Here is a 914,384-nt window from a genome sequence, read left to right on the forward strand (position 1 = left end):
AGCCGCGTGCTCGTCGAGCTGAACGCGCCGGACGGCTCGGCCGTGCTGGAAGCCGCGGCCAGCGAACTCGCCGACTTCCTCGACCGTACCTACGACGAGGTCCCGGTCGGCTTCGAGGACCGCTGCTTCGACTTCGACGAGGAACTGGCGAAGCTCGCCCTTCGCGATTGACGGTCCACAGTGGACCGGCGCGCCGGGCGGCCTCTGAGCAGGCAGCCTGACCTTCCGCAAGAGTGACGGGCGGCAAGGTCGGTGTGTGAATCGACGCCGCAGTAAGGGAGCGACCCTGCGAGTCTCACGTCGGAGAGGCACCGCTCGGCTCGCTTGCGGCGAGAGCGACCGCTTGATGGATGCTAGGTCGCTGCGCGCGAATGGCTCGGTCCGTATCGGAGGGCCAAGCCGCGGGCCCGACTTGTCCGCCGTGAGACTGGATGGCCGCTTGTACGCCCGCAGCCCGACTCGATAATCCAGGCCCGACTCTGCCCGGTCGATTCAGCATCTGCCCAGCGCGGCCATTTTGCTTGCTACGTCAAGTGAACCGCCGCAAATGCGCTCACTGCGCGAACCAACGGCCACTCCCCGAACACCGGTCAATTCGCCTGGCCGCGAGAACGAACCCCGCAGCGCGAAACGGCGAGCCGATCAGACTGCCCGGGGCGGCCGAAGCACCAACGGAAACATCCCCCAACCAGGGGTCCGGCAGTAAACGGCCGATGAACGAATCCCCGCCCCGCCGCAGAAATCGGCAGCCCGCCAACAAACCGGCCGGGCAAACTCATCCGCAGCGCAGCTCGGCAACAGTGCCGCCGAAGCACGCCCCCCGAACAGGCGGACTCAGCCGCCGCGTGAGTGAACCTCGTGGTCACCCGGGTTGACCGCACTCGCAGAGCGCGTACGGTTTTCAGTGTTGGCTGTTGTCGAGAACCATACTGCGGTCAGCGCCCCCAGCAGTTCTCTGCGAAAGGAGCGCAAACCCATGACTCTCCACCTTCCCGGCGTCACGGCGCCGGTGGAACTGACCGTCCGCGCGGCGAGGCAGGCGGACGCGGTCCACCTCGCTCTGGTGGGCGACCTCGACGCGGCTACCGCGCACGTTTTCGAAGCGGTCGTCGCGCCGTTGACCGATTCGGTCGTCGTCGACCTGTCCGGGGTCGCGTTCCTGAGCTGCGCGGGCGTGCGTGCCCTGCTCGACGCGCACGAGCGGATTCCGTCGTTCGCGATCGTGCCTGGGAGGGCGCACGCGGTCCGGCGGTGTCTTTCGGTGACGGGCGCGGACGAGATCCTTCACGTCCGCGAGGCGGTCGCTGCCTGATCGAGCGAGTTTCACTGTCCTCGTGCAGGGGTAGGCCGCCGACATGACGATCGAGACGAACCGCGTTCCGCAGCTCGAACTCAACAACGGCGTCCGGATTCCGCAGTTCGGCCTGGGCGTCTTCCAGATCCCGCCGGAGGAAACGGCGGCGGCGGTGCGCGAAGCGCTGGAAGCCGGGTACCGGCACATCGACACCGCGCAGATGTACCGCAACGAAGAGGGCGTCGGCGAGGGCATCCGCGATTCGGGCGTACCGCGCGAAGAAATCTTCGTCACCACAAAGCTGGCGAACGACGCGCAGGGCCACGACAACGCGATCAACGCGATGGAGGGCAGCCTGCAGCGGCTCGGCCTGGACTACGTCGACCTCTACCTGATCCACTGGCCGCTGCCGGGCCAGGACAAGTACGTCGGCACCTGGCACGGTTTCGAGGAGCTGCTGCGTGCCGGGAAGGCCCGCGCGATCGGGGTGTCCAACTTCCAGGTCGCGCACCTGGAACGGCTGGCCGCCGAGTCGGCGACGGTGCCCGCGGTGAACCAGATCGAACTCCATCCCGCGCTGCAGCAACCGGAACTGCGCGCCTACCACGAAGCGCACGGCATCGTGACCGAGGCGTGGAGCCCGCTGGCCCAAGGCGAGGTGCTCGAGGACCCGCTGCTGGCCGAACTGGCCGAGAAACACGGCAAGACGCCCGCCCAGATCGTGCTGCGCTGGCACGTGCAGATCGGCAACGTCGTGTTCCCGAAGTCGTCGTCGCCGAAGCGGATGCGGGAGAACATCGACATCTTCGACTTCTCCCTCAGCGACGGCGACCTGGATGCCCTCAGCGGTCTCGACGAGGGCCGCCGCACCGGCTTCGACCCGGACACCTTCGAAGGCTGAACCAGATCGCCCAGTCGCCCGTTGTCTCCTGTGTGGAGGGAGGCAGCGTGCGACTGTCCTGTTTCGTGGTCCCCGGCGACGTCGACGACCGCAGCGTGCCCAGCGGCGGCAACACCTACGACCGTCGCATGGCCGAGCACCTGCCGGTACGGCTGCGGCCGGTTGACGGCACCTGGCCGGACCCTGACGAGGCCGCGCAGCGTCGGCTGGACCAGGCCCTCGCCGAGGTCCCCGACGGCGGGAAAGTGCTGCTCGACGGCCTGGTCGCCTGCGGAGTGCCCGACGTCCTCGCCCCGTACGCGGACCGGCTCGCCCTGGCCGTCCTCGTGCACCTCCCCCTGGCCGACGAAACCGGCCTGGACCCGCAGCGCGCGGCAGACCTCGACGGCCGCGAACGCAAGACGCTCCACCTGGCGCACCAGGTCATCGTCACCAGCCCAGCCGCAGCCCGCGCTGTCGAGAAGCGCCACGGCCTCGCGACCGTCCACATCGCACCGCCCGGGACCGATCCGGCACCGCCGGCGACCGGGACCGACGGAGTGTCCCAGCTGATCTGTGTCGCCGCGATTACCCCGCGCAAGGGCCAGGACATCCTCCTCAATGCACTGTCCGAAGTAGACGGACTTGAGGTTGACTTCGTCGGCTCACGGACCCGAAACCCGGCCTACGCCAACAGTTTGAGCCATCCGCGCGCCCACTTCACCGGCCCTCTCGACGGAGCAGCGCTAGAAGCCGCCTACCACCGGGCTGACCTGTTGGTCCTGCCGTCGCACGCCGAGACCTACGGCATGGTCGTCACGGAAGCGCTCGCCCGCGGAATTCCGGTGCTCGCGTCGGACGTCGGCGGCGTGCCCGACGCCCTCGGTCGCGCACCGGACGGCGAGCAGCCCGGTCTCCTCGTCCCGCCCGGCGACGCAGCAGCCCTCGCGGCAGCGCTCCGAACCTGGCGCGATGACCCTGACCTGCGGAAACGACTCCGTGCTGCGGCTGCCGCACGAGCACGCACACTAGAGGGGTGGGCCGCCGCCGCGGCCCGGTTGAACGGAATTTTGGCGGTGCGTTGATGCGGTGGCTGCGACTGCTGGCCGGAGCCGCGCTCCTCGCCGCCCTGTGGTGGAGGCTCGGCACCGGAGCGTTCGCCGGTGGCCTGCGCGCGCTGGGGCCGGGTCCGATCGCGATAGCCCTGGTCATCGGCGTCGTGACCACGCTGGCGAGTGCCGCGCGCTGGCGGCTGGTCGCGGCGCGGCTGGGGCTGCACCTGCCGTTCCGGGAAGCCGTCGGCGACTACTACGGCGCGCAATTCCTCAACGGCGTCCTCCCGGCAGGCGTGCTCGGCGACGTCCACCGCGCGGTGCAGCACGGACGACGGTCGGGAGACGTCGGCCGCGGCATCCGGGCAGTCGTGCTCGAACGCGCCGCCGGACAAACGTTCGTGGTGGTCGCCGGGCTGGCCGTCGTGGTTTTCCGGCCGGAGCTTCTGCCGCGGCAGGTGCTGATCTGCCTGGGGATCGTGATCGTGGCGCTGGTCGTGGTCGCGGTGGTGATGCGGCAACGGCTGCGCCGCGTCTGGGCGGCCGACATCCGGACCGGCGTGCTCGAAGCGTGGCCCGGTGTCACCGGCTGGTCCCTGCTGGCGGTGGCCGGGCATCTGACGCTGTTCGTGGTCGCCGCCCGCGCGGCAGGCGCGACCGCGCCGTTGAGCGTCCTGCTGCCGCTGCTGGTGCTCGCGTTGCTGGCGATGGGGATGCCGCTGAACGTCGGCGGGTTCGGCCCGCGCGAGGGCGCGGCGGCGGTTTCGTTCGCCGCCGCCGGGCTGGGCGCGGAGCAGGGCGTGACGGTCGCGGTCGGCTACGGCGTGCTCGGTCTGGTCTCGACGCTGCCCGGTGGGGCGGTTCTCGTGCTCCGCCGGGTGATCCGGCGGCCGGACCGGGACGCCCGGCCGGTATCGTCCGGCCGGTGGCGGCGGCTTTTCGGGGGATTCGGCGACGGTGGTTCGCGGCGCTGGCCGTCGTCCCCGCTCTGGTCGCCTCGGCCTGCGCGGCTTCGGACGCGGCGATCACCCGGGCAGGTGACGTCGTGCACACCGCAGCCGGCTCCGTCCGCGGCAGCGTCGCTCCCGGTCACCGGGTCTTCCAAGGCATCCCGTACGCGGCCGCACCTGTCGGGCAGCGGCGCTGGCAGCCGCCCGCCCCGGTCGAGCCCTGGACGGGGGAGCGGGACGCCACGAAACCAGGGCCCCGCTGTCCGCAGGCCGCCGACGGAGCCCTGACCAGCGAGGACTGCCTCTCCCTGAACGTCTGGACCCCGCCGGCCGGCGAGACCGGGCGGCCGGTCCTGGTGTGGCTGCACGGCGGCGCGTTCCTCACCGGCGGCGGCGACCGCTACGGCGCTGGACGGCTCGTGGACCGCGGCGACGCGGTCGTGGTCACGCTCAACTACCGGCTCGGCGCGCTCGGCTTCCTCGCCGACCCGTCGCTGGGCCCGGAGCCGGGGAATTACGGCTTCCTCGACCAGCAGCAGGCGCTGCGGTGGGTGCGCGACAACATCGAATCCTTCGGCGGCGACCCGAACCAGGTGACGATCGCGGGGGAGTCCGCCGGCGGGATGTCGGTGTGCGACCACCTCGTCGCCCCCGGCTCGCGCGGGCTGTTCCGCGCCGCGATCATCCAAAGTGGACCGTGCCAGGCGCAGGCGACGCTGCCCGCCGCCGAGCGCAAGAGCGTCGAGTACGCCGCCGCGCGCGGCTGCACCGACCGCCGGACCGCCGCGGAATGCCTGCGGGCCTTGCCCGTCAAGCAGCTCCTGGCCGCTCCGGCGTACGGCTCGATCGCCGGCATCGAGATGCCCGGACCGGTCACCGGCGGTTCGGTGCTGCCCGGCAAGGTCCCCGCGACGCCGGTGCCGGTCATGCTGGGCACGACGCACGACGAGTTCACGTATTTCCTCGCCGAGCAGGTCGCGTCCGGTCGCGAAGTCACGCTGCACGGCTACCCGCAAGCGCTTGCCACCGTCTTCCCCAACGCGGCCGCGGTCGCTCGCGAGTACCCGGTGGATGCGTTCAGCGGCAACGCTTCCCTCGCGTACGCGGCGGCGGTCACGGACTGGGCGTTCGCCTGCCCGGCCGCGCGGCTCGCCAGTTCGCTGCCGAGCGTGTCGACCTACGAGTTCGACGACCCGACCTCACCGGCCGCGGCGGCGTTGCGAGCGCCGTTCCCGCTCGGCGCCACGCACACCGCGGAACTGCCGTACCTGTTCGATTTTGCCGACCAGCCAACAACATTCACCCCGGCGCAGCAGCGGCTCGCGGACCGGATGGCGGACGACTGGATGTCGTTCGTCCGCGGCGGTCCGACCGGGCAGGCGGTCGCGTACCGGCCAGACGGCGCGCAGCCGTTGACCGGATTCGCGAAAGATCACCACTGCGGCTTCTGGGCTTCTCTACGCTGACCCGATGACCGTGCGCGCCGAAGACCTCGACGAAGCCCTGACCTGCGTGTCCACCGCTCTCGAGCCCGTCACCGGCGGCGACTGGACGCGTCCGGCAGGCGACCTCGACTGGGATTGCCGTTACACCGCAGAGCACCTCGGCGACGCGCTCCTGTCCTACGCCGCTCAAGTCGTGAGCCGCCCGGCCGACCGTTACGTGCGCTTCCTCGCCAAAACCGACGCCGACGCGTCCCCGGCCGAGCTGCTCGAGTTCGTCCTCACCGGCGGGCGTCTGCTTGCCGCGGCGGTCCGGAACAGCCGCCCGGACGAACGCGCCTACCACCCGACCGGCCGCTCCGATCCGGCCGGTTTCGCCGCGATGGGCTGCGTGGAACTGCTGCTGCACGGCGAAGACATCGCCCGGGGCCTGGACACGGCCATCGACGCTCCGCGCGACACTTGCGCCCGCGTCGTCGCGCGGCTTTTCCCTGAGCAGGAGCCGATTCCCGACGCCTGGGACGCGCTGCGCTGGTGCGCGGGCCGGATCGAGCTGCCCGGACGGCCCCGGCGGACCGGCTGGAAGTGGCGGGGCAGCCCGCTCGAGGACGGCTCGATTCCCGAGGAGTGAACACACCTGCCCGCGGGGTGGTCACATCCGGTAGTCTTGACGACCAGGTCGAGAGGCGCTGCAACGGACCGGTGGTCCGCCACGCTCGGCCGGCACCACCATCCCAAGGGCGCCTCCGTGAACTCATGCGGAGGTGGCGATGACCCAGAACCTGCGGAACCTGCTCGACCAGCGCGTCGTCGTGCTCGACGGGGCCTGGGGCACGATGCTGCAGGGCGCCGGTCTCGCTCCCGAGGACTACCGGGCGGACTGGCTCGAAGGGCACGAGAAGGACGTCACCGGCGACCCGGACCTGCTGAACCTCACGCGGCCCGACGTCGTGCTCGACGTGCACCGCCAGTACCTCGCCGCGGGCGCGGACATCACCACCACCAACACGTTCACCGCGACCAGCATCGGCCAGGCGGACTACGGCCTGCAGGACCGCGTGCGCGAGATGAACCTGCGCGCCGCCGAACTCGCGCGCCAGGCCGCGGACGAGTTCGGCGACCGGTTCGTGGCCGGGTCGATCGGGCCGCTCAACGTCACGCTGTCGCTGTCGCCGCGCGTCGAGGACCCGGCGTACCGCGCGGTCACCTACGAGGACGTCAAAGCCTCGTACGCCGAACAGATCAAGGCGCTCGCCGACGGCGGCGTCGACCTGCTGATGATCGAGACGATCTTCGACACCCTCAACTGCAAGGCCGCGATCACCGCGGCCCGCGAGGTCGCGCCGCATCTGCCGCTCTGGATCTCGGTGACCATCGTCGACCTGTCCGGGCGCACCCTGTCCGGCCAGACCGTCGAGGCGTTCTGGACGTCGATCGCGCACGCGCGCCCGATGGTCGTCGGCGTCAACTGTTCGCTCGGGGCCGCCGAAATGCGTCCCCACGTGGCGGAACTGGCGAAACTCGCCGACACCTACACCGCGTGCCACCCGAACGCGGGGCTGCCCAACGCGTTCGGCGGCTACGACCAAACGCCCGAGGAGACCGGCGGCATGCTCGGCGAGTTCGCCGGCGCCGGAATGGTCAACATCGTCGGCGGCTGCTGCGGCACCACGCCCGCGCACATCGCCAAGATCGCCGAAGCCGTCAAGGGCCTTCCGCCGCGGACGGTGCCCGCGCACGAGCCGAGCACGCGGTTCTCCGGGCTCGAACCGTTCAAGATCGGCGCGGACACCGGGTTCGTGATGATCGGCGAGCGCACCAACGTCACCGGCTCGGCGAAGTTCCGCAAGCTGATCGAGGCGGGCGACCACCAGGCCGCGGTGGACGTCGCGCTGGAGCAGGTCCGCGGCGGCGCGAACCTGCTCGACGTCAACTTCGACGCCGACCTGCTCGAATCCGAGCGGGAGATGACGACGTTCCTCAACCTGATCGCCACCGAGCCCGAGGTCGCGCGCATCCCGGTGATGATCGACAGCTCGCGCTGGAGCGTGCTGGAGGCCGGGCTCCGCTGCGTGCAGGGCAAGGGCGTGGTCAACTCGATCAGCCTCAAGGAGGGCGAGGGACCGTTCCTGGAGCAGGCCCGGCGCATCCACGACTACGGTGCCGGCGTCGTCGTGATGGCCTTCGACGAGAAGGGCCAGGCCGACACGGTCGAGCGCAAGGTCGAAATCTGTGCCCGCGCTTACGATCTGCTCACCCGCGAGGCCGGATTCGCCGGCGAGGACATCATTTTCGACCCGAACGTGCTCGCCGTCGCCACCGGCATCAGCGAGCACAACGGGTATGCGAAGGCGTTCATCGAGGCGCTGCCGCTGATCAAGGAACGCTGTCCGGGCGCGCACACCTCCGGCGGCATCTCGAACCTGTCGTTCTCCTTCCGCGGCAACAACGTCGTGCGCGAGGCGATGCACTCGGCGTTCCTGTTCCACGCCGTGCGCGCCGGGCTCGACATGGGCATCGTCAACGCCGGCCAGCTCGCGGTGTACGAGGACATCCCGAAGGACCTGCTGGAACTGGTCGAGGACGTCCTGTTCGACCGGCGCCCGGACGCCACCGACCGGCTCGTCGAGTTCGCCGAGACGGTCAAGGGCAGCGGCACCAAACGCGTCGTCGACCTGTCGTGGCGCGACAACCCGGTGGCGGAACGGCTTTCGCACGCGCTGGTGCACGGCATCGTGGACTTCATCGAGGAGGACACCGAGGAGGCCCGGCAGGAGTTCGCCCGGCCGCTCGAGGTGATCGAGGGCCCGCTGATGGACGGCATGAAGATCGTCGGCGACCTCTTCGGCGCCGGGAAGATGTTCCTGCCGCAGGTCGTGAAGAGCGCGCGGGTGATGAAGCGGTCGGTGGCCTACCTCGAGCCTTATATGGAGGCGGAGAAGGAGAAGATGCAGGCCGAGGGCCGCATCGACACCTCGCGCGGCAACGGCAAGGTCGTGCTCGCCACGGTGAAGGGCGACGTGCACGACATCGGCAAGAACATCGTCGGCGTGGTGCTGGGCTGCAACAACTACGAGGTGATCGACCTCGGCGTGATGGTGCCCGCGGCGAAGATCCTCGACACCGCGGTGGCCGAGAACGCGGACGTCGTCGGGCTGTCCGGGCTGATCACGCCGTCGCTGGACGAGATGGTGTCGGTCGTGCAGGAAATGCAGCGGCGCGGGCTCAAGCTGCCGCTGCTGATCGGCGGCGCGACCACGTCGAAGCAGCACACCGCGGTCAAGATCGCCCCGGCGTACGACCACACCACGGTGCACGTGCTCGACGCGTCGCGGGTGGTCGGCGTGGTGTCCGACCTGCTCGACACCGACCGCGCCGACGCGCTGGACACCGCCAACCGCGCGGAGCAGCAGCGGTTGCGCACCCAGCACGAAAACCGGCACGCGACGCCGATGCTGACTCTGGAGCAGGCGCGGGCGAACGCCGAGAAGGTGTCGTTCGACGAGATCCCGACGCCGGAGTTCACCGGCGTGCGCGTGGTCGAGCCGTCGATTCCGCAGCTGCGCGAGATGATCGACTGGCAGTTCCTGTTCCTGGCCTGGGAGCTCAAGGGCAAGTACCCGGCGATCCTCGACCAGCCGGTCGCGCGCGAGCTGTTCGACGACGCGAACCAGCTGCTGGACGAGATCATCGAGAACGGCTCGTTCACCGCACGCGGCGCGTACGCGTTCTGGCCCGCGCATTCCGAGGGCGACGACATCCTGCTCGACGGCGAGTACTCGGACTGGAAGTTCCCGATGCTGCGCCAGCAGACGCAGAAGCCGGAGGGCCGCGCGAACCGGTGCCTCGCCGACTACATCGCCCCCGCCGGCACGGGCGACCACCTGGGCGGGTTCGCCGTCGCCATCCACGGCGCGGAGGACCTGGCCGCGAAGTACGAGGCCGAGCACGACGACTACCGGGCGATCATGGTGAAGGCGCTGGCCGACCGGCTGGCCGAGGCGTTCGCCGAGTACCTGCACCTGGAGGCCCGCCGCCGCTGGTTCGAACCGGACGCGCAGCCGGACCTGGCGGACCTGCACGCGGAACGCTTCCGCGGCATCCGCCCGGCGCTCGGCTACCCGGCGAGCCCGGACCACAGCGAGAAGAAGGACCTGTTCGAGCTGCTGGGCGCCCAGGAGCTGGGGATCGGCCTGACCGAGTCGTACGCGATGACCCCGGCCGCCGCGGTGAGCGGGCTGATCTTCGCGCACCCGGACTCGCGGTACTTCACGGTCGGACGCCTGGGCCGCGACCAGACGGAGGACTACGCCCGCCGTCGCGGCGAGGAACTGTCCGAAGTGGAGCGGTGGTTGCGGCCCAATCTGGCTTACTGAGCTTCTGGGGAACGACCGGTGCGGTCGTTCCCCGTTGGCTGGCCGACCTGCGCGTCCCGGCTGCGGGGTTTAGTTTCGACCTCGTGGCAAGACTCAGTGTGGTCCGGTTTGGGCTGGTCGCGGGGCTGGTCGTGGTCGCGGCCGGGGCAGTGGTGCTCTGTGTCGCGGTGTCGGCGTGGTGGTGGTTCCTCGCGGTGCCGCTGCTGGCGCTCGCGGCGACCGGGGCGTACGACCTGGCCCAGCGGCGGCATTCGGTACTGCGGAACTATCCGGTGCTCGGGCATCTGCGGTTCTTGCTCGAAAGCCTCCGGCCGGAATTGCAGCAGTACTTTGTGGAACGCAACTTCGACGGCCGCCCGTACGACCGCGACGTCCGGTCCATTGTCTACCAACGCGCCAAAGGCACTGCCGCGGAAGAACCGTTCGGCACCGAGCGCGACGTGTACGCCGAGGGATACGAATTCCTTGTTCCGTCACTCGCGCCGGTGCCGGTTCCGGATCACGCGCCGCGGGTCCGGGTCGGCGGGCCGGACTGCGCTCGGCCGTACGAGATGGCGTTGCTGAACGTGTCCGCGATGAGCTTCGGTTCCTTGTCCAGCAACGCGATCCTCGCGCTGAACCAAGGCGCTGCCCGTGGCGGCTTCGCGCACGACACCGGCGAGGGCGGGCTCTCGGAGTACCACCTGCGGGGCGGCGGCGACCTGATCTGGGAAATCGGCACCGGCTACTTCGGCTGCCGGACCTCGGATGGCGATTTCGATCCCTCGACCTTCGCCGAAAAAGCCGCGCACGACGCGGTGAAATGCGTTTCGCTCAAGCTTTCGCAAGGTGCGAAGCCGGGGATGGGCGGGGTTCTTCCGGGTACGAAGGTGAATGCGGAAATCGCCCGGGTGCGCGAGGTGCCGATGGGAGAAACGGTGGTTTCCCCGCCGTATCACCGGGTGTTCTCGACGCCGCGCGAACTGGTGCGGTTCCTCGCCCGGATGCGCGAGCTGGCAGGCGGGAAGCCGACCGGGTTCAAGCTGTGCGTCGGTTCGCGGGTACAGGTGCTGGCGGTGTGCAAGGCGATGCGGGCTGAAGGGGTCACGCCGGACTTCATTGTGGTCGATGGTGCTGAAGGCGGTACCGGCGCCGCCCCGCTGGAGTTCGCGGATCACCTTGGCACGCCGCTCACCGAGGGCCTGCACACTGTCCACAATGCACTGGTCGGCACCGGGTTGCGGGACCGGATCCGGCTCGGGGCGAGCGGAAAGGTCGCCACCGGAGCGGACGTGGTGAAGCGGCTGATCCAGGGCGCCGACTACACGAACGCCGCGCGGGCGATGATGTTCGCGGTGGGGTGCATCCAGTCGCAACGGTGCCATACGAACAAATGCCCGGTCGGGGTGGCGACGCAGGATCCGCGCCGGGGGCGGGCGCTGGACGTGGGGGACAAGACCGAGCGGGTGCGGCGCTATCAGGAGGCGACGGTCGCTTCGGCGATGCGCATCATGGCGGCGATGGGGGTTTCCGATCCGGCGGAGTTGTCGCCGCAGATGCTCCGGAGGCGGGTGGACGCACGGACGGTGCTGTCGTACGCGGAGTGGTACGACTGGCTGGAGCCTGGGCAATTGCTGGCGGAGCCGCCTCGCGAATGGGCGGAGGCGTGGGCCGCGGCGGACCCAGACCGGTTCGCTTGACCGCGGGCTCGCCGGGGTGCTGATGGGCTGGCGGCGGATTCGGACCACATTCCTGACTGCGGGCGGCCCGGTTTCGCTGACGTCCGTCGGCCGATGCGCGAGCAGCCTGACTTGCCGGTCGCCTTGATCTCCTTTCCGGTCCGGCGGCTACTGAGAAACCTCAATGTGGCATTGGGCGCGTCAGATGCATCCAATGCCGCATGGAGGACGCGCCGGGCGGGGCTCGCCGAGGCGGGGCGAGGTGGCACACGACCAGCTCCTGCGGCGGTGGTTCCCCTTGGGGTCGGCGCGAAGCTCCGTGTCCCAGGTCGACGTGTCGTTCTCCGCGACTGGCCCCTTCGGACCCGCTGATGGCGGCGCCTGCGCGCGGCCGGGCGGAGGGCTCGCGGCGCCGCCGGGCGGGGGCCCACTGGCGATCCGTCCGCCGATCCGGCACGATCAGCAATCGTGGCTTCGGGAGACGGGCAGGAAGCGGGCGACCTCGAGGTTTCCGTCCGGTGGCGGGGACCGGCCGCGGTCGTGACCGTGGGCGGAGAGATCGACCTGGTCACCGCGCCGGAACTCGGCGAGTTCGTGGGCGGGGTGCTCGAACGCGAGCCCGGCGTGCTGGTAGTCGACCTGCGTGCGGTCGACTTCCTCAGCTCGTCCGGACTGCAGGTGCTGGCCGGCGCGCACCGCAAGCTCGACGCGGGCGCGTTGCGGGTCGTGAGCACGTCTTCGATCACCTCGCGGCCGTTCACGACCACCGGGCTCGACGAGTGGATCGCGCTGTTCCCGTCGGTCGACCAGGCGCTGGCCGGGGTCGCCGGAGCGGGCGGCTGAGGATGGACGTGCAGGAGGGCACGCGCGCGCTGAGCTGCCACGGGATCGTGGCGGAGCCGGGGGCGCTGCGCGTGTTGCGGCACCGGCTGCTGGACTGGGCGCTGGAGTCCGGCATTCCGGACGATCGCGCGCACGACATCGTGCTGGCCGGGTACGAGGCGCTGGCGAACGTCGCGGACCACGCGTATCCGGAGGAGCCCGGGCTGGTGGATCTCGACGCGGTGTGCCGGCCGGACAGCGTCGAGGTGGTGATCGCGGACCACGGGGAGTGGCGTCCGCCGGACGAGACCGAGGACGATCCGGTTTCGCTGCGCGGCCGCGGCTTGCTGCTGGTGCAGGCGACCGCGGACCGGGCGGAGGTGCGCACCGGCGCGGACGGCACGGTGGTCACGTTGGGCTGGCAGCTCTGACCGGCTCGGCTCTCTGCGGATGCGGCAGGTGTCGGTCCGGCTTTGGTGTCCGTGCGGTGGCTGGTGCGGGTGCCACAGCGGCCGCGTTGGGACGGAATGCGGTTTTGCTGGCTCGGTTGCGGGTTGGTGCGAGGGGCGACGGCTGGTCGGGCGCGGCACGGTTGTCGCGTTGGGCTGGCAGCGCTGGTGAGTTCAGTTCGCCAGCCACGCCGCGAAGGCCGCCTCAGCTCACCGGTTCGGCGGCGCGGCGGCGCAGCAGGTACCGCTGCACCTTCCCGCTCGGGTTGCGCGGCAGGGCCGGGATGAACTCCACCCGCCGCGGGTACTTGTACGGCGCGGCAAGGGATTTCGCGAAGTCCTGCAGCTCCTTCACCTTCGCGTCGTCGCCCGGAACGCCCTCGTTGAGGACGACGTAAGCGGCGACGATCGAGCCGCGCGCGTCGTCCGGGGCGGCGACCACCGCGCATTCCAGCACGTCCGGGTGGCGCAGCAGCACCTCTTCCACCTCGGGACCGGCGATGTTGTAGCCGGACGAAACGATCATGTCGTCGCTGCGGGCGCGGTAGTGGAAGTAGCCGTCGGAGTCGCGGACGTAGGTGTCGCCGGTGAGGTTCCAGCCGTCTTCGACGAAGACCGTTTGCCGGTCGTCGGCGAGGTAGCGGCAGCCGGTCGGGCCTTGGACGGCCAGACGGCCCGGGGTGCCGTCGGGGACGGGGCGGCCGTTGTCGTCGACGATCTGCGCGCGGTAACCGGGCACGACGCGGCCGGTCGCGCCCGGGCGGGCGTCCTCGTCGGCGGCGGAGATGAAGACGTGCAGCATTTCGGTGCTGCCAATGCCGTCGATGAGCCAGTGTCCGGTGGCCTCGTGGAAATCGGTCGCGACGGACGCGGGCAGCGCCTCGCCCGCGGACACCGCGCGGCGCAAGCCGGACAGCAGCGGGCGGCGGTCGGAGGCCAGGATCGCCCGGTACGCGGTGGGCGCGGTGAACAAGACCGTCACGTGATGCTCGGCGACGAGGTCGGCCAGCTCGGTCGGGGTGGCGCGCTCGACGAGCAGCGTCGCGGCGCCGGCGTGCAGCGGGAAGACCAGCAGGCCGCCGAGCCCGAAGGTGAACGCCAGCGGGGGAGTGCCGCAGAACAGGTCGGTTTCCCGGGGTTTGACCAGGTGCCGGGAGAACGTGTCGGCGATGGCGAGCAGGTCGCGGTGGAAATGCATGGTCGCCTTGGGGCGGCCGGTGGTGCCGGAGGTGAAGGCGAGGAGGGCGACGTCGTCCGAGGCGGTGTCGACGTCCTCGAAGGCCTCCGGGCGGGTGGCGCAGCGGGCGGCGAGGTCGTCGGGACTGTCGCCGCCGTACGGCACTACCGGTAGGTCGAAGGATTGCAGTTCCTCGAGGTACCGGTGGTCGCAGAGGGCGATCGCGGGCGTGCTCGCTTCGATGATCTTCGACAGCTCGTGCGCGCGAAGCATCGGCATAGTGGCGACGGCGACCGCGCCCGCCTTCAGCACTCCGAGCCAGCACGCGGCGAGCCACGGGGTGTTCGGCCCGCGCAGCAGCACGCGGTTCCCGGGTACGACGCCTTGCGCGGTGAGTTCGTGGGCGATCTGGTTGGCGCGCGTCAGCAACTCGCCGTAGGACCAGGATTCGGTGGGGGAGAGCAGCGCGGGACGGTCGGCGCCCCAGCGCGCGATCGTGTCGTCGAGCAGGCGCGTGGCCGCGTTGAGCCGGTCAGGGTACTGCAGTTCGGGCAGGTCGAACCACAACTCCGGCCACTGCTCGAACGGCGGGAGGTGGTCCCGGCAGAACGTGTCGACATGCGCACTCGGCTGGAGCTGCACTGCGTGCCCCCAATTCGGACGACGGCCATTCACGCGTCCAGCTACTGTAATACGTTTTACGACCGTCAGGAAGACGCAACATCGGACGGCGCTCGCGGGGGCACGGAGCGCAGTCGGGCCGGGAGGCTCAACGGGGCGGGGCTGCTTGGGGAAGTTGGTGTCGCGTGGGCGGGGTTCTTTGGTGGGTGCGAGGTCGTGACCGGGCTGGGGTGGCGTGTGGCGGGGTGGGCTCGGCTGGATGGTGGCGGAAGGCGACGTGGTGCGGCGTGGGCGTTCGCGGGGAGCGCAGTCGGGTGGACGCTCAAGCGAGCGGTGCTGCTCGTGGGAGCTGGTGCCGTGTGGGGCGGGGTCTTTGGTGGGTGCGAGGTCGCGAGTGTGGCTTCGTGCGGGTGCGCGCCGGTGTGGACCCAGCCGGTCAGGTGTCGAGTTGCTCGCGGAACGCGGCGATGCGGCTGCGGAGGAAGTCGTCGAAGTCTTCCGCGGCCGGGTCGATCGACGCGAGGACGCGTTCGAGCCGTTCGAGGCGGTCCGGGTGGGTGTGCCAGTGGGCGAGCGGAACACGCAGGGTCGAGACGAGGAGATCGCCGGGAAAGAGGTCGCCCTCGCAGAGCGGGTCTTCTTCCAGCATCGCCAGCGCGCGGGGCACGAGGAAAGGCACGCCGACGTGCTGGCCGAGCAGCAGGCGCACGTCTTCGGCGGTGAGCAGGCCGATGGGCTTGCGCCGCAAGCGGTGCACGGTCGAGATCAGCCGGGTCGCGTCGGCGGGCGGGTCGCCCCAGTCGGAGTCTTCGATCTGCTGCAGCGATTGGGCGGACCGGTCGGCTCGGCGGGACATGGGCGGTCACCTCGTTTCCGGCGCGGGTTTCGGCGAGCGCCGATGTCGGCGGGAAGTTCGTGAGGGGAACCCCGCAGGAGGGCTCCCCTCGCAGCCAGACGTCCGCGGCGGTTCAGGCGTGGGCGTCCAGATAGGCCGGGTCCGGGGGCGGGATCGGGACGTCCGGCTGTCCGTCCAGCAGCTGGTTCATCGCGGCGAAGTACGGCGGCGCGGCGACCGTGCCGCCGAAGGCGCCGTGGCCGCAGTCGCCCAGGTGGACTGGGTTGCCGGGGCAGATTTCCTGGGGGTGCGGGCCGTCGGCGAACACCATGGACGACACGGCGTAGTGGTCGACTCCGCCGACGAACGCGACGGATTCGCTTTCCTGCGTGGTTCCGGTCTTGCCGATGTCCGGGTGGGTCCAGCCGGCCGACCGGGCGGCGGCGGCGGACGTTCCGCTCGTGGTGTCCTGGCTCAGGCCCGCCTCCAGCGTGTTCGCGACGCCGGGCGGGATCACCTGTTCGCAGGCCTGCTGTTGCAGCGAAACGGGCTGGCCGTGGCGGTCGGTGACGGACAGGATCGGGTCCGGCGGGCACCACTTGCCGCCGCTCATCAGGGTGGCTGAGACGTTCGCCATTTCCAGCGGGCTGACCGGGCTGTTGCCGAGCGTGAAGGACAGCAGGTTCTGGAAATACTGCGATTGCGGTTCGTTGTACTGCGGGTTTTTCGACCGGGGATCGGACGGATCGGTGATCGGCTTGGTGCCCGCGTCGTTGGTCGCCATGGTGGTGCGCAGGCCCAGTTTCCGTGCCATGTCGAGCACCGCGGGCATGCCCACTTGCGCTTCCAGGCCGACGAACGCGACGTTTGGCGAGGTGGCCAATCCGTCGGCCAGCGAGATCGGGTTCGGATAGTTCGTGCCGTCGTTGCTCACCGGATAGCAGTGCGTGTACCGGTTCATGTTGGGCGGGTTGAAACAGTCGCTGTAAGGGTTCGGCAGCGGCGTGTTCAGGCCCGCCTTCCCGGTGACCATCGCCGCGGCCGAGGTGAAGATCTTGAACGACGAACCCGCGCCGAACTTGTTGCTCGCGTCGGCGACGATGTTCGTGGACGTCTCGCCCTGGTCGGGATCGGTGCCGTAGTTGCGGTTCGCGACCATCGCGAGCACCTGGTGCCCGTCGCTGCCGGGCTGCACGACGGCGAATGTGTTGGCGACGCCGTCCTGCGTGGTCGGCACGTTCGCGTCCACCGCGTCCTTCGTCACCTGGCTCACGTGCGGATCCATGGTCGTCTTCACGGTGTACCCGCCGGTGTCGATCTGGTCGGCGGTGAGCCCGGACTGCGCCAGGTAGTGCACCGCGTACGCGCAGAAGAACCCGGCGTCCGGGGCCGCGCCGAGGCACGTGCTCGACGGCGCCTGCGGCCGGGAACCGCTGAGGCCCAGCGGGGTCGCCTTCTCGGTCTCCCCGTAGGACGCCGGGATCGAGCGCGCGGACACCATCGAATCGATCACCAGATTGCGCCGTTGGAGCGCCTTGTCCGGATGCGTGTACGGGTTGTAGACGTTGGGGTTGTTCACCATTCCGGCGAGCAGAGCGGCCTGCGGCACGGTCAGTTTGTCCGCCGTCGTCCCGAAATACGCCTGCGCGGCGGCACCGACGCCGTACACCGTGCCGGTGTACTCGACCACGTTCAGGTAGTCGGCCAGGATGTCGTCCTTGGACACCGTCTGGCTCAGCTGCACGGCCATCTTCGCCTCGCGCAGCTTGCGCGCCAGCGAATCCTCCTGATCCCGTTGCTGCGCCGCCTTGTCGTTGCGGTCCACGACGTTCACGAGGTAGTTCTTCACGTATTGCTGCGTGAGCGTGGACGCACCCTGCAGGTTCCCGCCGGAACTGTTGTGCACGGCGGCGCGCAGCATGCCCTGCGGGTCGACGCCTCCCTCGCTGTAGAACCGGCGGTCCTCGATGTCGACGATCGCGGCCTTCATCGCCGGGGAGATCTGCGCCGCGGTGACCGGAATGCGGTACTGCGAGTACAGCGTCGCGATCGTCCCGCCGTTCCGGTCGGTGACCGTGGTGACGAGCGGCGGCTCCGCGTGCACCAGATCGGCGGAGATGGCGTCGACCGAATCGCTGACCTGGTTGGACAGCACGCCGGCCCCGATTGCGACCGGGGCTAGCGTGCCCGCGACGAGAATCCCGGCCAGCACGCACAATCCGAGAAACGGGGCTATCCCCCTGCGACGAGACACGGTTCCCACGTTATGCCTGTCCTCGTGAGAAATCCGTGTGCGGACGAGGGTGTTTCATCGAGCCAGCCTTCCCAGCAGAGCCGAAGCGACCGCGATCGCCAGCGCGGTCGCACCCACTAAGACGCCGAAGTCGGCCCAGAGGTTCGCGGGGGTGCCGATCAAGAGTCCCCGCAAGGCATCGACTTGGTAACTGAGCGGGTTCGCGTGGCTCAGCACCTTGAGCCAGGACGGCATCAGGTTCACCGGATAGAGCGCGTTGGACCCGAAAAACAGCGGCATCGTGATCGCTTGGCCGATGCCCATCAGCCGTTCGCGCGAAAGCACCAAACCGGCGATAACGATCGAAAGACAGCAGAAGAAGGCCGAACCGAGCACGACGGCCACCGCGGTGCCCAGCAGCCGCAGCGGGTTGGCGGTCAGCCCGACGCCGAGCAAAGCGGCGAGAATCACCACGATGAACGCCTGCACGAGGGCGCGCACCCCGGCGGCGAAAGCCTTGCCCGCCACCAGCGCCGCGCGCGGCGTCGGCGTGACGAGCAGCTTCGCGAGGACGCCCGCGTCGCGCTCCCAGATGATCTGGATGCCGTAGAAGATGGAGATGAACAGCGCGGACTGGGCCAGGATGCCGGGCGCGAGATAGTCGAGGTAGGGCACCGATCCGGTCGGGATCGCGCGCAGCCGGGTGAACGTTTCGCCGAAGATGAGCAGCCACAGCGCGGGCTGGATCGCCCGGGTGAGCAGCTCGGTCTGGTCGCGGCGGAGTTTCTGCAGTTCCACCAGGCACATCGCGCCGATCCGGGAGAACAGCACGCGCAGCTGGCCCAGCGGACCGGGGTCAGCCGAGACGGCGGGCGGTGCGGCGAGCGGCACGGACATCGCGGATCCCTCCTGCGTCGAGCGCGTTTCCGGTGACGGTCCGGAACACGTCGTCCAATGTGGACTCCGGGCCGAGCCCGGCTTCGAGGTCGGCCGGCGTGCCGAGCGCGCGGATCTTGCCGGCGTGCATCAGCGCGACGCGGTCGCAGTACTGCTCGGCCTCGTCCATGTAGTGGGTCGTGACGAGCACGGTCATCCCGGTTTTGGCACGGATCTCGGAGATCCGCTCCCAGACCGCCGAGCGCGCCACCGGGTCGAGCCCGATGGTCGGTTCGTCGAGGATCAGCAGCCGGGGCGAGCTGACCAGCGCCTGCGCCAGTTCGAGCCGGCGGATCATGCCGCCGGAGTAGCGCCCGGCCGGGCGGTCCGCGTCGTTCTCCAGCCCGACCAGTTCCAGCGCCTCGCCCACCTGCGCGGCGCGTTGGGCCCGCGGCACGTCGAAGAGCCGGGCGAACAGCGATACGTTCTCGCGACCGGTGAGCGCGCCGTCGGCCGAAAGCTGTTGCGGGACATAGCCGATCAGCCGGCGCACAGCCATCCGGCGGCGGGCGACGTCGAGCCCGAAGACGGAGATGCGTTCCGCGGCGACGGGCAAGAGCGTCGTGATCATCCGGATCGTGGTGGTTTTCCCGGCACCGTTCGGGCCGAGAAGACCGAAGACCTCGCCGGGTTCGATGGAGAGATCCACGCCGTCGACCGCGACGGTCGTGCCGAAGGAGTGCCGCAATCCGGTGCAGCGGACTGCCGGTTCGCTCATGCCGTCGCCTCCGTGCGGAGTTGCCCGATTCGCGTGCGAGCTGCGCTCATGCGTCCTCCTTGAGTGCTTCGGTGAGCCGTTCGAGGGCGGGCAGCGCGGCGACGATCGCCGAAGTGTCCTCTTCGGACAGTTCGGCGAGCGCGGCGGAAACCAGCCCGATGCGGGTGCGCCGCCAGACCGCCATCCGGTCCTTGGCCGCATCGGTGAGCTGCAGCCGCGCGGCCCGGCGGTCGGCCGGATCGACTTCGCGCCGCAGCAGGCCGGCCTCGGTGAGCACGTTCACGAGCGTGCTCACCGAATTCCCGGCCAGATTCAGCTCCCGCGCCGCCGCGGCGACGCCGATGCCCGGGTTCCGGTGCACCACGCGCAGCAGTTCCACCTGCGAGCCCGGCAGATGCGGTCCGGGCAGCGCGGTCCGCGCCCGGCGGCGCACGACGCGGCGTACGCCCAGCACAGCGGTGAGAACGCGTTCGGCGAGGTCGATCCGGGGTGCGGGCATGTCGCCAAGTTAGCTCTGACCCAGAGTTATTAGCAACGCTAAATGTCCTGTTCGCCGGAAGCCTGCCGATTCATCCCCGTTGGACAAGCAGCGTGATACCCAGCGCGAACATGGTCGCCGCGATCACGCCGTCCAGGATCCGCCAGGCCGCGGGACGCGCGAACACGTCGGACAGCCTTCGCGCGCCGAGCCCGAGCGCGCTGAACCAGACCGCGCTCGCGGCCACCGCGCCGATGCCGAACAGCCAGCGGCTGTCGCCGTGTCCGGCCGCGACCGAACCGACGAGGAGAACGGTGTCGAGGTAGACGTGCGGGTTGAGCCAGGTGAGCGCGAGGCAGGTGAGGAGCGTGCGTTTCGGCGAGGTCAGGTCTGCGGGGGAGACGGTCAGCGTGCCCGGCCGGAAGGCGCGGCGCGCCGCGAGGATCGCGTATCCGACCAGGAAGAGCCCGCCGACGATCGCGATCGCCTTGATCGCCGACGGCCACCGCTGCAGCACCGCCCCGATCCCGCTGACCCCGGCGGCGATGAGGATCGCGTCGGACAGCGTGCAGACGAGGATCACCGGCACGACGAGGCCGCCGCGCAGTCCTTGGCGGAGCACGAAGGTGTTCTGTGCGCCGATGGCGACGATGAGGGACATGCCGGTGCCGAATCCGGCGCTGAGCGCAGCGATCACCCCGCCGACGTTAGAAGGGCTCGCGAGCATTATTCTAGGTAAAGATTCTGAACTAAGATAAGCGATCGTGATGTCCGATCTCCCGCTCGACCAGGTCCGCACGTTGCTCGCGGTGGTGGACGAGCAGTCGTTCGACCGTGCCGCGGCGGTCCTGCACGTGACGCCGCCCGCGGTGAGTCAGCGGGTGAAAGCGCTGGAACAGCGGATCGGCCGGGTGCTGGTGCTGCGGTCGAAACCCGTGCGGCTCACCGAATCCGGCGAGGTGCTGGTGCGGTTCGCGCGGCAGCTGACGCGGCTCGAAGCGGACACGCGCGCGGAGCTGGGCCTCGGCGGTTCCGGCCAGCCGACGACGCTGCCCATCGCGGTCAACGCGGACTCGCTGGCCACCTGGTTCCTGTCCGCGCTCGAAGAGGTCCCCGCCGAGCCGCCGATCTCGTTCGACCTGCGCAGCGACGACCAAGACCACACCGCGGCCCTGCTGCGCGAGGGGTTGGTGATGGCTGCGATCACGGCGACTCCGCAGCCGGTGCAGGGCTGCACGGTCAGTCGCCTCGGCACGATGCGGTACCGGGCGGTGGCGTCGGAGGAGTTCGTGCGGCGCTGGCTCGACGGAGGCTCGCTGGCGGAGCGGCTGCCTGCCGCGCCCGCCGTGCTGTTCGACCGGAAAGACGATCTGCAGGACCGGTTCCTGCGCCGGCTGACCCGCCGCAGGCTGCCGAGCCGGGTCCGGCACTACATCCCGGCGTCAGTGTCCTTTGTGGACGCGGTGGCGGCCGGGCTGGGCTGGGGAATGGTGCCGGAACTGCAGTTGTCCGGTCGGGAACTGGCGGATCTCGCGCCGGACCGGGCGGTGGACGTCGCGTTGTACTGGCAGCAGTGGAAGCTCGACTCGCCCTCGCTGGCCGCGGTGGCGGAGGCGGTGGGGAGGGCGGCTGGGCGCGCGCTGGGTCCGTGACCGAGTCAGCCCTGCGTGATCGGCCAGAGGTCGTCGTTCAGGAGCCGCTTCACGATCTTTCCGGTGGCATTCCGCGGAAGCTCCGGCACGAAGTAGACATCGCGCGGCACCGCGAATCGGGCGAGGCGCTGGTGGATGTAATGCCGGACATCCTCGGCGTGCATGCGCGCGCCGCGGCGGAGCACGACATACGCGGCGAGGCGCTGGCCGTATTCGTCGTCCGGGACGCCGACCACAGCCGCGTCCGAGACACCCGGCAGCGCGGCCAGGGCTTCCTCGACCGGGCGCGGGAAGACGTTCTCGCCGCCGGACACGATCATCTCGTCGGCGCGGCCGGTGACGAACAGCCGTCCGGACGCGTCCTGGTAGCCGACGTCGCCGGTCGCCATCAGGTCGTGGGCTCGGGGGACGCTGGAACCGTTGGTGTAGCCGTCGAACAGCATGTCGTTGCCGACGAAGATCTGGCCCTCGTCGCCGGGCGGGACCGGGCGGCGGTCGTCGTCCAGGATCGCGACCCGGGTGCCCGGCGGGCAGCGGCCGGCGGACGTCGGCGCGGCGCGCAGGTCCGCCGGGTCGGCGATGCTCGCCCAGGACACCTCGGTGGAGCCGTAGAAGTTGTAGAGGACGTCGCCGAAGGTGTCCATGAACGACGTCACGAACGCGCCCGGCATCGCCGACCCGCTGCTCGCGACGATCCGCAGCGACGACAGGTCGTACCGGTTGCGCACGCGTTCGGGCAGATCGAGGATCCGCTGCAGCATGATCGGGACGGCGAACAGCGCGTCGCAGCGGTGTTCGGCGATCGTGCGCAGCGTCTGCTCCGCGTCGAACCGGCGGATCAGCGACAGCTCCGCCCGCAAGGCCATGCCGAGCTGCATCGCGGCCAGCCCCCAGCTGTGGAACAGCGGGGCCGCCACGGCGATCTTGTCCCTGGCCCGCAACGGGATTCGCGACAAAACGGTCGCCGACGTGCTCACGCCCTTCGGCGTCGGACGGCGCGCACCCTTCGGCGCACCCGTGGTGCCCGACGTCAGCACGACGATCCGGCCCTCGCGTTCGCTCGGCTTCGGCCGGGTCACCGGCGCGTCCTGGAGCAGCTCGTCGAGCGTGCGGTAGCCCTGGTCGGCGTCGTCCCACGTGCTCACGCGCGGGAATTCGCCGGGCACCGACGCGATGATCGGCGCGAACTCGTCGTCGGCGAGGACCGCGGCGGGCGGGTGTTGCGTGAGGACTTCCTCGACGGCGGCGGGGGAGAGGCCGGTGTTGAGCAGGACGACGTCGGCGCCGAGCTTGCTGCATCCGACGAACGCCTCGACCATCGCCGCGTGGTTGCGGCACATCAACGCGACCTGTGAACCGGCTTCCACGCCGAGCGCGGCCAGAGCGTTGGCCAGCTGGTTGCTGCGCTCGTCGATCTCGCCGAACGTGCGCGTGTTGCGCTCGTCGTGCACCGCGATGTCGTCGGCCCCGCGCGCGGTCGCGGCGAGATAACCGCCGGCCAGCGTCGCGCCCCAGCGGGCGAACGAACTGAGCTGCTTGACCATTTTGTCCGGCCGTCCGGCGGCCAGCACGCCCGCGCGGACCAGCGTGTTCGCCGTGCGCAGGGCAGTGGCCGGCTCGTGCTCCGGCGGGTCGCCCGGCAGCCCGGACAGCTGTTGCCCGATCCGCTTCGCCAGCTGTCTGAGCAGGCCTTTCGCCGTGCCGCGGGCGAGCAGGCCCGCGTGGTCCGGCGGCAGCGACGGGAGCATCATCCGCAGCACGATCTCGGTGCCGCCGCGCGCGACCGGGCGCAGTTCGACCGACACCCAGGTCCGCTCGTCCGGCAGCCCGCACCAGACGACGTGCTCGCCCGGCCGGTACACCGCCGCGTGAATGGTGCCCTCGACCAGGGTTTCCCGGTCCGGGGCCAGCCGGATCAGGCAGTGCGGCCCGCGGCCCCGTTCGGCCGGCACCGTGACCTCGCACCAGCTGATCGCCGGGACGAACCTCGGGTACAGCTCCGGGCTGCCGACGATTTGCCACACCTGTTCGGGCGGGTGCCCGACCACCGCACTCGCCTCGACCACATCGTCTCGCATCGCGATCCGCCTCGCCGCCGCACGCGTGTGGGCTCCCCGGTCCTTCCCGGACGCGTGTTCAGGTTGCGGGGACGCTACCAGCCGAAGCGCGCCTGGGGTACTCCGAACGGACGCAAATCCATCTGGGTGGGAATTTTCTTCCCGGGTTTCGTCCGAGGTGACGGACGCGACCCGGCGGGTTCCGGCGTCCCGGACATAATGGGCCGGGTGGAGCAACTGGTCGAGGAATACGGGCCCAGCTGGGATCCCGGCCCGTACGAACGGGGCACCGACGGACCGCGCGTGATCCTGGTCGGCGCGGACACGTCGCCGACCGGGCTGCGGGCGACGGCCTACGGCGGCGGCCTCGCCCGGCGGCAGCGCGCGCGGCTGGTCGTGGTGTACGTGGCCGCGCCGACGGTGTGGACCGGGCTCGCCGCGTCCGCGGTCGTCGACGTGCAGCAGCAGACTTTCGAAGAAGAGATCGAGCAGCTGCGCGCGGAGCTGCGCGACCGGGCGGCCGACCTGCAGGTCCCGGTCACGTTCGTGGTCCGCCGCGGCGAAACCTTCCCCGAACTGCGCCAGGCCGCGCAGGAGGCGAACGCCGACATGGTCGTGGTCGGCGCGTCCGAGCAGGGCGGGCACCGGCTCGTCGGCTCGGTCGGCAACCGGCTGGTGCGCGCCGCGACCTGGCCGGTCGTCGTGGTTCCGTGAGCGACGGAGGTTTCGAGGAGGTCGTCGCGCGCCTGCGCGCCGCCGGATGCGTTTTCGCCGAGGACGAGGCCCGGCTCCTGCTGGGCCAATCGGGCGATGTGGCCGCGATGGTCGCGCGGAGGGTCGCCGGGGAACCGCTGGAGTACATCCTCGGCTGGGCGGAGTTCGCCGGCCGCCGGTTCGTCGTCGCGCCGGGCGTCTTCGTGCCCCGGCACCGCACCGAACTGCTCGTCCGGCTGGCTGTGGGGTTCGCGCACGAGCAGGCAGTGGTGCTCGATCTGTGCTGCGGCTCCGGTGCGCTGGGTGCGACGGTCGCGGCCGAGGTGCCCGGGATCGAGCTGCACGCGGCGGACGTCGAGCCCGCCGCGGTCGACTGTGCCCGGCAGAACGTGCCTGGTGACGTTTACCAAGGCGATCTCTACGCCCCGCTTCCGCAGCGGCTGCGCGGCCGGGTGGACGTGCTGATCGCGAACGTCCCGTACGTCCCGACCGACGAGGTCGCGCTCATGCCGCCCGAGGCGCGCGACCACGAACCCCGCGTCGCGCTCGACGGGGGAGCCGATGGTCTCGACGTGCTCCGTCGCGTCGTCGCGGAGGCTCCGGCGTGGCTCGCGCCCGGCGGGCACGTGCTTTTCGAGGCGAGCGAACGCCAAGCCGCGGCCGCGACGGCCGAACTGCGCAAGGCGGGACTGGTCGCGTCGGCGGAAGAAGATGACGAACTCGGTGCGACAGTCGTGGTAGGACAGCGCGAACACTGAGCGGCGAACCGGATTCGCCCGCTTTCCGTACTGCGTGCGTCCGGTGGGGGCGTCTAGGGTCGACGCATGAAGGTCGGCCTGCTCACCCGGGAGTACCCGCCGGACGTGTACGGGGGAGCGGGGGTGCACGTCGAGTTCCTCGCGCGGGAACTGCGGTCGCTGGTCGACCTGGACGTGCACTGCTGGGGCCCCGATCGTCCGGACGGCGCACACGGGCACCGCGACGCGCACGGGTACGCCCAGCCCGCGTTCGCCACCATGGACATCGCGGTCTCGATGGCCGACGCGCTCGCCGGTCACGACCTCGCGCACAGTCACACCTGGTACGCGAACCTCGGCGGCCATCTGGCGAAGCTCGCACACGGCATCCCGCACGTCATCACCGCGCACTCGCTCGAACCGCTGCGACCGTGGAAGGCCGAGCAACTCGGCGGCGGCTACCGCGTGTCGTCGTGGATCGAGCGCGACGCCTACGAGGCAGCGGACGCGATCATCGCGGTCAGCTCCGGCATGCGGCGCGACGTGCTCGCCGCGTACCCGAACGTCGACCCGGCGCGGGTGCACGTGGTGCGCAACGGCATCGACACTGAGCTGTACCAACCTGATCCCGGCACCGACGTGCTCGAGAAGCACGGCATCGATCCGAAGCGGCCGTACGCGTTGTTCGTCGGACGGATCACGCGGCAGAAAGGCGTGCCGCATCTCGTGCGTGCCGGGGCCGCGTTGGACGAGGACGTGCAGCTGATCCTGTGCGCGGGCGGAGCGGATACGCCGGAACTCGACGCGGAGTTCCGCGGGCTTGTCGCGGACTTGCAGGAAAAGCGGTCCGGCGTGCACTGGATCCCGGAGATGCTGCCGCGTCCCGAAGTCGTCCAGCTGCTGACGCACGCGCTGGTGTTCGTGTGCCCGTCGGTGTACGAGCCGCTCGGCATCGTGAACCTGGAAGCGATGGCGTGCGGCACCGCGGTGGTGGCCAGCGACGTCGGCGGCATCCCGGAGGTGGTCGCCGACGGCGAGACCGGGGTCCTGGTGCATTACGACGAGACCGAGCCCGGCGCTTTCGAGGCCGGGCTCGCGCGCGGGATCAACGACCTGGCCGCCGATCGCGCCCGCGCCACCCGGCTGGGCCTCGCCGGACGGGACCGTGCGGTGGGAGAGTTCGGCTGGCCAGCGATCGCCGCCGCGACGGTCGAGGTTTACGAGGCGTGCGGGAGGGTTTCGTGATCGACGGATCCGATGTGCTGGGGATCGTCCTCGCCGGCGGCGAGGGCAAACGGCTGATGCCGCTGACCACCGACCGCGCGAAACCCGCGGTCCCGTTCGGGGGCGTGCACCGGCTGATCGACTTCGTGCTCTCCAACCTGGTGCACGGCGGGATCCGCCGGATCTGCGTGCTGACGCAGTACAAATCGCACTCGCTGGACCGCCATATTTCGACGACGTGGCGGCTGTCGTCCCTGACCGGCGAGTACGTCACGCCGGTGCCCGCGCAGCAGCGGCTGGGCCCGCGCTGGTTCCAGGGCAGCGCGGACGCGATCCACCAGAGCTTGAACCTGGTGCACGACGAATCGCCCGCGTACATCGCGGTGTTCGGCGCGGACAACATCTACCGGATGGACCCGCGCCAGATGATCGACGCGCACATCGCCTCCGGCGCGGGCGTGACGGTCGCCGGAATCCGCGTGCCGCGCGCGGAGGCCCGGTCGTTCGGCGTGATCAGCACCGAGGACGGCACCAAGATCGACGCGTTCCTGGAGAAACCCGAGGACCCGCCCGGCCTACCGGATTCGCCGGACGAATCGTACGTGTCGATGGGCAATTACGTGTTCACCACGCAGGTGATGCTCGACGCGCTGCACGCGGACGCCAAGAACCCGGCGTCCAAACACGACATGGGCCGCGACATCATCCCGGCGCTGGTGGAAAAATCCGAGGCGGCGGTCTACGACTTCAACGGCAATGTCGTACCCGGCGAAACCGACCGGGACCACGGCTACTGGCGCGACGTCGGAACGATCGACAGCTATTACGACGCACACACGGATCTGATTTCGACGCAGCCGATTTTCAACCTGTACAACCGGAAATGGCCGATCCTGGCCCACCCCGCCCAACGCGCGGCGGCGAAGTTCGTGGAAGGCGGCACGGCGACCCAGTCGATCGTCAGCAACGGCTGCATCATTTCCGGCGCACAGGTGGTGGATTCCGTGCTGTCGCCGGACGTCTTGGTGGAGAACGGCGCGGTAGTACAAGGCTCCGTGCTGCTGGACGGCGCCCGAGTCGGCCGCGGTGCCGTAGTACGCCGCGCGATCCTGGACAAAAACGTCGTCGTCCCGCCCGGCGCCCACATCGGGGTGGATCTGTCGAGGGACCGCGGCCACTACCACGTAAGCGACTTCGGGATTGTCGTGCTGGGCAAAGGCGAAACCGCCATCTAGGCCACTCGCTCACAGCCGCACCAGCGCACCCAACAATCGAGGCACCCAGCCCCCGCCCTGCACCCCCAGACCGTCAGCACACTCGGGCTTCGGGGTGCCCCCACGCAACATCCCTAAACGGAACCCACCACCTCAGCGGAGGACCGCGACGGCACGCGCCACAACCTCAGCAGGACTAGGCTGCCCCCGCATCTCCCGCAGAACCTCCTCCGCCGCCCGCCGAAACGACTCCTCCTCGAGCAACCGCGAAACCAGCTTCCGCACCGTGGCAACATCCACGGTGGACGGATCATGGCTCAGCCCCACGCCCCGTTCGACCACCCGTTCCGCCGACATCGGATTGTCCGCGAAACTGGGCAGCACCAACTGCGGCACCCCGTAGAACAACGGCGCGGCAGTAGTCCCCGACCCGCCGTGATGAACAATCGCCGAACACCCCGGCAGGAACACCGACAGCGGCAAATACCCCACCGACCGGACGTTCTCCGGAAACTCGCCCAGTTCGCTCAGATCAGCGGTGCCGGCCGCCAGCACGACCTCGACGTCCATCCCGCCGAGCGCGTCCAGCACCACCTTCAGGCTGCTGACCCCGGTCATCGCCGGCACGACGGTGCCCAGCGTGACAGCGACCCGAGGCCGGTCAGGCTTCCGCAAGACCCACTCCGGCAGCACTGACCCGCCGTTGTAGGGCACGAACTGCATCGGCCACCAAGGTGCGCCGTCGCGTTCGTCGACGTGTTCCTCGTCCGCGCGCAGCCCGCCCATGCTCGGCGCGCGCGGGTCGATCCGGGCGATGACGTTCGGCGGCGCGTCGCCGATGCCGAGCTTTTCGCGCATCAGCGCGACGAGCTCGCCGCCCAGGAAGTCGTTGTGTTCGGTGCGCCAGGACGTGTCCCGGGCCGACCACGAGATCCGGTTGCCGACCTCGAGCGCGGGCGCCCCGAGCGCTGCCGCGGCGAGCGGGCCGGCCCCGTGGTCGGACGGGTAGACGACCAGGTCCGCGCCGAACGCCCGGCCCGCCTCGATCGTGCCCGCGGTCATCGCGGCGGTGAAAAGCCCGAACGGGCCCTGGTGCCGCCGCGCGAGCCGGTACTCCTCGGGTTCGTCCGGGTCCGGGGCGGCCCCGTCCTTGACGGTCGCCAGCAGGTCGGTCCAGATGTCGCGGCCGGGGAAGACGTCGGCGACCGGCAGCCCGGCGCGCGCGGACACCTCGGCGATCTCGGCGGTGGTGGCCAGCAGCACCTCGTGCCCGGCGGCGCGAGCGGCCCAGACGACCGGGATCAGGGGAAGCGTGAGCCCGTATCCGGGGGCGGACGCGAACAAGATCTTCACCCTGCCGAGCCTGCCAGAACCGTGACCTTGCCCGCATCCCGATTTCGGTTTGCGCACACTGGTAACGCGCGGGGGCGCGGCGGCGACACATCCGCAGATCATCTCTCCCGGGAAAGGTCCGGTCCTCATGCGAAGATCCCGTATCGCGGCATTGCTGACCCTGGTCGGCTTCGGCATCGCGATGTCCCCCGCGGTCGCCGCCGACGCTGGTCAGACGAGCACCTGGTGCACCAAAAAGGACCAGGTGGCGATCCTCGGGACGTCGGCCGACACCGGTTACGGCACCACGGGCTACCAGTCCGCTTCGGACACTTACGCGCCGACCACTTACGGCTGGACCACGAAAATCGCCAACGACCTCCACGCGCAGTGGAACACCACGACGAAGAACTACGCGCACAACGGCGCGATGGCCACCGACTACCTCCCCGGCGGCCGCTGGCCCGACACGACCGGCGCGCTGGCCGACCTCACCCAGCGCCAGCCCGACCTCGTGCTCGTCGACCTCGGCGGCAACGAACTGATCTCGCAGACCGACCCGGCGGTGTTCAAGGCGAATCTCGGCAAGGTCATCGACAACATCCGCGCGGCGCGGCCCGGCGTGGACATCCTGCTGTCGATCTACGCCGAGCTGAAGTGGACGCCCAACCCGTGGGGCGGGCAGACGCAGAAGTACTTCTGGTCGCAGTACGCCTCGGCGATCTACGACACGGCGGTCGCCAAGGGGACGGCGCTCGTCGATCTGCGGCAGTACATCCCGCCCGCGGGGGCGGCGAACCTGCCGAACCCGAGCCCGTGGCTGGCGGACAACGTGCACCTGAACGACGCCGGGAACCTTGCCGAGTACGGGATGTGGTGGGGCTGGACGTCGAGTCTGGGAAGCATTTGCTGACCAGCCGCCGCGCGGGCTGAGGGCCACGATCCAGGCACCGCTGCCGGGCTTCTTCGCGCTCGGCAGCGGTGCCGGTCTGCTCCCGCGCGCCGCCTTCTTCGACCGCGGTGCCGGTGAACCCGGAATCCAGCAGGACACCGACGAGGGCGGCGTTCCCTCCCCTTCGTGGTGGCGGAACGGGCACCGAGGCTGCTCATCGTCGCTGCTCATGGCGTTTCCGCAGGTCAACTGGGGTGGCGTAACCTCGGCGTAATCACCATCCCGGTAGCGTCGCCGACGTGGTGACTACGCAGCGGAGGGCGGAACGGGCCCGGCAGGTGGCCGACGGCCTGCGGCAGCGGATCGTCGCGGGCGAGGTCGGCGAACTGCTTCCGGGCGAACGCGAGCTGGGCGAGTGGTTCGGCGCGTCGCGGAACGTCGTGCGGGAAGCGCTCGGCCTCCTGCGGGACGAAGGGCTCGTCGAACGTCGTCAGGGCGTCGGGACGCTTGTCGTGCGCCCGAAATACGGGCACGGGCTCGACCAGTTGACCGGTCTGGCGGAGGCGCTCGAGGGACACGGCGAGGTCGTGAACGAGGTGCGCACGGCCGAGACGGTCGCCGCGCCGCCCTCGGTGGCGGAACGCCTCGGCCTGGCAGCGGGGGAGAAGGTCGTCCATCTGGAGCGCGTCCGGCGGCTGGGCGGGGCGCCGTTGTCCCTGGACTCGACCTATCTGGCGGCGGATCTGGGGATTCCGTTGCTGGGGAAGGATTTGGCGCACCGGGACCTGTTCGCGCTGCTGGAAGAGACGAACGGCATCCGGCTCGGGCGGGCGGAAGTGGAAGTGCACGCGGTGTCCGCCGGACCGGATACCGCCGCGCTGCTGGACATCGCGCCGGGAACCGCGGTCTTCGCCCTGGACCGGTTGACCCGGCTGCCGGACGGACGCCCGGTCGACGCGGAATGGCTGCACATCCGCGCGGACCGGCTCACGTTGCGGGCGACTCTGCACCGTGGAGCAGGTGATCCGGTGGGCAGACGGCAGCCGCGTGCTGAAGGGTCATGAGAGTCCACGCCGGTGCTCACCGGTGCAAACGCGCGCGAGGGCTCGCACGGAGAAGCGGTCGGGTGCTGGTGCGGTGCTCGCGGGTGGTTTGGCAGGGGTCGCAGTTTCCGCACGGGCGGGTGCCGCTGTTCGAGAGGGGAGGTCCCCGCATGGGAGTGATTCGATTGGCAGGCCGCGGTTTCTGGCGGCGGGCTGTGCGCGGGCCGGTTCGTCGGGAGGGCGGCTTCCGGAGGTGGCCGAGGTGATCGCCGCGCTCGTCGTCACCGGGCTGCTGGCCGGGATCGGCATCACCGCGGTCGGACCCGGCGGGGTGCTCGCGACAGTCGGACTGTTCGTCTTCACTTCCCTCACCCCGGCACAGGTAGCCGGGACGGCGATCGTCACGCATGTGGCCACCGGAATCCTCGGCAGCGCCGCGTTCGTCCACTCCGGACAGTTGCGGGAGCCCGAAATCCGGCGGGTAGCGGGAATTCTCGCGGCAGCCGCGATAGTCGGGACTCCGCTGGGGGTGCTGCTGAACTCCGGGGTGTCCGCCCAGGCGTTCGGCATCGTGCTCGGCGGGTTCGCGCTCGTGGTGGCGGTGTTCGTCGGGCTGAAGGGACGGGAGCGGCCGGTCGGGACGCCGGTCGCGGGGGCGATCGGGGCCGGGGTCGCGGTGGTGGCCGGTCTGGTCGGCGTGGGCGGGCCGATGCTGGCGGTGCCGTTGCTGGTCGTCGCCGGGATGCCGGTGCTCGGGGCGCTCGCCGCGGCGCAGGTGCAGTCGGTGGTGATCGCCAGTGTCGGCACGCTCGGCTACGTCCTGCACGGAGCGGTCGACTGGCGGCTGGCGGCGATCGTCGGGATCCCGGAGCTGGCGGGCGTGGTGATCGGCTGGCGGATCGCGCACGCGTTGCCGACCAAGACCCTCAAAGCGGCACTCGTCGCGGTGCTGGTCGGGATCGCGCCGTATCTCGCGTTGCACGGCTGAAGCCGGGTGGCTCCGGAGGGAACCACCCCGCTTCACCGGAATTACCGGTCGAAGTGAAGCTCCATCACCGCTCCCGGGACTGGTTTCCCGGCACGGACGGCGGTCAGTTCCGCTGCGGAGAGGGCGCGGCGGTAGATACGCGCATCGTCCAGCGAACCGGACAGGTGCTGCGCGCCGTCCAGGCGTTCGCCCAGCCACAGCTGGAATGAGACGGTCTGGGTGACCGAGCCGGGGGAGTCCGGCCCGGACGCGGCCACCGCGCCGTCGACCAGGATGCGGAGCTGGCCTCCGGATCGCTGGAGCGCCACGTGGTGCCACGTCTGATCGTCGTACGCCGACTGTGTAGTGACCGACTTGCTTCCGGCCGCGGTGGTCATCATCGCGATCAGCCGGTGCGACGACGGTTCGGCGCGCAACCACATTTGCGGTGCGGTCGAACCCATGCCGCCTAGCCACAGGAGGGCTTGCGGGTCCTTCGAGGCACCGTATTTCACCCAGGTGGAGAACGTGAAGTCACCGGAACCGACCAGTTGCGCCGGCGAGTACGGGACGCGCACGAAGGCGTTCGTCAGCTGCAGCGCCTGGCCGAATTTGCCGGGGACGGAACTGGCGTCGCCGAGCACCCGGGCAGGCTGTCCGCTCGCGACGTCCGGAGTGGACACTCCCGGCGAGCGCTTCCAGCCGAGGTAGTTCTCGTCGAAGCGGGCGAAACGGATCTCGTCGCGGGCGTCCACTGCGCCGCCCTCGTACATCAGGCCGATCTTCGCGCTCTTGTCTTGCGGGCCGCTGAGCTGGACCAGGTCGGAGTACCCCGACCAGTCCGTCGTGATCCGGGTGCCCTGGTCGGCGTTCTCCCAGGTGCGGCCGTCGTCATAGGACGAACGGATGGTCATCCAGCGCCGCCGGTCGGTGTCGGCGGGGGAGGCGAACAGGATCCGCTTGCCGCCGGCACGGTCCAGGCGCAGCAGCGAGCCTTGCACCATCGGCGTCACGAGGTCGGGGATGGCGGTGAAGCGCTGGGAGAACGTCTCGCCGCCGTCCCGGCTCAACGCGTAGTCGCGGTTGCCGATGTCGGTGCCGCTTTGTTCGCGGCCTCCGGCGTAGATGGTGCCGTCCGGCAGTTCCACCACACTGACTTCCGACGGCTTTTGCGTGAAGGTGCCGCCTACGGGGATGCAGGTAGTTGTCGACGGCGCCGACGTGCCAGGAGGAACCGCCGTCGTCGCTGTAGATGAGACCGGCGTAGTTTTCGACGGAATTGGTGCCGTCACTGCGCTCGGCGTTCACTCCGAAGACGAGCCGGCCCGCGTGCCGGCCGTGCTGGAGCTGGATTCCGTGCACTGGACCTGAGGCGTACCAGGAATCCCACGCGGGAAGCTTCGCCTGCGCGCTGATGTCGACCGGCGTGGACCACGTCCGGCCGTCGTCGGTGCTGTACTGCGAGTGCGGGGTGCGCGGGCACGGGACGTCGCAGCCTTTGTCGTCGGTGCGGCCCTTGTTGTACGTGGTGATCAAGACGATACGGCCGGTCTTAGTGTCCACAATGGGCACCGGGTTGCCGTGGGTGTCCCCGCCGCCGCGGTTCACCACTTGCAGCGGCGACCAGGTGGTGCCGCCGTCGGTCGACCGCTTCAGCACCAGGTCGATGTCCCCGGTGTCGCCGCAGTTGTTCTTGCGGCCTTCGGCGAAGGCCAGCAGGGTCCCGTGCGTGCTGCGGACGATCGCCGGGATGCGGAAGCACGCGTAGCCGGTTTCCTGATGCGGATTGAACAGCGCTTGCTGGTCGAACTGCGGGGCGGCTTGGGCCGGCGACGGGGCGAGGAAAGCCAGCAGCACGAACGCCAGCACCACGCGAAGAGCGGTTCTCATCTGGTCTCCGTTCCGAACTGTCCGGAAAGGACGGCCACGCCGTGCGCGGCCAATTCCACTTCGGACGATGGCTGAGCGGGATCGGCGAGCAAATCCGTGCCGGGCGAAGGCAGGGAAAAGGTCACGGCTTCGGCGTTGTGGTTGAGCAGGAAGAGATAGTCGTCGGAACCGTGCCGCACGACCGCCTGGACACCGTCCGGCAGTCCGGGCAGCACCGGCGAAACTCCGGCGTCGGCGGTGATCCGGTCGAAGAGAGTGCGCATAACGTCCGCGTCCGGCCGGGTGCCGAGGTACCACGCGACGCCGGAGCCGAACTCGTGCCGCGTGACCGCGGGGCGACCGGCCAGCGGGCCTTCGGCGAAGGTGGCCACGACCTCCGCGCCCTCGGCCTCGATCCACTCGGACCAGATCGTCGCGCCAACGGAGACCCCGTCGAGGTCGAGAGTCGTGGAACCGCCTTCGGGGAGCGGCCAGAATTCGTCGACGCGCAAGCCGAGAATGTCGCGCAGCGGAGCGGGGTAACCGCCGGTGTAGACGCGGTCGTTCTCGTCCGCGATGCCGGAGAAGAAGGACACCGCCAGATGTCCGCCACCCTCCACATAGGAGCGGAGGTTGGCCGCGACCGCACTGTCCATCAGGTACAGATTGGGCACCACGACGAGCCGGTAGGAGGACAGGTCCTGCGACGGATGCACGACGTCGCAGGTGACGTTCGCGTCGAACAGCGGCGCGTAGTGCGCCAGGTGCGCGTCGAGCTGGCTGAGGTCGTCCGACGGGTGCGAGTTCAGCTCCAGCGCCCACCAGCTGTTCCAGTCGTGCAGGATCGCGACGTCGGCCTTCACCCGGCTGTCCGCCAGCTGGGGCAGCGACGCCAGCTCCTGCCCCAGGTCACGCACCTCGCGGAACGTGCGGGTGTCCGGACCGCCGTGCGGCACCATGGCGGAGTGGAACTTCTCGGCCCCGCCGGGAGTTTGCCGCCACTGGAAGAACAGCACCGCGTCCGCGCCGCGCGCGACGGCCTGCCAGCTGCCGAGCCGCATCGTCCCCGGCGGCTTCGGGCTGTTGCGGGTCCGCCAGTTCACCGCGCTCGGCGCCTGCTCCAGCAGGAGCCACGGCTGACCGTCCTTAATGGACCGGACGAGGTCGTAGGCGAAGGCCGCTTCCAGGTGCCCGCGCGGATCGTACGGATCGGGGTAGGAGTCGAGGCTCACGACGTCCTCGTGCGGAACCCACTTGTTCCAGTCGAGCGACTTCTGCACCAGGCCGACGAAGTTCGTGGTCACCGGGACGTCGGGCGTGATCCGGGCGAGCACTTCGCGCTCGTTGAGATAACAGCCGAGCGACGCGTCGGAGGAGAACCGGTGGTAATCCAGCTGATGTGCCGGGTTCGGGAAGGTCGGCGCGACGCGCGGCGGCTGCACCTCGGCGAAGTCGGAATACCGCTGGGACCAGAACGTCGTGCTCCAGGCTTCGTTCAACGCCTCGACGCTGCCGTAGCGTTCGGTGAGCCAGCGCCGGAAGTCCGCCGCGGACTCGTCGCAGTAGCAGGCACGGATGTGACAGCCGAATTCGTTGCCGATATGCCACATTTCCAGCGCCGGATGCCCGGCGTACCTCGTAGCGACCTGCTCCACCAGCCGAGCGGCGTGCTCGCGGAATACCGGACTGGACGGGCAGAACTGCTGTCGCGCACCGGCGGACAGCCGCGTTCCGTCCGCGCGCACCGGCAGGATTTCCGGATACTGATGGGAAAGCCAGGGCGGCGGCGAGGCCGTCATGGTGGCGAGACAGGCCCGGACGCCGCCTGCGGCGAGGTTGTCCATCACCGTGTCGAACCAGCCGAACTCGAATTCCCCGGGTCGCGGTTCGACCTGCGCCCAGGAGAAAATCCCGACAGTCACCATCGAAACCGAGGCCTCGGCCATCAGTTTCAGGTCTTCCGCCCAGACGTCGGGCGACCAATGCTCGGGGTTGTAGTCCCCGCCGTAGTACAGCCGGTCCATCAGAGGAGCCCCGCTTCCGCCAGCTTTCCCTTGATCTGCAGCAGTTCGTCGTCGTTGAGGGGGAGTTGCGGCGGTGCCATCACCGCGTTGTCGATAAATCCGCGCATCTTCATCGACGCCTTGAACGCGCCGAGCGCGGCCGAACCGCGGCCCATCCGGTTCGGCGGCGCCACGTCAGTGATGCTGAACAGCGTCAGCAGCCGTTCCTGCTCGCGCCGCGCGGCCTGCAGGTTGCCGCCGCGGAAGTGGTCGTAGATCAGCACATAGCCGACCGGGTCGACGTTTCCGAGTCCCGGCACCGCACCGTCCGCGCCCTGCGCGAGCGCGGCGTCGACGAGCAGTTCGGAGCCGGTGAAGACGGCGAACTGCTCGAGCCCGCGTTCGCGCCGCTGCTGCAGTACCATCCGGAACCCGGCCTCGTCGCCGCTGGAATCCTTGAGCCCGGCCAGGACGCCGTCCGCGGCGAGGGTCAGCACCATGTCGCGGTCGAGCTTCGTGTGCACGGCGACCGGGATGTCGTAGGCGAAAATCGGCAGCGATGTCCGCTCGTGCAGCAGCCGGAAGTGCCGGTCGATCTCCGCGACGTGCGTTCGCGTGTAGTACGGCGCGGTCACCACGATGGCGTCCGCGCCGGCCGCTTCGGCGGTCTTGACGTGCTCCGCGACGCGCAGGGTCGTCATGTCGATGCAGCCGGCGAGCACCGGGACTCGTCCGGCGACCTGGTCGACCGCGGTTTCGACGGTGATCCGGCGCTGGTCGTCGGGCAGGAAAGCGACCTCGCTGGACGATCCGAGCACGAAAATCCCGTGCACGCCGGCGTCGAGCTGGAATTCGATGTGCCGCCGCAGCGACGCCGTGTCCACGGTGAAGTCGTCGTGGAACGGCGTGCACAGCGGCGGGATGATGCCGGCGAACTTGGGCGCAGTCATGAGGCGGTCACTCCGGTCGTGATCTCGGGATGGATGCAGCGGTAGGTGTGCTCGTCCGGCCCGGACTGCGGTGGCAAGGCCAGGGAGCATTCTTCGGTGGCTTTCGGGCAGCGGGTGTGGAACGGGCAACCGGGCGGCGGCGCGGTCGCCGAGGGCACGGGTCCACTGAGGACGATCGGTTCGACCGGGTGCAGCAGGCTCGGCGTCGCCGAGAACAGCGCCCGCGTGTACGGGTGATGCGCGTGGTGCGGCAGTTCGGCGGCCGGTGCTTGTTCGACGATCCGGCCGAGGTACATCGTCACGATGCGGTCGCTCATCCGGCGCACGGTCTGGATGTCGTGCGACACGAACACCATCGCCAGCTCGAGCTGTTCGCGCAGTTCCAGCAACAGGTTGAGGATCTGAGCACGCACCGAAACGTCCAAAGCGGACGTCGGCTCGTCGGCCACCAGCAACGCCGGCCGCAGGGCGAGCGCGCGGGCGATCGCCACCCGCTGCCGCTGTCCGCCGGACAGTTGCGACGGCAGCGCGTCGGCCACACTGGACGGCAGCCCGACGAGGTTCATCAGCTCCCGGACCCGTTCGCCGCGCTCCTCGGCGGTGCCGATCTGGTGCACGTCGAGCGGGTCGCGCAGGATCTTCGAAACGGGCAGCCGCCGGTTCAGCGCGGTCGACGGATCCTGGAAGATCATGCCGACGGTCCGGCCGAGTTCGGCCGGGCGAAGCGCGGACAGCGGCTGGCCCGCGTAGCGCACCGTGCCGGAAGTGGGCTTTTGAAGCCCGACCAGCACCTTGGCCAAAGTGGACTTTCCGCAGCCGGATTCCCCGACCACACCGACGGTTTCGCCCTTCGCGATGGTGAGGGTGGCGTCAGTGAGCGCATACACGCGGTCGTGCCCGAACAGGCTGGAACCGCGGATCTTGTGCACCACGTGGACGCCGTCGACCTCGACGAGACTCATGTCGACACCTCCGCAAGGAGTTTCACGCTGGTCGATGGGGAGGGGGCGGCATAAATAGCAATGATTCGCTTGCAAGCTGCGCTCATGCCTGCGCTCCTTCTGCCATCGCCACGACGGGGGTCTCAGCGGGGTAGTGGCAAGCCACGAGATGCCCGTCGCCAGCTGGTTCAGGTGCGACTTCGAAGCAATGCCCGCGAGCCGCAGGGCACCGGCTCGCGAACCGGCAGCCGGGCGGGAAGTCCGCCGGGGCGGGCACTACACCCTTGATCTGCGTGAGCGTCGCTTCGTTCTCCTCCAGCGACAGCACCGCGCTGAGCAGTCCGCGGGTGTAGTGGTGCTGCGGCGCGCCGACGACCGCCGCGGTCGGACCTGTTTCCGCGACCTGGCCGCCGTACATCACCACCACCCGGTCGGCGATGTCGGATACCAGCGCGAGGTCGTGAGACACCAGCACCAGGGCGAAACCCAGCTCCTCCTGCAACCGCAGCAAAAGCGCCATGATCTGCGCCTGCACGGTCACGTCGAGGGCCGTCGTCGGCTCGTCGGCGACGATCAGCTTCGGGCTGCGGGACAGCGCCATCGCGATCAGCACGCGCTGCCGTTGTCCGCCGGACAGCTCGTGCGGGTACGCACGCAGTGTCCGGCCGGGGTCGAGGTTGACCAGTTCCAGCAGCTCCTCCGGCGTGCGGGTGCCGCCGCGCTTGGTGAACTGCTTGAGCTGCGCGCGGATCGTCATCGCCGGGTTCAGCGAGCTGAGCGCGTCCTGGTACACCATCGCGAGGTCGTGCCCGAGGTGCCGGCGGCGGACGCTCGGCTTCATGGTGAGCAGGTCGTCGCCCGCGAACCGGATCTCGCCGCTGAGCCGAGCGGCGTCCGGCTGCAGGCCCATGATCGACAGCGCGGTGAGCGACTTGCCGCATCCCGATTCGCCGATCAACCCGAGCACCTCGCCGGAACGGACCGAAAAGGACACTCCGTCGACCACGTTCACGCCGTTGTGCCGGTCCGGGAACGAAATCGCGAGATTCTCCACCGCCAGCACGGTTTCCCGGCCGGACAGGTCCCTCGCCTTCGCCGCCAGCCGTTGCCCGGCCTCGCGCAGGCCGCGCAGCGGCAGCACCGCGGCGGTGTTCTCCGGAGCCAGTTCGATCTGCTGTGCCGCTTCGGCCGCCTTCGCGGTGCGAGCCGACGGCGCGGCCCAGGCGTCGGAGATCCCCTCGGAGAGAATGTTCAACGCCAGCACGGTGGCCAGGATCAGCAGGCCGGGGAACAGCGTCGCCCACCAGCCGCCCGTCAGCACGAGGTCCTTGCCGTCCGACAGCACCGAACCCCACGACGGATCGGGCGGCTGGATCCCCGCGCCGATGAACGACAGCGACGCCTCGAACACGATCGCGTCGGCGACGGTCACCGTGCAGTACACGAGGATCGGCGCGGCGCAGTTGACCGCGACGTGCCGGGCGAGGATGAACAGCCGTTTCGCGCCGATCACCCGTTCGGCCGCGACGTAGTCCTCGCCGTACTGCGCGAGCACGTTCGCCCGCACCACCCGCGCGACCGGAGCCATGTTGAGGAAGCCGATGGCGAGGATCAGCACGAGGATGCCTCGGCCGAACACCGCCACCAGCACCGCGGCGAGCGCGATGCCGGGGAAGGCCATCAGGACGTCGAGGACCCGCATGACCAGGCCGTCGACCCGGCGGCCGGACGTCGCCGCGAACGCACCGACCAGGACGCCCGCGACCAGCGCGAGCAGCGTCGCGCCGAGGCCGATCGCGAGCGACCAGCGGGTGCCCGCGACGAGCCGGGAGAAGATGTCGCGGCCGGACTGGTCGGTGCCGAACCAGTGCGCCGCGCTGGGCCCGCCGGTGTCGGTGCTGAGCACGTCTGGGTTGTGCGTGGCCACGGCGGTGCCGAGGATCGCGACGAGCCCGAGCACGATCAGCACGGCCAGCGCGATCCACGAGGACAGGGGAAGCCGCCGGAACCGGACGCCGGGCCGCGAGAGCCGGGCGGTCAGGTTCGGGCGGAGGACCGGGCGCATCACGAGCGGCTCCGCAGACGGGGGTTGGCGACGAGGTAGAGCACGTCGACGATGAGGTTCACGAGCACGAACCCGGCCGCGATGGTGATCACGAAGCCCTGCACCTTGGCGGTGTCGCCGTCCTGCACGGCCTGGATCATGTTCTGGCCCATGCCGGGCAGCGCGAACATCGTCTCGATCACCACCGCGCCGCCGAGCAGGTAGCCGACCCGGAGGCCGAGCACGGTCAGCGGGTTGACCAGCGCGTTGCGCAGCACGTTCCGCCCGACCACCACGACCGGCGGCAGCCCGCCGCCGCGCGCGGTGCGCACGTAGTCCTTGTCGAGCTCCTCGACCATCGACGTGCGGATCACCCGGGTCAGCTGCGCGGCCACCGGCGCGGCCAGCGCGATGGCGGGCAGCGTCAGCGAGTTCAGCCAGCCGGAGAACGAATCCGCCGGGCTGACGTAGCCGCTGGTGGGGAAGAGGCCCTTGCCCACGGCCAGCCACTGCACCAGCAGCAGCGCGATCCAGAACGCCGGCGCGGCGACGCCGGCGAGCGTCACGAACCGGATCAGGTGGTCGGGCCAGCGGCCGCGGAACAACGCCGAGGTCACGCCGAGCACGACCGAGATGACCAGCGCGAGCGCCAGGCCGAGCAGGGTCAGCTGCACGGTGAGCGGGAGCGCGGTGGCGATGGTCTGGCCGACCGGCTCCTTGGTGATCACGCTCGTCCCGAAGTCGCCCTGCAGCAGATGCCACACGAAGTGCACGTACTGCAGCGGCAACGGGTCGAGCAGGCCGTTCTGCTCGCGGAACTGCTGGAGCTGGTCGGCGGTGGCGTTGGCTCCGTTGAACGCGGCCATCGCCGGGTCGACCGGCGAGAACCGCATCACGATGAACACGAACAGGATCACGCCGAGCAGCAGCGGGATGAGGGCGAGGATGCGGCCGGCCAGCATCCGCACGACGACTGTCATTTCCCGGACCTCCCGTCAGACCGGTTTGGCCTGGTTGAGATAGATGCCCGGGTAGCCCTGGGCACGGACTCCGCTGATCGCCTTCGGGTCCCACGCGGTGCCCATCTGCGTGAAGACGATCGGATAGATCACCGCCTGCTCGGAAATCTGGTCGAGCAGTTGCTTGTACAGCCCGTTGCGCTTGGTCTCGTCGGTTTCCGCGGCGGCCTTGTCCTGCAGCGCCAGCAACGCGTTGGTGTCGTCGCCGCTCCAGCGCGCGTACCGCGTCATGAGCACCGATTGCGCGTCGTAGTAATAGCGGATGAGCAGGTCGGGGTCATTGCCGAACTGCAGCGGGTTGTTCGTGGTGGCCACGACCTGGAAGTCGTCGCCGTTGTCCAGTTTGGAGAACAGCGCCTTGGTGTCCTGGGAGTCCAAAGTGGTCTGCACGCCGATCGCGTCCCAGCCCTCCTTGATCACCTTGACGCAGTCGAGAACCAGCGAAGTGTTCGTAGTGGACAGCGAAATCTTCAAGCCGCTGACGCCCGCTTCGGCGAGGAGCTGCTTCGCCTTTTCCGGGTTGTAGGCGAAGTCCTGCGACGCGGGCTGCGAACCGGGCAGCTTCGGGTTGATGAACGACGTGCCCGCCGTGCCGGTGCCGCGCAGGCCGATCTCGATCATCTTCTTCTTGTCGATCGCGTAGTGCAGTGCCTGACGCACCCGTTTGTCGGCGAACGGCGAGTGCTTGGTGTTGAAGAGCAGGAACAGGTTGTTGCCGCCGTCGGCGAATTCGACCGTGCGGCCCGCCTTGCGCAGCTGCTCGGCGTTGGCGGGCGGGATGTTCTCCGCGATCTGCGCGTCCGGCTTGGCCCCGGAGATCGCCGCGACCCGAGGCGCGGAATCCACAATGGACTTCCAGAGCATCTTGTCGTACGCGGCTGGGCGCGGGCCGTTGTAGTCGGCGAACTTCTCGAACGAGGTGTGCGACAGCGGGGCCTGCTCGGTGATCTTGTACGGCCCGGAGCCGACCACCTTGCCCGCCGCGGCGGCCTTCCAGTTGTTCTCGAACACGTGCTTGGGCACGATCTTGCAGATCTGGATCCGCTGCAGCGCGTACGGGAACGCGAACTTCAGGCTGAATTCCACCGTCTTCGCGTCGACCTTGGTGACCGACTCCAGCCACTGCGAGAAGAAGCTGTGGATGAGAACGTTTTCTTTCGGGTCGAGCACGCGGGCGTAGGTGAACACGACGTCGTCGGCGGTCACCGGCTGCCCGTCGTGCCACTTCGCTCCGTCGCGCAGTTCGAAGCGCAGCTTGGTGCTCTTGAGGTCCGCCGGCAGCGCCTTGGCCAGGCCGGGGAACGGTTCCCGGGTGATCGGATCGCCCTCGACGAGCGATTCGTAGCTGTGCAGGATGGCCGCCATCGCGAACGCCGACGCGGTCTGCAGCGGATCCCAGGTCTGGTTGTTGCCGTACCCGATCACCGCGGTGACGGAACCGGACGAATTCCCGGTCTTGTTGGTCGACGCGGGACCGCCGCACGCGGCGAGCGTCGACGACACCGCTGCGGCAGCCCCGGCGAGGCCGGCGTAGCGCAGCAGTGCGCGCCGGTTGAACGAAGTCCCCATGGCGGTTCGGGACATGGCGTCTCCTGACTTGATGCGGTGTTCCACCCAGAAAGCGTCGAGAAGTAGGACGTGGGACGTCCTATGACTTGCCGGAACCCTAAGTCCCGTTCCGCCCTCGGTCAAGGGGTGTGTTCCCACCCGCGCGGGTGCAGCGGGGAAAGCCGGTCATGACGTAGGATGTCCTCCGATGGCGACGTGCCAGTGCAAGAAAGACATCCGGGAGAAACGTGTGGCGCGCCCGCAACGCAGTGAAGAGATCACCAAGCAGATCATCGACCTGATCGTCGACCGGCAGCTGCCGACCGGCGCGCCGATGCCGACCGAGCTGAGCCTCGCCGAGGACCTCGGCGTCAGCCGGAATTCGATCCGGGAGGCGGTCAAGGCGCTGCAGGCGCTCGGCATCGTCGAGGTCCGGCACGGCTACGGCACGTTCGTCGGCTCGGCGGGCTCGGAGGCTCTGCAGACGTGGCTGCTCTTCCGCACGCGCAGCCGCGGCAGCACCGACGCCGGACGGCTGCGCGACCTGCTCGAGGTGCGCGAGATGATCGAAACGGAGCTGACCAGCCGCGTCGCGCGGGACCACCGGCCGGAGCTGATCGGGCAACTGCAGGCGTGCGTCGCCCGGATGCGCCGCAAGGGGCCGGACGCGGCGGTGGCCGACCGCGAGTTCCACGACCTCATCTGCGCCGAGGCGGGTTTCGATCTGGCCCGCGAGCTGACCGGGTTGTTCTGGGACGTCTACCGGGCCGCGGAAGGCGAAATGGGCGGGCCGGTGTCGTCGGCCACGACCACCGCGAAACGGCACCAGGCGATCGTGGACGCGCTCGTGAGCGGCGACGCGGAGGCGGCCGCCCACGCGGTGCACCGGCATTTCGACGAGGTGCGCAAACGGGCGAAGGCGGGTCGCTACGGCGGCTTCGGCGAGGCGCGGCCCGCGGTTTCCGGTTCGGCCGCCAGCTGACTGTGGTTAGTCTGGGCAGGTGACGACTCCGGAGATCGCTTTCCTGCCGCCGTCCGCCGCCGAGGACACCGCGCTGGTGGCCACGCTGACTGATCTGGTGAACACCGTCTACGCCAAGGCCGAGGCGGGTTTGTGGGCCGGTTCGGCCGATCGGACCAACGCCGGGGAGATGGCCGGACTGGTCCGTGCGGGCGAAATCGCGGTCGCCCGGCTCGACGGGGCGGTGGCGGGTTCGGTCCGGATCCAGCGGCTGGCCGAGGATCTCGGGGAGTTCGGTCTGCTCGCTGCCTCGCCGGAGGCGCGCGGCGCGGGGATCGGGCGGGAGCTGGTCCGGTTCGCGGAGAGTCACTGCCGGGCCCAAGGCTGTACGCGGATGCAGCTCGAACTGCTGGTCCCGCGCGAGTGGACGCATCCGTCGAAGGACTTCCTCGCGCAGTGGTACACCCGGCTCGGCTACCGGGTGGTGGAGACCTCGACCATCGACGGGCCGCATCCGGAGCTGGCTCCGCTGCTGGCCACTCCGTGCGATTTTCTGATCTGGCACAAGGATCTCGGCTGAGTCGTGCCGCGGATTTCCGTCCGGTTCTGTCCTGGTGTCAATTCTGACCAGGTGGTAGAAATTGGCGAAAGCCCTCTACCGCTGGGAGCTGGCATGGGTGGACCTTCGGTGCAGCTGTACTCGGTGCGCGACGCGTTCGCGGCTGACCCGGACGAGACGCTGCGGAGGCTGGCCGCGATCGGGTTCCGCCAGGTGGAGCCGTACGGCGTGGTGGAGAACGCCGAGGCGCTCGGGGCGGGGCTGGCGGCGCACGGGCTGAGTGCGCCTACCGCGCATGCCGCGTTGGCGGGGAAGGACCAGGACGCGGTGTTCGCCGCGGCTCGGGAGCTGGGGATCGGCGTGGTGGTCGAACCGTTGGTTCCGGCTCCGCGATGGCAGAGCTTGGCGGACATCTCCGAGACCGCCTCGGCGCTGAACGCGGCGGCGGAGGTCGCGGCGGGCTATGGGGTCCGGGTGGGGTACCACAATCATTGGTGGGAGCTGGAATCGCGGATTGCCGGGCGCAGTGCGCTGGAGGTTTTCGCTGATCGGCTCTCTCCGGAGATCGTGCTCGAGGTGGATGCTTACTGGGCTACCGCCGGTGGCGAGGACGCGCCCGCGTTGCTGCGGCGGCTGGGCGAGCGGGTGTGCGCGATCCATGTGAAGGACGGGTCGTTGGCTACCGACGCAACCGGGCAGGTGCCCGCGGGGCAGGGGCGGATGCCGATGCCGTCGGTGCTCGCCGCGGCTCCGGATGCGTTGCGGGTAGTGGAGTTTGATCAGCACGAGGATGTTTTCGGGAGTATTGCGGAGAGTTTCGCGTATCTCGCCGGGGCGCGGCAGTGACTGTCGCGGTCGGGGTCGTCGGGGCGGGGTTTATCAGCGATACGTATTTGGAGAATTTGACGGCGTTTCCCGATATCCGGGTTGTCGGGGTCGCTGATCTCGATGTCGATCGGGCGCGGGGGCAGGCGGCGAAATACGGTGTGCCGTGGGGCGGGTCCTTCGCGGATCTGCTCGCGTTGCCGGAGGTTGAGATCGTCGTGAACCTGACGGTGCCCGCGGTGCATGTCGAGGTCAGTCTCGCGGCGGTCGAGGCGGGGAAGCACGTCTGGACGGAGAAGCCGATCGGGCTGGATCGGCAGACCGTGCGGAAGCTTCTTGACCGGGCGCGGGAAAAGGGCGTGCGGGTGGCCGGTGCGCCGGATACCGTGCTGGGTGCTGGACAGCAGACTGCCCTTCGTGTGCTTGCGGACGGGCGGATTGGAGAACCTGGTACGGCGTTGGCGTTGTTTCAGACGCCCGGGCCGGAGGGGTGGCATCCCGCGCCGGAGTTTTTGTTCCAAGAGGGTGGCGGGCCGCTGCTGGATATCGGGCCGTATTACCTGACGCAGCTGGTGCAGGTGTTCGGTGCCGTCCGGAAGGTGACGGGGATTGGCGGGCGGGGGCGGGAGACTCGGGTGATCGGGTCTGGGCCTCGGGCGGGGACGGAGTTTCCGGTCACCGTGCCAACTACGGTGAGTGCGTTGGTCGAGTTCGTGCGCGGCGGTAGTGCGCAGGTTTTGCTGACCTTTGATTCCGTGTTGCGGCGTACGGGGTTTGTCGAGGTTTCCGGGGTTTTGGGGACTGCGGTCTTGCCGGATCCCAATCGGTTCGACGGTTCCACGGTGCTGCATCTGGCTGGGGGCGAGGGGCCGGAGGAGGTGGCCGCGGTGGGGCATGCGGCGTCGCGCGGGGTGGGGGTGCTGGAGTTGGCCCGGGCCATTCGGGCGGGGGTGCCGGAGCGGGCTTCGGGGGAGTTGGCTTATCACGTGGTGGACGTGATGGTGGCGGTTGAGGAGTCGATGGCGCGGGGGGTGGGGGTTGAGGTGGCCAGCCGGGTGGGGGCGGGGGAGCCGTTGCCGGTGGGGTGGGATCCGTTTTCGCGGACGTTGTGAGTGCTGAGGGTTTCGGCTCGTCGCCTGGCGGCGACATTGCAGGTGGGTGTGTGCGTGGGGCACCCCGAAGCCTGAGTGTGCTGACGGTTCGGGGGTGCTTGTCAAGGCGGGAAAGATGCCTTGACAAGCACCCCCGAACCGCAGGGAGGCTTCGTATCGGGGTGCGGGGGTGGCGTGGGTGCCTCGATTGTTGGGTGCGTTGGTGGCGGTTGGAGTCGGGTGAGGAAGCCGCCATTTGGGCGTAATGGGCGCGTTTTTGCCTATTCCGGGAACAGGGGGACGGTGAGGAGGGTTTCCAGAGAGAGGCGGAGGGAACCGATTACGTCTACTTGCGTGGGGGTGGTGAGCCACTGGACCTGGAGGCCGTCCATCAGTGCGATGAAGGTGAGTGCCGCCAAGTCCGGGTCTACGCCGGGGCGCAGCTCGCCTGTTTCGGCGAGCGCGCGGAACGACTGGGCGATGCTGTCGCGGGCCTCGCGGTAGTGGCGGGCGAAGTAGGCGTGCGCGGGATGGTCTTCCGAGATCGCTTCCGCGGCGAGGCGCGAGTACAGGTCGACGATGCCCCGGTGGCGGACGTTGTGTTCGGCCAGCGCGAGGAAATGGCGCAGGACGTCCAGACCGGGCGGGATGTTCAACTGCTCGCGGACGGCGTCCTCGGCGTCTCGGCGTTCCAGGACCGCGGCGAGCAGCGCTTCTTTCGTCGGGAAGTGGTACAGCAGCCCGGCGTGGGTGATGCCGGCTCGTTTGGCGATTTCCCGCAGCGACGACGCGTGATAGCCGGCTTCGCCGTACACCGCGGCGGCCGCCGAAACGATGTCGTCCCGGCGGATTCTGCCTTTCAGATAGCCCTCGCTCACGGGGCGGCGATCGGTTCGGCTTCCACCCGCCCATCATGCCCCAGCCCGATTCCGCCTGCCCGCACCCGTGTTCCTGCCTGGACCCGACCCCCGAAGAGGAGCCGAGCCCGATGACCGAGCTTTCCCCGCCTCCGGTGCTGCCCCGCGCGGCGCGCGTCGCCACCTGGCTCGTGTTCGCCCTGTGCGGGTTCGCGGTCGGCATGTGGGTGGTGCACATCCCGGTGATCGAGCGCGCGACCGGCGTCTCGCACACCGAGCTCGGGGCGCTGCTGCTCGTGCTCGGCGGTTCGGCGCTGATCGGGATGCAGGTCACCGGGCCGCTCGCGGACCGGTTCGGGCATTCGCGGGTCGTGTCCGTCTCGGGGGTGCTCGTGGGGGTCGCGGTGGTGCTGCCGGGACTCGCGGCGAACTGGTGGACGCTCGGGCTCGCGCTCGCGGCGTTCGGATTCTTCAACGGCTCCCTCGACGTCGCGATGAACGCGCACGCGGTGGTCGTCGAACGCGCCTATCCGCGGCCGATCATGGCGGCCTTCCACGCGATGTGGTCGATCGGCGGTGCGATCGCGGCGGTCGTCGGCGCGGCGGTGCTGGGCGCGGGCGTGCCGACGCTCGTGTCGCTCGGCGGCACGGGAATCCTGTGCATCGTGGTTTCGCTTGTGGTGCGCCGGTATCTGCTCGACTCGTCCGAGCAGGCCGCCGAAGAAACCGCCGAGGAAGCCAAACCGGCCCGTATCCCGGCGCGCGTGGTGTGGTTGCTGGGCCTGCTGGCCTTCGCGCTGATGCTGTCCGAGGGCGTCGCGAACGACTGGGCCGCGCTGTACCTCCGAGACGGGCTGGGGACGTCCGAAAGCACCGCCGCCCTGGCCTACGGCTCGTTCGCGGTGGCGATGACAGTCGGCCGATTCGCGACCGACCGAGTCGCCGCGCTGGCCGGTCCGGTCGCCGTGGTGCGGTACGGGAGCGGGCTGGCCGCGCTGGGACTGGCCATCGCGTCGCTCGCGCCGTGGGTTCCGTTGTCGTTGTGCGGCTGGGCGTTGTTCGGGCTCGGGCTTTCCGGTGGCGTCCCGCAGTTGTTCACCGCGGCGGGCAACCTGGACAAACGCGCGTCGGGGGCGTTGATGGCGCGGGTGGTCGGCGTGGGGTACGTCGGGCTGCTGGCCGGTCCGGCGATCATCGGCGGGCTGGCGCACTGGGTGCCGCTGAACGTCGCGTTCCTGCTGCCGCTGGCGTTGTGCGTGGTGGCCGTGGTGTTCGCGCCCGCGATGAAACCGCGCGGCTGAGTCAGCCGCCGCAAGCCCGGGGCGGCAGCTTCTGGCCCCCGCCGGACAGCGTGATCGTCCCGGACGGCCCGCCGCCGCCCGCCCCGATCACCGTGCAGACGAGCTGCGCGACCGCGTTCGGCGACAGTTCCCGGACATCGACCCCGATCGCCGCGTCGCTGACCCCGATGGCGATCGGCTCGAACGACGGCGGAAGCTCCGTCGTGTACCCGGCTGCGCGTTCGTCCTCGTCCGGGCCTTGCTCCAACGCCCGGACCCGATCCGCGGCCACGTCGCCGACCCCGGTGCGCACTACGGGCACGACCCTCCCGTTCAGCACGAAATACACCGTCGCCGTGTTCCCGACGTTCCCCTTCGGCGGCCCGCTGGGCGCGTTCTCGCCGGGGATCACGCCGCTGGGCCGCACCCCGCAGCCGCTCGCCAGCACCACCACCGCGAGCAGCACCAGCAACCGCTTCATCGCCGCACCTCCCGAGGCAGCCACAACGTGAACACCGCACCGCCCTCCGGCCGGTTCCCCGCGACCAGTTCGCCGCGGTGCAAGCGCGCGTTCTCCCAGGCGATCGCGAGCCCGAGCCCGCTGCCCTCGGACCGGCTGCGCGCGGTGTCCGCCTTGTAGAACCGGGAAAACACGTGCGGAAGCACCTCCTCGTCCAGCCCGGGGCCGGAGTCTTCGACGGCGAGCGTGATCCCCGCCTGGTCGCCCCGCAAGCGGACCGTCACCGGTTCCGCGCCGTGCCGCAGCGCGTTCCCCACGAGATTGGCCATGATCACGTCGAGCCGGCGCGGATCGACCCGCGCCCGGATTCCGTCCGGCAGATCGGTTTCCACCGCGAATCCCCGCGCCCGCAGCGTCGCGCGGACCGCCTCGGCGACGTCGACGTCGTCCACCTCGAGCGACGCGGTGCCGGAGTCGAACCGCGTGACCTCGATCAGGTCGTTCACCAGCCGCGTCAGGTTGTGCGTTTCCTGGCTGACCAGCCGCACCGCCTCGCCCGCCGCGTCCGGCAGCCGCTTCGCTTCGGCGTCGAGCATGTCGGTCACCGCGGTCATCGCGGCCAGCGGCGTGCGCAGTTCGTGCGACACGTCAGCGACGAACCTCCGCGCGTCGGCTTCCATCCGGCGCAGTTCGCCGACGTGCCGTTGCAGCGACTCGGCGGTCGCGTTGAACGTCTCGGCGACGCTGGCCAGTTCGTCGCTTCCGCGGACGGTGATCCGGGCGTCGAGGTCGCCCGCGCCGAGGCGACGGGCCGCGCGCTGCAGTTCGCCGACCGGCCGCAGCACGCTGCCGGCGGCCAGCACGGCGAGGACCAACGCCACCACCAGCGCGGCCCCGCCGGCGAGCCACGCGTCCCGGGCGAGCCGGTTCACCGCGTCGATTTCCGCGTCGAGACTGCGCAGCTCGTAGACCTCGATGCCGGACGGGATCGTCGGGTTCCGCCGGTCGCCGGTCGAGATCAGCAACTGCGCACCCAGCACCAGCTGCGTCACGCCGCCGACGTCCACGCGCTGCCACGCGACCCGCCCGGACCGCACCACCTGCCGCAGCTCCGGCGTGATCGCCGAGGCGGGCATGTCGCCCGCGCTGTGGCCGCCGCTCGTCACCAGCGCGGAGCTCTTCCGGCCGTCGAGCCGCTCGGCGGCGGCCTGCAGCGTGCTCGTGTCCACCGGCTGCCGGGGGAGCGGGTACAGCTGCTTGAGCTGGGTGGTCATCTCGACCGCGGCGTTGTCCTGGGTGCGCTGCAGGATCCCGTCGCGGGCCCGCACGTAGCCGATCCCGGCGACGGCCAGCGCGGTGAACACGCTCAGCAGCGCGAACGCCACCAGCAGCCGGGTGCGCAGGCCGCGCAGCCGCCAGCCGGTCACAGCGGCCCGAAGCGATAGCCGAAACCGCGCAGGGTCTGGACGTACACCGGTTTCGCGGGGTCGTCCTCGATCTTGGCGCGCAGCCGCTGCACGCACGCGTCGACGAGCCGCGAATCGCCGAGATAGCCCTGGTCCCACACGGATTCGAGCAGTTGCTGGCGGCTGAGCACGCGGCCGGGGGACGACGACAACTCCAGCAGCAGCCGCAGTTCGGTCGGCGCGAGCCCGATCACGGTGCCGTGCTTGCTGACCACGAGACCCTCGCGGTCGATTGTGAGGTCGCCGTGCCGTTCCGGGTCTGGTTTCGCGCCTGGACCGCGCGGTTCGCCGCTGGTGCTGGTGCGGCGCAGCACCGCGCGGATGCGTGCCTCCAGCACCCGGGCCTGCGCGGGTTTCACGACGTAGTCGTCGGCTCCGGCTTCGAGCCCGGCCACCACGTCGATGTCGTCGTTGCGCGCGGTGAGCATGATGATCGGCAGGTCGCCGGCCGCGCGGATGCGGCGGCACACCTCGAACCCGTCCATCCCGGGCAGCATGAGGTCGAGGACCACGACGTCGGCCGGGTCTCCGGCGAGCCGGGCGAGGCCTTCCTCGCCGGTCTCCACCGCGTCGACCGTGTGCCCCTGATACGTCAGGGCCAGCCGCAGGCCGTCCCGCACGGCCTGGTCGTCTTCGATCAGCAGCACCCTCGGCATGTCTCCCACTATCGCAGCCCGCCCGTCCGGCCGCCCGGACAGTCCACAGCGGACAACCGGGCTCCAGCCTGCCTCGCCCGGATCCGCGCTCGGTGCGAGCTGTGTCATCGTTCGGTAACAGCGCCGTCGGGGGAACTGTTACCGAGCTGTCAAACTCCGTGCGCAGTGCGCGCACACCGGGGCTCGAAAGTGAACCTCATGATCGAGTCGCTTCGCCGGCCCCGGGTCCTCGCGGCCGTCACCCGCCTCCTGGCGGTGGCCCTGCTCCCGGCGGCGTTCCTGCGTTCGCCCGGCCGCGGCCGGTATCTGGCCTGCCAGTGGGCGCTCGCGATCCGGTACCCGGCCGAGGACCTCGCGGGTCTCAGCGAACCTGCCCGCGCGGCCTTCACCGCGGCGCGCACCGAGGCGTTCTGGCGGCACCGTCAGCTCATCGGGCTCACCTCCGGCCACCGCGACGCCGCCCACCAGCACCGGTTGTTCGCCGAAGAGGTGCACCGCACCGGTTCCGTCACCGCGGCTCGCCGTCGCGTGCTGCCGCCGCACGAATCGGCGCACGTCCGCGGCACGGCGCTCGACGTACGGCCGAGCGAGGGCGCGGCGTGGCTGGAGCGGCATGGGCCGGAGTACCGGCTGTATCGCCGTTACGACAACGAATGGTGGCATTTCGAGTACCACGCGGACACCGTGCCGATGCGGTTGCCGAACCCGGACGCGTTGCGTCCACCTTCGATGGCGCGGATGGCCGGCTAAGGCTTTTCCCGCTGGGCGGCACGGGATTCCAGGTACTTCCGCTCGGGAATGCTCAGCGTTTTCCGTGCCGCTGAACGGTAATAGACCCGGGCTTGCTCCGGCTCGCCCGCCAGATCGAGCAGGTGCGCGCGCACGACGTCGACGCGGTGATGCTCGTTGAGCCCGGCGATCTCGTCCAGCTGCCGCAATCCTTCGCGGGCGCCGTGGACCATCGCGACCGGGACGATCCGGTTCAGCGCCGCGACGGGAGTCGGCGCGAGGGCGAGCAGCAGGTCGTAGAGGGCGAGGATCTGCGGCCAGTCGGTGTCCTCGGCGCGGGCCGCCTCGTCGTGCACCGCGGCGATCGCGGCCTCGAGCTGATACGGCCCGAGCTGGGCGGTGGCCAGGGTCTTCCCGATCAGGTCGAGTCCTTCGGCGATCGCCGCGGCGTCCCAGCGGGTGCGGTCCTGTTCGGCCAGCGGTACGGCGGTGCCGTCCGGACGGGTCCGAGCGGGCCGGCGCGCGTCGCTGAGCAGCATGAGCGCCAGCAACCCGGCGACCTCGCCGTCGTGGGGGACCTGCGCGTGCAGCTGCCGGGTCAGCCGGATGGCCTCGGCGGTCAGCTCGACCCGGTTGACGGCGGTCCCGGAGCTGGCCGTGTGCCCCTCGGTGAAGATCAGGTACAGCACCTGCAGCACCGCGGCCATCCGCTCGGCCCGTTCGTCCGGCGGCGGCATCCGGAACCGCGCCCCGCTGAGCCGTTTCTTCGCCCGGTTGATCCGCTGGCTCACGGTTTTCTCCGGAACCAGCAGCGCCCGGCCGATTTCCGCGGTCGTGAGGCCGCCGACTGCGCGCAACGTCAGCGCGAGCTGCGACGACCGGCTGAGTTTGGGGTGACAGCACAGCATCAGCAGGGTGAGCGTGTCGTCGTCGGCCGGTGCCAGCTCGGGCTGCGGCACCGCCAGCGCGGCGGCCGTGTTCTCGCGCTGCCTGCGGGCGGATTCGCTGCGTTCGATGTCGATGCGCCTGCGCGCGGCCGCGGTGATCAGCCAGCTCTTGGGATTGTCCGGCAGACCTTGCTCGGGCCACTTCACCGCGGCCGACAGCAGTGCTTCCTGCACCGCGTCCTCGCAAAGCGTGAAGTCGCCGAACCGGCGGCAGACAGCGCTGAGCACCTGCGGCGTGAGGTCGCGCAGGAGCTGTTCGAAGCCCGCCGGGGGAGTCAGAGACCCAGCTCTTTCACGGTGCGGACCGGCCGGACCTCGACCTTGCCGTACAAGGCGTCCGGCACCCGCGCGGCGTGCTCCAGCGCCCGTTCCATGCTCTCGCATTCGACCAGGTAGAACCCGACCAGATGCTCCTTGACCTCGGCGAAGGGCCCGTCGCTCGCCACCGCCTTGCCGTCCCGCACGGTGACGCACTTGGCCTCGGCGGGATCGGCCAGCCCGTCGCTGAGCACCAGCTCGCCGGACTCTTCGAGGGCCTTGCTGAGCGCGAGATGGCTCCGGCCGAACTCCGCCTTCTTCTCGTCCGGAAGCTCCTCCCACAGCGCCCGGAACCGCGGATTGCTGTGGATCATGATCAGGTACCGCACGACGGCTCCCTTCGAAAATTCTTCGCCGCCGGTGTCGCCTTCGGCATTCCGGCTCCGACGTCCCCCGTGCATCTGTCAGCTGAAGAAGGAGCATAGCCGTGTTCGACACCAGCAGGGCCTTTAGCGGTTTCTCCGTGGACGACATCCCGGCCGCCCGCGAGTTCTACGCCGAGACGCTCGGCATCGAGGTCACCGAGAACTGGGGGATGCTGCGGTTGCGTCTTGCCGAAGGACGCGAAGTGCTCGTCTACCCGAAGGGCGACAAGCACGTTCCGGCCGAGTACACCATTCTCAACTTCCCGGTGGACGACATCGACCAGGCGGTCGCGGACCTCGCCGCGGCAGGCGTTTCCTTAGAACCGTTCGAAGGAGTCGACGAAAAGGGCATCTTCCGGCTCGGCGGTCCGCTGATCGCGTGGTTCAAGGATCCGGCGGGGAACATTCTTTCCGTCCTGCAGGAAAACTGAGGCCAGGAACGCAGAACTGGAGCCATCTGACCGTCCACAGTGGTCAGAACCGCCGGGCGAACGGCCGCGGCCGCCGCATCCGCACCAGCAGCAGCAACGGAATCAGCACGTAGGGGAGGTTGAACGCGAGGAACTTGCCCGGGTTGCCGGTGCGGGTCGCCGGGTCGCCGAAGAACTCGACGCCGAACACGACGATCCCGGTGAGGGTGATGATCATCGTCGCGTAGACCACCGCGAACAGCTGGATCCCGTTGCGGCCCGTGACCAGGCACCAGACGAGCACGACGTAGAACGGGAGGTAGACGAACGCGGAGAGCCCGGTGACGATCCGCATCCAGTCCGGCGGGTGCATGAACAGCGGGTCGGCGTCGTGGGCGTACCAGTAGTTGGAGTCGACGAAGAAGGTGCCGGTCGGACGCGAGAAGTCGACGCCGATCGTCGGCAGCAGGTCGCTGATCAGCGACGTCACCGTGAAGACGGAGAAGATCGCCGCGAAGAAGATGTCGATCTTGCGCTCGCGCAGGGGCAGGTTCGCCGTCATCGGGGGATTGTAGGTCCTCGCACCGGCGATTCCGGCAGTACAGTCGCGGGCATGAACGCGTTCCAGGCGTGCCTCTGGGTTTTCGCGGGCGGGTGCGCCGGCTGCTGGCTGCTGTCGGTGCTCACCAGGGAGTACTCCTGGGTGGACCGGATCTGGTCGGTCGTCCCGGTCGCCTACACCGGGATCTTCGCCGGGCACGCGGGGTTCGCGGACGCCAGGCTGAACCTGCTGTTCGCGCTCGTGTTCCTGTGGGGCGCACGGCTGACGTTCAACTACGCGCGCAAGGGCGGCTACGCGCCCGGCGGCGAGGACTACCGCTGGGCGGTGCTGCGCGGCCGGATGGCCCCGTGGCAGTTCCAGCTGTTCAACCTCTTCTTCATCACGCTCTACCAGAACGCGATCCTGCTGCTCATCGCGCTTCCCGCGTGGACCGCGCTGGACCACCAGACCCCGCTGGGCGCCGCCGATGTCGTGCTGGCCGTCGCGTTCGTGGCCTGCCTCGCCGGCGAAACGATCGCGGACCAGCAGCAGTGGAACTTCCACCAGTGGAAGAAGCGCGAGACGGCGGCCGGGCGGACTCCCGACCCCCGGTTCGCGCGGACCGGCCTCTTCCGGTTTTCCCGGCACCCCAACTTCTTCTTCGAACAAGCGCAGTGGTGGCTGGTGTTCCTGTTCGGCGTCTCCGCGGCGGGCGCGGTCACCTGGACGATCGCCGGTGCGGTCCTGCTGACGGCGCTGTTCGTCGGCTCGACGATCTTCACCGAGAGCATCACCCTCAGCCGCTATCCGGAGTACGCGGACTACCAGCGGCGCGTTTCGCCGATCGTGCCGTGGTTCCCGCGCCGGGCCGGCCGTCGCGGGAGCGCCGTCGGGTCCACTTCGGACTGAGCGTCGGGACAGCGCTGTCCGGTATGTGAGCACCGTCACGTTAATGCCGTGAACCTCCTCGTCGTCCGATGAGTCGGAAGGGATACCGTTCGCCCGATAGGGTCACGGTTCACACGACTGGGGGTAGTTTCATGATCGGTTTCGAGACCGACCTCGACGACCTGCGCAAGGCGAGCGGGTTCGTCGCGGCCGCCGGGGACGCCGCGGACACCGCGCGCGGCGGCGTGCGCAAACTGGACCTGCCCGACGCGGTCAGCCCGGCTGCCATCATCGGCGCGATCACCCCGTTCGGCGGCGGCCCGACCACGGCGTTCGGCGGATCGCTCGGCATGCCCAAGGTCGCGGCGGCGTACGAGAACCACCGCGCGAAGGTCGAGGACGCACTCGCGAAACTTGCCTACACGACGCATCAGGCGAGCGAAGCGCTCAAGCGCGTGGCCGAGCTGTACGAGGCGTCGGACGCCGACGCGCAGTCCGCGGTGCGGCGCGCGGGCGGGGAGGTGCTCTGACGTGAGCGAGCAGGAGGACTACTTCGGGCTCAGCGGCGGCGGGCAAGGCCGTCCGCGCGCCGAACTGCTCGAAGGCATCAGCGACGATCTGCAAAAGGGCGCGAACGACGCGCTCGACGGGCTGGAATTCCTGCGCTACGCGGAGTTCTTCAGCTTCGCCATGACGGACGAGCTGTTCGCCGCCTACCAGGACAAGGTCGCCGAGGTCTTCCGGGAGTTCTCCGAGGCCGACCTCAAGGACACCGGCGGCGGCCTGCAGGCGATGATCAACTCGTACGAGCCGGTGTGGAAGAACCTCAGCCGCGGGTCGATCACCGAACTGCGGCGGGCGAAGGAACTGCTGGGCTCGTGGCGCGGAAACGCGGCCGAGGACGTCAAGACCTACCTCGACCGGCTTTCGGAGGCTTACGAAGCCCTGGCCGCGGAGATCACGGTCGTGGAGAGCGACCTCGTCGCCAGCCGCGACGGAGTGTGGGCCGCGCGCGACGACCTCAGCTCGCTCGCGCTGACGTTCCGGGAGACCGCGGAGAAATACCAGAAGGCGAAGGCCAAAGAGGGCGAAATCTCCTGGTCGAAGGTGGCGGCGGTGGCGTTCACCGGCGCGCTGGTCGGGATGCTCGCCGTGGTCGCCACCCCGGCGGGAGCCGCGGCCGCGGCGGGCGGGCTGTCGATGAGCGCGGTCGGAGCGCAGGCCGCGGTGGCGGGTGCGGGAGCCGGGCTCACCGAGGTGACCGCGCAGGCCTCGGCGAAGGTCGAGGGCGACAACGCGAACGACATCTTCGAGAGCTTCCTCAGCGGCGTGGACAAGATCCGTTCGCACATGCAGGAATCGGCGGGACGGCTCGCGGACAAGATCCACGAGAAGTCGGTCAACCTGCCGCCGGTGCCGAACCCGCCCGACGTGAGCCCCGGCGATTCGTTCGACCCGGCCAACTTCGAGACCTCGAACACCCCGAAGGGCACCGAGAAGCGAGTCCGGGACCGCAACGTCGACATCGCACCGGACGGCTCGGTGTCGCAGCCGCTGTCTCCGTCCACACTGGACTGACGTGCCCGGTCCGGAAGAACTGGTCCAGGCACTGACCGCGTTGTCGGTCGAGGCGTCCTCGCCCGGCAACGCGGTCAGTGCCACGGTCAACACCGACGGTGTCCTCACTGGACTGAAGCTGTCCGGCACAGTGCGGAATCTGCCGCCGGACGAGCTGGCCGCGCTGGTGCTGCGCACGTACGCCGAAGCGCAGCGGGAATCGGCGAACCGCACGGCGGCGCTGCTGGCTCCGCTCGGCACCCGTGGCTATGTGATGGACCGGCTGAAGTGGCGGGCCGGGTTCACGCCGGACGTCGCCCCGGCGGCTGCTCCTCGACGACCCGCTCCGGCCGTTGAAGCAAGGCCGTCCGCCTCGTCGGACGATTCTGCTGCGGCAGGGAAGTCCGGGCCTCGGCAAACGGCGAGTGCTCCCGGGGCTGCCGCCGTGCAGGGCGAGGGCGACTACCTCCGCAACCGCACGGCCGACCCCCAGCTTCCGGCGGAACCGGAACGCCCGGTCAGCGACGAGGACTGGTACGAGGCAGGCGTGCGGTTCGACGAGGCCTGGTAGCCGCTCAGCCGAGCGTGCCCTCGTCGCCGAGCAGCTTGCGCAAGCCGGGCAGGACCGCGGAAAGGTCTTTGCCCGTGCGGAAAGCGACGACCGTCGTCTCCGTCTCGCCGGTGTTGCCGAACAGCGCGACCGTGTCCGCCATCGCGGCGTCGAAGGCCGCCTCCGGGTCCGCCGCCTGCCCGCGCAGCCATCGGCGGAGGACGTGGTTGTGCGCCGTCACCACTGCCGCCGCCATGAGTTCGGCGCGCAGTGCGGTGTCTTCGCCGCCGCCCATCCAGCGGTGGACGAATTCCTGGAACAGCCGCTGATACTGCCGGGTGCCCGCGATTTCCCGGGCGCGCAACGCGGGCACGCTGCGGGTGAGCCGGTACCGCGCCAGCGCCAGGTCGCCCTCCGCGACGTAATGCCGCAGCACCAGCCGCGCGGCTTCGGTGACCGCGACGGTCGCGGTGCGCGGGTCGGATCCGGCGAGCCGGGCCTCGATCGCGCTCAGCAGCACCTCGTGGTCCGGGAAGATCACGTCCTCTTTGGACCGGAAGGCGCGGAAGAACGTGCTGCGCCCGACTCCCGCGCGGTCGGTGATGTCGTCCACCGTCGTCTGGTCGTAACCGCGCTCCTCGAACAGCGCGAACGCGGCCTCGGTCAGCCGTTGCTTGGCCGGTTTCTCGGGCATCGGGCCACCTTTCGCACGCACGCTGCGGCCAGCCTAATCGGCCCCGGCGCCCCGGGAGCAGGGTGAGGTGGGCCACCTCGCTCTCGCCTACTCGTCGGTACTGAGTACCGTAATCATGAAACCAAGTACCGGAGGGATGGGTGAGGCACGTGGAGCTCGTCGGCGTGGTCGGCTGCGGCCAGATGGGGGCGGGGATCGCCGAGGTGTGCGCCCGCGCCGGGCTGGACGTCGTGGCGGTCGAATCGAGCCGGGCGGCCGCCGACGCGGGCCGGGCGCGGCTGGAGGCGTCGCTGGGCCGGGCCGAGCGCAAGGGGAAGATCGCGTCCGCGGCCGAGGTGCTGGAGCGGATCCGGATCACCGAGAGCCTCGACGACCTGGCCGACCGCACGCTCGTCGTCGAGGCGATCGTCGAGAACGAGGCGGTCAAGGCGGAGCTGTTCGGGAAGCTGGACAAGATCGTCGCCGCGCCGGACGCGGTGCTGGCGTCCAACACCTCGTCGATCCCGATCATGAAGCTCGGCACCGCGACCGAGCGCCCGGCGCAGGTGCTCGGCATCCACTTCTTCAACCCGGTTCCGGTGCTGCCGCTGGTCGAGCTGGTGCCGAGCCTGCTGACCGGGGACGAGACCACCGACCGCGCGCGCAAGTTCGCCGAGGAAACCCTGGGCAAGCACGCGATCCTGTGCCAGGACCGGGCCGGGTTCGTCGTGAACGCGCTGCTGATCCCGTTCATCCTCGCCGCCGTCCGCATGCTGGAGTCGGGCTTCGCGACGAAGGAAGCGATCGACGAGGGTCTCGTGCGCGGCGCCGCTCACCCGCAGGGCCCGCTCGCGCTGGCCGACCTGATCGGGCTCGACACCACGAAGGCCGTCGCGGAATCGCTGTACGAGGAGTTCAAGGAGCCGCTGTACGCGCCGCCGCCGCTGCTGGCCCGCATGGTCGACGCCGGCCTGCTGGGCCGCAAAACCGGCCGCGGCTTCTACACCTACTGAGTTCCGGCGAGGAGATCCCGATGAGCTTCGACCTGTTCAAAATCAACGAAGACCACGAAGCGATCCGCGAGGCCGTGCGCGCCGTCGCCGAAGAGCAGATCGCCCCGCACGCCGCGGAAGCCGACGAGCGCGAGGAATTCCCCAAGGCGTCCTACGACGCGCTGGTCGCGTCGGACTTCCACGCCCCGCACGTGCCGGAACAGTACGGCGGTGCCGGTGCGGACGCGCTGGCCACCTGCATCGTGATCGAGGAAGTGGCGCGGGTGTGCGCGTCGTCCTCGCTCATCCCCGCGGTGAACAAGCTCGGCAGCATGCCGCTGATCTTGGCCGCCAACGAGGAGGTCAAGGCGAAGTACCTGCCCCCGCTGGCTTCGGGCGAGGCAGGATTCTCGTATGGACTGTCCGAACGCGACGCGGGCTCGGACACCGCCTCGATGCGCTGCCGCGCCACCCCTTCCGGCGACGACTGGATCCTGAATGGACAGAAGTCGTGGATCACCAACGCGGGCTTCTCCGAGTACTACACGGTTCTGGCGGTGACCGACCCGGAAGGCCGCCGCGGCGCCAACGTGAGCGCTTTCGTGGTGGAAAAGTCGGATCCCGGCTTTTCCTTCGGTGCCAAGGAAAAGAAGCTGGGCATCAAGGGTTCGCCGACGCGTGAACTGCTGTTCGACCAGGTGCGCATCCCGGGCGACCGCATGGTCGGCGAGCCGGGGCAGGGCCTGAAGATCGCCCTGCGCACGCTCGACCACACCCGCGTGACGATCGCCGCGCAGGCCGTGGGTATTGCGCAGGGCGCGCTGGACCACGCGTTGGGATATGTCAAGGAGCGCAAGCAGTTCGGCAAGCACATCGCGGATTTCCAGGGAATCCAGTTCATGCTGGCGGACATGGCGATGGCCGTCGAGACGGCGCGCCAGATGGTGTACACCGCGGCCGCGAAGTCCGAACGAGGCGACGACGACCTGTCGTTCTTCGGCGCGGCGGCCAAGTGCCACGCGTCGGATGTGGCGATGAGCGTGACGACGGACGCGGTCCAGCTGCTGGGCGGCTACGGCTACACGCGGGACTTCCCGCTGGAGCGCATGATGCGGGACGCGAAGATCACGCAGATCTACGAGGGCACGAACCAGATCCAGCGCGTGGTGATGGCTCGGCAGTTGCTGAAGGACTGAGGGGCCGCAGCTCGGGGCCGTTTTCTTTGTCTCGCACGTCTACTCCTTCGGTTTGTTGTAGTTGATCGTTGCGGCGTCTGTTCCGTCTCTGTTCCGTCAGCCGACGGCGCGGGGACGGAACAGGCGACGGTCGATGGCCTGCCGCGCGCGGTCGTGCGAGTCCGGGAGCAGGTGGCTGTAGACCCGCAGCGTGAACGCTGGGTTGGCGTGCCCGAGGTACTCGGCTAGCTCCCGGATCGACACGCCGTCGGCGAGCATCACGCTTGCGTAGTAGTGCCGCAGCTGATGCGTGCCTTGCCTTCCGGTCGTTACATACTTGCGCCGGCCGCGGTTATCCTTCGCGGGGTTCGGGATCACCTTCGCGGCGACCAGGGCTGGCTTCCAAGCGGTCTCGGAGTAGGCGCGGGCTTTCAGGTGGCCGCCGTCGCGCCACCGGAACAGCACACGGTGGGTGCGGAGTTCGCCGCCTGGCTTCTCCCATGGCAACGTGAGCGGTTCTGGCGGGAACCTGTCGATGTGCGCTCGAAGGCCGGCGGCGATCGAGGGCGGCATCGGCACCTCGCGCGTCCGGTCGTTCTTCGGCAGCGCGAACACGTAGTCCTTGCCGAGCTTCTTGATCTGGCGCCGGACGTAGAGCACGCCGCGTTCCTCGTCGATGTCGTCCTCCGCGACCGCGAACGCTTCGGCTTCACGGTGGCCGCAGCCGGCCGCCATGGTTGGCAACATCCGCAGGTACTCGGGGTGCGCGTCGATCAGGGCGAACACAGTCTCGTCCGCCCACGCCACGACCGGCTCGCCTGAGCCGCCGTCTCCGGACTGGACCTTCTTCACGATCGGAGCCTTCGCGGGGTTCTTCTTGATCAGCTCATCGCCGTCCGGACCAGCCAGATCAAGCACGCCGACGATGATGCGCCGCGCCGCCGCCACGGTGGACGGGCCGTGCGTCTCGCCGAGCTTCGTCTGAAACGCCTGAATTTCCGAGGGCTTGATCGCCTTCACCGGGCGCTTGGCCAAGACCGGCTCAACGTGACGCCGGTAGACCCCCTGGTCGTGCATCATGGTCGACGGGTCGACCTTGCGGACGCTGAACCAGCGCTTCGCGATGCTGTCGAACAGTTCCCGGCCGGCCTTCGGGTCGACGTACTCGCCGCGATCGCGGTCCGCCTCCATCTTCTGCCAGTACTTCGTGGCCGGCGTCTTGTTCGTGAACGCCTTCGTCTTCGGCTGCTCGTCGGGATCGAGCCAGCAGGCAAGCCAGCGCTTCCCCGTGCCCCACCGCTTGTTCGGGACCCGCGTCACCTTGCCGTCGGGCTGCGTCTCCGGGCGCGTCCATAGATCCTTCGTGTAGCCCATTATGTGTAGCCTTTTAGCTTTGCTTCGGTCGACGCAATCATTGAAATCGTTGCTTCGCGTTCAAATGCGGCGTGTTGAGCGCGCGCTCGGGCCATTGCAACACTTTCTTGCAGTGCTGCTAATTTCTCGGAAGGCGTGTCAGCAAGTGATTCTTCCTCTTTTAGTCTGTGGGCGGCGACTTCGTAATCGAGCCGTGCTGAGGCTGCGTCCATTTCAGCTGCTTCCAAAGCCAGCATGAGCTGCCTTAGTTCCGTTCGCAGCTTTGCCTGCTCCTCCAGTTGGTTTAGGTGATGCTGCACATCGGCCCGCCTCGCGGTCAGCGTGGCTAGCTCTCTCGAAATAAACTCCAGATGCTTTCGCGCCTCTTTTATCTGTTCCGTTAATTCTGGTTGCGGTCGCATCATGTCTTCGAGGCTAGATCCTAATGCGTCTGAGATCGCTGCAGCTTCGCCCAGTCGAATTGCGCGTGACCCGCTTTCCCTTGATGCGGCCTTTTCGATTCGCGTGATAGCGGTTCCGTCAATATTGATGCCGTAGTCGCGGAGGCTGCGGGCCAGCGCGGTCTGCGATATCCCGCGCTCCTCGCGTACCTCGCGCACCCGGGCGGCGAAGGCCGCTTCGGTCTCTCGCGCTTGACGAGGGCGTCGCTTCGGTGCGGCGCGATCGTGATGGTCCTCGTTCGGGGTCACCGGTCACTCTCCGTTGGCTCGCGTTGGTCCTGCAGTTTTCGCAGCGTACCGCTTGACACGCAGGAGTCAACGCCCGATAGTGAGTGCCAACGCTGTAATTACTGCAGATGGCTGAGAGGATCGCAGCGAATGAGCCAGAGACCATCACCCAGGGGCGGAACCGAGGCGCACCCCAGGGACCGTCCGGAGTACCTGGTGACCGAGGAGCTGGCGGCCCGCTTCCGGACCGCAGACTCCACGATCAGGTACTGGCGGATGATCGGATACGGCCCCCGGGGTGTGAAGGTCGGACGCCGCGTCCTTTACTCGCTCGCCGAGGTCGAGAAGTTCGAGGCTGAGCTCGCCGCTTCGAGCGAGACAGCGTGATCGCGATGACCACCAACCAGATGGAGGACCGCCCGGTTCAGCTTGCCGGCACGACCGGGCGGCCCGTGACGACGAACACCCTGGAGATCAGCATGTACGTCGATTGCCAGTTTGACACATTGACACACGAACGGCCGAACGCCGCCACGTTCCTGGTGGCCCCTGAGCTCGGCTTGGCCGCGAGGCTGCGCCGCGTGCGGAACCGCGCCGAGATGCTGCTCTTGCCGCCGTCGCCGAAGTTCATGCGGTCGTTCGACCGTCTGATGGCGACGTTCCCGGTTGCGGAGCTGGCCGCCGCTGCTCGGCGGCCGCGCCGGTGGTGCCGTGGCAGGTGGCAGCGCGCTCTGGATGCCGCCGTCGTGGACCATCTCGCGTCGCGGCTGTTGGAGGAGTCCGGCGTCCTGCCGGATTGGGCGGAGCGGGACCGTCGACTGCGGCGTGCTGCGGAGCGCCTGCGTGGTCGAGCACGCCGTCAGCTGGAGTTCCTGGCTGCGCTGCCGGACGGCGACGAGGACGGTGGCCGGTGAACGAGCCCATCCCGGTCTACACGACCTCGCGCTTGCGCGTAGTCGTCACAGCTTATCTCGCGCAGGTGCGCGCCGGCCGGATCACGTTGGACGAGGCGGAGGCGCGCGTGGTCGCCGCGTTCGACTCGCTGGAGCGGCAGCGGGCCGCTGCCGCGCTGCTGCGCGACCAGGAGGTCACCGGCAACCGCGAGGGCAAGGTGGCGGCTGACCCGGCCATCACCTCCGCCCGCGCGGCCCGGTCCGTCCAGCCCCGCACCGGCACGCAGCGCGCGGCGATCCTGCAGTACGTCGTCGAGGCGCCCAACGGCGTCACCGACTTCGAGATCAGCCGCGACATGCGGATCTTGCCGAACTCGGTGCGGCCGCGAAGGAACGAACTCGCTGACGGCGGCTACGTCGTCGACTCCGGTCAGACCCGGCAGCACCGCGGCTCGTCGTGGGCGGTCTGGGTCGCGACCGACGAAGCCCGGGCCTGGTACGGCCGTTAGACAGGAGCAGCCGCATGACCACCTTCAACGACGCCGACGGTGTTACCGCGGCGGACGTGATCACCATCGGCGACATTCTCTTCGGTCTCGGCCGTGTCGCCGGGAAGCTCGACGCTGCCAGCCGGGGACTCGACCGGGACCGGCCGCGCACCAGCGTGGTGCCGGTCGGTGCGCCCGACCGGGGCGAACTGTGGGCACGGCTCCGGCTCGCGGAATCCCTGCTGCGGCAACGGCCCTGGACGCCGGACCTTGCGCCGATCCTCCTCGCCGTCATCGACGGCGAGACCAACCCGAAGGACACCACCGTTAGGAACATCGGCGTGCGCGGCATCATTCAGAGCGAACTCGACTCGATCCCGTTCGCCGCTCGCACCCAGCTGCAGGTGATCAACCAATACCACCGGATGTTCCCGTTGCTGCGCGCCTACGACGAGGTGGTTGCGGAGGCCGGGGCCGAGGGCATCGACCAGCGCGACGCTGCGAAGGCGGCGCTTGATGCGATCGGGCTGCCGCCGACCCACCAGGTGCAGGTCGACGCGGCCGTCGCCTACGTCGAGAAGCTCCGCGATGAGATGGACACGCAGTGGCCGTCGCCGGACATCTCCGGCGGCATGGGTGACTGAATCGTCCATTGTGGACAACGCGGCAGCGCTGGCGATCTCGGTCGCCGGCGCGGCCGCGGACGCGGAGCGCGAAGCCAAGATCTGCGCCGCGACTGACCCGATCTACGCCGAGATGATGGCGACGTATGCCGAGCTGGGTGAGCTGCTGGAGGCCAACCGGCACGTCACCCCGGCCACGGTTGCGTCGCTGCCGCCGGCCAACGTGCAGCAGTACGAAGACGAGTGCCGTGCCCTGGTGGATCGGCTGATCGAGCTGGAAAAGCCGATGCAGCTGGATCAGGCGCAGCGGTGGGCGCGCTGGTGCGCGCAGAACATGACAGGAGGTGCCCGTGCGAATCCGCAGCATTAGGCCGGAGTTCTGGCGTTCGGACGACATCAACCAGCTCTCGCGCGAGGTCCGGTTGCTGTTCATCGGCTTGTGGTCCTATGTGGACGACAACGGTGTCGGTGTGGACGACCACCGCCAGATCGCCGCGGACCTCTTCCCGCTTGACGACGACCCTCGCGAGGTGCGCGAGTTTGTTCGCGAGGGACTCGCGACACTTTCGCGAGTGTTGTTGCTGACCCGTTTTGAGCACGACTCCAGGTCGTACATCTTCATCCCAACTTGGGACAAGCACCAGAAGATCGACCGCCCGGGCAAACCTCGCTACCCGCGACCCGGCGAGCCCGCTGCCAGCGGAAACGTCGAGGCCCGGTCCGAAAAGGACTCCAATTCGCGACAGGATCGCGAGACCATCGCGACTGGAGAAGGGGAGAAGGGGAGAAGGGGAAAAGAAAAGACTTCGTCCAACCGGCGGTCGGACGGTGCGTCGGCCGACTCCAAGTTCGACGAGTTCTGGTCCGCCTACCCGCGTCGTGAAGCCAAGCGGGGCGCGCACACCAAGTTCGCCAAGGCCGTCAAGGACGGCACCCCGGCGGAGGAGATCATCGCCGGGGCCAAGCGCTACGCCGCCTACCTGGCCAGGGTCGGCCGCGAACGCGAGAAGATCAAGATCCCGACCACGTGGCTCAACAACGGCTGCTGGGACGACGAACTCGGCGGCGAGCAGGCTGCACCAGTCGCCGGAACCGACCCAGTTGCGTGGCTGCGCGGCCTCTGGCAGGCCGCCGACGTGGCACCGATCGAGCGCGCCACGCACCTGCGCTACGAACGTCCCGACCTCCCTGTCGGGATCGACGGCAAGCAGGCGGTCGCCGACTTCTTCCGCGACCACCGCCGGGCCTGGATCGACCAGCACCGCCCCGAAATCCTCGCCCAGCTCACCAAGGACGCCGCATGACGACCACCGACGACCGGTCCGTGCCTGCCGCGAACCTCGCGCAGGAAGCCCTCGACCAGCTCAACCCCGCAGCCGAAGAGAACTACCTCGTGTCCCTGCTCCTCACCCTCACCACGCGGAACCTGCGCGATGACGCGCTCGAGCAGATCGCCCCGGACGACTTCGCGAACCCGCACCTTGGCGGTCTCTGGGAGAGCGCCCGCACGCTGCAGGCCGCCGGGAAGAAGATCGACCGGCGCAGCCTCGCCGCCGCCAGCCGCTCCGACCTCGCGGAGCGTCTCCTCGCGCGGTTCACCAGCGTCGTCCCCGACCCGAAGGACTTCCCGCACGCGCTCGCCGAGGTGCAGCGCTGCGCCGGGATCCGCCGCCTCGTGCTCGCCACGATCCGCGTGCAGCAGCGCGCCATGACCGCCGACTCCGGGTCCGAAGCGCTCGCCTTCGCGCACGAGGAACTGGCCAAAGTGGACGCCGGGACCGCGGTGAGCAAGCACACCTACACCTTCCGCCACTTGCTGACCCGGCTCGACGCCGAGCTGCGCACCCCGGAGTCCTACCGGATCATCACGACCCCCTGGGCCGAGGTGAACGAGAGGATCTCGGGCGGCTTCCATGCCGGCCGCCTGTACGTGATCGGGGCCCGCCCCGGCGAAGGCAAGTCCATCGCCGCCCACCAGGCCGCCGAACATGCCGCTGGGCACGGCCACCCCGCGATGATCTTCTCTGTCGAGATGGGCGGCGTCGAAGTCACCGGCCGCATCGTCGCCAACGGCGCCGAAATCGAGATGGGCGAGATCTCGCGCCGTGACCTGTCCAATCGCAGCTGGCAACTGTTCGAGGAGTACCGGGCCCGCGCACAGGACTACCCGCTCACGATCGACGACCGCCCCGACCTGACGCTGTCCTACATCGCCGCGAAGTGCCGTGAGCACAAGCGGCGGCACGGGCTCGATGTGGTCGTCGTCGACTACCTGCAGCTGCTCAGGGGCGAGCGGCACATCTCCCGCGAACAGCAGGTCGCCGGGATCTCCCGCGGCCTCAAACAGCTGTCCCGGGAACTCGACTGCGCGATGGTCGTGCCCGCCCAGCTCAACCGCAACCCGGCCGCGCGCGGCAAAGCGATGCTGTCGGACCTGCGCGAGTCCGGTGGTATCGAAGCCGACGCCGACGTGGTGATGCTGCTCGCTCGCCAGGTCGACGACAACGGCAACCCCAACGGCTACCTCGGGATCAACCTCGCCAAGAACCGGCACGGTCGCGTCGGCGACCTCGAACTCCCGTGGCGTCCGCACTACTCCCGCATCGGATGAAGGGAACGATCATGCAGGAATCCATGCCCGGCCGCGTCACCAACGGCCGCGAGCACTACGACCAGCCCACCACTCGCAAGGAACTCGAACAGCGCCTAGTCAACGCCCGGCAAGACGAGGCCGCTGCACGGGAACAGGCTGAACGCAGCATCGACCCTGCTGCCAGCGAAGCCCACGCCAAGTACGTCGCCAAGCTGATCGACGAACTCGAACTGGTCCAAGCCCAGCGGAAGGCCGACCCGCCCAAATCCCGTGCATGGCACGACGCGAACCGGCTACTCGGCGGATGACGCGGCGCGCCGGTTGCCGCAACCTCCTTGCCGGTCCACTCGAGCCGCTACTATTGGGACGATCGTTCAGGTTGTTCTGGTAGGGGGTGACCATGTCCGAGATCGTCGAGCTTCTGGACTACGTCGTGCAGCGCGGATCGGTGACCGCGAAACCCGGCGCGGTCGGCACCAAGTCCGGGTTCGGATCCCGGCCGCCGATCGACCTGGACGCACTCGACTTGCGGGACCGGTTGACGGCCGCGGAGACGTGGGCGCGATGGGATCTCGACGACGCGACGGAGGCCGCCATGGCGCGGATCGAACGGCCGGCGCACGTGCCGCTCGGCCTGTGCCCGGAGTGCGACACGCCGGTGTGGTGCGAGTTCGATCGGGTCGCGGCGCAGTGCCCGCTGTGCGGCGGCTGGCTCAACCGCGCCGACTCCGTGGCCGCGGCCCGCGAATACGTCGAGCAGACGTGGCTGACGGCCGCCGAGATCGAGGAGGAGACCCGCACCTGGGGCAGCCCGGTGAAGGCCGCGAGGGTGCGGCAGTGGCGGCGTCGCGGCCGGATCGAGGCCGACGAGGACAGTCGCTATCGGCTGGCCGACGTGCTCGCGGTCCTCGACGAGATTGACAGGCACCTGTCAGCCGCTTAGTGTGACAACCCGAGGCGGAGCTGTCTCCGCCGAAACCCACCGGTCGACACGGTCCCGGTGGGTTTCTTCATGTCTCCGGTCGAGCACGGCGCGCGCCACCTACCTCGCGCGTCGCGCTCCCCGGACCAGCAACACCGGCAGGGGGTGGCTGTCGTGGCGAATCCCGGCCAGTCTCGCGGCAACCGCGCCGAGCTGGCGGAGAAGCGCGCCGAGGCGTACCGGCTGAAGCTCCGCGGTCTGTCCGACCGCGCGGTGGGCGCGCAGCTCGGCGTGAGCCACACGTCTGTGCAGAACTGGATCAAGCAGGAAGCCGACGAACGGGTGCTGCCGCTCGCCGACGAATACCGGAAGGTCCAGCTCGAACGGCTCGGCGAGATGCGGCAGGCCGCGCTGCTGGTGCTGGAGCGTTTCCACTACACGGTCTCGCAGGGCCGGGTGATGAACGATCTCGACGGCCTGCCGATCGAGGACGACGCGCCGCAGCTCGCGGCGATCGACCGGCTGCTGCGCATCGAGGAACGCATCGCGAGGCTGCTGGGCCTGGACGCCCCGACCCGCGCCGAGGTCGAGGCGCGCGTGGACTCCCGGCCGGCGGAGCTGCTCGCGAAGGTCGAGGCCGCGCGCGCCGCGGTCGCCGCACAGGAAACCGCGCTGCGAGACGGCGATGAGTGAGGCGGCCAGCAAGGCCAGTCCGCACGGCGCGACGCCGGACCACCTGAAGGACTACTGGGTGCACGGCGAGGGCGCGGCGAAGATCGGCTGGGGTGCGCCGGACGACTACTACCGCTGCGTCCTCGAACTCGGCAAGTACGTCAGCCCCGGCGAGGTGCACGGCCAATGCGAGAACCTGCACGAACTCGCGACCGGCATGAGCACCGCGGAGCACGCGGAAGCGTTGGGCGGCAAGGACAAACACCCGTCAACCCCGGGTGAGCACGTGGCAGCCAAGTTGAAGTGAGGAAGACCTGATGGCGCACAAGTTCCGGCCCGGTGACCGGGTGATCGTGCCGAGCGGCGAGCTCGGCACCGTCCTGCAGGAAGACACCACGTCCGGCTACTCCGTCTACCGCGTCAGCGTGCACGACGGTCAGTTGGCGCTCGTGCCCGAGGACGAACTGGCCGCCTACAGCGGCGAACCCGAGGCTCCCGCGCCGGCCCCCGAGCCGGTTCCCGAACCGGAACCGCTGGGCACGACGGCGTTCCCGCCCGCGCCGGACTGGCCCGCACCCACCGCCTGACCTGATCCCTGAGGAGGTGCGCGTTGCGTCTCTTCGGCTGGCAGGGCGACACCCAGGGCTGCGGCTACTACCGCATCGCCCTGCCCTTCGACGCGCTCGCCGCGCGCGGCCACGACGCCGCCTACAGCACGCGGATGCCGGACGCGGTGCGGGACGGCGGGGTGGACGTGGTCGTCGGGCAGAGGGTGTGCGAGCCCGGCCCGTCCGGGATCTGGCAGCGCCTCGCGGCCGCCGGCCACACGAAGCTGGTGTTCGAGCTCGACGACGACCTGTGGAACATCGACCCGTCGAACCGTTCGTCCCACGCGTTCTACGACGCGGACCGACAGCGACGCCTGATCGAGAACATCCGGGTGGCGGACGCGGTCACGGTGACGACCGAGCCGCTGGCTGAGGTCGTTTCCGCGTGGAACCCGGTCGTGCACGTGGTGCCGAACCAGATCCCCGGGTGGCTGCTCGACCACGAACGCCCGGTCACCGAGTCGGTGACGATCGGGTGGCGCGGCGGACCGTCGCACTCCCGCGACTTCGGCGAACTGGCCAAGCCGCTGCGCCGGTTCCTGCAGCACCCGTGCAACCGCGACCGCGTCGAGTTCCACGCGATGGGCGCGGACTACACACCGCGCGTCGCCAGCAACCGCGGCCGTACACGGCACACCGGGTGGACACCCGAACCGGAACGGTTCCTGCGCGGCGTCGACTTCGACCTGGGCGTGATCCCGTTGCGCCCCAGCGTGTTCAACGACTCGAAGTCCGAGCTGGCGTTGCTGGAGCTTGCCGCACTCGGCATCCCCGCGATCGTGTCGGACACCGGCCCGTACCGGCGCGCAGTCGACTCGGGCGCGCCGGCCCGGCGGGCGAGCCTGCCGAGTTGCTGGACGGCGGCGCTGACCGACCTCGTCGGCGACGCCGAGGCCCGGGTGCAGCTCGGCAAGGAAGCCCGCGAATGGGCCGCCGGCCGCACGGTCGAGGCCAACGTGTCGCGGTGGGAGGAGGCATACCGGTGAAAACCATGTGGCATCACCACCCGCACGTCCGGTCGGGCGACGAGCTGACGCTGGGGGAGCGCGCCGCCGACGCCGTCCGCAACGGCATGGGCAGCTGGGCGTTCATCTGGCTGCAGACCGCGTTCATCGTCGCCTGGGTCACGCTGAACGTCATCGGCATCGTTGCGCGGTGGGATCCGTTCCCGTTCATCCTGCTGAACCTCGCGTTCTCGGTGCAGGCCGCGTACGCGTCGCCGATCATCCTGCTGTCGCAGCGACGGGGCGACCAGAAGTCCAGCGAACTCGCACTGTCCACACACGACAACGGCGTGAAGCTGCTCGATCTGAACCAGCGGCAGCTGGAGATCCTCGAGCAGCTGCGCGAGATGCGCGAAACGCTGAAGGAACTCGCACCCGACCCCACGCCTGCTGCGGAGACGCCGAACGCCGGAACAGGGGGCTACTGCTGATGGCCACTGCCGTGATCGTGCCGTGGGGCACCGACAACGGCCCCCGCGAACGCGTGTGGACCGCCGTGCGGAAGCTGTGGGAGCAGACCGACTGCGACCTGATCGTCGCCGCTGACCCGCTGTTCGCCCAGCGAGGCAAGTTCTCCGTGAGCCGTGCGGTCAATCAGGCCGTCCGCCTGGCCCCGCCGGAGTACGACCGGTTCGTGATCTTCGGCGCGGACCAACTGCCGTGCGTGCGCACCGTCGAATGGGCAGCCGCCGAACTGGACAGCCAGCCCTGGACCCTGCTGTTCGACCGCGGCTTCGGCCTGTCCGAAGCGGACACGAACCGATGGCTGGAGGACGGCTACCGGATCGAACCGCCGTTCACCGAGCTGTTCTCCTCGCCGTGCGTCGGCCCGGTCGCGTTCACCCGCGCCACCTTCGAGAAGGTCGGCGGGTTCGACGAGCGCTACGAGGGCTGGGGCTACGAGGACGTGGACCTCTGGTACCGGCTGCAGCGCGACGTGCCACGCACCGCGGCGCAGAACTACCCGGGCACGCCGCTCGTGCAGTTCTGGCACCCGGTGACCCATCACGACCTGTCGCAGGCGAACCCGAACGTCCGACTGTTCGCCAAGACCTGGGGCTGATCGGCTGCCCGACGGAGCCGGGTAGAGCCCTCGGCGCAGGCTCGCGCACGGGCGGCGCGTGGAGGGCACCATGTTCGACCTGACCGCCTACCTGGCCGGGTTCGACCCGGACCTGCTCGCCGACGGCGAGGGCCGGCGGATCCTGACCCGGCTCGACCCGCTGCTGTTCGCGTTGACGTACCTGCCGCATCACTTGCGCGACGCGTCGACCCGCGGTCAGATCACCCTGTCGGAGTTCCACACGACGATCGTCGAGCACGCCACGACGTGGGCGCGGCCGTCCACACGGCCGCTGCAGGACCGCGACGCCTACGTCGCGCCGCGCGGCTGCGGCAAGTCGACATGGCTGTTTCTGATCCTTCCGCTGTGGGCCGCGGCGCACGGGCACCGGAAGTTCGCGGCCGCGTTCGCCGACAGCGGCGACCAGGCGCAGCGGCACCTGCAGTCGTTCAAGGGGGAGCTGCAGAACAACGAGCTGCTGCGCGCCGACTTCCCCGGCCTGTGCACGCCGGCGCGCAAACCCTCGGGCGGCGCGATCGCGGACAACCAGACGATGTACGTGTCGGAGTCCGGGTTCGTGTTCGGCGCGAAGGGCATCGACTCGTCCAGCCTCGGCATGAAGGTCGGCTCCGACCGACCGGACCTGATCATCCTGGACGACATCGAGCCGGACGAGTCGAACTATTCGCTGGCGCAGAAGACGAAACGGCTGACCACGTTGCTGGACGCGGTGCTGCCGCTGAACATCTACGCGCGCGTGGTGCTGGTCGGCACGGTGACGATGCCGGAGTCGATCGTGCACCAGCTGGTGCGGTCGGTCATTCAGCCCGACACCACCGAGCAGTGGGTGCGCGACACCCAGTTCCGTGCCCACTATTTCCCGGCGATCATGACGGACGACGAGACCGGGCAGGAACGCTCGCTGTGGCCGGCGAAGTGGCCGCTGGAGTTCCTGCAGTCCATCCGCCACACCCGCGACTACAAGAAGAACTACGCGAACGACCCGCTCGGGCTCGACGGCGAGTTCTTCACTGCGGACGACTTCGTGTACGGCGAGCTTCCGGCGATGTCGGCGTGTCTGCTGTCGATCGACCCGGCGGTGACGAGCAAGGAGAAGTCCGACTTCACCGCGGTCGCCGTGATCGGCGCGCAGCCGGCCCGGCACGAGGTGGTCGACGGGCGCATGGTCGAGGTCGAGCCGAAGAAGTGCGTGGTCCGCTACGCGCAGGCGCGCCGTGTCCAGGTCGGCGAGCCGTTGCGGCAGTGGGTGTTGGCGCTGCTGGCGGAGTTCCCGGAGATCTCCGGGATCCTGATCGAGGTCAACCAGGGCGGCCAGACCTGGACTTCGGTGCTGCACGACATGCCGGTGCGGATCGACACCCTGCACAACACGCTGCCGAAGGAAGTCCGCGCCGCCCGGCTTGCGACCCGATACCAGATGCGGCGCGTCCTGCACGCGAAGCCGCTCGATCAGGCCGAGGCGCAGCTGGTGTCGTTCCCGAAGGCCCCCAACGACGACCTGGTCGACGCGATCGGCAACGGCGTCGCTCGCTTCCTCGGCGACCCGAAACCGGTCGCTGACGCACGCCAGTACGCCTACTGAGAAAGGGGGGACCGGTGGCACTCGACCAGACCCCCACCACGGACCTGGGCAAGGGCTTGGAGGCGCTGCAGAAGGCGTGCCCGGGCTACGAGAAGGCGAACAACTACTACTGCGGTGCGCTGCCGGAGATCTTCGCGGACCTGCGGCTGCGCGCCGCGATCCAGCGCACCGGCCTGTCGCTGTCGCTGAACTTCAGCCACAACGTGGTCGACGCCGTCTCCGACCGGCTCGAACTCGTCTCCTACACGGCCTCGGACGATGTGCCGAACACGGTGCTTACCGAGATCTGGGACGACAACCAGCTCGGGCTGCAGGCACCGAACGCGATGCGCAAGGCCGGCATCTTCGGCGACGCCTATGTGCTCGTGTGGATCGCCGACGGCGCCGAGGACGAGCGGCGGGTGAAGATCCGCTACCAGGATCCGCGGACGGTGCGGGTCGTGTACGCCGACGATGACCCGCTGACCCCGGCGTATGCGATCAAGCGGTGGGACGAGGACTACGCGCATCCGCTGATGCACGCCACCCAGACCCGCCACTACGTCGACCTGTACTACGCCGACCGGATCGAGCACTACGAGTCTAAGCCGGGCGCGAAGGGCGACCGGGAAGAGGACTACATCCCTTCGACGGTCGCGGATTCCGACGGCGACAACGACGCGCCGCCGCACGGCCCGGTCGAGGACAACCCGTTCGGCGAGATCCCGATCAAGCATCTGCGCACCGGCGCGGACTGCTACGGCGAGCCCGAGCACGCGCAGGTGTACTCCGCGCAGGACGCGATCCACGAGGCCGTGCTGGACCTGGTGACCACGCTCGTCTACTCGGGACACCCGCAGCGGTGGCGACTGCTCGACGCCGGCGCGGACACCTCGCAGTCGACGGCGGGCGACGAGGCGTTCTACACCTATGCCCTGCAGTCGAGCGGGGACACCCGCCCGATCATGGGCGAGCCGAAGAGCCAGCTGAAGTCGTCGCCGGGATCGTTGTGGGAGCTAACGAACACGAAGGCGGTCGGCCAGTTCGACGCAGCGGACTCGCGGACGTTCCTCGACACCATCAACGCGGTGCTGCGGTACATGGCGTTGATCTCGAACACCCCGTTCTCGCGGCTCGACCCGTCGGGCGTGGTCCCGTCGGGTGAGGCGCTGCGGACGCTGGAGGCTCCGTTCGTGCGGAAGGTCCGCAACCGGCAGCTGGCCTACGGCGCGGTGTGGCAGGAGATCTTCGAGTTCGCGCTGAAACTCGCCGGCCACGACGGCGCGACCGTCGATGTCCGCTGGGCTCCCGCGGCGTCCACGGACGACGCGGACACGTGGAACCTGGTGCAGGCCAAGCAAGCCTCGGGCGTGCCCGCTGCGATCACGTTGATGGAAGCCGGGTACGACGCCGAGATGGTCGGCGCATGGATGAAGGATTCCGGGTTCGTGCTGAACCAGAAGATGGCGGCGCTGGTGCAGCTCGGCGAGTTCCTGGCCTCGGCCGCGACCGCGACCGCGGCGGGCGTGATCGGCGCGGAGACGGTGCAGCAGGTGATCGAGAATGTCGTCGGCGACCTCGCCACCGCCCCGTCCGCCGAGTGACTCGGTCGTCCCGCCGCTGATCTTCCGGCACGACGCGGAGGCGTTGGCGCTCGAGGACGAAGCAGCGCGGATGGCCGCCGGGCCGTTGCGCAACCAGCTCGACGACATGGTGCAGGAGTTCCGGCTGCGCTGGGTCCGCGAGTTCGGGACGCTGCGCACCAAGGGCGACGGGTCGATCCTGCTGCGGCTGCTGCACGACCTGGCACAGGCACTGTCCGGCGTGTCGTTCGACCCGCATACGGCGCTGCTGGACTACGCGACCCGCGCGCAGCAGCTCGGCGTCACCCAAGGGTTCACCGAAGCCGGGCTCGAAGCCGCGGACCTGCCGACGCCGCTGCCGCTGGCCACGCACACCTACGTCGCCGGCGTCGTCGCGGCCGCGCGGGACAAGGTCGCGACCGCGGCCCGGATCGCGCCGACCCTGACCGGCACCTTCAACCAGACCGTCGTCACGGCGGCGACTCCGGCGCAGCACGCGGCGAACATCGTCGACCGGGCCGCGAGGACCCTCACGAACGAGCACCTGAACCAGGGCATCACCACAGTCGCCGACCAGGTCGACGGGACGCCCCTGTGGATCGCCGAACGCGACGCCTGCGTGCACTGCCTCGCCCTGAGCGGCCACACCCCGGGCCCGGACGGCCTGTTCGACGCCTCGGCGACGTTCGGGAAGCACCCGCTCGGCTGGCTGCCCGAGGGCGGCCTGACCGGCCCTCCGCGGCATCCGCGCTGCCGCTGCCGGATCACGATCTGGTTCGGGCACGACACCGCGGGCGCGGAGTCCATCACCCACGACTGGGCGGGCGCGATCGCCGAGGCCCGCGCGAACGGGGACGTGGTAGCCGAGCAGGCCGCGCACACGGCAGCCGCGGCCGCGCGCCGGTCCGCGGCCTACGACCTGCCTGCCGCGTTGCGGCGAGAGGCGGAACGCAGCGTCCTGAAGGGCTGGGCGCTGCCGTCCGAACCGGACTCGGTCCGGACCGACGCAGCCGACCGGCTGCTGACCCGCATCACCAACCGGGCCGGCTATTCGCCGTCCGGGTGGAAGGTTCCCGCCTCCGTCAAGAAGCAGACGCAGCGGCGGATCGACAAGGGGACGCACGGCGCGACGCCGTTCCCGCCCCGCTGAACACCAGGAGACACCCCGCGCTCGCGGGACAGGTACGGCCGCAGTCTGCGGCATCGGTTAGTGCATCGAGGAGAAACCCATGTCCGACAACGAGAACCAGAACCCCGGCGACGGCACCGGCACCGAGCCACCGGCCGGCGGCGACAGCTGGACGCCGCCCACCCGCGAGGAGTGGGACAAGCACCAGGCGGACCTGCGCAAGGCCAACGCCGAAGCGGCCAACCGGAAGCGGCAGCTGGCCGAGCAGGCCAAGCAGAACGAGACCGACGCCGAGAAAACCAGCCGGGAGGCCGCCGAGGCCGCCCGGTCGGGGTTCCTGCCGTTCCTGGTGAAGGCCGAGGCGAAGGCCGCGTTCCTCGCCGAGGGAGCCGACGCCGGGAAGGTCGCGAAGCTGACCCGCCTGCTGGACATGGCGAAGATCGAAATGGACGGCGACGAGCTGACCGGCCTCGACGAGCAGGTCGCGGAGCTGAAGGCCGACTTCCCCGAACTGTTCAAGACCAAGCCCGACGGCGACACGCCCCCGGCGCCGCCGCGCGTGCCGCGCGTCAACACCGCCCCGGCGCGCCCCGGCAACGGCCCGGCGCTCTCGCCGGGCGAGAACATCGCCCGCGCTCTCGGCATCGGGCGGTAACCCGTTCCAGCCGTTCGAGGCTGGCCGTTAATCCTGAAAGGACAGCCGACAATGGCGAACATCAACCTGCTGCAGTGGGTGCCCTACGAGTACGACCCGAACGTCATCCAGCGCGTCAAGCAGACCTCCGCCGTCATCAACTTCGGCCAGAACGTCACCATGGGCAGCGAGGCCAAGAGCATCCCGCGGTCTGGCGGCGCGCGCGCCCAGGCGATGTCGGCGGGCAGCAACTACTCGACCGACAACACCGCCAACGACGCGGTCTGGCTGTACGCGCAGAAGTACGGCGGCGCGCTGCCGGTCAACGAGGAAGACCTCAACGACTCGCTGGCCGACGTGGTGAACACGAAGCTGAACGACTTCACCACCTCGACGATGATCCAGTTTGACAACCACTCGCTGGGCGTCACCGGCGCGAAGGGGTCGGTCACGCTGGCCGACGGCACCCACCCGCAGTTCGACAGCCTGTACTACATCCTGACCCAGACCGACCCGGTCACCGGATACCAGGCGAACGCGAACATCACGCAGGGTCCGTCGGGCGGCATCACCTACGACTCGCTGCGCGCCCCGCTGAAGGCCGTGGAGACCGGGAACTACTTCCAGCCCAACAACATCGCGATCATCGCGCACCCGGCGTTCGCCGATACCCTGCGCGGGATCAAGGACAGCAACCAGCGCCCGATCTTCGTCGAGTCGTCCAACGGCACCGCCGGCGGCGGCCAGGGCGGCCCGAGCATGACGCTGTTCGGGCACCCGCTGCAGTGGTCGCTGGGCTGCCGTCTCTCCGGGGCTCCGACCGACCAGCCGACCGGGCACCCGTTCCTGGTGGTCTGCTCGCGGGACTACCTGATCTACGGGACCCGGCAGCCGCTGGCGCACCAGGAGATCGACGGCCTGACCGGCGTCGGCGCGCTCTCGGACAGCTTCTACCTGAAGACCCAGATGCGCCGCGCGTTCGTGCCGGGCCACCAGAACGCGTTCGGCCTGCTGGTCGACACCTCCCAGTGATCACCGGCCGCAGGCCCTGCACCGGCAGGGCCTGCGGCGCTCGTCGAGTCCGGAAGGGAGGGTCGCTGTGCTCATCACCGCGTACCAGGGGCAGTCCGTCGCGCTCACCGGCGAGTTCTTCACCGGCGGGGCGGTGGTCGACCCGGCGACTGTGACAGTGGCGATCGCCGACCCGACCGGCGCCGTCGAGCTGGCCGCCACCTCGGCCGGCGTCAGCCGGGAAAGCACCGGCGTCTACGACTACACCTGGACCGTCCCGGCCGCGGCCCCGCTGGGCAATCACGTCGTGACCTGGCAAGGCACGAGCCCGGCGTTGACGGTGCAGCAGCTGCTGGCCGTCACCGCGCCGTCCTCGGCGACATGGTGCCAGCTGACGGACGTTCCGGCCATCACCGGCGTCACGGTGGACCTGCCGACGCTGCTGCAGGCAGGGATCACCATCGACGTGGCGTGCGGCCGCCCGTACGCGGTGGACGTGGCTGCCGCGGCGAACGCGCGTATCGGTTCGCGGGACCTGTACTGGCTCAAGACCGCGACCGCGTATCAGGCGGCGTGGCTGGCGACCCAGGTCGACGCGATGACCCGGGTCGACGCGCTCGCGGTGCAGACCGGCCGTCGGATGCTGATGCTGCGCGACACCGCGCTGTTCCTCGCACCGCTCGCCCGGCGCGCGATCCAGCACGTGTCGTGGCTGCGCGACCGCAGCGTCCACGTCCAGTCGGGCCTCACCGACCCGGCCGGCGCGCTCGGCGCGAACCCGCTGTCGGCGGGGGTGGACGCGCTGTTCCCGTGGTCGACGGACGAGGGAGGCATGTGACGTGTACGGCCTCGCCACGTCCCGGATCACGGTCACCCGCGGCACCACGCCGGACCAGTTCGGCGACGCTGTCCCGTCGGGAACCGTGGTGTACCAGGGAATCGCGGACATCCAGGAGATCAGCAATCGCTACTTCGACCGGGCCACCCAGACGCCGCGCACCGTGCGGGACCTGGACATGGCCGTCTCCAGCGCCGCGGACATCCGCTCCGGGGATCTGGTGCACGACTCCACGTTCGGCCTCGACTACGTCGTGCTCGACGTGGTGCGCGAATTCGGCCCGTTGACCCGCGGCGACACCACCTGCGGACTGAAGCGGGTGGGCTGATGGCCGATTACGTCGAAGAACCGGGCTGGCGCGAGCAGATCGCCGCCGACGTACGCGACATGTTCGGCAAGCTCGTCGGCGATATCCTCGAGGACGCCAAACGGCTCGCCCCGGTCGACACCGGACGGTTGCGCGAGTCGCTGGATAGTGAGATCAACGGCGACACCGCGCGGATCGGCACCGAGCTCAACTACGCGCTCTACGTCGAGGAAGGCCACCGGGTCGCGTACCGCGGCGCGGACGGCCAAGTCCACTACACCGGTGCTGTGGTGTCGCCGCAGCCCTATCTGCGCCCGGCGCTGTACCGGAAACGCAGCATCGGCGGTGACGCATGACGTTCCGCTACGCCACCCCCGACGTGGTCGCTCTGGCGTGGGCCGCGCAGGCGCCCGGGATCGTCCCGTCGATGGTGGGCGACCAACTGCCCGTCGACAACTCGACCTGGGCGGCGTCGGGGTTCATCACCCCGACCGTGTCCGGCGGCGGCGCGAACGCCTACTACCGGCTCGACCAGCCGGTGGTGACCCTGCAGTGCTGGGCGTGCCGACCCGGTACCGACCTCGCGCCGTGGGGGAAGGCCGGGAACCTCGCCGAGACGCTGCGCGCCGCGACCTACCTGAACCGGCCGGTGTTCGTGTCGCTGTCCACATGCGACGAGAACGCGCGGGTCCTGTCCTCCTCGGTGGTCGGGTCGCCGCGGAAGGTGTACGGAGACATCGGCGACTACGCCGCCTTCACCGTCGACGTGCAACTGCACTGGGTGCCGATTCCCCAGTAGCAGCAAGGAGTATTTCGCTTCCGCATTCCCGCGGGGGACCAACACGGGACTGGTTCGTGCCGTCCCTCATGCAAGGAGATGCTGTCATGACCCAGAATTCGGCGAACCTGCTGATGGGTGCGGCCCAGGTGTACCTCGGCGCATTCGGCGCTGCCGAGCCGCTCGACTCGGCAGTGAACGCCGCGCCGGCCGCATCGGCGTGGACCGAGGTCGGGCTGACCGACGGCGGCGTGATGATGACCATCACCCCGAAGTTCACCGACTTCGCCGCCGACCAGATCGTGGACATCCCGGGGACCCGGCTCACCAGCCGCACCATCACCGTGACCACCACGATGTCCGAGATCACGCTGGCGAACCTCGCCAATGCGCTCAACTCGACGGTCGGTGCGACCGGTGCGAACTATGCGACGTTCGAGCCGAACTACGGCCAGTTCGCCAGCCAGCTGCCCTACGCCGCGATCATCTTGGACGGCTGGGCGGTGTCTCCGGCGAACGTCAACTTCCGGCGGCGCATCATCCTGCGCAAGACGATGCAGACCAGCAAGGTCGAGCTGAACTACACCAAGGACAAGCAGGTCGGCCTGTCCTGCACGTGGCAGGCGTACTACGTGTCGAACGTGATCGCGCCGTACCACATCGCCGACCAGACCGCCTGATTTCCCTTGCCCCGCAGCAGGTTCCCCCGGGTTCCTGCTGCGGGGTCCCAGCCCAGTGTGCGAGGAGTAGACGCATCATGCCCACCCCCCGAAAGAAGACCGCTTCCCCGCGCCGCGCCACGGCGCGCAAGACCGCCGCGTCGTCGGTGCTGCAGCTGGACCGTCAGGAGAACATCGACGCTATCCAGGCGATCATCGACGACCGAGAGCCCCTGTTCTCCGTGGGAGGCGTCGAGTACACGATCCCGAAGAAAGCGCCGGCCGCGTGGACGATCCAGGCGACCAAGCTGGCGCTCGAGGTGAGCGATTCTCACGCCATCGAGTACGCGCTGAAGAAGATGCTCGGCGACGACGGCTACCAGGCGCTCGCCGCCTGCGAAACCCTGACCGCCGCGGACTTCGACGTGATCCGGGACGCGATCGTGAAGCGCGTGGTCCCGCCGGGCCCAAAAGCGTCCTGACCCCGGACTGGTGGTTCGACGCGATGTCCGAGATCGCGTGGTTCGTCGACAACCTCGACGACGCGCGCTCCGACTTCTCCGTCTACCACAGGATCGACGAGGTCGAGCACCTGCCCGCCGAGCGGTTCGCGGCCTATGTGCGCCGCCTGCCTGTCTACGGCGGCGCGGTCGCGCACCGCATCCGGCAGGACGCCGAGCCCGCGCAGGAACCCGCACCCGCTCCGGAAGAGATGCCCTGGCGCGACATCCGGGACCTGATGCGCACCGACCCGCTGTTCATGGGCCAGGGGACGGCGGTCGACATCCCCGCCGCGTGACGGGTCAAGCCGTGAGGAGGAACCATGCCTGACGGCGAAGAGTTCAAGATCGCGAGCGCGTTCGTCGAGGTCCACCTGCGGGACGAGACCGACGGCGAGGCCGTCAAGATCCGCACCAAGATCGAGGACGACAAGCCCATCGATCTGAAGACCTGGCTGCGGGACCCGGAGAACGTCGAGCTGATCCGGGCGAAGATCGAGGAAGGCCGCCCGGTCAAGCTGCCGGTCGACGCAGACACGAAGCAGGCGCAGAAGGCGCTGAAGGACCTCACCGACAGCGTCGACAAGTCCACCGCTTCGAGCAACAGCAACATGAAGGGCATGTTCGCCTCCGCTGCTGCGGGGTGGACCGCGCTGGGTTCGCTCGTCGCCGGGCCGCTCGTTGCCGGCGGCCTCGCCGTCGTGGCGGGCGGGTTCGCGGCCATCGCCGTCGCGGCGGAGAAGTCGTCTCCGCAGGTGCAGCAGGCGTTCGCCACGATGAAGACCGAAGGCGTCGACCTGTTGAAGAACGGGTTCTCGTCCCTCACCCCGGTGATCGTCTCCTCGATGGGCACGGTCACGAACGGCATCCGGCAGATGGGGCCGTCGATCCAGGCCATCTCGACCGCGCTGGGGCCGTTCCTGACGACGCTGACCGGGTCGCTGGTCAAGGCCGCACAGACGACGCTCCCGCTGTTCACGCAGGCGCTGGGCAGCGCGCAGCCGGTCGCCAAGGCGCTGGGCGCAGGGATCGTGGACCTCTCGACCGGGCTCGGGCAGTTCCTCGCGCACCTGGACTTCTCGCAGGCGTCGACCGGGCTGCAGGCGCTGCTGTCCGATGTGGGCCGTCTGCTGCCGGTCGTGGCCGGGCTCGTGAACGCGGTGATGCCGTTCGCGAACGCGCTGCTCACCTCGGTCATACCCGCCGTGACCCACCTTGCCGGAGACCTCACCGGCGACCTGGCCCCGGCGCTGCACCTCATCGGTGCGACCGTGTCGGCGCTCGCGCCGCTGCTGGACTTCATGGCCGGACCGACCGCGTCCGTGCTCGTAGGTGTCGCCGCGTTCAAGACACTGCAGGGCGCGACCAACACGCTGCTGCCGATCTTCAACACGCTCTCCACCGGCGCGTCGAACTTCGCCAGCAAGGCCCTGGGGATGGTTGGCGCTTCAAACAGTTCCGTGGGCAGCTTTACGCTCCTCACGAACGCGGCGAAGCAGCAGGCTGTCGCGGCGGCCGAATCCGCGCTGACCACGGCGAGGCAGACGGCCATGCAGCAGCAGGCGAACCTTGCCACTGTCGAAGCTGCGGTAAACAACGGCACGCTGACGCTGACCGAGGAGGAACTGGCCGCGGCCCGCGCGGTCGCGACCGAGGCGACCGCGGCGGAGGCCGAGGCAAGCACCGCCCTTGCGGCCGCCACCCGCGCGTCCTCGTTCGCGTTCGGCCCAGTCGGCATCGCGCTCGGTGCGCTGGCCGGCGTCGTGGCGCTGTTCGCCGGCAACACGGACAAGGCGACGCCGTCCACCGAGAACTTCACGCAGCAGCTGAACCAGTTGGCGGTTGCGACTCCCGCTGCGCAGCAGGGCATCATCGCGTCCGACCCGAAGCTGGCCGACTACATCAACAAGATGACGGCCGCCGGTGTCTCGGTGAACACGCTGACGCAGGCGCTGAACGGGAACGGCTCCGCGCAGCAGCAGGTTCTGTCGAAGATCCAGGGGACCATCGACGCGTTCGGGAAGCAGTCGGTCACGGTCGAGGGCACCACGTCGAACGTGACGAAGGCCATCAAGGATTGGGCGTCGGCGGACCCGAAGTTCGACAGCACGCTGGATCCGCAGGTCCAGAAGGCCGTGAAGCAGTTCCGCGACCTTCAGTCCACGTTGGACGGTGTCAAGGGATCGTTCGCGGAGTCCGCCGCGGCGCAGCAGGCGGCGGCCTCGGCGTCCGCGCAGGCGGTCGGCATCACGGCCGCGCAGCAGAACGCCGCAGTCGACATCGCCCACAAGTACGGGCTGTCGGTCGATGCCGTGGTGACTGCCTTCGAGCACATGCCGAAGGCCGGCGAGGACGGCGCGCAGGGCGTCATGGAGATCTCGGCCGCGTTCGCCGACGGCGAGGTGAAGCTGCTCAACGCCGAGCAGTCGGTGACGGACTACTTCAAGAACCTCCGGAAGAGCGCCGACCAGGCGAACCAGGGCCTGGCGAGTGCGCAGCACTCCTACGAGCAGTCGGTGACGGCGGTGTCGGATGCCGAGCGCTCGGCCGCCCAATCGGCGAAGGCGGTCACGACGGCCCGGGAGGGTGTCGCGACCGCGACCCGCGCGGTGGCGGACGCGGTCCATTCCTACGGCAACGCGCAGCACTCGGTGGAGCAGGCCCAGCAGGGCGTGATCGACGCCGAGAACGGCGTCATCACCGCGGAGAACAACCTGGCGAAAGCGCAGGACGCGGAGCGGCAGGCGCAGGTGAATCTGACCGCGGCGCGCAAGGCCGCAGGGGACCAGCTGCGGTCGCTGCACCTGCAGCTGAACGACCAGCTCGCGGCCGAGCAGCGGGCACAGATGAAGCTGTTCGACCAGACCCGTACGTCGGCGGCTGCCGGGGTCACGAAGGACAACGCGGCTGCGATCCTCGCCCAGCCGCTGACAGCGCAGAACGAGGCGCTGCAACAGTCCGCGCTGGACCTGATCGACGCCGAGAACTCGTTGGCCGACACCATGAACACCGGCAAGAACCTGCGCGAGCAGGTCGCGGCGGCGGACAAGGCCGGCGTCGAGGGCAGCCAGCAGGTGATCTCGGCACAGCAGGCGCTGAAGTCCGCGCAGGAACAGGTCGTCTCATCGCAGCAGGCCCTGGTGAAGTCGCACCAGGCGGTCGAACAGGCCGTGTACTCGCTGGAGCAGGCGAACTATGCCCTGGGCAAGGCGCAGCAGGCCATCGTGGACTCTCAGGCCGGGGTGGTGAAGGCCAACGACGCGGTGAAGGACGCGGTCTACAACGAGAAGAAGGCTCGCGACGCGGTCAAGGACGCGATCTTCAACGAGCAGCAAGCGCTGTTCGCGTTGAAGCAGGCCCAGGACACGGCGCGCCAGGCCAACGACCTGAACACCCAGAGCCTGGACCAGAGCACGCAGGCGGGGCGGAACAACTACGCCCAGCTGCAGACCCTGTTCAACGCCTACCCGGCGTGGATCCAGGGAACCGACCGCTACAACCAGATGGTCAACGACACCGCGAACAAGTTCAACATGTCGCGGCAGGCTGCGTTCGACTTCCTGCAGCAGCAGGGCCAGATCCCGAAAGACTTCCAGTTCACCACCACCGGCGTCGCCCAACTGGACACGTCCAGCCTGGATCCGTTCGTCGGCGGCTACTTCAACGGCGGGTTCCGTGCCAAGAACGGCCGTATCGGCTACGACAGCGGCGGTTTGATCGACGGGCCCGGCGGTCCGCGCGACGACATCATCCCGATCATGGCGTCGGCCAAGGAGTTCATGCAGCCTGCCGACGCGGTCGACCATTACGGCGTCGGGTTCATGGAAGCGGTCCGGCAGAAGAAGCTTCCCAAGTACGCCAACGGCGGACTCGTCGTGCAGTCCAATGTGGTCGGCGACATCCTCGGCGGCTCCTACATCTCGACAGTCGCGATGGCGACGGAGCTGGGGTTGCCGCACCCGCCGCAGATGCCGCAGTACACGCCGCCCGCGGCCGGCGGTGCCGGCGGGGCGGGCGCGTTCATCCCCGGCGGGCAGCATCTCGCGCTGATCGACGCGGCCCTTGCGGCGGACGGCGTCCCGCAGTCGCAGTGGCCGCGGTGGGAAGCCGGGATGAACGTGCTGATCCAGCGCGAGTCGTCGTGGAACGCGAACGCGGTGAACAACTGGGACAGCAACGCCAGGGCGGGACATCCCTCGGGCGGGCTGACGCAGACGATCGGGCCGACGTTCGAGAGTTACCGCAACCGCGGCCTGCCCGACGACATGTTCGACCCGGTCGCGAACATCGCGGCGTCGATCAACTACATCATCTCGGACTACGACGACATTTCCCGTGTGCAGCAGGCGAACCCGAACCTGCCGCCCAAGGGATACGCGCTCGGCGACATCGTCGGCACGGACGGCGCGTCGCTTCTCGGCACGATGGCGCGCACGCCGTCGATCGTTCCGGCTGACAGTCCGCGCCTGCTCGGAGACAACCCGAAGGTTCCCGAGTCCTACATCCCGCACCTGCCGAAGGATCCGCGCGCACAGCAGATCCTCAGCGAGACCAACGCGGCGATGGGCCGGGGCAACGGTTCGGTGACCAACCACATCAACATCCGGACGGTCGAGACCGACCCGGACGTGCTCGCCGCGAAGGTGTCGAGCCGTCTGGCGTGGGCGATGAGGGGGGCGAGCTGATGCCGACGCCGGTACTGCTGCCGACGTACACGATCGGCCCGTGGTCGGCGAATGTGGTGGACGACTCCGGGTGCCGCTGGCTGGTGTCCACGCAGACGCTGACCCACGGCCCCGGCGTCAAGACCCACACGTCGGAACGCCCCTTCGGCACGGGCGCCTACCGGGCGCGCGGCTTTCGCACGGGCCGGTCGGACACTCTGACCGGCACGTGCGAGGGCTTGAGCTGGGCAACCCGTGAGCAGGCCCGCAATACTCTGCTGGGCCTTTTCGGCACGGGCGACCAGATGCCGCTGTCCATCTACAACGGACTGTCCACGCGCACGATCAATGTCGAGCTGAACGACATCACGCACGTCGATGTCTGGGCGGACGGGCTGGGCTTCGACTGGCAGCTGTCGCTGTTCGCTGCGGACCCCCGGTTCCTGGACTCCGCGGTGCAGACCGCAGGCGCCACGGTGGTCTCCACGTCCACTGACGGCCTCGACTGGGCGACAGGCGGCGGCCTGGACTGGTCCACCGGCGGCGGTCTCAACTGGGGCACGTCGGGATCCACGGGCCTGCTGTCGATGACGAACAGCGGCACCGCGCCGACGTGGCCCGTGTTCCGGATCTCCGGCCCGATGACCAACCCGACGCTGACCGACCCGACAACCGGGAACGTCATCGCCTACACGGGCTTCGTGGACGTGGGCCAGACATTGGTCATCGACTGCTCTCCGTTCACCCGCACGGTGAACCTGAACGGGATCGACCGGTCCGGGGCGCTCAGCTCGGCCGCGTGGATCCAGATTCCTGCCGGGGGCACGACGGTGCTCCAGTTCTCCGGCTCCGGCGCCGGTTCCCTCACTGCCTCGTGGCAGTCCGCCTACTTCTGACAGGGAGGGCTCGATGACCACCAACGCTCTCGCGACGGGCTTCTGGAGTGCCCAGAGCGCCAACAACGCGCGCCAGGGCCGTGCTCTCGCCCAGAGCCTGTTCGTGGCTGCCTCGACCAATTCGCCGCTGTCCACGGTCCGCTCCGGCGTGATCCCGACGGTGTCGGACGGAACCTACGCCTACGACCTGCGCGTGACGGTCGCGTCCGGTCTCTCGATGACCGTGCAGCCGGGCTCGGCGGTGATCGGCCGGTCCGGGCAGGGCGGCTACATCACCTGGAATCTGCCGGCTGCCGACACGGTGACGTGCGACCCGGCCCCGACCACCAATCCTCGCAACGACATCGTGATCCTGCGGGTCTACGACGTGGCCCAGGGCGACACGGTTCCGGCGAGCGGGTCCATCGCGCAGGTCGAGATCATCACTGGCAGCCCGGCCGCGATCCCGACGGACCCGGTCGGCCCGGACTCCACCGGCCTGATCTCCAACTGGTCCGGGCTGCCTGTCCCGGCTCAGGGCAACGGCGGGGGCGTGGCGATCCCGCTGGCGCGGGCGCAGGTGTCCACCGGCGGCGTCATCACGCTCACCGACATCCGCCGCGGCACGTCGCCCATCGGCGGCGTGCGCGTGCTGCTGCCCGGCGACAAGCTCACCGATCCGTCGTACATGCCCGGCGACATCAGCTGGTACAACGGACATCGGTACTGGGACGGCACCGCCTGGCACGGGATCAAGACGAACCGGTACCCGCGCATCGCGGCGACCGGCTCCGGTGCTTCGGCGTCGTTCACGGGCACCATCAACACCTCCTACACGCTGGCGTCCGTATCCATCCCCGATCCGGGCTTTCCCTACCAGGTGAAGGTTTCCGGGTCGATCTTCCTGTCGGGCATGTCCAACAGCAGCGGCGGCGTGTCGCACCAGTTCGGCGCGATGGTCGACACGGCAACGCTGGTCGGGCCTTCTGCCGCCCCGACCGCGAACACCGTCGGTTCCATGTTCGTTGGCCAGACCAACTCGACGTTCGCCAACCCGGCGTTCGTCCGGACCAACCCGACCGTCTACACGGGCGCGCACACCGTGTACCTGATCCTGCAGCTCGGTTCGCAGGGGCCGGCGACGTGGGGCCCGCTGAACCAGCGCTCGGACTACGAGTTCGCGGTGGAAGCGATCCCGGCATGACCGAGCGCGCCTACACGGCGCTGGCGTACGACACGGTCACCGGGCGGTTCCTTGCCGACATCGACCTGCAAACGGACCCGACGTGGTCAGCCCGGATCAACGACACGGGCGGCTGGCAGATCGTGGCCGAGCTGCAGGACCGGGCGCACCGCGATGTCGTGCGCGGCTGGTGTGTTCCCTGGCGCACGTCGGTCGCGATCCTGTACGGGGCCACCGTGTGCCAGGCGGGGCCGATCGTCGGCTATGCGCCGTCGGATTCCCAGCCGCAGGTGCAGATCTCCGGCAAGGGCATCTGGGAGATGTTCAACCACCGGCTGCTCTTCAACGCTGCCTGGGACCCCACCGCGAAGCCGATCACCGACCCGTCCGCCGACTTCACCGTGAACGGTCCCTTGTACAAGATCGCCCGCGAACTGGTGAACAACGCGATGAACTGGCAGCACCGCGCCGGAGGCGGCCTGCCGATCGACCTGCCCGCCCAGGTGCCGGACGACTACAGCAACACTCGCACCTGGCACGGCTGGGAGATGGCTACTCCGGGTCAGCGGCTGCAGGAGTTGACGCAGGTGCAGAACGGGCCGGACGTGCTGTTCCAGCCCTACCTCACGGTTGTGAACGGGTTCCGCACGATCCGGCACCAGCTGCTCATCGGCAGCCCGTACCTGCAGCAGCGTGGTGTGCCGCTGAACTTCAACTTCGGCAACACGCTGGTGTCGATGACCGTGCAGGGCGACGGCACGAGCCAGGCCAACAGCGCGTTCGTGAAGGGCACCGGCAACGAGGCGGGCACGCTGTACGGATACGCCACCAACAACGTCCGCGTGCAGATCGGGTGGCCCGCGCTGGACATGGTGGACAGCAACCACACGTCGGTGCTGGACCCCGTCGCGCTCAACGCCTACGCAGCCGGCGATCTGACCCTCTACGGGTCGGTGCCGGAACAGTGGGAAGCCGTCGTGCTGGCCGACGCGGATCCCCAGTGGGGGCAGTACCTTCCCGGCCACTTCGCGAACTACTCGTTCCAGGACCACCCGTGGATCCCGGACGGGACCTACAGCCAGCGCATCCTCGGCGTCTCCGACGGCGGCGGCCAGTCCGGGCAGCGCGCGACGGTCAAGCACCAGCTGCAGAACTACCTGCTGCCGCTCACCTAGGAGGTCTCCGTGGTCGCCAACCAGCCCATCGAGCGCCCCGGCTCAGTGGACTTCCTGGTGAATCAGCTGAACGCGGTGGCCCAGCAGTCCGACGAGCAGACGCGCCAGTCCAAGTTCCCGCTCGTGGTCAGCCACCAGGACCCGGCCAGCCAGGCGCGCGTCGTCGACTTCCAGGTCGTGCCAGGAGTCAACGGTTCCGGCGCGGTCCTGTCGGTCTACGACGGCGCGCAGCACCTGGTGCTGGGCACTGACCCGGACACCGGCTACGGCCTGTCCCAGCCGCAGACCCAGGTTCCGATGTACCCGACGAACCCCGGCCTGATTTTCAACAGCAGCACGACGTGGGCGTCGTACTACACGGGCCAGGTGCAGCAGAACAACAGTTGTTTCCTGGCCCAGTGGCGCATGAACAACTCGTGGGGTGGGACCGGTGCGGCGTCGGTCGTCGCCAGCTACGTGAAGATCTACGACTCGGTGACCGGATGGAACTGGACTTCCCCGACCGTCACGTCCGGTTCCTCGACGACCACCTCGCCCGGGGTGCTGACGACCTGCGGCCCGTACTCGGTGCAGGTGCCGCAATCGAGCATCGGCAACCTGTTCGGCATCGACATCTACTCGCAGCTCGTGTCCGGCGGCGCTTCCTCGTCGATCGCGGTAACGCCGCTGTCGATGATCGGCTGCGCTCTCGCCTTCGCCCTCCCGTGGCTCGGCGGCACGCCATCGTCCTGAAAGGAGACAAGCGCACATGGCATCGATCGTCATCGACGGCGTGACCCAGCCCGGCAACACCGGGGAAGGCGTCTACCCGAAGTTCATCCTCGACAGTCGGACCGGGTTCTTCACGATCCAGCTGGCTGCGCCGACCGGCACCCCCGGCACCTATTCCGGAGGGATGACAGCTCAGTCTTTCGTGGAAGGGGACGACGCGCACCTCTACCAGTACCGCCTCCTGGTGAACCAGTACACGCCACCGGCCACGTTGCCGCCCGCGTGACCCAAAGCGATCCACAGTGGACAGATAGGGGGTGGCTGTGGCCACCGACGACGTGAACGACTCGCGATGGTGGTTCGGCCGCCTCGAATCGAAGCTCGACGGAATGGACGAGAAACTCGACCATACCGCCGAAACCCTTGGACGGCACGAGGAACGGATCCTCGCCGTCGAACGAGATGTCCGGGACTGGAAAACCGAGCGGGCCGCCGACCGGGCGGCCGCCGAGGCGCACGCAAGCAGCGCCCGCGTCGGCATCAAGATCGCCGTCGTCACCGCGGCGCTGTCCGCCCTCGGCAGCATCGTCGTCGGATTGCTGATGCTGCTCGTCCACCACTGACCGGGAGAACACCATGCAGAGCATCGCCAGGTGGGCGGATTTCTCCGCCGGATGGCCCGGCGCGGCCGCGCTCAAGGCCGCCGGCTACACCGGGGCCATCTGCTATGTCGGACTCGGCTCCGGCACGAAACGGCTCACCGCCGCGCACTACCAGGACTGTGTCGCCAACGGCCTGCAGGTGCTGTTGGTAGCCGAGTACGACACCCACGACGCCGAGCACGGCTACGCCACCGGCCACGCGAACGCGCAGCTCGCCCTCGACGACGCGCGCGCGCTCGGCATCCCCGACACCGTCGGCATCGCCTGCGTCGCCGACGAACACCTCACCCCCGACCAGATCCCGACCGCCGTCGAGTACGCGCGCGGCTTCCACGACGTGCTCGGCCTCGCCCGGACCGGCGCCTACGGGTTCGGCGAGTTCGTGGACGCCGTGCACGCCGCCGGGCTCGCTTCCTGGTGGTGGCGGTGCGGCAGCACCCCGGACGAGCCGTGGATGACGTTCTGGCAGCGCAACGACGGCACCACCGTGGTGGGCGGCGTCCAGGTCGACATCGACGAGCAGTACCAACCGATCCAGGAGGACACCGTGAGCTTCACCGACATCATCGGCACCCGCAAGGACGGGACCCCGATCACCGCGGGCGACGCGCTCGCGAACCTCTACCTCGGTGCCTACTACGGCGGCGGCGACGCCGGGGCCGGGGCGGTCTACCCCGTCGTGAACGCGCTCAACGCGAAGCTCGACGCGCTCACTGCTGCGGTCGCGAAGCTGGCCACAAGTCCCGACGTGACGCCGGACCAGCTGAAGCAGTGGCTGGACGACGCAGTCGCGCAGCACGTCCAGATCACGGGCACCGTGCAGGTCGGGCCCGCACCCAGCGCGCCGGCGGTGGCGTGATGCGCTGGCTTCCGGTCCGCAAAATTGCTGCCACCATCGTCGCCGCGGTCGTCACCGCGGGCCCGATCGCGATCCTCGACGCGGTCGGCGTGCACGTCGACACCGCGCTCGGCGTCCTCATCGTCGGGATCCTCACTCCGCTCGCCGGCTACCTGACGCCGGAGGCCGCCGCACCGGCACTGCCCGCGGGCACCCCGCCGACCAATCCGCCCACCCCCTAACAGCCGCCCACTACTCCGGGCGGCACCACAAGGCCCCCGCGCTCCCCGATCCAGACGGGTCGAGCGCGGGGGCCTTCCTTGCGTTGCGGGCGGGCCTGACGCCCCGAGGGGGAGGAGTGGGCGCCAGGCCCCGCGCCGTGCACGGTACAGCTCTGTCTGCCCTACACCACGCCACCAACACCGGAGTCAATGCGAGCAGGCACTTTCGTGGTGTCACGAAAGTGCCGGAGATTTCAGCCCTCGTCCTGGATCACCTCTCCGGTGTCCGGGTCGGTGTCGATCTCGGTGCCGTCGTCGCGGATCCACCAGCCCATCACGGCCTCCGGCGCTGTGGCTGCGGGTGCAGACCAGGGTGGCCCTCGGGGATTGTCCAGCCGAGCGAGCGTCGGTACGCCACGTCGCAGTACGGGCATTGGGTGGGCGCGCCGTTCACCCGCCGCTTGTCGAGCGTTTCGAACTCCGCGGCCGCTGTTGCACCGCACAGCATCGTGATGCCCTGGCCCGGGGCCGGGATCCCGGACAGGCGAGTCCGGTGCCACACGTTGTCGATCACGGGATGGATCGCAGCTGGGTCGATAAAGATCAGTGCGCTCATCGCAAAACCCCCGTCTGATTACGACCTGCACCTGGACACCCCAGGAGCATGTCGAGCACGGGATGAGCAATGCAAGCAATTCTAGCAATTTTCGATCAGAATGGGCACGGACGGAGTAGTCGGTTACATAGGGTCACGAGGCTGGCCATGGGGTTTCGCCGAATGGACGTTGATCGTGTGCTTCGATTGCGCCGATGATGTGGGAGATGCAGACCACTAGGAGGGCGTCATGCTGAAGTTCCTCGGCACCACATCCGACACCGGCAACTGTCCGACCGCCTACGAGACGGAGACGGAATACCTGATCCAGGGCAGCATCGTCACCGACCCGGAGATCCTCGAGCAGATCCGGCAACGCGGGAACGGGATCCCGGACTACGAGACCGTCGTCGCTGTCCCGAAAGCCCTCGCGAAATTCCTTCCCCGGGACGACGGATGACCGATCCGAACCAGCAGCTGGACCTGCTTTTCGGCAGCTTCGCCCGCAGCTCGTGGCGGTGGGAATGCCAAGGCGACTACGCGATCGACGCCGCCGCGCTGCAACGCTGGCGAGACGGCCGCCCGGCCGACATGACCCGGAAAGCGCCGTGGCTGCAGTACATCCGCGAGATCACCGCGGCCGGGAAAACGTTCGACCGGGTCCGGATGCTCACCGAGCCCCCGACCGAGTACCTGCGCTGGCTCGTCGAGCAGACCGACTCGAACATCGACGCCGGCGAGGACATCCGGTGGATCACGCAGTCCGCCGCGGCCGAGCTCGGGATGCCCAGCTACGACTTCTACCTGTTCGACGACAGCCGTGTCGCCATCATGCGGTTCGGTCCGGACAAGCTACTGTCCGACCTCGAGATCCGCGACGAGCCCGACGTGGTCGCCCGGCACCGGGCGTACCGGGACGCAGTCTGGCCCCGCGCGATGCCCCACTCCGACTACTACGCACCGAGGAGTACGTGACCAGCCCCACTGAACGCCGGCTTGCCCTCGGCGACCAGCTGCGCCTTCTCCGCGACACCGCCGGGATCAGCGGGAAACACCTCGCGGAACAACTCGGCTGGCCGGCATCGAAGATCTCCCGGATCGAGCGCGCCCGCCAAGCGGTCACCGACACCGACCTCGTCGCGATGTCCGCCGCGCTCGGGCTCGGCGCGGACGAGGCCGAGCAGCTGCGCAACGAGCTGCGCGCCATCCGGATCGAGGAAGCCCGCTGGAGCCAACATCTCCGCGTCGGACACCGCGCCCTGCAGGAGCAGGTGGGCCAGGAGCAGCGCGACGCCCAGCACATCGCGGTGTTCGCGCTGACCATGGTGCCCGGGCTGGTCCAGACGGCCGAGTACGCGCGGCACGTGTTCCTGTCCCTCGCCGAGGTCCACGACACGCCCCGCGACACCGAAGCCGCGGTCGGCGCCCGGATGGAACGCCAGCAGCTCCTCTACGCCGAGGGCAAGACGATCGAACTGCTGCTCACCACCTTCGCGTTCACCAACCCGATCGCGCCGGCATCGGTGATGCGCGCCCAGATCGACCGCCTGATCGCCCTGCAAGGCCTGCCGACGCTCCGGCTCGGCATCATCCCGCCCGGCGTCGCGCTGCCGGCCGCGGTAGCGCACACCTTCCGGATCGCGGACGACACCGTCTCCGTCGAACTCGTCAACACCGAGGTCAGCACACGGGATCCTGGAGACCTCGCGCTCTACACGAACTACCTGGCCAAGCTGTGGGACCTCGCGGCCGAAGGCGACGAAGCTCGGGCCTTGCTGATGCGACTGGCGCGCGACCTCACCTGACCGGGCCCAGGCAACACGAAGCCCCGGAGATCCGAGAACGCCTGGCATTCGTCGCGTCCGGTTCAGGACGCGGCGGGGTTTGCGTCCGGGGCAGCAGGCGGCTGTGTGGTGATGATCCCGACCGCGGTGGCCGTCACCTTCGCCCCAAACATCTCTAGCAGGCTCCGTATCCGCTCGACGCGCGCCGATTCCACGGCACCTTCTAGGACGGCAGGTGTGTGGGTCACGAGCCGGTGCAGTTCATCCTTGCTCAAGTCGGGCATGAGCTGCGCCAACAGCGCAGCCGTCGTCTTCGGCTCCGGACCGGCGTCCGCCAGGGTCACCGTGAACGCCTGGACCTTCTCGCCGACCGGAGCCGGACCCTTCGACAAGGTGTTGACCATCGACGCGAACGATCGTGCGAGGCTGCCCGCAGTCGGGTCTTTCTTCATCGGCACCATGCGCACGATCGAGACTCCGATGCCTTCGATGGTCAGGTAGACCTCGCGGTTGTCCACCTTCTTGGGCGCGGCCAGGGCGAACGGACCCATCGTCGCCAGCCTGGTCGCGGTGAGACGCTGGTTGATCGTGCCGGAGTCCTCGACGCGGGCCACGAGCCCGCTTACAGGCTTCTTGAGGCCCGTGCGCGGATCGCCCTGAATCACGTGCGTCTTGGTCAGGTGCAAGTCCGCGAAACTGGCCATCACGCCGGCATCTTTCTTCGCTTGCTTGTTGATGTTGTTGATGTACGTCGCGATCGCGAAGACCACGACGAAGATGATGATGGCGACACCTACGTTCATGACTGCTCCCCATCGTGTCCAGCTCTGCTGGAAGTGGTCGTGCCAGCAGGCTTGCTCGTTACGCGTTCGCGGAATCCGCGGTGCCAGGTGAGTGGACCGGTGATGCCGTCGAGCGCGGCCATGAACGCCCGCGTACACGCCGGGCAGAGATCTGCCGGCACGATCCAGCCCTCGGCCAGGTACTCGATGCAGTTGGACCATGCGGAGCGCTTCGGGGCCTCGCAGGCCAGGGCGGTCACAGTCTCGCCGCCGAACGCCCGATGATCTTGTGCTGTTCCGTCTCTGTTCCGTGAGACAGCCAATTGCGGTCGTCTCCAGTCAACGACGGCAAACGCATTGTGTGCAGGTCAGAGGCAAGATCGGTCATATCCGCGCTGGTCGGAAGAGTGCCCATCCGAAACCACCCAGATCTACGAGGGCACGAACCAGATCCAGCGGCTGGTGATGGCTCGGCAGTTGCTGAAGGGCTGAGGTTCTTCAACTTTTGGAAGCGGCACCGTCGACATGGCAGTGCCGCTTTTTCTTGTGCTCAGGACGCAGGCTTGTGCTGTCGATCATGCCTTTTCTGCGCCTTGACCACATCAATGGCCCTCGCTCTGACCCACTCCAGCAGGCCCTCCAGCGGCGTCGCCAACTCCTGGCCAAGTTCCGTGAGCGAGTACGTCACCTTAGGCGGCGTAGCGGGCTCCACCTCGCGGTGGATCAACCCGTCGCGCGTCAGCGTGCGCAGGTTCTGCGACAGCATCTTCTCGCTGATCCCGCCGATCGTGTCGCGCAGTTCGTAGAAGCGCGCCGGTCGTTCGCGCAAGGAGAGCAGGATCAGCGTGCCCCAGCGGCTGCACACGTGGTCGAGCACCGTCCGGCCGGGGCAGTCGCTGTTGAATGCGTCACCCGGGTCCGGAGAGGTGCGACGGCCTGCCTCGGTGCCTACTCCCATGTCAGGAGCTTACCTCAGGGTGCGTACTTACGAAAAGATAGCCCAAAACCTAGGGTGAGTATCACTGCGAAGCAAGGAGGTACTCCCCGTGACCACTGCTCCGACGCTGGTGATCGGCGCTACCGGCAACGTCGGCCGTCAGGTGGCTGTTCAGCTGACCGAACGAGAACTTCCGGTGCGCGCGTTGGCTCGACGGCCCGAGAAGGCCAATCTTCCCGCCAGTGTTGAAGTCGTGCCCGGTGACCTGTCTGATGTGGACAGCCTGCGCGCCGCCTTGCGCGGCGTGGACTCGGTGTTCTTGATGTGGCCGTTGATGTCTCGCGATCCGGCCGAGGCGATCGCGGACACGATCGCCGGCAGCGCCCGTCGGCTGGTTCTGCTCTCTTCGGCCGCGGTGCGCGGTGACTCGGACGACGCGATCAGCCGGGTCCATCGCGCGGTGGAGGAGGCGATCGAGCACACCAGTCTGGAGTGGACGTTCCTTCGACCGCACGGGTTCGCGACCAACACGCTCGGCTGGGCGTCGCAGATTCGCGAGAGCGGTGTCGTACGCGGGGCTTACGGTTCGGTGTACTCGACGCTCATCCACGAGGCCGATCTGGCGGCGGTCGCGGTGACTGCGCTGACCTCCGACGGTCACGTCGGCGCCAAATACGACCTCACCGGTGCCGCCGCGCTGACGCAGGTCGAGCAGGTCCGGGTGATCGGGGAGGTGATCGGCCGGGAGACCCGCTGGGAGGAGGTGCCGCGGGAGGTCGCGCGCGAACTCCTTCTCCAGCGGATTCCGGCGGAGTACGCGGACGCCATGCTCGACGCGTTCGCCCACTTGGCCAGCAGCGAACCCGACCGGCCGACGTCGACGGTGGAAGAGGTCACCGGGGTTCCGGCGCGGACCTTCGCCCAGTGGGTGGCCGATCACGCGGCCGAGTTCGATCCTGCGGCGCGCTGACCCGCGGCTTCAGCAATTGCTAATATGTGCGACTACCGAACCCGCCCGGCTCAGGGGTGGGACCTGGGCCGATGGCGGCAGCCGTGAGCAGGCTGCTGTACCAGCTGAAAGCCGAGTTCTTCAAGACGCTCGGCCATCCGGCCCGGACCCGGGTGCTGGAGCTGCTGACGCAGCGCGAGCACGCGGTCGCGGAGCTGCTGGCGGTCGCGCGCGAGGTCCTGACCGGCGTGCTGGCGCGCCAAGCCGACCTGCGCGCCGAGCACGCGGCCTGAAGCACGGTGAACAATCCGACCGGAGGCGATGTGACGAGCGAATTCGTGCGGGAACTGAAGCGGGGGATCGCGGCGGCGCAGCAGGCGCTGGACGACGCGGGCGAGGAAGAGGCGGAAGGCCACCGCGAGCGATTGGCCGAACTGCGGGAGATCGCGCACCAGAACGACGTCGACCTCCGCGAGCCGGACCGGTGAGCTGGGCCCGTCCCGAGCTGGCGAGAGCCGGGGACAACACGTAGAACGGACCGTCACGAGACGCGGCGGAGCGGTCGGCTGCTTCGCGCTCGGTGCCGGACGAGTTCGGGGCGGAACTGGCGAAAGCGGTGCTGCGCAACGAGAACTCAAGGGGCCAGGCAGGAAGAAGCCGCCGCGATCGTGCTGACCGCGGCGGCCCTGAGACATTCGCCGAGACGGGTGCGGCCGCCTCGGAAGCGCTAGATCAGCGGTCGTAATACGTAGTCGGCCCCTCCGGCCACTGCCGCGTGGGCGGGGGAGGCGGCGGCTGCTCCGCCCGGCTGCTCCGCTTCCGCCGATGCAGCGTCCGGGCACTGGCCGCCATGCTGCTCACGAGCGAGGCGATCACCAGCCCGATCACCAGGTTGATCGCCGCCGTCGCGATCTTCGCTTCCAGGCCTACCGTCAGGGTGAGCGGCACGACCACCGCGATGGCCGTCACCAGCACCATGATCCAGCCGAAGAACTGGCCCGGCGCGGGGGTCGCCACGCTCAGCAGGTGCATCAGCCCGGTCGCCAGCAGGGCGACGGCCGCGGCGGAGACGGCGTAGGTCGGCGTGCTCGCTTTGCCCCACAGCCCGTCGCCTTTCGGGGCGAGGACGGGCACGTCGAAGATGCCTCGCGCGATCAGCAGGCCCACGACCGCCACGAGCGCCGCGACGATCGCGGTGGCAACTCCGCCTGCCCACAACCTGGCGGCGTCGATGCCTGGCCGGGTGTCCTCCCCGTAACTGCCGGGGTACTGCTGCACCATCGGGCGGTCCTTCCATCGCGAAACCGGTCGCTGCTGATTGTCGCGCTAATTCGGCTGCTCCGCCGGTTCGGCGGACTTCGCGAGCGAACGCAGCCGGAACGACAGGACTACCAGGGTTACCCCGTAAATCACCGCGTAAATCCCGATCAGCAGCGCGACGCCGAACGCGCCCGCGATCGGGTGGAACAACACGAGCACCCCGGCGACCACCGAAAGCGCGCCCGCCACGACGAGAAACGCCTCGCCGGTGATCTGCTTGCGCAGCCGGATCGCGGCGACGATCTCCATGATCCCGGTGACCACCGCCCACGCCCCGACGAGCGTCGCCAGCACCAGCACGGTCACGCCAGGCCACACCAGCGTCAGCACCCCGGCGATCAGGCCCAGCACGCCGAGCAGCGCGTACGCGATCCGGTGCGCGCCGTCGCCCGGCCGGAACGCGTGCATGATCGCGCCGACCGCGTCGATCAGCACGTAGATCCCGAACAGGAAAGCCAGCGCCAGCACGGTGATCCCCGGCCACACCAGCGCCAGCACGCCGAACAGCACGCCCAGGATCCCGCGCGTGAGCACGAGCGGCCACGCGCGCCGCGGATCGACCACCGCGAAGCCGAGGACGGGCGGAATGGGCGTGGACATCGAGCGCCTCCCGGGGTGTCGTGCTGACCTGGCGAAACGGTAGCCGGACCTGGACAGCACCGCCGGGACCTCACCCGATCGAGGGCGTCACCACGCGACCGTCAGCCCGGCGAGGCGCCACGTCCCGGGGTCGGGTACCCGCTTCGCCTCAAGGACACGCAAGCCGGGGAACCGGTCGAGCAACGCGGTCAGCGCCACCTCCGCCTGCACCCTCGCGAACGACGCGCCGAGGCAGAAATGCGGACCGTGCGCGAAACCGAGGTGCGCGCCGGCCGAGCGGCGGACGTCGAACCGGTCCGGATCGGCGAAGACGCGCGGATCCCGGTTCGCCGCCGCGATCGACGCGGTGACCGGCTCGCCCCGGCGGATCCGCACGCCGTGCAGGTCCACGTCCTCGGTCGCCCGCCGGGGAATCGTCAGCAGCTGCGAACCGCACCAGCGCATCAATTCCTCGACCGCGCCCGGCCACCGGTCCGGTTCCGCGCGCAGCAGGTCGAGCTGATCCGGATGGGACAGCAGCGTTTCCACGGAATTGGCGATGAAGTTCGCCGGAGTCTGCCCGGCCAGCACGAGCTGCCAGACGAGCGCGACGGATTCCGTTTCCGTCAGGCCCGCGTTCGCCAGATGCGCCAGCATCGCGCTGTCCGGATGCGCGACCAGCGTCCGCGAGCTGTCGATGATCCCGGGCACGGCGGCGGCGAACCCGTCGCCGGACACCTGGACGACCGCCGCGCCGTACTCGTGCCAGCGCGGCCGTTGCGCCTCGGGGACGCCGACGAGCGCGCAGACGACTTCCATCGGCAACGGCTGGGCGAACTCGGCCAGCAGGTCGACCGGCCCTTCCGCGGGCAGCGCGTCCAGGTACCGGGCGACGACTTTCTCGATCTCCGGGCGGAAATCCAGCGCGCGACGCGCGGCGAACGCGGGCGTGGCGAGACGGCGCAACCGGGCGTGTTCGGCCCCTTCCATTTCCTGCATCGTCCGCAGGTAAGGACGGCAGTGCTCGGGCACCTCCGGACGCTGATAGCTGGCCTCGCTCAAGGCGAACCGCTGGTCGGTGAGCATCGCGCGCGCCTCGGCGTGCCGCGTCAGCACCCACATCGGCGGGAAGCCGGGACCGGTCAGCTTGGCCAGCGGGCCCTGCTCGCGGGCGGCTCCGTAGGCGGCGAACGGGTCGCTCGTGACGGCCGGATCGGTCAGGTCGAGCTCGGGAACGGGGGACACCGCGACCTCCAGATGGTCATTTCAGATGATCTCATCATATGGATGACGACGGTATCTTGACAAGGAAGCGGATCGGGAGGACTCACGATGGCGCGGCTGACCAGGGCGCAGACGCAGGAGCGCAACCGGGCGAAGGTGCTGGCCGCCGCCCGCGAGGAGTTCACCGAGCGCGGGTTCCGCGACGCCAAGATCGACGTGATCGCCGAGCGCGCCGAGCTGACCCGCGGCGCGGTCTACTCCAATTTCCCCGGCAAACGCGCGCTCTACTTCGCCGTGCTCGCGGCGGAGGCGGAGCAGTTCGCTGCCCAGCCGCCCGAGCCGGACCCGGGCCTGACGCCCGCCGAAGCGCTCGGCGCGTTCGCCCGCGCCTGGGTCGCCCGCCTGCCGCTGGCCACCGATCCGGACGCGCGCCTCGGCGTCGATCTGCTGCCGGAAATCCTCGCCGACGAAGTCACCCACCGGCCGTACGCGCAGTTGCTGCGGTTCGACGCGATCGTGCTCGGTCTGGTGCTGGAGCGGCTTTCGCCCTCATCCGGACGCTTGGTGCGAGTGGCGGAAGCGGCGTTGACGATGCTGCACGGGGCGAGTCAGCTCGCGGCCGCGGCACCCGGTTTCGGCGAGCCGTTCAACGTCGTGCGCGCGTGCGAAGCGTTGCCGGCGCTGGAGATGAGCGACACCTGGCCGGATCCGCCGATCGTGGCCCCAGCGCGAGCTGCCGGGGAAACCTGGTCTCCGCCGGAGGTTTTCGACGCCCTGCGAGGGCGTCCGGTGCGCATCGACGGCGACGGAGTGGTCGCGGTGATCGGGCTGCATCGGCTGTCCGCGGTGGAGGAAGCGCTGCGGGCAGCCAAGGACGTCACGCTCGTCGTCGTGACCGGTCAGCCGGGGGAGCTGGTTCCGCTGACCAGCTTGGTGCTGGCGGATCTGCGGGGATTGCTGAAGAAGTCCTGCCCGGAGCAGGCGTGGCCGGACGTGCGCGTGATCGTGGACGAGACCGGTGCGGTGGCTGCCGCGGCAGGCGTTTCGGCGGTGAGCGACGCGACCGAAACCGCGCTCCGAGTCCACAATGGACACATCCTGCTGCGTGCCGAGGGCTTCGGAGCCTGCCACGCCGCCGCGACGAGCCCGGTGCCCGCCGAAAGCCGTGAGGGGAACCCTGAAGTCGCTCAGGATTCCCCTCACGGAATGCCAGATCAGCCGATGCGGTAGCTGTACGGCAGAGTCGCCAGCACCTCACCGGTTCCGACCTGCGGCAGACCGGTCACCCCGGTCGGCAGCGACGGCACGGTCACGATGTTCAAGTGCCCGGCCACCTTGTCCCCGCGGTTGCCGGACGGCGTGATCGTGACCATGATCGTCGCGGTCTCGCCCGGCTTCACCAGCTGCGGCGTGCCGCCGGTGCCGTTCGGGTCCACCGACTGGCCGTACGGGTCGCCGGTCGACGACGTCACCGAACCGTCGAAGCCCGCGGTCTGGATCGACGCCGTGTAGCTCGAATGCCCGGCGGGCGCGCCGTCCGGACCGAACGGGCCGATCTCCTGCACGTCGGCGAACCAGACGCCCTTGGTGACGTACCCGGTCTTCTCGCCGATCGTCGCGACCGACACCGTGCTGCCGTTCTGCGCGGACTTCAGGTCGCCGAGCACGTCGATGCCCGCCGCCGAGCCCTGGATTTCCGCCTGTGCGGGCACGGTCGAGGACGTCGCGACAGTGAACTTGCTCGTCTCCGGCGGAATCGAATACACCGGAGCGTTCGTGTTCAGCTCCGGCAGGTCGACCTCGGTCGAACCCTGGATCGGCTGCGGCTGCAGCGTTTGCCGGGTGTTCGTGCGCGCGTCGACGCCGATGGCGATTGGCTCGATTCCGGTGTTGCGCACCGTCACCGGCACGGTCACCGGCTTGCCCGCCGCGAGCGACGCGGACTGCGGCAGCGCGGGTGCGCTGGCCGAGGCCTGGTCGAAGCCGACGGTTCCGGTGAACGGCTGGTCGATCTGCTTGCCCGTCACCGGGTTCTGCACGACGAGCACCAGGTGCCAGCGGCCCGGCAGCGGGTTGGCGTCGACGAGCTGCAACGCGGTGCCCTGGCCCAGCGTCGTGGCCGAGGTGAGGAAGGCGTTGCTGTTCACGTCGGCGAGTTCGCCGTTCGGGTCGACCAGCACGCCGTCGAGCAGCGTGCCCGGATCCTGCAGCTTCACCGCGACGTCGAGGTCCCGCTTGCCGCGCGGCACGTCGAATTCGTAGGAGAAGGTCTGCGCGGGCGACACCGCGCGGGCGTTGCCGCCGGTGATCGTGCCGCCGAAGGTTCCCGGGCCGTGGTTCGTCGGGATCAGCGCGCGCAGCACGGCCGACACGCTGGTCTGGTGGCCGTCGGAGCTGCCGAAGGTGATCGAGTAGTCCGCGTCGCCGCCGCTGGCCGGGGTCTGCAGCGCGACGTGCACCGGCTTCGTCTGACCGGGGTTGAGCTGCAGGATCTGCGGCGACACCTGGCCGTACGGGACGGCCCGCTGCGCGGTGGTCGCCAGCTGGATGTCACCGGTGTATCCGGCCTGTCCGGACGCCGAGTACAGCACCGCGGTCCACGTGCCCGCGGCCGGCCGCGTGACGTCCACGTTGGCGTAGTTCGCCGTCGCGGCCCCGCCCTGCGGACGGCTGTTGGCGACGAAAGTGCCGTCCGGCGCGAGCAGCGTCAGCCGCACCACCGGGGTGACGGACTGGCCGTTGACCGCCTTCGGACTGCCCTGCCAGGCCATCCGAGCCAGCAGCCGCTGCGCGCCGTTCGGCACGGAGAACGTGACCTTCTTGTACGCCCAGTTGGTGCCGTTGAAGTACGGGAACGTCGGCAGCTTCGTCGAGTCGAACCCGGTGGTCTGCGTCTGCGTGCCCATCGGGGCGAAGGTCCGCGTGCCGGTGCTGACCGTCAGCGGCTTGGTGCCCGAGTTGGTGACGTTCACCGACGCCTGCTGCGTGCTGCCGGGCGCGCCTTCCAGCGTCAGCTGGTCAGCCGACAGCGAGATGTTCGACGCGACTCCCGCCGGTGCCCCGGTCGAGCCCGTGGCGGTGAGCGCCGCTTCGACCGCCGCGCGGGCGTCGAGAAGGCCAGCGCCCTGCTCGTCGGCCGGGAGGTTGAGGTCGCGTGCGGTGCTGGTGATGATCTGCTTCACCTGTGCGGGCGTCGGCGACGCACCGTGGTGGGAATTGCGGTAACTCTGGATGACCAGTGCGGCAACGCCCGCGGTCAGCGGGGCGGATTCACTGGTGCCGCCGAACGATTCGAGGTCGGTCGGCTGCGGCACGGTGTTGAAGTTGTGGCATTCCGCGTACGCCGGCGCGCAATCGGCCCAGTTGCCCTCGCCGGGTGCGACGAGGTCGATGGTGCGGCCGTCCTGCGTGATGCCGGACGACGACAGCGCGGAGATGTTGTCGCTCACCCACTTCCCGTTGGAGAACGGGAAGGCCGCGTAGCCGGTCTGCGCGTACAGCCGGTTGTCGGTCGTCGCGCCGGTCGAGATCACCAGCGGGTCGGTGGCCGGGCTGCCGATCGTGGACGTGACGCCCGCGTCGCCGCTCGAGGCGGTCACCGTGACGCCCGCGGCCACGGCCTGGTCGTTGAAGACCTGGAAGAGGTTGCGGGAGCTGGAATCGGGGTACTGGTTGAGGCCGAGCGACTCGTTGATCACGTCGACGTGGTCGACGGTCACCGCGTAGTCGATCGCCTGCAGCACCGCGGAGTTCGTGGCGGTCCGGCCGAAAACGTTGAGGCCGACCAGGCTCGCGCCCGGGGCGACGCCCTTGACGACGATGTTGCAGCCCGCCGGGAGCGGGTGCTTCTCGTTCACGAACTTCGACAGGTCGTGGACCACGACGCCCTGCGCGGCGATCGAGGAGGCGTCGCCGAAGGCCTCGGCCCCGGCGTCGGTCGTGTTCGGGCCGTCGCCGGAGAAGTCCTGGTAGTCCGAGAACACATGGCTGCCGTCGGGACGGATGAAGTCGGCGTAGTTCGGGTCCATGTTGTCGGCGAGGAACGCGACCTTCACCCCGGTGCCATTGGCCAGGTCGGAAGCGCTCTTGCCGCCGTTGGTGCTGTACGCGCGGATCGACGTCAGCGCTTCGGGCTCCAGCAACGGTTTCGCCGGATCGGCCGGGCAGATCGCGTTCGGGGTGGCCGGCGAGGCCGGTCCGCCTGCCTTCGGCGCGGCGGCCGGAGCGCTCGGTTTGGCGTCCGGCAGCGTCACCTTGCTGTCCGGCAGCACCTGCGCGACCGCCGGGTCGTGCGCGAGCTGCGCGGCCTGCGCGGGCGTGACGGTGGCGGAGAAAGCGTTGCCCAGTGCGAAATGCTTGACCTTCGCGGGTGCCGCGCCCGCGAGCTTGGCGAGCACCGAGTCCTGTTCTTGGGTGGCCTTGGCGCGGCGAGTGTCCGAGGCCGCCTTGGTGGGCGGCGCGCTGGGCAGCTGGTCCGCGAGGACGACGATCACCGATTGCGGCGTGGTGTCGGCCGACGCGGCTGGCGAGGCAGCCTGCGCCGGCTGGGTGACCCCGGCCAGCACCAGGCTGCCGGTCGCAGCCATGACCAGGGCGCGAACGGATCGCGAGGAACGCCCCATGTGCAGTTCCCACTTCCTGCTAGAAGGGTTCGTGAGTTACCGGCCCCGACGAAATCGGGCGCATTCGTGCCGCGTCCGATTTCCCAGTAGGGGAACTCTTTCCGACTCCTTCGCGATCCACAAGCGACAATAGTGGGAAACAAATCCGGCAAACAGGACCGAATTTCCGCGCGTTGGCGCCTTCGGTCCCGTTTGCCGGAATCGGGGTCAGTTCTGCGGCAGGTGCCGGCGCGAGTGCCGGGTCACCACAAGGGTTCCCGCGATGGCGACCGCCGCGACGCAGGCGAGCAGCACCGGGTAGCCCGCTACTCCGTTCAGGGCCGCCAAAAGCGACGGCAAGAGGAATCCGACATACGCCAGCGCGTAGTACACGCCGGTGAGTTCCGCGATTTCGCCCGGCCGGGCGAGACGTTGCAATTCCAGCAGCCCGGACACCACCACGATGCCGTAAGCGGCGCCCAGCACGACCGCCGCGCCGAGAGCGATCCACGGCGATTCCCGTGCCGCGGCGAAGACGCTCAAGACGAGGCCGACGCAGAGCACCGTCATCCCGGTGAGCACGGCCCGGGCGCTGGTGGCGCGGTCGACCCGCTTGGCGATCGGCTGGATCCCGACTCCCGCGCCGATCGCGCAGACGGTGAGCAAAGTGGAATAGGCCAGCGCCCACGACCCGGTTTGGTGCTCGACCAGCTGCGGAAGGATCGCGTACGCGACGCCGCACGAGCCGAAGATCCACGGTGCCGCGGGCAGGATGACGCGGCGGAATCGCGGATGCCTCGCGGTGGCGGGCAGCGCGGCGCGGACCGACGCGGTCCGGACAGCGAGCGTTTCCGGACTGCGCGTGACCGCGGCCAGCGAGACCAGCGCGAGTCCGATGTGGACCAGATAGGGGAGCACCATCGGCCACGGCCCCCATTGCGCGAGCACTCCGGCGACGCCCGGGCCGATGCCGAGCCCGAGCGTGAGGCACAGCGCGGCGCGCCGGGTGCCCGTGTCGGCCGCGCTGTACGGGTCGGCGTCGGCGAGTTCCTTGATCCAGGTAGAGCCCACGGCCATCGCGACCGCGACCGCGATGCCGGCGAGGAACCGGCCGGCGGCGATCCACGCGACGCCGAGCGGGCCGAGCGCCAGCAGCATGCTCGCCAGCAGCGACAGCACGGTGCCGGCGAACATCACCGGGCGGCGACCGTACCGATTGGACAGTCCGCCGGACAGCAGCAGTCCCGGCACGAGGCCGACGACGTACGCGCCGAGCAGGGCGTCGACGGTGAACGCGGAGTAGCCCGCGGCGTGGTACATCACGAGCAGCGGGGTGAACTGGTTGCCGCCCCAGCCGCACGCGAACACCGCGGCGGCGGCCGGGAACCAGGCCGGGAGCGTGGTCGTTTCGGGCAGGGGAGCGCGGTCGGCGGTAGCGGTCATCGACGGTGCACCGAATCCAAGTGGGCTCGCAGGGCCGGGGCGAAGGTGTCGGCCTTCGTCTCGGCCTCCGCGATGATGGTGAGCAGTTGTTCGTGCTCGCCGACGACCCGCGGCAGGCGGGCCGGGATCGGCGCGAGCGCGTGGACGTTCATCCGGCGCTGCCGGTCGGCGAGGGTGGTGTAAAAGCTGAGCAGCAGCGCGTTGCCGCCAGCGGCGACGATCGTGCGGTGGAACAGCTCGTCGGCTTCGGCGAACGCGGGCACGTCGCCCGCTTCGGCGTGTCGGCGTTGGGTGTCCAGCACCGCGCGCAGCTGCTCGAGCGCGTCCGGGATCAGCTCCGGGCGGCGGCCGAGCCGCTGTACCGCGGCGCTTTCGACGGCCTCACGGGCTTCGAGGACGTCCTCCGCTTCTCCCGGGGTGACCGGCACGACGATCGCGCCGCGCTTCGGGATCAAGTTGAGCAGTCCCTCGACCTGCAGCCGCAGGAACGCCTCGCGCACCGGAGTGCGGCTCACCCCGAGGCGCTCGGCGATCTCGCCCTCGCTGAACAGGTGTCCGCCGGGCAGCTCGCCGGTGAGCACGAGTTCCTTGGTGAGCTCGTAGGCGCGGTCGGCGGCGGGTTTCAGAGCGTTCACAGGAGCGACGCTAACATGCATCCCAGCTTGTATCTAAGGTGTTGTGACCTGCGGCTCAGCAGTTCTGTCGGGGCCCTGTGCGATCCTCGCTGGCGTGCGATTGCTCCTTGATGCCCGGCCGACCGTGCAGCAAGCCGTCGACGCCGTCCGCGCGGCCCTCGCCGACGGCCTCGACCCGGACGAGGACCCGCCGCGGTCCGTCGTGCCCGTGCCCCCCGGGCAGTTCCTGCTGATGCCCGCGTTCTGGGACCGCTTCGCCGGGGTCAAGGTCGCGTCCGTCGCGCCGGACAACCCGGCTCGGGGACTGCCGCGGATCCAGGGGCACTACCTCCTGATGGACGGCCAGACGCTCACGCCGATAGCGCTGCTGGACGGCGTCGCGCTCACTTCGGTGCGCACGGCGGCCGTCTCCGCGGTCGCGGCGGATCTGCTCGCGGTGCCGGACGCGGAACGGCTCGTGGTGTTCGGGACGGGGCCGCAGGCGCGGAGTCACATCGAGGCTTTCCGGGCGGTGCGATCTCTGCGGGACGTGGTGGTGGTCGGCCGGAATTCGGAGCGGACGCGAGCCTTTGCCGCGCAGTACCCGTTCGCCCGGGTCGGCACGCCGGACGACGTGGCCTCAGCTGATCTCGTTGCCTGCTGCACCTCTTCGCGGACCCCGGTGTTCGACGGTGCCAAGGTGCCCGAGCACGCCGTCGTCGTGGCCGTTGGCTCGCATGAACCTGAGGCGCGGGAAGTCGACGATGTCCTCATTGGACGGTCCACTGTGGTCGTTGAGGGAATCGGCGCGGCTGCTAGCGAGGCTGGGGAGGTAGTGCTGGCAAGGGAATCCGGTGTGCTCGCCGTGGATGATCTTGTCTCGCTCGCGGCACTGGCTTCGGGGCATGCCGTGGGAGCGGGGCCTCGGGTGTTCAAGAGCGTCGGGATGGCTTGGGAGGACCTGGTCGTCGCCGCGGCCGTCTACGAAGCTGCCGAGTGACCGGAATTGTCGGTGGGGGCGGATAGCCTGGGCTTCTTCGACGGCGAGGGGAGACTGGGATGTCCGAGGAGCTGACCACCGCGGCGGAACTGTTCGACGCGATCGGCGCTGGCTATGAGGAGGCGTTCGGCCGCCGGCCGGTGGTGGACGCGGCGGTACGGGAGTTGATCGAGGTCCTGCCGCCGTCGGCGCGCGTGCTCGACATCGGCAGCGGGACCGGCCGTCCCGCGGCGGCGGAGCTGGTTGCCGCGGGACATCGGGTGACCGGGATCGACGTGTCGGCGGAGATGGTGCGGATCGCCCGCGAACAGGTGCCCGGGGCTGAGTTCGTGCAGGCTGACGTGCGGGAATGGGAGACATCACCGGGCTCGTGGGACGCGGTGTGCGCGTTCTTCTCGTTCGTGCAGCTGTCGAGGGCCGAGACAGAGCGGGTCCTCGGCCGCATCGCCGGCTGGCTGGCGCCGGGCGGAAGGTTCGCGCTGGTGACCGTGCCCGCTGATATCGAGAACGTGCCGATCGAGTTCCTCGGCCACTCGATCCGGGTGACGAGCTTCCCGGTGGACGCGCTGGTCGAGCGGGTGCGTGCGGCCGGACTGGAGGTGACCGGGACCCGGGAGGAGACGTTCGAGCCGGAGACGCCGGGGACGGAGCCGGAGGAACACGTCCTGATCTCGGCCCGCAAACCCGGCTGAGCGGGGCTGGAAATCGCGCTGGGGCGGCGGGATCGTGAAATAGATTCGGCGAGGCGGCGCGTCGGACGGAAAAACGGAGCGGCATTTTCGTGCTCTCCGGGTAAACACGCCGGAAACTGCGCGGAAAATGCCGCCCCGTCTCGCTCGATGCGTCCTTCGCTTAGCTCGCCGGATGAGGTCTGACTACGGCCTGACGATTACCGGTCTGACGCGGCTCGCTGGTCGCGATGTGACGCGTGGTTCGCACCAGACGCCGATGCGCGCCGTTCGCGACGAACGTTGACGCTGGACGTTGACGCGCGGTCCGCCACGGACGCTCTTGCGCGTGGTTCGCCGTGGCCGTTGACGCACGCGGTGTGCCCGTGGAGGTTGACCCGCCACGGACGCTCCGTGGGCGTGGTTCGCCGTAGACACTGAATGCGCGTTGCTCGCCTGGACGTTGCGGTGGTTCGCCGCGGACGCTGATGCGCGCGGTTCGCCCCGGACGTTGACGAGCGATTCCTTGCGGACATTGACGCGCTCGTCGCGGACGTTGAGGTGCATGGTTCGCCCGTGGACGCTGTTGCTGGTGGTTCGCCCCGTCGACGTTAGACGCGCGTGGCTCGCCGGTGGGCGTTGACGCGCGTGGCTCGTCTTGGACGTGCTCGGCACCGTAACTCAGGCCGGAAAAGCCGTTGTTACTGCTGGTTGCCCCACTGCTGCTCGCCCTGGTCGTAGCCGCCCTGCTGACCGCCCTGCTCGAAACCCTGCTGGCCGCCCTGCTCGTAGCCGCCCTGGCCGCCCTGCTGGAAACCGCCCTGGCCGCCTTGTTCGTAGCCGCCCCGTTCGCCCTGGCCAAAGCCGCCTTGCTGGCCGCGGCCTTCGCCGTAGCCGCCCTGCTCGCCCTGGCCGAAACCGCCTTGCTGGCCGCGGCCTTCGCCGTAGCCGCCCTGCTCGCCCTGGCCGAAACCGCCCTGGCCGCCCTGCTCGTAGCCGCCCTGGCCGAATCCGCCTTGCTGGCCGCCGCCCTGCTGGCCGCGACCCTCGCCGAAGCCGCCCTGCTGGCCGCCCTGCTCGAACCCGCCCTGCTGCTGGCCGCCCTGGCCGCCCTGGTCGAAGCCGCCCTGCTGCTGGCCGCCGCCCTGTTCCTGGCCGCCCTGCTGGCCGCCGCCGAAGTTTTCCTTCAGCTTGTCCGCGCCCTGGCGGATCTGGTCGCCGTGCTGGCCGCCCGTTTTCTGGTCGGCGAATTCGGCGGCCTTGTCGATGCCCTGGCCGACTTTGTCCGGGTTGTTGCCCGCGAATTCCTGGATCTTGTCCTTGGCCTGGTCGAAAAAGCTCATCTAAATTCCTCCTTGATCCATTCGTGACCCATGGATACCAGCCGGGTACCCGACGGGCGCGGCAGCGAGACGCCAGTCCCCGGTTCGGGTGAGGCGCGGCGCCGGTTCTGCCCGGGTCGGGCCACGGGTGGGTTACCCCACACGCCCGGGTCCGGGCCGGGGCGGCCGGTAGGGTCGCCGCCGCAGGGCGCCGGAGCCGAGGAGGACATGTGGCGGGACCGTTGAGCGGGCTGAAAGTCGTCGAACTGGCCGGAATCGGGCCGGGGCCGCACGCGTGCATGGTGCTCGCCGACCTGGGCGCGGACGTCGTCCGCGTGGAACGGCCTTCCGGATCGCTCGACCTCAGCGGCGGCAAACCGGACCCGCTGCTGCGCGGCCGCCGCTCGGTCGCCGCGGACCTCAAGACCTCCGAAGGCCGCGAACTCGTCCTGCGGCTCGCGGCGAAGGCGGACGTGCTGATCGAGGGCCTGCGCCCGGGCGTCACCGAACGGCTCGGCGTCGGGCCGGACGACTGCTTCGCGTGCAACCCCCGCTTGGTCTACGGCCGGATGACCGGCTGGGGCCAGGACGGCCCGCTCGCCCAGCGCGCCGGGCACGACATCAACTACCTGGGCCTCACCGGCGTGCTGCACGCGATCGGCCGCGCGGGCGAACGTCCGGTGCCGCCGCTCAACCTGGTCGGCGACTTCGGCGGCGGGTCGATGTTCCTGATCGCGGGCGTGCTCGCGGCGTTGTGGGAATGCGGCCGGACCGGACGCGGCCAGGTCGTCGACGCGGCGATGGTCGACGGCGCGAACGTGCTCTCCCAGATGATGTGGGCCTTGCGCGGCTTGGGTTCCTGGTCCGACGAACGCGGCACGAACCTCCTGGACGGCGGTGCGCCGTTCTACGACACGTATGTCTGCGCGGACGGCCGTTACGTCGCCGTCGGTTCCCTGGAACCGCAGTTCTACGCGGCTCTCCTGAACGGCCTCGGCCTCGCCGCGGAAGACCTCCCGCCGCAACTCGACCGCGACGGCTGGCCCACTCTCCGCGCCACCTTCACCCGCGTGTTCCTGACTCGGACGCGCGACGAATGGGCCGAGGTCTTCGACGGCACCGACGCGTGCGTCACGCCAGTCCTCGCGCCCGACGAGGCTCCCCAGCACCCGCACATCGCCGCGCGGTCCGGCCTGATCACGCTGGACGGGATCGTCCAGCCCACCCCGGCACCGCGGTTTTCGCGCAGCACACCGGATGTGCCGTCCTCGCCGCCGGTCCCGGGCGCGGACACGGAAAAAGTCCTCGCCGACTGGGAGGCCTAGGAGCCGCACCTGCCGCACGACGGCGTCCCGGCTTCGGCTGGCCCGCGAACCGCGTCAGCGCGAGGTCGGGGAATGGCTCGCGCCGGTGCGGTGACGCGGTTGGTCGTTCGCGGCGAGGCAACGTGCTGGACTACGGCATCGTTCGCCAGCCCGCCAGTACGCCTAGCCCCGCAATCGCACCGGCAAAGTCACATGCCCGTTGGTGATGAACGACGGCACCGGCTCCAGCTTCTCCTCGTCCACGGCCAGCGCCAGACCCGGGAACCTCTCGAACAACGCGGGCAGCGCGAGCTCCGCTTCCATCCGGGCGAGCTGCGCACCGAGGCAATAGTGCACGCCATGGCCGAACGCGAGCGCGGTTTTGTCCTTGCGGGACAGGTCGAACTCGTTCGCGTCCGGGCCGTGGTGGCTCTCGTCGCGTCCGGCGGGGCCGAAGGACGCGAGGATCGGGTCGCCCGCGCGGATGGTCGTGCCCTCGACCTCGATGTCCTCCCGCGCGAACCGCAGCGGCAGGTGCGAAATCGGTGCCTGCCAGCGCAAAGTCTCGTCCACCACGTCCGGCCAGGCGCGCGTTCCGTCGAGGACCTGCCGCAGCTGTGCGGGATGAGTGAGCAGCGCGGTCACGGCCTGGTCGAGCAGGTTGACCGTCGTCTCGTGGCCAGCGGTGATCACCAGGATCAGCGTGTCCACGAGTTCGGCTTCGCTGAGCCGGGAGCCGTGCGAATCGCGTGCGGTGATCAGGGCGCTCGCGAGGTCGTCACCCGGTTCGGCGCGCCGCTGTTCGACGAGGTCGGCGAGAATTCCATACAGGAGCTCGACGTTCGCGGTTGCTTCTTCCGCGGTCGCCGACGTCGCGAAGATCCCGGCCACCGCGGTGCGCAGGCCTGGCCGCGCTTGTTCGGGGACGCCGGTCAGCCGGCAGATCACCTCGATCGGCAGCCGATAGCAGTAGTGCTCGCGCAGGTCGGTCTCCGCCGGTCCGGCGTCGAGGTTCGCAAGCAGGCCGTCGACGATTTCGGCGACCACCGGGCGCAGCGCGGCGATCCGGCCGGGGGCGAAAGCCTTGGACACCAACGATCGCAGCCGACGGTGCTCGTCGCCGCAGGCGGTGAACATGTTCCGCACCGAAACCCAGATGTGCAGCGACCAGTCGGACGAGATCGCCCCGTCCCGGTAGGCAGGCCAGTGCTGCCGGGCGTCCTTCGACACGCGCGGGTCGGCGAGCAGGGCGCGCAGCAGCGGCAGGCTGGTGACCGACCAGGCGAGCACGCCGCCCGGCAGTTCGACCACGGTCAGCGGTCCGCGGGCGCGAAGCCGGGCGCCCTCGCCGTGCACGTCCGGCGCCGCCGGGTCCAGCACGAAGGGGGTGACGGCGTGGTCCATGGGCGCTCCTCGCGGCCCGATGGTCCACAATGGACTGACGATGAGGGAGGTGTCCGTTGCGGCCACCGGGTCCGCGGCAAGCGTAACGCGGCCGAAGAGTGTCCTGTCCGGCTTGAGGGGTGGGTCCGGACCAGGCCGGAGAAGGGGTTGACGTCAGCCGTCGGCGCGCTTGCGGTGCAGCGAGAACCGCTCGAACACCGACAGCTCGCCGGTCGGCTTGTTCACGTTGTAGTAGGTCACGTGCATGGTCGTCGTTCCTCCCGGACGGTGCCCGGGGTCCACAGTGAACGCGGCGAAGCCGTAAGGGTGGTCGAGGTCGCGCACCGCGCTCCACACCGCTTTTTCGCGCACGTAGGTCGGTTTCCGCTTGCCCGTGGCCGGATCCCGCTTGTCCGCGACGGCGGTCAGCACCTTTCCGGTGCCGTCCTTGAAGAAGCTGCCGTTGGTGGTTCCGGAGACGCCGCCTCCGCCGAGAATCATGTGCACGGTGCCGTGCGTGGCGTCGATGTTGTCGGTCGCGTCGGACACCGGATTCGGCGTCAGCGTCTCGCTTCCCGAGACGACGCCGTGCACGGCGAGGGAGCGTTCGTAGTCGTGCTCGTGCCCGCAGAGCACCAGGTCGACGCCGTAGCGGTCGAACAGCGGGCCGTACTTCTCGCGCAGGCCCAGGTCAGCGCCGTTCGCGTCGGACGTGCTGATCATGACCTGGTGCATCGCGACGACGATCCAGTCCACGTCGCGCGACGCCCGCGCCGCGGCGAGTTCTTTCTCCAGCCAGGCCAGCTGCCGTCCGCCGGAGTACCCGTTGACGTAGACGTCGCCGCCGTCCTGCAGGCAGTTGTCGTCGTTCTGCAGCACGATCACCCGGACCGAGCCGACGGTGAAGCCGTACCAGAGGCCGGCGAGTTCCGGATCGGTCTCGGTCGAGGGCAGCTGGAAGTACGCCTGGTAGGCGTCCATTCCGATCGCGCCGTTCTTCTTCTCGATCTCGTGGTTGCCCGCGGCGGGCATCCACGGCCGGTACCGCGCCGAACGAGTGTTGTTGGTGAAGAAGTTGTTCCAGGTGCGCACGCGGTCGACGTCGAGGTTGGCATAGCAGAGGTCGCCGTTGAGCAGGTGGAACAGCGGCGCGACGGTTTCGATGCCGGTGACGATGTCCTTCGTGGCCGGCGTCGAGAAGAAGTCGAGCGCGGGCGCGCCCTTGAGGTCCCAGGTGACCTGCGGCGCCGACTGGTCGCCGAAGCTGGTGAAGGTGAACGCGGACCGGCCGCCGGGCGCGGTGCGGAACGTGCCCGCGTCGGGCGTCGCGCCGTCGTGCTGGGCGACGTAGAGGTACTCGGTGTTCGGGCTGAGCCGGTTGATCTCGGCGTGGTGCACCCAGACCGTGCGGTTGGAATCGCCGTCGAGGTAGGTCCGGGTGACTGCGGGCGCGTACGAGCCGAAGCCGTCGTCGAGCGTGCCGTAGAGGACGCGGGGACGGCGGACCGGTCCGTCGGTGAGCCACGAAACCACCATCTGCCGCGCGGGATCGCGGCCGAACGTGAGATGCAAACCCTGCACCGGCGTCGCGCCGCCTCCGCCCGGGGCCGGGGAAAGCGGCGCGGCCGCTGCCGTACCAGTGCCGAGCAGTGGTACGGCAGCGCTTGCTCCCATGAGGCCCAATGCTCCTCGACGGCTGACGGCGTTGGACATGGCGACGGCCTCCTCCGGCTCCCAGGCGGAAGCGAAGCTATGCTCGCCGCGCGGCCCGGCGATGAACGCGAGCTGTCCGGGGCGTGAAGTTGTCCGCCGGACGATTTCCGGTTCGTTCCCTTTGCCGGGAAACGGCTTCCGGACTGTCCTCAGTGGAATGTCCCGGCTGAGCGGGATCGATTCAGTAGGTTTCTGCTAGCCTCCGGTCTGACGTGCGGCTCGCCGTGGTGCCGCGTTGCCGCCGGAGCGCTTCACGGAGCGTGCGCTGAGTGCTTCGGCTCGAACCTCCGAGGAGCGTTATGACAGCCATCGTCCGGGTCCGGGGCCGTGAGGTGCTCGACAGCCGGGGCAACCCGACGGTCGAGGTCGACGTGGTGCTGGCGGACGGGTCGGCGGGCAGGGCGGCGGTGCCGTCCGGGGCCTCCACCGGCACGCGCGAGGCCGTTGAGCTGCGGGACGGCGACGCGAAGCGGTTCCACGGCAAGGGCGTGCGCAAGGCGATCGACGCGGTGAACGGCGAGATCGCCGACGCCGTGGTCGGCATGGAGGCCGAGGCGCAGGCCGATGTCGACCGCGCGCTGATCGCCCTCGACGGCACCGAGAACAAGGCCCGCCTCGGCGCGAACGCGACGCTCGGGGTCTCGCTGGCGGTGGCGAAGGCGGCCGCCGCGGCGAACACGCTGCCGCTGTACCGCTACGTCGGCGGGGTCTACGCGCACCTGCTGCCGATGCCGATGATGAACATCGTCAACGGCGGTGCGCACGCGGACAACCCGATCGACTTCCAGGAGTTCATGATCGGCCCGGTCGGCGCGTCGTCGTTCGCCGAGGCCGTGCGGATGGGCTCGGAGGTGTTCCACACGCTGCGGAAATCGCTGCACGAAGCGGGACACAACACGAATGTCGGAGACGAGGGCGGGTTCGCACCGCAGCTGGGGTCGGCGGACGAGGCGCTCGAGTTCGTGGTCCGCGCGATCGAGAAGACCGGGTACGAGCCGGGCAAGGACATCGCGCTGCTGCTGGACCCGGCGGCGTCGGAGTTCTACCGCGACGGCGTCTACGACTACACCGGCGAGGGCCGCAAGCGCAGCGTCGAGGAGCACGTCGCGTACCTGACCGAGCTGACCGAGCGCTTCCCGATCGTGTCGATCGAGGACGGCCTGGCGCAGGACGACTACGCCGGCTGGAAGCAGCTGACCGACGGCATCGGCGACCGCGTGCAGCTCGTCGGCGACGACCTGTTCTGCACGAACGTCGAGATCCTGCGCGACGGCATCGAGCGCGGCATCGCCAACTCGATCCTCATCAAGGTCAACCAGATCGGCACCCTGACCGAGACGCTGGCCGCGGTCGACACCGCGCACAAGGCGGGCTACTCGGCGGTCATGTCGCACCGTTCGGGCGAGACCGAGGACACCACCATCGCCGACCTCGCGGTGGCCACCGGATGCGGCCAGATCAAGACCGGTTCGCTGTCGAGGTCCGACCGCACGGCGAAATACAACCAGCTGATCCGCATCGAGGAAGAGCTGGGCACCGAGGCTCGCTACGCGGGCTGGGACACCCTGCGCTGAGCCAGGCGGCCCGGGCTTTTCACTGGCCCGGGCCGCCTTTCTCTATTTCTTGACCCGCAGGAGCATCGCCGCGGCGGTGAAGGCCGCGCTGACCCAGAACGCCGCCCGCGCCTGCGTGGCATCGAGGACGAAGGCCCCCGCCACCGCGGGCCCGACCACGGCGCCGAGGTTGAACGCCGTGGTCGCGATCGCCCCGGCCACCCGGGGTGCCGCATTGCCGGCGGTAGTGACGATCGCAGCGATCAGCGCGGATCCGACGCCGAACGCCGTCGCCCCGGTGAGCAACGCGGCTATGAGGAGCCCCGGAAGGCTCTGCGCCGCGAAGAACGCCGCCACCCACACGGCGGTCAGCACCGCCGTGCCCGCCTTGAGCATCTTCGGACCTGCCTTGCCCGCGATCGTGACGCCGACGAACGATCCCACTCCGAAAGCCGCCAGTACAACCGGAACCCACCCTGTCGGGGCGGTCATCGTGCCGAGATAGGTGAAGGCGGCGAACGTCCCGCCGTTGACGAGAATTCCCTTGCCCACGATGGCCGCGACGCAAGGCTGGGCGAGGACGCGCCACTCGCGAACCACCGGGCTAGCCGATGGCGGGTCGTCGAACGAGGTGGTGGTCAACGCGGCGGCGGCCACCGCGGTGATCGCCGCGATGGCCCAGAACGCGGCCTGCCACCCGGCGTACTGGCCGAGCACCGTCCCGGCCGGAACGCCGACGATGCACGCGAGCGTGACACCGGACAGCAACACGGAAGTCGCCCGCCCAACGGCGTCCGCCGGGACGAGCGACGGCAGCGACGCGAGTGCTACGGCGAGAAACCCAGCGTTGGCGAACGCCGCGAGCGCCCGGGTGGCGAGCAGGAGCGGGAAATCGGTGGTGAGGGCGCCGATGACGTGTACTCCGCTGAAAAGGCCGAGGAAGGCGAGGAGCGCGAGCTTGCGCGGCAGTTTGCTGCCAAGCATCGCCAGTACTGGTGCGCCGACGACCATTCCGGCCGCGAAAAGGGACGTAAGCAGCCCGGCGGTGCCGAGAGAGACGCCGGTGCCAGCGGCGATCTGGGGGAGCAGCCCGGAAAGGACGAACTCGGACGTGCCTTGCGCGAAGACCGCGGCGGCGAGGAGGAAAAGGACGGGAGGCAAGAGGAATCGACTCCGGATGACTGGAGCGTCGGTGGGACGCGGGGGGATGCGGACAGTTCGGGTGCGGAGTGGGGTGCCTTGGGCTTGTGTGCCGCGGCCGCGGGTTGGGTTGAGCCAGCTCGCGTTGGCTGTGCGTCGCCTTGAGCCAGCCGTGCGTTCGCTGGGCGATGGCTCGGGGACGCCTGGCCGTGGCTCGGGCGCGCAGGCTTCGTCAGCGGCTGCAGTTGCGACAGGCGAGCCTTGCTACGACGTGGTTGTCGTGGCCTCGTCTCGGCCCAGCCGCGCACAACGGTCCCCGTGCTGGTTCTGCTGCAGTGAGCAGGCCATGGCTTTGATGGGCAGGCCTTGCCGTGCAGAGAAAGCCGTGGTGCTGTTGCGGTGCGCAGGCTTTGCCGCTGACGGCCGGTCGCTGTGCGTGGCCTTTGCCATTCGCGGCTGGGCAGCGTGAACCCAGCCGTGCCACGATGCGAGCCTGCTTTGCCGCTGGCGCTGCTGTGCTCAGGCTCCGCGCAGACGAGTCCGCCAACGACAGACTTTGCCTGTGACACCGGACTTCACCACGACCTGGCCGCCTGACGCAGGCTTTGCGAACCTTGCCGATGGCGCGGTCGCTGCGCCCGTCGCAGTCGTGAGTGTTTATGCCGGTGAGGACCGGCGCACGCACGGGAACCTGACCGAGGCAACAGCTTACGGCTCAACAGTGCGGTGTCTGTGGTCAAGCTTCCGCTGGTCAGCCCAGCCCGGGAGCAAACCCGGTACCCGTCACTCCGCCGCCCAGCTTGCGGCTGGGCGGCTACCGTCTGCTGGCCTCCGGAGACGTCATGTCTCGAACCTTACCGTGCCGTGCTTGGAGTGTCGTGCGCGATATGCGCGGCTGGTTGTTCCGCGATGCGGGCTCGGCTCAGCCGAGGGTGATGGGGCAAGCCGTCGATTGCCCGGAGTATTCGAATCCGGGGGCGGGGCGGGCTTTGCCCATCAGGGAGCATCTCTTCGTGCAGTGCAAAGGGATTGCGAAGACGGGCCCGAGAGATGAGTTGCGGCGAAAGGAAAGAGGGCCGCGAAGGGTCGATCACTTGGCGATGGAGCCAGTGATGAAGAACGGCTGAGGGAATTCGGAGACGCAGTCCGCGCCAAGAAGATCCTGCGGAGCGAGGACCAGGCAGTGAATCCTCACGAGGCCACGTTGACGAGAAACTGCTCAGCAAGAGGGGTGCACGAGCTGTAGCCGAGGGAAGCGCATCGGTCGGAGTCGCCGGTGCGGAGCCAGCCCTCAGGCTCCGCACGGGTGCCCAGGCGACTGAGCAGTGTGGCGCGACCGGCTGGTGCGCACCGGCCGCACCGGCCGCATCGGGCGGAGCGACCGGTGCGGAACCAGCCCCAGGTTCCGCACCGGCGCCCCCCAGTCACATCAGAAGTGCGGCACGACCGGTCGGTCCGCACCGGTTGGGCAGGTCGGAGTCGCCGGTGCGGAGCCAGCCCCATGGCTCCGCACCGGCACCCCCAGTCACCTCAGCAGAGCGGTGCCACCGGCTGGTCCGAGCCGGTCTTCACGTAGGTGTCCGAGATGTAGTGTCCGGGCCCGATCCGGTCCCAGATCTTGCTCGTGCCGAACTTCCCGGTCACGGAGTCCCCGTTGACGTAGCATTCGATGTTCACCCTGGCGTAGTTCGCCGCCAGGCCTTTCACCGACGAGGACGTGTGCGCGCCCGACCGGACGTTCACCGGGTCTCCTGCCGTTTGGACCAGGCCAGTCGCCGCGGCGGAACCTGTCCAGAGGTAGGTGACCTTCACGTTTCCGTTGTCGCCGAGGCCGACGCCGGAGCTGAAGGTGCCGTCGGCCAGGTCGATGCCCGCCGGGTTGCCGACCTTGTACCCGAGATCGTCCCGGCCGCCGTTGTAGCCGTTGTGGTAGGCGGCGTACGCCTCGGGCTGGCCTTGCGGCAGGTCCTTGTACTCCGCGCGCACCGAGGACGGGTTCCAGTAGTCGTTCTTGGTGTTCCACGGGCCGACGTCCCACACCGGCGCGTATTCGCAGCGGCTGTTGTCCGTCTTGCACACGCGCACGCTGTAGTTGCCGGTTCCCTTGGGCGACAAGGCTTTTCCGGACGGAAGCGCGACGAAGTGGTCGTTGCTCGCGATTGTGTGGCCGTTCGCGGTGGTGTGGCCGGCGAGGCCTTCGCGGGTGGCGTAGACGGTGTAGGTGAGCGGAGTGGCCGCGACGAGGGCGTTCGCCTGTGGGGTCAGGGATCCGGTCAATTCGACGTCGCGCACGGTGGGGCGGGCGGCGGTGGTGCTGGACAGGGTGATCCTGGTCTGCACGACGCTCACCGCCCGGGGGAGTGCGGTGCCGGCGGGGACCCACTCCGTCCAGTCGTCGGCGCCGGAGCGGCCGCGGACGTCGACGTCGACAGAGGTGCCTTGGGGCGCGTCGGCGGAGATCTCGGCGGCTACCCGGTTCACCGGCGCGGGCAGGCGCCGTTCGGCGGAGAGCAGGTAGCCCTCGCTTCCCGCGGCCTGGTCGGCGGGTCTCCATGTGGAGTCCCGCAGCGTCAGCGTGCCGCTGGAGGCGGTGACATTGACGTCGTCGCTGTCCACTGAGGACAGATCGGCTCGCCAGGCGCCAGAAGCCTCGGCAGCGCTCACGGGCGTCGCGACTGCGGTGACCGCCCCCGCGGCGAGCAGTGCGGCGACCGTGCGCCGGACCGTCAGATTCCCGACCACGACGGATCTCCCTTCACTCGTCCGAATCGAACTGCCGGAGTGTCGGAGGGATCCGTACACGATCCATACAACGATCTCGCCCGGTCGTGTACCAGGGGCCCAGGTTGACAGCGGTGAGTCACCGAGTTAGCTTTGCAAGTAAAGTTAATTTAAGAGCAAAGGAAGTGTGCGGATGACCATCCTGGTGACGGGGGCGCGCGGGAATGTCGGGAGCGAGGTCGTCCGGGTGCTCCGCGAGGGCGGGCACGAGGTGAGAGGGTCGGCGCGCGACGCGGCCGTGCTGGATTTGCCGGACGCGGTGTCGCTGGATCTCACGGCGGAGAGCGGGTTCGAGGATGCGCTGCGCGGCGTGGACGCGATCTTCCTGTACCCGACACGGCCGAACGGTGCGGTGCACTTCCTTGCTGCGGCGCGAAAAACAGGAGTGTCGTACGTCGTGCTGCTGTCCTCACCGGACGTCTACGAGGGAGCTGCCGACAATCCGATCCGGCTGGGGCATCTGCCCGCGGAGACGGCGGTGGCGGAGTCCGGACTGCCGTTCACGGTGCTGTATCCGGGCTGGCTGGCGGGCAATGCCCGGCGCGACTGGGGTGCGGCGATCCGGGCGGGGGAACCGGTGCGGCTCTTCTCTCCGGAGTCGCAGTTCACGCCGACGGCGGAGGCGGACGTAGCCGCGGTTGCCGCGAAGCTGCTCACTGAGCGTAGCTATCCAGGGCGGATGCTGGCGGTGACGGGACCGGAGTCGATGACGCAGCGTGCGGTAGTGGAAACCCTTGCGGAGGAGTTGGGTCGCTCGATCGAAGTGGTCACCGAAACGCGGAGCGAGGCCCTGGCCCGGCGTCCGGAGTGGATGCCCGCGGCGGTCCTGGAGCATCTGATGGACGTGGAGGAGGCGGCGGTGGGCCGGGTGGCGCCGGTGAACAACACCGTGGAACGGTTCGCGGGCCGAGCGACGTCATTCCGCGAGTGGGCGCGGGCGCACAAGGACGACTTCGCGCCGAGGTAACGAACAGTCCGATGTGGACACGAGCTAGGCGGGCTTCCAGGAAACGCAGGCGGGTCGCGTCCGGGATTCGCACAGTTCCCGGACCGCGCGCAGCACTTCCTCGGCGGAGACCTCGCTCCCGGAGGGCTGCGGGAAGTGCGCGCCCTGAAGACTGAAGTAGTCGACCGGCTCCTCGCCCACGCCGTCCGCGGGCAGGAAGGTCTCGCCGTTTTCGTGCCACGCCAGGCTTCCTCGCGCGCCGCGCAACCCGGCGACCAGGTACGGCGTCCGCGGCTTGCGGCCCGCGTACAGCCACCACACGATCCCGGTGCCCGGCGTCGGCGGTTCGGCGGAGCGGAGGGCGGACAGCACGTCGTCGACAGTCGCCTCGGTGACGTCGTACCCGGTCCGGCGACGGGCGTCTTCGATGCTCGCCATGGTGCGCTCCGCTCGTGAAGTGTCCTGATACTACTCGGTGCCGATCGGCGAGCGGCTTGTGGAATGGCCAGTGCGGAGCCGGGCCGCGCGCAGCGTCAGATAGCGCTGCTCGGCGGTGTTTCCGGTGCGCGCGGCGGCCGCGGTGTAGTGGCGGACGGCTTCCTCTCGTTCGCCGGCCAGTTCCAGCAGATGCGCGCGGGCGGCGGCGAGGCGGTGGTGGTCGGGGAGCCGGTCGTCGAGTCCGGCGAGCATCGCGAGCCCGGCGTCCGGCCCGTGCACCATTGCCGTCGCGATCGCGCGATTGAGCGCGACGACCGGGTTGCCGGTGAGCGCCTCGAGCCGCGTGTACAGCGTGAGCACACGCGGCCAATCCGTGTCTTCGGCCCGCAGTGCGATGTCATGCGTCGCGGCGATCGCGGCTTGCAGGCGGTATTCGCCGAGGCCATCGCGGGTCAGCGCGTCGGTGATCAGCGCGACTCCTTCCCGGATCAGCGAACGGTCCCATCGCGCCCGGTCCTGATCGGCGAGCGGGATGAGCTCGCCGTCCGGGCCGGTGCGGGCCGGGCGGCGGGCGTCGGTGAGCAGCATCAGCGCGAGCAAGCCGGTCGCCTCCCCGTCGTCCGGGAGCGCGGCGTGCAGCAGCCGGGCCAGGCGGATCGCCTCGGCGGACAGTTCGGTCCGGTGCAGGCTGGGGCCCCCGCTGCTCGTGTATCCCTCGTTGAACACCAAGTACAGCACGTGCAGCACGGACCGCAGCCGCGCCTGCCGCTCGTCCGCGGCGGGCATCCGGAACGGCAGGCCGGACTTCTTGATTTTCGCCTTCGCCCGGCTGATCCGTTGCGCCATCGTGGTTTCCGGCACGAGGAACGCGCTGGCGATCTCCGCGGTCGTCAGCCCGCCGACCGCCCGCAACGTCAGCGCGATCGCCGACGCCGAGGTCAGCGACGGGTGCGCGCACAGGAACAACAGCGTCAGCGTGTCGTCCCGGTCCGGCACCTCGGCGCCGTGCGGCTCGGCGGCGACGGCGTCCTCGCGCCGCCGCCGAGCCTGGTCGCTGCGGAAGCTGTCGATGATCCGGCGGCTGGCGGTCTGCAGCAGCCAGCCGCGCGGGTTCTCCGGGATCCCCTCGGCAGGCCAGTGCCGCACGGCCGCGAGAAGGGCTTCCTGCGTCGCGTCCTCGGCCGCGCCGAAATCGCCGGACCGGCGCACGAGCACGGCCAGGACCTGGGGCGCGAGCGTGCGCACCAGGTCCTCAACCTCCGTCATCACACCTCCGGCGCGCTCATGACCTGGCGCACTTCGATCGGCACCCGCAGCGGCGCGCCCTCCGGACCGGGCGCGGCCGAGACCCGGGTCGCGATCTCCAGCGCCCGCGCCTCCGATTCGACGTCCACTACGCGGTATCCGGCCAGCAGTTCCTTGCCCTCCGGGAAGGGTCCGTCGGTGACGACCGCCCCGCCCTTGCCGTCCGCGACCACGGTCTTCGCCGCTTCCGGTCCGGCGAGCCCTTCCGCCTCGACGAGTTCCCCGGCTTCGGTGAGCTCGGCGTTGAGCACGTGCTGGAACTGGATGTGCGCGCGGATGTCCTCCGGGGCCCACTCCGGCAACGGGACGTCGCAGCCTTCGCCCTGGGCGTAGGTCTGCAGGAGCATGTACTTCGGCATAGCGTTTCCTCCAGTGTCCGGCCCGCCGCTTCCGGGTGGGCTCGCCAAGGGAACGGAACCCGCGCGCCGTCCTCGACACGCACCGCGGACATCTTGCCGGGGAATTTCGCGGAACGGGTGGCGTGGGTCTCACTGCCCAGGACGACCGGATGGTCTAGCAGGTAGGTTGCGGAAAGCAACCCACCTGGAGGGACCGTGAGCACGACGACCTTCGCCGCGGTGTCGGCGGTCAAGCAGCGTTCGGACACCGAGTTCAGCGTCGACCTCAGCCCGGCGTGGACCATCGGCGGCCGCCCGAACGGCGGTTATCTGCTGGCCACCGTCGCCCGCGCGGCGACCGTCGTTTCCGGGCATCCGGACGTGCTCGCCGCCAGCGCGCACTACCTCCGCTCGCCCGAGCCGGGTCCGGCGGAGATCGAGGTCGAGGTGCTGCGCACCGGCCGGTCCGCGACGCAGCTGCGCGGACGGCTGCTCAAGGACGGCGTGCCGCAGGTCGAAGCCCTCTTGACGCTGGGCGTCCTCGGCGAGGCCGAGCCGTTCTGGCAGGACGGCGTGCCGCGGCCGGAATTCGGGCCGTTCGCGGACGAGCCGTGGGGCCCGGCCGTGCTGACGTCGGGCATCCCGATCGCGATCCGCGACGAAATCGACGTGCGGTTCGACCGTCCGCTCGCCGACGGACCCAGCGGCCGCGGCGAACTGCGCGCCCTGCTGGCGCTGCCCGGCGATGAGCCGTTCGACCCGGTCAGCCTGCTGTTCGCGGTCGACGCCCTTCCTCCGGCGACCCTCGACGTCGCGCCGTCCGGCTGGGTTCCGACGCTGGAATTGACCGCCTACGTCCGGGCCCACCCGGCTCCCGGACCGGTGCGGGTGCTGCACCGCGCCCACCTGATCGGCGACGGGCGGGTCGACGAGTCCTGCCACGTATGGGACAGCGCCGGGACGCTGGTCGCGCAGGGCACGCAGCTGGCGGGGATCCGGATCGGCTGACTCGACCGGCCCTGCTCGATCCTCCCGGACTCCCGCGCCCGGTCACCAGGGCTGGCCCGCTCAGCCAGTCCGGACCCGCGACCGTCCTTCGACCTCGGCGGCCGCGCCTCGGCACCGACACTCCCCGGCATCGGAAATCTGCGTTCGTGAAGGGGCACCTCACGGCCTCCGCAGCCAGTGCGGGGAACCCAGAGTGATCCTCATGGCTGGTTGAGGCCGGTCTCGGCGCGTCCGGGTCAGCGGGTTCCGGCCAGTGCCCCCGTCGTGACCAAGCGGTACCCGGTGCGCCCGGAGAACTCCGCCGTCAGCGCGAACCGGTCGCCGCGGACCAGCGTGTGCCGCCATTCGATGCGTTTGCCCGCGCTGGTGCCGAGGCGTCCGATGGAGAACGCGCCCACAGTCTCGCCGCAGCCCAGCAGGGTGCGTTCGGCTCGCGTCGGCACGACGGCGCGGATCTGCTCCTCGCCGTGGTCGAGCCGGACGCCGGTGCGGCGGTGGAGTTCGCCGTACAGGCTGGTGTGCTGGAAATCCGCGTCCAGCAGCGGCCGGGCGAGGTCGGCGGGCAGCCACACCCGGTCGACGGCCAGCGGGTCGTTTCCGGCCAGCCGCAAGCGTTCCAAGTACAGCAGGGGAGTGGAGCCCTCCAGCGATAGGCGTTCGGCGACCACCGCGTCCGCGCGGATGTCGAGCCTGCGCACGACGCTGTGCTGGTCGAGCCCGGCTTCCTCGACCGCGGCGAAGAGGCTGTAGAGCGCGCCGAGCGGCTGCTGGATCTCGGCCGCCGCGGCGACGCGGGGCTGGCGTCCGCGTTCGGCGATGAGGGTGCCGTCCGCGCGCAGTTCCCGCAGCGCCTGCCGGACGGTCTGCCTGCTGACGCTGTATTCGTCGGCGAGGGCGAGCTCCCCGGGGAACGCGCTGTCGAATTCCCCGGCGCGGATGCGCACCAGGAGCCGCTGCTGCAACTGCCGCCACAGGGGCTGTCCGCCGGTGCGCACCAGCTCTGCCTCGCCCATGCCGGGAACAGTACCTCTTGCCAAATGTACGGACAGCTCTTAGATTAAATGTACGTACATTACCGAGGAGGCCAGAGTGCGCACAGGAGTGAACCGGTGACCGGCGCGGCGCTGGGAGCGACGCGCGCGACGGCGGAATGGCGGGCCAAGCTCGCCCGTCCGGTGCCGGGTCTCGCGGTCGCGCTGCTGGTCGCGGCGGTCGCGACGGCGGGCGGCAAGCTCGTTCCGGTGGTCGGCGGACCGGTGCTCGCGATCCTGCTCGGCGCGGTCGCCGGCGCGGTCGTGCCGGGGCTGCGCGGCTGGCGGTTCAGCCCGGGCTACGCCATCGCGTCTCGGCCGGTGCTCCAGCTGTCGATCGTCGTGCTGGGCACCGGGCTGTCGATCCAGCAGGTGGTGCACGTCGGCGGGCAGTCGCTTCCGGTGATGCTCGGCACGCTCGCGGTCGCGCTCGGCGGCGCGTGGGTGCTCGGCCGGCTGCTCGGCGTCCGCGGGGAAACCCAGACGCTGATCGGCGTCGGCACCGGCATTTGCGGTGCGTCCGCGATCGCGGCGACCAGCGCGGTGCTGAAGCCGAAGGAAGCCAATATCGCTTACGCGCTCGGCACGATCTTCACCTTCAACATCGCCGCGGTGCTGCTTTTCCCGCCGCTCGGGCACGCGCTCGGGATGTCGCCGCACGCCTTCGGCCTGTGGGCCGGAACCGCGGTGAACGACACGTCTTCCGTCGTCGCGGCTTCTTACGCGTATGGCGGCGACGCCGGCGCGTACGGCCTCGTCGTGAAGCTCACCCGTACGCTCACGCTGATTCCGATCGTGCTGTTCCTGGCCGTGCTCGCCGCGCGCAAGCAGGCTGGCGGCCGGGTTTCGTTGCGCGCCATGCCTTGGCACCGGCTGGTGCCGCCGTTCCTGATCGGCTTCCTGGCCGCCGCCACGGTGGAAAGCGCGGGCTGGATCCCGGCGGCGTGGCACGCGCCGCTGTCGACGCTCGGCACCTTCCTGATCACCATGGCGCTCGCCGGGATCGGCCTGGCGCTCAAGCCGTCCGACCTGCGCAAGGCGGGACATCGGCCGCTGCTGATGGGGGCCATTCTGTGGATCGCGGTCGCCGCGTCGAGCCTCGGGCTGCAGGCGCTGACCGGCGGGATGTGACGCGCTAGCGCACGCGCGGATTCCGCTTCCGCCGCCTGCGCGCGGCCAGGGCCGCGAGGAGCCGGGGCACTCCTCGGCTCCGGCGCACGAACACCAAGGATTCGCCGCGTGGGGCCGGTTCGGTCCCCGCGGCGATTTCGTTTCGCGGGCCGCGCCGGAACTCGCGGAGCCCGGCGGCGAACTGGTCCGGGTCGCCGCCGACGTCCGGATGGTGGGTGCGCACGAACCGGCGGTAGGCCGCCTTGTCGGCTTCGGACCACGCCCTCCGCTCGTCCACCGCCGTCCTTCCCCGGTTGAGGGTTTCGCTCGAGGTTCCTGCTGGAAGCCGCGTTGAACTGCCAACCGGCGGTTCAACGATACAGTTCAAGCACATGACCGAGAAGATCGAACTCGGCCGGTCGGAGCTCCGCGCCGTCACGGCCTACGCGGTGGCCTGTGCGGAGCCCGCGCTGCCGATCTTCGAACGAGCCCGTCCGGACGATCGCCGTCCGCACGACGCGATCGAGGCGGCTCGCGCGTTTGCCGAAGGGGCTCAGCGCAGCAAGGCGATCCGCGACCGTGCGTGGGCGGCGCAGCGGGCGTATCAGGAAACCCGCGACGCCGCTCAGGCCGCGGCGAGCGAGGCCGCGCGGGCCGCTGTGGCTGCTGCCGGTGCGGCGTTTCTGCATCCGTTGGCGAAGGCGACGCAGGTCTGGCACATCCTCGGTTCGGCCGGGCACGCGGCGTACGCGTTCGAGCTGGCGGGGTTGGCGGCTCCACGCCCCGTTGCCGATCCGGTGGTGGTCCGGGTGTTGTCGCGGTATCCGATGGCACCGGACGGTCGCGGCCGGGTAGGGGAGTTGGTGCGTGAGCTCGATGCCTTGCTGCGCAAGGGTTAGCGCACTCGCTCCACCCGGCGCTCGTCCCAGACCGGCTCCGGGGTCTCGCGCACCACGCCGTCCGAGCCGAAGACCAGGTAGCGGTCGAACGAGCGCGCGAACCAGCGGTCGTGCGTGACCGCGAGCACCGTGCCTTCGTACGACTCCAGCGCGTCCTGCAGCGCCTCGGCCGATTCCAGGTCGAGGTTGTCGGTCGGTTCGTCCAGCAGCAGCGCGGTGGTTCCGGCCAGTTCCAGCAACAGGATCTGGAACCGCGCCTGCTGCCCGCCGGACAACCGGTCGAACGCCTGCTCTCCCTGGCGGTGCAGCTCGTACCGGCGCAACGCGGCCATCGCCGCGCCGCGATCGGCCGCGTGTTCCGTCCACAGCACGTCGACCAGCGTGCGGCCGGCGAGTTCCGGGCGGGCATGTGTTTGCGCGAAATGGCCGGGCACCACTCGCGCGCCGGTCTTCCACTCGCCGGTGTGCGCGACATCGCCGCCCGCGAGCAGCCGCAGGAAATGCGACTTCCCGGAGCCGTTCGAGCCGAGCACCGCGACGCGCTCGCCGAAGAAGATCTCCAGCGAGAACGGCTTCATCAGCCCGGTCAGCTCCAGATTCGCGCAGGTCACCGCGCGCACGCCGGTGCGGCCGCCGCGCAGCCGCATCCGGATGTCCTGCGGGCGCGGCGGTTCCGGCGGGGGACCGGCCTCCTCGAACTTCCGCAGCCGGGTCTGCGCCGCCTTGTACCGCGACGCCATCTCGTCGCTGCGCGCGGCGTACTGCTGCATGTCCCGGACCAGCCGCTTGAGCTGGGCGTGCTTCTCGTCCCAGCGGCGGCGCAACTCGTCGTAGCGGGCGAACCGTTCCTGGCGCGCTTCGTGATACGTGCTGAAACCGCCGCCGTGCACCCAGGCGTCCGCGCCGTCGCCGCCCGGCTCGACGCTCACGATCTTGTCCGCCGCTCGCGCGAGCAGTTCGCGGTCGTGCGACACGAACAGGACGGTTTTGCGGGTTTCCTTCAGCCGGGCTTCGAGCCAGCGTTTGCCGGGGACGTCGAGATAGTTGTCCGGCTCGTCCAGGAGCAGCACCTCGTCCGGCCCGCGCAGCAACGCTTCCAGCACCAGGCGTTTCTGCTCGCCGCCGCTGAGCGTGCGCACGAGCCGCCAGCGCGCGCGGTCGAACGGCACGCCGAGCGCCTCGGTCGTGCACATGTCCCAGGTGGTCTCGAACTCGTACCCGCGTGCTTCGGCCCAGTCGCTGAGCGCCTGCGCGTACCGCATCTGCGCGGCCTCGTCGTCGACCTCCAGCATCCGCTCCTCGGCCGCGTCGACCGCCCTGGCGGCCTCGCGAACCCGTTGCGGGGCAACGGAAACCAGCAGGTCTAGCACCGTGCGTTCGTCGCGCACCGATCCGACGAACTGCGCCATCACGCCCAGCCCGCCGGACACCGTGACCGCGCCCTCGTCCGGCTTCAGCTCTCCCGACAACAGCCGCAGCAACGTGGTTTTGCCCGCGCCGTTAGGGCCGACCAGCGCCACGACCGCGCCCTCGCCGACCCGGAACGAGACGTCGCCGAGCAGCGGACGCCCGTCGGGCAGCACGTAGCGCAGATGCGCGGCTTCCACATGGCCCATGCCCGCGCACTCTACCCAGCCCGCCGCGAATCACCGCACGGTTTTTCCGGTCGTCCACACAGGACAGTGGCGGTGCCGGACCGGCACCGCCACTCGCGCAAGCCGTGCTTTACGCCTTCCGCTGCATGCTCTCCCGCGCCGGGTTGGCCTGCTCGGCCGCCTTCGGGTCCTTCTCGTTCTGCTTCGCACGCACGCCGGACTCGACGCGGTCGCCGAGGTCCTTGTCCACGTTGTGCCAGTACTCGAAGGCTCGCTTCAGCACCGGTTCGGTCACCCCGTTCAGCAGGTGCCCGACGATGTTGTCCACCAGCCGTTCGCGCGCGGCGTCGTCCAGCACGTCGCGCACGAGCGTGCCGGCCTGGCCCCAGTCGTCGTCCTCGGCGTGGTCGACGTAGGCCGAGCGGACCATCTCGCCGTCGGCGTGCCAGCCCGCGGGCGTGCCGTAGCGCTCCGTGTCGGCGCGCGGGCCGCCCTTGGAGTTCGGCGCGTACACCGGGTCGGAGACCTTGGCGTAGCGCATCGAGCCGTCCTTGCTGTAGCTGTGCACCGGCGCGACCGGCGTGTTCACCGGCAGTTGCTTGTAGTTCGCGCCGATCCGGTACCGGTGCGCGTCGGCGTAGGCGAACAGCCTGCCCAGCAGCATCCGGTCCGGGCTGGGGCCGATGCCGGGCACCAGGTTGTTCGGCTCGAACGCGGCCTGCTCGATCTCGGTGTGGTGGTCGGTCGGGTTGCGGTCGAGCGTCATCCGGCCGACCTCGATCAGCGGGTAGTCGCCGTGCGGCCACACCTTCGTCAGGTCGAAGGGGTTGAACCGGTAGGTCTTCGCGTCCTCGAACGGCATCACCTGGACATGCAGGGTCCAGCTCGGGTAGTCGCCGCGCGCGATGGCCTCGAACAGGTCGCGCGTGTGGTAGTCGGTGTCCGCCGACGCCATCTGGTCGGCCTCGTGCTGGGTGAAGAACTCGATGCCCTGGTCGGTCTTGAAGTGGTACTTGACCCAGAACTTCTCGCCCGCGGCGTTGACCCACAGGTAGGTGTGGGAGCTGTAGCCGTTCATGTGCCGCCACGTGCGCGGGATCCCGCGGTCGCCCATCAGCCAGGTGACCTGGTGCGCCGATTCGGGGGACAGCGTCCAGAAGTCCCACTGCATGTCGTGGTCGCGCAGATTGCTGTCCGCGCGGCGTTTCTGCGACCGGATGAAGTGCTGGAACTTCAGCGGGTCCTTGATGAAGAACACCGGCGTGTTGTTGCCGACGAGGTCGTAGTTGCCCTCGGGGGTGTAGAACTTCAGCGCGAATCCGCGCGGGTCGCGCCAGGTGTCCGGGCTGCCGCGTTCGCCCGCGACCGTGGAGAACCGGGCGGCCATCGGGGTTTTCGCGCCCGGCTGGAACACCGCCGCCTTGGTGAAGCGGCTGACGTCGCTGGTCACCTCGAAGTGCCCGAACGCGCCGCTGCCCTTCGCGTGCGGCTGCCGCTCCGGCACCCGTTCCCGGTTGAACTGCGCCATCTGCTCGATCAGGTAATGGTCCTGCAGCAGGATCGGGCCGCCCGGGCCGAGCGTGAGCGAATGCTCGTCGCTCTCGGCCGGGATCCCGGAGTCCGTGGTGGTCGCCGGGGGTTTCGGTTCTTCGGTCATGTCGCGAGCTCCTCGTGGTGGTCGGAAACGCCGGAGCAGTCCGGGCACAGACCCCAGAAGACGATCTCGGCCTCGTCCACGGCGTACCCGTGCCGGTCGTCCGGCGTCAGGCAAGGGGCCTCGCCGCGGACGCAGTCGACGTCCTCGGCCCGCCCGCAGCGGCGGCACACCACGTGGTGGTGGTTGTCGCCGGTCCGTCGTTCGAAGCGCGCCGGATGGCCGGACAGCTCGATCCGGCGGACGAGCCCGGCGTCGCCGCACGCGGCGAGCACGTCGTAGACCGCTTGGATCGACACGCTTCCCAGGCTTTCGCGCACCCCGTGCACTATCGCCTCGACCGTCGCGTGCGGATGCTCGCCGAGCCAGCGGAGCACGGCTTGCCGCGGCTTGGTGACGCGCAGGCCCGCAGCCCGCAGCGTCGCCGCCGAGTCCGGCATCGAAGTCCTCCCCGGGATCTGGAACCGCTCCAGTTGCCCCGGCTACCCCGTCTCCGCGGCGCTCACACCTGGGTGTCACCCGCAGGTCGGATGAGTTCGGCGAGGTGCGCGCGAAGAATGGCGACGCATTCCTCCGGCGAGGTGAGGTCCGGCTGCAGCACGGCCCGGAACGCGATCCCGTCCAGGAGCGCGGCCAGCCGGGGCGCTTCGACCTCGGGGTCCTTCGGCTCGAACCGGCCGCTGCCGGCTTGGGCGTCGAGGATGCGGCGCGCGAGCGTCACGGTGCCCTGGACCGCTTCCCGGGCCAGGTCGTCCAGACCCGGGTCGGCGCGCGCGGCCATCAGGAATTCGACCAGCACGGTCACCTCGGTGCGCCGCCGTTCGTCCAGCGGAAGCAGCTCCGACAGGAACTCGGTGAGCTGGTCGACAGCCTCGTCCGGCGGCAATTCCGACAGCGAGCCCGTCTTCTCGCGGCGTTCGACGAGCCGCGCGGTCGTCCGGTCGATGGTGGTGCGCATCGCGAACCGCATCAGCTCGTGCTGACTGTCGAAGTAATGCCGCACGGAGCCGATGTTCAAGCCCGATTCCGCGGCCACCGCGCGCAGCGAGACCGCGTGCAGCCCGCCTTTCGCGGCCAGCCGCAGCACCGCGTCGGCGATGTGCGCGCGCCGCTGTTCCCCGTCCACCACTCTAGGCACTGGTCCTTTCTATCACAGTCGTGATACTGTTCGTTTAGTATCACAAGTGTGATGGAAAGGGGGTGCACCGTGGAGACGGTGCTGAACATCCTGTTGATCCGGTTCGGCATCATCGCCGGGATCGTCGTGGTCGCCGGGCTGGCCGGGTTCGCGCTGATCGTTTCGCTGCGGCGGCGCGGCAAGGCGGAGCGCGTGCGGGAAGGCGCGGCGGCGCTGGCGAAATCGGCGGCCAGGGCGATGGACCGGCGCGGGGCGCGGGGAGTGCGCGGCGAGGTCGTGCGTCACGCCGCCCGGTGGCTGGACGAGGATCCGGACCGGAAGCGGTCCGGCCGGTGAACCCGGTTCTGCTCGCGGACGGGCACGAGGTGCTGCGGCACCTCGTGCACGATCTGTTCGTCAAGGGGCTGATCGTGCTGGGCGCGGTGCTCGTGGCGGTCATCGGCGCGGTGGTGATCTGGAAGAAGGCGGGGCGCTGAGGGCGGGCAGGTCCGGGAGGCGGCGTGGGGCGTCTTTCCGGGCACTGGTTTCGCCACTCGGCGGGGTGTCCCGGCTCGGTACGCGACACGTGGCGGTGCCTCCCGAGGCCGGGATTTCGGCACGATGGGGTCTTCCCCTGGAAAACGGAGGCCGCCGATGAGTTATCCGTTCGATCCCGAAATCGCCGCCGCGATCCCGATGCTGCCCGACGTCGACATCCTCGACGTAGCCGCTGCGCGGGCGGGCATGGCCGAGCTGATCGCCTCGATGCAAGGCGACGTCGACGAAACCGGGGTGACCACGCGCGACGTGGCGGTGCCCGGGCCGGAGGGCGCACCGGACGTCCCGGTCCGCGTCTACACCCCCGATCGCGTCGCGACGAAGGCGCTGGTGTTCGACATCCACGGCGGCGGTTTCGCGGTCGGCGACCTGCAGGTCGACCACGCGGGCAATGTCGAACTGGCTCGGGACCTCGGCGTGGTGATCGTCTCGGTCGAGTACCGGCTCGCGCCGGAGAATCCGTACCCGGCCGGGCTGGAGGACTGCTACGCGGCGCTCGAATGGTCGGTCAAGCACGCGGACGAACTGGGCATCGACCCGGAGAAAGTGGTGCTGTACGGCGTGAGCGCGGGCGGCGGTCTGGCCGCGGCGCTGGCCCTGCTGGCCCGCGACCGGGGCGGCCCGGCGGTCGCGTTCCAGTTCCTCGCGGTGCCCGAACTGGACGACCGCCTGGAAACCGGAAGCATGCGCCAGTTCGCGGACACGCCGATGTGGCACCTGCGGGCCGCCGAGGCGAGCTGGGACTACTACCTGGGCGGCCCAGGGAAGCGCGGCGGCCCGGACGTCGAGGTTTATGCGGCACCGGCGCGGGCGGCTGATCTCTCGGGATTGCCGCCGGCCTACGTGTCGGTGATGGAATTCGATCCGCTGCGGGACGAGGGAATCGCTTACGCGCAGGGCCTTTTGGCCGCGGGAGTGCCGACGGAACTGCATTTGTTCCCGGGGACTTTCCACGGCTCCGGGGTGATCCGGCACGCGACGGTGAGCCGTCGGGAGGCTGCGGAGCGGCGGGCGGTGCTGGCCCGGGTGCTCGGGGTCGAGGAGAGCTGAGGCTGGGCGGCTGGCTCCGACGACTCGACGGGCGCGGCGGGAATCGGCTTGAGCCAAGCGATTCCCGCCGCGTCCTCTGACGCCGAGCAGGGCTTCCCCAGTGTGGGCTTTGCATCCTGCGCGTGGAGCCGGTCGAGCCTGGATGTTTGGGCCGCGATCAGCGAGACGAGTTCCAGCACCCACCGAGGCGGAATCCCGTTGCCGCAGACCAGATCCTCCAGTCGCTGGTCGTGGCACAGCACCAGCGCCCGTCTACCCGGTGCCGCTTTGCCACACCGGGTAGACGGCCCTCCTGCGGTTGCTTGCGGACCCGCCTGCCTTCACGACCGTCCGCGTCGGCACGGGAAGTGCGCTCCGGCCCTCGGTCGTTTGCCTCCGTGATCCCCGCCGGGCCGCGCCGTACGCGGGGCCTCCGCCCCTCAACCGGATTCCGCCAACCTCCGCGCCGCCAACGCCAGCCGTGCCCGGAATCGTCCGGCCGTATCGTCCAGCGACCATCCCAGCGCGTCCTCCACGTGAGCCAGCCGCGCCGCCACCGAACTGTGGTGCCGGTGCAGCGCCACCGCTGCCTGGCGCAGGGAACCCGTGCGGCAGAAGGCTTCCAGCGTCTCCAGGTCACCGCTCTCGGCGAGCGCGTTCAACGCCAGCACGTCCGGCTGCGCGCGCAGCCGCTCCGCGGGGATCTCCGCCAGCAGCGTCACCGCGCCGAGGTCCTCGTGCACGATCAACGGCCGCGACGGCGCCGCGAATCGTTGGGCCAGGCGGGCTTGCAACCAGGAGTGCCGGGCTTCAAGACCGTTGACCGCGTCGCCGACACCTACCCGGACGGTGTCGGGAAGTGTGCGGTCCTTGGCCCGCAACGCCAATGTCTCGCGCAGCGTTGATACGACCGAATCCGGACCCTCGCGCGGCTGCAGCACCACCGCGGCCACCCCGCCGACCACCGCCACCCGCGCGCCGAGCGGTTTGCCGCGGGCGACGAGCGCGACCGCGTCCGCACCGGCGTCACGCTCGGCCCCCGAAGCGACCGCCACCACGCGCAGCGGACGCGTGGTGTCCAGGCCGAGCAGCGTCAGCGCTCGGGCGCGGTCCTCGTCGGCCGCCTGCTCGCCCAGCACCAGTTCGACCAACGCCGGGTCCGCCAAGTGCGGCGCGGCGGGCGGCGGCTCGACCGGGTTGAGCACCTTCGCCGAGATCGCGAGCCGTTCGAGCACCAGGACGTCGAGCGGGCCTGCCTCGCCTCCGCGCTCCAGCCAGACTCGCCCGGCTCCGTCGAGGTCCACGACGACGGCGTCGGGCGGCACCGGACCGTCGCCGCCGGGTTCGCCGGTCGGCCGGTACCGAAGCACCGCTCCGTCGACCCGGCGAATCCCGGCGACGCATTCCGCGAGGAACGCCGTGGCGCGCAGCAAATCCGGCAGCGTCGCTCGGCGGGCGATCAGCTCGTCGAAATACGCGATGACGCGCACCGCCGTTTCCGCGCCGGAATCGACCGCCGAAAGCCGCAGCAGCAAGCCCTTCACGGGGTCCAGCCTACCGCGAGTCTCATGTGGACAGTCCGGTCAGCGGATGCAGCTCCTCCCACCGCGGGACGCGCGGCGGGAATCGCAGCGTCAGCCCGGCTTCCGCGGGCGTGCGGTCGGCCTTGCGCGCGTTGCAGCTGCGCGCGGACCCGCCGCAGGCCGCGACGGTGTTGAGCCAGCTTGTTCGCGCGCCGCCGCGCGAAACCGGCGTGATGTGGTCGACCGTGGTGGCCCGGCGCCCGCAGTAGGCGCACGTGTGCCGGTCGCGCCGCAGCACGCCGGAACGGGACCAGCGCGGCGGCCCGGAATATCGCCATTTCATCACGACGTAGCGCAGCAACCGCACCACCTTCGGCCGCGGGAAGACGCCGAGGTCCGGCCCGTCGCTTTCGTGGACGACCGCGACCTCGCGGACCAGCATCCGGATGGCATGGGGGAGCGAGACGGTGTGCAGGGGCTCGTAGCCGGCGTTGAGAACCAGGACTCCCATGGCGACGGGCACCTCCTTCCGGGCGAAACGGGCCGCGAACGCAAAAGCCGCCCGACCGGTTCTCCGGCGGGCGGCTCCTCGCTCACGGCGTGGCGGGCCACGTCATGGCGCGGAGCCGGGAATGCCCGATAGGCGCATGCATTCGGTGCGGTGCGGCATTCCGTGGATCCTTTCGTGGCTGGACGGCTTCATCATTGTCGTCCCGCGCCGCCGCGTCAACGGAAAATGATCGATCCCGTTTACCCGGGATTACCGGTGGCGCGCCGAAGCGGTTTCCCGTTTCGCGCGGTACAGCTCGCCCAGCAAGGCCACGGCGGCGTGCGTGGCCGGATGCGGATCGTGCGCGCGCCAGGCGAGCCGGACCGGCACCGGCGGGGCGTCGCGGACCCGGCGGTACACGATGCCGTCACGGCGGTACTGCGTCACCGTCGAATGCGGAGTGACGCCGACGCAGCGCCCGGTGGTGATGGCGGCGAGCCAGTCGTCGACGTCGTGCGTCGGCTCGATCCGCGGGCGCGACTCCGGCGGCCACAGCTCGGCGGAAGTGGTGCCAGTGCGCGGATCGACCACCAGCAGCCGGGACGCGAGATCGGCGAGCGCGACGGTGCGGCGGCGGGCGAGCGGGTCGTCGACGGCCATGGCGCAGTAGCGGTCCTCGTGGCCGACCGTCGCGTGCGCGAACTTGCCCGCCGGCACCTGGTGCCGCACCACCGCGAGATCGACCAGCCCTTCCGCCAATCCGGCGGTCGCGGTGTTGGCGCGCACGAGCAGCAGTTCGACGTCCGGATGCCGAGCGGCCCAACGGCGCTGGAACTCCGCGGTGTGCCGGCCCATCGCCGACCACGCGTGGCCGATGCGCAGCCGCGTGTGCCCGGTGGTCGCTTCGCGGACGAGATCGTCGGCCTCGGCGAGCAGGTGCCGGGCGCGGGCGAGGACCTGGACGCCGGCGGTCGTCGGCTCGAGGCTCCGGCTGGTGCGGTGCAGCAGCCGCACGCCGAGAACCCGTTCCAGCGACGCCAGATTCCGGGACACGGCCGCCTGCGAGACGCCGAGTTCGAGCGCGGCGTCGGTGAACGTGCCGGCGTCCACGATCGTCACGAGGCAGCGCAGCTGACGCAGCTCCAGATCCATGCGTCCAGCGTATCGGTGTTGCGGTCAATGCATTTTGCGCATGGATCTGCCGGACGCATGCTCGACCGCATGGCGACTACGGAACTGGCTCCGCGAACGCGCGGCGACGCCCGGGCGGCCGGTGCCGCGATGCTGCTCGGAAGTGCGTTGTCGAACCAGGTCGGCGCGGCGACCGCGGCGCTCGCGTTCCCGGTGCTCGGCCCGCCGGGCGTGGTGGCGGTCCGCCAGTGGGTGGCGGCGGTGGTGCTGCTGGCCGTCGGACGGCCGCGGCTGCGGACGTTCACCGCACGGCAATGGCGGCCGGTGCTCGGCCTGGCCGCCGTGTTCGCGACGATGAACCTGTCGCTCTACACCGCGATCGACCGGATCGGCCTCGGACTGGCTGTGACGCTCGAATTCCTCGGCCCGCTGGCGATCGCGCTGGCCGGCTCCCGGCGCCGGACGGACCTGGCGTGCGCGGTGGCCGCCGCGGTCGCGGTCGGCGCGCTGATGCGGCCGCGGCCGAGCACCGACTACCTCGGGATCGGGCTCGCGCTGGTCGCCGCGTTGTGCTGGGCCTGCTACATCCTGCTGAACCGGACCGTCGGCCGTCGTCTGCCCGGGGCGGCGGGTTCGGCCGCCGCGGCCGGGGTGTCCGGTCTGCTGTACGTGCCGATCGGGGTGTTCGCGATGCTGCGGCACCCGCCGACGCCCGGCGCGCTCGCGGCCGCTCTTGCCGCGGGGCTGCTGTCGTCGGCACTGCCGTTTCTCGTCGATCTGGTGGCGTTGCGGCGGGTTCCGGCGCAGTTCTTCGGGGCGTTCATGAGCGTCAACCCGGTGATGGCCGCGCTCGTCGGGCTCGTGGTGCTGGACCAGCGGCTGGACGCGGTCGCATGGGCGGCGATCGGGGTGATCGTGGCGGCGAACACGGCGGCGGTGCTGCGGCGGGCCGCGTAATTGTCGGTGCGGCGGGATAACGTAGGCGGCGCTGGCAAGGAGGTGTGGCAGGGGTGCGGATCGCGGATCAGGAGTGGCCGGCGACAGTCGTGCCCGCCGACGCGCGCGAACGCGCCCAGGCGACGGGCGTGCTCGTCCGCCGCATGGGCTGGGTGTCCGAGCGGCTGACCCGGGAGGAACGCGACGACGTCGAGCGGCAGCTGGAGTTCTGGTACTCCCACGGGTACTGCCCGGACGCGCTGCTGATCGCGATGAGCGCGCTGCCGGACGGGACGCGCCAGCGGCCGCGGCGGTCCGGCGAGAAGCCGGGCGACTTCCTGCGCTCGCGGATGAAGGCCTGGTTCGCCGACGAGTCCGCGGCCGACCTGAGCGAGGTGCGCGAGCCGCCGCGGCGCGGGCAGACCTTCGAGGCCTGGCTCGCGAACCGGCGCAAGCAGGTCGCTGACGAGGGCACGTACCAGCGGCGTTCGCGGCTGACCGACGCGGGCGAGCGGGCTCGGGCCGAGGCTCGCTCGATCGCGGCGTCCCGGAGGAAGGATCCGCTCGCGCGCGTGCGCGAGAGTGAACGTCGGCGTGCCGCGGCGTTGGAGAGTCTGCGCGTGGTCGGCGAAGCGGTCGAGGTGCCACCGCCGCCGGCTGAGACGCGTGCGACGCCGCGGATGGTGGCGTCGTTCGCCGGACGGCAGGCGTTGGCCGCGCAGTCGCCGCAGGTGCTTCGGATCGTCGAGCGGCTTCGGGCGGAGAAGCGGGGGCCGTCGGCGGCGGAGCTGGCGGTGCTGCGGAATGCGGTTCGCGACGCGCATCACCACGCCGGGCTGGGCACGCTGGAGGCGGCGAGCGCGGAGGTCAACGACGTGGATTCGCTGACGCCGGACGGGCAGCGGATCAAGGATTTCCTCGCGCGTGCCGCGGATGATCGGCTGCCGCTGGACGCGACTGTGCGGTTGCTTCACTCGATGCGGTGAGCTGTGCGTGTCGGGTCACCCGCGGCGGGGAGGGTGTCTCCAGACTCGCCCGGTGACGAACACGTCGATGGACGATGCCGGACGCTGTCTGCTTTCGGTGGCGTGGAATATCCGGACGGGCGGTCCGCGGGCGGATCCTCGAGCGGACGCGGTGCGGGAGCGATTGCGGACGGTGTGCCGGGGGCTGGGACACGCGGCGTGCCGGTTCGCGGCGGGCAACGGCGGCGGGGACCCGGTGCCGTTGTTGCGGTTGGCGGATCGGGCGTATGAGATCGACACTTTGCTGTTGCTGGTGGGGACGTCGCTGATCCCGGATCCGGGGCGGGATTGGCGGTGGTGGGGGGAGATTGAGCGGTTGGTGGCCGAGGTGGACGGGATGGTGGGGGAGGCTTCGGCTGTGTTGGGCGGGGTTTGCGTTCCTGTCTGAGGGGCTGCTCGTCGCCCTGGCGGGCGACATTGCAGGTGGGTGTGTGCGTGGGGCACCCCGAAGTTTGATTGTGCTGACGGTTCGGGGGTGCTTGTCAAGGCGGGAAAGATGCCTTGACAAGCACCCCCGAACCGCAGAGAAGGCTTCGTATCGGGGTGCGGGGGAGGGGCTGGGTGCCTCGATGCGTTGGGTGCATCGGGCTGCGGTTTGGTGCGGGGTGGATTGGGTGCTGCGAAACGGAAATCATTACGCGATGCGCTACTGAGAACGGCTGGATGTGGCGTTGACCGAACGCCGCGAGCACCACGCGACGACCCATCCAGCCGGTGCGCTCGCCACCCTGCGGTGCGCCCGCTACCTGACCGCGCACCCATCGCCCAACGGCGCGCCCGCCACCCAACGGCGACCCCGCCACCCAACCGCGCGCCCGCCACCCAACGGCGGCCCCCCACCCAACGGCGGCCCCCCACCGAACGGCGGCCCCCCACCCAACCGCGCGCGCCTGCTCATCCCCGCCACAACCCGCCGGGGGCGATGCGGAGCACTGGCTGAGGCGAGACGGGCGGATGGCTCCGCTCCCGCAGAAGTCGGTGAGGGGAATCTCGGGGACTCCTCCCCCGCACCTTGGCATCGCGCGCCCGGCCTGTCGGAGAGGACGGCCCCGCGCACTACTGAGAAAACCTCGATGTGGCACGGGTGCATGCGACGCACCGAACGCCGCATCGGGTGCGTGGCGGCGACGGGGCCGGTCCGTGAAGGGCTCCTTGAGGGAATCTAAGTCCGTGAAGGGGCCCCTCACGAACGGCGGCGGGCCGTGGGGGACTCCTCAGAGCACGTGAAGAGACCCCTCGCGGAATCCGAAATGCGGCGAAGTGGAATCGGTGTCCGTGCAGGGAAATGGCCGCAAGGCGGGAGAGTCTCGGGCCTCGCGGCAACCGAGGCCCATGCGAGAGCGGGAGTCAGGGGCGCTGGCGCACTCCGGCCAGGACGGCGCTCACGCTCGGCAACCAGCGGTGCCTCGGGTCCGGCGCGGTCAGCCATTCCGGACCCAGTCCGGGGGCTTGCTGACCGGTCGGCAGGGGGAGGAGCGCGCCGCTGTCCAGGACGGTTACGTCTGCGGGCAGGGAGCCGCGCAGGAGGAGTTCGCCGTCGGTCTCGGCGAGGATTGCCAGGCGGGGGCCGTGCTGGGTCGGGAGGATCAGGGAAGGGCCTTCGCAGCCGAGGGCGGACAGGTGGTGGCGCACCGGGCCCGAGGTGAGTTTCGGCAGCGTCACCGCGCACAGACCGTTTTCCAGGGCCAGGAACAGGCGCGCGCCTTGCCGTCGGACGGACCAGCCGAACACCCCGCCGTAATACGCGTCCGCCGGGTCTGGGCCGGTGTGCTGGTCGGGCCGCACTTGCTGGTCGAGAGTCATCGTCGACGCCTTCCGCTCGCATGGGGTGCCCTCCATGCTAACGGCACTCAGTGCCACTAGCAAGCCAGGCTGCTACCGTTCCGGGAATGACGGAGACGCCGCGCACCCGGGTCGGGGCCACGCCTGCCGGGCGGCGGCAGTTGCGTCGTGCGCTCGCGACGGCGGCCGTGGATCTCTTCGCCGCCAACGGGTACGAGGCGACGACCATCGACGACATCGCCGCGGCGGCGGGTGTCGGGCGGCGGACGTTTTTCCGGTACTTCGACAGCAAGGACGACGTCCTCTTCGCCAACCACGACGAGATCGTCGCCGAGATGGAGCAGGTGTTCGAGACCGCCGACCCGGCGCGCGACCCGATCGAGGTGGCGACCGCGGCGGTGTCGCTCGTGCTGGAGTCCTACGCCGCGGAGCTGGACGTCTCGCTCAAGCGGTTCACCCTCACCCGGACAGTGCCGTCGTTGCGCGACAAGGAAGTCGCGACGGTCGACCGCTACCAGCGCGTCCTCGCCCGCTACCTCCAGGACCGCTTCGCCGCCGCCGGGGACGAGGCCGCGACTCTCCGCGCCGCGGTAGCCGCTGCAGCCATCGCGGCGGCCAACAACCACGTCCTGCGACGCTGGCTGCGCAGCGGCGGCAGGGAAGACATCGAGGCCGCGGCGACGGAGGCGTTCACCCTCGTCGCGGACGCGTTCCGGACGACCGGCGGAAAGCCCTCAGCGGAGGCGGAGCCGGGCACGGTGGTGGCGGTGCTCAGCACGGCGACGCCGTTGCACGAGGTGGTGACCCGGATCGGCGCCGCGCTGCGCGAGGCCGAGTCTCGGTGAGGCGCTTGCCGTTCGGCAAGTGAAGTGCACTGAGTGCCACTGGTGGGCGGATGAAGGCCGGGCGCGCTGGCCTCCTCGGCGGGGCGGTGCCGGAGGCGGCGATCCCGGTCGGGGAGTGGGGCCGCGTGCGGATCGGTGGGTGCGCTGGGCTGCTCGGCAAGGCGGTGCCGAATACGCCGACCTGGTCAGGGAATGGGTCGCGCGCGGATCGGTGGGTGCGCTGGGCTGCTCGGCGAGGGGGTGCCGGAGGCGGCGATCCCGGTGGGGAGTGGGGCCGCGTGCGGATCGGTGGGTGCGGGCGAAGCGCTGCGCGGTGGCCTGGTTGCAGGCGTGGTGTCGCAGGCGGGCTTGACGGCGGTCTGCTGCTCGCGGGCTCTTGTCGTCGCCGTCCCGCGTCGGTTGGTTGATCTCGGATGCCGCAGCTGTGGGCTTGCGGCCTGATCGCGGCAGTGGTGACCGAATTCTGGGATTGGGTTCCTCGTGCGTGGGCAACGACGGGAGTGCACCGAGGTGGGTAGTGCCCCGGTCTGGGAGTAGGTGCTTCGAGCGTGCTGCGGTGGGGGGCGGGTTGCCCGGCGAGACGGCGGCCCGTTCGGAGAATGGGCGCGTCCGTCCGCCGGGCACGGGTGTGGCCGAGGGGGTGCGTCGCCGGGTGGGGAGCGCCGAAGCGTGCTCCCGCCCGGATCAGGCCTTGTCCACCGCGGGCTTGAGGACTTCCGCGCACCATTGCCGGAAAGTCGTCGGAGTTTCCACGGCATGTTGCGGAGTGCGCACAACACCGTCGTCCAAATGGTTCAGCTTCGCCGTCGCCATGTCCATCATGGACTGTGCCATCGCCTCGGAAAGGCCGTTCGCGCGAACCTGCGCCCCCAGTGCGGAGACCGGGATTTGCTGGTACTTCACCGAAATCCCCAGCACTTCGCTCACGATCTCGGCTTCCTGGTTCGGCGACAGGTCTTCCGGGCCGAGCACGGGGACCTCTTCCCGGCCGGTCCACGAAGGATCGAGCAGCAGCCGGGAAGCGACCGCGGCGATGTCTCGCGTGCAGACGGTCGGGGCGGCGTAATCCGGGGGCAGGACGTCGTAGAACATGCCTTGTTCTTTGATCACCGACGTTTGACGCAGCAGATTGTCCATAAAGGTCGGATTCGCCAGCGCGCGGAACGCGACGCCGGTGTCGGAGATGAGGTCGTCCATGGCCAGGGTGGCGGTGACATGTCCGGCCTGTTCGGCGACAGCGGTGCCGCGGCCCAATGCGCTGACCGACACCACTCGGCGGACGCCATGGGTGCGGATTGCCTCGACGGCGGGGCGGGCGAAGCCGGAGTAGGCCTCGTCGGCGCTCGCGGCTTGCCGGTCGGGCGGGACTAGCCAGAAGACGGTGTCCGCGCCGTCGAAGGCTCGGGCGAGCACCTCGGGATCACTGTGCGAACCAGTGTGGACTTCGACACGTTCGCGCAGGTCAGCGGGCAGTTTCGCGGGATTGCGGACGATCGCGCGGACGGGGCGCGAGCCGTCGGCGATCTCGGCGAGAACGCGGCTGCCGATGTTCCCGGTGGGGGCGGTGACGACGATCATGCGGGCACTCCAGGAGACTGTCGAAGAGGTGGAGCAGGAAGTAAACTCCACCGTACCGTTTACTTTTGGCGGAGGCAAGGATGGCGCGTGAAGGCGGTTCGCAGCTGCGGGGTGCGGAGTTGCGCCAGCACATCCTGCTGGCGGCGAAGAACGTGTTCCTCGAAACCGGGTTCGAGCGCGCGTCGATGGACGCGGTCGCGGCCAGCGCGGGGACGTCCAAGCGGTCGCTGTACGCGCACTTCGAGAGCAAGGACAAGCTGTTCCTCGCGGTGCTCGACCTGGTCCGCGAGCTGTACCTCGGCAAGCTGATGACCCCGGACGCCTACGCGGACGACCCGGTCGAGGCGGTCGCGCTGTTCTGCGGTCGGTTCCAGCAGTTGCTGACCTGGGAGTCTCAGGCGCAGACGTGCCGGCTCTGCATCTCGGCCGCCGAGCGGTTGCCGGACAGCGCGAAGGCGTACTACGACGCGATGTTCGCGGTGATGTACTCGCGGCTCGCCGGGTACCTGGCTGCGCAGTACCAAATGGACGGTCCGGAGGCGGCAGCGCTCGCGGAGGATTTGGCCGGGCGGACGGTCTTGCCGCGGGTGTTTCGGGTGCTGCTGAAGGTCGAGCCAGCGATCGAGGACATGCCCGGGACTGAGGCGGCGGTGGAAAACGTCGACCTGGAACCGATTCGGAAGGTTGTTGCGGCGACATTGGGACAGCGGGCATGAAGATCGCCGACGTGTAGCTCGCGAATCCGCCGTTGACGAATCCGTTTACCAGCTGGTCCGAGACCAAGACCGGCGAAACTCGCACGGTGGTGCGGCTGCGCACGGACACCGGGGCCGAGGGCTGGGGCGAGACGCGCTCGAAGCTTTTCACCGGCGACAGCACCTGGCCCCGTTTTTCCATGGCTATCTGGGGTAGGCGCGCCGACGCAACCGGTGCGGAAGGGAAGGAACTCGCGCAGGGTTTGCTGAACACGCGACGAGGGTGGTCGCGGAGGGCGGCTTCGCGGCGGTGAAATTGAAAGGCACGCGGGACGTTCGCGGCGATGTCCGCATTCTTCGGAGCTGCGGAGCGCACTGCCGGACGTCGAATTGCGGGCTGATCCCAACGCCGCGTGACGGTGCCGCGGTCCGAAAAGGACCGCGGCACCGTGTTGCGGGTCAGCGCAAGGCGTTGACCGTGATGGTGAGCGTGTCCGGGTCGCCCGCTTGGACGGCGCCGCTGAAATCGGGGCCGGGGGAGACGTCGTCGTACGGGAAGGCGTAACCGCGATTGTCCGGCAGTTTGCTGTGCACGATCCGGGCGTAGTGGTTGGTCTCCGGGTTCTGGTAGAACTTCGCCGGATCCTCGCCGGTCGGCTGCTTCGGGTTGTCGCGCAGAGTGGTGCGGTTCAGTGCCGCCGCCAGCCGGGGGATGATTGCTTTGCGTGCGTCGCTGTCGCCTTGTTTGATGGTGAACGGCCCGCTGTCGCAACTCCACACGTCCGGCGTCGCGGGCTTGTCGAAGCGTTCGCCGTTGTCGAAGGCGAGCACGCCGTCCGCGCCGACCTTGCCGGTGAACGCGCCCAGGCCGGGCACCTGAGTGTCGACGGTGAGCGTTTCACTGGTGTATTTCTGCCACACCTCGTCGATGTAGCCGTCGAGGTATCCGCCGAATTGGTCGGCGCGGTAATGCGCGGACAACGCGCGAAGCGGCTTTCCGTCGCCGCCGGTTTCGATCAGCGTGCCCCATTTGCCGCCCTGGGCGTTGAGCGCGTCGCAGATCAGGTCGAGCGAGCGGGCGGGCAGGCCGGGGACGGTCTGGTCGCCGGAGCCGGTCGTGGTGAGGTGCAGGCCGAGCGGGATCGCGACGAAGTCGACGTAGCTGATGTTCGCGAACAGCACGTCGTTGTTGAAGGTGAATTCGCAGAACGACCAGTTCCGGTTGTAGTTCGGGTCGTCGGCGGCGAGGAAGCTCGGGTGCACGAGGGCCGGGCCCTGGTTGACGAAAAAGTCCAGTTTGCTGTCGAGTGCGACATAGATCCGGGCCGCGTACATTTTCGGGACGGTGACCTGGGAAAGCGACTTCAGCGGGATCGCGCAGTCCTCGGCGAGCGGGGTGTGGTCGCTGCCCGGGGACGGCGGATAGTAAGGCGTGCCATCGGCTTTCAGGATGACGAGCCGGTTGTCCAGTGTCGTGCCGGTGATGTACGCGTACGTCTGGCCCGCGCCGGACTGGTCGTCGAAAGCGACCTTCGCGGTGTCGGGGGTGGTCGCGGAGGCTAACGCGGAGTTCCAGAGTGGAAATGTCGCGGCTGCCGCGGATGCGCCGAGGAATGCCCGCCGGGAAATCAAGGAAAACCGCCTCCTGGAGTCGTGCCCTTTTCCGGTGACCGGCACGCTAGCCACGGACGGGAAACCGGGTCAACGCGTGCGGGGGAAATTGGCTGGTTTTGTCATTCCCGGCGTTTTGTCTCCGGACGCGCGCGGAGGCACGGGCCGCCGCCACGGCCCGTGCCTCACTGTCTGATGTGGACGGTTCGGTCAGCTCACCTGCAGGTCGATGCAGGCGTAGAACGCATTCGCGGTGTCCGCGATGTTCCAGACGGCGAGCACCGTCTGCCTTCCGGTGTGCCCCTTGAGATCCACGTTGTGGGTGACCGTCTCCGGGGGCTGCTGGCCGCCGCCGTCCACGGTGGCGATCTTGTCGTTGCCGATCCAGTATTCGTAATTGGAGGTGCGGTGCCGGGCGGTGAACTTCCACGTGAAGGCCACGGAGGAACCGACCGGCGTCGCCTTCCAGCCCTTGTTGTTGTCGTTCAGTTCGGCGAACTGCGCGTTGCCGCCGTCGCAGCTGTGCAGCCCCTTCGGCCCTTCGACGCTCTGCGGTTCGTACTTGATCTGTCCGCAGGAAACCGTTCCCTGCGCGCATTGGGCCTGCCTGCTCGCCGGCGCGTTGACGTATCCGTGCGCGCTGGCGATGCCCGCCGGGCTGAGCAGCACGAGCACCGGCGCGATCGCCGTGCCGACCGCGGCGGCGACGAGTTTCCGGTTCGCTTTCATGGGCAGCTCCTTCGGGGAATGCTCGTTTCCCGGTGCGGGTACGACAAAGCGACGCACCGGCTTTCCGGGAGCCGGCCCGCACGAGGGGTGGAGCGAAGGGGTGGGCTTCTTGGTCTAGACCATACGCCCGAGGCTCAGGAAAGGTCAACAGCTGGCAAAGAAAGGCGGGGCGCGGTTATCCGTCAACGTTGTCAGGCAAGGACACTGTCGCTTGTGGTTCTTGCCGGGCGGGATTCCTCGGATTGCGCCGGACGGGTGGCGAAACGCGGATTGCGGGCACTGAGCGTGATTTCGTCCGCCCTGGACTGTCTACAGTGGATTGTGCGAAACTGCGAGGACGCACGGAAAGCGGTCGAGCAGGGTAATCCGGTGCAGCGATTCTGCCCGGTCTTCGCAATTCCCGACTTCCGGAGGGTTGAACGGATCCGGCCAGTAATGCTGCACTAGGCGGTTCGGTTTTAGTGCGTTCGACGAGGAAAGCCGCGGCCATTCGGCGGGAGCGGCAGCCCGCCGGCACGGTCAGCTCCGGGCCGTCGGAGCCTGCTGAGCCAGCTCCCGCGCCACCTCGACAGCCACCTCGATGGTCCGCGCCGCGAGCGGGGACTCGTCGCCGCGGCCGGGCGGCCAGTGCAGGTAGATCGCGCGCGCCGGGGTGGGATCGAGGTCGTGCACCCGTAGATCCGGCCAGCCCTCGGGTCCGTGGATCGCGCCGCAATCGCGGCAGACGACCTGGTGGATCGCCAGCCAGGGCAGGACGGCGAGACCCATTCCGGCGCGCACCATCGACAAGATCGTTTCGCTGCCCGCGGACCGGAACACGATGCGCGGGCGCGCGCCGGCGTCCGCCAGCGACCGCTCCAGCCTGGGCTGGTCGCAGCTCGACGGCCAGGCCACCATGGGTTTGCCGTCGAGTTTTCGGGCGGACACCGGCCCCTCGGGCAGGTCGCCGGGAGGCGCGACTAGCAGGTAGGGGTCCTCCATCAGCAGGACGCGTTCCGTTTCGTCGCTGATCAGGCCGTCGTAGAACAGCAGGTCGAGTTCGCCCAGCCGAGGCTCGTCGGGTTCCGAAAGGCGGATGTCGCAGCGCGGGTGCTCCTCGCGGAGGAGGCGCAGCACGGTCGGCAGAATCGCGTGGGAGACGCTTTGCAGGGTGCCGACGTCGACGCGGCCTTCACCGGCTTTGAAGCGGTCGACCGCCTGGCCCAGCGCCTCGGCTTGCGCCAGCACCGCACGGCCGTGTTCGAGCACCACCGCGCCCACGGGGGGTGATCCGCACGGGACGCGGACCGCCCGGCCGGTCGAACACCGCGCCGCCGAGGGTGCGTTCCAGCGCCGCGATGTGCTGGCTCACGCTCGACTGCGTGTAGCCGAGCCGGTTCGCCGCCCGGGAGAACGTTCCCTCCTCGGCGATCGCGAGCATCGTCGTCAGGTGCCGCAGGTCGAAGTCGGCCATGAGGCGAGTATATTACGAACAACGATGGATTCGATCATAAACAATCGCTTTTCTTAATCTCTGCGCGCTCCTAGCGTCGTTGCCATGAAAGTCGCAACGATCACCGCGGAGAGAACTCCCGTTCGCGGGCTGCCGTCGCTCGCGTGGGCGCTCGGTGCGTGCCACCTCGTCGCCCGGGGCGGCTCGTTCGTGCAGCCGATGTTGGTGCTGTACCTGACGCAGGAACAGCGGATGACCCCGACGGCGGCCGGTGCCGTGGTGGCAGCGGTGGGCATCGGCGACTTCGCGTCGCAACTGCTCGGTGGCTGGCTCGGGGACCGGATCGGGCGGCGGAGGACGATGCTCCTCGGGTTTCTCGGGACAGCAATCGCGTTGGCCGCCTTGGGTTCCGCCGAAACGATTGCGGGAATCTGGGTGACGGCAGTGGGCTACGGCCTCGCTGCCGGGCTCTTCCGTCCGGCGGGCTCGGCGGCGGTGGCGGACCTTCCTCCGGACCAGCGAGTGCGGGCGTACAGCCTTCTTTATTGGGCGGCGAATCTCGGATATGCCGTCGCCGCGACGGTTGCCGGGGTGTTGGCGAGCCGCGGTTACGGGCTGCTGTTCTGGCTGAACGCAGTCGCGATGCTGGCAGCGGCGTTGATCGTGGTGGCTGCGGTGCCCGAGACCCGTTCAGCCGCGAACCACGATCGACGCGCGCTGCTGCCCGTGTTGCGAACGGACCGTCTGATGATCACTATGACGCTGATTCACGTCGGCTGCTTTACGGTGCTGATGCTGGCTTTCGCGACATTGCCGTTGTTGATGACCGCGCAGCAGTTCAGTTCCGCCGCCTATGGCAGCGTGCTCGCGCTCAATGGGTTCGCCATTGTTGTCCTGCAACCCTTGGCTGTCGCGGTCTTGGCGAATCGCGACCGTGGGACTGTGCTCGCTGCTTCGATGTTGCTGGTCGGTCTTGGCGGCGGTCTTGCCGCCGTGACGTCGAGCATTGCTGGTTATGCCGTCGCGGTCCTCGTTATCAGCCTTGGACAGATCGGGTTCGCGGTCCAGTTCGGTGCGACGTTCGCTGCCCTCGCACCGCCCGATCTCCGCAGCGGATACCTGGGCGTCGCGTCGAGCGCGTGGAGCCTTGGCGCGGTGCTCGGTCCGGTGGCCGGCACGGCGTTGTTGCAGCAGGCGGGCCGAACTTGGCTGGGCATAGCGGCTTTCGCTGCCGGAATTCTGCTTTTCCTCGCCCAGAAAGCCGTCGCTGGACGACTTCGTGAGCGACAGGCTGGTCAGTTAACCGAGAAGGGAACACACCGATGACGACCATGACCGACAGCGAATGGCACGCCTTCCTCACTGAGGGAACCAGGCTTGCTCATCTAGCTATCACCCGGGCCGACGGACGTCCCCACGTCACCCCGATCTGTTTCGTCCTCGACGGAGACGAACTCGCCTTCGCTCTGTCACCGGGAAGCGTCAAAGGCAAAAGCCTTGCGCGAGATGGGCGCGTCGCCGTCTGCATCAGCGACGGGCACCAGCCGTACGCCTTCGTGACCGTGGAAGGACAGGCACGAATTTCTGCCGAACCGGACCAGATCAGACGCGTCGCGGCGGGGATCGCCGAGCGTTATTACGCCGGTCAGTCCGCAGTGGACCTTGCTGAATCGTTCGTCCACGGTGGATTCACCGCGGTGCGGATCAGCATCGCGAAGGTCATCGCCCAATCTGGACTCGGCTGAGACTGTCTCACTGCAGCCGTGCCCCGGTACTCGCCGAGTTAGGCCACCGCTGCACCAGGGCATGGGCCCGCGCCGCAGTGTCGGCGACCAGTGACCACGGCACGGCGAGCACCGACAGCAAACGGCCGTGAGGGGAACCCTGAGCAAAGGTTCCCCTCACGGCCGGCGGAGGTCAGTGTCCGACGGCGGCCCGGACGGATTCCTTGAGCGAGCCGAGCGTCGCGATCACCGCGGTGGGTTCGTAGCCGCAGTGGGCCATGCAGTTCGAGCAGCGCGGGTCCTTGCCGCGGCCGAAGTTCTCCCATTCGGTGGTTTCGATGAGTTCCTGGTAGGTCTTCGCGTAGCCGTCGTCCAGCAGGTAACACGGGCGCTGCCAGCCGAGCAGCGAATAGGACGGGATGCCCCACGGGGTGCATTCCAGGTCGCGTTTGCCCTCGAGGAAATCGAGGAACACCGGCGAATGGTTGAGCCGCCAGCGTTTCCGGTTGCCGCCGCCGAAGGCCTTGGAGAACAGTTCGCGGGTCTGCTGCACGCCGAGCCAGTGGTCCTGGTCCGGCGCCTTCTCGTACGCGTACCCCGGCGAGATCTGCATGTTGTCGACGCCGAGGTCGTTGAGGTAGTCGAGCACGTCGATGACGTCCTGCGGGGTGTCCCCGGTGAAGAACGTCGTGTTCGTCATGACGCGGAAGCCTTTTTCCTTGGCGAGCTTGATCGCGTCGACCGCCGCCTGGAAACCGCCCTCCTTGCGCACTGACGCGTCGTGCCGTTCTTCGAGGCCGTCGATGTGCACCATCCACGCGAAATTGCGGTGCGGCTTGAACTTGTGGATGTGCTTGGGCAGCAGCAGCGCGTTGGTGCAGAGGAAAATGATCTTGTTGCGGGCGAGCAGCTGCCGGGTGATCTCGTCGATCTGCGGGTGCATCAACGGTTCGCCGCCCGCGATGGACACCATCGGCGCGCCGCTCTCCTCGATCGCCCCGACCGCCTGCTCCACCGGCATCCGCTGTTTCAGCAGGGTGTGCGGCTGCGCGATCTTGCCGCAGCCGCCGCATTTGAGATTGCACGCGAACAGCGGTTCCAGCTCGACCAGGAGCGGGAATTTCTCCTTGCGCAACAGCTTCTGCTTCATGAGATAACCGCCCAGTCGAAGAGACTGGCGCAACGGCATGGCCATCGCTCAGAGCACCTCCCGAGGTAGGGTGAACGTCATTTCTTCCTCCGTCAGCGTGTTTTCCGCGACGCTGACCGGCCCCAATCCGCGCAGGGCCTCGACTGTTTCGGTCACCAGATGCGGCGGCGCCGACGCGCCCGCGGTGAGCCCGATCCGCCCGGCTCCGGCGAGCAGGCGCAGGTCGACGTCGGCGCAGCCGTCCACCAGCGCCGCCGGGGTTCCCTCGCGTTCGGAGACTTCCACCAGCCGGCGCGAGTTGGACGAATTCCCGGAACCGACCACCAGCACCAGATCCACTTCGCGGGCGATCGCGCGCAAAGCCTGCTGCCGGTTGGTGGTGGCGTAACAGATGTCGTCCTTGCGCGGCGCGGAAAGCCCGGGGAACCGTTCGCGGAGCACGGACGCGATTTCCTCGGCTTCGTCAAGCGCCAGCGTGGTTTGCATGGTGTAGGCGGTGCGCGCCGGGTCGCGCACGGTGACCGTCCGGGCGGCCGCGACATCGCCGACGACCACCACGTCGTCGGGCGCTTCCCCGACGGTGCCTTCGACTTCCTCGTGCTCGGCGTGTCCAATGAGGAACACTGTCTCGCCGCGACCGGTGTAACGGCGGACTTCGTTGTGCACCTTGGTGACCAGCGGACAGGTCGCGTCCACTACGGACAGCCCGCGATCCGCCGCGGCACGCCGAACCGCCGGGGAGACGCCGTGGGCGGCGAACACGAGCGTCGCGCCTTCCGGAACTTCCTCCACCTCGTCCACGAACACCGCACCGCGCTCCTGCAACCGGTGCACGACATGAGTGTTGTGCACGATCTGCCGACGCACGTACACCGGTGCGCCGTGCTTCTCCAGCGCTCGCTCGACAATCTCGATCGCTCGCTCCACCCCGGCGCAGAACGAACGCGGACTGGCCAGCAGAACCATGCGCGGCCGCACGGCTTCGGCCCACGCGGTGAGCGCGGGAGCGGCCCGGCGCAGACTCCGCAGCCCAGCGAGTCCATTGGAGACAGTCGAGGGATGCAGCAGCGGCTCGCCGACAGTGTCCACAATGGCCCGAACCACGGCGAACGGCTCACCGCTCGCGGCAAGCCACGCGGACTCCATGTCGACCGCCAGCGCACCGCTCGAAGCCAGCGAAGCCCGTTCCCGCTCGCGTACCACGTGCGAACTGCCGACGACCGGTCCGAGATGGACAGTGAGCCCGAGACCCCGCAACGCACCTGCCAGCAACGGCGCGGACGGCACCGGCACTACGCCGGAAGGACCGCGCACCTCGGTGGCGACCACCAGGTCCCCCGGCCGTACCTCCGGGGTGAGCCCTCCGCCGACCCCCGCGACGATCCGAGGTCCGGACGGGAGCCGGGCCGCAGCGGCGGCGGCCCGGCGAGGCCCGAGTCCGGTGTGGACCGTCCGCGGACCGGGGCCGCGCACCGCGGCCTGTTCGATCCGCAACGGGGTGCAGACGATCGGGGTCATGACCCGCCCCGGAGATACCGGCCGAGCGCGGACAGCGGGAACACCACGCGATACAGGTGATACGACAGGTAGAAGTCGCCAGGGAACCCGGTTCCGGTGTGCTTGTCCTCGTCCCAGCCGCCGTCCGGACGCTGGCGTTCGCACAGCCACTCGACGCCTCGGGCGACCGCTTCGGACTCCCGTTCTCCGGCGGCGAGCAGCGCCAGCAACGCCCACGCGGTCTGCGACGGCGTCGAATCACCGCGTCCGGCCCACGCCCGGTCGTCGTAGGAGCGCAGGTCCTCGCCCCATCCGCCGTCCTCGTTCTGGTGCTCGGCCAGCCACTTCACCGCGTGCCGGATCCGCCGGTCCGCCGCCGGAATCCCGGCCGCGACCAGCGCGGGCACCACCGCGCCCGTGCCGTACACGTAGTTCGCGCCCCATCGGCCGAACCACGAGCCGTCTTCCTCCTGGTTGTCCAGCAGCCACCGCACTCCCCGACGGCATTCGCGAGAGCCGGATTTCCCCTCCGCGGCCAGCATTTCGACCACGTGCGCGGTCACGTCCGCCGACGGCGGGTCGATCACCGCGCCGAAATCGCAGAACGGCAGGCGGGTGGTCAGCACCTGCGTGTTGTCCGCGTCGAAGGCACCCCATCCACCGTCGCTGGACTGCATCCCCTCCAGCCACGCGACGCTCCGGTCGACCGCCTCCCGGATCCGCAGGTGGTCCGGTTTGCCCATCCGCCGCAGCGCGAGCACCACCTCGGCGGTGTCGTCGGTGTCCGGGTAGCCGTCGTTGGCGAATTCGAACGCGAAGCCGCCCGGCTGCAGCGAGGGCCGCCGCACCGCCCAGTCGCCCGGCACCCGGATTTCCTCGCCCAGCATCCACTCCGCGGCGCGGACCAGGGTTTCGTCGCCGGGGGAGACGCCCGCGTCGAGCAGCGCGGTCATTGCCAGCGCGGTGTCCCACACCGGCGACTGGCACGCTTCGAGCCGCCGCACCCAGCCCTGGTCGGTCTTCTCGCGGATGGTGAACCCGTCGAGCCCGGCGATCCCGGCCTTGAGCGCGGGATGGTCGAGCGGATAGCCGAGCAGGTGCAGCGCGAGGATCGAGTACACCCACGGCGGCTGGATCCCGCCCCACGAACCGTCGGCCTCCTGCCGCGCCAGAATCCACTCCGCGGCCTGCTTCATCGCGAGCTTGCGCACCGGGTTGAGCGGCAGTTTCGCGTAGGCGTGCAGCGCGGTGTCGAGATTCTGGAACACACCGTCCCAGGTCCACGGCGCACGCGTCTTCGGCGGTCGCTTGCCGGTGCGCAGTTCGGAGACGTCGAAGGGCAGCTTCCGCACCGGGCGGAACGTGCCGACGATGGTCAGCGGCACGATGGTCTGCCGCGCCCAGCAGGCGAAGTCGTAGACGTTGAGCGGGAACCACGACGGCAGGAAGATCAGCTCCGGCGGCAGGCTCGGCAGCTCGTCCCACGACCACTGGCCGACCAGCGCGAGCCAGATCCGGGTGAACACCCGGGTCGCCTCGATCCCGCCGTGCCCGCGGATCCACTCCGCGGCCGAGGACAGCCACGGCGCGTCCGCCGGATCGCCGGCCAGCCGGAGCGCGACCCACGCCTCGACCGTGGTGGACAGGTCGGCCGGGCCGTCCGGGAAGTTCGCCCAGGTGCCGTCGCCGCGCTGCTGCGAGCGGATCCAGCGCGCGGACTCTTCGGCGATCTGCGGGGTGAGGATTCCGAGGAAATGCCGCAGCAGCAGGTCTTCGGCGTCCATCGTGACGTTGGTGGCGAGTTCGCCCTTCCACCATCCGGCGCGGTCCTGCTCACGGCGCAGGAACTCGACGGCCGCGGCGACGGTGTCGGCGGCGGTGCGAGCGGCGGGCGCGGAGGTGCGGGGGACGGTCTGGGTCATCACGCTTCCCTTCCGGCGATGAAACGGGCGATCGAAACGAGGTCGGCGCGCGGGCCCGGCGGGATGACGGCCAGCGCTTGCTCGGCGGTGGCGACGTGCCGCGCCGCTTCCGCGGTCGCCCACTCGCGGCCGCCCGCGTCGTCCACCAGCGCGGCGATCCGCGCGAGGTCGGTGTCGTCGTCCCCGGCGAGCCATTCCGCCAAACGCCGGCCCGCCGCGCCGCCATGCGTGGTCGCGTAGGTGATCGGCAGCGACTTCTTGCGCGCCCGGAGGTCGGAGTACACCGATTTCCCGGTGACCGCCGGGTCGCCCCAGATGCCGAGCACGTCGTCGACGAGCTGGAACGCCAGGCCGATCTCCTCGCCGAAGACCGCCAGCGCGTCGACCACCTCGGCGGGCGCACCGGCCAGCACTGCCCCGATCGCGGCGCTCGCGGACAGCAGCGCACCGGTTTTCCCGGCGGCCATCGTCACGCATTCGGTGAGCCTGACGTCGTCGCGCTGCTCGAACGCGACATCCAGGAACTGGCCGTGGATGAGCCGTCGCGTGGTCTCGGTGAGCAGCCGGCCGGCGGAGACCGCGTGCGGGGAACCGCTGTCCAGCACCACTTCCTGCGCGAGCGCGAGCATCGCGTCCCCGGTCAGGATGGCGCTCGCGGACCCATACAGCGCCCACACCGTCGGCCGATGCCGGCGCTCTGTGTCGCCGTCCATCAGATCGTCGTGGACGAGCGAGAAATTGTGCACCAGTTCCACCGCGACGGCACCGGGCACGCCGACTTCCACCGGCGCGCCCGCGGCCTGCGCGGAGACGACGGCGAGCGCCGAACGCACGGCCTTGCCGCCGTTGCCTTGCACCGGCACGCCGTTCGGGTCGGTCCAGCCGAGGTGGTAGGCGCTGATCGCGCGGCTGGTGTCGTCCAGGCGGTCGACGGCGGCGCGCAACGCTGGTTGCACGACGTCGCGGGCGCTGCCGAGCACCGGCGGCACCGCGGAACGCACGGTTGTCGTCTTCGCGGCGGAAAATACATCGGCGGTCATGCTCCGACTCCCTCCCTCTTACCGTTGTGCTGAAGAAGGGCAGCCGCCGCAGTTGCGCCACTGCGCGCGGCACCTTCCATCGTCGCGGGCCATCCGGTCGCGGTCCACGCGCCCGCCAGGTACAGCCCGGGCAGGGCGGTGCGCGCGGGCGGGCGCAGCGAGGCGGTCCCGGGACCGGGCCGGAACGTCGCGTGCCGCTCGCGCGTGACGAAAAAGTCGAGCACCCGGGCGCCGCGCGCCTCGGGCAGCAGAGTCAGCAGTTCGGGCAGCAGCTGCTCGCGCAGTTTCGCGGTGGGGAGGTCGATCTGCGCGTCCGCAGCGGACAGCGACATCGCGAGGTACTGCCCGGAGTCCAAACCGGACTGTCGCGTTCGGTCGAACACCCACTGCACCGGGGTGCGCACGCCCGCGACGAACGGTTCGTCGAGAACCTTCCGGTCGAGCACCACGTGCACGTTCACGATCGGCGAGCTGCCGAGCCCGCCGGACCAGCCCGGCGGCAGCCCGATCGCCCCGGTGGGCGCGAGCTGCTCGGTGACCGGCGGGGGAGTGGCGAGGACGACCTGGCCGAACTCCTCCTCGCCGCGGTCGGTGGTGACCCGCCAGCCTTCGCTGATCGCGCGCACCTTCGTGCCGACCCGGACCTCCGCGCCGGCCTCGATCAGCCGCTCCCGCGCGGGGTCGCCGTGCAGTTCCCGCAACGGCACCAGCGACCATCCGATGTCGGCCGCGGCCGGATCGGTGAGCAGCCCTTCCTGGAACACTGTCGCGGCGAGACTGAGCGACGCGTCGTCGGCCGTCGCGTTCAGCGTTGCCACGCCGACCAAATCCCACAACGCTTCGATCGCCGCCGCGCTCTGCCCGTGCCGGCGCAGCCATTCCCCGAAGGACTGGCGATCCGTGCGGTCGGACTTCGGGTCGACCCGGCGCAACGCGAGCGCGGCCATCGCGAACCGGGCGCGGTCGAGCGGGCGCAGCGGGTCGTAGCGCAGCAGCGAGCCGGCCAGGTGCAGCGGCGCGGGCAGGTCGTCGCGCCGCAGCCAGGTCGGCCCGGCCGCGCCCGGCAGCCGGATCGGAATCTCCAGCCGGGGCTGCAGAGTCACCCGGTCCGCGACGCCGAGCCGGTCGAGCAGCGCGCGATAAGCGGTGCAGCAGCGGAGGAACACGTGCTGTCCATTGTCGACCCGCAGCTCGCCGCGAGCGAACGAATGCGTCAGCCCGCCCAGATGCGGCCGCGCCTCGAACAGCGTCACCGGCCGCCCGGCGTCGGCGCAGGCGAGCGCGGCGGCGATGCCCGCGAGCCCGCCGCCGACCACCGCGACCGGGGCGGTCATCGGCCGATCCCGGTGAGCGCCCGGAACGCCACCACCGCCTTTTCCCGGCCGGACAAGGAAAGCCGCCGGTCGAACACGCGCGCGGGCTGTTCGTCGATCCGGTCCAGCAGGGTGCGGTAGATGCCCGACATCGCGGTGCAGCAGGCGGCGCTGCGACCGTCCAAAGAGGGCACGAGGCGAAGGCCGCGGGAGTACCAGTCGCGAGCGCGCGCGGCGCTGTCGTGGATCAGGGCGGTGAGCCCGCCTTCAGGGTCGGCCAGCTTCCCGTCCGGCCCGACGGACAGTTCGACGCCGAACCGGTCGAGGTCCTCTTTGGGCAGATACACCCGGCCGCTCAGCAGGTCCTCGCGGATGTCGCGCAGGATGTTCGTCTGCTGCAAGGCGATTCCCAGCTCGTCGGCGTACACCGGCGCGTTCGGCTCCGGACGGCTGCCGAACACGCCGAGGCACAGCCGCCCGACCGAACCCGCCACGCACCGGCAGTACTCGACCAGTTCGTCGAACCGCACGTACTCGCGGCCGGTCACGTCCATCTCGACGCCGTCGAGCAGTTCCTCGAACGCGCCCAGCGGAATCGGGTACCGGCGCGCCGCGTCGGCGACCGCGACGTACACCGGATCGGTGGCCGCGGACAGGTCGCCCAGCGCTTTCCGCACCCCGGCGAGCCCTTGCAGCTTGGTCTCGGCGGACGCCGCGGTGTCGTCGCCGATGTCGTCGATGATCCGGGCCAGCGCGTACACCGCGCACAACGCCGCACGTTTGTCCGGCGGCAGCAACCGGATTCCGTAGTAGAAGTTGCGCGCTTGTTCCTTGGTGACCGCCGCGCAGTGCGCGTAGGCCTCGTCCACTGTGCTCACTGTCGTCATCCGGACCGCCTCCTCGTGCCGACTTGCAGCCACCCCAGCCAACTCAGCAGTCCGGCCCGGCTCGGCCGGACCGGCGCGGACAGCACGTCGCCGCCGCTCGCGCGCAACGCGTCGACCGTCGCGAGCCCGCCGGCGAGGAAGCCGCTCACCGCGAACCGGCCCCAGCCGGACAGGTGCCCGAGCAAGTCCGCGCCGTCGCCCAGCAGGGCGGCGGCGCGGCCGGTTTCCCACCGCATCAGCGCTTTCATCCGGGGCGACGCGTGCGCGGCGCCCAATTCCTCCTCGGCGACGCCGAACTCGGCGAGATCCTCCTGCGGCAGGTACACGCGCCCGTTGCGGTAGTCCTCGCCGACGTCCTGCCAGTGCTCCACCAGCTGGAGCCCGGTGCAGATCCGGTCGGACAGCTCGGCCGCGGCCGGGTCGCGCACCCCGAGCAGGTCGAGCACGATGCGGCCGACCGGGTCGGCGGAAAGCCGGCAGTACGCCAGCAAGTCCGCGAAGAGCGGATAGCGGTGCACCCGCTGGTCTTGGATGTTGGCTTCGACCAGCCGCTGGAACGGTTCCTCGGTCAGCCGTCCGGCCCGGATCGCGGGAAGAAGTCCACGGACAGCGGGATCTGTCGGTTCCCCGTTGCCGAACGCCGCGGACACTTCGGCCGAGAAGGCCTTGAGCTGCGCGGTCCGGTCGCCCTCGGCCTCGTCGCCCAGATCGTCCACAGTGCGCGCGACGGCATAGACCGCGACCAGGTCGGCGCGCAGCCTTTCCGGCAGCACCCGCAGGGCCACCGGGAAGTTTTCCGCGCGCCGTTTCTCTCGCAGGCCGGACGTATCCGGAGCGTGACGGACACCCGAGGCTGATCTCATCCCCGCCAGTGTCGCGCCCCCGGACGGGCGGCTTCTGCCGCCGGAAAGCGAATTTCGCTGGCTTCGACTTGGCACGAGGGGCCAAAGTGGGGACAGGATGTTCCGAGGCGACCCGAGACCGCGGCCTGCGACGGAAGGACTCCCGGACACATGGGACCAGATCAGGTGACCCGGCTTGACGAACTGGAGAGGGTGCTGACCCGCCGGCTGCCCGCGATGCTCAACGAGGTCCGCGACCAGCTCGCGGACGAGCATCCGGACTACGCGGAATTCCTGACCGAAGAGCTGGCCGACCTCGTCACCGCCAGCGCGGGGTTCGTCCGGCGGCTGATCGACATGGCCGCCGAACCCGAAGAACGGCTGCTGGAACTGGGGTCCGGGGTCGAGCAGGCGGTGTTCGAGGAAATCGGGCGGGCGCAATACCAGCAAGGCCGCCGCGTCACGAGCCTGCTGTCGGCTTACCGGGTGGGCGCGCGCGTGGCGTGGCGGCACGTTTCGGAAGCCGCCCTCGATCTCGACGTGCCCGCCGAGCTGTTCGCCTCGCTCGCCACCACCGTGTTCGCTCTGGTGGACCAGCTTTCCGAATCGTCACTGCGTGGTTACCTGCAGGAGCAGTCGGACGCGGTACGCGCGCGGGAGCGGCTGCGCGACGAACTGACCGCGCTGCTGCTGTCCGACCGCGCGGACAAGGCCGCGGTGCGCGCCGCCGCGGCGCGCGCGGACTGGCGGCTGCCGAAGCACGCCGCGGTCGTGCTGGTGGAGGACGACAACGAACTGGGCCGGGAGTTGGTGTTCCGCCTCGAAGACAGCTGCCTGCGGCTGCACCGGCCCGGCGTGGTCGTGGCGATCGTGCCGGACCCGGGCGGTCCGGGCAGGCGCGCGTGGCTGGCTCGCGCGCTGCGCGGCGGCGGCGCGGTGGTCGGCGCGACGGTGCCGCTGGACCGGCTCCCGGCCAGCCTGCGCATCGCCGAGGTGACCGCGCGCCTGCGCCGCGACCATCTGCTCAGCGACGATCCGGTGTTCGCCGACGAGCACCTCGACGCGATCATCGTGCACCGCGACGACCGGCTGCTCGACGTGCTGAGAAGACAAGCCCTTGCGCCGCTTGAGGAGCTGAACGAATCCTCGCGCGAACGCCTGTCCACCACGCTCACGTCGTGGCTGCTGCATCTGGGGGACCGCAAGGCGGTCGCGGAGGATCTGCACATCCATCCGCAGACGGTGTCGTACCGGCTCGGCCGTCTGCACGACCTGTTCGGCCCGTCGCTGGACGATCCGGCCGTGCGCGCGACGCTGGTGCTGGCGCTGGCCTGGGGCCCGCCCGGCGAAGTGGACGAAACCGCCTGATCGGGGAATTTCCCTGATGCGGCAGCGGGGTGGCCGCTCTAGGTTGAGTGCGGCAGCGGGGCATGAGTAGGGGGCTCCCGAACGGGTATGCCGGTTCTCGCCGGTACGGCCGCTCGCTGGGAACCAGGGGAGGAGAGTGCGTGGACCCGTCAGCTTTCGGCGCCGAAGCGCGCCGCGAGCGCCCGGTACAGGCCGGGTGCCGTGCCGCGCAGCGCGACGGGGATCCGCAGCCAGCGCGGCACGTAGTAGTCGCCCGGATGCGCGGCGGCGCGAAGCACGGCGGCGGCCACGCGTTCGGCACTGACCGGCCGGGGCGTGCCTCGGGTGTACGGACGGCCGCGGCGCTCGAAGAATTCTGTGCGCACCACGCCGGGAACTACGATTCCGACGGTGACTCCGGTGCCGTGCACCTCGAACCGGAGACTGTCGGCGAAGGCGTCCACACCGGACTTCGTCGCGGCGTACACCGCTTCTCCGGCGACACCGGTGCGTCCGGCGATCGACGATACGAAAACGATCTGCCCGCGGTCGCGCTTCAGCATCGCGGGCAGCAGCGCGCGGGTCAGGTCGAGCGGCGCGGTCAGGTTCACCGCGACCAGGTGCCGCAGCTGGTCCTCGGACAGCTCGGGCAGGGGGCCGGCCCAGCCGAGCCCGGCGTTGTTGACGAGCAGATCCACCGATCCGGTGATCGCCAGCGCGCGTTCGGCGAGATCCGCCGCGGCTTCCGGGCGGGCGAGGTCGGCGGCGAGCGCGGTGCCGCCGGTTTCCGCGGCGAGGGCGGCCAGCCGGTCCTCGTTCCGTCCGTGCAGCAGCACCCGGACGCCGGAACGGGCGAGCTTGCGCGCGGTGGCGGCGCCGATCCCCGACGACGCGCCGGTGACGAGGGCGGTACGGGCCATCAGGCAGCGGGCAGCGCGGCCGGGCGGTGGCCCATGCGCAGCGTGATTCCCGCCGAGCGCAGCGAACGCCGGAACCACCACAGCGAACCGGCGATGGCCAGCCCGATCACCGAATACGAGCCCGCGGTGCTCACCATGAGGAAGCTGCCGACCGTTTCCCGCGCGAGCATCAGCAGCGTCACGCTGCCGTTCACCGCGAAGACGAGTCCCCACAGCACGGACACGCGCTGGAAGAACCGGCGCATTCCGGGATGCCCGGACAGCGTTTCCGGGAATGCGCAGAAATCGCCGGCCAGCCGCGCGAGCAGCGGTTTGTTGAACGGCGCGGAGACCAGGAACAGGCTCGCGACGAGGAAATTCTGTAGAGTCGGCTGCAGGAAGTACAGGAACGCGCTGCCGGTGGCCAGGCCCAGCACAGTGCGCGCGACCAGCAGAGCCGAGGTCAGCAGCAGCACCGCGGGGATCTTCTTGCGCAGCACCAGCCGGGTGCCGATCACCGCGACCGACCAGCAGAGCGCGGCGATGACCCCGCTGTCGAAGCTCACGAGGGTCAGCAGGAGGTAGAAGAGCCCGGCCGGGACCAGCGTCGATTCGAGCAGGTGCCGGCCTCCGCCCACCACGAGGTTGCGGAACGAGGGGAGGTCGATCGTATGGGGGTGTCGCATGCGGGTTCTGCTGCCTCCGGTGCCAACCGGGCGACTCGGCCTCGGACAAGGTTCGAGCATAAGCACGGCGGATGGGGACGGTGTGAGGTGAAGAGTCCGTGACAGTTACGGGGATGTCGCTGGTCGTCGCGGTCCCCGCCGCCGTGGCCGGCGCGGCGTGCATGGGACTCGCGAGCGCAGCGCAGGCCAGGGCGACCAAAGAGGTGGAAACCGGCAAACCGCTCGACCTGACGCTCTTCAAGCGGCTCGTCGGACGACCATTGTGGCTCATCGGCATCGCCGCCACCATCCTGGGGCTCCTCCTGCAGCTCGTGGCGCTCGCGTTCGGGCCGTTGCTGCTGGTCCAGCCGCTGCTCGTGACGTCGCTCATGTTCGCCGGGCTGGCGTCCGCGCGGCTGGAGCGCCGCCGCCCGGACCGCACGATGAGTGTCGGCGGGTTGCTGTGCGTGGCCGGGCTCGCCGCGTTCCTCGTGATCGCGCGGCCGAGCGGCAACAGCGAAACGCTCGTCAGCGGCGGCGCCCTGCTGCCGCTCGGCATCGCGCTCGCCGTGCTGACCCTGGCCTCGCTTGTCGTTGCCGCGTCAACGAATTCCGGATCTTGGCGGGTGCTCGGGCTCGCCGTCGCCACCGGCGTGCTGTACGGGCTCACCGCCGGTCTGATGAAGGTGGTCGCGGGCCAGTTCCGGCTGGGGATCGACGAGCCGTTCCGGCACTGGACGCTGTACCTCGTGTGCGTCGTCGGGCCGCTCGGCTTCCTGCTCAGCCAGAACACGTTCCAGCAGGGGCGGTTCCTGACGCCCGCGCTCGCGGTCATCACCGCGCTGGATCCGCTGGTCGGCGTCGCGATCGGGCTGTCGTGGATGGGCGAGTCGGCCGACGGGAGGCCGCTCGCGCTGTTCGGCGAGGCGCTGTCCGGGCTGGTGATCGTGGTCGGGATCGCGCTGCTGTCCACGCGCGCGTCGCATTTGTCGGCGGAATCGGAAATGCCGCCCGCCGAAGAGGAAACCGCATCGGAAGAATCGGGCGAACGGCCTGATTCGGGCCCGGACGACGGATACGGTCTCGCCGGGACCGCCTGCTAGCGAAAAGGGGGCAGCGTTGGAGCGCGTGCTGATCGTGTCCGCGAACATGGGGCAGGGGCACAACGCCACGGGGCGCGCGCTCGAGGACGCGATACGCCGGCGCTGGCCGGACGCGACCGTGCGGTGGATCAACGCGCTGGAGCGGCTCGGCCCCGGTTTCGAGGGTCTTTTCCAGCGGATTTACGTCGCCAACGTGGAAAGCGTCCCGTGGCTTTACGAGTTCTTTTACGCCGCGATCTGGCGGATTCCGTGGTTCGCCGCCGCGTCCCGCTGGTTCACCGCCTCGTGGTGCGGGCGGCGGCTCGCCAAGCCGGTCGCCGAATTCGCGCCGGACCTGGTCGTCTCGACGTATCCGATGGGCACGGCGGGGCTGGCCTGGCTGCGCCGCAAGGGAAAACTGTCCGTGCCGATCGGTGCGTGGGTTTCGGACTTCGCGCCGCATCCGTTCTGGGTTTACGGCGCGGCGGATCTCACGATGGTGATGCACGACGTCGCGGTCGCGCCCGCGCTGCGCTCGTCGCCGTCGGCGCACGTCGGGGTGTCCGCGCCGCCGGTGCGCGCGGTGTTCCGGCCCGGGGACCAGACCGCCGCGCGCCAAGAGCTGGAGCTGCCGCCGGACGCGTTCGTGCCCCTGGTTTCGTGCGGGTCGCTGGGTTTCGGCGAAATCGAGACCACGGTGCGGGAATTGCTGGCGGCGGACCCGTCGGTCGTGCCGGTCGCGATCTGCGGGCGCAACGACGCGGTGGCCGCCCGGCTGCGGGCGCTGGACGAACCGCGGTTGCGCGTGGTCGGGTGGACGGACCGGCCGGAGCTGTACACGCTCGCGGCGGACGTCGTGGTGACGAACGCGGGCGGGGCGACCTCGCTGGAGGCGCTGGCGTGCGGGCGGCCGGTGCTGATGCATCAGCCGATCGCCGCGCACGGCAAGGCCAACGCCCGGCTGATGGCCGCCGCCGGGCTGGCTCTGGTGTCCACAAAGGACGGTGAGCTTGCGGAGACGGTGCGCGGGCTGCTGGCCGAACCGGAACGGCTCAAGGAGATGGCGGAGGCGGTCGCCCGGCACTGCGAGACGGCCACCCCGCTGGAGGAGGCGCTGGAATCGCTTGTGTCCGCGCCGTTGAACCCGCCGACGCAACGGCTCCGCCCGGAGGACGCGCTGTTCGTGCACGTGGCCACCCCGGAGGTGCCGCAGCAGGTCGGCGCGGTCTTGGTGTTCGATCCCAAGGCCGACGGCACGCCGGTCACCCGCGCGGACGCCGAGCATTTGCTCGCGGCGACGCCGGGCTTGCGGACGCGGTTGCTGCCCGGCAGCGGATTGTGGCGGGCGCGGTGGCAGGAGGATCCCGGGCGCACGTCGGCGGAGGTGCTGACGTCGGTGCGGGTCGGCCCGGACGCGCCGCTGGACGAGGCGTTGACGCGGGAGATGGACGCGTTCTTCTCGGACCCGGTGTCGCCGGAGCATCCGGTGCGAGCGCGGCTGGTGACCGGGATCGAGGGGGAACAGGGCGCGTTGCTGATCGCGCTCCACCACGCGGCCAGCGACGGGATCGCGGTGATCAGCGCGCTGGTGGGGCAGACGCGGGGGAAGGAACCGCTGGTGCCCGCGGCGGCACCTCGGCGGCGGGGGTGGGGAGAGCGGGTCGCTGGGCCGTTGCGCGCGGTGCTCGGGCGATTTGCGCGACCGGGGTGGCACCGGCTTGAACGGCCGCCGGGATCGGCCGATGGTTCCGGCGCCGCCGAGTTCGCTCGTTCGAAGTCCGGATCCGGTGCTGGAGCTCGCGGCGGTGCGGCGGAGCCGGTTCGGGGCGCGGGGCCTCGCGGCGGTGCCGCCGAGCTGGCTCGCGGGGTCTGGGCCCTCGCGCGGGCCGGGGCCGCGCCCCGGGTTCGCTGGGACAAGCGGATCGACAGCCCCCGGAGGCATTTCGCGCGGGCGCATCTGTCCGCGCCCGAAGTCCGGAAGGCAGCGCGGCGAGCGGGGGTGCCGACGACCAACCTCGTGCTCGCGCTCGTCGCCGAGGCCTTGCACCGCGAACTGGGCGCGACCGCGCCGGAGCAGCTCCGGGTGCTGATCCCGATGTCGGTCCGCGACACCGGGACCTTCCGCCAGCTCGGCAACCACACCGGCGCGGCGTCCGTGGACCTGCCGACCGGGGCGATGTCGCTGACGGAGCGGGTGCGGAAGACCGACCGGATGCTGTCCGGCCAAGTCGACCGCGGCGCGCCCCGCGCGGGCAACGCGGTCGTGCGCGTGCTCGGGATCCTTCCGCCGGCGCTGCACCGCCGGGCGGCCAAGCTCGTCTACCGCGGCACGTGGTTCAGCGTCATCGCGTCGGTGCTGCCCGGCGCGCGGTCGCCGGTGGTGCTCAATGGCGCGCTCGTCCGCACGGTGTACCCGGTCTTGTCGCTGGCTCCCGGTGTTCCGGTCGCGGTCGGCATCATGACGTGGGCGGACCGGTTCACCATCTGCATCACCGTGCCCGCCGGACAAGAAGCGCGCGGGGACCGGCTGGCGGCCGCGGTCGTGGAGGCGTTCGGCCGGTTGTAGTCACTGGGAGAAGTGCGTGCGCGGGCGGGGCAGAAGTTCGCCGTCCACCTCGATGTCCACCATCTCGTTGTAGAACGCCACCAGTCCGGCGATGGGCTGGACCGCCGCGGTCGGGTAGGCGTACGTCCACGCGAGGTGTTCGTGCAGCACGTCGCCGATGCGGACGGACCAGTAGCCGGACGTCTCGCCTTTGTACGGGCAGGCGGTGGCCATGCCGGGTTCGGCGACGAGGTGCGTGAAATCGACTTCGGTGCGGTTGAAGTAATACCGCGTCGGGAGGCCGGTTTCGAACAGCAGCACCGGCGACGACGATTCCGCCAGCGTCACCCCGTTCAACCGCACGCGGACGTGCCGCGTCGAGCGCAAAGCGTCCACCCGCGTGTACGGATTGCGCGGGTGGACGAAAACTTGTTCGTCCTCTTCGAACCAGGCGTCCAGTGCGTCCCAAGCGAACTTGACGTGTCCGGGCAGGACCGCGCCGTCGCCGTGCACCCAAGCGGCAGCAGGCTTTTCGACCTCGCCGACGCGCAGCGAGTGGCGTCGGGCCGGGCCGTCGATCTCGTCCTCCGGCGTGAGCACACCGGAGAGAACGTCGTCGAGCGGGAAGTAGAACTGCGGGTAGTAGGGCCATTCCCACACGTATTGGGCCCGCGTGCTGTCCACAATGGTCTTCCCGGCGAGCACTCCGCGCACTCGCCGGGGGACCGGTTCGACGTGTCCGGTTTGGACTGCTGCCGCTGGGTAATCGGTCATCGGTCAGCCGCGCTTCGGGAGTTTCCAGCCGGGGCGGGGGAAGTGGCAGGTGTAGCCGTGGGGGTAGCGCTGGAGGTAGTTCTGGTGTTCGGGTTCGGCTTCCCAGAAGTCTCCGGCGGGGGTGACTTCGGTGACGACGGTGCCGGGCCAGAGTCCGGAGGCGTCGACGTCGGCGATGGTGTCTTCGGCGATGCGTTTCTGTTCGTCGGTGGTGTAGAAGATGGCGGAGCGGTAGCTGGTGCCGATGTCGTTGCCCTGACGGTTTGTGGTGGTGGGGTCGTGGACCTGGAAGAAGAATTCGAGGAGGGTGCGGAAGTCGGTCTGGTCGGGGTCGTAGGTGACTTCGATGGTTTCGGCGTGGGTGCCGTGGTTGCGGTAGGTGGCGTTCGGGACGTCGCCGCCGCTGTAGCCGACGCGGGTCGCGGTCACGCCGGGCTGGTGGCGGAACAGCTCCTCCATGCCCCAGAAACACCCGCCGGCCAGAATCGCCTTTTCCGTCATTTCCCCTGCTCTCCATCGGTGTATCCGTGTACAGGAAGACGCTGCGGCACCGGCCGCTATTCCGGTCGCCCGGGGCCCGGTCAGAACTCCGTAATATCTCCCTCCGCCGCGGCAGTGACGAACAGTTCCAGCAGCGTCCGCAGGGCCTGCGACGCCGGCCGCTTCGCGGAGACGACGACGGAGAGCGGCCAGGTCAGCGAGGTTTCGGCGAGGGGGAGCGCCACGACGCCCGGGATGGTCAGCCGGGCAGTGCCGGGCAGGACCGCGACGCCGAGTCCGGCGGCGACGTAGCGCGGCACCGCCCGCAGGTCGGCGATATCGGCGGTCACCCGGCGCGAAAGCCCGCGCGCGGCGAATTCCCGGTCGACCGCCAGCCGGTTCCCGAAGCCGCGCGGGCAGTCGACGAACAGTTCGCCGTCCAGCTCCGGCAGCGTGACGGACTCTCGCGCGGCGAGCGGATGGCTGTCCGGCAGCACGGCGTAGTACGGCACGCTGGCCAGCTGCGTCGCGTCGAGACCGCCCAGTTCTGCCCGGGACAGGCCGAGAAGCGCGACGTCGAGCCGGCCGTGGCGGACGTCGTCGGCGAGGCCGGTGGAGCCGGTGAGGGACACCGTCAGGTGCAGGTCGACCAGCGGGTGCCTGCGGTGGAACGCGCCGAGCAGCACCGGCAGATCGAATGCGTTCATGCTGGTCAGCGTGCCGATCCGGAGGCTCCCGCGGAGACCGGCGGACGCCTGCTGCACCACCTCGCGGGCCCGCTCCACCGATTCCAGCGCCGCCTTCGCCTCGGGCAGGAAGAGCGCGCCCGCGGTTGACAGCGCGACCCGGCGGGTAGACCGGTCGAACAGGGTCGCGCCGAGGTCGGTCTCCAGCGCGCGGATCGTCGCCGAGACCGTGGACTGCGTGGCGAACAGCCGCTGCGCCGCCCGCGTGAAGCTCAGCTCCTCGGCGACCGCCACGAAGTACTCCAACTGCCTCGTCTCCATGTCTTAATTATCGCCAAGCACGATAACTCTGACCAGCACTTTTCGTTGGACATGATGAGTGGGGCGAGGGATCGTTGCAGAGGTAGGTTCCCGCTCGGAAGGTCGACATGGTCACCACAGCTCCGCCCGCTTCCACCGCCCCGGCCGGATGGCGCGTCAGCCACGGCTGGGGATTCCGGGTCATCGCTTTCGCGTTCGCCGCGTGCCTCGCGTTCTCCACCGTGCCCACCCCGCTGTACGCGCTTTACCAGCGGCGGGACGGGTTTCCGACGTTTCTGGTCACCGTGATCTTCGCGGCGTACGCGGTCGGCGTGATGGCCAGCCTCTACCTCGCCGGGCACGTCAGCGACTGGCTCGGCCGTCGCCGCGTGATCCTCGCTTCGACGCTCGCCGAGGCCCTGTCGGCGGTTCTGTTCCTGCTCTGGCCGGAGGTGCCCGGCCTGCTGATCGCGCGGTTCGTGTGCGGCGTGGGCATCGGCGCGCTGACGGCCACCGCCACCGCGCACCTGTCGGAGCTGCGGGCGGTGTCCCGGCCGGACCAGGACCTCGGCCGCTCCGGGCTGATCGCCACCGTGGTGAACATGGGCGGCCTCGGGCTCGGCCCGGTGGTCGGCGGCGTCTTCGCGCAGTACATCGGCGGTCCGCTGACCAGCACGTTCGTCGTGTTCCTGATCGTGCTGCTGGCAGCCGCGTTCGCGGTGTGCCTGGTGCCGGAGACCGTCGAACGGCGGGAGGAGCGTCCGGCGTACCGGCCGCAGCGGGTGTCGCTGCCCGCCGGGGCGCGGCCGGCGTTCGTCGGCGCGGCGATCGGGGTGTTCGCCGCGTTCGCGATCACCGGGCTGTTCATGTCGCTCGCGCCGACCCTTCTGGCCGAAGGGCTGCACGAGCACAACCGGATGCTCGCGGGGGTCACCGCGGGCTCGATGCTGGCCGCGGCGGCGGTGGCGCAGGTGGTCTTCGCGCCGATGGCGTCGCGGGCCCAGCTCCGCTTGGGGTACGTGCTGATGCCGCTCGGGCTGGCGGTGCTGTCGGTGGCCGCGTTGCTGCCGTCGCTGGCGCTGTTCCTGGCCGGTTCGGTGATCGCCGGGAGCGGGATGGGGCTCGGGTTCCGCGCTGCCGTCGGGACGGTGGCCGCGCTGGCCGATCCGCTGTCCCGCGGCGAGGTGCTGGCGGGGATCTTCCTGGCGGCTTACGCCGGTCTGGTGGTGCCGGTGCTGCTGGTGGGCATGACGCTGCTGTGGGTGCCGAGCCCGCTCGCGCTGGTCGGGTTCTCGGCCGCGGAGCTGGTGCTGCTGGGGTTCTCCGCGTGGCGGGTGCTGCGGACAGCTTGAGCCGGTTGCCGCTTGAGCCGCCATGGCTTCGGCGGTGCGGGCGCACCGGCGAAGCCATGGCCGCTCGGCTCAGGCGACTTCAGTGCTGCGGGTGCGGGCGGCGCGGGCGCTCCACCGGCCGTCGTGGCGGTCCACGCGGATCGGGTGGCCGAATGCCCGGCTGATGCTGGCCGTCGTCACCGCTTGCTCGATCGGGCCCGACGAAACGACCGCGCCGTCGGCGATCAGCAGCGCGTGGGTCGTCGTTTCCGGCAGTTCCTCCAGGTGGTGGGTGACCACGATGGAGGCGAGCCGGGGATGCGTGCGGGTGAGCAGGTCGATCGTTTCGAGCAACTGCTCGCGCGCCGCGACGTCCAGGCCGGTGGAGGGTTCGTCGAGCAGCAGCAGCCGGGGGTCGCTGATCAGCGCGCGGGCGATCAGGGCGCGGCCGCGTTCGCCTTGGGAGAGTGTCGGCCAGCGTTCGCCGGCCTTGCCGTCCAGGCCGAGCAGAGCGATGAGTTCGTCGGCCTGCTCGAGCTGCTCCGGGGTGGGCTGCCAGCGCGGCGGCGTGTCGATGCTCCCGGTGACGCCGGTCAGCACGACTTCCCGGATGGTGAGCGGCGAACGCAGCGGATGCCGCGGGTCGACGTGTCCGATGCTGCGGCGCAGCGCCTGGAGTTCGACGCGGCCGAGCCGTCCGCCGAGGACGTCGACGGTGCCGGTGGTCGGATGCGTGACCGCTCCGCAGAAGCCGAGGATCGTGCTTTTCCCGGCGCCGTTCGGGCCGAGCAGCGCCCAGTGTTCGCCCGCCCGCACGGTCAGGTTCACGCCGTGCAGGATTTCCTTGCCCTGCCTGCGGAACACGACGTCGGTCAGCCGCAGCACGACCTCGCTCACGAAAGTGCCTCCTTCAAGGCGGTCAGGTGCGTCCGGCTCAATTCCGCCGCCGCGGACGCGTCTTTGCCGGCGATCGCTTCGACGAGCGCCAGATGTGCGGCTTGGTCCTCCTCGGGCGCGGTGATCGGCCGGGCGCGCAGCAGGTCCGTCATCGCGCGGTGGATGCGCGGCACGAAACTGTCGAACAATTCGATCAGCACGTCGTTGTGCGCGGCGACGAGCACGGTGCGGTGGAACGCGGTGTCGGTGTCCACCAGGAGTTCCACGTCCGGGTCGCCGATCGCGCGGGCGGCGAGCGCGCGGCGGATCGCGCGCAGGTCGGTCGGCGTCCGCCGGTGCGCGGCGAGGGCGGCGGCCTCCGCTTCGATGGCGATGCGCGCCTCGATCACCGCGCCGATGGCGGAGCGGCGCAGCACCGCGTCCCAATCCTCGGCGACGTCCAGCGCGGTCACGAAAACCCCGGCGCCCTGGCGGGAATCCAGCACGCCTTTCCCCGCCAATTCGCGGATCGCTTCGCGCAGTGTCGAACGGCCGACGCCCAGTTGCGCGGCCAAAGTCGTTTCCCCGGGCAATTTGTGGCCGAGCCCCCATTCGCCGGAGCGAATGCGTTCCAGAAGGACTTCGGCGGCCTGCGCGGCGAGCGGGTGCCGGTGCACGAGAGGGGGCATCGGGAGGCTTTCTGGTCGGGCGGGGCTTCGGGAGCGAGGCTACTGCTGGACATTCTTCCGGCGCGGTGTCGAGCGTGGAGCGTCACTAGTCTACTTGTCTAAGGGGTGTGAGAATTTCTGACCCGTTCGGGTGGGTTACGGTGTTTCGAGCGCCTTATCGTGCCTCGTCCGGGTAAGGATCGGCCGCATGCGTGCCAGCAAAATGGCTGTCGCGGGCGGAGCGATCGCCGCGGCGGTGTGTGCGGTGGCGTTCGTGGCCGGTCCCGGCGCGAGCGCCGCTCCGTTGCCCGGCGGGTTGGGCCCGTGCGTCGGCGACGCCTGTCCCGACAAATACCCGCCGGTCAACAACGGGCCGTTCGCGGGACGGGACAACGGCATCAACGTCTTCGCCGGCGGCGATTTCCTCGTGCGCGAAGGCGCGGCCGAGGCCGAGGGCCGGGTCGTCGTGCTCGGCAGCTTCGACCTGGCGAAGCGGGCCGGCGCGTCCTCGGTCTACAACGTCGGCATCGCGGGCGTCGGCTCGCGCGTGCCTCCGCCGGACGGCGCCGATTTCCTCACCGCCGGCAAGGACGTCACTGTCGCGCCGAACCAGCGGCTGCTCGCGGACGGCGGCGTCGTGCGGTACGGCGGGACTGTTGCCGGGACCGTGACCGGCACGCTCAAGCAGGACCCGAACGCGGCCGACCAATACAAGCAGCTTCGCCCACAGCTGCGGGAAGCCAGCACCTGCTACGGCAACTCCGCGGCGACCGGGACGGCGAAAAACCAGGGCTACCGCACGCTGTTCACCGGCGACGGGAAGTCCGCGCTGCAGGTGTTCACCGTCGACTTCGATCTCACCGGCCCCGGCGGCGGCATGCAGGGCCTGGAGTTCGCCGGCATCCCGGCGGGCGCGACGATTCTCGTGAACCTCGTCGGCGGCAGCCGGGTGATCAACACATACAGCGGCGACCTCGCCGACCGCGAGCCGATCAACCATCTGCGCGAGAAGCTGCTGTGGAACTTCCCGGACGCGTCGAAGGTGAAGATCGCCGGGCAGGCGCAGTTCCAGGGCAGCGTGCTGGTCGGCAACCCGGCCAGCGACACGACGGTCACCGCCTCGGGCACGGCCGGCCGGTTCTTCACCGCGGGCAACCTGCTGCACACGTCCGACGGCGCGGCGGGCGGGCAGGAGTTCCACGCCTATCCGTTCACCGGCGACCTGCCGGACTGCACGACCCCGGCGACCTCCACGACGCCGACCAGCGCCACGTCGACTTCCTCCACCACGACTGAGCCGACCAGCACGACCTCGTCCAGTTCGGCGACGTCCTCGACCAGCTCCACGACGTCGTCCAGCGCGACGGAATCGTCTTCCTCGACCGCGCCGACGAGTTCGTCCTCGGCAAGCAGCACGAGCCCGACGAAGTCCAGCTCGTCGTCCGAGGCCCCGGCGCCGATCACGACGACGAGCGACAACTCCGGCGGCGTCGCACCTGGAACCGGTCCGTCCGACCAGGGCCCGCTCGCCTCGACCGGCACGGATCTCCGCGGCTACCTGATCGGGGGCACTGCGTTGCTGCTCATCGGCGGCGCGCTGGTGGCGGCAGTGGCGGTTCGCCGCAAACGCTCCTGACGAAAGCCGTGAAGGACTCCTTGAGGGAATCTGATTCCCGCAAGGAGTCCTTCACGGACAGTCCGGGCTGGTCCCGAAGGCCTAGCGGGCGGCTGGCGTGCGGGAGGCGCGGTACTCGGCGGCTCGGGCCTCGTAGGAGCGGAGTTCTTCTTCCCGGTCGGGCACGTCACGCGAGGCACCGTCCGGCTGGTCGGCGAAGAATCCCCGCAACGCCTCGTTCGCGTCGGCGGCGAGCTGTCCGGTGCGGGCGAACATCGCTGTCTCGTAGCGGGCCAACGCGGCTTCGACGGTCGGCTCCTCGTGCAGTGCGTGCGCCAACTCGGCACCGTCGAGCAGTGCCAGGTTCGCGCCGTGGCCGCCGAACGGGGCCATCGCGTGCGCGGCGTCGCCGAGCACGGTGATGCCCGGGACCCGTTCCCAGGTCAGGGGAGCGGGCAGCGCGGTGAACGCGCGCGCCACGTAGTCGCCGTCGTTGTCGGTCAGCAGCGGACGCACTGTCGCGCCCCAGCCGCGGAACTCGCGCAGCAGGAACCCCCGCACCGAGGCGCGGTCAGCCAGGTCGACGCCTTCCCTCGCGGCCCAGTCCTCTTCGGCGCGGAAAGCCACGTAGCCGCGGATCACCCCGTTGCTGTTGCGCTGCACGATCACCGCCCGGCCCGCGCCGTCGGTGGTGAACAGCTGCCCGTTGCCGACCAGTGCCGCGACCTCCGGGTGCCGGGTTTCGACGTCGTCGTACCGCACGTCCAAAAAGGACACTCCAAGGTAGTCCGGCATCGCGTCGGTGAGCCGGCGGCGCACCTTCGACCAGGTGCCGTCCGCGCCGATCACGACGTCGGCGTCCACTGTGGAGCCGTGGGCGAAATGCAAGCGGTGGACGCCGTTTTCGGTGGTCAACTCGGTGAGCTTGTGTCCCCAGCGGACGGTCCCGGGCGCGAGGTGTTCGTACAGCATGGTGCGCAGTTGGCCGCGGTCGATTTCCGGGGCGGCGGTGTCGTCGTCGGTGGGGACGAACTCCTTCAGCAGGGTGCCGCGATGGTCGCGTCTGGTCATGGCTTGGCCCTCGGTGCGGGCCAGCGCGCGGAAGGCGGGCAGCAGCCCGGCGTCTTCCAAAGCGATCTGCCCGCTGTCGGCGTGCAGATCGAGCGTGCCGCCAGGATCGCGCGAATCCACGGCGGCGTCGGCGTCGTACACAGTCGCGGCGATGCCGTGTCCGTGCAGGACGTGCGCGGCGAGCAGCCCGCCCGGGCCGCCTCCGACGATGGCGATGCGTGGTGTCTCTTTCATGGTGGTCCCCTCTCGTGCCGGTGTGGTCTGGAGTCAGCATAAGTGGAACAATGCAAAATGTGCAACGGTACAATTTAGTGAGTCATTGCACTCTCGTGCTGTCGCGGCGGCCTCCAGTCCGGCGAGCCCGCTCCCGAGTGCGTACCGAAGCTGTGGGCCGCGTCGCGGCGGCGTGCAGGGCGGTGCCTGCCTGTTCCAGTCCCGGAGGGCAAGAGGGCGCCGGCGGGAGGTCGTCCAGGACCGGAGTGACGAGAGCGGGCGTTTTGTACCGGGCGGGGCCGCCAGGATGTGAAACGCCTTTGCCGCGTCCCGTTGCCGCTCTAGCTTCTGATCGGGTCAGAGGTTTTCGGATTTCCGGGTGACGAGGGGAGCCGGTGCGTGGCCACGGGCGAACTCGCGACGACGACGCTGCCGGTCGGGGCTGGCTGGCTCGGGTCCCGCATCGGCGAGCGCACGGCGCGGGGCGTGGCCGGCACGGTGTCCGGCCTGATCCGCGACGGGGAGGTGCCGCCCGGCACGCGGCTGCCCACCGTGCGGGCGCTGGCCGCGGAGCTTTCGGTCAGTCCCACGACGATCGCCGAGGCGTGGTCGCAGCTGCGGGCGGCCGGGCTGATCGGCACTGGCCGGCGGCGCGGCACGATAGTGCTGGAACCGCCTTCGAGCCCGCCGCCGGAGCGGGCGTTTTCCGGCTGGCAGACGGTCGACCTGGAACACGGCCTCCCGGATCCGGGCTTGCTGCCGCCGCTCGAGGACGCCGTCGCGGCCGGAGTCCACTCGGAACGGTTCGGCGGTCCGGTCAAGAACTCGATCACGCCGCAATTGCGCGCCGCGGTCAAGCCGACGTGGCCGTTCGCCGCCGAATCGTGGACCGTCGCGGCCGGCGGGCAGGACGGGATGGTGCTGGCCTGCCAGGCGGTCGCGCGGCCGGGCGACGTGATCGCGCTGGAAGCGCCGACCATGCCGTGGCTGCGCGAATTGCTGCGCCGGTCGCGGATCCACGTGGTGCCGGTGCGCTGCGACGAGGACGGGCCGCTGCCGTCCTCGCTGGCCGCGGCGCTGGAGCATCGTCCGGTCGCGTTTGTGTACCAGCCGCGCGCGCAGTCGCCGCTGGGTCATTCGGTTCCGGCGGACCGCCTCGCGGAACTCGCCGCGGTACTGTCCGAAGAGGACATCGCGGTGATCGAGGACGACGATTTCGGGCCGTTGGCGTCGGCTCCTTCGCTGAGCCTCGGCACGCACTTGCCCGGCCGCGTATTGCTGGTGCGGTCGTATTGCACTGCGTTCGGGCCTGAACTGCGCAGTTGCGTGATCGGCGGTTCGGCGGCGCTGGTGGAACGGGTGCGGCAGCAGCGCGGCCCGGGGTCGGTGTGGTCGAGCCGGATTCTTCAGGACGCGCAAGCGTTTCTGCTGACTGATCCCGGCAGCGGGGAATTGCTGAACCGGGCCCGGCATCGGTACGCACATCGGCGGACGGCTTTGACGGAAGCTTTGCGGGAGCACGGGATTTCGGTCCAGGCTCGGGACGGGCTGACGTTGTGGGTGCCGGTTCCGGAGGAATCGCGGACATTGATGACCTTGGCGGCCAACGGCGTTTCCGCCGGGTCGGGCACGCGTGCGGGCAATCCGGGGACTCCGCATATCCGCGTGGCGACGGGGCAGTTGCCGGACGATCCGGCTTTGGTGGCGGACCTGGCCCGGATGATCGCCCGGGCTGCCCGGCGGCCTTGATGTCTGGTGTGGACAGTGGCGGTGTGGACAGCTCTGTTGCGGGCAGCTCTGTTTTGGACAGCTCTGTTTTGGACAACGCCGCGTGGGCGTCGCTGACCGGACCCCATGCTGGGTTCGCGGAGCGGGCCGGGCAGGCCGTGCGCTACCCGGCGGATGTTTCGGTCTTTCTCGCGGTGCCGGACGAGCCGTCCGCGGACGTGTGGAACGACGTCGCCGCGCTCGCCGGTCCGGGCGCGGTGGTGCCGGTCTTTTCGCAGGCCGGACCGCCTCCGCCGGACTGGGAGCTGCTGGAGGAGAGGGCCGGGGTTCAGCTGGTGGACGCCGGGGTCGACGCCGTGTCCGATCCGGAGGCGGTCCGGCTGACGGTCGCTGACGTGCCGGAGATGCTGGATCTGGTCGCTCGGACGAAGCCAGGCCCGTTCTTGCCCCGCACGGTTCTGCTCGGGACGTATCTCGGCATCCGGCACGAGGGGGCGCTGGTCGCGATGGCGGGGGAGCGGCTGCATCCGCCGGGCTGGACGGAGATCAGCGCGGTGTGCACGGATCCGGCTTGTCGCGACCGCGGTCTCGCCGGGCGATTGGTGCGTGCGGTGGCCGCGGGGATCCGCGACCGGGGCGAGACGCCGTTCCTGCACGCGGCGGCGACGAATGTGAACGCGATCCGGCGGTACGAGGGGATGGGATTTCGGCTGCGGAGGAGGACATCGTTCGGCCGGGTGCGTATTCCGGACGACTGGCGGGCAGCGGCTTGAACGCATGTGTGCCTGCGCCGGTGAGTGCCGGCGCAGGCACCCGAGTCGTTTCAGGAATCACTCAACGGCAAGCCCGGCGGATTGACCTCCGCCTTCTTCACCGCTTCGTTCTCCAGCCCGTACGCGGCGAGCCATTTCGCGTACTGGCCGTGCTGGATCAGGTAATCGATCGCCGCGGCCACCGGTTTCACCAGGCCGTTGTCCTTTTTGGTCGTCGCGGCGATCAGGCCTTGCAAGGTAGCCCCGGCTCCGGAGTACTTGCCCGCGCTGCGCGTCGGATTCGGGGTTTTCGCCGTCTGCGCGACGTGGTAGGCGATACCCGGGTTCGGTGCGAAGTACGCGTCGATCCGGCCGGATGCCAGGGCCAGGTACGTGCTGTTCTTGTCGGCGAAATTGCGCACGTCGAGCTTCTTGCCCTCGGCCGTCAGCTTCCGCTGCCATTCCCGCAGGATCTTCTCCTGGTTGGTTCCGCTGTCTACGGCGACCGTTTTGCCCGCCAGCACCTCGTAGTTCCCGTCGAAGTTCCACGCGTTCGCGCGGTTGGTCTCGAAACCGAGGTTGTCCTCGCGGTAGGCGGCGAAGTCGAAGCCCTGCTGTTTGCGTTGTTCGGTCACGGTGATGTTCGAGAATCCGGCGTCGAACTGGCCGCTTTGCAGGCGTACGAACAGGTTCTGCCACGAAGCGTTCTGCACGTCCGGTTCGAGGCCCAGCACCGCGGCGACGAGACGGCCGAGGTCGGGTTCGGCTCCGGTGAGGGTGCGCTGGTCGGTGCCGACGTAGGCCAGCGGCGGGAATCCGGACGGAAGCGCGCCGACGCCGATCGTCAGCTTGCCTCGGTCGAGGAACTTCTTCGGCAGCTGCGCGCGGATCTCGGCGACGACGGGCACGGTCAGCGAAACCGGGTGCGCGTCCGCGGTGTTCGCGGCGACGGAGACCGTCTGTGAGCCGTTCGCGCTGGTCGACGCCTGGATGTTGCCGCCGCAAGCACCGACCAGGAGCGCGATCGCGGCGACGGCGGGCAGGATCTTGCGGGTTTTCATGCGTTCTCCGGGGTTGCGAGGCGGGTGACTTTCCCGAGGAAGGCTCGGGTCCGGTCGTGGCGGGGGCGGTCGAGGACGGCTGACGGCGGTCCTTCTTCGATGACGCGGCCTTCGTCGAGGAACACGACGTGGTCGGCGATCTCGCGGGCGAACCCGATCTCGTGTGTCACCACGATCATCGTCGTACCGGACCGGGCCAGCTCGCGGATCACGGCCAGCACTTCGCCGACCAGTTCCGGGTCGAGCGCGGACGTCGGCTCGTCGAGCAGGATCAGCCGCGGTTCGAGCGCGAGCGCCCTGGCGATCGCGACGCGCTGCTGCTGACCTCCGGACAGTTGCCGCGGATACGCGCCGGCCTTGTCCTCGAGGCCAACGCGCGCGAGCAGTTCCTTCGCCCGTGTTACCGCTTCGACGCGGGGCAGCCGTTGCGTGACGAGCGGCGCTTCCACGACGTTGTCGAGGATGGTGAGATGCGGGAAAAGGTTGAAATTCTGGAACACGAACCCGATCCGGGACCGTTGCCGCAGAATGGCGCGCTCGCTCAGTTCCTTGAAACGGTCGCCGTGCACGCGCACGCCGACGAGTTCGCCGTCGATGCTGACGTAGCCGCTGTCAAGGCGTTCCAGATGGTTGACGGTCCGCAACAAGGTCGATTTCCCCGAACCGGACGGCCCCAGCACCACGGTCACCTGCCCGCTGGGCGCGGTGAGGTCGATGCCGTCGAGCACGCGGATTCCGTCGTATGTCTTGACCGCGCCGCGGATGCGGACTTCGGCGCTCATCGGGCAACCCCCAGCGCGCGCAACCGGGCGCGGAACCGCTGAAACGGCGTCGGCGGCACGGTCCGCAGCGCGCCGCGGGAGAAGAAGCGTTCGACGTAATACTGGATCACTGACAGGACGCTGGTGAGAATGATGTACCAGACCGTGCCGACGAGCAGCAGCGGAATGATTTGCCCGCTGTTCGTGCTGGCCTGGGTTTCGACTACGCCGAACAGTTCCAGCAGCGACGTGATGTAGACGACCGAAGTGCCTTTGAGCAGGCCGATCAGCTGATTCGCGTAGGCGGGCACGATGGCGCGGGTGGCCTGCGGCAGGATGATCCGCCGGTATTGCCGGGAGCGCGGAAGTCCCAGCGCGGCTGCTGCTTCGAGCTGGCCTTGGTCCACCGAGAGCACCCCGGCGCGCACGATTTCCGCGGCGTACGCGGCTTCGTTCAAGCTCAGGCCCAGCACCGCGACGACGAAGAAACTCAGCACGTCGGTGGCGCTGAAGCTGATGAACGACGGACCGAACGGGATGCCGAGGCTGAGCGTCGAGTACAGCGCGGTCACGTTGGCCAGGAACAGCAACAGCACGATCAGCGGAATCGAGCGGAAGATCCACACGTAGGCCCACGAAACCGCTTGGAGCAGCGGGTTTTTCGACAGCCGCAGCAGCGCGAGCACGATGCCGCCGACGAGCCCGAACACGGCGGCCAGGCCGGTCAGCTCGAGGGTGAGCAGCAGCCCGTCGAGGATCACCGGGCGGAAGAACCAATAGCCGAAAACGTCCCATTGGAAGACCGGATTGGTGATCAGCGCGTGCGCCAATTGGGCGAGCAGCGCGAGCACGACCGCCGCCGCGACCCACCGGCCAGGACGGCGCAACGGGGCGACTTTCTTCGCGGCCAGCTCGCGCAACCGCGCTTCGCCGGGCGGTTCGGGACCTGCGGACGGCACCGGCACGGCGCGCAGCGTGGGAGGAGAACTCACAGTGGCTCCTGGGGATCGCGGAGAGGGCGATCGCCACTGTGACCCGCGGGGTTCCCGGCTGTCGAGTGTCCTCTTGGGACTCCCACATGGTGAGCGCGGTGGTGCGGAAGGAGGTTTTGTACCGGCTTTGTTACTGACTGTCTACTGTGGACTACCGGAGCAGGTGCCGTTCCAGGAACGGGTTCCGGAACTTCCCGGCCGGGTCCAGTTCAGCCGCGAGTTCCCGGAACTGCCGCACCCCTTGGTGATCCAGATCCAGAACCGCGCCGTGGAACAGCTTTCCCCAATGGGCGCGGACGCCGAAGGGAGCCAGCTTCTCCTCGATCAACGGAAGTACCGCTTCCACCTCCGGCTGCCGCTGCTGCCAGGTGAAATGGACCGCCACCCGGTCGCCGTCGTATGCCGGGCTGAGCCAGGGTTCGTCCCCGGCGACGGTGCGGATTTCCGACACCACCAGCAGCGGCGCGATCCGGTCGCCGATGCTGCGCAACGCCTCGAACGCCGCGGCCGCGTGTGCGCGCGGCACGAAGTACTCGCTCTGCAATTCCGCTCCGACGCTCGGCGCGAATTCCAGGCGGAAATGCGGCAGCCGGGCGTACCACGGTCCGGGGACTCCGCCTTGCACCGTGGTGTTTTCCGCCGAAATGCCCGCTGCGTGCGCGGGGTGGCGCGGACCGTCGGCGGGAAGGGCGCCGAACAGCGCATCGGGGATCTCCGCCGGGACGCGGTTCTTGAGCAAGACCTGGTCGACCACGTCGCGCGCCCAGTTCGTGAACAGGCTGACGCTGTAGCCCGCCGCCTGGATTTCGTCGAAGTGCGCCAAGGCCGCGGACCACGGCAGGGCGTCGAAGACGTCTTGGCGGACCGAGAAGGTCGGCTCGAGGTCGAGGGTGAGCCGGGTGAGGACGCCGAGCGCGCCGACGTTCACCACCACTCCGGGGAACTCCGCGTCGGCACGGGAGAAGGTGCGCAGGGAGCCGTCGGCGGTGAGAAGTTCGACCGCGGACACCGCTGCGGCCAGGCCGGGCAGCCGCTGTCCGGAGCCGTGGGTGCCGGTCGCGACGCTGCCGGCGACGGTGATGTGGGGGAGGGATGCCAGGTTGGCCAGGGCGTACCCGGCCTCGTGCAGCTGCGCGACCACGTCGCCGTAGCGGGTCGCGCCGCCGATGGCGACCTTCGCGGCCCCGATTTCCGGTGTGCGGTTGACGGCGGAGAGGTCGAGCTGGAGACCGTCCGGGCTGTCGGCGACGGTGTTGAAGCTGTGCCGGCTGCCGAGGGCCTTGACCCGGGTCGCGTGCGCGACGAGCTCCTGCGCCTCGGCGAGGGTGCGCGGGGCGACGATCTCGCGTGCGCCGTAGGTGAGATTGCCTGCCCAGTTTTCGATCACGAGAGCCAAGCCTAACCGGCCCCGGCGCGGCAGACTGGGGACAGGCTGAGGCGAGGAGACCCGACATGCATTCCGCTGGACTCGTGCTGCACCCGCGCCGCGATTCGAAAGCCGCGGTCGACGCGGTGCTGGGCTGGGCCTCCGGGCGCGGGATCGAGATCCTCGGCATCGTCGACGAGATCGCCAGGGTCGATTGTTCGGCGACCGGCGTCCAGCCCGGTGAGCTGGGGAAACGGTCGGATCTGCTGGTCAGCCTCGGCGGCGACGGCACCATGCTGCGCGCGATGCGGCTCGCCGACGGGCAGCACGCGCCGGTGCTCGGCGTCAATCTCGGGAAGCTCGGTTTCCTCGCCGAGGTCGACGTGCCCGACCTGCCGCTCGCGCTGTCCGCGATCGACCGCGAGGAGTTCACCGTCGAGCCCCGGCTGGCGGTGGACGCGCGGTTCGGCGGCCGGATCGAGACGGCGTTCAACGACGTCGCGGTGGTGCGCGTGCCCGGCGACGGAAGCGCGGTGGTCGCGGTGCTGGTGAACGGTGAACAGTTCGTGAGCTACGCCGCCGACGCGGTCGTGGTCGCGACGCCGACCGGCTCGACCGCGTACAGCTTCTCCGCCGGAGGGCCGATCACAAGCCCCGCCGTGGAAGCGCTGCTGGTCACGCCTGCCGCGCCGCATTCGGCGTACAGCCGCGGCGTGGTGTTGTCGGTGCAGGACACCGTGACACTGGAGGTGCTGCCGTCGAGCGGGCGGCTGGCGGTGGAGGTCGACGGGCAGGTCGCGGGTTACGTGGGGCCTGGCGAAAAGGTCGACCTGCACGCCCGCCCCGGTGCGGCCCGCGTGGTCCGGCTCGGCATGACGACGTTCTACCAGCGCGCCCGGCGCAAGCTGCGGCTCAGCGATTCGGCGGAGATTCCGCTGTCCTGAGCAGGCCGCCCGTTCCCCTGGTAATCGCGCGCTGACCTGCGGTGGTCCCGCTCGGGCTGTGCCCGCTGTCACTTGTCGGTGACATTGCCGTGTCCTATTCGTAATGTCGTGGCGGCTTGGCGGACCCGAACGAGGAGATGGTGGTGCGAGGTGTCCGGTAGACATCGGGACGGATCGAAGTCGTGGCGGCTGCCGGCCGCGGCGGGCGTGCTGGCCGTCGGCGCGCTGGCGGCACCGGTGTGGCTGACCGCGGGCGGGGCGGAACCGGAGCAGGTCCCGGCCGCCGCCGCGGAGATGCACGCGTTCAGCGCGCCACGGCGGGCGAGCAGCGTTCCGTCGACGACCTTGACGCCGCCCACGACGTCTTCCAGCGCTGCTTCCGCGACGACGTCCTCGCCCTCACCGACGAGCACAACGACCTCCCACAGTTCGGAAGCCCCGTCGGCGAATGCGTGTTCGTCCACTTTGGCCGGTACGCAGCCCGCGGTGGCCCAGGCGGGCAATTTCCTCAAGGAGAAGTTCTCGGTGGATTCGGTCGGCGGCCGGGCCGGGCGGTCCGGGGCGAGCGACCATCCGGCCGGTCTCGCGCTGGACTTCATGGTCGACACGAAGACCGGAAACGCTTTGGCCGCTTACGTTCTCGCGCATCAGCACGAGCTCGGCGCGAAGTACGTGATCTGGCAGCAGCGCTACAACGACGGCAGCGGCTGGTCGGCGATGGAGGACCGCGGCGGCGAGACCGCGAACCATGACGACCACGTCCACGTTTCGTTCGAGCGCGGCGCGAAGGTTTCGGTCACCTGCTGACACCCGACTTTCGGAGGTGGGCCGGATTCGTCCGGAAGGGCACACTGTGCGCTGCCGAATGGTCACCCTCCGCACGGGTGGTCTTCCTTCGCTGCGTGAGGAGCTCCGATGGCGGGCAGGTTCTCGATCCGGCTCACTCTCAGCGTCGTCGGGGTGCTGGCCGCGCTCGGCGGCACCACGACGGCCGCAGCCGCCGCCGCGCCGGACGACCCGGTGTCGTGGCGCGTACCTGCTGGTCCCGCTGAGGCGGCCTCGTTGGCGCGCGCCGGGTTCGACGTCGCCGGGACCAGCCCGGGCGTGGCCTACGTGATCGGGAACCAAGCAGTGGCCGGGCAGTTGCGGAACCGGGGTTACGCGCCGGAATTCTTCGACCCTGTCTACAAAGGAGTAACAACGCGCGCCGCGGGCGACACGTTCTACGGCGGCTACCGCACTGTTGCCGCGCAGGAAGCGCACCTCGCGAAAGTCGCGGCGGCGCATCCGGACCTCGCGACCGAGTACACGGTCGGGCAGTCGTGGCGGAAGACCCAGGGCAAGGGCGGCCACGACATCAAGGCGATCTGCCTGACGAAGAAACAGGACGGCGACTGCACGCTGTCGACGAACTCCCCGAAGCCGAAATTCGTGCTCATGGCGCAGATCCACGCCAGGGAAATCTCGACCGGCGAACTCGCCTGGCGCTGGATCGACTACCTCGCCGACGGGTACGGCAGCGACGCGACCGCGAGGTCCATTTTGGACACCACCTAGGTGTGGGTGGTGCCGATCTCGAATCCGGACGGCGTCGACATCGTCGCGTCCGGAGGGAATTCGCCGAAACTGCAGCGCAAGAACGCGAACACCAGCCGGGGCAATTGCGGCGGGACGAACATCGGCATCGACCTGAACCGCAACTCGTCCTTCCACTGGGGCGCGGACTCGAACTCGCCGTGCGCGGAGACGTATCAGGGCACGGGTGCCGCGTCGGAACCGGAAGTGCGGGCGCTGGAGAAATTCTTCCGCGCGATCTACCCGCAGCAGCGCGGCAGCGACGACAACGACCCGGCTCCCGACACCGCGCGCGGCACGATGATCACATTGCACAGCTACGGGGACGACATCATCGTTCCGTGGGGCTTCACCGCCGACCCCGCGCCGAATGACGCCGCGTTGCGCAAGCTCGGTGCGAAGTTCAGTGCTTCGAACGGGTACCTGGTAGGGACCAACGAGGAGACCGTCGGCTACTCGACGAGCGGCACGACGGACGACTTCACGTACGGCGCGCTGGGGGTCGCCAGCTACACCTTCGAGGTCGGCGCACAGAGCGGCAGCTGCGGCGGGTTCTTGCCGCGGTATTCGTGCGTGGACAGCACGTTCTGGCCGAAAAACAAGGGCGCGCTGATCACCGCAGCCCAATCAGCGGCGGCTCCTTATCGGCAGTGAGGCGGCGCGCCCGGCGTTGCTGGAGGACCGGGGTTGCTGCGCGCGCGTGACTGGTCTTCGCCGTGTCGGCGGCTCCGGTTCCCCGGCCAATCTGGCTCCGAGTACCCCGCCGCGAAGATTCTCAACCGTCGATCGCCGAGGTGTCAGGGAGGCGGGCGGATCGCGGCTCCGGGAGGCATAGTTCCGGCGCGGACCGGGAATCTCGTCGCGCATGAGGATTCTCAACGTGCGTGTTCCGGGGCCGTTGTCGACCGCTGGTGCTGTCCTGGGGATGGTGCGCGGGGCGGCGGGCCTGGTTCTCGGGCCGGGGCGGCGCCGGACGTGGTCGTGTCCCGGCAGGTTGCACATCGAGGCCCACGGAGTGCACGCGGCGGGCGGACAGCTGGTCGCGCGGCGGATCGAGCGGGAGCTGGAGAAGGAACCGGGGGTGCGCTGGGCGCGGGTCAACGCGCCGTCCTCCCGGGTGATCGTCGAGGTGGAGGACCCGGCGCCGGAGCCGGCCGCCCTCGTCGCCGTCGTCGAGCGGGCCGAGAAGATGCCGGAGGAGGCCGAGGAGCAGGCGGCCGAGGAGGAATTGCACCATCCGGCCGACGGGGTGCACGGCACCCGGCTGCTGCCCACGCTGGCCGGGCACGCGGCGGGGCTGGGGTTGTCCGCGATCACCAAGGTGCTGCCGTGGGCGCCGTTGCCCGACGAAATAGCCGCGCTGCCCACCGTGATCGACCTGCACCCGAAGCTGCGGGCCCTCGCCGCCACCCGGTCGGGCAGCCACGAGCGGGCGGATTCCGCGACGTCGATCGCCGCGGCGCTCGGGCAGGGGCTCGCGTCCGGCGGCGGCGAGGGCACGATGCTCGACGCCGCTCAGCGGATCGAACAGTGGCGAGAAGCACGGGCACACGAAAAGGCTTGGTGCGAAGCCGAAAACAAGCTGATCACCGGGCCAGACGACGCGGCCGCGGACCCGGTCGCGGTCGAGCGGCCGTGCCCGGTCCCGGACGGCAGCGTGGAAAGCTACGAGCGGAAGGTGCTCGCGGCAGGGGCGGCGGCTGCCGCGGTCATGGCGCCGTTCGGGCCGCGGCGGGCGGCGGGGGTCGGGTTCGCCGCTCTGCCGAAGGCCGCGGAGGCCGGTCGTGCCGCGTTCGGCGCGCATCTCGGACGGGTGCTGGCGAAACGCGGCGCGCTCGTGATGGATCGGGCAGCACTGCGCCAAATCGGCGAGGCGGATGTCGTGGTGCTCGACGAAGAGGCTCTGGACACCGGGCGGATGGTCCCCGACGAGCTGGTCCTGATCGGGGAGGACCACGGTGCGGCCGAGCGGATCTGGGGGTTGTTCGACCCGAAACAGCCGCGTGCGGACCAGCGCGCCGACGGATGGCGGCTCGCTCCGGTCCGGGAGCTGGACGTGGGCGAGCAGGGCAAGGCGGAACGGGAAAAACTCGCGAACGAAAGCGCGTTGCTGGGCCTGATGAACGGTGACCGGCTGGAGGCGGTCCTCGGGTTGCGCCGGGAGACGCCGCCGGGCGTGACCGCACTCGTCTCGGCCGCGCGTCGCGCTGGGTTGCCGGTGGTCGCCGCCGACGGCGAGGAGCCCTCGTTCCCGGCCGACCGGACCGTGCCGGGCGGCGCGCGGCTCGCCGCCTCAGTGCGGGAACTGCAGTGCGACGGGCACGTGGTCCTGCTGATCTCGGCCGACCGCCGCGCGCTCGGCGCCGCCGATTGCGGTATCGGGGTGCACCAGGGCGGGGAACCGCCGCCGTGGGGCGCGCACGTGCTCGTCGGCGACGACCTGACGAGCGCCGGTCTGCTGGTCGAGGCGGTGGCGGTGGCCCGGCAGGTCAACCAGGAGAGCATCCGGCTCGCCGCTGGGGCGACCGCGGTCGGGGCCGTCGCGGCGCTGCAGCCGGGCCGGAAGAGTCCGACGGCGCGGAGCCGGCGCGCAGTGGACGGCGGCGCGGCCATCGCGGTCGCGAACGCGCATCGGCGTGCGCGCGGGCTTCGTGCTCCGGCGATGGGCGTGACAGCAGTGCCGTGGCATCTCATGCCCGCCGACATCGTGCTCGACCAGTTGAACAGCGATCACGGCGGACTGTCCGAGAAGGAAGCCGCCAGTCGCGTTCGCGGGGGAGAGGCCGCGGCCGGGAGCACGAGCCTGGCCAGCGCGTTCCTGGCCGAACTAGAGAATCCGCTCACGCCGGTCCTTCTGGGCGGGGCGGCGCTTTCGGCCTCGGTCGGCTCGCCGGTCGACGCGGCGCTGGTGGCCGGTGTCACGGCGCTGTCCGCCTTCATCGGCAGCGTCCAGCAGGTCCGCACCGAACGGGAGCTTTCGGAACTGCTGAGCAAGTCCGCCGTCACGGCCGTCGTCGTGCGCGACGGGACGGAACGCACGGTGGAAGCGGGCGAACTCGTGCCCGGCGACGTGGTCGCGCTCGACGCCGGCGACGTGGTGCCCGCTGACTGCCGGCTGTTGTCGGCGAGCGGACTGGAAATGGACGAATCGTCGCTGACCGGAGAATCCCTGCCGGTGGAAAAGGATCCTGCCCCGGTGGTGGCAGCCGATATTGCTGATCGCACGTCGATGCTGTTCGAGGGCACCACTGTCGCGGCCGGGCAGGCAAAGGCGGTCGTCGTCGCGACCGGGGACGACACGGAAGCGGGCCGAAGCATGGCGCTCGCCCGCGAGAACGCGCCGACCACCGGCGTGGACGCGCGGCTGGCCGAACTCACGCGGAACGCGATGCCGCTGGCGCTGGGGTCGGCGGTGGCGGTCGCCGGTGCCGGGCTCCTGCGCGGAGTTCCCTTGCGGCAGAGCATGTCGGCGGCGGTCAACCTCGCCGTGGCGTCCGTGCCGGAAGGGTTGCCGTTCCTGGTGAACGCGGCTCAGCTGGCCGCCGCGCGACGGCTCGCCGAGCACAATGCGCTGGTGCGCAACCCGCGCAGCATCGAAGCGCTCGGCCGGGTGGACGTGCTGTGCTTCGACAAAACCGGCACGCTCACCGAGGGAAAGCTGACGGTCAACGAAATCGACGACGGCAAGGAGCGTCGTCGCGTGCCCGACCTGACCGACAGCCTGCGCGCGGTGCTGGCGGTCGCGGTCCGGGCGACCCCGCACGCGGACGACCCGTCCGAACTGCCGCACGCGACCGACCGCGCGGTGCTGGAGTCCGCCGAGCACGCGGAGCGCACCAACTGGGAACCGCTGGATTCGGTGCCGTTCGAACCCTCGCGCGGCTACCACGCAGTGCTCGGCCGCACTGACAGCGGAAACCGGGTCAGCGTCAAAGGCGCGCCGGAAGCGGTGCTGCCCCAATGCCGGATGGAATCCTCGGAGCGCAAGAATCTGGTGCGGCGGATGAAAAAGCTCGCGTCCGCCGGGCAGCGCGTGCTCGCTGTCGCCGAACGTCCGCTGGACAAGTCCACAATGGACGATGACGCGGTGCGGGGCCTGGAATTCCGGGGTTTCGTGGCCATCGCGGATCCGGTGCGCGGCAGCGCGGCTCCCGCGGCGGAGGAACTGCGGGCGGCCGGAGTGCAGATCGTGATGATCACCGGCGACCACCCGGACACCGGCGAGGCGATCGCCGGGGAGGTCGCGGAGGACGGGGCCGACCTGACCGTGGTGACCGGTGCGCACCTGGACGAACTGGACGACGACGAGCTGGCCGAGACGCTGCGCGACGTCGACGTGATCGCCCGGTGCAGTCCGGCGCAGAAAGTGCGGGTCATCAAGGCTTATCAGCGGCTCGGGCGGACCGTGGCGATGACCGGCGACGGCGCGAACGACGCGCCCGCGATCCGGCTGGCCGACGTCGGGATCGCGCTCGGCGAGCACGGCGCCCCCGCCGCGAAGGCCGCCGCCGACCTGGTGGTGACCGACGACCGGCTCGAGACGATCATCGCCGCGCTGGTCGAGGGCCGCGCGATGTGGGCGTCGGTGCGCGAAGCGCTGGCCGTCCTGCTGGGCGGGAACCTGGGCGAAATCGCGTTCAGCGTCCTGGGCTCGGCGATCACCGGCCGGTCGCCGCTGACCGCGCGGCAGTTGTTGCTGGTCAATCTGCTCACCGATCTGGCTCCGGCGCTGGCGATCGCGCTGCGCCGCCCGGACGGCGAGGCGGACCTGCTCAGCGAAGGCCCGGAGACCTCGCTCGGCTCGGCGCTGCGCAGGCAGATCGGCTTGCGTGCTGGCACGACCACTCTCGGCGCGACGACGGCGTGGACCCTGGCGCGGTTCACCGGCCGTCGCCGCCGCGCGAGCACCGTCGCGCTGGCTGGGCTGGTCGGTACGCAGCTGGCCCAGACGCTCCTGAGCGGAGGTGCGAACCGGACGATTCTGGCCGCGTCGCTGGGCTCGGCGGCGGTGCTGGCGCTGGTGATCCAGACTCCGGGGGTGAGCGGGTTCTTCGGCTGTACCCCGCTGGGTCCGGTCGGCTGGACGATCGCGTTGGGCTCGGCGGCGTCGTCCTCGGTGCTGGGCGCGTTGGTCGAACGGCAATGGGACCGGGCGGACTGAGCGGAATCCGGACAGCAACGCCAGTCAGGGACGGAAATCGCCGCACGCCGGGCAAATCGCGGGAAGCCGAGCGTGCGGCGATCAGTCCTCAGTGGACGGTCAGCGGGACGTCGTTCGGCGGTGGCAGGGTGCCGCCGCCGCGGAGCAGGATCGGCCCGACCGGCGCGGGTTTGGCGACCGGCGGCGGGGGCACCGGCGTTGGCGTGGGGGTGGGTTTCGGCGGCGCGGGCTGGGTGATCGCGGTGCCGTGCGCCGGCGGCGGGGGATTCAGCTTGGCGCTGCCGGAGACGTCGACGAGGTCGGCCAGGCCGTGGTCGTCGTCGACGCGGGGCACGCCGAGTTTCGGCAGGCCCAGCAGGTCCAGCACGGTCTTCGGGATGCTCGGATGCCACGACCAGCGGTGGTCGATGCCCGGCCGGACCCGGCCGCCGAACATCAGCAGCGGCACGCGCGGGCCGTAGGCGAGCTGGACGCCGTCCGGGGTGATCTCGACGTTCGGCGTGGCCACGTGGTCGTCGTAGCCGCCCCAGTCGTCCCAGGTCAGCAGGAAGACCGTCGAGTTCCAGAGACCGGCTTGCACGATCGCGTCGACGACCTGCCACACCTTGTCCTCGCCCTGGCTCACGTCCGCGGGCGGGTGCTCGTCATACGGCGAGTCGTGCCAGACCATGGACAGCGCCGGCAGTGCGCCCGCCTTGGCGTCGGCGATGATCTGATCGGACCGCACGATGTTCGGCGACCCCTTGAGCTGCTGGTAGAACTCGACCGGATAGCCGCTGGTCCCGGTGTAGGCCTTCCAGCTCACGCCGTGGTCGCCGGCGAGTCCGGGCAGCGACGGCAGGTCCCACACCGGCTGGGGCTTGCCGCGCGGCGGGTTGCGCAGCGTGGGCGTCTGGCCGCCGACGATGAGCAGATGGTTGGGCGTCGAGTTGGTGCCGTAGCCGGCGCAGTGGTTCTCGACGAACGCGCCGCTCGCCGCGAGCCAGGCGTAGAACGGCAGATCGGCGACGGTGTCGAACTGGACGTGGGCGCCGGTGCTTTGCTTCGTCAACCAGCGGTAGTAGGCCTTGCGGTCGTGCGGCTGGTCCGACGCGGGCGGATTGGGCGAGGTCGGCCAGCCGGTCGCGACGTTCGCGCCGAACGCCGCCATGGACCGGAAATAGTTGTCGGTGGTGTGGTTCTCCTGGACCAGGACGACGATGTGCTCGACCGGGCTGGCGGCCATGGCATCCCTTTCGGCGTGCGGCTGGGCTCGGCCGGGTTCTCCGGCGGGCCGGTTCCGCTGCATGATCGCCCGTCGCGGGCGCCGCGGCCACCCGAAACCCCGATCAGACCAACGGAATCCCGTTGTGCCGCCCGGGTTATCGCGCAGTGTGCCGAACGAGTCCTTCGCCGGGTTCGCGCCTGGTGTCCGGCTCCGGTCGATCGAGCCGGGGACATCCGGCCTGCCGCCCGGCGAGGCGGCAGGCCGGACGGCGTCAGTGCCCTGGGGAGAGCACGGCGGCGGAGGTCCCGCCGCGGCGGGACGGTTCCCCGGCGGCGAGGAGCTCGCCGTGCGGCAGGAACTCGATGCCGGCGGCGACGCCGATGCTGCCCGCGTTCTTGAAGCTCTGGCCCAGCGCCTCCAGGCCCTTCGTCGTCGGCTGCGCGAGGAACGCCGGTTCAGCGTCCGTGGTGGCCGCGTTCCGTTGCGAGGCGCGCGGGGCGGCGATCGCGTCCGGCAGCGTCATCCCGAGGTCGATCCGGTTGACGAGGATCTGCAGGACGGTCGTGATGATCGTCGCGCCGCCCGGCGAACCGACCGCGAGGAACGGCTTGCCGTCGTGCAGCACGATCGTCGGCGACATGCTGGAGCGCGGCCGCTTGCCCGGCGCGGGCAGGTTCGGGTCCGGGGCCGAGCCCTGCGTCGGGGCGAAGTTGAAGTCGGTCAGCTCGTTGTTCAGCAGGAACCCGCGGCCCGGCACGGTGATCCCGCTGCCGCCGAGCTGTTCGATCGTGTTCGTGTAGGACACGATGTTGCCTCGCCGGTCGGTGACCACGAAGTGGTTCGTGTGCTGCTCGTTGCTGTCCGCCGACGCCGCCGGCGCCGTCGCGCAGCCCTGGCCGGTGGCGTACGGGTCGCCGGGAGCCACCGGGCTCACCCCGGCCTTGGTCGGGTCGATCTTGCACGCGCGCGTCGCGGCGAAGCTCTTCGACAGGAGCTGCTGCTGCGGCACGTTCACGTAGCGCGGGTCGCCGATGTACCGGTTGCGGTCGGCGAAGGCGAGCCGGGTCGCTTCGAGGTAGTGGTGCAGCGCCTGCACCCGGTCCATTGTGGACAGGTTGAAGTTGCCGAGGATGTTGAGCGACTCGCCGACAGTGATCCCGCCGCTGGAGGACGGAGCCATGCCGTAGACGTCGTAACCCCGGTAGTTGACGTGCGTCGGCGCGGTGTCGAGCGCACGGTACGCGCGCAGGTCCGACACCTGCATCGGACCGGTCAGCGGCGTGATTCCCGCACCGGGCGCGACGGGCGGCTTCTGCACCGTGTCGACGAGGTCCTTGCCGATCGAACCGCCGTAGAACGCTCCGATGCCCTCGCGTTCGATCTGCCGGTAGGTCGCGGCGAGATCGGGATTGCGCATCACGGAACCGGCCTTCGGCGCGGAACCGCCGGGCAGGAACAGCTGGGCGCTGGGGGAGAAGTGGCCGAGTTTCGTGGCCAGTCCTTGCGTCTGGCTCTCGAATTCGGGGGTGACGACGAACCCGTGCTGCGCGACCTTCTCGGCGGGCTTGAGGTTGTCGGCGAGGCTGAACTTGCCCCAGCGTTGCAGCGCCCGCTGCCAGGTGGCGAGCATGCCGGGGACGCCGACGGAGCGGCCGCTTTCGACGGCGGTCTCGAAGGCGTAGGGCTTGCCGGTGGCCGGGTCGATGAACATCGTCGAGGAGTCGCCGGCCGGAGTGGTTTCGCGGCCGTCGATGGTGGACACGGTCTTGGTCGCCGCGTCGTAGTAGACGAAGTACCCGCCGCCGCCGAGGCCGGCGACGTAGGGATCGGTCACGCCGAGCGTCGCGGCCACCGCGACGGCGGCGTCCGCCGCGGTGCCTCCGCGACGCAGGACGTCGATACCGGCCTGAGTGGACTCGACGGTGTCGGAGACGACCGCGCCTCCGTACCCGTCGGCGACCGGAGTGCTCGGCGGGGCCGGGCGCGCCGACGCCGCGGGCGCCGAAGCCAGCGCGCAGACGGCGGCGAGCCCGGCGGCCATTGTGGAGGTGAAGATGCGCTTCACATGCATGGCAACCCTTTCTCGACGGTGCGGCCGGACCCCCCGCCGGACACACCGGGCAAGGCGGTGGAACCAGAGGGTTCTGTTTAGCACCCGAGGAGCCGGAATGACATGGTTTGCGCGGCGGCATTCGAGCCTCGGCGGCGGGCGCGGTTTGTGGTGTCGGGGTCTGCTCCGGGTGTCCGCGCTGGTCGGCTGGCTTCTCGGGTGGGAAGCCGGGCAGCCGCGGGTGCATCCGGGTGAGTTGGGCGCGCGGTATTCACGCCGGGGGTGTCAGCGCCGGCCGGCTGGCTTCTCCGGCGGCAGCCCGAGCAGCCGCAGGTACATCCGCGTGAGATCGGCGCGGATCTGGTCCCGCCGCTCGGGGTGCCGGGCCAGCACGGGGGCGAGGGCGGCGACGAGCCCGCCGCCGCCGAGCGAGACGGTGTCCGGGTCCGCGGCGGGGTCGGCCAGGCCGCGCTCGGCGAGCCGCCGGATGTAGCGGCCGCCCCGTTTCATCGGCAGGGCGTGGATCTCCTCGCGGAGTTCGGCCATCGCCGGGTCCGCGATCGCCTGGTGGTCGAGGACGGTGAGGAACGACAGGTTGTCCGCGTACGCGTCGAGATACGCGGTGGTCGTCGCGGCGGCGACCGCCCAGGGGTCGTCCGGGTCGAGGCCAGTCAGCTCCTGCGCCTCGACCAGCCGGTCGCGCACCTGGTGCGCCAGCACCGCGAAGACCTCCTCCTTGTCGGCGAAGTACACGTAGAACGTCGCGCGCCCGACCCCGGCCTCGCGGGTGATGTCCGCGATGGTGGCGAGGGCGAACCCCTTCGTCTCGAAGACACGGCGCGCGGCCGCCAGCAGGGTGTGGCGGGTGGCGCTGTCGGCGCGGTCGAGCTTCTCGCGGACGGCCCAGGTTCCGGATGCCATGGACGCGAGCATACCTATTGACGTTGACGTCAATGTCAACGCAGGATGAAGGCCCGTCCCGTCCCGAGGAGTGCCCCTTGTCTTCCGTTCTCATCGCCAACCGCGGCGAGATCGCCCTCCGCGTCCTGCGCGCCGCCCGCTCGCTCGGATGGCGCGCGGTGGCGGTCAAGGCCGCCGAGGAAGCCGACGGACCGGTGCACCGCCTGGCCGACGAGGTCGTGGTGCTGGCCGGCGACCGTCCGTACCTCGACGCGGAACAGCTCGTCGCGGCCGCCGAACGCACCGGCTGTGAACTGCTCCATCCGGGTTACGGCTTCCTGTCCGAAAGCGCCGCGCTGGCCGAGCTGTGCGCGACGCGCGGGGTCGGGTTCGTCGGGCCGGACGCGGCGGTACTGCGGGCTTTCGGAGACAAGGCGGATGCGCGGAGGCTCGCCGACGAACTCGGCGTGCCCGTGCTGCGGGCCAGCATGGACGCAGCGGGCGCGGAAGCGTTCCTCGGCGAGGGACGCGGCGTGATGGTCAAGGCCGTCGCGGGCGGCGGCGGGCGGGGGATGCGGCGGGTCCTCGACCCGGCCGACCTGCCGGGCGCGATCGAGCGTTGCCGGTCCGAGGCGTTGCGGGCGTTCGGCGACGACACCGTCTTCATGGAGGAACTGCTGCCGCGTGCTCGGCACATCGAGGTGCAGATCATCGGCGACGGCACGGGCGCGGTCAGCCACGTGTGGGACCGGGAGTGCAGCCTGCAGCGGCGTCACCAGAAGGTGGTCGAAGTCGCGCCCGCGCGTACGGTCCCGGACGGGTGCCGCGAGCGGCTGCGCGACGCGGCGGTCCGGATGGCCGCGGCCGTGTCGTATCGCGGGCTGTGCACGGTCGAATTCCTGGTCGACGCGGACGACCCGGACCGGTTCGCGTTCCTGGAGGCGAACCCGCGGATCCAGGTCGAGCACACCGTCACGGAGGCGGTCACCGGCCTGGACCTGGTCGCCGCGCAGCTGCGGATCGCGGCCGGCGCCACGCTGGCGGAACTCGGGCTGGAGCAGGACCGGATCCCGCCGGTGCGCGGGACGGCCGTGCAGTGCCGCGTCAATCTCGAAGAGCTGCGGCCGGACGGCACCGCGCACGCGACGGCCGGGCGGATCGAGGCGCTGGACCTGCCCGGCGGGCCGGGGGTGCGGGTCGACACCGCCGCGCACGCCGGGGCGGTCGCGACGACGACGTACGACTCGCTCCTGGCGAAGATCGTCACGCACGTGCCGTCGCCGGACCTGGCCGCGGCGCTCGACGCCGCCCGGTCCGCGGTGGCGGAAGTCCGGGTCGACGGGCCGGGGACGAACGTGGACTTCCTCCGGGAACTGCTGTCCCGCGAGGAGGTCCGCCGCGGCCGGGCGACTACGTCCTTTGTGGACGAGCATGTCGCGGAGCTGGTCCCGGAACACCGGCAGGCGGAAGCGGACGGCGACGCGGTGGCGGCGGACTTCGCGGGTTCGGTGGTGTTCGTGGCCGAGCCCGGCACCCGGGTCGAGGCCGGAGACCCGGTCGTGGTGCTCGAAGCCATGAAGATGGAGCACGTCCTCGCCGCGCCGCACGCGGGCGAGGTGCGGACCGTCCACATCGGACCGGGAGACCTCGCGCGGGCCGGGCAGCCGCTCGTCGAGCTGACCGCGGACGCCGGAGGAGGCGGGGCGAGCGCCGGACGGGCCGAGCCGGATCCCGGCCACGTGCGCCCGGATCTCGAAGAAGTCCTGGCCCGCCACCGGATCGGGCTCGACGAGGCGCGGCCCGAGGCGGTCGCGAAACGCCGCCGCACCGGGCACCGCACGGCCCGGGAGAACATCGCGGACCTGTGCGACGACGACAGTTTCCTCGAATACGGCGCGCTCGTGGTCGCCGCGCAACGCGCGCGGCGGACCGAAGAAGACTTGATCGCCAACACCCCGGCCGACGGCATGGTCGCCGGCATCGGCACCGTCAACGGCGAGCACGCCGGCGACGGGCGCTGCGTGGTGCTCTCCTACGACTACACCGTGCTGGCCGGGACCCAGGGGTTCATGAACCACGAGAAGACCGACCGGATGCTGGATCTCGCGGCGCGGCAACGGCTTCCGCTCGTGCTCTTCGCCGAAGGCGGCGGCGGGCGGCCGGGCGACACCGACGTCGTCACCGCGGGCGGGCTCGACCTCGACACGTTCGCCGCGATGGGCAGGCTGAACGGGCTCGTGCCGACCGTCGGCATCGCGGCGGGCCGGTGCTTCGCCGGGAACGCCGCGCTGCTGGGCGTCTGCGACGTGGTGATCGCGACCGAGGACGCCACGATCGGGATGGGCGGCCCGGCGATGATCGAGGGCGGCGGCCTCGGCGTGTTCCGGCCGGAGGAGGTCGGGCCGGTTTCGGTGCAGGAGCCCAACGGAGTGCTCGATCTGGTCGCCGCGGACGAGGCCGAGGCGGTGGACCTGGCCCGGCGGTACCTGTCGTACTTCCAGGGCGACCGTCGCGAGTGGACGGTGCCGGACCAGCGGCGGTTGCGGCACGTGGTGCCGGAGAACCGGGTCCGCGTCTACGACGTGCGGCGCGCGATCGAACTGCTCGCCGACGACGATTCGGTGCTGGAGCTGCGCAAGGGTTTCGGGGCGGGTGTCGTCACCGCACTCGTGCGGATCGAGGGCAGGCCGATGGGGCTGCTCGCCAACAATCCCCAGCACCTCGGCGGCGCGATCGACGCGGACGCCGCCGACAAGGCCGCCCGGTTCCTGCAGTTGTGCGACGCGCACGGGCTGCCGGTGGTCTCGCTCGTCGACACCCCGGGGTTCATGGTCGGGCCGGACGCCGAACGGACCGCGACCGTGCGCCGGTTCGCCCGGATGTTCGTGGCGGGCGGGCATCTGGACGTGCCGATGGTGGGGGTCGTGCTGCGCAAGGCGTACGGGCTGGGCGCGATGGCGATGGCCGGCGGCGGGTTCCGGGTGCCGGAGGCGATGGTCGCCTGGCCGAGCGGCGAGGTCGGCGGGATGGGCCTGGAGGGCGCGGTGCGGCTGGGCTACCGCCGCGAACTCGACGCGATCGCCGACCACGAAGAGAAACAGCGGGAGTTCGACCGGCTGCTTGCCGAGAGCTACCAGCGGGGCAAAGCACTGGCCGCCGCGACCGTGTTCGAAATGGACGACGTGATCGACCCGGCCGACACCCGCCGGTGGATCGTCCGGGCGCTGCCGCGCGACCGGAAACCGGGACCCCGCAAGCGCATCGACACCTGGTGACGGAGGAGCACGACATGGATCTCGAGACCTACCTCGACGACGTCCGCGCGCGGCAGGCCCGGGTACGGCCCGCGAACACGCCCGACCGCCTCGTGCTGCCGCTCGGCGAACTGAGCATTCCCGGGCACGTCGACCATTGGGCACGGGAGCGTCCCGGCCAGGCCGCGATCGTCCACGAGGGCCGGGCGATCAGCTACGCCGAACTCGCCGGCCTCGTCGCACGCGTGGCCGGCTGGCTGGCCGGCGCGGGAGTGCGGCCGGGGGACCGGGTCGCGGTCGACCTGCCGAACTGTCCGCAGTTCACCGTCGCGATGCTGGCGATCCTGCGGCTCGGGGCGGTCCACGTGCCGGTGAACCCGATGTTCCAGCACGCCGAACTCGTCCACGAGCTGGCCGACAGCGGGGCGACGGTTCTCGTCGCGGTCGACTCCGTGCTGCCGGTGGTCGTCGCGGCGCTTCCGGAGACGCAGGTGCGGCGGGTCCTCGTGACGTCGCTGTCCGACACCGCGCCGGACTTGCCGGACGGCCTGGACGCCACGCCGTGGTCGGAAGCGGTCGCGCACGCACCCGCGCCGGAACATCCGGCCGACCTCGACGCCCTGGCGGCCCTGAACTACACCGGCGGGACGACCGGGTTGCCGAAGGGCTGCCAGCACACCCAGCGGCACATGCTCTACACCGCGGCCACCGCCGCCGCGGCGACCGGGCACACCGTCGAGACCGGGTACGTGCCGCTCTGCTACCTGCCGGTCTTCTGGATCGCCGGGGAGGACCTGGGCATCCTGAACCCGATCGTGCTCGGCGGGACGTCGGTCCTGATGACCCGGTGGGACGCCGGGGCCGCGCTGGCGGCGATCGAGCGGCACGGCGTGACGTCGATGGTCGGCACCGTGGAGAACTACCTCGAGCTGCTGGAGCATCCCGACCTCCCGGCGCGCGACCTGTCGACCCTGAAGATGCCGATGGCGGTGTCGTTCGTGCGCAAGCTGACGCAGGACGTGCGCGCGGCGTGGCGCGAGGCGGTCGGTGCGCACTCGGTGCTGTGCGAGGCGGCGTACGGGATGACGGAGACGCACACGTTCGACGCGACGCCGTACGGGATGTCCGCCGGGGACAAGGACCTGCTGGCGGAACCGGTGTTCTGCGGGGTACCGATGCCGGGGACGGACATCGCGGTGGTGGAATTCGGGACGCTGCACCCGCTTCCGCTCGGCGAGGCGGGCGAGATCGTGGTGCGCAGCCCGTCGGTGATGACCGGCTACTGGAACCGCCCCGACGCGACGGCTGCCCAGCTGGACCGCGGCTGGCTGCACACGGGCGACAACGGCCGCCTCGACGAGGACGGCTGCCTGCACTATCTGGGCCGGGACAAGGACCTGATCAAGGTGAAGGGGATGAGCGTGTTCCCGGCGGAGGTGGAACTGCTCCTGACCCGCCACCCGGCTGTCCGCACGGCCGCCGTGGTGCCCGCCGCCGACCCGGAGTCGGGACAGGTGCCGGTGGCGTTCGTGAGCCTGTCCCCGGACGCTTCGGTGTCGGCGGCGGAACTGCGCGCGTGGGCGAAGACGGCGATGGCGCCGTACAAGGTGCCGTTGGTGGAAGTGGTCGGGGAGTTCCCGATGACGGCCACCGGGAAGATCCGGAAAGTCGAGCTGACCGACCGGGCCCAGCGGCTGGCGGACGAGCGCTGAGCGCTGTCCCGCCGCGTGCGATCCCGTCGTACGAAGAGCGGCGGCGCTGAAGCGCGTTGCCGAACGAGTTGGTGCTGGCCGAGGCTGGCGACGTCGCGGTCGTTGCCTCCAGTTAACTCGGCGGGCGACCTATCTCACCCCGCCGATCAGGTAAACGTCACCATACCGGGTCTGGCATATGTACGTACATCCCCTATAGTAGTTCTGTAGCAGAACTACTTGAGCGGGAGGCGGCAGTGACGATCGGCCTGGAGCGGGCTCGGCCGGCGGTCGTGCGGGATCATCCGAACGCCGGGTGGTTCGCCGTCGGCGCGGTGTGTTTCGGCGCGTTCATGGGGCAGCTCGACGCCAGCATCGTCACGCTCACCTTCCCCGCGCTGCAGCACGAATACGGGGCTCCGCTGGCCGCCGTGCAGTGGGTGTCGCTGGCATATCTGCTCGCGCTGGTGGGATTGCTGGCCGCGGTCGGGCGGGTCGCCGACGCGGTCGGGCGGAAGCTCACCTACGTGCAGGGATTCGGCGTGTTCACCGTCGCGTCGGTCGCGTGCGGGCTCGCGCCGACGCTCGGCTGGCTGGTCGCGTTCCGGGTGGTGCAGGCGATCGGCGCGGCGATGTTGCAGGCCAACAGCGTCGCGCTGGTGGTGCGCAGCGTGCGCGAGGACCGGGCGCGCGCCGCGCTCGGCGTGCAGGCGGCGGCGCAGGCGCTGGGGCTCGCGCTCGGGCCCGCGGTGGGCGGGCTGCTGGTCGACACCGTCGGCTGGCGGTGGGTCTTCCTGGTCAACGCGCCGGTCGGGCTGGCCGGGCTGATCGCCGGGCGGTACCTGCTGCCGCGCACTCGCGAGCGCACGCCGCTGGGCCGGTTCGACGGGGCAGGCGTCGGGCTGCTGGCGACCGCGTCGACGGCGTTGCTGCTGGTGATTTCCGGGGTGTCCGGACTGGAGATGCCCGGGTGGCTGCTCGTCGCGCTGGCCGCGGCGACCGTGTGCGCGGCGATCGGATTCGTGCTGCGGGAGAAGGCGGCGAGCAGTCCGATTCTGCAGCTGTCGGTGCTGCGGCCGCCGGTGGTGTCGCTGGGGCTGGCCGGGGCGCTGTGCGGCTACCTCGTGCTGTTCGGGCCGCTGACGTTGCTGCCGCAGGTCCTCGGCACGGCGGGCGGAACCGGCGCGGTGCTGACCTGTCTTCCCGCCGGGTTCGCGGTGGCCGCGGTGCTGGCCGACCGGGTGCTGCCGGCGCGGCTCGGCTCCCGCGGACGCACCGTCCTGGGCGCGCTCGTCGCGGCGGCCGGATGCGCGGCGCTGGGACCGGCGTCCGCTCCTTGGGAGGTGGGCGTGTCGCTGGTGGTGGCCGGGCTCGGTCTGGGAGTGTTCATTCCAGCCAACAACTCGGCTGTCATGAGCGCGATCCCGGCGCGGATGTCGGCCACCGGAGGAGGACTGGTGAACATGGCGCGCGGACTGGGGACGGCGCTGGGCGTGGCGCTGGTGACACTGTGCCTGCACACCGGCGGGGAAACGGCCGCGCTGGCGGTGCTGGCCGGAGCCGGAGTCCTGGCCGCGGCGACCGGGCTGGCGGCGCGCCCGGAGCAGGCCCGGTGACGGCACCCGAACCCGCCCTCGCCGACGTCGTCGCCCGGCTCCGGCGCGCCATGCGGCGGGCCGCGCGCACGGCCGATCCGGACAACACGTTGTCGGTCGCGCAACTGGAATTGCTGTCCTGCCTCTTCGAGAACCCGGGTGCGCGGCCGAGCCGGATCGCGCAATTGCTGAAGCTCGCGCCGAATTCGGTGACCACGATGGTGACCGGACTGCGGGCGCGAGACCTGGTCACCCGCACCAGCGGCGGCGACGACCGGCGGACGGTCGCGCTCGAACTCACCGACACCGGCCGCGCCGCGGTAGAGCGGTGGCAGGGGCACAACGCCGCGATCCTGGCCGCGGCGCTGGACGGCGTGCACCCGGCATGGCGGCATTTGATCGCGGCCGCGGTGCCCGCGTTGAACGAACTGGTGGGGGCGATCGACGCGCTGGCGGAATCGGGGCAGCCGCACTGAACCGGCGAGGGTCTTCGGTTGGTTGGGTCGACAGCGGTTTCTGTGCCTCGGTCTTTAACGGCAATGCCAGGAACTTCAGTGGTGCGACGGGCGCGGCCGCCTCGGGGCGAAGGGTTTGGCGGGTCCGGGCTGGCTGACGGCGGGCCGTCTGAAGACTAGGGACATTGCTTGGCGTCCTTTGTGGACGCTCAGCAGCCGGTGCGGCCACGCCGCTCAGGTTCCTGGCAGCGCCCGGGGACAGGCGGGTGTTTCCTCAAGCGTGCGGGACCGCTCCGACACGCGCGCCCCGCGGCCGCAGTGCCGAGAGCGCCCCGGTGAGCGCGAGCCGGCCGGGGCCGGTGAACGCGAGCAGCAGCAGTGCCCAGCAGAACATCGCGGCCGCTTCGCCGCCGTTCTCGATGGGGAAAAGCCCTTGCGGCACATGGACGGAGAAGTACGCGTACGCCATCGACCCGGATCCGATCAGCGCCGCGATCCGGGTGCCGACGCCGAGCAGGACGAGCCCGCCCGCGACGAGCTGGATCAGCGCGGCCCACCAGCCCGGCCAGGCGCCCACCGGCGCCGTGTCGTGCGCGCCGAGCACCCCGAACAGGGTTTTCACGCCGTGGCAGGCGAAAAGAAACCCGACGACGATGCGGAACAAACCGAGCGCGTAATCCCGTGCCGCGTCCAGCCGGTGCATGCTGCCTCCCCATAGGACGACTCGGGCGGACGGCGGCGACGTCCGTTCGGACACCAGTACCGGTCCGCAGAGTGGTCCAGACCTTTCTTGGACCGGTGTCAGGTATACCGGTGACCGGAGTCTCGGCGATACCTGCGAAAGTCAGGTTCCGCCCGATCCGCCGGTTGTGGTAACGGCCGGTGAAGGGGAGAGCGTCCGGTTCGGGGAAGGGGCAGGTCCGGTGAAGGGAATGGGATTCTCGGCGTCTGCTGGCGGTGATCGCGCCGGACGAGGCGAGGCTGCGCCGGGATTCTGCCGAAGCCGTTTTGGGTGAACCGTCGTCCCGAAAACCAGGTCCGGACCTGGTCTTCGGATTCGGTGCTCGTGTTACCGGTTCAGAGCGTGACCACGATCTTGCCGTGGACGTGCCGTCCGGCTTGCATTGTCACGGCTTCGCGGAACTGCTCGACCGGGAAGGTCGCCGCGATCGGCACGGTGAGTTCTCCGGAACGGATCACGTCGGCGATCCGTTCGAGGGAGCCCGGTTTCGCGTCGACCGCGCCCGTCGCGTGCACACCGGGCAAGGCGGGGCCGTCGGCGACGGTGGAGATCCGCTCGGGCGCCACGCCGAGTTCGAGCGCGGCCTCGGCTGCTTCCCGGCCGAACAGGTCGGTCGCCGCGGTGATCCCTTCGGGTGCCAAGGCCCGCACGCGGTCCGGGAGGCCGGGGCCGTACGCCACGGATTCGGCGCCGAGCTCGCGCAGGAAGCCGAATGTGCGCTCGGAAGCGGTGCCAAGCACCCGGGCGCCCGCGAGTTTCGCCAGCTGTACGGCGAAAATGCCCACGCCGCCCGCCGCCCCGCCGATCAGGACGGCGTCCCCGGCGCGGAGCCCGATCGCGGCGAGCGCGGCGGAGGCGGTCAGCCCGGCTACCGGAAGCGTGGCCGCCACCTCGTCGCTGATGCTCTCCGGAGTGCGCCACAGCGTCGTGGTGGGGGTCTTGACCAGCACGAAATCCGCGACGGACCGGCCGATCGCAGCCCCGTGGACCCGGTCGCCCACGCTGAATCCGGCGGCTTCGGCTCCCGCCTCGTCCACCACTCCGGCGAAGTCGCTGCCGAACCCGGCCGGCAGGGTGATGCCGAACCGCGCCGCCATTTCGGGCTTGGCGGCGATCTGCCAGTCCATCGGATTCAGCCCGGCAGCCGTGACCCGGACGCGAACCTCGTCCGGTCCGGCGTGCGGTTCGGGCACCTCCTGGAGTTCGAGTACGTCGAGTCCGCCGAATTGCCGGTAACGGACAGCTCTGCTCATCGGTCTTTTCTCCTCGGCCAGTGATGGGACTTGGTCTCATCACCACCGTACCCGAGTGATGGGACAAAGTCCCGTAGACTTCTCCCCATGGCACGCTGGCAACCGGACGCACCAGGGCGGCTCGCCGCCGCGGCCCTCGACCTGTTCGAGGAACACGGCTACGAGAACACGACCGTGATCGAGATCGCGGAGCGCGCGGGCCTCACCAAGAGCACGTTCTTCCGGTACTTCCCGGACAAGCGCGAGGTGCTCTTCGGCGAAAGCGCGCTGACCGGCCTGCTCGTCGACGCCATCGCCGCGGCACCGCCCGACGCCGAACCGCTCGAGGCGGTGGCGCACGCCTTGGACGTGCTCGGCCAGGAGGTCTTCACCGAGGGCCGTCGCGAGTTCAGCGCCCGTCGGCAGGCCGTGCTCGACGCCAATCCGGAACTGGCGGAACGCGAAGCGCGGAAAAGGATCGGCCTCGTCGACTCGATGATCGAAGCTCTCGAACGCCGCGGAGTCGCCGGGAGGACCGCGCGGGTTGCTGGAAAACTGGGCGCGCTCGCCTGGGAAATCGCCCACGACGAGTGGATCCTCGGGGGTGAGGGCGAGGAGTTCGGTGCGCTGGTACGGCAAGTACTCGCCGAAGTGCGCGTGGTGAGTGGCGCCTGCTGAGGATGCTGTCCGTTCTCGTGGTGGTCGGCGGGATCTCTTCCGTGTGGTTGCCCGGCGGCGGGGTACCGCTGCTCGCTGTTGCCGCTCGCCCGGTCCTCCACATCCCGTCCACGTTGTGGAGCAAGCGGCCAGTTCGCCCTTCGCGGGCTGGTTTTGTCGGGTGGGGTCAGCAGGCTGGGCATGGGCAGCCCCCAAGGGGAGGGGCGGGGTCGAGGTCAGGAACGCGGCGGCCAGCCGGATTCCAGCAGGGCGAACACCGACCCCAGTGCGGCGGCGGGATCCGGTGCGGTGCCGGTGAGGTCCGGGATTTCCAGCACGAACCGCGCCAAGGCACGTACCGCCGGGGCGTCCGGTGGGAGGCCGCTCTCGTCGGCTAGGGCGGCGGCTAGGTCGGGTTCGCAGGAATGCCACAGGCGGCGCGCGTACTCGCGCAGGGCGGGTGTTCGCACGATCAGGTCCCGTTTCGGGGCGTGTTCCGGCGGGAGGTCCGTCGAATACGGGCCGCGGGAGGCGAAGAACCGGTGCAGGGCCGCGAGGATCGGTTCCTCCGGGGAGCGGTTCCGGACCGCGGCGACGATGCCGGCTAGGCGTTCCGAGCCGTCGTCGAAGATCAGGGCTTCTTTGCCGTCCGGGACGTGGGCGAAGAGGGTCGCGACGGAGATGTCGGCTTCTTCGGCGATCTGCGCGACGGTCACCCCGTCGTAGCCATGCTCCAGGAACAGCCGCAGCGCGACCTCGTCCAGCCGTCGCCGGGTTTCGAGCTTGCGGCGTTCGCGACGTCCCGTGTTGACCACGACCCGCAGTCTACCTAAACCTGAAGTGGGTCTAAAGTCAGAATCACTTCAGGTTTAGGAGGGGTGTCATGACGGTGCTGGTAACCGGGGGCAACGCGGGGATCGGCTACTTCGTCGCGGAACAGCTGGCCGAGGCGGGAATCGAGGTGGTGCTCGGCAGCCGGGACGCGGCGAAGGCGGAGGTCGCGCTGAAGGTACTCCGCGAGAGGGTGCCGGGAGCGCGCGCGACGTGGGCGCGGCTGGACCTTGCCGACCTGGCGTCGGTGAAGGGGATCGAGGTCGGGGCGCTCGAGGCGGTCGTGCTGAACGCGGGCGTCTACCTCGAAGGTCCGGACCGTCGGGAGACCAAGGACGGGCACGAGATGACCTTCGGGGTCAACCATCTCGGGCACTTCGCGCTGACGGCGACGCTTCAGGACCGGTTGAAGCCGGGAGCGAGGATCGTGACCATGGGCAGTTTCGCGGCTAAGTCAGCGAAGCTCGATTTCGACGATCTGGAGTGCCAGCGCGACTACCAGCCGAAAACCGCGTACGAGCGGTCGAAGCTCGCGCAAACGCTCTTCGCGTTGGAATTGGATCGGCGGCTGAGGGCAGCAGGCAGCGGCAGGCTGAGTGTCGTTGCTCATCCTGGCGGGGCGTTGGACAGTCTGACTCCGGACCGGCCGCCGCTGCACGTGCGGAGCACGAAACAGAAGCTGAGCCTCGCGCGAATTGCCTTGCAGGGCAAGGACGGCGGCGCGCGGCCGGCGGTGCGTGCGGCGGTCGGTCCGGATGTCCACAGTGGTCAGATCTGGGGTCCGCGCGTGTTCGGCCTCAAGGGGAAGCCTCGGCCGGAGCCGGTGCGCGGACCGTACGCGGACGTCGAGGCCGCTGCTCGGTTGTGGGCAGCGAGCGTGGAGCTGACCGGAGTCGAGCCGGTGTTCAGCTGACGTCGATCAGCACCTTCCCGGTGACGCCCTTCTCCGACGCCTCGTGCGCACGAGCGGTTTCCGCCAACGGGAACCGGTGCACGGGCAGCCCGTGCTCGGGGCCGAGCCGCAGTCCGCCGTCGCGCAGTGCGGCGTTCAGGTCTTCCGCGCCGGCGTGCAGGCGGTCGAAGCCGACGGTGTAGAGCACCAGGAATTGGTACCGGCTGTTGAGGTAAACGTTCTGTCCGAAGTCGACAGTCACGGTACCGGTGCCGCGGTCGTCGCCGTAGGCCGCCACCACCCCGCGCGGGCGGAGTACCGCGGTGTGCAGGGGAGCGTTCACGCCGACGGCGACCTCCACGATCACGTCGACCCCGTCCGGCGCGATTTCCCTGATCGCCGCGGCGACGTCTCCTTCGGTGTACCGCACGACATGCTGGGCGCCGGCGGCGCGCGCGAGCGCGGCCTTGTCCTCGGTGCTGACTGTGGCGATCACGGTCGCCCCGGCCCAGCGCGCCAGCTGGATCGCGGCGTTGCCGACCGCGCCCGCGCCGCCGCTGACCAGGATCGTCTTGCCGGACAACGCATTCGGTGCGAGCCGCTGCGGTCCGTCCTCGGCGACGGTGAGCGCCCGGTGCGCGGTGAGCGCCGGGATCGCGAAAGCGGCGCCCTCGTCGAAACCGACCTCGTCGGGGAGCGGGACGAGCCGGTCCGCCGGAAGCACGGTGTACTCCTGCGCGGTCCCGGACGTCGGCTTGTGCGCGGCGGCCAGCAGCAGCCAGACCCGGTCGCCCACGGAGAAGCCGTCCACGCCGGCGCCGACCGCGTCCACGACGCCGGCCCCGTCCTGGTTCGGCACGGACAACTCCGCCTCGGTGGAGAATCGGGAGCCGGAGCGGGCCTTCCAGTCGGTCGGGTTCACCGCGGACACGACGATCCGCACGCGCACCTCGCCCGGCCCTGGCTCCGGCACGGCGAGTTCGGACAACGTCAGCACTTCCGGGCCGCCGAACCGGCGGTAGGTCACAGCTTTCACCCTCGGTGCAATCCATCGGCGGGCGCGGCTATTCCCGGCGCCCGCCGAGCGGCGGGTCAGCGCCCGCTGAGCCGCGCGACCACCGGGGCGAAGTCCTCGAGGAAAGCGCCGTTCACGCTGTAATAGGACACCCCGAGTTCCTCGCGCCGCCGCTGCAGTTCCTCGGCCATCGAGGCCGGGCCGCCGCGCAGCAGCGTCAGGGAATCGTGCTCGACGAGCGTTTCGATGTCGTGGCCGATGAAACCGCGGATCCACGGCGGGATTTCTTCGCCGACGACGAAAATGTTCATCGCCAGCTCGACCTCCCGGCCGCCTGCCGCGGCGCGGATCTCGGCGGCGTACTGGGCGGTGTCCGCGCGGCTGGCGAGGACGCTGCCGGCGAGGGTGACGATGTCCGCGCGTTCGCCTGCCAGCTGACGGGCTTTCGGCCCGCCCGCGGCGATCATCACCGGCGTGTGCGCGTCGCCGTCGAGCCGGCGCAGGTGCGAGATCGTGTCCGACACCTGGGTCAGCCGTTCCGCGCCGTTTCCGTAAGGCAGGCCCAGTTCGGCGGCAGCCTCGCGCATCGCCGGAAGCCCGGTGCCGATCCCCATCTCGAACCGGCGGTCGGTGAGCACGCTGAGGCTGTGCGCCTCCCACGCGGCCGCGCGCGGCGTGCGCAACGGGCTGGCGTAGACGAACGTCCCGACCCGCAGTTCGGTCGTCACCGCCGCCGCGACGGCCAGCGCCGCGGTCGGCGTAGGGAGGTGGAGGTTGTCCGGCGACAGCAGGGTCGAATAGCCGAGATCCTCGGCGCGGCGGGCGGTTTCGCGCCATTTCGCGCCACCCTCCTGCGCTGCCGCGACGACCCCGAACCGAAATGTTTTTCCCGCCATGGCACCAGACAAGCACGGCTGCCGCACTCGCGCCAGCAAATGCGGCAGCCGGGTGAGTCAGCCGCGCTGGTACTGCTCCCAGGTCAGCTTCGGGTTGACCGCGGGACCGTCGTCCTTGCCGTGGTTGGCGAGGCCGTTCTGCCCGAGGTAGTAGGCGCCGACCTGGTGCTGCGCGCCCGAGGACAGGTCGGGGTCGTTGACCGCGATCGCGTGGATGTGGTAGCCCCAGTCGCCTTGGGCGGGCGTGCGCACCCAGGCCGCGAATCCGACTTTCCGCAGGTCCTTGGCGAATTCGACGCGGGTCGCCGACGACATGTTCGCCACCGATACGTCCAAAGCGCCGCCGCCGTCGTGCGTTCCGGCCGAAGCGCCGACGCCGCCCGGGTTGTACGAACCCTGGGTGAGGCCGACTTCCTTGCCGAACAGCTTCTCCGCCGCCTGGAGCATCGCCTTGGTGCGCGTGTTCAGCGTGACGCCGTGATACGTCACGTGGCTGCCCGCGGACACCACGTTCGACACGGTGTACCGGCCGGCGCCGAGTTTCTCCAGCGACGTCTTGCCGGGCAGGCCGGACGCGTCGAGTCCGGTGTAGCCCAGGGACTTCTGGTACTTCGCGTAGGCGTCGATCGTGGTGGTGCCGAAGTAGCCGTCGACGTACTTGGCGTCCAGCAGCCCCTTGGCCTGCAGCGCCTTCTCGACCAGCAGGACGCTGTCGTGCGCGCCCGGCGTCTGCGTGCTGTCGGCGCGCTGCGGGTCGATCTGGGCCGCCAGCAGCACGGCCTCCATGTTCGCCGCCGGCAGCGCGGCGGCCACGCCCGGAGTGGCGACGGCGACCGTGGCAGCCGCCGCGGCTCCGGCGGTGAGCACTGCGAGTTTCCTGAACATCCGTGTCCTCCCGGTCCTGGTCGGTCCGGGCCGAGCATCGCCTAGCGGGATACACGGGACGTACAAATGCGGCTTGACCTCACTCCAGCCACTCGGTGACGAACCGGTCGTTCTCGTGGATGTGCACCGCCTCGTACGGTTCGGGACCGAGCGAAACGAACTTGTGCGGCGTGTTCGGAGGCACGACGAGCACCTCCCCGGCGGCGCCTTCGCGCTGCTCGCCGCCGATGGTGAACAGCGCGCGCCCGCGCTGGACGACGAAGGTTTCGCGGTAGGGATGCTGGTGCAGGCGCGGCCCGGTGCCGGGCTCGGTGGTGTATTCGCGGATGACGGAGACGCCGGAGCCGACCTCGTAGCCCTCGACGTCCCGGGTGGCGGGTTCTGTCATGGTCGGCAACGTTAGCCCGCCGGACGCGGTTCTTGGCCAGGAATCGGGCGGTTGACCCGGGCGCACGCCTGAGGGCGGTGCGTTGCCCGGAACGTCAGCCGCCGTGCCGCCGGTCGGATGTCTGTCCGGCCAGAACCGGCCAGATCTCTGTCATTCGGTTGACCTCGCCGCCCGCGAGCCGGAAAGGTCGGACAACACGAGGTCTGGGAGGTGCCGTGCGGTACTCAGTCGTGGCAGCGTTGGTGACGGCGGCGGTCGTCGGAGCGGGGACCGTCGCGGCGGCCGCGCCGCAGGCTGCGCTGGTCGGCGATCCGGCGGCGTACGTCGATCCGCTCATCGGCACCGGACGCGGCGGCACTTCGGTCGGCGAGATCAACAACTTCCCGGGCCCGGCCGCGCCGTTCGGCATGATGCAGTTCTCGCCGGACACCGACGGGTCCTACGCCGGCTACCAGTACCACAGCGACAAGATCCGCGGCTTCAGCCTCGACCACGCGTCGGTGGGCTGCAACGCGTTCGGCGACGTTCCGATCCTGCCGGTCACCGGCGACGTCGGAGCGAAACCGTGGGACCGCGTCGAGCGTTTCACCCACGACGGCGAGCAGGCGGAGCCCGGTTATTACGCCGTCACGTTCCCCGATTCCGGCGTGCGCACGGAGCTGACGGCGACCACTCGCACGGGGTTGGCGGCGTTCACCTTCCCCGCCGGTCAGAACGCGCAGGTGCTCGTGAAGGGCGGCGCGAGTCTCGCGGGCAACTCCGCGGCCGGGCTGCGGATCACCGGCGACCACGAGGTGAGCGGGCAGGCGACGACCGGTCATTTCTGCGGGAAATCGAACAAGTACACCGTGTACTACGACATCACCTTCGACCGCCCGTTCACCGCGCACGGCACCTGGGACGGCAACACCGTCCAGCCGGGCAGCGACCAGGTCGACGCGCCGAAAGGCGGAGCGTACCTGACGTTCGGCGACGCTGGCGTGGTCCACGCGAAAGTCTCGATGTCCTATGTGGACGTTCAGGGCGCGAAGAACAACATGGCCGCCGAGGCGCCCGGCTGGGACTTCGCCGCGGTGCGCGGGCACACGAGGGACGCCTGGCGCGACGCACTCGGCCGGATTCGCGTGGCCGGCAAGGATTCCGCACAGCTCAAGACGTTCTACACCGCGCTCTACCACAGTCTGATGCACCCCAACACGTTCAACGACGTCGACGGCCGCTACATCGGCTTCGACAACCAGATCCGCACGCTCCCGGCGGGGCATTCGCAATATGCCAACTTCTCCGACTGGGATACCTACCGCTCGCTCGCGCCCTTGCACGGCATGCTGTTCCCGAAGGAAGCCAGCGACATGGCGCAGTCGCTGACCAACGACGCGGTCCAGGGCGGCTGGTGGCCGCGCTGGCCGATGGCCAACGGCTACACCGGGCAGATGACCGGCGACAGTTCGGTCGCGCTGCTGTCGAGCCTCTACGCCTTCGGAGCGCGCGATTTCGACGTCAAGACCGCGCTGAAATACCTGGTCAAGGGCGCGACATCGGTGGACGAGACGCCCGGTGCCTACCAGGAACGCCGGGGGATCGCGGACTACCTCGCCCGCGGCTACCTGCCGAACAACGACGCCTCCCGCGGCGACCACGCGCGCGTCGGGGCCTCGATCACGCTCGAATGGGCGATCGACGATTTCGCCATCGCGCAGTTCGCGGGCGCGATCGGCGACCGCGGCGTCGCCCGCGACTTCACGAAACGCGGCCAGAACTGGCAGCACCTGTTCAACCCGGCCACCGGCTACCTCCAGCCGCGCGGCCAGGACGGCCGGTTCCCGGACGGTCCGGCGTACCAGCCGCCCCCGCCCGGCACCTTCGGCCAGGACGGCTTCGACGAGGGCAACGCCGCGCAGTACACCTGGCTCGTGCCGCAGGACACGGCCGGACTGGTGACCGCGATGGGCGGTCCGGCCGCGGTGTCGCAGCGGCTCGACACGTTCTTCCAGAAGCTCAACGTCGGACCGAACGAACCGTACATGTGGGCGGGCAACGAGCCGGACTTCGGCGTGCCGTGGCTGTACAACCACGTCGGCCAGCCGTGGAAGACGCAGGAGGTGGTGCGCCGGATCGCGACCACGCTGTTCAGCGCGACGCCGGACGGCGAGCCCGGCAACGACGACCTCGGCGCGCAATCTTCGTGGTACGTCTGGGCCGCGCTGGGGCTGTACCCGTCGACTCCGGGCACGCCGGATCTCACCGTGCACAGCCCGTTGTTCGAGCGCGCGGTGCTGACGCTCCCCGGCGGCCGCACGCTGGACATCCGCGCGCCGGGGGCCTCGACGACCACACAGTACGTCCACGGCCTGGCGTTGAACGGGCACGAGTGGGATCGGACGTCGCTTCCGCGGGGCCTGGCACGAGACGGCGGGCGGCTCGACTTCGCGCTGTCCGCGCAGCCGGACCGGAATTGGGCGGCGAACACGCAGCCACCGTCCTATCGGGACGGTGAGGAACCGTACGTCGGCTCGGTGGCCAACCAGGTCACCGTCGAGCCAGGCGGCTCCGGTGCCGTCGCGGTCAACGGTCAGCGGCTCGGCGGGCACCTGCGCTCGCTGGACATTTCGACGTCGGCACCGGCCGGAATCACCGTGTCCGGCCCGCGTTCGGTGCGGCTCGACGACCGGACCGGGAGCGGGAAAACCGCACTGACCGTGACCGCGGCGGCAGGAACTCCCGCGGGTTACTACCAAGTTCCGGTGACATTGCGCGGGGCCGGACATACAGTTTCTTCCTCGATAATTGTCCTGGTCGCGCCGAAGGGAAGCCTGGTTGGCGCCTTCGACAATGCCGGAATCTCCGACGACGGCGACGCCGGTTCGGCCAATTTCGACGGCGCCGGAAACAGCTATTCGCGGAAAGCGCTCGCCGACGCCGGTCTCGCTCCGGGTGCGACCGGGCACGCTGCGGGCACGACGTTCGTCTGGCCCGCCGCGCCGTCCGGCCGTCCGGACAACGCGGTCGCCGCCGGGCAGAAGCTCGATCTAGGTGGAACTTCAGCCGCCCGCCTGCTTTTCGTCGGTTCGGCGACGAACGGCGACCACCGGGGGAGCGCGACCGTCGCGTTCACCGACGGCACGACGGCGACCGCCGATCTTTCGTTCGGTGACTGGGTGTTGCCGGGCGGAAATACCGAACCAGTGTTCGGCAATACGCTCGTAGCCCGCACGGCGCACCGGAATCAGCCCGGCGGCCAGGGAATCGGCGCCTCGGTTTACGCCACCTCGCCGCTGGAAATCCCGGCCGGCAAGAAGATCGCGACGGTGACCCTTCCGTCCGATCCGGACCTCCACGTTTTCGCACTCGGCCTCGGCTGAGTTTGTCAAGCAGGATTCCCACGGTGTGATCTGTTCGGCGGATCCGGAATTTCTCGGCGCTCTTCGTCGTAAGTGACTGGCGTGCTCACTACGAAGGGGAGTGGCGTGAACGAAACACGCGAAGCGCCGAATGCCGGGAGCCAGCTGAAGCTGGTGCTCGTGCTGGGCGTTCTGGTGGCACTGGGGCCGCTGTCCATCGACATGTATCTGCCGGCTCTGCCGGACATCACCCGCGAACTGTCGACGACGGAGTCGACGATCCAGCTCACCCTCACCGGAACGGTGCTGGGACTCGGGCTCGGCCAGCTGATCGCCGGCCCGCTTTCCGACGCGATGGGGCGGCGTATCCCGCTCGTCGCGGGAAGCGCGATCCACGTGCTGGCGTCGCTGCTGTGCCTGGTGGCGCCGTCGGTCGAGCTGCTGAGCGCGGCGCGCGTGCTGCAGGGGCTGGGCGCCTCGGCGGGCGCGGTGCTGGCGCTGGCCGTGGTCCGCGATCTCTACACCGATCGCGGCGCGGCGAAACTGCTGTCCAAGCTCATCCTGGTGATGGGTGTTTCCCCGGTCCTGGCTCCGACGCTCGGCAGCGCGCTGCTGGCGTGGACGCACTGGCGCGGGGTGTTCGTGGCGCTCGCCGTCATCGGACTGGCGAGCGGCGTCGCGGCGGCGCTCGCCCTGCCGGAGACCCTGCCGCCCGCGCGGCGGCAGCCGTTCCGGTTCCGGGCGACCATGCGGTCCTACCGGAGCCTGTTCACCGACCGCTCGTTCGTCGGGCTGGTGCTGGTGGCCGGGTTCGCGATGGCCGGGCTGTTCGCGTTCGTCAGCGGCGGGTCGTTCGTGTTCCAGCAGCAGTACGGGCTGGACCAGCAGCAGTTCGGCCTGATGTTCGGGGCGAGCGCGGTGTGGCTGATCGCCGCGACGCAGGTCAACGCCCGGCTGATGAACCGGTTCGAACCGCACCAGGTGCTGATGGTCGCGAGCGTCGCGGCGGCGGTGTCGGCCGCCGTGCTGCTGGTGACCGCGCTGACCGGGTTCGGCGGCATGTTCGGCGTCGCGGTGCCGGTGTGGGTGGTGCTGTTCTTCGCCGGGCTGATCCTGCCGAACGCGCCCGCGGTCGCGCTCGACGCGCACGGCGACAATGCCGGGACGGCGGCGTCGCTGCTGGGCGCGGTGCAGTTCGGCGTCGGCGCGGCGGTCTCGCCGGTGGTCGGCCTGCTGGGCAACAACGCGGTCGCGATGGCCACGGTGATGTTCGGCGGACTGGTGGCGTCCGGGCTGGTGCTGTGGCTCATCGCGCGGCCGTGGCGGGGCCGGGTGGCCGAGCCGGTCGAGCTGGCCGACGCACGGGTGCCGGTGGCGGTCGACTGAGATGTGCGCGGCGGTGCCGGTTCCCACCGGCACCGCCGCGCACGACAGGTCACATGCTGCGGAGCACCGACACGACCACGCCGAGCACCGTGGCCCGGTCGCCGTCGATCACGTCGTAGGCCGGGTTGCGGGGCTCGAGGTAGACGTGCCCGTCGCGGCGGCGGTAGACCTTCACCGTGGCCTCCTCGTCGATCATCGCGGCGACGATCTGGCCCGAATGCGCCTCGGACTGCTGCTTCACCACCACGATGTCGCCGTCGCAGATCGCCGCGTCGACCATCGAATCGCCGCGCACGCGCAGCCCGAAGACGGTGCCGCGGCCGGTGAGCCCGCGCGGCAGCTGCATGACGTCGTCCACGTGCTCCTGCGCGGAGATCGGCGTGCCGGCCGCGATGTCGCCGACTACCGGCACCGGCACCGAGTCGCCGCTCTCGCGCGAGGGAAGGTCGCCGAGGAAGGCGCGCACGTCGATCGGGCGGGAGACGGTGGGGCTGCGGCGGAGGAAACCCTTGTCCTCCAGCGCGGCGAGATGCTTCGACACCGACGACGTCGACCGCAGCCCGACCGCTTCGCCGATTTCGCGCGTGCTCGGCGAATACCCGTGCCTGCCCACCCAGTCCCGGATGGTGGCGAGGATGCGCTGCTGCCGTTCGGGCAGGGCCGAAGCGTCGAGGTGGTCGAAGACGTCGTCGTAGGCGGTCACGGGCCCGATCGTAGAGGGCGTCCGGGCCGGTCGCGGGGACCGGGGCGGGTGTTCCCTCGGTTGTTCCACTGTGGATAGTGGATGCGCTTGGTAGACTTTTCCCTCCGGAGGGTGACGGAGGGGACCGGGATGACTCAGCCGGTGATACGGCCGAAGGTGACGGGGATCGGCATCGCGGTGGCGGTGGTGCTTGCGGTGCTGGAGATTTACGCGGTGCGAGGGGGAATCTGGTCGGTCACCGATATCGTGAGCGGACGCCACGTCAGTCCGTCCGATTACCTGTTCTCGGGGACCCTGGTGCTGGCGATCATGGTGCTCGTCGGCATCGCGATGATTTTCGCGCGGAGGCAAGCGGTCGGCCGGATTCTGCTGTGGGGCGCGCCGGTGCAGCTGCTGTGCGCGCTAGCCGGGGTGATCCTTGCCCATTCCTGGTGGGACAGCGCCGCGTTCGGCGTGATGACGGTCTTGGCGGTGGTGCTGTGGCTTCCCGCGGTGTCGGCGAAGACGCCTCCGCCCGTGGGATACGGAATGCCTTACGGCGCACCGGTTCCGGGGATGCCACAGTATCCGGGGCAGGTTCCGATGGGGCAGCAGTATCCGCAGCAGGGTCCAGTTCCGCCGCAGTACCCGCAGCAGCACGGCGCTCCGGGAATGCCGCAGCCGTACCCGCAGCAACCTCAGCAACAGCCGTATCCGCAGCAGCCGATGCCGGGGCAGCCGATGCCGGGGCAGCCGATGCCGGGGCAGTGGCCCGCATCCGGCCCGCCGCAACAGGGGTGGCCGGGCCAGTGATCACTGCCCGGCGAAGTGCCGCTGCTCGTCCGTGACCTCGGCCAGCACGCGCTTGAACTCCTCGTACTCGCTCCGCCCGAGCCGCCGGGCGTGCCGGTCCTCGATCCCGGCGAGGATGCGGGCCGAGGCCCCGATCATGGCTTGTCCGCGCTCGGTCGGGCAGACGAGTTTCGCGCGCCGGTCGGCCTGGTCGGGACGGCGTTCGACGTAGCCGAGCGTTTCGAGTTCGTCGACCATCGCGCCGATGACCTGCTTGCGCCGTCCGGACAGCCGGGACAGCTCGGTCGCGCGGGCGCCGTCCGGGCCGAGGTAGGCGAGCACCGCGCCGTGCCGAGGGCTCAGGTCGCCGAAGCCTTCCGCGGCCAGTGCGGTGAACAGTTCCCGCTGCACGGCGAACAGGAACCGCCCGGCGAGCATCCCGAGATCGGGACGGGCGGGCATTCCGGAGTCGGGCACGGCGGAGATCGTAGCCCTCCGCCGGACGCGGGTCAGGACCGCCGGGGCAGGACGCAGAATTCGTTGTCCTCGGGGTCTTTCAGCACGATCCAGTGGTCGTTTTCCGGATCCTCCACGACTTTCGCGCCGAGGGTGACGAGGCGGGCGACCTCGTCGCGCTGTTCCACCGTGTCCGGCGCGATGTCCAGGTGCAGCCGGTTCTTGACGGTCTTCCCCTCGGGCACCGGCTGGAACAGCAGCGACGGGCGGTCCGGTGCTTTCAGCTCGACGTACGTGAGTCCATGGCTGTCCGGCCACCGCTCGGCCTTCGGGTAGCCCAGCGCTTCCCGCCAGAATTCGGCGAGCGCGTCGGCGTCCCGGCAGTCGACGGTGACGGCGATCAGGTGGCTGCTCATGATCGGGGAGTTACCCGCGATCGGCCGCGGTTATGCCCGCGGCCCGGTCCGTCCGGAATGGACAATCAATGCGGGTGGGCGAAAAGCGTGCCGAGACCGGGTCCGGCGGCCGGTCGCCCGAGCAGGGTGAGGCAGTGCCAGAGCGTCACTTGAGTAGCGGTGAGCACGGGTTTTCCCGCGCGGTTTTCGAGTTCGGCGAGCAGCGGCGCGGTGTGCAGGGCGGTTTCGGGGACCAGGACGGCTTGGGCGTCCGAGGAGGCGGCGGAATCGACCAGGCCGCGGATGCGGTCGCTGTCCCAGGCGGCGAGATCGCGGTCCGAACCGGCGTCGGCGGAGACGGCGTGCACGGTGGCGATGTCTTCCTCGGCGAGGAACGCCGCGAACGCGTCGGTGATGTCCGGCGCGTACACCGAGGCCAGCGCGACCCGCTCCAGCCCGAGCTGGCGCGCGGCCGCGAGGAACGCCAGCGACGTGCTGCTCGCCGGAACGCCCAGCGCGTCCGTCAGCGCGTCGGTCTGGGTCTTGGCCACGGCGACGCCGTCGAGGAAACTGCAGCTCGAGCACGCCCAGCTGACCACCCGCGGGGACGTCGTGAAGGTCGCCGCCGTCCGGACCAGCCGGTCCGGCTCGCTCAGCTCGCGCACGGCGGTCTGGACGTTCTCCCGGTCGACCGTGCGCCGAGCCCAGGGCACGTAGGCGAACTCGACGCCGGGCCGGGCGTCGAGGCAGCCGGCCAGGGCGGTGAAGTCGTCCTCGGCGCAATCGCGAGTGGGATACAGCAGACCGATCATCTCGGGCAGTGTCGCACTCGTTCGCCCAGTCGGCAGAACTTCCGGAGGCGGGGCCGGAGCAGATCTCCGCGGCGGGCGGGGCGGGGAGCGGCTCGGGGCTGCCGCTCCCGCTGAAGTCCGGCGTGCCTTGTTTCGGGGACCCGTACCGCAGCAGGGAGGAGGTCGAACCGGTGCGCTCGAGGCAGATCGTCCTGTTGCCGTTCCGGTACCGCAGCGCAGGCGGACCGCCCGGCCGCCTTGGCCAGCCCGTTGTTGTACTTCATCCAGATCTTGTCGCCGATGCGCCGCCGCGGCATCGTCCCGCCGTCCTGCTCGATCGTGCCGCCGGCGCTGTCGTGGTCGAGCTGCAGATCGAGCTCCGCCGTCGCCGCCCTTGACGTGGATCGCGACCCAGCTCTTCATCCCGTCTGCGACGGTGTCGGCGACTGTCGCGGCGTCGAACGGCTTGACCGCGGACTCGCGGCCGCGCTGGCCACCGACTAGGCGGGAGTGCCTTCGGAGCAGGCGGTGCACACGAGGGCACGGGTCAGGAGCCGGGGCCGGAGTAGATTTCCGCGGCGGGCGGGGCCTGCACCGGGACGGGCTGGTCCCAGCCGCTGAATTCCATCGTGCCCTGCTTCGGGGACTCCAGTCGCAGCACGCGGTGCGGTTCGACGGCCTCGATGAAAACCGTGGTGCTGTCGTTCTCGTACCGCAGCGCGAAGGTGCCTGCCACGTCGGCGGGCTGACCCGTCCCGAAGCCGGGCTGGTCGATTTCGCTGGCCATGCCGCTGACGAAGACGTCGAAGTCCAGGAAGAGCTTGAGTTCCTCGCCGAATCCCTGAGTCATCGGGGAGTCCATCGACACCCACTTGTCGTCCAGCGGCGAGCGGGCCCCGGCGGGCCGTCCGGAGATCTTGGCCATCCCGCGGGTGAACTTGATCCAGACCTTGTCGCCGACGCGGACCAGCGGCACCACCGCGCCGTCCTTCTCGATCGAGCCGCTCACGCTGTCCCGGTTGATCTGCATGTCGAACGTCGTGCCGCCGTCGCTGCCTTTGGCGTGGACCGCGGTCGCCTTCTTCATCGCGGCCTTGATGGCCGCGGCGTCGAGCGGGTCGGCGGACGGCGCCGCCGACGAGCTCGCGGCCGCGCTCGTCGAAGCGGCCGCGCTGGCCAGCGACTGGGCGGCGTTTCCGCCGGAGCCGGAACAGGAGGTGCAGACGAGCGCGGCGGCGGCCGCCAGGACGCCGTAACGCAGGAGAAGACGGTGCGAGACCGGGCGAATCATGCGGTTTCCGTTCGGACAGGCCCAGGACGCTCCCGGGCGCATCCGCTTATCGCCCGTTCCGGCGGTCTGTTACGGCTTGTCGGTCTCCGTCATGATTTCGTGACGCGCGGTCTGGTCCACAGTGGACGAAGGCCTCGCGCTCCCGGACGGAACGCGAGGCCGTCCGGTCAGGAGCCGGGGCCGGAGTAGATTTCCGCCGCGGGCGGGGCCTGCACCGGGACGGGCTGGTCCCAGCCGCTGAACTCCATCGTGCCTTCCGACGGGGACTCGAGCCGCAGCAAGCGGTGCGAGCCGGCGGCTTCCAGGAAGATCGTCCTGCTGCCGTTCTGGTACCGCAGCGCCGGAGCGCCCGCCACGTCGGCGGGCTCGGGCGCGGAGTAGCCGGGCTTGTCGACGTCGTCGGCCATCGAGCCGACGAAGACGTCGAAGTCCATGAACAGCTTGAACACCTCGCCCATGCCCTGGGCGAGCGGGGAGTCGAGCGACACCCACTTGTCGTTCACCAGCGCGGCGGCCTCGGCGGGCATCCCGGCCTCCTTGGTCAGCGACGGGCTGAACCGCATCCAGACCTTGTCGCCGACGCGCAGCACCGGGACCTCGACGCCGTCCTTCTCGATCGAGCCGCTCACGCTGTCCTTGTTGAACTGCATGTCGACCTTCATCTTGCCGTCTTCGCTCTTCGAGCCCTTGACGTGGACCGCGGTCGACTTCTTCATCGCGGCCTTGACGGTGTCGCCGACGGTCGCGGCATCGGGCGGGGCGTCGAGCGGCTTGACCGGCGAACTCGCGGCCGCGCTGGCCAGCGATTGGGCGGCGTTCCCGCCGGAGCCGGAGCACGAGGTGCACGCGAGTGCCGCTGCGGCGGCGAGGGCGCCGTAGCGCAGGAGGAGACGGTGCGAGACCGGGCGAATCATGCGGTTTCCGCTCGGACAGGCCCAGGACGCTCCCGGGCGCATCCGCTTATCGCCCGGATCGGCGGTTCGTTACGGCTTGTCCGGTTTGTCACGGAGTCGTGACTCCCGGCGCGGTCCACAGTGGACGCGCGGGATCAGCTGGCGGCGCGGGTCGCGGCGTAACCGGGGTGCGGCAGCCGTTGCGGGCGGCCGTTCGGGTGGTACTCGAAGTGCCACCATTCGTTGTCGTACACGCGATACAGGCCGAACCGTCCACCATGGACCTCGAGCCACTGCGCGCCTTCGTACGGCCGCACGTCGAGCGCGACGCCTTGCACGTGCTGCGATTGCGCGGGCGGGAGCGTGAGGTGCAGGGCGAGTTCGTGCGAACCGGCGCGCTGGACTTCGGCGTGGAAGAGGTCGGCCTGCGTCGCGGCGTCCCGGTGGCCGGAGGTCAGGCCGAGCAGGATTCCGTGCCGCCACAAGGCTTCGGTGCGCGCCGCGGTGAACGCGGCGTACGTGCCCGGCGTGAGCCCGGCGAGGTTTTCGGCCGGATAGCGGGCCGCCAGCGCCCACTGGCACGCCACGTGCCGCGCCCGGCCCCGCGCGACCACCCACGCGACCGGCACGAAAAGCACCGCGAGCACGTGGGTGATCACTCGGTAGATTCCGGTCACTGCAACGCCTTCACGACCGCGGCAGCGGCCTGCGCGATCAGGTTGTCGTCGGTCTTCGCGTCTTTGTGCGCGCGGTCGGACAGCACGGCGAGCACGATCGGCGCGCGGTGCGGCGGCCACAGCACGGCGATGTCGTTGCGCGTGGCGTAATCGGCGGTCCCGGTCTTGTCCGCGACCTGCCAGTCCGCGGGCACGCCGGCGCGGATCACGTGCGCGCCGGTGGTGTTGGCGCGCATGATCTTGGTGAGCACGGCCTGCTTGTCCGCCGGGAGTCCCGAGTCGAGCGCGACGGCACGCAGGTCCTTGGCCCAGACTCGCGGGGTGGTCGTGTCCCGGACGTCACCAGGGCTCGTCTCGTTGAGAGCGGGCTCGATGCGGTCTACGTGGGTGACCGTATCCCCCAGCCGGCGGACCTCCGCGGCCAGCCCGGCGGGACCGCCGATTTCGCGGAACATGAGGTTATCCGCAGTGTTGTCGCTGTAACGCAGCGCAGCGTCGAGGACGCTCTGTAACGAAATCTGCTCCCCGATGTGCTTCTCCGTAATCGGGGAATTGGGCACGAGATCGCTTTGCCGAATCGTGACCGTCCGGGTCAGATCGTCCCCGCGGTGCAGGATCGCTGCCGCGTTGAACACCTTGTGCGTGGAAGCGTAGGCAAACCGGTCGTCGGCGTGATAGGCGACCTCGCGGCCGTCGCCGGTGTCGATCGCGTCGACGCCGAGCCGGGCGTCGAAAGCCTTCTCCAGCGCGGCGAAATCCGGCTGGGCGACCGTCTTGGCCGCGACCGGCGCGCCTGAACCCGCCGGGGCGTCCGGTGTTGCTGGTGTGGCACAAGAGGCTAGCGTGGCCAACGCGAACACCGCCAGGGCCGTCCTGCGGAACACGGGGTTCTCCCTCCGAAGTCGATCAACTCCTCCGAAGCGTGCCCTCGGCCGGTTCATGCGGTCCAAGACACTTCTGTGCGAGTTGATGCGAATCTGGCATAAGCTCTGGTCGTGGACCTGGTCGGCTGCTGCAAGGCGTTCGTGAGCGTGACCGAGGCGGGGAGCTTCACCGGCGGCGCGGCGATAGCGCGGATTCCGCAGCCAGTAGCGAGCCGCCGGATCGCCGCGCTGGAGAAGCACCTGGGGGAGCGGCTGTTCGACCGGTCGACGCGGCGCGCACGGCTCACGCCGTTCGGCCGGGACCTGCTGCCGTCCGCGCAACGCCTGGTCCGGCTTGCCGAAGCGATGGAGCACGACGCTCAGCGCGCGCGTCGGCGGCCATTGCGGCTGGCGGTTCCGGACACGTCGACCACTCGCGATCTCGCCGAACTCGAGGCGCAGGCGCGGACGGTCGAGGTCTTCCTGGAATTCCGCGTCGCCGGGCCGGCCGAGCGGGCCGAGCTGGTGCGGACCCAGGAGGTGCGGGCCGCGCTCGTCGCGGTGCCGCCGGAGGACGGGGGGTGGACGGTGCCGCTCGGGCTGGCCGGCGAAGCCGAGCCGGACGAGGCCGTGGTGCACCTGGAAACGCTGCGCGCGGGCCGTTCGGCCAGGGCGCGCCGCCGGGTGTGGATGCAGCCGGAGGACGACGTGCCGCACGTCCGCGACCGGATGTTCCGCGCGCGGGACGCGGCCGGGCTGCTGCCGGCGCAGGTCGAGGTCGCCGGGACGCTGACGACGGCCGCGGCGAGCGTGATCGGATCGGCGGACCTGCTGCTGTGCTCGGCGGATCAGGCGCGGGAACTGGGGCTGGCGTGGCGTCCGGTGGGCGGCGTCCGGCTCGCGCGGGGCTACGACGTGGCGGCCGGGCTCGGTGACGACGTCGACCGGGTGCGGACGCCCCTGCGCGCGGCGATCGCCCGCTGTCTCGGCGCGAGCGTTGCGGCAGACTGACGCCGTGAACACGGAGGCGCTGCTGGCGCGGCTGCGCGACGAACTCGCCGAAGGCGGGCTGCGGGGCTCGTTCCTCGTCCGCGACCTCGGGTCCGGCCGCGAGATCGGCATCGAGCCCGACCTCGAGTTCGCGACCGCGTCGCTGGTCAAGGTCCCGCTCGTGGCGGTGACCCAGGACCGGATCCGGCGCGGCGAACTCGACGGCGCGCAGCAGGTGGAGGTCCAACCCGGCCGGGCCGAGAACGCGGGGCCGACTGGGCTGGCGCGGTTCCGGCATCCGGCGCGGGTGGCGCTGGACGACCTGATGTACCTGGCTTCGGCGATCAGCGACAGCGCGGCGGCCGACGCACTGTTCGCCCTCACCTCGCCCGCGGAGGTCGCGCGGACGGTGCGGGAGTGGGGCATCACCGGCATCTCGGTGCGGCATTCGCTGAGCGAGCTGAACGACACTCCCCTGGAACGGTTCGACGCGACCGAAGCGCACCTCGCGCATTCGCTGGCGATCGGCGCGGTGACCGAGGGACGGGGACATCCGGTGCGGCAGCTGGATGTTTCGCGGGCGAGTTCCGGGTCGGCGCGCGCGTTCGCCGACTTGCTCACTGCTTTGTGGACACCGTCCAAAATAGACCCGGACACCTCCGCGCGCGTGCGGCAGCTGATGGGCGAAAACCTGCTGCGCCAACGATTGGCGCCGGATTTCGCGTCCGATTCCGCGAAGTGGTCCTCGAAAACCGGGACGCTGGTGAACTTGCGGCACGAGATCGGCGTGGTGGAGCACTCGGACGGGCAGGCGTTCGCGGTCGCCGCGCTCACCGAATCCCGGGTGCCCGCGGCGATCCAGCCGGAGGCGGAGATCCTGATGGCGCGGGTCGCGCGGGCGTTGCGGGACCATCTGCGGGCTCGCGGGTGACCGGCCGGATCCGCCCTCGCGGCGGATCCGCCGGGTTCCGCGTCAGGCCAGGCCCAGCAGCGTGAGGATGAGAACGATTCCGTGCGTCTGCATTTCCCGCACCTCCTTCCCGGATTCAGACACGGAAAATCCCTGCCGCGAAATGCGTGCGTTTCGCGGTTGATTCGGGTTTCCGTGATTCTCGGCGAGCCGCCCGGAACGAGCGGCGTGCACCCAGAATGCGATCCGGGAACGAGTGCGGACAAGGGGTTTCCTGTTTCCTCGGAAAGCAGGAAACAGTGCCGCCGAGATGTCCGTGAGGGGAACCCTGAGGGGCTCTGATCCCCTCGCGGACTGGGGCCGGGCAGCTAGCGGAGGGTGGGGTTTCCCCAGGCCAGAGCGGCGGGTCGGGTGGTCCGCGCGGCCGGGCCCGCCGGGGAGACGCCCGCGGCGGGACGGCGGATCTCCAGCCGCAGCCGCCGGATGCCGGTGACGTCGAGTTCGGTGTGCCGGGGGCTGCCGAAAGCGGAATGGTCGAGGTGGCGGATTTCCCCGTCGAGCCGGACGCAGAACAGCCCGGTCTGGAAAGCCGCGTCCTCGGCGTCGTCGAGCACTCCGGCGACCGCGGTGAAATGCGCGTAGGCGCCGCCGAGGTCGATTTCCGCGAACGCCCATGCCCCGGAAGTCGGCCCGGCGGTGCGGAAAACGACGCTGTGCTCGTAGCTGATCCCGTCGATCCGCGCCGCGCCGGCGGTGATGTCCGCGCTTTTCTCGCGCCACGGCAGTTCGGTCGCCAGCACGGGACCGGGTGCCGAATCCGGTGCCCCGCGCCAGATCCCGCGCACCGGCCGCTCGTTCTGGCTGCGTCCGGTGATCGCGGAAATCAGCCCGGCGACGCCGTCGTCGGTGAATTCCGGAATCAGGTAATGCGTAGTGGAATACGGCGTGAGAAACGCCGGGATGTCTTCGACGGAAGCGTCGGGCAGCACGACCGGCAGGATGCGGCTGGTTTCGCGCTCCAGGTCGCGGGTGAGCGCGTCGCGCATGAGCCGCGCCTCGAACTGGGAGCCGCGGCCCTCGTCGAAGGGCGCCTCGCCGTCCGCGCGCCGTTTGTAGTTCGGCGACGCGACCACCAGCACGAAATCGGCGGCGCGGATGTTCCGGATCGCCCAGGCCGACCAGTCGAGCCGGGAGGCGTCGTCCCACTGGTCCAGCCGGACGTCGAGCCCGATCCGGGCGCGCAGGAACGTGGCGAAGGTCCCGACCAGCCGGTAGTGCTCGGCGGCGGTGTCGTGGGCGTAGCTGATGAAGATCCGGGGTGCGGCGGGGGCGGACATCGGGCTCCTCGAATTCCGGCTGGCAGCGACCGGTCCAGTTTCGGGTCCGGCGCCCGGTCGCGCGTTTTCGGCCACAAAGTGTCCAGAATCTGTCCCTTGTCGGCGTCTCCGCCGCCGGTATCGTCGTGGTCCGAGGTCGGGATCGCCAGGACGCGGAAATCGACGGGGAGCGCTGCCCAGGTGTACCATTACGACGTTTTCATCAGTTACGAACGGCGAGCCGACGCCGTCTCCAAGTGGGTGCGCAACCATTTCCACCCCCGTTTGTGCGAGCTGCTCGACGGCAACCTCGACCGGGACGTCCAGGTGTTCTTCGACGAATCGGTGCGGGTCGGCGGAAAGTGGCCGGACGAACTGCGCTCCGCCTTGCGGCACACGAGGATCCTGGTCCCGGTGTGCTCCCCGAAGTACTTCCACAACGAGTGGTGCCTCGCCGAGTGGGCCTCGATGGAACGCCGCGAAGAACTGGCCGGAGGCGACCGACCGGCCACCCTGATCTACCCGGTCATCTACTGCGATTCGAAAAACTTCCCGCCGTACGCGCACGAACGCCGGATGAAGAACTTGACCGAATGGAATCATCCTTACGAGCAATTCCAGGTCTCGGCGAAATACATCGGTTTCCACGACCAGATGAACCGCATCGCGACGGAGCTCGAGGAACTGCTCAGCGCGGCTCCGGCGTGGCGGCCGGACTGGCCGGTGCTCACTCCCCGGCCGGACGCGCCGCCCGCTTCCCGGTTCCCGAGGCTCTGAGCGATGACGGGCGTCGTGATCACTTTCTACTCCTACAAGGGCGGCGTCGGGCGCAGCTTCACGCTGGCCAACATCGCGGTGCTGCTGGCCCGCTGGGGACGTCGCGTGCTGTGCGTCGACTGGGATCTCGAAGCGCCGGGGCTGCGCGAGTACTTCCGGCCGTGGCTGGACCGCGATCCGGTAGGCGGCGTAGTCGATCTCGTCGCCGACTTCCGGGCAGGCGCCGTCCGGCCGGACCGGCACATCCTCCCGGTCGATCTGGACAACGTGGCCGGCACGCTGGATTTCCTTCCCGCGGGCGCCGACGGCCCCGACTATCCGGGGCAGGTGCAAGGAATCGACTGGGAAGGCCTGTACGACGAGGAGTTCGGCGAGTATCTCGAACGCTGCCGGGAGGCGTGGACCTCGGACTACGACTACGTCCTGCTCGACAGCCGCACGGGAATCTCCGACGTCGGCGGCATCTGCACCGCGCATCTCCCGGACCGGCTGGTCGTGCTCTACACCGCGAACACGCAGAGCGTCCGCGGTGCGGTCGACGTCGCCCACCGCGCGAACGTCGCGCGGAACGCCCTGCCGTACGACCGTCCGCAGCTCCCGGTGCTGCCCGTGCTGTCGCGGTTCGACACGCGCGAGGAGTACGACCGGTCGGAAAGCTGGCGGCAGATCTGCCTCGACGAGACGCGGAGCCTGTTCGACAGCTGGCTGGACCAGGACGTTCCGCCCGCGGTGATCGCGCGCCACCTCACGCTGCCGTACGTGTCGTACTGGACCTTCGGCGAGCAATTGCCGGTGCTGCAGGAGAAAAGCCCGGGCGCGGACCAGATCGGCTTCGCCCTCGAAACGGTCGCCGCGGTGATCGCGCATTCCTTCGACCGCACCGAACTGCTGGCCGAAAACCGCGACGCCTACGTGGCGGCGGTGCGGACCCGGACGCAGAGCTTCGCCTACGACGTCCAGGTCAGCATGCCCCGGTCGAGTCTCGAAGTGTCCCAGGATCTGGTGGCGGAGCTGGAGAATCTCGGCATCCGGGTGGGGCGGTCGCTGTCGGGCGACCGGGCCTGGCTCGGCCGCGCGGAAACCGACGCCCGGCACCTGTGCCTGGTGATCGACGGCAAGGCGAGCCGGTGGCAGCTGGCCGAGGTCGAGCTGTTCCTGCACCGCACGCTCGGCCAGGACCGCAGGCTGATCCCGGTGCTCACCGAAGGAACCGACTCGCGCGAGCTGTCCGGCTACCTCGGCAACCTGCGGCACCTGCGCCTCGGGCTGGTGAACGGACCGGCGAAGGTCGCGCGCAGCCTCGCCGACGAGATCGGCGCCGGACGGGCCCTGGCCGACACCGGCCAGCCGGACCTGGTTTCCCTGCTGCGGAAAGCCGAGCGCACGCGGCTGCGTCCCGCACTGTGGGACCTCGTGGGCGAGTTCGCCAGCGAACTGCCGGTCGCAGTCGGAGCTGGGGACAACGTGCGGGCACAGGAACTCGGCGCGGACCTGGCCGTGCTGCTGCGCCCACGCCCCGGCGACGACGGCGCGGTGCCGCCGCCCCCTCAGGTCCGGAAAGCCCTGGCCTGGGCCCAGCAAGTGCTCGACGTGCGGGTGAACGGCAGCTAGCCGCACCCGCCCGATCCCAGAAAAGCCCCGGCCGCGCCCGCGTCCGGGACGCCCCGAGGAAGGACGGCGGATGCACGAACGACTGAGCCACAAGCAGTCCGCGGCGATGATCGCGCTGATGGTGCACGGCCGGGAGATGGCGAACCCGGAGCTGCGCAAGACCGCGGGCTTCGCGCTCGACGGGAAGGACCGGCTCAAGCTCAACGAACGCTACGTCAGCAGCAAGAAATCGGGCCGCGCGTTCGTGCACCAGCTCACCGACGACGGCTGGGACTGGTGCGAGGAGGAACTGGCCGCGCTGACTCCGCCGCAACCGGTGCGGAGCACGTTGACTGTGGTGGCTTACCAGGCGCTGCACGGGTTCTTCGAGTATCTGCGGCTGCACAAGGTCTCGCTGAAGGAGGTGTTCGCGGGCGGCGACGCGCCGCAGGCTGCGGATCTGGAGGAGCTGATCCGGACCGCGTACCGGAAACTCGCCCGTTCCCCGCGCGACTGGGTCGGCCTGGCGGACCTGCGGCCGTTGCTGGGCGACGCCGCGGTCGCCGAGGTCGACGCGGTGCTCAAGCAGCTGAGCCGGACCGGGCAGGCGCATCTGGTGCCCGAGTCCAACCGCAAGGCTCTCACCGCCGAGGACAAGGAAGCGGCCGTGCGCATTGGCGGTGAGGACAACCATCTGCTCTCCATCGAGGTGTCATGATCGAACATCTGGCGGTACTGGCGACACTGCGCTTCGACTGGGTCGACGCCCCCGACCAGGTGTGGCGGGATTCGCCCTACCACGTCGACGGCCTGCACGCCGACGTGATGTCCGCGATCGAAGCCAGGATCCGCAGCGCGGCCGCGAGCGACGGCCCGAGCCCGATCGGTCTCGTGATGCAGGGCATGAAGGGCGTCGGGAAAACGCATCTGCTCGGCATGGTCCGGAGGGCGGCGCATCAGGCCGGCGGCTACTTCTTTCTCGACAACCTCACCGCGGGCAACGCGTTCTGGGAAGACGCGGCTGACGCGTTGCGCCACGGCCTGTCGCGGGCGGACGGTTCGGGCGAGCCACAGGTGCGGAGCTTCGTGCGGCGGGTGTGCGAGCGCGGCGACGTGCCGTGGGAAAGCGCCGCGGCGGTGCTCAGCGGGCAGGGGTTGAGCAGGTCGCATCTCGACGCGTTCTTGACGGGATTGCGGAAACTGGACCGGCAGGTCGCGATCGAGTGCGCCGACACCGCTCGAGCGCTGGTGCTGTACGCCTCGGACGACCCGACTCACAACGAGGTCGGCAACGACTACCTCGGCCGTTTCGAGGAAGCGAAGTCCGGCGACCGCCGCAAGTGGGGCATCCGGATGAAACCGAAATCCGCGCTGGCGCAGGTGCACGACATCACGCGGCTGCTGGCGCTCACCGGGCCGCTGGTGATCAGCGTCGACCAGTTCGACACGCTGGTCGCCAGTTCGGACAAGCTGGCCAGGGACGGCGGGAAAGCCGGGGAAACCGACGTGCTCGTGGCCCAGATCGCCGACGGGCTGATGGGGCTTCGGGAAGTCACCCGCCGGACGGTGACCGTGCTCGCCTGCCTGCCCGCGACGTGGCAGCTGGTCAAGGACAAGGCCGCCGACACCGTGCCCGACCGGTTCGAGGAAACGCGCATGCTCGGGCGCGTCCTGGACGCCGACGTGGGACGGCGTCTGGTGGAGCGGCGTCTCGGAGTCGCTTACGCGGCAATGGATTTCACCCCGCCGCACGCGACCTGGCCGGTGGCCGCCTCGGCGTTCGAGGGTCCGTGGGACGAGTACACGCCGAGGGAAATGCTGAAGCGGGTCGGCGCGCACATCGACGCGTGCGTCCGGGCGGAACGAGTGGTGGAGATGACCACCTTCGATCCGGACGCACCCGCGGCGCTGCCCGCGCGACCGGCGCCCAAGCGTGACCGTTTTTCGGAACTGGACGCCTGGTTCGAGCAGCTCCGCGCGGACGCGGATCCGTCGGCGCTGCTCGACCACAAGGTCGAGGACGAGGTGATGCCGAGGCTGCTCTCGGCCGCGCTGCGCGGCTGGATCACCGAGGTCGGCGACGACGAGATGGAGTGGGACACCCGCAAAACCGACGACGAGCTGCACGCCTGGCTCACCCACACCATCGACGAGGCCTCGGATCTCGAGGAGCATTGGGCGTTCCGCGCGATCGCCGCGAACCACGCGGTCGCGGTGCTCAACCGGTTCCGCAAGGCGCGCTCGGCCGCCGGCTTGCGCCAAGGAGCGGACAACCGCCATCTCATCCTCATCCGCAACTCCTCCTGGTCCAAAGGAGAGAAAACCCAAGCCGAACTCCGGGCCTTCGAAGCCGCCGGAGGGAAGCGGCTCAAGATGTCCGAAGCGGACGTCCGCACGTTCTGGGCGCTGGACGAGATGTTCGTCAAGGGCGGCCCGGACGTCCACGAGTGGCTCATCGACCGCAGGCCCGCCCGCCGCTCACAGCTGCTGTCCGGCGTCCTGCCCGACACCGCACCGCGCTCGGGGACTCCGAAACCGGCACCCCTACGGCAGGCAAACCCGGCGACCCGCGGACCCGCTGCCCAGCCGACCCTCTTCGCCAAACCCGCCCCGGCCAACCCTTCCGCGGCCCCGCGCGAGAACCGCACCGGAGCCGCTCAAGCGCCCCGGTCCGACGGAACTCACCCCCCGCCGGACGGCACCCTCACCCTCGGCACCGAAACCGGCTCCGGCAAGCCCGTCCGCATCGAACTTTCCGCGCTGCGCAAGCACGCGGCCGTCTTCGCCGGGTCCGGGTCGGGGAAAACCGTGCTCCTGCGCCGGATCATCGAGGAATGCGCGCTGCTCGGGGTGTCGTCCATCGTGCTGGACCCGAACAACGACCTAGCGCGCCTCGGCGACGCCTGGCCGAGTCCGCCGAGCGGCTGGGGGCCGGAAGACGCCGCGCTCGCCGAGCGCTACCTCGAAGGCACCGACGTCGTCGTCTGGACTCCGGGCCGTGCCACCGGACGTCCGCTCGGGTTCGAGCCGTTGCCGGATTTCGCCGGGGTGCTCGACGACGAGGACGAGTTCGCCGCGGCCATCGAGGTGGCGGTAGCCGCTCTCGCGCCGCAGGCCCGTCTCACCGGCAGCACCGCGAAGGCGGACATCGGCCTGGCCGTGTTGCGGCAGACGATCGTGCACCACGCGCGCACCGGGTCGCGGAGCCTGCCGGAGCTGATCGGCGTCCTCGAAGACCTGCCCGAAGGCGTCACGAATCTCCACGGCGGCCGGAAAATCGCGGCCGAGGTCGCGGAGCTGCTCAAGGCCGCGATGGTGAACGACCCGCTGTTCGCCGGGGCCGGGACCCCGGTCGATCCGGCGCTGCTGCTCACCCCGGCGGACGGCAAGCGGGCGCGGATTTCGGTGATCAGCTTCGCCGGGCTGCCGTCCGAGGCGCAGCGGCAGAGCTTCGTGAACCAGCTGCAGATGGAGCTGTTCGCGTGGATCAAGCGGAATCCGGCGGGGGACCGGCCGCTGGGCGCGCTGTTCGTGATGGACGAGGCGCAGACGCTCGCAGCGTCGGGTTCGCTCACCGCCAGCACGCGCAGCACGATCGTGCTGGCCGCGCAGGCCCGGAAGTACGGGCTGGGGCTGCTGTTCGCGACGCAGGCGCCGAAGGGCCTGCACAACCAGATCGCCGGCAACGCGACGACGCAGTTCTTCGGACGGCTCAACAGCCCGGCGCAGATCGCCGCGGCGAACGAGATGGCGCGGGCGAAAGGGTCTCCGGTGGCGGACATCTCGCGGCTGGAGCGCGCCCAGTTCTACGTGTCCGGCGAGGCGTTCGGGTTCCGGCGGGTGTCGACGCCGCTGTGCCTGAGCCACCATCCGGCGAGCCCGCTGCGCCTCGAGGAGGTGCTCGCGCGGGCCAGGAACGGGGAGGGAACGGGGGAGGGATGAAAAAGCGGCCCGGGCCCGGGGATCCGTCCGGGTCCGGGCCGCCCCGGCTCACACTCCGGCGACCGACTGGATCCAGTCGCGGTACCGCGTGACGTTGATGTAGGCGGTGTAGGACTGGCGGTCGCTGGTGGAGGCGACGCCGACCTGCTTGCCGTTCGCGTACATCGGGCCGCCGGAGTCGCCGCCCGCGGTGATGCCGTCGCCGCGGTTGGCGCACACCGAGACGCCGGCCGCGCCGTCCGGGCAGTCGACCGAGGCGACCTGGACGTTCGCCACCTTCAGCACCCGCGACTGGCAGTTGATCTCCGGCTGGTCGGTGCAGGTCGCGCCCCAGCCGTAGACCTGTGCGGTGTCGCCGACGTTGACGTCGCCCGCGGTGCCGAGCGGCGCGTACTCGGTCTGGACCTTCTGGTCGATCTGGACCAGCGAGATGTCGGCGTCGGGGGAGTCGTGCACCGACGTCGCGGAGACCTCGGTGCCCTGGGTCTGGTCGAGGCTGCCGACGTGGAAGGTGATCTGCTTGCCGCCGGCGCCCTGCGTGCAGTGCCGGGCGGTGAGGATCCAGTCGGGCGCGATGATCGTGGCGGAGCAGAGTTCCTGGCCGCCGGCGAACATCCGGGCCGCGGCGTGCGGGGAGTCGGCGATGCTGCCGTCGATGATGGCGGGCTGAGCGGGTGCGGCGGTGGCCGGGGCCGCCGCGGCGACGGCGGCGAAGGCCAGGCCGGACAGGACTGAGGCGGTACGCGCGATTCGCACTGGTGATCATCTCCGGTGGGTGCGGGGAGGAGTGGTCAGGTACTGACCCACCGTCGTGAATGTCGGTAAATGACGGAACCCGCCGAAGGTCGGGCCCGCTCAGTTCCCGACTTTCGTCGTGGGACAAGCGGACCAGAGCTCGCTCGCGCGGCCCGGACGTGGAGTGTGAGCGCGGTCACTGTGCCTCCAGGTCCAGAATGGTGTCGGGTGGACGAGCGGGCGCGACGGGCCCCGCCTGGACAGGGAGCGCAGCACGCGGATGGAAGCCGGCTCACAGGGATCGGCACGGCTGAAGTCGTCGTACCGCTACGACGACCTCGACGTGCTCACGCTGCTGCTGGCGGGAGAACTCGACGCCGGCACCGCGCTGGTGGTGGTGCGGGCGGTGACGTTCGCGCTGGCCAAACGCCCGATGGCGCTGGTGCTGGACCTGACCGGGCTGACCGAGCTGAGCGACGCGGGCGTCCACGTCCTGCGGGCCGCGCAGGACCGCGCGGCGGCCGAGGGCGTGGTGCTGCGGCTGCTCGCGCACCCGTCGGACACGGCGGGCCGCCGGCTCGCCGAGACCGGGATGACCGGGGTGTTCGACATCTATCCGGACCGCACCGCGGTCCGCGTGGAGACCGACCGGATCGCGTTCCTGCGCCGGATGAGACGGCGGCTCGGCGCGGGCTGAACCGGTCCGGATCCGGGCGTTCCGGGGCCGTCCGGACCGGCGAGGTGGCCCGAGCGGGTGAACTTCGGAGATTTTTCTCCAGTGGTCCGGACCAGTGCGGGTGATGTTGCAAGTTCACGCCAGCAGCGCTTCGGCCAGTCCCTGCTCGTGGATCGAGTCCCGCAGCTTCGCCAGCGCTCGGCATTGCGTCACCCGGACGTTGCCCGGCGAGATCCCCAGCGCCTTCCCGGTCTCGGCCGACGTCAGGCCGACGACCACGCGCAGTGTCAGGATTTCCTGTTGCAGCTTCGGCATCCCGGCCAGCAGCCTCCCGAGCGAAGCGCCGAGGTCGGCGGTCAGCGTGTGCGACTCCGGGCCGTCGCGCAGATCCGCGTTCTCCGGGACGTCGGACACCGGCCGCGAACGGTCGCGCGACACCGCGCGGAACGCGTCGGCGACCTTGTTCGCCGCGATCGCGCGCACCAGGTGCAGGAACGATCCGCCGCGGTCCTCGTAGCCCGGAACCGCCTGGAGGACCGCGATGCACACTTCCTGCGCGACGTCGTCGGCCGACAGGTACGACAGGTCGCGTCCGCCGATGCGGGCGCGGCAGTAGCGCGCGATCACCGGTTTCAGCAGCGCCAGCAGTTCCGGAGCCGCGCCGGGGACGCCGGCGCGGGCGGCGCGGACCACGGATTCGAGGCGCTCGGCCAACCCCGACGGGCGCGGCAGCGCGGCGAGCGGGACATAGCCTTCGACCGGTTCGGGCACGGTGGCGGTGGGCATAGGGGGCGTTCCTTTCGTACGGGCGGCCGCGGTGGTCTCGCCCGCTCGCTCCGGGTGTCGGCCGCCCGGGCCCAGGCGTTGCGATCGCGCAGGTGTTGTCCAGCTTCTGTCCGTTGCGCGGCAACGGAATTCGCGCGGACCTGGACAGATCTTGGACAGGTTCTCCCCGCCGGTCGCGCGGCGCGGGGCGGCCGCGATCCCGGTGCGGTCGGAGAAATCCCGATCGGGAAGGGGAATCGCGATGATCACGCACTGACCGGTGCCCGCCGGGCCCGGCCGGTGAGGTTCAGCCGGCCGGGCTCCACCGGATGCCGTAGGCGAAGCCGGGCGCGAGATGGTCGAACCGCAGGTGCACCTCGCCCGAACCGTCCGGGCTCACCACGTCGCCGCGGGTGCCCAGATCGCGTGCGTCGTCCTGGAACACGCGGTCCAGCCGCACGATTTCGGACGGCGGCGCGGCCGGGAAGCGCACGTGCAGGTCGAACCGGTCGACCGGATGCCGCGGCACGCACACGTAGTGCGGATGCCGGAATTCCGCGCGGAACCGCAGCGCGAGGTCGTGCGTTTTCCCGCGCCGCAGCGGCTCGGCCAGCCGCAGCGCCAGCCCGACCCGGTCGTTCGACTCCATCGCGCGGCGGACCAGCGTGCCGCCGTGGAAAACGTCGACCTCCAGATCGCTTTCCCGCACCGGCCCGGAGGTCGCGGACGTGGTGGTGAGGGTGAGCGCGAGGTCCAGTTCGGCGATCTCGTCGGCGTCGGCGACGATCCGCCGGAACTCGAACACCTCGGGCCGCTCCTGGTCCAGCGCGAGGGAGACGCGCAGCAGTTCGGTGTGCCAGCTTCCCTCGGGCGAGGGCCGGGCTCCGCCTTCGCGCGAGCCGGCCAGCGCGAGGTGCGCGACGTGCTCGATGCCCTCGTCGATGCGCCGCCGGATCGTGCGGTCGTCGCGGTCCAGCTCGCGCGCGGCCCAGTGCACCCGCTCCTGGTAGAACGGCTTGCGGGCCGGTTCGTGCATCGCGAACGCCGCGAGCACGGCGATCCGGAGGTCGTCCGGGAGCGTCTTGGCCAGCGGCTCCAGCACGTGCGCGAGCCGGTCGCGGATCTCGACGTTTTCCGCGTTGTCGGGAATCCCGCACACCTCGCGCAGGACCGGGCCGACCCGAATCCCGAGCGGAGTGGTGAATACGCCGCGCCCCTTCCGGAGAACTTTCAATTCCGCGACCAAGTCCGCCGCGTTCGGTTCCACCCGTTCCTCCCTCGCGTCTCCCCGCCCGGAGCCACTGTTCCTCAACGCGGGCGCCGATGTCCAGACTTGCCCGGCACCGGCGCACGGACTGTGACCGGAACGATTTCCCATTCCCGTGCCCGTTGGTGCGACCGGGTTTATCCGCGCCGGAAATTCGCTCGGATGGCGCCTTCCCGAAACGGCGGGTGACTGTTCTCGGCCGTGCTGGCGACCGGTCGGCGGGTCCGGTATTGGATCTCGTAAGCCGGGCCTCCGGGGCGGTCCTCGGCTCGCTCGCCGAAGCCGAATGTCTTTCGCCGCGGCCCTCAGCGACCGGGCAATGCGACTCTGCTGTCGCCTGCGGTTTCCTGTTTACGCGATTAAGGCGGAAACAGGAAACTCCTTCCCCGATTGCCGCGGGAACCCGCATTCTCGGGACAAGCCGCCGATCGGGCGGGCACGAATCCGCTGGAGGAGCTTGTCATGAAGGTCGTCTGTTCGTTTTCTCTGCTGGTCCGGGCCGCGTTGTGGCTGGCCGGGGTCGCGCTCGTGTCCGGACTCGCGCTCGGCCATCCGGGCGGCCCCGCGCCGGTCGCGCCTCCGGTGTCGGCGGGGACCGCACCGTGACGAAACCACGGCCCGGCGTCTGCCGGATCGTCATACTGGGAGCGAGGAGAGGGTGGAGGCGGATGACTGCGCGCGCGACGTTCGGGGCGGAACTGCGGCGGCTGCGCCTCGCGGCCGGGATGTCGCTCACCGAACTGGCCGGCCGGGTGCACTACAGCAAGGGGTACCTGAGCAAAGTCGAAACCGGCTTTGCCGCCCCGAATTCCGCACTCGCCGCCTTGTGTGAATCCGAATTCGGCATCCCCGGCGCTCTTACTGCGCTGATTCCCGCGGAAGCCGGAAAACGCCGGACCCGGCCGGACGTCCGCCCGTCCGGCCTCCCGCCGGTGACCCCCGACTTCACCGGCCGCGAGGCGGAATCCCAAGCCGTACGCGAGATTCTCGAGTCCGACGGCGGCGTCTGCGTCATTTCGGGGATGGGCGGAGCCGGCAAGACGGCGCTGGCGGTGCGATGCGCGTACCGGCTCGAAGCGTCCTTCGCCGACGGCAGCCTCTTTCTCGATCTGCGCGGCACCGCCGACGAGCCGGTCACGCCCGCCGACGCGCACGACCGTCTGCTGCGGATCCTGGAGGTTCCCGCCGAACGGATCCCGGCCGATCCCGACGACCGCGCGGCGCTTTTCCGGACTCGCCTGCGCGGCCGGAGTTTCCTGCTGGTGCTGGACAACGCGGGCAGCACCGGGCAAGTGCGCCCGCTGCTGCCCGCCGAGCCGAAATGCCGGGTCGTGATCACCAGCCGCTCCCGCCTGCCCGCGTTGGACGAAGCCGAGCACGTCTCGCTGGGCGTCCTTCCCTCCGCTTCGGCGGCCGCGCTGGTCGCCGCATTGACCGGTGCGCCTCCCGACGCCGCCCTGCGGATCGCCGATCGCTGCGGCCGCCTCCCGCTGGCGATCCGCATCGCCGCGGCCCGCCTTCGCGCCCACCCGGCGTGGGACGTCGCGGAATTGGAGCGTCGCCTGGCCGACGAGACCCGCCGGCTAGGCGAACTCGACGACGGAGAACGAAGCCTGGCTGCTGCCTTCCGGTTGTCCGTCCGCCCATTGGACCAGCCGGAGGCGCGGCTGTTCCGCCTGCTCGCCCTGCACCCCGGCCCGGACTTCGACGTCACCGCCGCGCAAGCGCTCGGCTCCCTGGATTCGGTCGAGGCGGAGCGTCTGCTGGATCGCCTGCACCAGGCGTACCTGCTCACCCAGCCGGAACTGGGCCGGTTCGGTTTCCACGACCTGGTAAGGGTTTTCGCCGCGTCCGGCGGGACGGACGAGGAGGCTTTCCGCCGCCTCGCCGATTTCTCCGTCGCCACCGCGGAACGCGCCGACCGGACGCTGAGCGGCCCGCGGTACCGCCCGGAGGTGACCTATCCGCCGGGGTTGCCGGAGGTGGAGTTCCCGGACCAGGACAGCGCGATCGCCTGGTTCCGTGCGGAATGGCCGAACCTGGTCGCGCTTTGCCGCCGGACGGGGGACTCCGAGCGGTGCTGGCAGCTCGCGTACTTCCTGCGTGGATTCTTCTACCTGACCAAACTGTGGGACCCATGGATCGCGACGCACCGCTGGGCGCGCGCCGCCGCCGAGGCCGTCTGCAACCGCTGGGCCGCCGCCACGACCACCGCGAACCTGGGAATCGCCTACGTCGACCGCGGCGAGCTGGACGAGGCGTCGCGGTGTTACCGCCAGGCGCTGCGGGAGTACCGGGAAATCGGCGACCGCCACGGCGAAGCGACCGCGCTGGCGCATTCCGCCTGGGCTGAGCACTACCGAGGCAACCACGACCAAGCCCTGCGCGACTTGCGCGCCGCGGCCGAGTTCTACGAACTGACCGGCAACCAACGCAGCGGCGCCATCACGACCCGGGGTATCGCCCTGGTCCTGACGGCCCTCGGGCAGTCCGCCGAAGCCGCCCGGCTGGTCGAGGAAACCTTGCCGGTGTTCGAGGAGCTGGGGTTGGAACTGGACGTCGTGATGGGGCTGAACTGCCTGGGATGGGCGAGATTCCGTGCCGGGAATCACTCGGGGGCGGAGTTGGCTTACCGGGAATCCGCCGCCCGCGCGGAAGCCTGCGAAAGCACCCACGAGGCGGCGCGAGCCTACCTGGGTTTGGGGAATGTCGCTGCGGCGCAGGGGATTGCGGGGGAGGCCGCGTCGCAGTGGGAACGGGCCGAGGCGGCGCATCCGGATCTGGACCCCGTGACGGTGGGGGAGGCGGCTGCGCGGGCTGAGTTCCGCTGAGATCTCGGTTTGCGGGTGAGTGCGTGCGATCCGGGCTTGCGGAGCCTGAGCGGCACCGACCGGGGGCCAGTCCGCAATCGCGGACGTCGTGGTGCAGAGAATCGCCATCCTCGCCGCTCGTCACATCCTTGGTGACGGTGCTACGCAGGCCTTCTCGGCACTGCGGGGTCGGCGGCCGGGGCAAGCGCTCGGTGAACTGGATGTCCTGGTCGTGCCCACCGCGGTTCGTCCCGCTGTCCGACTGAGGGCGCGGTTCCTGTCGCCGGGCCGAGCCGCGATCGCGCAGGGGGTCGCGGGCGGCGAGTGGGTTCGGTTTCGCCGGGGCAGGTATTTCGGGTCGCCGTGCTGAGCCGGGTGGGCAGTTCCGGCGTTCGCTGTGCGGGAGGTGAGCCGGGCTGGTTGCCGAGGCGAGTGGGCAGACTGAGCTTCCCGACTTGTATGTGGCTACCGGTTGGACAGGTTGGATGATCACTGGCCGTAGTCTGCCGGAGGTGTCGGGTTGGGCTCGCTCGTGAGGTTCCTGCCGCCCGGATGGGTTGGCTCGCCGGGGGTGTGTGGCCTGGCTCGGCACCGGCTGCGGTCTGACTCAACAGAGGTGTGAGCGTCACAGGCTGAAAGTCGGAATGTCGACCGCGGCTTCCCGTATCTCGCATGGAGGAGCGCGGTTGATGGTCGTCATCGGGGTTGATCCGCATAAGTCCAGCCACACGGCGTCGGCGTTGGATCCGCAGACCCACCGTCCACTGGAGACGGTTCGGATCGACGCGGCGTTACCGGAGTACCGCCGGTTGCTGGCGTGGGCGAAGCAGTTCTCCGAGCGCCGGTGGGCGGTGGAGAACGCGCGAGGGCTCGGGCGGCACCTGGCGCAATGGTTGATCGCACGTGGCGAGACAGTGGTGGACGTGCCGCCGACGGCCACCGCCAGGGTCCGGGAGCTTTCCCGAGGCGGGCGCCGCAAAAACGATGCTCTGGATGCCGCGGCAGCGGCCAGCGTGGCCGCCCTGCAAGGCGATGCCCTGCCGGTGACTGCCGAGGGCGCCTCGACAGTGCTGGGGCTGTTGGACGAGCGTCGCCTCAACCTGACCCAGCAGCGCACGCGCACGGTCAACCAGTTACACGCCCTGCTGCGTGACTTGCTTCCCGGCGGCGTGCCCACCGACCTCACCGCCGACCAGGCCGCCGCCGCTCTGACCCGAAGCCGACCGCAATCGTCAGTTGAACGAGCCCGCAAGGACCTCGCCCGGGAGCTGATCACCGACATCCGCGCGCTGGATCGCCGGCTGAAAGCGAACAAACAACGCATGGAAGAGGCGATCAAGGACTCCAATAGCCGCCTGACCGACATCGCCGGCGTGGGGCCGGTCGTGGCAGCCCGGCTGCTGGGACGCACCAGCCTGGCATCTCGATTCCCGACAGCCGCAGCTTTCGCGGTCTACACCGGTGTCGCACCCATCGAGATCGCCAGCGCCGACAAGGCCCGGCACCGACTCTCACGCCAGGGCGATCGCCAACTGAACAACGCCCTGCACACCATCGCCCTCACACAGGTGCGCATGCACGGCAGCCGGGGACGCCTCTACTACGACCGCAAGATCGCCGAAGGCAAGACCCACAACGAAGCCATGCGCTGCCTCAAACGCCGACTCGCCGACCACGTCTGGCGCACCATGATCGGCGACGAACAACGCCACGCTCCGTCAACACCACCACCACTTCACGCAGCCGCTTGACAAACACAGAGGAACCCCCGTTCGCCGGACACGGCGGGTGTGGGGTCAGGCCGCCGCGTCTGGTGGCTGGTTGAGGGCCTCAAACGTGGCGGGGCTGCGCATCCCGATCTTGGAGTGTCTCCGTTTCGGGTTGTACCAGCACTCTATCCATTCGAATATCGCGTTGGCAAGTTCGTCGCGGGTTTTCCAGGTTTTCGAGTCGAGAAGTTCGAGCTGAAGAGTGCCCCAGAACGATTCCATCATGGCATTGTCGTAACAGTCACCAATGGTGCCCATGGATGCGAGCAGCCCGGCGGCGCGGAGGCGTTGCCCGAAAGCCCATGAGGTGTATTGCGAACCGCGGTCGGAATGCAGGATGGTTTTGCCGCCGTCGGGTTGGCGGCGGAGAATGGCCATGCCGAGAGCGTCGGTGACCAGTTCGGTGCGCATATGATCGGCGGTGGACCAGCCGATGATGAGCCGCGAGTAGGCGTCCATCACCGCGGCGCAGTAGATCCGGCCCTCCTCGGTGGGGTGTTCGGTGATGTCGGTGATCCACAACCGGTCCGGGGCGTCGGCGGCGAAACGGCGGTTGACCAGGTCAGTACTGGGTTGCCCGGCCGGGTCGCGGACCGTGGTGTGGTGGCGCCGGCGCCGGTAGAGGCCCTGGATGCCGGCCTCGCGCATGAGCCGCTCGACGCGTTTGAGGTTGACCGGCAAGCCCAGGCCAAGGGTGAGTTCGGCGTGCACCCGCGGCGAGCCGTAGGTGCCGCGGGAATCGGCATGGATCTGTTCGATGTATTTCAGCAAAACCGCGTTCTCCTCCTCACGGATCGAGAGCGGCCGGTCGCGCCATTCGTAATAGCCGGAGCGGGACACGTTCAATACCCGGCAGGCCACCGCGACGTCGATACCGTCCGCGGCCAGTTCATGGACCAGCGGGAAGGTTACTTTGGGAGGATGTTCTCCCGCGCGAAGTACGCCGCCGCGCGTTTCAGGATCTCGTTCTCCATCTCGAGCTGCCGGTTCTTCCGTCGCAGCTCGGCAAGCTCCTTCTTCTCCGCACTGGTCAGCTTCGTGGCCGAGCCGTTCTCGTCGGCGTCGGCCTGGGCCATCCAGTTGCGCAGGCAGGACTCGCTGATCCCCAAGTCCTTCGCCAGCGCGGCGACCGGTTTGTCGCCCAGACGGGCCAGCTCGACGGCACGCTGACGAAACTCAGGCGGGTGTGGTGCAGGCATCGGAACATCCTCCCTGGTGACCGGCGGTCACCTCAGGTCAGGTGTCCGGACGACCGGGGGAAGCTCAGACCGTGGTGGCTGAGTTGGGGACTGTGGCGGTTCGCGCTGCGTCGACAGTTGCCTCGAGCGGTGGTTCGGCCGTCGGGCGGGAGCGAAGGGAGCTCGGAGTGTGCTCGCCGTCTCTGGCGGCCGTGGCCGGGCTTTCGGGGCGGGTGGCGGCGTGTTGGGATGGGTGGATGGGATCGTCGCCCGAGCCGGTTGAGCAGTTGCCTCGTGTAGCGGGGTTTCGGGCGCTGATGTTCGCTTTGCCGCCGGTCGGGCGGAGGTGGTCGGCCGGGTTGCGGGCCGCGGCCGCGGTGGCGGTGCCGGGGATTGCGCTGGTGCTCGCGGGGGCGTCGGCCTCGGCGTTGTTTGTCACGTTGGGGACGTTCGCGGTCTTGTACGGCGAGGGGCGGCCCTACCGGGTCCGGGCGGGCGTCGTGGCGACTGCTGGTGCCGGGTTGCTCGCGGCGGCCGCGTTGGGCGCTTCGGTGGGGACTGTGGTTCCGGCGGGGCCGGTGTCGGTGCTGGTGGTTTCGGTGGTCGCGGTGCTCGCGACGTACGTCGTCGACGCGTTGCGGCTTGGTCCGCCCGGTCCGTTGTTCTTCGCGCTCGTTTGCGCGGGCGCGCAAGCGGCGGTCGAGGCGGGAGCCCGGCCGTGGGTGGTGCTGGGGTGCGCGGCGGCAGGGGTCGGGTCGTCGGTCGTGGTGTCGATGGCTGGGGTGCTGGCCGATCGGGCCAAGCCGGAGCGGACGGCTGTCGAACGTGCGGTGCGGGCGGTCGACGCGTTCCTTTCGGCCGAGCGGAAGACGGCGGAGGGGCGGCACGCGGCTGGAGCTGCGGTGTCCGCGGGGTGGACTGCGCTGCATGACGCGGGACATCCGCGCCGGGGCACGCGACCGGAGCTGGTGGCGACGTTGCTTGCCGCCCACCGGCGGTTCGCGGACGCTTCGCCGGGAGAGGCCGTCGAACTGCCGCCGGGGAAGCTGCCGTTGCCGCGTCCGAGCGTCGGGTACCGGCTGCGGCGGGCGGTTCCGCTGCGCTCGCACGCCGCGGTGACGGCGCTGCGTGTTGGCGTGGGTTGCGTGGTCGCTGGGGAACTGGCGGTGGCCGTCGGGTTTGGACGGCCGCATTGGGCAGTGCTGAGTGCGCTCGTGGTGCTGCAACAGGGATTGGACCGGCGGCGGGCGAATGTGCGCGCGCTGCACCGGTTCGCGGGGACCGCGGTGGGGCTCGTGGTGTTCGGGCTGGTGATGATGGTCGCGCCGTCCGGAGTCGTGCTGATCTTGATCCTGGCGGCGCTGCAGTTCTGCGTGGAACTGGTGGTGCCGCGCAATTACGCGGTGGCGACAGTGGTCATCACGCCGCTCGCGCTGCTGGCCGCCGGGGTGGCGAGCCTGCCGGGGCCGGTGTGGCCCGCGGTGGCGGACCGTTTCGCGCAGACGGCGATCGGGGTCGTGGCGGCGGTGGTCGTGCAGTATGCGGTGGTGCCGCGTGCGCACCGGAAGACGTTGGACTGGACCGGATCTCGCGTTCGCTCCGCCGCCCGAGCGGTGCTGGCTGGCGCGCCGACTCCGGGTGCCGACGCGCGCCGGGATCTCCAGTTCGAACTGGAAGGGGCGACCCGGGCAGGGGTGGATTCAGTGCACAACGAGCCCGGCTGGGCCGCCGAGCACTGGCCCGCCCACGCCGCCCTGGTCCACGACGGCTACGACCTGCTCCAGGCCTGCTGGTCCGCGCCGGACGGCGGATTGCGGGACGTCGAACGGTGGGAGCGCGCGTTCGGCCGGTGAGGCTGGGATGCCTGCTTGACCGGATGGCTCGAAGGGGCGAGGCTCGGCGAGGGCGGTGCGGTGCGACCGCGCTTGTCCGGTGCGGGTGGCCCGGTGGATGCCGGTGCTCGGCGAGGGTGCCCGGTCGCGTGGGGCTGGGGCTCCGGCCTGCACGACGCCGCGCTCCGAACCGGAGCGGTCGCCGCCGGACGTCAGGCGAAGACCGCGGTGTGACGACTGTTCAGAAGGACGCGCCGTTCCGCATGCCAGGTTTGGCGCGGCGGACGCCGCGGTCGGTGCTTAGTGGGAGTGCGGATGTCTCGGTGAGGATGCTCGGTTGGACGGCGGTTCGGGTTGCGCGGTCTGGTGTGGCGGGTGCCTGGTGGGGTGCAAGCGTTTCGGTGAGGGTGCTCGGTTGGACGGCGGCTCGGGTTGCGCGGTCTGGTGTGGCGGGGGTGCTCGGTTGGATGGAGCTGGGAGTGCGCAGCTTGTTTGTGGTGAGGCACTGTGAGGGCGGCCCGGCGCGGTGGCAGTACCTCGGCGGGGTGCCCAGTCGGATGGTGGCTCAGGTTGCGCGGTTTGGCGTGGAGAGGCCCAGCGATCGTGTGCGGGCGGTAGCGGCCGGGTTGCGCGGTTCGGTGCGGTGAGTGCCCTAGTGACGATGCGCGGTGGCGCGCAGGTGCCGCGGCGAGGCCGCTCGGCCGGACGGTGCCTCGGTAGCCGCGGTAGATGTCCGGCGAGGGGCTCCGGACGTGCCCGGCGAACTGGCTGCGGCGATCCGGCTTAGTGGGTGAGGTCGCGATTTCGTCGCTGCCCGCCTGCCGACATCAGCGGCCGAAGCGAGTGGCTCGGGGTCTGGCCGTGACCGAGGACCGGTCGTCAGCACAGACTCTGAGCTGCTGGCTCGCCGAAATGCCTGTGGCCGGTTACCGAGGACGCAGGGCTGCCTCGATCTCCTCCCTATCCGCCTCGCTGGGCGTGATGGTCAGCGGGCCCGCGACGTCCAGCAGTCCTGGGTGTCGGACGGTCCAGCTCAGCACTGGCAGCGAATCCTTCGTCAGGTCGTGCGCGGACGTCACGGTGACGCCCAGCGTCGGGCCGCAGGTGACCAAGTCCGCGGACGCGCCGCGGCCGTCGCTGTGGCAGAAGGCGGCTCGGCCGTCGGCGGACAGGGCCAGCAGGGCCGGGGTGCCGTCGGCGGTGACGGCTGGCAGGACGTGGTCGTAGTCGGCCATCCGGCGCGTTACCAGCCGGTGCACGCGACGGCCGCGGATGCTGGTCATCGGCGCGGTGTAGGTGCGGGCGACGGCGTCGAGCCGTTCTGGGTCCACGGGCGTCAGGCCTCCTCGGCCGTTCGTGCGGGGCGGGGCGACCGGACGAACCAGGCTCCGGCCACTGCCACTGCTCCGACGCACCCGGCGACGACGAACGCCACCTGGAGGCCGCTGGAATCAGGGCTCACGGCGGCGTGCTCGGCGCTGCCGAGGGTCGCGACGCTGACGAACACCGCGGTGCCCAGCGCCCCGGCGACCTGTTGGAGCGTCGAGAGGATCGCGCTGCCGTGCGAATAGAGATGGTCGGGCAGCACTGCCAGCGACTCGGTCATCAGCGGCGTCATCATCAGGCCAAGACCGGCCATCAGGACGATGTGGATGCCGATCACCGCGATCAGCGGAGAACCCGGGCCCAGCAACGAGAACAGCCACAGCGAGACCGCCATCGCGAGCGCGCCGGGCAGCACCAGCGGACGCGCGCCGACCCGGTCGAACAGGGCGCCGACCGGACGGCCGAGCAGGCCCAGCACCAACCCGCCGGGCAGGACGGCCAGGCCGCTGACGAACGTGGACTTGTGCAGGACGGTCTGCAGATACAGCGGCAGCAGGATCGCGCCCGCGCCGATCAGGCACATGAACAGCAGCGCGCTCAGCCCCAGTGCGACAACGAAACTGCGGTGGGTGAACGGCCGCAGGTCGAGCAGGGCGCGATCGCGTTGCTGCAGACGGAGTTGCCGCCAGCCGAACACCGCCAGCGAAACCACGCCGACGACGATCGGCAGCCACGGCGGCGCCAGCGCGGTCTCGGCGGACTCGCCCGCGGACGACAGGCCGTACAGGACTCCGCCGAAACCGATGGCAGAAAGGACGACGGAGAGGACGTCGAGCGGAACCGCGCGGGTTTCGCTGTCGATCCGCAGCTGCAGCATTCCGGTCACCAGCGCGGCCAGCGACAGCGGCAGCACGATGAAGAACATCCACCGCCAGCCGAGCGACGACAGCACCGCGCCGCCGATCGTCGGGCCGATCGCGGGCGCGACCGCGATGACGATGCTGATCGTGCCCATCGTCGCGCCGCGGCGCTCGGCCGGCACGAGCCGCATGACGGTGGTCATCAGCAGCGGGATCATCACCGCGGTGCCGCACGCCTGCACGACCCGGCCCGCCATCAGCAGGCCGAAGCCGGGCGCGACGCCGCACAGCAGCGTGCCCAGGCTGAACGAGGCCAGCGAGAAGACGAACACCTGCCGCGGCGTGAACCGTTCGAGCAGGAACCCGGTCGTCGGGATCACCACTGCCATCGTCAGCAGGAACCCGCTCGTGAGCCACTGGATTGTGGTGGTCGGCACGGCGAGATCGACGGTGAGGTCGCGCAGCGCGATGCTCAGGATGGTCTCGTTGAGGATCATCACGAACGCCGACAGCACGAGCACGCTGATCAGCAGCCCGGGCTTGGCGGGCGGCCGCACCGGAGCCTCCGGGACCGGCGCGGAGACGCCGCTCATGGGCGCACCTCGCCAGCGGACGCGTGGACGAATCCATGGTCCGCGAACCGGGCGCTCGAGAACGCAGCGCTCGCGAAGACGACGGGCGCCAGGTCGACGGCGCGAACGAAACCGGCCGACGGACGGCTGGAGAACGTCGGACGGCTGCCGGGGGAAGCTCTGCGCGCGGCTTCACCGGCCGCAACGGACTGGGTTGGGGACTGCTGGATCTTCACCCGGCCAGGATACGGATGAGCACCGACAAAACCGGCGTCCTTTTCCTCCGGCAGCCCGCGCCGCCAGGCCGGATCGCGCCTCGGGAAGCAGCGGAAAAAGCCGTCCGACCAGCGGCCGATCACCGCCTGCGAGAGTGCTGAGCGAATCAGGAATCTCGTTCGCGGGCCAAGTGCCGCCCCGCCGTGAAGCCGCGTCCCGACGGCGAACTCACGGATTCATCGCCAACACGAGGAACCCGGCCAGCAACACCAGATGCACCCCGCCCTGAAGCCGTGTGGCCCGTCCCGGCACGACGGTCAGCACGCTGACCACCACCGTGAGCGCGAGCAGCACGATGTGCGTCGGCCCGAGACCGAGCAGCAGCGGGCCCTTCAGCCACACCGAGGCGAGCGCGATGACCGGGATCGTCAGGCCGATGCTGGCGATCGCGGATCCGTACGCGAGGTTGAGGCTGATCTGCATCCGGTCGCGCCGGGCCGCGCGGACCGCCGCGAGCGTTTCCGGGGCCAGGATCAGCAGGGCGATCACCACGCCCACGAACGACTGCGGCAATCCGGCCGCGCGCACGCCGGCCTCGATTGCCGGAGACTCCACCTTCGCCAGGCCGACGACGGTGACCAGGGCGACCAGCAGCAGAACGAGGCTCACCAGAGTCGTCCGGGCGCTCGGCGGTTCCGCGTGCTCTTCCTCGCGAGTCTCGCCGTCGGCGTCGACCGGGAGGAAGAAATCGCGGTGGCGGACGGTCTGCGTCATCACGAACGTGGCGTACAGGACCAGTGACGCACTGGCCGCGAAAGCCAGCTGGGGCGCGGAAAAACCCGGCCCCGGGGTGCTGGTCGTGAACGTCGGCAGCACGAGGCTCAGAGTCGCCAGCGTGCCGACCGTCGCCAACGCCGCGCCGCTGCCTTCGGGGTGGAACCGCGTTTCCCCGTACCGGCGCGCGCCCACGAGAAGCGACAGCCCGACGATGCCGTTCGTGGTGATCATCACCGCGGCGAACACCGTGTCGCGCGCCAGGGTGTCGGCCTTTTCGCCGCCGGAAGCCATCATCGTGACGATCAGCGCGACTTCGATCACGGTCACCGCGACCGCGAGCACGAGCGAGCCGTACGGTTCGCCGACCCGGTGCGCGACGACCTCGGCGTGGTGCACCGCGGCGAGAACCGTGCCCGCCAGCGCGATCGCCACCAGCGCGACCGGCACCGGACCCAGCGTGCGGCCCCAGGTGAGCGCCAGCAGGACCAGGGCGACCAACGGCAGCAAAGTGGTCCAGGACAAAAGATGACCGCGGACGCTCGCCATGGGCACACCCTGGCATATCGGACCTGCCGTCGCCGGGAACGCCGTCCGGCCGGGGGAGTCTCGCGTCTGAAAAGGACACTGCCCGTTGCCCGGCGAGCAGCGAAATTCACTCGTTCGGCGTAGAAGTTGCAGGGTTCCGCAGGTCGGCGGCGGGGTACGCGCGGCGCACAGGGGAGGTCGGCTGGAAAGGAGCCGCAGATGACCCGCGAAATGAACATGGCCGACCGCGCGATGCCGGCGGGCGGCGACGGCGCGGAGTATTCGTTCTGGCGCGAGCACACGCACATCAATCTGAGTCCGGTGGCCGCACCGTCGATCCTGGGCCTCGCCGGGTTCGCGGTGTCGACGTTCATGGTGGCGGCCAACATGGCCGGCTGGTTCGGCGACAGCAAGACGACGCCCCTGCTGCTGGCCCCGTTCGCGTTCGCCTTCGGCGGGGTCGCGCAGTTCCTCGCCGGGATGTGGTCGTACCGGGCTCGCGACGCGCTCGCCACGGTCGTGCACGGCGCGTGGGGCGCGTTCTGGATCGGCTACGGCGTCTACCAGCTGTTCGTCGGCCTCGGCGGACTCCCCTCGACGGCGGCGAGCCCGGTCGCGGCGGCCGCGATCGGCTTCTGGTTCATCGGTCTCGCGGCGATCACCTGGACCGGCGCGCTCGCCGCGCTGGCGGAAAGCCTCGTGCTCTGCGGGCTCCTCGCGGTCCTCGCCGCCGGGGCGACCCTGCTGGCGATCGGCCTGATCGGCGACGTCGGCGTCGTGCGCACCATCTCGGCGTACTTCCTGCTCGTGTCCGCGGTGATCGCCTGGTACGCGTGCAGCGCGATGGTGCTCGAAGCGGCGCATCACCGGGTGGTCCTGCCGATGGGCCTGCGCGCTCCGCGGCCCGCTCGGACCACGACAGTGCCGTTGCACCAGGCGATCCAGTTCGACCACGGCGAGCCGGGGATCAAGGCAGGCCAGTAGCCCCGGCGAGGAGGTGACCACGGAATGAAGATGAGCATGGCACTCACCGCGTTGACCCCGCAGGACCGGAAGCTGCGGGAGAGCAGGCTGCCGCTCACCGCCGAGTTCCTGGCCGGGGCGTGGCTGGTGATCGCGGCGTTCGCGTACAGCTACTCGTTCACGCTGTCCGCGACGGCCGGGTTCTGGAACAGCCTGGCGTGCGGGATCGTCGTGGCGGCGGTCGCGCTGGTCCGGTTCGGCCTGCCGGAGCGGGCGCGCTGGCTGGGACTGGTCAACGTCGCGATCGGGTTCTGGCTCATCGCCGCGCCGTTCGCGTTCGGCTACCCGGTCGACGGCCATCGCGACGCGGTCCGCACGAATTCGCTGATCGTCGGCGTGCTGCTGGCGATTTTCGCGGTCATCTCGGTGACCGTCGCGTACCGCAGGCACCGCGGCGAGTTCCGGGAGTAAGGAGAATGTACTGGCCGGTGCTGGCGGTGCTCGCGATCGGCGTGCTCGCCTTGGGCAGCGCGGGATTGCGTGCGCTGCCCAAGGCGGCGCCGGCCCGGAAGGAGGCGCTTGCCGGGGCCTGGCTGGTGGCCGCGTCGGGCGTGGTGTGGTGGGCCTCCGCGCCCGCCGTCGGAGCGGTGTTCCTGGTGATCGGCGCGGCCGTCGTCTTCGGCGCGGCGCTGATCAACGGCGAACTGCCGTCGCGGTGAGAACGCCGGGGTTTGCCGCGGGCCGCGGCCGGTTACCCGCCCCGGGTGAGGCCGGGCGGCCTTCGGCTGCCCGGCAATCGTCGGGTGCGCGGGAGGACCGGTCATGACAGAGCTGAAGCCCCGGCCGGCGGTGATCGCCGCGGCACCTCGCCGGGGCAAGAAAGGCTCGGTGCTGCTGAGCCTTCTGCGCACCACCGACCACAAGCAGATCGGGCTGCTCTACCTCGGCAGTTCGTTCGCGTTCTTTCTCATCGGCGGCGCGATGGCGCTGCTGATGCGCGGCGAACTCGCTCAGCCCGGCCTGCAATTCCTGTCGCAGGAGCAGTACAACCAGCTGTTCACCATGCACGGCACGATCATGCTGCTGCTGTACGCGACGCCGAATGTGTTCGGATTCGCCAATTTCGTGCTGCCGCTGCAGATCGGCTCGCCGGACGTGGCTTTCCCGCGGCTGAACGCGTTTTCCTACTGGCTGTACCTTTTCGGCGGCTTGATCGTGCTGAGCTCGTTCCTCACGCCCGCTGGCGCCCCGGACTTCGGCTGGACCGCCTACACGCCGTTGTCGGACGCCGTGCACAGCCCCGGCGTCGGCGGCGATCTGTGGATCATGGGCCTCATCGTGTCCGGTCTGGGAACCATTCTCGGCGCGGTCAACATGACCACGACGATCCTGTGTCTGCGCGCGCCGGGAATGACGCCGTTCCGGATGCCGCTTTTCACCTGGAACATCCTCTTCACCGCGATTCTCGTGCTCCTCGCGTTCCCGATCCTCACCGCCGCGCTGTTCGGGCTGGAGGCCGACCGGAGGCTCGGTGCGCACGTGTTCGACCCGGCCAACGGGGGCGCGATCCTCTGGCAGCACCTGTTCTGGTTCTTCGGCCATCCCGAGGTGTACATCGTCGCGCTGCCGTATTTCGGGATCGTCACCGAGATCATTCCGGTGTTCAGCCGGAAACCGCTCTACGGCTACCGGCTGATGGTGTTCGCCACGGTCGGCATCACCGGCCTGTCCGCGACGGTGTGGGCGCACCACATGTTCGCCACCGGCGCGGTGCTGCTGCCGTTCTTCTCCATCCTCACGTTCCTCATCGCGGTGCCGACCGGCATCAAGTTCTTCAACTGGATCGGCACGATGTGGAAGGGGACGGTGTCGTTCGAATCGCCGATGCTGTGGTCGATCGGATTTCTCGTGACCTTCCTGCTCGGCGGTCTGACCGGGGTCCTGCTGGCCTCGCCCGCGCTGGACTTCCACATCACCGACACCTATTTCGTGGTCGCGCACTTCCATTACGTGCTGTTCGGCACGATCGTGTTCGCCACGTTCGCCGGAATCTACTTCTGGTTCCCGAAGATGACCGGCCGGATGCTCGACGAACCGCTCGCCAAATGGCACTTCTGGACGACGTTCATCGGCTTCCACACGACGTTCCTGGTACAGCACTGGCTCGGTGCGGAAGGAATGCCGCGGCGCTACGCGGATTATCTCCGCAGCGACGGTTTCACGGTGCTGAACACGGTTTCCACGATCGGCGCGTTCATCCTCGGCGCGTCGGTGCTGCCGTTCATCTGGAACGTGGTGAAGAGCTACCGCTACGGCGAGAAGGTCAACGTGGACGACCCGTGGGGCTTCGGCAATTCCCTGGAATGGGCCACGTCGAGCCCGCCGCCGCGGCACAATTTCACCGAACTGCCGCGGATCCGGTCCGAACGGCCCGCCTTCGAGCTGCACTATCCGGACATGGTGGAGCGGATGCGGGAGGAGCAGCACATCCACTGGGGCGGGCGGTCCCGGGAGAAAACCGGAGCGACCGCGCCGCCGAGCTGATCCCGGGCAGGTGAGCCCTGCTGCCGCCGGAACTCGTCGAGCACCCGGCGTTCCCGCTTCGTCGGACGCCCCGCGCCGCGCTCGCGGCGGGCGACCGGGATCGCCGCTTCCGGCGGCGGCTTCGGCGTCCGGTCGATGAGGCAGGTGGCCGCGACGGCGGCGCCGACCCGTTTCTGGATCACCTGCACGACCTCGACCACCCGGGTCGTCGTCCCGATCCGGGCACGGACCTCGTCGCCGGGCACCACCGACGTCGCGGGCTTCGCCGGGCGGTCGTTCACGCGCACGTGCCCGCCGCGGCAGGCGGCCGCGGCGTCGGCGCGCGTCTTGGTCAGCCGGACCGCCCAGAGCCAGCGGTCGATCCGCGTCGATTCCATGCGTCCATCATGGCGCGTCCCATTCCCAGCGCAGGCCGAGGATCCCCGGAGTGACCGCGGCCGACACGACGTGCACGGGCAGGCCCTCGGCGATCGGCGGTTCGGCGACGGTCGTCTCCGGTCCGGCCGGGGAGTCGAGCCGGTAGGCGTGGCAGGCGCGCGGCGCGAAGCCGGGCGCGAAGTGCAGTTCCAGCAGGTGTTCGTGGACGGCGTTGCGGAACCGGCGCTCGTACGACCAGTCCGGGCGGTCGTCGGTGAACTCGAACTCGTACTCGGCGATCGCGGTCTCGCCCCGGTCCAGGCCGCGGCCGAGGACGAGTTCGGCCACCGTGAACCCCTCCTCGGCGAGGCTCTCGGTGCGCCCCGGCGAGCAGTAGCGCGTGCGGACCAGCCGCGGCGGGCAGCCGGGGCCGACGCCGTGCGCGGTGACCAGCCGGATGTGCGTGTCGTCCTCGGTCGCGCGGACGACCTCGCGCACTTCCAGCCGGTGCAGCCGCCGGTCCGGTCCGACGTGCACGGCTTCGTGGAGGCTGACCACCACCAGCGCCGTCCGGTACGCCGTCTCGAACGAGTTCAGCATCCGCAGCACCGCGTTCCGCCGCCCCCACAGCCGTTCCCAGCGCACGACCGGAACCGGCGGCGGCTCGGGAGCTTGCTCGATCAGCCTGGTCAGCGAACCCGGCGGCAGCTCGAGCACGCCCTCGAGGATCCGCACCGCGACGCGCGAACGGGCGCGGGCGGGCACGGTGCGCCCGGTCCGCCAGTAGCTGAGCGTCGTGGTGCTGACCGCCGCGCCCGCCGCGGCGAGCCGGTCCCGGAGCCGGTCGAGGCCGAGCCCGCTGCGGTCGATGGCCAGGGTCAGCGCGCGGCTGAACGGGCCGTCCGCCAGCGCGTCGGCGAGCCGGTCCGGCTGGGTGGCTGGACCTGTCGAGAACACCTGCGTCCTCCTCGGGTCGTCCCCGTCCATTCGCGTCCGGAACGGGCGGCGGCGCAACCGTCGAAGGTCGGGTCTTGGCCGGTCAGCGCGGCTGCTCGACGAAGGGCTCGCGCAGTTCGACGACCCATTCGCTCTCGTCGGCGGAAGTGTGCAGGTAGACCTCGCAGGGGAAGCCGTCCGCGCGGAAGCCGTGGTCGTCGGTCCACCGGGCGAGTTCCTGGTAGCCGGCGAGGAATCCGCTCGCCGGGCCGTGGTGGACCAGCGTCGCGGCGCGGGCGGCGGGCAGTTCGGCCACCTCGAGGCCGTTCGGCGCGGCGACGGTTCCGGACACCGGGAGCGCGGCGTGCACGACGACCGGATCGTCGTCGGCGGCGGGCTTTTCGTAGTAGCAGATCAGCGGCCCGGACGGCGTGGCGTCGGATCCTTCCAGCCGCTGGCCGAGTTCCGCGCACAGCGGGCGCAGGACGGGGCTGATCGCGTCGGGGGAGAAGCTTTCGACGGTCGCGGTGAGCCGCACGACGCGCGTCGCGGGGATGTCCTTGACGATGATTTCGGTGTCCGGCATGGCGTGCTCGCTTTCCAGCGTGCGGAGTCTCGCCTCGACCTCGGCCAGCCGGAGCCGGTCGGCGGCGACCCGTTCGGCCAGTTCCGCCCGGCGCAGCGTGAGCATGCCGCGGACCTGGTCGGGCGTGATCTGCTCGTCCAGCAGCGCGGCGACCTCGCCGAGTCCGAAGCCGAGCTCCTTGAGCGCGACGATCCGGTTCAGCGCGGCCAGCTGCCCGGCGGTGTAGTACCGGTAGCCGGTGTGCGGGTTGACCTCAGCGGGCCGCAGCAGGCCGAGTGCGTCGTAATGCCGCAGCATGCGGACCGACACCCGGCCGTGGCGGGCGAATTCTCCGACGGTGAACATGACCTCCCCAGCACACGCTCTGACACGGTGTGAGAGTCAAGTGTCCCCTCCGGACCGGGAACGGGCCGGCCCCCTGCGCCGACCCGCCCCGGCGGTCCCCTCGTCCCCCGACGAACGAGGGGACCTCGCCGGTCCGCCGCCCTCCACAGGACGGACCGGCGCCGGTCGCGGCTCCCGCGAACGGAACAGCGGAGCTCGGCCCTCGTGACGCGGGTCGTCCGCAAAGCCACCCGATCGGGTGAGGATGGGCAGATCCGTAGGCTGGCCGGGTGAATCGCACGGACCGGCTGTACGCACTTGTCGAGGAGCTCCGGGCGGTCGCGCCGCGCACCCGGACCGCGGCGTGGCTCGCGTCCCGGTTCGAGGTCAGCGTGCGCACGGTCGAACGCGACCTCGGTGCTTTGCGCGAGGCAGGCGTCCCTATCTGGACCGAAACCGGGCGGACCGGCGGGTACGGACTCGACCGCGAGCGGACCCTGCCGCCGCTGACTCTCACGCCGGAGGAAGCCATCGCGATCACCGTCGCGCTGCGTTCGGCTGCCGGTTCGCCTTTCGCGCGTGCGGCGGAGTCGGCGGCGCGCAAGGTGCTCGCGCGGCTGCCGTCCGACGTCCGCGACGCCGAACAGCACCTCGCCGCGCGCTTGCACCGGGTCGGCGAGCCCGAACCGCCGGCTGTCCACAGCGGACTGATCCTCACCTCTCTCGCCGCCCGGCGCGTCCTGCGGTTGTCCTATGTGGACGGCAAAGGCCGGGAGACGGAACGCGACGTCGAGCCGCTGGGACTGCTGTGGGGTCCAGCGGGCTGGTACGTGCTCGGCTGGTGCCGCCTGCGCGACGCGGTCCGCGGCTTTCTGCTGGACCGGATCCGGGCCCTCGCGCTCACCGGCGACCGCGTCGAACGCCGCGAGGTCGACCTCGACGCCGAACTCGCGCGGATCTCTGCCCGCCCGCTCGGCGAGTGACCCGCGCCACGCGGCGGGGAAACACCGACAGGACGCTGTCGCCGGCGGCCGCGATCGTCGTCGCATGGCAAACGAACTGAACCCCGAAGAAATCCCCGCCCTCTGGTGCCGCATGTGGAACGAGGACGCCTCGCTCGCGCACCGGCTGCTCACCGCCGACGGCCGCCAGTGGTCCGGCGTCAAACCCGGTCTCGACCCGCTGGTCGGCCCGGCGGACGCCGAGGCGTTCATCGCGAAGTACCAGCGCGACGTCGGAAACCTGTTCGTCCCGCGCACTGTCGTCATCGACGGCACCGAACGGCTCGCCTTCACCTGGGACGTCACCCGGCGCGACGGCGTGGTCATCACCGGGGCCGACCTGTGCGTGCTCTCCGGCGGAAAGGTCGCGCGGAACTGGACGATTCCCTCGCCGGACGGGCAGTCGGCGCTGCCGGACGGACCCGGCGAAGGCAGCTTGGACCGTGAGGAATTGCGGGTGCTGGCCAAGGACGCACACCCGTGGCACGGCGAGCTGGTGCTCGATCCGGTGCGGCAGACGATCGCCGGGACCTGGTCGGACGGCTCGCGCGGCGGACTGGCGGTCATGGTCGTGGTCGACGGCCGCGTGGACCGGGAATGGGTGGTGCCGGGGACGCGTCCGCTGCCGTGAGCCCGGGCGCCCGAGGGGCATGATGGCGGCATGGCGAACCGCGTTCTGCTGGCGGACGACGACCGGGCGATCCGGGAATCGCTGGTCCGCGCGCTCGAACTGGAGGGCTACCGGGTCAGCGAGGTCGGCGACGGCGCCGAGGCGCTCGCGATCGCGCGGGCCGAGGAGTTCGACGTCCTGATCGTCGACGTGATGATGCCGGGCGTCGACGGCCTCGGCGTGTGCCGGGTGCTTCGCGCGGGCGGCGACCGCACCCCGGTGCTGATGCTGACCGCGCGCGTCGAGACCGCCGACCGGGTCGCCGGGCTGGACGCGGGAGCCGACGATTACCTGCCGAAACCGTTCGAACTGGACGAACTGCTCGCCCGGTTGCGCGCGTTGCTGCGGCGCAGCGCGGATCCGGGCGAGCAGGCCCAGCGCGTGCTGCGGCTGGCCGGGCTGGCGGTGGACACCGGAGCGCGCCGGGTGTGGTGGCGAGACACCGAGGTGGTGCTGTCGAAGACCGAATTCGACCTGCTGGAGCTGCTGGTGCGCAACGCCGGGATCGTGCTCGACCGCGGCACGATCCACCAGCGGATCTGGGGGTACGAATTCGGCCCGGAATCGAAGAACCTGGCGGTCTACATCGGATACTTGCGCCGGAAACTGGACAGCGCGGGGGCGGACGAGCTGATCCACACCGTGCGCGGCGTCGGCTACGTGGTGCGGCCGGCATGAATCTGCGCGGGAAGCTGGCGATCGCGTTCGCCGCGGTCGGCGGCGGCGCGGCGGTTCTCGTGGGCGTGCTGGGATATCACACGGCCTCCCAGCGGATCAGCGCGGAACTCGACCGTTCGCTGCTGAGCACGGCGGCGCAGGTGTCGGCGGGCGCGGTGCAGTTGCTCGCGCCGAGCCCGCTCACCCGCCGCCCGGGGGACGACGACCACGACGAGGCACAGCCGATGGTCGCGCAGTCGATCGCGCCGGACGGAACCGTGCGGCACGTCGGCGGCCGTCCGGTCGCGTTGCCGGTCAGCGCGGCCGACCGGGAACTCAGCTCTGGCACCCGGTACGCGGACGCCACCGTCGGGCCGGACGACTATCGCGTGCTCACCGTGGCGCTCGGCCCGGGGCGCGGGGCGCTGCAACTCGGCATCGACGTGGACGAAACCCGGCACGTTCTCGGCGACCTCGCCGAGCGGATGACCTGGGTCAGCCTCGCGGTGCTGGCCGGGGCGGCGCTGGCCGGCTGGCTCCTCGCGCGCCAGATCACCCTGCGGCTGGTCCGGCTCACCCGGCTGACCGAGGAGGTGAGCGCGGGCAGCAGGCCCGGACTCGGCGTCCCGGACCGCGGCCGCGACGAGGTCGGCAGGCTGACCGCCTCGTTCGCCGGGATGCTCGACCGGCTCGCCCGCGCCCGCGAAGACCAGGAGCGGCTGGTCCAGGACGCCGCGCACGAACTGCGCACTCCGTTGACCAGCCTGCGCACCAACGCGAGCGTCCTGCGGCGGTTCGGGGAACTGTCGCCGGACGCGCGGAACCGGCTGCTCGCGGACGTCGACGGCGAGACCCGGGAGCTGACGCACCTGGTGACGGAGCTCGTCGAACTGGCCACCGGACAGTACGACGACGAGCCGGTGGCGCCGGTCGAGCTGAGCGAGCCGGCGGAACGGGCCGCCGCGCGGGTGCGCCGCCGGTCCGGTCGCGCGATAGCCGTGGACGCCGACAGCACGACGGTCCCCGGTCGCCCGAAAGCGCTGGAGCGGGCGATGACGAACCTGCTGGAGAACGCGGTGAAGTTCAGCTCCGGCCCGGTCGAGCTGCGCGTGCGGGACGGACAAGTCGAGGTGCTGGACCGCGGGCCGGGGATCGCGGCCGAGGACGCCGGCCGGGTGTTCGACCGGTTCTACCGGGCGGACGGCGCGCGGGCGCTGCCCGGGTCAGGGCTGGGACTGTCGATCGTGCGGGAGGTCGCGCACTCCCACGGCGGCGAGGTATTCGCCGGGCCGCGCGACGGGGGAGGCGCGGTCGTCGGGTTCACAGTGGCTCTTACCTGATTCTCACCTTGATCTTGCCGGGGGCTCACGGGGTTCGGCCAGAGTGAGGGCTGGTGTCCGTTCGGGATGGGAAAGGCTGCATGACGACGGTCAACGGGTTGCCCGCTCACATTCTGCTCGTGCACGCGATTGTCGTGCTGCTGCCGCTGTCGGCGCTGGTGCTGGTGCTGACCGCGTGCCTGGCCCCGGTGCGGCGACGGCTGGCCGGCGCGAACGCGATTTTGTCGGTGCTGGTGGTTGTCCTCGTGCCCATTACGACTGATGCGGGCGAGTGGCTGGAACGACGCGTGGCGCGGACTCCGCTCGTGCGGGCGCACACGGAACTCGGCGACACGGCGATCTGGGCGGCGATTCCGGTGGCGGTGCTGGCTGTGGCGCTGTGGTGGCGGCAGCGGGAGGCCGGTGCGGGCGGCGACGCCGGCGCGGCCGGTTCCGGTGGGGCTGCGGCGAGCGCGGGTGCGGTGACGGCTGGCCGCGGTGATGCCGGTTCGGCTGCGGCGCGTGCTGGCAGTGACGCGTTTGACGCACCGGTGGGCGCTGATGCGGCTGGTTCTGATGGTCAGGCGGGCGCGGGCGCCGCTGCAGAGGACGCGCCGAGCGCTGCAGGGGCGGGAAGTGTCGCGACCCGTGCGGCTCACGCAGGAGCCGCTCAGACGGGCGGAGCCGGCGACACCGGTGCCGCCGGAACGAGCCGTCGTCGCACTTTCCTTGCGCCCGCGTCGAAGGCGGTCACCTTGACGTTGATCGTCCTTTCGGTGCTGGCCGCCGGGGCCGCGAGCTACGACATCGTGCGGATCGGCGACTCCGGCGCTCAGGCCAGCTGGCAGGGGCAGTTCCAGCAGAATCCGTTGCCGCGCGTGCGATAGTGGGGTCCGGCCGTCAGGAAGGACCCCATGACCGCAATGCCCGTCCGCCGTTTCCGGGCCCGCGACGGGCTCGAACTCGCCTACCGCGAACTCGGCGAGGGCACGCCGGTCGTGCTCCTGCATGGCTTCACCTCGTCCGGCGAGGCGTGGCTGCGCGGCGGGCTGGCCGAGGAGCTCGCCGAGCGCGGATTCCGGGTGCTGCTGCCGGATTTCCGCGGGCACGGCGCGAGCCCGCAGCCGGACGATCCGGCCCGCTACCCACGGGATGTCCTCGTCGACGACGGGCTCGCGTTCGTCGAGCAGCTCGGCCTGACCGGGTACGCACTGGGCGGGTACTCGCTCGGCGCGCGAGTCGCGTTCCGCATGGTCGTGCGTGGGGCGCGGCCCACTCGGATACTCCTTGGCGGGCAAGGACTTGCCGCCCTGCGGAGGGGCGGCGAGGGCGGTCCGCTGCACCGGGTGCTCGCGGCGATGATCGAAGGCCGGACAGTGGAGCCGTCCGATGCCATGACCGCGCAATGGATACGTCGTCTCGGTGCTGACCCGCGCACGTTGATGCACGTCCTTCATTCGGTCGTGCCGACTCCTGATCTCCCCGCGCTCACGACTCCGGCGCTGGTCGCGGTCGGCAGCGAGGACCACGGGCACACCGACGCCGAGCCGCTCGCGCAGCTGCTGAACGCTGAGTTCACCGAAGTACCCGGCGATCATTACAGTGCCTCGGTGGCACCGGAGTTCACGGCCGCCGCAGTGCGGTTTTTCCTCAGCGGACGAGGCTAGCCGAGAATCTGCTTCCCGCCGGCGCGATGCGTTTGCCAGTCGTCCGGGTCGTGGTTCACCCACACCGTCACGTCCGGCCGGGCGGCCAGCAGTTTCAGCTTGCGCAGCGAATCGAGCGCCCGCACCGAATCCACGTCCACCGGGATTCCGGTGGTCTGGCTGATGTTCCGCTGCACGTGCGCGGCGTCGCCGCTGAGCACGAGGGTCCGGCCGTCCTGGCGCAGCTGAAGCCCGAGCGACCCGGGGGTGTGGCCGGGCAGCGAGAGCAGGGTGACGCTGCCGTCGCCGAACAGGTCGTGATCGTAGCCAGCGGGCAGTTCGTTCCAGCTGATCTGCGCCGCGGCCTCGAGGTCCTGCTTGCGGAAGAACCCGGCCAGATGCGTCGCGGGCTGCTGGGCGTACCGCAATTCGCCGGCGCCGGCGAAACCCTGCGCGTGCGGGAAGTGCGACAGGCCGCCGGTATGGTCGAAGTGGGCGTGGGACAACACCACGTGCCGGACGTCCTCGGTGCGGAAGCCCAGGTCCTCGATCTGGCGGTCCAGCCGGAACTCCTCGGGGAACACCGCCTGGAACGCCTCGGCCAGCGGGCCGTAGACCGCGCTCGGGTCGCCCGCCGCTTCGGGGGCGAGGCCGGCGTCGAAGAGCACCAGGCCGAGGTCGTGCTCGACGAGGAACGCGGGCAGCGGCATCACGACCGGCGCGCTGCCGCCTCCGGTGAGCACGAAACTCTCGTCGGCGGTCATCGTCGGCGCGTCGAGCGCCCACGCCCTGCGGATTCCGGTCATTCCGCTTCCTCGCTCTCTCCGTTACAGTGCTGCTTAATATATTAAGTTTAATCTATCGAACGAAGGGGTTCGAGCGATGCGCACTCGGGGAGCAGTCATCCGGCAGGCGCCCGGCCGGCTCGAGGTGACCGAGCTCGAGGTCGACGACCCGTACGAGGACGAGGTGCAGGTGCAGCTCGTCGCGTCCGGCCTGTGCCATTCCGACGACCACCACGTCACCGGCGACATCCCCGTCGGCGGCTACCCCTTCGCGCTCGGGCATGAGGGCGCGGGCGTGGTGACCAAGGTCCGCCCGAACAGCAAGGGCATCGAGGAAGGCGACCACGTCATTTTCTCCGCGATCCCGTCGTGCGGGCACTGCCGCTGGTGCGCCACCGGGCACGCCAGCCTCTGCGACCTCGCCGCGGGCATCCTCGCCGGACCTCGGTTCACCGACGGCACCTATCGGCTGCACACTCCCGACGGCACTCCGGTCGGGCAGATGTGCGGCATCTCGACCTTCGTCGAAACCACGACGGTTTCGCTCGCCTCGGTGGTGAAGATCGGCAAGGACATTCCGCTGGACAAGGCGTGCCTGGTCGGCTGCGGGGTCAGCACCGGCTGGGGTTCCGCGGTGCATTCGGCGCAGGTCGCACCGGGCGACACGGTGATCGTGATGGGCATCGGCGGGATCGGTGTGAGCGCCCTGCAGGGTGCGGTGCACGCGGGCGCGTCGCAGGTGATCGCGGTCGATCCGGTGCCGTTCAAGCGGGAGCAGGCCGCGGTGTTCGGTGCGACGCACGCGGTCGCGTCGATGGAGGAAGCCGCGGAGTTGGCGAAGCAGTTCACCAACGGCCAGGGCGCGGACGCGACGATCGTGACCGTCGGCGTGATGCGGCCGGAATACTTGCGGCAGGCGCTGTCTTCGGTGCGCAAGGCGGGAACCGTCGTGACGACCGCGGTCGGCAAGCACGAAGTGAGCGAGGTGCCGCTCGACCTGTTCGAGCTGACGCTTTCCCAGAAACGCGTGCAGGGCACCTGTTTCGGGGCCACGAACGGGAACTGGGACGTGCTGAACCTGCTCCAGCTCTACCGCGACGGCCGGCTCAAACTCGACGAGATGATCACGCGCACCTACTCGCTCGAGGACATCGCCCAGGGCTACGACGATCTGCACGACGGCAAGAACATCCGCGGCATCGTGCGGTTCCGGTGAGCCGCGCGAAACCCGGCCGATCCGGCATCCGGAGGACTAGATGACGAACCTGCACGCCGCCCTGCACGTCGGAGGGAAATGGCTGACCGGCGAGGGGCCTGAGATCCGCACGGTCAGCCCGTCGACCGGCCGCGAATTGGCGGCCACGCCGTCCGCGGGCCCGAACCAGGTCGCGGCCGCCGTCGCCGCGGCGCGCCACGCGTTCGACGACGGCGAGTGGAGCAGGCTCGGACCGCGCGAGCGCAGCGCGCTGCTGTACCGGCTCGCGGACCTGATGGAACGGGACCGGGACCGGCTGCTCGACCTGGCCGCGCACGAGATCGGTTCGCCGGTCGGCAACGCCGAACTGCACGTGGACGGGCCGATCGCGTACTTCCGCTGGTTTGCCGAGGCCGCCCGGCGCGGTCCGCGCGACGGCTGGGAGGAACCCCTGCCGCTGCACCACGATCCGCTGACGTCCGCGAGCACCCTGCTGCGCGAGCCCGCCGGGGTCGTCGCGGCGATCACCGCCTACAACGGGCCGCTCATGCTGTGCGCGTGGAAGCTCGGGCCGGCGCTCGCCGCGGGCTGCACGACGGTGCTGGTGCCCTCGCCCAAGGCGATCCTGTGCAACTCGGCGCTGGTGGAACTGGTGGAGGAGGCAGGATTTCCGCCCGGCGCGGTCAATCTCGTGTTCGGCCCGCCCGCGGTGACCGAACAGGTCGTGCAGGCCGATGAGGTCGACCTGGTGAGCTTCACCGGGTCGCCCGCGGTGGGCGGCAAGGTCATGGCGCTGGCCGCGCCGGGGTTGAAGAAGGTGGTGCTCGAACTCGGCGGCAAGTCGCCCAACATCCTGCTTCCGGGCACCGACGTCGCCTCTGTCGTCGCTCCCTCGTCGCTGCGGTTCTGCCGGAACGCGGGGCAGGCGTGCGGGGCCACGACGCGGACTTTGGTGCCGGAGAAGGATTTCGACGAGTACGTCGAGCGCTCCGCCGAATTCCTCGGCAATCTCGTGGTCGGCGATCCGTTCTCGCCGAAGACCGCGGTGGGCCCGTTGATCACCGGCGAGCACCACCGGAACGTGTCCGGGTACGTGGCGCGGGCGGTGGACGAAGGCGCGACGGTGGTGACTGGCGGCGGCCGTCCGGCTGGTCTCGACGAGGGGTTCTTCTTCGCGCCGACGCTGATCACCGGCGCGCCGAACACCGCCGAGATCGCGCAGGAAGAACTGTTCGCGCCGGTGGGGATCGTGCTGCCGTACCGCGACGTCGAGGAGGCGATCCGGGTCGCGAACGACACCACGTACGCGCTCAACGCCAACGTCTGGGGCCCCACTCCGGACGCGCTGGCCGTGGCGCGGCGGATCCGGTCCGGCACCGTCACGATCAACGGCGGGGGCGGCCGCCGGACCGACGCACCGTGGGGCGGCCCGGGTTACAGCGGGATCGGCCGCGAAGGCGGGGAAGAAGGCTTCCGGGAGTTCTTCGAGGTGAAGCACGTGCAGTGGCCGCTGTGACCGACGTCCGTGAGGGGAATCCGAGTCCCCCTCACGGACAGTTCGTCAAGCGCCGACGCGCCGCTCGAAACCTTCGGGGATGATCAGGTCGTCGCGGCTGAGGTCTTGGACGCTGCGGTGGCCCAGCGCGAGAAGCGTCGAGTCGATGCCGTTGCGCAGGACGTCCAGCACGTTCTCCACTCCGGACTGTCCGCCCGCGGCGAGGCCCCACAGGTACGCGCGCCCGATCAGAACCGCGCGGGCCCCGAGCGCGAGTGCCTTCACGACGTCGCTGCCACGCCGGATTCCGCCGTCCAGCAACACTTCGACCTCGCTCCCGACCGCCTCCGCGACCGCGGGCAGCGCGCGGATCGTGGCGGGAGTGCCGTCGAGGTTGTTGCCGCCGTGGTTGGACACCGAGATCGCGCTGACCCCGGCGTCGACCGCGCGGCGCGCCTCGTCGACCCGGTACACGCCCTTCAGCAGGAACGGCCCGTCCCACTGTTTCCGCAGCCAGCTCACGTCCTCCCAGGTCGGCGGCGCGGTCTGCATCCACTGGCCGTACGCGCCGAAGAACGACGGCACCGGCGTGCCGGGTTCGGCCATGTTCGGGACGCTGAGGTCGGGCAGTTTCTTGGTGCGGGCGTAGGCGAGCAGCCAGCGCGGATGCATCATGCCTTCGGGGGCGAACCGGATCAGTTCGCGCAGCGTCAGCTTGTCCGGGATGTGCGGGCTGCCCCAGTCGCGGCTGTGCGAGAACGACCAGTCGAGCGTGAGGATGATCCCGACCGCGCCGGCGGACCGGGCGCGGTCCAGCCGCCGCAGGATGTCGTCGCGGCTGCCGGTCCAGTACACCTGGAAGTACGTGTTCGGGTTGGCTGCCACCACTTCCTCGACCGGCTTGCTGGCGAACGAGGACAGCCCCATCGACGTCCCGCGCGCGGCGGCGGCGCGAGCGACCGCGACCTCGCCGTCGGGGTGCACGGCCTGCACGCCGGTGGGCGAGATCAGCACCGGCAGCGCGACGTCGCGGCCGAGGACGTTCGTGCTCAGATCGCGTTCGCCGGGCAGTCCGGCGGTGCGTGGGGCGAACCGCAGTTCGTCGTACGCGGCGAGATTGTCTTGCAGCGTCAGGCCTTTTTCCGAACCGGCGATCAGCGCCGAGTAGACGGACGCGGGCAGGCGTTTCTTCGCCCGCCGCTGTGCTTCGGCGACAGACTCGAACCAGGTGGTGCTCATCGTTTTCCCTTCGGGTCGACGCGCAGAGGGCGCCAGGTGACGCGCGGCCGCAGCGGGACCGCGGTCCGGTGGTTGAGACAGCCCGCCCACACCCCGGCGCCGTACGCGAGGTCGTCGGCGACCGCGCCGGCGGTGTAGCGGATTGGGTCGAGGTCGGGGCGCTGCCGCAGCCATGCGGTCAGCGGCGGTCCGGCGAGCAGCGACGCGAGCGCGGCCCGCCGTCCCCAGCGTTTTCGCCCGCCCGGCAGCAGGAGCGCGGCAACCAGGGGAGCGGCGAATTGGGTGCTGTAGCGGCCGAATCCGAGCCAGGTCTGGCCTACGGCCGTGCCCATCGCTTGCCCGACCCCGTGTGTTGGCACGTCGCTTCGGCGCAGCACGCGAGTCATGCTCAGCACCGCGCCCGCGAACGCGGCGGCGGCCGGGAGCGGACGGCGGGCCAGGAGCGCCGCGACGGTCAGCGTCGGCCAGGGATGCAGGACGAGCGGGGCCATCGCGGCGGGGCGACGCAGGGCCAGCGGTGCGGCGGAAGTGCCGTAGCTGGCGCGGCGGCTGAGCAATGTGCGCCAGGTTGCCGGCTCGTGATGGTCGACGTGTGCGGACGGGTCGTAGCGGATCCGGAAGCCAGCGTCGTGAAGTCGCCAGCCCAGGTCGACGTCCTCGCCGACGCGCATTGCCGGGTCGAAGACCGCACCGTCCCGGGCCACGGATTCCAGTGCTGCCCGGCGAACCAGGAGTGCGGCAGTGGGCACATAGGACAGTCGCGTGCCGGGCGCGACGCGGGCGGCGGCGGTGCCCAGGTCGAGGCTGCTGGCGGCGCGGGTGTAGCGGCCAGCCCAGGTGTCGCCGGCGAGGGGACGCACGCGCGGAGCGACGGCGGCGACGAGCGGGTCGGCGAAATGCCCGGCCAGCCGGTCGATCCAGTCCGGCGACGGGACGCAATCGCTGTCCAGGAAGGCGACCAGGTCGGTGGAAACGTGCTCCAGCGCGGTGTTCCGGGCCGCGCCGGGGCCGCCGTTGACGTCGCGGCGGACGAGTTTCGCGCCGTGCGCGGAGGCTACTGCGGCGATAGCCGCGGGGTCGGCGGATCCGTCGTCGACGACCAGCGCGGGGTAGCGGCCGTCGAGCCCGGCGAGGCAGCGGCCCAGCAATTCGGCGCGGTCGCGGACCGGGATGACGACGGTCGCGTCGGCAGTTGCGGCTGGTGGCAACGGATGAGCGAACCCAGCGTCGGTGAGCAGCCGGGCGAGGACGCCTTCCGCTGATGACTCGACCGGATGGTCCGCGAGACGCGCCCACGCCGTCTGCCCGGCCTTCGTAAGGCGCAGTACTCGGGCGGGGGAGCCGCCGAAGAGGAGGCCGTCGGAGAGTTGTTTGACACTCGGGTCCATGGCGAGGCGGAATCCGGCGGGCAGCGGGGTGGTCATAGCGCCAGCCCTCCGTCCACCGGGATTACTGCGCCGGTCGTCGCGCTGCTTTCCGGCCCGGCGAGGAACGCCAGGACGGAAGCGACCTCGGCGGGATCGAGCAGTCGCTGCTGAGGTTGTTGCGTGGCAAACGTTTGCGCCGCCGGAAGGTCGTAGAGCCGGGCGCTCTCGGCGAGAATCGGCGTGTCGGTCGAGCCCGGGCTGACCGCGTTCGCGGTGACCCCGGAGTCGCCCAATTCCGTGCCCAGCGCGCGAATCAACCCGGCGACTCCGGCTTTCGCCGCGCAGTACGCGGCGAGCATCGGCAACCCGCGCGTGGCGGCGGCGGACGCGACGGCCAGGAAGCGGCCGGAGCGGGGTTTCGGGCGGCGCAGCAACGCGGGAATGGCCACGTGGGCGAGGTTGAGAACACCGCGGAGGTTGACGTCGAGGACCGCGTCTTCCTGTTCCAGCGGCATTTCCCAGAGCGGCACTCCGCCCGCGATCACTCCTGCTGCCGCGACGGCCGCGTCGAGGCCGCCCCAGCGTTGTTCCGCGTCCGCGACCGCTGCGGCCAGGTGCGCGCGATCGCGGACGTCTGCGCGGAATTCCTCAGCGGTGCCGCCGTTTTCTTGGATCTTGGCGACCACTGTGGACAGTTCTTCGGCGGTGCCCATCGGGTAGGGGAGAGCTGGATCGTCTTCGGCGACGTCGACCGCGAGGACGGCCCAGCCTTGCTCAGCCAGTTTGATCGCGGTGGCTGCGCCGATGCCGCGCGCCGCGCCGGTCACGAGGGCGGCTTTCACGGCGTCTCCACGGAAGTCCAGTCACGCACGTGTGCTCGCAACTGCGCCGTGAGGTTGTCGAGAAGATCGTGGCCTTCGTCGGCCGTCGCTCCGGTGGGATCGCCGAGGATTCCGGTGTCGGTCACCGCTCGTACGCCGCCCTTGCGCAGGGCGGGAAGCAACTCGCTGAGCGGACGGTTATCGCCCGGTATTGCCTTCTGCATTTGGACTTTGGCCGGGCGAAGAGCCAGCTGCAGCGCGGTTTCCGGCCGTCCGGCGTGCGGATCTCCTTGCCAGCGCGGCTCGAACACCGAGACGTCCCGCGATTCGGTGCGCAGGGTCGCGACCGCGCGGGTCACCGAAGCGGCGTTGCCTCCGTGCGCGGACACGAAAAGCAGCCGCCGGAACGTTTCGCAGGCTGACCGGCCGAGTTCCACGAGCAGGAGTTCCGTGGCCGCCTGCCCGATCGACAGCGTCCCGGCGAATCCCGCGTGTTCGCCGCTCGATCCGTACGGCAGCGCGGGAGCGACCAGCACATCCGGCCGCTCCGCGGCGAGCCGGTCGCACAACGCCGTCGCGATGTCGGTGTCCGTGCTCAACGGCAGGTGCGGACCGTGCTGCTCGGTGGCCCCGAGCGGCACGGCGAGGATCGCGCCGGACGCCGCCTGTGCGGCGACGTCCGGCGACGAGAGATCGGCCAGGCGCATCTCAACGGCCCGGAGTGAAGCCCGCGAGCGGGTTTTCGTCGCAGGCCCGGTCCGGCGGGCGGCGCATGCCGATGGTCACCGGCACCTTGCGGTGCGAGTGGTCCAGCGACGGTTTCGGCGCGCTGCCCGCGGCGACCCCGGCCAGCGCGCGTTCGCCGTGCCCGCGCACGCATTCCGGATCCGGGCCGTCGAGCGGCAGCCCGGTGAAGAACTTCGCCGCCATGCATCCGCCGCGGCAGGCGTCGAACGCCGAACACGACGTGCAGGCCCCGCCGCTCTGCGGGCTGCGCAGTTCGGCGAACAGCTCGGATTCCCGCCACACGCGGGTGAATCCGCCTTCGCCGCGGATGTTCCCGGCGAGGAAGGTGTCGTGGATGGCGAACGGGCACGCGTAGACGTCGCCGACCGGGTCGACCAGGCACACCACCCGGCCGGCGCCGCACAGGTTGAGCCCGGGCAGGCCGCCGTCGCCGTACCCGGCGAGGTGGAAGAACGAGTCGCCGGTGAGCACGTTTTCTCCGTGCTTGACCAGCCAGTCGTACAGTTCCCGCTGCTGGGCGGCGGTGGGATGCAGCTCGTCCCAGACGTCCGCGCCGCGGCCGGACGGGCGGAGCCGGGTGAGCCGCAGCTGGGCGCCGTAGCGGTCGGCGATCGCTTTGAAGTCGTCGAGCTGCCCCGCATTCTGCCGGGTCACCACGACGGAAATCTTGAAGTTCCCGAACCCGGCGGCGGCGAGGTTCTCCATCGCCCGGATCGCGGTGCGGTAGGAGCCGGGGCCGCGGACGTGGTCGTTGACCTCCTCGGTGGCACCGTCGAGGGAGATCTGGACGTCGACGTAATCGCTGCCGGCGAGCCGTTTCGCGACGTCCTCGGTGATCTTGATGCCGTTGGTGGAGAATTTGACGCCGACGTGGTGCTCGGTCGCGTAGTCGACCAGCTCCCAGAAATCGGGCCGGACGGTCGGTTCGCCGCCGCCGATGTTCACGTAGAACACCTGCATGCGCTCGAATTCGTCGATCAGCGCCTTGCACTCCTCGGTGCTCAGCTCGCGCGGATCGCGCCGGCCGGACGAGGAAAGGCAGTGCACGCACGACAGGTTGCAGGCGTAGGTGAGTTCCCAGGTGAGGCAGATCGGCGCGTCGAGCCCGAACTGGAATTCGTCGACAAGCGGCATCACGCGCTCCTCGGATGGATCATGTCCGACGCGGCGAGGGCGGCGAGGGCGGCGCGGTAGCGGGGCAGTTCCGCCTGCGCGACCCCGGCCTGCGCGCACGCGGCGCGGGCGGAGGGATGGTCGGTCAGCGCCTGCACCGCGGCGAGCATGGTGCGGCTCTTGAGAAAGGACAGCCGGCGGGTGCCGAAGTGGTACAGCAGTGCGCCGAACCGCTCCGGCCGGATGGAGACCCGGCTGTCCAATTCCCAAGCACCGTCCAGATCGAACGCCGCGGCGCTGCGCTCAGTAGACACCGCACATTCCGTCGATCGAGACCTCTTCGACGAGCAACTCGTCGGCTACGACCTCTTCGGCCTTCGTCTCGGCAGCGGCTGTCGTCTCGCTCATCGTGACTCCCTTGTCTCGTACGGCGATATTTGACACTTGGTGTCGAATGTGAGGAGGACAATACTGTCACCCTGTGCCAGAAGCAATGCTTCGCTGACGAGGGGCACCCGAATGGGCGTGCGCCTCGGCTGGGGAACCCGGGCGCTCCGCCGGTCCGACTCCTCGGGGCGGACTGTGCGAGCGGGATGGCCATCGTCATCGACGAGGAGCCACGCGCTGGACGGGCCTCGGCGACCGGATGGGCGGCGATCCGTCCGTGGGTGTTGCGGTCGCACTTCTGTGCCGGGGTGTTCGTCAACCAGCACGACGGCGAGGTCCGCGGCGCGCTGGGGGCGGCTGTGGTCCGGGCATGGCTCCGTGGATCGCCGTGGGTGTGCGGTTTCTTCCGCCGCCGGGCTGACGCGGTCACTGCCTGCCGGGGCGAGCATCGCCGAGCTGCGGTCCTTTTTGGACCGGACGATGCCGTCGGTCTCTTCTGTCACTTGGACTTCCGGCGACGTCGGCTGGTGATCCGTTGGGGTGTGTGCGGGGCGGGGTCTCGGATGCGGTGGCTGTGCGGTCGTGCCCGGGGTGGGCGGGATCACCCTGGCCGACGCTCGCTCTATTAGGTTAGGTTTGCCTAATCAGTCGGCGACAGAGGGTGAGGTGCGCGGTGACGGGGGACGCGGGAGCCGGGATCGAGGGGCGGATCGCGCTGGTGACCGGCGGTGCGCGCGGAATCGGGGCGGCCGTCGTGGAGGCGCTCGCCCGCGCCGGTGCCGTGGTGGCTGCGGTGGACATCGACGAGAAGGGGCTGCGAGAGGTCGCCGCGCGGGACTACGGCGTGCAACCGTCGGGAAGCGCGTCAGAGAGGGATTTCTCGGGCGGCGATGCGGCGCGGGGTCGCCCGAGCCGCAATGCCCAGGTGCCGGTTGGACGGGTGGTGCCGTTCGTGGCGGATGTCGGGGATCCGGGGTCGGTCGCGCGGGTCGTGGCGGACGTCGAGCGAGAGCTGGGTCCGATCGGGATCGGGGTGTCTGTCGCGGGGGTGTTGCGGCCCGGGTCGGTGGGGGAGACCAGCGACGAGGACTGGGCGGCGACGTTCGCGGTCAACTCGACCGGGGTTTTCACTGTGCTGCGCGAAATCTCCCGGCGGATGCAGCCGCGGGGGAGCGGGGCGCTCGTCACTGTCGGGTCGAACGCGGCCGGTGTCCCGCGTACCGGGATGGCTGCCTACGCGGCTTCGAAAGCGGCGGCGACGATGCTCACCCGCTGCCTCGGGCTGGAGCTCGCCGGGTCGGGGATCCGGTGCAACATCGTCTCGCCGGGGTCGACCGACACCGACATGCAACGTCTACTGTGGACGGACGAGGCCGGAGAAAACCGGGTGATCGCGGGAAATCCGGAACAGTTCCGCGTCGGGATTCCGCTCGGGCGGATCGCTGATCCGGCGGACATCGCGGACGCGGTGCTGTTCCTCGTGTCCGACCGGGCGCGGCATATCACGATGCAGAACCTCTACGTCGACGGCGGCGCCACGCTTCGCGCGTGATCCGGGTCGACCCGCCGGGCGGCTTTTCCTTTTCGTCCGGGTACGTTAGTGTCCATTAGGTTAGGCTAACCGAACAGTCAAGGTCCGGACCTTGTGCGAGGAACGGACGGGGCGGCTCGGCCGCCTGCGCGTGTGCGAAAGGGAATTCACCTCGTGTCCTCACCTGCTCCGGCCCGTCCGCGGCCGGTCCACCGGGCGGCGGATCTCCTGGCCGCGTACCTGCCGGGGTCGTTCTACTACTCGTCGGCCCGCGGGGTGCTGCTCGCCGACGGGGTGCATGCGCACGTCCGCGGCGCGTCGGGCAACCGGGCCGCGGCGGCTGCCGAGGCGTTGGAAGCCGCCGTGCTGGCGGGGGTCGCGAATCCCGTGGTGGTGGGCGCGATCGGGTTCCGGCCGGACTCCGGGAGCAGCTTGATCGTGCCCGCGGTGGTGCGCCGGGCGGAGGCGCCGGGCGGCGACTCCTGGACTGACGGCGACCTGCGGCCGGGCCGAGAGGAAACACCACGGCCCGCCAACCAAAACCCCTGGACCGTAGTTCCTCGCCCAGCCCCCGAGGTCTACGCCGAGAGTGTCCGCGAGGCGGTCGACCTCATCGCCGACGGGGAGCTCCGCAAGGTCGTCCTCGCCCGGGCGCTGGATCTCGTGGGGGAGCACAGCATTTCCGTGCGAGACCTGCTCCGCGACCTTGTCGTGAGAGACCCCGCGGCGCATGCCTTCGCCGTCGACGTCAGCGCGCCGGGGGATCCGGCGCCGCGGACGCTCGTCGGGGCCAGTCCGGAGTTGCTGGTGTCTCGCAAGGGAAACGTCGTGACCGCGAATCCGCTCGCTGGGTCGCGGCGGCGGACGGGGGACCCGGCACGGGACGCGCAAGCGATTGCCGAGTTGCGAGTGTCCGAAAAGGACCTCAACGAACACGCCCTCGTCGCCGCGCAGGTCGCGGAGGTGCTGGGCCGGTACTGCACCGGCCTGGAAGTTCCCGAAAAACCGGAAGTGATGGGCACGCCCGCGATGTGGCACCTTTCGACCCGGGTCACCGGACGGGTCGGGCCAGGTGGGCCGTCGTCGTTGGAGCTGGCTGAGGCGTTGCATCCGACGCCCGCGGTGTGCGGGGTGCCGGTCGATCTGGCGCGCGACACGATCGCTCGGCTTGAGCCCGAGGACCGCGGGTATTACGCGGGGCTCGTCGGCTGGACCGATCTCGCGGGGGACGGCGAATGGGTTGTCACGATCCGGTGCGCCGAGGTGTCCGACAAGACTGCGCGGCTGTTCGCGGGAGCGGGCGTTGTCGCTGGGTCGGATCCGGCGGCGGAATTGGCTGAGACCAGCGCGAAGTTCGGCACGCTGCTGCGCGCGCTGGGGGCGGAGGGGGTCGCGTGAGCCTGTGGCCGGAAGAGACCGCGGCCAGGTATCGGGCCAGCGGGTATTGGCGGGGGCAGACCTTCGGGGCCCTGCTGACATTGCTCAAGGAGGCGTACGCGGACCGGACGGCGGTCGTCGGCGAGGAGCAGCGCTGGACGTTCGCCGAGTTGGACGAGCGGGCGCATCGGCTGGCGGCCGGGTTCGTCGCGAACGGGATCGGGCAGGGCGACCGGGTGGTCGTGCAGTTGCCGAACATTCCGGAGTTCGTGTCGGTCGTTTTCGGGCTGTGGCGGGCCGGTGCGGTGCCGGTGTTCGCGTTGCCTGCGCATCGCGACAGCGAGTTGCGGCATTTTGTGGAGCAGAGCGAAGCGAAAGCGATTCTCACCGTCGGAGAGCACGCTGGGCACGATCACGCGAAGATGGCGCGCGAGATCGGGCAGCACCGGAAAGTCTTCGTCGTCGGCGAGCCGGAGTTCGCGGAGCTGGCGGCGGCCGCGCCGCGCGAGTTGCCCGAGCCGGATCCGGAGAGCATGGCGTTTCTCCAGCTGTCCGGCGGAAGCACGGGGTTGCCGAAGCTTATTCCGCGCACTCACGACGATTATCTGTACAGCGTGCGGGAGAGCGCGCGGATCTGCGGGCTCAAGAAGGACAGCGTGTATCTCGCGGCCTTGCCGGTCGCGCACAACTTCCCGCTCAGCTCGCCGGGGCTGCTCGGCGCGTTGCACGCGGGCGCGGCCACAGTGCTGGCGCAGCGACCGGACGCCGACACGGCGTTCCGGCTTATCGAGGCCGAAGGCGTCACCATCAGCGGGGTCGTTCCGCCGTTGGCGGCGGCCTGGGTGCAGGCGGCGGCGCGGACCGGAGGGGACCTGTCCTCTTTGGACGTTCTGCTGGTCGGCGGGGCGAAGTGCGGCCGGGAGCTCGCGGAACGCATCGGACCGGCGCTCGGCTGCCGGTTGCAGCAGGTGTTCGGCATGGCCGAGGGACTCGTCTGCTACACCCGGCTGGACGATCCGGAAGACCTCGTCCTGAGCACGCAGGGCCGCCCGATTTCGCCGGACGACGAGGTGCGCGTCGTGAATCCGGACGATCCGCTGGCGACGTCGGACGATCTCGTCGAGCCGGGCGAAATCGGTGCGCTGCTCACGCGCGGGCCGTACACGATCCGCGGCTACTACAACGCCGCCGAGCACAACAAGACCGCGTTTACCGAGGACGGCTTCTACCGCACCGGCGATTTGGTGCGGCGAAGGGCATCCGGGCATCTCGAAGTCGTCGGACGGGCGAAGGAGCAGATCAACCGCGGCGGCGAGAAGGTCGCGGCGGAAGAGGTCGAGAACCACCTGATGGCGCATCCGGGCGTGCTCGACGCCGCCGTCGTCGCGGTGCCCGACGAGTACCTCGGCGAGCGGACCTGCGCGTACGTCGTTCCGGTGGACGGGAAACAGCCGAGCGCTTCGGAACTGCGCCGGTTCGTGCGCGGGCGCGGCGTGGCCGCGTTCAAGGTGCCGGACCTGGTGGAGGTGGTCGGGGAGTTCCCGGTCACCGGCGTGGGCAAGACCAGCAAACGCGAACTGCGGGCGGCGCTGGCCGCCCTGGCGAAGGAGAGGTGAGGCGTGTCCCTGCCGAAGATCCGGGCGTACCCGCTGCCGACGGCGGCGGACCTGCCCGCGGGACGGGTGCAGTGGCGGCCCGACCCGGCGCGGGCGGCCCTGCTCGTGCACGACGTCCAGCGGTATTTCCTTGCCCCGTACGAGGGTTCGCCGATTCCGGAGATGGTGGCGAACATCGCGGAACTGGCGGAGAAGGCCCGAAGCTGGGGCATGCCGGTGTTCTACACCGCGCAGCCGGGCAAGCAGCCCGCCGCCGATCGCGGCCTGCTTGCCGAGTTCTGGGGCGACGGCATCGGCGCGGCGATCGACGACGACCCGCGCGCCGCGGACATCGTCGACGAGCTGGCCCCGCGGCCGGGCGACATCGTGCTGGACAAATGGCGTTACAGCGCCTTCCAGCGCAGCACTTTCCGCGAGCAGCTCGGCGACCGCGATCAGTTGCTGATCACCGGCGTCTACGCGCACATCGGCTGCCAGACCACGGCGGTCGAGGCGTTCATGCGCGACGTCCGGCCGTTCCTGATCAGCGACGCGGTCGCGGACTTCGACCGCTCCCGGCACGACCAGGCGTGCGAGTACGTCGCGCAACGCTGCGGCGTCGTCACCACCACCGCCGACGCGCTCGCCGCGCTGTCGGTGCCGATTCCCGCAGGAGCCCCTCGATGAGCACTCCCGGACTGACGGCCGAGCAGGTCAACGCCGATGTCGCCGAACTGCTCGGCTGCGGCCTCGACGAGCTGACCCCGGACACCGATCTCGCCGACCTCGGCCTCGATTCGATGCGGATCATGAGCCTGGTCGAGAAGTGGCGCGGCGCGGGCGCGGCGCAGCTGGAGTTCGCCGACCTCGCCGAAGATCCGCGGCTCGGGCACTGGACGAAGCTGCTCACCGGCGGTGCGCAGTGAGCCGGGACGCGCACCGGCACCGTCACACGGCCCGGATCGCCGAGGTCCGCGCGGGCCGCAAAGCCGAAAAAGTGCCGTACCCCATCCGGATCCGGCGCGCGGAGGTCGTGCGGACCAGCGCGGTCGGCGCCGGACTGTTGCGCGTCACCCTCGGCGGGCCGGGCACGGCCGGGTTCGAGGCGCATTCGCCGGACGAACACGTGAAGATCCTCTTCCCGGACGCGGATGGCCAGCTCCGGCTGCCAGAGCCGAACGGCGACCTCCTCCGCTGGCCGAAGCCTTCGCCGATCTCGCGCGAATACACGGTTCGCCGCTACAACCCGGCGTCCGGCGAGCTGGACCTCGACGTCGCTCTACACGACGGCGGTCTCGGTTCGGACTGGGCACGCGCGGTGCGGCCGGGCGAGACCGTGCACGTCGCGGGCCCGCCGGGCGGGCTGATCGTGCCGCACAACTACGACCGCTACCTGCTCGCCGGCGACATCACGGCGCTGCCCGCGTTGGCGCGCTGGCTGGAGGAACTGCCGCGCACCGCGAAGGGCTGGGCGTTCGCCGAGGTCGCCGACACGAGCGAGGAGATCGAACTCGACGCTCCGGACGGTGTCGAAGTCCAGTGGCTGCACCGCGGTCCCGGCAACCCGCCCGGCAGCGTCGAGCTTCTCGCCGACGCCGTCCGTGAAGTCAAGGTGCCCGACGGCGAACGGCTTTACGCGTGGGTCGCCGGAGAAGCGGGCGCGATCAAGCCGCTGCGCCGGTGGCTGCGCGACGACCTCGGGCTCGCCCGCGAGGACTACGACGTGACCGGCTACTGGAAACGCGGCGTCGCGGACTTCGACGACGAGCACGACCACTAACACCTCGTGAGTGTTTATGCCGGTTCTAACCGGCATAAACACTCACGACCCCCCGATCCGCACTACCTGAGGACCCCTCGCATGACCGTCACCAGAACCACCCGTCTCGCCGCCGCTGCCCTCGCGGTCGCCCTCACCGTCGTCGCCGGCTGCGGTTCTGGCGACGCGCAGAGCGGCGCGAGCGACGGCCCGACCCGCGTGTTCGCCGCCGACAACGGCCAGATCAAGATCCCGGTCAAGCCCAAGCGCGTGATCGCGACCGGCTACGCCGTCCCCGCGCTGCTCGAAGCGAAAGCGCCGCTGGTCGGGATCTCGACGTGGAAGCGCGGTCTGCCGATGATGACGACCGAGGACCGCACGAAGTACGACGAACTGCCGAAGGTCGCGGGCGAGCAGGCCGCCGAGACGAACTACGAAGCGATTGCGCAGGCCGATCCGGACCTGATCGTGATCGGCGTGCCGAAGCCGGTGCTCGCGGACATCGACGTCAAGCGGCTGCAGGAGATCGCGCCGGTCGTGGCGATCGGGCCCTCGGTGCCGTCGGCGTGGCGGGAGCTTTCGCGCAAGCAGTCCGACGCGGCGGGCGCGCTGGCCGGGTTCGACGCCGCGCGCCAGGAGTACGAGGCGAAGGCGAAGCAGCTCGCGGACAAGTACAAAGCCGTTCTGCCGCAGCTGAAACTGGGCCACGTCGGTGCGTACGGCGAGGTCGCGAAGGGCAACTTCCAGCGCGAGTTCAAGGATTCCTGGGGCACCAACGTCGCACAGGACATCGGCGCGAACTACTTCGGCCAGGTGAAGGTCAAGGGCGGCGGCTCGAAGGACGTCAGCGAGTACCCGTCGATCGAGGAGCTGCCGACCGCGTTCGCGCAGGCGGACGCGATCACCTACTCGGTGAAGCCGGACGGTTCGGTGCCGCCCGCGGTGAAGTACGTGCTCGATTCGCCGCTGTGGAAGGAACTTCCCGCGGTGAAGGCGGGCAAGACGTTCGCCTTCCGCTACACCGAAGCGGCCACCTACCGGGCGGCGATGAAGACGCTGGACGCGGTGGACCAGGCGTTCGCGCCGCTGCTGAAGAAGTGACCGCGCGCAGCCGGACCGCGCTGCTGGCCGCCGCCGTCGTCCTGCTGGCGGCGGTGGCCGTGGTCAGCGTGGGTGTCGGCGCGCACGGCATCGCGCCGGCGGAGGTGCTCCGGGCCATTTTCGGAAACGGCGATCCGGCCGATCAGGCGGTGGTGCGCGATGTCCGGGCGCCGCGTGCGCTGCTGGCGGTCGGCGTTGGCGCTGCGCTGGCGGTGGCCGGGGTGCTCGTCCAGGTGTTGTCGCGCAACCCGCTGGCCGAACCCGGCGTGCTCGGCGTGACGGCCGGGGCCGGGTTCGCCATCACGATCGGTTCCGCGCTGGGCATCGCCGTTTCCGCGTCCGGGGAGCTGCTGTTCGCGGTGCTCGGCGCGGTGCTGGCGACCCTGCTGGTCTACGCGGTCGGCCGGCGGTCGCCGTTGCGGATGGTGCTGACCGGCACCGCGCTGACGTTCGTGCTGAGCGGCGTTTCGCTTGGGCTGCGGCTGTTGCTGCCGGACACCTTCGACCGGTACCGGTTCTGGGCGGTCGGTTCGCTGGCCGGACGGGAACAGGCCCCGCTGACGGTTCCGCTGGTCGTGATCGCGGTGAGCGTGGTCGCGGCGTTTCTGTTGAGCCGTCAGCTGAACGCGCTCGCGCTGGGCGACACCGTCGCGCACACTCTCGGCGCACGTGTGGCCCGGATTCGCGCGGGGACGCTGGTGCTGATCACCTTGCTGGCCGGAGCCGCGACCGCGGTGGCCGGGCCGATCCTGTTCGTCGGATTGATCGTGCCGCATCTCGCGCGGCGCGCGGCGGGGGCGTCGGTGCCGTGGCTGACGGCGTTCGCGGTGGTGCTGGGCCCGATTCTGCTGCTGGTGTCGGACATCGGCTCGCGCGTGCTCCTGCCGACTGGCGAGGTGCCGGTCGCGATCGTGACGGCGTTCGTCGGCGGCCCGGTGCTGATCTGGGCGGTCCGCAAGTACGGGACGGCTGCGCTGTGACCGCGTTCGTGTTCCGCCGAGGGCGGGTTTCGCTGCGGGTCGAGCGCCGTACGGCCGTTCTCGTCGCCGTGCTCGGCGTCGTTCTCGCCGGTCTCGCGCTGCTGGGGCTGTGCTACGGCGCGGCGTGGGCGAGTCCGGCGCGGGTGTTCGCCGCGCTCGGCGGGGCGGGCGGCGGACCGGGCGTGGTGATTCGCGAATGGCGGCTGCCGCGCGTGGCGGCCGGGCTCGTGTTCGGTGCCGCGCTCGGACTGGCCGGCGCGATTTTCCAGAACGTCACGCGGAATCCGCTCGGCAGCCCGGACGTGATCGGTCTCGACTCCGGCGCCTACACCGGCGCGCTGGTCGCGATGACGGTGCTGTCCGGCTCGCCCACGCAGCTGACCTTCGCGTCCGTGGTCGGTGGGCTGGTCACCGCGGCTGCGGTCTATCTGCTGTCGATGGGCGGCAGCCGGTCCGGGTTGCGGCTGATCGTCATCGGGATCGCGATCAACGCGATGCTGACCGCGTTGAACTCCTGGATCGTGCTGCGGGCCGACCTGGAAGTGGCGATCGCCGCGGTCGGCTGGAGCGCCGGTTCGCTCAACGGCATCGGCTGGAGCGACGTCGCGGTGCCGTTCGGAGTGCTGGCCGTGCTGTTCGCGGTGCTGCTGACCCGGGCGCCCGCGCTGCACCAGTCGGCGCTCGGCACGGAACTCGCGGTGACAACCGGGGTCCGGCACGAATCCCTGCGGCTGCAGCTGATCGTCCTCGGCGTCGGCTGCACGGCGACGGTCACCGCGGTGGCCGGGCCGATCGCGTTCGTCGCGCTCGCCGCCCCGCAGATCGGCCGCAGGCTCGCCCGCGCGCCCGGCATTCCGCTGCTGCCCGCCGCGCTGACCGGCGCGGCGTTGCTCGCCGGGGCCGACCTCGTCGCGCAGATGCTGCTCGCCCCGGTGTCGCTGCCGGTCGGCGTGATCAGCACGGCGATCGGCGGCTGCTACCTGATCTGGCTGCTCACCAAGGAGGTGCGGCGGAAGTGACCGCCCGCTTGACCGCGCGGGACCTCACCCTGCGCTACGGCGACCGCATCGTGTCGACGCGGTTGCGGCTCGACGTGCCCGACCGCGCGTTCACCGCGGTGGTCGGCCCGAACGCGTGCGGCAAATCGACATTGCTGCGCGCGTTCGTCCGGCTGCTGCGTCCGGCCGAGGGCGGCGTGACCTTCGACGGCCGCGAGGTCGGAGCGTATCCGGCCAAGGCGCTGGCGCGCGAACTCGGCTTCCTGCCGCAGGATCCGTCCGCGCCGGAGGGCGTCCGCGTCCGGCAGCTGGTCGCGCGCGGGCGATTCCCGCATCAGTCGCTGCTGTCGTCGTGGTCCGAGGAGGACGAGAGCGCGGTCGTCAGCGCGATGACCGCGGCCGGGGTCGCCGGGCTGGCCGACCGTCCGGTGCAGGAGCTGTCCGGCGGACAGCGGCAGCGCGTGTGGATCGCGGTCGTGCTCGCGCAGCGCACGCCGTACCTGCTGCTCGACGAGCCGACGTCGTTCCTCGACATCGCGCACCAGTACCAGGTGCTGGAGCTGCTGAAGCGGCTGCGCGACGAGGGCCGCACCGTGATCGCGGTGCTGCACGACATCAACCAGGCCTGCCGTTACGCCGACCACGTCGTCGCCATGCGCGACGGGCGGGTCGTGGCGCAGGGCGTGCCCGGCGACGTCGTGGACGCCGCGCTGATCAAGGAAGTCTTCGACCTGCCGAGCGTCGTGGTGCCCGATCCGGTCACCGGGACGCCGATGGTCGTGCCGTCGCTCTGACCTTGGGAGTCACCAGTTGAGCACCGCACTTGCCACGCTTGAGCTGACCAGCGCCCAGCTGGGCATCTGGAACGCGCAGCGGCTGGAACCGGATTCGCCGTACTACCTGGTCGGCGATGTAGTCGAGATTTCCGGCGGCGATCCGGTCGACGTCGCGGCGCTGGCTGAGGCGATCCGGGCCACCACCGAAGAGGCCGAAAGCCTGCGGCTGCGGGTGCTCGACACTCCGGACGGGCCGCGGCAAGCGGTGTCCGCCGAGCCGGTGCCGTTGCCGGAAGTCGTTGACCTGCAAGGGGAACCGGACCCGCGCGCGGCGGCGCACGCCAGGGTCGCGGCGGAGCGGCAGCGAGTGGCCGAGGCGTGCCGCGGGATGCTGGACCGGGCGTTGTTCTCGCACCTCATCCTCCGGCTTTCCGATACCGAAGTGTGGTTCACGCAGCTCGGCCACCACCTGGTGTTCGACGGGTACACCGCGGCGATGCTCGCCCGGCGCACCGCTGCCCGGTACACCGCGGCGGTGCGGGGCGAAGACGTGCCGCCCTCGACCTTCGGGCGGTTCGCCGACCTCGTCGAAGCCGACCGCGCGTACCGGATGAGCGAACGTTTCGCGCAGGACCGCGAGTATTGGTGCGACCGGTTCACCCCGATGCCGGAGCTGGCCGAGGACGCGAGCGCGGCCGGGCCTCCGGAAGCGACGTTCACCGCGCGCGCCGAACTCACCGCGGACGAGGTCGCCGCGCTTGGCGAACTGGGAAAGCGCGCGGGGACGACCTGGGGCGATGCTCTGATCGCGTGCTACGCGGCGTTCCTGCACCGGGTGCTCGGGACGTCGGACGTCGTGTTCGCGGTGCCGTTGATGTGCCGGGCGGGGGTGGCGTTGCGTACTCCGGCGATGGCGGTCAACGTGCTGCCGTTGCGGGTTCGCGTGCAGCCGGGCGACCGGCCGGAAGAGCTGACCGCGCGGGTCGCGCAGGCACTGCGGGAAATGCGCGCGCATCAGCGGTACCGGGGAGAGAACCTGCCGCAGGACTTGGCGGTGCCCGGCGCGGGCGCGTTGCTGCACGGCCGCGGGATCAACCTGAAGGCGTTCGACCTGGAGCTGGCGTTCGGCGAGGCGCGCGGGACGATGCGGAACGTCGCGGGCGGGCCGCCGGAAGACATGGGGCTCAGCGTGCTGCCGACCGCTGGCGGCGGGCTGTTGCTCGGGTTCGAGGTCGATGCGCGGTCGCAGGACCAGGCGGGCGTCGATGCGCAGCTCACCGCGTTGAAGGCGTTGATCTCCGCGTTCACCGGGGCGGATGCGCCGGTGGTCGGCGGTGCGGATCTGGTGCCGGACGTCGCTGCTTTGCTCGCCGAATGGTCGACCCCCGCGGTGTCCTCGGCGGGCGAAGGACTCCTTGCGGGACTCGGTGGTCAGACCGCGCTGGTGTGCGGCGCTGAGCGGCTCACCGGCGACGAGGTGCGGGACCGGGTGCACCGGCTGGCGCGGGCGTTGCGGGCGCGGGGCGTCGGCGCGGACGACGTGGTGGCGCTGGCATTGCCCCGCTCGGTCGATCTGGTGGTGGCGCTGCTGGCGGTTCTCGACGCGGGCGCGGCGTTCCTGCCGCTGGACCTCGCCCATCCGGCGGAACGGCTGCGTTCGCTGGCCGCCGAGGTGAGCCCGAAGCTCGCCGTGACGGATTCGGACCTGCTGCCGGACGTACCGCAGCTCCGGTTGGACGACCCGGCGGTACGGGAGGAGATCGCCGCGCATTCTGCCGCTGAGTTGTCCGATGTGGACCGTCATCCGGAACATCTCGCGTACGTCATCTTCACCTCGGGCTCCACCGGACAGCCCAAGGGCGTGCTGGTCCGGTCCGGCGGGCTGGAGACGTTGCTGCGGAACCACCGCGCGACCACGGTCGCCGAGAGCGCGCAGGGGCGGCGGCTCCGCGTGGCCCACACGTACTCGTTCGCCTTCGACTCGGCGATCGAGCAGCTGCTGTGGATGCTGTGCGGGCACGAATTGCACGTCTACGACACAGAAACCGCGCGCGACGTCGATGCGCTGCACGCCGCTTTCGTGCGGGACCGGATCGACGTCATCGACACGACGCCGTCGATGGCGGCGCCGTTGCTGGACGCGGGGTCGCTCGATCCGGCGTTGCTGGTGCTCGGTGGCGAGGCGACGCCTCCCGCGCTGTGGCAGCGGATCGCTTCGTCCGGTGTCCGGGCACGCAACATTTACGGCCCGACCGAGACCACTGTGGACGGTGCGAGCGCGCCGATCACCGGTGACGAACCGGTGATCGGGTTCGCGGTTCCCGGGACTCGGGCGTACGTGCTCGATGCCGCGCTGCGACCGGTGCCGCCGGGCAGTCGCGGAGAGTTGTATCTCGCTGGGCCGCATCTGGCTCGCGGGTACCTCGGCCGCCCGGGCGGGACAGCGGAGCGGTTCGTCGCCGATCCGTTCGGACCGCCGGGGGAGCGGATGTACCGGACCGGCGACGTCGTTCGCTGGGTGCCCGGGCGTGGGCTGGAATACCTCGGCCGACGCGACGGCCAGGTCAAGATTCGCGGCCACCGCGTGGAATTGGGGGAGGTCGAAGCTGTGCTCGGCGCGGTTCCCGGCGTCCGGGCCGCCGCGGCGGCGGTGCGCGGGCCGCGGTTGATTGGATATGTCGTCGGCGCCGGACTGGTGGCGGAAGACGTTCGGGCGACGCTCGCGCAGCGGTTGCCGGAGGCGATGGTCCCGGCAGCGGTCGTGGTGCTGGACGAACTTCCGGTGACCAGCAACGGAAAACTCGACCGTGCCGCCCTGCCCGCGCCCGTGGCCGCGGAGGGCGGACGGGAACCGCGGACCGAGCGGGAACGGTTGTTGTGCGCCGCGATCGCCGAGGTCATCGGCGTGGAGCGGGTCGCCGTCGACGACGATTTCTTCGCCCTCGGCGGCGACAGCATCACCGCGATCAGTGTGAGCAGCCGGTTGCGGGCGCACGGACTGGACCTCCGGCCGCGGGATTTGCTGGCGCGGCGCAGTTTCGCGGCCTTGGCGGCGGCGAGCCGGGATCTGTCCGAACCGGACAGTGCGCCGGATGAGCCGATCGGCGAGGTTCCGGCACCGCCGATCGTGCGGACGTTGTTCGATCTCAATCCGGATCTGGACGCGATTGCCGGCTATGCACAGTGGACAGTGCTCCGGGTGGACGGTCCGGTGCCCGGTTTGCTCGAAGGCGTCCAGACGATTCTCGACCATCACGACGTGTTGCGCCTTCGCGTCGAACCCCACGGATTGGTGATCCGGCCGCGTGGCGCGGTCGACGCGGCAACGGTGGTCAGCGAGGCGACGGGATCTCCGGTTGAAGCGGCGAAGCGGCTGGCGTCCGAATTGGACCCGCGCGCCGGAGCGATGCTGCGGGTCGCGCGGCTCGGGGACCAGCTGGTGATTGTCGTGCACCATCTGGCGATCGACGGGGTTTCGTGGCGCATCCTGCTGCCTGATCTTCAGACAGCCTGTGAGGGCGGGGTGCTCGAAACCGTGCGCAATTCCTGGCGACGGCACGCCTTGGTGCTCGCCGAGCAGGGCGCGAGTGGTGCGCGGCGCGGCGAGCTCGACTACTGGCGGTCGCCGCGAAAGAGCAAGCTCGACCCGACGCGCGACACCGTTGCCACCGCGCATCGTTCAGTCACCGTCGCCACCGAAGAGGAAAGCACGGCGATTCTCACGACCCTGCCGGCGGCTTATCGCGCAGGCGTGGACGAGGTGCTGCTCGCCGCGCTCGTGCTGACACTGCGCGGGGACGAAGACGCGCTGACCGTCACGATGGAGAGTCACGGCCGCGAAGGACTGGATTTCGCCCGAACCGTCGGCTGGTTCACCGCCGAGTACCCGGTCCACCTCGAACTGTCTGGTGTGGACACTCTCGATCGGCTGCTGCGCTCCGTCAAGGAAGCACGGCGCGCGGTACCGGACGGCGGGGTCGGGTTCGGCGTCCTCCGCTATCTCGATCCCGGTGTGGAGTTCACGCCGGACATGCCGGACGTCCTGCTCAACTACCTCGGCCGGTTCACCCCGCTGTCCGGCGGCTGGCAGCTGCCGGACGAGGATCCGTTCGCCGTGATCGAGCCGCCCGCGAAGGCGTTGGAGCAGGTCCTGGCATTGAATTGCTTTGTCCGCGAGGAAGGCGTGCCGCGGATCGCTGTCGAATGGACCGCCGCCAGCCGGGTTCTGCCGCCGGAGGAGGTCGAACGCCTGCAGGAAGCGTGGGCGGCGGCGCTGGCCGCGCTCGCCGCGCACGCGCGGGAGGCCGCCGGTGGGCTCACTCCGTCGGACCTTCCGCTGGTCACGCTCACTCAGGACGACATTGCCGTCCTCGAACAGCAGGGTCCGATCGCCGACGTCCTGCCCGCGACGCCGTTGCAGGCCGGGCTGTCGTTCCACACGCTGACCCGTGGCGGACCGGACGTCTACACCGTGCAGGCGGTGACCCGGCTGGAGGGCAAGCTTGCTCCCGCGCGGATGCGAGCCGCCGCCGAGGAGCTGCTGCGCCGGCACCCGGCGCTGCGCGTCCACCTGCACACGACAGCGGCGGGCGAGGTGGTGCAGGTCGTGCCCGCCGACGTGCACCTGGACTGGCGGCACGTCGAGCATCCGGAGAGCGCCGACGACGAGTGCGCCGCCGAGCTGGCCCGGCCGTTCGGCCCGGCGGCTCCGCCGCTGATCCGGTTCCTGCTGCTCACTCTCGGCCCGGCCGAACACCGGCTGGTGCTGACGATCCACCACGCGCTGCTCGACGGCTGGTCGATGCCGCTCGTCGGCCGCGCCCTGCTGGCCACCTACGCCGAGCTGGACGGCGGACCGGCCGCTCCGGTCGTGCCGCCGTTGGTCGAGTACCACCGGGTGCTGGCCGCCCGCGATCACGACGCGGCGGTCGAGGCCTGGCAGAAGGCATTGGCCGGGCTGGACGAAGGAACCCGGCTCGCCCCGGCGACCGCCGACTCCGCTGTGGACCGTCCGCAACGGATCTGGGTGGGACTCGGCGCGGAGTTCAGCGAACGGCTGCGCGGCTTCGCGCGGGAACGCGGCGTGACGTCGACGGCGGTGTTCCAGACCGCGTGGGGCGTCCTGCTGGCCCGGCTCACCGGACGCCAGGACGTGGTGTTCGGCTGCCCGGTGTCCGGCCGTCCGTCCGACGTTCCGGGCGTGGAAGCGATGATCGGCCAGCTCGGCACGACCATCCCGGTGCGCGTGGCGTTCGCCCCGTCCGACCCGGCGTCGGCGGTGCTGGCGCGCGTGCAGGACGAGAACGCGCGGCTCACCGAGCACCATCACCTCGGCCTGCCGGAGATCCAGCGCGCGGCGGGCGTCGGCGATCTGTTCGACACGATGCTGGTGATGGAGAACTTCCCGCTCTCCAGCCGCGAACGCGAACCGCTCGCTCCCGGGCTCGATCTCGCGGGCGTCGACATCACCGATGCGACGCATTACCCGCTGACCGTGATCGTGCTGCCCGGCGACGAGATCTCGATCGGCCTCGGCTACCAGCCGCAGGCCTTCGACGAATCGACCGTGCGGGCGTACGGTCGCTGGCTGACGACGCTGCTGCACGAGATCGTGGCCGACCCACAACAACCGGTGGCTCGCCTGCGTTCTCTTGGTACCGAAGAGGAAGCAGCTCTGCTGCGGCAAGGAACCGGGCCAGAGCCACGGCGGGTTGCCGGTACTTGCCTGGAGGAATTCGCCCGCTGGGTGCGGCAAACGCCGGACGTTGAAGCCGTCGTGTGCCGGGACCGCCGCCTGACCTACGCGGAGCTGGACCGGAAGGCAAACCAGCTCGCGCACGCGTTGCGCGCGGCCGGGGTGCGGGAGCAGGACCCGGTCGCGGTGCTGCTGGAACGGGACATCGAGCTGGTGGTCGCGCTGTTCGGCGTGCTCAAGGCCGGTGCGGTGCACGTCCCGATGGACCCGGCCTACCCAGCGGAACGCTTGGCGCATCTGGTGAAGGACAGCGCGCCCGCCGCGGTAGTGTCCACTTCAGACCCTGGCTTCGGCCTTCCGGTGATCGACCCGGTTGTCCTGAATGGACCGTCTATTTGGGACGACGTGGTCCCGTCGCCGGACTCTCTCGCGTACGTGATCTACACGTCCGGCACCACCGGAAAGCCGAAGGGTGTCGCGATCACCCATCGCGGCATCCCGAGTCTGGTCGCGCTGCAGGAGGACGTCGTCGGGATCCGGCACGGCGAGCGGTACCTGCACTTCGCGTCCACGAGTTTCGACGTGTCGTACTGGCAGTTCTTCCTGCCGCTGCTGTCCGGCGGCACCTCGGTGATCGCGCCGGAGGAGGTCCGCGGGTCCGGCGACGACCTGCTCGCCTACGCCGCCGACCACCGCGTCACCGGGCTGAACCTGCTGCCCTCGTTCCTGGCCGCGATGCCGGACGACGCGACAGTGGACCCGGAAGTGTTCTTCGTGGTCGGCGCCGAACGGCTCGACCCGGAGCTGGCGCATCGCTGGGGCGACCGGCGCGCGCTCTTCAACGCCTACGGCCCGACCGAGGTCACGATCAACTCCGTCACCTGGGCGTACTCCGCCGACGACCCGGGTCCGCTGCCGATCGGCCGGCCGGACCCGCAGGTGCGGGCCCGCGTGCTCGACGCGGGGCTGCGACCGGTCGGGACCGGCGTCACCGGCGAGCTGTATCTCGCCGGGCCGAAGCTCGCGCGCGGGTACGTGAACCGGCCGGGGCAGACCGCGGAGCGGTTCGTGGCCGACCCGTTCGGCGCGCCCGGCGAGCGGATGTACCGCACCGGCGACCTGGTGCGCTGGCGGCCGGACGGGCAGCTGGTGTTCCTCGGCCGCGCCGACGACCAGGTGAAACTGCGCGGGTTCCGGATCGAACCGGGCGAGATCGAGTCGGCGCTGGCCCGGCATCCGGACGTGCGCGCCGCGGTCGTCCTGGTGCGCGAAGACCGGCCGGGGGACCGGCGGCTGGCCGGTTACGTCGTGCCGGTCGACGGTGCGGACCCGGATCCCGTTGCGCTGCGCGAGTATCTGGCCGCCGAGCTGCCTGCGCACATGGTGCCGTCGGCGGTGCTCGTGCTGGAGCGGCTGCCGCTCGGGCCCAGCGGCAAGCTCGACCGCGCGGCGCTGCCCGCGCCTGGGCCGCGCAACGTCGCCGCGGCTCGGCAATCGGCGACGGAAGCGGAAACGGTGCTGCTGCAAGTGGTTCGGGAGCTGCTCGGCCCGGACGTCACGATCGACGACGGATTCCTCGAGGCTGGCGGCGACAGCATCGCGTCGCTCCGGCTGGTCGCGCGTGCTCGGCGGGAGGGCCTGCACCTGACCGCGCGGGACGTTTTCGAAGGCGGCACGATCGCCGGGATCGCGGCCCGCTGCAGCGACCAGACCGCGGTGGTGGCACCGGACCTGACGCCCGCCGTCGGGGACGCGCCGCTGACGCCCGTCATGCGGGAGCTGCTGGAACGCGCAGGTTCGGACGCGGACGGGTTCTGTCAGTGGGTCGAGGTGTGCGTCCCGTCCGGCGGTGACGGGTCGAGGTGGCGGGCGGCGCTTGACGCGGTCCTCGAACGGCACGATGTGCTGCGCTCCCACCTGGAGGGCGACGTGCTGCGCGTTCCGGAGCCTGGTGCGGTGACCGGAGCGGACGTGCTGATGGTCGTCCCGGCGGGCGAGGACGCGGATCTGCGGGTGCTGCTGGACGACCAGATCACGGCTGTCCGGTCCGCCGTGGACCCGCGGACGGGGCCGATGCTGCGTGCGGTCTGGGTGGACGCCGGACCCGCGCGTCCGGGGCGGCTCGCGCTGGTCGCACACCATCTCGTCGTGGACGCGGTGTCGTGGCGGATCCTCCTCGACGACCTCGAGCAGGCTTATCTCGGCCGCAAGCTTCCGGCGCGCGGGCCGTCGTTCCTCGGCTGGGCACGCGCGTTGGTCGCGGCCAAGCCCGCACGGCAGGTGGAAAAGCCGCATTGGCACCGGATTGCCGCATCGGCCCGTCCAGTCAGCGGAACTGCGCGGCACCACGAGATCGAGGTGTCGGCAGAGATCACGCAGGCAGTGCTGACGACGTTGCCGGGCGCGTACCGGACCGGTCCGGACGCTGTGCTGCTCACCGCTTTCGCTCGCGCTTACCGTGCCTGGCGCGGCGCGGACCTGCTGGTCGCGTTGGAAAGCCACGGCCGTCCGGACCACACGCCGGACTTCGCCGGAACTGTCGATCTGTCCCGCACGGTCGGCTGGTTCACCGCGATGTACCCGGCGCGGATCACGCCGCCTTCCGACGAGACCGCTATTGCCGCCGTCCGCGATCAGCTCCGCGCCGCCGGCGACGGGCTCGGGTTCGGAATCCTCGGCGGGACGTCGACCGGAGCGGACGTAAGCTGGAACTATCTCGGCCGCTTCGAGGCGGCACCGCGGCAGGAGACGCCGTGGCAGCGGCCGCCGGACGCCGATCCGCTCGGCTCGGCCGGAGCACCGCTCGCCCACGCGCTGATGGTGAACGCGATGGTGCGCGACGACCGGCTGGCCGCGCGGTTCACCTGGCCGTCCTCGGAGTTCAGCGCGGACGAGGTCGCGGCGCTGGCAGCGGCGTTCCAGAAGGAACTCGCCGCGCTGGCCGCCGCGGTACCGGCTGGCGAACTGCTGCCGTTGACTCCGCTGCAGGAGCTGATCCTGCGCGAATCGCGCGCCGCGGACGAGGATCCGTACCCGGTGCAGGCGGCGTTTTCGCTGGCCGGAGCGCTGGATCTGGCCGCATTGGAGGCCGCGGCGAGCGCGTTGGTGCGGCGGCACCCGAACCTGGGCGCGGTCTTCCCTGCCGGGCACGAGGTGCAGGTGCTGCCGACGGATCCGCAGGTCGGCTTCCGGATCCGCGAGGTGTCCGGGGACGTCGAGCGGCTGCTCGCGGAAGACCTCACCGAGCCGTTCGACCTCGGTGCGGGGCCGTTGCTGCGGGTCACCGTGCTCCGGTACGGCCCTGACCGGCACGACTTGGTGCTCACCAGCCATCACTTGCTGTCGGACGGCTGGTCGGCGCCGCGGATCCTGGCCGAGTTGTTCGCCGGGTACTCCGGGGAATCGCTGCCGGAAGCGGTGCCGGTGTCGCGGTACACGCGCTGGCTCGCGGCGCGGGACCACGCGGTCAGCGGGCATGCGTGGCGGACGGAACTGGCTGATCTGCCGTCGCGGGACCTCCTGTGTGGACAACCAGCGGCCGCTGAGCCGGAACTGTTCACTGTGGACGCCCCGCTCGTCGCCGAGCTGACTCGAGCCGGTGCCCGACACGGGGTCACGGCGGGGACGTTGCTGCAGGGTGCGTGGGCGGCGGTGCTCGCGGCCCGGGCCGGGGTCGCCGACGTGGTGTTCGGGGCGATGGTTTCCGGCCGGACGTCCGAAGTGGACGGTGTCGAAGAGATCCTCGGATTGCTCGCCAACACGGTTCCGGTGCGGGTCCGGTTTGCCGGAACCGTGGCGGAGACGCTGCGGAAAACCCAGGCCCGGCACCAGGAACTGCTCCCGCACCAGCACGTCGGCCTCGCTGAACTAGCTGCCTTGACCGGGCAGGACCGGTTGTTCGACAGCCTGGTCGTGTTCGAGAACTACCCGGTGGACCCGGCGAAGCTCCGCGAACCGGCCCGTGGGCTGACGATCACCGGAACCAGGTTCCGCGAGCGCACGCACTATCCGATGACGGTCACGGTGGTGCCCGGCCTCGCGGGCGGCTGGTCCGGCGTGTTCGGTTATCAGGCCGGGATCCTGCCGCCCGCGAAGGCCCGATCGCTGGTCGCGGACCTGCTGCGGTTCCTCGGCGAGCTTCCGTCCCGGTTGGACGACGACGCGGGTGAGTTCGCGAGGCCGCGGTGAACCTGTGGCGGACCGCGTTCGTGCTCGTGCTGGGCACGTTCATGGCGACGCTCGACAGCACGATCGTCTCGGTCGGCGTGGAAACGCTGGCGCAGCGGTTCGACGCGTCCGTCACCGAGGTCCAGTGGGTCACCACGGCGTATCTGCTCGCGGTGGTGACCGCCGTGCCCGCGTCCGGCTGGCTCGCCGCGCGGTTCGGCGGGCGGCGGACCTGGCTGACCGCGGTGGTCGGCTTCGTGCTGGCGTCGCTCCTGTGCGGGCTGGCGAGTTCGTTGCCGATGCTGGTCGCGTTCCGGGTGCTGCAGGGGCTGGCGGGCGGTTTGCTGCCGCCGACGGGACAGGCGTTGCTGGCGCGGGCGGCCGGGCCGGAGCGGATCGGACGGCTGATCAGCGTCGTCGGCGTGGTGCCCTTGCTGTCACCGGTGCTGGGGCCGCTGGCGAGCGGGGCGATTCTCACCGTCGCGGACTGGCCGTGGCTGTTTTACGTCAACCTGCCGGTCGGGGTGATCGCGGTTCTTCTCGGGCTGCGGTATGTCGCGGCGGACCAGCCGGCGGACCCGCGCGAACCGTTCGATTTCCGCGGTGCGGCTTTGCTTTCGCCGGGGCTCGCCGCGATGGTGTTCGGGCTGACCGGATTCTCCGACGGGTATCCGAAGTGGCTTTCCTCGGCGGCTGTCGCGGTGGGTTTGCTGATGCTGGCGGCGTTCGTCCGCCACGGAGCGAAGGTGCGGGCGCCGTTGCTCGACCCGCGATTGTTCACTCGGCCGCCATTCGGCGCCGCGGCATTGGCGTTGGTCGTGCTGGGCGCTTCGGTGTTCGGCACGATGTTTCTGCTGCCGTTGTATCTGCGGCGCGGTGCCGGTTCGGGTGCGTGGGACACCGGATTGTTGCTGGTGCCCCAGGGAATCGGCGCGGCCGCGGGATCGGTGCTCGTGCATCGCCTGGTGGATCGGATGGCTCCGCGGACGCTGGTGGTGTCCGGAATCGGCTTGGCAGCGCTCGGAACCGCGGCGTTGACTCAGCTGGGTCCGGGACTTCCGGACGCCGTGTTGGCCATTTCGTTGCTGCTGCGGGGGTTCGGGGCGGCGATGATCAGTGCGCCGGTGCTGGCACTGGTGTACCGCAGCCTGGAGAAAACCCAGCTGCCGAAAGCGGCCGGCGCGCTGAATTTGCTGAACACGCTGGGCGGTTCGGTGGGAACCGCGGTGCTCGCGCTGGTGTTGCACCACCGGTTGGCCGCACGAGGCACCGAGGTCGCGGCGGCTTTCGCGGACACGTTCTGGTGGGTGCTCGGCCTGGTCGTGGTGGCGGCTGCCGGGGCGGCGAAGCTGCCTAAGGAAAGGAGCCGGTAGATGCAGGACACGTTGCCCAGCCCGGCGGAGGTGACGGCGGGTGCCGCGCCGGACGTCGCGCGGCACCGCGAGACAGTCTCCGCGGTGCTGGCCCGGCGCGATCCGCGGTTGCTCGTGATCGTCGGGCCGTGCTCGGTGCACGATCCCGCGGCGGCGCTGGAGTACGCCGCGCTGCTGGCCGGTGCGGCGGCCCGGTACTCCGACGACCTGGTGGTGGTTTTGCGGGCGTACCTGGAGAAACCGCGGTCGGTGACCGGGTGGACCGGGTTCCTGCCGGACCCGACGCTGGACGGCAAAGGCGATCTCGCCGACGGAATTCGGCTGGGCCGGCGGTTCCTGCTCGACGCGGCGGCGACCGGGTTGCCGCTGGCGTACGAGTTCGTGGATCCGGTGCTGGCGCCGTACGTCGCGGACACCGTGAGCTGGGGCGCGATCGGGGCGCGGACAGTGGCCAGCCAGCCGCACCGGCAGCTGGCGTCGTGGTTGCCGATGCCGGTCGGGATGAAGAACTGCGTATCCGGACGGCTGGGGCCCGCGGTGGACGCGATCCGCGCGGCCGGGGCGGCGCACGCGTTTCCCGGGCTCGGCGCGGACGGGCGGATGAAAACCTTGCGCAGCAGCGGAAATCCGGACGCGCACCTGGTTCTGCGCGGGGGTCTGGCGCCGAATTACGACGCGGCGTCGGTCGCGGAGGCGATGAAGGTGCTCGGGGAGGCGGGGCTGCCTCGAAGAGCGGTGGTCGACGCCTCGCACGGGAACAGCGGAAAGGACCACAACCGGCAGCCAGGGGTGGTCGCTGACGTGGCGGAGCAGATTCGCGGCGGAGCGGCGGTGGCCGGGGTGATGATCGAGTCGTATGTGCGGGACGGGGCGCAGGATCCGGAGCGGGTGCCCGCTGACCGGGCGGTGAGCCGGACGGACCCTTGCCTCGGCTGGGAGCGGACCGTGCCGTTGCTGGAATCACTGGCTGTCGCCAGCCAGGAGCGGGCTAAGGCAGGAGGTTGGCCCGGCGGGCGGCGTTGACGGCTTGGAGGCGGGTCTTCGCGTCCAGCTTCCGCATCGCGTTGCGCAAGTAGCTTTTCACCGTTTCCGGGCCCAATCCGAGCGCCTCCGCGATGTCGGCGTTGGTCTGTCCGGCTGCTGCGCCTTCGAGGACGTCCAGTTCGCGCGCGGAGAGGGACGGTCGCGGCCCGCGCCCCGCGTCGCCGGTCAGGGACTGGCACACCGCGTCGATACGGGCGCGCAGGCCCGGATCCTCGATAGCGGCGGCGATGCGGCGAAGCTCCGCGTGGCTTTCCCGGACCGCCTCCAGGTCGGCCGGTTTCCCCGGCGGCGCGGCTCCCGGCTCCGGGGCGAGCAGGTCCAGCCGCCGGCGCACTTCCGCACGGACAGCCAGCTCTTGCTCCAGGTCCCGCGCCACTTCGACCATCGCGGTCACCGACCGGTCGCCGAAACGGACGTGCTCGCGGACCGCTCCGTACAGCACCGCCCGGACGGTCCGGTGCACGATCACCGGCACCGCCATCACCGAGCGCACGCCCTCGGCCTGGACCGCCCGGTCGAAGTGGTGGCTGATCGCGTCGCTGGTGTAGTAGTCCGGCAGCACCACCGGTTTCCGCACGCCGATCGCACGGCCGCCCAGGCCCTTGCCCTCCGCGACGACGAGGCCGAGCAGCGACGTGGTGGTGGTGCCGAGCAGTTCGGTCATCCGCAGCCGCTTGCCGTCCACGACCTCCCCGCCGAACGACAGCGGCACGCCCGCCGCGCCGCGGAGCTTGGCCAGGGCGCGGCGCACTTCGGCGGTGGTCTCGGACGTCGTCACGGCAGGCACCCCACTTCGGCGGCACGGAGGCTCCGGCAGGAGGGGTGATTCTACCCAGCCGTGCCGCGGTTGTCGCCGCCTCCGGGGCGGAACCGCAGGTCAGCGGGGGGTTTCGGCAGCGGGACGGTCGTGAATTCCAGGACGCCGCCTCCTCGGCGCCGCCGGGGCCGACTACCCCTCTTCGGGGGTGGCCGGCCGGCTGACCTGCGGCGACGATGTGCCGACACCGGCCGACGATGACCGTGGAGCAGCCCCGTGAGCCCTGAACGCACCCTGTTCGACCTGTTGCAGACCTACGCCGCGCCGGACGCGGACGCGACTCATCTGCTGTGCGGACGGCATCCCGCCGACGCCGTCGCGTTCACCCTCGTCGAGGCCGACCTCAGCAGCCGCGACCTCACGTTCGGCCAGCTCGAGGCCGCTTCCGCCCGGTTCGCCGCCGCGCTGGCCGCGCATGGCGTGCGTCCCGGCGACCGGGTCGCGACGCTCATGGGCAAGTCCGCCGAACTGGTCACCGCGCTGCTCGCGATCTGGCGGCTCGGCGCGGTCCACGTGCCGCTCTTCACCGCGTTCGCGCCGCCCGCGATCGCGCAGCGGATCGTCGGCAACGGCACGCGCGTGGTCGTGGTCGACGCCGGTCAGCGCGCGAAGCTCGACCCCAGCGAGGACCTGCCCGCCGACCCGTCGCGGATCATCGTGACGACCGGCGAGGCGTCCGGCGGCGACCTGTCGTTCGAGGCGCTGCTGGACGAGCCGCACCCGCTGTCCGACCCGGTCGCGGTCGGCGGCGACGGCACGCTGGTCGAGATCTTCACCTCCGGCACGACCGGCACCCCGAAGGCGGTGCCGGTGCCGCTGCGCGGACTCGCCGGAATCCACTCCTACCAGGAGTTCGGCCTCGACCAGACCGACGAGGACGTCTTCTGGAACGCCGCCGACCCCGGCTGGGCGTACGGGCTGTACTTCGCGTTGCTCGGCCCGCTCGCGACCGGACGGCGCAGCCTCCTGCTGCACGCCGGGTTCAGCCCGGAACTGACCTGGCAGGTCCTCGAACGCTTCGGCGTCACCAACTTCACCGCCGGTCCCACCGTGTACCGCGCGCTGCGCAGCTCGGGCCTGCCGGTGCCGTCCGGCCTGCGGCTGCGGCACTGCTCGTCGGCGGGGGAGCCGCTGACGCCGGACGTCGTGACCTGGGCCGAGGAGGTGCTCGGCTGCCCGGTGCGCGACCACTACGGCCAGACCGAAACCGGCATGGTCGTCGGCAACGCCTGGCATCCGCACCTCATCGCGCCGGTCAAGACCGGGTCGATGGGGCGGCCGCTGCCCGGGTTCGCCGTCGAGGTCCTGAAGGCGGGCAGCGACGAGATCGCGGAGGTCGGCGAGACCGGCCGCGTCGCGATCGACGTGTCCGCCAGCCCGCTGATGCCGTTCTCCGGCTACCGCGACGCCCCCGAACGGACCGCGGAACGCTTCAGCGCCGACGGCCGCTGGTACTACACCGGCGACATCGCCGCCCGGGACCGGGACGGCTACCTGACCTTCGGCTCCCGCGACGACGACGTCATCCTCATGGCGGGCTACCGGATCGGCCCGTTCGAGGTGGAAAGCGCGCTGACGCAGCACGAGGCCGTCGCGGAAGCCGCGGTGATCGGCGCGCCGGACGAGCTGCGCGGCGAGCTGGTGGTGGCCTACGTCGTGCTGAACCCCGGCGCCGAGGGATCGGACGAGCTGGTCGACGAGCTGAAGCAGACGGTCAAAACCCGCCTGGCCGCCCACGTTTACCCGCGGCGGATCCACTTCGTGGCGGAACTGCCGAAGACGCCGAGCGGCAAGATCCAGCGATTCGCGCTGCGGAGCCGGGAGCTGAGCACCGCTTCGAGCTGAGTCTTCCGGCGGGCGGTACCCCGTTGGCCCGGTGCCGCCTGCTCTGCCCGGCCGGGTCGCCCTCGCGTTGCGGGGGCGACCCGGCCGGGCAGGGTGGCGTCTTCCGTCCGGTCCGAATACGGTCGGCTTCGCTTGCCGGTCAACGACATCTGGGGCGGCGCGGCTCAAGGGCGGTCCGGTGGGCTGGAGCACGACCTCGACGCCGGGTTCTCCCGCTGGGCGCGGAGACGCGTCTGGGCACGTCGCATTTCCTGCTGCCGTTGGCGATTCGGGACTCCGCGCGCCGACCCTCCAAAGTGTGCCGTTTCGCCCGCGACAGCCCGTCTGACCTCGGCGGACTGCCCGGACGGCCACCTTTCTCATCGCTCTCACAGGAACCCCGGAGTACACCCGGATGCGCCGGAGGGAGGAGCGGTGATCGATGGAGCGCGCGAACGGGCACTGGGCCGAGCGGATCGGCGTGGTCGTGCTGGTCGCGGTCCTGCTGGGCGGGGCCGCCTACGGCTGGGCCGAGCTGCGCGCGCTGCTGTCCGGGGTGACGACCTCCACCGCGCTCGGCGGGCAGGCCCGGCCGGGCGGGGACACGAACATCCTCGTCATGGGACTCGATTCGCGGCTCGACGAGCGGGGCGAACCGCTGCCCGCCGACCTGTACGAACAGCTGCACGCGGGAGACCAGCACGTCGGGGGCTACAACACCGACGTCCTGATGCTGCTGCACGTCCCGGCCGACGGCGGGCATCCGACGGTCATCTCGATCCCGCGCGACGACTACACCGATCTCGCCGGCTGCCCGGACGGGGTGTGCAAGGGCAAGATCAAGGAGGCTTACGGGTACGCGTTCGCCGCGGAGTCCAAACGTCTGACCGCGCAAGGCGTCACCGAGAAGGCGGCTCGCGAACAGAGGTCCCGGGACGCCGGCCGCGCGGCGGTGGTCGCGACGGTGCGCCAGTTCCTCGGAGGGGTCGCGGTGGACCATTTCGTCGAAGTCACCCTTGTCGCGTTCTACCAGCTGGCCCAGGTCGTGCAGCCGATCACGGTGTGTTTGACCGACGCCACGCAGGACAGTTATTCCGGAGCGGATTTCCCGAGCGGGCAGCAGCGGATTTCCGCGGCGCAGGCGCTCGCGTTCGTGCGGCAGCGGCGCGATCCGCGGCACGAGTTCACCGAGCTGGACGGGGAACGGCGGCAGCAGGCGTTTCTCGTATCGCTGGCGCATCAGCTGAACGAAGGCCGGGTGTTCGGTGACCCGGTGAAACTCGGACAGCTGGTGTCGGTCGCCAAGGAGAATGTCGCGATCGATTCCGGCCTCGACCTCAACGCGCTGGCGCGGCAGGCGGAATCGTTCGCCGGCGGGGATCTGACCTTGGCCTCGCTTCCGGTCGAACGGTTCGAAAAAGACGCCCGGGGCGAGGACGTCAACATTGTCGATCCGGTGAAAATCCGCGCCGCCGCGGCCCGGTTGCTCGGGCGGACGGTCCCGCCGCCGCCCGCCGCGACTGCCGGGCCGGTGGTGGACGTGGTGAACGCGAGCGGCCGCGAGGGCGCGGCCGCCCGGGTGCTGAAGACGCTTCCGTCGCGGGGATACCGCACCGGGCGCACGTCCAGCGCGCGGCACACGCACCGCACCGTGGTCCGGTACGGGAGCGGGGATTCCGCGTCGGCGGCGAAGCTCGTGGCCGCGCTCGGCGGCGGGTACGCCGTGGACTACGACGGCGCGCTGGCCGCGGGGGAGCTCAAACTGGTGCTGGGCACCGACTTCCGGGAAAAGGCCGACCAGGTGGACCCGGTGCCGGTCTCCCCGGTTTCGCCCGCCGACGAATTGTCCGGAGGCGGGGTGCCCTGCGTGCGGTGAACGGGAGAAGCACAACGTTCCTGTGAACCCGTTGAGAACGAATTCCGAAATTAACTCTTCTGAGTGACCTGGGCGGCACTGCGTCCGCTAATGTCCGGACCCGAGTGACGAGCCGCACAGCCGCGGCTGGGGGATTGCCCGATATCTGTTCTTGTTCCGATTTCAGTGCCCGGGTACCGCGCTGCTGCTTCAGCCCGGCCTCACGCCGCCCATTGTTGAGTGGTGTCCGGCCGGTTTCGTGACTCCTGTTCTCCTGGAAAGAGGTTTTCCTGTGACGCTGGACGCGGATCGGGTGCGCACAGTCGCGCCCGAGAGGCTCGCCGATGGGGCGACGGCGGTTTACCAGGCGGGTCCGGCGCCCGCCGCGCGCACGCTTTACGACATTTTCGCCGAAACGGTGCGCAAGCACCCGGATTCGCTCGCGCTGGACGACGGAACCGAGCGGGCGACGTACCGCGAGTTCGCCGCGCAGGTCGAAGAGCTCGCCGGACGCCTCCGTGCCGCCGGGGTCCTGCCGGGCGACCGGGTAGGCATCCGGATGACTTCCGGCACCGCGGCGCTGTACCGCGGCATTCTCGCCGTTCTTTCCACCGGAGCGGCCTACGTCCCGGTCGACGCAGACGATCCGGCCGACCGCGCCGAGACAGTGTGGGCCGAAGCACAAGTGAGCCTGGTCCTGAGCGATGCGGGATTGCCGCCTGCGCGCGGACCGCGGTGGCCGCGGGTCCGTCCGCAGCCGCAGGACGACGCGTGGATCATCTTCACCTCCGGTTCCACCGGCAAGCCCAAGGGCGTCGCCGTCACGCATCGCGCGGCCGCGGCCTTTGTGGACGCTGAAGCGCGGTTGTTCTGCACCTCGCGGCCGCTCGGTCCGGGCGATCGCGTGCTGGCGGGGCTGAGTGTCGCGTTCGACGCGTCGTGCGAGGAAATGTGGCTGGCGTGGCGGCACGGCGCGTGCCTCGTCCCGGCTCCGCGCTCGCTCGTCCGCGCGGGGGCGGACCTCGGGCCGTGGCTGGTCGAGCGCGGCGTCACAGTCGTGTCGACGGTGCCGACGCTCGCCGCGCTCTGGCCAGTGGACACGCTGGCCAGCGTCCGGTTGCTCATCCTCGGCGGCGAAGCGTGCCCGCCGGAGGTCGTGACGCGTTTCGACGACGGCAAACGGGAAATCTGGAACACTTACGGCCCCACGGAAACCACCGTCGTCGCGTGCGCCCAGCGCCTGCGCGCGGGCGAACCGGTGCGGATCGGGCTGCCGCTCGACGGGTGGGAACTCGCGGTCGTCGACCCGGAGGACCCGGCGGGCATCCCGGTGCCGTGGGGCCGCAGCGGCGAGCTGGTCATCGGCGGCGCCGGGCTCGCCCGGTACCTCGACGCGGCGAAGGACGCGCAGAAGTTCGTGCCGCTGCCGGGGCTGGGCTGGAGCCGTGGGTACCGCAGCGGCGACCTCGTGCGCGCGGTGCCGGAGGGACTGGAGTTCGTCGGCCGCGCGGACGGACAGGTCAAGATCGGCGGACGGCGCGTCGAGCTGGGCGAGATCGACGCCGCGTTGCGGGCCCTGCCGGGTGTCGCCGCGGCCGCGACGGTAGTGCGTCGCACGGACAGCGGTGCGCAGGTGCTGGTCGGCTACGTGGTGCCGGAGGGCGATGGCCTCGACCGCGCCGCCGCGCGCAGCCGCCTCCGGGACCGGCTCCCGGCCGCCTTGGTGCCGCGGCTGGCCTTGGTGCCGGACCTGCCGGTGCGCGCGTCGGGCAAGCTCGACCGCGACGCGTTGCCGTGGCCGCTGGAGGAACCGGTCGCCGCGCCGGTGGTGCCGTCCGATCCGAAACTGGCGTGGTTGTCGCGGGTCTGGAGCGAACACCTCGGGACCGCGGCCGGTCCGGACGACGACTTCTTCGATCTCGGCGGATCGAGTGTGACCGCCGCGCGGCTCGTTTCCGTGCTGCGCGAACGGTATCCGAACGCGGCAGTGTCCGATGTGTACTCCTGCCCGACGCCGCGCGAGCTGTACGAACGCCTCGCCGGAGCGCCGGTCGAAACTGCCGCGGCGGAAGAGCCGCGGGTCGCCGCGGCGCGCGGCGCCGGGTGGTGGCAGGCCGGGGTGCAGCTGGTTTTGCTGGCCTTGTCCGGAATGCGGTGGCTGCTTTCGGTGTCGCTGCTCGGCTCGCTGGTTTCGCTGGTGCTGCCGTTGCAGTGGCTGCCGCGGATGTCGTGGTGGATCCTCGTGCCCGCGTGGCTGGTGCTGCTGAGCCCGCCGGGCCGGATGCTGCTCGCCGCGGGAGGCGTGCGGGTACTGCGCGGAAAGCTCGAGCCAGGGGAGTACCGCCGCGGCGGCATCGTCCACCTGCGACTGTGGACGGCGGAACGGTTCGCGGCCGTGGTCGGCCCGCCCGGAGTCGCCGGTACGCCGCTCGCCGCGCCGTACGCCCGGTTGCTCGGCAATCGGGTCGGCCGGGGCGTGGACCTGCACTCGCCGCCGCCGGTGAGCGGTCTCGCGGACTTCGGCGACGGATGCGCGATCGAGCCCGAGGCGGACCTCGCCGGGTGGTGGCTGGACGGCTCGGTGCTGCGGATCGGCCGCGTCCGGGTCGGGGCCGGCGGCCGGGTCGGCGGTCGCAGCACGCTGCTGCCGGGCACGGATCTCGGCACCGGCTCGGTACTGCTGCCCGGTTCGACGCTCGACACCCGCGTGCCGGACGGCGCGGTCTGGGGCGGATCCCCGGCCGGGCCGTCGGGCGAACGTCCGTCGCGGCCGGCCGAGGCGGCCCCGCGGGCGAAGCGGTACTCGCTGGCGTTCGCGCTGGGCGGGACGCTGCGGTCGGTGTTCCTGGTCGTGTCCGCGGTTCCGCTGATGCTGGTCGCGCTCCTGCTGATCCCGGCGGCGGACGATCCGCGCGGCGCCGCGCTGGCGATCCTGCCGTGGACGCCGCTGCTCGTCTTCGCCGGAATCGTGGTGTACGCCTTGACGATCGTCCTGCTCGTGCGGCTGGCCGGCCGGGCCGTCCGGCCGGGCGTTTATCCGGTGCTGAGCCGGGCGGGCTGGGCGGCCTGGTTCGTGCACGAACTGCTGGAAATCGCGCGGCGGCAGCTGTTCCCGCTCTACGCCGCGCTCGCGACTCCGGCCTGGATGCGCCTGCTGGGCGCGCGGATCGGCCGCGACGTCGAACTGTCCACTGTGCTCAGTCTGCCGTCGCTGCTGCGCGTACGGGACGGCGCGTTCCTCGCCGACGACGTCCTCGCCGCCCCGTACGAACTCGACCGCGGCTGGGTCCGGCTGGGCGTTTCGGAGGTCGGCGAACGCGCGTTCGTCGGCAACTCCGCGGTCGTCGGTCCGGAAAGGAAGCTCGGCTCGGGCTCGCTGGTCGGCGTTCTGTCCGACACCCCGACGGAGGTCCCCGACGGCACGTCCTGGCTCGGCCGGCCGGCGTTGGAGCTGCGCCGGACTGCCGATGCCGTCGACCCGGCCCGCACTTTCGCGCCGCCGCACCGGTTGAAGCTGGCCCGCGCGTTGGTCGAGTCCTGCCGGATCGCACCGCTGCTCATCGCGGGCCTGCTCGGACTCGCGGTCACCGCGGTACTCACCGGAGTGGACATCGCGGACGGCTTCTGGGTCGCCGCCGCCCTCGCGCCCGCGGTGTTCGTCTCGGCCGGTCTCTTCGCCGCGCTGCTCACGACGCTGGTGAAATGGACACTGGTGGGCCGCTTCCGGCCGGGACGCCATCCACTGTGGAGCGCGTTCGTGTGGCGGAACGAGCTGTACGACACGTTCGTCGAGACGCTCGCCGTTCCGTGGTTCGCCGGATCGTTCCTTGGCACGCCGGTGCTGAACTGGTGGCTGCGGACCCTCGGCGCCCGGATCGGTCGCGGTGTCTGGTGCGAGAGCTACTGGCTGCCGGAAACGGACCTCGTCCGCCTCGGCGACGGCGCCGTGGTGAACCGCGGCTGCGTGCTGCAGACGCACCTGTTCCACGACCGCGTCATGCGGCTCGACCCGGTCCTCCTCGGTGCCGGCGCGACCCTCGGGCCGCGCGCGTTCCAGCTGCCGGGCAGCGGGGTTTCCGACGGCGCGACGGTCGGGTCGGGTTCGCTGGTGATGGCGGGGGAGACGCTCCCGGAGCGCACCCGGTGGCGGGGAACGCCGGTCCGTCCCTGGCAGTGAGGGCTTGTGAGTGTTTATCCCGGTTAGAACCGGGATAAACACTCACAAGCCACCTACGCAAGCCTGGTGTACGCCGCCCCCTTCGCCAGCGCCCTCTCCACCTCTTCGCCAGACAGGCCAGCCGCCGCAAGAACTTCCCTCGTGTCCGCCCCCGGAAGGCGGGGCGAATCGGCGGCGCGGCCCGGCGTGCGGCCGAGCTTCACCGGCACTCCGACCCCGCGATACCCGTCCCGCTCCACCACCATCTCCCGATGCCGCACCTGCGGGGCGTTCATCGCCTCCGCGATATCGTGCACCGGAGACGCCGGAACTCCCTTGGCCAGCAGCAACTCAGCCAAAGCGTCCCGTTTGTACTGTCCGATCAAGACAGTCAGCTCGGCCCGCAGCGCAGTGACATTGCCGACCCGGCCGGCATTGGAAGCGAACCGCGGATCGGAAGCCAGCTCAGGCGCGCCGAGCACGTCGACCAGCGCGGCGAACTGCCGGTCGTTCCCCGCGCCGACGAAGAACAGCCCGTCCGCAGTCGGAAAAGTCTCGTACGGCGCGATCGACGGATGCGCCGAACCGGTCCGCCGCGGCACCGCGCCGTCGGCGAGCCAAGCCGCGGAATGTGGATGCAGCAAGCTGATCACAGTGTCCAGCAACGAACAGTCCACCAGCTGCCCGAGCCCGGACCGCTCCCGTTCGTGCAGCGCCAGCAGGATCCCGGAAAACCCGAGCACCCCGGTCACGACGTCGACCACCGGCACCCCGATGCGCAGCGGCGGCCCGTCAGCTTCGCCGTTCACGCTCATCAGCCCGCCGTAAGCCTGCAACACCGCGTCGTACCCAGGCAGTCCGCCGAGTGGCCCGTCCGTGCCGAATCCCGTGATCCGGCAATGGATCAGTGCCGGATACGCCGACCGGATCGTCTCGTCCGGCCAGCCCCAGCGCGCGAGCGTGCCCGCCTTGAAGTTCTCCACCACCACGTCCGCGCCGGCCAGCAGCGTGCCGAGCAGTTCGCGACCGTCCGGACCGGACAGATCGAGCACGATGTTCTTCTTGCCCCGGTTGAGATTCGCGTAGTAAGCGCTGGTCCCCTCGGCGAGGAACGGCGGCCCCCACCCGCGCGTCTCGTCGCCCGAGGGCGATTCGACCTTGATCACCTCGGCTCCGTGGTCGGCCAGCATCTGCGTGCAGTACGGCCCGGCCAGCACCCGCGAAAGGTCCAGCACCCGCAGCCCGTCGAGCGCGCCCATCAGTAGGACCTCGGCAGCCCGAGCACGTGCTGGGACACGTAGTTCAGCACCATTTCCTGGCTGATCGGGGCGAGCCGCAGCAGCCGTGCCTCCCGGAAGTAACGCTCGACGTGGTACTCCCGCGCGTACCCCATCCCGCCGTGGGTCTGGATCGCCTGGTCGGCGGCCTGGAACCCGGCGTCCGCGCACAGCCATTTCGCCATGTTCGCCTCCTTGCCGCAGGACAGTCCGCGGTCGTAGCGCCAGGCGGCGTTGCGCGCCATCAGCTCCGCCGCGTCGAGCCGCGTCGCGGCCTCGGCGAGCGGGAACGCCAGCCCCTGGTTCTGCCCGATCGGACGGCCGAACACCTGCCGTTCCCCGGCATAGCGAACTGCCCGCCGCAGTGCCGCCCGGCCGATGCCGAGCGCCTCGTGCGCGAGCAGGATGCGCTCCGGGTTGAGCCCGTCGAGCAGGTACCGGAAGCCCTTGCCCTCCTCGCCGACGCGCGCGGATTCCGGCACCCGAAGGCCGTCGATCAGCACCTCGTAGGACGACACCGCGTTGCGTCCGAGCTTGGGGATCGCTCGCAATTGCACCGCGTCGGACTCGATGTCCACGACGAACAGCGACATGCCGTCGGTCGGCTTTTCGACCTCGTCGCGCGGCGTGGTGCGGGCGATCAGCACCATTTTCTGCGACTGGCCTGCCTTGGTGATCCAGACCTTCCGGCCGTGCACGATGTAGGAATCGCCGTCGCGCCGGGCGAAGGTGGAGATCCGCGTGGTGTCCGTGCCCGCGTCCGGTTCGGTCACGCCGAAGCAGACGTGCAGCGAACCGTCGACCGCGCCGGGCAGGATCTCCCGCCGCATTTCCTCGCTGCCGTGCTTGACGATCGTGTTCAGCCCGAAGATCGTCAGGTGCATCGTGCTGCACCCGTTCATCCCTGCGCCGGACGCGGCCACTTCTTCCAGCAGCAGCGCGGCTTCGAGGATGCCGAGCCCGCCGCCGCCGTACTGCTCCGGGATCGCCATGCCGAGCCAGCCCGCCTCGGCGAACGCGTCGTAGAACTCGCGCGGGAACTCCGCGCGTTCGTCGTGCCGCGCCCAGTACTCGTCGGGGAACCGGGCGGCCAGCTCGCGCACGGCGCGCCGGATGTCCTCCTGGTCTTGGCTCAGCTGGAAGTCCACGGTGCTGCTCTCCATCGTGCGTATATGAGAACGCTAAGTTCGGATATACGTTCAACGTAGAACGGCGCGCGCGTCGGGTCAAGCGCCGTCCGGGGCGGTGGCCGCGATAGGGTTCGTATCTGCGAACGCAGGGGAGGCTGCCGTGACCGAATCGACTGCCAAGGCGCACCGCACAGTCGGTCGCGTCACCAGCATCCTCGAGTGTGTCGCACGGCAGCCCGGGATGCGGCTGCACGAGCTGGCCGTCGCGCTCGACGCGCCGAAATCCTCGGTGTTCGGCCTGGTCAAAGGCCTGGTGTCGACCGGCTATCTGGTCGAGACCGACGGAACCTACCGGCTCGGCCCGGCGCTGGGGAACCTGCTCACCGGCGGCCTGCCCGGCATCGCGACCGCGGCCCGGCCCGCCTTGGAGGAGCTGCGCCGCCGGTTCGGCGAGACGGTGATGCTCGGCGCCGCGGTCGGCGATTCGCTGATCTACGTGGACGCCGTCGAGTCCGAGCAGCCGATCCGCTACTCCGCGCCGCTGCGCACCCGGCGGCCGCTGTACCCGCCGAGTGCGGGCAAGATTTTCCTCGCGTACTGGTCGGCGCGCCGGCGTGAGGCGTACCTGAAGTCGGTGCTCCCGGACGAGGATCGCGTGCAGGCCGCGATGGACGAACTCGACACCGTCCGCGCCAAGGGCGTCGCGCTCAACCGCGGCGAAACCCTGCCCGACGTAAGCGCCGCGGCGCGGCCGATCCTGGTCGACGGAGAGGTCGTCGCGGCCATCGCGGTCGCGGGCCCGACCACCCGGATTTCCGGCCGCCTGCCCGAGATCGGCGACGCGCTGGCCGACATCACGTCGGCGGTCGTGAAGCGCTGGGAAGCCTCGCGCCGGGGCTGAGCCGAATTCCCGAAGACCCTTGACCGGTGTGTTCGCGGTCTCTTAGCATCCGGATATACGCATCAAGCGTTCTCAAATACGCACGCAACGGCGCGCGCCGGCTGGCTTCCGCTCGCCCGTGCCCCAGTTCCGGAGAGCAGGACCATGCCCAGTGTTGTGCACGACAGCGTCGGAACGATCCGGAAAGCCCCGCGCGGAGTCGGGGCGGCGGTGGTCGTCGGCTCCGCGCTCGAGTGGTTCGATTTCTACCTCTACGCGTCGATGGCCGCGCTGGTGTTCGGCCACGTGTTCTTCCCGCCCGGCAACGACGCGGCCGCGACCATGGCCTCGGTCGCGACGTTCGCCGTCGGGTTCCTGGCCCGGCCGGTCGGCGGCATCGTGTTCGGCGCGCTCGGCGACCGGATCGGCCGCAAAAAGGTGCTGTCGTGGACGTTCGTGCTGATGGGCGTCTCCTCGGCGGGGATCGGCCTGCTGCCGAGTTACGCGAGCGCCGGCCTTGTCGCGCCAGTGCTGCTCGTCGTGCTGCGGCTGCTGCAAGGACTCGGTGCGGGCGCGGAATTCGGCGGCGCGATCGCGGTCGCGTACGAGCACGCTGATCCGCGGAAACGCGGGCGGCAAGGTTCGTGGCCCGCGCTGGGCGTGAACGTCGGGCTGCTCGTCTCCTCGCTCGCCGTCGCCGGACTGACCACTTTGGACAAAGAGTTCCTGCACGGCTTCGGCTGGCGGATCCCGTTCCTGGCGAGCTTCCTGCTCGTCGGCGTCGGCCTGTGGGTGCGCCGCCGGGTGCCGGAAACCCCGGAGTTCGAGAACCTGGTGCGCAGCAAGAAAAATCGCCCTCGCGGGTGGGCGAACCGGCCGCTGGTGAAGCTGTTCCGCAGCGACTGGCGCGCGCTGACGGTGGTCATGGTGATCACTATCGGCTACAACGGCGTCAGCTATGTGTTCAAGACCTTCTCGCTCGCCTACCTGACGAATTTCCGCGGTGTCCCGGCGAATATCGGTGCGCTGGGCATCAGCATCGCGAGCGGGATGGCGATCGTGACGGTGCCGATCGCCGGATGGCTCAGCGACCGCGTCGGGGCGAAGAAGGTCGTGGTCGCCGGGGCGGTGGCCACCGGGTTGCTGGCGTTCCCGTTCTTCTGGCTTCTCGACACCGGCACCAGCTGGTTCATCTGGCTCGGTCTCGTGCTGGCGACCGGCATCGTGGTTCCGGCGATGCTGTCGGCGCAGGGCGCGTTCCTGGCCAAACAGTTCCCGGCGGAGGTCCGCTCGACCGGCCTCGGCACCGGCCGCGAGGTCGGGGGAGCGGTGTCCGGCGGGCTCGCGCCGCTCGCCGCGCTGGCGATCGTGGAAGCCTCCGCGACGCACGCGACCTGGGGTGTTTCGCTCCTGTTCCTCGCCGGTGCGGTGTGCATCGGGCTCGGCGCGCTCGCCGATCAGAGCCGCGGCGCGCTCAACTGAGCCGCGGCCACCGGGTGCGGGTCTTCGGCAATTCCGGGCCGTACACGGCTTCGGCGACCGAGCGCTTCAGATTCGCGCAGTGATGCAGGACGTGCGCCGGAAATCCGGTGCCGGAAGGGCGTTCCGGCGGCTTCTCGGCGCCGGCGGCCACGAGCGTCCACCCGGAACCGAGTTCGATGAGACTCCGGTGTTTCGTGGTGTAGTACTCCGGCGAAACGTCGACGGCCACGCCTGTCGCGCCCGCCGCGGCGGCGACCAGGTGCAGGTGGAAGCGGCTGGAGATCCAGGTCTGCCCTGGCGCGAGCGGAAGGCCGCGCTGCCATACGTCGCGGAACGGATGGAATTCCGCGCCGGGCAGTTCGTGCTCCAGCAACGCGAAAACCTCGCGGTCGACGCGAGGAATCCCTTCCACCACAGCGAGTTCGGCCGGCGGGAGCCGCCACGCGCGCACCAGGTCGAGCACCTGCGCGGCGAGCACGGACGGCTGCTCGGCGCCGATGTCCGACTGCATGCACAGCACGAACTCGCGTGTCGTCGGCGTCGTCGGCGGATGCGGGTCGAGGAAGACGTCGTCGCAGGTCCGGGTGACGCCCGGGACGCCGTGCAGGAGTTCGCCGGACGGATCGTCGCGGACGTCGACGACGTCGAACCGCTCGGCGAGCGTGCGCAACAGCCCGGCCGCGCCTGCGGAGAACGGGATGAAGCCCTGCCCGGTCATCGCCGAGCGCGCACCGGAACGCTGCGCGGCCGCCGCGGCCCCGGCGACCAGTCCGAGGTGCCGGGGCCACAGCGCGTTGACATAGCCGCCGCCGATCAAGTGCACGACGTCGAGCCGGCCGAGCAGCTCGATGCCCGCGTCCCAGCGCGGCGCCCGACCGGGGTCGTGCACCGCGGCCTGCACCCAGGACGCGACTTCCCACGGATCGTCCGACGGCGCTTCGCCGCACAGCCGCCACAAGGTGTCCGTGCAGCGCAAACGCGGGTGCAGGTCGCCGAACAAATGCTGCGCCGGTCCCGGAGAATGCGTGTCGAGCCAGACTTCGGCGTCCGGTTCGGTGCGGGCCAAGCGGCGGATCCAAGCGGCGGCGATCAGTTCGTCGCCGAAGTTCGGATAGCCGCTCGGCCCGACCAGGTAATGCCGGCGGGGGGACGGGGCACGGGTCACGAAGCGACGCTGAGCTGCGTGTCCAACGCCTGGTCGCCCTGCGCCTTTTCGCTTCCGCTCGGCTCGGCCTGCACGCGGTCCTTGGCGACGCCGTCGGCCTCGAGCGCGGAGGTGATCGCCTCAGCGCGCTGCTCGGACAGCTTCTTGGCCTTCTCCGCGTCCGGGTAGCCGGCGTGGGTCTCGACCTTCAGCTTGACGTCGTTGCCCTGCATGGCTTTCGCGATCGCGGCGAGGCCTTCCTTGGCCTGGCCGGTCAGTTCCGCCTTCTCCGGCTCGAACTTGATCGGCGAGGCCTGCGAGGCCTGCTGGATCGCCGCGGTGACCGCTTGTGCGGCCGGGCTGTTCTGCCCGGGGGCTCCGTTCTGGCCGGACGCGCCGTTCTGCCCGGCTTCGCCGGACTGCGCGGCTCCGCTCGGCTGTGCGGCTCCGCTGGACTGGGCGGTGTTCTGCCCGGACGCTCCGGATCCGGACGAGGTGTTCGATCCGCCCGACCCGCACGCGCTGACCAGCGCGATGACGGCTGCGGCCCCGACGACCGCCTTGACGAGTGCCCTCTGCATGGGAATTGCGCTCCTTTGGCTGGGTTCGCGGGGATCTGAACACGGGGCCCGGGCACCGGCAACCGCGCCGCGCCCGGCGAACGCGGCGTGCCACCGCCCGGTTTCGCGCCGTCAGCAGGGCGAGGGCGGCGGCTCGCGGCCTCACCCGGTGGAACCAACATCCACCCGGGTGAGGGACCCGAAAGTCCACAAAGGACAGTATGATCACGCCGCGCCGGCCGGTGTATAACGTCCTATTCGGGTCGCGTTTGAGGCAGTTTGTCCGGCCTCGCCGACGGCGAACCCGAAGCGCGCGCCCGGTCCGATCCGGCCGGGAGAGGCCCTGGACCGGCTGCGGATTCCCGGGGTGCATCTCAGGGTGTTCCCCGATGCCGGGCGGTCACGACCGCCAGCATGCTGATCGATGTGACCCTCATAACGCGGAAAGCCAGGGCGACGGTGCCGGTGATCGCCACCGCGGCCTTGGCTTTCTCGCTGGTGCCGATCTTCCTGTTGCACCTGGTCGCGGCGGGCGTCGTCGACCCGGTCCGCGACGTCATCAGCGACTACGTTTTCCCGCCCGGCGGAGCAGTGCTGCTGGCGGCGGCTTCGCTCGGGTTGGCCGGCGCGTCGCTGGCCGTCCGGCACGCACTGCTCAAGCAGGGGTTGCCGAGCCGCAGCCCGGAGTCGGTGCTGATCGTGTTGTGGGCGGCCGGATTGGTCGTCGCGACGTTCTTCCCGACTGATCCGACCGGCGTCGAGACGTCGTTTTCCGGTGCGGTGCACCGATATGCCGGTGCGGCGATGTTCGTGTGCCTGCCGCTGGCGGGATGGCTGCTGGCACGCCGCCGGCCGGAAGCGAAGGCGGTGCGCTGGCTTTCGCTGGCCTCCGGTGTCGCTTCGCTCGCCTTTCTGCTGGCGCACGCGCCATTGCTGGAACAGTCCGTGCCCGAATTCCTGGGGTTGTTCGAACGAGTGCTGTACGCCCTGCTCTACGCACAGCTTTTCGCCGTCACCGCGATGGCGCGAGCCGAGGTGGCCTCATGACGATTCTCGCCATTGCGCTTGCCCTGGTCGGCGCGGTTTTCTTTTCCTCCGGCGCACTTCTGCAGCACGGCGTGGTGACCGGGCTGGCCGGTCGCACGCGGCTCGGGGAGCTGATCCGGGCGCCGCGCTGGCTCGGCGGGCTGGCCCTGCTCGGTTCGGGGGCGGGCGTCCACGCGGTCGCGCTGGGGATGGCTCCGCTGACCGTCGTGCAGCCGGTCGGGGTGATCGCCGTGGCGATCACCGCGATTCTCGACCGGAGGCGGCGGGATCTTCCCGCGGTCGCGGTCACGATGCTCGGCGTCGGGACGTTCGTGACCGTCGCCGCGGGCAGCACCACGAGCACCGCGGTCGGCGCCGACGCGCAAACGCGGGCGGCATTGCTGGTGCTGGGGGTCGTGGCGCTGCTGACGCTGGTCGGCGCGCTCGCTTCCCGTCCGTCGATCCGCGGACTGTGTTTCGGCGCGGCCGGCGGCGCTGCCTACGGCTTCGTTTCGGTATTGATGCGAGCGGTTTCCCTCGAAGTCCGCGACGGCACCGTCGACTTCAGCACCGCGGTGTCCGTCGCCGCGATGGTGACGGCGCTGGTGGTCGGCGGCTGGCTCGTGCAGCTGTCCTACCGGTGCGGCCCGCCGCATCTCGCCGTCGCGTGCTTGACCGTCGTGGACCCGCTGGTCGCGGTGGGTCTCGGCGCCGGGGTGCTCGGCGAAGCCACCCATCTCGACCCCATGGCGACCGCGGTCGCGCTGACCGCGGCCGTGTTGGCGGTCGGCGGCGTCGCGGTGCTGAGCCGCGGCAGTTCTTCTCCTGTTCACTCCACCAGATCGGAGCACCCTGTGAACGACGACCGGGCTTTGCGCATCGTGGTCGCCGCCGAAACCTATCCGCCGGACGTCAACGGCGCGGCGCAGTTCGCGTACCGGCTGTCCGCCGGACTCGCCGGCCGCGGCCACGAGGTCCACGTGATCAGCGTCGACCCGGAGGGCCCGGCGCGCACCGAAAGAGACGGCGACGTCGTGGTGCACCGCGTCCGGTCGCACCGCACCCCGTTCCACCGGACCTTCCGGATCGGCCTGCCCTGGGAGGTGAGCAAGGACGTCGCTGCGCTGCTGGAGGAGTTGCAGCCGGACCTTGTCCACGTCCAGGCGCATTTCGTGGTCGGCAGGTACGTGCTGAAGCACGCCGCCGCGATGGGCGTCCCGGCGGTGGCGACGAACCACTTCATGCCGGAAAACCTGTTCGGCCACGTACGAGTGCCGGAATGGCTGCGCGGCGCGGCCTCGCGGTGGGCGTGGCGCGACCTGACGCGCGTGTTCTCTTCGGCCCGCGTCGTCACCGCGCCGACCCCGCGTGCGGTGGAACTGTTGCACGACAACGGTTTCCCGAAGCGTGCGATCCCGGTGTCGTGCGGTATCGACATCGACCGCTACCGGTCGCGTACCGTGTCGCGCTCGTCCGGCGATCCGACGGTGTTGTTCGTCGGTCGGCTCGACGAAGAGAAGCGCGTCGACGAGCTGTTGCGCGCGGTCGCGCTCGTGCCCGGTTTGCGGGCGGAGCTCATCGGTGACGGTTCGTGCCGGGCGGAGTGGGAAAAGCTGACCGCCGAGCTGGGGATCGCCGACCGGGTGCGGTTCCGCGGGTTCGTGTCCGAAGAGGACTTGCTGGACGCCTACGCGGCCGCGGACGTCTTCTGCATGCCGGGCATCGCCGAACTGCAGAGCCTCGCGACGATGGAGGCGATGGCGGCGGGGAAGCCGGTGGTGGTCGCGGACGCGATGGCGCTGCCGCACTTGTGCCGCCCGGGCTACAACGGCTGGCTGTTCGAACCGGGCAACGTGGAGGAGCTGGCCGAACGGCTGCGCGCAGTCGTCGCCGACCCGGCGACGTTGGCACGGATGGGGGCAGCGAGCGGCAAGATGATCGCCGGGCACGCGCTGGAGTCCAGTTTGGATTCGTTCGAGGCGTGTTACGGCGAGGCGATGGGCCGGGTCGCGGCGGTGCCCGCGGCCGCCTGAGGCTTGCGGGGGACTGGGGGTGGCCGGGTTCGCCGGACGCAGGGGAGGGAACCGGCGAACCCGGCCGGGCTCAGGCCAGGGTGATCGCGTAGAGCTGCACGCGCGGGTCGTTCGGCAGGCTCACCGACTGGACGGTCTTGGCGCCGTCCACTGTGGAGGTGAGGCCGAACAGCCGCACCGGCGGGCCGTCGATACCGCTGCCCGCCTTGATGCGGTGCGGCATGTCGAGCACGACAGTCGTGCCGGACGGCGTCGAACCGGCCCAGTCGCCGAACGTCACCGGAAGATCCGCGCTGGAGCCGTCGCTGTAGTGCACGGTCAGCGAGGTGGACACCGGGCCGTTGTGCGACGAGCCGATCAGCTGCATCGCCTGGTGCTTTCCGGCGGGCAGCAGCAGCGATTGCCCGCGTGCTTCCACGAAGTTCACCGCGGTGCCAGTGGGATCCGGCGCCGCGTAGGTGACTCCATTGTGGACGAAAGGTCCGGCTGGCGGCATCAGGTCAGCGTCGTAACTCCAGCCGCTGCCGTCGAAGTTGCCCTCCGTGGACGCCGCGACGGTCGCGGTCCCGTCGTGGTTGCGGTCGTGGCTGAGATCGACCGCGCACTGGGTTCCGGACGTCGTCGCACACACCGTCGGTTCGCGGACTTCGATGCTCGCGGTGCGGGTGACAGTATTCGCTCCCGGCCCGGAGGCCTTGAGCTGCACCGAGTACGTGCCGACCGGGGTATTGGCCGGAACGGTCACCGTGACCGGCGCGGTCTTCTGCGTCGGCAGCTGGGAGGACCACAACAGCTGCAGCGGTTCGGTCCGCACCTGCCAGCCGGACGGTGCCGACGAGGTCACGAAAACCGGCTGGGCGCCGGGATTCTGGCCGAGCACGTCGAGGTTCAAGTGGACAGTCTGCGCCGCCGATTGCTGGGGCAGCACGACCGAACTCGGCCGCAGCGTCGCGTCCACATGCCGGCGCAGATCGCCGGTCGCCTTGTTCACCGACGGCGGTTCCGTGCCCGGCTGGGTGCCCCAGGAGGACGGTGTCGCACCGACCTGGTAGGCGAGTTCGCCGCCGTGCGAGACTGCGGACCAGTCGAGCCAGGTCTGCCGGACGTCCCGGCCGTTGAGCGAAACGCTTTGTACGTAACGGTTCGTGTCGCTCGCGCCGGGCGCGGTGACGGTGAGCGTGCCGCCTTGCCTGCCCTCGTACTGTCCGATCTGGACGGTCGCCGAGTCGAACTGGGGACTGGACACCGCGAGGAAGTTCGCGCCGCTCATCGTCGGGTAGAGACCGAGCGAGGAGAAGACGTACCAGGCGGACATCGTGCCGAGGTCGTCGTTGCCGGTCATGCCGTCCGGGCCGGTGGTGAACAGCGTCATCGCCGCGCGGACGACGGTCGCGGTCTTCGCCGGCGCGCCGACCCAGTTGTACATGTACGGGGACAGCAGGTCGGGCTCGTTGTTGGGGTTGTAGGTGGCCTTGGCGTAGTAGTCGTACGGGCTGGCGATCCAGTCGTTGCGCGTGGTGCCCGCCGGGTCCTTGAGCAGGTTGTCGTAGGCGAAGAAGGAGTCGAGCCGTTTTTCGGTCGCCTGCTTGCCGCCCATCAGGTCGGCGAGCCCGGCCGGATCCTGCGGGACGAGCCATTGGTACTGGTAGGCGCCGCCTTCGTGGAACTGGTGGTCGGCGTCGACCGGGTTGTACGGCGTGAGCCAGGTGCCGTCAGTGGTGCGCGGGCGGAACTGCTTGTCCGCGGCGTTCCAGACGTTGCGGTACCACTGGCCGCGGTCGGCGAACATGCGCGCGTCTTCCTGATGGCCCAATCCCTTGGCCATCAACGCGAGCGCGGCGTCGGCGGCGGAGTACTCCATGGTCGCCGAGGTCGGATGCTCGCAGTCGTTGTCGCCGCCCTTGGCCGCGCAGTCCTTGCCGAGCGTGAGTCCGCTCGGGATGTAACCGCGGTCGTTGTAGTAATTCACGCCGGAGCGCCCGTTGTACGGCGAATCGGCGGGCGGCGTGGTGGTCGCGTTCTTCTTGAGCAGCGCGTACGCCTCGTCCTCGTGGCCGGCCAGCAAACCCTTCGACCAGGCCTCGACGAGGAACGGCGTCACCGGGTCGCCGGTCATGATGTTGGTTTCGCTGCCCGCCAGCGCCCATCTCGGCAGCCAGCCGCCGTCGCGGCCGATCGCTACGACCGAGAGCGCGACGTCTCGGGCCACCTGCGGTTCCAGCATTTCGAGCAACTGGTTCTGCGGACGGTAGGTGTCCCACAGCGAGAAGTTCTGATACGGCGTGTACCCGTCAGCGCGGTGAACCTTGCCGTCGAAACCGGCGTAGTCGCCGCTGAGGTCGCCAGCCAGGTTCGGATGCAGCTGCGCGTGGTAGAGCGCGGTGTAGAAAGCGGTCTGCCGTTCGACGGTGCCGCCGCTGATCTTGATCGCGCCGAGCCGGTCCGCCCACTGCTTGCGCAGGGCGGCGCGGGTGGCGTCGAAGTCGTAGCTGTCGCCGGTTTCTTTCGCGAGATTGTCCCGCGCACCAGCGAGACCGGTGTACGAGAGGCCTACTTTCAGGACGACATCGTGGTCAGTGGCAGCGTCGAAGCTGACCCACGCGCCGTTGCCGCCGGTGCCGGCGGCGTCGCGGCTGCCCGCGGTGCGGGTGGTGCCGCGCCAGGTGCCGTACGAGGCGAACGGACGGTCGAAAGTGGCGGTGAAGTAGACGGTGTGCTCGTCGTGCCCGGCGCAGAAGCCGCCCGCGCGCACGCGACCCTCGAGGGTCCGGTCGCCGACGACGTGGATCTCGGAATCCTTCACGGACTGGTTCGCCTGGCCGGTGTTGAACAGCACGTTGGCCTGGCCGGTCGACGGGAAGGTGTACCGCTGCCAGCCGGTGCGCGGGGTGGCGGTCAGCTCGGCATTGACGCCGTACTTCTTCAGCCCGACGCGGTAGTAGCCGGGTTCGGCCTTCTCGTCGTCGTGGCTGTACTCGGATTTGTAGGCGTTCTTGTCGACGGAATCGACGGCGCCGGTGGTCGGCATGACCGGCAGCTCGCCCATCACGCCGCAGCCGACGCCGGAGAGGTGCGTCTGGCTGAAGCCGTAGATCGTGTTCTGCTGGTAGTCGTAGCCGCCTTGGCCGCCGGTGTCGGGGCTGACCTGCACCATGCCGAAGGGTGCGCTGGCTCCGGGGAAGGTGTTGCCGAAGTTCTGCGTGCCGACGAACGGATTGACCAGCGACACCGGATCCGCCGCCGCCGCGCTCGCCGGGGTGCCGGACACCAGCCCGGCCACCACGAAGCCCGCCGCCGCGATCGCGGCCACCCGTCTCTTCTGCGACCACATGGACGCGCTACCTCCAGGGCTGACAACGTTGTCATCGTGCGAGCCGGTGCGGAGGCGACCGGCTGCTGAGCAGCTTGTCATCCCGCCGCGGGTTTGAGAAGGCCGACAACGGGACAGCTTCCGGCCCGCCGTTCCCGGCCCGCCGTTCGGGAAAGCCACGCCGTGGTACCGGCCGCTCCGGCAGCCGAAGCACCGCCAGGGTGCCGCCGGTGGGCAGGTTTCCCGAATTCCAGCTTCGCGCCCAGCACCAGCGGCTGCGCTCGTCCACCCGAACCCCTGCTGCGGCCGCGTGCTCATGATCGGCGTCCGATGGTGCTGCTCGGCGCCCTGCTGATCACTCTGGGCCGCTCGCTCGGCCGTCGCGCCGTGGCCCGCCCGCCGCGGCCTGGCGGGATGGCTTTCACTGGGTATGCGGCGCATTTCGAGGTCCTGAAGCCGTACTCCTTCGTGCACCGGGCGACGCTGCTCGCGCCCTGACCGCGGTTTCCTTCACGCACTCGTCGAGACCAGTGCGGGTCGGCGGGTCGCCAGCAGAGTGCACCCGACCGCCGCCGCGTAGCCGAGGGCGACCACTGTCATCGGGACGCTCAGCGACATCGTCGAGCCCGCGGTGAGCAGCGTGCCGAGCACCGCGGTGCCCAGGGCGCCTCCGGTCTGCCGGGCCGTGTTCAGCACTCCGCTGGCCAGCCCGGTGTGCTCTTCGGGAGGCGTCGACATGGCGACCGACGTCATCGCGGGCATCGCGATCGAGCAGCAGCACAGCACCACGCCGCCTGCCATCACCAGCGGCAGGGAATCCGCCGCGGCCAGCAGGATCGCGCCGAGACCGGCGAGGCCGAAACCGGTCAGCATCGGGGTGCGGGGGCCGAAGCGGGCGGTGAGTCGTCCGCTGCCGGTGGCTCCGATGCCGATCGCGACGGTGAGCGGCAGCGTCAGCATGCCGGTCGCGAACGCGGACTGGTGCAGCGGGCCCTGGAGGAACAGCGAGAGGCACAGCAGGGTGCCGTAGAAGCAGAAATTGAAGAGCAGCCCCGCGGTGCTCGCGGCGGAGAACGGACGCGACGAGAAGATCGCCAACGGCAGCATCGGATCGCGGCGGCGTCGCTCGGCCAGGACGAACCCGAGCCCGGTCAGCGCTCCGGCGGCGATCAGCGGGAGGGCCCAGCCGGAGCGGCCGACCTGGATCAGCCCGCCGGCCAGCGCGGACAAGGCGAGGGTTCCGAGGACGAACCCGGACGGATCGAGGCGGCGGTCCCTCGACGGCGATTCGACGACATACCGGCGGGTCAGCACGACGGCGAGGGCGGCGAACGGAAGGTTGACCCAGAAGATCGCCCGCCAGTCGACCAGCGCGACGAGCACGCCGCCCGCCACCGGGCCGGTCGCGAGGCCGATGCCCGCGATGCCGCCCCACACGCCGAGCGCGTGCGCCCGCGCCCGCGGCTCCGGGAACTGCCGGACGATCAGCGCGAGCGAACACGGCAGCAACGCCGCCGCGCCGATGCCCTGCAGCGTCCGCGCGACGATCAGCACCGGAAGCGTCGGGGCCAGCGAGCACAGCGCGGACCCGACCCCGAACACGACGGTCCCGAGCACGCAGACCCGCCGCGAGCCGTACCGGTCGCCGAGCGAGCCCGCGGTGAGCATGCCCGCGGCCAGCGCGATGGTGTAGCTGGCGATCGCCCATTGCTCACCGCCCAGCCCGCCGCCGAGGTCGTGCCGGATCGCTTCGACGGCGACGTTCACCACCGTCGCGTCGAGTTGGACGATGAAGAACGGCAGGCAGAGCGCGATCAGTGCGAGTCGTTGCGTTGTCGCAGTCATGCGTCCAGCGTGACGCGGAAACCGTTCGGTGCGGGCCGAAGCATGAGATGCGCTGGGAGGAACAGGAGTCCGGCCGTCTACTTAGGACTCGTGCACTCGGGTGAAGTCCGGCTTGCGGTGTTCGCGGTGCGAGGCGAGGCCTTCGCGGACCTCGGGACCCGCGAAGCCGTAGAACTCCAGCGCCAGTGACGAATCGAAGATCGCGCCCGCGAGCTGCCGGTACCAGAGGTTGAGGCTCTGTTTGGTCCAGCGGATCGCGTTCGGCGCGCCATTGGCCAGTTCGTGTGCGATTTCCCGGGCGGTGGGCAGCAGGTCGGCCTCCTCCTCGACGCACAGCGATACGAGCCCGATCCGTTCCGCCTCCGCTCCGGACATCGGGCGGCAGGTCATCAGGTAGTACTTGGCTTTGGCCATCCCGCACAGCAGCGGCCAGCACACCGCCGCGTGGTCGCCCGCCGCGACGCCGAGCCGGGTGTGCCCGTCGATGATCTTCGCATTGGCGGCGACCACGGAGATGTCCGACAGCAGCCCGGCGACCAGCCCTGCCCCGACGGCTGGGCCGTGGATCGCGGACACGGTCGGTTTGGAGCAGTCGATGACGTTGTAGACCAGGTCGCGAGCCTCGCGCATGGTGCGGGAACGGGCCTCGAAGTCGTTCGCGAGCTTCTCGACCAGGTCGAATGAGCCGCCCGCGGAGAACCCCTTGCCTTCGCCGCGCAGCAGGACGGCTTTCACCGCGGGGTCGCGGTCGAATTCGCGCCAGATGTCGGCGAGTTCACCGTGCGCGGCGTCGCTGACCGCGTTGAGGTTCGGGGCGTCCAGGACGAGTTCGATGACGCCGTCCTCGTCCGGTCCGTCGATCCGCAGGTTCTCGAACTGCGCGTAGCGGCTCATTCAGCTTCCCTCCGTCGTCCGGATCACCTGCGCCACCATGCCATCGGTTCGGACGCTGCCGCCAGAGTCAGGGGTCCTCGAAGAGTGCGACGGCGAGGCCAAGCGGGACTCGCGCAACATGGCTTATGCGATACTTTGTCTCCTGTTCCGTTCGCCAGAGGGGGAGGCGATGCCCGAAACCACGGGCGCGGCACCGCGCCGCGGCGGTCCGGCGAACCTGAAAGCGCTGGCGGCGCACGAGATCCGGCGACGGGTCTTCTCCGGTCAGCTGCGGGCCGGGGAGAAGATCGACCAGGAGGCGCTGGCCGACGAACTCGGCATCAGCAAGCTGCCGATCCGGGAAGCGCTGATCACCCTCGACCACGAGGGCGTGGTGGAGCACATCGCCCGCCGGGGCGCGTTCGTGGCGCAGATGACGCGCGACGACATCCGGGACCACTACCGCGTGTTCGGCCTGGTGTCGGGCCTGGCCGCGGAGCGCGCGGCGAAAAACCTGTCTCCGGAAAGCCTGCAGGCGCTGCACGATCTCGCGGACCGGATGGAGTCCGGAGCGGACCGTGCCGAACAGGAACGGCTGAACTTCGAGTTCCACCGCAGGATCAACTACGCGGCCGATTCCCGCCGGCTGGTCTCGATTCTGGGCATCCTGGCGAAAACGGTCACGCACGGGTTTTACGAGGCGCACGAGGACTGGCCCGGCAAGGCGCACGAAGACCACCGGAAGATCTTGAACGCGCTCAGCGCCCGCTCGGCGTCGCGGGCACGGTCCATTGTGGAGAAACATTTCTCGGACGGCGGAGACCGCGCGGTCGCTTTGCTGGAGAAACAAGGCTTCTGGGACAGCTGACTCCGGGCGTCAGCGCCGCTTCAGCAACTGTGCCAAGTGGACACCGCGCACGCCGGCCAGCTGATCGGCCTGTGTGCGGCAGGAGAAACCGTCGGCGAGGAACACGGCGTCCGGATTGTCGCGCAGGGCCGGAAGCAGCGCATTCTCCGCTACGGCAACGGAAACGTCGTAGTGTCCGCGTTCCATGCCGAAGTTCCCGGCCAGGCCGCAGCATCCGGCGAGAGTGTGCAGTTCCGCGCCGGTGGCGGCGAGCAGGGCTCGGTCGGCTTCGAAGCCCATCACCGAATGGTGGTGGCAGTGCGGCTGCGCGACCACGGTGACGCCGGACAGGTCGGGCGCTTGCCAGCCTTCGGTCTTGGCGAGGAGTTCGGCGAGCGTGGTGACCGCGGCGGAGACCGTTGTGGCGTCCGGATCGTCGGGGAACAGGTCCAGCAGGTCGGACCGCAGCACCGCGGTGCACGACGGTTCGACGCCGACGATCGGGAGTCCGGCCTGCGCGTAGGGACGCAGCGTGTGCACGAGATCGCGGAGCTTCCGGCGGGCGGTGTCGAGCTGGCCGGTGGTGATCCAGGTGAGCCCGCAGCACGGACGGCGCGGCGGAACCAGCACGCGGTATCCGGCGTCCGAGAGCACCGCGGCGACAGCTTCGGCGACCTCGGTGTCCATCCCGTCCGAGAAGGAATCCGCCCACAGCACCACCTCCGGACCCTGCTCGCGGATCCTGCGCCGGGACCGGGTGAACGGGCGGCGGGCAAACCTCGGTGCGCGGCGACGAGTGTCCACTCCGGACAGTGCTAACAGGACCTTCTCGACCGGACGGAACGACATCAGCGCGTTGACGACGAGCGGGCCGAGCACGGGGACTCGGTGCAGCAGGCGGATCCAGTCCGGCAACCGGCCCAGCGTGTAGTGCGAGACGGGACGGATCCGGTGCCGGTACTTCCGGTGCAAGGCCTCGGATTTGTACTGCGCCAGGTCCACTCCGGCCGGACAGTCGCTGCCGCATGCCTTGCAGGACAAGCACAGATCAAGCGATTCGTGCACGGCGGTGTCCGCCCACCCGGAGACCAGCGACCCGTTCGCGACCTCCTGCAGCACCCGGGCGCGACCGCGCGTGCTGTCCTTTTCGTCGCGGGTGGCGAGATAGGACGGGCACATGAATCCGCCGGACGCACGGTTGTCGGCGCGGCATTTCCCGACGCCGACGCAACGGTGCACCGCGCGGGTGAAGTCGCCGCCGTCGTGTGCGAAGGAGAATCCGCCCGCGACGACCGGGAGCGGAGGTGCTTGCGGGCGGCGGAGATCGGCGTCGAGCGGGTGCGGCCGCACGAGGACGCCCGGGTTGAGGAGGTCGTCGGGATCGAAGAGATTCTTGACCGCGCCGAACAGGTCGATCGTTTCGGCCGAGTACATCCGCGGCAGCAGTTCGCCGCGCGCGCGGCCGTCGCCGTGCTCGCCGGAGAACGAGCCGCCGTAGCCGACGACCAGCTCCGCGGCCGCGGTCATGAACGCGCGGAACACCGACGCGTCGCGTTCGAGGGGCAGGCCGAGCCGGACGTGCACGCAGCCGTCGCCGAAGTGGCCGTAGGGGAGTCCTTCGAGGCCGAATTCGTCGAGGAGCGCGTCGAAGTCCCGCAGATACGCGCCGAGCCGTTCGGGCGGGACCGCGGCGTCCTCCCAGCCGGGCCACGCCTGCTCGCCGGTCGGAGTCCGGCCCGCCAACCCGGCGCCGTCCTCGCGGATCCGCCACATCGCGGCGGCCGCGGCACCTTGGGCGAGCACGACGTGGTCGAGCGCCTGGGAATCCGCGACGAGACGCTCGGCGTTGTGCCGGGCCTGCGCTTCCGTCTCGCCGCCGACCTCGATCATCAGCCAGCCGCCGCCGTCCGGGAGCGCGGGCACGGCGCCGCGATGGTGGCGCACCAGGTCGACCAGCCGGGCGTCGAGCCCTTCGACCGCCAGCGGCCGGTGCGGCAGCAGCCCGGGCACGACGTCGCCGGCCGTCGCCATGTCCGGGTAGCCGAGCACGACCAGCAGCCGCGCGGGGGAGATGTCGACCAGATCGACGGTCGCTTCCAGCGTGACCGCCAGCGTGCCTTCGGTGCCGACCAGCGCGCGGGCCAGCGACCGGCCGTTCTCCGGCAGCAGGTGTTCGAGCGAGTAGCCGGACACCTGACGGCTGAACCGGCCGAATTCGGTGCGCACCAGGCTGAGCCGGGTGTCGATCAGCTCGGCGAGGCCCGGTACCGCGCTGGACGGACCCGCGGTGAACTGGCGTCCGGTGCCGTCCACGACGCTGAGCTCGCGAACGTTGTCCGCGGTGCGGCCGTAGGCGATCGCGTGCGGCCCGCAAGCGTTGTTGCCGATCATGCCGCCGAGCGTCGCGCGGGCGTGCGTGGACGGGTCGGGGCCGAAGCGCAGCCCGTGCGGCGCGGCGGCGCGCTGCAGGTCGGCGAGAACGACGCCGGGCTGCACGACCGCGGTCCGCGCCTCGGGGTCCAAGTCGACAATGCGGGTGAGGTGCCGCGAAAAGTCGATCACCACGCCCGGTCCGATCGCGTTGCCCGCGACCGACGTGCCCCCGCCGCGACTGGTCAGCGGAACACCGTGGCGGCGGGCGATTTCGAGGGTCGCGAGAACGTCGCCGGTGTCCTTCGGCAGCACGACGACCTGCGGGACGACCCGGTAATTGGACGCGTCAGCGGAGTACTCGGCGCGACGGCGGACGTCGGCGTGCACCTCGCCGCGGACGTTCGCGCGAAGGTCGGCGAGCAAGTCGGTTTCGGTGGGCATCCCGGGTCGAATCTAGGTGTTTGAAACAGTGCCGTCAATCCGTACGCTGGCCCGATGACCTCGGGACGGAGGGGACCGCCGCCGGGACTGGCCCGGGTGCGGCGCGTGAGCGTGGTGGACTCGCTGGTCGAAGAGATGACCCGGAAAATCCTCGGCGGCGAATGGCCTCCCGGGACCGCGCTGCCGTCGCTGCGGCAGTTCGCGGCCTCGGCCGGGGTGTCGATGCTGACCGTCCGGGAAGCGGTCCGGACGCTGCAGGCGCGCGGCTGGGTCGAGACGCGCCAGGGGATCGGCACGTTCGTGCTGGAACCCGAGGCCGGCGGCTTCGTGCCGTGGCAGCTGGGCGCTTCGGACGTGGCGGAGTACCGGGAGCTGGTCGAGGCGAGGGAGGCGATCGAGGCGACCGTCATCGCCTTGGCCGCCCGCCGCCGGACCGCCGCCGAGCTGGCGGTTCTGGCGGACTTGGCCGACCGGATGGCCGCCGCCCGCGCCGACCGGGACCGTTTCCTGGAGGCGGACGCGGAGTTCCACGTCGCGCTGGCCGAGGCCGCGCACAACCGGATCCTGCTGCGCAGCATGCTCGCGATCCGCCTCCCGCTGCGCCGCCTGATGGCCGACCGGCTCCTCCAGGAACTCGCCGATCACGGCGACCTCGCCCGGTCGTGGGAGGACCACCGGGCGATCGCGGAGGCCGTGCGGGCGGGCGACCCGGAGCCGGGATGTGCCGCGCTGGCTCGGATTGCCGCGCGCGCCCGGTCCTATGTGGACTCGACGCTGCCGGGTTTGCCTGCCCGCCGTCCGGGTAACCGGAATCCCGACGACGACGCCGGGAGGTGATCGAGATGGCCGCGCACGAGACCGTGGACGACGAGCTGTGGACGGAATTCCACCGTGTCGTGAACATGACCTCGCGGGAGCTGGCCGACTGGCTGCGCACCCGGGAAGCCGGACCGGAAACCGAACCGCTGCCGGACCGGGCGGGCCCGGCGACCGGCCGCAAGGTGCTGTCGATCCTGGGCAAGCGCAGGTCGGACGTGAACCAGAGCGACGTCGAGGTGATGCGGGACGTGGTCGACCGCGTGCACGCCTCGCGCCGCGACGACCTGGAACCCGTGGCGGGCGACGCGGGATGGCGGCAGGGCCTGATGTCGCTGGGGCACGACCCGGTGAAGCCGGTCCGGGACTGATCCGGCCGGGCTCTGCTGGATCTGCTGAGGCCGCCAGCTCGGGTGGATAGAGCGTTCGGCGTACCGCCGAGGATGACCTGGCGTTGCTGGTTCGCCCCTATGAGAGGCCTTCTCAGTGGTGGGGGACAGCCGGGCGTTTTCTCGCCAGCCGATGGGCTCCTCTCACGACGCGGAGGCCGGTGAGGGATGCAGAGGTCCTCACCGACCTCCGGTGAGGGATGCAGAGTCCTTCAAGCTCCCTTCACGGACATCCGCGGGAGCGGATGTGCGCGGCATCGCGTCTTAGCTAGTACCTCGCACTGGGCGAGCATTGCGCCATACAACCCGCAGCACACCGCATAGACCCGCAGCCATACCGCGCAACCCCGGGTGGCGTGGGACGCATCCCACGCGACACGGGGTCCTGCCCAGCGGAATCCAGTTCGGTGCCCGGTGGGCAGGCACGAGCGCGCGCCGAGATTCCCGGCCCACGCGCTCGCGCGCGAGCGTGACGGGTCTGCATACGAATGGCCCGCCGCAGGCTCGCGCTGGCGGCGATCCTCCCCGCGGAAGCCGCTCCGGTGCCGGAAACCCGGCCGAGCTGCGCAAGCCCCCGGCCTCGGTGCGCCCCCGGGACGCACCGAGGCCCGGGGTTCTTCCCCTCGGCCCGGTGGTTCGTGGTCAGCCGCCCGCCATGGCTCCGATGATCAGGAACGGCTCCGCTCCGGACAGGACCGGCGCGGGCAGCGCGGTGTCCGGGGCGGTGTTCGACAGGTCTTCCTCGCAGGCGAAGAACCGGACGAACGCCCGGCGTTTGCCGGTGGTCGTGTCGCGGACCGTGCCGCGCAGCTGGGGGTAGGTGCGTTCCAGCGCGTCCAGCAGGGCGTCCCGGGTCGGCGGGTCCTCGACCGGCAGCTGGATCTCGCCCTCGACCTTCGCCAGGCGGCGCAGGTGCGTGGGCAGCTTGACGCGCACGACGGTCGTCATCGCAGGGTCTGCACCTCCACCGAGCACACCGCGGGCAGGTCGCGCACGATCGGGGCCCAGCTGTCGCCCGCGTCGTTCGACGCGTAGACCTGGCCGCCGGTGGTGCCGAAGTAGATGCCCGCCTCGTCGCAGGAGTCGACGGCCATCGCGTCGCGCAGGATGTTCACGTAGCAGTTCTCTTGCGGCAGGCCGGCGGTGAGCGGCTCCCATTCGTCGCCGCCCGTGCGGCTGCGGTACACGCGCAGCTTGCCCTCCGGCGGGTAGTGCTCGGAATCGCTGTGGATCGGGACCACGTACACCGTTTCCGGCTCGTGCGGGTGCACCGCGATCGGGAACCCGAAGTCGCTCGGCAGGTTGCCGCTGATCTCCCGCCAGTGCTCGCCCGCGTCGTCCGAGCGCATCACGTCCCAGTGCTTCTGCATGAACAGCACGTCCGGCCGCGACGGATGCAGCGCGATCCGGTGCACGCAGTGCCCGACCTCGGCGTCCGGGTCCGGGATGCCGTCGGAGTGCAGGCCGTGGTTGATCGGCTGCCAGGTTTCGCCGCTGTCGTCGCTGCGGAACGCGCCCGCGGCCGAGATCGCGGTGAACATCCGCTGCGAGTTCCGCGGGTCGAGGATGATCGTGTGCAGGCACAGCCCGCCCGCGCCCGGCTGCCAGGCCGGCCCGGACGTGTGCTTGCGCAGCCCGGTCAGCTCCTTCCAGCTCTTCCCGCCGTCGGTGCTGCGGTACAGCGCCGCGTCCTCCGCGCCCGCGTACACCGTGTCCGGGTCGGTCAGCGACGGTTCCAGATGCCAGATCCGGGTGAACTCCCACGGCTTCGGCGTTCCGTCGTACCAGAGGTGCTCGCCCGCGCCACCCTCGTAGGCGAAGTCGTGGTCGACCTGGTTCCAGGTCTTCCCGCCGTCGTCGGACCGCTGGATCAGCTGGCCGAACCACGACGTGGACTGCGACGCGTACAGCCGGTCCGGGTCCGCGGGCGAGCCGGCGAGGTGGTAGACCTCCCAGCCGCCGAAGTGCGGACCGTCGACCTCCCAGCGCGTGCGGCCCTCGTCCGAGGTGAGGATGAACGCGCCCTTGCGCGTGCCGACCAGTACTCGAACTCCAGGCATGGCTTCTCCCTGACAACGGCCCTGTGACCTGGCTCAACCTAATCTCGCCAGCCGCGGCCCGCCTCTCCATTCTTGCGCTCCCGCCGACGCCAGCGGCGGCAGCGCGACCAGCACCGGAGGCGACCACGCGGGCGCGACGTCCAGCCGGACGTCCTGGCGCAGCGGCACCGGGCCGGCCCGGATCCGCACCGGCCGCGCGGCCGAGCCGACCGCCTGCACGCTCGGGACGAGCTGCGCCCGCGGATCGGCCGCCGACGGCAGCGCGCAGGCCAGCAGCCGGTAGGTGCCGGCGGGCACGTCGACGAGCGTGAACTCCAGGTCCGGCCCGAGCAGCGAGCCGCTGACCGGTAGCCCGCGCGCCGACGACGCGAACAGCCCGACGTACACCGCCGGGGCTCCGCCGAGCGCGGCGACCGCGGCCGGGCTCAGCAGCGCGCGGCCGACGACGGCCCCGCCCGCGCAGTCCGGGCCCGGCACCCGCACCGGTTCCGGCGGGTGCTCGGCGAGGAGGCCGGGCAGCTGCCGGAACCGGTGCGGGCTGACCCCGACCGCCGCGGTGAACCGCGTGGTGAAGGTGCCCGGTGCGGAGAACCCGACCTCGTGGCAGATGTCGACCACTTTCTCGCCGGTGTCCAGCAGCAGCTCCTTGGCGAGCTGGAAGCGTTGCGCGGCAAGGAATTTCCCCGGGGGCAGGCCGATCTCCCGCTCGAACGCGCGCGCCAGGTGGAACGGGCTGTACCGGACGTGGTCGGCCACGTCCTCGAGCGTGAGCTGCCGGGTGCGGCCGGCGGCCAGGAACCTCGCCGCCTCCAGCACGGCGTCCCGCATGTGCACACCTCCTCGGATGTGCCGCCATGGTAAATCCGGGCACCGACAATTCCGGGCCGTCAGCCGTCTTCCCGGCCGACGACGACCTCCGAACGGGGCAGCTGACATCGGCCAACGCCTACCCGTCGGCAACTCCGCGGCGAGCAGGGTGTCGCCGGGTTCTGCCGTCGCCGCTGACCTTTTCGACGGCCATTTCCCACGGTTCGGTGCTCGATCCCGCCGGATCGAAAGCACCGCTGGGGCACCGCTCCGCGTGATACCGCCCGTCCGGCACACGGCGACCACGGCCCTCACCGATTCGGGCCGCACCCGCAGTACTCGGCCACCGGAGAAGCGTCGCCCAGCCAGCGGCGCGCGGCCGATCCCCGCCGAAGACCGTTCTCGCGCGGCCGGAAAACCGAATACCCGAGCTAAACGCGGGTCACTCGGCGGCGCGGTTCTTGCGGTGGTTCGCGTTGAAGCGCGCCTTCTTGTGCCGGTTCCCGCACGTGTTCATCTCGCACCATCGGCGGGTGCGGCTCTGGCTGGTGTCGAAGAACGCGGCTTGGCAGGTCGGCGAGGCGCACAAGGCCAGTTTTCCGTCTCGTTCGCCCGAGATGATGCTGATCGCGTCGGCGGCGATCACTCCGAGGGCGTCTTCCACGGCGGTCGCCGAGCTGAGCTGCCAGCGCCGTTTGCCGTCGGGCGTCAGGACAGCCGCGGCGCGGCCCTGCGCGCTGCGGGCGTTGATGACTTCGACCGCGGCCTGGGGGAGCGGGTCCCGCAGCGCGGCCGCGGTCGCGGCGGCGTGGATCGACTCCCGCAGTTCCCGGGCGAGTTCGAGCTGCTCGGCGGTGCAGGAGTCCACCGCGAGGCCGCTCACCGCCAGCCAATCGGCGAGCCGCTGCGGAGTCGGAATGCGCTCGACGGCGTCGCCGCGGCGTTCGGTCAGCGTCGCCGTAAAGCTGGTCGCGAGCACGGTGCCGAGGCGGAAATCAGGGAAACCGGCAGGCATGGAACCAGCTTAGCCGGTTGCGCCCGGCCGCGGGCGGCTGCTAGAACCGTCTAAGCCGGTTCCACCCAGACCAGGAGGACTCATGACCGCTCTGACCAGCGAAGTAGAGGTGTTCCACGCCCGCGCGACAGACGCTGACCTCGAAGATCTGCGGGCTCGGCTGGCCGCGGCGAGGCTTCCGGAGGCCGAGACGGTGCACGGTCCCCGCCGATGGGAGCAGGGCGTTCCGCTCGCCGATCTGGCCGATCTCGTGGACTACTGGCGCACCGGGTACGACTGGCGGCCGTTCGAGGAGCGCCTCGACCGGATCGGCCAGTTCCGGACGGTCGTCGACGGTCTGGGAATCCACTTCCTGCACCGCCGCTCCCCGCGCGCGGACGCCGCGCCGCTGATCTTGACGCACGGATGGCCGGGCAGCGTCGCGGAGTTCGTCGACATCGTGGACGAATTGGCGGACCCGGAAGACCGGAGCGCGCCGGCGTTTCATGTGGTGGCTCCGTCCTTGCCGGGCTTCGGGTACAGCGACAAACCGGCTACGACGGGATGGGGGACGGAAAAGATCGCGGCCGCGTGGGCGGAATTGATGGACCGGCTCGGATACCGGAAGTTCTTGGCCCACGGCGGCGATTGGGGCGGGAACATCACCACGGTTCTCGCCGGCCGGTTCCCGGAGCGGGTTCTCGGGGTCCACACGCTCTTCGCGGAGGGACCGCCCGGATTGCCGACGGACGGCCTGACGGAGGACGAGCGCAGGTGGACCGAGGAAACCCGCCATTTCTGGCGGCACCGCGCGGCGTATGCGAAGCAGCAGGCGACTCGGCCGCAGACGATCGGGTATTCGCTCGTCGACTCGCCGGTCGGGCTGCTTGCCTGGATCGTGGACAAGTTCGCGGAGTGGTCGGATACCGAGGACAGTCCTTTCGAGACCATTTCCCGGGATCGCGTTCTGGACGACGTCACGCTGTATTGGCTGACGCGCTCGGGGGCGTCCGCGGCCCGGATCTACTACGAGAGCCACAATTCGCTCGACCCGGAGCTGCGGGTGGACGTTCCGGCGGCGATCAGCATGTATCCGCGCGATACGGAGAAGACCCCTCGCCCCTGGGCGCAGGAGCGGTTCCGGCAGATCGTCCGGTGGCGGGAGCCGGAACGGGGCGGGCATTTCCCGTCGCTGGAAGTGCCGGAGTATTTCGTCCAGGACCTGCGGGAAGGGCTCGCCGCCGTGCTGCGGGCGTGATACGTGGCAGGGGTCGGCCGCGACGTCGGCTAGTCGGCGGTGAAGATCGGGGCGAAGAACGCGGCCAGTTCGGCGGTGGCGGTGAGGGGAAGGACGTTCGCGACGTACTGGTCCGGCCGGACCACCACGACCGCACCGTCGGGCGAGATGCCGCGGGCGGCGAAGATGTCCTCCGCCGGGTCCGCCGCGTAGACCTTTTCGTAGTCGATCAGGGAGAAGGGGCCAGTGCGGGGGAGGAAGATCTCCGGCACCTCGCCGAGATCGACCTCCTCGTACGGCTGCGGGTAGATCACCTTCACGTCGAACCACGCGTCGATGTCGAGGTTCTTCGGCGTGTGGGCCACTACCGGGGAGTCCGGGGAATTCCCCAGCCAGTCCGCGAATTCTGCCACCGCGGCGGCGGAGGCGAACACGTAGATCCGCCAACGCCCGTCGGCCTGGGCGTGGTGTCCTAAGTGGACCGGGTTCGCGTCGCAGACCCGCATGACCGGAGCTGATTTGAAGCGTTTGCCGATCGGGAAGCCGGTGGCCAGGTGCTGGTGGTCCGGTTCGGCGATGAGCACCGACGGCTGGTAGCACGTCATGAAACCGGACGGGAATTCGAACGTTTTCACGTAGAATTCTTCCAGTTCCGCCGGATCGGCGAGGTCCTCCGGCCGGGCCGCCATCAGGGTCGACCATTCCTTGTCGAAGTCGATGAGGTTCTTCGCGATCAGCTGGCGTTCCGCGGAGTAGGTGGCCAGCAGCGAAGCGGGACCGCGGCCGTCGAGGACGTGGCCGAGTTTCCAGCCGATATTGAACCCGTCCTGCATCGAGACGTTCATGCCCTGTCCGGCTTTCGCGCTGTGCGTGTGGCAGGCGTCGCCGGTGATGAAGACGCGCGGCAGCCGGGTGTCGCCGACGGGTACGTCGTCGAATTTGTCCGTGAGACGGTGGCCGACCTCGTACACGCTGTGCCAGGCCACGTTCTTGACGTCCAGAGTGTAGGGCCGCATGATCGCGTTGGCGCGCGCGATGATCTGGTCGATCGTCGTCTTCCGCACGGCCCCGCGATCGTCCTCGGACACCTCGCCCAGGTCGACGTACATCCGGAACAGCGAGCCGCCCTCGCGCGGGATCAGCAGGATGTTGCCGCCGTCGTGGGACTGGATGGCGCATTTCGTGCGGATGTCCGGGAAATCGGTGACGGCGAGGACGTCCATCACGCCCCACGCGTGCAGAGCCTGGTCGCCGACGAGCCTCCGGCCGATCGACTCGCGCACCGCGCTGCGCGCGCCGTCGCAGCCGACCACGTATTTGGCCCGGACGACGCGATCCTCGCCGGTGCGCGGGCCGGTGGTGTGCCGCAGCGTGACGGCCACCGGGTATTCGTCGCCCTCGGTGATGGTCAGCGACTGGAATTCCAGGCCGAAATCGGGCTTCATCCGGCTCGGCGAATGGGCCATGTACTCGGCGAAATAGTCCTGCACCCGGGCCTGATTCACGATGAGGTGCGGGAATTCGCTGATCCCGGTGGGATCGTCGGGCACGCGCGACGAGCGGACGATGCGCTTCGGGTCGGCCGGATCGGGCTTCCAGAACGACATCGTGGTGATCCGGTACGCCTCATCGACGATCCGGTTCGCGAAGCCGAACGCCTGGAACGTTTCGACGCTGCGCGCCTGGATCCCGTCCGCCTGCCCGACCTCGAGCCGTCCGCCGCGGCGTTCGACGATCCGCGTGGTGACGCGCGGGTACCGGGACAGCTGCGCGGCGGTGATCATGCCCGCGGGACCGGTGCCCACGATCAGCACGTCGACCTCGTCCGGCAGTTCCTCGGGCCGGTCGATCCCGGTTCCGGCGGCGGGAAGCACGCGCGGTTCGCCGGAAACGTAGCCGTGGTGGTGGAACTGCATAAGTTTCCTCACCTCATCGTGAAGCACTGACAGCCAGGGGACCGTGTTCTATAATCGAACTCGTTGTTCAATTATGGAGTACGTCGATGCTAAGGTGGGCCGCTCCGGCGCACAAGACCCCGCGGGGAAGGACCGAGTCGTGACGGAAGCCAAGCAAGGGGCCGGGTCGCAGACGTTGTCGCGCGGGCTCACCGCGCTGGAAGTGCTCGCCGAGGCCGACGCGCCGCTGTCGATCGCCGAGCTGGCGGCGCGGCTCGGGCTGCACCGGTCGATCACCTACCGCATCGTGCGCACGCTCGAGGACCACGGCCTCGTCGTGCGCGGCGCGAACGGCGAGCTGGAGCTGGGAGCGCGGCTGGCGGCGTTGGCGCGCAACGTTTCCCGCGATCTGCAGTCGACCGCGCTGCCGGAGCTGACCGTGCTCGCCAACGAACTGGGCATGACGGCCTTCCTGGCGACGCTCGACGGCGAGGATTCCGTGGTCACGCTGGCCAGCGTCGAGCCGCGGCAGGCGACGGCGGCGGTGGCGCAGCGGCCGGGCAGCAGGCATCCGATCACCGACGGAGCGCCGGGCCGCGCGATTCTGCGGCAGCTGCGCGGGGAGGAAACGTCGTACGAGACCAGCCATGACGAGGTCATCCCCGGGCTGTCGTCGATCGCGGTGCCGCTCGCGGTGCCCGGGCAGCATCCAGCCGCGCTCGCGGTGGTGTATTTGACCGGTCCGGCCGACATCTCGGCGATCGGGGCGCGGCTGGCGCAGGCGGCGCAGGTGATCCGGGCCGAACTGCACCCGTGACGGACGCGGTGGACAGCGGCCGGGTCCGGCAAGCACGATGGCGTCCGTGGTACAGACAACGCGCTTCGCCCGCTTCCCGCTCGGACACTTCCCGACCCCGCTCGAACCGCTGGACCTGCTCACCGCGCGGCTGCGCGAACGCCGCCGGGACGTGCCGGACCTGTGGATCAAACGCGACGACTGCAGCGGTCTGGCGACCGGCGGCAACAAGACGCGCAAGCTGGAATTCCTCGTCGGCGACGCGCTCGCGCAGGGTGCCGACACGCTGATCACCCAGGGCGCGACGCAGTCCAACCACGCCCGCCAGACCGCCGCGGCCGCCGCGCGCGCCGGGCTGGCCTGCAAGCTGCTGCTGGAACAACGGCAGGTGCGCGACGAGGAGTACGAAAACTCCGGCAACGTGTTGCTCGACGAACTGCTCGGCGCCGAGATCGTGGACCGGGTACCGGCCGGAACTGATATGTCAGCCGCGATGGAAGACGTGGCCGCGAAGCTGCGCGCGGAGGGACGGCGGCCGTACGTGATCCCCGGCGGCGGGTCGAATCCGATCGGCGCGCTCGGGTACGTCCAGTGCGCGCTGGAGCTGGACACCGCGCCGGTCCCGATCGACTGGGTCGTGCACGCGACCGGCAGCACCGGCACGCAGGCAGGCCTCGTCGCCGGGTTGCGCGCGGTGCACAGCCCGGCTCGAGTGCTCGGCGTCAGCGTGCGGCAGCCGGAAGCGCGGCAGATCGACGCGGTGCACGGCCTCGCCGGCCGCACGGCGGAGCTGATCGACGCCGAGGTTTCCCGCGACGACGTGCTGGTGGACGACCGCTGGGTCGGCGAGGGCTACGGCGTGCCGACCCAGTCCATGGTGGACGCGGTGCGGCTGCTCGCCGAGACCGAAGGGATCCTGCTGGACCCGGTGTACTCGGGGAAGGGCTTCGCCGGCCTGCTCGGCGCGATCGAGGAGGGCCGGTTCGCCGCGACCGACACCGTGGTGTTCGTGCACACCGGCGGCGTCGCCGGGCTGTTCGGCTACCGGTCGACCTTCCAGTGATCGCGGGCATCCTCGGCGGCATGGGTCCCGCGGCGACCGCCGAGTTCTACGCGAAGCTCATCGCGCGGACGGCCGCGGAGCGCGACCAGGATCATCTGCGGGTCGCGATCTGGGCGGACCCGACGGTGCCGGACCGGGTGGCCGCGGTGCTGGACGGAAGCACCGATCCGTACCCGGCTTTGCTTGCCGGGGCGGAAAAACTGCGCGGGCTCGGCGCGACCGTCATCGCCATTCCGTGCCACACCGCGCATTTCTTCCTGCGCAAGCTGGCGGCGGACAGCGGGGTGCCGTTCGTGGACATGGTCGCGGAAACGGCGGAATTCCTCGCCGGACGGACGGGGCCGGTCGGACTGCTCGGCACGCGCGGGACGATCGCCGCCGGGCTGTACCAACAGGGAGTGCCCGGGGTCGAGTGGGTGGTGCCGTCCGAGTCGGGACAACGGGAAGTCGACGCGGCGGTCGCGGCGGTGAAGCGCGGTGACCTGGCGGGCGGAGCGGTGCATTTCGAGCGGGCGCTGGCCGAGGTCGACGCGCCGTTGTCGGTGCTGGCGTGCACGGAACTTCCGCTGGTGGCGAGGAGCGCGACCGGGGTGCTGGACCCGACGGACCTGCTCGCCGACGCGGTGATCCGCGCCTGCGGCGGAAAACCGGTCGACGCCCGGCCGCCCGGCTGACAGAGTCCGGCCATGACCGATCTGCTGACCGCGGCGGACGTGCTGCTCATGCAGGAACTCGCACAGCGGATCACCGCCGTGCGGCCGGAGCTCGTCAACAGCGACGCCTCCTACGGCGAACTGGCCTGGAACTGGGGCAAAGCGCACGCCGCGCAAGGGGCGAGCTGGGTCCGCCGGCTGTGGTTCGCCGGCGACGACCTCGTGGCGTGGGGCTGGGCGCAGCTGCCGCGGAGCGTGCGGCGCAGCGACGGTTCGGTCAAAGACATCACCGGTGCGTATCTGGCCTTCCAGGTTCATCCCGACCACGCCGGACTGGTCGACGAGGTGATCGACTGGTTCGCCGCGACCGCGGACGGCCTCGAACGCACCGCGCTGCCCGGCGCGGCGGACAAGTTCGGCCTGGAACGCTGGGCGGCGCACGGCTACCGGCCCGATCCGGACGGCCTCGGCGACACCGGATCCTGGACACAGCTGAACGAACGCGACCTCGAGGTGCTGGAAAAGCCGGTGCTGCCGGACGGATTCCGCTTCCGCACCGCCGCCGAAGCCGGGCCGGAGGCCGCCGTCCAGGCTCATCTCGACGCCTGGGGCGCCATCGCGTACTCGCGGGAAAGCTACGAGGGCGTCCGCACGACCCCGGCGTATCGCGGCGACCTGCACTTCCTGGTCGAAGCACCGGACGGGACGATGGCGGCGTCCGCGATCATGTGGTTCGACGAGGCGAACAAGACCGCCGAGTTCGAGCCGGTCGGAACCCATCCGGACTACCGGCGGCTCGGGCTGGGCCGTGCGATGCTGCTGCACGGCATGGACCGCGCGCGGGCGGCCGGAGCCACCCACGCGACGGTCGCCTGCCTTGGCGCGCCTGGACATCCGTCGGCGCGCGGGCTGTATCACAGCGTCGGGTTCCGCGAGATTTCGCGAGACGTGCCGCTGCTCAAGCCTGCGTGAGCGGAGGCTGGCCCATGCGCGTCGCCCCGAACTTCGCCGACGTGCGGACCGCGTCGAAGCCGTAGCGGATCATCGCGGCCTCGTACTCCCGCAGCGCGGGGAGGGGATCGGCACCGGCCGCGGCGAGCTTCGCGGCGAGCAGTTCGGCGTCGCGCAGGGCCGTGTTGGCACCGACGCCGACCGCTGGGCTCATCGCGTGGATCGCGTCGCCGAGCAGGGTCACCGAGGTGGTCGGCCAGGGCTCGATCGGCACGCTGGTGCGCATGAAGATCGGGAACAACGTCTCGGGATCGGCGAGGGCCAGCAGTTCGCTGGCTTTCGGATTCCACGTGCGGGCCAAGGAAACCGTCAGGTCCCGAAGCTGAAGCCCGGTGGCGGCGCGGAGTTCGCCGTCGGAGTACGGCAGCAGTTCGGTGCGGGCGGCGAACAGGCACATCACGTAGTCGCCGGTGTCGGTGAGGCCTGGCAGCGGTGCCGGGCGCCGAGGGTGGACCGGAGCGATGCCGATGTGCTGGTTGTCCGGGCCGAAGAGCCCGCGGTAGATCCCGAACCACCCGTCGGGGATCAGTTCGGCGGTCTCGCGGGTGAGCGGGAAGCGGCCGTACATGATGCGCACGCCGGTGTCCACCACGCGGGCGTGCGGCAGATATTGCCGCCGTATCACGGAGTTCACGCCGTCGGCGGCGACCAGGAGGTGAGCAGACGCGGTGGTTCCGTCGGCGAACGTCGCGGTGGCGCCGTCATCCAGCCGGTATCCGGTGCACTCGCGGCCGAACTCGACGACGTCGTCCAGCCCGTGCAGGAGGATCTCGCGCAGCGTGAGCCGGTTGATCGAGACGTTTCGTTCGACAGGTTCCTTCGGCGGCGTCCCCGTGAGGTAGCTGGTACGCGACGGCGTCGAACTGGCATCCCAGACCGCCTGGCTGAGCTGTTCAGGAAGCAGCCGGTCGAGCGCGTCGAGGCCGTGCGAGTCGAGGCGCAGGCGATACCCCTGCAGCCGGCCGGCCGCTGAGATGTCACGTTCGCAGACTGTGACGCCAACCCCGGCGCGGTGCAATCCCTGCGCGAGCGCGAGCCCGCCGATGCCGGCGCCGATGATCAGGACGCGAAGTTTTCCGGGCACAGCGAATTCCCCTTCTGGATACGGAGCAAGGGGACGTGCTGGACGCACCGGGAAGGTGCGGGTACGAGCGCGGCGCGCCGCCCGGACTACCCACCGGGCTGTGGCTTTCGACGTCCTGGGCCACCATAGCTTTTTCCGGAAGCGGATTGTCAAGGACCGATTTCGGCCTAGGCTGGGTCCATGTGCACGACCGGGCCGGAGATCCGCGGGACGCGGGTGGAACTGCTGACCGCCCCGGACTGCCCGAACGCCGAGGCGGCCCGGTCGCTGGTCGCGGAGTGCCTCGCCGAGAGCCGTCTGGACGCGTCGGTGGTCGAACGCGTCGGCCGCTACCGCTCTCCGACGATCCTGGTCGACGGCGTCGACGTGATGGGAACGCCCGGCCCGGTCGCGGGCGACGCTTGCCGGCTCGACGTGCCGAGCCGGGAGCGGGTGCTCGCCGCGTTGACCGCCGCGCGCGGCTGAGCTTGCGCCGCGTCCGGCGCGGCCACTGCGGGGTGCAGACTGGCTGGAGCACACGGAGGGTTACCCGGGAACCTGCTCCAACCAGGCGGTTTTGCCCACGATCCGGTCACCGGTGCGGATGAGGAGTTGCTGAGCGTACGGTCGGATTCGACGTGCTCGGGTGCGGCGACAGAGTGAGGTTTCGTGTACAGCAGCAATACCGACGCCGATCGCGGCGCTTTCGTGTGGATGGTGAAGAACGCCGTCGTCCCGCGGCCGATCGCGTGGGTGAGCACAGTGGACGGCGCGGGCGTGCGGAACCTCGCGCCGTTCAGCTACTTCGCGCCGCTCACGATGGACCCGCCGACGGTGGTCTTCTCGATTTCGGAAGCGTCGAAGGACACTCTGGCCAATATCGAGGCCAGCGGCGAGTTCGCGATCACGATCGCGTTGAGCGGACAGGAAGAACTCGTCGCGCGCACCGCGTCCACAGTGGACTCATCGGTGGACGAAGCGGAGCACGTCGGGTTGTCGTGGACGCCCGGGGTGCGGATCGCCGTGCCCCATCCGGCCGGGACGGGCCCGAGCCTGGAGTGCACGCTGGTGAAGATCGAGGAGTTCCGGGGCGCGCACCTGGTCTTCGGCGAGGTGGTCGGAGTCGCGGTGGACGACCGGCTGCTGCGCCCGGACGGACGGCTGGACCAGGACGTGTACCAGCCGGTCGGCCGGATGGGCGGCGCGACGTTCACCCGGGTGAACAACTGGGTGCGGGTGCCGATCCCCGCTCCGGAGGAGTTCCTGGCCGGGGGTCAGCATTCCGCCGGGGGCAGGTAGCCCTGCTGGCAGAGGTATTCGTGCTGGATCTCCCCGGAGGTCTTCGGACGTCCGGAGCCGCCGGGGTCGAGGTAACCCTGGTATTCCTTGCAACGCGGGTTGAACTTGCCCGCGTCGACTGCTCGCTGGCCGCAACCCGGGCTGGTTGCGGGGTCGCGCCGTTTGGCTTCCGATGCCGTGGTCTTGGGCGTGCTGGTTGCCTTGGCCGGGGTCGAGGCAGCCGGCGTCGTCGCGGTCGGGGTCGTTGTCGTGGACGGCGCGGGTTCCGGACTGGGCCGGCTCGTCGGAGCCGGTCCCGCGACGGCGTGCTGGGCAGGCGGATTCCCGGCGCACCCGGCCAGAGCCAAGGCGAGCGCGATGGCGGCGACGGCGCGACGGGTCATGGTCGAAAGACGCCCCGCGGCCCGCGAGCGTTACCGCGCGTTTCGCGTAATCTCGACCCCGTCCGCACCTGAGCAGGGAGGTTTCCGTGGCCGACGCAACCCTTTCCGGGGTCCTCGCCCGGCTCGCGGAGCTTGACGACCCCAAAATCCGGGCCGTCAACGAGAACCACGGCGACGACCACAGCGTCAACCTCGGCAAGCTCCGCGCCCTCGCCAAAGAGCTCAAAGCCCAGCCCGAGCTGGCCCGCGAACTCTGGCGGACCGGGGACACCAACGCCCGCCTGCTCGCGCTCCTCGTCGCGCGGCCGAAACAGTTCGACCGCGATGACCTCGACACGATGCTGCGCGAGGCGGGCACCCCCAAGGTTCAGGACTGGCTCGTCGCGAACATCGTCAAGAAAAGCCGCCACGCCGAGGAGCTCCGCGTGGCCTGGCTCGAGGACCCCGACCCGGTGGTGGCGAGCGCGGGCTGGGCGCTCACCGTGGACCGCGTCGCGAAGAAGCCCGACGGGCTGGATCTTTCTGGGCTGCTCGACGTCATCGAAGCCGAGATGAAAGCCGCCCCGGAGCGGTTGCAGTGGGCGATGAACTACTGCCTCGCCCAGATCGGCATCGAAAACCCGAGCCTGCGCGCCCGCGCGATCGGCATCGGGGAGCGGCTGGGAGTGCTCAAGGACTATCCGACACCGCCGAACTGCACCTCGCCGTACGCGCCGGTGTGGATCGCGGAGATGGTCAAGCGGCAGGCTTGACGAAGACTCCGACGAACACCATGCTCGCCGCCAAGAACGGCCCCGCGGCCAGCGCCGCCAGCCACGCGTCCGCGGCGGCCCGGTCCAGCTGACCCGCCCGCACCGCGCGTTCGGCGTTCCGGCTCAAGCCGAGAATCTTGTCCGCCGCACCGAAATCGCGGAAGACCGGTGCGGCGACCGAGACGTCGAGCACCTCCAGCCCGGCCTCCAGCGCCAACCGCGCCAAGGAACGGCCGACCGTCGCGTTCCGCACCATCGTCGAGCATACGAACCGGTTGAACGCGCGGTTCGTCGAGCGTTCCCCGGGATCGACCACCAGGCTGTCCCAGTCCGGCTCGGCCACGCACGCCAGCCCGCCCGGCCGCAGCACCCGGTGCAGTTCAGCGAAAACCGCGGCGGGATCGGCGACGTGCTGCACCATCCGGTCCGCCCGAGCGCGGTCGACGCTCGCGTCGGCCAGCGGAAGCGCTTGCGCATCGCCGAGCCGGACCGAGATCTGCGGCGTCCCGGAGGTCCGCCGTCCCGCTTCCTCGACCATTCCCGGTTCCGTGTCCACCCGAGGACCGCACCCGCGGATCCCACCGCTTCGGCCATGGCGGGCAGATCGGTGCCGGGGCCGCAGCCGACGTCCAGCACGGTCAAGCCGGGGCGCAGGTCCAGCGCGGCCAGCACGTGCCGTTTGTAGTCGCGCCCGGCTTCGGCGACCTGGGCGTAGTAGTCGATTTTGTCCGGTCGGGGGACTCCGAAAGTCTCGGCCATGTCCTCGAGTGAACCAGAAAAGGTCAGCTCTCGGCCGACCGCCGATCGGGCAGCAGCACGCCGCAGCCGTGGAGGATTTCTTCGGCGGTGCCGAAGCTGTCGGACGCCGAGGCCGCGGCCAGCGCGCGTTCGGCGGCGGCGTCGCCGGTTTCCGGCGGGATCACCAGGAGCGTCAGATGCCGGATACGAGGCCCGATCACCACGACAGTGTGCTGCTGGAGACCGAAAAATCCGGACAGTCGCACGAGATCCGGCCCGTGCGCGAGGTGGGCGGGCGCAAGGCCCCAGGCCGCCGGGTTGAAGCCGATGCGGTCGACCGGTCCGGAACGGCGGGAGAGGGCGGCGACCAGCGCGCTGAATTCCGTCACCGGGTCAAGGGAGAGCGGCCGCCACGCGCCGTCGAAACAGCCCTTCACGGCACCGGATTGCTTGAGCCGCAAGCGGGTGCCGACCTCGGCGGGTTCGATCACGGTGCTCGCGGCGCCGCTGGGCGGGGCTGACGTCATCGCGGCACTCCTCTCCGGAGACTCGGGCGCGGCGGTCTCCGGTGCGACGGGGCGCGGGTCAGCGACGGTGTCGCCGTGCGTGCGCTCGCCCTTGCGGCGGCTGCGATTCGGTCCGCTCGGCGGGCGGGACCGCGGGCTGGCGGAAGAGACCGCCGTAGCGAGTGTCCTGCGGCCGGACGAGAGCGCCGGGGCGCGGGCTTTCGGCGACGGGATGGCTGAAGAGCGGCATACTGACTGCGGCAGTGATGAGTTTTCCTTTCAGAGCGGCAAGAGACCGCGGCGGAACAGAGGAACCGGGCGGCTGGTCCACGTCGCACCACCGCCGTCCCGAGAGGGCGCCACTGACTGATGCCGCGGAGGCGGCCGAAGCAAGGGCAGCTCGGCGGCTGACAGGCCGCGAGGGGTGACGGTGGTGTGCCGTGGGCCCGACGACAGGGCATGCGTTCGCCCAGGCCGCGAGGGACCGGGACTGTCGGCGCACGAGATGTTCTCGGACACCGCCGAGAGTACACCCTCGACCGCGCCGGGCGCGCTGCCGGATGCGCGGACATCGGGCGGCGGCCGCGGCGAACGAGTCCGGTTTCGCGGAAGACCGGGTGGTCGCAAGGGAATTCCCCGGCGCGGCGCGGAACCGCCGAGAGCACTCGAATGGACCTGGCCCGGCGTCCCCGGAAGAAGGTCCCTCCGCCGGGCGGGGCCGGGCCCGTGCGCCGGGTGTAGGCTTGGGGAAGCAAGACCCTGGACCTCGGCGGTGCGATCGAGCCGTCACGGCTGCCGAGGAGAGCGGGACCTACCCGCACCGCCGATACCGGGTCCTCGCCTCTGTCGAACCACCGCGGTCGTCCGGCACACCATCCGATGCGGAGCTGGAATATGGACGGACAGACGGGCAGGCCAGGGCACGGAAGCGAGTTCGCCGAACTCTCCGCCCTGGTGAAAGAGGCGGGCTTGTTCCGCCGCCGCCCGGGGCACTACCTGGTGCGCGGCGGGATCGCGCTGCTGGCGTTCGGCGGGGCGTGGGCGCTGCTCGCGCTCGTCGCGGCGGGCTGGTGGCAGCTCGGCACGGCGGCGCTGCTGGCCGTCGCCTACACCCAGCTTTCGTTCCTCGGCCACGACGCCGGGCACAAGCAGATCTTCCGCGGCCGCCGCGCGAACGACGCGGCGGGCACGGCGCTGGCCGCGCTGGTCGGGCTGAGCTACGGCTGGTGGGTCGGCAAGCACACGCGCCACCACGCGAACCCGAACCTCGAGGATTCCGACCCGGACATCGACATTCCCGCGCTGGCGTTCAGCACCCGGCAGGGCCGGGCGAAGGCGGGTTTCCTGCGCTGGATGGCGAAATACCAGGCTTTCCTGTTCTTTCCCTTGCTGCTGCTGGAAGGCGTCGACCTGCACTGGTCGGGGATCAAGGCCGTGCGCCACGGCGGGACGAAGTCCCCGAGACTCGACGCGGTCCTGCTCGCCGTCCACGTCGCCGCCTACCTGACGGCCGTGTTTCTCTTGCTGCCGCCCGGAATCGCCGTGGTGTTCATCGTCGTGCACCACGCCGCGTGGGGTGTCTACATGGGATGCTCGTTCGCGCCCAACCACAAGGCGATGCCGCACTTGGAACCCGGGCACCGGCTGGACTTCCTTCGCCGCCAGGTGCTGACGTCGCACAACGTCCGCGGCGGCCGCTGGATGACCTACGCGCTCGGCGGGCTGAACTACCAGATCGAGCACCATCTTTTCCCCAGCATCCCGATGGCGACGCTGGGGAGGGCGCAGCCGCTGGTGCGGGACTTCTGCCTCGCTCGCGGGATCAGCTACAGCCAGGGCGGGCTGTTCCGCACGTACGCCGACGTCCTGCGGCATTTGCACCAGGTCGGAAGTCCGCTCCGGACGGCATCTCGCGCGGTCAACGGCGCCCAGTGACCGCGGACGGCGAGTCCGGCGCGGCCGAAACCCTGTTCGGCGACGGCGTTCCCTCCGGCGCCTGCGCGGTCTGCCCCCACGGAAACGACTTGCACGACGCGGTCGCGAGCCGCTACTGCGCCGCGACCGCGTCAGGCGGCTTGCACCGCCGGTGTGCGTGCTCCTCCGAGACCCTCGCAACAACCAGGAAAGCCAGGAAAGAGGACCGCATCATGCCCGACGAAATCACCTACGTGTCGCGATACGACCAGCGCATCGCCTCCGTTCGAGCCGTGCTGGAGGAGGACACCGGCCTGACCGGCGCCGCCTGCCAGGCACTCGCCGTGCGGCTGCTGCGGCTGATCGACGAAGCACCGGAGAAACTGCGGCGCTGAGACCCCGCTGGATCCGGTCGGCACGACCGGATCCAGCGGCCTCGGCTGCCGGGGCGGGCCCCTGCTGTCTCGCAGGTAGTTCCCGCAGATTCCGCTCGGATTCCGCGGCGCGCGTCAGCCCAGAAGCAAGGCGCCGGGGCCGCCAGCGGCCCCGGCGCCGCACCGCGTCAGCCCTTCAGCAGTCCCTGCATCTCAGCGATCTCGGCCTGCTGCGCCTCGATGATCTTCCGCGCTAGCGCCTTGGCCCCGGCATCCGAGCCCTGGGCCAGTTCGGTCTTCGCCATCTCGACCGCGCCCTGGTGGTGTTTGACCATCATGTCCAGCCACGACCGGTCGAAGGCCGGGCCCTTGGCGGCGTCCAGGCTTTTCATGTCGGCGTCGGACATCATGCCGGTCATCGGGTGGTCGCCGGACATCTCGTGGCCGCCGGGCATGGCATGGCTCGTGGCCGCGACGCCCCAGGCCTTCAGCCAACCCTGCATCTGCCGGATTTCCGGGTCCTGCGCCCGGTCGATCCGGCCGGCCAGGTCGACGACCTTCGGGTCGCTGCTGCGCGACGGCACCATTTTCGCCATCTCCAGCGCCTGCTGGTGGTGCGGGATCATCTGCTGGGCGAACGCGACGTCGGCGGCGTTGTGCCCCGCCTGCGAACTGGGGGCGGGAGTGGGGGATTCCGGGCCGCCGCACGCGCCGAGCAGCAGCGAAGCGGCCAGCACGGCACCGCTGAAAAAGATTTTGCGCACGAAAAAACCTTCTCTCCAAAAGGAAAATTGCGAAGAAAGACCGGAAAGCGAATACCGATCAGGTCCGCGACACGCAGAGAGAAGTGAGGACGGCCCGGCCCCGTCTGTCGGGCGGCCGGTCGGCGGCGGGGGAGCCGCGCGTGCCGTCGAAAACCGCCTGCACGGCGGGGCGGCGGCGGAAGGCCAGCAAACCGAGGACGAGCGCGCCGGCCGCGTACAGGACCGCCAGGCAGAGGTGCAGCATCGAATGCTCGCCGGCGGGCATGCCGGATTCGGCGGCCGGGGCGGCGTCGTGTGCCTGGACGACGGACATCTGGCTCGTCATCGCATGCCCGGCGCCGGGGGAGGGCACGTGGTGCATCACGGCGATGCCCAGCGTGAGCGCGAACAGCAGCAGCACCCGCTGCACGCTGCCGAGCCGGGACGTCGCCATGGGCCAACCGTACCGGGTGCCGGACGCCACGGGCGGAGCGGACGAAACGGTCACGCTGAGTGGCGGGCGATCCCCGCCGTACCGGAAGTTGAACATTCACTCAACCAGGTTCCAGCCCGTGGCGCCGAGGCCGCCCCCGCTCGCCCGGGGCACGGGTGTGCTACTAGGTTCGAGGGGGCAAGACTTGATGTCGAAGACAGAAGGAGGGCCCATGGCCCGGTACGAGCTGCCCGAACTCGATTACGACTACGGTGCTCTCGCGCCGCACATCTCCGGCGAGATCAACGAGCTGCACCACAGCAAGCACCACGCGACCTACGTGAAGGGCGCGAACGACACGCTGGACAAGCTCGCCGCCGCGCGGGAGGCGGGCGACTTCGGGTCGATCGTGGGCCTGGAGACGACGCTGGCGTTCAACCTGGCCGGGCACGCCAACCACGTGGTGTGGTGGAAGATCCTCTCGCCCGAAGGCGGGGACAAGCCGACCGGCGAGCTGGCCGCGGCGATCGACGAGGCGTTCGGCTCGTTCGACAAGTTCAAGGCCCAGTTCACCGCCGTGTCGACCACGATCCAGGGCAACGGGTGGGGCGCGCTGTCGTGGGACCCGATCGGCAAGACGCTGATCACCCAGCAGCTGCGCGACCACCACAACAACCTGATCCTGCCGACCGTGCCGATCCTGCTGGTCGACGTGTGGGAGCACGCGTTCTACCTGGACTACAAGAACGTGAAGCCGGACTACGTCAACGCCCTGTGGAACATCTTCAACTGGGCCGAGATCAGCAAGCGCTTCGACAACGCCGTCGCCGGCGGCAACGGCCTTCTGCTCAGCTGAGGCCCTCGCACTGCGACACCGGAAACGGGGTCCGGCCCACGCGGCCGGGCCCCGTTTCGCATTCCCGCGGAAATAGTCGCCCGGGTGGGGGAAATCGTTGCGGCAAATGTCGGGACCGCTGGCCCGGCGCGCCGCCCGCGCACCCCGGAAGCCGGTCGCACCGCCGGAAAACAGGTGCATCCGAACGTGCACCGTGCACGTCCGGCGAATGCGGGCCCCGGATCCGGTGAGACGATTTGTCTCGTCTCGCGGCTGACCGTCTGTCCGAGAACCACCTGATTCAGCGAGATTCGCCGGCATTCGGCGGATTCTTCCCCGAACGGAAAAAGCGCCTGGACAGCGGCGGATCGGCGCGGCACCCTGGAAGCGCAACCATGCCGGGGGCAGGGGGAGCCACATGGCATTGCGCATTCATTTCACCGACGACGATTTCGGCCGGACGAGGCGGCGCACCGGCCCCGATCCGCTGTGGGAACTGGTGCTGAGCCTCACCGCGCTGCAGAGCCGCCGTCCGGCGGGCGCGCTGCGGGTCTGGTCCGCCCGTGCTCGCAAGCAACTTCGCCGGGAGGGGCTGTTTCCGCACCCCCGTCCGGTGCCCGCGTTGGAGTGGCGCCGCCGGGCCATGAAGGCGCTGCCGCCGGGCGGGCAGTCCGGCCGCGGCGAGGCGACGGTCCGGCACACGGGGGTGCTGAGACCGGCGGAGCGGCGGCGAGAGATCGGGCCGGTCGCCGGGGACGGCGTCGTGCACGTGGAGAAGACGAGGTTGCGCGGCGACCTCCAGACGTTCTTCGTGCACGGGGCCGCGCCGTCCTGGTCCGGCGAACTGGCCGAAGGGGCTCGCGGGCTGCTCGGCACGGCGCTCACGTCGTACGGCATCGCGCGGCAGACTCCGCTCGCGCCGGCCGTCCGCGGTATCCGGGCCGGTGCCGCGCCGATTCGCTGGGCGAAGCCGGAGTTGTCCGCCGAACCGCCCGCGGACCGCAGTGTCTGCTTCGGAGGGTTGCTCGTGATTCCGGCGTATTTCCGGGTCGCGCAACCGGAGCCGTCGGCAGCGCTCGGCAGGACCGCGGAGCGCACGATCGAGGCCGCCCAGGACCCGCTGCCGGAGCTGCTCGGCGAGACCCGGGCCCGGGCGCTGCACGCGCTGGCGGTGCCGCTGTCCGCGGCCGAACTGGCCGGGCAGATCGGCGTGACCCCGGTCGCGGCGAGCAAGCACGCGGGGGTCCTGCGTCGCGCGGGACTGGTGGAGAGCCGACGGGACGGGAACACCGTCCGGCACGCGGTGACGGCCACCGGGCTGGCGTTGCTGAGCGCATCCGGCGGATGACGGGAATGCCGGTGCGTTTCGGGAGAATTCCCCGTACTGGCGGAAGACGGCGGCAATAAACAACGCGGCGGACAATCGGCGGGCGCGGGTGCTCCTCACCGTGCGGAATGGGCCACGGCGGCTGCCGAGTGCCGTCCCGCTCTCCTCTCCCGCGGAAGTCCGTGAGGGGCCACTGAGGAAATCAGATTCCGTCAAGGGGCCCGTCACGGACCTCTGCATCGCCGCCGGGCTTCTTGGCGGGGAGAGAACGCCCGCGCATCACCGGCTCTGCGACCTGCTTCGGAGGAAACCGCCACTGGGGCGGCCGGGTTGCCTCTGCGTGGCGTTACGCACGAATGAGTGAAAAGAACGGGTGAATTTGGGTGGAGGTTCCGCTCCGAGGCGCCCGCCGCGGGCGCTTTTTCCGCGACTTGGGCACATTTGCCCGCGAACTCTGCCATTCTCCCGGTTTTCGCGGCATTCTCGGAGCATGGCTTCTGGCGGTTTCCGCGCGTCCGCCGTGCGCGGGCGCGTGTTCCTCCTTCCGGTCCTGGCCGCGGCCGTCGCGGTCTCGGCGGCGGCCGGGGTCTGGCTGGGGCTGTGGATCCACCGGCAGGGCTCGGCGGCGATCGGCCGCGCGCCCGGCCAGTCTGTCGTCGCCGCCGTCCAGCCCGGATCCGGCGCGCTGCGCGGGAGCGAGGGCGCCGCGGTGCCCGACACCCGGCGCGTCACGTGGACCGCCCCGGACGGCGGCACCGAGGAAGCCGCCATTCCGCTGCGCTCCGACCCGGCGGCGCGCGGCCTGACCCGGGTCCGCGTGGACGCGCGGGGCCGGCTCCGGCCCTCGTCACCGGACCGGATCGACGTGCTGTCGGTGTCGGTGATCACGACGATCGCCTGGGAAACGGTCACCGCGATCGCGGGATTCGGGCTGTACCGCCGTTTCGTGCGAGGACGCGTCGCAGCCTGAGCCGTCAGCGCCAGCGGCAGCGGTAGAACCAGACGATCGCGAGCGGAATCGCCGTCGTGAGCACCGCGCCCACCGCGATCGGCGCCGCGGACCCCATGCCGAACCCGACGACCAGCGTGACCAGGCCGGTGAGGAACACGCTGAGCACCCCGAGCGCGGCCGCGGCGAAGGAGAGCACCGGCATCGGGCGGAATTTCTCGAAGCGGCGGGCCAGGCGCGGATTCTCCTGGGCGAGGTACCGTTCGATCTCGTCCAGCTGGTGTTGTTCGTGGTCGCGCAGCGCCATCGTCCGCTCCGCCCGTCGACCTTGCCGGGACTTCTCCGCTGATTCTGCCACGAAACGCGGCCGGAATCCGGGGCCGAGTCCGATTCGGCGCCCCGTCCGGGTGAGTCCGGGACCGGGCCGGAGACCGCCGGGCGGCGGCGCGGAATCCGGTTCGGATTTCCCGGAGCGAGGGCGGCCCGCCGCGCCCGGCAGCGGGCCGCCCGCACGGGTCAGTCGCGGCGGCGGTTGCCCACGATGAGCCGGTAGCCGGTCAGGATGACCAGCGCGCCGAGCACCGCGAGACCCCACGTGCGCAGGTCGAAGAACGTCCCGAGCTGGGTGTGGAACAGCGTTTTGCCGATCCAGCCGCCCACGAACGCGCCTCCGATCCCGAGCAGGATGGTGATGATGCAGCCGCCCGGGTCCTTGCCCGGCATGAGGGCCTTCGCGATCAATCCGGCGATCAGGCCCAGCACGATCCAGCTGACAACGCCCACGTCGGTCCTCTCCTCGGTACGGCGGCGGCCCGGCGGGCCGCCCCTGGCCGGACCAGGATGGCATGGGCCGACCGGGTGGCGCGCGCCAGAACCGGGGCTACGGTGCGTAGCGGCGGCCGGAGTCAGCGGCGGAGGGCGGTCTCCGTGTCCATATGCGACAGCTTCGCCGGATTCCGCACCGCGTACAGACCGGTGATCTTGCCCTCGTCGATGCGCAGCGTCAGCACGGTGTCCACCTCGCCGTCGAGCGTGAGCACCAGCGCCGGGTGGCCGTTGACCTGCATCGGGCGCAGCGGCGCGGGGAGCTGAGTGCTCCCGGCGGCCAGCAGCCGCGCGACCTTGTCGGCGCCGACGATCGGCCGCGGCACCGCCTGCTTCACGCCGCCGCCGTCGCCGAGGAAGACGACGTCCGGGGCGAGCAGGTCGAGCAGGCCCTGCAGGTCGCCGGTCTCGACGGCCTTCCGGAACGCGTCGAGCGCGCCGCGGGTTTCGGCGGGCGTGACGTCGCCGCGCGGACGGCGGGCGGACACGTGCGACCGCGCCCGGTGCCCGATCTGCCGCACCGCGGCCGGGGATTTGCCGACTGCTTCGGCGATTTCGTCGTACGGCACGTCGAAGACCTCGCGCAGCACGAACACCGCGCGCTCGGTCGGCCGCAGCGTTTCGAGCACCAGCAGCATCGCCATCGACACGCTGTCGGCCAGTTCGACGTCCTCGGCCACGTCCGGCGCGGTGAGCAGCGGCTCGGGCAGCCAGGTGCCGACGTAGGACTCCTTGCGCCTGCCGAGCGTGCGCAGCCGGGTCAGGGCTTGGCGGGTGGTGATCCGGACCAGGTAGGCACGGTGCTCGCGGATATCGTCGAGGTTGACGCCAGCCCATTTCAGCCAGGTTTCCTGCAGCACGTCCTCGGCGTCGGCGGCCGAGCCGAGCATCTCGTAGGCCACGGTGAACAGCAGGTTCCGGTGGGCGAGGAAGGTCTCGGTGGCGAGGTCCGGGCTCGCTTCGCCGGGCGCTGACATGGGTGGCTCCTTCGCGTTCGGGGTCGATCGCCCATAGGACGCCGGCCGCCGGGCGGTTGTGACAGCCCGTCGGCGCCGGATAGGTCGATTCCCCGCGGGGTGCGAGGGTAGCGGGCGGAGGACCTCGACGGAGAGGAGTTCGCGACGATGGCGGAGCGGGGAACGGACTGGCTGCGGCGGACGTGGGACGAGGCCGCGCCGCGGTACGACCGCGAGATCGCGTGGTTCGAGCGGGCACTGCTCGCGGACGGCCGCGAGTGGGTGTGCGGGCAGGCCGCGGGGGAGGTGCTGGAGGTCGCCGTCGGGACCGGCCGGAACCTGCCGTTGTATCCGCCGGAGGTGCGCTTGACCGGGATCGACCTCAGCCCGTCGATGCTGGACCTGGCCCGCCGCCGGGCCGCCGAGATCGGGCGCGAGGTGACGCTGACCGAGGCCGACGCGCAGTCCCTTCCGTTCCGGGACCGCACGTTCGACACGGTCGTCTGCACGCTGGGGCTGTGCGGCGTTCCGGACGAACGCGGCGCGATCGCGGAGATGCACCGGGTGCTGCGGCCGGATGGGCGGCTTCTGCTGCTGGACCACGTCGCCAGCGACCGCCGGATGGTGCTTGCCGCCCAGCGGCTGCTGGAGAAGCTGAGCGTGTGGCGGCTGGGGGATTACCTGACCCGCCGGCCGCTGCCGTTGCTCGCCGCGGCCGGGTTCGAGGTCGAGCGGGCGGAGCGGAGCAAGGCCGGGATCGTCGAGCGGCTGGTCGCACGGAAGGACGCCGCGGCGGGCAGCTAGTCCTGTACGATCGTATTGTACGTTCGTATAGGAGGGGGTCGGATGACCGGCGCAAGGGGGCACGTCGCGACGGGCGTGCTGGAGCTGCTCGCGGTCGCGTGGCGGGCGCGCACGGGGGCGTCTCGGCGGTGAAGCGTGCCGCCCATGTGCTCGATGCCGTGCTGAATGTGCTGGCAGAGCAGGGAATCGGTGCGCTCAGCGTGCGGACGGTCGCCGCTGCGGCGGGTGTTTCGCCGGCTCAGGTGCAGTATTACTACCGGACGAAGAACGACCTCGTGCGCGCCGGGTTCGAGTACGCGCGGGAGCAGTTCCTGGCCGAAATCCAAGCGGCGCAACCGAAATCGATCGCCGGTTTCGTCGAGCTGTGGCTGCCGCTGGACGAACCGCGGGCCCGGCGTGCCCGGGTGTGGCTCGCGTACGCGGCGGCGGCCGTGGTGGATCCCGTGCTGCGGAAGGAAAGCGCGAAGCTCGATCGCGAACTGCGCCAGTGGTATGTCGACGCCGGGCTGTCCGAGGAAGCGGCAGCGCAGGTGCTGGCGATGATCGACGGCGTGACGCTGCAGTGCCTCTCGCTGCCGTTGCCGGACCGTCGGGCACTGGTGGACCGGACGATCGGCCCGTTCCTGGCGACGCTACCTGGCTGAATGTAACACGTGCTACATTCAGCACTGTGGCAGAGGGTAAATGGCTGGTGCTGGTGGTGCGGGTGCCGTCCGGACCGTCGCGGCACCGCGTCGCCGTATGGCGTGAGCTGCGGCGCGTCGGTGCGTTGTCGCTCGGGCAGGGCGCCTGGGCGGTGCCGGACGTGCCCGGGTTCGCCGGCGGCGTCGCGCGGGTCGCCGAGCTGGCCGAACGCGGCGAGGGCGAGGTGATCACGCTCGACGCCGCGGAACGGGACGGTTCGCGGCTGGCGGAGCTGTTCACCGCCGAGCGGGAAGAGGAGTGGACGGAGTTCGTCGCCGACTGCGGGAAGTTCGACGCCGAGATCGACAAGGAAATCCGGATCGGCAAGTTCACGATGGCGGAGCTCGAAGAGGAAGAGCAGAGCCTCGAGCGGCTGCGGCGCTGGCATCGGGAGCTCAAGGCCCGGGACGTGTTCGGCGCGCCTTCGGCGGCGGAGGCCGAGCAGCGGCTGAAGCATTGCGGTGAACGGCTCGCGGACTACACCGAGCAGGTTTTCCAAGCCCTGCACCAGATGTGAGGGCGGCACAGTGCTGCGGATTTTGAGGGGTTCCCATGCGTTCTGCTGAGCTGCGTCCGCTGTACGCCGCCGGGTTCGTCACCGCGTTCGGCGCGCACAGCATCGCCGCCAGCCTCGGCGCGTACACGCACGGCGATTCCTTGCTGACCCTGGGACTGCTGCTCGCGGTGTACGACGGGGCCGAGGTCGTGCTCAAACCGGTGTTCGGGTCGCTGGCCGACCGGATCGGGCCGCGGCCGGTCCTGCTCGGCGGGCTGCTGGCGTTCGCGCTCGCGTCGGCGGCCTTTGTCGTCGCGGGAAATCCGGCCGCGGTCGGGCTGGCGCGGTTGGGCCAGGGGGCGGCCGCGGCGGCCTTCTCGCCCGCGGCCGGGGCGTTGGTGGCGCGGTTGTCGCCGGCGAAACGGCAGGGCCGGGCATTCGGCGGTTACGGTGCCTGGAAGAGCGTCGGGTACACGTTGGGCCCGTTGCTCGGCGGCGTGCTGATCATGCTGGGCGGATTTTCCTTGCTGCTCGGCACTCTTGCGGTGCTGGCCTTCGTCGTCGCCGGGTGGGCCGCGTTCGCGGTGTCCTCGCCGGAGCCGTTGCCGCGGCAGCGTCAGACCGTCCTCGACCTCGCCCGTCGGCTCGCCGAACCCGGGTTCCTGCGGCCGACCGCGGTGCTGGCCGGAACGACGGGTGCGCTCGCGGTCGGCATCGGATTCCTGCCGGTGACCGGCGCGGCGAGCGGGCTCAGCACGGTGGCGACCGGTGCGGTGGTGTCGGTGCTGGCGTTGTGTTCCGCGCTGGTGCAGCCGTGGGCCGGCCGGCTCCGGGACGCCGGGCGGATTCCCGACGGAGGGGGAATGGCCGGCGGGCTCCTGCTGACCGCGGCCGGGCTGGCGTTGGGCGCGCTCGTGCCCGGCGTCGCGGGGGTGGTGGCCGCGGCGGTGGCGATCGGTGTCGGGGTCGGGGTGGCGACGCCGATCGGGTTCGCGCATTTGGCTGGTTCCGCGCCCCAGGAACGGCTGGGACAGACGATGGGAGCCGCGGAGGTCGGCCGGGAGCTGGGGGACGCGGGCGGACCGCTGCTGGTCGGCGCGCTCGCGTCGGCGGCGACGCTGGGTGCGGGATTCGGCGGGCTGGCCGTGGTGCTGGTGATCGTCGGCCTGGCGGTGGCTGGCTTCCGGAAGCCGTGAAGGGACTGATCAGCTGGTAGCGATGGCCGGGTCGCTCGTGGAGGCTTGGCCAGTCTCCGCATGGCCCGCGAAGCGGCGGACGTATTGGCTGTCGTGATCCGCCTTCACCGTGATGTCGTACCAACCGTTGGCCACGCCCCACTTCGGCACTACCCGTGAAGTGCCCGGGGCGAGCGTGTATTTGTAAGCCTCCGAAGCCGCGTAAGCGTCGACGCCGGTGAAGGTGACCGTCCGGCTGCTGGGGTTCGTGAACGTCACCGTCACGTACCCGGCGTCGTGCCGGGCGGTGACTTCCGGGCCCAGGCCGCCAATCGTCCCGGCCTGTTCGCGGAGCCAGCCGTTCGGGCCGAAAACCGAGTACTGGTACCCGTCTCCCGCGCCGCTGGGCAGACGCCAGCTGTCGGTGACCGACTTGTGGCCTTCGACGGTGTAGGGCCACGGTCCGTCGGAACGCATCCGGGACGTCACGTGGAACCCGGCTCCGGCGTCGCCGAGGTTGGTGAAGGTGAAGTACATCCGGCCGTCCCGGGCCTCGGTGTCCGCGGCCAGGTCGTACGGCAGCGGGCGCGCTTTGCGCGTGCCGGGTTCCTGTTTCGGCAGCGAGCCGTTCGACGGGGGCACCGGATGGTAGGTCGGCGGAGTGCTGTGGTCGGCGGGCGGCTGGTAGCCGCTGGTGCCGGGTAGGGGCGGGACACCGCTGTCGGCTCCGGTGAAGTCGAAGGCCGACGTGAGGTCCCCGCAGACCGCGCGGCGCCACGGCGAAATGTTCGGGTTGTGCACGCCGAATCGCTTTTCCACGAACTGAATCAGCGACGTGTGGTCGAAAGTCTGCGAGCAGACCCAGCCGCCGGTGCTCCACGGCGAGACGGCCAGCAGCGGCACGCGCGGGCCGAGTCCGTAAGGCATTCCGGTGGTGTACGACGCGGCCGCGCCGCCTTCGTACCATTCCCCGGCGACGCTCGCCGTCGATTTGCCCCAGTTCGCGTCGCGCGGCGGATAAGGCGGCACGACGTGATCGAAGAACCCGTCGTTCTCGTCGTAAGTGATCAGCAGAACGGTTTTGCTCCACACCTCCGGATTCGACGTGAGCGCGTCGAGCACGCCCGAGACATACCAGGCGCCGTAATTGGCGGGCCACGCCGGATGTTCGCAGTACGCTTCCGGGGCGACGATCCAGGAAACCTGCGGCAGTCGGTTGGCTTTGACGTCCGCGGCGAGGTGGTCGAAGAAACCGTCGCCCGCGGTGGCGCGGGTGCCGGTGCGCGCGTTGTCGTAGAGCGGCGTGCCCTGGACCGATTTCTGGTACTGGGTCAGGTACAGCAGCGAATTGTCGCCGTAGTTGCCGATGTACGGGTCTTTGGTCCATCCCCAGCCGTGGTCCTTGTCGAGCCCCTCGCCGACATCCTGGTAGATCTTCCACGAAACCCCGGCCTTTTCGAGGATTTCCGGGAAACTGGTCCAGCCGTAGCCGGATTCTTCGTTGCCCAGCACCGGTCCGTTGCCGGAACCGTCGTTCCCGGTCCAGCCGGTGTACAGGTAATACCGGTTCGGGTCGGTCGAGGACAGCATCGAGCAGTGGTAACCGTCGCAAATGGTGAACGCGTCGGCGAGCGTGTAGTGGAACGGGATGTCCTTGCGCGTCAGATAGGCCATGGTGGTGCGGGTTTTCGCCGGGACCCACTTGTCCCACCGGCCGGTGCTCCACGCGGTGTGCGTGCCGTTCCAGTCGTGGTTGAGGTCCTCGATAAAAGTGAGGCCGAGGTTGTCCTCGGCCGGCCGGAACGGCAGCGTCTCGGCGCCGCTCGCGTCGGCCTGGTGCCACACCGATTTCCCGTTCGGCAGGGAGACCGGGCGCGGGTCGCCGAAGCCGCGGACTCCGTTGAGGGTCCCGAAATAGTGGTCAAACGACCGGTTTTCCTGCATCAGCACGACTACGTGCTCGACGTCCGCGAGGGTGCCGGTGCGCACGGCGGCCGGCACCGAGGCCGCGCGCGCGATGCTCGCGGGCAAGGCCGTGCCGGCGGCGGTGGCCGCGGCGAGGTGCATGAACCGGCGACGGCTGACCGATGACATCGAGGTCTCCTCGAAAAAGCGGGGACAGTTCGCGGACGCGTTCGGGAATTTCCCACCGGGAAAGGCCGAACGAATCATCGACGGACGGTCCGCGCGCTGTCAACCGCCGACCGGGAGGGCGCCCGTTCGTCCTGCGTCACAGCCGGTTCGCTGCCTGTTTCACCGTTTTGATCACCGGCGCGGTTTCCACGTGGGTGACCGCGGGAAGCGCGGCGACGCTGGTGGTGAGGTAGCGGTACAGCTCGTGCTGGCTGGCACACACCGCTGTCGCGTACAGGTTGGTCGGGCCGGTGGTCGCGGCGGCGTAGGCGACTTCCGGATGCGCGGCGAGCGCGGCACCCGTTTCTTCCAGCGCCGCCGGGGCGACCGAAAGCCACAGCAGGGTCCGGATTCCCCTGCCGTGCAACCGCCAGTCGAGGTCGAGGTCGAAATACAGCACGTCCCGTTCGCGCAGTTCCGCCATGCGGCGGCGGACCGTGGTGGGGGACCAGCCGGTCGCGGCGGCGAGTTGTTCGAACCCGGCACGGCCGTCGGCGGCGAGTGCGGCGAGGAGCTTGCGGTCGCCCTCGTCGAGGGTCGCTCGGCCCGGTCGGCGAGGAAGCGGCGGCGGGCGCAACTGGGTGACGGTGGCTTCATCCAGGACGCCGAGCTTGGCGACCAGGCTGTCGGAGCCGCCGTAGAACTCGTGCAGCACCGAATGCGCGGTGACACCTTCGACCCGTGGCGTGCGGGGGAGTTTGGCCAGCAGCAACGCTTCGCTGTCGGCCTCGTTTTCGATGCGGACTGTGCAGGTGATTTCCGTGCCGCCGGACGTCAGGCTCACCCACGCGGTGTCCGGCCGCCGCGCGAGTGCCTCGGCGACCGCGCCCGCGGCGGCAGGCGCGCACCGGATGCGCAGGAACCAGCGCACCGCACCGGAAGGGGTCTCGTTGACACCACCGATGACCCGTACCGCTCCGGCGGACCGAAGCCGGGCGTAGCGGCGCGCGACGGTGCGATCCGACACGCCGAGCGCCTCGGCAATCGCGCTGAACGAAGCCCGGGGGTCGATCTGCAGGGCGTGCACGAGCTGCCGGTCGAGATCGTCGTAGTCGAAATCCACCTTCTTGAGGGTACAGGTGTCGGAATCCGCCGCCCTTGAGTCGCTTTCTGGCTCGCGGACCGGTGCCGGGCAGAGGGTCAGTTCCGAACGCACCGACCCACGAGGGAGAGATCATGACTGCCGAGGTGCTCGTCGTCGGCGCCGGTCCGACGGGGATGACAATGGCGAACGAACTCCGGCTCGCCGGAGTGTCCTGCGTGCTGGCGGACCGGCTGTCGCGGGCCAGCGAACTGTCCAAGGCCGGCGGGCTGCAGTCCCGCACGCAGGAGGCGCTCGATCAGCGCGGGCTGCTCGAACCGTTGCTGGCCACCGGCGATTATCCGGTCAGCACCGCGCATTTCGCGGGCACGCTGCTGCCGCTGGTCCGCACGCGGCACCAGTTCCCGTGGCGCTCGCTGCCCCAGGTGATGCTCGAAGGTTTCCTGGAGAAACACCTTGCCGCCCAAGGCATCCGCATCCGCCGCAACCACGAACTGGTCGGACTGCGGCAGGACGCGGACGGCGTCACCGGAACCTTCGCCGACGGCACCGCGATCCGCGCTCAGTACCTGGTCGCCGCCGACGGCGGGCGGAGCACGGTCCGGAAACTGCTGGGCGCGGAGTTCTCCGGCCGTCCCGGGACGGCGACCACGGTGGCCGCCGACGTCCGGCTGAGCGCCGAGGTCCCGATGCACACGATCACGCCGGAGGGCTACCGCGCGCAGGTGTTCCCGCTCGGCGTCGACGCCGAAGGCCGGCCGCTGCGCCGTCTTGTGCTGGGCGGGCCCGGCTGGTCGCTGGAACGGGACGTCCCGGTCACCGAGGACGAGATCCGCACCGGGCTGAAGACGGTCTTCGGCGACCGGGTGGAACTGGTCGAACTCCGTTACGCGCGCCGGATCACGAACGCCGCGTTGCAAGCCGCGCAGTATCGCCACGGCCGGGTATTTCTCGCCGGCGACGCCGCGCACGTGCACCTTCCCCTTGGCGCGCAAGGCATGAACGCCGGAATCCAGGACGCGATGAACCTCGGCTGGAAGCTCGCCGCCGCGGTTCGCGGCACCGCGCCCGAGGGACTGCTGGACAGCTACCACGCGGAACGGCATCCGGTCGGTGCGGCGGTGCTGCGCAATGTCCAAGCGCAGTCGCTGCTTCTCGACGACGGCCCGGATTCGGCCGCGGCCCGGTCGTTGTTCGCGGAACTGGTTCAAGTGCCCGAAGTTCAGTACCTCCTGGACGACATGCTGTCCGGCATGGGTTTCCGCTACGCCATGCCCGGCAGCGAGGAGCATCCGCTGGTGGGACTACCCGCGCACGACCTCGGTCCGGAGCTGCGCGCCGGACGCGGTGTTCTCGTGGATCCCGGAAGGCGGTTCGGGGAGCTCGCGGCGCGGTGGGCGGATCGGGTGAACCGCGTCGAAACGGGCACCGAGGCGATGCTGGTCCGCCCGGACGGATATGTCGCGTGGGCAGGTGCCCCGGACGGTCTCGAACCAGCGATTCGCCAGTGGTTCGGCGCGCCGGTGGGCTAGCGTGGCCGTCGTGCAGACGTGGCTGACCGACACGCGGACCTCGTACGACACCGTCGCCGCCAGTTATGCCGACCGGTTGCGCGATTCGATCGCCGAAAGTCCTTCGCTGCGCATGACTTTGGGGTTGTTCGCCTCGCTAGTGCGCGGAGACGGTCCCGTGGCCGACGTCGGCTGCGGCACCGGGCATGTCACCGCGCACCTGAACGGCCTTGGCCTGGACGCGTTCGGCCTCGACCTCTCGCCCGGCATGATCGAGGTGGCCAGGCGCGACCACCCGGGGCTGCGGTTCGCGGTCGGCTCGATGACCGCGCTCCCGCTGCCCGACGCTTCGGTGGCCGGGCTGCTGTCGTGGTGGTCGCTGATCCACGTGCCGGACGCGGAGGTGCCGGCCGCGCTGGCGCAGTTCCACCGCGTGCTGCGGCCGGGAGCACCGGTCGCGATCGGCTTTCACGTCGGCGACGTGGCCCGGTTGAAGACGCAGGGTTACGGCGGTCATCCGATGCGGGTGCACGTCTATCGACGTCGTCCCGCGCAGGTGTCGGAATCGTTGCGCGAAGCCGGGTTCACCGTCGAAGCGGAGTGGGTGGAGGAGCTGGACAGCGAGGTGCCGCAAGCGGTCGTCTACGCTCGCCGTCCAGCCTGACGGGTCAGCCGAGGTCCAGTTTCGCCAGCCGCGGCAGCACGCCGTCGCGCCAGCCCGGGCCCATCCGCTCGCACGCGTTCGCCTGCCGTTTGTCGTCGAGGTCGAAGCCGGAGTGGTTCAGCAGGAGCCGGGTGCCCTGGCCCTCGGCGACGAGCGTCCAGGTGAGGGTCCAGTCGCCGTTGAAGGTGTAGACGAACTTCGACGGCGGCACGGATTCGAGGACGCGGCAAGGGATCGAGCCGAACCCGGGCATCTCCAGATGGAATTCGTGGCCGACGTCCGGGCCGATGTCGCCGGGAGCCCACCACTTCGCGTGCAGTTCGGGGTCGGTGAGCGCCCGCCAGACTTTGTCCGGCGGGGCGGCGATGAACTGGTCGACCGAGATACTGCCGGTCCGGGCGTAGGTCACGGGGTTTCCTCCTCGTTTTCCAGCAGGTCGGCCATGCTGCGCAGACGGCCGCGCCAGAACCGTTCGAACGGGTGCAGCCATGCGCCGACCTGCTCCAGCGGGTCGCTTTCCAGGTGGTAAAAGCGTTGTCGCCCCACGGGTTCGTCGCGGACCAGCGCGGCGTCCCGCAGCACCTTGAGATGCTCGGCGACCGCCGGACGGCTCAGCTCGAACCGCGCCGCGAGGTCGCCCGCCGTGCGCGGGCCGTCCGCCAGGATCTCCAGCAGCCGCCGCCGGACGGGACTGGCGAGAGCGAGGAAGACGTCGTCGGGCATGACGCTACGTTACGTCGGAAGTTTCCGACATGTCAACCGGGGCGCACCTCGTGCGCGGCAGTCCCGGTTCTAACCGGGATCAACGCTCACGAGGCTCAAGGGCTGAGGACGGCACTCCGCAGCGCACGCACGGCCTCGTCGCGCGCACCGGCCAGCGCGGGGGAGTCCGTGGCGTGCGGGGCGCGAAGGGGGACGTTGCGCGGCAGCTGCGCGAAACGGTCCGACACCGCGTCGAGCACGTCGGGTCCCCAGGGGCCGCCCAGCACGATGAGTTCCGGGTCGGACACGGTCACCAACGCCAGGAGCACTCCGCAGATCGCTTCGGCGAGGGCGTCGAGGAGGTCGTCGGATTTGATCGCGGTCCGCAGGGCCTCGACGTCGATCGTGGTCGAATCCGGTTGCCGCACACCGAGATCCGCGAAGACGTCGATGAAGGCGATCGCCTGGCCACCGGGGCCGCGCGTGAGGACGTGCGCGATTTCCCCGGCGAAACCGGCGTGCCCGCGCCGCACTTCGCCGTCGGCGACGACAGCGCAGCCGAGTCCTTCGCCGAGGAAGAGGTAGGCGAAATCGTCGGCGGCCTGCTCGGTGCGGGCGGCCCAGTTGACGTCGTTGTCCACGGTGACCGGTCCCGCGACGAGCGGCGCGAGGACGTCGGCGGGGGAGAGTTCCCCCAGCAGGAACGGGGAATCGGGCAGGTGGACCAGTTTCCCGGTGGCGCGGTCGACCGGATCGGCGGCGCTGACGACCGCGAGCCGAAGCGGCCCCGCGTCGGCGGCGACCTGCGCGGCGGCCTTGCGCAACGCCTGGGAGACCTTCCGCGGACGCACCGGACGGCCCAGGTCTTCGACGTGCCGGGCGAGGACCTCGCCGAAAACGTCGACGGCTTCGGCGACCGCGCCGTCGTGGCCGATGCTCACGACCAGGGCCGTGCCGAGATCGTCGGCCAGCGCGTAATAGGTGCCGACGCGGCCGCGTCCGGTGGTGCGTTCGCCGGTGTCGCGCAGCAGGCCGGCCTCGGCGAGCCGGGCGACGCTGTCGCCGACCGCGGGCTTGGAAATGCCGGTGCGAGCGGCGATTTGCGCGCGCGTGAGCTGCCGTTCGGCAAGCAGCGCCCGCAGCACGTGCTCGTCGGTCAGCGACCGGAGCAGGTCGAGGGAGGGCTTGGCCGGGGTCACCGGCGCGAGTGTAGCCGATTTAGTCAGGAGTGTTGCCTGAATCGGCGCCGGCGCCTTACGGTCGGTTCAGTAAGGAGCCCTTCCTGAATGGAGCGAGCGCCATGCAGCTGCCCCCGTTGCCGCACTGGGAGACCGCGCCGGACGATCTCCCGGCCGCGATCCGCGAGACCAAAGCCGCGCTGCGGGCGCGGATCGAGGCGTCCGGCCGCACCGTGGAAGAGGTCTTCGCGGTGGTCGAGGCTCGCGTCGCCGCCGCGGTCGAGGAGATCGAGACGGCGAAAGCACGCGGCGAGGAGATCTGGCCGGTGCTGGACTACGCCGACATCGAGGCGGGCAGAGTGTCCGAAAAGGACTTGGCTCGGCTCCGGAAGCGCGGTTGCCTGGTCGTGCGCGGCCATTTTCCGCGCGAGCAGGCGCTGGCGTGGGACAAGGGGATCGTCGACTACGTCGAGGGCAACCGGTTCTTCGAAAACTACCGAGGCCCCGGCGACGATTTCTTCGGCACCGTCGGCTCGCGTCCGGAGATTTACCCGATCTACTGGTCTCCAGCGCAAATGGAGGCGCGGCAAAGCGATCGGATGGCCCGGGTGCAGGCGTTCCTCAACGCACAGTGGAAATCCGAATCCGGCGGCGTCCGGTGGTTCGACCCCGGCCGGGATTCCCTGTACCCGGACCGCATCCGCCGCCGTCCGCCGGGCGCGGACTCCGGGGGCCTCGGCACCCATCTCGACCCCGGGACGCTGGATCTCTGGATGACCGAGGCGTACCAGCGGGCGTTCCGGCACCTCTTCGACGGCACCGTCGAGTCCTATGATCCGTGGGACGCCGCGCATCGCACGGCCGGGCCGCAGTTCGAGGGTTCGACAATGTGCTCGGTGTTCCGCACTTTCCAAGGCTGGACCGCGCTCTCCGACATGGACCACGACCAGGGCGTGCTGCACACCGTGCCGATTCCGGAGGCGATGGGCTGCTTGATGCTGCGCCCGCTGCTGTCCGACGTGCCCGAGGACGACATGTGCGGCGTCACGGTGAATCAGGTGTTCCCGGCCAGCGAAAAATGGCATTCCTTGCTGCTGCGTGCTTCCAGCGGGATTCCGGACGTGCGGGCCGGCGATTCCGTTTGGTGGCACTGCGATCTGATCCACAGTGTCGCGCCGGTGAAGAACCAGCGGGGCTGGGGCAACGTCATGTACATCCCGGCCGCGCCGTGGTGCCCGCGGAACGAGGCGTACGCCGGGGCGGTGCGGGAAGCGTTCGAGTCCGGTTCCAGTCCCTCGGACTTCCCGCCCGAGCATTACGAGCGGTCCTGGCCGGACAGGTTCGCTCCCGCGCAGCTGAACGCGATCGGACGGCGCGGGCTAGGCATCGGAGGACAGCGGTTCAGTCCATGATCGCCGCGCTGCGCGGGGCCGACGCGCCGGTGGCGAGGGTGATGTCCACAAACGCCTGAGTGGCCGCGGTCATCGGTCCGGACCGGTAGACCAGCCACTGCGGGAGCTTCTCCGGCGGCGAGAACCGGAGGACCCGCGCACCGGCTCGGCGGGCCAGCTCCGCCCAGCCGTCCGGCATCAGGCTCGCGCCGATCCCGCGCAGCACCATCGGCAGCACGACGCTCCGGTCGCCGACCTCGGCCGCGATCGACAGGTCCGGCACGGTCGCCGCGAGCCGGTCGAAAAACCCGCGCACCGCGGTCGCCGAGCTGGTGACGACGAACTGCATGCCGCCGAGTTCAGCCCGCTCCACCGCCCCGTCCGAGCCGATCTCCGTGCCCGGCGGGGCGACCAGCAGCACTTCCTCGTCGCGCAGGTGCCGCGCGACCAGACCCGGCCCGACCGGGGGTTCCGCGCTCCCGCACACCCCGGCCTCGCACCGCCCCTGCACCACCATCGCGACCACCTCGGCCGCGGACAACGCCGCCGACGTGCTCACCAGAACGCCGGGATACCGCGTGCGCATCTCGGCGATGATGCTGATCACCGGCTCCAGCGCGGACGACGACGTGGCCGCGACGTCGATGCGCCCGGCCGGGCCGTCGCCCGCCATCCGCGCGGCGGCGCGCAGGGCGTCGAGGTCGCGCAGCACCAGCCGGGCGCGCTCGGCCAGCAGCTCGCCGGCGTTCGACAGCACCGCGTTGCGCCCGACCCGGTGGAACAGCTCGACGCCGAGGTCCTGTTCCAGCTTCGCGATCGCCCGCGACAACGACGGCTGCGCCACCCGCAAAGCCCGAGCCGCGTGCGTGAATCCGCCGTGCTCGGCGATCGCGACGAAGTACTCCAGCTGGCGGCGTTCCATAGCGGTACGCTATCGGATTGGTGCGTCAGATGTCTTTGACGTACCGCCAGCCGGCGCGCGACGATAACGCCCATGGTCCAGACGCGCCCGACGTTGCAGGGCACCTTCGGCATGGTGTCGTCCACCCACTGGCTCGCCTCGGCGGCCGCGATGGCGGTGCTCGAGGACGGCGGCAACGCCTACGACGCCGCGGTCGCCGGTGCGTTCGTGCTGCACGTCGTCGAACCGCACCTCAACGGTCCCGGCGGCGAGGTGCCGATGATCCTCGCCCCGGCGGGCGGCGCGCCGAAGGTGCTGTGCGGGCAGGGTCCCGCGCCGGCCGGCGCGACGATCGAGCACTACACGTCGCTCGGCCTGGACCTCGTCCCCGGCACCGGCCCGCTCGCCGCCGCCGTGCCCGGCGCGGTCGAGGCGTGGCTGCTCCTGCTGCACGACCACGGCACGAAATCGCTGCGCGAAGTCCTCAAGTACGCCATTCACTACGCGGCAGACGGCCATCCGGCGGTCGAGCGCGTCGGCGCGACGGTGGAGACCGTCCGCGAGCTGTTCGAGAACGAATGGACGACGTCGGCCGAGCTGTACTTGCCCGGCGGGATCGCGCCGAAACCCGGCGGGCTGCTGAAGAATCCCGCGCTCGCCGAAACCTGGCGCCGGCTGATCGCGGAAGCGGAGGCGGCCGGGAGCGATCGGGAAGCGCAGATCGAGGCGGCGCGGAAGGCGTGGCGCGAAGGGTTCGTCGCCGAAGCACTCGCCGTGTTCGCCGCGAAACCGGTGATGGACTCTTCCGGCGAACGGCACGCGGGCACGCTCACCGCCGACGACATCGCCGCGTTCCGGCCGTCCTACGAGGACCCGGTCACCAGCACCTGGAACGGCTGGACGGTCGCGAAAGCCGGGCTGTGGAGCCAAGGTCCGGCCTTCCTGCAGCAGCTCGCGCTCCTGCCGGACGAACTGGAGTACGCGACACCGGAGTACTACCACCGGCTCATCGAGGGCACGAAGCTCGCGATGGCCGACCGCGAAGCGTGGTACGGCGACAGCGCCGACGTGTCCGTCGAGGCGCTGCTTTCCCCGGAGTACACCGAGGTCCGGCGCAAGCTGATCGGCGAGCGCGCGTCCTTCGACCTGCGTCCGGGCTGCCCCGAAGGCCGGGAGCCGAAGCTGAGCCGGCACGCGCGGTACGTCGCGGGCGGCGGGGTCACCGCGTCGGCGATCGGCGCGGGGGAGCCGACCGTCGCGAAGGACGGCCTGACCCGGGGCGACACCTGCCACCTCGATGTCGTCGACCGCTGGGGCAACATGATCGCCGCGACCCCGAGCGGCGGCTGGCTGCAGTCCAATCCGGTCGTGCCGGAGCTGGGCTTCCCTCTCGGCACGCGGCTGCAGATGGCGTGGCTCGACCCGGGCCTGCCCAACTCGCTCGCCCCGGGCAAACGGCCGCGCACCACGCTCTCGCCGTCGCTCGCCCTGCGCGACGGCGTGCCGGTGATGGCGTTCGGCACGCCCGGCGGCGACCAGCAGGACCAGTGGAACTTCCACTTCTTCCTCGCCGTGGCGCTGCGCGAAAAGGTCCGCGGCGGACTCGACCTGCAGGGCGCGATCGACGCGCCGAACTGGCACACCGACAGCTTCCCGAGCTCGTTCTACCCGCGCGGCATGGCGGCGGGCAGCGTGACGGTGGAATCGCGGATCGGCGCGGATGTCATCGCCGCATTGGAAGGCCGGGGCCACGACGTGACGGTCGGGGAGCCTTGGTCGGAGGGCCGGTTGTGCGCGGTGGCGAAGGATCCCGACACCGGGGTGCTTTCGGCGGCGGCGAATTCGCGCGGGGCGCAGGGATATGCCGCGGGGCGATGACCTGGACTGACAAGCGCTGTCTGAAAACGGACAGCGCTTGTCAGCTTTTCGGCGGCTTCATCAACGCGGCAGCGGAATCGCGGACCGGCACGGATGCGGTCGCCGGGTGGGAAAGCCGCGCTCATTGACACCGCCTGTCCGGAAGTGGACAGCGTTTGTCAGTGCTTTCGGCAGATTTACAACGTTGTATCGCGGTGCCACACTGAGGTCGCTCGGTTCCTTCTTTCCCGTGTCCGGCATCTGACCGAAAGAAGCTGTCGATGTCCTCCTCCGAATCTCCCCGCGAAGTCAGCCGCCGCGACGCCCTGCGCTGGGCGGGTGCCGGCACGGTCGCGGCGGCCGCGCTCTGGTGCGCCCCGGAACTGGTCCAGTCCACCGCGTCGGCAGCTCCGGCGGGCACGCTGAACCCGTTGCGCCCGCCCGCGACGCCGCTCGTCGTGCGCTCGCCGTATCTCTCGACCTGGCAAGCGGCGGACAATCTGCCCGGCACCTGGTCGACGTTCTGGAACGGGCACATCACCGCGTTGTGCGGGATCGCCCGGATCGACGGCGCCGCGTACGTGTTCGCCGGTGCGCCGCAGCTGCCGTCCGGGCCGAGCCTGACCCCGATGACGCAGAACTCCTTGCAGGTCACCGCAACCCGCTCGATCTACGAACTCTCCGGCGGCGGCGTGACCCTCACCGTCACCTTTTTCTCGCCGGTCGACCCCGGCAACCTCCAGCGGCAGTGCGTGCCGTTCGGCTATGTCGCCGTCGCCGCCGCGAGCACCGACGGCCGGGCGCATGCCGTTTCACTGCATTTCGACTCGTCGGCCGAATGGCTGCAATGGGACTCGGGCACGCCGGTCGGCTGGCGACAACAGCAATCCGGCGGCATCACGTCGTTGAGCGTCCAGGCTGCCTCGCCGGCTGTGCTCGCCGAGGACGGGCACGACCAGCCGCGCTGGGGTTCGCTCGTCGTCGCGGCGCCTTCGGCCGGGGTGACCTGGCAGATCGGGCAGGACACGGTCGTGCGCGCGACGTCGGCGAACGGGGGAGCGCTGGCCGGGACGAGCGATCCGGACCAGCCGCGGGCGATCAGCGACCGCTGGCCGGTCCTCGCGTTCGCCAAAGACCTGGGCACCATCCGGCCGGACGCGGCCGTCGATCCGCTGGTCGTGGCGATCGGGCACGTCCGCACGCCCGCAGTCAGCTACCTCGGCGCGCAGCTGGCGCCGTGGTGGACGCACTACTGGTCGTCGTGGCAGGACATGGTCGCGTGGTTCCACGCCGACTACCCGGCCGCGCTCGGCACCGGCATCGCGCTGGACCAGCGGATCGCGAGCGAAGCGTCCGCCGCGGCCGGCGGCGGCAGCACCGGCGACCACTACGCGGCGATCTGCGCGCTCGCGCTGCGCCAGGCGTTCGGCGGCACCGAACTGGTCGACCGGAACGGCTCGCCGTGGGCGTTCCTGAAGGAGATCTCGTCCAGCGGCAATGTGTCCACAGTAGACGTGATCTATCCGGCACTGCCCGGCTATCTCCATCTGTCGCCGGAGTTCGTGCGGCTGCTGCTGGAGCCGGTGCTCGACTACGCGGAACACGGCGGCTGGCCGATGACGTTCTCGGAACACGACATCGGCGCGTCCTATCCGAACGCGGCCGGGCACAACGACGGCAACGAGGAGAGCATGCCGGTCGAGGAATCGGCCAACATGCTCATCATGTCCGCCGCGGTCGCGCAGCGGCTGGATTCCGCGGCGGCGAGAGCGTTCGCCGGCGCCCACTACGGAATCCTGCGGCAATGGGCCGAATATCTCGTGGGCACCACGCTCGACCCGGGCAACCAGAACCAGACCGACGACTTCACCGGCTGGATCGCGCACAGCGCCAATCTCGCGTTGAAGGGAATCATCGGCGTCGGCGCGATGGCCGTTCTCGCCGACGTCACCGGCAATTCCGCTGATGCCTTGCGGTACCGGTCGATTTCGCGGTCGTACATCAGCCAGTGGACGACTTTGGCCGACGACGGCTCGCACCTGCGGATGGCGTATGACCAGCCGGGAACGTGGAGCCTGAAGTACAACGGTTTCGCGGACCGGTTGCTGGGCCTCGACCTGGTGCCGCTCGGCACCGCCGCGCGGGAAGCCGCCTGGTACCAGTCCCAACGGGGCGCGAACGGGGTTCCGCTGGATCCGCGCCACGACTACACGAAAGCCGACTGGGAACTCTGGACGGCCGCCTGGCTGACCGACCACACCGACCTCCGCACGACGCTGGTCGAAGGCGTCTACAGTTTCGCCAACACCACCGATTCGCGGGTTCCGTTCTCGGACTGGTACTTCGTCGCGGACGCCCGGCAGTCCGGTTTCCAAGCGCGCCCGGTCGCGGCTGGGTATTTGGCTCTGCTGCCGCGTCCGGCCGCCTCGACCACCTCGTGGCGTCGGATCCAGAACCAGCGCTCCGGAAAACTGCTGGCGGTGCAGGGTATGTCGCTTTCGGACACTGCCGATGTGACGCAATGGCAAGACAACGGCACGGTCGATCACGTGTGGACGGTCGTGGACAGCGGCGACGGGACCGTCCGGATCATGAACCGCAACAGCGGCAAGGTGCTAGCGGTGCACGACCAGAGCCTCGACAACGGCGCGCACGTGCAGCAGTTCCAGGACAACGGAACACCGGATCACCTGTGGCGCATCGTGGACGCCGGCGGCGGCTGGTGGAAACTGGTGAATGTCCACAGCGGAAAGGTGATGGCGGTCGATCAGCAGTCCACTGCGGACGGTGCACAGGTGACCCAGTGGGACGACAACGGGACGCCGGACCATCTGTGGCGGTTCATCTGACCCGGTGACGTGCCGTGAGGGGATCTGGTTCCCCTCGCGGCTTACCGGGAGACGGAAGCAGCGGAATCGGTGTAGCGGGCCCGAAGTTCGCGTTTGAGCAGCTTTCCCGTGGCGTTGCGGGGAAGCTCGTCCACCACCTCGACTCGGCGGGGGCACTTGAAAGCGGCGATCCTTTCCCGGCAGTAGGCGATCACCGCGTCCCCGTCGAGCGAGTCGCCGGCCGGCACGACCACCGCGACCACGGTTTCGCCCCACTGCGGATCCGGCGCGCCGATCACCGCGACGTCGGCGATGTCCGGATGCCGGTGCAGCACCTGCTCGACCTCGATCGGATAGACGTTCTCGCCGCCGGAAATGATCATGTCTTTCTTGCGGTCCACCAAGGTCACGAAACCGTCGGCGTCACAGCGGGCGAGGTCGCCGGAGTGGAACCAGCCGCCGCGCATGGTTTCGGCGCTGGCTTCGGGCAGGCCCCAGTAACCGGCGAAGACGTTCGGGCCGCGCAGCACCAGTTCGCCGACCGTTCCGGTGGGCACGTCCTCGTCGCGTTCGTCCACGATCCGCGCCTCGACGTGCAGGAAGGGCCTTCCGACGGACCCGGCGTGCGAGCGCACGAACGCCGATTCCAGCACCAGCGCGGCGGGGGAGAGTTCGGTCATCCCGAAACCCTCCACAAAGGTCAGTCCCTTGCCTTCGTAGAACTCGATCACCGGCAGCGGGCACGGCGCGCCGCCGCACAACAGGTACCGCAACCGCGACAGGTCGTAGGAATCGAAGTCCGGGACCTGCGTCATCGCCGCCCACATCGCGGGCACCATGAAGTGGACGGTGACCTTTTCCCGCTGGAGCAGTGCGAGTGTCTCTTGTGGATCGAACTTGCCGGCGACCACCACGGTGCCGCCCGCGTACAGCAAAGGCAGGGTGAACAGCGCCAGCCCGCCGATGTGGAAAAGCGGGGCGACGGTAAGCGTGATGTCCGACGGGAGAATGCCTTCGCCGGAGGTGAGCACGTTGACCGCGTTCGCCTCCAGGTTGCCGTGGGTGAGCATCGCTCCCTTGGGGCGGCCGGTGGTGCCGGAGGTGTACATCAGCACCGCGACCTCGTCCGGCCCGGTCGGTTCGGGTTCGACGCGGTCCTCGGTCTGGCCGAGTTCGCGGTTGTTGACCAGCGTCCGTGCGCCGGAAGCCTCCTTCGCGAGCGCGGCGAAGGTGTCGTCGTGCACCACGACCACCGGCCGGGCGTCGTCGAGGAGGTACTCGATTTCGGCCGCGGCGAGCCGGAAATTGATCGGCAGCGTGATCGCGCCGAGCCAGGCGACCGCGAAGAGAGTTTCGAGGTAGCCGGTGGAATTCAGGCCGAGCAACGCCACGCGGTCGCCCTTGCGCACACCCAGTTCGCGCAGCGCCGCCGCCCGCCGCGCGACCCGGCGTTCGAGCTCGGCGTACGTAATCCGCTCGCCGGTCTCCGCGGCGACCAGCGCGACAGACTCGGGGGTGACCGTGCCGCGCCGGACAATCCACTGCGCCAAGCTCGCTGCCATGCCGAGACTCCTTCGTCGCCGGGGACCACGATGAAGGTAACCGTACGGACGGTCAGTGGTCAAACTTCGGCTACAGTGGGCCGATGCCACCCAAAGGCCGCGCCGGGGACATCCTGGCGACGTTCACCCGCCGCGTCGCCGAGCGCGGATACGACGCCACGAACTTCTCCGACATCGCCGGCGAGCTGGGGCTGTCGAAGGGCACCATCGTGCACCACTTCGGCACGAAGGACCGGCTGCTCGCCGCGCTGCACGAGTCGTACATGCGCCGCAGGCTCGCCGAGGCCGCGCTGATCCGCGACCGCCTCGCGACGCCGACGCGGCAACTCGCCGGGCTGCTGTACGCGTTCGTGCTGTACCAGGTGGTGGACCGGGAGGCGACCGTCGCGTTCCAGCGCGAGGTCGTCCGGCTAGCCGACCACGAGGCGATGGCCGAGGGCCGCCGGATGCGCGCGGAATACCTCGACCTGGTGCGCGCGACCTTGTCCGAAGGGATCGCGTCGGGGGAGTTCCGCTCGTGCGATGTCGAGGTGCAGAGCCTGCTGATCTTCGGCTCCGCGCAATGGGCATGGACGTGGTTCGACCCAGCCGGCCCGGTGTCGGCGGAGCAGGTAGGCGCGCAGCTGGTCGATCTGGTCCTGGGCGGACTGCTGACGCGCCGGAACCGGCTGAACGGATTGACCGAAGTGGACGGACAGGTGGCGCGAGTAGTCCGTCAGTCGATTGCGGACACGGCGGCTACCGGATCCTGAGCCGACGCATCATTTTCAGTCCGGACAGCATTCCTTCCACGTACTTCTCGTACTTCTGTCCCGGTCGCGGGCTCATCACCGGCTTCTTCAGCACCGCCAGGTTCTGCACGTCCGTGTACTTCAGCAGTCCCTGATCCCCGTGCCGGGCGCCCACTCCCGAGGTTTTCACGCCACCGGACGGAGTTCCCTTGGCGGCGTACGCGGTCGCCAGGCTGTCGTTCACGTTGACGTTGCCCGTCTCCAGCCGGGCGGCCACCGCGGACGCCGCGCGGAGGTCCTTGCCCCACACCGAAGCGTTCAACCCGTAGTCAGTGTCATTCGCCAGCTCGACAGCCTCGTCGACCGTCCGGTACCGGTGCAAGGCCACCACCGGGCCGAACGTTTCCGTGACTCCGCAGAGCATGTCTTTCGTGACGCCTTCCAGAACGGTCGGCTCGAAGAACGCTGGCCCCAAGTCCGGCCGGGGACGCCCGCCGCACAGGACGGTGGCGCCCTTCTCGACCGCGTCGTCCACATGGGACTTGACCCGGTTCATGTGGTCCACTGAAACCAGCGAACCCATTTCCGGACCGAAATCGTAAGCCGCCCGCACATCCAGCGAGGAAGCCTTGGCCACAAAGGCTTCCTTGAATTCCTCGTAACGCGACTCCGGCAGGTAGATCCGCTCGATGTGCATGCAGATCTGCCCGGTGTTGCCGAACGCGCCGAACACCGCGCCCGGAACCACGTCGGCGAAATCGGCGTCCGGGAGCACGATCATCGGGTTCTTGCCGCCGAGTTCGAGACAGCAGCCGATCAGGTTCCGGCCCGCTCGCTCGCCGATCACCTTCCCGGTGGCGGTCGAGCCGGTGAACATCACGTAGTTGGCCTGGTCGATGAGCGTCGGGCCGACGTCCGGGCCCTCGCCGCACACGACCTGGAACAGGCCCTTCGGCAACCCGGCTTCTTCGAGCAGCCGCACGCCGTACAGCGGTGACAACGCGGTTTTGTTGTCCGGCTTCAACACCACCGCATTGCCCGCCATCAACGCCGGAATGGCGTCGGAAACCCCGGTGGCGAACGGGAAATTCCACGGCGCGATGATCCCGACCACGCCCTTGGGAACCCGGATCTCGGTCGACGACGACACGAGCGGCACCGGTCCGCCGCGCCGGGTCGCGGCCAGCAATTTCGGGGCCCGCCGCAGATAGTGGCTCATGATCATCGGCGGATCGCACGTTTCCTCGATCGCCATCCGGCGATTTTTGCCGCTTTCGACCTGGATCAGGTCGGCGACCGTGCGCGCGCGGTCGAGGAAAAGCGAATGCGCGCGACGGAACACCGCGAGGCGTTGTTTGAGCGGCGTCGCGGCCCATTTCGCCTGCGCGGCCCGAGCGGCGGCGAACGCCTGTTCGATGTCCGACGGCGTCGACTGCGGCAGGTCCACCAGGACGTCGCCGGTGTAGACCTCGGTGAGCGGCCACACCGCGCCGCCCGAACCCGGCACGCGCGCGACGAGCTGGCGGAGGAATTCGTCGGTCGCCGAAGCCGGCCGGGTGGGCCGGACCGGGGTGAGGGTCATGGTCTTCCGCTCCCGTCAGTTGCCGGAAAGAACCAGCTGCGCGCCCATTTCGCCGATCATGATGCAGGGCGCGTTGGTGTTGCCGCCGGTGATCGACGGCATGATCGAGGCGTCGCACACCCGCAGCCCGTCCACGCCGCGCACCTTGAGGTCCGGCCCGACGACAGCCAGGTCGTCGACGCCCATCCGGCAGGTGCCGACGCCGTGGTACACCGACGTCGCGCGGTTGAGGATCGCGTCGCGCAGTTCCTGGCCGCGCAGGTGCGTGCCCGGGTGGATCTCCTCGTTGATCGAGCCCTTGAACGCCTTCGACGCGAAGATCTCCCGCACCATCTCCGACCCCTCGCCGAGCACTTCGAGGTCGGACGGGTCGGAGAGGTACTGGGGGTCGATCAGCGGCGCGGCGGTCGGATCGGCCGAGGCGAGCCGGATCGTGCCGCGGCTCTTCGGGTAGATCAGCGTGGTGAGCACGGTCAGCGCCGGCCGCTTGTCGACCGGATGGCGGATCGGCGCGTCCTGGTTCGGCGACACGTACGCCCAGGGCAGCAGGTGCAGCTGCAGGTCCGGCACTTCCGAGGCCTGCGACGTTTTGAGGAACGCGAGCGCCTCGAACACTGAGTTCGCGAGGAACGTCGAACCCGGCTTGAGCAGTTCGCGCGCCATCCCGCGGGCGAAATACGGTGCGGTGCCCTTGTTCTTGCACGACGACACCTGGAACGTGAGCGCGTGGAACATGTGGTCGTGCAGGTTGTCGCCGACCGGCAGATCGGCGAGCACCTCGATGCCGTGTTCCTTGAGGTGCTCGGCGTGCCCGATGCCGGACAGCATCAGCAGCTGCGGCGACCCGACGAACCCGGCGGAGAGGATGACCTCCTTGCCCGCCCGGACTGTGCGGCGCGTGCCGTTGGCGTCGGTCACCTCGACGCCGGTCGCGCGGCCGTTCTCGATCACCACCTTTCGCACGAACACGCGGGACTGGATCTCGAGCGTCCGGGGCGCCAAGTGGTGCAGGTAACCGCGCGAGGCGCTGTAGCGCAGGCCGTCGGCGGCGTTCTGCTGCATCCGGCTGACGCCTTCCTGCGACTCGCCGTTGTAGTCGTCGATGATGTCGCAGCCGATCGCGTCGGCCGTCGCGTCGAGGAACTGCAGCGTGCCTTCCTGCGGGATCTTGTTGCGGGTGATCTTGATCGGCCCGCCGGCACCGCGAAACGCGTTCTCGCCGTCCTCGAAGTCCTCCATGCGCTTGTACGCGGCGTTGACGCTGTCGGCGTCCCAGCCGGTGTTGCCCTCGGCCGCCCAGGAGTCGAAATTCGCCCGGTTGCCGCGGACGTAGACCATCCCGTTGACCGAACTGGAGCCGCCGAGCACCTTCCCGCGCGGCACCGGCATGCGCCGATCGAGAACATGTTTCTGCGGGACTGAGTAGAACCCCCAGTCGCTCATCTTCTTCAGCTGGGGCACGGCGTGCAACGGGGCCACGAGCCCCGGCTTGCGCAACAGCAGCTGGTTGTCGCTCTTGCCCGCCTCGAGCACGATCACGCTGGCCCCGGACTCCGCGAGCCGCCCCGCGACGGCAGCCCCCGAGCTGCCCGACCCGACGACCACGTAGTCGGCTTCGTTGCTCCGGGCCACCCTGGCTGCCATGTCCGCTCCTCGTCCCGCGCACCGCCGAAACTGTAACCTGTTCTAGTTCAGGAACGGTATAGCTTTCCCGCCGGACGCGCAACGCTTCGCGCGCGAACCTGATTGACTTGGCCGCATGGGGACCGAGGAAGCGAATCGCCGCATCGACGCCGTGCTCGCCGCCGGAGAGACGACGCTGGATCTGCAGGGCCTGCACCTGACGGAGGTCCCGCCGCGGGTGGCGGAGATCGGCGGTCTCGAGAAGCTGGTGCTGGACGAGAACTTCCTGCGGGAGCTGCCGGAATGGCTGGCGGGCTTGCCGCTGCGGGAGCTGAGCGTCAGCAAGAACAGGCTGGCGAACCTGCCGGAATGGATCGGCGAGCTGGCTAGCCTCCGCAGTCTGTCGGTGGACCGGAACCGGATCGCCGCGCTGCCTCGATCCCTCGCCGGGCTGCGGCTGACCGAGCTGTTCCTCGACCGCAACCGCCTGGCGGGAGTACCGGACTGGCTCGGCGGGATGGCCAGTCTGGAGACGTTGGACGTGGCCGCCTGCCGGTTGACGGAGGTCCCGGAGTGGGTGCGTGGCCTGCCGAACCTGGTCCGGCTCGACCTGGACGGCAACCGGCTGACAGCCCTCCCGGACTGGCTCGGGGAGATCCCCAGACTGGCGAAGCTGTTCCTCTACGACAACTTGCTGACCGAGGTGCCGCAGTGCCTGCGCGGCCTGGACTTCGTCGAACTGCACCTGCACGACAACCCCTTGACCGGCCTGCCGGACTGGCTGGGCGGGATGACCGGGCTGACGAAGCTCGGCCTGGCGCGCCTGCGCCTGACGGAGGTCCCGGAGTGGATCGCCGGGCTGGACCGTCTCGAGGAACTCGACCTGGACGGCAACCGGCTCGCCGACCTGCCGGACTGGATCGGCGGCCTCGAGCACCTGACCCTGCTGGACGTCGCGCACAACCGGCTGCGGGACCTGCCCGAGCTGCCGTCCGGCCTCCGAAAACTGCGGCTCTCCTCGAACTCGTTCACCGGGCTGCCTGGGCATTTGGCGACCCTGACCGGCCTGTCCGAGCTGACGGCCGGCGACTGCGGACTGGCCGAGGTGCCCGGATGGGTCCGCGACTGCACCGGCTTGACCGTCCTGCACCTCGACCGGAACCTGCTCACCGCGCTCCCGGAGTGGCTCGGCGACCTGACCGAGCTGGAAACCTTGTGGCTCGACGGCAACCAGCTGACGGAGCTGCCGGAGTCGATGCGTCGCCTGAGAAAGCTTCGTCGTCTGGACGTGGACGACAACCTGTTGCGCGGCCTGCCGGACTGGCTCGGCGACTTGAGGGAGTTGCGCTCGCTCGGCGCCGGCGGATGCGGCTTGACCGGACTGCCGAAGTTTCTGAGCGCTCTCGACGGCCTCGAAAGCCTGTCGTTGAACGACAACCCTCTGCGCGAGCTGCCTGCCGGGGTCGTCCGGCCGGAAAACCTGCAGTGGCTCCGGCTGTCCGGCACTCGGCTCGCGGAGCTGCCGGACTGGCTGGGCGATCTCGCTCAGCTCACCAGGGTGGACCTGGACTTCTTGCCTCTGTCCGAGGTGCCGTCGTGGCTGCGGGAATGCACTGAGCTGACCGAACTGCGGGTCGCCGGCTGCGGGCTGGAAACCCTGCCGGAGTGGCTCGGCGAGCTCACGTCCTTGCACCTGCTCAACGCCTCCTCGAACCGGTTGTCCGGCCTGCCCGGCTCTTTCGACCGGCTGACCGGCTTGGTCGAGCTGCGGCTGGACAACAACCGGCTGGCCGAGCTGCCCGCCCAGCTCGCTCCGCTCACCCGCCTTCGCGTTCTCTCTTTCCGCGGCAACCAGCTCGCGGAAGTGCCGGACTGGCTTCGGGAGTTCACCGACCTTCGCGAGCTGTCCCTGGGGAGCAACCAGTTCAGCGGAGTTCCCGAGTGGCTCGGCGACTTCGCCGCGTTGCGGGGGCTCGACCTTGTGGGCTGTGGGCTCGGCGCGCTGCCTGCCTGGATCCGCGGCCTGAGCCACCTCGAAAGACTCAACGCGAGCGGCAACCAGCTCCGCGAACTGCCCGGCTGGTTTCCGGAGCTGACCGCTCTGGCCGACGTGACCTTGGACGACAACAAGCTGACCGCACTCCCCGCGGAATTGGCGGAACTGAAACACCTGTCGGCACTGTCGGTGCGGAACAACCGGTTCAGCGAGCTGCCGCGGTGGCTGGGTTCGTGCCAGGGGTTGACCCAGCTGTGGATCAGCGGGAATCCGCTGAACGGCCTGCCGGACCCGGTGCGGGAGCTGGTGGATCTCACGATGCTGGCCTTGGACGACACGGGGACCGTCGAACTGCCTGCTTGGCTGGCCGGCTTCGGCGGTCTGCGCTTCCTTTCCGCCGCGGGGAACGCGCTCGACCTGACCTCCTTCGACTTCGGCGAGCTGAGCCGGCTGGAGACTCTGTTCCTGAATCGGTGTTCGCTCGGCGAACTGCCGGACACTGTCGCGAGGCTCCGAGCGCTGAGGCGGCTTTTCCTCACCAACAACGAGCTCGCCGCGGTCCCCGAGTGGCTGGCTAGCTTGCCTTGCTTGGTCAGTCTCTCCTTGAGCGGCAACAACCTCGCCTCGCTGCCGGAAAACATCGGCGACCTGGTCTGTCTCCACTGGCTCGACGCGAGCCGGAACTACCTCACGGATCTGCCGGAAAGCTTGGCGGACCTGGTGAATCTCGACAACCTCGACCTGTCGGTGAACCAGCTGTCGAGCTTGCCCGCACGCCTCGGCAAGCTCGCGGGCCTGACCAGGCTTTTCCTGGCCGAGAACGCCCTTGCCGAGCTGCCCGAATCCTTCGGGGAACTCGGCAGCCTCCGGAATCTGGACTTGCGGGGCAACCAGCTCGTCTCGCTCCCCGAAAACTTCTCCCGCCTGGACCGCCTCACCACCCTTCTCCTCTCCGACAATCGCCTCCGCAGTCTGCCCGCCGCTCTCGCGCACTTGCCTAAGCTCACCACCCTCAGCGTCTCCGGTAACCCCTTCATCAGCCCGCCTCCGGAAATCACCGCCAGTGGGTCCGAGTCCGTTCTCGAATTCCTCCGCGAGCGCGAACGCGGCAGCACCGCGCAATGGGTGTCCAAACTCCTCGTCGTAGGCGAAGGCGGCGTGGGCAAAACTTCCCTCGTCCGCGCTCTCGCCGAGGACGAGCACGATCCGGACGAACCCTCCACACACGGCCTGCTCGTGCGGGATCTCGAACTCGACCACCCGGAACGAGATGTCCGGATGCGGATGTCCACCTGGGATTTCGGCGGCCAGCAGATCTACCACGCCACCCATCAGTTCTTCCTCACCAACCGTTCCCTGTTCGTCCTGCTGTGGAATTCACGGCTGGGGTGGGAACAGGGAAAACTGCATTACTGGCTCGACATCATCACCGCCCGCGCGCCGGAATCGCCGATCGTTCTCGTGGCCACGCACATTCACGGCCGTCCGGTCGATCTGCCGCTCGCCGAATTGCGGGCGAAATACCCGAGAATCGTCGCGAGCGTGCACGTGGACAACGCGACGCGGGACGGCGTCGGGGAACTGCGCGATCTTCTCGCGCGGCACGCGGCGGAACTGCCGCTCATGGGTTCGGAATGGCCTACGTCCTGGCTGGCCGCCGCGGACGCGGTGCGGCAGACCCAGGAGAACCACATCACGGTCGGCCGGATGTGGCGGAGCATGGCCGAAGCGGGCGTCACCGGCGCGGAGCCGAGCCGGTTCATCGCCCGGGCGCTGCACGAACTCGGCGACATCCTGTACTACCCGGACGATCCCGACCTCCAGGAAACGGTCGTGCTGCGGCCTTCCTGGGTCAACGACTACATCAGCCGCGTCCTGGACAGCGACGAGGTCGCCGAACGGCACGGGCTGCTCACCCGGGAACACCTCGCCGCGCTGTGGTACGACCTCGACAAGGGGATCCGCGACCATTTCCTCGGCATGATGGACAAGTACGACCTGTCCTACCGCGTCGAGTCGAACGGCGGGGGAGATCTGAGCCTGGTCGTCGAGCGGCTGCAGTGGAATCCGCCCGAGTACGCGGGGCAGTGGGCGGCCGCGCGGGAGAACGCCCAGCAGATCAAGGTGATCTACCAGCTCAACACCATGCCGCCGGGCATCCCGACGTGGTTCATCGCGCGGTCGCACCGGTTCAGCCGCAACGTGCACTGGCGCACTGGTGCGCTGCTCGGCCACCGCGACGGCCGCCACCTCGCGCTGGTCAGTGCGGACCGCCAGCACAACACCGTCGAGCTGACCGTGCGCGGGCCGTCGCCGGTCGGGTTCTTCATGGTGCTCGACGAGGGGCTCAACCTGACCCTGGAACGGTTCCCCGGCCTGGACATCACGCGCCGCGTGCCGTGCCGGTGCGAACCGGACTGCCCGGAGCTGTTCGACTACGAGAACCTCCGCGCCCGGCTGGAACGCACGCCGCCCAAGCACGAGATCGAATGCCACCGCTCCGGCGAGCAGGTTTCGGTGCCGGAGCTGCTGTTCGGCCTCGCCCCGGCCGAGCGGGACTCGACGCGCGCGTCCATGGAGCGGCTGACCCGCACCGTGGAGCAGTTCGGCGAGCGGCTGGAGGAGCAGAGCGACTACCACCAGCGGATGTTCCTGCGCCTGCAACGGCTCGTGCAGCACCAGCAGGAAGCGCGCTGCCCCAGCGTGTTCGCGGTCGTCCCGGCAGGGCGGCGGCGGATCACCGGCTCGCCCTACGAGATCCACCTCTACTGCGAGGAGCCCGGCGCCTGGCATCGGCTGGACGGCGACAAGGGCGTGTACTCGGTGTCGCAGCCGCGGGAATGGTTCGTCAAGCTCGGGCCGCACCTGGAGCACCTCATCCGGGTCATGAAACACGCCGCGCCGCTGGCCGGACCGGTGCTCGGGGTGGCCGCGGGCGTGCTGAACGAGCAGCTGAAATCCGACTGCGACCTGATGAAGGAGCTGGCCGCCCAGCTGCCGAAGGAACTGCACCGCGAGCGCCTCCTGCCGGGTGCGGACCGGCAGGAGGAGGACCTCCCGGAGTCGCACGCGAAGACCGACGCCGACTTCCGCGCGCTGAAGGCGATGCTCGGCAAACTCGACCCGGACGAGGAATGGGGCGGCCTGTCCCGCTACGACACGCCGGAAGGCCTCACGCTCTACCTCTGCCCGGAGCACCTGGCCTTCTACCGCGACCCCGCGTGAGCGTGCTTGCTCCGTTCGGTGCGACCCCGGGCACACCGGCCGCGCAAACCAGGAGATAACGGACAGCCCGGACCCTTGGGCGATTGACGACCGGCCGGACACCGCCGTACCGTGCTGCTCGCGCGACGGCTTCCCGAAGCCGGTGAGATTCCGGCACGGTCGCGCCACTGTGAGCCCCTCCCGGGGCGAGTCAGGTCGAGGAGCCGTCGTCAGGTCCACCCGCAAGGGACGCGTCATCCCGAAGGAGAGCCATGGCCACCATTCCGGCCGACCGGTCCACCCCCGTCGTCTTGCCCGTGTCGAAAGCCGCTTTGCTGCTCGGCGCGACCGTCGTCGGCGCGCTGCTGCTGTACTACTTCATCGGCGTCGACCAGGGCGCGGTTTCGATCTTCGGCAGCGACACCCACGTGCACGAGTTCGTCCACGACGCGCGGCACTTCCTCGGCTTCCCCTGCCACTGACGCGCCCGGAACGGACAACCGAACAATGCAGAACAAGCTGATTCTGCGCGGCCTCCTCGCCGGAGCGCTGGGCGGAGTGCTGGCGTTCGTCTTCGCCCGGATCTTCGCCGAACCGCTGACCCAGGCGGCGATCGACTACGAATCCGGCCGCGACGAGGCGCAGATGGCGCTCGACCAGGCCGCCGGCCTGCCGACCGAGCACGGGGACCACGAGGTTTTCAGCCGTGCCGTGCAAGGCAACCTCGGCATCGGGCTCGGCATGGTGCTCTTCGGGGTCGCGATGGGCCTGCTGTTCGCGGTGACCTACACCGTGCTGCTGGGCCGCGTCGGCCGGATCCGCGCGCGGGTGCTGGCGGTGCTCGTGGCCGGGGCCGGATTCCTGGCGCTGTACCTCGTGCCGTTCCTGAAATACCCGGCCAACCCGCCGGCGATCGGGCACGAGGCCACCATCGGCGCGCGCACCGGGCTGTACCTGGCGATGGTGGTCGCGTCGGTGATTTTCCTGGTCGCGGCCGTCGTCGTGGGCAAGCGGCTCGCCCCGCGGCTGGGCAACTGGAACGCGACGCTCGTCGCGGGCGCCGGGTTCGTCGTGCTGTCCGCGCTGCTGATGGCACTGCTGCCGTCGCTGGGTTCGCTGGCCTCCAATGTCGCCGAGTACGGCCCGCAGGCCAGCGAAACCCCGCTGCCGCTCAAGGCCCCCGACGGCCGGATCGTGTACCCCGGATTCCCGGCCGACACGCTCGTGGGATTCCGGCTCTACTCGGTGCTGGCTCAGGTGATCCTGTGGACGACCATCGGGCTCGTGTTCGGCCCGCTCGCCGAACGCGTGCTGGACCGCGGGCGCGCGGCTACCGTCGAGGCGTGAACCCGCTGACCGGACTGGGCCCGTTCTTCGCCGTGGACACGCATCCGGCGGGCGAACCGGCCGAGCCGTGGCGTCCGCTTTCCGAAGTCCTCGACGACGGCCCGGTGCTGCGCGAGCGAGTCGCGCAGAACCGGGCCGTGCTCGGCGGCGATTTCGTGGAACCGCGGGTCGCGGCGTCGATCGCGCACCTCGGACTGGCGGCGCGGATCATCTCGCCCGCGTTGGGGCTCGCGGTCGGCGCAGGCGCGGTTCCGGACTACTCGACTGCTTGGTGGCAGCCGAAGCTGGGCGGCGCGTTTCCGTTGTCCCTTGAGGAAAATCCGCCGGTTGAGTCCGATGTAGTCAGTGCGTTCGCTTCGCGGGTGCTGCGCGGGCCGTTGGCGCGGTTGGACGACGCGATGGCGCAGTTCTCGCTGGCGCGGAATGTCCGGCGGGGGAACGTGGCGTCGGCGCTGAACGGGGCGGTGACGGTACTGCGTTCCGAGCGTCCGGAGTGGACTGACCGGATCGCCCGAATTGTTGCCGCGCTGGAGGAATTGCCGGAGCTCACCGGTACCGGAACCCGGGAGAATGGACGGTTCCGTCGCCGCAGCTGTTGTTTGTTTTATCGGGCGGCACCGGATCGGAACGGCCCGAAATGCGGGGATTGCGTACTGATTTGACCGGTCAGGGCGCCCGGTTGGCCTGATAGGCGATCATGCTTCCGGCGAACCGGTCGGCCTCGTAACAGGGATCGCTGTAGGCGTCCAGCTTGGGATCGGTCGCGGTCACGGTCACGGTGAGAAGCGTGTCTTCGGCGACGCCGGTTTCGACGGTGCAGTGGCCGTCCCCGTTGTCCCGGTGGATGCCGGGGTAGTGGTGGACGGAGACCGGGGCGAAGCCGGGAACAGCGGCTCGGTGATGGTAGAGGGCTTCCAGCCCGCCTGAGGTCGTGTCGACGGAGGCGACGTAGCTCAACGCCTTCGTGTCGCGGGGAATCCAGGTGCAGGCGGTCTTGCCGCCGGCCGTCGCGGTCGTTCCCGGGCTGCTGACGAAGAACGTGACCAGTTGGTCGTGGGTCATCAGGTCGCAGGGTTTGGTCGTGAACTGCGTGAGGTCGAGCGGGGCGTCGGGCAGCGGCGGCGACAGCCGGGGCGGAGGCGTCGGCGCGGACGAGCAGCCTGCGACGCCGAGGAGCACCGCGAGCAGCAGGCCCGCCCGGCGGCTGCCGTGCGGAAGCACAGTTTTGTTCGGCGCCACGGAATTGAGCATAGCTGCGTTCCGGCGCTTTCGGTTTCCCGTCGAAAGGACGCGAAAGACCGTTTTGTGCGGTCGAATGCCTTATCCGTCCTTGGGCATGCAATCGAGATCTGCGCCAGGAACACTCGGGAAGAGAAGACTTGGGAGGTTGCCATGCGCGGGTACCGCAACTACTGGACCTACAGCGCCGGGCTGCTCGTCGCGTGGGCGCTGGTCTTGCTGTTCGTCGGCCTGTTCCGCGGCGGACACGAGGTGGCGATCGTGCTGCCGGTGTTCGGCGGCTTCTGCATCGGCTGGGTGAGCACGACGATCGCGCGTTATGTGTACCCGCCGCCTAAGCAGTGGCTGAGCTGAACCGTCCGCCGGAGGCCGCGCGTCCTGTCTTGGCCGGTGGCCCGCGCCGAGTCACCCGAACGGGCGGACCCGTCGGGGGCGAGGACGTGACGGATTTGCCCGGAAACTGCGTAAGGTCGAGGCCATGCCAGGGGACGACGGCCTGCTCACGCAGGACAGCACGCGCGGGCTCACCGCGGCCGAGGTGGCCGAGCGGGTCGCCGCGGGACGGACGAACGACGTGCCCTCGCGCACCAGCCGCAGCGCGTGGGAGATCGTCCGGGCGAATGTCTTCACGCGGATCAACGCGATCTTCGCGGTGCTCGCGGTCATCATCTTCTCCACCGGCTACCTGCTGGACGGGCTGTTCGCCGGGGTGATCGTGGCGAACAGCGTCGTCGGCATCGTGCAGGAGCTGCGCGCCAAGCGGACGCTGGACCGGCTCGCCATCGTCGGGCAGGTGCGGCCGCGTGTGCGCCGCGACGGGACCAGCGGCGAGCTGGCGCCGGAAGAGGTCGTGGCCGACGACGTGATCGAGATCGGCGCGGGCGACCAGGTGGTGGTCGACGGCGAGGTGCTGGCCGCGGACGCGCTCGAGGTCGACGAATCGCTGCTCACCGGCGAGTCGGACCCGGTGGTGAAGCACGCGGGCGACCCGATCATGTCCGGCAGCTTCGTGGTGGCCGGGAACGGCGCGTACCGGGCGACGAAGGTCGGCTCCGAGGCTTACGCGGCGAAGCTGGCCGAGGAGGCGGGCCGGTTCACCCTGGTCGATTCGGAGCTGCGGAACGGCATCAACAAGATCCTGAAGGTCATCACCTACCTGCTCGTCCCGGCCGGGGCGCTGTCGATCTACAACCAGCTGTCCGGGTCGCAGGCGCTGCCCGCCGCGCTGCGCGGGATGGTCGCGGCGCTCGTCCCGATGGTGCCCGAAGGCCTGATCCTGCTGACGTCGGTCGCGTTCGCGGTCGGCGTGATCCGGCTGGGCCGTCGGCAGTGCCTGGTCAACGAGCTGCCCGCGATCGAGGGTCTGGCGCGCGTGGACGTCGTCTGCGCGGACAAGACCGGCACGCTCACCGAGAACGCGATGCGGCTGTCCGAGCTGCGGCGGCTGCACGAAGCGGGGGAAACTCCGGAGACCGTGCTGGCCGCGCTCGCCGCCGCCGACCCGCGGCCGAACGCCAGCCTGGCCGCGATCGCCGAGGGCTGCCCGGCCGCGCCGGACTGGACGCCGACCGCCGTGGTGCCGTTCTCCTCGGCGCGGAAGTGGAGCGGCGCGGCGTTCGGCGAGCACGGCGACTGGGTGCTCGGCGCGCCGGACGTGCTGCTGCCCGCCGAATCGGAGGAACGCGCGGAAGCGGAGCGGATCGGCGCGCAGGGCCTGCGGGTGCTGCTGCTCGGCCGGGCGGCGAACGCGGTCGACGCGCCCGACGGACCGGGCAAGGTCACGCCGGTGGCGCTGGCCGTGCTGGAACAGAAGATCCGCGGCGACGCCCGCGAGACATTGGACTATTTCGCCGCCCAAGGCGTTGCGGTGAAACTGATTTCGGGCGACAACGCGGTGTCGGTCGGCGGCGTGGCCCGCGCGCTGGCCCTGCCCGGCGGCGAGGCCCCGGTCGACGCGCGGACGCTGTCGGAGGACCCCGGCAAGCTGGCTGACCAGCTGGAAAGCACCGCCGTGTTCGGCCGGGCGACGCCCGCGCAGAAGCGGGCGATGGTCGCCGCGCTCCAAGCTGGTGGGCACACGGTCGCGATGACCGGCGACGGTGTCAACGACGTGCTCGCCCTGAAGGACTCCGACGTCGGCGTCGCGATGGGCGCGGGCAGCCCGGCGACCCGGTCCGTCGCGCAGATCGTCTTGCTGGACAACGCTTTCGCGACCCTGCCGCACGTCGTCGGCGAGGGCCGCCGGGTGATCGGCAACATCGAACGCGTCGCGAACCTGTTCCTCACCAAGACCGTGTACTCGGTGCTGCTGGCGCTGATCGTCGGCGTGCCCGGGCTGATCGGCCTGGACGCGATGCCGTACCCGTTCCTGCCGAGGCACGTCACGATCGTCGGCTGGTTCACCATCGGCCTGCCCGCGTTCGTGCTGTCGCTGGCCCCCAACAACGACCGCGCCCGCCCCGGATTCGTCGGCCGCGTGCTGCGGATGGCGGTCCCGGCCGGGGTCGTGATCGGGGCCGCGTCGTTCGTCTCGTACATCCTGGTCCACCCCGGCAACGCGACCACCGAGGCCGCGCAGGTGCAGGCGAGCACCACGGCGTTGATGACGCTGATGGCGCTGGCGCTGTGGGTGCTCGCGGTCGTCGCGCGGCCCTACACCTGGTGGAAGGCCGCACTGGTCGCGACGATGGCGGTCGTTTCGGCGCTGATGTTCGTGCTGCCGTGGACGCGGGAGATCTTCCAGCTGGACCCGAGCAACACCGGCTACACGCTGACCGCGGTGCTCTGCGCGGCGGCAGGAGTAGTGCTGATCGAGATCGGGCGGTGGATCGGGAACCGGATCGGGCGGCCGGGTCCGTGAGGGGAACCCGGAGTGAACTGCGCCCCGGGAGTTGGACTGGGAATCCAGTTCCGGCTGTCCGGGGAGTGGTTCGTTGCATCCACGCAGTTCGTTGTCTGAGTGGCAGCGGGCGTCCGCTGTTGCGTTGTTCGAGGACGGGTATGGCGCGAAGGCCGTGGCGTCCCGGTTGGGGGTGTCGGCGGGTGCCGTGCGACGCTTGCGTGATCGTTGGAGGCTGCGGAGCGCGGGAGCGCTGATGAACAAGCCAGGCAGGCGGTCGTTCGGGTTCGAGTTCAAGCTGGAGGTCGTGCGCCGGTATGTCGGCGGCGAGGCGACCGCGGCCGAGCTGGCGCGCGAGCACGGCCTGTCCTCGCCCAAACTCGTGGAGAACTGGGCGCGGGCGTATCGGCGCGAGGGCGAGGACGCGTTGCGGCCCAAGCCGAAAGGCCGTCCGCCCGGTGTCGCGGACTCGCCGGGTCCCGGCGAGCTGGAGCGGTTGCGGGCGGAGAACCTGCGGCTGTCGGCGGAGAACGCCTACCTAAAAAAATTGCGGGCCTTGAGGGAGCAGGGGCGAGGGTGAAAACCCAGGCCGTCGCCGCCCTCAAGGCCGACTATCCGCTGCCGGTGCTGCTGGCGGTCGCGGGCCTGGCCCGGTCGACGTTCTTCTACCACCAGGCCCGCCTGGACCGGCCCGACCCGCACGCCGGGCTCAAGGCCGCGATCGCCGAGGCGTTCGAGGCCGCCCGCGGCCGCTACGGGCACCGGCGGATCCACGCGGTCCTGGCCCGCGACGGCTGGCGGGTGGCGAAGAAAACCGTGCGCACGCTGATGAACGCCCTCGGCCTGGCCTGCCAGGTCCGGCGGCCGCGCCGGTGCCGGTCCTGGCCCGGGCGGCCCGGCACGACCGCGCCGAACCTGCTCAACCGCCAGTTCAACGCCGACGCCCCGGACACCACATGGGTCACCGACGTGACCGAGTTCCGCATCCGCGACCGCAAGCTCTACCTCTCGCCCGTGATCGACCTGTTCGACCGGTCCGTGGTCGCCTACGCCTGCGGCCCGTCCCCGACGCTGGAGCTGACGAACTCCTCGCTGCGCGCCGCGATCGCGACCCTGCCCGCCGGAGCCCGCCCGCTGGTGCACTCCGACCAGGGCTTCCAATACCAGCACGCCTCCTGGCGCACCCTGCTCGCCGACGCCGGCCTGACCCAGTCGATGTCCCGCCGCGCCACCTGCCTGGACAACGCCGTCGCCGAGAACTTCTTCGGCCACCTCAAAGAAGAACTCTTCCACCACAACACGTTCGACACCGTCGACACGTTCACCACGGCACTGCACGACTACATCGACTGGTACAACACCACCCGCATCTCCACCACCCTCGGCGACCTCAGCCCAGCCGAATACCGAGCCCAGACCCTCGCCGCCTAACCTCTACATAACCAGTCCAACTTCCGGGGCCCAGTTCACCTCAAGGTGCCCCTCACGGACATCGATGGGGCACCAACCTGGCTGCGCAAACCTCGCACGCCCAGACGCCGCACCAGCTGCCCGGCCGGGGCCAGCGCCAGCGCGACATCTCCGTGGTTTCCGCCTGAAGCTCCCGGCCCGCCTAGCCGCTGCTTGGCGATGATCCGGCCGGGAGCATCCAGGGTCAGTTTCTCCGGGCGGCCCCGGCTTTCCACTCGTCTTCCAGCATGGCGTAGACCAGTTCGTCGGTCCATTCGCCCTTGACGATCTCGTTTTCCCGCAGGCGCGCTTCCTGGCGCATGCCCAGGCGCTCCATCAACGCCGCCGACGCGGTGTTGCGGCCGTCGCAGCGGCCGATGATCCGGTGCAGTCCCAGGTCTTCGAAGCCGAGCCGCAGGAGTTCGCGGGTTGCTTCCAGGGCCAGGCCTTTTCCGTGGTGGTCGGGGTGGAAGACGAAGCCGATCTCGCCTTGGCGGTGTTCGGCGCTGAGGTATTCGAGGTTGAGGTCGCCGATGAGCTGCCCGGTTTCGGCGAGTTCCACGGCGACGGCGAGGAACTGGCCTTCCTCCGACAGCGTCGCACTGTGGACGCGCTTCGCCAGTGCGGCCGCGGATTCCGCGCGGCTGCGCGGCCCCCAGTACAGGTAGCGGACGACGTCCGCGCGGGATTGGAACGAGTTCAGGGCATCGAGATCGTCGTCCCGGAACGGGCGGAGGAGCAGGCGTTCGGTGCTGATCGGATAGTCCGGCCTGAGCATCCGCCCAGCCTAGCGACTTCCGCGGGTCCGCAGGAACCGCCGCGGCGATCGCCGGGTGCGGGAGGGCGCCCGCGATACCGGAGCGGACAGGGAAATTCCCGGGGCGCCTCCTGGACGCCGTCCGCGTCCAGGCCCGAGCCGGACCGGTGCTCGGGAACCCCGGGAATCCGGTGACTGCCTGGTATTCGTCAGCAGGCAGCACGTGAAGCAGGCGATGAGCCGAAGGTGGCTCTTGTTGTATCGCTGCTCAAAGTCCCAACACGTGCCATCCGCTAGCGGACAGCCACCTCACGAGTCCTGTGTGAATACAACTTAGGACCACCTCCTCTCTCGTGTACTGCCACGCTAACCGCGAACCTCTCGGTACGGCAACATCATTTGCGAGGCGGTCCATCGTCCGGGACGGGGCCGGGCTGGCAGCGCGGGCAGCACCAGGTCGGCCGCTGGTACGGTCCGTCGCCCTGCTGGCGCACCAGCAGCGGTCCGCCGCAGCGGAAACAGCCTTGGCGGGTGCGTTCGTAGACCCAGGTGCGCCGTCCGCGGCGGAGGTCGCCGGTGGTGGCCTGTTCGTGCCGCCACGCGTTGGCGACGAGCAGTTTCCGGGCGAGCGCCACCGCGCGTGCGGGGTCCACTTCGGACACCGGCGTCCACGGGGAAACCCGCAGCAGGAAAGAGATCTCGCACTTGTACAGGTTGCCGACGCCGGCCATGACCCGCTGGTCCAGCAGTGCGTCGCCGAGTTCGCGGTCGGGCTTCGCGGCGAGGTTGGCGGCGGCCAGCGCGGCGTGCTCGTCCGTCCACTGTGGATCCAGCAGGTCCGGGCCCAGGTGCGCGACGAGGCTGTGCTCCTCGGCGGTGGGCACCAGTTTCAGGTCGTGCAACCGGAAACCGATCGCCTGGACGTCGTCGGTCATCAGCACGACCCGCGCGTGGTGAGCGGGCATCGCCCATTTCGCGCCCGCGGGCTGGATCTTCCATTCGCCGTCCATCCGCAGATGGCTGTGCAGCGTCAGGTCGCCGGAGAAGCGCGTGAAGAGGTGCTTGCCGACGGTGCCGACGCCGTGCACCTCCCGGCCCGCGAGGTCCACAGTAGCCAGTTCGGGATGCCGGAACTCCCCGCGCACCAACGTTTTTCCGGCGAGCGCGCGGTCGAGCAGCTTTCCGGCGAGGAATACGGTGTCGCCCTCGGGCACGGTTCAGCCCGCGGTTTCCGACACTTCCGCCTGCGCCGCTTCTTCCTCGGCGCGCACGCGGTGCCGTCCGGCGCGGTTGGAGCGCAGGATTTTCGCGAGGACCATGTTGAAGGTCAGCGCGATCTCTTGTGCGCCAGGGGAATGCCACTCGTGGATCGGGCTGCACGCGCCCTGGGCCTGCTGCACCGCGAGCCGGTCCGGGATCGCCGTCGGCATCACCAGCGAACCGAAGTTCTCGCGCAGCTCCGCGACCCGGAACTGGTGCTCGTAGGACCGCACGCGCAGTTTGTTGACCAGCACGCCGATCGGCCGCAGCGCCGGATTGCCGTCCTCGCGGATCCGTTCGATCGCTTCGAGCGCGCGCTGGGCCCCTGCCACCGCATACATTGTGGGTTCGGTCACAATGAGCGCGCTGTCGGCCGCCACGAGCGCCGATTTGGTGAGCCGGCCGAGCGACGGCGGGCAGTCGATGATCGCCAGCTCGTACGGGTCCTCGCGCAGCGGATGCTGGTGCAGCTCGTCGAGCGCGCGGGAGAGGTTTTCCAGGCGGCGGCCGTCGGAGTCGGGTTCGTTGAGCGACTCCAGCTCCTCGGCGCCGACCAGCACGTCGATCTCCTCGCTCCAGACGCTGGGCGCGATCGCGCGTTCGAGGACGGCCCGCGCGGGCGTCTCGAGCACGTCGGCGAGCGTCGCGTCGGTGAACGGCGGGTCGAGCGAGGTGGTGGCGTTGCCCTGCGGGTCGAGGTCGGCTACGAGCGTGCGGGTTCCCCTACGCAGAGCGGCCGACGCGATACCGAGCGCGACCGTCGTTTTGCCGACACCACCCTTGAGGCTGAGAACGGCGACCGTGTGCACTCGACACAGCCTACGGGCCGCGCGCCGGGGCGGTAGCCCGGAAGGTGGCGAACGCCGCTGCGGCGCCCACGCGGGTCACGGCAAGTGACCGGCGGCCATTACCCTGTCGGCCATGAAGACCGACACCGTGGCCGCCCGGGGCTCGGGCGCTGTTCGCCGGGCGCTCGAGGCCGAACTGCGGGCCGCCCGCGCCCGCGGCGTGGAGCAGCCGGTCGTCGTCGACGTCGGCGGCGGGAGCGGCGGCTGGGCGGTGCCGTTCGCGTCCGCCGGATGCCTGGTCACCGTCGTGGAACCGAACCCGAATGCGCTCGCGACGCTGCGCCGGCGCGCGGAGGAGGAGGGCGTCTCCGGCCGGATCACGGTGATCGCGGACGACTCCGACGCACTGGCCGCGCACGTCGAGGCCGGGTCGGCGGACCTGGTGCTGGCGCACGGCCTGCTGGAGGTCGTGGACGAACCGCGAGCGGTGCTCGACGCGCTCGCCACGGCCGTTTCGCCGGGCGGCGCCGTGTCGGTGCTGGTCGCCAACCGCACCGCGGCCGTGCTGCATCGAGCACTCGCCGGACGGATCTCCGAGGCGCGGCAGCTGATGGAAGGTCCGGACGGCATCGTCGCGGGGGACACCGTGCTGCGCCGGTACGACAGCGCCGGGCTGACCGATTCGCTCGTGGCGGCCGGCCTGGAGGTCACGCTGCTGCAGGGAGACCGGGTGGTCTCGGACATCGTGCCGGGCGAGGTCCGCGAGGACGAACTGGCCGAGTTCGAGCTGAGCGCGTCGTCCGTGCCTGCGCTGCGCGACGTCGCCGGCCGGCTGCACGCGATCGCCCGGCGCGGCTGATCCGCTCCTCGCCGCGCGGTAACCGTCCTGGCGAAGGCCTGAGCCACCCGTAAGCGTGGTCGCCCGGACTCAGGCGCCGGGAATTGTCGGTGGCGACGGGTAGCGTCCGCAGGCGTGGGGAGAAACGCCGAACTGCCGAGCGGGATGGCCCGCTACCGCGTCACCACGGGCGCGACCGAACTGCCGGACGACACCGGCTGCTCGATTCTGCACGTGGACATGGACGCCTTCTTCGTGTCGTGCGAACTGCGCACCAGGCCCGAGCTGGTGGGCCAGCCGGTCGTCGTGTCCGGCGGCGGCCCGCGCTCGGTCGTCGCCGCGGCGAGCTATCCGGCGCGGCGTTTCGGCGTCCGTTCGGCCATGCCGTTCGCCACGGCCAAGCGGCTCTGCCCGCAGCTGGTCTGCATCCAGCCGACGCCAGGGCTGTACGGCGAGGTGTCGCGCGGCGTCATGGGGATCTTCCGGCAGCTGACGCCGCTGGTCGAGCCGCTGAGCCTGGACGAGGCGTTCCTGGACGTAGGAGGAGCCCTGCGGCGGCTGGGCTCCACTCCGGGCGCGCTGGGGGCGCGGATTCGGGAACGAGTGCAGGTGGAGCACGGGATCGCGTGCTCGGTTGGTGTCGCGAAGGTGAAATTCGTGGCGAAACTGGCTTCGGGGATGGCCAAACCGGACGGGATGGTGATCGTCCCCGCCGCCGAGACGCTGGAATTCCTGCACCCGCTGCCGGTCTCGGCGCTGTGGGGCGTCGGGAAGCGGACCGAGGAACAGCTGCGGCAACACGGCTGGCACACGATCGCGGACGTCGCCGCCACCCCGCCCGCCCGGCTGCGGCGCGCGGTGGGCCGGGCGGTGGGGGATCACCTGTGGGCCCTGGCGAACGGCCACGACGACCGGGCGGTGGAACCGGAGTCGGCGGAGAAGTCGATCGGAGCCGAGCACACCTTTGATGTCGACGTCCTGAACCGCGACGAGCTGAGCCTGGAGCTGTTGCGCCTCTCCGAACGGGTCGGGGCGACGCTCCGGTCGCGCGGGCTGCGCGGCCGGACGGTGTCGATCAAGGTGCGGTTCGCCGATTTCCGCACGATCACCCGGGCGCGCACCGTGCTCTCCGCGACGGACGTAGTCCGCGACATCCACCGCACGGCGGTCGAGCTGCTGACCGAACACGCGCCGACGGGCGCGGTCCGGCTGATCGGGGTACGCGTGGAAGGCCTGGACACCGGCGACGAGGGGGAGCAGCTGTCGTTCGCGAACGACGAGCCCCGCTGGCGGGACGCGGAGGTAGCCGCGGACGTGGCAAGACTGAAGTTCGGCTCTGCAGCGATCCGGCCCGCATCGTTGCTTTCTCCTCGGGAGGAGTGAGGGGCTTCCCGCACTGCGCGGCTGGGCTTTTCTGGGAGGGGCGGGGTTCGCCAGGGAGGGCAGGGCGGGTTCGGTCGGGAGGCGTGGCTGGGCCTTCCGGAGGGGCCGGGTTGCAGAAAGGGGAGAGGGGGTTCAGCCGGAGGTAGTGGCTGGGCCTTCCGGCGAGGCCGGGGTTTGGCGGAGAGGCGAGGGCAGGTTTGGTCGGGAGGTTGTGGCTGGGCTTCGGGGCGGGGCCAGGTTTGCGCGGAAAGGTGGGAGTGGGTTCAGTCAGGAGGGAGTGGCTTCTGGCGAGGCCGAGGTTTGCCAGGGAGGCGAAGGCGGGTCCGGTCAGGCGAGTGCGGCTGTGCTTTCCCTGCGAGACCAGGTTTGCCGGAGAGACGGTAGTGGCTGGGCTTTCTGGTGCGGCCGGGGCTCGCCGGGGAGACGAGGATGCGTTCGGCCTGGAAGTAGTGGTTGAGCCTTCTGGTGCGGCCGGGGTTTGCCAGGGAGGCGAGGGCAGGTTCGGTCGGGCGAGTGCGGCTGTGCTTTCCCGGTGAGGTCGGAGTTCGCCGGAGAGACGGGAGTCGGTTCGGCCAGGAGACTATGGCTGGAGCTTTCTGCGGATGGCTGCCGGATCGAGCACTGATCCATCGGCGTGCCTGTTGGCGACCGGGCTCGGCATCTCCATGTGCCGTCCGTCCTCGTTTTGCGCGTCACCTCGCGGCGCGGCCTCTTCGCTGGGAAACCGGCGACGGTGCCGTACTCGTCCGTCTCGACTGGTTCGTGCGAAATGCACGTAGATGGGCACTGGCGCGGCGATCGGTGTGCGGACCCGGTTGTGGGACCGCGCCTGGAATAGGGGTCCGACGGTCGCGCTGAGTTATCGGGCTGCGGGGTGTTCGCGCGGTGGGGGATTGCCGAGCTCGGTGATGGTCAGGTGAATGAGTGGCGGACGGTATCGATCGGCGGAAGATCCTCCCCGCGTGGGGCATCGGCAGGGCGGGTGGCCGGCGCGAAGACGCTTTCTCTCCGTCACGAGGGACCCCGCGCGGGGGAGGCCGACGGGGCGACGAAGGGGCCTGGACTGCGCCGATGGGGGTGACTTCGGTCGCGGTGACGCACTGTCAACCCGCGTGGGGCGGGATTTCCCCCGATTCGATCATTTCCGGATCGGGGATCGGGTAGTCGGACGAGCGCGGGGCTCGTATCCTGGACAGTGCCACCCCGCCTGGGGTTGGCTGTTGGGTCCAGGACGTTGCGCGGCCCGGCGCCCGCGACAGCTGTGCCGGAGGAGGAAAGATGCCACTCTCCGAGCATGAGCAGCGGCTGCTCGACCAGATCGAGCGCGAGCTCTATGCCGAGGACCCCAAGTTCGCATCCACGGTGCGAGGCACCCGGTTGCGCCGACCCGCGCGCCGTCGGCGCATCCAGGGGATCGCCCTGTTCGTGGTGGGCGTCGCGCTGCTGGTGCTCGGCGTGGTGATCCCGGTGCTGCGGGTCGCCGACGTACCGGTGGTCAGCGTGCTCGGGTTCCTCGTGATGTTCTTCGGGGTCATGATGGCCGTGACGTCGCTGCGCCACAGCGACGCGGGCGGTGCGAACAGCCATGACGACGGAGGCGGCGGGGGGAAGCAATCCGGCCGCAAGAGCTCCTTCACGCAGCGCATGGAGGAACGTTTCCGCCAGCGCTTCGAAGGCCAATAGCACGTCGGCGAATCCGCGCTTCTCCCCTCGGGGCGGAGCGCGGATTCTCGTCCGCGGGCACGGCTGCACCGTCTAGCGGTGCACGGCCACAAGCGATGGACGGGCCAAGCGGCTCGCTACGGTGCGCGAAGCACTCCGCAGGCGCGGGCGCGCGACCGGAGTCTGACCCGCACGTCCCAGTTCGTGCGGCCGACACACCAGTCGTTGCTGTAGCGCTGCCAGGTCGCGGCCTCGGCGATGTTGCGAGTTCGACAAGTCCCAGCGGATCGGACGGCGTCTCGCGGCACCGGCGCTTGCGGCCGCCCCGGAACTCCTTCCGCCGCCCGGTTACCGGGGCCAGGTCCGGCTGGCCTGGATCGCCACGTGCCGCTGTCGGATGTCCTCGACGGGGTGTCTTCCGGAGCGGAGTCCACCCGGTCGGGCACTCCGCCGGGGCGGTGCAGGCTCCGTGGTGCGAGTTCGGCAAGCCGCAGGCGGTTTCCGGCAAGCCACCGCAAGTCAGTGTTCGCTGACCAGCCGCAGCTCAAACCTGCCCGGAGATCTGGCCTGATCCCCGCTCCCGAAGCTCACCGCCGTCGGCGAAGCACTGATCGGGGGAACAACCGTCCTCGCATCGACAGCGGAGCAGTCCGGCGCAGGCTCTCCCGCAGCTGCCCGAAGGCGGGCTCCAGCGCTGGATCCGGTGCCGCCTCATCGCTGTACCAGCTGCGTTCCACCGCGCCCAGCACAGTGCGCAAAGCGTCCCGGCCCGAATCGTCCAGGCGGTGGCGTTCGGCGATCTTTCCGCCGGCCACGCGGACCGTGTCGCTGTCGGAGATCGGCAGGTCCCGGTCCGCGCATTCGGCTTTCAGTTCGCGCCAGGCCGCGTCGGCCGCGCCGGTGGAGTGCGTCGCGATCGTCTGCAGGTGGCGGCGGCGCACCAGGTCCCGGATCGCGGCGGGGCCGCCCGTCGCGGCGAGGACCAGGACCACCACCGCGGCGAACCACCACGACACGGTCCCGGCCAGCAGGCCGAGCGCGGCGACCAGCAGGACGGCCCCGGTCAGCGGCAGCCACAAGGCGGCCAGATGCAGCGGAGTCGGGGTGGTGACGGGGTTTCTGACCAGCACGTTCCCGTCCGGCGTGGCACCGGGCGGGACGCCGGAAGGGGCCATGCCGGGACGAGCGCGGCGGCGCAGGAAGTACGACGTGGCCACGGCCGCGGCGCCCAGGACCGCCAGCGCCAAGGCCAGCCAGACCAGCCAGCTGTCGTCCGGGGTGGTGTCGGCGGGAGCGGCCGGGGCGGCCTGGTCGTGGGCCTTGTCGGTCGACGCGCCGGTGGACGGCGAGGCGGAGCGCGGGGCCGTCGGCAGGTCGTCGGTCGCGTTGGGCTGCTGCGGGTTCTGGGTGTTCTGCTGCAGGTACGGCGGGACGATGCCGCGTCCGTCGGCGAGCGGGGTCGGGTCGAAGCTGACCCATCCCTTGTCCCCGAAGTACGCCTCGACCCACGCGTGCGCGTCCTGCGAGCTGATCGACTGGTAGTCGCCCTTGGACACGCCCGGGGTGAAGCCGATCGCGACGCGCGCGGGGATGTGCGCGACCCGCAGCATCACCGCCATCGCCGACGCGTATTGCTCGCAGTAGCCCCGTTTTCCCTTGAGGATGAAGTCGGCGAGAGCGTCGGCGTCGGTGGCGTCGGCGGTCTTCGTGTCGTATACGAAACCGTTCTGCGCGCTGAAGTACTGCCACAGCGCGGTGGCCCGGTCGAAGTTGTTCGTCTTGCCCGCGGTCAGCTGTTCGGTCAGCGCGGTGACTCGCTTGTCGACCTGGCCGATCCGCGTGTACAGCGCGGGGATCTCGTCGGACTTCGGCTCCGCGTCGCGCAGTTCCGCCGCGGTCGGCTCCTTGAGCGACGCGGTTTCCACATAGGACGGTGCGGGTTCGCTCGTCGTGGTGAACACCGAGCCGCTGACCCGGTCGTACAGCCACTGCGGCGGCACGCCCCGGAGCGCGCGGGGGGCGCCGTAGATCGGCAGCCAGTTGTCGACCCAGCGCGTCGGCTGGATCTGGATCTGCCGCGACACCCCGGTGCCGTCGTCGCCGGGCGCGGCGGGCAGCGTGCTGTTCGCGAGCACGCCGGTCTGCGCCTGGCCGCCGGCGCGCAGGCCCCAGCCCTTGTTCGGGGTGTAGGTGTCCAAAGTGAACGCGCGCAGCAGCCGCCGGTCCGAGCCGAGGCCGCGGACCTGGAACAGTTCGGTGTTCTGGCCCTGGTCGAGCAGTCCGCGCAGCTGCGTGAACGGCGCGATGCCGAATCCGCCGGTCCCGTCGCCGTCGCCGCCCGGGCCGGAGCCGAACGGGATCTTGCCGACCGTGCCGACCACGGTGATCCCGCCGCCCAGCAGGCCGAGCACGATCGCCGAGCTGACCACCGCGACCGGGGCCTGCATGAGCCGCAGCGTGCCGCCGGACCCGGGCGCGTCGCGGTTGCGCCAGCGGCGGTGCCGGTGGTTGCCGTCGATCGCGAGCAGGCAGGCGAAAGATCCCGCGCCGAGCACGAACGTCCACCACGGCATCAGTTCGTCGGACAGCGCCGCGGGCACCGCGTACACACAGAGCAGCACGAGCCCGGTCGCCGCGGGCGCGGCGGCGGCGACCGCGAGCGTGTCGACCAGCACCGCGACCAGGCCGATCGCGATCGTGACCAGGCACAGGATCGGCTGTGTGCTGTCGACCGGCGGGAGACCGGTCCGGATCTGCTGTGCCGCGGCGGTGAGCGTGGCCTGCAGTTCGCCGAAAGCAGTGGGGCCGGGGAAGATCGTGAGCACGCCCTGGGTCGTGAACGCCCCGGTGATGAGGAACAGCAGCACGAGCAGCTGGCCGAAACCGGCGACGACGGTCGGCGCGCGCAGCGACCGCAGCGCCAGCCCGGTTCCCGCGACCAGCACGACGGCCACGACGAGGTACCCGAACCAGGCCCAGCCGGAGACGACGCTGGTCAGCGACGTGGCCGCGCACAGCGTCGCGAGCCCGGCGGCGACCGGCGGCAGCACGCTGCTCCGCCACGCGGGCGGGGGATCGGTCGGCTGCGGCGTAGGAGTGTGCGGGATCGGCGGCGCGCTGGACGGACGGGGAGCGGTGGCGGTCATCGGTTCCCCCTGCGGGCTGGGCCGTTCCGGCGGGACCAGGCGTGCGCGACGGCAGTCAGCGGGTTCATCGCGTCCCGCCGATCACGGTCGACCGGTGGGTGCCCGCGCGGCACAGCAGCCCCCACACCTCGGGCATCGGCGTCTGCGGACCGGCCACCACGACGCCCCATCCGGCCCCGCGCAGCAGCTCCGCCGATTCCCCGGTCGCCGCGGCGAGGTGGTCCGGCGAGGCCGAACCCGCCCAGGCCGGGGTGTCCAAAAGGACGGCGAGGCTGCGGACTCCGCGCGCCCGGTACCGCGCCAGCTCGTGCACCGATTCCGCGCTCACCGTGCCCAGGATCGCGATCAGTTCCTGTCCTTCGGCCGGGTCGTGGCCGAGCGTCACGTCTCGCTGGTGCGCCGGCTGGAGCGCGGCCAGCGCGTCGAGCACCAGGTTGTCGTAGCCTTCGCCGCCGTCGCCGGGGGCGTCGGCCAGCGAGATGCCGTGTTCGGTCACCAGCCGCACCCGGTGCCCGGTCCTCCGCAGGTGCAGCGACACCGACGCGGCGAACGACACCGCCCACTCCAGGCTCGCCGTCGGGCCGCTCCCGTGGTGCGCCGCCGCGCGGTGGTCCAGCAATACCGTCGTGCCGCCGCGCCACGGGCGTTCCTCGATGCGGACCATGATCTCGTCGCGCCGCGCGGTCGACCGCCAGTGGACCTTCCGCATGTCGTCGCCGGTGCGGTAGTGCCGCACGATCACGTCCGGCTCGCCCTGCCCGGAATGCAGCCGCACGCTTCCGTCGTCGCCCGCTCCGGCCCCGGCTCCTCCGGGCAGGCCCCACAGCGCCACCACGCGCGGCACGACGACCAGCCGCGAATGGCCGATCAGCTCCCGTTCGAACTCGCACAGCCCGAACGGGTCGGTGATCGTCGCGCGCAGCGGCCCGACCTGCTGGATCCCGCGCATTCCCGGCCGCAGCGGATACCGCAGCAGCACGCGCCGGTCGTGCGGCAGCCGTTCGACCACGAACCGCGGCCGGGAGCCCAGCGCGTACGGCACGCCGTCCTCCAGCAGCACCTCGCCGCCGGGCAGCCGTCCGCTGCGCCACAGTTCCAGGTCGACCTCGCCGGTCGAGCCCGCCGCGATCCGGTCCGGGCGCAGGGCGCGCGCGGCGCCGAGACGCAGCCGGGTCGCCGAGATGTAGGCGGCGACCAGCAGCGGCAGGGCGACCACGAAGACCGCGATCCGCAGCAGGTCCCGTTCGTTGAGCACCAGCGAGCACACCGCGGCCGCGATCCCGGCGGCGAGGAGGCAGCGGCCTCGGGTGGTGAGGCCGGAAAGCGCGCGCAGCATGCGGATTCCCTAATCGGATAGCGGGACGCGCCTCAGCGGGCCGAGCCCTGGGGGACGGGGACGCGGTGCAGCACCGCGCGGACCACGTCGGTCGCCGAACGGCGGGCGGCGTGCGCCTCGGTGGTGAGCACCAGCCGGTGCGCCAGCACGGGCACCGCGACCGTGTGCAGGTCGTCGGGCACCACGTAGTCGCGCCCGGACAGCGCGGCCTGCGCCCGCGCGGCCCGGACCAGGTGCAGCGTCGCGCGCGGCGAAGCGCCGAGCCGGATTTCCGGCACCTGCCGGGTCGCCGAGACGACGTCGACGGCGTACCGGCGGACCTCCGGCGCGATGTGCACGCCGCGGACGGTCCCGATCAGCCGCAGGATCGTCTCGCGGTCGGACACCGGGGCCAGGTCCGCGAGCGGGTTGTGGCCGGAATGCTCGTCGACCATGGCCAGTTCGGCCTGCTGGTCGGGGTAGCCGATCGACACCCGCGCGGTGAACCGGTCGCGCTGGGCCTCGGGCAGCGCGTAGGTGCCCTCCATCTCGATCGGGTTCTGCGTCGCGATGACCATGAACGGACCGTCGAGCGTGTAGGTGCTGGTGTCGACCGTGACCTGGTGCTCTTCCATGCACTCCAGCAGCGCGGACTGCGTTTTCGGCGAGGCCCGGTTGATCTCGTCGCCGACCACGATGTTCGCGAACACCGGGCCGGGCCGGAACTCGAACTCGCCGGTCTGCCGGTTGTAGATGGAGACGCCGGTGACGTCGCTGGGCAGCAGGTCGGGCGTGAACTGCACGCGGCTGACGGTGCAGTCGATCGACCGCGCGAGCGCCTTGGCGAGCGAGGTCTTGCCGACGCCCGGCACGTCCTCGACGAGCAGGTGACCCTCGGCCAGGAGGGTCACCAGCGCGATCCGGATGACGTCCGGCTTGCCGACGAGGACGCGCTCCACGTTCGCGGCGATCCGGCGCGCGGTGTCGTGCAGTTCGCCGAGCCCGGCCGCCGGGACCGGTGCCAGCCCGTCCGCGGACTCGACCGCCGGGTACGGCGGCTGTCCGGACCCGTTGCCGTGCGGTCCGGCAGGGGAAGCGGACTGGATTCTCGACGTCACTCGACCTCCTGGTGGCGCAATAGCTGGACGGGAACCGGCGGGGATGCGCGCCTGTCCAGCGTTCTCCCCAGTGTGTCAAACCCGGGAGAACTGGGCGGCGGAACCCCGAGATCGTTTCATGGTGACGCCCAGCCACCTCGGCGCTCCTTCTTACGGGTGATTATGAGGCATTTTCAGGTGATCCCGCTGACCGTATGCACTGTCGTATGCTCCGAAACGAAGTCGCCCGACCACGGTTCGACGTCGGAAGAGGTGCATCCCGCGCATGAGCGAGGCCGAGGCGGAACGGAAAGCCGGGGTCCCGGGACTGTCCGGCGGCCGGTTCGCGGTCACGCCCGAACTGGCGTCCGCGACGTACGCGAAGCTCGGCGAGCTGCAGGACGCCGTCGGCGAGATGGTGCGGGAGGCCGCGGTGCTCGGCCGGTCGGTGCCGCTCGGCGGCGGGTACGCCGGCGAGGTCGGCGCGTTCATGGCGAAGTACGGCCTCGGCCGCGACGGGTCGGCGGTCGACCAGCTCACCGCGTTCGGGAAGGAAATCGCCGGGCTGAAGACGCGCATCGGCGGGGCGCTGGAGAAATACCGCGACCAGGACGCGCAAGCCGCCGAGGGCGTGGACTGCACCGGTGGCTGACCGTTCCGCGGCGCGCGCCGCGCTCCTTTCCCTTGCCGGACTCGCAGTGCTCGTCGCGCCGGTGTCGTGCGGCCGGATGCCCGGCATCTCGCACGCCGCGCCCGCGGACGGAGGCCCGCCGGCTCCGACGTCCTCCGCTCCTTCGCTGGCCAAGCTCGACCCGTGCACGCTCCTCTCGCCGCAGGACCGGTCCTCGGCCGGGCTCACTGTGCCGGGCAAGCCGAAGACGATCGGCGAAGCACGCGCCTGCGACTGGACGGTGCCCTCGGCCTTCGGCGTCACCGTCACCCTCGACGAAACCAACGGCCTGGCCAACCTCGACCTCTCCGACGGCAAGCGCACCAAAAAAGACGTCGGCTCGCACCAGGCGGTGCAGGTGTCCGGCCGCCGCGGCACCTGCGCCGTGCTGCTCGACGTCGGCGGCGGGCAGAGCGTCCAGATCGACGTGAACAACGCGAACTTCGCCGACTCCGCGCTCGCCTGCTCGCGGGCGGGCGACGTGGCCGGACTGGTCGAGCCGAAGCTGCCGTGAACCCCGTGCGAGGAGGAAAGTCGTGACCGACACCCCGGCCGTTCCCGAGCCGACGGCCCGGTACGAAGCGTTCAGCCACGCGGCGCTGGCCGCGCAGGCGGTCGACGGCAACGACCCGGCCGCGGCCGGCGAGTCGGGCACGCGGTGGGCCGGGCTGTCCCAGCGGCTCGAAGACTCGATCGGCGGGCTCGTCGCGCTGTCCGCAGGCAGCGAGGAAACCTGGCAGGGCGACGCGGGCGACGCGATGCGGGCGGTGCTCGGCAAAGCGTCCGGCTGGCTCGCCGAAACCTCGGTGGTGTCGGCGAAAGTCGGCGAGGCCGTGCAGAGACAGGCCGAGGTCGCCGCCCGGGCGCGCGCGGACATGCCCGCGCCGGTGGACTTCGACCCGGCGGCGATGATCCGTTCCGCCGCCGCGAGCGGCAACATGGTGCAGCTGGCCCGGCTGTCGTCCGCGATGGACGAACGGCGCGCCGAAGCCGAGGCCGCGCGGCAGAAGGCGATCGACGTCCTGCGCACCCGCGACACGGCGTTGCGCGGGCTCCTGCCCGAAGGCGAGTTCCCCGCGGTCCCGCCGCTCGGCGCGGGGCCGGCTTGATCAGCCTGTCGGCGTCCGCGTTCGACATCGTCTGGGCCGACCTCGGCCTCGCCGCCCCGCCCGCGCCGCTCGCGGTGCGCAGCGTGGGGGAGACCGACGCCGACCGGTCCGCGATCCGCGCGGAGGTCTACCGGAACCTGGGCGAACGCGGCCTCTTCGACGGCCGCCTCGACGCCGCTCTGGAGAACAGCCTGCGTGTGCTGGCGTCGGCGGAAGGGTATGTCGAGTGCGAGGCGCTCGCCGACATGACCGCCGAAGAACCGTTCCGCGCGGTCGCCGCGCTTCAGGGACGGAACGCGGTGCTGGCCGTGCAGCCGGCGCGGACGATCGGCGTGCGCGACATCAGGGAAAGCGAATTGGCCTCGGCGATTGTGGACGTGCTGCCCGAACTGTCGGCCGGTCCCGGCTACGGCGTCCGGCTGCCCGCGACGGGGGAGGCGCCCGGCGGCGCGCAGGGGGAGGAGCTGCGGGCGATTCAGTCCCGGCCGGTGTACGCGGCGGGCCAGTTCACCGTCCACGTCCGCGACCGGGCGGGCAAACTGGCCAGAGCGGGCGGGCTGACGTGGTTCGACACGGACGCCGGGGCCTATTCGGCGGTGTGCTCGCCGGGGCGTGGCGGGCAGGAGTGGGTGACGGTGTCGCCTGTGGACAGCTCTCGGCTGGCTGAGCGGGTCATGGAGCTGGTACCCCGCTGACCCTCGCGCTCGGGACTGGACCGTGCCGGATCCCGGCTCTCCCCACCGAGCCCCACCCGGCCAGCCCCACGGCACCCCACCGGGCTTGACGCACCGGCCCCCACCAAGACCCACCGCGCGCCTCCAGGGTGTGGTGTCGGCTCCCCGCAGCGCTCTCCACCGGGCCTGACCGCGCCTCCCCACCCCGCTCCACCTGCCGCCCCACCAGCCCCCACCGGTTCCCCCACCAACCCCCACCACCGGTCCCGCACCGGGAGAAACACGGACGTTTCAGGCCGTCCGAGGTTGCGAGAAACCCCGGTGCGGGGGATCTTCGCCACGGTCCCCCCACCCGCCCCCCACCTGGACCCACCTCCGTGACCTGCGCAAACGCGCCACCCGACGGAGTGGCACGCCTGCGGGACTCGTTGACTGTGGTGAAAAGTGGGGTACGGTGGTGCTCAGTGGGGCGGAAGGGAGCCCCCGAGCCGGAACCGGGCGGGGAGCCAACCGGATCCGGTAGGGAGGTGGAGGCCGGTGTTCCTCGGCACCCACACCCCGAAGCTGGACGACAAAGGGCGGCTCACGCTGCCCGCGAAGTTCCGCGAAGCCTTGGCCGGCGGGCTGATGGTCACCAAGGGGCAGGACCACTGCCTCTTCGTCTTCCCCCGTGCCGAGTTCGAGCAGATGGCCAGGAAGGTCGCCGAAGCCCCGTTCACGAACGAGGCGGTGCGGGCCTACCAGCGCTACCTGTTCGCCGGGACCGACGAGCAACGTCCGGACGGGCAAGGGCGCGTAGCCATCGCGCCGGAGCTGCGCCGGTACGCGGGGCTCAACAAGGAGTGCGTGGTGATCGGCGCGATCACCCGGCTCGAGATCTGGGACGCCCAGGCGTGGCAGGGCTACCTGGACGAACACGAGGACAGCTACGCACAGGCTCGGGAGGAAGTACTGCCGGGCGTCTTCTAGGAGGCGCCCCGGGCGGACCTGCGTCGTCGGGGGACGCGGGTACGCCGTTCGACGCGGATGCCGTGAGGCCTCTGTCCGCTCTTTGACCCTGGCGCACCTTCCCCGGTGCCAGGTCAGCAAGCGGGCGGGCAGGGACCTGACGGCATCCGCCGCATCTTCCCCGGTACGCACGCGGCAGAAAGGGGGAAGACATGTCGGACGCAGCCGAGCACGTTCCGGTGCTGCTGGACCGCATCGTCGAGCTGTTCGCCCCCGCGCTGGCCGACCGCGACGCCGTCCTGGTCGACGCGACCGTCGGCCTCGGCGGCCACTCCGACGCGCTGCTCGCCGCGTTTCCCCGGCTCCGGCTGATCGGGCTGGACCGCGATCCCGCCGCGCTCGAGCGCTCCGCGGAGCGGCTCGCGCGGCACGGCGACCGCGTCGACCTGGTCCACACTGTCTACGACGGACTTCCCGAGGCGGTGTCCGGACTGGGTCTGTCTACAGTGGACGGAATCCTGTTCGACCTCGGGGTCTCGTCGATGCAGCTCGACCGCACCGAACGCGGTTTCGCCTATTCGCAGGACGCGCCGCTGGACATGCGGATGGACCCGACCACCGGGTTCACCGCGGCCGACGTGCTCAACACCTACGCGCCCGGCGAGCTGATCCGGATCCTGCGCGACTACGGCGAGGAACGCTTCGCGCAGCGGATCGTCCGCGCCGTGGTGGCGGAACGGGAGAAGGAGCCGTTCACCCGCAGCGGCCGGCTGGTGGAACTGCTCTACTCCGCGGTTCCGGCGGCGAGCAGGCGCACCGGAGGGCATCCGGCGAAGCGCACCTTCCAGGCGTTGCGGATCGAGGTCAACGGCGAGCTGGAAGTGCTGCGCCGGGCGCTGCCCGCGGCGCTGGGCACGCTGGCGATGGACGGCCGGATCGTCGTCGAGTCCTATCAGTCCCTCGAGGACCGGCTGGTCAAGCAGGCGCTCGCGGAACGGGCGAAATCCCGGACGCCGGAAGGCCTTCCGGTCGAGCTGCCCGGGCACGGGCCGGAACTGAAGCTTCTCACCCGGGGAGCGGAGAAGGCCGGCGAGAGCGAGATCGAGCAGAACCCGCGGGCCGCCTCGGTGCGGCTGCGCGCAGCACAACGGATCGGAGAGCCGCGATGACCGCGCCTACGAAGTCCCGCCGCTCGTCGTCGACCGCTGCGGAGCGGGCACCGCGGAACACCGTCACCGAGACGGAAGCCCCGGCGCGGCGGCGCACGACAGCAGCGGAGCGCGCATACGCCCGGCGGGCGCAGCGGGCCGACCTGCTGCGCCAGCGCGCGCCGAAAAAGCCTGTCGCGGAACCGGAAACCGTCGAGACGAAGACCGTGCGCACGCCGTTCAAGCTGCGCTGGCCGCGATCGCGGGCGTCGTTCGTGCTCGTGATGATGGGGCTGCTGGCGGTCGGGGTCGCCGCGACGCTGTGGTTCACCACGCAGGCGATCGCCGATTCGTACCGGCTCGAAAAGCTGCGCACGGACAGCGCTTCGCTCATGGAGACCAAGGACCGGCTGGAGCGCGAGGTCGCGAAGGCCCAGTCCCCGGCGTCTCTCGCGCCCGCGGCCAAGCAGCTGGGCATGGTGCCCGGCGGCGACCCGGCGCGCATCGTCGTCGGCAAGGACGGCAAGACGACCGTCGTCGGCGAACCGAAGAAGGCCCAGCCGGACGAGCAGGACGCGGCCACGCCCCCGGCGCAGCCGGCCGCTCCTTCGGAGGGCGGCATCGAAGGCGACCTGTCGGGCACGCCGGCGGGGACCGCGGGAGGGCAGTGATGGCGGCAGGCGGCAACAGCCGTTCCCGGGCGGCGGGCAGCGCGCGGCGGACCTACGCCGCGGGCACCCGCCGCGCGGTCGCGAAACGGGGCAACGGCGGACAGCGCAGCCGGTTTTCCGCGGTGCGCATCATGCTCGTCGTGCTGATGGTGGTGGCGGGCGCGAAACTGGTGCAGGTGCAGTGGTTCGAGGCCCCCACGCTCTCCGCGGCGGCCGAACGGCAGCGCACCCTCACCATCGACATCCCGGCGCAGCGCGGATCCATTGTGGACCGCAACGGGGCGAAGCTGGCGTTCAGCGTCGAAACCCGCACGCTGTCGGTGAACCTCCGCGCGCTGCACAAGTCGATGGACGAGTACGCGAAGAAGTACCCGGACAAGGGCCGCAACTTCGAAACCGAGGTCGCCGGCGCGGCGAAGCTGATCGCGCAGAAGCTCCCGCACCTGACCACCGAGGCGGAACAGCTCGCGCTGCTGCACAAACAGCAGTCCTTCACCTACCTCGTCGACAACGTCGAGCCTTCGGTGGCCGACCAGATCGTCAAGAAGTACGCGTGGATCAGCGTGGAGAAGCGCGCCAAGCGCGAGTACCCGGGCGACACGCTCGCTTCGAACATCGTCGGCCTGGCGAACTGGCGGATGGACGACCCCGACGTGTCGAAGCACAATCTGCACGGCGTGATCGGGCTGGAGAAATCGCGCGACGCGGACCTGGCGGGCACGCCCGGCCGCGAGATCGTGAACACCCAGAACGGCAACGACAACCTGTACCTGCCGGGCACCGAGCACGTGCTCACCGCCGCCGTCCCGGGCTCCGATCTCCAGCTGACCATAGATTCCGACCTGCAGTTCGAACTGCAGCGCCAGCTGAGCGACTACGTCTCGAAGGCGAACGCCAAGGGCGGCCAGGCGGTCATCATGGACGCGAAGACGGCCGAGGTGTACGCGCTGGCCGACGCCAGCACGTTCAACCCGAACGACCCGTCCACGATCCAGCCGGACCTGCTCAACAACCGGCCGGTCACCACGCCCTACGAACCCGGTTCGGTGAACAAGGTGATCACCGCGACCGCGGCGATCGACGACAAGATCGCCACGCCGACCTCGACGCTCGAGGTGCCGGGCTCGATCAAGATCGCCGACCGGACGGTGCACGACGCGTGGCCGCACGGCACGCAGACGTTCACCACGACCGGCGTGTTCGCGAAGTCCTCCAACGTCGGCACGCTGGAACTCGCCCAGCAGGTCGGCCCGGACCGCTATCTCGAACTGCTGAAGAAGTTCGGCATCGGGCAGAAGACCGGCATCGGCCTCCCCGGCGAGAGCTCCGGCTACGTGCCGCCGCGCAAGGACTGGTCCGCGTCCACGTTCGGCAACCTGCCGATCGGGCAGGGCCTTTCGATGACCGTGGTGCAGATGGCCGGGATGTACCAGGCGATCGCGAACGACGGCCTGCGCGTCGAACCGAGGATCGTGAAGGCGAAGAAGAACCCGGACGGCACCGTGACGCCGGAAGCACCGCCGAAGACCGAGCAAGTGGTGAGCCCGGAAACCGCGAAGACGGTGCGGGACATGCTGCGCTCGGTGGTGCAGAACGCCAAGAGCCCGAACGCGGGCACCGCGCCCTCGGCTGCTCTGGAGGGCTACCAGATCTCCGGCAAGACCGGTACCGGCCAGCAGATCGACCCGCGCACGAAGGCGTACAGCTCGAGCCTGGCGAACATCACCTTCGCCGGCATCCTGCCCGCCGACCACCCGCGGTTCGTCGTCGGCATCCGGCTCGACGCGCCGGACACCACGCTGCCGTCGGGATTCGGGCACTCGGCGGGTCCGCTGTTCCACTCCATCGCGTCGTACCTGAGCCAGCGGTACCAGATCCCGCTTTCGGACGGCCCGGCCCCGATCGTCCCGCTGGTCCTGCCCTGACCTGGCCGGTTGGCCCGGTGCTTCCGGGCAGCTGCTGAGCTGAGCCGATGTCCCGGACGAACCGTCCGGGACATCGGCTTGCTGCCTGGCGCTGGCGCGCCACTCGCAGCGAGAAGTTCACGGTCTCCTCTGTCCCCGTGCGGGATGATCACTCGTCTGCGCGAGAAACCTCCATTCCGGTCACTGTCCGCTGTGTCCTGGTTGCGATATATGAGGGAATGCCGAGGTATGTGCTTGTCCGCGAAATCTCATGATCGCTAGGGTGGGAATCGAGAAAATTCCCCTTGTCAGTGCTGATTGCAGGACGGGTCGCGCCTGCGAATAAATTTCGTGGCACGGATTCGATGTTTCTCCTGCGGTTCTGGTGCCGCATTGTGAATGGGTATTGGCGATGGGGTGAAATCTATTTCTTGAGAGGGTGCGATGAGGGTAAAGACGGGTGTGCTGGCGGCGACTGTCGCAGCGGTGGCGTTGACCACGGTTTTCGGCGGCGGAGCAGCGACGGGCGCTGAGCGGTCGCGACCGGCGGCGGGCTCGCAGGCGAAACCGTCGGGTCTGGCGGCGCTTCTCAGCACTGTCACGGTCAATGCCGACGGTGTTCGATACCGGGCCTGTCCGGAGACCTGTCCGGCACTGGGGCAGGTCAATAGAGGCCAGAAGTTCGACGTATTTCGTTCCGGTGGTCCCGACTTGACGTGGGCCAACGGGAATCTGTGGGGCGGCCCGTCGAATGTGTGGATCCGGTGGGATTTCCTGAGTTGACGCGCTGATTCTTCGGTCGAGCACCGGGGCGGTGGGCCGCGCGGTTTTCTTCGGCCCTCCGTCCCGGGATGACTCCACAACGGCGCGGATCGGCGGGCCTGCGAACTGAGCGGGCGGCCGAAGCGAGGCAGGAGCGAATGGGGCCGGGGGCGCGGCGAACGGTTCTGGGGCGGCCCCTGTGCGGCGGCTCGGTCCGCCTCGGCATTGCCGGACCCGGCAGCCGGACGTCTCGTCCGGCGTGGCCGCTTCCTTCTGGATGATCACGGCCGAGCCCATCGCGGAGGAGGTCAAAGTCCTTTTGATCTCTTGAAGTCGCGTCCCGAAGAAGGCGATGGCGGCCGCGCTTTGAGTCCACACGCGACTGAACCTCGAAAGCCTCGCTCTGGCAGCGTGTTCGCGGCGGGTGCGACAACCAGCACAGGTCGTGGCTTTCCGTGTGCCGGTGTCCTCGTCCAGCTCGCCACGCCGCTGCGGTGTCTTCGCTGCCTGCCGGGCATTCCGCTGGTCCGCTGTTCCACTCGGCCGCGTCGCACCTGTCGCAGCGGTACCGGATTCCGCGGTCCGGCGGCCCGTCGCCGGTGGCCGTAAAGGGACTGAGCCAGGGCAGGACCGGGGTCCGGCCGGTTCTTCGTCCACACGGGCCGGTGCGCCGCCGGGGAAAGGGTTGCGCCGCAACGATCTTGACCGCGCCGCCTACCATATCCGCGGCGGTCGCGCGCGTTCGCCGTACCGCGTTGGGTCACCCGGATCCGGCCTCGGTAACCTCTCCCGCGTGTCCGTGTCCTCGTCCCAGCCCCGAAGCGGGCCCGCTGCCGCGTCGCTGCCGGACAGCCCGGCCAAGGCGGCCGCCGCGCCGCCCCGCCCGGCCCGGATCGACCCGGTCCCGCTGGCCACTCTGCTCGCCCGTGCGGGAGCCCGGCTCATCGCCGACCGCCCCGAGGCCGCCGACCTCACCGTCACCGGCACCACGCTGCGTGCGCAGCACGTGCTTCCGGGTGACCTGTTCGCCGGCCTCCCCGGAGCCCGCGCGCACGGAGCCGACTTCAGCGAGCAGGCGCTCGCCGCCGGCGCCGCGGCCGTCCTGACCGACCCGAGCGGAGCCGACCGGCCCGCGCTGCGCGACGCGCAGGTGCCGGTCCTCGTGCACCCGGACCCGCGCGCCGCGCTCGGCGAGATCGCCGCGTGGATCTACGGAGAGCCGTCGCTGAACCTGTCCGTGCTCGGCGTCACCGGCACCTCCGGCAAGACCACCACCTCCTATCTGGTCGACTCGGGCCTGCGCGCCGCCGGGCGCACCACCGGCCTGATCGGCACGGTCGAGACCCGGATCGCCGGCGAGCGCCTCGCCAGCGGGTTCACCACGCCGGAGGCCCCGGACCTGCAGGCGCTGCTCGCGGTGATGCTGGAGCGCGGCGTCACGCACGTGCCGATGGAGGTGTCCAGCCACGCGCTGGCGCTCGGCCGGGTCAACGGCACCCGGTTCGCGGTGGGCGCGTTCACCAACCTGTCGCAGGACCACCTCGACTTCCACAAGGACATGGAGGAGTACTTCGCCGCCAAGTCCCTGCTGTTCGACGGCCGGTCGACCACCGAGGTCGTCGTGGTCGACAGCGCGTGGGGACAGGCGCTGCTCACTCCGCAGACGGTGACCGTCTCGATCGAAGCCGGGGCCGACGCCCTGTGGCGGGCCGCCGACATCGAGGCGACCCCGGCCGGGGAGCAGACCTTCACGCTGCTCGGGCCGGACGGGCTCACCCGCGCCGCGAAGATCCCGCTGCCCGGCACGTTCAACGTCGCCAACGCGGTGCTCGCCGCGGCGATCCTGGACAGCGCGGGCATCGACGCCGACGACATCGTCGCCGGGCTCGCCGCGGTGGAGGTGCCGGGCCGCATGGAGCGGGTGTACCTCGGCCAGGACTTCACCGCGGTGGTCGACTACGCGCACAAACCGGCCGCGGTGGCCCAGGGCCTCGACGCCCTGCGCGCCCGCACCGAAGGCCGCATCATCACCGTGCTCGGCTGCGGCGGCGACCGCGACACCGCGAAGCGCCCGATGATGGGCGAGGCCGCGGTCCGCCGCAGCGACGTGCTGATCGTGACCGACGACAACCCGCGTTCGGAGGATCCGGCCGCGATCCGCGCCGCGATGCTGGCCGGGGCCCGCGCCGTCGGGCCCGCGGCGGGCGGCGAGGTGCTGGAGATCGGCGACCGGCGCGAGGCGATCGCGCACGCGGTGTCGCTCGCCCGGGCGGGGGACATCGTCCTGATCGCAGGCAAGGGCCACGAGACCGGCCAGGAGGTCCAGGGTGTCGTGCACCCGTTCTCCGACCGGGACGAACTGGAGGCCGCCATCCGCAAGCGTCTCGAGGTGACCGCGTGATCGAGCTGAGCCTGGCCGAGATCGCCGACGTCGTCGGCGGCAGGCTGCACCGCACGGACGGATCCGCTGTCGTGACCGGGAGCGTCGAATTCGACACCCGCGAGCTCGGTCCCGGCGGGCTGTTCCTCGCCCTGCCCGGCCAACGCGTCGACGGGCACGATTTCGCCGCGCAAGCGGTCGAGGCCGGCGCGGTCGGCGTGCTGGCCGCGCGCGAGGTCGACGCACCGGCGATCGTCGTGCCGCCGCTGCCGCCGGGGCAGGGCAACGCCGGGTCGGTCGCGCTGACCGGCGACACCGACGGCGCCGGCGCCGCCGTGCTGGCGGCGCTCGCCAAGCTGGCCCGGCACGTCGTCGACCGGCTGGCCGCGGGCGGGCTGACCGTCATCGGCGTCACCGGCTCGTCCGGCAAGACCTCGACCAAGGACGTCATCGCGCAGCTGGTCGAGCCGATGGGCCCGACGGTCGCGCCGCCCGGGTCGTTCAACAGCGAGCTCGGCCACCCGTGGACCGCGCTGCGCGCCGACGCGTCGACCAAGTTCCTCGTGCTGGAGATGTCCGCGCGCGGGATCGGGCACATCGCCGCGGCCGCCGAGACGACGCCGCCGCGGATCGGCGCGGTGCTCAACGTCGGCAGCGCGCACGTCGGCGAGTTCGGCTCGCGCGAGGGCATCGCGAAGGCCAAGGGCGAACTGGTCGAGGCGCTGCCGGAAGACGGCCTGGCGGTGCTGAACGTCGACGATCCGCTGGTCGCCGCCATGGCGAGCCGCACGAAGGCTCGCATTGTGGGCGTGGGGGAGTCGGCCGGGGCGCAGGTCCGGGCCGCCGACATCACGGTCGACGAACAGGCCCGGCCGTCGTTCCGGCTGATCACGCCCGAGGGCGAGGCCCCGGTGACGCTGCCGTTGCACGGCGAGCACCACGTCGGCAACGCGCTGTCGGCCGCCGCCATCGCGCGCGAACTGGGCGCGAGCACCGAGGAAATCGCGCAGCGGCTTTCGTCGCTGCAGCGGCGCTCGGAGCGCCGGATGGAGGTCGTCACCCGCGCGGACGGCGTCACGATCCTCAACGACTCGTACAACGCCAACCCCGAATCGGTCCGGGCCGGGCTGAAGGCGCTGGCCTCGATGACCCGCTCCGGCCGCCGCGCCTGGGCGGTCCTCGGCGTGATGGGCGAGCTGGGCGAGGACTCGGTGACCGCGCACGACGCGATCGGGCGGCTCGTGGTCCGGCTCAACATCGAGAAGCTCGTCGTGGTCGGCCAGGACGCGTCCGCCATGCACCAGGGCGCGCTGCAGGAGGGTTCCTGGGGCGAGGAGTCGGTGCTGGTACCCGATGTCGAGGCCGCGGTCGCCGTGCTGCATGATCAGCTCCGTCCCGGGGACGTGGTGCTGGTCAAGGCGTCCAAGGCCGCCGGTCTCTGGCGGGTGGCCGAAGCGCTGCTGGCCGATCCGGAAGCCGGGACCGACTCTTCCTCCTCCGAACGCTCGAACGGTGGTCACGCGTGATCAACATCATGATCGCGGCCGCGGCGGGTCTGCTGGTCTCGATCCTGCTCACGCCCTACCTCATCCGGGTTTTCTCGCGGCAGGGCTTCGGCCAGGAGATCCGCGAGGAAGGCCCGCAGGGGCACAAGTCGAAGCGCGGCACGCCGACCATGGGCGGCGTCGCGATCATCATCGCGATGGTCGTCGGCTATTTCGTCGCGCACCTGATCACCTGGATCAGCAACTCGCGTTCGGCGGCGCCGTCGGCGTCCGGCCTTCTGGTGCTGATGCTCGCGGTCGGGCTCGGCGTGGTCGGCTTCCTCGACGACTTCATCAAGATCCGCAAGCAGCGCAACCTCGGGCTGAACAAGACCGCGAAGCTGGTCGGCCAGCTCGTGGTCACCGTCCTCTTCGCGGTGCTGTCGCTGCAGTTCGCCGACTCGCACGGGCTCACCCCGGCGTCGCAGAGCCTGTCCTACGTCCGCGACCTGGCGCTGATCACGTTCCCGTCGGTCGTGTTCGTGATCTTCTGCTACATCGTCATCTCCGGCTGGTCGAACGCGGTGAACTTCACCGACGGCCTCGACGGCCTGGCCGGCGGCGCGGCGGCGATGGTGCTCGCGACGTACGTGGTCATCTCGTTCTGGCAGGCCCGGCTTTCCTGCTCGACCCAGCCGCTCCCGGCCTGCTACGACGTGCGCGACCCGCTCGACCTCGCCGTCGTCGCGGCCGCGGCCACCGGGGCCTGCATCGGGTTCCTGTGGTGGAACGCCGCCCCGGCGAAGATCTTCATGGGCGACACCGGGTCGCTCGCCCTCGGCGGTCTCGTCGCCGGGCTGTCCATGACGACCCGCACCGAGCTGCTCGCCATCGTCATCGGCGGCCTGTTCATGGTCGAGATGATCTCGGTGGTCACGCAGATCGCGGTCTTCCGCACGACGCGGCGGCGGCTGTTCCGGATGGCGCCCTTCCACCACCACTTCGAGCTCGCCGGGTGGGCGGAAACCACGGTGATCATCCGGTTCTGGCTGCTCTCGGCGATCTGCTGCATGTTCGGGCTCGGTCTGTTCTACAGCGAGCAGCTCAACTTCGGGAGCTGACCCTTGCAGTTGGACGGCAAACACGTTCTGGTCGCGGGCGCGGGCGTCACCGGGAAATCGGTCGTTCCCGTGCTGCGCGAGCTGGGCGCGCGGGTCACGGTCACCGACGGCAACGCCGACCGGCTCGCCGAGCTGAACGACCTGGACGCCGAGCTGGCGCCCGGCCTCGCCGCACCGCCGGAGGACACCGCGCTCGTGGTGACCAGCCCGGGCTGGCGGCCGACGTCTCCGCTGCTGGTCGCGGCGGCCGAGGCGGGGATCGAGGTGATCGGCGACGTCGAGCTGGCCTGGCGGATCGGCCGGCTGCGCGAGCATCCGCCCGCGTGGCTGGTGATCACCGGCACGAACGGCAAGACGACCACGGTCGGGATGCTGGAGTCGATCCTGCGCGCGGCCGGCGCGGACGCGGTGGCCTGCGGCAACGTCGGCTATCCGGTGCTCGACGCGGTGCGCGGCGGGCATCAGGTGCTGGCCGTCGAACTGTCCAGTTTCCAGCTGCACTGGTCGTCCACGATCGCGCCGGACGCCTCGGTGGTGCTGAACCTCGCCGAGGACCACCTCGACTGGCACGGCTCGATGGAGGAGTACGCCGCCGCGAAGGGCCGGGTGCACCAGCGGTCGCGCGCCGTCGTGCACAACGTCGACGACCCGTGGTCCACGCGGATCGCCGAGGAACACGCCCCGGCCGGCGCCCGGCGGATCGGGTTCGTGCTCGACACCCCGCGCGCCGGAGAGCTGGGCCTGGTCGAAGACCTGCTGGTGGACCGCGCTTTCGGTGCCGACCCGGACACGAGCGCCGAGGAACTGGCCGAGATCGCCGACGTCCGCCCGGCCGGGCCGCACAACCTCGCGAACGCGCTCGCCGCGGCCGCGCTGGCCCGCGCGCACGGGGTGCCGCCGGCGGCGGTGCGGAAGGGGCTGCGCGCCTACGAGCCCGCGCCGCACCGCGCGGTGGAGGTCGCCGAGGTCGGCGGCGTCCGCTACGTCAACGACTCGAAGGCCACCAACCCGCACGCCGCGCTCGGCTCGCTGCTCGCGCACGAAAGCGTGGTCTGGATCGCCGGCGGGCAGCTCAAGGGCGCATCGGTGGACGAACTCGTCGCCGCGGTCGGCGGGCGGCTGCGCGCCGCTGTGCTGCTGGGCGCCGATTCCCCCGTGATCGAAGCCGCTCTTGCGCGACACGCGCCGGATGTCCCGGTCAACCGCCTCCTTCCGGGTGACGATGAGCCCATGACTGCGGCGGTGAGTGCGGCCAGCGCCCTGGCTCGTCCTGGTGACGTGGTGCTTCTCGCGCCCGCCGCCGCCTCGCTGGACATGTTCTCGGGCTACGGAGCGCGCGGCGACGCGTTCGAAGCCGCGGTGCGTGCTCTCGCGGAAGGCGCGGCGGGGGCGGCGGATGACGGTCGTTGACGAGAAGCAGGCCAGGCCGCGCCGTGTCCGCAACGACAGCCCGTTCGTCGCGCTCCGGACCGCGCTGACCGCTTGGCTGTCCCGGCCGCTGGCGTCGTTCCACCTGGTCCTCGCGCTGACCGGCGTCCTCACCGTGATCGGCGCGGTGATGGTGCTGTCGGCGTCGTCGGTGGCCTCCTACAACCCGAAAACCGGCAGCGGCGTGTACTCGCTGTTCTTCCGGCACCTGATGTTCGTCGCGATCGGCGGGATCGTGTTCTGGCTCGGCCTGCGGGTCCGGCTCGAGCGGATCCGCAGGATGTCGGCGACCATCACGGTGATCTGCCTCGGGCTGCTGATGCTGGTGCTGACGCCGCTGGGGTCGACGGTGAACGGCTCGCAGGGCTGGTTCAAGCTCGGCGTGTTCACCTTCCAGCCGGTCGAGGCGGCGAAGGTGGCGCTGGCCTTCTGGGGCGCGCACATCCTGGTGATCAAGTACAACGTGCTGCACCAGTGGCGGCATCTGCTGGTCCCGGTGGTGCCGGTGGCGCTGCTGATGTTCGCGCTCGTGATGCTGCAGCCCGACCTCGGCGGCACGATCACGCTCGCGGTGGTGCTGCTCGGCCTGCTGTGGTTCGCCGGCGCGCCGAAACGGCTCTTCGGGGTGATCCTCGCCGGCGGCCTGAGCGGCGTGCTGGTGCTGGCGATCATCGCGCCCTACCGGCTCGCCCGGGTGATGTCGTTCCTGTCGCCGGACGCGGACACCTCGGCCGAGGGGTTCCAGGCGAACCAGGCCAAGCTGGCGCTCGCCGACGGCGGGCTGTTCGGCAAGGGGCTCGGGCAGGGCGCGTCGAACTGGGGCTACCTGCCGAACGTGCAGAACGACTTCATCTTCGCGCTGATCGGCGAGGAACTGGGCTTCGTGGGCTGCGCGGTCGTGCTGGCGCTGTTCGCGGGCGTGGCCGTGGTCGGCCTGCGCATCGCCACCCGCAACATCGACCCGTGGATCCGGATCGTCGCGGGCACGCTGACGGTGTTCCTCGTCGCGCAGGCGGCGATCAACATCGGCTACGTGGTCGGGCTGCTGCCGGTCACCGGCGTCACGCTGCCGCTGATCTCCTACGGCGGCACGTCGCTCGTGATCACCATGCTCATCATGGGTGTGCTGGCCAACGCCGCGCGGCACGAACCCGAGGCGGTGGCCGCGCTGCGCTCGCACGGGCCGGGTAAATTCGGACGCCTGCTGCGGCTGCCCGCGCCCGATCCGTACCGCCCGCCGTCCGCCCGCAAGGGAACGCGCGCGGCGGGGAACGGGACGAAGGCGGCCCGGCCGGCGCCGCGTGCGGCCCGGCCCGCACCGGCACAGGAACGCCGCCGGTCGGCGCGGCGGACTACAGCGAACCGCGGTGCCCGGAGCACCGCGAACCGGAGAGGTCATTGGTGAGCAAGCCCGTCAAGGGAACGCAGCGGCCGGCCGCGGGCCGGGCGCCGGTCGTCGTGGTCGCCGGCGGGGGCACCGCCGGGCACATCGAGCCCGCGCTCGCGCTGGCGGACGCCGTGAAGCGGCTGCGCCCGGACGCCGAGGTGATCGCCCTCGGCACGGAACGCGGCCTGGAGAACAAGCTCGTGCCCGCACGCGGCTACCCGCTGGAGCTGATCCCGCCGGTCCCGATGCCGCGCAAGCCGACGCCGGAGCTGCTCCGGCTGCCGCTGAAGGTGCGCGACGCGGTCCGCCGCACCCGCGAGGTGCTGGACCGGGTCCACGCGGACGTCGTGGTCGGCTTCGGCGGCTACGTCGCGCTGCCGGCCTACCTCGCCGCGCGCGGCCGCACGCCGATCGTGGTGCACGAGGCGAACAAGTCGGCCGGGCTGGCCAACAAGGTCGGCGCCCGGTTCGCCGCTCGCGTCGCGGTCGCGGTGCCGGGCACGCCGCTGCCGAAGGCCGAGGTGGTCGGCATTCCGCTGCGCCGCTCGATCACGTCGCTGGACCGGGCCGCGCTGCGGGCCGAGGCGCGCGCGCATTTCGAGCTGGACCCGGACGCGCCGACGCTGCTGGTGTTCGGCGGTTCGCAGGGCGCGGCGTCGATCAACTCGGCGGTTTCCGGCGCGGCCAAGGACTTCGCCGAGGCCGGCGTCGGCGTCCTGCACGCGCACGGCCCGAAGAATTCCCTGGTGGTGCAAGAGTTTCCCGGCCGCCCGGCGTACGTGCCGGTGCCGTACCTGGAGCGGATGGACCTGGCCTACGCCGCGGCGGACGTCGTGGTGTGCCGGTCCGGCGCGATGACCGCGGCGGAGGTGTCCGCGGTCGGGCTGCCCGCGGTGTTCGTCCCGCTGCCGCACGGCAACGGCGAGCAGGCGGTCAACGCCCAGCCCGCGGTCGACGCCGGCGCGGCGCTGATGGTCGCCGACGCCGACCTCACCGCGGAGAAGGTCGCCGAGCTGGTGATCCCGCTGGTGACCGACGCCGACCGGGTCGCCGCGATGAGCGCGGCCGCGGTCGGGCTCGGCCACCGCGAAGCCGACGAGACCCTCGCCCGCATCGTTTTGGAGGCCGCCGGTGCCTGACACGCCCGAACTGCCCGCACAGCTGCGCCGGGCGCACCTGATCGGGATCGGCGGGGCCGGGATGTCCGGCATCGCGCGGATCCTGCTCGCCCGCGGCGCGGCCGTGTCCGGGTCGGACGCCAAGGAATCGCGTGCGCTGCTTTCGCTGCGTGCGCAGGGCGCGACGCTGTTCGTCGGCCAGACCGCGGACAACCTCGACGAGCTGGCAGAACCGCCGTCGGCCGTCGTGGTGTCCACCGCGATCAAGGAGACCAACCCGGAACTCGCCGCGGCCCGCGAGCGCGGCATCCCGGTGCTGCACCGCGCGCAGGCGCTGGCCGGGCTGATGGCCGGGCACCGCGTCGCGTGCATCGCGGGAACGCACGGCAAGACCTCGACCACGTCGATGCTCACCGTGGCGCTGCAGAACTGCCGGCTGGACCCGTCGTTCGCGATCGGCGGCGACCTCAACGAATCCGGGGCCAACGCACACCACGGCGAGGGCGGCGTGTTCGTCGCGGAGGCCGACGAGAGCGACGGTTCCTTCCTCACCTACACGCCGTCGGTGGCGGTGGTGACGAACGTCGAGCCTGATCACCTCGACCACCACGGCACCGCCGAGGCGTACGTGAAGGTGTTCAGCGACTTCGTCGGCCAGATCGAGCCGGGCGGGCTGCTGATCGTCTGCGCCGACGACGAGGGCGCGTCCCTGCTCGGCGACGAGGCGGCTGCGGCTGGCGTGCGGGTGCGTCGCTACGGCCGTGCTGCTACCGGTGAAGGCGACGTCCGCGTCCTGGACTACACACCCGCGCCGGACGGCGGCGTCGTGCGGATCGCGCTGGACGGCGAAGAACACGACCTGCGGGTCGCGGTGCCGGGGGAGCACATGGCGCTCAACGCGATCGCCGCGCTGCTCGCCGGGCTCGAACTGGGTGCGCCGCTGGACGGCATGGCCGCCGGGCTCGCCGCGTTCGGCGGGGTGCGCCGCCGGTTCGAGTTCAAGGGCCGCGCGGGCGACGTCCGGGTGTACGACGACTACGCGCACCACCCGACCGAGGTGGCCGCGCAGCTGCGCGCGGTGCGCACGGCCGCGGGCAGCGGACGGGTCGTCGTGGTGTTCCAGCCGCACCTGTACTCGCGCACGCAGACGTTCGCCGCGGAGTTCGCCGAGGCGTTGTCGCTGGCCGACGAGGTCGTGGTGCTCGACGTGTTCGGCGCGCGCGAAGAGCCGGTGCCGGGCGTGACCGGCGCGCTGATCGCCGACCGGGTGACTGTTCCGGTGCACTACCAGCCCGCGTTCGACGTGGCCGCCGGTCTGGTCGCCGACCTCGTCCGGCCGGGCGACCTCGCGATCACCATGGGCGCGGGCGACGTTACGCAGCTGGGCCCGGAGATCCTGGCCGAGCTGGACCGGAGGGCCGACCGAGCATGACCGGGACCCGGCAGCGCCGTCGCCCGCCCGCGCCTCGTGCGGGCGAGGAGCAGCGTGCTGCCCTGGCCCGGGAACGACGGGGGCGGCGGACCGAGGAGGAACGCCGGCGCACGCGCGCCCGCACCTCCGCGCGTTCGGGACGCGCGGCGCGGGCCGCCGCGCGGAAGAACCGGCCCACCCGGGGCCAGGAGATCCGCCGCCGCTGGGTGGCCCTGCTGACCGTGGTCACCCTGGCGGCACTGGGGTATCTGCTGTTCTTCAGCTCGCTGCTCTCGGTCAAGACGATCGAGGTGCAGGGCGCGAAAACGGTGTCGGTCGACCAGATCCGCGCGACCGCCGCGGTGCCGCCCGGGCAGCCGATGCTGCGCGCGGATGTCGACGCGATCCGCGACCGGGTGGCCCAGATGCCGGGCGTCGCGACGGTCGACGTGTCCCGGTCGTGGCCGACGACGCTCGAGATCGCGGTGACCGAACGGACCCCGATCGCCTTCTTCGACAGCGGTCCCGGCGGCGACGGGGTGCACCTGGTCGACGGCGGCGGCGTCGTGTTCAAGACGGTGAAGACCCGGCCGGCCGGGTTGCCGGAGCTGAAATTGCCGAAGGTGTCGGTGGACGATCCGGTCACCCGCGCGGTGACCGCGGTGCTCGGGGTGCTGCCGGAGCAGTTGCTGAAGCAGACCAAGACGGTCACCGCGCAGACGCCGGCGAGTGTCGAGTTCACGCTGGCGGACGGCAAGACGGTGCGGTGGGGGAACGCGGAGAACACCGATCGCAAGGCGAAGGTGCTGGCCGCGCTGCTGACGCAGCAGGGGAAGATCTACGACGTCTCCGCGCCGGAGCTGCCGACCATCACCTCCTGACGGCCCGGTGCGGGCCGCTCCCCAGAATCAGTGGCGAGGGTTTCTCGTATGCCGTACGCTCATTGTGTTCGTACGCCATACGAGAAGGTGGGGGCATGACGGTTCTGGTGACGGGTGCGACCGGCAATGTCGGGCGGCTGGTGGTCGACGAGCTGGTGGCTCGCGGGGTGCCGGTGCGGGCTTTGACCGTGGATCCGGAGCGGGCGGCGTTGCCGGATGGGGTCGAGGTCGTGGTCGGGTCGTTGGCCAAGCCTTCGACCTTGCCTGCCGCGTTGGGCGGGGTCGAGGCGGTGTATTTGGCTCCTTATGCGCGGACGGTTTCGCGGTTTTGCGAATTGGCGCAGAAGGCCGGGATTCGGCGGGTCGTTGCGTTGTCCGGGTCCAGTGTGGGGGATACGCATCCGGCTTCGAGCGGCCATGGGTTCGCTGCGGTGGAGAAGGCTGTCGAGGCGGCTGGGTTTGACTGGACGTTTTTGCGGCCGGGGGCTTTTATGCTCAATTCGCTGGGGTGGGCCGGGTCGATTCGGGAGCGCGGGGAGGTCCGGTCGGCTTATCCCGGGGCTGTTCAGACGCCGATTGACCTTGCGGACATCGCTGCGGTGGCGGCGCGGGTGCTGGTTGCGGAGGGCCATGGGGGACGGATTTACGGGTTGAGCGGGCCGGAGGGGATTTCGCTCGCGGAGATGGCTTCGGTGATCGGGGAGGTGCTGGGGAAGCCGGTGCCGTTTGTGGAGTTGACGCCGGAGGAGCAGGTCGCGGAGTGGGTCGGGGCTGGGTATCCGGAGGGGGTCGCTTCGTGGTTGCTGGAGAATTTCGAGGCGACTGTGCGGCGGCCGCAGGCGCCTACTGGGGTGGTTGAGGAGTTGTTGGGGCGGGGTGGGGTTTCTTTTGCGGAGTGGGTTAAGGGGAATGTTGCTGCGTTTTCTTGAGTGAGGGGGTTCGGCTCGTCGCCCTGGCGGGGACATTGCTTGTCGGTGGTGCGGTGGGGCACCCCGAAGCTGATTGTGCCGACGGTCTGGGGGTGCTTGTCAAGGCGGGAAAGATGCCTTGACAAGCACCCCCAGACCGCAGAGGAGGCTTCGTATCGGGGTGCGGGGGTGGTGTGGGTGCTGGGTGGGATGGGTGCGCGGGTGCGGGGGTGGTGTGGGTGCCTGGTGAGTTGGGTGCGCGGGTGCGGTTTGGTGCGTGGTGCGCGGGTGGGGTGGGTGGTTGCGTGGGGTTCGCGGGTTCGGTTTCGCGACTCAATGGCGCATTGGGTGTGCGGGATGCACTGAACGGCGCATTGGGGTGCGTGCGGCGGGATTGTGGTCCGCGAAAGGAATCTCGGCGGAATCTAAGTCGGTGAAGTTCCCGTCTCGGACGGCGGTCGTACGTGAGGGGAACCTTGAGGGACTCAGATTCCCTCAAAGTTCCCCTCGCTGATCCGGGTCAGGCCAGGGCGGCGTCCAGGGTGATGGTGGTGCCGGAGAGGGCCTTGGAGACCGGGCAGGTCTTTTCCGCGGTTTCCGCCAGTTCGGCGAATTGGTCGGCGGTGACGCCGTCCAATTTCGCGCGCAGGGTGATGGCGATGCCGCTGATTTCGAAGCCGCCGCCTTCGGCTGGGCCGAGGGTTACTTCGGCGGAGACGTCGATGTATTCGGCTTCCAGTTTCTGGGATTCCAGCACGCCCGACAGGTTCATCGCCAGGCAGCTCGAGTGCGCGGCGGCGATGAGTTCTTCGGGGCTGGTCTGCCCGTCCGGATCGCCGGCGCGGGTCGGGAAGGACACCTCGTAGGTGCCCAGGTTCGACGAGTCGAAGGTGACCTCGCCCTTGCCTTTCTGCAGTCCGCCGGTCCAGTGGGTGGTCGCGTCGCGGCTGGGCATCGCTGTCTCCTTGAAACGGTTGGCAACACTGTCCCTCATGACGGTAGTGCGCAATTACATTGTGCGCAAGGTAAATCGCGAAAACGGGTGGCCGGATGCGGCAGACTGCGAGAGGTGACCGATGCTCCTGAACGTCCCGACCCGCCCATGGCGGGGGACGAGCGCACCCAGCTCACCGGCTTCCTCGACTTCCTGCGCGCCAGCGTCGTGTGGAAATGCTCCGGGCTCACCGACGAGCAAGCCCGCCGGACGCACGTGCCCAGCGAGCTGACCACGATCGCCGGGCTGCTGTGCCATCTCACCCTCGTAGAGAACTACTGGTTCCGCGTCGTCCTGGACGGGCAGCCGGACGAGTGGGCGGATCGGCTCGAAATCGACCGGGACGCCGAGTTCCGGCTCGCGCTGGAGCTGCCGATGACGCAGCTCATCGCCGACTACGAGGCTGAGGCCGAGAAGTGCCGGGCGGTCGTCGCGGCGAGGGGGTTCGACGACACGGTGCTGTTCAAGGGGGACAAACCGCTCACGGTGCGTTGGGTCCTCACGCACATGATCGAGGAGACCGCGCGCCATCTCGGGCATCTTGACCTGCTGCGCGAGCTGACCGACGGTCTCACCGGGGAGTGAGCCTCGAGCGCGCGCAGCTGGTCGACGACCTCGAACTGCTGCGCGCGACCGTGGCGTGGAAATGCTCCGGGCTCACCGACGAACAGGCTCGCTGGCCCGGAGAGAGGATGACCGCCGCCGGGATTTTGTGGCACCTCGCGTTGGTGGAGAACACCCTGCACGACGTCGTCGTCACCGGGCAGCCGGAGCGCTGGGCCGAGCGGCTGGAGGCGGGGCGGGACGCTGCGTTCGAGGTGGGTCTCGACCTGCCGATCGAGGACGTGCGCGGCGCTTATCGGGACAACGTGGAGCTGTGCCGTGAGGTCATCGCGGAACGGTCTCTCGACGATCCGGTGGGATTTGAGGGCGATCGGTTGGTGACGGTGGGATCGGTGGTCGAGTACTTAGTGAAGGAGACCTCGCGGCATCTCGAGTTGCTGCGCGGGCTCATCGGGGAGTGAGCTTTTTCGGCGGCAGTGGGAAGAATCCGCTGGTGCGGGCGATGTAGTCGGCGTAGCCGGGGCGGGTTCGCCGCAGGCTTTTCTCCAGCATGGGCTTGCCGGTGCCGCGGGCGAGGGTGAAGGTCATCGCGACGGGGGACAGGATCGTCGCCGCGCCAGGCCACGTCGAGCAGGCCAGCAGGTAGAGGCCCCACCAGACGCAGGCGTCGCCGAAGTAGTTCGGGTGGCGGGTGTAGCGCCAGAGGCCGGTGTCGAGGACTCGGCCTTGGTTCGCCGGGTTCGCGCGGAAGCGGCGGAGTTGCTCGTCGCCGAGAGTTTCGATGGCGAAGCCGACCAGCCAGACCGCGACGCCTAGCCAGGCGGTGACGCCGAAACCCGTGCCGGACATCGCGAATTGCACGGGCAGCGAGACGAACCACAGGACCACGGCTTGCATCAGGTACGTCCGCACGAAGATCCGGACGCCTGGGTTCGCGCCGGCGCGGTCGACTATCTGTTGGTAGCGCGGGTCTTCCGGCTTGCCGCGGTTGCGCAGGTGCAGGTGGACGGCCAGGCGGACACCCCAGACGACGGTGAGTGCGGCGGTAGTCAGGCGCAGGGCGAGCGGGCCGGTGCCGAAGGGGAACGAGACCGCGGCGACGAGGGCGAAACCCAGGCCCCAGAAGGTGTCGATGGTGTCGTAGCGGCGGCGCAGGCGGGCTATGCCGAACGTCAGCGTCACTGCGGCCAGGGTGACTCCGGTGGTGAGGCCGAGCAGCGCGATCATGCCCACTCCCTTGTCCACGGGAAGCCGGAGCGGCCGTTCGCGTCCGGTCGCACGGCGAGGATCTGGTCCACGCCCATGCGGTTCTCCTCGAAGGCGAGTGCGCCACCCGCCAGATAGAGCCGCCAGACCCGGGCGCCTGCCTCGCCGATCAACGCGACAGCCTCGTCCCAGTGTTGTTCCAGGGTGGCTGCCCAGGCTCGCACGGTCGGGACGTAGTGCTCGCGCAACGCGTGCACGTCGCGGATTTCGAAGCCGGCGGTTTCGAGGTGGCCGAGCGTGCGGCTGAGCGGACGCATGGTCATGTCGGGGGCGATGTAGCGCTCGATGAACGCGCCGCCGCCGGGCGCGACCGCTCCGCGCGACATTTGCTGCACTAGCAGCCGTCCGGTCGGGTTGAGCATCCGGTACAAGGTGGCGGCGTAGGCCGGGTAGTTCTCCTCGCCGACGTGTTCCCCCATCTCGACCGACGCGACAGCGTCGAAGGACTCTCCGGCGAGTTCCCGGTAGTCCTGTCTCCGGACCTCGACACGGTCGTCCAGATTGTGCTGCGCCAGCCGGGTTTTGACGTGCTGCACCTGCTCGGCGGAGATCGTGACGCCGACGGCCTGGACGCCGTGGTGCTTCGCCGCGTGCACGAGCAGGGAACCCCAGCCGCATCCGACGTCGAGGAGCCGCATACCCGGTCGCAGGCCGAGCTTCCGGCAGATCAGCTCGAGCTTGTCGTGCTGGGCGCGAGCAAGACCAGCGGATTCGGACCAGTAGCCCGAGGAGTACGCCATCGAATCGTCCAGCAGCAGCTGGTAGAAGGCGTTCGACAGGTCGTAGTGGTGCGAGATGGCCGAACGGTCCCGGCCGAGGCTATGCGGCTTTCCGCGCAGCCGGGCTTCTTCGGCGGGCGGCTTCAGCGGCAGGCCGAACACTCCGAGCCGGGCAGCGAGGCGGACTGCCTCGCCGAAGTCTCGTGCGGACAGTTGCGGCCGGTAAGCCCAGGCCCGCCGGAAGGCCTCGGTGAGATCGCCTTCGACGTCCAGGTCGCCCGAGACGTAAGCCCGGGCCAAGCCGAGCTCGCCGGGGGAGTACAGGAGCCAGCGGAGCGCGCGGCGGTTTTTCAGGACGACGGTCGGCCCGGCCGGTCCGGCCTGGTGCCCGTCCCAGGTGCGGACGGCGACCGGCAGCGCGCCGCCGAGGAGACGTTCGGCGAAGTCGGCGAGTCGGTGAGCTGCGGATATCGGCATACCTGGGCTTCGGAGCGGAAGGCCGCGCGGATTGGCGCCCATCCGTTCCGGCCGCGGCTCCGAATCCTCTCCGTGCACCACACCACGGGACAACGCATCGCTGTCATCGGCAGCGGGGTCGCCGGCCTCACCGCCGTGTACCTGCTGCAGCGCCGCTACGAGGTTCTGCTGTTCGAGGCCGACGACCGGCTCGGCGGCCACGCCCACACCCACGACGTGCCGAGCGCGCGCGGCGGGACGGTCGCCGTCGACTCCGGGTTCCTCGTCCACAACGAGCGCACTTACCCGACCCTGCTCCGGCTGTTCGGCGAACTCGGCGTCCGCACCCGCGCGACCGAGATGTCGATGAGCATCCGCTGCGACGGCTGCGGGCTGCAGTACGCCGGGGCGAAAGGCCTGCGCGGCCTGTTCGCGCAACGGAGCAACGCGGCGTCCACGCGCTACCTGCTCATGCTGGCCGAGGTGAAGCGGTTCCATCGGCACGCCGGAAGGCTGCTGGCCCGCGCCGACGCCGGCGACGTTCCGCTCGCCGCGTTCCTGGCGATCGGCGGGTATTCACGGTACTTCGTGGACCATTTCGTGCTGCCGCTCGTGTCCACGGTGTGGTCGGCCGACCGCAGTGACACCATGCAGTATCCGGCGCGCTATCTGTTCGAATTCCTGCGCAACCACGGAATGCTCTCTGTGCGTGATTCGCCGACTTGGCGGACAGTCGTCGGCGGTTCGCGGGAGTACGTCGAGCGGGCGGCCAAACAGCTGACCGCGGTGCATCTCTCCACTCCGGTCCGCGCGGTGCAGCGGACCGCGCGCGGCGTCGAGGTGCGCGATGACGCCGACACCGCGCATCGGGTCGACCGGGTCGTAGTCGCGACGCATGCGGATCAAGCGCTCCGGCTGTTGGCGGATCCCACTGCGGCGGAAGAAAAACTGCTCGGTTCCTTCCGTTACTCGCGCAACGAAGCCTGGCTGCACACCGATCACACGGTGCTGCCGACCGTGCCCGCTGCCCGGTCCTCGTGGAATTACCGGACACCTGGCTGTGGGGCGGAGCTGCGTGCCGTCCAAGTCACTTATGACCTGAATCGCTTGATGGGCCTCGACGAAGCGACGACGTACGCCGTCACCCTCAACCCGAGCGTCAGCCTCGATTCGAAGGCAGTGGTCGCGAAAATGTCTTACGAGCATCCGGTCTACACGCCGGAATCCGTTGCCGCGCAGAGACGCATTGCGGAATTAAACGACGGCGTCCTCGCCTACGCCGGTGCTTATCAAGGCTGGGGATTCCACGAGGACGGTTGTTCGTCGGGGGTCCGCGCCGCGGCCAGTTTCGGGGTGACGTGGTGACCGCGCTCTACGACGCCACCGTCGCACACGTCCGTCGGGCCGATCCGCCGTACTCCTTCGCGCACCGGATGTACCTGTGGCGGACCGACCTGGACCATCTGCCGCGCCTGCCGTGGTGGCTCCGGCCGTTCGCGCGTTTCGACGGCCGCGACCACTTCAACCGCGACGAACCCGGCGACATCCGGTCCAAACTGGACGCTTGGCTCGCGCACCGCGGAGTGGACTTGCGCGGCGGGCCGGTGACGATGCTCGCGTCAGCGCGCGTTCTCGGGTACGTGTTCAATCCGATCACCGTCTACTGGTGCCACCTGCCAGACGGCGCGCTCGCCTGCGTGGTCGCCGAGGTGCACAACACCTATGGCGGCCGGCACGCCTATCTGCTCCGGCCAGGAGACGACCTGCGGGCCGACAAGGAGTTCTCCGTGTCGCCGTTCCAGGAGATGGCGGGGGAGTACCGGATGCACCTGCCGCGGCCGGACGCGCTGCTCGCGCTGACCGTCGTCCTGCACCACGACGGTGACGCCGCCCTGACCGCTACGCTGCGAGGAGTCCGCCGTCCGGTCGGGATCCGCACGCTCGCGCGCTTCCTGCTGGGCAGGCCGCTGCAACCGCAGCGCGTCGCCGCACTGATCCGCCGCCACGGGCTCGCGCTGTGGCGGCGCAAGGCCCCGCTCGCCGCCCGGACCGGACAGAACACGGCAGGAGCCCTCCATGGATGAGAGTGCACGCCCGGCCGACCGGCTCTCGGCGGTGCCGCCGACGAGTGCCGAGGACCTGATGGCGTTGGTCGCCAAGGGGGACGAACGCGCCTTCGAACGGCTCTACGATCAGCTCGCCGGTCCCGTCTACGGGCTCGTCCGCCGCATCGTGCGGGACCCCGCGCAGTCCGAAGAGGTCGCGCAGGAGGTGCTTGTGGAGCTGTGGAAGACCGCCACGCGCTACTCGCCGGGGAAAGGCAGCGTCCTGAACTGGGCGATGACGCTGGCGCACCGCCGCGCGGTCGACCGGGTCCGGTCCGCGCGAGCGAGCACCGAACGCGAACGGAAAGCGACCTTCGAGGCGGCACGCGGGCGGCCGTTCGACGAGGTCGCCGAATCCGTCGCGACCCGGCTGGAACGCTCGCAGGTGCGGCGCTGCCTGAAGACGCTCACTGAACTGCAGCGGGAGTCCGTTCTGCTGGCGTACTACCAGGGCTATACCTATCGCGAGGTCGCCGACGTGCTGGAGACGCCGCAAGGGACCGTCAAGACCAGACTGCGCGACGGGTTGATCCGGCTGCGCGACTGCCTGGGGGTGATGGCGTGAGCAGTCCCGACATGCACACGTTGGCCGGCGCGTACGCGCTCGACGCGCTGTCGGAGGTCGAGCGGGCCCAATTCCGCCGCCACCTCGACCAGTGCGACTCGTGTGCACAAGAAGTGCGCGAACTGCGCGAGACCGCGGCCCGGCTCGGCGCGGCGATGGACGAGCAGCCGCCGTCCGGTCTCAAGGACCGCGTGCTGGCGGACATGCGCACGACCCGCCAGCTGCCGCCGCGGACCGATTCCGCGGAACCGCGCCCGCGCGGCCCCCGGCGCTGGCCGATGCTGATCGCCGCCGCGGCCGCCGTAATCGGCCTCGCCCTGGCCGGCGTGTTCGGCGGGATCGCGCTGCACACGAGCAGCCAGCTGACGACCGCACAGTCCGAATTGGACGCCGCACGCGCCCGCTACCTGCCGGTGGCCGAACTGCTCACCGCGCCCGACGTGCGGACCGAGCACGTCGCGTCGCCGCGCGGGGGCGGGGGCACGGTGGTCGCTTCGCGGAAGCTGGACCGCGTGATGTTCCTGCAGTCCGGGCTGCCGCCGGTCCGGTCCGGGCAGGTCTACGAGGCGTGGCTGATGGGCCCGGACCTGGCTCCGCGTCCGGCGGGGCTGCTGCCGGGCGGGCCGTCGGGTTCGCTGGTGGTGGCGCACGGATTGGCTGGTGCGGAGCAGTTCGCGGTCAGCGTGGAGCAGGCCGGCGGGTCGCCGTCGGGGAAGCCGTCGAACGACGTCGTTCTGGTGACTCCGATGCCCGCATAGCAGACCCCGCGCGGGGTCTCGCGGCGGGTTCCGGCCTTGCGGGCGGCTTCGCCTTGTGGCAAAACACCTTTGCCGCTCACGGCGTGGCTACTGGATTAGAGCTTGCGCGGCGCCTACCGTCCTGCCTTGACGCCGGTGGTTGACATAACTCTCACTCTCGGGTTGAGGTTGAGGGTTTCCGGCCCCGGCGGGCGGCATGTGCACATCACGATCAGGAAGGCGGACCCGATGACGCCCCCGCACAACTACCTTGCGGTGATCAAGGTCGTCGGCATCGGCGGCGGCGGCGTGAACGCCGTGAACCGGATGATCGAGGTCGGCCTCAAGGGTGTCGAGTTCATCGCGGTGAACACCGACGCGCAGGCACTGCTCATGTCCGACGCCGACGTCAAGCTCGACATCGGCCGGGAACTGACCCGCGGCCTCGGCGCCGGCGCCGCCCCCGAGGTGGGGCAGAAGGCGGCCGAGGACCACCGCGAAGAGATCGAAGAGGTCATCAAGGGCGCCGACATGGTGTTCGTGACCGCGGGCGAGGGCGGCGGCACCGGCACCGGCGGCGCGCCGGTCGTCGCGCAGATCGCCCGCAAGCTCGGCGCGCTCACGATCGGCGTGGTGACCCGGCCGTTCACCTTCGAGGGCAAACGCCGCGGCAAGCAGGCCGAGGACGGGATCCAGCAGCTGCGCAACGAGTGCGACACGCTGATCGTGATCCCGAACGACCGGCTGCTGCAGCTCGGCGACATCGGCGTGTCCCTGATGGACGCGTTCCGCTCCGCCGACGAGGTGCTCCTCTCCGGTGTCCAGGGCATCACCGACCTGATCACCACCCCCGGCCTGATCAACCTGGACTTCGCCGACGTCAAGAGCGTCATGTCCGGCGCGGGCTCCGCGCTGATGGGCATCGGCTCCGCGCGCGGGGAGGGACGGGCGATACAGGCCGCGGAGAAGGCGATCAACTCGCCGCTGCTGGAAGCGTCGATGGACGGGGCGCACGGCGCGCTGCTGTCCATCGCGGGCGGATCGGACCTCGGGCTGTTCGAGATCAACGAGGCCGCGTCGCTCGTGCAGGAATCGGCGCACCCGGACGCGAACATCATCTTCGGGACGATCATCGACGACTCCCTCGGCGACGAGGTCCGCGTCACGGTGATCGCGGCCGGATTCGACGCCGGCGCGCCCACCCACAAGAAACTCGACCCGCCCGCGTTCGGCGGCAAACAGGGCAACGGCACCGCGTCCGCCTCGGCGGGCCAGGTCGGCGGCGGTTCGGCCCCGCAGCCCCCGCAGCAGACCGGGGCCACCCCGGTGCCTCCGGCGGGCAGCTCCGGCTACCCGGTGGCCCCGCCGCGGACTCCGCCTTCCGGCCTGGCGCAGCCGGGCGCCGGCACCCCGCCGGGCGGCCTCCCGCAGCCGGGCGGCGGCTCGCGGGGGTATTCGCCGATCGGTTCGAATTCGGCGACGGGCGGTCTGCCGAGCCGTCCGACGACGGTGCACGACGACCCGACCGACGACGACGTCGACGTGCCGCCCTTCATGCGGCGGTAAGCACGGACCTACGAGCAACGGCCGTCCCGACACGTTCGGGGCGGCCGTTCGTCGTGAGGGGCCAGCCACGCCGCACAACGCGCCTTCGTGAGCGGCAATCCCTGTTCTCACCGGGATTGCCGCTCACGAGGCTCGGGCAGGGCAGCCGCCGCCGTTTTTGGCAGGATGGCGGGGTGCGAGTACGACGAGTGGTCACGACCAGGGCGGGCGGGGCTTCCCGGCCGCCGTACGAGAGTTTCAACCTCGGCGACCACGTCGGCGACGACGCGGGCGACGTCTACGCCAACCGCAAGCGGCTGGCGTCCGAGCTCGGCCTCGCCGAGGACAAACTGGCCTGGATGGAGCAGGTGCACGGCCGCACCGTGACGGTCGTGGACGGCACCGAGACCTCCGCCGCCGAAGCCACCGACGCGCTGGTGACCGACCGGCCGGGCGTCGCGCTCGTGGTGCTCGTCGCCGACTGCGTTCCGGTGCTCATGGCGGACCCCGAAGCAGGCGTCGTCGCCGCGGTGCACGCCGGGCGAGTCGGCGCGCGGGTCGGCGTCGTGCCCGCCGCGCTGGAGGCGATGCGCGAACTCGGTGCCGAACCGGGTCGCGTCGAGGCGTTGCTGGGCCCGGCGATCTGCGGCGACTGCTACGAGGTCCCCGCCGCGATGGCCGCGGACGTCGACAAACACCTGCCCGGCAGCGCCTGCAAAACGCGCAAGGGCACGGCTGGTCTGGACCTGCGCGCCGGGCTCTGGCAGCAGCTGGCCGATCTGGGCGTCGGGCGCGTCGGCGCGGATCCGCGGTGCACGGCGGAAGACAAGACGCTGTTCAGCTTCCGCCGCGACGGCACCACCGGCCGGATCGCCGGCATCACCTGGCTGGAAGAGGAGAAGGCGTGACCGAGGACCCGGCAGAGAAGCGGCGGGCGGAGCTGGCGGCGTCGCTGGCCGCGCTCGAGGAGCGCATCGCGAACGCCTGCGCGGCCGCCGGTCGTGCCCGCGACGAGGTGCGGTTGCTGGGCGTCACCAAGACCTTCCCGGCGGCCGACGCCGCCCTGCTGACCGACCTCGGGCTGCTCGACCTCGCCGAAAACCGCGACCAGGAAGCCGGTCCGAAGGCGGCCGAGGTCGCGCGGCTGCGCCCGGAGGCCGCGCCGCGGTGGCACATGGTCGGGCGGCTGCAGCGGAACAAGGCGCGCTCGGTCGTGCGCTGGGCGGCCGAGGTCCAGTCGGTCGACTCGGCGCGGCTCGCCGACGCGCTCGCCCGCGCGGTCGCCACCGCGCGGGAGGCCGGCGAGCGGACCGGACCGCTCGACGTTCTGGTCCAGGTGAGCCTCGACGGCGACGTCGCCCGCGGCGGGACCCCGCTCGAGGAGGTCGACGCCCTCGCCGACCGCATCGCCCACACGGGGGAGCTGCGACTGCGCGGCGTGATGGCCGTGGCCCCGTTGGGGCAGGACCCGGGCACAGCTTTCGCCCGGCTGGCCCACGCTGCGGAAAGAGTCCGCGCCCGGCATCCCGAAGCGGCTGACGTGTCCGCCGGAATGAGCCATGATCTGGACCAGGCGATCCGGCACGGCTCGACGTGTGTGCGTGTCGGAACCGCGTTGCTCGGCGGGCGCGGTTTAGCCTCGCCGTAGGGAGTCCGCCCGGTCGTCACGTTTCGTGTCCGGCCGGGCGGGGCACAACGGTGCGGGAGCGGCAAGGGCTAGGGAGAGGCATGAGCGCGCTGCAGAAGCTGAAGGCCTACTTCGGGATGGTGCCCGCGGACGAAGACGGCTACGACGACGGTTACGACGAGTACGACGACGGCTACGACCAGCCGCCTGCCCGGTCCCGGGCCCGCTACCGCGACGTCGAAGAGAGCTACGACGAGCCCGCCGCGCGCGTCCGGTCGCGGGCGATGGCGGCCGAGCCGGCCACCCACGGCGCGCTCGCCGTGGACCGCCAGCCGGAGCCGGTCGCCCGGCTGCGCCCGGTCGCCGAACCGGCCCCCGCGCCGGCACGGGACCCGCTCAGCCGGATCACCACGCTGCACCCGACGAGCTACATCGAGGCGCGGGCGATCGGCGAGCACTACCGCGAGGGCATCCCGGTGATCATCAACCTCACCGAGATGGACAACGCGGACGCCAAGCGGATCGTCGACTTCGCGGCGGGTCTGGCGTTCGCCGTGCGGGGCTCGATGGACAAGGTCACCAACAAGGTGTTCCTTCTCTCACCGCCCGACGTGGACGTGACCGCCGAGGACCGCCGGCGGATCGCCGAGGGCGGATTGTTCCTGCGCGGGTGAACACGACCGGACCGCTGGGCGCAGCCAGACGTGATTTTGTCGACTATGCCGCCCTCGGGGCGGCTGGTAGCGCCCAATCCGGCCGTCCCCCGCTAGAGTGGTCGCCGTGAATGCTGTGTGGCTTGCGATCTGGTACGTGCTGTTTGCCTTCTGGCTGCTGCTCACGGCCCGGATCGTGGTCGAGCTCGTGCGGACTTTCGCACGGGAATGGCGTCCCGCCGGAGGGGTTGCGGTGACGCTCGAGACCATCTACACAGTGACCGACCCGCCGGTGCGGTTGTTCCGCAGGATTATTCCGATGGTCCGCATCGGCGGCGTAGGACTGGACTTGTCGATTATGGTGCTGCTGTTGGTTGTGTTCTTCGCGATGCAACTGACACCCAGGTGATCGGGGAAAACCCGGGTGTGTCCTGCAGGCCATGGAGTGCGTGAGGTGATCTGATGTCGTTGACCCCCGCTGACGTGCATAACGTCGCGTTCAGCAAGCCGCCCATCGGCAAGAGGGGCTACAACGAGGACGAGGTGGACGCGTTCCTCGACCTGGTGGAGACCGAGCTTGCCCGGTTGATCGAGGACAACAACGAGCTGCGGCAGCAGGTGGAGCAGCTCGACAACGAGCTCGAGTCGACCCGCTCGGAGCTCGAGAACGCGAAGGTCGCCGGCCCGCCGCCGGGCCGCGACCCCGAGCCGTCGCGGCGGCTCGCCCCGGTTCCGCCGCCCGCGTCGGCGATGGAGCAGACCCAGGCGCACTCGATGGTCCCCGACAGCGGCGAGCCGAACGTCCAGGCCGCCAAGGTCCTCGGCCTGGCGCAGGAAATGGCCGACCGGCTCACCGCCGAGGCCAAGACCGAGTCCGACGGGATGCTGGCGGAGGCGCGGACCAAGTCCGAGCAGCTGCTGTCCGACGCCCGGGCGAAGTCCGACTCGATGGTGAACGAGGCGCGCACCCGCGCCGAGACGATGCTGAACGACGCGCGCACGCGCGCCGAGACGCTGGAGCGCCAGGCGCGCGACAAGGCGACCACCATGGAACGCGAGTCGCAGCGCAAGTACACCGAGACGATGAACAACCTGAACGCCGAGAAGGGCGCTCTGGGCAAGAAGATCGAAGAACTCCGCACGATCGAGCGCGAATACCGCACCCGGCTGCGCGGCTTCCTCGAGTCCCAGCTGCGCGAGCTCGACGACCGAGGCTCCGCGGCCCCGGCGTCGGCGTCCTCCGGTTCGAGCCAGTCCTCGACCGGAAGCAGCGGTCAGGGCTACTCGTTCGGCCCGCGCGCCGAGGCCGGCTGACCTACCGCCGTACGTACACCCCGCCGGATGCCTTCCGACCCGGCGGGGTTTCGGCGTGTCCGGATTCGGCGCCGCCACGGTGGGGAATCGGCGGGGTACGCCGCGTGGGCGGGTCGCGTCGGGAAACCGGACGGCCCGTGTTGTAATTCAGCGTGCTCTACATCGTCCTCGTTCTGGTGCTGGCGGCTCTCGGGCTGCTCGTCACGGCGCTCATCACGGGCAGCTCGCTGTGGGCCTGGGTTTCGATCGGCCTGTCCGTGCTCGCCGGGCTTCTTCTGCTCGTCGACTGGCTGCGCCGGCGCAAGAGCGCGGACCGCGACGCGGACACCGGCGCCGAGGCGGACTCCGACGAGGAGAAGCCCGAGCCGGAGGAGAAGGACAAGGCAGCCCCGGCCGAGTCGGACGCCGAACAGACCACGCTGCTCCCGGCGACGGGCGAACTCGGCGATCCGGCGGACGTGCCGGAGCCGGACGTCGAGAAGCCCGTCTCGGAAAGCGAGCCCCAGTCCGAGGCGAAAGCGGTGCGCGACACGCCGCCCGGCGTGGAGGAGACCTCGCCGGAAGACCTCGAGGTGGTCAAGGACCTCGAGGACGAGGTCGTGGTCGTCGACGAGTACCCGCGCTACCACCTGGTGGACTGCGGCTGGCTGTCCGGCCGCGACACGATCCCGATCGGCGTCGGCGAGGCGCGGCAGCTCGGCTTCACGCCGTGCGCGCGGTGTGGTCCGGACGCGGTGCTGGCAGCTGCTCACCGCTGACGCCCAGCACCTCTTCAAGCACAGCCGCGCCGGTTTCGGTGAGCTGCACCGCTCGATGCGCCTTCGCTCGCGAGCGAAGCCAGCCCGCGTCCATGAACCGCCGGGTGACCGCCGCGCCCAGCGCCCCGGCCAGGTGATGGCGCTGCTCAGTCCAATCCAGACAGAAGCGCAGCAGCGGACGACGGCTCTTCGCGGCTGCCTCGACCTCCACGCCTAACGCGGCGAACACCTCGTCGGCGGCAGGTCCCAGCACGTACGGATGTTCTTGCAGCTGCGAGGAAATCCGGTCTCCGGGACGCCGCTGGGTGGTCGGATCGCCGTCGACAGTGGCCAGTGCGCCGCGATCGAGCAACGCCGCCGTGACGGTCACGCCGAGCCGTCCGGCGACGTGGTCGTAGCACAATCTCGCGGTGCGCAAGGCTTCCGCGCGCGTGCCTTCCCGCAGCGAGCGGACCGGGCGCGCGGGGGAGTGGCGGGCGAGCGCTTCCAGCAACTCCGGGGCCGCGCCGGCGATGCGGTAGAACCGATGCCGGCCGGACTTTTCCGCGGTCACCAGCCCCGCGGCCAGCAGTTTCGACAGGTGCGCGCTGACGCCCTGCGCGGTCAGACCCGCTTCGCCGGCCAGCACGGACGCGGCCAGCGACCGTCCGTCCGCGAGGGCCATCAGCACGCGGACCCGAGCCGGATCGGCGAACAGGGCGGCGGTGCGCGCGATGTCGGCGTCTCCTTCCATGCCTCCAGCATGCCCCCGCCACACTTCCGCCGCGACGGAAGCGTTCCCGGTGTCTGCTGGGCGCATGCGCACCGCGATCTTGTTCACCATGTGCGCCGGGATGTTCCTGGTGCAGCTCGACGTCACCGTCGTCAACGTCGCCCTCCCGACCCTCGGCAGCGAACTGCACGCGGACGTCCCGCAGTTGCAGTGGGTGGTGGTCGGCTATTCGGTCGTGCTCGCCGCGTTGCTGCTGACCGGGGGAGCGCTCGGCGACGTCCTCGGGCACCGCGGCGTGGTGCTGACCGGGCTCGCCGTGTTCGGGGCCGCGTCCGCCGCGTGCGGGCTGGCCCAGTCGGCGGGCTGGCTCGTCGCGGGCCGCGCCGTGCAGGGCGTCGGCGCGGCGTTGTTGCTGCCGGGCACGATGGCGGTTATCACCGGGACGTTCCCCGACCGGACGGAACGCGCCCGGGCACTCGGGATCTGGGCGGGGATTTCGGCGCTCGCGCTGCCCGCCGGGCCCCTGCTGGGCGGGATTCTCGTGCAGGCCGCCGGGTGGCGGCCGGTGTTCTGGCTGAACGTCCCGATCGTCGCGGCGGCGGCCGTCGCGACTCGCCGGCTGGTGCCGCCGGACGTCCGGAAACCGGGCCGCGTGGACATTCCCGGGGCGGCGACCGCCGCGTTGGCGCTCGGGTCCGGCGTGTACGCGGTGATCGCGAAGACACCGTGGGTCGGGTTGCTCGCGGTAGCGGCGGCAGTGGCGTTCGTGGCGGTGGAACAGCGCTCTGCCGAACCGATGCTGCCGCTGTCGCTGCTGCGGTCTCGGCAGACGGCGGGCGCGAACCTGGTGTCCGCGGCGATGAACTTCGTCGGCCTCGGTTCGGTGCTGGTGTTCACCCTTTACCTGCAGGACGTGCTCGAAGCGGGCCCGATCGCGGCCGGTGTCGCGCTGCTGCCGATGTTCGTCCCGCTGGTGCTGCTCGGCCCGGTCACCGGACGGCTGACCGCGAAGTTCGGCCCGCGTCCGCAGATCCTGGCCGGGCTCGTGCTCGGCGCGGCGGCGATGCTGAACCTGCTGCGGATCGGACCCGGCAGCGGATACGGCACGCTGTTGCCGACGCTGCTCGTGCTCAGCGTCGGGATGGGCCTGCTGACCGCCGCGGTGGTGACCGCGGCCGTGTCCGACGCGCCGGGGGAGCGCGCGGGCATCGCGGGCGGGATCAACAACGCGGCACGGCAGGCGGGCGGAGCGCTCGGCGTGGCGGTTTTCGGTGCGGTGGCGGGAGAACCGGCGGCGCACGCGTCGTTCGTGCACGGCCTGCACCTGCTCGGCTTCGTCTCGGCCGGGCTGTGGCTGGCGGCCGCGGCGCTCGCGGCGGCGACGGTGCACAGCCGGGGCAGGGAGAAAGCGAGTTGCGGCGACGAGTTAATCTGATGTCAGCAAGGCGTCGATCCGGCCATCACCGGGGAGCCTCCGGAAGAACCGGGCGTTCGCCGCCCCTAGTAGAACCGGACGGGTGCGGCCCGTGACAGCCGTGCAACGAGTGGCCCGGGAGCAGTGCGCCGGGCAAGCGGGGTGGTACCGCGTGACGCGCGAGCGTCTCGTCCCCGTGTGGGCGGCCGCCGGTCGCCCGTACGAGAGCGACGAACGCAAGGAGCACCCGGATGTACCCCCAGGCTTCGCCGGGCGGAGAGACCACGGTCCCGTCCCAGCCGTCGTTCCCCGCGCTGGAGGAGAGCGTCCTCGCGTACTGGGAGAGCGACCGGACCTTCCAGGCGACCATCGACGCCCGTCCCGAGGGCACGAACGGCGACAACGAGTACGTCTTCTACGACGGCCCGCCCTTCGCCAACGGCCTCCCGCACTACGGGCACCTGCTCACCGGGTACGTCAAGGACATCGTCCCGCGCTACCAGACGATGAAGGGCAAGCACGTCGACCGGCGGTTCGGCTGGGACACCCACGGCCTGCCCGCCGAACTCGAAGCGATGCGGCAGCTCGGGATCACCGAGACGACCGAGATCGAAGAGATGGGCATCGCGAAGTTCAACGAGGCCTCGCGCGAGTCCGTGCTGCGCTACACCGACGAATGGCGCGAGTACGTGACGCGCCAGGCCCGCTGGGTCGACTTCGACAACGACTACAAAACGCTCGACGTCACCTACATGGAGTCGGTGCTCTGGGCGTTCAAGCGGTTGTGGGACAAGGGACTCGTCTACGAGGGCTACCGCGTCCTGCCCTACTGCTGGCGCGACGCGACGCCGCTGTCCAACCATGAGCTGGGCATGGACGCCGACGTCTACCGCAACCGGCAGGACCCGGCCGTCACGGTCGGGTTCCGCCTGGAGGGCAACGACAACGAGCTCGACGGCACGTACCTGCTGATCTGGACCACGACGCCGTGGACGCTGCCGTCCAACCTCGCCACCGCGGTGCACCCCGAGGTCGAGTACGTCGTGGTGGAAAGCGACGGGAAGCGGTTCCTGCTCGCCGAGGCGCGCGTCGCCGCGTACGCCCGCGAGCTCGGCGAGGAGCCGACCGTGGTCGCCCGCTACACCGGCGAGCAGCTGCTCGGCTCCCGTTACGCGCCGCCGTTCCCGTACTTCGTGGGCACGGAGAACGCGCACCGCGTGCTGTCCGCCGACTACGTCACCACCGACGACGGCACCGGCATCGTGCACATCGCTCCCGCTTACGGCGCCGAGGACAAGGTGGTCACCGACGCGGCCGGGATCTCCCCGGTGACGCCGGTGGACGACCACGGCAAGTTCGACGCCACCGTGCCGGACTACGCCGGGCAGCAGGTGTTCGACGCGAACCCGAACATCGTGCGGGACCTCAAGAACGGCACCGGCGGCGCGGAACGCCAGGGCGCGGTGCTGCTGCGGCACGAGACCTACGACCACTCGTACCCGCACTGCTGGCGCTGCCGGAACCCGCTGATCTACCGCGCGGTGTCGTCGTGGTTCGTCGCGGTGACGCAGTTCAAGGACCGGATGGTCGAGCTGAACCAGCAGATCACCTGGTACCCGGAGAACGTCAAGGACGGCCAGTTCGGCAAGTGGCTGGAGAACGCCATCGACTGGTCGATCTCCCGCAACCGGTACTTCGGCACGCCGATCCCGGTATGGCGCTCGGACGACCCGGCCTACCCCCGGATCGACGTCTACGGCTCGCTGGACGAGCTGGAGGCGGACTTCGGCGTGCGGCTGGACAACCTGCACCGGCCCTACATCGACGAGCTGACCCGGCCGAACCCGGACGACCCGACCGGCAAGTCGACCATGCGCCGCGTGCCGGACGTGCTCGACGTGTGGTTCGACTCCGGGTCGATGCCGTACGCCCAGGTGCACTACCCGTTCGAGAACCGCGACTGGTTCGAGCACCACTACCCGAGCGACTTCATCGTCGAGTACATCGGGCAGACCCGCGGCTGGTTCTACCTGCTTCACGTGCTCGCGACCGCGCTGTTCGACCGGCCGGCGTTCCGCACCTGCGTGTCGCACGGCATCGTGCTCGGCTCCGACGGCCAGAAGATGTCGAAGTCGCTGCGGAACTACCCGGACGTCAACGAGGTCTTCGACCGCGACGGGTCGGACGCCATGCGGTGGTACCTCATGGCGAGCCCGATCCTGCGCGGCGGCAACCTGATCGTGACCGACCGAGGGATCCGCGACGCGGTCCGCCAGGCCGTGCTGCCGCTGTGGAACTCGTACTACTTCCTTGCCCTGTACGCGAATGCCGAAGGCAAGCAGGGACAGTGGCGCACGGATTCCCCGCATCTGCTCGACCGGTACGTGCTGGCGAAGACGCACGAACTCGTCACCGACGTCGAGTCCGCGATGGACAGCTACGACATCGCGGGCGCGTGCCAGACCGTGCGGGACTTCCTCGAGGTCCTCACGAACTGGTACGTCCGGCGGTCGCGCGACCGCTTCTGGGCGGGCGAGCAGGACGCGATCGACACGCTGCACACGGTGCTCGAGGTGACCTGCCGGGTCGTCGCGCCGCTGCTGCCGCTCACCACCGAAACCGTGTGGCGCGGGCTGACCGGCGGCCGTTCGGTGCATCTGACCGACTGGCCGAACGCGCTCGACTTGCCCGCCGACGCGGCGCTGGTGACCGCGATGGACAAGGTGCGGCAGGTGGCGTCGTCGGCGCTGGCGCTGCGCAAGGCGAACAAGCTGCGGGTGCGGCTGCCGCTGGCGAAGCTCGTGGTCGCGGCCGAGGACGTCGAAGCGCTGCGCGGGTTCACCGAGATCCTGCGGGACGAGGTGAACGTGAAGTCGGTGGAGCTGACCGCTGACGTCGCCGCGCACGGCACGTTCGAGGTCGCGGTGAACGCCCGGGCGGCCGGGCCGCGGCTGGGCAAGGCCGTGCAGCAGGTGATCAAGGCGGTCAAGGCGGGCGACTGGACGACGAACGCGTCCGGCGCGGTCGTGGCGGCGGGCGTCGAACTCGTCGAGGGCGAGTACGACCGGCGGCTGGTCGCCTCCGGCGGCGGCGCGGCGGCCGAACTGCCCGGCGGGGCCGGTCTGGTCGTGCTGGACACCGAGGTCACCGAGGACCTGGCGGCCGAGGGCCTGGCCCGCGACCTGGTCCGCGTCGTGCAGCAGGCCCGCCGCGAGGCCGGTCTCGACGTCGGCGACCGGATCTCGCTGACCGTGGACGCCCCTGACGAGGTGACGGCCGCGGTGCGCAAGCACGAGGAGTTCGTGGCGTCCGAAACGCTCGCGACGTCGGTGTCCTACGGCGAGGTGGCCGAGGGCTTCGACGGCACGGTCGGCGAGGGCGTGAAGGTGCGCGTGGCGGTCGCGAAGGCGTGAGGTGCGGCGGTCTTGCTCCGGGCGTGGGTGCCCGGAGCAAGACTGTTTCCGCATAATTCCGTGGGCGCCCGAGCGAGATCCCGGGCCGCCCAGGCTGGTCGGGCGTCGTTTGACGAACTCGCCGGCCCGCGGAGGCGAACGTCTCCACCCGGCCGCCTGTCTGTGGGCCGCCCGGCCGACCGAGCTGCTCCGCCGCGGGAAGCGTCTGCTAGGGATTTCCCCATGACTTCAGAAGCCGCCGCCGAACCGGCCGTCGAGGGGCTCTCCGCCGGCTTGCGCCAGCGGCACCTCGCCATGCTCGCGATGGGCGGCGTGATCGGTTCGGGATTGTTCGTCAGCTCCGGCGTCGGGATCAAGCTCGCCGGGCCCGGCATCGTGCTGTCCTTCGTGCTCGCGGGCACGCTCGCGATGCTGGTCATGCGCATGATGGCGGAGATGGCCGCCGCGATCCCGTCCAGCGGGTCCTTTTCCGTGCACGCCGAGCGCGCTTTCGGGCCGTGGGCCGGGTTCGCGATCGGCTGGCTGTACTGGGCGGCGCTGGTCGTCGTGCTCGCCGTCGAGGCCACCGCGGCCGCCATCATCGTCAACGGCTGGCTGCCCGGCATTCCGCAGTGGGTGCTGGTCTTGCTCTTCATGGCCGTGCTGACCGCGGTCAATTTCACGGCGGTGTCCCGCTTCGGCGAACTCGAGTTCTGGCTGGCGCTGGTCAAGGTCGTCGCGGTCGTGGCCTTCCTGGTGCTCGGCGTGCTCGCGTTCCTCGGCGTGCTCCCGGGCACGTCCTTCGTCGGCACAGCCAATCTCCTCGGCCACGGCGGACTTCTGCCGCATGGATGGCAAGGCGTCGGCACCGGCTTGCTCGCGGTGGTCTTCACCTTCGGCGGCCTGGAAGTGGTGACCATCGCGGCCGCGGAATCCGACGATCCCGCGCACGCCGTCGGCAAGGCGGTCCGCAACGCGGTTGTGCGGATTTCGGTGTTCTACATCGGTTCCATGCTGGTCATCGTCTCGCTGCTGCCGTGGTCGAGTGTCCACACCGGACAGAGCCCGTTCGCCGCGGTGCTCGATCGGATCGGGATCCCGGCGACCGGGCAGATCATGAACGTGGTCGTGCTGTTCGCCTTGCTGTCCACTTTGAACACCAACATGTACGGCGCGGCCCGGATGGTGTACTCGCTGGCGCGGCGCGGCCACGCCCCTCGCGCACTGACCAAAGTGGACCGGAACGGCGTGCCGGTTTTCGCTGTCGCGGCTTCGGTGCTCTTCGGATTCGTCGCCGTGGCGCTCAACGCGCTCTGGCCGGACACCGTCTTCCAGTACCTGCTCAACGCGGTCGGCTCGGTGCTGCTGATCGTGTGGATCCTGGTCGCCTGCACTCAGCTGCGGGTGCGTCGGCAGGTGGAGCGCACCGCGCCGGACAGCCTCACCGTGCGCATGTGGGGCTTCCCGTATCTGACCTGGGCGACGCTCGCCGCGATGGTGGCGATCCTAGCGGTGATGGCGGGCGACGCCAGCGCGAGGACTCAGCTGATCAGCTCGGGCGTGCTCGTCGCGGTGCTGGTCGTGGCCGGGATCTGGTGGCAACGCGCGCGTCGTTCGGCCGAACAGGATGTATAACGGCCTATACGGCACGGCGTTGATCACGAATCTGTCGCGTTCCCCGAGGTAACGCCCGGTCCCGCGCAGCGATGGGCAAGCTGAGCCAGAGACGCGGGCGGACCGCGTGGGCGAGGGGGATGCGACGGTGAGTCCTGCCGGCAAGAAGGGCGTGCTGATCGGGGCCGCGCTGGCCGTGGTCGCGATCGTGGCGGCAGCGGTCGTGCTGCTGAGCGGAGGGGGATCGACAGCGGCCTCGCCGGATTCGGACACAGCGTCGACCGCCGAGGACTCGAACTACCCGCTGTCGGCGGCCCGCGAATACCTGCTCGCCTTCGGGGCCAAGGACGCCGACGCCGCCAGCAAGGCCACCGACGCACCGGCGGAGGCCTCTTCCGCGCTGCTGAACACGTGGGCGGCGCTCCGGCCCACGGAGCTGACCGCCAAGCTCGGCGAGGTCGGCCCGGCGCAGGGCGACAAGGCCACGGCGGCCTACAGCGTCACGTGGAACCTCGGCCCCGGCCACACCTGGACGTACTCCGGCACTCTCGGCCTGGTCCGGGCGCAGGGCACGTGGCGGGTCCACTGGGCGCCGACGGTGCTGCACCCCAAGCTCGAAGCGGGGCAGCGGCTGGCGATCGCGTCCTCGGACGTTCCGGCGGTGGTCGACCGCGACGGCAAACCGCTGGTGGTCTCGGCCGGCGGCGGGCTGAAGCCGGCTGACGACAAGGCGTTCCCGCTGCTCCGTTCGGCGCTCACCGGGCACGGGCAGGCGTCGGAGGCGTTCGCGGTCGAGCGCGTGGACAGTTCGGGCAAGAACCTCGAGACGCTGTTCGGCAAGGCCGAAAGCGACCACAAACCGGCCGCTACCGGGCTCAGCGTCGCGACCCAGAACGCCGCCCAGGCCGCGGTCGACGGGTACCGCGGCAAGGCCGTCCTCGTCGCGATCCAGCCGTCTTCCGGCGACTTGCTCGCGGTGGCGCAGAACAGCAGCGTGACCAATGCTTCGTCGGCGTTCAGCGGCCAGTACGCGCCGGGGTCGACGTTCAAGATCGTCACCGCGACCGCGGCGCTGGAAGCCGGGCTGGTCACGCCGGATTCCTCGGTGCCGTGCCCGCTGACCGACCGGATCGGCACCCGCACGCTCTCCAACGAAGGATTCGACCTCGGCACGACCACCGTGCACCAGGCGTTCGCGAAGTCCTGCAACACCACGTTCGGCCGGCTCGCGTCGCAGCTGCCCGCCGACGGGCTCGCGAAGGCGGCCACCCAGTTCGGCCTCAACGCCGATTTCTCGATCGAGGGCCTGTCCACCGAGATGGGCCGCGTCGACCCGGCGGCCAGCGCGGACGAGCAGGTCGAGGACGGCATCGGCCAGGGAAAGGTGCAGGTCAGCCCAATGGGAGCGGCGGTGATGGCGGCGACCGCGGCGTCCGGGCGCGCGGTCGTGCCGCGGCTGTGGGCGGACGGCACCAAGGTCAACACCGGCTACCAGCCGCCGTCGGCCTCGGTGCTGTCGGCGTTGCGCGGGATGATGCGCGAGGTCGTGACCGGCGGCACGGCGACCGGGCTGTCGCACTCGGGCTCGGTGTTCGGCAAAACCGGCACCGCGCAGTTCGGCGACGGCGCGGAGGCGCACGGCTGGTTCGTCGGCTACCGAGGCGACCTGGCGTTCGCGGTGTTCCTGGAAGGGGCCAACGACTCCAAACCGGCTGTCTCGCTGGGCGCGAAGTTCCTCGACGCGCTGTAGCGCCTCGTTTCGGCCGCCGCCGAAGCGTCCCCGCTCTACCGTGGGGTCATGGAAACCGTCGCACTGGCCGAAGTCGCCGCGGTGCTCGCCGATCCGAGCCGCGCGACCATGTGCCTCGCCCTGCTCGACGGGCGCGCCTGGACCGTCGGCGAACTGGCCGCCGCGGCGCGGATCGCGGTGTCGACGGCCAGCGAGCACGTGACGCGACTGGCCGAGGCCGGGTTCGTCGCCCGGGTGAAGCAGGGACGGCACGCTTACGTGCGGCTCGCGAATCCGCGGGTCGCGGAGCTGATCGAGCATCTGGCGCAGCATGCCGAGCTGAAAACGCCGTCCGGGCTCCGGACTTCGTTGCGGGCGCGGCGATTGTCGTTCGCGCGCAGTTGCTACGACCATCTGGCCGGGACGCTCGGGGTCGCCCTGCGGGACGGAATGGCCGACCGCGGGCTGATCGACGTGTCCGACGGGCTCGCGCTCACCGGCACCGGACGCGACGTGCTGGCCGATCTCGGCGTCGCGGTGCCGGATCGGCCGCGGCGGCCGTTGCTCCGCGACTGTCTGGATTGGACAGAGCGGCGCGAGCACCTGGCCGGCGCGGTCCCGGCGGCTGTGCTGGAGCGGGCGCTCGAAGCGGGATGGCTGACCCGGGACGAGCACCGCGCGGTCCGGGTGCTGCCGGGCGCGAGGGGTCCGTTCGCGGCGTTGGGTGTCGATCTCGCGACGGTGAGTGCCGCGAAGGCGTCGTAACACACCTGCGTGGTCCCCCGGACCGGTGGTGCGCGCAGGGGAACCGGGCACTGCCTCACTATTCTGGACGCCTGCGGGCGACCGGGAGGGAGGCGGAGGGTGGACGAGCTTCCCGTGCTGCTGGGCGTCGGAGCGCTGGTTCTGGTCGTCTCGGTCGTCGCGGTGCGGGTGTCCATCCGGCTCGGATTCCCGTCGCTGCTGCTGTATCTCGGGATCGGCGTCGTCCTCGGCGAAGCCGGGTTCGGCATCCGCTTCGACAATCCGGCGCTCACCCAGGCCCTCGGGCTCGCCGCGCTCGTCCTGATCCTCACCGAGGGCGGGCTCACCACGCGCTGGTCCGCGGTGAAACCCTCGCTGGGGCCCGGAATCCTGCTGTCCACAGTGGCCGTGGTGATCAGCATCGCGGTCACCGGCGCGGCCCTGCACTGGCTGCTCGGCCTCGACTGGCGGCTCGCGCTGCTGTGGGGCGCGGTCCTGGCGTCCACCGACGCCGCGGCGGTGTTCTCCGTCCTGCGCACGGCCGGGGTCGGCAAACGGCTCGTCGGCGCGCTGGAACTGGAATCCGGCATCAACGACGCGCCCGCCTACATCGCGGTCGTCGTGCTCGCGTCCGGCGAGGCGGTCGACTGGTCGCTGCCGCTGCTGGTGGTCTACGAACTGCTGACCGGTCTCGCGCTCGGCCTCGCGTTCGGCTGGCTGGGCGCGCAGGCACTCCGCCGGGCCGCGCTCCCGGCGACCGGTCTGTACCCGCTCGCCACGGTCGCGGTGTGCGTTCTCGCGTACTCCTCGGGACAGCTGGCGCACGCTTCCGGCCTGCTGGCCACCTATGTCGCCGGTCTGGTGCTGGGGAACTCCCAGCTGCCGCACCGGTCGGACACCCTGTCGTTCGCCGAAGGGCTCGGCTGGCTCGCGCAGATCGGGCTGTTCGTGCTGCTCGGCCTCTTCGCGTCGCCGACCCGGTTGCTCGAAGCGCTCATCCCGGGTCTGGTCGCGGGCGCGGTGGTGCTGCTGCTCGCCCGTCCGCTCTCGGTGGTCCTGTCGCTGCTGCCGTTCCGGTTGCCCTGGCGAGAGCAGACGTTCCTGTCCTGGGCCGGGTTGCGCGGTGCGGTGCCGATCGTGCTCGCGATGATCCCGCTGTCCGAAGGCGTGCCCGGTGCGCAGCGGCTCGTGGACGCCGTTTTCGTGCTCGTCATCGTGCTCACCGTGCTGCAGGGGGCGACGCTCAGCCCGCTCGCGCGGATCCTCGGGCTGACGAAGGCGGCGCAGGCGCACGAGATCGAGGTCGACTCTGCGCCGCTCGACGAACTCGGCGCGGAACTGCTGCAGGTGCGCATCCAGGAGGGGTCGAAGCTGCACGGCGTGTACCTCTCGGAACTGCGCCTGCCCGCCGGGGCGACGGTCAGCCTCGTGGTCCGCGGCGGGACGGGCTTCACGCCGCAGAAAACCAGCCGCTTGCAGGTCGAGGACCAGCTTCTGGTGGTCACGACCGCCACCGACCGCGATGCGACCGAACGGCGCATCCGAGCCGTCGACCGGGCCGGCCGTCTGGCGCGGTGGCACGGCGAATCCGGAGCCTGACCTGTTCTGTCCTTTGTGGACAATTCTGGTGACTGCCGTCTCAGATCACGAGACGGGGCTGGTTTCGGCCGCCGGGTTTCCGCTATCGTCGGCTCCAGGTCATGAGTGCCAGCGCGAAGCCCCGGCTTGCTGGCCGGCAACCCTCCTACCGCGGTGGGGTGCCCCGGGTGAGGACCAGGCCGGTCGCGCAGTGCGACGGGCAAGCGCGGGCCCCTCGCCGGGGGTCCCCCGGAACGCCGAGGAGGCACCGTCATGACTCTCGCACTCGACCGGTCCACGGGCACTGTCGCCACTGTTTCTGCTGGTCCCGCGGTTCCCGCCGTTCCCGCTGTCGCTGGTGCGACGCTGCGGGTGCCGCTGGTGACGGGCGGCGACATCGGCTACGCCAACCTCGACCACGCGGCGAGCGCGCCCTGTCTGGACGCCGTGCGTTCGGCGGTCGACGAGTTTCTTCCGTGGTACGCCAGCGTGCATCGCGGTGCGGGCTTCGCTTCGCAGGTCTCGACGCGCTTGTACGAGCGGACCCGGGATGTGCTGCGTCGTTTCGTGGACGCTCGTAACGGCGACTCGGTGATCTTCACCCGCAACACCACTGACGCGTTCAATCTGCTGGCGAAGGCGTTGCCGCGCAAGACTTCTGTCGTTGTGTTCGACAGCGAGCACCATGCCGCGCTGCTCCCGTGGCGCGGGCCGAATGTGCGGCGCGTGCAGTTGCCGCGGACTCGGCTCGCCGCGGTGTCCGTTGTGGACGAAGCGCTTGCCGAATGCCCGCAGGGGCCCCGGTTGGTGGTCGTTGCCGGGGCGTCCAATGTGACTGGCGAGCTGCTGCCGGTGGCGGAGATCGCCGCGGTGGCTCGGAAACACGGCGCCCGGGTGGCGCTGGACGCTGCTCAGCTCGCTCCGCATCGGCGGATTTCGTTGCGGGAGCTGGACGTTGACTACGTCGCGCTGTCCGGGCACAAGCTGTACGCGCCGTTTGGCGCCGGGGCGCTGATCGGTCGCAGCGACTGGTTGCGCGCCGCCGAGCCGTATCTGGCAGGCGGTGGCGCCACGAAGCTGGTGACCGAGGAAGCCGTGGTGTGGAACAGCGGCGAAGAGCGGCACGAGGCGGGGTCGCCGAACACCGTTGGCGTGTATGCGCTCGGGGTGGCCTGCGAGCAGTTGGCGGCTCACTGGAACGCCGTGGGTTCGCACGAGGCCGCGTTGCTGGAGCGGTTGCGCAAGGGGCTCGCTAGCCTGCCCGGGTGCGCTGAGCTGCGGTTCTTCGACGCGCCGGTGGACCGGGTCGGCACGGTGAGCTTCGTGGTCGACGGGTTCGAACCGGGCTGGCTGGCGGCGGTGCTGTCGGCCGAGTACGGGATCGGGGTCCGCGACGGCGCGTTCTGCGCCCACGTGGCCGCCCGGCGGTTGATCCGAGAGGCCGGAAGCGAAGGCCAGCAGGCGGTTCGGGTGAGCCTCGGGCTGGGCAGCACCGAGGAACACGTGGACCGGCTGCTGCTGGCCCTGCGGCAGATCGTCGCCCGGGGAGCCCGGTGGGAATACACAAAGGCCGACGGCCGGTGGGCACCGGTGGGGGACCCGCGGGAGCTGCCGGGGTTTTGCGCTTGATGATGCGGCTTTGTTGACGATGCGTGGTCTTGGAGGACCGGCGGGGCAGGATTGTTGACCACAACGCGGGATCGCGCCGACGTTTGGGGTGAGCGGCGTGACAGGCCGAAGGCCCCTCGCGCCGCTCACCCCAAACGTCGGCTTAACGGCGATCCCGCACGCGGCGGCGGAGCCGACGCCATCAAACTCTGGCCCCAGCCCTGGCCCCACTCTTCGTTTAGGAGCCAGATTTGGGCCAGCGGCAGGCTCATGGCGCTGTCGGCGTAGCCGGTGCGGACGATAACGGTGTGCACGGCGGCCAGGAGGTTGCGTTCCGTGAGGTGGCCGTTGAGGAGCATTCGCGCCAGGTGGGTGAAGGCCGCGTCGGCCGCGTCTGTCGCGGTGGGGATCGGGGTGCGGCAGTCGGCCAGGGCCGCTCGCTGCACGTCGTGGATTTCCCGGGCACCGGTGGGGGACACTCGCGAGCTGCCGGGGTTTTGCGCTTGATGATGCGGCTTTGTTGACGATGCGCGGTCTCGGAGGGCCAGCGCGGCAGAATTGTTGACCACAACGCGGGATCGCGCCGACGTTTGGGGTGAGCGGCGTGACAGGCCGAAGGCCCCTCGCGCCGCTCACCCCAAACGTCGGCTTAAGGGCGATCCCGCACGCGGCGGCGGAGCCGACGCCATCAAACACTGCCGCTGTGACCTGCTCGGGCGCGGGTGTGGACAATGGGGGTGTGAGCACCGATCCTTCGCCGTCCGAATCCGAGGTCGAGCCGTCTGCGGAACCGCCTGAGCGGGGGGCCGTCGAGGAGGGCGCGGCCGAAGCTCCGCTGCCCAAGCGGCGGGTCTGGGTGGTGTTCGCGGTCGCGGCGCTGCTGTGGGCGATCGACCTGCTCACGAAGAACCTCGCGGTCGCCAACCTCGAGGGCAAGGAGCCCAAGCCGATCCTCGGCGGGCTGATCTACCTGCAGGTCACCCGCAACCCGGGTGCCGCGTTCTCGATGGCGACCGGCATGACGTGGGTGCTCGCGCTGGTCGCGATCGGCGTCGTGGTCGCGATCGTGTGGATCTCGCGCAGGCTGCGCTCGGTCGGCTGGGCGATCGGCCTCGGCCTCGTGCTCGCCGGCGCGCTCGGCAACCTGACCGACCGGTTCTTCCGCGAGCCCGGACCGCTGCGCGGGCACGTCGTCGACTTCATCTCCGCGTTCGTGCCCAACGGGCAGGGCTTCGCAATCTTCAACATCGCCGACTCCGCGATCTGCGTCGGCGGCGCGCTCATCGTGCTGCTGTCCCTGCTCGGCAAGGACTACGACGGCACCTCCACCCGCGGCAAGAAAAAGGAATCCGAGTGAGCGCGCGCATGCTGCCCGTCCCGGACGGGCTCGACGGGATGCGCGTCGACGCCGGACTGGCCAAACTGCTCGGCCTGTCCCGCACCGCCGTCGCGGACCTCGCCGCCGCGGGCGACGTGCTCCTCGACGGCCGTCCGGCGGGCAAATCGGACCGGCTGTCCGCGGGCGGGCTGCTCGAGGTGACGCTGCCGGAACCGGAACGTCCGGCGGAAATCGTCGCGGAGCCGGTCGAAGGCATGAAGATCCTGCACGATGACGACGACATCGTGGTGATTTCGAAACCGGTCGGCGTCGCCGTGCACCCCAGCCCGGGCTGGACCGGACCGACGGTCGTCGGCGGCCTCGCCGCGGCCGGGCTGCGCATTTCGACGTCCGGCGCGGCCGAACGCCAGGGCGTCGTGCACCGGCTCGACGCGGGCACCACCGGCGTGATGGTGGTGGCGAAGAGCGAGCACGCGTACACCGTGCTGAAGCGGGCGTTCAAGGAGCGGACCGTCGAGAAGGGCTACCACGCCGTCGTGCAGGGCCATCCCGACCCGACGCGCGGCACCATCGACGCCCCGATCGACCGCCATCCGCGGCACGACTACAAGTTCGCGGTCGTCGCGGGCGGACGGCCGAGCGTGACGCACTACGAGGTGGTCGAGGCTTTCCGGGCGGCTTCGCTGGCGCACGTGAAGCTGGAAACCGGGCGAACCCATCAGATCCGGGTGCACTTCTCCGCGCTGCGGCATCCGTGCGCGGGCGACTTGACCTACGGAGCGGACCCGGTCCTGGCGCGGAAACTCGGCCTGACGCGGCAGTGGCTGCACGCGCGGACGCTCGGTTTCGCGCATCCGGCGGACGGCCGGTGGGTCGAGTTCGAAGCGGAGTATCCGGACGACCTGGCGGGTGCGCTGGAAATCCTGCGGGACGGGAACTAGCGCCTCGTGAGTGCCTATGCCGGTTCTAACCGGCATAAACACTCACGAGTCGGCTAGTCGACGGCCCAGGTCAAGGTGCGCTCGTCCGGCTCGGGTCGCGGGCTCCAGCGCACCGCGACCACCCGGGTCGCGGTGGGAAGGACGTAAACGGTGTGCCCGCCGAGCGTTTCGCCCGGCTGCACGCCGATCTTGTGCGGCGGCCGGGACGTCAGCGAAACCGGGGCTTTCGCGATGGTCTCGCCGCTGTCGGTGACGAGTTCGAGGTAGTTGTCGGGCAGCGACGCGAACGGGATCGGCCCGCGATTGGTGATCTCGGTGTGCACGACGACCGCGCGTTCGCCCTCCTCGAGCCGGTAACCGGCCGCGCCGAAGAGGAAGTCGGCGGGATCCTGGACTTCCAGCAGCTGCACCGAAAGCTGTTCCCCTTCGAGCCCCTGGGACTGCATCGTCTCGCCGATCCGCCCCTGCTTGGCAGGCGCGGCAGCGGGCCGGGGTTCGTCGCCGCGCGCCCACGAAGCGGTCTGCGGGACGCCCCACGTGCTGATGGCGGGATCCGGAGCCGGGTACGGCCCGGACGGTCCATTGTGGACATTCGCGGCGGCGGGTGCCTGGTGCGGCATCCCGGTCTGTCCGGGGGAGTACGCACCGGAGACCGCGGGGTTCCCGTTCGGGCCGGGGGGATAGGCACCCGAAATCCCGGCCGGTCCGGATGCGTACGCGCCGGACATCCCCGGACCGGCGGCGGGAATACCGTAGGGGGCAGAGGGTCCGGGCCCGCCCGGTCCGGTGGCCGGAATCCCGGTCTGCGCGGGCGGGTACGCGCCGGAAGTCCCCGGCCCAGGCATGCCGTGCTGCCCCGGGCCCGCGGGGAGCCCGGTCTGTCCAGGCGGATACGCGCCGGAGGTTCCGGGTCCGGGCATGCCGTGCTGCCCAGGCGGGTGCGGTCCGGAGTGCCCCGGCATCCCGGCCGATTCGGGGCCGGGGATCCCGGACTGTCCGGGCGAATGCGGACCGGACGTGCCGGGCATCCCGGAGCCGGGTGCGCCGGACATTCCGCCCGGCATTCCGGGAGCCTGTGCTCCACCCCGGACGGGCACTCCGGCCGAAGCCGGGCCGTTCGGCGCCGACCCCGAGGTTGAGCCTGGGCCAGCGGGCATCGATCCCGGTGGCCCCGACGGCATCGCCCCGGGCATCCCGCCCGGATTCTGCCCGCCCGCCGCGGGGAACGGCACTGATCCGGGCCCGCCCGGATACCCGCTCCCCGGAGCCTGCGGACGCTGCCACGAAGCCGGAGTCCCGGAAATCGCCGCGCGAAGACCATGGGGGTCGCTTTCGACCCCGACCAGCAGCGGCAACCCGCTCCCGGACAACGCGACCAGCCGGTACGCGACCTCCCGCGGGTCCATCCCGACCTTCGCCGCGAGCTCGTGCACAGCCCCCTTGCCCAGCTCGGCGAGCGCGGCGAGCAGGCGGATGTCGGCGGGATCGGTCACGGCCACTCCCGCAACGCTACCGCCTTGCCCGCCCGTCCCGGCCGCACCACCGCACCCGGCGTGCCCCGCGCCGTCGCGACGTCAGGGAAACACCGGTGGCCAGCCGGTGTCGGGAAGATTTTTCAGCCCCAGCCAGCGCGTCTCGCGCCACCCACGCCTCGCTTTACCGCGGCGAAACCCAAGGAAGACCGCCGCAGCCAGCAGATGGGTCGCCGGTACTCGCCGGGCCGAACGCCGCGCCGGCACCGGACGCCGAGGCACCGGCAAGTTCCGCCCCACGGCACGCCGGTACGCCTGCCGAGGGACCGGCCGCCCCGGGCACGGGCGTCGGCACCCCCGTCTCGATTAGGGTCGGCATCAGCACCGTCTCCACCTACCCCGGGGGTCCACGCCGATGACCGTCGTTTCCGATCTCGCCGACGAACTCGTCGAGGTTTCGTTCGACCACGAGCCGCTCGACGCCGCCATTCTCGGCATCCGGCCGGACGCGCCGGGCCTCGGCGATCCGTCGGCCGCGGCGGAGGCGGCGTTCCGCGAGAAGCTGGTCGCGCTCAAGGAGCGTGCCGAGGCGGTCGACCCGGCCGGGCTCGACGCGGTCGACCGCGTCACCCGCGATGTCGTGCTCAGCTCCGTCGACGGCCACCTCGACCGGATCGACAGCCGGGTCGTCGATTTCACCGTCACCGACCTGTTCGTCGGACCCGCCTCCGGGCTGCTGTCCGCGCTCCCGATGGTCACGGTCACCGCGGAAACCGCGGAGGTGCATCTCGGCAGGCTCAGCGAGATCCCCGAGTACCTCCGTGTCGTCGCGCAACGGCACCGCGACGGCATCGCCGCCGGGCTCCTGCCGATCGAACGCCTGGTCAAGGCCGCGATCGCGCACCTCGACCGCTACCTGGCCGAGCCCGAGAACGACCCGCTGCTGCGCCAGCCCGCCCCGGATGACGACTTCGCCGCCCGTCGCGAGCAGATCCTCCGCGACATCGTCCGGCCCGGTTTCCGCGAGTACCGCGACTTCCTCGAGGCCGAAGTCCTCCCGCACGGCCGCCCGGACGACAAGGCCGGCGTCTCCTGGCTCCCCGGCGGCGGCGAGATCTACGCCCGCCTCGCCCGCGCCCACACCACCAGCGACCGGACCCCGCAGGAACTGCACGACACCGGCCTCGCGGTGATCGCCGGCCAGGTCGAGCAGTACCAGGCCCTCGGCGAGCGCGTGTTCGGCACGCGCGAGCTGCCGGAGATCTTCGAGCGGCTGCGCACCGACCCGAAGCTCCGCTGGACGAGCGCCGAGGACCTCCTCGAGACCGCCCGCACGGCCATCTCCCGCGCCGCGGCCGAGGCGCCGAACTGGTTCGGCCGCATCCCGCAGCATCCGTGGACCGTCGAGGCGGTGCCGGAGGATTCCGCGCCCGGCGCGCCCCCGGCGTACTACATGCCGCCCGCCGCGGACGGGTCCCGGCCGGGCGTCTACTTCGCGAACACCTACCAGGCCACCGAGCGGTTCCGGCACACCGCCGAGGTCATCGCGTTCCACGAGGCGATCCCGGGCCACCACTTCCAGCTCAGCGCCGCGCTCGACCTCGCCGACCTGCCGCTGCTGCGCCGCGTCGGCAACTTCACCGCGTACGCCGAGGGCTGGGGCCTCTACACCGAGCGCCTCGCCGACGAGATGGGCCTGTACTCCGACGACGTGTCGCTGCTCGGCATGCTGACGATGGAGTCGATGCGGGCCGGACGGCTGGTCGTCGACACCGGCCTGCACGCGCTGGGCTGGAGCCGGCAGCAGGCGGTCGACTACCTGCTGGAGCACACGCCGATGGCGCGGGTCGAAATCGAGTCCGAGGTGGACCGGTACCTCGGCTACCCCGGGCAGGCGCTGGCATACCTGGTGGGGCGGCTGGAGATCGAGCGGCTGCGCAAGCAGGCCGAACAGCGGCTCGGCAGCCGCTTCGACATCAAGGCGTTCCACGACACGGTCCTCTCCGGCGGCTCCCTGCCGTTGTCGGTGCTGGACGCCGTGGTCACCGAGTGGGTCGCCGGCCACGGCGACACCGTCGCCGGCTTGGCGGACGAGCTCGTCGAACTGGACTTCGAGCGGGAACCGCTGGAGCGCACCGTCCTCGGCCTCCCCGGCGACCACACCAAACTCGCCGACCCGAGTCTCGCCGCCGCGGAGCGCGACCGGGCCCGGTACGCCGCGATCGCCGAGCGTGCCGACGCGATCGACCCGACCGGGCTGACCGCGTCCGAGGTCATCACCCGCGAAGTGGTGCGCACGCACGCCCGCGGCGCGATCGACACGATCGACTCGCGGCTGTCCGGCTTCGCGGTGAGCGACGGGTTCAGCTCGCCCGCCCTGAACCTGCTGACCATCCTTCCCGCGCTGACCCCGGACGACGCGGACAAGGCCCGTGACTACCTCGCGCGGCTGGCGGCGATCGGCGGCTATCTCGACGCGGTGGTCGAGGCGCAGCGGACGACCGTCGCGGACGGATTCGCGCCGCCGGACTTCCTGGTGCGCATCGGGATCCAGTACGTCGAGCGGTACCTCGCGAACGAGGAGGGCGACCCGTTCCGCGTCACGCCGGCGGTGGAGGTCGAGGGCTTCGCCGCGGAGCGCGACCGGCTGCTCGCCGAGGTCGTGCGGCCCGCGTACCGGCGCTACCGAAACTTCCTCGCCGAGGAGGTGCTGCCGGTCGCGAAGACGGACAGCCAGCCGGGCATCAGCCACCTGCCGGGCGGGCTGGAGAAGTACCAGGGCCTGATCCGCGCGCATACCACCACCGACCGCACCGCGCAGGAGCTGCACGACACCGGGCTGCGGATGGGCGAAAAACTCGCCGAGGAGTACCGCGAACTGGGCTCCCGCGTGTTCGGCACCGGAGATCTGCGGGAGATCTTCGACCGCCTCCGCAACGACCCGGAGCTGCGCTGGCGCGACGGCGAGGAACTGCTGGAAGGCGCTCGCACGGCCATCGCCCGGGCGGAAACCGTCGCCCCGCACTGGTTTTCGCGGGTGCCGGACGCGAAGTGCGCGGTCGAGCCGGTGCCGGAGGCGGACGCGGCGAGCGGCACCATCGCCTACTACCTGCAGGCCGCGTTCGACGGTTCCCGGCCCGGCACGTACTACGCGAACACCTACGAGGCGAGTTCGCGGCCGCGGTTCACCAGCGAGGCGATCGCGTTCCACGAAGCCGTTCCGGGACACCACTTCCAGCTCACGTTCGCGCAGGAACTCGCCGATCTGCCGCAGCTGCGCCGGATCGCGCCGTTCAACGCCTACATCGAAGGCTGGGGCCTGTACGCGGAGCGCCTCGCCGACGAGATGGGCCTGTACTCCGACGACGTCGCCCGGTTCGGCATGCTCGTCCAGGACTCGATGCGGGCGGGACGGCTCGTGGTCGACACCGGGCTGCACGCGCTGGGGTGGACCCGCCAGCAGGCGGTCGACTACCTGGTCGAGCACACGCCGATGGCGAAGATGGAGATCGAGGCGGAGATCGACCGGTACGTCGCGAATCCGGGCCAGGCGCTGAGCTACCTGGTGGGGCGGCTGGAAATCCAGCGCGTTCGCGCCGAGGCGGAACAGGCGCTGGGCGACCGGTTCGACATCCGCGCGTTCCACGACGTCGTGCTGGGCAACGGAATTCTCCCGCTGTCCGCATTGGACACCGTGGTCGGCGCGTGGATCGCGGAGGCGTCCGCGTGACCTGGCTCGACCTTCCGGAGGACACCCTCTTCGGCCTCGACAACCTGCCCTGCGGCGTCTTCTCGCACGGCGAGCGGACCCGCCGGGCCGGTGTCGCGGTCGGGGACCAGGTGCTCGACCTGACCGCGGCGGCCGAGGGGGAGTCCTTCGGCCGCCTGCTCGGCGCGGGTGTGCTGAACCCGTTGCTCGCCGCGGGCCCGGACACCTGGGCCGAGGTGCGGGCGACGGTCCGCGAATGGCTCGCCGAACCGCGGCACGCCGACCGGATCCGGCCACATCTGGTGCCCCGCAAGGACATCACTAGCCATCTTCCGGTGGAGGTCGCGGACTACGTCGACTTCTACTCCAGCGAACAGCACGCGATCAACGCCAGCCGGATCTTCACCGGCGGGGACGATCTGGTGCCGGTGAACTGGAAACACCTGCCGATCGGCTACCACGGCCGGGCCGGCACGGTCGTCGCGTCCGGCACTCCCGTGGTTCGTCCGGCGGGGCAACGGAAACAGCGCCGCGCGACGGAACCGTCGTTCGGGGCGGCCAAGCGGCTCGACTTCGAGGCCGAGGTCGGTTTCGTCGTCGGCGCTCCGTCCGAACTGGGCAAGCAGGTGCCGATCGACGAGTTCCCGCGCCACGTCTTCGGCGTCTGCCTGGTCAACGACTGGTCGGCGCGCGACCTGCAGGGCTGGGAATCGCAGCCGCTCGGCCCGTTCCTCGGCAAATCGTTCGCCACGTCGATGTCGCCCTGGCTCGTCCCGCTCGCCGCGCTGGAGCACGCTCGCGTGCCGCAGCCCGTGCAGGACCCGGAGCCGTTCGAGTACTTGCGCTCGGCCGAATCGTGGAGCCTGGACTTGGCGCTGGAGATCCGGATCAACGGCCATCTCGTGTCCAGCCCGCCGTTCGCGACGCAGTACTGGACAGGCGCGCAGCAGCTCGCGCACCTCACTGTGAACGGTGCGAGCCTGCGTACCGGCGACCTGTACGCGTCCGGCACGGTGACCGGTCCGGCGAAGTACCAGCGCGGTTCGCTGCTGGAGCTGAGCTGGGGCGGTCGCGAACCGCTCGCGGTTGGCGAAGAGACCAGGGCGTTCCTGGAGGACGGCGACGAGGTCGTCATCAGCGCCTCCGCGCCAGGTCCGGGCGGTACCCGGATCGGGTTCGGCGAGGTGCGCGGCACGGTGGCGCCCGCTGTGGTGTGACCCACGCCGTAGCGTGGTCACCCGAGCGGCCGCATAATGAGCAAACGCTTAGTCACAGTCGACCGGCACGGGAATGAGGGATCGATGAGGATCGGCACCGGCGTCAGCTACTCGGGCGGGTTCGCCGAAAGCGTCGCGGACATCGTGGAGCTGGAACGGGTCGGGCTCGACATCGTGTTCGTCCCCGAGGCCTACAGCTTCGACGCGGTGAGCCAGCTCGGCTTCCTCGCCGCGAAGACCGAGCGCGTCGGCCTGATGTCGGGGATTTTCCAGATCTACACCCGCACCCCGAGCCTTACCGCGATGACCGCGGCCGGGCTGGACTTCGTGTCCGACGGCCGGTTCACCCTCGGCCTCGGCGCGTCCGGACCGCAGGTCATCGAGGGTTTCCACGGCGTGAAGTACGACGCGCCGATCGGCCGCACGCGCGAGATCATCGAGATCTGCCGCCAGGTGTGGCGGCGCGAGCGCGTCGTGCACGACGGCAAGCACTACACGATCCCGCTGCCCGCCGACCAGGGCACCGGTCTCGGCAAACCGCTCAAGCTGATCAACCACCCGGTGCGCGAGCGGATCCCGGTCGTGCTCGCCGCGCTCGGGCCGAAGAACGTGGCGCTCGCCGCCGAGATGGCCGAGGGCTGGCAGCCGATCTTCTTCCACCCGGAGAAGGCCGCCGACGTCTGGGGCGCCTCGCTGGCCGAGGGCAAGGCCAAGCGCGACCCGGCGCTGGGCGAACTGGACGTGTTCGCCGCGCCGCCGCTGGCCATCGGCGACGACGTCGACCACCTGCTCGACTGGGTGCGCCCGGTGTTCGCGCTGTACATCGGCGGGATGGGCGCGCGCGGCAAGAACTTCTACAACACGCTGGCGTGCAACTACGGCTACGAGGCCGAGGCCAAGAAGATCCAGGACCTGTACCTCGACGGCAAGAAGGAAGAAGCCGCCGCGGCGGTCCCGACGGAGCTGCTGCGCGCCACGTCGCTGGTCGGTCCGGCGGGCTACGTCAAGGAGCGGCTGGCGGCGTTCAAGGAGGCCGGGGCGACGACGCTGGCGGTCAACCCGCTGCAGCCCGGACGCGAGGCCCGGGTGGCCGCCGTCGCCAAGCTGAAGGAGCTGCTCGGATAGGTCCGCTATGATGCGGACCACTGAGTGTGAAAAAGTCGCACTTCGGGTCGATGCCGCCGTCGAAATGCCGTCAACTCCCCGCGCGGGACGCGAATTCGGGAGTAAGAACGGGTTCAACGGGGAATCCAGGCGGGGCGAAAGCGAGGTAGGCCGGACTGTGCACAGAATCGAAGGACCCGCTGCTGCGGTGCTGGACGTAGGGTCGTTCAGCGCCCGGCTGGTCGTGCTCGAACCCGGCGGATCCCCGATCGACCCGGCCCTCACGCACCAGACCCGGCTGCGGCTCGACCGCGAACTCGACGCCGACGGACGGCTCAGCAAATGCGGCATCGCGGCCATCGCGAAGGCCGTCGCGAACGGGATGGACTGCGCTCGCGAACACGGCGTCAAGGACGTGTTTCCGCTGGCCACGTCGTCGATCCGGGACGCGGTGAACTCGCGGGAAGCGGTCCGCGAGGTCGCCCGGGAAACCGGGGTCGAACTGCGGTTTTTGTCCGGCCGCCGGGAGGCGGAGCTGACCTACGTCGGCGCGCGCCGCTGGTACGGCGCGGCCGGCGGTCCGCTGCTGGTGCTCGACATCGGCGGCGGCACGGTCGAGCTGTCCGCCGGGGCCGGCGAACAGGCCACTTTCGCGCGTTCGCTGCCTCTGGGCGCCCGGTCGGTCACGCGCGACTGGCTGCCCGCCGAACCGCCGGTGCGCAGCAAGCACGTGAGTGCGCTGCGTGACCACGTGCTGGAGGAAGTCGCCTCGGCCTTGGGCGATGTGAAGGCGGAACTGGCCGAGCACCGCGTGGTCGGCTGTTCCAAGGTGCTGCGGCAGCTGGCCCGGCTGGCGGGCGACCGTCCGGGCAAGGCCCGCGAGCTGCACCTGGACGACGTGCGCGCGTGGATTCCGCGGCTGTCGGCGATGCCGTTCGCGCGGCGGGCGCAGTTGCCGGGGATTTCGCGGCAGCGGGCACAGCAGGCGCTCGGCGGCGCGGTCGTCGCGGAAGCGCTGCTGACGGTCGCGGGCGGGAAGATGACGATCTGCCCGTGGTCGACCCGGGACGGGCTGCTGCTGACGCTGCTGGACCAGCTCACGGACGCGACCGGCAAGCACCGCTCGCGTCCGGCCGCGTGAACTCCCTGGTGCGAGGGCGGTAAACCGGGTATCCCGGAGACATGACCCCGCGCAGCGAGTTCCGTCCCCGTGACCGGTCCGAGGACGACGACGAGGAAACGCCGTTCCCCGCGCGCCGGAAACGCGAGCTGCCCGAGCCGGACGAACTGCCGGGCGAGGTGGCGAACGTGCCGGGGCCGGATCTGAGCCCTTCCCGGACCGACGAAGTGCCGAAGGTGCCGGGCACGGACGAAACGCCGTCGTGAGCGGCAATCCCGGTTTTTACCGGGATCGCCGCGCACGAGTCAGCTTCGGTCGAACTGCCGCACCTTCGACGCGTCCCGTCGCGCGGGGGCCCGGCCGATCGGCTGGACCGGCGCGGGGCCCGGGTCCAGCTTCGGGATCGGCAGCTCCACCGGCTCCTCGCTCACGGTGAACCGCTCGCCGTGGTGGATCAGGTCCAGCGGCGGACCGTTGAGCACCCGGTACGTCGCCGCGTCGTGCTGGACCGACACCTGGAACCGCGTTTCGCGGAAGGCGAGGCGGAAGGTGAGGCCGCCGAGTTCGTCCGGCAGCCGCGGCGCGAACGACAGCTGGCCGCCGAAGTCGCGGAACCCGCCGAATCCGGCCACAGTGGCCTGCCAGGCACCGGCCAGCGACGCCATGTGCAGGCCGTTGCGGACGTTGTTGTGCACGTCGTGCAGGTCGGTCAGCGCGGCTTCGGCGAGATAGTCGTACGCCAGCTGAAGGTGTCCGACCTCGGCCGCGATGACGGCCTGCGTGCCCGCGGACAGCGAGGAGTCGCGGACGGTCCGTGCTTCGTAATAGGCGAAGTCGCGGGCTTTTTCCTCGGGGCTGAACGAATCGCCGCAGAGGTGCAGGGCGAGCACGAGGTCGGCCTGCTTGACGACCTGTTTGCGGTAGAGGTCGAAGTACGGGTAGTTCAGCAGCAGCGGGTAGAAATCCTCGTCGGTGGCGGCGAAATCCCACTCGTCGTGCTCCAGGAAGCCTTCCGACTGCGGGTGCACGCCGAGTTCCTGGTCGTACGGCAGCGCCATCGCGTCGGCCGCGGCCCGCCAGGAATCGATCTCGGCAGTGTCCACTTCGAACTGTTCGGCGACGTCAGGATGCCGCTGGCACACGTCCGCCGCGGCGAGCAAGTTCTTGCGCGCCATCAGGTTCGTGTAGACGTTGTTGTCCGCCACCGCGGAGTACTCGTCGGGCCCGGTGACGCCGTCGATGCGGAAGTGCCCGTGGTGGTCGAAATGCCCGAGAGAAGCCCAGAGCCGCGCGGTTTCCAGCAGGAGTTCCGCGCCGCAGGTGCGCTCGAAATGCTTGTCCTGAGTGGCGTTCACGTACCGCACGACGGCGTCCGCGATGTCCGCGCTGACGTGGAACGCGGCGGTGCCGGCCGGCCAGTACGCGGAGCATTCGGCGCCGTTGATGGACCGCCACGGGAAAGCCGCGCCGCGCAAGCCGAGCTGGGTCGCGCGTTCTTTCGCTTTGTCTATTGTGGAGTGTCGCCAGCCGAGCGCGTCGCGGGCGGCGTCCGGCATCGTGTAGGTCAGTACCGGCAGCACGAACGTCTCGGTGTCCCAGAACGCGTGCCCGTCGTATCCCGGACCGGTGAGGCCTTTCCCCGCGATAGCCCGGGTTTCGCCGCGGGCACCGGCCTGCAGCAGGTGGAAGAGCGCGAACCGGACGGCCTGCTGGAGTTCCGGATCGCCGTCGATTTCGATGTCCGAAGTGGCCCAGAAGTCGTCCAGGAACTGGCGTTGCTCGGCCGCGAGGCCCTTCCACCCGGTCTGCCGGGCGCCCGCGAGCGCGGCCTCGACCTGCGCGCGCAGAGCCGGGGCGGACCGTTGCGCGGACCAGCCGTAAGCGAGGAATTTGGTGACCCGCAGGCGTCCGCCCTTGGGCACGTCGACCGCCGCGGTGAGCCGGGCGAGGTCCTCCTCGGCGTGGATGCGGGTGCGCAGGCCGTCGTCCACCTCGATTTTGTGGTCCATCGCGGCGGCGACCCGCAGCCCGGACATCCGGGTCTGGTGCACCAGCACGGCCTGGTAGCCCGCGGCGTGGCAGAACTCGCCGACCAGCGGCGCGTCGAGCGCGGCGGCGACGCGCGGATCGTGCGTGTCGGACTCGACCGGTTCGTTGGCCAGCAGGTCGGATTGCACGACGAGCTGAAGGTCCTCGTCGAGCGGTTCGACCTCGTAGCGGATCGCGGCGACCGCGCGCTGGGTGAACGACACCAGCCGTTCGGTGGTCACCCGCACGCGCCTGCCGGTGGGGGAGGACCACTCGGTGACACGGCGCAGGGTGCCGCGGCGGAAGTCGAGCACGCGGTCGTGCGCGGTGGCGATGCCGTAGCGCATGTCCAGCGGCTCGTCCTCGACCAGCAGCCGGATGATCTTGCCGTCAGTCACGTTGACGACGGTCTGGCCCTCCTCCGGGTAGCCGTAACCGCCTTCGGCGTAGGGGAGTTCGTGCTGTTCGTAAAAGCCGTTGAGGTACGTGCCGGGCAGGCCGCGCGGCTCGCCTTCCTCGAGCGTGCCGCGCAGTCCGATGTGCCCGTTCGACACCGCGAAGGCGGATTCGGTGCGCTGCAACGCATCCACGTCGAGGCCGCGCCAGCGCAGCTCCCACGGCGCGCATTCGTAACCGGATTCCGTCACTTGTCCTCCAGCAGGTCGGCGAGGTCGTCCACCACGACGTCGGCACCGTGCTCGCGCAGTTCGGCGGCCTGGTTTTCCCGGTTCACGCCCACGACGAAACCGAAACCGCCGGCTTTGCCCGCCTGCACGCCGGATTGCGCGTCCTCGAACACCGCGGCCTGCTTCGGGTCCACGCCGAGCGCCTTGGCCCCGGCCAGGAACGAATCGGGCGCCGGCTTGCCTTTCAGGTGGTCGCGGCGGATGACGAGGCCGTCGACGCGGGCTTCCACGAAGCGGGACAGGTCTGCCGCGTCGAGGACCTTGGCCCCGTTAGCCGACGAGGTCACCACGGCGATCTTGAGCCCGGCTTGCTTGGCTGCTTCGAGGTAGCGCACGGAACCCGGGTAGGGGTTTACGCCGCGCTCGTCGATGATTTTCAGGACGAGTTCGTTCTTGCGGTTGCCGATGCCGTTCACGGTCGGCGCGTCCACGGGGTCGTCCGGGCTGCCTTCGGGGAGTTCGATTCCGCGGGAGCGAAGGAATTCCCGGACGCCGTCGGCCCTCGGGCGGCCGTCCACGTAGGTCGCGTAGTCGGCGTCGGTGAATTCCTGGAAGCCGTCGCCGTCCTTGCCGCGCAAATATTCGTCGAACGTCCGTTTCCACGCCTCGCGGTGGAGCACGGCCGTCCCGGTCAGTACGCCGTCCAGGTCGAAGAGGCAGGCGGTGATGGTGTCGGGCAGTCCGATCATGCCTGCAACGTACCTGTCTTGGGCGTCGTTTGCGGGCTGTTGATGGGGGTGTGGCGGCTCGTCGCCTGGCGGCGACATTGCATGTGGGGGTTGCGTGGGGCACCCCGAAGCCGGAGTGTGCTGACGGTCTGGGGGTGCTTGTCAAGGCGGGAAAGATGCCTTGACAAGCACCCCCAGACCGCAGGGAGGCTTCGTATCGGGGTGCGGGGGTGGGTCTGGGTGCCTCGATTGTTGGGTGCGCTGGTGCGGTCGGGTGGGCGGGTGGGTGGTCCGTGAAGGGCTCCTTGAGGGAATCTAGGTCCGTGAAGGGGTCCTTCACGGAACGTCAGGCGGCGCCTACGCGGCGGTCGAAGACCAGGCGTTCTGCGGCGCGCAGGCCGACGCTGATCGCGCCGGTGAGGACGCCGTCGTCGCCTAGTTCGCCTTGTACCACGGTGGTGGTGAGCGGGGTGAACGAGCGCAGCGCTCGGTCGATCGGTTCCAGCAGCAGGTCTGCCGCTGTTCCGACACCGCCGCCTAGGACGATCAGTTCGGGGTCGATTACCGCGGCCACTGAAGCGACTGTGTAGGCGAGGCGGTCGGCTTCCGCGGATACCGCGCGCTGGGCCAATTCGTCACCCTCACGGGCGAGGCGGAAGACTTCGCGGGCGGATCGTGCTGTGCCCAGGCCGAGTTCGCGTGCGCCGCGGACCACGGACTGGGCGGCGGTGGCCTCTTCCAGGTGTCCGCGCGCGGGCGGTTCGCCGGGTTCGTCGGTGACGCGTGTGCGGCCGTAAGGCAGGTAGCCGATTTCGCCTGCCGCGCCGGTGGCGCCGCGGAAGACGCGGCCGTCCACCATCAGGCCCATGCCTACGCCGGTGCCGATGGTTATGCAGCCGACCACCGAAGCTCCGCGCGCGGCGCCGCTTTCCCATTCGCCGACCGCGGTGAGGTTCGCGTCGTTTTCCACCACCAGATCCGGCCCGAGCACCTGCTCCAGGTCGTCGAGCAGGCCCGGGCGGCCCCAGCCGGGCAGGTTCGGCGCGTGCCGGAAGCAGCGTTTCACCGGGTCCGCGACGCCGGGGGAGCCGAGCACGCGGACCACGATGTCGTCGTCGGTCAGCCCGGCCTCGGCCACGATGTCCTTCGCCAGTTCGCCCAGCGCGGAGATCAGCGCGCTGCCGGAGCGGGCCGTGTTGCGCACGTCGCGCCGGGCGACCGTGGTGCGGCCGAGGTCGGCGACCGCGACCCGGATGTGCTCGCGGCCGATGTCCAGGCCCAGCACGTATCCCGCGGTCGGGTCCGCCTCGTAGAGCACCGCCGAACGGCCGGTGCCGGTGGACGTGTGCCCGGTCGCGCGGGCGAGCCCGGCGGCCTCCAGCGCCAGCAGCGCCTGGCTCACCGTCGGCTTCGACAGCCCGGTGTCCTTCGCCACCTGCGGCCGCGTCGCGGGCCCGCCGCGGCGCAGCAGGTCGAGCACCGCCCGCTGGTTGATCATGCGCATCCCGGCCGGGGTGCCGACCGGTGGTGTACCCGACCCTGCCACCTGCTGAGTTTCCTTCCCGTTCGGACTTCCGTCCTGCCACGGTAACCGGATTCGCCCCGCTTTGGCAGGAAAGTTTCTTTTCTTCCGGCTCGGAGGGGCAGGCGGAGGTCTCGGCCCGACGATACGGGCTCGGCGGACCCGATCCGGGGAGGGCACGCGGAGTTTGCCGTCCGCTAGTCGAGGTCGCTCAGGCGTCGGGCAGCCAGTTGCCGTGGAACCCCGCGGGCACGCGGCCGGGCAGATGCACGGTCGCGACCGGATCCGCTTCGATGTCCTGCGCGTCGAGCACCACCAGGTCGCTGCGGTCGTTCGGTCCGTCGTAGACGTAGGCGAGCAGCCAGCCCGCGCCGTCCGGACGGTCGTCCGCCGGAACGAACACCGCCTCGCCCGGGAGATGTCCTTCCGGGAACAGATGCTCGCGCGCGACGTTCGTGTGGAGGTCATAGCGGCGGAGCACGAGCGGCCCGTCCGCCCTTTGTCGTCCGGTGACGTGCCCGAAGCGAGCGTCGAGCCCGGCGAGCCGGTCGTCGATGCGGGGGAACTCGCCGTCGCGGTCGTCGAGCAGATCCTCGGCGACCGTGCCCGCGCGCGGGTCGATCGTCCACCGCCACAGTGCGCCCTTCGGATCCGGTACGCCGGGCCGGAACATGTGCTCGTACCGCACGACGTGCGCCACGATCCGGCCGTCGGCGGTGTCGTGTGCGTTGAGCGTGTGGAAGACGTAGCACGGGTCGAGCTCGAACCAGCGCACGCCGTCCTCGGGACGGTCACGGCTGAGCAGGCCGAGCCGCGCGCCGTACGTGTCGCTCCAGCGGTACGGCATGCCGCCGTCGGTGCCGTGGTCGAACACCACCGGCAGGTCGAAGAAGACCACGTGCTGCCGGGTGAGCGCGAAGTCGTGCATCATTGTCAGCCCGGGCACGTCGATCGGTTGCCGCAGCACGAGTTCCCCGGCGGCGTTCGCGCGGTAGTAGCTCACGTGCGGGGCGGTGATGCTGCCGTAGCCGAAGAAATGCAGCTCGCCGGTTTCCGGGCAGATCTTGGGATGCGCGGTCATCGCGTCGGCGAGCTTGCCGTCGAAATCGTAGACCCCGACGGTGTCGAGCTCAGTGGTGATTTCGTATGGCAGCGAGGATTCCACGAGCGCGAGCGTGCGTCCCGCGTGGTTGACGACGTGAGTGTTGGCGACGCTGGACCGGAGATTTCTGCTTCCGTCGGCGTTGTACAGCACCGGATTCGGGACGTCGAAGCTTTCGGTGCGCACCCACCGGTTGCGATACCAAGCCGCGCGGCCGTTTTCGAGCCGTACGCCGTGCACCATGCCGTCGCCAGTGAACCAATGCGCGCTGTCCTGGCGCGGATTCGGCCCGTTGCGCAGATACCAGCCGCTGAGGTCGGGCGGCAGCGCGCCGGTGACCGGCAGGTCGAAGGCCGTGAGTTCGTCGTGGACCGGGGCGTAATGGCCCTTGAGGTGGAAATCGGTGGTGGCCATGGATTCACGCGGCTTTCTGGGCGCGAGCCCGGACGATGCGCGGGTAGCGAATGGTGAACGAAATCGGAACCGCGAAGCCGAGGACCTTGATGATGATCAACCCGACGGTGGCGTGCGGTGCGGAGTGCAACAGCACGGCTTCGGCGATCCCGGCGAGCGTGAAGCTGGCTGCCCACACGGCGGTGATGACGACGTTCACCCGGCGAAACACCGGCGTCGCAGCGATTTCCGGCGGGACCATGGTTTTCGCGATCCCCAGCGTGAACGGCCGTTTCGCCGCGATCGAACCCCAGGCGGTCGCCGCCAGCCAAAGATCGGTCAGCGCGCCGACGTAATCCCTGAGCGGCGAGGCCGGGTCGCTGAAGGACCAGACCGAAAGAACCGCGAAGAACACCACTGCGGAGACCTCGATGAACAAGGTGTCCCAGTCCTTGCCGCGCCGGCGTTCGAGCAGGAGCAGCCCGCCCGCGAGCACCAGTCCGGTCAGTCCGGACCACCGCCAGTCGGCCTGGGTGGACACGATCGCGAAGGCGATCCACGGAAGGAAGCTCTTCAGGTAGTTCATCGGGTGCCCCTCGCTCACGTTCCTGTAGTGACATGTCAACGCTAGAACGTGCGGACTGGACATGTCAATAGTGGAAGGTAGGCTGGGTGCATGACTTTGCGACACGCGGTGCTCGGGCTGCTCGCCACCGCCCCCGGAAGCGGCTACGACCTGCTGAAACGCTTCGAAACGGCGATGTCGAGCGTCTGGACGGCCACGCAGAGCCAGCTGTACGGGGAACTGGGCAAGCTGGAGAGCGCGGACCTGATCAAGGTCTCCGCGGAGGGCCCGCGCGGCCGCAAGGAGTACGCGATCACCGACGCCGGGCGCGAGGAACTGCGCAAGTGGCTGCTGGAGGAGAGGCCGCCGGCGGCGCGGCGAAACGAAATGCTGCTGCGGGTGTACTTCCTGGGCGAAGTCACGCCGGAGGAAGCCCGCGGGTTCCTCGGCAGGCAAGGAGCCTCCGCCGAGCGCTTGGTCGAAGAACTGGCGGCGATCGAAGCCTCGGTCGACTGGGACGACAGCGATCTGTCGCTCTACGGCCGCCTGGCCCTGGAGTGGGGCAAGCGGTACGCGGCGATGGAACGGGACTGGGCGGAGTGGGCGGCGGAGACGATCCGTGCCCGCCGCGGGTGACGTGGGGGAGCGAGCGTGACCGAGAGCCAGGTCCGGCACTGCGGCGACGACGCTGTTTTCGCGCACGACCTTCGGGACGAGGGCCAGCCGGAGGCCGAGTTCAATCCCGGCATCGCCGCCCGGCTGCCGCGGAAGAACGCGGCCGCGGGCGTTCTCGCGCGCGATGAACACGACCAGGTTCTGTTCGTTTCTCCGACCTACAAGCCGTTCCTGGAGATTCCCGGCGGTTTGGTCGAAGACGACGAGTCACCGTTGGCGGCGTGCCGTCGAGAGGTGCGCGAAGAACTCGGCATCGACCTGACGGTGGGGCGGCTTCTCCTCGTCGACTGGTTGCCCGCGCACGGCGTTTGGCGGGACAGCCTGCAGTTCGTCTTCGACGGCGGCGTGCTGAGCCGGGAACAGATCAGCGCCATCAGTCTTGCCGGGGACGAATTGAGCGGGTTCGAGTTCCTTGACCTTGAGGTCGCGCAATCGCAATTGCGGCCCTCTAAGGCGCGGCGAATCGCGCTGGCGCACCGAGCGTTGCTGGCCGGGGAGACTTTCTACGGCGAGTTCGGCCGGAGGCTCGGGTAGTCCGAGCCTCCGGCCGAGTGTCACGCGTCGGAAGACCGCTTCCAGATGTTGATGTCTTCCTCGGTGGCGTGCTGGTCGATCTCGGCCAGCTCCTCGTCGGTGAACGACAAGTTGTCCAGCGCGGCCACGTTGTCCTCCAGCTGCTTCACGCTGCTGGCCCCGATCACGAGCGACGTCATCCGCGGATCCCGCAACGCCCACGCCAGCGCGAGCTGCGCCAGCGTCTGCCCCCGCCGTCCGGCGATTTCGCTCAGCGCGCGGATCTTGCCGAGCTTCTCCTCGGTGATCGTGTCCGGATTCAGCGACTTCCCTTGTGCCGCCCGCGAATCCGAGGGCACCCCGGAAAGGTACTTGTCCGTCAGCAGCCCTTGCGCCAGCGGCGAAAACGCGATGCACCCGGCCCCGGCCTGCTCCAGGGTGCCGAGCAGATCGTCGGTCTCGGTCCAGCGGTTGAACATCGAATACGACGGCTGGTGGATCAGCAGCGGCGTTCCCAGCTCCCGCAGCAGCTGTGCGGCCTCCGCGGTGCGCGCGGAGTTGTAGGACGAGATCCCGACGTACAGCGCCTTGCCGGACCGGACCGCCCGGTCGAGCGCCCCGACGGTCTCCTCCAGCGGCGTCTCCGGATCGAACCGGTGCGAGTAGAAGATGTCGACGTAGTCCAGCCCCATGCGGCCGAGCGACTGGTCGAGGCTGGCCAGCAGGTACTTCCGCGAACCCCACTCGCCGTACGGGCCGGGCCACATGTCGTACCCGGCCTTGGTGGAAATGATCAGCTCGTCGCGGTACGGCTTCAGGTCGCTCGCCAGCAACCGGCCGAAGTTCCGCTCGGCGCTGCCGTAGGGCGGGCCGTAGTTGTTGGCCAGGTCGAAATGCGTGATTCCGAGGTCGAACGCCCGGCGCACGATCTCGCGCTGGACAGCGAAGGGCCGATCGTCCCCGAAGTTGTGCCACAGCCCGAGCGAGATCGCGGGCAGCTTCAGGCCGCTGCGCCCGCAGCGGCGGTAGGGCATCGAGTCGTACCGGGTATCAGCGGCAGCGTAAGTCACGCCGCGATGCTAGCCCGCGAGCTGTCGCCGAGCTCCGCGCACGGTGGGTGACCTCCCTTGCCTTCCAAATCCGGTTTCGCGCGCGATGTCCCGTTTGGCCCCGTACTATGCGGGGCCATGGCTGGGCGGTCGCGAGTGCGACGAAGAAGGATGCTGAGTCGGCTCGCGCTGGTGCTGGCGGTCGTTGCCATGGCGGCGGGATGCGGCAGCGGTCCGGCGGAGACGTTCGCGAAGACGAACGCCTGTGAGTTGCTGGCAACTGCAGCGCGGGGCACGCCGATCGACCCGCAGCGAAGCGAGTACAAGCTGACGGAATCCACCCCGGCCGTGACGGGAGGGGTAGGCGGCTGCCGCACCGAGTGGAACCCGCCGCGCGGCAAGCTGACCGGCGACCTGGCCGCGACTCTGGACCTGGCCGAGGCGGAGGATTGGAGCGGGCACAGCGAGCCGAGTTCCCAGGGCGGGCATGAACTCCGGAAGGACACCACGAAAGGCGGCGGCGGATGCCGATATCAGGTCCAGATTTCCGGCACTGACGCGGCGGTGCACATCTGGTACCTCGACCGATCGGTGGGCAACGAAGGGTCCTGCCCGGTCGCGAAACGATTAGTGGACCAGGTCCTGCCCAGCCTGCCGTGAAGCGGGTCCGGTGCTCGACATCGCGAACCCGAGGCCCGGGTGGCGGCTCTGGCAAGCGCGCTCGGCGCCGTCGTGACGTTCGCCCGCTGTCCTCCGTTCAGCGCGACTAGCCAGTACAGTGCAGGTGAGCGATCGCTTAGGAGGTCACGTGGGCACCGGGTTTTTCTCGTCCGTCGACGATGTGTCGGCGCAGCTGGCCGAGGCCGGGTACCTCGCGTCGACCGCGGTCGCGACCACGGTGTTCCTCGCCGACCGGCTCGGGAAGCCGCTGCTGGTCGAGGGCCCGGCCGGGGTCGGCAAGACCGCGCTGGCGACGGCGGTCGCCGAGGTCACCGGCTCGCGGCTGGTGCGGTTGCAGTGCTACGAGGGCATCGACGAGGCCCGCGCGCTGTACGAGTGGAACCACGCGAAGCAGCTGCTGCGGATCACCGCGGGCCGCGACGAGACGTGGGACGAGGCGCGAACCGACATCTTCGGCGAGGAATTCCTGCTGCGCCGCCCGCTGCTCACCGCGATTTCCGGCACCGAGCCGACCGTGCTGCTGATCGACGAAACGGACAAGGCCGACGTCGAGATCGAGGGCCTGCTGCTGGAGGTGCTCGGCGATTTCCAGGTGACCGTGCCGGAACTGGGCACGATCACCGCGACGCAGCAGCCGTTCGTGGTGCTGACGTCGAACGCGACGCGCGAGCTGTCCGAGGCGTTGCGGCGGCGGTGCCTGTTCCTGCACATCGATTTCCCGGACGAGGACCTCGAACGCGAGATCGTCCGGCTGAAGGTGCCCGGCATCGAGGCCGCGCTGGCGGATTCGGTGGTGCGGGTGATCGCCGCGCTGCGGGCGATGGACCTGCGAAAACTGCCGTCGGTGGCGGAGACCGTCGACTGGGCGCGCACGCTGCTGGAACTGGGCGCGGGCGCGCTCGACGAGCGGGTGGTGCGCGAAAGCCTCGGCGTCGTGCTGAAGCACCAGGACGACATCGCGAAGGCCGGGGCCGGGCTGAATCTCGACCGGGTGCTGGACGCGTCATGACCGCCGCGCCGGGCCTGACCGGACGGCTCGCCGAGTTCGTGCGGGCCCTGCGGGCGCAAGGCATCCCGGCCGGTCCGGGCGAGACGGCCGACGCGGCGGCCGCGCTGGAAGTGCTCGGCCTGGACGACCGCGAACTGGTCCGCGAAGGGCTCGCCGCCGCGCTGGTCCGCCGGGGCGGGCAGCGGTCGGTGTTCGACGCCGCGTTCGACCTGTACTTTCCCGCCGGCATCGGCGCCCCGGAGCTGGCGCGCGAAAACCCCCCGCAGGACCGGGAGGAACTGCGGGAAGCGCTCGCCGCCGCCCTGGCCGAGGGCGACGACCAGGCGTTGGACCAGCTCGCCGGACTCGCCGTGGAGCTGCTGGGCCAGTACGGCGTCGGAACCGGCCCGGGCGGCGGGTACTCCGCGCACCAGACGCTGGACCGCCTGCAACCGCAGACGCTCATCGCCCAGGTGCTGGCCGCGATGCGCGCCTCGGGTACTTCGGACGAGTTCACCGACCGGCTCACGCGCGACGAAATCCGCCGCCGCGTCGAGGGTTTCCGCGGACGGGTGCGTACCGAGGCGCGCCGCCGGGCCGCCGAAGTCCGCGGCCGGGAACGGATCGCCAAGCACGCGATCGCTCCTGCAGCCGACCGCGTCGACTTCCTCCTGGCCAGCCGTACGCAATTGGCCGAGCTGCGGCGCACGATCCAGCCGCTGTCCCGCAAACTCGCCACCAGACTTGCCGCGCGCCGCAAACGCACTACCCGCGGCCAGATCGACTTGCGCCGAACGCTGCGTCGTTCACTCTCCACTGGCGGCGTGCCCTTGCGCCCAGCTTACCGGCACCGACGCCCCGGTCGCCCGGAAATCATCCTGCTGTGCGATCTTTCCGGCTCGGTGGCGGGTTTCGCGAACTTCACGATGCTGCTGGTGCAAGCTTTGCGGGACCAGTTCAGCAAAATCCGCGTTTTCGGTTTCGTCGACAGCACCGACGAGGTAACGCACCTCGTGGACACCGGTGCCGCCGATCCCGAACAGCTGGGCGCGCGAATGCTCAGCGAAGCCGCGGTAGTCCGCTGGGACGGCCACAGTGATTACGGCCGCGCGCTAGGCCAGTTCACTTCGCACTGGCTGGACGCCGTCGGCCCGAGAACGTCAGTCCTCATCCTGGGCGACGCTCGAACGAACGGCGGCGATCCGAACCTGGACGCCGTCCGCGCGATCCGCTCCCGTGCCCGGCATGTCCACTGGCTGAACCCCGAACGCCGATCCCTGTGGGGGACCGGCGATTCGGCCGCGCCGGACTACGCGGAGCTGGTGGAGATGCACGAATGCCGGAACGCGCAGCAGCTGGGCGTGCTGGTCACGCGTCTTCTGCCGACCTGAGCCAGCCGTCAATCTCCTTGCGCAGCAACGCTTTGGTCTCCTCCGGCGCGAACGAGGCCTGCACCGCGTTGCTCGCCAGCTTGGCGAGTGTCGCGTCGTCGTAACCGAAAACTTCCCTCGCGCGAGTGAATTCGTCGGTGATCGTGGTGCCCGTGACGTCAGGGACATCGGTGTTGAGCGTGACGCTGAGCCCCGCCTCGATCAACTGGGGCAGCGGGTGCTCCGGGAGCGTCGGCACCAACCCGAGCGCGACGTTCGACGAGGGACACACCTCGAGCGCGATCCCGGCTTCCGCGGTCTGAGAGGTCAGCTCCGGGTCCTCCAGGATGCGGATCCCGTGCCCGATCCGCTCGGTGCCGCCGATTTCGATCGCCTCGCGGATGCTGTCCGGTCCGGCGTCTTCGCCAGCGTGGTGAACGAGGTGCAACCCCGCCTCGCGCGCCCGGACGAAGACTTCTCGGAACGGAGCGAGCGAGTGCTTTTCCTCGCCAGCCATCCCGATCGCGACGATCTCTTCGTGCCGCTTGGCCAGCTCCAGCGTCTTCTCCGCCCGCTCGACCGACCGTCGCCGCGAGTGGTCGAGGATCAACCGCCATTGCAGCCCATGCTCTTTCCCGCCGTCCCACAGTCCTTTGAGGACTGCGTTCAGCGGCAGTTCAAAGTCCCCGATCCGTTCCCCGTGCGAGGCAGCGGTGAACGTGACCTCGACGTACCGGGTCCCCTGAGCGGCTTCGTCCGCGCAGAACTCGCGCGCGATCCGCTCGAAGTCCGCGCCTTCGCGCAAACACGAACGAGTGAGACTGTTGCGATCGGCGAACGCCCGAAACCCGTCGAACGCTGCGGGCTTGTCCGGCACCTGGACCCCGTGGGCAACCGCGAGTTCCTTGAGCGTGCCGGGTCGGATGGTGCTCTCGAGGTGGACGTGGAGGTGCACCTTGGGAAGGGCCGAAAGATCGCGCACGCGTGGATGATGCCCGCCTCGCGCGTCTCCTGTCATCCCGGTTTCGCCGGGAACCCTCGGAGACCGGTCGGCGTTGGGGTAGGTGACGGAAGTTTCCGCAGGGAAGGGACTTTGCGCGATGGCGTTGATGAAGAAACTCACCGTGCTGGCCGGTGCCGCGAGCGCGGTGTCGTACGTGCGGAAGAACCCGGAGAAAGTGAACGAGGCGGTAGGCAAGGCGGCGCGCTTCGTGGACGAGAAGACGAACGGGCGATATCACTCGCAGATCGAGGGAGCTGTCCGGAAGGTCTCGGAGACGACCCGCCCCCGGACGGCCGAGTGAGTCTTGGCCTGACGCTGTCGCATGTTGACTGTCCGTCTCGAATGGTGCCTTCCGCCTGTGAAGACTATCGGCCGACTCGGTAGGCGGCGGCGCCGTTGTGCAGGAAGCGAGCGCGGCCGTCGCCGTCGGTGCCGATGAGGGACAGGACCTGGTGGCCGTCGAGGTTCGGTGCGGTGGTGATGATGGCGCTGTCGCTGAGACGGACGACCTCGACGCGTTTGCGGGACTTGCCGAGAAGCGACTCGGCGGTTTGGTTGCGTGGCCGGTAGGAGAGGAAGGCTCGGTCGTTCTCGACGGCGAGGGTGATGTCGTACAAGGTGGTGCGGTAGGTACCGCACATGCGGTCCGCGTCGATCGGCATCGGGTTCGCGGGAGGCACGGGACGCGATGCAGTCTCGACGCCCGCAAGATCCCGCAGCACCGTGCTGAAGAGCTCATGGGCCAGCTGATCGCCGCTCACGCTGTTGGTCAGCACGGCCATCGCCACGCCCGCCGACGGGACGACGCGCAGGAAAGCCTTCTGCCCTTTGGAGACGCCGGTGTGGCCTACCACGCCGTCGCGGTAGAGCATCCAGCCGAGTCCCCAGCCGACAACGCCGCCGCCGAAGTCCGGGACGGATTCGAGCTGGGGTTCGCGCAGCCCCGCGAGTGTGAGGTCTACGAGGTGCAGGCGGGCGAATTCGAGAAGGTCGCGTGCGCTGACCGCCAAGTGCGAGCCGCTGGGTGTGGAAAAATAGCGGATCGCCCAGTTCCTCGTGGGTGTGAGCTTCCCGCCGGACTCGACGTGGCCGACCGCGGCGCGGTGCAGGATCGCCTCGTACGCGTCGGTGGCGACAGCGGACAGGCCCCATGGCGTTACTAAGTGCTCGCGGAGCACTTGGTTGAAAGGCTTGCCGCGCAGTATCTCCAGCAGTCTGCCGAGCACCACGTACCCGCTGTTGGAGTACGAGAAGACGGTGCCCGGAGCGAAGAGATGGTCTGCGTCGGCGAGCGTGGCGACGAACTTCTCGATCGCGTCGTCGTTGAGGCCTGTGTCGGTGAAGTGATTGCCGTCGATGCCGCCGGTGTGGGTGAGCAGATGGCGAGCGGTCAGGCGGGCAGTGGCCTCCGGGCCGTTCAACCGGAAACCGGGCACGTAGTCGCGAACGGGACGATCGAGATCCAGCAGACCGTCGCTCACCAGTTGCTGGATCAACGTGGCTGTCCAGACCTTGGTGATCGATCCGATCTTGAACACCGAGCCGGTCGTGACCTCGACTTGCGTACGCAGGCTCAGCAGCCCTGCGGCCTCATCGCGGATCTCACCGTCGGCCAGCACAGCGACCTGTGCGCCTGGTACGTCGTACTTCGCGATGAGCTCGCTCAGCCCCCACCCCATCAGACCAGCCTAATGCCCGTGTTCGACGAGTATCGGGACCGACATGGAGGCGTGGTTCTGCTCGACTCGCTCATGCGTTGCCGAACAAGACCTCGAGGACGGATGCGAGCTGCTCGCGATCGGTGCCGAAGCCCGCACCGCTCTTGGCAAATGCGGTTCCTTCGCCGAGTTTTCGGATCGCGACGCATCGCGTAGCTACGCTATGTGTCGACTGTCTCAGGCGGCGACCGTGAGTAGCTGTACCGGGGCTTCACCCGGAAACGTCACTCCTCAGCCAGCGCCGCGAGCACGCCCTCCCCGTACTTCGTCAGCTTGCTCTCGCCGATCCCGCTCACCGTGCCCAGTGCGTCGAGGGTCGTCGGCTTCAGCGCGGCGATCTGGCGCAGCGTGGCGTCGTGGAAGATGAAGTACGCCGGGACGCCTTGTTCCTTCGCCGTTGCCGCGCGCCAGGCACGCAGGCGCTCGAACACCGGTGCCGCTTCCTCGGGCATCTCGATCGGAGCAGCCGCCGCCGTGCGGCGGGAGGTTCGCGGGGCGCGCGCCGGGCGTTCCGGTTCGCGCCGCAACAGTACTTCTTGGGAGCCGTTCAGCACCGCCGTCGAGCCTTCGGTCAGCACCAGCGACCCGTAATCCCCTTCGACCGCGAGCAGGTTGCGGGCCAGCAGTTGCCGCACCACCGCGCGCCATTCCGGTTCGCGCAGTTCGGTGCCGATGCCGAAGACCTTCAGCGTGTCGTGCTGGAACTGGGTGACCTTCGGGGTTGTCTTCCCCAGCAGGATGTCGATGATCTGGCCCGCACCGAACTTCTGCCGTCGTTCGTTGCGCAGCCGGACCACTGTGGACAGCAGTTTCTGCGCGGGAATGGTGCCGTCCCAGCGTTCCGGCGGAGTCAAGCAAGTGTCGCAGTTCCCGCACGGCTGGCCGGACTGCCCGAAGTACGCGAGGATCTGCGTGCGCCGGCATTCGACCGTCTCGCACAGCGCCAGCATCGCGTGCAGGTGCTGGGCCTGCAGGCGGCGGTGCATTTCGTCGCCCTCGGAGTTGTCGATCATTTTGCGTTGCTGCACTACGTCTTGCAGCCCGTACGCGAGCCAGGCGGTCGACGGCAGCCCGTCACGGCCCGCGCGGCCGGTTTCCTGGTAGTAGCCTTCGACGGACTTCGGCAGGTCCAGGTGTGCGACGAACCGCACGTCCGGTTTGTCGATGCCCATGCCGAACGCGATCGTGGCGACCACGACGAGCCCGTCCTCGCGCAGGAACCTCGACTGGTTCCTCGCGCGGGTCGCCTTGTCGAGCCCGGCGTGGTACGGCAGCGCCGGGATTCCGTTCTGCACCAGGAAATCCGCCGTCTTCTCCACCGACGCGCGGGACAGGCAGTAGACGATTCCGGCGTCGCCCTGGTGCTCGGTGCGCAGGAGTTCGAGCAGCTGCTTCTGCGGCGAGTTCTTCGGCACGATCCGGTACTGGATGTTCGGCCGGTCGAAGCTCGCGACGAAGTGCTTCGCGCTGTCCAGTCCGAGCCGCTGCGAGATTTCCTTGTGCGTGGCCTCGGTCGCGGTGGCGGTGAGCGCGATCCGGGGCACGTCCGGCCAGCGTTCGTGCAGCGACGACAGCATCAGGTAGTCGGGCCGGAAATCGTGGCCCCACTGGGAGACGCAGTGCGCCTCGTCGATCGCGAACAGGGCGATCTTGCCGCGGTCGAGCAGCCGCACGGTGGATTCGACCGACAGCCGTTCGGGCGCGAGGTAGAGCAGGTCCAGTTCGCCCGCGACGAACGCCTCCTCCACCTCCTGCCGCTGCGCGAAATCCTGGGTGGAGTTGAGGAATCCGGCGCGCACGCCGACGTTGCGCAGCGCGTCGACCTGGTCCTGCATCAGCGCGATGAGCGGCGAGATCACGACGCCGACGCCCGGCCGCACCAGCGCCGGGATCTGGTAGCACAGCGATTTCCCGCCGCCGGTGGGCATGAGCACCAGCGCGTCGCCGCCGGAGATCACGTGCTCGACGATCTCCGCCTGGTCGCCGCGGAACGCGTCGTAGCCGAAGACGCGCTGCAGGGTCTCGAGAGCGGGGGAACGGGTGGCCTGCTCGGCCAGATCGGGGTGCGCCACGCGGCCGATTCTAGGGCGGGAGGCCGTCCGGGCGAGCCTGCCCCGCCGGGTCCGGCGCGAGAGTCCCCGTCGCGCTGGCCGTTTTCGGGCGGTGTAGCGGGCCCGGTCGCGCAGGGTGAGCAGCAAGGCGACTGGTAGCTGTTGGGATGACGGGACCCTTCATGACGTCCCCGTGACAGACGGTGTCGAGACTTCAGTCCCAGTGCCGTTCGCATTCGGTCCCGAGGCGCACAATGGGACCCGTGGCTTTTCCGATCGATGACCTGACCGGGTATTTCTCGGGCGAATGGCTGCTCGCGCGCGAAATCGTCGACGTCGACGGGGCGGCGATGGGCGAGGCGAGCGGCCGCGCGACGTTCACCTCCGACGACGGGGTGCTCGTCTACCACGAGTCGGGAGAGCTGCAGCTCGGAGCGCATCGCGGACCGTTTGTCCGCACTCTGCACTACCGGCCGGCCGGAGGCTCGCGCGCCGCGGTCCACTTCGACCACGGCGGGTTCTTCCACGACCTGGACCTGGCGACCGGGGAGTGGACGGCCGATCATCCGTGCGCCGCCGACTGGTATCGCGGGGCTTACCGCGTGCTCGACGACCGCCAGTGGGTACAGGAGTGGGTGGTGACCGGACCAGCCAAGGATCATGTGATCACCAGCCGGTTCACCCGAGCGGACAAGTGATCTTCCCAGGCCCGATTCCGCACCGCCGCGCTCGGCACGCGGCGGATATCGAAGCGAATGTCCTGCGTGGACTACTTGCGCCGGTTGCGCAGGATCACCAGCAGAACCACTATCGCCGAAACCGCGCAAGCCGCGGTGATCACCATGCCCGCCCAGGTGGGAATCGCGACACCGGCGATGTTGTCGAATCCGGGCAGGGCGCGGGGCGCGGGGATCGCCACGGGGCCCTCCGTTCGCGTCGTCGGCGTGCAGGTTGCTTGCGTGCCGGAGTTTACCTGACGTCGGACGCCACCGTCAGGTCCGAAGTGGACGGTTGCGGTCACCGTTGGTAGTCAGCGGATTTACCCCTGCTGAAGCGGTTTGGCCGGTGCGAGTGGACCCCTCGCGCCGCTCGAGTCACAGTGCTGGGCACAGACGGATCTTCGAGGCATGATCGAGGCAAGCGCACGACGACGGAGGAGGAGCGCGAGATGAATGTGGCCGATCTGCTCGTGGACGGATTCGGCCGGGTGCGGGAAGTGGTGCACCAGGCAGTCGACGGGCTGACCGCGGAGCAGCTGGCGGCGCGACCCGGCCCGGACGCCAACTCGATCGGCTGGCTGGTCTGGCATTTGGCGAGGGTGCAGGACGACCACGTCGCGGACGTCGCGGGCACCGACCAGCTCTGGACGGCCAAGGACTGGCGCGAGAAATTCGACCTGCCGTTCCCGGCAGGCGACATCGGCTACGGGCACAGCAGCGACGACGTCGCCAAGGTGCGGCCGCAGTCGCCGGATTTGCTCACCGGCTACTACGACGCCGTGCACGAGCACACGGTGTCCTGGGTGACCAGCCTCGACGAGGCGGCGCTGGACCGCGTGGTCGACGAAGGCTGGAACCCACCGGTGACGCTCGGCGTCCGGCTGGTCAGCGTGCTGTCCGACGACCTCCAGCACGCCGGACAAGCCGCCTACGTGAGGGGGCTGCTGCTGGGATGACCGCATTGGGGTGACTGACGCTCTGGGCGAGTGACCGGTCCCGCCCGGAGAGCGACAATCGGCTGGGGATAGGGGGCCTGCGTGCGGCAGACGTAGCGGCGTGGCATCGGTCGGTAAGCCGAGTGCTTCGCCTTGCAGGCGCCATGCGGCGAGGCCTGGGCGGTTGCGGTCGCCTGCGGGCAGTGGCCCTTATTCGTCGGACGGGGCGGGAGCATCCGACCGGTCGGCTAGCTGCGTCGGCTTGCACGTGGTGCGTCGCCAGATCCGGACGTCAAGCCTGTGAGTCCGTAGCCGGGGACGGCGGGCGTGCTGCGTGCGGCTGTTCGCGTCCAGTGCTTGCGGACCGCGTGCCAGGTATGGCGGGCTGTCGCGCGGGGTCGGCGGCGCGAGGCCGTGGGCTGCTCAGGTTTCGGCGGTGGGTGGGGGCGGGGCGGTGAGTCGGGCTGAGCGCGGCTGGCTGGTGACGCGCGGCGGCACTCCCGGGCCGGGAGACCTCGGTGCCGTAAGCCTGCACACTGCGGGAACCTGCGGCCTGCGGGAACCTGCGGCGTGCGGGAACCTGCGGCCTGCGGGAACCTGCGGCGTGCGGGAACCTGCGGCCTGCGGGAACCCGCGGCCTGCGGGAACCTGCGGCCTGCGGGAACCCGCAGCCTCCGCGAAACCTCAGCTGCCGAGCGCCGTCATTCGTACTCCGTTCCCCGGTGGTCCGGCAGCCGTCGTGGGCCGGGGCCGTCGTGGCCTAGTTGGTCGTTCGGGTTGGCGAGGCGGCATTTGGCCAGGGACATGCAGCCGCAGCCGATGCAGTCGTTCAGCTGGTCCCGGAGTTGTTCCAGCTGGCGGATGCGGTGGTCCAGGTCGGAGCGCCAGCAGGACGAGATGCGGGACCAGTCGGCGCGGGTCGGGGTCCGGTCGTCCGGCAGGAGGGCCAGCACGTCACGAATCTGCGCCAGCGGCATGCCCACCCGCTGCGACATGCGGATGAACGTGACCCGCCGCAGGGCGTCGCGGCGGTAACGGCGCTGGTTGCCCGCGGTGCGCCTGCTGCGGATCAGGTTTTCGTCCTCGTAGAACCGCAGGGCCGACGCCGGTACGCCGCTCCGGCGGGAGAGTTCGCCCACGGTCAGTTCGGGCAGCTCCGTCTTCGCCATGCGCTCAGCATAGCTTGACTTAAAGGGAGCTTGAAGTTCGAGACTCGCTTCCGGAGGCGGGAAACCTGTTCCGCCCCGGGAAAGGAGAAAAACGTGTCCGAAGCTCCCGTCCGGCTCGCTGTGCTCGTCGGCAGTGCCCGGGAAGGGCGGTTCGCCCCCACGGTCGCGCGATGGTTCGCCCGCCAGGCCGACCGGCACGGCGGGTTCGCGGTCGACGTCCTCGACGTCGCCGAGATCTCGTTGCCGCTCGCGATGAACGGCGAGGGGGCCGAGCCCGTCGCCGCCCGGCTCGAAGCGGCGGACGCGTTCGTCGTGATCACGCCGGAGTACAACCACAGCTACCCGGCCGCGCTCAAGAACGTCCTCGACTGGTTCCGCGGCGAATGGCAGGCAAAACCGGTCGCTTTCGTCTCCTACGGCGGGATTTCCGGCGGGCTGCGCGCGGTCGAACACCTCCGTCCGGTCTTCGCGGAACTGCACGCGGTCACCATCCGCGAAACCGTCAGCTTCCACGGAGCGCACGGCCGGTTCGGGGAGAACGGCGAACCGGTCGACCCGGCCGCGGAGACTGCGGCGAAGGCGTTGCTTGACCAGCTCGAGTGGTGGGCTCGTGCGTTGCAGGAGGCGCGAGTGATGCGGGCGTACCCGGCGTAGCTGTGGCGGGGCGGCGACGGTCGGCGCGGGCGGGTCTTGCCCAGGTGGGCGGTGTGCTCTCGACGGCATCGCTTCTCCCGCCCTAGCTTCCCACTGCAAGAGCGGCGAAGGCCGAGAGACACTCCCAGCCGTCTCCGCCTTCCCGGACAGCACCGGCCGGGCCGTGCTTGCGTGGCGGCTGATCAACCGTGCCCGCAGAGGCAAAGCTCACCCGGCGTAACTGTCCACACCAGACCGCCGCGCGAAGGCAGGGGCGTGTTCCGGCCGAATCCCCACGCCGCCAAGGTAAGCGGTCATCCCGGAAAGCACCGGGAATCGTTGCAGCATTCGCATCGGCGCGGGCAGGCGGTTCAGGGTTCTGTCGAGAGCCGGGCGCAGCAACATTGCGTGTTCGCCCCGTTGGCTGGACTGCACCGCGACAGTGGGCAGCAGCCGGCGGCGGCGGATCGCGGCCAGGCGGGACGTCGGAACTTCCCCGCGTCGCAACGGTTCCGCGAGCAGCCGGGCGGTCGCGACGGCGTCCTGCACGGCGAGGTTCACGCCGACGCCGCCCACCGGCGACATCGGGTGGGCCGCGTCGCCGATGCACAACGCTCCCGGCGCGTGCCAGCGCGGCAGCAGGCCCATGGTCACCTCTAGCAGCTTCACGTCGTCCCACGAACGGACGGCGGACAACTGCGCGGGCGTCCAGCCGAACAACTCTCCCAGCCGCGAACGGAATCCGTCGATGAGGCCGGAGCGCAGCCGCGCGTCTTGGCCGCGGGGGATGAGGTACGAGGTCTGGTAGTAGTCGCCGCGATCCATGGTCACCGAGGCGTATCCGGGCCCGAACCTCGCGAACACCCCCGGTTCGCCCGGTCCGGCTTTCGGCACCCGGACCTGCCAAACGTCCATCGGGACTTCCGACTCCCGCAGTGCGAGGCCGAGTTCACGGCGCACCGTCGACCAGCGTCCGTCGCAGCCGACGGTCAGCGGGGCTTCGAGTGCGGCAACGGCACCGGTGTCGTCGCGGTAGTTCACGCCGGTCACGCGGCCGCCTTCGCGGCGCAGGGAAACGACGGAAGCGCCCATGCGCAGGGAGAATTTCGGTTCGGCCGCACCGGCTTCGGCCAGCAGGCCCAGGAATTCGGCTTGCGGCACCATCGCGATGTGCTTGTGCGGGCCGCGCAGTCTGCTGAAATCGGCGGCCACCACGGTCTCTTCGCCGATCTCCATTTTCATCCGCTCCAGGACCGAACGGGACAGAGCGGCGAACTGGCCGCCAAGGCCCAGTTCGTCCAGCAGCCGCAGGGTCGACGGGTGCACGGTGTCGCCGCGGAAGTCCCGCAGGAAGTCGCGGTGTTTTTCCAGCACCACCACCTCGACCCCGGCCCGCGCCAGCAGCAGGCCCAGCATCACGCCGGCCGGGCCGCCCCCGGCCACCACGCATCCGGTCCGCTCCATCGGGACCTCCAATCTTAGAGACACTCTAAGTTTAGAGTAACGCTAAGATCCACGCTATGACCGGGTTGCGGGAAGAGAAGAAACGGCGGACCCGCCAGGCGCTGATCGAGGCCGCGCTCACGTTGTTCGACGAGCAGGGCTACGACGGCACGACCGTCGCCGAGATCTCCGCGCGGGCGAGGGTGTCCCCGGCGACCTACTTCAACTACTTCGCCGCCAAAGAGGACGTGGTCTTCGCTGACCAGCATCTTTACGACGAGGTGGTGGACGAGGTCTTCGCGGCGGCGGAGCCGGGCGCACCGGTGGCCGAGCTGGTGACCAGAACCGTCCACGCGCTGGCGACGGCGGACGCGTGGAGTTTTCCCCTGGACCATCCGCTCACGGAGGTGCGGACGCGACTGCTGGCTGGGGTGCCCGCGTTGCGCGCCGGATACCTGCTGCGCAACGCCGCGGTAGGCGATCGGTGGGCGGAGAAGCTCTACGAGACGTGTGCGCCGCAGCTGGACCGGGTCGAGGCTGCCGCGTTGACGGGTGCGGTGCTGGGCGCGTTGGAAGCGGCGTTGCGGCAGGTGCCGCAAGGACACAGCGCGACGGAGGTCGTCCTGGGCATCGTCGAGCGGGTGGTGTACGGGTTTGTGCCCAAGGCGAAAGACTAGTTGCAGTACAAGGATTCGAGTTTGGTGTCCGAGGCGACGACGGTGATCCCTTTGCCGACCGGCTGCCCGGTCGCCGCCATTGACGCGGACACAGTGCAGACCACCTGCTGCAGACCGATGGGGTAGAGCGATTTCATCGATTCCGCGACGGTTACGGTGACCGGAAGCTTGGAGGCGTCGACTGTGACGTGCTGGCCGGGCGTGAGCATCGAGTTGAAACCCTCTTGCTCTTCCTGGCGCGTCGGACCGCCGAACAGTTCGGTCAGCACTGTCGTGGGGGTCGCGTCCTTCGCCCAGGCGCGTTGCACCGGGCTGATCTGTCCCGCGTAGACGAAGTAGAGCGTGATCTGCGGACGCGGCTCGCCCAGCTGGAACCCGCCGGGCGCCTCGCCGGCGGAGATCACTCCGGTCGGCTGGATGCCGCAGCCGGCCAGGAGAAAGACCGAGATCAGCGCCAAGACAAGCCGGGGAAGTTTCATCGCTCCTCCTGCGCGGTGCGGGGCAGCCGGAGCGTGAACCGCGCCCCGTCGCCGGTGTTCGCCGCTTCGATGTCGCCGCCGTGCAGCCGGGCGTTCTCCAGCGCGATCGACAACCCGAGGCCGCTGCCTTCGGAACGGGCCCGCGAGGTGTCGGCCTTCGCGAAGCGGTCGAACACCTTCGGCAGCACCTCCTCGGGGATCCCCGGGCCGTGATCGCTGACCGTCAGCGAGACCGTCGCATCGTCGGCGGTCACCCGGATTTCGACCGGCGGTGCGCCGTGGCGCAGGGCGTTGCCGACGAGGTTGGCGACCACGAGGTCGAGCCGCCGAGGGTCGGCGGGCACGGTGACGCTGGGCAGGTCGGCCGCCACGGAGTCGGTCCAGCCGCGGGCGGCGAGGCTGTTCGCCACCGCCTCGGCGAGGTCGACCTGTTCGACCCGCAGTTCGGCCCGTCCGGCGTCGAACCGGGAGATCTCGACCAGGTCCTGCACGAGCCGCGTCAGCCGGCGCGTTTCGGCCGACACCAGCCGTGCCGCCACCGCGGTGTCCGCGGGCAACTGGTCGGCGTCTTCGTCGAGGACGTCGGTGACCACGTTCATCGCGGCCAGCGGGGTGCGCAGCTCGTGCGAGACGTCCGCGACGAACCGGCGCGCGTCGGCCTCCATTTCGCGCAGCGAGCCGACGGTGCGCTCCAGTTCCGCCGCGGTGTGGTTGAACGTGGTGACCAGCTGGGCCAGCTCGTCGGAACCCTTGGCGGGCAACCGAACGTCGAGCTGTCCGTCGCCGAGTTTGCGCGCCGCCGAATTCAGCGCGCGCACCGGCTGCAGCACCTGCCGCGCGGCCAGCAGCGCCAGCGCGACCGCGACCGGCAGGGCCAGCGCGGTCATCTGCCACGCGCGGGTCGCCAGCTGCTCGATCGCGGTCTGCTGGGTGGCGAGCGGGACCGTTTTGTACACCTCGATGCCGGTGTGTTCGCCCTGCTTCGCGCCGTAGCGCAGCAGCGGCATCCCGATGTAGAGCACCGGACGGCCGCCCTCGAGGACCCGCTGGAACTGGATGGTGGTCCCCGCCGCGACCTCGCTGCGCAGGCCGGCGGGGATGTCCGCCGGATTCAGCCCGACGCGCGAATGCAGCGAGCCGAACACCACGGTCGTGATGCCCTTGAGCGAGCTCGCCATGTTGTCGAGCTGCCGCTGGTCGGGCGGGAGCGTCAGCTGCGGCAGGTACGTCCTGACCTCGTCGCGCAGCTGCACCATCGCCGGATCCTGCACGCCGGCCAGGATCGTGTTGCGCGCGGTCACATAGCTCGCGCCCGCCGCCGCGCCCGCGCCGACCAGGGTCATCGCCGCGAACGCCAGCACCAGCCGCAGGCGCAGCCCGGACGCCCACGACCGGAGCCGCTTCACGACCCGGCCCTCACGAGCGACCGAACCGGTAGCCGAAGCCGCGGACGGTCTGCACGTGGTCCGGCCGCGCCGGAACGTCCTCGATCTTCGCGCGCAGCCGCTGCACGCACGCGTCGACCAGGCGGGAATCGCCGAGATAGTCGTGCCCCCACACGGAGGCGAGCAGCTGGCTGCGGCTGTACACCTGGCCCGGCGTGCGCGAGATCTCCAGCAGCAGCTTCAGCTCGGTCGGCGTGAGCGAAACCTGCTCGCCGTGCTTGCACACCAGCATCCCGGCCCGGTCGATCACCAGGTCGCCGTGCTGTTCGGGACCCGCGGCACCGGGTTCGGCGGCGGTGCGGCGCAGCACCGCGCGGATCCGGGCGTCGAGCACACGCGGTTCGATCGGCTTCACGACATAGTCGTCCGCGCCCGCTTCGAGGCCGGCGACGACGTCGAAATCGTCGCTGCGCGCGGTGAGCATGATGATCGGCACCTGGCCGAGCGCGCGGATCCGGCGGCAGGTCTCGAATCCGTCGATGCCGGGCAGCATCAGGTCGAGCACCACGAGCTCCGGCGCGCGTTCGCGCAGCTGGGTCACGCCGTCCTCGCCGGTCGCGGCGGTGTGCACCGTGTGTCCCTGACGGCGCAGCGCCAGCTCCATGCCCGCGCGGACGGACGCGTCGTCCTCGATCACCAACACCACTGCCACAAGGGCCATTATTCGGACTGTTCGCGGATCCGCGCGAGCCGGGCCGATCTTGTAGCGAAACCATGACACAGCCCAGACGGGATCCCGAAATCCCGCGGCCAGGCTCGAAGGCATGGCAGTGCTGACTCCTCACCCCCCTACTCGCCCTCCGACGTCCGAAGCGCGCCCGACCTCGCCCCGGCACGCGCTCGCCCCTCGCCGGCGTTCGCGGACCGCCGTGCTGGTCGCGGCCGCGATCGGGTTCGCGGGCGCGTTCGTCGTCGCCTATCTGCTGTTCGTGCGGACCGAGGCCGGGCAGCGCGCCGAGGACGGAGTGGTCCGCTTCGCGCAGAACCTTCCGCGGTCCACTGTGGACTGGGCGCGGCCGCTGGCCGGGGTCGACGGGGTCGAGGTGTTCGGGGCGGCCGGAATCGTCATCGTGGCGCTTGCGGTGCTGCGCAAGCGATTCGCGCTCGGCGTGACCGCGCTGGTGCTGTATTTGCTGCCGCTGGCCGCCGCGCAGCTGCTCAAGATCTACCTGCTGGACCGGCCCGACGTCGGTTCGGCCGGAGCTCCGCACCACAACAGCTTTCCGAGCGGGCACGTGAGCGCGGCGACCGCCGTGCTGCTGGCACTGGCCGTGGTGCTGCCCGCGCGGTTCCGGACCTGGGTGCTCGTCGTGGGTGCGCCCGGCGTCGCCTGGGTGGCCGCGGCGACCGTCGCGCTCAGCTGGCACCGGCTGTCGGACACCGTGGGCGCGTGCCTGCTGGTGGCCGCGGTCGTGTCGGCGGGCGCGGCGGTCGTCTCGGCGCGCCGTCCGGACGGCGGCCGGATTCCGCCGGTGCTGACGGCGGTCGCGCTGCTCGGGCCGGTCGCGGTGGTGCTGGGCGGCTACGCGGTGCTCGCGTCGGCGACGTCGGTGCCCGCCCGGTTCATCGCGGCACTGGTGCTCGCGGCGTTGAGTGCGATGGCGGTGGTGTTGCTGGCCGCCGGACCACTCCGGCGGGTGAACTTCGACCCGTCCGGGGCGCGGAACCGGTTGTGTGCTGGTGAGCGTTGATCCCGGCGCTAGCCGCGATCGCCGCTCACGAGGGGTTCCGGCGCGGTTTGATCCGCACCGCGGGCAGCGGGGGAGCGGGCAGCCGCGCCGGGCCGCCGGGGTACGGCTCGATCGCGCCGAACTGGTCGGAATTCGCCTCCCACGCCGCGCGGTACTCGGCGATCTCGTCGTGGCTGCGGCCGACGAAGTTCCACCACATCAGGATTTCCTCGCCGAACGGCGGTCCGCCGAGCACGATCGCGCGGGCGGGCCCGGGCCCGGGGTTGTGCAGGTCGAGCGTGGTCGCGCCGATGCCGAGGTAGCCGAGTTGCGCCTGCCGCAGCGGGGTGCCCGCGAAGGCGAACTCTCCGGTGTCGAGCAGGACGCCGTGCTCGAAGGACGGGTCCGCGTCGAGGCTGATCCTCGCACCCGGGTCGAGGACGATTTCCGCGCCCAGCAAGGGAGTGAACGTCTTCACCGGCGAGGTTTCCCCGGCCAGCGAGCCGAGGAAGACGCGCGCGGTGGCTCCGCCGAGTTCGGCGGCCGGCGGGACGTAGTGCTGGAAGTCGCGGGCGGTGTGGCGGTGCTCGTCCGGCAGCGCGACCCAGAGCTGGACCCCGTGCAGCGTGGTGGTTTCCGGCGTCGACACCTCTTCGTGGCAGATACCGTGCCCGCCGGTCATCAGGTTCAGCTCTCCGGGCCGGACCATCGCGTGCGAGCCGAGGCTGTCGCGGTGCTCGATCTCGCCGGTGAACAGCCAGCTCACCGTCTGCAGTCCGGTGTGCGGATGCGGGCCCACGGACATGCCGCCGCTGACGGAGGTGTCGTCGGGGCCGTAGTGGTCGGCGAAGCACCACGCGCCGATGAGCGATCGCTGGCGTTGCGGCAGCGTGCGGCGGACCGGCATCGCCCGTGGCCCGCCGAGCGGGACGGAGCGGGCCTCGAGGATCTCGACCTTGCCGGGGGCGACGGGGTCGCCGCCGCACGCTAGTTCGGCCGGGTCGGCCTCGACGTTGCTCATGCTGGACACGATAACCGGCGGTCAGCGGGGAACAAGGTCGCGGAGCCAGTCGAGCGCGGTCGGGAGCGCGTTGAGCACCGAGACGTGCCCGTCGCGCGGACGCGACCACAGTTCCGCGTCCGGGAGATTCCGCAGGAGCCATTCGCCGTGGCGGAACGGCACGACCCGGTCGTCGCCGTGCACCAGCAGCACCGGAACGCGTACGTCGGCAACAGCAAAGCCCCACGGCGCGACGTAAGCGAGATCGTCGTCGGCTTCCGCGGCGACGTCGGACGCGGCACCGGCGTCTTGAGCCAGCGGCGCCCACGTGCCGCGCAAGGCCGCCCAGTCCGCGCCGGTGAAGCTCGCCGGGTCGAATTCCTGCGTTTCTCCGTGCCGCAGCCGGGTTTCGCGGCCCTCGCGGGCGGCCCGCAGCGAGCTGTCGTCGGCCATCCCGCCGTACCAGTCGTACTCCTCGGAGAACGGCGCCAAGCTGGCGAGGCACACCGCGGCCGCCACTCGATCCGGCAGCTTCGCGGCGCAAGCCAGGGCGTGCGGCCCGCCGCCGGACGCTCCCATCACCGCGAAGCGCCGCAGGTCCAGTGCGTCCGCCACCTGAAGGACGTCCGCAGCGGCCGACCCCATCGTCCTCCCGATCTCCGGAGTGGACTCGGCGTATCCGGGCCGGGCATAGGAAACGACCCGAAAGCCTCGCGCGGCCGCGGCCTCGACGACGGGCGAGAGCAAGCGACCGGATTGCGGAGTCCCGTGGTGCCACACCACCGGAAGGCCGTCGCCGCCACTGTCGTGGACCCGGAGGTTCCGGCCGTCCGGCAGCGGCAGATCGGTGGCAGTCGTCGCCATGCCGGGGACTCTAGCCTCCCCGACGCGCGCGGTCGGCGAAATTGTCCCAAGCCTGGCGGACCAGCGCGGGATGCGCGAGCAGGTCCGACGCGGTCCGCGCCAGCGCCGACGCCGTCGCGAGCAGCACCGTCCGCGCCCGCAGCGACCCTGTCGCCTCGGCGAACGCGCGGCTGCCGACCGCGCGCACCGGATCGTGGAGCGCGACCGACGGATGGATCGTCGGCATCCGCACGCTCAGGTCGCCCACCTCGGCCCGGCCGGGGACCGCCGCGGTGCCCGACGGCGACGCGTGGATCCCGCACGCCGCGAGATGGCGGGCGAAATGCCCGGACAGCACCGGATTGTCGTGGAACCGCGCGTGAATCGGGCCGAACCGTTCGACGTTCGCCTTGGTTCCGGTCGCCATCGCGGCGCCCTCGGCGGCCGTGGTCACTTCGGTGACGACCCGGCCGAGCGTTTCCGAATCCGGCGCGCGCACCCCGAACCGGGCTTCGGCGAAATCGGGCACCACGTCGGTGGACTCCCCGCCGTGCGTCACGATTCCCCGTACCGCCGCGCCGGACGGCAGCCGGGCCCGCAGCGCGGCGATCGCGGTGAAGACCTGCACCAGCCCGGCGACCGCGTCGGTGCTGTCTTCGGGCGCTGGGCCCGAATTCCCGTGCACGGTGACGCGCAGTTCGGTCCGCGCGGCGAGGGGCGCGGCGGCCCAGGTGTGCACGCCGGGTTGAAAAGTCAGCACCGCGTCGATCCCGTCGGCGGGGCGGTCGGTGACGACGACGGAACCGGATTCCAGCGTCCGGACGGTGGCGAGCGCGGCGCCGGCCACCGCCGCGGCGACGAGGTTGTGCCCGAATTCCCGGTGCCGGTCGGACGGAAGCAGCAGAGCGACGCACGGACGTCCGGAACCGTACCGCGCGGTGCGGCCGGTGATTTCGAAGCCGGCTCGCGCGAGCGGACCGAGATCCGGCTCCTGGTCGCCGTCCGGTTCGCGGGACCAGGCCCAGAGCCGCTCGGCGAGCAGTTCGATCTCGTGGTCGGTCCGGTCGTGCCGGTCCTCGTCGGACTCCATGCCGCCCAGGTACCCACCGGGCAGGCATTCGATCCCTGCCGGAAGTGGGTAATTCGGCCGTTGGCGCGCCAGGGCCGGTGCGCGAGGGTCACTGCCATGACAGCGGGAAGCTACCGGGTGCTGCCGGCCGAGGTGTCGGCGATCGTGAAGAACGTGGAGGGCCTCGGCGCCGCGGCGTTCTCGGCCGTCCGCGACCTCGAGACGCTCGTGATCGACGCTTTGTCGTTCGCGGGCATCGGCAGCGGGGTCGCCGCGGCGAACACCTTGCTGCAGGCGAAACTCGTGTCGTCGCTCGGCGATTTCGTGAAGCTGATCGAACAGGTCAACGGCAAGGTGCGGCACGCGGCGCAGAACTACGCCGACGCCGACACCGCGGTGGCGCGAGGCTACGGCGGCGGGGGCGGCGGTGCGGCTGCTGGGGGCGCCGCACCGCAGCAGCTGGACGGCCGCGTCGTCGATTCGATCATGCGGTCGGAGGGCGCGATCGGCGAACAGGGCGGGGTGCGCGAGGCCTACGGATTCCGGGAGAGCATGCACAACGGCTACGACCAGATCATGGCCGCCCGCCAGCAGTACGGGATCGGCAGTGCCGAGGAACGCGCGGTGGTCGCGCAGCTGATGACGGCGAACGCGCGCCGCGCCGGTGCGCTGGAGTTCACCGACCCGGGCGCGCAGGCCGCGATCATGTCCGGCGCGCACATGCGCGGCGCGGGCGGTGTCCGGGCGATCCTGAACCACATGGGCGGCGCGGACATCGTGCGGAGCGCGCGCACCCTCGACCCGGCCGCCGTGCAGCAGCTGCGGGACCTGTCGCCGGACGAATTCCAGCGGCGGTTCCACGACGCCCGGATCGAATACGACCGGGAAATCTACGGCGACACGACCACCCGCCAGAACGGGCGCACGCAGAACTGGTGGGACCGCTACGGAAACGGCCTGACCCAGCGCTACGACCGCGAGCAGCGGGAGTTCCTGCGGCTGTCGCGGTAGCGCGGTTCAGTCCAGATCGGACAATCGGGCCGTCAGGTCGTCGACCAGCCGGGTCAGCAGCCGGTCGAGGGCCTGGCGGTCTTCCGCCGTCCAGCCGCTGAGCGCGTCGGAGAACCAGCCCTCGATGACCCCGACGTAGCGTTCGGTCGCGGCTTTTCCCTCCGGGGTCAGCTCGATCAGCCGGGCCCGCTGGTCGTCCGGGTCGGCCACGCGCCGCACCAGCCCGCGGCTTTCCAGCCCCTGCACCTGCCGGGTGACGTGCGGGCCGACGACGTTCATCCGATTCGCGATCTCGCCTACCCGCAGCGGTGCGTCCTCGAGGTGCAGGATGCCGAGCACGCTCATCGCCGGCCGTTCCAGCGGCAGCCCGGTGGCCTCGACGGCGCGCTCGAACAGCTTTCCGCGGCGCAGCGTCCCGCTCAGCTCGTTCAAGCGGGGGAGCAGGTCCCGCAGCAGGGAGGGGACGGAGGACATCGCGGGCTCCTTGTTTAGATACCTAACTTAGGTATACAGTTGGGCTCACCGGGATCGCGCGACGCGGTTCCGGCCGGTCTCGAAAATGATACCTAAGGTAGGCATCTATCGCCTGCCGAGGGAAGGGGAGAACCATGAGCAGGAGTGTGCTGATCTCGGGGGCGAGCATCGCGGGCCCGGCGCTGGCGTACTGGCTGAACCGGTACGGCTTCGCGGTCACCGTGGTGGAGAAGGCGCCCGCGGTGCGCGGCGGCGGCTATCCGATCGACATGCGCGGCCCGGCCGTCGAGGTGCTGCGGAGGATGGGGCTGGAGGAGAAGGCGCGGGCGAAGCACGTCGCGACCCGGCGGATCACGTTCCTCGACGCGGACGGCGACGTCCTGAACAGCGTCGAACCGGCCGCGCTCACCGGGGACGCGGCGGGGTACGACATCGAACTGGCGCGCGGAGACCTCACCGGCCTGTTGTACGACGCGGTCCGCGACGATGCCGAGTTCCGCTTCTCGGAGTCGATCGCCGCGCTGGACGACCGCGGCAGCGGGGTCGACGTGACCTTCTCCAGCGGCCGGAGCCAGACGTTCGACCTGGTCATCGGCGCGGACGGGCTGCACTCGAAGACCCGCTCGCTGGCCTTCGGGCCGGAGGGGCCGTACCACCGCTACCTCGGCTACTGCTTCGCCGGATTCACCATGCCGAACCGTCTCGGCCTGTCGCACGAGGGCGTTTCCTGGGCGGTCGCGGGCCGGATGGCGACGCTCTACGCCACGAGCGACAGCGACGAGGTGCACGGGTTCCTGGTGTTCACCCGTGCCGACGCGCCGTTCTCCGCGTTCGCCGACCCGGCCGCGCAGCGCGACCTGGTCGCGAGCCGTTTCGAGGGCTACGGCTGGGAGGTGCCGCGGATGGTCGAGGCGATGCGCACCGCCGACGATCTGTTCTTCGACGTGGTCAGCCAGATCCATCTGCCGGTGTGGTCGAAGGGCCGCGTCGCGCTGGCCGGGGACGCGGCGCACGCGACGTCGTTCCTGTCCGGACAGGGCTCGAGCCTCGCGATCATCGGTGCGTACCTGCTCGCATACGAGCTGGCTGACGCTCCGCACGATGTCGCTTTCGCGGCGTACGAGAAGCGGTCGCGGGAGTTCGTGGAGGCTAACCAGGCGTTGGCTGCCGGCGGGTCGGCGGTGATGTCGCCGCGAACTGAGGCGGAAACGGCGGCGCGGAACGCGGCGTTGCGCGCGTTGGACGGGCTGCCGGGGGAATCGAGCTCCGAAGTGCACACCATGCTGACGCTGCCGCCGGAGCGCGCGACCGTCTGAGCTGCTGCTGGCGAGTCGCTGCCCGGCGCGCCGCCGCGGCGTGCGAGGCTACCGGGCGGCATTGCGCGGTGACGGAACGGGGCGGGATGAACGCGATTGCGCGCGGCGGCGGGATGCTGGCGGCGATTCTGGTGGTCGTCGGCGGGACGGCCGGGCTCGGAGTGGCACTCGGGCTCGGCGGGACGGCGGTGCTGGCCGGGCTGACCGCGCTGTTCTGCTTCATCGCCGCCACCGGCGGGCCGTTGCGGCCGGATCTGTGGCTGCTCGCGGCGTTCGCTCCGGCGGTCGTGATCGGCGGGGCCGGGCCGCGGTTGCTGGGCGAGGTGTCGCCGGTCGCGTCGATCGCGCTGCTCGTGCTGGTGGTGTTCGCGGCCGCGGTGGTGCCCGCGCTCGGGCCGCGGTACGTGACGGTCGGGCTCGGGCTCGGCATGGCTTCGGTGTTCGGCTACGGCTTCCAGCTGAGCGGGGCCGCCAGCCCGGTGCAGATCGTCTGCGCGCCGGCGCTGGCCGTCGGGGTCGTGTTCGTGCTGCGGCTGCTGATGGGCTTGAGCGATCCCGGCAAGCCGACCCGCACCGCGCTGGCCGACGCACTCGCCGGACCGGATCGCGCCAGCGCGGAGCGGGCGGTGCGGCTCTGGGTGACCGACCGGCCGCGGGCGTGGCAGGCGCGGGTTCTCGCCGGAGGCGCGCGGTACCACGGCACGGCCGCGGTGCTGCGGGATCGGCTGCGTGCGTTCGACGACGAGCAGGTCGCGGCGGCATCCCGCGTGCTCGACGCCGCGGACGAACAGGTCGCGGCACTGGCGGAAGCGGTGCGCGCCAAGACAGTTTCGGATCCGCCGGAGATCGAACGGATCGACCCGGACGTCGCGTTGCCCGGCGACACCGCCGCGTTGCTGGACGAAGCCTGGGCTGGGCTGTTCGCGATCCGGGAAGCCGTGCTGAACCGCGACGAGTCCATTGTGGACTTCCCGCGGCATCTCGTCCGCGAGGCCTTGCGGCGAGAGGCGACCGGGGTGTTCTCGTGGCGGTCCGCGCAGTTGCGGCACGCGGTGCGGTGTGCGCTGGGAATGCTGGTCGCGGCGGTGATCGCGACGTTCCGCCCGGGCGACCCGCTCACGGTGTCGTTCCTGATGACGACGTTCGCGCTCATGCAGCCGGAATGGCGGGACACGCTGGCGAAGGCGTGGCAGCGCGCCGCCGGTGCGGCGGCCGGGGCCGTGGTGCTGGCGGTCGCGCTGTGGCTGTTGCCGCCCGGTGCGTTGCTGCCGCTGGGGATTGTCGCGCTCCTCGTCGGCTTCCCGTTCATGCAGGTGAAACCGATGGTGTTCAACGGGTGCATGGTGCTGATGAGCGTCGGGATGAACGCGACGACGCGGCATCTGGACGCGGTGTCGGTGCTCGTGGAGTACCTGCTGCTGGTGGCGCTGGCGGTGGTGATCGGACTGCTGTTCGGTTTCGCCGCGGTGCCTGGGGTGCCGAAACCGTCTGTGGCGCAACGGTTTTCCGACGCCGTCTCCGAAACTGGCGAGCTGCTCGCGTCGGTGGCGGAGCGGTTGCGCGGCCGAGGCGGCCGGCGTGAGGTCGGGCTCCGGTTTCGCGCGGCGGCCCGGACGCATCAGGACTTGCTGAGTCCCGAGCCCGGCAGCCGGGAGCCTTCGTCGGAGCAACGGGAAGCTTTGGAGGAGGCCGGGGAGGGATTGCGCGGCCTCGCGGCGTCGGCGGGCGCGCTGCTGCAACGGGGCGGGCAGTCACCGACGATGGCGTCCTTCGCGGAGGCGGCGGCGGGCGCGTTGGCGGGGAGCGGCGAATTGCCCGCACGTCCGGTGGAGGCGGACGAGGAGGAGCGGCTGCTGGCCGACCTCGTACGGGCTGACCTGCTGCGCGTGCATCGCGGCGCGGAGGTGCTCGCCGGCTGAAAGGCCACCCCCCCCGGCGCCGGGCCTCAAAACCACCGGCACGACTGGGAGCACGTGATCTCCTGGATCGACCAGTCGTCGAACAGTGCGTCACCACGACGCAGCATTCCTCGCAGGTGACCTACCCGCGGTCGAAGGTGAGTTTCGACGGCGCCCACGACGAACCGCCGGAGAACCACTACCACGGCTGGCCCCACCCGCCCCTGATGAGCGCGGACTCCGGCACCGCGACGATCAAGATCAGCGAAGGCCGGTACCAGGACCTGCTGGAGAAGGCGAAGCCCGCCGGAACCCCTTCAAGCCGCGCGCGTGATCGTTCCGTGAGGGGCTCTGATTCCCTCACCGGCCCCTTCACGGACCACCGAACCGCCGCCGATCGAGGCACCCAGCCCCGCCCTGCACCCCGATACGAAGCCTCCCGTCAGCACAATCCAGCTTCGGGGTGCCCCACGCAACACAGCATCCGCGCGAAATCCGGGTAATAGTAAGCGCCATGCACGCAGACTCCGCGCTCCCGCTGGACGGCATCACCGTCGTCTCCATCGAGCAAGCCGTCGCCGCCCCGCTGGCCACCCGCACCCTCGCCGACCTGGGCGCTCGCGTCATCAAGGTCGAGCGCGCTGACGGCGGGGACTTCGCCCGCGAGTACGACCACGTCGTCCACGGCACCGGCGCGCATTTCGTCTGGCTCAACCGCGGCAAGGAATCCCTCGCCGTGGACCTGAAAACCGCGGAAGGCCGCGACGTCGTCCAGCGCCTGATCGCCCGCGCCGACGTCTTCGTGCAGAACCTCGCCCCCGGCGCGGCCGCGAGGCTCGGGTTCGGCGCGGCCGAACTGCGGGCCGAGCACCCGGAACTCGTAGCGGTCGACCTCTCCGGCTACGGCACCGGCGGCCCGAAGGAGCAGCGCAAGGCCTACGACATGCTGGTCCAGGCCGAAGCCGGGCTGATCGGCATCACCGGCACGCCGGACACGCCGGTCAAGACCGGCATCCCGACGTCCGACATCGCCTCCGGGATGTACTGCGCGCAGGCGGTCCTCGCGGCGCTCTTGCGACGCTGGCGGACCGGCCAGGGCGCGACGGTCGAGGTGTCGATGCTGGAGGCGACCGTCGAGTGGATGGGTTACGCGATGTACAGCCAGATGTACTCCGGACGCCAGCCCGCGCGGATGGGCCTGAGCCATGCCTCGATCGCGCCGTATGACGCGTACCCGACGAAAGACGGCCAGATGCTGATCGGGGTCCAGAACGACAGCGGCTGGCGGACGTTGGTCACCTCGGTCCTCGAAGCGCCGCAACTGGCCGAGGATCCGCGATTCACCACGAATGTGCTGCGCGTGGAGCACCGCGCGGAATGCGACGCGGCGGTCGCCGCCGAAACGGCGCGATGGTCCACAGTGGAATTGGACGAGCGCCTCGCTCAAGCGGGAATCCCCGCGGCGCAAGTGAAACAGGTGGCCGACGTCGTGGCCGATCCGCAGCTGCGCGCCCGCGACCGCTGGCGAAAGATCGGCACCGAACACGCGACCGTCGACGCGTTGCTGCCGCCGGTGACGTTCGCCGACGTCGAGGCGCGGATGGGCGACGTGCCGGCGTTCGGCGCGCATACCCGTGCGCTGCTTGAAGAAGCCGGGGTCGACGCGGACGAGCTGTTGCGCCGGGGGATCGCCGCCGGGCCGCGTTGACAGTTGTATGGTGCATCTCTAGCATGCGGGGACATGCCGGGAGAAGGCCGCGACGGCGATGCCCTGGACGCGATCCACCGCGCGATGATCCTCTTTTCCCGCGGGTCACGGGTGCGCTCGAACGAACTGTACGAGGGGCTCGGGTTCGTGCAGTACACGATGCTGTCCTCGATCGATCTCGCGGATTGCGCGCACGCGGCGGATCTCGCCCAGGAGTACGGGCTCGACCCCTCGACCGTCAGCAGGCAGCTGGCGGAGCTGGAAAACGCCGGGCTGCTGGTGCGCGGCCCGGACCCGCGGCATTCGCGCAGGCAGCGGCTCGAGCTGACCGAAACCGGGCATCGCGCGCTGGCGGTCACCCGTGCGGCGCAACGGGAACGGCTCGAAGAGCGGCTGCGGGACTGGCCCAGCGGCGACGTCGCCGAGTTCGCGCGGTTGCTGAGCAAGTTCGTCGAATCCTAAAAGTCCCTTGTGGACGGTCGGCGGCCGTGCGGGCGCCGGGTCGTGGTCAGCCGCGGCGGATCGGGCCCAGTTTCTCGGAAAGCTCCTCGGCGAGATCCGCCGGACGGGGCGGTCCGGCGGCGCGGTCGGCCGCCCAGGCGAGCGCGAGCCGGCTCGGTTCCCAGCCGTCCTCGTCGATGCGGACCAGCTTGAACTCCGGCGGCGAGAACATCCGGCCGATGAACGACGCCGGCGCGTAGGTCACGAGGGCGACCAGCCGCCGGTTGAAGACCTGCGCGGCCATCTCGAGTTCGCCGCCGCGTCCGCTGACCGCGCGGACGATGGTGCGGATCCCGCGTTTCGCGAGCCGCCGGGTCAGCGTGGCGAGGATGAGCGGGTTCGGCCGGGCGAAGTCGATGACCACCTCGCGATCGCGGAGTTCTTCGATGTGCACCAGGTCGCGGCAGGCGAGCGGATCGTCCGCGCGGACCGCGATCGCGCCCTGGTACTCGGCGACGGTGCGGGCGCGCAGCCGCGGGTCCTCGACCGCGAGGTGGATCAGCCCGAGTTCCAGATGCCCGGACACGAGTTTCGCGGTGACCTCGGCGGCCGAACCGGCCACCTCGAACGTCGCCGGGACGGCGAGCCCGCCGACCGCGGTTTCGAGGTCTTCGAGCAGATCCGACGGCGCGTACGCGGTGGCCCCGATCCGGATCGGCGTGCCGTCCTCGAGGACTCCCGCCGCGATGTCCCGGAGACCCTCGACCTGGCGCAGGATCGCCCGCGCCGGGCCGAGAAGCGCTTGGCCCAGCGGGGTGAGCCGGACCTCGTGGTAATGCCGTTCGAACAGCGGGCCGCCGAGTTCGCGCTCCAGCAGCTTGATCTGCTTGCTGAGCGGCGGAGGCGTGATCCGCAGCCGGTCCGCCGCGCGTTTGAAGTGCAGTTCGTCGGCGACCGCGACGAAGTACTTCAGCCGGGTGAAATCGATCTCCATCGTCCAATGTCCAGCGAGGCGGGCGGGTTCCGGCGATCATACGGCGGGTTCGGCCGGTTGTCGGGACGGCTTCGGCACGGGGGAGCGCTGAGGCCCGGTGCTCACCCGGCGCGAGCGGCGCTCCCGTCTTGCTCGTCCGGCGCCTCGAGCACTCCGCGCGCGACCAGACCGGCCGTCTCCGCAACCCCCAGCCCCAACAGCTCAGCCGCGATCTCGAACGTCTGCTCGCCCAGCAACGGTGCCTGCCCCACCGGCGGATCAGCGACGTGCGAGGCGTGGATCTGGACGTTCTCGAGCACATACGGCTCCTCCGCGTACGGATGCAACTCCTCCCGGAACGCCCGCCGCTCCCGGTACTGCTCCCATTCCGGCAGGTCGCCCGCCCGCAGCATCGCCCCGGCGGGAACGCCGGCGGCCTGCAGCAGATCCATCGCCGCGAACGGAGAACGCCGCTCCGTCCACTCGGTCACCGCCGCGTCGATCCGGGCCCGGGAAGCAGCCCGGCCGGAGCGGGTGGCCAACCCGGGGTCGGCAGCCAGGTCGGGGCGGTCCAGCACCGCGCACAACGCACCCCAATCCGCGTCGTTCCGGACGGTGACGGCCAGCCACTCGTCGTCCCCGGCGGCCGGGAAGACGCCCCAAGGCGCGTCATGCGCGGGCTCGGTCAGGCGATGTCCGCGGCGGGCCAGGTCTTCGGCGGCGATCCGGTCCGCGAAATGACTGAGCATCACCTCGGATTGCGCGACGCTCACCGCGCCGCCCTCGGCACTGCGTTCTCGCCGGACGAGGAGCGCCAGCGCGGCCAGCGCGCCGATCCGGGCGCATACGTGGTCCGGGTAGACCGTGACGGCGTCGCTGAACGTGCCCGGTTCGCCCGGATAGATCCACTCGCTGGTGAGCCCCGTCGCGGCGCGCACGAGCGGACCGTAGCCGAGCCGTTTCGCCCACGGACCGGTCGGGCCGAACGCCGAGCTGTCCACCACGACGATGCCCGGGTTCACCTCGGACAGCGCGGCCCGGTCGAGCTTCAGGGAGGCGAGGACGCCGGGTTTGAAGTTGGACAGCACGACGTCCGACTGCGCGACGAGCCGCCGCACCAGGGCTTGGCCCTCGGGATCGCGCAGATTGACGCCGATGGCCCGTTTGTTGCGGTGCCCGGCGGCGAATCCGTGCGACATCAGGCCGGGCAGCGCGGCGCGGGAACCGTCCGGGAAAGCGGAGTTCTCGATCTTGATGACATCCGCGCCGAGGTCGCCGAAGAGCCGTCCGGTGTCGCCGCCGACGACGATCACGCCGAGGTCCAGGACCCGGATTCCCTCCAGCGGGCGTCCTTCGCCGCGCCGGGGGCGAGCGGCCAGGATCGGCGCTGAGGTGACTCGCGCGCCGGTGTCCGGACCGGCGACGGCGCGGTGTCCGTCGATTTCGGCGATCCCGGCCGGGACCGGCGCGACCAGCCCGGCCGACAGTTCGGTGTCGCGGAAGAAGCCGCGGGCGGCGAGCTGGTCCGTGTGCAGGGCTTCGGCGAGCGTGAGCACCGCGGCGGTGGGCACGCCGTGACGCTGGCCCTCGCACTCCAGCTCGGCGCGGGTGCGTTCGGCGAAGAACCGGCCGATCGCGGGCAGCAGGTCCGGCGACGCGTAGCGTTCCCGCAGCTGGTCGTACTTCGGATCGGCGAAGGCGGCCGGGCTGCCCATCCACTCGAACATCCCGCGCCACTGCCGCCGCGACAGCAGGCAGATCCGGATGTACCCGTCCTGGCAAGGGAAAATCGGGTACCGGTGGCGTTCTTCGGTGCGTCCGCGGGGCAGGTCGCTCAGCGGAATCCCGGCGGCCGCGCTGCCGACCATGCCGAACGCCGGGTCCAGCGCCTGCATTGCCCCGTCGAGGACGGAGAAGTCGATGCGGTCGCCGCGTCCGGTGCGCAGCCGGTCCAGGTACAGGCTCACCGCCTGGAACGCGGCTTGCGCGGCGGCGACGTGGTACGGCAGCTCGCCGGGCGGCAGCAGCGGAGCGCGGCCGGGAATGCCGGAGCGGGAGAGTTCGCCGGTCAGCGCGTGGAACACCGGAGTGGTGGCCTGCCAGTGCCGCCGGGTCGTGGCGCGGCCGAAATCGCTGATCGACAGGACGACCAGCGCGGGATGCCGGGTGCGCAGGCCGGGGACGTCGAGCAGTTCTTCGGCGGGCGAACCCGGCGGGGTGGTCTCGATCAGCAGGTCGGCGTCGGCCAGCAGCTGGTGCCAACCGTGCGAGCCGGGTTCGGCGGTGGCGTGGGCGAAGCCGTGCCGGTCGACGGCGGTGCCGATCGCGACGCCGTCGACGACCGGGCCGGTGGTCTGTTCGTCGGTGACGCCGGGCAGGACGACGCGGGTGACGCGCGCGCCGAGATCGGCCAGCAGCCGCCCGGTCGCGGTCATCGGGCCGGAGGACAGATCGAGCACGCGGACCCCGGACAGCGGCGGGTCGCAGGCGTCGGCGGCGGGGGAGGTGTCGGGCAAGGGAACCAGCCTCCTCGAGGCTCAGCTGCGGCGGACGGCGCGGAAGGGCAGGTCGCGGTCGACCTCGGGTTCCTTGGGAAGGCCGAGGACGCGTTCGGCGATGATCGTGCGCTGGATCTGGTCGGTGCCGCCGCCGATGGAGGTGAAGAAGGCGTTGAGCGCCAGGAAGTTCACGTCGTCGGCGACCGGATTCTCGTCCCCGGCGAGCAGCGTTTCCGGACCGGCGATGGCCGTGCGCAGCCGCCCTTCGGCGTGCAGGATCCCGGACATCGCGAGTTTCCCGAGCGACATCACCGAACTCGACGTGCCTGGTTCGGCGGCGGCTTTCGCCCGGGCGTTGTTCAACGCGTTCAGTTCGCGCAACGCGAGCACGGTGGCCAGGTCGTCGCGGATGACCGGGTCGGCGAGGCGGCCGCGTTCCCGGGCGAGGCCGACGAGGTCGTCGGCGATCGATCCGTGCCGCGACGCCCGCGCGCCGTCGCCCATGATCGAGCGCTCGTACGCCAGCGCGGTCTGCAGCACCCGCCAGCCCTTGCCCTCGTCGCCGACCAGGTAGTCCGCCGGGATTTCGACGTCGGTCAGGAAGACCTCGTTGAAGTGCGCTTCGCCGGTGATCTGCACCAGCGGCCGGATGTCGACGCCGGGCTGGTGCATCGGCACGACGAAGTAGCTGAGGCCCTTGTGCTTCGGCACATCCCAGTCGGTGCGCGCGATGAGCAGCGCGTAGTCCGCGGTTTTCGCGCCGGACGTCCAGACCTTCTGGCCGTTGACGATCCAGCGGTCGCCGTCGCGGACCGCGGTCGTGCGCACGCCGGCGAGGTCCGAGCCCGCGCCGGGTTCGCTGTAGAACAGGCAGGTCCGGGACCGTTCGGTGAGGACGTCGTGCAGGAGGTCGTTCTTGAGTTTTTCGGTGCCGAACGCGAGGACGGTGTTGGCCGGGATGCTGTATTTGTCCTGTCGGGCGCCGGGCGCGTCGACGGCGTCGAACTCGGCCGCGATCGTGTCGGCCAGTTCGGCCGGGTAGCCGCGGCCGAACCAGTCGACCGGCCAGGTCGGCACGGCGTATCCGGCGGCGACGACTTTTTCCAGCCACGCCACGCGTTCCGGGGTGGTGCTCCAGCTGTCGGACCCCGGGGCGAGTCCGGTCCATTCCGCCGCGAGCCATGCGCGGACTTCTTCGCGGAGCTGCTCCGCGCTGGGCAAAGCGGTGGTCATGCTCAAGCCCCCTTCGAGACGAGGTAGCGCTCCCGGTGCAGCCGCGAGCCGCCGAACAGCTGTGCGCCGGCGCGGGCGCGGCGCAGGTACAGGTGCGCCGGGTGTTCCCAGGTGAAGCCGATCCCTCCGTGCATCTGAATCGCGGACAGGGCAACGGTTTCGTACGCTTCCGCGCAGGCGAATCCGGCGAGCGCGATCGCGCCCGGGCTGCCGTCGGCAGCGGCGTGCCGGGCGGCGGAGGTCGCGGATTCGACGTCCAGGAGGCGGTCCGCGGCGAGGTGTTTCATCGCCTGGAAACTGCCGATCGCACGGCCGAATTGAACGCGGGTCTTGAGATACTCGACAGTCGTCTCGAAGATCTTGCGAGCTCCGCCTGCCTGCTCCCCGGCCAGCGCGATGGTGCTGAGATCCAGGGCCTTCTGCACGGCCTCCCAGCCCGCAGTACCAATTCGCCGCGCTGGCGTATCAGCGAAGGCGAATTGGGACAACCGCACGGTCGGGTCGAATACCTCCGCCGCGGTCCGCTGGAAACCGGACGCGTCCGGGGCGACCTCGAAGACGCCGATGTCGTCGCCAGTGCGAGCCACCACGAGGATGACGTCGGCGAGCTGGCCGAAGGTGACGTAAGAAGCGGTGCCGGTGAGGGTTCCGTTTGCTTGCACGGCAACGCCTTCGGGCGTCCAGCTTCCGGCAGGGCCCGTGACGGCAACGGTTCCGATCGAAGACCCGTCGGCGAGCGCGGGCAGAAGACGGTGTTTGTCCTCTTCAGTCCCGGCTGCGTCGATGAGCGTCGCGGTCAGCACTGAGCTGGACAGGAACGGCGACGGCACCAGCGCCGCCCCGATTTCCTCCGAAACCGCTTCGAGTTCTTCCGCGCCCAGGCCGACCCCGCCGTAGTCGGTCCCGATCACCAGACCGGGCAATCCCAGCTCGGCCAGTTGTTTCCACAGCTCGGGGTCGTGACCGGACTCGGTCGCCATTGTCCGGCGCACGTCCGCCTCCGTGCAGCGGTCCGCGAGCAGGTCGCGCACCGCCTCCCGCAGCTGTTCGGTTTCCGCGGCGCTGATCGCCATCGCCGGACCGCCTTTCCCGTCGTCGGGTCCCGATTCCCATGCTGGGTGCGGAAATCCGCGATGTACATCACGGATTCCGACACCGGCAGGTTTCCGGGAGCGACATCGGCGCACGTGTCGCGGGCGCTCATCTGCCGGTGTCCCGACCGGTCGTTTACGCCGCGTCAGCGGGATGCGAACGTGGAGGTGCGGCCACCGGCCGGGAACGGAGTGCGATGATGACGAGCAGGCGGGAGACCCCGGCGCGCCGGAGGGCGGCAATCGCCGGTCTCGGGCTCACTGAGCTGGGGAAAGTCTACGGTCCGAGCGCGCGGCAGTTCGCCGCGCAGGCCGTCCGGCGGGCGGCCGCCGACGCCGGGATCGGGCTGTCCGACATCGACGGGCTGCTGGTGTCCGCCGGCACGACGCCCGGAGTGGACCTCAGCCTGCAAGTCGACTTAGGCCTGCGGGACCTGCGCCTGTTCACTCAAATGCAGGCATTCGGCTCGACGGCGGGCGCGATGGTGCAGTACGCCGCGATGGCGGTCGAAGCGGGCATGGCCGACACCGTCGCGTGCGTATTCGCGGACGCGCCGCTGCAGCAGGGCAAAGCGACCGGCGCGGCCTACGGCGGCCGGCGCACGACCCCGACCGGCTGGGGAAGCCTCTTGGGCTCCAGCGGTTTCGCCGGACCGAACTCGTTCTACGCACTCGCCGCGCGACGGCACATGAAGACTTACGGCACCACGAGCGAGCAACTCGGCGCGATCGCGGTCGCCCAACGAGCGTGGGCGGCGAAGAACCCGCTGGCGCAGCTGCGCGACCCGATCACCCTGGCCGACCATCAAGCGTCGCGGTTCATCGCGGAGCCGTTCCACCTGCTGGACTGCTGTCTGGTTTCGAACGGCGGCGCGGCGGTGATCGTGACCTCCGCGGAACGCGCGGCTTCTCTGGCCCAGCCCGCCGTGCAGGTGCTCGGCTGGGGCCAGGCGCACCCGGGGAATTCCTTCCGCCGCAACGACAATTTCGGCCTCGTGAGCGGCGCGGCGCAGTCCGGGCCGGCGGCGATGGAGATGGCCGGTGTGACGATCGAGGACATCGACGTCGCCGAGATCTACGACTGCTACACCTTCACCGCGCTGCTCACCCTGGAGGACTACGGGTTCTGCGGCAAGGGCGAAGGGGGCGAGTTCGTCGCGACGCCGGGCATGCTCGGCCCGGACGGCAAGCTCGCGGTGAACACCGGCGGCGGCCAGCTGTCGTCCTACTACCTGTGGGGCATGACGCCGCTGTCCGAGGCGATCATCCAGGCCCGCGGCCAGGGCGGCGAGCGCCAGGTGCCGAAGCACGACACCGTGCTGGTCTCCGGCAACGGCGGCATCCTGGACCACCACAGCACGCTCGTGCTCGGCGCGGCGTGAGCGGAGGGACGGCAATGCGTATCAACCCAGTCGCCCGCGACGACGAGTCCGCGGCGTTCTTCGACGGCGCCGCGATCGGCGAGTTCCGGCTGTTGCGACGGCGCTCCACCGGCGAATACCTGGACCCGCGCACGGTCCCGGACCCCGACGACGACCTCGAGTGGACGGCCGCCGCGGGAACCGGCACGGTGGTGTCGTGGTCGGTGGTGCACAAGCGGGCGCGCGACGGCGGCGAGCCGGAGCGCGTCGTCGTCGGCATCGTGGAGCTGGCCGAGGGACCGTGGTGGTGGTGCCGGCTCGACGCCGCCCCGGACGCGGACCTCTGGCAGCTGCCGGTGCGGGCGGTGTTCGTGCCCTCCGGCCCCGATCCCGACCACGAGAAAGTGCCGGTCTTCGCACCGGCGGAGGAGGCCGGCCATGCCTGACGACGCCCCGGCCGCGCTCGTCGACCAGCGCGGGCACGTCCTGGTGATCACGCTCAACCGGCCGCACGCGATGAACGCGGTCAACGCCGAGCTGAGCGAACTCGTCGGCACGGCGCTGGACCGGGCCGAACAGGACCCGGAAACGCGCGTCGTCGTTCTGACCGGCGCGGGGGAGCGGGCGTTCTGCGCCGGAGCCGACCTGAAAGCCGTGTCGCGGGGCGAATCGCTCGCCGCGCCGGGCCACGAGGACTGGGGATTCGCCGGATACGTGCGGCATCCGATCTCGAAGCCGACGATCGCCGCGGTCAACGGCTTCGCGCTCGGCGGCGGCACCGAACTCGCGCTGGCCAGCGACCTGGTGGTCGCGGCCGAGTCGGCGAAATTCGGGCTGCCCGAGGTGAAACGCGGCCTCTTCGCCGCGGCGGGCGGCGTGTTCCGGCTGCCGCGGCAGATTCCGCAGAAGATCGCGATGGAGATGATGTTCACCGGCGAACCGCTCGACGCGGCCCGCGCGGCGACGCTGGGGCTGGTGAACCACGTGGTCGCCGACGCCGATGTGCTCACCGAAGCGCTGGCTCTGGCGGAGAAGATCGCCGCGAACGCGCCGTTGGCAGTGCAGGCCAGCAAACGCGTCGCACTGGGCATTGTGGACGGTGCGATCTCCGCGGAGGACAGCGACTGGGACAGCACCCGTGAAAACGCGGTCGGGGTCATGACGAGCGAGGACGTCCGCGAGGGGACGACGGCGTTCGTCGAGAAACGCGCGCCGGTTTGGCAGGCTAAGTAGCTGCCGTGAACGTCCGTGAGGGGAACCCAGGGAAATCAGATTCCCTCCGGGTTCCCCTCACGGATTTTCGACGTGCCAGTCAGTCCACTTTGGACGGATGCCGCGCGAGTGCGGTCACCTGGATGTCCATGTACGGGAACAGCGGCAGGTTCGACAGGATCTGGTGCAGTTCGTCGTGGTCGGCGACGTCCAGTACCGAATAGTTCGCGTACTCGCCCGCGATCCGCCAGATGTGCGGCCATTTCCCGCTGCGCTGAAGCTGCTGGCTGTACTCCTTTTCGCGCGCGATGAGGGCGTCGCGGACCGCCGGGTCCAGGTCCGGGGGAAGGCGGACGTCCATCCGCACGTGGTAAAGCATGGTTCTCCGATCGAAATCAGGCCGGGTCGAGGACGAAGTTGTACTCGATGGTCTCGCCGTCGCCAGCCGGGCGGGGGTCGAGCAGCAGTTCCGGCTTCACCGCGGAGGCGATGTCGTCGTCGTTGTGCTCGTCGCCCGGGAAGTACAGCTGCGCGGTGAGCAGCTCGTGCCCCGGCGCGGACACCTTGACGTGCAGGTGCGCCGGACGCCAGGCGTGCCAGCCCGCCGCCGCGATCAGTTTGCCGCACGCGCCGTCGGTCGGGATCTGGTACGGCGCGGGCCGCACGGTGTGGATTTCGAAGCGGCCTTCGTCGTCGGTGGTGAAGGTCCCGCGCAGGTTCCACTCCGGGATGCCCGGCGCGAACTGCGAGTACAGCCCGTCCGCGTCCGCGTGCCACAGTTCGACCTTCGCGCCGCCGAGCACCGCGCCGGTGGTCGAGGTGACCTGGCCGGTCCAGGTGAGCGGGGTGCCCGGCTCGTTCTCCCGCGTCGGGATCGAACCGCGCGCGCCTTGTTCGGGGGCGTCCGGCACGTAGTAGGGGCCTTCGATGGTGCCCTTGTTGCCCTTGCGGTGCTCGGTGGCGACTTCTTCGACGACGTGCTCGACCCAGACGTCCAGGAACAGCGGCCATTCTCCGTCCTCGCCGACGCTGATCAGCCACGATTTGAGCGCGTTGTACTCGTCGTAGGTCACCTTGTGCTTGCGGATCGTCGCGTGCACGGCCTCCAGCACCTCGCGGGCGAGCAGGCTGACCCGTTCCTTCGGGGTGTCCGCGACGCCGGCGAGCTTGTCGCTCTTGAACCGTTCGGTGGCGTTGGCTCCGGACGCGGCGGCGGTGGGGGAATGCGTGGCAGTCATGAATCCTCCTTGATCCATCGGGGGTTTCCGGCTAGCGGTCTTGCCGGTAGTGCCGGAGCTTGCCGGGGTCGAGTTCGGCGCCGAGCCCGGCGCCGGGGCGGATGGCCAGTTCGCCGTCCGCGATGCACAGCGGTTCGGCGAGCAGGTCGTCGGTCATGTCGAGGAAGTTGGACAGTTCTCCGGGGCGGCGCGACGTCAGTTCGAAGGCGGATCCGAAAGCGACAGTGCACAGTGAACCGAGCTGGCCGTCGATCTGGTTGCCCATCACCACTTCCAGCCCGAGCCCCTCCGCGAGATGGTGCGTGCGCTGCGAGCGGGTGAAGCCGGTGCGGGCGGTCTTGATGCTGATCGCGGTCGCCGAGCCGCCGAGGATCTCGCGGGTCACGTCGGCCGCGGTCACCGCGGATTCGTCGGCGATGAACGGAACGTCCAAACGCGACACGAGCCAGCGGCGGCCCAGCACGTCGTCGGCGGGGCACAGTTCCTCGGCGAACAGCAGGTCGAGATCGGCCATTTCCCGCATCGCGCGGGCGGATTCCGCGGCCGTCCAGCCTCGGTTGCCGTCCACGTACAGGTCGACCTCGGAGCCGAACCGCTCCCGCAGCGCGCGAACCACTGCGGTGTCAAGGGAAATCGGCCGGCGGCCGACCTTCACCTTGAACGTCGTGACGCCGTAGCTGTCGCGAATCCGCTCCGCCTCGGCGACCATCGCGGCAGGCTCGTCGAAGCCGAGCATGTGCGACACCTTCATGCGGTCGGTGTAACCGCCGAGCAATTCGGTGACCGAAACGTCGAGGCTTTGCCCGAGCGCGTCCCAGATCGCCATGTCCAAAGCGGACTTCGCGGCCGGATTGCCGACGGTGCGGGAGAGCCGGGCGTGCACCGTCTCGCGTTCGAGCAGGCTCAACCCCACGACCTGCGGCGCGAACACGGTTTCCAGCACGGCCACGATCCCGGCTTGCGTCTCGCCGTAGGTGAACGGCCGCGGCGGCGCTTCGGCGACCCCGACCACGCCGTCGTCGGTGTGCACGCGGACCAGCACATGCTCGGCCGTGTGCACCTCGCCGGACGCGAAACGCAGCGGTTTGCGGTAGGGGATGGCGAACGGGATCGCCTCCACCCGGGTGATCTTCATCGTGTCCTCCCTGACACGGGCACTTCGACGGGGAACAGTTCGCCGAGCGCGTCGAGCACGGCCGGGACCAGTGCCGAGGCCCGTTCGCGGTGCCAGGCGAGTGCGAGCTGGACGGTGGCGGCCCCGGCGAGGTCGCGGAACACGACCCCGGCCAGCGGCAGCGCCCGCGCGGACGCGGGGACGACGCCGACGCCGAGACCTCCGGCGACCAGCGCGAGCAGCACCGCGGTACCGGCCGCTTCGTGCTCGCGCTGCGGGGTGAACCCGGCGTCGCGGCAACTGCGCAGAACCGCTTCGTTGACGACGGAATAGCTGGCGGGATAGGTGACGAACGCTTCGGCGCGCAAATCGCTCATCGCCACCACCGGTTCGACCGCGAGCCGGTGGTCGGCCGGGACGGCGAGCACCAGCGGCTCGGTTTCGATGACGTGCAGGTCGAGGTCGCCGCCGGTGACCGGCGGGCGCAGCACGCCGATGTCCAGCGTGCCGTCGCGCAGCTGCTCGCACTGCTCGCCGGTGAGCAGGTCGGCGTGCACTTCGAGTTCGACGTCGGGCAGCCGGTGCTGCAGCGCGCGGGCGACCCGCGGCAGGTGCGAGAGCGCGGCGGTGCCGGTGAAGCCGATCCGGGCGAGGCCGCGGCGGCCGTCGGCGATGCGCCGGGCTCCGCGTGCGCCCGCCTCGACGGCGTCCAGGATCCGTTGCGCCTCGGCGAGGAAGAACCGGCCGGCCGGGGTGACCTGCACCTGCCGCGTCGTGCGGCTGAGCAGGGCGACGCCCAGCTCGTCCTCCAGCTGCCGGATCGCGTGCGAAAGCGCGGGCTGGGCGAGGTGCAGGCGTTCGGCGGCGCGGCCGAAGTGGCAGGTCTCGGCGACGGCGGCGAAGTACCGCAGGTGGCGCAGTTCCATCGGGCTGCCTCCTCACCGGCTCCTCGCGTGGTCCCGCTCACCGTAAGTTCCGGTATTGAGTGAAGACAAGGAGCGGTTTGCGTGCGATTGATAAACGACATCGAATAATCACACCCTAGGTCAGGACTGGGTCTTGCCCTGGGGTGACTGCCGCCACGGGGTGGCACAGTGCGGGAAACCCCCTGCTGGGGAGCCGATCAGTGCAGATCGCCAGGCCCGTTGGAGGAGTCATGACCGAGACGCTGGACCACGCCGCCGCCGTTGTCGCGGACGCGGTGGTGGAGGACCCGGAGGCGGGCGTCTACCGCGCGAACCGCCGGATCTTCACCGACGAGGAGATCTTCGAACTCGAGATGAAGCACATCTTCGAGGGCAACTGGATCTACCTCGCGCACGAGAGCCAGCTGCCGAACCCCGGCGACTACTTCACCACGACGATCGGCCGCCAGCCGGTGGTGATCACTCGCGACAAGGCCGGCGAGCTGCACTGCCTGATCAACGCCTGCGCGCACCGCGGCGCGATGATCTGCCGGCGCAAACGCGACAACCGGCCGACGCTGACCTGCCCGTTCCACGGCTGGACCTTCCGCAACGACGGCAAGCTGCTCAAGGTCAAGGACCCGGACGGCGCGGGCTACCCGGAGTCGTTCGACACCGACGGCTCCCACGACCTGACGAAGGTCGCGCGCTTCGAGTCCTACCGAGGCTTTCTGTTCGGCAGCCTCAACCCGGACGTGCTGCCGCTGACCGAGCACCTCGGCGACGCCACGAAGGTGATCGACATGCTGGTGGACCAGTCGCCGGATGGACTTGAAGTACTGCGCGGGGCGTCCACGTACACCTACGACGGCAACTGGAAGGTCCAGGCGGAGAACGGCGCGGACGGCTACCACGTCACCGCGACGCACTGGAATTACGCGGCCACGACGGCCCGGCGCAACACCGGCGAATCGGCGAACGACACCAAGACCCTCGACGCGGGGTCGTGGGGCAAGTCCGGCGGCGGCTACTGGTCGTTCCCGCACGGGCACCTGTGCCTGTGGACCTGGGCGGGCAATCCGCAGGACCGTCCGTTGTGGCCGCGGATGGCGGAGCTGAAGGAGAAGTACGGCGACGCCAAGGGCGAGTTCATGGTGCGCGGGTCCCGCAACCTGTGCGTGTATCCCAACGTGTACCTGATGGACCAGTTTTCGACGCAGATCCGGCATTTCCGGCCGATCGCGCCGGACAAGACCGAGGTCACCATCTACTGCATCGCGCCGAAGGGCGAAAGCGCCGAAGCGCGGGCGTGGCGGATCCGGCAGTACGAGGATTTCTTCAATGCCTCGGGCATGGCGACGCCGGACGACCTGGAGGAATTCCGGTCCTGCCAGCTCACTTTCCGCGCGACGGCCGCACCGTGGAACGACATGAGCCGTGGTGCTCAGCATTGGCTCACCGGGCCGGACGAGGTCGCTTCTTCGCTCGGGCTCGACGGTGTCGTGTCGTCCGGGCAGAAGAACGAGGACGAGGGCCTTTATCCGGTGCAGCACGGGTATTGGCAGGAAACCCTGCGCGCGGCGATCGCTCGCGAGCAGGCCGTTCGAGGAGAAGCCCGATGACCGCCGCCGCCGAGAAGACCATCACCCAGCACGACGTCGAGCAGTTCCTCTATCGCGAGGCGCGGTATCTGGACGACCGCGAGTTCGAGAAGTGGCTGGAGTGCTACGCCGACGATGTCGTCTACTGGATGCCTTCCTGGGGCGACGACGATCTGCTCACCGAGGATCCGCAGCGCGACATTTCGCTGATCTACTACCCGAACAAGGGCGGGCTCGAGGACCGGGTGTTCCGGATCCGCACCGAACGGTCGAGCGCGACGTCCCTTCCGGAACCCCGGACCAGCCACAACATCACGAATGTCGAGCTGATCGAACGGCACGGGGATCTGGTGGACGTGCGGTTCAACTGGCACACGATGTACTTCCGGTACCACACTGTCGACCCGTACTACGGGACTTCGTTCTACACCATCGATTTCTCCGGTCCTTCGCCGCTGATCCGGCGGAAGACGGTGGTGCTCAAGAACGACTACATCCATCACGTCGTCGACGTGTACCACTTCTGAGCGGAGGCGGTCATGAACCACCGGATCGCTCTGTCCTTCGAGGACGGTGTCACCCGCTTCGTCACGTGCGCGCCGGATCAGACTGTCGCGGACGCGTCGTACCGGCAGCGCATCAACATTCCGCTCGATTGCCGCGACGGTGCGTGCGGAACCTGCAAGGCGTTCTGCGAATCGGGGGAATACGAGGGCGGGTCTTATCTCGAAGACGCGCTGAGCGCGGACGAGGCTGAGCGCGGTTATGTGCTGCCGTGCAGTATGAAACCGAAGTCCGATCTGGTGTTGCAGATCGCGAGCACGTCGGCGGTCGCGAAGACGCAGGCCGCGGAGCATCACGGCACTCTCGTTGCGCTGGAACGGCTTTCGCCCACGACGATGTCGCTGACGGTGGAGATGCGCGATCGGGATCGGCTCGCGTTCCTGCCGGGGCAGTACGTGAACATCACCGTTCCGGGGACCGACGTGACGCGGTCGTATTCGTTCAGCAACGCGCCCGGCGACGAACGGCTGACTTTCCTCGTGAAGCTCACGCCCGGTGGTGTCATGTCGGATTACCTGACCGGGCGGGCGAAATCCGGTGACGAGCTGACGTTCACCGGGCCGCACGGGAGCTTCTTCCTGCGCGAGACGGATCGTCCGGTGCTGCTGCTGGCCGGTGGCACGGGGCTCGCGCCGATTCTGTCCATTGTGCGCACTATGCGCGATTCCGGCGTGCCCAGGCCAGCGCATCTGGTGTACGGCGTGAGCACCGACGACGACCTGGTGGAGACGGCGACGCTGGAGAAGCTCGCGGTCGAGGTTCCCGGTCTGACCTGGGACTACTGCGTTTCGGATCCGAGGAGCGCCGCTCCGAACAAGGGGTACGTGACCACGCTGATCCGGGACGAGCACCTGCACGGCGGCGATGTCGCGGTGTACCTCTGCGGTCCGCCGCCGATGGTGGAGGCGGTGCGGGGACACTTCGCGTCGGCCGGATTCGAGCCGACCGGCTTCTACTACGAGAAGTTCGCGCTCGCCGCGCCGGTGCGCGCACCGGAAATCCCGGTGCAGCCGGTGGCAGCAGATCCGGAACCCGAGCCGGAGCTGGAATTCGTCGCGAGCCGGGCGCTGGCCGGGCAGGAACTGTTCCCGACGGTCGACCTGGTCCCGCTGCGGGCCGGAGCGGCGTTGTCCGCGGCGGAGGAAGCGCGAGTGGCGCGCACGATCGCGGGTCAGGAAATGCTTCCCCCACCGGAGGAAACGCCGGGCGAGTACGAAATCGGCGAGGAACACCCGTCGGTGCACGAATCGGACGCGGTGTTCGAGGCCCGTCAAGCCCTCGAACTCGGTGCGCTCGAATTGACCATCGGACGGCTGACCTCGGGTCAGCTCGCCGGATACCGGTTGCTGGCCGAGTCGACAGTGCCCTATGTGGACGGTGACCGGTTCCTGGACGCCGCTGCCTACACCGAAACCAACGCGGCGTTCCACGACTACCTGTTCACGCTCACCGGCAACGAGCATCTCCTGCAGGCATATCAGGCGCTCGGCGTGAAAGGCCACATGGCCGAGACGCTGCGCAACGCGACCTGGTGCCATCCGCGCTGCACCCAAGACCACCTGGACCTGGTCGCCGCTTTCGAGTCCGGAGACCGGGCGACCGCGCGACGGCTGATCGCCGAGCACGCGGAACGGTCGAAGATCACCACCCGGCGGGCCATGGGCGGCGCGGCGGAGGGACCGAAATTCCTGTCGCCAGGACGGTTCGCGGGCAAGGTCGTGGTGGTCACCGGCGCCGCGCAGGGGATCGGCGAGGCGACGGCCCGGCGGATCGCCGCGGAGGGCGGCGCGCTGGTGCTCGCCGACCGGTCCGGCCTGGTCGGCGGCCTGGCCGACGAGCTCCCCGAGGCCGCGGCGGTGGTCGCCGACCTGGAGACGTGGCCGGGCGCGCAGGCGGTCGCGGAAGCCGCGGTGGCCCGGTACGGCCGGATCGACGTGCTGGTCAACAACGTCGGCGGCGCGCTGCGGTTCAAGCCGTTCACCGAGTTCAGCCCGGACGAGATCGAGGCCGAACTCCGCCGGTCCCTGCTCACCACGTTGCTCTCCTGCCGGGCCGCACTGCCGTCGATGGCGCAACGGGGCAGCGGGGTGATCGTGAACGTCTCGTCGGCGGCCACTCGCGGCATCCACCGGATCCCGTACTCGGCGGCGAAGGGCGGGATCAACGCGCTGACCGCGTCGCTGGCCTTCGAGTACGCCGACGCCGGCATCCGCGTGGTCGCGACCGCGCCGGGCGGCACCGAAGCGCCGCCGCGGCGGATCCCGCGCGGCGGCCCCGATCCGGTCACTGACCAGGAGCGGGAGTGGTTCCAGGCGCACATCGACCAGACTGTCGGGTCGTCATTGCTGAAGCGGTACGGCACCCTGGACGAGCAGGCCGCGGCGATCGCGTTCCTGGCCTCGGACGAGGCCTCGTACGTCACCGGCACCGTCCTGCCCGTCGCCGGGGGCGATCTCGGCTGACGGAGGCGTTCGGCGAAGCGGGGAGGACCGTGACCGGATCGGCGGAGGAGCTGGCCGGCCTGCTGTCCCGGGCGGGCCGCGCGGTACTGCTGTGCGGTCCGGCCGGATGCGGGCGCACCACGCTCGCGCGGCGGGCCGCCGACGAGTTCCCCGGCCCCGTGCTCCAGGCGACCGCGGCCGAATGGGAGAGCGGCAGCGCGTTCGCCGTGCTGCGGCAGCTGTTCCCGACGGTGTCGACGGAAGACGGCCCCCTGCCGGTCGCGGGACGGATCGCGGCGGAGCTGGTCCCGGGGACGTTGCTGGTGGTCGACGACGCGCATCTGGCCGATGTGGACTCGGTGCGGACGTTGTCGTCGCTGCTGCGCCACCACCCGGCGGCGCGGGCGACTTTGCTGCTCACCGCCGCGACCGGCGATCCTCGCGCTCGCGCGGACGTTCTGGAACTGCTCGCGCGGATGTCCGACGATGAGGTGCGCGTTCCGCCGCTTGAGGCCGCGGAAGTGTCCGAAATGGCCTCAGCGCGCGGTATCGCCCTTCATCCGACGATGGCCGAACGCTTGTGCCGGCACACTCTCGGCCGACCGCGCTACGTCGTGCAATTGCTGACCGAGGTCCCGCGTGCCACCTGGGCCCGGTTCGATCCGAATCTGCCCGCACCAGCCGCGGTCACCGCTTCGGTCCGCGAACGGATCTCTCAGCTTTCCTCTGCGGCGGAACGGTTTGTCGCGGCTGCCGCGGTGCTCGGCTCTGGTGCGGCGGTGCGGTCGGTGGCTTCGCTGGCTGATCTCGACGGCGATCCGTTGCCGGTGCTGGACGAGGCGTGCGCGGCGCGGCTGGTCGAACTCGCGCCGCGCGGGCTCGCCGAGGTGGGACCGCCGGATCCGATGGTTCGCGCGGCCGTGCTCGCCGGATTGGGGCCGGAGCGACGCTCGAAGCTTCAGCGGCGGGCGGCGGTGCTGGTCGAGGATCCGGCGCGGAGCCTTCGGCTGCTGGTCGCGGCCAGTCCGGTGCCGGATGCCAGCGTCGCGGACCGGCTTGACGCGCTGGCGGTCGAGCGCGCTGCGGCGGGGGCGTGGGGGACGGCCGCGGTGCTGCTCAACGATGCCGGGCGGCTCACCGAAGACGCTGAGCTGCGGCAGGCCCGGATCACCCGGGCTGTCGATGCGTTGATCGGTGCGGGCGATGTGTTCCGGGCTGCTGCGCTTGCCCCGGAAGTCGAGAGCGTGCGCGAGACGCCGTTGCGGGACGCGGTGCTCGGTTACCTCGCGGTGGTGCGCGGCCGGGCCGCTGAAGCTGGCGGACGGCTGAGCCGGGCCTGGGATATCGTCAACGCGTCGAGGGATCCGGAGACAGCCGCGTTGATCTGTCAACGGTATGTGCTTGACGCGCTTTGCCGGTACTCCGCGGAGGATCTCGTGCGGTGGGCGGACCGGGCGATCGAGCTGGCTGTGCCGGAGACTCCGGCGGCGGTGGAAGCTGCGGCGATCCGGGGGCTCGGGCTCGCTGCTTCGGGCCGGGCCAAGCAGGCGCGGCGGGATTACGCGCAGCTGGCCGAGCGGATTCGCCATGGTGCGCAGGCGCAGCGCGTGGTGATGGCACGGGGATGGCTGAATCTGCTCACCGATCGGATCGACGACGCCCGCGTGGATTTGGAAAGTGCGGTGCCCACTAGCTATTTGGGCGGGTCGGCACGGATTTCCTTGTGGGCACAAGCGTGGCTGGCGCGGACGTTGTTCCTGAGCGGGGAATGGGACGACGCGTTGCGGGTGGTTCGGGAAGCGCTCGTGCTGGTGGACCGGACCGGGATTGTGCTTACCGCGCCGTTGCTGCAGTGGACTTCGGCCGCGGTGCATGCGCTGCGCGGGGATCAGGCGCGAGCGGAAGAGGCGTTGCTGGCTTGTGCTTCGGGACCGCAGGATTACGAGATCATGCGGGTTCCCGCGTTGCTGGCCCGGGCGCAGGTCGCGGAGGCTGCCGCTGATTCCGCGGGGGTGTTGCGGGCGTTGCATCCGTTGACGCGGTTGTCGTTGCCGACTTCGGTGGACGAGCCTGGGCATTGGCCTTGGCATGACCTGTACGCGCATGCCTTGGTCCTTAGTGGACGGACCGAGGAGGCGGATGCGTTTCTGGCTCCGCATGAACGGGCTGCGGGGAAACGGGAGCACCTTTCGGCCCGGGCTCGGCTGGCGGCTGCCCGGGGGCGGTTGCTGGGGGCGCGGAACGATCATGTCGGAGCGGTGGCGGCGTTTGATGCCGCGGTGGAGATGATCGCGGGCTTGCCGTTGCGATATGACCAGGCTCGGATCGCGTTCGCGTATGGACAGACGTTACGCCGGTTGGGGCGGCGGGCTCGGGCGGATACGCAGCTGGGTATCGCTCGGGACGGATTCGCTTCGATGGGGGCGGTGACTTATGTGGCTCGGTGTGAGCGGGAATTGCGGGCCGGGGGCGTGCATGTGCCGCGGAGCGGCGTGGATCTGCTGACGCCGCAGGAGGAGGCGGTGGCGCGGATGGTGGCTCAGGGGCGGTCTAACCGGGAAGTGGCCGCGGAGTTGTTTTTGTCGGTGAAGACCGTGCAGTACCACTTGACGCGGATTTACGCGAAGTTGGGGATTCGGGGGCGGACCGAGCTGGCGGTGTTGCGGTCCGGAGAGGAGTGAGAACGAAGGCCTCCTCGCCGCGATGGAGAGGAGGCCTTCGTTCGTCCACTATGGATTCAGCACACGCGGCGTCAACGGCACTTCGCGGTTTCGACGATCGACACTCCGCCGACCGTGCTGCCGTCGGCGGCCGGGGCGAATTCGAAGCGCCAGCCCGGCTTTTCCGCGATGGGCAGCTCGAACCGTCCGGCCGCGCCGGGCTTCAAGCCGCGCGCGTCGTACGCCTTGTGCAGGTCGGCCAGCGAGGATCCGGCGCCGATGCCCTCCGCGGTCTTGGCCCCGGGCGGGGCGCCCAGCTCGTGCAGGCCGTTCTTGCCGAACGAGGCGCCACCGGCCGCGGCGAACGCCTTGTCCCGCTCCTCTCGCTTGCCTGCCAGGCCGACACTCGCCTGCGCCGCGTCTGCCGCCAGTTGCGCGGCTTCCGCGTCCTTGGCGGCGGCTTGGGCAAGCTCGGCGGCGGACTTGCCGGAAGGGTGCTTCGCGGCCTGGTCCGCCGCGTCCGCCTTGGCGTTGAGGTCGTCGGCCTTGCGCTGCGCCTCGGCCTCGGCAGCGAGCCGGGCCGGGTCCGGCGCGGGTCCGCCCTGCCAGCTCAGGTCCGTGCAGCCGTCCAGCACGGACACCGGCGCGGTGGCGAGTTTTCCGGTGGCGAGCGCCGCTTCCTTGGCCATCCCCGGGGCGATGCCGCGGTAACCGGCCGCGCCGAAGACCTCGGCGGAAGCGGCGGAGGTCGCGGCCGGCGCCGCGGTGGTTTCCGCCGAACACGCCGCCAGCGCGGCGACCGCGGCGACCGCCGCGGCCGAACGGCCGATGGGCAGGGCAGAACTCTTGTGCATCTGATTCCCCTCGTACCGGACCCGGTGTGCCGGGTCGTCGTTCCCGGTGCACCGAGATATCGATCAACCTACCGGCGGGGACCACCGGATTTCCCGGCTCTTTCGGGACCGGAGCCGGGATGGTCTCCTCGCGGGAATCAGTCCCCGCAAGGAGCCCTTCCTCGGCGGACGGGATCAGCCGCGGATATCGAAAGTCCACCGCGCGTGCGCGCCGGGACCGACGACGAGCGTCGAGTGGCCCAGTTGTTCGACGTGCCTCGTTCCGGCGGGCTGGTTGAGGGCCAGGTCGATCTGGCGCAGGCCGACCTGGTCCGCTGGGACGGTGTCGAAGCGGATGGTCGTCATGCCGTCGGACGCGAGGGCTCCGGTGGGGAGCTCGCACACCGTCATTCCTCCGGCGCGCAGCAGCGGCAGCGTGTTGCCGAGGTCGCGCGCGGTGATGCCCAGGCGGATGCCGGTGACGTCGCGCATCTGGTGGTTGCGGTAGTCGTCGGGCAGGTACCGGTTGCGGCTGACGTCGCCGGGGTACTGCGCGGGACCGGTGTTGCTGCGCGGGTCGGCGAAGTACTCCGCGCGGTATTCCATGCCCCAGGCGCCGAAGGTGTCGTACTGGTCGGTGGTTTGGACTCCGTCGAACCACGGTACCGGCTTGCCGTCGCCGAAATCGCGGGTTTGCAGGAATTCCACCGGGTTCGCGATGCCCGCGTCGCGCAGGTGCCGGACCACTGTGGACAGCTGGCCGGTGTGTTCGACCGAGACTCCCAGGCCCGCCGAACCGAGGTTGCCGTCCTTGCCGGGGACGTCGCCGACACCGAACAGTTCCAGGTAGGTTTCCCGGCCCATCAGGTACCGGCCGGTCCATTTTTCGCCGCCTGAGCCGGTCGTGGTGCGGACCTGGAAGTTCGCGAAGTCCTTGAGATAGGCCGAATGCTCGATGGCGTCGGCGGTCTCGCGGTCCAGGACGCCGTAGGAGTGGTTGAAGCGCAGCAGGTCCGGTTCGTCCGCCTGCGCGGTGGCGGTGCCGGTCGCGGCCAGGGCGAGGAGCACAGCCAGGAGCTGGAGGATCGTCCGGGTTCTTCGAGATGTCGACATGGCGCAGGAGAGTAAGGCGAGCTCGGCGGGCCGGCGGCGTTTTCAGGGAACTCGACCGCAACGGCCTACTGAGAATGTCTTTCTCATTGTCCGGTCAAGTGGAAATTAGTTCACTTGGAGCAGTGACAGTGCATCACATCCAGTAACAGAATCAGGTCCTCGTGCCACCTGATCGGGTGGCATGTCGCGAGGGCATCCGAAAGGACCTGTCAATGACCACTCACCACTGGGGACCCGCCGGGAGGGCGCGCCGCCGCCTGGCCGGAGCGGTGTTCGCCGCGGCTGCCGCCCTGCTCGTGGCGACCGCGCCGAACGCCTCGGCCGCACCGGCCGCGGCCGCGAGCACCTCGGCCGAGACGCCGGACAACCATCAGATGGGCGCCTCCATTCGGGCGCACGAACCCGGCGGCCCGGCGGTCGCGCCGGCGTCGGTCGAGACGACCACGCCGGGCATCGACGTGAGCAGCTACCAGGGAGCGGTCGACTGGCAGTCCTACTGGAACCAGGGCAAGCGGTTCGCCTACGTGAAGGCGACCGAGGGCACGGGCTACCAGAACCCCGACTTCAGCCAGCAGTACAACGGCTCGTACAGCGTCGGCATGATCCGCGGCGCATACCACTACGGCCGTCCTGATCTCTCCGGCGGCGCGGCGCAGGCCGACTACTTCGTCGCGCACGGCGGCGGCTGGTCGCAGGACGGCAAGACCCTGCCCGGCACGCTCGACATCGAATGGGGGCCCAGCTCCGCCTGCTACGGACTGAGCCAGTCCGCGATGGTGTCGTGGATCAAGGCGTTCAGCGACGAGTACCACGCGAAGACGTCGCGCTGGCCGGTGATCTACACGGCCGCCAGCTGGTGGACCCAGTGCACCGGCAACGGGGGCGACTTCAGCGATCTCGACCTGCTCCTTCACCGGCGCCGCCGACCGCGTGACCTCGCGCGTCGCGTCGGCGAGCCGCAGGAGTTGCCGCGCGTGCTCGTGCAACGCCCGTCCGGCCACCGTCGCCTGCACGCCGGTCGGCACCCGATCGAACAACGGCGTCCCGAGTTCGCGTTCGAGGACGCGGATCTGCCGGGTCAGCGCGGGCTGCGACATCACCAGCGACGCGGCCGCCCGGCTGATCGACCCCTCGGTGAACACGGCGACGAAGTACCGCAGCTGACGCAGTTCCATACCCTGGGGTTATACCCCCGTGGTTTGCGCCCCGGCGGCCGCCGGCGGACGCTGGCACGAGAGCCCCGCACGCGGAAAGGAGCCGCTGTCCCGATGAGCAAACGCCAAGTCCGCGTACGCCGGGTCTACGACGCGCCGGAATCCGCCGACGGCTCGCGGGTCCTGGTCGACCGGCTGTGGCCGCGCGGGCTGAGCAAGGACCGCGCCCACCTGGACGACTGGCTCAAGCAGATCTCCCCGTCGACGGAACTGCGCAAGTGGTACGCCCACGACCCGGACCGCTACGGCGAATTCGCGAAACGCTACCGCGCGGAACTCGAAGAACCGGAACGCGCACAAGCGCTGGACCACTTGCGGGCACTGGCCAAAAAGGGCCCGCTGACCCTGCTGACGGCGACCAAACGCAGCGATATCAGCGAAGCGGCGGTGCTGGCCGATCTGCTTCGCTCCTCCTAGCCGTCGGTCAGGAAGCGCCGACCGGAATGCCGTTGCGCTCGGCATACCGGCTGCCCCATTCGTACAGCGCGGTCAGCGCCGGGCGCAGCTCGTCGCCTTCCGGGGTCAGCCGGTACTCGACCGTCGGCACCCGGCCGTCCACCTCGGTCCGGTTCACCAGCCCGGCCGCGGCCAGCTCCCGCAGCTGCGCGGTGAGCACCTTCTCGGTGATGGACGGAATGGCGCGGCGCAGCTGGCCGTACCGGTGCGGGCCTTCCTTGAGCCGCGCCAGGATCACCGGCTTCCACTTCCCGCCCATGATGTCGACAGCCAGTTCGACCGCACACGAGTAGCGCGCTTTCATCCCTCCATCATCGCCTGCCGCTGGTACGCACCGGCAAGTGCGTACTAGGCGGCCTGCCCGGCGCGTGCTTGGGTGATCCGGTGATCCTCGAGTACATCCGGTACCGCGTTCCGGACGGCGGCCACGCGGACTTCGAAGCCGCCTACCGGCGCGCGGCCAAGTCGCTGGCCGCCGCGGAACAGGGTCTCGACTATGAACTCGCGCGCGCCGCCGACGAGCCGGGCTGCTATCTCCTGCGCATCGTCTGGACCTCGGCCGACGCGCACCTCCAAGGTTTCCGGGGCGGACCCCATTTCGCCGCGTTCTTCGCCGAGATCCGGCCCTATGCCGAGCAGATCGAGGAGATGCGGCATTACGAACGCACCGAGGTCGCCGGCCCGGGCGGCGCGGTGCCGACGCTCTACGAGTGGGCAGGGGGAGCAGCCGCGCTGGCCAGGCTGACCGAGGCGTTCTACGTGAAGGTGGGCGAGGACGATCTGCTCGCCGACGTGTTCGCCGGGATGAGCCCGGAGCACCCCGCGCACGTAGCGGTGTGGCTCGGCGAGGTGTTCGGCGGCCCGGCCGCGTACACCGCGCGGCACGGCGGGCACGAGCACATGGTCTGCAGGCATGCCGGACGCGCGATCACCGAGCCGCAGCGGCGGCGCTGGGTCTCGCTGCTGCTGGCCACCGCCGACGACGTCGGGCTGCCCGCGGACCCGGAGTTCCGCGCCGCGCTCGCGGGATATCTCGAATGGGGCAGCAGGCTCGCGGTGATGTTCTCCGCGCCGGACGCCGGACCGCCGGGCGACCAGCCGGTGCCCCGCTGGGGCTGGGGTTCGGCCCCTCCGTGGAACGGATAGCCCGTTCTGTTCGGGCTTCGACCAGCCGCGGCGGAAGATCGTCGTGCGGTCAGTGGTGCCAACTGCGAATGCGCGGGGAAAGTCCTGGTCGGTCGTGGGAAACCGAACCATCGGCGGGATGAGGAGCCGGATGCGGCTGGTCCGCTCGGCCGATGGGGAACGCGTAACGACGGGTGGCGTCCGAGCCCGGTGATGTCTCCGCCGCTCGGAGTCCTCTGTGGACAGTCAATTTTTCAGGCGGGTTCGGCCGTGCGCAGCCGCACCATCGGATACAGTTCCCGGGTGACCTGCCGCGCGGCGGCCGCGACCAGCGGCGCGACCCGCTCCAGCGCGGTGTGCGCGTCGCCGACCAGGGAGATCGCTGCTTCGGGACCTTCCGGGCCGCGGATGGCGACGGCGACACAGGAGATCTCGGAAAAACACTCGCCGCGTTCGAAGGCGAGGCCGTTGCGCTCGCGGATCCGGCCGAGTTCGCGGTGCAAGGCCACCAGGTCGCAGATCGTCCGGCTGGTCTGGCGGCCGAGCGTCGGCATGATCCGGTCTTCGACCTGTTCGGCGGGCAGCCACGCGAGCATCGCCTTGCCGAGGGCGGTGCACTGCGCGGGCGCGCGACCGCCGACGCGCGACGGGACGGTCGCCGCGAACCGGCCGCCGATCTTGTCGAGATACCGGACGTCGGCGCCGTCGAGGATCGCCAGATGCGCGACCATCCCGGTCCGCACCTGCAGCTCGTGCAGCACTGCCGCGGCCGCCTCGCGCAGTTCGAGGTGGCTGCCGCCGGTGCCGCCGAGATTCAGCGCCCGGGTGCCGAGCGCGTAGCCGGACGACGAATGCGACAGCCACCGCAACCGCACGAGCTGGTCGAGGATGCGGTGCGCGGTCGAACGGGGGAGACGGGTCGTGCGCGTGACCTGTTCGAGGGTGAGCCGGGTGCTCGGCGCGTCGAAGGCGTCGAGGATCAGCGTCATCCGCTCGACCATCGAGGGCGGCAGCGCGCGGTCTCGCGAGGCGTCCGTGCCGGGAGAGTCCGTTTCGATCGCGACCACCGCCATGCCGTGCCCCTCGCGGACGAACTGAAATCATTTCTAGTTCGGACGATAGCACGGTGTCCGCGTACGGCGTCAACACGCGACGGGCGACGACGGCGGCACGGCTCCCGATCAGCGGGAGAACCCGCTCGTGTCCGCCCGGCGGCTGTGGGGAACGCTGGCGGGCGAGCGGTTGTGCACAGCGAAGGAGATCGCGCCGGACGGGTGCTGGGGGCACGGTCCGGCTCGACCAGCTGTCCGCCTCCGCCGTGCTGTTCCTCCCCGGACGGGGTCAGCCGAGCGGCTTCTCCCAGATCGAGACGTGCTGCTCGCTATCGTGGGTGAACGGCTTCCCGTCCCAGTTCTCCCACCGCGACCGCAGCCGCAACCCCGCCAATTGCGCCATCAGATCCAGCTCGGCGGGCCACACGTACCGGAACGGAATCGCCCGGAACTCGCCGCGGCCGTCGGCCACCCGCGCGTGGTAGGAACTCATCGACTGCGTCGAGACGTCGTACCGGTCGAATCCCCAATGCGTCGCGCTCAGGTCGAACGGCACGACGGTCTGCCCCGGAGGCAGCTTCCGCAGTTCCGGCACCCCGACCTCGACCACGAAGCACCCGCCCGGTTCGAGATGGGCCGCGGCCGTGCGGAAACATGCCACCTGCGCTTCCTGGGACGTCAGGTTGCCGATCGTGTTGTACACCAGATAGACCACCGAAAACGCCCCGGCGACCCGAGCCGTCGCGAAGTCGCCGATCGTCACGTCGATGGCGTCGCCGCCCGGTTTGGCGCGCAACCGGGCGGCCATCGCGGACGACAGGTCGATCCCGGAAACCGGCACCCCCCGCGCGGCAAGCGGCAGCGCGATCCGGCCGGTGCCGATACCCAGCTCCAGCGCGCGACCGGCACCGGCGAGCCCGGCCAGGACCTCGACCACCGGATCCACCGCTTGCGGGGCGAACATTTCGGCTGACGATTCGTCGTATTTCGCAGCGACACTTTCCCCGAAGTAGTCCTCCACGCCGGAAAAGGTAACCGACTCGATCACCGGCGCGCAGGTCATTTTCCGGCCCGTGCCACCCATTCGTCGACGGCTCGAGCGGCGAAAGCCATAGCCTTGCCCAGATCGCACAGCGCCACGCGCGCGGGTGATCCACAGGAACCAGCACCGGATTCGCGAAATGCCGCGCGTATTCGTCTTCGCCGCGGCCGAAATCCGGCCCGGGCAGAAAGGTACGCGCCCGCGCCGGACCCAGCCACCACCACGTCGAACTAGTTCTCGAATGTCCCGGGTCCGCCAAGCCGTCGCGCCCCGGCTGTCCCACTCACCGGTCGCGGCGGCGTCCGATGGGAGGATCGTGCGCGAGACTGGCCTGATCACGAGCGGAGGAGTCGCGGTGCCGAGAGTCGCCGAGAACCGGGTGCCTGCCACGCCGAGCTCGCCCGCGCAGCAGGAGCGCTACCGGCGCATCCTGCGGGCGGCCGCGGACCACGGCGCGGAGCACGGCCTCGACCGGATCCAGATGCTCGACGTCGCCCGCGACGCCGGCGTAGCCATCGCCACGCTCTACCGCTACTTCCCGTCCAAAACGGTCCTGTTCACCGCGTTGCTGCACAGCCAGATCCAGCAGCTGGACCGCAACAGCGTCCCGGTGAAACCCGGCCAGGAACCGGCCGAGGCGGTCGCGCGCTTGCTGGTCGATGCCGGCCGCGGCCTGCTGGCACGGCCGCGGCTCGCGCAGGCGATGCTGCAGTCGAACAACGCGACAGTCGCCGGAGAATCGCCGAACCTGTCCGCGGCGGTCGAATTCGCCGATCTGATCCTGCGCGTCGCCGGGGTGACCGAGGCCGGCGAGCACGAGCGCCGCCTGGTGCGGTTGATCGAGCAGACCTGGTACGGCGTGCTGACGTCTCAGCTGACCGGGCACATCACCGCGGAGGAAGCGGAGGCGGACACGGTGCTGGCGTGCCGGTTGCTGTTGGCCGAGCTGAGGCCGCCTGCGCGGTGACGGAGCGGTTGCGGCGTCGGAGTGCGGCGGGTTGGCATCTCAGCCGACGCGGCAGCGGGACTGCCGAGCTGACCTGAGCCAGGGCTGCCGCGTCGGCTAGACGGCCGCGGTGCGGTATCCGCCCCGGCACGGTGAGATCTCAGCGAGAGGCGTTGCACAGCGGTCGAGGCCCCGACGTTCCGGTCGCGCTCGCCGAACCGTCCTGCTCGGTGACCGACCCGGACAGGTTCTCCCGGTGACCGGGATCAGCCCGTCGAGCGCGGAGGAGTCCCCGTAGCCTCGCGGCCGTTCCCGGTATCCACCGCAGGAGGCCGTCATGCCGCGCACCGTCGTCGTCACCGGAGCGAGTTCGGGGATTGGGGCCGCGCTCCGCGGTCTTCTCGCCGAGCGCGGCGACCAGGTCCTCGGCGTCGACCTCGCGGGCAGCGACCTCGACGCGGACCTTTCCACGCCGCGAGGCCGCGCCGATGCGGCCGAGGAAGTCGGCAAGCGCACCGGGCACGTCGACGCGGTGATCACGTGCGCCGGAACGTCGGACCCAGGCGAAGCGATGGTCACGGTGAACTACTTCGGCAGCACCGAGTTCGTCGAAGCCCTGCGGCCGTTGCTCGCGAAATCCGAGGCTCCCCGCGTCGTCCTGGTCGGCTCGATCTCCGGCACCCAGCCGAACGACCCCGCGGTGGTCGAGACTTGCCTGCGCGGCGACGAGCAAGCCGCGTTGACCGCTGTCCGCGAGGCGATCGCGGACCATCGGGCGTTCCAGTTGTACCCGTCCTCGAAGGCCGCGATCGCGCAGTGGGCCCGCCGAACCTCGGTCTCGGAAGGCTGGGCGGACGCGGGAATCGCGGTCAACGTGGTCGCGCCCGGCGTGGTCCGGACGCCGATGACCGCCGGGCTTTTCGCGGACCCGAAGAGGAAAGCGGTGATGGACCAGGCTGTTCCGATGCCGTTGCACGGTTACGCGGCCGCCGAAGACGTCGCGCGAGTTCTGGCGTATTTCGCCGACGCCGCGACCACGCACATCACCGGCCAGGTCGTCTACGTCGACGGCGGTGCCGAAGCGACCCTCCGTCCGGCGGCGCTCTGCTGATGACGACTTACGCCGGAAGCCCGGGCGTCCCCGTGTCGCCTGTCCCCCGTGACGACGGTATTGACGTTGCTGCCGCGGCGGCCCGGCGGGTGGTCAGCGCGCTCTTGCACGTGGGTGCGGACGGCGGCGCGCCAATGGCGGACATCGCCCGCGACCTCGACCGGATCGCCGACCAGCTCGAAGAGCACGCGCCGGAACGGCAGGAGCGCGTCATCGGCATGTGGGCAGGGAGACCGCGCCACGATCCGGTCACCGGCCCGGAAAACGCGCTCGCGCCGCCGGTGCGCCTGCACGGACTGCCGGACGGTTCGGTGACCGGCACGGTGACGCTCGGCCTGCCGTATCAGGGCCCGCCGGGCTGCGTGCACGGCGGGATTTCCGCGCTGTTGCTGGATCACGCGCTCGGCGTCGCCAACAGCTGGGGGCCTGGGCCGGACGGGATGACCGGCACGCTCAGCGTCCGGTACCACCGGACGGCTCCGCTGTTCGAGGAATTGACGATCCGCGCGCGGCAGGAATCCAGCGAGGGCCGCCGGATCCGCACGACCGGCGAAATTCTCGCCGGCGGCCGGGTATGCGTTTCCGCGGACGGGATTTTCGTGGCGGGACACGTCGCGCGTCCGGTCGCGCAGGACGAAGGAGGCCGATGAACACGCTCGCGGGCCGGGTGGCCCTGGTGACCGGCGCCGGACAAGGCGTCGGGCAAGGAATCGCGCTGGCGCTGGCGGGGGAGGGGGTGTCGGTTGCGGTCCTCGGGCGCACCCGGGGCAAACTGGACGAGACCTGTCGCCTCGTGCGGGAGCGGGGCGCCGCCGCGGAACCGTTCGAGTGCGATGTCGCGGACACCGAGTCGGTCCCCGGCGTTGTCGACGCGGTCGTCGCGCGGTTCGGCCGGCTGGACATCCTGGTCAATAACGCGTACTCCGGCGCATTCGGACCGTTGCTCACCATGAGCGATGAGGACTTCGCCCGCGGTTTCGAGGCCGGCCCGTTCGCCGCGTTCGCGTTCATGAAGGCCGCTCATCCGCATTTGAAGGCCACCGGCGACGGTTCGATCGTCAATCTGGTCACCTCGGCGATGGTGCGCTGGGATCCCACCGCTTATGGTGCTTACGCGGCGGCGAAACAAGCCCTGCGCTCGCTGTCGCGCACCGCCGCGGTGGAATGGGCCCGCGACGGGATCCGGGTCAACGCGATCGCGCCGCACGCGCTTTCGCCGGGGCTGAAATGGTGGACCGAGCACAATCCCGAAGAGGCCGCCGAATTCGTCTCGACCATTCCCCTGGGCCGGATCGGGGAATGCGAACAGGACATCGGCCGCGCCGTCGTCGCGCTGGTCGGCCCCGATCTGCGCTACCTGACCGGAGCCACCGTGCCGCTCGACGGCGGCCAAGCCTATTTCGGCTGAACCGGCCGAGGACGGCCCCGTATCCGGCCGTGATCGTCAGCATCGAGCAAGCGAATCCGCGGCTGCCGCCGGAGGTGCGGTTCGTCGGGGACCTGGGTGCTGGCGGCGCGGCTGGAAGAGGGCAGCGGGTCGCCCGTCTGTCGCTACTGAGGAACCGGCCGAGCAGCCGCCGTCCGTCTCGGACGCTTCTTCGAGCCGCCCGGCGACAGCGCGGGGTCCGGGCGGAGCGTTACCGCGACCGGGGCCCTCCGTCGGTTGGCTTGCCTCCCGGTCACCGGGATCGCCGGAGCGGGCCAGGCTCTCCGTTTCCTAGCGTGGCCAGGTGACTTCCACGACTCCCGGCCCGCCCGATCCGCTGGCGCCCGCGCGGCTCGGGCCGGTGCGGTTGCGCAATCGCGTCGTCAAAGCGGCGACTTACGAGGGACTGAGCCATCGCGGCCGGGTCACCCGGGATCTGGTCGATTTCCACGTCGGCTACGCGAAGGGCGGCGTCGGGATGACGACGGTCGCCTATTGCGCGGTCGCGAAGGAAGGTCGCACTGACCGGCATCAGATTCACTGGACCGACGAGGCGCTGCCGGGACTGCGCGTGCTCACCGAAGCGGTGCACGCCGAGGGCGCGGCGATCTCGGCGCAGATCGGGCACGCCGGGCCGGTCGCGGATCCGAAGGGCAACGGGCGGCCCGCGCTCGCCCCGAGCCGGTATTTCCACCGGGCGACGCTCGGCTTCGCGAAGGAAATCGACCACGCTGGGATCGAGCGCGTCAAACGCGCTCATGCCGACGCGGCCAAAACCGCCATCGAGTGCGGGTTCGACGCCATAGAAGTCCACTTAGGACACAACTATCTGATCAGTTCCTTCTTGAGCCAGAAGCTCAACCGCCGCACCGACGAATACGGCGGCTCGCTCGAAAACCGTGCCCGGCTCGCGCGCGACACGATGCGCGCGGTGCGCGACGCGGTCGGCGACCGGATCGCGGTGATCGTGAAATTGAACATGGACGACGGCGTGCCCGGCGGTTTCTGGCTCGACGAGGCGATCCCGGTGGCGCAGTGGCTCGAAGCCGACGGTACCTGCGACGCGCTCGAGATGACAGCCGGTTCTTCGCTGCTGAACCCGATGTACCTCTTCAGAGGGGACGCACCGGTCCGCGAATTCGCGGCGGTGCTGCCGCGGCCGCTCAGGCTGGGCGTGCGGATGATCGGGAAGCGTTTCATTCGCGAATACCCTTACCGGGACGCGTTCCTGCTCGAAGACGCGCGGCAGATCCGGGCCGCGGTGAAGCTGCCGATGGTGCTGCTCGGCGGCATCACCGACCGCGCGTCGATGGAGCTGGCGATGCGGGAGGGATTCCAGTATGTCGCGATGGGCCGGGCGTTGCTGCGCGAGCCGGATCTGGTGAACCGGATCTCGGCGGAACCGGAAACGCCGTCGTTGTGCGTCCACTGCAACAAGTGCATGCCGACGAACTTCACCGGGACGCGGTGTGTGCTAGTGGACCGGACTACGACCCGGGGTGCGGATTGGGGCCAGCCCGCGGGTTACGTGGGTTGAGGAGCGGATGCCCGCGGCGACGGCTTCGCGCAGCCGAGGTCTGCTGCTGTGCACGCCCCCGGCCACGCCGTCCGCGGCGACGGTGCCGCAGGAGCCACCGGCTGGCGATCCCCGCGCGCGGCGAGACGGCGGCTGGTCGCCCCGTCGACCCCCAGTGTTCCCGGTCGATCCTGGCTCGCCGGAGTGCCTCCTGTGCCAGGGAAACGCTCGCGGTCTCAACCTAGCACTTGTTTGGTAGACTGATCGCTCCCGGCAAGAAGGGAGCAGCATGCCTGTCAGCTTCGACCTGACCGGTCGCGTCGTACTCGTCACCGGCGGAGCGCGCGGCGTCGGGGACGGCATCGTCGCGACATTCCTCGAAGCGGGTGCCGAGGTCGAGATCTGCGGGCGCACGGAACCGGAGAAGCTGCGCGAGGCGGACGGCCGCGAGCCGCGGTTCGCGCAGGTCGACGTGCGGGAGCCGGAGCAGGTCCAGAAGTGGCTGGAAGAGATCGGCGAGCGGCACGGGCGGCTCGACGTCGTGGTCAACAACGCGGGCGGCGCGCCGTTCGCGCAGTTCTCCGGGGCCTCGCCGAGGTTTCATCGCAAGATCAACGAGCTCAACTTCCTGGCCGCGGCGTACGTGCTGCACGCGGCGCATCCGCTCCTGCGCGAGACGCCCGGGGCGTCGGCGGTGAACGTCACGTCCATCTCCGCGCGGCGGCCCAGTCCGGGCACGGCGGTGTACGGCGCGGCGAAGGCGGCGCTGGAAAGTCTCACGACCAGCTTGGCCGTGGAATGGGCACCGCGGGTGCGGGTCAACGCGGTCAGTTGCGGATTGGTCGAGACGCCGGGTTCCGAGGACCACTACGGCGATCCGGAACAGCGCGACGCGGTCGCCCGGACGATCCCGCGTGGACAGTTCGCGTCGCCGGAGGAGGTCGGTCAGGCCTGTTTGCTGCTGGCGTCGCCGCTCGCGAGCCACGTCAGCGGAGCGGTGCTCAATGTGGACGGAGGCGGCGAATGGCCCGCCTTCCTCCAGCACACCCCGAACGCCTGAGGAGGACCCCGCGTGCCCGAAGCCGTGATCGTGTCCGCCGGCCGAACGAAGCCTTCACCGCGCAGGTGCTGCCCCGCGTCGATCAGCTGAGCCGCGACCGCTCACGAGGTCACCTCAGTTCCCGCTTGAGGATCTTCCCGCTGGCGTTCCGCGGCAGCTCCTTGATCGCCACGAACTCGCGCGGCACCTTGAAGTTCGCCAGCCGCTCCCGGCAGTACTCGCGCAGCGCCTCCGCGTCCAGCTCGACCCCCGCCCACAGCGTCACGTAAGCGCGGCCGACCGAGCCCATCCGCTCGTCGTCCACGCCGACCACCGCGGCCTCCACGACGTCCGGATGCGTGCTCAGCACGTTCTCCACCTCGGCCGGGTACACGTTGAACCCGCCGACGGTGAACATGTCCTTGAGCCGCCCGGTGATCTTGACGCAGCCGTGCTCGTCCAATCGCCCGACGTCGCCGGTGTGCAGCCAACCGTCGGCGTCGATCGCCGCCGCGGTCGCGTCGGGGTCGTCGAAGTAGCCGAGCATCACGAACTCGCCCCGGATCAGGATTTCGCCGTCGGCGCCGACCGGCAGGTCCTTGCCCTTCTCGTCGACCGTCCGGATTTCCAGTCCGGGCACCGCCGGGCCGGTCGTCTGCGCGACGTGCCGTGGGTCCTCGTTCGGCCGCGACTGGGTCGCCACCACGCATTCGGTGAGCCCGTACGCCTGCGCGACCTGCTCGAAGCCCAGGATGTCCAGCATGTCCGAGAACAGGTTCTCCGGCACCGTAGCCGCACCGGCGATGGCGAACCGCAACGACGACAGGTCGAATTCGGTGCGGCGCGGGTGGTTGATCAGCGTGGTGAAGATGGTGGGCGCACCGGGCAGCACTGAGATGCCGACTCGTTGGATCAGCTCCATCAGCGCGACCGGGTCGAACGTCCGCACCGGGTAGATCGTCGTGCCCGCGGTGATCGCCGCGACGACCCCGGCCTTGTACCCGAAGGAGTGAAAGAACGGATTGACGATCGCGTACTTGTCAGCGGGGGTGAGCGACGCGCCTTTAGCCCACACTTCCGCGACGCCGATCGTCTGGGCGTGCGTGCTCATCACGCCCTTGGGCACGCCCGTGGTGCCTGAGGTGTACAGAATGTCCGCCACCGTGGAAGGCGTTACCGCGGCTTCGTCGACGGGCGGCGCCGCGTCCGCCCCGGCGAGGAATTCGTTCCACGGCACCGCAACGCCGTCCGGCCCGAGGTCGATCACGGTGTGCAGCCGCGGAAGCCCGGGTATCGCACCGGAACCGCCGACGCGGGCCGCGGCCTCGGTGAGCATCCCGAGATAGTCGTTCCCCAGGAATCCGTTGCACAGCACCAGCACCGAGGCGCCGGACCGCTCCAGCACCACTCGGGCTTCCTCGCCGCGGTACCGGGTGTTGATCGGCACGAGCGCCGCGCCGAGGCACTGCGCGCCCAGGAACGTCAGGATGAATTCGACCCGGTTCGGGGACCACACCGCGACCCGGTCGCCGGACCGGACGCCGGCCGCCGCCAGCGCCCGGGCAACGGTGCGCGCCCGCTCCCGCAATCCGGTCCAGGACAGCTGTGTCGTACCGTCGACCACGGCCGGAGCGTCGCCGTGGCGGCGGGCGGCTTCGTCGAGCAAGGCGGGCATCGTGCGAGGTGTCGACACGCGGGTCTCCTCACTGAACAAGTGCTTGTTCGGTAGCATAGGGGAAAGCAGCGGGCAGGAAGGGATCCATGCGATGACTCCGCGAACCGGCCGGGCTCCGGTCAAGAACGGCGGCACCCGGCGCGGCGAGCTGCTGGGCATCGCCGCTCAGCTGTTCGCGACCCGGGGCTACTCCCAGACCACCGTCCGCGACATCGCCGACGAGGCGGGCATCCTGTCCGGCAGCCTGTACCACCACTTCGCGTCCAAGGAGGACATGCTCCGCGAGATCCTCAAGGAGTTCATGGACGACCTGCTGGCCGCGTTCACCGAGATCGCCGGGAAGGACGGCACGCCGCGCGAGCGGTTCGACGCGCTGGTGCACACGTCCTTCGCGACGATTCACGAGCGGCCGTTCGCGGTGGCGCTGTACCAGAACGAATCGGCCGTCGTCGGCAGCCTCGCCGATTTCGACTTCGTCGGGAAGACGTCGCTGAAGATCGAGAAACTGTGGCTCAGCGTGCTCCAGGCGGGCCGCGAGACCGGCGAATTCCGCGACGACCTGGAGACGAGCCTGGTGTACCGGTTCATCCGGGACACCGTCTGGTCGTCGGTCCGCTGGTACAACCCGCGCGGAAAGCTCCGCCACGATGTCGTGGCGGAGCAGTACCTTGCGATGCTGTACGGCGGTCTGCTCGCCGGCTGAGCGGTTCAGGGCCGCGACTCCTTGCCTTCTCGCTCCTTGACCTCGCGGTCCCGCGCCCCGCGCGGGTCGAGCACGGTGCGGATCAGCTCCAGTTCGCGCTCGTCCGGCACCCGCGACACCCCGGCGCCGCTGAAGTCCAGGTCGAAGCCGGTGTTGGCGCGCACCTCGTCCGCGGTGACGCCCGGGTGCAGCGAACGCACCTTCAGTCGTCCGTCCTCGTCGTAGTCGAGCACCGCCAGGTCGGTCACCACGACGCCGAGGTCGTGGAACCGCAGCGCCGTCGACGGATGCGCGCGGGCCCGGTCGTTGCCGACGCCGGACACGACGTCGACCCGGTCCACGAACACCCGGCTCGAATGCCGGCTCACCCAGTAGTCGGTGCGGTGGTTGACCGTGTTGCCCGGCGCGCCGCGCATGCCGATCAGCTGGCGTTTCGGCTTTCGCCAGTCGCCGATCAGCGAGATGTTCTGGTTGCCGAACCGGTCGAGCTGGCTCGCTCCCATCATCGAATGCCGCCGCCCGGTGTTGAGGATGTCGAAGATCCGCCCGAACGGGGCCCAGCCCTCGACGGTGCCGCCGGCCGCGGCGGTTTTGCCCAGCGGCGGCGGGTCGGCCATGAGGTGGCATTCGCCGTCGGACAGCACCAGCTCGGGGGAGTGGGTGAGGCGGGCCAGCCGTGCGCTGATCGCCGGGACCGTGCCGACCGCGTGGGCCAGCACCTCGCCGGAGCCGTGCCACGCGTCGGAGCACGCGGCGATGCAGACTTCGGCGCGGGTCGCGGGGGCACTCATGCGGACTCCTTCTCAGTCGCGCGGTGGAAGGCGCGCACCGCCTCGTGGTAGCTGGCCTCGTCGCCGGTCAGGTAGGTCTCGCGGAACCGCTGCCACGCTTCCTCGTCCTGCGCCGACTGGGCGTAATGCCGCTGGAACGCCTCGTCGCGGCCGTAGTCCGGGTCGCACGAGGTGAAGTGCGCGCCGTTCGGGGCCTCGATCACGCCGTTCACGAACATCCGGCTGATCAGCAGCGACGTCGACCGCTCAGTGGCGGTGAGGTCCTTGGTGTCCACGACCTTCTCGACGCTCAGCAGCGTCTTGTCCGAGGCCATCGCGAACAGGTCGTCGAAGTACGGATCAGGCCCGAGGAACTGGCCGTTGCCGAGAGCGTCGCCGCGGTTGAGGTGGAGCAGCGAGACGTCCGGGCGCACTGCGGGCACCGCGATGTACACGTCGTCGTCATACGGCGAGGCGACGGTTTTCAGTTCCGGGTTCATCAGCAGCACGTCGCTTTCCAGCCCGGCCCGCGTCGGCAGGAACGACAGCCGGTTGGCGCCCGCCCGGAGCGCGGCGACGAACATGCCCTCGTCGTACTCGGTGGTCTCGACCCGGCCGCCCTCGCGCGCGGCGCGGAAATGCGGGTCGAGCGGGATCGTGTCGAGCGAGACGAACCCGTAGATCACCCGGCGCACCTTGCCCGCCGCGCACAGCAGCCCGACCTCGGGCCCGCCGAAGGTGACCAGCGTGAGGTCTTCGACGTCGCTGCGCAGCAGTTCGCGCACCATCGCCATCGGCTTGCGCCGCGACCCCCAGCCGCCGATCCCGACGGTCATCCCGGACCGGACGTATTCGGTGACGCCGTCCAGGGTCATGGACTTGCCGCCCATTCGTTCCTCCATTGTGTTTCCGCTCAGGCGGGCTCGGCCCGGATCACGCGCCGGTCCGGAGCCGGGCCCGGTGTTCCCGGGCGTCGCCGAAGAGGTGCGCCAGCGCGTGCGCCCGTTTGAAATACAGCTGGGCGTCGTGCTCCCAGGTGATCGCGATTCCGCCGTGCAGCTGGACAGTCTCGGCCGCGACCGCGGTGAAGGCCTCGCTGCACCAGGATTTCGCGTACGCCGCCTGCTGGACGAGATCGTCGCCGTTGCTCGCCGCGAATCCGGCCGCCCACGAGATCGAGCGCGCGGTTTCGACCTGTACCAGCATGTCCGCGACCCGGTGTTTCAACGCCTGGAACGAACCGAGCGGACGGCCGAACTGTTCGCGTTCCTTGAGGTGCGCTACGGTCCGGTCCAAACAGGACTGTGCGCCGCCGACCTGCAGTGCGGTGCAAGCGATCGCCGCGATGGCGTGCAGCCGGGGGAGCGCTTCGGTGAAGTCGGCGGCGAGCAGTGTCGCCGGGGTGTCGCGGAACTCGACCTGGGCGAATCTGAGCGTTTGGTCGACCGCTGGGGTGGCTTCCGCGGCGACGTCGGCCTGGAACAGCGCGGGGCGTCCGTCGGCCATCGCGACCACCAGCAGGTGCGACGCCTGCGCGCCGTCCAGTACCAGCGTCGCGGTTCCGTTCAGGGTTCCGGCCGAGGCGACCACGTCCGAACCGTCGGTTCGATGGCGTCCGGCACGATCCGCCCAGGCCAGCGCGACGACGCCGCCCGCCGCGATCTCGGGGAGCAACTCAGGCGCGTCCGCGGCCAGTAATGCTTGCGCCGCAAGCACTCCCGAACCCAACAGCGGTGAAGGCGTCAGGCTCGCGCCCAGTTCCTCCAGCACGACATGCGTTTCGAACAGGCTGAACCCGGCTCCGCCGTACTCCTCGGGAATGGCCAGCGCCGCGACCCCGATCTGCTCGCACAACGCGGACCACAGCTCGGTGTCGTACCCGGACGGCGAGTCGATCGCCGCCCGCAGGTCGGTCTTCGCGGCCCGCCGGGTGACCATCCCGCGGACAGCGGCGGCGAGTTCCCGCTGCTCGTCGGTCAGCGCGAAGTGCATCAGCGGCCCCTCATCAGGCTCTCCAGCACCCGCGCGCGGTGCACGGCCGGCGTGCCCCAGCAGCCCACGAGCGCCCGGACGCGCAACAGCCACAGACTCAGATCGCATTCGAGCGTGTAGCCGATCGCGCCGTGCAACTGCAGTCCGGTGCGTGCGGCGAGCTGCGCCGCGTCCGACGTCGCGACCTTCGCCGCCGAGATGGAGCGGGCGTGGGGTTCGCGCGCCGCGCCGAGCAGCAGCGGACGGGCGAAGTCGAGGGCGACCCGGACGTCGGCGACAGCGTGCTTGAGCGCTTGGTATTCACCGATCACGCGGCCGAATTGCCGTCGTTGGCCCAGGTAGGCCACGGTGTCGGCGAGCATCCGTTCGCCGCAGCCCAGCAACTCCGCCGCGCAGGCGAGGCTGGCGAGGTCGAGTGCTTTCTGTCGCGTCTCCGGGGACACCGGTTGAACCTCGGCAGCTGCGGTGACTTCGAACAGATGCCGGGAAGGATCGACCGACTGCAGTGCGCGGCCGATTTCCGCCCGGGCCAAGGAATCTCCTACCACGAAGACGTCCGTCGCGACGTCAGCGTCCAGTGCGTACGGAGCGTCCGGCGCGGCTGCGAAGGTCACCACGGCATCCCCGGAAGCCAGTGACGACAGCAACGACGCGTCGGTGACCAGCGCGGGCGCGGCCGCGATCGACTCGATCACCGGACCGGGCACGCCGTGGTACCCGAGCCGCTCGAAGGCCACGATCAGATCGACCGGGGTCCCGCCGGCGCCGCCGTGTTCCTCGGGCACACCGAGCGCGGTGACGCCCAGCTCGGCGAGCTGCTTCCACAACAGCAGCCCGGGTTCCGGCCGCTGGGCCGCCCAGGACCGGTTGACGCCGGGGACGTCGGCCGCGCCCAGCAGGGCGTCCAGCGCTTCGGCGAACGCGCGCTGTTCGGCGGACAGCCGGAACTTCATGCCTGTGCCTTCCCGCGTTCCCCGCGGGGGAGGCCGAGCAGCCGTTCCGCGACGATGTTGCGCTGGATTTCGTTGGTGCCGGCGTAGATCGGGCCGCCAAGGGCGAACAGGTAGTCCTCCATCCAGCGTCCGCGCACTTCCTGATCCGCGCCGAGCAGGTCCAGCGCCGTTTCGTGGATGCCGAGGTCGAGCCCGGTCCAGAAGAGCTTGTTCACGCTGCCCGCCGCGCCGACGTCGCCGCCGTTTTGGACGTGGTCGACGGTGTCCCACGTGTAGAGCCGGTAGGCCTCGGCCTTGATCCACGCGTCGGTCACGCGGTCCCGCAGGTGCGGCGCTTCGGCCCCGCGCTCGGCCCAGAGGTCCAGCAGCCGGTCCGCCGCCGCGAGGAACCGCCCGGGCGAACGCAGCGAGAGGCCGCGTTCGTTGCCCGCGGTGCTCATCGCGACACGCCAGCCGTCGCCGACCCCGCCGAGCACGTCCTGATCAGGCACGAAGACGTCGTCGAAGAAGATCTCAGCGAACCCGCAGTCGCCGTCGAGCTGGGCGATCGGCCGGACGGTGACGCCGTCCGAATCCAGCGGGAACAGGAAGTACGTGAGGCCGCGGTGCCGTTCGGCGTCCGGATCCGAGCGGAAAAGGCCGAAACCCCAGTCCGCGAACGGAGCGCGGGAACTCCAGATCTTCTGTCCGTTGAGGACCCAGCCGCCGCGCTCGTCGTCGCGCACGGCCGTGCTCCGGATCCCGGCGAGGTCGCTGCCCGCTTCGGGCTCGGACCAGGCCTGCGCCCAGATCCGGGCGCCGTTCGCGGTCAACGGGAGGTGCTGCCGGCGCTGGTTGTCCGTGCCGTGCTCGAAGATGATCGGGGCCAGCAGCGAGATGCCGTTCTGCGCGATCCGCGTCGGTGCGCCGCTGAGGTAGTACTCCTCCTCGAAAAGCACCCACTCGGTCAACGTCGCGTCGCGGCCGCCGTACTCGGCGGGCCAGGTGACCACGGACCACCGGCCCTCGGCGAGCTTCGCTTCCCACTCGCGATGCGCGCGGGCCCCATCCTCGGTGTCCATCGACGGCAGCGGGCCGGGGCTGTTCTCCGCCAGCCAGGCTCGGGCCTCCGCGCGGAACTCCTCTTCCGCGGCGGTGAATTCTGGGCTCATGACTCTCCCGCGGCCTTCTTGTTGGCCTTCGCCATCGAACGCGCGTCGAGCCCGGCGAGCGAATCGGCGTCCAGTTCGGCGTTGTGCGCGTGCGCGGCGTGGTGCAGGCCGAACACCGAGTCCATTCCGGACCGCATGCCCATCAGGTCTTCCGCCTGGTTGACCGCCTTCTTGGTGAGCGCGAGACCCAGCTGCGGCATTTGCGCGATCCGCTCGGCGATCGCGAACGTCGCGTCTTCGAGTTCGGCGCGCGGCACGACGTGGTTGACCATGCCGAGCGCCTGCGCGCGGTCGGCTCCGAACCGGTCGCCGGTGTAGAGGAATTCCTTCGCCGCGCGCGGGTTCATCACCCACGGATGGGCGAAGTATTCGACGCCCGGGATGCCCATCCGCACGACCGGGTCGGAGAAGAACGCGTCGTCGGAGGCCACGATGAAATCGCACGACCACGCGAGCATCAGGCCGCCCGCGATGCACGCGCCCTGCACCATCGCGATCACCGGCTTCGGGATCTCCCGCCACCGCCGGCACATGCCGAGGTAGACCTCCGATTCGCGGGCGAACCGGGAATCGACGCCCGCGCGGTCGGTGTGGTCCCACCAGATGACCGCTTTGCGCTCGAAGCTCTGGTCGACGTCGCGGCCCGGGGTGCCGATGTCGTGCCCGGCGCAGAAGTGCTTGCCGTTGCCCGCCAGCACGATCGCCTTGACGTCCGGGTCGTCCACCGCCTTCGTGAACGCGGCGTCCAGTGCGTAGGTCATCTTCGAGTTCTGGGCGTTGCGGTACTGCGGCCGGTTCAGCGTGACGACCGCGACCGGACCGCGCACCTCGTAGGTCACGACCTGTTCGTCGGTGCTTTCCTCGGTTCCGCTCACCGCGCATCACTCCTTCTCGGTTCGGCGGCGATGCTACCAAACAAGTGCTTGGTTTGGTAGCGTGGCGGGACCAGGCGCCGGCGGACCGGGAGGACGGGTGGATCTTCGCTACACCCCCGAGGACGAGCAGTTCCGCGCCGAGGTGCGCGAATGGCTCAGCGACCACCTGGCGGGCGAGTTCGCCGCACTGAAGGGCCTCGGCGGATCCGGGCGCGAGCACGAGGCGCCGCAGGAGCGGCAGGCGTGGAACCAGCATCTGGCCGCGCACGGCTGGACGTGCCTCGGCTGGCCGGTCGAATACGGCGGGCGCGGGCTGAACCTGCTGCGGCAGGTGATCTTCCACGAGGAGTACGCCCGGTCCAACGCTCCGGCGCGGGTCAACCACCTGGGCGAGGAGCTGCTCGGGCCTACCTTGATCGCGCACGGCACGGAGGAGCAGCGGCGGCGGTTCCTTCCGGGGATCGCCGGGGTCACGGAGCTGTGGTGTCAGGGCTATTCCGAGCCTGGGGCCGGGTCCGATCTGGCCGGGGTGCGCACGCGGGCTCGGCTGGAGGGCGGCGAGTGGGTGATCGACGGGCAGAAGATCTGGACGTCGCTCGCCCAGCACGCGCAGTGGTGTTTCGCGGTGGTGCGGACCGAGCCGGGGTCTCGGCGGCACGCCGGGCTGTCGTATTTGCTGGTGCCGATGGATCAGGCCGGGGTCGAGGTGCGGCCGATCCGGCAGCTGACCGGGACCAGCGAGTTCAACGAGGTCTTTTTCGACGGGGCTCGGACTGAGGAGTCCTTGGTGGTCGGCGCGCCCGGGGACGGCTGGCGGGTAGCGATGGCGACGCTCGGGTTCGAGCGCGGGGTGTCGACTATCGGGCAGCAGGTCGGGTTCGCCCGGGAGCTGGCGGGCGTGGTCGCGACAGCCAAGGCGAACGGGCGCTATGACGATCCGATTCTGCGGGACCGATTGGCTCAAGCCTTTGTGGGGCTTGAAGTGTTGCGGGTGCATGCATTGCGGACGCTCAGTGCGTACGAGGCCGGGTCGCAGGGGCCGGAGGCTTCGGTTTCGAAGCTGCTGTGGGCTCGGTGGCATCGGGAGCTCGGGGAGCTGGCGATGGATGTCCGCGGGGGTTCCGCGCTGACCGCGACCGGTTCTTACGATCTTGACGCGCAGCAGACGCTTTTTCTCTTCAGCCGGGCCGACACGATTTATGGCGGTTCGGACGAAATCCAGCGCAATATCATTGCCGAGCGGGTGCTCGGCCTGCCCAGGGAGCCGCGACCGTGAGCGTTAAACCAGAACAGCCCGCGCCTGATTACGTGCCGGGCCACGGATTGCTGGCCGAACGCGTGGTCGTCGTGACAGCAGCGGCTGGCGCGGGCATCGGTGCGGCGGTTGCCCGGCGGTGTTTGGAGGAGGGCGCTCGGGCTGTCGTCATCGGGGACACGCACGAGCGGCGGCTTGCCGAGGCGGCTTCCAAGCTGGCGGCGGAGTTCGGTGCCGAACGGGTCGCGTCGGTGGTGTGTGATGTGACCGACGAGGATCAGATCGCGGCGTTGCTCGACGCGGCCGAAGCGTTCGGCGGGGTCGAGGTCATGGTGAACAACGCCGGTCTCGGGGGCACGGCGTCGATCACCGAGATGACCGACGAGCAGTGGTCGTTGGTGCTGGATGTGACGCTTACCGGGACTTTCCGATGCATTCGGGCGGCTTCGCGGCGGATGATCGCTCGCGGTATCCGCGGGGTGATCGTGAACAACGCTTCGGTCATCGGCTGGCGGGCGCAGGAAGGGCAGGCGCATTACGCGGCTGCCAAGGCCGGGGTGATGGCGTTGACCCGGTCCGCGGCGATGGATCTGGCCCCGTCCGGCATCCGGGTCAACGCGGTGTCGCCTAGTTTGGCGATGCATCCGTTCCTGGAGAAGGTCACTACCGCTGAGCTGCTCACGGAACTGAAGGGGCGCGAGGCGTTCGGGCGCGCTGCGGAGCCTTGGGAAGTCGCCAATGTGATGGTGTTTCTCGCGAGTGCGTATTCGTCGTATCTCACCGGTGAAGTCGTCTCGGTGAGCAGTCAGCATCCCTGATCCCGCAGGAGGATTTCGTGCCCGAGGCATATGTGGTCGACGCGGTCCGCACGCCGGTCGGCCGTCGTGGCGGTTCGCTCGCCGGAGTGCATTCGGCGGATTTGGGCGCGCACGCGATCAGTGCGCTCGTGCAGCGGACGGGCATCGATCCCGGTGCGGTGGACGATGTCATTTTCGGTTGCTGCGACACGATCGGGTCGCAGGCCGGGGATATCGCGCGGACTGCCTGGCTCGTGGCGGGATTTCCGGACCACGTGCCGGGGGTGACCGTGGACCGGCAGTGCGGTTCGTCGCAGCAGGCAGTGAATTTTGCTGTGCAGGGGGTGCTGTCCGGGACCGCGGATCTGATTGTCGCCGGGGGAGTGCAGAATATGTCTGCTATTCCGATTTCGTCGGCGATGGTGGTGGGGCAGCAGTTCGGGTTCAGCACGCCGTTCGCGGAGTCGCCGGGGTGGCAGGCTCGGTACGGGGACCAGGAAGTTTCGCAGTTCCGGTCGGCGCAGATGATTGCCGAGAAGTGGGAACTTTCCCGTTCCTCGCTGGAAGAGTTCGCGTTCGAGAGCCACCGCCGGGCGCTGGCGGCGATCGATGGCGGCAGGTTCGCGCGGGAGATCTCGCCGGTGGGGACGTTTTCGGTGGACGAGGGGCCGCGGCGGGATACTTCGCTGGAGAAGATGGCTGGGCTCAAGCCGTTGGAGGAGGGCAGTCCGCTTACCGCTGCGGTGGCTTCGCAGATCAGCGACGGTGCTGGGGCTTTGCTGATCGCGTCCGAACGGGCGGTGGCCGAGCATGGGTTGACGCCTCGGGCCCGGGTGCATCACATCAGTGTGTACGGGGCGGATCCGGTGTGGATGTTGACCGCGCCTATTCCGGCTACGCAGCGGGCGTTGGAGAAGACTGGGATGTCGGTGGAGGACATCGATCTGTTCGAGTGCAACGAGGCGTTCGCGCCGGTCGTGCTGGCTTGGATGCGGGAGGTTGGGGTGCCGCATGAGAAGGTCAATGTGAATGGCGGCGGGATCGCGTTGGGGCATCCTATTGGGGCTACTGGGGCTCGGTTGATGACTACGTTGCTGCACGAGTTGGAGCGGTCTGGGGGGAGGTATGGGCTGCAGGTGATGTGTGAGGGGGGCGGGCAGGCCAATGTGACTGTGTTGGAGCGGGTTTAGGCTGTGGTTTGCGGGGCCCCGGGTTCGGCTCGTCGCCTGGCGGCGACATTGCGGTTGGTGATTGCGTGGGGGCACCCCGAAGCTGAGTGTGACTACGGCGCGGGGGTGCTTGTCTAGGCGGGAAAGATGCCTTGACAAGCACTCCCGCGCCGTGTTTTGGCTTCGTGTCGGGGTGCGGGGGTGGTGTGGGTGCTGGGTGAGTTGGGTGCGTGGGCGGCGGTTTGGTGGGTGCGGCGTGGGGTGGTCCGTGAAGGTGCCCTTGAGGGGAGCAAGGCGGTGAGGGGTTCCTCGCGGGCGGCGGCGGTTCTGAACTGCGCCCCGGGAGTTGGACTGGGAATCCAGTTCCGGCTGTCCGGGGAGTGGTTCGTTGCATCCACGCAGTTCGTTGTCTGAGTGGCAGCGGGCGTCCGCTGTTGCGTTGTTCGAGGACGGGTATGGCGCGAAGGCCGTGGCGTCCCGGTTGGGGGTGTCGGCGGGTGCCGTGCGACGCTTGCGTGATCGTTGGAGGCTGCGGAGCGCGGGAGCGCTGATGAACAAGCCAGGCAGGCGGTCGTTCGGGTTCGAGTTCAAGCTGGAGGTCGTGCGCCGGTATGTCGGCGGCGAGGCGACCGCGGCCGAGCTGGCGCGCGAGCACGGCCTGTCCTCGCCCAAACTCGTGGAGAACTGGGCGCGGGCGTATCGGCGCGAGGGCGAGGACGCGTTGCGGCCCAAGCCGAAAGGCCGTCCGCCCGGTGTCGCGGACTCGCCGGGTCCCGGCGAGCTGGAGCGGTTGCGGGCGGAGAACCTGCGGCTGTCGGCGGAGAACGCCTACCTAAAAAAATTGCGGGCCTTGAGGGAGCAGGGGCGAGGGTGAAAACCCAGGCCGTCGCCGCCCTCAAGGCCGACTATCCGCTGCCGGTGCTGCTGGCGGTCGCGGGCCTGGCCCGGTCGACGTTCTTCTACCACCAGGCCCGCCTGGACCGGCCCGACCCGCACGCCGGGCTCAAGGCCGCGATCGCCGAGGCGTTCGAGGCCGCCCGCGGCCGCTACGGGCACCGGCGGATCCACGCGGTCCTGGCCCGCGACGGCTGGCGGGTGGCGAAGAAAACCGTGCGCACGCTGATGAACGCCCTCGGCCTGGCCTGCCAGGTCCGGCGGCCGCGCCGGTGCCGGTCCTGGCCCGGGCGGCCCGGCACGACCGCGCCGAACCTGCTCAACCGCCAGTTCAACGCCGACGCCCCGGACACCACATGGGTCACCGACGTGACCGAGTTCCGCATCCGCGACCGCAAGCTCTACCTCTCGCCCGTGATCGACCTGTTCGACCGGTCCGTGGTCGCCTACGCCTGCGGCCCGTCCCCGACGCTGGAGCTGACGAACTCCTCGCTGCGCGCCGCGATCGCGACCCTGCCCGCCGGAGCCCGCCCGCTGGTGCACTCCGACAGTGAGACTGTTTCTGCCGGTGTTGCCCCGGGTTTCCCGGCCCGCGAGAGGGACGGACGCGGGAGGATGCTGGTGCCGGGCGCTCCGAGAGCTTCCTGACCCTCACTCCGATCGACGAAGTGTTGTCTTTCCTCGGATCTGTCGGTTGCTCTGGGAGCGCCCGGCGAGGCGCTACGCCTCGCCGTCGGGGTGACCTAAGGAGAGCCTGCGCCACCAGGCGCTCATCACTGTCTTGTCCGCCGGTTCGGTCGATGCGCGGCGCCGCCCTGCCCATCGAGCGGATCGGAGAGGACGACATGACCAGCATTGCGCATGCTGCGCGAACGGGCCAGACCCGGGAGTCGGCAGCATCCGGGAAGACCGTGTACGCCGGCGTGGACACGCACAAGGAGCTGCACGTGGCGGCGGTCGTCGACGACGGCGGGACAGTACTGGGCACGCACAGTTTCTCCACCACCCGCGCTGGCTATCGGGCTCTGACGGCCTGGATCGGCGAACACGGCCGGCTGGCCCGCATCGGCGTCGAAGGGACCGGCTCCTACGGCGCCGGGCTGACCCGGCACCTGGCGAAGGCCGGTGCGACCGTTCTCGAGGTCGACCGGCCGGACCGCTCCGATCGCCGCCGCAGGGGCAAGGACGACGACCTGGACGCGATCAGCGCCGCCCGGGCGGTGCTGCACAACCGGCGGACCGCGATCCCGAAGTCCAAGGACGGGGCCGTCGAGGCGCTGCGGGTCCTGCGGACGGCACGAGCCCAAGCGGTCCGCGAGCGGCGAAACGCCTTGCAACTGCTGCGAATGACGATCGTCTCAGCACCGGACGAGGTGCGTGACCAGATCCGCAACCTCACCCGCATGCAGCTGATCCGGGTGGTCGCCGCCTGGCGTCCGGACGTGTCGAACGCCGCCGACCCGATCGGCGCCTACCGGGTCGCGCTCAAGTCGATGGCACGTCGCTACCTCGAACTGACCGACGAGATCGCCGACCTCGACGACCTGATCAACCCGCTGGTCGAGGCACTCGCGCCGCAGCTGCTCGCGCGGCTTGGCATCGGCGTCGAGATCGCCGGACAGCTGCTCGTCACCGCTGGCGACAACCCCGACAGGATGACGTCGGAGGCAGGGTTCGCGATGCTCTGCGGCGTCGCGCCGCTGCCCGCGTCATCCGGGACGACCCAGCGCCACCGGCTCAACCGCGGCGGGGACAGGCAAGCCAACCGCGCCCTGCACCTGGCTGTCGTCAGCCGCATCCGCCTGGACCCGAGAACCCAGGCCTACCTCGCGCGCAAGACCGCCGAAGGCCACTCGAAGCTCGAGATCATCCGTTGTCTGAAGCGCTATCTCGCCCGCGAGGTCTACTACCTCCTCAACCCCGGCCAACAACGGATCGCCCGCCGCCCCTACCGCCGCCACACGGCCACCTGACCCCAAACTCTGCCGGCTCCTCCGTCGCCGCCGCAACCGCCGGAGCGCAGGCGCGGTCACGATGGAGCACCCCACCGGATGAACGACCTTGACCGCGCCGAGCACCGGCACACCATCACAGGCGAAGGAGCCAGCCACCCCACGGTTGACAAACAGGAGAGCATCCAGGGCTTCCAATACCAGCACGCCTCCTGGCGCACCCTGCTCGCCGACGCCGGCCTGACCCAGTCGATGTCCCGCCGCGCCACCTGCCTGGACAACGCCGTCGCCGAGAACTTCTTCGGCCACCTCAAAGAAGAACTCTTCCACCACAACACGTTCGACACCGTCGACACGTTCACCACGGCACTGCACGACTACATCGACTGGTACAACACCACCCGCATCTCCACCACCCTCGGCGACCTCAGCCCAGCCGAATACCGAGCCCAGACCCTCGCCGCCTAACCTCTACATAACCAGTCCAACTTCCGGGGCCCAGTTCATTCACGGGCCACCCCTCAGTCCAGCAGTGCGCTGGTGGCTTTCAGGCGTTCCTGTGCGCCGTCCACGATTCGGGTGACCAGTTCCGCGCAGCTTGGCAGGTCTTCGATCACTCCGACGACCTGTCCTGCCGCCAGCATTCCGGCTCGCGTGTCGCCTTCCACCAGACCGGCCTTGAGCAGCATGGGGGTGTTCGCGGCCAGCATCGTTTGCGTCCACGTCCGGTCGCTGCCGCGCTTCATGCGGAGGCCGTCGGCGAGCAGGGAGGGCCAGGACTGGCCGCTCAACCGCTTGAAGTCCTTTGTCCGGCGCAGCGTCCGGGCCATTCGTTGCACGAAGCCTTCCTTCGTGAGGCTCTCGATGAACGGCGTGCGCAGCAACCGATGCGGCATGCCGTCGGCTTTGGTGGTCACGACGGTGCCGTCCAGGCCGAAGCTCAGGTAGGTGCGCTTGATTTCATCCGGCACCGCGCTGTCGCTGGTGAGCAGGAACCGCGTGCCCATGCCGATTCCGGCCGCACCGTAGGAGAGTGCTGCTGCCAGGCCACGGCCGTCGAAGAAGCCTCCGGCGGCGACTACTGGGATGTCAACTGCGTCCAGTACGGAGGGCAGCAGCAGGGTGGTGGCGGTCGGACCGGTATGACCGCCGCCTTCGCCGCCTTGCATCATCACCAGGTCCGCGCCCCACGAGGCGACCTTTTCGGCGTGGCGGGCGGCGCCGACGGTGGGCATGACGACCACGCCGTGGTCCTTGAGACGGGCGATCAGGTCTTTTTTGGGCGCCAGTGCGAAAGATGCCACCTTGACGCCGTGATGGATCAGCAATTCGGCGCGTTCCGTCGCGTCCCCGGCGTCGGCACGCAGGTTTACGCCGAAGGGTTTGTCCGTGCGCTGCTTGACTTCCTTGATGGCGCGGTCGAGCTCGTCGTAGGTCATCGTCGCGGAGGCGAGGATGCCCAGGGCTCCGGCGTTGGCGGTCGCGGAGACCAGGCGCGGGCCGGCGACCCAGCCCATGCCGGTTTGCACGATCGGGTGGGCGACGCCGGTCAGCTCGGTGAGCGGGGTGCGGAGAGGCACGGGTCTCCTCGAGGGTCAGTCGGTCAGCGGGCGGCCGGTCGCGACGAAGGCGTCGCGGTGTTCGTCGGCGGCTCCGATGAGGTTGAGTTCGAAGGTGTAGCCCTGTTCGTACCGGTAGCTGCGGTTGACGTCGATCGGGTCGATGCCGTTGAGCGCGGCTTTGGCGGCCCGGATGACGCGCGGGTCCTTCGCGGCTACCTCGGCGGCCAGCGCGAGCGCGGCGTCGTGGAGGTCGGCAGCCGGTACGGTTTCCAGCACCGAACCGTGTTGCACCAGGTCGTTGGCCGCGATGGTGCGGCTGGTGAAGTACAGCGTGCGCATCAGGTGCTGGGGGACCAGGCGGGCGAGGTGGGTCGCCGCGCCCAGCGCGCCGCGGTCTACCTCGGGGACGCCGAAGTACGCGTCGTCGGCGGCGATGATCGTGTCGCAGTTGCCGACCAGTCCGACGCCGCCGCCGAGGCAGAAGCCGTTCACCGCGGCGATCACCGGCACGGCGCATTCGTAGATCGCCTTGAACGCCAGGTAGCAGCCGCGGTTCGCGCCGACGAGAGCGTCGTGACCGGCGGTGCGCTGCATTTCCTTGATGTCGACGCCGGCGTTGAAGCCGCGGCCCTCGGCGCGGAGCAGGACGACGTGCACCGCCGGGTCCTCGCCCGCCTCCCGCACGGCTTCGGCGAGACGGAACCATCCGGCGACCGGCAGGGCGTTCACCGGCGGGTAGTCCATGGTGACCACGAAGGTGCCGTTGTCGTGGAGCTGCGTGGAAATCGTCACGTGCGTTCCTAACCTAGCGATTGCTTGGTAGCCTAACACTTGCTTGGTTTACGGGGAACCGCTCCGGACCGGTCGACGAACGGAGATGATGTGAGCGGGATCTTGGAGGGCCGGGTCGCGATCGTGACCGGGGCCGGCCGCGGACTCGGGCGCGAGCACGCGCTGGAACTCGCCCGCCAGGGCGCGCGCGTCGTGGTCAACGACCTCGGCACGTCAGGCGCGGGCGAGGGAGCGTCCGACGGTCCGGCCGGGGAAGTCGTCGAAGCGATCCGCGCGCTGGGCGGCGAAGCGGTGGCCAACGGTGCCGACGTCGCGAACTTCGCGGCCACGGAAGCGTTGGTACAGCAGGCGGTCGACGAGTTCGGCGGACTGGACATCGTCGTGAACAACGCCGGCTTCGTGCGCGACCGGATGATCGTGACAACCAGTGAGCAGGAGTGGGACGCGGTCGTCGCGGTCCATCTCAAGGGGCATTTCGCGCTGATGCACCACGCCGCGGGGTACTGGCGCGCGGAGGCGAAAGCCGGGCGTACGCGGGCGGCGCGGATCGTCAACACCACCTCCGGCGCGGGTCTGCAGGGCAGCGTCGGCCAGGGCAGCTACAGCGCCGCCAAGGCCGGAATCGCCGCGTTGACCCTGGTCGGAGCCGCGGAACTCGGCAGGTACGGGATCACGGTGAACGCGCTGGCCCCGGCCGCGCGCACCCGGATGACCGAGGGCCCGTTCGCGGCTCAGATGGCCGCGCCGGACAGCGGGTTCGACGCGATGCACCCGGGCAACGTGTCGCCGGTCGTCGCGTGGCTCGCCAGCGAGGACGCCGCGGACGTCACCGGCCGCGTGATCGAGGTCGAGGGCGGCCGGATCTGCGTGGAGAACGGCTGGAGCCACGGCCCGTCCCGCGAACTGGACCGGCGCTGGACCGCCGCCGAAGTCGGTCCGGCCGTGCGCGAACTGCTGAAGGAAGCTCCCGAGCCCGAACCGGTTTACGGGGCGCAGTGACCAGCCCCGCCGAGTGGAAAGGCCGCGTCCTCGGCGAACGCACTGTCGCCTACCCCGACCGCGACCCGATCCTCTACGCGCTCGCCATCGGCGCCCGGCCGGACGAACTCGACTTGGTGTTCGAGGACCGGCTTCGGGTGCTGCCGCCGTTCGCGCTGACGCTCGCCCAATGGGCCCCGGACGTCCTCGGCTCCGCCGGTGCGTTCGACGTCGGCAACGCCGTGCACGGTTCGCAACTGTTGCAGGTAGTGAAGCCATTGCCGGCTGCGGGCGAGATTTCCCTGCGGGCCCGCGTTTCCGAGGTCACTGGACTGCGGGACTGTCCACTGCGGACAATCAAGCCCTGCTCTACCGGCTGCTGGGGGACCGGCACCACATTCACGTCAACCCCGCGGCGGCGGCCGGAATCGGCCAGCCACGCCCGATCTTGCACGGCTTGGCCACCCTGGGCGCGGGTGCGCTGGTCGCGGCCCGGCAGGTCGGCGCGCATCCGGCGGACCTGACGGAGTTGGAAGGACGTTTCGCCGCACCGGTGTTCCCTGGCGAGGAGCTGCGGGTGGAAGGCTGGTCCGACGGCGGACTGCGGATCACGTCGGAACGCGGCCCGGTGGTCGACGGCGGACGGGTCCGCTTCGGATAGAGGAACGCACACCACGCAAGGGGAGTCGACCGATGACCGATCGCGACGACATCATCGCTCGGCTGACCGCGCCGGGCGCGGAGTTCGAGATCCGGTCGGAACCGGCCGCGGGACGTCCGGCGACGGTGTTCGCGCGGCGGCACCGGTGCCTCACCGAATTGCTGGAAGCCTCGCGCGCATTCGGCGACCGCGAGTATCTGGTCACTGTGGACAGTCGGCTTACCTTTGCCCAGCACTACGACCAAGTTGCCGCTCTCGCAGCGGTGTTGCGGGTCGAATACGGGGTCGGGCGCGGGGATCGGGTCGCGTTGTGCGCGGCGAACTGTCCGGAGTGGATAGTCGGATTCTGGGCGGCGGTTTCGCTCGGCGCGATCGCGGTCGGGCTGAACTCGATGTGGGTCGCGCCGGAGGTCGCGCACGGCCTCGACCTGACGACGCCGAAGGTCGTGCTGACCGACGCGGCCCGGAAGCCGCTGGTCGCGGACCGGTGCCCGGTGCTGGAGTTCGGCAGCCCCGAATACCGGGACCTCCTCGACCGCCGTGCGGGCACGCAGCTGAAGCCGGTGCCGGTCGACGAGGACGACCCGGCCGTCGTCCTCTTCACGAGCGGGACTTCCGGCCGTCCGAAGGGCGCGACCCATTCGCACCGCAACGTGCTCGCCGCGGTCTGGTTCCACCTGTTCAACGACGCGCTCGCCGCCGAATTCGGCCATCCGGCGCGGGATCGCCGATTCCTCCTGGCCACGCCGCTGTTCCACATCGCCGCCCTGCACAACCTGGCCGTCGTACGGCTCGCGGTGGGCGACACCGCCGTGCTGTACCAAGGAAAATTCGACATTCACCGAGTGCTGGACCTCGTGCACAACGAGCGGATCACCAACTGGGGCGCGGTCCCGACGATGCTGTCCCGCCTGGTCGAAGCCGATCTCTCCGGCTACGACCTCAGCACGCTCACGTCAGTCTCGGTCAGCAGCGCGCCGTCGACTGTCGAGCTGAAAGACCAATTGCGAGACGCTTTGCCCAGCGCCGCCGCCTCGCTCAGCACGAACTACGGCCTGACCGAGTCCTCGACCGCGGCCACCCTCGCGACCCCCGCCGAAGTCCTCGCCGACCCGGACACCGCGGGCCGCCCCGTGCCGAACATGGAAGTGCAGATCCGAGACACCGAAGGCCGTCCCGTCCCGGACGGCACCGACGGCGAGATCTACCTCCGCGGCCCGCAGGTGATGCTCGGCTACTTCAACGACCCGGCCGCGACCGAGGCCGCGTTCACCGAGGACGGCTGGTTCCGGACCGGCGACCTCGGCCAGCTGCGCGACGGTGCGCTGTTCGTGCTGAGCAGGCGCAGCGACCTGATCTTGCGCGGGGCGGAGAACATTTACCCGGCGGAGGTGGAGGAACAGCTCGCCGGACACCCAGCAGTGGCCGAGTGCATCGTGGCCGGGCTGCCGGACGCGGACTACGGCCAGATCGTCGCCGCGAAGGTCGTGGTCCGGGCGGGGTCCGAAGTGGACGCTGACGAGTTGCGGGGTTATCTCGGCGAACGGCTCGCCCGGTACAAGGTGCCGACGGCCTGGTTCCTGACCCGGGACCCGTTGCCGCGCAACGCGACGGGGAAAGTCGTGCGGCGGCTGGTGCGGTGGGAGCAGGGGCCCGGCTGCTGACCGGAGGAGGAGCCGATGGAAACGTTCGCGGAAGTCGTCCGGTCCCGGCGCGGGGACGCGCACGAAGGACTGCGGTTCGAGGGCCGAAGCTGGACGTGGGACGAAATCGTCCGCGAGGCCGCCGTGCGGGCGTCGCTGCTGCGCACCTTCGATCCCGGGCCCGGCCGGACGCAGCGGCACGTCGGGGTGCTCCTGGAGAATCTCCCGGATTTCGTGTTCTGGATCCTCGCCGCCGCGGTGACCGGCGACGTCCTGGTCGGCATCAACTCCACCCGGCGCGGCGCGGAACTGGCGGCCGACATCAGCCACACGGACGTCGACGTGCTGCTCACCGAACCGCTCTACGGGGCGGAAGTCGCGAGTCTCGAGCTGCCGACCGTCCGTCGGGTTCTCGACGTGGAGTCGGCGGAGTACCGGGACCTGCTGGCCGAGCACGCGGGCGCGGACCTGCCCGCGTACATTCCGGATCCGGCGGCGATCCTCCTGCTGCTGTTCAGCTCCGGCTCGACCGGTACGCCCAAGGCGGTGATCTGCGGCAACGGCCGTCTCGGCCGGTTGACGGACGCGCTGGCCGAGCGCGTCTCGCTGCACCGCGAATCGGTCACCTACCTGTGCTTGCCGCTGTTCCACGGCCACGCGATCATGATGAACCTCGCCGCGGCGGCGAAGGTCGGCGCGACGATCGTGCTGGTGCGGAAGTTCTCCGCGGCGCAGTTCGTCCCGGATCTGCGCGCGCACGGCGTGACGTACTTCAACTACGTCGGCCGGGTGCTGAGCTACCTCGTCGCGCAGCCGGAGCAGCCGACCGACGCTGACCCCCGGCTGGAGGTCGCCTTCGGCTCGGAAGCCGCGCCGGGCGAGGCTGCCGAATTCGGCCGTCGATTCGGCTGCGAAGTGCGGGAAGGCTACGGATCGAGCGAGGGCGGAATCCGCATCGTGCCGGACCCGGACGGGCCGCCGAACGCGCTGGGCAGGCCCGCGCCCGGAATGCGCGCGGAAATCCGCGATCAGGACAACCGGGAATGCCCGCTCGCGGAATTCGACGAGAACGGCCTGCTGCTGAACGCCGAGGAAGCGACCGGCGAGATCGTCGCGGTGGGGCGCGGGAAAACGTTCGAGGGCTACTACCGCAATCCCGCCGCGATGGCCGAACGGCTGAAATTCGGCGGCGAGGACTTCTGGACCGGCGACCTCGGCTACCGCGACCGCGACGGCTACCTGTACTTCGCGGGCCGGGCGGCGGATTGGCTCCGCGTGGACGGCGAGAACTTCGGCACCATCGCGGTCGAGCGGATTCTGGGCCGCTACCCGCCGTTCGCGGCGGCGCACTGCTACGGCGTGCCGGACCCGCGGACGGGCGACTTACTCATGGCGGCGGTGGTTCTCGCTGAGGATGCCGCGTTCGACCCGGTCGATTTCGACGAATTCCTTGTCGAGCAACCGGATCTCGGTACGAAATGGCGTCCGACGTTCGTGCGGATCATCGACGAGGTTCCGGTCACCGGCAGCGGCAAGGCGGACAAGGCACCCCTGCGCGCGCTGGGCTGGGAGGGCGACCGGGTCTGGTACGCGCCGAGCCGGAGCAGTCCGTACCGGCTGCTCACCGCTGAGGACCGACGCGGGCTGCGGGCCGAGTTTGCCGCGCACGGCAGGGAGAACTTGCTGCCCGCGGTGTCCCGGCGCTGATCACTGTGGCGGCAGGCCCCGCGCGATTCCGGCGAACACCTCGCGCAACGTCGCCGGAACGTTCTTGTCCAGGCTTTCGTCCAGAAACCGGTTCAGCACCGTGGTCATCGCCGCGATCGCGACGTCGGACACCAGTTGCGGATACAGTTCGCCGGCCCGCGTGCCGGTGCGTTCGGCGATCGCCTTGACCAGATCGTCGGTTTCCACGCGCGCCAATGCGGTGCGCATTTCCGGCGTCGCACTCCACGCCTGCACCGCGCTGAGCTGGTCGGACGCGGGCTGTCCGTACGGCACTCCGTCGACGCGCAGCGGTTCGATGAGCGCTTCGGCGAGTGCGGTCCACAGCGGTTCGTCCGCGGGGCGCTGGCGCAGCAGTTCCGCGCTGAGCCGGATCCGGTGCTCCTGCCGGTAGGCGACCGCGTCGTATTTCGTGGCGAAGTAGTTGCTGAACGTCCGCAGCGACACCCCGGCCCGCTCCGCGATGTCCTCGCGGACGACTTTGTCTGGACCTCTCTCGTACATCAGCGCCACTGCGGCATCGCTCAGCGCTTTGCGCGTGTCGAGCTTCTTGCGTTCTCGCAAGCCGAGCGGTCGTTGGTCAGCCATGCCGACCACGGTATCCAATTGTCCGCCGCATTCGCGCGGCCAACCGGTTTTCGTTACGGACGAGCGCCGCGCAGGAACTGTTCGACGGCGGTGTCCACAAGTCCGTCGAGCAATTCCGGCGGAACGAGGTTGCCGTTGCGCAGCGTCGCGATTCCCTGCAGCGTCGCGAACAGCACCACCCCGATCCGCTCCGGCGGCCCCTCCTGCAACGCGCCCTGCTCCTGTCCTTCGACCACCAGGTCGTTCATCAGCCCGAACGGCGCTTCGGCAGCCTGCACGATCCGGTGCGCGCCGGGGCGGTGCTTGCTGGTGTACATCAGTTCGAGCAGCGCCGAGTTGTCGGTGGCGAAGCGGGTGTACGCCTTCGCTGCCGCGCGCACGCGGCCCGGGAAATCGTCCGCGGTTTTCAATGCCGTGCGCAGCGCGTTGTCCAGCCGGGCGAACCCGGCTTCGGCGAGGGCGTCGAGCAACGCCTGCCGGTCCGGGAAGTGCCGGCGCGGCGCGGCGTGGCTGACGCCGATCTCCCTGGCCAGGTCGCGCAGCGACAACTGATCGGCCCCGTGCGCGCGCAATCCGCGTTCGGCCGCGTCGAGCAGGGCGGTGCGGAGGCTGCCGTGGTGGTAGGGGCGGTCTTCGGGCTGGTCGGGCACCCGCCGAGTCTAGCAGCATGTTTCCGTTGACAACATTGTTGTCGCTGTCTACTTTGAAGGCATGGACCTTCAGGTGGAAAACCAGAACGGCCGCACCGCCGTGATCACCGGTGCGAACAGCGGACTAGGCCGCGAGACAGCCGCGGTGCTGGCCGCCAAGGGCGCGCGGGTGGTGCTCGCGGTGCGCAATCCGCGCAGCGGCCGCGAGGTCGCCGACCAGCTTCCCGGCGACGTCGAAGTGCGCCGGCTCGACCTCGCCGACCTGGCGTCGGTCCGCGCGTTCGCCGCGGAGTTCACCGAGCCGATCGATCTGCTGATCAACAACGCCGGCATCATGATCCCGCCGCTGTCGCGCACCGCGGACGGCTTCGAATCGCAGTTCGGGACCAATCATCTCGGTCATTTCGCGCTGACGAACCTGCTTCTGCGGCAGATCCGCGGCCGCGTGGTGACGGTTTCGTCGAATGGGCACCGCGCGGGTTCGATCGATTTCGCCGACCTGAACTGGGAACGCAGGCGGTACAACGCGGTGGCGGCCTACGGGCAGTCGAAACTCGCGAATCTGCTGTTCACCGCCGAACTCCAGCGGCGGCTGACCGAAGCCGGTTCTCCGGTGCTGGCGACCGCCGCGCATCCCGGCGCGGCGGCGACGAACCTCCTGAAGGTCAACACGCCGGTGGTGTCCTCGCTGGCGAAATTCGTCACTCGCCTGGTCGCTCGAACTCCCGCGCAAGGCGCTCTGCCGACGCTTTACGCCGCGCTGGCCGACCTTCCCGGCAACAGCTACGCGGGCCCGCGCGGTTTCCTGCCGAGCCGCGAGGAACCGAAACTCGTGGGGCGGTCGGCGAAAGCGCGGGACGGCGAGGTGGCGCGTCGTTTGTGGACGGTCTCCGAGGAGTTGACCGGGGTGCGCTTCCCGCTGGCTGTTCCGGCCTGACCGGTTATCCCGGAACCGCACCGGTTTCGGTCAGAAACGCGGTCAGTTCCTTGGCCAGTCGTTCCGGCTGGTCTTCCGGGATCAGCGTGCCGCTGTCCGGGATCTCGACCAACCGGCTGTCGGGGAACAGGTCGACGAGCCTGCGTCCGTGGTCGGCGGGCATCATCCGGTCCTTGCCCGTCCAGACGACCAGAACCGGCCGGTCGAACGACCGCAGCCGCTCGGTCCATTCGAGCAGCACCCGACGCGGCGGGGTTCCGGTGGCGAATTTGACCATGTCCCGGCGAATTTCCTTGTCCCGCAACGCCGGGGCGAACCAGCCTTCGAGAATGTCGTCTGGGACACGGCTTTCGCACATCGCGCCGTACGCGGCCTTGGCGTGCCGGTAGAACGACGTCCGGGTGGCTTGGGCGTGCAGCCACGGCCCGCCGGGCAGCCGGAGCAGGTTCACGACCGGCCGCGCGGGTTTGGGCGGGAAGTTGTCGAACGCCTCGCAGGCGACGAGCGCGAGCCGTCCGACCCGGGCGGCGTGCTCGGCCGGTGCCAGCCCGTCGGCGACGAGGAATTGGCCGCCGCCCCAGTCGTTGAGCACGATGGTCGCTTCGTGCAGGTCGAGTGCGGCGAGGAATTCGCCGAGCAGCCGCGCGACGCCGAACTGGCTCAGGTCCGCGTCGGGACGCATCGGGGCGAGGTGCGCGCCGAGCGGCAGCGTGGGCAGGAGGCAGCGGTAGCCGTCGAGCAGCGGGACGACCTTGCGCCATTGCGTGCGGGACATCGGGAAACCGTGCCCGAACACCAGGACCGGGCCGGCGCCGCCGGTGTCGGTGTAGTCGATCGGCCCTGCGGAGAGCTCCACGCGCGGCATCGGGCCTCCTCGGGTCTCACGACTAGAGCGATCATTCTAGTCGCGAGACTAGGCCGGTCCGGTCCGGCCGGTCAACCCGGGCCGCAGGGGAAGCGGATCACTTGCCGCTGAAGACGACGCGGTTTCCGTCCGGGTCGGCCAGCGGCAGAATGCGCGCGCCGCCACCGGGTTGCGGTCCGTCATGGGGGACGCCCGCCTTCGTTGCCCGCGCGGCGGCCGCGTCGAGATCCGTCTCCTCGAAGACGACCGTCGATCGCCCGGCGCGGTCGGGTTCGGACCACACCTGCAGCCCGAACGTGTCGCCGAGGTGCCATTCCAGCAGGCCGGGCATCGGCCGGGCGTCCGGACCTCGATCGAACAGCGCGGAGTACCACTCCTCGGCGCGCTTGAGCTCGGAGACGGTGCACTGGGCGAGTACTCGGCGGATCATGACTTCCCCTTCGAAGTGGTTGTCATCTGCAAGCGCTTCCAGGAGACCACAAGTGATAGCGAAGTGCAAGCACTCCCGTGCGGACGGCGGGGATCCCGTCGTATTCGGCCGGGAAGCGAAGAATGGCTGCTGTTTCGCCGAAAATCGCGGAAACCCTGCGGCGACACCGAGAAGGCCCCGCGCTCGACGGAGCTGATCGAGCGGTCCCCGGAAACGAACGTGTCCCATGTGGACTTGGCGGCGCGGATCATGGGGAACACGCTGGAACTGCTCCTGCACAAGCTGATCACCCGCTGGATCTGCCCGCGTTCGAGGACGAGCTGACGGCCATGCTGACCCGCTATGCGACCGCGGGCTCCGAGCGGAGCAGCCGGCTGTGCGCCGCCCAGTCGGCTGACCCGGTGCGTCCGCTTGTCAAGTGGCGGACATCACGATGGACGTCGTGATCGATCCGGCAGCGGCCCCCGTGGCCACGTCCGGGGCGACGAAGGCCCGGGACCGGCGAAGCGGTTCAACCGGGTAGTCGGCGGTTTCCCGGCCCAGTGCCGTCGCCCGGGAGCCGGTGCGCGCGACCCGGCCGCCGCGGCCGTCCAGGGCTATGACCGTGATCTCGTCGCACTCGCTGCCGAAAAAGGGCCTCCGGTTGGCTGCCGGAGGCCGGGCGGCATGGGAGTATCCAGCGCATCTGTACCTGAAGCGGGCGAAGTCGGACCAGGTGGCGACCCAAAACGCCGTCAGGGCCCGGCCGGCGGATCTTCCGCGAACGAGCGGGAAGGAGGCGGCATGCTGATCGGGGTGCTCAAGGAGGCCCAACCGGGGGAGACGCGCGTCGCGGCGACCCCGGAAACGGTGGGCAAGCTGCGCGGGCTGGGTTACGAGGTGGCGGTCGAGCCGGGCGCGGGGCTGGCGTCGGGATTCTTCGACGAGGCCTTCGCGGAGGCAGGCGCGACGGTCGGGCCGATCGCGGATGCGGAGATCGTGTTCGGGGTGAACGCTCCTTCGTCGGAGCAGCTGGACGCGGTGAAGCCGGGGGCGACCGTGGTGAGCCTGCTGGCTCCGGCGTTGAAGCCGGAACTGGTCGAGGATCTGGCGAAGCGGCCGATCACGGCGCTGGCGATGGACGCGGTGCCGCGGATCAGCCGCGCGCAGTCGCTGGACGTCTTGAGTTCGATGGCGAACATCGCCGGGTATCGCGCGGTGGTGGAGGCGGCGCACACGTTCGGGCGGTTCTTCACCGGGCAGGTGACCGCGGCGGGGAAGGTCGCTCCGGCGAAGGTCCTGGTCGTGGGCGCGGGTGTGGCCGGGCTGGCCGCGATCGGCGCGGCGGGAAGCCTCGGTGCGATCGTGCGGGCGACGGACCCGCGTCCGGAGGTCGCAGATCAGGTCAAGAGCCTGGGCGGGGAGTATCTGTCCATCGAGGACCCGAACGCCGAGGTTTCGGCGACGGGGTACGCGAAGGAGATGGGCGAGGACTACAAGGCGCGCGAGAAGGAGCTGTACGCGACGCAGTGCCGCGAGGTCGACATCATCGTCACGACGGCGTTGATCCCGGGCCGTCCGGCGCCGCGGATCATCACCGCGGAGATGGTCGCGTCGATGAAGGCGGGCTCGGTCATCGTGGACATGGCCGCGGCGAACGGCGGCAACGTCGAGGGCTCGGTCGCCGGGGAAAAAATCGTCACCGAAAACGGGGTCACGATTCTCGGCTACACCGACCTCGCGGGCCGCCTTCCGGCGCAGGCCTCCCAGCTCTACGGCACCAACCTGGTGAACCTGATGAAGCTGATGACGCCGGAGAAGGACGGCCGGCTCGTGGTCGACTTCGACGACGTGGTGGTCCGGTCGATCACGGTGGTGCGCAACGGCGAGCTGACGTGGCCGCCACCGCCGGTGCAAGTCTCCGCCGCCCCGCAGAAACCCGCGGCGGCGCCGGAGAAGAAGGAAGAGCCGGAGAAACAGCCGATGTCCTCGGGCCGCAGGCTCGGGATCGTGCTGGGGATCGCGGCGGTGTTCCTGCTGCTGGCGGCGCTGGCCCCGGCGGCGCTGCTGCCGCATCTGACGGTGTTCGCGCTCGCGATCGTGATCGGCTACTACGTGATCGGGCACGTGCACCACGCGCTGCACACGCCGTTGATGTCGGTGACGAACGCGATTTCCGGGATCATCGTCGTGGGGGCTCTGCTGAACCTGGTCAGCGGCAACACGGTGGTGGTCGTGCTGGCGGCGGTGGCGACATTGCTGGCGACGATCAACATTTTCGGCGGGTTCGCGGTGACGCGCCGGATGCTCGCCATGTTCTCCCGCAGCTGACCCGAGAGGCCTCCTTCAGATGACTGTGCACACTGCGAGCCAGGCCGCCTACATCGTGGCCGGGCTGTTGTTCATTCTCGCGCTGGCCGGGCTGTCCCGGCACGAGACCGCGCGGGTCGGAAACTACTTCGGCATGGCCGGGATGGTCGTCGCGCTGATCGCGACCATCGCGCAGGCGGTGTCCGGGGAGATCACCGGCACCTCGATCGCGTTGCTGATCATCGCGATGGTGATCGGCGCCGGGATCGGGTTGCGCCGGGCGGCGGTGGTCGAGATGACCGGGATGCCCGAGCTGATCGCCCTGCTGCATTCGTTCGTCGGTCTCGCCGCGGTGCTGGTGGGCTGGAACGGCTACCTGCAGGTGGAATGCGACCCCTCCGGCGTCGAGTCGCGGCACCTGGAAACGCTGGGGACGCTGGGGATCCACCACGCCGAGGTGTTCATCGGCGTGTTCATCGGCGCGGTGACGTTCACCGGGTCGATCGTGGCGAACCTGAAGCTGTCGGCGAAGATGAAATCCGCGCCGTTGATGCTGCCGGGCAAGAACTTCCTGAACCTCGGCGCTTTGGTGCTGTTCGTCGCGTTCACCGCGTGGTTCGTCGTCAGCCCGCACCTGTGGCTGCTGGTCGTGGTCACCGTGCTCGCGCTGGCGCTGGGGTGGCATCTGGTCGCCTCGATCGGCGGCGGGGACATGCCGGTGGTCGTGTCGATGCTGAACAGCTACAGCGGCTGGGCCGCGGCGGCGTCGGGGTTCCTGCTGGAGAACGACCTCCTGATCATCACCGGCGCGCTCGTCGGCTCGTCCGGTGCGTACCTCTCCTACATCATGTGCAAGGCGATGAACCGGTCGTTCATCTCGGTGATCGCGGGCGGGTTCGGGATCGAGGCCGGGCCGTCGGGGGACAAGGATTACGGCGAGCACCGGGAAATCACCGCGGAAGGCGCGGCGGAACTGCTGACGGCCGCTTCGAAGGTGATCATCACGCCGGGGTACGGGATGGCGGTCGCGCAGGCGCAGTACGGGGTGGCGGAGCTGACCCGGAAACTGCGCGACAAGGGCATCGACGTCCGCTTCGGCATCCACCCGGTCGCCGGACGCCTGCCCGGCCACATGAACGTGCTGCTGGCCGAGGCGAAGGTGCCCTACGACATCGTGCTCGAGCTGGACGAGATCAACGACGATTTCGCCGACACCGACGTCGTTTTGGTGATCGGCGCCAACGACACCGTCAACCCGGCCGCCGCCGAAGACCCGGGCAGCCCGATCGCGGGCATGCCGGTGCTGACGGTGTGGGAAGCGGAGAACGTCGTGGTCTTCAAGCGTTCCATGGCCTCCGGGTACGCGGGCGTGCAGAACCCGCTGTTCTTCCGCGAGAACTCGGCGATGCTCTTCGGCGACGCCAAGGACCGGGTCAACGACATCCTCTCCGCGCTGTGAACCAGGAGAAACGCATGAAAGCCGTACACATCAAGGATCTCGAAGGCCCGTCGACCGTTTCCGTGGTCGAGGCCGGCGCGCCTTCGCGCGCGCACGACCAGGTGCTGATCGACGTGCACGCGGCCGGGGTGGCGTTCCCGGATCTGCTGCAGACGCGCGGGCTGTACCAGGTGAAACCGGAGCTGCCGTTCATCCCGGGCGCGGAGGTCGCGGGGATCGTGGCGCAGGCTCCGGACGGCGCGGCGGTCAAGGCCGGGGACCGGGTCGCGGCGCTGCCGTTCCTGGGCGGGTTCGCGGAGCAGGTCGCGTGCGCGGCGGACGCGGTGTTCCCGATTCCGGACGACCTCGGCTTCGACCAGGCCGCGGCGATTCCGTTCAACTACCTGACCGCGCATTTCGCGCTGTGCCGGCGCGGCCGGATGGCAGCGGGCGAGACCGTGCTCGTGCACGGCGCGGCCGGCGGCGTGGGGACGGCGGTCATCCAGGTCGCGAAGGCGTTCGGCGCGGGCAAGGTGCTCGGCGTGGTGTCGACGCCGGAGAAGGGCGAGACGGCGGTCGCGGCAGGGGCGGACGAATACGTGCTGGCGGACGGCTTCAAGGACGCGGTGAAAGCGTCGACCGGCGGCCGCGGCGTCGACGTGATCGCGGACGTCGTCGGCGGCGACCGGTTCACCGATTCCCTGCGCTGCCTCGCCGCGGACGGGCGGATGCTGGTCATCGGATTCACCGGCGGGTCGATCCCCGAGGTGAAGGTGAACCGGTTGCTGCTCAACAACTTGGACGTCGTGGGCGTCGGGTGGGGCGCGTACGCGCTGCCGCGGCCGGGATACCTGCAGGGGCAGTGGGCGGAACTGCTGCCGAAGCTGGCGGAGGGCGCGATTGTGCCGCCGCTGGGCGGGAGTTACCCGCTGGCCGAGGTACGCGAGGCGTTGGAGGCCATCGAAAACCGCAAGGCGATGGGGAAGCTCGTCCTGGCCGTGCGTCCATAGTGGACTAGCGGGGTGCGAGGTCCTGGGTGCCGACGGCGGCCAGCAGCTCCAGGTGGTCGCTGCCCGGCGGGGCGGTGAACCACAGGAGGCGCTGGCCGCCGTCCTCGCTGAGCAGGTTCATGCAGTCGAGTTCGAGGACGCCGAGCGCCGGGTGCACGAGCCGTTTGCGGTCCGCGCGCCGGACGGCGACCTCGCGTTGGTCCCAGAGGTGCGCGAATTCCTCGCTGCGGGCCAGCAGCGTCGTGAGGAGTTCGTCGGCCAGCGCGTCGCGGCCGCGTTTGGCGATCGCGGCGCGCAGGTCGGCGACGAAGACGCGCGATTGGTGCTCGTGTTCGTCCGGGTGGTACCGCTCGCGGGCGGCGGGATCCGTGAACCACTGGTAGACGAAGCTGGCCTGGACGCCGTCCCCGGGCGCCGCGGCGCCGAGCAGCGCCTCGGCGAGCCGGTTCTGCACGAGCGGGACGCTGAGGTCGGTCATGACCTGCGCCGGCGTCGCGGTCAGCTGTTCGAGGAGGCTGAGCAGGGCGGGCTGGACGTGCGCGTTGCCGCTTGACGCGGGCGGGAGCGGGCGGCCCGCCAGATGGTAGAGGTGGTCGCGTTCGTCGCTGGTCAGCCGCAGCGCGCGGGCCAGCGCGGCGAGCATCTGCTCGGACGGCTGGGTGCCGCGGCCCTGCTCCAGCTGCACGTAGTAGTCCACCGAAGCGCGCGCCAGGGTGGCGACTTCGTCGCGGCGCAGCCCGGCCACCCGGCGGCGCGGCCCGGCGGAGAGGCCGACGTCCGCCGGGCTGATCCGGTCTCGCCGCGATTTGAGGTAGCCGCCTAGTTCGCGCAGGTCCATACCGTCACTATGCCTCCGCGTGATCGGCCGCAGCCAGGCGTCGTCAGCACCACTCAAGCGACGCTGAGCAGGACCTTGCCCCGGGCGTGGCCTTCGCCGAGGTAGGCGAGCGCCTGCGCGCCGTCTGCCAGCGGATACGTGCGGTCGACGAGCACCTCGACCCCTAGTTCCGCCACCTTCGCCAGCCGGGCCGCGTCCGAGCTGTGGAAGACGAAGGTCGCGCCCTCCGCCGGGGCGGGCGTGGTCACGAGCAGCCCGCCTGGCTTCAGGACCTGCTGCGATCGGGCCCTGACCTCGCCGCCGACGGTGTCGAGCACGACGTCGATTCCGTCGAGCCGGCTGTCGAAGGCGACCTCGCGGTAGTCGAGAACCTGGTCCGCGCCGAGCTTCTCCGCGATGGCGACGCCGTCACCGGACGCGGTCGCGACGACCCGCGCGCCGAGCCGCCGGGCGATCTGGACCGCGAAGCTGCCCACGCCTCCGGCCGCGGCGTGCACGAGAACGGTCTGTCCTCGGCGGACGTTCGCGACCTCGACCAGCGCCTGCCACGCGGTCGCGGCGGCGGTGGGGATCCCGGCCGCGGTTTCCAGGCCGATGCCGGACGGCGCGGGGACCAGGTCCGCCGCGTCGATCACGAGCTGCTCGGCGAACGCGCCGCCGTCGACGGGATCGAGACGGCCGATGACCGGATCGCCGAGCTGCCAGCCGGTGCCTGGAGTGGCGACGCGTCCGGAGAAATCGGTGCCGAGGATGTATGGGAGGGCGGCGGGAAAGTAGTCGTGCATGGCTCAGGACGCGATTTTGAGGTCGAGCGGGTTGGCCGCCGCCGCCACGACATCGACCACGACCTGGCCGGGCCTGGGCACGGGGGCCGGGAGGTCCGCGAGGGTGGCTTCGGTGCCGAAGGCGGTGATGTGCAGTGCTTTCACGGGATTCGCTCCAGTCCGGCCGCCATGGTGCGGCCCTGGTGCCCAGAGTGCGGCGGCGCGGGCCGGGGAGCTAGGCGGCGGTTGTCCTGGTGACGACGGCACCAGGCTGGGGTGGTCCTATGTGGACATCTCGCTCAGGAGACCAGTCTGATTGCGTCTTCGACCGACAACCGGGCACCGCGCTCGAATATGCTGGCGAAGCCGGAGCCGAGAACCGCTTGTGCCGCTTCGGTAATCCGGTCCACGTCACCTCGTTCCGCGGCGGGAAGGGGCGCGTCGACACTGCGCCGCGCCGCGTCCGCGGCACCGAGCAGCAGCGCGGCGGATTCCGGAGCCACCGTGCCCGCCAGCCCCTCCAGCGACAGCGCGAACGCACGCGGCTCGTCAAGCATCCGCGCGTATTCCAAGCCCTGCAGGTGATATTTCCTCGCCTGAACCACGTCACCCCGGAGTTCGGCGACGAAACCGAGTTCCGCGTACAGCAAATGGTCGCCCGCCGTCGAGGACAAGCCGCGGTATTCGTCGCGGATGCGCGTGAGGCGCTGTTCGGCGGCGTCGAGATCGCCGGAGCGGCGGGCACCCAGCGCGAGGCCCATTTCGGCGTGGATCCGGCCGTAGGTATAGCCGTGGTCGGCCGCGATGCGGAGGGCTTGTTCGTGCAGGTCGCGGGCTCGCGGCCAGTCGCGTTCGAGCAGCGCCAGGCGGCCGAGGCCGGACAGCCTCGCCGAGACTTCCGCCTGCAGGTCCAGTTCGCGCGCGATGGCGAGTCCTTCATGCTGGCGGCGCGCGGCTTCGGCGTAGTCGCCCTTGATTTCGGCGAGCGCGGCCAGCGGCGGGATGGTCTGCATTTCGCCCCAGCGGTCGCCGAGGCGGCGGAAGATCCCGGCGCTGCGCAGACCGTCCCGGCCGAGTCCGGCGAGGTCCCCGCGGACCAGGCCGAGCATCGCGCGGAGGCCGAGCGCGGCGGCGACGCCCCATTCGTCGTCCTCGGCGGTCGCGAGGGCGAGGGCACGTGCGTTCACCTCGTGACTGGCGGCGAGATCGCCGACGCTGAACAGACTGTAGGCGCGCAGCCACAGCGCACGGACGGTGTCCGGGGAATCGGGCGGCGGTTGTCCGCCGGTCAGCAGGGCGAACGATCCATTGAGGACAGTGAGGTCCGGATCCGGTCCGGCGACCCGGGAAACAGCGGACAGCATCCGGCGGCCTTCGGTGAGCCTGCCGCGCAGCAGCCACCACCAGGACAGCGCGGTCGCGAGCCGCACCGCCTCGGGGGACGACCGGCAGATCGCCTCGTCCAATGCCGCGCGCAGGTTGCCCGCTTCGGCATCCAGCCGGATGAGCCAAGCCCGTTGCTCGGCACCGTGCAATCGGGCGTTCTCGGCGATTTCCAGGTAGTGGCGCAGGTGCCGGCTGCGCGTGGCGGCAGGATCCGCGAGCCGTTCGACGGCATACGCGGCAACGGATTCCAGCAGCCGATACCGGACCCCGGTCGGCCCGTGCGTGACGGACACCAGCGACCGGTCGACCAGCCGGAGCACGAGGTCGACCACGTCGCCGTCTCCCGCGCAGACGGCTTCGGCGGCGGCGAGGTCGAAACTGTCGCGGTGGACGGCCAGTCTGCTGAGGACGGTCCGCTCCGGCTCGCTGAGCAGGTCCCAGCTCCAGTCGAGTACCGCGCGCAAGGTCTGCTGCCGCGCCGGAGCGCCGCGCGACCCCCGGGTCAGGACGGCGAACCGGTCGTTGAGCCGGGCCGCCAGCTCTCGCACGCCCAAGCCGCGTACCCGGGTGGCCGCGAGTTCCAGCGCGAGCGGAAGGCCGTCCAGGCGACGGCAGATTTCGGCGATCGCGTCGGGATCGCCGGCGAAATCCGGGGCGGACGCGGCGGCGCGTTCGGTGAACAGCCGCACCGCGTCCGCGGGCGGCAGCGGTTCCACTGCGAACACGGTCTCGCCCGGCAGCCCGAGGGGTTCCTGGCTGGTCGCGAGAATACGCAGGTCACGGGTGGTACGGAGGAGCGTTTCGGCGAGTTCGGCGGCGGCTTCGACGACGTGCTCGCAATTGTCCAGGACGAGCAGCGTCCGCCGGTCGCGCAGGGCGGCGGCGAGCCGGTGGATCGGCGAGGCGGAGTCGGCCGAGTCACGGATTCCGAGCACGGCGGCGACTGCTTCGGCGAGGTCGGCGGCGGAGCCGCGCACGCCCGCGAATTCGACCAGCCACACGCCGTCCGGGAACTCGCCGAGTCCGGCCGCGGCAATCGCCAGCCGCGACTTGCCGACCCCGCCCGGCCCGGTCAGCGTCACCAGCCTGGCCGACAGTCCCGCTAACCGGGCGAGCGCGTCTTCCCGGCCGATCAACGGGGTCAACGGCCGGGGCAGATTGCCGCGTGGCTCCGCAGCCAGGCCGGGGTCCTGGCGAAGCAGAGATTCGTACAGCGCGCGCAGCTCCGGGCTCGGGTCGACGCCCAGTTCCTCGGCGAGCCGGGTGCGGAGATCCGTATAGGACGCAAGGGCTTCGCTCTGCCGTCCGCGCAAGTACAGCGCGCGCATCCGCGCTGCTCGCAGGCCTTCCCGGAGCGGATGCTGCGCGATGACGTCCGCCAGATCGTCCGCGGGGGAGTAGTCACCGGCTTCGACCTGGGCTTTGGCTCGTTCTTCCACCGCGGCCAGGCGTAGTTCGGACAACCGGTGGGCGGCCGATCGCGCGAACTCCTCGTCGGCGAAGTCGGCGAACGCCTCGCCGCGCCACAGGTCCAGGGCTTCGGCGAGGCGCGCCGCCCGCGTTCGGGGGTCCGCCGTCGCGCGTGCCTGCGTGACCAGGTCGCGGAACTGGGCGGCATCGGAGTGGTCGATCCGCAGCCGGTAGCCCGCCGGTTGCCGCTCGACGCCGTCTCGGCCGACGATCCGGCGCAGTTGCGACACCTTGGCCTGCAACGCGCCCGCCGGTTTGCCGGGCGGGTGATCGCCCCAGAGATCTTCGATGAGACGGTCCGCGGTGACCGGTCCGCCGTCGTTGGCCAGGAGCGTCGCGAGCAGCGCGCGCACTTTTGCTTCGGGCACGGTGGCCGGAGCGCCTGTCTCATCCCAGACGGCGAGCGGGCCGAGTACGCCGAACCGCATGCGTCGCTCCCGTCGCGTCATCAGGCCACCGTCAGTCGATCGTAAGCATTCCCGAAGGCCCGGTCCGCACTGTGGGCGCATGAGCTCCACCTCAGCCACCGTCGCTCCCACCGGGCGGCTTCCGCTTTTCGCGCTCCTGTCCCTCGCCACCGCGGTGTTCATCACCAGCCTCACCGAGACGCTGCCCGCCGGTCTGCTGCCCGCGATGAGCGGCTCGCTCGGCGTCAGCGAATCCGCGACCGGGCAGACCGTCACGGTCTACGCGCTGGGCACCGTGCTGACCGCGATCCCGCTCTCCGCGGCCACCTCCGGCTGGCGGCGCAAACGGTTGCTGCTGACCTCGATGGCCGGATTCGCCCTGGCCAACACCGTCACGGCCGTCTCGTCGGAGTACAGCCTGACGATGGTCGCGCGGTTCGTCGCCGGGGTCGCGGCCGGTCTCGCGTGGGCGCTGCTGGCCGGGTACGCCCGACGCCTCGTCGCTCCCGCTTTGCAGGGCCGTGCGATCGCGATCGCCATGGCGGGTATCCCCGTCGCGTTGTGCCTCGGCGTGCCCGCCGGGACGTTCGTCGGCCAGCTCGCCTGCTGGCGTACCGCGTTCCTCGCCATGACCGTGCTCACGCTGGTGTTGCTGGCCTGGATCGGCGCGGCCGTGCCGGACTTCCCCGGACAGCCCGGGGGAGCGCGCCCGAAGATGCTGCCCGCGCTGCGGATCCCCGGAGTCGCGGCGGTCCTGTTCGTCACTCTGGTGTTCGTGCTGGCGCACACCGTGTTGTACGCCTACCTCGCCACCTTCCTCACCGGCCTGGGCATGGGCGACGACACCGGCCTGGTCCTGCTGACCTTCGGGCTCGCCTCGATCGCGAGCATCTGGATCGTCGGCGCGCAGATCCACCGGCGGCTGAGGCTGTTGATGGTCGTCAGCTCACTGCTGGTCGCCGTCGCCGCGGCACTGCTCGCGACCGAGCCCGCGCTGGTGTACGCGGCCGCCGCGCTGTGGGGCCTCGGCTGGGGCGGAGTGCCGACCCTGCTGCAAACTGCGGCCGGAGACGCGGGCGGCGAGTCTGCGGACCCGGTCCAGGCAATGCTCGTGACGCTGTGGAACGCCGCAATGGCCGCCGGCGGCGTCGTCGGAGGGGTGCTGCTCGACGCGGCGGGCAGCGCGTCGTTTCCGTGGGCAGTGCTGGTGCTGATGGTGCCGGTGCTGACGGTGGTCCTGGTCGCGCGACGACACGGTTTCCCGGTGCGGACCGTTTGAGGTCGCGGTCCCTGGCCTCGATTCCGTTGCCGGGCGCGGCGGGATGGACGGCGATCGGCGGGGTTGCGTTGCTGCGTAAAGCGAAACCTTAAGTCTTCTTCGTCAGGAAAACCGCCCCGCGAATGTGCTTCCCGAGCGTGTTCGCGGGCGGTTCGGCCACTTCGTACCCGGCGCGGCGGTACATCGTCAGGTTCCGCTCGCTGCCCGCTCCGGTGTACAGCACCAGACTCGTGGCCTCGGGCGGGGCCTGCTGCTCGGCGTAGCTCAGCAACCACCGTCCGACGCCCTGTCCAGTGAGATCCGGAGCCACCATCAGGCGGCTGATCTCCCAGCGGTCCTCCTCCAGGTGGGCGCGCACCGCCGCGACGAGCCGTCCGCCGACCCGGACTGTCCACACGCGACTGGCCTCGATCCAGCCGCGCACGGTGTCGAGGTCCTCGTGCAGGGCGGGGACATCGAAGGTGTCATTGAGGATCGCCTCCGGGACCCAGCAGCACCGTTGCAGCACCAGGAGTTCAGCGGCGTCGGCGGGCTGGGCTTCGGACAGCTGGGCACCGGCGAGCGGCATGGCGGCGAGGTCGGTCACGTCTGGTGATCTTGCGCGCCAGGAAAGGCCCTGTCGACCGAGTATCAGCGCGCCTCGCGGGTCGCGGTGTCGAGCGCGGCCAACAGGATTCCGGCGGCCGTCCGCACGACGTCCGCGGTGACGTTGAGCGGTGGCAGCAACCGCACCACGCTGTCGCCGCGTCCGCCCACTTCGACGATGAGCCCGCGCCGCAACGCGTGGTTTCGCACGGCCAGCGCGAGTTCCGACGCGGGCGCGCCGGTGCGCGGGTCGGCGAGTTCGATGCCCCACATCAGCCCGGTGCCGCGCACGTCCGTCACCCACGGGTGGCTGGCCAGCGGGGAAAGCAGCTCTTCGAACTGGTGTCCGCGTTCGACGACGTTGTCCAGCACGCTGTCGCGGTTGACGACCTCGATCGCCCGCGCGCCCGCGGCGAAGGCGAGCTGATTGCCGAGGGGGGTGCCGTGCGCGCGAGGGGCCCAGTTGTCGAGGCGTTCGTCGTAGATGATCAGCGAGACTGGCGAGCCGATTCCGCTGAGTGCTTTGGACGCGACGATCACGTCGGGTTCGATGCCGTAGCGCTCGAAGGCGAACCAGGTCCCGGTCCGGCCGCAGCCGGTCCGCAGTTCGTCGACGATCAGCGGGATGCCCAGTTCCCGGGTCAGCTCGCGCACCCGGTGCACGAAATCCGCCCGGGCCGGGACCACGCCGCCCTCGCCCTGCACCAGTTCGAGCAGTACCGCGGCGGGCAGCGGGAGGCCGTCGCCGGATTCGTGCAGCGAGCGTTCGATCAGGTCCGGGCAGGTCGCCGCGCAGGTGTCGGCATCGGGTCCGGCCGGGCAGCGGGGGCACGAGGAGTACGGCGGGTACTGGGTGCCGGGCAGCGCGCCCGGGCGAGGCCGCCGTCCGGCCGGCCCGGTCAGGCCGAGCGCGGCGTGCGCGCTGCGGTGGAACCGGCCCTGGAAGGACACGACGCCGCCGCGTCCGGTCGCGGTCTTGCACAGCTTCAGCGCGGCCTCGACCGCGTTGGTCCCGGCCGGCCCGCAGAAGTGCAGTTTCATCCTCGAGCGCAGCGCCTCGGGCAGCATCGCGAACTGGGCTTCGGAGAACTCGTCCTTGACCGGGGTCGCGAAGTCGAGCGCGTGGGTCAGCTTGCTCAGCTGCGCGGTCATCGCCGCGACCAGTTCGGGATGGTTGTGCCCGAGGGAGAGCACGCCCGCCCCGGCGAGGAAGTCGATGAAGACGTTGCCGTCGGCGTCGCGCACGAAACTGCCCGAACCCTCGGTGATCGCGATCGGCAGCCGCCGCGGGCCGCCGCGGGCGTTCGGTTCCCGGCGGTCCTGCCGGGCGAGGTATTCGGCCGAGCGCGGGCCGGGCAGATCGCAGTGGACAGCGGGACCGGTGAGCGGCGCGGGATGCGCGAGGATGGTCATCTGGCCTGTTCTCCCCTGGCAGTGGTGGTGGCGCGGCCGGACCCGGCCGCCGGGAGACCGCCCCGGTCCGCGGCGGTCTTTCCTCCGAAAAGGGCGTTCGGGATGGACCGTTCCCGCTCGGTGCCGGCGGGGGCCACCGGGCGCACTTTTTCCCGAACAAACGGAGCAGTGGTTCTCGCTTTTCCTTGCCCGGGGCAGAATGCTCCGGTTCCGGTCCGGAGATGCGTTCCGCGGACGGCGCGCGGAGCGTCCGTCATGCGCTTCTCCTCCTTTTCGCAGGGATTCGCGCACCGTCGGAAAAGGGACGGCGGCGAGGAAAACGGCGGGTGCGGGCAGAGGCAGGAGAGGGTCGCGTTCGGCGCGGCCCTCCCCGGGGTCGCCTTCCTGGAATACCGGGGGGCACAGCGTAGCGCAGCCGTCGTTGGCGGAACGACGCGTTGTCCGGCGGCGGACGGCACCCGGTTCCGGAAAGGAAAGAATCGGCCGGGATGAGGCAAGGCAATGCGCCAGGAGAGTGAACGCGGCGATTTCGCGGAGTTCGCCGTGCTGGGCTGATGGACTGAATCGGCAACGGTGTTCGCGGTGACGCGAAACGGGACGTGAATATTCACCTTCCGTTTCCGGTGTGTGAATCAGGGGAGGAGGATCGCGGGACGCGATGGTTTCTGGGTGGCCGCGGGATATGGCGGATGAGGAAAATGCCGAGGTTTCCGGCCTTTTCGCCGTCGAGGTTGGGGTGCGGATGCTGTTTCCGTCGAGGACGGGCGGCGGACGGCGGTTTCAGTGGCCGGGTTCGGCGGGACGGCGGCGGCGGCGGTGGTCCAGACCGCGGCGGCGGCGGATGGCGGGCGCGGGTGCGTCCGGGGGAGCGGGCCTGGTCTGGCGGAATCTGCGCGGCCGGATCGAGGCTCGTAATGGGGGTGAACGAGATCCGCGGAGGCGCGTTGATCTAGACCGTAATAACGATAATGCATGAAGATGCCTAACTATACTTATAGAAGGAAAATTACCAATGGTGCTGGTTTTGCCTTGATTCACGCATTGGTCTAGTGAAGGAACGTTGCGGTTGAGCCGTGATTGACTCACCAAGTGGCCCGTCACAGGCATGACGCACCGTCGCCTGACTGCTACGCGCCGAGGCGATCTGTGGCCGATCCCACTGACTCTGTACACCTGCTGTTTCCGTTTCGTAATCTTCTCGAGCTTTCGCGGTGACCTGCGATCTACCCCGAGGATCAGCGACCCGGAAGCCGCCGCGCACCGTCGCGGCTCGCTGCCCAGATCGGGCGCGAGGACGGTGGTGCGGCGTGGACAGCGAAGGAGCCCACCCACCGTGGGACGGCACAGCAAACCCAGCAAAACGAAAACAGTTCTCCAGCGCACCGGTGCGACCGCGGCTCTCGCGGGCGCCACCCTCGGCGGCATCGGCCTCGCCGGGGCCGGCACGGCCAACGCCTTCCCGGGGCAGGCCGGCATCGTCAAGTGCGAGAGCAGCGGCAACCCGACCGCGGTCAACAACACCGCGGCGGGCCAGCGCGCGGGCCGCCCCGCCGGCCTGTTCCAGATCGTCACGAAGACGTGGCTGGCGAACGGCGGCGGCCAGTTCGCCCCGACGGCCGACAAGGCCACGCCCGCGCAGCAGCAGATCGTCGCGGACCGGATCTACGCGAAGCAGGGCTCCGCCCCGTGGCAGTGCCGCGGCGGTTCCGGCCCGGCGAGCTACGCGGACTTCGGCGGCGACACCTCCGGCGGTTCCGCCGAGGTCGAGGCCGCGGCCGCGACGCCGAAGGTCGAGGTCAAGGCCGAGGCGACGGTCAAGTCCGCGCCGAAGCACGCCGCGCCTGCCTCGAACCCGGACGGCAGCTACACCGTCGTCGCCGGCGACACCCTGTCCGGCATCGCGAAGAACCTCGACGTCGACGGCGGATGGCAGCACCTGCAGCAGCTGAACGCGAAGTACATCCCCGACGCCAACCTGATCCTGGTCGGCCAGAAGATCGTCACGAAGTAACCCGCCGAGGCCCCGGCCGGGCCCGCGCCGCTTTCCCCCGGGCGGCACGACCCCGGCCGGAGGCCGCCGGTGCACGCGCGCCCAAGTGCGCTCGGGCACCGACGCGCGCCCCGGCGGCCGGCGTGCGGGGCGAACGGGCCCGCATCGTGGGAACACGGGCCGGTCCGCGCCGCACGCCCTGCATCGAGGGCGCATAACGCCAGCGATGGTTGATGGCGCGGGTTTGTCTCGCCGAGGCCGACGCGCCGGAGTTACCCGGCTCCCGCCAGACCCGCGGACGCGCGTTTGGTCAGCGGTGATTGCGGGATCGAGTCTGCCTGCGAACGCCAACGAGGGTCGGCGGCGCGGGTTTGTCCCGCCGAGGCCGACGCTCTGGATTCGCCAGGCCAGCCGACGCGCACTTGGCCGACGCCGCCTGCGCGACCGCCCCTGCCTCCGAAACTTGACACGGCGCGCGGCCGCCGATTTGTTGCTAAGTGCGCACTCGCAGCGGAATAGTCCGCAGCAACGAGAGCGCATCAGCACTCGCACTGCCCGGCTCAGCCTGATAAATGATCAACTGCTGCCCAGGCGCACTGCGCACGTCGAACGCCTGATAGGTCAGCGTCAGCGGCCCGACCGCCGGATGCACGAGGTGCTTCGGCTCGTGAGTCTTTCCGCGCACCTGATGGGTTTCCCACAGCGCACGGAATTCCTCGCTGCCCTCGCTGAGTTCCGCGACCAACCGCGGCTGGGCGGGGTCTCCGGCTGCCGCGCGGAGGTTCGCCACGGTGGCTTGGGCGGTCCAGTCCCAGCGGGCGTAGAACTCGCGCCCCGCCGGGTCGAGGAACGTCATTCGCGCCAGGTTGTCCGCTGCGCTGAAGGGGGAGAACAGCGCGTCGGCGAGGGCGTTCGCGGCCAGGATGTCCAGGACGCGGTTGAGCACGAACGCGGGCGCGTGCGGATGGCTGTCCATGAGCTGCCGGAGTTCGGGGCTCACCGTGCGGGGCGCTGGGGAAGGCACGTCGGGCGGGGCGGTGCCGGCGAGGCGGTACAGGTGTTCGCGCGCGTCGGGGTCCAGGTCCAAGGCGCGGCTGAGGGCGTCGAGCACCTGCGGTGACGGCCGGGTTTCGCGGCCCTGTTCCAACCGCGCGTAGTAGTCGACGTTCACCCCGGCCAGCACGGCGACTTCCTCGCGGCGCAGCCCGTTGACCTTGCGCCTGCCGGAGTAGCGCACGTCGGCGTCCTCCGGGGTGCGTTGTGCGCGGCGTGCGCGCAGGAAGTCGCCCAGTTCCGTACTGCCCATGCGAACCAGGGTAGGCGGCGGCTGGGTGGGTGTGGCACGTCCTGTCACCAAGATCCGTAGCCGCTGAGACTGGTCGGCATGACGAAGGAATTGGCGGGAAAGACCGCGCTGGTCACGGGGGCCGCGCGCGGGGTGGGCGCGGCGACGGTCGCTTGGCTGCATGAGCACGGGGCAAATGTGCTGGCGACCGATGTCCGGCCCGCGGTGCGGGAACTCGCCGACCGGTTCGACTGCGTGGCGACGCTGGTCGGCGATGTGTCCGAAGAGGACGTCGCGGTGCGGTCGGCGGCGACGGCGCTCGAACGGTTCGGCGGTCTCGACATCCTGGTCGCCAACGCCGGTCGTTCGGTGAACAAACCAGTCACCGAGACGACCGCGGCGGACTGGGACGAGGTGATGTCCGTCAACGCCCGCGGCGCGTTTCTGCACGCGCGAGAGGCGTTTCGGGTGATGCGCGACCACGGCGGGGGCGCGATCGTCACGGTCGGCTCGTTCGCCAGCACGGTCGGGCTGGCCGAGGCAGCGGCGTACAGCGCGTCCAAAGGAGCGCTGGCGCAGTTGACAAAAGTGCTTGCGCTGGAAGGCGCTCCGCACGGAATCCGCGCGAATGTTGTTGCCCCAGGCGTGATCGAGACAGACCTGCTGGACACCTTCCGCGCCGACAGCCGGGCGTATCTGCGGTCCTTCGGCGACGCTCACCCTCTCGGCCGGGTCGCGCAACCCGAAGAAATCGCCGAGGTGATCGGCTTTTTGGCTTCGCCGCGGTCCGCGTTCGTCACCGGCGCCGTCGTCGCGGCCGACGGCGGCTACACCGCGGCGTGATTTCCCTCCGACGAAAGGAATACCCCATGCGGCTCAACGGAAAGGTCGCGTTGCTCACCGGAGCGACCGGCGGTATCGGACAAGCCACGGCGGAACTGTTCGCCCGCGAAGGCGCCAGCCTGGTCGTCACCGATGTCGACCGGGAAGCCGTGGAAAAGCTCGCGGCGAGGCTGGAAACCGACGTGCTGGCCGACCGGTTGGATGTGTCGTCGCCGGAAAACTGGCGCGAAACCGTCGAACGGACCCGGCAGCGTTTCGGCCGGCTCGACATTCTCGTCAACATCGCCGGGATCGTGGACTGGCCGGGCGTCGAAGAAACCACGCCGGACGCCTGGGACCGGGTGATCGCGGTCAATCAGACCGGTACCTGGCTCGGGATGAGGACGGCCATGCCCCTGTTGCGCGCCTCCGGCAACGGATCGGTGGTCAACACTTCCTCGGTGCTGGGCCTGGTCGGCAGCGGCGCGGCCGCCGCGTACCAGGCGTCGAAGGGCGCGGTGCGGTTGCTGACCAAGACCGCCGCCGTCGAATACGCGACGCGCGGGGTCCGGGTCAATTCGGTGCATCCGGGCGTCATCGCCACGCCGATGATCCAGGACCTGCTCGACGAGCAGGGCGACCGGCAGCCCGACATCGTCCGCACGCCGATGCGCCGCGCGGGCAGCCCCGCCGAGGTCGCGCACGCGATGCTTTTCCTGGCCAGCGACGAGTCCTCGTTCGTCACCGGAACCGAACTGGTGGTCGACGGCGGGCTCACCGCGCACTGATCCCGGCATCATCTCCTATCCGCCGTAGTAACTGGCCCAAGGTCCGGTGAGAGGAGCACCGTGGTGGGTGCCCGCAGGCGGCGTTCGAACGGCTGCAGCGAGAAGCGCGGACACGGCAGAAAGCCCGTGCATACGCCCCGGTGACCGGCACGATCACCTCGAACTACGGCGCCCGCTCGGGAACGACCCACGACGGCCTGGACGTCGCGAACGCCATCGGCGCTCCGGTCCGGACACCGCTCGCCGGGACGGTGATCGAGGCCGGTCCGGCGAGCGGGTTCGGGCTTTGGGTCCGCGTCCGGCACGAGGACGGGACCGTCACCGGGTGCGGCCACCTCAACCGCTATCCGGTCTCCGTCGGGCAGCGGGCGGCAGCAGGGCAGGTCATCGCCGAGGCGGGCAAGCGGGGCCAGTCGACCGGGCCGCATCTGCATCTCGAGGCCTGGTCGGCCGGCGAGCGCAGGACCGATCCGCTGCGCTGGCCGCGCGGGCTCGGCGTCCGGATCGGACCGCGCGGGTGACCTCGGGTGGACGTGCGGACGGGGCGTGCGGGACAATGCATGCACGTTTCGCTATATGTCAGGACGGTGCGGGGTGAGCGAGCACAACACGGGGCACGGACACGGCCACGGGGTCGCGGCGGGAGCGGACCGCGCGTGGCTGGTGCGGGCTTTGGTGCTGATCGTCGGGTTCATGGCCGTCGAGCTGGTCGTCGGCGTGCTCGCCGGGTCGCTCGCGCTGATCACGGACGCGGGCCACATGCTGACCGACGCCGCGTCGATCGTTCTCGCCCTGGTCGCGATCCGGCTGGCCGCGCGTCCGGCGAAGGGCGGGTTCACCTACGGGCTCAAGCGTGCGGAAATCCTGTCCGCGCAGGCCAACGGGATCACCTTGCTGCTGCTGACCGCGTGGTTCCTCTACGAGTCGGTGACCCGGCTGATCGCACCGCCGGAAGTCCAGGGCGCGCTCGTGCTCTTCACGGCACTGGCCGGGATCGTCGTGAGCGTCGCGGCCAGCTGGTGCATCAGCCGGGCGAACCGGTCGAGCCTGAACGTCGAGGGCGCGTTCCAGCACATCCTCAACGACCTGTACGCGTTCATCGCGACCGCGGTCGCCGGCGCGGTCGTGTGGGCGACGGGCTTCGCTCGCGCGGACGCGATCGCCGCGCTCGTGGTCGCCGCCCTGATGGCGAAGGCGGGGTGGGGGCTGGTCCGCGAATCGGGCCGGATCTTCCTGGAGGCCGCGCCCGCGGGGATCGATCCGGAGACGGTCGGGGACCAGGTGGCGTGCGTCCCGGACGTGGTGCAGGTGCACGACCTGCACATCTGGCAGATCACCTCGGGCGAGCCCGCGCTGTCCGCGCACGTGCTGGTGCGGCCCGCCGCCGACTGCCACGCGGTGCGCGCCGGGATCGAGGAGATCATGCGGTCCCGGCATCGGCTCGACCACACGACGTTGCAGGTGGACCACGTGGACGAGGACCGGGCGGAGCATTGCGAGCGGTCGCACGGGCCGACTTACCGGTTCACCGGACGGCGCTGATTCCGCGAGCGAACCCTAGGATGCGGAGCGTGCACGGACTGGGCGAGCTGGAATCCGCGGCGATGGACGTCTTGTGGCGCGCGGGCGAAGCGCGCACGGTCCGCGAAGTGCTGGACGAGCTGAACCGCGACCTCGCCTACACCACCGTCCTCACCGTGCTCGATCATTTGCACCGCAAAGGCTGGGTGGCACGCGAAAAACGCAGCCGCGCCTACTGCTACACGCCGACCCGCTCGCGAGAAGAAGCCGCGGCGCGCGCGATGCGGAACCTGCTCGCCGACGTCGGCGATCCCGATGGGGTGCTGCTGCATTTCGCGCAGTCGGCGTCCGAGGGGGAGCGGGAAGCGTTGCGGCGCGGGCTGCGGAAGCGCGCGTGATCGTCTCCGCGGCGCTCGTCTTGACCGCGGCGATGGCGGGCTGCTGCGGACCGTTGTTGCTGCGCTGGGCATTGCGGGCGCGGATGCCTGCGCCGGTTCGCCTTGCCGCGTGGATTCTGTTGCTGGGCAGCATGATCGCCGCCGGAACAGGTGCGGTTGCGGCGGCGTTCGGAGCGGGACACGAGGTGGCGCGGCGGTTGGTCGCGCGGCCGCGTCTCGACGTCTTGCCCCACCGCGAGGTGCTGCATCTGGACGAGGTGGTCGGCGGATCGGGCGCGCTGCTCGTGGCGGGCGCGGCCGGGGCGTTCGCGGCGGTGGTCGACCACGAACGGTCCCATCTGCGTGGACGCCATCACTGGCTGGTCGGGTTCGCGCACGCGGTGGCGGCGGCACTGCCGTTCGTCCCGCTGAGCGCGGATGCCGCGGCTGGCCGTCGGCGCGGACCGGCGACGGTCCGTGCTGCGCTGGCACGGATGCATCCAGCGCGTTCGGCGGTCACCGCACTGAGGCTGGAGCACCTCGCCCGCAGCCACGACACCGCGACAGCGGACGGCCTTCTGGCCCTCGCCGCGGCAGCGTTGCTCCCCGTCAGCATGGCCGCGACCCTGATCGTCGCCGGAGCCGGGACGGCTGCTCCCGCCCTGCTCCACGCCTGACCGGTATGACTACTATGTCCGGTAGTAAGGCGAATGGGGGCGAATCAGGTGCTGGGGCGAAAAACGCAGATCATCGCGGGGATCCTTGCCGGGCTGGCGTTGACGGCGGGGTGCACGGCCACACCGGATCCCGGCCCCGCCGCCGACCAGAAGACGAGCGCCGCGACGGTGCCCGCGACCCTCGACCTCGGGCCGAAGGACGGCGCGAAAGACGTGGCGCCCGGCGAACCCGTCACCGCGGTAGCCGGCGGGGGGACGCTGAGCGAGGTCACCCTCGCGGCCGCGGACGGCGCCGCGGTTCCCGGCGAGATGGACCCGGCGAAGCAGCGCTGGACTACCAGCAAGCCCCTCGAATACGGCACGAAGTACACGCTCACTGCACGCTCGGCCGGCGCGGACGGCAAGCCGGTGACCCGCACCAGCACCTTCGCCACCGCGACCGCCCGGGCGCGGGCGTATCCGTCGGTGATCCCGCTCGACGGCGAGACCACCGGGGTCGGCATGCCGATCACGGTCAAGTTCTCCGCGCCGGTCACGGACAAGGCCGCCGCCGAGAAGATGCTCACCGTCACCTCGGACAAGCCCGCCACCGGGGCGTGGCGCTGGTTCGGCGACGACGAGGTGCATTACCGCACCAAGGAGTACTGGCCCGCATACTCGACGATCACCCTCGACATCAAGATCGCCGGCCGCGCGCTCGGCAACGGGGTGTTCGGCAAGGCCGACCGCAAGATCACCTTCAAGACCGGGCCGTCGATCATCTCGAAGGTGTCCGACCACGAAAAGCAGATGCGGACGTACAAGGACGGCCAGCTCGTCCTGACGTCTCCGGTCAGCCTCGGCAAGCCGTCGGCGCGCAGCGTCTCCGGCACGATGCTGATCATGACCGTGCAGTCGCCGTACACAATGGACTCCAGCACGTACGGCGTCCCCACCGACTCGCCGGGCGGCTACCGCACCACGGTCAAATACGCGCTGCGGCTCACCAACTCGGGCCAGTTCCTGCACTCCGCGCCCTGGTCGGTCCGGCAGCAGGGGCGTACCAACACCTCGCACGGCTGCCTGAACGTCAGCGTCGAGAACGCGAGGTGGTTTTACGAGAACTCCCATCGCGGGGACGTCGTTGTCGTGACCGACACCGGAGTGGACGTCAAACCCGGCGACGGCTGGACCGACTGGCGCTTCAGCTGGGAGGAATGGCAGAAGAAGGTCTGATCCACCCCGGGCAGCGGCGCACCGGGGGTGCCGATGCGCCGCCGCGCGCGGATCAGACGGACTGCCGGGGCCGCGGAGAAAGCACGTCCTCTCCGTAGATGCCCCGCAGCCAGTTGGTCTGGTAGATCGTGTCGAGGTAGCGCTCGCCGAGGTCCGGGGCGACGGCCACCGCGGTCAGATGGTGCGCGTCGTGTTCGGACAGCCAGCCGGTGGCCCCGCTGACCACCGTCCCGGTCGAGCCGCCGAACAGGAAGCCGTTGCGCGCCAGCCGGTGGCACGCCCGGACCGCGTCCGGTTCCTCGACCAGGACCACGTCGTCCACATAGGACTCGTCGAGGATCGGCGGGCGCACGCTGGTGCCCAGTCCCGGCAGCATCCGCCTGCCCGCCGGGCCGCCGAAGGTCACCGAGCCGACGCTGTCGATCGCGACGATCCGCACCGGCCGCTGCCACTGCCGGAAGAACCGCGCGCAGCCCATCAGGGTGCCCGTGGTGCCCGCGCCGACGAACAGCACGTCGAGATTCGGGAACGCGGCGGCGATTTCCGGTCCGGTGCGGTGGAAATGCGCTCCCCAGTTGTCCGGGTTGGTGTACTGGTTGAGCCAGACGTAGCGCTCGTCGGAATCGCACAGCATGCGCACGTGGTCGATGCGCGCCCCGAGGAAACCGCCTTCGGGAGTGGGTTCGGTGACGATGTGCACCTCGTTGCCGAGCGCCTCGATGGCGCGGCGCGTCGCCAGATTGCAGCGCGAATCGGTGACGCACAGGAATTTGTACCCCCGGCTGGCCGCGATCGCGCTCAGCGCTACGCCGAGGTTGCCCGAGGACGACTCGACGATGATCGAGCCCGGCCGCAGCAGGCCGTCGCGTTCGGCCGCGTCGACCATCTCGGTCGCGGCCTTCAGCTTGATGGAGCCGGCGAAGTTGAACCCCTCGCACTTGAGGTAGAGCGAATAGCCGAAACTCCAGCGGAGGTCGACATACAGCGCCTCCTCGTTGAAAGCTTCGGGAACGGTGATGACTGGCACAGTGGTCTCCTCGTCAGGCAAAGCTCAGTGGCGGACGGCGCTCAGCCATACCGGCGCAGCTCGTGGAAAAAGTCCTCGATGACGTGCAGTCCGCCGGCGTCGGACACTCTCTCGTGGACAAAGGCCCCGACCGCGAGGTCGAGGACGCCGAGCCCGAACGGGGAGAAGATCAACGGCTGGCCGGCGGGCGGTCTGACCCGGCCGGACAGCACGTCGTCGAGGGTGCCGAGCAGGAAATCCCGGCTGCCGGTGCGTTGTTCGACCAGGTGCGGCGAGGTGTTGGCCTTGAGGCAGTGGTCGACGTCGTCGACGATGTTCGCCGAAGCCAGCAGGACTTCCGGCGCGAGGTCGCGCAAGGACACGTGCAGGACCAGCGGATTGTGCGAGAACCACGAGGGATCGTGCACGTGCGGTTCGCCGGCGATGGTCGCGAAGACCACCAGATCGCTGTCGCGGACCAGACCCTCGGCGGTCTCGTGGACGCTGATCTCGCCGGCGAACCCGGACTGCTCCAGGTAGCCGCGGAATCCGGCGGCGCTGTCCGGATGCAGGTCGTGCACGTTGATTTCGTCGAACTCCCAGCCGGTCCCGGCGAGGAAGGTGTGGATGTAGCGGGCGATCAGGCCGACGCCGAAGAATCCGGCTCGCCGGGGACGGCCGCGGGTCCGGCTGAGCCAGTCCGCGGCGAGCGCGGCGGAGGCGGCGGTCCTGGTAGCGCTGATGATGGAGCTTTCCAGGCAGGCGAACGGATAACCGGTCGCGAGGTCGTTCAGGATCAGCACCGCCGACGCCCTCGGGATCCCCGCGGCCACGTTGCCCGGGAAGCTCGAAATCCACTTCAGGCCCGCGACGTTCGTCGTGCCGCCGAGCGAGGCGGGCAGGGCGATGATCCGGTCGGCCGGGCGGTCGGGGAAGCGCAGGAAACAGGACGGCGGGTTGACCGAATCGCCCGAGCCGTGCACCCGGTAGGCGGTCTCGACGAGGTCGACGATCTCGCGTTCGCGCCCGGACAGCGCCCGCTGGACCTGGGCGCCGGAGATCACCGCGAACGGCGGCACGGCGACCGGGTCCGCGGACGCGGATTCGGCGGTGAAAGAGTGTGCGGTCACTGGTTTTCCCCCTCGGAACGCAGCGAGCAGTCGGAAAGCCGCACCGGGTCGGCGAGCCCGACGAGCACCTCGCGCGGGCCCTCGTAGGCGTCCCGGCTGTGCGCGGTGCGGACGTTGTCGACCAGCAGCAGATCTCCCGCCTGCCACGGTTCGCGCACGGTGTGTTCCTCGTACACCTCGTTGAGCAGCTGCACGACGTCCTCGCCGATCGGGTCGCCGTTGCCGAAGCGGGTGGTGAACGGAAGCCCGTCCGCTCCGTAGATGTCGACGAGGTACTCGCGCACCTCGGGGGCCATCGTCCACTCGTTGAGGAAGGCGATCTGGTTGAACCAGCAGGGCCGGCCGGTGACCGGATGCCCGACGATCGCGTCGCGGCGCTGCCGGGTGCGCAGGCCGCCGTCCGCTTGCCAGGCGAACTCGATCCGGTTGGCCCGGCAGTAATTCTCGATCGCGGAACGGTCGTCGGTGCCGAACGCTTCGGCGACCGAGGCTCCGATCTCGTCGTTGAAGCTGCGGGTGAGCAGCCAGCCGTCGCGCTCGAACCGCGCGCGCAGATCGGCGGGCAGCGAGGCCAGGACGGCGGTCGAATCGCTGACTCCGGTGACCCCTCCGGAGGACGGCGGGCTGACGCAGGCGAAGAGCATCAGGCCTGGGAATTCGAGGGCGTAGCTGAGTTCGTGGTGCATGCACATCGGCTGGTTCGGCGGCCATTCGGTCGAGGAGTGCACCCCGCCGGGGTACGCCGTGCGGGGCGCGAAGGCCTCCCGCTCGGTCATCAGCAGGTCGGTCAGCCTCCCGAACACGGCCGCGACGGCGGTCTGGTCGGCGAGCCCGAGACCTCGGACGAGCACCGCGCCGTGTTCGGCGACAAGTCTTCGCACCGTCTCCCGGTGCGTGCTCGCCCAGCCGGCCGGGTCGCCGCCCGCCTCGGCCCGCAGCACCGCGGGGAGGCCGGGACGGAAATCCGGCTCGGGCGGAGAAGTCTTCGGCAGGAATTTGGACAACGACATCGGGCGATCCTTCCGATTTCCGTGGCGGGAGAGGGTCAGGAGAGGCGGGACCGGCTGTCGAGCAGCGCGGCCAGGTCGGCGAGCACCGGGTGCGCGGCGACGTCCTTGATCGAGACCGCGCGGTCGAGCGCGATCGCCAGTTTCACCGCGGACAGCGAGGTGCCGCCCCGGTCGAAGAAATGGTCCCGGCGGCCGATCTGGCCGGGCCGGAGGCCGAGCACCTGCGCCCAGGCCGCGGCGAGCCGCTGTTCGGCGCCGGTGACCGGTTCGTCGTGGTCCTCTTCCGCGGCGTCGAGGCCGACGGCCAGCGCGGCGAGGTTCTTCTTGTCGATCTTTCCGTTGCCGGTCAGCGGCAAGTGCTCCCGCCAATGGAACGCCGAGGGGAGCATGTACTCCGGCAGCGCGGCCCCGAGGTGCTCCCGCATCAGTTCGTGGTCGAGCGGTTCCCGGCCGGAGTAGAACGCGACGAGCTGTTTGCCTTGCCCGCCGCGATCGGCCACGACCACGGCACCGTCGCGCACCCCGGGCACTCGCAGCAGCGTGTTCTCGATTTCGCCGATCTCGATCCGGAAACCGCGGATTTTGACCTGCGAATCGCGTCGGCCGAGGAATTCCAGCTTGCCGTCCGGAAGCCAGCGGCCGTGGTCGCCGCTGCGGTAGAGCCGCGAGTCCGGACGGTGCGGGTCGGTGGTGAACGCCCGCGCCGTGCGTTCCGGGTCGTTGACATAACCGCGGCCGACGCACACCCCGGAGAACACGATCTCGCCGGGCGCGCCGAGCGGGACCGGGTCGAGCCGCTCGTCGACGACGTACACGCGCACGTTCTGCACCGGCGGCCCGAGCGGCACCCGCTCCCGCGTCGGCGCGCGGTCCATCACCTCGTGGTTGGTGTCGTCCGAGGTTTCGGTGAGGCCGTAGGCGTTGACCAGCTTGACGTCCGGCATCGCGGCGAACCAGCGTTGCGCCAGCTCGGTCTTGAGCGCCTCGCCGGTCACCGACACACAGCGCAGATCCGGCAGCGCGACCGGGTTCCGGTCCACCGCGGACAGGACGACCTCGAGATACGAGGGCACGACCTGCAGTACGGAGACCCGGCCGCGGGCGAGTTTGGCCACGAACCGGTCGGCGTCGAGGATCACGTCCTGTTCGATCAGCAGCGTGGTCCCGCCGACCAGCAGCGCGGAAACCAGCTGCCACAAGGAGATGTCGAAGCACTGCGGCGCGACCTGCGCCACCACCGAATCCTGGGTGATGCCGAGGTCGTTGATCTTGGCGTAGAGATGGTTGACCATTCCGGCGTGCTCGCACATCGCGCCCTTCGGCTCGCCGGTGGAGCCCGAGGTGAAGTAGATGTAGGCGAGCTGGCCGGCGTCGACGGCGAGGTCGAGATCGTCTTCGGAGTGGTCCTCCTCGTACGCGGCGTCCACGAACAAGGTGCGCACGCCGGGCAGCGATTCGACCGCCTTCCGCAGTGTGGCGGTGCTGCCCGGTTCGGTCAGCACCAGTTCGCAGTCGGCCCGGCGCAGCGTGGTCGCGATGCGGTCGGTCGGGAAATGCGGCTCGATGGGCAGGTAGACGCCGCCTGCCTTGAACACCGCGAGCACGGCGGCCATCCAGTCCAGATTGCGTTCGGTCACCACCGCGACGACGCCCTCGCGCCGCAGCCCGCGCGCGACCAGTGCCCTCGCCAGGCGGTTGGCGCGCCCATTGAGCTCCCGGTACGTCCACTGCCGGTCGCCGTGCACCGCGGCGATCGCGTCCGGATGCCGGGCGACGCTGCGCTGGAACAGCTCGTGGCAGCGCAGGTCCGGCACTTCGACGTGCGGCCCGGCGAGCCCTTCCAGCTGCAGTTTGAGTTCCGCCGCCGAGAGCAGTGTCGTTTCGCGGTGCGGCGCGGCGACGTCGGTGCGGATGAGCGTGAGCGCGCTCAGGTGGTAGCCGAGGATCCGCTCGGCGGCTTCGGAATCCAGCACCTCGGTGCGGAAGCGCAGCCGGAGCTTCTCCAGTTCAGGCGAAACGTCCAGCCGCAGCACGGTGTCCGCGGCGAGATCCCCAGCAGTGCCGGTCGGGTCGAAGACCGTCTCGAACGGCGGCTCGGCGAGACCGAGTTCGGCGCGCAGCTCGTCGACCGGGAAGTCCCGGAACTCCCGGGTCTCCGCGTCGATCCGCGCGGTGTGCTCGATCAGGTCGCGCCAGGTCTCGGCTTCGGTGCTGAGCCGGCACGGCAGTGGCGCGCCGCCCGGCTCGGCCACGTAGCCGGTGCACACCTCGGCTTCGCCGGACAACGCGGCGAGCACCTTGGCGTGCGCGGCGAGCAGCACCGAAGTCAGCGGCACCCGCAGCTGGTCGGCGAGCAGCCGCAGGGCGGCCGCGAGGCCCCGGGGGACCGGCGTTTCGTGGTCGCCGATCGCGGTGCCGGCCTCCAGCGTCCAGCGCGGGACGCTGGTGCGGCCGCCCGCGGCGAGTACTTCGCGCCAGTGCTCGCGAACCGCTCCCAGTCCGGTTCTCATGGGCTGTCCTTCCCGTGGTTGTCTGTGCTCCGTCACGATTTCCCCGCCAGCTGACGGCGGCCGGCCCGGATTTCGTGCGCGGGGTTCCCGCCCCAGTGCGCTCCGTCCGGGACCTCAGTGCCCTTCATGAGGAAGGAATCGGGGGCGAGCGTCGAGCCCTCGCCCATCGTCACGCCGTAATGCACGAGCGCTCCGACGCCGACCGTGCACCCGCTGCCGAGGCAGATGCGGTCCATCTTGAAACCGCCGTCCTCCTGCGAATGGCACTGGACGACGGACCCGGCGTTGAGGGTGACGTCGTCTCCTATGCGCACCAACGTTTTTTCGATGATGCCCGCGCCGTCGTCGAACAGGCGCTTGCCGACCTTGATGCCCAGCATCCGCCACAGCACGCTCTTGAACGGGGTGCCGTTGAGCGCTTGCAGGTGGGCGTTGGTCGCGGCCGCTTTCCAGAACCGTTCCTGCCGCCAGAACCGCCGGTCGTAGATCGAGCACGACACCGGGCGCAACGGCCGGACGAGGACCGTGATCCGTTCCAGCGCGACGAAATAGCCGATGCCGTACAGCAGGAAAACCACGGTGTCGACCGCGAACAGCGGCGGGCCGATCAGGTCGTAGTAGACGTCCGAGGCCCACGTCAGCAGCAGCATCCCGTAGAAGAACAGCCACTGGGCCAGGCAGTACAGCAGCATGCCCCCGGCGTTGTGCCGCGTCTTGGCGGCCAGCCTGCGCCGGAATTCCTCCGGGGTCTTCGGATGGTCGAACTGGCTGTCGCGCTCCACCGAGCGCGGGATCTCGAAGCTGGGGGAGCCGAGCAGCCCGACGCCCTCGCGCACCGGGCCGTCGAGCGGCACCAGGACTTTGGTGGCGAGCAGGCAGTTGTCCCCGGTCCTCGCCCCGGCGGGATAGACGACGTGGTTGCCGAGGAAGTTCCGCGCCCCGACGCGCACCCGGGAAAGCCGGAAGGAGGTGCTGGTGTACTCGGCGTTGACCACCGACAGCCCGTCGGCGACCATCGTGCCCGCCCCGGCCTCGAACAGGTACGGGTTCTCGTATTTCTCCTCGAGCCCGAAATTGGACCCGGTCTGTTCCTTCTTGGAGACCTTGCATCCGAGCGCACGCAGGTAGTGCACGATCGCCGAGCTGTCGCCGAGGAGCGTTTTGAAGAACCGCAGGTTGGTGAGCGCGCGGATGGCGCGGTGCGCGGTGTAGCGGAGGGTGTAGAGGCGGTAGACCTCGCCGGGCTTGAGCGCGAGGTTCAGCAGCCGCGGCACCAGGGTGACGATCAGCAACCCGGCGAGGCGCAGGCCGAAGTACAGGACGAAGGAGAGGACGAGGGCCTTCCCGTAGAACTGCGGGGAGGTGAAGTCGAGGACGGCCGAGCCGAGTCCCATCGCCGGGCTGAGGTTCGGCAGCGTGGTCAGCACGAAGGCGACCAGGCCGAGCACCAGCGGAGCCAGGAAGAAGACCGCGGTCAGCGTCTGGCGCACGGCGAAGAACGCCCGCCGGACGGTGCCGCAGGCCCGCGGCTCGACTCGCCGGTAGTGCACGTCGGCGGGGACGGCGGGCACGCCGTGCCAGCTCTGCCCGCGCGGAACCGCTTGCCCGGCGTGCAGGGACGAGGAGTGTCCGAGCTGGGCGTTGTCGCCGATCCGGGTCTCGATGTCGAGGACGGACATCTCGCCGACGTAGGAGTGCGCGCCCAGCACGACCGGTCCGGTCCGGATCAACCCGTGCTGCGCGCGATAGGTGGTGAAGTAGGTGTCCTTGCAGACCACCGTGCCTTCTCCGATGGTCAGCAGATCGGTGCACACCGGGACGAAGCGCGAGAAGATCGTCACGCCCTTGCCGATGTTCGCGCCGAGCGCGCGCAGGTACAGCGAATAGAGCGGGGAGCCGACGAACAGCGGGACCAGCAGGTTCCGCTGGACGAGCGTCTTGACGACCCAGAATCGCACGTAGCCGAGGGTCCACACGCGGATTTCCGCCGGCTTCCAGCGGCCGACGAGGATCCATTTGAGCGCGATCGGAAGGGTGCACAGAATGATCAGCACCACCGCGCCGAAACCGACCGCCCGCAGGTAGTAGCCGAGCAGTCCGGTGCCGGCCAAGATCCAGTCGGTTCCCGCGCCGAGCACCTGGGCCACCAGGAAGGAATAGGCGAGGAAGATCGTCGCCTGCAGGATTCCGCAGCCGAAGTATTCGAGCCTGCTCGCCCGTCTCGGCGGCTCCGCGGGTGCGGGATCCGGCTCCTCGGCGGGGACTTCCTCCGTTTCGGCCAACGCGGAGACGAGACGGGCGATGGTCGGGTTCCGGTAAATGTCCTTGATGGAGACGGAGGGCAGATCGGCACGTTTGCGCACTCGCGCGCAGAACTGTGCCATCACGAGCGAGTTGGCCCCGAGATCGGCGAAGAAGTCGCTGTCGACCGACACGGTGTCCTGCCCGGTGACCTCGGCCATCACCTGGGCGAATGCTTCCTCGGTGTCGGGCGCCGGGCCGGAGCGGGCGGCCGGGTACTCGGTGAGATCCATATTCCTCATCATCGGTTCATGTAACGCCGGCGTAACCGACGGACGTCGGTGTTGACAATTTCGTGACCTGTTCGATGCGCCTCGCGGCTGACAAATACGGCACGGGCGAAGATTGAGGTCTAGACCACCTGAAAGACCATTATTCTGGCAAAGAGGTCTAACGCCGCTAATACCGTTTATTTTTCAACAGCCAGTGGCGGCTGTCGACGGAACCGTGACGGTCCGGCGAAGGGTTCCGGCGAAGTATGATCGTCGTCGTGCATTTACCGCAAACGGATCCTCCGCACGGGCGATGCTACCAGGATTTCCCCTCTTTTGGGGTCAGGATTCCCCTGTTGGCGAGGCGGAACTGCTCTGCTGAGATGAAATCCGCGGCCGGGCGGTCGCTGTGCGGAGCGTGTCACGCGGCTGCGCGGCCCGGTCAGGATCGCCTTGCTGCGGCCGTCAAGATTCGGTGGTCCTCGAATACGGTGACATTGTGCGTCGAGTTGGAATATGCAAGTGCTGTTTCCGGGGATTGATGGCACTTTCGAGAGAATTTCCGTCTCGTCCCCGGTTTATGCCATCCAGGTGAGGCGTGCGGCGGACGGCTGGTGTCATTGCGCTGTTCGGCCGACTTCGGACTGCTCCGCCGTGTGTTCTTCGCGGACGTGGCTGCTGCGGCCCCAACGCGCAGAATCTCGCCCGGGAGGAAACGGCCAGTGCGGGTATTTTCGCGCCTGGTGGGCCGGTTGAAGCGAAGCGGCGGGAATCGTGGCGCTTCTCGCGGTTTTCCGGCCTTCTTGAAACATTTTCGCGTTGTCCCTGGTTACGTCTCCGGTGACAACGATGACCGCGGCGGATCGTCCGGACGCCGCCAGTGGCAGCGCCCTCGCCCGCATCGGGGGGTGTCCCTATGTTGTTGTCAAGCGGCAGCGGGGGTACTGGTCGGTTCGGGGTGCCGGTAGTTGGTGCGGCTGCGGAGCATGGCGAACAGGACGTCGCAGCGGCGGCGGGCGAGGCAGATCAGCGCGGCGTTGTGTTTCTTGCCCTCGGCTCTCTTCCGGTCGTAGTAGGTCCGGCTGGTGGGGTCGGACAGGGCTGCGAAAGCGGCGAGGAAGAAGGCGCGTTTGAGTCTGCGGTTGCCTGTTCTGGCGGGGTGTTCGCCCTTGATCGAGGTTCCGGAGCGGTGGGTGACCGGGGCGATGCCGGCGTAGGCGGCGAGGTGTCCGGAGGTTTTGAAACCGGAGGCGTCGCCGATTTCGAGGAGGATGCGGGCGGCGGTCCTGACGCCGATGCCGGGCATCGATGTCAGGACCTGGGCAAGAGGGTGTGCATCGAGTATCTCCTCGACTTCGGCGGCGACGGTTTTCCGTTGCTGCAGCACGGTTTTCAGGCTGTCGGCGAGTCTGGGCAGGATCTTGTCCGCGGCGGCGGTGCCCGCGACGGTGACGGTCTGCTCGTCCAGTGCGGCGAGGATGTCCTCGACCAGTTTTGTGCCCATGCGTGGGGCGTGGGTGGTGGCGATCGCCGCGAGTTTGCGGCAACCGGCCTTGCGGATCCCGATAGGGCCGCCGCAGCGGGACAGGATTTCCAGCACGGCAGAGTGACTGATTTTGGGGCCGAGGACGCGTTCGAGGGCGGGGTGGATGCCGGTGAGCAGGCCGCGGATGCGGTTGCTGACCCGGGTCGCTTCGGCGGCGAGGTCGTCGTCGAATCCGACGAGCACGTCCAGCTCGGCCAGGGCTTCGTCGTCGACGTTGAGCCGGCGCAGGGTGTGGGGCAGGGTGCGGGCGGCGTCGGCGATGACATAGGCGTCGCGGGCGTCGGTTTTGGCGTTGCCCGGGTAGAGGTCGGCGATGCGGCGCATCGCCAGCCCTGGCAGGTAGGCCACCTCGTGCCCGCAGGCGCGGGCCACCGCCACGGGCAGTGCGCCGATCGTGGCGGGCTGGTCCACCACGACCAGGACTGGGCCGTGAACAGTGAGTTTGTCGAACATCGCCCGCAACTTCGGCTCACTGTTGGGCAGCGGAGCGTCGTGCAGCCGTTTCCCGGCCGGATCCAGACCGACCGCGTGATGCTCGCCCTTGCCGACGTCCAAGCCGAGGAACACGGCGTATTCGCTGGTCATCGAAGGTATCTTCCGTCTTGTCGTGCATGGTCACCAGTCGAGCATCAAAGGCCGGCAGCCACGTTACGACGAGACCTACCCAGCGGGCGGCCGTGTCCCTATCAGCGGTCCCTCGATGCCACCAAACCCGGTGACACCACCCCCCGGATCATGAACGCGACTGGGGGACTCAGTCATGCCGGGCCTGGCGACCACGAACTCCTTGATCAGGAGCTACGAAAAAGGTAACGGGGGGCGATCTCGACGCCGAGAACGGCAGTTCACTGGGCCGAGCGGTGGCAGGTACCGGCCGCGGAAATCAGTGTCGCCGGTCCGGGGATCTGCTGCCTCCGCGAGCCAGGGGACGCATTGTCGAAGCGTTACGGGAACGCGCCTCCGACCGGTGCTGCTCGGCGAACGAGCGGCCATTGAGCGCGTCTTCACCCTCTGTCTCGGCGGCGCAGGGGAGGCCGCGGGCCCCGGCGGCACCATGTGGATGCCGAAGGGGCTCGCGGTCAGAAGATGTCGCGGCCTACCACTGTCCGAAGTGGACGGTTTCGCTCTCCGGCTTTCGCTTGCGGACAGCCGGGGAAGCACCCGCGGAGATCTGGTCGTCGGCGTCGTGGCCGATGGCGATCGCGCCGATCGGCTCGTGGCTGGCGGGCACGCCGAATTCGGCACGCAGCTTGTCGAAATCCTCCGCGCCGATGCCGAAATACACCGCGCCGAGTCCTTCGTCTACGACGGTCTGCAGGATCAGCAGGACGGCCATGCCGGTGTCGATGTACCAGAACGGCACCGGCCAGTGGTCCTCGCTGCGGTCGGTCCAGCCCTTGTCCGGCTGGGCGTAGCGGTCGAGGTAAGCGTCCTTCACCGAAAACGGGATGACGATGACCGGCGCGGCCTTGAGACCGTCGTTCAGCGTCCAGGATTCGAGAGTGTCGGCGAAGCGGCGCACGTCGTCGCCCTGCAGCACCAGGAACGCCTGCCCCTGCGAGAACCCGGCGGACGGCCCGCGCAAGGCGTTGCGCATGATCCGGCGGAGGCTGTCCTCGGACACGGGCTCGTCGGTGAACTTGCGCACCATCCGCCTGCGCCGGACGACTTCCTGAAACTCCATCGGTGCCCCCTCGGAGAACGTTCTTCCGGGCCACTGTAGCGGGTTTCGGGGGTGTGGTTTGCCGTTTGCGGCTCGACCGGGAGAGGAGCGACGCGGTCGAGGCACGGCCGTCCCTGGTGAACTGCACGGCCGTCGCCGCGGTTCGGAATTCCTTGGTGCCGGTGCGCGGGTCAGTTCCGGGGGCGCGCTCGCTGGTGCGGGTGGGGCTGTCGAGGACGGGGAGCAGACTGCGGCCGCGGGCGAGGCAGCGGGTGCAGAAGAGCGCGGGGGCGGCGGTCGTGCGCTGCGCGAACAACTAGGAGCAGGCCGCGGCAAAGCGGGTGGGGACGGGGACGGCGGGTGCGGACGAACGGGTGGTGGTCGTGCGCTGTGCGGGCGGCCACGGCAACAGACCGCGGCCAAGGGGATTAGGAACGAGGCGGCCGTTTCGGGCGAACGGCGGTGGTCACGTGCTTCGTGGCCGGGCTGCACGGGAGTGAGCCACGAGGTCGAGGGCGCGAACGCCTGCCCGGGCTGGTATCGACAGCGCCGCTGCCCGCCCCACCCCGCTCGGCGACTCCCTCGGTCCAGGCAGGCCTTTCCGCGGCCGCCGATCTTGCGGGTGTGCGGAGCCGGAAAGTTCTCGCCCGGATCCTGATCGAAGGGAAAAGACCGCCCGGCCGGAGGCATTTGCCTGCGGCCGGGCGGCCTTTCCGTCCAGAGCGGAGGGCGCGAACTGTTCCGGTCCGCCCGGCGCTGAAACTCCGGCGGGGGACCGGACGCCTTGCCCGGCGTTTCCGGAAATGATCAATCCGGAAACCTGCCGGGGCCGCGGCCTATTTCGCCGCGCGCTTTTTCGCGGTGCGCTTACGGGCTTTCGGCGCCGGCTTCTGGCTTTCCTCGTAGGCGGCGATCACTTCGCGCGGGATGCGGCCGCGTTCGGCGATGGCCCAGTTGTTGTCGAGGGCCCAGGTGCGGATCGCCTTCGAGCGTTCGCGTTCCTCGGCGGTCGGCGCGGCCGAGGCGCGCACGGTCGTCTTGCGTCCGCCGGTGCGGCGGGCGGCGGCGATGAACGTCGCGAGCTCCTCGCGCATGGCGGCGGCGTTTTCGTCGGACAGGTCGATTTCGTACTGGACGCCGTCGAGTCCGAAGGGGACGGTCTGCCCGGCTTCGGACCCGTCGAGGTCGTCGATCATCTCGACGAGGACTTTCTGTGCCATCGCGGCGGCTCCTCCTGGAAACGGGACGTGGTCACCGCAGACCATAACAGGAGTCCACTGTGGCTGGTCGCCGGAGACAATACGCGGCGGGCCGGCTCCGCCGCGAGGAACCGGAGTGAGGAAGTGGTCCGCTCCGGAACGGGATCGGCCAACGCGCCGAAGCTGTGGCCCATCCGGTCGCGTTTTCGTGCGGAGGTAACGCAGATTCTGCGGAGTTTCGGCCGCGCGTGCCTCGCAGTCCGGAGTCCGTATTCGCCGATTCCGCGGTATTTTTCCGGGTTGTTAGTGATCACGGACTCTCAGATGTTCGAGGATCGCCGGAAGTCCCCGGATCCGCGTTTCCCGGTGAAACTGGCTGATGGCCGGGAATTGACGATCCGCGCGCCGTTCAGACACCCGGGGCGGCGAGACCGCCAGTCCGCAGCGGATCGGTCCGGTCGAAGGAGAGTTCGCTGGTAGAACCGCACGGCTGCGCTGACGTCGGCGACCGGGTGCAGGACGCTCCGGGGAGTCGTCCACGAGTCGAGCGTAACCCGCATTGAACCGGGACCGGGCGGGTATGCGGGGGAAAGAAACCCGAGGAAGGGAGCGTCATGCCTGACGTCCGCGAGTATTTAACGGAAGTCGAGTACCCGTGCGAGCGCGACGAGCTCCTCCGCCGGGCGGCCGCGAAAGGCGCGGGCGACGACGTGATCGGCCATCTCGGCAAGCTGCCCGAGCAGCGGTACGAGAACCTGGACGCGGTGAACCGGCTGCTCGGCGACGACGTCGACCCGCATTCGTGAGGGTCAGCGGACCGCCTCGGCCGCTGCCCTGGCGAGTTCGAGTTCTTCCCGGGAGCGCAGCGTCAGCACCGGCACCTTCGCCCCCGGCGGGCTGATCACCGCATCGTGGTCCCTGGTCCGCGACAGTCCGCCGGCGATGCCCAGGACACCGAGGCCGCCGGCGACCGCCTCGGCGGTTTCGGGCTGGTCCCAGCCGATGTCGCCGGTGAACACCAGGGCGTCGAGCCGGTCCAGGCTCGCGGCGGCCGCGGCCAGTTCCCGGCGGACGCGGTGTTCGAAGACGGCCAGCGCGAACCGGGCTTCGACGGATCCGTCGCGCACCAGGTCCCGGGTGTCGTCGGAGATGCCGGACAAGCCCAGCAGGCCGGAGTGGTGGTAGAGGCCGTCTTCCAGCTCTTCGACGGTCAGCTTTCCCTCCCGCAACAGCCACAGCAGCATGCCGGGATCCACCGAGCCGGAGCGTTTGGTCATCATCGCGCCTTCGAGCGGTGTGAACCCCATTGACGTGTCAACGCTGCGTCCGTGAGACACCGCGCAGACCGAACAGCCGCCGGACAGGTGCGCGATGAGCAGGTTCAGCTCACGGGGCGGCTGGTGCAGGAGTTCGGCGGCGCGACGGGTCGCCCAGCTGAAGGACCAGCCGTGGAAGCCGTAACGGCGCAAATCCCAGCGGGAGCGCCAGCGGACGGGCAGCGGATAGGTCCGGGCGACCGACGGGAGCGTCTGGTGGAAGGCCGTGTCCGGGCAGACGACGTGCTTCGCGTCCGGGAGAAGTTCGGTGAGCTGGTCCAGCAGGGCCTCGGTTTTCGGCACGTGTTCCGGGGCGAGCGAACGGGCGTCCGCGATCTTCGCCCGGACGCTCGCGGTTGCTTCGGCCGGCTGGACCAGGTCCGGGCCGCCGTGCACCAGCCGGTGCGCTACGACCGAGATCGAGGATTGTTTGTCCACAAAGGAGGCAAGGTCGTCGGTCGAGGCGGAATCCAGGACCTCGTAGTCTTCGGTGCGCACGAGATGCACGCGCAGGCTGCCGGAGCCTGGGTTGACGGTCAGGACGTTCACCGCTGCCACCGCCAGCCGGTGATCTCGGCGGGGTCTTCGCCGTCACGGTAGGCGGCGGCGAGGAGTTCGTCTCGGTGCCGCTGGAAGTCGCGGGCCAGATCGCCGCCGAGGGAGGACCAGCCACGGGCCCGGCGGACGGCGTCGGCGGCCAGGTCGTGGCGGGTCATCCGGTTGCTGGCCAGCAGGTCGAACGGCGTGGTCGTGGTGCCTTCTTCCAGGTAGCCGTGCACGTGAAAGCGTTGCGTCGCAGGGCGTCCGTGCAGTACCTCGTGCACGGCGGACGGGTAGCCGTGGAAGGCGAAGATCACCGGGACGTCCTCGCCGAAGCACTCGACGAACGCTTCGTCGGAGAGGCCGTTCGGGTGACGGTCGGGCGGACAGAGCGAGAGCAGGTCGACCACGTTCACCACTCGCACGCGCAGTTCCGGAGCCGCGTCGGCCAACAGCTGCACAGCGGCGAGGGTTTCGACGGTCGGGGTGGTCCCGGCGCAGGCGAGTACGACGTCCGGCGAACCCTCCTGGCTCGCCCAGTGCCAGACGGACGTCCCGGCGCGGCAATGGGCGCGGGCTTCCTCGGGGGACAGCCAGACTGGACTGCTTTGCTTCCCGGCGACGACGACGTTGATCAGGTCGGTCGAGGACAGGCACCGGTGCATGGTTTCCAGGAGCGTGTTGGCGTCCGGCGGGAAGAAAATCCGCGTGGTGTGGGCCTTCTTCGTGAGCATCTGGTTGATGAACCCCGGGCCCTGGTGGCTGTAGCCGTTGTGTTCCTGCCGCCAGCCGTCGCTCGTGAGCAGGTAGTTCAGGCTCGCCACCGGCGCCCGCCAGCCGACTTCGCCGGACATCTTGAGGAACTTGGCGTACTGGTTCACCATGCTGTCCACAATGGACACGAACGCCTCGTAGCAGGGGAAGAGACCGTGCCGTCCGGTGAGCAGGTAGCCCTGCAGCCAGCCTTGGCACAGGTGTTCGGACAGCACTTCCAGCACCCGCCCGCGGCGGCCGAGATGCTCGGTGTGACCGGGAACCGCGCGGTCGAACTGCCGGTCGGTGACGTCCAGCAGCGCGCCGAGTTTGTTCGACTGCAGTTCGTCCGGGCAGACGACGCGGAAGGTGTCCGGAGCCCGGCGCACCACTTCGGCGAGCCAGCCGCCGAGGACTTCCGTCGGGCTTTCCTGACGCGAGCGGTCAGCGGCGAATTTCCCGACGTCCGGCAACGGCAGGTCCTGCCGAAGCCGACCGCCGTTGGCCTGCGGGACCCGTCCGAGCCGAAGCGCCGGTTCCGGCGGCACGGCGAGCAGATCCGGTGCGGGAACGCCGTCGGCGTCGAAAAGTTCTTCCGGCCGGTAGGACCGCAGCCACTGCTCCAGCGACTCGAGCTGGTCCGGGTCGAGCGGGACCTGGTGCGCGTGGAAGGTGCCTTCGAGCGGGGTGCCGTCCGGGGAGGTCGAAGGCAGGCCCAGGCCCTTCGTGTTGCGCAGGACGATCATCGGCGGCGGACCGGTGTCCTGGCGGTGCGCCCGCGCGAGCGCTTCGGCGAGCGGGGTGTCGGGATCGCCGGTGTCGCGGACGTCCACGAGCAGCGGGGTCCAGCCGCAGCCGGTGAAGTACGCGGTGAGTTCGTCGTCCGACATCGCTTCATAGACGGTCGGCGACGCGATCTTGTACCCGTTGAGGTGCAGGATCGGCAGCACCCGGCCGTCGCCCGGATTGGTGAACTTCGGACTGTGCCACGCCGCCGCGGTCGGGCCGGTTTCGGCCTCGCCGTCGCCGATGACGCACGCGACCAGCAGGTCGGGATCGTCGAAGGCCGCGCCGAACGCGGTCGCGAGGGCGTAGCCGAGTTCGCCGCCTTCGTGGATGACGCCGGGGACCTCGGGGGAAAGGTGGCTGGGGAAGCCGCCCGGCCAGGAGAACCGGCGGACGAGTTCGGCGAGGCCGGAGCCGTCGAGGGACAGCTGCGGGTCGTATTCGGCGTGGGTGCCTTCGAGCCACAGGTTGGCGTGGATCGCCGGGGCGCCGTGGCCCGGCCCGGTGACGAGCAGGGTGCGCTGCCGCGTTTCGGCGACGAACCGGTTCAGCGCGGTGTAGACGAGGGTCAGTCCGGGGCAGGTGCCCCAGTGGCCGAGCGGACGCGGTTTCAGGTGTTCGGGCCGCAGCGGCTCGGCGAGCAGGACGTTGTCCTTGAGGTAGATCATCGCCGCGGCCAGGTAGTCGCAGGCCCGGCGGTAGCGGCGGAGAGCGTCGCGCATCAGTCGGCGACGCCCTTCTTCTGGTCGATGAACGTCTGCCGCTCCGGGGTCACCTGGAGGATGACGCGTTCGGACTTGATCGCGTCGGGCGGATAGTCCCCGCCGGTGTACTTGCGGGCCAGCTCGTCGACCTGCAGCCGGGCCCGTTCGCCGGTCTCGACGCCGGTCACGCGGCCGCGGACCTCCGCGTAGCGGTACGGGTCCTGCTCGTCGCGGATCAGGACGGTGATCCGGTCGTCGCGCACGACGTTGCGGTATTTCGCCCGGTGGGTCTCGGTGTTGAGCACGATCCGGCCGTTCTCGACGTGCACCCAGATCGTCTGCGTCTGCAGCCGGCCGCTCGGCAGCACCGTGGTCACCGCGGCGAAGTTCTTGCCGGTGGCCAGCTCTTCGGTTTCGGGCAGCAGCTTCGGGCCGTCGGCGGTGCGAGCGGGCACGGCAACTCCTCACGGTCGGCGTCACGGGCCGTTCTGCGGGTAACCCGGCTGATCGGCGGGTAAACCCGGCGAGGTCAGAGCCAGACCAGCCCGGCGAGGACGGCGACGCCCGCGAGCAGCCACGCCACGTAGTCGCCGACCTGGCCGGAGTGCGCGCGGTGCAGCACGGTCAGGGCTTCGTGCACTGGTTTCGGGGTCCGGTGCCGCGACCACAGCGCGAGCGCCGCTGCGCCGAGCGTGAGGACAGCGGTCACCGCCGCGGACAGCAGGCCAGGGCCGGTCCAGGTCAGCTCGGATCCGGTCGGCGGGAGGGGCGTCGGCAGCGTCGGCAGCACGTCGTGGAGGTAGCCCGCGCGGTCGACGGCCTGGGTCCCGGCGGCCGCGGCGACGTCGCGGATCCACGGCACGATTCCGGCGGCCAGCGCGAAACCGAGCAGGACGACAATGGCCGCGAGCATGGGGATCGGGGTGCGTTCGATCGGCCGCTCGGTCTCGGGTTCCTCGCCGGAACCGGTCGTCGTGTCCGCGGAATCGTCGGCGGGCGGCCTGCCGACTCCGAAGTAGACCCGCAGCCCGGCGCGCAGCACCGCCGCGGCGGTCAGCGCGGAAACCACCGCGAACACGACCGTCAGCCACTCCGGGCCGGCGTGTTCGGCGGCGTCTTTGCCCAAGGCCAGGCCGAACGGCGGCAGCCCGGCAAGTGCCGCTGCCGCGACGACGAACAGCACCGCCTCTGTCCGGGAATGCGTTGCGCGGCCGAAGAGATCGTCCTCGTCGACACTGCCGTAGCGGTCCTTCAACACGCCGGTCAGGAGGAACAGCGAGCCTTTCGCTCCGGCGTGCCCGAGCACCGAGAGCACGAACGCGGCCGTCGCGTCGCCGCCGGTGGCGGCCAGTCCGCACAGGAACAGTCCAATGTGGGCGATGGTCGAGTAAGCCAGCAAACGTTTGAGATGCCGCTGGGTGAAGCACAGCACGGCGCCGAGCACCGCGCTGGCGATTCCGGCGGTGAGGTAGATCCGGCTGACGGTGGCGTCGTCCAGTACCGTCCCGAACACCGTCGTGCGGACCCGGATCATGCCGTAGAGACCGAGTTCGACCATGACGCCGGAAAACAGCACGCACACCGGCGTCGGCGCGACGGCGTGCGCGTCGGCGAGCCAGAAATGGAACGGCACGGTCGCGGCTTTGACCAGCAATCCGGTGCACACCAGGACGAACGCGGCGATGACGAGCGCGTCCGCCGGACGGCCGTCCAGCGCGACTCCCAGCTGCGCGAGGCCGAGCTGGCCGCCGCGGGCGTAGAGCAGGCCGATGCCCATCAGCGTGAAGTACGCGCCGAGGGAGTTCACCACGCCGAAGTTCAGCGCGCCCTGCACCGAGTCCGCCTCCTCGATGCGGTATCCGGTCAGCGCGTAGGCGACGCCGCTCATCAGCTCGAAGAAGACGAACAGCGTGAACAGGTCGCCGGTGAACAGGAAGCCGGTCATGCCGGTGAGGAAGAGCAGCATCATCGCGTGGTAGCGGGCTTCGACGGCTTCGAAGTAATGCCAGCTGTAGAGCAGCGCGCAGACCGTCAGGAACGCGGCCAGCGCGGCGAAGGTCGTGTTCAGCCCGTCCGCGACGAGCACGATGCCGACCGAACGGGTGCCTTCCGGACCCTGCCGGCCGAGCCAGTCGACCACTCGCTCGTGGCTCGCCGCGGTCAGCAGGACTACGCACAGTACGCACGTCGCCGCCGCGGTCACCGTGGCCGTCACGTCGACGACGACGCGGGGGAGCTTGCCGCCGAGCCCGAGCAGCAGGCAGGCGGCCAGCAGCGGGACGGCGATGGCGAGTGCGGGCAGGGTCGTCATAGTCAGCCGCGCAGCGCACGCAGTTCGTCGGGGTCGACCGTGCCGTGCCGGCGGGAGATCTGCAAGGTCAGGGCGAGCAGGACCGCGGTGATGGTCGCCGAGACGACGATGTCGGTGAGCGTCATGGCCTGCACCATCGGGTCGACCACCGGCTGTGCCTGCCCTTGGGACACGATCGGCGCGCCGGCCGTGTCCTGGTAACCGATCGCCAGCAGCAGCACGTAGGTGCCGGATTGCGCGACCGACAGCGAAACCACGGTGTGCACGAGGTGCCGGCTGCGCATGATCCCGGCGCTGCCGAGCAGCAACAGCCACGCCGCCACGCCGTAGCAAGCCGCGGACACCATCACTGTTCCTCCAGCCCGTGCACGAAGAAGCGCGACAGCAGGACGACGAACCCGGCGGCGACCTCGATGCCGATCAGCACGCTCAGCACCGGAACGGTGCCCGAGGAGAGCAGCGAGCCGAATTGGCCGAGCGGCAGCACGTTCGCGAGGAATGACCCGCCCAGGGCCAGCCCCAAAAGGCCTGTGACGACGTACAGGCCGGTGGCCGACGCTTCGGCGTATTCGCACCAGTCGATCGGGCGCAGCCGGGCCAGCGCGCGGTAGCTGCCGGAGAGGTAGAGCAGGTGCCAGCCGGTCGCGAGGACGACGCCGCCCTGGAAACCGCCGCCCGGCGTCAGGTGCCCGTGCACGACGATGTCGATGCCCAGCAGCACCGAGACCGGCAGCAGCAGGAAACCGGCGAGCTTCACGGCGGGCAGGACGTAGCCGGTCCCGTCCGTTTCCGGCTCCTTCTCGGGCGGCTGCAGCAGCGCGAGCGTGCCGACCACCGCGGCGGCGACGATCGTTTCCTCGCCGAGGGTGTCGAGGGCGCGGAGGTCGAAGTTGATGGAGGACACCAGGTTCGGCGTGACCTCCCGGAAACCCACCGGCAGCACCAGATCGCGATAGACGTGGCTGCCGGACCCGGCGGCCGGCATCCGGGTGAACGCGGCGATGAACAGGGCGGCGACCCCGGCCAGCCCGGCGGCGCCGACGACGTCGCGGGTCCTCATCGCTTGCCCGTCTTCCGGAGGGTCAGCAGGACGAGGAGCGGGACGACGGCCGCGCCGACGGCGAGTTCGGACAACGCGACGTCCGGGGCTTGGACCACCACGAAAAGCACCGTCAGGCACAAGGAAAACACCGAGAGCGTGATCGCTTGCCGTTTCGGATCGTGCGTCGTGACCACGGCGAAACCGGCCGCCGCGACGAGCGCGAGGGCGACGAACAGCACCACGGCGGTCATGACGGGAGATCCTCGTCGGCCTCGCCGCGGTGGCGGGCTTCGAGCCGGGCGGTGGCCGATTGGAGGATCGGGCCGGTGACCGCCAGCAGCACGACCGTCGCGAGGATCGCGCCGGAGCCGAGCTGGACGCCGTTGACCAGGACGAGCCCGACGCCGATGAGCGGCGCGCCGAGCGTGGTCGCCGGGGAGAGGAGGTGCAGGCGGGTCAGCAGGTCCTTGGCGCGCACCAAACCCGCGGAGGAGGCGAGGATGACGAACACCCCGGCGAACACGAGGATCTGTGCGGCGACCGTCATCGGGTCCCCAGGAGCCGTGCGAAGACGAGCGTTCCGGCGAATGTGAGCACGGTCAGCGTCAAGGGGAGGATGATGGCGCTGGACGGTCCGTACGCCTGGACGAGCAGCAGGAGCGTCAGGACCGTGACGGTGCCGGCGAACTGCATTCCGGCGAGGCGTTCGATCGCGGTGCCCCGGGCGGCCAGCCACAACGCGGTGCCGAGACCGCCTGCCATCAGGAGCAGCGCGGCGAGGAGCAGCCAGGTCATCGCGTCACCCGATCGAGAGCCGGGGAGCCGGGGAGCAGCCGGTGGACGACGACGTCCGTGCGGTCCGGCGGGCTCGCGACGACCATCGCGCCGGGAGTGCATCCGACGACCACCGTCGCGACGGCGAGCCGCGCTTCGTGTTCCGCACGCGGTGCCCGGGGAACGGTGACTTTTTCGCACTTCCCGGCGGACGGGTGGCGGAAAACGGTGCGCAATGCGGCGACGGACTCGCTGACGGCGGCCTTGGGCAGCGGGGCCAGCCACGCTAGCCAGCTCGTGGGGAATCGCCACGAACCGTTCATCGCCCGGCGCGCGGTGCGGGCGGCGATCGCGCAGACCGCGGCGGCACCGGCGCCGGCGAGCAGTTCCGGCACCGCCGGGGTGGACAGCGTGAGGGTCCACAGCCCGGTCAGGGCAAGCCACCACAGCAGAATCTCGGTCGCAGCGCGCATGTCTCACCTCGGGCAGTGGCTACCCACTTCGGACACCGGCCAATCCGCCGGGCCGGGCACCGGGCCGACCGGCCGACAGCCAGTCCGGGCCCGCAAGCTCCTTCGACCTCGGGCAGCCGCACCTCAGCCACATGGCGGCGGCCTGGGCGTCCCCGAATGGAACCCTGAGGGACGTCAGCCCACGACGATGGTGTGCTCACCGCGCGGCACCAGCTCGCCGACCACCGGATACCCCGACAGCTCGCCCGCCACGAGCAATCCGCCGGACGTCTGCGCGTCGGCCAGCAACAGGGCCTCGTCCTCGGAGATCCGCGACAGGTCGGCGTGCGGCCGGACCCACTCGAGGTTGCGGCGAGTGCCGCCGCTGACGTAGCCGTCGCGCAGCGCCTCCCGCGCACCGTCGAGATACGGGACAGCTGAAGGGTCCAGCATCGCGGTGACCCCGCTCGCCCGGGCGAGTTTGTGCAGGTGGCCGAGCAAACCGAACCCGGTGACGTCGGTCGCGCACACCGCGCCCGCCTCCAGCGCGGCGGCCGACGCGGCGCGGTTGAGCGTGGTCATCGCGGCGATCGCTTCCTCGGAGCGTTCGCCGGTGGCCTTGTGCCGCGAGTTCAGCACGCCGATCCCCAGCGGCTTGGTCAGCGTCAGCGGCGTGCCCGGCTTGCCTGAATCGTTGCGCAGCAAGCGTTCCGGGTCCGCGGTGCCGGTGACCGCGAGGCCGTACTTGGGCTCCGGGTCGTCGACGCTGTGCCCGCCGGCCAGATGGCATCCGGCTCCCGCGCAGACGTCCAGGCCGCCGCGCAGCACCTCCGCGGCCAGGTCGAACGGCAGCACCTCGCGAGGCCAGCCGAGGAGATTGACCGCGACCACCGGCACGCCGCCCATCGCGTAGACGTCGGACAGCGCGTTCGCGGCGGCGATCCGGCCCCAGTCGTACGGGTCGTCGACGACCGGGGTGAAGAAGTCCGTGGTCGCGATCAGGGCGACGTTCCCGGAGATGCGGACGGCCGCCGCGTCGTCGCCGTCGTCGAGGCCGACCAGGAGCTCGCCGGGCGGGTCCTGCGGCGCGGCTCCGGACAGGCCGCGGACGATCGTTTCCAGCTCTCCGGGCGGGATTTTGCACGCGCAGCCGCCGCCGTGGGCGTACTGGGTCAGCCGGACGCTCATGCTGTTCATGATGCGCGGGCGCGGTGCTCTTGGCAGGATGGCGGAATGCCCCAGGGAGGCGTATCCGGCCTGGTGACCGGCGCGGTCTTCAACACCGTTGAGCGGCAGGTCCTGCCGCTGGCGGGTTCGATTCCCGTCCGCCTCCGCCATGGGTGACCCGCGCCGGGCGATCCCGCGCACCGACGCCGTGCTCGCCGAGCCGCGGATCGCGAAAGCCGCCGAGACTCTTGGCCGCGACCTGGTGAAATCGCTGGTCGCGGCGGCGCAGCAGCGGGCACGGGCCGGGGAGATCGAACCCGGCGAGGTCGTCGCGGAGGTGGTGGCCCGGCTGCCCGCGACGGTGTCGTCGCTGCGGCCGGTGCTCAACGCGACCGGCGTCCTCGTGCACACCAACCTCGGCCGCGCGCCGCTGTCCGCTGCCGCGCTGGACGCGATCGTCGCGGCGGGCGGCGCCACCGACGTCGAGTTCTCGCTCGAAACCGGGGAACGGGCGAAACGCGGCCGCGGCACTCTGGCCGCGCTGGCGGAGGCGGTGCCGCGCGCGGCGGCGGTGCACGTGGTCAACAACAACGCGGCGGCCTTGCTGCTGTGCGCGCTGACCTTGGCTCCCGGCAAGGAAATCGTCGTCAGCCGCGGCGAACTGGTCGAGATCGGCGACGGGTTCCGCATCCCGGACCTGCTCGCCTCGACCGGTGCCCGGTTGCGCGAAGTCGGCACTACCAACCGGACTTCGGCGAGGGATTACGCGGCGGCCATCGGCCCGGACACCGGATTCGTGCTCAAAATCCACCCGTCGAACTACCGGGTCACCGGGTTCACCTCGGAAGCGGGCGTCGCCGAGTTGACGGGGCTCGGCGTGCCGGTGGTCGCCGACGTGGGTTCCGGACTGCTCGCGCCGCACCCGTTGCTGCCGGACGAACCGGACGTCACGACCGCGCTGGCCGATGGCGCGAGTCTCGTGACCGCGAGCGGCGACAAGCTTCTCGGCGGTCCGCAGGCGGGCTTGCTGTTCGGAGACGCCGAGCTGGTGCAACGGTTGCGTCGGCATCCCGCAGCCCGCGCGCTGCGGGTCGACAAGCTGACGCTCGCCGCGCTCGAAGCCACTCTTCGCGGCCCGGAAACACCGGTGCGGGCGGCGCTTTCGGCCGAGGTCGGCGACCTTCAGAAGCGGGCCGAAACGTTGGCCGCGTCGCTGCGTTCGGCCGGGGTGGACGCTGAGGCGGTGGACTCGACCGCGGTCGTGGGCGGCGGTGGCGCTCCCGGTGTCGAATTGCCCAGCGCCGCGGTCGCGGTGCCCGCCCGGTACGCGGAGGCCTTGCGGTCGGGCGAGCCCGCTGTCGTCGGCCGGATCGTGCGGGACCGGTGCCTGCTCGACCTCAGGACGGTTCCCCCGGCGGACGACGCGACGCTGCGGGAGGCGGTCCGCCGATGCGGGTGATCGCCACCGCCGGCCACGTCGACCACGGGAAATCCACGCTGATCCGCCGGCTCACCGGCATGGAGCCGGACCGGTGGGCCGAGGAACGCCGCCGCGGCCTGACCCTCGACCTCGGCTTCGCCTGGACCCGGCTGGGCGGCGAGGAAATCGCCTTCGTGGACGTCCCCGGGCATCAGCGATTCGTCCCCAACATGCTGGCGGGTGTCGGGCCCGTCCCGGCCGCGTTGTTCGTCGTGGCCGCGGACGAGGGGTGGATGCCGCAGTCGGCTGAGCACCTGGCGGCGCTTGACGCGTTCGGGGTCCGGCACGGTCTGCTCGCCGTCACCAAATCCGACCGCGCCGACCCAGGCCCGGCGACGGAGGCGGCCCTCGCGGAGATCGCGGCGACGGCGCTCGGCGAGGTGCCCGCGGCCAGCGTCAGCGGCACGACCGGCGAAGGGCTCGAAGAACTGCGCGCCCAGCTTGCCAAGCTGGCCGGCAGGTTGCCGCCGCCGGATCTGGCGGCGGACGTCCGGCTCTGGATCGACCGGGCGTTCACGATCAAGGGCGCGGGCACCGTCGTCACCGGAACTCTCGGCGGCGGAACCCTGCGGGTCGGCGACGAGTTGACGCTCGGCTCGAACCGGGTGCAGATCCGCGGCTTGCAGGCACTCGGCGAACCGCGCGAAAGGGTGTCCGCGGTCGCTCGGGTCGCGGTGAACGTGCGCGGTGTGCCCAAGGATTCCGTGGGACGAGGCGACGTTCTGCTGACTCCGGGCGCTTGGCGTCCGGCGACGGAAGTCGACGTCCGATTGCGGGGTGCACCGTCCGGCGAGCTGCACCGAAACCTCGTGCTGCACTTCGGATCCGCCGCAGTGCCGACCCGCGTTCGTCCGCTCGGGCCGGACACTGCGCGGCTGCTGCTAGCGCACCCTCTACCGCTCCGGGCCGGGGATCGGGGGCTGTTGCGCGACCCGGGGGAGCACCGGATTCCCGCCGGGTTCGACGTGGTGGACGTCCGGCCGCCGCCCCTCGCGCGCCGCGGCGCCGCGCGAGCCCGAGGCGAAGAGCTGAGCGTCCTGGAACCCGGCTGGGATTACCTTCGCCGCGAGGGTTTCGTGCGCCATGAGGACTTTCGCGCACTGGGGCTGCCGGCGGTGGGCGAGCGGCTCGGCGGCTGGCACGCCGACCCGGCACACCTCAGCCGGTTGCGAGCGGAGGTCGGCGAGGTGGTCGCGGACTGGGCTCGCGAACATCCGCTGGCCGCGGGAATTCCGGTCGAGGCACTCCGGCAACGGCTCGGCCTGCCGGCCGCGGAACTCGTCCCGGCGGTCCTCGGCGACGGGCTGGTCCTCAAGGACGGGCTCGTCCGCAAGCCCGGCGCACGGCTGACCCCCGAAGTGGCCAGGGCCGTCGACGTCCTCGAAGAGCGGTTCGCCGAGCATCCGTTCCGCGCGCCGGAAGCGGACGAGCTGCGTGAACTCGGTCTGGGCAAACGGGAATTGGCCGCCGCCGTCCGCGTAGGCCGGTTGCGGGCGATCGCCGACGGAGTGGTGCTGGGTCCGGACGCGCCGCGGCGCGCGGTGGAGGTGCTGGCCGCGCTCGGCGAGCCGTTCACCGTGTCGCGGGCGCGGCGGGCGCTGGACAGCACCCGCCGGGTGATGATCCCGCTGCTGGAGCACCTCGACGCCGCCGGGCTCACCGAACCGCTCGGCGACGGGACCCGCCGGACATGCTGCGGGCGCTCGGAGAACGGATTACCGTGACAGCGTGGGCATGCGGCAGTGGATCGAGAGCTGGCCGGTGTACCGGCAGCTGGCCGGTCCCGACCGCACCGCGCGCGCCTCGGCGGCGAAATCCCGCGGTTCGGAGGAATGGCACGCCCGCACCGAGGACGCCGACAAGGTAGTCCGTTCGGTCTGTCCGTATTGCGCGGTCGGCTGCGGGCAGAAGGTGTACGTCAAGGACGGCGCGGTCACCCAGATCGAAGGCGACCCGGATTCGCCGATTTCCCGCGGCAGGCTGTGCCCGAAGGGGTCGGCCAGCAAGCAGCTCGTGACCAGCCCGAGCCGCGTCACCGAAGTCCTTTACCGCCGGCCGTACGGCACCGACTGGGAGCGGTTGTCCCTCGACCAGGCGATGGACATGATCGCCGACCGCGTTATGAAGACGCGCGCCGAAACGTGGCAGGACGTCGACGACCAGGGCCGCAAGCTCAACCGCACGCTCGGCTTCGCGAGCCTCGGCGGCGCGACCCTGGACAACGAAGAGAACTACCTGATGAAGAAGCTGTACACCGCGCTCGGCGCGATACAGATCGAAAATCAGGCCCGTATTTGACACTCCGCCACGGTTCCCGGTCTGGGGACCTCCTTCGGTCGTGGAGGCGCCACGACGTTCCAGCAAGACCTCGCCAACGCCGACTGCATCGTCGTCCAGGGCTCGAACATGGCCGAATGCCATCCGGTCGGGTTCCAGTGGGTGATGGAGGCCAAGGCCCGCGGCGCGAAGATCATCCACGTCGACCCGCGGTTCACCCGCACGAGCGCGGTCGCGCACGTCCACGCGTCGGTGCGGGCCGGTTCGGACATCGCGTTCCTCGGCGGGCTGATCAACTACGTCCTGCAGCACGAGCTGGACTTCCGCGAGTACGTCGTGGCCTACACGAACGCCGCGGCGATCCTGACCGAGGAGTTCGCCGACACCGAGGACCTCGACGGCCTGTTCTCCGGCTTCGACCCGGAAAACCGCCAGTACGACAACTCGACCTGGGCGTACGAGGACGCTGAGGCGGCACCGGCCGCCGGTGCCCGCGACCCGGGGCAGCCGGGCGGGCACCACAGCGGCGAGCAGCACCAGACCTCCGCGCGCGCCGAGTCGTACGGCAGCGGCGGCGCGGCGATCGAAACGAAGCCCAGGACCGACGAGACGCTGCGGCATCCGCGGTGCGTTTACCAAGTCCTCAAGCGGCATTTCTCGCGGTACACGCCCGAAGTGGTCGCCGACGTCTGCGGCCTGCCGGTCGAGCAGCTCACCGAAATCGCCGAGGCGATCACCGCGAACTCCGGCCGCGACCGCACCACGGCCTGGGTGTATTCGGTCGGCTGGACGCACCACACGGTCGGCGCGCAGTACATCCGCACCGCCTCGATCCTGCAGACGCTGCTCGGCAACATCGGCCGTCCGGGCGGCGGCATCCTCGCGCTGCGCGGGCACGCCAGCATCCAGGGCTCCACCGACATCCCGACGCTGTTCAACCTGCTGCCCGGCTACATCCCGATGCCGCACGCGCACCAGCACCTGGACCTCGACGGTTTCGTCCAAGCCGACGCGGGCAAGACCGGCTTCTGGGGCAACATGCGCTCGTACACGGTCAGCCTGCTCAAGGCGTACTGGGGCGAGGCCGCCCAGCCGCACAACGACTTCCGCTTCGACTACCTGCCGCGGCTGACCGGCGACCACGGGACGTACGCGACGGTCCAGAAGCAGATCGCGGGGGAGTGCAAGGGGTACTTCCTGGTCGGCGAGAACCCGGCGGTCGGCTCGGCCAACGGCAAGTTCCAGCGGCTCGGGCTGGCGAATCTCGACTGGCTGGTGGTCCGCGACCTGCAGCTGATCGAGAGCGCGACGTTCTGGAAGAACGGCCCGGAGATCGAGACCGGCGAGCTCAAGCCCGAGGAGATCGGCACCGAGGTCTTCTTCCTGCCCGCCGCCGCGCACACGGAAAAGGACGGCAGCTTCACCAACACCCAGCGGCTGCTGCAATGGCACCATAAAGCGGTCGAACCGCCCGGCGACGCCCGCAGCGACCTGTGGTTCTACTACCACCTGGGCAGGCTGCTCCGGGAGCGCGCCGGCGCCGACGACCGCGACGCCCCGCTCCGCGACCTCACCTGGAGTTATCCGACCGAGGGGCCGACGGACGAGCCGAGCGCGGAATCCGTGCTCGCCGAGATCAACGGCCACGGCCCGGACGGCCCGCTTTCCTCCTACACCCAGCTGAAGGACGACGGCTCGACGTCCTGCGGCTGCTGGATCTACTGCGGCGTCCGCGCCGACGGCCACAACCACGCCGCGAACCGGCAGCCGGGCTCCGAACAGGACTGGATCGCGAACGGCTGGGCCTGGGCGTGGCCGGCGAACCGGCGGATCCTGTACAACCGCGCCTCGGCGGACCCGGACGGGAAACCGTGGAGCGAACGCAAAAAGCTGATCTACTGGGACGCTTCGGAGTCCCAGTGGACCGGCCCGGACGTCCCGGATTTCGAAGCCACCAAGCCTCCGGACTACGTCCCGCCCGCCGGCGCACGCGCACAGGACGCGTTGAGCGGCCGCGATCCGTTCATCATGCAGACCGACGGCAAAGCGTGGCTGTACGTCCCCGCCGGGCTGGCCGACGGTCCGCTGCCCACGCACTACGAACCGTTCGAAAGCCCGGTCGACAACGCGCTGTACGGCCAGCAGTCCTCGCCGGTGCGGCAGACGCTGGACAGCCCGGTGAACCAGTACAACCCGGCGCGCAGCGACGTTTACCCATACGTGTTCACCACCTACCGGCTCACCGAGCACCACACGGCGGGCGGGATGAGCCGGACGCTGCCGTACCTGTCCGAACTGCAGCCGGAGTTCTTCTGCGAAGTCTCGCCCGCGCTGGCGGCCGAACGCGGGCTGGCGCACCTCGGCTGGGCGACCATCGTCTCGGCCCGGACGGCGATCGAGGCCCGCGTGCTGGTCACCGACCGCGTCAAACCGCTCAAGGTGCGCGGCCGCACCGTCCACCAGGTCGGGCTGCCGTACCACTGGGGCCCGAACGGTCTGTCCCGCGGCGACGCGGCCAACGACCTGCTGTCGATCGTGCTGGACCCGAACGTGCACATCCAGGAGGCCAAAGCGGCCACCTGCGACATCCGTCCCGGACGGCGGCCGCGCGGGCCGGCGCTGCTGGACTTCGTGGCGGAGTACCGGAGGCGAGCCCATGGCTGAGTACGGCGCCCAGCCCCGGATGGGGTTTTTCACCGACACGTCGGTGTGCATCGGGTGCAAGGCGTGCGAGGTCGCGTGCAAGGAGTGGAACGGCGTCCCGGAGGCGGGCGGGGAGGACCTGCTCGGCCTGTCGTACGACAACACCGGCGACCTCGGCTCGAACACCTGGCGGCACGTGGCGTTCATCGAACAGCGGAAACCCGCGGTGGACCTCGGGATGCCGGCGGTCGGGGCGCCGGATCAGGAACCGGAAGAACCGGGCGTGCGCTGGCTGATGTCCAGCGACGTCTGCAAGCACTGCACGCACGCGGCCTGCCTCGACGTCTGCCCGACCGGCGCGTTGTTCCGCACCGAGTTCGACACGGTCGTGGTCCAGCAGGACATTTGCAATGGTTGTGGTTATTGCGTTCCCGCGTGTCCGTACGGGGTGATCGAAAAACGCGAGAGCGACGGACGCGCGTTCAAGTGCACTCTCTGCTACGACCGGCTCGGCGCGGGGATGGAACCCGCGTGCGCGAAGGCTTGCCCGACCGACTCCATCCAGTTCGGCGAGTTGGACGAACTCCGCGAACGCGCCGCCGCGCGGGTGTCGACGCTGCACGACGCGGGCGTGCCCGAGGCGCGGCTCTACGGGCACGATCCCGAGGACGGAGTCGGCGGCGACGGCGCGTTTTTCCTGCTGCTGGACGAACCCGAGGTCTACGGCTTCCCTCCGGACCCGGTCGTGACGACGCGCGACCTGCCGCGGATGTGGAAGCGGGCCGCGACGACCGCCGCCGGGGTAGCCGCGGCGCTGGTCGTGTCGTTCCTGGGACGGCACCGATGAGCCCCCGCCGCGAACGGGAGATGGTCGAGCCCGCCGAATTCCGCTCCTACTACGGCAGGCCGATCCTCAAGGAACCTGCCTGGAAGCAACCGGACGTCCCGCTGTACCTGTTCCTCGGCGGCGCGGCCGGTGCGTCGGCGTCGCTGGCCGCGCTAGCCGACGCGACCGGGCGGCCGGAACTGGCGAAGGTGGGTCGGCTGGCCGCTTCCGGCGGATCGATCGCCAGCGTGGTCGCGCTGATCCACGACCTCGGCAAGCCGACGCGGTTCCTGAACATGCTGCGCGTGCTCAAGCCGACTTCGCCGCTCTCGGTGGGGTCGTGGATCCTGTCGCCGTTCTCCGGTCTCGCCGCCGGGGCTGCTTTCTCAACGCTGACCGGGCGGTTCCCGCGGCTTGGCCGGTTGGCCGGGGCGGGCGCGGGCGTGCTGGGCCCGGCCATGTGCACGTACACCGCGGTGCTGCTGGCCGACACGGCGACGCCTTCCTGGCACGAAGCGCACGGGACCCTGCCGGTGCTGTTCGCGGGCAGCGCGGTGACGAGCGGGGCGGGAATCGCGCTGATTGCGGTGCCGCGGAAGGAAAACGGGCCGGTGGTGCGCGCCGGGCTCGCTGGTGCCGCCGCGGAACTGGCGGCGGAACACCATCTGGAGACCGGTCTGGGGTTGGCTTCGGAGCCTTACCGGACCGGTCGGGCGGGGCGGTTGTTGAAGGCGGCCAAGGTGCTTACCGCGGCGGGTGCGACGTTGTCGTTGGCGGCACGGAAGAACCGCGCGGCGGGGATCGCCGCGGGGGCGGCTTACCTGGCGTCCGGGTTGTGCACCCGGTTCGGGGTTTACGCGGCGGGTGTGGAGTCCACAAAGGACCCGAAGTACGTCGTGGTCCCGCAGCGGGAACGGCTTGCGAGGCGCGCGGAGAAGCGTCCGGGCCGCTGACGCTCGGCCCGGACGCGCGGGTAACTCCTACGCCTACGCCGCCGGTTCCAGCAGGATCTTCTGCACCCCGTCGAGCTTCTTCTGGAACATCTCGTACGCCCGCGGCGCGTCCGCCAGCGGAAGTTTGTGCGTCGCGAAACCCTCGACGCCCAAGGGATCGCCGTCCGCGGTGAGCACGGGCAGGACGTCGTCGATCCACCGGCGGACGTTCGCCTGTCCGGTGTGCAGCCGGATCTGCTTGTCGAACAATTCCATCATCGGGATCGGGTCGGCCATCCCGCCGTACACGCCGGACAGCGAGATCGTGCCGCCGCGGCGGACACTGTCGATGGCGGCGTACAGCACGCTCAGCCGGTCGATCCCGGCCTTCTCCGTCACCTTCGCGCCCAGCGTCTGCGGCAGCAGCGCGACCAGGTTGTGCGCGAGTTTCCCGATCGGCGCGCCGTGCGCTTCCATGCCGACCGCGTCGATCACCGAATCCGCGCCGCGGCCGCCGGTGAGGTCGCGGATCGCGTCGCCGATCCGCCGATGGTCGCGCAGGTCCAGGGTGGTCGCGCCGTGCGCGCGGGCCCGCGCCAGGCGTTTCGGCACCAGATCGACGCCGATCACCTCGCCCGCGCCCTGGTGCAGCGCGACCCGGGCCGCCATCTGGCCGATCGGGCCGAGCCCGAAGACCACGACGGAGCCGCCGTCGGGAATGTCCGCGTACTCCACGGCCTGCCACGCCGTCGGGACCACGTCGGACAGGTAGACGAACCGTTCGTCCGGCGGGCCGTCGGGCACCTTGATCGGCCCGTACTGCGCCTGCGGGACCCGGAGGTATTCGGCCTGCCCGCCGGGCACCTGGCCGTACAGCTTCGTGTAGCCGAACAGCGCGGCGCCCTTTTCCTGGTCCTTGACCTGGGTGACCTCGCATTGCGACTGCAGCCCGCGTTCGCACATCCAGCAACGGCCGCAGGAGATGTTGAACGGCACCACCACGCGGTCGCCGGGTTTCAGCGAGCTCACGGCGCTGCCCACTTCCTCGACGATCCCCATCGGCTCGTGGCCGAGGATGTCGCCCTCGGTCATGAACGGGCCGAGGACCTCGTACAGGTGCAGGTCCGAACCGCAGATGCCGGTGGAGGTCACCCGCACGACGGCGTCGGTCGGCTCCTCGATCTTCGGGTCCGGGACGTCGTCGACTCGCACGTCCCGCTTGCCGTGCCAGGTCACTGCTTTCATGGCGGCCGGATTCCCCTCGCCGGGGCGGGCAAACGTCCGCAGGTCAGAGGCCGCGCAGATCGGCGACGAACTCGTCGTACGCGGTGTCCCGGTCGGGAGCGCGCAGCACCGCGGACGGATGCACGGTGGCGACCGCCGAGGCGAACATGCCGTCGAACTCTTCCGGCGGATCCAGCGGTTCGCCGCGATGCTGGGTCAGCCGGAAGCTGCTGCCGTACACCGATTGCGCCGCCGTCGCGCCCAGCAGCAGCACGAGCCGCGGCTGAACGGCCTGGAGTTCGGCGATCAGCCACGGCCGGCACGCGACGATCTCGGACCGCGCCGGCTTTTCGTGGATCCGCCGTTTGCCGCGGAGCTTGAACTTGAAGTGCTTGACCGCGTTGGTCACGTACAGCGAATCCCGGTCCAGACCCGCGTCGGCGAGCGCGCGGTCCAGCAGCCGACCCGCCGGGCCGACGAACGGTTCGCCGCGCCGGTCCTCCTGATCGCCCGGCTGCTCGCCGAGGGCGAAGATCTCGGCCCCCTTGGCGCCCACGCCGAATACGGTTGCCGTGGCGTCGCGGTACAGGCCGCACCCGCGGCAATCGCGGGCTGCATCACGGAGCTTGTCGAGGCTCGTGGTGTCCGGCGGTTCGGCTCCCGGTTCCTGACGCGCGACCATCGGATTTCTTTACCCGCAAGCAGCCTCGCGCAAACACGACGAGCGCGCCGCCGCCGGGAGAGCTACCGTCGGGGGCCATGACCGACATCACCAGCTTGATCCTCGACGATCACGAGCGGTTCCGGCGGGCGTTCGCGGAACTGGACGACCTCGAGCGGCCGGACGAGCTGGCGCGGGTGTGGGAGCCGCTCGCCGACCTGCTGGACCGGCACGCGGCGGCCGAGGAAGCGGTCTTCTATCCCGAGCTGATCCAGCGCGGCGCCGACGCCGAGGACGAAACGCTCGACGCGGTCGGCGATCACAACGACATCCGCGACGCCGTCGCCGAAGCCCGCAGGCACCCGGCGGGCAGCGCGGCCTGGCACGCGGCGGTCCGGCAGGCCCGCACCGCCAACAGCGAGCACATGGCCGAGGAGGAGGACGACGCGCTCGCCGACTTCCGCAAGCACGCCGATCCGGGCCTGCGCGAGGAACTCGGCCGGAAGTTCCTCGCGTTCAAGGCCGAGCACGAGGGTGCCAAAGACATCGACACCGGGGACGTCGACCCCGAGCGCTACGTCGCCGAGCAGGAGCGGAAAGCCGGGAAGAAACCGTCCGGCGACGGTTCGCTGGGCATCGGCGGGCTGAAGGACTCCAGCGAGAGGGGAGCACCATGAACCACTTGATGCGCGAGCTCGCGCCGATCCCGGCTGAGGGCTGGAGGCAGATCGACGACGAGGCGCGGGAGCGGCTGGCGACGCACCTCGCGGCGCGCAAGATGGTCGACGTCGAGGGCCCGCACGGCTGGTCGCATTCGGCCACGTCGCTCGGCCGGACCCAGCGCATCGATCCGCCGGAAAGCGCCCGGGACCGCGAAACGCTCGTGCAGCGGCGCCGCGTGCTGCCGCTGGTGGAGGTGCGCGTGCCGTTCACCGTCGAACGAAAGGAACTCGAGGACGCCGAACGCGGCGCCGACGACCTGGAGTTCGACGACCTCGACCAGGCCGCCGCCCAGGTGGGCCTGCTGGAGAACCGCGCGGTGTTCCACGGCTGGCCGGACGCGGGGATCACCGGGATCGTCGAGGCGAGCCCGTACGACCACGGCACGCTGGGCACCGACCCGGAACGCTATCCGCACGTGGTGGCCAACGCGGTGAACACATTGCGGTGCAACGGAATCAAGGGACCGTACGCGCTGGCGATCAACCCCGAGGGCTACACCTCGATCGTGGAGAGCACCGAACACGGCGGCCTTCTCGTGCTCGACCACCTCCGCCGCGCGCTCGGCGGAGGCCGGGTGAAGCGGACGCCAGGCCTGACCGGCGCGGTCGTGCTGAGCCTGTCGGGCGGGGACTTCGTCCTGGAACTCGGCCAGGACCTTTCGGTCGGCTACCGGCACCACGACGCCGAGACGCTCACGCTGTACCTCGAGGAGAGCTTCAGCTTCCGGGTGACCGAACCGGACGCGGCGCTCGTGCTCGACTGAGCACGGGCGCGTCGTGAGGGAGTCAAATTCCTCCAGGAGGTTCCTCACGAGCACCGAGAAACAGTCAGAGAGTGGATAATCGGGTATTTCTCGCAACTTGGCGTCCTTTGTGGACGGTCAGCGGGCGGTGGCCGTGCCGCTGAAATCCCTGGCATGGAGTCGGAGTCCCGCGGAGATCCCCACGCGGACAAGATCGGCGCTCGTGCTCGGCTGAGCACGGTTCCTCCGCGGCACGGCCGGGTACCCGGCCGCCATGAGCAGTCGCGGAAAGATCCAAGTCACCACCCGAGTGCGGCTCGACGATCCCGACGACCTCGCCGAGCATTACACGCCTGGTGTCGCCGAGCTGGCCAAGCGCGTCGCCGAGGACCCGTCGGTGCTGGCGCGGGAAACCGTGCGCAGCAATTCCGTCGCGATCGTGTCCGACGGTTCCGCGCTGCTCGGGCTCGGCGACCAGGGCCCGGCCGCCGCGCTGCCGGTGATGGAGGGCAAAGCGGCGCTGCTGAAGCGGTTCGCCGACGTCGACGCCTGGCCGATCTGCCCCGTCAGCCGCGAGCCGGAAGACCTGGTCCGCACCGCCAAGGACCTCGCGACGTCCTTCGGTGCGATCAACCTGGAGGACATCGCCGCGCCGCGGTGCTTCACCATCGAGCGGCAGCTGCACGACGAGCTGGACGTGCCGGTTTTCCACGACGACCAGCACGGGACCGCGGTAGCCGTGCTGGCCGCGCTGCACAACGCGCTGAAGCTGACCGACCGCACGCCGGGGGACACCTCGGTGGTGATCTCCGGCGCCGGCGCGGCCGGGTCCGCCATCGCCCGGCTGCTGCTGAAGGCGGACTTCAGCGCGGAGCGGATCGTGGTCTGCGACAGCAAAGGCGCCCTGCACAGCGAGCGCGATCTGACCGGCGAGAAGCAGTGGCTCGCGGAGAACACCAACCGCGGCGACGCGGTCCGCGGGAGCCTGCAGGACGCCTTGCGGGACGCGGACGTCTTCATCGGCGTGAGCGTCGGCGGCCTGCTCAAGGGCGACGACCTCGCGCGGATGGCCGACCGGGCGATCGTGTTCGCGCTGGCCAATCCGGACCCGGAGGTCGATCCGGACGCCGCGCACGAGCACGCGGAGATCGTCGCGACCGGCCGCAGCGACCTGCCCAACCAGATCAACAACGTCCTCGTGTTCCCCGGGATGTTCCGCGGGCTGCTCGACTCCGGAGCCGCGAAAGTGACCGCCCGCATGCTGCTCGCCGCCTCGCACGCGCTGGCCGCCGCCGTCGGCGACGACTTCGACCGGGAGCACATCGTGCCCAGCGTCTTCGCCGAGGGATTGGTGCCCGCGATCGCCGAGGGCGTCGCCGGAGCGGCGGAAAACGACTGACCGAGGAGCCGGGAATGAAAAGCGCCGAGTCCGGACGCAAATACGAGCTGAGCTTGAAAGCCCGGGTGCCGCAGCTTGCGGGCAAGGGGATCGCGCAGGAAGCCCCCGCCGAGCGGACGCTGGAGACCGTTTATTACGACACCAAGGATTTCCGGTTGTCCAGAGCCGGAATCACGCTGCGAAGAAGCAGAGACACCGGGTGGTGCCTGAGCCTGCCCTCCGACGAGGAGCTGCGGTTTCCGCTCGATGAGGATCCGAAGGTGCCAGACTCGATCGCGACGCTGGTGCGCGCGTACACGCTGGACCGGAAGCTGCGGCCGGTCGCGCAGGTGCGGACCGACCGGTTCACCCACCGCTTGGCCGACGCGTCCGGCCGGACGCTCGCGACGCTGGATGACGACCACGTCACCGGTGAATTCCTGGGGGCACAAGCACTTCGGCTGGACCGCTGGCGGGAGCTGGACGTCGAGCTGGCCGATGATTCCGCGCCCGGGCTTCTCGACCGGCTTGATCGCACCTTGCGGAAGCGCGGGGCCGAGAACGCCTGGTGGCCGTCGAAACTGCAGCGGCTGCTCGGAGACGAGACCGAGAAGGCGCGTGGCTCGGACGATGTCCTGCATGCGTATCTGAGCGAGCAATTCGACCGGTTGCGTCGCGCTGACGTGGGCTTCCGCGTCGGGGCGGATGATTCGGTGCACCAGTTGCGGGTCGCGGCGCGGAAGCTGCGGAGCGCCCTCCAGACGTTCAAATCCTTGGTGGGCAAGAAAAAGGCCGATTCGCTGGCGGCGGAGCTGAAGTGGCTGGGCGCCGAACTCGCCCCCGCGCGTGACGCCGAAGTCAGCCAAGCCCGCCTTGAAGCCTGTCTCGACGAGGTCCCGTCGGAGCTGGTTTTCGGGCCGTTGCGGCAATACCTTACCCGCGACTTCGCCCACACCTCCCAAACGGAACTGGCCCGCGCGACGGAAGCGTTGTCCAGCACCCGATACCTGGACTTGGTGGGCTCGATCGCCACGCTGCTCGCCACGATGCGCCCGGCGGGCAAGAAAGCGTTGCGGAAGCCCCTGCGCAAGACGGCGCGCAAGCTCTATCGAGCCACCGCGGCGACGGAGGGGCTGACCGGTGCAGAACTGGAGAAGGCTCTGCACAACGTCCGGAAGAAGGCCAAGCGCGCCCGTTATGCCGCGGACGCCGTCCGGCCGGTGTTCGGCAAGAAGCTGCGTACGTGGCGCAAGCACGTCAAGGCGGTGCAGCAGACCCTCGGCAAGCATCAGGACACCGTGGTCGACCGCACGACGTTGCGGCACTTCGCGATCGACGGCTTCGGCCAGAACCAGAACACGTTCACCTTCGGTCTCCTCTACGGCCGGGACGAAGCGGCGGCGAAGATGCTGCGGGACAGGTTCGCCGACGAATGGCGCACCCTGCGCAAGGGCGCTCGCCCGGGCTGGCTGAAGATGTGAGGCGGGAGCGAACCGGCTGTACGCCACGTTACTGGGAGGACCCCGTTCGGGTGGCCGACTGAGTGATCTTGCCCTCGGACGGGTATCACCCGATCGTGACGCTTCGGATGGCTGGCACCCGGGCGAGCGCGAGGATCTCGCCTTGCGGTGCCGGGCACTGTCCACTAAGGATGATGAGCGTCGGCAACGCGAGGCGCACCATGGCACTACCCGAGTCACGTTCCCCTCGGCTGTCAGGAGGATTTACATGACCGCGGCGACCATGACCCGCGCCCGGCGCGACGACTACCGGCACTGCGCGGTGCTGTTCGAGGAAATCAGCCACCTCGCCGAGGACACCGACGAGCACTCCCGGCTGCGCCGCCGCCTCATCGAGGAACATCTCCCGCTGGCCGAACACATCGCGCGGCGTTTCGCCCGGCGCGGCCAGCCGTCCGAAGATCTCCTTCAGGTGGCGCGGATCGGCCTCATCAACGCCGTCGACCGCTACGACCCCGCGCGGCAGACGGATTTCGTCGCGTTCGCTGTCCCGACCGTGATGGGGGAGGTCCGCCGGTACTTCCGCGATCACACCTGGTCGGTCCGGGTCCCGCGGCGGCTCAAAGAACTCCACGCGAGGATCGGCCAAGCCGCCGCCGACCTGGGCCAGCGCCTCGGCCGCGCGCCCACCGCGCGCGAGCTCGCCGACCATCTCGACCTCGATGTCGACGAGGTCGCCGAAGCCCTGCACGCCGGGAACGCCTACCAGGCCGCGTCCCTCGACTACCCGGCGCACGACGACGCCGGCTCGATCTCGCTGGCCGACACGCTCGGCGAGAACGATCCCGAAATCGACAAGCTCGAGGACCGGGAAACGCTGAAGCCGCTTTTGCGGAGCTTGCCGGAACGGGAACGCGCGATCGTCCTCATGCGGTTTTTCTCGAACCTGACGCAGAGCCAGATCGCCGAACGGGTCGGACTGTCGCAAATGCAGGTGTCGCGCTTGCTGGCGCGGACGCTGAGCACATTGCGAGAACAGCTCACCGAGGCGGCTCGGTCTTCGGCCGAGTGAGGTGATCTCGGCAGGCCCGCCTTGAGGAAAGCGGTTGTGCCGGTGACCGGACGGGTGGCTTCAGCGGTTTGATCGGCCCCGCGGACGGCGTGCTTCGCCTGATCGGTCGGGGTGCCGAAACCGCATCGCCTGTCTCCAGGCGGTGCGCCTCCGCCAGCCCGCCACCCGACGGCTGCTCGCCCGGCCAGGACCTAGGTCGGGCTTGGGAGTTCCGGCACCGCGCAGACGGTGTGTTTTGCCTAATCGGTCGGGTTGCCGGAAGACGGACTGCATCGTCTGCTTCCGGGCGGTGCGACTTCGCCTGCTTGCCTGGCGACGGCTGCTCGCCGGGCCAGGACCTAGGCCCGGCTCAGCAACTCCGGTACCGCGCAGACCGTGTGCTTCGCCCAATCCGTCAGGGTGCCGAAACCGCATCGCGTGTCTCCGGGCGGTGCGTCTCTGCCAGCTCGCCTGCCGACGGCTGCTCGCCCGGCCTGCACCTAGGTCCGGCTCGGCAACTCCGGCACCGCGCACGCAGACGGTGTGCGTCGCCCGATCGGTCGGGGCACCGAAAGCCGGACCGCATCACCTGTCTCCGGGCGACACCCCTCCGCCAGCCCGCCACCCGACAGCCGCTCGCCCGGCCAGCACCTAGGCCAGGCTCAGCAACTCCGGCACCGCGCAGACCACTCGCGCTGTCCGCGTCCGCACGATGCCGGATCCGCAGGGCCCTACTCAGCGCCTTGTGCCTCGATCAAATCGAGGTCGCGAACGCAGAAGCCGTGGTGCTCGAAGGTCTCGTTGAGCACCGTGCGGACGCACTGGCGCACCGTGCGGCCTCGGGCATACGGCGGCCAGACATCGTCTTCGGGCACCGGTGCCGGTGCGGCGAGCTGGGCCGCAGTGACGTCGTCGAGCCAGGACTCGAGTTCCGCGGCTTGTGCGGCACGCACGCTGACGACCTCGTCGAGGGCCGGATCGAGCGAGCGGTCGAGTCCGTGCGCTTCGCGGTAGGGCTCGACGTCCGGCCCGATGCCCATCGGAGTGAACAGCTCCGTCGAGCCCAGGCAGCAGCGGCGGAACCATGAGTCGTGGACGAAGACCAGGTGGCGCATCGTCTGCATCGCCGACCATTCGTCGTTCACGCTGCGGCGCTCGATGCCGGGTGCACGGCGGATCCGCTCGACCGTGGCGGCCCAGGCGGCATTAAGCTGGCGCGCCGCCTCCCGCAGATCGGCGAGGTCCTCAGAGCGGATCAGCACCCGCACCGGATGAAGCCGGTCGAGCTCCGCCTCGACGTACCCGGTGACCTCGACCCCGTTCACCACCAGGTTGGAGACGAGCCCGTCGATCACGGCGTCCTGCATGACGACGCCGATCAGGCGCGCCCCGGTCAGATCGCACTCGCGGAACTCCGCGTGGTGCAGGTCCTCGTCGACATATCGTGTCATGCTCCGCATCCTAGGCAGGAGCACCGACAATTCCGCCTCGCGTTCCGGGCGACGGTCAGCCGCCCGGAACGCGGCCGCTCAGGTGAAGCGGGGAGCCTCCTTGGCCGGCGCGGAAGCCCGCACCTCGTCGTCGAACAGATCGCGCTGCCGGATCGCCAGCGTGCAGACGACGCTCACCACGGTGGTCGCCGCGAGGTACACGAGGATGCCGGTCGTCCCGGTCCTCCCGGCGAGGTAGGCGAGGACCAGCGGGGTGAGTCCCGAGGCCACGACGCCGGAAAGCTGGTACACGACCGAAATCCCGGTGCACCGCCGCGAAATCGGGAACAGCTCGGCATAGAACGCCGCCTGCGGGCCGTACATCACCGGGTAGCTGATGCCCAGCACCGCCACGAGCGAGAGCGTGATCAGTACCGGATTGCCGCTGTGCAGGGCCGCCAGCGCGGGGATGGCCAGCAGCAGCGTCGTCACGGCTCCGGTCGTGAAGGTCCGCCGCCTGCCGAGCCGGTCGGACACCCTGCCGAACACCGGGATGAACACCACCATCACCGCGGCCGCGATCATCACTCCGATCAGCAGCGGCTGCCGGTCCAGTTTCAGCGTTCCGCTGCCGTAGGAGATCACGAAGACCGCCCAGGCGTTGAAAGCCACGCCCTCGGTGAAGCGGCTGCCCATGCCGAGCAGCAGATGCCGCCGGGAGAGCCGGTCGCGGACCAGTTCGACGGCGGGAACAGTGGCGGTGCCTTCCTCGGCCGCCATGGTGCGGAAGGCCGGGGTTTCCATCACCTTGACCCGGATCAGCAGGCCCGCCACCACCAGCACGGCGGAGAGCAGGAAGCCGATTCGCCAGCCCCACACCAGGAAGGCCTCGTCGCTGGTGACCGCGTTCAGCAGCGCCAGCACGCCGGTGCCCAGCGTGAGCCCGATGGCGAGCCCGATTTGCGGGAAACTGCCGTAGAGACCGCGTTTCCCGGCCGGGGCGTATTCGGTGGCCATCAGCACGGCGCCGCCCCATTCGCCGCCGACCGCGACGCCTTGGGCCAACCGGAGGACGACGAGGATGATCGGCGCGGCCGGTCCGATCATCCGGTAGTCGGGCAGCAGCCCGATGAGACAGGTCGCGACGCCCATGATGAGCATCGTCGCGACGAGGATCTTCTTGCGCCCGACCCGGTCGCCGAGATGGCCGAACACGAATCCGCCGATCGGGCGGGCGAGGAAACCGAGCGCGAAGGTCGCGAAGGCCAGCACGGTCCCGACCAGGGGATCGGAGCCGGGGAAATACAGTTTGTTGAAGACGAGTCCCGCGGCGGTGCCGTACAGGAAGAAGTCGTACCACTCGACGGTCGTGCCGAACACGCTGGACGCGACGACCAGGCGGACGTCGGTCTCGCCGGTGCGCGGGGAAGGAGTTGTCGCCATTGATAACTCCCGGTGGTCAGAGCGAACGACGGAAGATGTCTTCGAGCGCGGTCCGGGTGACCGGACGGGGCACGACAGCCAGCTGGCGGGTCTGCTTGAGCGTGCCGTCGACGAGGGTGTCGATGTCCTCGTCGCCGTATCCGAACGCGTGCAGGCCCTTCGGCATCTGGATGTCGGCCATCAGCTCGGTGAGCACGTGCGGGAGAGCGTCTGCGCCGTCAGCAGCGGTGAACGTCTGCCCGCCGGACAGCAGATGCGCGGCGTGCAGATGCCGTTCGGGCGACGCGGGATAGGTCCAGCGGAACACCTCGGCGGCGGTCGCGGACACGGCCTGGCCGTGCGGGACCATCGGCATTTCCGGGTAGCCCTCGGCGCGGTACTGCTTCACCGCACCGGCGATCGGGTACGCGTTGGCGTGCGGCAGGTGGGTGCCGGCGTTGCCGAAACCGGTTCCGGCGTAGGTGGACGCGAGCGCCATCTGGGTGCGCGCGGTGAGGTCGCGTCCATTGAGGACAGCGGCGCGCAAATGCTTGCCCACCAACGTCAACGCCATCTCGCACCAGACGTCGCTGATCGGGTTGGAGCCGCAGAACGCCGGTCGTTTCATCGGGTCTTCCGGCGCGGGTTTCGCGTCGAACGCGACGCTCGTGTAGCTCTCCAGCGCGTGCGAGAGCACGTCCATGCCGCTGGCCGCGGTCACCGCGGAGGGCAGGCTGATCGTCGTGCGCGGGTCGACGACCGCCAGCGACGGGCGCAGCGACGGGTGGCTCACCCCGGCCTTGAGGTGCAGGCCGAGCAGGTCGACGACGCAGATCGTGGTCGATTCGGACCCGGTGCCCGCGGTGGTCGGCACGGCGATCAGCGGCTTCAGCGGCAGCCACGGCGCCTTGCCGGATCCAATGGGTGGAGTCACGAAGTCGAGCAGTTCGCCGGGGTGGGTGGTCAGCAGGTTGACGGCCTTGGCGGTGTCGATCGCCGAACCGCCGCCGATCGCGACGAAGCAGTCCCATTCCTGCTGCCGGGCGTAGGCGACCGCCTCGTCGATGCTGGCGTCGGTCGGTTCGACGCCGACGCCGTCGAAGATCTCGCTCTTCACCCCGGCCGCGCGGATCGAGTCGAGTGCCCGGTCCGGGATGCCGGTGCCGCGGACGCCGGGGTCGGTGAGGATCAGGCACGACCGGGCCTGCCGGGCGGCCACCTCCGCGCCCAGCTCGTCGAGCGCTCCGGCGCCGAACTTCAACGGGGGCGCGGCCCAGGTGAAGACGCTTTCGTTGCGGGGCATGTCGGTCAAGGAGACCACTCCTCACGGCGAAGTTGACAACATGTGGAAGCTGTATCCACTATGTGGCGAGCCTTCACGGTAGCCCGGGGACCGCGGCGCTGTGAACCCCCGATTTCCCAGGAGACGCCCATGCCGGCCCGAGACCGTCCGCCTTCGGCACTGCAGGAAGCACTCGCGCGGGCGGTGTCCGGCGAGGTCGCCGGCGACCCGGCCACGCTCGCCACGCACTCCACCGACGCGTCGAACTACCGGCATGTCCCGTTGCTCGTGGTGCGGCCGCGCGGCGCCGACGACGTGGTGGCCGCGCTGAAGGTGTGCGCGGAGCACGGCGCGCCCGTCCTCCCGCGCGGCGCGGCGACCAGCATCGGCGGGCAGGCCGCGAACCGCGCGGTGATCCTGGACTTCACGCGGCATCTCAACCGCGTGCTGGACCTCGACCCCGCCGCCCGCACCGCGCGCGTCGAACCGGGACTGGTGCTCGACCGGTTGCGCGAACGGGCCGCCGAGCACGGGCTCACCTTCGGGCCCGATCCGTCGACGCACAGCCGCTGCACGATCGGCGGCATGATCGGCAACAACGCCTGCGGTTCGCATTCGGTGGCGTGGGGGAAGACGGTCGACAACGTGCGCGCGCTGGAAATCGCCCTCCTCGACGGGACGCGGCTCGAGGTCGGCCCGACCTCGCCGGCCGAGCTGGAAGAGTTCTGTGCGCGCGAGGATCCGGTCGGCGCGCTGTACCGCCGCCTGCGGGACCTGCGCGACGAATACCTGGCCGACATCCGGCTCGGCTACCCGAAACTGCCGCGGCGCGTCTCCGGGTACAACCTCGAATACCTGTTGCCGGAGAACGGTTTCGACGTCGCCAAGGCCTTGGTCGGCTCCGAGGGCACGTGCGCGACCATGCTCAGCGCGGTCGTCGACCTGGCCCCGATCCCGGCGACCCGCGCCCTCGCCGTGCTGGGCTTCGAGAACAGCATCGCCGCCGCCGACGCGGTTCCGTCGCTGCTTGATCTTCCGGTGCTGACCATGGAAGGCATCGAAGCCGGTCTCGTCGCCGCTCTCGACGCCCGGAAGCCGGGTGACCGCAGCACGTTGCCGGACGGATCGGCATGGCTGTACCTGGAAACCGGCGGCGATAACGCAGCGGAGGCTGTTGCTGCCGCACAACAGGTTGCTGCCCGAGCCCCGCAGGTCGGCGCTAGTGCTTTGGTAGTGCAAGATCCCGCGGCCCAACGGAAGCTCTGGCGGATCCGCGAGGAAGGCGCAGGTCTCGCGACCCGGCTCGCCGACGGATCCGAGGCGTGGTCCGGCTGGGAAGACTCCGCGGTCCCGCCGGACCGGCTCGGCGCGTACCTGCGCGAATTCGACCTGCTGCTGGCCAAGCACGGCCGCAAGGGCGTGGTCTACGGCCATTTCGGCGACGGCTGTCTGCACGTGCGGATCGATTTCCCGATGGCCGCCCCGGAAGCGAAGGAAGCGTATCGGTCGTTCATGGTCGAGGCGGCGGAACTTGTCGTCTCCCACGGCGGCTCGCTGTCCGGCGAACACGGCGACGGCCAAGCGCGCGCCGAACTTCTCCCGCTCATGTTCCCGCCCCGGCTGATGCGGGCCTTCGCCGATTTCAAGGCCGCCTTCGACCCTTCGAACGGCATGAACCCTGGCCGGGTCGTCGATCCCGCACCGCTGGACGCCGATTTGCGCACAGTCATCGCCCCTCCAGTGCTGCCGACCCGCGCGCGGCTCGCCCTGCACGCCGACGACGGCGATCTGGCCGCGGCGTCCCGTCGGTGCGTCGGGGTGGGCAAGTGCGTCTCCGCGTCCGGCGGGATGATGTGCCCGAGCTACCGCGCCACCGGCAAGGAGGAACATTCGACCCGCGGCCGGGCGCGGCTGTTGTTCGAAATGCTCGCCGGGGACGTCATCGAGGACGGCTGGCGTTCGCCCGAGGTCCGCGACGCGCTCGACTTCTGCCTCGGCTGCAAGGCGTGCAAATCCGATTGCCCGGTCGGCGTGGACATGGCGTCGTACCGGGCCGAATTCCTCAGCCGCCACTACGAGCGGCGGATCCGGCCGATGTCGCACTACACCATGGGTGCGTTGCCGCGATGGCTCCGGCTGGGCGCGCCCTTCGCGCGGGCGATCAACACCGTGGCGTCGGGCCCGCTTCGACCAGCTCTGAACCGGCTGGGCGGAATCGCCGCCGAACGCGAACTGCCGCGGCTCGCTTCGCCGACTTTCGTTTCGTGGTTCCGTCGCCGGGAACAGCGGGCCTCGTCGTCGAAGGTCGTGCTGTGGACCGACACCTTCACGAACTTCTTCGACCCGCAGGTCGGCCGCGACGCGGTGGCGGTGCTGGAGGCGCTCGGGCACGAGGTGCTCATCCCGGACCGGACTGTCTGTTGTGGACTGACCTGGCACAGCACCGGCCAGCTGCCCGCGGCCCGCCGGGTCCTGCGCCGTTCGCTGGACGCGCTCGATCCGTGGCTGCGGCAGGGGATTCCGGTGATCGGCCTCGAACCGAGCTGCACCGCGACCCTGCGGGAGGACGGCTCAGAGCTGCTGCCGGAGGACCCGCGGACTGCCTTGCTGAAGCGCCAGGTGCGGACTTTCGCCGAACACGTCGGCGAGAGCGAGCTTCCCGCACTGAAGAAGTCCGAGGCCCCGGTGCTCACTCAGGTCCACTGCCACCAGCACGCCGATCTCGGCTATGACGCCGACGCGCAACTGCTCGGCCGGTTGTCCGAGCATTCGCAAGTGCTGCGCGAGGGATGCTGCGGTTTGGCCGGGAACTTCGGTTTCCAACGGGGCCATTACGACGTTTCCGTCGCTGTCGCCGAGCACCAGCTGATGCCCGCGTTGCGCGCGGCTCCGGAGGGCACGGTGGTGCACGCGGACGGTTTCAGCTGCCGGACTCAGATCCGGCAGTTGTCTGAGCACCGGCCCGCGCATCTCGCGTCGCTGACGGCGCGCGCGTTGGGAGTCAGTAGCGAGTGAGCCGATCCGGCGGGAGGAAGGGGGCGATTTCCTTGGCCGCGTCGATCGCGAGGGCGCCCAGCTCGGGAATCCGGTCCTCGGGAAGCCGGACGGTCGGCACCTGGATGACCACCGCCGCCCGGGCGAGGCCGCGTTCGTCCAGAACGCCCGCGCCGACGCAGCGCACTCCGGCGACGTTTTCCTCGTTGTCGATGCTGTACCCGCGGTCGCGCGTCTCGGCCAGCTCCAGAGCGAGGTCGTCGCGGGTGGCGAGGGTGTGCGACGTCAGCGCGGGCAACTGCTCCGGAAGGCTCGCGAGGTAGGACTCCGCGTCGAGCGAATTGGCCAGCATCGCCTTGCCGGAAGCCGTGGCGTACAACGGAAAACGCGCGCCCGGATGCTGCTCGAACCGCAACGGGAGCGTCGACTGGGCGCGCAGCAGCACCACCGATTCGTTGCCTTCGCGGATCGTGATGTTGACCGATTCGCCGGTGTCCGCGTTGATCCGCTGGATGACCGGCAGCGCGAGCTGGAGGCCGTGGACCCGCTGGGCGGCCTGGCCGAGCAGGATCGCGCCGGGGCCGAGGTGGTAGCTGTCGGTGCGCGGGTTGTGCGCGACGAGCCCGTCCGCGCTCAGCGCGCGCACGACCCGGTGCGTCGTACCCGGCGTGAGATCCAGTTTGCGGGCGATCGCGGACAGCGTGAGCTCCCCGTCCTCGTCCATCAGCAGCCGCAGGATGCCGAGCGCCCGGCGGATCGCCTGGGTTCCGGCTGGCGGCTGTGCTCCGGTCTGGTTCACCTGGGTCCTCGCGCTGTCGGTTCAAGCCCAGGTTAACGCGTGCGGGTCGCGGGAAACGCTGCGACCCGCCAAGGTGCCGCCGGGTGGCGTTTGCACTGGCCCGGCATACGCGCCGCCAGCCGTGGTTTCGACGCCGCGCCGCTCGACGCGCTGCTCAGCGAGGTTGCCTTCGCCGCCATGGACGGCAGCCCGCGGGCATAGCCGTATCATCGGATTCGTACGGTCCGCTAACGATGGGCAGGGGAAACGATGTCAGGTCCGCTGGTGCCGGGCGGGATCGGGGAGCACACGAGCTGTCTGCTGGTCAAGCTCGGCCAGGTCGTGTTCCGGCTCGCCGAGGACCGGCTGCACGAGCTGGGCCTGCGGGTGCGGCACTACAGCGTCCTGCAGGCGCTGGCCGACAACGGGCCGATGTCGCAGCTGTCGCTGGGCGCGTACCTGCGGATCGACCCGGCGACCATGGTCAGCAGCCTGGACGACCTGGAGACGCTCGGGCTCGCCGCGCGCGCCCGCGATCCCGAGGACCGGCGGCGCTACGTCGTGGATCTCAGCGACGCGGGACGGAAGACGCTGCGGAAGGCGAACGCGCTGCTGGCCGACCTCGACCAGTACGCGCTCAGCGACCTCCCGCAGCGCTCCCACGATTCCCTGCACAAGCTGCTGGCCAAGATGAACGAGGGCGCCGTGCTGCCCGGGGAGTTCGACCGGATGCGGGATCAGGCCGGGTCGACGAAGATGTCCAGCGCCAGTTCGCCGTCACCGCGCTGATAGCCGGACAGGTCCGTGACGCCTTCGGCGGCGAGCACCTCGTCGTCGATGAAGAGGTTCCCGGTGCACTCGCGCGACGGCCGGGTGAGGATCGCGTACGCGGCGTCGGCGATGATCGACGGCGTACGCGCTTGGCTCGCGCCGCCGATGATGTTGCGCACCGCCGCGGTGTCGATGAGGGTGCGCGGCCACAGGGAATTCGCGGCGATTCCGTCCGTTTTCAGCTCTTCCGCGAGGCCGACTGTGCACAGGCTCATGCCGTACTTGGAGAGCGTGTAGCCCAGGTGTGCGCCGATCCACGCGGGGGAGAGGTTCAGCGGCGGCGACAGCGTCAGGATGTGCGGGTTCGCGGCCTCGCGCAGGTGCGGGATCGCCGCTTTGCTGAGCAGGAACGTGCCTCGGGTGTTGATGTTCTGCATGAGGTCGTAGCGCTTCATCGAGAGTTCTTCGGTGCGCGACAGGTTGAGCGCGCTGGCGTTGTTCACGACGATGTCGATGCCGCCGAACTGCTTCACCGCCGCTTCGGCCGCGGCGAAGACGTCGTCCTCCGACCGCACGTCGCCGACGATCGGCAGCGCCTGCCCGCCCGCGGCTTCGATGTCCTTGGCGGCGGTGTAGACGGTGCCTTCGAGCTTCGGGTGCGGTTCGGCGGTCTTCGCCAGCAGGACGACGTTCGCCCCGTCCCGCGCCGCGCGGGTCGCGATGGCCAGGCCGATGCCGCGGCTGCCGCCGGACATCAGGACGGTCTTTCCGGCGAGAGTCATGGCCGGGTCCTTTCGGTGGGCGAACGGGGTCGGCCGCCCGCGGGCGGTCCTGCGCGCAACATACCATTAGTGATACGTATGATTTAAGAGGCAAATCCTCATGTCACACCGCCGGGGTCACGTGCGGGAGGCTCGCCGCAGCAGCCGGATCACCGCTTTCTCGATCCGCTCCCGCAGCTCCTCCTCCGCGAGCCCGTCCGCGTCGGCCTTGCGCAGCGCGCGGCGGATCGTGGTGCGGCGCTCGAACTCCCGCAGCACGCGTGGATCGACGTACGAGCGCCGGGCGACAGCAGGCGTGTTGCCGAGTTCTTCCGCGACCTCCTTCATCGCGGCGGTCTCGGCCCTCGCCTTCCCGCGCTGCGACGCGGGCACTTCCTGGGCGGCCAGGGAGACCGCGGCGAGCACCGTCGCGTGCCAGGTGCGCAGGTCCTTGACTGTGAACTCCTCGCCGGCGAGTTCCTTGAACCGTTCGTTGACGTCGCTGGCGTGCAGTTCGTGCCAGCCGTTGCCGGTGCGGTAGACGAACAGGCGCGAGGTGCCGGTGCGACAGCGGCGGAGCGAGTCGAGGACGGCGGCGAGTTCGCCGTCGCGCAGAGTCAGCGACCGGACGAGGCCGCTTTTGGCGGGGTAGCAGAAGGTCAGTTCGTCGCCGCTGATCTTCACGTGTTCGCGCAGCAGCGTGGTCGCGCCGTGGGAGCCGTTGGTCTCGGCGTACTCCTCGCCTCCGCTGCGGAACACGCCCCGGTCGATCATCCGGAGCACGGCGGCCGAGACCCGCAGCCGATCGAGGCTCCGTCGGCGCAGGTCCTGCCGGAGGGCGGCCCGGACGCTCGGCAGCTCGCCGGCCAGCGCGAGCACCCGATCGTGTTTCTCCTCGTCGCGCGCTCGGCGCCATTCGGGGTGGTACAGGTACTGGCGGCGGCCCGCGTCGTCGGTCCCGACGGCCTGGATGTGCCCGGTGGGGTGCGGGCAGATCCACACCCGGCGCCACGCGGGCGGGATGACCAGGTCGTGGATGCGCTCGAGGACCTCCGGGTCGGTCACCGGGGAGCCGTCCGGCGCGAGGTACCGGAAACCGCGGCCCCGGCGCTGCCGCCTGATGCCTGGCGAGGACAGCTCGCTCCGCCGTAACCGCATGCTCGCGGTTGCCCGCGGCGGCCCGGTTCAAACCGGAATCCGGACACCGGTCGCGCGCCGGACGGCGGTTCGCGCCTGCTCAGGTTTTGCCCGGTGCCTCGCCGGTTATCCGGGTAACTCCGTGCCGGACCGGCGCGGGCGAACCAGGGAGGGCTCGGGCATGACTTCTGCCGTTGCGCGGCGCACCCCGCGGCCCGGCCTGGCCGGAGGAACGAGCGTGCCGCCGACGAGGAGCCTCTGATGACCACCACCGCAGACCAGTCCCTGTGGCTCGCGACCGCCTCGGCGACCAGCCGCTCCTCGCTGAGCGGCCGGGGACGCGCCGAGGTCGCCGTCATCGGCGGCGGCATCGCCGGGATGACCACCGCGTTGTTGCTCGCTCGCCGTGGCGTGAACGTGGCCGTCCTCGAATCGGGGCGCGTCGCGGAAGGAGCGAGCGGCAACAACACCGCCAAGGTCACCGCACTGCAGTCCACTGTGTACTCGACACTCCTGCGTGAGCACGACGCCGCCACCGCGACGGCCTATGCCGATGCTGCGCTGGCCGGCGTCGAACTGGTGGCAGAGCTGACTGAGCCGATTAGCTGCGGGCTCCGGAGGCTGCCAGCCGCGACGTTCGCGATGGACGCCGACGAGGTGGACACCGTGCGAGCCGAGTACGAAGCCGCGAAGCAGGCCGGTCTGCCGGTCGAATGGACGACCACGCTCGACGTGCCGGTCCCGGTGCACGGCGCGGTGCGCCTGCCCGAACAGCTCGCGCTCCATCCGGCCGACTACGTGCGCGGGCTCGCCGACGCCGTCGAGGCCGAGGGCGGCCGCGTATTCGAGGACAGTCGGGTGCGGCAGGTCAGTGCGGCACCGCCGTACCGCATCACGACCGACGGCGGCGCCCTCGACGCCGAGAACGTCGTCGTCGCCACGCATTATCCGATGCTGGACCGCGGGCTGTTCTTCCCCCGGCTGGAGGTGCAGCGGTCGTATTGCGTGGCCGCGACCCTGAAGTCCGGCAAGCCGCCGCAGGCGCTGGCGATCAGCGCCGGGAGTCCACTGTGGTCTTTCGCCTCCTACGAGGATCGGCTGATCCTCGGCGGCCAAGGCCATCCGGCAGGCGACCCGGTCGACTTCGCGCGCTACACCGAACTGGGCGAGTTCGCGGCGCGCCACTTCGACCTCGACGAGGTCACGCACCGGTGGTCCGCGCAGGACCCGAAGGCCTACGACAGCATCCCGGTCGCCGGGCCGTATTTCCCCGGCGCCCGGAAGCTGTGGGTCGAGACGGGCTTCGGCAAATGGGGGCTGGCGATGGGCACCGTCGCGGCGGCCGTGGTCGCCGACGGGATAACCGGTTCGGCCAATCCGCATCGGAATCTCTTTTCCCCGCAACGGATCTCGCTGCGGTCGGCGTCGAAGCTGGTGCAGCAGAACGCGAAGGTGGCAAAGGACTTCGTCGGCGACCGTCTCGCCCAGGTCGACGCGAAGAGCACCGAGGACATCGCGGTGGACCAGGCGAAGGTGCTGCCGGACGGGCGTGGCCGCAAGGGCGTTTACCGAGACCGTGAAGGCACATTGCACGCGGTGTCCATGCGCTGCACGCATCTCGGCTGCTTCGTGCGGTTCAACGCCGCCGAACGCAGCTGGGACTGCCCGTGCCACGGTTCGCGGTTCGATGTCGACGGCGCCGTTCTCGAAGGGCCGGCCACCGCGCCGTTGCCCCGCCGGAATCCCTGAAAAGGAATCGGATCGCCGCGTGTAGGACAGGTGATCGCGGGCACTCCTGCCGGACTTGCCGGGCACGCCGCCCGGCTCGGACCCCCGGGAGAGGACGCTGATGTTCCGACACACCAAGCTGCTGCAGTTCGAGGCGAAGCCCGAGAAGCCCGACCCGGTGTACGCGCACAAGCTCCAGGAGCTGATCGGCGGCGCGTTCGGCGAGATGACGGTGACCATGCAGTACCTGTTCCAGGGCTGGAACTGCCGCATCGAGGGCAAGTACAAGGACCTGATCATGGACACCGCGACCGAGGAGATCGGGCACGTCGAAATGCTCGCCACGATGGTCGCGCGGCTGCTGGAGGGCGCGCCGGCCACCGCGACCGCGGAAGCGGCGAAGGACCCGGTGACGGCGGCGGTGCTCGGCGGGATGGACCCGCAGCAGGCGATCGTGGCCGGCGGCGGCGCGCTGCCCGCCGACTCGAACGGCACACCGTGGAACGGCAAGTACATCGTCGCCTCCGGCAATCTCCTCGCCGACTTCCGCGCGAACGCGGCGGCCGAGGCACAGGGCAGGCTGCAGACCGCGCGGCTGTACCAGATGACCGACGATCCCGGCGTGAAGGCGATGCTGCAGTTCAACCTCGCGCGCGACACCGTGCACCAGAAGCAGTGGCTGGCCGCGATCGAAGAGCTCAAGGCCGACGGTCTGGAAAGCGACATCGCGCCGACCGCGTTGTTCGACGAGGAAAACCAGGAGCACAACAACACGGTCTGGCACCTGTCGGACGGCCCGGACGGGGCCAAGGCGGGCTGGAGCTTCGGCGGGGAAGGCATCGAGTACCTCACCGATCCGAAACCGCTCGGCGGTCCTGGCACCGCTCCGAAGCCGGACCCGGCGCTGTACGGGACGTACTCGCCCACGCAGAACGCCGTCGGCTCGCTGAAGGGGAAAGCGAAGGAAGCGAAGAACAAGGCCAAGTGACGACGAGTCGCGGGAGCCCCGGGCCGATCGCGCCCGGGGTTCCGGCATGTCGTACGCGGGCTTGGGCCGGGGAACGCCCGCTTCCGCGACTCGGCCGTCCACAAAGGATCCTCGACTGCTCGCCTGGCTGAGTTCTCGGGCCGCCGTCGACAAGTTCTCCGGCGCGTACTGGCGGCCCCGCCGTCGATGCGCGGTGCCGAACACCGCACTGCGCCGCCGGTGAGTGTGGCAGTGGGGTGCCGGTTCGGTCTCGCACAGCACCGATGAAACCCCGCTGAACGCGACGCAGAACGGGCGGGGAGGAGCCGAGGCAGCCAATGGCTCACCCTCCGTGAGTCCGGGCTCGCCGGGGCGGCGGATTGCGCCACCTGGACCAGTGGAAGGGGCGCCACAGCGGGTATCCGCGTCCCATGCACCGGATCGCTGACAAGGTCGCCCGAGGCGAAAAGACCGACACCGCCCAGCTTCTCGGCCGGGCGGGGATGGTCTGTTACGCGCTCGTCCACCTCATCCTGGCCTACCTCGCCGCGCGGGTCGCGTTCGGCGCCGGCGGGCAGCCTGACCAGAAGGGCGCCCTGCAGGAGGTCGGGTCGACGGCGTTCGGGCAGGTTCTGCTGTGGGTGCTCGCGGCCGGTCTGGTCGCGTTCGGACTGTGGCAGTTCCTCATGGCCGCGACCGGATACACCTGGACCAGCGGCGGGCAGCGGACGCGCAAACGGTTCGGCGCCGCCGCGCGGGGGATTGTCGTGCTCGCGATAGGCGGCACCGCCTTCCGTCTCGCCGCGGGCGACGGAGGGGGCGGTTCGAGCGATCAGACTCAGCAGGAGTTCACCGCGAAGCTGCTGCAATTGCCCGCGGGCCGAGCACTCGTCGTGGTCGTCGCCGCGGTGGTGCTCGGTGTCGCCATCGCCGCTGGGGTCAAGGGCGTGAAGCAGACCTTCCTCGAAGACCTCGATCTCGGAGGGTTGCCCAGTAAAACCCGCCGTTGGGTTGGCCGCCTGGGCTCGACCGGGTACCTGGCCAAGGCCGTCGTCTTCGCGCTGACCGCGTTTCTGCTGGGCTACGCCGGGTTCCGCGCCGACGCGAGCCGGGCGGGCGGGTTGGATGCCAGCCTCAAGACTCTCGCTGCTCAGCCGTTCGGTGCGGTGTTGTTGACGGTGGTGGCGTGTGGCTTGGCGGCGTTCGGCGTCTATTGTCTCGCGGCGGCATGGGCGCACCGGCGTTAACGCGACGCGGACGGTTGGGCTATGAGCCTCAAGACCCTGGCTGCACGGCCTGCGATCAGGGGGGTCCCGCGAGCAGGTCCACGACGTCCTCGCCTCGTCGCCGCTCGGCGAACCTCCGCCGTTGCCGGTCCGCGCCGCTGCCCTCCGCGCACAGCCGCGCCGTGGCCTCCTGGGCGAATTCCAGGTCCCCCGCCGATTCCAGCGCGGGCTCGGTCAGCTCGATCAGGTCCGCGAGCACTGCCTTCGCCGGAGCCAGGTCGCCGCTGCGTGGGTGCGGGCAACAGCCGCTGATGCCGTCCCGCGACGCGCGCCAGAGCTGGGCGCGCAGCACCTCGTTCGGCAGGTCCGGCGGCGGATCGTCGTCCGCCAGCGCGGTGGCGACCAGTCCGCGCGCCAGCACGCCGAGCAAGACTGCTTCCTCGGGCGTCGCGGCGACGTCGCCGATGCGGAATTCGATGGTCGGCTGTTTCTCGGAGAGCCGGACGTCCCAGTAGACCATCCCGCGGTCGAGGATCGCGCCCGAGCGCAGCCACGCGTCGACGACGCTTTCGTACTCGTCGAACGACGCGAACCGCGGCGGCGGCCCGGCCGACGGCCACCGGCTCCATTGCTGGTAACGCCAGCTGCGGTAACCGGTGTCGTAACCGTCGGCGACGGCGGAATTCGCGGTCACGGTCAGCAGCGGCGGCAGCCACGGCCGGACGCGCCCGAGCACCTGGACGCCGGTCTCCTTGTCCGGGATCGCGACGTGGACGTGGCAGCCGCAGGTCAGCGACGTCTGCGCGGTGGCGCCGAAATGCTCGCCGATCCGCTCGTAGCGCGGACTCGGGGTGACCCCCGGCAAGCCCTCCTCCGGCAGCGGCGGCGAGCCCGCGGGCAACAGGCGGCAGTCGCGTCGCCGCGCGGCCCCGGCCAAGTCCTCGCGCAGTTCGCGCAGCCGCCGCAGCGCCTCGTCGCGGGTCCGGCAGACGTCGGTGGCGATCTCGGCCTGCGACCGGGTGAGTTCGTGCTGCAGCTCTCCGTCGTCGCTGCCCGTTTCCGCCGCGTTGTCGACGACTTCGTCCGCCCGGGCCAGGTGTCCGTCCCGGTCGACGACGAAGAACTCCTCCTCGATGCCGAAGGTCAGCTCGTCGCCGGTCTGGTCGTTCACCGATCTTCTCCTGTGGTCCGGGGGCATCGGAGTACCCGGACCGCTCCGCGCGCAAACGACGTTTTCCCGCCCGGGAAAAGGGTAGTCCGCCGGCCAGGAAACGCCGGGCGGCCCGTCCCGCGCCGCCCGTGCCCGGACCGCACTGTGAGGACGCCGATGTCGACCGACGCGATCGTGTTGCTCAAGAACGACCACAAGACGGTGGAGAAGTTGTTCAAGGAGTTCGAAAAGGCGGGGGACAAGGCCCACCGGAAAAAGCGTCGCATCGTCGACTCGATCATCGAAGAGCTGACCATTCACGCCTATATCGAAGAAGAGATCTTCTACCCGGCGGCGAAGGAAGCCGTGCCGGAGACCAAGGACCACGTCCTGGAGAGCGTCGAAGAGCATCACCTCGTCGTGTGGATGCTCTCGGAACTGGTCGACTTGAATCCGGAGGACGAAACTTTCGCCGCGAAGGTGACGGTGCTGACGGAAAATGTCCGCCACCACGTCGAGGAGGAAGAGGAGGAGTGGTTCCCGCAGGTCCGCTCGGCGATGGGCCGCAAGCAGCTGCGGGACCTGGGGCAGCGGATGATCGACGCGCGGCCGGACGCGCCGAAGAATCCGCTGAAACTGCAGAGCGCCCGAGCCTGATCCCGGTTCCGGGACAGTCGGTTCGCCGGGCGCGGGCACCTGGCGGCGATTGTCCCGGTTCCGCGCCCGGCGCGGGATCCGCGAACGCATCCGAGCGCGGTGGCCGGGCAGCTCCGCGCCGCGTCCACAAAGGACTGGAGCCGCGGAGCCGGAGCGGCTTGGCGCCCGTGCCGATCCGTGCCGCCGGAGCTGCGGGCCGAAGAGTCCGTCCATTCCGGCCAGTCGGCGGGCAACCTCGTCCGGGCATCGGCCACCTGCCCGGCCCGCGGCAGGCTGAACCGCGACGACTCGACAGCCGAGGGCGAAGCGGGGACGGCGGACGGGCGTACGCACAAGGCGACGACGGCGAAAGCCGGTGGACGTTCAGGCAACCCTGCCCGCCCGGTCAGGCCTTTCCGCCGTCGTCGGTTTCCGGGGTTCGCTTCAGTCGGTTTCCGGCTGCTGCCACGCCCTTCCGGCCCGCTGGGCGGCCAGCTGGATCTCGTCGCCGACCTCCTGCCAGTTCTGGTCCGTCGGGTCGTGGTCGCCGATCCCCGTGCGACGCGGGGTCGCGAGGGAACTGCCGACCGGCTTCGGTTCTTCGGTCATCTGAGTCATGATTCCTCCGTCTCCAGGTGAAGACCACCTCGGACTACCCCTTTCGGGCCCCCTGAAACGGGCCGGGGTTTGAGATCCGCCCGGCTGGGTACGCGGCTCGGGTGGCCGATCATTCCCGCGCACCAGTGCTCGAAGCGATCCGGCGGTTCCGCGCGTCCGGACACGTGTCGTTCCTCCCGCCCGGACACAAACAGGGCCGCGGCGTAGACCCGAGACTGGCGGAGATCGTCGGCCGCGACGTGTTCGCCTCGGACATCATCCTGATGAACGGCCTGGACGACCGGGCGCTCAACCGCGGCGTGCTGGCCAAGGCCGAAGACCTCATGGCGGACGCGGTGCACGCGGATCGCGCGTACTTCTCGACCTGCGGCAGTTCGCTGTCGGTCAAATCCTCGATGCTGTCGGTCGCGGGCCCCGGCGAAGAGCTGCTCATTTCCCGCAACGCGCACAAATCCGTGGTGGCCGGGCTCATCCTGAGCGGCATCCGGCCGGTGTGGGTGTCCCCGCGCTGGGACCGGGACCGGCACTTCGCCCATCCGCCCGGCCCGGAGGAAACCGAGGCGGCCTTCGCGGAACACCCGGCGGCGAAGGGAATGCTGCTGATCACGCCGACCGACTACGGCTCCTGCGCGGACATCCGCGGCGTCGCGCGGATCTGCCACGAACGCGGGGTGCCGCTGATCGTCGACGAGGCCTGGGGCGCGCACTTCCCGTTCCACCCGGACCTGCCGGCGTGGGCGATGGACGCGGGCGCCGACCTGTGCGTGACGAGCGTGCACAAGATGGGCGCGGGCCTGGAACAAGGCTCGGTCTACCACCTGCGCGGCGACCTGGTCGACGCGGACGTGCTCGCGATGCGCGCCGATCTGCTCGACACGACCAGCCCGTCGTCGCTGATCTACGCCGGGCTCGACGGCTGGCGCAGGCACATGGTCGAGCACGGAGAAGGCCTGTTGGACACCGTGCTGCAGCTGGCCGAGGACACCCGGAAGCGGCTGGCCGGAATCGCCGGGATCACCGTGCTGGGAGACGCCGAACTCCTCGGCCCCGGCCGCGCGGACGCCCGGGATCCGCTGAAGCTGCTGATCGACGTGTCCGAACTCGGGTGCTCAGGCTACGACGCGAACCACTGGCTGCGGGAACACCAGCGGGTCGACGCCGGGCTGTCCGACCATCGCCGGATCGCCGCCCAGCTGACCGTCGGCGACGACGAGGACACCGCCGCCCGGCTGGTCGAGGCGCTGCAAGCGCTGTCCGACCGCGCGGGCGAGCTTCCCCGCGCCAAACCGGTCGACCTCCCCGCGCCGGAAGACCTGGAACCCGACCAGGCGCAGCTGCCGCGCGACGCGTTTTTCGGTCCGGCCGAACAGGTCCCGGTCGAGAAGGCGGCGGGGCGGATCGCCGCGGAAACGATGAGCCCGTACCCGCCGGGCGTCCCGGCCGTGCTGCCCGGCGAAGTCCTGACCCGCCCGGTGCTCGACTACCTGCGAAGCGGCGTGGCCGCGGGAATGTTCATGCCCGACCCGGTGGATCCGCTGCTGCGCAGTGTGCGGGTCGTCGCACGCTGAGCCGCGATTGCCTCCGGCGGACGTGGGTAATCCCCGGCCCATGACGGAATGGGACGACCGGCTGCCCGTCGTGCGCGACCTCGAAGAACTGGTCTCGGCGTTCCGCCGGGCCGGCGAGGAAGACCTGTATGTGCGGTGGTCGCGCGGCCCGGACGCGGATCTGTGCTCCGGCGAGGAGAGCCGCGACGGGCTCACCGGGATGCCGCTGCCCGGGCTGTCGGCGAACTCCCTGGCGCGGCAGCCGTGGTGGCGCGGACGGTCGCTGCGGCTGTGGCTGGCCCGGCGCCTGCACGACTACCAGCACCTGCGCGAACGCGGCGGCCCGGGCGTGCGTCCGTGGCTGTTGCGGGGCAGGGAAATCGCCCGGGGTCCGGACAACGAACCGTTGATCGTGGACGCCGAACCGCTGGCGTGGATCGAGGACGCGGTGATGCACGAAGCGCGGCGGCTGGTCGAGCGGGAAGCCCCGGCGGACTGGGGGTCGATGGACCGGCAGTCGTGACGGGATCCGGCGTTCCCCCCCGGCTCAGGTTGCTACCGTCGTCCGGGCACGGCCGAGAAGCTCGAGGCAGCGGGGGAACGCAGATGCGCGCGGTGAAAATCAGGGACGGCGGGTTCGAACTCGGCGAGGCGCCCGAGCCGGCCGCGGACGGCGACCAGGTCGTGGTCCGGATCCGCGCGGCCGGGTTGAACGCGGCGGACCTGCAGCAGGCCCGAGGGACGTACCCCGCCCCGCCAGGCTGGCCGGACGACATCCCCGGGCTCGAAATCGCCGGTGTCGTCGAACAACCGGCCCGGACCGCGAGCGGCTGGGCGGCCGGAGACCGCGTCATGGCGGTCGTGGGCGGCGGCGCCCACGCCGAACGCATCGCTGTCCCGGCAAGCCTGCTGGTGCCGATCCCGGACTCGTTCGACGACCTCCGCGCGGCCGGTTTTCCCGAGGCGTTCAGCACCGCCTGGGACGGCCTGGTCGATCAAGCCGGGGTGCGGCCCGGCGACCGGGTGCTGGTCACCGGCGCAGCCGGCGGGGTCGGCACGGCGATGATCCAGGTCGCCGGCCTCGCCGGGGCCGACGTCGTCGCGAGCGTGCACCGCGCGGAGTCGCATGCGGCCGTCCGGGCGCTGGCCCCGGACGCGACGGTCGTGACTCCCGACCAGGAAGAGGAAAACGGCCCCTACGACGTCGTGGCCGAACTGGTCGGCGGCAAGGACTGCCTGAGACGGGTGCGGTGGCTCAAGCCCTACGGCCGGATCCTGGTCATCGGAGTCGGCGCGGGAGAGGAGGCGTCGCTGCGGCTGTTCGACCTGATGCGGGTCCGCGGCCGCGTGCTCGGGTCGACCATCCGGGCCCGCAGCACCGTCGAGAAGGCGGCACTCGCGACCCGAGAGAAGGGCTGCTCGGCGCGCTCGCGGCGGGTCGTCTCACGGTCCCGGTGGACAGCGTTTATCCGCTGGAGCAGGCACCGGATGCTTACGTCCGGCTGGGCTCGCCGGGGAAGCTCGGCAAGGTCGTCCTGCAGATGGAGTGACCGGCCGCGTCGAGTGTCCATTGTGGTCGGCGAAGGTCACGCGCCGCCCTTGATTTTCTTCATCGTGAGATGGGACGTGACCCGCAGGACGCCGGGCAGGCCGGAGAGCTTCCGGGTCTGGAACTCCTCGTAGGCGGCGTGGTCGGCGACCGCGACGCGGATGAAGTAGTCCGGACGGCCGAAGAGCCGGCGGAACTCGATGACCTCGTCGTAGGAGGCGATGGTGTCCTCGAGCGCCTCGATGGTCGCCCGGTCGGTCGCGTAGACCTCGAGGTCGATGAGCGCTTCCAGCCCCCGGCCGAGAGTTCGGGGGTCGATCACCGCGCGGTATCCGGCGATCACTCCCGCGTCCTCGAGGCGCTTGACCCGGCGCAGGCACGGGGGAGGAGTGAGCCCGACCCTCTTGGCGAGTTCGACGTTGGTCAGCCTGCCGTCCTGACGCAGGTGAAACAAAATTTCCCGATCCACGGGATCAAGCTTGACTATGTTGCTCACAAGCTCATTCTAGCGCCATGATCGGACACCAAATTAGCCGAGAGCTGACGTAGTGTTCCAAGCGTGGAAACTGTCTCCGACCTGGCTGTTCGTCATCGCCCTCCCGCACTGGCCGCGCTGAAGGACTGCGGGTCCGTCGGCATCGGCCTGGTGCCGCTCGGACTCGCGTTCGGCGCGTTCCTCACGCACGCGGGCCTCGCCTGGTGGTGGGCGACGGTCTTCACCACGTTCATCTACGCGGGCTCGTTCGAGTTCCTGCTCGTCGGGCTGGCCGCGGCGGCGACTCCGCTGGCGTCGATCGGGCTCTCGGCGTTCCTGGTCAACGTCCGGCACGTCTTCTACGCGTTGTCCTTCCCGTTGCACCGCGTTCGCGGCCGCGCGGCCCGTGCGTACAGCACTTTCGCCCTCACCGACGAGGCCTACGCACTGTCCACAACGGACGCTGCCCGGGAGTGGAACGGTGCCCGGATCCTGTGGCTGCAACTGTTTCTGCACCTGTTCTGGGTCGGCGGAGGGACGGTCGGCGGCCTGCTCGGCTCGCTGATCCCGAGCAGCGTCGTCGGCCTGGATTTCGCCATGACAGCCTTGTTCGCCGTGCTCGCGCTCGACGCCGTCCGCGACCGCAAGGGCGACCTGCCGACTCCCGTCCTCGCCGCACTGAGCGCGGTCGTGGCCCGCGTGGTCTTCCCCGGCCAGATGCTTCTGGCGGCGTTCCTGCTGTTCGTGGCGGCACTGGTTGTCCGCGGCCTCGTCGCCGAACGGAGCGTGCGCGATGCCTGACCCCGCCTACCTGCTCGCCGCGGTCGCGGTGTCCGCCGCGGTCACTTGGGGATTGCGCGCGCTCCCGTTCGCAGTCCTGGCACCGTTGCGCGCCAGCCGGACCGTGCAGTACCTGAGCACCCGCATGCCGGCGGGCGTCATGGTGATCCTGCTCGTCTACTGCCTGCGCGACGTTTCGTGGACGTCCCCGAGCGCGCTCGCCCCGACCATCGCGCTGGCCGTGACGATCGGACTGCACCTGTGGCGCCGCAATGCGGTACTGAGCATCGTCGGCGGTACTACGGTGCATGTTCTGCTGGCGAGCCTGCTGTTCCCGTCGTGAGCCGCGCCCAGGACTCGGCGACGAGCTAGTCGCTGGCTTGCCGGGCGCCGTCCGAACGGGCTTTCGCGGCGATGTCCTGGAGGGCGGAGAGGTGGGCGGCCAGGGTGTCGCGGCCGATGTCGGTCAGGTTGAGCCACGTGCGCGGCCGCTTGCCGACGTAGCCCTTCCGGACGTCGACGTAGTCGTTCTTGGACAGTGTGGAGACCTGTTTGGACAGTGCGGAATCGGAGAGCCGCACCGAGTCTCGCACGAATCCGAATTCCGCCCACTCGGCGGCGGAGAGCAGCGCCATGATCGCCAGCCTCGTCGGGTCCACCAGGAGCTGATCGAGTTCGGCCACCGCTCAGTCCTTGTCTTGCCGGCGAAGCAGCCACAGCTGGAACCTGGGGCCGAGAAAGATGACGTAGAGCCCGGCCAGCGCGCCGTAGACGATCGTGCCGTGCGGGATGCGGAGCAGCGCGACCGCAACGGCCGCGATGATCGACAGGCCGAGGAAGGGCGCGACGCGCCAGACCGCGGGAGGCAGGGCCCGGTCCGACACCGCGACCTGCTGGCCGAGCCAGCTGCCGCCGACCCTGGTGCGCAGGACCACGACCAGGATCAGCGCGACGGCCAGCACGACCCAGGTCAGCCAGGGGCGCGTCGCGGGAGCCAGGTCGATGGCCACGGTGTAGCCGAACACGACCAGACCGGCGACGACCGAAGTCCGCCGCGCGCCCAACGCGGACGCGGCCACTCGCTCCCGGCTCTCGCGCGCCGTGCGCAGCGCGGCGGCCGCCTCTTCCGGCGTCGGTTTGTTCACCGGTTCGTTCACTGCTGCCCCTCCTTCGTGGGGGGAGACCCCTCAGGCAAGTACTTGCCTGAGGAGAAAGTACCTCGCGTTTTCCGTCTAGGCAAGTGCTTGCCTGAGGGGTAGCGGAGTGGATTCGGCGCGGGTATCGACGAGGTCACGCCCACGCCGCTCCGCTGCCTGTCCCGAGGTCGGCCCCGGCAGGACCGTGCCGGGGAGGCAATCGGCTCCGGTGTCTCGCCTGTCGCTGTCGCGCGGAATCTGCTGGCAGGCCCCCGCAGCACGGCAGCCGTGGCCAAATCCGCTGCCGCGGGAACGAATCCTGCCCCACCAGTGTCCACAGTGGACGCTCCAGGCGACGCTGCTTGTCCGCTTCGGCACCCGTCCGTCCGCGGTGCCCGACCCAGCCGCGTGTCAGTGTGCAGCCGCGACCTTCGCGACGGCCCTGGCCAGGGCCGCGACAGAGGGGGACGTGCTGTGCGCGGGCCACGCGAGCAGGAGGTTGCTGGGCGGAAGGTCTGTCACCGGAACAACAGCTAGGTCGTCCCGCAAGGGTGTCGTCAGCGAACGGGGCAGCACGGCGACGGTGCGGCCCAACGCGATGAGGTGCATCAGTTCGCTGATGGTGCCGGTGGCGTTGGCGTCGGCGGGATGTTTGTGCAAGTTTTCGCCCGCGAGGTCGGCCATGCACAGACCTGCCCGGCGCGCGAGCCGATGGGACGCAGGCAGCACGGCGAACGGCGGTTCGCGCAGCAGCGTTTCGGTGTCCAGCCCGCGCACGTCGTCGGGCGGCGCGTACAAGAGTGCTGCGTCGGCCTGCCCTTCGCGCAGCATCCGTGCGCGGTCGGCGCCGAAGGCCACCTCGATCGGCAGCACGTCCGGTTCGCGTTCGTAGGCCGCGAGGACGGCGGGGAGCAAACCCGCGTCGCCGCCGGGTTTCATGGCCAGGATCAGGCGTGGGTCGCGTTTGCCGGCGCGCCGGGTGCGCGCGGTCGCGGCGGTGACCGCGTCCAGCGCCGCACGTGCTTCGCGGGCCAGCACCTGACCCGCTGGGGTGAGCGCGACCGCGCGGCTGGTCCGGGTGAACAGTTCGACGCCCAGCCGACGCTCCAGCTGCCGGATCGTCTTCGACAGCGCGGGTTGCGTGATGCCCAGCAAGGCCGCGGCACGGCCGAAGTGCAGTTCGTCGGCCACCGCCAGGAAGTGTGCCAGCTCCCGCGTCTCCACCCGGTCCATTACCTCAGGTTATCGATCGCGGCCCGATCGGCCTTGGACTGGCCGCGCGCGGCGGTGCTGGAGTGGGGAAGCCGGTCGGACGGCCGGCGCACGACCACGAGGGGACACTCGCTATGCCCGCAATAGCTCTCGTCGCCGCCGGGACACGTCTCGGCCTGTCGCTCGGCCGGGTCTTCGGCAGCCACGGTTTCGACGTCGCCCTGATCGCCCGCTCCGCGGAACGACTCGGCGGACTCACCGGGAAACTGGCCGCCGAGGACGTCAACGCGGCAGCGTTTCCCGCCGACGTCGCGGACCGCCCCGGACTGGTCGCCGCCCTCGACAGCGCCGCGGCGAGGTTCGGCGGAATCGACGTCCTGCAGTATTCCGCGCCGTACGTGCGGGTCGGCGACAGCTGGATGACCGGGGTGCTGGACGTGACCGTCGAGACCCTGCGACCTCAGATCGAAGGCTCCTGCTACGGCGGGATCGCCGCGACCCGCGCGGTGCTCCCGGCGATGATGGCGGCCGGCACCGGCACGGTCCTGTTCACCACGGGAGCGAGCGCGGTCGTGCCGACACCGTGGGCTGGCGCTGTAGGCGCGGCAGGTGCCGCATTGCACAACTGGGCCCTCAATCTCAACGGCGCGCTGGCGGACAAAGGCGTTTACGTCGGCCATGTCGCGCTCGGCGCGTGGATCGCGGGAACGCCGGGCGCTCCCGCGGACGCATCGCTGATGGAGCCGGACGAGATCGCTCGCATCCATTGGGACCTGCACACCGCCCGCGGCCCGGCTGAACGCCTCGTCACCTCCTGACCGGACCACCGCCTACGCGCTTGACAGCGGAATCCTGTCCCTTGCGGGCTGCGAACGACTGCACGGCACAGAATCGCCGTTCCGCCAAGGCCCGGGGCGCCCACCGGATCCCGCGTGGTGCGTCGGGCCGGTTTGGGGAAGGTGCCGAACGCGTTCAGCGGCGGGTGGCGACCGCGTAGAGGTGGGCGGGGCGGCCCGCGCTTCCGTACTCCAGTTCGAGGGTGATGAATCCGCGGCGGTGCAACTCGCTCAGATGGCGTTGCGCGGTGGGACGGCTGATGCCCAGCGCGGTGGCGAGTGCTTCCGCGCCCAGCGGTTGCTCGGCCCGGCGGAGCGTGTCGAGCACTTTGCGCATGGTCGGGGGGAGCGGGTCGGTGCGCGGGGCGCTGCCGGAGCCGCGGAGGATGGAGTACAAACTGTCCACTGTGGCCTGATCGACCTCGCGGCTTCCCGCGGCGCGGTCGCACCAGTCCCGATATGCCGTCAGTTGCTCCCGGAGCTGGTCGAAGCCGAACGGCTTGACCAGGTAGTACGCGGCGCCGAGGCGGATCGCGGAGCGGACGGTGTCGAGGTCCCGGGACGCGGTGATCACGATGCATCCGGGCGGGGCATCGGCCGAGCGGACGTCGCGCAGCAGGGACAGGCCGTTTTCGTCGGGCAGGTAGATGTCGAGCAGGAGCAGGTCCGGCCGCAGTTCGGCGATGCGGGCGCGGGCTTCTTCCGCGGTGTGGGCCTGACCGGCGGCGGTGAAGCCGGGCACGCGGTCGATGCTGGCGGCGTGGATCGCGGCGACGCGGTAGTCGTCGTCGATGACGAGGGTCTTGATCGTCATGCGGACTCCACGGGTTCGAGCACGGCGGCACCGGCGGGGGAGTTCGGGAGCAGGACCTCGAAGCGGGCCCCGTCGGACCCCCGCACGGAGATCGATCCGCCGGACCGCCGCACCAGCCGGTACACGAGGGCGAGGCCGAGGCCGCGGCGCATGCCCGGGCGCGGGGACTTCGTGCTGTATCCGTCCACGAAGATCTCTTGCAGCACGTCCGCCGGGATGCCGGGTCCGGTGTCCGAGACGACGACGCGGACGTCCGGGCCGCGAGTGCCGACCAGGACGTGCACCGTGCGTTCGCCCCGCTGTCCGGCCACGGCCTCGACGGCGTTGTCGATGAGGTTGCCGAGAACCGTCACGAGCGTGCCGGGATCGACGGTGCTGAGGTCGAGCCGGGAATGGGCGTCGACCTCGAGGCGCACGTCGCGCTCGGCGGCGATCGCGACCTTCGCGGACAGCAGCGCGGCGAGTTCGGGCGGGGAGAACCGGGCGCGCAGATCGGTGGCCTGCGCGGCGGGGCCGTGCGCGACCTCGGCGAGGTAGCGGCCGGCTTCCTCGACCTCGCCGAGGCCCAGCAGCCCGGAGAGCACGTGCAGCCGGTTGGCGAACTCGTGTTCCTGCGCGCGCAGCGCGGTGGTCAGCCCGGTGACTGCGTGGAGTTCGCGCACCAGGCCCTCCATTTCCGTGCGGTCACGCAAGGTGATCACCGATCCGGCGTCCTGTCCGGAAAGGACGACGGGCATTTTGTTGACCACCAGCAGGAATTCGTCGGTGAGGACGACCTCGTCGTCGGCGGCGGGCGCGGTGAGCAGGTCGCGGAGCCGTCCGGGCGGGACGAGTTCGCGCAGCTCGCGGCCGCGGGCGGACGTGGGGATCGCGAGCAGGCGGCGGGCTTCGTCGTTGATCACCTCGACGCGGCCGTGCCGGTCGAGGCCGACCATCCCCTCGCGGATGCCGTGCAGCATCGCTTCCCGTTCCTGCAGGAGCGACGCGATCTCGGAGACCTCCAGTCCGAAGGTCGCGCGCTTGATCCGGTGGGCGAGCAGCCAGGAGGCCGCCACGCCGAGCGCCAGCGCCAGTCCGGAGTAGAGGATCACCCACGGGATGTCGCTCACCAGCTCGCTCGTGACCTGCTCTTCGAGAATGCCGACGGACACCTGCCCGGCGATCCCGCCGTCCGGGCCGGGCACGGGCGCCCGGCCGTTGGCGGAGCGGCCGAGGCTCCCGTTGTCGATGCCCAGGTGGCCCTGGCCGTCGAGGGCGGCCACCGGTTCCTCGATCCGCTTGCCGATCAGCGCGGGGTTGGGGTGGGAGTAGCGCAGCCCGGAGCGGTCGGTGACGACGACGTAGGACGCGCCGGAGGCCCGGCGGACCTGCTCGGCGGCCGCTTGGATGACGTGGTCGGGATCGTGCCGCGCGAGCGCGTCCCGGACCGCCGGGTTCTGGGCGACGGTGTTCGCGATGCCCAGCGCGCGCTGGCCGTATTGCGTGTCCAGGGTCTGGCCGGCGAGCTTCACGTAGAGCAGAGCGCCGGCGGCGACGGTGACGAACAGGATGCCGAGCACCGCGACCAGGATCTGCGAAGCGAGGGGACGTGACCGCCACATGACCGCTCCGCTCTGCCACTCGTCATAGGGGCGTTCGCATGAGAACACGAGACGGCGCGGATGCCAAGAATCCGTGGCCGGTACGCCCGGATCGTCCGGTCCCCGCTGAACTTTATGAGCAGAAACCGAGAAAAGCGCACTGATCGCTGGTATCGCACGCAACATTTCGCGGCCGCCCGGCGCTTCTTAGCCTCCCTCGAACGGAATCAGGCTCCAGACGAGAGAGGACGCCAGCGTGCACGCACCCAGACCAGGACCGGCGGGCGGTGACAGCTCAGCCGCCATCGCCTTGCGGGAAGTGACGAAGCAGTTCGCCACCGAAGGACCGCAGCCCTACACCGCTCTTCGCGACCTGGACATCGAGGTGGCTCCCGGCGAGTTCTGCGCGGTGGTCGGCCCCACCGGCTGCGGCAAATCGACGACCTTGACGCTCGTCGCGGGACTGGAGCAGCCGTCGGCGGGTTCGGTCCGGGTGCACGGCGAGGAGGTCTCCGGGATCACGCCCGGGGTGGGGTTCATGTTCCAGACGGACGCGATCCTGCCGTGGAAAACCGTGCTGGACAACGTTTCCGCGGGCCCGAGGTTCCGCGGCGTGGCCAAGCGGACGGTGCTTTCCGAGGCGCGGGACTGGATCCGCCGCGTGGGACTGGCCGGGTTCGAAGACCGGTACCCGCACCAGCTTTCCGGCGGCATGCGCAAGCGGGTCGCGCTCGCGCAGAACCTCATCAACGAACCGCGGATCCTGCTCATGGACGAGCCGTTCGGCGCGCTGGACGTGCAAACCCGGGCGAAGATGTCCGACGAATTGCTGTCGCTGTGGGAACTTACCCGCCCCGCCGTGGTGTTCGTGACGCACGACCTGGAGGAAGCGATCGCGCTCGCGGACACGGTGATCGTGCTGACCGCTGGGCCGGCGGCCACGGTCAAGGCGCGGTTCGCGATCGATCTGCCGCGGCCCCGGGTCGTGCAGGAAGTCCGGTTCGACCGCCAGTTCGTCGACTTGTACCAGCAGATCTGGGAGGCGTTGCGCACCGAGGTCGACCGGGCGTACGCGCAGACCACCCGGCTCAGCGAGGAGGCAGGGGCATGACGGCCGAAGCGGACGTGCCAGTGAAGTCCGAACCGGGCACGGAAGCGGCGGCGGCCCGCCGTTCGCGGCGCCGCGCGCGCACCGTCCTGGTCCACTCGACCCAGGCGGCCGTGCTCGTGGTCGTCCTGGGCGGCTGGCAGCTGCTCGTGCAAGGCGACCAGCACGCGATCGTGCTGTACGGGCTGCCCTCGGGCATCTACGAGCGGCTGCGGTCCTGGATCACCGAGGGCACCGCGATCGGCTCGCTGGGCAGCCAGATCTGGACCACGATCGAGGAGGCGCTGATCGGGTTCGCGATCGGCACCGTGCTCGGCATCGTCTGCGGGATCGCGCTCGGCCGGATCAGGTTCCTGTCCGACGTCTTCGGGCCGTTCATCAAGGTGCTCAACGCGATCCCGCGGATCGTGCTCGGCTCGGTGTTCGTCCTGGCGTTCGGCCTCGGCCTCGAATCGAAGATCCTGCTGGTGATCGTGCTGGTGTTCTTCGGCGTGTTCTTCAACGCCTTCCAAGGCACGCGCGAGGTCGACCGCACCTTCATCGCCAACGCCAGCATCCTCGGCGCCTCCCGCTGGCAGGTGACCCGCCAGGTCGTGCTGCCGTCGGCGTTCACCTGGATCATCGCCAGCCTGCACGTCAGCTTCGGGTTCGCGCTGATCGGCGCGATCGTCGGCGAATTCCTCGGCGGCTACGCCGGTCTCGGCGTGCTGATCAAGAACGCGCAGGGCACCTTCGACGCGAGCGGCGTCTGGGCGGCGATGGTGATCATGGGCATCGTCGCGCTCCTCGCCGAATGGCTGATCACCCGCCTCGAACGCCGGCTGCTGCGCTGGCGGCCCGCGCAACTGTCCGGTCCGGACCTGTGAACCCCCGTTTTTCCGCACGAACAAAGGAGATCCCCGTGTCCGCGAAGAAATTGGCGGCCGTTCTCGCGGCGGCGCTGCTCGCCGTGGCCGGCTGTGCCTCGACGGCGAGCCAGAACGCCGGCACCAGCTCGACCGGAGGAACCGGCACGCCGGTGAGCATCATGGTCGGCGGGCTGAACAAGCAGATCTATCTGCCGTTCATGCTCGCCCAGCGGCTCGGCTACTACCAGAAACAGGGCCTGAACGTGACCCTGCAGGACGAGGGAGCCGGAGTCGACGCGACGACCAACATGATCGCGGGCAAGGTCGACGGCGTCGGCGGGTTCTACGACCACACCATCGCCATGCAAGGGCTCGGCCAGTCGCTGGAGTCCGTCGTCTCGATGCTCACCACCCCCGGCGAGGTCGAGCTGTGCCGCCCGGAGGTGCGGGGGCAGATCCATTCGCCGGCCGACTGGGCCGGGCGCAACCTCGGCGTGACCGACCTCGGGTCTTCGACCGACTTCCTGACGCAGTACCTCGCCCAGAAGAACGGCGTCGATCCCGCGAAGATCCACCGGGTCGGCGTCCAGTCCGGGGCCACGCTGATCGGCGCCCTGCAGCACGGCAACGTCGACTGCGCGATGACGACGGAGCCGACCGTCTCGACCGCGCTGGCCCAGGGCGCCGCGTTCATCCTGCTCGACATGCGCTCGGCGGCGGGCACGAAACAGCAGCTGGGCGGCGAGTATCCGGCGACTTCGCTGTACATGACCACGAAGTACGTGGACAGCCACCCGGACGTGGTGCAGAAACTGGTCAACGCGTACGTCGAGGCGCTCAAGTGGATCCAGGAGCACAACGGCGCTCAGCTGGCTGAAGTGATGCCTGCCGACTACTACGCCGGTCCCGGCAAAGACGCGTACGCGAAAGCCTTCGACAACGAGAAGGGAATCTACAACCCGACGGGGATCATGCCGCCGGACGGCCCCAAGACGAACCTGGCCGTGCTGCAGGCGTTCAACCCGGACGTGAAGGGCAAGCAGATCGACCTCGCGAAGACCTACACCGACAGGTTCGTCAAGGCCGCGCACTGATGCCGGACCTGTTGTGCCCGGGCGCCACGGTGCCCGGGCACAACAGGCGGTATGCGGGCTCGCGCCGGTACCGTGACTCGCAGCCTGCGCAGGAGGAGCCATGAGTCTCGAGTCCGCGATCGATCCGTCCGTGCCGCCGAGCGGGACGGGATGCCTGGAATGTGATGCCGCCGGCGGATGGTGGATTCACCTGCGGCGATGTGCTCGCTGCGGGCACATCGGCTGTTGTGACGATTCGCCGTCGAAGCACGCCACCAAGCACGCGAAGGAGACCGGCCATCCGGTGATCCGCAGCTTCGAGCCGGGCGAGAGCTGGTTTTGGAACTTTGACACGGAAGAACTGCGGGAATCGGGACCCGAACTCGCGCCGCCGGTGAGCCGTCCGGCCGACCAGCCGGTTCCGGGCCCGGCCGGGCGAGTCCCGCGGGATTGGGCGGAGCAGCTGGGCAACGGCTGACCACCGTCCGGTGCCCTCGGATCACTCCGGTGTCCCGGATTCCACTGCGGCGGCGCGGAGGGCGGCCGCGACGCGGGCGACGGGTTCCGGCACCGCGTGCGGGAGTCGAGCAAGCGAAACGCGACGCTGTTCCGCCGGTCCGCCTCGGACCGGCAGCACGCGCACTCCGGGCGGCACCGCGGCGGCGAATGCGGCGGACACGGTAGTGATGCCGCATCCGGCCGCGACGAGCTGCAGTTTGGCCAGCCAGTCGCGTGCGGTGTGGGCGATCTCGGGCCGTTCGTCGAGTCCCGGCCACACTCCCATCACCAGCTCCTGGCCCGAACCGGCGATCCAGCGCTGCCCGTGCAGGTCGGCGACGTCGACGAATTCGCCGCGCGCGAGCGGATGGCCGACGGGCAGCGCGATCCGCAGGCTGCGTTCGGTGAGCGTTTGCACGACCAGCGCGGGGCATTCGGTGTCCGGCGGACGGAACGGCGGCGCGGAGGCGATCAGCGCCAGGTCGAGCGTGCCCGCGCGGACCGAACGCACCAGAGCCGGCGTGCTGCCCTCGCGGCTGAGCACGGTGATGCCCGGGTGCGTGCGGCCCAGCGCGGCCAACGCCCGGGGAACCAAGACGGCGCCTGCGCTGGCGAACCAGCCGAGCCGGACGGTGGCGCGGTCGTCGGGCAACCCGGCCAGTTCCCGGGCGGCAGCGTCGACCTGGTCGACCGCGGCGGCCGCGCGGCGCACGACAAGCTGTCCGGCAGGAGTCAGCCGGACGCCGTCGTGGTGGCGTTCCAGCAGCCGCGTGCCCGCGGCGCGTTCCAGCGACGCGATCTGCCGGGAGACGGCGGACTGGGTGTAGCCGAGCGCGGCGGCCGCGGCGGTGAGGGTGCCGCGCTCGGCCACCTCGCGAAAGACTCGCAGCGCGGTGAGCGAGGCATCGGTGAAGGCCATGAGGTTTACGCATACCACGGTTGAGACAATTTCGCTGGTGGCATGCCCGCGCTCGGGCCTAACGTGGCGGCGTGGGCTTGCTGGCCACACCAGCCGTCGCGATCTACACCGACCTGCAGCGCACGCCGGCGGCGAGAGCAGCGGTGCCACCCCGCCCTCGACCCGGACGGCGCCGAACGCCTCTGGGCCCTCTCCGAAACCTGCTGACCGAAATCGGAGCACCCGCATGACCACTTCGTCCAGAGTCGCCCTTGTCACCGGTGCCACTCAGGGCCTCGGCCTGGCCTTGGCGGAAGGGCTCGCCCACCGGATGTCGCCCGAGGACACCGTCTACCTGACCGGCCGCGACCTCGACCGCGTCACCCAGGCCGTCGAAGCCCTTCCCGGCGGCGGAGCCCAGGTCTGCGGCGCCCTCCTCGACGTAGCCGACCCCCAGGCGGCCGGGCGGCTCGCCGCACAGCTGGCGGAACGCCACGGCGGGGTCGACGTCGTCTTCGGCAACGCCGTCATGAGGATCGGCCCCGACGACGATCCGCGCGCGATCATCGACGAGTACGCCGAGGTGAACAACTTCGGCACCACCCGCGTGCTGCGCGCCTTCGCGCCGCTGCTGCGCGACAACGGGCGGTTGATCGTCGTGGCCAGCACGCTGGGCACACTGCACTATCTCGCCCCGGTACTGCACGACCGCTTCGCCGATCTGTCCTCTTTGGACGAAGTGGACGAACAAGTCGCCGCGTGGCGCGACGCGATCAAGGACGGCAGCGCACGTGCGGGCGCCTGGCCCGGTTTCGTGAACATCCCGTCCAAAATCGCTCAAGTCGCCGCGGTGCGCGCCATGGCCGGAGAACGCCGCGAAGACGACCGGGAACGCGGCATCCTGCTCGCCGCGGTCTGCCCGGGCATGATCAACACTCCCACCTCGGGTCTGTGGTGGGACGTCAACACCGCGCCCAGCCCGGCCGAGGCCGCGGTCGCGCTCCTGGACCTGGCCCTCGAACCGGTCGTGCCCGAACACTACGGCCAGCTCGTCCGCCACGGGAAAGTCCTGCCCTGGACAGTGCGGGACTAGCGAAGGTCCCCGCTGGGGAGCGTGCGGATGGCCCGGCCCGTCGACCGGGCCGGAGCGGCCGTGATGTGCGCCGCACCGGGCATGCCGAGGAAGGGTTCGTCGACGTGCCCGGACCGTGCGGTACTCCGGGCGGGTCGGCTACCGCCGCGGCGCCGCTTTCCGTCGGGGTTGCGGAACTCGTGCGGCCCGCGGATCCGGTTCGCGGCCCGACTTCGCGCGTCCGTGCCTGTGCGAGCGGGCCCCGGTATGCCTAGGAGAGCGGCAGCGGACCGTCCCGCTCACAGGACCGAGGTCATCCCGCCGTCCACGTAGACGATTTGGCCGTTGACGAAGTCCGAGGCGGGGGAGCAGAGGAACAGCAGCGTCCCGACGAGGTCTTCGACCTTGCCCCACCGTCCGGCCGGGGTGCGGGTGCGGATCCAGTCACTGAACTGCTCGTCGGCGACCAGCGCGGCGTTGAGTTCGGTGTCGAAGTAGCCCGGTGCGAGGCCGTTGACCTGGATTCCGGAAGGGCCCAGGTCGGCGCACATGCCCTTGGTGAGCATTTTGAGCCCGCCCTTGGTCGCGGTGTAGGGCGTGATGCCGGGGCGAGCGAGTGCGCTTTGCACCGAGCAGATGTTCACGATTTTCCCGCGTCCGCGTTCGGCCATCCGGCGGGCGGTTTCCCGGCCGACCAGGAACGCGCTGCTGAGGTTGGTTTCCAGGAGCCGGTTCCAGTCCTCGGTGCGGAATTCGGTGAAGGGCGCGCGGTGCTGCATGCCTGCGTTGTTGACGAGGATGTCGAGCGGTCCAGCCCGGTCTTCGATCCGGGCGATGCCGGCGGCGACGGCGTCGTGATCGGTGACGTCGAACGCTTCGGCGAGCACCGTGGCACCGGTCTGCTCGGCGGTCGCGCGGCGGGCTGTGTCCATTGTGGCCGGATCGCGTCCATTGAGGACGACGACGCAGCCGGCTTCGGCCAGACCGTGGGCGAGTGCATTCCCGATGCCCCGGCTGGAACCGGTGACCAGCGCTACTTTGCCGCGGATGTCGAAGACGGGGTGGCTCATCGCGGCACCGCCGGAGTGCCGGGCAGCGGGGTGTGCGCGGGTTCGCCGGCGAGCACGGCGAGGAGGTTGTCGACGGCCAGGTCCACCATCGCGGCGCGGGTGGCTTCCGTCGCGGACCCGACGTGCGGCAGCGCCACGAGGCGACTCTCGGCGACGAGGTCGGCGACGTCGGCACCGCGGGGTTCGCGTTCGAAGACGTCCAGTCCGGCGGAGTGGATAGTCCCGTCGCGGAGGGCGGCCAGGAGCGCTTTCTCGTCGACGACGCCGCCGCGCGAGGTGTTGACCAGCGTCGCGGTCTGCTTCATCGCGCGCAGCTCCGCTTCGCCGATCAGGTGGCGAGTCGCGTCAGTGAGCGGCACGTGCAGGGAGATGATGTCCGCTTCGGAAAGCAGCGTGGCGAAGTCGACCGGCTGGGCCAGGCCGTCTTCGGGCGCGGAGTACGGGTCGTGGCAGAGCACGCGCACACCGAACCCGGCTGCGCGGCGGGCGACCGCGCGTCCGATCTGGCCGTAGCCGATGAGTCCGAGCGTCGCTCCGTGGACGTCCAAGCCCAGGTTGCCGTCCATGTGGAACGCGGTCCACTCGCCGGCGTGCAACTGGTCGCGGGCGGCGCCGAGCCGGCGGCGTGCGAAGAGGATCAAGGACCACGCCAGGTCCGCCGTGGTCTCCGCGAGCACGCCCGGCGTGTGCGTGACGACGATCCCGCGTTCGGCGGCCGCGGCCTGGTCGACCGCGTCGAATCCCATGCTGGCGAGGCTGACGACCCGCAGCTGCGGGCCGGCCGCGTCGAGCAGGGCCGCGTCCACCCGGTCGTTGCCGAGGCACAAGATGCCGGACGCTCCTGCGGCGAGTGCTTCGAGGTCCGCCGCGGCCGGTTTCGCCGAGTCCGGGCCTCGTACCAGCTCCGCCCGCGAGGCCAGCCGCTCCAGGCCGGTGCCCGGAAGCCGCCCGCGCGTACTCAGCACGCGATGTCCCATGCTCTGCTCCTTGTGCCGCCGAAACTTTCTCGCCCGGAACGCTATCCAGAGCGCGGAAGCGGCGACAAATAGCGAATCCGTGTGACGCGATCGGAATTCCGGATGGCTCATTCCCCGAACGCGTTGACGAGCTCGTGGAACACGCCGTGCACCGCGAGCGCGGCCTCGGACAACGGTTCGTGCTCCGAGGTGCACAGCGACAGTTTCACTTCGATCGCCGGGCTGACGATCCGGTGCACGGCCAGCTGCTCGAGATCGAGGATCGCGCGCGCCGCCGACCAGGGCAGCACGGTGGCTCCGAGACCCGCCCGGACGGCGCTGACCAGCGTCAGCACCGATTCGATTTCTCCGGTGACAGCTGGGGAAAGCTCGGCGCGGGCGAACGCGGCGTCGACGACCCGGCGGATGGTGTGGATCCGGCTGGGCAGCAGGAGCGGCACGTCGGCGAGCGCGGCCACCGGCACCTCGTCGCCGTCCGGAAGGGCGCCGGGCAGCCCGGCGCCCGCGATCAGGTACAGCTCTTCGGTGCGCATCGGTTCGAATCGGACGCCGCGCAGGGGGCCCGCGTCGTAGATGAACGCCATGTCCATGCGGCCGGTCATGATCGCCTCGCTGATCACGCCGCCGAAGTTCTCGTTGATGTGCAGCACGATGTTCGGATACCGCTCGCGCACCGCCTGCAGCAGCGGCAGGGCGAGGGCGGCACCGGTGCTGTAGGGCGCGATCCCGACGGACACCGCGCCGGCCGGTGCCTGTCCGGAGACGGCGACGGCTGCCTGGGCCTGTTCGATCTGGCGCAGGATCAGCTGGGCGTGCCGGTAGAGCGCGCGCCCGGCTTCGGTGGGGGCCACGCCGCGTTTGCTGCGAACCAGCAGCTGATGGCCGAAATCGCGTTCCAGCTGGGAGACGTGCTGGCTCAGCGCCGGCTGGGCGATGCGCAGGATGTCGGCGGCGCGGGTGATGCTGCCCGCGTCGACGATCTTGACGAACGAGTGGAGGCGCCTGGTGTCCATCTCGCCTCCTCCGGTCCGCCGCGGGCCTCGATCTTAAGCGGCGGACGCGGGTCCGCGCCGGTCGCGCAGCCATAAGAAAACGCGATCGCACCAGGTCGAAACGGTATTTGTCGCCTCTCCGGGGGCGGCTTACGGTCAGGTCCAGCACTCGCCGTTCCGCCTCTCTCACCGACCGCCGGGACGCGGCACAGCCGAGACATTCCGGAGGACCTCATGGGACGCGAAGTCGACCTCGTCGCCGATCTCGGCGAAGGCTTCGGTGCGTACCGGATGGGCGACGACGAGGCGCTGCTGGACATCGTCACCTCCGCCAACATCGCGTGCGGATTCCACGCCGGCGACTCGCGGATCATGGACGCCACGGTCGTGTCCTGCGCGGCGCGCGGCGTGTCGGTCGGCGCCCACCCGAGCTTCCCCGACCTGGCCGGCTTCGGCCGCCGCGCCATGGACCTCACCGCGGCAGAGGTGCGCACCGACGTGCTGTACCAGATCGGGGCGCTGCAGGCGTTCGCCGCCGCGCACGGCACGCGCATCCGGCATGTCGCGCCGCACGGCCGCCTGGGCAACCTCGTGGCCGTCCGCGCCGATTACGCCGAGGCAGTCGCCGACGCGGTCGCGTCGCTGGACCCGTCGATGATCGTTTTGGCCCAAGACGGCGAACTCTCCGCCGCGGCCCGGGCTCGTGGGCTCGCGGTCGCGATCGTCGGCATCGCGGACCGCGCGTACCGGTCGGACGGGACGCTGGTGCCGCGCACGGAACCCGGTGCGGTGCTGCGCGATCCGGCCGAGATCGCCGAGCGGACGGTCCGGATGGTGCTGGAGGGCGTCCTCGATTCCGTGGACGGAACCGACGTGCCCGTCGAATGCGACACGGTCCTGCTGCACGGTGACAGCCCAGACGCGATCGCGACGGCTCGCCGGGTGCGCGCCGAGCTGGTCCGCGCGGGCGTCACCCTCCGCGCGTTGCGCGCCAAGCAGGTGCGCGCATGACTCCGCATACGGTGATCAGCGATTGCGGCGACGCCGCGGTCGTGGTCCGTGCTCTCCACGGCGCCGCGGTGGACCGCTGGCGGATGGTCCACGTCCTGGCCGACCTGGTGGAGCAGGCGGGTCTCGACGGCCTGCACGGGGTGGTCCCGACGTACGACTCGCTGCTGGTGGAGTTCGACGCCGACCGCACCGACCACAAGACGGTGCGGCGCGTCCTCGACCAAGCGCTCCAAGGGATCCGGCCGGGCGAAAGCCCTGTTGCGCGGCCGCGGTTGTTCCTCGTGCCCGTCGTCTACGGCGGGGAATACGGCCCGGATCTGGACCTCGTCGCGAGCCAGCTGGGCATCACCGCGCGGCAGGTCATCGAGTTGCACACCGCGGCGCCGCTGACCGTTCGCTGCCTCGGCGCGCCGGTCGGCGCCCCGATGATGGACGGCCCGGCCTTCCCGGGACCGGTGCCGCGCTTGCCTTCCCCCGCGTGAGCGTGCCGCCGGGTTCGGTGGCGGTGGCCGGACGGCAGGCGGTGATCTGCCCGATGCGCTCGCCCGGCGGCTGGCCGCTGCTGGGCCGCACGCCGCTGCGCGTGCTGGACCCCGGTGCGGATCCGCTGACCCCGTACCGCCCGGGAGACCGGCTGCGGTTCGTCCCGATCGAACCGCGGCAGTGGGACGAACACGACGGAGCCCTGCTGGCGGCCGAGGATGGCTGAGACGCTGACTGTGCACCGCAGCGGGCACGCGACCGTGCAGGACCTCGGACGTCCGGGTCGCGCGAGGACCGGCCTGCCCGCGAACGGGGCGCTCGACGAATACTCGGCCCGGATGGCGAACGTGTTGTGCGGCAACGCGGATTCGGCGCCGCTGGTCGAGATCACGATGCTCGACTTCGCCTGCGAACCCTCCGCCGACCTGCTCGTCGCCGTCACCGGCGCCCCGGCCGACGTGACCGTGGACGGCGTTCCGCACCCGCAGTGGGAACCGCTCGTGGTGCGCGGCGGGCAGGTCTTGGCCATCACGGGGATCCGGCAGGGCGCCCGGGTCTACCTCGCGGCATACGGCGCGTTCGACGCGGATTTTCTGCTCGGCAGCTGCGCTCCCGACACCATCCTCGGTTTTGGCCGGACGTTGCGAGCCGGCGAGCACCTCGCCCTCGCCGGCCACTGGCCGTCGCTCGTGCATCCGGTGTTCCGGCATCCCTTCTTCCGGCTGCGTCCACCGCGCCCGCGCTTCGGTTCGCCGTGGACGATCGACGTCACCGACGGCCCGGACCTGGCCGAGTTCGGCGAATCCCACGCCGTCCTGTTCGCCGCGGAATACGTCGTCACGCCGCGCAGCAACCACGTGGGCCTTCGGCTGCGAGGCGAGGTTCCGCGACGCGCAGTGCACGGCGAAGTGCTCTCGCGCGGGGTTCCGATCGGCGCGATCGAGGTGCCGGCCGGCGACGAACTGCTGGTGCTGCACCGCGGCCGCGGCGTCACCGCCGGCTACCCGGTGCTCGCGGTGGTGACGTCGGCGAGCCTGTCCTCGCTCGGGCAGGCGCGCCCGGGCGACACCGTGCGGTTCCGGCGACGAACGGTGGCCGACGCGGTCGCCGCTTACCGCGACGGGCGCGCGGCCGTCCGGGAGGTCCGCCACCGGGTCCGGACCGCATTCGACGCTTTGGACATCCCTTAACCGTCCTGCTGCCAAAGGAGACAGCCATGAACACGGTCGCACCGCCGCAGTCCGGGGTCGTGGACCCGCGGACTGCCCGCCGGATCACCCTCGCCGGGTGCGTCGGCATCTTCGCCGAGCTCTACGACAACGGGATCTTCGGATTCATGGCCGGAACCCTGGCCACGGTCTTCTTCCCGGACTCGAAGAACGCGGTGCTGCTGGTGTTCGTCGGGTACGCGATTTCGTTCTTCTTCCGGCCGCTGGGCGCCATCGTCTGCGGGCAGCTGGGCGACCGCATCGGCAGGCAGCGGATGCTGGTGTTCGTCATCCTGCTCATCAGCGCCGCGACCGCGGCGATCGGCGTGCTGCCGCCCTACACCGCGGTCGGCGCCGCGGCGCCGATCCTGCTGATCCTGCTGCGGGTGCTGCAGGGATTCTCCGTCGGCGGCGAGGCCGCGGGCGCGATGACCTTCCTCGCCGAGCACGCCCCGGCGGGCAAACGCGGCCTCTACACCAGCTACGCGCAGATCGCGTCGTTCGTCTCGCTGCTGACCGGCACGCTCATCGCCGCCTGGATGAACGCCGGACTCGGCGCGGCGCGGATGGAAGCGTTCGGCTGGCGCATCCCGTTCCTGCTGGCTGTGCCGCTGGGCATCACCGGCATCTACATCCGCAGGCGGATCAGCGACACCCCGAACTTCTCCCGGCTCCGCGCGGAAGGCGGCCTTTCCCGCAATCCGCTGAAGGAGGCGTTCTCCTCGCCCCGGCACCGCCGCGCGATCCTGCTGGCCCTGTTCATCCCGCTGCTCAACGGCGCCGGCTACTACGTGCTCTTCACCTACATGCCCACGTTCATGAGCAAGATCCTGCACTTCAGCAGCGTCCAGGGACTGCTGGTGACGGCCGTGGCCCTGGTGTCGATCTCGATCGCCATCCCGTTCGCCGGCGCGCTGTCCGACCGGATTGGCCGCAAGAAGGTGATCGCGGGCTCCGCCGCGGCGATGGCGGTGCTGGGCGTCCCGTGCTATCTGCTGATCGCCACCGGCAACGTCGGGCTGGCCATCCTCGGCGCGAGCGTGATGGCGGTCGTCTTCGCCGGCCACACCGCGATCATCCACATCCTGCTCGTGGAACTCTTCCCCACCCGGGTCCGCTATTCCGCCTACGGCCTCGGCTACAACGTGTCGTCCGCCGTCTTCGGCGGCACCGCGCCGCTGCTGATGACGTTCCTCATCGGACAGACCGGCAACACCACCATCCCGGCGTTCTACGTCGTCCTCACCGCGCTCGGGACGCTGATCGCGGTTTCGCGGGTGATCGACCGGGCGCACGAACCGCTGCGGGACGCCTGAGCCGTCCCGGAAAACACCGGAAGACCCCGGAAAGCCCGGAAAGAAAGGACCCCGGAAATGCCCTTCTCCGACTACCGCACCGCGCTGGTGACCGGCGCCTCGACCGGCATCGGAGCGGTCATCGTCGAACGGCTCGCCAAGCAGGGCCTCGAGGTGCACGCGGTCGCCCGCAACGGCGAGCGGCTGGCCGAACTCGCCCGGACCACCGGCTGCGTCCCGCACGCCGTCGACATCACCTCCACCGACGCGCTCGCCGACCTGGTCCGCGGCCTCGAGATCGACGTGCTGGTCAACAACGCCGGAGTGTCGCGGACCGGGAACATCCTGACCGCCGACGAATTCGCGATCGACGAGCAGGTCGCGGTGAACCTTCAGGCCGTGCTGCACCTGGTCCGGCTGGTCATGCCGGGAATGGTGGAACGCGACCTCGGGCACATCGTCAACATCAGCTCGATCGCCGGCGTCTACAACTTCGGCGGGAACACGATCTACCACGCCACCAAGGCAGCCGTGCACACGCTGTCGCGGCAGCTGCGCGTCGACGGCTACGGCAAGCGGATCCGGGTCACCGAAATCTGCCCCGGCCGGGTCGAGACGGAAATCTTCGGCCGCCTGCTCGGCGACATGGACAAGGCGCAGCGCGAGTTCTACGACGGCTACGAATCCCTCAAGCCCGAGGACATCGCGAGCGCGATCGAGTTCGCCATCGAATCGCCGCGGCACATGAACGTCGGCCACATCGAAATCCTGCCGACCTTCCAGGTGCCCGGCGGACTCAACTTCGAACGGCGAAACGACTGAAATGCAGACCGCACAACGGGTTTCCCGGATCAAACCGTCCCCGAGCACCGCCGCGGCCCAGCGCGTGCGCGAGCTGAAAGCGACCGGCGCGCGGATCCTGGACCTCACCGTCGGGGAGCCGGACTTCGACACGCCCGACCACGTCAAGCTCGCCGCGATCGACGCGATCGTCCGCGGCGAAACCAAGTACACGCCGGTCAACGGCACCCCGCAGCTGCGCGAAGCGATCGCCGCGAAACTCCGGCAGCGCCACGGGCTGGAGATCCCACTCGAGTCGATCACTGTCGGCGGCGGCGCGAAGCAGGTCATCTACCTGGCGCTCGCGGCCACTGTGGACACCGGAACGGAGGTGATCGTGCCAGCGCCGTACTGGGTGTCCTATCCGGACATGGTGCTGGCCAACGACGGGACGCCGGTGGTCGTCGAATGCGCGGCCGAGAACGGCTTCAAGCTCACGCCCGGGCAACTCCGCTCGGCGATCACCCCCGCCACCCGGTGGCTGATCCTCAACACGCCGAGCAACCCGGCCGGCGTCGCCTACACCGCGGCCGAACTGCGCGCGCTCGCCGACGTCCTCTTGGACCACCCTCAGGTCGCGGTGCTCACCGACGAGATCTACGACGAGATCTTCTACGGGCCGGAGCCGATGCCGACCCTCCTGGCCGTCGAACCCCGGCTCGCCGACCGGGTCCTGCTGACCAACGGCGTGTCGAAGACCTACGCGATGACCGGCTGGCGGATCGGATACGGCGCCGGGCCGGCGGATCTGGTGGCGGCCATCGACAAACTGCAGTCGCAGAGTTCGTCCTGCCCGTCGTCGGTCAGCCAGGCTGCCGCCGTCGCCGCGCTGACCGGGGACCAGACCTTCGTCCGGGAAAGTGTCGCGGCTTACCGAGGACGGCGAGACCGCGTCGTGAAGCTCGTCAACGACACGCCTGGCCTGCGTTGCCAGGCACCGCACGGCGGGTTCTACGTTTTCGTCGACTGCCGGGACCTGCTAGGTGCGACCACGCCCGCGGGTGCCGTGCTCGCCACCGACGAGGACTTCCTGGCATACCTGCTGGAAACCCAGCAGGTCGCGGCGATCCACGGCACCGCCTACGGCACTCCTGGGTACTTCCGGATCTCGTTCGCCACCTCCGCCGACGTTCTTGAGGAGGCGTGCGACCGCATCCGGCGCGCGTGCGAGGCGCTGGCACCGGGGGAGCGCCGATGAAAGCCGTAGTCGTCCACGGAGCCAAGGACCTGCGCGTCGACGAGGTGCCCGCGGCTGTCCCCGAGCCGGACGGCGTGCTCGTGCGGGTGGTCTACGGAGGCATCTGCGGTTCCGACCTGCATTACGCCGCAGACGGTCGCAATGGTGCTTATCCGGTCGAGGAACCGTTGACCCTCGGGCACGAGGTGGTCGGCGTCGTCGCCGATGTCGGGCAAAGCGCGTCCGGAGCGCCGCCGATCGGCACGCGGGTCGCGATCCACCCCGCCGTCCCGTGCGCCCCGGCGGGTGCCGCCGAGCCGACCGGCCTCCACCTCACGCCTGGCGGCACTTACCTGGGCAGTGCTTCGACCCGTCCCCATACGCAGGGCGGTTTCGCGGAATTGCTCCCGGTCGGCGTTGGTCAGCTGCGGGTCCTCCCCGACAATCTCCCGCTACGGCGAGCGGTTCTCGCCGAACCTCTGGCCGTCGCCCTCCACGGCTTGGCCCGCCTGGGTGACCGCGTCCGCGGCGCGCGGGTGCTCGTAAGCGGCGCGGGACCGATCGGCTCGCTGGCCGTCACCGGGCTGAACCACCTCGGCGCGCGCACCGTCGTCGCCGCGGACTTGCAGGAGTATCCGCTGCAGGTCGCGAAATCCGTCGGGGCAACCGAAATCGTCCGCCTGTCCGACGGGGAGACCTGCGAGCCGGGTTCGTTCGACGTGGTCGTCGAGGCAGCCGGAGCCGCGGCCTCGCTGGCGTCCGCGCTGGCCGCCGTCCGCCCCGGCGGCGCGGTGCTGCAGCTGGGCATGCTGCCCGGAGGCGGCGTCCCGGTCCCGATGGCCTCGCTCATCGCCAAGGAAATCGCGCTGTTCGGTTCGCAGCGCTTCGACACCGAACTCGACGCGGCGATCGCCCTGCTCGCCGCCGAGCCCGCCCTGGACGCGGTCGTCAGCCACGAATTCGACCTCGGCTCGACGGCCGAAGCGTTCGCCTGCGCCGCCGACTCGTCCCGGTCCGCCAAGACGATCCTGCGCTTGTCCGCGGATCCCGATTCCTGAGGAGCTGTCCCCGTTGATCCACGTGCGCACTAAGGTCGACCGCCCGGACCCGGAACTCGTCTCCGGGCTGAGCGAGTACTCGGCGGCCACTATCCACGAGGCGCAGGGCCGCAAAGGCGCCCTGTCGCACCGCCTCAAGCCGGTCGACCCCGCGATGTCCTTCTGCGGCCCGGCTTTCACGGTCTCCGCACAGGCCGGCGACAACATCATGGTCCAGGTCGCCATCACCTACGCCCAGCCCGGCGACGTCATCGTCGTGGCCGGCGGCGAATTTCCCCAGGCGGGTTCGTTCGGCGACGTACTGGCGACCGCGTGCCACAGCAAGGGCCTCACCGCCTTCGTCACCGACTCGGGCGTCCGCGACAGCGCGGAACTGCGGAAGCTGGGGTTCCCGGTGTTCTCCGGCTCGGTGTGCATCGAAGGAACGGTCAAGGAAACTCTGGGCCCGATCAACCAGCCGATCTCCGTCGGCGGCCAGATCGTGCGCCCCGGCGACATCCTGCGCGGCGACGCGGACGGCATCGTCGTCGTCGACCCGGCCGAAGCGAAGACGGTCATCGAGTCCTGCCGGGAACGTGAAGAACACGAAGCCTGGCTGCGCGCACAGCACCGCCGGGGCGCGGCAACCCTGATCGAACTCCACGGGCTGACGGAGAAACTCAAGGCCAAGGGACTGGTGGTGGAAGAGGACGCGGTGAGCTGAGGGCCGCGGATTGACTTTTACTAGCCGTTCGGTCTAGAAAATACGCATGGAACTGGCCGAGGCGTCCGCGAAGCCGCGCCGCCGGGGCCGTCCGCGCAAGGATCAGACGCAGCCGGACGCGCCGCGGGCGCGGTTGCTGCGCAAGGGCGTCGAGATCCTGACCGAGAAGGGATTCAGCGCGGTCGGGATCGAGGAGATCCTCGCCGCTGCGGGCGTGCCGAAGGGTTCCTTCTATTACTACTTCGAGAACAAGGACGCGTTCGGGCTGGCGTTGATCGACGAGTACGCCGGCTACTTCGCCCGGAAGCTCGACCGCTGGTTCGGGAACGAGGACCGGGCGCCGCTGGACCGGCTCCGCGATTTCGTCGCCGACGCGCGGGCCGGGATGGCCCGGTACGGCTACCGGCGGGGTTGTCTGGTCGGAAATCTCGGACAGGAGATGGGCGTGCTGCCCGATGTCTTCCGGGACCGGCTGACTGCCGTGTTCGCCGACTGGGAGGCACGGACCGCCCGCTGCCTCCGCGCGGCGCGAGCGGCTGGCGAGATCGGCGAGGACAGCGACTGCGCGGGCCTTGCCCGGTTCTTCTGGATCGGCTGGGAAGGCGCGGTGCTGCGCGCCAAGCTCGAGCGCCGCGCGGACGCGCTCGACGCGTTCGCCGACGGGTTTCTGGACACGCTTCAAGCGACACAAGGGGGGAAGACCGCACGCCCGCCGGTCTGAGTCGCCGTCATCGGCGAGCCCTCTCCGACGAGGCCCGCGTCCCTGTTTCCGACAATTGATTCGAGGTGCACCACCGATGGCAGAAACGTCTCCGGTCAGCCGCTTTCCCGTGCCCGAGCTCGCCGACCTGCCCGACGACATCCGGGAGCGGATTGTCGCCGTGCAGGAGAAGTCCGGATTCATCCCGAACGTCTTCCTCGTGCTCGCGCACCGGCCGGACGAATTCCGCGCGTTTTTCGCCTATCACGACGCGCTGATGGAGAAGCCGGGCAACCTCACCAAGGCCGAGCGCGAAATGATCGTGGTCGCCACGTCGAGCCTGAACCAATGCCAGTACTGCGTGGTGGCGCACGGTGCGATCCTGCGGATCCGGGCGAAGGACCCCCTGATCGCCGACCAGGTCGCGGCGAACTACCGCAAAGCCGACATCACCGACCGGCAAAAAGCCATGCTCGACTTCGCGGTCCGGGTCTCGAACGAGGCGAACAAGGTCTCCGAAGCCGACTTCGACACGCTGAAATCCCACGGGTTCACCGAAGAAGACGTCTGGGACATCGCGGCGATCTCGGCTTTCTTCGGCCTGTCCAACCGCATCGCCAACGTCACGAACATGCGCCCGAACACCGAATTCTATTCCATGGGACGCGGCTGAAGCAGTCGCCCGCCAGCCAGAGGCCCCAACGCGCCGGGCTGAGGCTGCCCGCGCGACCAGGCGCGGCAGCAGAGGAAATCGTCGATGTGCACACAGTCTTGCGAGCTGCGGTCAACTCGGCTCACGAACAGCGTCGGCCTACCGGTGTTCAGGTGGATTCATCAGTGCCCTTGTCAGACAACGCGTCCGCGTCGCGGCCCCGCGCCGCCGGCTTGGCCAACTGTGCTGCTTCGGTGGCGGCCCAGGTAGCGAGCAAGTTGAGATTGTCGGCTGAGGGGCTGGCGGGTTCGGCGGTGTAGGCGGTGAGCACGAGTCCTGGTGCGGCGACGAGTTCCATGGAGTCGTAGGCGAGTTCCAGGTACCCGACGACGGGGTGGTTGAACGTCTTGACGCCGCCTCGGTGGGAGCGCACGTCGTGAGCTCCCCAACGGGTGCGGAACGCCTCGCTGCGGGTGGCGAGTTCGCCGATCAGCTCAGTGAGCGCCGGGTCGTGCGGGTTGCGACCGGCTTCGGTGCGCAGCAGCGCGACGGCGACGGACAGGGCGCCGTCGTGGTCGGGGTAGTAGTCGGCGGCGCGAGGGTCGAGGAAGTCGAACCGGGCGATGTTGGCGCGGTGTGCGGGTTCGTCCAGGACGGGGGAGTACAGGGCTCGGCCGAGAGCGTTGGCGGCGACGATGTCGAGGCGTCCCGTGCGCACGAACGCGGCGGTGCCGACCATCGAGTCCAGGACCCGCTGCATGCTGGCCGGGATTTTCGGCGTGGTGCGCCGTGGCGGCGTGCGGACCGGTTTGGCGGCTCGGGCGAGGTTGAACAGGTGCTGGCGTTCGATGTCGCTGAGTTGCAGGGCGCGGGCGACGGCGTCGAGCACGTCCTCGGACACCCCGGCGATGTGGCCCTTCTCCAGCCGCGTGTACCACTCCGGGCTGACCCCGGCCAGGACGGCGACCTCCTCGCGGCGCAGCCCGGGCACGCGCCGCCGCCCGCCGCCGGGCAGGCCGACCTGCTCCGGGGTCAGCTTCGCGCGCCGGGTCACCAGGAAGTCCCGGATCTCTTCACGGTTGTCCACGCCGACCACGGTACGACCCGAGGCACGCCGCGAGGGGGGTTGAGGTAGTGCTCCCATAACGCAACCTGTCTGGCCCGCGCGATCTGCGGTCTGCTGGTTTGCGTGAACGACCCGTGCCTCTCGACGTCCACCGGAGCACCGGCCGCTGCCGTGCTGGATCCCCCGGCGAGCCGCGACCGGCACGCCGGCTCGGCGCTGGCCGCGGCCGTGCTGGGGTTCTTCGTGGTGACCCTGGACGCGGTGGTGGTGAACGTGACGCTGCCGACGATCCGGACGGAGCTGGGCGGCGGCGTAGCGGGACTGCAGTGGGTGGTCGACGGATACACGTTGATGTTCGCCGCGCTGCTGCTGACCGCCGGGTCCTTCTCGGACCGCCTGGGCGCCCGAAGGGCGTTCGGCGTGGGGCTGGCGGTGTTCGTGCTGGCCTCGGTCGCCTGCGGGCTCACTCCGGGCTTGGGGGCGCTGGTGGCGGCCCGGTTCGTGCAGGGCGCGGCCGCGGCGGCGGTGATGCCGGCGTCGATGGCGCTGCTGCGCGAGGCGTACCCCGAGGCCCGGGTTCGCGGGCGGGCGGTCGCGGTGTGGGCGATGGGCGGCGCGGTCGCCTCGTCCTGCGGGCCGGTGCTGGGCGGTGCGTTGACCCAGGTGGACTGGCGGCTGATCTTCTTCCTCAACGTGCCGGTGGGCGCGGTTGCGCTGGTGCTGCTGTCCCGGGCCCGTCGGTCGGTGCCTCGAGTGGTGCCGTTCGACGTGCTCGGCCAGGTCACCGCGGGGATCGCGATGGTGGCGCTGACGTTCGGGGTGATCGAGGCGGGAGCCCGAAGCTTCGGCGACCCGCTCGTGGCGACGGCATTGGCGGTGGCTGTCGTGGCGATGGCCGGGTTCGTGCTCGTGCAGCGGCGCGTGGCGCACCCGATGGTGCCGCCGGACCTGTTCCGCTCCCGGACCGTGGTGATCACCGTGGTCAGCGGGTTCGCGTTCATGGTCGGCTACTACGGGCTGCCGTTCGTGGTGAGCCTGTTCCTGCAACAGGAGCGGGGCCTGACCGCCGTCCGCACGGGGACCGTGTTCCTGCCGATGATGCTGATCGGACTGGTCCTGACTCCGTTCTCCGCGCGGCTGGCCGAGCGGTTCGGCCGCAGGACCTTGATCGTGGCCGGGCTGGTGTTCATGACCGTCGGGCTCGCCGCGGTCGCGATGCTGCCCGCGTCCGCGCCGCTGTGGGCGTTCGCCGCGTTGATGGTGCTGGTCGGCCTCGGCGGGCCGACCGTGTCCCCGCCCGCGACCGCGGTGCTGCTCGATGCCGTGCCGCTCGACCAAGCGGGGGTCGCGTCCGGGGTGTTCAACACCAGCCGCCAGGTCGGCGGCGCGCTGGCCGTCGCCGTGTTCGGCGGGCTGCTGGCCCAACCCGGAGCGTTCCTGCCCGGCGTCCGCGCGAGCCTGTGGATCGCCGCTGGCGTCCTGGCCGTGACCGCGGTCCTCGCCCTGTTCCTGCCTACCGCGAAGGAAATCTCATGACCAAACTGGCCTGGCCCGGGGCCACCCCGCGCCTCGGCCCCGCACTGACCCTACGATCGAAAGGGAACCCGCACATGACCGACAACCAGAGCACCGGCTGGACCGGCGGACAAAACGCCTTCGGAGATTTCGCGCCCGGACTGGTGCACTACACCGACAAGGTCCTCTTCGACGAGGTCTGGGAACGCGAGGCACTGTCCAAACGCGACCGCAGCCTGATCACGATCTCCGCGCTGACCGCACTGGGAAAGATGGACCAGCTGCAGTTCCACCTCGCGTACGCCAGGCGCAACGGCGTCACCGACGAGGAACTGAAAGAAGCCCTCCTGCACCTGGCCTTCTACTCCGGGTGGCCGAACGGCATGGGAGCGACCACAGTGCTGAAGAACATCATCGAGAACGACGCCTGAGGATTATTCATGACCGCGAACGACTTCGAGCAGATCTTCCCGCTCGGCGAGAAGAACGACGTCTACGCGCAGTACTTCACCGGCCAGAGTTACAACGCCCCGCTCGTCCCGGGCAGCGTCCCCGTCAACAACATCTCCTTCGAACCGGGCTGCCGCAACAACTGGCACATCCACCACGGCACCGGAGGCGGAGGCGACCAGGTCCTGCTGTGCACGGCAGGAAGCGGCTGGTACCAGGCCGAAGGCGAGGACCCGGTCAGCATGGAGCCCGGCACCGCGATCCGCGTCCCGGCCGGCACGAAGCACTGGCACGGCGCGAAGGCCGACTCCTGGTTCTCCCACCTCGCTTTCATCACCCCGGGTGACAACGTCAGCAACGAGTGGCTCGAGCCGGTCACTGACGAGGAATACCGCAAGCTCCCGAAGAACGGAGGAAACGCATGACCATCCTGAACGAGACCTACCCCCTGACAGGCGGCATCGAGATCCCCAAGCTCGGGCTCGGCACCTGGTTCATCGACGACGACAAGGCGGCTGACGCCGTGCGCGCCGCGACCGAGATCGGGTACCGCAACATCGACACCGCGCAGGCCTACGGCAACGAACGCGGCGTCGGCGAGGGAGTCCGCACCAGCGGTCTTCCCCGCAAGGAACTGTTCGTCTCCAGCAAGCTCGCCGCGGAGATCAAGGACTACGACCAGGCCGTGGCCGCGATCGACGAGTCGCTGTCCACAATGGACATCGGCTACCTCGACCTCATGCTCATCCACTCCCCGCAGCCGTGGAACGACTTCCGCGGCGGCGACTACGCCGAGGGCAACCTCGCCGCGTGGCGGGCGCTCGAGAAGGCGTATCAGGCAGGGAAGATCCGCTCGATCGGCGTCTCCAACTTCCTCCAGGCCGACCTGGAGAACATTCTCCGGAACGGCACCGTCGCACCGCACGTCAACCAGATCCTGGTGCACGCCGGAAACACGCCAGCGGAGCTGATCGCCTACTGCCAGAACAAGGACATCCTCGTCGAGGCATACTCGCCCATCGCGCACGGCGAGATCCTGAACAACCCCGCCGTCGCGGCAGTCGCCGAGAAGTACGGAGTGTCGGTCCCGCAGCTGTGCATCCGGTACGCGCTCCAGCTCGGCACCGTGTCGCTGCCGAAAACCGCGAACCCCGAACACATGCGCTCCAACGCGGAGGTCGACTTCGTCATCTCCGAAGAGGACATGAAAGCCTTGCGGGACCTGGACGAACGGGATTACGGCGATTCCAGCGTATTCCCCGTCTACCGCGACAAATAACGGCAATCAGTGCGGCCCGGCGGCCTCGGCCGTCAACGTCGACTGGCCACTGGCCGCTGGCCCCGGAAACGGCTCGGTGCGGCGGGAAAACAACCGCTGGCGGATGCTCCTGGCGCAACGCGCCCTCCGCGACGGTGACGTCCGCATCAGGTCGCTGGCCGCCGCGCCAGGCACTGAGATCAAGGATGTGCGGTCAGAACGCCGCTGCGGCGGCCGCGACGCGCACCTTGCCGTGGGCCACGAAGTCGATGGTCTCGAGCGGTTCGGTCATGCGGAACCTTCCGTTCGTGTCGCGCCGGGATGGCGCAGGCCGACCTGGTCCATGAGGAACGACAACCATTCGGCGGTGTAGGCGCACGCCTGCGCCGGGTCGAGAGTGGTGTGGCCGGTGTTGCGCCACACCCGCAAGTGGATCGGCCGGCCGCCGGCGTCGGCGGCGCGCAGGCGGGCGGTGAACTTGCGGCCGTGGAAGGGCCGGCACGCCGGGTCGCTCTCGCCGAACACCTGGTACACGGCGGGATAGACGACGCCGGGCTTGATGTTGTGGTACGGCGACCAGGCGAAGATCCGCTTGGCGTCTTCCGCGTCGGAGACGTCGCCGTAATCCTCGTGCACCACCGCGAGCATCACCGACGATTCGCCCGTGTCGGGGAAGGCCTCCATCAGGTCCAGCAGCGGGGAAACCGGGGCTACGGCGCGCCAGAGGCCCGGCTGCTGGACGGCGGCGACCCCGGCCAGAAGGCCGCCGTTGCTCTCTCCCTGGAAGGCCAGGTGCGCGGGCGAGGAAACGCCGTCCTCGATCAGCGACTGCGCCACGGCCGCCAGGTCGTCGAAAACGTTCTGCTTGTGGACCAGCCGCCCGGCGTCGTGCCAGGCCCGTCCGTACTCGCCGCCGCCTCGCAGGGAGGCCTGCACGAAAACTCCGCCGGCCTCGATGAACGGGACGTACTCGCGCGGGAACTGGGGCAGCAGCGAAATGTTGAAGCCGCCGTAGGCGTGCACGAGGCACGGCAACGGCTCCTTCGGCTCAATGTCGGTGCGCCGCACCAAAAAGTACGGGACACGGGTGCCGTCGCGGCTGGTCGCGAAGCAGCGTTCCACCACCGTGTCGGGGAGTTCGACGGCGGGCTGCCGGGCGCACGAGAGGACGCCGGTTGCCGGGTCGTGCCACATCATGGCGGTGGACTGGGTGAAAGTCGTGTGCGTGAAGGCGAAAGCCTCGGTCGGCCGGATGCAGCGGCTGACCATCATGCTGGGCAAGTCGCACGGCGCCGGGAGCGGCAGGGTCGCAGCGGCGCCGCTGTCCAGGTCGACCACCCGCACCCGCTGGGAAACGTCGACGAGGTCGCCGACGTACAGCCGGCCGCCGACGATGCCGGCCCAGTTCAGGAAGCCCTCGCCCGCCGGGACGAGCGTCCGCCAGGTAGTGCGGTCCCGGGAGGTCGCGACGGGGATCGCCTCGACCTGCCCGCGCGACCCGTCCCCGGTGACCCGTGCGACGTAGGTCTCGTCGTCCAGCCAGGATCCGTCGCACTCGCCGGTCCACCCGTCGGGCAGGAACGGCTGCACGGTCAGTGCTTCCAGATCGAACATGCCGAGCGCGACGTGCTCGTGCGGCTCGCTGACCAGGAGCGCGCGGCGGCCGTCCGGCGAGATCTGCGCCGTCAGCGCGGGGTGCTGGACCGCGACCTGCTCGGCGGACAGCACCACCTCGGGTCGTGGAGCGGTGCCAGGCGCCACCGGGTGGAACCGCAGCCGATGCCGGCCGTCGGACGTGCGATCGGCCATCCAGAAGCCGCTTTCGTCCGGGAGCCAGCCGGGTTGCGCGTGGATGTGAGGCGCCGGGGGCGTCGCGTACAGCGGCTTGCCCGAAGCCACCTCGTAGACGATCCACGGGCCGATCGTGTCGCCGTCCAGCATGACCGGCGCCGCCACGTAGGTACCTCGTGGCGACGGGGCCGCGTCGAACAACGACGCCAGGCTGGCGCCCTCGCGGGCCGCGATCGCGCTGGCCGTGTCGATCACCCGCTGCGGCCCGGCGAGATCGTCCTGCGTGACAAGCGCTTGCTCGCCGCCGTCTTTGCCGACCGAAAACCACGTACCGCCTGCGCGGCGGGGTGCGGCGACGAACCGGTCGCCGGGGTCCAGGTCCAGCAGCCGGTCCCGCACCGGTGCGAAGTTCGGCGACGCCTCGGCCGTCCGGCGGGCGATGTCGTCCTGTTCCCACTGCCAGGCCAGCGCCTCCGGCGTGTCGTCGTGCAGGTGGGCGTACGGGTCGTCGAACGTGACACCGCCGACGTTCTTCGTGAGGGGGCGCGGTTCCATGTTCGGCTTCTCCCGTTCGTCGGCGCAGCTCGTGGTCACCCGTTGCCAGTGTCGACGCCGCGAAAGCCGTGCCACCATCGACGGTTGTCACTGGTCGGTGCCGTCTCGGCCGACAAATGTCGCCGTCCGCGGCGGACCTTGCCTCGCTCGTCTCGGGAAGCCTGGACCTGCCCGCCGCGACAACTGTCGCGCTCGGCCGCGGCGACGGTCGGCGTTCGTCGGGTGCGCCGCGTTGTCGCCGGTGTCCAGGATGAAGGCACGTCGGGTGCCGGAGGTTCGGCCGGAGGAGGAAGGGAAGGTACGACGTGGAAGACCTGGAGGGCACCGAGGCCCAGCGGAAAGTCACGGAGTTCTTGCGGGCGCTGCACGAGCCCGCGTTCGGCCGCCCGCACTCGCTTCGCGAGCCCCACGTGACGCGCGACGGGGAGCGCGTCGTCGTCACCGGCGCCGTGTTCGACGAGCTGAAAGGCGTGCCGCGTACGGCGGTCTACACGGCGGAAGACGGGGAACTCCGGCCGGTGACCACCGGAACGGGGTCCTCGCGGTGGGGACGATTCTCGCCGGACGGCCGGACGCTCGCCTTCCTGTCCGACCGGCGCACGGCGGGGGAGTTCCAGCTGTACCTCCTCGACAACGGCCGCCTCGGCGAGGCGCGGCCGGCTCCCGAGGTGCCGGGAACGGTCGAGTACGCCCACTGGTCGCCGGATGGGCGCAAGGTGCTGCTCGGCGTGGCCGGGCTCGGCGCGGACCTCTCCGGCGGCCAGGGCTCGGGCACGAACGTCGAGCAGAAGCGGGAAAAGCCGTCGTGGTACCCGGAACTGGACGACGGGGCGAAGAACACCGGGTGGCGGACGCTGTGGGTCTGCACCGTCGCGACCGGTGAGCTCGTGCGCGTGTCCCCGGCCGGGATGAACTGCTGGGAAGCCGGGTGGTGCGGGCCGGACCAGGTCGTGGCCGTCGCCTCGGACGCGCCCGGCGAGGACGGGTGGTACACCGCCCACCTGAGCCTGATCGATCTCAACGGGGACGCGCGCAAGCTGCTCGGCAGCGACGTGCAGCTCGGGCTGCCGGCCGGCGCTCCGGACGGCAGCCAGGTCGCCGTCGTCGAAGCCGTGTGCAGCGACCGCGGGCTCGTCGCCGGCGACCTTCTGCTCGTCGAACCGGCGACTGGCGCCGTGCGGCGGGTCGACACGCGCGGCACCGACGTCACGCACCTGGAGTGGATCGACGCCGACCGCCTCGGCTACGTCGGGCTGCGCCGCCTCGACTCGGTGGCCGGGGTCGTCAAACCGGCCGACGGCGCGCCCGAGGAGGTGCTGTCGACCGACCGGTCCTGCGCCGGTGGCGGGTTCCTGCCGCAGGGCGCGTTCGCCGCGGACGGCCGGGTCCTGACCGTGCAGGACTCCTACGAGGTGCCGCCGGAGCTGGTGCTGGGCGGTTCCCGGCTGACGTCGACGGCCCATCCGGGAACCGAGTTCCTCCGGTCGGCGGCCGGTTCGGCGGAGGTCGTGACCTGGGCGGCGCCCGACGGGCTGGAGATCGACGGCATTCTCTGCCGCCCGGCGGGAGACGGACCGTTCCCGCTGGTGGTGAGCATCCACGGCGGTCCGATCTGGGCGTACCAGAACTCGTGGTCGATGCGGTACGCGTGGGTTCCGCTGCTGGTCCAGCAGGGCTACGCCGTCCTGAGCCCGAATCCCCGCGGCAGCTCCGGCCGAGGGCAGGAGTTCGCCTCGCGCGTCGTTCGGGACATGGGTGGCGCCGACACCCACGACTACCTGTCGGGCATCGACGCGCTGGTCGAACGCGGGCTGGTCGACGGCAGCCGAGTCGGCCTGATCGGCGGCAGCTACGGCGGTTTCATGTCGTCCTGGCTGGTCACCCAGGACACCCGGTTCGCCGCCGCGGTCCCGGTTTCGCCGGTCACGAACTGGTACAGCCAGAGCTTCACCAGCAACATCGCGGCGTGGGGCAACCGCTTCCTCGGCGTCGACCCGGAGCAGCCCGGCACTCTCGCGCACACCCGCAGTCCGGTGCTGCACGCGAGCAAGGCGCGGACCCCGTGTCTGAACGTCGCGGGTGCGCGGGACAACTGCACGCCGCCCGGCCAGGCCCGCGAGTTCCACCAAGCGTTGCTGGCGCACGGCGTGCCCTCGGCGCTGGCGATCTACCCGGAGGAGGGCCACGGCGTGCGCGCTTTCCCGGCGCAGCTGGACTTCCTCACGCGGGTGGTGCACTGGTTCGAACGGCACATGCCCGCCTCCTGAAGCCGGTGTCTGCGCGGCCTCTACGAGTGGTGTCGGGTGCGCAGGGTTCGGTCGGCCAGGGTGAGGACGGTCAAGCCGAGGCTGATGCCGATCATGATCCAGGCGATGAGGTGGATGCCGTGGTCGCTGACCTGGTGGTGGAAGACCATGCCGGTGATGGCGGAGGAGGCGATGGAGCCGACGTAGCCGAAAGTCCGCAGCAGGCCGGAGGCGGTGCCGAGCTGTTCGGGCGGGGCGTGGGTGTAGAGGGCGGTTTGGTAGCCGGCGACAGCGAAACCCGTGGAAGCGCCGAACAGGAACGTGAGGATGGCGACGGTGCCGATCCAAACGCTGGAGTCGAGCAGCAGCACGCCCGCGGAGCCGGCCAGGGCGGTTACAGCGGCGGCGATGACCGGGCCGCGCACCATGTTGCGGCGGGACACCAGCGCGATGACGATCCCGGACACCAGGGTCATCGGCAACAGCAGCAAGCCGGAAGCGGATTCGCTGTAGCCGCGGACCGCTTCGATCCACTGGGTGACTCCGTAGAGCACGACGTACTGGCAGAGCATGACCAGCCCGAACAGCACGTAGGTGTTGGTCAGCGCCGGGCGCGCCGCCAGCAGGCGCACGTCGAGGAAGGGACTGGCCGCCCGCAATTCCCAGAGCACGTCGAGGATCCACAGCGCGATCGAGATCGCCAGGATCCACCAATGCGCCGTGGGGAGTTCGAACAGGAAGACCAGCAGGGCCAGCATCGCGGCGGCGAAACCGAGGATGCCGATCAGGTCCAGCCGCGCGGCGACGTCGCGCAGGCCGCGCCATTCCCGTGGTCCGTCCGCCTGGATCCAGGCCAGGGTCGCGACGAGCGTGATGAGCGCGACCGGGAGGTTGACGAGGAAGACCGCTCGCCACCCGAAGGCGCCGACCAGCAGGCCTCCCGCCGGAAGGCCCAGCGACGCGGTCGCGACGCCGGCGATCTGGAGCCCGCCGAGCACGAGACCGGGCGGCTCGTCCAAGCCGGCTTCGCGGGCTCGTTCGCGGATCAGCAGCATCGCCGTCGGGTAGGCGCACGAGGTTCCGAGCCCGATCAGGACGCGGCTGATCACGAGAGTGAGCAGGTCGTGCGCGACCGCTCCGACCAGCCCGCCCGCCGCCACGGCCACGATCCCGGCGATCAGGACGCGCCGCGGGCCGAAGACCTCCGCGGCCTTGCCCGCCGTGGGCTGTGCCACCGCACTGGCCAGGTACAGCGCCGTCACCAAGGTCGCGGTCTGTCCGATCGACACGCCGATGCCGTGCGCGATCGGGACCAGTGCGGTGGCGATCAGCGAGCTGTTGACGGGATTGAGGACTGAGGCGAGGTACAGCGGCGTCGTGAACCGCCACGAGAAGGGGCGCTGCTGAATCGTCCCGGACGAAGTCATCGGGAGTTCGCGGCGAGCAGCGCGACGACGTCGTCGGTGCTGCCAACACTGATGGCCCGCAGGTCGATGGCGATCAGAACCGCTGGGGGATCGAGGGCGGTGACGGGCATCCGGGCTCCTTACGGGAAAAGTCGATCGAGCACCGGGTACGCCGCGGCGAGAGTCTGCCGCTCGGCGGGCGAGAGCGTCTCAAGCTGTTTCGCCAGCCAGTCGGCGCGCATGGTGCGGGCTTCCGAGACGAAGGCCCTGGCCTCGTCCGTGGCGGCGACGACCTTCTGGCGGCCGTCGCTCGGATCCGGCGTGACCGTGACGAGGCCCCGCTCGCGCAGGACACAGACCGTCGCGCCCATGGACTGGGACCGCACGCGTTGCCGGTTCGCCAGCACGGTGATCGTCATCGGGCCCTCGCGCAAGACGTATCCCAAGGCCTCGGTCTGAGTGGCGGTCAACCCCCTCCGGCCACCTTGCTCACGCAGCGTCCGCTGGGCTCGGCCGAGAACCTCGCGCAGCGACTGGGCCAGGTCCGCGGTGTCGGTCACGGGCTTCACGGTAGCAGGTACGAAGGCAACCTACAAAGGTTGCCTTCGTAGTTCAGCGGATCCGGTTCGCCCTGGCACCTACCGCAGCCTCTACTGCGCCCCTGGCAAGGGCGTCGACCCGCGCATCATCGAGCGCGACGAGCGAGCTGGCGAACTATCTGTTCATCGAGGCGACCCGGCTGAACATCGACGTCCCGGTATTGCCGATTAGCGGCTCGCTCGACGGTGTCTTCTGCAACCAGCAGATCACCGACCTCGGCGCGGACTGCTCGTCGCCCGAGTCGCTCCGCAAGCAAGAGAAGCGGTTCTTCCCGAAGGCCCCGGCCGGGCGACCCCGGTGAGCGGACCGAAGCGGAGACATCGGCCCTTGACCGTGTTCCACGTCACGCCTATGTTCTTGGGATCCCAATACGGGATCCCAAGAAGCAGTCGCGCACTACGGGCCGCGCCGATCCGGCACCGGGCAGGCCAGTCCGTCTCCGCCGTCGTCAAGGAGGACCGATGTCGCTTCAAGGTCGGACGTCGCCGCAGGCCGGCGCGTCGACTCAGCAGGCGCGTGCCGCGACCGGCAGGCGCACGAACGTCCGCTGGATGCTCTTCGTCCTGCTGCTCGTCCTCGTCACCGTCAACTACGTCGACCGGGGCTCGATCTCGGTGGCGCTGCCGCTCATCCAGCAGGAGTTCGGCCTGTCTCCCCAGCTCACCGGCCTGCTGCTGTCCGCGTTCTTCTGGACCTACGCGCTCATGCAGGTGCCGGTCGGCTGGCTGATCGACCGGTTCGGCCCGCGCAAGGTGCTCACCGCGTCCTGTGTCGGATGGGGCGCGGCGACCGCGGCGTCGGGCTTGACCGGCGGATTTCTGACGATGTTCCTCGCGCGGATGGGCATCGGGGTGGCTGAGGCCGGCGTGATGCCGGCGGGCGGCAAGCTCAACGCCATCTGGATGCACCCGAAGGAACGCGGCCGCGGCGCGACGATCCTCGACGCGGGTGCGCCGCTGGGCGCCGGCGTCGGCGGCATCCTGATCAGCGGGCTCATCGCGCTGTTCGGCGGCTGGCGGACGTCGTTCCTCATCGCGGGTCTCGCGACCGCGCTGCTCGGCATCGCCGTGTGGTGGTACGTGCGGGACCACCCTCGCCAGCACCGCTCCGTCAACGACGCCGAGGCCGAATACATCGAGGCGTCCCACCGGGCCGAGGACGAGGAAGCCGCAGCCGCCGGAGCCACGACCCGCCGCGCGCTGCTGCCCTACCTGAAGTTCCGTTCGTTCTGGGCGATGTGCCTCGGCTGGCTCGGGTTCAACGGCGTGTTCTACGGCCTGCTCACCTGGGGCCCGCTGTACCTGTCGCAGGCGAAGCACTTCAAGCTGGCGTCGATCGGCTGGTCGACCTTCGCGATCTTCGGCGCGGGCTTCGTCGGGGAACTGCTCGGCGGCCTGCTCGCCGACCGGCTGCGCGCCAAGGGGCACGGGGCCAACGCGGTCATGCGTTCGCTGCTCGGCATCTCGAGCGCGATCGTCACCCTGGGCCTCGTCGGCGTCACGATCGTCGGGAGCCCGCTGGCCGCGGTCGCGCTGCTCTCGACCGTGCTGTTCTTCCTGCGCTGGGTCGGGCTTTTCTGGTCCGTGCCAGCGATTCTCGGCGGGCGCACCAACGCGGGCGTGCTGGGCGGCGCGATGAACCTGGCGGGCAACATCGCGGGCATGGTGACGCCGATCGCGGTCGGCTTCATCGTCGGCGCGACGCACAGCTACACCGGCGCGCTGCTCTATTTCGTGGCCTCGGCGGTGATCATGGGCGTCGCGGTGCTCGCCCTCGACTACAGCAAAAGGCTTCCGGTGTGAGCGGCCGGTGCGCCCGCGCGCTTGCCGGCCGGCGGGCGCACCGCCCCGGATGTGGTCGAATGAAGCCGGATCCGCCGCGCGGTCGCGCGGCCCAACGCGAAGGGGGAAGCCATGGCACAGCCAGTGGAAGGTCCGCACCGCGACCGCCCGCGGCGCGAGGCGATCCGCGACGCGCTCCGGACCCGGATCTTTGAGGGCTACTACCCGCCGGGCACCCGGCTCGTCGAGCGCGACCTCGCCGCCGAATTCGAAGTCTCGCGGCTCCCGGTGCGCGAGGCGTTGCGGATGCTCGCGCAGGAGGGCCTGCTGGCCGAGCGGGGCCAGCGCGGGTCGGTGGTCGCCGGGCTGAGCGACCAGGAGGTCGAGGACCTGTTCGCGGTCCGGCTTTCGCTCGAGGTGCTGGCCTGCCGGCTCGCTGCCGAGCGCGCGAGCGACGAAGACCTCGCCGGGCTCAAGGAACTTCTCGACCACGCGGCGGACGCGCTGTCGCGCGGCAGCGTCAACGAGGCGCACCGGGCCAACAGCGCGTTTCACGACGAGGTCACCCGCATCGCGGGCAACCAGTTCCTCCGCACCGCGCTGGAACCGTTGCAGGGCCGGATGCACTGGCTCTTCCGGCACGTGCTCGACCTGTCCGAGCTCCTGCAGGAGCACCGCGATCTCCTCGCCGCGATCGCGTCCGGCGACCCGGAGCGGGCGGCCGCCCAGTCGGAGCGCCACATCGGCAAGTACCGAACCCAATACCCGGACACCGTCTGACGTCGCCGGCGCCGGACGGTGTCCCGAGAACGAGGACCACCGTGAGACTTCTCGTCGTCAACCCGAACATCAGCGACGACGTCACCACCCTGATCCGGACGGAGGCGGAACGGTCTGCCGCGCCGACCACGGAACTGGTCGTCCGGACCGCCCCGTACGGCGTCGAATACATCGAGACCCGCTTCGAATCGCTGATCGCGGCGGGTGCCGTCGCGCAGGTCATCGCCGAGCACCGGGACGTCGACGGAATCGTCGTCGCCGCGTTCGGCGATCCGGGGATGCCGGCGCTCAAGGAACTCGCCGACGTACCGGTCCTCGGGATCACCGAAGCCGCCCTGTGCGCCGCGGCCTTGCAGGGGCAGCGGTTCTCCGTCATCGCCATCTCGGACCGCATCACGGCCTGGTATCGCGAATGCGTCGAGCGCTTCGGATTCGGCGGACGGCTCGCGTCGATCCGGTCGATCAAGGAAGCGCTGCGCGGAATCGGGACCGTGCAGAACGATTTCCGCGCGCCCCTCGTCGAACTGGCACGGCTCGCGGTCGCCGAGGACGGGGCCGACGTGGTCGTCCTCGCCGGCGCGCCGCTCGCCGGACTGGCCCGCGAGGTCGCCGGGGAGATTCCGGTGCCGGTCGTGGACGGCATCGGCGCGGGCATCCGCTTCGCCGAAGCCCTCGTGGGCTTGAAGTCCGGCCCGCACCGGGCCGGGTCGTTCGCTGTCCCGCCTCGGAAAGCGCGGTCCGGCCTGAGTCCCGAACTCGACGCCATGCTCGTCTCGGCGCAGGCCGCGGCGAGCGCGTCCGACGGTTCCGCCGCCACTATCGAAGGGAGGGCCCAGTGAGAGCCGATCTTGTTCTTGCGCACGGTCTTGTCGTCAACTCGTCCGGTACGCGGCAGGCCCATGTGGTCGTGCACGACGGCCGGGTCGCCGCCCTCGTCGACGCTGCCGAGCCGGTGCCCGGCGCGGAGCGGGTCGTCGACGCCGCCGGACGGGCGATCCTCCCGGGCGGGGTGGACGGGCACTGCCACGTCGCCCAGGTCACCGGCCGCTACCGCACGCTCGACGACTTCGCGGTGACCTCGACCGCCGCGCTGTGGGGCGGCACCACGACGATCCTCGACTTCGGAATTCCGCGTGACACCAGCGAAACCCCGCTCGAAGCGGCGAAGAACAAGATCGAGCTGGCGAGGGACTCCCGGTGCGACGTCGCACTGCACGGCTCCGTCATCCAATGGGACGAAACGGTTCCCGCGCAGCTGGAGGAACTCGCGGCGCTCGGCATCCGGTCAGTCAAGCTGTACATGACCAATCGCGGCACCACGATCGCCGACAACGACACCGTCCTCAAGGTGCTGCACGAAATGGTGCGGCTCGACGGCCTCGCGTACGTCCACGCCGAGCACGACGCCATGGTCGTCGACTGCACGGAGCGCAGCGCGGAAGCCGGGCGGATCGGGATCGAGCATCTGCACGAGACCCGGCCCAACCTTGTCGAGGAGGCGTCGGTACGCGAGGTCCTCGCGATGGCCGAATACACCGGCGCCCCAGTGTATTTCGTGCACCAGTCGACGCCCGGCGCCGTCGACCTGGTCACCGCCGCCCGCGCGCGCGGCCTCGACATCCACTCCGAGACCTGCCCGCACTACCTGGTCCTCGACGACGGTGTGTACTCCTCGCGCTTCCCCGAATGGTTCGCCTGCTGCCCGCCGATGCGCTCGCCGGAGACGGTCGCGGCGCTGCGACGGCGCTTCGCGGACGGGTCGATTCACACCGTCTCCAGCGACCATTCGTGCTACGACCTGACGCAGAAGCGCGAGCGCAAAGACGACGTCCGGCAGATGCCGCACGGACTTCCCGGGGTCGAGACGCGCATGCCGGTGGCGTTCACCGCGCTCGCCGACGCCGCGGGGGAGCACGGCACCCCGTCGGCGGGCCTGCTGGAGCATTTCGCCGAGCTGTTCTCGACCGGTCCGGCGCGGATCAATGCCGTGCCCGGCAAGGGAATCATCGCCCCGGGCTACGACGCCGACCTGGTCGTCTTCGACCCCGCCGAGACCCGGACGGTGAGCGGCGGCGCGCTGCACATGGGCACCGACTTCTCGCCGTTCGACGGCAAGGAACTGCGCGGCTGGCCGCAGGTCGTGGTCGCCGGCGGCCGCGTCGTCCTCGACGAGGAGGGGTTCCACGATCCCGGCCCGGTCGGCCGGTTCACGCCGCGGCTCGGGTATCGCGAGGCCGCGTCCGACAATCCGCGGCCGGCGGTCCGGCTCGCCGCGGCGGAAAGGATCTGACCATGGCGGACACCCAGCGGCCGGTTCGGATCGGGATGATCGTGCCGTCGTCGAACACGTGCCTGGAACCGATGAGCTACCGGGTCCTCGGCGAGCGCGACGACGTCACGATCCACTCGACGCGCATCCCGGTGATCCGGATCGCGCTCGACGCGGGCTCGGACAAGCAGTTCGACGTGGAGGGCATGCGCCGCGCGGCGGAACTGCTGGCGACGGCGGACGTCGACGTCATCGCGTGGAACGGCACGTCCGGCTCGTGGCTCGGCCCGGCGCACGATCGCGAGATCGCCGGCGAGATCACCGCGGCCACCGGCGTGCCCGCGACCACGTCGACGCTGGCCTACCTCGACGCGTTCCGCGCGTTCGGCACGCGCACGATCGGCCTCGTGACGCCGTACACCGAGGACGTCAACCTCCAGGTGGTCGAGCGATACGCCGAGGAGGGCATCCGCGTCGCCGGCCACCAGGCACTCGGACTGAGCGACAACGAATCGTTCGCCCGCGTCCGGCCGGACGAGCTGCTGCCGGGCTCGCTCACCCTGGCCGCGGACCGTCCGGACGCGCTGGTGTTCTTGTGCACCAACCTGTACGGGGCGCCGGTCGTCGAGGACCTGGAGTCCCGCACCGGCGTCGCGGCGCTCGACTCGGTCGCGGTGACGCTGTGGCGGTGCCTCCAGCTCGCCGGTGCTCCGTTGCTCGCGCCTCGGTGGGGGAAGCTGCTTTCCTGAGTTTTCTCCGTGCCGGGCCGGTCTTTCGACTGGCCCGGCAGCGTGATGGTGCGGCGTGCCGTCTAGTCGCACCGGATCGCCGGAGTGGTCCCGGTGCCTCGGCTCGGCGGGGAATGCGTTGCCTGATCAACGGCGAAGGCATCGACCTGATGCTCGAGGGCGGGGCCTACCTCGTCCCGACACTGTCCACATTCGACACCCAGGGTGTACGCGCCTGCCGCGTACGCGAAAAAGCAGCGTCTGGCCGAAACGGCGATGACGCGGCTGGGGGAGGCCGTGCGCCGCGGGGTCAAGGTGGCGCTCCGCACCGATTCCGGGGTAGGGATCTCCGCCGGGAAGACCGGGGATTTCGCGGTGTGCGAGGGCGATCCGCTCGCCGACATCGAGATCCTCGGTGATCCGAGAGCCGCTTCCTCGGTGCCCGACGGCTCGCTCTGGTGCGGAAAGGCGGCCCGACCCTCCGCGTCATAGGCGGTTCGTTCCGCCGGTCATCGCTTCGGCCGTGCGGGTTCCTCGCGTCGGAGCGGGCGCGGGGACCGGTTCCGGCGACCAGTGCAGGAGCCGGGTGGCGTTGTGTGCGACGACCGCGTGCAGCGTCTGCTGGTCGAGGTGGTCTGTCAGCCAGGCAAGGCAGGACGCGTAGGTTCGGCGGTGCTCATGGCGGGTCCACGGCCAGTCGCTGCCCCAGAGCAGCCGGTGGGGGCCGGCTTCGGCCAGGATGCGGCCGAGCATCGTGGTGGCGGCTCCGCGGGGCGAGCGGTACGGCGCGCTGGCCTTGATCCAGACGTGGCCCAGCTGTGCCAGGTCGAGCACGGCGCGGTCGGCTTCGGCGGAAGTGCCGGGGAGTCCCAGGTGGTCGAGCACGACCGGGGAAGGCCAGTGCCGGAGCGCGGGAGCCAGCGCTGTCCAATGCTCGTCGCTGGCCTGGACCTCGAGATGCTGGCCGCTGCGGGCGAGTTCGGCGCCCAGTCGCTGCCAGGCCGGGGCGGTCAGCTCGGGAACGGCCCGGTCGATGAGGTTGAGGCGCGTCCCGGCGACGCCGTCGACCGAAAGCGGCGCGAGGTCCCCGGGCCCGTCCAGGACGACCACCGCGCGGAAACGGTCCCGGCAGCGGCGCAGGCAGGCCAGCAGAAACTCGTTGTCCACGCCGAGAAAGCTGGGTTGGACCAGCAACGCTCCCGCGATCCCGTGCTCGTCGAGCAGTGCCAGGTATTCGTCGCTCGTGGCGTCGTAGTCCGGGACGTAGCGCGGCTCGGCCGCGGTGGGGAGCCCGCGCCGGAAGACGTGCGCGTGCCCGTCGATCGCACGAGGAGGAAGGATCACGAGACCACCATACCTCTAGACCTATAGAGGACTATCTGTCATAGTGGCCGCCATGGCTGATGAGGCAACGATGCCCGGACCCGGACGGGCCGCGCTGGACGGGCTCGACCCGCGCCTGCCGCTGCACGCGCGGCTGCGCGAGGTGCTGGTGGCGCGGGTCGAATCGGGGGAGTGGACGCCCGCGCGTCCGCTGCCCGCCGAGACGGCCTTGGCCGAGTACTACGAGGTGGCGCTGGGCACCATGCGGCGCGTGCTCGGCGAACTGGTCGAGCAGGGCTTGCTGGAGCGCCGTCACGGCAGCGGGACCTTCGTCCGCCGGGCGAAGCTGGACTCCTCGCTGTTCCGCTTCTTCCGCTACGGCGACCCTCGTTCGGGCACGCCCGCCGGCCGGATCCTCAGTTTCGACCGGGCGGCGCTGCCGGCGACGGCCGCCGAAGCGCTGGGCGAGCCGCCCGGGGCCGCGAGCCTGCACCTGCACCGCCTGCGGCTGCGGGACGACGAGCCGGTGCTGGTCGAAGACATCTGGCTGCCGCTGCCGCGGTTCGCCGTACTCGCCGACCACCACCAGGACGACCTGGGCGACCTGCTGTACCCCGCCTACGAACGCCATTGCGGGATTGTGGTCGCTTCCGCGGAGGAGATCCTGACCGTCGGCACCGCGAACGCCGGTGACGCGCTGCTCCTGCGCTGCCGCCGCAGCGATCCGGTCGTCTTCATCGAACGGACCGCGCGCACCCACGACGGGACCGCGGTCGAATGGCGCCGGTCGGTCGGCCGGGCGGCTGATTTCCGCTACCGCATCGAAATCAGGTGAAGGCCGTGTACAGCTGGTATCGATCGACGACGCCCGGCGGCCGGCGCGCCTTCGTAGCGACCTTCGGCGGCTGGGCGCTCGAAGCGGCCGACGCGCAGATCTTCGGGCTCGTGCTGCCGACGCTTATGGCGCTGTGGCATCTGAGCGAAGGGCAGGCCGGGCTGCTGGCCTCCGCCACCCTGGTCTGCACGGCGCTCGGCGGCTGGCTGGCCGGTTTCGCTTCCGACCGGTGGGGTCGCGTCCGCGTCCTGCAGGTCACGATCGCCTGGTACGCCGTCGCGACCGCGCTGGTGGGCTTCGCCGGCGGGTTCGAGTCTCTTCTGGTCTTGCGCTGCCTGCAGGGTTTCGGCTTCGGCGGCGAGTGGGCGGCGGGCGCCGTGCTGATCAGCGAGTACGTCAGCACGCGGTACCGCGGCCGGGTGCTCGGCGCCGTGCAGAGCGGCTGGGCGGTCGGCTGGGGCGTCGCGCTCGTGGCCTTCTCGGCGGCGTTCAGCCTGCTTCCCGCGACGTGGGCGTGGCGGGTGATGTTCTGGCTCGGGGTGCTGCCCGCGCTGCTGGTCGTGCTGATCCGGCGCGGGGTGGGCGATCCGCCGGTCTACCGCCGGGAACGCGAACCGGTGTCGTGGACGGGGATCTTCCGCCCCGGGCTGGCGCGGGTGACGATCTTCGGGGCGCTGCTCGGGCTCGGAAGCCACGGCGGCTACTACGCTCTCACCACGTTCCTGCGCAAGACCCGCGGACTCACCGTGCTGAGCACGACCGGGTACCTCGCGGTGTTCATCACCGCGGCGTTCGCCGGATACGTCGTCTCGGGGATCATGTCCGACCGGGTCGGCCGCCGGAAAAACATCATCGGGTTCGCGGTCCTGTGCCTGCTTTCCCTGGTGCCGTTCCTGCTGCTGCCGTTGAACAACGCGGGCATGCTGGTCGCGAGCGCGCCGCTGGGCTTCTTCTCGGCCGGGATGCCCGGCGGCCTCGGCGCGTTGTTCGCCGAACTGTTCCCGACCGAAGTCCGCGGTTCCGGGCAAGGGTTCTGCTACAACCTCGGCCGCATCGTGAGCGCCGCGTTCCCCGCCGCGGTCGGGTTCCTGTCCGCGGAGATCGGGCTCGCGGCGAGCATCGCCGTCTTCGCCGGAGCCGCCTACCTCCTGGCCATCGTCGCGGCGTGCTGCCTGCCGGAGACACGCACAGCCGGGCTGCCCGACCTGGCCGACCCGTCGACCGCGGCCCCGCACACCGTTTCCCGCTGACCCGTTCCCCGGAAGGTGCCCGATGACCGCGCACACCTGGTTTCTGCTGCTCGACCTCGCCGCCGCGATCGCGGTCCTGCTCGTCCTGATCAACTCCCGGCTGCGGTTCCACCCGTTCGTCGCGCTGATCGTGGTCTCCGTCGCCGCGGGCCTGGCAGCCGGCGAACCGCTGGCCAAGCTGCCGGATTCCGTCGAGAACGGCGCCGGGAACACGCTCGGCAGCATCGGCCTTCCGCTCGCCCTCGGGGCGATGGTGGGGCGGTTGCTGTCGGAGGCCGGGGTGACCGATGCCGTCGCGCGGGCCGTGCTCGCCCGGTCGGGACCTCGCTCGCTGCCCTGGTTGGTGACCGGAGCGGCCGTCGTCATCGGGATCCCGATGTTCTTCGAAGTCGGGCTCATCGTGTTGCTGCCGCTGATCTTCAGCATCGCTCGCCGGCTGGAGGACGAAGGCGGCACGCGCGGGTCGGCGTACCTGCTGCTGGGCCTGCCCGCGATCGCCGCACTGTCCACATTGCACGGAATGCTGATCCCGCATCCGGGACCGTTGACCGCCCAGACCGGGCTGCACGCGAATCTCGGGCTCACCATCGGCGTCGGACTGGTCTGCGCGATTCCCACCATCGTCCTGGCCGGGCCGGTCTACGCGCGCTGGATCGCACCGCGCTTGGCGGACGTACGGCCCAGCGCGGCGCTCGTCGACCAGTTCACCTCGGCGAGCCCGAGCGAGACCGCGGTGCGGGTCGGCACCGGATCAGGCCCGTCGGACGAGGACACCGCCAAGCGCGGGCCGGGGGCCGGGTTCGCCTTCGCCGCGGTGCTCGTCCCGGTCGCCCTCATGCTGCTGCGCACCCTCGCCGAGCTCACGCTCGCCGGTGCCAGCCCCGTCCGGAAGCTGCTGACTTTCACCGGGGAACCGGTGCTGGCGATGCTGGCCGGCTTCCTGTTCGTGCTCGCCGGCACCGCGTCTCCGCTGCGGGCGCGGGGCGTGGACGTCCGGGAGGCGCTCGGCGACAGCCTCCGCTCGGTCGCCGGGATCATGCTGATCATCGCCGGCGGCGGGGCCTTCAACCAGGTGCTCAAGGACTCCGGCATCGGCAAGGCCGTCGCCGCGGCGGCGACCGGCGCCCACCTGAACCTCATCGTGCTCGGCTGGCTGCTCGCTCTGCTGCTGTCGGCCTCCACCGGCTCGGCCACCGTGGGGATCGTCGCCGCCACCGGAATCGTCGCCCCGCTGTCCACCGCCGGCGGGGGATTGCAGGCTTCGCTCCTCGTCGTGGCCATCGGCGCCGGATCCATCGGCCTCAACTACGTCAACCACGCCGGTTTCTGGCTGGTCAAGGAATCTTTCGGGATGAGCCTGTCGGAGGCGACGAAGACGCACACCGTCGTGCAGACCCTGGTAAGCGTTCTGGGACTCGGCATGGCCTTGCTGCTGTGGGCCATCGCAGGTTGACCGCCTGCGCACGCTGCGTCCCGGATCGGTCTTGCTCATCCCGAGCGTGCTCGGCCGGTGCGATTGTTGCCGTGAAGCACGGAGGTTCGCGTCCCTCGATCATCCAGTATCCGATCGACCCGTTCGGTGTCGCATCACCGGCCACTGTGGACGAAGCGACGGTCGGGGTGCGGCGCTGAACAACACCAACGGGCTTGGCATCTGCCGTTTCCTGCTCCAGCCGCCAGCGTCGACCGGTGCGATCGCACGGCACCTCGACCGGACTCCGACCGAGGTCTCGCGCCAGTTGGAGTATCCGCGCTGCAGGCGGTTGCCCAGTTTCTTTCCGACCGGGTGTTCGGGCAAGAACGGGTACGCCTGTTGCTCGGCGAGGCTTCGTCGGCGGACAAAGTCGCTGCGGAGGAGCGAGCTCGGAAGCGCGTCTCGCTGGAAGGCGGCACCGCCAAGATCGAGAAGCGCCAGTAATCGATTCTCCGGCAGGCACAGGCCGGAGATCCGGACGATCCGTTCGCTCGGGGATTGCGAGGCACGTACAACGAACTGGAGGCTTTGCCCGTGCTTGCCGAGGCAGCGCCTGAGTTGCCGAGGAGGCTCTTCGAGGTAGTCCGGCTCGCAGTACGACTGCTGGGCGACGATCGTGTCGAGGCGCTGCCCGCCGGGGACGTCCCGGAGGTGACGGCATTCGCGGAGGGGATCGCCGATCAGATGACTGACGCACAAGATTCGCGCGCTCAGACGAGCGCTCTCTTGTGTAGCTGTCGTCCGTGCCCCGGTGAGATTCGAATTCACACTGGACGGGTTTTGAATCCGGGCAGGGAGTGCGCTTTGACCTGCAGTTGAGCAGCCAACGACTGGAATTTGGGGGCGTAACGGGGGTAACGGGGGTGGTTCAGGTCGACTACCGGCCGCTGAGCGCCTGCCGGGCAAGCCGATGGGGCACGTTGTAGCTGGATACGTAGACCGGCTGGCTACGCCAAGTTGACCCCAGCCGAAGTTGTCACCTGCTATGACGGCGCAAGAGTGAGATGCGGAGACTGTGAAACGCTGCGTGCGCTTTTGGCGACTCCGGTGTATGACTGAGCTACCGTCGGCCGCGGACGCAAGCGCAAAGCATGGCCGTGACGTCCACGAGGAGGGAGATGATCCTCCGGCATTCCTGGCAGGGTTTGAGCGTACGAAACCTGGTCCGCTCAGCATGAGGACGCGAGGGGATCGGCGGGCACCCGAAGCCGCGCCAACCGGCCTCCGCCATGCAGTTCTACCCAATGGGGTTGATCGGCAGGAACCCAGCCAATCCTTGTGTGAAACGGAGTTGGTCCTCGTGCTCGATCGTCTGTTCGCGGACCGGCCGGGCGGTTTGAACTTGAAGAACTGTCCGCGTTGCCAAGAGCTCATTGACAACTGGCACTGAGTGGATGGTGCTGCTGGCCTAGTCGAAAGCCTTACTGAGACTGCAGGTTATAGCGATTTCCAGACTATCGTGCAGTGGTCTGGAAAACGTTCGTTTTTGTCTCGTTGCTGCTGCAGTTTTGTCGACGACTTCCAGAATCCTAGATCTTTTGCTGCAACTAATTCTATTTCTAGCTCTAGAAAGTTTTCCGCCGTCAGTTGGCTAATGAAGTTGTACAGCTGCATGTCTTGTTCTGATGCGGACTTCGAATAATCAACCGGAATGACGGGTCCTCTGAGATACGCGGATAAAAGTGTAGGGTTCTTAACCAGTGCGGCATAGTCATTCACGTCCAGCCACGTCGTCGAGCTCGGGGGGCCGAATGCTACGCGCAGCGGAATTGGATCACTTAGAAATGATATTGATAGCAAGGCTGAGGCACGATGGGTGGGAAATGTGATCGGGTGTGTTGCGTCAACGAATACATCCACAGGGAAGGAAGCTGAGACGCTGGGAGGCAGTGTTGACTTCGTGTATCGACCTCCTGAATTATGGTAAGGATTGGCCACTTCGCGCCTGCTTTGGCAAGTGATGCTCCCCTCGGCGCGAAGCAGCTCCATTCCGGGCATCCTTCGTTCTGGGTGGAGTATGCTGATTAGTTCGCTTCGCTTCGCGGACCTTGTCCTGGTTCCTGAGCGCCATGGAACTTCCCTATCCACTCCACTTCCGTTCTTTGTCTTCACGACATATGGCGCTCTATCGGTCGCGAAGAATAGGGCGACGACTGTAGCGCGCCCGTCTTGGACTGGAACATTGAGATTGACAAAATCAGGCGAAAACTCATCAAAACACTTCTCAACCTGCGGCCACCATGATTGAAGATCGCTATCTGAAACGCCGACCGGTTCGCCGTTATCTTCATTGATTCCAATTAACCATATAACTTCATTGCCGCGTGCTGCGTTGCAGAGCGCCGCAATTTGTCGAGCCGTCCTGATGTGGTCGTCGGGGAAGCTTGATTTCAGCTCAACAAAGGAGTCTTCATCTCCGCGTCCTGAGGTTTTCGCTTGCGCGATTATCTGAAGTGCGCGCGCTTCGAGTTGCTGCTTTGTCTGCACTGGAGGCCTCTCGCTTGGGGGCACTTTGCCGTGTAGTCGGTTATCGCTCCCAGTTGGTTACATTCGGATGCGCTCGAAGGGGCGGGGAAGACCCGGATGCCGCAGTGGGCGGGCCCATGAGTTGGGCACAGCCAGTCGTAATCGCCGTTGGCCCGTCGCATGTGGGAGCAGTAGTTCGGTGACCCGACCGTGACTGGTTCGGCGAGGTCAAGCGTGACGCGGAAGGAGCGCAGAACAGCGTCGTCAGCGTCGAAGTCCGGCGGCAGGCAAAGGAGCTGCTGGCGGCGGTCGAAGCGCAGAAGGTAGATACCGCGCCGCGTCGGTCCTCCGGTCCGATGCTGAAAGCGTTCTTCGCCTGCATGTACTACGCCGCGCTGCGACCGGAAGAAGCCGCGATGCTGTGCAAGCCGGATCTGGTTTTTCCTGAGGAGGGGTGGGGCGAACTCCTATTGTCGGCAACCGCGCCGATCACTGGCGCTGCCTGGACAGACTCAGGCGAGCGTCGGGACCGGCGGCAGTTGAAATAACGAGCGACCGGGGAAATTCGCGCAATGCCATCACCTCCGCCGCTCACGGCCATCCTTCATGAGCACGAGAAGCAATTCGGGTTCGCAGCGGACGGCCGCCTCTTCCGCAACCTGACCGGAGGGGACATCGGCGAATCGACGATCTCGCGGGTGTGGGACAAGGCTCGTAAGGCCGCGCTGTCGGAAGACGAGTACGCCTCACCGCTCGCGAGGCGTCCATACGACCTGCGGCATGCGTGTGTGTCTACCTGGCTGGCGGCCGGGGTGCCGTCCACGCAATGCGCCGAGTGGGCTGGGCACTCGGTGGCAGTGCTTCATCAGATCTACGCCGCGGTGATCGCGGGCCTCAAGTCGGAGGCGCAGCAGCGCATCGAGCGGGCGCTGGACTGGGAGGAGGGCACTGATGCATCCGAGTGAACACGTGCGTTCGAAAATTTGGGGGCGTATTGGGGGTGGATACCGGTGAACGGCTCGATATAGCTGGACACGGCTGGACACAACAAGATCGGCCCCGCACCTGTTTTCGCAGGTAGCGGGGCCGGTTTGTGCTGGTCGGATGATGTGCCCCCGGTGAGATTCGAACTCACACTGGACGGGTTTTGAATCCGTTGCCTCTGCCAGTTGGGCTACGGGGGCGCAGTGCCGGAAACTTTACGGGATCCGCCCTCCCCTCCGGCGACCGGGTCCGGTGATCGACTTGGGGCCGGGGCTGGGTGTCGCCCGCCACTTCGTGGTGAACGCCATCGTGGGATCTGGATCGGTCCCGGTACGCTGGGCTCTCGCGGGTGACCGCGTGTCGAAGACGTCCCGCCGAGCCTTCAGGAGGACACCGGTGACCGAACAGGCTGCCGAGTCGAACGGCGCCGCCGCCGGCGTGCCGCAGCGACGGGTGCTCGTCGCCGAAGACGAGGCGCTCATCCGGCTCGACCTGGTGGAAATGCTGCGCGAAGAGGGCTACGAGGTCGTCGGCGAGGCCGGCGACGGCGAGGAGGCCATCGCGCTGGCCACCGACCTCAAGCCGGACCTCGTGATCCTCGACGTCAAGATGCCCAAGCTCGACGGCATCGAGGCGGCCGCGCGGATCACCGGCGACCGGATCGCGCCCGTCGTCATTCTCACCGCGTTCAGCCAGCGCGACCTCGTCGAACGGGCCCGCGACGCGGGCACCATGGCGTACCTGGTCAAACCGTTCGCCAAACGCGACCTCGTGCCCGCCATCGAGCTGGCCGTCAGCCGGTTCTCCGAGCTGCAGGCCCTCGAGGCCGAGGTCGCCGGGCTCACCGACCGGCTCGAGACCCGCAAGGTCATCGACCGGGCGAAGGGCCTGCTGATGAGCCGCCAGGGCCTCACCGAGCCGGACGCGTTCCGCTGGATCCAGCGCACCGCAATGGACCGGCGCACCACGATGAAAGCCGTCGCCGAGGCGGTCGTGGAAAGCATCGGCTGAGCACCGGCCCAGCACCCGGACAAGCGGGTGCGACCAGGGGTCGCGCCCGCTTTTTCCGTTTCCGCCGCCGGAAAAACACCGGAGAGTCACCGTCCAGCGCCGGAGTGCGCTTCCGTCCAGCGGGACCCCGTCCGTTGTGCCGGATCCGTCCCGGCCCGGCGTGTCGCCTGGAACCTGGCCGCTGACCAGCGAAAACCCTTCCGTCGCGGCGACGGCTGACCCACCCGTGCGGGTTGATCTGCTCTGTGCGAAAGGGCAAGGTTGCTACCTTGGAGGCCGGGTAATCGTGGTGGCGGTCACGATGGCGGAGGGGATGTTCTTAGACTGCACTCATTGATCGGACGTCTGGTCAAGGTCCGTTCGAGGGGTGCTCGGACACGAAGAGTCATTCACTCGGTCGTTGCAATAAGACGATCGAGTGTAAATCGTCCGTTAATTCTCGTGACGACCGTCACGATGTGGATACAAGACTCGCTGTGACTCTGTGCAACACCTCACCCGGCGGCTACGTTCAGCGCCCAGTCGAAGTCCCACGCAGGGACCCGCCGTTCCACGGGACGTGGCGGGTGGCATTTGGAGGAACGAGTGCAGAGAGCACGACTCACTAAGGTCATCGTGCTGGCCGCGGCGGGAGTCATCTCCCTGGGCGCCTGCTCGGCGCGGACCGGCAGTGGCTCGGGCGGCGACAGCGGCGCGCCGCAGGCCGCGGCCCCGTCGGCGGCGGCGAACGCGGCGGACCCGGCGGGAGACGGCAAGGCGCAGTGCGCGCCGACCTCGATCGCCTACGCCGGCACGATCAACGGCGCGAACGCGGCCCTGGGCCAGAACATCCTCAAGGGCGCGAAGCTGGCGGTCGACCAGCACAACAAGGCCAACCCGGGCTGCCAGGTCAAGCTGGCGGAGTTCGACACCGAGGGCACGCCGGACAAGGCTCCGGGCATCGTGACCCAGATCGTCAACACCCCGGGCATCATCGGCGTCATCGGCCTCCCGTTCTCGGGCGAGTCGAAGGCCGCGGGCAACATCTTCAACTCCGCGGGCCTGGTCGCCGTGACGCCGTCCGCGACCAACCCGTCGCTCGCCCAGAACGGCTGGAAGACCTTCTTCCGCGCGCTGGGCAACGACAACGCGCAGGGCCCGGCCGCCGCGAAGTTCATCACCGGCGACCTCAAGGCCAACAAGGTCTGCGTGATCGAGGACGACTCCGAGTACGGCACCGGTCTCGCCGCCTCGACCATCAAGGCGCTCGGCGACAAGGCGAGCTGCCAGGACAAGGTCAAGACGAAGCAGACCGACTTCTCGGCCGTGGTCAACAAGATCAAGGGCGAGAAGCCGGACGCGATCTTCTACTCGGGCTACTACCAGGAAGCCGCTCCGTTCGCGCAGCAGCTGAACGACGCGGGCGTCAAGGCGAAGTTCGTCGGCCCGGACGGCGTGAAGGACGACCTGTTCGTGAAGGGCGCGGGCGACGCCGCGGCCAACGCGTACTTCACCTGCCCGTGCGTGCCCGCTGACCAGTTCACCAAGTTCACCGACGCCTACAAGGCGGCGACCGGCGCCGACCCGGGCACCTACTCGCCCGAGGCCTACGACGTCGCGACGATCCTGCTCAAGGGCATCGACGCCGGCAAGAAGGACCGCGCCGGCCTGCTGGACTTCGTGAAGAACTACGACGGCCAGGGCATCACGAAGCACTTCAAGTGGGACGACCACGGCGAGCTCGCCTCCACCACCGTGTGGACCTACAAGGTGGAGAACGGGAAGATCGTCCGCAACACCGAGATCAAGTAGCTCACCGCTTTCGGTTCCAGTACCGGGGTGCGGGCCAGGCGGCGTGATCCCGCCTCGCCCGCACCCCGGACCCACATGGAGAACTAGTGTGTCGATGACCCCTGACCTCAGTTCGCTCGTCCTCGCGCAGGGCGGCGGCACCTGGATCACCTTCGACGTGAATTCGTTCCTGAACCAGTTCTGGGACAACACGATCGACGGTCTGTCCTACGGCAGCATCTACGCGCTCGTGGCGTTGGGCTACACCCTCGTCTACGGCGTGCTCAAACTCATCAACTTCGCCCACTCCGAGGTGTTCATCTACGGCGCCTTCGCGACGTGGTTCACCTTCTACGGCCTGGGTTTCCGCTCCGGCGCGACCCCGGATCTGCCGATCTTCGAACTGATCGGCTTCCTGCTGATCGCGCTGATCGCGTCGATGGCGGTGTCCGGCGGGACCGCGGTGGTGCTGGAACGCGTGGCCTACCGGCCGCTGCGCAAACGCAACGCCCCCCGGCTGGTCTTCCTGATCACCGCGATCGGCGCTTCCTTCGTGCTGCAGCAGATCCTGTTCATCTGGCGCGGCGGCAACCCGGAGAACAGCATCCGGCTGCTGCGCAACGACGAGGTGTTCACGATCTTCGGCGGCAGCGTCACGATCGTCACCATCATCACCGTGGTGGCGTCGATCCTGCTGATGATCGGCACGGACATGTTCGTCAACCGGACCAAGTTCGGCCGCGGCATCCGCGCGGTGGCGCAGGACCCGGACACGGCCACGCTGATGGGCGTCAACAAGGAACGCGTCATCACCCTGACGTTCCTCATCGGCGGCCTGCTGGCCGGCGCGGCGGCGCTGTTCTACATGATGAAGATCCCGCAGGGCGCCTCGTACCAGGGCGGCTTCATCCTCGGCATCAAGGCGTTCACCGCCGCGGTGCTCGGCGGCATCGGCAACCTGCGCGGCGCGCTGCTGGGCGGCCTGCTGCTCGGGGTCGTGGAGAATTACGGGCAGTCGCTGTTCGGCGGGGAGTGGCGCGACGTCGTCGCGTTCGTCCTGCTGGTGCTGATCCTGATGCTCCGCCCGACCGGCATTCTCGGCGAATCGCTCGGAAAGGCACGGGTATGACGACGACTACGACGCCGCCCGCCGCACCGGCGACGGCGCGCCGCCGTCCGGTCTCGGACTGGTGGAACAGGCTGTCCCGGGTCCAGCAGTGGGGGGTGCTCATCCCGCTGGTGGCGCTGGTCTACCTGCTGCCGGTGCTGAACCCGCCGCTGATCACCACCCAGCCCGGGTACGACTTCCCGATCGCGATGTTCGAGGTGGCCCGCTACGCGCTGGTCGCCATCGGGCTCAACATCGTCGTCGGCCAGGCCGGCCTGCTCGACCTCGGGTACGTCGGGTTCTTCGCGGTCGGCGCCTACGTGATGGCGCTGTTCACGAGCCCGGATTCGTCGCTTTCGAAGCTGCCGTTCCTCGTCGTGCTGCCGATCGCGATGGTGGTCACGATGATCTTCGGGGTGATCCTCGGGACGCCGACGCTGCGGTTGCGCGGCGACTACCTGGCGATCGTCACGCTGGGCTTCGGCGAGATCGTGCGGCTGATGGCCGACAACATCGACCCGCTGCGCGGCAACCGCGGCTTCCAGGGCGTCGGGCATCCGCCGGGTACGAAGGCGGACGGCAGCCCGCTGTTCAACAACACCAACGGAATCCCGTGGTACTGGCTCTGCGTCACGATCATCATCGTGATCCTGTTCGTGGTCGGGAACCTGGAGCGCAGCCGCGTCGGCCGCGCGTGGGTCGCGATCCGCGACGACGAGGACGCGGCCGAGATCATGGGCGTGCCGACGTTCAAGTTCAAGATCTGGGCGTTCGTCGGCGGCGCCGCGGTCGGCGGCCTCTCCGGCGCGCTGTACGCGGGGCAGCTGGGCTTCGTGAACAACCAGAAGTTCGACGTGGTCACGTCGATGCTGTTCCTGGCCGCGGTCATTCTCGGCGGCGCGGGCAACAAGGTCGGCGTGCTGCTGGGCGCGATCGTCGTGGCGTACGTGCCGCTGCGGTTCCAGGCGATCGCGGAGTACAAGTACCTGATCTTCGGCCTGGCGCTGATCGTCCTGATGATCTTTCGCCCGCAGGGCCTGCTCGGCGCGCGGCAGCGGCTGCTCGCCTACGGCAGGCAGGCGTACCAGCGGCTGCTCGGCAAGGGCGAGCAGGTCAGCAGCGACGGTTCGCTGGCCACGGACAACGCGGGGGAGAGGGCATGACGGTCCCTGGCAACGGAAACGGACCCGAGGTCCCGGCCGAGGGCGGCCTCGTGGCCGAGGTCGCGAACATGACCGCCGAGGAGCTCGCCGAGCACGAGGCCGAGGTCGCCGAGGTCGTCGCGCCGGACCGGGAGATCCGGGCCGATTACGGGCAGACGCTGCTGAAGGTCGACGACGTCACCGTCCGCTTCGGCGGCCTGGTGGCCCTCGATTCGGTGTCCTTCGAGATCCGGCGCGGCGAGATCCTCGGCCTGATCGGGCCGAACGGCGCGGGCAAGACCACCTGCTTCAACGCGATGACCGGCGTCTACCGGCCGACCTCGGGGCAGGTGCTGCTCGAGGACAAGCCGCTCGGCAAGACGTCGCGGCACGGGATCACCCAGCTCGGCATCGCCCGGACGTTCCAGAACATCCGGCTGTTTTCCGAGATGACCGCGCTGGAGAACGTGGTCGTCGGCACCGACGCGCGGCACAAGACGAGCCTGCTCGGCGCCCTCCTGCGAGTCCCGCGGCACCACCGCGAGGAGAAGCAGGCGATCGAGAAAGCCATGGCGCTGCTGGAATTCGTCGGCATCGCCGACCGGGCCGCGGACCGCGCGAAGAACCTGCCCTACGGCTATCAGCGGCGGCTGGAGATCGCGCGGGCGCTCGCCACCGAGCCGAAGCTGCTCTGCCTCGACGAGCCCGCCGCCGGGTTCAACCCGGCGGAGAAGGAAGAGCTCATGGGGCTGATCCGGACGATCCGCGACGACGGCTTCACCGTCCTGCTGATCGAACACGACATGAAGCTCGTCATGGGCGTCACCGACCGGATCGTGGTGCTGGAGTTCGGCAAGAAGATCGCCGACGGGCTTCCCTCCGAGATCCGGGAGAACCCCGCCGTGATCGCCGCTTACCTGGGAGTTCCCGACGATGACGCTGCTTGAGCTTTCCGACGTTTCCGTCCACTACGGACGGATCCAGGCCGTGTCCGGGCTGTCCATCACGGTCAACGAGGGCGAAATCGTCACCCTCATCGGGGCGAACGGCGCCGGCAAATCGACCACGATGCGGGCGATCTCCGGCATCCGGCCGATCTCCAGCGGCTCCATCCGGTTCGACGGCGAGGACATTTCGCGGCTGCGCGGCGATTTGCGCGTGGTCCGCGGGATTTCGCAGGCTCCGGAGGGGCGGGGGATTTTCCCCGGCATGACGGTGCTCGAGAATCTGGACATGGGCGCTTATGCGCGCAAGGACCGGAAGAATCTGCAGCCGGATTTCGACCGGGTGTTTGAGTTGTTTCCGCGGCTGGCCGAGCGGAAGACGCAGGTCGGCGGGACGATGTCCGGTGGCGAGCAGCAGATGCTCGCGATCGGGCGGGCGTTGATGGCCAAGCCTCGGTTGTTGTTGCTGGACGAGCCTTCGATGGGGCTGGCGCCGCAGTTCATTCAGCAGATTTTCCGGATTATTACGGAGATCAATCGGCAGGGGACGACCGTGCTGCTGGTCGAGCAGAATGCGCAGCAGGCGTTGTCTCGGGCGCATCGGGCTTATGTGCTGGAGACTGGGCAGATTACCAAGACCGGTACTGGGCAGGAGTTGTTGGCTGACACCAGTATCAAGGAGGCTTATCTCGGGGTGGGATGAGTCTGGTTCGGCGGGTTTCGGCTCGTCGCCTGGCGGCGACATTGCATTGGGATGTTGCGGTGGGGCACCCCGAAGTCGATTGTGACGACGGCGCGGGGGTGCTTGTCAAGGCGGGAAAGATGCCTTGACAAGCACCCCCGCGCCGCGTTTTTGGCTTCGTATCGGGGTGCGGGGGAGGTGTGGGTGCCTCGTTCGTTGGGTGCGCTGGCTGCGGTTGCGCAGGTAACCCGTAAAGCCCCTCAACGAAACTCAGCCGACCCCCGAGATCGCGCCGGTTTCTTCACGCCTGGTTCGCTCGGCCCCCGGGGCCGGGTGAATCAGGCGGGAAGAGACCGGCTTGAAGGCGATCTCGGCGCCCCGGCGGAGCCGGGGCAATTGAACACTGCGATCTCGGTGCCCTGGCGGAGCCGGGGCAATTGAACACTGCGATCTCGGCGCCTCGGCGGAGCCGAGGCAATTAACGGGGCGGGCGGTCCCGGACCACGCAGGTCAGCCTCGCGGTGCAGGTGCGGCGGCCTTCGTCGTCGGTCAGGACGATTTCCGACGTGATGGTGCCGCGGCCGACGTGCAGCGGGGTCGCGACTCCGGTCACGGTGCCGGAGCGGACCGCGCGGTGGTGGGTGCAGGACAGTTCCAGGCCCATCGCGGCGCGTTCCGGGCCCGCGTTGAGCGCGGCGAGCACCGAGCCCAGCGCTTCGGCGACGGTGGCGTTCGCGCCGCCGTGCAGGAGCCCGTAGGGCTGGAGGTTGCCTTCGACGGGGATCGTGCCGACGACCCGCTCGGGAGTCATCTCGACGAGCTTCAGCCCGATCTTGTCGTTCAGCTGCTGTCCTGCGGCCGCGGGGTCGACGCCCCCGAACTGGCCCGGCGTGATTTCCGCCGTCTGCTCGGTCACTCTCTGCTCCTCAACCGTATGCGACACGCAAGAGTGTCAGACCCTCACCCTAGACTCGCCCCCGTGAGCCCGACCGAGAACCGAACCGTTGCCAACGCCACAGGCGCCGCCGCCGCCGCGCACGACCGCCCCCGGCTGCTGCTGATCGACGGCCATTCGATGGCCTACCGCGCCTTCTTCGCCCTGCCCGCGGAGAATTTCCGCACGAAGACCGGGCAGGTCACCAACGCGGTCTTCGGCTTCACCTCGATGCTCATCAACCTGCTGCGCGACGAGAAGCCGACGCATCTCGCCGTGGCGTTCGACCTGTCGCGCAAGACGTTCCGGTCGGAGACGTACGCCGACTACAAGGCCAACCGCAGCACCACGCCGGACGAGTTCCGCGGCCAGGTCGACCTGGTCAAAGAGGTGCTCGACGTGCTCGGCATCCCTTCGCTGACGAAGGAGAACTACGAGGCCGACGACGTCATCGCCACGCTCACCACGCAGGCGGGCGACGACTACGACGTCCTGATCTGCACCGGCGACCGCGACGCGTTGCAGCTCGTCACCGACCGGGTGACCGTTTTGTACCCGAAGCGGGGCGTCTCCGACCTCGTGCGGTTCACGCCGGACGCGGTGGAGGAGAAATACGGCCTCACGCCGACCCAGTACCCGGACTTCGCGGCCCTGCGCGGCGACCCGTCGGACAACCTGCCCGGCATCCCCGGCGTGGGGGAGAAGACGGCGGCCAAGTGGATCCGGCAGTTCGGCACGCTGGCTGACCTGATCGACCGGGTCGACGAGGTCAAGGGCAAGGTCGGCGACGCGCTGCGCGAGCACCTCTTCTCGGTCCAGCTCAACCGCCAGCTCACCGAACTGGTCCGCGACGTGCCGCTGGAGTCCGCGCCGGACCAGCTGGAACTGCGCCCGTGGAATCGCGAGGCGGTGCACCGGCTCTTCGACGAGCTGGAGTTCCGCGTTCTGCGCGACCGGCTTTTCGAAACCCTGACCAGCGCCGAACCGGAGGCCGACGAGGGCTTCGAGGTGTCCGGCTCCGCGCTCGCGCCGGGCGCGCTCGGCGCGTGGCTCGAAGCGCACGCCGGTGCGGCCGAACCGGTCGCGCTGTCGTTCCGGACGACCGGCTCGTCGGTCCGTTCCGATCTCAAGGCGGTCGCCTTCGCGACGGCGGACGGCGAGGGCGCGTACATCGACGTCACCGCGATGGACGAGGCAGACGACCGGGCGCTGTCGGCCTGGCTGGCGGACCCGAAGATCCGCAAGATCGGCCACGACCTGAAGGTGCCGCTGCACGCGGTGCGCGCCCGCGGCTGGACGTTCGGCGGGCTCAGCATGGACACCGCGCTGGCGGCGTACCTCGCCCGGCCGGGACAGCGCACGTTCGGGCTGGACGACCTGGCCCTGCGTTACCTGCACCGCGAGCTGCGCTCGGAAGCAGGCGACGGCGACGGCCAGCTGTCGCTGCTCGACGGCGGCGCGGACGAGCTGGAGCAGAAGGAAATCTCCGCCGAGCTGGTGAAGGCCCGCGCGGTCTTCGAGCTGGCCGGCGCGCTCGCCACCGAGCTGGAGGAGCTCGGCGGCGCGAAGCTGCTGGCCGAGCTGGAACTGCCGCTGCTCGAAGTGATCACCGAACTGGAGGCGGCGGGCATCGCGGTCGACGTCGACCAGCTCACCGAGCTGGAGGCGCACTATCTCAGCCGGGTCACGCAGGCCGCGGAATCCGCGTACGAGGTGATCGGCAAGCAGATCAACCTCGGTTCGCCGAAGCAGCTGCAGGTGGTGCTGTTCGACGAGCTGGGCATGCCGAAGACCAAGCGCACCAAGACCGGCTACACCACCGACGCGGACGCGCTGCAGTCGCTGTTCGAGAAGACCGAGCACCCGTTCCTGCAGCACATGCTGGAACACCGCGACGCGACGCGGCTGCGCACCACGGTCGAGGGCCTGATCAAGTCGGTCGCCGACGACGGGCGCATCCACACCACGCTGCAGCAGACGATCGCGGCCACCGGACGGCTGTCGTCGATCGAGCCGAACCTGCAGAACATCCCGGTGCGCACCGAGGAAGGCAGGCGCATCCGCGACGCGTTCGTGGTCGGCGACGGCTACGCCGAGCTGATGACCGCGGACTACAGCCAGATCGAAATGCGGATCATGGCGCACCTGTCGAAGGACGAGGGTCTCATCGAGGCCTTCAACAGCGGCGAGGACCTGCACACGTTCGTCGCGTCGCGCGCGTTTTCCGTGCCCGCCGCGGAAATCACGCCGGAACAGCGCTACCGCGTCAAGGCGATGTCGTACGGGCTGGCGTACGGATTGTCGGCGTATGGCCTGTCGCAGCAGCTGAAGATCTCGACGGAAGACGCGAAAGAGCAGATGGAGGCGTACTTCGCGCGGTTCGGCGGGGTGCGCGACTACCTCCAGTCGGTCGTCGGCGAGGCCGCGAAGCGCGGGTACACCGAGACGATCTTCGGCCGCCGCCGCTACCTGCCGGACTTGAACAGCGACAACCGGCAGCGCCGCGAAATGGCCGAGCGGATGGCGCTGAACGCCCCGATCCAGGGCAGCGCGGCCGACATCATCAAGGTGGCGATGCTGAACGTGCACCGCGCCCTCGCCGAAGCAGGCGCCCGCAGCCGCGTGCTGCTGCAGGTCCACGACGAACTGGTCCTGGAAATCGCCGACGGCGAGCGCGCGGACGTCGAGAAACTGGTCCGCGAAGGCATGGGCTCGGCCGCCGAACTGACAGTGCCGCTGGAAGTGTCAGTCGGCTACGGGCGTTCGTGGAACGAGGCCGCACACTGAGCTGAGAAACCCGGCCCGGGGTCGCCGACCGGCCCCGGGCCAGAGGATTGCGCGGGTATCGCACTCGGACCAAGATCGGCGGCCTGTCCGTTAGGCCGGACACGAGTCAGCGGCGTGCGCACCCGGATCCGGCGGGCCGGTCGCGGGTCCGCGGTGCCCTCGACGTACTCGGAGCGTGCACCGAAAGCGCGAAGCGCGGCCTTCACCAGATCGAGGAGAAGACCCGCATCGAAGCCCACTGGCTGGTACGCGCGCGGTAGAACAAGTCTTGCCGCCGACCTCCAGCAGACAAGCTCCTCAGGAAACCAGTCCGCTTCGACGCCCCCGACCTCCTGCCGAAGACCACAACCGAAACCCTCCCAAGACGGCCGGAAGACACCCACAAAGGCATCCCGCGCGCAGAATGGCTCAACGTCCCTTGTGGACAGTTAACGCGATCGCGCACCCCGCCAATCCACAACCGACGCACCCAACAATCCAGGCACCCAGCCCCCGCCCTGCACCCCGATACGAAGCCTTCCCTGCGGTCTGAGGGTGGTTGTCAAGGCATCTTTCCCGCCTTGACAACCACCCTCAGACCGTCAGCACAATCAGCTTCGGGGTGCCCGCCTCCCCCGAGGACAAGGCGCAATGTCGCCGCCAGGCGACGAGCCGACCCCGAACGAGACACCACGACGAGCCGACACCCTCGACGAGCCGACACCCCCGACGACCCGACACCCCCGACGAGCCGACACCCCCGACGAGCCGACACCCGACGACACCCCAACGAGTCAAGATTCACCCGCCCAGTCAGCGGTACCCCCGCTCCCGAGCCCGCACCTAGCGTCATATGCGCAGAGGTAGATCGAAGCGGAAGGACCGAGCATGATCAAGCGCCTGTTCCAGACCGTCCTGCGGCACGGATGCTGCTCCGCCTGCACCGGCAAGGGCTGCGGCTGCTGCGCCAACTGCCACTAGCCGCGTCGCATCCGACCCAGGGGCCCGGCACCGGAGCCGGGCCCCCTCACGTCACCTCTTCAGCCCGCGGATCAGCACCATCACCGACTCCAGCACGTCGGCCCGGGACCGCGCCGGATGAAAGACCTGCCAGTCCAGCGCCACCACCAGCATCGTCCCGAACAGCCCCGCCGCAGCCGTGGCGATGTCCAGCCCGGGGGGCAACCGGCCCGCCGCGTCCAGCCGTTCCAGCTGCGCCTTCACCACCGCGATCAGTTCCTCCCGCAGCAACGCCAGCGTGTCGTGCCACCGCCCCGGCGTATGCCACAACTCGCTGACCACGATCTGCGAAAACCCCGGGTGCTCCGCGATGAACTCCAGCGTCGTGTCCACCTGGGCTTCGATCACCGCCAGCGGATCGTCGTCCGTCCCGGCCGCGCGCAGCCGCCCGGCGAGCAGATCCACGCCGAACCGGAGCAGTGCGTCGACGAGCCCGTCCTTGGAACCGAAGTTGTAGTAGACGGTCCCCTTGGCGACCCCGGCCTCGGCCGCGATGTCGTCGACCGTCAGCCCGACGAGGCCGCGGCTGGCCGAAAGCCGCAGGGTGGCCTCGAAGAGCTTCCGTTTGGTCGCCTCTCTCACAGGCTCAGCTCGGGCTTGAGCGCCGAGACCGACCACACTCGGTGTTTGCGCGCCGCGAGAGTGGACAGCAGGATCCCTCCGACGAGGTACGCCGCCAGCACCCCGATGTCACCGAGGATCTGCATCGACGCGCCGGTGTACAGCAGGTGCCGGAATCCGTCGATGGCATAGCCCATGGGCAGCACTATGTGCAGCGGATAGAGCGCGTCCGGGATCGTCTGCCAGGGGAACGTGCCGCCCGCGCTCACCAGCTGCAGCACCAGCAGCACGAGCCCGAGGAACTTGCCGACCGCGCCGAAGAGCGCGTTCAGCGCGTGCACGATCGACGTGAAGGCCAGCGACACCAGACACGCGAAGCCGATCGCGCCCAGCGGATGCGCCACGTGGATGCCGACCAGCCAGGTCACCGCGGCGAACAGCACGATCACCTGCCCCAGCCCCAGCACGGCCGAGGACATCCAGCCGCCGAGCGCGACCCGCAGCGGCGACGCGCCGGCGGTGAGCGCGCGCGTCGACAGCGGGCGGATCAGCAGGAACAGCACGAACGCGCCGATCCAGGTGGCCAGCGAAATGAAGAACGGCGCGAGCCCGGCGCCGTAGGTGCCCGCCGACGCGACCCCGTTCGACGTGACCGCGACCGGGTCGGCGATCGTGTTCGCCGTGGCGGTCCGGGTCGGGTCGTCCGGGTTCGGGATCTGCTTCAGCCCGGCGGCCAGTCCGTCGCGGAGCTTCGCCGAACCGTCGGCGAGCTGGTCGGTTCCGGTGACCGCCGTCTTCTCGCCGTCGTTGAGCTTCGCCGAACCGTCGCGCAGCTGGTTCGCTCCGTCGGACGCCTGCGCGATCCCGTTGGCCAGCTGCGGCGAGGCCGAAGCCAGCTGGTGCGCCCCGTCGGACACCTGCCGTGCGCCGCTGGCCAGCTTCTGCACGTCGCCGTTGGCGGATTGGATCTTCCCGTTCGCGTCGTTGACCGGGGTGCGCAGCTGATCGAGGCGGGACAGGATGTCGTTCACCTGGCTGTCGGAGAGCCCGGCGTCGTGCAGCTGGGTGTTCAGCTGGGCGCGGTAGCTGTCGAGACGGCCCTGCAGATCGCCGGACGCGGAAGCGGCCACCGACGCGGCGTCCGCGATCTTCTGGTTGCCGTCGGCCACCTGGCCGGCCCCGTCGGCGAGCTTCTGGGTCTGGCTCGGCAGCTGCGCGGTGCTCGATTTCAGCGTGCCGAGCCCGGTGGCGAGGCTGGCCGACCCGGACGCGAGCTGGCTCGCCCCGTCGGCCAGCTGATGCTGCCCGGTCTGGAGTTTCGCCGCCCCGTCGGCGAGCTTCGTCGCGCCGTCGGTCGCTTCGGAGATCTTGCCGTAGATGGTGGAGAAGCCGACGAGGAACTTGTCCGCGGCCTCGCTGCCCACCTTCTCCGCGATCGTCTTGCGGACCTGGTCGGCCACCTGTTTCGCGATGGTGCCGGCCAGATAGTTGTTGGCGTCGTTGGTGGTGAGCGTGATGGTCGCCTGCTGCGGCTCGAAATTGCCGGACGACAGCAGCGCCTTCGAGAAGTCGTGCGGGATGCCGATGGCGAACGAGTACTTGTCGTCCCGCACGCCGTCCCGAGCGTCCTTTTCGGACACCTGATGCCACTGGAAGGTGCCGGACTTCACCAGTTCGTCGGTGACCTCGCGGCCGACGTTGCGTTCGGCGCCGCTGGAGTCCTTCGCGCCCGCGTCCTCGGTGAACACCGCGGCGGGCAGCTTGTCGAGCCGGCCGTACGGATCGTAGTTCGCGTAGAGGTAGAACGACGCGTACAGCAGCGGCACCATCACGAGCGCGAACATGGCGAGCTTCGGCAGCGTCCCGGTGGACAGCCTGCGCAGCTCGTTGCCCGCGATCCGGAACGCGTTCAGTCCGCCGGCCCGCTTGTGGGGGGTGGTCATGCCCGGTCTCCCTCGGAGTTCTCGGTTTCGGCGGTCAGTTCGGCGGTTTCCGGGAGCTGCTGGGTCTGCTCGGCTTCCGCGGGTTCCGGCGGGGCGTACAGCCGGACCGGGTCCGGTTGCTCGACCTCGCCGACCTTGGCGGGCGGGCAGGGGAGTGCCGACTCCGGCGTCGTCGCGGCCAGCACGGCCACCGCGAACCCGCGGGCGGCGTGCTCCCTCGCGACCGCGGCCCAGAGCTCGACGTCGCTGGTGTGCCGGTCGGGCACGTCGAGGACGAGCACGCGCACGCCCTCGCGTTCAGCGGCCAGCGCGGTGAGCAACCGGATGCGCAACGCGGGCTCGAGGTTCTCGAACCGGCTGTCGGCGTACGGAGCAGCGTCGTGCTGGGAGAGCCAAGCTGTGACAGCGTCCTTGCTGGAAGGACGGTGTGCGAGCGCCAGCTCCTCGCCGGTCACGACACGCAGCGGCAAGGCCTCGTCGGGTTCGCTGACCCCCGGCGAGTCCACCACGGCGACGAGCCGCCGCAGGTCGCCCTCCGGATCGGCGGTCACGGTGCCGGTGGTCGGCTTCAGCCGTCCGGCGAGCGCCAGCGCCAGCGCGGTGATGCCTACGCCCGGTTCGCCGTGCACGACGGTGAGGCAGCCCTCCTCGACGGTGAGCGAAGTCGGCGGCAACAAGGGGCCGTGGGGACCCTTCAGGGACACCCGGTCGGCACGGACCTGCACAGGACACACTCCACGGATTTGAACTGACCAGTCAGTTCAAAAGCTAGACCTGACGCGGGGCGGTCGGCAAGGCGGCTCGCCGCACGTCACACCAAAGAGCGGCCCGTTCAGCGCAAGGCCCACGCGGGGTGCGCCTCCCAGGACGTCCACAGCGGCCGGTAGCCCTGCCGGTGCCAGAACACCGACGACAGGGGATTGGTCGGGTTGTAGTAGAGGTAGGTGCCGGTCGCGCCCTGGTTCAGCAGTTCGCGGTGCGCGCGGGCCATCAGCGCGCGGCCGATCCCGCGGCCGCGGCTGGCCGGGGCGGTGACGACGTTGTTCACGTACCCCCAGCGTCCGGTCGGGAGCAGTTCGGCGGCTTCGTTCCCGGGTGCGGATTCCACCCAGTCGCATTGCGCGAGCGCGGCGACTTCGCCGTCGGCCTCGGCGAGCCAGGTCGCCTTCTCGCCGAGCGCGCGCCGCAGCGCCGGTCCGAGCAGTTCCGCGGTCTGCTCGCGTTTCCGGTGCGCCACAAGGCCGGTGTAGTCGAACGTCGCCGTGCACAACGCCAGCGCCGCGGGGTAGTCGTCCGGCCCGGCGAGGCGGATCGACGCGTCCGCGGCGATTTCTTCCGGTGCGACGGCGAGCCGAACGGCCAATGCGGACAACGGAACCAGCCCGTGGTCGAGAAAAGCCCGGATGGCTTCGGCGTCGCGGCTCGGCCAGGTGATGACGCACGCCGAGTCCGCGCCAGGCGTTTCAGTGTCCACTTGGGACCGCAGCGCGCCGAGCAGCGCGTCGAACGCTTCGGTGCCCGCCGTCTCCGGATCCGGGAACAGCTGCCACACCTCGGCCGCCGACCACAGCAGGGGAGCGTCGCCCGGACCGTGCCGGTAGCGCTGGAGCATCGCGGACACCTGCGCGCCGGACGCGGTCACCGCGCGCAGCCGGTCGCCGCTCGCGAGCGGGACGGGCGGCGGCAGGAGCGGGTCGAGTTCGGCGAATCGGCCTGCGGAGCTCACCGGCGCAGCGTAGCCGGTCAGTCGCGGCGCGTGCGGAAAATCGCGGTGCCGGGGAACAGCCTGCCGCGCAGCGGGCTCCACTGGCCCCAGGTGCGCGTGTGGCCCGGCGGCCATTCCGGCTCGACGAGGTCCTCCAGCGCGAAGCCCGCGGCGGCGAGCGCGCGCACGTAGTCGCCGAGCGTGCGGTGGTATTCGACGTAAGTCGCCGTGCCGTCGTCGTCCACTTCGACGTACGGCGTGCGGTCGAAGTACGGCTGGGTCGCGGTGAGTCCCTGCGGTCCGGGATCGTCCGGGAAGATCCACCGCATCGGGTGGGTCACCGAGAAGACCCACGGCGCGCCCGGGCGCAGCACCCGGCGCACTTCGCCGAACACAGTCTCCAGCGACGGAACGAAGGGGAGCGCGCCGAACGCGGAGCACGCGATGTCGAAACTGGCCGCGGCGAACGGCAGCCGCTCGGCGTTCGCCTGCACGAGGGGGACCGTCGCGCCGGTGCGGGCGTTCCCCTCGCGGGCGTGCCGGAGCATGCCGCCGGACAGGTCGGTGGCGACGGGCTCGGCTCCGGCGGACGCGAGCCAGCGCGAGCACGCGGCCTGCCCGCACCCGACTTCGAGCACTCGCTTGCCGCGCACGTCGCCGAGCAGGCGCGCGTCCTCCTCGCGCACGCCCTCCGGGCACCAGACGAAATCGGCGTCGCCGAGGAATCCGCCGTGGGCAGCCTGGTAATCGTCGGCATCCGCGTCCCACCAGGCCAGATTCGCCGCTTCCGCCTCGTTCCGGCCGACCTCGCGGTGCGCGACGCCGACGGTGCCGAGCCGTTCTTCGGCGCTCGCGCGGCGGTCGCCGGACAGGGCCGCCGGGGCCGCTGCGGGCTCGGGCATGCCGGTCTCCTCTCCCGGTGGCGCCGGCTGGGCGCGGGGAATGCCCGGACCGGCGGAAACGTTGTCCGGAAGGTACCGGGAGCCGAGGGCGACCCTGATTGTGTCCCCCGGAGGGGCCCGCGTACGATACGTGTTAGCGCAGTGGGGTTCGCGCTGCCTGGGTGACTACCCACCGGGGCCGCGCATCGTCAGCGGGTCATGCCGCGGTCGTTCACTGGTGGAACGTTTGGTCGCCGGACGTTTGAGCAGGGTCGCCGCATGCCATGACTGCGGGGCCCGCCGCGTGCACCGCCGGTAGCCAACTTCACATCCACCTACGACACCCATCCACCGGAGCAACCCGCCTAATGACCACCGACACCGCCACCGCCCCGACCGCCCCGACCGGGGCCCCGCAGGTCGCCATCAACGACATCGGGTCGGAGGAAGACTTCCTCGCGGCTATCGACAAGACGATCAAGTACTTCAACGATGGGGACATCGTCGAAGGCACCATCGTCAAGGTCGACCGCGACGAGGTCCTGCTCGACATCGGGTACAAGACCGAGGGCGTCATCCCCTCGCGCGAGCTGTCCATCAAGCACGATGTCGACCCGGCAGAGGTTGTCGCCGTCGGCGACGAGGTCGAAGCCCTCGTCCTCCAGAAGGAGGACAAGGAAGGCCGGCTGATCCTGTCCAAGAAGCGCGCGCAGTACGAGCGCGCCTGGGGCACGATCGAGGAGCTCAAGGAGAAGGACGAGCCCGTCAAGGGCACCGTCATCGAGGTCGTCAAGGGCGGCCTCATCCTGGACATCGGCCTGCGCGGCTTCCTGCCCGCGTCGCTGGTCGAGATGCGCCGCGTGCGCGACCTGCAGCCCTACGTCGGCCGCGAGCTCGAGGCGAAGATCATCGAGCTGGACAAGAACCGCAACAACGTGGTCCTGTCCCGCCGCGCCTACCTGGAGCAGACCCAGTCCGAGGTGCGCAGCGAGTTCCTCAACGCGCTCGCCAAGGGCCAGGTCCGCAAGGGCGTCGTGTCCTCCATCGTCAACTTCGGCGCCTTCGTGGACCTGGGCGGCGTCGACGGCCTGGTGCACGTCTCCGAGCTGTCGTGGAAGCACATCGACCACCCGTCCGAGGTCGTCGAGGTCGGCCAGGAGGTCACGGTCGAGGTCCTGGACGTCGACATGGACCGCGAGCGCGTCTCGCTGTCGCTGAAGGCGACCCAGGAAGACCCGTGGCGCCAGTTCGCCCGCACCCACGCGATCGGCCAGATCGTGCCGGGCAAGGTCACCAAGCTCGTCCCGTTCGGCGCGTTCGTCCGCGTCGAGGAGGGCATCGAGGGCCTGGTGCACATCTCCGAGCTGGCCGAGCGCCACGTGGAGATCCCGGAGCAGGTCGTCCAGGTCAACGGCGACGTCATGGTCAAGGTCATCGACATCGACCTCGAGCGCCGTCGCATCTCGCTGTCGCTGAAGCAGGCGAACGAGGGCGTCACGCCGGAGACCGAGTTCGACCCCACCCAGTACGGCATGGCCGCCGAGTACGACGCCGAGGGGAACTACATCTACCCCGAGGGCTTCGACCCGGACACGCAGGAGTGGCAGGAAGGCTTCGACAAGCAGCGCGAGGAGTGGGAGCGGCAGTACGCCGAGGCCCACACCCGCTACGAGCAGCACATGGCCCAGGTCAAGAAGGCCGCCGAGGCCGACGCCGAAGCCGCTGCCGACGCCGCCACCGGCATCGAGGGCGGGGACCAGAGCTACACCTCGTCCGCTCCGGTCGAGGCGAAGAGCGGCGGCACGCTCGCCAGCGACGAGCAGCTCGCGGCCCTGCGCGAGAAGCTGTCGGGCGGCGCGTGAGCGTCTGACTCGCTGAGTCTCTGACAAGATCGGCCCCGGTCCACACGGACCGGGGCCGATCTGTTTTCTCAAGCGGCAGGGGTCGCGAGCCGGTTTCTCCGGTGCTGCGCGCCCCGGTCAGTTGCGCAGGCCCAGCCCGTCGATGGTCGCGCGGACGCCGCGGCGGTACATCATTTCGTGCGCGGATTCGTCCGCGCCGAGGAACCAGTCGTCGAGCGGGCTTTGCGAGCGGATCGTCAGTTCGACGCTGACCAGGCCGTGCATCGACGTCCAGAGCAGGTAGCCGCATTCCTCCGCGACGACGCCCCGCGGGCAGACCCGGTCGATCTTGGCGACGAACTCGGCGAAACTCGTGCGCAGCACTCCCGACCGCAACGCCGGGTCCGGGTCGTAGTCGTGCACCGAACGCTCGAACATCAGGCCGTAGCGAGCCGGGCTCTCCAGGGCGAACCGGCGATAGGCGAGCGCGACCTCGACCAGATCGGCGATCCCGTCGCCGTCGGACTGCGGAACCGCGCGCAGGTCCTCGCCCAGCAGGTCGAAAGCCCGTTCGTACAACGCGTCCAGCAGGCCGGTGCGGCCGCCGAAGCGCGTATACACGGTGATCGTGGACGCCCCGGCCTGTTCCGCTACCGCCCGCACGGTCAATCCGGCGACGCCGCGCTCGGAGAGGACGGTCAGCGCCGCATCGAGGAACCGGCCGCGGTTGTGCTGCTCCGCCGGCCGTGTCGAGAGATGCCGGGTGGCCATCTCCCACCCCCTTTGCCCGTGCTCCGCGGGAAGCGCGTCCGCGTCTCGCAAGCAGAAGATACGATATTCACGGCTTCTTGGGAACGTCGTTCCGGTGCGCCCGGACCGTCCACAAGCGACCGCCCGCACTGAGCAGGTCTTCCCCGAGCAGAAGGAATCCGTTCTCATGACCCAGCCGGAACCCGGCACTGTCGTCGTCACCGATGCCGGGAGCGGCCGCTACACCCAGCGCGTCACGACCGCGGGCCACGAATTCCTCGCCGACGAACCGGAGAGCGTGGGCGGCGCGGACGCCGGTCCCACGCCGTACGACCTGTTGCTGTCCGCGCTCGGCACCTGCACCTCGATGACGCTGCGGATGTACGCCGACCGCAAGGGAATCCCGCTGACCCGCACGACCGTCCGGCTCCGGCACGACCGCGTCCACGCCCGCGACTGCGAGCGCTGCGAAACCGAAGTCGGGATGATCAGCCGGATCACCCGGGAGATCTCGCTGGAAGGCGACCTAGACGACGCTCAGCGCGCGCGGCTGCTGGAGATCGCGGACAAATGCCCGGTGCACCGCACGCTGAGCCACGAGATCGCGATCGAAACCCGGGAGGCCTGAACCGGGCCGGGTGGCGGCGTGCGGAGGCGGACCGCGGAAGGTCAGGCGCGTTCCAGCGAAACCGAAGGCACCCAGGCGTGTTCCAGGGCGGCTTCCCGGGCGCGGCGGCGGAGACCGGCCAGGCTGTGCTTCGCGGGCACGAGCAGCGCGCTGAACCACGTGCGCCGGTACTCCGCGAGTGCTTCCGAGACCTGGCGATAGGCGACGCAGTGCACCAGGCCCGGGGTGCCGAGCCGGTGCTTCCCGACGTGCTTCTCCGCCATTGTTCCTCCGTGTGGGCGACCCTTCCGCCGCGCACGGTACGCACTCGACCCGCGAAAACAGCGCAGGCGCGCGGCGTGTCACCCACATCAGTTCGGCTACGCCCGAAAATGTGCTTGCGTTTACGCGGAGGGTGTGCGGGTACCTGTGCGCTTGCACGTGCAGGGCCCCCGGTGTCGCCTGAGCGGGTGACGACGGTGCTCGTTAAGGTGTGGCCATGCTGCGAGTGGGCCTGACGGGCGGGATCGGTGCGGGGAAGTCGACGGTGGCGAACCGGCTGGCCGAACACGGAGCTGTCGTGATCGATTCGGACCGCATCGCGCGCGAGGTCGTGGAGCCCGGCACGCCCGGGCTGGCGGCATTGACCGAGGCGTTCGGCGAGGAAATCCTCGCCGAGGACGGTTCGCTCGACCGGCCCGCGCTCGCCGCGCGCGCGTTCGCCGACGACGAATCGCGCAAGCGGCTGAACTCGATCGTGCATCCGCTGGTGGGGCAGCGCACCGGCGAGCTGATGGCCGCGGCCGCGGACGACGCGGTGGTGGTGCACGATGTGCCGCTGCTCGTGGAGAACGACCTGGCGCCCGCGTATCACCTCGTCCTGGTGGTCGACGCGCCGGTGGAGGTGCGGGTGCGGCGGCTCGTCGAGGTGCGCGGCATGCCCGAGGCCGACGCGCGGGCGCGGATCCGCGCGCAGGCGGCGGAGGAACAGCGTCGCGCCGTCGCGGACGTCTGGCTTGACAACGGCGGCACCCCGGACGTCGTGCTCGCCGAAGTGGACGCGTTGTGGGCGGACCGGCTGGTGCCGTTCGAGGCGAACCTCCGGCTCCGCAAACCGCGTCCGCCGGCCTCGCCGGTGATCTCGCCGTACGACACGAGCTGGCCGCTGCAGGCCGAACGCCGGCTCGCGCGGCTGCGGCAGATCGCGGGTTCGCGGCTGGTGCGCGCGGACCACATCGGGTCCACCGCGGTGCCCGGGCTGCCCGCCAAGGACGTCCTCGACCTCCAGCTCACAGTGTCCTCTTTGGACGATGCGGACGCGCTCGCCGAGGCTCTCGCCGACGCCGGTTTCCCGCGCCGCGAAGGCGAATGGTGGGACGATCCGCAGGACGGTGACGGGAAGTGGCTCAAGCGGTTCCACCAGAGCGCGGACCCGAAGCGGCCGGTGAACCTGCACGTCCGGTCCACCGAAACCCCGGCGTGGCGGCTCGCGCTGCTGTTCCGCGACTGGATCCGCGCGCACCCGGAAGAGCGCGACAGCTACGCCGCGGTGAAGGAAGAGCTGGCGCGCAAGCATTCCGCGGACGGCACGGTCGAGCAGTACGCGGAGGAGAAGCAGGGCTGGGTCAACGCGGCGTTCGTGCGCGCGGAGAAGTGGGCCGGAGAAAGCGGCTGGAAACCCTGATCCGGAAAACCAGGTGCGGTCCCGTCGGGCGCGGGGTTACCGTTCGCGGCATGAAGCGCGCCCAGTCCACGACGACGCCGGATCCCGTCCCGGCGCGCTGAAGAATGCCATCGAGCCCGGGGCGAGCGCCCCGGGCTCGTCTGTGCGCTCGCCTCGCCTTCCGTGAGGAGACCGCCATGCCTGACCACCGCAAACTCGGCCGGGAACTCGGCCTGTTCGGCAGCGACCCGCTGATCGGGGCCGGACTGCCGTCTCTGCTGCCCGACGGCGCCGCCGTGCGGCACGTGCTGGAGGAGTACGTCCGCGAGGTCGAACGCCGCGCCGGCTACCGGCACGTGTCGTCGCCGGTGCTGGGGAAACGCGAGCTGTACGAGCTTTCCGGCCACTGGGCGCATTACCGCGACGACATGTTCCCGCCGATGGATCTCGGCGGCGAGCAGGTCGTGCTGCGGCCGAGCCTGTGCCCGCACCACGCGCTGATCTACCGTTCCCGCGCCCGCAGCCACCGCGAACTGCCGCTGCGGCTGGCCGAACTCGGCGGGATGTACCGGGCCGAACTGTCCGGCGTCCTCGGCGGGCTCAGCCGGGTGCGGGCGATCCAGTTGAACGACGCGCACATTTTCTGTCGTCCCGAGCAGGTCGGCGCGGAGGTGCGGGGTGCGCTCGCGCTGATCCGCGGCGTGTGCGGCGATCTTGGCCTGAAACCGGCGCGGTACCGCCTTTCCTTGCCGGACAACCGCGGCAAGTACGCCGGTGCGGCCGAAGCGTGGGAGCGTGCGGCTGACGTGCTCGTCAACGCGCTCGACGGCCTCGAGTACGAACGCGGTCCGGGCAAAGCCGCGTTCTACGGCCCGAAGATCGATGTCCAGATCGCCGACAGTTCCGGCCGCGAGTCGAGCCTGTCCACCGTGCAGATCGACCTCCACCAGCCGGAGCAGTTCGGGCTCGAGTACATCGGACCCGACGGCCGCGCGCACCGGCCGGTGCTGGTGCATCGCGCGGTGCTCGGCAGCCTGGAACGGGTGCTGGCACAGCTGATCGAGGAACACGGCGGCGCGTTCCCGCCGTGGCTGGCCCCGGTGCAGGTGGCGGTGCTTCCGGTGGGCGATGGGGAACTTCCGGCCGCGTCGGCGGTGGCGGAGCAGGCCATGGACGCCGGGCTGCGCGCCGAGGTCGTCCCGGCGGACCGGGGCAGCCTGGGCGCTCGCATCCGCGACCGGCGGTTCGTGCCGTACCAGGCGGTGATCGGTTCGCGAGAGGCTGCTGCGGACTCGGTTGCGCCCCGGCTCCGGGACGGTCGCAGGCTGGATCCCTTGCCTGCCAAGGAATTCGTGGCCGCGGTCGCCGCACAGGCTGGATCGCGTTCCGGCGCTCTGTGGAGCTGAAAGCGCCCCAAGGCCACCTTGGGGCGCTCGCTGAGCCGGAGTTATGACCCGAGCAAGCCGCGTTCGAAAGCCACTGCCACCGCGGCCGCGCGGTCCTTCACGCCGAGCTTCGCGTACGCGTGCAGCAGGTGCGTCTTCACCGTCGCCTCGCTGATGAACAGCTTCTTCGCCGCTTCCTTGTTCGTCGACCCGCGCGCGACGAGGTTCAGCACCTCGATCTCCCGCTGCGACAACGGTTCCTGGGCCGGCGCGCGCATCTGGCCCAGAATCCGGCTCGCGACGGCGGGGGAGAGGACCGCCTCGCCGCGGGCGGCGGCGCGGACGGCGCGGAACAGTTCCTCGCGCGGCGAATCCTTCAGCAGGTAGCCGGTCGCGCCCGCCTCGATCGCGGGCAGCACGTCGGAATCCGTGTCGTACGTGGTCAGCACGAGCACGCGCGCCGGGTTGCCGAGGCGGGCGAGTTCGGTGATCGCGGCGACGCCGTCGGTGCCGGGCATCCGCAAGTCCATCAGCACGACGTCCGGCTTCAACGCCTCGGCGAGCGTGACCGCCTCGGCTCCGTGCGCGGCCTCGCCCAGCACCTCGAAGCCGCGCTCGCCGGTGAAGATGCCGCGCAGTCCGTCGCGGACGATCGGGTGGTCGTCGGCGATGAGCAGCGTGATGGTCATGAGGCCCCCTCGGTCGGATCCAGTGTCGCAGCCGGGATCGCGGGCAGGCGCGCCGAGAGCGCCGTGCCGCCGCCCGGCTCGGACTCGACGTGCAGGGTGCCGGCGAGCCGTTCCGCGCGCCGTCGCATGCCGGGGATGCCGTGCCCGCCTTCCGCCGACGGCGGGCTGGGCGGGTCGGCCGGGCCGAAGCCGACGCCGTCGTCTCGCGCGTCGAGCGTCACCTCGCCGCCCATGTACGACAGGGTGATCCCGGCCCGGCTGGCCCGCGCGTGTTTGGCCACATTGGACAGTGCTTCCTGGGTGATCCGCAGCAGGGTGGCCTCCAGCTCCGGATGCAGCGGGACGGCGGTCCCGGTGGTCGAGAACTCCGCGGGCACGCCGGTGCGTTCGCTCCACAGCCGGACGACCTCGGAGAGCGCTTCGGGCAGCGTCGCGGCTTCGAGCGGTTCCGGGTGCAGCGCGGCGACCGAACGTCGGGCGGCGGTGAGGTTTTCCCGGGCCAGCTGGGTCGCCGCGGCGAGGTGGCGTTCCCATTCCGCCGCGTCGTCGCGGGCCTGCGCGGCGGCTTCGAGCTGGGTGATGATCCCGGTGAACCCCTGCGCGAGCGTGTCGTGGATTTCCTGGCTCAGCCGCTGCCGCTCGTCGAGCACGCCCGCCTCGCGCGCCTGCGTGAGCAGCTGGCGCTGGAGCCCGCGGTTTTCCGCCTCGGCCGCGGCCAGGCGCTCTAGTGCTCGTTTGCGTTCCTGGTTCTGCCTGCCCACCGCGGCGAAGAGCGCGCCGCCACCGCCGATCGCCGTGGTCTGCACGACCACCACCGTGCCCCAGATCCCCGGCGACACCGACAGCGCGTGGATCGGCCCGCCGAGCGTCATGGTGTTGATCAGCAGCGAGGTGATGCCGACGCCGAGCACCGCGACCGGCATCGGCTTCATCCGCATCGCCGCGAAGAACCCGTAGATCATGAAGATGACGAAGTAGGTCTCGCGGGACTGGAGAATCGCGCCGAAGGTGACCACCCCGGCGAACAACGCGGCCGCGGCCACCGGGTGGTCGCGCAGTTTCACACTCAGCGCGACGGTCGTCAGCCCCAACCACACCGCCGCGCCGGCGGCGAGCAGCAGAGTGGTGTTCCGGGCACCGGCGGTCTCGTCGCCGCTCAGCGCGCTCAGCAGGGTCGGGACGAGCAGCAGGATCCACGCGACCGTGGTTTCGATCCAGGTGAACCATCGGTGCCAGCGCACCGGCGGATCGTCCGGGTCGGGGGTGGCCGGCGGCAGCAGCGAACCCCGCCAGTCGAGTTTGACGTCCCGGACGTCCTCGAGTCTCACGCCTTGAGGTCCTTGAGCTGGGGCCAGATCTCGGCCCAGCTGCCGATGCGGCCGTCGAGCAGCCAGATCGGCATGTGCTGACTGGCATTCGGGACGCCGAGGCGGTTGTCGACCTCGCCGACGACGCGCGCGGACCGGAAGTGCGCCGCCAGCTTCGCCGGTTCGCGGCCGACGAACAGCACGGTGTCGGCGTTGTCGTTCGGGCGCCCGAAGTACCAGAATCCGCGGCTGGCGCTGTACGCCTCGGGCAAGCCCTGATCGGGCCCGTACCGGTCGAGCGCGCCGGCCTGCCAGTACCCGCCGGTGACGAGGGCGGTGCGCGTCCGTTCCTCCGGCGGCAACGCGCGGTACTGCGTGGCGACGGACGCGGCCAGGTCCGGCCAGCCGTACTCCTCCACCGCGTACGCCGGCCGCGGCGCGGTCGGATGCTCGACCAGCCACTGCACCGGCCACACCGGGAGTGCGTAGGGGAGGCTGTAGAGCGCGGAGAGGACGAACATCGGCCACGTCGGCACCCAGCGCCACCACAACGCGGGCCGCCGGTCCTGCAGATGCACCGCGGCGGCTGCCCACAACACGCCGAAAGTGCCCGCGGCGTAATAGAACCGGCCGTTGCCGATCAGGAAGATCGCGAAGACGCCGATCGCGGTCCAGCCGAGGAACCGGTACTCGCGCAGCCGAGCGCTGCCGAGCAGCACGGCCAGTCCGTACAGCACGCCCAGCGCACCGATGACCAGACCGGCTCCGGCGAGCAGCGCGGGCACGAACATCGCCCGGCCCCCCGCTTCCTCGACCTCGCGCGAGACCGCGTCGCCCATGCCGAGCTGCGGCCAGCCGTTCGCGGCTTGCCAGAGCAAGGTCGGTACGCACGCGACAGCGGCGATCGCCGCGCCAGCCCACAGTTTCGGGCGGCGCACCAGGTCTCGCGGTCCGAACACGAGCGAGGTGAGCGCGGTGACCGCCCAGAATCCGCCGAGCAGGAACTTCACGTTCAGCCCGACCGCCGTCGCGACGCCGAGCCACAGCAGCAGGTTGTCGTCCCGGGTGCGGATCCAGCGCACCAGCAGCCACAGCACGATCGTCCACAGCAGAGGGTCCACAGTGGACGTCGCGAGGTAGTGGCCGCTGCCGACGAACTGCCCGCAGATCGCGTACGCCGCGGCGGCGCGGGTCTGCGCCTTGCGTTCGCCGCCCATTTCGCGGGCGATGAGCGCGGTGAAGACCACGCCCGCGGCGGTCGCGAGGATCGCCGGGATCCGGAACGCGACGAGCGAGCCCGGCGCGAGCGAATTCGCCAGCCAGGCGAGGAACGGCAGCACCGGCGGCTGGTCCACGTAGCCCCAGGCGAGGTGTTTGCCCGCGGCGAGGAAGTACAGCTCGTCGCCGAAGTAGCCGTAGCGGCCGGCGGTGGCGAGGAGTACGGCGGCGGTGCCCGCGGCGAGCAGGAAGACCGGCCGCCGAGCGAACTCGGCGAGCGCGCGGTCGGGCGTGCTCGGTGCGGTGGCCGTGGTCACGGCGTCCATCCTGCTCCCTGTCGGCAATCGGGGGGCTGGCCTCGCCCGGCACCCTACGGGCGAGGCCTGGCGCCGCCGTACTGCGGGTGCCGCCGGTCAGGCTCCGGTGTTCGCCAGCTCGGGCCAGATTTCCGGCCACGGCTGCCGCCTCGCGGTGGCCAGCCACATCGGAGTGCCGTCGAGCACACTCGGCTTCGCGTCCCCGGTCGTCACCGTGCCGATCGGCTCCAGATGGGCGAAGTGCCCGAGCAGCGGCCGGGGATCGGCCCCGACGAACAGCACGTCGCGGGCCGAATCGGGCGGAACGACCAGCGGCGCGTACCCGCGGTTGGGGCTGGCCGGCTCGGGCAGGCCCAGAGCCGGGCCGTAGCGGTCGAGCGCGCTCGCCGTCCAGTAGCTCTCGCCCACGATCGCGGTGTGCGCCGGGTCGGGCAGGCGACGGAACGCCTTGGCGACCGACTGCGCCCCTTCCGGCCAGCCGACCTCAGCGAACGAGAAGGCCGGTGTCGGCAGTGCCGGGTTCCTGGCGAGCCAGGAATGCGGCCACACTGGCAGCGCGGCGGGCAGCATCAGCAGCGCGGACAGCACGTAGACCGGCCACGTCGGGATCCAGCGCCACCACCGTGACGCCTGTCCGTTCTCGAGTTCCACCGCCGCGACCGCCCAGCACGGCGCGAACATGCCCGCGATGTAGTACGACCGGCCGTTCACCGCGATGAAGACCGCCGCGAGCGCGAGCGTGGTCCAGGCGAGGAAGCGGTAGGACCGCAGCCGGGGCGAACGCAGCAGCCGCCACAGGCCGTAACCGAGCAGCACGACCCCGACCGGGACGCCCGCGAGCAGCAGCACCTGCGGGAGCCAGGACAGCCGTCCGCCCCAGGTTTCGCCGACCTCGTTCGAGATCGCCGCGCCCATGCTGAGCTGCGGCCAGCCGTGCCGCGCCTGCCACACGAGCGTCGGGACCAGCGCCAGCGCGGCGATCGCGGAGCCGGCCCACAGCAGCGGACGGCGCAGCAGTTCGCGCGGACCGCAGATCAGCAGCGCGATCCCGGCGACGATCCAGAAGCCGCCGATCAGGAACTTCACGTACAACGCGAGTGCGGTGACGACTCCGGCCCACAACAGCAGACCGTCGCGCCGGGTGCGGATCCAGCGGACCACCAGCCAGAGCAGGACGGTCCAGAGGAACGGGTCGAGGGTCGACGTCGCCAGGTAGTGGCCGCTGGCGACGAACTGCGTGCAGGCGGCGAAGGTCGCGGCGGTGATCGCCTGTGCGCGGGTGCGGCCGCCGAGTTCGCGGGCGATGAGCGCCGCGAACACGACGCCGGCGAGCATCGCCAGCATCGCCGGGATCCGCAGGACGAACAGCGAACCGGGTGCGATCGTGTCCATCGCGCGGGCGAGCAGCGGCAGCAGCGGCGGCTGGTCCACGTAACCCCAGGCGAGATGCCGTCCGGCGGCGAGGAAGTACAGCTCGTCGCCGAAGTATCCGTAGCTGTTCGCGGTGAGCGCCAACGGCACCGCGAGCAACGCGGCGATGCCGACCACGGGCTTCCGGGCGAACGGCGCGACCGAGCGGGACGTCGTGGTTTCTTCCTGTGTCGTGGTCATCGCGATCACTCCCACCGGAAGAATCGGGCGGCGAGCGTCGAACACACGACGGCGACCACCGCGAGCGCCACGAGCGGGAGCCACTGCGGCGCGTGTCCGGCCGCGGTCTCGCGCAGGCTGCCGAGCGTCGCGCCGAGCGGCAGGACGTCGGCGACGTGCTGCAACACTGGCGGGAGCTGTTCTTTCGGCACCCACACGCCGCCGAGCGCGAGCATCGGGAAGAACACGGCCGCGCCGATCCCGTTCGCCGCGCGGCTGCTCGGCACGAAGGCGGCGAGCAGGGTGCCCACCGAGAACAGCGATACCGCGCCGAGCACTGCGACCGCGAGGAACCCGCCCGGGTTCTTCGGCAGAGCCATGCCGAGCGCGATCGTGCCCACCCCCACGACGAGCACGATCGCGACAGCCGCGACGGCGAGGTTCACCAGCAGTTGCGCGGCCAGCAGCCGCGACGGCGGCATTGGGCTCGCCGCCAGCCGCTTCAGCACCCCCTTCTCCCGATGCGCGGCCATCGCGCCGGGCAGCATGTACACCGCGAGAATCCCGAGCAGGAGTGCTACCGCCATCGGCGCGATGAGAGTGGCCAGGGTCGTCTGGCCGCCGAGCTCGGGGCTCGGTTCGCGCGACCCCGGCATCAGCCCGAACACCAGCAGCAACGCCAGCGGGACCCCGAGCACCACGGCGGGCGCGCCCGGATCGCGCAGGAACACCTTCGCCTCGGCGACGGTGAGCTTCGACAGCATTTCCGGTTCCCCTCAGTCCAGTTTCCGGCCGGTCAGCGCGACGAAGGCGTCGTCGAGGCTGGCCTGGTCCACCCGCAGATCGCCCGCCACGACGTCGGCCCGAGCGAGGAACGACGTCACCGCCTGCAGTGCGCCGGAGCCCCCGGTCACCACCAGGTGCGCGCCGTTCCGCTCGGCGGTGAGCACGCCCGGGAGCCCGGTCAGCTCCCCCGGATCGACCGGCGCGGACGGGCGAAACCGGATGCGCTGCTCCCCGCCGACCCGCCCGACCAGCCCCGCCGGGGTGTCGATCGCGACGACGCGCCCGGCGTCGATCACCGCGATCCGGTCGCACAGCCGTTCCGCTTCCTCCATGAAGTGCGTGACGAGCACGACCGTCACGCCCTCCGCGCGGACGGCTTCGACGAGGTCCCAGGTGTCGCGGCGGGCCTGCGGGTCGAGACCGGTGGTCAGCTCGTCGAGCACCACCACCTCAGGGCTGCCGATCAGCGCGAGCGCGATCGACACGCGCTGCTGCTGGCCGCCGGAAAGCTTGCGGTAGAAGGTGTTCCGCTGCTCGGTGAGCCCGAGCAGCCCCATCAGCCGTGCGGGATCGGCCGGCGTGCGGTACATCGCGGCGAACAGGTCGAGCACCTCCGCGACGCGCAGTCGGTCGGGCAGCCGGCTTTCCTGAAGCTGGACGCCGAGGCTCTGGCGCAGTTCGCGGACGTCGCGCCGCGGGTCGAGCCCGAGCACCGAAACGGTGCCGCCGTCGGGGGAGCGCAGGCCCTCGACGCATTCCACCGTGGTGGTCTTGCCCGCGCCGTTGGGTCCCAGGATCCCGAAGATCTCGCCTTGCTCCACGGTGAACGAAACGTCTTCGACCGCCGTCTTCCGGCGATAGCGTTTATGGAGGTTCCGCACCTCGATGACCGGCATGGGCTGGGAGTCCCCTCTCGAATCGCAGCGGTTGCTGCCTTCGAGAATTCCGGCTGGAGGGGCCGATCGGATCAGCGGAACGGCGCGACTTCCGATCCACCGGCGGTAAGCCGCGCATCCACCGATCGGTGGATGCGGAAGTAGATCATCGGGTTGTCGCGGCCGGTGTGCACGACGGCGTCGAGGCCGAGCTCGCGCCTCAGTTCGTTGAGGCAAGCGTACGCGTGTTTCGCCCGGGCACGCGCCGCCGTGAAGTACGGAGTCCGCGTTTTTTCCAGCCAGCGCACCACTTCGGTGCCTTCGGTGAACGGCAGCGGGGTGGCGCGATGGAACACGTCGTGCACGCTCACCGCGGCGTCGATGTTCGGGAAGACGTCGGAGAGGTACCACCTCGCGAAGCGCGCGCCGTGATCAGCGTCGATGAAGAGATAGTCCACATCGGACAGCCAATCGCCGGCGAGGGTGCGCGCGTCGCCCTGGCGGAACTCCCAGCGGCCCTTGGCCAGCGTGTGCGGAACGGTGGTGGTGGCGTTCCCGATGAGGTCGACCGTGGTCAGGCTGCCGGTGCCGTTGTCCGCGAGCGCGCGCAGGATCCAGCTCGTGGACCAGCCGTGCAGCGAACCGATCTCCACGACTTTGTCCGGGCGAAGGTGCCGCAAGAGCAGGTAGGTGGTCTCCGCCTCGACGTCGTCCAGTTGCGTCTTCATCGTCGGATGCGCGCGGCGGTGCGCACGCTGGGCGTCCTTCGCGGCGCGCAATGCTTCGGCGTGCTCGCGATAGAGCGAGCAGACGAGATCGAGCGTCACCTGGTGTGCGGTTCGTTCCATGCCGCTGATCGTGGCCGGGCGAGCCGCCCCGGGTAATCCGGCTGACCGCCGGGCGGGGGTGGGGAATTCCCCCGTTCCCGGTTAGGGATGCCTGCGCCAGCCGAGTGTCATGTCCTTTGTGGACAGCCAGGCGTCCAGGTCGTAGCCGTGCGCGGCGAGGCCCTCGACGGCAGCGTAGGCGACTTCGAGCGCGTATTCGCCTTCCTTCTCCGACAGCAGGTTCCCGGCGACGGCGGCGAGCAGTTCGTCGGTGTCGATCACCCGGACCGAGATCTTGTCCTTGAGCACGAGGTCGAGGTAGAGGTCGGTGGCGATCCAGCGCGGTCCGTCGCGGTGCACGCGCACCACGTCGAGGTAGAAGTCCTGGTCGCGCTCGTGGCCGGGGCTGAACCAGAAGTCGGTGATCCGCAGGCCCAGCTCCGGCAGCAGCCAGGACTCGAGGTAGTGGAACTGCGCCCGCCCCGGCGCCGGCCGCGCCAGGTACAGGCCGAACGGCTCCTCGCGGAACTCCTCCACGTCGCGGCGGATGCCCTTGTTGTCGATGTTCACGCGAGCGGCCGGGTCGAACGTCTCGACCTTCGGCGGGTGCAGATCGGTCATCCGCCCATCCTGCCTGCCCGCGCCCTCGGCGAGAATCTCCGAAACGCCGCTTGAGGGCCCGGGCGGCGAGCTAGAGTTCCCGGGTCATTGGGTTCTCTTGGGGGGACACGCGGTTGTTCGGGATCATCAGGCCCTGCCGGCACCGGCTGGCCGGGCGGCTTCACGCGGACTGGATGGCGCACCTGTGCGGCCTGTGCCTCGCGCTGCGCGACCAGCACGGGCAGTTCGCCCGGGTCGTGACGAACTACGACGCGCTGATCGTGTCGGCGCTGGTCGAAGCCCAGACGCCGAGCGGACCCCGGCGTGCCGCGGGGCCGTGCCCGCTGCGGTCGATGCGCTCGGCGTCGGTCGCGGTCGGTGACGGTGCGCGGCTCGCCGCGGCGGTGTCGCTGGTCCTGGCTTCCGCGAAGGTCGACGACCACGTCGCCGACCGGGACGGCGCATTCGCCCGGCGTCCGGTCGCCGGAGCGGCGCGGCTCGTCGCGCGACGCTGGGCCGCGCAAGGCGGTCGGACAGGTGCTGGCATCGGTTTCGACACCGCGGTGCTGACCGAAGCGGTCGGCCGGCAGGGAGAGCTGGAACGTGCTGTCCGTGCCGGGGACTCGCCTTTGCTCGTGACCGAACCGGCAGAGCTGGCGTCGTCCGCGGCGTTCGCGCAGACCGCGGTGCTGGCCGGACGCCTCGGCAACCGCGCGCCGCTCGCCGAGGCCGGGCGGCTGTTCGGCCGGGTGGCGCACCTGCTCGACGCGGTCGAGGACCTCGCTTCGGATGCCGCGTCCGGTTCCTGGAACCCGCTGCTGGCAACGGGAACCGCGCTGGACGAGGCCCACCGGCTGTGCTCGGACGCGGTGCTCGGGGTCGAGCTGGCGCTGCGCGAGGCGGAGTTCGCCGATTCGGCGCTGGTGCACGCGCTGCTGGTGCACGAGCTGCGACAGGCGGTGCGGCGGGCGTTCGGGCATCACCACCTGCACGGCCAGCAGCCGCCGCCCGGGTGGATCGGGCCGGGGCCGACGCCGCAGCAGTCGCCGTACGGGCCCGGGATCGGCGGGCCGGGGCCCGGGCAGCCGGGGGTGCCCGGGTACGGGCCGCAGCCGGGTTACGGGGCTCCGGTGCCGGGGTACGGAACTGCTGGAATGCCCGGTCCCGGCGGTCCCGGCGGACCGGGCGGTCCGGACGGCCCCGAACCGCCGGAGGGCCGCGGCTCGCTGGGCGGCAAGGGCGGCGGTTGCTGGGCGCCGAAGTTCGCGGTCCCGCCGAAACGCCGCAACTTCTTCGCGGGCTGCGCGATCGCGACGTACATGTGCTGCTCCTGCCAGTTCTGCTGCCGCGATCCGTACCCGGGCCCCTGGAGCGGAGAACCTAACGGCAGCTGCGATTGCGACTGCTGCGATTGCGGAGACTGCTGCAGCTGCTGCGACGGATGCGACTGCTGCGACTGCTGAAGTTCTGACCGCACCGGCACCGGAGGCCCGCGAGGGAAGCTGAGTGCCAGGAACTCAAAGCGCCGCGACGGGCGCGGCTGAGGCGTGTCTGTCCCAGGTCGAAGGATGCCGCAGGGACAGGCTGGCTGTGGGGGCCAGCCCGCCGCGCCGCCGCCTCCGCGGGCAACCGGTGCCGGATCCCCAGCTCAGACGGGCCGTAGCGGAAATTGTCGGTGCCCCGGCCTACCCTGGTTCTCGTGGCTTTCGCAACCGAACACCCCGTCCTCGCCCAGTCCGACTTCCGCCCCGTCTCCGAGGTGCCTCGCGCCGGCGGCCGGTTCGAGGTCGTCAGCGAGTACCAGCCCGCGGGCGACCAGCCCGCGGCGATCGACGAGCTCGAACGCCGGATCAAGGCGGGCGAGAAAGACGTCGTGCTGCTCGGCGCCACCGGCACCGGCAAATCGGCCACCACCGCGTGGCTGATCGAACGCGTCCAGCGGCCCACGCTGGTGATGGCGCCGAACAAGACGCTGGCCGCGCAGCTGGCCAACGAGCTGCGCGAGCTGTTCCCGCACAACGCGGTCGAATACTTCGTCAGCTACTACGACTACTACCAGCCCGAGGCGTACATCGCGCAGACGGACACCTACATCGAGAAGGACTCGTCGATCAACGACGACGTCGAGCGGCTGCGCCACTCCGCCACGATGAACCTGCTCTCGCGGCGCGACGTCATCGTGGTCGCCTCGGTGTCCTGCATCTACGGCCTGGGCACGCCGCAGTCGTACCTCGACCGGTCCACCAAGCTGGAGGTCGGCGGCACGGTGGAACGCGACGTGCTGCTGCGCGCGCTGGTCGACGTGCAGTACTCGCGCAACGACATCGCCTTCGCGCGCGGCACGTTCCGCGTCCGAGGGGACACGGTGGAGATCATCCCGGCGTACGAGGAGCTGGCGATCCGCGTCGAGTTCTTCGGCGACGAGATCGACAAGCTGTACTACCTGCACCCGCTCACCGGCGACATCGTGCGCGAGGTCGACGAGGTCCGGATCTTCCCGGCCACGCACTACGTCGCCGGGCCGGAGCGGATGGAGAAGGCGATCCGCGGCATCGAGGCCGAGCTGGAGGAGCGGCTGGCCGAGCTGGAGAAGCAGGGCAAGCTGCTGGAAGCCCAGCGGCTGCGGATGCGCACCGCCTACGACATCGAGATGATGCGCCAGGTCGGCTTCTGCTCCGGCATCGAGAACTACTCGCGGCACATCGACGGCCGCGGCCCGGGATCGGCGCCCGCCACGCTGATCGACTACTTCCCGGAAGACTTCCTGCTGGTCATCGACGAATCGCACCAGACGGTGCCGCAGATCGGCGGCATGTACGAGGGCGACATGAGCCGCAAGCGCAACCTCGTCGACTACGGTTTCCGGCTGCCGAGCGCCGTCGACAACCGCCCGCTGACCTGGGAGGAATTCTCCGACCGGATCGGGCAGACGGTGTACCTCTCGGCGACGCCGGGCCCGTACGAGATGGGGCAGACCGGCGGCGAGTTCGTCGAGCAGGTCATCCGGCCCACCGGCCTGGTCGACCCGAAGGTGGTCGTGAAGCCCACCGAGGGGCAGATCGACGACCTGGTGCACGAGATCCGCGAGCGCGCGGACAAGGACGAGCGCGTCCTGGTCACCACGCTCACCAAGAAGATGGCCGAGGACCTCACCGACTACCTGCTGGAGCTGGGCATCCGGGTCCGGTACCTGCACTCGGAGGTCGACACGCTGCGCCGGGTCGAGCTGCTGCGCCAGCTCCGGGCGGGCGACTACGACGTCCTGGTCGGCATCAACCTGCTGCGCGAGGGCCTCGACCTGCCCGAGGTGTCGCTGGTCGCGATCCTCGACGCGGACAAGGAAGGCTTCCTGCGCAGCGGCACGTCGCTGATCCAGACCATCGGCCGCGCCGCGCGGAACGTGTCCGGCGAGGTCCACATGTACGCGGACAAGATCACCGATTCGATGCAGTACGCGATCGACGAGACCGACCGCCGCCGCGCCAAGCAGATCGCCTACAACGAGGAACGCGGCCTCGATCCGCAGCCGCTGCGCAAGAAGATCGCCGACATCCTCGACCGCGTCTACACCGAGGCGGAGGACTCGGAGGAGTCGGTCGCGGTCGGCGGCTCGGGCCGCAACGCCTCCCGCGGCAAGAAGCCCGAGCAGGGCGACCGCGTCCGCAGCTCGGGCATGCTCACCGACAAGAACGTGTCGGGGATGCCGCGCGCCGAACTGGCCGACCTGATCCAGCAGATGACCGACCAGATGATGCAGGCCGCCCGCGACCTGCAGTTCGAACTGGCCGCCCGGCTGCGCGACGAGGTCGCCGACCTGAAGAAGGAACTGCGGGGAATGGACGCGGCCGGAATCAAGTAGTTACACCATCTCCGATACCATTACACCATGGCGATGAACATCAAGGATCCGGACGCGGAGCGTCTGGCGGCCGAGGTAGCCGAGCTGACCGGCACCACGAAGACGGGTGCGGTTCGCGAATCGCTGCGCATGATGCGGGACCGGCTGGTTGCGCAACGGCGTGCGGAGCAGAACGCGGACGAGTTCGTGCGCTTCCTGCGGGAGGAGATCTGGCCGCAGGTTTCCCCGGAGAACCGGGGGAAGCCGATCAGCAAAGCCGAGCGTGAGGAAATCCTCGGATACGGGCCGGGTGGCGTGTGATCATCGACAGTTCCGCGATCGTGGCGGTGCTCATGGACGAACCGATGGCAGTGCCGATCGCCCGAGCGATCGGCGGCGCTGAGGAATGCCGGATCGGGGCACCGACCCTGGCGGAGACCTCGATCGTGCTGACGCACAAGGAAGGCGAGCGAGGCGCCACGCTGCTGGCTTCGTTCCTGCAACGGCGCCGGTTCGACATCCTCACGTTCGGCGAAGCGCACTGGCGGACCGCGCAGACCGCGTTCCTGCGGTATGGCAAAGGCAGGCATTCCGCCGCGCTGAACTTCGGCGACTGCCTCACCTACGCGGCCGCGATGGTCGCTGGCGAACCGCTCCTCTGCATCGGCGACGACTTCCCGCACACCGACCTCGAACTGGTCAAGCTGGAGGAGAACTGACGGCACCCGGCAGGAACGAAGCCCCTGGCCGGGGGTGCGCTCCAGACTGAGGCACCCCCGGTTCCCGGACCCTCGCTTCGACTTTCACAGAAACATGCGGCCGTGGCAATGGGTGCGAGGGCAGAACTGAGGCAAGAAAGTCTCTCGTCCCAGGCGAACGCGCCGGAAGAGGTCAGTGCTTCAGCACCTTCTCCACGTACGCCTTCACTGCCGCCAGCGCCGGTTCCGACCGCCACATCCGTTCCACTTGCGCGTCGTCGGACACGCGGTTTTCCGCGATCCGCTGGTGGTAGGGCTGGCGCAGCTGCTGCTTCGTGTGCGCGAACGCCTCCGCGGGCAGTTCGCCGAGCCGGGTGGCGAGTTCGCGTGCCCGGCTGAGCACGTCCTCGCCCGGCACGACCTCGTCGACCAGGCCGCGGGGGAGCGCGTCGGCCATGGTGACCGTCGCGCCGCTGTAGATCAGGGACGGCAGCGGCGTCGTCCCGTAGGTGCAGCGCATGATCTCCAGCGCCGACAACGGGAACGGCACGCCCACCAGCAGCTCGGTCACGCCGATGCGGCCCGGTCCGTCCGCGGCGATCCGGTGGTCGCACGCCGCGGCCAGGACCATGCCGCCCGCGATGGCGTGGCCGTTGACCGCCGCCACCACCGGGCGCGGGAAGCCGAAAACGGCCAGGAACGCGTCCGACAGCGCGGGCAGGAAATCGCCGACGTAGCGCGCGCCGCCCTCGTCGAGAGCCAGCAAGTCCACTCCGGCGCAGAACATGTCGCCGGACCCGGTGAGCACGACCGCGCGCGCCCCGGCCGCGTCGGCCTCTTCGAGTCTGATCACCAGCTCTTTGCAGGTGTCGGTGTCGAGGGTGTTGCCGCGCCCGTGGTCGAGGGTCACGAGTGCGACGCCGTCATCGAGTTCCAGGTGGATCGTCACGCCCCGAACCGTACCGGACATCCGGGCTCAGCTGGTGACGTCCTTGCGTGCGAACCGGCGGCCGGCCAGCAGCAGGAAGACCGTCGTGTAGAGGACCGACGACAGCACCCCGCTGGCCAGGTTCGTCCAGTCGATGTCGGTGGAGATCAAGTCGAGCCAGGCGAACGAGTAGTGCGTCGGCAGGTAGTTCCGCAACCCGCCCAGCGCGGTGATCTGGTCGAGGATCTGCGACAGGATCGCCACCAGCACCGTCCCGCCGACCGCGCCCAGCGGCGCGTCCGTCGACACGCTCAGCAGCAGCGCGAGCCCGGCGACCCAGGCCAGCTGCACCACGATGTACACAGTGGACATCAGCAGCGCGAGCAGGCTGTCGCCGAAGCCGACCGCGTCGCCGGTCGGGCTGATCGCGTCGCCCGCGCCGTACCAGATGATGCCGACCAGCAGCGAAACCACCGGCAGCAGCACCAGCGCGGCGATTGACAGCAGCCCGGACACCGCGGCCTTCTGCCGCAGCAGCCGGTGCCGCGGCACCGGGATCGCCAGCAGGTACTTCAGGCTCGACCACGACGATTCGCTCGCGATCGTGTCGCCGAAGAACAGCGCGACGATCATCGGCAGCAGGAACGTGCCGGACACGAAGAACGCGAGCACCACGAAGTTCGGCGCGCTCGCCGTCGCCAGGTCCACGAACCCGCCGGAGCGGCGGTTCGGACTGGACTGCCCGATCTGGAACGCCACCACCAGGATGAACGGCAGCACCGCGACGAACGCCAGCACCAGCTGGGTCCGCCTGCGGCGCAGCTGCCGTTTCAGCTCCACGCCCAGCCGCAGCGTCCGGTCGGCCCGGTAGCCCGCGACCGCGCCGTCCGGACCGACCTCGGCCGGTTCCGCGGTGGCCAGGTCGCTCAGTTCCTGCAGTGCGGCCGGATCGGTGTGCACCCCGCCGGAACCGTTGCCCTCGCTCATGAATCCTCTCCCACCAGCTGCAGGAACGCGTCTTCGAGCCGGCGGCGCGGCCCGGCCTGCTCCACCGCGACCCCGGCGCGCACGAGCGCCGCGACCGCGTCGGCGCGCGGAAGCCCGTCGAGATTCGCGTGCACCAGGTCGCCCTCGGTCTCGACGTCCGACACCCCGCCGACGCTCTTGAGCGTCGCCGCGGCCGCCGCCGGGTCGCCGACCCGGAACGTGGCCTCGCCGCTCGAGGCCGCCAGTTCGCCGACCTCGCCCGAGGCCACGAGCCTTCCGCGGTGCATGACCACCACGTGCGAACACGTCTGCTCGACCTCGGCCAGGAGGTGGCTCGAGACGACGACGGTGCGCCCGGTGGCGGCGTAGCGCTGCAGGACTTCCCGCATCTGGTGGATCTGCGGCGGGTCGAGCCCGTTGGTCGGTTCGTCGAGCACCATCAGCTCCGGCAGCCCGAGCATCGCCTGCGCGATCGCGAGCCGCTGCCGCATGCCCTGGCTGTAGGTCTTCACCCGCCGGTGCACGGCGTCGCCGAGCCCGGCGATCTCCAGCGCCTCGGTGAAATGCGCCTTCTCGGCCGGCCGCCCGGTCGCCGCCCAGTACAGCTCGAGGTTCGCCTTGCCGGACAGATGCGGCAGGAAGCCGGAGCCCTCGACGAACGACCCGATCCGCGACAGCACCGGCGCGCCCGGCGTGATCCGGTGACCGAACACGCGGATCTCGCCCGCGGTCGGCGTGATCAGGCCCATCAGCATCCGCAGCGTGGTCGTCTTGCCCGCGCCGTTGGGGCCGAGCAGGCCGAGCACCTGCCCCGGTTCGACGCGGAACGACAGGTCCGCCACGGCGGTGAACCCGCCCGCGTACTGCTTGCGCAGTCCCTTGATCACCAGCGGGGTGCCGGCGAGTTCCGGGTCGACGTCGTGTGCCCGGCGGCGCCGGATCGCCGCGATCACGACGACCGCGATCGCGACCAGCAGCGTCGCGCCGATGCCGATCAGCTGCCCGACCGGCAGGGGAGCGCCGACCGACGCGCCGGGCACCACCGGAACGGCGAGCGCGGCGCCGGGCGCGAGCCCGACCCGGAACACCGCAGGCTGCGTCGGCACCGAGTACGCCTGGTCCGTCGTGCCCACAACGAGCCGCAGCGAATGCCCGGAGTCGATCGGCCGCACGACACCCGGCAGCGTCACCGTGACGTCGACCGGCATGCCGTCCGCGGGCAGCCCGGTGACCCGGAACGGCGCAACCGTGTTCGCGGGCAGCACGCGGGTGCCGTCCTGGCCGACGTCGTACAGCTTCGCGAACAGCACCGCTTCCGGCTGCGGATGCGCCGGGTCGGTCGCGACCTGCAGCCGGACCGTGCTCGAACCGGACAGGACGAGCTGGCTGTCGAACGGGGCGGTGCCGAATTGCGCGGCCTGCCCAGGCGGGTCGCTGGAGAACAGGGGAGCCAGCCGGGAGGTGCCGGACGCGAGGCCGTTGAGCCCGGGAATCCCGCTCACCGCGGCCGGATTCGCTCCGGCGGGCCGGACGATCGGCTGCGCCGGACCGGTGAGGGCCACCTGTTTCCGCTCGGTTCCGGCACCGGCGAGCCCGGGGTACGCGGCGGCGTTGACCGTCCGCACCGACGGGGTTCCGTTGGCGCGCAACGTTCCCTGGACGTCGTAGCTGAATCCGTGGCCGGGGTCGCCCTGGCCGGTGAGCGACGACCACAGGAAGTCGCCGATCTTCGCGCGCAGCTGCGGTCCGGGGACGCCGCCGTCGTGGCCGCCGGTGTACCAGATCGTGCGCACCGAGCCGCCCGCCGCGGTGATCTGCCGCGCGGTGGCGTCGGATTGGTCGAGCCCGAACAACGTGTCGCTCTCGCCCTGCACGAGCAGCGTCGGCGCGGTGATCTTGCCGGTGACCGACGAGGGGGAGACGCGGTGCAGGAGCGCGACCGTCTCCGGGCTGGCCTTGCCGGTGGTCGCGAGTTCCTCGTACGCCTTGCACACCGCCGCGGTGAACCGGCCGCACGGATCCGCCGACGGCCGCTCAGCCCGTGCCGCGGCTGACGGCGCGGCGGCTTGCGGTGCGGTGCCTCCGCTGTTCCCGGCCGTGCCGCCGGTGTCGCTGGTGGGCTGCCCCGCCTCGGGTGCTTCGGTAGAGGGCGTGCTCGCCGCGGCCGCACCCGAACCGGCGGAGAAGAAGATGCCCGCCCAGCTCTTCTTGAAGACGCCGTCCGGGGAGAACGCGCCGGCCGCCGGAGTTTTCGCCGACGGAGCGGTCGCGGCCGCGGCGTTCGGCACGAGAGCCTGGCCGAGGTCGTTGTAGGTGATCACCGGCGCGAGCGCGCGCACCCGGTGATCGGTCCCGGCGAGCAGCAGCGACAGCGAACCGCCGTAGGACGCCCCGGTCACTCCGATCTCGGGCGCGCCGTCGGAGCCGGTCGCCACGTCGTGGCTCGCGGCCAGCCGGTCGACCAGCCGGCGCGCGTCGGCGACCTCGCCGTCGGGATCGTTCAGCCCGATTTTGCCGGTGCTGCGCCCGAATCCGCGCGCGGACCAGGCGAGCACCACGAACCCGCGCTGGGCCAGCTCGCGCGCCTGCGGGTCCACACTGGACTTGTCGCCGCCGAAGCCGTGCGCGAGCAGCACCGCGGGCGCGGGCGTGTGTTCGGGGTAGTAGGTCGTGGTGTCGATCCGGACCTGATCGGGGGAACCGGGTCCGGCGGGCATCGAGACGAAGGCGTCCTGGGTCCGGACCGGTGCGGGACCGCGGTCGCGGGTCGCCCAGACGGTCGCCGCGGCCGCGGCGACCAGCACCACGGCGGCGACGGCGGCGAGCCGGGAGCCGCGGGTGCGGGGAAGCGGGATTCGGGGCACGACGCGACGTTATGACGGTTTCGCTGAGAACGCGCACACGACCTCACATGGATTTGATGGTGGTGGTTCTCTCGCACCGGAACCAGCACCGCGGGATCGGCTGAAAGCGATCCCGCGCGCGGCGGCGGAGCCGACGCCATCAATACGGTGACTTGAGCAACCTCGGCTGGCGTTCGCAGCCCGTAACCGGCAGACTGAACGCGCTGTGAGGGGAGTATTCCTTCGCGGCGGTGTCGTCAGCACGGTGATCCGGTGAGTCATTCGCCGAGGTCCCCGGCACCGTCGGCCGGTTTCGCACCGGCGGGAGAGACCTCCGGTTAGTTGCTGCTGCGCACTATCCGGAGGTTTCTGAGATGACTGTCCCCCTGTGGCTGTGGTTCGCGACAGTCGGCGGGCTGCTCGCGCTGATCGCCGTGGACCTGATGATCGTCGACCACAAGCCGCACGAGGTGACCACCGGCGAGGCCGCGCGCTGGGTGATCTTCTACATCGCGTGCGCCGTCCTGTTCGGAGCCGGCGTCTGGATCTTCGCCGGGCACGATCCCGGGGTCCAGTTCTTCACCGGGTACATCACCGAGTACTCGCTGAGCGTCGACAACCTCTTCATCTTCATGGTCGTCATGGCCTCGTTCAAGGTGCCCGCGATCCACCAGCACCGCGTGCTGCTGGTCGGCATCCTGCTCGCGCTCGGCATGCGCAGCGTGTTCATCGCGGTCGGCGCGGCGCTGATCAACCAGTTCGTGTGGGTGTTCTTCGTCTTCGGCGCGGTGCTGGTCTGGACCGCGATCAGCATGCTGCGCGGCAACGGCGGCGGCGAGGAGGAGTACCACGAGAACGCGCTCACCCGCTGGGTGCGCAAGCTGTTCCCGGTCACCGACGACTACCGCGGCCACAAGTACCTGGTGAAGGAAGGCGGCAAGCGGAAGATCACGCCGATGCTGCTGGTGATCGTCGCGATCGGCTCGGCCGACCTGCTGTTCGCGGTGGACTCCATCCCGGCGATCTTCGGCATCACCCAGGAGGCGTTCCTCGTCTTCACCGCCAACGCGTTCGCGCTGATGGGCCTGCGGCAGCTGTACTTCCTGCTCGGCGGGCTGGTCACGAAGCTCGTGTACCTCAGCTACGGCCTCGCGGTGATCCTCGCCTTCATCGGCGCGAAACTGGTGGTGCACGCGCTGCACGAGTACCACCTCGCGCCGGACTGGCTCGACATCAGCAACTGGATGTCCCTCGGGGTCATCGTCGTGGTCCTGACCGTCACCACGGTGCTGAGCCTGGCCAAGGCCAAGCGCGACGAACGGCGGGCGGTCGAGGCCAAATAGGTCGTTTGCCTTGCTAAGGATCGGGTACGGTCGTCGGCATGCGTCCTGCCGACATCGAAGTCCTCGCCGTCCCCGGCCGTCCCGCGCTGCGCGGTGACCTCCTGCTCGCCGCGGTGAGCAGTCCCGACCTGGAAACCGACCAGTACCGCAGCACGATCCGGCGGATCTCGCTCTCCGGCGGCGAAACGCCGTGGACGCACGGTCCGCGCGACTCCTCGCCGGCGATCTCGCCGGACGGCCGGTGGGTCGCGTTCCTGCGCGCGGGCGACGGCAAGGGTGCCGAGGGCAGCCCGCAGGTGCACGTGATGCCGGTCGGCGGCGGCGAATCCCGGAGGCTCACCTCGCTGCACCTCGGCGCGGACGCGCCGGTGTGGGCCCCGGATTCGCGCTGGCTCGCCTTCACCGCGCGGGACCCCGAGCCGGGCCGCTACGGCACCGAGGACGCCGACGAGCGCACACCGGAGCCCGCCGCCGAAGCGCCGCGGTTGATCAAGCGGCTCGACTACCGGATCGACAACATCGGCTTCCTGCGCGACCGGCCGAAGCGGCTGTTCGTGCTCGACACGTTCGAAGACAGCGAGCCGGAGGCGGTGACCCCGCGCGACTACAGCGTCAGCCAGCCGGTCTGGACGCCGGACGGCGAGCGCGTCGTCGTGACCGTGCCGCATGACTTCGACCGGACGGAAACGCGCGAGCACGACCTCGTCGCGTTCCCGGTCGACGGCGGCGAACCCGAAGTGCTCGCCGCGTGCGCCGGTTACGCCGATCAGCCGGTGTACGCGCCGGACGGCACGCTGTACTTCATCGGCACGTCCCATGAGGACGGTGTGGTCGTCGCTTCCAACGCCGGTCTGTACGCAGTCGTGCCGGACGGGAAACCGCGGCGGCTGACCGATGTCGAGACGGTGGACCTCGAGCCCGGCTCCGGCCCGGCGATTCCGCTCGGCGACGAGGTCCTGGTCGCCGTGCGCAACCGCGGTGCGGTGGAGCTGCGGGCGATCCCGGCGGACGCCGAAGGCGCGAAACTCGACGACTTGCGCGTGCTGCACGCGGGGCACTCGGCGGTCCACGGATTCGCGGCGGACGGCGAAACCGTCGTCGCGGTAGTGGCCGGTTTGGACACCGCGGGCGAGTTGGTGGTCCTGGGCTCCGACGGTCCGCGCGTGCTCACCGATTACTCGAAGCCGTTGCGGGACAAGGGTCTTTGCGAGGTCGTGGAACTCGAAACGACCGCGCCGGACGGCTACCCGGTGCACGGCTGGCTCGTGCTTCCGGAGGGCGAAGGGCCGCATCCGGTGCTGCGCGTAGTGCACGGCGGACCGTTCGCCCAGCAGGAATGGACGGTGTTCGACGAGGCGCAGGTGTACGCGTCAGCCGGTTTCGCGGTCGTGCTCGGCAACCCGCGCGGTTCGGCCGGATACGGGCAATCGCACGGCACTTCCGTCGTGCACAACCTGGGCACCGTCGATGTCGACGACGTGCTCGCGCTGCTCGACAAGGCGCTGGAGCGGCCGGATCTCGACTCGTCGCGGACCGGGATCATGGGCGGTTCCTACGGCGGGTTCATGACGAGCTGGGTCGCCGCGAAACACCCGGACCGGTTCCGCGCGGCGTGGAGCGAGCGCGCCGTGAACGCGTGGGATTCCTTCGCCGGCAGCTCCGACATCGGCTACTACTTCACCGAGGGCTACGTCGGTGCGGACCCGGAGGAACAGCGTCGCCGCAGCCCGCTCAGCTACGCCGCGGACGTGCGGATCCCGTTCGCCGTCGTGCATTCCGAACAGGACTGGCGGTGCCCGCTGGAGCAGGCGCAGCGGCAGTTCGTGGCGCTGCGCCAGGCCGGCGTCGAGACGGAATTCCTGCTGTTCCCCGGCGAAGGACACGAGCTGACGCGCTCGGGCAAGCCGCGGCACCGGGTGCAGCGGTTCGAGGCGGCGCTGGCCTGGTGGACCCGGCACCTCAGCTGAGCAGCGTGTAGTTCAGCTCCTCGCACACGCGCCCGAGCGGCACGTCGAGCCCCGGATGGTCCAGCGGAAGCAGGACGTCCGGGGCGATCGGCAGCGCCGCGCCCGCGGGCGGGTCCCACAGGCACACCGAGGGCTTGCCCGCGTCCATGGACGAGCGGTACCAGAGCCCGTCGAGGTCCGGCATCGCGCCGCGGATCGCCCGCGCCCACGCCTGGGTGATCTTCTTCGGGCCGCTGGAGATCTCCTGCGACGCGCCGACCCGGGTCGGCCACAGCCCGGTGAGGTCGAGCAGCCGCAGCACCCGCGTCGGGCGCACCACGACCAGCCGGGGCCCGCGCGTCGTGCGGTCCACCGTCGAGGTCGTCTGGAACACCTCGGCGACGCTCGTGCGCACGGTCAGCCCGAAATAGAGCACGCCGTTGCCCGGGTCGGTGACCGGACGGCCGCCCCGGCCGGGCGTCTGCTGGTCGAACCGGCCGTGCGGGAGCGGGCCGGTGTAGCGGAAGGTGTTCCACTGCTGCGGATGGTTGCCGTGCGCGGTGAAGATGCGGACCAGCCGGGTCTCGGGCTGCACCGAAACCACGTCGTGGCTGCGGTCCAGCCCCTTGACCAGAGCCGACCGCGCCGGAGGCGAGGGGAGCCGGGCCATGCGGGGGAGGTTGTCCGTCCTGTGTCGGGGCAGGGGGCGGGCCTGCGCCGCGGCGGGCGCGGCGGTGCGCAGGCGGGAAGGTCAGCGGGTCAGAACGGCGAGCCGAGGGTGGCGACGAGCCGGGCCACCTGCTCGGGGTCGCCGCCGGCGAGCAGCCACTGCCGCGGCGTGGCCGGCCGGTCGCTGATCACCAGGTCGGACTGCGGGGTGTTCATGAACGCGGCGACGACCAGCGCCGGCTGGTCCTCGGGAACGGCGCGCAGCACGGTTTCGAGACCGGGCAGCACGCCCGCGCCGTTGAACTGCCACGCGGGCAGCCGCCAGCCCTGATCCTTCCAGCCGGTGAGCCTGCCTTCCTTGAGGCGGTGCCGGATCCGGCTGTCGTCGACGTTGAGCATCTCGGCGGCCTGGCCGACCGACAGCGCGGAATCGGCGAGCACGGCGTGCGCGGCGACGGTGCGCGCGCGGAAGTCCGGTTCGCTTTCGTCGCGCGGGCTCAGGTCGAGGCCCGCGTCGGTGAGCGCGGCCCGCTGGTCGGGGGAGAAGTAGTGCGAGGGGTCGGGGTTGGGCGGCGACAGCCTGCGGGCCGCGTCCTCCACGAGCGTGAGAAACTCGTTCGCGTCGGCTTTGAGGCCGGCTCTTGCGAGAACGTTCTCCAGCGCTATCGACATACGCTCAGACTAGCGCGTGTGTGCGGGTTCGTGCGGTTTCTCGCCTTTTTGTGGGTGAATTCACCAAAGATCGACACGCATCGCACAGAAGTCAACACGCGCTGTAGGCGAGTTCGGGACAGTCTGCCCCGCACCGGGTGGCTTGTCCAGGCTTTCGAGTGCTTGACACTCCCGGGCCGCCGATTTACGTTGCGAGCGAGTAATCGGTTTCCCGCCCTCGGGTGCGGCCCGTGCTCCGTCGTCCGCGGCGGACGCTGGGGGGACAGGGGGTGGGGCGTGCCTGGCGGCCCGGCGGATCTCCGCCGGGCCGCCAGGCACGTCGTTTCCCTCCGCACCCGGCGTGCGCGCCGGATCTCGCCGCGCGCGGGCTTCAGCGGTGCGAGCTCTGCCGGTCGATCAGCTGCGCGTCGAGAGTCGTGGTGACCGGCTCGCGGGTGCTGTCGGCGATGCGGGCCAGCAGCAGTTGCGCGGCGACCCGGCCGATCTCGTACGCCGGCTGCGCCACGACGGTCAGCGGCGGGTCGATCAAGGTCGTCCACGGGGCGTCGTCGAACGAGACGATGCCGATGTCGCGCCCGGCCCGCAGCTTCCGCGCCGCGAGCGCCTCCAGGACCCCGATCGCCATCGTGCTGTTGGCGACCAGCAGCGCGTCCGGCGGCGCCGGCTGGTCCAGCAGGTCCCCGGCGGCGCGGCGCGCGCCTTCCGCGCGGTATTCGGCGCGGCGGTAGATCGCGTTCTCCTCGCCGACCGCGTCGAGGTAGCCGGACAGCCGGTCGTCGGCGGTGCGCACGCCGGACGGCCCGCTCAGGCACGCCACCCGCCGGTAGCCGTTCGCGACGAGATGGCGGGTCGCCTGCCGGGCGGCGCGGCGGGTGTCGACGAGCACCTGGTCGCAGTCGGTGCCGGGAAGCGGCCGGTCGACCGCGACCACCGGCGTGCCGAGCCGGCGCAGCCGGGTGACGTTCGTGGCCGGGCCGGTGGGGGACAGCAGCACGCCCGCGACGCGTTCCTGCAGCGCGACGTCGAGGTACCGGCGTTCCTTGTCCTCGTTCTCGTCGGAATTGCAGAGCACCACCGAATACCCCGACACCTGCGCGAGATCCTCGACCCCGCGCGCGATCGAGGTGAAGAACGGGTTCTCGACGTCGGAGATGATCAGCGCGAGCACCGCGGTCTCCTGGCGGCGCAGATTGCGGGCCAGTCCGTTCGGGTGGTAGCCGAGTTCCTCGGCCGCCTCGAGCACCCGGGCGGCCAGCTCGGGGTCCACTGTGGACTTCCCGTTCAGGGTCCGCGACACCGTGGCGGTCGAGACGCCTGCCCTGGCGGCGACGTCGCTGATCGTGGCCACCGAGCCTCCTCGTCCTGGCTTCCTTGACACCCCGGAGACCGCAGAATACCGTCCCGGGTAATCGTTTACCGTCAGCTTACCGGGGGTGCGGCGATGCAACCGGGCCCGTTGCTCGGCATCGACATCGGCACGTCCAGCTCTAAAGGCGTCCTCGTGGGTGCGGACGGCACTGTACTGGCGCGCGCCGCCCGCCCGCACAGCACCTCCCGCCCGCGGCCCGGCTGGTTCGAGCACGACGCCGAAACGGTGTGGTGGGCCGCGTTCGCCGAGCTGGTGCGCGAATTGCTGGCCGGCGGGCGGAAACCCGCCGGTCTCGCGGTGAGCGGCATCGGCCCGGTGCTGCTGCCCGCCGACGCCGACGGCCGCCCGCTGCGCCCGGCGATCCTGTACGGCGTGGACACCCGGGCCGGCGCGGAAATCGCCGAGCTGACCGCCGAACTCGGCGAAGAGTCCATTGTGGAGCGCTGCGGGAGCGCGCTGTCGAGCCAGGCGGTCGGCCCGAAGTGGCGGTGGCTGTACCGGCACGAGCCGGACGTCGCCGCGCGGGCCCGCCAGTTCCTGATGGCGAGTTCGTACCTCGTGCGGCGGCTGACCGGCGAATACGTGCTCGACCACCATTCGGCCAGCCAGTGCGACCCGATGTACGACCTGCGCGCGGGCGGCTGGGCGGAGGACTGGGCCGCGCTCGTCGCGCCCGGGATCGATTTGCCGCGGCTCGCCTGGCCGACCGAGGTGGCCGGGACGGTCACCGCTCAGGCCGCCGCTGAAACCGGACTGCCGGCCGGATTGCCGGTCACCTGCGGCACGATCGACGCGTGGGCCGAAGCGACCAGCGCCGGAGTGCGCGACCCCGGCGACACGATGGTCATGTACGGCACCACGATGTTCCTCGTCCAGGCTGTCGCCGAGGCTCGCCCGGTGCCCGGATTGTGGGCGACGCGCGGGGTGGTGCCGGGCAGCTACTCGCTGGCCGCGGGAATGGCGACGTCCGGCGCGATCACCGACTGGCTGCGGGAACTCTTCGACGGCGACTTCGCCGAACTCGTCGCCTCGGCCGGTCAGGTTCCGGCCGGAAGCCGCGGACTTGTGATGCTGCCGTACTTCGCGGGCGAGCGGACTCCGCTGCCGGATCCGTTGGCACGCGGGGTGATCGCCGGGCTGACCACCTCGCACGGCCGGGCGGAGCTGTACCGCGCGGCGTTGGAAGGAACGGCTTACGGGGTGCGGCACAACCTCTCCGCGATGGGTGCGCCCGCGCGCCGGTTGGTCGCGGTCGGCGGCGGCACCCAGGGGCGGGTGTGGACGGGGATCGTGAGCGACGTGACGCGCACGCCGCAGCATCTCCCGACGGAAACGGTGGGCGCGTGCTTCGGGGACGCGTATTTGGCGGCGGTGGCGGTCGGGCTGGAGCCGGACATCGAGGCGTGGAACCCGGTGGCCGAGGTGATCGAGCCGGATCCGGCCCGGGCGGATCGGTACGACGAGTTCTACGAGCACTACCGTGCGCTGTATCCGGCGACGATCGACGTCGCGCATTTCCTTGCGCGACAACAAGATTTGGCGGCGGAATGAGTTACCGGGCGAAGTAGGCGCCCGGGGTGAGGCCGGTGAGGGCCCGGCATTCGCGGGTGAGGTGCGGTTGATCGGCGTACCCCGCGGCGACGGCCAGGTCGGCGAGCGTCGCCGTGGCGGGTGCCAGTGCGACGGCTCGTTGGAAGCGCAGGACGCGGCGGTAGGTGGCCGGTCCGTAGCCGACCGCGAGGGTGAACAAGCGGCGCGCCTGGCGTTCGCTTCGGTCTGCTTTTGCCGGATGCCACGCCGAGGGGCCGTCGGCGTTGGCCTGACGCCGTGCCGGTCGCACGTCCAGTGCGGCCGAACGCGCTGCGGCTTGCGTGCCCGAGCGCGCCGGTTGCCGGGGAGAACGAGACTCCCCTCGGACGGGAATCTCGGCGGCTAACTGCGCCAGCATCCGCTCCACTACCGGGTCCGCGGCAGCCGCCCGGGCCGCCGCGACGTCGGCCATCGCGTCGGCGAGATCGCGGCCGCTGAGGATCTCGTCGGCGAGGGTCGCGCCGCGGTGGTTCCAGAGGTCCGTCAGCGAGACCCGGCTGTCGCGCAGTTCGTCCGCGCCCACGCCGAGCATCGCCGCTGCCGCTCCCGGCTGGAAGCGCAGGCCGCGCAGCCGCGTGCCGGGCGGGAAGACCGACGTCCACGCCGTCGTGTCCGGCCCGGCCACGAACACCTGGCCGGCATCGGCGACGAGGTCCACGCACCCGTCGGGGACGATCCGCTTCGGGCCGGGCTCCGCCGATTCCCAGCGGCACCGCACGAGGCGGCGCAGCGAGTGCGGCGGCGGGCTTTCCGAGTACACCCCGCGATCATGCCTCGCGGGTACGACAGAATGCCTCCATGACCCCGATCGATGCCTTGGCCTGGGTCCACGTACGGGACCGTCGGCTGCTGTCCGTCCGCACGACCGGCAAGGAAAAGTTCTATCTCCCCGGCGGCAAGCGCGAACCCGGCGAGGGCGACGTCGAGGGTTTGTGCCGGGAGATCCGCGAGGAACTGGGCGTCGCGCTCGACCCGCTCAGCTTCCGGTTCTTCGCGCTCCTCGACGAGCAGGCCGACGGTTTCGCCGACGGCCGCCGCGTCCGGATGACCTGCTACACCGCCGACCACACCGGCGAACCGGAGCCGTCGGCGGAGATCGCCGAGGCCGCCTGGCTGCGCGCCGCGGACGCCGCCGCCTGCCCGCCCGCCGGACAGCGCGTGCTGCGGATGCTGTCCGAAGCGGGGCTCGTCGACTGATCACCCTGCGTCACCTGGGGCGTGCGCGAGCGTCGTCGCCATCGTGCGTGGTGACCGTGCCCGTGAGCGAACGCCGGTTACCCCCGTCAGGGTGAAAAGAAGTCAATTTTCTCGGGTTGGCTAACGCCGTGTAACGGTCCGGCGAAGAACCAGACGTCGCACTCGCGGGAAGTGCGCTCGAGAAGAGAAGACCTCTCCATGGGTGTTCCTGGCGCGACCCGGCCCACGGCGGTTCGGGGGGAACCGGGCAGGCTGCGGCCGCTCGGAAGCGGGGTGGTCGTGGTCGGCGTCATCGCCGTCGCGGTCGCCGTCGCGTGGTACGTCATGCCGAAAGCGACCCCGGACCGGCCCGCTCCGGCCGCGTCGGTGCCGTCGGTGACCGTCGAACCGGCGATCGCGCGCGAGGTGACCCGCACGGTCGTCTACGAACTGACCGGCGAGGACGTGGCGCGCAACCTCACCTACGTCGCGGCCGGCGGCGACCTCGAACAACAGGCCGAGGTGCGGCTGCCCTGGTCGGTGACGGTGCAGCGGACGACCGCCGCCGAGCAGCCGGTGTTCAGCAGCCTGGTCGCGCAGAGCACCGGGGCGCTGCTGTGCCGGATCCGGGTGGACGGGCACGTGGTCGCCGAGAAATCGGTGGCGGGGGAGGGGCGGCAGCTCAGCTGCAGCGCCTGACCTGGGCGCCCCTCCAGCGCCGCATCCAAAGCCGCGCGTGGGTTCTCAGCAGCGCGTTAGCGGCGGATTCGCTGTCGTGCTGCTCGCCGGGTCGGTGCGGAGCACTGGCTGAAGAGGCGGGCCCGCATGGGCTCCGCTCTCGAGGCATCGCACGCCTGCCCGCAGAGAAAACCTCAGCGCTGGGCACGGAGGAGGGCCCGGCTCACCGCGCCGAGTCCCTGCCTGCGGCAGGATCACCACCGTGAACGGTGCGATCGGATTCGGGCCCGCGCTGATCGCCGTGCTCGCGGTGCTGACGCTCGCGGGGGCGGCCGTCGTCCGGTTCGGGCAGCTCGGGCAGGGCCGGGCGGTGGTCGTCGCGGCCGTCCGCGCCGTCGCTCAGCTCGCGCTCGTCTCCCTGGTCATCACGGTCATCCTGCGTTCGGACTGGCTGACCGGACTGTTCGTCCTCGCGATGTTCTCCATCGCCGCCGCGACGTCCGCCAGCCGGATCGGGGTGCCGCGGCGGATCGGGTGGGTCGCGCTGTCGCTGGCGTCCGGCGTTGTCCCGGTGCTGGGGCTGGTGCTCGGTTCCGGCGTCGTTCCGGCGAAGCCGATCTCCGTCGTGCCGGTCGCGGGAATCGTGATCGGCGGGTCGATGACCGCGACCTCGCAGGCGGCCCGCCGCGCGCTCGACGAACTCAAGCAACGCCGCGGCGAGTACGAAGCCGCGCTCGCGCTGGGATTTCTGCCGAGGCACGCCGCGCTGGAGATCTGCCGTCCGTCGGCGGGACACGCGTTGATCCCAGCGCTCGACCAGACCCGGACGGTCGGCCTGGTGACCTTGCCGGGCGCGTACGTCGGCGTCCTGCTGGGCGGGGCGAGCCCGCTTCAGGCCGGTACGACGCAGGTGCTGGTGCTGATCGGCCTCCTGGCCGCGGAGGCGATCGCCGTGCTGGTGACGGTGCAGCTCGTCGCGGCGGGATCGATCCGCCGCGACGAGCCGGCTCAGCCGAGCGGGGCGGCCAGGTGAGAGCGGTCGTTGAAGCCGCGGATCAGCCAGTTGTCGCCGTGCACCACGAGGTGGGAGATCGATCCGTTGTCCGCGCCGAGGAACGCGAACCGTTCCAGCGCGCGGCTCGCCTGGGCGAACGCCTCGCCGATCACGCCGCCGTGGGTGAACACCGCGACTCGCTGGTCCGGATGCGCCGCGGCGATGCGCGTGAGCGCGGCCCGGATCCGCCGGCCGAACGCTTCGTCGGATTCCGCGCCGGGCAGGACGTCCCACCGCTGTTCTTCCCACAGCTTCTGGGCCAGCGGATGCCCCTCGGCGGTGTGCTTGCGGAACAGCCCGTTTTCCCATTCGCCGAGGTGGATCTCGCGCAGATCCGGCTCGACGACCGGGGTGAGGCCGAGCTTTTCCGCCAGCGGCGCCGCGGTCTGCGCGGTGCGCCGCAATGTGGTCACGTACAGCGCTTCGATGCGTTCCGACGCCAGCCGCTCGCCCACGCGCGCGGCGTGGTCGCGGCCTTCCGGCGCGAGGTCCGGGTCGGCCTGGCCGTCGACGAGATCGAACGGCTCGCTGAGCCGTTGCGGCATCGATTCCCCGTGGCGCACCAGGAAAATTTCCGTGGCGCCCGAAGGCGGGCTGAAGCGGTGCTGGCGGTACTCGACTTCCTGTTCGGGCGTGCTCATGCCCCGACCCTAACCGGTCGGCTCACCCGAGTTGCTTGTCCACGAAGCACCACCGCCACGTCTCGCCCGGCTCGAAGCTGCGCATCACCGGATGCCGGGTCTCGTGGAAATGCTGCGAGGCGTGCTTGCCCGGCGACGAGTCGCAGCAGGCGACGTGCCCGCACTTGAGGCACATCCGCAGGTGCACCCAGGTCAGCCCGGCCTCGAGGCATTCGGCGCAGGAGTCCCGGGAACTGGGCTCCTGCGCCGGCCATTCGTGGTCGAGGTGCTTGCACGAACCGGCCGTGGCGGCGGGGGTGCTGAGCTCGCGTTCGGCCACCGGCGGTTCCTCGTCGTCGCGGTCGAGCATCGACTCTTCGATGTCGAGCCGGGCGAGCACGCGGCGCAGCACCGCGTCGTCGGCGGTTCCCCGGTCGCGCGCGCTCAGGAACTGTTCGCGTTCGGTTTCCAGTAGCTGGACGCGAAGCCGGCGGTAGGCGTCGCTCGGGGTTTCGGCGAGCGTGCTCTGCCTGCCGAGCTGTTCCCACGCGGCGTCGGAGCGGCCCTGCAACCGGTCGCGCAGCCGCTCGATCACCTCGGGCGGATCTTCCGGACGGCGCAGTTCCTCGAGTTTCGCGAGCGCGGCCCGGGTCATGTCGTGCAGCACGGCGGCTTCCTGCAGCGCGTCCTCCGCCGGGTCCGGACGGGGCAGCCGCAGCCGCCGGATCAGCGGCGGCAGCGTCATGCCCTGCACCACGAGCGTCCCGGCCACCACCACGAAGGCGGCCAGCACGAGCACCGCGCGCTGCGGGGTGTCCGCGGGCAGCACGAACGCCGCGGCGAGCGTGACCACGCCGCGCATCCCGGCCCACGCGATCACCGCCGAATAGCGCCACGGCCACACCTTGCCTCGCTGGAAGCCCAGCGTCTTCAGGACGCGTTTCACCACGCCGATCCCGGCCATCCACAGCATGCGGGTCAGGATCGTCGCGGCGAGCACCGCGGCGCAGATCCCGGCGAGCTGCCACAGCGTCAGCCCGCTCTTGCCGACCTCGTGCAGGATTCTCCGCACCTGCAGGCCGATCAGCAGGAAGACCATGTTCTCCAGCAGGAACTGGACGGTCTCCCAGTTCAGCCTGCTCGCCAGCCGCGACGGCCCGGACTGGATCCGCGGCGTCTGGTGCCCCTGGATGAGCCCGGTGACGACCACCGCCAGCACACCGGATCCGTGCACCGCTTCAGCGAGCAGGTACGCCGCGAAGGGCACCGCGAACGACAGCGCGGTGTCGGTGATCGTGTCCTCCAGCTTCGCCCGCACGTACGTGACGATCAGCCCGACGAGGAAGCCGACGACGATCCCGCCGACGGCCGCGAGGAGGAAGTCGAGACCGACCTGCCAGAGGCTGACCGCTCCGGCGATCGCCGCGATCGCGGTGCGCAGCGCGACGAGCGCGGCGGCGTCGTTGAAGAGGCTTTCGCCCTCCAGCAGCCGGACGAGCTTGCGCGGCATCCCGACCCGCCGCGCGACCACGCTCGCCGCCACCGCGTCCGGCGGCGCGACGATCGCGCCCAGCGCGATCCCGGCGGCCAGCGGCAATCCCGGCACGACCAGCCAGGCGACCAGCCCGACGCCGAACGCCGTGAACACGACGAGCCCGACCGACAGCAGCGCGATCGGCCCGCGAAGCTTGCGGAACGCGATCAGCGACGTCTGGATCGACGCCGAGTACAGCAACGGCGGCAGGAGTCCGATGAGGACGACTTCCGGGTCCAGTTCGTACTGCGGCACTCCGGGGACGAACGACACCGCGACGCCGACCGCGACCAGGCACAGCGGCGCGGACCAGTCCATCCGGCGCGCGACGACGGTCACCAGGAGGACCGTCAGGACCAGCGCCACCAGTTCCGCTGCGATTTCCACCGCACAATCATCACCCGCGGCCTCGGAGCGTGCGCACGGACCGGCGTTAGGCTGCGGTCGTGACGACGGTGGAGACGCGGGCCGGTGCCGTCCGCGGCGAGGTGCGGGACGGAGTCGGGTTTTTCCTGGGGGTCCCGTTCGCGGAGCCGCCGGTGGGGGAGTTGCGGTTCCGGCCGCCGGTGCCGGTCGCTTCCTGGACCGGGGTGCGCGACGCGACGGAGTTCGCGGGCAAAGCTCCGCAGCCCGACGTGACCGGGAAACGCTTCGTCGGCGACGAGGACTGCCTGTACGTCAACGTCTACGCACCCGAAGCGCCCGGCTCGTACCCGGTGCTCGTGTGGATCCACGGCGGCGGCGGGGTGATGGGCGCTCCGCATCAGTTCGACGCGTCCGCGTACGCCCGCAACGGCGTGGTCGTCGTGACCGTCGGGTATCGGCTCGGGGTGCTCGGCCTGCTCCGGCTGCCCGGGGTTTCCGACGGGAATCTCTCGCTGCACGACCAAGTGCTGGCGCTGGAATGGGTCCGCGACAACGTGGCTGCGTTCGGCGGCGACCCTCGCCGCGTCACGCTCGCCGGACAGTCCAATGGCGGCCGCACCGTGGGGACGTTGCTGGCGGTTCCCGCCGCGCGCGGGCTGTTCAGCCAGGCGATCGTGCAGAGCGGCACCGGCGTGGGTTCCGTCGTGCACACCCCTGCCGAGGCGGAAGCTGTCGGCGAGGCGGTGCTGGCCGAGCTGGGAAACGCGGATCTGTCCAGGCTGCCGGTCACGGAGATTCTGACCGCGCAGCAACGGGTCACGGCTCAGCTCGGCACGCTCGTGCCGTACCGGGTGGTGGTCGACGGGGATCTTCTGCCGCGGCGGCCCGGCGAAGCGGTGGCGGACGGCGGCGCGCGGGAGGTCCGGATCCTCGCCGGAACCACCGCGGATGAGCAGGATCTGTTCTCCTGGCTGCAAACCGGCGGCGCGAAACTGCTCGGCGCCGGCTCGACGATGCTCGAACCGGACGACATCGCCCGGATGACCGAGGCGTACCGGGACCTGCTGCCGGACTGGCCGGACGACCAGCTGGTGAACCGCGTCCGCACGGCGGGGGACTGGTGGCTGCCGGCGATCCGGCTCGCCGAGGCCCAGCACGCGGCGGGCGGCACGGCCTGGATGTACCGGCTGGACTGGCGGATCGCGCCGCGCGGGCGGGGCCTCGGCGCGGCGCACGGGGTCGACCTGCCGTTCGTGTTCGACGATGTCCGCAACCCGAACTGGCGTTTCCTGTTCGCCATCGCCCGCCCCGATCCGGAGCGGCTGCGGGCGATGGCGAAGGAGATGTTCGAAACGTGGGTCCGGTTCGTGGCGACCGGCGATCCGGGCTGGGACCCGTACGCGCCGGAAGACCGGGTGACCCGGCTGTTCGACGACGTCAGCACGACCGTGTCCGATCCGGATCGGAAGCAGCGGCGGCTGTGGGACTAGCGGGCCGGGCCCGCTGGTCCCGCCTGCTCAGCCGCGGACGGTCTGCGTGCCGGTGTTCCAGCCCGCGACCCGCACCGACGGAGCCGAACCGTGCAGGTCGGCCGTGCGGTAGGCGGCGGTGAGCGTCACCGATTCGCCCGGCCACAGGCTGACCTGATTGTCCGACCAGGACACCGGAAGGACCGGCGTGCCCGCGCTGTCCACCACGTGCGTGTCCACCATGAACGCCGGGGTCTTGCCCGACGAGGTGTTGGTGAGCTTCACCGTGGTGACTGTCGTGCCGTCCGGACCCGGTGCGGAGGTCGCCGCGGTGGCCACCTTCGCCGCGCCCAGCTTCGACAGCCCGGACAGGTCGGCGTACGAGGAGGTCGGCGTGTAGTACCAGTCCGACTTGCTCCAGTCGAGCTTGTCGTCCTTGGTGGACAGCCAGTACACGTTCCGGCTGACCTCCTTGCCCGCCGAATCGGTGAGCACCAGCTTCGCCAGGTAAGTGGACGAAAGCCCGCCGACCGAACCGATGTCGAGCGCCTTCGCGTGCGCGCCGCCGCCGTTGACCGACAGGTCCTTCTTGGTCTTCGAGAACTTCTTCGTTCCGTCGGTGTTGTACAGCTCGACGGTGGCGGTCAGGCCGGACGCTTTAGTCGTGGTGGAGTTGACCACCTCGGCCGAGCGGGTGTCGTACGAGTACTGGATGTGCAGCGGCTCGTTCGCCTTCTTGGCGCCGAAGTAGGAGCCGTTCTGGTCGAGATAGGCGTCGAACAGCTGCCAGTGCAGCGACGTCCAGCCGCTGTTGAGCATCCAGTAGATGAGCCCGGTCGACGGATCCTTCGCGTCGGTGAAGTTGCGGGAGTGCGATTCGAACTCCGCGCGGACGTTCTCGTACTGCGCCAGCTGCGCCTTGCGGACGAAATCGTCCAGGCTCGCCGGCTTGCCGTAGCGGCCGGCCAGCGCGTCGCCGAAGATCTTCAGGTTGGCGAACGTCTCCGATTCGGAGCGGTGGTACTGCGGCGCGGCCGGGTTCTTCCAGAGCGTGTCCAGCTCGGCGGGCGTCATCATCCGCTTGAGCGTGTCCATCGTCGGGATGTCCGGCCCGGCGCTCGTCTCGGAGTTGAAGTTCCACGCGCCGCCCGCGTCCTTGTGCGCCTTGTCGTACCAGTAGTTCGGCGGGACGTAGTCGTACGGGCCGTTCATCTTCATCCCGGACGGGCCGAGCTTCGGCGACGCCTTGGCCGAGGCCGCGGAGATCACCGCCGCGGGCCAGTCCGCCGCCGACAGCGCGTCGAGGTAACCCTTTTCGATCCGCGCGTCCGGCGCGAAGTCGCTGCCGATGTGGAAGGACAGCACGCTCGGGTGGTCGCGCAGCCGCTGCGCCTCCGCGGTCATCGAAGCCCTGGCGATCGGGTAGTCCGCCTCGGTCCAGGGCTCACCCTTTTCGTCGCCGTTGACCTGGCCTTCCCACTTGTCGCAGCATTCCCAGCCGGGCATGGTCAGCACGCCCATCCGGTCCGCGAGGTCGAAGAACGCGTCGGGCTCGATGTGGCCCTCGAGCCGCACCGTGTTGAGGCCGAGGTTCTTGACGTAGGCGAGCTTGTCCGCCGCCCGGCCCGCGTCCCAGCGCAGCAGCAGGTCGGGGGACCAGCCGCCGCCCTTGATCATCAGCGGCTTGCCGTTGACGACGTACTGCCGCCCGCCGCTGGAGTTGAGCGGAGCCTTGACGTCCCGGATGCCGAAGCTGGAGTGGCTCGCGTCCGACGTGGTCCCGCCGACGCTCGCGGTCAGGTCCAGCTGCTGCATCGGCTGCCCGCCCATTCCGGCCGGCCACCACACCGGCGGCTGGTCGATGCCGATCACCGGGAAGGTGACGGTCTTCTTTTCGTGCGCGGCAAGGGAAACGTCCTGGCTCACCGGCTTGCCCGCGACGGTGCCGGACACTGTCGTGCGGACCGGCGCGTCGGAGTCGTTGCGGACGTCGGCCTTCGCCGTGAGGTCGGCGTGGTCGAGCGCGGGCACGTTCAGCTTCGTGACGACGTGCGCGCCGCGGAGCGCCACCGGCCCGCTGTGCCGGACGACGACCTCGCGGGCGAGGCCCATGTTCTGGTCCGGCGGGGTCTGCGCCCAGTCGATCCAGCCCATCGACAGGTCGTTGTTCGGGTCGTTCGGGTAGACCTTGAACGCGACGCTGTTGACGCCCGCGTGGACCTGCTTGGTGACGTCGAGGTCATGCCGGGTGTAGGGCCCGTTGACCTCGTCCTTGGTCGCGACGCGCGTCCCGTTGACCCAGACGTCGGCCTTGGACAGCACGCCGCTGACGTCGAGATAGGTGCGCTGCGCCGGGTCCGCGACCTTGATGTCGGCGCGGTACCACCACGGAACCTTGAAGTCGCCGGCCGGCACGTTCTTCATGTTCGTGGAGTAGAACGGGTCGGAGTAGCGGCCGTTGGCGAGCAGCCCGGCGTACACCGTCGACTGCGAGCCGACCGGGTACCAGCCCTTCGCGTCGAAGCCGGGCTTCGACACCGAGGCGTCGTCGGGCACCTTGGCCGAGGACTGGATGAGATAACCGGGGATCGCGGCCTGGCCGGGCTCCGGCCCGGCCGAAGCGGCTCCGGCGACGCCGGGGATCAGCGCCGCGGTCAGGGCGGCGACTGCGAACAGCCGTCCGGGCATTCTTGGCCGGCGTGGGGTCACGAGCGGTCCTCCTCGGGCTCCTGGCGGCGGCGATTGTTAGTAAAGTTCCTTAACGATTGCCGGTGATCGTAGCCGCCCGGAGCGTCCGGGAACAGACCTCGACGGGGTCTTTTCGCCCGATTTTTCCCGGTGGTTCCGGCTAGAGGGCGTCGACGTAGTACCAGCGCCCGTCCTCGCGGACGAACCGGCTGTTCTCGTGCTGCGAGTCGTCCCGGCCCCGGCAGCGGTAATGCGCGCGGAACTCGACGGTGCCCTCGTTCTGCAGCAGCGAGCCGCCGGTCCGGCCGAGGATCTCCAGCCGGGTCCATTCCTGCGCGGGATCGAGCCGCAGCCGCTTCGGCCGGGTGTCCGGATGCCAGGTCTCGAGCAGGTAGCCGGGCTCTCCGACGGCGAACGCGCAGTACCGGGACCGCATCAGCCGCTCGGCCGTCGGGGCGTGCTGGTCGCCGCGGTGGAACCGGCCGCAGCAGTCGGCGTAGGGCTCGGGCAGCCCGCACGGGCAAGGGTTCGTCACGCCGCTGATTCTGTCTCCAGCGCGAGAGCCCGCCGCACCCAGGCGGCGATCTGCCCGGCGTCCTCGGCTCTGCCCGGCTTCACGCCGAACTTCTCCGCACGGCTCAGCCGCGCGCCCGGCGCACCCCGGCCGCGGCGGCTTCCTGCGATCCCTTGACCGCGAGCTTGTCCGCGCGCTCGTTCTCCGGAAGCCCGGCGTGGCCCTTGACCCACAGCCACTCGACCTCGTGCTGCTGGCAGGCGGTGTCGAGGCGCTGCCAGAGGTCGGCGTTCTTGACCGGCTGCTTCGCCTGCGTCTGCCAGCCGTTCTTCTTCCAGCGGGGCATCCACTGGAGGATGCCGTTGCGGACGTAGGTGCTGTCGGTGTAGATCCGCACCACGGACGTGCGGGTGAGGCTTTCCAGCGCGCGGATCGGAGCCATCAGCTCCATGCGGTTGTTGGTGGTGACGGTGTCCTCGGCTCCGTACAGCTCGCGCTCGTGCTTGCCGTAGCGCAGCAGCGCGCCCCAGCCGCCCGGTCCGGGGTTGCCGCTGCACGCGCCGTCGGTGTAGATCTCCACCGCTTGTTCGGTCTGCTCCGCCACCCGGGCGACCTTACCGTTCTCACGTGCTGGGAGCCGGAATGCCCTGCCGGGCCGGGTGTTGTGCGGAGGACACGGACGGAAGGGAGCCGGACATGGCGGTGGAGTTCGCGCAGGCGTGGCGGGACTGGAAGGCGGAGCGGGAAAAGACGCTGGCCGATCCGTACGGCTGGCTGGCGCTGGTGTCGCTCGACTGGCTCGAGAACGCGCCGCGGACGTACCCCGGGATTCCCGGCCGATGGTGGCAGGACGCCGAAGCCGCTTACGTCGATCCCGCTGGCGGGGAGTTGCGGCATGAAGGCACTCTGCTGACTGATGTCCGCCGGTTCGAGCTGGTGAACAGCGGCGCGGGCACCCGGGTGACGGCCGGTTCGGTGGAAATCGAGATCGCGCGCCGGTCGGGCTATTTGATCCGCGTGCACGACCCGAAAGCGCCTGTGCTGCAAGCCTTCCACGGCGTCCCCGCGTACGAACCCGACCCGGCTTGGGTGCTGACTGGCCGGTTCGAGCCGTTCGACGAGCCGCAGCCGACGACTGTGGGTGCGGTCGTGGAAGGGCTGTCGCATGTCTACACCGCGCCTGGCCGGGTGGTCTTCGAACGCGATGGGACCGAGTACGCACTCACTGCGTTCAATGGGAAGACCGGCGGGTACAACATTCTTTTCACAGACGCGACCAGCGGCGTGACTACTTATGCCGCCAACCGTTCCCTGCCGGTCGGCGAAGCCGCGGCCGACGGGACCGTGACGCTGGACTTCAACCGGGCGGTGAACTTGCCGTGCGCGTTCACGGACTTCGCGACGTGCCCGTTGCCGCCCGAGGGGAATCACCTGCCGTTCGCGGTGGAGGCGGGGGAGAAGATTCCTTACGAGAGGCGGTGAGGCGTCACTTGATCGGCTCGGCGCTGTCCCCGGCCAGGAGCAACTGCGGCACCTGAGCGAAGGTCCAGCCAGATCCGGCCGGGGTCAGCACCCAGACGACGTCGAACCGGTCGTCCGGCCACTTCTGCGGTGCGGCCACCCCGAACGCGGCCGCCAGCGCGGGAATCTCCTCGTGCTGCCAACTGATCAACGTCGGCTCCGTCCGCCGGGCGACCTCCGCGGCGAGCGCGCTTTCGCCGCCCTTGGCGTAAGTGGTCAGGACGGTCTTGCCGAGCCGTTCCGCCACCGGCTCGGCAGTTTCGCGCGGCCGGGTGCCCTCGCCGCCGCTGCCGCCCGCCGCGTAGACCGCGGTCGGCCGGGCGAGCCCCTCCCGCGGCGACCCCGTCGCCGGCGCGAACAACTCCACCAGCGCACCGGCCCGGGTCCAGCCGCGGACGGTCAGCGAGTGGGAATCGGGGCTGCCGTTCACGTCGATGCCTTGCGGCCCGCCGGACCCGGACGGTTTCTCGGCGTGCCGGATGATCATCACGCGCGCGCCGCCGGGTTGAGCGGGCGGCAGAGCCGCAGCGGTCGCCTTGGCTTGTTTCGACGCGCAGCTGGTGATGAGCAGCGCCGCGCTGCCCGCCGCGCCGCCCAGCACCGTCCGCCGTGACCACAACTGCGCCGTCATGCCGCTCCCCGAATCCCCTGCCGCGAAAGTTGACCTTCGCTTGCGTACTCGCTGGAGGCCGGATGGGCAACATGCCGCGCACGGTTGTCGCGCAATTCCCTTGGCGGGCTTGGGATTTAGGGACCGTTCCGGTCCAGAGGGGACGAAACGACAGGTCCTTGTCCGGCGAGATCGCGGTCCGCGGGCGGAAGCCAGTCGCGATCGGGCTGGGGCAAGCGTCCGCTGCGCACGTCCAGGTCGGCCCGGGCGTGCGCGTAGAACTCGTCCCGTTTGGCGCCGATGGCGTGATAGAGACCGATGAACTCGTCGTGGCTCATCGCCGTGCCGCGGGCGACCCAGCTGAGCTTCCAGACCGTCTCGTGCCAGCGGCGTCCCGCGTCGACCGCCGCCGGGGAACCGAGGAGCAGCACGGATTCCCAGGTGGTCGCACGCTCGTTCTCCGCCTGGGCGAGGGCGGCCAAACCCTCTTCGAGGTCGATGGGCAGCGCGCCTGCCGGATAGCCGCGGGTCGCGGCGATTCGATACGACAACTGCGCGCACGATTTCAGCGCGGTGGCGTACTCGGCGTAGGCGCTGAGCCGTTTGTCGTCCCACCGCGTCGAATACTGGCGTCGCCATTTGCCGCGCTCGACCAGCGTCGTCGCGGTGAACGAGGCCGCGGCGCCCAGGAGCACCGCGGCCAGCGTCAGGAGTTGCTGGACAACCGGGTTCACCAGCCGCGTTCGCGCCACTCGGCCAGGTGCGGACGCTGCTCGCCCAGCGTCGAGTCGTCCCCGTGTCCCGGGTAGAACCACGTGTCGTCCGGCAGTTCGTCGAAGATCCGCGCCGACACGTCGTCCAGCAGGGACTTGAAGTCCTCCGGCGACGAGGTCTTGCCGACCCCGCCCGGGAACAGCGAGTCCCCGGTGAACAGATGCCCGTGCCCCTTCGGGTCCCGGTACAGCAGCGCGATCGACCCGGGCGTGTGGCCGCGCAGGTGGATCACCTCCAGCGTCGCCGCGCCGACCTTCAGGGTGTCGCCGTGCTCCACCAGGAAGTCCGGGGGGACCGGCAGCGGTTCCGCGTCCAGCGGGTGCGCCGCGGTGTTCGCGCCGTTCGCTCCGGCCACCGCGCCCAGCGCCTGCCAGTGGTCGGGGTGCTGGTGGGTCGTCACGACGGTGCGCAGCGCGGGCCGGTCGGGGCCGTGGCCGATCAGGTCGGAGATGCGCTCCGGGTCGTTGGCAGCGTCGATCAGCAGCGCTTCGTTCTCCTCGCGGCACACGAGCAGGTACGCGTTGTTGTCCATCGGGCCAACGGAGAGCTTGGTGATGGTGAGCCCGTCCAGCGTCCGGCGGGCGGCGTCGCCGCCCGGTTCGACGTGTCCGGTGTACGTGTCGGCGATGTTCACGAGTCCCCACCGTAGCCGGATCACCCGCGCGTCGGCCACGCGGCCGTTTTTGTCGGCGCCTCCTGTCAAGATCTCCCCATGACCTCTTGGATCGACCCGCTCGCCGAGCTGGCGCGCGAGCACCTGCCGCCGGACGTGGCGCAGGCGTGGGAAACCGTGTTCCGGCCCGCGGTGCGGCTGACCGCCGGCGGGAGCGGCTCGCGTGTCGGCTGTCTCGGCGGGAGCCCGGCGCTGCCCGCGGAGGTGGAATGGCCCGTCTGGCGCGGCGAGCTGCCGATGAACTTCGTCGCCTCCGTGGACTGCGCGGCGCTGCCCCGGGTGCCCGGCGGGCTCGAGCTGCCCGCGTCGGGTTCGTTGCTGTTCTTCTACTGCGACGACTGGTTCGAGGCCGAGGGGCCGTTCGACCTGACGTCCCTCGGCGGGGTCGTGGTCGTCCCGGCCGGAACCGAGACCTCGGAGCGGCCCGCGCCGGAGGGAGTCGAGGCCTATCCGCGGCTGGAGGTGTCCGCGGACATCACCGGAACCTTCCCGAACTCCCAGCAGGAGGTGCTGCGCCGCACGCTCGCCCGCGACGGGCTTCCGCTCTCCGACCCGGAGAACTGGTCCGAGGAGTTCTTCGACCGGCTCCGGGAATCGCCGGCCGCGCCGTACCACCAGATCGGCGGCTGTTCCTGGCCGGTCCAGGGCCCGCCGGAGGACGAGGTCGCCGCGGCGGTCCTGCCGGAGGACGCGAGCGAGTCGGACCTCGCCGACGAGGCGCTGCGCTGGGCCTTGCTCGCCCAGATCGACAGCGACGGCGACGCGGGCCTGATGTGGGGCGACGCCGGCGTTCTGTACTGGCTGATCCGCGACGACGACCTCGCCGCGGGCCGGTTCGACCGGGTCCGGTGCGTCATGCAGTCCGGCTGACGAATCAGCGCCGATGCCGCTTCAGCCATTCCGTCGTGCAGCAGTGCTCGCACGGTTCGAGTTCGCCCGGGATCACCGACGCCCACGCGATCCGGACGATCTCGTGGGTGTCGCGGCCCATCCGCTCCTGCCGCTGCTGGCCCCTGCGCAGCCAGTAGCAGTCGGCGTCGTTGTGGTAGGCGCTGCCGCCCCTCGTGCGGTACCCGGTGGGGAGGACTCCCGCGTCGAGTTGCCGGCAGTCGGCGCAGTATGCCTTCGTCATGCCGTGCCGGCACTCGTCGTCTTCCGGCGGCGCGGCCGGTCGTCCGGCGGGGCGGGCGGCGGTCGCGAGGTCGGCCAGTTCGGCGAGCTGGGCGCGGGCCGCGGGATCCTCGGCCGCGCGCCAGGTGATCCGGTGGCGAGCGGCGCAGGCGCGAAGCCGGGGGAGGAGGTCGCCGGAGCCGCGGCCGTCCAGCGCGGCGCGGAGATGCTCGCTGTCGCTGTAGAGGTGCACGCGGACCGGCCTTTTCAAGCTTTCGAGCGCTTCGACCGCCGCCGTCAGCGCCATGCGCTCCGCAGTCGTCTCCGCGGCCCCGCCGGAGAGGGTTTTCCGATGGTCGCCGTAGGCCAGCAGCGCGGCCCAGCCGCCCGGTCCCGGGGCGTCACCGCCCTTTCCCGCCGCGTAGATCCGCACTGCCCCGGCTTCGTCGTTCCCCACCCCCCGAACGTATCGGCAGCGGGCGGCGCTGTCCGGAAAACCCGCCGGAAGGCCCTGTCCGGGGCCGGTTCCCGGGGGCCGCGCACCGAGGCCGGGCGGCCTTCGCCGACCTGTATCGTGGAACCGGGCCAGCCCGCGCATCCGCTCTGCCGCGCGGGGCCTCCGACAGCGTCCGGCGACCCCGCCGCGGGCCGCTTCCCCCGGCCCCCGGAGAGCGGAAAACCCCAGGCAGAACACGTGCGGTCCGGTTTTTGTCGGTGGTCGTCCCTACCCTGGGCACGTCCGCCGGAGCCGGATCTCCCGGCGGGCCACCGAGCAGAACGATGGAAGGGACGAAGGCGTGGCTGATCGCCTCGTTGTTCGCGGAGCGCGCGAGCACAACCTCCGCGGCGTGGATCTCGATCTGCCCCGCGACAGCATGATCGTGTTCACCGGCCTGTCCGGGTCGGGCAAGTCGAGCCTTGCCTTCGACACGATCTTCGCCGAGGGGCAGCGGCGGTACGTGGAGTCGCTGTCGGCGTACGCGCGGCAGTTCCTCGGGCAGATGGACAAGCCGGACGTCGACTTCATCGAGGGCCTCTCGCCCGCGGTGTCGATCGACCAGAAGTCGACCTCGCGCAACCCGCGGTCGACCGTCGGCACGATCACCGAGGTGTACGACTACCTGCGGCTGCTCTACGCCCGCGCGGGCAAGGCGCACTGCCCGAAATGCGGCGAGGCGATCAGCAAGCAGACGCCGCAGCAGATCGTCGACCAGGTGCTGGAGATGCCCGAGGGCACCAAGTTCCAGGTGCTCGCGCCGGTCGTGCGCGGGCGCAAGGGCGAGTACCTCGACCTGTTCCAGAACCTGCAGCAGCAGGGCTACGCGCGCGTGGTGGTCGACGGCACGGTGCATCCGCTCACCGACCCGCCGAAGCTGAAGAAGCAGGAAAAGCACCAGATCGGCGTGGTGGTCGACCGGCTCACGGTCAAGACCAGCGCGCGGCAGCGGCTCACCGACTCGGTGGAAACGGCGCTGCGGCTGGCCGACGGCCTGGTCGAACTCGACTTCGTCGACCTCGACGAGAACGATCCGCACCGCGTGCGCGGCTTCTCCGAGAACCTGGCCTGCCCCAACGGCCACCCGCTGGCGATCGAGGATCTCGAACCCCGGTCGTTCTCGTTCAACTCGCCCTACGGCGCGTGCCCCGAGTGCACCGGCATCGGCATCCGCAAGGAGGTCGACCCGGAACTGGTGGTGCCCGACGACGAGCTGTCGCTGGCCGAGGGCGCCATCGCGCCGTGGGCGGGCGGCCAGAGCGCCGACTACTTCCTGCGGCTGCTCGAATCGCTGTCGGAGGCGGTCGGGTTCCGCATGGACACGCCGTGGCGGCGGCTGCCCGCCCGGGTGCAGAAGGCGGTGCTGCACGGCGTCGACGAGCAGGTGCACGTCCGCTACCGCAACCGGTACGGCAGGCAGCGCTCGTACTACGCGGCCTTCGAGGGCGTCATCCCGTTCCTGGAGCGGCGCCTCGAGCAGACCGACTCGGAGTACATGCGCGAGCGGTACGAGGGCTACATGCGCGAGGTGCCGTGCCCGGCCTGCCAGGGCACCCGGCTCAAGCCGGAGATCCTCGCGGTCACGCTCGAGCACGCGACGCAGGGCGACCGGTCGATCGCCGAGGTCTGCGCGCTGTCCATCGCGGAGGCCTCGGAGTTCCTCGACGAGCTGGTGCTCGGCCCGCGCGAGGCGATGATCGCGGGCGCGGTGCTGAAGGAAATCCAGGCGCGGCTGCGCTTCCTGCTCGACGTCGGCCTCACCTACCTGTCGCTCGACCGCGCGTCCGGCACCCTGTCCGGCGGCGAGGCGCAGCGCATCCGGCTGGCGACGCAGATCGGCTCCGGCCTGGTCGGCGTCCTGTACGTGCTGGACGAGCCGTCGATCGGCCTGCACCAGCGGGACAACCACCGGCTGATCGAGACGCTCACCCGGCTGCGCAACCTCGGCAACACGCTGATCGTGGTCGAGCACGACGAGGACACCATCCGGGCCAGCGACTGGGTGGTCGACATCGGCCCGGGCGCGGGCGAGCACGGCGGGCACATCGTGCACAGCGGCCCGTACAAGAAGATCCTGAAGAACAAGGACTCGATCACCGGGGCTTACCTGTCCGGGCGGCGCCAGATCGAGGTGCCGGCGATCCGGCGGCCGGTCGACAAGAAGCGGCAGCTCACCGTCGTCGGCGCGCGCGAGCACAACCTGCGCGGCATCGACGTGTCGTTCCCGCTCGGCTGCCTCGTGGCGATCACCGGCGTGTCCGGGTCGGGCAAATCGACGCTGGTCAACGACATCCTCGCGCAGGTGCTGGCGAACAAGCTCAACGGCGCGCGCCAGGTCCCGGGCAGGCACACCCGGGTCAACGGCCTCGGCAACGTCGACAAGCTGGTGCGCGTCGACCAGTCGCCGATCGGCCGCACGCCGCGGTCGAACCCGGCCACCTACACCGGCGTGTGGGACCACGTGCGCAAGCTGTTCGCGGCCACCACCGAGGCGAAGGTCCGCGGGTACCAGCAGGGCCGCTTCTCGTTCAACGTCAAGGGCGGCCGCTGCGAGGCGTGCGCGGGCGACGGCACGATCAAGATCGAGATGAACTTCCTGCCGGACGTCTACGTCCCGTGCGAGGTGTGCAAGGGCGCCCGGTACAACCGGGAAACGCTGGAGGTGCACTACAAGGGCAAGACGGTGTCCGACGTGCTGGACATGCCGATCGAGGAGGCGGCCGAGTTCTTCGAGCCGATCAAGGCGATCCACCGGCACCTGCAGACCCTGGTCGACGTCGGCCTCGGCTACGTCCGCCTCGGCCAGCCCGCCCCGACGCTGTCCGGCGGCGAGGCGCAGCGCGTCAAGCTGGCGAGCGAACTGCAGAAGCGCTCCACCGGCAAGACCGTCTACATCCTCGACGAGCCGACCACCGGCCTGCACTTCGAGGACATCAGCAAGCTGATCGGCGTGATCAACGGCCTGGTGGACAAGGGCAACACGGTGATCGTGATCGAGCACAACCTCGACGTGATCAAGACGTCCGACTGGATCATCGACATGGGCCCGGAAGGCGGCTCCGGCGGCGGAATGGTGGTCGCCGAGGGAACGCCCGAACAGGTCGCGGCGACCGAGGGAAGCTACACCGGCGAGTTCCTCACGCAGGTGCTCAACCCGGCCTGACCCGTGGCGGGCCGCGCCCAGCCACGTCGCGGTGCTTCGAGCCTGACAGAGCCGCCCGGTCCCGGTACCGGGCGGCTCTTCGCTGCGCGCCGGAAGGCTCAGTCCTTTCCCGTGGTGCGTTCGACGACGGGGGAGAGCGGGCCGTAGGACAAGGCGCGGATGCGGAAAGCCGAGCCCTGTTCGCCGGGCAAAAGCGACAGCGCGCAGTGCGTGGTGTGGGGATCGGTTACCTCGACCGGCGCGAAGTCCGAGGCGCCCGGGCGGCGGATTTCCAGGAGGAAACCGGCTTCGTCGGTCGAGCGGTCGGTCCAGGCGAAGTGCAGGCTCTGGTCTGGGGCGGGGGTCGCGGTGAGGTTGGCCGGGGCCGCCTCGGGTTGTCGCACCGAGACCGGGGCGCCGGCAGCCGGCGGAACAGCGGACGCGGAAGCGTTGCCCGCCGTGACGGTCGCCGACACCGGGCCAGCGAAAGACCGGATTCGGTAGTAGAACGGCGTTTCCGGGATCAGGTTCGGGTGGGTATAAGCGGTCTGGCCGGGCGGGAGGTACTGGAGCGCGGTCCACGGGCCGGCGGCGGCGTTGGCGTATTCGAGGAGGTATCCCGCCGCGGCCGGGTCGGAGGGCCAGTGCAGGACGACGTTCGTGGGCGAGGTGAGGGTCGCGGTGAAGGCGGGCGCGGGCGGGGCCGGAGGCGGGCCGCAGCTGACGAGCGTCGCGGCCAGCACCGCGGCGAGGGCGGTCCGGGCGGCTGGTGGCACGGCAAGCCTCCTTGACGGTTCAGGCGGCGGCGTACCCAAGGGGTGGCCAGCCTAGGAAACGGCGGCCAAGATCGACAAGCGCGCGTTCCGCTGATCGGCACTCGGGAGAGAGGGGCGGACTGTGGTCCTCGAGAAGAGAACGAACGCCGAGTATTCGTTCCGGAATGACTGGTGGCTGCCCACCCTGCCGGGACGGGTGTTCGACGCGATCGTCGACCTCGAGTCCTATCCGCGGTGGTGGCCGGACGTCCAGTCGGTGAGCCAGGTCGACGACGACACCGCCCGGATCGTCTGCCGGTCCCGGTTGCCGTACCGGATCGTCATCGCGATGCACCGGGAGCAGCAGGACGCGGCCGGCCTGCGGGTGCGCGTCCGGCTGAGCGGGGATCTCGACGGAGTGCTCGCCGGGGCGATCCACGCCGAGGGCGCGGGTTCCCGGCTGGAGATCACGCAGCACGTCCAGGTGCGGAAACCCTTGCTGCGCAGGCTCGACGTCGTCGCGCGGCCGTTCTTTCGCGCCAATCACGCGTGGATGATGCGGCGGGGCCACCACGGCCTGGCTGGTTACCTCGCGAGTTCGAGGTAACCAGCCAGGGCGAGCGTCTCAGCGGGCGACCGGTTCGGGCGCGGCGGCAGGAGCGGCGGCCCGGCGGCCGAGGATCACCGCGGCGAGGATCGCGGCGAGAGCCGTCAACCCGGCGCTGAAGCTGTACGCCACCCGGAATCCCGACGCCAGCGCCTCTTTCTCCGGAACACCCCCGCCCAGCAATCCGGCGGTCCGGGTCGCCGCGGCGGTGGCCAGCACGGCGGTTCCCAGCGCGCCGCCGACCTGCTGGGTCGTGGTGATCAAACCCGACGTCACGCCGGAGTCCTCAGGGGTCGCGGCGGACATCGCCAAGCCCATCAGCGCCGGGATCGCCATGCCCGCCCCGGCGCCCATCAGGATCAGCGACGGCAGCACGTGCAGGGCGTAGCCGCCCGAGGTCTGGACTTGGGTGAGGTACAGGAAAGCGACCGACGTCGTCAGCAGACCGGCGACCAGGACTGAGCGCGGGGAGAAACGGGTGTTCAGCCAGTCGGCCAGGCCGAGCGAGAAAGCGGCGATCATGACCGGCGTCGGGACGAAGGCGAAACCCGTGGCGAGAGCGTCGAAACCGAGGACCTGCTGCAGGTACAGCGCGGTGACGAACTGGAATCCCAGGAAGCCGGCGACCATCACGACCATGGTCAGGTTGGCGCCGCTGATCGCGCGCACCCGGAGCAAGCGCAGCGGCAGCAACGGGGTTCGCGTCCGGGCTTGGCGCAGCAGGAACAGCAGGAGCAGGACGACCGCCAGGACCAGAGTGCCGATCGTCAGGAAGGTCCAGCCCGCCTCGCCTGCCTGCACGATGCCCAGCACCAGGAGCATCACCCCGGCGGTGACCAGGAGCGCGCCCAGCACGTCGACGCCGGTGCGGAGGCCGAGACCGCGGTCGGAGGCGACGACCAGCGGCGTCAGGACGAGAGCCGCGACGCCGATGGGCAGGTTGATGTAGAAGGTCCAGTGCCAGTCGAGGCCCTGGGTGAGCGCGCCGCCCGCGACCATGCCGATCGACGCGCCCGCGGCTTGGGTGAAGCTGTAAACGCCGATCGCGCGGACTCGGGCGCGCGGCTCGGGATAAAGCGTCACGATCATTCCCAAGACGACCGCTGACGTCAGCGCGCCGCCGACACCTTGCACGAAGCGCGCGATCACCAGCGTGGTGGCGTTCGGCGAAAGGCCGGCTGCCAGCGAAGCGGCGGTGAAGACGACTAGGCCGACGAGGAACACCCGCCGCCGGCCGACCAGGTCGCCGAGACGGCCGGACAGCAGGAGCAGGCCGCCGAACGCGACGAGGTAGGCGTTGACGACCCAGGCCAGCCCGGGCGCGCTGAACGCCAGGTCGGTCTGGATCACCGGCAGGGCGACCGCGACGATCGAGCTGTCGAGCACCACCATCAGCGAGGCGGCGGACAGCACGGCGAGCGCCGCGCCGCGATGCCGAGCGGTTTCGGGCATGACAAGGTCCTCCAGTACCAGCACAGGGGAGAGTTTCCGCTGGTCGCAGCCAGGGCATCTCTTGTTACAGTGCCCATCATGTGTGACCATGAGGCGGTGCGGAAGGAGGCACTTTCATGTCCCAGGGGAACATCGCTGTGACCGACGAGGCCACGGACTTCGACCCGGCGAAACTCGCGGTGTGCACGGTGATGGAGGTCGTGAACCGGATCAGCGGGAAATGGGTGATCGGCATCCTGCTGGAGGCGACGCGCGGTCCGGTGCGGTTCACCGAACTCGAACGCTCGGTGCAGGGGATCAGCCGCCGCATGCTCACGCTCACCCTGCGGAACCTGGAGCGCGACGGCCTGCTGACGCGCACGGTCTACCCGACGGTGCCGCCGCGGGTCGAGTACGAGGCGACCGAGATGGCGCGCGAGCTCTACGACTCGCTGTCCGGGCTCGTCGACTGGGCGGAGCGGCACCGCGAGGCGATCGCCGTTTCGCGGCAGGGCTACGACGGCCGCACCGCTTGCTGAACGGGAAAAGCACCGCGGCCGTGCGCACGGGGGACGCGCACGGCCGCGGCGCCGAACAGTCCGCACCCGGAGGGAAGGGGCCCGGGCGCGGACCGGGTCTCAGACCTTCGCCGGGACCCGTGGAGCGGGTTCCGCCGGTGTCTCGTCGAGCAGGGTCGCTTCGTCGAACGGCGCCTGGCCGCTGAACACCTGCCGCGAGCGGTCGCGGTCGAATTCCTTCATCCACGATCCGATGAGGACGGTCGCGACCGCGTTGCCGGCGAAGTTCGTCAGCGCCCGCGCCTCGGACATGAACCGGTCGATGCCGAGGATGAACCCGACGCCGTCGACGAGGTCCGGCCGGTGCGACTGCAGGCCGCTGGCCAGGGTCGCGATGCCGGCGCCGCTGACGCCCGCCGCGCCCTTCGACGCGATGACCATGAACAGCAGCAACGTGATCTGCTCGCCGAGCGCGAGCGGCTGGTCCTGTGCGGTGGCGATGAACAGCGTCGCCATCGTCAGGTAGATCGCCGTGCCGTCGAGGTTGAACGAGTACCCGGTGGGCACCGTGATGCCGACGACCGGCTTGCTGACGCCGAGGTGCTCCATCTTCGCGATGAGCCGCGGCAGCGCGGACTCCGACGAGGACGTCGAGAGGATCAGCAGGAATTCGCGGCCGAGATACCGCAGCAGGCTGAAGATGTTGACCCGCGCGCCGAGCCACAGCACCGCGCCGAGGACGCCGAACACGAACACCAGGCACGTCAGGTAGAAGCCGAGCATGATCACCAGCAGGCTGCGCAGCGCGCCCCAGCCGGTCGCGCCGACCACCGCGGCGATCGCGCCGAACGCGCCCACCGGGGCGGCCCACATGATCATCGACAGGATGCGGAACACGAGCCGCTGGATGTGCTCGATGCCGCGCAGGATCGGCTCGCCGCGCTTGCCGAGCTTCTGCAGCGCGAACCCGGCGAGCAGCGCCACGAGCAGCGTCTGCAGCACCTGGCCCTCGGTGAACGCGGACACGAAGGTCTTCGGGATGATGCCGAGCAGGAAGTCGACGCCGCCCTCGCCGCCCTTCGCCTGCTGGTGCACCTTGGACACGTCGGCCGGGTTGAGGTGCAGGCCGCTGCCCGGGTGCAGCAGGTTGCCGACGACGAGCCCGATCGCGAGCGCGAACGTCGACATCACGATGAAGTAGACCAGCGCGGTGACGCCGACCTTGCCGACCTTCGCCGCCTTCGCGACCGAGCCGATGCCCAGCACGATGGTGCAGAAGATGATCGGCGAGATCATCATCTTGATCAGGTTGACGAAGCCGGTGCCCAGCGGGGCGAGGCTTTTGCCGGCGGACGGCCAGAGCAGCCCGACCGCGACGCCGAGCACGACGGCGGCGATCACGGCCAGGTACAGGTAACGCGTGCGGTCGCGCTTGGGCGCGACCGGCTCGGGGGTCGGTGTAGGCACCGTTGCCTCCAGCTCGGTGGGGGGAACGCGGGTCACTATGCGGGGCGGATATGACCGGCGTCACCGTTGTGTTCATTGAGTTCGCGGCGGAACTGTCCGGTGTGGACTTGCCGGGAGCGGCGCCGGAGTGTTGCCGGGCCCGCGCGTGTGCTGGTATGGGCGGGTGCCCCCGACACCTCGGATCCGGACGAGCCGCTGGAGCCTGGCCCGGCAGCTGCTGGTGCTGCAGCTGGCGATCCTGCTCGTGCTCGTGTCCGGCGGGATCACTATTGCCTATCTGGACGCCCGGCGCACTACGACCGACCGGGCCGGGGAGCAGTCGCTCGCGGTGGCCCGTTCCATCGCCGACGCGCCGGACGTCGCGCGGGCGGCGGCGACCGCCGACCCGACCGCGACGCTGCAGCCCTACGCGCAGCGGGTGCTCGCGGACACGCGCGTGGACTTCGTGACGATCATGTCGCCACAGGGAATCCGTTACACGCACCCGAATCCGGCGTTGATCGGGCAGCGGTTCCTCGGGCACATCGAAGCGGCGCAGCGGGGCGGCGTCGTGTCCGAGACCTACACCGGTTCGCTCGGTCCGTCGGTGCGCGTGGTGGTGCCGGTGTTCGACGCGAACCACCGGGTCGTCGCGCTCGTCGCGGTGGGCATCACGATCGCGGCGATCTCGGCCGAGCTGCAGGACCGCGTCTGGCCGCTGCTCGGCGTCGCGGCGGCGGTATTGCTGGTGGGCGCCTGCGGGGGCTGGCTGGTGAGCGCGCGGCTGAAGCGGCAGACGCGCGGCATCGCGCCGGCCGAGCTGAGCAATTTGTTCGAGTATCACGAAGCCGTGCTGCATTCGGTTCGCGAGGGCGTGCTGCTGGTCGGCCGCGACGGCCGGGTCGGGCTGTGCAACGACGGCGCCCGCACGCTCCTCGGGCTGACCGGCGACCCGGCCGGGAAGCCGCTCGCCGAGCTGGGGTTGTCGCCCGAGCTGACGGCGGCGTTCACCGCGCCGGAAAACCGCACCGAGGAACTGCACCTGACGGACTCGCGGGTGCTGGTCGTGAGCACGACGCTCGTCAGCTCCGGCGGTCGCGCGCAGGGCACCGTCGTGATCCTGCGCGACCACACCGAACTCCAGACGCTCACCGGCGAGCTGACCACCGCGCGCAGCCTCGCCGAAGCGCTGCGGTCGCAGGCGCACGAAGCCGCGAACCGCTTGCACACGGTCGTGTCGCTGGTGGAACTGGGCCGCCCCGAGGACGCCGTGGAGTTCGCGACCGCCGAACTCGCGCTGGCGCAGGAACTCACCGACCGCGTGATGACCGCGGTCGCCGAACCGGTGCTGGCCGCGCTGCTGCTCGGCAAAGCCGCGGAGGCGAGCGAACGCGGCGTGGAATTCACGATCACGCCGGACACGATGATCGACGACCTCGGCCCCGGCGTCGCCGGGCGCGACCTGGTGACGATCCTCGGCAACCTGATCGACAACGGAATCGACGCTGTGGTGCGGGAATCCGGCGCGCGGCCCTCGGTGGTGGTCACCGCGCGGTCCGAAGAGGACGGTTTGCTGCTGCGCGTCGCGGACAACGGTCCGGGCGTGCCCGAGGAAGCGGTGGGTGAGATGTTCCGCCGCGGCTGGTCGACGAAGGCCGGGGACGGCCACGGGCTCGGGCTGGCGTTGGTGGTGCAGGCGGTCCGGCGCTACGGCGGCACCATCGACGTCGGCCGGGACGGCGGCGCGGTGTTCACCGTGCGGTTGCCGAGGCAGGAGGTGCCGGCGTGATCCGGGTGCTGGTGGTGGAAGACGAGCCGGTGGCGGCCGAGGCGCACCGGCTGTACGTCGAGCGGATGCCGGGGTTCGTCGTCGCCGGTGTGGTGCATTCCGGCGGGGAGGCGTTGCGGTTCTGCGAGCGCGAACCCGTCGACCTGGTCCTGCTGGACTTCTACCTGCCGGACACGCACGGCCTCGCCGTCTGCCGTTCGCTGCGTGCGGCCGGGCTGCCGATCGACGTCATCGCGGTGACGTCCGCGCGCGATCTCGCGCTGGTCAAGGCAGCCGTCTCGGTCGGGGTCGTGCAGTACCTGCTGAAGCCGTTCACGTTCGCGTCGTTGCGGGACAAACTGGAGCGCTACGCGTCTTTCCGCGAGGCGTCCGGCGAGGTCACCGGGCAGGCGGAGATCGATCGCGCGCTCGGCACCCTGCGCACCACCGAGGCCGCGCCGCTGCCGAAGGGCATGAGCGCCGAGACGCTGGACGCGATCACCGACGCGCTCGCCGGGGCCGGCGAAGGACTGTCCGCCGGTGGTGCGGCCAGTGCGATCGGCGCGTCCCGGGTCACCGCGCGGCGGTACCTGGAGTACTTGGCGGACAACGGGCTGGCCCAGCGCGAACCGCGATACGGGCAGGTCGGGCGGCCGGAAGTCTGGTACCGCCTGAAGCCTGGCTGAGCCCGTCAGCGCTTCGTGCGCGGACGGTAAGCGGGCTCCCCGAAGGTGTGGACATCGAAGTTCACACCGCTCAGGGGAGCAAGAAATGACGCAGAAGATCGCACTGGTCACCGGCGGCAGCAAGGGCATCGGCCGGGCCATCGCGACGCGGCTGGCGCACGACGGCGCGCTGGTCGCCGTGCACTACGGCAGCGACGAAGCGGCGGCCAAGGAGACTGTCTCGGCGATTGAAGCGAACGGTGGGCAGGCGTTCGCGGTGCAGGCGACGCTGGGCACCGACGGCGACGCGGCGACGCTGCTCGACCGGCTCGCGTCGGAGCTGCGCGAACGCACCGGCGAGGTCGCGCTCGACATCCTGGTCAACAACGCGGCGACCGGCGCCGGTTCGATCACGACGGCGACTACGGAGGACTTCGACCGGGTGTTCGCGGTGAACGTGAAAGCACCGTTCTTCTTGGTGCAGCGCCTGTTGCCGGTGTTGCGGGACGGCGGCCGGATCGTCAACATCTCGTCGGCGGACACGCGGATCGCGCTGCCGTTCGAGCTGGCCTACAGCATGACGAAGGGCGCGCTCGACGTGTTCACCCGCAGCCTGGCGCAGGAACTCGGCCAGCGGGGGATCACGGTGAACGGCGTGGCTCCCGGCCCGACGCCGACCGACCGCACCGCGCCTATGTTCGCTGACGAGCGGATGCGCGCGGGGACGGCGGCGGCGTCCGCGCTCCGGCGGGTCGCTGAACCGGCTGATATCGCCGACGTGGTGGCGTTCCTGGCCTCGGCGGACTCGCGGTGGGTCACCGGACAGGTCATCGACGCGACCGGCGGGATGTTCCTCGGCCCGGCTGGCGTATAACGACCTATACGGCTTCGCTGAGGATTTCATCGCGGCGCGCGAGACCATCCTCGTCCTGGCGAAGTCGAAAGCAGGTCAAGGAGGACCGCACTTCCGGCCGGGAGTGCGGTCAGCGGGGTCGTCCCGGGGCGTCCGGCCGGGTCTGCCACGGACGCGGTCCATCCAGCGGCCGGTATTCGACGCCGAGCGCGTCCAAGCGCGGCAGGTGGTGGTCCCGCAGCCGGGGCAGGAATTCCGCGTAGTCGCGCGGTCCGCTGCTCCACGCGACCTCGGCGAACGCGGACAGCCGCGGAAAGGCCGCGTAGTCCGTCCGCCGCACGGTGTCCAGGTGTTCGGACCACAGCTGCGCCTGGATCCCGCGCACGTGCGGTCCGGATTCGGGCTCGAAGCCGTAGAAGTGCTCGAGATCCTGCAAGTACCCGACCGGGATCGGTTCGTCCGGGTGGTCGCTTTGCCGGTGGTCCAGGTACACCCCGTCCTCGGGGCAGAGCACCACGTCGTGCCCGGCCTTCGCCGCCAGCGAGGCGCGTTCGCGGTCCTGCCACACGCCGATCACCATCGGCGGCAGGTCGCCGCCGTCGAGGACCTCGTCCCAGCCCATCGGCGTGCGGCCACGGGCGACAAGGTGGCCGGCGATCGCCCGGACGAACCGGTGGTGCGCCTCGGTGGCACCGGGCACCTCGTCGCCGCCGAGCGCGATCACCGGGGACGGGAAGATGTCCAGCACGTGGTCGAAGACCGCACGGAAGAAGTCCAGAGTGGACTCCGACGGGTCCAGCAACGACGTGCTGATGCCCCAGGAAGTCCAGACCTCCCAAGGGGTTTCGGTGGCCGGACCGAGCTCGGGGTACGCGGCGATAGCGGCTCGGGCGTGTCCGGGAATGTCCACTTCGGGCACCACGGTGACGGCTCGCGCGGCGGCGTAGGCGACGATCTCGCGCAGATCGTCCACAGTGTAGTAACCGCCGTGCGGTCGGCCGTCGCGTTCCGGGCCGTCGTGCCTGCCGACCATCGACGATGTCCGCCAGCCGCCGACGGACGCGAGCCGGGGGAACTCCGGCGTTTCGATCCGCCAGCCCTGGTCGTCGGTGAGATGCAGGTTCAGGACGTTCAGCTTGTGCGCGGCCAGCAGGTCGACGAACCGCAGCACCTCGGCCTTCGTCCGGAAGTGCCGGGCCACGTCGTAAAGGCAGCCGCGCCAGGCGAAGCGCGGATGGTCGGTGATCGTCCCGCACGGCAGCTCGACCGGTCCATGGCGGATCGACGCGGCACGGAACGCGTCCGGACCGGCCAGCTGACGCAGGGTCTGGCGGCCGTAGAACTCGCCCGCGGCGTCGGCTGCTTCGAGCGTGACGCCGTCGGGAGCGATCGTGAGCCGGTAGCCCTCGGCGGGGAGACCCCAGGCTGTCCGCACCTCCACTGGCGCGGGCCACGGACAGCTGCCGGGCCCCGGCTCCGCGGACACCGGACGGGGGAGGAGAGCGTCGAAACCGGACATGGTCATCCCTTCACCGCCCCGGCCGTCCCGCCGACGAGTCTCCGTTGCACCAGCACGAAAAACACCAGCACGGGAATCGTCATCAGGGTGGACGAGGCCATCACGGCGCCCCAGTCGGTGTCCTCCGGTTTGAAGAACACCAGGATCGCCTGCGGCAGAGTCTGGTTTTCGGTCTTGGAGATGATGAACGTCTTGGCGAACAGGAAGTCGTTCCACGCGTGGATGAACGCCAGCACGCTCACCGCCACGAGCCCGGGCGCGACGAGCGGGAACAGGATCTGCCAGGTGAACCGCATCCGCGACGCACCGTCCAAAGTGGCCGCTTCCTCCAGTTCGGCGGGCACCGCGGCGACGAACCCGCGCAGCATCCAGATCGCGAACGGCAGGCTGAACGCCAGGTGCACCAGCACGAGCGAGCCCAGTTCGTTGAGCCCGAACGCCGGCACCGTGCCGCCGACCGAGCGCATCAGGAAGAACAGCGGAATGGTCAGCGCTTCCACCGGAACCATTTGCGCCACCAGCAGCATCACCAGCAGCACTCCGCGGCCGCGGAACCGGAACCGCGTGAGCGCCACCGCGGAAAGGAACGACAGCACCAGGGACAGCAGCACGACGACCACCGCGACCACGAGGCTGTTGAGGAAGTACCGGCCGAATCCGGAAACCGTGAGCACGCGCTGGAAACTGTCCAGCGACGGAGCGAACGTCCACGGTTTCGGATGCGCCGACTGGATTTCGCCAGCCGGTTTGAACGCCGAGAGCACCATCCAGTACAGCGGGAACGCGACGATCCCGGCGATCACCACGGTGACGATTTCAGCGACGAGCCGCGCCGGGCGGCGCACTTTCACAGCCATGCGGCACTCCGGCGCTGGGACCGGACGTAGAGCCCGGTGATCGACAGCAGCAGCAAGGTCATCACGACCCCGATCGCCGAGCCGAGCCCGTACTCCTGCCCGGCGAACGCCTGCTGATAGGCGTAGACGTTCAAGATCAGGTTCCGGCCGGCGATACCGCCGCCGTTGGTCATCACGTAGATCTGGGTGAACACCTTGAAGTCCCAGATGATCGACTGCACGGTCGCGATGGTCAGCAGCGGCCGCACCGCGGGCAGGACGACCGACCACGAGGTGCGCCAGACCGACGCGCCGTCGAGCGCCGCCGCCTCCAGCGTCTCCTTCGGCACCCCGCTGATCCCGGCGTACATCGTGACCATCACGAACGGGAACGAGCACCAGATCACCTCGGCGGCGACCAGCCCGAACGTGCCGAAGGTGCCGAACGTCCAGGAGTGGTGCGCCATCCCGCTGAAGCCGATGCCCGAGAGCACCTCGTTGACCAGGCCGAAGTCGGTGTCGAAGAGGAACAGCCAGACGTACGAGCCGGCGATCGCCGGGGTCGCCCACGCGCCGAGCGCCGCCAGGAACAGCAGCGTGCGCGGCAGCGCGCGGACCCGGCTCGCCAGTACGGCGAGCGCCGTGCCGACGACCAGGCTGCCGAGCACGCAGGCGGCCGCGAACCCGACCGTCTTGCCGAGAACCGTCCAGAACTGGGCGTCGGCGAGCAGGTTCGCGTAGTTGTCGAGGCCGAGGAACACCAGCGGCGCCGCGCCCGCCGCCTGCGGCTGGCCGTAGTCGTAGAGCGAGATCACGACCAGCTGGTAGATCGGGTACACCAGCAGCGCGCCGAGCAGGATGCCCGCCGGCAGCAGGTACCTCAGGGCCGCGCGGCCGTCGCGGCGGACGGTCGCGGAACGGACTGCGGCCACGGGTCAGCCGAAGTTCTTGTTCATCGCCGCGGCCGCGTCGGCCAGCGCGGCGTTCGCGTCCTTGCCGCCGGTCGCGATCTGCTGCACCGCGGTGGGCAGGACGTTCTGGCTGTCGATCTTGGACCACGCCGGGGTGCTGGGCACGAACTTCGTGCCCGCGGCGAGGGTGTCCACGAACGCCTTCAGCGTCGGGTCGCTGGCGGCGAGCTTCTTCTGCACCGACGCGAGGGTGGGCAGGTTGCCCATCGCAGCGTACATCTTCTCCTGGTACTTGATGCCGGCCAGCAGTTCGGCGAACTGCACCGCGAGGCCGTGTCGCTGGCTCGCGCCGAACACGCCGAGCAGGTTGCCGCCGGCGAACGCGGGCGCGACCGAGTTCGGCGTGGTGCCGGGCAGCGGCATGATTGCGTACTTGCCCTTGACCGCGCCCTTTTCTACGGCCTTGCGGTTGAAGTCGCCGCCGATCACCATGCCGGCCTTGCCGCCGGCGAACGCCGTCACGCTCTGCGTGCCGGTGAGGTTGGCGCAGGCAGCGGGCGGGCAGATGTCGTCCTTGATCAGGTTCGCGTACGCGGTGACGCCGGCCTCGGCCTGCGGGGAGTCCACAGTGGACGTCCACTTGCCATTGTCCTGTTTGGCCAGATCGCCGCCGTTGGCCCAGATGAACGGAAGCATCGCGTAGGTGTACTTGCCGCCGGTGGCGATGCCGTACAGATCCGGTTTGGCGGCGCGGATCTTGCGCGCGTCGTCCGTTAGTTCGGCGAGCGTCGTGGGCGGCTTGAGGCCGAGTTCGGCGAAGACGTCGGTACGGTAGTACAACGCGCGGATGCCGGTGTACCAGGGAATGCCGTAGATCTTGCCGTTGGCCTTCGCGGCGTCCACCACGGACGGAAGCAGGTCTTTGCCGTCTGACCAGTTCGAGATGTCCTTGGCGAGATCGGACAACGCGCCGGTCTGCGCGTAGCTGGCGACGTCGGTGTTGCCGAATTCGGCGACGTCGGGGGCGTTGGCCGGGTCGTTGAACGCGCCGGAGAACTTGTCCGCCCGGCCTTCGACCGGGACCCACTGCACGTCGACCTTGACGCCGGCGTGGCTGGCCTCGAATTCGGTGCTCGCTTCCTTGACCGCGGCCTCCTTCGGCGCACGGTTCGCTTCGTCGAACAGCCAGACCCGGAGCGTGCCGTCGGTCTGGTTTCCGCCGGCGCCGGCCGGACCGGATTGAGCGGGTGCGCACGCGGCGAGCAACGCCAGCGCGGCGACAGCGGGCAGGACAGAGCGCAGCTTCATCGGTGACTCCTGTCGCGGGGACCGGTCGGAGACCGGAAAAGACGGGGCTATGCGGCGTGACAGCCCCGGTTTTCTCAGACGAAGAAGACAGAGTTGACGTTCGGGATCGCGAGCGAGCCCGCGGACTTGCCGGGCAGGCCGGTGGCCGGGTCGCGCGGCAGCCAGGTGACAGTGCCGGAGCGCTGGTTGGAAACGTAGAACCAGTTTTCGCCCGGGTCCAGCGCGAGGTGCCGCGGCCAGTTGCCGCCCGACGGCGCTGAGGAGACCAGGGTGAGCTTCGCTCCGCCGTCGGCGACAGTGAACGTGTCGATGGTGTTCGGGCCGCGCACGGTGGCGTAGACGAACTTTCCGTCGCGCGACACGGCGATCTCGCCGGGGAACAGGTCGCCGGTGCTGCCCGGCGGCACCGCGGGCACCACGGCGATCGGCTTGAACGTGCCGGTGGCGGCGTCCCAGCTGGCGACGGTGATCTCCGGCCGCAGTTCCTGGGCGACGTAAGCGAATTCGCCGTTCGGGTGGAACGCGAGGTGCCGCGGTCCCGCACCGGCGGGAAGGGTGATCTGCTGGTGCAGCTTCAGCTTTCCCTTGCCGGTGTCGAACGAATAGACGTACACCGAGTCGGTGCCCAGGTCGACCGTGAGCACCCACTTCCCGGACGGGTCGGTGACCACCTGGTGCGCGTGCGGCTCTTTGCCTTGGTGCTGCTGCAGATCAGTCGCCGCGCCGAGGTTGCCGCCGGACTTGATCGGCAGCACCACGACGCTGCCGGAGTCGTAATTGGCGGCCAGCACGTACTTCTGGCTCGGGTGCACCGAAAGGTGCGTGGGCGAACCGCCCTGCGAGGACACCGACCCGAGCGGCTTCGGCCGGGTCGGGTCGGAGATGTCCAGCGCGGACACCGTTCCGGTCTCGGCACCCTCGTTTTCGTTGGTGACGTACAGGATCCGGCCGTCGCGAGTCCGGTCGAACCAGGAGACGTCGGTCAGCTTCGGAACCGTGCGCACCGGCGTGAGCGCGGGGCTTCCCGCGGCTCGCTGGGTGACGTCGAGCCCGTGGCCGGACGGTGAGCTGGTGGTGTAGCTGCCGACGTACACCGTCGTGGCCGCGCGCGGCCGGGACGCTGCCGTGGCGAGCTGTGCGCCCACCACGGCGGCGGCCCCGGCCGCGCCGACTGCTCCGACGAACGTGCGGCGGGAAATCGCGGTCATCGAATACCCCCGGAACCTGTGCCGATGTGGTTCAGACCAATGCCATCACCAATGCTGCCACACCGAAACCGCTCAAGGAAAGGACTGTTTCCAAAGCCGTCCAGGTTTTCAGCGTCTGGGTCACGGTGAGCCCGAAATACCGCGACACGATCCAGAATCCGCCGTCGTTCACGTGCGAGGCGATGATCGACCCGGCCGAGATCGCGACCACGAGCAGCGCCAATTGTGCTTGCGAATAATGCAGTTCCATCACCGTCGGCGCGACGATGCCGCTCGTGGTCACGATCGCGACGGTCGCGGAACCCTGCGCGATGCGCATGCCGCAGCTGATGATGTACGCGGCCAGCAGCACCGGAAGCCCGGCGTCGCCGAGGGAACCGGCCACCGCCTTGCCGATGCCGGTCGCGGACAGCACCGCGCCGAAGAACGAACCCGCGCCGACCACGAGAAGGATCATCGCGACCGGGCGCAGTGCGGTGGCCGACAGCTGGGCGAGATCCGCGCCGCTCATCCCGCGGCGGTGGCCGAGCAGCCACGACGCGAGCAGGGTCGCGATCGTCAGCGCGATGGCCGGGGTGCCGAGGAACGCCGCGATGCCCGCGCCAGTGGATCCCTTGGGCAGCAGGATGCTGCCGAACGTGCCGACGAGGATCAGCACCAGCGGCACCGCGATGATCCCGCCGACCAGCTTGAGCGACGGCGCGGGACCCTCCTGCTCGCCGTCCTCCCCGGCGAGTTTCGCGAAATCCTCGGCCAGCGGCACATTCACCCGCTTGCCGATCCACGTCGAGTACAGGATGCCGCCGATGAACCAGGCCGGGATGCCGCAGACCGCGCCCATCAGGATCAGCCAGCCGAGATCGACGTGCAGCAGCCCGGCCGCGGCGACCGGCCCCGGGTGCGGCGGGATGAAGGCGTGCGTGATGGAAAGCCCGGCCAGCAACGGCATCGCGTACAGCACGATGGAGCGGCCGCCCTGCTTCGCCGCGGCGTAAACCAGCGGCGCGAGCACGAAAATGCCGATGTCGAAGAACACCGGGATGCCGAAGATGAGACCGGACAGGCCCATCGCGAGCGGAGCGCGTTTCTCGCCGAACGTCCGCAGCAACGCCGCGGTCAGCACGCGCGCGCCGCCGGATTTCTCCAGGATCGAGCCGAGCAGCGTGCCGAGCCCGATGATCGCCGCGATGTGCCCGAGAATGCTGCCGAAGCCCTTCTCCAGCAGCGAATCCGACGTCTTCTGCGCGGTGCCGACCAGGGTGCCGACCGGCACGCCCGCGGCCAGCGCGGTGAGCAGGCCCACCACGATCAAGGCGATGAACGGTTCGACCTTGACCTTGATGATGAGGAAAAGCAGCACCGCGATGGACACCGCGGCGAGCGTGAGCAGACCGGCCGTGCTGGTCTGCAGCCAGTGAATCATCGTCGACTCCCGGGATGGCGGAGGGAATGCCCGGCGAGCGCGCCGGTGGGGGTTCCGTCTTCGAGGGCGGCGACGCCGTTGACGAAGACGTGGGAGAGGCCCGCGGCGGGCTGCCGCGGATTGTCGAACGTCGCGGTGTCGGCGACCGTGTCCGGGTCGAAGAGCACCAGATCGGCCGCGTAACCGGGCCGGACGAGGCCCCGGTCCGGCAGCCCCAGCCGTCGTGCCGCGCGCCCGGTGAGGTGCGCGACGCAGTCGGCCAGTTCGAGAACGCCCAGTTCGCGGACGTAGCGGGCGAGATACCGCGGGAAGGTGCCCCACGCGCGGGGATGCGGCCGCGCGCCGACCAGCAGGCCGTCCGAGCCGCCGGTGTGCGTGCGGTGCCGCATGATCGCCTGCACGTTCTCCTCGTGCCCGACGTGCATGAGGCAGGAGGTGCCGAGCTTTTCGTCGATCAGCGTGTCGAAATACAGCTCCGCCGGGGGTTTCCCGTTCTTGCGCGCGGACGCGAGGACGCTGTGCCCCACCAGTGCGGCGTTCTCCTCGCGGCGGACGCCGTTGATTTCGATGGCGTCCCAGTCGATCGGCACGCCGTGCGCACCGTCCGAACCGGACTCTTCGATCTCCGCCCGGATGCGTTCGCGAGTGTCCGGATCGGACAGCCGGGCGAGCGTCGGTTCCAGCCCGCCTTCGGTGGACCAGCTGGGCAGCAGCGCGGACAGGTAGGTCGCGCCGGGCAGGTACGGGTACGTGTCGAGGGTGATGTCGCAGCCGTCGTCGAGCGCGTTGTCCAGCAGGCGCAGCAAATCCGGGGCTTTGCCCTTGTTGACGGAGAAGTTCATCGTCGCGTGCGCGAGGTGCAGCGGGCAGCCGGAGCGGCGGGAGACGTCGACCATCTCCGCGAACGCTTCCAGCGCGCCCGCGCCGTAGCTGCGGTGGTGCGGGCTGTAGTAACCGCCGCGCTCGCCGACCACGCGGCACAGCTCGACCAGTTCCTCGGTGGTCGCGTACATCCCGGGGGTGTAGGTGAGCCCGGACGACAGACCGAACGCGCCTTCCTCCAGACCGGTCGCGATCAGTTCCCGCATCCGGGCCAGTTCGGCGTCGGTGGCGGGCCGGTCTTCCCAGCCCACCACCAGCATCCGCACCGTGCCCTGCGGGACCAGGTACGCGGCGTTCGTCGCGATGCCCTGGTCGAGCCGGTCGAGGTACTCGCCGACCGAGCGCCAGTTCCAGTCGAAGCCCGCCGGGTCGTCGTTCCATCCGGCGAGCTGCTGGCGCAGGCTCGCGAGCACTTCGTCGTTGACCGGCGCGTAGGACAGACCGTCCTGGCCGAGCACCTCGGTGGTCACGCCCTGGCTGATTTTCGCGAGGTGGTCCGGGTTGGCGAGCACCTGCAGGTCGGAATGCGAGTGCATGTCGATGAAGCCGGGGGAGAGGACCTGCCCGGTCGCGTCGAGCACGCGCGGCGCGGTCAGTTCTCCCGGCGCGGCGACGTCGGCGATGCGGTCGCCGGTGATCCCGACGTCGCGGATTTCCAGCGGGGCCCCGGTTCCGTCGGCGACTCGTGCGCCGCGGATCACGGTGTCCATCAGAACCACGTCCGCACGAAGTCGACCACTGTCTCACCGTCAGTGTCGACAACCGGGAGCAACGACCACTTGTCGAAAGTCGTGCACGGGTGCGAGAGACCGAGCCGCACCCAGTCGCCGACCTCGACCGGCGATCCTTCGGGAAGCTCGAGGAACGCGTGCTGGTCGTTGAGCTTCGGAACGCTGTGCCCGGTTAGTTCGGTGACCACGCCGTTCTTGCGCAGCAGCTGCGGTTCGGGCATGCCCTCGTCGTACGGCAGGTCGCGCTTGCCCGCGGTGAGCAGAGCCAGCTCCGGTGTCGGCTTCGACGTGACCTGCGCCCATGCGTGCAGCGCCGGACGGAAGCTGTCGACGCCAGTGATGCGCCGGTGTTCGCCGAGCGGCGAGATTTCGCGGTAGAAGCCGTCGTCGTGGGTCAGGTACGCGCCGCTGCGCAGGATCGGGACCACTTCGAGACCGTCCGGCCACGGCTTGGTCAGCTCGTCCACGACGCGGTCGAAGTACGCGCTGCCGCCCGCGGTGACGTACACCGGACCGTCGGCGAGCAAACCCTTCTCCGCGAAGGTGATCGTCGCGTCCCGCAGACTGTCCACATAGGAACTGATCTTCGCCAGCGCGGCTTCGTCGGTGTGGTGCGACAGCGCGCCCTCGTACCCTCCCGTGCCTCGCAGGCGCAGCACCGGGCTCTTCGCCGCCGCTTCGGCGACAGCGAGCGCGGTCGCCGCGTCACGGACCCCGGTGCGGCCGCCTTCTCCGCCCAGCTCCACCAGCACATCGACCGGCCGTTCGGCACCCGCGAGCGCCTCGGTCATCAACTCGACACTGCGCACCGAGTCGACCCAGCAGACGAACTCGAAATCCGGATCCGCCGCCAGCTCGCCGGCCAGCCAGCGCAGCGCGGACGGGTCCACGAGCTGATTCGCGAGCAGGATCCGCGCCACGCCGAACGCGCGGTAGATCCGCATGTGCCCGGCGTTCGCCGCGGTGATGCCCCACGAGCCGTGGTCCAGCTGCCGGGCGAACAGCTGCGGAGCCATCGTCGTCTTGCCGTGCGGCGCGAGCGCGATGCCGCGTTTGGCGCACCAGCGGGCCATGGTGGCGAGGTTGTGCTCCATGGCGTCGGCGTCGAGCGCCACGAACGGACCGAAGAAGCCGTCGTCGAAGAGCTTCGCGCGGCGGGCCGCGGCTTCGTCGAGAGTGAGCCCGGACAGTGCCGGGGGGAGAGCGCGGAAGCGCCAGTCGATCCGTTCGCCGCGCCCGGCTCGGACGGCGGCGGTGAGAGCGGCGTTGCTGTTCATCTGGGACCTCGGTTGCGTATCTTGCAACGGACGTTGCGCAAAATGCGTTGCCTAGGTGTAGCATCCGGGTGGCCACAGGTCAACGGGGAAGGAACGTCAGTGACCAGCAGTCCGACCGGGTCGCCCGAAGTGCTCTGCATCGGCGAATCGATGGCGTTGTTCGTGCCCGCCGAACCCGGCCCGCCGGACGAGGTGCGCACCTGGCTGCGCACCATCGGCGGCGCGGAGTCGAACGTCGCGTGCCACCTGCCCGCCCTCGGCGTGCCGAGCGGATGGGTCAGCGCGGTCGGCGACGACCCGTTCGGCCGCGCGCTCGTCCGCGAGATCGCGTCGGCCGGCGTGGACGTCCGCGGCGTCGTGGTCGACCCGACCCGCCCGACCGGGCTGTACGTGAAGGAAAGCGGCGCGGGCGGCAGTCCGGTCCGCTACTACCGCTCGGGATCCGCCGCGTCCGGCATGGGTCCGGAACTGGTGTCCCGGCTGGACTTCTCCGGCGTTCGCGTACTGCACCTTTCCGGGATCACGCCCGCGCTTTCGGACAGCTGCCTCGCGCTCGTCCGCGCCTTGCTCGACCGTCCGCGCGGCGACCTGCTCGTGTCGTTCGACGTCAATCACCGCCCCGCGCTGTGGGCCGGACGCGACCAGTCCGTCCTCGCCGAACTGGCCGGGAAGGCCGATCTTGTGCTGACCGGCGACGACGAGGCGGAGCGCGTGTGGGGCACCGGCGATCCGGCGCGGCTGCGCGCGCTTCTGCCCGGCCCGCGCACGCTGGTGGTCAAGCACGGGGAACGCGGTGCGACGCTTGTCGAGGGCTCGGCCGAACCGCTGTTCGCGCCCGCGCTTCGCGTCGACGTGGTCGAGCCGGTCGGTGCCGGAGACGCCTTCGCCGCCGGGTTCCTGGCCGCCACCCTGCGCGGAGCTGACCCCCTGACCAGGCTCCGGCGTGGCCACCTGCAAGCTGCGGCCACACTGTTGACTCAGGACGACGTCGGCGTGCCGCTGGCCGAGGCCGTCGTGACGAAACTGGTGCGGGCGGACGCCGACAGCTGGGGTTCGTTCCGGCTCACCGGAGAGGGAGTGGTGGTCACGTGAGCCAAAGTCTCGACCGCGCGCTGACCCTGCTGAGCGGTCTCGCCCGCGGCGGCAAGACGCTCGACGAGCTGGCCGAAGAGATCGGCGTGCACAAGACGACCGTGCTGCGGCTGCTGCGCACCCTCGAATCGCACCATTTCGTGCGGCGCGAAGGAGCCCGGCACTACCGGCTCGGCAGCGCGCTTTTCGACCTCGCCAACCAGGCACTGGAGGACCGCGACGTCCGGCGCAGTTCGCACGACGCGCTCGCCGCGCTGAACTCGCGCACCGGGCACACCGTGCACCTGGCGTCCTATGAGGACGGCGAGGTGGTGTACATCGACAAATTCGAGGGACACCACGCGGTCCGGATGTACTCGCGGGTCGGCAAACGCGCGCCGCTGCACTGCACCGCGGTCGGCAAGGTGCTCGTCGCGGCGATGCCGAGGGCGAAACGCGAGGAGATCGCCCGCTCGATCGACTACGTCGTGCTCACCGCCAACACGATCACCACGCCCGAGGCGTACCTGGCCGAACTCGACCAGGTCGCTGAGCGCGGGTACGCCGTGGACAATGCCGAGCACGAGGACTTCATCCACTGCATATCCGCGCCGGTGCGCGGCGCGGGCGGAGAGGTGCTCGCCGCGGCGTCGATGTCGGTGCCGAAGGTCCTGCTGGACTACGAGGGGCTGCTGGCGCTCGTGCCCGAGCTGCTGGCCGCCGCCGAGGAAGCTTCCGTCCACAGTGGATGGACGGGGAACGGAAAGGGGCAATGATGGGCAAGACGGCGATCACCAGCGAGAACGCGCCGAAGCCGCCGGCGAACTTCTCGCAGGCCGTCCGCAAGGGGAACATCCTGCAGGTCGCCGGCGCGGTCGCGTTCGACCCGGCCACCGGCGAGATCGTCGGCGACGACGTGGTGAGCCAGACCCGGCAGGTGTTCAAGAACCTCACCGCGCTGCTCGAAGAAGCGGGCTCGAGCTTCGCGGACGCGGTGATGGTGCGCGTGTACCTCACCGACACCAGCCACTTCGCCGCGTTCAACGAGGTCTACAACGAGCTGATCGGCGAAGCCCCGTACGCGGCCCGCACCACGGTGTACGTCGGGCTGCCCGCCGGTCTCCTGGTCGAGATCGACGTGCTCGCCGTCCTGGACTGAGCCGCACGGGTGCCCGGCCGCGGCCGGGCAGCCGGTTCAGCCGAGCACGCTCGTGTACGCGTTGATCGCGGGCTGCCCGCCGAGATGCGCGTAGAGCACGTTCGAATCCTTCGCGATTTCGCCGGTGCGCACGAGATCGATCAGCCCGGCCATCGACTTCCCCTCGTACACCGGGTCGGTGATCATGCCTTCCAGCCGCGCGGCGGTCCGGATCGCGTCGAGCGTCCGCTCGTCCGGAATGCCGTAGACGCCCGCGTGATAACGCTCGTCGAGTTCTGGTTCTTCGACCTGCCCGGCCCCGATCAGCTCCGCCGTGCTCTTGGCGATCCGGCCGATCTGCTCGCGCGTCTCGTCCGGCTTCGCCGACGCGTCGATCCCCAGAATCCGCCGAGGCTTCCCGCTCACGGCCGCTCCGGCGATCATCCCCGCCTGCGTGCTGCCGGTGACCGAGCACACCACGACGGTGTCGAAGAAAACGCCGAGTTCGCGTTCCTGCTCTTCCAGTTCCAGCACCCAGTTCGCGAAGCCGAGCCCGCCGAGCCGGTGGTCCGAGGCTCCGGCCGGGATCGCGTACGGCGTGCCGCCGTTCGCCTCGACCTCCGCCAGCGCCCGCTCCCAGCTCTCCTTGAAGCCGATGCCGAACCCGGCGTCGACGAGCCGGACGTCCGCGCCGAGGATCCGCGAGAGCTGGATGTTGCCGACCTTGTCGTGCAGCGGATCGTGCCAGTCGACCCAGCTTTCCTGCACCAGCACGGCTTTCATTCCGGCCCGCGCCGCCGAGGCCGCGACCTGCCGGGTGTGGTTCGACTGGACGCCACCGATCGAGACGAGCGTGTCCGCGCCTTGGGCCAGCGCGTCGGCGACGAGGTATTCGAGCTTGCGCGTCTTGTTGCCGCCGTAGGCGAGGCCGGAGTTGAGGTCCTCGCGCTTGGCCCAGACGGTCGCGCCGCCGAGGTGTTCGGTCAGCCGGTCCAGCCGGTGCACCGGCGAAGGTCCGACGAGCAACGGGAAACGGGGGAAATCAGCCAGGCTCACGCGTCCTCCAGGAGGGCTTCGAGGTCGGTCCAAATCGTTGAAGTGAGCCGCGCGGCGGCCGCTTCGTCGCCGCCTTCCAGCGCGGCGATGAGTTCTTCGTGCCGGGTGACCGAGCGATGCGCGGGCAGCGAGCTGAACCGCGCGTATTCGAGACGGCGCAGCAACGGCGTGTACCGGTCGAGCGTCGCCGCGACCGCCCGGTTCCCGCACGCGCGCACCGGAATGTCGTGCAGCTCGTCGTCCGCTTCGATCGCCCTGCCGACGTCCCCTGCCGCGACGGCCGCGCGAAACCGGTCGTTGGCTTCCCGCATTTCCGCGATCTGCTGTGTGCCGAGCCGGGGGAGCGCTTCGCGCACGGCCAGCTCATGCAGCGCCCGCACGAGCCGGACCGCGTCGCGGACATCGTCGGCGACGAACTCGGCGACCCTCGTGTAACTCTGCGGCTTCGACACGACCAGCCGGTCCTCGGCCAGCCGCAGCAGCGCCTGCCGGACAGGGGCGCGGGAAAGCCCGAGCTGTTCGGCGAGGTCCGCGTCGCGCAGCGGAGTGCCCGGCGGAAGACTGCCGTCGATGATGGCGTGCCGGATGCGCTCGTACGCCTCGTCGCGCAGCAGCGGCCGGGAGACCTTGGGGAGTGCACTCACATCTAACATGTTAGATGTTGCTCACGATGGATGCAATGGCCCGGGACGACGGGGGATCGCCGGGTGCCGGGCGCGACCTGGTGCGGCGGGGGCTCTGGTTCTGGGGGCATGCAGCCGGGGCGCTGGTCGCGCGGTGGTTCCGGGCATCCGGTTCCCGGGTCGGGCAGTTGGGTCGCGGGGCCGCGCGGCGTGGTGTGGCATAGCCGAGCGCTGCTCGCGCGGTGGTGTCGAGCATTCGGCGGGATTGGGCAGCTGGGGCGCCGAGTCATGCGGCTGGTGTGGCACAGCCGCCGGGCAGCCGGTCGCGCGGCCTGATGCCGCACCGCTCTACGCGCCGTCGCCCTAGTGGCTGACGTGTCGAACGCCCTGGCTTCCGCCCGCCGACCGTCCTCGGCCAGCCGCCGTCGCCCCTAGCCCATCGCCACCCGCCCCTGCCCGCCCGCCGTCGACCACCGGCCATCTGTCACAGGCCCCCGGCGCTGCCCGTCCAAGGCCGGAAACGGCGAAGACCCGCCCGGCGATGCCGCGAGGCGGGTCTTCGTGCTTCTTGCGCAGAGGGGGTCCGGCTCAGTAAACCGGCCCGGTGTACTTCTCGCCCGGTCCCTGGCCCGGCGGGTCCGGCACGACCGACGCCTCGCGGAACGCCTTCTGCAGAGACTGCAGTCCGTCGCGCAGCGGTCCGGCGTGCAGGCCGAGGTACTCCGCGGAGGCGGTCACGAGCCCGGCGAGCGCGGTGATGAGGCGGCGCGCCTCGTCGAGGTCGCGGTGCGGCGAGTTCTCCGGGTCGGCGTCGGCGAGGCCGAGGCGCTCGGCGCCCGCGGACAGCAGCATCACCGCGGCGCGGCTGATCACCTCGACGCTCGGGATCTCCTCGAGCCCGCGGTCGTCGGGGGAATACGGGGGCGGTGGCGATGGTTGTTCAGACACGTCTGGTACCCTTCCACGTGCGACCAGCTCCCGAGCGATCGGGGGCGGCAAGTGGAGCCCCGCTCCCACCCGCGTCACCGCCTCAGGTGTCCGGGTCCGGTCTCGCCGAAGTGGTGCATGCCGTTCAGGCAGCGTACTGCGGAGGCGAAGCGTTCGGCCGTCCGGCCGGGCGCGATCGGAGACAGAGCGGGCCCCGTGCACCGGCAGCAGCCGGCGACGGGGCCTGAATCGTGTGGGCACCAGGTCGAACGAGAAAACATCACTCGGACCAAGGAGGCCCCATCAGCTCCGAGACACGCATCAACGAACGCATCCGGGTGCCGGAAGTCCGGCTTGTCGGTCCCAACGGCGAGCAGGTCGGCATCGTCCGGATCGAGGATGCGCTGCGGCTTGCGCAGGAGGCGGATCTCGACCTCGTCGAGGTGGCCCCGCAGGCCCGCCCGCCCGTGGCCAAGCTCATGGACTTCGGCAAGTTCAAGTACGAGAGCGCCCAGAAGGCCCGCGAGTCCCGCCGCAACCAGCAGCTCACCGTCATCAAGGAACAGAAGCTGCGTCCGAAGATCGACCAGCACGACTACGAGACCAAGAAGGGTCACGTGTCGCGGTTCCTGGCGGCGGGCAACAAGGTCAAGGTCACGATCATGTTCCGCGGCCGCGAGCAGTCCCGGCCGGAGCTCGGTTTCCGGCTCCTGCAGAAGCTCGCCGACGACGTCACCGAGCTCGGCTTCGTGGAATCGTCGCCGAAGCAGGACGGACGCAACATGATCATGGTGCTGGCCCCGCACAAGAACGTGAAGCCGAAGGCCGTCAAGGCCGAACCGGCTCCCGAGGCGTAGCGCGCCCCGGCGCCGACCAGCACAGTCAGCGGCACACCGGGTTTTCCGGTGTGCCGCCGCACGGAAGAGGACGAACAACCATGCCGAAGATGAAGACGCACAAGGGCACGTCGAAGCGGGTCCGCATCACCGGTTCGGGCAAGCTGCGTCGCCAGAAGGCCGGCCGCCGCCACCTGATGGAGAAGAAGTCCAGCCGCCTCACCCGGCGCCTCGAGGGCACCACGGACGTCGCCCAGAACGACGTCAGCCGCGTGAAGCGCCTGCTCGGCCGCTGAGGCCCGCACCCTTTCCCGACCACCCCGGGGTCCCCGCACCCCCCGAATTCGACAGGATGGACCAGTGGCACGCGTCAAGCGGGCGGTCAACGCCCAGAAGAAGCGTCGCGCGACTCTCGAACTGGCCAGCGGTTACCGCGGCCAGCGTTCGCGGCTGTACCGCAAGGCCAAGGAGCAGACGCTCCACTCGCTCAACTACGCCTACCGCGACCGCCGCGCGCGCAAGGGTGACTTCCGCCAGCTGTGGATCACCCGCATCAACGCGGCCGCTCGCGCCAACGGCGTCACCTACAACCGGTTCATCCAGGGCCTGAAGGCCGCCGGTGTCGAGGTGGACCGCAAGATCCTCGCGGACCTCGCGGTCAACGACGCCGCCGCCTTCACCGCGCTCGCCGAGCTCGCCAAGGCGAACGTCACGACCGGCGAAGCGAAGTCGGCCTGACCGGCAGCATTTTCCGGCCCGGGGCGGATCCGTTCACCGAACGGACCCCCCGGGTCGTTGCTGCGCGCAAACTGACCCGGCGCGCGGAACGCGAGAAAACCGGCCGCTTCCTGGCCGAAGGGGTCAACGCGGTCACGTCGGCGCTGTCCCACGGGACCGTGCACGAACTGTTCGTCACCGAACGCGCCGCCGCCGCGCATCCTGAGCTGGTCGCCGCCGCCCCGCGCGTGTCGCCGATCACCGACCGCGCGGCCGCGGGCCTGTCGGAAACCGTGACGCCGCAAGGAATCATCGCGGTCTGCTCGCTCGTCGACCGTCCACTGGAGACAGTCCTGGACTCGGCCCGGCTGGTAGTGGTCCTCGTGGATGTCGCCGAACCCGGCAACGCAGGCACCGTGATCCGCGTAGCCGACGCCGCCGGCGCCGATGCCGTCGTCCTGGCTGGCGATACCGTCGACCCGCACAACGGAAAGAGCGTCCGCGCCGCCGCCGGGTCCACGTTCCAGGTCCCGCTGGCCCGAGCCCGCGATATCCCGTCGGTCCTGACCGCACTGCGCTCGGCCGGCCTCCGGACGCTGGCCGCGCACGGTTACGCCGCCACTTCGCTGGAGACTGTCCACTTCGGAGATCCGGTGGCGTGGATCTTCGGCAACGAGGCACACGGCCTGTCCGAGCACGTTCTGGCCGCGGTCGACGAAGCAGTCCGGATCCCGTTGTACGGCAAGGCGGAAAGCCTCAACCTCGCCACCGCCGCCGCAGTCTGCGTCTACACCGCAGCGATGGCCGCGCACCGCTGACCGTGCGGGATCTCCGGCACGTCTACTGGATCGGCGGCGCGCCCGGCGCGGGCAAATCGACGATCGCCCGCCGCCTCGCCGCCCGCCACGGCTGGCGCCACTACGCCACCGACGACGTCATGCGCGCCCACGCCGCCCGCACGACCCCTTCCACCGCTCCGATGCTGCACGCGTTCCTCGCCATGGACATGGACGAACGCTGGGTCCGGCGGTCCCCGGACGTCATGCTGGAGACGTTCCACTGGTTCCGGGGCGAGGGTTTCGGGCTGATCGTCGAAGATCTCCTCCGCCTGCCGCCGGAACCGTGCGTCGCCGAAGGGCTCCGGCTGCTGCCGCACCTTGTGAAGCCCCTGCTGGATGTTGCGGACCAGGCCGTCTGGCTGCTGCCGACGCCGGAGTTCCGCCACGCGGCGATCGAGGGCCGGAGCGCACCGGGGGAGGGTTTTGTCTGGCAGACCAGCGATCCGGCGCGGGCTGCTCGCAACCTGGCCGAACGGGACCGCCTGTTCACGAGCCGCCTCCGGGAGGAAACCGAGCGGCTCGGAGTGCGAGCGATCGAGGTCGACACCACGATGACGGAAGACGAGCTTTTCCGCCAGGTGACGACTGCCTTCCGCCTTTGACCCGGCGGTTTCCGCGTTGCGGCGGGAAGCTCTGTCGCTGGACGTGTCGCCAGCTCATTGCCGCCAGCCGCATTGTCCTGCCATGTCGTCATCCGTCCGCTGACTGCGGGCTTGCCGCGTGTCTGCCGAGTCCGAGACTGCCGCGTCGCAGCTGTACTCGCCGTCGTTGAGGTCCTCTCTCGCCACCGGCTGGAATCCTGCCGAGAGCTTTGTCACGGCTCCGGCCGCGTCTCCCGCCATACTCGGTCGTCGGCACGAGCCGCATCGCGCTCCCCGGTGCCGATCCCACGTCCAGACTCGCGGTCCTCTTTCCGACCACCTCCGAAACTCCGCCCCCAGCCCGCCGGGAAGATGTCCGCGGCAAGCCGGTCGACGGGCGGTCCTCACCCGATTCGCTGACCTCCGTTCGGGTCCGCGGCGACGGTCGGTCGTGATCACGGGGCGGATCCGGCGCGGCCGCTCCGGAAGCGGAGGGTGAGCGGCTGGGCCCCGTGCCCGATCCCCTAGACTGAGCTGCCCGATGTGCACGTGCGGCGGCATGCCCGCGTGCCGCCGACAACACCAGTCCCAGCGGACGCCGAGGAGTCATGTCCGGAGCCACAGAAAAGCCGGTCGACGTGCTCGCACCGGAAACCCTGCGCGCGGCGATCAAGGCGGCCGAGGACGCCTTCGCCGGCGCGGCCGACCTGGACGCGCTCGCCGCCGTCAAACCGGCCCATCTCGGGGACCAGTCGCCGGTGCTGCTCGCGCGCCGGGAGATCGCCGCGCTGCCGAAGCAAGAGAAGGCCGACGCGGGCAAGCGCGTCAACGAGGCCCGCCAGGCGGTGCAGTCCGCGTTCGACGCGCGCCGTGCGGCATTGCAGGCCGAGCGCGACGAGCGGGTGCTCCGCGAGGAGGCCGTCGACGTCACGTTGCCGTGGGATCAGGTCCCGCGCGGCGCCCGGCACCCGATCAGCACGCTGTCCGAGCGCATCGCCGACGTTTTCGTCGCCATGGGCTACGAGGTCGCCGAAGGACCCGAGCTCGAGGCGGAGTGGTTCAACTTCGACGCGCTCAACTTCGGCAAGGACCACCCGGCACGCCAGCTGCAGGACACGTTCTACGTTGGCGACGAAGGCTCCGGCCTGGTGCTGCGCACGCACACCTCGCCGGTGCAGGCCCGCAGCCTGCTGCACCGCGATCTGCCGGTGTACGTCGTGTGCCCTGGCCGCACCTACCGCACCGACGAGCTCGACTCCACGCACACGCCGGTGTTCACCCAGGTCGAGGGCCTCGCCGTCGACAAGGGCCTCACCATGGCGCACCTCAAGGGCACGCTCGACGCGTTCGCCCGCGCGATGTTCGGCGAGAGCTCCACGACGCGGCTGCGCCCGCACTTCTTCCCGTTCACCGAGCCGTCGGCGGAGGTCGACGTCTGGTTCGAGGAGAAGAAGGGCGGCCCCGGCTGGGTCGAATGGGGCGGCTGCGGCATGGTCAACCCGAACGTGCTGCGCGCGTGCGGCGTCGACCCGGAGGTGTACTCCGGCTTCGCGTTCGGCATGGGCATCGAGCGGACCCTGCAGTTCCGCAACGGCATCCCGGACATGCGCGACATGGTCGAAGGCGACGTCCGGTTCACCCTTCCCTTCGGAACGGAGGCGTAGTGCGAGTCCCGGTGAGCTGGCTGACCGAGCATCTCGAGGTGGATGCCGACGTCACGCCGCAAGACCTGGCCGACGCCTTCGTGCGGATCGGGATCGAGGTCGACGAGCTGAGCGAGCTCGGCCCGGTGACCGGCCCGCTCGTGGTCGGGCGCGTCGCGGAGATCGAGGAGCTGACCGGCTTCAAGAAGCCGGTGCGGTTCTGCCGCGTCGAGGTCGGCGAGGAACCCGACCCGGAGCCGGACGACGCGGAACTGTCCGAAGAGGACGAAGACGAGGACGACGGCCCGCTCGAGAACGAGGGCCCGCACGGCATCAAGACGCGCGGCATCGTCTGCGGCGCGCGCAACTTCGCCGAGGGCGACCTCGTCGTGGTCGCGCTGCCGGGCGTGGTCCTGCCGGGCGATTTCGAGATCGCCGCGCGCAAGACCTACGGCAAGGTCAGCGACGGCATGATCTGCTCGGCGGCCGAACTCGGCCTCGGCGACGACCACAGCGGCATCCTCGTGCTCCCGCCGGGCACGGCGAGCCCGGGCGACGACGCCAAGGACCTGCTCGGCCTCGACGACACCGTCATCGAGGTCACGCCGACCCCGGACCGCGGCTACGCGCTGTCGATCCGCGGCCTGGCGCGCGAACTGTCGAACGCGCTCGACGTGCCGTTCGGCGACCCGGCGATGCTCGACAACTTCCCGGAAGCCGAGGGCGAGGCGTGGCCGGTCCGGGTCGAGGACCCCGAGGGCTGCCCGCGGTTCGTGCTGCGCCGGGTCACCGGCCTCGACGCGACCGCGCCGACGCCGTGGCGGATCCGCCGCCGGCTGATGCTGGCCGGCATCCGGTCCATCTCGCTCGCGGTCGACGTCACCAACTACGTGATGCTCGAGCTGGGCCACCCGCTGCACGCGTTCGCGACCAGCTCGATCCAGGGCGACCTGGTGGTGCGCCGCGCGAAGGCGGGGGAGAAGCTCACCACGCTCGACGACGTGGAGCGCACCCTCGACGCGGACGACATCGTGATCGCCGACGACAGCGGCGTCATCTCCCTCGCCGGCACGATGGGCGGCGCCAGCACGGAGATCACCCCGGAGAGCACGGACGTGCTTCTCGAGGCAGCGCACTGGAACCCGGCGTCGATCAGCCGCACCGCGCGCCGGCACAAGCTGTTCTCCGAGGCGGCGAAGCGTTTCGAGCGCTACACCGACCCGGCGCTGTGCGCGGCCGCGGTGGAACTCGCCGCGCGGCTGCTGCGCCAGTACGGCGACGGCGCGATCCGCCCGGGCCGCACCGACGTCGGCGGCGTCGCCCCGCACGCCCCGGTGACCATGCCGATCAACCTGCCCGACCAGGTCGCCGGCGTCCGCTACGAACGCGGCGTCACGGTGCGTCGGCTCGGCCAGATCGGCTGCAAGGTCCAGCTCAGCACGAGCGACCAGGGCGTCGGCCTGGTCACCGCGACCCCGCCGAGCTGGCGCGGCGACCTCGTGCAGCCCGCTGACCTCGTCGAGGAGGTCCTGCGGCTCGAGGGCTACGACAGCATCCCGTCGGTCCTGCCCGCCGCGCCCGCGGGCCGCGGTCTCACCGACGCGCAGCGCCGCCGCCGCGCGGTGTCCGGCGCGCTCGCCGAGGCGGGCTACGTCGAGGTGCGCCCGTTCCCGTTCGTCGGCGACGCAGTGTGGGACGCCTTCGGCCTGCCCGAGGACGACATCCGCCGCACCACCGTGCGCGTGCGGAACCCGCTCGAAGCCGACCACGACCGGATGGCGACCACCCTCCTGCCAGGCCTGTTGGAAACGTTGCAGCGCAACGTTTCCCGCGGCTTGAAGGACGTGTCGCTGTTCCACATCGGCCAGGTCGTGCTGCCGAAGCCGAATCAGCTCAAGGTCCCCGACCTCGGCGTCGAGCACCGCCCGAGCGACGAGGACCTCGCCGTGCTGGAGGCCGCCGTGCCCGCGCAGCCGGTGCACGTCGCCGTCGTCCTCAGCGGCCAGCGCCCGCGCGCCGGCTGGTGGGGCAAGGGCGGCCAGGCGGGCTGGGCCGATGCCGTGCAGGCCGCGCGCCTGGTGGCCGAGGCCTCCGGCGTGCAGCTCACGGTGCAGGCCGCCGACCTGCTGCCGTGGCATCCGGGCCGCTGCGCCCAGCTGCGCGTAGGCGACTGGCCGGTCGGCCACGCGGGCGAACTGCACCCGAAGGTCGTCGAGGCCCTCGGCCTGCCGCCGCGCACGGTCGCCATGGAACTCGACCTGGACGCGATCCCGCTGCCCGACACCCGTCCGGCGCCCAGCATCTCGGCCTACCCGCCGGTGCTGCTGGACGTCGCCCTGGTCGCCGGCACGGACGTCCCGTCCGCCGACCTCGCCGACGTGCTCCGCGAAGGCGCCGGCGAACTGCTCGAGGAGATCACCCTCTTCGACGTCTACACCGGCGAGCAGCTCGGCGAAGGCAAGCGTTCCCTGGCGTACAAGCTCCGCTTCCGCGCCGCGGATCGCACCCTCACCGTCGACGAGGCCACCAAGGCCCGCGACGCCGCGGTCGCCGCAGCCGGCGAGCGCTTCGGAGCGACGCTCCGCGCCTGATCCGACGCTGTCCCCGCCCCGCGCTCCGGCCACCGGCCGGTCAGCCGGGGCGGGGGAGCGCTGGTGTCATGGCATTCCTCCTTTCTTTGCCGTAAACGGTTCACGTCAGCCGAGGTGCTTCATCGCCTCCCGAACAGACAGCGGGGACAATCCCGGGTGCGCGCGGACGAACGCGCGGACCCACTCCGGCTCGACGCGCGCATGGTCTCGCAACGCCCAGCCGATTCCCTTGCGCAGAAAGAAATCTCGATCGCCCAGGTTCGCCTCGATCGCGTCGGCGAGCAGCTTCTGGTCCACGTCGCCCTTCGCGCTGACCTGACAGATGACCGCCGTTCGCCGGCGCCAGCGATCAGCGTCTGTCATCCAGCGACGCAGAACCGGCGTGACCGCCGCCCGGTGCTCGCGCAGGATCGGCCCGACGCGGCGGATCGCGACCTCGTCGACGTAGTCCCACCACGCCCCGGCGACGATCAGCTCGTCGTACATCTCCAGCAGTTCCGGGTCTTGCCACTGCCGATAGGCGCGGTGCCCGGAAAGATCGATCGCCGCGTACCGCTCCTCGCGAAACTCCGCCTCCCGCCATAACGCGAGCACGGTCTCGGCGTATGTCACTCGATCGGGCAGAACATGCTCGGCCAGGACCGTCTTCATGAGCTTGCCGCGCGGTGGCTTCGGCACGCCGCGAAACGGCATCTCGGATTTCATGTACGCCTGCATTTCCGCTGCTTTGACCGGGTCGGCAAGCTCGGCGAGCCCGGTTCGCACCGCCGTGAGCAACGCTTCGCTCGCGTCCATTGAGGACCACCTCCGTCGTCTCGGATCCCGACGATCGGGGGACAGCGCGGCTCGTGTCGGGAAACGAGATTCTGCCGTGCAGCCGGTAGCTTCGACGAGCCCTGGTTGCCGTCGGACGCAAAGGACCACTGTGAGGAAAATCGTCACCGCACTGGCCGCCGCCGCTGTCGCGGCCGGAACGCTGGCTGTCGCACCCGCCGCCACCGCGGTGCAGCCCCAAGGGCCGGACTACGCGCCGCCGCCGATCAAGTGGGGACCGTGTTCCGCACCAGGTCTCGCCAAGGCGGGAGCCGAATGCGGATTCCTGGTGGTCCCGATGGATTACGCGCAGCCGTCGGGCCCGACGGTGCAGATCGCCGTCTCCCGGGTGAAGCACAAGACCGCGAAGTACCAGGGGGTGCTTCTGGTGAACCCAGGCGGCCCCGGCGGTTCCGGACTCGGTCTTTCGGTGCTCGGCCGGAACGTGCCCCAGCACGCCGGCGACAGCTACGACTGGATCGGCTTCGATCCCCGCGGCGTCGGCTCCAGCAAACCGGCTCTCACGTGCGACGGGAGCTACTTCGCGCCCGGCCGTCCGGCTTACGTGCCGAAGACGCCGCAGCTGGAGAGCACCTGGCGTGCCCGCACGAAGGGCTACGCCGAGGCCTGCGCGAAGAACGGCCCGCTGCTCCAGCACATCAAGACCACCGACGTCGCGCACGACATGGACAGCCTGCGCAAGGCGCTGGGCCAGCAGCAGATCAACTATTACGGCTTCTCTTACGGCACCTACCTCGGGCAGGTGTACAGCACGCTGTACCCGGACCGCATGCGCCGGATGGTGCTCGACGGGAACGTCGACCCGCGCAAGGTCTGGTACGACGCCAACCTGGACCAGGACGTCGCCTTCGACCGCAACATCAGGATCTACTTCGACTGGCTCGCGAAGTACGACAACGTCTACCACCTCGGCAAAACCGGCTCGGCCGTCGAGCAGCTCTGGTACGCGCAGCAGCGGAAGCTCGACCGCGACCCGGCCGGCGGCGTGATCGGCGGCGACGAGTGGACCGACATCTTCCTGCAGGCCGGCTACTACGTGTTCGGCTGGGAAGACATGGCGAAGGCGTTCGACGGATGGGTGCACCGCGGCGACTGGCAGACGCTGAAAGCGTTGTACGAGAAGTCGAACGCGCCCGGCGACGACAACGGCTACGCGGTTTACAACGCGGTGCAGTGCACTGATGCCCAGTGGCCGCAGGACTGGGACCGCTGGCGCCGCGACGCCTGGGCCACCCACACCCGCGCGCCCTTCGAGACCTGGAGCAACACCTGGTACAACGCGACCTGCCTGAACTGGCCGGCGAAGGCGGGCAAGCCGGTGGACATCGACGGGTCCAAGGCGAGCGGCGCGCTGTTGATCAGCGAGGAGCTCGACGCGGCCACGCCGTACTCGGGCAGCCTCGAAGTGCGCAAGCGCTACCCGCGTTCGAGCCTCATCAGCGCGCCCGGCGGGACGACGCACGCCGGATCGCTGTCCGGAGTTTCGTGCGTGGACGACAAGGTCGCTGATTACCTCGCCACCGGCGCCCTGCCGAAGCGGGTGCGCGGCGACCACTCCGACGTCCAATGCGCTCCGGTGCCGCAGCCGGTTCCGTCTCCGGTCGCCTCCGGCGCGCAGCAGAAGGCGGATGCCCAGGCGAAAGCCGCGGCGGAGGAGAAGCAGGGCCTGCTCGCCGGGTTGCTGCGTTTCTGAGGTGTTGTGCTCGGTGCCCCGGTCTGGCCTGCCAGACCGGGGCATTGTTCTTTTCCGCTGGTCCACCGATCCCCCTCGGGTGTTTTCGGGTCGCCGGGGACGCTACGGCGGGGGTCTGACAATTTCGGACCGCAGTCACCCGATCGCGTTAAGTGATCGAAAATTGTCGGGGGTCGCGGATACCTTCGCGGCCATGACGATCATTCAGGAGCACCGGACCGAGGTCCGGTCAGGAGATGTCCAGTACCAGGTCGCCGTCGTCACCCGCAGCGAGGACGGCGAGCCGGAGCGAGTCACCGTCACGGTCGGCGGAGAACGGCCGGACGGCGAACCCGTCGTCGAGGGCAGACTCGAACTCGACGTGACGTCCGTGGCGACCGTCGCGGAGCTGCTCGACACGAGCCTGCGCACCTTCGCGGGCGGCGGGGCGCGGCGAAGATCGCGCGGACGCCCGGCCCAGCAGGGGCGGCCGTGGACCGACGAGATGGACGCGGATCTGGAGGCCCGCTGGCTCGCCGGGGACTCGGTGGCCGAGCTGGCCCGGCATTTCGCGCGGACACCGGGCGGGATCCGGGCGCGCTTGCCCCGGGTCGGCTGCGATCCGGAGCATCCGGGAAACCATCTGCCGACACCGCCGAGTCTCCGCGAAGCGGAGGAGGGAGTGGACTGACGAGTGCCCGCCGGGTTCGCGTCCCGAGGCGGGCCCGGCGTGGCGGTGGCCGTGTGCCGGAGTGGCGGCTGCGTGCCTGGGTGCGGTTGCGTGCTGGGTGAGTACGCGGTGCTGGACTGGCGGTTTTGCGGCAGGCGAGCGTTTGGTGTCGGGCTAACGGTTGGGCGCGGGCTAGCAGCAGGTGCGGGGCTGGCGGCCTGGGTGTCGTGGCGGGCCGCCGTGCGCGCCGGGCGAGGCGGGCTGCGTGACGGCCAGACGGCTGGCGGCGGTGAGAGCGCCGGGTGGTCGAGCGATCCTCATCGTCAGGGCGGCCTGTCGCTGGGCGGCGCGGATGACTCGGACGGCGGAGCGACTCGGCGGCGGGTTCGCGCGGTCCGAGAGTCCGTTGCCCGCGCCCGGACAGCTCGGCGTTTGGTCCCTGCCGTCATGCGCCACCAACGTCGCCGCTCGGGCTGATCCGACCTGCTGCGGCGGGAAAACGCCTGGAGAGCGTACGGAATCCACGGAAGTCCTGGGGAGGGGACGACCAGGGTGAGCAAACCCTCTTTGTTTGAGCTTGCACGCTCGTGCATAATCATTCGTATGACGGTGAAGATCGCGGTGGCCGGTGCCAGCGGGTACGCCGGCGGCGAACTGCTGCGCCTGCTCCTGACCCATCCCGAGGTCGAGATCGGCGCGCTCACGGCGGCGAGCAGCGCGGGGACGACGCTGGGCACGCACCAGCCCCACCTTGTTCCGCTTGCCGGTCGCGTGCTGCTCGAAACGAACGCGGAGACGCTCGCGGGCCATGACGTCGTGTTCCTGGCCCTGCCGCACGGCCACTCGGCCGAGATCGCGGCGCAGCTCGGGCCGGACGTGCTCGTGGTCGACCTGGGGGCCGATCATCGGCTCGCGGACGCGGCGGACTGGCGACGGTGGTACTCCGGCGAGCACGCGGGGCAGTGGCCGTACGGGATGCCCGAGCTGCCGGGGGCGCGCGAAAAGCTGGTGGGAACCAAGCGGATCGCGGTTCCTGGCTGCTTCCCGACCGGCGGGTCTCTGGCGTTGGCGCCAGCGTTGGCGGCGGGGCTGATCGAGCCCGCGGTGACCGTGGTGTCGGTGACGGGGACGTCCGGGGCGGGCAAGAGCCTGAAACCGAACCTGCTCGGGTCCGAGGTCATGGGCAACGCGAGTGCGTACGGCGTCGCTGGGGCGCATCGGCACACGCCGGAGTTCGTGCAGAACCTGTCGGCGGCGGCGGGCAAGCCGGTGACTGTTTCGTTCACGCCGGTGCTCGCGCCGATGCCGCGCGGCATTCTCACGACCGCGAGTGCTCAACTCCTCCAAGACGTCGACGAGGCCGCCGTGCGCGCGGTGTACGAGAAGGCTTACGGCGCTGAGCCGTTCGTCCAGGTCCTGCCCGAAGGGACCTGGCCGACGACCGCCGCCACGGTCGGTTCGAACAACGTCCAGCTCCAGCTCGGGATCGACGCCGACGCGGGCAGGCTGGTCGTCGTCACGTCGATCGACAACCTCACCAAGGGCACCGCGGGCGGTGCCGTCCAGTCGATGAACCTGGCGCTCGGTTTCCCCGAGGCCACCGGACTTTCCACCGTGGGAGTGGCACCGTGACCGTCACCGGACCGAAGGGTTTCCGCGCCGCCGGCGTCGCCGCCGGGATCAAAGCCTCGGGCGCGCTCGACCTCACGCTGGTCGTCAACGACGGCCCGCTCGACGTCGCGGCGGGCGTGTTCACCCGGAACGTAATCAAGGCCGCGCCCGTGCTGTGGTCGCAGGAAGTGCTGAAGCAGCAGAAGCTGAAGGCCGTCGTGCTCAACTCCGGCGGCGCGAACGCGGCCACCGGGCCGGGCGGGTTCCAGGACACGCACGCCACGGCGGAGAAGGTCGCCGAAGTCCTGGGCACCGGGGCGATCGAGGTCGCGGTGTGTTCCACCGGGCTGATCGGCGAGCGGCTGCCGATGGCCGCGGTTCTGTCCGGTGTGGACAGTGCGGTCAAGGCGCTGGACGCCAGTCCGGAAGCGGCTCTCAACGCGGCCACCGGCGTCATGACCACCGACAGCAAGCCGAAGCAGGCGTTCGCCCGGCACGAATCCGGGTGGAGCGTCGGCGGGTTCGCCAAGGGCGCGGGGATGCTCGCGCCGAATCTGGCGACGATGCTGTCCGTCCTGACCACGGACGCCGTGGTGGGCAAGGAAACTCTCGACCGCGCGCTGCGCGCCGCCACGCACGTCACGTTCGATCGGCTCGACGTGGACGGCGGGACGTCGACCAACGACACGGTGCTCGTGCTCGCCTCCGGTGCGAGCGGCGCGGAGCCGAGCGAAGCCGAGCTGACCGAGCTGCTCACCCAGGTCAGCCACGACCTCGTGCTCCAGTTGCGGGCTGATTCCGAAGGCGCCACCAAGGATGTCGACGTCACGGTGAAGGGCGCCGCGTCCGAAGCTGACGCGATCGTGGTGGCTCGGACGATCGCCGAGGACAACCTCGTCAAGACCGCCTTGTTCGGGTCCGATCCCAACTGGGGCCGGATCGCGATGGCTCTCGGTCGCGCACCGGCGCGGATCGATCCGGAGACGGTGTCGATCGCCATCAACGGCGTCACGTTGTTCGCGGGCGGCACGACGGCCGAGGACCGGTCGGCCGCCGACCTGTCCGGGCGGGCCATCGACGTCGTCGTGGATCTCGGGGTCGGTTCAGCCGAGGCCACGATCTACACCACGGACCTCTCGCACGCCTACGTCGAAGAGAACAGCGCGTACTCGTCATGACGGATACCGGAAGGCTCGTCTCCGCCGACGAACGGCTCGCCAGCGCGGCCGAGAAGGCCGGGGTGCTGATCGAAGCGCTGCCGTGGCTGCAGCGGTTCCACGGCGCGACCGTCGTCATCAAGTACGGCGGCAACGCGATGATCGACGACCAGCTGAAGGCCGCGTTCGCCGAGGACATGGTGTTCCTGCGGCTGGCCGGCCTGCGCCCGGTGGTCGTGCACGGCGGCGGCCCGCAGATCAGCGCGATGCTGTCCCGGCTCGGCGTGCCGGGGGAGTTCAAGGGCGGGCTGCGCGTCACCACGCCGGAGACCATGGACATTGTGCGGATGGTGCTGGTCGGGCAGGTCAGCCGCGAGCTGGTCGGCCTGATCAACGCGCACGGCCCGTACGCGGTCGGCATCTCCGGCGAGGACGCGCGGCTGTTCACCGCGGAGCGCAAACAGGCCACTGTGGACGGTGAGCAGGTCGACATCGGTCTCGTCGGCGAGGTCGCCGAAGTCAACCCGGACGCGGTGCTCGACATCGTGAACGCCGGTCGTATCCCGGTGGTGTCCACGGTGGCTCCCGACGTCGACGGCGTGGTGCACAACGTCAACGCCGACACCGCCGCGGGCGCGCTCGCCGCGGCGCTCGGCGCGGAAAAGCTCGTGGTGCTCACCGATGTCGAAGGTCTTTACGCCAACTGGCCGGACCGGTCGTCGCTGATCGACCGGATCCCCGTCGACCGTCTCGAACGCATGCTGCCCGGCCTGGCCAGCGGCATGATCCCGAAGATGGAGGCGTGCGTGCGCGCGGTGCGCGGCGGCGTGCGCGGCGCCCACGTCATCGACGGCAGGCTCGCCCATTCGGTGCTGCTCGAGGTCTTCACCTCGCGCGGCATCGGGACCATGGTGCTGCCCGAGGCAGCGCCCTCCGGAACGGAGCACGCGTGACTATCCTCAAGTCCAATGCGGACGGTCAGCAGCACTGGCAGTCGGCCGTCATGGACAACTACGGAACCCCCGGCCTGACGCTGGTGCGCGGCGAAGGCGCGCGAGTGTGGGACGCGGACGGCGCCGAGTACGTCGACCTGGTCGGCGGCATCGCGGTGAACGCGCTCGGCCACGCCCATCCCGAGGTGGTGCGCGCGGTCACCGAACAGATCTCGAAGCTGGGGCACACGTCGAACCTGTACGTGAACCCGGTCGCGGTCGAACTGGCCGAGACCCTGCTCGACGTCGCGGGCCTGAACGGACAAGGCAAAGTCCTGTTCGTCAACTCCGGCGCGGAGGCGAACGAGGCCGCGCTGAAGATCACCCGGCTCACCGGACGCAGCAAGGTCGTCGCGGCGGAGGGCGCGTTCCACGGCCGCACCATGGGCGCGCTGTCGCTGACCGGACAGCCGTCGAAGCGCGAGGCGTTCGAACCGCTGGTTCCGGGCGTAACGCATGTCCCGTACGGCGATGTCGAAGCGTTGCGGGCCGCCGTGGACGGCGAGACGGCAGCTGTCTTCCTCGAGCCGGTGCTCGGCGAAGCCGGCGTGATTCCGGCTCCGGACGGTTACCTCCAGGCCGCGCGCGAGATCACCAAGGCCGCCGGTGCGCTCCTCGTGCTCGACGAGGTGCAGACCGGGATCGGCCGTCTCGGCACCTGGTTCGGCTTCCAGCAGGCCGGGGTCGTGCCGGACGTGATCACGCTCGCGAAGGGCCTCGGCGGCGGGCTTCCGCTCGGCGCGGTGATCGGCGTCGGCGCGGCGGGAGACCTGCTCAAGCCCGGCCAGCACGGCACGACCTTCGGCGGCAACCCGGTGTGCTGCGCGGCCGGACTGGCCGTGCTGCGCACGATCGTCCGGGACGACCTGCTCGGCCACGTTTCGGCGCTCGGCAAGGACATCGCGGCCGGTGTCGAGGCGCTCGGCCACCCGCTCGTCTCCGGCGTCCGCGGTGCGGGGCTGCTGCTCGGCATCGGCCTGCGGGAACCGGTTTCCGCGGCTGTCGCGAAGGCCGCGCAGGACGCGGGCTACCTCGTCAACCCGGTCGCCCCGGACACCGTCCGGCTGGCCCCGCCGCTCGTGCTCGACGAGCAGCAGGCGCACGGCTTCCTCTCCGCGCTCCCGGGCGCGCTCGACTCCACCACCACGAAGGAATCCGACTGATGCCTCGCCACTTCCTCCGCGACGACGACGTCACCCCGGTCGAGCAGGCCGCCCTGCTCGACCTGGCCGACCAGCTGAAAGCCGATCCGCTCGGCACGAAGGCTCTCGCCGGCAAGACGGTGGCCGCGATCTTCGAGAAGAACTCCACCCGCACCCGGTTCTCGTTCGAGGTCGGCATCAGCCAGCTCGGCGGGCATCCGGTGATCGTGGACGGCCGCTCGATGCAGCTCGGCCGCGAGGAGACCATCGAGGACACCTCGCGCGTGCTGTCGCGCTACGTCGACGCGGTCGTGTGGCGCACCTTCGCGCAGAAGCGCATCGACTCGATGGCGTCGGTCGCGTCGATTCCGATCGTCAACGCGCTCACCGACGAGTTCCACCCGTGCCAGGTGCTGACGGATCTGATGACCATCCGCGAGCGCAAGGGCAAGCTCACCGGGCTCACGCTCACCTACCTCGGCGACGGCGCCAACAACATGGCGCATTCGCTGCTGCTCGGCGGCACCACGGCCGGGATGCACGTGCGCGTCGTGTCGCCGGAGGGCTTCCAGCCCGACCAGCAGGTGATGCTGGACGCCAAGAAACGCGGCGAGGAAACCGGCGGCAGCGCGACCGTTTTCACCGACGCGCGCGAAGCCGTCGAGGGTTCGGACGTGCTGGTCACCGACACCTGGACGTCGATGGGGCAGGAGAACGACGGCCTCGACCGGGTCGGCCCGTTCCGCGCTCTGCAGATCAACACCGAGCTGCTGAAGCTCGCCGCCGACGAGGCGATCGTGCTGCACTGCCTGCCCGCGCACCGCGGCTGGGAGATCACCGACGAGGTGCTCGACGGCCCGGCAAGCGCGGTCTGGGACGAGGCGGAGAACCGGCTGCACGCGCAGAAAGCCCTGCTGGTCTGGCTGTTCGGGCAGAACGGCCGATGACCAGCAGCCGGGTCGGGCGCCAGGCGCGGATCACCGAACTGGTGTCCACGATGGCCATCCGCAGCCAGACGGAGCTCGCGCGGCTGCTGGCCGCCGAGGGAATCGAGGTCACCCAGGCAACGCTGTCGCGCGACCTCGACGAACTCGGCGCGGTCAAGCTGCGCGGTGCCGACTCGGGCGCGCCGGTCTACGTCATCCCCGAGGACGGCAGTCCCGTCCGCGGCGTGCAAGGGGGCACCTCGCGGCTGTCCCGGCTGCTCGCCGAACTGCTGGTGTCGGCGGATTCCTCGGGCAACCTCACGGTGCTGCGCACGCCGCCGGGCGCCGCGCAGTTCCTCGCGAGCGCGATCGACCGGGCCGCGCTGGAGGAGGTCGTCGGGTCCATCGCGGGCGACGACACCGTCGCCGTCATCGCGCGCGAACCGCTCACCGGACGCGACCTCGCCGAACGGTTCACCGCGCTCGCGCAAGGTTCGGCGGAAGGGGAGGAGCCGTGACCCGGCGGGTCGTGCTCGCCTATCCGGGCGGGCACGGCTCCTCAGCCGCGCTGAATCTTCTTGCGGGACAAAGCGAAGTGGTCGCGCTCGCGGCGGAGTTCGGCGCGGGCGACGTCGATTTGTGCGCGCTCCGGCGGCAGGCGGCTGCGGACGGAGCCGCCGAGGTCGTGGTCGCGGACCTCCGCGAGGAATTCGCGAACGACTACTGTTTGCTTGCGCTGCAAGCGAATGCGCTGATCCTCGACCGGCATCCGCTGGTCGAGGCGCTGGCCCGGCCGTTGCTGGCGAGCCAGCTCGTCGCGACCGCGGGAGACCGGAACGCGTCGGCTGTCGCGCACGGCGGCGGAGAGGCGTTGTCCGGCCTGATCGCGACCCTCGCGCCGGACCTCGAGATCGTCGAACTCGGCGGCTGGGGCGAGCCGGAATTGTCGACGAGCCGGACCTTGTGGGGCCGGGCCGCGACTTCCGGCTACCGCTGCACCAAGGACGCCGTGGCGAACCTCGGCATGCCGGACGAGGTCGTCGTCACGTTCGACCAGGGGGTGCCGGTCGCGGTCGACGGCGAGACGGTCAGCGTGGCCGAGGCGGTGCAGCGGCTCGGGCATCGGGCCGGGGCGCACGGGATCGGCCGTTTCGATCTGGCGGACAGCTACGACGCACCCGGTGCGGCGGTGCTGATCGCCGCGCATCAAGAGCTGGAATCAGTCACCCTCGACCGGGATCTGGCGAGGTTCAAACGCGGCGTCGACCGCCGGTGGGCGGAGCTGGTCCACGACGGATTGTGGTTCTCGCCGCTGCGCGAGCCGCTGGACGCGTTCGTCCGGCGGGCGCAGGAGCGCGTGTCCGGCGAGGTGCGGCTGGTGCTGCACGCGGGCAGCGCGACCGTCGCCGGCCTCCCCGGGAGGCGGCTTCGCCCGGTCGGACGGCGGCTCCGCAGCGCGACCGGGCAGACTCCGCTGGGGAGCACCCAGCATCCGAGCACCCAGGCGTCCTGAGACGCCGGACGAGAGAGGCAGAACGTGAGCGGGAAAGACCAGCCGGTGCAGCTGTGGGGCGGCCGGTTCGCCAGCGGGCCGGCCGAGGCGATGGCGGCGCTGAGCGCCTCGACCCACTTCGACTGGCGCCTGGCGCCCTACGACATCGCCGGATCGCGAGCGCACGCCCGCGTGCTCAACAAGGCGGGTCTGCTCACCGAAGCGGAACTGGCCGGGATGCTGGACGCGCTCGACACGCTGGCGCAGGACGTCGCGTCCGGCGCGTTCACTCCGACGGTCGCCGACGAGGACGTGCACACCGCGCTCGAACGCGGTCTGCTGGAACGCGCCGGCGCCGAACTGGGCGGCAAGCTGCGTGCCGGCCGTTCCCGCAACGACCAGGTCGCGACGCTGTTCCGGATGTGGCTGCGCGACGCCGCGCGCCGGGTGGTCGCGGGCACTCTCGACGTGATCGACGCGCTGGTGTCGCAGGCGTCCCGGCACCCGGACGCGATCCTGCCGGGCCGCACCCACCTGCAGCACGCGCAGCCGGTTCTGCTGGCGCACCACCTGATGGCCCACGGCCAGTCGCTCCTGCGCGATGTGTCCCGCCTGCGCGACTGGGACGCTCGCACCGCGGAGTCGCCGTACGGCTCGGGCGCGCTCGCCGGTTCGTCGCTCGGCCTCGACCCCGAAGCGGTGGCCGCCGAACTGGGCTTCGACACCAGCGTGGAGAACTCGATCGACGGCACCGCCTCGCGCGATTTCGTCGCCGAGTTCGCGTTCGCCGTCGCGATGCTCGCGGTGAACCTGTCGCGGATCGCCGAAGAGGTGATCATCTGGAACACCGCCGAGTTCGGCTACGTCACGCTGGACGACGCGTGGGCCACCGGCAGCTCGATCATGCCGCAGAAGAAGAACCCGGACGTCGCGGAGCTGACCCGCGGCAAGGCGGGCAGGCTGATCGGCAACCTCACCGGCCTGCTCGCCACGCTCAAGGCGCAGCCGCTCGCGTACAACCGCGACCTGCAGGAGGACAAGGAACCGGTCTTCGACTCGGTCGAACAGCTGGAGCTGCTGTTCCCGGCGATCGCGGGGATGCTCGGCACGCTCACCTTCCACACCGACCGGCTCGCCGAACTGGCTCCCGCCGGGTTCACGCTGGCCACCGACATCGCCGAATGGCTGGTGCGCCAGGGCGTGCCGTTCCGCGTCGCGCACGAGGCGGCGGGGGAGAGCGTGCGGGTCGCGGAGGCGCGCGGGGTCGGGCTCGACGAGCTGACCGACGAGGAATTCCGGGCCATCAACCCGGCGCTCACCCCGGCGGTGCGCGAAGTCTTGACCGTCGAAGGCTCGGTCCGTTCGCGCGACGCACGGGGCGGGACCGCGCCGGACCGCGTCGCCGAGCAACGGGAACGCCTGGCGGAGCGTGTCGCGGCGCATCGGCAGTGGCTGAAATGATCTGTCGTCGGGCCGCTGGTTAGGCTGGCGGCCTGACGAGGGGAGTGAGTGTGGACCGGTTGTTCCGGCGCGAAGAACTGGCACTGGACCCGGTCGACCTGGCTCGGCTGCTGCTCGGTGCCGTCCTCGAGGCCGACACGCCCGACGGCCTGGTCGGGGTGCGGCTCGTCGAGGTCGAGGCCTATCGCGGGCTCGACGATCCCGCTTCGCATTGCTACCGCGGGAAAACGCCGCGCAACGCGGTGATGTGGGGTCCGGCCGGGCATCTCTACGTGTATTTCGTCTACGGCATGCACTTCTGCGCGAACGTCGTCGGCACCGAGGACGGGCAGCCGGGCGCGGTGCTGCTGCGCGCAGGCGAGGTCGTCGAAGGCGCGGACATCGTGCGGAAGCGGCGGCCGAACGCGCGCGGCAACGGCGAACTGGCCAAGGGCCCGGCCATCCTCACCTCGGTGCTGGGCCTTGCCCGGGAGCAGAACGGCGCCGACCTCACCGACCCCGAGTCGCCCGTCCGGCTGCTCGTCGGCGAGCGCGTGCCCGCGGACAACGTGCGCAGCGGCCCGCGCGTCGGCGTCGCGATGGCGATGGACACGCCGTGGCGGTTCTGGATCGACGGCTCACCAGCCGTGTCGACCTACCGCCGCGGCGGGAAACGCCGGCAGGTGCGACCCGCGGGATAGTCGTTTGACCTGGTGGGGGATCATCTACAGGTGTGAGTGAGCACATCCTTGACGAGTTGTCCTGGCGCGGCCTGATCGCGCAATCCACCGATATCGACGCCCTGCGCCGAGAACTCGACCACGGCCCGCTCACGCTCTATTGCGGCTTCGACCCGACCGCGCCCAGCCTGCACGCCGGCAACCTCGTCCCGCTGCTGATGCTCAAGCGGTTCCAGCGCGCCGGGCACCGTCCGATCGTGCTGGCCGGCGGCGCCACCGGGATGATCGGCGACCCCCGCGACAACGGGGAGCGCACGCTGAACACTCTCGACGTCGTCGCCGACTGGGCCGGGCGGATCCGCGGGCAGCTGGAGCGGTTCGTGGACTTCGACGATTCGCCGACCGGCGCGATCGTGGAGAACAACCTCGACTGGACCGGGAAGCAGAACACGCTGGAGTTCCTCCGGGACGTCGGCAAGCACTTCTCGGTGAACGTGATGCTGAACCGGGAGACGGTCAAGCGGCGGCTCGAGGGCGACGGCATGTCCTACACCGAGTTCAGCTACCTGCTGCTGCAGTCGCAGGACTACCTGCAGCTGTACCGCAAGCACGGCTGCAAGCTGCAGGTCGGCGGCTCGGACCAGTGGGGCAACCTCGTCGGCGGTGTCGACCTGATCCGCAAGGTCGACCGCGGGACGGCGCACGCGCTGACCGCGCCGCTGGTCACCGACGCCGAGGGACGCAAGTTCGGCAAGTCCACCGGCGGCGGCAACGTGTGGCTCGACCCGGAGCTGACCTCGCCGTACGCCTGGTACCAGTACTTCGTGAACGTCGGCGACGCTGACGTCGTCCGCTACCTGCGCCTGTTCACCTTCCTCGACCGGGAGGAGATCGACGCGCTGGCGAAGGACACCGAGGAGCGTCCGCACCTGCGCACCGCGCAGAAGCGGCTGGCCGAGGAGTTCACGAACCTGGTGCACGGCGAGAACCAGACGCGCCAGGTCATCGCGGCGAGCCAGGCGCTGTTCGGCCGCGGCGAGCTGACCGACCTGGACGCGCCGACGCTCGACGCGGCGATGGCCGAGGTCCCGAACGGCAAGGTCGAGCCGGCCGGCGACGCGACGATCGTCGACCTGCTGCTCGCCGGGGGACTGGTGGACAGCAAGGGCGCGGCCCGGCGGACCGTGAAGGAGGGCGGCGCGTACGTGAACAACGTGAAGATCGCCGACGAGGAGTGGAAGCCCTCGGCTTCCGACGCGCTCCACGGCCGCTGGCTCGTGGTCCGCAAGGGCAAGCGTACGGTCGCTGGCGTCCGCGTCGGGGACTGATCTCCGCCCAAGGCCCGAAACAGGGCTCTGACCTGCGGGAACGCAGTTAAGGGACCCCCCTGTTTCGGGCCCTGGGAGGGCGTGTAAAGTTCTCCAGGTCGCCAGGGAGACCGGGCGGCCGCCGGGACACGAACCAAGCTCTCGCCTCTAGGGTGATTGAGTGGGTGTCCCACCATAAACTGCTAGGAATGACCGCTTCGGTCAGGCTCGCCCTTGCGGGGGTGGGGTTGATGCGGGGTGTGTTGCTTGAGAACTCAACAGTGTGCTAGTGAACTAAGCCAGTAGAGCTTATTTGAAACCCCCTCGTCGGGGTTTCCTTTGAGATTGATTGAGAAGTAGTCTCGATCGGACTGTTCATTGTTGGAGAGTTTGATCCTGGCTCAGGACGAACGCTGGCGGCGTGCTTAACACATGCAAGTCGAACGCTGAACCGGTTTCGGCCGGGGATGAGTGGCGAACGGGTGAGTAACACGTGGGTAATCTGCCCTGTACTCTGGGATAAGCCTGGGAAACTGGGTCTAATACCGGATAGGACACTTCAAGGCATCTTGGGGTGTGGAAAGTTCCGGCGGTATGGGATGAACCCGCGGCCTATCAGCTTGTTGGTGGGGTAATGGCCTACCAAGGCGACGACGGGTAGCCGGCCTGAGAGGGTGACCGGCCACACTGGGACTGAGACACGGCCCAGACTCCTACGGGAGGCAGCAGTGGGGAATATTGCACAATGGGCGCAAGCCTGATGCAGCGACGCCGCGTGAGGGATGACGGCCTTCGGGTTGTAAACCTCTTTCGCCAGGGACGAAGCGCAAGTGACGGTACCTGGATAAGAAGCACCGGCTAACTACGTGCCAGCAGCCGCGGTAATACGTAGGGTGCGAGCGTTGTCCGGAATTATTGGGCGTAAAGAGCTCGTAGGCGGTTTGTCGCGTCGGCCGTGAAATCTCCACGCTTAACGTGGAGCGTGCGGTCGATACGGGCAGACTTGAGTTCGGCAGGGGAGACTGGAATTCCTGGTGTAGCGGTGAAATGCGCAGATATCAGGAGGAACACCGGTGGCGAAGGCGGGTCTCTGGGCCGATACTGACGCTGAGGAGCGAAAGCGTGGGGAGCGAACAGGATTAGATACCCTGGTAGTCCACGCTGTAAACGTTGGGCGCTAGGTGTGGGCGACATTCCACGTTGTCCGTGCCGTAGCTAACGCATTAAGCGCCCCGCCTGGGGAGTACGGCCGCAAGGCTAAAACTCAAAGGAATTGACGGGGGCCCGCACAAGCGGCGGAGCATGTGGATTAATTCGATGCAACGCGAAGAACCTTACCTGGGCTTGACATGCGCCAGACATCCCCAGAGATGGGGCTTCCCTTGTGGTTGGTGTACAGGTGGTGCATGGCTGTCGTCAGCTCGTGTCGTGAGATGTTGGGTTAAGTCCCGCAACGAGCGCAACCCTTATCCTACGTTGCCAGCGCGTCATGGCGGGGACTCGTGGGAGACTGCCGGGGTCAACTCGGAGGAAGGTGGGGATGACGTCAAGTCATCATGCCCCTTATGTCCAGGGCTTCACACATGCTACAATGGCTGGTACAGAGGGCTGCGATACCGCGAGGTGGAGCGAATCCCTTAAAGCCGGTCTCAGTTCGGATCGCAGTCTGCAACTCGACTGCGTGAAGTCGGAGTCGCTAGTAATCGCAGATCAGCAACGCTGCGGTGAATACGTTCCCGGGCCTTGTACACACCGCCCGTCACGTCATGAAAGTCGGTAACACCCGAAGCCCATGGCCCAACCCGCAAGGGAGGGAGTGGTCGAAGGTGGGACTGGCGATTGGGACGAAGTCGTAACAAGGTAGCCGTACCGGAAGGTGCGGCTGGATCACCTCCTTTCTAAGGAGCACAACACATCCCAGTCATCGTGCTGGGAGTGGCCCGTGCTTAGGCCTCGAATGCAGGTCTGTGCGGGTTGCTCAAGGAATTGTGGAACTACTGGTTAAGGGTTCTCGCGGTGGTGATGCCGCCGACTTAGTACTGCGGAGCGTGCTCCGTGTGGAACGGCGGCCGCGGATCCGGGCGGGTTCTTGTTTGCTGGCGCGCTGTTGGGTCCTGAGGCAACACACGTTGTTTCTGGTGTGGTGTTTGAGAACTGTAGAGTGGATGCGAGCATCTTTGTGGTCAAGTTGTTAAGGGCACATGGTGGATGTCTTGGCTTCAGGAGCCGATGAAGGACGTGGGAGGCTGCGATATGCCTCGGGGAGCTGTCAACCGAGCTGTGATCCGAGGATTTCCGAATGGGGAAACCCAGCACCAGTGATGTGGTGTTACCCGCCGGTGAATATATAGCCGGTGTGGAGGGAACGCGGGGAAGTGAAACATCTCAGTACCCGCAGGAAGAGAAAACAAAAGTGATTCCGTGAGTAGTGGCGAGCGAAAGCGGATGAGGCTAAACCGTTTGCATGTCAAGCTGTCAGGCGTTGTGCGGGCGGGGTCGTGGGACCCACCTTGGAGAGACTGACATTTCTCCGGATGTACGCGATGGTTAGCGGAACGCCTTGGGACGGGCGGCCGGAGCGGGTGAGAGCCCCGTACGCGAAAGCTGTCGTCGTAGGTCTTGGTGGTGTTCCCGAGTAGCAGCGAGCTCGTGGAATTTGCTGTGAATCTGCCGGGACCACCCGGTAAGCCTAAATACTTCCTGGAGACCGATAGCGGACGAGTACCGTGAGGGAAAGATGAAAAGTACCCCGGGAGGGGAGTGAAAGAGTACCTGAAACCGTGTGCCTACAAGCCGTCAGAGCGTTTCGGCGTGATGGCGTGCCTTTTGAAGAATGAGCCTGCGAGTTAGTGCTGCGTGGCGAGGTTAACCCGGGTGGGGTAGCCGTAGCGAAAGCGAGTCCGAACAGGGCGTTTGAGTCGCGTGGTCTAGACCCGAAGCGGAGTGATCTACCCATGGCCAGGGTGAAGCGACGGTAAGACGTCGTGGAGGCCCGAACCCACTTAGGTTGAAAACTGAGGGGATGAGCTGTGGGTAGGGGTGAAAGGCCAATCAAACTCCGTGATAGCTGGTTCTCCCCGAAATGCATTTAGGTGCAGCGTCGCGTGTTTCTTGCCGGGGGTAGAGCTACTGGATGGTCTAGGGGCCTTACCGGGTTACCGAAATCAACCAAACTCCGAATACCGGTTAGTGAGAGCGCGGCAGTGAGACGGCGGGGGATAAGCTTCGTCGTCGAGAGGGAAACAGCCCAGAACACCAGCTAAGGCCCCTAAGTGTGTGCTCAGTGGGAAAGGATGTGGGATTGCCCAGACAACCAGGAGGTTGGCTTAGAAGCAGCCACCCTTGAAAGAGTGCGTAATAGCTCACTGGTCAAGTGGTCCTGCGCCGACAATGTAGCGGGGCTTAAGCACACCGCCGAAGCTGTGTCATTGACACAATAGATCCGCAGGGGCTTTCGGGCTCTTGTGCAGTCGTGTTGATGGGTAGGGGAGCGTCCTGCATCCAGGGAAGCGGCCGCGGAAGCGAGTCGTGGAGGGTGCGGGAGTGAGAATGCAGGCATGAGTAGCGAATGCAGAGTGAGAAACTCTGCCGCCGGATGACCAAGGGTTCCTGGGCCAGGCTAATCCGCCCAGGGTAAGTCGGGACCTAAGGCGAGGCCGACAGGCGTAGTCGATGGACAACGGGTTGATATTCCCGTACCCGAGCATGTGCGCCCATGGCGAGGCGGTTGACACTAACCACCCGAAGCCGCAGGCAATGTCTTCGGACGGAGTCTGTGTGTGGAGCGTGGGACCTGATTCCGTAGTAGTCAAGCGATGGGGTGACGCAGGAAGGTAGCTCCGCCAGGCGATGGTTGTCCTGGTGTAAGCGTGTAGGCCGGGACATAGGCAAATCCGTGTTCCGTTGAGGCTGAGACGTGATGCGTAGCCGTTTGAGGCGAAGCGGGTGATCCTATGCTGTCGAGAAAAGCCTCTAGTGAGTGCATGCACGGCCCGTACCCCAAACCAACACAGGTGGTCAGGTAGAGAATACCAAGGCGATCGGGTGAACTGTGGTTAAGGAACTCGGCAAAATGCCCCCGTAACTTCGGGAGAAGGGGGGCCAAGCACTGTGAAGCCCTTCGCGGGTGGAGCGGTGGTTGGCCGCAGAGACCAGCGGAAAGCGACTGTTTACTAAAAACACAGGTCCATGCGAAGTCGCAAGACGATGTATATGGACTGACGCCTGCCCGGTGCTGGAACGTTAAGAGGACCGGTTAACTCCTTCGGGGGTGAAGCTGAGAATTTAAGCGCCAGTAAACGGCGGTGGTAACTATAACCATCCTAAGGTAGCGAAATTCCTTGTCGGGTAAGTTCCGACCTGCACGAATGGCGTAACGACTTTCCGGCTGTCTCGACCACAGGCCCGGCGAAATTGCATTACGAGTAAAGATGCTCGTTACGCGCGGCAGGACGGAAAGACCCCGGGACCTTTACTATAGTTTGGTATTGGTTTTCGGTTCGGCTTGTGTAGGATAGGTGGGAGACTGTGAAGCGCTCACGCTAGTGGGTGTGGAGTCGTTGTTGAAATACCACTCTGGTCGGATTGGGAATCTGAACCTCGGACCATGATCTGGTTCAGGGACAGTGCCTGATGGGTAGTTTAACTGGGGCGGTTGCCTCCTAAAGGGTAACGGAGGCGCCCAAAGGTTCCCTCAGCCTGGTTGGCAATCAGGTGTCGAGTGCAAGTGCACAAGGGAGCTTGACTGTGAGACAGACATGTCGAGCAGGGACGAAAGTCGGGACTAGTGATCCGGCACCTCCTGGTGGAAGGGGTGTCGCTCAACGGATAAAAGGTACCCCGGGGATAACAGGCTGATCTTGCCCAAGAGTCCATATCGACGGCATGGTTTGGCACCTCGATGTCGGCTCGTCGCATCCTGGGGCCGGAGTAGGTCCCAAGGGTTGGGCTGTTCGCCCATTAAAGCGGCACGCGAGCTGGGTTTAGAACGTCGTGAGACAGTTCGGTCCCTATCCGCCGCGCGCGCAGGATACTTGAGGAAGGCTGTCCCTAGTACGAGAGGACCGGGACGGACGGACCTCTGGTGTGCCAGTTGTCACGCCAGTGGCATGGCTGGTTGGCTATGTTCGGAAGGGATAACCGCTGAAGGCATCTAAGCGGGAAGCCTGTTCCAAGATGAGGTATCCCACCCCTTTGTGGGTTAAGGCCCCCAAGAGACGATTGGGTTGATAGGCCAGAAATGGAAGCACAGTAATGTGTTGTCGAGTTGACTGGTACTAATAGGCCGAGGACTTGCCTACGAAGATGTTGCGCATCCACTCTACGGTTCTGAAACACCACGCTGGTGCGTGTGTTGTTTCGGAGTGTTTCGGTGGTTTTAGCGTCAGGGAAACGCCCGGTCCCATTCCGAACCCGGAAGCTAAGCCTGACTGCGCCGATGGTACTGCAACCGAAGGGTTGTGGGAGAGTAGGACACCGCCGAACTTACTTTGGATAGGTCTGGGCCCCGGTCCGAGAACCCTTGGTGGTTCTCCCGGGGCCCAGACTCATGTTCGCGTCCGCTCGAGCCGCGCGGGGACCGCTGAGGTCCGCCCGCGCGAGGTTGCTCCGAACGGGCCCGTAGGATAGTCAATCGGCCCTCGTACGGAGGGCCGTCCTCAGAATTACACAGTTGTCTATGGCAGGAGGCCAGGTGTCCGAGTTCGGTCGACGAGACTCAGCGGATGAGGGGTCCGGTCGGTCGGCTCGCCGCGACCAGGACTCCCGCGGCGGCAGGTCCGACGCGCCCCGGGGAGACCGGCGCGGCGCGCGGCAGGACCGCGGCGGTCGGGACAGCGGCCACCAGGGCCGGCCACGGCGGGACGACCGCGGCGCACGCGGGACCGGCGGATTCGCCGGCCGCCCCGACCGCGGCGACGGCCCCCGCGAGAACCGCGGATACGCCGGGAAACGCGACGGCGACCGCGACTTCCGCCCTCGTGGCAAGCGCGATTTCGACCGGCCCCAAGGCAAATCTTACGGCGACCGTTCCGGCGGACCCGGCGGCAAGTCCTACGGGGACCGCTCCGGGCGCCCCGAGGGACGCTCGTCCTACGGTGACCGTTCGGAAGGGCGATCGTCTTACGGCGAGCGCTCCGGCGGACGCTGGAACGACGATCGACGCGGCGGCGACGACCGTCGTGGCGGTTACTCGGGCGGCGACGACCGGCGCGGATCGGGCGGATATCGCGGCAAGGACTCCCAAGGCGGCGGATTCCGCGACGATCGGCGCGGGTCCGGAGGATTCCGCGACAACGACCGCCGCGGCGGTTACGGCGACCGCGACAACCGCGGCGGCAAGCCCGGCGATCGCGATGCGCGCGGCGGCAAGCCCGGCGGATACCGGGACCGTGACGACCGCGGTCCGCGCGAGGGCGGATTCCGTGGCGGGAACCGGGGTTCCGGCGGATTCCGCGACGATCGGTCCGGTGCGAACCGGGGAGAGCGGCGCGACGACCGCGGGTTCCGCAACGACCGCGACGAGCGCGGGGGCAACCGTCCGGGCGGGTTCCGCAACGACCGCCGGGACGAGGGCGGTTACCGCGGGGATCGCAGGGACGACCGCTCCGGTGGGTTCCGTGACAACCGTCGCGACGAGCGGTCGGGCGGGTTCCGTGGCGAGCGTCGCGACGAGGGCGGTTACCGCGGGGACCGTCGGGATGACCGTTCCGGTGGGTTCCGCAACGAGCGTCGCGATGACCGTTCAGGCGGATTCCGCAACGACCGCCGGGACGAGGGCGGTTACCGCGGGGATCGCAGGGACGACCGCTCTGGCGGGTTCCGCAACGAGCGTCGCGATGAGGGCGGCTACCGGGGCGACCGGCGGGACGACCGGTCCGGCGGAAAGCGGCCTGGCGGGGACCGTCGGGACGAGCGTTCGGGCGGGTTCCGGAAGGACCAGCGCGACGGTGGTTTCCGGAACGACCGGCAGGACGAGGGTTTCCGCGGGCGGCGTGCCGAGGTCGAGGAGACTTCGGCGGCTGCGGTCGAGGAATCCGCGGTAGTCGAAGAAGCGACTGCGGGCGCCGAGCAGGGCGTCGCTGACGTCCAGTCGGCGGGGGACCAGGCCGGGCAGGACGCGAGCGTCGAGGCCGCTCAGGGCCAGGAACCACGCGACCCGAGTGGCGAGCGCGCTGAGCGGGAAGAGCGTCGGCAGCGCGACGACCGTGGCGATCGCGGTGACCGCGACAGCCGCGGCGACCGTGGCGGCCGGGACAGCCGGGACAGCCGTGGCGACCGTCGCGAGCGCAGGGACGACCGTCCCCGCGGCAAGCGGCCGGTGACCGTCGAGGAACAGGACGCTGCCCTCGCCCGCGAGCTGCTCGAAGCGCCGGAACTGCCTGAGGACATCGAGTTCTCCGACCTCGACGAGGAGGTCCGCCGGGAGCTGCGGACCCTGCCGAAGGGGCTCGCGGAGACCGTCGGGAAGCACCTGGTCGCCGCCGGCGGGCTGATCGACGACGACCCGGAGGCCGCGCTCGAGCACGCCCGGTACGCGAAGACCAAGGCGTCGCGCGTGCCGATCGTCCGCGAAGGGCTCGGGCTGGTCGCCTACCACGCGGGCAACTGGCAGGAAGCGCTGTCCGAACTGCGCGCCGTCCGGCGGATGACGCGCAGCGACGAGCACATCGCGATCATCGCGGACGCCGAGCGCGCGCTCGGCCGTCCGGAGCGAGCCCTGGATCTGGCCAAGGAGACCGACAAGGAACGGCTCACCAAGGCGACCCAGGTCGAGCTGGCGATCGTCGCGGCCGGTGCGCGGCGCGATCTCGGGCAGCTGGACGCGGCGGTCGTGTCGCTGCAGGGGCCGGACCTCCAGGCGGGCAAACGCGACCCGTGGAGCGCGCGCCTGTTCTACGCGTACGCCGACAACCTCGAGGCTGCCGGACGCAAGGAAGAGGCCGTGCAGTGGTTCCTCAACGCCGCTGAAGCCGACGCCGAGGACGAGACCGACGCCGCCGAGCGGGCCGCGGAGCTGGCGAACGAAGCGAACGGGGCGAATGGTTCCAGCGAGCCGAACGAGTCGGATGACTGACATGGCCTACGACGCGCTGTTGTTCGATCTCGACGGCACCGTGTACCACGGGCCGCAGGTGATCGAGGGCGCCGCGGAAACCGTGACCGCCGTGCGCGAGCAGGGCACGGCGGTCCGGTTCGTGACCAACAACGCGTCCAAGGCCCCGTCGGCGGTCGCGGAACACCTGCGGGACCTCGGGATCTCCGCGGACACCGAAGAGGTGCACACGAGCGCTCAGGCGGCAGCCGCGCTCCTTCAGGACCGGCTGCCCGCCGGGGCGAAGGTGCTCATCGTCGGCACCGCCGCGCTCGGCGACCAGATCGCCGCGGTCGGGCTGGAACCGGTGCGGACCGCGGGCGACGACGTTTCCGCGGTGGTGCAAGGACATTCGCCGGAAACCGGATGGGCGGACCTCGCCGAGGCGAGCATCGTCATCCGGGCGGGCGGGCTGTGGGTCGCCACGAACACCGACAGCACGCTGCCCACCGAGCGCGGGCTGATGCCGGGCAACGGATCCATGGTCGGGGCGCTGCGGATCGCCACGGACGCCGAGCCGGTCGTCGCGGGAAAACCGCAGCCGTTGTTGTTCGAGACGGCCGCGCGGTCGGCGGAGGCGAAGCGTCCGCTGGTGGTCGGGGACCGGCTCGACACCGACATCGCCGGTGCGGTCGCGGCGGGGCTCGACTCCCTGTGCGTCCTCACCGGCATCGCGACTCCGGCGACGCTGCTCACCGCGATTCCGGCGGAACGGCCCACGCATCTTGGCGCCGACCTCACCGCGCTGGCGCAGCCGATCGACGAACTGCGCGTCGGAAAGCGGTCCGGCTGGGAGATCAGCGAGGGAGACACGCTGACCGTCCGCGGCGAGGGCGACAAGTTCGACCTGCTGCGTGCGCTGTGCGATTCGGCGTGGCGCACCGGGGTCGCGCAGGTGCGCGCGGACGGCGACGCGGCCGCGACGGCGGTAGCCGGGCTCGGGCTGGCCTGACTGGTAGTTTGGGGCTGTGCACCCGAACGTTCCGCGGCCGGTTCCCGGACCCCCGCCGATCCCCGGACCCGGCCCCCAGCAGACTGACCCGCGGGCCGGCATCGACGAGGCCGTCGCCGGGCTCGACGACCTCGACACGCTGCCGCCCGCCGAGCACGTGGACCGCTTCGAGGCCGTGCACACCGAGCTGACCGTGGCCCTGTCCAGCATCGACAAGGTCTGACCGGCGTGGCCAAACGGGCCAGGCTCGACGCGGAACTCGTGCGGCGCGGACTCGCCCGCTCCCGCGAACAAGCCTCCGCGCTCATCACCGGCGGAAAAGTCACCGTGCGCGGCATGGTCGCGACGAAACCCGCCACCGGCGTGGAAAACGACGCGCCGATCGTCGTGAAGGACGAGGACGACCCGGGCTGGGCGTCGCGCGGCGCGCACAAACTCCTTGGCGCGCTTGACCGTTTCGGTCCCGAAGGGCTGACCGTCGAAGGCCGCCGCTGCCTCGACGCGGGCGCGTCCACCGGCGGGTTCACCGACGTGCTGCTGCGGGGCGGCGCGGACAAGGTCATCGCCGCCGACGTCGGCCGTGGGCTGCTCGACTGGAAGCTGCAGACCGACGACCGCGTCGTGGTCCTGGACCGCACGAACGTCCGCAACCTGACCCCGGACGTCCTGGGCGGCCAGGTCGACCTCGTCGTCGGCGACCTCTCCTTCATCTCGCTCAAGCTCGTGCTGCCCGCCCTCGCGGAATGCGCGCGCGAAGGCGCGGATCTGCTGCCGATGGTCAAACCGCAGTTCGAGGTCGGCAAGGACCGGCTCGGCAGCGGCGGCGTCGTGCGCGATCCCGAACTGCGCGTCGAATCCGTGCTGGGCGTGCTCGCCGAAGCCGCGAAGCTCGGCCTGTCGCTGCGCGGGGTCGTGGCGAGCCCGCTGCCCGGGCCGTCCGGGAACGTCGAATACTTCGTGTGGCTCCGCAAAACGGGGCCGGAGGAAGCGGGCAGTGAAGCCGCCGGGGACGCCGAACCGCTCGTGCGCGCCGCAGTCCAGGAAGGACCCCAGTGACCGCCGAACGTGAAGTGCTCCTCGTGGTGCACCCCGACCGGGACACCACCCGGGAGGCTGCCCGCGAGGTGTCCCAGCGGTTCGCGAAGGCCGGGATCCGGCTGCGCGTGCTCGACGAGGACGTGCTCCGGTTGATCGACCCGGACGGCTGCATGGCCATGCCGTGCACCGTCGTCGCGCCCGAGCGCAATCCGGCCGAGGGGGCCGAGCTCGTGTTCGTGCTCGGCGGCGACGGAACCCTGCTGCGCGCGGCGGAACTCGCCCGTCCGGCCGAAGTCCCGGTGCTCGGCGTGAACCTCGGCCGCGTCGGCTTCCTCGCCGAGGCCGATTCGGACGCGCTCGCCGACGCCGTGCAGCGCGTGGTCGACCGCGAGTACCACGTCGAGGACCGGATGACGGTCGACGTCACGGTCACCGCCGACGGCGCGGAGATCTACCGGACGTGGGCGCTCAACGAAGCCAGCGTCGAGAAGTTCAGCCGCGAGCGGGTGCTCGACGCGCTGATCGAGGTCGACGGCCGCCCGGTGTCGTCCTTCGGCTGCGACGGCGTGCTCTGCGCGACGCCGACCGGCTCCACCGCGTACGCCTTCTCCGCGGGCGGGCCGGTGCTGTGGCCGGACGTCGAGGCGTTGCTCGTCGTGCCGAGCAACGCGCACGCGATGTTCTCCCGGCCGCTGGTCGTGTCACCCGAGTCGGTGATCACCGTCGGCATCGACCCGACCGGTCCGAAAGCGGCGCTGACCTGCGACGGACTGCGGACGTTCGATCTGCCGCCGGGTGCGCTGGTGCGCGTGGTGTGCGGCAAGCGGCCGGTCCGGCTGGTGCGGCTGTGGGACGGCGTGTTCACCGACCGGCTGGTGTACAAGTTCGGCCTGCCCGTGCGCAGCTGGCGCGACCGGCGCTCGGGAGACCGCTGAGCGCGACGCGCCCGCACAAGTGTTCGACCAGCGAAAAGAAGAGTTAGCGGACCTCGAACGCACAGAACGTCGGTGCGGGCCGCTACCGTATGCGTCGTGCTGGCCGAGATGCGCATCCAGGGCCTCGGAGTCATCGAGGAAGCCCTGCTGGAACTGCACCCGGGCTTCACCGTTGTCACCGGTGAGACGGGTGCGGGCAAGACCATGGTCGTCACCGGGCTGCACTTGCTGTCCGGCGGACGGGCCGAAGCGTCGAAGGTCCGGAACGGGATGCTGAAGGCATTCGTCGAGGGCCGGTTCACCGTGGGCGACGACGACGCGGCCGCCCGCATCGTCACCGACGCGGGAGCCGACGTCGACGAGGACGGGAGCGTCATCGCCCTGCGCACGGTCGCGGCCGACGGGCGCTCGCGGGCGCACCTCGGCGGCCGGTCGGTGCCGGTCGGGGTGCTGTCCGAGCTGTCCGAGCAGGTGATCGCCGTGCACGGGCAGAACGACCAGCTGCGGCTGCTGCGCCCGGCCGAGCAGCGCGCGGTGATCGACCGGTTCGCCGGCGAGGACGTCGGGCGGCCGCTCGCGGCGTACCGCCAGGTCCGCGAGGAATGGCTGGCCGTCCTCACCGAGCTGAGCGAGCGGTCCAACCGCTCCCGCGAGATGGCGCAGCAGGCGGACCTGCTGAAACACGGGCTGAACGAGATCGACGCGGTCGCGCCCGAACCCGGCGAGGACGTCGAGCTCACCGAGCAGATCAAGCGGCTCGCCGCGGTCGACGAACTCCGCGCGATGGCGACCGAAGCGCACGCGGCGGTGTCGGGCGCGCAGGACGGCGATCCGGACGCGCCGGGCGCGCTCGGCCTGGTCGGCGAGGCGGTGCGGCGGCTGGTGTCGGCGGAGGACTCCGCGCTGCGGGACCTCGTGCCGCGGCTGGAGGAAGCCTCCACGCTGCTGAGCGACGTCGGCGCGGAGCTGGGCAGCTACGTCGAGAATCTGGACGCCGACCCGGCGCTGCTGGAGAAGGTGCTCGCGCGCCAGGCCGATCTCAAACGGCTCACCCGCAAGTACGCCGCGGACGTCGACGGGGTGCTGGCGTGGGCCGAGGACGCGCGGCGGCGGCTCGAATCGATGGACACCTCCGAAGAAGCCTTGGCCGCGCTGGCGTTGCGCCGCGACGAGCTGGCCGTGCAGCTGGTCGCGCACGCCACTGAGGTTTCCGCCGCACGCGGCAAGGCGGCCGCCGAACTCGCCACGGCGATCACCAAGGAACTGTCCGGCCTCGCGATGGGCCAGGCGGAGCTGGAGATCACCGTCGAACAGCGTCCGGCCGAGCACGGCGACCGGCAGGCGCTCGCGATCGACGGACACGCGGTGCACGCGGGCCCGGACGGCGTGGACGACGTGGAACTGCTGCTGCGCGCGCACAACGGAGCGCCGCCGCTGCCGGTGCACAAGGCGGCTTCGGGCGGCGAGCTGTCGCGCGTGATGCTGGCGATCGAGGTCGTGCTGGCGCACGCGGACACCGTGCAGACGCTGGTGTTCGACGAGGTCGACGCGGGCGTCGGCGGCAGGGCCGCGGTGGAGATCGGACGGCGGCTGGCGCGGCTCGCGCGCACCCACCAGGTCCTGGTGGTCACGCACCTGCCGCAGGTCGCCGCGTTCGCCGACCAGCATCTGGTGGTGGACAAGGGAACCAGCGGCGGCGTCACGCGCAGCGGTGTGAAGACGCTCGACCAGAACGACCGGGTGCGCGAGCTGGCCCGGATGCTCGCGGGCATGGACGGCACCGAGACCGGCCGCGCGCACGCCGAGGAACTGCTTGCCACGGCGGAGAAAGACAAAGCGAAGAACGCCGGTGCGAAGCGCAAGCGCGCGAAGAAGGGCTGAGGCGGATCCGATGACCTGGGCCACGCTGGCCGATGTCGAAGCCGAACTCGCCCGCGCGCGGCGGGAGGACGATCTCGACCGTTTCCTCGAACTCCTCGGCGACGAGGAGCTGTTCGTGCCGATCCACCGGGACGAGGCGCAGCGGCTCGCGCGGGAGCGGACCTGGTCGCCCGCGAAAGTCTGCTGCGCGCACGACGGCGAACCCTCGTTGCAGGTGTTCACCCGCGGCGCGCTGCCGGATTTCGGCGCGGACGTGGTGTTCCTCAGCGGCGACCTCGACTGGGCCACGCACGGTCTCTGGCCAGGGGAGCAGGTCGTGTTCAACCGCGGCACCCTCGGCGAATGGCGGGTGAGCGCGGCGGACGTGCTGCCCTGGGTCGACGCGAACCCGCACCGGGTCACCGCGGTGGAGCAACAGGTCGAGCGGCTTTACACGGCCCGGTACGGAGTTCTCGACGGTCCGGTCGCGCACGCGCTCGCGTGCGGCGCGCATCAGGCGGTGCTGTCGGCCGAACCGTGGAACGTCCTCGACGCGCGCTATCACGATTACGTCGCCGAGGTCCGCGGCCTGCGCGACTGGTGGGGCGTCGCGGACGCGGCGGGCTGGCGGGCCGCGATGGACCGGCTGCTCGGCGATTCCTACCAGCTCACCACCGGAAACCTCGTGCTCGTGCTGCGCGCCCGCAGCGGGCTGGCGCTCGACGTGTACGCGTGGGTCGGCCTGGTCCGGCAGTGGTGCGCCGAAAACGGCGCCGACGACCAGGTCGGGCCGCTCGTCGACGCGGTGCGCCGGATCGTCCGGTACGAGCAGCGGTTCCGCGCCGACGGCCTGCTCGCGCCGGACGGAGTGGTGGACAGCATCATCGGCTGGGACGTCGGGCGCGCGGTCGAACTCGCCCGCTGGGGCCTCGCGGTCGGGTACTGCGACGCGCTCACCGCGGAGCTGATGGTGCTGGAGGCCGGCGCGATCGCCCGCCGCTACCACGGTTCGTGGGCGGAATTGTCCACCGGCTACGTGCTGGGCAGGCTGCTCGCGCTCGACGGCGAGGAATTCGGGCCGGAATACGCTTCGGCCGCCCGGGTCCGGCACCGGCTGCTGAACGATCCCGCGAGCCCCTGGTCGACCCTCGATTTCGAGGCGGGCGGACCGCACAGTTAACCCCGGCTCGCCGCGCCGCGCGACACGGCTCACCACAACGAGTCATGTCCGCTTCGGCGCGTCGGCTCCGTACCCACGCACAAATTTGTCACCATCAGCCACATGAAGCTCACTGGTCTTCTCGCGCGGAACCAAGAAGCCCTCCCCGGCGTCATCGGTGTCGCGCGGGTCGACCGGCGCACGCGGGAGCTGCTGCGCCGGGTCAGCCCGGGCGACATCGTCGTGCTCGACCAGCTCGACCTCGACCGGGCCACGGCCGACGCGCTGGTCGCCGCCGAGGTCGCCGCGGTGGTCAACGCGTCCCCGTCGATCTCCGGCCGGTTCCCCAACCTCGGCCCGGAAATCCTGGTGGCGGCGGGCATCCCGCTGGTCGACTCGGTCGGCGGCGAACTGCTGCGCACCGTCAAGGACGGCACGAAGCTGCGCGTGCACGAGGGCGCGGTCTACCTGGGGGAGCGGCAGCTGGCGACCGGGGTCGAGCAGACCTCCGAAAGCGTCGCCGACCAGATGATCGAGGCCAAGGCCGGGATGTCGACCCAGCTGGAAGCCTTCTCCGCCAACACGATCGAGTTCCTCCGCCGCGAGCGGACGCTGATCCTCGACGGCGTCGGCGTGCCGGAGCTGAAGGTCCCGGTGCGCGACCGGCACGTGCTGGTCGTCGCCGCCGGGAACGGGCACGCCGAGGACCTCAAGAAGCTCAAGAAGTACATCGGCGAGCACCGGCCGGTGCTGATCGGCGTCGACGCCGGCGCCGACACCCTGCGCGCGCAGGGCTACCAGCCCGACGTCATGGTCGGCGACCCGACCGGGATCGGCACCGCGACGCTGCGCAGCGGCGGCGAGGTCGTCGTCCCCGCGCAGCCGGACGGGCACGCGCCGGGCGTCGAGCGGATCCAGGACCTCGGCATCGGCGCGGTCACCTTCCCCGCGTCGGGCAACGCCGAGGACCTCGCCCTGCTGCTGGCCGACGCGCACGGCGCGAGCCTGGTGGTCACCGTCGGATTCCAGGCCACGCTGCGGGAATTCCTCGACCACGGCCGGTCCGGGTCGAACCCGTCCACGTTCCTCACGCGGCTCAAGCTCGGCACGAAGCTGGTCGACGGCAAGGCCGTCGCGACGCTGCACCGGGCCCGGGTGTCGCTCGGCGCGGTCGCGCTGCTCGTCCTCGCCGCCATCGTCGTCGTCATCGCCGCGCTGCTCGTCTCCGACGTCGGCTCCGTCTATCTCGAGTGGATCCAGCACACCTGGTCCACGTTCGTCGCCTGGGTGAAGGGTCTCTTCACGTGATTTCCCTGCGGTACCACATCGTTTCCATCACCGCGTGCTTCCTGGCGCTGGCCGTCGGCGTGGTGCTGGGCTCGACCGCGCTCAACGGTTCGCTGCTGTCCGGGCTCGCGGACCAGAAGAAAGACCTCGGCACCCAGGTGTCCGACCTCGAGGCGCAGCGCAACGCGCTCAACGCGCGGCTGTCCGACGCGGACGCGTTCGCCGGGACGATGGGCCCGAAGGTCGTCGCGGGCGCACTCGACAAGCGCAGCGTCGTCATCGTCACCACGCAGGACGCGCGCCCGGCCGACCGCGACGCGCTCAAGAAGCTCGTCGGCCAGTCCGGGGCCTCGGTCACCGGCGAACTGCAGCTCACCAACGCCTTCACCGACCCGGCCAAGGCCGACCAGTTGCGCGACGTCGTCACGCGGCTGCAGCCGGCCGGGGCGAAGTTCCCGACCGCGGGCGATTCCGGCACGCTCGCCGGCGCGCTGCTCGGTTCGGTGCTGCTGCTGGACAAAGCGAGCGCGAAACCGCAGTCGAGCGGCGACGAACTCGCCGCCGCGCTCGGCGGGCTGACCGACGGCGGTTTCGTGAAGCCGAGCCAGGGCGTGCAGCCCGCGCAGCTGGCGATCGTCCTGACCGGAGCCCAGCAGACCGGCGACGGCGCGGGGGACCGGGCCGCGACGATCGCCCGGTTCGCCGCGCAGATGGACCGTTCCGGCGCGGGCACCGTGCTCGCCGGGGACCCCGGTTCGGCCGAGGGCACCGGTCCGATCGGCGTGGTGCGCGCGGACACGTCGGCGACATCGATTCTGTCCACTGTGGACAACGCGGATTCGGCGGCGGGCCGGGTGGCGACCATTCTGGCGCTGCAGGAACAGCTCAACGGCGGATCGGGCCGCTACGGCATCGCGGGCAACGCACAGTCGATCGCGCCGGGTGTCGCCGCGCCGAGGAACTGAGACTTTTCGCCTCCCGCACAACAGCCGGCGGCGGCACCGGATTCCCTTCGTGGGTGAGGGAATCCGGTACCGCCGCCGGCTTGTGTGCGTCGTGGGCGGCGTGACCATGGTGCCCGTCGGTTCTGTCCGTTGTGGACGACGCAGATCGGCGACCGTGCTGGCGTTGGCGGGAACAGCTCGACGGCGGCACCGGGTCCCTCGGGGTGGGATTCCGGTGCCGCCGCCGGTATTCACGCGCCTGCCGCGGGGGTCAGCAGGTGCCGTTGTCGGCCCAGACCGCCGCGCTGCCGGGCGTTTCGCCCCGCGTCCACCACTTGGCGGACCAGCGGTGGCCGTTGTAGGACACCACCGCGCCGCCGTTGTAGGACTGGGAGGCGCTCCATGCTGCCGGGCACGCGGTCGTCGGACCGCCGCCGCCGGAGCAGGCTCCGTTGTCCGTCCAGACGTCCGAGGTGCCGGGCTGCTCGCCCTGCGTCCACCACTTCGCCGTCCAGGTGTGGTTGTCGTACGACACGACCGCGCCGCCGTTGTACGCCTTGCCGGAGTCCCAGGCCGCTGCCGTGCACTGGCCGCCCGGCGGAGTCGTGGGAGCGGTGGGCGTGGTCGGGGTCGTCGGAGTGGTCGGGGTCGTGGGCGTCGTCGGCGTGGTTGGCGTCGTCGGCGGCGGGCCGGAGCAGCCCTCCGTCGGCGCGGCGAGCCCGTCCACCACGGCGTGGAACAGCGTCGAGTCGGGATCAAGGTCGTAGAGCGAGAACATCATCGCGCCGCCGAGGCCGTTGCAGTGGATGTAATCCGTCCGCGCCTTGATCGACTGTTTCGACGAACCGCCGTAGAAACTCGTCCCGTCGTAGAACCACGCGGATTGCGTTGTGGGGTCCCAGAACGTGTCCGCCGGGTTGTCGACCACGCCGGAGAGTTCCTTGTACATCGCGACGCCGGGCACGTTGCCGCTCAAGGGATGCGGAGCGGACGGACCGGTCGCGGTTTGGTACAGCCCGTGGTTCGAGCCGGCGGGCACACCGGTCCAGCCGCGGTAGTAGAACGGGATGCCCAGCGTCAGCTTCGACGCCGGGAACCCGCCGGGGATGCCGTACGCCGGATCGCCTTGCGTGTACGCCTTCATCACCTGGTCGATGGTGTACTTTTCGGTGCCCGGCGGGACGTTCGAGGACGGGTCGTTCGGCGAGGGGTAGAGCGGGTCCTGGAAGTTCGTCGGGCCGGTCTTGTCCCACGCGCCGTGCATGTCGTAGGTCATCGGGTCGGCGAAGTCCAGGTACTGGTGGATCTTGTCGGTCTGGATCTTCGCGATCTTGTCCTGGCCGCCGGGCAGGGCGGCCGAGAGCGCGTAGTGCTTGCCCAGCGCGTCCAGCTGGCCGCGGAACTCGGCGAGCAGCGCGGTGAAGTTCTGGGTGTCGTTCGGGCTGTAGTGGTTGCCCGTGTGCCCGCCGGGGTGCGCCGGGTACTCCCAGTCGATGTCGAACCCGTCGAAGATGTTCGCCGCGGTGCCGGGGCCGCCGAAGCCGCCCGCGGCCGGGATGTTGCCCTTGACGAACATGTCGATGCAGGAGCTGACGAACTTCTTGCGCGAGGCGTCCGTGGCCGCGGCGTCGGAGAAGTACTTCGAGTAGGTCCAGCCGCCGAGCGACAGCAGCACCTTCAGGTTCGGGTGCCGCGCCTTGAGTTCCTGCAGCTGGTGGAAGTTGCCGACGATCGGCATGGTGTAGGTGTCCGCGGTGCCGTCGACGCTGATGTCCGAGCCGAACGACTTCTGGTAATCGGCGAACTGGTCGCCCGCGCCGTCGCCGGCGTTCGGGTCGTCCTCGCCGCCCGGGTCCGGCGTCGTGGCCTTGGTCGTCTCGAAGCAGGTGAGGTTGTTCGGGTCGATGTTCTCGAAGTCGTAGAGCAGGTAGTCGATGTTGTCGGCGATCTTGTCGACGTTCTTCAGGTAGTACGCGTTCTGGTAGATGCTCCATTGGTCGAAGTAGGCGATGCGCGTCCCTCCCGAGGAGGGCGCGGGCGTCGCGGTGGCCGGGGCGGGCCGGGCCAGGATGGCGAGACCGGCCACGACCACGGCGGCCAGGGCGGCGCAGGCCACGGCCAGCGGTCTCAAGGTCCGGTGGGGCATGAGCGTTTCTCCCTCGCACAAGCGAAGTCCGCTCGCCGCACCGGAATGCGCGGCAAGCGTCGGACGTCGGGTGATCACTGCAGGAGCGGGGGCCGGCCCGGGTTCGAATGTGAACCAGGGCACAGCCGGAGTCAATACTGTGGACTAGACCAATTTCCCGGCGTGGGCGAATTGTGGTGAAGTGTCCGGAAAGGCCCGACGAACGGCCTGTTCCAGGCGGGGCCAGTGGTCCGGACCACAGGTTCACCCGGACGGGTGTGGCTGACCCGACATCCGCGCCGCACGGCATCAGCCGGGTCTCAGGAAGATCATGGGTGGCTCACAGCCGCGGACGAGAGCCTGGCACCATGAGCGCCAACGACCCCGGGAGCACGGCCGAACGATGACCACTACCGAGATCCCGCTCGTCCGCGCGGACGAGCCGGCGCCCGCCAGATCGCCGCACCTGCGTCAGCTCGATCTGTACCGGGTGATCACCTTCGCCCTGGTCATTCTCATCCACGTGATCGGCTCCACGACCTTCCCGCAGGACGTCGTCGCCGACGCGTTCCAGACGCCGCTGCACCTGACCCGCGAAGCCTTCTTCGCGCTGACCGCGTTCGTGCTTGTGTTCCAGTACCGCGACCGGCCGGTGCAGCCCGGGAAGTTCTGGCGCAGGCGGTTCCCGCTGGTCGCCGTTCCGTACGTGGTGTGGACGGTGATCTACCGCGTCTATTCGCTGATCACCTCGGACCAGCCGTTCGGGTCGATCAGCGCGCAAGTGCGCACGCTCGGGCTGGACCTGCTCACCGGGAACGCCTGGTACCACATGTATTTCATGCTGGTGACGCTGCAGGTGTACCTGCTGTTCCCGCTGCTGGTGAAGCTGATCGGCCTGATCCGCCGCCGTCCGTGGACCGTGCTGGCGTGCTCCGGCGCGCTTCAGGCGGCGGTGGCGGTCTTCATGAGCTATCCGCCCGCCGCGCTGGGCTACGGCTTCGTCAGCAAGTTCTTCGCGACCTTCGTCGTCTACCAGTTCTACATGCTGCTCGGCACCGCGGCGGCGGTGCACTTCGAGGCGATGCACGCTTGGCTGCGCACGCATTCGCGCTGGGTGCTGCTGGCGATGGCGGGCGGGCTGGCTGTCGCGGAGACCGGCTATTTCGTGAGCGTCCATTTCGGAGAGTGGCCGGAGATGGCGTCGGACGCCTTCCGCCCGTACCTGATCCCGTGGTTCGTCGCGGTGATCGCCGGGATTTACCTCGCGGGCGCGCGCTGGGCGGAGGGCAGGCAGCGCGGCGGGCGGTTCGTGTCCTGGGCGGTGAACCGGTCGTTCGCGGTGTTCCTGACCCACCCGATCGCGATCGCGCTGCTGGACCCGTTGTTCGTCTTCGTCGGCGACCGGTACGGCGCGCCGTGGACGACGCTGGCGGCGTACCCGGCGACAGTGGCGCTGACCTTCGGGATCGTCGAGGTGCTGAGGCGGCTGCCGTGGAGCAAGGCGCTGACCGGGCGCGCCCGGGTCCCGGTGCGCGCCTGAACGGTCATGCGCCGGGCCAGGCCCGGTGTTTCTCGAGCGGACGGGCGTAGGACCCGGCCCGGCTGGTGCGCAATCCCAGCGCCACCAGCGATTCCGCGAGCCGGACCGCGGCCGCGACGCCGTCGACCACCGGAACGTCGAGCATCGCGGACATCTTGCGGTCCAGTCCGGTCATCCCGGCGCAGCCGAGCACGAGCACCTCGGCTCCGGCGTCGCGGGCCCGCAACCCGGCGGTGAGCAGCGCGGATTCGGTTCGTTCCTCGTCGCGCAGCTCCAGCACGCTCAGCCCGGTCCCGACGACCGCGACGCAGTTCCGGTCCACTCCGGCGGAGTGCAGGCTGTCCTCGATCAGTCCGCAGGTGCGGTCGAGCGTCGTCACCACTCCGTACCGGCGGCCGAGCAGCCCGGCCAGATGCGCCGCGGCCTCGGTGATGTCGACGACCGGCACGTCCAGCAGTTCCCGCGCGCCCTCTCGGCCGTGCTCGCCGAACCCGGCGAGCACGACCGCGTCGAACGTTTCCTCGGTGGTGCGCAACAGGTCCAGCACCGCCGCGGCGGACAGGAAGCTGTCCAGCCAGCCCTCGGCCGATTCCGGGCCCCACTTCGGCGTCCGGGCGACGATCTCGGTGCCGGGGCTGGCCGCCGCCCGTGCCCCGGTCTCGATCTCCTTCGTCATGGCCTCGGTGGTGTTGCAGTTGGTGACGAGGATCCGCATCAAGCCCTCCGCTGGCGGTACGAAACGGCGTAGTAGAGCAGCCCGGCGCTGGCGGTGCCGAGGAACCAGGAGTACGGCGCGGCCGGCGCGAAGAACGGCACCAGCGCTACTACCGCGGACAGCACGGCGCACGGGAAGAAGGCCGCCATCGCGCGCGGATTCACCTTGGGGTACTTGCCGTCGCGGACGAACAGCTGCTCGACGTCGACCTTGCCGCGGCGGATCAGGTAGTAGTCGACGATCATGATCCCGAACAGCGGCCCGAGGAACGCGCCGAGCCCGCCGAGGAAATAGTTGACCACCACCGGCGACGAGTAGAGCTTCCACGGCAGCACGCACAGCGCGGCGACGGCGCTGATCATGCCGCCGACGGTGAACGAGATCCGCTTGGGCCAGATGTTGGCCAGGTCGTAGGCGGGGGAGACGAAGTTCGCGACGATGTTCACGCCCATGGTGGCGATGGCGAAGGTCAGCGCGCCGATGATCAGCACCGGGGTGTTGTGCACGCGGGCGAGCAGCTCGGCCGGGTCGGTGATCGCCTCGCCGAACACCTGCAGGCTGCCCGCGGTGACGATCACCGACAGCAGCGCGAACGCTGTCGAGTTCACCGGAAGGCCCCAGAAGTTGCCGCGCCGCACCGTTTTCTGGTCGGGGGCGTTGCGGGAGAAATCGCAGAAGTTGAGCATCAGCGTGCCGTAGGTGGACAGGATCAGCCCGGCCGCGCCGAACCACTGCCGCACCTGCTCGCCGCCGGACAGGTGCCGCGGGCTGCTGGTGAACGAGATGTGCCAGTGGCTCGCCGCGAGGATCCACACCGCGAGCGCGATCATCACGATCCAGATCAGCGGGCCGCACCAGTCCTGGAACTTCCGCACCGCCTCCATGCCGCGGGTGAGCACGAGCGCCTGCACCAGCCACAGTGCCACGAAACAGATCCAGCCGAGCGCGTGCAGGCCGAGGAAACTGTGCTCGGTCAACGGTTTCAGGCCGGGGTCGATCGCCAGCACGAGCAGTGTGATGGCGACGCTGGCGAGATAGGTCTGGATGCCGTACCAGAAGATCGCGATCACCGCGCGGATCAGCGCGGGCAGGTTCGCGCCGAACGTGCCGAAGCTGATCCGCGCGACCACCGGGAACGGGACGCCGGTGCGCTGCCCGATCCGGCCCATCAGGTTCATCCCGAAGAAGATGATCACGAACCCGAACAGCAGCGCGGTGAACACCTGCCAGGCCGACAGCCCGAGCACGAACAGCCCGGCGGCGAAGGTGTAGTTGCCGAGGTTGTGCACGTCCGACATCCAGAGCGCGAAGATGTCGTAGACCTTCCAGCGCCGCTCCTTCGCGGGCGCGAGGTCCTCGTTCCACAGCCGCGGGTCGGGTTCCCGCTGGACGGTTGCGCTGGTTTCGGTGGACGGGGCGTGCGTCATTGCAGACCTCCGGTCGACGTGCCGGCAGCTTTGGTATCCCAAACTTGGAATCCCAAATATCGCCCCGCGCGGCTGCTGAGTCAACCCTCTTGCCGATAAACTCGGCGATTGTCCGGTACCGGCGAGAGGGGGACAGGTGGACGCCACGCAGCAGCGGCAGCCGCTCGCGGCGACGCGCCGCCGGGTGCTCGACGAACTGCGGGAGCGGATCCTGACTGGGCGGCTGAAGCCGGGAGACCGGCTGGTCGAGCGCGAATTGGCCGAGGATCTCGGGGTGTCGCGGGTGCCGGTGCGCGAGGCGATCCGCAGCCTGGAAGCCGAGGGGTTCGTGGTCGTGCCCTCGCCCCGGCGGGTGGTGGTGCGGCAGCTGGCGCGGACGGACGTCGAGGAGCTGTTCGACGTCCGCGAGGCGCTGGAGAGCCTCGCCGCCGCGCGCGCCGCCGAGCGGGCCGGGAAACCGGAGATGCGCCGGCTGGAGCGGCTCCTCGCCGAGTCCGCGCGGGTCACCAAGGGCGGCGACGGCGCGCGGATCTCCGAGGTCAACAGCAGGCTGCACGACGAGATCATCGCCATCGCGGGCAACCGCCTGCTCACGACGATGCTGCATCCGCTCGAAGGTCAGCTGCGGTGGCTGACCAGCCAGAACGAGCATTGGGACGAACTGCTGGAGGAGCACCGCCGCCTGGTGGAGGCGATCGGGTCCGGCGAGGTGGAGCGGGCGCGCGAGTACGCCGCCGAGCACGTCCGGGTCAACCGCGAGGTCACCCTGCGCGACCTGTTCGGGGACGACGAGCAGGACGAGCGTCCGGCGGGCTGAACGGTGCGTCGTGAGCGTTCAGCCCGGGGAGCAGCAGCACTCGCCGGGCGCGGATCGCTCAGCTGACGACGTCGCTCCACGTCTCGACGAACTTCGGGAACGTCTTGCCGACCGTCTCCGGGTTCTCGACGAGCACGCCGGGCACGCGCAGCCCCAGCACCGCCGCGGCCATCACCAGCCGGTGGTCCTCGTAGGTGTGGAAGACGCCGCCGTGCATCGGGGCCGGGGTGATTTCCAGGCCGTCCTCGAGTTCGGTGACGCGCGCGCCCAGACCGGACAGCTCGGTCGCCAGCGCGGTGAGCCGGTCGGTCTCGTGGCCGCGCAGGTGCGCGACGCCGGTGATGCTCGACGGGCCCTCGGCGAAGCACAGCATCGCCGCGATGACCGGCGTCAGCTCGCCGACCTCGTGCAGGTCGAGGTCGATGCCGGGGAACGCGCCGCCGCCGGTGACGACCAGGCCGTCGTCGTCCAGCGTCGCTTTCGCGCCCAGTTCGGCCACCAGGCCGCGCAGCCAGTCGCCCGGCTGCGTGGTCTGCTTCGGCCAGCCGTGCACCCGGACCGTCCCGCCGCCGACCACCGCGGCGGCCACGAACGGGGCCGCGGTGGACAGATCCGGCTCCACGACGTACTCCGGGCAGGACAGTTTCGCCGGCTCCACGCGGAATTCCGTGCCGGAACGGTCCACTGTGGCCCCGAACCGGCGCAGCATGTCGAGCGTCATCGCGATGTGCGGTTCGCTCGGCGGGGCGCCGCCGACCAGCCGCACCGTCACGCCCTGCCCGAACGCCGGACCGGCGAGCAGCAGCGCGGACAGGAACTGGCTGGAGGCCGACGAATCGAGGTCCACCCGGCCGCCGCGCAGCCCGCCGGTGCCGTGCACGGTGAACGGCGGCGCGCCGCGTCCGCCGTCGTCGATCCGCGCGCCGAGCCTGCGCAGCGCGTCCAGCAGCGGGCCGATCGGACGGCGGCGGATCGCCTCGTCGCCGTCGAACAGCACGGAGGCGTCGCCGAGAGTGGCGAGCGCGGGCGTGAAGCGGGCGACGGTCCCGGCGTTGCCGAGGGTGACGGTCGTCGCGTCGCCGCGGCCGCCGATGGTGCCGAGCGGGTGGACGAGGAAGCCGTCGATGGTCTCTTCGGAAAGCGCGCCCAGCGAGGCGAGCGCGGCCAGCATCAGGCGGGTGTCGCGCGAATCGAGCGGATGGCGCACCCGGGTGGGGGCGCTCGCGAGCGCGGCGAGCACATAGGCCCGGTTGGTGATCGACTTCGATCCGGGGACGCGCACCGCGGCGTCCAGCGAGGCGCCCGCGACCGGGGCGGTCCAGTGGTCATCGCGGAGGTTCGGCACGCCGCGAAGCCTAGCGCGAAGCGGGTGAACCGATTCCGCCGCGCCGGGAAGAGGCGTCGGCGAGCGATCTGCCCGGAGTGGGATATGCTGGCGGCCCGTGGGACTTCAGTCGCGGGCTACCAAGTATGTCTTTGTCACCGGAGGCGTTGCCTCCTCTCTGGGTAAGGGTCTGACGGCGTCCAGCCTCGGACAGCTCCTCACCGCGCGCGGACTTCGCGTCACGATGCAGAAGCTCGACCCGTACCTTAATGTCGACCCCGGGACGATGAACCCGTTCCAGCACGGCGAGGTGTTCGTCACCGACGACGGCGCCGAGACCGATCTCGACATCGGGCACTACGAGCGCTTCCTCGACCGCTCTCTCGACGGCAAGGCGAACGTCACCACCGGCCAGGTGTACTCGGAGGTGATCGCCAAGGAACGCCGCGGCGAGTACCTCGGCGACACCGTCCAGGTGATCCCGCACATCACCGACGAGATCAAGGCGCGGATCACCGCCGCGGCCGGGCCGGACGAGAACGGCGTCGCGCCGGACGTGGTGATCACCGAGGTCGGCGGCACGGTCGGCGACATCGAGTCGCTGCCGTTCCTCGAGGCGTGCCGCCAGGTGCGCCACGACGTCGGCCGCGACCAGTGCTTCTTCCTGCACGTGTCGCTGGTGCCGTACCTCGCCCCCTCAGGCGAGCTCAAGACCAAGCCGACCCAGCACTCGGTCGCCGCGCTGCGCAACATCGGCATCCAGCCGGACGCGCTGGTGTGCCGCGCGGACCGGGAGATCCCGGACGACCTCAAGCGCAAGATCGGCCTGATGTGCGACGTCGACACCGAGGCGGTCATCGCCTGCCCGGACGCGCGCTCGATCTACGACATCCCGAAGGTGCTGCACGGCGAAGCTCTCGACGCGTACGTCGTGCGCCGGCTGGGCCTGCCGTTCCGCGACGTCGACTGGACGGTGTGGGGCGACCTGCTCGACCGCGTGCACAACCCGAGCGAGATCGTCCGGGTCGCGGTGGTGGGCAAGTACATCGACCTGCCGGACGCGTACCTCTCGGTCACCGAGGCGCTGCGCGCGGGCGGGTTCGCGCACCGCGCCAAGGTCGAGATGGTGTGGGTCGCCTCGGACGACGCGCAGACCGAATCCGGCGCGGCGTCCGTGCTGTCCGATGTGGACGGTGTGCTGATCCCGGGCGGGTTCGGCATCCGCGGCATCGAGGGCAAGGTCGGTGCGATCCACTACGCGCGCACGCACGGCGTGCCGCTGCTCGGGCTGTGCCTCGGCCTGCAGTGCATGGTGATCGAAAGCGCCCGGAACCTGGCCGGCATCGAGGGCGCCAACTCGGCCGAGTTCGACGAGTCCACCCGGCACCCGGTGATCTCGACGATGGCCGACCAGCGCGACGTCGTGGCGGGCGAGCGGGACATGGGCGGCACGATGCGGCTCGGCGCGTATCCGGCGAAGCTCAAGCCGGGCTCGCAGGTGGCGAAGGCGTACGGCACCACCGAGGTGTCCGAACGGCACCGGCACCGCTACGAGGTGAACAACGCCTACCGCAAGCAGATCGGCGACGCGGGCCTGGTGTTCTCCGGCACCTCGCCGGACGACCGGCTCGTCGAGTTCGTCGAACTGCCCGCGGACGTGCACCCGTTCTTCGTGGGCACCCAGGCGCACCCCGAGCTGAAGAGCCGTCCGACCCGGCCGCACCCGCTGTTCAGCGCGTTCGTGAAGGCCGTCGTGGACCGCAAGGTCGCCGAGCGGCTCCCGGTCGAGCTGCCCGAGACGCCCGTGGCGGCTCGGTGAGCGCGCCCGGCACGCACGAGTTCTCCGTCGCCGGCACGACGGTCGTCCACGTGGGACGCGTCGTCGGCCTCCGGATCGACGACGTCGTGATGCCCGGCGGGCAGACCGCCAAGCGCGAGGTGGTCGAGCACCTCGGCGCGGTGGTGATCGCGGCGCTGGACAGCGAGGACAACGTCACGCTCGTCCACCAGTACCGGCATCCGCTCGGGCGCAGGCTGTGGGAGCTGCCCGCCGGGCTGATCGACAAGCCGGGGGAGGACCCGGTCGACACGGCCCGGCGCGAGCTGGCCGAGGAGGCCGGTCTGGCGGCGGCCCGCTGGGAGACGCTGGTCGACGTCGCGGCGTCGCCCGGGTTCACCGACGAGGTGGTGCGCGTCTTCCTCGCCCGCGATCTGTCCGAAGTGGACCGCGAGGTGCTCGGCGACGAGGAGGCCGACCTGGTGGTGCGGAAGTTCCCGCTCGCCGAGGCGGTCCGGATGGCGCTGGCCGGCGAGCTGGTCAACGGCGCGACGGTGTCCGGGGTGCTGTCGGCGCACGCGGTCGTGACCGGGGCGGCGGAGACCCGGCCGGCCGACGCGCCGTGGCAGGACCGGCCTTCGCGGTTCGCCCGCCGACTGGCCGAGGGCTGAGTTTCCGGATTCTGTCGGTGTGCCGTCCTAGAGTGGCGGCGTGAACGATGCGGGTGTCGAGGTGCGGGCCGCGATCGCCACGTACCTCGACCACCTCGTCGTCGAACGCGGCACTGCCCGCAACACCCTCGACAGCTACTCCCGCGACCTCCGCCGCTACGCCGCCCATCTGGAAGCGGCGGGGGTCGCGCGGCTCACCGAGGTCACTCCCGCGCATGTCACGTCGTTCGGGGCCGCTCTGCGCGAGGGCGACGAGGAGCACCAGCCGCTGGCGGCGTCGTCGGCCGCTCGGGCGCTCGTCGCGGTGCGAGGGCTGCACAAGTTCGCGCACGCCGACGGTCTCACCGAACACGACCCGGCCCGCGACGTCCGTCCGCCGGCCGCGGCGAAACGGCTGCCCAAGGCGCTGCCGGTCGCGGACGTCTTGAAGCTGCTCGACACTCCGCCGCCGGACGGCGAACGCGCCTTGCGCGACCGTGCGCTGCTGGAGCTGCTCTACTCGACCGGTGCCCGGATCTCCGAGGCGGTCGGGCTCGATGTCGACGATGTGGACGACAACGAGCGCACCGTCCTGCTCGACGGCAAGGGCGGCAAGCAACGGCTCGTGCCGATCGGCCGTCCCGCGCTGGAAGCACTCGGCGCGTACCTGGTCCGCGCCCGCCCGGCGCTCGCCGCGAACGGCCGGGGCACGTCGGCGATCTTCCTCAACGCCCGCGGCAGCCGGCTTTCCCGGCAAAGCGCGTGGCAGGTGCTCAAGGACACCGCCGAGCGGGCCGGGATCACCGCCGCGGTGTCGCCGCACACCCTTCGCCACTCGTTCGCGACCCACCTCCTGGAGGGCGGCGCGGACGTCCGGGTCGTGCAGGAACTGCTCGGCCACGCCTCGGTGACGACGACCCAGGTGTACACGCTCGTCACGGTCACGACGCTGCGAGAGGTCTACGCCACCGCGCATCCGCGCGCGCTCGGCTGAACCCTCGACGCGGCCAAGAGCCTTCCCACGCTGCGGTGACTCGGCCCGTGCGGCCCGGCGCGGCGCTTTGCCGGGGCTCCGGAATCCCGCATAGGCTGCCGGAGACCCCGCCGAGCAAGGAGCTTTCGCGCCATGTCGACACCGACACCGAACCAGCCGGAGGACCCGGCAGCGTCCGCAGGGCCAGCCGGGTCCTCCGGGTCCGCCGGTTCGGCCGCGGCGAGCCTCGAGCACGCGCGGATCGCCGCCCCGGCGGACCACGAGGGCGACGAGCCGCAGCGGCCGGCGACCCGCGCCGAACGCGCCCGGATGCGGGCGAAGGAGCGCGCGGAGAGCGGGATCGGGCCCACCGGGCGCCCGCTGCGCGAGATCCCCGAGCCGCCGCCGCTGGAGCGGCACGGACCGGCGAAGGTGCTCGCCATGTGCAACCAGAAGGGCGGGGTCGGCAAGACCACGTCCACGATCAACCTCGGGGCCGCGCTCGCCGAATGCGGCCGCCGGGTGCTGCTGGTCGACTTCGACCCGCAGGGCGCGCTGTCGGTCGGGCTCGGCATCCAGCCGCACGAACTGGACCAGACGGTCTACAACGTCATCATGGAGCGCTCGGTGCAGATCGAGGATGTGCTCCGCAAAACCCGTGTCGACGGCGTTGACCTGCTGCCGAGCAACATCGACCTGTCCGCGGCGGAGGTCCAGCTCGTCGCGGAGGTAGGGCGCGAGCACACGTTGTTACGGGTCCTTCGTCCGGTGATGAACGACTACGACTATGTTCTTGTCGACTGCCAGCCCTCGCTCGGCCTGTTGACGGTGAACGCATTGACCGCCGCGGACGGTGTGATCATCCCCCTGGAGTGCGAGTTCTTCAGTCTGCGAGGCGTCGCGCTCCTGATCGACACGATCGAGAAGGTGCAGGAACGCCTCAACCCCAAACTGGACATCACGGGGATTCTCGCCACGATGTACGACCCGAGAACCCTGCACTCGAAGGAGGTCATGGCTCGCGTGGTCGAGGCATTCGGCGACACCGTGTTCGACACGGTGATCAACCGCACCGTCCGGTTCCCCGAGACGACGGTCGCGGGCGAACCCATCACGACCTGGGCCCCCAAGTCCGCCGGCGCCGCGGCCTACCGCGCGCTGGCCCGCGAGGTGATCGCTCGGTGAGCAGGCGCGCTTCCCTGCCCGGAGCGTCGGAGCTTTTCCGCCTCACCTCCAGTCCGGCGACCCCCGCGCTCGAACGCCCCGCCGTGCCCGCTCCCGCGGAACCGGTGCAACGCGGCGGCAAGCCCGCGGGCGGCGCGGAAGCCGACCAGCTGGCCCGCAACGCGGCGCGCAGCGGGTCCGGGCGCACCAAGCACGACGCGAAGATCACCGTGTACGTCTCCGGCGAGGAACTGCTCGCGATGGAGCAGGCCCGGCTGAACCTGCGCGCCAAGCACGACCTGGTCGTCGACCGCGGCAGGCTGGTCCGCGAGGCGGTCGCCGTGCTGCTCGCCGACTTCGACCAGCGCGGCGAGGATTCCGTACTGGTGCAGCGATTGCGGGCGGGCAGCGAGGACGGCGGAACCGAGGGCTGATGGACGAACCGGCATCGGCCGAGCTGCCGGAGCCGGAAGCGGCAGTCTCGGACAGCACTCCGAACCCGGAAAGCGCGGCAGGCGAGGAAGTCCCGGAGGACGCGGCCGCGGACTCCGCGGCGACTCCCGCCGACGCCGAGCGCGCTCCGGCGGAGCACGAGACGGTGCACGGCGGCACCATCCCCGAGGGATACGCCGCCGCCGAGGAAGGCTCCTCGAAGTTCAAGGTGCGGCTGCAGAACTTCGAGGGCCCGTTCGACCTGCTGCTGCAGCTGATCTCGCAGCACCAGCTGGACGTCACCGAGGTCGCCCTGCACACGGTCACCGACGACTTCATCGCCTACACCCGTGCGCTCGGCCCGGACTGGAACCTCGACGAGACCACCGAGTTCCTGGTGATCGCGGCGACCCTGCTCGACCTCAAGGCCGCCCGGCTGCTGCCCGCGGCCGAGGTCGAGAACGAGGACGACTTGGCGTTGCTGGAAGCCCGCGACGTGCTGTTCGCGCGGATGCTGCAATACCGCGCGTACAAGCAGGTGGCCGCGCTGTTCGGCGAGCTGGAGGAAGGCGCGCTGCGGCGGTACCCGCGGTCGGTGGCACTGGAGGAGCGGTACCTCGGGCTGCTGCCGGAGGTGATGCTGGGCGTCACGCCGGAGCGGTTCGCGGAGATCGCGGTCGCGGTGTTCCGGCCGAAACCGCCGCCGCAGGTGTCGATCGCGCACATCCACATGGGCCGCGTGTCCGTGCGCGAGCACGCCGCTCTGCTGCGGCTGAAGCTCGCCGAGGCCGGGCAGGCGACGTTCAAGGAACTGACCTCGGACTGCGAGCACACGGTGGAGATCGTGGCCCGGTTCCTCGCGCTGCTGGAGCTCTACCGCGAATCGTCGGTGCAGTTCGACCAGCTGGAGGCGCTGGCGGAACTGCACGTCCGCTGGACCGGCGGCAGCGTGGCCGAGGCGTCCGCCGCCGCCGAGCAGGACCGCGCGGCGGCCGAGGAGGAGGAATACGGGTGAGCACCGAAGACGACCGCGCACCGGAGCGGGAGGAGACTCCGGCCGCGCCGGACGCTCCGGCGGAAGAGGCTCAGGTCGAGGCCGAACAGGCCGCGGCCGAGCCGGTCGGAGAGCAGGAACCGGCCGGGCAGACGGAGCCGGAAACCGCGCCGCAGCCGGAAAACGAGGCCGAGCCGGAGTCCGTCGACGCCGTCGAACCGGACTCCGCGGAAGCCGTCGAGCCCGGCGAGGCATCGGCCGCGGAGGCTGCCGACGCCGAGCCGGAAGCTGAAGCCGTGCCGGAGTCCGACGGCGCCCCCGAACCGGAGCCCGCGCCAGCCGACGACGAAGGCCTGGTCGCCGTGGACAGCGGCCTGCCCAGCGTCGAGGACGACGAGGCGCTGGAAGCCGCTCTCGAAGCGCTGCTGCTCGTCGTGGATTCGCCGATCGCGGAGGATTCCCTCGCCGAAACGCTGGACCAGCCGGTCGCCAGGGTGACCGTCGCGCTGCGGACGATGGCGCAGAAGTTCACCGAGCGGGCCAGCGGGATCGACCTGCGGCGCGTCGGCGAAGGGTGGCGGTTCTACACTAGGGACACCTACGCCCCGTTCGTGGAGAAGCTCCTGCTGGACGGCCAGCGGTCGAAGCTGACCAGGGCCGCGCTGGAGAGCCTCGCCGTGATCGCGTACCGGCAGCCGGTCACCCGGGCCCGGGTCGCGGCGGTGCGCGGGGTGAACGTGGACGGCGTGATCCGGACCCTGCTGGCGCGGGGGCTCATCGAGGAGATGGGCACCGACCCGGAGACCACGGGCACGCTGTACGTGACGACCGAGCTGTTCCTGGAGCGACTGGGGCTGTCGTCGCTGAACGACCTGCCCCCGATCGCTCCGCTGCTACCCGAAGTGGACACCATCGATGACATCTGACGAACACCCCGACGGCATCCGCCTGCAGAAGGTCCTGTCGCAGGCCGGCGTGGCGTCGCGCCGGGCGGCCGAGGACCTGATCGCGGCCGGCCGGGTGGAGGTGGACGGCGAGGTCGTCACCGAGCTGGGCCGCCGCGTGCACCCGGACGAGGCGGTGATCCACGTCGACGGGACGCGGGTCAACCTCCGCGACGACCTCGTGTACCTCGCGTTCAACAAGCCCAAGGGCGTGCACTCGACGATGTCGGACGACCGGGGCCGCCCGTGCGTCGGCGACTACCTGCGCGGCCGGTGGGAGGAGACCCCGGGCGTCGTGCACGTCGGGCGGCTCGACGAGAACACCGAGGGCCTGCTGCTGCTGACCAACGACGGCGACCTCGGGCACCGGCTGATGCACCCGTCGTACCGGGTGCTCAAGACCTACTTCGCGGAGGTCGAGGGCCTGGTGCCGCGCGGGCTGGGCAAGGAGCTGCGCGCGGGCTGGGAACTGCCGGACGGGATCGTGAAGGTCGACCAGTTCCGGGTCAAGGACATGCATTCCGGACGCAGCATGATCGAGCTGGTGATCCACGAGGGACGCAAGCACATCGTGCGCAGGCTGATGGCGGCCACCGGGCATCCGGTGCGCAAGCTGGTCCGCACCGCGGTCGGCGACGTCCAGCTGGGCAACCAGCGCCCGGGCACCATCCGCAGGCTCAACCGCGGCGAGGTCGGCACGCTGTACCGCACCGTGGGACTCTGACCGGTTCCCCACTTTCGGCCCTGCTGCCGGGCATCGGCGCCCGGCCAGAGTTGTCGGCACCCGACGACGACTCTGGAGGGCGACGGGAATGCGTGTGCTGACAGGGCTGTGCGCCGCCGCGGTGCTGGCCGCGGGAGTGGTGGCGCCGGCGGCCGCGACGGCCGCCCCGGCGGGAACGGCGACCGAACCGCGGTACGACTACGCCGGGGCGATCCGCGAAACGGTGTGGGTCGACCTCGGCCGGGACGGCGACGGCGACGGCGTGCCGGACCGCGTCGCCGCGGACATCGTGCGGCCGAAGGAACCGGCCGAGGCGGGCAAGAAGATCCCGGTGATCATGGACGCCAGCCCGTACTACTCCTCGGTGGGGCGGGGCAACGAGACCCAGTTCAAGACGTACGACGCGCAGGGCCGCCCGGTCGGCTTCCCGTTGTTCTACGACAACTATTTCGTGCCGCGCGGGTACGCGGTGGTGCTCGTGGACCTGGCGGGCACCAACCGGTCGACCGGCTGCGTGGACGTCGGCGGGAACTCGGACGTCCAGTCGGCCAAGAAGGTCGTCGACTGGCTCAACGGCCGCGCGACCGGCTACACCGCGAAAACCGGCGGCACGACGATGTCGGCGAACTGGAGCGACGGCGGCGTCGGGATGATCGGCAAGTCCTACGACGGCACCATCGCCAACGGCGTCGCCTCGACCGGCGTCGAGGGGCTCAAGACCATCGTGCCGATCTCCGCGATCAGCTCCTGGTACGACTACTACCGCTCGGACGGCGCGTCGTTCGGCTTCAACCCGGACGGGCTCGCGCAAACCGTCGAGCGGCGCAACGGCGGCCAGGATTGCTCGGCGCAGAACCGGAAACTCGCCGAGGGCGCGACCGAGAACGGCGACTACGGGCCGCTGTGGGCGGAGCGCGACTACGTGGCGAACGCGAAGAACGTGCGTGCCAGCGTGTTCATCTCGCACGGCGTGAACGACCTGAACGTCATGCCGATCAACTACGGCCAATGGTGGGACGCGCTCGCCGCGAAGGGCGTGCAGCGCAAGATCTGGCTCGCGCAGACCGGTCACGTCGACCCGTTCGACTACCGCCGCGCCGAGTGGGTCGACACCTTGCACCGATGGTTCGACCACTACCTGATGGGCATGGACAACGGCATCGACAAGGAACCGATGGCGACCGTCGAGCGGCAGCCGGACCAGTGGGTCGACGAAGCGGCCTACCCCGCGCCCGGCGCGAAAGCCACTGTCCTGCGGCCGCAACCCGGTCGTACGCCGGGCGTCGGCACGCTTGGCACCTCGGGCGGCCGGGGCACCGCGTCGTTCACCGACGACCCGAACGCGGGGGAGAACGCGTGGGCGGCGAATCCGTCGGCCACGTCGGCGAATCGCGTCCTGTACAGCACTGGTGCGCTCGCTTCGCCGGTGCAGGTCTCGGGCACCTCGTCGATCACCGTGACGGCCACGCCGAGCACGTCGACCGCGCGGCTGTCGGCGATGCTGGTGGACTACGGCCCGGCGACGATCCGCAATTTCTCCGGCTCCGGCGAAGGAATCGTGACCGGCACGGACCGCACGTGCTGGGGTTCGAGCACCGACGGCGACAGCGCTTGCTACAAGGTGACGAGCGCGGACACGAAGAACGTGGACTACACGATCATCAGCCGCGGCTGGGCGGATCTGGCGAATTACCAGTCGTTGAGCCGGGAAGCGCGGCTCACGCCGGGCAAGGCGTACACGATGACGTTCCGGCTGGCGAGCACGGACCACATCGTCCCGGCCGGGCACCGGCTGGCGCTGGTGATCGGCGGCACGGACGCCGACTTCATCACTGGACCGGCGAATCCGCCGAAGTTGACCATCGACCTGGCCAAGACCTCGGCTCAGGTTCCGTTGGTCGGCGCGGTTCCGGCGCGCTTCGACTTGCGCTGAAAGCCGTGAAGGGCCCCTCGAAGGAATCAGATTCCCTCAACGGGCCCTTCACGGACGTCAGCTGGCGGTGACGGTTTCCTTGGCGGCGGCCTTGCGCTGCAAGGCTTTCGCGATCGGCTCGACCACTCGCGCCGCAGTCGGGCCGAGGATCGCCATCAGCAGCACATAAGCCGTCGCGAGCGCGGCCAGTTCGCCGTCGACCGCCCCGGCGGTGACGGCCAGCCCGGCGATGACGATCGAAAACTCGCCCCGCGCGACCAGAGCCGCACCGGCGCGGGCTCGGCCGAGCCGCCCGATCTTCTGCCGCCGCGCGGCCCACCATCCGGTGGCCACCTTCGTCAGCGTCGTCACCACCGCGAGCACCGCGGCCCAGCCGAGCACCGGCGGGATCGACGACGGGTTGGTGTTCAGCCCGAACACCACGAAGAACATCGCGGCGAACAAGTCGCGCAACGGCTCCAGCAGCCGGGTCGCGTTGTGCGCGGTCGACCCGGACACCGCGATGCCGAGCAGGAACGCCCCGACCGCCGCGGACACCTGCAGCGCCGACGCGATCCCGGCCACCAGCAGCGCCGCGCCGAGGATCTTGAGCAGGAACACTTCCCGGTCGTCGCTGTCCACCAGCGCCGAGACGTACCGGCCGAACTTGAGCGCGATCACCAGCACCACGGTGATCACCAGCAGCGAGATGCCGACCGCTTCCAGCCCGCCGAGCAGGCTGACCCCGCCGAGGATCGCGGTGAGGATCGGCAGGTACAGCGCCATCACGAGGTCCTCGAACACGAGGATCGACAGGACCACCGGCGTTTCCCGGTTGCCGAGCCGGCCGAGGTCGCCGAGGACCTTCGCGATGATGCCGGACGACGAGATGTACGTGACGCCCGCCATGACAGTCGCGCCGATCGGGCCCCAGCCGAGGATCAGCGCGACCGCCGCGCCGGGCGCGGCGTTGAGCACGATGTCCACGAGGCCCGCGGTCCACGACCGCCGCATGCCGGTGAACAGTTCGGCCGCGGAGTACTCCAGGCCGAGCAGCAGAAGCAGCAGCACCACGCCGATTTCGCTGGCGAGGTGGGCGAAATCGCCGATGTCGGCGAGCGGGATCAGGCCGCCGGAGCCGAAGCACAGGCCGCCGAGCAGGTACAGGGGGATGGGGGAGAGGCCGATCCGGCCGGCGAGCCTGCCCAGCGCGCCGAGCACGAAGAAGACCGCGCCGAGTTCGACCAGCGACAGTGCGGTGTGGTCCATCAGCCGTGCTTGAGGATCTTGGCGGCGGCTTCCAGTCCCTCGGACGTGCCGACGACGACGAGCAGGTCGCCCGCGGTGAACAGGAAGTCCGGCGTCGGCGACGGGTGCACCTGCCCGGCCCGCATCACCGCGACGATCGAGACGCCGGTGCGCGTGCGCATCGCGGTGTCGCCGAGCGAACGGCCGTCGAACGGGCTGTCCGCGGTGATCGGCAGCTGCTTCGTGTTGATGCCCGGCAGCTCGCGGTGCTCCTCGTTCAGCTGTGCCACCAGCTGCGGCGCGCCCAGGAGGTTCGAGAGCGCGCCCGCCTCGTCCGCGGTCAGCGGCAGCGACGCGAGGCAGGCGTCCGGGTCGTCCGATTTGGACACGATCAGCTCGATCTTGCCGTCCCGCTGGGTGACGACGCCGATGCGCCGTCCCGCGCGGGTGGCGAAGTCCTTGCGGACACCGATTCCGGGAAGGGGGGTGACTTCGACGTTCACGGTCGCCACGGTAACCCATTGAACCCATTGTCCGATTCGCGGAGTTCAGCCCAGCAGGAACAGAACCGAGGTGGCGGCCATGAACGCGGCGGTCGCGCCGTGCACGCCGTAGGCGATCCCCTTCTTGCCCTGGTGCCGCAGGATGATCAGCATGTCGCAGAGCGGCATGACGGTCGCGGCCAGCAGCAGCCAGCCGACCAGGTGCGGGCTGCCCGCCAGCATCGCGACGCCGAGGATCAGCCCGGCGCCGAGGTCGCGGTCTCCCTTGATTTCGAAGAACGCCGTCGATCCGGTCGGGATCTCGCGGAGGCCGAAGGTCGCGGCGGTCTTCGCCGGAGCGAGCAGGTAGGTGAACCCGACGTAGATGATGCCGAGAACGGGGATGCAGGCGAGGACGTAAGCGGTGATCAGCATGGGAACCCCAGTGAGTTAGCAGTGCTAGGAACAAGCGCAACGCTAGACTAGCGGCGCTAGGTTGTCTAGCAGTGCCTGACCTTTCGCTGCGGGCACCGCCTGAGGCGCCGGGACCGGCTACGGGCAGAATGAGCCGGACCGGGTGTGCGGGACGAACGTGAGGAGAGCATCGGTGACGGGAGCCCTACGTGGGGTGGTCGCGCTGGACGGCCCGTCGGGAACCGGCAAGACCACGGTGGCGCGCAAGCTCGCCGGACGGCTGAGCGCCCGCTACCTCGACACCGGAGCGATGTACCGCGTCGTCACGCTGGCCGCGCTGCGGGCCGGGGTCGATCTCGCCGACGAACACGCGGTCGGCGCGCTCGCGCACGACGTCGACTTCTCGCTCGGCACCGACCCGGACCGGCCGGACGTCCGGCTGGCCGGCGAGGACGTGGCCGCCGAGATCCGCGGCCCCGAGGTGACCGGCGCGGTGTCGCCGGTGTCGGCCGTGCCGCAGGTGCGCGAGGTGCTGGTCGCCCGCCAGCGCCGGATGATCGCCGACGCGGTCGAGGACGACGGCGGGATCGTCGTGGAGGGCCGCGACATCGGCACCACCGTCGCGCCGGACGCGCCGCTCAAGATCTACCTCACCGCCTCGGCCGAGGTCCGCGCCGCGCGCCGGAACACCCAGGACTCCGCGGCGGGACGGGCCTCGAGCGTCGAGTCCGCCCGGGAATCGGTGGAGCGCCGCGACCGGATCGACTCCACCCGCGCCGCCTCGCCGCTGCGCGCGGCCGGGGACGCGGTCCAGGTGGACACGTCCGAGCTGACGATCGACCAGGTGATCGTCGCGCTGGCCGAACTCGCCCGCGGGCGGGGGCTGCTCGGCGACTGCCCGGCCGCACCGGCCGCCGCCGAGGCCGGGGTCAGCCGGTGAGCGGCGCCCTCCCCGAGGGGGCGAACGGCCTCCTGCTCGACATCGGGCGGACGGCGGGCCGGTATTATCTGCGTCCGGCGTTCCGGATCCGGGTGCACGGCCGCGACCGGGTGCCCGCCGACGGCCCGCTCGTCGTGATCGCGAACCACAGCTCGAACGTCGATCCGCAGCTGGTGATCGGAATGCTTCCGCGGCGCAGCGCGTTCCTGGCCAAGGCGGAGTTGTTCACGGGGATCGGCGGCCGGTTCCTGCGGGCGATCGGCCAGATCCCGGTCCGCCGGGGCGAGATCGACCGGACGCCGCTGACCACGGCGGTCGGCGTGCTCAAGGCGGGCGGTGCGGTCGGGATCTTCCCCGAAGGCACTCGCGGCGAGGGCGACGTCGGGGCCGCCGAACGCGGCGCGGCGTGGCTCGTGCGCGCTTCGGGAGCCACCGTGCTGCCGATCGCGATCCGCGGGACGCGCAAGCCCGCCGACGGCAAGCGGCGGTGGCGGCCGCGCGTGGACCTCCTCTTCGGGGAGCCGTTCGCGCTGAAGGTCGGTCCGGGCCGGAAAGGGCTCGACCAGGGCACCGAAGAGCTGCGCGCGCAGCTCGCGGCGCTCGTACAGGCTTTGGACGACTGGCGCGGCGAACACGGGTTCGCCACGCCGTAGGTGAAGTGGGAAACAATGACAGGGTTTGACGCCGCCGACAGTGCGGTGGACGGTCTCGGCGAGATCGACGGGACGTGGGCCGACGAGTCCGAGTTCGCCGCGCTCGACGCACGGATCGAGGCCGACGAGGCCGAGGGCCGGGCGGCCGCCGCGCAGCCGGTGCTCGCCGTCGTCGGCCGGCCGAACGTGGGCAAGTCCACGCTGGTCAACCGCATCCTCGGCCGCCGGGAAGCGGTCGTGCAGGACGTGCCGGGCGTGACCCGCGACCGGGTCGCCTACGACGCGTTCTGGGCCGGGCGCCGCTTCACGCTCGTCGACACCGGCGGCTGGGAGCCCGACGCCACCGGCCTGCAGGCCTCGGTCGCGGCGCAGGCCGAGATGGCCATGCAGACCGCGGACGCGGTGCTGCTGGTCGTCGACGCGACGGTCGGGGCCACCGCCACCGACGAGGCCGTCGCGCGCGTGCTGCGCCGTTCGAAGAAGCCGGTCCTGCTGGCGGCGAACAAGGTGGACGACGACCGGCTGCTGGCCGACACCGCGTCGCTGTGGTCGCTGGGCCTCGGCGAGCCGCACCCGGTCAGCGCGCTGCACGGGCGCAGCTCGGGCGACCTGCTCGACTCCGTCATGGCCGCGCTGCCCGAAGCGCCGCGCGAAGCCGGCACGGTGACCGCCGGGCCGCGCCGCGTCGCGCTGGTCGGCAAGCCGAACGTCGGCAAGTCCAGCCTGCTCAACCGGCTTTCCGGCGAGCAGCGCTCGGTGGTCGACTCGGTCGCGGGCACCACGGTTGACCCGGTCGACTCGCTGGTCGAGCTGGACGGCGAGGTCTGGCGGTTCGTGGACACCGCGGGCCTGCGCAAGCGCGTCAACTTCGCCGACGGCGCGGAGTACTACGCCTCGCTGCGCACCAAGACCGCGATCGACGCGGCCGAGGTCGCGATCGTGCTGCTGGACGCCTCCGAACCGCTGACCGAACAGGACCTGCGGGTGCTGACGATGGTGGTCGAGGCGGGCCGCGCGTGCGTGCTCGCGTTCAACAAATGGGACCTGGTCGACGAGGACCGCCGGCACGCCATGGTGCGCGAGCTGGACCGCGGCCTCGTGCGGGTGCCGTGGGCGGAGAAGGTCAACATCTCCGCGCTCACCGGGCGCGCGGTGCGCAAGCTCGCGCCCGCCCTGCGCACGGCGCTGTCGTCGTGGGACCAGCGCGTGTCGACCGGTCAGCTCAACGGCTGGCTGTCCGACCTCATCGCGGCCACCCCGCCGCCGGTGCGCGGCGGCAAGCAGCCGAAGGTGCTGTTCGCGACGCAGGCGGGCATCCGGCCGCCGACGCTGGTGCTGTTCACCACCGGGTTCCTCGAGGCCGGTTATCGCCGGTTCATCGAGCGGAAATTCCGCGAGCAGTTCGGCTTCGCGGGCAGTCCCGTCCGGGTGAATGTGCGCGTCCGCGAAAAGAAGCAGAAGCCGAAGGCGGGCGGAAAAGCGGCCCGCAACCGCTGATTCCTTTCCCGGCAAGGGAATTCCCGCCGCCTCGGGTTTCGGGGAATTCCCTTGCCGGACCTGCGGACGGTGACGTCCGACACGCGGCCGTTACCCTGACGCGACCTTGGCTTCATTGCCGCGTAAGGTAGACGGTCGCTACGGGCGCCTCATTCGGATGGCCAGCCCGAATGACGCTCGCGAAAGGTGAGTGATGGGCTTGCGCGCCCAGAGTTCGATCCTGTTCCCGTCGTTCCGGAATACCGGAACGCGCCCGGCCGCCGAGGTGGCCCGGTGACGCTGACCGCCGATTCCGGCAGTGCCGACGCCCTGACTATCGCCGTCGAGGCCGCGCTCTCGCCGGCCCTGTTCGAGACCGCGGCGCCCGCCGCCGAACGCACCCTTCTGGACATCCTCGCCGCGACGGCGGAGAAGCACCCGAACGCCGCCGCGCTCGACGACGGCACGGGCCCGCTGAGCTATCGCAGGCTGATGGAAGAGATCGACGCGTACGCCCGCAAGCTGCGCGAGCACGGCGTCGGCCTCGGCGACCGCGTCGGCATCCGGATCTCCTCCGGCACCGCCGAGCTGTACGTCGCGATCCTGGCGACCCTGTCGGTCGGCGCGGCGTACGTGCCGGTCGACGCGGACGACCCCGACGAGCGAGCCGAGCTGGTGTTCGGCGAGGCCGGCGTCGCGGCGATCGCCACCGACGGCGAAATCACCGTCGCCGGGACGCCGAGCGGCGCCACCGGCCGCCCCGGCCCGGGCGACGACGCGTGGATCATCTTCACCTCCGGCTCGACCGGCAAGCCCAAGGGCGTCGCGGTCACGCACGCTTCGGCGGCGGCCTTCGTGGACGCCGAAGCGCAGCTTTTCCTGACCGACGAGCCGATCGGCCCCGGCGACCGGGTGCTGGCCGGGCTGAGCGTCGCGTTCGACGCCTCCTGCGAAGAAATGTGGCTGGCCTGGCGGCACGGCGCGTGCCTGGTGCCCGCGCCGCGCGCGCTGGTGCGCACCGGCGTCGACCTCGGCCCGTGGCTGGTCGCGCAGGGCATCACGGTCGTCTCGACGGTGCCGACGCTGGCCGCGCTGTGGCCGGCGGACGCGCTGGAAGACGTGCGGCTGCTCATCTTCGGCGGCGAAGCCTGCCCGCCGGAGCTGGCCGAGCGCGTGGCCGTCGAAGGCCGCGAAGTGTGGAACACCTACGGCCCGACCGAGGCGACCGTCGTCGCCTGCGCCGCGCAGATGACCGGCGAGGGCCCGGTGCGGATCGGCCTGCCGCTGGTCGGCTGGCAGCTCGTCGTGGTGAACGAAGAGGGCGAGCCAGTCGCCATGGGCGAGACCGGCGAACTGGTCATCGGCGGGGCCGGGCTCGCCCGCTACCTCGACGCGGAGAAGGACGCGCAGAAGTTCGCGCCGCTGCCGTCGATGGGCTGGGAGCGCGCCTACCGCAGCGGCGACATGGTCCGCGCGGAGCCGGAAGGCCTGCTGTTCCTCGGCCGGCTCGACGAGCAGATCAAGCTCGGCGGCCGCCGGATCGAACTGGGCGAGGTCGACGCGGCGCTGCAGGCGCTGCCCGGCGTGCGCGGTGCGGCCGCGGCCGTGCGCCGCACCAAGGCGGGCAACCAGGTCCTGGTCGGCTACATCGTCCCGGAGGACGGCGAAACCCTCGACACGGACGACGCCGCGACCCGGCTGCGCGCACAGCTGCCCGCCGCGCTGGTGCCGCTGCTCGCGACGATCGGCGACCTGCCGACCCGCACGTCCGGCAAAGTCGACCGCGCCGCACTGCCGTGGCCGCTGTCCACTGTGGACGCCAGCGCGGCCGGATTGTCGCCCACCGAGGCGTGGCTGGCGGAAGGCTGGAGCGAGATCCTCGGCGTGTCGGTGAGCAACGCCGGAGCCGACTTCTTCACCAACGGCGGCGGCAGCCTGACCGCGGCGCAGCTGATCGCGCGCATCCGCACCCGCCACCCCGAGGTGTCGGTCAGCGACATCTACCAGAACCCGAAGCTCGGGGCGCTGGCCGCGAAACTGGACGCGCTGCGCGGCGAGGAGACCGAGCGCCGCGAGATCGCGCCGACGCCGCGCCGCGCCGGGCTCGTGCAGTCCCTGCTGATGGTCCCGCTGATGGGCCTCGTCGGGCTGCGCTGGACGACGCTCGCCGCCGCCTGCTCGAACGTGCTGGCGCTGCTGGGCGTCTCCTGGGCGCCGACGCTGAACTGGGCGTGGCTGGTGCTCGCCTACCTGGTGCTGTTCACCCCGGCGGGCCGCATCGCCCTCGCCGCAGGCGGTGCGCGCGTGCTGCTGTCCGGGGTCCGCCCCGGCAGCTACCCGCGCGGCGGGAGCGTCCACTTGCGACTGTGGACCGCCGAGAAGCTGGCCGAGTTCAGCGGCGCGGACAGCGTCGCGGGCGCGTCGTGGATGACGACGTACGCGAAGGCGCTCGGCGCGCGCATCGGCAAGGACGTGGACCTGCACTCGCCGCCGCCGGTCACCGGTTTCCTCAAGCTGGGCCGTGGCGCGGCGGTGGAGCCCGAGGTCGATCTGTCCGGCCACTGGGTCGACGGCGACGTCGTGCACATCGGCAAGGTGCGCATCGGGGCCGAGGCCCGGGTCGGCTCGCGCAGCACGCTGTTCCCCGGCGCCCGGATCGGCAAGGGCGCGGAGATCGCCGCCGGGTCGACCGTGCGCGGCGCGGTTCCGGCGGGCCAGCGCTGGGCCGGTTCGCCCGCGGTGCGCTCGGACGTCAAGGACGCGCTGAAGTGGCCGTCGAGCCGTCCGCCGCGGTCGCGGTTCTGGGCCTCGGTGTACGGCGCGACCTCGGTGTTCCTCGGGCTGCTGCCCGGGATCGCCGCGCTGCCGGGCGTCGCGGTGATCGGGTACGCGGTCGTCGGCACCCCTGACTGGGGCGCTGCGCTGGGCCAGGCGCTGCTGTTCGTGCCGGTCGCCACCGTCGCCTACTTCCTGACCTACGCGCTGCTCGTGCTGGCCGGTGTCCGCGCGCTCGGCGTCGGCATGGTCGAGGGCTACCACCCGGTGCACGGCCGCGTCGCGTGGCAGGTCTGGGCGACCGAGCGGCTGATGGGGATGGCCCGCGAAGGCCTGTTCCCGTTGTACGCCAGCCTGTTCACGCCGGTGTGGCTGCGGCTGCTGGGCGCGAAGGTCGGCCGCAACGTGGAGGCGTCGACCGTCCTCGCGCTGCCCAAGATGACCAAAGTGGACAGTGGCGCGTTCCTGGCCGACGACACCATGGTCGCCACCTACGAACTGGGCCACGGCTGGCTGCACGCCGCCCCGGCGCGGATCGGCAAGCAGGCGTTCCTCGGCAACTCGGGGATGACCGCGCCGGGCCGTTCGGTGCCGAAGCGCGGGCTGGTCGGGGTGCTCTCCTCGACGCCGGCGAAGGCGAAGAAGGGCTCGTCGTACCTGGGCATGCCGCCGCTGCCGGTGCGCCGCGCGGTGGAGGAGAGCGACACCAGCCGGACGTACACGCCGCCGCTGCACCTCAAGGCGGCGCGGGCGCTGGTCGAGCTGTGCCGGATCCTGCCGGTGATGTGCGCGGTCGCGCTCACCGTCGGCGTCGCGGTTTCGCTGCTGGCGCTGGCGGCGCGGGGCGGCTTCTGGGTCGCCGCGCTGCTGGCCGGGCCGGTGCTGCTGGCCGCCGGGATCGTCGCGGCGCTCACCGCGACCGCGGCGAAGTGGCTGCTGGTCGGCAAGTTCCGCGAGATCGACCACCCGTTGTGGAGTTCGTTCGTGTGGCGCAACGAGCTGGCCGACACGTTCGTCGAGGCGCTCGCGGTGCCGTGGCTGATCGGGTCGCTCGGCGGCACGCCGCTGCTGCCCGCGTGGCTGCGCACGATGGGCGTCAAGATCGGCCGCGGCGTCTGGCTCGACACCTACTGGCTGCCGGAGTCCGACCTGGTCGAACTGGGCGACGGCGCGACGATCAACCGCGGCTGCGTGGTGCAGACGCACCTGTTCCACGACCGGATCATGACGATGTCGCGGGTGACCCTCGCCGAGGGCGCGACGCTCGGCCCGCACGGGATCGTGCTTCCGGGCGCGAGCATCGGCGCGCGCACCACGGTGGGCCCCGGCTCGCTCGTGACGCGCGGCGACGCGGTCCCCGCGGACAGCCGCTGGCTCGGCAATCCGATCTCGGCCTGGCGGCGGTGAGGGCGGAAGCGTTGCGGACCCCGCCCCGGCGCCTCATCCTGGAAAAGATCACGGCGGCGGGCGAAGGCGGGTTTCGGTGCGGGTGAACGGGAAAGCGGCCGCGCCCGGAGCGGACACCTCGGGCGACGGGTACCTCCCCGAGCACGGGAACGGCGGCTATCGGGTAAGGCACTACGACCTCGATCTGGACTACCGGATCGGCCCGAACCGGTTGTCCGCCACCGCGGTGCTGACCTGCGAGGCCACCCAGGCGCTTTCCCGGCTGACGCTCGACTTCGGCGAGTTCCGGGTGTCGCGCGTCCTGGTCGAGGGCAAACCGGCGAAGTACGTGCGGCGCGGGCTGAAACTGCAGGTCAAACCGGCGCGATCGCTGCCGGCCGGGACCGAGTTCCAGGTGGAGATCCGCTACGCGGGCAATCCCCAGCCGGTCCGCAGCCGGTGGGGAGACATCGGCTGGGACGAACTGACCGACGGCGCGCTGGTGGCGAGCCAGCCGGTGGGGGCGCCGTCGTGGTTCCCGTGCAACGACCATCCGGCGGACAAGGCGAGCTACCGGCTCGCGGTGGCCACGGCGTCGCCGTACCTCGTTGCGGCGACGGGGAATCTCGTGTCGCGCTACCAGTCGGCGAGCACGACGAAGTGGGTGTTCGAACGGCCGGAGCCGACCTCGACCTACCTGATGAGCGTCCAGATCGGCCGGTACGAAGACCTCGAATTGTCCGACGGCGCCTGGGTTCCGGAGCGCACGGCCGACCGTCCGGCCGGCATCGTGCAGCGAGCCGCCGTGCCGCCGCGGCTGCGGCGGGCGTTCGAGCGGGACTTCGGCCGTCAGGGCCGGATGATGGAAGCGCTGGAGGAGTGGTTCGGGCCGTACCCGTTCGGCGAGTACGTGGTGGTCGTGACCGATGACGACCTCGACGACCCGATCGAGGCGCAGGGCATGGCGATCTTCGGGGCCAACCACGTGGACGGCAGGCGCACGCACGAGCGGCTGGTAGTGCACGAACTGGCGCATCAGTGGTTCGGGAACAGCCTGACAGTCGCGGACTGGCAGCACATTTGGCTCAACGAGGGCTTCGCTACTTACACCGAGTGGCTGTGGTCCGAGGTTTCCGGCGGCGAGTCGGCGGAGGCGTTGGCCCGAGCGTGGTACGAGCGGATGCGAGCGAAGCCCGCGGACGTGACGATCGGCGATCCCGGCGTGGCGCGGATGTTCGACGAGCGGGTGTACAAGCGAGGCGGGCTGACGCTGCACGCGCTGCGCGGCGAGATGGGGGATCCGGCGTTTTTCGCGCTGGTGAAGGCATGGGCGGTGGAGAACCGGCACGCGGCGGTGACTACGGAGCAGTTCGTGTCGCTGGCGGAGTCTTACGCGGGGCGGCCTTTGGGGGAGTTCTTCGCGGCGTGGTTGGAGCGGGTTGCGTTGCCGCCGTTGTGATGGTGTGGGCGGCTCGTCGCCTGGGGGCGACATTGCGGTTGGTGGGTTGCGTGGGGGCACCCCGAAGTTGAGTGTGACTACGGCGCGGGGGTGCTTGTCAAGGCGGGAAAGATGCCTTGACAAGCACCCCCGCGCCGTGTTTTTGGCTTCGTATCGGGGTGCGGGGGTGGTGTGGGTGCTGGGGGGGTGGGTGCGCGGGTGCGGTTTGTTGGGTGGGTGCGCGGCTCGGGTGGGTGGTCGCGTGGGGTTTGCGGGCTGCGGTTGGCGCACGATGTGGCGCTGAGTGCAGTGCGACGGCGGCGGGCCGCGGCGGTCCGTGAAGGGTCCTTTGAGGGAATCTAAGTACGTGAAGGGCCCCTCACGGGACGGGGGCGGTGGGCCGTGGGGGCGCTGATTCTTTCAAGGTTCCCTCACGGAACTTCACGTATCTGAATACGCGCCCGCCAGGTCCCAGTCATCGGATGTTTGTGCGGCTTTCCGGGTGAACAACCCTGGCTTTCGCCTGCTCTGTCTGGATATATTCCGCTCATCCCGCGCCAGTGAGGGCGAAACGTAATATGAATCCGGAGGACGTCATGGTCGGAGTGTCACGACGGACGGTGCTCCGATCCGTATCGATCGCCGCCGGGGCAGCGGCGTTGGGCGGGCTTTGGGCGGAGGGTGCGCCGCCGGGGTTGGCTTCGGGGCGTAGTGCGCACCGGGATGTCGCGATGGATGCGCGGATGCTCTGGCGGCGGTTGCCCAAGAACTGGCAGGAAGCGCCGTTCCTGGCCAACGGCTATCTCGGCGTGCAGGCCTACGCCGGGCAGACGCCGCAGGTGCTGAAGTTCATGCTCAGCCACACCCAGGTTCAGGACCAGCGCATCCAGTGGGAAGCGGGAATCGGGCTGTCGCGGTTGCCGATCGGCGCGATCACGCTCACCTTCGCGGGAGCGATCACCGGCGTCGACTGGACGCTCGACCTCTACAACGCCGAGCTCGGCGGAACCATCACCACCACGCGCGGGCAGGTCGCGTTCTCCGCCGTCGTGCACAACGATCTTGGCGTGCTGCTCGTCTCGCTCGACCCGAGCGCGGGCGAGTCCGGGGCCACCTGGGGCTTCGCGCCGCTCGTCTCGGCGACGACGAGAACAGTGCGCAAGCCGCCGGAGTACACCGCGAATCCCGAACCCGAGCAGGCCGATGGGCACTGCGCGCAGCCGTTGACCGCTGGCGGCGGGTACACGACGGCGTGGCGGGAGAAGCGGGTCGGGACGAAGAGGTTGTTCGCGGCGGCGGTCGCGTACTCGTTCCCGCAGGACACGCATACTCGCGACGCCGTGTCGCTGGTCGGCCGGACGCTCGCGATGAACCCGGATCTGCTGCTCGCCCGGCATCGCCGCTGGTGGAACAGCTTCCATCAGCGCAGTTTCGTGTCGGTGCCGGACAAGCAGGTCCAGCGGTTCTCCTGGATCCAGCTCTACAAGATCGCCTCGGCGACCCGCCGGGAAGGTCCGGTGACGGCCGAGTGGGGGCCGTGGTTCCCGGAGGTCGGCAACAGCTGGACGGCGGTGTGGTGGAACCTCAACGTCCAGGTCACGTATCCGATCGTGAACAGCACCAACCATCCGGAGCTGGACGCGGTCACCGAAACGTTCCGCCGCGATCACGCGAACCTGGAGGTGTCGGTTCCGCCCGCTTACCGCGACGGCGACACGTACGCCCTGTCGCATCCGGGGGACTGGCGGCTGCGGCCTGGCGGCGTCCGGACGGTCGGCGTTCCGGGGACGACGTCCAAAACGGACCAGACCGGGAACCTGTTGTGGGGCTTGCACAACGTCTGGCTCGCGTACCGCCATCACCTCGATCAGTCGGTACTGCGCGACGTGCTGTACCCGACGCTGGCCAAGGCGCTCAACTTTTACCGCCACTTCCTCTTCACCGGCCCGGACGGGCTGTTGCACCTGCCTCTGACCCGGTCGCCGGAGTACGCGGACGCGGCCGACTGCACGTATGACCTGTCGTTGATCCGCTGGGCCGCCACGACGTTGGCCGACTCCGCGCGGCTCCTGCGGCTGAACGAGCCGCGCGTGCCGATGTGGCAGGAGATCGCCGCGAAACTCGTTCCGTACCACGAGGATCCGGCCGACGGCGTGCTGATCGGCGACGGCGTCCGGCTCGCCGATTCGCATCGGCACTTCTCGCATCTGCTCTGGCTGTACCCGCTGCGGGAACGGAATTGGGAACGGCCTGCCGACCGGGACATCATCACGCGCACCTTCCGGCATTGGGCGGCGGACCAGTCGGCCTGGCACGGCTACAGCTACGCGGCCGCGTCGTCGATGAACTCGGTGATGGACCAACCCGAGGAAGCCTTGCGGTACCTGAAGTTCTTCCTTGACCGGAACATTGTCGCGGACACCGAGCTGACCGCGAACACGATGTACCGCGAGGGCTCGAACTTCGCCATCGAAAGCCCGATCACCGCGGCACAGTCCGTTGTGGACATGCTGCTGCAGGGTTCCGGGGGAGTGGTGAAGGCGTTCCCGTCGGTGTCGGCGAAATGGCCGGACGCGTCGATCGCCGGACTGCGCACCGAAGGTGCGTTCCTGGTAGACGCCTCGCGGCGGCGGGGCGCGACGGAATTCGTGCGGGTGCATAGCGAAGCCGGTGCGCCGCTGGTGCTCGACCACGGGATCGACGGCGAGATCGACGTTCGTGATCAAGGGGGCCGCCGGTTGCCGTGGCGGCAGGTGGGACCGCGGCGGATCACGCTGGAATTGCGGCGGGGGAACACGGTCACCGTCACCTCGCGCGGCGCCCGGCCGGACTTCGGGCCGCGTGACGTTCCTTCGCTCGGCACCGTGCCGGCCTGGGGTTTGCCTGCTTAGAAACCGGCTTCAACGAGGAGGTTGGCGGACATGGACATCTCGCGCCGGACAGTGCTCGGCGGAGCGCTCGCCGGGATCGCCGCCGGAGCGGCCGGACTGTCCCCGGCTGGGCTGTCTCCGGCCAGTGCTGCGGAACTGGGCCGGGACGGCATCGACTGGGCGGAGTTCCTGGCGACCGCGGACCTGCGCTGGCGACGGATGCCGAAGACGTGGTACGAGGGACCGTTCCTGGGCAACGGTTTCCTCGGCTCTGGCATCTACGCCGAACCGGAACGCAACGCCGTGCGGTTCAACGTCCAGCACAGCCAGGTTCAGGACCACCGGCCGCAGTTCGGGTCGCTGTTCGGCCTGGCGCGGCTGCCGATCGGGTACTTCACGCTGGAACCGGTCGGCGCGATCACCGGCCTCGACTGGCGGCTCGACCTCTGGAACGCCGAGCTGACCGGCACGATCACCACCGCGGCGGGCAGCCTGCAGCTGCGCGCGATCGTCCACACCGGGCAGTCGTTGCTCGCGGTGGAGGTGTGGCCCTCGGAGGGCGAACGCGACTTCCAGTGGGTGTTCCATCCGGCGAAGGCGATCAGCTCGCGCGCTGACCCGGTGTGGAAAAAGCCGCCGCCGGACGGATACGTGGAGAACCCGCCCGTCCAATTGCAGCAGGCGGGCGACGCGCACCTCGCGGTACAGCCGCTGCTGGCGGGCGGCGAGCACGTGACGGCCTGGCGCGAGGTCACCAGAGGCAGCGCGCGAACGCTGTACACGTCGGTTGCGTGGTCGCATCCGGAGAAGACCTCGGTGGTCCGTGCGCTGCAGACGGTCCGGCGGGCGACCGCGCTGGACGTGCTGACCTGGGACCACCGCCGCTGGTGGCACGAGTACTACCAGCGCAGCTTCCTGTCCATTCCGGACACCCGGCTGCAGAGTTTCTACTGGATCCAGCTGTACAAGGTCGCGTCGGCCGCGCGCCGCGAAGCGCCGGTGATGGCGACTTCCGGGCCGTGGCTGGAAAACACGCCGTGGCCCGCGACGTGGTGGAACCTCAACGTGCAGCTGGAGTACTGGCTCATCCAGGGTTCCAACCATCTCGAACTCGACGCGGTCAGCTACGCGCTCGGCAAGTACCGGGACCGGCTCACCAGCCAAGTCGCGAAGCCGTACCAGGCCGATTCCGCGGGCATCCCGCGCACCACCGACATGACGCTCCTCAACGGTCTCGCCGATTCCACCAGCGGTTACCCGGTCGGCATTCCCGGCCTGGACACCCCGACGCCCGAGGTCGGCAATCTCACCTGGGCGCTGCACAACGTCTGGCTGAGCTACCGGCACACGATGGACCGCCAGCTGCTGCGGGACACGCTCTTCCCGTTGCTGCGCAAGGCGATCAACTACTACCTCCACTTCCTCGCCCCCGGACCGGACGGGCGCCTGCATCTCCCGGCGACCTTTTCGCCGGAGTACGGTGTGAACGCGCCGGACACCAACTATGACCTTGCCCTGATTCGCTGGGGCTGCAAGACATTGCTGGACGCCGCGCGCGAGCTGCGCATCGCCGATCCGCTGGCGGGGAAGTGGCAGCAGGTGCTCGCCACGCTCACCGACTATCCGGCCGACGAGAACGGCTACATGATCGGCGCGGGAGTACCGTTCGCGAAATCGCACCGGCATTACTCGCATCTGCTGCAGATCTACCCGCTCTACGAAATCACCTGGGAACAGCCGGAGCATCGGCAGGTCATCGAGACTTCGCTCAACCACTGGGTCGGCTTCGAAGGCGCGTTGCAGGGCTACACGTTCACCGGCGCCGCGTCGATCTCCGCGCAGATGCTGCGCGGCGAGAAGGCCGCGTACTACCTCGGGGAACTGCAAAGGCGGTATATCCAGCCGAACACGATGTACATGGAATCCGGTCCAGTCATCGAAACGCCGTTGTCGGCGGCGAAATCCATGCAGGACATGCTGGTGCAGAGCTGGGGTGGCGTCCTCCGGCTGTTCCCGGCGGTGCCGGAGGCGTGGGGCGACATCGCGCTGCGCGACTTCCGGACCGAAGGCGCGTTCCTGCTCAGCGCCTCCCGGTCCGGCGGGAAAACGCGCTGGCTGAAGGTGGACAGCGAGGCCGGTGCGCCGTGTGTCCTGCGGCCGGGGATCGACGGCGAGCTCACGGTGACGGACGCGCACGGCCGTCCGCGCCGCTGGCGGCGGTTAGCGAACGGCGACGTGCAGGTCGACCTCGGACCCGGTCAGGACGCATATGTGTACCGTCGCGGCGACCGGCCGGACTTCACGGTCCGGCCGGCCGCGCCGGGCGGGGCGAGCGACCCGTGGGGATGCCGTGACCTAGCGGTCGAGGAGGCTGCGAAGTGCTTCCAGCAGACCGGTTCCGGCAGCGGTACGACGCCAGGCGACGTAGCCGTCCGGCCGGATCAGGAGGCAGCCGTCCTCCTCGATGCCGCTGATCCGGGCCCAGTCGCCGTAGGAATCGCGCGCCTCGGGCGACCCGATGGTCACGACCCGCAGGTCCAGACCGAGGTCCGCGCCGGCTTTCGCGGCGGCGTCCCGCCAGGCGCCGCCGGTGAGTCCGGTGAGGACAGTCCACCGGCCGCGGCCGACGAGGTCCAGCGTGGACAGCCGCCGACCGTCCGGGCCGACGAGCCAGACGTGCGGCAGCTTCGCGCCCGGCGTGGTCGTAGGCCGGTGGTACAGCTCGGGATCCCGTACAGCCGCGGACTCGGCGCCATCCGGGAGCACCGCGTTCGACACGTACCGCTGGTCCATCTCGACGCCGTGCGCGTTGAACTCGTAGTTCTTCAGCTCGATCGCCGCCTGCAATTGCTTCCGCCGCAGGGCTCCCTCCTCGGTCGGAGCGGTGCAGGCGGCGAGACCGGCGGCGATGGCGTCCGAATCGGTGTCTCCGTCGATGCCGAGCGCGGCGAAGATCGGCCCGAACTGGTCGCGGCTGAGGTTCGCGCGGTCCACGATCTGCTTGCCGACCGGGGCTCGCTCGGCGCTGTAGCTGTCGAGAAGTCCTTCGCCCGCCTCGCCGCGGACGACCATCGCGAGCTTCCACGCGAGGTTGTACGCGTCCTGCACCGACGTGTTGGACCCGAGCCCGTTCGACGGCGGATGCCGGTGCACCGCGTCGCCCGCGCAGAAAACGCGGCCGGACGAGTACTGCGTGGCGTAGCTGTGGTTGACCGTCCACAGCGAAGTCGAGGTGATTTCCACTGGCAGGCCGGGATCTCCGACGAGGTCGCGGACGATCCGGGTCGCCTCCGCGCCGTCCACTTCAGGCGGTGGCTGTGCGATGTCGTAGCCCCAGGTCAGCAGCCATTCGTTCCACGGCCGGACCATGCGCACCAGGCCCATGCCGATGCCGCCGAGATGCGCGCCCGGCCGCATCACCCAGTACAGCACGCTCGGCCGGTGCGCGACGTAGGCGGAAAGATCGGCGGTGAAGGTGATGTTCATGCTGCCGGCCTTGCCGGACTGGCCGTCGATCGGCAGCCCGGCCTGCTCGGCGACGCGGCTGCGGGCGCCGTCCGCGCCGATCAGGTACCGGGCGCGGAGCGTGAACTCGTCGCCGCGGACCCGGTCTCGCAGCCGGGCGGTCACGCCGTCCGCATCCTGGGTGAAGTCGAGGAATTCCGTGTCGAGACGCAGTTTCGCTCCGCGCGCGGCGGCGTTCGTGGCCAGGATCGGTTCCAGGTACGTTTGCGGAAGGTCGATCATGTGGCACGGGCTCGCCGCGCCGTACTCGGTTGCCGACCGGTCGGCGGTGCCCCAGCTGGCGATGCGGCCGATCTCGTCGCCGGCGAGCGACGTGCACAGCACGGTGTCGCCCATCAGGTCCGGGGGAGTGCCTTGCGCGAGCGCCTGGTCTTCGATGCCGAGGTCGCGCAGGACTTCCATCGTCCGCTGGTTGGTGATGTGCGCGCGGGGGGTGTGCGCCATCCAGCCGTATTTGGTCGCGAGCACGGTGCGGACGCCGTACGTCGCGAGCAGCAGCGCGGCGGAACCGCCCGCCGGGCCGCTGCCGACCACGAGGACATCGGTGTCGTAACTGGTCATGGTGGGTTCCCAGGGGTTCAGGCGGGGGAGATGCGGAAGGTGAAGCCGAGTCGGCGCCAGGGTTCGCGCCCGTCCGGCGCGGGGCCGGTCTGCTCGGCGAAGTCGACGATCAGGCCGTCCTTCACGCCGAACACGGTGTCGGAATCGAGGTAGTCGCCGCCGCGCACAAACAGCTGGGTGACCAGCGTGCGGTAGCCGGGTTTGGCGATCATGAAATGCACGTGCGGCGCGCGGTACGGATGCCGTTCGGTCGCGGCCAGCATGCTGCCGACCGGGCCGTCGTCCGGGATCGGATACGCGGACGGCACGATGGTCCAGAAGCGCAGCCTGCCTTCGGCGTCGGTGCGGAACCGGGCGCGCAGCACCGGACCGTCGAGATCGGGCAGCTGGACGTCGTAGAAACCGTCCTCATTGGACTGCCAGATGTCGACGACGGCGTCCGGCACCGGCGTTCCGTCCGGCTCGGTCACCCGGACATCGGTCCACAGCGGAGTCCCCGGCAGTCCTTCGGCGAGATCCGCGCCCTGTTCGGTTTCCGGCGGGCCTTCGACATAGAACGGGCCCAGCACGGCCGACGGCGTCGTGTCCGGCGTTCGCGAGTTCGTGAGCACGTCGACCACGCTCGAAACGCCGAGGGTGTCCGACAGCAGGATGAACTCCTGCCGGGTGTCCGAGCTGATCTGCCCGGTGCGGGTGAGGAAGCCGATCGCGCACTCCCATTCCGCCTGCGTGAGGTCGGTGCGCACGACGTACGAATGCAGCGTCCGGACCAGCTCGGTCAGCAGTTCGCGCAGCCTCGGGTCCGGTGTTTCGGCGAAGCTGTCCACGACCTCCTGCGTGAGCCCGCGCAGATCCGGCGGTGTGCCCGCCGCGGGGGCCGGACGGGTGCCCGCCCACGCGTGCCGCAGCAGGTCTTCGATGCCGTCGCGGGTGAGTTCGCGAGGATTCGGGTACGGCGCGGCGGCGGCCAGTTCGGCGGCCTTGGCGAGATCGCCTTCGGCAAGACCGATTTCGGCGAGCGAATGCGGCACCGGCAGGCTCGCGATCAGATCGAACACGGCGGTCGGCGCGTCCGGTGCGCCGAGTGCTTCGGCGATCCGGCGCATCGCGTCGGCGGCGTTCGGCGCGTTGTAAGCCATGGCGTGCGGCAGGACGATCGTGTGCGTTTCCGCGTGCGGCAGCCCGAAACTGCCGCCGAGGGTGTGGCACAGCTTGTGGTGCAAGCCCATCCCGACCGAACCCAGGCACGAACCGGCCAGCCACGCGGCACGCAACGCGTCGGTCCGAGCGTCCACATCGGACGGATCGGCGGCGATCCGCGGCAGCGCGGCGGCGAGCAGCCGGATCGCCTCCAGGGCGAACTGGTCGACGATCGGGTTCGCCTGCGCCGAATAGAGAGCCTCGACCGCGTGCGCCATCGCGTTGACACCGCTGGTCAGCGAGGTCGGCACGGGCAGGCCGAGGGTGAGGTCGACGTCGTAGACGACCACCTCGGGCAGCACCTTCGGCGACGACTGGGTGGTCTTGCGGCCGTTTTCCGTTTCGCCGACAACCGGCGTCATCTCGGACCCGGCATAGGTGGTCGGCACGATGATCTGCGGGAGGTCGGTGCGCAGCGCGAGCGCCTTGGCCAGCCCGGTCGCGGATCCGCCGCCGATCGCGACCACACAGTCCGCGGAGCGCTCGGTGACCAGGCCGAGCGCGCGTTCGGTGACCTCGACCGGCGTGTGCATGGCGGGTTCGCCGAAGCGGGCGGCGAGCTGCGGGCCGAGCGCCTCGGCGGTCCGGTCGGCTGCCGCGGTCGCGGACTTCCCGGCCACCAGCAGCACGCGGCTCGCGTTGAGCCGCCGCACCTCGTCGGGGACGACGGCGAGCGTGCCGCTGCCGAACACGACCCGGGCCGGGTTGGCGGTGTAGGTGAACATCGACGGTCCTTCCACGCGGGTACGTCGAGTATCCGGGCGAGGGAGAAGCCGCGCCTGCACAGACGTGCTGAGCCGGCTGCACGAAACGCGCGCGTCAGCCGTCCCGGCGAAGCGCGGCGGGCGTGGTGCCCAGGTGGGTGCGCAGCACCCGGGTGAGGTGTTCCTGGTGGGAGAAACCGCAGCGCACGGCGATGTCCGCGATCGGTTCGGTGCCGGTGCGCAGCAGCAACCCGGCTTGCTCCACGCGCAGCCGCAGCAGATAGCGGTGCGGCGGCAGCCCGGTGCGCGCTTTGAACCGCCGGGTGAACCGGCTGACGCTCAACCCGGCCGCCGCGGCGAGTTCGGCCAGCCCGAGCGGCTCGGCCAGGCGTTCGTCCATCAGCTCGCGAACCTGGGCGAACTGCCGGTCCGTCAGCGCCTCGACCGGCCGCGCCGCCGCGGGAACGCACCGACCCGCCCGGTGCTGACGCGCGAGCTGCGCGGCGACGAGCGTGCCGAGCTGGTCCGCATACGCGCGAGCGCCCGGCTCCCACTCCCGTACGACGCGGTCGAGCGCGAGGACCAGCTGTTCGAGCAGCGGATCGACGCTGCCGAGTTCGTCGGCCAGCCGGACCGGACCGTCCGATCCGGCGGCCTCCTGCACGGCCGAATCCGGCACGTACACGTGCACCGTGTCCAGTTCGCCGCCGAGTTCCACCGACAGTTCCTGGTGCGAAGGCTGGAGGAAGAGCCCGCCCGCCGGGATGCGCCTGCTGCGCTCGTGCGCCGACCCGATGCCGCGGCGGACTGTGACCGGACCGGCGAGGTGCAGGATCAGCTGGTGCGTGCTGGCGGGCCCGAACTCCGCGCGGTACGGCCGTTCGCGCTGTTTGGACAGGTAGATCCGGTCCCAGCCGAGACCCGCGCTGGTGCGTTCCGGGCAGATCCACGGCAGGGAAAGGATGCCGTTCGTGTCGGCAGGCCCGAGCTCGCCCACGGCGTCCTCCTCCTCGAGGGTCCCGTGGGCGAGAGTACCTCTCAGAGCGGGTTGAACACGCCCAGCGGCGCGGTGCAGAACGGCCCGCCCAGGTGTTCGGCGGCGGCGCCGGTCGGGCCGGGCTGGCCAGCCAGCTGGTCGGCGTAGACTTCGGCGTTGTCGTGGGACTTGTAGCCCAGCGCCTCGGCCTCGGCGAGCGAGTAGACGCGGCGGGTGTTGTCCGAGACGCCCCAGATCAGCCGGTAGCCCGGCGACGGCGCGCTGAGGCACGCCTCGAACAGCCGCGCCCCGTCGTCCGGCGACAGCCAGGTCGCCAGTCCGCGCGGGCCGAGCGGCAGCGGCGTCTCGAAGCAGGAGCCGATGCGGATGACGATCACGTCCATGTCGAAGCGCGACGCGTACAGGCTGCCCAGCGCTTCAATGGCGGCTTTGCTTACGCCGTAATAAGTGTCCGGCCGCGGGCTGGAGTCGGCGGGATGACCGCTCTCGCCCGCTTCGTCGTTCCGGCGGAAGCCGACGGCGTGGTTGCTCGACGCGAGCACGACCCGGCGGATCCCGGCTTCGCGCGCGGCTTCGAGGACGGTGTGCGTGCCGTTGATGTTGACGTCGAGCGTGGCGTCCCACGAGGCCTCGCGGCTGAGCCCGCCCAGGTGGATCAGGGCGTCCGCGCCCGCGCAGGCGGCAGCCATCGCGTCGGGGTCGGTGACCGAGCCGGTCATGATCTCGACCGCTTCGCCGTCCTCGGCGGCGGGCTGGTCGGCGAGGTCGAGCAGCCGCAGCACCCGGCCTTCACGGCGCAGTCGCGGCCGCATCAGGGTGCCGACGACGCCGGCCGATCCGGTGATCAGCACACGCTGGTCTGGCATGGATTTCCTCTCACGAAAGCCCGCGGGCGGGCGACACGGTGGCGGCGGTCAGCGGATTCCGGCGCGGCGCAGTTGCTGGCCGAGCTCGGCGGTGGTCTCGGCCAGCAGCTCGCCGACGCGTTCGGCGTCGGCGTCGGTGACCTTGCCCAGCGGCATCGAGCAGCTCATCGCGTCGGTGCCGGGAATGCGGTACGGGATCACCGCGGCGACGCAGCGCACGCCGAGCGTGCCCTCTTCGATCTCGGCGGCGTACCCGCGTTCCCGGGTGCGCGCGAGGTCGGCGTGCAGCGCGTCGAGCGTGGTGATCGTGTTCGGGGTGAGCGCGACCAGCTCCTCGGGCATGAGCGCCTCGACCTCTTCGTGGGTCAGCTCGGCGAGCAAGGCCTTGCCCAGCGCGGTCGCGTGCGCCGGGAGGGTGCGGCCGACGCGCGAGATCAGGTGCGTGGAGTGCTGCGACTCGCGCGTCTCCAAGTAGACGACCTCGGTGCCGTTGCGGCGCGCGAAATGCGCGGTGAAGCCGGTCTTTTCGCGGATGCGCTCCAGCGCTTCGGTGGCGTAGGGGACGATCGCATCGCGGTCGAGGTACGCGGTGCCGCAGATCAGCGCGCGCACGCCGAGCCGGTAGCGCGCGGAGTTCGCGTCGGCCTCCAGCCAGCCCGCGTCGAGCAGAGTGCGCAGCAAACCGTGCAGACTGGAGCGAGGGAACCCGGTGCGCGCATGGAGATCCGACAGCGAAAGCCACACGTCGTTCGCGGCGAACGTCTCGATCAGGTCGATGGCGCGCCGCGCCGACTTCACGCCCGCGGACTCCGCGGGAGCGGTGGCGGGGTCCGTCTTCTGCGCCATGCGCGTCCTCCAACCGGGCCGTTGACTTGTGAGTCCGGCCATATTAGCGTCCCGAACAGCGTTCTTGTGGGTGAACATAGTCACGATAACAGACTCCATTCAAGAATGTGAACATTGGAGCAGAAACTGATGGCACAGACCGAGATCGAGCTGGACGGCTTGCTGGCGTTCCCGCTGACCCCGTTCACCGAAGACCTCGAGATCAACCTCGACGGGTTCGCGGAAAACGTGGAGAGCCACATCGCCGCCGGTGCGGGCGCGCTGTTCGTCGCGTGCGGCACCGGGGAGTTCAGCTCGCTGTCGGTCGACGAGGTCGCCGCGCTGCTGGCCAAGGCGCGCGAGGTGGCGAACGGCCGCGTGCCCGTGTGGGTCGGCGCGGGCGGCGGCGCGGCCGGTGCGCGCGCGGGCGTCGCGGCGGCGCGGGTGGGGAACGCCGACGGGGTGCTGCTGCTTCCGCCGTATCTGGTCACCGGGCCGCAGGACGGGCTGGTCGACTACGTGCGCTACGCAGTCGGCGACACCTCGGTGCCGGTGATCGTCTACCACCGCAGCACCGGCGTGTTCACCGCGCCGGCCGCGGCGAAGCTGCTGGACATCCCGTCGGTGGTCGGGATCAAGGACGGCTACGGCGACGTCGAAACGATGACCCGGATCGTCACCACGATCCGCGCGCTCGGGACGCGGCGTTCCGCGGACTTCTTGTTCTTCAACGGTTTGCCGACCGCGGAGGTCTCCGCGAAGGCGTACGCGGCGATCGGCGTCGCGCGCTACTCCTCGGCGGTGCACTGCTTCGCGCCGGAGATCGCGCACCGGTTCCACCGCGCGCTCGCCGAGGACGACAACGCGACGATGGACGCGCTGCTCGCCGGGTTCTACCTGCCGCTGGTGGCGTTGCGCGACGAGACGCCCGGCTTCGCCGTGTCGCTGGTCAAGGCCGCCGCCCGGCTGCGCGGGGACAAGGTCGGCACCGTCCGGCCGCCGCTGATCGAGCCGACGCCCGAGCAGATCGACCGGCTCGGCAAGGTCGTCGACAACGGTTTCGCCGTGCTGAAAGGCCTCTGATGAAGATCCGGGACGTGGTGCTGACCCCGGTCGCGTTCGCGGACGCGCCGCTGCTCAATGTGATGGGCGTGCACGAGCCGTTCGCGCTGCGCGGCGTCGTCCAGGTGGTGTGCGACGACGGCGTGGGCGGCCTCGGCGAATCGTACGGCGACGCGGCGTTCCTCGGCGAGGTGCGCAAGGTGCTGCCGGAACTGGCCGGACACGACATTTTCGACCTGCCGGGCCTCAAGCGGATCATCGCGCGCGCACTGGCCGGCACCGTGCTGACCGACGAGCACGGCCTGATCGGCGGGTTCTCCATCCGCAAGACGATCGCCAGCGTGTACTCGCTGTTCGAGGTCGCGTGCCTGGACGCGCAAGGGCAGTTCCTCGGCCGTCCGGTCGCCGACCTGCTCGGCGGGAAAGCCCGCGACGCCGTCGACTTCTCCGCGTACCTGTTCTACAAGTACGGCGCGCACCTCGGTGCGGAAGAGGACAGCTGGGGCGAGATCCTGACGCCGGAAGCACTGGTCGGCTCGGCGAAGCGGATGGTCGACGAGTACGGGTTCCGCTCGATCAAGCTCAAGGGCGGGGTTTTCGCGCCGGAGCAAGAAATCGAGGGCGTTCGCGCGCTCGCCGAAGCCTTCCCCGGGCACCCGCTGCGCATCGATCCGAACGCGGCGTGGACACCAGCGACGAGCATTCGCGTGGCGGCAGAACTCGACGGCGTGCTGGAGTACCTCGAAGACCCGACGCCCGGGATCGAGGGCATGGCCGAGGTCGCGCGCGAGGCGAGCATGCCCTTGGCCACCAACATGTGCGTGGTCAATTTCGGTGACCTGGAGCCGGCTTTCCGGGCGCGGGCGATCGGCGTTCTCCTGTCCGATCACCACTTCTGGGGCGGTATGCGCGACACGCAGGCGCTGTCGGTGGCCTGCGAGAGCTTCGGCGTCGGGCTGTCCATGCACTCCAACAGCCACCTCGGGATCAGCCTCGCCGCGATGGTGCACGTCGCGGCGGCGACGCCGCATCTGACGTATGCCTGCGACACGCATTGGCCGTGGAAGACGGCCGACGTGATCGAGCCGGGCGTGCTGAACTTCGTGGACGGAGCCGTCGCGGTGCCGGACCGGCCCGGGCTCGGGATCACGCTCGACCAGGACGCGCTCGCCAGGGCGCACGAGGACTATGTCCGATGTGGACTGACCAAACGGGACGATGTGACGTACATGCGCAAGTACACGCCCGGCTTCGAACCGAACACGGCGAGGTGGTGAGCGGGTGAAGGCGACCGGATACGCGTATCCGTGGGACGTGCTCGGCGACACCGCGTTCGTCGAGCGGGCGCAGGACCTCGGCGTGGACGAGGTCGCGGTGGCGCTGGCCTATCACAGCGCCCGGGCCGCGACGCCGTGGTCGACCGAGCGGACGTCGGTGGTCGCCCGGACCGCCGCGCTTTACCGGCCGGTGCGCGCGGAAGCGTGGGAAGGCCGGGATCTCGTCCCGGCCACCCCGGACTGGGTCTCCGCGGAGGACAGCGGCGGTGACGCGGTCCGGCGGCTCACCGAGGCCGGAGTCCCGGCGGCCGCGTGGATTGTGCTCACGCACAACTCGCAGCTGGGCGCCGAATTCCCGCTGTACGCCGTGCGCAACTGCTTCGGCGAGACGTACCCTTGGGCGCTGTGCCCGGCGCAGCCTGCCGTACGCGAGTACGCGGCGACGCTGACCGCGGAATCGGTTGCGGGACTGAAGCTTTCGTCGGTGGTGCTGGAGGCGTGCGGTCCGCTCGGGGCCGTGCATCAGCACCAGCACGAGAAAACCGACGGCGTGTGGGCTGCGGCGACTGCGCGGCTGTTGTCGATCTGTTGCTGCGCCGCTTGTGCGGAGGGCTGGACCGGGTTCGACCCGGCGGACGTCCGGGAGAAGTTGCGCGCTGAGGTGCAGCGGCTGATCGCGACCGCGGATTTGTCGGCGGCCGAGGACAGGCTTCCGGCTGGATTGAAGGAAACGCTGCTTTCCAGTCGGCAGCAGGCGACCGACGCGTTGCGCGCCGCGGTTCTGGCCGTGCTGGAGCCTGGTACGCGGATCGTGCTGCACGGCGCGCTCGACCCGTGGGTCACCGGCGCGCTGCCCGGGCTGACCCCGACGGCCGCGGACGACGCGGAAACAGTGGTGCTGCAGAACTGGGCACCGGGCCAGGCCAGCGTCGACGCGGTCGCGGCCGCACGGCGGGCGTTGCCGGAACGGGTCGTGATCGGCAGCTATATCACCGCGGTCGCGGCGAGCCCGGTGCCGGACATCGAGGCGTACGTAGCCGAACTGGCGAAAGCCGGAGCGACCGAACTGCACCTCTACCACTTGGGCCTCGCCGGGCCCGCGCGCTGGCCGGACCTGCACGCCGCCACCGCCGCCGCGCACTCGGCGTCCTGACTCTGTTTGACGAGGAGATCCATTGAGCCGCGAAACTTCCGCCACGGACCTGGAAAGCGTGCTGGCCGCAGCCGCGTCCGCCGCCCGGCCGTTCGCCGAAAGCACCCCTGCCGAACGGGCTGAGTGGCTGGCCGCCGCCGCGGACGCGCTCGACGCCGCCGCCGAGGAACTGATCCCGTTGGCGCACCAGGAAACCCGCCTTCCGGCCGCGCCGCGGCTGAAGGGCGAACTCGCGCGCACCACGTTCCAGCTGCGGCTGTTCGGCGAAGTGCTGCGCGACGGCGAATTCCTGGGCGCGACCGTCGATCACGCCGACCCGGCCTGGCCGATGGGCGCCCGGCCGGACCTGCGCCGCGTGCTGGTGCCGATCGGTCCGGTGCTCGTGTTCGCCGCGAGCAATTTCCCGTTCGCGTTCAGCGTCGCGGGCGGCGACACCGCTTCCGCGCTGGCCGCGGGGTGTCCGGTGGTGCTCAAGGCGCACCCCGGCCACGAAGAACTCTCGACGCGGACCGGCGAGATCGTCGCGCGAGCGTTGACCGCCGCCGGTGCGCCGGAGGGGGCGTTCGCGGTGATCCACGGAGTCGAGCAGGGCGTCACGGCGCTCAAGGACCCGCGGATTTCCGCCGCCTCGTTCACCGGTTCCGTGCCGGGCGGGCGGGCGCTGTTCGACATCGCGGTCTCGCGGCCGGTGCCGATTCCGTTCTACGGCGAGCTGGGCAGCGTCAACCCGGTCGTCGTCACGCCGGGTGCGGTCGCCGCGCGCGGCGAGGCGGTGGCGAAGGGCTACGCCGGGTCGTTCAGCCTCGGAGCGGGCCAGTTCTGCACGAAACCGGGTCTGCTGTTCCTGCCCGAGGGGCACGGGTTGGACGACACCCTGCGCGAGGCGGTCAGCGCGGTGGCTCAGCAGGAAATGCTGAACGACCGCATCGCGGCCGGGTTCGCGCGGAAGCTCGCGGACCTGCGTGCGGTGTCGGGCGTGCAGCCGGTCGTGGAAGGCACGCAGGACGGCGACGCGTTCACTCCGTCGCTGCTCGCGACTACCGCGAAGGAGTTCCTGGCGGGCGGCGAGGCTGTCCGCGAGGAGCATTTCGGACCCGCGTCGCTGATCGTCACCTACTCCGGCCAGGCGGAACTGATCGAGGTGCTGGACAGCCTCGAACCCGGTCTCACCGCGACGATCCAGGGCGAGGAGAGCGACGCCGGCTTCGTGCGTCCGCTGCTGCCGTCGCTGACCCGGCTCGCCGGACGGCTGCTGTGGAACGACTGGCCGACCGGCGTCACGGTCAGCTGGGCGCAGCAGCACGGCGGCCCGTACCCGGCGACGACCGCGCCGACCACGACGTCGGTCGGCACCGCCGCCATCGAACGTTTCCTGCGCCCGGTGGCGTGGCAGGGCTTCCCGGACGCGCTGCTGCCGGAAGCCCTGCGGGAGGCGAACCCCTGGCAACTGCCGCGCCGTGTCGACGGAGCGCGCTGAGCAGACCCCTCTTCGTGCGTGGCCAGCTCGGGCTGGCCACGCACATCCAACCCCACTGGGAGGCACCGTCATGCCCGTGAACCGCAGAACCGCACTGCGTGGCGGTGCCGTCGCCGCCGCGTCGGCCGCGCTCCTCGCCACCGCGCGCCCGGCCTTCGCCGCGCCGGCCCCGGATCCGTTGAAATCGATCGTGGCTGGCTACCGCGAGCTGCAGACGGGCATCAACCGTCCGTCGCTGGAGCGCACGGCCGCGCTGAAGAACCTCGGCCGGGTCGCGAAGTCGTACTACGACAGCATGTCGGTCTCCGGCAATGGTCCACTGTGGACTGACCTGCCGCTCGGTCCGGGCAGCGACTACACCACGTCGATGTACGCCCGGCTGCGCGCGATCGCAGTCGACTGGGGGACTCCGGGCAGCACGCTTTCCGGCGATCCGAAGGTGCTCGACGGGATCAAGAAGGCGCTGGAGCTGATCTACGCCAGCCAGTACAACCCGCAGGTCGGCGAGATCGGCAACTGGTACACCTACGAGATCGGCGTGCCGTATTACCTGCTGCACACCCTCGTCACGGTCGCCGACCAGCTGACCGCCGACGAGCTGGCGCGGTACGTCAGCCCGATCAAGCGGTTCGTCGGCAACCCGAACCTGCGCGCGAACAACCCGAAGATCGTCGAAACCGGCGCGAACCGGGCGGACAAGGCGCTGATCTCGATCGTCTCCGGCGCGCTGATCGGCGACACCGCGTGGATCCGCACCGGCATCGACGCGATCACCGACGTCGCCGGCGGGGGAGCGGCCAGCGTCCTGGCGAAGCTGAACCGCGCGGCGGGCGACGGCTTCCACACCGACGGCTCGTTCATCCAGCACGACACCATCCCGTACCCCGGCCACTACGGCATCGTCCTGCTGACCGCGCTCGCCGGGACGATCCACGTCACCGAAGGCACCGAGTGCGCGCTGCCGGACGAGCTGAAACAGAAGGTGTACGCGCTGGTCGGCGACACGTTCGCGCCGTTCGTGTACGCGGGTGCGCTGATGGAGCCGGTGCGCGGGCGGATGCTGTCGCGGCAGGGCGAAACCGCGCACGACATCGGACACCAGCTGACTGTCGCGACTTTGGTCCTCGCGCGGTCGGCGACCGGGACGGCGAAGACCGAGCTGTCCGGGCTGGCCGCCAAGTGGATCAAGGAAGGCACCTACGCGCCGTTCCTGGAAATCCCCGATCCCGAGCGGTTCGCACCCGGCCCGGACCTCGTCGCGACGCCGGGCATCGAGTTCGCGCAGGAGATGCTCGCCGGAGGCGTGCGGCCCGCGCCGATGGTCGCGACGCACCGGATCTTCGGCCAGCAGGACCGGATGGCGCACGTGACCGAGGGCTGGTCCGCGTCGCTCGGCGTCGGCTCCACGCGGATCTCGCGCTATGAGTCGATCAACGGGATGAACCAGCACGGCTGGCATGTCGGCGACGGGGTGCTGTATTTGTTCCTTCCCCACGCGAAAGGCCATTACTCCGACGCCTATTGGCCGACTGTCGATCCGGCCCTGCTGCCCGGCACCACCGCGAAGGCCGGTCCGCCCGGACCGCTGGCGGCGACGCCGTTGACGACGAAAGCGCACGTCGGCGGCGTGCGCTGGGACGCCCGGCATGGTGCGTACGCGATGGATTTCGTCTCGGAGGACGGTTCTTTATCCGCGAAGAAGTCCTGGTTCTTCACTCCGGCGGGCATCGTCTGCCTCGGCGCGGGGATCGCCGACACGTCCGGGCAGGCGGTCCGGACGACGATCGAAAACCGCAACCTCGGCGAAAACGGACGCGGCACGCTGCTGGCCGACGCGCGCGCGGTCGGCGATTCGAGCACGCTGCACCGGCCGCGCTGGCTGCACCTCGACCAGGTGGGCGGGTACGTCCTGCTCGACAACGCCGAGGTCACCGCACTGCGCGAAGACCGGACCGGCGCGTGGCGCGACATCGACACCGGCGCCAACACGAAGGGCACCACGACGCCGAACACGCGGCGGTACCAGAAGCTCATTATCGAGCACGGCGCGAAGCCGGTGGACGCGACGTACGCGTACGCGGTCCTGCCGGGCGCGTCAGTGGTGGCGACGGTCGCGTCGGTGCTCGCGTGGCGCGTTCGGGCCAATACGCCCGTTGTCCAGGCCTTGCGACTGTGGGATAACACACTGCTCGCAAACTTCTACAGTGCGGGTACCGTAGACGAAGTATCAGTCTCAGGACCTGCTTCGGTGGCGCTCGGCCGGAACACTCTCGCTGTTTCCGACCCGACGCAGCTGCAGGACAGCGTCCGCGTGACGGTGCGGCGGCGCACGGTGGAAGTCCCGCTCAAGGAGTCCTTCGGCGCCACCAAGGTGATTTCCCTGCGGTGAACCCGGTTTTCCCCGCCGGGCCGGTGGTTCCCGGCCCGGTCCGGCGGGGCCCCACCTGGAGCGGCCTCGGCCTTATGGTGGGCGGAGTCGCTTCGCGCGGGGAGGAATTGTGGCGCATTTCGATGTCCTGATAGTCGGAGCCGGGCTGTCCGGCATCGGCGCGGCCTGCCGGCTGCAGCAGCAGGCGCCGGACCGGACGTACGCCGTCCTCGAAGCACGAGACACGATCGGCGGAACCTGGGACCTCTTCCGGTACCCGGGCGTGCGCTCGGACTCGGACATGTTCACGCTCGGCTACCCGTTCCGGCCGTGGCCCAAGGAACAGGCGATCGCGTCCGGCCCCGAGATCCTGTCGTACATTCGCGAGACCGCCGCGCACTACGGGATTTCCCGGCACATCCGGTTCGGGCACCGGGTGATCCGCGCGAGCTGGTCCTCAGCCTCGGCCCGCTGGACAGTGGAAGCCGCGCGGGACGGCGCGACCGTCACCTTCACCTGTTCTTTCCTGTACTTGTGCAGCGGCTACTACAGCTACGAGAACGGCCACGTCGTCGATTTCCCCGGCCGCGACTCGTTCTCCGGCGAGATCGTGCACCCGCAGTTCTGGCCCGACGACCTGGACCTGTCCGGCAAACGAGTCGTCGTGATCGGCAGCGGCGCCACCGCGGTCACCCTGGTGCCGGAACTGGCTTCCGCCGCGGAGTCGGTGACCATGCTGCAACGCTCGCCGAGCTACGTCCTGTCCCGTCCGTGGACGGATTCGCTCGCCCGCCGGGTGCGCCGAATCCTGCCTTCCCGGCTCGCCTACCACGTGGTGCGGACGAAGAACGTCCTGGTGACGACGCTGCTCTACCAGTTCTCGCGACGACAGCCCGACCGCGCGGCGGCGTTCCTGCGGGACGCGGCCGCGAAGCAGTTGCCCGCCTCGATTCCGGTCGATCCGCATTTCTCCCCGCGGTACCGGCCGTGGGACCAGCGGCTGTGCCTGACGCCCGGGGCGGATTTCTTCCGGGCGCTCCGCAGCGGGAAAGCGGACATCGTCACCGACCGGATCGACCGCTTCACGCCCGACGGCATCACGCTGGAATCGGGCGAGCAGCTGCCCGCGGACGTGGTCGTCACCGCGACCGGCCTGCGGGTGATCGCGTTCGGCGGAATCGAGCTGAGCGTGGACGGCGAGGTGATCGAGCCGTCGGAACAACTGGTGTACAAGGGAATGATGCTCGGCGGGGTGCCGAACCTCGCGTGGTGCGTCGGGTACGTGAACGCTTCCTGGACTCTCCGGTCGGACCTCGTCTCCCGCTATGTCTGCCGGTTGCTGAACCATCTGTCCCGCAACGGTTTCGACCTGTGCGTGCCCCGCCCGGCCCCGATCCCGGCGGCCCGGCGCCGGCCGATCATGAACCTGACGTCGGGCTACCTGACCCGTGCCGCCTCAGTGCTCCCGAGGCAGGGAGACCGGCGGCCGTGGCTGATGCGGCAGAACTACCTGCTGGACGCGGCGGACCTGCGCCTGAGCCGAGTGGACGACGGCGTGCTGCGGTTCGGGAGGGCGGCGTCGCGGCGCAGCGCTTGAGCTGCTGTTTTGTGCCTCGGCTCGGCTTCCGCAGCGGCAAGGAGAGAGCCGTCGTGGTCCGGTTGACACACTCGCCGGGCTAGCCTGATCGGCTTCCTCGCGACCTGAAAGGGAACGGTGGAGGGTCGCCGAAATCCTTCCGGCCCGACCGCGCGGCTCGCCCGGCCGGGCCGGAGCCGTGTTCTTCGGCGGTGCGGGGTTCAGCGGCTGGCAGTCACTGTGCCGTGGCCGAGGCGGCCCAGCGGCTCAAGTCCTCCCTTCGGAGCGCGGCGGCCATCAGGTCCGGGAAAAGGTCCGGCGTGCAGGCGAAAGCGGGCACCCCCAGTTCGCTGAGCGCGGCGGCGTTCTCGTGGTCGTAGAACGGCGCCCCGGAATCGGACAGGGCCAGCAGCGTGACGACTTGCACCCCGGACCCCACTAGGTCCGCTACCCGGCGCAGCAAGTCGTCTCGCACTCCGCCTTCGTAGAGGTCGCTGATCAGCACCAAGAGGGTCTGCTCCGGGCGCTCCACCAGTCCTTGGCAGTACGCCAATGCACGGTTGATGTCGGTGCCCCCGCCGAGTTGGGTGCCGAACAGGACGTCGACGGGGTCGTCCAGGTGGTCGGACAAATCAGCGACCGCGGTGTCGAACGCGACGAATTTCGTGCTCAGCGCACGCATCGAGGCGAGAGCCGCACCGAAAACGCCTGAGTACACCACGGATTCTGCCATCGAGCCGGACTGGTCGACAGCCAGGATCACGTCCCTTCGGACGCTTTGTTCCCGGCGGCCGAAGCCGAATAGCTGTTCCGGCACAACGGTTTTCAGCTCGGGAGAGTAGTGCTTCAGATTCCGGCGGACGGTGCGGTTCCAGTCGATGTCCGCGCCCCGGGGACGTTGGGTGCGCGCCGCGCGGTCCAGTGCGCCGCGCACCGCCGCTCGGGTGCGTTCGGCCAGGCGTTCTTCCAGCTCGGTGACCACCTTGCGCACCACGGTGCGGGCGGTTTCCTTCGTCTCTTCGGGCAGGACGTTGTTGAGGGACAACAGGGTGCCGACCAGGTGGACATCCGGCTCCACGGCGCTGAGCAGTTCCGGTTCCAGCAGCATCCGGGTGATGCCCAGCCGGTCCACGGCGTCGCGTTGCATGACCTGGACGACCGAGCCGGGGAAGTACCTCCGGATGTCGCCCAGCCAGCGAGCGACCCTCGGCGCGGAGGCTTGCAGGCCGCCGCTGCGGTCACCGCTGCCGCGCGGGTTCTTGGGCCGCTCGTCGTAAAGGGCGGCCAGCACGTTGTCGACGCCAGCGTCCCCTTCGGACAGTGCGTGGCCGGTGCCGTCGGAATCTCCGCCCAGCACGAGGCGCCAGCGGCGGAGGCGTTCGGGATCGGTGGTCACGGGGCGGCTCCCAGGAGGGTGGCGAAAACCGGCAAGGCGGCCGCGGCGCGGATCTCGTCCAAGTCTTCGGCGAGCGTCGGTTCGGCCCGGCGGGCGCCGGACAGGGTGGCGGCGCGTTCGCCGATGGCGCGTTTCTCCGGACCGGCGAAGGCACCGAAGGTACGGCGCAGCAAGGGAAGCACCTCGGTGAAGACGTCCGGCGGGATCGAGGCCAGCCAAGTGTCGACGACGCGCAGCATGCGTTCGTCGTGGACCAGGAGGAGGGCACCGCCGGAGAAGAAGCCTTCGACGTAACTCGCGCCGTCCGTCGGTGCGATGCCGGGGGTGAGCGCGCGGCCCAGCCGGAGTTCGACCTCTGCGGCGTCGAGCAGGTCGGCGTCGTGCAGAAGACGCACGATGCGGCCCGCGAGCAGCGGCGGAAGCGTGTCGCGGGTCGACAGGCGGGCCAGGGCGGTGAACCAGCGGTCGCGCGCGGCGTCGCCCAGCAGATCGGTGGCTTCGTGGACGTTGTCGATCAGTTCGCAGAACTGTGCGGCGGCTTCCTCGTCGATGCCGTGCACGGCGGGCGGCAGCCCGGCACAGACCCGGGTGAGGATCCGGTCGGCGACTTCCTGCAGCTGCGCAGTGTCGGTGCCGCGTACGTCGCCGTACCGGGTCGCCCGGGCCAGCGGAGGCAGAGCGGTCATGAGGTGCGCGACGTCCGCGTCGGCGGCGGCGCGGGTGTCCAGGGCGGCGAGGGTTTCCGGCAGGGCGTCGCCCAGGTCGGCCAGGAGACAGCCTTCTACCGCGGCGGTGATGTCGGCGAGCGCGGGAGAGTCGGCGACGGCTTCGCGCACGACCGCGGTGGCGGCGGCGGGCACGGTGGTTCCGTGCACCGAGGCCGCGACCAGGTCGACTTCGAAACCCGGTTCCCAGCACAGGGTCCAGGTTTCGCGGAAGGTGCCTTTGGTACGCACCGAGGAGAGTTCCGGCTCGCCCCAGGGGATGCCGAGAATCTGCAGGCGGTGCAGCAAACGGGATCGGTCCAGCCCGCTGGGGGTGCGCAGGTCCAGATCCAGTTCCCGGGCTTGCGGCTCGCGTTTGAGCCGGAGCCGCCGGGCGGTGGCGACCAGGTCGGCGGCCAGCGGCGCTTGCGGAACGGTGTCCGGGACCTCGCCGAGCAGTTCGCCGACCACCAGCCGCCGCGTGACCAGGTCGGCCTGCACGTCGTCGCCTCCGCACAGGACCGCGCGGGTGGCGGCGTCGACCTCGGCCAGCCCGGCGGACGACCGGCCGCGCAGCGCGGCGAGAGTGTCGGCCAGCCGTACTGCTTCGATCACGTGCGCGGTGGAAACGGGCAGATCTTCCTCGCGCAGCACTCCTGCGACCGCGGTGAGCCAGCGGGTGGTGACATCGCCGGAGGTGCTGAACAGGTGGTGATACCAGCCGGGGGAGCGGACGCCCGCGCCGTAGCCGGTGACCGACGCGAGCCTGCCGTGCGTCCACGGCACCCACGTGCACACGACCTTCCGCTTCGGGAGTCCTTTGAGGACAGCCTGGTCCCGGGACGCGGGCGGCAGCGGATCGGCCAGCGCGGGCACGTGCCAGGCCCCGCAGACCACGGCGATCCGCTCGTAGCCTTCCTTCCGCGTCTTGCGCAGCACGTTCCGCATGTACGCCTCGCGCCGCTGCTCGTGCGGATCTTCCGGCCGCTCGCCCTCGCGCAGCGCGGTCATCGCGTCGGCGATCACCTCGAACGGCGATTCCTCGCCGCGGCGGGACTCGACGAAGTCGTCCCACCAGCGTTCCGGATCGTCGTATCCGCCTGCCGCGGCCAGTTCCGCGAGCGGGTCGGCGCGGGGCGCGGTCCGTTCCTCGCCGAGCGCGAACTGGTGCGCTGCCGGGAGATCGCAGAACTTCACCGGAACGCCGGCCGCGGCGGCGTACCGCAGGGCCTGCCATTCCGGGCTGAACACCGCGAACGGCCAGAACGCCGCGCGCGACACGTCGTCGGACGCGTACGCCAGCAGCGCCACCGGCGGCCGCATGTCGTCGTCCGCGGCGAGGTCGACGAGCTGGTCCGCTTCCGGCGGTCCCTCGATCAGCACCACGTCCGGTTCCAGCTCGGCGAGCCGGGCGGCGACCGCCCGCGCCGAACCGGGACCGTGGTGCCGGATCCCGAGGAGATGAGTGGTCATCCGGCGATCTCCTGGCCTGCCCGGTAGAAGTCGGCCCAGCCTTCCCGCTCGCGCACCACGGTCTCCAGGTACTCGGTCCAGATCGCGCTGTCGGCTACCGGATCCTTCACGACCGCACCGTGAATTCCGGCCGCGACGTCCTGCGCGCGCAAGACGCCGTCGCCGAAGTGCGCCGCCAGTGCGAGGCCGCCGGTGAGCACGCTGATCGCTTCGGCCGTGGACAGCGTCCCCGACGGGGTCTTCACCGCGGTGCGGCCGTCTTCGGTGCGGCCGGCCCGCAACTCGCGGAAAACCGTGACCACGCGGCGGATTTCGGCGAGATCAGCGGCTTCGGCCGGCAGCGAAAGCGCGGCGCCCAGCTGACCGACCCGCCGCCGGACGATGTCCACCTCGGCTTCGGCGGTGTCCGGCAGCGGCAGCACTACGGTGTTGAACCGCCGCCGCAGCGCGCTCGACAGCTCGTTGACGCCCTTGTCCCGGTTGTTCGCCGTGGCCACCATCGTGAACCCGGGCCGCGCTTGCACTTCGGTGCCCAGTTCGGGGATCGGCAGCGTCTTCTCGGACAGGATGGTGATCAGAGAGTCCTGCACCTCCGCCGGGATGCGGGTGAGCTCCTCGAGCCGGGCGACCTTGCCGTCGCGCATCGCGCGCAGGATCGGGCTTTCGACCAGTGCCTGGTCGCTCGGCCCTTCGGCGATGAGGCGCGCGTAGTTCCAGCCGTAGCGGATCTGCTCCTCGGCGGTGCCCGCGGTGCCTTGGACGAGCAGCGTGGAGTCCCCGCTGATCGCCGCCGCGAGGTGCTCGGACACCCAGGTCTTCGCCGTGCCCGGAACGCCGAGCAGCAGCAGCGCGCGGTCGGTGGCGAGGGTGGCGACCGCGACTTCGATCAGCCGGCGCGGTCCGACGTATTTCGGGCTGATCTCGGTGCCGTCGTCGAGTGTCCCGCCGAGCAGGTAGGTGACCACCGCCCACGGGGAAAGCCGCCACGACGGCGGTTTCGCCCGGTCGTCGGCCGCGGCGAGAGCGGCCAGTTCGCCGGCGTATTCCTGTTCGGCGTGCGGCCGGAGGACGGGGGACGTCATGCGAGCTCCTTGTGCATTTCACGGCGGAAGGACAGGGTTTCGGCGACTGCGCGCCGCCACGGGGCGGCTTCGCCGGGAAGCGGGATTTCGGCCAGCGGGTGGCCGAGGCAGGCGACGGGCACGGCTTTCGCGATCAGCGCGGCCGCGTGCGCGACGAGCCGGTGGTCGCGCTGCCCGGCGACCCAGTCGAGCAGCACCGTGCCGAGCTCGGCGGGCCACGGCTGCGGCAGGTCGAGGATGAGCCTGGTGAGGGCTTCGATCGGCAGCCCGCGAGTCAGCTTCGCGACCGTGGCGGCCTGCTGTTCGGGCGACAGCACGCCGATGAGCGCCGCGGTACTGCGTCCGCTCGGTTCGGCTTCCACGAGTGCTTGGGCCCATTGTTCGTTGCCCTGCCGAAGCGCGGCGGTGGCCCAGCTTTCGCGCACCACGTTCAGCGGCGGGCCTTCGACGAGCATCCCGGCCAGCTCGCCCGGGGTGCCGAGTTCGGCCCAGAACCGCAGGGGAGCGGCGGCGATGATCGCGCGCAGCCGGGCCGTGCCCTGTCCAGGCCCGGGCGGGACGCGGATGCCGTCTCGGATCAGGCTGTCGTCTGGTTCCGGCGGGGTGAATTCAAGGACGTCGGCCCGGAGCGCGCGGCTGCGGACAGTGACGCAGGCGCGCAGCCGTTCGATCATCCGCTCGCCGGAGGCCGAATCGGGGTACCGGCCGATCAGCCGCAGCGCGACCTCGCGCACCCCGGCCGCCCGGTCGCCGAGCGCGGCTTCGACGAACGGCTCGTCCTCGTCGGTGAGATGCTCGCCGAGCAGGGCCAGGAACGTCGCGCGGACGTCGGCCGGCTCGGTGCTCCAGGCCGCGGCGAGCGCTTCCCGCGCTCGGGCGGGATCGGCGACGAGCACGCGTTCCAGCCAGGCCTGCCGACGAGCGGCGGTGCCGAACTGCCAGGCGTCGTCGCTGGTGTCGTCCGCGGCGGCGACCAGGAACGCCCAGTCCGGGTTCCGTTCGCCGAGCCAGGCCCCGACCGGCCCGGCGACGGCGGCGAGCGGCGCCCGCAGCGACACGCGGGTCCGTGCCGCGTCGGCCAGCGCGGGGAGCCGCTCGGCGGGGACGCGGAATCCCTTGTCCGCCACCGTGGCGAGCCATTCCTCGACCAGTTCCGGACGGTTGGCGGAGAGCAGGTGCACGAGCCGCGCCCGCGCCACGGCCGGGATGAGCGGCCGGTTGTCCTCCGCCGCGGCAGGTTCGGGATCGACCCCGGTGAGCGGTCGCTGCCCGGCGCGCCGGTAGCCGGTGTACGCCGCCGCGGCGACGAGCGCTTGTTCGGCGGGTTCGGCGCGTTGTTCGGCGATTTCCCTTATCCCGTGCGGTAAACCGGCGGGGTCGAGGGTCCTGCGGCGGGTGCCGAGCAGGACGGTGCTGACCAGGTCGTTCCAGGCGGTCACGGCCGCACCGTCCGGTCGTGGAGCAGTTCGGCACACACCGCTGGGGAAGCGACGGGGCGACGGTCTGCGGTGGCGAGGGTTGGCGAGGCGACTTTCCTTGCTTCAGAAAGGAAACCGGCGCTCCCTTGGCAGCCGTGGACGAAGTTGTTCAACGCAGTCACAGCCGCACCATCCCGTCGCGATGCCAGCAGCTCAGCGGACGCAACCCCGCCGTCGTCCACTCCGCGGCCACCGTCACCGGGCGCTCGGCCGCGAGGGCCAGCAGCGGCCACGGATCCACCGCCGGCGCCAGCGGCAGCGCCGCACCGTCCACATCAGACAGTGCCCAGCCGTCCCCGTGCCGGGCCGGGCGGAGGCCGGACAGCAACACGGGCCATCGGTCCAGCCACGGATCGGCCGCGAGCGCGGCAGCATGGTCGGCGAGCGCCGAAGCGAACGTGCTGCCCACCGGTCCGCTTTCCGGGGCCACCGGTTCCTCGCGATGATCGAACACCGCCCGCAGCGGCACCGCTCCCGGGTAGAACACCAGCTCTCCCGCTACGACGAACCCCGGCGGCAGCGAACTGTCCAGCGGACGTCCGGGCGGAGCGAACGACAGCACCAGTGCGTCCCGGCCGCTGCGTTTGCCCCGCAGCCAGGTGCGTCTGCTGCGCAGCGAGTCCTGCTCCTCGTCGATCGCGCCGGTGACCAGCCATTGGTCCGGCACCCGCTCGCCGGACTCCAGCACCTGCGCGTTGCTCACCGAGAATCCGAGCCGGGTCCGCACGGTGTCCGCGAGCGCGGCCGCCAGCGACTCCAGCCTGTTCGCCGCGTCCGCGAGCACGTAGACCAGCGACAACTCGGCCAGCAGCCGATCCGGCCAGTCGCGGCCGCGGCCGACCGATGCCGCCGCTCGGCGCAGGCCGTTCGCCAACCCGGGAGCTTGCGCGTCGACCATGCGCGAGGCGACCGTGTACAGCTCGTCGGCACCGCCGCGCTCGAACGTCGCGAACCCGGCGGACACCCGGTCGGCGAGCCATCCGCGCAGCTCAGCGGCCCCGGCGGTGACGCGCGCGAGCCGTTCCTGCGCCCGTTTCGCCGCCGCTTCGAGATCCTTTGGCGCGTCCGTCTTCTTCTCGGCTCGCTCCGTCCGCGCGGCCCGTTCGTCCAGCCACGCCCGCACCCATCCGGGCTCCTCCTCGCGGGGGAGCTGACCTTCCGACCAGAGCAGCAGCAATCCCAGCGCGTGCTTGCACGGGAACTTCCGGCTCGGGCAGGTGCACCGGAACGCGGGCCCGGCCGTTTCCACGGCCGTCTGGTACGGCCGCTTCCCGCTGCCCTGGCAGGCACCCCAGACGGCACGGCCCGACGCGCCCGCGCCCGACCATTTGGCCGGTGCGGCCTGCCCGCGCCCGGCCTTCGCCGACGCGGCGTCCGGCGCGAGTTCGAGCACCCGTTCCGGGCTCCACCGCGCCGCTGCTTCGTCCCCCACGTTTCCCTTGCCGCTCTTCCAGTTCCGTCCCCTTCAGGGGCTGACTGGAAGAGCATCCCACCCGCCACCGACAATTTCCGCGACGGAGGCGGAACGGAGCGCTGCTTTCCGCGCCGCGCCGACGCGTGCCGCGCTGGTCCCGACGTGCCTTCGGCGGGCAGCGCAGCGGAATCAGGAGGTTTCGACCGCTCCGCGCCAGCGCACCGTCGGGCGCAGCCGCTCGTCGTTCACCCGGTGCTTGTTCGCGCCCACGATGTCGAACATCGACTCGATCAGCGTGTCCGACAGCAGGTGCGGCTTCAGCCCCAGCCCGACGAGCCCGGTGTGCTTGACGTTGTAGTAGTGCTCCGGCTGCTCGACCCGCGGATTGTCGAGGTTCTCGATCTGCACCGGCCCGGGGAAGCGGTCGGCGACGAGTTCGGCGATCTCCCGCACCGACATGCTCTCGGTCATCTGGTTGAACACCCGGAACTCGCCGCGCCCGGCCGGATTCTCCACGGCCAGCCGGATGCACTCGACGGTGTCGCGGATGTCGATCAGGCCGCGCGTCTGCCCGCCCTTGCCGTACACCGTGAGCGGCTGCCCCAGCACGGCCTGGATGACGAACCGGTTGAGCACCGTGCCGAACACCGCGTCGTAGTCGAACCGGGTGGCCAGGCGCGGGTCGAGCGCGGTCTGCGGCGTCTGCTGGCCGTACACGACGCCCTGGTTGAGGTCGGTCGCGCGCAGGTCCCAGATCCGGCAGGCGAACTCGATGTTGTGCGAATCGTGCACCTTCGACAGGTGGTAGAACGAGCCCGGCTTCTTCGGGTACAGCATCCGGTCGCGGCGGCCGTTGTGCTCGACCTCGAGCCAGCCTTCCTCGATGTCGATGTTCGGGGTCCCGTACTCGCCCATCGTGCCCAGTTTGACCAGGTGGATGTCGGGGTCGATCTCGGCGATCGCGTACAGCAGGTTGAGGTTGCCGACCACGTTGTTGTGCTGCGTGTAGACCGCGTGCTCGCGGTCGATCATCGAGTACGGCGCGGACCGCTGCTCGGCGAAGTGCACGATCGCCGACGGCCGGAAATCCCGCACCGCGCCGAACAGGAATTCCGCGTCGAGCAGGTCGCCTTCGTAGCGCGCGATGCGCTTTCCGGACACCTCGTGCCACGCGTCGGTCCGGGTGCTCAGGTCTTCGATCGGGACGAGGCTCTCGGCTCCGAGCTCGACGTCGTACTGCCGCCGCGCGAAGTTGTCCAGAACAGCCACTTCGTGGCCTTTGTCCGACAGGTGGAGCGCGGTGGGCCAGCCCAGGTAGCCGTCACCGCCGAGAACCAGCACTCGCATCCGAGCACCCTTTCCTTTCGTTTTCGCGACAGGCACGGCCTTTCGTTGTACACGACGCCCGGTGTCGCGGTGGCAGATCCGAACCTAATCGCCCGCCGCTGATGTTCGGCTGGCAGTCAGCTGTGAATCCGCTGTGGGCCGGGGGGTCGCGCGGCGGAGCCGGCGGCCCGAGGGGAGACTGGGGACATGACGACGGTAACCAACCCGGCGAACCCGCGCACGACGGAAGAATCGCCCAAGCCGCGCCGCCGCGGCCTGGTCCGGTTCGTCCGCGCGGCCGCCAGTTCGGTGGCCGCGACGCTGCTCAGCCAGGCCACGCTGATCGCGGTGCTCGCCGCGGACGGGGCTCCGTGGCTGGCGAGCACCTGCGCGTTCGCGGCCGGGGCGGTGCTGAACTTCTTCCTCACCCGGCGCTGGGTGTGGGGCCGCCGCGGCCGTCCCGAACTGGGCCGCGAGCTGCTGCCCTACGTGCTCGTCATCTCGCTCGGCGGCCTCGCCTCCGTCGGGCTGACCACGCTCGCCGGCCACCTGCTCGCGCCGTTGCACCTGCCGCACTTCTGGTGGGTCGTGCTGCTTGACGCGGCGTACGTGCTCAGCTACGCGCTGGTGTTCGTCGCCAAGTTCACGATGCTCGACCGGTTCGTTTTCGGCCGCGACGCAGCACGTACCCCCGCCACCACGTCCCCGTCATGACCCGCGCGTAGTTCGCGCCGTACACGACGCTGCCGCCCTTTTTGCTCTTGCCCGCCTTGCGCAGCCGCATGCTCATCGGCCGTTCGAGCACGCGCGCCCCTTGCGCGGTCGCGCCCAGCAGCAGTTCCGATGACTGGTACTGCGGTTCGTTCAGCGGGATCGCGCACGCGAGTTCCGCGCGCAGCGAACGGAATCCGAACGACGTGTCGGTGATCCGCCGCCAGGTGAGCACCGACGCGAGCCACGCGAACACGCGCACGCCGACCCAGCGCATCCGGCTGTCGGCCTCTTCGTGGCCCAACCGCCGCGAGCCGGTCACGAAGTCCGCGGTGCCGTCCAGCAACGGCGCGACGAGTTCGGCCATTTCGCTGTTGTCGTACTGGCCGTCGCCGTCAGTCGTGACGATGTACTTAGCGCCGTTCTCGGCAGCGAGGTGATAACCGAGGCGCAGCGCGGCGCCCTGGCCGCGGTTAGTCGGCGCGACGCACACGTACGCGCCATGGTCCTCCGCGATGGCCGCAGTGTTGTCCGTACCGCCGTCTACGACCACCAGGACGTCCGCTGGCAGCCCGAGACATTCGTCCGGCATCTTCTCCAGCACCTGGCCGATTCCGCCGGCTTCGTTGTACGCGGCGATCACCACGGTCAGCTCGGACAGCTTCGCGCCGGGATGCCGGTCGTGGAAGTCCGCGATCGCGCCTTCGTCGACAGCGTCCGGATAACTGCCGAGACGACGACGGCTGGCGACGGTGAGCGTGGTGAACCCGAGCGCTCCGGCGACCGGCAACAGCACGAGTGCGGGAAGCTGGTAGCGCCAGGAAAACTCGAACACCGCGGAGGCGAACAGCAGGAACAATCCGGTGCCCGCGGCGAACAACGCGCCGCTTCGAGCCGGGTGGCGCGGTTTCTTGCGCCGCAGCACGGTGAGCAGGCCGAGCAGCGCGAAGAACCCGAGCACCGCGCCGGGCACGAACCCGCCGTTGATCTGGTAGTCGCGCAGGAACACCGCGATCGGCTCGTCGACCTGCGGGTCCGTGCCGTCGTACTGCTGCGTGACCGCTTTGAGCGCGGCGGGCTCGGCGAACTCCGGATAGGTCAGCTGGAACTGCCACCGGTCGATCGGCACGTCGGTGGGCGCGGTGTAGCGGGTGAACTGGAAGCTCTTGCCGAAGTCGCCGAGGATCGCCGTCGCGACGTCCCACCACTGCGCTTTCAGCGCGGTCACCGCGAATTCGTGCGCCAGCGCGCCCTTGTCCGCGCCGGGCGGCAGCGGTCCGGGCCACGCCGGGTCGAGATCGGCGTGCGTGTAGTTGTCGACCAGCCGGTTCTCGACCGGTTCGGTGGGGCAGAACTGCCGTACGACCGGGTCCAGCTGCAGTTTCGCGCAGTCCGCGACCGCGGCGGTGCGGCCGTAGAGCATGCTGCCGGACGGCCCGCTCAGCCCCCAGTTTCCGGTCTCCGCCTTGACTTGCGCCGCGTACGGGACCACGACGACGAGGATCCCGAGCAGCCCGATCCCGGCGTCGCGCCAGCCGCGCCACGAACGCCACGCGCTGCCCGCGGCGAGCACGTACAGCAGGAACGGCGCGGCGATCGCTACGCCGATCAACCGCACCAGCACGCCGAACCCGACCACGAGCCCGGCCAGCGCGATCCGCCGCCAGTTCGGTTTTCCCTTGGCCAGCACCAGCCACAGCAGGCCGAACAGCAGCGCTTCGAACAGCACCTCGGCCATGATGTTCTGCTCGATCTGCACCTGGTAGGCGTCGAGCAGCAGCGGTGCGGCGGCCAGCGCGCCCACCCAATTGCGCGCGCCGAGCCGCCGGGCGAGCGCGTAGATCCCGACCGCGATCGCCAGTCCGCCCAGATGCTGCACCGCGGCGACGAACGACAGTCCGCCGACCGCGAGCAGCGGCCGCAGCAGCAGGTCGTAGCCGACCGGGTTGATCCCGTCGGCGCGCAGGCCGTGCAGATTGTCCAGGTACCGGAAGGAATCGATGTACAGCAGCGCGGGCCGGTAGGCGATCCACGACAGCACCCGCAGCGTGGTTCCCGCGGCGAGGAGCACCAGGAGGAACGCGTGGCGGCGGAGGAATCCGGTCACGGCGCCTCGGCCCGGTCCAGTCCGGAGAAGTACTTCCAGGCCGTGGCGAGTCCGTCGGCGAGGGCGATTTCCGGGCGGTAGCCGATGGTTTCCGCGCTCGCCGAGACGTCCACGACCACCGCGGGCATCTCGCCGGCCGGCGCGGGCACGTGCTCGACCGGCAGCTCGGCCCCGGTCACCGCGCGCACGGTCTCGACCATTTCCAGCACTGACACCGAATGTCCGGCACCGACGATCGCGCGGCCGGTGTAGCCGCTCTCGTACGCGAGCGCGATCGCGCGCACGACGTCGTCTACGTGCACGAGGTCGCGACGCTGCTCGCCGGTGCCATAGACCCGCACGCCTTCATTATTCAACGCGGCGCGCATCATTCGCGGGACGAAGCTGTCTTTGTGCGACATGCCGGGCCCGTACACGTTGGTGAACCGCAGCGCGCACGTCGTGATGCCGTACGCGCCCGCGTAGCCCGACAGCAGCATCTCGCAAGCGGCTTTCGTGGCACCGTACGGCGTAAGCGGCTTCGTGGGCAGGTCGACGGTGATGGTGTTAGTGCCGACATCGCCGATCACTGCGTTCGTGGACGCGAGAATGAAGCGCGGCACCTCGCGTACGCGACACAGTTCGAGAAGTTCTTGTGTCACCGCCACGTTCTCCGCGTACGTGTCGCGCGGCAGCTCTACGGACTTCAACACGGACGTCAGCGCGGCGAGGTGCACGATCCCGCCGACACCTGCTTCGACAGCTGCTTCGCGGGTTTCGGCGTCGCGCAGATCGCCGACGACGACGCGCACTCCCTCGTCCGTCGTCTCGTAGCGCACGCGGTCCACGACAGTGACCGGATAACCGCGCTCACGGAACGCGCGCACGACAGCGCGGCCGATGAAGCCGCTGCCGCCGGTGACGACGACGGGTGTCCTTTCGGGACTATGGGGGAGCGTCATGGCGCACAACCTACCGTCGCAGTCTGTGCGCCACTTGTGCGTCCCTCGCTCGTCTCGGACGGGCACGTCTTTCGGACAGGCACCGACGAGCGCGGGACCGCGTGCGGGCACCCCCAGCGACCGCACGCGGATCCCGGTGTTTAGTTTTCTAAACGATGCGCGGGGCGAGTGTATCCGGAACGGGACGGCTGGTGTCAAGTTTTCGGGACGGTTATGCTGGGCGCTGTTACGGAGACGGAACGGTGATGGGGGCGGCATGGCCGAGCAGGAACAGGAGCGCAGCTTCGCGGAGCGGCTGGCGCACCTGATCGCGACCGTGCATCCGCCGGACCGCAAGCCTTACTCCTACCGCGAGATCGCCCAGGGCGTCGCCGACGTCACCGGCGTGACCATGTCGGCCACGCATGTCCAGCAGCTGGCCGTCGGCGCGCGGCGCGACCCGAAGCGGTCGCACATCCAGGCTCTCGCGCGGTTCTTCGGCGTGCCGGTCACCTACTTCTTCGACGACGAGGTGGCCGGCCGGGTCGACGCGCAGGTCGCCGACGTCGTCGCCTGGCGCGACACCCAAGCCCGCGAGCTGGCGCAGCGCGCGATGCGGCTGTCCGAGCGCGACCGGCAGACCGTATCCGCCCTGATGGACCAGCTCGGCAGCTACGCCGAGGACCGGGACCGGACCCGGCGCGGGCGCAAGCCCGAGTGATCAGGGCGGCTATGCTGGCGACGGCCGGAGCGCCGGGGACCCCCTGGTGCACCCGGCTGGTCCAGCCGCCGATCGCCTCGGGAGGGGACATCGACCCGACCGTGCGAGCGCGCGCCCGCGACCGGGTGCGCGACCTGCTGGCGCACGTGCCCGCCCCGCGGCCGTGGTCGATGAACGCGTGGATCGACCGGCTGGAACGGCACCGCGGCCGCGACATCGACCTGCTCGCGGTCGACTACGCGCCCGGCCAGCCCTCCGGCGCGTGGCAGCGGCACGACGACTTCGACCTCATCGCCTACGCGGCGGGCACGTCGTCGCTGCACCAGGACCACATCATCGCCCACGAAATCGCGCACCTGCTGTGCGAGCACCGCGGCGAGTGCGTGCTCAGCGACGCCGAAGCGGCGACGCTCGCGCCGGATCTCAGCGCGCACCTGCTGTCGCATCTGCTCACTCGCGTCACCACGAATTCCGACGAGTACGAAGCCGAGCTCATCGCCGTGTTCCTGATGAGCGCCGCCACGGCGGACAACGCCCAGTTGCGGCCGGGCGCGTCCGGACGGGCAGCGGACCGCGCGCGGCGCTTCGCGTCACTGCTGGGGTAGCGCGCGGATGATCGACGCTCTTTTCTTCGGGGTCGGCCTGCTCGCCCTCGCGGCTGGGATCTGGCGCGCGGTGCGAGCGCGGCGGACTGGCGCTGGGGCGGGGCTCGCGACCAGCCTGATCGCGCTCGGCGTCGCGTTGTGCTTGCTCGCCGACAGTGCGCAGGCGATCGAGAGCCAGCTGTACCCGAGCCTTGGGCGGCTGCTGTCGAACCTCTCGACCATGGTGGCTGCGTACGGCATCGAAGTGACTGTCGCGGAGATCGGTGGCGTGGCAGAGCGTCGACGGCGCGCGCGGCTCGTCGCGTTGATTGTCGCGCTGGTCGTGCTCACCGCGTCGTTCTTCGCGACGAGCGGGCTTCATACGGGCGTTGGACTCTTCGACGAGCTGTACCGGTCGAATCCGACACTGGTTGTGTACATCGCCGTCTACACGCTGTACCTGGGCTTGGCCGTGGTGGACATCGCCGTGGTGTCGGCCGGAGCGGTGCGCGCGGGCACGGGTGCGCTGCGGGCCGGTCTCGGCATCATGCTCGTGGCCTGTGTCTTCGCTTTCGCTTATCTGATCGGCAAGATCGTCGATCTGCTCAGCGATCTGACCGCCGAGCATCCGGTCACGAAGCTGTGCCGCGGCGTGTTTTCGACGGTTCGGTGCACGCTCGCGGTCGGCTTTCCGGCGATTTCGGTGCTGCTGATCGTGGTGGGGCTGACGGTGCCGGCGTTGCCCGCACTGGGACGGGCGGTGCGCGACGCGCGGACGCGGGCGGTGCTGCGGCCACTGCGGCAGCACCTGGCTTCGCGGTACCCGGACGTCGTCCGTCTCGACGACGCGTCGGGAACCGGACGGGAGCGGTTGCTGACGATGATGAGCGAGATCAACGACGGGCTGCTGCTGTCCGGCGTCGGTCCCGAGCTGTCGCCGAGCGCGGCGGCGCGGGTGCTGCGCAGCTCGGCCGCGACGGTGCCGGACGAGGCCGCGGAACCGTCGGCGCTGCCCCAAGAGACCGCCTTCGCGGCCGATGTGGCCCGGCTGCGGGCTATCGCGCAGGCGTTCCGAGCGGAGCCGACAGCCGGAGCCGCCAACCCTGCTCCGTGAGGACGACGAGGTGCAGCGTTTCCGCGCGGGCGGCGACCGGCAGCGCTGCCCTTGCTCGTTCGGCGACCTCGGCGCGCTGGTCGTCGGTGCCGCCGAGGGCGATCGTCAGGTGCGCTGGCGGGTGCGCCCCGAAGCGGCCGCCGTACGGGGGCGTGTCGGGCCAGTGATCGCACACGGCGTCGGCGAGGGGCTGGAGGGCGGGTGCGGCCGCGGCGACGAATCCGGGCGCGAGGACCAGGTCGGTCAGCTGCACTTCCGTCGCCGGGAAGTTCGCGGCGAGCTGGCTGACGTCGGCGTCGGTCCGATCGGTGAGCCGGTCGGCGGGCAGGAACGGGTACAGCGCCGTGACGTGCGGCGGAAGGCCGGGACGGACGAGTCCGGGGTCGACGGCCGCGGCGGCTTCGAGCAGGACGGCGGCGGACGGGAGCGTGACGACGAGCGCGCTGGTTCCGGGCGTGGGCACGGCCCCGATCCTGCCGGACCGCCCTCGCCGCCGCACCGGAAGGGGCCTCTCGCACCGGAAAGGAAAGGCAACCCTTTCCCTTCTGCTTCTTTCGGGGAATTCCGCTTGACCGAACCCTAAGTCTTCCCCAAGTCCGCCGACGGCGATTCTTCGCGGTCCTACACTCGGTGGATGAAGATCGTCCTATGGACCGCATTGTGCGGATTGTGCGCCGTCACCGGCCACGTGCTCCTGGGCGTCGTGGCGGGTTTCCTTCTGCTGGCTTGCGTTCCGCGCCGTCCCGCCGCGGGGCGGCCGGCGCCCGAAAGAGAATTGATCAGTTCCCGCGGCTGACTTTCCGGGAATTCTCCCGGAAATTGCCGCCCCTGCGCCCGGCTGCCCTCCTCCCGGCCGCCGGGTCCCGGAATTGTCGGCGCCGTGCGGTACAACGGTGGCCGGCGAACAGGGAGGGAACGATGCATTACGTCGAGCACGGTTCGGGCACGCCGGTGCTGGCCGTCCACGGCTGGATGCCGGACCACCGCCTGATGACCGGCTGTCTCGAACCGGTCTTCGCGCGGCGGCCCGGATTCCGGCGGATCTATCCGGATCTGCCCGGAATGGGCGAGTCGCCGGCCGGGTCCGCGCGCGGGTCGGACGACCTCCTCGCGGCGCTGGAGGACCTGGTCGACGACCTGATCGGCGACGAGCCGTTCCTGCTGGTCGGCGAGTCGTACGGCGGTTATCTGGCGCGCGGGCTGACGCGCGCGCGACCCGCGCAGGTCGCCGGGCTGGCGCTGGTGTGCCCGGTCGGCCGTCCGGTGCCGGTGCTGGAGAGGGACGTGCCGGACCACGAGGTGCTGCGCGCCGACCCGGACCTGATGGCGGGTCTCGATCCGGCGGAGGCGGAGGAGTACGGGGAGGTGGCGGTGGTCCAGTCCGCGGAGACGCTGGCGCGTTTCCGGGCGGACGTCGCGCCGGGCCTGGCGGTCGCCGACCGGGCCGCGCTGCAGCGGATGCTGGCGGGGTGGAGGTTGTCGGCCGATCCGGAAAGCGGTCCGGTGTACCGGAAACCGGCGCTGATCGTGTGCGGCCGGCAGGACGCGTCCACGGGATTCGCGGAGCTGTACGGCTTGCTGGGGCACTATCCGCGGGCGAGCTACGCGGTGCTCGACCGGGCGGGGCACAACCTGCAGTTCGAGCAGCCGGTGTTGTTCGAGGCGCTGATGGAGGAATGGCTGGACCGGGTCGCGGAGGAGAGTGATGCGGTGGAGTGAGGTTGCCGGGTGCCGGGCGGTTTGTGCGGGCAGCGGGCGGATTGCTGCTTTACGTGGTGCCGTGCGCCGGTTGGCTCGGGCTGATCTTCGCGGCTCGGTGGTGCGAAGGCGAGGAGGCTTGGTCGGTGAGTGCCTGATGCTGCTCGATCTGCGAGGCGGCGAGAGGCCGTGCCCGGCGCTTGGCTCGTGCGCGGAACCAGGGCTCGCAGGCGTCGGCGGTCGGGCTCTGGCGGTGGGCGATCGGTGAGGGGGTGAGATGCGATCGCGAGCGCCGGATCTGGGCAGCCGCAGTTCTCGACCGGAGTGTCGCGGCAGTTCGCTGGCGTTGCTTGCCTTGCGAGCCACGAGAATCCCCGCCCGGGAGCTGGACCCGCGCGGGCTGACTTCGGCCTGAGCGACTCGGTTCGTGATCGGTGAGCTGAGGCGCCGTGCGATCGGTGTGGCAGCGCGAGTTCGTGCCTGGCAGCCGATTCGCGTGCCCTCGAGACCGGCCGGGGTCGGCGGCGGGCGAGTGCCGGTCATCGTTGTTGTCGGCGCGGCGGCCGGGAGTCGCTGTCTGGTGCCCGATTGGCGGCGTCGTCCGACTGGAGCGTCGCAGCCGAGCGTGCCCGCCGATCATGGCTCGCTGTCCGATGACGGCAGCGGGGCAGAGTCCCATGCCGTGATTCCGTGCGGAGCAGGCGATCCCGCGCCAGCCTCGCGCGTTGTCGAGCCTGCTGAGCCGCGGAGGGCCGGTGCTGGGCAAGGCGAGTCGCCGAGTGTTCACCGCAGCGTCGTTGAAGGGGGTGGGCCCGGCGGTTAGCGTCGGCGCGACTTCTTTGCTGCGGAGGTAGGCATGTCCACTGGGGAACTGAACCGGCGCAACCTGTTCCGGGCCGGAGGCGTCGTGGCGGCGGGGGCGGCGATGAGCATGCTGCCGGGCGTCTCGTTCGCGGAGTCCGCGCCCGGCGCCGGGCAGCAGACGAAGACCGTCACCGGCACTTTCCGTCCGGACGTGCCCGACTGGTACTACCTCCCGGTCGACGTGCCGCCCGGCGTGAAGCAGATCGACGTCGTCTATTCCTACGACCGGCCGTCGGTGCCGTCCGGGACTCGCGGAAATGCTTGCGACATCGGGATGTTCGGCCCGGAAGGGCACGAACTGGGCACCCGGCGCGGCTTCCGCGGCTGGTCCGGCGGTTTCCGCGACCGGTTCTCGATCAGCGCTTCCGAAGCGACGCCCGGCTACCTCGCCGGACCGATCACGCCCGGACGCTGGCACGTCATCCTCGGCCCGTACACGGTCGCGCCGCAGGGCCTGAACTACCGCGTCGACATCACGCTGACGTTCGGCCAGGACACCTCGAAGCCGTTCCGGCCGAATCCGGCCCCGGAGACCGCGCCCGCGCGCGACCGCGGCCGGTCCTGGTACCGCGGCGACTCCCACCTGCACACCGTCCACTCCGACGGCAAGCGCACGCCCGAGCAGCTGGTGGCGGACGCACGGGCAGCCGGTCTGGACTTCATCGTGTCCACCGACCACAACACGTCCAGTTCGCAGCTGGTGTGGGGCAACTACGCCACCGACGACCTGCTGATCCTGAACGGCGAGGAAGTCACCACGCGGTCCGGGCACTGGCCCGCGATCGGCGTCCCGGCCGGCACGTGGATCGACTGGCGCTACCGCGCTTCCGATCCGCGCGACTTCCGGCGGTTCACCGACCAGGTGCACCGCGTGGGCGGCTTGGTCACCGCGGCGCACCCGTTCGCGAACTGCTTCGGCTGCACCTACGAGTTCGCGTACGAGATCGCCGACCTCGTCGAGGTCTGGAACGGCCCGTGGACCGCGGACGACGAATCGAGCGTCACGCACTGGGACGGCCTGCTGCGCGGCGGCCGGTGGATCCCGGCGATCGGCGATTCCGACGCGCACAACCCGGACCACACCGTGGCGCTCCCGCACACCGTCGTCCAGGCGGACCGGCTCGGCCGGGCGGAACTGCTCGCCGGGCTCAAAGCGGGCCGGTCGTGGCTCGCCGAATCGAAGGACGTGCAGCTCGACTTCTCCGTCTCCGGCGCGGGCCGCACCGCGGGCATCGGCGGACGGCTCGTCGCGGACACCGGCACGCCGATCGAGGTGCGCGCGGTCGTTCGCGGAGTGCCGGGCACGACCTTGACGTTCCTCGACCAGCTCGGTCCGGAGCACAGCGAAACCGTTCCGGAGTCCGGCACCGCGACCGTGGCGTGGACGACATACCCGCGCTACAGCCGCTGGGTCCGGGTCGAGGTGCGGCGTCCGTCGGGCGGCCCGAAGACGACGACGCCGAACGCCATGGTCGCCATGTCGAACCCGATCTTCCTGGGCGCTCCGGACGCCGGCTGAGCCGACCCGACCGTCTCGCGGCCGGGACGCCCGGGCAGACTGTGCACTCGAAGTGGGCAGTGGGGAAGGGCGGGCACGGGTGCGCGGGTGTGGCGTGCGGGCGGCGATCCTGGCGGTCGTCGTGGCCCTCGCGGCGGTGGTCGTCGTGGTGGTCATGTTCTCGAGCAATAACGAGGTGAAGACCCCCGGCTGCACGGTCGCGCTGCCAAAGGGCCCGAACGACGCCTCCGCGCCGCAGTACACGCTGCAACCGGAACCCATGAACAACGCCGCGATCATCGCTGCCGTCGGCATCAAGCAGGGCCTGCCCTCGCACGCCGTCACGGTCGCCCTCGCGACCGCCCTGCAGGAGTCGAAACTCCGCAACCTGAGCGGCGGCGACCGGGATTCGATCGGCCTGTTCCAGCAGCGCCCGAGCCAAGGCTGGGGCACTCCTGACCAGCTCCAGGACCCGGTGTATTCGGCGACGGAGTTCTACAAGAAGCTCGTGAAACTCGACAACTGGCAGACGATCCCCGTCACCGAGGCCGCGCAGGCGGTGCAGCGCTCCGGTGCCCCCGAGGCGTACGCCCAGTGGGAAGACGAAGCCACCGCGCTGACCGGCGCGCTGACCGGCCAGTACCCGGCGGCGCTGACCTGCCGGAACCTGACGCTGAACCCGCCGGCGAACCTGGTGACCGTCGCGAACGCCGAACTGGGCACCGCGCGCTTGAGCGGCGCCCACCCGGCCGCGGAAGGCTGGCGGATCGCGAGCTGGCTGGTGGCTCGCGCGGCGAAGCTGGGCGTGGACCGGGTGAGCTTCGCGGGCCAGACGTGGACGGCTGAGTCGGGCGCGTGGGCCGCGGATGAGCAGGCGGGACAGAATCTCTCGCTGCATCAGGCACCGGTCGCGCCGCCCAGTTCCGGCTGATCGGGCAGCGCTGCCTTGTGCGGCCCGGCAGCCTTGGACAGCGTGCCGGGTGTGCGGGATCGCTCGCCGCATGAGGCGCGCTGGCTGCGCGGCCCAGCCCGGGCTGATCGGCGGGCCGGGCCTGCTGCGGGCGGTGCGGTTCGCGCCCGATTTCGTCCCGCCAGGGTGGCGTCGAGCACGCGGAACGGCGGATCCGGTGCGGAGGCGGGCCACCGCCCGTCGAAGATCCGTCCACTGTGGATCATGGGTGCCCGGTGACATCCCGCCGGATCGGTCGAATCCGCTGCCTTCAGCTCTTGTTCGACCGGATCCGGCCAACGGGGGCCGACATTTCTGCGATTTCTTCGCTGGCGAAAATCGTCGATAACCATGCCGAAAAAACATAGGTTGACGGTCGCGAACATCCTGCTCTAGGCTCGATACTGCTTGAAATGGGGGAAAGCACTGGGGATGCTTCCTCTCTTTGGGGTGGCAGTAATCGTCGACCGGCATCACGGCCTGTGTCGAATTATTCCCTTGCGTCTGCTCGCCTCGTGAAATGGCCGAGTGCTGTCGAGTGCTCATTTCGCCGAAAATCGCAGGAAAGGTGTGCTGAAAAATGACCAAAAACCGGAAACCGGGCAGGATTTCGTCTCGGCTGGCCGTGGTCGTCGGGTCGTCGCTCGCCGTGGTGCTGGCCGTGCTCGGCGGCACCTCGGCCGCGGTCGCCGCGCCGGCCTCGGGCACGAACCAGGAGACGCAGCTCGGGATGCACGCCGTGGGATTCGACGCGGCGGTCGCCAAGGCGCATGGCTACCAGATCGTCACTTATGCCAACGGCGACCAGCAGTCGGTTCCGATCGACCCGCGGTCGAACCTGCCCAAGAGCGTGATCGTGCACCCGCGACCGGCCGTCCAGCCCGGCGGACGGGCGAGACCCGCGGCCAACACCGACTACGCGGAGGTGTGGGGAAACTGCGGTCGTTCCTGGATTCGCGTCGGCCAAACCGGCGTCAACCAGGTCGCGGTCGCCAGCGGGTTCAGCAACACTCCCGCTACCGCGTTCTTCTGGTCCTGGGACGTCTCGCTCAGCGACCGGAACGGGACTTCGCACCAGACCTACAGCGGAGCGATTTTCGACGACAAGGCCGCGCGGGTCTGGACTGGCTTGAACCAGTTCGGATTTACCTTCGACCGCGTCGCCAAGGGCGGCGCGACGCTGATCGACGGCACCATCTGCAATTCCGGCAATCCCAGCGTCTCGATCTACCTCTGAAGTTCGCCGATGGCACGTTGCCCGGGAATTCCGGGAAACGTGCCATCTCTTCTGTCGGGTCGGCTTTTTTCGCTTCCCCTGACCTTGCCGAGACTGCTAAAATGCTTGGCATGGATTCCGTTTCCTGGCAGCAACCGCCCAGGGAGGTCCTGGGGCAGGTAGTGCCGATCCAGCAGTTCGTCGCCCGAACCGACCGTGTCGCCGCTGCGCTGCATTACGCGGTCGCCTTTCCCGGGGGCTGTGTGCTCGCTCTGCACGTGGCGATCCGGCGCGGCTCGCTGGACGGCTCGGCCTGGCAAAGCCTGACGGGAAACGACTTCGGCTACCTCTCCGGCCTCGAGGCGTCCGGCGGAGGCTTGAAGTTCGGCGTCCGTTTCCCCGACGGCTCGAAGGCGACCACCGTCGAACACGCCTTCCCCGGCTGGGCCCATCCCGCCGACCGGCCGGAAAGCCCGATGCTCGTCGAGGCCGGTGGCGAGTCCTCCAGCGGCGACCAGTACTACGACAGCCATCAGCGGCTCTGGCTCTGGCCGCTCCCGCCGCCCGTCGACTTCGAGTTCGTCGCGGAGTGGCCTGACCTGGGCATCGACCTGACCTCCGCCACCCTCGACGGCAACGCCATCGTTCGCGCGGCAGACCACGCCGTGCCGCTCTGGGGCTGACGGCAGCGGACAACGCGAGCCGTGGTCAGGCTGCCGCCACACCCAGGAGGCGGCAATCGGCCCGCGGGCCCGGTGGAGCAGAACCTGAGACGGCGGCCTCGTCAGTTCCCGTCCGCGCCGAAAGCAGGGCTAGCCGAAAGCAGGGCTAGCCGAAAGCAGGCTGGAGGATTCGGCGTCGCTTGGCCTTGCCGTCGTCGAAACCGCCGATGGCGTCGCCGCTGCCGCCGCGGGAGTCGGTGATGGACGGCTCGCCGCCGCGGCCGTCGCGCGAGATCTTCGGGAAGTTGCCAGGCCACGACCCCGGTGGGCGGTGGCACATCGGTGCTTGCGTGTAGCGCAACAGCTGGGGCAGCCGACGAGAGGCATGGTGGGATGGCCGCACCCGTCCTGGACGTCGCGGCCGTCTTGCGGCTCGAATTTCCTGGGGACGAAACATCGACAGCCTGCGAACCAGGATGTACCCGGTCCGACGGCGGACAGGCGGAACGACTCCTGTCCGGCGCGAGACGGCGGTGTAGAAGCCCGTTTCCCCGGACGGCCAGCGCGCGGCGGCCAGCGGCAGATTCAGGGCACGACACCACGCCGCGCTGTGCAGAATCTAACCCCTTCGGCCGTCACCGGTAACAGTCGGACGGCTTGGCGCCGATGGGGATACCGTCCCCGCAGCGGCCGGACCGCCTGTATTCGCAGCAGCGGGAACGCTCGATCCAGGCAATGCCGACGTCAGAATACCGAGAACTCACCGGGTACTGCCGTGTCCCGCGCTCAGGTCAGCTTCCGTTTCCTCGCGGCCGCCTCGTGCCATCGGTCAGCACGCTCGGCGAGGGGCCAGGGCTCGCCGCCTTTCGACATGAAGAAGCAGTTCCGGCGATGGGATTCGCTGTTCCTGCGGTGCTGTCAGGAGAGACCTTCGTCCCTCGGCGGCCAGCGCTGTTCGCGGCCGTGGTTCAGCTGATCGCTGAGTTGTAGAGCTGCGTGATGTCGTCGTCGAAGTAGGCGCTGTAGGAGACGTCCGGGGTGTCGCCGCCGGTTTGGTAGCCGCCGATGGTGCCGATGACGGTGCCGGTTCCGGTGTTCGGGTCCTGGTTGATCACCCACGGGCCGCCGCTGGTGCCGTCGGGGAAGCCGGGGCAGGCGACGCGTTGCTGGTAGGTGTCGGACTGGGTCGTGACGCCAGTGCAGACGACGGGTTGTTCGGTGCCGTCGGGGTACCCGGTGAGGGTGATCGTGTGCGAGAAGCCTTGGTTCGTGCCGAGCTGGTTGGCGCCGGTGATGCTTTCGAGGCTTGCGGAACCGGGCTGGGCGACCTTGAGGAACGCGAAGTCGAGGTCCTGATCGGACGAGGACTTCCAGCCGTCGGCGACCGTCGCGGCGGTGACCTGCCAGGTGCCGTACGGGGCGATGCCGTCGTGGTAGCCGGGCTTGAAGGTGATGCCGGAGACGTCGCCGCTGACGCAGTGCGCGGCGGTGAGGAGCAGGTCGCCGGTGGGGCTGTGCACCACGCTGGCCGAGCAGAAGTGGTTGCCGCCGGAGAACAACGCGCCGACTGTGGGGCTTGTCGTCCCGGTCGTCGGGGTGCTGGAGGAGTTGGTCGTCCCCGTGCTGCGGGAATCACCGCCGGTCGAGACGGCCGGGGTGCCCGTGCCGCTCGGCTGGCTGGCCGCGCCGGCGACGTCAGCGGTGTCGACGACGGCGTTGGCGCCGCCGGTCGCGACGATCGCCGCCGCCGCGCAGACGACCAGCGCTGTCCGGGAAACGTTGACTCTCACACTTCAAGATGACCATGCCGACGCCCGCGAGGCACCCCATACGGCCGGATGCACAGCAACCTCACAGCGCTTGCACATCGGCTCACAGCAGGGGATCTGGATCCCGTGCACCCGAGATTTTCCACCCGCGCGGGGGTGGGTGCGCGGCTCGTCGGCGGGTGAGCCGGGAGGTGTCTCCCGGTGCTCCGCCTCCGCATCAGGCGGCGGGGCGCGACCGGTCAGCCTGGGGACTGGCCGGTCACCTGCCTGCTGTGCGGGCAGCCCGGCGGGTGCCGTCGGCCGAGCCTGCGACCCGGCTGCGGTGGCGGACATTCCCGTGGGACCGGCTTGGGCTGTTTGCCGTGCGGTCGGCCCGAGCGCGGTCTCCGAGCCCGAGGTGGCGACGGTGCGTGTTGGCGGGTGTCGGGGTGGCCAGCCCGGGTGACTGGCGTGGGCTGTTTGCTGTGCGGTCAGCGCGAGCGACGTCGCTGAACCCGAGGTGACGACGGTTCGGGTCGGCGGGAGCAGCGGCAGTCAGTCCCGCGGGACTGGCTTGGGCTCTTTGCTGCGCGACCAGCCGAGCTACGCCCCCGGAGCCAAAGCGGCGCGCCTCGGCGTTGGCGGAGTAGGTTGCACAGCCGACGAGGTCGTCTCCCGGATGGAGGCGGCGGCTGCCTGAGCGGTCGTTGACGTCGCCGGGACGAGTCGGCGGCTGCCGTCGGTCCGGCCGGTGGGATCGACCGGACCGACGGCATCGAACCGACGGCATCGAACCGACGGCGCCGGGCAAGCGTCAAAGCACGTCTACCTGGCGGAGACCACCTCCGAACCGCGGCGGGTCACCCGGGTGCCGCGGATCTTCGTCATCGTCACCCGCCCGCCGGGGTGTGGGTCACCAGCAGGGTGACGCCTGCTTCGCCGTCGCAGTCGACCATCACCGGGCCCACTCCGTCGCCGATCTTCGTCGTCAACTTCGCTGTCGCCTTGAAGGCTTCCGGGTTCGCGTCGACGATCTTGACGTCCTTGAGAATCTGATGACCCGGGTATCCGCCGATCACCTTCTTCAGGCCCTTCCCGCCGCCGCAGTTGCCGGTGATCGTGACCTCTCCGCCGGGGGTGGCCGGGTTCGGGTCGACCTTCACGACGGCTCGGGCGCCTTCCGGGGGCTGTTCGGAGGCGGGCGGCTGAGCGGCAGCGGCGACCGGTGCCGCCGGATGATCGCCGGTGGCCGCCGCCGCGACTCCGATCGTTCCGCCCGCGATGACGGCCGCGGCGAGTGCCGCGCCCGCGACCAGGCGGCCGTGGCGCAGAACCGAAGACTTCACTGACATTCCGTTTCCCTCCCTCGAGGTGTCCACTGAGGACACTCTGCGGTTCACCCGTGCTTGGGTTCGTCCGGGTAGTCGAGGCGACCCCCGCCGCGGGTTCTCTCCAGCACGAAAAGTGACCGGGGTCACAGCAGCGAAGAGCGGCTACGATGACGGGAAATCCAACGCTGGCGGGGAGTTTTCGTGACAGTGGCCGGAGAAGCGCGCGAACGGCTGAGTCCGCGGGTCGCGAAGCAGGTGCGCGACCTGATCCTGACCGGCGCGGTCCGCGGCGGCGAGCGGCTGCGCACCGAGCATCTGGCCGAGCGGCTCGGCGTCAGCGCGACCCCGGTCCGCGAGGCGTTGATGGCGCTCGCGGGCGAGGGCATGGTGGATTTCCGCCCAGGGCGAGGATTCCGGGTGATCCCGGTGACGCGCCGGGACGTCGTGGACGTCTACGCGATGCAGGCCTACGTCTCCGGCGAGCTGGCCGCGCGCGCGGCGGAAGCTTTCGATCCGGCGGGGCTGGCGCGGCTGGACGACCTCCAGCGCGAGATCGAGAAAACGGTCCGCGACGGCGACCTCGACGCGACCGAGCGGGCCGATTTCGCGTTGCACCGCATGGTCAATCACGCTGCCGCAGCGCCGAAGTTCACCTGGATGCTGTCGTTGACGCTCCGGTACGTGCCCTTCTCGGCGTACGCCGACATCCCCGGCTGGCCGATCCTCGCCCGTGACGACCACGATCGGGTGCTTGCCGCGCTGAACGAGCGCAAACCGGAAGCGGCGGGGGAAGCGATGGCGGCGCACATCCGCGAGGCGGGGGACCTGCTGGTCGACTTCCTCGCGGCGCAGGGCGTGCTCGCGGAGCACTAGACAGCCGCCGCGTTTTCTATAGAATCCGCCGCGAGGAGTGACCCCAGGTCGAAGGAGACTCGGTGGCTGAGCGCGACGTGCTGTACATCGGCGGCGAATGGGTCCGTTCGGACGGCGGAGCCACGATCCCGGTGGAAAATCCGGCCACCGAGCGGGTGCAGGCGCACATCCCGGAGGGCACGGCCAGCGACGTGGACCGGGCGGTCCGGGCGGCGCGCGAGGCGTTTCCCGCGTGGGCCGAAACCACCCGGGCGGAGCGCGCTGAGCTGCTGCGCAAACTCGTCGACGGGCTGGCGAAGCGAGCCGACGAGATCGGCGAGACGATCGCGAAGGACGTCGGCACGCCGCTGCGGATCGCGTCGCGGATCCAGGCCGCGCTGCCGCAAACCGACGTGCGGACGTACGTCGATCTGCTCGGCCAGGAGGAACCCGAGGAGAAGGTCGGCAACTCGCTGATCGTGCGGGAACCGGCGGGGGTGGTCGCGGCGATCACGCCGTGGAACTACCCGCTGCACCAGATCACCTGCAAGATCGCGCCCGCGCTGGCAGCGGGGTGCACGGTCGTGGTGAAACCGAGCGAGGTCGCGCCGCTCTGCGCCTACCAGCTGTTCGACGCGATCCACGAGGCCGGTTTTCCGCCGGGCGTGGTCAACCTGGTCACCGGGTTCGGGCCGGAGGTCGGCGAGGCGCTGGCGACGCATCCGGAGGTCGACGTCGTGTCGTTCACCGGGTCAGTGCGGGCCGGAACCCGCGTCGCGGAGCTGGCGGCGCGCACGGTCAAGCGCGTCACGCTGGAGCTGGGCGGCAAGTCCGCCAACGTGATCCTCGACGACGCGGACCTGGCGACGGCCGTCAAGGTCGGTGTCTCCAACGCGTTCCTCAACGGCGGCCAGACCTGCACGGCGTGGACGCGCATGCTTGTCCCGCGCGAAAAGCACGACGAAGCGGCTGCGCTCGCGAAGACGTTCGCCGAAGGGTTCACGACGGGCGATCCGTTGGACCCCAAGACGAAACTCGGCCCGCTCGTCTCGGCGGCGCAGCGCGACCGGGTGCGCGGCTACATCGAAAAGGGCATCGCCGAAGGCGCGACTCTGGTGACTGGCGGCGTCGAAGCTCCTGCTGACACAGGGTACTTCGTCGCACCGACGGTTTTCGCGGGCGTCGACCCGGATTCGACGATCGCGCAGGAGGAGATCTTCGGCCCGGTCCTGTCGATCATCCCGTTCGACGACGAGGAGGACGCGCTGCGGATCGCGAACAACTCCCGCTACGGCCTGCACGGCGCGGTGTGGTCGGCGGACCGGGACCGCGCGCTGGCTTTCGCGCGCAAGGTCCGGACCGGGCAGATCGACGTGAACGGCGGGGCTTTCAACCCGCTGGCCCCGTTCGGCGGCTACAAGCAGTCCGGTGTCGGCCGCGAGATGGGCCGGGCCGCGCTCGACGAGTTCACCGAACTCAAATCCATCCAGCTCTAGCCCGGCATCGAGGAGAAGACATCGTGGTCAAAGCCGTGGTCGTGCGCGAGCAGGGCGGGCGTCCGGAAGTCTGCGACATCGTGCTGCCTCCGGTCGGGCCGGAGGACGTGCGGGTACGGGTCGCGGCCGCCGGGGTGTGCCATTCCGATCTGTCCATGGTGGACGGAACGCTGCGCCCGCAGTACCCGTTCGTGCCGGGACACGAGGCGTCCGGCGTGGTGGCGGAGGTCGGCAGCGAAGTCGCGCACGTGCGGCCGGGGGACCGGGTGGTCCTGAACTGGGCCGCCGCGTGCCGGGAATGCTGGTTCTGCCTGGCCGGGGAGCCCTGGCTGTGTTCGGCGATCGAGGGCGTGACCACGCTGCCGCGCGGGGAGCTGGACGGGCAGCCGCTCAATGTGCTGCTGGGCGTCGGCGGATTCGCCGAGGAAACCGTGCTGCCCGGGCGATCCGTCGTGCCGCTGCCGGACGGCGTGCCGCTCGATCTGGCCGCGTTGATGGGCTGCGCGGTGCTCACCGGGGTCGGCGCGGTGCGCAACACCGCGAAGGTCCGAAAAGGACAGAGCGTGCTCGTGCTCGGTCTCGGCGGGATCGGGTTGTGCGTGGTGCTCGGGGCGAAGCTCGCGGGTGCCGGGCAGATCATCGCGGCCGATCTGGCACCGGAGAAGGAAGCGCTCGCCCGCGCGGCCGGTGCGACGGATTTCCTGGTGAGCGACGACAAACTCGCCAAGCAGGTGCGCGGGCTGACCGAGGGGCGCGGCGCGGACCACGCCTTCGAATGCGTCGGTGCGGCGGCGACGATCCGCGCCGCGTGGAGTTCGGTGCGCCGCGGCGGGCAGTGCACGGTGGTCGGCGTCGGGCGGAAGGACCAGCAGGTCGTGCTGAACCCGCTGGAGATCTTCCACTTCGCCCGCACGCTCACCAGCACCGTCTACGGCGCGTCCGACCCGGATCTCGACATCCCGGTTCTCGCCGACGAGGTCCGTTCTGGCGCGTTGGACTTGGAAACCTTGGTGACGCACCGGATTTCGCTCGACGAGGTCGGCGAGGCGTTCGACCGGATGCGGCGCGGCGAAGGTGCTCGTTCGCTGATCCGGATCGGTGACTGAGAAACGGCCGGGACCCGGAGTCCCGGCCGCTTCGATCAGTCCGCCACGTCCAGCGCGGCCTGGATGATGCTGTCCGCGTCGATCCCGTGGTGCCGGTACACGCTCTCCAGATCGCCTGACTGCCCGAACCGCGTCACGCCCAGGTGGGCTGCCCGCACGCGGTGGACGTTCGCCAGGAAGGCCAGCGTGTGCGGGTGCCCGTCGAGGACCGTCACCATCGGCGCGGACCGTTCGGACGGCAATGCCGATTCCAGGATCCACGTGTCGGCGGTGTCCTGACCCGCTCGCGCCTGCACGGCGCGGAACAGCAGGCCGGGGCTCGTCACGCACACGACGTCGGCGTGCTTGCCCAGCGCGTCCAGCCGGTCGGCGGCTTCCAGCGCCTCGGTGACCATCGCGCCCATCGTCACCAGCGTGACGTCCGGACGCGCCACCGCGGCGGTGCGGATCGGGTACGCGCCCGCCACGACCTGACGGCGGCGGCGTTCTCGCGCGGCCGGATCAGAAGGCACCGCGGCCAGGCTCTGGTCCACCGGACGGGTCGACAGGCGCAGGTACGCGGAAGTCCCATCGGGGCGACCGAGCCGGGCCAGCGACGCGAGCAGGGTCCACTCGACGTCCAACGCGAACGCGGGTTCGTACGTCACGCAACCCGGCTGTTCCAGCCCGACCGACGGCGTGGTCACCGACTGGTGCGCACCGCCCTCGGGCGCGAGCGTGACGCCCGACGGCGTGCCGACCAAAATGGACTGTCCGCCGCCGTAGATGCCGAACGACCACGGTTCCAGCGCGCGCTCCACGAACGGGTCGTAAAGCACCCCGATCGGCAGCAGGGGACGGCCCCAGCGCGACCACGTCGTGCCCAGTTCGCCGAGCGCGCTCACCAGGTTCACCTCGGCGATGCCCAGTTCCAGATGCTGTCCGCTGGGCCGCTCGCGCCAGTGCAGGATCGTCTCCGGGTCGTCGGCGAACCAGTCGACGCGCTCCTGCGGCGACCACACGCCGACCTTGTTGACCCAGCCGCCGAGGTTAGTGCTGGACGAGACGTCCGGGCACAACGTCACCACGAGTTCCGCGGCTTCGGGCGCTTCGCGGGTCAGGTCGAGCAGCGCGCGGCCGAGCGCGGCCTGCGTCGTGGTGCGGCCGGACGGCGTGCGGCCGATGTCGGACGGCAGTGCCGGAACCGGTTGCAGCTCAACGGGTTCTCGTTCCAAGCGGGCGGCGGTCGAAGCGCACAGCTGGGCAGCGGCAGAGCCTTCGGGGAACTTCTGCCACGGGTTGTCCGGCGAGATCCCGACGCGTTCGGCCAGCGCACCCAGCTGCTCGGCGGTCAGCAGCGACGAGTGGTTCTGCGGATGACCTTCGCTGGCGAGGCCGAATCCCTTGACGGTGTAGGCGAAAACGACAGTCGGCCGGTGGTCGTCGATGGCGTCGAACGTGTCCAGCAGCGCGGACAGGTCGTGGCCGCCGAGGTTGCGGATGGCGGCGTGCAGCGTTTCGTCGTCAAGCGTGTCCAGCAGCGGAGCCAGTTCCGGCGTCGTCAGGCGTTCGCGCAGCTGGGCTGGGGTGCAGCGGAGCAGCCGCTGGTACTCCGGGTTCGGCATTTCGTCGATGCGCCCGCGCAGCGCCGAGCCGCCCGGCCGTTCGAACAGTTCCTGCAGCAGCCGTCCGTACTTCACGGTCAGCACCTGCCAGCCGGCCGCCTCGAACATGCCCCGCAGCCGGGTCGCGCCGATGTTCGGGACCACGCGGTCGAGCGACTGCCGGTTCAGGTCGACGATCCACACGACCTCGCCCAGTTCGGCCACGTTCGGGTCGAGAATCGCTTCCCAGCACGCGCCCTCGTCCAGTTCCGCGTCGCCGACCAGGGAGTACTGCCGTCCGGTGCCCGCGCCGCCGCCGTGCGATTCGACGTAGCGCCGCGCCAGCGCGCCCCAGATCGGCGCGGTCGCGCCGATGCCGACCGAACCGGTCGAGTAGTCGACCTGGTCCGGGTCCTTCGAGCGCGACGGGTAGCTCTGCAGGCCGCCGAACTCGCGCAGCGTCGTCAGGTACTTCTCGTCGAGGTCGCCGAGCAAGTAGTTGATCGCGTGCAGCACGGGGAGGCGTGCGGCTTCACCGAAACCCGGTCCTGCGCGCGCAGCCGGGCGAACCACAGCGCGGTCATGATCGACACCATCGAGGCGCTGGAGGCCTGGTGCCCGCCGACCTTGAGCCCGGTCGGATTGGGCCGCACCCGGTTCGCGTGGTCGATGATCGCGGTCGACAGCCACAGCACCCGGTCCTGCACCTCGCGCAGGACGGTCACCGTGTCGTTGTCCGGAAGGCGTTCGGGGGCGGCGCTGCTCACGAAGGATCGGACCTTTCTTGGGCGGAAAGTTCAGGCCAGTCCAGCAGAGCTGGGTAGAGTGCACAACAAGCGCGTTCGACATTGCGCAGAACGCCCAAGTCAGCACCGCGCGGTGCGGAGAGGATTGCGCAGCATGCCCAGCACTCAGCGGCTCGACGCCACCGACGCCCGGATCCTGCTCGCGCTCGGCCGTGCCCCGCGCGCCACCGCGGTCGCGCTCGCCGACGAACTCGGCCTGTCCCGCAACACCGTGCAGAGCCGGCTCGCCCGCCTCGAACAGGGCGACGCGCTGCGCTCGCCCGAACACCGGATCGACCCGGCCGCGCTCGGCTACCCGCTCACCGCGTTCGTGACGGTGCAGGCACGGCAGCGGTTGCTGGACGAAGTCGGCCGCGCGCTCGCCGCGGTGCCGGAGGTGCTGCAGGTGCGCGGATTGACCGGCGCGCAGGACCTTCTGGTGCACGTGGTGGCGACCGACGCCGACGACCTGTACCGGATCGCCGGGGAAATCCTGGAAATCCCCGGCGTCGAGCGCACCAACAACGCGCTCGTCATGCGCGAAATGGTGCCGTACCGGCTCACTCCGCTGCTCGAGCGCGCTGCCGGGCGCTGAGCGTCACGGCTGGTCGTCAGCCGCGCCCTCGCGACGGCTCCGCAGCATGGTCCGGTGCGTCCAGACCAGCAGCGGCGCGGCGAGCAGGCCCCACAGGAACCAGCCCGTCTCGCCGCCCATCAGGCCGAACACCAGCATCAGCGCGACGGTGACCTCGGCGAGGACGAGGATCTTCTGCCACCGCCGGGATTCCGCGGGCGGCACGCCTTGGCTCAGCGTCGCGGCGAACACGGGGTCGCTCGCGGCGAGTTCCTCTTCGATCTTCCGCAGGGCGCTGCGGTCGCGATAGGGCAGCATGATCCCCTCCTCGGGCAGGACGGGCCGGTGATCGCAAGTACCAGTGGAGTACCCGGCCAGGGGCGCCGTCAAGCCCGGGTTTTCCCAGGATTAATCGCCCGCGCGCGGCGGCCGTTGCAAACTGAAACACGTTCTAATAATGTCGCCCGGGTGAGATACGGGATCGTGCTGTTCACCAGCGACCGGGGCATCTCCCCGGCGGCGGCCGCGCAGGCCGCGGAAGAGGCCGGATTCGCGACGTTCTACGTGCCCGAACACACCCACATCCCGGTCCGGCGCGACGCCCCGCATCCGCGGACCGGCGACTCTTCGCTGCCGGACGACCGCTATCTGCGCACGCTCGACCCGTGGGTCGCGCTGGCCAGCGCGGTGCCGGTGACCTCGACGATCCGGCTGGCGACCGCGGTGGCGCTGCCGGTGGAAAGCGACCCGATCACGCTCGCCAAGACCGTCGCGACGCTGGACCACCTGTCCGGCGGCCGGGTCACGCTCGGCGTCGGCTTCGGCTGGAACACCGACGAACTCGCCGACCACGGCGTGCCGGGGAAGCGGCGGCGGACGGCCCTGCGCGAGTACCTCGAGGCGATGCGCGCGCTGTGGACCGAGGAAGAGGCGAGCTACGCGGGCGAGTTCGTGGAGTTCGGGCCGAGCTGGGCGTGGCCGAAACCGGTGCAGGCCAAGGTGCCGGTGGTCGTCGGCGCGGGCGGCACGGAGCGCACGTTCCGCTGGATCGCGCGCCACGGCGACGGCTGGCTCACCACGCCGGCCGAAGGCGACATCGCCGCGAAAGTCGCGCAGCTGCGCGAGATCTGGCGCGAGGAAGGCCGCGAGGGCGAGCCGGAGGTGATCGCGCTCGGCCCGCGCCCGGATCCGGAAGGGCTGGCCCGGCTCGAGGAGGCGGGCGTGACCGAGGTCGTGTTCGGCCTGCCGGACCGCTCCCCGAGCGAGGTCGAAGCGTGGCTGGACCGGCTCGCCGGGAAGCTCGGGCAGCTGGCCGGGACCTGAGCGGCGTCCACTTCGGACAGCGCTACCTCCTTCCGGCGGGGACCGCGCGCTGAAAGAGCGAAGAGCGCCTGAACGGGTGAACTCGGCCGTCGCGCGTCATTCCGGCGAACGCCTTCCCTCTTGTTTCGTGTGGCGGTGACCGGCCGGCACGCCCCCCGACCGGCCGGTCACCGCTTCGCCCGTCTGCGGCGGCGAGGCGAATGGCGCCGCGCGGCACCGCCCGGGACACTGGTCCGGTGCGCATTCCCGTTCCCCGGACCGAAGCGTGACCCCGGAGCTGGCCGAACTGGCCGCCGCCCACGGAGTCGCCACCCGCTACGAAAACGCCGACCACGTCGAAGTGCAGGTCGATCCTGACGTCGTGATCGCGGTATTGGCGCAGCTCGACGTCGACGCCAGTACTCCGCAAGCAATTCAGCGCGAATTGGCCGCGGTGCGAGAAGCCCGCGCGTCGCAAGCGCTCCCGCCGACTGTCGTGGTGCGTGCCGGGCAAGAGCGCGAACTCGGCCGAGCCGCCACCGTCGAACTCGAAGACGGCACCGTGCGTGACGTCGGCACCACACTTCCGGCTGACCTTCCGCTGGGCTGGCACCGGATCGTGACCGCTGAGCAACAGGTCACGCTGGCTGTTGTCCCGGAGCGGCTGCCCGCGGTGCCGCCCGCGTGGGGCTGGATGCTGCAGCTCTACGCGCTGCACTCCGGCGAGTCGTGGGGGATGGGCGATTTCGGCGATCTCGCCGAAATGGCGTCCCGGTCGGCCGCCGAACTGGGCGCGGGCGTGCTGCTCGTCAACCCGGTGCAAGCGATCAGCCCGGCGCATCCGGTCGAGCGGTCGCCGTATTCGCCGTCCAGCCGCCGGTTCGCGAACCCGCTGTACCTGCGGGTGACCGACACCGAAGCGTTCGCCCGCGCCGACGAAGACACCCAGCGGCGGGTGCGGGCGCTCGCGCCGGATCCGATCGGCGAGCTGATCGACTACGACGCCGTGTGGACCGCCAAACGCGCCGCGCTCGACCTGCTGCGCCCGCACCATCCGCGCCCGGTCGAACTGGACGACGACCTTCGCGATTTCGCCGCGTTCGGCGCGCTCGCCGAGGTGCACGGCAGCGACTGGCGCGAGTGGCCCGAGCCGTTGCGCGATCCCGGCAGCGCCGAGGTGGCCGCCGCTCGCGAGGAGCTGGCCGAGCGGATCGAGTTCCACGGCTGGCTGCAGCAGCTCTGTCACGAGCAGCTCGACAACGTCCGCCGCGCCGCGCGCGAAGCGGGCATGCCGGTCGGTGTCGTGCACGATCTGCCGGTCGGGGTGCATCCCGGCGGCGCGGACACCTGGGCGCTGCGGGACGTGTTCGCCGCGCAGGTGCGGGTCGGCGCGCCGCCGGACGCGTTCAACCAGCAGGGCCAGGACTGGAATCTGCCGCCGTGGCGGCCGGACCGGCTCGCCGAAGCCGGGTACGCGCCGTTCCGCGACGTCGTGCGCGGAGTGGTGAAGCACGCCGACGGCATCCGGGTGGACCACGTCGCCGGGATGTGGCGATTGTGGTGGATTCCGCCGGGCGAACCGGCTGGTCGCGGCACGTACGTGCACTACGACGCCGAAGCGATGCTCGGCGTGCTCGCGCTGGAAGCGCACCGCGCGGGCGCGGTCGTGGTGGGGGAGGACCTCGGCACCGTCGAGGACACCGTCACCGAAACCATGCACGAACGCGGCCTGCTCAGCTCCGCGGTGCTGTGGTTCCAGCGCGACTGGGACGCGCCCGGCACGCCGTTCGTCCGCCCGGACCGCTGGGATCCGGACGCGATGGCCAGCATTTCGACGCACGACCTGCCGACCGTCTCCGGCTGGCTCGAGGCCGAGCACGTCCGGGTCCGCGCCGAGCTCGGCCAGCTCGACCGTCCGGCGGAGCAGGAGTACGCCGAGGCGGCGGCGGAGCGGAAGGCGCTGCTCGAACTGGTTGCCGGCGAAGGAATTCCGGACGACGACTTGGTGGTCGCCTTGCACGCGCTGCTCGCCTCGGCGGCGTCGCGGCTCGTGCTCACCGCCCCCGCGGACGTCGTCGGCGAACGGCGCCAGCCGAACCTGCCGGGCACGGTGGATGAGTACCCTAACTGGCGCATCCCCCTTCCCGTCACCGTCGACGGGTTCTTCGCCGACCCGCGGGTGCGGGCGGCGATCGCCCCGCTCGCCGCCGCGCGCCCGCTGCGCTGAACGCTCGAAAAGCCCGTCCGGACAACGAAAACCGATGCCCAAGGAGAAGCCCTGTGCGGCCCTGGCCCGGAAAGCCCTACCCGCTCGGCGCGACCTACGACGGCGTGGGGACGAACTTCGCGCTGTTCTCCGAGGTCGCCGAGCACGTCGATCTCTGCCTGTTCGACGAGGAGGGCAACGAGACCCGCTCGCGGCTGGAGGAAGTCGACGGCTTCGTCCACCACGGCTACCTGCTCGGCGTCGGCCCCGGACAGCGGTACGGATTCCGCGTGCACGGACCGTACGACCCGAGCCGCGGCCAGCGCTGCAATCCGAGCAAGCTGCTGATCGACCCGTACGCCAAGGCGCTGTCCCGCGGCGTCGACTGGTCCGAGGCGCTGTTCAGCTACCGCTTCGACGACCCGGAGCAGTTCAACGAGGACGATTCGGCGGGCCACGTTCCGTATTCGCTCGTGGTGAGCCCGTTCTTCGACTGGGCCAACGACCGGGCTCCCGGGGTGCCGTACCACGAAACGGTCATTTACGAAACGCACGTGCGCGGCATGACGATGACGCATCCGTTCGTGCCCGAGCGGCTGCGCGGCACGTACGCCGGGCTGGCGCACCCGGCGATCGTCGAGCACCTGCAGAAGCTCGGCGTGACCACGGTGGAGCTGATGCCGGTGCACCAGTTCGTCACCGACCACGGCCTCGACGAAAAGGGCCTGCGCAACTACTGGGGCTACAACACGATCGGCTACTTCGCGCCGCACGACGCGTACGCCGCGATGCAGGGCCAGGGCGGGCAGGTCCAGGAGTTCAAGGGCATGGTCCGTGCCCTGCACGAGGCCGGCATCGAGGTGATCCTCGACGTGGTCTACAACCACACCGCCGAGGGCAACCACCTCGGCCCGACGCTGTCCATGCGCGGCATCGACAACGAGGCGTACTACCGCCTGGTCGAGGACGATCCGCAGTACTACATGGACTACACCGGCACCGGGAACTCGCTCAACGTGCGCAGCCCGCACACGCTGCAGCTGATCATGGACTCGCTGCGGTACTGGGTGACCGAAATGCACGTGGACGGCTTCCGGTTCGACCTCGCCTCGGCGCTGGCCCGCGAGTTCTACGACGTCGACCGGCTGTCGACGTTCTTCGACCTCGTGCAGCAGGACCCGATCGTGAGCCAGGTCAAGCTGATCGCCGAACCGTGGGACGTCGGGCCCGGCGGCTACCAGGTCGGCAACTTCCCTCCGCTGTGGACCGAATGGAACGGGCAGTACCGCGACACGGTGCGCGATTTCTGGCGCGGCGAACCGTCCACGCTGGGCGAGTTCGCGTCGCGGATCACCGGTTCGTCGGATCTGTACCAGGACGACGGCCGCCGCCCGTTCGCGTCGATCAACTTCGTCACCGCGCACGACGGTTTCACGCTCACCGACCTGGTGTCCTACAACGAAAAGCACAACGAGGCCAACGGCGAGGACAACCGCGACGGCGCGGACGACAACCGGTCGTGGAACTGCGGCGTCGAAGGCCCGACCGACGACAAAGAGGTCCTCGCGCTGCGCGCACGGCAGCGCCGGAACCTGCTCGCCACGCTCCTGCTGTCGCAAGGCGTGCCGATGCTGCTGCACGGCGATGAACTCGGCCGCACCCAGCAGGGCAACAACAACGCCTACTGCCAGGACACCGAACTGTCCTGGATGGACTGGGAACTCGCCGCGGAGAACTCGGACCTGGTCGAGTTCACCGCCGCGCTGACCGCGTTCCGCAAGGCGCATCCGGTGTTCCGCCGCCGCCGGTTCTTCCAGGGCAAACCGGTGCGCAAGGGGGAGGAGCTGGGCGACATCGCCTGGTTCACCCCCGCCGGCGAGGAGATGACCGAGCAGAACTGGGACGACGCGTTCGGCAAGTCCGTGGTGATTTTCCTGAACGGGGAAGGGATTCCGGACCTCGACCCGCGCGGGATGCCGGTGGAGGACGATTCGTTCCTGCTCGCGTTCAACGCGCACTGGGAGGACATCGCGATGACTCTGCCCGGCAACGGCTACGGTCGCGAATGGACAGTCGTCGTCGACACCGCGACCGGCACGGTCGGGCACAGCGACGTCGAGCCGGTCGAAGGCGGCGGCAAGTTCACGCTCGCCGCGCGTTCCCTCGTGGTGCTCCAGCGCACCGCCAAGGAGGGCGAATGAGCACGCCGTCCTCGACCTATCGCGTACAGCTGCGGCCGGAGTTCGGTTTCGCCGACGCCGCCGCGATCATGGACTACTTGCACGAGCTGGGCATCGGCGCGTTGTACGGCTCGCCGATGCTCGACGCGACGCCCGGGTCCACGCACGGTTACGACGTCACCAACCCGACGCGCGCCCGGGGCGAACTGGGCGGCGAGGAAGCGCGAAAGGCGTTGTCGGCGCGGCTGAAAGACGCCGGGCTCGGGTTTGTGGTGGACATCGTGCCGAACCACATGTCGGTCGAGGTGCCTAAGGCGAACTCGTGGTGGTGGGATGTGCTGCGGAATGGCCAGGATTCGCCGTACGCGCCGTTTTTCGACATCGACTGGAGCCGGGGAAGGCTGCTGCTGCCGGTGCTCGGCGACGACAGCGACGAGGTGACTGTCGAAGGGGACGAACTGGTCTACTACGACCACCGGTTCCCGATCGCGCCCGGCACCGGCGAGGGCACGCCGCGGGAAGTGCACGCGCGCCAGCATTACGAACTCGTCGGCTGGCGGCGCGGCAACCGGGAGCTGAACTACCGGCGGTTCTTCGACATCACGAACCTGGCCGCGGTCACCGTGGAGCGGCCGGAGGTGTTCGCCGAAACGCACGGCGAGGTGCTGCGCTGGGTGTCCGACGGCGACGTCACCGGCCTGCGCGTGGACCATCCGGACGGGCTCGCCGACCCGGGCGGCTACTTCCGGCGGCTCCGCGAGGGCGCGCCGGGGGCGTGGCTGGTGGCGGAGAAGATCCTGCACCCGGGCGAGGCGCTGCCGCAGAGCTGGCCGGTCGACGGGACCACCGGATACGACGCGCTGCGCGAGATCACCGGTGTTTTCGTGGACCCGGCCGCCGCGCCGGTCTTCACCCGGCTCGCCGCCGAACAAGGCGTGCGCACCGACTACCACGCGGTCGAAGAAGGCGCGCGGAGGTTGGTGACCGACGGCATCCTGGTCGCCGAGGTGCACCGGATCGCCGCGCTGCTCCAGGGCGTGGACGCCGACGCGGCCCGCGCCGCCGTGGCCGAGGTGATGATCGCGTTCCCGGTCTACCGCTCGTACCTCCCTGAGGGGGCCGGGCACTGGGCGACCGCTGTCGCGCGGGCGCGCAAGCGGCGGCCCGAGCTGGCCCCCGCGCTCGACGCGCTGGACAGCCAGGTGCGCGGCGAGCCGGACGGCGAGCTGGCGACGCGGATCCAGCAGACGTCCGGCATGGTCGTCGCGAAGGGCACCGAGGACACGACGTTCTACCGGTTCACCCGGTTCGCCGCGCTGAACGAGGTCGGCGGCAATCCGGACCGTTTCGGGCTGAGCGCCGGGGAATTCCACACCCTGGCCGCGGGCCGGGCGGCCGCGGCCCCGGCCACGATGACCACGCTGACCACTCACGACACGAAGCGGTCCGAGGACACCCGGGCCCGGATGGCCGCGCTGTCGGAGGTCGCGGACGAGTTCGCCGTCGCGGTCCGCCGCTGGACCGCCGCGCGCGGCATCGACGAGCCGGCGCTGAATCTCCTGGCGTGGCAGACGCTCGTGGGCGCGTGGCCGATCTCGCCGGAGCGGCTCCGCGACTACCTCGACAAAGCCGCGAAGGAAGCGAAACTCCGCACCTCCTGGACGGACCACGACGAGGACTTCGAACGTGCCGTCGCCGAGTGGCCGTCCGCGGTGCTGGGCGACGCTTCGCTGGCGGCGGACGTCGAGGCGTTCGTCAACCGGGTGCGCGGCGCGGGCTGGGCGAATTCGCTCGGGCAGAAGCTGGTGCAGCTGGCCGGACCTGGCGTGCCGGACGTCTACCAGGGCACCGAACTGTGGGACTACTCGCTGGTCGACCCGGACAACCGCCGCAAGGTCGACTACGACGTCCGGCGCTCCTTGCTCGAACGCGTCCAAGCGGGCGAACAGCCGGAGATCGACGAGACCGGCGCGGCGAAACTCCTGGTGGTGCACCATGCGCTGACCCTGCGCCGGGACCGGCCGGAGCTCTTCACCGGATACCGGCCGTTGCACGCCGAAGGCGTTGCGGCGGAACACCTTCTGGCCTTCGAACGCGGTGCCGGCCTGACCGTGGCGGTCACGCGGCTGCCGCTGGGACTGGAGCGTGCGGGCGGCTGGCGCGACACCGTTCTGCCGCTGCGCGCTGGCGAATGGACCGACGTGCTGACCGGACGCGGAGTAGGCGACGCCCCGCAGGCGTCCGCGTTGTTCGACCAGTACCCGGTCGCGTTGCTGGTGCGGGAGGACTCCTGATGTTCCGCGTATGGGCCCCGTCCGCCGAGCGCGTCCGCGTCCGCGTGGACGGCACCGATCACGAGATGACCGCCGCCGGCAACGGCTGGTGGCAGGCCGACGTCACCGGCACGGACTACGCGTTCCTGCTCGGCGACGACGACCGTCCGCTGCCGGACCCGCGCTCGCTGCGCCAGCCGAACGGCGTGCACGAAGCCTCGCGCGTCTACGACCATTCCGCCTTCGCCTGGACCGACCAGTCGTGGACCGGACGGCAGCTGCCCGGCGGGGTGGTCTACGAACTGCACGTCGGCACCTTCACCGAGGCAGGCACGTTCGACGCGGTCATCGACCGGCTCGGGCACCTCGTCGACCTCGGCGTCACGCACGTCGAACTGCTGCCGGTGAACTCCTTCGACGGCACCGCAGGCTGGGGCTACGACGGCGTCCTCTGGGGCGCGGCGCACGAACCCTACGGCGGCCCGGACGGGCTGAAACGCCTGGTCGACGCCTGTCACGCGCGCGGGCTCGCGGTCGTGCTCGACGTCGTCTACAACCATCTCGGCCCGTCCGGCGCGTACCTCGACCGGTTCGGCCCGTACTTCGCCGGCCGCACCGACTGGGGCGCCGGCCTGAACCTCGACGGTCCCGGTTCCGACGAAGTCCGCCGTTACGTCATCGACAACGCCCTCGGCTGGCTGCGCGACTTCCACGTCGACGGCCTGCGCCTCGACGCCGTGCACGCCCTGGTCGACAAACGCGCCGTGCACCTGCTGGAGGAGCTGTCCGCCGAGGTCGACGCGCTGTCAGCCGCGCTGAACCGCCCGCTGACGTTGATCGCGGAGTCCGACCAGAACGACCCGAAGCTCGTCACCACCCGCGACGCCGGCGGCTACGGCCTGCACGCGCAGTGGTCCGACGACCTGCACCACGCGCTGCACGTCCGGCTCACCGGCGAAACCACCGGTTACTACACCGATTTCGCCGAGCGCGGCGCGCTGGCCACCACCCTCCGGGAGGCGTTCTTCCACGCCGACACGTGGTCGTCGTTCCGCGAGCGCACGCACGGCCGCCCGCTCGACCGGCGCGTCGCCCCCGGCCACCGGTTCCTGGCCTACCTGCAGGACCACGACCAGATCGGCAACCGCGCGACCGGCGACCGGCTGTCCGCGACCGTTTCGCCCGGCCTGCTGGCCTGCGGCGCCGCGGTGGTGTTCTGCTCGCCGTTCACGCCGATGCTGTTCATGGGCGAGGAGTGGGCCGCGGAGACGCCGTGGCAGTTCTTCGCGTCGTTCCCGGACCCGGAGCTGGCCGAGGCCGTCCGCACCGGCCGCCGCCGCGAATTCGCCCGGCACGGCTGGGGCGAAACGGACGTCCCGGACCCGATGGACCCGGCCACCGTCGCCCGCTCGCGGCTCGACTGGACCGAACCGGCCAAACCGGGCCACCGGGAGATCCTCGGCCTGTACCGGACGCTGATCCGGCTTCGCCGCGAGCACCCGGATCTCGCCGACCCGCGGCTGGACCGGGTCGTCGTGGACACCGCGCCGGACGACGCGTGGCTGGTCCTGCACCGGGGCGCGCTGCGGCTGGCGTGCAACTTCGGGCCGGAGCCGGTCGAGCTTCCGGTGGCGGGGGAGGTGCTGGCTTCGTGGGGGAATCCCGAAGTCGGCGGTGCTGCGACGGCGTTGCCCGCTGAGTCGTTCGTCCTGGTCGCTACCGGGTGACCTCGGGGCAGCGGCGGAGAGCGACTGTCCCGAAACCCTCAACCCGAGGTCGCGGGTCGCTTCGGGGCACGCCCGGGTCGGAACCCCTGCCGGCGGCGTCGTCGGCCCAGGTCATCACCCCTGCCTGGGCAAGTTCAGCCAAGCGCCGGAGCCCGCCGCCGCCCCGGGTTTGAAAAGATCGGCGCATGGCACAACGACCCGCATCCGACAACCAGGTTCTCGCCGGACGCCCGTTCCCGCTCGGCGCCCACCCGGAGGCGGGCGGCGTCCGGTTCGCGGTGACGTCCGCCGTCGCCGACGCGGTCGAGGTGTGCCTCATCGGAGACGACGGGTCCGAGCGGCGGATCGAACTGACCGAACGCACGTTCGGCGTCTGGCACGGCCTCGTCCCGGGCGTCACGGTCGGGCAGCGCTACGGCTACCGCGTGCACGGTCCGTACGACCCGGCGCACGGCTACCGGTGCAACCCGGCCAAGCTCCTCGTCGACCCGTACGCGCGCCGGATCGACGGGAAGCTCGTCAGCCTGCACGCCGCACAGGGCTTCACCGGCGACCCGGAGCGCGGTCCGATGTCCACTGTGGACTCATTGGGCGCCGTGCCGCTGTCGGTCGTCACCTCGCCGGGCGGACAGGACACCGGGATCAAGCCCGAGGTCCCGTTCGAGGAGTCGGTGATCTGCGAGCTGCACGTGAAGGGGTTCACCCAGCAGCATCCGTTCATCCCGGAGGCGCTGCGCGGCACGTACCTCGGCCTCGCGCACCCGGTCGCGATCGAGCATCTGACCCGGCTCGGCGTGACGACCGTCGAACTGCTGCCGGTGCACTCGTTCGCCGACGAGCCCGCGCTGATCCGCTCGGGACGGCACAACTACTGGGGCTACTCGCCGCTGGGCTACTTCGCGCCGCACGCCGGGTACGCGAGCGAGCCGGGCCGCGAGGTCGAGGAGTTCCGCACGATGGTGGCGGCACTGCACGCGGCCGGCATCGAGGTGCTGCTCGACGTCGTCTTCAACCACACCTGCGAAGGCGGCCCGGACGGTCCGACGCTCTCGCTGCGCGGCCTCGACGCCCCGGCGTACTACCTGCACACCCGCCGCGGCCACATGGCCGACCTCACCGGCTGCGGCAACACCCTCGACGCCGGTTCGCCGACGGTCGTCCGGCTGGTCACCGACTCGCTGCGGTACTGGACGCAGGAGATGGGCGTCGACGGGTTCCGCTTCGACCTGGCGAGCACGCTCGGCCGCCCGCGCGGCGAGATGTTCGACCGCGAATCCACGATGCTCACCGCGATCACGACCGACCCGGTGCTGTCGCGCTGCAAGCTGATCGCCGAACCGTGGGACGCGACCGGCGAGGGCTACCGCGTCGGCGACTTCGGCGCGCAGTGGGCCGAGTGGAACGGCCGCTACCGCGACACCGTCCGCGACTTCTGGCGCGGCGCGACCGGCGTGCGGGACCTCGCGTACCGGTTGTCCGGCTCGTCGGATCTGTACGACCACAACCTGCGCCGTCCGTGGCAGTCGATCAACTTCGTCACCGCGCACGACGGCTTCACGTTGCGGGATCTGGTGTCCTACAACGAAAAGCACAACGAGGCCAACGGCGAGGACAACCGCGACGGCACGAACGACAACCGGTCGTGGAACCACGGTGCCGAGGGCGAGACCGACGACCCGGCGATCGTCGCGCTGCGCACCCGCCAGGCGCGCAACCTGTTCGCGACGCTGCTGCTGTCCACCGGCACGCCGATGTTCGCCGCGGGCGACGAGATGTGGCGGACCCAGTACGGCAACAACAACGCCTACTGCCTCGACGACGAGACGTCGTGGATCGACTGGACCCCGACCGAGGCCTCGGAGCCGATGCTCGACTTCGCCCGCCGCGTGATCCGGCTGCGCGCGCACAGCCCGGCGCTGCGGCAGCCGGAGTTCTTCGAGGGCCGCACGACGGTCACCGGCAAGCCCGACCTCGTCTGGTTCCGCCCGGACGGCGAGGAGTTCGACGAGATCGACTGGTTCGACGAGGACCGCCGCACGCTCTGCATGTGGATCGACGGGTCGAACAGCCAGGCGCGCAACCGCGAGGGCGAGCTCGTCACCGACCACTCGTGGCTGCTGGTGCTGCACGCGGGCGCGGAACCGGCCGAGATCGTCCTGCCCGGCCCGGAGTACGGCGAGACCTTCAAGCCCACTTTGGACACCAGCACCGCCGACGGCACCCCGGCCCATCCCGGCGTGCTCGAGCCGAAGACGCGGATCACGGTCGAGGCGCGGTCGCTGCTGTTGCTGCGCGCGCCGCGGGACACGGTCGAGATCCCGCAGCTGTAACCCGCCCCGGCAGAGGTCCGTGAAGGACTCCTTGCCGGAATCGGATTCCCCCAAGGAGTCCTTCACGGACGGCAACGCACGCTCCGGACTTCCGCCCCGATACTCACGGGTAATCACCGGAACGCGCCGCCGATTGTTAACGCAATTCGGCGCGCGTGTTGCGGACGGGGGTCCGGAATGCGTCCGGGAGTTCCGCCGAATGGGCGCGTTTCGCCCGACCGGGTGGCGGGAATTGCAGAAAAAGGCCCCGCTGTCAACGGCTTTGGAGGAATCAGGCACACTGACCGTGCTCGCGAAAGCACACTCCGACCACCCTCCCACCCACCGTGAAAAAGGGGCATTGCCATGACCGGCAGGCTCGGGATCGACGACGTCGCACCCATTGTCAGCTGCGGCCGGCATCCGGCCAAAGCCGTTGCAGGCGAACATTTCCCCGTCACCGCCACGGTCTGGCGGGAGGGCCACGACGCGGTCGCCGCGACGGTCGCCTGGCGCGGTCCCGGCGACCGCGCCGCGCGCCAGACCCGGATGGCCGAACAGGGCCGCGGGCTCGACCGGTTCGGCGCGGTGATCGTGCCCGACGCCGAGGGCATGTGGACCTATCGCGTGGACGCGTGGAGCGATCCGTGGGCCACCTGGGAGCACGCGGTCGAGGTGAAGATCGCCGCCGGGCAGGGGCCGGGGGAGCTGGCCAACGACCTCGAGAGCGGGGCGCGGCTGCTCGACCGCGTGTCGCGCCGCCCGGAGCGCCGGGCCGAGCGCCCGCTGCTCGCCGGGGCCGCGGCCGCGCTGCGCGACGAGGAGCGCGATCTCGCCGAGCGCGTCGGACCGGCGCTCTCGCCCGAGGTCCGCCAGCTCATGCACGACTTCCCGGTGCGCGAGCTGATCACCAAGGGCCGCACGCTGAAGCTGTGGGTCGACCGCAAGCGCGCGGCTTTCGGTTCCTGGTACGAATTCTTCCCCCGCTCCACCGGCGGGGTCGACGCGCAGGGCCGCGCGGTGCACGGCACCTTCGCCACCGCCGAGCGCGAGCTGGACCGCATCGCGGGCATGGGCTTCGACGTCGTCTACTTGCCGCCGGTGCACCCCATCGGACGGGTGAACCGCAAGGGCCCCAACAACACTCTGGACGCGACGCCGGACGACGTCGGCTCGCCGTGGGCGATCGGAGCCGACGAGGGCGGGCACGACGCGATCCACCCGCAGCTGGGCACGATCGAGGACTTCGACTCGTTCGTGGCGCGCGCGGAGGAACTCGGCCTCGAGGTCGCGCTCGACCTCGCGCTGCAGGCCGCGCCGGACCACCCGTGGGTGGTCAAGTACCCGGAGTTCTTCACCACCCGCCCGGACGGCACCATTGCGTACGCGGAGAACCCGCCGAAGAAGTACCAGGACATCTACCCGGTCAACTTCGACAACGACCCGCGCGGCATCTACGACGAGGTGCTGCGCGTCGTGCTGCACTGGGTGTCGCACGGGGTGCGGATCTTCCGGGTCGACAACCCGCACACCAAGCCGCCGGACTTCTGGGCGTGGCTGATCCAGTCGGTGAAGGACGCGCATCCGGACGTGCTGTTCCTCGCCGAGGCGTTCACCCGTCCGGCCCGGCTGTGGGGGCTGGCGAAACTCGGCTTCACGCAGAGCTACACGTACTTCACCTGGCGCACGACGAAAGAAGAGCTGATCGAGTTCGGCACGGACCTCGTCGCGCACTGGGACCACGGACGGCCGAACCTGTTCGTCAACACTCCGGACATCCTGCACGAATCGCTGCAGCACGGCGGTCCGGGCATGTTCGCGCTGCGCGCCGCGCTCGCCGCGACGATGTCGCCGACCTGGGGCGTGTACTCCGGCTACGAACTGTTCGAATCCGAGGCGGTGCGGCCGGGCAGCGAGGAGTACCTCGACTCGGAGAAGTACCAGCTGCGCCCGCGCGATTTCGCCCGCGCGCTCGCCGAGGGCCGTTCGCTGGAACCGTGGCTGACCCGGCTCAACGCCGTCCGCCGCGCGCACCCGGCGCTGCAGGGCATGCGGTCGCTGCGCTTCCACCACATCGACAACGACGCGCTGCTCGCCTACTCCAAACAGGACCCGGCGACCGGGGACACGGTCGTCGCGGTGGTGAACCTCGACCCGCACAACGCGCAGGAGGGCACGCTCTGGCTCGACCTGCCGTCGCTCGGCTTCGACTGGTCCGAACGGCTCATCGCGCACGACGAGGTCACCGGCGAGACGTGGGACTGGGGCCAGGCGAACTTCGTCCGGCTCGAACCGTGGCGGGCGGTCGCGCACATCGTGGCGCTGCGCCGCAGGCTCGCGGCCTGACGGCTTCTTCGACACGAGTGGTTATCCCGGAGCGGATCGGGATAACCGTATTCAGCACCGGCAAACTCACGACAAGGTGGAACGGATGGACGAGGAGAGCCGGCCCGGCGCCGCGGCGGGACTGGCGGACGTGCCGCACACCGGGGAGGCGATGACCGCCGACGGCATGCTGGTCGAGCCGCAGGCGGACGACTTCGCGCACGCGCACGCGGCGCCGAAGGACCCGGAATGGTTCAAGAGCGCGGTGTTCTACGAGGTGCTGGTGCGCGCGTTCGCCGATTCGAACGGCGACGGCACCGGCGACCTGCGCGGGCTGGCCGGCCGGCTCGACTACCTCGCCTGGCTCGGCGTGGACTGCCTGTGGCTGCCGCCGTTCTACGCCTCGCCGCTGCGCGACGGCGGGTACGACATCAGCGATTTCCGTGCCGTGCTGCCGGAATTCGGCAGCGTCGAGGACTTCGTGTACCTGCTCGACGAGGCGCACCGGCGCGGCATCCGGGTGATCACCGACCTGGTGCTGAACCACACGTCGGACGCGCATCCGTGGTTCCAGCAGTCGCGCTCGGACCCGGACGGCCCGTACGGCGACTACTACGTGTGGAGCGACGACGATTCCCGCTACGCCGACGCGCGGATCATCTTCGTCGACACCGAAACGTCGAACTGGACCTACGACCCGGTGCGCGGCCAGTTCTACTGGCACCGGTTCTTCTCCCACCAGCCGGACCTGAACTACGAGAACCCGGCCGTGCAGGACGCGATGATCGACGTGCTGCGATTCTGGCTGGACATCGGCATCGACGGCTTCCGCCTGGACGCGGTGCCCTACCTGTTCGAACAGGAGGGCACCAACTGCGAGAACCTGCCGCGCACGCACGATTTCCTCAAGCGCTGCCGGAAAGTGGTCGACGACGAGTACCCCGGCCGGATCCTGCTGGCCGAGGCGAACCAGTGGCCGACCGACGTGGTCGAGTACTTCGGCGACGCGGAGTCCGGCGGCGACGAATGCCACATGGCGTTCCACTTCCCGCTGATGCCGCGGATCTTCATGGCCGTGCGCCGGGAGTCGCGGTTCCCGATCTCGGAGATCCTGCTGCAGACGCCGCAGATCCCGTCCGGCACGCAGTGGGGCATCTTCCTGCGCAACCACGACGAGCTGACGCTCGAGATGGTCAGCGACGAAGAGCGCGACTACATGTACTCCGAGTACGCCAAGGACCCGCGGATGAAGGCCAACATCGGCATCCGCCGGCGGCTGGCCCCGCTGCTGGACAACGACCGCAACCAGCAGGAGCTGTTCACCGCGCTGCTGCTGTCGCTGCCCGGGTCGCCGGTGCTGTACTACGGCGACGAGATCGGCATGGGCGACAACATCTGGCTCGGCGACCGCGACGCCGTCCGCACGCCGATGCAGTGGACGCCCGACCGCAACGCCGGGTTCTCCACCTGCGACCCGGGCCGGATCTACCTGCCGGTGATCATGGACCCGGTGTACGGGCACCAGGCGCTTAACGTCGAGGCGCAGGCCGACAACGCGGCGTCGCTGCTGAACTGGACGCGCCGGATGATCGAGGTCCGCAAGCAGCACCACGCGTTCGGCCAGGGCGATTTCACCGACCTCGGCGGCTCGAACCCGAGCGTGCTCGCCTACCAGCGCCGGTGGCTGCGCCCGGACGGCCGCGAGGACGTCGTGCTGTGCGTCAACAACCTGTCCCGTTTCCCGCAGCCGGTGGAACTGGACCTGTCCGCGCACCAGGGCGCGACGCCGGTCGAGCTGACCGGCGGCGTGCGCTTCCCGGACATCGGCGAGCTGCCGTACCTGCTCACGCTGCCCGGGCACGGGTTCTACTGGTTCCAGCTGCTCGAGCCGGAAGAATGAGGTGAGTCCGCTGTCGCACCACGGTCCCCCGTCCGAACTGTCCGAGCTGTCCGGGGCGCTGGCCGCCCTGCTGCCGGACTGGCTGCCCGCGCAGCGCTGGTTCGCGGGCAAGGACCGGCCGGTCGACGAGGTCCGCCCGGCCGGCCTCACCGTGCTGGACGGCCCGGATCCGCTGCTGGTGCACGCGGTCGTCGACGTGGTGCAGGGCGACCGCACCGAGCCCTACCAGCTGCTGATCGGCCGCCGGTCCGGGATTCCCGAGGTCGCGTCGGCGGCGCTGCTCGGCGACCGGCTTTACGAGGCGAGCGGCGACGCGGACCTCGCCGCCGGGCTTCTCGACCGGATGGCGGCGGGCGAGTCCGTCGGGCCGCTGCGGTTCGCGGCGGAACCGGACGCGACGCTCGAGCGCGGGCTGCGTTCGCGGCCGATCACCGCGGAGCAGAGCAACACCTCGCTGGTGTACGGCGGGCAGTACATCCTCAAGCTGTTCCGCAAGCTCAGCCCGGGCATGAACAAAGACCTGCTGCTGCACCGCGCGCTGCAGAAAGCCGGGTGCAAGCACGTGGCGCGCGTGGTCGGCTCGATCTCCGGCGAACTGCACGGCGAACCGGCGACGATGGGGATGCTGCAGGAGTTCCTGCCGGACGCGGTCGACGGGTGGGCGATGGCGACCACGAGCGTGCGGGACCTGCTGGCCGAACCGGACCAGTCGGCGGAGGAAGCGGGCGGCGACTTCGCCGGCGAGGCCGAGCGGCTGGGCGCCGCGGTGGCCGAGGTGCACGCGGACCTCGCGACCGCGCTCGGCACCGAGCCCGCGGACAGCGACGAGCTGGACCGCACGGTGCGCGCGATGACCGAGCGTCTCGACCAGGTGTCCGAGGCGGTCCCGGAGCTGGCCGTGTACGCGCCCGCGCTGCGCGAAGTGTTCGAAGCGGTGCGCGCGCACGAGGCGCCGATCTCGCTGCAGTACATCCACGGCGATCTGCACTTGGGCCAGGTGCTGCGTACCGTCAACGGATGGCTGCTGCTGGACTTCGAAGGCGAACCGGCCGCCCCGGTCGCGGAACGGCACGCGCTGCGCTCGCCGCTGCGCGACGTCGCGGGCATGCTGCGGTCGTTCGACTACGCGGCGCACCAGCGGCTCGTCGGGCAGCCCGAGAACGCGGACGTGACCCGGCACGCGATGGAATGGGCCCGGCGCAACCGCGCCGCGTTCTGCGCCGGGTACGCCCGCGCCGGCGGCCCGGTCGGCGACCCGCGGGAGCACGCGGACCTGCTCCGCGCCTTTGAACTGGACAAAGCGGTGTACGAGGTCGCCTACGAGCACGCGAACCGGCCGGACTGGCTGAGCGTGCCCCTGGCGGCGATCGCCCGCAGCACCGACGGAAGCGAGTGACCCCTGTGAACGCTGTCCCCGCGGATCTGCCCTCGGCGGCGCCGTCACCGATCGACATCGACCGGCTGCTGGCAGGCGAGCACCACGACCCGCATTCGGTGCTCGGCGTGCACACCGTCGGCAGCGACATCGTCGTGCGCGCGCTGCGCCCGGGCGCGACGTCGGTGTCGGTCGTCGCCGGAGAGCGACGCGTCCCGCTGGATCGCGTGGCGGACGCGCTGTTCGCCGCGACGCTGCCGGAACACCCCGGCGACTACCGGATCGAAGTCGGCTACGACAACCAGACGGTCGTCACCGACGACCCGTACCGCTGGCTGCCGACGGTGGGGGAGCTGGACCAGCACCTCATCGGCGAAGGACGGCACGAGCGGCTGTGGGACGTCCTCGGCGCGCACGTGCGCCGGTACGACACCCCGAACGGAGTCGTCGAAGGCGTGTCTTTCGCGGTGTGGGCGCCGACCGCGCGCGGCGTCCGGGTGATCGGCGACTTCAACGCGTGGGAGGGCCGCGGCCATCCGATGCGCTCGCTCGGGTCGTCCGGCGTGTGGGAGCTGTTCGTGCCCGGCGTTTCCGTCGGCAGCTGCTACAAGTTCCGCATCCTCGGCGCGGACGGGCACTGGCACGAGAAGGCCGACCCGATGGCGTTCGCCACCGAGGTGCCGCCCGCGACCGCGTCGAAGGTGACCGAATCCGAGTACACCTGGGGCGACGGCGACTGGGTCGCCCGGCGCGAGGCGACCGACTGGGCGGACGCGCCGATGAGCGTGTACGAGGTGCACCTCGGCTCGTGGCGGCCCGGGCTCGGCTACCGCGAACTGGCCGACCAGCTGGCCGACTACGTCGAGGAAACCGGCTTCACCCACGTCGAGTTCCTGCCGGTGGCCGAGCATCCGTTCGGCGGCTCGTGGGGCTACCAGGTCACCTCGTACTACGCGCCGACGTCGCGGTTCGGCTCGCCGGACGACTTCCGGTACCTGGTCGACCATCTGCACCAGCGCGGCATCGGCGTGCTCGTGGACTGGGTGCCCGCGCATTTCCCGCGCGACATCTGGGCGCTGGCGCGGTTCGACGGCAGCCCGCTGTACGAGCACGAGGACCCGCGCCGCGGCGAGCAGCCGGACTGGGGCACGCTCGTGTTCAACTTCGGCCGCAACGAGGTGCGCAACTTCCTGGTCGCGAACGCACTGTTCTGGCTGGAGGAGTACCACCTCGACGGCCTGCGCGTGGACGCGGTCGCGTCGATGCTGTACCTCGACTACTCCCGCAAGGAAGGGGAGTGGCTGCCGAACGAGTACGGCGGCCGGGAAAACCTTGACGCCGTACGGTTTCTGCAGGAACTGAACGCGACTGTCTACAAGCGACACCCGGGTGTGGTGATGGTGGCCGAGGAGTCCACCGCGTGGCCCGGCGTCACCCGCCCGACGCATCTGGGCGGTCTCGGATTCGGCTTCAAGTGGAACATGGGCTGGATGCACGACACGCTCCGTTACCTGTCGCACGAGCCGATCCACCGGGCGTACCACCACAACGAGATGACCTTCTCGCTCGTGTACGCGTGGAGCGAGAACTTCGTCCTGCCGCTGTCGCACGACGAAGTGGTGCACGGCAAGGGTTCGCTGTGGGAACGGATGCCGGGCGACGACTGGAACAAGGCGGCCGGGCTGCGCGCGCTGCTGGCGTTCATGTGGGCGCATCCGGGCAAGCAATTGCTGTTCATGGGCGGCGAATTCGGCCAGCCGCGCGAATGGTCGGAGTCGCGGCCGCTGGACTGGCCCCTGCTGGAAACCCCGCTGCACCGCGGCGTGCGCGACCTGGTCCGGCAGCTGAACGCGGTCTACCGGGACACCGCCGCGCTGTTCAGCGGCGACGTCCGGCCGGAAGGCTTCCGCTGGATCGACGCGAACGACTCGGCCGGGAACGTGCTGAGCTTCCTGCGCCTGGGCGCGGACGGTTCGCGGCTGGCCTGCATCGCGAACTTCGCCGGAGTCCCGCACCACGACTACCGGGTGGGGCTCCCGTCCGCCGGCCGGTGGACCGAGGTGCTGAACACGGACGCGGAAGCGTACGGCGGCTCCGGAGTCGGGAACCTGGGCGCGGTGGAAGCGACGGAGGAACCGTGGCACGGACAGCCCGCGTCGGCGGTGCTGCAACTGCCGCCGAGCGGGGTGCTGTGGTTGCTGGAGGAACGCCCCGCCGAAGACTGACCTGTCCACCGCTTTCGCTTCCCAGGCCGGGAGGGAACCCCGAGTCCATCGGGTTCCCTCACGGCCTTCCTGCCGTATTGCCCCTCCGGATTGCCCCTCCGGTCCTCCGGTGCTGCCCGGAATTCCTCTGGCAAGCGTCGTTTCCCGGCTCCGGTCGGAAAATGACCCACGGAGCGTCTTGCCGGTGGAGCCGCTGGTCGGCATACTTTGTTGCCATCCACAACAAACCCGGGGTGGCGCCGCCAGGCCGCCCCTCGAGTGATCGAGGGATGACAATGACGTCCACGCACACCCCCTCTCGCTGGCGGCTGCTCGCGGTCCCCGCGGCGCTCGTCCTCGCCGGCGCGGTCGCGCTGACGCCCGCCGGGAACGCCGCGCCCGCCGCCGCTCCGGCCGCCGGGTTCTCCGACGATTTCGACGGCCCGGCCGGCTCTCCCGCCGACGGGAGCAAGTGGAACTACGAAACCGGCGACAACAACGGCAACAACCACGAACGGCAGTGGTACACCTCGGGCGCGGCGAACGCCGCGCTCGACGGCCAGGGCCACCTCGTGATCACCGCGAAGAAAGAGAACTCCGGCAACGCCTGCTGGTACGGCGCGTGCCAGTACACGTCGGCGCGGCTGAACACGTCCGGCAAGTTCAGCCAGGCGTACGGGCACATGGAAGTCCGGATGAAGCTGCCGCGCGGGCAAGGGATGTGGCCGGCGTTCTGGATGCTGGGCGGCGGGCAGTGGCCGGACGACGGCGAGATCGACGTGATGGAAAACATCGGCAAGGAGCCGAACACCGTGCACGGCACCATCCACGGCCCCGGCTACTCGGGAGCGGGCGGCATCGGCGCGGCGTTCACCGGCCCCAACTTCTCCGACGACTTCCACACCTACGCGGTCGACTGGTCGCCGGACAAGATCGTCTGGCTGGTCGACGGCCAGGCCTACGAAACCCGCACTCCGGCGGACCTCAACGGCAAGAAATGGGTGTACGACCACCCATTTTACCTGATCTTGAACCTCGCGGTGGGCGGCGACTGGCCGGGCGACCCGGACGGCGGCACCCAGTTCCCGCAACAGCTGGTGGTCGACTACGTGCACGTGAGCTGACCACCCTCGCCGCCGGAACCCCGGCGGCGCGGAGAAGGCGCGGTCTCCGCGGGCCCCGTCCGGCTCTTTCCCGAGCCGGGCGGGGCTTTTCCGTGCCGCGGCCCGGGTACACAGGTTTCGCACGGACGACGTCAAGGAAAATCTCAGGTAGCAGGTGTTTCCTGAGCTGGCGGAGGGTCACGAGACGCAGGAGCGGACCATGAACGAGCAGGAGCGCAGCGGGCACGGCCAGGGACAGCCCGGTTACGGACAGGCGTACCCCTACTCGCCGGGGGCCGGACAGCCATCCCAGCACGGCTGGGGCCACTGGGGCACTCCGCCGCCGGGTGCGTACGGTCCTCAGCCCGGCGGCCAGCCGTACCCGACCCAGCAGTTCGCCGCGCCGCACCACCAGCGGTCCCGCCATCCGTTGCGGACGGCGGCCCTGACCGCCGGCGCGGTCGCGCTGTCGGTCGCCGTCGGGCTCGGGGTCGGGCACTTCGTGTGGACGCCGTCCGCGCCGTCCGGCGTTTCCGGGAACCAGAACTTCGGTTCGATCGGCAACCAGACCAACCCGTCGAACACGGCGATCGACCCGCAGGCGATCGCGAAGAAGGCCAGCCCGGGAATCGTCAACGTCAACACCGAGCTGGGCTATCAGGGCGCGGCCGCGGCGGGCACCGGCATCGTGCTCACCCCCGACGGCGAGGTGCTCACGAACAACCACGTCGTCGAGGGCGCGACCAGCATCAAGGTCACCGACATCGGCAACGGCCAGACGTACACCGCTTCGGTGCTCGGCTACGACCGCAGCCACGACGTCGCGGTGCTCAAGCTCGCTGACGCGTCCGGGCTGGCGACGGAGACGCTCGGCGATTCCTCGTCGGTCAAGGTCGGCGACGCGGTCGTCGGGCTGGGCAACGCGGGCGGAGCCGGGGGAGCGCCGATCCCGGCGGGCGGTCGGGTGACCGCGCTGAACCAGTCGATCACCGCGTCCGACGAATCGAACAGCTCGTCCGAGAAGCTCAAGGACCTGATCCAGGTCGACGCCAACATCCAGTCCGGCGATTCCGGCGGCCCGCTCGTGAACGGGCAGGGCCAGGTCGTCGGCATGGACACCGCGGCCTCGGCCGGGTACCAGTTCAACGGCGGCGGACGACGCGGCCACGGCGGGCTCGGCAACGGCTTCCCCGGCGACAACTCCCAGGGCGACGGCTCGCAGGGTGACGGCTCGCAGGGTTCCAGCGGGAACGAGGGCTACGCGATCCCGATCAACCAGGCGATCTCCATCGCGCACCAGATCGTCGGCGGCACCGGCTCCGACACGGTTCACATCGGGAAGAGCGCGTTCCTGGGCGTGACCGTCAGCGACGCCGGACAGCAGCAGCAACAGCAGAGCGGAACCGGCACGGGCGCCGCTATCCAAGAGGTCGTCCCCGACGGCGCGGCGGCCAAAGCGGGTCTCGTCGCTGGAGACGTGATCACCGCGGTGGACGGCAAAGCGGTCGACTCGCCCACCGCGCTGACCACCCTGATGGACCAGCACCACCCCGGCGACAAGCTCACCGTGACCGTCGTCGACCAGACCGGTCAGCAGCAGAACGTCACGGTCGTGCCCGCCGAAGGCCCCGTGGGCTGACTCTCCGCGTCATCCGGGCGGCTGAGCGTTCAGTCGTCCGGATAACGCGTGTCCAGCGAGACCTCCTCCCACGCCGCGAGATCGGCGAGCTGCTGCTCGAGCTTCGCCCGGATCCGGGACACCGCCTCGGGCCCGAGCGGCAGCCGCAGCGGCGCGTCCGGAGTGTCGACGAGTGTGACGATGGCCTCCGCGGCCTTCGCCGGATCGTTCGGCTGCACGCCGTCCTGCGCGGAAAACCGTTGGCGCATAACGCCCGCCGGGGTGTCGCGGTAGTCGTCGATAGGTTCGGAAAACGTCATCGACCTCCCGGCGAAGTCCGTCCGGAACGGCCCTGGTTCCACCAGGCTCACCCGGATCCCCAGCGGCGCGACCTCCCCGGCGAGCGCCTCGGACATCCCTTCCAGCGCGAACTTCGACGTCGCGTACAACGCGTGCCCGGGATTCCCGACCACCCCGCCGACCGACGACAGCTGCACGATGTGCCCGCTGCGCTGCGCCCGCAGATGCGGCAGCACCGCGCGCGTGACGTTCAGGACGCCGAACACGTTGGTCTCGAGCACTTGCCGAGCCTGTTCGTCGGTCAGTTCTTCGAGCGCGCCGACCAGCCCGCGCCCGGCGTTGTTGACCAGGACGTCGATCCGCCCGTACTCAGCGATCGCCGCGCTCACTGCGGCTTCCACCGACGCCGGATCCGTGACGTCCAGCCGGGCGGTGAACGTCTTCAAGCCTTCGAGCGCACTCGTGTCGCGAGCCGTGGCCACGACCTTTTCTCCCCGCGCCAGCACAGTTTCGGCGAGCACGCGGCCGAACCCGCTGCTCGCTCCCGTGATGAACCAGACGCGTCCGGACATGCGGACCTCCCCAGGACCAGGTACCTTGATACTCAAACCAAACTACCTTGAGCTTCGAGGGAGTGTCCAGTTGGACTCAGTGGGGGCAGGCCTGGCCGCGTGGCTGGCCGCGATGCCGGACGGCGTGGACGAGCAGGTCGAAGCGGCCCGGCAGCGGATCGGCCGGCTGTCGCGGCAGTTCGAGCAGGTGCTGCGCGGAGTCGCGGAGGAATACGGCTTCAGCACGGGGGACTGGCAAGCGCTGTCGGCGTTGCACCGCTCGGGCCGCGCGGCGGTGCTCACCCCGAAAGAACTGGGCGACCGGCTGGGCGTCACCTCCGGCACCGTCACCGTCCGGATCGACCGCCTGGAACGAGCGGGTTTGGTGGAACGCGTCGCCGCGTCCTCGGACGGCCGGAGCCGCCCGATCCGCCTGACCCGCAAAGGCCGCGCCCGCTGGGCCGCCGCGACTCGGAAACGCACCGAACGAGAGCAGGCGCTGTTCCGGTCCGTGCTGGGTGAGGATGAGCTGGATGGCTTGAACGGTCTCCTGTCCCGCCTGCTGACCCGCTTCGAGGCTGAGTTCGGCCCGTCCTCCCCGCACGACGCCCTCCGCCCGGAGTGACTTCGCCGGTTTTTGTCGGTGGTCGGCGCTAGCGTGAGCGGTATCAGACTGGAGGGAAGATCATGACCACTCTCAAAGACCGGCCGAACACCGCACTGCTGGTCGTCGACGTGCAGAACGGCGTCGTCGCGGACGCGCACGAGCGGGACGGCGTCGTGGCGAACGTGGCCGCGCTGGTGGACAAAGCCCGGGAGGCCGGGGTCCCCGTCGTGTGGGTCCAGCACAACGACGAGGGTTTGGAAAAGGGCAGCTCCGAATGGGAACTGGTCCCGGAGCTGAAGCCCGCGCCGTCGGAACCGCTGGTGGAGAAGTCCTACGGCGACTCCTTCGAAGACACCACCCTGGAGTCAGTCCTCGCCGACCGGGGAGTGGGGCACCTGGTGGTGAGCGGAGCCGAGACGGACGCCTGCATCCGCTCCACCCTGCACGGCGCCTTCGCGCGAGGCTACGACGCGACCCTGGTGAGCGACGCCCACACGACGGGAGACCGCACCACGTGGGGCGCGCCGCCGCCCGCGCAGGTCATCGCGCACACGAACCTGTACTGGACCCACCAGGCCGCACCAGGTCGGACCGCGGGCACGGTCACCACGAAGGAGGTCGCCTTCAAACCGGGTGCGTGAGAGGGGCCGCTCCCGCGTGTGCGACGTCTCGCGGCCGCAGGGGGACGCCTCGCCCGGCGTGTGAGACCGTCGCCTGGAGCCTGGAGCCTGGAGCCTGGAGCCTGGAGCCTGGAGCCTGGAGCCTGGAGCCTGGAGCCTGGAGCCTGGAGCCTGGAGCCTGGAGCCTGGAACCGGGCTGGGCCAGCGCGGTCGGGCCGCGTTCCGGAGCCAGGCGGAGCTGCAGCGGTCGGGCTGCGTTCCGGAGGCGGGCGGGGCTGGAGCGGCGGTGTCGAGCCAGGCCGAGCCGTGGGCTGGAAAGCTGCATGAGGCGAGCGAGGCCCGCTGCGCATTCTCGACCTCGCGTCCACGCGCAGCCTCCGCCGCCGCTCCCGCCCTGCCCGGGACCCGCCGAGTCGCTCCGCAGCACGTCGGCGATCGGCCGGGGAAGGTTCAGCGAGCAGGAGCGGCGTCGTCGGCACGAGTCCGCCGGGACCCGAGTCGGAGCCCCCTCGCGGCGATTCCGGATGGCGACGCCGCACCTTCCCAGCAACGCCTCCACACACTTGGCCGCCCGGGCCCCAACCGTCGTGCGCCCACGGCCCCCGGCGCCCATCCATACCTGCCCGCCGCGGAGCGCGCAGCGCGGCCGGACCAGGCCCACCCCCGAGACCCATCCATACCCGCCCGCCGCGGAGCGCGCAGCGCAGCCGGACCACGACCCCCCCAAGATCGATCCAGCCGCAACTCGGATCACTCTCCGCACTCCGCGAACCGCACCCGTCCAGCGCAACCAAGCAAGCATTCGATCGTCACAACCAACGGGGGAATCCTCCACGCCCCAAGCTAAAACCCCTCGCTCACCGCAGCCCACAGCAGCAAACGACCGCACGCGCGACGAACCCTCCAGGCGGAAATCCCTCTGCCACCACGGCTTTCCCCGGAACGCTCGTCTCCCCGGAGCCGCGAACCCGCGCCCTGTACCGGAAATGCCGCTCCCGACACGCCCCAGGGTCCCTCCGCGTCGCGCGAACCCCACCAGCTACGGTGACTCGCGTGTCCTCGTTCCGTCCGGTGAGCATGTCTTCGGGGAACCGGCGGATCAGCTGGGACCTCGTGCGCGGTGGGTGCGTCGTGCTGGTGCTGCTGTACCACGCGACCTTCATGAGCGTCGTCGTGCATCCGGAACTGGGGCCGCGGCGGTTCGTGTTCCCGCATCAGATCGGGGCGAGCCTGCTGCTCGTGATTTCCGCGTACTTCGCCGCCGTCACGATCGGGCGCGGGTCGCTCGGCCGGTACTGGTGGGGGCGGATCGCGCGGTTGCTGCCGCCGTTCCTCGCGGCCGTCGTGGCGATCTACTTCGCGCTGCGGTACCTGTCGCCGCCCGGCTGGTTCAGCCCGCGGTTCGGGGACCTCGTCGGCAATCTCCTGATGCTCTGGAACTGGAAGCCCGCCGACTTCCCCTTCCTCGACGGCTCCCACTGGACGATTCCCCTGCAGCTCATGGCGTTCACGTTCGCCGCGCTGCTCTACCGCGGCAGCTGGGGCCACGGCCGCAAGTTCCGCGTCCTGATGTGGACCGCCCTGCTCGTCCCGCTCGCGCAATGGCCGCTGCGCATCGCCGGCCCGCCCGAGTGGTACCGCGTGATCGTCGACGGTTTCGGATTCCACCGCTGGCACCTCTTCGTCGCCGGCGTCGCGGTCTGGCTCTGGACGAAGAAACGGATGTCCACGACGGAATTCGTGCTGCTGGAAGTCCTCTGCGTCACCGCGCACGCCCTGCACGGCGCGGCGGTCACCCCAGCCGGAATCGACGTCGAATGGGGCTCGACGCTCGGCATCGCGGCCGGGATCGCGGTGATCTCGCTCGCCGCGGCCGGCCCGGACTGGAACCGGGTCCTGCCGTCGTTCGCCCAGCGCGCGATCACGTGGTTCGCCGGCATCTCCTACGGCGTCTTCCTGATCCACCAGGCCATCGGCTACCTCGTGCTGCACTGGCTGTCCGGCCTCGGCGCCGACCCGCTGCTGCAAACCGCCGCCATGATCGCCACCGGCGTCCTTCTCGGCTGGGCCCTCACCCGCCTGGTCGAACGGCCCGCCCACCGCTTTCTCATGCGCGGCTACGACTCCTGGGCCTCCCGTCGACGCCCCGACGACGAACCGACCCCGGTCACCGCGGGAAAGCCCGGCTGACGCTCAGCGCCTCGTCAGCCCGAACCAGCGCGCCGGAACCCGCCCGACCGGTCCGGCACAAGCCGGTCAACCGTGCGCGGCTTCGACCGCCTGGTGAACCAGAGCTCCACCTCGCAGCGGCAGGCAAACCGGCGGCTGCTCACAACGCAAACGCGATGGACCGCACCACCAACGCCGCCACGAACACGACCGTGAACGCCAGATCGAACGCCACCCCGCCGGCCCGCACCGGCGGCAGCACCCGCCGCACCGGGGCGAGCACCGGTTCGGTCGCCCGGTGGCTGATCCGGCGCGCCTGGCCGAGCCACGCGGGCCCGGTCGCGACCAGGCGGGTCCAGTCCAGGACCATCCGCACCACCAGCACCACGATGAACACGGTCAGGACGTACCCGACCAGGGTCCCGATCAGGCTCATCGCACACCTCGCGTTTCCGGGGACGTTCTCACCCCTCCAACGCTCGGCAGCCCCGCGAAGTGTCCGGTTCACCGGAATTCTCAGCCGATTGCCAGGATCCGCCCGATCGGGTATCGAGGAGGTTCCGGAGAAGGGAGTCGGCGGGTGCGCAGTGCGGCGTGGTTCGGGGCGTCCGGCCGGGCGGGGATGATCCACCGGTCGTGGATGCGGTCCCAGGGCTTCGGCCCGGAGGTGTTCGACGGCCGCCCGGTGATCGGCATCGCGGTGAGCGCCTCCGAGCTGGCCCCGTGCAACGTCCACCTCGACCGCGTCGCCGAAGCGGTCAAGCGCGGCGTCTGGCAGGCGGGCGGCTTCCCGCTCGCCTTCCCGACGATGGCGACCGGCGAGACGCTCATGCGTCCCACCGCGATGCTCTACCGCAACCTGATGGCGATGGAGGTCGAGGAGCTGATCCGCGCCAACCCGCTCGACGGCGTCGTCCTCCTGTCCGGCTGCGACAAGACGACCCCGGCGATGCTGATGGGCGCGGCGAGCGTCGACCTGCCCGCGGTGATGGTCACCGGCGGCCCGATGCTCAACGGGAAGTTCCGCGGCGGCGACGTCGGCTCGGGCACGCACGTCTGGAAGTTCGAGGAAGAACTGAAGGCCGGCCGGATGACCGAGGAGGAGTGCTTCTTCGCCGAAGGCTGCATGGCCCGTTCGAACGGCCACTGCATGACCATGGGCACCGCCTCGACGATGGCCTGCCTCGCCGAAGCGCTCGGCATGCAGCTGCCCGGTTCGGCCACCTGGCCCGCGGTCGACGCGCGCCGCTTCGAGACCGCGCAGGCAGCCGGTCAGCGCATTGTCGCGATGGTGGGGGAAGACCTGCGGCCGTCGCGGATCCTTACCCGCGCGGCATTCGAGAACGCGATCCGCGTCAACGCGGCGATCGGCGGGTCCACCAACGCGATCGTGCACCTGCTCGCGCTGGCTGGCCGCGTCGGCGTCCCGCTCGCGATGCGCGACTTCGACGAACTGGGCCGAGCCGTCCCCACGCTGGTGAACCTGATGCCCTCAGGCCGGTTCCTCATGGAGGATTTCTGTTACGCCGGGGGAGTTCCCGTGGTGCTGACGAGGCTCGCCGAAGCCGGACTTCTGCACACCGACGTCCGCACGGTAACCGGCAAACCCCGGGAACCCGCGGAGTGCTGGAACGACGAGGTGATCACGACAGTCGAGGCGCCGTTCCAGCCGCCCGGCACCGGAACCGCTGTGCTCACCGGGAATCTCGCCCCGGAGGGCGCGGTGCTGAAGCAGTCGGCCGCGTCGCCGGAGCTGCTCACGCACACCGGTCCGGCGCTGGTCTTCGACACCGCGGAGGACTACCACCGCGTCGCCGACGATCCGGGACTGCCGGTCACTCCGGACACGGTCCTCGTGATCCGCGGCGCGGGCCCGAAGGGTTACCCGGGCATGCCGGAGGTCGCGAACGTCCCGGTGCCGAAGAAGCTGATCGAGCGGGGAATCACCGACGTGGTGCGGATTTGCGACGGCCGGATGTCCGGCACCGGCTACGGCACGGTCGTGCTGCACGTGAGCCCGGAATCGGCGGTCGGCGGCCCGCTCGCGCTCGTCCGCACCGGCGACCGGATCACGCTCGACACCCCGGCGCGCCAGCTGACCCTGCACGTGCCCGACGACGAACTCGCCGCCCGTCGCGCAGCGTGGACGCCGCCGGAAAGCCCTTACCGCAGCGGCTACACCTGGCTCTACCGTGAGCACGTCACCCAGGCCCACCTCGGTGCGGACTTCGATTTCCTGCACGGCACTCGCGGTTCGGCCGTGCCGAGGGATTCGCACTGATGCGCCGCCTCGTGAAGACCGTCGCGGGCTGGAAGGTCACCGACGGCGAGTCCGTCGGCGCGCTCCCGCCCGGGACAACGCTCGGCGCCCTGCTGGCCTTGTCCGCCGACGAGTTCGCCGAAGCGCTGGCGATCGAGTTGACGCCAGGAGAGCCGGGGGAGCTGCGAGCGCCGGTCGACGACGACACCGAGGTATGGGCCGCCGGAGTCACCTACGAGGTGTCCCGCGAGGCGCGGATGGAGGAGAGCCGCGACGCCGACGTCTACGCGCGGGTCTACGACGCGGAGCGGCCGGAGCTGTTCTTCAAGAGCGTGGGGCATCGCGTGCGCGGGCCGGGCGAGCCGATCGGCGTGCGCGAAGATTCCTCGTGGGACGTTCCGGAACCCGAATTGGCGTTGGTGTGCAACACAAGCGGGGAGATCGTCGGCTACACGATCGTCAACGACGTGAGTTCGCGCAGCATCGAAGGCGAGAACCCGCTGTACCTGCCGCAGGCCAAGATGTACCGCGGCTCGTGCGCGGCCGGGCCGTGGATCGTGCCCGCGCAGGAGATCCCCGACCCGTACGCGCTCGGCATCACCGTGACGATCCACCGCGCCGGGGAACTGCTCTGGACCGGGGAGACGTCCACCGCGCGGCTGCACCGCCGGTTCACGGATCTGGTCTCGTGGCTCTATCGCGGCGACGTTTTCCCGCGCGGCGCCGTCCTGGCCACCGGGACATCCGCTGTTCCCGGCCCGGACGTCACGCTCGAGGCAGACGACGAGGTCACCATCATGATCGAGGGCCTCGGCACCCTCCGGAACCCGGTTCGGCGCGGCCGGTCCGCCTGACTTCCTCTTGACGCGGCGAGGCGCGTTCGGTTATCCAATCTCAGTTCACATATCTGTGGAGTGTTCATATTCTTGAATGGAGTTGCGGTGCTGCCTCCTTCCCGGTCTTCCCGTCCGCGTCGTCTCGCGGCGGTTCTCGCGACGGTCGCGGGCCTGCTCGCGGCCACTGCCGGAGCGGCGACCGCCGCGCCCGCGCCCAGGTCGTGTTCGTTCGTCTGCGTGCCGGACACGGTGGTGCTCGACGGTGTGCACCTGGCAGGCAACAAAATCGGCCTGAGGGTCGGGAATCCGACGCTGCGCACGTCGCTGTCGAACCTGCTGAAACAGGCCGACGACGCGCTGACCAAGGGCCCGTGGACGGTCGTCGACAAGGAGCGCGTCCCGCCGAGCGGCGACAAGCACGACTACCTGAGCCTCGCCCCGTACTACTGGCCGAGCCAGCCGAAAACGCCGGAGAACCCGCAGGGCTGCCCGTACGTGGACCGCGACGGCGAGGTCAATCCGGAGATGAAGAACGTGCCGGACAAGGCCGAGCGGCTCGTCGCGTTCAACTCGATCTACCAGCTTTCGCTCGCCTGGTACTACACCGGCAAGGCCGAATACGCCCAGCGCGCCGAGCTCGACCTGCGCACCTGGTTCCTCGACGCGGCCACGAAAATGAACCCGAACCTGAACTTCGCGCAGGGCATCCCGTGCAAGACCGACGGGCGGGGGATCGGCATCATCGAGTTCTCCTACACCTTCACCCAGGTCCTCGACGCCGCCCGGATCCTCGAAGCGGGCGCGCCCGGCTGGACCAAGGCCGACGGGAAGGCGTTCCGCGGCTGGTCCTCGGACTTCCTGACCTGGCTGCGCACCAGCAAGAACGGCACCGACGAGGCCAAGGCGACCAACAACCACGGCACGTTCTACGACCTGCTCACCGCGGCGACCGCGAGTTACGTCGGCCAGCGCGACCTGGCCCGCCGGATCATCCGCGACTCCGGCAAGGCCCGCATCGACCACCAGATCGCCGCGGACGGCAGCCAGCCCGAGGAATCCACCCGCACGCGGACGTACCACTACCACACGTTCAACCTGGTCGCGCTGACCCGGCTCGCGCAGCTGGGCCGGCACCTGGGCGTGGACCTGTGGTCGTACCGGAATCCTCAGGGCGGCAGCATTTTCGCCGCGGTCGACCACCTGCTCCCGGCGGCCACCGGTGCTTCGCCGTGGCCCTTGCCGGACATCCATTTCACGCAGTACGCGGCCCTCGACAGCGTCCACGCCGCCGCCGACGCGGGGGACTGGAAAGCCCGGGCCGCGATCGGCCGCATCCCGGTCCCGCCCGGCGGCGACCTGTTCCCGGTGCGCCCGGCGGCCGAGCAACTGGACGACGTTTCCACCACCTGACCCCCGGTTTTCACCCGGACGCGGCACCCGCCGCGTCCGGGCTTCCGGCGGCGGTCATGGAACGATTCAGAACGACCGATTCGCCGGAACGGGAAAGGGAAACGCCGTGATCAAGACCAGCCGCAAGAACGGCTCCGGGGCCCGGCGGGTGACGTTCGTCCTGCCGCTCGACACCCCGCCCGGACCGGTGAGCGTGGTCGGCGACTTCAACGACTGGCAGCCCGGCCGCCACGAACTCCGCAAACGCTCGAACGGCACGCGCTCGGCCGCGGTGGAAGTCCCGCCGGGGGCGCGGCTGCGCTTCCGCTACCTGGCCGAAGGCGGCCGCTGGCTGGACGACCCGGACGCGACCGCCCGCGACGGGCTGGACTGCCTCTACATCGCGGACTGACCCGGACTGCCGCAGTCTCCCCGGGCCGGCGAGGTTCAGTCTGCGGGGAGGCGGCCCGGCTCACGGGAACGTGGCGGAATTCCTCCTGTGCGGCGAACGTCGGCTGGGCGTCGCGCCGAGGGGCGGCCTGGACTCGGGAAGCGGCTCGGCCGGATCGGGTTCCCGGCGGCGAGCGCTCGCTCGGGGCGGCACTTTGGCTGGCAGGCACTCGGTGACGGTGCCAAGGGACCAGCCCGGATCGGGCGAACTGCGTGGCCCGGCAGGCGCGGCGACAGGCCCTCGCGCGGGGCAGCGCTTTGGCTGTCTGGCAACTGGTGCGGTGCCGAGGGGCGGTCCGGATCTGGCAGCCAGTGTGCGGCCGGGTCGGTTTTCGGGCGATGAGCCCCGCGCGGGGCAGCACCTTGGCTGGCAGTCAACTGCCGTGGTGCCGAGGGCGCCGGGATCAGGCGATGAGCGCGGCCGGGTCGGGTTCGCGGCGGCAGGCTCTTTTTGGGCAGTGCCTTGGCTGACGACTGGTGCGCTGCCGAGCGGCAGTCTGGCTCAGGCAGCCAGCGCGACCGGTCGGGTTCCCGGCGGCGAGCGCTCGCTCCGAAAGGCCCCTGACCGGCGAGGCGTCGACCGGCCGCTGGCGGGACCAGCGAAAACCAGGCGGCAACCCGCCAAGTTCCCGCTCCCGCACCGTGTTCCGGCGGCGAATCCCCGGCGTCTCGCGAGCGCGAACTCCGGTTCTCCCCGGCGGAAGCCCGACCGTCTTCTGCGTTCCGCATCACCCCGCCCTAGTTTTGGAGCATGAGCTCCATTACTATTCCCCCATGCCCCGCCCCCGGATCCACGATCCCGAGCTGATCCTCGACACCGCCGAGCGTCTCATCGCCGACTCGGGTCCCGAGGCGCTCACCGTCCGGCGGCTCGCGCACGAAGCGGGCGTCCCGAACAGCACGATCTACCACGCCTTCGCCAACCTTCCCGCCCTGATCGGCCGGACCTGGCTCCGCGCCGCCACCTTCTTCCTCGACGAACAAGAGCGGCTGGTCCACGAAGCCTCCGACCCGGTCGAAGCGGTAGTCGCGGCCGCCGACACGCCCGCCGTGGTCGCCGACGCCCGTCCGGACGCCGCGCGGATGATGATCGCCGTCCCGTCCAAGCGCGTGCTGGGCCCGCAATTGCCCGACGAACTCGCGGAAGCCTTGCACGCCTTGGACAAACGCCTGGTCCGGCTCCTCGTCCGCCTCGCGCGTCAGCTCTGGAACCGCGGCGACGGCCCGGCTGTCGAGGTCATCACCGCCTGCGTCGTCGACCTCCCGACCGCCCTGCTGCGCCGCGAACTCGCCACCGGACCCGCCAGCGCGGACAGTCGCGCACGGCTGGCCGCGGCGGTCCGTGCCGTCCTCGCCCTGGAACCACCGAAAAAGTCCAGAAAGGACTGACCGCACATGCCCACCCTCACCGCCACCGGCCCGGTTCACGTGCTCGACTTCGGCGCGGACGAAAACCGTTTCGCCCCACCGTGGCTGGACGAAGTCCACGCGCATCTCGACACGGTCGCCGCGGGCAAGGAACCCGCCGCGCTCGTCACGATCGGCAGCGGCAAGTACTACTCCAACGGCCTCGACCTCGACTGGCTCACCAGCCACCCAGGCGACGCCGGCAAGTACGTCGCCGGCATCCACGACCTGTTCGCCCGCGTGCTCGCGCTGCCGGTCCCGACGATCGCCGCGGTCAACGGGCACGCCTTCGGCGGCGGCGCGATGCTCGCCATGGCCCACGATTTCCGCATCATGCGCGAGGACCGCGGCTACTTCTGCTTCCCCGAGGCCGACCTCAACCTCCCGTTCACCCCGGGCATGGCCGCCCTGGTCCAGGCGAAGCTCACCCCGGCCGCCGCGGTCGCGTCGATGACCACCGGGAGCCGGTTCGGCGGTCCGCAAGCGAAAGCGCTCGGCCTGGTCGACGCGACCGCCGCGCTGGACGACCTGCGCACCGCGGCGATCGACCGAGTCGCTCCGCTGGCCGGAAAGGACCGCGGCACGCTCGGAGCGATCAAGTCCACTATGTTCGGTCCGGCGCTGACCGCGTTGCGGGAGACGGGGAACTGATCGGGTAAGCTCGCGTCCGCGCGGCGGTGGGGCTCGCCGCTCCGGGATCGCCCGGACAACCGCGGCCGAGGCCGCCAACAGTCCCTGCTCGAACGGTGATCCGTGCCCGTGGAGTAGGGAGAAGACTGTGCCTGAAGAACCTCTCGACCCGGACGTCGACCTCCGGGATCCCGCGCAGCAGCGCGAACTCGTCCGGCACCATGTGTCGGTGCTCGGCGTGATCGCGCTCGGCGGGGGCCTCGGCGCGCTGGCCCGCTACGGCCTCGCGCAGGCCCTTCCCGCCGAGCCCGGCGGGTTCCCGTGGGCGACCTTCTGGACGAACGTCGCGGGGTGCTTCCTCATCGGCGTGCTGATGGTGCTGGTCACCGAGGCGTGGTCGGCGCACCGGCTGGTGCGGCCGTTCCTCGGCGTCGGCGTGCTCGGCGGCTTCACCACGTTCTCCACGTACGCGGTCGAAGCGCGCAACCTGCTCCGGCCGGACACCGTGCCGCTGGCCTTCGCTTATCTCGGCGGAACGCTCGCCGCCGCGCTGCTCGCCGTCCTGCTGGGACACGCGATCACCCGCAAGCTGGTCCCGGTGGAGGTGGCTGTCTGATGACTGTCCTCCTCGTCTTCCTCGGCGCCGCGGTCGGAGCACCGATGCGGTACCTGACCGACCGGGCCGTCCAGTCCCGGCACCAGAGCCTGTTCCCGTGGGGCACGTTCACCGTCAACCTGATCGGCTGTGTCCTGCTCGGCGGGCTCGCCGGTGCCGGGACTGCGCTGCCCGCGGCGGTCTATTCGCTCCTCGGCACCGGATTCTGCGGCGCGCTGACGACATACAGCACGTTCAGCTACGAAACCGTCCGGCTGGTCGAGCGCCGGGCGTACTTCGTCGCGGCGGCGAACGTGGTCGTCAGCATCGCGGCGGGCGTCGGCGCGGCAGCGTTCGCGTACGAGGCTGTCCACGCCTTGGCCGGGTAAGGGTGCGATTCGCACTGCCGGACTGCCCGGGTTGTGCGGATCGCACGGTGACCTCGCCGGAGCCGCTGCTTACGGTGCTGGGAACCGTTCCCCTCCCGGATTAGGAGGTCGCCATGGCCTCGGCTGTCGGTGTCGACGATTACGCGCTGACCAGGGTGCCCGATTCCGCCCGTTATTCGTGGTGGTCGGTCGCTGTGCAGCGGTTCGGCCAGGTTTCCGCGTTGTCCCAGTTCCTGCTCGGCGCCACGATCGGCTTCGGGATGACCTTCGGGAACGCCGTGCTGGCGTTCACGTTCGGTTCGGTCATCCTCGAACTGATCACCGTCCTCGTCGGCGTGATCGGCGTCCGCGAGGGCCTCGCCACCTCGATGATCGCGCGCTGGACCGGCTTCGGCCGCGGCGGCTCCGCGCTCATCGGGCTGGCCATCGGGATCAGCCTGATCGGCTGGTTCGGCATCCAGTCCGCGGTGTCCGCGCAAGGTCTCGCCGCGCTGGTCGGCGGGCTGCCGGAATGGGGCTGGGCACTCGTGTTCGGCCTGGTGGTGACCGCGATCGTGGTCCGCGGCTTCCACTCGATGGCGTGGACGGCGTACCTGATGGTGCCCGCGTTCCTGATCCTGGTCGGCTGGTCGGTGGTCTCCGAACTGACCCGGCACGACCTCGGCGCGCTCGTGGCGTCCGCGCCGCCGGGCCCGCAGCTGAGCCTGCTGCAGGGCACGACGCTGGTCGCGGGCGGGTTCATCGTCGGCGCGGTGATCACGCCGGACATGACCCGGTTCAACCGCACCACCGCCGACGTCGTCAAGCAGACGCTCGTCGGCGTCACGCTCGGCGAGTACGTGATCGGCCTGGCCGGCGTGCTGCTCGCGCACGCGGTCGGCACGGCGCAGATCACCACGATCGTCACGTCGTCGGTCGGCTGGGTCGGGCTGCTGATCGTCATCGCGGGCACGATGAAGATCAACGACTGGAACCTGTACTCGTCCGGGCTCGGCGTCGTGAACTTCATCGGCACCGTGTCCGGCAAACGGGCGCACCGTGGCCTGGTCACCGCCGTGCTCGGCGTGGTGGGCAGCGTGCTCGCCGCGGCCGGGATCCTGTCGAAGTTCACCGATTTCCTGACCGTGCTCGGGGTCGCGTTCCCGCCCATCGCCGGGATCATGGTCGCGGAGTACTTCGTGGTGAAGCAGTGGCGCGGCGACCTGGAGGAGGCTCGCGCCCGGGGCGCGGTGCCCACCGACGCCCCGGTGTGGGTGCCCGCGACGATCGTCGTCTGGATCGCCGCCGCGCTCTTCGGCGAGTTCGTGGACTGGGGCCTGCCCAGCATCAACTCGCTCGTCGTCGCTTTCGTTCTGTACGTGGCCGCCGGGAAGCTCGGCCTGGTCCGCGGGGTCGGCAAGAGCCGCACCGCGGACGCCGAACCGGCCCCGGCCGCCTAAGCCCTCGTGGGCGGCGATCCCGGTGAGAACGGGGATCGCCGCTCCCGACACCTGGAAGGAGTTTTCGTGCGCATCGGCATCGACGTCGGCGGCACCAACACCGACGCGGTCCTGCTGGACGGCCGCGAGGTGCTCGCCTCGATCAAGACCAGCACCACCGAGGACGTCACCTCGGGCATCGTCGCCGCGATCGACGGGCTGCAGCGGCAGCGGGCGTTCGACCCGGCCGCGGTGCGGGCGGTGATGATCGGCACGACGCACTTCATCAACGCGCTGGTCGAGGCGCACCGGCTGGCCCCGACGGCGGCGGTGCGGCTCAGCCTGCCCGCCGGCGCGTCGCTGCCGCCGATGGTGGACTGGCCGCAGCGGCTGGTCGACGCGGTGTCCGGGCGCAGCTATCTGGTGCACGGCGGCCACGAGTTCGACGGACGGCACATCGCCGAACTGGACGAGAGCGAACTGCGCAAGGCCGCCGAGGACATGGGTGCGGCCGGGGTCCGCAGCGTCGCGATCACGTCGGTGTTCTCGCCGGTGAACGCGGAGTTCGAGGCGCGGGCGGCGGAGATCATCTCTTCGCAGCTGCCGGACGTCGCGGTCTCGCTGTCCCACGAAATCGGCCGGATCGGCTTGCTGGAGCGGGAAAACGCGACCGTCATCAATGCCGCGCTGCGCGAGTTGGCGGCGCACATCGTGGACGGTCTGGCCGCGTCGGTGACCGGTGCGGGCATCTCCGCGCCGCTGTACCTGAGCCAGAACGACGGCACGCTGATGGACGTCGATTTCGCGCGCCGCTACCCGGTGGCGACCTTCGCGTCCGGCCCGACCAACTCGATGCGCGGCGCGGCGGTGCTGTCCGGTTTGGACACTTGCGCGGTGGTCGACGTCGGCGGCACGACGAGCGACGTCGGCGTGCTGCGGCAGGGTTTCCCGCGCGAAGCGACCACGGACGTGAGCGTGGCCGGGATCCGCACGAACTTCCGGATGCCGGACGTCCTTTCGATCGGCATCGGCGGCGGCAGCCGGGTCCGCGGCGACGCGTCCGGCGTGACCGTCGGCCCGGATTCGGTGGGCTACGAGCTGACCTCGAAGGCGCTCGTCTTCGGCGGGGACACCTTGACCGCCACGGACATCGCGGTCGCGGCCGGCCGGGCCGAAATCGGCGACCCGTCGCTGGTCGCGCACCTCGACCGGGACTTCGTGAAGGCGGCGCTGGACCGGATCGCGGCGGATGTTTCCGACGTCGTGGACCGGATGCGCACGTCGTCCGAGCCGCTTCCGGTGGTCGCCGTCGGCGGTGGTTCGGTGCTGCTGCCGGACGAGCTGGCGGGTTCGGGCGAGGTCCGCCGGCCGGACCACTACGCGGTGGCCAACGCCATCGGCGCGGCGATCGCGCAGATCGGCGGCGAGGTCGACCGGGTGTACGTGATCGAGCCCGGCCGTCGCGAAGCCGTGGTGGACGAGGCGAAGCAGGAAGCGGTCGACCGCGCGGTGGCCGCCGGCGCGAGCCCGGCGTCCGTCGGCATCGTCGACTTCGACGAGGTGCCGATCCCGTACCTGCCCGGCAACGCCACCCGGATCCGGGTCAAGGCGGTCGGCGACCTGCAGCTGGGGGCGTGAACGATGCCGGAGATCAAGACCGAGATCACTGAACACGACCTGGACGACATCGCGCGCGGCGCGGCGATTCTCGGCACCGGCGGCGGGGGAGACCCGTACATCGGACGGCTGCTGGCGCATTCCGCGGTCCGCGAGCACGGTTCGGTGCCGTTGGCGAAAATGTCCGATTTGGACGATGACGCGGTGGTGCTGCCGGTCGCGATGATGGGCGCACCGACGGTGATGGTGGAAAAACTGCCGTCGGCCGAACAGGTCGGACTCGCCGCCCGGACGCTGGCCACCTACCTGGGCAAGGAACTCACGCACATCGCCTGCGCCGAAGCGGGCGGCGTCAACTCGCTGATCCCGGTCGTCGCGGCGGCGCAACTCGGGCTGCCGCTGGTGGACGCGGACGGCATGGGCCGCGCGTTCCCGGAACTGCAGATGGTTTTGCCGACGCTGTACGGAATCCGCGCGACGCCGATGTCCATTGCGGACGAGAAGGGCAACCGCGGTGTTCTGGACACTGTGGACAATCATTGGGCGGAGCGGCTGGCCCGGTCGGCGACCATCGACATGGGGTGCTCGGCGATGATCAGCAACTACGCGATGTCCGGTGCGCAAGCGCGCGAATCGATGGTGCCGGGCACGCTGACCCTCTGCGCGGAACTCGGCGCGCTCGTGCGGCAGGCCCGCGAAGCGCACGAGAACCCGGTGGACCGCGTCGTGGCGCGGCTGCGCGGCCGGACGCTGTTCAGCGGCAAGGTCGTCGACGTCGCCCGTCGCACCGTCACCGGGTTCGCCCGCGGCGAGGCTCGATTGTCCGGAATGGACGGTGACACCGGTTCGGAGATGGTGCTGCGCTTCCAGAATGAGCACCTGGTGGCCGAGGTCGACGGCGAGGTGCGCGCTTCGGTGCCGGACCTCATTTGCACGCTCGACCGTGAATCCGGCGAGGCCGTCACCACCGAAGGCCTGCGCTACGGCCAGCGGGTGACGGTGATCGCGGCCCCGGCGGACCCGCGCTGGCACTCCCCGGAAGGCATCGCGCTGGCCGGTCCCCGGTACTTCGGCTATGACTTGGACCCGATCGGGGTTGCAGGATGAGCGAAGTTTGCGAGCGAAACATCGGCACTGATGCTTGCGCCGCCGCGAATGTCATTGGCGTAGCTCCTTTTTCGGCGGTGTGGGCATGAGCTGGATTCTGACCGAAGACCACCTCGAAGACCTCGCCCGCGGCGCGGCCGTCCTCGGCACCGGTGGCGGCGGCGACCCGTACGTCGGGCGGCTGCTGGTGCGCGAGGCGATCCGCGAACACGGACCCGTCACCGTGCTCGACCCGGACGACCTGGACGACGACGCCCTCGTGATCCCGACCGCGCAGATGGGTGCGCCGACCGTCGTGCACGAAAAGCTCCCGAACGGCGCGGAGCCCGAACTTGCCTTGCGGGCGCTGGAAAAACACCTCGGCGCGAAGGCCGGCGCGACGATGCCGATCGAATGCGGCGGGATCAACTCGATGATCCCGCTCGTGGTCGGCGCGCGCCTCGGGCTGCCGGTGGTCGACGCCGACGGGATGGGCCGGGCGTTCCCGGAACTGCAGATGGAGACGTTCGGCGTCTACGGCGTCCCCGGTTCGCCGATGGGCATCGCCGGGGAACGCGGCGAAACCACGGTGATCGACACCGGCGCCGACAACCGGCGGATGGAATGGCTCGCCCGCGGGATCACCATCCGGCTCGGCGGCGTCGCGCACATCGCCGAGTACGCGATGAGCGGCGCGGACGTGAAACGCACGGCCGTGCCGCGGACGCTTTCGCTCGCGCTGAGCGTCGGCCGGGCGATTCGCCTTGCCCGCGAGGAGAATGCCGACCCAGTGGCGGCGTTGGCGACCGCGCTCAGAGACACGCTGTACTCGCATCTGCGGGTGTTGTTCCGCGGCAAAGTGTCCGACGTGGAGCGGCGAACCGAAGAGGGGTTCGCTCGCGGACGTGCCGCGGTCGTGTCCTTCGACGGCGAGCACAAGCTGGAAATCCTGTTCCAGAACGAAAACCTGGTGGCGCTCGTCGACGGCGAGGTGCGTTGCCTGGTCCCCGACCTGATCTGCGTGCTGGAGGCGGAATCCGCCGAGCCGATCACCACCGAAACGCTGCGCTACGGGCAGCGGGTCACCGTGGTCGGGATCTCGACGCCGCCGCTGATGCGCACCCCGGAGGCGCTGGCCACGTTCGGCCCGGCGGCCTTCGGGCTGGCGCACGACTTCGTGCCGGTGGAGGTGGTTTCGTGAGCTCGCTCCAGGGCCGGGTGGTCGTGGTGCTCGGCGGCGGTTCCGGGATCGGCCTGGAGGTCGCCCGGCGCGCGACGGCGGCGGGCGCGCTCGTCCGCCTCGGCGGCCGGACCGGCGACAAACTGCGGGCCGCCGCGGCGGAGCTGGGCCCCACCGTGACCTGGCAGGCGGTCGACACCACCGACCAGGAGTCGCTGGCGGAGTTCTTCGGCGCGCTCGACCGGGTGGACCACCTGTTCACGCCCGCCGCGTCCTACACCGTCGGCCCGATGCGGAACTTGACCGACGCGGAGGCGGAAAGCCCGTTCGTCACGAAGTTCTGGGGCCAGTACCACGCGGTGAAACACGCCGCACCGAAGCTGTCGGACGACGCTTCGGTAGTGCTGATGTCCGGAGTGGCGAGTGTGCGTCCGCCAGCCGCGGCCCCGGCGTACGTGGCGTGCAACGCGGCGATCGAAGGGCTCGGCCGTGGCCTCGCGGTGGAACTGGCACCGGTACGGGTGAACGTCGTCTCGCCGGGCACGATCGACGGGAACCTGTGGGCCGGGCGTCCGGCGGCTGCGAGGGAGGCGAGCTTCGCGCAGTACCGCGCGGACACCCTGCTGCACCGCGTCGGACGGGAGTCCGAAGTGGCCGATGCCGTGCTGTACCTGTTCACCAGCACTTACACCACCGGCTCGACGCTGTATCCGGACGGCGGCTACAGCTTCCGCTGATACGCTGACCAGCCATGCGCATCACCGCCGCGGACGTGCCGGCACTCGAACGCGGCGTCGCGCTGCTCGGGTCCGGCGGGGGCGGCGACACTGTCACCGCGGCGGTGCTGTTGCGGCGGCTGACCGAATCCGGCCGCGAACCCGTCGTGCACCGGATCGCCGACCTGCTGCCGGACACCCTGGTGGTGCCGACCGGGATCGTCGGCGCGACCGCCGCCTTCGCCGAGAAGCTGCCCAGCGGAGACGAATTCGCTTCGGCGATCGCGGCGATCGAACGCTGGACGGGGCAGCGCGCGCAGGCGCTGATGACCATCGAGATCGGCGGTCTCAACGGCCTGCTTCCGCTGGTCGTCGCCCAGGAGCTGGGTCTGGCCTATGTGGACGCGGACCTCTCCGGACGCGGCCTGCCGCGGCTCGACCAGTTCTCGGTCGCCGCGACCGGCCGCGGGGTCGCTCCGGCGGCGATGGCCGAACCCGGCGGCCGGGTGGTGGTGCTGGCCGCGGCGGCCGACTCGGTGGTCGAGAACGGGGTCCGCGCCTTCCTGTCCAGCTCCGGCGGCTGGGCGGCGATCGCGCTCGCCCCGATCCCGGCCGGCGAACTGGCCGACCACGCCGTCCTCGACACGACGAGCGAGGCGCTCGCCCTCGGCGCCCGCGTGCTCGCGGCGGGGGAGAGCCCGGACCTCGCCGTGCTGGAAACCGCCCTCGACGGCCAGGTACTCGCCCGCGGCCGGGTGCTGGAGGTGTCGCGGCACATCGGCCCCGGACAGCACGGCCACCCCGGCTTCGGGCGCGGCTCGGCGACCTTGACCGATCATCGCGACGGCGCGTTGCTGCGGCTGGAAATGGAGAACGAGTACCTGCTGGCGCTGCGGGACGGCCTGCCGGTGGCGTCCACTCCGGACGTGCTGTCGGTGCTCGACCGCCGCACCGGCGTCCCCCTGCAGTGCGACGCGATCCGCGCCGGGGTGGAGGTGGACGTCGTGTGCCTCGCCGCGTCGCCGTTCTGGACCGATCCGCGCCGCCGCCCGCTGCTGGAGCCGCGCGCGTACGGAATTGACTGCGATCCGGTGGTAGCCCCGTGATTCTCCGCCAGTTGCTCGCCCTGCCCTCGTGGGCCGGCTCGGTCCGGGTGTGCTCCGGGGAGTCCGGTTTGGACCGTCCACTCAAGACAGTCAAAGCCGCGTTGGACGCGTCCGGTGCCCCCGCGTCCGGAGAGCTGGTGGTGGTCGTCCGCCCGCTCGGTTCCGACTGGCAGATCGACGCACTCCTGCGCCGCTGCGCTGACTCCCAAGCCGCCGGGGTCCTGCTCCCCGGAACCGAACCCCTTGCCGCGTCACGTCTTCTGGCCGAACGGCTGTCGGTGCCGCTGCTGGTGACGTCCGCCGATCCGCTCGACCTGCTCGTGGACGCCCGCCTCGCGCTGGCCGCCCCGGACATCGACCGCGCCGAGGCAGTGCTCGCCGCGCACCGGGCGCTGGGGGAGCGGTTGCGGCCGCCCGAGGAGATCGTGACCGTGCTGCGGCGATTGCTGGATGCCCCCGTCGCTGTCCTCGACGGCCGCGGCGAGGTGCTCGCCGGAGAACTCGCTGAGGCCGCCCGCGTGCGAGTGCACGAGCCAGTCCCGCAACGCGTCGCCCTCGCGGACGGGGTTCTGCTCGCACACCCGGCCGAATCGTCGGTGTGGCTTGCCGCCGAGCTGACCGGAGCGAAGTCCCCACGCGCGGACGTCGTCGCCGCGACGCTGGCCGTCGCCGCCGGCGCGGTGCAGCGCTGGCTGCTGGCCCACCGCCTGGAACTGGAACGCGATGCCCGTTCCCGGTCCGCCCTGCTGGGCGACCTGCTGCGCCAAGACACCGAACCCGGTGCCGACCTGCGCCGACGTGCGGCGGATGCGGGCTGGCGACTCGGCGGCTGGCACGTCGGCCTGCGCATCGGCGTGCCCGCAGACGTCGACACGGTCTCCCGCACGCAGGAAGTCGTGCGTGCGCTCCGGGCGGAATCGATCGACGCCGTCACTGTCGAACACGGCGAGGGTTGGACCGGCTGGGTCACCTTCGAACAGGAGCCGACCGCGGAACGGGTGCGGGCACTGTCCGCGCGGCTCCGCGCCGTGCACCGCAGCCTTCGTCGCACGTTCGATGCGCACCTGGGTGTTGGCCGCCCGCACGCCGACGGCCTCACCGCGACAGTCGCCGAAGCCACTGACGCCGCTCGCCTCGCCGCAACCCGCCCGGAGACCGGGCATTTCCTGCACGTCGACCAGCTCGGCATGGCCCAGCTGCTTCTGGAATGGACCCGCACGGACACCTTCGAGCCCGCCGCGCGTGCGTTGCTCGCCCCGCTGGTCTCGGTGCCCGGCGACCTGATCCGCACTCTCGCGGCGTACCTCGACGCCGAGTCTTCGCTCGCCGAAACCGCGACTGTGCTGGGAATCCACCGGAACACCGTCGCCGCGCGGATCAGCCGGATCGAGCAGCTGCTGCACGTCGACCTGTCCCGGCCGGACGAACGGCTGGCCCTGCATCTGGCCGCCCGCGCGGTGATCCTCGCCCGGCCCGCTGAGTAGTACCGGCAGGGCCAGCTACCGCCTTGGTGATCGCCTGGGCGGAAGGCAGACTCGGGGCATGGGCAAGAACGACCTGGGCGATTTCCTGCGGGCCCGCCGCGGCGGGCTGACGCCGGACGAGATCGGTCTTCCGGCCGGACCCGGCGCCGGACGGCGGGTCTCCGGCCTGCGGCGCAGCGAGGTCGCGCAGCTGGCCGGGGTGAGCACCGAGTACTACACCCGGCTGGAACAAGGCCGGGCCCGGCAGCCGTCCGAGCAGGTGCTGCACGCCCTCGGCGACGCGCTGCGGTTCGACGACATCGAGCGGCGGCACCTGTTCGCTCTCGCGGGAGCCACCGCCGAGCGCACGGACCGGGCCGAGCATTCGTCCCGGCTGCGTCCGGCGCTGCGGCAGGTGCTGGACTCGATGGAGCTGGCGTCGGCTTTCGTCAGCGACCGGAACCTCACCGTCGTCGGCGGGAACGCGTTGTGGGCGTTGCTGTTTCCCGACGTGGCCGCGCTTCCGCGGCGGGAACGCAGCATGGCGCGCTGGACGTTGCTGGACCCGCGGGCCCGCCTGGTGTGGCGGGACTGGGAGCGCGTCGCCCGCGACTACGTGCACGGGTTGCGGCTGGCCGCGGCCGCGCAGCCGCGGAACCAGCACATCGCCAACCTGATCGGCGAGCTGATGATGCGTTCGCCCGAGTTCCCGGCGTGGTGGTCGGAACACCGCGTCCAGGAACGCAGCAGCGGCCTGAAACGCTTGCGCCATCCGGTCGCTGGCGATCTGGAATTGCAGTACGAGATCTTCGCGTCGGTCGCCGATCCGGGCCAGTCGATGGTCGTCTACAGCGCACCGGCCGGTTCGCCCTCGCAAGAACGGCTGCGGCTGCTGGCCAGCTGGGGCCGCGAACCCGCCGCTGAACGGGACCCCGCCGAGTCCTGATCTTCGCTCTCACCCAGGCCCCGCCGAACCCGCGGGGTCCATGCCGTCCTGCCCACTCACCACGAAAGGACACTCCGCTGTGAGCAAAACGTTCCTGATCACCGGCGTCAGCACCGGCCTCGGACGGGCCGTCGCCCGGCGAGCCCTCGCCGCCGGACACCAGGTCGCGGGCACCGTCCGCACTGAACAACACGCCGCCGATTTCCGCGCACTGGACCCCGAACGCGCCCGGGCCTTCGTCCTCGACCTGACCGACGCGGACCGGATCGAGCCCACGGCGCGAGCGGCCGAAGCGGAACTGGGCCCGATCGACGTGCTCGTGGCCAACGCCGGATACGGGCTCGAAGGCACCTTCGAAGAGTCCTCAATGGACGACTTGCGCCGTCAGTTCGAGGTCAACGTCTTCGGCACGGTCGCGACGATCAAAGCGGTCCTGCCCGGCATGCGCGAACGGCGCGACGGCCAGATCTTCGTCATCACCTCGATGGGCGGGCACACCACCTTCCCGGGACTGGCGTTCTACGAGGGCAGCAAACACGCCCTGGAAGGCATCACCGACACCCTCGCGCAAGAGGTCGCGCAGTTCGGCGTGCGGGTCACCGCCGTCGCTCCCGGCGCTTTCAAAACCGACTGGGCGGGCCGGTCGCTGGTCCGCGCCCCGCGCAGCATCGCCGACTACGACGCCCTGTTCGACCCGATCCGGACCCGCCGCCAAGCCCTCGCCGGCCAGGGCATCGGCGACCCGGACCGCGCAGGCGACGCGATCCTCTCGCTCCTGGACGAGGAAAACCCGCCCGTGCACCTCCTGCTCGGCTCGGACGCGCTGCGCCTGGTCACCGCCGGACGCCGGCGCGTCCAGGAGGACTTCGACGCCTGGCAGGACCTGACCCTCTCCACCGATTCCGTCGAAGGCGGAGTGACGGTCGCCTGACTCTGTCCGTGCGGGAGCCCCAGGGCAGAGTCCCTCAGGGTCCCCCGCACGGCAGGTCAGACGCGTCCGCGCACCAGGTCGATCAACCGCCCGAGCACGTGATCGCCCGACGCGCGCAGGCCGTTGTGCTCGTACTCGCTGGTGATCCACGGCCGGAGCGTCGGGATCAACCGCGCCGTTTCCTCGGAGAACACCCGCTCGACGTACATGTCCTTGGCGTAGATCGCGGCGGCGGCCGGGACCGTGCACTCGCGCAGCACGTCGGCGTCGTACAGCCGCGGCCATTCGTGCGCGGCGAGCAGTTCGGCGGTCTCCTTCATCGGCCGGAGGCTCTGGAAATCGTCGAAGAGCCAAGGGAACACGTGCTCGCCGGTGAAGAGCGTCCGGTCGGTGCGGAACTCGTCCGGCAGCACGCGCTCGGCGGACCAGCGGGTGGCGAACCCGTCGGAGTAGGACGATTCGTGGATGACCGAGTACAGCGGATTGCGCCCGGTGAACGGGAGCGAGCTGGCGACGTCGTGCGCGAAAGCGGGGGACCTCGGGTCGCGTTCGAGCAGGTAATGCAGCGTCTCCTCGCCGCCGCTCGTGCCGAGGACGTTGCCGAGCTGCCGGAACAGCCGCACGGTGAGCGGACTGCCGTCGGGCAGGGTCACGGCCCCGTCGTCGAGCAACGGCAGCAACGCCTCGACGCGGTCGCGATCGCCGGGGTAGCGGCGGTAGTACTGGCGGTTGCGCTCGAGCAGATTGGCGAACGTCGCGGTGTAAACGTCGTCCGGATGCCGCCCGATCGGCGGCAGCCCGCCGGTGAAGAACGCCTCGGCCAGGCCGTCGGGAGCCTGGGAAAGGTAGGCGAGCGTGCAAAACCCGCCGAACGACTGCCCGAGCACGCTCCACTTCTCGACGCCCAGCTGCCGTCGCACGAACTCCGCGTCGCGCACGATCGCGTCCGCGCGGAAGTGCGTGAGGTATTCGGCCTGCTCGGCCGGCGTGCCGGGCAGCGTGCCGACCGGCGTGGAGCGTCCGGTCCCGCGCTGGTCGAGCATCAGAACCCGGTACTCGCGCAACGCCCGCGGCAGCCAGCTCGGCGTTCCCCGCGACGGCCGCGGCGCTTCGTGCCCGGGACCTCCTTGGAGATAAACGAGAAACGGCCGGTCGAGCCCGTCTGGATCGGCGACCTCCCGCGCGAAGACGGTGATCTCCGCGCCGTCGGTACGGGAATGGTCGAGGGGAACGGAGAACTCGTGCTCGGTGAGCACCAGGCCGGGAACGCGCACGGTGGTTGCCATAGGGGCGATTCAACCAGAACGGGCGTGGGGGAGGCCACGGAAATTGGCGGATCTTGTCTACTGTGGACAGTCAGGGCGAGTGTTGTTCTGAAGCGGCCTTCGCTGGCCTGCGGTCGTGAAGTGGCGAAGGTGCGCATTGACGCGGCAACGCGGGCAGGTGTTCCACGTCGACGTGGCTTAACGTGCGGCGCGCGCCACCGGCCTTGCTGGTTTCGAGGAAGCCGCCGCCTCGCTGATGTCGCGCGACGGTACCCGCCTGCTCTTCGCCGACATCGACGACCCCGCCGGAGCCGCCTCCGGCCAGCAGGGTGTGCGGCTCCGCCAGGCTTGTGCGTCGAATGCCTGGTTGTTTACCGGGCCGCGGGGCGCGATGCCGATGGAGCGGGCGCTCTGCGGTTATGCATGGAACGCCTGGTGCCGGTACTGGTTGCTCGGGAAGGCGCTACACGTCACCCGCCAGGCGCGGAGCCCTTAACCTGCGGGTCTGCGCGGCAACCGCCTGCCCAGCTTTCCGCCGTCGCGCCCGGTCCGGGCGAAGCCGGATCGCCCGGCACCCTCGCCAGTCTGAACTAGCTCCGCCCGGCGCAGGCGTCACCCGCGCCGGGAAACGGTGTTACTCCTTGCCCATCGACCGGCGGATCTCGGCCAGCTTGTCCTTGGCCGCCTCCTTGCGGTCGGCGATTTTCTTGTCCAGCGACTGCAGGTCCTCCGGCCCGCCGATTCCCGCCAGCTCCTGTGCGCCGACCGAGGTGGTGTACCGCTTCTCGATCCGGTCCCGCACGAAGTCGAACGACGGCGCGCCGTTGTCGCTGTAGTCGGGTTCGGGGAGATCGGCGGGCGGCGTGCCGGGGCTCTCCACGATCTCCGCGTCGAGCGGCTGCTGCTCGCCGGGCTTGTCCGCGCTCATCGTCTCGCCTCTTCCCAGTTGTCGGCTCCGCCTTCGACCCTAGCCGACCTCGCGCGGGCGGGCGGATGTTTCGCCGCCGCCGGTGTGCGGTAGCCCATCAGGGACAGAAAGGAGTCCGCGATGCTTCGCCCCCGCTCGACCGCGCCGCCCGCCCCGCCCGAGCCCGTCCCGCCCGGTCCGGTGGAGCCCGATCCGGTGACGCCGGGACCGGATCGTCCGCTGCCCGACCCCGAACCGCTCCCGCCGGAATCGGAACCCGGCCCCGAACTGGCGGTGGCCGGTCCCTTGTGGACAGTCCGGCCGGAATGAGGGTTCCGGAACTGCCCAGACTCCGGTGGCCCGGGAAGCCGACTCGCTGCCAACCGCGTTCTCGGGAGAGAACCGCCCGCTAGCACCGCCGCTGACCAGTGCTAGCGGACTGAACACTCCGCAGCGCCACCCGCCCGGCCATGCGATTCAGCCGCGAAACCCGCCAGCCTCCAGCGCCGCGTCCACCTTCGCGCGGTGCGCCTCCGCCCACTCGTCGAGCGTCTGCGCCTCCTCCTTGGCCAGCTTCGCCCGCGCGTCCGCCAATACCTGCGACGCCTCGGGCCCCGGCACCACGACCACGCCTTCCTCGTCCGCCACGACGATGTCCCCGGCGTGCACCGTCACCCCGCCGCACCGAGCGGGCTCGCCCAGCGGCGTCACCGCGGCTTTCGTGCCGGGGATCGGGATCACGCCGCGCGCGAACACCGGGAAGCGCGCCTCGCGGACTTCCTGCAGGTCGCGGATCACGCCATCGAGAACGAAGCCCGCGATGCCGCGGCGCTGGGCGGTCGCGCAGACATTGCCGCCGGCGAGTGCGTAGTCGACGTCGCCGGATTCCGCGACGATCACCGCTCCGGCGGGCGCGCGATGGATGGCCGCGTGC

808 protein-coding genes, 2 tRNA genes, 3 rRNA genes, 18 pseudogenes and 3 riboswitches (2 of these 834 running past the window's edge) are annotated in these 914,384 nt (G+C 70.2%); of the genes and pseudogenes, 490 read left to right on the forward strand and 341 right to left on the reverse strand.

Going from position 1 to position 914,384, the window contains the following annotated elements; translation table 11 throughout:
• The 11 genes and pseudogenes from ATK30_RS33470 to ATK30_RS33520 form a co-directional block, all read left to right on the forward strand.
• A protein-coding gene (locus tag ATK30_RS33470; protein WP_101438782.1) for an SsgA family sporulation/cell division regulator crosses the window boundary here: on the forward strand, window positions 1–171 show its final stretch. Its footprint begins 243 nt before the window's first position; only the last 171 of its 414 coding nucleotides appear in the window; its start codon lies beyond the left edge, outside the window; the stop codon is at window positions 169–171.
• 805 nt (window positions 172–976) lie between these two features.
• Window positions 977–1,312 carry an STAS domain-containing protein gene (locus ATK30_RS33475; RefSeq protein WP_101438783.1) on the forward strand — a complete coding sequence of 112 codons (336 nt, stop codon included), beginning with the start codon at window positions 977–979 and terminating at the stop codon, window positions 1,310–1,312.
• Between the two features lie 43 nt (window positions 1,313–1,355).
• The gene (locus tag ATK30_RS33480; RefSeq protein ID WP_101438784.1) at window positions 1,356–2,195 is read left to right on the forward strand and encodes an aldo/keto reductase; all 840 of its coding nucleotides are present in this window, start codon (window positions 1,356–1,358) and stop codon (window positions 2,193–2,195) included.
• A gap of 53 nt (window positions 2,196–2,248) precedes the next feature.
• Entirely contained in the window at window positions 2,249–3,259 is a 1,011-nt protein-coding gene (locus ATK30_RS33485; RefSeq protein ID WP_208637708.1) for a glycosyltransferase family 4 protein, read from the forward strand.
• Window positions 3,259–4,020: pseudogene (locus ATK30_RS33490) on the forward strand (lysylphosphatidylglycerol synthase domain-containing protein); the annotation flags it as partial. The gene ATK30_RS33485 and the pseudogene ATK30_RS33490, both read left to right, overlap by 1 nt.
• A gap of 251 nt (window positions 4,021–4,271) precedes the next feature.
• A complete protein-coding gene (locus ATK30_RS33495) occupies window positions 4,272–5,642 on the forward strand; it encodes a carboxylesterase/lipase family protein (RefSeq protein WP_244194803.1) in 1,371 nt (456 codons plus the stop codon).
• Window positions 5,643–5,646: 4 nt separating this feature from the next.
• Window positions 5,647–6,249, forward strand: a complete 603-nt coding sequence (locus tag ATK30_RS33500) for a maleylpyruvate isomerase N-terminal domain-containing protein (RefSeq protein ID WP_101438787.1) — start codon at window positions 5,647–5,649, stop codon at window positions 6,247–6,249.
• Between the two features lie 44 nt (window positions 6,250–6,293).
• Window positions 6,294–6,371: riboswitch (S-adenosyl-L-homocysteine riboswitch) on the forward strand.
• 17 nt (window positions 6,372–6,388) lie between these two features.
• Window positions 6,389–9,994, forward strand: a complete 3,606-nt coding sequence (gene metH, locus ATK30_RS33505) for a methionine synthase (RefSeq protein ID WP_101438788.1) — start codon at window positions 6,389–6,391, stop codon at window positions 9,992–9,994.
• 83 nt (window positions 9,995–10,077) lie between these two features.
• Window positions 10,078–11,673 carry an FMN-binding glutamate synthase family protein gene (locus tag ATK30_RS33510; protein ID WP_341867375.1) on the forward strand — a complete coding sequence of 532 codons (1,596 nt, stop codon included), beginning with the start codon at window positions 10,078–10,080 and terminating at the stop codon, window positions 11,671–11,673.
• A 447-nt stretch (window positions 11,674–12,120) separates the two neighbouring features.
• Entirely contained in the window at window positions 12,121–12,495 is a 375-nt protein-coding gene (locus ATK30_RS33515) for an STAS domain-containing protein (RefSeq protein WP_101438789.1), read from the forward strand.
• Window positions 12,496–12,497: 2 nt separating this feature from the next.
• Window positions 12,498–12,905 (forward strand): ATP-binding protein, encoded by a 408-nt coding sequence (locus ATK30_RS33520; protein WP_101438790.1) that lies wholly within the window; start codon window positions 12,498–12,500, stop codon window positions 12,903–12,905.
• A gap of 223 nt (window positions 12,906–13,128) precedes the next feature.
• Here ATK30_RS33520 and ATK30_RS33525 read toward each other — a convergent pair whose 3' ends face one another.
• The 7 genes from ATK30_RS33525 to ATK30_RS33555 all read right to left on the reverse strand — a co-directional run bounded on the left by ATK30_RS33525 (window position 13,129) and on the right by ATK30_RS33555 (window position 20,648).
• Complete coding sequence (locus tag ATK30_RS33525; RefSeq protein WP_101438791.1) at window positions 13,129–14,742, reverse strand: AMP-binding protein; 1,614 nt, start codon at window positions 14,740–14,742, stop codon at window positions 13,129–13,131.
• Window positions 14,743–15,157: 415 nt separating this feature from the next.
• Window positions 15,158–15,577: a contact-dependent growth inhibition system immunity protein gene (locus ATK30_RS33530; protein ID WP_101438792.1), complete on the reverse strand. Its 420-nt coding sequence runs from the start codon at window positions 15,575–15,577 to the stop codon at window positions 15,158–15,160.
• Window positions 15,578–15,689: 112 nt separating this feature from the next.
• Window positions 15,690–17,819: a transglycosylase domain-containing protein gene (locus ATK30_RS33535; RefSeq protein WP_183126630.1), complete on the reverse strand. Its 2,130-nt coding sequence runs from the start codon at window positions 17,817–17,819 to the stop codon at window positions 15,690–15,692.
• Window positions 17,820–17,864: 45 nt separating this feature from the next.
• On the reverse strand, window positions 17,865–18,686 hold the full coding sequence (locus tag ATK30_RS33540; protein WP_101438794.1) for an ABC transporter permease: 822 nt from the start codon (window positions 18,684–18,686) through the stop codon (window positions 17,865–17,867).
• The gene (locus ATK30_RS33545; RefSeq protein ID WP_101438795.1) at window positions 18,646–19,443 is read right to left on the reverse strand and encodes an ABC transporter ATP-binding protein; all 798 of its coding nucleotides are present in this window, start codon (window positions 19,441–19,443) and stop codon (window positions 18,646–18,648) included. The genes ATK30_RS33540 and ATK30_RS33545 overlap by 41 nt, the downstream gene beginning before the upstream one ends.
• Before the next feature lie 46 nt (window positions 19,444–19,489).
• On the reverse strand, window positions 19,490–19,942 hold the full coding sequence (locus ATK30_RS33550) for a MarR family winged helix-turn-helix transcriptional regulator (protein WP_101438796.1): 453 nt from the start codon (window positions 19,940–19,942) through the stop codon (window positions 19,490–19,492).
• A gap of 70 nt (window positions 19,943–20,012) precedes the next feature.
• A complete protein-coding gene (locus ATK30_RS33555; protein WP_101438797.1) occupies window positions 20,013–20,648 on the reverse strand; it encodes a LysE/ArgO family amino acid transporter in 636 nt (211 codons plus the stop codon).
• 40 nt (window positions 20,649–20,688) lie between these two features.
• On the opposite strand from ATK30_RS33555, the gene ATK30_RS33560 reads away from it, so the two are divergent.
• On the forward strand, window positions 20,689–21,573 hold the full coding sequence (locus tag ATK30_RS33560; protein WP_101438798.1) for a LysR family transcriptional regulator ArgP: 885 nt from the start codon (window positions 20,689–20,691) through the stop codon (window positions 21,571–21,573).
• Window positions 21,574–21,578: 5 nt separating this feature from the next.
• On the opposite strand, the gene ATK30_RS33565 is transcribed toward ATK30_RS33560, so the two are convergent.
• Window positions 21,579–23,651, reverse strand: a complete 2,073-nt coding sequence (locus ATK30_RS33565; RefSeq protein ID WP_101438799.1) for an AMP-binding protein — start codon at window positions 23,649–23,651, stop codon at window positions 21,579–21,581.
• A 198-nt stretch (window positions 23,652–23,849) separates the two neighbouring features.
• Between ATK30_RS33565 and ATK30_RS33570 the strand changes: the two genes are divergently transcribed.
• The 4 genes from ATK30_RS33570 to glgC all read left to right on the forward strand — a co-directional run bounded on the left by ATK30_RS33570 (window position 23,850) and on the right by glgC (window position 27,540).
• The gene (locus ATK30_RS33570) at window positions 23,850–24,344 is read left to right on the forward strand and encodes a universal stress protein (protein WP_101438800.1); all 495 of its coding nucleotides are present in this window, start codon (window positions 23,850–23,852) and stop codon (window positions 24,342–24,344) included.
• Window positions 24,341–25,102, forward strand: a complete 762-nt coding sequence (locus ATK30_RS33575; RefSeq protein WP_101438801.1) for a putative protein N(5)-glutamine methyltransferase — start codon at window positions 24,341–24,343, stop codon at window positions 25,100–25,102. Before ATK30_RS33570 ends, ATK30_RS33575 begins: the two co-directional genes overlap by 4 nt.
• A 66-nt stretch (window positions 25,103–25,168) precedes the next feature.
• Window positions 25,169–26,326 carry a glycogen synthase gene (gene glgA, locus ATK30_RS33580; RefSeq protein WP_101438802.1) on the forward strand — a complete coding sequence of 386 codons (1,158 nt, stop codon included), beginning with the start codon at window positions 25,169–25,171 and terminating at the stop codon, window positions 26,324–26,326.
• Complete coding sequence (gene glgC / locus ATK30_RS33585; protein ID WP_167442245.1) at window positions 26,323–27,540, forward strand: glucose-1-phosphate adenylyltransferase; 1,218 nt, start codon at window positions 26,323–26,325, stop codon at window positions 27,538–27,540. The genes glgA and glgC overlap by 4 nt, the downstream gene beginning before the upstream one ends.
• 132 nt (window positions 27,541–27,672) lie before the next feature.
• Here glgC and ATK30_RS33590 read toward each other — a convergent pair whose 3' ends face one another.
• Window positions 27,673–28,872 (reverse strand): glycosyltransferase, encoded by a 1,200-nt coding sequence (locus tag ATK30_RS33590; protein WP_167442046.1) that lies wholly within the window; start codon window positions 28,870–28,872, stop codon window positions 27,673–27,675.
• 127 nt (window positions 28,873–28,999) lie between these two features.
• On the opposite strand from ATK30_RS33590, the gene ATK30_RS33600 reads away from it, so the two are divergent.
• The 3 genes from ATK30_RS33600 to ATK30_RS33610 all read left to right on the forward strand — a co-directional run bounded on the left by ATK30_RS33600 (window position 29,000) and on the right by ATK30_RS33610 (window position 31,774).
• Complete coding sequence (locus ATK30_RS33600) at window positions 29,000–29,764, forward strand: SGNH/GDSL hydrolase family protein (protein ID WP_101438804.1); 765 nt, start codon at window positions 29,000–29,002, stop codon at window positions 29,762–29,764.
• Window positions 29,765–30,042: 278 nt separating this feature from the next.
• Window positions 30,043–30,807, forward strand: coding sequence for a GntR family transcriptional regulator (locus tag ATK30_RS33605; RefSeq protein WP_101438805.1), 765 nt, complete (start codon window positions 30,043–30,045; stop codon window positions 30,805–30,807).
• 232 nt (window positions 30,808–31,039) lie between these two features.
• Window positions 31,040–31,774 (forward strand): sulfite exporter TauE/SafE family protein, encoded by a 735-nt coding sequence (locus ATK30_RS33610; RefSeq protein ID WP_101438806.1) that lies wholly within the window; start codon window positions 31,040–31,042, stop codon window positions 31,772–31,774.
• 41 nt (window positions 31,775–31,815) lie between these two features.
• Here ATK30_RS33610 and ATK30_RS46535 read toward each other — a convergent pair whose 3' ends face one another.
• From ATK30_RS46535 to ATK30_RS33645, 8 genes and pseudogenes are all read right to left on the reverse strand, one after another.
• Window positions 31,816–32,904, reverse strand: coding sequence for a sialidase family protein (locus ATK30_RS46535; protein WP_244194804.1), 1,089 nt, complete (start codon window positions 32,902–32,904; stop codon window positions 31,816–31,818).
• Between the two features lie 100 nt (window positions 32,905–33,004).
• Window positions 33,005–33,643: pseudogene (locus tag ATK30_RS46540) on the reverse strand (sialidase family protein); the annotation flags it as partial.
• Window positions 33,640–35,646: a beta-galactosidase gene (locus ATK30_RS33620; protein ID WP_101438807.1), complete on the reverse strand. Its 2,007-nt coding sequence runs from the start codon at window positions 35,644–35,646 to the stop codon at window positions 33,640–33,642. The pseudogene ATK30_RS46540 and the gene ATK30_RS33620, both read right to left, overlap by 4 nt.
• Entirely contained in the window at window positions 35,646–36,575 is a 930-nt protein-coding gene (locus ATK30_RS33625; RefSeq protein WP_101438808.1) for a dihydrodipicolinate synthase family protein, read from the reverse strand. The genes ATK30_RS33620 and ATK30_RS33625 overlap by 1 nt, the downstream gene beginning before the upstream one ends.
• Window positions 36,572–37,537, reverse strand: a complete 966-nt coding sequence (locus ATK30_RS33630; RefSeq protein WP_101438809.1) for an oligopeptide/dipeptide ABC transporter ATP-binding protein — start codon at window positions 37,535–37,537, stop codon at window positions 36,572–36,574. The genes ATK30_RS33625 and ATK30_RS33630 overlap by 4 nt, the downstream gene beginning before the upstream one ends.
• 82 nt (window positions 37,538–37,619) lie before the next feature.
• On the reverse strand, window positions 37,620–39,581 hold the full coding sequence (locus ATK30_RS33635; protein WP_101438810.1) for a dipeptide/oligopeptide/nickel ABC transporter permease/ATP-binding protein: 1,962 nt from the start codon (window positions 39,579–39,581) through the stop codon (window positions 37,620–37,622).
• Window positions 39,581–40,540, reverse strand: coding sequence for an ABC transporter permease (locus ATK30_RS33640; protein ID WP_101438811.1), 960 nt, complete (start codon window positions 40,538–40,540; stop codon window positions 39,581–39,583). Before ATK30_RS33640 ends, ATK30_RS33635 begins: the two co-directional genes overlap by 1 nt.
• Window positions 40,541–40,555: 15 nt before the next feature.
• Window positions 40,556–42,163 carry an ABC transporter substrate-binding protein gene (locus tag ATK30_RS33645; RefSeq protein WP_101438812.1) on the reverse strand — a complete coding sequence of 536 codons (1,608 nt, stop codon included), beginning with the start codon at window positions 42,161–42,163 and terminating at the stop codon, window positions 40,556–40,558.
• 172 nt (window positions 42,164–42,335) lie between these two features.
• On the opposite strand from ATK30_RS33645, the gene ATK30_RS33650 reads away from it, so the two are divergent.
• The 4 genes from ATK30_RS33650 to ATK30_RS33665 all read left to right on the forward strand — a co-directional run bounded on the left by ATK30_RS33650 (window position 42,336) and on the right by ATK30_RS33665 (window position 45,584).
• Window positions 42,336–43,109 (forward strand): FadR/GntR family transcriptional regulator, encoded by a 774-nt coding sequence (locus ATK30_RS33650; RefSeq protein WP_244194805.1) that lies wholly within the window; start codon window positions 42,336–42,338, stop codon window positions 43,107–43,109.
• 19 nt (window positions 43,110–43,128) lie between these two features.
• Window positions 43,129–43,668, forward strand: a complete 540-nt coding sequence (locus ATK30_RS33655; protein ID WP_101438813.1) for a GNAT family N-acetyltransferase — start codon at window positions 43,129–43,131, stop codon at window positions 43,666–43,668.
• 93 nt (window positions 43,669–43,761) lie between these two features.
• On the forward strand, window positions 43,762–44,493 hold the full coding sequence (locus tag ATK30_RS33660) for a sugar phosphate isomerase/epimerase family protein (RefSeq protein WP_101438814.1): 732 nt from the start codon (window positions 43,762–43,764) through the stop codon (window positions 44,491–44,493).
• Entirely contained in the window at window positions 44,490–45,584 is a 1,095-nt protein-coding gene (locus ATK30_RS33665) for a Gfo/Idh/MocA family protein (protein ID WP_101438815.1), read from the forward strand. Before ATK30_RS33660 ends, ATK30_RS33665 begins: the two co-directional genes overlap by 4 nt.
• Window positions 45,585–45,844: 260 nt before the next feature.
• Here ATK30_RS33665 and ATK30_RS33670 read toward each other — a convergent pair whose 3' ends face one another.
• A complete protein-coding gene (locus ATK30_RS33670) occupies window positions 45,845–46,441 on the reverse strand; it encodes a TetR/AcrR family transcriptional regulator (RefSeq protein WP_101438816.1) in 597 nt (198 codons plus the stop codon).
• A 110-nt stretch (window positions 46,442–46,551) separates the two neighbouring features.
• On the opposite strand from ATK30_RS33670, the gene ATK30_RS33675 reads away from it, so the two are divergent.
• Window positions 46,552–47,721 carry an MFS transporter gene (locus ATK30_RS33675; protein WP_101438817.1) on the forward strand — a complete coding sequence of 390 codons (1,170 nt, stop codon included), beginning with the start codon at window positions 46,552–46,554 and terminating at the stop codon, window positions 47,719–47,721.
• A gap of 1 nt (window position 47,722) precedes the next feature.
• Here ATK30_RS33675 and ATK30_RS33680 read toward each other — a convergent pair whose 3' ends face one another.
• Genes ATK30_RS33680 through ATK30_RS33690 form a run of 3 tightly spaced genes read right to left on the reverse strand, consistent with a single transcriptional unit; the run spans window position 47,723 to window position 50,282 of the window.
• Complete coding sequence (locus ATK30_RS33680; RefSeq protein ID WP_208637472.1) at window positions 47,723–48,181, reverse strand: hypothetical protein; 459 nt, start codon at window positions 48,179–48,181, stop codon at window positions 47,723–47,725.
• Entirely contained in the window at window positions 48,178–49,587 is a 1,410-nt protein-coding gene (locus ATK30_RS33685) for a sensor histidine kinase (protein ID WP_101438819.1), read from the reverse strand. Before ATK30_RS33685 ends, ATK30_RS33680 begins: the two co-directional genes overlap by 4 nt.
• Window positions 49,584–50,282, reverse strand: a complete 699-nt coding sequence (locus ATK30_RS33690) for a response regulator transcription factor (RefSeq protein ID WP_101438820.1) — start codon at window positions 50,280–50,282, stop codon at window positions 49,584–49,586. The genes ATK30_RS33685 and ATK30_RS33690 overlap by 4 nt, the downstream gene beginning before the upstream one ends.
• A gap of 198 nt (window positions 50,283–50,480) precedes the next feature.
• Between ATK30_RS33690 and ATK30_RS33695 the strand changes: the two genes are divergently transcribed.
• Complete coding sequence (locus ATK30_RS33695) at window positions 50,481–51,032, forward strand: M15 family metallopeptidase domain-containing protein (RefSeq protein WP_101441207.1); 552 nt, start codon at window positions 50,481–50,483, stop codon at window positions 51,030–51,032.
• Here the strand turns inward: ATK30_RS33695 and ATK30_RS33700 are convergent.
• Window positions 51,029–52,237, reverse strand: coding sequence for a sigma-70 family RNA polymerase sigma factor (locus ATK30_RS33700; protein ID WP_101441208.1), 1,209 nt, complete (start codon window positions 52,235–52,237; stop codon window positions 51,029–51,031). The genes ATK30_RS33695 and ATK30_RS33700 overlap by 4 nt on opposite strands.
• Complete coding sequence (locus tag ATK30_RS33705) at window positions 52,234–52,605, reverse strand: YciI family protein (protein WP_101441209.1); 372 nt, start codon at window positions 52,603–52,605, stop codon at window positions 52,234–52,236. The genes ATK30_RS33700 and ATK30_RS33705 overlap by 4 nt, the downstream gene beginning before the upstream one ends.
• 98 nt (window positions 52,606–52,703) lie before the next feature.
• Here ATK30_RS33705 and ATK30_RS33710 point away from each other — a divergent pair, with 98 nt between their 5' ends.
• The gene (locus ATK30_RS33710) at window positions 52,704–53,072 is read left to right on the forward strand and encodes a VOC family protein (RefSeq protein WP_101438821.1); all 369 of its coding nucleotides are present in this window, start codon (window positions 52,704–52,706) and stop codon (window positions 53,070–53,072) included.
• A gap of 43 nt (window positions 53,073–53,115) precedes the next feature.
• On the opposite strand, the gene ATK30_RS33715 is transcribed toward ATK30_RS33710, so the two are convergent.
• The gene (locus tag ATK30_RS33715; protein WP_101438822.1) at window positions 53,116–53,613 is read right to left on the reverse strand and encodes an EXPERA domain-containing protein; all 498 of its coding nucleotides are present in this window, start codon (window positions 53,611–53,613) and stop codon (window positions 53,116–53,118) included.
• 51 nt (window positions 53,614–53,664) lie between these two features.
• Here ATK30_RS33715 and ATK30_RS33720 point away from each other — a divergent pair, with 51 nt between their 5' ends.
• From ATK30_RS33720 to ATK30_RS33735, 4 genes are all read left to right on the forward strand, one after another.
• On the forward strand, window positions 53,665–54,501 hold the full coding sequence (locus ATK30_RS33720; RefSeq protein ID WP_101438823.1) for a DUF1295 domain-containing protein: 837 nt from the start codon (window positions 53,665–53,667) through the stop codon (window positions 54,499–54,501).
• Window positions 54,502–54,632: 131 nt separating this feature from the next.
• Window positions 54,633–55,010 carry a hypothetical protein gene (locus ATK30_RS33725; RefSeq protein WP_208637474.1) on the forward strand — a complete coding sequence of 126 codons (378 nt, stop codon included), beginning with the start codon at window positions 54,633–54,635 and terminating at the stop codon, window positions 55,008–55,010.
• 1 nt (window position 55,011) lies between these two features.
• Complete coding sequence (locus tag ATK30_RS33730; RefSeq protein WP_101438825.1) at window positions 55,012–56,058, forward strand: hypothetical protein; 1,047 nt, start codon at window positions 55,012–55,014, stop codon at window positions 56,056–56,058.
• A 1-nt stretch (window position 56,059) separates the two neighbouring features.
• Window positions 56,060–56,608, forward strand: a complete 549-nt coding sequence (locus ATK30_RS33735; protein ID WP_101438826.1) for a YbaB/EbfC family nucleoid-associated protein — start codon at window positions 56,060–56,062, stop codon at window positions 56,606–56,608.
• Between the two features lie 4 nt (window positions 56,609–56,612).
• Here ATK30_RS33735 and ATK30_RS33740 read toward each other — a convergent pair whose 3' ends face one another.
• Complete coding sequence (locus ATK30_RS33740; RefSeq protein WP_101438827.1) at window positions 56,613–57,281, reverse strand: TetR/AcrR family transcriptional regulator; 669 nt, start codon at window positions 57,279–57,281, stop codon at window positions 56,613–56,615.
• A 140-nt stretch (window positions 57,282–57,421) separates the two neighbouring features.
• Between ATK30_RS33740 and ATK30_RS33745 the strand changes: the two genes are divergently transcribed.
• Together ATK30_RS33745 and ATK30_RS33750 are read left to right on the forward strand one after the other, a co-directional pair.
• Complete coding sequence (locus tag ATK30_RS33745; protein WP_208637475.1) at window positions 57,422–58,273, forward strand: 3-hydroxybutyryl-CoA dehydrogenase; 852 nt, start codon at window positions 57,422–57,424, stop codon at window positions 58,271–58,273.
• 20 nt (window positions 58,274–58,293) lie between these two features.
• Window positions 58,294–59,448 carry an acyl-CoA dehydrogenase family protein gene (locus tag ATK30_RS33750; protein WP_101438829.1) on the forward strand — a complete coding sequence of 385 codons (1,155 nt, stop codon included), beginning with the start codon at window positions 58,294–58,296 and terminating at the stop codon, window positions 59,446–59,448.
• 96 nt (window positions 59,449–59,544) lie between these two features.
• On the opposite strand, the gene ATK30_RS33755 is transcribed toward ATK30_RS33750, so the two are convergent.
• Window positions 59,545–60,801: a tyrosine-type recombinase/integrase gene (locus tag ATK30_RS33755; RefSeq protein ID WP_101438830.1), complete on the reverse strand. Its 1,257-nt coding sequence runs from the start codon at window positions 60,799–60,801 to the stop codon at window positions 59,545–59,547.
• The gene (locus ATK30_RS44850) at window positions 60,801–61,490 is read right to left on the reverse strand and encodes a helix-turn-helix transcriptional regulator (RefSeq protein ID WP_143271459.1); all 690 of its coding nucleotides are present in this window, start codon (window positions 61,488–61,490) and stop codon (window positions 60,801–60,803) included. The genes ATK30_RS33755 and ATK30_RS44850 overlap by 1 nt, the downstream gene beginning before the upstream one ends.
• A gap of 195 nt (window positions 61,491–61,685) precedes the next feature.
• Between ATK30_RS44850 and ATK30_RS33760 the strand changes: the two genes are divergently transcribed.
• From ATK30_RS33760 to ATK30_RS33935, 36 genes are all read left to right on the forward strand, one after another.
• Entirely contained in the window at window positions 61,686–61,856 is a 171-nt protein-coding gene (locus ATK30_RS33760; RefSeq protein ID WP_208637476.1) for a helix-turn-helix transcriptional regulator, read from the forward strand.
• Window positions 61,857–61,861: 5 nt separating this feature from the next.
• Window positions 61,862–62,383 (forward strand): hypothetical protein, encoded by a 522-nt coding sequence (locus tag ATK30_RS33765; RefSeq protein ID WP_143271460.1) that lies wholly within the window; start codon window positions 61,862–61,864, stop codon window positions 62,381–62,383.
• Window positions 62,380–62,871 carry a hypothetical protein gene (locus tag ATK30_RS33770; RefSeq protein ID WP_101438833.1) on the forward strand — a complete coding sequence of 164 codons (492 nt, stop codon included), beginning with the start codon at window positions 62,380–62,382 and terminating at the stop codon, window positions 62,869–62,871. Before ATK30_RS33765 ends, ATK30_RS33770 begins: the two co-directional genes overlap by 4 nt.
• Before the next feature lie 14 nt (window positions 62,872–62,885).
• The gene (locus ATK30_RS33775) at window positions 62,886–63,494 is read left to right on the forward strand and encodes a hypothetical protein (RefSeq protein ID WP_101438834.1); all 609 of its coding nucleotides are present in this window, start codon (window positions 62,886–62,888) and stop codon (window positions 63,492–63,494) included.
• Window positions 63,487–63,843 carry a hypothetical protein gene (locus tag ATK30_RS33780; RefSeq protein ID WP_143271461.1) on the forward strand — a complete coding sequence of 119 codons (357 nt, stop codon included), beginning with the start codon at window positions 63,487–63,489 and terminating at the stop codon, window positions 63,841–63,843. Before ATK30_RS33775 ends, ATK30_RS33780 begins: the two co-directional genes overlap by 8 nt.
• The gene (locus ATK30_RS33785) at window positions 63,824–64,777 is read left to right on the forward strand and encodes a hypothetical protein (protein WP_101438836.1); all 954 of its coding nucleotides are present in this window, start codon (window positions 63,824–63,826) and stop codon (window positions 64,775–64,777) included. Before ATK30_RS33780 ends, ATK30_RS33785 begins: the two co-directional genes overlap by 20 nt.
• Window positions 64,774–66,084: a replicative DNA helicase gene (locus tag ATK30_RS33790; protein ID WP_101438837.1), complete on the forward strand. Its 1,311-nt coding sequence runs from the start codon at window positions 64,774–64,776 to the stop codon at window positions 66,082–66,084. The genes ATK30_RS33785 and ATK30_RS33790 overlap by 4 nt, the downstream gene beginning before the upstream one ends.
• 11 nt (window positions 66,085–66,095) lie before the next feature.
• Window positions 66,096–66,374, forward strand: a complete 279-nt coding sequence (locus ATK30_RS33795; RefSeq protein WP_143271462.1) for a hypothetical protein — start codon at window positions 66,096–66,098, stop codon at window positions 66,372–66,374.
• Window positions 66,375–66,466: 92 nt separating this feature from the next.
• A complete protein-coding gene (locus ATK30_RS33800) occupies window positions 66,467–67,009 on the forward strand; it encodes a hypothetical protein (RefSeq protein WP_143271463.1) in 543 nt (180 codons plus the stop codon).
• A 153-nt stretch (window positions 67,010–67,162) separates the two neighbouring features.
• Window positions 67,163–67,681: a helix-turn-helix domain-containing protein gene (locus ATK30_RS33805; RefSeq protein ID WP_158242541.1), complete on the forward strand. Its 519-nt coding sequence runs from the start codon at window positions 67,163–67,165 to the stop codon at window positions 67,679–67,681.
• Window positions 67,674–67,967: a hypothetical protein gene (locus ATK30_RS33810; RefSeq protein WP_208637477.1), complete on the forward strand. Its 294-nt coding sequence runs from the start codon at window positions 67,674–67,676 to the stop codon at window positions 67,965–67,967. The genes ATK30_RS33805 and ATK30_RS33810 overlap by 8 nt, the downstream gene beginning before the upstream one ends.
• Window positions 67,968–67,977: 10 nt before the next feature.
• Complete coding sequence (locus tag ATK30_RS33815; protein WP_101438841.1) at window positions 67,978–68,247, forward strand: hypothetical protein; 270 nt, start codon at window positions 67,978–67,980, stop codon at window positions 68,245–68,247.
• A 23-nt stretch (window positions 68,248–68,270) separates the two neighbouring features.
• Window positions 68,271–69,254, forward strand: coding sequence for a glycosyltransferase family protein (locus tag ATK30_RS33820; RefSeq protein ID WP_101438842.1), 984 nt, complete (start codon window positions 68,271–68,273; stop codon window positions 69,252–69,254).
• Window positions 69,255–69,259: 5 nt separating this feature from the next.
• A complete protein-coding gene (locus tag ATK30_RS33825; RefSeq protein WP_244194959.1) occupies window positions 69,260–69,703 on the forward strand; it encodes a DUF1003 domain-containing protein in 444 nt (147 codons plus the stop codon).
• Window positions 69,703–70,335 carry a galactosyltransferase-related protein gene (locus tag ATK30_RS33830; protein WP_101438844.1) on the forward strand — a complete coding sequence of 211 codons (633 nt, stop codon included), beginning with the start codon at window positions 69,703–69,705 and terminating at the stop codon, window positions 70,333–70,335. The genes ATK30_RS33825 and ATK30_RS33830 overlap by 1 nt, the downstream gene beginning before the upstream one ends.
• A gap of 70 nt (window positions 70,336–70,405) precedes the next feature.
• A complete protein-coding gene (locus ATK30_RS33835; protein WP_101438845.1) occupies window positions 70,406–71,938 on the forward strand; it encodes a hypothetical protein in 1,533 nt (510 codons plus the stop codon).
• A 14-nt stretch (window positions 71,939–71,952) separates the two neighbouring features.
• Window positions 71,953–73,521, forward strand: a complete 1,569-nt coding sequence (locus ATK30_RS33840; protein ID WP_101438846.1) for a phage portal protein — start codon at window positions 71,953–71,955, stop codon at window positions 73,519–73,521.
• Window positions 73,481–74,650 (forward strand): hypothetical protein, encoded by a 1,170-nt coding sequence (locus ATK30_RS33845; protein ID WP_101438847.1) that lies wholly within the window; start codon window positions 73,481–73,483, stop codon window positions 74,648–74,650. The genes ATK30_RS33840 and ATK30_RS33845 overlap by 41 nt, the downstream gene beginning before the upstream one ends.
• A 79-nt stretch (window positions 74,651–74,729) precedes the next feature.
• The gene (locus ATK30_RS33850; RefSeq protein ID WP_101438848.1) at window positions 74,730–75,284 is read left to right on the forward strand and encodes a phage scaffolding protein; all 555 of its coding nucleotides are present in this window, start codon (window positions 74,730–74,732) and stop codon (window positions 75,282–75,284) included.
• 51 nt (window positions 75,285–75,335) lie between these two features.
• Window positions 75,336–76,295, forward strand: coding sequence for a phage major capsid protein (locus ATK30_RS33855; protein WP_101438849.1), 960 nt, complete (start codon window positions 75,336–75,338; stop codon window positions 76,293–76,295).
• 67 nt (window positions 76,296–76,362) lie between these two features.
• A complete protein-coding gene (locus ATK30_RS33860; protein WP_101438850.1) occupies window positions 76,363–77,112 on the forward strand; it encodes a hypothetical protein in 750 nt (249 codons plus the stop codon).
• A 1-nt stretch (window position 77,113) separates the two neighbouring features.
• Window positions 77,114–77,440, forward strand: a complete 327-nt coding sequence (locus tag ATK30_RS33865) for a hypothetical protein (RefSeq protein WP_101438851.1) — start codon at window positions 77,114–77,116, stop codon at window positions 77,438–77,440.
• Window positions 77,440–77,775, forward strand: coding sequence for an HK97 gp10 family phage protein (locus ATK30_RS33870; RefSeq protein ID WP_101438852.1), 336 nt, complete (start codon window positions 77,440–77,442; stop codon window positions 77,773–77,775). The genes ATK30_RS33865 and ATK30_RS33870 overlap by 1 nt, the downstream gene beginning before the upstream one ends.
• Window positions 77,772–78,218 carry a hypothetical protein gene (locus ATK30_RS33875; protein WP_101438853.1) on the forward strand — a complete coding sequence of 149 codons (447 nt, stop codon included), beginning with the start codon at window positions 77,772–77,774 and terminating at the stop codon, window positions 78,216–78,218. The genes ATK30_RS33870 and ATK30_RS33875 overlap by 4 nt, the downstream gene beginning before the upstream one ends.
• An 86-nt stretch (window positions 78,219–78,304) precedes the next feature.
• The gene (locus ATK30_RS33880) at window positions 78,305–78,877 is read left to right on the forward strand and encodes a hypothetical protein (protein WP_101438854.1); all 573 of its coding nucleotides are present in this window, start codon (window positions 78,305–78,307) and stop codon (window positions 78,875–78,877) included.
• A 77-nt stretch (window positions 78,878–78,954) separates the two neighbouring features.
• The gene (locus ATK30_RS33885) at window positions 78,955–79,338 is read left to right on the forward strand and encodes a hypothetical protein (protein WP_101438855.1); all 384 of its coding nucleotides are present in this window, start codon (window positions 78,955–78,957) and stop codon (window positions 79,336–79,338) included.
• A 23-nt stretch (window positions 79,339–79,361) separates the two neighbouring features.
• On the forward strand, window positions 79,362–79,655 hold the full coding sequence (locus ATK30_RS33890; RefSeq protein ID WP_101438856.1) for a hypothetical protein: 294 nt from the start codon (window positions 79,362–79,364) through the stop codon (window positions 79,653–79,655).
• Between the two features lie 24 nt (window positions 79,656–79,679).
• Window positions 79,680–84,041: a hypothetical protein gene (locus ATK30_RS33895; RefSeq protein ID WP_101438857.1), complete on the forward strand. Its 4,362-nt coding sequence runs from the start codon at window positions 79,680–79,682 to the stop codon at window positions 84,039–84,041.
• A complete protein-coding gene (locus ATK30_RS33900) occupies window positions 84,017–84,916 on the forward strand; it encodes a phage distal tail protein (protein WP_101438858.1) in 900 nt (299 codons plus the stop codon). Before ATK30_RS33895 ends, ATK30_RS33900 begins: the two co-directional genes overlap by 25 nt.
• Window positions 84,917–84,929: 13 nt before the next feature.
• Entirely contained in the window at window positions 84,930–86,099 is a 1,170-nt protein-coding gene (locus ATK30_RS33905; protein WP_101438859.1) for a hypothetical protein, read from the forward strand.
• Window positions 86,096–87,253: a hypothetical protein gene (locus ATK30_RS33910; protein WP_101438860.1), complete on the forward strand. Its 1,158-nt coding sequence runs from the start codon at window positions 86,096–86,098 to the stop codon at window positions 87,251–87,253. The genes ATK30_RS33905 and ATK30_RS33910 overlap by 4 nt, the downstream gene beginning before the upstream one ends.
• A gap of 9 nt (window positions 87,254–87,262) precedes the next feature.
• On the forward strand, window positions 87,263–87,985 hold the full coding sequence (locus ATK30_RS33915; RefSeq protein WP_101438861.1) for a hypothetical protein: 723 nt from the start codon (window positions 87,263–87,265) through the stop codon (window positions 87,983–87,985).
• Window positions 87,986–88,001: 16 nt separating this feature from the next.
• Window positions 88,002–88,250: a hypothetical protein gene (locus tag ATK30_RS33920; RefSeq protein ID WP_101438862.1), complete on the forward strand. Its 249-nt coding sequence runs from the start codon at window positions 88,002–88,004 to the stop codon at window positions 88,248–88,250.
• Between the two features lie 37 nt (window positions 88,251–88,287).
• A complete protein-coding gene (locus ATK30_RS33925) occupies window positions 88,288–88,587 on the forward strand; it encodes a hypothetical protein (protein WP_143271465.1) in 300 nt (99 codons plus the stop codon).
• A 13-nt stretch (window positions 88,588–88,600) separates the two neighbouring features.
• Complete coding sequence (locus ATK30_RS33930; protein ID WP_101438864.1) at window positions 88,601–89,485, forward strand: glycoside hydrolase domain-containing protein; 885 nt, start codon at window positions 88,601–88,603, stop codon at window positions 89,483–89,485.
• Window positions 89,485–89,706, forward strand: a complete 222-nt coding sequence (locus ATK30_RS33935) for a hypothetical protein (RefSeq protein WP_101438865.1) — start codon at window positions 89,485–89,487, stop codon at window positions 89,704–89,706. The genes ATK30_RS33930 and ATK30_RS33935 overlap by 1 nt, the downstream gene beginning before the upstream one ends.
• 313 nt (window positions 89,707–90,019) lie before the next feature.
• Here ATK30_RS33935 and ATK30_RS33940 read toward each other — a convergent pair whose 3' ends face one another.
• The gene (locus ATK30_RS33940; protein WP_208637478.1) at window positions 90,020–90,301 is read right to left on the reverse strand and encodes a hypothetical protein; all 282 of its coding nucleotides are present in this window, start codon (window positions 90,299–90,301) and stop codon (window positions 90,020–90,022) included.
• 229 nt (window positions 90,302–90,530) lie between these two features.
• On the opposite strand from ATK30_RS33940, the gene ATK30_RS33945 reads away from it, so the two are divergent.
• Genes ATK30_RS33945 through ATK30_RS33955 form a run of 3 tightly spaced genes read left to right on the forward strand, consistent with a single transcriptional unit; the run spans window position 90,531 to window position 92,085 of the window.
• Window positions 90,531–90,740, forward strand: coding sequence for a hypothetical protein (locus tag ATK30_RS33945; RefSeq protein WP_101438866.1), 210 nt, complete (start codon window positions 90,531–90,533; stop codon window positions 90,738–90,740).
• Complete coding sequence (locus ATK30_RS33950; RefSeq protein ID WP_101438867.1) at window positions 90,737–91,255, forward strand: DUF6879 family protein; 519 nt, start codon at window positions 90,737–90,739, stop codon at window positions 91,253–91,255. Before ATK30_RS33945 ends, ATK30_RS33950 begins: the two co-directional genes overlap by 4 nt.
• Window positions 91,252–92,085, forward strand: a complete 834-nt coding sequence (locus tag ATK30_RS33955; protein WP_158242543.1) for a helix-turn-helix domain-containing protein — start codon at window positions 91,252–91,254, stop codon at window positions 92,083–92,085. The genes ATK30_RS33950 and ATK30_RS33955 overlap by 4 nt, the downstream gene beginning before the upstream one ends.
• 62 nt (window positions 92,086–92,147) lie before the next feature.
• On the opposite strand, the gene ATK30_RS33960 is transcribed toward ATK30_RS33955, so the two are convergent.
• Both ATK30_RS33960 and ATK30_RS33965 read right to left on the reverse strand, forming a co-directional pair.
• The gene (locus ATK30_RS33960) at window positions 92,148–92,867 is read right to left on the reverse strand and encodes a hypothetical protein (RefSeq protein ID WP_101438869.1); all 720 of its coding nucleotides are present in this window, start codon (window positions 92,865–92,867) and stop codon (window positions 92,148–92,150) included.
• A gap of 529 nt (window positions 92,868–93,396) precedes the next feature.
• Window positions 93,397–93,804 (reverse strand): winged helix-turn-helix transcriptional regulator, encoded by a 408-nt coding sequence (locus tag ATK30_RS33965; protein WP_101438870.1) that lies wholly within the window; start codon window positions 93,802–93,804, stop codon window positions 93,397–93,399.
• A gap of 88 nt (window positions 93,805–93,892) precedes the next feature.
• Between ATK30_RS33965 and ATK30_RS33970 the strand changes: the two genes are divergently transcribed.
• The 3 genes from ATK30_RS33970 (at window position 93,893) to ATK30_RS45155 (ending at window position 95,220) form a co-directional block, all read left to right on the forward strand.
• Complete coding sequence (locus ATK30_RS33970) at window positions 93,893–94,753, forward strand: NAD(P)H-binding protein (protein WP_101438871.1); 861 nt, start codon at window positions 93,893–93,895, stop codon at window positions 94,751–94,753.
• Window positions 94,754–94,824: 71 nt separating this feature from the next.
• The gene (locus ATK30_RS33975) at window positions 94,825–95,025 is read left to right on the forward strand and encodes a hypothetical protein (RefSeq protein ID WP_220817920.1); all 201 of its coding nucleotides are present in this window, start codon (window positions 94,825–94,827) and stop codon (window positions 95,023–95,025) included.
• Between the two features lie 30 nt (window positions 95,026–95,055).
• The gene (locus ATK30_RS45155; protein ID WP_158242544.1) at window positions 95,056–95,220 is read left to right on the forward strand and encodes a hypothetical protein; all 165 of its coding nucleotides are present in this window, start codon (window positions 95,056–95,058) and stop codon (window positions 95,218–95,220) included.
• A 244-nt stretch (window positions 95,221–95,464) separates the two neighbouring features.
• On the opposite strand, the gene ATK30_RS33985 is transcribed toward ATK30_RS45155, so the two are convergent.
• From ATK30_RS33985 to ATK30_RS33995, 3 genes are all read right to left on the reverse strand, one after another.
• On the reverse strand, window positions 95,465–96,013 hold the full coding sequence (locus ATK30_RS33985; protein WP_101438873.1) for a DUF6069 family protein: 549 nt from the start codon (window positions 96,011–96,013) through the stop codon (window positions 95,465–95,467).
• Window positions 96,014–96,058: 45 nt separating this feature from the next.
• A complete protein-coding gene (locus ATK30_RS33990) occupies window positions 96,059–96,652 on the reverse strand; it encodes an HdeD family acid-resistance protein (protein WP_101438874.1) in 594 nt (197 codons plus the stop codon).
• 87 nt (window positions 96,653–96,739) lie between these two features.
• Window positions 96,740–97,876: a cytochrome P450 gene (locus ATK30_RS33995; RefSeq protein ID WP_101438875.1), complete on the reverse strand. Its 1,137-nt coding sequence runs from the start codon at window positions 97,874–97,876 to the stop codon at window positions 96,740–96,742.
• Window positions 97,877–97,963: 87 nt separating this feature from the next.
• Here ATK30_RS33995 and ATK30_RS34000 point away from each other — a divergent pair, with 87 nt between their 5' ends.
• Window positions 97,964–99,085, forward strand: a complete 1,122-nt coding sequence (locus tag ATK30_RS34000; RefSeq protein WP_101438876.1) for a TetR/AcrR family transcriptional regulator — start codon at window positions 97,964–97,966, stop codon at window positions 99,083–99,085.
• Here the strand turns inward: ATK30_RS34000 and ATK30_RS34005 are convergent.
• From ATK30_RS34005 to ATK30_RS34015, 3 genes are all read right to left on the reverse strand, one after another.
• The gene (locus ATK30_RS34005; RefSeq protein ID WP_244194807.1) at window positions 99,070–102,441 is read right to left on the reverse strand and encodes a S8 family serine peptidase; all 3,372 of its coding nucleotides are present in this window, start codon (window positions 102,439–102,441) and stop codon (window positions 99,070–99,072) included. The two genes, ATK30_RS34000 and ATK30_RS34005, sit on opposite strands and share 16 nt — an antisense overlap.
• 243 nt (window positions 102,442–102,684) lie before the next feature.
• Window positions 102,685–103,899, reverse strand: a complete 1,215-nt coding sequence (locus tag ATK30_RS34010; RefSeq protein ID WP_101438878.1) for an MFS transporter — start codon at window positions 103,897–103,899, stop codon at window positions 102,685–102,687.
• On the reverse strand, window positions 103,896–104,534 hold the full coding sequence (locus ATK30_RS34015) for a GntR family transcriptional regulator (RefSeq protein WP_101438879.1): 639 nt from the start codon (window positions 104,532–104,534) through the stop codon (window positions 103,896–103,898). The genes ATK30_RS34010 and ATK30_RS34015 overlap by 4 nt, the downstream gene beginning before the upstream one ends.
• A 94-nt stretch (window positions 104,535–104,628) precedes the next feature.
• Here ATK30_RS34015 and ATK30_RS34020 point away from each other — a divergent pair, with 94 nt between their 5' ends.
• Entirely contained in the window at window positions 104,629–105,513 is an 885-nt protein-coding gene (locus tag ATK30_RS34020; RefSeq protein WP_101438880.1) for an ornithine cyclodeaminase family protein, read from the forward strand.
• 59 nt (window positions 105,514–105,572) lie between these two features.
• The gene (locus tag ATK30_RS34025; RefSeq protein WP_101438881.1) at window positions 105,573–106,205 is read left to right on the forward strand and encodes a class I SAM-dependent DNA methyltransferase; all 633 of its coding nucleotides are present in this window, start codon (window positions 105,573–105,575) and stop codon (window positions 106,203–106,205) included.
• A gap of 677 nt (window positions 106,206–106,882) precedes the next feature.
• On the opposite strand, the gene ATK30_RS46545 is transcribed toward ATK30_RS34025, so the two are convergent.
• On the reverse strand, window positions 106,883–107,524 hold the full coding sequence (locus ATK30_RS46545; RefSeq protein ID WP_101438882.1) for an antitoxin: 642 nt from the start codon (window positions 107,522–107,524) through the stop codon (window positions 106,883–106,885).
• A gap of 209 nt (window positions 107,525–107,733) precedes the next feature.
• On the opposite strand from ATK30_RS46545, the gene ATK30_RS34035 reads away from it, so the two are divergent.
• Entirely contained in the window at window positions 107,734–108,828 is a 1,095-nt protein-coding gene (locus tag ATK30_RS34035) for a CaiB/BaiF CoA transferase family protein (protein WP_101438883.1), read from the forward strand.
• Window positions 108,829–108,990: 162 nt separating this feature from the next.
• On the opposite strand, the gene ATK30_RS34040 is transcribed toward ATK30_RS34035, so the two are convergent.
• Complete coding sequence (locus ATK30_RS34040; protein WP_208637479.1) at window positions 108,991–110,211, reverse strand: cytochrome P450 family protein; 1,221 nt, start codon at window positions 110,209–110,211, stop codon at window positions 108,991–108,993.
• 153 nt (window positions 110,212–110,364) lie between these two features.
• Window positions 110,365–111,864, reverse strand: coding sequence for a purple acid phosphatase family protein (locus ATK30_RS34045; protein ID WP_244194808.1), 1,500 nt, complete (start codon window positions 111,862–111,864; stop codon window positions 110,365–110,367).
• Window positions 111,865–112,202: 338 nt separating this feature from the next.
• Here ATK30_RS34045 and eno point away from each other — a divergent pair, with 338 nt between their 5' ends.
• A complete protein-coding gene (gene eno, locus ATK30_RS34050) occupies window positions 112,203–113,477 on the forward strand; it encodes a phosphopyruvate hydratase (protein ID WP_101438885.1) in 1,275 nt (424 codons plus the stop codon).
• Window positions 113,478–113,519: 42 nt separating this feature from the next.
• Here eno and ATK30_RS34055 read toward each other — a convergent pair whose 3' ends face one another.
• Both ATK30_RS34055 and ATK30_RS34060 read right to left on the reverse strand, forming a co-directional pair.
• Complete coding sequence (locus ATK30_RS34055) at window positions 113,520–114,617, reverse strand: MFS transporter (RefSeq protein ID WP_101438886.1); 1,098 nt, start codon at window positions 114,615–114,617, stop codon at window positions 113,520–113,522.
• 1,509 nt (window positions 114,618–116,126) lie between these two features.
• Window positions 116,127–117,338 carry a hypothetical protein gene (locus ATK30_RS34060; protein WP_101438887.1) on the reverse strand — a complete coding sequence of 404 codons (1,212 nt, stop codon included), beginning with the start codon at window positions 117,336–117,338 and terminating at the stop codon, window positions 116,127–116,129.
• Between the two features lie 172 nt (window positions 117,339–117,510).
• Here ATK30_RS34060 and ATK30_RS34065 point away from each other — a divergent pair, with 172 nt between their 5' ends.
• Window positions 117,511–118,344 (forward strand): SDR family oxidoreductase, encoded by an 834-nt coding sequence (locus ATK30_RS34065; RefSeq protein WP_101438888.1) that lies wholly within the window; start codon window positions 117,511–117,513, stop codon window positions 118,342–118,344.
• Window positions 118,345–118,368: 24 nt separating this feature from the next.
• Here ATK30_RS34065 and ATK30_RS34070 read toward each other — a convergent pair whose 3' ends face one another.
• From ATK30_RS34070 to ATK30_RS34080, 3 genes are read right to left on the reverse strand one after another with little or no spacing between them, the layout of a single operon-like run.
• Window positions 118,369–118,761 (reverse strand): Imm1 family immunity protein, encoded by a 393-nt coding sequence (locus tag ATK30_RS34070; RefSeq protein ID WP_101438889.1) that lies wholly within the window; start codon window positions 118,759–118,761, stop codon window positions 118,369–118,371.
• A gap of 30 nt (window positions 118,762–118,791) precedes the next feature.
• Window positions 118,792–120,027, reverse strand: coding sequence for an RNA polymerase sigma factor (locus ATK30_RS34075; protein ID WP_101438890.1), 1,236 nt, complete (start codon window positions 120,025–120,027; stop codon window positions 118,792–118,794).
• Window positions 120,027–120,425 carry a YciI family protein gene (locus tag ATK30_RS34080; protein ID WP_101438891.1) on the reverse strand — a complete coding sequence of 133 codons (399 nt, stop codon included), beginning with the start codon at window positions 120,423–120,425 and terminating at the stop codon, window positions 120,027–120,029. The genes ATK30_RS34075 and ATK30_RS34080 overlap by 1 nt, the downstream gene beginning before the upstream one ends.
• A 195-nt stretch (window positions 120,426–120,620) precedes the next feature.
• Here ATK30_RS34080 and ATK30_RS34085 point away from each other — a divergent pair, with 195 nt between their 5' ends.
• Window positions 120,621–121,412 carry a thioesterase family protein gene (locus tag ATK30_RS34085; RefSeq protein ID WP_101438892.1) on the forward strand — a complete coding sequence of 264 codons (792 nt, stop codon included), beginning with the start codon at window positions 120,621–120,623 and terminating at the stop codon, window positions 121,410–121,412.
• Between the two features lie 236 nt (window positions 121,413–121,648).
• On the opposite strand, the gene ATK30_RS34090 is transcribed toward ATK30_RS34085, so the two are convergent.
• Window positions 121,649–122,425 carry a GntR family transcriptional regulator gene (locus ATK30_RS34090; protein ID WP_101438893.1) on the reverse strand — a complete coding sequence of 259 codons (777 nt, stop codon included), beginning with the start codon at window positions 122,423–122,425 and terminating at the stop codon, window positions 121,649–121,651.
• A gap of 96 nt (window positions 122,426–122,521) precedes the next feature.
• On the opposite strand from ATK30_RS34090, the gene ATK30_RS34095 reads away from it, so the two are divergent.
• On the forward strand, window positions 122,522–123,574 hold the full coding sequence (locus ATK30_RS34095; RefSeq protein ID WP_101438894.1) for a YeiH family protein: 1,053 nt from the start codon (window positions 122,522–122,524) through the stop codon (window positions 123,572–123,574).
• A gap of 4 nt (window positions 123,575–123,578) precedes the next feature.
• On the opposite strand, the gene ATK30_RS34100 is transcribed toward ATK30_RS34095, so the two are convergent.
• Complete coding sequence (locus ATK30_RS34100) at window positions 123,579–123,851, reverse strand: hypothetical protein (RefSeq protein WP_101438895.1); 273 nt, start codon at window positions 123,849–123,851, stop codon at window positions 123,579–123,581.
• 94 nt (window positions 123,852–123,945) lie between these two features.
• Between ATK30_RS34100 and ATK30_RS34105 the strand changes: the two genes are divergently transcribed.
• The gene (locus tag ATK30_RS34105) at window positions 123,946–124,452 is read left to right on the forward strand and encodes a putative immunity protein (RefSeq protein ID WP_101438896.1); all 507 of its coding nucleotides are present in this window, start codon (window positions 123,946–123,948) and stop codon (window positions 124,450–124,452) included.
• Here the strand turns inward: ATK30_RS34105 and ATK30_RS34110 are convergent.
• The 4 genes from ATK30_RS34110 to ATK30_RS34125 all read right to left on the reverse strand — a co-directional run bounded on the left by ATK30_RS34110 (window position 124,449) and on the right by ATK30_RS34125 (window position 128,839).
• Window positions 124,449–126,068, reverse strand: coding sequence for an ABC-F family ATP-binding cassette domain-containing protein (locus tag ATK30_RS34110; protein WP_101438897.1), 1,620 nt, complete (start codon window positions 126,066–126,068; stop codon window positions 124,449–124,451). The genes ATK30_RS34105 and ATK30_RS34110 overlap by 4 nt on opposite strands.
• 109 nt (window positions 126,069–126,177) lie before the next feature.
• Entirely contained in the window at window positions 126,178–127,704 is a 1,527-nt protein-coding gene (locus ATK30_RS34115; protein WP_101438898.1) for a catalase, read from the reverse strand.
• Window positions 127,701–128,141, reverse strand: a complete 441-nt coding sequence (locus ATK30_RS34120) for a Fur family transcriptional regulator (RefSeq protein ID WP_101438899.1) — start codon at window positions 128,139–128,141, stop codon at window positions 127,701–127,703. The genes ATK30_RS34115 and ATK30_RS34120 overlap by 4 nt, the downstream gene beginning before the upstream one ends.
• A gap of 62 nt (window positions 128,142–128,203) precedes the next feature.
• Window positions 128,204–128,839 carry a TetR/AcrR family transcriptional regulator gene (locus ATK30_RS34125; protein WP_101438900.1) on the reverse strand — a complete coding sequence of 212 codons (636 nt, stop codon included), beginning with the start codon at window positions 128,837–128,839 and terminating at the stop codon, window positions 128,204–128,206.
• Window positions 128,840–128,908: 69 nt separating this feature from the next.
• On the opposite strand from ATK30_RS34125, the gene ATK30_RS34130 reads away from it, so the two are divergent.
• The 3 genes from ATK30_RS34130 to ATK30_RS34140 all read left to right on the forward strand — a co-directional run bounded on the left by ATK30_RS34130 (window position 128,909) and on the right by ATK30_RS34140 (window position 130,426).
• Complete coding sequence (locus ATK30_RS34130) at window positions 128,909–129,175, forward strand: hypothetical protein (RefSeq protein ID WP_101438901.1); 267 nt, start codon at window positions 128,909–128,911, stop codon at window positions 129,173–129,175.
• Window positions 129,172–129,315 (forward strand): hypothetical protein, encoded by a 144-nt coding sequence (locus ATK30_RS34135; RefSeq protein ID WP_208637480.1) that lies wholly within the window; start codon window positions 129,172–129,174, stop codon window positions 129,313–129,315. The genes ATK30_RS34130 and ATK30_RS34135 overlap by 4 nt, the downstream gene beginning before the upstream one ends.
• Window positions 129,316–129,472: 157 nt before the next feature.
• The gene (locus tag ATK30_RS34140; protein ID WP_167442047.1) at window positions 129,473–130,426 is read left to right on the forward strand and encodes an alpha/beta hydrolase; all 954 of its coding nucleotides are present in this window, start codon (window positions 129,473–129,475) and stop codon (window positions 130,424–130,426) included.
• Window positions 130,427–130,845: 419 nt separating this feature from the next.
• Here ATK30_RS34140 and ATK30_RS34145 read toward each other — a convergent pair whose 3' ends face one another.
• From ATK30_RS34145 to ATK30_RS34155, 3 genes are all read right to left on the reverse strand, one after another.
• Window positions 130,846–131,949: a helix-turn-helix domain-containing protein gene (locus ATK30_RS34145; protein WP_101438904.1), complete on the reverse strand. Its 1,104-nt coding sequence runs from the start codon at window positions 131,947–131,949 to the stop codon at window positions 130,846–130,848.
• A 22-nt stretch (window positions 131,950–131,971) separates the two neighbouring features.
• Entirely contained in the window at window positions 131,972–132,439 is a 468-nt protein-coding gene (locus ATK30_RS34150) for an HNH endonuclease (protein ID WP_101438905.1), read from the reverse strand.
• 249 nt (window positions 132,440–132,688) lie between these two features.
• On the reverse strand, window positions 132,689–133,570 hold the full coding sequence (locus ATK30_RS34155; RefSeq protein ID WP_101438906.1) for a LysR family transcriptional regulator: 882 nt from the start codon (window positions 133,568–133,570) through the stop codon (window positions 132,689–132,691).
• A gap of 69 nt (window positions 133,571–133,639) precedes the next feature.
• Here ATK30_RS34155 and ATK30_RS34160 point away from each other — a divergent pair, with 69 nt between their 5' ends.
• The 3 genes from ATK30_RS34160 to ATK30_RS34170 are packed head-to-tail and all read left to right on the forward strand — an operon-like array spanning window position 133,640 to window position 135,898.
• Window positions 133,640–134,506: an EamA family transporter gene (locus tag ATK30_RS34160; protein ID WP_101441213.1), complete on the forward strand. Its 867-nt coding sequence runs from the start codon at window positions 133,640–133,642 to the stop codon at window positions 134,504–134,506.
• Between the two features lie 53 nt (window positions 134,507–134,559).
• Window positions 134,560–135,471 carry a hypothetical protein gene (locus ATK30_RS34165; protein WP_244194809.1) on the forward strand — a complete coding sequence of 304 codons (912 nt, stop codon included), beginning with the start codon at window positions 134,560–134,562 and terminating at the stop codon, window positions 135,469–135,471.
• 52 nt (window positions 135,472–135,523) lie between these two features.
• Window positions 135,524–135,898, forward strand: a complete 375-nt coding sequence (locus ATK30_RS34170; RefSeq protein WP_244194810.1) for a hypothetical protein — start codon at window positions 135,524–135,526, stop codon at window positions 135,896–135,898.
• Window positions 135,899–136,857: 959 nt separating this feature from the next.
• Here the strand turns inward: ATK30_RS34170 and ATK30_RS34175 are convergent.
• Window positions 136,858–137,313: a hypothetical protein gene (locus ATK30_RS34175; RefSeq protein WP_101438909.1), complete on the reverse strand. Its 456-nt coding sequence runs from the start codon at window positions 137,311–137,313 to the stop codon at window positions 136,858–136,860.
• 86 nt (window positions 137,314–137,399) lie between these two features.
• Here ATK30_RS34175 and ATK30_RS34180 point away from each other — a divergent pair, with 86 nt between their 5' ends.
• Window positions 137,400–138,137 carry a TetR family transcriptional regulator gene (locus ATK30_RS34180; RefSeq protein ID WP_101438910.1) on the forward strand — a complete coding sequence of 246 codons (738 nt, stop codon included), beginning with the start codon at window positions 137,400–137,402 and terminating at the stop codon, window positions 138,135–138,137.
• A 684-nt stretch (window positions 138,138–138,821) separates the two neighbouring features.
• On the opposite strand, the gene ATK30_RS34185 is transcribed toward ATK30_RS34180, so the two are convergent.
• The gene (locus ATK30_RS34185) at window positions 138,822–139,715 is read right to left on the reverse strand and encodes an NAD(P)H-binding protein (RefSeq protein ID WP_101438911.1); all 894 of its coding nucleotides are present in this window, start codon (window positions 139,713–139,715) and stop codon (window positions 138,822–138,824) included.
• 80 nt (window positions 139,716–139,795) lie between these two features.
• Between ATK30_RS34185 and ATK30_RS34190 the strand changes: the two genes are divergently transcribed.
• Window positions 139,796–140,431 (forward strand): TetR/AcrR family transcriptional regulator, encoded by a 636-nt coding sequence (locus ATK30_RS34190; protein WP_101438912.1) that lies wholly within the window; start codon window positions 139,796–139,798, stop codon window positions 140,429–140,431.
• A gap of 438 nt (window positions 140,432–140,869) precedes the next feature.
• On the opposite strand, the gene ATK30_RS34195 is transcribed toward ATK30_RS34190, so the two are convergent.
• The 4 genes from ATK30_RS34195 to ATK30_RS46550 form a co-directional block, all read right to left on the reverse strand.
• Window positions 140,870–142,042, reverse strand: a complete 1,173-nt coding sequence (locus ATK30_RS34195; protein ID WP_101438913.1) for a glycoside hydrolase family 64 protein — start codon at window positions 142,040–142,042, stop codon at window positions 140,870–140,872.
• 189 nt (window positions 142,043–142,231) lie between these two features.
• Window positions 142,232–142,750 carry a lytic polysaccharide monooxygenase auxiliary activity family 9 protein gene (locus tag ATK30_RS34200; protein ID WP_101438914.1) on the reverse strand — a complete coding sequence of 173 codons (519 nt, stop codon included), beginning with the start codon at window positions 142,748–142,750 and terminating at the stop codon, window positions 142,232–142,234.
• 519 nt (window positions 142,751–143,269) lie between these two features.
• Window positions 143,270–144,010, reverse strand: a complete 741-nt coding sequence (locus ATK30_RS34205; RefSeq protein WP_244194811.1) for a LysR substrate-binding domain-containing protein — start codon at window positions 144,008–144,010, stop codon at window positions 143,270–143,272.
• Window positions 143,922–144,203 carry a LysR family transcriptional regulator gene (locus ATK30_RS46550; RefSeq protein ID WP_312878717.1) on the reverse strand — a complete coding sequence of 94 codons (282 nt, stop codon included), beginning with the start codon at window positions 144,201–144,203 and terminating at the stop codon, window positions 143,922–143,924. Before ATK30_RS46550 ends, ATK30_RS34205 begins: the two co-directional genes overlap by 89 nt.
• An 84-nt stretch (window positions 144,204–144,287) precedes the next feature.
• Between ATK30_RS46550 and ATK30_RS34210 the strand changes: the two genes are divergently transcribed.
• Together ATK30_RS34210 and ATK30_RS34215 are read left to right on the forward strand one after the other, a co-directional pair.
• Entirely contained in the window at window positions 144,288–145,508 is a 1,221-nt protein-coding gene (locus tag ATK30_RS34210; protein ID WP_101438915.1) for an MFS transporter, read from the forward strand.
• Window positions 145,505–145,927, forward strand: a complete 423-nt coding sequence (locus ATK30_RS34215) for a PPOX class F420-dependent oxidoreductase (protein ID WP_101438916.1) — start codon at window positions 145,505–145,507, stop codon at window positions 145,925–145,927. The genes ATK30_RS34210 and ATK30_RS34215 overlap by 4 nt, the downstream gene beginning before the upstream one ends.
• Window positions 145,928–146,099: 172 nt before the next feature.
• On the opposite strand, the gene hpnH is transcribed toward ATK30_RS34215, so the two are convergent.
• Genes hpnH through hpnC form a run of 7 tightly spaced genes read right to left on the reverse strand, consistent with a single transcriptional unit; the run spans window position 146,100 to window position 154,578 of the window.
• On the reverse strand, window positions 146,100–147,101 hold the full coding sequence (hpnH, locus tag ATK30_RS34220; protein ID WP_101438917.1) for an adenosyl-hopene transferase HpnH: 1,002 nt from the start codon (window positions 147,099–147,101) through the stop codon (window positions 146,100–146,102).
• A gap of 3 nt (window positions 147,102–147,104) precedes the next feature.
• Complete coding sequence (gene ispH, locus ATK30_RS34225; protein WP_101438918.1) at window positions 147,105–148,574, reverse strand: 4-hydroxy-3-methylbut-2-enyl diphosphate reductase; 1,470 nt, start codon at window positions 148,572–148,574, stop codon at window positions 147,105–147,107.
• Window positions 148,571–150,475 carry a squalene--hopene cyclase gene (gene shc, locus ATK30_RS34230; protein ID WP_101438919.1) on the reverse strand — a complete coding sequence of 635 codons (1,905 nt, stop codon included), beginning with the start codon at window positions 150,473–150,475 and terminating at the stop codon, window positions 148,571–148,573. Before shc ends, ispH begins: the two co-directional genes overlap by 4 nt.
• Window positions 150,475–151,515, reverse strand: a complete 1,041-nt coding sequence (locus ATK30_RS34235; RefSeq protein ID WP_101438920.1) for a polyprenyl synthetase family protein — start codon at window positions 151,513–151,515, stop codon at window positions 150,475–150,477. Before ATK30_RS34235 ends, shc begins: the two co-directional genes overlap by 1 nt.
• Window positions 151,512–152,849, reverse strand: a complete 1,338-nt coding sequence (gene hpnE, locus ATK30_RS34240) for a hydroxysqualene dehydroxylase HpnE (protein WP_101438921.1) — start codon at window positions 152,847–152,849, stop codon at window positions 151,512–151,514. The genes ATK30_RS34235 and hpnE overlap by 4 nt, the downstream gene beginning before the upstream one ends.
• Entirely contained in the window at window positions 152,846–153,715 is an 870-nt protein-coding gene (gene hpnD, locus ATK30_RS34245; protein WP_101438922.1) for a presqualene diphosphate synthase HpnD, read from the reverse strand. Before hpnD ends, hpnE begins: the two co-directional genes overlap by 4 nt.
• Window positions 153,712–154,578, reverse strand: coding sequence for a squalene synthase HpnC (hpnC, locus tag ATK30_RS34250; protein ID WP_208637481.1), 867 nt, complete (start codon window positions 154,576–154,578; stop codon window positions 153,712–153,714). Before hpnC ends, hpnD begins: the two co-directional genes overlap by 4 nt.
• A 150-nt stretch (window positions 154,579–154,728) precedes the next feature.
• Here hpnC and ATK30_RS34255 point away from each other — a divergent pair, with 150 nt between their 5' ends.
• Entirely contained in the window at window positions 154,729–155,925 is a 1,197-nt protein-coding gene (locus ATK30_RS34255) for a PucR family transcriptional regulator (RefSeq protein ID WP_101438923.1), read from the forward strand.
• Between the two features lie 149 nt (window positions 155,926–156,074).
• On the opposite strand, the gene ATK30_RS34260 is transcribed toward ATK30_RS34255, so the two are convergent.
• Both ATK30_RS34260 and ATK30_RS34265 read right to left on the reverse strand, forming a co-directional pair.
• On the reverse strand, window positions 156,075–156,824 hold the full coding sequence (locus ATK30_RS34260) for an SDR family NAD(P)-dependent oxidoreductase (RefSeq protein WP_167442048.1): 750 nt from the start codon (window positions 156,822–156,824) through the stop codon (window positions 156,075–156,077).
• Window positions 156,824–157,489, reverse strand: a complete 666-nt coding sequence (locus ATK30_RS34265) for a VC0807 family protein (RefSeq protein WP_101438925.1) — start codon at window positions 157,487–157,489, stop codon at window positions 156,824–156,826. The genes ATK30_RS34260 and ATK30_RS34265 overlap by 1 nt, the downstream gene beginning before the upstream one ends.
• A gap of 98 nt (window positions 157,490–157,587) precedes the next feature.
• Between ATK30_RS34265 and ATK30_RS34270 the strand changes: the two genes are divergently transcribed.
• Together ATK30_RS34270 and ATK30_RS46965 are read left to right on the forward strand one after the other, a co-directional pair.
• Window positions 157,588–158,571: a DMT family transporter gene (locus tag ATK30_RS34270; protein WP_244194812.1), complete on the forward strand. Its 984-nt coding sequence runs from the start codon at window positions 157,588–157,590 to the stop codon at window positions 158,569–158,571.
• A 25-nt stretch (window positions 158,572–158,596) separates the two neighbouring features.
• Window positions 158,597–161,116: an MGDG synthase family glycosyltransferase gene (locus ATK30_RS46965; RefSeq protein ID WP_101441215.1), complete on the forward strand. Its 2,520-nt coding sequence runs from the start codon at window positions 158,597–158,599 to the stop codon at window positions 161,114–161,116.
• Here ATK30_RS46965 and ATK30_RS34280 read toward each other — a convergent pair whose 3' ends face one another.
• The 3 genes from ATK30_RS34280 to ATK30_RS34290 form a co-directional block, all read right to left on the reverse strand.
• Window positions 161,117–161,869, reverse strand: a complete 753-nt coding sequence (locus ATK30_RS34280) for a DUF427 domain-containing protein (RefSeq protein ID WP_101438927.1) — start codon at window positions 161,867–161,869, stop codon at window positions 161,117–161,119. It lies immediately after the preceding gene.
• Window positions 161,870–161,872: 3 nt separating this feature from the next.
• The gene (gene msrA / locus ATK30_RS34285) at window positions 161,873–162,370 is read right to left on the reverse strand and encodes a peptide-methionine (S)-S-oxide reductase MsrA (RefSeq protein WP_101438928.1); all 498 of its coding nucleotides are present in this window, start codon (window positions 162,368–162,370) and stop codon (window positions 161,873–161,875) included.
• An 80-nt stretch (window positions 162,371–162,450) separates the two neighbouring features.
• Window positions 162,451–163,356 (reverse strand): LysR family transcriptional regulator, encoded by a 906-nt coding sequence (locus tag ATK30_RS34290; protein WP_101438929.1) that lies wholly within the window; start codon window positions 163,354–163,356, stop codon window positions 162,451–162,453.
• A gap of 107 nt (window positions 163,357–163,463) precedes the next feature.
• Between ATK30_RS34290 and ATK30_RS34295 the strand changes: the two genes are divergently transcribed.
• Entirely contained in the window at window positions 163,464–164,687 is a 1,224-nt protein-coding gene (locus ATK30_RS34295; RefSeq protein WP_101438930.1) for an MFS transporter, read from the forward strand.
• A gap of 69 nt (window positions 164,688–164,756) precedes the next feature.
• Here the strand turns inward: ATK30_RS34295 and ATK30_RS34300 are convergent, their stop codons facing one another.
• Together ATK30_RS34300 and ATK30_RS34305 are read right to left on the reverse strand one after the other, a co-directional pair.
• A complete protein-coding gene (locus ATK30_RS34300; protein ID WP_101438931.1) occupies window positions 164,757–165,563 on the reverse strand; it encodes an ABC transporter ATP-binding protein in 807 nt (268 codons plus the stop codon).
• Window positions 165,560–166,231: a FadR/GntR family transcriptional regulator gene (locus ATK30_RS34305; protein WP_101438932.1), complete on the reverse strand. Its 672-nt coding sequence runs from the start codon at window positions 166,229–166,231 to the stop codon at window positions 165,560–165,562. The genes ATK30_RS34300 and ATK30_RS34305 overlap by 4 nt, the downstream gene beginning before the upstream one ends.
• Before the next feature lie 187 nt (window positions 166,232–166,418).
• Here ATK30_RS34305 and ATK30_RS34310 point away from each other — a divergent pair, with 187 nt between their 5' ends.
• Window positions 166,419–167,846: a choice-of-anchor A family protein gene (locus ATK30_RS34310; RefSeq protein ID WP_244194813.1), complete on the forward strand. Its 1,428-nt coding sequence runs from the start codon at window positions 166,419–166,421 to the stop codon at window positions 167,844–167,846.
• An 81-nt stretch (window positions 167,847–167,927) separates the two neighbouring features.
• Here the strand turns inward: ATK30_RS34310 and ATK30_RS34315 are convergent, their stop codons facing one another.
• Window positions 167,928–169,130, reverse strand: a complete 1,203-nt coding sequence (locus ATK30_RS34315) for an FAD-dependent oxidoreductase (RefSeq protein ID WP_101438933.1) — start codon at window positions 169,128–169,130, stop codon at window positions 167,928–167,930.
• 378 nt (window positions 169,131–169,508) lie between these two features.
• Between ATK30_RS34315 and ATK30_RS34320 the strand changes: the two genes are divergently transcribed.
• A complete protein-coding gene (locus ATK30_RS34320; RefSeq protein ID WP_101438934.1) occupies window positions 169,509–170,858 on the forward strand; it encodes an aminotransferase class I/II-fold pyridoxal phosphate-dependent enzyme in 1,350 nt (449 codons plus the stop codon).
• Window positions 170,859–170,881: 23 nt separating this feature from the next.
• Window positions 170,882–171,610: a GNAT family N-acetyltransferase gene (locus ATK30_RS34325; RefSeq protein WP_101438935.1), complete on the forward strand. Its 729-nt coding sequence runs from the start codon at window positions 170,882–170,884 to the stop codon at window positions 171,608–171,610.
• A gap of 50 nt (window positions 171,611–171,660) precedes the next feature.
• Here ATK30_RS34325 and ATK30_RS34330 read toward each other — a convergent pair whose 3' ends face one another.
• The 4 genes from ATK30_RS34330 to ATK30_RS34345 all read right to left on the reverse strand — a co-directional run bounded on the left by ATK30_RS34330 (window position 171,661) and on the right by ATK30_RS34345 (window position 175,790).
• The gene (locus ATK30_RS34330; RefSeq protein WP_101438936.1) at window positions 171,661–172,650 is read right to left on the reverse strand and encodes a transporter substrate-binding domain-containing protein; all 990 of its coding nucleotides are present in this window, start codon (window positions 172,648–172,650) and stop codon (window positions 171,661–171,663) included.
• On the reverse strand, window positions 172,647–173,432 hold the full coding sequence (locus ATK30_RS34335; protein WP_101438937.1) for an amino acid ABC transporter ATP-binding protein: 786 nt from the start codon (window positions 173,430–173,432) through the stop codon (window positions 172,647–172,649). Before ATK30_RS34335 ends, ATK30_RS34330 begins: the two co-directional genes overlap by 4 nt.
• Window positions 173,429–174,403, reverse strand: a complete 975-nt coding sequence (locus ATK30_RS34340) for an amino acid ABC transporter permease (protein ID WP_101438938.1) — start codon at window positions 174,401–174,403, stop codon at window positions 173,429–173,431. Before ATK30_RS34340 ends, ATK30_RS34335 begins: the two co-directional genes overlap by 4 nt.
• A 151-nt stretch (window positions 174,404–174,554) precedes the next feature.
• Complete coding sequence (locus ATK30_RS34345) at window positions 174,555–175,790, reverse strand: FAD-binding protein (protein WP_101438939.1); 1,236 nt, start codon at window positions 175,788–175,790, stop codon at window positions 174,555–174,557.
• Window positions 175,791–175,855: 65 nt separating this feature from the next.
• Between ATK30_RS34345 and ATK30_RS34350 the strand changes: the two genes are divergently transcribed.
• Complete coding sequence (locus ATK30_RS34350; protein ID WP_101438940.1) at window positions 175,856–176,713, forward strand: NAD(+)/NADH kinase; 858 nt, start codon at window positions 175,856–175,858, stop codon at window positions 176,711–176,713.
• A 68-nt stretch (window positions 176,714–176,781) separates the two neighbouring features.
• Here the strand turns inward: ATK30_RS34350 and ATK30_RS47155 are convergent, their stop codons facing one another.
• Window positions 176,782–177,177: a hypothetical protein gene (locus ATK30_RS47155; RefSeq protein WP_312878624.1), complete on the reverse strand. Its 396-nt coding sequence runs from the start codon at window positions 177,175–177,177 to the stop codon at window positions 176,782–176,784.
• Between the two features lie 22 nt (window positions 177,178–177,199).
• On the opposite strand from ATK30_RS47155, the gene ATK30_RS47160 reads away from it, so the two are divergent.
• From ATK30_RS47160 to ATK30_RS34365, 3 genes and pseudogenes are all read left to right on the forward strand, one after another.
• Complete coding sequence (locus ATK30_RS47160) at window positions 177,200–177,520, forward strand: hypothetical protein (RefSeq protein ID WP_312878625.1); 321 nt, start codon at window positions 177,200–177,202, stop codon at window positions 177,518–177,520.
• 108 nt (window positions 177,521–177,628) lie between these two features.
• Window positions 177,629–178,942 (forward strand): annotated as a pseudogene (locus ATK30_RS34360) (M14 family zinc carboxypeptidase).
• A 211-nt stretch (window positions 178,943–179,153) separates the two neighbouring features.
• A complete protein-coding gene (locus ATK30_RS34365; protein ID WP_101438942.1) occupies window positions 179,154–183,449 on the forward strand; it encodes an HAD-IC family P-type ATPase in 4,296 nt (1,431 codons plus the stop codon).
• Between the two features lie 88 nt (window positions 183,450–183,537).
• On the opposite strand, the gene ATK30_RS34370 is transcribed toward ATK30_RS34365, so the two are convergent.
• The 3 genes from ATK30_RS34370 to ATK30_RS34380 form a co-directional block, all read right to left on the reverse strand.
• Window positions 183,538–184,674: an alkaline phosphatase family protein gene (locus ATK30_RS34370; protein ID WP_101438943.1), complete on the reverse strand. Its 1,137-nt coding sequence runs from the start codon at window positions 184,672–184,674 to the stop codon at window positions 183,538–183,540.
• 253 nt (window positions 184,675–184,927) lie between these two features.
• On the reverse strand, window positions 184,928–186,727 hold the full coding sequence (gene ggt, locus ATK30_RS34375) for a gamma-glutamyltransferase (RefSeq protein WP_101438944.1): 1,800 nt from the start codon (window positions 186,725–186,727) through the stop codon (window positions 184,928–184,930).
• 264 nt (window positions 186,728–186,991) lie between these two features.
• Window positions 186,992–187,627 (reverse strand): TetR/AcrR family transcriptional regulator, encoded by a 636-nt coding sequence (locus tag ATK30_RS34380; protein ID WP_208637484.1) that lies wholly within the window; start codon window positions 187,625–187,627, stop codon window positions 186,992–186,994.
• Between the two features lie 77 nt (window positions 187,628–187,704).
• On the opposite strand from ATK30_RS34380, the gene ATK30_RS34385 reads away from it, so the two are divergent.
• From ATK30_RS34385 to ATK30_RS34400, 4 genes are all read left to right on the forward strand, one after another.
• Complete coding sequence (locus tag ATK30_RS34385) at window positions 187,705–190,881, forward strand: carboxyl transferase domain-containing protein (RefSeq protein WP_208637485.1); 3,177 nt, start codon at window positions 187,705–187,707, stop codon at window positions 190,879–190,881.
• Window positions 190,882–190,895: 14 nt separating this feature from the next.
• Entirely contained in the window at window positions 190,896–192,572 is a 1,677-nt protein-coding gene (locus tag ATK30_RS34390; RefSeq protein ID WP_101438947.1) for an AMP-binding protein, read from the forward strand.
• Window positions 192,573–192,808: 236 nt separating this feature from the next.
• The gene (locus tag ATK30_RS34395; protein ID WP_101438948.1) at window positions 192,809–194,167 is read left to right on the forward strand and encodes an MFS transporter; all 1,359 of its coding nucleotides are present in this window, start codon (window positions 192,809–192,811) and stop codon (window positions 194,165–194,167) included.
• Window positions 194,164–194,622 (forward strand): MarR family winged helix-turn-helix transcriptional regulator, encoded by a 459-nt coding sequence (locus ATK30_RS34400; protein WP_101438949.1) that lies wholly within the window; start codon window positions 194,164–194,166, stop codon window positions 194,620–194,622. The genes ATK30_RS34395 and ATK30_RS34400 overlap by 4 nt, the downstream gene beginning before the upstream one ends.
• A 253-nt stretch (window positions 194,623–194,875) precedes the next feature.
• Here the strand turns inward: ATK30_RS34400 and ATK30_RS34405 are convergent, their stop codons facing one another.
• Window positions 194,876–195,304, reverse strand: a complete 429-nt coding sequence (locus tag ATK30_RS34405; RefSeq protein ID WP_101438950.1) for a DoxX family protein — start codon at window positions 195,302–195,304, stop codon at window positions 194,876–194,878.
• A gap of 374 nt (window positions 195,305–195,678) precedes the next feature.
• Entirely contained in the window at window positions 195,679–196,596 is a 918-nt protein-coding gene (locus ATK30_RS34410) for an NADP-dependent oxidoreductase (RefSeq protein ID WP_101438951.1), read from the reverse strand.
• A gap of 87 nt (window positions 196,597–196,683) precedes the next feature.
• Between ATK30_RS34410 and ATK30_RS34415 the strand changes: the two genes are divergently transcribed.
• Complete coding sequence (locus ATK30_RS34415; protein ID WP_101438952.1) at window positions 196,684–197,253, forward strand: TetR family transcriptional regulator; 570 nt, start codon at window positions 196,684–196,686, stop codon at window positions 197,251–197,253.
• Window positions 197,254–197,468: 215 nt separating this feature from the next.
• Here ATK30_RS34415 and ATK30_RS34420 read toward each other — a convergent pair whose 3' ends face one another.
• Window positions 197,469–198,047, reverse strand: coding sequence for a TetR/AcrR family transcriptional regulator (locus tag ATK30_RS34420; protein WP_208637486.1), 579 nt, complete (start codon window positions 198,045–198,047; stop codon window positions 197,469–197,471).
• 68 nt (window positions 198,048–198,115) lie between these two features.
• Between ATK30_RS34420 and ATK30_RS34425 the strand changes: the two genes are divergently transcribed.
• Window positions 198,116–198,976 (forward strand): SDR family NAD(P)-dependent oxidoreductase, encoded by an 861-nt coding sequence (locus tag ATK30_RS34425; RefSeq protein ID WP_101438954.1) that lies wholly within the window; start codon window positions 198,116–198,118, stop codon window positions 198,974–198,976.
• On the opposite strand, the gene ATK30_RS34430 is transcribed toward ATK30_RS34425, so the two are convergent.
• The 4 genes from ATK30_RS34430 to ATK30_RS34445 all read right to left on the reverse strand — a co-directional run bounded on the left by ATK30_RS34430 (window position 198,969) and on the right by ATK30_RS34445 (window position 202,139).
• On the reverse strand, window positions 198,969–199,991 hold the full coding sequence (locus ATK30_RS34430) for an NADPH:quinone reductase (protein ID WP_101438955.1): 1,023 nt from the start codon (window positions 199,989–199,991) through the stop codon (window positions 198,969–198,971). The genes ATK30_RS34425 and ATK30_RS34430 overlap by 8 nt on opposite strands.
• Window positions 199,992–200,047: 56 nt before the next feature.
• Window positions 200,048–200,866: an LLM class flavin-dependent oxidoreductase gene (locus ATK30_RS34435; RefSeq protein ID WP_101438956.1), complete on the reverse strand. Its 819-nt coding sequence runs from the start codon at window positions 200,864–200,866 to the stop codon at window positions 200,048–200,050.
• A gap of 57 nt (window positions 200,867–200,923) precedes the next feature.
• Window positions 200,924–201,751: a peptidoglycan-binding domain-containing protein gene (locus ATK30_RS34440; RefSeq protein WP_101438957.1), complete on the reverse strand. Its 828-nt coding sequence runs from the start codon at window positions 201,749–201,751 to the stop codon at window positions 200,924–200,926.
• Between the two features lie 79 nt (window positions 201,752–201,830).
• A complete protein-coding gene (locus tag ATK30_RS34445; protein ID WP_101438958.1) occupies window positions 201,831–202,139 on the reverse strand; it encodes a cupin domain-containing protein in 309 nt (102 codons plus the stop codon).
• Window positions 202,140–202,354: 215 nt separating this feature from the next.
• On the opposite strand from ATK30_RS34445, the gene ATK30_RS34450 reads away from it, so the two are divergent.
• Window positions 202,355–205,501, forward strand: coding sequence for a GH92 family glycosyl hydrolase (locus ATK30_RS34450; RefSeq protein ID WP_244194814.1), 3,147 nt, complete (start codon window positions 202,355–202,357; stop codon window positions 205,499–205,501).
• Between the two features lie 105 nt (window positions 205,502–205,606).
• The gene (locus ATK30_RS34455) at window positions 205,607–206,866 is read left to right on the forward strand and encodes a Bcr/CflA family multidrug efflux MFS transporter (RefSeq protein WP_208637487.1); all 1,260 of its coding nucleotides are present in this window, start codon (window positions 205,607–205,609) and stop codon (window positions 206,864–206,866) included.
• 49 nt (window positions 206,867–206,915) lie between these two features.
• Here ATK30_RS34455 and lexA read toward each other — a convergent pair whose 3' ends face one another.
• Window positions 206,916–207,569, reverse strand: a complete 654-nt coding sequence (lexA, locus tag ATK30_RS34460; protein WP_101438960.1) for a transcriptional repressor LexA — start codon at window positions 207,567–207,569, stop codon at window positions 206,916–206,918.
• Between the two features lie 129 nt (window positions 207,570–207,698).
• Between lexA and ATK30_RS34465 the strand changes: the two genes are divergently transcribed.
• Window positions 207,699–208,361, forward strand: a complete 663-nt coding sequence (locus ATK30_RS34465; RefSeq protein ID WP_101438961.1) for a hypothetical protein — start codon at window positions 207,699–207,701, stop codon at window positions 208,359–208,361.
• Here the strand turns inward: ATK30_RS34465 and ATK30_RS34470 are convergent, their stop codons facing one another.
• From ATK30_RS34470 to bla, 7 genes are all read right to left on the reverse strand, one after another.
• On the reverse strand, window positions 208,362–208,817 hold the full coding sequence (locus ATK30_RS34470; RefSeq protein ID WP_244194815.1) for a MarR family winged helix-turn-helix transcriptional regulator: 456 nt from the start codon (window positions 208,815–208,817) through the stop codon (window positions 208,362–208,364). It lies immediately after the preceding gene.
• Window positions 208,818–208,849: 32 nt separating this feature from the next.
• Window positions 208,850–209,212: a VOC family protein gene (locus ATK30_RS34475; RefSeq protein ID WP_101438963.1), complete on the reverse strand. Its 363-nt coding sequence runs from the start codon at window positions 209,210–209,212 to the stop codon at window positions 208,850–208,852.
• A 65-nt stretch (window positions 209,213–209,277) separates the two neighbouring features.
• Entirely contained in the window at window positions 209,278–210,003 is a 726-nt protein-coding gene (locus tag ATK30_RS34480) for a maleate cis-trans isomerase family protein (protein ID WP_101438964.1), read from the reverse strand.
• A gap of 526 nt (window positions 210,004–210,529) precedes the next feature.
• The gene (locus ATK30_RS34490) at window positions 210,530–211,273 is read right to left on the reverse strand and encodes a hypothetical protein (protein ID WP_101438966.1); all 744 of its coding nucleotides are present in this window, start codon (window positions 211,271–211,273) and stop codon (window positions 210,530–210,532) included.
• Window positions 211,274–211,440: 167 nt separating this feature from the next.
• Window positions 211,441–212,187 carry a hypothetical protein gene (locus tag ATK30_RS34495; RefSeq protein WP_101438967.1) on the reverse strand — a complete coding sequence of 249 codons (747 nt, stop codon included), beginning with the start codon at window positions 212,185–212,187 and terminating at the stop codon, window positions 211,441–211,443.
• Window positions 212,188–212,321: 134 nt separating this feature from the next.
• Window positions 212,322–212,843 (reverse strand): D-alanyl-D-alanine carboxypeptidase family protein, encoded by a 522-nt coding sequence (locus tag ATK30_RS34500; RefSeq protein ID WP_101438968.1) that lies wholly within the window; start codon window positions 212,841–212,843, stop codon window positions 212,322–212,324.
• Window positions 212,840–213,727 (reverse strand): class A beta-lactamase, encoded by an 888-nt coding sequence (gene bla, locus ATK30_RS34505; RefSeq protein ID WP_101438969.1) that lies wholly within the window; start codon window positions 213,725–213,727, stop codon window positions 212,840–212,842. Before bla ends, ATK30_RS34500 begins: the two co-directional genes overlap by 4 nt.
• A gap of 105 nt (window positions 213,728–213,832) precedes the next feature.
• Between bla and ATK30_RS34510 the strand changes: the two genes are divergently transcribed.
• Complete coding sequence (locus ATK30_RS34510) at window positions 213,833–214,717, forward strand: LysR family transcriptional regulator (RefSeq protein WP_167442249.1); 885 nt, start codon at window positions 213,833–213,835, stop codon at window positions 214,715–214,717.
• A 4-nt stretch (window positions 214,718–214,721) separates the two neighbouring features.
• Window positions 214,722–215,627: a serine hydrolase gene (locus ATK30_RS34515; protein WP_101438971.1), complete on the forward strand. Its 906-nt coding sequence runs from the start codon at window positions 214,722–214,724 to the stop codon at window positions 215,625–215,627.
• 347 nt (window positions 215,628–215,974) lie between these two features.
• Here the strand turns inward: ATK30_RS34515 and ATK30_RS34520 are convergent, their stop codons facing one another.
• Window positions 215,975–216,943 carry an SEFIR domain-containing protein gene (locus tag ATK30_RS34520; protein WP_158242545.1) on the reverse strand — a complete coding sequence of 323 codons (969 nt, stop codon included), beginning with the start codon at window positions 216,941–216,943 and terminating at the stop codon, window positions 215,975–215,977.
• A gap of 180 nt (window positions 216,944–217,123) precedes the next feature.
• Between ATK30_RS34520 and ATK30_RS34525 the strand changes: the two genes are divergently transcribed.
• The 4 genes from ATK30_RS34525 (at window position 217,124) to ATK30_RS34540 (ending at window position 223,231) form a co-directional block, all read left to right on the forward strand.
• Window positions 217,124–217,699: a toll/interleukin-1 receptor domain-containing protein gene (locus ATK30_RS34525; protein WP_101441218.1), complete on the forward strand. Its 576-nt coding sequence runs from the start codon at window positions 217,124–217,126 to the stop codon at window positions 217,697–217,699.
• Between the two features lie 3 nt (window positions 217,700–217,702).
• Entirely contained in the window at window positions 217,703–219,310 is a 1,608-nt protein-coding gene (locus ATK30_RS34530) for a KGGVGR-motif variant AAA ATPase (RefSeq protein ID WP_101438973.1), read from the forward strand.
• A gap of 70 nt (window positions 219,311–219,380) precedes the next feature.
• The gene (locus tag ATK30_RS34535) at window positions 219,381–220,007 is read left to right on the forward strand and encodes a hypothetical protein (RefSeq protein WP_208637489.1); all 627 of its coding nucleotides are present in this window, start codon (window positions 219,381–219,383) and stop codon (window positions 220,005–220,007) included.
• Complete coding sequence (locus ATK30_RS34540) at window positions 220,004–223,231, forward strand: ATP-binding protein (RefSeq protein ID WP_101438974.1); 3,228 nt, start codon at window positions 220,004–220,006, stop codon at window positions 223,229–223,231. The genes ATK30_RS34535 and ATK30_RS34540 overlap by 4 nt, the downstream gene beginning before the upstream one ends.
• A gap of 48 nt (window positions 223,232–223,279) precedes the next feature.
• Here the strand turns inward: ATK30_RS34540 and ATK30_RS34545 are convergent, their stop codons facing one another.
• Window positions 223,280–223,987 (reverse strand): S1 family peptidase, encoded by a 708-nt coding sequence (locus ATK30_RS34545; RefSeq protein ID WP_101438975.1) that lies wholly within the window; start codon window positions 223,985–223,987, stop codon window positions 223,280–223,282.
• Window positions 223,988–224,246: 259 nt separating this feature from the next.
• On the opposite strand from ATK30_RS34545, the gene ATK30_RS34550 reads away from it, so the two are divergent.
• Complete coding sequence (locus tag ATK30_RS34550) at window positions 224,247–224,663, forward strand: STAS domain-containing protein (RefSeq protein ID WP_101438976.1); 417 nt, start codon at window positions 224,247–224,249, stop codon at window positions 224,661–224,663.
• Window positions 224,664–224,777: 114 nt separating this feature from the next.
• On the opposite strand, the gene shbA is transcribed toward ATK30_RS34550, so the two are convergent.
• The gene (shbA, locus tag ATK30_RS34555) at window positions 224,778–225,428 is read right to left on the reverse strand and encodes an RNA polymerase sigma factor ShbA (RefSeq protein WP_208637490.1); all 651 of its coding nucleotides are present in this window, start codon (window positions 225,426–225,428) and stop codon (window positions 224,778–224,780) included.
• 286 nt (window positions 225,429–225,714) lie between these two features.
• Entirely contained in the window at window positions 225,715–226,674 is a 960-nt protein-coding gene (locus ATK30_RS34560; protein ID WP_101438977.1) for a hypothetical protein, read from the reverse strand.
• A 462-nt stretch (window positions 226,675–227,136) separates the two neighbouring features.
• On the opposite strand from ATK30_RS34560, the gene ATK30_RS45800 reads away from it, so the two are divergent.
• From ATK30_RS45800 to ATK30_RS34570, 3 genes are all read left to right on the forward strand, one after another.
• Window positions 227,137–227,280: a hypothetical protein gene (locus tag ATK30_RS45800; RefSeq protein ID WP_208637491.1), complete on the forward strand. Its 144-nt coding sequence runs from the start codon at window positions 227,137–227,139 to the stop codon at window positions 227,278–227,280.
• 62 nt (window positions 227,281–227,342) lie between these two features.
• Entirely contained in the window at window positions 227,343–229,505 is a 2,163-nt protein-coding gene (locus tag ATK30_RS34565; RefSeq protein WP_208637492.1) for an ATP-binding protein, read from the forward strand.
• A gap of 668 nt (window positions 229,506–230,173) precedes the next feature.
• Window positions 230,174–231,235 carry an IS110 family RNA-guided transposase gene (locus ATK30_RS34570; protein WP_101435776.1) on the forward strand — a complete coding sequence of 354 codons (1,062 nt, stop codon included), beginning with the start codon at window positions 230,174–230,176 and terminating at the stop codon, window positions 231,233–231,235.
• 45 nt (window positions 231,236–231,280) lie between these two features.
• Here the strand turns inward: ATK30_RS34570 and ATK30_RS34575 are convergent, their stop codons facing one another.
• Together ATK30_RS34575 and ATK30_RS34580 are read right to left on the reverse strand one after the other, a co-directional pair.
• A complete protein-coding gene (locus ATK30_RS34575) occupies window positions 231,281–232,114 on the reverse strand; it encodes an IS3 family transposase (RefSeq protein ID WP_101438432.1) in 834 nt (277 codons plus the stop codon).
• Between the two features lie 47 nt (window positions 232,115–232,161).
• Window positions 232,162–232,452 (reverse strand): transposase, encoded by a 291-nt coding sequence (locus ATK30_RS34580; protein ID WP_101438431.1) that lies wholly within the window; start codon window positions 232,450–232,452, stop codon window positions 232,162–232,164.
• A gap of 296 nt (window positions 232,453–232,748) precedes the next feature.
• Between ATK30_RS34580 and ATK30_RS34585 the strand changes: the two genes are divergently transcribed.
• On the forward strand, window positions 232,749–234,284 hold the full coding sequence (locus tag ATK30_RS34585) for an FUSC family protein (protein ID WP_208637493.1): 1,536 nt from the start codon (window positions 232,749–232,751) through the stop codon (window positions 234,282–234,284).
• Between the two features lie 905 nt (window positions 234,285–235,189).
• Here ATK30_RS34585 and ATK30_RS34590 read toward each other — a convergent pair.
• The 4 genes from ATK30_RS34590 to ATK30_RS34605 all read right to left on the reverse strand — a co-directional run bounded on the left by ATK30_RS34590 (window position 235,190) and on the right by ATK30_RS34605 (window position 238,560).
• Window positions 235,190–235,594 (reverse strand): hypothetical protein, encoded by a 405-nt coding sequence (locus ATK30_RS34590; protein ID WP_101438980.1) that lies wholly within the window; start codon window positions 235,592–235,594, stop codon window positions 235,190–235,192.
• Between the two features lie 5 nt (window positions 235,595–235,599).
• The gene (locus ATK30_RS34595; RefSeq protein ID WP_101438981.1) at window positions 235,600–237,042 is read right to left on the reverse strand and encodes an MDR family MFS transporter; all 1,443 of its coding nucleotides are present in this window, start codon (window positions 237,040–237,042) and stop codon (window positions 235,600–235,602) included.
• Window positions 237,039–237,380 (reverse strand): hypothetical protein, encoded by a 342-nt coding sequence (locus tag ATK30_RS34600; protein ID WP_101438982.1) that lies wholly within the window; start codon window positions 237,378–237,380, stop codon window positions 237,039–237,041. Before ATK30_RS34600 ends, ATK30_RS34595 begins: the two co-directional genes overlap by 4 nt.
• A gap of 85 nt (window positions 237,381–237,465) precedes the next feature.
• Window positions 237,466–238,560 carry a calcium:cation antiporter gene (locus ATK30_RS34605; RefSeq protein WP_101438983.1) on the reverse strand — a complete coding sequence of 365 codons (1,095 nt, stop codon included), beginning with the start codon at window positions 238,558–238,560 and terminating at the stop codon, window positions 237,466–237,468.
• A gap of 198 nt (window positions 238,561–238,758) precedes the next feature.
• Here ATK30_RS34605 and ATK30_RS34610 point away from each other — a divergent pair, with 198 nt between their 5' ends.
• The 4 genes from ATK30_RS34610 to ctaD all read left to right on the forward strand — a co-directional run bounded on the left by ATK30_RS34610 (window position 238,759) and on the right by ctaD (window position 242,046).
• Window positions 238,759–239,523, forward strand: a complete 765-nt coding sequence (locus ATK30_RS34610; RefSeq protein ID WP_208637494.1) for an acetate uptake transporter family protein — start codon at window positions 238,759–238,761, stop codon at window positions 239,521–239,523.
• Window positions 239,524–239,553: 30 nt separating this feature from the next.
• A complete protein-coding gene (locus tag ATK30_RS34615) occupies window positions 239,554–239,973 on the forward strand; it encodes an SPW repeat domain-containing protein (RefSeq protein WP_244194816.1) in 420 nt (139 codons plus the stop codon).
• A gap of 5 nt (window positions 239,974–239,978) precedes the next feature.
• A complete protein-coding gene (locus tag ATK30_RS34620) occupies window positions 239,979–240,221 on the forward strand; it encodes a hypothetical protein (protein ID WP_101438985.1) in 243 nt (80 codons plus the stop codon).
• Window positions 240,222–240,324: 103 nt separating this feature from the next.
• Entirely contained in the window at window positions 240,325–242,046 is a 1,722-nt protein-coding gene (gene ctaD, locus ATK30_RS34625; RefSeq protein WP_101438986.1) for an aa3-type cytochrome oxidase subunit I, read from the forward strand.
• A 20-nt stretch (window positions 242,047–242,066) separates the two neighbouring features.
• Here ctaD and ATK30_RS34630 read toward each other — a convergent pair.
• From ATK30_RS34630 to ATK30_RS34640, 3 genes and pseudogenes are all read right to left on the reverse strand, one after another.
• Window positions 242,067–242,423 (reverse strand): annotated as a pseudogene (locus ATK30_RS34630) (RNA-binding S4 domain-containing protein); the annotation flags it as partial.
• A 7-nt stretch (window positions 242,424–242,430) separates the two neighbouring features.
• Window positions 242,431–243,360 carry a hypothetical protein gene (locus ATK30_RS34635; protein WP_101438987.1) on the reverse strand — a complete coding sequence of 310 codons (930 nt, stop codon included), beginning with the start codon at window positions 243,358–243,360 and terminating at the stop codon, window positions 242,431–242,433.
• An 82-nt stretch (window positions 243,361–243,442) separates the two neighbouring features.
• Complete coding sequence (locus tag ATK30_RS34640) at window positions 243,443–244,270, reverse strand: MerR family transcriptional regulator (RefSeq protein ID WP_101438988.1); 828 nt, start codon at window positions 244,268–244,270, stop codon at window positions 243,443–243,445.
• A 269-nt stretch (window positions 244,271–244,539) separates the two neighbouring features.
• Between ATK30_RS34640 and ATK30_RS34645 the strand changes: the two genes are divergently transcribed.
• From ATK30_RS34645 to ATK30_RS34670, 6 genes are all read left to right on the forward strand, one after another.
• Entirely contained in the window at window positions 244,540–245,232 is a 693-nt protein-coding gene (locus tag ATK30_RS34645) for a helix-turn-helix transcriptional regulator (protein WP_101438989.1), read from the forward strand.
• A 64-nt stretch (window positions 245,233–245,296) separates the two neighbouring features.
• Window positions 245,297–245,881: a nuclear transport factor 2-like protein gene (locus tag ATK30_RS34650; RefSeq protein ID WP_101438990.1), complete on the forward strand. Its 585-nt coding sequence runs from the start codon at window positions 245,297–245,299 to the stop codon at window positions 245,879–245,881.
• A 30-nt stretch (window positions 245,882–245,911) separates the two neighbouring features.
• A complete protein-coding gene (locus ATK30_RS34655) occupies window positions 245,912–246,598 on the forward strand; it encodes a response regulator transcription factor (RefSeq protein WP_101438991.1) in 687 nt (228 codons plus the stop codon).
• Complete coding sequence (locus ATK30_RS34660; protein WP_101438992.1) at window positions 246,595–247,917, forward strand: HAMP domain-containing sensor histidine kinase; 1,323 nt, start codon at window positions 246,595–246,597, stop codon at window positions 247,915–247,917. The genes ATK30_RS34655 and ATK30_RS34660 overlap by 4 nt, the downstream gene beginning before the upstream one ends.
• Window positions 247,918–247,997: 80 nt before the next feature.
• Complete coding sequence (locus ATK30_RS46565) at window positions 247,998–248,783, forward strand: DUF2231 domain-containing protein (protein ID WP_244194817.1); 786 nt, start codon at window positions 247,998–248,000, stop codon at window positions 248,781–248,783.
• A 27-nt stretch (window positions 248,784–248,810) separates the two neighbouring features.
• Complete coding sequence (locus ATK30_RS34670; RefSeq protein ID WP_244194818.1) at window positions 248,811–249,563, forward strand: alpha/beta fold hydrolase; 753 nt, start codon at window positions 248,811–248,813, stop codon at window positions 249,561–249,563.
• Here ATK30_RS34670 and ATK30_RS34675 read toward each other — a convergent pair.
• Window positions 249,560–250,348, reverse strand: a complete 789-nt coding sequence (locus ATK30_RS34675) for an N-acyl homoserine lactonase family protein (protein ID WP_101438993.1) — start codon at window positions 250,346–250,348, stop codon at window positions 249,560–249,562. The genes ATK30_RS34670 and ATK30_RS34675 overlap by 4 nt on opposite strands.
• Before the next feature lie 76 nt (window positions 250,349–250,424).
• Here ATK30_RS34675 and ATK30_RS34680 point away from each other — a divergent pair, with 76 nt between their 5' ends.
• Both ATK30_RS34680 and ATK30_RS34685 read left to right on the forward strand, forming a co-directional pair.
• Entirely contained in the window at window positions 250,425–251,543 is a 1,119-nt protein-coding gene (locus tag ATK30_RS34680) for an NDMA-dependent alcohol dehydrogenase (protein WP_101438994.1), read from the forward strand.
• A 40-nt stretch (window positions 251,544–251,583) separates the two neighbouring features.
• Complete coding sequence (locus ATK30_RS34685; protein ID WP_101438995.1) at window positions 251,584–253,038, forward strand: aldehyde dehydrogenase family protein; 1,455 nt, start codon at window positions 251,584–251,586, stop codon at window positions 253,036–253,038.
• Window positions 253,039–253,083: 45 nt separating this feature from the next.
• Here ATK30_RS34685 and mftD read toward each other — a convergent pair whose 3' ends face one another.
• Genes mftD through mftA form a run of 7 tightly spaced genes read right to left on the reverse strand, consistent with a single transcriptional unit; the run spans window position 253,084 to window position 258,712 of the window.
• Window positions 253,084–254,256: a pre-mycofactocin synthase MftD gene (gene mftD, locus ATK30_RS34690; RefSeq protein ID WP_101438996.1), complete on the reverse strand. Its 1,173-nt coding sequence runs from the start codon at window positions 254,254–254,256 to the stop codon at window positions 253,084–253,086.
• Complete coding sequence (mftF, locus tag ATK30_RS34695; protein WP_101438997.1) at window positions 254,253–255,680, reverse strand: mycofactocin biosynthesis glycosyltransferase MftF; 1,428 nt, start codon at window positions 255,678–255,680, stop codon at window positions 254,253–254,255. Before mftF ends, mftD begins: the two co-directional genes overlap by 4 nt.
• Window positions 255,677–256,465 carry a mycofactocin-coupled SDR family oxidoreductase gene (locus ATK30_RS34700; RefSeq protein WP_167442049.1) on the reverse strand — a complete coding sequence of 263 codons (789 nt, stop codon included), beginning with the start codon at window positions 256,463–256,465 and terminating at the stop codon, window positions 255,677–255,679. The genes mftF and ATK30_RS34700 overlap by 4 nt, the downstream gene beginning before the upstream one ends.
• Entirely contained in the window at window positions 256,462–257,151 is a 690-nt protein-coding gene (gene mftE / locus ATK30_RS34705; RefSeq protein WP_101438999.1) for a mycofactocin biosynthesis peptidyl-dipeptidase MftE, read from the reverse strand. Before mftE ends, ATK30_RS34700 begins: the two co-directional genes overlap by 4 nt.
• 1 nt (window position 257,152) lies before the next feature.
• Entirely contained in the window at window positions 257,153–258,325 is a 1,173-nt protein-coding gene (mftC, locus tag ATK30_RS34710) for a mycofactocin radical SAM maturase (protein ID WP_101439000.1), read from the reverse strand.
• A complete protein-coding gene (gene mftB / locus ATK30_RS34715) occupies window positions 258,325–258,618 on the reverse strand; it encodes a mycofactocin biosynthesis chaperone MftB (RefSeq protein ID WP_101439001.1) in 294 nt (97 codons plus the stop codon). Before mftB ends, mftC begins: the two co-directional genes overlap by 1 nt.
• Window positions 258,608–258,712: a mycofactocin precursor MftA gene (gene mftA / locus ATK30_RS34720; protein WP_037355132.1), complete on the reverse strand. Its 105-nt coding sequence runs from the start codon at window positions 258,710–258,712 to the stop codon at window positions 258,608–258,610. The genes mftB and mftA overlap by 11 nt, the downstream gene beginning before the upstream one ends.
• Before the next feature lie 652 nt (window positions 258,713–259,364).
• Here mftA and ATK30_RS34725 point away from each other — a divergent pair.
• The 13 genes from ATK30_RS34725 (at window position 259,365) to ATK30_RS34785 (ending at window position 281,066) form a co-directional block, all read left to right on the forward strand.
• Window positions 259,365–260,243, forward strand: a complete 879-nt coding sequence (locus ATK30_RS34725; RefSeq protein ID WP_101439002.1) for a 2,3-dihydro-2,3-dihydroxybenzoate dehydrogenase — start codon at window positions 259,365–259,367, stop codon at window positions 260,241–260,243.
• Window positions 260,244–260,396: 153 nt separating this feature from the next.
• Entirely contained in the window at window positions 260,397–261,620 is a 1,224-nt protein-coding gene (locus ATK30_RS34730) for an isochorismate synthase (protein WP_101439003.1), read from the forward strand.
• The gene (locus ATK30_RS34735) at window positions 261,617–263,215 is read left to right on the forward strand and encodes a (2,3-dihydroxybenzoyl)adenylate synthase (protein ID WP_101439004.1); all 1,599 of its coding nucleotides are present in this window, start codon (window positions 261,617–261,619) and stop codon (window positions 263,213–263,215) included. Before ATK30_RS34730 ends, ATK30_RS34735 begins: the two co-directional genes overlap by 4 nt.
• 3 nt (window positions 263,216–263,218) lie before the next feature.
• A complete protein-coding gene (locus tag ATK30_RS34740; protein WP_101439005.1) occupies window positions 263,219–263,881 on the forward strand; it encodes an isochorismatase family protein in 663 nt (220 codons plus the stop codon).
• Window positions 263,878–264,120, forward strand: a complete 243-nt coding sequence (locus ATK30_RS34745; protein ID WP_101439006.1) for a phosphopantetheine-binding protein — start codon at window positions 263,878–263,880, stop codon at window positions 264,118–264,120. Before ATK30_RS34740 ends, ATK30_RS34745 begins: the two co-directional genes overlap by 4 nt.
• Window positions 264,117–264,974, forward strand: coding sequence for a siderophore-interacting protein (locus ATK30_RS34750; protein ID WP_101439007.1), 858 nt, complete (start codon window positions 264,117–264,119; stop codon window positions 264,972–264,974). The genes ATK30_RS34745 and ATK30_RS34750 overlap by 4 nt, the downstream gene beginning before the upstream one ends.
• Before the next feature lie 81 nt (window positions 264,975–265,055).
• A complete protein-coding gene (locus ATK30_RS34755; RefSeq protein WP_101439008.1) occupies window positions 265,056–266,054 on the forward strand; it encodes an ABC transporter substrate-binding protein in 999 nt (332 codons plus the stop codon).
• Window positions 266,051–267,034, forward strand: coding sequence for a FecCD family ABC transporter permease (locus tag ATK30_RS34760; protein WP_101439009.1), 984 nt, complete (start codon window positions 266,051–266,053; stop codon window positions 267,032–267,034). The genes ATK30_RS34755 and ATK30_RS34760 overlap by 4 nt, the downstream gene beginning before the upstream one ends.
• Window positions 267,031–268,053: a FecCD family ABC transporter permease gene (locus ATK30_RS34765; protein WP_101439010.1), complete on the forward strand. Its 1,023-nt coding sequence runs from the start codon at window positions 267,031–267,033 to the stop codon at window positions 268,051–268,053. Before ATK30_RS34760 ends, ATK30_RS34765 begins: the two co-directional genes overlap by 4 nt.
• Window positions 268,050–268,826, forward strand: coding sequence for an ABC transporter ATP-binding protein (locus ATK30_RS34770; protein ID WP_101439011.1), 777 nt, complete (start codon window positions 268,050–268,052; stop codon window positions 268,824–268,826). The genes ATK30_RS34765 and ATK30_RS34770 overlap by 4 nt, the downstream gene beginning before the upstream one ends.
• A 16-nt stretch (window positions 268,827–268,842) precedes the next feature.
• Complete coding sequence (locus ATK30_RS34775) at window positions 268,843–278,691, forward strand: non-ribosomal peptide synthetase (RefSeq protein ID WP_101439012.1); 9,849 nt, start codon at window positions 268,843–268,845, stop codon at window positions 278,689–278,691.
• A 41-nt stretch (window positions 278,692–278,732) separates the two neighbouring features.
• Window positions 278,733–280,043, forward strand: coding sequence for a DHA2 family efflux MFS transporter permease subunit (locus ATK30_RS34780; RefSeq protein ID WP_101441223.1), 1,311 nt, complete (start codon window positions 278,733–278,735; stop codon window positions 280,041–280,043).
• The gene (locus tag ATK30_RS34785) at window positions 280,044–281,066 is read left to right on the forward strand and encodes a 3-deoxy-7-phosphoheptulonate synthase (RefSeq protein ID WP_101439013.1); all 1,023 of its coding nucleotides are present in this window, start codon (window positions 280,044–280,046) and stop codon (window positions 281,064–281,066) included. It abuts the gene before it with no gap.
• On the opposite strand, the gene ATK30_RS34790 is transcribed toward ATK30_RS34785, so the two are convergent.
• Entirely contained in the window at window positions 281,032–281,865 is an 834-nt protein-coding gene (locus ATK30_RS34790; RefSeq protein ID WP_244194819.1) for a LuxR C-terminal-related transcriptional regulator, read from the reverse strand. The genes ATK30_RS34785 and ATK30_RS34790 overlap by 35 nt on opposite strands.
• A 255-nt stretch (window positions 281,866–282,120) precedes the next feature.
• Between ATK30_RS34790 and ATK30_RS34795 the strand changes: the two genes are divergently transcribed.
• The 3 genes from ATK30_RS34795 to ATK30_RS34805 all read left to right on the forward strand — a co-directional run bounded on the left by ATK30_RS34795 (window position 282,121) and on the right by ATK30_RS34805 (window position 289,760).
• Window positions 282,121–283,749 (forward strand): AMP-binding protein, encoded by a 1,629-nt coding sequence (locus tag ATK30_RS34795; protein WP_101439015.1) that lies wholly within the window; start codon window positions 282,121–282,123, stop codon window positions 283,747–283,749.
• A gap of 421 nt (window positions 283,750–284,170) precedes the next feature.
• Window positions 284,171–285,604: an LCP family protein gene (locus tag ATK30_RS34800; protein WP_101439016.1), complete on the forward strand. Its 1,434-nt coding sequence runs from the start codon at window positions 284,171–284,173 to the stop codon at window positions 285,602–285,604.
• 271 nt (window positions 285,605–285,875) lie between these two features.
• On the forward strand, window positions 285,876–289,760 hold the full coding sequence (locus tag ATK30_RS34805) for a Pls/PosA family non-ribosomal peptide synthetase (RefSeq protein ID WP_167442050.1): 3,885 nt from the start codon (window positions 285,876–285,878) through the stop codon (window positions 289,758–289,760).
• Window positions 289,761–289,813: 53 nt separating this feature from the next.
• On the opposite strand, the gene ATK30_RS34810 is transcribed toward ATK30_RS34805, so the two are convergent.
• Both ATK30_RS34810 and ATK30_RS34815 read right to left on the reverse strand, forming a co-directional pair.
• The gene (locus ATK30_RS34810; RefSeq protein WP_101439018.1) at window positions 289,814–290,998 is read right to left on the reverse strand and encodes a CaiB/BaiF CoA transferase family protein; all 1,185 of its coding nucleotides are present in this window, start codon (window positions 290,996–290,998) and stop codon (window positions 289,814–289,816) included.
• The gene (locus ATK30_RS34815) at window positions 290,998–292,179 is read right to left on the reverse strand and encodes an acyl-CoA dehydrogenase family protein (protein ID WP_220816941.1); all 1,182 of its coding nucleotides are present in this window, start codon (window positions 292,177–292,179) and stop codon (window positions 290,998–291,000) included. Before ATK30_RS34815 ends, ATK30_RS34810 begins: the two co-directional genes overlap by 1 nt.
• Window positions 292,180–292,306: 127 nt before the next feature.
• Here ATK30_RS34815 and ATK30_RS34820 point away from each other — a divergent pair, with 127 nt between their 5' ends.
• Both ATK30_RS34820 and ATK30_RS34825 read left to right on the forward strand, forming a co-directional pair.
• Window positions 292,307–293,047, forward strand: a complete 741-nt coding sequence (locus ATK30_RS34820; RefSeq protein ID WP_101439019.1) for an IclR family transcriptional regulator — start codon at window positions 292,307–292,309, stop codon at window positions 293,045–293,047.
• A 144-nt stretch (window positions 293,048–293,191) separates the two neighbouring features.
• Window positions 293,192–294,508, forward strand: coding sequence for an MFS transporter (locus ATK30_RS34825; protein ID WP_101439020.1), 1,317 nt, complete (start codon window positions 293,192–293,194; stop codon window positions 294,506–294,508).
• On the opposite strand, the gene ATK30_RS34830 is transcribed toward ATK30_RS34825, so the two are convergent.
• Together ATK30_RS34830 and ATK30_RS34835 are read right to left on the reverse strand one after the other, a co-directional pair.
• Window positions 294,501–295,673 (reverse strand): polysaccharide pyruvyl transferase family protein, encoded by a 1,173-nt coding sequence (locus ATK30_RS34830; protein ID WP_101439021.1) that lies wholly within the window; start codon window positions 295,671–295,673, stop codon window positions 294,501–294,503. The genes ATK30_RS34825 and ATK30_RS34830 overlap by 8 nt on opposite strands.
• Window positions 295,670–296,233 (reverse strand): OmpA family protein, encoded by a 564-nt coding sequence (locus ATK30_RS34835; protein WP_101439022.1) that lies wholly within the window; start codon window positions 296,231–296,233, stop codon window positions 295,670–295,672. The genes ATK30_RS34830 and ATK30_RS34835 overlap by 4 nt, the downstream gene beginning before the upstream one ends.
• Before the next feature lie 405 nt (window positions 296,234–296,638).
• Here ATK30_RS34835 and ATK30_RS34840 point away from each other — a divergent pair, with 405 nt between their 5' ends.
• Window positions 296,639–297,259 carry a DUF998 domain-containing protein gene (locus ATK30_RS34840; RefSeq protein ID WP_244194820.1) on the forward strand — a complete coding sequence of 207 codons (621 nt, stop codon included), beginning with the start codon at window positions 296,639–296,641 and terminating at the stop codon, window positions 297,257–297,259.
• A complete protein-coding gene (locus ATK30_RS34845) occupies window positions 297,256–299,271 on the forward strand; it encodes a glycosyltransferase (RefSeq protein WP_101439024.1) in 2,016 nt (671 codons plus the stop codon). The genes ATK30_RS34840 and ATK30_RS34845 overlap by 4 nt, the downstream gene beginning before the upstream one ends.
• A 70-nt stretch (window positions 299,272–299,341) precedes the next feature.
• Here ATK30_RS34845 and ATK30_RS34850 read toward each other — a convergent pair whose 3' ends face one another.
• Window positions 299,342–302,602 (reverse strand): GH92 family glycosyl hydrolase, encoded by a 3,261-nt coding sequence (locus ATK30_RS34850; protein ID WP_101439025.1) that lies wholly within the window; start codon window positions 302,600–302,602, stop codon window positions 299,342–299,344.
• Window positions 302,603–302,911: 309 nt separating this feature from the next.
• Here ATK30_RS34850 and ATK30_RS45160 point away from each other — a divergent pair, with 309 nt between their 5' ends.
• A complete protein-coding gene (locus ATK30_RS45160; protein ID WP_158242546.1) occupies window positions 302,912–303,079 on the forward strand; it encodes a hypothetical protein in 168 nt (55 codons plus the stop codon).
• A 12-nt stretch (window positions 303,080–303,091) separates the two neighbouring features.
• Here ATK30_RS45160 and ATK30_RS34855 read toward each other — a convergent pair whose 3' ends face one another.
• Both ATK30_RS34855 and ATK30_RS34860 read right to left on the reverse strand, forming a co-directional pair.
• Window positions 303,092–304,426 carry an MFS transporter gene (locus tag ATK30_RS34855; RefSeq protein ID WP_101439026.1) on the reverse strand — a complete coding sequence of 445 codons (1,335 nt, stop codon included), beginning with the start codon at window positions 304,424–304,426 and terminating at the stop codon, window positions 303,092–303,094.
• An 81-nt stretch (window positions 304,427–304,507) separates the two neighbouring features.
• Window positions 304,508–305,320, reverse strand: coding sequence for an enoyl-CoA hydratase/isomerase family protein (locus ATK30_RS34860; RefSeq protein ID WP_101439027.1), 813 nt, complete (start codon window positions 305,318–305,320; stop codon window positions 304,508–304,510).
• 169 nt (window positions 305,321–305,489) lie between these two features.
• Here ATK30_RS34860 and ATK30_RS34865 point away from each other — a divergent pair, with 169 nt between their 5' ends.
• Window positions 305,490–306,167, forward strand: coding sequence for a GntR family transcriptional regulator (locus tag ATK30_RS34865; RefSeq protein ID WP_101439028.1), 678 nt, complete (start codon window positions 305,490–305,492; stop codon window positions 306,165–306,167).
• Between the two features lie 9 nt (window positions 306,168–306,176).
• Here the strand turns inward: ATK30_RS34865 and ATK30_RS34870 are convergent, their stop codons facing one another.
• Entirely contained in the window at window positions 306,177–308,960 is a 2,784-nt protein-coding gene (locus ATK30_RS34870; RefSeq protein WP_101439029.1) for an FAD-binding and (Fe-S)-binding domain-containing protein, read from the reverse strand.
• 54 nt (window positions 308,961–309,014) lie between these two features.
• Between ATK30_RS34870 and ATK30_RS34875 the strand changes: the two genes are divergently transcribed.
• A complete protein-coding gene (locus ATK30_RS34875; RefSeq protein ID WP_101439030.1) occupies window positions 309,015–309,797 on the forward strand; it encodes a FadR/GntR family transcriptional regulator in 783 nt (260 codons plus the stop codon).
• 5 nt (window positions 309,798–309,802) lie between these two features.
• A complete protein-coding gene (locus tag ATK30_RS34880; RefSeq protein WP_101441225.1) occupies window positions 309,803–310,147 on the forward strand; it encodes a DUF3140 domain-containing protein in 345 nt (114 codons plus the stop codon).
• Between the two features lie 660 nt (window positions 310,148–310,807).
• On the opposite strand, the gene ATK30_RS34885 is transcribed toward ATK30_RS34880, so the two are convergent.
• The 4 genes from ATK30_RS34885 to ATK30_RS34900 all read right to left on the reverse strand — a co-directional run bounded on the left by ATK30_RS34885 (window position 310,808) and on the right by ATK30_RS34900 (window position 314,047).
• Window positions 310,808–311,113 carry a MoaD/ThiS family protein gene (locus tag ATK30_RS34885; RefSeq protein WP_101439031.1) on the reverse strand — a complete coding sequence of 102 codons (306 nt, stop codon included), beginning with the start codon at window positions 311,111–311,113 and terminating at the stop codon, window positions 310,808–310,810.
• Window positions 311,110–312,225, reverse strand: coding sequence for a WD40/YVTN/BNR-like repeat-containing protein (locus ATK30_RS34890; protein WP_101439032.1), 1,116 nt, complete (start codon window positions 312,223–312,225; stop codon window positions 311,110–311,112). Before ATK30_RS34890 ends, ATK30_RS34885 begins: the two co-directional genes overlap by 4 nt.
• A gap of 33 nt (window positions 312,226–312,258) precedes the next feature.
• Complete coding sequence (locus tag ATK30_RS34895; protein WP_101439033.1) at window positions 312,259–313,053, reverse strand: helix-turn-helix transcriptional regulator; 795 nt, start codon at window positions 313,051–313,053, stop codon at window positions 312,259–312,261.
• A gap of 421 nt (window positions 313,054–313,474) precedes the next feature.
• Window positions 313,475–314,047, reverse strand: a complete 573-nt coding sequence (locus ATK30_RS34900; protein WP_101439034.1) for a CGNR zinc finger domain-containing protein — start codon at window positions 314,045–314,047, stop codon at window positions 313,475–313,477.
• 82 nt (window positions 314,048–314,129) lie between these two features.
• Here ATK30_RS34900 and ATK30_RS34905 point away from each other — a divergent pair, with 82 nt between their 5' ends.
• The gene (locus tag ATK30_RS34905; protein WP_101439035.1) at window positions 314,130–315,284 is read left to right on the forward strand and encodes an epoxide hydrolase family protein; all 1,155 of its coding nucleotides are present in this window, start codon (window positions 314,130–314,132) and stop codon (window positions 315,282–315,284) included.
• Window positions 315,285–315,313: 29 nt separating this feature from the next.
• On the opposite strand, the gene ATK30_RS34910 is transcribed toward ATK30_RS34905, so the two are convergent.
• Window positions 315,314–317,179 (reverse strand): FAD-binding monooxygenase, encoded by a 1,866-nt coding sequence (locus ATK30_RS34910; protein WP_101439036.1) that lies wholly within the window; start codon window positions 317,177–317,179, stop codon window positions 315,314–315,316.
• 139 nt (window positions 317,180–317,318) lie between these two features.
• Between ATK30_RS34910 and ATK30_RS34915 the strand changes: the two genes are divergently transcribed.
• From ATK30_RS34915 to ATK30_RS34930, 4 genes are read left to right on the forward strand one after another with little or no spacing between them, the layout of a single operon-like run.
• Window positions 317,319–317,975, forward strand: coding sequence for an IclR family transcriptional regulator (locus tag ATK30_RS34915; protein ID WP_101439037.1), 657 nt, complete (start codon window positions 317,319–317,321; stop codon window positions 317,973–317,975).
• Between the two features lie 46 nt (window positions 317,976–318,021).
• Complete coding sequence (gene cuyA, locus ATK30_RS34920; RefSeq protein ID WP_463672412.1) at window positions 318,022–319,017, forward strand: D-cysteate sulfo-lyase; 996 nt, start codon at window positions 318,022–318,024, stop codon at window positions 319,015–319,017.
• A complete protein-coding gene (gene cuyB / locus ATK30_RS34925) occupies window positions 319,014–319,691 on the forward strand; it encodes a cysteate racemase (protein WP_101439039.1) in 678 nt (225 codons plus the stop codon). The genes cuyA and cuyB overlap by 4 nt, the downstream gene beginning before the upstream one ends.
• 12 nt (window positions 319,692–319,703) lie before the next feature.
• Window positions 319,704–320,642: a GNAT family N-acetyltransferase gene (locus ATK30_RS34930; RefSeq protein ID WP_101439040.1), complete on the forward strand. Its 939-nt coding sequence runs from the start codon at window positions 319,704–319,706 to the stop codon at window positions 320,640–320,642.
• Here the strand turns inward: ATK30_RS34930 and ATK30_RS34935 are convergent.
• Window positions 320,629–321,765, reverse strand: a complete 1,137-nt coding sequence (locus ATK30_RS34935) for an FAD-dependent oxidoreductase (RefSeq protein ID WP_101439041.1) — start codon at window positions 321,763–321,765, stop codon at window positions 320,629–320,631. The genes ATK30_RS34930 and ATK30_RS34935 overlap by 14 nt on opposite strands.
• Before the next feature lie 180 nt (window positions 321,766–321,945).
• Here ATK30_RS34935 and ATK30_RS34940 point away from each other — a divergent pair, with 180 nt between their 5' ends.
• Window positions 321,946–322,230 (forward strand): alkylmercury lyase, encoded by a 285-nt coding sequence (locus ATK30_RS34940; protein ID WP_101439042.1) that lies wholly within the window; start codon window positions 321,946–321,948, stop codon window positions 322,228–322,230.
• 183 nt (window positions 322,231–322,413) lie between these two features.
• A complete protein-coding gene (locus tag ATK30_RS34945) occupies window positions 322,414–323,043 on the forward strand; it encodes a flavin reductase family protein (protein WP_101439043.1) in 630 nt (209 codons plus the stop codon).
• On the opposite strand, the gene ATK30_RS34950 is transcribed toward ATK30_RS34945, so the two are convergent.
• Window positions 323,019–323,426, reverse strand: a complete 408-nt coding sequence (locus tag ATK30_RS34950) for a hypothetical protein (RefSeq protein WP_101439044.1) — start codon at window positions 323,424–323,426, stop codon at window positions 323,019–323,021. The genes ATK30_RS34945 and ATK30_RS34950 overlap by 25 nt on opposite strands.
• 86 nt (window positions 323,427–323,512) lie before the next feature.
• On the opposite strand from ATK30_RS34950, the gene ATK30_RS34955 reads away from it, so the two are divergent.
• Entirely contained in the window at window positions 323,513–324,178 is a 666-nt protein-coding gene (locus ATK30_RS34955; protein ID WP_101439045.1) for a DNA alkylation repair protein, read from the forward strand.
• Here ATK30_RS34955 and ATK30_RS34960 read toward each other — a convergent pair.
• Complete coding sequence (locus ATK30_RS34960) at window positions 324,162–324,734, reverse strand: methyltransferase domain-containing protein (RefSeq protein ID WP_244194822.1); 573 nt, start codon at window positions 324,732–324,734, stop codon at window positions 324,162–324,164. The genes ATK30_RS34955 and ATK30_RS34960 overlap by 17 nt on opposite strands.
• Before the next feature lie 226 nt (window positions 324,735–324,960).
• Window positions 324,961–325,443 carry a DUF5994 family protein gene (locus tag ATK30_RS34965; protein WP_101439046.1) on the reverse strand — a complete coding sequence of 161 codons (483 nt, stop codon included), beginning with the start codon at window positions 325,441–325,443 and terminating at the stop codon, window positions 324,961–324,963.
• 873 nt (window positions 325,444–326,316) lie between these two features.
• Between ATK30_RS34965 and ATK30_RS34970 the strand changes: the two genes are divergently transcribed.
• The 3 genes and pseudogenes from ATK30_RS34970 (at window position 326,317) to ATK30_RS46570 (ending at window position 327,731) form a co-directional block, all read left to right on the forward strand.
• A complete protein-coding gene (locus ATK30_RS34970) occupies window positions 326,317–327,357 on the forward strand; it encodes a fatty acid desaturase family protein (protein ID WP_101439047.1) in 1,041 nt (346 codons plus the stop codon).
• Window positions 327,354–327,509: pseudogene (locus tag ATK30_RS47350) on the forward strand (RGCVC family protein); the annotation flags it as partial. The gene ATK30_RS34970 and the pseudogene ATK30_RS47350, both read left to right, overlap by 4 nt.
• A gap of 60 nt (window positions 327,510–327,569) precedes the next feature.
• Entirely contained in the window at window positions 327,570–327,731 is a 162-nt protein-coding gene (locus tag ATK30_RS46570) for a DUF6307 family protein (RefSeq protein ID WP_167442051.1), read from the forward strand.
• 167 nt (window positions 327,732–327,898) lie between these two features.
• Here ATK30_RS46570 and ATK30_RS34980 read toward each other — a convergent pair whose 3' ends face one another.
• Both ATK30_RS34980 and ATK30_RS34985 read right to left on the reverse strand, forming a co-directional pair.
• Window positions 327,899–328,474, reverse strand: a complete 576-nt coding sequence (locus tag ATK30_RS34980; protein WP_101439049.1) for a DUF305 domain-containing protein — start codon at window positions 328,472–328,474, stop codon at window positions 327,899–327,901.
• 58 nt (window positions 328,475–328,532) lie between these two features.
• Window positions 328,533–328,907, reverse strand: coding sequence for a hypothetical protein (locus ATK30_RS34985; protein WP_101441226.1), 375 nt, complete (start codon window positions 328,905–328,907; stop codon window positions 328,533–328,535).
• A gap of 211 nt (window positions 328,908–329,118) precedes the next feature.
• Here ATK30_RS34985 and ATK30_RS34990 point away from each other — a divergent pair, with 211 nt between their 5' ends.
• The 3 genes from ATK30_RS34990 to ATK30_RS35000 all read left to right on the forward strand — a co-directional run bounded on the left by ATK30_RS34990 (window position 329,119) and on the right by ATK30_RS35000 (window position 332,018).
• The gene (locus tag ATK30_RS34990; RefSeq protein WP_101439050.1) at window positions 329,119–329,742 is read left to right on the forward strand and encodes a superoxide dismutase; all 624 of its coding nucleotides are present in this window, start codon (window positions 329,119–329,121) and stop codon (window positions 329,740–329,742) included.
• Between the two features lie 397 nt (window positions 329,743–330,139).
• A complete protein-coding gene (locus tag ATK30_RS34995) occupies window positions 330,140–331,069 on the forward strand; it encodes an ArsR/SmtB family transcription factor (RefSeq protein WP_101439051.1) in 930 nt (309 codons plus the stop codon).
• Window positions 331,070–331,538: 469 nt separating this feature from the next.
• Window positions 331,539–332,018 (forward strand): hypothetical protein, encoded by a 480-nt coding sequence (locus tag ATK30_RS35000; RefSeq protein ID WP_208637499.1) that lies wholly within the window; start codon window positions 331,539–331,541, stop codon window positions 332,016–332,018.
• 4 nt (window positions 332,019–332,022) lie between these two features.
• Here ATK30_RS35000 and ATK30_RS35005 read toward each other — a convergent pair whose 3' ends face one another.
• The 3 genes from ATK30_RS35005 to ATK30_RS35015 form a co-directional block, all read right to left on the reverse strand.
• Complete coding sequence (locus ATK30_RS35005; protein ID WP_208637500.1) at window positions 332,023–332,304, reverse strand: DUF3040 domain-containing protein; 282 nt, start codon at window positions 332,302–332,304, stop codon at window positions 332,023–332,025.
• Between the two features lie 209 nt (window positions 332,305–332,513).
• Complete coding sequence (locus ATK30_RS35010; protein WP_101439054.1) at window positions 332,514–332,780, reverse strand: GlsB/YeaQ/YmgE family stress response membrane protein; 267 nt, start codon at window positions 332,778–332,780, stop codon at window positions 332,514–332,516.
• A 122-nt stretch (window positions 332,781–332,902) separates the two neighbouring features.
• Window positions 332,903–333,799, reverse strand: coding sequence for an RNA polymerase sigma-70 factor (locus ATK30_RS35015; protein WP_101439055.1), 897 nt, complete (start codon window positions 333,797–333,799; stop codon window positions 332,903–332,905).
• A gap of 147 nt (window positions 333,800–333,946) precedes the next feature.
• Between ATK30_RS35015 and ATK30_RS35020 the strand changes: the two genes are divergently transcribed.
• From ATK30_RS35020 to ATK30_RS35035, 4 genes are all read left to right on the forward strand, one after another.
• Window positions 333,947–334,582 carry a class I SAM-dependent methyltransferase gene (locus ATK30_RS35020; protein ID WP_101439056.1) on the forward strand — a complete coding sequence of 212 codons (636 nt, stop codon included), beginning with the start codon at window positions 333,947–333,949 and terminating at the stop codon, window positions 334,580–334,582.
• A gap of 128 nt (window positions 334,583–334,710) precedes the next feature.
• Window positions 334,711–335,226, forward strand: coding sequence for a TetR/AcrR family transcriptional regulator (locus ATK30_RS35025; protein WP_158242547.1), 516 nt, complete (start codon window positions 334,711–334,713; stop codon window positions 335,224–335,226).
• A 26-nt stretch (window positions 335,227–335,252) separates the two neighbouring features.
• Entirely contained in the window at window positions 335,253–335,783 is a 531-nt protein-coding gene (locus ATK30_RS35030; RefSeq protein WP_101439058.1) for a Chromate resistance protein ChrB, read from the forward strand.
• A gap of 35 nt (window positions 335,784–335,818) precedes the next feature.
• Window positions 335,819–336,958: an MFS transporter gene (locus ATK30_RS35035; RefSeq protein ID WP_101439059.1), complete on the forward strand. Its 1,140-nt coding sequence runs from the start codon at window positions 335,819–335,821 to the stop codon at window positions 336,956–336,958.
• Between the two features lie 9 nt (window positions 336,959–336,967).
• On the opposite strand, the gene ATK30_RS35040 is transcribed toward ATK30_RS35035, so the two are convergent.
• Window positions 336,968–339,031 carry a phosphocholine-specific phospholipase C gene (locus tag ATK30_RS35040; RefSeq protein WP_101439060.1) on the reverse strand — a complete coding sequence of 688 codons (2,064 nt, stop codon included), beginning with the start codon at window positions 339,029–339,031 and terminating at the stop codon, window positions 336,968–336,970.
• A 136-nt stretch (window positions 339,032–339,167) separates the two neighbouring features.
• Entirely contained in the window at window positions 339,168–340,133 is a 966-nt protein-coding gene (locus ATK30_RS35045) for an Lrp/AsnC family transcriptional regulator (RefSeq protein WP_101439061.1), read from the reverse strand.
• 113 nt (window positions 340,134–340,246) lie between these two features.
• On the opposite strand from ATK30_RS35045, the gene ATK30_RS35050 reads away from it, so the two are divergent.
• Both ATK30_RS35050 and ATK30_RS35055 read left to right on the forward strand, forming a co-directional pair.
• Window positions 340,247–341,644 carry an FAD-dependent monooxygenase gene (locus tag ATK30_RS35050; protein WP_101439062.1) on the forward strand — a complete coding sequence of 466 codons (1,398 nt, stop codon included), beginning with the start codon at window positions 340,247–340,249 and terminating at the stop codon, window positions 341,642–341,644.
• A 1-nt stretch (window position 341,645) separates the two neighbouring features.
• Window positions 341,646–342,287 carry a class I SAM-dependent methyltransferase gene (locus ATK30_RS35055; protein WP_101439063.1) on the forward strand — a complete coding sequence of 214 codons (642 nt, stop codon included), beginning with the start codon at window positions 341,646–341,648 and terminating at the stop codon, window positions 342,285–342,287.
• Between the two features lie 4 nt (window positions 342,288–342,291).
• Here the strand turns inward: ATK30_RS35055 and ATK30_RS35060 are convergent, their stop codons facing one another.
• The 3 genes from ATK30_RS35060 to ATK30_RS35070 all read right to left on the reverse strand — a co-directional run bounded on the left by ATK30_RS35060 (window position 342,292) and on the right by ATK30_RS35070 (window position 344,188).
• The gene (locus ATK30_RS35060; protein WP_101439064.1) at window positions 342,292–342,696 is read right to left on the reverse strand and encodes an SRPBCC family protein; all 405 of its coding nucleotides are present in this window, start codon (window positions 342,694–342,696) and stop codon (window positions 342,292–342,294) included.
• A complete protein-coding gene (locus ATK30_RS35065) occupies window positions 342,693–343,010 on the reverse strand; it encodes an ArsR/SmtB family transcription factor (protein WP_101439065.1) in 318 nt (105 codons plus the stop codon). The genes ATK30_RS35060 and ATK30_RS35065 overlap by 4 nt, the downstream gene beginning before the upstream one ends.
• Window positions 343,011–343,105: 95 nt before the next feature.
• Window positions 343,106–344,188, reverse strand: coding sequence for an ROK family transcriptional regulator (locus ATK30_RS35070; RefSeq protein ID WP_101439066.1), 1,083 nt, complete (start codon window positions 344,186–344,188; stop codon window positions 343,106–343,108).
• Window positions 344,189–344,289: 101 nt separating this feature from the next.
• Between ATK30_RS35070 and ATK30_RS35075 the strand changes: the two genes are divergently transcribed.
• Complete coding sequence (locus ATK30_RS35075; protein WP_101439067.1) at window positions 344,290–345,579, forward strand: YbiU family protein; 1,290 nt, start codon at window positions 344,290–344,292, stop codon at window positions 345,577–345,579.
• Here ATK30_RS35075 and ATK30_RS35080 read toward each other — a convergent pair.
• On the reverse strand, window positions 345,569–346,480 hold the full coding sequence (locus ATK30_RS35080) for a LysR family transcriptional regulator (protein WP_101439068.1): 912 nt from the start codon (window positions 346,478–346,480) through the stop codon (window positions 345,569–345,571). The genes ATK30_RS35075 and ATK30_RS35080 overlap by 11 nt on opposite strands.
• Before the next feature lie 72 nt (window positions 346,481–346,552).
• Between ATK30_RS35080 and ATK30_RS35085 the strand changes: the two genes are divergently transcribed.
• Window positions 346,553–348,337 (forward strand): gamma-glutamyltransferase family protein, encoded by a 1,785-nt coding sequence (locus ATK30_RS35085; RefSeq protein ID WP_101439069.1) that lies wholly within the window; start codon window positions 346,553–346,555, stop codon window positions 348,335–348,337.
• Between the two features lie 260 nt (window positions 348,338–348,597).
• The gene (locus ATK30_RS35090) at window positions 348,598–351,165 is read left to right on the forward strand and encodes a glutaminase domain-containing protein (protein ID WP_101439070.1); all 2,568 of its coding nucleotides are present in this window, start codon (window positions 348,598–348,600) and stop codon (window positions 351,163–351,165) included.
• A 41-nt stretch (window positions 351,166–351,206) separates the two neighbouring features.
• On the opposite strand, the gene ATK30_RS35095 is transcribed toward ATK30_RS35090, so the two are convergent.
• Window positions 351,207–352,706, reverse strand: coding sequence for an acyl-CoA synthetase (locus tag ATK30_RS35095; protein ID WP_101439071.1), 1,500 nt, complete (start codon window positions 352,704–352,706; stop codon window positions 351,207–351,209).
• Between the two features lie 83 nt (window positions 352,707–352,789).
• Here ATK30_RS35095 and ATK30_RS35100 point away from each other — a divergent pair, with 83 nt between their 5' ends.
• On the forward strand, window positions 352,790–353,458 hold the full coding sequence (locus tag ATK30_RS35100; protein WP_101439072.1) for a TetR/AcrR family transcriptional regulator: 669 nt from the start codon (window positions 352,790–352,792) through the stop codon (window positions 353,456–353,458).
• On the opposite strand, the gene ATK30_RS35105 is transcribed toward ATK30_RS35100, so the two are convergent.
• A complete protein-coding gene (locus ATK30_RS35105; RefSeq protein WP_101439073.1) occupies window positions 353,445–355,019 on the reverse strand; it encodes a succinic semialdehyde dehydrogenase in 1,575 nt (524 codons plus the stop codon). The two genes, ATK30_RS35100 and ATK30_RS35105, sit on opposite strands and share 14 nt — an antisense overlap.
• Window positions 355,020–355,034: 15 nt before the next feature.
• Window positions 355,035–356,663, reverse strand: coding sequence for a GMC family oxidoreductase (locus ATK30_RS35110; protein ID WP_101439074.1), 1,629 nt, complete (start codon window positions 356,661–356,663; stop codon window positions 355,035–355,037).
• A 115-nt stretch (window positions 356,664–356,778) separates the two neighbouring features.
• On the opposite strand from ATK30_RS35110, the gene ATK30_RS35115 reads away from it, so the two are divergent.
• The 4 genes from ATK30_RS35115 to ATK30_RS35130 all read left to right on the forward strand — a co-directional run bounded on the left by ATK30_RS35115 (window position 356,779) and on the right by ATK30_RS35130 (window position 363,851).
• Window positions 356,779–361,863 (forward strand): leucine-rich repeat domain-containing protein, encoded by a 5,085-nt coding sequence (locus ATK30_RS35115; RefSeq protein WP_101439075.1) that lies wholly within the window; start codon window positions 356,779–356,781, stop codon window positions 361,861–361,863.
• Between the two features lie 123 nt (window positions 361,864–361,986).
• A riboswitch (adenosylcobalamin (AdoCbl) riboswitch) is annotated at window positions 361,987–362,072 on the forward strand.
• A 42-nt stretch (window positions 362,073–362,114) separates the two neighbouring features.
• Entirely contained in the window at window positions 362,115–362,324 is a 210-nt protein-coding gene (locus ATK30_RS35120) for a CbtB domain-containing protein (protein ID WP_043827060.1), read from the forward strand.
• Window positions 362,325–362,349: 25 nt separating this feature from the next.
• On the forward strand, window positions 362,350–363,189 hold the full coding sequence (locus ATK30_RS35125) for a CbtA family protein (RefSeq protein ID WP_101439076.1): 840 nt from the start codon (window positions 362,350–362,352) through the stop codon (window positions 363,187–363,189).
• Window positions 363,186–363,851 carry a (2Fe-2S)-binding protein gene (locus ATK30_RS35130; protein ID WP_208637503.1) on the forward strand — a complete coding sequence of 222 codons (666 nt, stop codon included), beginning with the start codon at window positions 363,186–363,188 and terminating at the stop codon, window positions 363,849–363,851. Before ATK30_RS35125 ends, ATK30_RS35130 begins: the two co-directional genes overlap by 4 nt.
• Window positions 363,852–363,855: 4 nt before the next feature.
• On the opposite strand, the gene ATK30_RS35135 is transcribed toward ATK30_RS35130, so the two are convergent.
• Entirely contained in the window at window positions 363,856–364,428 is a 573-nt protein-coding gene (locus ATK30_RS35135; RefSeq protein WP_158242548.1) for a DUF3558 family protein, read from the reverse strand.
• A 153-nt stretch (window positions 364,429–364,581) separates the two neighbouring features.
• Between ATK30_RS35135 and ATK30_RS35140 the strand changes: the two genes are divergently transcribed.
• From ATK30_RS35140 to ATK30_RS35150, 5 genes and pseudogenes are all read left to right on the forward strand, one after another.
• Window positions 364,582–364,782 (forward strand): hypothetical protein, encoded by a 201-nt coding sequence (locus tag ATK30_RS35140; protein WP_101439079.1) that lies wholly within the window; start codon window positions 364,582–364,584, stop codon window positions 364,780–364,782.
• Window positions 364,783–364,906: 124 nt separating this feature from the next.
• The gene (locus ATK30_RS35145; RefSeq protein ID WP_101439080.1) at window positions 364,907–367,288 is read left to right on the forward strand and encodes an HAD-IC family P-type ATPase; all 2,382 of its coding nucleotides are present in this window, start codon (window positions 364,907–364,909) and stop codon (window positions 367,286–367,288) included.
• A 91-nt stretch (window positions 367,289–367,379) separates the two neighbouring features.
• A pseudogene (locus tag ATK30_RS47805) lies at window positions 367,380–367,490 on the forward strand (helix-turn-helix domain-containing protein); the annotation flags it as partial.
• A gap of 33 nt (window positions 367,491–367,523) precedes the next feature.
• Complete coding sequence (locus ATK30_RS46575; protein WP_101438641.1) at window positions 367,524–367,847, forward strand: helix-turn-helix domain-containing protein; 324 nt, start codon at window positions 367,524–367,526, stop codon at window positions 367,845–367,847.
• Window positions 367,844–368,698 (forward strand): IS3 family transposase, encoded by an 855-nt coding sequence (locus ATK30_RS35150; protein WP_244194528.1) that lies wholly within the window; start codon window positions 367,844–367,846, stop codon window positions 368,696–368,698. The genes ATK30_RS46575 and ATK30_RS35150 overlap by 4 nt, the downstream gene beginning before the upstream one ends.
• A gap of 223 nt (window positions 368,699–368,921) precedes the next feature.
• On the opposite strand, the gene ATK30_RS35155 is transcribed toward ATK30_RS35150, so the two are convergent.
• From ATK30_RS35155 to ATK30_RS35165, 3 genes are all read right to left on the reverse strand, one after another.
• Complete coding sequence (locus ATK30_RS35155; protein ID WP_101439081.1) at window positions 368,922–369,494, reverse strand: GNAT family N-acetyltransferase; 573 nt, start codon at window positions 369,492–369,494, stop codon at window positions 368,922–368,924.
• A 374-nt stretch (window positions 369,495–369,868) separates the two neighbouring features.
• The gene (locus tag ATK30_RS35160) at window positions 369,869–370,687 is read right to left on the reverse strand and encodes a DNA-formamidopyrimidine glycosylase family protein (RefSeq protein WP_101439082.1); all 819 of its coding nucleotides are present in this window, start codon (window positions 370,685–370,687) and stop codon (window positions 369,869–369,871) included.
• 3 nt (window positions 370,688–370,690) lie between these two features.
• Window positions 370,691–371,542, reverse strand: a complete 852-nt coding sequence (locus ATK30_RS35165) for a ParA family protein (RefSeq protein ID WP_101439083.1) — start codon at window positions 371,540–371,542, stop codon at window positions 370,691–370,693.
• Window positions 371,543–371,654: 112 nt separating this feature from the next.
• Here ATK30_RS35165 and ATK30_RS35170 point away from each other — a divergent pair, with 112 nt between their 5' ends.
• The 3 genes from ATK30_RS35170 to ATK30_RS35180 all read left to right on the forward strand — a co-directional run bounded on the left by ATK30_RS35170 (window position 371,655) and on the right by ATK30_RS35180 (window position 375,425).
• On the forward strand, window positions 371,655–372,380 hold the full coding sequence (locus tag ATK30_RS35170; RefSeq protein WP_101439084.1) for a methyltransferase domain-containing protein: 726 nt from the start codon (window positions 371,655–371,657) through the stop codon (window positions 372,378–372,380).
• A 144-nt stretch (window positions 372,381–372,524) separates the two neighbouring features.
• A complete protein-coding gene (dinB, locus tag ATK30_RS35175; protein ID WP_101439085.1) occupies window positions 372,525–373,742 on the forward strand; it encodes a DNA polymerase IV in 1,218 nt (405 codons plus the stop codon).
• Between the two features lie 1,278 nt (window positions 373,743–375,020).
• On the forward strand, window positions 375,021–375,425 hold the full coding sequence (locus tag ATK30_RS35180; protein ID WP_101439086.1) for a DUF3040 domain-containing protein: 405 nt from the start codon (window positions 375,021–375,023) through the stop codon (window positions 375,423–375,425).
• Between the two features lie 566 nt (window positions 375,426–375,991).
• Here the strand turns inward: ATK30_RS35180 and ATK30_RS35185 are convergent.
• From ATK30_RS35185 to ATK30_RS35195, 3 genes are all read right to left on the reverse strand, one after another.
• The gene (locus ATK30_RS35185; protein WP_101439087.1) at window positions 375,992–378,550 is read right to left on the reverse strand and encodes a transglutaminase TgpA family protein; all 2,559 of its coding nucleotides are present in this window, start codon (window positions 378,548–378,550) and stop codon (window positions 375,992–375,994) included.
• Window positions 378,551–378,614: 64 nt separating this feature from the next.
• Window positions 378,615–379,886: a DUF58 domain-containing protein gene (locus ATK30_RS35190; RefSeq protein WP_101439088.1), complete on the reverse strand. Its 1,272-nt coding sequence runs from the start codon at window positions 379,884–379,886 to the stop codon at window positions 378,615–378,617.
• Between the two features lie 32 nt (window positions 379,887–379,918).
• Window positions 379,919–380,983: an AAA family ATPase gene (locus tag ATK30_RS35195; protein WP_208637504.1), complete on the reverse strand. Its 1,065-nt coding sequence runs from the start codon at window positions 380,981–380,983 to the stop codon at window positions 379,919–379,921.
• A gap of 265 nt (window positions 380,984–381,248) precedes the next feature.
• On the opposite strand from ATK30_RS35195, the gene ATK30_RS35200 reads away from it, so the two are divergent.
• The 17 genes from ATK30_RS35200 to ATK30_RS35285 all read left to right on the forward strand — a co-directional run bounded on the left by ATK30_RS35200 (window position 381,249) and on the right by ATK30_RS35285 (window position 400,987).
• Complete coding sequence (locus ATK30_RS35200) at window positions 381,249–381,614, forward strand: hypothetical protein (protein WP_101439089.1); 366 nt, start codon at window positions 381,249–381,251, stop codon at window positions 381,612–381,614.
• A complete protein-coding gene (locus ATK30_RS35205) occupies window positions 381,607–382,146 on the forward strand; it encodes a DUF3558 domain-containing protein (protein ID WP_101439090.1) in 540 nt (179 codons plus the stop codon). Before ATK30_RS35200 ends, ATK30_RS35205 begins: the two co-directional genes overlap by 8 nt.
• A 22-nt stretch (window positions 382,147–382,168) precedes the next feature.
• Window positions 382,169–382,741, forward strand: coding sequence for a PPE domain-containing protein (locus tag ATK30_RS35210; protein ID WP_101439091.1), 573 nt, complete (start codon window positions 382,169–382,171; stop codon window positions 382,739–382,741).
• Window positions 382,738–383,436 carry an ESX secretion-associated protein EspG gene (locus ATK30_RS35215; RefSeq protein ID WP_101439092.1) on the forward strand — a complete coding sequence of 233 codons (699 nt, stop codon included), beginning with the start codon at window positions 382,738–382,740 and terminating at the stop codon, window positions 383,434–383,436. The genes ATK30_RS35210 and ATK30_RS35215 overlap by 4 nt, the downstream gene beginning before the upstream one ends.
• A gap of 516 nt (window positions 383,437–383,952) precedes the next feature.
• On the forward strand, window positions 383,953–384,384 hold the full coding sequence (gene mraZ, locus ATK30_RS35220) for a division/cell wall cluster transcriptional repressor MraZ (RefSeq protein ID WP_009080393.1): 432 nt from the start codon (window positions 383,953–383,955) through the stop codon (window positions 384,382–384,384).
• 191 nt (window positions 384,385–384,575) lie between these two features.
• Window positions 384,576–385,532 (forward strand): 16S rRNA (cytosine(1402)-N(4))-methyltransferase RsmH, encoded by a 957-nt coding sequence (rsmH, locus tag ATK30_RS35225; RefSeq protein WP_101439093.1) that lies wholly within the window; start codon window positions 384,576–384,578, stop codon window positions 385,530–385,532.
• Window positions 385,529–386,182 (forward strand): cell division protein FtsL, encoded by a 654-nt coding sequence (gene ftsL / locus ATK30_RS35230; protein WP_101439094.1) that lies wholly within the window; start codon window positions 385,529–385,531, stop codon window positions 386,180–386,182. Before rsmH ends, ftsL begins: the two co-directional genes overlap by 4 nt.
• A complete protein-coding gene (locus ATK30_RS35235; protein WP_101439095.1) occupies window positions 386,182–388,107 on the forward strand; it encodes a peptidoglycan D,D-transpeptidase FtsI family protein in 1,926 nt (641 codons plus the stop codon). Before ftsL ends, ATK30_RS35235 begins: the two co-directional genes overlap by 1 nt.
• A 1,582-nt stretch (window positions 388,108–389,689) precedes the next feature.
• The gene (locus ATK30_RS35245) at window positions 389,690–391,249 is read left to right on the forward strand and encodes a UDP-N-acetylmuramoyl-L-alanyl-D-glutamate--2,6-diaminopimelate ligase (protein ID WP_101441228.1); all 1,560 of its coding nucleotides are present in this window, start codon (window positions 389,690–389,692) and stop codon (window positions 391,247–391,249) included.
• On the forward strand, window positions 391,246–392,754 hold the full coding sequence (locus tag ATK30_RS35250) for a UDP-N-acetylmuramoyl-tripeptide--D-alanyl-D-alanine ligase (protein ID WP_101439096.1): 1,509 nt from the start codon (window positions 391,246–391,248) through the stop codon (window positions 392,752–392,754). Before ATK30_RS35245 ends, ATK30_RS35250 begins: the two co-directional genes overlap by 4 nt.
• Window positions 392,751–393,833 (forward strand): phospho-N-acetylmuramoyl-pentapeptide-transferase, encoded by a 1,083-nt coding sequence (gene mraY / locus ATK30_RS35255; protein ID WP_101439097.1) that lies wholly within the window; start codon window positions 392,751–392,753, stop codon window positions 393,831–393,833. Before ATK30_RS35250 ends, mraY begins: the two co-directional genes overlap by 4 nt.
• A gap of 3 nt (window positions 393,834–393,836) precedes the next feature.
• On the forward strand, window positions 393,837–395,243 hold the full coding sequence (murD, locus tag ATK30_RS35260) for a UDP-N-acetylmuramoyl-L-alanine--D-glutamate ligase (RefSeq protein WP_101439098.1): 1,407 nt from the start codon (window positions 393,837–393,839) through the stop codon (window positions 395,241–395,243).
• Window positions 395,230–396,666, forward strand: coding sequence for a putative lipid II flippase FtsW (gene ftsW / locus ATK30_RS35265; RefSeq protein ID WP_101441230.1), 1,437 nt, complete (start codon window positions 395,230–395,232; stop codon window positions 396,664–396,666). The genes murD and ftsW overlap by 14 nt, the downstream gene beginning before the upstream one ends.
• Window positions 396,663–397,787, forward strand: coding sequence for an undecaprenyldiphospho-muramoylpentapeptide beta-N-acetylglucosaminyltransferase (murG, locus tag ATK30_RS35270; RefSeq protein WP_101439099.1), 1,125 nt, complete (start codon window positions 396,663–396,665; stop codon window positions 397,785–397,787). The genes ftsW and murG overlap by 4 nt, the downstream gene beginning before the upstream one ends.
• Window positions 397,780–399,198 carry a UDP-N-acetylmuramate--L-alanine ligase gene (gene murC / locus ATK30_RS35275; protein ID WP_101439100.1) on the forward strand — a complete coding sequence of 473 codons (1,419 nt, stop codon included), beginning with the start codon at window positions 397,780–397,782 and terminating at the stop codon, window positions 399,196–399,198. The genes murG and murC overlap by 8 nt, the downstream gene beginning before the upstream one ends.
• Window positions 399,195–400,058 (forward strand): cell division protein FtsQ/DivIB, encoded by an 864-nt coding sequence (locus tag ATK30_RS35280; RefSeq protein WP_101439101.1) that lies wholly within the window; start codon window positions 399,195–399,197, stop codon window positions 400,056–400,058. Before murC ends, ATK30_RS35280 begins: the two co-directional genes overlap by 4 nt.
• A gap of 95 nt (window positions 400,059–400,153) precedes the next feature.
• A complete protein-coding gene (locus tag ATK30_RS35285) occupies window positions 400,154–400,987 on the forward strand; it encodes an NAD(P)H-binding protein (RefSeq protein WP_101439102.1) in 834 nt (277 codons plus the stop codon).
• A gap of 499 nt (window positions 400,988–401,486) precedes the next feature.
• Here ATK30_RS35285 and ATK30_RS35290 read toward each other — a convergent pair whose 3' ends face one another.
• The gene (locus ATK30_RS35290) at window positions 401,487–401,921 is read right to left on the reverse strand and encodes an OsmC family peroxiredoxin (RefSeq protein ID WP_101439103.1); all 435 of its coding nucleotides are present in this window, start codon (window positions 401,919–401,921) and stop codon (window positions 401,487–401,489) included.
• A gap of 114 nt (window positions 401,922–402,035) precedes the next feature.
• Between ATK30_RS35290 and ATK30_RS35295 the strand changes: the two genes are divergently transcribed.
• Together ATK30_RS35295 and ATK30_RS35300 are read left to right on the forward strand one after the other, a co-directional pair.
• Window positions 402,036–402,545 carry a DinB family protein gene (locus ATK30_RS35295; protein ID WP_101439104.1) on the forward strand — a complete coding sequence of 170 codons (510 nt, stop codon included), beginning with the start codon at window positions 402,036–402,038 and terminating at the stop codon, window positions 402,543–402,545.
• Window positions 402,542–402,985, forward strand: a complete 444-nt coding sequence (locus ATK30_RS35300; RefSeq protein ID WP_101439105.1) for a mycothiol transferase — start codon at window positions 402,542–402,544, stop codon at window positions 402,983–402,985. Before ATK30_RS35295 ends, ATK30_RS35300 begins: the two co-directional genes overlap by 4 nt.
• Here ATK30_RS35300 and ATK30_RS35305 read toward each other — a convergent pair.
• Both ATK30_RS35305 and ATK30_RS35310 read right to left on the reverse strand, forming a co-directional pair.
• On the reverse strand, window positions 402,972–403,751 hold the full coding sequence (locus ATK30_RS35305; protein WP_183126441.1) for a DUF1295 domain-containing protein: 780 nt from the start codon (window positions 403,749–403,751) through the stop codon (window positions 402,972–402,974). The two genes, ATK30_RS35300 and ATK30_RS35305, sit on opposite strands and share 14 nt — an antisense overlap.
• Window positions 403,748–404,986, reverse strand: a complete 1,239-nt coding sequence (locus tag ATK30_RS35310) for an SAM-dependent methyltransferase (RefSeq protein WP_101439107.1) — start codon at window positions 404,984–404,986, stop codon at window positions 403,748–403,750. Before ATK30_RS35310 ends, ATK30_RS35305 begins: the two co-directional genes overlap by 4 nt.
• 72 nt (window positions 404,987–405,058) lie before the next feature.
• Here ATK30_RS35310 and ATK30_RS35315 point away from each other — a divergent pair, with 72 nt between their 5' ends.
• From ATK30_RS35315 to ATK30_RS35365, 11 genes are all read left to right on the forward strand, one after another.
• Entirely contained in the window at window positions 405,059–406,330 is a 1,272-nt protein-coding gene (locus ATK30_RS35315) for an NAD(P)/FAD-dependent oxidoreductase (RefSeq protein ID WP_101441231.1), read from the forward strand.
• Window positions 406,324–407,049, forward strand: coding sequence for a DUF1365 domain-containing protein (locus tag ATK30_RS35320; protein ID WP_167442052.1), 726 nt, complete (start codon window positions 406,324–406,326; stop codon window positions 407,047–407,049). Before ATK30_RS35315 ends, ATK30_RS35320 begins: the two co-directional genes overlap by 7 nt.
• A complete protein-coding gene (gene sigK / locus ATK30_RS35325) occupies window positions 407,042–407,635 on the forward strand; it encodes an ECF RNA polymerase sigma factor SigK (protein ID WP_101439109.1) in 594 nt (197 codons plus the stop codon). Before ATK30_RS35320 ends, sigK begins: the two co-directional genes overlap by 8 nt.
• Window positions 407,632–408,393 carry an anti-sigma factor gene (locus tag ATK30_RS35330; protein WP_101439110.1) on the forward strand — a complete coding sequence of 254 codons (762 nt, stop codon included), beginning with the start codon at window positions 407,632–407,634 and terminating at the stop codon, window positions 408,391–408,393. Before sigK ends, ATK30_RS35330 begins: the two co-directional genes overlap by 4 nt.
• Before the next feature lie 228 nt (window positions 408,394–408,621).
• A complete protein-coding gene (ftsZ, locus tag ATK30_RS35335) occupies window positions 408,622–409,938 on the forward strand; it encodes a cell division protein FtsZ (protein WP_101439111.1) in 1,317 nt (438 codons plus the stop codon).
• A gap of 173 nt (window positions 409,939–410,111) precedes the next feature.
• Complete coding sequence (pgeF, locus tag ATK30_RS35340; RefSeq protein ID WP_101439112.1) at window positions 410,112–410,825, forward strand: peptidoglycan editing factor PgeF; 714 nt, start codon at window positions 410,112–410,114, stop codon at window positions 410,823–410,825.
• On the forward strand, window positions 410,822–411,565 hold the full coding sequence (locus ATK30_RS35345; RefSeq protein ID WP_101439113.1) for a YggS family pyridoxal phosphate-dependent enzyme: 744 nt from the start codon (window positions 410,822–410,824) through the stop codon (window positions 411,563–411,565). Before pgeF ends, ATK30_RS35345 begins: the two co-directional genes overlap by 4 nt.
• A gap of 80 nt (window positions 411,566–411,645) precedes the next feature.
• On the forward strand, window positions 411,646–412,218 hold the full coding sequence (locus ATK30_RS35350) for a cell division protein SepF (protein WP_101439114.1): 573 nt from the start codon (window positions 411,646–411,648) through the stop codon (window positions 412,216–412,218).
• 115 nt (window positions 412,219–412,333) lie between these two features.
• Window positions 412,334–412,606, forward strand: a complete 273-nt coding sequence (locus ATK30_RS35355) for a YggT family protein (RefSeq protein ID WP_037367937.1) — start codon at window positions 412,334–412,336, stop codon at window positions 412,604–412,606.
• Between the two features lie 53 nt (window positions 412,607–412,659).
• The gene (wag31, locus tag ATK30_RS35360; RefSeq protein ID WP_101439115.1) at window positions 412,660–413,511 is read left to right on the forward strand and encodes a DivIVA-like cell division protein Wag31; all 852 of its coding nucleotides are present in this window, start codon (window positions 412,660–412,662) and stop codon (window positions 413,509–413,511) included.
• A 152-nt stretch (window positions 413,512–413,663) separates the two neighbouring features.
• Window positions 413,664–414,269: a hypothetical protein gene (locus ATK30_RS35365; protein ID WP_101439116.1), complete on the forward strand. Its 606-nt coding sequence runs from the start codon at window positions 413,664–413,666 to the stop codon at window positions 414,267–414,269.
• Here ATK30_RS35365 and ATK30_RS35370 read toward each other — a convergent pair.
• Window positions 414,214–415,002 carry an ArsR/SmtB family transcription factor gene (locus ATK30_RS35370; RefSeq protein ID WP_101439117.1) on the reverse strand — a complete coding sequence of 263 codons (789 nt, stop codon included), beginning with the start codon at window positions 415,000–415,002 and terminating at the stop codon, window positions 414,214–414,216. The genes ATK30_RS35365 and ATK30_RS35370 overlap by 56 nt on opposite strands.
• Window positions 415,003–415,066: 64 nt before the next feature.
• Here ATK30_RS35370 and ATK30_RS35375 point away from each other — a divergent pair, with 64 nt between their 5' ends.
• The 7 genes from ATK30_RS35375 to ATK30_RS35405 all read left to right on the forward strand — a co-directional run bounded on the left by ATK30_RS35375 (window position 415,067) and on the right by ATK30_RS35405 (window position 427,081).
• On the forward strand, window positions 415,067–416,416 hold the full coding sequence (locus tag ATK30_RS35375) for an MFS transporter (protein WP_101439118.1): 1,350 nt from the start codon (window positions 415,067–415,069) through the stop codon (window positions 416,414–416,416).
• 230 nt (window positions 416,417–416,646) lie between these two features.
• Window positions 416,647–419,808: an isoleucine--tRNA ligase gene (gene ileS / locus ATK30_RS35380; protein WP_101439119.1), complete on the forward strand. Its 3,162-nt coding sequence runs from the start codon at window positions 416,647–416,649 to the stop codon at window positions 419,806–419,808.
• 222 nt (window positions 419,809–420,030) lie between these two features.
• Window positions 420,031–421,422 carry an amino acid permease gene (locus ATK30_RS35385; protein ID WP_101439120.1) on the forward strand — a complete coding sequence of 464 codons (1,392 nt, stop codon included), beginning with the start codon at window positions 420,031–420,033 and terminating at the stop codon, window positions 421,420–421,422.
• Window positions 421,423–421,549: 127 nt separating this feature from the next.
• Window positions 421,550–423,151: a penicillin-binding transpeptidase domain-containing protein gene (locus ATK30_RS35390; RefSeq protein WP_167442053.1), complete on the forward strand. Its 1,602-nt coding sequence runs from the start codon at window positions 421,550–421,552 to the stop codon at window positions 423,149–423,151.
• A 48-nt stretch (window positions 423,152–423,199) separates the two neighbouring features.
• A complete protein-coding gene (locus ATK30_RS35395; RefSeq protein ID WP_101439121.1) occupies window positions 423,200–423,895 on the forward strand; it encodes an ArsR/SmtB family transcription factor in 696 nt (231 codons plus the stop codon).
• Between the two features lie 99 nt (window positions 423,896–423,994).
• Entirely contained in the window at window positions 423,995–425,473 is a 1,479-nt protein-coding gene (locus tag ATK30_RS35400) for a potassium/proton antiporter (RefSeq protein WP_101439122.1), read from the forward strand.
• Between the two features lie 97 nt (window positions 425,474–425,570).
• Window positions 425,571–425,685: riboswitch (SAM riboswitch) on the forward strand.
• Window positions 425,686–425,725: 40 nt separating this feature from the next.
• Window positions 425,726–427,081, forward strand: a complete 1,356-nt coding sequence (locus ATK30_RS35405) for an aminotransferase class V-fold PLP-dependent enzyme (protein WP_101439123.1) — start codon at window positions 425,726–425,728, stop codon at window positions 427,079–427,081.
• 125 nt (window positions 427,082–427,206) lie between these two features.
• On the opposite strand, the gene ATK30_RS35410 is transcribed toward ATK30_RS35405, so the two are convergent.
• The gene (locus tag ATK30_RS35410; protein WP_143271467.1) at window positions 427,207–427,539 is read right to left on the reverse strand and encodes a hypothetical protein; all 333 of its coding nucleotides are present in this window, start codon (window positions 427,537–427,539) and stop codon (window positions 427,207–427,209) included.
• Between the two features lie 260 nt (window positions 427,540–427,799).
• Between ATK30_RS35410 and lspA the strand changes: the two genes are divergently transcribed.
• Both lspA and ATK30_RS35420 read left to right on the forward strand, forming a co-directional pair.
• Window positions 427,800–428,417 carry a signal peptidase II gene (lspA, locus tag ATK30_RS35415; RefSeq protein WP_101439125.1) on the forward strand — a complete coding sequence of 206 codons (618 nt, stop codon included), beginning with the start codon at window positions 427,800–427,802 and terminating at the stop codon, window positions 428,415–428,417.
• Window positions 428,414–429,340 (forward strand): RluA family pseudouridine synthase, encoded by a 927-nt coding sequence (locus ATK30_RS35420; RefSeq protein ID WP_101439126.1) that lies wholly within the window; start codon window positions 428,414–428,416, stop codon window positions 429,338–429,340. The genes lspA and ATK30_RS35420 overlap by 4 nt, the downstream gene beginning before the upstream one ends.
• Window positions 429,341–429,393: 53 nt before the next feature.
• Here ATK30_RS35420 and ATK30_RS35425 read toward each other — a convergent pair whose 3' ends face one another.
• Window positions 429,394–430,368 (reverse strand): AsnC family protein, encoded by a 975-nt coding sequence (locus ATK30_RS35425; protein ID WP_376772271.1) that lies wholly within the window; start codon window positions 430,366–430,368, stop codon window positions 429,394–429,396.
• Window positions 430,369–431,227: 859 nt separating this feature from the next.
• On the opposite strand from ATK30_RS35425, the gene ATK30_RS35430 reads away from it, so the two are divergent.
• The 5 genes from ATK30_RS35430 to ATK30_RS35450 all read left to right on the forward strand — a co-directional run bounded on the left by ATK30_RS35430 (window position 431,228) and on the right by ATK30_RS35450 (window position 438,228).
• Window positions 431,228–434,542 (forward strand): DUF885 domain-containing protein, encoded by a 3,315-nt coding sequence (locus ATK30_RS35430; protein ID WP_101439127.1) that lies wholly within the window; start codon window positions 431,228–431,230, stop codon window positions 434,540–434,542.
• The gene (gene fahA / locus ATK30_RS35435; RefSeq protein WP_167442054.1) at window positions 434,539–435,738 is read left to right on the forward strand and encodes a fumarylacetoacetase; all 1,200 of its coding nucleotides are present in this window, start codon (window positions 434,539–434,541) and stop codon (window positions 435,736–435,738) included. The genes ATK30_RS35430 and fahA overlap by 4 nt, the downstream gene beginning before the upstream one ends.
• Before the next feature lie 84 nt (window positions 435,739–435,822).
• Window positions 435,823–436,863 carry an LLM class F420-dependent oxidoreductase gene (locus ATK30_RS35440; RefSeq protein ID WP_101439129.1) on the forward strand — a complete coding sequence of 347 codons (1,041 nt, stop codon included), beginning with the start codon at window positions 435,823–435,825 and terminating at the stop codon, window positions 436,861–436,863.
• A gap of 157 nt (window positions 436,864–437,020) precedes the next feature.
• On the forward strand, window positions 437,021–437,983 hold the full coding sequence (locus ATK30_RS35445; RefSeq protein ID WP_101439130.1) for a Ppx/GppA phosphatase family protein: 963 nt from the start codon (window positions 437,021–437,023) through the stop codon (window positions 437,981–437,983).
• 41 nt (window positions 437,984–438,024) lie between these two features.
• Entirely contained in the window at window positions 438,025–438,228 is a 204-nt protein-coding gene (locus ATK30_RS35450) for a hypothetical protein (RefSeq protein ID WP_101439131.1), read from the forward strand.
• Between the two features lie 39 nt (window positions 438,229–438,267).
• On the opposite strand, the gene ATK30_RS35455 is transcribed toward ATK30_RS35450, so the two are convergent.
• The 5 genes from ATK30_RS35455 to ATK30_RS35475 all read right to left on the reverse strand — a co-directional run bounded on the left by ATK30_RS35455 (window position 438,268) and on the right by ATK30_RS35475 (window position 444,947).
• Window positions 438,268–440,637 (reverse strand): glycoside hydrolase family 65 protein, encoded by a 2,370-nt coding sequence (locus ATK30_RS35455; protein ID WP_101439132.1) that lies wholly within the window; start codon window positions 440,635–440,637, stop codon window positions 438,268–438,270.
• Window positions 440,634–441,365, reverse strand: coding sequence for an HAD family hydrolase (locus ATK30_RS35460; RefSeq protein ID WP_101439133.1), 732 nt, complete (start codon window positions 441,363–441,365; stop codon window positions 440,634–440,636). Before ATK30_RS35460 ends, ATK30_RS35455 begins: the two co-directional genes overlap by 4 nt.
• A 325-nt stretch (window positions 441,366–441,690) precedes the next feature.
• Window positions 441,691–442,848: an ROK family transcriptional regulator gene (locus ATK30_RS35465; protein ID WP_220817987.1), complete on the reverse strand. Its 1,158-nt coding sequence runs from the start codon at window positions 442,846–442,848 to the stop codon at window positions 441,691–441,693.
• Between the two features lie 229 nt (window positions 442,849–443,077).
• Window positions 443,078–444,382, reverse strand: a complete 1,305-nt coding sequence (locus ATK30_RS35470) for a carotenoid oxygenase family protein (RefSeq protein ID WP_101439135.1) — start codon at window positions 444,380–444,382, stop codon at window positions 443,078–443,080.
• A gap of 4 nt (window positions 444,383–444,386) precedes the next feature.
• Complete coding sequence (locus tag ATK30_RS35475; protein WP_101439136.1) at window positions 444,387–444,947, reverse strand: hypothetical protein; 561 nt, start codon at window positions 444,945–444,947, stop codon at window positions 444,387–444,389.
• A 90-nt stretch (window positions 444,948–445,037) separates the two neighbouring features.
• Between ATK30_RS35475 and ATK30_RS35480 the strand changes: the two genes are divergently transcribed.
• Window positions 445,038–445,562: a PadR family transcriptional regulator gene (locus tag ATK30_RS35480; protein ID WP_101439137.1), complete on the forward strand. Its 525-nt coding sequence runs from the start codon at window positions 445,038–445,040 to the stop codon at window positions 445,560–445,562.
• Window positions 445,563–445,577: 15 nt separating this feature from the next.
• Window positions 445,578–446,135: an NUDIX domain-containing protein gene (locus tag ATK30_RS35485; protein WP_101439138.1), complete on the forward strand. Its 558-nt coding sequence runs from the start codon at window positions 445,578–445,580 to the stop codon at window positions 446,133–446,135.
• A 20-nt stretch (window positions 446,136–446,155) separates the two neighbouring features.
• On the opposite strand, the gene mgrA is transcribed toward ATK30_RS35485, so the two are convergent.
• Window positions 446,156–447,184, reverse strand: coding sequence for an L-glyceraldehyde 3-phosphate reductase (mgrA, locus tag ATK30_RS35490; protein WP_101439139.1), 1,029 nt, complete (start codon window positions 447,182–447,184; stop codon window positions 446,156–446,158).
• A 150-nt stretch (window positions 447,185–447,334) separates the two neighbouring features.
• Between mgrA and ATK30_RS35495 the strand changes: the two genes are divergently transcribed.
• The 3 genes from ATK30_RS35495 to ATK30_RS35505 all read left to right on the forward strand — a co-directional run bounded on the left by ATK30_RS35495 (window position 447,335) and on the right by ATK30_RS35505 (window position 450,223).
• A complete protein-coding gene (locus ATK30_RS35495) occupies window positions 447,335–447,823 on the forward strand; it encodes a hypothetical protein (protein WP_101439140.1) in 489 nt (162 codons plus the stop codon).
• A 148-nt stretch (window positions 447,824–447,971) separates the two neighbouring features.
• Window positions 447,972–448,853: an AAA family ATPase gene (locus tag ATK30_RS35500; protein WP_101439141.1), complete on the forward strand. Its 882-nt coding sequence runs from the start codon at window positions 447,972–447,974 to the stop codon at window positions 448,851–448,853.
• Window positions 448,850–450,223: a vWA domain-containing protein gene (locus ATK30_RS35505; protein ID WP_101439142.1), complete on the forward strand. Its 1,374-nt coding sequence runs from the start codon at window positions 448,850–448,852 to the stop codon at window positions 450,221–450,223. Before ATK30_RS35500 ends, ATK30_RS35505 begins: the two co-directional genes overlap by 4 nt.
• On the opposite strand, the gene add is transcribed toward ATK30_RS35505, so the two are convergent.
• Entirely contained in the window at window positions 450,201–451,184 is a 984-nt protein-coding gene (gene add / locus ATK30_RS35510) for an adenosine deaminase (RefSeq protein WP_101439143.1), read from the reverse strand. The genes ATK30_RS35505 and add overlap by 23 nt on opposite strands.
• Window positions 451,185–451,302: 118 nt before the next feature.
• On the opposite strand from add, the gene ATK30_RS35515 reads away from it, so the two are divergent.
• The gene (locus ATK30_RS35515; RefSeq protein WP_101439144.1) at window positions 451,303–451,506 is read left to right on the forward strand and encodes an antitoxin; all 204 of its coding nucleotides are present in this window, start codon (window positions 451,303–451,305) and stop codon (window positions 451,504–451,506) included.
• A gap of 64 nt (window positions 451,507–451,570) precedes the next feature.
• On the opposite strand, the gene ATK30_RS35520 is transcribed toward ATK30_RS35515, so the two are convergent.
• On the reverse strand, window positions 451,571–452,884 hold the full coding sequence (locus ATK30_RS35520) for a serine hydrolase domain-containing protein (protein WP_101439145.1): 1,314 nt from the start codon (window positions 452,882–452,884) through the stop codon (window positions 451,571–451,573).
• 263 nt (window positions 452,885–453,147) lie between these two features.
• The gene (recQ, locus tag ATK30_RS35525) at window positions 453,148–454,995 is read right to left on the reverse strand and encodes a DNA helicase RecQ (protein ID WP_183125438.1); all 1,848 of its coding nucleotides are present in this window, start codon (window positions 454,993–454,995) and stop codon (window positions 453,148–453,150) included.
• Between the two features lie 233 nt (window positions 454,996–455,228).
• Here recQ and ATK30_RS35530 point away from each other — a divergent pair, with 233 nt between their 5' ends.
• Window positions 455,229–455,672 (forward strand): DUF6314 family protein, encoded by a 444-nt coding sequence (locus ATK30_RS35530; protein ID WP_101439146.1) that lies wholly within the window; start codon window positions 455,229–455,231, stop codon window positions 455,670–455,672.
• A 71-nt stretch (window positions 455,673–455,743) separates the two neighbouring features.
• Here ATK30_RS35530 and ATK30_RS45165 read toward each other — a convergent pair whose 3' ends face one another.
• Complete coding sequence (locus ATK30_RS45165) at window positions 455,744–455,893, reverse strand: hypothetical protein (RefSeq protein WP_158242549.1); 150 nt, start codon at window positions 455,891–455,893, stop codon at window positions 455,744–455,746.
• Window positions 455,894–456,142: 249 nt separating this feature from the next.
• On the opposite strand from ATK30_RS45165, the gene ATK30_RS35535 reads away from it, so the two are divergent.
• The gene (locus tag ATK30_RS35535; RefSeq protein ID WP_101439147.1) at window positions 456,143–456,649 is read left to right on the forward strand and encodes a mycothiol transferase; all 507 of its coding nucleotides are present in this window, start codon (window positions 456,143–456,145) and stop codon (window positions 456,647–456,649) included.
• A 680-nt stretch (window positions 456,650–457,329) separates the two neighbouring features.
• On the opposite strand, the gene soxR is transcribed toward ATK30_RS35535, so the two are convergent.
• The gene (gene soxR, locus ATK30_RS35540; RefSeq protein ID WP_101439148.1) at window positions 457,330–457,797 is read right to left on the reverse strand and encodes a redox-sensitive transcriptional activator SoxR; all 468 of its coding nucleotides are present in this window, start codon (window positions 457,795–457,797) and stop codon (window positions 457,330–457,332) included.
• A 93-nt stretch (window positions 457,798–457,890) separates the two neighbouring features.
• On the opposite strand from soxR, the gene ATK30_RS35545 reads away from it, so the two are divergent.
• Window positions 457,891–458,451, forward strand: a complete 561-nt coding sequence (locus ATK30_RS35545) for an NADPH-dependent FMN reductase (protein WP_101439149.1) — start codon at window positions 457,891–457,893, stop codon at window positions 458,449–458,451.
• A gap of 207 nt (window positions 458,452–458,658) precedes the next feature.
• Here the strand turns inward: ATK30_RS35545 and ATK30_RS35550 are convergent, their stop codons facing one another.
• A complete protein-coding gene (locus ATK30_RS35550; RefSeq protein WP_101439150.1) occupies window positions 458,659–459,894 on the reverse strand; it encodes an FAD-dependent oxidoreductase in 1,236 nt (411 codons plus the stop codon).
• 56 nt (window positions 459,895–459,950) lie between these two features.
• On the opposite strand from ATK30_RS35550, the gene ATK30_RS35555 reads away from it, so the two are divergent.
• Entirely contained in the window at window positions 459,951–460,550 is a 600-nt protein-coding gene (locus tag ATK30_RS35555; protein ID WP_101439151.1) for a TetR/AcrR family transcriptional regulator, read from the forward strand.
• On the opposite strand, the gene ATK30_RS35560 is transcribed toward ATK30_RS35555, so the two are convergent.
• The 3 genes from ATK30_RS35560 to ATK30_RS35570 form a co-directional block, all read right to left on the reverse strand.
• Window positions 460,547–461,029 carry a hypothetical protein gene (locus ATK30_RS35560; RefSeq protein ID WP_101439152.1) on the reverse strand — a complete coding sequence of 161 codons (483 nt, stop codon included), beginning with the start codon at window positions 461,027–461,029 and terminating at the stop codon, window positions 460,547–460,549. The genes ATK30_RS35555 and ATK30_RS35560 overlap by 4 nt on opposite strands.
• Window positions 461,026–462,372 (reverse strand): sensor histidine kinase, encoded by a 1,347-nt coding sequence (locus ATK30_RS35565; protein ID WP_208637716.1) that lies wholly within the window; start codon window positions 462,370–462,372, stop codon window positions 461,026–461,028. The genes ATK30_RS35560 and ATK30_RS35565 overlap by 4 nt, the downstream gene beginning before the upstream one ends.
• Window positions 462,373–462,445: 73 nt before the next feature.
• Complete coding sequence (locus ATK30_RS35570) at window positions 462,446–463,126, reverse strand: response regulator (RefSeq protein WP_101441235.1); 681 nt, start codon at window positions 463,124–463,126, stop codon at window positions 462,446–462,448.
• Between the two features lie 217 nt (window positions 463,127–463,343).
• Here ATK30_RS35570 and ATK30_RS35575 point away from each other — a divergent pair, with 217 nt between their 5' ends.
• A complete protein-coding gene (locus ATK30_RS35575; RefSeq protein ID WP_244194824.1) occupies window positions 463,344–464,165 on the forward strand; it encodes a phosphatase PAP2 family protein in 822 nt (273 codons plus the stop codon).
• Between the two features lie 25 nt (window positions 464,166–464,190).
• Here ATK30_RS35575 and ATK30_RS35580 read toward each other — a convergent pair whose 3' ends face one another.
• Genes ATK30_RS35580 through ATK30_RS35590 form a run of 3 tightly spaced genes read right to left on the reverse strand, consistent with a single transcriptional unit; the run spans window position 464,191 to window position 467,077 of the window.
• The gene (locus tag ATK30_RS35580; RefSeq protein WP_101439155.1) at window positions 464,191–465,165 is read right to left on the reverse strand and encodes a pirin family protein; all 975 of its coding nucleotides are present in this window, start codon (window positions 465,163–465,165) and stop codon (window positions 464,191–464,193) included.
• Between the two features lie 21 nt (window positions 465,166–465,186).
• Window positions 465,187–466,008 carry an alpha/beta fold hydrolase gene (locus tag ATK30_RS35585; RefSeq protein ID WP_101439156.1) on the reverse strand — a complete coding sequence of 274 codons (822 nt, stop codon included), beginning with the start codon at window positions 466,006–466,008 and terminating at the stop codon, window positions 465,187–465,189.
• Window positions 466,009–466,018: 10 nt separating this feature from the next.
• A complete protein-coding gene (locus ATK30_RS35590; RefSeq protein ID WP_101439157.1) occupies window positions 466,019–467,077 on the reverse strand; it encodes a peptidase dimerization domain-containing protein in 1,059 nt (352 codons plus the stop codon).
• Between the two features lie 96 nt (window positions 467,078–467,173).
• On the opposite strand from ATK30_RS35590, the gene ATK30_RS35595 reads away from it, so the two are divergent.
• Window positions 467,174–468,067, forward strand: a complete 894-nt coding sequence (locus tag ATK30_RS35595; RefSeq protein ID WP_101439158.1) for a hypothetical protein — start codon at window positions 467,174–467,176, stop codon at window positions 468,065–468,067.
• A 6-nt stretch (window positions 468,068–468,073) separates the two neighbouring features.
• Here ATK30_RS35595 and ATK30_RS35600 read toward each other — a convergent pair whose 3' ends face one another.
• Window positions 468,074–468,541: a MarR family winged helix-turn-helix transcriptional regulator gene (locus tag ATK30_RS35600; protein WP_101439159.1), complete on the reverse strand. Its 468-nt coding sequence runs from the start codon at window positions 468,539–468,541 to the stop codon at window positions 468,074–468,076.
• A 134-nt stretch (window positions 468,542–468,675) separates the two neighbouring features.
• Here ATK30_RS35600 and ATK30_RS35605 point away from each other — a divergent pair, with 134 nt between their 5' ends.
• The 5 genes from ATK30_RS35605 to ATK30_RS35625 all read left to right on the forward strand — a co-directional run bounded on the left by ATK30_RS35605 (window position 468,676) and on the right by ATK30_RS35625 (window position 473,925).
• On the forward strand, window positions 468,676–469,857 hold the full coding sequence (locus ATK30_RS35605) for an FAD-dependent monooxygenase (RefSeq protein WP_101439160.1): 1,182 nt from the start codon (window positions 468,676–468,678) through the stop codon (window positions 469,855–469,857).
• An 86-nt stretch (window positions 469,858–469,943) separates the two neighbouring features.
• Window positions 469,944–471,776 carry an FUSC family protein gene (locus ATK30_RS35610; protein ID WP_101439161.1) on the forward strand — a complete coding sequence of 611 codons (1,833 nt, stop codon included), beginning with the start codon at window positions 469,944–469,946 and terminating at the stop codon, window positions 471,774–471,776.
• Between the two features lie 54 nt (window positions 471,777–471,830).
• On the forward strand, window positions 471,831–471,896 hold the full coding sequence (locus ATK30_RS47355) for a hypothetical protein (RefSeq protein ID WP_369333445.1): 66 nt from the start codon (window positions 471,831–471,833) through the stop codon (window positions 471,894–471,896).
• A gap of 373 nt (window positions 471,897–472,269) precedes the next feature.
• Window positions 472,270–473,463 (forward strand): CaiB/BaiF CoA transferase family protein, encoded by a 1,194-nt coding sequence (locus ATK30_RS35620; protein WP_101439162.1) that lies wholly within the window; start codon window positions 472,270–472,272, stop codon window positions 473,461–473,463.
• Between the two features lie 33 nt (window positions 473,464–473,496).
• Complete coding sequence (locus ATK30_RS35625) at window positions 473,497–473,925, forward strand: MarR family winged helix-turn-helix transcriptional regulator (RefSeq protein WP_101439163.1); 429 nt, start codon at window positions 473,497–473,499, stop codon at window positions 473,923–473,925.
• A 46-nt stretch (window positions 473,926–473,971) separates the two neighbouring features.
• Here ATK30_RS35625 and ATK30_RS35630 read toward each other — a convergent pair whose 3' ends face one another.
• The 4 genes from ATK30_RS35630 to ATK30_RS35645 form a co-directional block, all read right to left on the reverse strand.
• Complete coding sequence (locus tag ATK30_RS35630) at window positions 473,972–474,898, reverse strand: LysR family transcriptional regulator (RefSeq protein ID WP_101439164.1); 927 nt, start codon at window positions 474,896–474,898, stop codon at window positions 473,972–473,974.
• A 101-nt stretch (window positions 474,899–474,999) separates the two neighbouring features.
• Complete coding sequence (locus ATK30_RS35635) at window positions 475,000–477,393, reverse strand: CaiB/BaiF CoA-transferase family protein (RefSeq protein WP_101439165.1); 2,394 nt, start codon at window positions 477,391–477,393, stop codon at window positions 475,000–475,002.
• 21 nt (window positions 477,394–477,414) lie between these two features.
• Window positions 477,415–478,608, reverse strand: coding sequence for an acyl-CoA dehydrogenase family protein (locus ATK30_RS35640; protein ID WP_101439166.1), 1,194 nt, complete (start codon window positions 478,606–478,608; stop codon window positions 477,415–477,417).
• A 2-nt stretch (window positions 478,609–478,610) separates the two neighbouring features.
• Window positions 478,611–479,681, reverse strand: coding sequence for an acyl-CoA dehydrogenase family protein (locus ATK30_RS35645; protein ID WP_101439167.1), 1,071 nt, complete (start codon window positions 479,679–479,681; stop codon window positions 478,611–478,613).
• A 218-nt stretch (window positions 479,682–479,899) separates the two neighbouring features.
• Here ATK30_RS35645 and ATK30_RS35650 point away from each other — a divergent pair, with 218 nt between their 5' ends.
• From ATK30_RS35650 to ATK30_RS35660, 3 genes are read left to right on the forward strand one after another with little or no spacing between them, the layout of a single operon-like run.
• A complete protein-coding gene (locus ATK30_RS35650) occupies window positions 479,900–481,081 on the forward strand; it encodes a thiolase family protein (RefSeq protein WP_101441236.1) in 1,182 nt (393 codons plus the stop codon).
• A gap of 14 nt (window positions 481,082–481,095) precedes the next feature.
• Window positions 481,096–481,506 (forward strand): Zn-ribbon domain-containing OB-fold protein, encoded by a 411-nt coding sequence (locus tag ATK30_RS35655; RefSeq protein WP_101439168.1) that lies wholly within the window; start codon window positions 481,096–481,098, stop codon window positions 481,504–481,506.
• A complete protein-coding gene (locus tag ATK30_RS35660) occupies window positions 481,499–482,293 on the forward strand; it encodes a crotonase/enoyl-CoA hydratase family protein (protein WP_101439169.1) in 795 nt (264 codons plus the stop codon). The genes ATK30_RS35655 and ATK30_RS35660 overlap by 8 nt, the downstream gene beginning before the upstream one ends.
• A gap of 79 nt (window positions 482,294–482,372) precedes the next feature.
• Here ATK30_RS35660 and catC read toward each other — a convergent pair whose 3' ends face one another.
• From catC to ATK30_RS35680, 4 genes are read right to left on the reverse strand one after another with little or no spacing between them, the layout of a single operon-like run.
• A complete protein-coding gene (gene catC / locus ATK30_RS35665; protein ID WP_037367634.1) occupies window positions 482,373–482,651 on the reverse strand; it encodes a muconolactone Delta-isomerase in 279 nt (92 codons plus the stop codon).
• 16 nt (window positions 482,652–482,667) lie between these two features.
• Window positions 482,668–483,510 carry a catechol 1,2-dioxygenase gene (gene catA, locus ATK30_RS35670; protein ID WP_101439170.1) on the reverse strand — a complete coding sequence of 281 codons (843 nt, stop codon included), beginning with the start codon at window positions 483,508–483,510 and terminating at the stop codon, window positions 482,668–482,670.
• A 31-nt stretch (window positions 483,511–483,541) separates the two neighbouring features.
• Window positions 483,542–484,645: a mandelate racemase/muconate lactonizing enzyme family protein gene (locus ATK30_RS35675; protein ID WP_101439171.1), complete on the reverse strand. Its 1,104-nt coding sequence runs from the start codon at window positions 484,643–484,645 to the stop codon at window positions 483,542–483,544.
• On the reverse strand, window positions 484,642–485,550 hold the full coding sequence (locus ATK30_RS35680) for a LysR substrate-binding domain-containing protein (RefSeq protein WP_101439172.1): 909 nt from the start codon (window positions 485,548–485,550) through the stop codon (window positions 484,642–484,644). The genes ATK30_RS35675 and ATK30_RS35680 overlap by 4 nt, the downstream gene beginning before the upstream one ends.
• A gap of 230 nt (window positions 485,551–485,780) precedes the next feature.
• On the opposite strand from ATK30_RS35680, the gene benA reads away from it, so the two are divergent.
• The 4 genes from benA to ATK30_RS35700 are packed head-to-tail and all read left to right on the forward strand — an operon-like array spanning window position 485,781 to window position 492,816.
• The gene (benA, locus tag ATK30_RS35685; RefSeq protein WP_101439173.1) at window positions 485,781–487,151 is read left to right on the forward strand and encodes a benzoate 1,2-dioxygenase large subunit; all 1,371 of its coding nucleotides are present in this window, start codon (window positions 485,781–485,783) and stop codon (window positions 487,149–487,151) included.
• Window positions 487,148–487,657, forward strand: coding sequence for a benzoate 1,2-dioxygenase small subunit (benB, locus tag ATK30_RS35690; RefSeq protein WP_101439174.1), 510 nt, complete (start codon window positions 487,148–487,150; stop codon window positions 487,655–487,657). The genes benA and benB overlap by 4 nt, the downstream gene beginning before the upstream one ends.
• 12 nt (window positions 487,658–487,669) lie before the next feature.
• A complete protein-coding gene (benC, locus tag ATK30_RS46970) occupies window positions 487,670–490,156 on the forward strand; it encodes a benzoate 1,2-dioxygenase electron transfer component BenC (RefSeq protein WP_101439175.1) in 2,487 nt (828 codons plus the stop codon).
• A 29-nt stretch (window positions 490,157–490,185) separates the two neighbouring features.
• Window positions 490,186–492,816, forward strand: coding sequence for a helix-turn-helix transcriptional regulator (locus tag ATK30_RS35700; protein WP_101439176.1), 2,631 nt, complete (start codon window positions 490,186–490,188; stop codon window positions 492,814–492,816).
• Window positions 492,817–492,887: 71 nt separating this feature from the next.
• Here ATK30_RS35700 and ATK30_RS35705 read toward each other — a convergent pair whose 3' ends face one another.
• Both ATK30_RS35705 and ATK30_RS35710 read right to left on the reverse strand, forming a co-directional pair.
• Window positions 492,888–493,649 (reverse strand): hypothetical protein, encoded by a 762-nt coding sequence (locus ATK30_RS35705; protein ID WP_244194825.1) that lies wholly within the window; start codon window positions 493,647–493,649, stop codon window positions 492,888–492,890.
• Window positions 493,650–493,823: 174 nt separating this feature from the next.
• Entirely contained in the window at window positions 493,824–494,741 is a 918-nt protein-coding gene (locus ATK30_RS35710) for a DUF5829 family protein (RefSeq protein ID WP_101439177.1), read from the reverse strand.
• Window positions 494,742–495,115: 374 nt separating this feature from the next.
• On the opposite strand from ATK30_RS35710, the pseudogene ATK30_RS35715 reads away from it, so the two are divergent.
• Window positions 495,116–495,562, forward strand: a pseudogene (locus ATK30_RS35715) (GH25 family lysozyme); the annotation flags it as partial.
• 228 nt (window positions 495,563–495,790) lie between these two features.
• Here ATK30_RS35715 and ATK30_RS46595 read toward each other — a convergent pair.
• A pseudogene (locus ATK30_RS46595) lies at window positions 495,791–495,916 on the reverse strand (LysR family transcriptional regulator); the annotation flags it as partial.
• Between the two features lie 120 nt (window positions 495,917–496,036).
• On the opposite strand from ATK30_RS46595, the pseudogene ATK30_RS35725 reads away from it, so the two are divergent.
• Window positions 496,037–496,372: pseudogene (locus ATK30_RS35725) on the forward strand (DUF488 domain-containing protein); the annotation flags it as partial.
• Between the two features lie 7 nt (window positions 496,373–496,379).
• Here ATK30_RS35725 and ATK30_RS35730 read toward each other — a convergent pair.
• The gene (locus ATK30_RS35730) at window positions 496,380–496,715 is read right to left on the reverse strand and encodes a winged helix-turn-helix transcriptional regulator (protein ID WP_101439178.1); all 336 of its coding nucleotides are present in this window, start codon (window positions 496,713–496,715) and stop codon (window positions 496,380–496,382) included.
• Window positions 496,716–496,795: 80 nt separating this feature from the next.
• Between ATK30_RS35730 and ATK30_RS35735 the strand changes: the two genes are divergently transcribed.
• Window positions 496,796–497,557, forward strand: a complete 762-nt coding sequence (locus ATK30_RS35735; protein ID WP_167442055.1) for a group II truncated hemoglobin — start codon at window positions 496,796–496,798, stop codon at window positions 497,555–497,557.
• Between the two features lie 233 nt (window positions 497,558–497,790).
• On the opposite strand, the gene ATK30_RS35740 is transcribed toward ATK30_RS35735, so the two are convergent.
• Window positions 497,791–498,609, reverse strand: coding sequence for an IclR family transcriptional regulator (locus ATK30_RS35740; protein ID WP_101439180.1), 819 nt, complete (start codon window positions 498,607–498,609; stop codon window positions 497,791–497,793).
• Window positions 498,610–498,877: 268 nt separating this feature from the next.
• The gene (locus ATK30_RS35745; RefSeq protein ID WP_101439181.1) at window positions 498,878–499,651 is read right to left on the reverse strand and encodes a class I SAM-dependent DNA methyltransferase; all 774 of its coding nucleotides are present in this window, start codon (window positions 499,649–499,651) and stop codon (window positions 498,878–498,880) included.
• Between the two features lie 334 nt (window positions 499,652–499,985).
• Here ATK30_RS35745 and ATK30_RS35750 point away from each other — a divergent pair, with 334 nt between their 5' ends.
• From ATK30_RS35750 to ATK30_RS35775, 6 genes are all read left to right on the forward strand, one after another.
• Window positions 499,986–500,597 carry a TetR/AcrR family transcriptional regulator gene (locus ATK30_RS35750; RefSeq protein ID WP_101441239.1) on the forward strand — a complete coding sequence of 204 codons (612 nt, stop codon included), beginning with the start codon at window positions 499,986–499,988 and terminating at the stop codon, window positions 500,595–500,597.
• A gap of 316 nt (window positions 500,598–500,913) precedes the next feature.
• Window positions 500,914–501,687 carry an SDR family oxidoreductase gene (locus tag ATK30_RS35755; RefSeq protein ID WP_101439182.1) on the forward strand — a complete coding sequence of 258 codons (774 nt, stop codon included), beginning with the start codon at window positions 500,914–500,916 and terminating at the stop codon, window positions 501,685–501,687.
• A complete protein-coding gene (locus tag ATK30_RS35760; RefSeq protein ID WP_101439183.1) occupies window positions 501,687–502,337 on the forward strand; it encodes a PaaI family thioesterase in 651 nt (216 codons plus the stop codon). Before ATK30_RS35755 ends, ATK30_RS35760 begins: the two co-directional genes overlap by 1 nt.
• The gene (locus ATK30_RS35765; protein WP_101439184.1) at window positions 502,334–503,095 is read left to right on the forward strand and encodes an SDR family NAD(P)-dependent oxidoreductase; all 762 of its coding nucleotides are present in this window, start codon (window positions 502,334–502,336) and stop codon (window positions 503,093–503,095) included. Before ATK30_RS35760 ends, ATK30_RS35765 begins: the two co-directional genes overlap by 4 nt.
• 322 nt (window positions 503,096–503,417) lie before the next feature.
• Window positions 503,418–504,650: an NADH:flavin oxidoreductase gene (locus tag ATK30_RS35770; protein ID WP_101439185.1), complete on the forward strand. Its 1,233-nt coding sequence runs from the start codon at window positions 503,418–503,420 to the stop codon at window positions 504,648–504,650.
• Window positions 504,651–504,918: 268 nt separating this feature from the next.
• The gene (locus ATK30_RS35775; protein ID WP_101439186.1) at window positions 504,919–505,689 is read left to right on the forward strand and encodes an SDR family oxidoreductase; all 771 of its coding nucleotides are present in this window, start codon (window positions 504,919–504,921) and stop codon (window positions 505,687–505,689) included.
• Between the two features lie 109 nt (window positions 505,690–505,798).
• Here ATK30_RS35775 and ATK30_RS35780 read toward each other — a convergent pair whose 3' ends face one another.
• Complete coding sequence (locus ATK30_RS35780; protein ID WP_101439187.1) at window positions 505,799–507,343, reverse strand: AMP-binding protein; 1,545 nt, start codon at window positions 507,341–507,343, stop codon at window positions 505,799–505,801.
• Window positions 507,344–507,434: 91 nt separating this feature from the next.
• Here ATK30_RS35780 and ATK30_RS35785 point away from each other — a divergent pair, with 91 nt between their 5' ends.
• Window positions 507,435–508,046, forward strand: coding sequence for a TetR/AcrR family transcriptional regulator (locus ATK30_RS35785; RefSeq protein ID WP_101439188.1), 612 nt, complete (start codon window positions 507,435–507,437; stop codon window positions 508,044–508,046).
• Window positions 508,047–508,051: 5 nt separating this feature from the next.
• Here ATK30_RS35785 and ATK30_RS35790 read toward each other — a convergent pair whose 3' ends face one another.
• From ATK30_RS35790 to ATK30_RS35815, 6 genes are read right to left on the reverse strand one after another with little or no spacing between them, the layout of a single operon-like run.
• A complete protein-coding gene (locus ATK30_RS35790) occupies window positions 508,052–508,837 on the reverse strand; it encodes a CoA-transferase subunit beta (protein WP_101439189.1) in 786 nt (261 codons plus the stop codon).
• Window positions 508,834–509,706 carry a CoA transferase subunit A gene (locus ATK30_RS35795; protein ID WP_101439190.1) on the reverse strand — a complete coding sequence of 291 codons (873 nt, stop codon included), beginning with the start codon at window positions 509,704–509,706 and terminating at the stop codon, window positions 508,834–508,836. The genes ATK30_RS35790 and ATK30_RS35795 overlap by 4 nt, the downstream gene beginning before the upstream one ends.
• Window positions 509,707–509,749: 43 nt before the next feature.
• Window positions 509,750–510,808 (reverse strand): acyl-CoA dehydrogenase family protein, encoded by a 1,059-nt coding sequence (locus ATK30_RS35800; RefSeq protein ID WP_101439191.1) that lies wholly within the window; start codon window positions 510,806–510,808, stop codon window positions 509,750–509,752.
• Window positions 510,808–511,761: an acyl-CoA dehydrogenase family protein gene (locus ATK30_RS35805; protein ID WP_101439192.1), complete on the reverse strand. Its 954-nt coding sequence runs from the start codon at window positions 511,759–511,761 to the stop codon at window positions 510,808–510,810. The genes ATK30_RS35800 and ATK30_RS35805 overlap by 1 nt, the downstream gene beginning before the upstream one ends.
• Window positions 511,758–512,912 carry an acyl-CoA dehydrogenase family protein gene (locus ATK30_RS35810; RefSeq protein WP_101439193.1) on the reverse strand — a complete coding sequence of 385 codons (1,155 nt, stop codon included), beginning with the start codon at window positions 512,910–512,912 and terminating at the stop codon, window positions 511,758–511,760. Before ATK30_RS35810 ends, ATK30_RS35805 begins: the two co-directional genes overlap by 4 nt.
• Window positions 512,909–513,787, reverse strand: a complete 879-nt coding sequence (locus ATK30_RS35815; RefSeq protein WP_101439194.1) for an enoyl-CoA hydratase — start codon at window positions 513,785–513,787, stop codon at window positions 512,909–512,911. Before ATK30_RS35815 ends, ATK30_RS35810 begins: the two co-directional genes overlap by 4 nt.
• 97 nt (window positions 513,788–513,884) lie before the next feature.
• Between ATK30_RS35815 and ATK30_RS35820 the strand changes: the two genes are divergently transcribed.
• The 8 genes and pseudogenes from ATK30_RS35820 to ATK30_RS35850 all read left to right on the forward strand — a co-directional run bounded on the left by ATK30_RS35820 (window position 513,885) and on the right by ATK30_RS35850 (window position 520,322).
• On the forward strand, window positions 513,885–515,063 hold the full coding sequence (locus tag ATK30_RS35820) for an acyl-CoA dehydrogenase family protein (protein WP_101439195.1): 1,179 nt from the start codon (window positions 513,885–513,887) through the stop codon (window positions 515,061–515,063).
• Window positions 515,060–515,860, forward strand: coding sequence for an SDR family oxidoreductase (locus ATK30_RS35825; protein ID WP_101439196.1), 801 nt, complete (start codon window positions 515,060–515,062; stop codon window positions 515,858–515,860). Before ATK30_RS35820 ends, ATK30_RS35825 begins: the two co-directional genes overlap by 4 nt.
• A 17-nt stretch (window positions 515,861–515,877) precedes the next feature.
• The gene (locus tag ATK30_RS35830) at window positions 515,878–517,029 is read left to right on the forward strand and encodes an acetyl-CoA C-acetyltransferase (protein ID WP_101439197.1); all 1,152 of its coding nucleotides are present in this window, start codon (window positions 515,878–515,880) and stop codon (window positions 517,027–517,029) included.
• A 385-nt stretch (window positions 517,030–517,414) separates the two neighbouring features.
• Window positions 517,415–517,525 (forward strand): annotated as a pseudogene (locus ATK30_RS47810) (helix-turn-helix domain-containing protein); the annotation flags it as partial.
• A 33-nt stretch (window positions 517,526–517,558) separates the two neighbouring features.
• Complete coding sequence (locus ATK30_RS46600; protein WP_101438641.1) at window positions 517,559–517,882, forward strand: helix-turn-helix domain-containing protein; 324 nt, start codon at window positions 517,559–517,561, stop codon at window positions 517,880–517,882.
• Window positions 517,879–518,550, forward strand: coding sequence for an IS3 family transposase (locus tag ATK30_RS46605; RefSeq protein ID WP_244194796.1), 672 nt, complete (start codon window positions 517,879–517,881; stop codon window positions 518,548–518,550). Before ATK30_RS46600 ends, ATK30_RS46605 begins: the two co-directional genes overlap by 4 nt.
• Window positions 518,551–518,747: 197 nt before the next feature.
• Window positions 518,748–519,875: an IS110 family RNA-guided transposase gene (locus ATK30_RS35845; protein ID WP_244194597.1), complete on the forward strand. Its 1,128-nt coding sequence runs from the start codon at window positions 518,748–518,750 to the stop codon at window positions 519,873–519,875.
• Window positions 519,876–519,953: 78 nt separating this feature from the next.
• Entirely contained in the window at window positions 519,954–520,322 is a 369-nt protein-coding gene (locus ATK30_RS35850; protein ID WP_244194767.1) for an IS3 family transposase, read from the forward strand.
• 53 nt (window positions 520,323–520,375) lie between these two features.
• On the opposite strand, the gene ATK30_RS35855 is transcribed toward ATK30_RS35850, so the two are convergent.
• Together ATK30_RS35855 and ATK30_RS35860 are read right to left on the reverse strand one after the other, a co-directional pair.
• The gene (locus ATK30_RS35855; RefSeq protein ID WP_101439198.1) at window positions 520,376–521,434 is read right to left on the reverse strand and encodes an NAD(P)H-dependent flavin oxidoreductase; all 1,059 of its coding nucleotides are present in this window, start codon (window positions 521,432–521,434) and stop codon (window positions 520,376–520,378) included.
• A gap of 15 nt (window positions 521,435–521,449) precedes the next feature.
• The gene (locus tag ATK30_RS35860) at window positions 521,450–522,208 is read right to left on the reverse strand and encodes an enoyl-CoA hydratase family protein (RefSeq protein ID WP_101439199.1); all 759 of its coding nucleotides are present in this window, start codon (window positions 522,206–522,208) and stop codon (window positions 521,450–521,452) included.
• A 90-nt stretch (window positions 522,209–522,298) separates the two neighbouring features.
• On the opposite strand from ATK30_RS35860, the gene ATK30_RS35865 reads away from it, so the two are divergent.
• From ATK30_RS35865 to ATK30_RS35880, 5 genes and pseudogenes are all read left to right on the forward strand, one after another.
• Window positions 522,299–523,207: an SDR family oxidoreductase gene (locus tag ATK30_RS35865; RefSeq protein WP_101439200.1), complete on the forward strand. Its 909-nt coding sequence runs from the start codon at window positions 522,299–522,301 to the stop codon at window positions 523,205–523,207.
• A pseudogene (locus ATK30_RS47580) lies at window positions 523,204–523,455 on the forward strand (MaoC/PaaZ C-terminal domain-containing protein); the annotation flags it as partial. The gene ATK30_RS35865 and the pseudogene ATK30_RS47580, both read left to right, overlap by 4 nt.
• A pseudogene (locus ATK30_RS46610) lies at window positions 523,377–523,724 on the forward strand (MaoC/PaaZ C-terminal domain-containing protein); the annotation flags it as partial. The pseudogenes ATK30_RS47580 and ATK30_RS46610, both read left to right, overlap by 79 nt.
• Window positions 523,725–523,879: 155 nt before the next feature.
• Entirely contained in the window at window positions 523,880–525,511 is a 1,632-nt protein-coding gene (gene casG, locus ATK30_RS35875) for a steroid-24-oyl-CoA synthetase (protein ID WP_101439201.1), read from the forward strand.
• Window positions 525,512–525,526: 15 nt separating this feature from the next.
• On the forward strand, window positions 525,527–527,197 hold the full coding sequence (locus ATK30_RS35880) for an AMP-binding protein (protein ID WP_101439202.1): 1,671 nt from the start codon (window positions 525,527–525,529) through the stop codon (window positions 527,195–527,197).
• On the opposite strand, the gene ATK30_RS35885 is transcribed toward ATK30_RS35880, so the two are convergent.
• Both ATK30_RS35885 and ATK30_RS35890 read right to left on the reverse strand, forming a co-directional pair.
• Window positions 527,198–527,803 (reverse strand): TetR/AcrR family transcriptional regulator, encoded by a 606-nt coding sequence (locus tag ATK30_RS35885; protein WP_167442056.1) that lies wholly within the window; start codon window positions 527,801–527,803, stop codon window positions 527,198–527,200.
• Window positions 527,804–527,856: 53 nt separating this feature from the next.
• Window positions 527,857–528,453 (reverse strand): TetR/AcrR family transcriptional regulator, encoded by a 597-nt coding sequence (locus ATK30_RS35890; protein WP_101439204.1) that lies wholly within the window; start codon window positions 528,451–528,453, stop codon window positions 527,857–527,859.
• A 61-nt stretch (window positions 528,454–528,514) separates the two neighbouring features.
• On the opposite strand from ATK30_RS35890, the gene ATK30_RS35895 reads away from it, so the two are divergent.
• The gene (locus ATK30_RS35895; protein ID WP_101439205.1) at window positions 528,515–529,390 is read left to right on the forward strand and encodes an oxidoreductase; all 876 of its coding nucleotides are present in this window, start codon (window positions 528,515–528,517) and stop codon (window positions 529,388–529,390) included.
• Window positions 529,391–529,394: 4 nt separating this feature from the next.
• Here ATK30_RS35895 and ATK30_RS35900 read toward each other — a convergent pair whose 3' ends face one another.
• Both ATK30_RS35900 and ATK30_RS35905 read right to left on the reverse strand, forming a co-directional pair.
• Window positions 529,395–530,255 carry an alpha/beta fold hydrolase gene (locus ATK30_RS35900; protein ID WP_101439206.1) on the reverse strand — a complete coding sequence of 287 codons (861 nt, stop codon included), beginning with the start codon at window positions 530,253–530,255 and terminating at the stop codon, window positions 529,395–529,397.
• Window positions 530,256–530,352: 97 nt separating this feature from the next.
• Window positions 530,353–530,685 carry a VOC family protein gene (locus ATK30_RS35905; RefSeq protein ID WP_101439207.1) on the reverse strand — a complete coding sequence of 111 codons (333 nt, stop codon included), beginning with the start codon at window positions 530,683–530,685 and terminating at the stop codon, window positions 530,353–530,355.
• A 783-nt stretch (window positions 530,686–531,468) separates the two neighbouring features.
• On the opposite strand from ATK30_RS35905, the gene ATK30_RS35910 reads away from it, so the two are divergent.
• From ATK30_RS35910 to ATK30_RS35920, 3 genes are read left to right on the forward strand one after another with little or no spacing between them, the layout of a single operon-like run.
• Entirely contained in the window at window positions 531,469–532,995 is a 1,527-nt protein-coding gene (locus tag ATK30_RS35910; protein WP_101439208.1) for a Re/Si-specific NAD(P)(+) transhydrogenase subunit alpha, read from the forward strand.
• Between the two features lie 19 nt (window positions 532,996–533,014).
• Entirely contained in the window at window positions 533,015–534,433 is a 1,419-nt protein-coding gene (pntB, locus tag ATK30_RS35915; protein ID WP_101439209.1) for a Re/Si-specific NAD(P)(+) transhydrogenase subunit beta, read from the forward strand.
• A 14-nt stretch (window positions 534,434–534,447) separates the two neighbouring features.
• Window positions 534,448–535,422, forward strand: coding sequence for an NADPH:quinone oxidoreductase family protein (locus tag ATK30_RS35920; RefSeq protein WP_101439210.1), 975 nt, complete (start codon window positions 534,448–534,450; stop codon window positions 535,420–535,422).
• Window positions 535,423–535,426: 4 nt separating this feature from the next.
• On the opposite strand, the gene ATK30_RS35925 is transcribed toward ATK30_RS35920, so the two are convergent.
• The 4 genes from ATK30_RS35925 to ATK30_RS35935 form a co-directional block, all read right to left on the reverse strand.
• Window positions 535,427–536,260, reverse strand: coding sequence for an MmyB family transcriptional regulator (locus ATK30_RS35925; protein ID WP_101439211.1), 834 nt, complete (start codon window positions 536,258–536,260; stop codon window positions 535,427–535,429).
• 53 nt (window positions 536,261–536,313) lie between these two features.
• Window positions 536,314–537,045: an NADP-dependent oxidoreductase gene (locus ATK30_RS35930; protein ID WP_208637507.1), complete on the reverse strand. Its 732-nt coding sequence runs from the start codon at window positions 537,043–537,045 to the stop codon at window positions 536,314–536,316.
• Window positions 537,046–537,048: 3 nt separating this feature from the next.
• On the reverse strand, window positions 537,049–537,189 hold the full coding sequence (locus ATK30_RS45815; protein WP_208637508.1) for a hypothetical protein: 141 nt from the start codon (window positions 537,187–537,189) through the stop codon (window positions 537,049–537,051).
• Window positions 537,190–537,323: 134 nt separating this feature from the next.
• A complete protein-coding gene (locus ATK30_RS35935; RefSeq protein WP_341867377.1) occupies window positions 537,324–540,329 on the reverse strand; it encodes an AfsR/SARP family transcriptional regulator in 3,006 nt (1,001 codons plus the stop codon).
• Between the two features lie 58 nt (window positions 540,330–540,387).
• Between ATK30_RS35935 and ATK30_RS35940 the strand changes: the two genes are divergently transcribed.
• Window positions 540,388–541,566: an MFS transporter gene (locus ATK30_RS35940; protein WP_101439213.1), complete on the forward strand. Its 1,179-nt coding sequence runs from the start codon at window positions 540,388–540,390 to the stop codon at window positions 541,564–541,566.
• 88 nt (window positions 541,567–541,654) lie between these two features.
• On the opposite strand, the gene ATK30_RS35945 is transcribed toward ATK30_RS35940, so the two are convergent.
• Together ATK30_RS35945 and ATK30_RS35950 are read right to left on the reverse strand one after the other, a co-directional pair.
• Complete coding sequence (locus tag ATK30_RS35945; protein ID WP_101439214.1) at window positions 541,655–542,152, reverse strand: GNAT family N-acetyltransferase; 498 nt, start codon at window positions 542,150–542,152, stop codon at window positions 541,655–541,657.
• 44 nt (window positions 542,153–542,196) lie between these two features.
• The gene (locus ATK30_RS35950; protein ID WP_101439215.1) at window positions 542,197–543,564 is read right to left on the reverse strand and encodes an aspartate aminotransferase family protein; all 1,368 of its coding nucleotides are present in this window, start codon (window positions 543,562–543,564) and stop codon (window positions 542,197–542,199) included.
• A gap of 1,333 nt (window positions 543,565–544,897) precedes the next feature.
• Between ATK30_RS35950 and ATK30_RS35955 the strand changes: the two genes are divergently transcribed.
• Window positions 544,898–545,575: a LysM peptidoglycan-binding domain-containing protein gene (locus ATK30_RS35955; RefSeq protein ID WP_101439216.1), complete on the forward strand. Its 678-nt coding sequence runs from the start codon at window positions 544,898–544,900 to the stop codon at window positions 545,573–545,575.
• Window positions 545,576–546,047: 472 nt separating this feature from the next.
• Here ATK30_RS35955 and ATK30_RS35960 read toward each other — a convergent pair whose 3' ends face one another.
• Window positions 546,048–546,860 carry a helix-turn-helix transcriptional regulator gene (locus tag ATK30_RS35960; RefSeq protein ID WP_101439217.1) on the reverse strand — a complete coding sequence of 271 codons (813 nt, stop codon included), beginning with the start codon at window positions 546,858–546,860 and terminating at the stop codon, window positions 546,048–546,050.
• A gap of 78 nt (window positions 546,861–546,938) precedes the next feature.
• Between ATK30_RS35960 and ATK30_RS35965 the strand changes: the two genes are divergently transcribed.
• From ATK30_RS35965 to ATK30_RS35995, 7 genes are all read left to right on the forward strand, one after another.
• A complete protein-coding gene (locus ATK30_RS35965; protein ID WP_101439218.1) occupies window positions 546,939–547,682 on the forward strand; it encodes an SDR family NAD(P)-dependent oxidoreductase in 744 nt (247 codons plus the stop codon).
• A gap of 26 nt (window positions 547,683–547,708) precedes the next feature.
• On the forward strand, window positions 547,709–548,449 hold the full coding sequence (locus ATK30_RS35970; RefSeq protein WP_101439219.1) for an SDR family NAD(P)-dependent oxidoreductase: 741 nt from the start codon (window positions 547,709–547,711) through the stop codon (window positions 548,447–548,449).
• Window positions 548,450–548,589: 140 nt separating this feature from the next.
• Window positions 548,590–548,970 carry a M23 family metallopeptidase gene (locus ATK30_RS35975; RefSeq protein WP_244194826.1) on the forward strand — a complete coding sequence of 127 codons (381 nt, stop codon included), beginning with the start codon at window positions 548,590–548,592 and terminating at the stop codon, window positions 548,968–548,970.
• Window positions 548,971–549,043: 73 nt separating this feature from the next.
• The gene (locus ATK30_RS35980; protein WP_244194827.1) at window positions 549,044–549,991 is read left to right on the forward strand and encodes a cation diffusion facilitator family transporter; all 948 of its coding nucleotides are present in this window, start codon (window positions 549,044–549,046) and stop codon (window positions 549,989–549,991) included.
• Between the two features lie 29 nt (window positions 549,992–550,020).
• Entirely contained in the window at window positions 550,021–550,368 is a 348-nt protein-coding gene (locus tag ATK30_RS35985; protein ID WP_208637509.1) for a BlaI/MecI/CopY family transcriptional regulator, read from the forward strand.
• Window positions 550,365–551,024 (forward strand): M48 family metalloprotease, encoded by a 660-nt coding sequence (locus tag ATK30_RS45820; RefSeq protein ID WP_101439222.1) that lies wholly within the window; start codon window positions 550,365–550,367, stop codon window positions 551,022–551,024. The genes ATK30_RS35985 and ATK30_RS45820 overlap by 4 nt, the downstream gene beginning before the upstream one ends.
• Window positions 551,025–551,057: 33 nt before the next feature.
• Window positions 551,058–552,239, forward strand: coding sequence for a L,D-transpeptidase (locus ATK30_RS35995; RefSeq protein WP_101439223.1), 1,182 nt, complete (start codon window positions 551,058–551,060; stop codon window positions 552,237–552,239).
• A 52-nt stretch (window positions 552,240–552,291) separates the two neighbouring features.
• Here the strand turns inward: ATK30_RS35995 and sbnA are convergent, their stop codons facing one another.
• From sbnA to ATK30_RS36035, 8 genes are all read right to left on the reverse strand, one after another.
• A complete protein-coding gene (gene sbnA, locus ATK30_RS36000; RefSeq protein ID WP_101439224.1) occupies window positions 552,292–553,266 on the reverse strand; it encodes a 2,3-diaminopropionate biosynthesis protein SbnA in 975 nt (324 codons plus the stop codon).
• 41 nt (window positions 553,267–553,307) lie between these two features.
• Window positions 553,308–554,375, reverse strand: a complete 1,068-nt coding sequence (sbnB, locus tag ATK30_RS36005) for a 2,3-diaminopropionate biosynthesis protein SbnB (protein WP_101439225.1) — start codon at window positions 554,373–554,375, stop codon at window positions 553,308–553,310.
• A complete protein-coding gene (locus tag ATK30_RS36010; RefSeq protein ID WP_101439226.1) occupies window positions 554,372–555,385 on the reverse strand; it encodes a TauD/TfdA family dioxygenase in 1,014 nt (337 codons plus the stop codon). The genes sbnB and ATK30_RS36010 overlap by 4 nt, the downstream gene beginning before the upstream one ends.
• Window positions 555,386–555,420: 35 nt before the next feature.
• Window positions 555,421–557,895 (reverse strand): non-ribosomal peptide synthetase, encoded by a 2,475-nt coding sequence (locus tag ATK30_RS36015; RefSeq protein WP_101439227.1) that lies wholly within the window; start codon window positions 557,893–557,895, stop codon window positions 555,421–555,423.
• A 32-nt stretch (window positions 557,896–557,927) separates the two neighbouring features.
• On the reverse strand, window positions 557,928–560,429 hold the full coding sequence (locus ATK30_RS36020; protein WP_208637510.1) for a Pls/PosA family non-ribosomal peptide synthetase: 2,502 nt from the start codon (window positions 560,427–560,429) through the stop codon (window positions 557,928–557,930).
• A gap of 904 nt (window positions 560,430–561,333) precedes the next feature.
• Complete coding sequence (locus tag ATK30_RS36025) at window positions 561,334–562,539, reverse strand: IS110 family RNA-guided transposase (protein WP_037361642.1); 1,206 nt, start codon at window positions 562,537–562,539, stop codon at window positions 561,334–561,336.
• A gap of 511 nt (window positions 562,540–563,050) precedes the next feature.
• On the reverse strand, window positions 563,051–563,638 hold the full coding sequence (locus ATK30_RS36030; RefSeq protein ID WP_101439229.1) for a nitroreductase family protein: 588 nt from the start codon (window positions 563,636–563,638) through the stop codon (window positions 563,051–563,053).
• An 815-nt stretch (window positions 563,639–564,453) separates the two neighbouring features.
• Window positions 564,454–564,837, reverse strand: a complete 384-nt coding sequence (locus ATK30_RS36035; protein WP_101439230.1) for a histone-like nucleoid-structuring protein Lsr2 — start codon at window positions 564,835–564,837, stop codon at window positions 564,454–564,456.
• A 593-nt stretch (window positions 564,838–565,430) separates the two neighbouring features.
• Here ATK30_RS36035 and ATK30_RS36040 point away from each other — a divergent pair.
• Window positions 565,431–565,622: a DUF2795 domain-containing protein gene (locus ATK30_RS36040; protein WP_101439231.1), complete on the forward strand. Its 192-nt coding sequence runs from the start codon at window positions 565,431–565,433 to the stop codon at window positions 565,620–565,622.
• Window positions 565,623–565,625: 3 nt separating this feature from the next.
• Here ATK30_RS36040 and ATK30_RS36045 read toward each other — a convergent pair whose 3' ends face one another.
• From ATK30_RS36045 to selD, 11 genes are all read right to left on the reverse strand, one after another.
• Complete coding sequence (locus ATK30_RS36045; protein WP_341867378.1) at window positions 565,626–566,681, reverse strand: acetate/propionate family kinase; 1,056 nt, start codon at window positions 566,679–566,681, stop codon at window positions 565,626–565,628.
• Complete coding sequence (locus tag ATK30_RS36050; protein ID WP_101439233.1) at window positions 566,678–568,933, reverse strand: phosphoketolase family protein; 2,256 nt, start codon at window positions 568,931–568,933, stop codon at window positions 566,678–566,680. Before ATK30_RS36050 ends, ATK30_RS36045 begins: the two co-directional genes overlap by 4 nt.
• Complete coding sequence (locus ATK30_RS36055; RefSeq protein ID WP_101439234.1) at window positions 568,933–569,370, reverse strand: TIGR03618 family F420-dependent PPOX class oxidoreductase; 438 nt, start codon at window positions 569,368–569,370, stop codon at window positions 568,933–568,935. The genes ATK30_RS36050 and ATK30_RS36055 overlap by 1 nt, the downstream gene beginning before the upstream one ends.
• 74 nt (window positions 569,371–569,444) lie before the next feature.
• Window positions 569,445–571,226 (reverse strand): complex I subunit 5 family protein, encoded by a 1,782-nt coding sequence (locus tag ATK30_RS36060; protein WP_101439235.1) that lies wholly within the window; start codon window positions 571,224–571,226, stop codon window positions 569,445–569,447.
• Between the two features lie 2 nt (window positions 571,227–571,228).
• Window positions 571,229–571,573: a sodium:proton antiporter gene (locus ATK30_RS36065; protein WP_101439236.1), complete on the reverse strand. Its 345-nt coding sequence runs from the start codon at window positions 571,571–571,573 to the stop codon at window positions 571,229–571,231.
• Window positions 571,573–572,286, reverse strand: a complete 714-nt coding sequence (locus tag ATK30_RS36070; protein ID WP_101439237.1) for an MnhB domain-containing protein — start codon at window positions 572,284–572,286, stop codon at window positions 571,573–571,575. The genes ATK30_RS36065 and ATK30_RS36070 overlap by 1 nt, the downstream gene beginning before the upstream one ends.
• A complete protein-coding gene (locus ATK30_RS36075; RefSeq protein WP_101439238.1) occupies window positions 572,283–572,519 on the reverse strand; it encodes a Na(+)/H(+) antiporter subunit B in 237 nt (78 codons plus the stop codon). Before ATK30_RS36075 ends, ATK30_RS36070 begins: the two co-directional genes overlap by 4 nt.
• On the reverse strand, window positions 572,516–572,815 hold the full coding sequence (locus ATK30_RS36080; protein WP_101439239.1) for a cation:proton antiporter: 300 nt from the start codon (window positions 572,813–572,815) through the stop codon (window positions 572,516–572,518). The genes ATK30_RS36075 and ATK30_RS36080 overlap by 4 nt, the downstream gene beginning before the upstream one ends.
• Window positions 572,812–573,063: a monovalent cation/H+ antiporter complex subunit F gene (locus ATK30_RS36085; RefSeq protein ID WP_101439240.1), complete on the reverse strand. Its 252-nt coding sequence runs from the start codon at window positions 573,061–573,063 to the stop codon at window positions 572,812–572,814. The genes ATK30_RS36080 and ATK30_RS36085 overlap by 4 nt, the downstream gene beginning before the upstream one ends.
• Complete coding sequence (locus ATK30_RS36090) at window positions 573,060–573,515, reverse strand: Na+/H+ antiporter subunit E (RefSeq protein ID WP_101439241.1); 456 nt, start codon at window positions 573,513–573,515, stop codon at window positions 573,060–573,062. The genes ATK30_RS36085 and ATK30_RS36090 overlap by 4 nt, the downstream gene beginning before the upstream one ends.
• 174 nt (window positions 573,516–573,689) lie before the next feature.
• Window positions 573,690–574,682: a selenide, water dikinase SelD gene (gene selD / locus ATK30_RS36095; RefSeq protein WP_101439242.1), complete on the reverse strand. Its 993-nt coding sequence runs from the start codon at window positions 574,680–574,682 to the stop codon at window positions 573,690–573,692.
• Window positions 574,683–574,736: 54 nt separating this feature from the next.
• Between selD and ATK30_RS36100 the strand changes: the two genes are divergently transcribed.
• The 6 genes from ATK30_RS36100 (at window position 574,737) to nrfD (ending at window position 582,840) form a co-directional block, all read left to right on the forward strand.
• Window positions 574,737–574,831 (forward strand) — tRNA-Sec (locus tag ATK30_RS36100).
• Window positions 574,831–576,120, forward strand: a complete 1,290-nt coding sequence (gene selA / locus ATK30_RS36105; protein ID WP_101439243.1) for an L-seryl-tRNA(Sec) selenium transferase — start codon at window positions 574,831–574,833, stop codon at window positions 576,118–576,120. Before ATK30_RS36100 ends, selA begins: the two co-directional genes overlap by 1 nt.
• Window positions 576,111–577,865 (forward strand): selenocysteine-specific translation elongation factor, encoded by a 1,755-nt coding sequence (gene selB, locus ATK30_RS36110; protein ID WP_101439244.1) that lies wholly within the window; start codon window positions 576,111–576,113, stop codon window positions 577,863–577,865. Before selA ends, selB begins: the two co-directional genes overlap by 10 nt.
• 4 nt (window positions 577,866–577,869) lie before the next feature.
• Complete coding sequence (gene fdh, locus ATK30_RS36120) at window positions 577,870–581,082, forward strand: formate dehydrogenase (protein WP_244194828.1); 3,213 nt, start codon at window positions 577,870–577,872, stop codon at window positions 581,080–581,082.
• Window positions 581,075–581,908 carry a 4Fe-4S dicluster domain-containing protein gene (locus tag ATK30_RS36125; protein WP_101439247.1) on the forward strand — a complete coding sequence of 278 codons (834 nt, stop codon included), beginning with the start codon at window positions 581,075–581,077 and terminating at the stop codon, window positions 581,906–581,908. Before fdh ends, ATK30_RS36125 begins: the two co-directional genes overlap by 8 nt.
• A complete protein-coding gene (gene nrfD / locus ATK30_RS36130; protein ID WP_101439248.1) occupies window positions 581,905–582,840 on the forward strand; it encodes an NrfD/PsrC family molybdoenzyme membrane anchor subunit in 936 nt (311 codons plus the stop codon). The genes ATK30_RS36125 and nrfD overlap by 4 nt, the downstream gene beginning before the upstream one ends.
• Window positions 582,841–582,873: 33 nt before the next feature.
• Here the strand turns inward: nrfD and ATK30_RS36135 are convergent, their stop codons facing one another.
• A complete protein-coding gene (locus ATK30_RS36135) occupies window positions 582,874–584,064 on the reverse strand; it encodes a zinc-dependent alcohol dehydrogenase (protein ID WP_101439249.1) in 1,191 nt (396 codons plus the stop codon).
• A gap of 43 nt (window positions 584,065–584,107) precedes the next feature.
• Window positions 584,108–584,725 (reverse strand): UdgX family uracil-DNA binding protein, encoded by a 618-nt coding sequence (locus ATK30_RS36140; protein WP_101439250.1) that lies wholly within the window; start codon window positions 584,723–584,725, stop codon window positions 584,108–584,110.
• Between the two features lie 77 nt (window positions 584,726–584,802).
• Between ATK30_RS36140 and ATK30_RS36145 the strand changes: the two genes are divergently transcribed.
• From ATK30_RS36145 to ATK30_RS36165, 5 genes are all read left to right on the forward strand, one after another.
• The gene (locus ATK30_RS36145) at window positions 584,803–585,381 is read left to right on the forward strand and encodes a hemerythrin domain-containing protein (protein WP_101439251.1); all 579 of its coding nucleotides are present in this window, start codon (window positions 584,803–584,805) and stop codon (window positions 585,379–585,381) included.
• Window positions 585,378–586,190, forward strand: coding sequence for a family 1 encapsulin nanocompartment shell protein (locus ATK30_RS36150; RefSeq protein WP_101439252.1), 813 nt, complete (start codon window positions 585,378–585,380; stop codon window positions 586,188–586,190). Before ATK30_RS36145 ends, ATK30_RS36150 begins: the two co-directional genes overlap by 4 nt.
• A 253-nt stretch (window positions 586,191–586,443) precedes the next feature.
• On the forward strand, window positions 586,444–587,568 hold the full coding sequence (locus tag ATK30_RS36155) for an NAD(P)-dependent malic enzyme (protein WP_101439253.1): 1,125 nt from the start codon (window positions 586,444–586,446) through the stop codon (window positions 587,566–587,568).
• A 14-nt stretch (window positions 587,569–587,582) separates the two neighbouring features.
• Entirely contained in the window at window positions 587,583–589,028 is a 1,446-nt protein-coding gene (locus ATK30_RS36160) for a CYTH and CHAD domain-containing protein (protein ID WP_101439254.1), read from the forward strand.
• Window positions 589,029–589,275: 247 nt separating this feature from the next.
• A complete protein-coding gene (locus tag ATK30_RS36165; protein ID WP_167442057.1) occupies window positions 589,276–590,079 on the forward strand; it encodes an RNA polymerase sigma factor SigF in 804 nt (267 codons plus the stop codon).
• 710 nt (window positions 590,080–590,789) lie between these two features.
• On the opposite strand, the gene ATK30_RS36170 is transcribed toward ATK30_RS36165, so the two are convergent.
• The 3 genes from ATK30_RS36170 to ATK30_RS36180 form a co-directional block, all read right to left on the reverse strand.
• A complete protein-coding gene (locus tag ATK30_RS36170; RefSeq protein WP_167442058.1) occupies window positions 590,790–591,509 on the reverse strand; it encodes a DinB family protein in 720 nt (239 codons plus the stop codon).
• Between the two features lie 78 nt (window positions 591,510–591,587).
• Window positions 591,588–592,931 (reverse strand): MFS transporter, encoded by a 1,344-nt coding sequence (locus ATK30_RS36175; protein WP_101439256.1) that lies wholly within the window; start codon window positions 592,929–592,931, stop codon window positions 591,588–591,590.
• A gap of 16 nt (window positions 592,932–592,947) precedes the next feature.
• Window positions 592,948–594,213 (reverse strand): hydroxyacid-oxoacid transhydrogenase, encoded by a 1,266-nt coding sequence (locus tag ATK30_RS36180; protein ID WP_101441241.1) that lies wholly within the window; start codon window positions 594,211–594,213, stop codon window positions 592,948–592,950.
• A gap of 129 nt (window positions 594,214–594,342) precedes the next feature.
• Here ATK30_RS36180 and ATK30_RS36185 point away from each other — a divergent pair, with 129 nt between their 5' ends.
• Entirely contained in the window at window positions 594,343–597,207 is a 2,865-nt protein-coding gene (locus ATK30_RS36185) for an FAD-binding and (Fe-S)-binding domain-containing protein (protein ID WP_101439257.1), read from the forward strand.
• Here ATK30_RS36185 and ATK30_RS36190 read toward each other — a convergent pair.
• Complete coding sequence (locus ATK30_RS36190) at window positions 597,194–597,985, reverse strand: IclR family transcriptional regulator (protein ID WP_101439258.1); 792 nt, start codon at window positions 597,983–597,985, stop codon at window positions 597,194–597,196. The genes ATK30_RS36185 and ATK30_RS36190 overlap by 14 nt on opposite strands.
• A 249-nt stretch (window positions 597,986–598,234) precedes the next feature.
• On the opposite strand from ATK30_RS36190, the gene ATK30_RS36195 reads away from it, so the two are divergent.
• Entirely contained in the window at window positions 598,235–598,753 is a 519-nt protein-coding gene (locus tag ATK30_RS36195) for a MarR family winged helix-turn-helix transcriptional regulator (RefSeq protein WP_101439259.1), read from the forward strand.
• Here ATK30_RS36195 and ATK30_RS36200 read toward each other — a convergent pair.
• Complete coding sequence (locus ATK30_RS36200; RefSeq protein ID WP_101439260.1) at window positions 598,702–599,517, reverse strand: SDR family oxidoreductase; 816 nt, start codon at window positions 599,515–599,517, stop codon at window positions 598,702–598,704. The genes ATK30_RS36195 and ATK30_RS36200 overlap by 52 nt on opposite strands.
• Window positions 599,518–599,634: 117 nt before the next feature.
• Entirely contained in the window at window positions 599,635–600,654 is a 1,020-nt protein-coding gene (locus ATK30_RS36205) for a DNA topoisomerase IB (RefSeq protein WP_101439261.1), read from the reverse strand.
• A 240-nt stretch (window positions 600,655–600,894) separates the two neighbouring features.
• Here ATK30_RS36205 and ATK30_RS36210 point away from each other — a divergent pair, with 240 nt between their 5' ends.
• The 3 genes from ATK30_RS36210 (at window position 600,895) to ATK30_RS36220 (ending at window position 604,575) form a co-directional block, all read left to right on the forward strand.
• Complete coding sequence (locus ATK30_RS36210; RefSeq protein WP_101439262.1) at window positions 600,895–602,382, forward strand: FAD-dependent oxidoreductase; 1,488 nt, start codon at window positions 600,895–600,897, stop codon at window positions 602,380–602,382.
• Between the two features lie 100 nt (window positions 602,383–602,482).
• Window positions 602,483–603,349, forward strand: a complete 867-nt coding sequence (locus ATK30_RS36215) for a manganese catalase (RefSeq protein ID WP_101439263.1) — start codon at window positions 602,483–602,485, stop codon at window positions 603,347–603,349.
• Window positions 603,350–603,759: 410 nt separating this feature from the next.
• Complete coding sequence (locus ATK30_RS36220; RefSeq protein WP_244194829.1) at window positions 603,760–604,575, forward strand: DUF1206 domain-containing protein; 816 nt, start codon at window positions 603,760–603,762, stop codon at window positions 604,573–604,575.
• Between the two features lie 55 nt (window positions 604,576–604,630).
• Here ATK30_RS36220 and ATK30_RS36225 read toward each other — a convergent pair whose 3' ends face one another.
• Window positions 604,631–605,725, reverse strand: a complete 1,095-nt coding sequence (locus ATK30_RS36225) for a carboxylate-amine ligase (protein WP_101439264.1) — start codon at window positions 605,723–605,725, stop codon at window positions 604,631–604,633.
• A 156-nt stretch (window positions 605,726–605,881) separates the two neighbouring features.
• On the opposite strand from ATK30_RS36225, the gene ATK30_RS36230 reads away from it, so the two are divergent.
• Window positions 605,882–606,361, forward strand: a complete 480-nt coding sequence (locus tag ATK30_RS36230; protein ID WP_101439265.1) for a hemerythrin domain-containing protein — start codon at window positions 605,882–605,884, stop codon at window positions 606,359–606,361.
• A gap of 423 nt (window positions 606,362–606,784) precedes the next feature.
• Here the strand turns inward: ATK30_RS36230 and ATK30_RS45170 are convergent, their stop codons facing one another.
• On the reverse strand, window positions 606,785–606,949 hold the full coding sequence (locus ATK30_RS45170; protein WP_158242550.1) for a hypothetical protein: 165 nt from the start codon (window positions 606,947–606,949) through the stop codon (window positions 606,785–606,787).
• Window positions 606,950–607,059: 110 nt separating this feature from the next.
• Here ATK30_RS45170 and ATK30_RS36235 point away from each other — a divergent pair, with 110 nt between their 5' ends.
• From ATK30_RS36235 to ATK30_RS46615, 4 genes and pseudogenes are all read left to right on the forward strand, one after another.
• Window positions 607,060–608,526 (forward strand): aminotransferase class I/II-fold pyridoxal phosphate-dependent enzyme, encoded by a 1,467-nt coding sequence (locus tag ATK30_RS36235; RefSeq protein WP_101439266.1) that lies wholly within the window; start codon window positions 607,060–607,062, stop codon window positions 608,524–608,526.
• A gap of 40 nt (window positions 608,527–608,566) precedes the next feature.
• Window positions 608,567–609,028 (forward strand): DUF6098 family protein, encoded by a 462-nt coding sequence (locus tag ATK30_RS36240; protein WP_101439267.1) that lies wholly within the window; start codon window positions 608,567–608,569, stop codon window positions 609,026–609,028.
• A gap of 83 nt (window positions 609,029–609,111) precedes the next feature.
• A pseudogene (locus tag ATK30_RS36245) lies at window positions 609,112–609,837 on the forward strand (alcohol dehydrogenase catalytic domain-containing protein); the annotation flags it as partial.
• Window positions 609,838–609,959: 122 nt separating this feature from the next.
• Window positions 609,960–610,055 carry a hypothetical protein gene (locus tag ATK30_RS46615; RefSeq protein ID WP_244194964.1) on the forward strand — a complete coding sequence of 32 codons (96 nt, stop codon included), beginning with the start codon at window positions 609,960–609,962 and terminating at the stop codon, window positions 610,053–610,055.
• A gap of 36 nt (window positions 610,056–610,091) precedes the next feature.
• On the opposite strand, the gene ATK30_RS36250 is transcribed toward ATK30_RS46615, so the two are convergent.
• The gene (locus ATK30_RS36250; protein ID WP_101439268.1) at window positions 610,092–610,550 is read right to left on the reverse strand and encodes an Lrp/AsnC family transcriptional regulator; all 459 of its coding nucleotides are present in this window, start codon (window positions 610,548–610,550) and stop codon (window positions 610,092–610,094) included.
• Between the two features lie 63 nt (window positions 610,551–610,613).
• Here ATK30_RS36250 and ATK30_RS36255 point away from each other — a divergent pair, with 63 nt between their 5' ends.
• Window positions 610,614–611,330, forward strand: a complete 717-nt coding sequence (locus tag ATK30_RS36255) for an AzlC family ABC transporter permease (RefSeq protein ID WP_101439269.1) — start codon at window positions 610,614–610,616, stop codon at window positions 611,328–611,330.
• A complete protein-coding gene (locus tag ATK30_RS36260) occupies window positions 611,323–611,652 on the forward strand; it encodes a branched-chain amino acid transporter permease (RefSeq protein WP_101439270.1) in 330 nt (109 codons plus the stop codon). Before ATK30_RS36255 ends, ATK30_RS36260 begins: the two co-directional genes overlap by 8 nt.
• Window positions 611,653–611,677: 25 nt before the next feature.
• Here the strand turns inward: ATK30_RS36260 and ATK30_RS36265 are convergent, their stop codons facing one another.
• The 3 genes from ATK30_RS36265 to ATK30_RS36275 all read right to left on the reverse strand — a co-directional run bounded on the left by ATK30_RS36265 (window position 611,678) and on the right by ATK30_RS36275 (window position 613,678).
• Window positions 611,678–611,992: a winged helix-turn-helix domain-containing protein gene (locus ATK30_RS36265; RefSeq protein WP_244194830.1), complete on the reverse strand. Its 315-nt coding sequence runs from the start codon at window positions 611,990–611,992 to the stop codon at window positions 611,678–611,680.
• Between the two features lie 3 nt (window positions 611,993–611,995).
• On the reverse strand, window positions 611,996–612,466 hold the full coding sequence (locus ATK30_RS36270) for a hypothetical protein (RefSeq protein ID WP_101439271.1): 471 nt from the start codon (window positions 612,464–612,466) through the stop codon (window positions 611,996–611,998).
• 390 nt (window positions 612,467–612,856) lie between these two features.
• Entirely contained in the window at window positions 612,857–613,678 is an 822-nt protein-coding gene (locus ATK30_RS36275; protein WP_101439272.1) for a LysR family transcriptional regulator, read from the reverse strand.
• Window positions 613,679–613,791: 113 nt separating this feature from the next.
• Between ATK30_RS36275 and ATK30_RS36280 the strand changes: the two genes are divergently transcribed.
• The gene (locus tag ATK30_RS36280; protein WP_101439273.1) at window positions 613,792–614,475 is read left to right on the forward strand and encodes an SDR family NAD(P)-dependent oxidoreductase; all 684 of its coding nucleotides are present in this window, start codon (window positions 613,792–613,794) and stop codon (window positions 614,473–614,475) included.
• A gap of 154 nt (window positions 614,476–614,629) precedes the next feature.
• On the opposite strand, the gene ATK30_RS36285 is transcribed toward ATK30_RS36280, so the two are convergent.
• A complete protein-coding gene (locus ATK30_RS36285) occupies window positions 614,630–615,307 on the reverse strand; it encodes a response regulator (protein ID WP_101439274.1) in 678 nt (225 codons plus the stop codon).
• The gene (locus ATK30_RS36290; RefSeq protein WP_101439275.1) at window positions 615,304–616,908 is read right to left on the reverse strand and encodes an ATP-binding protein; all 1,605 of its coding nucleotides are present in this window, start codon (window positions 616,906–616,908) and stop codon (window positions 615,304–615,306) included. Before ATK30_RS36290 ends, ATK30_RS36285 begins: the two co-directional genes overlap by 4 nt.
• A gap of 235 nt (window positions 616,909–617,143) precedes the next feature.
• Here ATK30_RS36290 and ATK30_RS36295 point away from each other — a divergent pair, with 235 nt between their 5' ends.
• From ATK30_RS36295 to ATK30_RS36310, 4 genes are all read left to right on the forward strand, one after another.
• Window positions 617,144–617,998 carry an ABC transporter ATP-binding protein gene (locus ATK30_RS36295; protein WP_101439276.1) on the forward strand — a complete coding sequence of 285 codons (855 nt, stop codon included), beginning with the start codon at window positions 617,144–617,146 and terminating at the stop codon, window positions 617,996–617,998.
• Window positions 617,995–618,861 (forward strand): ABC transporter permease, encoded by an 867-nt coding sequence (locus tag ATK30_RS36300; RefSeq protein ID WP_101439277.1) that lies wholly within the window; start codon window positions 617,995–617,997, stop codon window positions 618,859–618,861. The genes ATK30_RS36295 and ATK30_RS36300 overlap by 4 nt, the downstream gene beginning before the upstream one ends.
• A gap of 35 nt (window positions 618,862–618,896) precedes the next feature.
• Window positions 618,897–619,937 carry an ABC transporter substrate-binding protein gene (locus ATK30_RS36305; RefSeq protein ID WP_101439278.1) on the forward strand — a complete coding sequence of 347 codons (1,041 nt, stop codon included), beginning with the start codon at window positions 618,897–618,899 and terminating at the stop codon, window positions 619,935–619,937.
• Window positions 619,938–620,037: 100 nt separating this feature from the next.
• Window positions 620,038–620,394, forward strand: coding sequence for a UBP-type zinc finger domain-containing protein (locus tag ATK30_RS36310; RefSeq protein WP_101439279.1), 357 nt, complete (start codon window positions 620,038–620,040; stop codon window positions 620,392–620,394).
• A gap of 21 nt (window positions 620,395–620,415) precedes the next feature.
• Here the strand turns inward: ATK30_RS36310 and ATK30_RS36315 are convergent, their stop codons facing one another.
• Window positions 620,416–621,333 (reverse strand): LysR family transcriptional regulator, encoded by a 918-nt coding sequence (locus tag ATK30_RS36315; RefSeq protein ID WP_101439280.1) that lies wholly within the window; start codon window positions 621,331–621,333, stop codon window positions 620,416–620,418.
• Between the two features lie 226 nt (window positions 621,334–621,559).
• On the opposite strand from ATK30_RS36315, the gene ATK30_RS36320 reads away from it, so the two are divergent.
• Window positions 621,560–622,405, forward strand: a complete 846-nt coding sequence (locus tag ATK30_RS36320) for an SDR family NAD(P)-dependent oxidoreductase (RefSeq protein ID WP_101439281.1) — start codon at window positions 621,560–621,562, stop codon at window positions 622,403–622,405.
• Between the two features lie 278 nt (window positions 622,406–622,683).
• On the opposite strand, the gene ATK30_RS36325 is transcribed toward ATK30_RS36320, so the two are convergent.
• The 3 genes from ATK30_RS36325 to nac form a co-directional block, all read right to left on the reverse strand.
• Window positions 622,684–623,454, reverse strand: coding sequence for an SDR family oxidoreductase (locus tag ATK30_RS36325; RefSeq protein ID WP_101439282.1), 771 nt, complete (start codon window positions 623,452–623,454; stop codon window positions 622,684–622,686).
• Complete coding sequence (locus ATK30_RS36330) at window positions 623,451–624,431, reverse strand: 2-hydroxyacid dehydrogenase (RefSeq protein WP_101439283.1); 981 nt, start codon at window positions 624,429–624,431, stop codon at window positions 623,451–623,453. The genes ATK30_RS36325 and ATK30_RS36330 overlap by 4 nt, the downstream gene beginning before the upstream one ends.
• Before the next feature lie 107 nt (window positions 624,432–624,538).
• Window positions 624,539–625,444, reverse strand: coding sequence for a nitrogen assimilation transcriptional regulator NAC (gene nac / locus ATK30_RS36335; RefSeq protein WP_101439284.1), 906 nt, complete (start codon window positions 625,442–625,444; stop codon window positions 624,539–624,541).
• Window positions 625,445–625,657: 213 nt separating this feature from the next.
• On the opposite strand from nac, the gene ATK30_RS36340 reads away from it, so the two are divergent.
• The 10 genes and pseudogenes from ATK30_RS36340 to ATK30_RS36385 all read left to right on the forward strand — a co-directional run bounded on the left by ATK30_RS36340 (window position 625,658) and on the right by ATK30_RS36385 (window position 634,571).
• On the forward strand, window positions 625,658–626,434 hold the full coding sequence (locus ATK30_RS36340) for a LamB/YcsF family protein (protein ID WP_101439285.1): 777 nt from the start codon (window positions 625,658–625,660) through the stop codon (window positions 626,432–626,434).
• A pseudogene (locus ATK30_RS36345) lies at window positions 626,431–627,143 on the forward strand (5-oxoprolinase subunit B family protein). The gene ATK30_RS36340 and the pseudogene ATK30_RS36345 overlap by 4 nt, the downstream one beginning before the upstream one ends.
• A complete protein-coding gene (locus tag ATK30_RS36350; RefSeq protein ID WP_101439286.1) occupies window positions 627,136–628,107 on the forward strand; it encodes a 5-oxoprolinase subunit C family protein in 972 nt (323 codons plus the stop codon). The pseudogene ATK30_RS36345 and the gene ATK30_RS36350 overlap by 8 nt, the downstream one beginning before the upstream one ends.
• Window positions 628,108–628,133: 26 nt before the next feature.
• Window positions 628,134–629,441 carry an MFS transporter gene (locus ATK30_RS36355; RefSeq protein ID WP_101439287.1) on the forward strand — a complete coding sequence of 436 codons (1,308 nt, stop codon included), beginning with the start codon at window positions 628,134–628,136 and terminating at the stop codon, window positions 629,439–629,441.
• Window positions 629,442–629,498: 57 nt separating this feature from the next.
• Window positions 629,499–630,242, forward strand: a complete 744-nt coding sequence (locus ATK30_RS36360) for an SDR family oxidoreductase (protein WP_101439288.1) — start codon at window positions 629,499–629,501, stop codon at window positions 630,240–630,242.
• 1 nt (window position 630,243) lies between these two features.
• On the forward strand, window positions 630,244–631,458 hold the full coding sequence (locus ATK30_RS36365; protein ID WP_101439289.1) for an aspartate transaminase: 1,215 nt from the start codon (window positions 630,244–630,246) through the stop codon (window positions 631,456–631,458).
• Window positions 631,455–632,495 carry a zinc-binding dehydrogenase gene (locus ATK30_RS36370; RefSeq protein WP_101441244.1) on the forward strand — a complete coding sequence of 347 codons (1,041 nt, stop codon included), beginning with the start codon at window positions 631,455–631,457 and terminating at the stop codon, window positions 632,493–632,495. The genes ATK30_RS36365 and ATK30_RS36370 overlap by 4 nt, the downstream gene beginning before the upstream one ends.
• Before the next feature lie 22 nt (window positions 632,496–632,517).
• Window positions 632,518–633,198, forward strand: coding sequence for a 4-carboxy-4-hydroxy-2-oxoadipate aldolase/oxaloacetate decarboxylase (locus ATK30_RS36375; protein WP_208637513.1), 681 nt, complete (start codon window positions 632,518–632,520; stop codon window positions 633,196–633,198).
• Window positions 633,199–633,244: 46 nt separating this feature from the next.
• On the forward strand, window positions 633,245–633,919 hold the full coding sequence (gene acuR / locus ATK30_RS36380) for an acrylate utilization transcriptional regulator AcuR (RefSeq protein ID WP_101439291.1): 675 nt from the start codon (window positions 633,245–633,247) through the stop codon (window positions 633,917–633,919).
• Window positions 633,920–633,995: 76 nt separating this feature from the next.
• Window positions 633,996–634,571: a peroxidase-related enzyme gene (locus ATK30_RS36385; RefSeq protein WP_101439292.1), complete on the forward strand. Its 576-nt coding sequence runs from the start codon at window positions 633,996–633,998 to the stop codon at window positions 634,569–634,571.
• 148 nt (window positions 634,572–634,719) lie between these two features.
• Here the strand turns inward: ATK30_RS36385 and ATK30_RS36390 are convergent, their stop codons facing one another.
• A complete protein-coding gene (locus tag ATK30_RS36390; RefSeq protein ID WP_416332837.1) occupies window positions 634,720–635,637 on the reverse strand; it encodes a helix-turn-helix transcriptional regulator in 918 nt (305 codons plus the stop codon).
• Between the two features lie 102 nt (window positions 635,638–635,739).
• Here ATK30_RS36390 and ATK30_RS36395 point away from each other — a divergent pair, with 102 nt between their 5' ends.
• From ATK30_RS36395 to ATK30_RS36410, 4 genes are all read left to right on the forward strand, one after another.
• Window positions 635,740–637,152: an MFS transporter gene (locus ATK30_RS36395; protein WP_244194831.1), complete on the forward strand. Its 1,413-nt coding sequence runs from the start codon at window positions 635,740–635,742 to the stop codon at window positions 637,150–637,152.
• Between the two features lie 74 nt (window positions 637,153–637,226).
• Complete coding sequence (locus ATK30_RS36400) at window positions 637,227–637,562, forward strand: carboxymuconolactone decarboxylase family protein (protein ID WP_101439295.1); 336 nt, start codon at window positions 637,227–637,229, stop codon at window positions 637,560–637,562.
• Window positions 637,563–637,571: 9 nt separating this feature from the next.
• Window positions 637,572–638,006, forward strand: coding sequence for a cupin domain-containing protein (locus tag ATK30_RS36405; RefSeq protein WP_101439296.1), 435 nt, complete (start codon window positions 637,572–637,574; stop codon window positions 638,004–638,006).
• Window positions 638,003–638,860, forward strand: a complete 858-nt coding sequence (locus tag ATK30_RS36410) for an aldo/keto reductase (RefSeq protein ID WP_101439297.1) — start codon at window positions 638,003–638,005, stop codon at window positions 638,858–638,860. The genes ATK30_RS36405 and ATK30_RS36410 overlap by 4 nt, the downstream gene beginning before the upstream one ends.
• 267 nt (window positions 638,861–639,127) lie before the next feature.
• Here ATK30_RS36410 and ATK30_RS36420 read toward each other — a convergent pair whose 3' ends face one another.
• A complete protein-coding gene (locus ATK30_RS36420; protein ID WP_158242551.1) occupies window positions 639,128–641,224 on the reverse strand; it encodes a prolyl oligopeptidase family serine peptidase in 2,097 nt (698 codons plus the stop codon).
• A gap of 266 nt (window positions 641,225–641,490) precedes the next feature.
• Between ATK30_RS36420 and ATK30_RS36425 the strand changes: the two genes are divergently transcribed.
• The gene (locus ATK30_RS36425; protein WP_208637515.1) at window positions 641,491–643,452 is read left to right on the forward strand and encodes a S9 family peptidase; all 1,962 of its coding nucleotides are present in this window, start codon (window positions 641,491–641,493) and stop codon (window positions 643,450–643,452) included.
• 20 nt (window positions 643,453–643,472) lie between these two features.
• Here ATK30_RS36425 and ATK30_RS36430 read toward each other — a convergent pair whose 3' ends face one another.
• Together ATK30_RS36430 and ATK30_RS36435 are read right to left on the reverse strand one after the other, a co-directional pair.
• On the reverse strand, window positions 643,473–644,858 hold the full coding sequence (locus tag ATK30_RS36430; RefSeq protein WP_101439300.1) for an MFS transporter: 1,386 nt from the start codon (window positions 644,856–644,858) through the stop codon (window positions 643,473–643,475).
• 119 nt (window positions 644,859–644,977) lie between these two features.
• A complete protein-coding gene (locus ATK30_RS36435; RefSeq protein WP_158242552.1) occupies window positions 644,978–645,397 on the reverse strand; it encodes a MarR family winged helix-turn-helix transcriptional regulator in 420 nt (139 codons plus the stop codon).
• 501 nt (window positions 645,398–645,898) lie between these two features.
• Here ATK30_RS36435 and ATK30_RS36440 point away from each other — a divergent pair.
• The 6 genes from ATK30_RS36440 (at window position 645,899) to ATK30_RS36465 (ending at window position 651,487) form a co-directional block, all read left to right on the forward strand.
• The gene (locus tag ATK30_RS36440) at window positions 645,899–647,239 is read left to right on the forward strand and encodes an MFS transporter (protein ID WP_101439302.1); all 1,341 of its coding nucleotides are present in this window, start codon (window positions 645,899–645,901) and stop codon (window positions 647,237–647,239) included.
• 111 nt (window positions 647,240–647,350) lie between these two features.
• Window positions 647,351–647,998 (forward strand): GntR family transcriptional regulator, encoded by a 648-nt coding sequence (locus tag ATK30_RS36445; protein ID WP_101439303.1) that lies wholly within the window; start codon window positions 647,351–647,353, stop codon window positions 647,996–647,998.
• A 41-nt stretch (window positions 647,999–648,039) separates the two neighbouring features.
• Window positions 648,040–648,837 carry an aspartate/glutamate racemase family protein gene (locus ATK30_RS36450; protein ID WP_101439304.1) on the forward strand — a complete coding sequence of 266 codons (798 nt, stop codon included), beginning with the start codon at window positions 648,040–648,042 and terminating at the stop codon, window positions 648,835–648,837.
• Window positions 648,834–650,288 carry an amidohydrolase family protein gene (locus ATK30_RS36455; protein WP_101439305.1) on the forward strand — a complete coding sequence of 485 codons (1,455 nt, stop codon included), beginning with the start codon at window positions 648,834–648,836 and terminating at the stop codon, window positions 650,286–650,288. The genes ATK30_RS36450 and ATK30_RS36455 overlap by 4 nt, the downstream gene beginning before the upstream one ends.
• Window positions 650,289–650,290: 2 nt before the next feature.
• Complete coding sequence (locus ATK30_RS36460; RefSeq protein WP_101439306.1) at window positions 650,291–651,016, forward strand: maleate cis-trans isomerase family protein; 726 nt, start codon at window positions 650,291–650,293, stop codon at window positions 651,014–651,016.
• 204 nt (window positions 651,017–651,220) lie between these two features.
• The gene (locus ATK30_RS36465) at window positions 651,221–651,487 is read left to right on the forward strand and encodes a hypothetical protein (RefSeq protein ID WP_101439307.1); all 267 of its coding nucleotides are present in this window, start codon (window positions 651,221–651,223) and stop codon (window positions 651,485–651,487) included.
• Here the strand turns inward: ATK30_RS36465 and ATK30_RS36470 are convergent.
• A complete protein-coding gene (locus ATK30_RS36470) occupies window positions 651,482–652,339 on the reverse strand; it encodes an amidohydrolase family protein (RefSeq protein ID WP_101439308.1) in 858 nt (285 codons plus the stop codon). The genes ATK30_RS36465 and ATK30_RS36470 overlap by 6 nt on opposite strands.
• A 52-nt stretch (window positions 652,340–652,391) precedes the next feature.
• Here ATK30_RS36470 and ATK30_RS36475 point away from each other — a divergent pair, with 52 nt between their 5' ends.
• From ATK30_RS36475 to ATK30_RS36485, 3 genes are read left to right on the forward strand one after another with little or no spacing between them, the layout of a single operon-like run.
• On the forward strand, window positions 652,392–653,153 hold the full coding sequence (locus ATK30_RS36475; RefSeq protein WP_208637516.1) for a GntR family transcriptional regulator: 762 nt from the start codon (window positions 652,392–652,394) through the stop codon (window positions 653,151–653,153).
• A gap of 5 nt (window positions 653,154–653,158) precedes the next feature.
• A complete protein-coding gene (locus tag ATK30_RS36480) occupies window positions 653,159–654,403 on the forward strand; it encodes an MFS transporter (protein WP_101441246.1) in 1,245 nt (414 codons plus the stop codon).
• A gap of 22 nt (window positions 654,404–654,425) precedes the next feature.
• The gene (locus tag ATK30_RS36485) at window positions 654,426–655,856 is read left to right on the forward strand and encodes a GntP family permease (RefSeq protein ID WP_101439310.1); all 1,431 of its coding nucleotides are present in this window, start codon (window positions 654,426–654,428) and stop codon (window positions 655,854–655,856) included.
• Window positions 655,857–657,314: 1,458 nt separating this feature from the next.
• On the opposite strand, the gene ATK30_RS44860 is transcribed toward ATK30_RS36485, so the two are convergent.
• The gene (locus tag ATK30_RS44860; protein ID WP_143271468.1) at window positions 657,315–658,364 is read right to left on the reverse strand and encodes an AlbA family DNA-binding domain-containing protein; all 1,050 of its coding nucleotides are present in this window, start codon (window positions 658,362–658,364) and stop codon (window positions 657,315–657,317) included.
• A gap of 263 nt (window positions 658,365–658,627) precedes the next feature.
• Here ATK30_RS44860 and ATK30_RS47815 point away from each other — a divergent pair.
• Window positions 658,628–659,308: pseudogene (locus ATK30_RS47815) on the forward strand (tyrosine-type recombinase/integrase); the annotation flags it as partial.
• Window positions 659,309–659,453: 145 nt separating this feature from the next.
• Here the strand turns inward: ATK30_RS47815 and ATK30_RS36500 are convergent.
• A tRNA-Leu gene (locus ATK30_RS36500) sits at window positions 659,454–659,527 on the reverse strand.
• Window positions 659,528–659,723: 196 nt separating this feature from the next.
• Here ATK30_RS36500 and ATK30_RS36505 point away from each other — a divergent pair.
• From ATK30_RS36505 to ATK30_RS36530, 6 genes are all read left to right on the forward strand, one after another.
• A complete protein-coding gene (locus ATK30_RS36505; RefSeq protein ID WP_009079762.1) occupies window positions 659,724–660,338 on the forward strand; it encodes an ANTAR domain-containing response regulator in 615 nt (204 codons plus the stop codon).
• Window positions 660,339–660,953: 615 nt separating this feature from the next.
• Window positions 660,954–662,129 (forward strand): branched-chain amino acid ABC transporter substrate-binding protein, encoded by a 1,176-nt coding sequence (locus tag ATK30_RS36510; RefSeq protein WP_101439313.1) that lies wholly within the window; start codon window positions 660,954–660,956, stop codon window positions 662,127–662,129.
• A 94-nt stretch (window positions 662,130–662,223) separates the two neighbouring features.
• Complete coding sequence (locus tag ATK30_RS36515; RefSeq protein ID WP_101441247.1) at window positions 662,224–663,237, forward strand: branched-chain amino acid ABC transporter permease; 1,014 nt, start codon at window positions 662,224–662,226, stop codon at window positions 663,235–663,237.
• On the forward strand, window positions 663,234–664,379 hold the full coding sequence (locus ATK30_RS36520; RefSeq protein ID WP_101439314.1) for a branched-chain amino acid ABC transporter permease: 1,146 nt from the start codon (window positions 663,234–663,236) through the stop codon (window positions 664,377–664,379). Before ATK30_RS36515 ends, ATK30_RS36520 begins: the two co-directional genes overlap by 4 nt.
• Window positions 664,376–665,305, forward strand: a complete 930-nt coding sequence (locus ATK30_RS36525; protein WP_101439315.1) for an ABC transporter ATP-binding protein — start codon at window positions 664,376–664,378, stop codon at window positions 665,303–665,305. The genes ATK30_RS36520 and ATK30_RS36525 overlap by 4 nt, the downstream gene beginning before the upstream one ends.
• Complete coding sequence (locus tag ATK30_RS36530) at window positions 665,292–666,005, forward strand: ABC transporter ATP-binding protein (protein WP_101439316.1); 714 nt, start codon at window positions 665,292–665,294, stop codon at window positions 666,003–666,005. The genes ATK30_RS36525 and ATK30_RS36530 overlap by 14 nt, the downstream gene beginning before the upstream one ends.
• A 457-nt stretch (window positions 666,006–666,462) precedes the next feature.
• Here the strand turns inward: ATK30_RS36530 and ATK30_RS36535 are convergent, their stop codons facing one another.
• Window positions 666,463–666,900: a PaaI family thioesterase gene (locus ATK30_RS36535; protein ID WP_101439317.1), complete on the reverse strand. Its 438-nt coding sequence runs from the start codon at window positions 666,898–666,900 to the stop codon at window positions 666,463–666,465.
• 63 nt (window positions 666,901–666,963) lie between these two features.
• On the opposite strand from ATK30_RS36535, the gene polA reads away from it, so the two are divergent.
• On the forward strand, window positions 666,964–669,705 hold the full coding sequence (gene polA / locus ATK30_RS36540; protein ID WP_101439318.1) for a DNA polymerase I: 2,742 nt from the start codon (window positions 666,964–666,966) through the stop codon (window positions 669,703–669,705).
• Between the two features lie 1,011 nt (window positions 669,706–670,716).
• Here polA and ATK30_RS36545 read toward each other — a convergent pair.
• The 5 genes from ATK30_RS36545 to ATK30_RS36565 all read right to left on the reverse strand — a co-directional run bounded on the left by ATK30_RS36545 (window position 670,717) and on the right by ATK30_RS36565 (window position 675,815).
• Window positions 670,717–671,286, reverse strand: a complete 570-nt coding sequence (locus tag ATK30_RS36545; RefSeq protein WP_101439319.1) for a TetR/AcrR family transcriptional regulator — start codon at window positions 671,284–671,286, stop codon at window positions 670,717–670,719.
• Window positions 671,283–673,178, reverse strand: coding sequence for a YhgE/Pip domain-containing protein (locus ATK30_RS36550; protein WP_101441248.1), 1,896 nt, complete (start codon window positions 673,176–673,178; stop codon window positions 671,283–671,285). The genes ATK30_RS36545 and ATK30_RS36550 overlap by 4 nt, the downstream gene beginning before the upstream one ends.
• Before the next feature lie 26 nt (window positions 673,179–673,204).
• A complete protein-coding gene (locus ATK30_RS36555) occupies window positions 673,205–673,933 on the reverse strand; it encodes an ATP-binding cassette domain-containing protein (protein ID WP_101439320.1) in 729 nt (242 codons plus the stop codon).
• A gap of 107 nt (window positions 673,934–674,040) precedes the next feature.
• Window positions 674,041–674,934: a GNAT family N-acetyltransferase gene (locus ATK30_RS36560; protein WP_244194833.1), complete on the reverse strand. Its 894-nt coding sequence runs from the start codon at window positions 674,932–674,934 to the stop codon at window positions 674,041–674,043.
• A 17-nt stretch (window positions 674,935–674,951) separates the two neighbouring features.
• Window positions 674,952–675,815, reverse strand: a complete 864-nt coding sequence (locus ATK30_RS36565; protein ID WP_101439321.1) for a class I SAM-dependent methyltransferase — start codon at window positions 675,813–675,815, stop codon at window positions 674,952–674,954.
• Between the two features lie 347 nt (window positions 675,816–676,162).
• Between ATK30_RS36565 and rpsA the strand changes: the two genes are divergently transcribed.
• Window positions 676,163–677,656: a 30S ribosomal protein S1 gene (gene rpsA / locus ATK30_RS36570; protein ID WP_101439322.1), complete on the forward strand. Its 1,494-nt coding sequence runs from the start codon at window positions 676,163–676,165 to the stop codon at window positions 677,654–677,656.
• A gap of 117 nt (window positions 677,657–677,773) precedes the next feature.
• Here the strand turns inward: rpsA and ATK30_RS36575 are convergent, their stop codons facing one another.
• Window positions 677,774–678,406 (reverse strand): TetR/AcrR family transcriptional regulator, encoded by a 633-nt coding sequence (locus ATK30_RS36575; RefSeq protein ID WP_101439323.1) that lies wholly within the window; start codon window positions 678,404–678,406, stop codon window positions 677,774–677,776.
• Between the two features lie 166 nt (window positions 678,407–678,572).
• On the opposite strand from ATK30_RS36575, the gene ATK30_RS36580 reads away from it, so the two are divergent.
• Window positions 678,573–679,013: an OsmC family protein gene (locus ATK30_RS36580; RefSeq protein WP_101439324.1), complete on the forward strand. Its 441-nt coding sequence runs from the start codon at window positions 678,573–678,575 to the stop codon at window positions 679,011–679,013.
• A gap of 41 nt (window positions 679,014–679,054) precedes the next feature.
• Here ATK30_RS36580 and ATK30_RS36585 read toward each other — a convergent pair whose 3' ends face one another.
• Window positions 679,055–679,276, reverse strand: coding sequence for a hypothetical protein (locus tag ATK30_RS36585; RefSeq protein WP_101439325.1), 222 nt, complete (start codon window positions 679,274–679,276; stop codon window positions 679,055–679,057).
• A gap of 215 nt (window positions 679,277–679,491) precedes the next feature.
• Between ATK30_RS36585 and coaE the strand changes: the two genes are divergently transcribed.
• A complete protein-coding gene (gene coaE / locus ATK30_RS36590) occupies window positions 679,492–680,676 on the forward strand; it encodes a dephospho-CoA kinase (protein ID WP_101439326.1) in 1,185 nt (394 codons plus the stop codon).
• Window positions 680,677–680,780: 104 nt separating this feature from the next.
• The gene (gene thrS / locus ATK30_RS36595; protein WP_101439327.1) at window positions 680,781–682,061 is read left to right on the forward strand and encodes a threonine--tRNA ligase; all 1,281 of its coding nucleotides are present in this window, start codon (window positions 680,781–680,783) and stop codon (window positions 682,059–682,061) included.
• Window positions 682,062–682,102: 41 nt separating this feature from the next.
• On the opposite strand, the gene ATK30_RS36600 is transcribed toward thrS, so the two are convergent.
• The 8 genes from ATK30_RS36600 to ATK30_RS36635 all read right to left on the reverse strand — a co-directional run bounded on the left by ATK30_RS36600 (window position 682,103) and on the right by ATK30_RS36635 (window position 690,270).
• Complete coding sequence (locus ATK30_RS36600; protein WP_101439328.1) at window positions 682,103–682,729, reverse strand: response regulator; 627 nt, start codon at window positions 682,727–682,729, stop codon at window positions 682,103–682,105.
• Window positions 682,726–684,057 carry a sensor histidine kinase gene (locus ATK30_RS36605; protein ID WP_244194835.1) on the reverse strand — a complete coding sequence of 444 codons (1,332 nt, stop codon included), beginning with the start codon at window positions 684,055–684,057 and terminating at the stop codon, window positions 682,726–682,728. The genes ATK30_RS36600 and ATK30_RS36605 overlap by 4 nt, the downstream gene beginning before the upstream one ends.
• Window positions 684,054–685,571, reverse strand: coding sequence for an ArnT family glycosyltransferase (locus ATK30_RS36610; protein WP_463672430.1), 1,518 nt, complete (start codon window positions 685,569–685,571; stop codon window positions 684,054–684,056). The genes ATK30_RS36605 and ATK30_RS36610 overlap by 4 nt, the downstream gene beginning before the upstream one ends.
• 96 nt (window positions 685,572–685,667) lie before the next feature.
• Window positions 685,668–687,182 carry a glycosyltransferase family 39 protein gene (locus ATK30_RS36615; protein ID WP_167442061.1) on the reverse strand — a complete coding sequence of 505 codons (1,515 nt, stop codon included), beginning with the start codon at window positions 687,180–687,182 and terminating at the stop codon, window positions 685,668–685,670.
• A 5-nt stretch (window positions 687,183–687,187) separates the two neighbouring features.
• On the reverse strand, window positions 687,188–687,925 hold the full coding sequence (locus tag ATK30_RS36620) for an ABC transporter permease (protein ID WP_101439331.1): 738 nt from the start codon (window positions 687,923–687,925) through the stop codon (window positions 687,188–687,190).
• 12 nt (window positions 687,926–687,937) lie between these two features.
• Window positions 687,938–688,843: an ABC transporter ATP-binding protein gene (locus ATK30_RS36625; RefSeq protein WP_101439332.1), complete on the reverse strand. Its 906-nt coding sequence runs from the start codon at window positions 688,841–688,843 to the stop codon at window positions 687,938–687,940.
• A 71-nt stretch (window positions 688,844–688,914) separates the two neighbouring features.
• A complete protein-coding gene (locus tag ATK30_RS36630) occupies window positions 688,915–689,670 on the reverse strand; it encodes a class I SAM-dependent methyltransferase (protein WP_101439333.1) in 756 nt (251 codons plus the stop codon).
• 81 nt (window positions 689,671–689,751) lie between these two features.
• Window positions 689,752–690,270 carry a ribonuclease FAU-1 family protein gene (locus ATK30_RS36635; RefSeq protein WP_101439334.1) on the reverse strand — a complete coding sequence of 173 codons (519 nt, stop codon included), beginning with the start codon at window positions 690,268–690,270 and terminating at the stop codon, window positions 689,752–689,754.
• A gap of 113 nt (window positions 690,271–690,383) precedes the next feature.
• Here ATK30_RS36635 and ATK30_RS36640 point away from each other — a divergent pair, with 113 nt between their 5' ends.
• From ATK30_RS36640 to ATK30_RS36655, 4 genes are all read left to right on the forward strand, one after another.
• Complete coding sequence (locus ATK30_RS36640; protein WP_101439335.1) at window positions 690,384–691,712, forward strand: DUF5685 family protein; 1,329 nt, start codon at window positions 690,384–690,386, stop codon at window positions 691,710–691,712.
• Between the two features lie 236 nt (window positions 691,713–691,948).
• Window positions 691,949–694,108 carry an excinuclease ABC subunit UvrB gene (gene uvrB, locus ATK30_RS36645; protein WP_167442062.1) on the forward strand — a complete coding sequence of 720 codons (2,160 nt, stop codon included), beginning with the start codon at window positions 691,949–691,951 and terminating at the stop codon, window positions 694,106–694,108.
• Window positions 694,109–694,135: 27 nt separating this feature from the next.
• Window positions 694,136–694,408, forward strand: coding sequence for a type II toxin-antitoxin system VapB family antitoxin (locus ATK30_RS36650; RefSeq protein WP_101439337.1), 273 nt, complete (start codon window positions 694,136–694,138; stop codon window positions 694,406–694,408).
• Window positions 694,405–694,806 carry a type II toxin-antitoxin system VapC family toxin gene (locus ATK30_RS36655; RefSeq protein ID WP_101439338.1) on the forward strand — a complete coding sequence of 134 codons (402 nt, stop codon included), beginning with the start codon at window positions 694,405–694,407 and terminating at the stop codon, window positions 694,804–694,806. Before ATK30_RS36650 ends, ATK30_RS36655 begins: the two co-directional genes overlap by 4 nt.
• A 172-nt stretch (window positions 694,807–694,978) precedes the next feature.
• Here ATK30_RS36655 and ATK30_RS36660 read toward each other — a convergent pair whose 3' ends face one another.
• From ATK30_RS36660 to ATK30_RS36670, 3 genes are read right to left on the reverse strand one after another with little or no spacing between them, the layout of a single operon-like run.
• On the reverse strand, window positions 694,979–695,734 hold the full coding sequence (locus ATK30_RS36660) for an enoyl-CoA hydratase/isomerase family protein (RefSeq protein WP_244194836.1): 756 nt from the start codon (window positions 695,732–695,734) through the stop codon (window positions 694,979–694,981).
• A 27-nt stretch (window positions 695,735–695,761) separates the two neighbouring features.
• Window positions 695,762–696,700 carry an ABC transporter permease gene (locus tag ATK30_RS36665; protein ID WP_101439340.1) on the reverse strand — a complete coding sequence of 313 codons (939 nt, stop codon included), beginning with the start codon at window positions 696,698–696,700 and terminating at the stop codon, window positions 695,762–695,764.
• Window positions 696,697–699,564, reverse strand: coding sequence for an alpha/beta fold hydrolase (locus tag ATK30_RS36670; RefSeq protein WP_101439341.1), 2,868 nt, complete (start codon window positions 699,562–699,564; stop codon window positions 696,697–696,699). The genes ATK30_RS36665 and ATK30_RS36670 overlap by 4 nt, the downstream gene beginning before the upstream one ends.
• 353 nt (window positions 699,565–699,917) lie before the next feature.
• On the opposite strand from ATK30_RS36670, the gene ATK30_RS36675 reads away from it, so the two are divergent.
• Both ATK30_RS36675 and ATK30_RS36680 read left to right on the forward strand, forming a co-directional pair.
• Window positions 699,918–700,886, forward strand: a complete 969-nt coding sequence (locus ATK30_RS36675) for a TerC family protein (protein WP_101439342.1) — start codon at window positions 699,918–699,920, stop codon at window positions 700,884–700,886.
• Between the two features lie 38 nt (window positions 700,887–700,924).
• Window positions 700,925–702,853: a S9 family peptidase gene (locus ATK30_RS36680; protein ID WP_101439343.1), complete on the forward strand. Its 1,929-nt coding sequence runs from the start codon at window positions 700,925–700,927 to the stop codon at window positions 702,851–702,853.
• On the opposite strand, the gene ATK30_RS36685 is transcribed toward ATK30_RS36680, so the two are convergent.
• The 3 genes from ATK30_RS36685 to ATK30_RS36695 form a co-directional block, all read right to left on the reverse strand.
• Window positions 702,846–703,502: an RES family NAD+ phosphorylase gene (locus ATK30_RS36685; protein ID WP_101439344.1), complete on the reverse strand. Its 657-nt coding sequence runs from the start codon at window positions 703,500–703,502 to the stop codon at window positions 702,846–702,848. The genes ATK30_RS36680 and ATK30_RS36685 overlap by 8 nt on opposite strands.
• An 89-nt stretch (window positions 703,503–703,591) precedes the next feature.
• Window positions 703,592–704,173 (reverse strand): DNA-binding protein, encoded by a 582-nt coding sequence (locus tag ATK30_RS36690; protein ID WP_101439345.1) that lies wholly within the window; start codon window positions 704,171–704,173, stop codon window positions 703,592–703,594.
• A 370-nt stretch (window positions 704,174–704,543) separates the two neighbouring features.
• Entirely contained in the window at window positions 704,544–705,521 is a 978-nt protein-coding gene (locus ATK30_RS36695; protein ID WP_101439346.1) for a LacI family DNA-binding transcriptional regulator, read from the reverse strand.
• 93 nt (window positions 705,522–705,614) lie between these two features.
• Here ATK30_RS36695 and ATK30_RS36700 point away from each other — a divergent pair, with 93 nt between their 5' ends.
• Window positions 705,615–707,093: an FGGY-family carbohydrate kinase gene (locus ATK30_RS36700; protein WP_101439347.1), complete on the forward strand. Its 1,479-nt coding sequence runs from the start codon at window positions 705,615–705,617 to the stop codon at window positions 707,091–707,093.
• Between the two features lies 1 nt (window position 707,094).
• Here ATK30_RS36700 and ATK30_RS36705 read toward each other — a convergent pair whose 3' ends face one another.
• Complete coding sequence (locus ATK30_RS36705; RefSeq protein WP_101439348.1) at window positions 707,095–707,892, reverse strand: AraC family transcriptional regulator; 798 nt, start codon at window positions 707,890–707,892, stop codon at window positions 707,095–707,097.
• A 38-nt stretch (window positions 707,893–707,930) separates the two neighbouring features.
• Here ATK30_RS36705 and ATK30_RS36710 point away from each other — a divergent pair, with 38 nt between their 5' ends.
• The 3 genes from ATK30_RS36710 to ATK30_RS36720 all read left to right on the forward strand — a co-directional run bounded on the left by ATK30_RS36710 (window position 707,931) and on the right by ATK30_RS36720 (window position 710,019).
• On the forward strand, window positions 707,931–708,329 hold the full coding sequence (locus tag ATK30_RS36710) for an NUDIX hydrolase (protein ID WP_101439349.1): 399 nt from the start codon (window positions 707,931–707,933) through the stop codon (window positions 708,327–708,329).
• 198 nt (window positions 708,330–708,527) lie between these two features.
• Window positions 708,528–709,007: an MmpS family transport accessory protein gene (locus ATK30_RS36715; protein WP_101439350.1), complete on the forward strand. Its 480-nt coding sequence runs from the start codon at window positions 708,528–708,530 to the stop codon at window positions 709,005–709,007.
• A 241-nt stretch (window positions 709,008–709,248) separates the two neighbouring features.
• A complete protein-coding gene (locus ATK30_RS36720; RefSeq protein WP_101439351.1) occupies window positions 709,249–710,019 on the forward strand; it encodes an ABC transporter permease in 771 nt (256 codons plus the stop codon).
• Here the strand turns inward: ATK30_RS36720 and ATK30_RS36725 are convergent.
• Both ATK30_RS36725 and ATK30_RS36730 read right to left on the reverse strand, forming a co-directional pair.
• Window positions 709,995–710,681 (reverse strand): histidine phosphatase family protein, encoded by a 687-nt coding sequence (locus ATK30_RS36725; RefSeq protein WP_101439352.1) that lies wholly within the window; start codon window positions 710,679–710,681, stop codon window positions 709,995–709,997. The genes ATK30_RS36720 and ATK30_RS36725 overlap by 25 nt on opposite strands.
• A 22-nt stretch (window positions 710,682–710,703) precedes the next feature.
• The gene (locus ATK30_RS36730) at window positions 710,704–712,581 is read right to left on the reverse strand and encodes a Na+/H+ antiporter (protein ID WP_244194837.1); all 1,878 of its coding nucleotides are present in this window, start codon (window positions 712,579–712,581) and stop codon (window positions 710,704–710,706) included.
• Between the two features lie 59 nt (window positions 712,582–712,640).
• Between ATK30_RS36730 and ATK30_RS36735 the strand changes: the two genes are divergently transcribed.
• Entirely contained in the window at window positions 712,641–714,050 is a 1,410-nt protein-coding gene (locus tag ATK30_RS36735) for a carboxylesterase/lipase family protein (protein ID WP_101439353.1), read from the forward strand.
• Window positions 714,051–714,077: 27 nt separating this feature from the next.
• Here the strand turns inward: ATK30_RS36735 and ATK30_RS36740 are convergent, their stop codons facing one another.
• The 3 genes from ATK30_RS36740 to rnhA all read right to left on the reverse strand — a co-directional run bounded on the left by ATK30_RS36740 (window position 714,078) and on the right by rnhA (window position 717,835).
• A complete protein-coding gene (locus tag ATK30_RS36740; RefSeq protein ID WP_101439354.1) occupies window positions 714,078–716,717 on the reverse strand; it encodes a glycoside hydrolase family 2 protein in 2,640 nt (879 codons plus the stop codon).
• Window positions 716,718–716,877: 160 nt separating this feature from the next.
• Window positions 716,878–717,252 (reverse strand): YchJ family protein, encoded by a 375-nt coding sequence (locus tag ATK30_RS36745; RefSeq protein WP_101439355.1) that lies wholly within the window; start codon window positions 717,250–717,252, stop codon window positions 716,878–716,880.
• 103 nt (window positions 717,253–717,355) lie between these two features.
• Window positions 717,356–717,835, reverse strand: a complete 480-nt coding sequence (rnhA, locus tag ATK30_RS36750) for a ribonuclease HI (RefSeq protein WP_101439356.1) — start codon at window positions 717,833–717,835, stop codon at window positions 717,356–717,358.
• A 92-nt stretch (window positions 717,836–717,927) separates the two neighbouring features.
• Here rnhA and ATK30_RS36755 point away from each other — a divergent pair, with 92 nt between their 5' ends.
• Window positions 717,928–718,713: a DUF1684 domain-containing protein gene (locus ATK30_RS36755; RefSeq protein WP_101439357.1), complete on the forward strand. Its 786-nt coding sequence runs from the start codon at window positions 717,928–717,930 to the stop codon at window positions 718,711–718,713.
• Between the two features lie 4 nt (window positions 718,714–718,717).
• Here the strand turns inward: ATK30_RS36755 and ATK30_RS36760 are convergent, their stop codons facing one another.
• From ATK30_RS36760 to ATK30_RS36770, 3 genes are all read right to left on the reverse strand, one after another.
• Window positions 718,718–719,383, reverse strand: a complete 666-nt coding sequence (locus tag ATK30_RS36760) for a hypothetical protein (RefSeq protein WP_101439358.1) — start codon at window positions 719,381–719,383, stop codon at window positions 718,718–718,720.
• A gap of 116 nt (window positions 719,384–719,499) precedes the next feature.
• Window positions 719,500–720,114 (reverse strand): hypothetical protein, encoded by a 615-nt coding sequence (locus ATK30_RS36765; RefSeq protein WP_208637519.1) that lies wholly within the window; start codon window positions 720,112–720,114, stop codon window positions 719,500–719,502.
• A complete protein-coding gene (locus ATK30_RS36770) occupies window positions 720,093–720,770 on the reverse strand; it encodes an MBL fold metallo-hydrolase (RefSeq protein ID WP_101441253.1) in 678 nt (225 codons plus the stop codon). Before ATK30_RS36770 ends, ATK30_RS36765 begins: the two co-directional genes overlap by 22 nt.
• A gap of 78 nt (window positions 720,771–720,848) precedes the next feature.
• Between ATK30_RS36770 and ATK30_RS36775 the strand changes: the two genes are divergently transcribed.
• A complete protein-coding gene (locus ATK30_RS36775; protein ID WP_101439359.1) occupies window positions 720,849–721,679 on the forward strand; it encodes a YwqG family protein in 831 nt (276 codons plus the stop codon).
• A 4-nt stretch (window positions 721,680–721,683) separates the two neighbouring features.
• On the opposite strand, the gene ATK30_RS36780 is transcribed toward ATK30_RS36775, so the two are convergent.
• Window positions 721,684–722,376 carry an RNase H family protein gene (locus ATK30_RS36780; RefSeq protein WP_244194838.1) on the reverse strand — a complete coding sequence of 231 codons (693 nt, stop codon included), beginning with the start codon at window positions 722,374–722,376 and terminating at the stop codon, window positions 721,684–721,686.
• Window positions 722,377–722,716: 340 nt separating this feature from the next.
• Between ATK30_RS36780 and uvrA the strand changes: the two genes are divergently transcribed.
• The gene (gene uvrA, locus ATK30_RS36785) at window positions 722,717–725,578 is read left to right on the forward strand and encodes an excinuclease ABC subunit UvrA (RefSeq protein ID WP_101439361.1); all 2,862 of its coding nucleotides are present in this window, start codon (window positions 722,717–722,719) and stop codon (window positions 725,576–725,578) included.
• A 98-nt stretch (window positions 725,579–725,676) separates the two neighbouring features.
• Here uvrA and ATK30_RS36790 read toward each other — a convergent pair whose 3' ends face one another.
• Window positions 725,677–726,333, reverse strand: coding sequence for a fibronectin type III domain-containing protein (locus ATK30_RS36790; RefSeq protein ID WP_101439362.1), 657 nt, complete (start codon window positions 726,331–726,333; stop codon window positions 725,677–725,679).
• A 121-nt stretch (window positions 726,334–726,454) separates the two neighbouring features.
• On the opposite strand from ATK30_RS36790, the gene ATK30_RS36795 reads away from it, so the two are divergent.
• Entirely contained in the window at window positions 726,455–726,919 is a 465-nt protein-coding gene (locus tag ATK30_RS36795) for an SRPBCC family protein (protein WP_101439363.1), read from the forward strand.
• A gap of 18 nt (window positions 726,920–726,937) precedes the next feature.
• Here the strand turns inward: ATK30_RS36795 and ATK30_RS36800 are convergent, their stop codons facing one another.
• Complete coding sequence (locus ATK30_RS36800; RefSeq protein WP_101441254.1) at window positions 726,938–728,371, reverse strand: MFS transporter; 1,434 nt, start codon at window positions 728,369–728,371, stop codon at window positions 726,938–726,940.
• A 116-nt stretch (window positions 728,372–728,487) separates the two neighbouring features.
• Between ATK30_RS36800 and ATK30_RS36805 the strand changes: the two genes are divergently transcribed.
• On the forward strand, window positions 728,488–728,889 hold the full coding sequence (locus ATK30_RS36805; protein ID WP_101439364.1) for a winged helix-turn-helix transcriptional regulator: 402 nt from the start codon (window positions 728,488–728,490) through the stop codon (window positions 728,887–728,889).
• A 99-nt stretch (window positions 728,890–728,988) separates the two neighbouring features.
• On the opposite strand, the gene ATK30_RS36810 is transcribed toward ATK30_RS36805, so the two are convergent.
• Entirely contained in the window at window positions 728,989–730,335 is a 1,347-nt protein-coding gene (locus ATK30_RS36810) for a cation:dicarboxylate symporter family transporter (RefSeq protein ID WP_101439365.1), read from the reverse strand.
• Window positions 730,336–730,498: 163 nt separating this feature from the next.
• On the opposite strand from ATK30_RS36810, the gene ATK30_RS36815 reads away from it, so the two are divergent.
• From ATK30_RS36815 to ATK30_RS36825, 3 genes are all read left to right on the forward strand, one after another.
• On the forward strand, window positions 730,499–732,103 hold the full coding sequence (locus ATK30_RS36815) for a sensor histidine kinase (protein ID WP_167442063.1): 1,605 nt from the start codon (window positions 730,499–730,501) through the stop codon (window positions 732,101–732,103).
• A complete protein-coding gene (locus ATK30_RS36820) occupies window positions 732,100–732,768 on the forward strand; it encodes a response regulator (RefSeq protein WP_101439366.1) in 669 nt (222 codons plus the stop codon). Before ATK30_RS36815 ends, ATK30_RS36820 begins: the two co-directional genes overlap by 4 nt.
• Window positions 732,769–732,853: 85 nt before the next feature.
• Entirely contained in the window at window positions 732,854–733,621 is a 768-nt protein-coding gene (locus tag ATK30_RS36825; RefSeq protein ID WP_101439367.1) for an SDR family oxidoreductase, read from the forward strand.
• Between the two features lie 109 nt (window positions 733,622–733,730).
• Here the strand turns inward: ATK30_RS36825 and ATK30_RS36830 are convergent, their stop codons facing one another.
• The 8 genes from ATK30_RS36830 to ATK30_RS36865 form a co-directional block, all read right to left on the reverse strand.
• The gene (locus ATK30_RS36830; RefSeq protein ID WP_101439368.1) at window positions 733,731–735,119 is read right to left on the reverse strand and encodes a beta-N-acetylhexosaminidase; all 1,389 of its coding nucleotides are present in this window, start codon (window positions 735,117–735,119) and stop codon (window positions 733,731–733,733) included.
• 2 nt (window positions 735,120–735,121) lie between these two features.
• On the reverse strand, window positions 735,122–735,976 hold the full coding sequence (locus tag ATK30_RS36835) for a carbohydrate ABC transporter permease (protein WP_183125373.1): 855 nt from the start codon (window positions 735,974–735,976) through the stop codon (window positions 735,122–735,124).
• Window positions 735,967–736,887, reverse strand: a complete 921-nt coding sequence (locus tag ATK30_RS36840) for a carbohydrate ABC transporter permease (protein WP_101439369.1) — start codon at window positions 736,885–736,887, stop codon at window positions 735,967–735,969. The genes ATK30_RS36835 and ATK30_RS36840 overlap by 10 nt, the downstream gene beginning before the upstream one ends.
• A 3-nt stretch (window positions 736,888–736,890) precedes the next feature.
• The gene (locus tag ATK30_RS36845) at window positions 736,891–738,174 is read right to left on the reverse strand and encodes an extracellular solute-binding protein (RefSeq protein WP_101439370.1); all 1,284 of its coding nucleotides are present in this window, start codon (window positions 738,172–738,174) and stop codon (window positions 736,891–736,893) included.
• Between the two features lie 74 nt (window positions 738,175–738,248).
• A complete protein-coding gene (locus tag ATK30_RS36850) occupies window positions 738,249–739,382 on the reverse strand; it encodes a lactonase family protein (protein WP_101439371.1) in 1,134 nt (377 codons plus the stop codon).
• A gap of 31 nt (window positions 739,383–739,413) precedes the next feature.
• A complete protein-coding gene (locus ATK30_RS36855; protein WP_101439372.1) occupies window positions 739,414–740,805 on the reverse strand; it encodes a GntP family permease in 1,392 nt (463 codons plus the stop codon).
• Window positions 740,802–742,397, reverse strand: a complete 1,596-nt coding sequence (locus tag ATK30_RS36860) for an N-acyl-D-amino-acid deacylase family protein (protein WP_101439373.1) — start codon at window positions 742,395–742,397, stop codon at window positions 740,802–740,804. Before ATK30_RS36860 ends, ATK30_RS36855 begins: the two co-directional genes overlap by 4 nt.
• Complete coding sequence (locus ATK30_RS36865) at window positions 742,397–743,695, reverse strand: amino acid deaminase (protein ID WP_101439374.1); 1,299 nt, start codon at window positions 743,693–743,695, stop codon at window positions 742,397–742,399. Before ATK30_RS36865 ends, ATK30_RS36860 begins: the two co-directional genes overlap by 1 nt.
• Before the next feature lie 150 nt (window positions 743,696–743,845).
• On the opposite strand from ATK30_RS36865, the gene ATK30_RS36870 reads away from it, so the two are divergent.
• The 3 genes from ATK30_RS36870 to ATK30_RS36880 are packed head-to-tail and all read left to right on the forward strand — an operon-like array spanning window position 743,846 to window position 745,925.
• Entirely contained in the window at window positions 743,846–744,787 is a 942-nt protein-coding gene (locus tag ATK30_RS36870; RefSeq protein ID WP_244194965.1) for a sugar kinase, read from the forward strand.
• Window positions 744,784–745,542 (forward strand): IclR family transcriptional regulator, encoded by a 759-nt coding sequence (locus tag ATK30_RS36875; RefSeq protein ID WP_101439375.1) that lies wholly within the window; start codon window positions 744,784–744,786, stop codon window positions 745,540–745,542. Before ATK30_RS36870 ends, ATK30_RS36875 begins: the two co-directional genes overlap by 4 nt.
• Complete coding sequence (locus tag ATK30_RS36880; RefSeq protein ID WP_043828490.1) at window positions 745,542–745,925, forward strand: RidA family protein; 384 nt, start codon at window positions 745,542–745,544, stop codon at window positions 745,923–745,925. The genes ATK30_RS36875 and ATK30_RS36880 overlap by 1 nt, the downstream gene beginning before the upstream one ends.
• A gap of 36 nt (window positions 745,926–745,961) precedes the next feature.
• Here the strand turns inward: ATK30_RS36880 and ATK30_RS36885 are convergent, their stop codons facing one another.
• The 3 genes from ATK30_RS36885 to ATK30_RS36895 form a co-directional block, all read right to left on the reverse strand.
• Window positions 745,962–746,960: a 1-aminocyclopropane-1-carboxylate deaminase gene (locus ATK30_RS36885; RefSeq protein WP_101439376.1), complete on the reverse strand. Its 999-nt coding sequence runs from the start codon at window positions 746,958–746,960 to the stop codon at window positions 745,962–745,964.
• Entirely contained in the window at window positions 746,957–747,604 is a 648-nt protein-coding gene (locus ATK30_RS36890; RefSeq protein ID WP_369333440.1) for a GntR family transcriptional regulator, read from the reverse strand. The genes ATK30_RS36885 and ATK30_RS36890 overlap by 4 nt, the downstream gene beginning before the upstream one ends.
• 567 nt (window positions 747,605–748,171) lie before the next feature.
• Window positions 748,172–748,531, reverse strand: coding sequence for a DUF1844 domain-containing protein (locus tag ATK30_RS36895; protein ID WP_037370356.1), 360 nt, complete (start codon window positions 748,529–748,531; stop codon window positions 748,172–748,174).
• Window positions 748,532–748,758: 227 nt separating this feature from the next.
• On the opposite strand from ATK30_RS36895, the gene infC reads away from it, so the two are divergent.
• The 7 genes from infC (at window position 748,759) to pheT (ending at window position 755,717) form a co-directional block, all read left to right on the forward strand.
• A complete protein-coding gene (gene infC, locus ATK30_RS36900) occupies window positions 748,759–749,367 on the forward strand; it encodes a translation initiation factor IF-3 (protein ID WP_460431750.1) in 609 nt (202 codons plus the stop codon).
• Window positions 749,368–749,447: 80 nt separating this feature from the next.
• On the forward strand, window positions 749,448–749,642 hold the full coding sequence (rpmI, locus tag ATK30_RS36905) for a 50S ribosomal protein L35 (RefSeq protein ID WP_101439379.1): 195 nt from the start codon (window positions 749,448–749,450) through the stop codon (window positions 749,640–749,642).
• 64 nt (window positions 749,643–749,706) lie between these two features.
• A complete protein-coding gene (gene rplT, locus ATK30_RS36910; protein WP_009079612.1) occupies window positions 749,707–750,084 on the forward strand; it encodes a 50S ribosomal protein L20 in 378 nt (125 codons plus the stop codon).
• Between the two features lie 8 nt (window positions 750,085–750,092).
• Window positions 750,093–750,881 (forward strand): TrmH family RNA methyltransferase, encoded by a 789-nt coding sequence (locus tag ATK30_RS36915; protein ID WP_376772230.1) that lies wholly within the window; start codon window positions 750,093–750,095, stop codon window positions 750,879–750,881.
• A gap of 2 nt (window positions 750,882–750,883) precedes the next feature.
• On the forward strand, window positions 750,884–751,504 hold the full coding sequence (locus tag ATK30_RS36920; protein WP_244194839.1) for an AAA family ATPase: 621 nt from the start codon (window positions 750,884–750,886) through the stop codon (window positions 751,502–751,504).
• 587 nt (window positions 751,505–752,091) lie between these two features.
• Complete coding sequence (pheS, locus tag ATK30_RS36925; protein ID WP_101439380.1) at window positions 752,092–753,147, forward strand: phenylalanine--tRNA ligase subunit alpha; 1,056 nt, start codon at window positions 752,092–752,094, stop codon at window positions 753,145–753,147.
• Window positions 753,147–755,717 (forward strand): phenylalanine--tRNA ligase subunit beta, encoded by a 2,571-nt coding sequence (pheT, locus tag ATK30_RS36930; RefSeq protein ID WP_101439381.1) that lies wholly within the window; start codon window positions 753,147–753,149, stop codon window positions 755,715–755,717. Before pheS ends, pheT begins: the two co-directional genes overlap by 1 nt.
• 105 nt (window positions 755,718–755,822) lie before the next feature.
• On the opposite strand, the gene ATK30_RS36935 is transcribed toward pheT, so the two are convergent.
• On the reverse strand, window positions 755,823–756,512 hold the full coding sequence (locus ATK30_RS36935) for a DNA alkylation repair protein (protein ID WP_101439382.1): 690 nt from the start codon (window positions 756,510–756,512) through the stop codon (window positions 755,823–755,825).
• Window positions 756,513–756,642: 130 nt separating this feature from the next.
• On the opposite strand from ATK30_RS36935, the gene ATK30_RS36940 reads away from it, so the two are divergent.
• The 24 genes from ATK30_RS36940 (at window position 756,643) to ATK30_RS37055 (ending at window position 785,928) form a co-directional block, all read left to right on the forward strand.
• Entirely contained in the window at window positions 756,643–758,244 is a 1,602-nt protein-coding gene (locus ATK30_RS36940) for an alpha/beta hydrolase (RefSeq protein WP_101439383.1), read from the forward strand.
• Between the two features lie 193 nt (window positions 758,245–758,437).
• Window positions 758,438–758,914 carry a helix-turn-helix domain containing protein gene (locus ATK30_RS36945; RefSeq protein WP_101439384.1) on the forward strand — a complete coding sequence of 159 codons (477 nt, stop codon included), beginning with the start codon at window positions 758,438–758,440 and terminating at the stop codon, window positions 758,912–758,914.
• Window positions 758,915–759,496: 582 nt separating this feature from the next.
• Window positions 759,497–760,525 carry an N-acetyl-gamma-glutamyl-phosphate reductase gene (argC, locus tag ATK30_RS36950; protein ID WP_101439385.1) on the forward strand — a complete coding sequence of 343 codons (1,029 nt, stop codon included), beginning with the start codon at window positions 759,497–759,499 and terminating at the stop codon, window positions 760,523–760,525.
• The gene (gene argJ, locus ATK30_RS36955; protein WP_101439386.1) at window positions 760,522–761,682 is read left to right on the forward strand and encodes a bifunctional glutamate N-acetyltransferase/amino-acid acetyltransferase ArgJ; all 1,161 of its coding nucleotides are present in this window, start codon (window positions 760,522–760,524) and stop codon (window positions 761,680–761,682) included. Before argC ends, argJ begins: the two co-directional genes overlap by 4 nt.
• A complete protein-coding gene (gene argB, locus ATK30_RS36960) occupies window positions 761,679–762,614 on the forward strand; it encodes an acetylglutamate kinase (RefSeq protein ID WP_101439387.1) in 936 nt (311 codons plus the stop codon). The genes argJ and argB overlap by 4 nt, the downstream gene beginning before the upstream one ends.
• Window positions 762,611–763,816 carry an acetylornithine transaminase gene (locus ATK30_RS36965; RefSeq protein WP_101439388.1) on the forward strand — a complete coding sequence of 402 codons (1,206 nt, stop codon included), beginning with the start codon at window positions 762,611–762,613 and terminating at the stop codon, window positions 763,814–763,816. Before argB ends, ATK30_RS36965 begins: the two co-directional genes overlap by 4 nt.
• Window positions 763,816–764,742 carry an ornithine carbamoyltransferase gene (gene argF / locus ATK30_RS36970; RefSeq protein ID WP_101439389.1) on the forward strand — a complete coding sequence of 309 codons (927 nt, stop codon included), beginning with the start codon at window positions 763,816–763,818 and terminating at the stop codon, window positions 764,740–764,742. The genes ATK30_RS36965 and argF overlap by 1 nt, the downstream gene beginning before the upstream one ends.
• Window positions 764,739–765,239 (forward strand): arginine repressor, encoded by a 501-nt coding sequence (locus ATK30_RS36975; RefSeq protein ID WP_101439390.1) that lies wholly within the window; start codon window positions 764,739–764,741, stop codon window positions 765,237–765,239. The genes argF and ATK30_RS36975 overlap by 4 nt, the downstream gene beginning before the upstream one ends.
• Window positions 765,236–766,234: an argininosuccinate synthase domain-containing protein gene (locus tag ATK30_RS36980; protein WP_101439391.1), complete on the forward strand. Its 999-nt coding sequence runs from the start codon at window positions 765,236–765,238 to the stop codon at window positions 766,232–766,234. The genes ATK30_RS36975 and ATK30_RS36980 overlap by 4 nt, the downstream gene beginning before the upstream one ends.
• Before the next feature lie 24 nt (window positions 766,235–766,258).
• Complete coding sequence (argH, locus tag ATK30_RS36985; protein ID WP_101439392.1) at window positions 766,259–767,674, forward strand: argininosuccinate lyase; 1,416 nt, start codon at window positions 766,259–766,261, stop codon at window positions 767,672–767,674.
• 44 nt (window positions 767,675–767,718) lie between these two features.
• A complete protein-coding gene (locus tag ATK30_RS36990) occupies window positions 767,719–768,354 on the forward strand; it encodes a DNA-3-methyladenine glycosylase (RefSeq protein ID WP_101439393.1) in 636 nt (211 codons plus the stop codon).
• A 32-nt stretch (window positions 768,355–768,386) separates the two neighbouring features.
• Window positions 768,387–769,661, forward strand: coding sequence for a tyrosine--tRNA ligase (tyrS, locus tag ATK30_RS36995; protein WP_101439394.1), 1,275 nt, complete (start codon window positions 768,387–768,389; stop codon window positions 769,659–769,661).
• 357 nt (window positions 769,662–770,018) lie between these two features.
• Window positions 770,019–771,538 (forward strand): 16S ribosomal RNA (locus ATK30_RS37000).
• Window positions 771,539–771,821: 283 nt separating this feature from the next.
• A 23S ribosomal RNA gene (locus ATK30_RS37005) occupies window positions 771,822–774,940 on the forward strand.
• A gap of 67 nt (window positions 774,941–775,007) precedes the next feature.
• A 5S ribosomal RNA gene (rrf, locus tag ATK30_RS37010) occupies window positions 775,008–775,124 on the forward strand.
• Together the 16S, 23S and 5S rRNA genes form the textbook arrangement of a ribosomal RNA operon.
• A gap of 208 nt (window positions 775,125–775,332) precedes the next feature.
• Complete coding sequence (locus tag ATK30_RS46980) at window positions 775,333–777,714, forward strand: hypothetical protein (protein ID WP_101439395.1); 2,382 nt, start codon at window positions 775,333–775,335, stop codon at window positions 777,712–777,714.
• Window positions 777,707–778,684, forward strand: coding sequence for an HAD-IIA family hydrolase (locus ATK30_RS37020; protein WP_101439396.1), 978 nt, complete (start codon window positions 777,707–777,709; stop codon window positions 778,682–778,684). The genes ATK30_RS46980 and ATK30_RS37020 overlap by 8 nt, the downstream gene beginning before the upstream one ends.
• A 16-nt stretch (window positions 778,685–778,700) precedes the next feature.
• Window positions 778,701–778,907: a hypothetical protein gene (locus tag ATK30_RS37025; RefSeq protein ID WP_009079580.1), complete on the forward strand. Its 207-nt coding sequence runs from the start codon at window positions 778,701–778,703 to the stop codon at window positions 778,905–778,907.
• 5 nt (window positions 778,908–778,912) lie between these two features.
• Window positions 778,913–779,740, forward strand: coding sequence for a TlyA family RNA methyltransferase (locus ATK30_RS37030; protein WP_101439397.1), 828 nt, complete (start codon window positions 778,913–778,915; stop codon window positions 779,738–779,740).
• Window positions 779,737–780,657 carry an NAD kinase gene (locus tag ATK30_RS37035; RefSeq protein WP_101439398.1) on the forward strand — a complete coding sequence of 307 codons (921 nt, stop codon included), beginning with the start codon at window positions 779,737–779,739 and terminating at the stop codon, window positions 780,655–780,657. Before ATK30_RS37030 ends, ATK30_RS37035 begins: the two co-directional genes overlap by 4 nt.
• Window positions 780,658–780,753: 96 nt before the next feature.
• The gene (gene recN, locus ATK30_RS37040) at window positions 780,754–782,538 is read left to right on the forward strand and encodes a DNA repair protein RecN (RefSeq protein ID WP_167442064.1); all 1,785 of its coding nucleotides are present in this window, start codon (window positions 780,754–780,756) and stop codon (window positions 782,536–782,538) included.
• Between the two features lie 10 nt (window positions 782,539–782,548).
• A complete protein-coding gene (locus ATK30_RS37045) occupies window positions 782,549–783,697 on the forward strand; it encodes a DUF1266 domain-containing protein (protein WP_167442065.1) in 1,149 nt (382 codons plus the stop codon).
• A gap of 102 nt (window positions 783,698–783,799) precedes the next feature.
• Window positions 783,800–784,984, forward strand: a complete 1,185-nt coding sequence (steA, locus tag ATK30_RS37050) for a putative cytokinetic ring protein SteA (RefSeq protein WP_101439400.1) — start codon at window positions 783,800–783,802, stop codon at window positions 784,982–784,984.
• Window positions 784,981–785,928, forward strand: coding sequence for a copper transporter (locus ATK30_RS37055; protein WP_101439401.1), 948 nt, complete (start codon window positions 784,981–784,983; stop codon window positions 785,926–785,928). Before steA ends, ATK30_RS37055 begins: the two co-directional genes overlap by 4 nt.
• Window positions 785,929–786,178: 250 nt before the next feature.
• On the opposite strand, the gene ATK30_RS37060 is transcribed toward ATK30_RS37055, so the two are convergent.
• The gene (locus ATK30_RS37060; protein WP_101439402.1) at window positions 786,179–788,053 is read right to left on the reverse strand and encodes a glycosyl hydrolase family 18 protein; all 1,875 of its coding nucleotides are present in this window, start codon (window positions 788,051–788,053) and stop codon (window positions 786,179–786,181) included.
• Between the two features lie 382 nt (window positions 788,054–788,435).
• On the opposite strand from ATK30_RS37060, the gene ATK30_RS37065 reads away from it, so the two are divergent.
• Window positions 788,436–789,572 carry an acyltransferase gene (locus tag ATK30_RS37065; RefSeq protein ID WP_167442066.1) on the forward strand — a complete coding sequence of 379 codons (1,137 nt, stop codon included), beginning with the start codon at window positions 788,436–788,438 and terminating at the stop codon, window positions 789,570–789,572.
• Window positions 789,573–789,576: 4 nt separating this feature from the next.
• On the opposite strand, the gene ATK30_RS37070 is transcribed toward ATK30_RS37065, so the two are convergent.
• The gene (locus ATK30_RS37070) at window positions 789,577–790,287 is read right to left on the reverse strand and encodes an aspartate/glutamate racemase family protein (protein WP_101439404.1); all 711 of its coding nucleotides are present in this window, start codon (window positions 790,285–790,287) and stop codon (window positions 789,577–789,579) included.
• On the reverse strand, window positions 790,287–791,714 hold the full coding sequence (locus ATK30_RS37075; RefSeq protein WP_101439405.1) for an NCS1 family nucleobase:cation symporter-1: 1,428 nt from the start codon (window positions 791,712–791,714) through the stop codon (window positions 790,287–790,289). The genes ATK30_RS37070 and ATK30_RS37075 overlap by 1 nt, the downstream gene beginning before the upstream one ends.
• A gap of 136 nt (window positions 791,715–791,850) precedes the next feature.
• Here ATK30_RS37075 and ATK30_RS37080 point away from each other — a divergent pair, with 136 nt between their 5' ends.
• On the forward strand, window positions 791,851–792,531 hold the full coding sequence (locus ATK30_RS37080) for a GntR family transcriptional regulator (protein WP_101439406.1): 681 nt from the start codon (window positions 791,851–791,853) through the stop codon (window positions 792,529–792,531).
• 58 nt (window positions 792,532–792,589) lie between these two features.
• On the opposite strand, the gene aroA is transcribed toward ATK30_RS37080, so the two are convergent.
• A complete protein-coding gene (gene aroA, locus ATK30_RS37085; protein ID WP_101439407.1) occupies window positions 792,590–793,876 on the reverse strand; it encodes a 3-phosphoshikimate 1-carboxyvinyltransferase in 1,287 nt (428 codons plus the stop codon).
• 97 nt (window positions 793,877–793,973) lie between these two features.
• Here aroA and ATK30_RS37090 point away from each other — a divergent pair, with 97 nt between their 5' ends.
• The 9 genes from ATK30_RS37090 to ATK30_RS37135 all read left to right on the forward strand — a co-directional run bounded on the left by ATK30_RS37090 (window position 793,974) and on the right by ATK30_RS37135 (window position 803,446).
• Window positions 793,974–795,674, forward strand: a complete 1,701-nt coding sequence (locus ATK30_RS37090) for a CTP synthase (RefSeq protein ID WP_101439408.1) — start codon at window positions 793,974–793,976, stop codon at window positions 795,672–795,674.
• Window positions 795,671–796,303: an NUDIX domain-containing protein gene (locus tag ATK30_RS37095; protein WP_101439409.1), complete on the forward strand. Its 633-nt coding sequence runs from the start codon at window positions 795,671–795,673 to the stop codon at window positions 796,301–796,303. Before ATK30_RS37090 ends, ATK30_RS37095 begins: the two co-directional genes overlap by 4 nt.
• 40 nt (window positions 796,304–796,343) lie before the next feature.
• On the forward strand, window positions 796,344–797,276 hold the full coding sequence (gene xerD, locus ATK30_RS37100) for a site-specific tyrosine recombinase XerD (protein WP_101439410.1): 933 nt from the start codon (window positions 796,344–796,346) through the stop codon (window positions 797,274–797,276).
• 132 nt (window positions 797,277–797,408) lie between these two features.
• Window positions 797,409–798,440, forward strand: coding sequence for a ParA family protein (locus ATK30_RS37105; RefSeq protein WP_101439411.1), 1,032 nt, complete (start codon window positions 797,409–797,411; stop codon window positions 798,438–798,440).
• The gene (locus ATK30_RS37110) at window positions 798,437–798,853 is read left to right on the forward strand and encodes a cobyrinic acid a,c-diamide synthase (RefSeq protein WP_101439412.1); all 417 of its coding nucleotides are present in this window, start codon (window positions 798,437–798,439) and stop codon (window positions 798,851–798,853) included. Before ATK30_RS37105 ends, ATK30_RS37110 begins: the two co-directional genes overlap by 4 nt.
• Window positions 798,853–799,866 (forward strand): segregation and condensation protein A, encoded by a 1,014-nt coding sequence (locus ATK30_RS37120; protein WP_244194840.1) that lies wholly within the window; start codon window positions 798,853–798,855, stop codon window positions 799,864–799,866. The genes ATK30_RS37110 and ATK30_RS37120 overlap by 1 nt, the downstream gene beginning before the upstream one ends.
• The gene (scpB, locus tag ATK30_RS37125; RefSeq protein ID WP_101439413.1) at window positions 799,863–800,771 is read left to right on the forward strand and encodes an SMC-Scp complex subunit ScpB; all 909 of its coding nucleotides are present in this window, start codon (window positions 799,863–799,865) and stop codon (window positions 800,769–800,771) included. The genes ATK30_RS37120 and scpB overlap by 4 nt, the downstream gene beginning before the upstream one ends.
• Complete coding sequence (locus ATK30_RS37130) at window positions 800,761–801,513, forward strand: pseudouridine synthase (protein ID WP_101439414.1); 753 nt, start codon at window positions 800,761–800,763, stop codon at window positions 801,511–801,513. The genes scpB and ATK30_RS37130 overlap by 11 nt, the downstream gene beginning before the upstream one ends.
• An 88-nt stretch (window positions 801,514–801,601) precedes the next feature.
• Entirely contained in the window at window positions 801,602–803,446 is a 1,845-nt protein-coding gene (locus ATK30_RS37135) for a Xaa-Pro dipeptidyl-peptidase (protein ID WP_101439415.1), read from the forward strand.
• 57 nt (window positions 803,447–803,503) lie between these two features.
• Here the strand turns inward: ATK30_RS37135 and ATK30_RS37140 are convergent, their stop codons facing one another.
• From ATK30_RS37140 to ATK30_RS37150, 3 genes are read right to left on the reverse strand one after another with little or no spacing between them, the layout of a single operon-like run.
• Window positions 803,504–804,694: a cation:proton antiporter gene (locus ATK30_RS37140; RefSeq protein ID WP_101439416.1), complete on the reverse strand. Its 1,191-nt coding sequence runs from the start codon at window positions 804,692–804,694 to the stop codon at window positions 803,504–803,506.
• Window positions 804,694–805,176: a cation:proton antiporter regulatory subunit gene (locus ATK30_RS37145; protein WP_101441262.1), complete on the reverse strand. Its 483-nt coding sequence runs from the start codon at window positions 805,174–805,176 to the stop codon at window positions 804,694–804,696. The genes ATK30_RS37140 and ATK30_RS37145 overlap by 1 nt, the downstream gene beginning before the upstream one ends.
• 45 nt (window positions 805,177–805,221) lie before the next feature.
• Window positions 805,222–805,590 (reverse strand): DUF4267 domain-containing protein, encoded by a 369-nt coding sequence (locus ATK30_RS37150; RefSeq protein ID WP_101439417.1) that lies wholly within the window; start codon window positions 805,588–805,590, stop codon window positions 805,222–805,224.
• A gap of 193 nt (window positions 805,591–805,783) precedes the next feature.
• Between ATK30_RS37150 and cmk the strand changes: the two genes are divergently transcribed.
• The 7 genes and pseudogenes from cmk to ATK30_RS37185 form a co-directional block, all read left to right on the forward strand.
• Entirely contained in the window at window positions 805,784–806,509 is a 726-nt protein-coding gene (cmk, locus tag ATK30_RS37155) for a (d)CMP kinase (protein WP_101439418.1), read from the forward strand.
• On the forward strand, window positions 806,506–807,162 hold the full coding sequence (locus ATK30_RS37160) for a lysophospholipid acyltransferase family protein (protein WP_183124714.1): 657 nt from the start codon (window positions 806,506–806,508) through the stop codon (window positions 807,160–807,162). The genes cmk and ATK30_RS37160 overlap by 4 nt, the downstream gene beginning before the upstream one ends.
• Window positions 807,163–807,177: 15 nt before the next feature.
• Window positions 807,178–808,659: a ribosome biogenesis GTPase Der gene (der, locus tag ATK30_RS37165; protein ID WP_101439419.1), complete on the forward strand. Its 1,482-nt coding sequence runs from the start codon at window positions 807,178–807,180 to the stop codon at window positions 808,657–808,659.
• A gap of 309 nt (window positions 808,660–808,968) precedes the next feature.
• A complete protein-coding gene (locus ATK30_RS37170) occupies window positions 808,969–812,820 on the forward strand; it encodes a Pls/PosA family non-ribosomal peptide synthetase (protein WP_463672431.1) in 3,852 nt (1,283 codons plus the stop codon).
• 82 nt (window positions 812,821–812,902) lie between these two features.
• A complete protein-coding gene (locus ATK30_RS37175) occupies window positions 812,903–814,258 on the forward strand; it encodes a M1 family metallopeptidase (protein WP_101441264.1) in 1,356 nt (451 codons plus the stop codon).
• Between the two features lie 575 nt (window positions 814,259–814,833).
• On the forward strand, window positions 814,834–817,128 hold the full coding sequence (locus tag ATK30_RS37180) for a glycosyl hydrolase family 95 catalytic domain-containing protein (protein WP_101441265.1): 2,295 nt from the start codon (window positions 814,834–814,836) through the stop codon (window positions 817,126–817,128).
• Between the two features lie 30 nt (window positions 817,129–817,158).
• Window positions 817,159–819,453, forward strand: a pseudogene (locus tag ATK30_RS37185) (glycosyl hydrolase family 95 catalytic domain-containing protein); the annotation flags it as partial.
• A 9-nt stretch (window positions 819,454–819,462) separates the two neighbouring features.
• Here ATK30_RS37185 and ATK30_RS37190 read toward each other — a convergent pair.
• The 5 genes from ATK30_RS37190 to ATK30_RS37210 all read right to left on the reverse strand — a co-directional run bounded on the left by ATK30_RS37190 (window position 819,463) and on the right by ATK30_RS37210 (window position 825,806).
• The gene (locus ATK30_RS37190; protein ID WP_101441266.1) at window positions 819,463–821,193 is read right to left on the reverse strand and encodes an FAD-dependent oxidoreductase; all 1,731 of its coding nucleotides are present in this window, start codon (window positions 821,191–821,193) and stop codon (window positions 819,463–819,465) included.
• A 17-nt stretch (window positions 821,194–821,210) separates the two neighbouring features.
• Window positions 821,211–823,118 (reverse strand): maleylacetate reductase and hydroxyquinol 1,2-dioxygenase domain-containing protein, encoded by a 1,908-nt coding sequence (locus tag ATK30_RS37195; protein ID WP_101439421.1) that lies wholly within the window; start codon window positions 823,116–823,118, stop codon window positions 821,211–821,213.
• A gap of 94 nt (window positions 823,119–823,212) precedes the next feature.
• Window positions 823,213–824,094, reverse strand: coding sequence for a helix-turn-helix domain-containing protein (locus ATK30_RS37200; protein WP_101439422.1), 882 nt, complete (start codon window positions 824,092–824,094; stop codon window positions 823,213–823,215).
• A gap of 41 nt (window positions 824,095–824,135) precedes the next feature.
• A complete protein-coding gene (locus ATK30_RS37205; RefSeq protein WP_101439423.1) occupies window positions 824,136–824,960 on the reverse strand; it encodes an NAD-dependent epimerase/dehydratase family protein in 825 nt (274 codons plus the stop codon).
• A gap of 48 nt (window positions 824,961–825,008) precedes the next feature.
• Window positions 825,009–825,806 (reverse strand): IclR family transcriptional regulator, encoded by a 798-nt coding sequence (locus ATK30_RS37210; RefSeq protein WP_101439424.1) that lies wholly within the window; start codon window positions 825,804–825,806, stop codon window positions 825,009–825,011.
• A gap of 129 nt (window positions 825,807–825,935) precedes the next feature.
• Between ATK30_RS37210 and ATK30_RS37215 the strand changes: the two genes are divergently transcribed.
• The 6 genes from ATK30_RS37215 (at window position 825,936) to ATK30_RS37240 (ending at window position 834,719) form a co-directional block, all read left to right on the forward strand.
• The gene (locus tag ATK30_RS37215) at window positions 825,936–826,868 is read left to right on the forward strand and encodes a 5-dehydro-4-deoxyglucarate dehydratase (RefSeq protein ID WP_101441267.1); all 933 of its coding nucleotides are present in this window, start codon (window positions 825,936–825,938) and stop codon (window positions 826,866–826,868) included.
• Window positions 826,868–828,124 carry a glucarate dehydratase family protein gene (locus tag ATK30_RS37220; protein WP_101439425.1) on the forward strand — a complete coding sequence of 419 codons (1,257 nt, stop codon included), beginning with the start codon at window positions 826,868–826,870 and terminating at the stop codon, window positions 828,122–828,124. Before ATK30_RS37215 ends, ATK30_RS37220 begins: the two co-directional genes overlap by 1 nt.
• A 4-nt stretch (window positions 828,125–828,128) precedes the next feature.
• Window positions 828,129–829,277, forward strand: coding sequence for a cupin domain-containing protein (locus tag ATK30_RS37225; RefSeq protein ID WP_101439426.1), 1,149 nt, complete (start codon window positions 828,129–828,131; stop codon window positions 829,275–829,277).
• Between the two features lie 22 nt (window positions 829,278–829,299).
• A complete protein-coding gene (locus ATK30_RS37230; RefSeq protein WP_101439427.1) occupies window positions 829,300–830,754 on the forward strand; it encodes an aldehyde dehydrogenase (NADP(+)) in 1,455 nt (484 codons plus the stop codon).
• Between the two features lie 70 nt (window positions 830,755–830,824).
• Window positions 830,825–833,143, forward strand: coding sequence for a polysaccharide lyase 8 family protein (locus ATK30_RS37235; protein ID WP_101439428.1), 2,319 nt, complete (start codon window positions 830,825–830,827; stop codon window positions 833,141–833,143).
• 106 nt (window positions 833,144–833,249) lie between these two features.
• Window positions 833,250–834,719: a flavin-containing monooxygenase gene (locus tag ATK30_RS37240; protein WP_101439429.1), complete on the forward strand. Its 1,470-nt coding sequence runs from the start codon at window positions 833,250–833,252 to the stop codon at window positions 834,717–834,719.
• A 214-nt stretch (window positions 834,720–834,933) separates the two neighbouring features.
• Here the strand turns inward: ATK30_RS37240 and ATK30_RS37245 are convergent, their stop codons facing one another.
• From ATK30_RS37245 to ATK30_RS37270, 6 genes are all read right to left on the reverse strand, one after another.
• Window positions 834,934–836,094 carry a VWA domain-containing protein gene (locus tag ATK30_RS37245; protein ID WP_101439430.1) on the reverse strand — a complete coding sequence of 387 codons (1,161 nt, stop codon included), beginning with the start codon at window positions 836,092–836,094 and terminating at the stop codon, window positions 834,934–834,936.
• Entirely contained in the window at window positions 836,091–838,271 is a 2,181-nt protein-coding gene (locus ATK30_RS37250; RefSeq protein WP_101439431.1) for a DUF5682 family protein, read from the reverse strand. Before ATK30_RS37250 ends, ATK30_RS37245 begins: the two co-directional genes overlap by 4 nt.
• Window positions 838,268–839,353: an ATP-binding protein gene (locus ATK30_RS37255; protein ID WP_101439432.1), complete on the reverse strand. Its 1,086-nt coding sequence runs from the start codon at window positions 839,351–839,353 to the stop codon at window positions 838,268–838,270. The genes ATK30_RS37250 and ATK30_RS37255 overlap by 4 nt, the downstream gene beginning before the upstream one ends.
• Entirely contained in the window at window positions 839,350–840,792 is a 1,443-nt protein-coding gene (locus ATK30_RS37260; protein WP_101439433.1) for a DUF5691 domain-containing protein, read from the reverse strand. The genes ATK30_RS37255 and ATK30_RS37260 overlap by 4 nt, the downstream gene beginning before the upstream one ends.
• Before the next feature lie 157 nt (window positions 840,793–840,949).
• Window positions 840,950–842,263 carry an SWIM zinc finger family protein gene (locus ATK30_RS37265; RefSeq protein WP_167442067.1) on the reverse strand — a complete coding sequence of 438 codons (1,314 nt, stop codon included), beginning with the start codon at window positions 842,261–842,263 and terminating at the stop codon, window positions 840,950–840,952.
• A gap of 171 nt (window positions 842,264–842,434) precedes the next feature.
• The gene (locus ATK30_RS37270) at window positions 842,435–843,592 is read right to left on the reverse strand and encodes an NAD-dependent epimerase/dehydratase family protein (protein WP_101439434.1); all 1,158 of its coding nucleotides are present in this window, start codon (window positions 843,590–843,592) and stop codon (window positions 842,435–842,437) included.
• A gap of 186 nt (window positions 843,593–843,778) precedes the next feature.
• Between ATK30_RS37270 and ATK30_RS37275 the strand changes: the two genes are divergently transcribed.
• Entirely contained in the window at window positions 843,779–844,285 is a 507-nt protein-coding gene (locus ATK30_RS37275) for a GtrA family protein (RefSeq protein ID WP_101439435.1), read from the forward strand.
• Here ATK30_RS37275 and ATK30_RS37280 read toward each other — a convergent pair.
• Together ATK30_RS37280 and ATK30_RS37285 are read right to left on the reverse strand one after the other, a co-directional pair.
• Window positions 844,215–846,389: a glycosyltransferase family 2 protein gene (locus ATK30_RS37280; protein ID WP_101439436.1), complete on the reverse strand. Its 2,175-nt coding sequence runs from the start codon at window positions 846,387–846,389 to the stop codon at window positions 844,215–844,217. The two genes, ATK30_RS37275 and ATK30_RS37280, sit on opposite strands and share 71 nt — an antisense overlap.
• Window positions 846,386–847,330: an NAD-dependent epimerase/dehydratase family protein gene (locus ATK30_RS37285; protein WP_101439437.1), complete on the reverse strand. Its 945-nt coding sequence runs from the start codon at window positions 847,328–847,330 to the stop codon at window positions 846,386–846,388. Before ATK30_RS37285 ends, ATK30_RS37280 begins: the two co-directional genes overlap by 4 nt.
• A gap of 256 nt (window positions 847,331–847,586) precedes the next feature.
• Between ATK30_RS37285 and ATK30_RS37290 the strand changes: the two genes are divergently transcribed.
• From ATK30_RS37290 to ATK30_RS37300, 3 genes are read left to right on the forward strand one after another with little or no spacing between them, the layout of a single operon-like run.
• Window positions 847,587–848,030 carry a transcriptional regulator gene (locus ATK30_RS37290; RefSeq protein WP_101439438.1) on the forward strand — a complete coding sequence of 148 codons (444 nt, stop codon included), beginning with the start codon at window positions 847,587–847,589 and terminating at the stop codon, window positions 848,028–848,030.
• A gap of 11 nt (window positions 848,031–848,041) precedes the next feature.
• Window positions 848,042–848,635 (forward strand): hypothetical protein, encoded by a 594-nt coding sequence (locus ATK30_RS37295; RefSeq protein WP_244194841.1) that lies wholly within the window; start codon window positions 848,042–848,044, stop codon window positions 848,633–848,635.
• A 7-nt stretch (window positions 848,636–848,642) separates the two neighbouring features.
• Window positions 848,643–849,728, forward strand: coding sequence for an MAB_1171c family putative transporter (locus ATK30_RS37300; protein WP_101439439.1), 1,086 nt, complete (start codon window positions 848,643–848,645; stop codon window positions 849,726–849,728).
• On the opposite strand, the gene ATK30_RS37305 is transcribed toward ATK30_RS37300, so the two are convergent.
• Entirely contained in the window at window positions 849,670–850,191 is a 522-nt protein-coding gene (locus ATK30_RS37305) for a 2'-5' RNA ligase family protein (RefSeq protein WP_167442068.1), read from the reverse strand. The genes ATK30_RS37300 and ATK30_RS37305 overlap by 59 nt on opposite strands.
• A gap of 171 nt (window positions 850,192–850,362) precedes the next feature.
• Between ATK30_RS37305 and ATK30_RS45175 the strand changes: the two genes are divergently transcribed.
• From ATK30_RS45175 to ATK30_RS37320, 4 genes are all read left to right on the forward strand, one after another.
• A complete protein-coding gene (locus ATK30_RS45175) occupies window positions 850,363–850,524 on the forward strand; it encodes a hypothetical protein (RefSeq protein ID WP_157905059.1) in 162 nt (53 codons plus the stop codon).
• Between the two features lie 122 nt (window positions 850,525–850,646).
• Window positions 850,647–851,447, forward strand: coding sequence for an alpha/beta fold hydrolase (locus tag ATK30_RS37310; protein ID WP_101439441.1), 801 nt, complete (start codon window positions 850,647–850,649; stop codon window positions 851,445–851,447).
• 835 nt (window positions 851,448–852,282) lie between these two features.
• Complete coding sequence (locus tag ATK30_RS37315; protein WP_101439442.1) at window positions 852,283–853,809, forward strand: CehA/McbA family metallohydrolase; 1,527 nt, start codon at window positions 852,283–852,285, stop codon at window positions 853,807–853,809.
• Window positions 853,810–853,903: 94 nt separating this feature from the next.
• Window positions 853,904–854,719, forward strand: coding sequence for a hypothetical protein (locus ATK30_RS37320; protein ID WP_101439443.1), 816 nt, complete (start codon window positions 853,904–853,906; stop codon window positions 854,717–854,719).
• On the opposite strand, the gene ATK30_RS44865 is transcribed toward ATK30_RS37320, so the two are convergent.
• Window positions 854,686–855,123 carry a hypothetical protein gene (locus ATK30_RS44865; protein WP_143271469.1) on the reverse strand — a complete coding sequence of 146 codons (438 nt, stop codon included), beginning with the start codon at window positions 855,121–855,123 and terminating at the stop codon, window positions 854,686–854,688. The two genes, ATK30_RS37320 and ATK30_RS44865, sit on opposite strands and share 34 nt — an antisense overlap.
• 194 nt (window positions 855,124–855,317) lie before the next feature.
• Between ATK30_RS44865 and ATK30_RS37325 the strand changes: the two genes are divergently transcribed.
• Both ATK30_RS37325 and ATK30_RS37330 read left to right on the forward strand, forming a co-directional pair.
• Window positions 855,318–855,974 (forward strand): hypothetical protein, encoded by a 657-nt coding sequence (locus tag ATK30_RS37325; RefSeq protein ID WP_101439444.1) that lies wholly within the window; start codon window positions 855,318–855,320, stop codon window positions 855,972–855,974.
• Between the two features lie 110 nt (window positions 855,975–856,084).
• Window positions 856,085–856,636, forward strand: coding sequence for a hypothetical protein (locus ATK30_RS37330; RefSeq protein WP_244194842.1), 552 nt, complete (start codon window positions 856,085–856,087; stop codon window positions 856,634–856,636).
• A 145-nt stretch (window positions 856,637–856,781) separates the two neighbouring features.
• Here ATK30_RS37330 and ATK30_RS45180 read toward each other — a convergent pair whose 3' ends face one another.
• The 3 genes from ATK30_RS45180 to ATK30_RS37340 all read right to left on the reverse strand — a co-directional run bounded on the left by ATK30_RS45180 (window position 856,782) and on the right by ATK30_RS37340 (window position 859,715).
• Window positions 856,782–856,955, reverse strand: coding sequence for a hypothetical protein (locus tag ATK30_RS45180; protein WP_158242553.1), 174 nt, complete (start codon window positions 856,953–856,955; stop codon window positions 856,782–856,784).
• A 628-nt stretch (window positions 856,956–857,583) separates the two neighbouring features.
• On the reverse strand, window positions 857,584–858,405 hold the full coding sequence (locus ATK30_RS37335; RefSeq protein ID WP_167442069.1) for a trypsin-like serine peptidase: 822 nt from the start codon (window positions 858,403–858,405) through the stop codon (window positions 857,584–857,586).
• An 848-nt stretch (window positions 858,406–859,253) separates the two neighbouring features.
• A complete protein-coding gene (locus ATK30_RS37340; RefSeq protein ID WP_208637520.1) occupies window positions 859,254–859,715 on the reverse strand; it encodes a hypothetical protein in 462 nt (153 codons plus the stop codon).
• Between the two features lie 180 nt (window positions 859,716–859,895).
• Between ATK30_RS37340 and ATK30_RS37345 the strand changes: the two genes are divergently transcribed.
• From ATK30_RS37345 to ATK30_RS37355, 3 genes are all read left to right on the forward strand, one after another.
• On the forward strand, window positions 859,896–860,567 hold the full coding sequence (locus tag ATK30_RS37345; protein ID WP_158242554.1) for a GntR family transcriptional regulator: 672 nt from the start codon (window positions 859,896–859,898) through the stop codon (window positions 860,565–860,567).
• Window positions 860,568–860,629: 62 nt separating this feature from the next.
• Window positions 860,630–862,042 (forward strand): aldehyde dehydrogenase family protein, encoded by a 1,413-nt coding sequence (locus tag ATK30_RS37350; RefSeq protein ID WP_101439448.1) that lies wholly within the window; start codon window positions 860,630–860,632, stop codon window positions 862,040–862,042.
• A 23-nt stretch (window positions 862,043–862,065) separates the two neighbouring features.
• On the forward strand, window positions 862,066–863,148 hold the full coding sequence (locus tag ATK30_RS37355) for an alcohol dehydrogenase catalytic domain-containing protein (protein WP_101439449.1): 1,083 nt from the start codon (window positions 862,066–862,068) through the stop codon (window positions 863,146–863,148).
• Window positions 863,149–863,183: 35 nt separating this feature from the next.
• Here the strand turns inward: ATK30_RS37355 and ATK30_RS37360 are convergent.
• Window positions 863,184–865,456: pseudogene (locus ATK30_RS37360) on the reverse strand (transketolase-like TK C-terminal-containing protein).
• Between the two features lie 175 nt (window positions 865,457–865,631).
• Between ATK30_RS37360 and ATK30_RS37365 the strand changes: the two are divergent.
• Window positions 865,632–866,111 (forward strand): Lrp/AsnC family transcriptional regulator, encoded by a 480-nt coding sequence (locus ATK30_RS37365; RefSeq protein ID WP_101439450.1) that lies wholly within the window; start codon window positions 865,632–865,634, stop codon window positions 866,109–866,111.
• Window positions 866,112–866,114: 3 nt separating this feature from the next.
• On the opposite strand, the gene ATK30_RS37370 is transcribed toward ATK30_RS37365, so the two are convergent.
• Window positions 866,115–866,408: a DUF3040 domain-containing protein gene (locus ATK30_RS37370; protein WP_101439451.1), complete on the reverse strand. Its 294-nt coding sequence runs from the start codon at window positions 866,406–866,408 to the stop codon at window positions 866,115–866,117.
• Between the two features lie 150 nt (window positions 866,409–866,558).
• Here ATK30_RS37370 and ATK30_RS37375 point away from each other — a divergent pair, with 150 nt between their 5' ends.
• From ATK30_RS37375 to ATK30_RS37430, 12 genes and pseudogenes are all read left to right on the forward strand, one after another.
• Window positions 866,559–867,413 carry an LLM class F420-dependent oxidoreductase gene (locus ATK30_RS37375; protein ID WP_101439452.1) on the forward strand — a complete coding sequence of 285 codons (855 nt, stop codon included), beginning with the start codon at window positions 866,559–866,561 and terminating at the stop codon, window positions 867,411–867,413.
• A gap of 265 nt (window positions 867,414–867,678) precedes the next feature.
• Entirely contained in the window at window positions 867,679–869,619 is a 1,941-nt protein-coding gene (gene malQ / locus ATK30_RS37380; protein WP_101439453.1) for a 4-alpha-glucanotransferase, read from the forward strand.
• 53 nt (window positions 869,620–869,672) lie between these two features.
• Window positions 869,673–871,799, forward strand: coding sequence for a glycogen debranching protein GlgX (gene glgX / locus ATK30_RS37385; RefSeq protein ID WP_101439454.1), 2,127 nt, complete (start codon window positions 869,673–869,675; stop codon window positions 871,797–871,799).
• Window positions 871,796–874,072, forward strand: a complete 2,277-nt coding sequence (gene treY / locus ATK30_RS37390; protein ID WP_101439455.1) for a malto-oligosyltrehalose synthase — start codon at window positions 871,796–871,798, stop codon at window positions 874,070–874,072. The genes glgX (ATK30_RS37385) and treY overlap by 4 nt, the downstream gene beginning before the upstream one ends.
• A complete protein-coding gene (treZ, locus tag ATK30_RS37395; RefSeq protein ID WP_101441271.1) occupies window positions 874,069–875,778 on the forward strand; it encodes a malto-oligosyltrehalose trehalohydrolase in 1,710 nt (569 codons plus the stop codon). Before treY ends, treZ begins: the two co-directional genes overlap by 4 nt.
• A gap of 185 nt (window positions 875,779–875,963) precedes the next feature.
• Complete coding sequence (gene glgX / locus ATK30_RS37400; RefSeq protein ID WP_101439456.1) at window positions 875,964–878,108, forward strand: glycogen debranching protein GlgX; 2,145 nt, start codon at window positions 875,964–875,966, stop codon at window positions 878,106–878,108.
• 345 nt (window positions 878,109–878,453) lie between these two features.
• Window positions 878,454–880,433 carry an alpha-1,4-glucan--maltose-1-phosphate maltosyltransferase gene (locus ATK30_RS37405; protein WP_101439457.1) on the forward strand — a complete coding sequence of 660 codons (1,980 nt, stop codon included), beginning with the start codon at window positions 878,454–878,456 and terminating at the stop codon, window positions 880,431–880,433.
• 85 nt (window positions 880,434–880,518) lie between these two features.
• On the forward strand, window positions 880,519–882,312 hold the full coding sequence (gene treS / locus ATK30_RS37410) for a maltose alpha-D-glucosyltransferase (protein WP_101439458.1): 1,794 nt from the start codon (window positions 880,519–880,521) through the stop codon (window positions 882,310–882,312).
• A 1-nt stretch (window position 882,313) separates the two neighbouring features.
• Window positions 882,314–883,708 (forward strand): maltokinase N-terminal cap-like domain-containing protein, encoded by a 1,395-nt coding sequence (locus ATK30_RS37415; protein WP_101439459.1) that lies wholly within the window; start codon window positions 882,314–882,316, stop codon window positions 883,706–883,708.
• A 5-nt stretch (window positions 883,709–883,713) separates the two neighbouring features.
• Window positions 883,714–885,912 carry a 1,4-alpha-glucan branching protein GlgB gene (gene glgB / locus ATK30_RS37420; RefSeq protein ID WP_101439460.1) on the forward strand — a complete coding sequence of 733 codons (2,199 nt, stop codon included), beginning with the start codon at window positions 883,714–883,716 and terminating at the stop codon, window positions 885,910–885,912.
• Window positions 885,913–886,187: 275 nt separating this feature from the next.
• Window positions 886,188–887,012: pseudogene (locus ATK30_RS37425) on the forward strand (glycoside hydrolase family 16 protein); the annotation flags it as partial.
• Between the two features lie 202 nt (window positions 887,013–887,214).
• Window positions 887,215–888,633 (forward strand): S1C family serine protease, encoded by a 1,419-nt coding sequence (locus tag ATK30_RS37430; RefSeq protein WP_101441272.1) that lies wholly within the window; start codon window positions 887,215–887,217, stop codon window positions 888,631–888,633.
• A 29-nt stretch (window positions 888,634–888,662) separates the two neighbouring features.
• Here ATK30_RS37430 and ATK30_RS37435 read toward each other — a convergent pair whose 3' ends face one another.
• On the reverse strand, window positions 888,663–889,484 hold the full coding sequence (locus tag ATK30_RS37435) for an oxidoreductase (RefSeq protein ID WP_101439462.1): 822 nt from the start codon (window positions 889,482–889,484) through the stop codon (window positions 888,663–888,665).
• Between the two features lie 79 nt (window positions 889,485–889,563).
• On the opposite strand from ATK30_RS37435, the gene ATK30_RS37440 reads away from it, so the two are divergent.
• The 3 genes from ATK30_RS37440 to ATK30_RS37450 all read left to right on the forward strand — a co-directional run bounded on the left by ATK30_RS37440 (window position 889,564) and on the right by ATK30_RS37450 (window position 892,880).
• A complete protein-coding gene (locus ATK30_RS37440) occupies window positions 889,564–890,088 on the forward strand; it encodes a MarR family winged helix-turn-helix transcriptional regulator (protein WP_101439463.1) in 525 nt (174 codons plus the stop codon).
• A 62-nt stretch (window positions 890,089–890,150) separates the two neighbouring features.
• Complete coding sequence (locus ATK30_RS37445) at window positions 890,151–890,711, forward strand: cysteine hydrolase family protein (RefSeq protein ID WP_101439464.1); 561 nt, start codon at window positions 890,151–890,153, stop codon at window positions 890,709–890,711.
• A 1,032-nt stretch (window positions 890,712–891,743) separates the two neighbouring features.
• Window positions 891,744–892,880 carry an acyltransferase family protein gene (locus tag ATK30_RS37450; RefSeq protein ID WP_244194843.1) on the forward strand — a complete coding sequence of 379 codons (1,137 nt, stop codon included), beginning with the start codon at window positions 891,744–891,746 and terminating at the stop codon, window positions 892,878–892,880.
• A 139-nt stretch (window positions 892,881–893,019) separates the two neighbouring features.
• Here the strand turns inward: ATK30_RS37450 and ATK30_RS37455 are convergent, their stop codons facing one another.
• Window positions 893,020–893,295 carry a YggT family protein gene (locus ATK30_RS37455; protein WP_101439465.1) on the reverse strand — a complete coding sequence of 92 codons (276 nt, stop codon included), beginning with the start codon at window positions 893,293–893,295 and terminating at the stop codon, window positions 893,020–893,022.
• A 144-nt stretch (window positions 893,296–893,439) separates the two neighbouring features.
• On the opposite strand from ATK30_RS37455, the gene ATK30_RS37460 reads away from it, so the two are divergent.
• From ATK30_RS37460 to ATK30_RS37540, 17 genes are all read left to right on the forward strand, one after another.
• Window positions 893,440–895,140: an IlvD/Edd family dehydratase gene (locus tag ATK30_RS37460; protein ID WP_101439466.1), complete on the forward strand. Its 1,701-nt coding sequence runs from the start codon at window positions 893,440–893,442 to the stop codon at window positions 895,138–895,140.
• On the forward strand, window positions 895,140–895,973 hold the full coding sequence (locus ATK30_RS37465) for a fumarylacetoacetate hydrolase family protein (protein WP_101439467.1): 834 nt from the start codon (window positions 895,140–895,142) through the stop codon (window positions 895,971–895,973). Before ATK30_RS37460 ends, ATK30_RS37465 begins: the two co-directional genes overlap by 1 nt.
• Window positions 895,974–896,060: 87 nt before the next feature.
• Entirely contained in the window at window positions 896,061–897,365 is a 1,305-nt protein-coding gene (locus ATK30_RS37470; RefSeq protein WP_101439468.1) for an alginate lyase family protein, read from the forward strand.
• 106 nt (window positions 897,366–897,471) lie between these two features.
• Window positions 897,472–897,756: an isoamylase early set domain-containing protein gene (locus tag ATK30_RS37475; protein ID WP_101439469.1), complete on the forward strand. Its 285-nt coding sequence runs from the start codon at window positions 897,472–897,474 to the stop codon at window positions 897,754–897,756.
• Window positions 897,757–898,568: 812 nt separating this feature from the next.
• Window positions 898,569–899,183, forward strand: a complete 615-nt coding sequence (locus ATK30_RS37480) for a TetR/AcrR family transcriptional regulator (protein WP_101439470.1) — start codon at window positions 898,569–898,571, stop codon at window positions 899,181–899,183.
• Window positions 899,184–899,189: 6 nt separating this feature from the next.
• Entirely contained in the window at window positions 899,190–899,852 is a 663-nt protein-coding gene (locus ATK30_RS37485) for an enoyl-CoA hydratase/isomerase family protein (protein WP_101439471.1), read from the forward strand.
• Between the two features lie 127 nt (window positions 899,853–899,979).
• Window positions 899,980–900,447, forward strand: a complete 468-nt coding sequence (crcB, locus tag ATK30_RS37490; RefSeq protein WP_101439472.1) for a fluoride efflux transporter CrcB — start codon at window positions 899,980–899,982, stop codon at window positions 900,445–900,447.
• A complete protein-coding gene (gene crcB / locus ATK30_RS37495; RefSeq protein WP_101439473.1) occupies window positions 900,447–900,815 on the forward strand; it encodes a fluoride efflux transporter CrcB in 369 nt (122 codons plus the stop codon). Before crcB (ATK30_RS37490) ends, crcB (ATK30_RS37495) begins: the two co-directional genes overlap by 1 nt.
• Window positions 900,816–900,928: 113 nt before the next feature.
• A complete protein-coding gene (locus ATK30_RS37500; protein WP_101439474.1) occupies window positions 900,929–902,254 on the forward strand; it encodes a purine-cytosine permease family protein in 1,326 nt (441 codons plus the stop codon).
• A 66-nt stretch (window positions 902,255–902,320) separates the two neighbouring features.
• A complete protein-coding gene (locus ATK30_RS37505) occupies window positions 902,321–903,871 on the forward strand; it encodes a hydantoinase/oxoprolinase N-terminal domain-containing protein (protein ID WP_101439475.1) in 1,551 nt (516 codons plus the stop codon).
• A 3-nt stretch (window positions 903,872–903,874) separates the two neighbouring features.
• Window positions 903,875–904,957 carry a DUF917 domain-containing protein gene (locus ATK30_RS37510; protein ID WP_101439476.1) on the forward strand — a complete coding sequence of 361 codons (1,083 nt, stop codon included), beginning with the start codon at window positions 903,875–903,877 and terminating at the stop codon, window positions 904,955–904,957.
• 85 nt (window positions 904,958–905,042) lie between these two features.
• Complete coding sequence (locus ATK30_RS37515; RefSeq protein ID WP_101439477.1) at window positions 905,043–906,137, forward strand: DUF917 domain-containing protein; 1,095 nt, start codon at window positions 905,043–905,045, stop codon at window positions 906,135–906,137.
• On the forward strand, window positions 906,134–906,853 hold the full coding sequence (locus ATK30_RS37520; RefSeq protein ID WP_101439478.1) for an SDR family oxidoreductase: 720 nt from the start codon (window positions 906,134–906,136) through the stop codon (window positions 906,851–906,853). Before ATK30_RS37515 ends, ATK30_RS37520 begins: the two co-directional genes overlap by 4 nt.
• 14 nt (window positions 906,854–906,867) lie before the next feature.
• Window positions 906,868–907,938 (forward strand): DUF917 domain-containing protein, encoded by a 1,071-nt coding sequence (locus ATK30_RS37525; RefSeq protein WP_101439479.1) that lies wholly within the window; start codon window positions 906,868–906,870, stop codon window positions 907,936–907,938.
• The gene (locus ATK30_RS37530; protein ID WP_101439480.1) at window positions 907,935–909,422 is read left to right on the forward strand and encodes a PucR family transcriptional regulator; all 1,488 of its coding nucleotides are present in this window, start codon (window positions 907,935–907,937) and stop codon (window positions 909,420–909,422) included. The genes ATK30_RS37525 and ATK30_RS37530 overlap by 4 nt, the downstream gene beginning before the upstream one ends.
• Window positions 909,423–909,480: 58 nt before the next feature.
• Window positions 909,481–910,347, forward strand: a complete 867-nt coding sequence (locus ATK30_RS37535; RefSeq protein WP_101439481.1) for a helix-turn-helix transcriptional regulator — start codon at window positions 909,481–909,483, stop codon at window positions 910,345–910,347.
• 79 nt (window positions 910,348–910,426) lie between these two features.
• On the forward strand, window positions 910,427–911,278 hold the full coding sequence (locus tag ATK30_RS37540) for an oxidoreductase (RefSeq protein ID WP_101439482.1): 852 nt from the start codon (window positions 910,427–910,429) through the stop codon (window positions 911,276–911,278).
• Between the two features lie 56 nt (window positions 911,279–911,334).
• On the opposite strand, the gene ATK30_RS37545 is transcribed toward ATK30_RS37540, so the two are convergent.
• The gene (locus ATK30_RS37545; RefSeq protein ID WP_101439483.1) at window positions 911,335–912,564 is read right to left on the reverse strand and encodes an alpha/beta fold hydrolase; all 1,230 of its coding nucleotides are present in this window, start codon (window positions 912,562–912,564) and stop codon (window positions 911,335–911,337) included.
• 613 nt (window positions 912,565–913,177) lie between these two features.
• Complete coding sequence (locus ATK30_RS37555) at window positions 913,178–913,471, reverse strand: hypothetical protein (protein WP_101439485.1); 294 nt, start codon at window positions 913,469–913,471, stop codon at window positions 913,178–913,180.
• A 120-nt stretch (window positions 913,472–913,591) separates the two neighbouring features.
• Between ATK30_RS37555 and ATK30_RS45835 the strand changes: the two genes are divergently transcribed.
• A complete protein-coding gene (locus ATK30_RS45835) occupies window positions 913,592–913,780 on the forward strand; it encodes a hypothetical protein (protein WP_158242555.1) in 189 nt (62 codons plus the stop codon).
• A 147-nt stretch (window positions 913,781–913,927) separates the two neighbouring features.
• Here the strand turns inward: ATK30_RS45835 and ATK30_RS37565 are convergent, their stop codons facing one another.
• Window positions 913,928–914,384: the 3' portion of an RraA family protein gene (locus tag ATK30_RS37565; protein ID WP_101439486.1), read on the reverse strand. 161 nt of this gene lie beyond the right edge of the window; only the last 457 of its 618 coding nucleotides appear in the window; its start codon lies off the right edge, out of view; the stop codon is at window positions 913,928–913,930.

It is taken from the genome of Amycolatopsis echigonensis, from assembly GCF_002846615.1.
Lineage (GTDB): Bacteria > Actinomycetota > Actinomycetes > Mycobacteriales > Pseudonocardiaceae > Amycolatopsis > Amycolatopsis echigonensis.

Bases quoted from the DNA above. Each gene is read 5' to 3' on its own strand.
- ATK30_RS34305 (WP_101438932.1), bottom strand. From the start codon at position 166,231: ATGCCCCCTCTCGTGCACCGGCACCCGCTCGCCGCGCAGGCCGCCGAA.
- sigK (WP_101439109.1), top strand. From the start codon at position 407,042: ATGGATGAGAGTGCACGCCCGGCCGACCGGCTCTCGGCGGTGCCGCCG.
- ATK30_RS33815 (WP_101438841.1), top strand. From the start codon at position 67,978: ATGGCGCACAAGTTCCGGCCCGGTGACCGGGTGATCGTGCCGAGCGGC.
- ATK30_RS36715 (WP_101439350.1), top strand. From the start codon at position 708,528: ATGGGTGTTCCTGGCGCGACCCGGCCCACGGCGGTTCGGGGGGAACCG.
- ATK30_RS34835 (WP_101439022.1), bottom strand. From the start codon at position 296,233: ATGCAGAGGGCACTCGTCAAGGCGGTCGTCGGGGCCGCAGCCGTCATC.
- ATK30_RS35745 (WP_101439181.1), bottom strand. From the start codon at position 499,651: ATGACCTGCGCGCCGGTGATCGAGTCGGTTACCTTTTCCGGCGTGGAG.
- ATK30_RS35655 (WP_101439168.1), top strand. From the start codon at position 481,096: ATGCGTATCAACCCAGTCGCCCGCGACGACGAGTCCGCGGCGTTCTTC.
- ATK30_RS33475 (WP_101438783.1), top strand. From the start codon at position 977: ATGACTCTCCACCTTCCCGGCGTCACGGCGCCGGTGGAACTGACCGTC.
- ATK30_RS36675 (WP_101439342.1), top strand. From the start codon at position 699,918: ATGACTGTCCCCCTGTGGCTGTGGTTCGCGACAGTCGGCGGGCTGCTC.
- ATK30_RS35170 (WP_101439084.1), top strand. From the start codon at position 371,655: ATGAAGACCGACACCGTGGCCGCCCGGGGCTCGGGCGCTGTTCGCCGG.
- ATK30_RS34905 (WP_101439035.1), top strand. From the start codon at position 314,130: ATGACCGCTCTGACCAGCGAAGTAGAGGTGTTCCACGCCCGCGCGACA.
- shc (WP_101438919.1), bottom strand. From the start codon at position 150,475: ATGACCCAGACCGTCCCCCGCACCTCCGCGCCCGCCGCTCGCACCGCC.
- ATK30_RS35395 (WP_101439121.1), top strand. From the start codon at position 423,200: ATGGAAACCGTCGCACTGGCCGAAGTCGCCGCGGTGCTCGCCGATCCG.
- ftsZ (WP_101439111.1), top strand. From the start codon at position 408,622: ATGACGCCCCCGCACAACTACCTTGCGGTGATCAAGGTCGTCGGCATC.
- ATK30_RS35880 (WP_101439202.1), top strand. From the start codon at position 525,527: ATGGAAACGTTCGCGGAAGTCGTCCGGTCCCGGCGCGGGGACGCGCAC.
- ATK30_RS35995 (WP_101439223.1), top strand. From the start codon at position 551,058: ATGGGGGCGAATCAGGTGCTGGGGCGAAAAACGCAGATCATCGCGGGG.
- ATK30_RS37435 (WP_101439462.1), bottom strand. From the start codon at position 889,484: ATGTCCGGACGCGTCTGGTTCATCACGGGAGCGAGCAGCGGGTTCGGC.
- ATK30_RS35970 (WP_101439219.1), top strand. From the start codon at position 547,709: ATGCGGCTCAACGGAAAGGTCGCGTTGCTCACCGGAGCGACCGGCGGT.
- ATK30_RS35675 (WP_101439171.1), bottom strand. From the start codon at position 484,645: ATGAAGATCACCCGGGTGGAGGCGATCCCGTTCGCCATCCCCTACCGC.
- ATK30_RS33725 (WP_208637474.1), top strand. From the start codon at position 54,633: ATGATCGGTTTCGAGACCGACCTCGACGACCTGCGCAAGGCGAGCGGG.
- ATK30_RS36290 (WP_101439275.1), bottom strand. From the start codon at position 616,908: ATGTGGCGGTCACGTCCCCTCGCTTCGCAGATCCTGGTCGCGGTGCTC.
- ATK30_RS37210 (WP_101439424.1), bottom strand. From the start codon at position 825,806: ATGGCGCAGAAGACGGACCCCGCCACCGCTCCCGCGGAGTCCGCGGGC.
- ATK30_RS33940 (WP_208637478.1), bottom strand. From the start codon at position 90,301: ATGAGCGCACTGATCTTTATCGACCCAGCTGCGATCCATCCCGTGATC.
- ATK30_RS36835 (WP_183125373.1), bottom strand. From the start codon at position 735,976: ATGGCTGTGAAAGTGCGCCGCCCGGCGCGGCTCGTCGCTGAAATCGTC.
- ATK30_RS35810 (WP_101439193.1), bottom strand. From the start codon at position 512,912: ATGAGCCCAGAATTCACCGCCGCGGAAGAGGAGTTCCGCGCGGAGGCC.
- ATK30_RS35910 (WP_101439208.1), top strand. From the start codon at position 531,469: ATGCTGATCGGGGTGCTCAAGGAGGCCCAACCGGGGGAGACGCGCGTC.
- ATK30_RS35625 (WP_101439163.1), top strand. From the start codon at position 473,497: ATGCCGGGAGAAGGCCGCGACGGCGATGCCCTGGACGCGATCCACCGC.
- ATK30_RS36275 (WP_101439272.1), bottom strand. From the start codon at position 613,678: ATGGACCGGGTGGAGACGCGGGAGCTGGCACACTTCCTGGCGGTGGCC.
- ATK30_RS37150 (WP_101439417.1), bottom strand. From the start codon at position 805,590: ATGCTGATCACCGCTTACGTCCTCGCCTGCATCCCCGTTCTCGGCATC.
- ATK30_RS33935 (WP_101438865.1), top strand. From the start codon at position 89,485: ATGCGCTGGCTTCCGGTCCGCAAAATTGCTGCCACCATCGTCGCCGCG.
- ATK30_RS36280 (WP_101439273.1), top strand. From the start codon at position 613,792: ATGCCCGCAATAGCTCTCGTCGCCGCCGGGACACGTCTCGGCCTGTCG.
- ATK30_RS34900 (WP_101439034.1), bottom strand. From the start codon at position 314,047: ATGCCTGCCGGTTTCCCTGATTTCCGCCTCGGCACCGTGCTCGCGACC.
- ATK30_RS33845 (WP_101438847.1), top strand. From the start codon at position 73,481: ATGTCGTCGGCGACCTCGCCACCGCCCCGTCCGCCGAGTGACTCGGTC.
- ATK30_RS36170 (WP_167442058.1), bottom strand. From the start codon at position 591,509: ATGACACGATATGTCGACGAGGACCTGCACCACGCGGAGTTCCGCGAG.
- ATK30_RS34565 (WP_208637492.1), top strand. From the start codon at position 227,343: ATGACTGCGCGCGCGACGTTCGGGGCGGAACTGCGGCGGCTGCGCCTC.
- ATK30_RS35775 (WP_101439186.1), top strand. From the start codon at position 504,919: ATGCCTGTCAGCTTCGACCTGACCGGTCGCGTCGTACTCGTCACCGGC.
- ATK30_RS36860 (WP_101439373.1), bottom strand. From the start codon at position 742,397: ATGGACACCGTGATCCGCGGCGCACGAGTCGCCGACGGAACCGGGGCC.
- ATK30_RS37275 (WP_101439435.1), top strand. From the start codon at position 843,779: ATGACGACGGTAACCAACCCGGCGAACCCGCGCACGACGGAAGAATCG.
- ATK30_RS36015 (WP_101439227.1), bottom strand. From the start codon at position 557,895: ATGAGAACCGGACTGGGAGCGGTTCGCGAGCACTGGCGCGAAGTACTC.
- ATK30_RS35015 (WP_101439055.1), bottom strand. From the start codon at position 333,799: ATGTCAGCGCCCGGCGAAGCGAGCCCGGACCTCGCCACCGAGACCTTC.
- ATK30_RS34265 (WP_101438925.1), bottom strand. From the start codon at position 157,489: ATGCGACACCCCCATACGATCGACCTCCCCTCGTTCCGCAACCTCGTG.
- acuR (WP_101439291.1), top strand. From the start codon at position 633,245: ATGGAACTGGCCGAGGCGTCCGCGAAGCCGCGCCGCCGGGGCCGTCCG.
- treS (WP_101439458.1), top strand. From the start codon at position 880,519: ATGGACGAGGAGAGCCGGCCCGGCGCCGCGGCGGGACTGGCGGACGTG.
- ATK30_RS37075 (WP_101439405.1), bottom strand. From the start codon at position 791,714: ATGACGCACGCCCCGTCCACCGAAACCAGCGCAACCGTCCAGCGGGAA.
- ATK30_RS35450 (WP_101439131.1), top strand. From the start codon at position 438,025: ATGACCCCGCGCAGCGAGTTCCGTCCCCGTGACCGGTCCGAGGACGAC.
- ATK30_RS33695 (WP_101441207.1), top strand. From the start codon at position 50,481: ATGATCGAGTCGCTTCGCCGGCCCCGGGTCCTCGCGGCCGTCACCCGC.
- ATK30_RS35370 (WP_101439117.1), bottom strand. From the start codon at position 415,002: ATGGAAGGAGACGCCGACATCGCGCGCACCGCCGCCCTGTTCGCCGAT.
- ATK30_RS35550 (WP_101439150.1), bottom strand. From the start codon at position 459,894: ATGGAGCGGACCGGATGCGTGGTGGCCGGGGGCGGCCCGGCCGGCGTG.
- ATK30_RS37045 (WP_167442065.1), top strand. From the start codon at position 782,549: ATGACCTGGGCCACGCTGGCCGATGTCGAAGCCGAACTCGCCCGCGCG.
- hpnC (WP_208637481.1), bottom strand. From the start codon at position 154,578: ATGAGATCAGCCTCGGGTGTCCGTCACGCTCCGGATACGTCCGGCCTG.
- ATK30_RS35755 (WP_101439182.1), top strand. From the start codon at position 500,914: ATGCCGCGCACCGTCGTCGTCACCGGAGCGAGTTCGGGGATTGGGGCC.
- ATK30_RS36690 (WP_101439345.1), bottom strand. From the start codon at position 704,173: ATGTCGATAGCGCTGGAGAACGTTCTCGCAAGAGCCGGCCTCAAAGCC.
- ATK30_RS37070 (WP_101439404.1), bottom strand. From the start codon at position 790,287: ATGCGGATCCTCGTCACCAACTGCAACACCACCGAGGCCATGACGAAG.
- ATK30_RS34580 (WP_101438431.1), bottom strand. From the start codon at position 232,452: ATGCCTGCACCACACCCGCCTGAGTTTCGTCAGCGTGCCGTCGAGCTG.
- ATK30_RS33775 (WP_101438834.1), top strand. From the start codon at position 62,886: ATGACCACCTTCAACGACGCCGACGGTGTTACCGCGGCGGACGTGATC.
- ATK30_RS35120 (WP_043827060.1), top strand. From the start codon at position 362,115: ATGGCCACCATTCCGGCCGACCGGTCCACCCCCGTCGTCTTGCCCGTG.
- ATK30_RS34950 (WP_101439044.1), bottom strand. From the start codon at position 323,426: ATGACCCGTCGCGCCGTCGCCGCCATCGCGCTCGCCTTGGCTCTGGCC.
- ATK30_RS35585 (WP_101439156.1), bottom strand. From the start codon at position 466,008: ATGGCGACGACTGCCACCGATCTGCCGCTGCCGGACGGCCGGAACCTC.
- ATK30_RS37330 (WP_244194842.1), top strand. From the start codon at position 856,085: ATGGATTCCGTTTCCTGGCAGCAACCGCCCAGGGAGGTCCTGGGGCAG.
- ATK30_RS35065 (WP_101439065.1), bottom strand. From the start codon at position 343,010: ATGCCCGACGACGTCTTCCTCGCTCTCGCCAGTCCCGTCCGGCGGCGG.
- ATK30_RS37535 (WP_101439481.1), top strand. From the start codon at position 909,481: ATGGGCAAGAACGACCTGGGCGATTTCCTGCGGGCCCGCCGCGGCGGG.
- ATK30_RS36740 (WP_101439354.1), bottom strand. From the start codon at position 716,717: ATGCCCGGACGGCTGTTCGCAGTCGCCGCCCTGACCGCGGCGCTGATC.
- ATK30_RS33930 (WP_101438864.1), top strand. From the start codon at position 88,601: ATGCAGAGCATCGCCAGGTGGGCGGATTTCTCCGCCGGATGGCCCGGC.
- soxR (WP_101439148.1), bottom strand. From the start codon at position 457,797: ATGGCGAAGACGGAGCTGCCCGAACTGACCGTGGGCGAACTCTCCCGC.
- ATK30_RS33755 (WP_101438830.1), bottom strand. From the start codon at position 60,801: ATGGGCTACACGAAGGATCTATGGACGCGCCCGGAGACGCAGCCCGAC.
- ATK30_RS36365 (WP_101439289.1), top strand. From the start codon at position 630,244: ATGCAGACCGCACAACGGGTTTCCCGGATCAAACCGTCCCCGAGCACC.
- ATK30_RS36125 (WP_101439247.1), top strand. From the start codon at position 581,075: ATGGCTGAGTACGGCGCCCAGCCCCGGATGGGGTTTTTCACCGACACG.
- ATK30_RS35960 (WP_101439217.1), bottom strand. From the start codon at position 546,860: ATGGGCAGTACGGAACTGGGCGACTTCCTGCGCGCACGCCGCGCACAA.
- ATK30_RS36040 (WP_101439231.1), top strand. From the start codon at position 565,431: ATGCCTGACGTCCGCGAGTATTTAACGGAAGTCGAGTACCCGTGCGAG.
- ATK30_RS34000 (WP_101438876.1), top strand. From the start codon at position 97,964: ATGGCGCGGCTGACCAGGGCGCAGACGCAGGAGCGCAACCGGGCGAAG.
- ATK30_RS35595 (WP_101439158.1), top strand. From the start codon at position 467,174: ATGACAGCGGGAAGCTACCGGGTGCTGCCGGCCGAGGTGTCGGCGATC.
- ATK30_RS33555 (WP_101438797.1), bottom strand. From the start codon at position 20,648: ATGCTCGCGAGCCCTTCTAACGTCGGCGGGGTGATCGCTGCGCTCAGC.
- ATK30_RS34260 (WP_167442048.1), bottom strand. From the start codon at position 156,824: ATGGCCCGTACCGCCCTCGTCACCGGCGCGTCGTCGGGGATCGGCGCC.
- ATK30_RS36520 (WP_101439314.1), top strand. From the start codon at position 663,234: ATGACGACGACTACGACGCCGCCCGCCGCACCGGCGACGGCGCGCCGC.
- ATK30_RS36445 (WP_101439303.1), top strand. From the start codon at position 647,351: ATGGCACAGCCAGTGGAAGGTCCGCACCGCGACCGCCCGCGGCGCGAG.
- ATK30_RS36145 (WP_101439251.1), top strand. From the start codon at position 584,803: ATGACCGACATCACCAGCTTGATCCTCGACGATCACGAGCGGTTCCGG.
- ATK30_RS34810 (WP_101439018.1), bottom strand. From the start codon at position 290,998: ATGGGCGCGCTCGACGGGCTGCGGGTGCTGGACCTTTCGCGGGTGCTG.
- ATK30_RS36025 (WP_037361642.1), bottom strand. From the start codon at position 562,539: ATGACCAGCGAATACGCCGTGTTCCTCGGCTTGGACGTCGGCAAGGGC.
- ATK30_RS36080 (WP_101439239.1), bottom strand. From the start codon at position 572,815: ATGACGGTCGCCGCACAGATCCTCGTGTTCGCCGGGGTGTTCGTCATC.
- ATK30_RS34585 (WP_208637493.1), top strand. From the start codon at position 232,749: ATGTTCGCTTTGCCGCCGGTCGGGCGGAGGTGGTCGGCCGGGTTGCGG.
- ATK30_RS36030 (WP_101439229.1), bottom strand. From the start codon at position 563,638: ATGGAGTTTCAGGAAGTCGTCCGGCGCAGGCGGATGGTGCGCAAGTTC.
- ATK30_RS33750 (WP_101438829.1), top strand. From the start codon at position 58,294: ATGAGCTTCGACCTGTTCAAAATCAACGAAGACCACGAAGCGATCCGC.
- ATK30_RS36215 (WP_101439263.1), top strand. From the start codon at position 602,483: ATGTTCCGACACACCAAGCTGCTGCAGTTCGAGGCGAAGCCCGAGAAG.
- ATK30_RS33620 (WP_101438807.1), bottom strand. From the start codon at position 35,646: ATGGACCGGCTGTACTACGGCGGGGACTACAACCCCGAGCATTGGTCG.
- ATK30_RS34650 (WP_101438990.1), top strand. From the start codon at position 245,297: ATGGCAAACGAACTGAACCCCGAAGAAATCCCCGCCCTCTGGTGCCGC.
- mftC (WP_101439000.1), bottom strand. From the start codon at position 258,325: ATGCCGCTTGTCGACGAATTCCAGTTCGGGCTCGACGCGCCGATCTGC.
- selA (WP_101439243.1), top strand. From the start codon at position 574,831: ATGGGTGACCCGCGCCGGGCGATCCCGCGCACCGACGCCGTGCTCGCC.
- ftsL (WP_101439094.1), top strand. From the start codon at position 385,529: ATGACCGCGCCTACGAAGTCCCGCCGCTCGTCGTCGACCGCTGCGGAG.
- ATK30_RS36020 (WP_208637510.1), bottom strand. From the start codon at position 560,429: ATGGATCTCACCGAGTACCCGGCCGCCCGCTCCGGCCCGGCGCCCGAC.
- ATK30_RS36635 (WP_101439334.1), bottom strand. From the start codon at position 690,270: ATGACCGATCTGCACCCGCCGAAGGTCGAGACGTTCGACCCGGCCGCT.
- shbA (WP_208637490.1), bottom strand. From the start codon at position 225,428: ATGCCCACCGCCACCGTGCCCGAACCGGTCGAAGGCTATGTCCCGCTC.
- rsmH (WP_101439093.1), top strand. From the start codon at position 384,576: ATGTCGGACGCAGCCGAGCACGTTCCGGTGCTGCTGGACCGCATCGTC.
- eno (WP_101438885.1), top strand. From the start codon at position 112,203: ATGACAGCCATCGTCCGGGTCCGGGGCCGTGAGGTGCTCGACAGCCGG.
- ATK30_RS35140 (WP_101439079.1), top strand. From the start codon at position 364,582: ATGCGCGGGTACCGCAACTACTGGACCTACAGCGCCGGGCTGCTCGTC.
- ATK30_RS33875 (WP_101438853.1), top strand. From the start codon at position 77,772: ATGACGTTCCGCTACGCCACCCCCGACGTGGTCGCTCTGGCGTGGGCC.
- ATK30_RS37465 (WP_101439467.1), top strand. From the start codon at position 895,140: ATGCGCCGCCTCGTGAAGACCGTCGCGGGCTGGAAGGTCACCGACGGC.
- ATK30_RS34255 (WP_101438923.1), top strand. From the start codon at position 154,729: ATGGGACCAGATCAGGTGACCCGGCTTGACGAACTGGAGAGGGTGCTG.
- ATK30_RS37500 (WP_101439474.1), top strand. From the start codon at position 900,929: ATGGCCTCGGCTGTCGGTGTCGACGATTACGCGCTGACCAGGGTGCCC.
- ATK30_RS34965 (WP_101439046.1), bottom strand. From the start codon at position 325,443: ATGACGTCAGCCCCGCCCAGCGGCGCCGCGAGCACCGTGATCGAACCC.
- ATK30_RS35375 (WP_101439118.1), top strand. From the start codon at position 415,067: ATGCGCACCGCGATCTTGTTCACCATGTGCGCCGGGATGTTCCTGGTG.
- ATK30_RS35925 (WP_101439211.1), bottom strand. From the start codon at position 536,260: ATGGACCTGCGCGAACTAGGCGGCTACCTCAAATCGCGGCGAGACCGG.
- ATK30_RS33965 (WP_101438870.1), bottom strand. From the start codon at position 93,804: ATGGGAGTAGGCACCGAGGCAGGCCGTCGCACCTCTCCGGACCCGGGT.
- ATK30_RS34940 (WP_101439042.1), top strand. From the start codon at position 321,946: ATGTGCACGACCGGGCCGGAGATCCGCGGGACGCGGGTGGAACTGCTG.
- ATK30_RS36340 (WP_101439285.1), top strand. From the start codon at position 625,658: ATGGGACGCGAAGTCGACCTCGTCGCCGATCTCGGCGAAGGCTTCGGT.
- ATK30_RS37065 (WP_167442066.1), top strand. From the start codon at position 788,436: ATGACCACTACCGAGATCCCGCTCGTCCGCGCGGACGAGCCGGCGCCC.
- ATK30_RS33975 (WP_220817920.1), top strand. From the start codon at position 94,825: ATGGCGGCAGCCGTGAGCAGGCTGCTGTACCAGCTGAAAGCCGAGTTC.
- ATK30_RS46570 (WP_167442051.1), top strand. From the start codon at position 327,570: ATGCCCGACGAAATCACCTACGTGTCGCGATACGACCAGCGCATCGCC.
- ATK30_RS36430 (WP_101439300.1), bottom strand. From the start codon at position 644,858: ATGACTTCGTCCGGGACGATTCAGCAGCGCCCCTTCTCGTGGCGGTTC.
- ATK30_RS36370 (WP_101441244.1), top strand. From the start codon at position 631,455: ATGAAAGCCGTAGTCGTCCACGGAGCCAAGGACCTGCGCGTCGACGAG.
- ATK30_RS46545 (WP_101438882.1), bottom strand. From the start codon at position 107,524: ATGAGCTTTTTCGACCAGGCCAAGGACAAGATCCAGGAATTCGCGGGC.
- mftA (WP_037355132.1), bottom strand. From the start codon at position 258,712: ATGAGCGAGACGACAGCCGCTGCCGAGACGAAGGCCGAAGAGGTCGTA.
- ATK30_RS36405 (WP_101439296.1), top strand. From the start codon at position 637,572: ATGACCGCGAACGACTTCGAGCAGATCTTCCCGCTCGGCGAGAAGAAC.
- ATK30_RS35105 (WP_101439073.1), bottom strand. From the start codon at position 355,019: ATGACCCTCACCCCGGTCCGGCCCACCCGGCCGGCTTCGGCGACCGAC.
- ATK30_RS33565 (WP_101438799.1), bottom strand. From the start codon at position 23,651: ATGCGAGACGATGTGGTCGAGGCGAGTGCGGTGGTCGGGCACCCGCCC.
- ATK30_RS45170 (WP_158242550.1), bottom strand. From the start codon at position 606,949: ATGACCGAAGAACCGAAGCCGGTCGGCAGTTCCCTCGCGACCCCGCGT.
- ATK30_RS34660 (WP_101438992.1), top strand. From the start codon at position 246,595: ATGAATCTGCGCGGGAAGCTGGCGATCGCGTTCGCCGCGGTCGGCGGC.
- ATK30_RS34785 (WP_101439013.1), top strand. From the start codon at position 280,044: ATGCAGGACACGTTGCCCAGCCCGGCGGAGGTGACGGCGGGTGCCGCG.
- ATK30_RS36945 (WP_101439384.1), top strand. From the start codon at position 758,438: ATGACGATCATTCAGGAGCACCGGACCGAGGTCCGGTCAGGAGATGTC.
- ATK30_RS33540 (WP_101438794.1), bottom strand. From the start codon at position 18,686: ATGTCCGTGCCGCTCGCCGCACCGCCCGCCGTCTCGGCTGACCCCGGT.
- ATK30_RS34365 (WP_101438942.1), top strand. From the start codon at position 179,154: ATGAGGATTCTCAACGTGCGTGTTCCGGGGCCGTTGTCGACCGCTGGT.
- ATK30_RS34350 (WP_101438940.1), top strand. From the start codon at position 175,856: ATGCATTCCGCTGGACTCGTGCTGCACCCGCGCCGCGATTCGAAAGCC.
- ATK30_RS35425 (WP_376772271.1), bottom strand. From the start codon at position 430,368: ATGCCCGGCACGTCCGGTCCGCATTCGCCCGGACAGTCCGGGATCCCC.
- ATK30_RS37510 (WP_101439476.1), top strand. From the start codon at position 903,875: ATGCCGGAGATCAAGACCGAGATCACTGAACACGACCTGGACGACATC.
- ATK30_RS37215 (WP_101441267.1), top strand. From the start codon at position 825,936: ATGGCACAGACCGAGATCGAGCTGGACGGCTTGCTGGCGTTCCCGCTG.
- ATK30_RS36870 (WP_244194965.1), top strand. From the start codon at position 743,846: ATGGCGTTGTTCGTGCCCGCCGAACCCGGCCCGCCGGACGAGGTGCGC.
- ATK30_RS35845 (WP_244194597.1), top strand. From the start codon at position 518,748: ATGACCAGCATTGCGCATGCTGCGCGAACGGGCCAGACCCGGGAGTCG.
- ATK30_RS34040 (WP_208637479.1), bottom strand. From the start codon at position 110,211: ATGGACCACGCCGTCACCCCCTTCGTGCTGGACCCGGCGGCGCCGGAC.
- ATK30_RS34990 (WP_101439050.1), top strand. From the start codon at position 329,119: ATGGCCCGGTACGAGCTGCCCGAACTCGATTACGACTACGGTGCTCTC.
- ATK30_RS35110 (WP_101439074.1), bottom strand. From the start codon at position 356,663: ATGGCAGCCAGGGTGGCCCGGAGCAACGAAGCCGACTACGTGGTCGTC.
- ATK30_RS34605 (WP_101438983.1), bottom strand. From the start codon at position 238,560: ATGGCGAGCGTCCGCGGTCATCTTTTGTCCTGGACCACTTTGCTGCCG.
- ATK30_RS33640 (WP_101438811.1), bottom strand. From the start codon at position 40,540: ATGACAGTCGTCGTGCGGATGCTGGCCGGCCGCATCCTCGCCCTCATC.
- ATK30_RS34140 (WP_167442047.1), top strand. From the start codon at position 129,473: ATGAGTTATCCGTTCGATCCCGAAATCGCCGCCGCGATCCCGATGCTG.
- ATK30_RS45180 (WP_158242553.1), bottom strand. From the start codon at position 856,955: ATGTGCCACCGCCCACCGGGGTCGTGGCCTGGCAACTTCCCGAAGATC.
- ATK30_RS36310 (WP_101439279.1), top strand. From the start codon at position 620,038: ATGAGTCTCGAGTCCGCGATCGATCCGTCCGTGCCGCCGAGCGGGACG.
- ATK30_RS34405 (WP_101438950.1), bottom strand. From the start codon at position 195,304: ATGCACCGGCTGGACGCGGCACGGGATTACGCGCTCGGTTTGTTCCGC.
- ATK30_RS34075 (WP_101438890.1), bottom strand. From the start codon at position 120,027: ATGACGGAGGTTGAGGACCTGGTGCGCACGCTCGCGCCCCAGGTCCTG.
- ATK30_RS45160 (WP_158242546.1), top strand. From the start codon at position 302,912: ATGGTGCTGCTCGGCGCCCTGCTGATCACTCTGGGCCGCTCGCTCGGC.
- ATK30_RS35905 (WP_101439207.1), bottom strand. From the start codon at position 530,685: ATGATCCGCCGAGTACTCGCCCAGTGCACCGTCTCCGAGCTCAAGCGC.
- ATK30_RS46550 (WP_312878717.1), bottom strand. From the start codon at position 144,203: ATGGCCGACTTCGACCTGCGGCACCTGACGACGATGCTCGCGATCGCC.
- ATK30_RS37405 (WP_101439457.1), top strand. From the start codon at position 878,454: ATGACCGGCAGGCTCGGGATCGACGACGTCGCACCCATTGTCAGCTGC.
- ATK30_RS36865 (WP_101439374.1), bottom strand. From the start codon at position 743,695: ATGAACAGCAACGCCGCTCTCACCGCCGCCGTCCGAGCCGGGCGCGGC.
- ATK30_RS36475 (WP_208637516.1), top strand. From the start codon at position 652,392: ATGGCTGATGAGGCAACGATGCCCGGACCCGGACGGGCCGCGCTGGAC.
- ATK30_RS36315 (WP_101439280.1), bottom strand. From the start codon at position 621,333: ATGGCCTTCACCGATGCCTCGCTCACCGCGCTGCGAGTCTTTCGCGAG.
- ATK30_RS34410 (WP_101438951.1), bottom strand. From the start codon at position 196,596: ATGAGCAGAGCTGTCCGTTACCGGCAATTCGGCGGACTCGACGTACTC.
- ATK30_RS33690 (WP_101438820.1), bottom strand. From the start codon at position 50,282: ATGCCGAGGGTGCTGCTGATCGAAGACGACCAGGCCGTGCGGGACGGC.
- ATK30_RS34875 (WP_101439030.1), top strand. From the start codon at position 309,015: ATGACCTCGGGACGGAGGGGACCGCCGCCGGGACTGGCCCGGGTGCGG.
- ATK30_RS36065 (WP_101439236.1), bottom strand. From the start codon at position 571,573: ATGGTGTCCGCGGCTTGCTACGGCGTGGCGGCGTGGCTGTTGCTGCTC.
- ATK30_RS33800 (WP_143271463.1), top strand. From the start codon at position 66,467: ATGTCCGAGATCGTCGAGCTTCTGGACTACGTCGTGCAGCGCGGATCG.
- ATK30_RS37205 (WP_101439423.1), bottom strand. From the start codon at position 824,960: ATGCCAGACCAGCGTGTGCTGATCACCGGATCGGCCGGCGTCGTCGGC.
- ATK30_RS33645 (WP_101438812.1), bottom strand. From the start codon at position 42,163: ATGTCCCGAACCGCCATGGGGACTTCGTTCAACCGGCGCGCACTGCTG.
- ATK30_RS35795 (WP_101439190.1), bottom strand. From the start codon at position 509,706: ATGGGCGGCAAGTCCATGACCCTGGACGGCGTCACCGAATACGTCCGG.
- ATK30_RS36360 (WP_101439288.1), top strand. From the start codon at position 629,499: ATGCCCTTCTCCGACTACCGCACCGCGCTGGTGACCGGCGCCTCGACC.
- ATK30_RS34440 (WP_101438957.1), bottom strand. From the start codon at position 201,751: ATGTTCAGGAAACTCGCAGTGCTCACCGCCGGAGCCGCGGCGGCTGCC.
- ATK30_RS34185 (WP_101438911.1), bottom strand. From the start codon at position 139,715: ATGATCGTCGTCACCGCCCCCACCGGGAACATCGGCAGCCGCGTTCTC.
- ATK30_RS37515 (WP_101439477.1), top strand. From the start codon at position 905,043: ATGAGCTGGATTCTGACCGAAGACCACCTCGAAGACCTCGCCCGCGGC.
- ATK30_RS37430 (WP_101441272.1), top strand. From the start codon at position 887,215: ATGAACGAGCAGGAGCGCAGCGGGCACGGCCAGGGACAGCCCGGTTAC.
- ATK30_RS36140 (WP_101439250.1), bottom strand. From the start codon at position 584,725: ATGGTCGCGCGTCAGGAACCGGGAGCCGAACCGCCGGACACCACGAGC.
- ATK30_RS34010 (WP_101438878.1), bottom strand. From the start codon at position 103,899: ATGACCGCTACCGCCGACCGCGCTCCCCTGCCCGAAACGACCACGCTC.
- ATK30_RS33715 (WP_101438822.1), bottom strand. From the start codon at position 53,613: ATGACGGCGAACCTGCCCCTGCGCGAGCGCAAGATCGACATCTTCTTC.
- ATK30_RS34465 (WP_101438961.1), top strand. From the start codon at position 207,699: ATGACTCAGCCGGTGATACGGCCGAAGGTGACGGGGATCGGCATCGCG.
- ATK30_RS37365 (WP_101439450.1), top strand. From the start codon at position 865,632: ATGCCCAGCACTCAGCGGCTCGACGCCACCGACGCCCGGATCCTGCTC.
- ATK30_RS34615 (WP_244194816.1), top strand. From the start codon at position 239,554: ATGAGCATGGCACTCACCGCGTTGACCCCGCAGGACCGGAAGCTGCGG.
- ATK30_RS34425 (WP_101438954.1), top strand. From the start codon at position 198,116: ATGACGGTGCTGGTAACCGGGGGCAACGCGGGGATCGGCTACTTCGTC.
- pntB (WP_101439209.1), top strand. From the start codon at position 533,015: ATGACTGTGCACACTGCGAGCCAGGCCGCCTACATCGTGGCCGGGCTG.
- ATK30_RS35530 (WP_101439146.1), top strand. From the start codon at position 455,229: ATGGGACCCGTGGCTTTTCCGATCGATGACCTGACCGGGTATTTCTCG.
- ATK30_RS34540 (WP_101438974.1), top strand. From the start codon at position 220,004: ATGATCGAACATCTGGCGGTACTGGCGACACTGCGCTTCGACTGGGTC.
- ATK30_RS37300 (WP_101439439.1), top strand. From the start codon at position 848,643: ATGATCGACGCTCTTTTCTTCGGGGTCGGCCTGCTCGCCCTCGCGGCT.
- ATK30_RS36075 (WP_101439238.1), bottom strand. From the start codon at position 572,519: ATGACCGCCGTGGTGCTGTTCGTCGCCCTCGCGCTCGTCGCGGCGGCC.
- ATK30_RS34610 (WP_208637494.1), top strand. From the start codon at position 238,759: ATGACCCGCGAAATGAACATGGCCGACCGCGCGATGCCGGCGGGCGGC.
- ATK30_RS36230 (WP_101439265.1), top strand. From the start codon at position 605,882: ATGTCGACCGACGCGATCGTGTTGCTCAAGAACGACCACAAGACGGTG.
- selD (WP_101439242.1), bottom strand. From the start codon at position 574,682: ATGAGCGTCCGGCTGACCCAGTACGCCCACGGCGGCGGCTGCGCGTGC.
- ATK30_RS34800 (WP_101439016.1), top strand. From the start codon at position 284,171: ATGGAGCGCGCGAACGGGCACTGGGCCGAGCGGATCGGCGTGGTCGTG.
- ATK30_RS33500 (WP_101438787.1), top strand. From the start codon at position 5,647: ATGACCGTGCGCGCCGAAGACCTCGACGAAGCCCTGACCTGCGTGTCC.
- ATK30_RS35040 (WP_101439060.1), bottom strand. From the start codon at position 339,031: ATGTCATCGGTCAGCCGTCGCCGGTTCATGCACCTCGCCGCGGCCACC.
- ATK30_RS34755 (WP_101439008.1), top strand. From the start codon at position 265,056: ATGACCGTCACCAGAACCACCCGTCTCGCCGCCGCTGCCCTCGCGGTC.
- ATK30_RS33895 (WP_101438857.1), top strand. From the start codon at position 79,680: ATGCCTGACGGCGAAGAGTTCAAGATCGCGAGCGCGTTCGTCGAGGTC.
- ATK30_RS34295 (WP_101438930.1), top strand. From the start codon at position 163,464: ATGGTCACCACAGCTCCGCCCGCTTCCACCGCCCCGGCCGGATGGCGC.
- ATK30_RS34180 (WP_101438910.1), top strand. From the start codon at position 137,400: ATGACGGAGACGCCGCGCACCCGGGTCGGGGCCACGCCTGCCGGGCGG.
- ATK30_RS35785 (WP_101439188.1), top strand. From the start codon at position 507,435: ATGACTCCGCGAACCGGCCGGGCTCCGGTCAAGAACGGCGGCACCCGG.
- ATK30_RS35895 (WP_101439205.1), top strand. From the start codon at position 528,515: ATGGACCTTCAGGTGGAAAACCAGAACGGCCGCACCGCCGTGATCACC.
- argB (WP_101439387.1), top strand. From the start codon at position 761,679: ATGACGGATACCGGAAGGCTCGTCTCCGCCGACGAACGGCTCGCCAGC.
- ATK30_RS33600 (WP_101438804.1), top strand. From the start codon at position 29,000: ATGCGAAGATCCCGTATCGCGGCATTGCTGACCCTGGTCGGCTTCGGC.
- ATK30_RS35610 (WP_101439161.1), top strand. From the start codon at position 469,944: ATGAACGCGATTGCGCGCGGCGGCGGGATGCTGGCGGCGATTCTGGTG.
- ATK30_RS37235 (WP_101439428.1), top strand. From the start codon at position 830,825: ATGCCCGTGAACCGCAGAACCGCACTGCGTGGCGGTGCCGTCGCCGCC.
- ATK30_RS46600 (WP_101438641.1), top strand. From the start codon at position 517,559: ATGAACAAGCCAGGCAGGCGGTCGTTCGGGTTCGAGTTCAAGCTGGAG.
- steA (WP_101439400.1), top strand. From the start codon at position 783,800: ATGAAGCTCACTGGTCTTCTCGCGCGGAACCAAGAAGCCCTCCCCGGC.
- benC (WP_101439175.1), top strand. From the start codon at position 487,670: ATGAACCACCGGATCGCTCTGTCCTTCGAGGACGGTGTCACCCGCTTC.
- ATK30_RS35660 (WP_101439169.1), top strand. From the start codon at position 481,499: ATGCCTGACGACGCCCCGGCCGCGCTCGTCGACCAGCGCGGGCACGTC.
- ATK30_RS36515 (WP_101441247.1), top strand. From the start codon at position 662,224: ATGACCCCTGACCTCAGTTCGCTCGTCCTCGCGCAGGGCGGCGGCACC.
- coaE (WP_101439326.1), top strand. From the start codon at position 679,492: ATGCTGCGAGTGGGCCTGACGGGCGGGATCGGTGCGGGGAAGTCGACG.
- ATK30_RS35000 (WP_208637499.1), top strand. From the start codon at position 331,539: ATGGCTTCTGGCGGTTTCCGCGCGTCCGCCGTGCGCGGGCGCGTGTTC.
- ATK30_RS36355 (WP_101439287.1), top strand. From the start codon at position 628,134: ATGAACACGGTCGCACCGCCGCAGTCCGGGGTCGTGGACCCGCGGACT.
- ATK30_RS46575 (WP_101438641.1), top strand. From the start codon at position 367,524: ATGAACAAGCCAGGCAGGCGGTCGTTCGGGTTCGAGTTCAAGCTGGAG.
- ATK30_RS35710 (WP_101439177.1), bottom strand. From the start codon at position 494,741: ATGTCGACATCTCGAAGAACCCGGACGATCCTCCAGCTCCTGGCTGTG.
- glgA (WP_101438802.1), top strand. From the start codon at position 25,169: ATGAAGGTCGGCCTGCTCACCCGGGAGTACCCGCCGGACGTGTACGGG.
- ATK30_RS35190 (WP_101439088.1), bottom strand. From the start codon at position 379,886: ATGCTGCGCGCGCTTTCCGGCCTCACCACCCGAGGCCGCTGCCTCCTC.
- ATK30_RS37105 (WP_101439411.1), top strand. From the start codon at position 797,409: ATGTCGACACCGACACCGAACCAGCCGGAGGACCCGGCAGCGTCCGCA.
- ATK30_RS35790 (WP_101439189.1), bottom strand. From the start codon at position 508,837: ATGAGTGCCCCCGCGACCCGCGCCGAAGTCTGCATCGCCGCGTGCTCC.
- ATK30_RS37370 (WP_101439451.1), bottom strand. From the start codon at position 866,408: ATGCTGCCCTATCGCGACCGCAGCGCCCTGCGGAAGATCGAAGAGGAA.
- ATK30_RS37290 (WP_101439438.1), top strand. From the start codon at position 847,587: ATGGCCGAGCAGGAACAGGAGCGCAGCTTCGCGGAGCGGCTGGCGCAC.
- ATK30_RS33550 (WP_101438796.1), bottom strand. From the start codon at position 19,942: ATGCCCGCACCCCGGATCGACCTCGCCGAACGCGTTCTCACCGCTGTG.
- ATK30_RS33910 (WP_101438860.1), top strand. From the start codon at position 86,096: ATGACCGAGCGCGCCTACACGGCGCTGGCGTACGACACGGTCACCGGG.
- ATK30_RS33945 (WP_101438866.1), top strand. From the start codon at position 90,531: ATGCTGAAGTTCCTCGGCACCACATCCGACACCGGCAACTGTCCGACC.
- ATK30_RS36185 (WP_101439257.1), top strand. From the start codon at position 594,343: ATGCCGGCCCGAGACCGTCCGCCTTCGGCACTGCAGGAAGCACTCGCG.
- ATK30_RS33825 (WP_244194959.1), top strand. From the start codon at position 69,260: ATGTGGCATCACCACCCGCACGTCCGGTCGGGCGACGAGCTGACGCTG.
- ATK30_RS37270 (WP_101439434.1), bottom strand. From the start codon at position 843,592: ATGCGAGTGCTGGTTCTCGGCGGTGACGGCTACCTGGGCTGGCCCACC.
- ATK30_RS33850 (WP_101438848.1), top strand. From the start codon at position 74,730: ATGTCCGACAACGAGAACCAGAACCCCGGCGACGGCACCGGCACCGAG.
- ATK30_RS35645 (WP_101439167.1), bottom strand. From the start codon at position 479,681: ATGGCGATCAGCGCCGCGGAAACCGAACAGCTGCGGGAGGCGGTGCGC.
- ATK30_RS35605 (WP_101439160.1), top strand. From the start codon at position 468,676: ATGAGCAGGAGTGTGCTGATCTCGGGGGCGAGCATCGCGGGCCCGGCG.
- nac (WP_101439284.1), bottom strand. From the start codon at position 625,444: ATGGACACCAGGCGCCTCCACTCGTTCGTCAAGATCGTCGACGCGGGC.
- ATK30_RS34815 (WP_220816941.1), bottom strand. From the start codon at position 292,179: ATGGAGAGCAGCACCGTGGACTTCCAGCTGAGCCAAGACCAGGAGGAC.
- ATK30_RS35620 (WP_101439162.1), top strand. From the start codon at position 472,270: ATGCACGCAGACTCCGCGCTCCCGCTGGACGGCATCACCGTCGTCTCC.
- ATK30_RS35780 (WP_101439187.1), bottom strand. From the start codon at position 507,343: ATGCCCGCCTTGCTCGACGAAGCCGCCCGCCGCCACGGCGACGCTCCG.
- ATK30_RS35565 (WP_208637716.1), bottom strand. From the start codon at position 462,372: ATGACCCTGGTCGGCGCGGGCGCGGCGGCGGGCGCGAGCTATGTGACC.
- ATK30_RS36580 (WP_101439324.1), top strand. From the start codon at position 678,573: ATGACCCAGCCGGAACCCGGCACTGTCGTCGTCACCGATGCCGGGAGC.
- ATK30_RS34175 (WP_101438909.1), bottom strand. From the start codon at position 137,313: ATGACTCTCGACCAGCAAGTGCGGCCCGACCAGCACACCGGCCCAGAC.
- ATK30_RS35090 (WP_101439070.1), top strand. From the start codon at position 348,598: ATGTCCTCCTCCGAATCTCCCCGCGAAGTCAGCCGCCGCGACGCCCTG.
- ATK30_RS35630 (WP_101439164.1), bottom strand. From the start codon at position 474,898: ATGGAGATCGATTTCACCCGGCTGAAGTACTTCGTCGCGGTCGCCGAC.
- ATK30_RS35640 (WP_101439166.1), bottom strand. From the start codon at position 478,608: ATGACCACCGCTTTGCCCAGCGCGGAGCAGCTCCGCGAAGAAGTCCGC.
- ATK30_RS34115 (WP_101438898.1), bottom strand. From the start codon at position 127,704: ATGACCGAAGAACCGAAACCCCCGGCGACCACCACGGACTCCGGGATC.
- ATK30_RS35050 (WP_101439062.1), top strand. From the start codon at position 340,247: ATGACTGCCGAGGTGCTCGTCGTCGGCGCCGGTCCGACGGGGATGACA.
- ATK30_RS36585 (WP_101439325.1), bottom strand. From the start codon at position 679,276: ATGGCGGAGAAGCACGTCGGGAAGCACCGGCTCGGCACCCCGGGCCTG.
- ATK30_RS36240 (WP_101439267.1), top strand. From the start codon at position 608,567: ATGACGGAATGGGACGACCGGCTGCCCGTCGTGCGCGACCTCGAAGAA.
- ATK30_RS35935 (WP_341867377.1), bottom strand. From the start codon at position 540,329: ATGACGCGACGGGAGCGACGCATGCGGTTCGGCGTACTCGGCCCGCTC.
- ATK30_RS34970 (WP_101439047.1), top strand. From the start codon at position 326,317: ATGGACGGACAGACGGGCAGGCCAGGGCACGGAAGCGAGTTCGCCGAA.
- ATK30_RS34895 (WP_101439033.1), bottom strand. From the start codon at position 313,053: ATGCGGGACGCCGTGCTGGAGGCGGCGAGGTTCCTGGCCGCCGGCCGC.
- ATK30_RS34155 (WP_101438906.1), bottom strand. From the start codon at position 133,570: ATGGATCTGGAGCTGCGTCAGCTGCGCTGCCTCGTGACGATCGTGGAC.
- ATK30_RS34210 (WP_101438915.1), top strand. From the start codon at position 144,288: ATGAAAGTCGCAACGATCACCGCGGAGAGAACTCCCGTTCGCGGGCTG.
- ATK30_RS36700 (WP_101439347.1), top strand. From the start codon at position 705,615: ATGCAACCGGGCCCGTTGCTCGGCATCGACATCGGCACGTCCAGCTCT.
- ATK30_RS33720 (WP_101438823.1), top strand. From the start codon at position 53,665: ATGAACGCGTTCCAGGCGTGCCTCTGGGTTTTCGCGGGCGGGTGCGCC.
- ATK30_RS37315 (WP_101439442.1), top strand. From the start codon at position 852,283: ATGTCCACTGGGGAACTGAACCGGCGCAACCTGTTCCGGGCCGGAGGC.
- ATK30_RS34685 (WP_101438995.1), top strand. From the start codon at position 251,584: ATGACGAACCTGCACGCCGCCCTGCACGTCGGAGGGAAATGGCTGACC.
- ATK30_RS36205 (WP_101439261.1), bottom strand. From the start codon at position 600,654: ATGCGGTTACGGCGGAGCGAGCTGTCCTCGCCAGGCATCAGGCGGCAG.
- ATK30_RS35235 (WP_101439095.1), top strand. From the start codon at position 386,182: ATGGCGGCAGGCGGCAACAGCCGTTCCCGGGCGGCGGGCAGCGCGCGG.
- ATK30_RS34370 (WP_101438943.1), bottom strand. From the start codon at position 184,674: ATGGCCGCCAGCCCGGTCGAGCACATCGTCGTCCTGGTCCAGGAGAAC.
- ATK30_RS37180 (WP_101441265.1), top strand. From the start codon at position 814,834: ATGGTCGGAGTGTCACGACGGACGGTGCTCCGATCCGTATCGATCGCC.
- ATK30_RS34480 (WP_101438964.1), bottom strand. From the start codon at position 210,003: ATGATCGGTCTGCTGTATCCCACTCGCGATTGCGCCGAGGACGACTTC.
- mftD (WP_101438996.1), bottom strand. From the start codon at position 254,256: ATGAGCACCACCTGGTTCGAGTCTGTCGCCGAAGCACAGCGGCGGGCG.
- ATK30_RS37325 (WP_101439444.1), top strand. From the start codon at position 855,318: ATGACCAAAAACCGGAAACCGGGCAGGATTTCGTCTCGGCTGGCCGTG.
- ATK30_RS37250 (WP_101439431.1), bottom strand. From the start codon at position 838,271: ATGACCACTCATCTCCTCGGGATCCGGCACCACGGTCCCGGTTCGGCG.
- ATK30_RS33960 (WP_101438869.1), bottom strand. From the start codon at position 92,867: ATGAACGTAGGTGTCGCCATCATCATCTTCGTCGTGGTCTTCGCGATC.
- ATK30_RS34475 (WP_101438963.1), bottom strand. From the start codon at position 209,212: ATGAGCAGCCACCTGATCGCCGTCACCGTCGACTGCCGGGACGCCGAC.
- ATK30_RS37480 (WP_101439470.1), top strand. From the start codon at position 898,569: ATGCCCCGCCCCCGGATCCACGATCCCGAGCTGATCCTCGACACCGCC.
- ATK30_RS34025 (WP_101438881.1), top strand. From the start codon at position 105,573: ATGTCCGAGGAGCTGACCACCGCGGCGGAACTGTTCGACGCGATCGGC.
- ATK30_RS34680 (WP_101438994.1), top strand. From the start codon at position 250,425: ATGCGCACTCGGGGAGCAGTCATCCGGCAGGCGCCCGGCCGGCTCGAG.
- ATK30_RS36650 (WP_101439337.1), top strand. From the start codon at position 694,136: ATGGCGATGAACATCAAGGATCCGGACGCGGAGCGTCTGGCGGCCGAG.
- ATK30_RS36855 (WP_101439372.1), bottom strand. From the start codon at position 740,805: ATGATTCACTGGCTGCAGACCAGCACGGCCGGTCTGCTCACGCTCGCC.
- casG (WP_101439201.1), top strand. From the start codon at position 523,880: ATGACCGATCGCGACGACATCATCGCTCGGCTGACCGCGCCGGGCGCG.
- selB (WP_101439244.1), top strand. From the start codon at position 576,111: ATGCGGGTGATCGCCACCGCCGGCCACGTCGACCACGGGAAATCCACG.
- ATK30_RS36800 (WP_101441254.1), bottom strand. From the start codon at position 728,371: ATGCCCGAAACCGCTCGGCATCGCGGCGCGGCGCTCGCCGTGCTGTCC.
- ATK30_RS36150 (WP_101439252.1), top strand. From the start codon at position 585,378: ATGAACCACTTGATGCGCGAGCTCGCGCCGATCCCGGCTGAGGGCTGG.
- metH (WP_101438788.1), top strand. From the start codon at position 6,389: ATGACCCAGAACCTGCGGAACCTGCTCGACCAGCGCGTCGTCGTGCTC.
- ATK30_RS36330 (WP_101439283.1), bottom strand. From the start codon at position 624,431: ATGGGACATCGCGTGCTGAGTACGCGCGGGCGGCTTCCGGGCACCGGC.
- ATK30_RS34530 (WP_101438973.1), top strand. From the start codon at position 217,703: ATGACGGGCGTCGTGATCACTTTCTACTCCTACAAGGGCGGCGTCGGG.
- benA (WP_101439173.1), top strand. From the start codon at position 485,781: ATGACCGAGACGCTGGACCACGCCGCCGCCGTTGTCGCGGACGCGGTG.
- ATK30_RS37555 (WP_101439485.1), bottom strand. From the start codon at position 913,471: ATGAGCGCGGACAAGCCCGGCGAGCAGCAGCCGCTCGACGCGGAGATC.
- ATK30_RS36575 (WP_101439323.1), bottom strand. From the start codon at position 678,406: ATGGCCACCCGGCATCTCTCGACACGGCCGGCGGAGCAGCACAACCGC.
- ATK30_RS35465 (WP_220817987.1), bottom strand. From the start codon at position 442,848: ATGCGCATGATCAACCAGCGGGCGGTGCTCGACCTGCTGCGCCGCGGC.
- ATK30_RS33675 (WP_101438817.1), top strand. From the start codon at position 46,552: ATGACCGAGCTTTCCCCGCCTCCGGTGCTGCCCCGCGCGGCGCGCGTC.
- ATK30_RS33890 (WP_101438856.1), top strand. From the start codon at position 79,362: ATGTCCGAGATCGCGTGGTTCGTCGACAACCTCGACGACGCGCGCTCC.
- ATK30_RS34780 (WP_101441223.1), top strand. From the start codon at position 278,733: ATGGCGACGCTCGACAGCACGATCGTCTCGGTCGGCGTGGAAACGCTG.
- ATK30_RS33530 (WP_101438792.1), bottom strand. From the start codon at position 15,577: ATGTCCCGCCGAGCCGACCGGTCCGCCCAATCGCTGCAGCAGATCGAA.
- ATK30_RS35430 (WP_101439127.1), top strand. From the start codon at position 431,228: ATGACCGTCGTTTCCGATCTCGCCGACGAACTCGTCGAGGTTTCGTTC.
- ATK30_RS36410 (WP_101439297.1), top strand. From the start codon at position 638,003: ATGACCATCCTGAACGAGACCTACCCCCTGACAGGCGGCATCGAGATC.
- ATK30_RS35560 (WP_101439152.1), bottom strand. From the start codon at position 461,029: ATGAAACTTCCCCGGCTTGTCTTGGCGCTGATCTCGGTCTTTCTCCTG.
- hpnD (WP_101438922.1), bottom strand. From the start codon at position 153,715: ATGACGACAGTGAGCACAGTGGACGAGGCCTACGCGCACTGCGCGGCG.
- ggt (WP_101438944.1), bottom strand. From the start codon at position 186,727: ATGCATGTGAAGCGCATCTTCACCTCCACAATGGCCGCCGGGCTCGCC.
- der (WP_101439419.1), top strand. From the start codon at position 807,178: ATGACAGGGTTTGACGCCGCCGACAGTGCGGTGGACGGTCTCGGCGAG.
- ATK30_RS36195 (WP_101439259.1), top strand. From the start codon at position 598,235: ATGTCAGGTCCGCTGGTGCCGGGCGGGATCGGGGAGCACACGAGCTGT.
- ATK30_RS36285 (WP_101439274.1), bottom strand. From the start codon at position 615,307: ATGACGATCAAGACCCTCGTCATCGACGACGACTACCGCGTCGCCGCG.
- ATK30_RS36260 (WP_101439270.1), top strand. From the start codon at position 611,323: ATGCCTGACCCCGCCTACCTGCTCGCCGCGGTCGCGGTGTCCGCCGCG.
- wag31 (WP_101439115.1), top strand. From the start codon at position 412,660: ATGTCGTTGACCCCCGCTGACGTGCATAACGTCGCGTTCAGCAAGCCG.
- ATK30_RS36070 (WP_101439237.1), bottom strand. From the start codon at position 572,286: ATGAGGACCCGCGACGTCGTCGGCGCCGCCGGGCTGGCCGGGGTCGCC.
- ATK30_RS33765 (WP_143271460.1), top strand. From the start codon at position 61,862: ATGACCACCAACCAGATGGAGGACCGCCCGGTTCAGCTTGCCGGCACG.
- ATK30_RS35515 (WP_101439144.1), top strand. From the start codon at position 451,303: ATGGCGTTGATGAAGAAACTCACCGTGCTGGCCGGTGCCGCGAGCGCG.
- mftF (WP_101438997.1), bottom strand. From the start codon at position 255,680: ATGACCACCCCGCTGCCCGCCGGATTCCGCCTCGCCATGGACCCGAGT.
- ATK30_RS33740 (WP_101438827.1), bottom strand. From the start codon at position 57,281: ATGCCCGAGAAACCGGCCAAGCAACGGCTGACCGAGGCCGCGTTCGCG.
- ATK30_RS33990 (WP_101438874.1), bottom strand. From the start codon at position 96,652: ATGTCCACGCCCATTCCGCCCGTCCTCGGCTTCGCGGTGGTCGATCCG.
- crcB (WP_101439473.1), top strand. From the start codon at position 900,447: ATGACTGTCCTCCTCGTCTTCCTCGGCGCCGCGGTCGGAGCACCGATG.
- ATK30_RS33480 (WP_101438784.1), top strand. From the start codon at position 1,356: ATGACGATCGAGACGAACCGCGTTCCGCAGCTCGAACTCAACAACGGC.
- ATK30_RS35145 (WP_101439080.1), top strand. From the start codon at position 364,907: ATGCCAGGGGACGACGGCCTGCTCACGCAGGACAGCACGCGCGGGCTC.
- ATK30_RS37255 (WP_101439432.1), bottom strand. From the start codon at position 839,353: ATGACGTCCCCCGTCCTCCGGCCGCACGCCGAACAGGAATACGCCGGC.
- ATK30_RS35600 (WP_101439159.1), bottom strand. From the start codon at position 468,541: ATGTCCTCCGTCCCCTCCCTGCTGCGGGACCTGCTCCCCCGCTTGAAC.
- ATK30_RS35125 (WP_101439076.1), top strand. From the start codon at position 362,350: ATGCAGAACAAGCTGATTCTGCGCGGCCTCCTCGCCGGAGCGCTGGGC.
- ATK30_RS35800 (WP_101439191.1), bottom strand. From the start codon at position 510,808: ATGCACTTCGCGCTGACCGACGAGCAGCGGGAACTCGCCGCCGCTGTC.
- pheS (WP_101439380.1), top strand. From the start codon at position 752,092: ATGTCCGGAGCCACAGAAAAGCCGGTCGACGTGCTCGCACCGGAAACC.
- ATK30_RS35650 (WP_101441236.1), top strand. From the start codon at position 479,900: ATGACGAGCAGGCGGGAGACCCCGGCGCGCCGGAGGGCGGCAATCGCC.
- ATK30_RS34675 (WP_101438993.1), bottom strand. From the start codon at position 250,348: ATGACCGGAATCCGCAGGGCGTGGGCGCTCGACGCGCCGACGATGACC.
- ATK30_RS34910 (WP_101439036.1), bottom strand. From the start codon at position 317,179: ATGCAGTTCCACCACCACGGCTACGTTTCCGGCGAACCGCGCGTGCTT.
- ATK30_RS33630 (WP_101438809.1), bottom strand. From the start codon at position 37,537: ATGAGTCTCGTCGAGGTCGACGGCGTCCACGTGGTGCACAAGATCCGC.
- ATK30_RS33635 (WP_101438810.1), bottom strand. From the start codon at position 39,581: ATGCGCCCGGTCCTCCGCCCGAACCTGACCGCCCGGCTCTCGCGGCCC.
- ATK30_RS35580 (WP_101439155.1), bottom strand. From the start codon at position 465,165: ATGAGCAACGTCGAGGCCGACCCGGCCGAACTAGCGTGCGGCGGCGAC.
- ATK30_RS37140 (WP_101439416.1), bottom strand. From the start codon at position 804,694: ATGGACCACACCGCACTGTCGCTGGTCGAACTCGGCGCGGTCTTCTTC.
- ATK30_RS36180 (WP_101441241.1), bottom strand. From the start codon at position 594,213: ATGCCCCGCAACGAAAGCGTCTTCACCTGGGCCGCGCCCCCGTTGAAG.
- ATK30_RS37120 (WP_244194840.1), top strand. From the start codon at position 798,853: ATGGACGAACCGGCATCGGCCGAGCTGCCGGAGCCGGAAGCGGCAGTC.
- argC (WP_101439385.1), top strand. From the start codon at position 759,497: ATGACGGTGAAGATCGCGGTGGCCGGTGCCAGCGGGTACGCCGGCGGC.
- ATK30_RS35350 (WP_101439114.1), top strand. From the start codon at position 411,646: ATGAGCGCGCTGCAGAAGCTGAAGGCCTACTTCGGGATGGTGCCCGCG.
- ATK30_RS37295 (WP_244194841.1), top strand. From the start codon at position 848,042: ATGCTGGCGACGGCCGGAGCGCCGGGGACCCCCTGGTGCACCCGGCTG.
- ATK30_RS36220 (WP_244194829.1), top strand. From the start codon at position 603,760: ATGCACCGGATCGCTGACAAGGTCGCCCGAGGCGAAAAGACCGACACC.
- ATK30_RS37310 (WP_101439441.1), top strand. From the start codon at position 850,647: ATGCATTACGTCGAGCACGGTTCGGGCACGCCGGTGCTGGCCGTCCAC.
- ispH (WP_101438918.1), bottom strand. From the start codon at position 148,574: ATGACCCCGATCGTCTGCACCCCGTTGCGGATCGAACAGGCCGCGGTG.
- ATK30_RS36160 (WP_101439254.1), top strand. From the start codon at position 587,583: ATGAAAAGCGCCGAGTCCGGACGCAAATACGAGCTGAGCTTGAAAGCC.
- ATK30_RS35505 (WP_101439142.1), top strand. From the start codon at position 448,850: ATGACCGCCGCGCCGGGCCTGACCGGACGGCTCGCCGAGTTCGTGCGG.
- ATK30_RS33880 (WP_101438854.1), top strand. From the start codon at position 78,305: ATGACCCAGAATTCGGCGAACCTGCTGATGGGTGCGGCCCAGGTGTAC.
- ATK30_RS36440 (WP_101439302.1), top strand. From the start codon at position 645,899: ATGTCGCTTCAAGGTCGGACGTCGCCGCAGGCCGGCGCGTCGACTCAG.
- ATK30_RS33810 (WP_208637477.1), top strand. From the start codon at position 67,674: ATGAGTGAGGCGGCCAGCAAGGCCAGTCCGCACGGCGCGACGCCGGAC.
- ATK30_RS35305 (WP_183126441.1), bottom strand. From the start codon at position 403,751: ATGATCGCGCTGCTCGGCCTCACCACCGGAGTCACCCTGGCCGCAGTG.
- catC (WP_037367634.1), bottom strand. From the start codon at position 482,651: ATGCTTTACCACGTGCGGATGGACGTCCGCCTTCCCCCGGACCTGGAC.
- hpnH (WP_101438917.1), bottom strand. From the start codon at position 147,101: ATGGCCATGCCGTTGCGCCAGTCTCTTCGACTGGGCGGTTATCTCATG.
- ATK30_RS34745 (WP_101439006.1), top strand. From the start codon at position 263,878: ATGAGCACTCCCGGACTGACGGCCGAGCAGGTCAACGCCGATGTCGCC.
- ATK30_RS34160 (WP_101441213.1), top strand. From the start codon at position 133,640: ATGGCGACTACGGAACTGGCTCCGCGAACGCGCGGCGACGCCCGGGCG.
- ATK30_RS36825 (WP_101439367.1), top strand. From the start codon at position 732,854: ATGACGCAGAAGATCGCACTGGTCACCGGCGGCAGCAAGGGCATCGGC.
- ATK30_RS36850 (WP_101439371.1), bottom strand. From the start codon at position 739,382: ATGACCGCGATTTCCCGCCGCACGTTCGTCGGAGCAGTCGGCGCGGCC.
- ATK30_RS36485 (WP_101439310.1), top strand. From the start codon at position 654,426: ATGACCGCGCACACCTGGTTTCTGCTGCTCGACCTCGCCGCCGCGATC.
- ATK30_RS34335 (WP_101438937.1), bottom strand. From the start codon at position 173,432: ATGAGCGCCGAAGTCCGCATCCGCGGCGCGGTCAAGACATACGACGGA.
- ATK30_RS35035 (WP_101439059.1), top strand. From the start codon at position 335,819: ATGCGTTCTGCTGAGCTGCGTCCGCTGTACGCCGCCGGGTTCGTCACC.
- ATK30_RS36460 (WP_101439306.1), top strand. From the start codon at position 650,291: ATGGCGGACACCCAGCGGCCGGTTCGGATCGGGATGATCGTGCCGTCG.
- ATK30_RS33545 (WP_101438795.1), bottom strand. From the start codon at position 19,443: ATGAGCGAACCGGCAGTCCGCTGCACCGGATTGCGGCACTCCTTCGGC.
- hpnE (WP_101438921.1), bottom strand. From the start codon at position 152,849: ATGACCGCCCCGGTCGCGGTGGTCGGCGGCGGGCTCGCGGGCATCGCC.
- ATK30_RS34985 (WP_101441226.1), bottom strand. From the start codon at position 328,907: ATGGCGACGTCCCGGCTCGGCAGCGTGCAGCGGGTGCTGCTGCTGTTC.
- ATK30_RS33870 (WP_101438852.1), top strand. From the start codon at position 77,440: ATGGCCGATTACGTCGAAGAACCGGGCTGGCGCGAGCAGATCGCCGCC.
- ATK30_RS35385 (WP_101439120.1), top strand. From the start codon at position 420,031: ATGACTTCAGAAGCCGCCGCCGAACCGGCCGTCGAGGGGCTCTCCGCC.
- ATK30_RS36680 (WP_101439343.1), top strand. From the start codon at position 700,925: ATGCGTCCTGCCGACATCGAAGTCCTCGCCGTCCCCGGCCGTCCCGCG.
- ATK30_RS34550 (WP_101438976.1), top strand. From the start codon at position 224,247: ATGGAAGCCGGCTCACAGGGATCGGCACGGCTGAAGTCGTCGTACCGC.
- ATK30_RS36525 (WP_101439315.1), top strand. From the start codon at position 664,376: ATGACGGTCCCTGGCAACGGAAACGGACCCGAGGTCCCGGCCGAGGGC.
- ATK30_RS34850 (WP_101439025.1), bottom strand. From the start codon at position 302,602: ATGTGGTCGCAGAAGAGACGGGTGGCCGCGATCGCGGCGGCGGGCTTC.
- ATK30_RS34825 (WP_101439020.1), top strand. From the start codon at position 293,192: ATGCCCAGTGTTGTGCACGACAGCGTCGGAACGATCCGGAAAGCCCCG.
- ATK30_RS35080 (WP_101439068.1), bottom strand. From the start codon at position 346,480: ATGGAACGCCGCCAGCTGGAGTACTTCGTCGCGATCGCCGAGCACGGC.
- ATK30_RS33625 (WP_101438808.1), bottom strand. From the start codon at position 36,575: ATGACTGCGCCCAAGTTCGCCGGCATCATCCCGCCGCTGTGCACGCCG.
- ATK30_RS35290 (WP_101439103.1), bottom strand. From the start codon at position 401,921: ATGCCCAGCCGCGACGCGACCACCCACTGGACCGGCGGACTGCAGAAA.
- ATK30_RS33835 (WP_101438845.1), top strand. From the start codon at position 70,406: ATGTTCGACCTGACCGCCTACCTGGCCGGGTTCGACCCGGACCTGCTC.
- ATK30_RS44865 (WP_143271469.1), bottom strand. From the start codon at position 855,123: ATGTTCGCGACCGTCAACCTATGTTTTTTCGGCATGGTTATCGACGAT.
- ATK30_RS33855 (WP_101438849.1), top strand. From the start codon at position 75,336: ATGGCGAACATCAACCTGCTGCAGTGGGTGCCCTACGAGTACGACCCG.
- ATK30_RS34120 (WP_101438899.1), bottom strand. From the start codon at position 128,141: ATGCCGGACTCGGCGGCGACGCTGCGGGCTGCGGGCCTGCGCGTCACC.
- ATK30_RS34315 (WP_101438933.1), bottom strand. From the start codon at position 169,130: ATGAAAGAGACACCACGCATCGCCATCGTCGGAGGCGGCCCGGGCGGG.
- ATK30_RS37545 (WP_101439483.1), bottom strand. From the start codon at position 912,564: ATGGCAACCACCGTGCGCGTTCCCGGCCTGGTGCTCACCGAGCACGAG.
- ATK30_RS34105 (WP_101438896.1), top strand. From the start codon at position 123,946: ATGACCGAGAAGATCGAACTCGGCCGGTCGGAGCTCCGCGCCGTCACG.
- ATK30_RS37195 (WP_101439421.1), bottom strand. From the start codon at position 823,118: ATGTTCACCTACACCGCCAACCCGGCCCGGGTCGTGTTCGGCAGCGGC.
- ATK30_RS35930 (WP_208637507.1), bottom strand. From the start codon at position 537,045: ATGCACGACTACTTTCCCGCCGCCCTCCCATACATCCTCGGCACCGAT.
- ATK30_RS37130 (WP_101439414.1), top strand. From the start codon at position 800,761: ATGACATCTGACGAACACCCCGACGGCATCCGCCTGCAGAAGGTCCTG.
- benB (WP_101439174.1), top strand. From the start codon at position 487,148: ATGACCGCCGCCGCCGAGAAGACCATCACCCAGCACGACGTCGAGCAG.
- ATK30_RS36685 (WP_101439344.1), bottom strand. From the start codon at position 703,502: ATGGCCCGGCTCCCCTCGCCTCCGGCGCGGTCGGCTCTGGTCAAGGGG.
- ATK30_RS36880 (WP_043828490.1), top strand. From the start codon at position 745,542: ATGGGCAAGACGGCGATCACCAGCGAGAACGCGCCGAAGCCGCCGGCG.
- ATK30_RS45835 (WP_158242555.1), top strand. From the start codon at position 913,592: ATGCTTCGCCCCCGCTCGACCGCGCCGCCCGCCCCGCCCGAGCCCGTC.
- ATK30_RS36155 (WP_101439253.1), top strand. From the start codon at position 586,444: ATGAGCAGTCGCGGAAAGATCCAAGTCACCACCCGAGTGCGGCTCGAC.
- ATK30_RS34415 (WP_101438952.1), top strand. From the start codon at position 196,684: ATGGCACGCTGGCAACCGGACGCACCAGGGCGGCTCGCCGCCGCGGCC.
- ATK30_RS35940 (WP_101439213.1), top strand. From the start codon at position 540,388: ATGAGCTCCACCTCAGCCACCGTCGCTCCCACCGGGCGGCTTCCGCTT.
- ATK30_RS37020 (WP_101439396.1), top strand. From the start codon at position 777,707: ATGACTGACATGGCCTACGACGCGCTGTTGTTCGATCTCGACGGCACC.
- ATK30_RS34390 (WP_101438947.1), top strand. From the start codon at position 190,896: ATGGATCTCGAGACCTACCTCGACGACGTCCGCGCGCGGCAGGCCCGG.
- ATK30_RS34640 (WP_101438988.1), bottom strand. From the start codon at position 244,270: ATGTTCACCGTCGGAGAATTCGCCCGCCACGGCCGGGTGTCGGTCCGC.
- ATK30_RS36010 (WP_101439226.1), bottom strand. From the start codon at position 555,385: ATGTCGTTGTCCAAATTCCTGCCGAAGACTTCTCCGCCCGAGCCGGAT.
- ATK30_RS36400 (WP_101439295.1), top strand. From the start codon at position 637,227: ATGACCGACAACCAGAGCACCGGCTGGACCGGCGGACAAAACGCCTTC.
- ATK30_RS36050 (WP_101439233.1), bottom strand. From the start codon at position 568,933: ATGCGCGACGCTCTCCGCCGCTACCGCCGGGCCTGCGACTACCTGGCC.
- ATK30_RS35920 (WP_101439210.1), top strand. From the start codon at position 534,448: ATGAAAGCCGTACACATCAAGGATCTCGAAGGCCCGTCGACCGTTTCC.
- glgX (WP_101439456.1), top strand. From the start codon at position 875,964: ATGGCACAACGACCCGCATCCGACAACCAGGTTCTCGCCGGACGCCCG.
- ATK30_RS35950 (WP_101439215.1), bottom strand. From the start codon at position 543,564: ATGACCATCCTCGCGCATCCCGCGCCGCTCACCGGTCCCGCTGTCCAC.
- ATK30_RS36805 (WP_101439364.1), top strand. From the start codon at position 728,488: ATGTCCCAGGGGAACATCGCTGTGACCGACGAGGCCACGGACTTCGAC.
- argF (WP_101439389.1), top strand. From the start codon at position 763,816: ATGCCTCGCCACTTCCTCCGCGACGACGACGTCACCCCGGTCGAGCAG.
- ATK30_RS34620 (WP_101438985.1), top strand. From the start codon at position 239,979: ATGTACTGGCCGGTGCTGGCGGTGCTCGCGATCGGCGTGCTCGCCTTG.
- ATK30_RS35460 (WP_101439133.1), bottom strand. From the start codon at position 441,365: ATGATCGGACTGCCCGACACCATCACCGCCTGCCTCTTCGACCTGGAC.
- ATK30_RS35740 (WP_101439180.1), bottom strand. From the start codon at position 498,609: ATGGCGGTGGTCGCGATCGAAACGGACTCTCCCGGCACGGACGCCTCG.
- ATK30_RS34190 (WP_101438912.1), top strand. From the start codon at position 139,796: ATGGCGCGTGAAGGCGGTTCGCAGCTGCGGGGTGCGGAGTTGCGCCAG.
- ATK30_RS36760 (WP_101439358.1), bottom strand. From the start codon at position 719,383: ATGACGGCGCAGTTGTGGTCACGGCGGACGGTGCTGGGCGGCGCGGCG.
- ATK30_RS36385 (WP_101439292.1), top strand. From the start codon at position 633,996: ATGGCAGAAACGTCTCCGGTCAGCCGCTTTCCCGTGCCCGAGCTCGCC.
- ATK30_RS34215 (WP_101438916.1), top strand. From the start codon at position 145,505: ATGACGACCATGACCGACAGCGAATGGCACGCCTTCCTCACTGAGGGA.
- ATK30_RS35100 (WP_101439072.1), top strand. From the start codon at position 352,790: ATGCCACCCAAAGGCCGCGCCGGGGACATCCTGGCGACGTTCACCCGC.
- ATK30_RS35155 (WP_101439081.1), bottom strand. From the start codon at position 369,494: ATGCTCAGGCCGGACTATCCGATCAGCACCGAACGCCTGCTCCTCCGC.
- ATK30_RS36210 (WP_101439262.1), top strand. From the start codon at position 600,895: ATGACCACCACCGCAGACCAGTCCCTGTGGCTCGCGACCGCCTCGGCG.
- ATK30_RS33650 (WP_244194805.1), top strand. From the start codon at position 42,336: ATGGCGACGTGCCAGTGCAAGAAAGACATCCGGGAGAAACGTGTGGCG.
- ATK30_RS34880 (WP_101441225.1), top strand. From the start codon at position 309,803: ATGGCCGCGCACGAGACCGTGGACGACGAGCTGTGGACGGAATTCCAC.
- ATK30_RS34490 (WP_101438966.1), bottom strand. From the start codon at position 211,273: ATGATTCGCCCGGTCTCGCACCGTCTTCTCCTGCGTTACGGCGTCCTG.
- ATK30_RS36620 (WP_101439331.1), bottom strand. From the start codon at position 687,925: ATGCTGTCGAAGCTCACCGTCGCCGAGGCGAAGGTGTTCCTGCGCGAT.
- ATK30_RS34885 (WP_101439031.1), bottom strand. From the start codon at position 311,113: ATGACGACCGTCGTGCGCGTCAAGCTGCCCACGCACCTGCGCCGCCTG.
- ATK30_RS37190 (WP_101441266.1), bottom strand. From the start codon at position 821,193: ATGACCAGTTACGACACCGATGTCCTCGTGGTCGGCAGCGGCCCGGCG.
- rpsA (WP_101439322.1), top strand. From the start codon at position 676,163: ATGACCACCGACACCGCCACCGCCCCGACCGCCCCGACCGGGGCCCCG.
- ATK30_RS36845 (WP_101439370.1), bottom strand. From the start codon at position 738,174: ATGAAGCTGCGCTCTGTCCTGCCCGCTGTCGCCGCGCTGGCGTTGCTC.
- ATK30_RS33790 (WP_101438837.1), top strand. From the start codon at position 64,774: ATGACGACCACCGACGACCGGTCCGTGCCTGCCGCGAACCTCGCGCAG.
- ATK30_RS37525 (WP_101439479.1), top strand. From the start codon at position 906,868: ATGCGCATCACCGCCGCGGACGTGCCGGCACTCGAACGCGGCGTCGCG.
- ATK30_RS34855 (WP_101439026.1), bottom strand. From the start codon at position 304,426: ATGACTGCGACAACGCAACGACTCGCACTGATCGCGCTCTGCCTGCCG.
- ATK30_RS36630 (WP_101439333.1), bottom strand. From the start codon at position 689,670: ATGGAACGAACCGCACACCAGGTGACGCTCGATCTCGTCTGCTCGCTC.
- ATK30_RS36600 (WP_101439328.1), bottom strand. From the start codon at position 682,729: ATGACCATCACGCTGCTCATCGCCGACGACCACCCGATCGTCCGCGAC.
- ctaD (WP_101438986.1), top strand. From the start codon at position 240,325: ATGACAGAGCTGAAGCCCCGGCCGGCGGTGATCGCCGCGGCACCTCGC.
- ATK30_RS37135 (WP_101439415.1), top strand. From the start codon at position 801,602: ATGCGTGTGCTGACAGGGCTGTGCGCCGCCGCGGTGCTGGCCGCGGGA.
- ATK30_RS34005 (WP_244194807.1), bottom strand. From the start codon at position 102,441: ATGGCTGCGACCGGCAGCCTGGTGCTGGCCGGGGTCACCCAGCCGGCG.
- ATK30_RS37340 (WP_208637520.1), bottom strand. From the start codon at position 859,715: ATGTCAGTGAAGTCTTCGGTTCTGCGCCACGGCCGCCTGGTCGCGGGC.
- ATK30_RS34090 (WP_101438893.1), bottom strand. From the start codon at position 122,425: ATGGGCGAGGCAGAGCTGGTGCGCACCGGCGGACAGCCCCTGTGGCGG.
- ATK30_RS33985 (WP_101438873.1), bottom strand. From the start codon at position 96,013: ATGGTGCAGCAGTACCCCGGCAGTTACGGGGAGGACACCCGGCCAGGC.
- ATK30_RS34110 (WP_101438897.1), bottom strand. From the start codon at position 126,068: ATGGGCCATGTGGAAGCCGCGCATCTGCGCTACGTGCTGCCCGACGGG.
- ATK30_RS35900 (WP_101439206.1), bottom strand. From the start codon at position 530,255: ATGCCGCGCGTGGAGCTCTCCGCAGGGCCGATCGACTACACCGACACC.
- ATK30_RS34235 (WP_101438920.1), bottom strand. From the start codon at position 151,515: ATGACCGCCGATGTATTTTCCGCCGCGAAGACGACAACCGTGCGTTCC.
- ATK30_RS46565 (WP_244194817.1), top strand. From the start codon at position 247,998: ATGACGACGGTCAACGGGTTGCCCGCTCACATTCTGCTCGTGCACGCG.
- ATK30_RS37220 (WP_101439425.1), top strand. From the start codon at position 826,868: ATGAAGATCCGGGACGTGGTGCTGACCCCGGTCGCGTTCGCGGACGCG.
- ATK30_RS35730 (WP_101439178.1), bottom strand. From the start codon at position 496,715: ATGAAAGCGCGCTACTCGTGTGCGGTCGAACTGGCTGTCGACATCATG.
- ATK30_RS34655 (WP_101438991.1), top strand. From the start codon at position 245,912: ATGGCGAACCGCGTTCTGCTGGCGGACGACGACCGGGCGATCCGGGAA.
- ATK30_RS35115 (WP_101439075.1), top strand. From the start codon at position 356,779: ATGGGGACCGAGGAAGCGAATCGCCGCATCGACGCCGTGCTCGCCGCC.
- ATK30_RS33680 (WP_208637472.1), bottom strand. From the start codon at position 48,181: ATGAAGCGGTTGCTGGTGCTGCTCGCGGTGGTGGTGCTGGCGAGCGGC.
- ATK30_RS34860 (WP_101439027.1), bottom strand. From the start codon at position 305,320: ATGAGCCGCTACGCGCAGTTCGAGAACCTGCGGATCGACGGACCGGAC.
- ATK30_RS35020 (WP_101439056.1), top strand. From the start codon at position 333,947: ATGGCGGAGCGGGGAACGGACTGGCTGCGGCGGACGTGGGACGAGGCC.
- ATK30_RS37445 (WP_101439464.1), top strand. From the start codon at position 890,151: ATGACCACTCTCAAAGACCGGCCGAACACCGCACTGCTGGTCGTCGAC.
- ATK30_RS35180 (WP_101439086.1), top strand. From the start codon at position 375,021: ATGCCACTCTCCGAGCATGAGCAGCGGCTGCTCGACCAGATCGAGCGC.
- ATK30_RS35310 (WP_101439107.1), bottom strand. From the start codon at position 404,986: ATGCCGATATCCGCAGCTCACCGACTCGCCGACTTCGCCGAACGTCTC.
- ATK30_RS36300 (WP_101439277.1), top strand. From the start codon at position 617,995: ATGACGGCCGAAGCGGACGTGCCAGTGAAGTCCGAACCGGGCACGGAA.
- ATK30_RS36975 (WP_101439390.1), top strand. From the start codon at position 764,739: ATGACCAGCAGCCGGGTCGGGCGCCAGGCGCGGATCACCGAACTGGTG.
- ATK30_RS35440 (WP_101439129.1), top strand. From the start codon at position 435,823: ATGAGGATCGGCACCGGCGTCAGCTACTCGGGCGGGTTCGCCGAAAGC.
- ATK30_RS36060 (WP_101439235.1), bottom strand. From the start codon at position 571,226: ATGACGACCCTGCCCGCACTCGCCATCGCCGTCCCGCTGCTGGCCGCC.
- ATK30_RS36085 (WP_101439240.1), bottom strand. From the start codon at position 573,063: ATGACCTGGCTGCTCCTCGCCGCGCTGCTCCTGATGGCAGGCGGTCTC.
- ATK30_RS36035 (WP_101439230.1), bottom strand. From the start codon at position 564,837: ATGGCACAGAAAGTCCTCGTCGAGATGATCGACGACCTCGACGGGTCC.
- ATK30_RS35480 (WP_101439137.1), top strand. From the start codon at position 445,038: ATGACTTTGCGACACGCGGTGCTCGGGCTGCTCGCCACCGCCCCCGGA.
- ATK30_RS35085 (WP_101439069.1), top strand. From the start codon at position 346,553: ATGGTCCAGACGCGCCCGACGTTGCAGGGCACCTTCGGCATGGTGTCG.
- ATK30_RS34535 (WP_208637489.1), top strand. From the start codon at position 219,381: ATGCACGAACGACTGAGCCACAAGCAGTCCGCGGCGATGATCGCGCTG.
- ATK30_RS35200 (WP_101439089.1), top strand. From the start codon at position 381,249: ATGAGCGAGGCCGAGGCGGAACGGAAAGCCGGGGTCCCGGGACTGTCC.
- ATK30_RS33885 (WP_101438855.1), top strand. From the start codon at position 78,955: ATGCCCACCCCCCGAAAGAAGACCGCTTCCCCGCGCCGCGCCACGGCG.
- ATK30_RS34290 (WP_101438929.1), bottom strand. From the start codon at position 163,356: ATGGAGACGAGGCAGTTGGAGTACTTCGTGGCGGTCGCCGAGGAGCTG.
- ATK30_RS33660 (WP_101438814.1), top strand. From the start codon at position 43,762: ATGGGTGGACCTTCGGTGCAGCTGTACTCGGTGCGCGACGCGTTCGCG.
- ATK30_RS33920 (WP_101438862.1), top strand. From the start codon at position 88,002: ATGGCATCGATCGTCATCGACGGCGTGACCCAGCCCGGCAACACCGGG.
- ATK30_RS33905 (WP_101438859.1), top strand. From the start codon at position 84,930: ATGACCACCAACGCTCTCGCGACGGGCTTCTGGAGTGCCCAGAGCGCC.
- ATK30_RS34045 (WP_244194808.1), bottom strand. From the start codon at position 111,864: ATGGGAGCAAGCGCTGCCGTACCACTGCTCGGCACTGGTACGGCAGCG.
- ATK30_RS34065 (WP_101438888.1), top strand. From the start codon at position 117,511: ATGACCATCCTGGTGACGGGGGCGCGCGGGAATGTCGGGAGCGAGGTC.
- ATK30_RS37455 (WP_101439465.1), bottom strand. From the start codon at position 893,295: ATGAGCCTGATCGGGACCCTGGTCGGGTACGTCCTGACCGTGTTCATC.
- ileS (WP_101439119.1), top strand. From the start codon at position 416,647: ATGTACCCCCAGGCTTCGCCGGGCGGAGAGACCACGGTCCCGTCCCAG.
- ATK30_RS45800 (WP_208637491.1), top strand. From the start codon at position 227,137: ATGAAGGTCGTCTGTTCGTTTTCTCTGCTGGTCCGGGCCGCGTTGTGG.
- msrA (WP_101438928.1), bottom strand. From the start codon at position 162,370: ATGACGGAAAAGGCGATTCTGGCCGGCGGGTGTTTCTGGGGCATGGAG.
- ATK30_RS36710 (WP_101439349.1), top strand. From the start codon at position 707,931: ATGACCCCGATCGATGCCTTGGCCTGGGTCCACGTACGGGACCGTCGG.
- ATK30_RS34070 (WP_101438889.1), bottom strand. From the start codon at position 118,761: ATGGCGAGCATCGAAGACGCCCGTCGCCGGACCGGGTACGACGTCACC.
- ATK30_RS37485 (WP_101439471.1), top strand. From the start codon at position 899,190: ATGCCCACCCTCACCGCCACCGGCCCGGTTCACGTGCTCGACTTCGGC.
- ATK30_RS35075 (WP_101439067.1), top strand. From the start codon at position 344,290: ATGCAGCTGCCCCCGTTGCCGCACTGGGAGACCGCGCCGGACGATCTC.
- ATK30_RS35095 (WP_101439071.1), bottom strand. From the start codon at position 352,706: ATGGCAGCGAGCTTGGCGCAGTGGATTGTCCGGCGCGGCACGGTCACC.
- ATK30_RS35760 (WP_101439183.1), top strand. From the start codon at position 501,687: ATGACGACTTACGCCGGAAGCCCGGGCGTCCCCGTGTCGCCTGTCCCC.
- ATK30_RS36615 (WP_167442061.1), bottom strand. From the start codon at position 687,182: ATGACCACGACACAGGAAGAAACCACGACGTCCCGCTCGGTCGCGCCG.
- ATK30_RS35680 (WP_101439172.1), bottom strand. From the start codon at position 485,550: ATGGAACTGCGCCACCTGCGGTACTTCGCCGCCGTCGCCGAGACCTGC.
- ATK30_RS36755 (WP_101439357.1), top strand. From the start codon at position 717,928: ATGGCGGTGGAGTTCGCGCAGGCGTGGCGGGACTGGAAGGCGGAGCGG.
- ATK30_RS34845 (WP_101439024.1), top strand. From the start codon at position 297,256: ATGACGATTCTCGCCATTGCGCTTGCCCTGGTCGGCGCGGTTTTCTTT.
- ATK30_RS34280 (WP_101438927.1), bottom strand. From the start codon at position 161,869: ATGACCGATTACCCAGCGGCAGCAGTCCAAACCGGACACGTCGAACCG.
- ATK30_RS34670 (WP_244194818.1), top strand. From the start codon at position 248,811: ATGACCGCAATGCCCGTCCGCCGTTTCCGGGCCCGCGACGGGCTCGAA.
- ATK30_RS36090 (WP_101439241.1), bottom strand. From the start codon at position 573,515: ATGCGCGCTGCGACCGAGATTCTGCTGTGGTGGCTTGCCCTGACCGGG.
- ATK30_RS34495 (WP_101438967.1), bottom strand. From the start codon at position 212,187: ATGATTCGCCCGGTCTCGCACCGTCTCCTCCTGCGCTACGGCGCCCTC.
- ATK30_RS35280 (WP_101439101.1), top strand. From the start codon at position 399,195: ATGACCGGGACCCGGCAGCGCCGTCGCCCGCCCGCGCCTCGTGCGGGC.
- ATK30_RS34445 (WP_101438958.1), bottom strand. From the start codon at position 202,139: ATGACAGAACCCGCCACCCGGGACGTCGAGGGCTACGAGGTCGGCTCC.
- rpmI (WP_101439379.1), top strand. From the start codon at position 749,448: ATGCCGAAGATGAAGACGCACAAGGGCACGTCGAAGCGGGTCCGCATC.
- ATK30_RS33560 (WP_101438798.1), top strand. From the start codon at position 20,689: ATGTCCGATCTCCCGCTCGACCAGGTCCGCACGTTGCTCGCGGTGGTG.
- ATK30_RS35805 (WP_101439192.1), bottom strand. From the start codon at position 511,761: ATGAAGTTCCGGCTGTCCGCCGAACAGCGCGCGTTCGCCGAAGCGCTG.
- ATK30_RS36725 (WP_101439352.1), bottom strand. From the start codon at position 710,681: ATGAGCACGCCCGAACAGGAAGTCGAGTACCGCCAGCACCGCTTCAGC.
- ATK30_RS34870 (WP_101439029.1), bottom strand. From the start codon at position 308,960: ATGCCCACCGAAACCGACTTGCTCGCCGACCTTCGCGCGAACGTCCGC.
- nrfD (WP_101439248.1), top strand. From the start codon at position 581,905: ATGAGCCCCCGCCGCGAACGGGAGATGGTCGAGCCCGCCGAATTCCGC.
- ATK30_RS35850 (WP_244194767.1), top strand. From the start codon at position 519,954: ATGAACGACCTTGACCGCGCCGAGCACCGGCACACCATCACAGGCGAA.
- ATK30_RS35885 (WP_167442056.1), bottom strand. From the start codon at position 527,803: ATGGCTGACCAACGACCGCTCGGCTTGCGAGAACGCAAGAAGCTCGAC.
- ftsW (WP_101441230.1), top strand. From the start codon at position 395,230: ATGACGGTCGTTGACGAGAAGCAGGCCAGGCCGCGCCGTGTCCGCAAC.
- ATK30_RS36565 (WP_101439321.1), bottom strand. From the start codon at position 675,815: ATGCCCGAGCCCGCAGCGGCCCCGGCGGCCCTGTCCGGCGACCGCCGC.
- ATK30_RS36175 (WP_101439256.1), bottom strand. From the start codon at position 592,931: ATGGCGACAACTCCTTCCCCGCGCACCGGCGAGACCGACGTCCGCCTG.
- ATK30_RS34150 (WP_101438905.1), bottom strand. From the start codon at position 132,439: ATGGGAGTCCTGGTTCTCAACGCCGGCTACGAGCCCCTGCACACCGTC.
- ATK30_RS35590 (WP_101439157.1), bottom strand. From the start codon at position 467,077: ATGGAGTCCGACGAGGACCGGCACGACCGGACCGACCACGAGATCGAA.
- ATK30_RS33830 (WP_101438844.1), top strand. From the start codon at position 69,703: ATGGCCACTGCCGTGATCGTGCCGTGGGGCACCGACAACGGCCCCCGC.
- ATK30_RS34865 (WP_101439028.1), top strand. From the start codon at position 305,490: ATGCCCGAAACCACGGGCGCGGCACCGCGCCGCGGCGGTCCGGCGAAC.
- ATK30_RS35765 (WP_101439184.1), top strand. From the start codon at position 502,334: ATGAACACGCTCGCGGGCCGGGTGGCCCTGGTGACCGGCGCCGGACAA.
- ATK30_RS34200 (WP_101438914.1), bottom strand. From the start codon at position 142,750: ATGAAAGCGAACCGGAAACTCGTCGCCGCCGCGGTCGGCACGGCGATC.
- mftE (WP_101438999.1), bottom strand. From the start codon at position 257,151: ATGCGCCTGGCCGATCTCTCGTCGCCGGACGTCGCCGCACAGGCGGCG.
- ATK30_RS34995 (WP_101439051.1), top strand. From the start codon at position 330,140: ATGGCATTGCGCATTCATTTCACCGACGACGATTTCGGCCGGACGAGG.
- ATK30_RS36665 (WP_101439340.1), bottom strand. From the start codon at position 696,700: ATGAGCGAGGGCAACGGTTCCGGCGGGGTGCACACCGATCCGGCCGCA.
- ATK30_RS33950 (WP_101438867.1), top strand. From the start codon at position 90,737: ATGACCGATCCGAACCAGCAGCTGGACCTGCTTTTCGGCAGCTTCGCC.
- ATK30_RS35475 (WP_101439136.1), bottom strand. From the start codon at position 444,947: ATGAACTACCTGAAGAGCTTCCTTCCGTGGATCGCCTTCGCGATCGTG.
- ATK30_RS35520 (WP_101439145.1), bottom strand. From the start codon at position 452,884: ATGGGGTGGGGGCTGAGCGAGCTCATCGCGAAGTACGACGTACCAGGC.
- ATK30_RS37060 (WP_101439402.1), bottom strand. From the start codon at position 788,053: ATGCCCCACCGGACCTTGAGACCGCTGGCCGTGGCCTGCGCCGCCCTG.
- ATK30_RS36200 (WP_101439260.1), bottom strand. From the start codon at position 599,517: ATGACTCTCGCCGGAAAGACCGTCCTGATGTCCGGCGGCAGCCGCGGC.
- ATK30_RS35185 (WP_101439087.1), bottom strand. From the start codon at position 378,550: ATGACCGCCACCGCTCCCCGTCCGTCCAGCGCGCCGCCGATCCCGCAC.
- ATK30_RS37285 (WP_101439437.1), bottom strand. From the start codon at position 847,330: ATGACGCTCCCCCATAGTCCCGAAAGGACACCCGTCGTCGTCACCGGC.
- ATK30_RS34435 (WP_101438956.1), bottom strand. From the start codon at position 200,866: ATGGCGGGAAAAACATTTCGGTTCGGGGTCGTCGCGGCAGCGCAGGAG.
- ATK30_RS36165 (WP_167442057.1), top strand. From the start codon at position 589,276: ATGACCGCGGCGACCATGACCCGCGCCCGGCGCGACGACTACCGGCAC.
- ATK30_RS33520 (WP_101438790.1), top strand. From the start codon at position 12,498: ATGGACGTGCAGGAGGGCACGCGCGCGCTGAGCTGCCACGGGATCGTG.
- catA (WP_101439170.1), bottom strand. From the start codon at position 483,510: ATGACTGCCACGCATTCCCCCACCGCCGCCGCGTCCGGAGCCAACGCC.
- ATK30_RS35535 (WP_101439147.1), top strand. From the start codon at position 456,143: ATGAATGTGGCCGATCTGCTCGTGGACGGATTCGGCCGGGTGCGGGAA.
- ATK30_RS36830 (WP_101439368.1), bottom strand. From the start codon at position 735,119: ATGTCCGGTTTCGACGCTCTCCTCCCCCGTCCGGTGTCCGCGGAGCCG.
- ATK30_RS34890 (WP_101439032.1), bottom strand. From the start codon at position 312,225: ATGCCTGGAGTTCGAGTACTGGTCGGCACGCGCAAGGGCGCGTTCATC.
- ATK30_RS34595 (WP_101438981.1), bottom strand. From the start codon at position 237,042: ATGAGCGGCGTCTCCGCGCCGGTCCCGGAGGCTCCGGTGCGGCCGCCC.
- ATK30_RS36775 (WP_101439359.1), top strand. From the start codon at position 720,849: ATGACCTCTTGGATCGACCCGCTCGCCGAGCTGGCGCGCGAGCACCTG.
- ATK30_RS35470 (WP_101439135.1), bottom strand. From the start codon at position 444,382: ATGGCCACCACCGATTTCCACCTCAAGGGCCATTACGCCCCGGTCCAC.
- ATK30_RS33570 (WP_101438800.1), top strand. From the start codon at position 23,850: ATGGGCCGGGTGGAGCAACTGGTCGAGGAATACGGGCCCAGCTGGGAT.
- ATK30_RS35705 (WP_244194825.1), bottom strand. From the start codon at position 493,649: ATGCACAAGAGTTCTGCCCTGCCCATCGGCCGTTCGGCCGCGGCGGTC.
- ATK30_RS36350 (WP_101439286.1), top strand. From the start codon at position 627,136: ATGGCTGAGACGCTGACTGTGCACCGCAGCGGGCACGCGACCGTGCAG.
- ATK30_RS34570 (WP_101435776.1), top strand. From the start codon at position 230,174: ATGGTCGTCATCGGGGTTGATCCGCATAAGTCCAGCCACACGGCGTCG.
- ATK30_RS35285 (WP_101439102.1), top strand. From the start codon at position 400,154: ATGACGGTTCTGGTGACGGGTGCGACCGGCAATGTCGGGCGGCTGGTG.
- ATK30_RS34930 (WP_101439040.1), top strand. From the start codon at position 319,704: ATGACCGATCTGCTGACCGCGGCGGACGTGCTGCTCATGCAGGAACTC.
- ATK30_RS45175 (WP_157905059.1), top strand. From the start codon at position 850,363: ATGAAGATCGTCCTATGGACCGCATTGTGCGGATTGTGCGCCGTCACC.
- ATK30_RS33795 (WP_143271462.1), top strand. From the start codon at position 66,096: ATGCAGGAATCCATGCCCGGCCGCGTCACCAACGGCCGCGAGCACTAC.
- thrS (WP_101439327.1), top strand. From the start codon at position 680,781: ATGCCATCGAGCCCGGGGCGAGCGCCCCGGGCTCGTCTGTGCGCTCGC.
- ATK30_RS34380 (WP_208637484.1), bottom strand. From the start codon at position 187,627: ATGGCATCCGGAACCTGGGCCGTCCGCGAGAAGCTCGACCGCGCCGAC.
- dinB (WP_101439085.1), top strand. From the start codon at position 372,525: ATGGCCCGCTACCGCGTCACCACGGGCGCGACCGAACTGCCGGACGAC.
- ATK30_RS35965 (WP_101439218.1), top strand. From the start codon at position 546,939: ATGACGAAGGAATTGGCGGGAAAGACCGCGCTGGTCACGGGGGCCGCG.
- ATK30_RS36320 (WP_101439281.1), top strand. From the start codon at position 621,560: ATGACCACTTCGTCCAGAGTCGCCCTTGTCACCGGTGCCACTCAGGGC.
- ATK30_RS35405 (WP_101439123.1), top strand. From the start codon at position 425,726: ATGACTCTCGCACTCGACCGGTCCACGGGCACTGTCGCCACTGTTTCT.
- ATK30_RS36135 (WP_101439249.1), bottom strand. From the start codon at position 584,064: ATGAAAGCAGTGACCTGGCACGGCAAGCGGGACGTGCGAGTCGACGAC.
- ATK30_RS36625 (WP_101439332.1), bottom strand. From the start codon at position 688,843: ATGCCGGTCATCGAGGTGCGGAACCTCCATAAACGCTATCGCCGGAAG.
- ATK30_RS36325 (WP_101439282.1), bottom strand. From the start codon at position 623,454: ATGAGCCACCCCGTCTTCGACATCCGCGGCAAAGTAGCGCTGGTCACC.
- ATK30_RS36530 (WP_101439316.1), top strand. From the start codon at position 665,292: ATGACGCTGCTTGAGCTTTCCGACGTTTCCGTCCACTACGGACGGATC.
- ATK30_RS35555 (WP_101439151.1), top strand. From the start codon at position 459,951: ATGACCGGGTTGCGGGAAGAGAAGAAACGGCGGACCCGCCAGGCGCTG.
- ATK30_RS35005 (WP_208637500.1), bottom strand. From the start codon at position 332,304: ATGGCGCTGCGCGACCACGAACAACACCAGCTGGACGAGATCGAACGG.
- treY (WP_101439455.1), top strand. From the start codon at position 871,796: ATGAGCACGCCGTCCTCGACCTATCGCGTACAGCTGCGGCCGGAGTTC.
- ATK30_RS36935 (WP_101439382.1), bottom strand. From the start codon at position 756,512: ATGGACGCGAGCGAAGCGTTGCTCACGGCGGTGCGAACCGGGCTCGCC.
- ATK30_RS34520 (WP_158242545.1), bottom strand. From the start codon at position 216,943: ATGTCCGCCCCCGCCGCACCCCGGATCTTCATCAGCTACGCCCACGAC.
- ATK30_RS35495 (WP_101439140.1), top strand. From the start codon at position 447,335: ATGCTGAGTCGGCTCGCGCTGGTGCTGGCGGTCGTTGCCATGGCGGCG.
- ATK30_RS34080 (WP_101438891.1), bottom strand. From the start codon at position 120,425: ATGCCGAAGTACATGCTCCTGCAGACCTACGCCCAGGGCGAAGGCTGC.
- ATK30_RS34330 (WP_101438936.1), bottom strand. From the start codon at position 172,650: ATGAAAACCCGCAAGATCCTGCCCGCCGTCGCCGCGATCGCGCTCCTG.
- ATK30_RS34310 (WP_244194813.1), top strand. From the start codon at position 166,419: ATGCGTGCCAGCAAAATGGCTGTCGCGGGCGGAGCGATCGCCGCGGCG.